Below are 686,457 nucleotides of genomic sequence, written 5' to 3'. Positions count from 1 at the left end.
TCAGCTGAGCTTGGCGACAGATGGATCTTTTGCGCGCAGGATCGCCATCAGCATCGGGCCTAGCGCAAACTCACCTCGCTCGGCGCGCCGCGTGAGATCCCGGAGATAGCCGCCGGGGGAATGGATGCATCCTCCCCTCTGCAGGATGCAGGCGATGACGGTGGCGGTGTTTTCCGGTCCCATCACCGAGCACGCCTGCTCATAGGCCGAGGGGCTGACGCCGAGCATCCGGTGCACGACCACCGCCGCCGTCATCAGGTCCCGCCTACTGCCGATCGCGCCGCCCGGACCATAATCGGAAATGTCGGGGCAGGCCTGGAGAACCATGGTGAGCGGGAAGGATTTCGGTTTTTCGGCCCTCGGTCGGCCGGCAAAGCGCGGTCCCTCCCCGCCATTCGCTTGCGCTTGTAGCCTCTTATCGTCCGGCGTCGTTTTCGATCGATGACTTCGGTCGGCCTGCATCTCCGGCCTCGCCCCCTGCCCGGTTTCCAGGCCCGGTTCAAATTCAGATATGGATTCAGGGTTCGAATTCTGTATGTGGCGCTCAATCTGGGATTCACTGGCGCTCGGCATCTGCATTTTCTCATGCATTTCCAAAAGGTTGACGATATTTTCACGTGTTGCCTCCAGTTCTTCGAGGATCGGCGCGAGGTTTTCGAGATTTGCAGCCTTCGGAATGCGCTGCAGGATCGCCTGGAACATCGATGACAAGCATGCCCAATCGCCTGGAACCGCTTCCTCGACGGCTGCCGAAATCAGCTTGGCGATGTCGCGCCGGCAGATCGTCAGTCGCTCCTTCAGACCGCGCAGCATCTGCCGGTCGGCGGCGATCCGCGCCGCCATCGTCTCGATTTCGCCGGCGCGGGCAAGAAGCGGTGCGAGGCTGAAGCCGTAGGCCTCGTCGATCCCGCCTTCCCTGCCGCGGCGTACATAACGCTTGCCGTTCGGGCTGTCCTTGCGGGCGATGAGGCCGGCTTCAACCAGCACGGCAAGATGCCGGCGCAAGGTCGCGGCGGCCATGCCGCGGGCTCTGAGCGAAAGCTGCGCGTTCGAGGGAAAGACTACCAGTCCTTTTTCGCTGGACAGTTCGTCCTCGGGATAAAATGTCAGCAGCGCATCGAGCACCGTCAGTGCCCGATCGGTCACGTCGAGCCCTGCCCGCGCCTCGCAGACCGATCGGAACAGTTTCCATTTGTTGCGCGTCGTTCCGGCCGCGATCGCCTCGCCTCGCCGCTGTTTCAGCAGCATGGCAAGCGTCATCGGCCGCCGCCCGAAGGGCGTCGTCACATAATCACTCTCCATTTCCTTCACCTCTCATCAGGCAAAAGAAATCCGCTCACCGAAACGATGCGAGGGTTGAGAGTGCTACAACGTCATTGTGCGTCTGAAAAAGACGCTGGACGCTCCAGGACTCTTGACTGGGATTCGTGAAAATGCGATTCTCTGTCTTGCTTAAGGATGTGAGAAGGGCTTCCACGACTCGTTCGTTTGGGGGCCTTTTTCTTCTGCGGTTTCAGTCTCCTTGTTTGCCCTCCTCGGCGAGGAATTGCTCATAGAGCGCATCCAGCCTGCCGGAGAGAAATTCTCCGAAGCGACCGGCATTTCTAGCCTTCATCGAGAGCGAGAACGCCTTGCCGTCATTCTTCATTTCAGCCTGCACCGCCTTATCAAGCGGCTGCCATGTCACCTTCCTCGCGGCGACGGTTTTCTTGACCGGCCGGGCGCTTTTGTTCAGCGCCGCATAGAGCGCCTCGAAACGTTTGTCGGAAGATATCTGATGAAAGTTGTCGTCTTGCAGGACCTTGGCGATACTTGCCGCATTCGCTGCCTTGCCGGCGAGCAGTGACAGCTCCACCCAGCGCTCGCGGCCGACGCCGGGCGCCGGCCCGATCGCCTGGACAAGCTCCGGCGAGATACGATTCATGACCGACAGCATCTTCGAGACTGAAGCCGCATTGGCGGCAAGTGCTGTCGAGACGACCTCCCTGTCGTAGCCGAGCTCTACGAGCCGCCTGGCGAACAGCGCCCGCTCGATGAAGGTGAGGTCGGCGCGCGCCGAATTCTCCTGGCCCTGGGCGATCACATGGGTCCGGTCGTCGATCGCCTTGACGACGGCGCGGACATTGCGGCCGAGCTCGCGGGCGGCGCGCAGCCGCCGGTGGCCGAAGACCACCTGATAACGTCCGTCGATCCTGGCGTGGGGACGCACCAGGATGGGCGTATCCTGTCCGCGCGCGCGGATCGCTTCGACGAGCGCTTGGAAGTCCTCGTCATCCTCGGACAGGCGGTCCTTGACGAAGGAGGCCTCGACGAGATCGGGGTCGAGATCGACCACCGCCTCGCCCTCCAGGAATTTTTCCGCCTGCTTGGCAAGCTCATCCAGCGAGCGGACGAGCGACCGGCCTGCCCCGCGCATCGGATAGTTCGGCGCGCCTGCGTTTTCATCAGGCATATCGGCCAGCCCTTCCAGCAGATTCTTTCGTGCCATCAGCTTCCTCCGATTGCGGTCATTGCATTGATTCAGTTCAACGAAACGGTGAATTTGTCAGCCGACAAATTTACCGCCCCCATGTCTGGTGAATGAGGCCGGCGATCTCCGTGTTGACGGCGTCCATCGCCTCCAGCGCGCGATCATAGGTTCCCCGGTTCATCGAGGCGCGTTCGACCTCGTAGAGCGTCTGTTTGGTGATGCCGGCGTCCGAGATCGCGGTGGATTTGACCATCTGGTTCTTCAGCATGAATTCGTGGAACATCGTCGACATGAAGCCGACCATCTGGGCCTGCGGCACATCGGTCGGCTCGTAGCGCGTGATGAGATAGCGATACCAGGAGAGGTTCACTTCGGCGCCGGCGGCGCGGATCGGCTTCAGGATACCGCCAAGCATCAGAAGGAACTGGCCCATCGACATGACGTCGAGCATTTGCGGATGGATGGTGATCAAAACGCTGGTCGCGGCTGTCAGCGCCGTCAGCGTAAGGTAGCCGAGCTGCGGCGGGCAATCGATGACGACGACGTCATAGCGGTCGTCGACTTCGGCGAGTGCGCGGGAGATGCGGGTAAAGAAGGTCTTGCCGTCATTGCTCGATTTGTCGGCCATTGCGAGCGGCGTATCGTACTCATATTCCTGCAGGTCGAGATTGGCCGGCACGATATCGAGGCCGGGAAAATTGGTCTTGTGGATGATCTCGGATAGTGGCTTCTTCTCGCCGTCATAGCGGATCGCTTCATAGAGCGAGGAGGCCTGGTCGAACTCCGGCTGGAAGCCGTGCAGGGAGGAGAGCGATGCCTGCGGATCGAGATCGATGGCAAGGACGCGATGGCCGGTCAGTGCCAGATGCTGGGCGAGATGGGCTGATGTCGTCGTCTTGCCCGAGCCGCCCTTGAAGTTGACGACGGCGATGACTTGCAACTTCTCATGGCCGCGGCGATGGGGCACATACATGCGGCTCTCGGAGCGGCCATGCGCATCGAGATAACGCCTCAGCTCCAGCATCTGCTCAGCGCTGTAGGAGCGCCGCCCGGAGGGCGAGGTCTGCGGGCAGGGGCCTTTGCCTTCCAGATGCAGCTTCTTCAGCGTGCTCTGCGAGGCTCCGACATAATTGGCGACCTCGGCGAGAGAGAAGCTGCGCAGCGTCTTCTTTGCGTTCGGCGGAAAGCGCTGCACGCTCAAGAGATGCAGCTTCTTCGAAATCACGTCGCCGTGCTCGAGAATCTGATCCTCGAAATACAACGGCGCGGCCTTCAAGGCATTCGAATTAGCGTTCATCGGCAGCAATCTCTTGGATAACGATTTTCGGGATCAAAAGCCCCTGTAACCGTTATTATCCGCGATTCTCCGATACCGGCCAAGAAATTTAAGGTTAACGCATATTAACCTTTTCGGTGCTCGTTCAAGCACTTGGTTGCCGGCGGGTTGATGCGTGGCCGGGCCGGAGATCCGGGCCGGGGGCGCGGCGAACGCGCCCCCGGCGGCACCCGGCCGAAGGGGAGGGGTCATTCGGCGGGCTTAACTCAGTGGCGCTTCGCCTGTCGTGATGCGCTGTTCGTCTTCGCCGAACAGGTGAACGGTGTCGTGACCAGGGGCGATCCTCAACACGTCGCCTGGGGCGGCCCTGATCCGCTCGCGGAAGACGCAGGTCAGCGTCTGCCCTCCGAGACGAACAAGGACGAGTGTTTCCGAGCCGGTCGGCTCGACGACGACAGTCGTCACTTCAATGCCGTTGGGGTCGAGCATGATATGTTCGGGGCGAATGCCGTAGGTCACCGCATCGCCCGGCCGGCGTTCGCTCGGCAGCAGCAGGCCGTCCACGGTCCTGAACCCGTCTTCGCTCATGCTGCCCTTGATGAAATTCATCGCCGGCGAGCCGATGAAGCCGGCGACGAACAGATTGTTTGGCCGGTCGTAAAGTTCGAGCGGCGAGCCGGACTGTTCGATCAGCCCGTCCTTCATGACGACGATCTTGTCGGCCATGGTCATGGCCTCGATCTGGTCGTGGGTAACGTAGATCGTCGTCGTCTGCAGCCGCTGGTGCAGTTCCTTGATCTCCGAGCGCATCTGCACCCGCAGCTTGGCGTCAAGGTTCGACAGGGGCTCGTCGAACAGGAAGACGGCCGGATCGCGCACGATCGCCCGGCCCATGGCGACGCGCTGCCGCTGGCCGCCGGAAAGCTGTTTCGGATAACGCTCCAGCAGGTTTTCCAGCCCGAGGATCTTCGCCGCATTGCCGACCCGCTTGTCGATCTCCGATCTTGGCATGCGCTTCATCCGCAGCGAGAATCCCATGTTCTTGGCCACGGTCATGTGCGGATAGAGCGCATAGTTCTGGAACACCATGGCGATGTCGCGGTCTTTGGGGGCGAGCTCGTTGACGATGTGTTTGCCGATCTGGATCTTGCCCGAGGTGATGCCCTCCAGGCCGGCGATCATTCTAAGCAGCGTCGATTTTCCGCAGCCGGAGGGGCCGACCAGGACGACGAATTCGCCGTCGCCGATATCGACCGACACGCCTTTGATGGCTTTGAACGCGCCGTAATCCTTGCGCGCATTGCTGACCGAAACATGGGCCATGAAACTCCTCCCGAATTCGCCGTCAAAGTCCGTTCAAGACACTTTTGAGATAATCGAGGCCGAGGCGCTCGCCTTGCCTGCGCGCAGAGAGGTCCTTGCCCGGCCAGCCATAGGCGGCGTCCTCGTGCTCGATCGACAGCGTGCCGGTAAAACCGTAGCCGCTGGCCTGGCGGAGGAAGCGCGGCCAATCGAGGAGCCCGAGCCCCGGCAGCTTGTATTGCCACCAGCGCTTGGCGTGATAGCCCATCGCCTGCAGGCCCTCGGCGTCGATCGCCGTATCCTTGGCGTGCAGGACGGCGATGCGATCCTTGACCGCTTCCAGCGCCCGATAGGGATCGATGCCGATGCGGATGAGGTGCGAGGGATCGAATTCGAGGCCGAAGCGGCGGTCCTTGATCCGGCGAAAAAGCTCCTGCCATCCCCTAGGCGTCGTCCCGATGAAATTGTCGTTCGGCCCCGGCCAGTTCTCGATGGCGAAGGTGAGGCCGCTGTCTCTCGTCTCTGCGATCAGCCCGTTCGCGAAGTCGGCAAAGTTGTCGTAGTTGCCTTCCTCGTTCGCCGTATCGTCGCGGCCGGGAAAGATCACGAAGATCGGAACGCCGGCGCCGCCGATCGCTTCGGCAAATTCTGAGGTCCTTGCCCGGAGCTCGCGGCGCTTGTCGCGACCGGCATCGAGCTGATTGCCAAAAAAAGTGATCGAGGAGACGAAAAGGCCGCGGCTTCTTGCCAACGAGACGGCGTCGGCCACCCGGTCGGGTGTCCTGATATGGCCGCCGACATCGATCTCAATCGCTTCGAACCCCGCCGATGCGGCGAAATCCACCACTTCCTCCAGCGGACGGTCATTGAAAGTCGAGGTATAGAAGCCGATCTTCACCATATCCTCCGATCTTCATCAATCCGGGGCCCTGCGGCCGTTTCAATTGTTCAGGCGATCCATGAATTTCAGCGGCGAGCGCGTGCGCTGCGCCACATCTGCCGATGCGAGCATGAGGGCTGCCGCCATCGGCATGGCCGCCGCACCCATGGCCGAGGCGTCCTCGCCGATCGAGGCGCGATGCAGCGAGGGCAGGTTCGTATCCTCGGGGTCGAGATGTTCGTGCACATAACGCAGCAGTTCATCGACGATGCGGATCGGCAGCCGGCCGCCGACGAGCACGGCGTCGGGATCGACGATCATGGCGATATGTTTGACGGCGACGGCGAGATGCGCGCTCATTTCCTTCAGCCACTGCGAAACGAGGCGCTTGCCGCGCGCATCGAGCATCAGCAAATCCTGGGGAACGCTCACCTTGATCCCGTGCCCGGTGAGGAAATCATAGAGGAAGAACAGCGAGAAGATCTCACCGAGAAGCTGAACCTTCTGCGCCTCGCCGTCGCTACCGTCGGCAATCGGAAGCCAGCCAATCTCGCCGCTGAGGCCCATGGCGCCGCGATGACCGTTACCATCGAGAACGAGGCCGCCGCCCGGGCAGGCATTGACGGCGATATAGAAGAAGCTGCTGCTTTCCGCGCCGAGGCCGTAGTTGAGCTCGGCAAGGGCGGCGGCATTGGCTTCGTTTTCGGTGAAGACGGGATGCGGCGTCAGGCTCTCCAGTGCTGTGCGCACGTCGAAATCAGTCCATTCCTGATAGGCGTCGGGCTTGCCGAGCAGCGAGATTTCGCCAAGCCAATCCGGCATGGCGAGCCCAATGCCGGCAAGGCGCGCATCGTCGATCAGCCGGCTGCGCTGGAAATGCGAGATCGCATCTGATGTCAGCTGCATGAATTCCGACGGCAAGATGAAACGCTTTTCGTGATGCACCCGGGCGCGCACATTGCCGACGGCGTCGACGGCCAGAATCGTTAGATGGTCGCGGTCGATATTGATGCCGATCGCGTAATAAGCATCCGGATTGATCTCGAGCTCGATCGCCGGCTGGCCCCGCAGCCCATGCCGACGGCGGGCTTCCATGATCAGGCCCTCGTCGAGCAGGCGGTCGACGATGCGGGCGATCGCCGGTTTGGTAAAGCCGGTCTGCCTGGCGATTTCGGCGCGCGAAATCGGCGCCTCGCGGTGGATGCAGCGCAGCACGACGGCCCTGTTGTGCGCCCCCGCATCTTCGACATTGGCGCCCGTCAGATCGGGGGAGTGTCTGGCACCGAGCGTCTGGTTCATGCGTTCAATCCTTCCTCGCGCGTGAAGTGTGAAGCAGATCTCTTCATCCCTTCACCGCGCCGCTGGTCATCGCACCGAGAATCAGCCGCTGGAGCGACAGGAAGGCCACGATCGCCGGAACGACCGCAATCAGGCAGGCGGCGGCAAGCAGCTGGATGGACGAGTCGGTCTGCATGCCCCGGAAGTTAAAGATTCCGACGCCGATCGGCATCAGGTCATTTTTGGTGAGCAGCAGGAAAGGCACCAGGAATTGCGACCAGCCGGCAATGACGGTGATGATGAAGACAGAGGCGATGCCCGGCGCCGACAGGGGCAGGATGATGCGCCAGAAGACCGAGAAGCGGTTGCAGCCGTCGATCATGGCGGCCTCGTCGAGGCTGCGCGGAATGCCGTCGACGGTGCTCTTCAACAGCCAGGTCGCCAAGGGAACGCCGAGCGCGATATAGACCATGACGACGGCGAAATGCGTATCCAGCAGTCCCAGGCGATTCATATAGCGATAGAGCGGCACCATGATGACGAGCGGCGAAATCATCTGGAAAAGCAGCAGCCCCATCATCGACAGGCCCTTGCCGCGAAACTGGAAGCGGGAGAACGCGTAAGCGGCGGGCAAGGCAACGATCAGCACGCCGAGCCCGCTCAGCGCCGCAAGCTTCAGGCCGTTCCAGAGATAGATCGGAAAATAGCTGTTGTTGAGAACGGTGATGAAATTCTGGATGGTGGGATTGTCGGGAATGTAGCGCGCCGCGCCGCGATAGACCTCGCGCTTGTCACGCAGCGCCATCGAAAGGAGATAGGTGAGGGGGCCGGCGAAGAAGACGAACATCACCAGCATGAAGAAATAGCTCATCGCGTCGCCGAGCCGGGTTCCGGTGCGTCCGCTCATTGCTCTTCCTCCTTCGGTAGGAACGAGGCGTAGACGAAGGCGAGGCCGAGGCTGATGATCAGCATCAGCACGGAGAGCACGCTGCCGCCGGAGAGATCGTAGTTTCGGAAGACGATATTGAAAACGTAGAGCGAGATCACCTCGGTCGCGCGCCCGGGTCCGCCGCCCGTCAGTGTGATGATCGCATCGAAGGTGTTGACCGTCTGGATGGTGATCAGGATCATGTTGACGAGGATGGCGGCGCGCAGCTGCGGCAACGTGACGAAGAAGAACTGCTGCGATGCGTTGGCGCCGTCGACCTCGGCTGCCTCGTAGAGCGAGGGATCAATCGATTTCAGCGCCGCATACATGACGACCATCGAAAAGGCGGTGCCGCGCCAGATGTTCGAGATCAGCGTCGACCACGGCGCCATCGCCGGGTCCGAGAGCCAGGCGACGGTCGGCATGTGCATCAGCCTGAGAATACTGTTCAGCGCGCCGTAAGGCGCTTCGGAAAACAGCATTTGCCAGATGATGCCGCCGGCAATGCCCGGCACGACCCAGGCGACCAGCGCCGTGGTCCTCAGGATCGTGGTGCCGAACAACCCGCGCTTTTCGCCGCGGATGACGGTGACCGCGACCGCAAGGCCCAGGATCTGCTGGCCGATGACGCTGCCGCCGACGAAGATCAGCGTCGCCCAGAGAATGTCGGGCAGCTGCGGCGAGCTCAGCGCATTGGCGATCGAGCCAAACGTATATTGCTGGTTTTCGCCGATCAGCGTCGCATTGGTGAAGGAAAGTCGAAAAACATCGATGACGGGATAAAGGTAGAATATGCCGATGACGATGATCACGGGCATGATCCAGGGCAGGGGCGCACCGGCGAACCGGCGCATGAACGTTCTGCTTTGAGGCGGGCTGTCAGCCTCCATGGCAATAGGGCTCATTGGCTTCTCTGTCCGGGTTTGGCACTGTCGACGGCGCCTGCTGACAGGCGCCGTCATGCTCAGATGCTGCCCCTCACCCTAACCCTCTCCCCGTAAAAACGGGGAGAGGGGACGTGCCCTGCGAGGCGCTGGTGAGGGACGGAGAGATCGCGGCCTGTCCCTTCGCCCCGCAAGCGGGAGTCCGAAGGACGGGTCGAGACGAGTGGCTCGACCCCGGCGGCAGCCAGGGGCAGGCCGCAATTCCTAACTCAGCCGTGGCATCACAGGCGCTTGTAAGCCTCCATCGCCGCGCTGTATGCGGCATCCAGGGCTTCTTCCGGTTTCTTCGTTCCCGAGAGCACGTCGCCCATCATGATCTGGATCTGGTTGGAGATCTCGGGATAGATCGGCACGCCAGGGCGCGCCTGGCCGTTGACGAGCGCATTGGCGAAGGTCTTGTTGGCTTCCGTCGAGAAGACCTCGTATTTGTCGAAGAGCGACTTGCGGGTCGGCAGCTGCTGCTGCAGCGCGTTTGCCGGGCCCATGTAGACCTCGCGCGCCAGATTGGCGCACATTTCGATCTTCTCCTTGTCCTTGCTGAAGGAAGCAATCGTCCAGCCGCCAGTGCCGGTCGAGCGTTCCTTGGCCGTGGGGCCAGGGATCGGCGAGAAGGTCCAGTTTTTGAAATCGTCCTCGTCGAGCGTCGACTTCAGCTGAGCATATTGCCAGTTGCCGCCAATGAAGAGCGCTGTCGTGCCCGCAGCGGCGGCCGCGTTCATATCGTCATAATTGGCGATGGTAGTGACGCGCTTGGGGGCCGCGCCGGAATCGACGAGATCCTTGAAGTAGTTCAGCGCCTTCAGGAATTTCTCCTTGTTCTCGCCTTCGCCGAAGATGGGTTTGCCAGAATCGTCGACGAGCTTGCCGCCGAGCGCCCAATAGTTGGCGAGCCAGTCGAAGGTCGTGCCTTCCCAGCGCCCGCCGTTGAAGAGCACGCCTTCCATGCCTTCCTTGGTGGAGGCCAGCGCCGCCTTCTTCAGGTCGTCCCAGGTCTCAGGCGCATCGGCAACAATCGACTTGTTGCGGTAGAGCACGCGAAGGTCCGTATCCCACCACCAGGCGCGCACCGTCTGGTCCTTGTCGGTGATGCCGGCGCGGATGAAGGGGAAAAGGTCGGCGACTTCTTCCTTGGAGAAGTAGGGCGTAAAATCCGCCAGCACGTGATTGACCATGAACTGTGACAGCACGAAGGAGTCGACGGCGGCGCAGTCCGGCGCATTGCCGGCCTTGGCCTGCTCCAGCATCTTGGCCTGCTCGGTGCCGATGTCGGAGGACATGAATTGCATCTGCAATTTCCAGTCCGGATGCTTCTTGATGAAATCGACGAACAGCTTCTGGTAGCCCTCGGCGATGGCGGGATCGGAGTTGTTCGGGCTGTCGTTCGTCAGGCGGACGACGAGGGTCTTCGGCGCATCGGCGGTGCCGATCCGGTCTTTGGTGGCAAGTTCCTGGGCAAAAATCGCGAATGCTGAAAATAAGACAGTGCTCAGCGCCAATGCGCTGACGGTTGCGCTCTTCATGATGGGTCTCCTCCCCATTTGAACGAATACAGCCTGGCGGTCGGTTGACCTCTCCTCATTTCCGTGCTGCATTAATTAGATTAAGTTACTTTGATTTGATGTCAAGCCAGAGCGTGGGAGGATGAAATGCTGGCGACATTCAACAGCAGCTAGCGCGCGCTCCGGTTTTCGGAAGGGATGTGCGCCAAATTAACTTCTCGAGCGCGCGTTACGGACGCGCGGCGCACCCAAACCGCAATTTCCCCAAATAAGAGCCTTGATCGATCGCGGACGGCCGCGATGATGTTGGTTTTTGCCCGGCCGCAGCGGCAGCCGGAAACCGAATTCATGGAGGAGAAGATGCGTTTACTTATTCTCGGCACCGGCGGCATGGCCAATCAGCACGCCGCACACTTCAAGGCGATCGAAGGCGTCAGCGTCGTCGGCGGCGTCGATGTCGTCCCGGAGCGGCTTGCGGCCTTCTGCACCGAACACGGGATAGCCAACCGTTTCACCACGCTCGAGGAGGCGCTCGCCTGGGGCGAATTTGATGCGGTGGCGAACGTTACCCCTGACCGGATCCACCACCCGACGACGCTCCAGGCGATCGCTGCCGGCAAACATGTCTTCTGCGAAAAGCCGCTCGCCACCGACGCCGTCAAGGCCATGGAAATGACCGAGGCGATCGAGCGGGCCGGCAAGGTCGGCATGGTCAATCTCACCTATCGCAATTCGCCGGCGCTGCAGAAGGGCCGGCAGATGGTGCTCGCCGGCGAGATCGGCGCGGTGCGCCATGTCGAGGCGTCGCATCTGCAAAGCTGGCTTGTCGGCCGCCACTGGGGCGATTGGAAGAGCGAAAGCAAATGGCTCTGGCGGCTGAGCAAAAAGCACGGCTCGAACGGCGCGCTCGGCGACATCGGCATCCACATCGTCGATTTCGCCTCTTATGGCTCCGGCCTCGACATTGCCCATGTCTTCGCGCGGCTGAAGACCTTCGACAAGGCGCCTGATCACCGGATCGGCGAATATGATCTCGACGCCAATGACAGCTTCACGATGAATGTCGATTTCACCAATGGCGCGATCGGCACGATTCAGGCGACGCGGACGGCCGCCGGCCAGATGGATCAGCTGCGCCTCAGGGTCTATGGCGAAACCGGCTCGCTCGAGATGATCTACGATACCGGCAAATCGAGCTTGCGCGCCTGCCTGGGCGAAGACGTGCACACGGCGACATGGCGTGAAGTGCCGTTCGATCCTGTGGAGACGAATTACCAGCGTTTCGTCCAGGCGGTGCGGGCGGGCAAGACGCAGGAACCCTCTTTCCGGCGCGCCGCCAACATCCAGAAGGTGCTCGATAAGGCGCTCGCCTCCGATCTCAGCCACGCAGACGAGGCGCTGACTTGACCCGGCCAAATCGCGCCGCGCCTTTGGCCTCAAGCTGAGGCCGGCGGCAGCAGCAGCGTGTTGAGGAAGGGCAGGAGGGCCGCACCCAGCGCCACGCCGCCGCCACTGAAGCTTGCCGGTCGCATCGGCGAAATCCAGGGCGTCAGCAGCGGCCTGGTCGAGGTGTCGCGCCGCTCGACGGAAAGCTGATGGATCAGCGCTTCGATCACGCCCTGCGGCAGGTCGCCGCCGATCATGACGATGCTCGGGGCGATGAAGCCGGCCATGGCGATGATCGGATCGAGCAGATGGCCGGCGGCCTCGCCTATCCACTGCGACAGCGACGGCGAGGAGAACTCCTCGCCCTTGAGCAGGCGCGCGAAGTCCTCGTCGCCGATGCGCGAGCGCAGGGAACCGAAACCGACAACCGTGTTGAGTTGGACATTGTCAGGCCCGGTCAGCATTTCGCCGATGCTGCCCGCCCGCCCGTGCACGCCGGAATAGGGTATGCCTCGGATGAGGAAACCCGCCTGAACGTCATCGTCGATGATGATCATCGCAAGCCCCCCTTCAGGCATGGCGCTGCCGATCGTGCGCTCGGCAAGCAGGCTCGCTGTGCATTCGTTTTCGACACAGGGCCGTGCGATCGTCGACATGGCGGAAAGCTGTTCGCTCCACGCGTCGCTCCAATCGTTGGCGGCGATCCCGAGCCCGACGATCGGCAATGTCGCATGCCGATCGACCATGTCCCTGACTGCCGCATGGACCGCGCCGAGCCCGTCTTCCGGCTCCACGTCGAAATAGACCCGGTCATGCACCTGGCCGCTGAGATCGATCAGCACGATCTCGCCGCGCGTCCGGCGAAGCTTGACGCCGATCGAAAACGCGCCCTCCGGCCGCAGCGCAAATTCCGTCGCCGTCGCCCCACCGCCGAGCCCGTTGCGACGGTTCGACGTCACGAGCTTCTCGTCGGCGAGCCGCCGCAAGATATTGGTGATGCCCGGCCCGGTTAGCCCGCTGTGGCGTCCAAGCTCGGTGCGCGTCAGCGGCCCGTGCCGGCGGATGGCTTCCAGGGTGACGCGGATATTCCGATCCGCAATTTCACCCGACCTCAGGCCCACCGTTTTGGCGCGCGCGGCGCCCATCTCCTGAGTGTGAAGCCGACGCGGCCCTGATCGAAGATACCGCATGACGGTCTTTCCTAGAGCAACATTTCGGCTGTGTAACACACGTTATCGGCGTTCGTAACGATTTTCCAATAGTCGTTGTAACGAAGAGCTCCGGCTTTCGAGAACCGCAACGGGGACGCCGATCATCCTCGCTGCGTCTTCTATCGCTAATAGCTGCAAGGACGATCGTTGCCGAATCCGTCGCGACAAGCCGGCCTGAGTGCGAAGTCAGCGCTGGAGTATCCAATCGAACCGGTCTGCGCCTGGTCGGTAGAGCTCGTCGTGCAGGACGACGCCGACGTGGCAATGGCGATGAGCATTGCCATCGCTGCGGGCAATTTCCGAATCCGGAGCATCTCTCACCCCCCCTTCACTCGCTTACAGCCAGCGCCTTCAGTGTGATTGCCAAGCACATAGGTCGATGCTGCGACGGGGAAACCGTCGCCTGCGATCAAGATCGCGTTATTCCTTGCGGCCGACGGTCGCCCACTTAGACGGGAGGGAAGGGAATTTTCCGACGAGCTCCGAGGTTGGAGAGAGCGCCGGCCGGCCCTCACGGAGAAACGACATGGCGCGGGCCGTTGAGAAAATCACGCTCAGTGTTGGAAGTGATATCGCTTTCGACAAACTTATCATGGACGATCCAAAATCTCTCGGAGGACATAGGTGCGCCGCTGATTGCTGACCAGCCTGAATGTTCGCCCGCAGATGCTTTTTCCATGCTATGATGGGCCTGCAAAGCTCAAGGTCGACGTCTGCAATATGCAGGGAGTTTGCGCCCAGCACGGGCTCGACCCCGAAGCGCTGGTGTGCTGCTTTTTGACTGATCGGGAGGAGGTTGTTCATGTCCACGAATAGTGTCGACCGCCCGCTGCAGCCGGGCGACCGTGCACCGAATGTTGTACTCGATGCGATCTCGCGCGAAGGCAAGATCGCGCTCGATGATTTTCGAGGCCGTAGCCCGTTACTGATCGGTTTATTTCGAGGCCTACACTGTCCGTTCTGCCGGCGTCATGTCTCGGCGATGGCGCAACTCAACCTTGCCCTGAAGGAGAAAGGCATCGAATGTCTCGCCGTCGTCAAGACGCCTGTCGAACGGGCGCGGCTCTACTTCCGTTACCATCCACTACCCAATCTGATTAGCGCATCCGACCCGGACGGGGCTTCGCATCGCGCCTTCGGTTTACCCATCATCGAGCTCACGGAGAATGAAACCGAATGGCCGAACAAGCTCGGAATGGACGCGGTCATGACAATGCGGATCGATTTGCCTGGGGAGTTGCCCGTGCCGATGAACCCGGCTGCGGCGGGCGACTTTCTTGAGAAAAAGGACCCGTATGAAATGACGGCGGCCGACCAGCAGATTATGATCGCCGGTCACATGCCGCTTATCGGCGAGTTCCTGCTGGATCGGGAAGGCACTGTGCGCTGGAGTTTCACAGAAGCCGAAGAGGGAGGCCAAAATCTATGCCGGGCGCCGAGTCCCGAAGAATTGATGTCAGCAGCTTCCCAAGTCGCACTTCAATAAGCTGCTGAAAAACTCGTTCGACGACCACCGTCCTTCGCTCGCTTAGGAAGCTCGCACAGAGGGAATTTTTCTATGACAGGCTCGTTGGCTCTGATCCTTTCAACTGCGCCGGTCGTCGAAATGAAGGGGCCCAAGTTCCCATCAAGGCGTGACAGTCACATTGCCAAAATTAAGATTTGGGGTCGAGTTCATCGTTCATTGGGTCGTGTCCCTACAGGTGGTGTAGCTCGGCGGTAGCGAAGCCGCTCGCGAGCGCGCCCTCCACAGCGCCGTAGAGAGCGGGCGGCGAAGCGGTGGTCATCGATGTTCTTCGGTAGGGTCGGGTTGCTGACACCAACCTGATTCGAAGGAACCACCGATGACCGACGACATGATGAACCTGCGTGCGCTCGTGGAGAAGTCCCCCGACGCCGATCTTTTGCGCGAGATGATCGGTTTTGCCACCGAGCGGCTGATGGAGCTGGAGGTGGGCGCCGCCACCGGTGCCGGCTATGGCGAGAAGAACCCGCTGCGGACGGTCCAGCGCAACGGCTACCGCGAGCGGGGTTGGGAGACGCGCGCCGGAACCGTCGAGCTGCGCATTCCGAAGCTCAGGAAAGGCTCTTACTTTCCGGGCTTCCTGGAGCCGCGGCGAATGGCCGAGAAGGCGCTGATGGCGGTCATCCAGGAAGCCTATGTGCAGGGAATCTCGACCCGCTCGGTCGACGATCTGGTCAAGGCGATGGGCATGAGCGGCATCTCCAAGAGCCAGGTGAGCCGCCTGTGCGAGGAGATCGACGGCAAGGTCAAGGCCTTCCTCGATCGGCCGATCGAGGGCGACTGGCCGTATCTGTGGATCGATGCCACTTACCTGAGGTCCGCCGCGGCGGCCGCATCGTCTCCGTCGCCGTCATCATCGCCGCCGGTGTCAACACCGACGGTCGCCGCGAGGTGCTGGGCATGGAGGTCGGCACCTCCGAGGCCGAGCCGGTCTGGACCGAGTTCCTACGCAAGCTAACTCGCCGTGGCCTCAGAGGCGTCAAGCTGGTCGTCTCCGACGCCCACGAAGGCCTGAAGGCCGCCGTCACCAAGGTGCTCAACGCAACCTGGCGGCGCTGCCGGGTCCACTTCATGCGCAACGTTCTCGCCCACGCCGGCAAGAGCGGTCGGCGTGTCGTCTCTGCCTTCATCGCCACCGCCTTCGCCCAGGAGACGCCGGAAGCCGCAAGCGCCCAATGGCGCGCCGTCGCCGACCAGATCCGGCCGAAGGTCCCCAAGCTCGCCGCCATTATGGATGATGCCGAAGAAGACGTTCTCGCCTACATGACCTTCCCGAAGGAGCACCGCGCCAAACTGCACGGCACCAATCCGATCGAGCGCCTCACCGGCGAAATCAAGCGCAGGACCGAGGTCGTCGGCATCTTCCCCAATGATGACGCCATCGTCCGCCTCGTCGGCGCGAACCTGCTCGAGCAGAACGACGAATGGGCTGTCCAACGCGCCCGATACATGACGCTGGAAACCATCAGCCAAATGAGCGATGATCCGCTCATCAGCCTGCCAGCCGTGGCGCGCTGATCATCCCGGCCCATGCCGGAGAACGCGGTGACACCTACACCACTCCCTGGGACATGATCTGGGGTGCTGACATCATTCCTTGAAACAGACCGTCGAATCGCCGTCTCGACCGATGACATCAGGTTATGCGGCACATTCCTTTCTTCGCGCTAGTTAAAAGAGAATTCGTGTGACGCGGAACGACCATCGGGCATTGTCGCCAGCGGCGGAGTTGCTGAGAGATTGGATGCGCGAAGTTGCTGCCGAAGAAAGCCTGGCCGGCTTGGCTGCCGGAATCGGCGTTCCGCGAAGGTGATTGCCAGGGTTTTGATCCCACGCCTTTTCCAGCTGTTTTAAAGATTCTGCCAACATGCTCCCGCACCTGATCAGTTGAGCTGATACGATTAAGTTCAAAAAAGTGAGTTGTGGACTTGAGGAGGCAATACGATCCAAGTCCGATTCAAGCCGCAGCAATTTGAACTGTTCGATAAAAGGCCCGGTTGCCTGCCGGACCGGCATTGTGATTGATGGCGGCCTGTTCAAAGGTTGAGCGAGGGGAAGAGGGAGAGGAGGGAAGGGGATTTTCCGACGGGCTTGGAGGCTGGAGAGAGCTCCGGCCGGTCCGTCACGGAGAAACGACATGGCACAGGCCATTGAGAAGATCACGCTCAGCGTTGGACGTGACATCCCTTTTAATAAACTCATCTTGAGCGAACAGAACGTGCGTCGAGTAAAGGCGGGCGTCTCGATCGAAGATCTCGCAGAGGACATAGCGCGCCGTGGATTGCTGACCAGCCTGAATGTTCGGCCTCAAGTCGATGATGGCGGCAACGAGACCGGCTTTTATCGTATCCCCGCTGGCGGCCGGCGTTACCGTGCGCTTGAACTGCTTGTCTCGCGCAAACGGCTCGCAAGGACCGTGGGCATTCCCTGCATCGTCAGCAGCGGCAAAACCCCGGAAGCTGAAGATTCTCTTGCCGAAAATGTCCAGCGCGTCGATCTTCATCCGCTCGACCAATACCGCGCATTCCAGGCCTTGCGCGAGCAGGGGATCGGCGAAGAGGAAATCGCCGCCCGTTTCTTTGTTTCGGCGGCGACCGTCCGTCAACGGCTGCGTTTGGCATCGGTCTCGCCGCGGCTGCTCGAGCTCTACGCCAATGAGGACATGAAACTCGAACAGATCATGGCCTTTTCCATCACCGACGACCATGTCCGGCAGGAGCAGGTCTGGGACGCGATCTCGCGCCAGCAGCTTCGCGAACCTTACTATATTCGCAGGCTTCTGACGGAAACGACGATCCGCGCGAGCGATCGCCGGTCCGTCTATGTCGGGATCGATGCCTATGAAGCCGCAGGCGGTGTCGTCATGCGCGACCTGTTCGAGCAGGACAACGGCGGATGGCTTCAGGATCCGGCCCTGCTCGAGCAAGTGGCGCTGGAGAAACTGACGGCAGACGCCGAGGCGCTCAAAGCTGCAGAAGGCTGGAAGTGGGTCGAAGCTGCCTTCGACTTTCCTTACGGTCATACGGCGGGGCTGCGTCGTTTCTATGGCCATCAGGTCGAAATGAGCGAGGAAGAGACTGCTCGGTACGGCGCGCTCAAGGCTGAATACGACGAGCTCGATGCAGCCTATGCCAGGGCCGAGGAGCCTTGCGACGAGACCGAACATCGGCTGGAGGAACTCGGGAGCGAACTCGATCGGTTCAACGATCGGCCACACATCTTCGATCCTCAGGACGTCGCTCGTGGCGGCGTGTTCGTCTCACTCGATGCCGGCGGCGAACTGAGGATCGAGCGCGGCTTTATCCGACCCGAGGACAAAGCGCCGCCGGAGACGGTGGAAGCCGAAGCGGTGATATCCAGGAGCGACGTCGCCCACGACATGACCGGATCATTGCCGACTGGCGGGGTAGCGATCGGCAGCCGGTATGTGAATGACCAGGCAGATGAGGAAGACGATGTGATTCGCCCCTTGTCCGACCGCTTGGTTGTCGATCTGACGGCGACCCGCTCGGTGGCGCTGCGCAATGCGCTCGCCAACAACCCTGCTGTGGCCTTCATTGCCGTGCTGCACGCGTTTGTCCTGAAAACCTTCTACCCATATAGCTCCGACACGTGCCTGGAACTGACGCTGCAAAGTGCGGGGTTCGGCCAAAGCGAAGGGTTGGCCGACACGGTCTGGGCCAAGGAGATCGATCAGCGGCAGGAGGCATGGGGTCAGGACCTTCCGAAGGCGCCCGACGAACTGTGGGACTTCCTAATCGTCCTCGATGAGGTCAGCCGGCTGTCATTGTTTGCTCACTGCGCATCTCTTTCGCTGAACGCCGTGGTCGAACCATGGAATAAGCGCACCCGGGCGGTCGCTCATGCCGATCAGATCGCTCGTTCGATCGGTTTCGACATGGTCGCCGCCGGTTGGGCGCCGACAGTCGACGCCTATCTTGGACGAGTTACCAAAGCGCATATCCTGCAGGCCGTGCGGGAGGCGAAGGGCGAGCAGTCGGCTCACCGGATCGAGCATCTGAAGAGGGCCGATATGGCACGTGAAGCCGAGCGCCTGCTCAAGGGCAGCGGCTGGCTTCCCGAGCCGCTTAGGATGGCGATTGGAGAGGCATCGGCTGATATGTCCGAAACAGCGGTCGGTAATGTCGCCGACAACACCTGCGATCTGGTCGAAGCTGAGGTTTCCGATCTTGCGGCTTTTCTCACTGACGAAGTGAACGTCGACGAAGCGACAGCGGAGCCGGACGACGCCGTTCAGGAGGAGCAGAAGCATCTCAATGCTGCCGAATAGGCTTTAACCCGACCAGTCAAGATCCGGCCGGTACACCGGGTCTTCAATACGATCCACTTGCGGTCCGGCTCCGACAGGAGGCCGGACCGCTTTCGTTCCAAGGAGCAAATGTCATGGAAACCATCACTTCTGCCTCGCAACCAGTGTCCTCCGGCTTCAAGGTCGACATCTCGCGCGGCGAGCGCAATGGCCGCGTCTCGTCCGAATGGTTCTCTCGACCTGATGATGAGCGCTATCTTTCCCTTGGTGAACTTTACGGTGCGGTCAGGTCCCGTGCTGAGCGCGCCCACGCCCGAACGGTGGAAAGTTCGTCGATCCGCCTCCAGGCCAGTCGCGACAACTCCGAGCGGCTCGAGCTGATTTTACCCGGCAACCGGCGGCCGGTTGCGCCGACGCATTGGAGCTATGGCCAGCTTTCCAGCCTGGTCGGCGCGCCCGCCACCTATATGCGCCAGCTTCCCGCGCCGCTTGCCGCCATCAATCTGCAGCATGGCCTGCTTAACAACCGCGCCGAGCTCGTCAAGACGCTTGAAATGGACGACGGCCGCGTCGAGCTGCGGGCGGTGACCGGCCCCGACTACGGCAGGATCTGGGACCACGAGCTCGTTTCCGCCGTGATGAAAATCGCGGGCAATGGAACCGGCGACACGATCTGGAAAGTGCCTGGGCTTCTCGACTGGGCAAGCATGACCCACAAACCGTTCGTCGACATCTCCAAGGATACGACCACGCTCTATGCCTCAGACCGCGACGTGTTCGTATTTCTCGTTGACGATACCCATCCGATCGAGGCCGGTCGACTTCCCAATGGGGAGCCTGATTTGTATTTCCGTGGCTTTTATGCCTGGAACAGCGAAGTTGGATCGAAGTCGCTTGGCATCGCTTCGTTCTACCTGCGTGCCGTGTGTGCCAATCGCAATATTTGGGGCAGCGAGAACTTCGAGGAGATCACGATCCGGCACTCGAAGTTCGCGGCCGGTCGCTTCGCCCACGAGGCAGCCCCGGCGCTGACGAGCTTCGCCAATTCCTCACCCGCAGCTTTCGTTGCCGGCATCAAGGCGGCCCGCGAACGCATTGTTGCGCGAGACGATGAGGATCGACAAACGTTCTTGCGGCGCCGCGGCTTCTCGAAATCGGAGACCGGTAAGATCATTGAGACGGTTCTCTCCGAAGAAGGACATCCACCGGAATCAATCTTCGACTTCGTCCAGGGGATCACCGGGGTGGCACGTGACAAGACCCATCAGGACGCCCGTCTCGAGCTGGAAGGTAAGGCCAGGAAGCTACTCGAAAGCGCGACTTGATCGCGCATGTCACCAAACGATGCCATCGATTGGTCTGAACCCGGTCGATGGCATTGTAATTTCCAAGAAGAGTCTCATCCTCGCCGCGTTCGGCGCGACGTTGAAGAGCGCATGCGAAAAGCATTTTAGGAGGATGGAACGCACGGGCGGGGGCAGTCGGTTCCGCCTCCCTGCCGGCCGCTTTGCTGAGGCTCCCGCGGCTGCCCTTGTTCCGCCCTTAGCGTGGCGAGAATTCCCGAAATCCCGCCGTCGGCGGCGCGATGCTGATTTCTCCGATACTCTTCATTGTCTCTTTGGAACCCGCCTATCCGGCGGGTTGCCCCACGGGCCCCTAATTCTTGACGGCAGCTCTACGATCAGACCGACACATGATTCGCCGTTCCACCTTATTAAAGTCGAAAACCAGTCAGTTTAATCCGCCATCCTGGCCGGCGCGGAACGAGCTCAGCTTGTTTAATAGAGCTCCCGAGATTTCGAATTGCCGTGCCGTTCCCCGCCCCATGGAGTTCTTCACCATCGTCTCCGTCAGCATTCCTCGCTTTACCAGAAGGTCGACAGTCTCCTTCACGCCAGTTCGCGTCAACTCGGTAATTTCGATGATGTTGGAAAGGGTTAGCTTCTGGTGAGCTTGGCTCATCGTGTAGAGGATCGTCATCATGCCGACCTGCTTCAGTCGCGCCTGCGGCGTCTCGTCCTCCAGCGGATGATCCAGGATCTCGTGGAGAATGAGTCCCGAGAAGGCAAGATTGTGCCACTGCTTTTTAAGTGCGCTTGTCATGTCATTTAACTGTGTTATATAAGACAGTATGAAGGTGGGCAGGCAGCTGTGCAAGCCTTCCCGAATGCGATGGAGCATCGTCGTTTTGAAGGGGCCTAATCATGAAAAGCCTTCTGTTGAATACATTGCTTGCGATCTGCTGCATGACCTCATCCTATCTTATTTCCGGCAGTAAAGCGCAAGCTGAAGATTGGGGATGCCTGGTTATCCTGTGTCTTTCAAATCCCGGCGGGCCCACCCAGTATGACGAATGCCGGCCGCCGATCCAGAAACTGTGGCGGGAGCTTGCCAGGGGGCATTCGTTTCCGACCTGCAGCGGCGTCGGTTTTCACAGCTCGCGGCCTGGTTATGAACCCTACTATTGTGATGCCGGATACAGGCTGAGGGGAGGAGACGGGTCGCGCGGGGGGCAAGTGATCTGCGCGCCGACATCGCCGCAGCCGGTGAGCAATGCCCTCTGCTCGAATGACGATGGCACCCATAATAATTCGGTGTTGTCGCCACGTTGGGAGCGTCAGGATGGGCGCCGTCAATGCGTAGGCTATCCGATCATGCGCCCGAATGTTCGATCGCAGCCTCACTATATTGATGTCACTATCGATGGCGCCGCCACGCAGCGGGTCTGGTACTGACCATGGCCGATGCGTTTGTCGATATCGCGCAAGCCTGCGCGCCGATGGTCAAGATCGAAACGCTGGCAGCCGTCGTCAGTCTTGAGAGTGGCTTTCAGCCTCTTGCCATTCGGGTCAACAGCGGTCCGCCACTTGCCGCCCAACCCCATTCGAAGGCCGAGGCGATCGAGGTGGCCACGTCTCTGATGGCTGATCGCAAGGATATTCAGATCGGCCTTGGTGGCCTCGGGATCGAGGCGCTTCAGAAACTCGATCTCTCCGTTGCCGATGCCTTCGATCCCTGCCTGAACCTCAAGGCCACAGCGACGCTTCTCGACGGATACTACCGAGTCGCTTTGCGCGCGGGGGACGATCCTGCTCTGGCTGTCAAGGTGATGCTTCAATCCTATTACGGGCGCGATGATCCATCCGTCGGCGCAATGGTCAAATATGACGAGCAGGTGCGCCAGGAAATAAAGCGGCTATCGCCAATGTCGCTCACTCTTGCGAAGCCCGGGGACCAGGTTGTGTCTGGGGAGCGCTCGCAAGATGAAGTGGGGCAAGCGCCTCCGGGACAATCCTTCAAAGCCTCCCAGACTGCTGGAACCGCATCCTGGGATGTTTTCAACTCCCGACGGCAATCCTCGGTTCTCGTTTTCCAAAAATGATCGATTGGAGCAAAGTGAATGATCTTCAAAGCCCGCGTTCGCCCCCTTGCCGCATCCACCCTCATGGCGACCATCCTCATCGCCTGCATGGTCGAGCCGGCCTTTGCCCAGGCCGCCGGTATCGAAACCGTTCTGCAGAACATCGTCGACATGCTGACCGGCAATATCGCCCGTCTCCTGGCGGTCATTGCCGTCATCATCATCTGCATCGCCTGGATGTTCGGCTATATGGATCTGCGCCGGGCCGGCTTCTGGATCATCGGTATCGGTGGAATTTTTGGCGCGACCGAACTGGTCAACACAATCGTCGGGAGCTGAGCGCGATGGCGAACCTTCCAAGCCTCGATGACGACACGCTGTTTCTCGCCTGCACCCGCCCGGCAATGATCGCCGGCGTGACCATGGAAGCAATGGGCGTCAACATCATGCTGACCACCATCCTCTATATCACCGCGGGATCGATCGCCTATGCGCTCACCGGCGTGGTGTTTCATTTCCTGTTTCGCGCCCTCGTCAAACACGACCATAACAAGTTTCGAATCCTCCTCGCATGGATTGAGACCCGTGGTCGCTCGCGCAATGCCGCCTACTGGGGCGGCGCCACGCTCTCGCCTTTGAAGCTCATCAGGCGCTACGATGAAAGGAATCTCAGCCTTGCCTAAAATCGCGACGCTCCGGTCCCGAGAACTCGGGCCGGAGACTTTCATCCCCTATGTCAGGCATGTCGACGAGACGACCATCGCGCTCGATTCCAGAGCGCTGATGGCCATGATCGCGCTCGAAGGTGTCTCCTTCGAGACCGCCGACGTGCGCGACCTCAACGGCCTACACCGCAACCTGAACACGCTCTATCGCAATATCGCCGACGAGCGGCTGGCGCTCTGGACGCACGTCGTTCGCCGCCGTGACAATGCCTATCCCGAGGGGTGGTTCGCCAACCCGTTCTCCGATGCCCTCAACGCGAGATATCGTGAGCGGATGGTGCGCGAAGACCTGTTTCGCAACGACCTCTACCTGGCCCTCGTCTGGCATCCGGGCCGGGCTCCCGCTGAAAAAGCGGTAAGCCTTCTCTCCCGGCTGCGCAAGGCGCGGCGGTCCGGTATCGAAGTCGAAGAGCAGGCCCTGAAGCATTTGCGCGATCGGGCCGCGGACGTCATCGCGGGCCTGCAGCGTTTCGGGCCGCGCCTGCTGACCCTTTACGAACAGGACGGCATATTGTTCTCGGCGCCGAGCGAAGTTCTTCACCAGATTATTGGTGCACGGCGAGAACCGGTTCCGCTGACGGAGGGAAGGATTTCCTCGGCGATCTACTCCGACCGGGTTATCTTCGGGCGCGAGACCGTCGAGATCCGCCACGAAGCTGAAAGCCGCTATGCCGGCATGTTCGGCTTCAAGGAATATCCGGCGACCACACGCAGCGGCATGCTCGATAGTATTCTGACGGCACCCTTCGAATTTATCCTGACCCAGTCTTTCGCTTTCGCCTCCAAAGCCGATGCCCGCGCGATCATGAGCCGCAAGCAGAACCAGATGGTGAGTGCCGGCGACAAGGCTGCATCGCAGATCGAAGAGCTCGATGAGGCGATGGACGCGCTGGAATCCAATCGTTTCGTTCTGGGAGAGCATCATCTTGCGTTGTCGGTCTTTGCCCCCTCGGTCAAGGAACTCACCGACCACATGGCGAAGGCGCGCGCCTATCTCACCAGTGGCGGTGCGGTCGTCGCCCGCGAGGACCTCGGACTCGAGGCTGCCTGGTGGGCACAATTGCCAGGTAATTTCCGCTTCCGGGCGCGCTCGGGGGCGATCACGTCGCGGAACTTTGCAGCATTTGCCCCTTATCATTCTTATCCGGTCGGCCAGAAAGACGGCAATGAATGGGGACCGGCGGTCGCCATGCTCAAGACCGCTTCGGGGTCACCCTTCTATTTCAATTTCCACCACAGCGACCTTGGCAACACCATCGTCTGCGGCCCGTCAGGTGCTGGCAAGACCGTACTGTTGAACTTCATGCTGTCCCAGCTCGAAAAGCATGATCCGCATATGGTCTTCTTCGACAAGGACCGCGGCGCCGATCTCTTCGTGCGGGCGGCCGGCGGCACCTATCTGCCGCTGAGGAACGGTGTCACCACCGGCTGCGCACCGCTGAAGGCGCGGGAGCTCACTCCAGAATACAAGCTATTCCTCACCGGCTGGATCGCCAAACTTGTCGGACCTGCATCCGGCGACCTATCGACCACCGAGTTGCGCGACATCGCTTCGGCGGTCGACGGGGTGGCGGACCTGCCGGTGGAGCGCCGCTCCATCGGCGCTCTGCGCACCTTTCTCAACAACACCGATCCCGAGGGCATCGCCTCGCGCCTGAGAAGATGGGAGAGGGGAGGGCCGCTCGGCTGGGTCTTCGACGGCGAGACCGACAACATCGGCATCGGCGCCAAGTTCATCGGATACGACATGACCGATTTCCTCGACAACGAGGAAATCCGCACTCCCTTGATGGCCTATCTGTTCTATCGCATCGAGCAGCTGATCGACGGGCGCCGCATCATCATCGTCATCGACGAATTCTGGAAGGCTCTGCAGGACGAAGGTTTTCGCGATCTCGCGCAAAACAAGCTCAAGACCATCCGCAAACAGAACGGTCTCATGCTGTTTGCGACCCAGAGCCCGCGCGACGCGATCGTGTCTCCGATTGCCCATACGATCATCGAACAATGCCCGACGCAGATCTTCTTGCCGAACCCGCGTGGCGACCGTGTCGACTACGTCGACGGTTTCAAACTGACGGAGCGCGAATTCGAGCTCGTCTCACGCGAGCTCTCCGTCGAAAGCCGGCGGTTCATCATCAAGCAAGGACACAACAGTGTCGTCGCCGAACTGAACCTCAATGGTTTCGACGATGAGCTCGCCATCCTCTCCGGCCGAACCGCCAACGTGGAACTCGCCGATGCGATCCGATCGAAGGTCGGGGACAAGTGGGAGGATTGGCTTTCCGTATTCCACGAACGAAGGAGGGCGGGCTGATGCGGGCGAATGGAATACGGGCAAGCCTTGCGCTTCTGCTGATACTTCACTCGGCGATGCTCGCAAAGGCCCAAGGTATCCCGGTGATCGATACGTCGGCGATCGCCAAGCAGATCGAGAGCATTGCCCAGCTGAAGTCGCAACTCGATACGCTCAATCAGCAGCTTCAGCAGGCCCAGCAGCTCTATCGGTCGCTTAACAAGGTCACCAATATGGCTGATGTCGCGAACCTGCTGAACGATCCTTCGATCCGCAAGGCACTGCCCCAGGATTTCAGCGCGATCGAGGGACTGTTCAAGGGTTCTGCGACCGGGGTTTTTGGCAGCACGGCATCAAAATTCCTTGAGGACAATTCCACCTATCGCACCGATGCCGAGGATTTTTATGCGCAGGAGTTGTCGCGCATCCAGAACCAGAATGCGGGGCAGATGAGCCTTGGACAGCAGATCTATGATACCGCCACCAAGCGTATCGATGGCATCGATCAGCTTCGTCAGCAGATTTCAAGTGCGGCCGACGCCAAGGATATCGCCGACCTGCAGGCTCGCCTCCAGGCCGAAACCGCTTTTCTGCAAACCGACGTTCTGCGCATGCAAGGTCTGCAGATGGTCCAGCAGGCCCAGGTTCAGATCGATGAACAGCGCAAAGCCGAAGACTGGCGCAAACGCATGGACACGATGGGAGCGGCACTCAAATGAAATGGTTTCTTCCTGTCGTCGCCATGCTTCTCCTGTCGGCCTGCTCCCTACAGGCGGACAAGATCTATACCGTTGATGAGTTCATGGCCGACGATGCGCTGCTCGTGAAAATTATCGGCGAATGCCGCAACAATCCCGGGGAACTCCGCGATACGCCCAACTGCCTCAACGCCGAGGCTGCGGACGGCAAGCTGCGGCTGGAGCGCATGGGCAAATCGTTGGGAGGCTGACGATGTATCAGGTGTTCAGCTTCGTCGACGGACAGTTCAAGACACCTCTGGAAAACTTCATTTCCTCGGGCACCTCGAATATCGCCAGTTGGGTCAGCGGCCCGCTGACGGCGGCACTCACGCTCTATGTCGTGCTCTACGGCTACCTGGTTCTGCGCGGATCCGTCCAGGAGCCGATCCTGGAATTCGCCTTCCGCGCGATGAAGCTTGCCATCATCGTCATGCTGGTGAGGAATGCCGGCGACTATCAGACTTACGTCACCAACATCTTCTTCGAAACACTGCCCCGGGAGATCTCGCAGGCGCTGAACTCGGGTACGGCGCCGAGCGCTTCGACTTTCGACGGCCTGCTCGATAAGGGTCAAAACTGCGCCTACGAGATATGGCGCCGGGCCTCCTGGCCGATCGATATCGTCACGGGGATCGGCGGCATGATGGTCATCGGCGCGAGCTTCGTCGTGGCGGCTATCGGGTACATCGTTTCGCTTTATGCCCGGCTGGCGCTCGCTATCGTACTGGCGATCGGCCCCATCTTCATCATGCTCGCTATGTTCCAGTCGACTCGCCGGTTTACCGAAGCATGGATCGGCCAGCTGGTAAACTTCGTCATCCTGCAAGTCTTGGTCGTCGCGATCGGCTCGCTGCTGATTACCTGCATCGACACGACGTTTACGGCGATCGAAAGCTATAGCGATGTCATGATGCGTCCGATTGCGCTCTGCGCCATCTGCCTTGCCGCTCTCTACGTTTTCTACCAGTTGCCGGGCATCGCTTCAGCACTTGCTGCCGGCGGCGCGTCGCTCACTTACGGCTATGGCGCGGCGCGCGATGCGCATGAGAGCACGCTCGCCTGGGCCGCTTCCCGTTCAGCCGCGACGGTCGGCCGCGGGGCGCGCTCGGTCGGTCGCCGCCTGGCGCCAGGCCGGATCGATTGAAGGCTTCACCATCAAGACAATTGGACAGGTTATTCCCATGATCCGTGTCGCTTTATTGCTTTTCCTGATTCCGAGCCTGGCGGCTTGCGGCTCGATGTCCCACCCTCTTCCACAATGTGATGGCTATTCCCGCCGGCCGATGAACCGTTCGATGTGGCAGTGGCAGGATAATCGAAGTGCAGAACAGCCGACGGCCGGGGCTGTTCCCGCACAGCCGGCGAGCCAGGCTGTCTCCTATGGGGAGGTTTCGCTGCCCTCAGCCGCACCGGCTGCCTTCGCGCTTTTCGATATTGAAGGTTCTTATCGTCCATGCGGGGCCACGATATGGTAACCACGGACAGTTTGAAGAGTTACTTCGAAAAGGCCCGACGCTTCGATCAGGACCGGATGATGCAGGTCGAGCGATCCGCGCGGATTGCGTGGTTCGTGGCAGTCTGCGCCGGCATCCTTGCAGGCCTCTCCATATTTGCCGTCGCTGCGCTTACGCCTTTGAAAACCGTCGAGCCTTTCGTGGTGCGGGTCGACAACTCGACGGGAATTGTCGACGTGGTGTCGGCATTGACGTCGACGGCCGGCACCTACGACGAAGCTGTTACCAAATACTTCGCGGCCAAGTATGTCCGTGCTCGAGAGGGGTATGTCTGGAGTGAAGCGGAGGAGAATTTTGGCACCGTCGCCTTGCTGTCGACGCAGCCGGAACAGACGCGATTTGCCGCTCTCTATCGCGGCAGCAATCCCCAATCCCCGCAGAACATCTATGGCCGCAGCGCCACCTCGCGGGTCAACATCGTTTCCATCTCGCTGATCAATGCCAATGTGGCATCAGTGCGTTACATGAGAACCGTTACTCGCGGGGAGGAGGTGGCCACCACGCACTGGGTCGCAACCCTCACCTTCTCCTATGCCAACGCTCCGATGACCTCAACCGATCGGCTGATCAATCCCCTCGGCTTCGTTGTCAGCGAATATCGCGCCGATCCGGAGGCGATCAATTGAGAGCCTATTTCCTGCTTCTGCTGATCCTGGCCGGCAGCCTTTCATCGGCAGCGGTTGCCCTCGAAACTCCACGTGGGGCGGCGCAGGACAGCCGTATCCGCTTCGTCGATTATCAACCCTATAACATCACCAAGGTTGTCGGAACGCTGCGGTCTTCGGTGCAGGTTGAGTTCGCAGCCGACGAGGAAGTCGCCCATGTGGCGCTTGGCAACAGTGTCGCCTGGGAGGTGGCGCCAGCAGGCAACATACTGTTCCTGAAACCCCGCGAAAGCCAGCCGGTGACAAATATCTCGGTCGTGACGACACGGCGGGACGGATCGACCCGCAGCTACCAAATGGAACTGACTGTCCGTGACGGCAGCGTCGAGGCCGGGCAGAACACCTATTTCTATCTGAAGTATCGCTATCCAGCCGATGAAGCGGAGCGGCGCCGACAGGAGGCGACCGCCCGCGCCCAGGCGGCACAGGCCGGTGAGGCCGATCACGTTCTTGCCCTTCACGAAGCCTATGGACCGCGCAATTGGCGCTATTCGGCGCAAGGGGCGCAAGCGCTCGAGCCGCAGGCGGTCTACGACAACGGCAAGGTCACCACCTTCGCCTTTGCCGGCAACCAGGAAATGCCGGCGATTTACATGGAAAATTCCGATGGCACCGAGAGCCTCGTCCCCAAGTCCGTCAACGGAAACCTTGTGCTCGTTCACGCGATCAGCCGCAAGTTCATCTTGCGCAGGGGCGCAGACGTCCTTTGCGTCTTCAACGAAGCCTACGATCGTGTCGGAATCAATCCCGAGACCAACACGACGTCACCGTCGGTCGAGCGCGTCGTCAAGGCGAAGCCCGACGAAGCGCAATAGGAGGTGTCATGGCCGCGGAAGAAATCACCCAGATCCCGGGCGAGCGCGCCGAGACGTCGGCTGCCCGTCGGCTCGACAACAATCCGATCCTCAAACGAGGCGCGGTCGCTCTGGCCATCGTCGTCTTCGTCACCTTCGCTCTCTGGTCGATGGGCGGACAGGACAAGCCGTCTGATGGCACGCAGCCCGAACGGGTCGTCATCCGTCAGACATCGGATTTCGAGCCGGCGAAGGAGCCCGTCCAACCGCTTGCGCCGCCGACAGAGGTCCTGCTCCCGACGCCCGGCGTGACCGAGCAGGCGCCGAGCGACGATGACAAGCTGCTCGATGCTGCGCGCCGTGCGCCGGTCATCGCCTATGGCGGTGAGAAATCGCCGCCAACGCGACAGCAGGAGAAGGACGAAAGATCCGATGAGAACTCAAACTACGTGCCACTCGGCAATAATCCGGTCGGTTTCGCTTCGGAAGGCGAAAACGAGGACCAGCGTTTCAACCGCCTGCTGTCGCCGACGCAATTGCAGGGATCGCGCGCCGGCACGCTCGGCAATCGAGACTTTGTCATCGCAATGGGCACGTCCATCCCCTGCGTTTTGGAAACAGCGCTCTCCTCCGACCAGCCAGGGTTTACGAGTTGCGTCATCAACCGAGATGTTCTGTCGGATAACGGCCGTGTCGTGCTGATTGAAAAGGGCACTCAGGTCGTCGGCGAATATCGTGGCGGTCTTCGTCGCGGACAAAAACGCCTCTTCGTCCTCTGGAACCGTGCCAAGACGCCGAAGGGCGTCATCATCGCTCTGGCGTCGCCGGCAACCGATGCCCTCGGGCGGGCCGGCGTCGACGGTTATGTCGACACTCACTGGTGGGAGCGTTTCGGCAGCGCCATCCTTCTCTCCATTGTCGGTGATGCGAGTTCTTACGCCAGCAGCCGGCTTCAAGACAGCGAGGTCGAGGCGCAAAACACCACCAGTGCCGGTCAGCAGGCCGCAGCGATTGCGGTCGAGCAATCGATCAACATTCCGCCGACCCTCATCAAACATCAGGGCGAACTGGTTTCGATCTTTGTCGCGCGTGATCTCGATTTTTCGAGCGTCTACCGGCTTCGCGTGACCGAACCTCGCAATCGCATCTACGACCGTGCCGTGCTTGGAGATTTCAAGCCCGACTCGAAGCTTGTTACGAAATAGGTTCGAGGATGACTGAAGCTGCTGATTCAGGCGTTGTCCGTGAATTGCTTTCGCCGTTTTCACCCTTCCTTCGCGATAAGACGCTTTATGAGGTCATCGTCAATCGGCCCGGCCAGGTTGTTACGGAGGGGAGGCAGGGATGGCAGACCTACGATATCGCCGAGCTGTCCTATGAAAGGCTCATTCGTCTCGCGCGGGCGGTCGCAAGTTTCTCCAATCAATCGATCGACGAGACACGCCCGATCCTGTCGGCGACCTTGCCAGATGACGAGCGGATTCAGATCGTGATCCCGCCAGCAACGATGAAGGGAACAGTGAGCATCACCATTCGCAAGCCATCGTCGGTGTCTTTAACCCTTGAAGATCTCGACCATGGGGGCCTCTTTGCCGATGTCGCGCCGGTCGAGGACAACGGAAAGCGATCAGATCAAAGGCTGCTGGAGTACTATCGGATCGGCGCCTACACGGCGTTTCTGCGCGAGGCAGTGTTCGCAAGAAAGAACATCATCATCTCCGGCGCGACGGGGTCGGGAAAGACGACCCTCTCAAAGGCATTGATCCGCCATATCCCGCAAGACGAGCGGATCATTTCCATCGAGGACACGCCGGAACTAGTGGTGCCGCAGCCCAACCACGTTCGGCTCTTCTACTCCAAGGGCGGCCAGGGGCTAGCCAAAGTCGGCGCAAAGGACCTGCTCGAATCCTGCCTGCGCATGCGGCCAGATCGCATCCTGCTGCAGGAACTGCGGGACGGCACAGCCTTCTATTACATTCGCAATGTCAACTCGGGACATCCTGGCTCGATCACCACGGTTCATGCCGATTCCGCCCGCCTCGCCTTCGAGCAACTGACATTGCTGGTCAAGGAGTCGGAGGGCGGCGGGGATCTCGAGCGGCACGACATCCGCGAGATGCTCACAGTCGCGATCGATATCATCGTCCAATGCAAGCGCATCGACGGACGGTTCCGAGTGAGCGAGGTCTATTATCGGGACGCAATTAAGGCGACTAACAATGGCCGCGGAAGCTGAAATTGCCGAGTGCTCGCGTTCCCCGTTTGAACCTTGAATGTAAGTGAAAAATCCATTACTTTCGCGGTGTCTGAAATAGGAGACTTCCCATGGCTTCCCTGGCGGTCACAATGAAGGGGCAAATTACGCTCAGACGGGATTTGCTGACACATCTTGGGGTCAAACCCGGGGAGCGGATCGAATTCGACAAGCTGCCTGGGGGTGAGTTGCGGGTGAAGGCGGCTCGTCCAACGGGGACGATCGACGATTTTATCGGTCGGCATGCTGGCAAAGCAAAAAGGCCGTTGACCATCGAAGAGATGAACGAAATCGCGGCCTCGGGCTGGGCCGGTGAGGAATGAAGATCTCAGTCGATACCAACATTCTCGCTCGGGCAGTCCTGCAAGACGATGCGAAGCAGGGGAGGGCGGCGGCAAAACTCCTTAAGGAAGCATCGCTGATCGCCGTTTCCCTGCCGAGCCTATGTGAGCTGGTCTGGATTCTGCGCCGAGGTGCCAAGCTGTCGAAGGACGATGTTTCACAGACCATCCGCGACCTGCTCAATGCTGGCAATGTGGCAATGAACCGTCCCGCAGTCGAAGCGGGACTGGCCGTCTTGGAGGCTGGTGGCGATTTTGCCGACGGTGTTATCGCCCACGAAGGAGCATGGCTCGGCGGCGAGAGCTTCGTTTCTTTCGACAAGCAGGCAGTTGAACTGGTGACCCGCCAAGGCCAGTCAGCGCGTCTTCTCGCCTGACGTTACGCACGCTCGAGAGCAGATAAAGGAAGGTCTCAATCACGGCAAGCGCGGCATTTCACCGTCGACCACACGCCAGATCCATGGCGCCATCTCTGGCCTGGCGGCAATCATCTCGCTCAGTGCAACCTCGTAGTCTTCGTCCGCATTCGTCGGAACGATGAACAGAGCCACGGGCGCCGGCCTTGCGTCAGGCAATGTCACGGAGGCAATCGGCTGACCACGTGGAAGATCGAAGCGCAATCCCTTTTTGCTTCTGCGCTTTAACCCGGAGAGCCGTTCGAGGAGCCGCTGTTCGTAGATGTTTTCGAACGGAATCCAGTTCTCGTTCACCACCATCATCGCCACTTCCTCCACGGATGCGACCCCAGCGCTCGAAATGCCGAAAGTGGCGATCACGATAAGATGGAACTCTTCGTTTGATCGCCACAGTTCCAGCTCGGTCTCATATCGCCCATTCAACCGCTTCCATGCTCCCTCATCGATCATGAGAGGAAAGGGGAGGTGGCGAACCAGGATTTTCTGACTGTTGCGGGCTGGCGAAAACTCCTTTACCTCCGCGATGATCAACATCAGTTTGCGCGGTCCCGGTCCATTTGCCTTGGCTCCGGCCAAAGTTGCAGCACGCCTGGCGGAAATTCCTTCCTTGTCCTCCTGCTGATACACTTCTGGGATAAACAGGATGTCGCTGAGCGGGGCGCCGCGGACGATCATCTGTCTTGCGGCATTCTGCAGGCTGCTGCGGACGCGGCCCCAGCCGCGCCTTCCAGCCCATAGCGACGTCCATTCCGTAAGCTCTCCCATATCCCAGAGATAATGGAGCATCGCCCTTAGCGAGAGTTTTTTGGCATCGCTTAGTACCCTTTCTGGTGGGTCTGAGGGCGCCGTCGACGTAGGTCGGTTCGCCCGTTTCGAGAGAGAGAAATCAAGTTTCAGCATCGTTGCACCGGTCGCCGCGTCGACCTGGATCGCATGGCCAATCAACGGACCGAGACCGGACAGTTCATAAGGCGGCTCGTATGATGGGCATCCGGGATCGTGCTGCCGGCCTGAGAGCGGCATGCGTTTGATCAGGAACTGGTCATCCATCCGCGCGATGTACATCGGCACCGGCGGCTCACGACACTGGCAAAGTGGCCTGAGCTTATGTTCATAAGCGCGTTCGAGCTGAGGCAGAAACTCCGGAGAACTGTCATCGAATGCCTGGTTGCCGATCAAAAACTGTCGCACGTCGTTGCTTCCTTTCCTGACCAAAGGCTGATCGAGCCGTAGCACGAGCTTCGTGGATTATACTATCGTGAAATAGTTAGTATAGGAATATCACAGTCGCTTGGGCCGATCTCATCGCCATAGGCAGGAAAGGGAAACTGCGGTGAGCCGATCGCTGAATGCGCGACATCGGCGCGGGTCGTAAAGAACGATGCCGAAGGCAAATTTCTGTTCACATGCGTCCGCAAGCATTTTCAGGCCTCCGAAATCGGTAGCCCTGACCGTGGCAATCGCTTTCATCTCGATCCCGACGACCATCACAATGTCACGCACGAGCACGACATCCAATTCATGCGTCTGCCGTTCCAACCTCTGCTGATTAGAAGTCAGCCCGTCGAAAAGTAGACGCTGCGCCAGCGTGAGGTGAGTTCTAGTCGCATGCTGCCCAGCCCTTCAAGCCGGCCTCAGCTGCCGGGCTGGTGAAAGAGGGAGAGGAGGGCAGGTAAGGGTTGGTTTGGCGGGTTGGAGAGCGCCGGCGCAGGCCGGGTCCTTCCTCGCTCTCGACAGGTTTTTCATGAACGTGATTTCTTCCAGGGCCGTGAGCACCGGCATGTCCTTTCATGGTTGCTTCGACCGGCCGCTCCGTGTGGGCCTGATTTTCGAAACCTGTAACATACCGCTGCCCGTTCTTAAGCAGCAGGACCGTTTGATCTTCCCTATCAACAGCCGCTCGTGACGGAGGAAGCCTTATGTCATCCGCCTGCGAACTGGCAGACCGTCTCGCGCGCGACGCCGAGGCGGTCTGCCGCCATTACCTCTCCGCCGGCCATCGCGCCGGCAACTACTGGATCGTCGGCGATACCGCCAATAGCAAGGGCAGGTCGCTTTATGTCCATCTCTCCGGTCCGCGGACCGGACGATGGACAGATGCCGCAACCTCTCAATACGGCGATCTGCTCGACCTCGTTCGGGAAACCTGCGGCCTGGTCGATTTCTGCGACGTCGCTGATGAGGCACGGCGTTTTTTGAACGAACACCAGCCCATCCCCGCGTCCTCTAGCAGGAGCGACGCCCTCACTCCGCCGATCGATAGACCGGCTGGCGAACGCGCAAGACGCCTGTTCCGGATGACAGAGCCGCTTGGCGGTTCACTGGCCGACAGCTATTTGCGTCAGCGGGGCATCCCTCAGGCAGCTCTGCACCCGGCGCTCCGCTTCCATCCCTCATGTTTCTACCGCGACCTTGTGACCGGCAGGACGAGAACCTTGCCGGCCCTGATCGCAGCTGTGACCGATCCCTCCGGCGAGATCACCGGCGTGCATCGCACATGGCTCGATCCTCAGGGCGAGGGAAAGGCGAAGGTTGATGATCCCCGCCGCGCGCTCGGCGGGCTGCTCGGTAACGCCGTGCGTTTCAGCTTTCCTTTCCGCGGCCAGGTGTCGGTCATGGCTGCAGGCGAAGGCCTCGAAAGCATCCTGTCGCTCGCACATGTGATGCCCGGTATGCCGATGGTCTCGGCGCTGACCGCCAATCATCTCGCCGCCTTCCGGCTGCCCGATAGCTGCCGGCGTCTCTACATCGCAGCTGACGCCGATGCGGCCGGCCGCCACGGTAACGATGGATTGAGCCGCCGCGCCCAGACGCTCGGGATCCTGCCGCTGGTGCTCGCCTCGGAGCTCGGCGATTTCAATGAGGACCTGCGCCGGCTCGGCCCGGAGCGGCTCATCGCCAATCTCAGGGCGCAACTCGCTCCGGAAGACGCTCCGGTCTTTCTGCTCGCATAATCGCACCGAAGGCGCAGGTGAGGGTGCAGACCGAAGCAGGATGGCCGGTTCTTGGCGGTCGCCGTTCGGGTGGACGCGCGCGCGGGCCTGCCCAAAGGCGACCCTTATCATGCGGCGAACGGGCCTTCAGCGTGTCAGTCAGGTTTCTTCCCTTGGCTGGGCCATGCGGCCCGCCATTCCTCGCGAGGCAAGAAACCTTCCTTCCGCCGCCCGGCGCTGCGCTGGGCCGCGGCGTTAAGCGCCGCGGTTCCGGCCCCTCTGCCGCACGGATCGGGATCGCCGTCAGGCCGCGAGAGGCGCGGCCCAGACCAACGGAGATCACCATGAACCCTGTCCTTCCCATCGATTACGCCTTCGAACCCCATCACGGTTCTTCCCCAGCGGACCGCTTCATCTACGAGATGCAGATCTATGGCCATCGCCCTTTTCAGGACGAACCGGACCCGCGCCCGCTGCCAGAGGAGCCGGTCGTCCAATCGGCGCTGACCGCCATGTTCGACGCCCTCTTCGAAATGCTCGGCGACACCCGTCTGGAGCCCGATCTCGAAGACCTCCTGTGGTCGACGGTCAATCTCTTCCACCGCGCCGGCGAACGAATCCAGCGTGAACTTCAGCGCAACGAGGATGGCCAGCGCAACGGCCAGCGCGAGCAGGACGGCTCGGAGGTAAAGAGCGTCGAGCTCGAACGCCTCGTTGCCGAAGGCATCACGCTGCTTGAACGCCGCAACGCTTTCGAATTCATGCGGGACTATGCGGCCGATCTTTTCGAGGCGCAGACCGGTTCGGCCTGGCGGCCGCGCACCGGCTCCAAGGTTAGCCATGCCAACATAACTGCGGCGATGATCGACTCCCGGGACTTCCTGTCCGCCCGTCGCCGTGCCGAGACCGAGGTGTTGATCCCGGCAGGCACCAAGATCGCCTTCGGCGGCGGTATCGACTACAATGATCACGAACGGATCTGGGCCAGGCTCGACCAGGTCCGCGCCAAACATCCCGACATGGTGCTGTTGCACGGCGGCTCGCCGAAGGGCGCCGAGCGCATCGCCGCCTGCTGGGCCGAGGCCCGCAAGGTTACGCAGATCTCCTTCAAGCCGAACTGGACGAAGTATGCCAAGGCTGCTCCCTTTCGCCGCAACGACGAACTGCTCTCCGTCATGCCGGCCGGCGTCATCATAGTCCCGGGTTCCGGAATCACCGGCAATCTCGCTGACAAGGCACGCCGTCTCGGCATTCCGGTCTGGGAGATAGCGGAGGATAAGGCGTGAGCGCCATCTCCTCCGGGGGCGGCCCCGATCGCAATTGAGATCGCGTTATAGATTGCACGGGTGCGACCATGGGCCAGTTCAGGTTGTTGGCGGGTGGAGCCGCGTATCGAGGCCAAAGGCCTCTTGAAACTTCAGCGTATAGGCGTCCGCCGCTTTATCGGCCAGAAAAATCAGGTTCCAGCTGTATGGAGAGACGGCGCTCGGGATCGCCACGAATCGGTGGCTTTGAAGCAGATCGTCGCCGAAGGCTTGCTGGCCGGCACCGGGAATACCAGGACGAAGCCAGTTGGGATTGGGTACGCTCGCCGGATCGACGACATGGACATCGCCAGCATCGGCAATGACGGCGGCTGTCATGATATGCGCCACGGTGTCGAGGGCCCGGAAACCCTTGTGGACAGCGACCTCGAGGATTGCTGTCGCGGGATCGAGTGAGCAGTAGACAGCGCGAACCCCCTTGCTGTTCCAGCGGCCGCCGACCCTGTAGGCGCCTTCCCCGCTATCCCACGTCGGCGCATGGACGGCCTGATCGAGCCGCCACGCGACCAGCTCGGTCCCGCCGAGCGCGACCGGCAAAAGGGTCATGCATAGACGCCATATTCGAGACGATCGAGATGGTCCTCGACAAGTTCGACGCCGGCAGGTGTCGCTAGAAGATCGATCGGCCGGCGCTGGTCAAGGCCGACCGCTGGACGTTCCAGCCATTGTTCGGCTTCTGCTTGGGATCCGAAGATATCCGTTGCTTTTGCCAGGATCTCGGCAAATTTCCATGTACGGCCACTCTGTTCCTGGCTGAGGGGTTTGGAAGGCGTGTCCTTCCGCCGCTGCCATGTGCGAAGGCTCATGCCCACCGCCTTTTCCAGGGACTCGTTCTTGCCAATGACAACGAGCGTGCCGACAAGATGATCGAGCGCTGATGCGGGCAGGCCATGCAGAAGTAGTTCATGAGCGTCGAGTGCGTTGGTCAGGCGACGCGACAGAATGCGCGAGCCGCCGAGCAAGGCTTCGATTTTTTGCAGTTCACCACCGACTGCTGCTGAAGAAGATGCTTTTGCTGCGACGGTCATGATCTTTCTCCTGCGTCACCTGTCGCGCACTATATGTCATGTGTCGCGGTCAATTTCAAGGTTTGAGGATGCCGCGAGCCCGCCGGACTGGACTTTGTTTCGCCGGCGAGCTGGCTCCACCAACCGCGCCGGAACGGGTGACGATCCCTGGCGCGACGATTGCCGCGGTCTTTTGAAGCCAGATCAGGTCATGACCGGCGCCGTCGCAGTCGGTATGTAGCCTTTGCGGTATTTCCGTCGTGCGAGGCCGAGAAAATGTGCCACGGCTTCCTGTTCGGTCGTGAACACGTCGGTCCTCTCGCTGCCACGCCTGTCGATCCGTCCCCAGCTTCGAACGACCGCAGTTTCGCCGAACAAGGTCGGTCGGATGGCGAGCACGTAATAGCGCGCCATGTTACGGCTGGCATCGATGCGGCGACAATGGAGGTGGAAAGATATCCGGCTCATGTCGAGAATCTTCCCCGCTGGGACCGGCCGCGTCCAACGAGAGTTTTGAATCCTTCCTAGTCGATCGATTCCAGTTTGTGATGTATTGACGCGTCAGGACCTGCAAGCAACATCGGCAAAGCCGGACCCGGGAGATTGGGCGGCTCCCGGGCGCGATGGTTTGGTGTTCGGCGGAGAACGTCGGATCCGCAGCCGGCACTGCTGGGGCGTGCCGGTCAAGATCCGGCATTCGGCCTCAGAGCGGCAGCTCCAAACAGCATTGCACATGGGCCGAGCGTCGATGCGATGGCTGCGTCGATTGCGTCCGGCCGATCGATTGATTGCGCAGCTGGCACGCGCTTCACGCCTTGTCGCGGCCAGGACCGGCGGGGACTCGAGTGGCGGTGGGGATTTCAACCCACTGGCTCTCTCGCAACGCGCGATAGGGGGCTGCCATGATGGTCTGTCCCGCCCTTCGGTCGCATCCGGGCCATTCCCGTTCTTTTCTGTCGCCTTTCTAAGGGACCGGCCGCCACCAGCGTCAACCCGCAAGGGGTTCCCCTGCGCTGGCGCTCCGGTGACGCCTGCGGCTCGGCCCCTTCTTCGGGCGCCATCGGGAATGGTCCCGAGCAACCGAAGGAGACATACAATGGCAACCACCATCGCAACCCTGACGCAGAAGACCGACGGAACCTTTGAAGGCATCTTTGCCACAATCCGTGTCAACGCCCCGATCGCCATCGTCCCCAACGCCGGCAAGGCAAGTGACGAAGCACCCGACTACCGCGTCATCCATCGCAAGACCGGCTTCGAGATCGGCGCCGCCTGGAACCGCATTGCCCGGCAGACCGGCGAGGAATACCTCTCCGTCAAGCTGGAGGCACCTGAGATCGGCGTGATCTTCGGCAACGTCGCCCAGGCTCCTGGCGGTGATCCCGGCAAGAAGGTTATCCTCTGGAACAGCCCGGCGTGAGCTGGGCGGCCGGCGCCGTCACCGGGGCTGGCCGCTCTTGCGCGCCAGAGATCAGATGCGGGCACCAAGCCCGCGTCTGATCAAAAAATCGTGCGCTACGGAGAGGAAAGGTCTTCTCAGTCGGTCCGAGGATGCCATGGCGGCATGAAGGCCTCAAGGACGAGCGGTGCCCCCAATTTTGTCTCCGCTCCGGTCCCCTGCGCTCCGAGAAAATCGGCACCCCCACTCGCCGGCTCCGCCGGTCGCGTTCCGCGATCCTTGACCCCTCCATCCCGCCATGACCGCGGCTGTCGTCTTTCACAAACGTCAAGGAGACGACAATGACCACTTGCATCGACGAAGTCATCGAGCTGCTGCGCGCCGAACTGCTAAACGCCGAACCGGCCGAGTATCGGCAGATCGAGAGCGAGCTGGAACTGGCGCTGGCCGAACGCGAGGTGATCTGGGCCGAGCAGGACGGCCGCATCAGCGCCGAGCCTCCGTTCTGACGGAGGCTTATCGCCATGTCCGCAAGCCCGCCAGCCGGATCGACCGGCTACCGGGCTTCAGGGACTTCATCCCTCGACACTCCCGCCGGCTCACGCCGGAAGTGGTCGCGTCCCCTTCGGGGCCGCGGATCTCTTCTTTCTCTGACGTCCTATTTTACTCCAGCAAATCCGGCGTCAAGGACGGCGCGGTCTCCCCCAATTTTTCCGCCGCTGCGTTCACTGCGCTCTGGAAAAATCGGTTCCCCCGCTTGCAAGCCGCGTTCCGCGGTCCTTGACCCCTCTTTGCAACAGAGGCGCCGATCTCCGTCATCAACGAAGGAGATCACATCATGACAACCGTTCAGAACCTGATGCTTTACACCAGGCTTGCCGGCTTCCGGCTCGTCGTCCTGGCAAACCGTCTCGGCTGCGACAGCGATTTCTCCCGAGAACTTCATGATCGGCTTATCGATGGTCTCGACGCGGCAATTGCCCGGGTCCAGGCCATTGCGGCATTGGAGCGCATGCTTCTTGCCGGGGACAATGAATTTGCCGCCTATCGGCTGGAGGGCGAGGTCGCGATGTTCGGACGCTTCACCATCAATCTGGTGGACGATCTCGAAATCGATCGCGACGCGCATGAATTCCGCGTCAACGGCGGCGACTGGACCAATGCCCTCGCTGCCGATGCCAGTGGCGTCGACGTCAATTATCCGGAGCTGATTGCGCTGACCGCGGACGAGCTTGGCTCGCTTGCGCCGATCATCGGGGACATCATGCGGGAAACCGGCATTTCCATAAATGCAGTGCGCGCCATGCAATGCGCCTCGTAGCACAAGATTGGGCTTGTCTCGAAGTGATTTGCCTAATTGCAGCAATGTTGCAAATGCTGTATATCACAGCAGTGCTGCAAGAAGGAAGCTCATATGGCCAAATCAAGCGGGTCCTATTCGACCAGCGATCTCTCGCGTAAGTCAGGTGACATCATCGCCGAGGCGCTACGTCATCCGGTGACCATCACCCAGCGGAATAAGCCGCGCCTCGTTCTCCTCAATATCGAAGATTATGAGCGGCTGATGAGGCAGTCGGACCAGCGCACTGTGGGCACCATTGAGACGATGTCCAATGAACTATTCGCCGAGTTCGAAAACGCCGTCCAGGCCTTTGCCGACGAAGACGAGGCAGGCCGTTCGTGAGCTACGAACTGATCCAGACCGCGAGCGTCATTCGCCATCCGTATCTATGGGCGCGAGAGGCTGGACGTGGAGAAACGGAAGGACGCAAGGAGCGGCCGGTCGCAGTCGGCGTGAGAATGCCGCGGCCGGACGGCGATCTGGTTCTCTTCTTTCCCATCACCACGAAGCAGCCGGAGGCATCGCGGTTCGCCGCGGAAGTGCCAGCGATCGAAAAGCGCCGTGCCGGCCTCGATGCCGACCGCAGGATTTGGATCATCTTTGATGAGTTCAATACCGACATCGTCGGGAATTCATTCTACCTTGAACCTGAGCCGCCAATCGGCCGCTTCAGCAAGGCCTTTTTCCTGCCGCTGCTGCGTGAATTCGTCAGTCGCCGCAAGTCTGCTAAGGAGGTCAGTCGATTTCGCTGACCTTCGCTGGCGATAGTCTTGTCCTCACTGCTCCGGTTTGACGAAACGGTTCGCCTTCGCCGCCCGATCCATCTCCTTGCGCCGGAAATAGATAGCCCGACCGCAGCGGATCGGATTGTGGCCCTGTACGATGATGATCTGTTCATCCTTGCGCATCGCCTGGGTGATCTCGTGGGGCAATATCAGCGGTCGGCGCTGAACATTGACGCTCTCGGATCTGCGCGTGCCGCCTTTTGCATCCCAGCCAATGTTGCGGGAGCGCCCCTGCACTTCGACGGTCACCTCGCCGCATTGGGCCGAGACATTGCGGGCGGTATCGAGTGCCTTGATTGCAGCATAGGAGGCGAAGGCGCAGCCGTCGATCCATGAGGTGGCGCCGTCCTTTCCGAAGTGCCGCTCCAATTGTCCGACTGACTGGTATAGCAACATCATGCTGATGCCGTATTTGCGACCGCGATCGCGGGCCTCTTCCAGCACCCTCATATAGCCGAGCAAGTCGACCTCATCGAGAATAAACAGCGCCCGGCGGCTGAAGTCGCCGTCGGCCTGGACCATGGCGTTGACCAGAGAGCCGATGATGACCCGCGCAATACCGGGATAAGAGCGCAGGATTGAAGCCGGTATATTGAGGAACACGTCTTTCCTACCAGCAACGATATCGCTCGGCCTAAAGGCATCGCCGCAGACGAGAGCGGCGTAACTGTCCAATGAGAGCCATTGCGTATCCTTCGAGGCCGTCGAATAGACACCGGAAAAGGTCTGTTCGGTCATGTTGGTGAAGACGCCGAGCGTTTCCCGGATAAAAGCAGATTTGGAATGTTCTTGAATGTCGCGCAGCATCGCAAGCACCGACGGCTCCGGCTCGGAAACGATCTGGCGGAGACTGCGCAAGTTTCGCCGGCCGGCATATTCCGGCGACAGCATGACATGGGCGAGCAGACCAGTCAGAAGGTTGTGCGCCTGGTTCTGAAAGTAGGAACCTGTCGAGGATTCGAAGCGCACGCTCTCGGAAAGAAGCATATGAGCAATGCCGACGATTTCCTCCTCTTTGCGCCGAGAGTGCTCAATTCCATCCAGGACATTGAACCCGTTGATCGGGTTGTTTGGGTCGAGCACCATTACCTCACGCCCAAGTACTTGCGTGCGGTGTTCGGTCACCATCGGCGCGACTTCGGTGGAGGGATCAAGACAGATGAGAGGACCTGTATACCGCAGCGCGGTCGGCAGGACATTGCTCGTCGTTTTGTAGCCTCCCGATCCTGCGAAAAACAGCATGTGGGTGGAATCGAAGTCCTGGCTGTAGGTGAGAAGCGGCGCCTTGCCGCCTTGTCCCCAGGTGCTGTGATCATTCGGGTCGAAAGGCAACTGATGGACGATCTCCTTGTCAACGCGGTAGCGCTCACCGACGACGATCTCGCCGTTCGGCGGGAAGAGCTTTGCAGCTGCCGACATCGAAAGCCAATCGGCATCGCCGAAGGCTCCGCCCTTCACTCTTTTGACGGCTTCGGGCACGACGACGGAGATCCGGGCGGCGACTGCCACCGCCATGAACCCCATGACCGCGCCGATGACAGCAACGAGATCGAGATACGAGAGAGCCCCATTCAATGAAACGGCTCCGGCCTGCACGAAGGGGGCCAGCCGGCTATATTCACGCAGCGCGTAACAGCCCGCCATGATCAGAAAGCAGGCAAGACTTGCCATTGCCACAGGCCTTCGCCGGTGCAAGGGCAACGCCCAAACGGTCAATAATCCAGCGAGCGGCCCGAACAAAAGGGCGGGCACAGGCGCTGCGCGCAGGAACCAGTATTCGGTCGTGCCAGTCAGACCATGCGCCAGGATCGGCCATCGCCAGTTGACGACGTAGGCACTGATCGCGGTGACGACCACCGGCACCAGGACGCAGAGCAGGCTTGGATGCAATCTTTTTTTGGACGTCATTCCAGTGGCTCCACAGTATGCGAATATGAGCTCTCGGACGACCGAGTCCTGAATGCCTCTTCGCCGATATCACGCAGCCGCCGATGCTCGGGTGAGCCCGGCATCACGCCTGCCAATTCGATCAGTCCACCAAGCAGGAACGCTCGATCGGTCCTGGTCAGGCCGGCTTTGAAGACCAGGCCTCCAAGAAGAAATTTCTCGCGGGCTTCCTTCTTACGGTCAGCCGTCATGTGGAACCTCCGCCTGCGCTCCAGCGCCACGATCTGACGGTCGATGCGTTTGAGGAGCCCGGATCGCACGTTCTTTAGTCTCACCTTTGCGAAATCGAGCGGCGATCTCTTCGAAGATCCGATCGATCTCCTCATCCGCGATATCCAGTTCCGCCAGCCCCGACTTCGTTGCCGCTCGGGCGAAGCGTTCGGCCGATCTGGCTATCAAAGTTCTTCTGCGCTCTCGTAGTTTTTCGATCTGGGCGTCGAGGTCCAATATCGATGGTCTGGTCGCCATGGGGTCCGTCCTTCCTGAAATCGTCGCGTCGGTTCGGTATTATACTAACTGGAATAAAACAGTTAAATAGTCTATTTTGCATCAACCCGAAATCGTCGCAGCCTGAGTTTCGGCCAGGCTCCGTGTTCCGGAAAAGCGGCATCGGGCCTGCGGCCCGATCGGTTTGAGGGCGCAATATACGTCGCTGCCGCGACGTGCTTGGAAGGTGCGGAGCCGCTTGTGGCAATCATGTTCGTCAGAGCGCAGGTGATCAGCAGGGGAGCGGGACGCAGCATCGTCTCGGCCGCCGCCTATCGTCATCGCGCCCGGATGATGGACGAACAGGCCGGCACGTCCTTCAGCTATCGTGGTGGGTCGCGTGAACTGGTGCACGAGGAGCTGGCACTGCCGGAGCAGGTCCCGGGCTGGCTGAGGGCGGCGATCGACGGCCAGTCCGTTGCCGGCGCCAGCGAGGCGCTTTGGAACGCCGTCGATGCTTTCGAGACCAGAGCCGATGGGCAGCTCGCCCGCGAGCTGATCATCGCACTGCCGGAGGAACTGACAAGGGCGGAGAACATCGCGCTTGTCCGGGAGTTCGTCCACGACAATCTCACCTCGAAGGGAATGGTGGCCGATTGGGTCTATCATGACAAGGACGGCAACCCGCACATCCATCTGATGACGACATTGCGTCCGCTGACGGAGGACGGCTTCGGCCCGAAGAAGGTGCCAGTGCTTGGCGAGGATGACAAGCCGCTGCGCGTCGTCACGCCGGACCGGCCGAACGGCAAGATCGTCTATAAGGTCTGGGCAGGCGACAAGGAAACGATGAAGGGATGGAAGATCGCCTGGGCCGAAACGGCCAATCGGCATCTGGCGCTCGCCGGTCATGAGATCCGCCTCGATGGCCGCTCCTATGCCGAACAGGGTCTCGACGGCATCGCGCAAAAACATCTCGGACCGGAGAAGGCGGCACTGGCGCGCAAGGGCAGGGAACTCTACTTCGCACCGGCCGATCTTGCCCGGCGCCACGAGATGGCCGACCGGCTGCTGGCCGAGCCGGAGCTTTTGCTGAAGCAGCTCGGCAATGAGCGCTCCACCTTCGACGAGAAGGATATCGCCAAGGCGTTGCATCGCTATGTCGATGATCCCTCCGACTTCGCCAATATCCGCGCCCGGCTGATGGCGTCGGATGAACTTGTGATGCTGAAGCCGCAGGAGTTCGACGGCGAAACGCGCGAGGTCGCAGCCCCGGCCGTGTTCACCACACGGGAGATGCTGCGCATCGAATACGACATGGCGCGTTCGGCGCGGGTTCTGTCGGAGCAAGCAGGCTTCGGCGTTTCGGCTCGGCAGGTCGATACAGCGATCGAGCGCGTCGAGACCGGCGATCCGGCAAAACCCTTCAAGCTTGATGCGGAGCAGGTGGATGCCATCCGCCATGTCACCGGCGACAGCGGTATTGCGGCCGTGGTCGGACTTGCCGGCGCCGGCAAGTCGACGCTGCTGGCGGCAGCCCGCCTTGCCTGGGAAAGCGAGGGGCGGCGGGTGATTGGTGCAGCACTTGCGGGCAAGGCGGCCGAAGGCCTGGAAGACAGTTCTGGCATCAAGTCACGCACACTCACCGCCTGGGAACTGGCCTGGGCCAATGGGCGCGATACGCTCCATCGCGGTGATGTGCTCGTCATCGATGAAGCCGGCATGGTGGCCTCGCAACAGATGGCCCGTGTGCTTGACATCGTCGAGGAGGCGAGCGCGAAAGTCGTTCTCGTCGGCGACGCCATGCAGCTCCAGCCGATCCAGGCGGGTGCTGCCTTTCGGGCGATCAGCGACCGCATCGGTTTTGCCGAGCTTGCCGGCGTGCGCCGCCAGCGTGAAGAATGGGCGCGTGAGGCCTCGCGGCTCTTTGCCCGCGGCGAGGTGGAGAAAGGTCTCGAGGCCTATGCCCAGCATGGTCACCTTGCCGAGGCGGGCACGCGCGCGGAAACGATCGACCGGATTGTTGGCGACTGGAGCGAGGCGCGCAGAGAGGCAATCGGTCGATCCGTTTCTGAGGGCAGGGATGGCAGGCTTCGCGGTGACGAACTGCTCGTGCTTGCCCACACCAATGACGATGTCCGCAAGCTGAACGAGGCGCTGCGTGCGGTGATGGCCGGCCAGCGTGCGCTTTCCGACAGCCGCACCTTCCAGACGGCACGCGGAGCGCGGGAGTTCGCCGTGGGCGACCGCATCATCTTCCTGGAGAACGCCCGCTTCCTCGAGCCGCGGGCCAGGAGTTATGGTCCGCAATACGTCAAGAACGGCATGCTCGGCACGGTCATCTCCACCGGTGACAAACGCGGCGAAGCTCTGATGTCGGTTCGTCTCGACAACGGCCATAAAGTCGTCTTCAGCGAAGACAGCTATCGCAATGTCGATCACGGCTATGCCGCAACGATCCACAAAGCCCAGGGCGCCACCGTCGAGCGCACCTTGGTGCTTGCCACCGGCATGATGGACCAACACCTGACCTATGTGGCGATGACGCGGCACCGCGATCGCGTCGATCTTTATGCGGCAAGCGAGGATTTTGAGCCAAGACCGGAATGGGGACGCAAGCCGCGTGTCGATCATGCCGCGGGTGTGACCGGCGAGCTTGTCGAAACCGGAGAGGCCAAGTTCCGGCCTGATGATGAGGATGCCGACGACAGCCCCTATGCCGATGTCAGGACGGACGACGGAACGGTCCATCGGCTGTGGGGCGTGAGCCTACCGAAGGCGCTTGAGGAGGGTGGCCTCTCAGAGGGCGACACCGTCACGCTGCGCAAGGATGGCGTCGAACGGGTCAAGGTCCAGATTGCGGTTATCGATGAAGAGACAGGTCAGAAGCGTTACGAGGAGCGGGAGGTCGACCGCAACGTCTGGACGGCCAGGCAGATCGAAACCGCCGAAGCGCGCCAGGACCGCATCGAGCGGGAAAGTCATCGGCCGGATCTCTTCAAGCCGCTCGTCGAGCGGCTGTCGCGCTCCGGCGCCAAGACGACGACGCTCGATTTTGAAAGCGAGGCCGGCTATCGGGCCTATGCAGAGGACTTTGCTCGCCGCCGCGGGTTTGAGTATCTCTCGCTGGCTGCCGCCGAGATCGAGGGGGACATCTCGCGGCGCTTTGCGTGGATTGCCGCAAAGCGTGAGCAGCAGGAAAAGCTCTGGGAGCGGGCAAGCATGGCGCTCGGCTTTGCGATCGAGCGGGAGCGGCGCGTCTCCTATAGCGAGGCTCGAACTGAAGCCCGCCCCGTCCCAAGCGCGAACGCCGGCAAAGCCCATTATCTGATCCTGCCGACCACCGAATTCGTCAGGAGCATTGATGAGGATGCGCGGCTGGCGCAACTGTCATCCCCAGTGTGGAAGGATCGGGAAACCCTCCTGCGACCGGTGCTGGAAAGGATCTATCGCGATCCGGATGGCGCACTTGTCGCCCTGAATGCGCTTGCTTCAGATGCCGGCACCGAACCCCGCAGGCTCGCTGACGATCTTGCCGTGAGCCCCGATCGGCTTGGCCGCCTGCGTGGCTCCGAACTGATCGTCGACGGACGCGCGGCGCGTGACGAGCGGAATGTCGCCCTGGCGGCTGTGACGGAATTGCTTCCCATGGCCCGCGCCCATGCGAGCGAGTTCCGCAGGAACGCCGAACGGTTCGAGCTCAATGAGCAGGCGCGCCGCGCGCATATGTCGTTGTCGATCCCGGCGCTCTCCGAAGGCGCGATGGCGCGTCTCATGGAGATCGAGGCGGTGCGCCACAGGGGCGGGGACGATGCTTATAAGACCGCCTTTGCGCTTGCCGCGAAGGACCGCACGGTCGTCCAAGAGATCAAGGCGGTCAGCGAAGCACTGTCTGCGCGCTTCGGCTGGAGCGCCTTCACCGCAAAGGCGGATGCAGTTGCCGAACGTAATATGGCCGAGCGCATGCCGGAAGCTCTGATGGCCGGCGAGCGCGAGAAGCTGGTCCACCTGTTTGAAGCCGTCAAACGTTTTGCCGAGGCGCAGCATCTGGCCGAACGGCATGACCGTTCGAAGATCGTTGCGGCGGCCAGTGCCGTTGCGGACCAAGAGCAAGGCATGCAGCCAGGCATGAAGTCAGGCAAGGAGAATGTGACCGTTCTGCCCATGCTTGCCGCTGTCACCGAGTTCAAGACAGCAGTCGACGACGAGGCGCGCTCGCGGGTTCTCTCCGCTCCTTTCTACCGTCAGCAGCGAGCGGCACTGGCGAACGCGGCAAGGACGATCTGGCGCGATCCGGCAGGCGCTGTCGGCAAGATCGAGGAACTGATTGTCAAAGGGTTCGCCGCCGAGCGGATTGCTGCTGCAGTGTCCAATGATCCGGCCGCTTATGGCGCCTTGCGCGGCTCTGGTCGTCTGATGGACAAGATGCTGGCTTCCGGCCGGGAGCGGAAGGAGGCGGTACAGGCCGTGCCCGAGGCAGCCGCGCGGCTGCGCTCTCTCGGGAGCGCCTATGCCAATATCTTCGATGCAGAACGACAGGCCATCAAGGCAGAGCGGGAGCGTATGGCGGTTGCTATTCCGGGCCTGTCGAAGGTGGCAGAAGAGGCACTCGTGCGTCTGACCGCCGAAGCGCGGAAGAACGATCGCAAACGGGGCATCGCGACTGCACCACTCGATGCGAACATCCGCCGGGAGTTCGATGAGATCAGCAAGGCGCTCGACCAGCGCTTCGGGCGCAATGCCATCATCCGCGGCGACAAGGATCTCATCAACCACGTGCCAGAGCCGCAGCGCCAGGCCTTCGTCGCGATGCAGGAGAAGCTGAAGATCCTGCAGCAGACGGTCCGCGCGGAAAGTAGTCAGCAGATCCTCTCGGAACGGCGTCAGCGAGGCTTCAACCGCGGACGGGGGATTGATATCTAAAACATACCCGCGAAGCGAAAGGGAGCCATGAACGCCAGCGCCTAGGACCCGATCTCGGCGGCGCGATGGCTCGCTCGCAGGATCGAAAGACATCTCGTCAAGTCTCGATGTTTTTTACAGACTGGATGCCGATCAATCTCGCAAACAGGACGGAATGCAAAGCGTGCAAGCTCAGCCAATCGCAACTTGAGCATATCGCCTCCATGATGATCCATGGTAGTCGTGGGAGCGCTCTTGCGTGGAACGATAGGCTTGGGCGCCACTTAAAGACTTGTCTCAAGGGGCGCTCGCAAGCGGTCAAAACAGGCGGCTTTGACGGGTGGTCCGCATCGGACGTGGCGCCGCCTGTAACCGCGAACCGCCAGCTACTGCCGTTCCATTGGCCCGACGATCAGCTCACGCGTATACTCGCCGGCGGTAGAAAGTCGCCGGCCAGACATGCGTTGCCGACCAAGAGTTTGAAGGTCGCGCAGCGCACGGCGGACTGGGCTGTCAAAAACCGGCATGGCAAGTCTCGCAAGCCGGGTACTCCAATGGAGCTCGAGCGAGCGAGACGGTCTCAGGGGCGATCAAGGTTTGCTTACGGTCGCCCCGTAGCTTTGGGCTGCCCAATCTTCTCGAGATCGAGACGCCGGAACACCCGCACCCAAAACATGAAATCACCTGCGCGCCCGTCGAAGCGCGCGCAAATTGCGCACCAGGCCGCAGCGGTTTTCGCGTGTCCTCCATATAATGAGCGGGCGGCACTGCTTGCATCCTCTACGTCGGTGTCACTCCAGAAGTCGGGTGCGGCTGCGATGCAGCCGGACGGATTCTCTTCGGAAAAGTCATACATGCGGAAAGCCCCGTTACCGTCCGGGAACAGGTCGCTAAAAATATGCCGGACGTTGATCCCATCGGATGGGCCACGATCACGTGCCGTCCCTGGCAAATAGACCCTTTGGCGTGAAACTCTCTGCGCATACTCAACATTATGTTGCAACAAAAGGAAAAGGCAAGCTATAAAAATACGCGTAAAACGGGCGCGTCCTGGCGATGAGGTGCCAGATGCAGGGCAATAGCGGGAGCGGCGAGGCTAGATATGGGGCATTGCAGGGGTGTGGGTGTTGTATCAAAAATATCGGGAAAAATGATATCCGCTGATGGGGGCAGCCAATGAGCGAGCGTTTGGTGATCGTATCCCAAGATGCCGACTACTATTTGATGCTCGCTTACATCTTGAAGGAAGCAGGGTATAGGCCAACACTCGTCGATATTCCGAGCGAAGCCGTGGCGATCGCCGAGGAAGGTGAGGCTGCAGCCATCATCGTCGACTGCCAGCCCGGTTCACAAAGTCTGGCTGATATCGCGACCGGCTTGAAGGAACGAGACCTTGCCAGCGGCGTCACACTCGTCGCGCTGGTTGCCGAAAAAGCTGCATACCTCGACATTTTGAAGGCAAATGTCGATGAGAGCTTTACACGGCCGATGCCGCCGGAGCGGCTGCTTTCATACCTTTACGGTGCGATTGGCAACCCCGGTGATAAAGCAACGAAACGCTTCGTGCCAATGTCTCACGAATTGGCGTTGGACGCGGGCGCCCGGCGTGTCCTCGTCCGGGGTGCGCCGGTCAGTCTCAGCCCGATCGAGTTCCGTTTGTTGAGCGCCCTTATGACTGATGCAGGACGGGTGTTCAGCCGCGCCGAACTGATCGGCATTGCCTGGCCGCAGCGAGCATTCGTTGAGCCACGAACTGTCGATGTTCATATCGGACGCCTGCGGCGGGCGTTGAAGCGTGTCCTTGGCCGAGATGTGATCCGCACGGTGCCAAAGGTGGGATATGCGATTGACATCCTCTGAAGCATCTGAATTCCGTCACCTTCACATCTTCACGGAAAATTCCCCAAAACTTGCCGCCTCTTTCGTTGTGTGAACAAGAGATTCGCGGTTAGCGTGTGGTGGTCCAAACTTGGGAGTGCACCATGCAAGAGGCCGTTTCCGGCGCCGGGTCGCCGACCTTATCCTATAGAAACACCGCCAGCCTGGTCCGGCATGCCGGTCCTCACTTTGCCGCAGCCCACCTCGACGGCTTGATGGCACTTTATGTCCAACCAATGGATGGCAGAACGGTAGCGCTGCCCCTATCGGAGGGACGATCGGAGCGCGTCGTCGACTTTGTTCGCTGCTCGTATCTCGGGCTGGACAATCACCCTTCCATCGTCGAGGGAGCATTCGAAACAGTTCGCCGTTACGGGACGCTACACTGGTCTTGCGCACGCACACGGCTCAACTTTGCTATTCTCGGAGACCTCGAGGACGCCCTCTCTGACCTGTTCGAGGCGAGGGTAATCACATACACAACGGTGCTCGCCGCCAATCTGAGCGCGCTTCCGCTGATTGCGTCCGGAGTTCTGACCGGCGGCAAAAAGCCGGTCATGGTCTTCGACCGCCTCGCCCATGCAACGCTCGCCTTCAACAAGCCAGTCGTCGCCGAAGAGTGCGAGGTCCGCACTATCGGTCATAATGATATTCAGGCGCTCGAAGACATTTGCCGTCAGAATGATACCGTCGCTTTCGTTTGTGACGGTGTCTATTCCATGGGCGGATGTGCGCCGATAACAGAATTGCGTGAGCTTCAGGAGCGATATGGGCTCTTCCTTTATATCGATGATGCTCACGGAATTTCGATCTTCGGAGAAAGAGGTGAAGGTTTTGCCCGATCGCAAATGCCCGAGGGCCTTGGCGAGCGCACGATAATTGCAGCGTCGCTCGGCAAGGGCTTCGGGGCTTCAGGCGGCATGCTCATGCTGGGAACGGCGTTCCAGGAAGAAATCTTTCGCCACTTCGCTTTGGCGCATGCCTTTTCCGCCTCGATCAATGTCGCAGCAATTGGTGCCGCCCTCGCTTCCCAGGCGATCCATCGCACACCGGAACTCGGTGTACGGCAACGGGCGCTCGCTGAATACATTTCCCTTTTTGACGAACTCGTGCCGACCGCACAGGCGGGGTCCCGACTGCCCATCCGGACGGTTACCGTCGGTGATGAGCTTGCGGCAATCGGTGCCGCGAGAGTGGTGTTGGACGCCGGTTACTATACATCGGCCATTTTCTTCCCGACTGTCGCCAAGGGAAGGGCAGGACTGCGGATATGCCCGACCGCCAGTCACACGGCAGCCGAAGTGCGCGGCGTCGCTGCAGCCATCAATCATGCCCTCAGGGCCTAAGGATTGGCATTTGTGCCCCCGGGCGCCTCTCGCCCGGGGCGCCTCGTTATCGAATCCAAGCGTTCCAACGCTCAAGCATCATCGCAGCATTTTCATTGATCCATCGAGCGTCCGGAATGACGATGTGATCCCGAATATCTTCATCGCTTGGAAGCGCCGCACGTGCGGCTGGCGACATCAATGAAATGGCCTTGCGACTGGGCGGGGTGCAGAGGAGTTCCTCGCAGACCCTTGCCTGCGTCGCCGGATGATCAAGCCAATATCCGACTAGCTTCTCCGCATTCGCCCGGTTCGGAGCGCCTTTGATGATGGTCAGACGATCACCGACGAGAAACGAAGCCCGCGTGGACCAGGCGATCGGGCGTCCCTCAGCCTTCAAGGTGTTTGCCCGCGTCAGCCAGATCTGCCCAATGCTGTAGTCGCCGTTGCGAAAGCCCTGAACGCTCTGATCACCAGTCTTCCACCACAGCGATATTGCAGGGCGGATCTCGTCGAGCTTCCTGAGGGCGCGGTCGATGTCGAGTGGGAAAAGTTTGTCGCGTGGAACACCATCGGCCAATAGCGCTGCAGCCATCACGCGCCACGGGTCATCGAAATTCGGAAACGCGCGGCCACCGGGAAATCTAGCCTGGTCCCACATGTCGGCCCAGCTTGATGGATTTCCCGCCTTGAAGCCTGTGGGGTCGTAGGCCATGAGCGTTGCGGTCGAAAAAAGCCTCGCTCCCGAACTGATGCAGGCATCCTCGACCAGATCTGGCCGGGCGCGAAAGGGCTCGCAGAAATTGCTCAGGTCTTCAGAAGTGAGCCGATGCGTTTCGGCACTCGCCTGGATCTCACCGTCAGGGTACAGGTCCCACGTCACATTGCCTGTCTTGACCATGGCAGCAGCTTTCGCCCGCATCTCCGCATTTGTCGCTGCGACAGAAACGACCTTGATGCCGGTCTCTCGCGTGAACGGTTCGAACCAGAATTTTCGGAGCGCTACATCGTAAGCCCCGCCTGTCGTCGCAATGACCACCTGCTCCTCCGCTTGCGCCACCCCCAAACTGCCAAGCATAAGGCAGGCGGCAAGCAGAAAAGGCTTCATCTCAGTTCTTTTTTTCATCGCGTGTTCCTCTGTCCGGATGAGATGGCCACGTTAGTCCTCCCCGCGGCCGACAAGGAGATGGATGGAGCCCATGAGGACGAGCGATGTCGCAACGAGCAGCGTCGAAACCGATGCGATGACCGGGGTAAGGTTGAAATCGATGTCCTCGAACATTTTGCGGCTGATTGTCTTGCCGCCGGTATCTGAAATGAAAAATGCGACCGTTGCCTCGTCGAAAGATGCCAGAAAAGCAAAGACAGCCGCCGCTGCAACCGATGGGGCGATGTTTGGTAGGACAACGTTGAAGAAGGCACGCGTCCGGTTTGCGCCGCAACTCAATGCGGCAAGTTCAAGTGACGGGTCGAAACGCTCAAGCGCCGCGGACACGGTGATGATGACGTAGGGTACTGAGAGCACAGTGTGCGCGACCAGGAATCCAACAAAATTGCCAGTCAGGCCGAGCGGCGAGAAAATCAGGTAAAGAGCAACGCCGAAGACCACATGGGGGACTATCATAGGGCCGAGTGACAGCGCCTGCAGAAGCGCCTTTCCTGGCAGATTGCCGCGAACGAGTCCTATAGCGGCCATTGTTCCGACTGCCGTCGAAGCGACCGTCGTCGACAACGCAATCTTGAGGCTGAAGATCGTTGCTGCTCGCCAGTCCGGATCGGAAAGAAATTCGCTATACCAGCGAAGCGTCAGGCCCTTCGGCGGGAGCTCGATATGGCTGCTATCATTCAGCGAAATCGGGATAACCAACAGCGTCGGCAGCACCAGGAAGAACAGGATTGCGCCGATGAGGAGACCGCCGAGAAGCTGCAAGACTGCCTTGCCATAAGGTCGATGGCTGCCTTTTACTCGAGAGGTGGTAGGCGATGTGGTGGCTGCGGGCTCAGTTGACACTGTTCATTCCTTTGCTGATGGAAAGGGCCTTGCGAAACGCAAGGACAAAGACGAGCGTCGTCGTAAGAAGGACCGTCGCGAGCGCTGCGGCGAATGGCCAGTCAAGCAGGACGATAGTTTGCTGGCCGATCAGCGTTGCCATCATCAACGCTCCCGGTCCGCCAACGAGTGCCGGCGTGATATAAAAACCGATCGCCAGAATGAAGCACATGACGCAGCCGGCAAAAATTCCCGGCAGGCTGAGCGGCAAGGTCACACGAATGAAGGCGCGCATGGGGCCCGCCCCCAGGTTCCGGGCGGCTTGGATATATTCGGCTGGAATAGTGCGAAGAGCATTGCAGATCGGCAGGATCATGAAGGGCATCAGCACATGTGTCATCGCGAGGATGACAGCGCCCTCGGTATAGAGAAGCTTCAAAGGGCTGGTGATGACGCCGGTTTCGATGAGCAAGCCATTGACGATACCGCTTCGCTGCAGCAGCACGATCCAGGCGTATGACCGCACCAGCACGGAGGTCCACAGTGGCACGAACACCGCCGCCGCCACAATCATTGCGGTCCTGCCCTTGGCGCGCGCCATGAGAAAGGCGACGGGATAGCCAAGCAGCAAGCTCGCAACAGTGACAATCGCGCCCATCTGCAGCGTGCGAAGCAGAACTTCGAGGTAGAGCGGCTCGCTTATTATTCGTTCGTAATATTCGAGCGTGAGTTCAGGCGCCATGAAGCTCAATGAGATCAATCGGCCGATCGGATAGACGAAGCCCGCGGCGAGCAGGAGGGTCAGCGGCGCAATGAGAACGAGCGTCAGCGCATGCGAATAGCGGCGGGCCGAGTGCGAGAATAGCCAGCTTGCTGGAGCGATTGGTGCAAGCGCCAGATTGTCGGCGGTCATGGTCATCTTACGCCTCCACATCGGAAAAGAGCCGCAGGCCATCCTGTTCGGCAATGACATCCACGGGCGTGCCCTTTACAAAGGGCACTTGCATTCCATCGGCAGGTATCTGCACCTGAATGATCTCCCGGTTTCCAAAGTCGGTGCGAACGAGATGAAGGTTGAAGGAGCCTGCAAAAACGGAGGCTTCGATCTGGCCGGGAAGGATGTTCGTTCCGCCCGCGCCACGCGCTGCAAGGCCCAGGCGCTCAGGCCGAAGCGCCAGGCGAACACGACTACCAATCCTTGCGGCACGGTCGTAACCGGACACAGCGCTCGGTGTATGAACGACCACGTCCTCGCCCAGCTTGATTGCCTGACTGCCGGCGGTCTCGCCCAGGAACTCTCCGGTGAGGAAGTTCATCTTGCCGATAAAATCCGCGACAAATGCCGTTTCCGGGTTTCGGTAAATGTCTGCCGGGGTTCCGAGTTGTGCGATTTGCCCCTTTGCCATAACCGCGATCCGGTCGGACATGGTCAACGCCTCCTCCTGATCATGAGTCACGTAGATGACAGTTGCCCCCAGGCGCTCCTGCAACTGCTTGATCTCGATCTGCATGGATTCGCGCAGCTTCTTGTCGAGAGCGCCGAGCGGCTCGTCCATCAGGAGAACTGGGGGCTCGAAAACAATTGCTCGCGCGACCGCCACTCTTTGTTGCTGCCCTCCGGACAATTCGTGCGGATAGCGTCTGGCGTAGTCGGGAAGCTGGACGAGGTCGAGCGCCCGGCTTACGCGTTCGGCTCGAAGATCCTTGCGAATGCCACGCATCTTCAGCGGAAATGCAATGTTTTCGGCGATGGTCAGATGCGGGAACAGGGCGTAGCGCTGAAAAACCATCCCGATGTTGCGGCGATCGGGCGACACGGCCGTCACATCGCGCCCGCCAATGATCAGGCGTCCGGCAGACGGACTCTCGAAACCGGCAATCATCGTCAGTAGCGTTGTCTTGCCCGATCCCGATGGTCCGAGAATCGACAGGAATTCGCCTGCCGGAATGTCCAAGGTGACGTCACGTACGGCAGTCTGGCGGCCGTAGGCTTTCCATATGCTATCGATGAAAACAGGCGCACCAATCAAAATGATGTCTCCTCCAGTTTGCGCGCCGGGATGCGCGTTGAAAACCTCCCGGCCCGTGCGTGGGACCGGTGCTGTGGGTGCTACGCCGAAAAGATCGGCGGCTTTTGCGGGTATGCGTTCCGCAGCCCTAACGTTGCGGATGTTCACGATACCGTTATGCTGTCACATTAGGTTGGCATTTCTTGAATATGATATTTTTGTTGCAACAAAATTGTGAAGATGTCAACGCGCATGGGGGTCGAAAATGAACAACAATGCAACCACAGGGGATTCTTCGGCCTCGGACGAGCAGTCCGGACGCCTGAGTGACTTCGCCTATTCAGCCATCAAGGAGCAGCTCACGCGCGGCGCGTATAAGCCTGGCCATAAGCTGCCGATCCGCTCAGTGGCCGAAATGCTGAACATTGGCTCAACGCCGGCGCGCGAGGCGCTCAACAGGCTGGTCTTCGAGGGCGCGCTCGTCATGGCGGGACCCAAGACGGTTATCGTGCCGCATCTCGATCTTGCCGCCCTCTACGAGGTTACGCAGATGCGGCTGGCGCTGGAAGGATTGGCAACAGAACAAGGCGCGCTCCGCGCGACTAAAGACGTGGTCGACAAGTTGTTGGCGCTGCAGGACAAAATAACATTGTCCCTGGAGGAAAGACGCTATTCCGATGCCCTGCACGACAACAAGGAATTCCACTTCACAATCTATCGTCTTTGCGAGATGCCGCACCTTCTTTCGACCATCGAGGCCCTGTGGTTAAGGGTGGGCGCCTCCTTCCACGACCTTTATCCCGAATTCGCGGAAGCAAAATACGGCGTGCGCAACCACATGGCTGCGATAGAGGGATTGGTGGACATGGATCCATCTGCAGTTCGTGCGGCGATGGAAAGCGACATCCGGGACGGCTACCGCCGCTTGAAGAAAGCGGCGCAGGAACGCCTGAAGCGGCAATAGCACTGGTCGCATCATTTTTTTGTTGCAACTTCTTCGGGTTCATGATTTTTGTTACAACAAAATTGTGAAGGGTCGTGCGGCGACCCGCGTTGACCGGAGAGGATCCCAATGTTTAATCCAGACTTATCGCGCAGCGGCCGGGTTTTCTCCCGGTCGCGGTCAGAACATTTCTTCAAAAGGGGGCGGCGCGTTTTTCCAACGGGAATAACGCGGGTGACGGTGGATCACGAGCCGAGCCCGCTTTACATCGCCCGCGGTGATGGAGCCTATCTCATCGATGTCGATGGCAACCGGCTCCTCGATCTCAATAATAATTTCACGACGCTGATCCACGGCCATGGGTTCCTTCCAGTTGCCGACGCGGTCGCGGATCTTCTTCATCGCGGAACCTGCTTCTCCAATCCAACCGAGCACGAGATCACCCTTGCCGAGCTGCTGATCGAGCGCATTCCTGCGGTCGAACATATTCGCTTCGTCAACAGCGGGACGGAGGCTGTGATGTTTGCGATCAAGGCGGCCCGCGCATTCACCTGCCGGCCAGGCGTCGCACGCATCGAAGGCGCCTATCACGGCGCTTATGATTGGGCCGAAACGGGGCAAGCTGTATCGCCGGCCATTTGGAACGACGCACAGCGGTCGCCAGCTGTACCCGCTTATCGTGGCATGCCGCCCGCGGTTGGCGAAGAGGTGACCGTCATCCGTTTCAACGACGTCGAAGACCTCGAGCGTCGCATTGCTTCGGCAGCGCCATCGCTTGCTTGTATCCTTATCGATCCGATGCCGAGCCGCGCCGGACTGATTGCACCTGAACCGATATTCCTCGCAGCCGTCGGTGCGATCGCCAGGCAGCATGGCATTCTTGTTGTTGCCGATGAAGTGCTCAATCTTCGACAGTCCTATAGGGGCGCTTCGGCCCGCTACGGTCTGCAGCCCGATCTGATCGCGGCAGGGAAGATCATCGGCGGAGGTTTTCCGATCGGTGCAATTGGTGGGCGCAAGGAGGTCATGCGGGTCTTTGCGAGTGACAGCGGCACGCCGCCGCTTCCGCAAGGCGGTACGTTCTCGGCAAATCCAGTATCGATGGTCGCGGGGCGGGTCGCTATGGAGGCAATGACCGAGGCGGCATTCGCCTCGCTCGAGAGCCTTGGTGACAGCATTCGCGCCGGTCTTCGCAGGGAGATCGCGCGTCGAGGCGCAGCCTTCAGCGTAACAGGGGCCGCATCATTGTTTCGCATTCATCCGAAACGAAAGGAGCCCACAGATTTCCGTGAAGCTTATCTGGAGCCCGCAGAGGCGGAATTGATGGCTCGGCTCTCGCGGCACTTTCTCCAGTGCGGCATCCTACTACCCAATGGAGCCGCAGCGTGTCTATCGACGGCAATGACCAGCGCTGATGGCGATGCGGTCGTCTCCGCCTTCGCAGATTTCCTTTCCGCACTTGATGCAAATCCAACCGAAGCAGGCATGTGATCATGGCCAATGATGTTTTCACCGCCGCCGAACGTATAGCGCATTCTCTCAAAAGACACGACGTCACCCATATCTTCGCTCAGAGCCTGCCTTCTGCGGTGATCCTCGCCGCCGAAGCAATTGGCATCCGTCAGGTCGCCTACCGTCAAGAAAACATGGGAGGGACCATGGCTGATGGCTATGCGCGCCTCTCCGGCAAGATCGGCGTCGTCGCTGCACAAAACGGACCCGCCGCAACGCTTCTCGTTCCCCCGCTGGCGGAGGCGCTCAAGGCTAGCGTACCGATTGTCGCCCTTGTGCAGGACGTCGAACGAGATCAGGCGGATCGCAATGCATTCCAAGAACTCGACCACCTCGCCTTGTTCCAATCCTGCACGAAATGGGTACGCAAGGTGATCGTGGCGGACCGTATCGACGACTACGTCGATGCTGCCTTCACGGCCGCCGCGTCGGGCCGACCAGGACCGGTCGCGTTATTGCTTCCCGCGGACCTGTTGCGGGAGCAAATTGCTCCGTCAGCATTTCGGCGCGAGGCTGCCTTAGGCCATTGGCCGCTTGATCGATTGCGTCCACGCGATAGTGACATCGAGCGCGCAGCGTCGATGATTGCGGAAGCTCACGCCCCGGTTATCATCGCCGGAGGCGGCGTTCATGCTAGCCGAGCCGCCGGCGAACTTTCGGCGCTACAGGACGAAGCCTCGCTTCCGGTCGTCACGACAAATATGGGCAAAGGTGCGGTCGACGAATTCCATCCCCTGTCGGCTGGGGTTCTTGGTGCACTCGTTGGACCGAAGTCGCTCGGACGACACACTGTTGCGCTGGTCGAAGAAGCAGATCTCGTCATCCTGGTCGGGACGCGAACCAACCAGAATGGTACGGACAGCTGGCGGCAAATTCCGCTGTCCGCCTCGGTCATCCACGTCGATGTCGATCCAGTCGAAATCGGCCGGACCTACGAGGCCGTCAGGTTGGCAGGCGATGCCGCAGAAATCATCGGCGCCCTCCGCAGGGCGCTTGCTGGGCGTGATCTTTCTTATCGCGCATCGAAGCGTAATGACGTGGCTTCTCGTATAGCGGGGTTCTGGCATGCGTTCGACATGGAACGACAGTCAGTCGCCCAATCGGACGCCAGTCCGATCCGACCTGAACGGATCATGTTTGAACTTCAGCGGATGTTGACGGCCGATACGACCATTGTCGCCGACGCCAGCTACTCCTCCATGTGGGTTGCCGGCCAGCTGCGAGCACTTTCGCCCGGCATGCGTTTCATCTCGCCGCGAGGCCTTGCTGGACTTGGTTGGGGCGTCCCACTTGCACTCGGCGCCAAAGCTGCAAGACCGGACAAGCCGGTCGTAGCCATCGTAGGGGATGGCGGCTTCGCGCATAGCTGGGCAGAACTTGAGACGATGGTGCGGAGCAAATTGCCCGTCCTCATCATCGTTTTGAACAATGGCGTTCTCGGTTTTCAGCGTGACGCGGAAACTGTCAAGTTCGGCAGCTTCACGACGGCCTGCAAGTTTGCAGATGTCGACCATCAGAAAATTGCCGAAGCCTGTGGCTGCCCGGCGGTTCGCATCTTCGATCCCGCTGATCTTCCTAGATACCTGGAGCGGGGTCTGGCTGGGCCGGGTCCGCTCCTGATCGAGGTGATGACCGAGCCTGGCGCTCATCCGCCTCTGTCGCTGTTTGCTGCGATGGATGAAGCTGCATGAGCGCCGCACAACGCGCACCTGTTGCGGTCATCAGCGGGGGCACAACGGGGATCGGTCTTGCCACCGCGTTTCGTCTGCTCAAGGCCGGTCATAGAGTGGCTGTCTTCAGTCATGGCGAGGCAAGCGTCGAGGCCGCCGGCGCAGCGCTTGCCGAAGCTTTCGGGTCGGGGCAGTCGCTCGCAAGACAGGTGGATCTCCGCGACCCGGCTGCCATCACGGATTTCTTCACCGAAGTCGCCCATGTCTTTGGGGCACCCGAAGTTCTCGTCTGCAACGCCGGGATTTCACCCAAAGGTCCCGACGGGCCTCCTGACGTCTCAGACCTTTCCGTTGAAGAGTGGAACCACGTGCTCGCTGTCAACCTGACGGGTGCGATGTTGTGCTGCCAGGCCGTTCTGCCTGCCATGAAGGAAAGTGGCTATGGCCGCATCATATTCGTGGGATCTCTCGCTGGCCGGACGAGACCGAGGATTGCCGGAGCGAGTTATGTCGCATCAAAGGCGGCACTTTCAGGGTTATCCCGCGTTCTCGTCTCTCAATACGCCCCCTATGGCATAACATCGAATGTCGTGGCGCCGGGTCGCATCCTGACGCCATTGACCGGATCCGCGGAAACAAAGACTAACATCGACGCCCTCACTCGCATTCCGACCGGCCGGCTTGGCGTTCCGGACGATGTTGCTGCCGTAATTGCGTTTCTTGCGTCAGAAGATGCCGGTTTCGTCAATGGAGCCATTATCGATGTGAACGGCGGCGAGTTCGCGCCGAGCTAAGGCCGGCCGCTTCTATAGGACGCAGAGGCGATCGATATGACTGCTGTCATTCTGGTTTGCTCGCAAGATGCCGAACTTTATCTGCTGCTTGCGGCATATTCTGCACGGCGAAGGTTTCGAGGCTCGGCTAGCAGCCACTGAAGACGATGCCGCGGAGGCCTGCACTTCGGCAGCAATTTCCGCAGTCCTCCTCGATTGTGCAGGCTGGCCCAGCGATATTGCGCCGGTATGTGCGCTGTCAAAGGAGGCCAGGCTTCCCGTCGGGGCTCTCGCCGGAGGAGAGCATGCACAACACCTTCAATTGATCAAGGCCGGCCTTGAAGACGTCATCGCGCGGCCTTTATCGCCAGCGAAGCTCATTGCCTTTTTGAATAGCGTAAGGCCGCGGCCGGAGCCCACGATATCTTCAAGTTTTGTCATTCCTGCCGATTTGGTCGTCCAAGATCACGCCGTCGTCGTCGCAGGTAAGAGAATTAACCTTGCGCCCATCGAGGCGCGCATCCTCGAGTTTCTGGTAGCAAGGCAAGGAGAGATCAGCACCCGGGAGCAACTCATCGAGGCCGTATGGCCTAACCCGCGTCTCCTGAGCCGTCGGACAGTCGACGTCCATGTCGGCCGGTTGCGAAGAGCGGTCGCGGAACTTCGGAATGTGCAGATCCGCACAGTTTACGGCGCAGGCTATGCTGTTGAGTTTCATGATGCTTGAGGGCTCATCTCGTGACCCCATGATGCGTTTGGAGAATAACGACGCGGTTGTCCTAGGAGGCGAGCTTTCGGAGGCTTTGCAGATGAACTGCCAAATGCAATAGCTTGGAAGCTGAGTGGGACTTAAGTGACTGCCAATCAGGCCACTCGGTTAGCCGCCGTTCCGCCTGAGCCTATCCAAATGCTCCAAGCAGACCGTCTTGACAAGCTCGAGCAATAAAGCGGTTTGTTGTGCCAGCCATCCGAGAGCCTCCTCGCTGATCTCGAAATGCTTCGAGTATCGCGCCTTCACATATGCCTCGTTCAGCGTATTGAACCAGGCACGCTCGCGATGCTGATCTCGAGGGAAGGCTTCGGCAAGGCGCCGGTCCTGTTCTTCGGCAAGCGATCGGAGGAATTTGATGTTGTGGGAAGGCGGGCCGTAATTGGTGAGGGTCAGCAGCACACAGGAGTAGGCCTGCTCGATTGATTGGTGCAGTTGAAAGGCAGCTTCCTTGCTACGTCCCCTGCTCAGTGCATACTGTGATGTATCAAGAAACCCATCCGCGGTTGGATAGCGCTCCTCGAAGTGCTCCCTCGCCACCCGCAGTCGATCCGCTGGTAAGAGTGGCTGTGGCTCAGCCAAGGGCTCGTCATCTAGCTCGTAGAGCACGACGCCTTCCCTCCGGATATCGGAGAAGAAGTACTGCCCTTCCTTGAGATAGTTGTTCACCTCGCGCCTGGAATGGACGATGAAGCTTACCGGCGTTTCGATCGACTTATCGTGGATCAGCCGGTCGGCAGCCTTGTACCAATATTCGGCGAACTCGCAGAGCTTGCGATTATTGACGATGATCAGCAGATCGAAGTCTGATCGATAACCCTTCATCGTGAAGGGCTCATCTACCCAGCCGCCTGTCGCATAGGAGCCGAAAAGAATGATCTTCAAGATGCGTCCACGCTTTTTGAATTCCGCCGTACCATCCTTTAGCGCGTCTTCGAATTCCTCGTGGAGGATTTCCAGCACGCGGCCAATCTCGCGTTGTTTACGAAGCGGAATATGATCGAGAGACGATTTCATGCACCATCGATAGGTGAAAGATCTCGCACCGTCCACCCGCAGTTTTAACGGTTGCGATAGCGTCGATGATAATCTTCGGTCACGATTACTTAGACGTCAACGCCAAGATAGACTGCTGGCGGTCAACCGCCCCAGTCGCCTTCTGTGTCAGCAGACGCCGGCGGCATTGTGAGCGCGCGATCGTGTCTCAGACCTCCTCCTGGTGATCGAGATTGCCGTCATCTGAACCAGGGTTCGTCATCTCGTTTTTGAGACAGCATCAGGTACCGCAACGCCACTTTCCACTATTTTGTACGGTTATCGCGGACAAAAATTGCTCACCGTAAAGCACAGGGCCGTCCCTGTCGGTTTTGCCGTTAGTTTTCTCGCGTCCGTTAGAAAGCTTTGTACAACTATGCCACGCGTCAGAAAACGGTCAGTTGCAAGCGTGTTTTAGGCTCTGAATAGCGGGCCGCCAGACTCAAATCGTCGCCCAAGACGAGCGACGGGCCGTCCACATAGGCAAACGCGTGCCAGCGCGCTTCTGTGGCGGAAATGCCGGAAAACCAATGGTTCCGAAGATAGTGGAACGACCATGACCTCGCTCATGGGGTATTGAAGTCTGTTTCGGTATCGGCGCCAGATCACTTGGCCCCGACGGCGCGGGTCGAATTCTGCTTGGGCGAGTCCGGTTAATCCGGCCGAAATCGCCCTAGAAGCCCGGAAAACCGGGTGTTTCCGGTCATCCAGGGCGACCGACATCGCTGATTTGCGGGCTTTAATCAATCACTTCCGATAAGCATTACTTATCGGAAGTGAGATGTCGTCTCGGCGACATCACGGTGTGACGGTAGCGAATATAGAGATAGGTTCCAGTTAACAAATCATTTACCACAAATACAATAAGTTAACGTTTTCCGACGTTCTGTCTCCAGACCCTACTGTGGCCGATCTCGGACACCGGGACTGCGCTGGCCCCTCGACGAGCGCATCGCCCGCTTGCCGGTCGGCGCCGGCTGGATCGAGCGCACGTACTTCGCCGATTCCTGCGCCTCGCTTGGATCGACGGCGAACTCGTCCACCTCGAGGACCTGGTGCTGCATGACGCCCTTCGCATCTCTCTCCGCACGAAGCTTCGACGATATTGGAGAAGAGGCTAGCATTATGGAACGGCTGGCCGGCCGGCGAGCGTCGTCAACGCTGCCGGCGCTCGTCGAAAAAGTCATACGCCGGCCGCTCGTGTCGGCTGGCGCGATCTCCGAAACCCTCGGCACGACGGCGCAGGCAGCGCTCCGGATTGTCGGCGAGCTTGGCCTCAGGGAGATGACGGGGAGGGGACGTTTCGGGCGTTGGGGGGTCTCGAAAGCCTTAATGTCTTCCCTGGAAACCCGCTTCTATCTTCTCTGTATGTCACCCGCGTTCGAAGGCGGATCTGTTTTAAACTATCGCACCAGCTCTCTGAAACTTTCAATGGGGATCCGAAACCGATGCCGAGTCTCCCACTCGTGTCGGATTAGGTCTGCGGAGGAGATGTCGAGAACACGGGAGTGTATTAGTTGAACGACCACATCAACGGTCTTAAGTATTCTCAGAGGACGGCCCGCCAGACCAGCTTCGCGAAGAGCGTGCTTTATTGCCCTTCCATCATCAATCGCCAGCGAGTGCCCCCGGCTCAACGCCACGGCGATCGCGGAACATTCGCCAACACCAAGCCTCGGTGTCTTAGAGAGCTGTGCGAACAATCTAAGTTCGCTAAGCGCTGTGACGGCTTCTTCGCGCAAATGGCCGGCGGCCACAGCGGCCATGTAGCGCTCAACCTGTGACGGATACTGATCCGTGACTTCATCGCGCACATGATCAGTCGCGACAAAGCCCCCGGGATAGCGTCCAATCAGGTCCATCCGATCAATCTTCAAGAAGTTGATCAGCACTGATGTGTCTGCAACGACAATGGTCATTCCGCTTTTCGCTATTCTCCGCGCGCCGACTCGGCAAAAACTAGGAGATTATCAGCTTGGATTTGGAGTTTTTGGCTTAGGTCTCGCAATCTGCCAGCGCTAATCTCGCCTCGTCGATATGCTTCAGTTGCCAAACGAGTAACTTGTGCACGAAGCTCGATTCCGCCGTCTTCGGTATAGTTGCTCCCTCGCCCATCGGAATCCCGGAGCAGGTGTAGGGCTTGGCCGTAATCCCGACCGACTCCCTTTTTCGAGATGAGGAAATCGGTTTCCGATGCGCTGATCTTTCCAATGCTTTTCAATCTCCAAACCATCGCTTCATAGCTCACGCCGAAGTGCTGTGCGAGCATAGTGACGTCTTGATAGGTAATTGCCTGCGATCCAGCCGGAGGACGAATCTCGGCTTCCTGCGGCAGGTTGCCGGCCACATCGAACAGAATTTGCGACTGCCGACTCGGATTACCTTTGTCCATCAATCGAAGCTGCTCAAGAATTCCATCCGTTGGCATTAGGAAGCTGGCAGCGAAGGAATTGGCCCTCTTTTCGACGAGGTCGGACGCGTTGGCACGCTCAGTTTTTCGAATCCCGTCGTCTCGATCAAACAGAGCATGTGCATATTCGTGGGCATAGGAGAATCGACGCCTTACCGCATGATGTGCGCTATTCACCACTACCGCAAAACCGATAGAAGTGTGGTTGATAAACAGACCCGACAGATCTTCAGGAAGTTCGGTTGCAGCCGTCCAGATACCTTGAGAGGCAATTAAGCCAGCGACATTCCCAATTGGCGCTACTCCAAGTCCAAGCCTCCGACGCTCCTCGTGAGCTACCAACTCCGCCTGCCTTAAAGACTCGCCGACGGTCGCTGCCCGCATCGCGTAGTTGGGAACCGCACTATCAATCGAATTACCAAGCAGTTCGCGAAGCTGGGCGCCTTCGGTATAGAGGTCGATTATTTTCTCAATCGCTCGCCGCATTTCATCGCTTGCCATAATGGCCGGTAACGCGCGAGGCAGGACAACAGCGGAAAGATCTTCCATGTTTGATTTTGGCTGACCAAAAAAATGCGCGATCGGCTGCCCGTACAGGGCGGCAAGTTTTGATAATTCTAGGGTTGAGACAGCGCGGTTTCCGGCTTCCAAGTTGGTTACTGCCGTTCTCGGTAGTGCCAACAGGTCCGCTACCTGCTGTTGGCTTTTGCCGCTTCGTTCGCGAGCTCGTTTGAGATTCTCACCAAGTTGGACTGCATCAAGCTCTCTTTCCTCCATGACGTACTCTTTCTCCGAATCAAAGGAGGCCGGAGTCCGACGGGCTCCAGCCTTTGGCATACTGACGGCTCGGACATTCTATGTCAAGAATTTCCTTGACTGTCCGATAATCAGACATAGTATGGAAAACAGAATCGCACTTGCGGTTCGATTTGGACATTGATGGAGACTCTAATGGAAGACTTGGACCACAAGCCGATTGAGAAGGCCGGCGCCGATGCTGGACACGAGCGCAAGGTGCGCGTCGAACTCGAGTTCGAGACCTCGCCCAACATTGAAACGCTCAAGATCGATAAAGACGACCTGGATGCTGTCCTCAAAGTCGCGCGAGGTGTCGCTGGCTTTGAGAGGGCGCACGTATTCGAAAGGGATAGCGATGAACTGCTGACCGGCATCGGGGACCGGCGGGCGATCACGCTTCTTGTTCACAGATGCCGTCATATCGCAGTGACGATTCGATACGGCGGCGAAACCCATGAACGTGAATTCTCACCTGCGGCAACCGTTCTTCGTATTCTTCATTGGGCTGTAGGAAAGCACGGTTTCAATCTTGATGACAACGCGGCGGCTAAAGCCAATCTCATCGTGCAAGGCAGCGATCAGCCTTTGCCGAAAGACGTTATGATCGGCCGCTTCGCCGCACACCCTGGGTGCGGGGTTGCGCTTGACCTCACTCTGAAGGACTTCACCAATGGTTGACGGTGAACTGACGTCAGCGGAGAGGACACTGCTTGCGCACTTGGACACGGTCCGCTTCCTCGCTGGCGTCGATGAAGGCAGATGGGACATCTTGGAGCTTAGGTGGCCATGTCTATATGTCCGCGTCCGAGTAATCGCCGGTCACAATGAAGTTTCCCTCTCCCAGGATTTCAGGCTCGAATGTTCGGGATATCCGGAGCCGGGACCTTACGTAGAGCGGTGGTCCTACGCCGGTACCGAAGAGCGCGGCGAGCGACCGCCGGCTCCAACCGATCCAGGAGCACCTGGCTATATAGATGCCCTGAAAGAATGGGGCAGCGGCGGTGGGGAGGGCGGGATCTACAGAGCTTGGAACCGAGGGGCCGCACGCCATAACGATTGGTCTCGCAAGCGACCCGATGAAGCTTGGCATCGAGGTCGACAGATTTCGTTTATCATGGAGCAGCTTTATGCATTGGTTTCTGAGCAGGCTCTTTGGCTGGCTGCTAGGGCGGCCTGAACCGCGCATCGTCTGTGAGAGCGCCATATGGGCTGCGGGCGTGCGTGAACTCGGCCGACGGACTTTAGGAAGACGTAGAGAGAGCGGCGCATTCTTGATCGGCGAGGCGCCGGATCGGGGGCCAAAAATCATCCGTGCATTCGTGTTCTACGACGACATCGATGAGCACGCCCTTGAAACTGGCATAGTCAGATTTAACGGCAATCACCTCCCGAAGCTTTGGGAACTTTGCAGTGAAAAAGGTCTACGCGTCGTCGCGGACATCCACGTGCATCCGGGCGGCTATGGCCAAAGTGCGTCGGACAGAGCTGACCCTGTCATGCCTCGCGCCGGGCATATCGCTTTCATTCTTCCGGACTTTGCTGCGGGTAAAGTCGATCCCGGTGGCATCGGTCAATATGAGTACCGAGGCAACGGAGCCTGGGTTGATCATTCACGGGCGAGTGCTCCGTTTCTCGAATTGAGGTAATTGTCATGACACAGATCGCCCATCTCGGACGCTCCCGCATAGCAAAGGTTCTGACCGACGATACTGCCAGCAACAAAAGCTTCGACGATGCTACCGCAACGCTTGATGCCGTTGGCTTGGTAATTGTCACGAGCGGTGAGGAGGCGGCTACCCACGCAGGTCAGGCGGCCATACTTACGATAGTCACCACCGGAGTGAAATGTTTTGGTAGAGCGGCGGTCGTGATTGATAATGACGTGCCCTTGAAACGCCGCCTGAGTTCGGGGGAAACGATTTTCGAAGCGGTTCGTGCGGCGGGAGCGGAGATCGTTCATTCAGTTCCAACGGATGCAACTCACATTGTGTCGATCGGAGAAATCCCTACCAAAGGCATATATGTTCGTTGTTGGTGGGGCGGCTGGAGCGCCGGAGTGTTGCCTCCTTGGGACGACGCGCCCTTAGGCGGATCTTCCAACCCGCTTGCTGGAATATTCGCGGGCGCACTTGCTGTTCGTGAAGTTTTCGCCAACTGCGTCGGACGTCGCAAGAATGTCCGACGAGCCTCAGTCATTTCTCTTTGGGCGCCGTCGCAGATGCAGAGCCAAGAGGATGTTCCGCCTTCCAGGCTTTCTCTGCCTAATAGACTTTGGCTCGTTGGATTGGGTCATGTCGGACAGGGATTCCTCTGGAGCCTTGCTCTTCTTCCCCTGGCCGGCGCGCACGCCGTACTGCAGGATGATCAGCTGGTGGGGGAGGAAAATGTTGCTACCGGCTTGATCACCTATCCTCACGATTTTGAAACTTCCAACCACAAGACTCGCGTTGCTATGCGCTGGCTCGAAGCGGCCGGTTGGACGACCTCGATAGTGGAGCGGCGCAATCATGGTGACTTCCGGCTCGACGTGGGGGATCCGCCAGTTATTTTAACGAGCATCGACGAGCCCATGGCACGTATCGAGATGGCCAACGCAGGCCATGAGTTTCTGATCGATGCTGGTGTTGGTCATGGTCCGACTGACTTCGAAATTGCTCAAGTTAGGGTAGTGCCCACAACCGTTGATGCGCGAACGCTTTGGACGGCAGGATCGAATAGAAAGGATATAGAGAGGACCTTACAACAGCACGCTTATCGTGAGCATGCGAAGTCGCATGGCAACTGCGGTACGTACAGCTTGGCGGAGGCAAGTGTGGCTGTGCCTTTCGTCGGAGCTGCGATAGGAGCGCTGACAATCTCTCAGCTTTTACGCCTTGCGGCACTTAGAACAACGAGCCAAGTTCTTCAAATTGAACTTGGCGCGCCAGAGGCTGCAAGTGTTGGAGTGCAGAATCCGGGCTCTGCGATTGGACTGGGAGGCGTTGAATTTTCGTTTTCGAAGTTTTGAGAATCAATGTCCACGGGCAGCGCCACGCATCGGTTGGCTAACCGTTCCGTAATGACGAGCAGACCTTCGTCCACCGTCAACGACGCTGGGGCCCGCGGCTGGCCAATTTTCAAGCCGTTGTCATTGATTCACGCACGGACCCCGCCGGTCGCCGGGCGGCTCCAGAACTTTCCGGGCGGCGTCAGCTATAACCGACCACAACTGATGCACACCACTTCGTCAAAAAATGCTTGAACTGGTCGATTTGGTCATCGCTCATATCGCCCTCAAAGGTGACGCCGCAGGCGGCAACTGTTTTCAAATGACCGTCTGAATGTAGTCCAGTTCATCTTTCACCGTTTTAAAGGCAGGATAGTCTTCAACCTTTTTAAACGAGCGTGAAATCATTGCACTAGACCTCGAGCACAAACCCTTAAAGCGTTTGGGAGCAGCTTCAACAGTCTTCGCCGGAATTTTTCGAAGGTTGCTCAGTAACAGCTGTGCGGCTTGATTGGTTAAATCATGCCTCCTTTGCGTTAACTCTTCGATCAAAAGAGGAATATGCTCGAGTTCATCTCCTATTAGGGTCACGAGGCGAAACAATGGTCTATCAGCCCACCGTGCAGTCTCGGTAGTATCAATACGTGCCGACGCAGCAACCCACAAAGCCTCGAAATAGCAGACGATTGAAGATCGTAGCGCCTGCAGTGCTTTGTCGCGGCTAACTGTAACAACGGAATTCGCTTTCTGAAACTCGCATGCGCCTTTCTTACTCCAGAATTCGCTCAATGCGCGAGGGTTGTCTGCCGATCGCTTTATCATCTCATCGCAGATCCGTTCGGCCTCCGGCTGGTTGTACTGCAACTCCATATTGAACCATCGACGCATCATAAAAACATCGGTATAGCCCAAACCCTCCGCCTGACGGAAACACACCCGCGCCTTCTCCTTATGATCAAACCCCATCTCAGCATACGCTTGGCCTAGAAGGGCTTGTACTCTCGGGTTGACCATCACCACATCGTTTGAGCGCCGCCCTTCGCATAGTTTTACCATGCCGTCAAAGTCGCCTCCCCTAATCATAAGTTGCAAACTTGTAATGACAGCGGACTCTTCAGCAGAATAGCGGTTTGCTTGGCCGTTATAATGTTTCACCCTAGCATCGAGGGCGTCGAAATGCGGCAACTGTTGGGAGGCGATCCTTACGAAAGGGACGCTCGGCGCCGCAAGTTGGTAGAGCGTTTCCCCGTTTTCGTCCTCGGAAGTAGAAAGAAACACGCTGGCACATTCGCTGATAGCATCCCGAATCTGTTCCGGCGTGAACTGAAATAGGCTGTTCAATGTTTTGAAACTAACCGGCTGTTCCGTAAGGCTCCGGTGAAGGCCGCAGGTCAGGCCGCTTGAGCGTTGACGGTCGGCGGCGTCCAATTCCACGGAAGCAACTGCTCCAGCCTGGTAATCGACGTATCAGCGATGCGGGCAAGAACGTCGGCCAGCCACACCTGCGGATCGATGTCGTTGAGTTTTGCCGTCATAATCAATGTGGCCATGAAGGCCGCACGATCTGCACCGCGGTCTGATCCGGCGAAGAGCCAGGATTTTCTGCCGAGCGCAAAGCCTCTGAGCGCTCGCTCTGCCGCATTATTCGTCAGGCAAATCCGGCCGTCCTGCAGAAATGATGTGAAGCCATCCCAGCGCTTGAGCATGTAGTCGATCGCCTCCGCCACCGGAGAACTGCGTGAGAGCTTTGCCCGCTCGGTTTGAAGCCAGACCTGCAGATCATCGACGAGTGGCAGACAGTCTCTCCGGCGACGCTCCAGGCGTTGATCGGCCGTAAGCCCGTTGATCTCGCGCTCAATATCGAACAGGCCGTCGATCCGTTTGACGGCTTCGAGCGCCATAGGCGAGATCGGCGCGGCGTTCTTTCCACGCTTGGCATTTGCGGCAATGTCGGCGAGCACGAAGAACTTACGCCGCGAGTGTGCCCAACAAAACGCCTGCCTTAGAGGATTTGGATCGCGATCAACCTTGAACAGCGGATTGTAGCCGCCATAGGCGTCCGCCTGCAGAATGCCGTTGAAGGTCTTCAGGTGGCGCTCCGGATGCTCCTGCCGTCGGTCCCGCGAGGCATAGTAAAGGGCCGCCGGCGGAGAGAGCCCTCCGAACGGCCGATCGTCCCGGACATAGGTCCAGATGCGGCCCGTATCGGTCTTTCCCTTGGCCAGGATCGGCACGGTCGTGTCGTCGCCGTGCAGACGTTCGGCAGCAAGGACATGCGCCTCGATCAGGGAGTGAATGGGCTTCAACGCCGCGGCACATGCTCCAACCTGATCGGCCAGCGTCGACAAGCTGAGGTCGACGCCCTCGCGGGCGTAGCGCTCGCTCTGGCGATTGAGCGGCTGGTGCTGGGCGAACTTCTCAAACAGGATCATCGCCAGCAGGTTCGGCCCGGCAAAACCGCGGGGTGTCACATGGAAGGGTGCGGGTGACTGCGTGATCTTCTCACACTCGCGGCAGGTGAACTTCTCCCGCACCGTCTGGATGACCTTCCACTGACGCGGGATGACTTCCAAGGTCTCGGTAATGTCTTCACCAAGCTTCGACAGTTTAACCGATCCACAACAGGCGCAATTCGTGGGAGCGGCGATTACGACGCGCTCACGCGGCAGGTGTTCGGGAAAGGGCTTGCGTGACGGACGCTTGCGCTCGAAGGCTTTGACGGCTGAAGCTTTGGCTGCGATCTCCGCCGCCAGTTCATCTTCACCGGCGTCCGCTTCCAACTCCTCGAGCTGCAGTTCCATCTGCTCCAGGAGCCGCGCCTTGCGCTCGGACCGGCTGCCGTAGAGTGCACGGCGAACCTTGTCGATCTCCAGCTTCAGCCGCGCGATCAGCGCCTCGGAATGCGATACGAGTGCCTTTGCGCTGGCGGCTTCTGCCTTGGCGGTCGCTGCTTCTGCTTCGGCTGCGACACGTCGAGCGCGTTCCTGGGCCAGCAGTGCAAGCGCACTGGCAAGGTCGTCCGGAAGCTCTTCGGTCGCATTGCTCATGACAGGATGGAATCATATTCGACCCTGTCATTCCAGTGTTTTTGCTTATCCGGCCGACGTCGGCCGCCAGGTCTTTTGCGGCATCCGCCAGTCGATACCTTCCAGCAGATAACCGAGCTGCGCAGGCGTGATCACCACCGTGCCATCGGCCGCTGATGGCCAGATGAAGCGGCCGCGCTCCAGCTTCTTCGTGAACAGGCAAGCGCCCTGGCCGTCATGCCAGATCACCTTGATCAGACCGCCACCGCGGCCGCGGAATACGAACAGGTGTCCACACATCGGGTCGCGCTTCAGCGCCTCCTGCACCATCAACGACAAACCGGGGAAGCCTTTTCGCATATCGGTGTGGCCTGTCGCCAGCCAGACCTTCACGCCACTCGGAACCGGAATCATCGCAGCCCCAGCACGCAATCGAGAATCCGGCCAAGGGCATCCGTATCGATGTCGCTATCCACGCGCACGCGCCGACCCCGTCCAAGCTCGATTGTCACATCGCTACGCTTCCGACGAGGGTGGGATGTGGTGGGCGATTCCGGTTGAACGGGAGAGACTGTCGAAGCGGCCTCGGATACGATCACCGGCACCAAAGTCGCCGTATCAGACCTTGGCTCGTCGATCCGGCAAAGCTCTTTGCGCCAACGGAACAACTGGCTGACATGGATGCCGGCCGCGCGGGCAATCTCGGAGATGACCGCGTCTGGCTCAAAGCACGCAGCGACAAGGCGCTCTTTATCTTCGCGTGACCAGCGCCGACGGCGCTCTACAGACGTGATCACCTCAATTGGATGCTTCGTCATATGACTACTCCTAGTGTTACCACTAGGACTGGCAGTCAGAAGCCCTCTATCGCAAGACGGCCTTCACCGTGGGCTTACGCTGTTCCAAAAGATATAGAGCACTCAAAATCGGTCTGGATTTCCCGTGCTTATCTAGCCGGTCGTATTCACGTTGATAGAGATATCGCCTCGCGTCATCGCCGCCCTTTTCGTCGAAAAGAGACAAAGCCTCATTGTAGTTGCTACAGAAGCGCCTGAGGCCCACTACTGTTTCGACCAAGAGCGGGAGTGAGTGTGTGCGATCCGCAATTTGATGAGAAACCTCTGCGGGCGGCGACGGAACGCCAAACTGTTTGCAACATGCGTCCACGAACTCATGGAACTCTGAGGCATAGTCCAGCCCAGGGACCTTAAGTGAGGATGTGAGTGCGTGCTGAGGCGGGTGGCGCAGCGTATACAGGATCCGCGTCCGCTGCTTCGCAAGAACCGCTTTCAAGAACAAAACTTCCTCGCCAGTTTCGAGGCCGCGCCGGCTTAAAGCGTCGATGTCATCGATGACGATAAGCCCGGAGAAGTGCGAAAAAAGTTCATCGAGTCCTACCTTCACGCGCTTCTCGTCGGCAGACGTTTGCTCATCCAACCCGAGCAGACCTGAGTGGTATATGATTTGAACGAACTGCTCATGTGCATTGGCGAATTGGCGCATAGCGAAGACCTGCTCTGTGCCGCTAAGTGGGTTTAGTTCCGTTTCCTTACCGGAAATGAAAATAACATAGTCAAGGCGTTCGCCCGTAGTTGCCCTGACCCCATGCCCATGTTCAGCGAGTAGTCTCGCAAACTCGAAGGCAAGCGTGCTTTTGCCTGAACCACCAGGACCATGGAGATAAAGTCGCGGGTTTTCGCCTGACACGAACCATCCCCACAGCGACGTAAGTAGGTCACCCCGGCTGATGAACTCCTTCAATGTGGCCGGTGAAGGAGGAAAAGAACGATGTACAGGAAATCTTGCTTCTTCTTCTCCATCTGATGGGAGGCTCATCCTTTGTGAGAAAAGCATAGGCAGATGCCGCGTTTCAGCAACTAGAACCTCATGCCTGTCTCGAACCCATAGCGTTCCCGCCTTATACTTCGCTAAATCCTTGCGAAGTTTCACTGGTGATGCGCTTTTCCGCCTCGGAACAAGGACTGCGGCAATCTGCTTCTCTACGGCGCCGATCGTAACTCGATAAGTTTTCGCAACGCATTCGATTGAAATTGCCGCGAAATCAGTGAGAACTCGGTTAAAGCTCTCAACATCGAAAGGCTGTTCGATCCCTGACACCGTCAAGATGCGGTCTTTTACCCCGACGATAATTAAACCGCCAAAACTGTTATGAAATCCGAGGGCCAGCCGAACGAAACCTGCGCCGTATCCTTCACTAAATCCTTCAGGGTTTGTCTCTTTGAAATCGAGGATATAGCTTTCTTGAACATGGAACCGTTCTTCAGACGCGTTCCAGATCCCGTTGAAAAGGTGATCAAAGCTCGGCGGCAGATCCCCCTTTTGGACTGCACCAAAAACGCCCTTCAATTCTTCCCGCATGTTGTCCCCCCAATTCGGAATAATTACTATCTGGCTCGGATTAAAACGCAACGGCGTGCCTCCGAAGTAAATAGCTATTCCGCTGTCGGAGCTTGTGTGTGACTTTTGACGCGTTTTCAATGCGATTGCTTTTGAAGCCTTAGCGGTCGCTGGTTCGAATCCACTCAAGGCGACCGTGTGGCACAGAGGTTCTGCCCCGGAATAACCGGAAGCGGTCCAAATTGCTCGGTCCGAGCAGGAGCATGTCAATGCGTGCTATGATTTCGGAGCTGTCACGTTGTCCGTGGCTTAACGGTTGACGGATAATCGGACGCCATGAGCGCGCCGACCATCAGCTACGAGAACCACCGTTTCCCACCGCAGGTCATCGCCCATGCGGTCTGGCTGTATTTCCGGTTTCCCTTAAGCTTGAGGCTTGTGGAAGAAATGCTGCTGGAGCGCGGCATTGTCGTGTCCTATGAAACGATCCGGCGCTGGGGCCGAAAATTCGGTGCGGCCTACGCAAAACAACTGCGCAGAAAGAGACCCTCGCGAGAGGATATCTGGCATCTGGACGAGGTGGTCGTCTCCATCGGCGGCAGAAACCACTGGCTTTGGCGAGCCGTCGACAAGGACGGAGATGTTCTCGACGAGATCGTGCAAGTCCGTCGCGACACCAAGGCTGCCAAGCGATTGTTGATCAGACTGCTGAAGAAGCAAGGCCTGGCGCCAAAGAGGATTGTCACCGATAAACTGCGCTCATACGGGGCGGCAAAGCGAGATGTGATGCCGGCTGTTGAACATAGATCACACAAGGGCCTCAACAACCGTGCGGAAAACTCCCTCTGCCGCTGCGAAAACGAGAACGAGTGATGCAAGGCTTCCGATCCGTCGGCGGCTTGCAACGATTTATATCGGTGTTTTCAGCAGTCAGAAATCATTTCGTCCCGTCGCACCAGAAGCACTCCGCCCTAGCCACCCACGTTCATCGGATCCGCGCTATGGCGCAATGGAAGGCCGTGACCGGCGCAACAGCCTGAGTTTAACTGAAAGCACCTCCTCCGGCCTCAGTGAAACAACGTGACAACGCCCATTGAAGGTTAGTGCCTGCCCTGCGCGACAAAGGCACGATATCGCTCGATGGCTTCCCGCGCTTCAATCAGCATTAGAAGTCGAAGCTCTCGAACCGCAGCCGGCCGGGGTCGATCTTGGGCTCAAGCCACGCGCGGACGTCCGCCATGAACCGATCGGGCCCGCAGACAAACACGATCGCGTGGTCGAGCGTGGGCAGATCGTCGAAGTCGGTGGCGCGGAGCCGGCGCGGATAGACACGACGCCCGTCCCCACTTGCACTCTGCGCCTTACCCGTCGAGTCGAACACGCCCACTTCGATGTCGGTCATCCCGTCGATTAGTGCGATTTCGTCGCCGCGGCACGAATAGAAGAGCGTGACCTCGGGCATCGGACGCCCGGAGTCGCGCAGCGCCCGGTGCATCGCGAGGAAGGGAGTGATCCCGACGCCGCCGGCCACCCAGAGCATGTGCGGAAGCACGCGACCTTCATCGAGGCACGTGAACGTTCCACCGAATCCCAGGAGATCGATCTCGATCGGTGGAACGCGATGATTCGCTAGCGAGTGCAAGTACGACGAGACGACTCCGGCCTTCTTGACCGTGATCGAGATCTGTCGGCGATCAGGCGATACCCTCGACACCGTGTACGTCCGCACGTAGTCATCGTTCAGCGACTGTGGGTCGAGGTTGTTCATGTGCTGGTACGAACGATCGAACCGGCTTCCGAAGTCGAAGATGGCGTGACCACCGGGGACGAGCTCGGCCTCCCGCGGGAGCGCGAACGTGAACGTCGAGACGAGCGTCGACTCTTCGATCACGTCGACGAGCGTGGCCTTCATGGCGAGCGGATGTCGGTCGCTCGGAGTCTCGCTCGCGAGGATCCTCGGTTTCGGGTTGTAGGGCGACAGCTGCTCGTCACCGGCGATCTCGAGGTCGAGCGCGCCCGTCGTGAGCAGCGCCTCGTCGATTGTGATCAGCGTGATCAGCGTCGCGCCCGGCATGATGCGCGATGCATCCTCATCGAAGAGATTGCGCGCACGCCCGGTCACTTGGAGCATCGCGCCAGTGGTGAAGTCGGGAATCGCGACGCCCATCACCGGATCGGTCTCGACGTTGCCGAGCGACTGATAAAAGCGATTGCCCGAGTAGTCGGGCAGAACGAGATGCGTCCCATGCTCGTCGTCGAAGGAGCGGAGGAACCCCTTCGGTCCGCCGCGATGGTTCAGCCCCATGTCGGATTCGGAGGGATCGCTGTCGGTATGTCGCGTGGCGATGAAGATGGTGCTCGCTCGCCGGAGAATGTCTCGCGCCGCGGACGAGAGCTCCGTGCCGAGCGGGGTGGTGCTTGGCGTCCGAACGTTCGGGCGAAGGTCCCTCACCGTGATGTACTTGGGGCAATTCCCCATGTGCTCGTTTGCGCGCAGCGCGAGGGTGAGGGAACGCCCATCGAACGTCGCCGCGTCCACCGAACCCGAGAGCTTAACGCGCGAGCGCGTCGTGAAATCGATCGCGACGCCCGCGAAGAGTCGCGCGCCGGGCATCGGCAAGCACACCGCGCGCACGAACGGATCGTCCGGGTTCACCCGGGCCCGCACGACCAGGAGCTCGGTCGAGGGCGCGGTCGTCTCGGGGTTGCAGAGAATGGTCACCCACGGCCGGCCGCTCTCGTCGAGCACGCCGAGCGGCAAGTATGGCAGGCGAGCGTAGTAGACGACGTGCTGGCGCGACATCTCATCGTGGATCACGCCGCGGATCGCCTCGGTCTGCTCCGGAGGCGTGTGCCGCCGGACCTGGATGCGGAGCTCTCCCTCGTGCTGGCGGTGCGATTTGCGGATGCTCCCCGTCATGACGCCACGGTCTCCTTATTGGCGAGCAGCGTCGCGCGTACGTCCTTGAGCGCCCGCGCGAACACTCTCTTGTTCCCCGTCCCTGCGACGACCACGAGTGCCCCCTCGATGCGCCCGAGCGCGTCCTCGGCGCGGGACCGCGCGACAGCGCGCGGAATTCCAGCGTCGACTCCAAGCGTCTCGAACGCAGTCAGCCAGAGGTCGAACGAGCGACGGAGTGGACCGCCGATGACGGGACGACCCGCGCTCGCGCAGAGCCGCTCGAGTAAACACGCCTTCGTCCCACCGTCGTAGACCTCATCCAACACGGCGAGCATCGCGTCGAGCTTCTTGTTCGGACTAGCCATCGTCTCAAGCGGCGCGTAGAGCGCCTGTTTGAGCAAGCCGTCGAGATAGGCGAGCACACTCGTCGCCATCTCTTCCTTTCCGCCGGGGAAGTGGTGGTAGAGGCTCGAACGACCGAGGCCCGTCGCTTCCGACAGGACCGCGAGGGACGCTCCCTCGTATCCGTGCTCGCGGAAGACCTCCAGGAGTCGCGCGAGCACTTCTTCTTTCGGGATGAGAGCAGCGGGCATGGTCGACGGGCCTCGGCGTGGGTTCGTGACCGCAGCACGCCGTGTACCAGGCGTGCTGCGATCTTCGGATGTATCAGAAGGTGCACACGGAATAGCCGCCCTTCGCATACGCCGCAAGGCTCGGCGGATCACGCCGAACGTTGTGTGGAACATTCGTGCTAAACCGCGACGGCATGCCTTCGTCAAGAGTGCGTAGTCTCAGTTCAGATAGTACCGAACGGGTTGTCGATCACGAAGCGCCAAACCCCATCCGCTTGCCGGCGAACGACATCGGAGGACGTTCCCGACAATTTCAAGGGCTTACCGTCAGGCCCGTTGCCTTCCATGACCCAGTCGGAGATAACGAGCGCGACATCTCCACTGACCAGGACCTGTTTGTCAGTCGCCTTGATAGGCAGCTTCAACTGCATGAATTCGGACAAGGACGCACGAATGGCCTCGTGGCCTCGCACAGTGGTGCCGGGCTTGGTCACGAAAACCGCGTCTGCAACGTAGACTTTCATGGCGGCGTCGAGGTCACCCGCGGTGATGGCGCTTGAAATGTACGGGGTCACGTCTTCCGGACGGCGGGGCAGAGGCATCTCGGTCGTGCCCTGTGCATGCACCTGTCCGAGGCCACCGATGCCGGTGGCGAACAACGCGGCGGAGGCCACCAGCATCTCACGACGCGAAGAAGTGAAAGGAACTGATCTGTTTGTCATGATTTTCTCCTAGAACAAAATAGGACGCAGCTGCTTGACCGGAGCACGCCGCGTACCAGGCGTGCTGCGATCCTCGGATGCATCAGAAGGTGAGCACGGAATAGCCGTCCTTCGCGTACGCCGCGAGGCTCGGAAGGCCGGACGTGCCAGGCACCTGGTTCGTGGTGATCAGGGAGAATCCGTTCTTCTCGGCGTCTGCACGCGCACCGAAGACGTCCGCGCAGCCAGACGAGACACCCACCACCTTATCCTGGATGGCCTTGTAGAGCGCGTGGGCCGGGTGATCCTTCTGGGTAAGTACACCCGCCCAGCGCGTGCCTGCTCCCTGGAACACGATCTCGACGTGCTCGTTCTTCTGTTTGAGGTCGTACGCCGCGGCCAGCGCGTTGAACAATCGCCCGACCGCTTCGTCGCTGCCGGACTTGGGATCGGAAAATACGACAATCGCAGTCTTCATGGAAACTCCTCTGTGACGTGAGGCTCGGCGGATCGCGTCGAGCTCTGTATGGAACGTTCGGTCCAATACGACGAAGGCGTGCCGTCGTCAAGAGTGCGCTCGGCTGCTGACTGAACGTCACCGAAAAAGACACTGGTATCTGGGCGAGCATGGAAGGGCTGAAACGGCGTTGTCACGTTGTTTCACTGAGGCCGGAGGAGGTGCTTTCAGTTAAACTCAGGCTGTTGCGCCGGTCACGGCCTTCCATTGCGCCATAGCGCGGATCCGATGAACGTGGGTGGCTAGGGCGGAGTGCTTCTGGTGCGACGGGACGAAATGATTTCTGACTGCTGAAAACACCGATATAAATCGTTGCAAGCCGCCGACGGATCGGAAGCCTTGCATCACTCGTTCTCGTTTTGTTTAGTCCCGGCATTTGCTGGAGCGGATCGAGGGTAGAGCGTTCGGGCTGTGAAGCCCATGCTTTGCAGATGAACTCGTAGGGTGTGAGGCCCTTGAGGGTCTTGAGCCTGCGGCCGAAATTGTAAGCGGCGACGAAGTCGGCAAGATGCTGGCGCAGTTGATCGTGACTTTCATAGTAGAAGCGTCTGACGGTGGCATCCTTGATGGTTCGGTTCATTCTCTCGACCTGACCGTTGGTCCATGGATGCTTCACCTTGGTGGTGCGGTGCTCGATATCATTGGTGGCGCAGGTGTATTCGAAGGCATGCGCCCAGAAACGCTCGCCATTGGCGATCGCCTCCTTGATCAGCGGTACAGCGGAGCCTCCAGCGCCGGGCGTGGTGAACTGGATCCCGTTGTCGGTGAGCACGGTGTGGATCTTGTAGGGGACGGCTGCAATCAAGCGCAGAGGAATTCACGCGAGACGGCGGTGGTGGCCTTCTCGTGCAGTTCGACGAAGGCAAACTTCGAGGTGCGATCGATGGCAACGAACATGTGTAACTTACCCTGTTCGGTGCGCACCTCGGCAATGTCGATGTGGAAGTAGCCGATCGGGTAGCTCTTGAACTTCTTCTTCGCCGGTCTGTCGCCCTCGACATCCGGCAGGCGGCCGATGCCGTGGCGCTGCAGGCAGCGGTGCAGCGACGACCGTGTCAGATGCGGGATTGTCGGCTGTAGTGCATAGAGGCAGTCATCGAGCGGCAGCAGCGTATACCGGCGAAAGGCAACGATAACAGCCTCCTCCTCGACGGAGAGCACCGTCGATCTAGGCTCTTTCGGGCCGGTCGGAAGGTCCGCAACAGAGGACCGCTTCCGCCACTTGGCGACGGTCTTCTGATTGATTCCGTAACGCTTCGAAAGCGTTCTCAGGCTCTCTTGACTATGTTGTATCGCTCGACGGACTGCCTCTGTCGTCGTGGCGCTCCCATGAAGAACCTGGCCCATAACGCATCCTTTGATTCGGAAGACAAGGATGCCCCATCAAAGCCTGGGATCAAACATCTAGGAGCTGCCATGGCTGGCACGCGGCAGCGCTTCGTCCAGCGGCACATAGCGGAAACGCCTGGAATGATCACGATCGCGCGGATCGGGGCGTGGGATCGCCGATATCAGCGCCTGGGTATAGGCGTGCTCGGGCGTATTGCAGACCTTCTCCGCATCGCCGATTTCGACGAGCTGGCCTTTGTACATGACGCCGACGCGGTCGCACATGTAGCGGATGACGCCGATGTCATGGCTGATGAAGATGTAGGCGAGCCCGAGCTGATCCTGCAGGCGCATCAAGAGGTCGAGCACCTGCGAGCGCACGGAGACGTCGAGCGCCGAGGTGGCCTCGTCGGCGACGATGACGCGCGGATCGAGCGTGATGGCGCGGGCGATGCCGATGCGCTGGCGCTGGCCGCCGGAGAAGGCATGCGGATAGCGCTCGCGCGCCCGCGGATCGAGACCGACCTGCTCCATGAGGTGGCAGACGCTCTCATCCAGCGCCCGTCCCCTGGCGATACCGTTGACCAGCAGCGGTTCGCCGATGATCTGCGAGACGGTCATGCGCGGATTGAGAGAGCCGAAAGGATCCTGGAACACCATGCGCAATTCGCGGCGTGCGGCGGCAAGCGTTGGCCCTTTCGCAGTCGCCAGATCGATGATGTCGCCGCCGGCGTTGCGATAGAGGATTTCGCCGGCGGAGGGATCGATCAGCCGCATGATCGAGCGGCCCATGGTCGTCTTGCCGGACCCGCTCTCGCCGACAATGCCGAGGGTTTCGCCCGGCAGCAGCGAGATGGAGACATCGTTCAGAGCCTTCACTTCGCCGAAATCCATCGACACGTTACGCAGCTCGAGGATCGGCGCCTTCGTCCTGTCGAGCGGCGGGCGCGCCAGGCGGATCTCGGCCTTTTGCTCCAGCTTCAGGACCGAGCCGATCAGCATGCGGGTATAGTCGTCCTGCGGCGCATGGAAAATCTGCTCGACCGGCCCGTATTCCTTCGCCACGCCATTGTGCATGACGAGCACGTCGTCGGCGATCTGCGCCACCACGCCCATATCATGGGTGATGAAGAGCACGGCCATGCCGTTGGCCTTCTGCAGCCGGGCGATCAGGTCGAGAATCTCGGCCTGCGTCGTGACGTCGAGGGCGGTGGTCGGTTCGTCGGCGATCAGGAGCTGCGGTTTGCAAGCGAGCGCCATGGCGATCATCGCGCGCTGGCGCATGCCGCCGGAATATTGGAAGGCATAACGATCCAGCGCCTTTTCCGGCGAGGGAATTTCCACCTGCTTCAGCAGCGATATGGCTTCCGCCCGCGCCTCCGCCTTGCTCATCCGGGTGTGAAGGCGAAGCGCCTCGACGATCTGGTTGCCGACCGTGTGGATCGGCGACAGCGACGACATCGGCTCCTGGAAGATCATCGCGATGTCGCGGCCGCGGATCGCGCGGATCTGGCGGCCGCGCGGATTGAGGCTGGTGAGATCGGTCGAGACGCCCTTCTGATCGTTCAGGACGATCGATCCGCCGGCAATGCGGCCGGGCGCATCGACGATCTGCAGGATCGAGCGCGCCGTCACCGACTTGCCGGAGCCGCTTTCACCGACGACGCAGAGCGTCTTGCCCGGTTCGATCGAGAAGGAGAGATCGCGGACGGCGCGGAAGACGCCGGTGCGCAGAGGGAATTCGACCGTGAGGTTCTTCACCTCGAGCAGCGGCCTGCCGGCAATGGGAATGATATCGGTCATGCCGGCCTCATTTGTTGTAGGGGTCGGCCGCATCGCGCAGGCCGTCGCCGAGAAGATTGAGCGCCATGACGGCGACCACGACGGCGCAGCCCGGCATGAAGAGCCAGGGTGCGGTGGCGATCGAGCGGATATTTTGGGCCTCGCGCAGCAGCACGCCCCAGGAGATCGTCGGCGGCTGCAGTCCGAGCCCCAGGAAAGAGAGCGAGGTTTCGGCAAGGATCATCGCCGGTACCGCGAGCGTGATCGAAGCGATGATGTGGCTCGCGAAACTCGGCAGCATATGGCGGAAGATGATGCGTCTTTCGCGGACACCGTCGAGCCTTGCGGCGGCGACGAACTCCTCGGTGCGCAGCGACAGGAAGCGGCCGCGCACGACGCGGGCGAGCTGCGCCCAGCCGGTCAGCGACAGGATGATGGTGATCATCATATATTGCAGCGTCGCCGGCCAGCCCTGCGGCAGCGCCGCGGCCATGGCCAGCCAGATCGGGATGGTCGGCAGCGCCAGGACGAAATCGATCAGCCGCTGCATGAAGAAATCGATGCGGCCGCCGTAGTATCCCGAGATGCCGCCGAGCACGATGCCGAGCATCAGTGAGAAGAAGACGCCGACAAGGCCGATCGACAGGGAGACTTGCGAACCCTGCACCGTCCGGCTGAAGACGTCGCGTCCAAGCCTGTCGGCTCCGAAAAGCAGCAGCGGCGTGGTCTTATCCGGCGAAGCGAGGAGATGGATGTTCGTGTTGAAGAGGCCGAACACGGAATATTCGTAGCCGCGGCCGAAAAACTGCACGTCGATCCGCTTCGTCGTATCTTCCTTGAAGATGGCGGCGAGCGTTTCCGGATCGCGGGTCAGCTTCATCGGGTAATAATGCAGGCCGAAGGAGAAGCCGTTCGTCGTATCGATCAGGTGCACTCTCTGCGGCGGATGGAACGTCGCCCGCGCATTCTGCAGGTTCGGATCGTTGATGGCGAAAAAGCCGGGAACCAGCGCGACGATATACATCATCACGGTGACGACGAGCGCCACCATGGCCAGCTTGTGCCGGCGGAAAGCCCACCAGATGAGCTGCCATTGCGACGCGACGGCGGCGCGGTCCGGCTGCAGGTTTGTAATGGTGATGTCGGCCACATCAGCCTCCTATTCCAAGCGGATGCGGGGATCGACCAGCGCCAGAAGAATGTCGCTGATCAGGGAGCCGATCAGCGTCAGCGCGCAGATCAGGAGCACGAAAGCGCCGGCGAGATACATGTCCTGTGCCATCAGCGCCTGCAGCAGCAGAGGTGCCGCCGTTGGCAGGTTGAGGACGATGGCGACGACGACCGAACCGGAAATCAGGTTGGGCAGCAGCCAGGCGATCGTCGAGATGAACGGGTTGAGCGCGATCATCAGAGGATATTTCATCAGCAGGCGGAATTCGGAGAGGCCCTTCGCCCGTGCCGTGACCACGTAGGGTTTCGGCAGTTCGTCGAGCATGTTGGCACGCATGACGCGGATGAGGCTTGCCGTCGAGGAGACGGCGAGAATGATGACGGGAAGCCAGAGATGGCTCAGCAGATCGAGCATCTTAGCGATGCTCCAGGAGGCGGTCTCATATTCCGGCGAGAAGAGCCCGCCGACATCCTGGCCGAACTCGACCGCAGCCACATACATCAGCACCAGCGCCAGCAGGAAAGACGGGATGGACAGGCCGAAGAAGGTGAAGGCAGTGAAGAAATAGTCGCCGATCGAATATTTCTTCACGGCGGAGAAGACGCCGATCGGCAGCGCGATCGCCCAGGTGGCGATCAATGTCGAGAGCGCCAGAACCAGCGTCAGCGCCATACGCTCCCAGATCAGATCCGAGACCGGCTGCTGCCATTCGAAGGAAATGCCGAAATCGCCGCGCGAGAGGATGCCCCATATCCATTTGAAATATTGGACGAGCATCGGATCATCGAGGCCGAAGCGCTCGCGCAGTTGCGCGGCCGTGTTCTGGTCGACGATCTCATTGGATGCCGCGAGCGTCGCGATATAGGTCGTGACATAATCGCCCGGCGGCAGCTGGATCAGCACGAAAGCCAGGAAGCTGACGGCGAAAAGCGATGGAATCATCCATAAGAAGCGTTTGGCGATGAATTTCAGCATGGAGAGCTCCGAGGTCGGATCGCAACATATGCAGACGCGAGGCCGATGGCCGTCGCTTCAGCATGTTATGCCATGTGATTGGAAGGTGCCGCCGTCGATACGACGGCGGCACCGGCAGGTCAGTCAGCTCGTAAACGTGAACTGCTGCGGCAGGGCAGGCCCCGGATTAGGCCAGGACCAGCTGTCCGGTTGCTTTTCCGGCACGTTGCGCAGGTTGTTGCGGATGATGCCGAAGCTTCCGACGGCAAGGCAAACTCCGATCGTCTCGAAACTATCGGCGCAAAGGTCAAAGATCTGCTTCATGATCGCACCGCGCTTGTCGAGGTCGGCCGTCGAACGTGCCTCGTCGAAGAGCTTCATCCGCTTCTTCTGGCTTTCCGGCGGTTCTTCGCCGCGTGCGCCATTGGAGGTGTACCAAAGTGTCCAGGGAATGGCGTAGCGCGAGCCTTGAGGATGGAAGGCGAAGTAATCACGCGGATCGAGCATTGGATCCAAGCCACCGGCTCCTGACCACAACTGCGCGTCGTGAGCGTTTTCATCGCCACGCGTGTAGTAAAGCGCCCTCTCCATCGTATTAATCTTCATGTCAATTCCGATTGCAGCCCAATGAGTTTTGATCAGTTCAAGTGCATCCACTTGATCAGGATTGAGCGTGGGAATCACGTCAACGGCAAAGAACACCGGTTGGCCATCAGGACGCAGACGGGTTCCGTTGCCGTTTTTCTTATCGAATCCGATTTGGTCGAGTAATAAATTAGCCTTCTCGGGCTCATATTCGGTGAACTGCCGCGAAAGTTTCTCGTAGTGCCAAGGGTGGCCAGGGCGCGGACCAGTTTGATAAGGTTGGCTTTGTCCGAAATAGACGATGTCAATGATTTCTTGGCGATTGATACCAATCGAGAGGGCTTGACGAAATGACTTGTCAGCGAACATCTTACGCATCGCCGGATCCTTGTGCGTCAAGTTCAAATAGATCTGGCACTGTTGGGCTGAAGAGGGCTCTAGCGTCATCAGACGATAATCACCTTTCTTCATGTTTTGCGACAGGGTAGGCTTGTTGGCCAGTATATTGATGTGTCGTTCTTGAATGTCGATTTTGCCTGAGATGACATTCAGCATCAGTGACTCGACGTCCTGCGATAGGCCGAAATTTAGTTCGTCGATATATGGCAATTGATTACCCTCGGTATCGATCTGCCAGAAGTAGGGATTGCGAACCATTAGTACGCGGGTCGCGCCGCCTGTATAGGGTTCTTTGATAATCCATGGATCTAAAGTCGGCCTTTCGGGATTCGCCCAACGGGAAGGGATTTCGATATCGCCGCACTTTGCGCGAAATAGATCTGTCCAGCTGTTGGCACCCGAGGCCTTCACGTCTGCGGTAAGATTCGCATTGTACTTGGGATGGAACTTACTGCAGTAGTGCTTGGCGAACAGCGTCGGATGTTGGCCGAGCGGCGTAGCGAGGTTTTCGAGATAAAGCGCGTTGGCTGCGGCAAAAGTAAATCTGACGGTGTAGTCATCGACTTTCTCTACGACAACCGGCGTGCCCGCCACTTGAATCTGAGCAGGCGCTGAGCTGTAGAGTTCTTTGTTTTTGACAACATCCTCGATCGCGAAGACGACGTCGTCCGCCGTGAAAGGATGCCCATCCGACCATTTTACGCCTCGGAGAAGATGGAAAGTAAACTGCGTGGCGTCTTCGCTAACCTCCCACTTCTCTGCTAGATTCGGTAGTACGGCGGTAAATTCCATGTTCCACCGAACCAAGCCCTGATTGCCCACCATACGCAGAATGCCGTTGTGGTCCGACGAACCGCGTAGGCCCCGTCGAAGGGTGCCTCCGTAAGTTCCAATTTTTTCCCACGGCGTCACTACCATGGGGTTCTGTGGGAGGCGATCGGCCAGCGCCGGAAGCTTGCCTTCTTTCACCAGCGCCGTGAGCTGCGGCGCCTCCTTAGTCTCGGCCGCCTCAGCCGTGCGCGCTGTTATGGATAAAGCGACAACTCCGCCTACTCCCGCTAGAAACTCACGGCGGCTCACCTTAATCTCAGAAGCATTGTCCATATTTTTGGTCTCCTCCAAACCATGCATTATCGCAGAACGCGCCTGAACCTCGTTTGCCGAGGGCTGGTCTTTCGCGTCTACACATTGATGCCAACGATACCGGGATTTCAATTTATTACAAGTAGGTACATCTTTATACATGTAGAAAGTCTTTTTGCTCCTGGAGCAGAGATTGGCCGGCTCACTTTTTTGAGGCACGCGGTCGTTGCCCGCACAGGCGTTGCCGATCGGAACGGCTCAACGGGATGTGACCGTTGCCGACAGGTGTGGCGACGTCTGCGGATGGATCATAGAAACCAATTCTTCCGCGAATTTTGTGGAGCGCAGCGATAGTTCCGTTGCGTGCTCTATTTCAAAGGGCGGCGATCCGAGACCTTACTCGTGACTCAAGCTGGGCCGGCCGCCGCCGCTCATTTGCGCCTTGAGCAGATGTCGCAGGCGCCGACCGGGCGGTCGGCGGCGGCAATCACATGCAGTTTTCTCGCCTCGTGAAGGTTCCTAGTCAAACTGCTCTCGCAGATGGATTCCCGTCACACATCTTGGAAATACTCATGTCCTGCTGGGAGACTGCGATCCTGCTAACGCCTTGAGGTTAGATACCTTCAAACATACGTTCGCGAGCGCTGACAATATGCCGCTCCATGGCTAGGCGCGCGCGCTCAGGATCCCGAGCCCGTATAGCTTCATAAATTTGATCATGCTCCGACTGAACCGCTCTTAGGCGGTCGGGTGCCCGCAAGAGACTGAGTTGGCGCGTAATGTTCATGCCTGTCGTGATGTGGGAAGCTAGCGAAGCCTGGATCGAAATATAGTAGGAATTTCTCGTGGCTTTGGCCACGGCCTCATGAAAAAGACGGTCCTCGTCAATTCCTAGCGTACCTGTTTTGACACATTGCTCCAGGGATGCCAGAGCTGCGGCGATGAGCGCCAGATCCTCATCCTGCCAGCGCTCCGCGGCAAGCGCTGCGGCTGCAGCCTCGTGTCCGGCGCGAAACTCGAAGCAGCGCTGAACATCGGCGAGAGAGCTCACTTGCGCAAAACGAAGCACGGCAACATCGGGCTTGCGGATGGCGTAGGAGCCGGAGCCCTGGCGCGAAACGATAACCGCGTCTTCTCTGAGACGCCCAAGCGCCTCTCTAACGACGGTTCGGGAAACCGCAAACCTAGCCGCCAGTTCCGACTCTGAGGGCAGTTTGCTATTCAACAAAAGATCGCCGCGGGCGATTAGCGTCACAATGCCATCGTACACCACGTCGCTGAGGCGTCCGGGTGTTCCGGATTCGGTCAGTTCAATATCGACACTCCTGCTATTGGCAATTTTTCCCGCCCCACTCTCAGAAAATATGGTTTCCTTCATGCACGTTTCATCCTTTTCCCAGCGTGCCACAGAACGATAGTTCCCTTATCGTAAGACACACCACCATTACCATTGATAGCCGGGCGTCTGGGACTCGACAATCCGACCCGTCATTGTACAGCGACTAACCCCTAGGACTGCCATCTTATCACAAACTAAATCACTCGTCTATTCCTGTTGACACTTGTCTTTAGCTGTCCTAACTATTACGGTTACGGGGAAGCAGAACAGTCTCACGAGCTTAGCCGAAGCTATGACCGTTGTGGGGGTCCGTCTTGGCGAACAAAAGAGCCGGCCAATTTAGTCGGGCAACAGCACCTAGGCTCCGCCGTATCCCTGAGTGGTTGGCCCCAGCGAAAGGCAAAATAGGGATGCCGAAGCTCGTACTTCGGGACCCTGATCCGTTGCGCATTATTTAGAAGGGCAGTCGCATGAAGATTACCGATATCAGAACCTACCTCATGCAAGTGGGTCCACGACCAGGCCTGCCAGGGCAGACCTCCGCCGGTGCCGCGGGCGAAGCAGATTTCCGCGGCTCGCGCAACTGGCTTTTTGTCAAGGTCGAGACAGACGAAGGTATTTACGGGATCGGGGAATGCTCTGGCTGGCCGAGGGTCGTCGAGGCTGCCGTGAAAGACTACCGTGCAATCCTCATCGGCGAGGATCCGCGAGATATCGACCGGATTTGGAGCCGGATGTTTGTCTCCTCCATGGGGCACGGTACCCTTGGGACGGTCGGAGGAGGAGCGTTGACCGGTATTGAGATGGCGTTGTGGGATATCAAAGGCAAGGCTCTTAATCAGCCGATCTGGAACCTGCTTGGCGGCCGTTTCAGGGATCGGATCAAGGTTTACGGACATGCCAAGACACCGGACCGGGCGCGCGAGCTATTAGAAAGAGGCTATCAAGGTGTCAAGGTCGGCTTCACCGGCGCAGTCGACCTCGACAAGGTCGCGAGCATCCGCGACACGATCGGCGCTGATGTCGACTTGATGGTGGACGCGCATGGCCCTTCGTGGATGACGACAAAGGACGCGATATTGGTCGGTCGAGCGCTTGAGCCGCTGGACCTCCTTTTCCTCGAAGATCCGGTTGCTCCGGAAAACCTTGATGCGCTTGAACGGATCCGCGATGCCATTGACGTTCCTCTGGCCGCAGGAGAGCGGGTGAGCAACATCTGGGGTATCCGGCAGTATATCGAGCGAGATCTCGTCGACGTGATCCAGCCCGACACCGGGCGCGCCGGGGGAATAACCCAGACGCGCAAAATGGCTGCGATGGCTGAAGCCCACTACATTACCGTTGCTCCCCACTCTGGCTCGCTTGGTCCCATCGCCGAATTCGCAGCACTTCATGTCATGGCGACAATTCCAAATGCGCTGATGCTCGAGCGCGTGGAATTTGACTGGTCGGGTCGGTATGAGGTGGTGACGCCGGTTCTGAAGGTTGAGGATGGTCATCTGCCGGTCCCCGACGCTCCAGGCCTTGGAGTTGAGCTGGTCGAGGAAGAAATCGAAAAATATCCCAGCAACCGCAATGTCGGTGACATGCCTGCCGATGATGGGCGGGCTTACGAGCCCGGCACGCTTACCGAATGCGTCTATTTCCAGACCCGACTGCGGCGGCGCGCGCGGCTTCGCTTGGCAAAAAGCTCGCAATAACCACCAAGCGGCACGGACGCTTCTGAAACAAAGATGGCGCTACGTGGTCGAACGTGGCGCCTCACACGGCGACGAAACTGCCGGCCGTCGCAAAACCGTGCTCAACGGACCGCAGACCCTGCCTTGGCCGTGGCTAGCCACCTTCTCGATTGAAGAGTGTCGTCAGTCGAGTGAGCGAGATCGCCTATCAGCGTTTTCGCTGCGCCGGCGGCTGCAGCACGACTTGATCTCCCGCGTCACTTCCTAGGCGGCCATGGTCGCACACATACCCTTACGCTGGGCCTTTGGCAGACAACTCGCGTACGAGATGTCGTTCAGTTTACAAATTGTCGTCACTGCAATGGAAGGGATGTCGGCAAACCAAGCGAGACGCAACGGCCATATCATTGTAAATTAACGAAAAAATCCAATGGCGCCGTTTTTCAATTCCGTACCAACTTGTAACTACTTGCATTTTTTTGTTTATTCGATACCTTCTGAGGAACATTTATGGCCCAGGTGACCTGCTGCACGTCGCGGTGCCCGGCTCAATTTTGGAGGAAACATGCCGCAATCCCCCGCATCCGCAACGCATAACGGTCAACCCGCTATCAATGCCGTTCTTGCGACAGTTCCCTATCAGCCTGATGAGCTCGCCCTGCTTCGGGCGCAGGTGGCGCCCGCGCAATTCATTCATTGCTCTTCAACGGACGAGAAGGGCATCGCAGACGCGCTGAAGTTTGTGGATGTAGCGATCATATCGGGAGACCTTGACGACCGATATCTTGAGGCGCCGGCCTTGAAGTGGGTGCATTGCGACCATTCCGGGTTGACGCGATCGGCTAGGCCGGAAGTGTTTCAGAAGGGATTGCTCGTGACCGGGTCTGCCGGGCGGTCGGCCGCGGCGCTGGCGCAGCACGCCTTTTATTTCGCATTGGCTTTGACCTATGACGCAAGACAGCTCATGGAGAAACAGGCGGCGCACGCTTGGCGCGGCATTCCGGGCTATGAGCAAAAGCTCGGCCTGGCCGGCAAGACACTCGGTATCATTGGTTATGGCCAGACGGGTGCCGAGATGGCCGCTCTCGGCAAAGCATTCCAGATGAGGGTCATCGCGCTCAACCGCAGTGCCATCGCTGCGCCAGTAAATGTCGACCTGATGCTGAGTTCGGAACGCGGCGATACCATCGACCCGCTGATCGAGCAGGCCGACGTCATCATGCTGGCGACGCAGCTTACCGATGTGACGTACCACATGTTCTCCGCGCCGCAGTTTGCTAGGATGAAGCCGTCGGCCTTCATTATCAATATGGCGCGCGGCCAGGTGATTGACGAACAGGCGCTGGTCCAGGCTCTTCGTTCCGGCGAGATCGCGGGCGCTGGACTGGACGTCTTCGCGAAGGAACCATTGCCCGCAGATTCTCCGCTCTGGGACCTATCGAATGTGCTGGTAACGCCTCACATGACGCCGGGTTTGCCAGACAAGCGGCAGCGGTCGATCCAGATGATTACCGAAAACATCGCTCGCTACCGCGAAGGCCGGCCCATGCTCAATGCGCTTTCCGAAAAGGATGTTTTCACACCGAAGTCCTGAGCTTCGCCCATGCGCAAGCCGCGGCAGTTTGAGTGCCGACGGTCGATTTGTCTTAAACAGGGAGGTTGAAAATGAAATTAGGAATTTTGTGGAGCGCAGTTGCGATCGCAGGCGCGGCGACCATGCTTAGCGGCACTCCGGCGCGAGCCGAGAAATCCGACAAGGGAATTACGGTCGTTCTGGCCGTCGAGCTGGACTCGCTCGATCCTTGCGACACGCAACCGGCGCAGAATGCAAACGTCGTGCGGGGCAACATATTCGAGTCGCTTACGCACGTCAGCCCGGTGAATGGCAAGGTAGAGCCACTTCTTGCTGACTCCTGGAAACAGACAAGCGACAAGACCTGGGAGTTCAAGCTCAAGAAAGGCGTGAAATTCCATGACGGAACCGACTTCAATGCGGCCGCCGCAGCTGCAAACATCATGCGCACCCAGGGCGGCTCCAACTTCCCCGGTCTCGCCTGCCTGAACAGCGGGCAGATTCCGACACCCGTCACTGCCGAGGCTGTTGACGATCTGACGCTCAAGGTGACAACCACCGTTGTCGATCCGATCCTTCCCCTGCGGCTTTCCTACGTTGATATCGGCGACCTTGTCAGCCAGACGAAGCCGGAGAAGGTTGTCAATCCCGTCGGCACCGGGCCGTACAAGTTCGTCAGCAGAAAACAGGGCGACGCGGTAAAACTGACGCGCTTTGACGGCTATTGGGGGACCGCACCGCAGATCAAAGACGTGACCTACATCGTCCGCAAGGAAGCCTCCGTCCGAGCAAGCATGGTCGAGACCGGAGAGGCCCAGATTGCGCTCAGCATCCAGGCTCAGGATGCGACGGACGATGATCGCACCGTCACTTTCAAGGACAACCGCATTTTCGTGATGCGTCCGATGACCTTCAAGGAGCCGTTCAAGGACCCACGGGTACGCCAGGCGCTTTCCTACGCCATCGACCGCGACACCATCGTGCCCGCGATCCTGGGCATCACCGGGGCTCCTTATTACCAGATGCTGGGTCCGCAGGTGAACGCCTACATTCCCGATTACGACGCCTCAGGCGCCATGAAATACGATCCGGCGAAAGCCAAGGAATTGATCGCTGCCGCCAAAGCCGATGGGCATGCCGTCGACACGCCCTTCGATATCGTCACGCGACCGGATATCCTGCCCGACGGCGGTGAACTCGTGCAGGCTATCGCGCAGAATCTTCGCGAAGTCGGCCTGCAGGCAAACATCAAAAGCATGGAAAACACCGCTTGGCGCGAGTTTCTTCGTCAACCCTTCCCACCGGAGCAGCCGCCGACATTGCAGATGATCTCGCATGACAATACGTCCGGCGATGCAAGCTTCAGCTTCCCGAAATACATCACCTGCAAGGGAATCAACTCTGCCATCTGCAATCCGGAGATCGACAAACTTGTCGCTGCCGCCGACGTCGCAGCCGGTGACGAGCGTGATCAACTTTACCGCAAAGCGGCCGAGATCCTCTACAAAGACGGCGGCTTCATCGGGATTGCCGAGCAAATCCGTCTGATCATGCTCGGCGAGGGTGTAAACTACAAAGCCAATCCGCTCTCGGGACTGGAGGTCCGGATTGCCGACGTCCAACTGAACTGAGAGATTTGCCAATCCGCGGGAGCCGCTCTGCGGCTCCCGCAGCGGAGGAATGTTTGACATGCTCACCTATCTTGGACGACGCCTGCTCTCGGGATTCATAACGCTCCTTGGCGTTATTATCGTCGTCTTCTTTCTGTCGCGTCTCACCGGATCGCCGATCGACCTGTTTTTTCCGGAGGGAGCCGAGCCTGCCCAGATCGAGGCTTTCAACCGGGCCTATGGCCTCGACAAGCCTTTGATCGAGCAATTTGGTATTTTCCTTGTCAACGTCGGCCAAGGGGATTTCGGCACGTCTATCTGGCAACAGCGGCCTGCAATGGAAGCTGCGCTGAGCGAGATGCCGATGACGCTGGTGCTGGCGTCGATCGCCATGTCGATCTCCATTCTCGTCGCCCTTGTTCTGGGCTCACTTGCGGCCGTCTATCGATTTCGGGCGATCGACCGCATTGTCACCATCCTTTCCCTGATGACGAGCAGCATGCCGCATTTCTGGTTCGCGCTCGTCGGCATCTTGATCTTCGCCGTGCAGTTACGGCTTCTTCCGACCTCAGGCAGCAATAGCTGGATGTCCTGGATTCTGCCGGTGGCGACGGTGAGCATTGGCCCCATCGGCGTTCTCACGCAGGTCGTCCGCGGCGCAATGATCGACGTGCTGTCGTCAGGATATATCCGCAATGCCCGGGCACGCGGCTTCAGCGGGCGCAGAATTGTCTACCGACATGCGCTTCGCAACGCCGCACTGCCAATCATTTCCGTTGCAGGAGACATTGCCGCCGGCATGGTCAATGGCGCGGTGATCGTCAGCGTTGTCTTCGCCTTTCCCGGCATCGGCCGACTTATCGTCGGCGCAATTCTCAATCGCGATTTCCCGGTGTTGCAGGCGTGCGTAGTCGTGGTCGGCATATCAATCATTCTCCTTAACCTGCTGATCGACCTGATCTGCACGGTGGTCGATCCGCGGATCAAACTCACATGATGGGAGTAACATCTTTGCTGTCCACTAATCCTTCTGCAGCTGGGACACGGCTCAGCCGGTGGCGATCCTCGCCCAGGTGGCAGATGTTTGTTTCGTCGCCGCTCGCCGCTGCCTCCGCGACATGGCTCTTGTTCGTTCTCGTCCTTGCCTTCGTCGTTGCGCCTCTTGTCGTCGACATTGCCAACCACCAGACGATCGGAATGCGGTTCTTCGCTCCGTTCAGGTTCGACAAGGGATTTGCATTCTTCCTGGGGGCCGATAGCCTCGGGCGCCCCATCATGCTCCAACTGATCGTCGGAGCGCGCACGTCCGTGCTCATAGCGATCTTTTCTGTCGGTATCTCCGCGACGATCGGCTACACGATCGGTCTGATATCCGGCTACTTCGGCGGCTGGGTGGACAATATCCTGCTGCGGATCGCCGACATCATTCATACGGTTCCGTCGCTGCTGATGGCGCTGGTGGTTCTGTTCGTGTTGCAGCCCAGCATCCTGAACCTGGTCATCGTCCTCGGCATCACCCGCATTCCGGTCTATCTCAGAACCAGCCGCACGCAAACCATGGAGGTTCGCGAGCGGATGTTCGTCGAGGTCGCCAAGGCGATAGGCGCATCCGACTGGCGCATCATCACGCGCGACATAGCGCCGCTCGTTTTTCCGACGATCAGGACGCTTGCCATGCTCGAGGTTGCGGCGGTCATTCTATCCGCGGCAAGCCTGACGTTCCTGGGGATCGGCTTGCAGCGGCCGGATGTCGATTGGGGCATGATGGTTTCGGACGGCAGGGCCTATCTGAAGAGCGCATGGTTTGTCGCCGTCTTCCCTGGCATCGTCATCGTGTTGACGGCCTTGTCGGCAAATATCCTGTCGAACTGGCTGCGCGCAGTCGAGGATCCTGCTCAAAGCACCCTCTTCTTCCGTGCCCGCAAGAAAAAGAGGAGCAGCAGCCAATGACCAGGCTTCTCGAAATTTCAGACCTCAGAATCTTCTTCGAGAGCGGTTTCGGAAAGGTTGACGCCGTTCGTGGTATATCGCTGTCGATGGACATGGGCGATGCGATTGCGGTCGTCGGCGCAAGCGGGTCCGGTAAAACCGTCCTCGGCCGATCGATGCTCGGCCTTGTCGACGCGCCGGGTGTCGTGCAAGGCAGCATCCGCTTTGACGGCACGGAGATCGTCGGAAGGTCCGAGAAGGACCTGCGCGGCATACGCGGCCTGGGAATCGGAATGGTGTTCCAGGATGCGCTCGACGGCCTGAACCCGGTCTACGCGATCGGTTCGCAGCTCAGCGAAATCTTCATGGTCAGGTTGGGCCTATCGCGTTTACAAGCAAAGTCGCAAGCCATCAGTCTGATGGAACAAGTTGGCATTCGCCGCGCAGATGAGCGTTACAACGATTATCCGCACCAGTTCTCCGGCGGCATGCGCCAGCGAATTTGTATTGCCATGGCGATCGGCCTGAAACCGAAAATCCTGATTGCCGACGAGCCGACCACCGCACTCGATGTCACAGTGCAGGCAGGGATCCTGCGGCTGATCAAGAGCCTCCAATCCGAAACAGGGATGGGCCTCATTTTCGTTACACATGATCTTGCGGTCGCTCGGATGATTTCGACGCGGATCGTGGTGATGTATGCGGGCCAGATCGTCGAACAAGGCTTGACCGAGGAGATCTTCTTGCGGCCGAAGCATCTTTACACCCAGGCTCTGCTTGCAGCTCACCCCGCACGTGCTCGTTCGTGGCGTGATCTGGAACCGATTCCGGATGCGTTCGTAACCGACTCGTCCTCGGGCGAGGGAACCAGCCATTCCAGCCCGCAGATGGTCGTGACCAGTTAGGAAGTATTGTGATGAATGATCACAAGGCCGAATTCAAATCTCCTTTGCTGGAGGTTCGGGATCTTCGCAAGACGTTTGGCGGCCGCGGCGGAAAGCCCGGCCCGATCGTCGCGGTCGACGATATCAGCTTCTCGCTCAATCCCGGGGAGTGCCTGGCGGTCGTCGGGGAATCCGGCTCGGGCAAATCGACACTTGCACGCACGCTACTCAGGCTTCTGGATGCCGACAGCGGCTCCGTCCTGTTTGAAGGGCGGGACCTGCTGACACTGCCGCGCGCCGAAATGCAGCGCCAACGCCGATACCTGCAAATGGTTTTCCAAGACCCCTATGCCTCGCTTCACCCGCGGCGAACCGTGGCGCAGCTGATCTCGGAACCCTGGGAGATCCATCCGGGTGTGGTGGAAAAATCCGGGCGGGCGGCGCGCATTGATGCACTCCTTGCGGAAGTCAATTTGCCCAAGCATTTCTCAAGCTACTATCCGAACCAGATGTCGGGCGGACAAAGGCAGCGGGTGGCGATCGCTCGGGCACTTGCCCTTGAACCCAAGATCCTGATCCTCGACGAGCCGGTGTCGGCGCTGGATGTTTCGGTTCAGGCACAAGTCATCAAAGTTCTAATGACGCTGCAGGAACGACGCGATCTCGCCTATATTTTCATTTCGCACGACCTGCCTTTGGTCCGGCTCGTCGCGCACAAGGTCGCCGTCATGAATCGCGGGCGATTTGTCGAAGCTGGACTCACCAATATGGTTTTCGACAATCCAATCGATGAATACACCCGCACCCTCCTTGCCTCCTCTCCCGCAGTCGTGGAACACGCTTGACTGATGTGGCCCGAAACGCGCTGCGGTTCCGGGCGACATGCATTAGCTAGACGTGTTGACATGCACACTTCGAACAGGTCGAGTGACGGCACCTCGATGATGAGTTGGGCTCCTTCGAGCCGCGTCGGCGGAGACATCCCGGAAACAAGCAAACGAGGCTCACCGGACGCTTACGATTGGAATATGCGGCCCGAATGATTCCCGCCTGGCTCCGGACTGATTGATAAGATGGATCAGCATCCTGTCCTCTACTCGTCCGTCAATCAGCTCCACCTGCTCCGGCAGAGAAGCGCTTAACGGTCCCCAAAAAGGGCGACCGATCGCTCTGATGAAATAGTCACGGACGGACGTCTGCCGAACTCATGATATGTGCGGCCAACCGACCGGGGGATCTGCAACACCGTGCCGCCGCCAGTCGCCGCCGAAGCTGGTATAGCTTCCGAACAGGGATGATATCGCAGGATGTTCAACAGCCCCAATTGATGATTATGGCGCGGCGGCAATGTCGTTTTGACAGGGCGTGGCTATCGTTAATTTTCGGCATCGGGCTGGCGGCAATCGGCAACATAGGTTGCCCAGAGATTCATGCCGGTCCTTTGCTCTGCGAATTCATCACCGATGGAGCGGTTGTCAGCTGACAGCAATGGACCAGCGGTCCAGGCCGGCGAACCACGGCAGCAAAGCCAACTAGGCGTCCAGCCCTTGGCGTCGCTCTACCTGGCTTTCACCGACTATGACACGCCGCGGATCTGATGGGAGTGTGGAGGTGCCACCGGCTGAAGAGCGTATCGCCGTTTCGGCGCTGATCGTATCGCTTCTTCCATCATCGTGCGCCCCGACCCTTTCAGCACAACGTCACAGATCTACGTGCGGATGAGATTTTGCCAGGCGACGTTCCGACAGGACGGCGCCCAACCATCAGGTGCTGCCTTGTGCGGCGTCCTGCGCGGATTTCGCCTCCAACGTCAGGAAGAGGGCCGAATGATCCCGGTCGCCATTTCCCTGCGCCACGGCATCGTCCATCATTTTTAACGTTGCAGTGGTATTGGGCAGGTCCAACTGAAGGGCGCGCGCAGCGTTGGCAGCGAGATTGAGGTCTTTGCGGTGAAGACGAATGGCGAAGCCGGGTGAAAAACTCTTGTCGATGATGCGCTGGCCGTGCACCTCGAGGATGCGCGACTGAGCAAAACCTCCGAGCAGCGCCTGACGGACTTTGTCCGGCGCCACTCCGGCACGCTGTGCCAACAGCAATGCCTCGCTGACGCCCTCGATGGTGAGAGCGACGATGATCTGGTTTGCGACCTTTGCAACTTGCCCCGCACCATTTTCGCCGATCAGGTTGATGTTCTTCCCAAGGATTTCGAACAGGGGCAGGGCGCGATTGAACTGCTCCGCCTCACCACCGACCATAATGGAAAGAGTGCCACCCTTCGCCCCGATCTCGCCTCCCGAGACGGGCGCGTCCAGATAATGCCCTCCTTGCTCTCGCACGCGCTTGGCAAACTCGCGCGTCGCGACCGGATCGATGGAGCTCATATCAATGACCAGAGCGCCAGGGGAAAGACTGGACGCGACACCACCAGAGCCAAACAAAACCTGCTCGACGTCAGGCGTATCCGGCAGCATGAGGATGATAACCTCGGCGCCCTCCGCAGCGAGCGCAGGCGAGGCTTCGGCGCGCCCGCCCAGCGCGATCAGATGCCGGGAAGCTTCCTTCACTCTATTCAGGCGAAGCGTGTGTCCCGCGCGAATAAGGCGTCCCGCCATGGGGCAGCCCATCGTTCCCAGGCCGATGAAGGCGATCTCTGTCATATCTCTGATCCTTTGCGAACAGCGTCGACCTACATGAACGACGCTCAAATTTGTACAAGTTGATCGCACAAATTACAAATTAATGTCAACTTAAATCACTCTCGGGGAGGTTTCTCCGCACAAAAGCCCTAAAAACAGTGGACGCGCGGCAAAAATTGCTGATAATCAGCCAATCAAATTCAGACGAGTTAGAGTTCTGTACGGTTTAGGCAAGGCTTCGAGCCGGCAGGCGAAGACAAATATTTGGAAGGTATGACAAGGTTGCCAGTGGATGAACGACCGCCTCTGGGACTCATCCGGAGCTCGAGCCTGACAGACACCGTTTACAAAGACATGCTGCGTCTCATACGGGACGGAAGCTGGCCGCCACGGATGCGGTTGCCGTCCGAAGTCGAGCTGGCCAAGCATTTTGGAATATCCCGGCCGGTCGTACGCCAAGCGCTCGCCAGGCTTCGCGAGGGCGGATTGATACAATCGCGGCAAGGCTCCGGGAGCTTCGTTTGCAACATCGAGCGCGAACCTCAAGTGCAGTTCCCGGCCATCGGCAGCATTGCCGATCTGAAGTCCTTTTTGAAATTCCGAGAAGGGGTTGAGGGGGAAGCTGCCGCCATGGCCGCTGCCGGATGCAGTGATGCATCGCTGGTCAAGATTTCGGCGGCTGCGATGCGGCTGGAAAAGACGGGCGAGCTCGAACTGCTTTCGGAGAACGATTTCGGCTTTCATCTCGCAATCGCCGAAAGCACCAACAATCCGTTCTACATCAACACTTTGAAGTCTCTGCGGGATAATATCCGGACGGGGATCGGTCTGGCTTGGAATTTTGCCGACCTACGAGGCGATTTTCTCAGTGGAATTCACGAACAGCACCACGCGGTCGTAACGGCCATCAAGGCGAGGGATCCTTCCAACGCCCGCGATGCAATGCGTGCGCATTTGAGCTGGGAGCGAGCAAGATTGATGGGCGAGGCAGGCGAATTTCTGACGCATGCTGGAACATCGCCATGACAGCGATTAAATGCGATTGTACTAATTCACGATGTGGAGGAGCATCATGGTCGCGCTTACCAAATCAAACGTAGCATCCCCGAAGAATTGCTTCGACTTCCGCGTTGGCCTGGAAGGCGAGGCGGCGGCGGCGGCGGCGCGAGTGAGAACCGCCGAGGATCTCGCCCTTCTTGCGCGGACCCTGGATGAGATGGAGGGCCTGCGCACGGGGGGCCAGTTGGGGCTCGATGAAGATTTCGCCTTCCACCTGCAGGTGGCCCGTGCCTCTCATAATGACTATTTTGTCAGCGCGTTGCAGTCACTCCGAGAAAGCATTTATGACGGAATGCTACTTGCACGCACGGCATCCTACGTGGTGCTTGAAGAGAAGATGGCGGCGATTAATACCCAACATCGGCTGGTGTATGAGGCAATTCGAGATCGGAACGCCGAAGCGGCCAGAACTGCGATGAGGCAACATCTGCTCCGCTGCAAGAAGTCGACAAGGCATTGGTACCCAACCGGCAATGATCTTGATCGTGACCTCTACGATCAAGCCCTGTAAGCCGACGACGGAAACCTGAAGCAATGGGCTTCTCGCTCAAATGAGGGCGCGGTCGCACGTGTTTGCTTTGACAGTTTTCCCAACCGCTCGCTGCGCCTCGCAGCGTCCGCCGCTCGGCTGTCTTCGCGCGTGCGGGCCCTTCTGAACGCGCCGCGTTCTGTCTAAAAACTGAATGTCACAATAGAACAACTATTGACGTATATCCATAATTTGTTATTTGTTGTTTGAGGCGCCTGTCCAACAGGAACTGTCATTGATCTGTGGCGAAACGGGCAAAACGATCGGCTTGAGGAATCTGTAAGCCGTCTCAACCAACGGACGATGCTTTGATCTCAATGTCGAGGAAGCTGAACGGCAGCACCTTGATGCATTTTTCTTCCATAAGCTTAGAACGTGGCGAAGCGGCCGCAAAATAACGGTTATTCCAGGAGCACCTATCTTGACCAATCTGAAACCGGAAACGCGCGAGAAACTCAAACTCGTTTCTACGCCAACGCTGATGACAGCTCTGTACAAACGCGGCCTCCGCAACCAGTGGGTGCAGGATGTTCATCGGATTAACCGGCAGTCCGGCACGATGGTCGGCGAAGCTTTCACACTGCGGTATATGCCGGCCAGGGAAGACCTCAATCAGTTGGAGGTGTTTCGCGATCCGGAACATCCACAGCGCAAATGTGTCGAGATTTGCCCGCCCGGAGCGGTACTGGTTATCGACAGCCGCAAGGATGCCCGCGCTGCATCGGCTGGTTCGATCCTGATTTCCCGGCTGATGGTCCGCGGTGTGGCGGGAATCGTGACCGATGGCGGATTCCGCGATACGCCGGATATCGAAAAGCTCGAAATCCCCGCCTACCACAATCGACCCGCCGCTCCCACGAACCTGACGCTCCACCAAGCCATCGACATCAACGTACCCATCGGCTGTGGCGATACGGCAGTATTTCCGGGAGACGTGATCGTAGGGGATGCCGAAGGTGTCGTCGTCATACCCGCGGCACTCGCAGACGAGATTGCCGATGAAGCGACCGAGATGACCGCCTACGAAGATTTCGTCACGGACGAGGTGCTCCGCGGCCGCTCGATCATCGGCCTTTACCCCGCGACTGCAGAGCAATCCCTCGCGGATTTCAAGCAATGGCGCGAACGGGTAGGGCGCTAAGACTATCAACTCGGCAGATATATCGCCGAAATCGGCAGTGGCGCTTTCGCGCGCTAGCAATATCCGGCGGACATTCGGCTGCATCTGAATTTCTCCAAACGGACGAGCCCACAATTGTCAATTTGGCGGCGGTCGGCGAGAGCCGCCGCCTCATGATGTGATGGCATGAGGCGCGCAAGACGCGCCTCACATCAGGGCAAAAAGCTCCGATTTCACTGTCAACCAGCGGCTTGGCTTGAGCCCCGTCAGAAGCCTGCGCTCATCCGCGCTGTCGCTGAACCAAGTCAGTCGCGGGCCTTCCATCCAAGCAACTTTAAACGCTTTTCGTCGAACACACCGACCTCCAATCCATCTGCCAGGCGGAGCCTTATGCTGCAAGATCGCGCCTATGTTGCGGCATTCGCCAACCCGTTCAATTCTCGCCTGCATGATCTCGATCTTGGGCGCTATTGCCTAGGCAGCGAGCAACTGGAAACGCCGAGCCTTATCGCGAAGAGCCGTTGAGTACCGCCCCATCCGTGAGCTAGACCCTGTCAGCAGCGGACCTTTGCAGACGACGACGTAACGATAAGCCATCACGTCGTCGTGCAGGGAATTTGCGAACCCCGTGAGCCGCTACCCTTTGGTGGCACCTGACGTCAATCCGCCCACAAAGAGCCGTTGGAAGGCGACGAACAACAGCGCCACGGGCAGTGTCATCACCATCGAGGCCGCCATGACGGCGCCCCAATCGGTCGTGAACTCCGTGGAGAACTCGACGAGCCCGATGGGAAGTGTCTTCACTGAGGAATCGGTCGCGAAGCAAAGTGCGAAGATGAATTCATTCCACGTCGTCACAAAGGCATAGACCAGCACAGCGACAATCCCAGGCAACGACAGAGGCAGGGTTATTCGAAACAGAACCCCGAGGCGGCTGGCTCCATCTATGACGGCGGCCTCTTCCAACTCCACGGGGATGGCCTGGAAATAACTGGTCAGCATATAGACGCTGAGCGGCAGCGTGATGATCGTGTAGACCAGAATCAGCCCCCAATATGTATTCATCAGGCCCAGCACGCGAAGTGTTATGAAAAGCGGGACGATAATTGCGGCGGTTGGAAGGAGCTGCCCGACCAACACAAAGGATTGGAAGAACTTCTTTCCGGTAAAGTTGAAGCGCGCAAAGCCGTACGATGCAAATATTGCGAGCATCAAGGCCAGGGCTGTTGACCCGACCGATATGACGACGCTGTTCAGAAAGTAGCGCGGGATATTCGACTCGGTGAACACCTTGACGAAATTTTGCATCGTCGGGTGATCGGGTATCCAGTGAGGCGGCACCGTGTAGAGTTCGCCAAGTTGCTTGACGGACGACAACGCCATCCAGACGAACGGGAACAAGGTAATGAAAATGATGATAGCCGAGGCGATCGCAACCACGAGGTAGAACGACTTGCTTTGTTTCATACCGGCCTGTGTGCTCATCTTGCCTCTCCCGTCTTCTGGATAACCCACATGTAGATTGCAACGACTACCGCCGCCACCCCGACAAAGAGCACAGAGAGAGCGGCCGCCGTGTTGAACTGGAAACTTTCAAACGCCAGCCTGAAGATCTGGATGGGAGTGATGAGCGTCCGGTTTGCCGGACCGCCGCCCGTAATCGAATAGATCAAAGTAATTGAATTCAGTCCCCAGATCACAAGCAGCAGGGTGACGGTGACAAGAACAGGACGAACCTGAGGCAGCGTGATGTGCAAAACCTCTTCCCAGAAATGGGCGCCGTCAATCTTCGCAGCTTCATAGAGTTCGGCTGGAATGGCCTGCAGACCGGCAAGCACCATGATTGCCACGAAGGGAAAGAGTTTCCAGACGTTGATCGCAATCAAAACCGGCATAACCGTGTCTTTATTTGTCAGCCAGCCAATCGGAGCCGAAATCACGCCGGAGTCGGTCAGCATATAGTTGATGATGCCAAATTCGGTATGGAACATCCAAGCCCAGGTCGTGGCAGCGACGATACCGGGAACCACCCACGGTATGAGGGTGACCGAACGGACGATCGTGCGCCCCGGGAAGTTCTGGTTGAGGAGAATCGCTGTCAGCGTGCCGAAAACAACCTGGAAGACGATCGACCCGCCGACAAAGACGACGAGGTTTATGAAAGCCCGCGCAGTAGCGGGAGGACGCAAGGCATTGACGAAGTTTTTGCTCGTCAGCACCCCGTTTGCATCAACTGCGCTCAGGTAAATCGTATAAACGATGGGAAAGGCGATAAGCATCGCCAGAACGGCCATCGCCGGCAGGATGAAGAGAAGACCTACATAGGTTCGATTCATGATGTGTATCCGTTACGACGCTTGCAAGATTGACCCATCAGCCTCAGCGCCGGTGACGCCGAAGAGGTAAGGAGCAGCAGCAGCGCATTCCTGCTGCCCCTTCACCGCCGCCCTGCTTCAGGATTCAAAGGCGGCGATGGTAAGCGGGGTGACCCCCGCTCCGTAGGCATGGGCCAACCGGCAAATCGGTTTAACTGTCCAACAATGCCTGGATTTCCGCATTTGCCTCATCCATGGCGGTCTGAGCGTCCTGCTCGCCACTGAGGATCCGCTGGATGCCATCAAACAAGGCCTGGGCGATTTGCACCCAATGCACATTGACGGGATAGGGCCGTCCGGTCTCGAGGAATGCGATAAACTGCTTCAGCTGCGGATCATCGTAGCGCGGCACCTTCAGAGACGAGAGCCTTGCCGGAAAGGTGTCGGTGAAGGACCCCTGCATCTCCGTCGTGTTCATGAACGCAAGGAATTTCTTGGCCTCTTCGGGATTCTTGGCGCCGGACGGCACAACGTAGCTCCAGCCGCCCAGAACACATGACGTCGACTTTCCTTCCGGATGCGGCGGGGGCATGATGCCAACTTTGATGGCCGGGTTGCCCTTGGAAATCGGAGCGAGGTCATATGAGCCCGATTGGAACATCGAGACCTTGCCGGCGATGAAAAGCTGCCTGTTGGCAGTGCCGTCGTTTTGCAGCGTCGAATCCGGCGAATAACCGTTCCGGTAGAAATCGGTGTAGAACTTTATGGCCTCAACGGCCGCCGGCGAATTGATGGTCGCCGTCTTGCCATCGTCGCTGATGATGTTGCCGCCGTTCATCCAAACCAGCGGCATCGAGCGCGTCACGGTATTCCCAACTTCGCCGCCGCCGGTAATGGCCATTCCGAACTTGCCGTCCTTCGTCAGCGCCTTCGCTGCCTTGACCCACTGATCCCAGGTTTCGGGCGGCTTGTTTGCGTCAAGGCCGGCGGCCGTGAAGTCGTCCATGTTGTAGAGGACGCCGGGGCACTCGATGCGATAGGGGATAGCCATGGCTTTCCCATCGAAGGTCACGAGATTGAGGACCGCTTGATTGAAGTCCGACTTCTCCGGGATGACGTCGTCTAGCGATGTCAGCAGTCCGGACTGATAGTAGCCATTCACCCAGCCATGCTGCACCTCTATGATATCGGGCGCGGATCCGGACTGCAGCGCGGTGGCCACGCGCTCGGGCAATCCCTTGGAGGTGGTTATCTCCAGCCTGATCTTGATACCGGGATTGGCGGCTTCAAAGTCCGCCGCCGCCTTTTCGGCCCGGGCCTGACCCCAGTTCGGAGTCCACCAGACGACCTCGCCGGCCGAAGCCACCGTTGCGGTCAATGCAAATGACGAAATTGCCGTAACTACCAATGCTCTTTTCATATTTCCGCTCCTCCCAAAACCGGCGACCAGAATGATCCACCCATCAAGCTTCCGCTCGACAACCAATATATACAGGTTCTTTTGAAATTACACAATGAGGAACGTACCTCTTTTCCCATCTGGGCTTTTGTCGTCGTGCACAGATATGCTTTTCAGCAAATCGCAGGATCGAAATACGACAGGACTAGCGCGGCATATGGGACAAAAGATGCTGTTATATTAGTACCTTACATCGAACTTAGCTGCGCAATGTTGCCTGTCGACACAGATCGTGAAGATTGCGTCAGATTGAAATCAAAAAATACATTTTTAGACAAACTTCGCTAACCGACATTGACGAAACGGGCCGGCTTTTCTATAAATCGATGAATTCAAACATTCGCCGGCATGATCACCGCTACGGCAAAGGGGAATCCGATGGCCTCACTCTCTATACAATCTGTCGTCAAGGCCTATGGCGCGGTCCAAGTGCTGCACGGTATCGATGCGGAGATAGAAGATGGGGAATTCGTCATTCTCGTTGGACCGTCCGGCTGCGGTAAATCCACGCTGCTGCGCATGATCGCAGGACTGGAGTCGATAAGCGGCGGAAACGTCGGCATCGGCGGTCGCGTGGTCAATCAATTGGCGCCAAAGGACCGTGACATCGCGATGGTGTTTCAGTCATACGCTCTCTATCCGCATATGACCGTTGCTCAGAACATGGGATTTTCGCTGAAGCTGGCGAGGCGACCGAAAGCGGAAATTGAGGAAGCCGTCACGCGGGCAGCCGAAATCCTTTCGCTGACGAACCTGCTCGACCGGAAGCCGAAGCAGCTCTCCGGCGGCCAACGCCAGCGCGTTGCGATGGGGCGGGCAATCGTTCGTAATCCGGCGGTATTCCTGTTCGATGAGCCGCTCAGCAATCTTGATGCGAAGTTGCGCGTTCAAATGCGTGCGGAGATCAAGGAACTGCACCAGCGCCTTGGGTCTACGATCGTCTACGTGACGCACGACCAGGTTGAGGCGATGACGATGGCCGATCGCATCGTCGTCATGCACGGCGGCGTTGTCGAGCAAATCGGACGGCCGCTCGATCTTTATGACAGACCGGCGAATATCTTTGTCGCCAGCTTCATCGGTTCACCGGCGATGAACCTGTTCGAAGGTGCCTTCGAGACCGATGGCACATTCCTTTGCAACACCGGCATGAAGATCGCAGTGCCCCATGCCGGCGGAGAGCCGGGCCGCAAGGTCGTCCTTGGCATACGGCCGGAACATGTCGAACTCGTGCGCGATGATGCGACGGGATGCATCAGCGGCCAGGTGATCGTCACGGAACCCACGGGATCAGAGACCCTTGTAACGATGCGGATCGGCGCAACGGAGTTACAGGCGCTGTTCCGCGATCGCCTTAATGCGACCGCAGGCGATACGCTGCATGTCAGGCTGGCGGAGGGCAAGGCCCACTTGTTCGACCAGGCCAGCGGCAAGCGAATTCACTAGGGCGCCTCAGCCGGCGGGACTGCCGGCCAGTGGACGGTGAGGCACCAGAAGGAAGTAGAGATGACGACGTTTTCCCCCGCAGCACAGGCTGTATTCGACAAGACCGGAATCCCGCCGATTGGGCTCGGCACCTCTGGCCGTGTCGGTGACGATGGCGCCGAGGCTGTACTTTCGGCTATCGAAGCAGGCTATCGCCATATCGACACGGCGCAGGCCTATGGAAGCGAAGCGCCGATAGGAATGGCGATCCAGCGCTCGGGTTTGCAGCGCGACGAATTTTTCCTCACCACAAAGGTCCGCGATACCCATTATCCCAGGCCCGAATTCCTTGCCAGCGTCGAGCGGAGCCTGGAGTTTCTTGGCGTGGAACAGGTCGATTTGCTGCTATTGCATTGGCCGCTGACAAGCGGCGCAGTGCCGTTTGAAAGTTATATGGAAGACCTTCAAGCAGTGAAGGACCGCGGCTGGAGCCGAATGATCGGTGTTTCCAATTTTTCCATAGACTACCTGAAACGGGCAGAAGAGTTCCTGGGAAAAGGCGCTCTCACAACCAACCAGATTGAAATTCACCCCTACCTGCAAAACCCCAAAATGACAGCCTATGCCAAGGCTGCCGACCTGACATTGACGGCATATCGGCCGCTTGCGGAAGGCAGGGTGTCGACCGATCCCGTGCTGCAGGACATCGCCAACCGCCATGGCACGTCGCCCGCGACGGTGGCGCTAGCATTTCTCATTGCCGAAGGCCGGATCGTTATTCCCGCCTCCACAAACCCGCAACGACTGCGGGACAATCTTGCGGCCCAAACACTTGAGCTTAGCGAGGAGGAAATACGTCGGATGCGCCGATTGGACCGAGGGGAACGCTTCATAAATCCCGCAAAAGCACCCACGTGGGACGATTGAGCGGCAAGGTCACACGCGCAGTTTTTCCGTCGAGTGATAAACAAGAATGCGAGGTTCAAGGATGGGTATGAAATTCGATGTGCTCCTGAGCGCGGCTTTAAAGGGCGAAAGTCCTGTCTGGGACGACCGGCGCAACTGCGTATTCTTTGTGGATATGGGTAAGCCTGCGGTCAACAGTGTTCGGCTTGACGGCTCTGAGTTTAGATCGTGGCCAGTGCCCGAACTCGCCGGCAGCATTGGCCTGGGCGAAAGCGGCAACCTTATTGTTTCTCAACCGAAGAGCCTGCTTGTCTTGAATCCGGAAACGGGACGGCTTCGGGAGTTGGTCCGAGTCGAGGGAGAGCCGCCTGAAAACCGGCTTAATGATGGGAAAACCGGGCCGGATGGAGCTTTTTGGGTCGGATCTATGGACACCAAGCGCGAGCGCCGCGAGTCGATTGGTTCCCTTTTCCGCGTAACCGGCGACGGCCGCATAACGCGTGTGATCGAGCGAGGAATGTTTGTCTCGAACGGCTTGGCCTGGTCGCCGGATCACCTGATCATGTACCATTCCGACTCCGCCGGCCCGTGGATCAACCGATACGACTTTTCGCCCGCGACGGGCGCTGTGACAAATCCCACGCGCTTTGCCGAACTCTCCGAGCAGGCCGGGCGACCCGATGGTGCCGCATGCGATATCGAGGGCCGCTATTGGAGTGCGGGCGTATCGGCAGGCGTTATCAACGTCTTTTCGCCGACAGGCGCCATCCTCAAAACCTATCCGACCGAAGTAACGGCCCCGACCATGCCTGCCTTCTGCGGCGAAAATCTGGACTACCTGGTCGTAACCTCGCTGCCTGACCGACCGAATGGACGCGACATCGATGGGTCGCTGATGATTGCGAAAACAGATACGAGGGGCGCCCCTGTGAGCAGGTGGAAAGACAGGTGATATGAATCGTCCGGTTGTCGAACGGTGCTGTGGAGAACCAAAGTTCCGCTGACGAACCGAGAAAAGATTGACCGGGCACGCCGCCACCAAAGGCCTGCGTCGACGCTGATGACAGTCAACATCGCGAAGATGAAACGGTTGAGTTCGGCCGTGCCGCTCTTGCTGATTACGGAGGCAATGATGAAGATAACCGAGATCAGAACCTATCTTATGCAAGCCGCCACCTCGGTGCCCCAACCGAAAGCCGGGCAGATAGGACATAAGGTTTGGGATCCGGGAACGTCCCGCAATTGGCTGTTCGTGAAGGTTCTGACCGACGAAGGCACCTATGGGGTGGGCGAATGCTCAGGCTGGCCGCGTGTCGTCGAGAGGGCGGTCAAGGATCTGGAAAATCTGCTGGTGGGGCAGGATCCCACGCATATCGACCTGCTCTGGAGCAAAATGCAAACGGCGATCATGGGCCATGGTGTCCTCGGTACGGTGGGCGGCGGCGCTCTTTCCGGCATCGAGATGGCACTGTGGGATATCAAGGGAAAAATCACGGGGCAGCCTGTGTGGAGCTTGCTGGGCGGGCGTTTTCGTGACTCCATTCCCCTATATACTCATGCCTCCACGACCGAACGCGCCGACGAACTCGTCGCTCTCGGATACAAGGGACTGAAAGTCGGCATATCCAAGGCTGGCGATGTCGAGACGGTGTATCGGATTCGCGAACATCTGGGCATGGACATCGACCTTATGGTGGATGCGCATGGACCGCCTTGGCTGACAGTTTCCGATGCGATCGCCATCGGAAGAGAACTCGAAGCATGCAATCTTCTGTTTTATGAAGATCCGGTCGCGCCGGACCGCATTGACGCCTTCCGGCAGGTTCGCGAAGCCACCACCACGCCGCTTGCCGCCGGTGAGAGGGTCAGCACCGTCTGGGGAATGCTGCCATATATCGAGGGAGACCTCGTCGATGTCATTCAGCCAGATACTGGTCGTGCCGGCGGCATAACCCAGATGAAAAAAATGGCGGCAATGGCCGAAGCCCACTACATCACCGTGGCACCCCATTCGGGCTCTCTCGGTCCCGTCGGAGAGTTCGCCGCGCTGCACGTCATGGCAACCATTCCCAATGCTCTGATGCTTGAGCGTGTCGAGCACGACTGGGAAGGTCGGCATCGTGTGATAACCGCATCTCCCGTTTTCCAGGATGGCCGGTTGCTTGTGCCGAATACGCCGGGATTGGGAGTTGATATCGTCGAGGACGAAATTGCAAAACATCCCAGCGTGCTCAATATCGTGATCCAGCCGACCGTCGAAAATTACGAACCCGGGACCGCTGGCGAAGCTCCCTATTTTCAACAGCGCCGTGGTCGCAACCGCGCATGGAACCGAACAGTTCGGTCTCCCTCCGACGATTCATAATTACCGGCGCCTGCACAGCAGAGAATAAAATGTGACGCGGCCGGCGGCGGCCGCCTCGACCTTTTCCACATCACACATTGGAGGCCATCATCGTGACGAAGAAAGTCCGTTGGGGTATTATGTCGACCGCTCAGATCGGCCGGACACAAGTGGTTCCAGCCATCCTTAAGAGCCCATTGTCAGAAGTCGTCGCGGTCGCGAGCCGTGATCGGGCCGCAGCCGAAAATTACATCGCCGAACTCGGCCTTACCAGCGCCTGCAGGGCGCACGGCAGCTATGATGCGCTGGTGGCCAATCCGGAGGTCGATGCGATCTACAATCCGCTTCCGAACCATTTGCACGTGCCCATGACACTGGCAGCGACCCATGCCGGCAAACATGTCCTCTGCGAAAAACCGATTGCTCTCACCGCCAAAGAGGCAGAGCAACTGCGACATATTCCGAAAGGCATAGTTTTCTACGAAGCCTTCATGGTCCGGTTCCATCCGCAATGGTTGCGGATGCGTGAGATCGTCCGATCCGGAGAGCTGGGTGAGATACGCGCGGTTCACGCGACCTTCAGCTACTTCAATGCAGATCCGGCAAATGTACGCAACAAGGCTGACATCGGCGGCGGCGGCGTCTACGATATCGGATGTTATGCCGTTACCGCTTCGCGCTTTCTGTTTGGCAGCGAGCCCAAACGGGTAGTCGCCCTGCTCGACAGGGATCCGGACTTTGGTACGGACCGCCTGGCGAGCGCGATCATCGACTTTGATCAAGGCAGGCAGATGAGCTTTATATGCTCGACGCAGGCCTCACCCCAGCAATCCATTCAGGTTTTGGGGACAAAGGCACGGGCCGAACTTGTTATTCCCTTCAATCCTCCGGCCGGCATGCCCACGGCACTTGTCGTAGACGGCGGTGCGACCTTGGATGGCAGTCTTGCGCGGCGAGAAATTCTGCCGGCGACCGATCATTATACGGAACAGGCGAATGCCTTTTGCCGCGCGGTGCTAGGGGAAGCGCCTTTGGAATGGGGCGTGGAAGATGCCATCCTGAACATGCGCGTGCTGGACGCCATCTTCGCCAGCGAGAAGACGCAAGCATGGGCCGAAATCTAGAGCCGTGACTTCCGGCGCGGCAAAGTCGCGCCCGATACGACACTCGACCAACAATCATCCCGCTCCAAAGCGCGTCGCAATCTTTTCAGATTTCGCTCCTCGCGCTTTAGGTCTATGTTTTTACGCATGTCGTTAGCGCAACCGCCGCACACTTTTGCGTGACATGCTCTAAAGCGTCGAAAGGACGTTCCGAAGCGCCTCGACCCCGAGGGCATGGTCGTCGAACTGTGTCAACCCACTCACCGTCACCGCGCCGAGGCATCCAGATCCCTTTACGACGATAGGGACCCCACCTCCACTTGCGCAGTAATCGCCCGGCGCAAGCGCATAGCGCTCCAGCAGTGGCCTTTCCTGTTTGTCTGCAAGCAACTTCATGAGCAGGGAACTCTTGTGAAAGCGCTCCACGACGTTGCGCTTTCTGCGTATCCACGCCTCGCTGTCGGGGGCAATTCCGGGCATCGCGAAGTAGAATAATTGCTGACCCGGTCTTGAAATCTCACAGGCGATCCGCTTGCCGGCAGTATCGGCCCGCTCGTGAATGAAAGCACCGATCCTCCAGGCAACGCCTGCATCGAAGTGCGGCAGCTGTATCTCGAGCAGCTCGGTCTCAAGAACTGCAATCTGCTCATCGATAGTCATGCCATCTCCTTCATCGCCCATCGGGAACATATCCGCTGCGCGGCAACAGTCAGTTCGGTCGTTGCAAATTCAGCCAGGACGCTGTTTTCACGCCAGAGCCGCCTTCATTGCCGGGCGGAAGTTATCGGACGCGGATGCGAGCGACTGATCGTCTTGCAAAACTTATAGCAGCTATTGACAAATTTATACAAGAGGAATTGTATGGGCATGCTGCGTTTACCTTGCGTACGCCCGCGGCTGAGCGGCTGTATCGCGCTCCGAATGACCAAGTGAGATCGGGATGTTTCCGTACCATGAAAGCCGACAAAGCCCTGCCGATCCGGACAGCATCGTCCAGTAACATTTGGACCGGGATTCGATTGCCGACGTGGCAGGTTGGCGTCCATCGCAGTCATTGCCATCGCACTGCCTTTTAGAACTCAGGATACGAATAATACGCATTATAGCGGCGGACAGCAGCGCTTGCACAGCGGTCGCGACCTGCACGGGCAGGCAGGACTTGGGCGCGATCTGCACATCAGATTTGATATCAGGGACTTGAAGGGTCTCAAGAAAGGGCAACGTATATGAAGACCATCGCACTGACCGGCGGATCCGGCAGCATCGGCAGCGCCGTACGAAAGTACATGACCAGCCAAGTTGGCGAACTCCGGATTGTCGACGTCGCCGACCCGGGCACGCTTGAGGAAAATGAGACGTGGCATGCAGCCGACATTACAGATGTCGACAGCATGACGAGTGCTTTCGCAGGCGTCGACGGCATCGTACACATGGCCGGCCTCCGTTCGGAGACGGACCTTGAGTCCATCGTGCGCGTCAACGTGATGGGGACTTACAACGTGTTCGAGGCTGCACGCCGGTCCGGCGTGAGCCGCGTCGTCTACGGCTCAAGCAATCACGTCGACGGCTTCTATCCAAGGACGACGCTGGTAGACCCCCAAATGCCGATGCGCCCCGATACCCGCTACGGGCTGAGCAAATGCTGGGGTGAGCTAACCGCTGGAATGTTCTATGACAAGCACGGCATCGAAACCCTGTCGATCCGGATCGGAAACGCCGCTCCAAGGCCGCGCGATCGAAGAGCGCTCTCAATGTGGGTGAGCCCCCGAGACTTGGCGGCGCTCATCCTGATCGGACTCAACCATCCGCAAATTCGGTGCAACGTCGTCTATGGAGTCTCGAAAACCGCCGAACCCTGGTGGGACAACTCCGCTGCGACCGCTCTAGGCTATACTCCACAGGATGAAATCGCCGCCTTCGCGGAACCGGGAGCATTCCATCCCGAGCCAGCCGATACTCCTGCAGTCGTAAAGTTTTTTCAAGGCGGAGGCTTCTGCATGCAAGAACATGACGGTGTGGTCCGGCTGCGGACAGACGATTGATTTCTGACGCGGATTGACCGGCAGCTCGCGCACCTTGGGGGGTGCGCGGCTCTGCGGGCAGGGGGACCCAAGCTCCGCACATCGGACAAGTGAAGGTGGTCTTCACCCCGCGCCAACGGCCTCGATAACGTCGTCCGCCGTCCTGTATTGATCGGATCAACAGGCGAGGCGTGCGCGAGGCGCATGGCCACGCCGATGTAACCGATAACGTCTCAAACGGCGCAAACCGGCGCGCAGTATATCAATGGATTATAGCATAGCGTCGGTGAAACGGCTCACACCATTCGGCATCGCGCTTTAGACTTCCTGCCAGGCGCCATTCCGCTCGCTTGCGAAAATCGCTTCCAGAACACGGGTGTTGGCGATGGCGTCGACCACACCCCATTCGAGCGTATCCATCCCCAAAACCGCTCTGCAGAACGCGTCTGCCTGTTCAGTATATTGGTCGGCGACCGGCATGATTTCGCGCCGTGTCAGCGTGCCGTCAAGTGAGGCGCCGTGATCCACGAGTAGCGCCGTATGGTCGTCCGTCGGAGCGTTGAACGGGATGACGATTTCGACACGCCCTCTTGTCCCGATGATTTCGACCGACTGATGCCGAACTGTTTGTGTGGAGCAGGTGAACGCCAACTGGCGTCCACTACCGAAATCCGCAAGCACGGAGATGAGGCGATCTGTTTTGAATCCAGGGTCTCGATCCACCAGCGAAACAACCCGCCTCGGTTCCGAGCCGAAGAGGTATCGGGCGGCTGCAACGGCATAGCAGCCCACATCGTAAACGGTGCCTCCACCGGCATCGACCCTGTTGCGCACATTGGCCGGGTCGTCATTGAAATAGCAGAAGGCAACGCGCACGGAGCGCATGTCTCCTAATTCACCTGACCGTACGATCGCGCGCGCCCGCTGCCACTGCGGATGGTAACGGAACATGAACGCTTCGGCGAAGACGATATTTTCGGGTATCTCCCGCAATTGCTCAGCCTCCTGCAAAGACAGTGCAACCGGCTTTTCGCAGAGAACATGCTTTCCCGCACGAGCCGCCTGCAGCGTCATCTGCACGTGCAAGTGGTTAGGCAGCGGATTATAGATGGCGTCGATATTGGGATCGGCGAGGAGTTCTTCATAGCTGCCATACGCCCTGGCCGTTCCGCCCAGGCCCAGCCGGGAGATGTAGCCGTCTGCTTTGGATATATCCCGCGACGCAACCGCAACAACTTGCGAAATCGTCGACTTCAGGATTGCGGGCACCACTTTCTTGGCGCCGATCCCAGCTGTCGACAGCACTCCCCACCTGACCCTTGATGACATTGACATCTCCTGAAGATTGGCCGGCTCGGTTTCCTGTCTTGGGAGGACCAGGGAAATTCCAGCCATTTACCCCTTTCATGATTTCCAAAAAAATACAAGAGTTGACAAAAATATACATATGTTTTTGATGGTCGCTACGGCGGCGGCTAGCACACGCTCCGCTGTTGAGCGCAGGGAACACGATGATAGAGCAAGTTTCAATTCAAAGCTCGGCGCTTCGAGCCGACATCGTCCCGTCCCGGGGCGCTGGTTTGGCTCGGTTTGCGTTTAATGGGCAGGACCTGTTTCAGCCCGTGCCTCGACCGGGCAGGGCCCCACCCGTTGATCTTTGCTCGATGGTGCTGGTCCCCTGGTCAAATCGCATTTCAGGCGGAGGGTTTACCTTTGACGGCGCGTTTTATCCGCTGTTCCCCAATCGACCTCCAGATCCGCTGCCGATTCACGGCAACGGTTTTCAAAGCGAATGGATCGTGAGCCGTGCCCAATCGGACTTGGTTGAGCTCAAACTTGCAAGCAGCGGTCCCGGCCCTTTTGCCTACGAAGCGACGATGACCTATGCGGTCTACGACTACGAACTTGTGATGGCTCTGAGCGTCATTAGCCGCAGCCAAATCCCCCTGCCGTATGGGTTGGGGTTTCACCCCTTCCTTCGGCGCACGGCGGAGATGCTCCTGACGGCACCCGCCAAAGGCGTTTGGCTACACAATGATTCCAACCTGCCGGAAAAGCTTTTGCCTCCGAACGAGGTTCCGGATTGGGACTTTTCGAGACAGCGCCAACTCCCGCACCGAAAAATCAATAACGGGTTTGTCGGCTGGAATGGCTGTGCCGACGTCGTCTGGCCCGAGTTCGGGCTTGGCCTTGCTATATCGGCTTCGCCCACGCTTTCAAACTATATCGCCTTCTCACCGTCGGCGGATGCTCCGTTCTTCTGCTTTGAGCCTGTCAGCCATGCAATTGATGCGCACAACCTTCCAGGTGGGGCAGACAGGCACGGGCTCATTAGGCTGGCGCCCGGCGAAAGCACGTCCATCTCCTGTCGATACCAGGTCCGACACCTGAGTCAGTAGATTTGGCTCGGCTTCGCTCATCCGATGATGCTGGCCTCACAGCCCCTCAAACATGCGTTGACGCGCATTGAGGATGTGGCGCTGCATGGCCAAGCGGGCAGCCTGTTGATCTCGCTGCCGGATAGCCTCGAAAATTGCATCATGTTCTGCTTGCACAGCACGCAGCCGTTCAGAGGTCCCCAGCAGACTAAGCTGACGGGTGATGTTTATTCCTGTCGCAATGTTCGCCGCAAGCGAAAGCTGGAGTGAAATATAATAGTGGTTTCTCGTGGCTCGAGCGACGGCCTCATGAAAATGCCGATCTTCCTCGATCCCGACTGCTCCAGTTCGGAGACATCGCTCGAGGAGGTCAAGAGTAACTCTCAAGCGCTCTAAATCTTCCTCTTGCCACTTCTCGGCAGCGAGTGCGGCGGCGGCGGCCTCGTGTCCTGCCCGAAATTCGAAACACCGCTGCACATCGGCGAGTGATCCAACTTGCGCGAATTGAAGGACCGCCATATCCGGTTGTCTTTTCACGTAAGAGCCGGACCCTTGCCGGGAGATGATGACACCATCCTCGCGAAGTCGCCCGAGCGCCTCTCGAACAACGGGGCGCGATACGACAAATCGTGTCGCCAGCTCCGTTTCCGTTGGAAGGCGGCTGTTTAAGATTAAATCTCCGCGCGCGATCAGCCCGACTATTCCGTCGTAAACCACGTCGCTCAGTTTTTCCGGAGGACTTTCTTCCCGAGACACGAGTACGAGCCCTCCATCGTTCACTCCCCTCTCAGTTCCATGGGCTTGATCCTCAACACGCGTCATCTCTCACCTGTTTGTACGCCACGGAAACATCGTCGGCTGCCTCGAACATAGGCTGCCCCGGTCCAACGGACAATAATCGGTTCCACTGATCTCTGTGTCCAAGCTTAATCGTTGTGAATCCGCCCGCCTTGCCGAATTGCGTTACCGGCTACCGCAAAAGACAACAGGGCTCGCATGTGGCTCTGCGAAACTTTTACACTGACTGGGCAACGGAACACGGTCGGCGCAGTTGTTCGACCAAGTCGTCGCAGGCCCTCACTTGTGACTTGCTGCCGCGGCAAATTTACCGGCCAACCTGAACCCCACTTCGAGAAAGCCAGCTTTTAACAAATTCATTGCAAAAGATACAAATCTATGCCAGTTGATCCGCGCGGCTCGCTCCGGATGACGTAAGGAGCTGATCAGAACAGTGAGCATTGATGATATGACCATTTATCAAAACCTGATCGCCGGCGAATGGGTCGGCACTAACGCGACGAAGAACATCAATCCGTCCGATACGAACGAAGTCGTCGGCCTCTATGCCGACGGCAGCGCCGAAGACACCAAAAACGCCATCGCCGCCGCCAAGGCTGCCTTCCCGGCCTGGTCGCGCTCGGGCATCTGGGAACGCCACGTCATCCTGAAGAAGACCGGCGACGAGATCATGGCGCGCAAGGACGAGCTCGGCGCGCTGCTCGCCCGGGAGGAGGGCAAGACCCTGCCGGAAGCGACCGGCGAAGTCATCCGCGCTTCGCAGATCTTCGAATTCTTCGCAGGCGAAGCCCTGCGGCTTGCCGGCGAGGTCATCCCGTCGGTTCGCCCGAACATCGGCGTCGAGATCACCCGCGAGGCGCTCGGCGTCATCGGCATCATCACGCCCTGGAATTTCCCGATCGCCATTCCGGCCTGGAAGATCGCGCCGGCGCTCTGCTACGGCAACACCATCGTCTTCAAGCCGGCCGAACTGGTGCCGGCCTGCTCCTGGGCGATCGTCGACATCCTCAACAGGGCAGGGCTGCCGAAGGGCGTTCTGAACCTCGTCATGGGCAAGGGCTCGGTCGTCGGCCAGGCGATGCTCGAAAGCCCCGATGTTGCCAGCATCACCTTCACCGGCTCCACCGGCACCGGCCGGCGTGTCGCCGCCGCCTCCATCGAGCATAACCGCAAGTTCCAGCTGGAGATGGGCGGCAAGAACCCGATGGTCGTGCTCGACGATGCCGATCTGTCGGTCGCCGTCGAAGCCGCCGCCAATTCCGGCTTCTTCTCCACCGGCCAGCGCTGCACGGCTTCGTCGCGGCTGATCGTCACCGAAGGCATTCACGACAAGTTCGTCGCCGCATTAACAGAGAAGCTGAAGACGCTGGTGGTCGATAACGCGCTGAAGGCCGGCACCCATATCGGCCCGGTCGTCGATGAGCGGCAGCTGAAGACCGATACCGACTATATCGCGATCGGCAAGTCGGAAGGCGCCAAGCTCGCCTTCGGCGGCGAGGTGATTTCCCGCGACACGCCCGGCTTCTACCTGCAGCCGACGCTGTTTACTGAAGCGACCAACCAGATGCGCATTTCGCGCGAAGAGATCTTCGGACCTGTGGTCTCGGTGATCCGGGCGAAGGATTATGACGAGGCGCTTGCTATCGCCAATGACACGCCGTTCGGGCTTTCGGCCGGTATCGCGACCACCAGCCTGAAACATGCGACGCACTTCAAGCGCAATTCGGAAGCCGGCATGGTCATGGTCAACCTGCCGACCGCCGGCGTCGATTTCCACGTCCCCTTCGGCGGCCGCAAGGGCTCGTCCTACGGCCCGCGCGAGCAGGGCAAGTACGCGAGCGAATTCTACACCACCGTCAAGGCGGCCTACACGCTGGGGTGACCGCGACAATGTTTCACAAGTACAACCACTAATATACGGCCACCGCCGCGTGCTGCTTGTTCCGTCGCCGTTTTATCGGTCTGCGGTAGGCCATCGCTGCGACTGGCGGCTCGGAGAATATCGGTAATGGCTATCAAGGTGGGCGCTCCAAGAGAGATTCACGAAGACGAGTCGAGAGTTGCGATGACCCCCGACAGTGTGGTCCATCTCAAAAATCTTGGCTATGAATGTTTGATCGAATCTGGAGCGGGCATTTCGGCAGGATTCTCGGACGAATCCTATCGCGCTGTGGGTGCAGACGTCATGCCATCCCAGGCCGCGCTTTGGACCTCGGCAGAGATCATTGTAAAAGTCCGTCCCCCTATCGAACTCGAGATTGGATATCTTACACCTGACAAGACATTGATCTCGTTCTTTTATCCTGTTCAGAACTACGACCTTCTGCACGGAATAGGCGGGAAGAGGGCCACGGTGATTGCCATGGACATGGTGCCGCGCATCTCGCGCGCCCAGAAGATGGATGCGCTGTCGTCGATGGCCAACATCGCCGGCTACCGGGCGGTGATCGAGGCCGGCAGCAATTTCGGGCGTTTCTTCACCGGCCAGGTGACGGCCGCCGGCAAGGTGCCGCCGGCCAAGGTCTTGGTGATCGGCGCCGGCGTCGCCGGTCTTGCGGCGATCGGTACGGCAACGTCGCTCGGCGCCGTCACATATGCTTTCGACGTACGCCCGGAAGTGGCCGAGCAGATCGAATCCATGGGGGCGGAATTCGTCTTCCTCGACTTCGGAGAAGAACAACAGGATGGCGCCGCGACCGGCGGCTATGCCACGCCGTCCTCGCCGGAGTTCCGTGAGAAGCAGCTTGCCAAGTTCCGCGAACTCGCGCCTCAGATCGACATCGTCATCACCACCGCCCTGATCCCCGGACGGGATGCGCCGAAGCTGTGGCTTGCCGACATGGTAGCGATGATGAAGCCGGGTTCGGTGATCATCGATCTGGCGGCCGAACGCGGCGGCAATTGCGACCTCACGGTTCCCGATAAGCGGATCGTCTCCGACAGCGGCGTGATCGTCATCGGCTATACCGATTTCCCGAGTCGCATGGCGGCGCAGGCCTCGACGCTTTATGCCACCAATATCCGCCACATGCTGACGGACCTGACGCCCGGGAAGGATGGGGTGATCGTCCACAACATGGAAGATGACGTCATCCGCGGTGCGACCGTCACCTATCAGGGCGAGATCACCTATCCGCCGCCACCGCCCAAGGTAAAGGCAATCGCCACCCAAAAGCCCATGGAAAAGGTGAAGGAGCCGACGCCGGAGGAAAAGCGGGCCCGGGAAATGGCCGCCTTCGAGACGCAGACCAAGAACCAGAGCATGCTGCTTGCAGGCGGCACGGCCCTGTTGCTTCTCGTAGGCGCCTTTGCGCCGGCAAGCTTCATGAGCCATTTCGTGGTGTTCATGCTCTCCTGCTTCGTCGGGTTCCAGGTGATCTGGAACGTGTCGCATTCGCTGCACACGCCGCTGATGGCAGTGACCAATGCCGTCTCCGGCATCGTCATTCTGGGCGCGCTCTTGCAGATCGGTTCGGGCAACTGGCTGGTGGTGACGCTCGCCGCGTTGTCTGTACTGATCGCCACCATCAATATCGTCGGCGGCTTCCTCGTCACGCGGCGCATGCTCGCCATGTTCCAGAAGTCCTGATCGGGAGGGGTTTGTCATGACGATCGGTATCGTTTCCGCCGCCTATATCGCGGCAGCAGTTCTATTCATCTTGTCGCTCGGCGGCCTCTCCGGCCAGGAGAGCGCCAAGCGCGCCGTCTTGTACGGTATATCGGGCATGGCCTTGGCCGTCGTCGCCACCGTGTTCGGCCCCGGCGTCGGCAACTGGTTCATCATCCTTCTGATGGTAGCCGGCGGCGCGGTCTTCGGCCATTATGTTGCAAGCCGCGTACAGATGACCGAGATGCCGCAGCTCGTCGCGGCACTGCATTCCTTCGTTGGGCTGGCCGCCGTCTTCATCGGCTTCAATGCCCATCTCGAGGCATGGCGGGTCGTTGCCATGGACGAGGCGGCGCGATCGACGCTTGATGGGTTCGCCGGCATTCTCGCCCACAAGACGCGGGTCGAACTCGTGATCATGAAGGTCGAGGTCTTCATCGGCGTCTTCATCGGCGCGGTGACATTCACCGGATCGGTCATTGCCTTCGGCAAGCTTGCCGGAAAGGTAGATGGCAAGGCGAAGAAGTTGCCAGGCGGACACCTTCTAAATACTGCCGCGGCGATCCTCTCGCTCTTCCTTCTCATGATATACGTCGACAAGGGAGGCATCTGGACACTGATCCTGATGACGGCGGTCGCGCTCTTCATCGGCTATCATCTGATCATGGGCATTGGCGGCGCCGACATGCCGGTGGTCGTGTCGATGCTGAACAGCTATTCCGGCTGGGCGGCGGCGGCCATCGGCTTCACGCTCGGCAATGATCTGCTGATCGTGGTCGGGGCGCTCGTCGGCTCTTCCGGCGCCATCCTCTCCTACATCATGTGCAAGGCGATGAACCGCTCTTTCGTCTCGGTCATCCTCGGCGGCTTCGGAACGGCTGGCGGGCTGCCAATGGAAATCGCGCTCTGCGCCTCTTGATCAACTCTCCCTTCAAAAGTCGAAACACCGCCGCGCGCCGCTCGGCGGGCAATTAAATGTATGCCGATGAAAGGGTTTATCATGACCACTGGCACAGTAAAATGGTTCAACGCCACCAAAGGCTTTGGCTTCATACAGCCTGACGACGGGAGTGCCGACGTCTTCGTTCACATCTCTGCCGTTGAACGCGCGGGAATGAGTTCAATCGTTGAAGGTCAGAAGCTCGGCTTTCAATTGGAGCATGACCGTAAGTCCGGCAAAATGTCTGCGGGGCAGCTCCAAGCGGCCTAAAAAGCTCCTATAGCCGCTGCGACCACGGACGTACTGGCGTGGCTGGCAAGGGCAGTTGAAGGCCAGGCAGATGTCTGGCCTTTTTCATTCAAGAAGACCGAACAGCGCCCGCCGCTCGTACCGAGACTTGAAGCGCAGCGGCATGCGCTATCCTGTTGGGCAAGGACACCGATTGAAACACCAAAGTGACAACAGCTTTTCAGAACGTCGTAAGTCCGCCGAAAGCGCCAGACGTCAGCTAATTGCAAAATTTGAGTCGGCTCCAAAGCCGACAGACCCTGTAATGCAAGAACGCTTGGCGGCGCGCGAAGCAGTTGCTTCGGCCAGGACCGCGCGTCGCGCCGAGCGCGATGCGATGAAGGCGGTGGAAAATGACCGCCTCCTTCGGGAAGCTGCCGCATTAGCCGAGGTTGCCGAGGCTCATCACAGAGCAGAGGCGGAGGCTCGCCAATTGGAAGCCAATAACCGAGTCACCGATGAAGCGGCACGCAAGGCCGAGCGCGACCGGCGCTATGCCGCACGTAAGGCTCGTCGCGCTTGAGGCCGGAACATCCGATCGTGGCTCCTGCAAATTTGCATCGTCGTCCAAAAGGAATCTGAAAACCTATGAGAAGCCAAGCCGGCCAGTTGCACGAGCCGTTTGAAGACTCCGCCGGTGCGTGGCTGAGGATCCTCGCGAAGTACCGGCAACCGCGCTTTTGGCGCAGCGCGTTCGAGTTGTCTGTGACAGCTGTCCCGTTCGCGCTGCTATGGGTCGGCGCGTATGCCTCTTTGCTGCAAGACTTTTGGCCCGGCTACATACTGATCCTGCCAGCCGCCGCCTTCCTGCTCCGGTTATTCATGATCCAGCACGATTGCGGGCACGGTTCATTCTTCGCCCGGCGAAAGCTGGATACGTGGACAGGAAGGGCACTCGGCGTTTTGACACTAACGCCTTACGATTATTGGCGGCAAACACATGCGGAACATCATGCATCTGCTGGCAATCTTGATAAACGTGGCATCGGCGACATCACGACCTTGACGCTCGAGGAATATCGCGCCCGTTCTCGAGTCGGGCGACTCGCCTACCGACTTTACAGGCATCCGATCGTCATGTTGGGCATTGGACCCGCCTGGCTCTTTATCTTCAAGCAACGCCTGCCGATCGGGATGATGCAGGCGGGAGCCCTGCCTTGGGTTTCCACGATGGCCACGAATGTAGCGATCGCGATCGTAGGCGGCCTTGTAGTATGGGCGATTGGACCTATCCCCTTCCTGCTGGTTCATCTGCCCGTCGTTCTGCTGGCAGGGGCAGCCGGCGTCTGGCTATTTTATGTCCAACATCAGTTCGAGGAAACGCACTGGTCGAAGACCGGAGAATGGAAATTTCCGCAGGCCGCTCTTCACGGCGCGTCACATTATGATCTTCCGCTCGTGCTTAGATGGCTGACCGCTAATATCGGCATCCACCATATCCACCATCTTTCAAGCCGCATTCCGTATTACCGGCTTCCGGAAGTTCTGCGCAAACACCCCGAGTTGGTGGCCATTGGCCGCATCACCCTTTGGCAAAGCCTTGAATGTGTCCGGCTTGCTTTGTGGGATGAACAGAGCGGCAGGCTCATCTCCTTCCCGGAGGCCGAGAACCTCGGCCTGTCGAAATCTGACCGCTTTATGCGGATCGTTTGAATAGCATGTTAGGATCCAAGTTGAGCACGACCGCCAGAACAAGTCCCAATACGGCCGCTTTGATGGTCGCTTTGACGCCTCCCCAGATCAGAGGCCTGAAACTTGCAAGGGATGGGGACCTGTACCTTCAGGAGAGCAAGAAGTGGACGCATCTCGATGCGACGATTACCTTCGCCAAGGGCGATCGCTTTCAGGAGCGGCCGATCAAAATCAAGTTCGTGACAACGGCGACAGTAGGCGAATTGAGAACCAGCGGTCTTCTCAAGACCCTCGATCCCGGCGCCGACCCAGACATCTCGCCGCACGGCATCACGATGGCCGGAAAGATGTGGCTGCTGAAGCATAAATAGACCCAATCAGTTGCAGCGCCGGCGACAGGAGAACCCGTCAGGACAATGCTGCTCCACCGGAGCGGTGTCCCAGTCGTCGTCCCTGATCGTCCCGGTATGCAGTCCACAAACTGGTAGTCGCCAGCCGCCGACACACTGACGGGCAGGGGCTGGCGGAGCGCGAGGGGAACGTACGTCAAGCTGCGCTGCTCTTTGAAGTCCTGCAGCAGACAAGGCGATCTGCCGACTTGGCGTTCGTCCACAATGAAGCATAGAAGCGCGGGCTTGCGTGACAAGAAAGTATTCGAACCCGGGTGGGAATGCTGGCGGCAAAAGATGCCGTGCGGTTCAGCACGTATCCTGATCGTGGGCAAAAAACCGATGGACTTCGGGAGCGACACGAACCATCATCTTCCCAGAAGAGGGGCGCTGAGGCTCTTTGCCGATTTTCCTGCAGGTCTTGAGGTAGTCATCGACTGCCTCATGGAAGGCTTTCTTGAGTTCAGCGACACTGTCACCGTGAAAGCCGATTACATCGGAGATACCTGCAATCTTGCCGAAAAACACATCGTCCTCAGCGTCGAATCCGATGCAAGCGTGAGACCCGTTGTAGGTCATGGTGTTCATGGCGTTATTCGAATCTGCATCAGGAACTCGCGAGCATCGCGCACCTGATAACTCTTTGCTTCCTTGTCCGGATGAGGTCGATGGAAGCTCGCAATGATCCCGTCTTTTTCAAACTTAATGCGGGAACCGTTCCTCTCAATGACGTCGGCTCCGGCCACAAGCAGATTCTCTATAGCGGCCCATCAACGGTTCCCGAGACCGGGTCCTTGAATACGCCGCAAGGGTCTTTCTCTGCTTGCTGTTAACGCTAGCAAATATAGAGACGCTTGCTGGTTATGCAGGCAAAAACTGAACAGCGTCTTGAATTCATCCCAAAGATCGAATGCGGGGCGCGGGCCGGGCAACAATAATCACGGGTAGGCTCGGTTCTCGTTGCCGACAATTAACGGGTCGCCGGCTCGAACAGGTTCAACTGCTCAGGCTTTGTCATTCCAGGCAAGCGCCGTTGTGAGACCGTCTTTCGTGCATCAGTCAAGCCGCCGGCATTGAGCAGACGCGATCTAGGAACTCAAGCACTCGGAATTGCTTGCTTGACGCATTTCAAATGTTATCCAGGCATTGGCACGAGGAAGGGCGCTGGAACGAAATCCTGCACGCACAGGTTCGGGGCTTCTGAGTGCGAAGGTCGTCCGTATGAAAATCCTTGTTACCGGCGCAACAGGACTTGTTGGCAGTGCCGTTTGCGCCCGGCTAGTGGCATGCGGACATGATATCATCTGTGTGGTGCGTCCTGGAAAACGGCCGGTTGAAGGCACCGGCAGTTGGGTCGAAGTCGATGTGGCCAAAGCAGTGGCGCCGTCTGCCTGGCTGCATCATCTCGAGGGAATGGACGCCGTCGTGAATTGCGCCGGGGCACTGCAGGACGGAGTGACCCACAACATGGCGGGCGTCCACGCGCAGGGACCGGGAGCGCTGTTTCGTGCATGCGAGCAATCCAGTGTACGTCGAGTCATCCATTTCTCGGCAATTGGAGTGAATCGGCAGCAGCCATCGACGTTCTCGCGCACGAAGCTTTCCGGCGAAATGGCCCTGATGAGGGACCTTTAGAGTGTCAGCGCCCTCTATCGTCCTCCCGTCACAGTCTATAGGACGAGGGGTCGGCTGGATGGCAATCGAACAGTTACTGTCGTCTTTGATCGTGGTGCTCCCTCTGGGCGGGCGCAAGGATAGCATGGGATTCTGCACGGTTCAGCGTGTTGACCAATTCTTCGGCCTCGTCGGCGGTAAGCATGTCCATAATGAAGCCATTGACGAGAGCCTTTCGGTCTGAAACCGTATCGATTACCGTCCAGTAGATGTTGAGGTTCTTCTGCAGGGCGTATCTCTGGTTTTGCATGAATGATACCTTTCCTTGGTCTTTCGGTTACTCGCGTTGCGTCAACATGATGAGCGTCCGTCCAATGGTAGGTACCCGCGGACCGGTGCAAATTCTTTGCACCTAGACCGATGACGTCCGTCCTGTCTCTGCAAGTTTTTCAGCTGGTAAGAGGATAAAGCCGGGGGCCTTCGGAGCGTATTGCCCAATTTGATAAGCGACTCGCCGAATTGGCGCCCCGACTATCCATCCATGGCGGACGCCCGATACTTTGGTCTAGATGCGTGAGCCTACCTGACCCACGACGGCTTCGTCGACAATCCGAGGCCGTCCGCCATCCGGACCAGGTCAACGAGAGATCTCGCCTGCATCTTCTGCATGACGTGGCCGCGATGAACCTTGACGGTCACCTCGCTCAGGCCCACTTGAGCAGCGATTTGCTTGTTGACGCTGCCCGCGACCACCAGGTTCATGATCTCGCGCTCGCGCGGCGTCAACGAATCATAGCGGGACCGAAGCTCGGCAATGAGCGCGACTTCCTGCCTGCGAGCGCAATCGCGCTCGATCCCGGCATAGGCGGCATCGAGCAATTCCTGCTCGCGCAGCGGCTTCGTCAGGAATTCGATAGCGCCGGCTTTCATCGCCCGCACAGAGATCGGAATGTCGCTGTGGGCACTGATGAAAATGACCGGAAGCTCAATTCCAAGGGAAGTGAGCATGCTCTGAAATTCCAGGCCGCTCCGCCCCGGCAGCCTTACATCGAGAATGATGCAGCCTGGAACGTCAGGTCGCTTGCTATCCAAAAACTCCTGGCTGGAAGCGAATGTCAGTACCTCAAGTCCAACCGAGCGCAGGAGATCGCCGAGGCCTTCGCGGACAGATGCGTCATCATCAATGATGTAGACAATCTCCTTCATCCATGTCCCCAAATTTGCGCCGGTCAGGCGGCGCCCCGGACATGGATCCATTATTTCTCCTCGGTTGGTAATGTAAACTGAAAAATGGCACCGTGGGGCGCGTTTGGCGTGGCCCAGAGTTGGCCCTTGTGAGCCTCTATGATCGAACGACTGATCGTCAGGCCCATGCCCATACCCTTGGGTTTGGTACTGTAGAACGCCTCGAATATATCGCCGATCTTCGCCAGGTCGAGAATAGGGCCGCTGTCGCGGACTGCCACTAAAACGGTATTGGGTGCTGCCTTTTCAGTGCTTACGACGAGTTCCCGCGCTCCTTTTGGCGTCGCCGCCATCGCGTCGTTGGCGTTCATGATAAGGTTCAGGATCACCTGCTGGATTTGCACTTGGTCCCCTACGATCGGGGGCAAGCCGTCGGAGAGGTTTGTACGAAGCGCCACCGCACTGCGTTCGAGGTCCGTGGACACCAGCGCAATCGTCTCGGACACGATATCGTTGATGTTCAGCCGGTCCCTGCGTTCGGGTGATTTCTTCGCCATTGCCCGAATCCGATCGATGACCTCGGATGCGCGAAAAGCGTCGCTGATCATGCGCTCGATGGCACGACGGGCGGAGACGATGTCACGGGGATCCGCGCCGAGATAACGAAGGCAGGCATTGCCGCTGCTGACCAGTCCGGTGAGCGGCTGTCTGACCTCGTGGGCGATGGAGGCTACAAGTTCTCCCATCGTGGTCAGCCTGCTTACATGAGCAAGTTCTGCTCGCGCAAGCTGAATAGCATCCTCGGCCTGCCTGCGGTCGGTGATGTCACGCGCCAGCGAAAGACGAAACCATTGCTCGTCCTGTCGGAATTTGCCGACCCGAACCTCGACCGGAAACGTTGTTCCGTCCTTACGCCGGTGGAGCGTTTCGAAAGTCATTGGCTGTCCTGCGTCGACGCGATCCACCAAGGTCGCAAGCGCCCTTTCGTCGATAGCTCCGTCAAAGTCGCGCGGGTGCATGCCAATCAATTCTTCGCGGCTGTAACCCAGGCTTTCACAGGCTTGGCGGTTGACGTCTATGACGGTTAGATCGTCGGTATGGAGGAAAAAGGCATCGGTGGCATGGTCGACGAAGGTCCGAAAATGAGTTTCGCTTACTCGCAGCCTCTCCTCTGCTTTTTTGCTCTCGGACAGGTCGAGCACGAATGCCACGGCCTCGCTGCCGGCCCCCTCGAAACTTGCCTCACCGATCATCACAGGTACGTGACCGCCGTCCTTTCGCTGGTACACCTTTTCAAACGGGCGGACGCTGCCGGTCACTCTCAACTCGGCTTCGGCTTCGGCGTCACGTTCGCGCCATTCCGGCGGTGTCAGCTCTTTATCGAGGAGCTGACCCGCCAAGAGTTCGTCACGGCGGTAGCCCAGCATTTGCAGGAACGCCTCGTTGGCTTCGATTATCCGGCCGCCGATATCTCGGATAAAAATTCCGATGATGTTCGCTTCGACAAGCCGGCCTATTCGCGCTTCACGTTCTGCCAGGTCGCGGTAAAGTCCGGTGATTTCGAGCGTGCTGGCGGCTTGCGAGGCGATCAGCTTCAACACCGGAATGCGCCCCGGCGCGAAGACATGGCCCGCCAGTGTGTTTTCCAGATACAGCGCACCGATCAGCTTCGCATGATTGATCAGCGGCAAACAGAGAATGGATCTGGCCGCGCGATGGCGGATATAGGGATCGGCCGCAAAGGCGTTTTCAGCCGACGCATCATCGAGGCTGACGATTTCCCGCATACGCAGGACGTAATTGAGAACTGCTTCCGGCATCACGCCGGTGATGGCCTCATTGCGCAGCTCTATGAGGACCGCTTCGCCGCGGATCGTTGCCTCAGCGGCAATCCGCGGTTCGCCGTCACGCGACAGTATCAGAAGGCCACGTTCGGCTCCCGCCTGCTCGACGGCCATCCGCAGCACCGTATCGATCAGCTTCTCGACGACGATTTCGCTGGAGACCGCTTGCGACACCTTGATGACGGTGGCGAGGTCGAGATGCTCGATCGGCGCTTCGATCGTGCTTGTTGCAGCCGGTGCCGATTGTCCATCCCGCAGTTGGGGATAGGTTTCCTCGAGCTGCCGCACCTTGCCGTCGGCTCCCCACCTGAGATAACAGCGACGGGCGTTTTGAAGATAGAGGCGAGCAATCTGATCAAAGCCGCGCGCCCGGTAAAAGGCGGAAGCGCGCTCATACGCGATCGCTTCATCGTGTGGGAGCGCGTGCGCATTCGCCAACTGGATCGCCTGTTCATAGAGGCGCTCGGCATGCAACTCACGGCTTCCCAAGCGGGCGATCTCTGCGCCAAGCAATGTTGCGCGGCTTGCGAAATTCTCCGGACAGTGCGCGGCCCAAGTGTCGAGCTGCCGGCGGTGAGCGCGTATGGCCCTGCGATAAAGAGCTGTTTCGGTAGTCGATCCTTCTAAAGCAGAGGCCAAAGAAAGGCCGGTGTAGAAGTGATATTCCGCCCGCTCGAAAATAGCGGGAGTCATCCAGAGGAGGCTTTCTGCTTTCGCCGCTGCAGAAAGTGCTGTGGAGGTATCCCCGGCAAATACACATGCCTGTAGTTTTCGGATCCAGTACAGGCAACTACCCGGCTTGCCGTCGGTCTTAAGTTCGAATTGCTGCTCGTCGAATCCTTCATCGTTGAAGCATCCGAAGATTGGCGTCAGCCCGCGAAGCGTTCGGATGAGTTGGAGCTGCCCGCTGATGAAACCGACGGCGACTCCGAAGCCGGCCTGACGCGCGAATTCCAGGCCGGCTTCCGCATCGCGCTGAACCTGCGAGAGGGGCTCGCCAGCTGCCAGAAGGTAAGTCACAAGGTTATTCCGGCTTAAGACGGCGTAGGTGAGGTCGCCGACCTGCTGTGCCGTTTCGAATACGCGCTGCGCAAGCGCACGGCCTGTGCGGACGTGACGCGACGATGATTTTGCAAGGTTGCCGAAGGCGAGGTAGACCCGTGCCTTCAGGCGTTCCATTCCAGGCTGTTCCGTCAGGTCCAGTCCGAGAAGGCCGAACCGAAAACCGGCTTCATAGTTGCCAAAATAGGGCCCGAGCACCGTGCCCACAGCAGTGAAGGCGTAAGGCGATGTGTCGCTGTTGCCGTGCTTGAGGCTGAGGTTGCCCATTCTCCCGATAACGAGGCAGCGCAGATTCTCGTTGGTAAACAGGGCCGGAGTAACAAGTGAAGTCAGAACGTCCATGGTCGCGAGCGCGACAGGGTCCGCCATTGGGGGCGAGTTAAGCAGCGCTTCGACGGGGCGGCCCCCGAGTTGTCGCCAAAGCCGCGCGTATTCCTGGCGCACCTGGCTTCTGGTCGGGTGCGACGACCACGAAATGCCGACCCGGTGCAGGTAGTCGAGGCCGAATATGATGGCTTGATCGCTTCGACCAAGGCTCATGAAAAGGTCGACGCGCAGGCGCGTGACGCGGGCCAGATCGGCGAGGCTGGTGGCTCGGCTTGCCAGTTCCGCGAGGCGGGCCTGCGCCTCCGCCGGTGAGCCGGTCAAGAATTCGCATTCAGCCCTGTGGAGTTCGAGGGTGAAAGCGAGTTCGTATCGGCGCTCCCAGGCATCGTCCGGCAGGTAAGCCGCACCCGTGCGGGCATAGGCAAGCGCCGATTCGTATGCAGCCGAAGCCTTGGCGCGGCGAGTGGCAAGCAGGTTCAAGTTCGCGAGACGCTCGCGCTCTTCACCGGGCGCAATGAGCGCGCCGCCGCAGTTGAGTTGGCCGACAATCTCGAAAATATTCTCCTCGAGTGCCTGCGGCGGTGTATGCATGAGCAGAAGGCGGCCAATGGAAAGATGCGATGCCGCCCGCTCATCTTCAGGGATCAGCCCATACGCGGCCTCCTGAACTCGATCGTGCAGGAAGCGGTATGATGACCCCTCTTCAAGCAGCACGAGTCCGGCCCGCGCCGCAGCCCAAAAGGCCGCATGAACCGCGTCGTGATTTTCGCTCCTGATCAGAGCCAGGGTGTCAACCGCCGCGTGATTGCCGAGACATGCTAGCGTGTTCAGGGCAGCCTGCGTGGTATCGGGCAGGCGCCGCAGCTTGCTTAGCATAAGATCCACGACGTTATCGGTATAGCCTTTGGCTCGTATGCGATCGAGATCCCAATCCCAGTGCGTCTGTTCGCGATTGAATTCGAGCAGGCCTTCGTCCGGCAGCGTGCTCAGGAACTGGAGCGCGAAGAAAGGATTGCCTCCGCTCTTCTTGTGCACTAGCCGTGCAAGCGGCTGGGCACGCTTGCTTCCGCAATGAAGAGCGTCGGCCACCATCCGGGTCAGATCTTCAAGCCTAAGCGGTGTCAGTACGATTTCATGCACTTGGCCACCGGCCTCCCGGATCGCTGTCAGCCGGCGGATCAGCGGATGGGTGGACGATACTTCGTTGTCGCGATAGGCGCCAATGAGCAGCAGGTGATGCATATCCTGCTGGGTGCACAAATCTTCAAGCAGATCGAGCGTTGCTGCGTCCAGCCATTGGAGATCGTCTAGAAACAGCGTGAGCGGATGTTCTGCTGTGGCAAACACTCGCAGTAGGCGCCTGATGTTCAAGTGGAAGCGGCGTTTGGCGTCCTGAGGCGGCAGATCCGCGACCGCTGGAAGTCGGCCGATGAGAGATTCAAGTTCCGGAATAAGCGTTACTATCAGCCGACCGCTCGCGCCCAGTTCCTCAGTTAAAGCAGCGCGCCAGGGCGCGAGTTCCGCTTCACTCTTGCCCAGCAGCACTCGGACGAGGCCTTGCAGGGCCTGCGCTACGCTCGCATAAGGAATGTGACGCTGGTTCTGGTCGAATTTGCCGGAGGCAAACAGCCCACGCGGCGGCACGAGCGCGCGGTGGAGCTCATTCACGACCATGGATTTGCCTACGCCGGCATGACCCGAAACCAGCACCAGCGTCGGCCCAGCACCCGCGACGACCCCGTCGAATGCGGAGGTTAGGGCGGCGATCTCGCGTTCGCGACCGTAAGGCCGCTCGGGAATCACCAGTCTGTCCGGCACATCGCGCGTGCCGAGCGGAAAATCTGCGATCCGCCCATACTTCTCGCTCTCGACGAGGGCACGTCGCAGATCCGCCTCTAGGCCGGCGGCCGTCTGGTAGCGTTCCTCTGCGTTCTTGGCGAGCAGCTTCATCACGATTGCCGAGATAACGCCTGGCAGCTCTCTTACACGCTCGGACGGCGGCACCGGTCGCCTGGCCACGTGGCAGTGCACCCATTCCATCGGCTCCGAAGCAGTGAACGGCAACTGGCCGGTGATCATTTCGTAGAGCGTGATGCCGATGGCGTAGAGGTCACTACGCGAGTCAACCGATCGGTTCATGCGCCCGGTCTGTTCGGGCGCCATATATGCGAGGCTGCCAGCAATGACCTCAGGGGGCTCGGCGGCCTGGCGCTCACGAGAAAGATGCGAGGCCACTCCGAAGCCCGTGAGACGGACTCGCCCTTCCGCCTCGTCCGCCAGTATATTCGCCGGCTTGATGTCCCTGTGAATGAGGCCGCATCCGTGAGCCTTGCCGACTGCCGCCGCAATGCCCTTGGCAAGATGCAAAAAGACAGTGAGTTCGCCGGCCATGCCACGGCTGTGCCGTCCCATCAACTGCGGAAGGGGCACGCCGCCGCAATCTTCGAGGACGAGCACGGTACGACCATTTTCGGTTTTGAAATCCAGCGGTTTGGCTGCCCACTCCCGGTCGAGTTCGTCTTTCAGGCGATATTCGTGGGCCAGTCTGTCGAGGCTGGTTCGACCGGGATGTTCGGCTGCGAGCTGCACCCTCAGAACGGCTTTTGATGCGCCGTTGTCGCTCCGGATCAGCTCTCGTGCAAAGATGCGATCGCCGTCACTCCAGGAGGATTGTGGATCGTGGTACCGAAGGTCAGTCGAAGTCTGCTGGCCGATGGAAGCGAGAGCGCGCTTCCGTCCGAACATCTTCCTGGTCTTCTGCGCATCTTTGACCGTGTCGTCCATGGCACACCGCTCGCTTCGATGCTGCCCGCAAACCATCTGAAGTGCAGGCATCGCAGATCCAATCAAGCTTCACCGACTTTCCTCTCATGTCAACGAGCCTATGCTTCGGATTATTGAGGCGGTCGCATCTCTGCGGATCTTCCTCCGACTGAGGTTCCAGTGCATGTTGTCAGGGCAGTTCCGCGAAGAGCAAAGCTCGGCAATGCGGTTTCATGCTTTAAGAGGCGCCGCGCCGGCAGGGGTGAAGGTCTTGCGGTCAAGCAAAACGCCGGCGCGGCAAGTCGGCCCGTGATGGGAGGGCGTTTCTTTTAGGGCCGTTGCGAGGTTAACTCTGCCTGGGGCACCCTCGCTATTATGCCGAAGTATATTTGCTTAGCCCTTTCGCCCGATTTCCTAAACCAGACCAATTATGCCGGAAGTATCAGATCGCCCCTGCCTTGAGAGCAGCACCGTCTCGATCCCGAGTTTTGACATCTTCTCCGGTCGCCGGCCCGACGCCGTGGAACCGGAGAGTGGCGGTGAGAAGGCGTTTGCCTGCCTACCGGCATGGAACCAAGAATACCGCCGTCGGCCGGCCGAACGGGAGCTCAACGCGCTTCAGATGGCGCGCATTATGCTCGAACGCGTCGGGGGAAGGCGCCGCAGCATCTTCCTGGTGCTAGCTCGATTTTTACCACTCGCGCCTCCGTCAATCTGCCGATCTGCGGGGCGCTCAAGGCTTCCTATACCGATGAACTCACGGCCATCATCAACGGTCGTCGCCGTGGGCGCGAAAACGCTTCACTCGGCTGTGTACCCCGCAACTTGCCTCCGAGCACCATCGCCGCCGACCACCCTTTGAGCGATCAACGAAGAGCCAACCGCAGTTATCGCCCTTGCACTCACGCACGCGACGGCGACCGCTCCGGTTGGTCAATAGATCAGTAGCAGCGATAGCGAATAGGTGAAAAATATCGGACGGATTGTCAAAGGGGAGTGCCCAGACGAAGTTCTGATTTGACTTTAGGAGGGTCTGTCTTGCGCGGCCTGCTCTCGCCATTTCTACCACTGTACTCAATGCTGGCTCGGGATAAGGAGCATCGGTATCCTCGGCAATGAACAGGGTGTAGATAGTTTCTCTAAGCCTTATCAAATTCGCCAGAGCGTCTTCTGCCTTGCCGGGATCGACCGCCGCGCGTTCCCTCAAACCTGCCAATCCCCTTGCATCGATGAGCTGAAGCCTTTCAACGAACGCCAGCACGTCATCGAACGACCGCAGGAAATCGGGCCCCCAACGGCCGCGGCGGCTGTCGACGGTATTTACCAGTTCAAGGGCAGGATGGCCGCCGCTCAGACGCATGTCGAATATTGATGAGGCCATGGTGCGGAACAAAAAGCAGGTCGCCAGATTGTAACGGTATAAATATTGTTTACTCGTTACAGAGCAAGGGCCCCTCTATGTCTCCTCGCAAGAACGTGATCAAGTTCCTCATTCTTTGCCTCGTCTGGGGTCTGACGTGGATCGCCGTCAAGACCGGTATCGAAACCGTGCCGCCGATGATGTTCGCGGCGACCAGGTTTCTTTGCGCCGGCCTTCTGCTCTCAGGCTGGTCGCTGCGGTCCTGTCGCATACCGTTTGCGGCCGGTGAAGATTTGGTCAGGCTTGTCATTGCAAGCCTGTTGATGATCACACTCTGCTACGGTCCGCTGGTTTGGGGTATGCAGTTCGTTGCATCCGGGACAGCCGCCGTGATCGAAATGTCACTGACGCCTCTGGCTCTTCTCGGGTTCGGAATATTGCTGGGCGAGGAACGCTGGAGTGGCGCCCGGGCCTTTGCGATGATCATCGGCATGATCGGCCTCTCATGCCTGTTTTCACCTACACTCGAATTTACCAGCCTTTCCGGCACCGCCGGCATTGTTGGACTTCTTGCGATCAGCTGGAGTGCAGTATCGTCGGCCTGGGGATCTGTCTTGGCCAGGCCGCTTATCACCCGTTACGGCAGCACCTTCGTATCCGGCTGCACGACACTCATCGGAGGTGGAGGTCTGTTTTTTAGTTCACTGGTCTTCGAGCCCGAAGCAACCGCAAGTCTGCAGGCACCGTGGAATTGGCAGGCAGTCGCGAGTTGGCTGTTCCTCGTCCTCTTCGGATCGCTGATCGGTTACAGCATCTATCTTCAGCTTATCCGTGACATCGGACCCGCCCGGGCGGGCAGCTTTGCGTTCGTCTCACCCATCGTTGCTGTCGCCGTCGGCGTTATGATCGCTGGCGAGGCTTTGTCTGCGGCGGGGATGTTCGGCATGATCCTGATGCTGCTGGCAGCGGCCATTTGTCTCTATGGCTACCAAGATTCGTCGAGAAGCAGCCGACACGATGATGCAGAGGCGGACGAGGGGTGCGCCTTAGAAGTCGCCGTCGAACTTCGATGCAATGGGCGGCAAGGAGAAGCAGCCCGCCGGATCCGCTGAGTGATCTGTCAGAATGAAACGCTGTGGCGGGGCCAAGGCGTTCCGGGGGCCGAGCTTGATTTCGACGATTCAATCCCCATGTTCAACTTATCATGAATATTGTCGTGACACGGCGAGAGCCCCAACGCCTCAAAGCAGGCCTCTGACCCGGACGCGAGCTCCACTGGCGCCGCGTCCGGGTAGCCAGTTTTCAATCAAAATGCGAGACCCGGATGCAGTGAATGCACTGCGATCGTGCTCGCATGCTCGGCTAAGAGGCGACGATGATGATGTTCGAAAACCTTCCGGCAGAAAATGTGAATCTTGACCTTGTGACCAAGGGCAAGCATTCCGCGCTCTCCAAGATCGCTGCAAAAATTGCGCGGCGAACCGCACTTGACCCGCGGATGGTTCTTCGCGCCATTTGGCTGCGAGAGAGGCTCGGCTCAACCGCGATTGGCCGCGGCATAGCTGTCCCACACGCGTTCGTGCAACCCATCTCGTCGCCTGTGACCTGGTTTACGCGATTGGCTCCTCCGATAAATTTCAAAAGTCCCGACCTCGACCCCGTCGATCTTGTCTTCACAATCCTTTGGCCGCGCTCGGAGGTCCACACGTTTCTGGCGGCGCTGTCCCAACTGTTTCGTCTCGTCCGGGTGCCTCTCTTCCGAGAGGAACTTCGGCTGGCGCGATCCCCCGACGAGGTGATTGCGATCCTGCAGGGCGAGGCGTGGGCAAACAACCAGATACCGCCGGCCGCCGCCGCTCCACGGGTCGCGGTAAACTGAATCAGGAGAAGCAAAGAATGAAAGCACAAAGCCGGACCCTACGAAAGCCTCCAATCGCAATTGGCGACACGGATTACCGGCGATTGAACAAACTTGCGCTCGCCGTGGCTGATCGCCTTCCCGAAATTTCAGATGGCCTTCTTCTTGAGCTCGAACGCGCACGCGTGGTTCCGGACGGCTCAATCCCTGAAAAGGTCGCCCGGATGGGCTCGACGATCGAATATGAAACCGATGCCGGGACTCAGCGCACAGTAACGCTTGTGTTTCCGGAAGATGCCGACATTTCCGAGGGAAAGATATCCGTACTGACGCCCATAGGCACTGCCCTTATCGGCTTATCCGAGGGCCAAAGAATGAGCTGGACCGCACGAGATGATAGTCAGCACACGCTAACGGTGTTGGCAATTTGCGGACATAGGGTGGGCGCTAAGGGGTGCCGGTTGCTCCGCAGCGTCAAAAGGTCTTGCGGGAAGCCATGATCATCGCTGACTTTTGAACCCGTTCTCGTCGGCTTAAGCGCGGTCGCCAAACCGTGCGAGAGCAGCGGCAGCAGAATTCCGGGCGATCTGCTGTTCGCGAGGAGGTAGGCATGCGGCAAGCGCCTGCCGCTGACGCATCGGCTCTTTACCGTCAGGCCGCCGCGTCCCAGATTCTAGGAGTGGAAAGATTTGAATCCTTCACCGATAGTACCGAGCTGGGACAACAGACTTCCGAGTCACATTTCAACCAATTCCACGGCTCGATGCGCTCCTGCGCGTGATCGCGCGGTGTATATTTCGCCTGCGCCAACTGATGGTGAGCATGTTTCCGCAGCTCTCTGACGTCGAGATTGAATATTGCTGGGGGGCCTCGTCGGGTGGACCAGCTCAGGCGGGAGACTCCCTCACCATGCCTGATCTGGCTTCGTCTGATCGGACGCGCAGACATCCCGGCTCCTGAACACCGCCCCAGCCAAAGAGTTTCGCTAGACTAGCAGATCGGCGATCTCGGACAGAAGATCTTTTGCGGCTTGACGCCAAATCAAAGTTACTTAATCTAAGTGTCGACAGGACCTGATGGGAGGAGGGCCTGCATTCGAGATCCTATCGCATCATCTTCATCTCCCAAAGCCATGATTTTCGATCGCGCGCCGCCGATTTTTGAACAGGATAAGCCATGCCGCTCACCATCGCCCAACGCCTCGACAGTCTGAAGGTCCGGATCGCCGAGCTCGCGCATTGGCGGGACCGGCATAGCAGCACGATCGATGGCTGGACCTTCGAGGGCGAGCCGATCGCCCATCACCAGCACTGGCCGCATCGTGACGGTGTCGTGAATTTTGCTGCGAGCGCCGAAGCGCCGGCGAACTGGCGGCTCGAAGATATTCGCCTGCAGCTCGATCTCGGTGGCGAGAGCCTGATCACACTCAGCTATCCCGATGGCCAGAGCGAAACATTCGGCCTCGATCCTTATCACCAGGAGTTCCCGGTGAAAGGTCGCCGCTTCTCGATTGCGACGGAAAGCGTCGCTCGCTTTCCCTTCGGCGAGCCCAACCGCGCTCCGAGGCTCAACAAAGCCCGGCTGATCTGGCTCGACGGTCCCGTTCACCGCCTGCATCTTCTCCTGAAGCAGATCGCCGAGGCGATTGGCGCGCTCGGCGAGCATGAGGTTGTGCCGCATCTGCTCGGCGCCGCGGAGCAGGCCTTGCGCAGCCTTGACTGGCCGTCGGATACGGCGGCCTACATCTCCCGCACGTCGGGCGCCGTCATGCAGCAGAAGATCTGGGAGCTGCCGGAGCTTGTATCCGATCCGGCTGGTCTCTCCGACGAGCAGAGCGCTTCGGCGGCTTCTGCCTTCGAGACCCTGACGGTGCGGTTGAAGGAGCTACAGAAGCGCTTCCCACCGAATGGCGAACTGGTGCTGACCGGCCATGCTCATATCGATCTCGCCTGGCTCTGGCCCTATCGCGAAACGCGGCGGAAGATGCGGCGCACCTTCAACACGGCGCTGTCGCTGATGGAGCGCTCCGAGGATTTCCGCTTCAATCAGTCGACCGCCCATTATTACGCGCAGATGGAGGAAGAAGATCCCGAGCTTCTCGAGCGTATCAAGAAGAAGGTCGCCGAGGGCAAGTGGGAAACCGTCGGCGGCATGTGGGTCGAGCCCGACACCAATATGCCGACCGGCGAAAGCCTCGCCCGCCAGGTGCTCTACGGCCAGCGTTATTTCGAAAAAACTTTCGGCGCGCGCCACACCGTCTGCTGGCTGCCGGATTGCTTCGGCTTCTCCGGCGCGCTGCCGCAGATCCTGAGACAGGGCGGCATCGACAGCTTCTTCACCATCAAGGTCAATTGGAGCGAGACCAACCATATCCCCTCCGATCTCTTCTGGTGGAAGGGCCTCGACGGCAGCCAGGTGCTGACCCACACCTTCGACAATCCGATGCAGGGCTATAACGGCTTCGTCCAGCCCGATTGCTACTTGCCGACCTGGAAGAATTTCCGCGGTAAGACGCAGCATCACGCTTCGCTTCTCGCCGTCGGATACGGCGACGGCGGCGGCGGCGTGACGCCCGAGATGGTGGAGCGCGAAGTGCAACTGCGCGATTTTCCCGCCATTCCGCAGGCCCGCTGGGGTACGGTCAAGGGCTTCTACGAGCAGGCCCATCGCAGCGCTTCAGAGAAGAAGCTTCCCGTCTGGGACGGCGAAATCTATCTCGAACTGCACCGCGCCACGCTGACGACGCAAAGCGGCGTCAAGCGCAAGCACCGCCAGGCCGAACGCGCGCTGATCACCGCCGAAACGCTCGCTTCGCTCGCCCATATGCTCGGCGCCGAAAAGCCGAAAAGCCTGGAGGCGGATTGGCGCGTAGTGCTGAAGAACGAGTTCCACGACATCCTGCCAGGGTCGAGCATCCGCGAAGTCTATCAGGATGCGGAGCAGGAACTCGGCGGCGTCATCGACCATGCCAAGGCCGAGCAGGCCAAGGCCTTGCAGGCGCTTTCGGCCAATCTGCCGAAAGGCGGGGTCACTGACGCGCTCATCGTCGTCAATCCCTCACTTGCGCCGCGGCCCGTGAGCGCGACACTTGCCGACGGCACGACGCTTTCGGCCGCCGAGATCGTCGCTCCCTTGTCGGTCGCCGTCTTCGACAGGCAGGCACTGACGCCGGCGGGTGGGCTGAAGGCCGGCACCGATCGCCTCGAGAACGATCATCTCTCGGTCGTCATCGGCAAGGACGGAGCCGTTGCCAGTCTCATCCACAAGGCGAGCGGCCGCGAAGCGGTCGATGGCTCCGCCAACCAGCTCTGGATCTATCCGGCCGATAAGCCGCGCAACTGGGATGCCTGGGATGTCGACGCCGATTATGCCGAAAAGGGCGTCCGGCTCGAGGCGCCCGAAAGCATCAGTCTCGTCGAAAGCGGCCCGCACCGCGCGGCAATCCGCGTCGTTCACCGCTACCGGCATTCGAGTGTCACGCAGACCTACGTCTTGACGGCCAATTCGAAGCGGCTCGACATCGAAACAACCATCGACTGGCACGACCGCCGCACCCTGCTGCGCACCCTGAACCCGGTCGACGTCAAGGCCCGCAAGGCGACCTTCGAATGCGCCTTCGGCGTGGTTGAGCGGGCGACGCATACGAATACCTCCTGGGAGCAGGCGATGTTCGAGGCCGCCGCCCATCGCTTCGTCGACCTCAGCGAGCCGGGCTTCGGCGTGGCGCTTCTCAACAATGCCAAATACGGCCACAGCGCCCGCGGCAATGTGATCGGCATGAGCCTGGTGCGCGGTCCGATCTATCCCGATCCGCTGGCCGATGAAGGCGAGCAGAGCTTCACCTATGCGCTGATGCCGCATGAGGGCGCCTGGCATGACGGCGGGGTGCTCGACGAGGCGCTCGACCTGAACCAGCCGCTTGTCACGGCGGAAGCCAGCGGCCTCTTGGCCGGCACCTTCGCCCCGCTCGCCGTTGACGGTATTCCCGTCGCCTTCTCAGGCCTGAAGCCGGCGGAAGAGGGCGAGGGCCTGATCCTGCGCCTCTACGAACCGGCGGGCCGCCGCGGCCGGCTTTCCATCGGCCTGCCTTCCGGATGGAGCGCATCGCAGCCGCTCAACATTCTAGAAGAGCCGATGGAGCGCAAGGGCCCCGCCGACATCATGCCCTTTGAGATCCGGACCTGGAGGCTGCACAGGGCCTGACTCTGATTTACGAGATGACGCACCGCCGCGCGATGCGGCGGGCGTTTGTCAGCGAGGTCCGATGACTCCGGATAACGGTCAGCAAGCGGAAAGACCTGATTCGATCCTTATCGTCTTATCCGCAGCATCTTAAGTAGACGGCAATCAGTTCGGCGATGTGAGCGGCAGCTTTCAACCCGCCCGGCTTGGCTCTCGTGAACGTGGCTATCACCGGCTCACGGCCTTTGAGCACCGCTCGTGGCAACATAGAGCGAATAAAGCGAGCGCGTTGCGGCTATGAACAGACGGTTGCGTCCGGGGCCGCCAAAGGTGAGATTGGCGACGGTCTGAGGGATGCGGATCTTGCCGATCAGTTTGCCTGCCGGATCGAAGCAGTGCACGCCGTCACCGGCGCTCGACCAGAGATTCCCATCGACGTCGGTCCGGATGCCGTCCGGAATGCCGTTGTCGATGTGGCAGAAGACGCGGCCGTTTTCGAGCCTGCTGCCATCGATCACGTCGAAGGCGCGGATGTGACGTGGCAGGCTTTCGTCGTGGCTTGCTGCCGAGTCCGCGATGTAGAGGATCATCTCGTCAGGCGAGAAAGCGAGACCGTTCGGCTGGATGAAATCCGTGACGACGGCCGCAAGTTTACCGGTCGCCGGATCGAGCCGATAGACGTTGCGCGTCGCCTGCTCGGGCTCGGCTTGATAGCCCTCATAATTCGACATGATGCCGTAGGTCGGATCGGTGAACCAGATCGTGCCGTCCGATTTCACCACCACGTCATTCGGCGAATTGAGCCGTGCGCCTTCGAAACGGTCGGCGAGCACGCTGATCGAGCCGTCGGTCTCGGTGCGCGTGACGCGGCGCCCGCCGTGTTCGCAGGAGACGAGCCGGCCCTGGCGGTCGCGCGTGTGGCCGTTGGTGAAGTTGGATGGCTGCCGGTAGAGGGAGACGCCGCCCTCGGGCGTCCATCGCAGTATGCGCTGGTTTGGAATGTCGCTCCACAGAAGCTGGTTGGCATCGTTGAACCAGACAGGACCCTCCGCCCAGCGGCAGCCCGAATAGAGTTCGTCGAGGCCGGCGCTGGTGACGATCAACTGCCGGAAGCGCGCGTCGTGGATTTCGTAGATGCTGGCCTCGGCCATGGCGGTCTTCCTAATTATCGCATGCCGGCCCGGCGACCGCCGGCGAACATGATCACGCTGATGATGATGAGGCCGGTCATGATGAGGCGGACGCCTGCGCCGAACCCATAGGTATTGAGCATGGAGACGACCAGAAACATGAAGAGCGACGCGCCCCAGATGCCCGGTACGTTGGAATCGCCGCCGGCCACCGCCGTGCCGCCGATCACGACGACGGCAATCGAGGTCAGCAGATATTCCGAGCCCATGTTGAGTGCTGCGCCGCCGGAGAAGCAAGCTAGCAGGTAGCCCGCGACGGATGCAAGCACGGCGCAGACGAGGTAGGTGACGAAGCGCGTGCCGTCGACCGGAATGCCGGCCATGCGTGAGGCGGGCATGCTCTGGCCGATCGCCGAGATCCATCGCCCGTAGATCGTCTTATGGAGCAGGAACCAGGCGAGAAGCGAGATGAGGAGCGCCACGATCGCCACGTTCGGCACGCCGAGCGTGTTCGAGGTGGTGAATTCCGCAAGCATGCTCGGCGGCTTGATGCGCAAGCCGCGGTTCGTCCAGATCGCCGCGGACTGCACGATGAAGCTCACGGAAAGCGTGGCGATGATCGGCGGAATGCGCAGCGCCTTGATCAGCGCATAGTTGCCGAGGCCGACGACGAGGCCGATGAGGATGGCGACAAGAAGACCGGGCAGGATCAAGCCGTTTTCGACATTCATCAGCTTCAGCGCCACCGTGCCGGCAAGTGTCATGGTGGCGGGAACCGACAGATCGATATTGCCGGGACCGAGCGTGATGACGAACATCTGGCCGATGCCGACGATCGCCGAGAAGGCGGCGAAGGTGAGTGCCGCCTGCGACAGGCCGAGCGTACTGGCGCCAAGCGTCACCATGATCGTCAGGAACCAGACGATGAAAGCGGCAAGCCATGACCAGATCCAGGGTTTGCCGAAAAGGCCGAGAAGGGGAGTCATCGGCGGCGTTTCTCCCGTTTCTCCAGGCGGTTCAGCATCAGGCGCAGCGCGAGCACGATGATCAGGATCGCGCCCTGGGCTCCGATCTGCCAATCCGGCGAGATGCGCAGGAAGGACAGGAATGAGCCGGCGAGCGTCAGCGTCAGCGCACCGATGACGGCGCCGACAGGGGAGACGCGGCCGCCGATGAACTCGCCGCCGCCGAGGATCACGCCGGCGATCGACAGCAGCGTATAACGCAGCGCGATATTGGCATCGGCCGAGGTGGTGAGGCCGACGAGAGCGATGCCGGCAAGCACCGCGAAGAAGCCGGCAAGCCCATAGGCGATGGCCCGTGCCCCGACAATCGACCAGCCGGCCCGCTCGACTGAGCGCTGGTTGCCGCCGATGCCGCGGATCAGCACGCCCAGGGAAGACCGCATGACGAGAAGATGGGCGACGGCGGCGATGATGATGCTGGCGACGATCGCCATCGGCGCCAGCGGCGGCTTGACGGTCATCAGAGAGCGCACCCAATCCGGCGCCTGCCCGCCCGGCGCCGGCAGCAATAGAACGGCAAGGCCACCCCAGACGAAGCTCATGCCGAGAGTGACGACGATGGACGGCAGGTCGCGCAGGTAGATGATGACGCCGAGGCCCGCATAGGCCGCGATCGCTCCCGCAAGGATCAGGATGCCGGTCGCCGGGTCATCGCGCAGAAAGGTAGCGCTCACACAGGCGACGAAGCTGACGAAGGTGCCCATCGACAGATCGAGATCGTTCACCGCCATGACAAGCATCTGCGCGATCGTCGCAAGTGCGATCGGCACGGCCAGATTGAACAGCAGGTTGAGCCCGACATAGCTCATGGCGCGCGGCTGCAGCCAGAAGACGGCGGCGAGCAGCAGGGTCAGCGACAAAGCGGGAATGGCAAGACGCATGGCGTCGGACGAGAGCCGGGCCGTCATGCGGCGACCCCTTCGAAGGAGGCGGCGATGATATTCGTCTCGTTGACGGCGTCGCCGGCGAGTTCGGCGGTGATGCGGCCTTCGCGGAAGACATAGACGCGGTCGCAGAGGCGCACCTCGTCCATTTCGGTCGAATACCAGATAAAGGTGCGGCCCTGCGAAGCCTCGTCGCGAATAATGGCGTAAACCTCCTGCTTGGTCCCGACGTCGACACCGCGCATCGGATCGTCCATCAGGACGATGGGCGCGCGTGTGGCAAGGGCGCGGGCGAAGAGCACCTTCTGCTGGTTGCCGCCGGAAAGCGACAGGATGCGGTTTTCCATATCGGGCGTGCGGATCTCGATCCGCCGCTTCCAGTCCGCACCCTTGGCCTCCTCTTCGTCCGCGAGAATGAGGCCGCGTCGCGACAGGTCACCGAGCGAGGCGACGGAGAAGTTGCGCAGAATACTCCACAGTTCGAAGACGCCGTTCAGGCGGCGGTCGCCGGCGACGAAGGTGACGAGCGGATCTCGCTCAGGCAGCCAATTTCCGGATTGGGCTGCATGCAGGGCAAGCAGGAGCTCAGTCTGCCCGTGGCCGGCGAGCCCCGCCAACCCAATGATCTCGCCCTTGCGGGCTGAAAAGGTGCGGCCCACCGTCTGATGGGACAGAATGAGCGGAGCGGTGGTTTGCTCGCGCACCGGGCGCTGGCCCATCTCCTCCTTCGCAACCGTGCCCATGGCCTCAACAAGGCCGTGATGGTCAAAACCGTAGGCGGGACGTTCGGCAACGACGCGGCCGTCCTTCATGACGACGATGCGGTCGGAGGTTTCCAGAATCTCGTGCAGGATATGCGAGATGAAGATGACGGAGCCGCCGGCTGCGACGAAGCGGCGGACATGGTCTAGCATCTGGCGGGCGAGGCTCGCATCGAGCGAGGAGGTCGGTTCGTCGAGAATCACCAGCCGCGGCGCAATGCCGGCGTCGGAAAAGGCCATCGCTATCTCGACCATCTGCCGCTCGGCGATCGAGAGATCACCGACGGCCCGGTCGCTGTCGATGCCGTGGCCAGGAAAGACCGCATCGAGGCTCTTCTCGATAATTCTTGCGGCGCGTCTGCGCCAGCCGAAGCCGCCGAGATCGCGATGCATGATGCGTGTATTCTCGACGATGGAGAGATTGGGGCAGAGCGACAGCTCCTGGAAGACGCAGCGCACGCCGCGGGCGCGCGCCGCATTAATGCCGTAACGCTCCAGCCGCTCGCCATCGCTCGCCACACTTCCTTCATGAGGCGTGAGGCCGCCGTTGATGACGCTGACGATGGTGGACTTGCCGGCTCCATTGTGCCCGACCAGCCCGACGCATTCGCCCGGCATGACGCGGAGCGTGACGCCGTCAAGCGCCCTGACCGCGCCGAAACTCACCTTGGCGCCATCGACGGCGATCACCGCCTTCATAACCTCATCCATGCTACCCGCCACATCTGCTCGGAAGGACTGCCGCGCGGCCGCTTTCGCCCACGGCAGTCGCCGGGAGAGTTATTTTGCCGACTCGATGACCTTGATCGCGTCTGCCTGCGTGTATTCCACATTAGCGACGCCGCCGGCCTGGGTGTTGGCGAGGTTTGTTTCCAGATTGTCCTGGTCGATGCGCAGGAAGGGCACGACGAGATCCTTCTTGACCTGCTTGCCGTCGAGGATCTGCTGGGCGACCCAGAAGGCGAGGGTGGAGACGCCAGGCGCGATGGACACCGACATCGTCTCGTAGCCCTTGGCGTCCTTCTGCTCCTTCCACCACTTCAGCTCGTCTTCGCGGTTGCCCATGATGATGGTCGGCATCTTCCGGTCGGTCGCGGCAATCGCCTGCGCGGCGCCATAACCGTCACCGCCCTGCGTCACCACGCCGACAATATCGGGTAGGCTCGGCAGGATACCGGCAACGGCCTTCTGCGCCACGTCCTGCGCCCAGTCTCCGTGCACGGAGCCGACGATCTTGAACTGCGGGAACTGCTTGACGCCGTCATGGATGCCGGCCGAGATCTCGTCGTCGACGAAGACGCCGGCAAGGCCGCGGATCTCGAGCAGGTTGCCGCCAGCGGGCAGCTTCTTCGACAAATACTCGACCTCGCTGCGGCCCATTTCCTTGAAATTGACGGCGATACGCCAGGCGCAGGGTTCGGTCACGATGCCGTCGAAGGAAACGACTGTAATGCCGGCGTCGCAGGCTTCCTTGACGGCGCCGTTCAGCGCCGTCGGCGAGGCGGCGTTCAGCACGATCGCGTCATAGCCCTGCAGGATCATGTTCTGGATCTGCGCCGCCTGTTCTGTCGCCTGGTTCTCGGCGGTGGTGAAAGGGTCGGCGGCGGCAACGACGCCAGCCTTTACGGCCTCGCTCGTCACCTTGCCCCAGCTCGTCAGCATGGCCTGACGCCAGGAGTTTCCGGCGTAGTTGTTGGAAAGGGCGATCTTCTTGGCCGACGTGTCGGCAAAGGCGGAAACGGGCATGGCGGCGCAAGCAATAGCGGCCGATGCCAGAAGCATCTTACGGATTGTCATCTCTTCCTCCCTCATGATCGCGCCGGTCGGCGGATCGCTTCACTCCTGCCGGCTCAAGCGGGCCTCGAGTGAAAATTGTTCTTGAACTGAGCTTCCTCCTCTCAGTAAGGGCAGGATGCGGGAGATCGGCCGACCTGTACAGGGGCAAGGCAGCAACTCGTTTGCGGGTTTTGCGCGACAAGCTGCGGGTTTACGCAAGACGGCGGCCCACTTGCGGGCGCTTACTGGGATATGATCTCGACAGGTTGAGGAGTCTGTCGTGACGGGAGGAACTGACAATGCTGCATCTTGCACCGGCAGCCCTGTTCGACCACTATCTCGGCATTTCGCGGCTGCTCGCGGGCCAGCTCGACTTCCGCTCGGCCATCCGTTCCGTCGCCGCCGAGGTCGCCCACATTATCCCGCACGACCATCTCGACGTCTGCGTGCTGCTCGAAGGCGGCAACTATCACACGGCCTATGAGACGGGCATCGAGACCGCCTGGGGCGAGATTGCCGGTGCGCCCGTTATCAACAGCCCCATCCGCTCGCTCCTGCGGGGTGAGGTCGACTTTCTGCTCTCGGACGACGCCATGAAAGATCCGCGCTTTCATTTCGAGGGCGCCTTCAAGCGGCCGATTGTCGAGCAATCGCTGAGGAGCCGGCTGCATGTTCCCATGAAGGTGCAGGGCACGATCATTGCAGCACTTTCCTGCTCTTCTCACAGAGCGGGCGTCTATACGATGGAAGATGTCGAGCGCGCCCGCATCATCGCCGATCTGCTGACGCCCTATTTCTTCGCGCTGCAGGCGGCCGAGCAAGCGCAGCGCTCGGCGATCGTGGAGGCCGAAGCCCGCGCCCGCGAAGAGGGGCTGCGTCAGGGCGCCCTGAAGCTGACCGAAGCCCTGGAGCAGGAACGCCAGCGGATCGGCATGGACCTTCACGACCAGACGCTTGCCGACCTGACGCGGCTCGCTCGGCGGATCGATCGGTTGTCGCGTAACGGCGAGGTGACGCCCGAGGCGCTCGAACCCGTTTCGCGGTCCCTGCAGCATTGCATGCAGGATCTGCGGCAGATCATCGAGCAGGCAAAACCCTCCGTGCTCCAGCTCTTCGGCCTCGCGCAGGCGATCGAGCATCATCTCGACCGATCGACCCGCGATACCGGATCGGGCATCGAATGGGGCCTTGTCGACGAGACGAACGGCGCGCTGGAAAGGCTGGAACCGACCGTCAGCGTCGCCTTGTTCCGCATTGCGCAGGAAGCGATCAACAATGCCGTGCGCCATGCCGCCCCGCTGGCGATCATGGTGCGGCTCGAAGCGGACGACGAACAGCTGTCGATCGAAATCTCCGACGATGGGGCTGGCCTTGCCAAGACGCGAGGACGGATCGGCGGCGGCATCGACAATATGAAGACCCGCGCGCGGCTTATCTCGGCGCGCTTCACGATCGGCCCCGGCCATAACAATCGCGGGACCGCGGTGCGCGTCGTGCTGCCGCTGGCGCCGAACGGCACGGCGCGCGAGCCAGACTGAGGAGAAAGACACGATGAAAGTTCTGATCGTCGAGGACGACCCGCTGCACCGGTCCTACCTGCACGAGGCTGTTAACGCCGCCCTGCCGGAATGCGACACGGTGATCGAGGCGGAGAACGGAACCGTCGGTGAGAAGCTCGCCCGCGACCACAAGTCTGCGCATATCGTCATGGATCTGCAGATGGCGAGCCGCAACGGCATCGAGGCGGCGCGCACGATCTGGAAGGAGCGGCCGGAGACCCGCATCCTGTTCTGGTCGAACTATTCGGATGAGGCTTATGTGCGCGGTGTCTCGCGCATCGTGCCGGATGGCGCCGCCTATGGCTATGTGCTGAAATCCGCCTCCGACGAGCGGTTGAAGCTTGCGCTGCGCTCGATCTTCATCGAGAGCCAGTGTGTCATCGACCGCGAGGTGCGTGGTCTGCAGCAGAAGAGCCTCGGTCAGACCAACGGCTTCACCGATTCCGAATACGAGATCCTCGTCGACATAGCCCTCGGTCTGACTGACCGGGCGATCGCCAAACGCCGGAGCCTGTCGCTGCGCAGCGTGCAGAACCGCCTGCAGCAGCTCTACGACAAGCTCGACGTCTATCAGACGGCTGGCGACGACCACGAGGACGGCCGCTTCAATCTCCGCGCCCGCGCTGTCACGATTGCTTTCTTGCGTAAACTTCTGAATTACAGCGCTCTAGAACGCGCTGAGGCGGAGCTGCAGGAATGGCTTGATGGAAAGTAATTTCCCGAAGAGATCGGCGACATAGGCGAGCTTTTCTTTTGGGGCGCAGCCGTTTCAGGGCTCCTGCTTGACGCTGGATACACTCCACATCAAAATCGCGGTTTCGAAGGTGAGCCGGCTGTAGCGCTTTCACATCGTTGCTCGCCTCAAAGGATTGGCCACGGGGATTGACCAGGCGCCGACCGACACCGCTGGTCGCAAGCTTGCGAGGCAACGCAGTGAATAAATTGCTCTCAGCCGGTTCTTCCAGCGACGGCCCATCCCCGCGCTGGAAGTTCCCGTTGCTGGGCAACCGGCGCTCGTTACGTCGGTCAGCGCTGTTGGTACTCGCCTTGGTTGTTGCAACCATCGCCGTTTCTTACATTGACATCCGCCGATCCGAAGCTCCGACCGAAGATTTTGAAAATCGAGCGCCCAACAAGGCTGCCCCTTCCGCACGCTTAGCCGTCCGCTCTGATCCGGCTGCTTCTTCTCCTCGTCCGACGATATCGATATCGCGGCATCTGATGGAGCTCCCAAAGCTCGACCTGGCAAGTCAGTTTCTGCGGATGTGGTTGGTCTCGGGCGCCAATATTTGCGGCGCTCTTCGAGAGGCGGGCATAGAGGTGAGCGAATGGAAAGCCGCATCGATGCGCAATCGCGATTATGAGTGTTATTTTCAGCGCATCTACGAACGGGACGAGGCGCGGCCGCTCAGCTCGACCTTCCTCAGGGTTCGTGGAGATGGGACGGGTAATATTGTTGAGATCCGCGCCAAGATCGTCGGACCAAAGATTGATGCTGAGGGACTTCTCGCCCCTGAAGTGCTGCGCATTTTCGAGATCATTGTGAAGCAGGCGTGCTGGCGAGATTTTGAAGATGCGCTTGCGTCGATCCAAAGCCTTCGCGATGTCGAAGCCGAACGATTCGGCTCTTATCTCAGCTTCACGCGCGAAGCCGGCAGCGAAAACAGATTTAGTTTTGCTCTAGGCCTCAAGGCAGCTCCAGGTTCGCAGGCAAGAACCAGGGCGTATTTTTCGGCAGACCGCTGGCTGGCCACGACGGATGCGCGCATCCCGCGGACATCATCCGCATCGATCGCAACGGCGCGTTCAGATCAGCCAATGGCACTCAATGGCGGAGCAAGTGCCGGCTCCGATCCAAAACCAAGCCGGAACTGCGGCTGAGCTTCAAAGCCCCCAGCCTTGTGAGTAGGGAAAGTGCACCCGCTTCGGATATGGCGCGCCAGCGGATCAGCGCGACAGGCTGGCTGCCGGTCGAAAAGCGTCGGCTCGGGCGGTACAGTTCTCGACGACGAAATCCACGAAAGCGCGGACTTTGGGCGAAAGCTGGCGATTGGACGGCCAGACGAGCGAGAGTGAACCGAAGGGCACCATGAAGGAGGTGAGGACGGGGATCAGCCTTCCCGCTCGCATGTGCGATGCCGCGACATAAACGGGCAGGTGGGCGAGGCCCAAACCATCCTGTGCTGCCCGCAGCCCTGCATCCGTGTTGTTGAATGTTAGGCTTTTCGGCAGAAGCAGTCGCTCGTACGGCGCGCTGAATGCCCAGGGCGCGACGCGGCCGCTGGATGGATATTTGAAGTGAATGCAGGCATGCCTGAAGAGATCGCCTGGCGTCTCAGGCCGTCCACGGCGCTCGAAATAATCGGGACTGCCGCACACGACGAAATGCTGATCGCCGAGATGGCGGGCGATCAGCCGCGCATCGGCAAGTTCGCCGCTGCGCACCACGACATCCAGACCTTCCGCAACCAGGTCTATGAGCCTATCTTCGAAATCCACATCCAGCTCGATCTCCGGGAAGCGCTCGGCAAAGGCCGGCAGCATCGGCATCAGCAGATGATGCCCGACGATATGTGGGACGCTGACGCGCAGGCGCCCCCTCGGGCTTTCCCGGCTTTTCGACAGGGTTGCCTCTACGTCCTGCATATCGTCGATGATGCGTTTGTAGCGCTCGTAGAGAACAGCCCCTTCCTCGGTCAGGCTGATGCTGCGGGTCGTTCGGTTGAAGAGCCGCACGCCGAGCCGGCTTTCCAGACGCGCCACCGCCTTTCCAATCGCAGACGGCGAGACGCCGGCAATGCGCGCGGCTGCGACATAACTCTGCTGTTCGGCCGCATGTACGAAGGCGAAGACGCTGGCGAGACTATCCATGGCAAAATCCGATTGGAGACATTTTGTCCTTTATGTAAGTCCACGCACCGGAATTGATCAACATTGCGTAACAAATATCCTTTGTCTCGAAAGCCGGAAGGATGGGCCTGCCGAGATCAAGGAGTGGATGGCATGCGGGACTACACGAAAGAATTACCGGAGCACAGGACAAGATACATTGGCGAGAACGACCTGTTCCTGGAAATCTTTCCTGGGAACAACCGCCTGGATGAGGCCGATCGACCGCCCCTGCTTTTCATTCATGGCGCCTTCACCGGCAGCTGGATGTGGAGCAAATATATTCCGCACTTCATGGCGGCGGGATGGGACTCCTACTGTATCAATCTGCGAGGTCATTACAAAAGCCGGTCGGTGGATTTCACGAAGGTCGAATTCGAGCACTATCTGGACGACATTCGTGAGGCGATTTCCGCAATCGCCGAGCAACGTGCCGCCGCTCCTGTTGTGATCGGTTTCAGCATGGGTGGACTCCTCAGTCAGAAACTGGCGGAAAGCGTTGGCATTGCCGGGCTGGTGCTGATCGATTCCAGCATCTCCAGGGAGGTGCATGACGAGGTGCCCTACCAGGATCTTGCGCCTGAGATACCTGGCGTCGTTATTCCCGCGCCGGTGCGTGACGAGCAATCCAGCCCCGACGAAACGCCCGACGATATCGCCTTCCAGCGGAAATACCTGTCCATGGAATCTGCCAGAGCTTTCCGTGCCTTTTCCTTCCATTTCGGAGCCGAGGGGATTTCCATCGACGGCGGCAAGATCACCTGCCCCAGCCTGGTCATCTCAGCTGTCAACGACGCCGCCGCCGACCAGCGAGGGCAGGCGATGGCACGGCACATCGGCGGTGAGTATCTTTGTCTCTGGGGCACGACGCATACAGGCTTGCTGGTCGGGCAAAGATACCACGAAGCCGTCAGCCGCATCATGATCTGGCTTGCGCGCTTCGATGAAGAGGGGGGTCAGCCCTCCAAGCCGAGGCTCGCCAGCAGGCGGCCGACATAGGCTTTCAGGCCGCCGATCATGTCGAAGCGATCGGGATCGCGCAGCCACAGCATCTGCAGGCCGTCCATCACCGCGATCAGTTCCGCGGCCATCGTTTTGCTGTCGATCCTCTTGTCGATCGAGCCATCGGCGATCGCCCGCTCGAAGGTCGCGGCGATATCGTTCTGCATCTCCGTGGTGCGAGCGAGAAACCACGCCTTGGCGGGGTGGTCCTTCATCAGGCTCTCGGCATTCAGAATGGCGAAGGCTCGGATGACCTCGATCATTCCGGCGTTGCGGCGGAAGATTTCGACCATGCCTTTCAGCAGGCCGCTGACATCGGAGCGATAGTGCCCGATAAAATCGGCGCTATCGACATCGCGCTTGGCGAGGATGGCGAGCAGCAGATCGACCTTTGTCGGGAAATGGTGCAGCAGGCCGGGCAGTGACAGGCCGACATCCCGGGCGATATCGCCGATCGCGGCATTCTGATAGCCGTCCTCGGCAAAGCGCCGCATCGCCGCCGCTAGGATTTCCGCGCGGCGCTCTTCTCCCTTGCGGGAACGGCGCCGTCGTTTCTCTTGCTGTTCCACCTTCTGTTCTGCCATCGTTTCTCCGGTCGGCTCTTTTAACGGCGATGCGCCGATCCGCAATGCTCTGGCCGATATCTCCTCTGCTTCTTTCTTACATCAGGTCCGTCAGCTTGACATCTTAAAAATACCGAGTAATCGGTAGGTTTAACAGGCGCGATGCTGGCAGTCTTTGAACGAACGGGAGGTTTGCATGATCGATTCCATTCTCGACAGGATGACGCTCGAAGAACAGGTCTCCTTGCTGTCAGGTGCCGATTTCTGGACGACTGTGCCTGTCGAGCGTCTCGGCGTGCCGAAGATCAAGGTGACGGACGGGCCGAACGGCGCCCGCGGCGCGGGCTCGCTGGTCGCCGGCGTCAAGGCGACCTGCTTTCCCGTGGCCATCGCGCTCGGCGCCAGCTGGAATCCGGATCTCGTCAGGCAGATGGGCGCTTCCCTTGCGCGCCAGGCCAAGAGCAAGGGAGCGGCCGTGCTGCTCGCGCCGACGGTGAATATCCACCGCTCCGGTCTCAACGGCCGTAATTTCGAATGTTATTCCGAAGATCCGATGCTGACATCAGAACTCGCCGTCGCTTATATCGAGGGCGTGCAGAGTGAGGGTGTTGCCGCAACGATCAAACACTTCGCCGGCAATGAATCCGAGATCGAGCGGCAGACCATATCGTCAGACATCGACGAGCGGACGCTGCGCGAAATCTACCTTGCGCCCTTCGAGCAGGCGGTGTGCCGCGCCGGCGTGATGGCCGTCATGTCCTCCTATAACCGCCTCAACGGCACCTATACGAGCGAGCATCACTGGCTGCTGACCAAGGTGCTGCGCGAGGAATGGGGCTTCGACGGCATCGTCATGTCCGATTGGTTCGGCTCGCATTCGACAGCCGAGACGATCAATGCCGGCCTCGATCTCGAAATGCCCGGCCCGGCGCGCGACCGCGGCGAGAAATTGGTTGCAGCCGTGCGCGAGGGCAAGGTGGAAGCAGCGACGGTGCGTGCGGCAGCACGGCGCATGTTGCTGCTGCTCGAGAGGGTCGGCGCATTTAAGAGCAAACCCGATCTTGCCGAGCGGGCGGTTGACTTGCCGGAAGATCGGGCGCTGATCCGGCGTCTCGGCGCCGAAGGCGCGGTGCTCCTCAAGAATGACGGCATGCTGCCGCTTGCCAAGACGTCGCTCGACCGGATCGCCGTCATCGGACCGAATGCGGCCACGGCCCGTGTCATGGGCGGCGGCAGCGCGCAGATCGCAGCGCATTACACGGTGAGCCCGCTCGAAGGCATTCGCGCCGCCCTTTCCAATGCCAACAGCATCAGCCACGCGGTCGGCTGCCGCCATAACCGGCTGATCGACGTGTTCAAGGGAAAGATCACCGTCGAATATTTCAAGGGGCGCGGCTGCAGCGGCGATCCGCTTCATGTCGAGACCGTCGACAAGGGCGAATTCTTCTGGTTCGAGCTGCCGTCGGAAGAACTCGACCCCGCCGATTTCTCCGCTCGGATGGTGATGCAGTATGCACCGGAGGAGAGTGGCGAACATGTCTTCGGCATGACCAATGCCGGGCTGGCGCGGCTCTTCGTCGATGGCAGGCTCATGGTCGACGGCCATGAGGGCTGGACGCGCGGCGAGAATTATTTCGGCACCGCCAATGATGAACAGCGCGGCGCGGCGACGCTCGAAGCGGGCCGTTCCTACGAAATCACCGTCGAATATGAACCGTCCATGGCGAGCGAGGAGGGGATCAACCTCATCGCCGTCCGTTTCGGTGTCGAAAAGCCGCTCGGCGACGCCGATATCGCGGCCGCCGTCGAAAGCGCCCGCAATGCCGATGTGGCACTGCTCTTCGTCGGCCGCGATGGCGAGTGGGACACGGAAGGGCTTGATCTGCCCGATATGCGGCTGCCGGGCCGGCAGGAAGAACTGATCGAGAAGGTCGCAGCCGCCAACGCCAACACCGTGATCGTGCTGCAGACCGGCGGCCCCATTGAGATGCCTTGGCTCGGCAAGGTCCGCGCCGTGCTGCAAATGTGGTATCCCGGCCAGGAACTCGGTAACGCCGTCGCCGATGTGTTGTTCGGCGACGCCGAGCCGGGCGGCCGCCTGCCGCAGACCTTCCCGAAGACCCTGACCGACAATTCCGCCATCACAGGCGATCCTGCCGTTTATCCCGGTAAGGACGGGCATGTGCATTATGCCGAAGGCGTCTTCGTCGGCTACCGCCATCACGATATCAGCGCCGTCGAGCCACTTTTCCCCTTCGGCTTCGGCCTCGGCTATACGAGTTTCCGCTGGGGCGAGCCGCGGATTTCGGTGCGTGAAATGGGACCGGACGGCATAACCGTCAGCCTCGAGGTGACCAATACAGGCGACCGCCCCGGCTCGGAGCTGGTTCAGCTTTATGTGCGCTCGCCGAAGGCGAAAGTGGAACGGCCGGACAAGGAACTGCGCGCCTTCGCAAAGCTGTCGCTGCAACCCGGCGAAACAGGCACGGCCGTCATGAAGGTTCTGCCGCGCGATCTGGCCTATTTCGATATCGAGGCCGGCGCCTTCCGGGCCGAACCGGGTGGTTATCAGCTGGTCCTGGCGGCGAATGCCGCCGACACAAGATCCGTGATCCACCTGCCGTCGCCAGCCGGCTACGTGCTGCCACCGTCGACCGCATGACTCATGTCGAGACGGTCACGCGCCATCGATTTAGGTGAATGAAAACAGTGATTAAGAGGCTTTCCGGCCTGCCGGATAAAGCAGGCTGAAAATTTTTAGATTCTCCTCTTGAATCGAAAATCGTGCGAAACCAGATCATTTTCGTCGGCAGCGCAAAAGCGGGCCGATGATCAGAGCGGAGGCGCAGGTTTCCGGGGCGTCTCCATCCCATGTTGCTTTACGGAGGATATGGCTATGAGAAACGAACTTGACTTCGCCCCCCTTTATCGGTCCAGCATCGGCTTCGACCGTGTCTTCAATCTCCTGAACAATGCGCAGCGCCTGCAGGCGATTGATGCCTGGCCGCCCTACGACATCGTCAAGACGGGCGAAGACGACTATCGCATTCAGATGGCAGTGGCCGGCTTCGCCGAAGGCGACCTCGACATCACCCAGGAGCGGAACGTCCTTCTGGTGAAGGGGCAAAAGGCGGCCGACGGAAAGGACGGCGAATATCTGCATCGCGGCATCGCCGGCCGCGCATTTGAACGGCGCTTCGAACTCGCCGATCACGTCAGGGTCGAGAATGCCTCGCTGAGACATGGTATTCTCTCGATTGCGCTGAAGCGTGAAGTGCCCGAAGCCATGAAGCCGCGCAAGATCGTTATCGGTGACGGCTCCTTTCAGCAGGCGCCTCTTCAGATCGAATCCGAGCGTCAGGTGGCTTAAGGAGAGCCTCTCCATGAAGTCCCGGATAAAGCCGTTCATCGTAGAGATCAGGAAACGTCGCGGAAGCAGCGCAAAAAACGCGGCAAAGTCTCTGTTTTCGAAATCGTTAGGCAAGCTCCGCAGCGCGGACGCGGTTTCTGAAGCGCGATCCTGAACAGGGCTTCCATGTCATTCGGGCCGGCGCCATGTGGCCGGCCCTTGTGCACGAACGAGGTGGACTGAGTTTGTTCTCCCCTCGTACTCTCTTGCCGCAAATCCCGGCCTAACAAGCTTGGCCCTCCGTTCGGCCCTCCTGCAGGTCCACCTGCAATCAGACTGCATCAGGCTGGGTGCGCAGATTGGTGACGACGCGCCGGTTCTGCACCTTGCAGGAGCGCTCTGTGCAGTCGCGGACTTCGCGGTCGTTGCCGTAGCCCTTGGCCCACATGCGCTTGGGGTCCACGCCCTTCGAGGTCAGATAGGCCATCGCCGCATCGGCACGTTTCTGCGAGAGCGTCTGCATCTGGGCGGCGGAGCCGGAATCGTCGGCAAATCCCTGAAGCTTGAGCAGCCAGGTCGGGTTCTTGTTGAGCCAGGCCGCCTGATTGTCCAGAGTGGCCATGGCGACGGAATCGAGCGCGGCGGAGTCCTGCTTGAAGTAGATCCGTCGGCCGACATTAAGAATGAAATCTTCCTCGCTGCCCAGCGCGACGTTCTCGAAACCGGGGGCGGGGTCGTTGGTCTGGCCGGTCATCGGCGCCGCCGCCGGTTCTTCCAGCGAGGCGACCTCGGTGGTGGAGCAGGCGGCGAGCGCCAAGAGCATGGCTGCGCCGGCGAGGCGCTTGGTGTATCCGATCATCGCAGACATAGGGGTGATATTCCTCATTCGACCGGAGTTGTTTCGCTAACCTGCGTGGCGCCCTCAGCCTGGTCGGCAATATGCGGCAGAACCTGTACAGCAGTGCCGATGGGGCAGCGCTGATAAAGATCGATGGCGTCTTCATTGAACATACGGATACAGCCGCTGGAGGCATCTTTGCCGATGCTCCATGGCTCCAGCGTGCCGTGGAACCGATAGCCGGTGTCGACGCCGTCGCGATGCAGATACATGGCGCGGGGGCCAAGCGGGTTCTTCGGTGAGCCACCCGCGACGAATTCCGGCAGTTCGGGATGGCGCTTGCGCATCTCCGGCGGCGGCGTCCAACGCGGCCAGAGTGATTTGGCGTCGATGGTGGCGCGGCCAAACCATTTGAAGCCTTCGCGGCCGACGCCGACGCCATAACGGATGGCGGTCTTGTTCTCCATGATCAGATAGAGAAAGTGGTGCCTTGTATCGACCACAACGGTGCCGATCGGCTCGCTGCTGAAATATTTGACGACCTGGCGATGCCAGCGCCTGTCGATTTTGGCGAAATCGGTGCTGCGAAACGTCACGCCGTTGTCGACCGCAGCGCCGTCGAAATAAGAAGCTGCCGCGGCGGCTGCCGGTTTGCTGACGGCGCCGGTCCCAAGCAACGCCAATCCACCGAGCATAATACTCCTGCGGGTCCACACCATCGGCTAAATCCCCCCTGAAAGCCAACAAGCGAAGTGCAGTAAACCAGATTTTTTATTTGCCTCAATAGAAAACTCCTCTCCCTACCAAGAACGATGGAGAATCTAGGGTCGCCTGATGCTGTATTGCTTCGGTCGTTACTCCGGGCGGGAGAATGTTATGCCGACTGCGTACGGATCCGGATATTGACAGGAGGCGCGGCCGGAGCGTGCATCGCAGGTGTCCCGTGCCGGCGTTCCAGTGTCGATGCTGGATGCAACCTGTTCGCGAACGGCCGTCACCGCCAGATCATCGAATAAAAGATGACAAAATTAATCACCTTATGTTGACAAGCTCTATTTCGCTCCATAGGTTCCGCCCGCATCGGTGACGTAGGGACCAAGCAATGGCGCATGTTTTTTTGAATGTTTCTAATAATGTATCGCGAATTTACAGAGATAGGCTTTTTGCGACGACCGCGATCGTCCTGATCGGCATTGCAGCATCGCCGGCCGCCGCCCAGAGTGCCTCGGCAGGTGACACCGCGACGACACTGGAGCCGATCGTCATTCAAGGTGCAGCCTCTGATAGCAAGACCGACCGGACATCGGTCACCGCCAAGAACAGCGCTGGCGCGACCAAGATCAGCACGCCGCTCGTCGAGACGTCGCGTTCGATTTCCGTCACCACCGAGAAGGAAATCGAGCAGCGCGGCGTGCAGTCGGTCATCGAGGCGGTGCGTTATACGGCCGGCGTGACGACCGGACCGAACGGCTTCGATCCGCGTTTCGACCAAATCTACATTCGCGGCTTCAACATCACGACAGTCGGAGACTTTCGTGACAGCCTGCGTCAGCCCTACATGAATTACGGCATGTTCCGCACCGATCCCTATCAGCTGCAGCGCGTCGAGGTGATCAAGGGGCCGGTTTCCGTTCTCTACGGCGCGGGATCGCCGGGCGGCCTCGTCAACAAGACCTCGAAGCTTCCGACCGACGAGCCGATCCGCGAAGTCGGCATCAGCTACGGCACCCAGGATCGGCTGCAGGGAATGTTCGATTTCGGCGGGCCGATCAGCGAAGACAACGACGATTTTCTCTATCGCATCGTCGGCCTTGCCCGCCGCGGCGACACCAATTTCGACATTGCCGACGACCGCTATTTTCTGGCGCCGTCCTTCACCTGGAAGCCTGACGAGGGCACGACATTCACGGTGTACGGTCTGGCGCAGTCGGACGAGACCGACTCCAACGTCGGCGCGATCACGACCTTGGACGGCAAGATCCACGAGCTCAGGGAGAGCGATCCCGACTACGACTACCAGAAGGTCAAGCAGCAGCAGGTCGGCTATCAGTTCGAGCATGAATTCGACAACGGCCTGACCTTCCGGCAGAACCTGCGCTATTCGCATCTCGATCTGGAGGCTCGCTATCTCGGCGTGACCAGCTGGACCGGAACTGTCGCGCATCGTGGCACAAATGCGATCCGCGACGAAATGAACGTTTTCCAGGCCGACAACCAGCTCGAAGCGAAGTTCGATACGGGCCCGTTGGCCCATACGATGCTGTTCGGGCTCGACTACACCAATCTCCAGTCGAGCTTTGGCTACGGCGCCGGCGCTGCCGATCCGGCGTTCGACTTCGATATCGCCAATCCGACCTATGGTGTCTCGGGCGCCACGCCGGACTACAGCATCCTGGATTCCGACGCCGACATGCGGCAGGTCGGCATTTATGCGCTGGACCAGATCGAGGTCGGAAATTGGCGGTTCAACCTCGGCGGCCGGCAGACCTGGGTGAACCAGACGCGCGATGCGACTTTGCCCGCGGTCAGCTCGGAGGAGGTCGATAAGAACGCCTTCTCCTGGCAAGCCGGTGCCCTCTACCTATTCGACAACGGCATTGCTCCCTTCGTCTCCTACGCCACCTCGTTCGATCCGGTGACCAACCGTTCGACCTCAGGCAAGATCCTGGCGCCGACAGAGGGTGAACAGTACGAGGTCGGTGTGAAATACCAGCCGCCGGGCTCCGACATCCTGCTGTCGGCCGTTGCCTATCACATCGTCGAAAAGAACAAGCCGGTGCTTGTCGACCCGCTGTTGTTTGCCTATGGATCGATCGGTGAGGTGACCGGAAAGGGTATCGAACTGGAAGCCCGCGCGGCGGTAGCCGATGGCTGGGATCTTATTGCGGCCTACACCTACAATCATTCAGAAGTGACGGGAGGCGGTGAAAATGCGGGCAATGCGCCGGCCTTGACACCCTCGCATGTCGCAAGCCTCTGGGCCAACTATACGTTCCAGGAAACCAATCCCTTCCATGGTCTGTCCGTCGGCGCGGGCGTCCGTTATGTCAGCGAGAACTGGACGGATACGGCGAATACGTCGAAGAACCCTTCGAGCTTCTATATCGACGCGTCCGCCGCTTATGATTTCGGCGCGGTCGACAAGAAATACGAAGGCCTGACTGCGGCCTTCAATATCCGCAACATCGCCGATGAGCGCGACACCGTGTGCAACGAGGGCTTCTGCTATCTCGGCCAGGGTCGCAACATGACCGGCACACTGAAGTATCGGTGGTAGCACCATGGCGGCAGAGATGAACGGGACGGTCTCACGCCCTTCGATCGCCGATCATCCTATCGCCTACCACGCCGTCGACCTCGACGGCCTGGTAGGCGATGGCCCGTTCGCCTATTGCCGCGGCAAGCTGCTTGCCTCTCCGCCGCCGGCCGGGATTGTCGTTCACTGCAGGGACCTTGGCGACCCGGACGTCTTTGACGGCATCATCGCCCGCTATTCCGAAAAGTTTCCGGGTAGCGACCGCCGTGCGATCGTCTCCATGTGGACGCTCTATTATTTCAGCGTGCTGACAATCGCGCCGAGCGTCCATATGTTCGTGAACCGCATTGCGCTGTCGCTGGAGATGGACCGGTTGTCACTGGTCTGCAATGGTGAGACAGGCGAGCCGGAAGCATTCGTGATGTCCGATCGGCCGGAGGCTGCGGCCGATCCGGCTGCCGAGCTTCATCGGCTGATGCTCGGCCATGCCGAACCGGTCATCGTGGCGATCGCGGCCAATGCCGGCGTGGCGCCGAAGCTTCTCTGGAACAATGCCGCGGCATATCTTTCCTGGATCCTGAAAGAGATCGCCCACCGGCACGCGCCCGCTCTCGTCGAAGGCGGTCTGGCGCTGCTTGACGAAGCCGCATGGCCATGCGGCAGGCGCAATCCGATGTTCGGCATGATCCGCATGGCGCGCCAGCAATGCGGCCTCGAATTTGCTCGCCGCAAAGTCTGCTGCCTGCGCTATAACCTGCCCGGCGTCGGCGGCTGCGGCGAAGCCTGCCCGCTGCCGGACGGGCGGCATTGACGCCGGTCGCAGTCAGCGGCGTTTGAAATGGTCTTTGCTTGCTCGGCATATCTTGAGGGAGGCAATCCGGCAAAGCGCGCAAATGCCGTGCTGAACGCACTTGCGGAGCCATAGCCGACGCGCTCGGCGATCTCCTGAATTCCGATATCCTCCTGCCTCAGCAGATTCCTGGCGAGCGCCATGCGCCACGATATCAGATATTCCATTGGCGCTAGGCCCACAGTGCGACGAAAGCGATTGAAAAACGCCGACCGCGACAGGGCAGCCTCGCCTGCAAGCTGCTGCACCGTCCATTCCTTGGAGGGATTTTCATGCAGCCGACGGATAGCCACAGCAAGGCGTGGATCGCCTAGGCCACGCAGAATTCCAAGCGGCGCCTTCTCCCCAGCATTCGAGCGCAGCGCCTCGACAAGCAATACTTCCAGCAGCCGAGCCAGGATCATGTTCTTTCCCGGCCGCTCGGCGCGGGCTTCGTCAGTGACGAGCTGAACGATCGCCGACAGTCTGCTGTCGCCGCGGATATGGATGATCCGCGGCAGCAGGGAAACCAGCAGGGCCGCATCAGGCGAGCCGAAAGCGAAGTGGCCGACCAGCAATCGTGCATTCGGAGCCCCTTCGGGATCGCCGTGACGCGTTTCTACAGGAAGCGTGGTGACGGTGAGGGGATCCATGCCGGGCGATAATCCGTCGTCGAGGCTCGACATCGTGAAGGCATGGGCCGCCGGGATCAGGATGAAGTCGCCTTCGCGTAGCGTGAGCTGCTCGTCCTCCGCGCTCAGCCGCGCAGAACCCTCCAGGGCGACGCAGTAGAAAGGCTGGCCCGTTTCCTGGCGCTCAACGCGCCACGTCCCTGCGCCGCTAACGAACTTCGAATAGCGCGCCGCCGGCTGCAGCAGCGTGACCATTTCAGCCAGAGGGTCGCTCATCGATACGCCTGATAATGAAACGTGGACGATGCATGATATTCAGTAGCGATATCGCCGTCTACATCTGTCGCTGTCAGCATGGATAGGAGACAGATATGAAGACGGTTCTTGTTACAGGATGCTCGTCGGGGTTCGGGCTGGAAATCGCCAGGTTCTTTCTCGCGCATGGCTGGAAGGTGATCGCCACCATGCGAACGCCGCGCCAAGACCTTCTGCCGATCTCGGACCATCTCAAGATCGTTGCGCTGGACGTCACGAGCCCTGAAAGCATCCGCGCTGCGGTTGAGACCGCTGGTCCTGTGGATGTGCTGGTCAACAACGCCGGCATCGGTTGGCTCAACGCCGTTGAGGGAACGCCAATGGAGATCGCTCGCGACGTTTTTGAGACGAACACTCTCGGAACGATCGCGATGACGCAAGCAGTTCTTCCGCAGATGCGGGAGCGGCAGGAGGGGGTCATCGTCAACGTCACGTCGAGCGTGACGCTCAAGCCGCTCCCACTCCTCGCGGTCTATACGGCCAGCAAAGCCGCGGTGAACGCCTTCACCGAGTCTGCCGCGCTCGAGCTCGAGCCCTTCAATGTACGCGTGAGGATCGTGCTGCCAGGGCGCGCGCCGGACACGCGGTTCGGCGATACGGCGCGCTCACGGATTCAACAACAGGGCGGCTTCCCGAAAGCTTATTCGTCGGTCGTCGCAGACGTATTCGCGTCGTGGGAGCAGCAGTCGGAGACCGCTCTGACACAGCCCGTCGACGTCGTCGAGGCAGTATGGCGCGCTGCGACCGATCCTTCCTCTCCGTTGCGCATCCCCGCAGGCGTCGACGCCGAAGCATTGGCGGTATGAAGGCGGCGGCCTCTTAAGGCCGCCGGCGCAGAACGAACAGCAGCATCGGCGCCCCAACCAGGGCCGAGATCAAACCCGCAGGGACCTGGTAGGGAAAGGCGATCGTGCGGCCGGCCCAGTCGGCGATGACGAGCAGGGTCGCGCCGATCAGCGCGGTGGCCAGGAGCTGGATGGAGGGACGGCGAAGTCCGAGGCCATGGGCGAGGTGGGGCGCCATCAGTCCGACGAAGCTCAAAGGGCCGACGACAAGCGTGGCGGCCGCCGTCATGATCGCGGAAAGCCCGAACAGGACGGCGCGTGCGGGAGCGATCCTGAGGCCGAGTTCGCTTGCGGTCTCTGAGCCGAGCTGCAGCAAGGTAAGCCAGCGGCTTGCCAGAAAGCCTGCGGCGAGGCAGGCGAGCGCGATCATGAGGGCACTGGCCGCGACGGTATTGTCGACGAAATAGGTCGAGCCCGCCATCCAGCGGATGAGCGCCAGGCCGCGCGGATCGCCGCTTGCTGCGAGAACGCCGATGCCTGCATCGAGGATCGAACCGAAAGCGATGCCGGCGAGCAGCACACGGTTCGGGCCGAAGCCCGAACGGGCGCTCAAGAGGAAGATCAACAGCAGTGCGGAGAGCGCTCCGCCGCCGGCAAAGGTGAGCTGGATCGTCAGCCCCGGCGCGGCGAAGGTGAACATGGCGGCTGCGACACCGAGCGCCGCCCCGGCCGATACGCCGAGCACTTCGGGGCTCGCCATCTCGTTTCCGGTCAGCCGCTGCAGGATCAGCCCGGTGACTCCGAGCACGGTTCCGGCGCCGAAAGCTGCGGCGACGCGTGGCAGTCGAAGGGGGAGGGTTTCGCCCCATGACGCGGCGGGCAGCCAGGCCCAGTTTCCGTCGGGTGCACGGCCAAAGAAGGTTGCGGCGATTGCTAGTACGATGACGAGGACGACCAGAAGCGCAAGCGATGTGGCTCTGCTGCCGATGACCTGCCGTGGCCAGGCTATGCCGGGCAGGACGCGCGAGGCGGTGGCAAGGCGTGGCAAAAGTGCAATCAGGATCGGTCCGCCGAGCAATGCGGTCACCGCCCCGGTCGGCACGAAATCACCGGGAGCAAGAAGCTTAGTAGTCTCGTCCGTCAGGAGGAGAAGGCCGGCGCCGGCGATGGGCGACCAGATCAATTGGCTGACGACGCGCCTTGCGCCGGCCAGCCGGACGATCTGCGGGGCGACCAGCCCGATGAAGCCGATGACGCCGACGGCGCTGGTGACGAGGGCGCTGAGCGCAATCGCGATGGCCAGAATGACGCCGCGCGACCATTTGATCGGCAGACCGAGGCTCGTCGCGCCGGCATCACCGAGCTGGCTCAGCGCCAACGGCCTCGCGGCGAGAAAGGCAAGACCGGCGAGCAGGGCGACTTTCGGCAGCAGCGAGATCGGGAGCGCCCAACTTTGCTGCGACAGCGATCCGGCGCCCCAGATGAAGATCCCGGAGAGATATTGATCGTTCATCAGGATGAGAATGGCCGCGGCCGCTCCGCACCAAAGGCCGATGATCATGCCCGCCAGGATGAGGGAAAAGGGCGAAAAACCGTGCCGGGCGCTGATCGAAAAGATCGCGAGGGCTGCAGCGGCGCTTCCGGCAAGCGCGACCGCGTCGCGGCTCCATCCCGTCAGCGACGGAAAGGCGAGCATGACGGAGACCAGCGCCAGATTGGCGCCGGCCGAAACGCCAAGCGTTGTCGGCGAAGCGAGCGGATTGCGCAGCACCTGCTGCAGGATCGTGCCCGATAGCGCGAGGGCGGCGCCGATGATCAGGGCTGTGGCCATGCGCGGAAGCGTCGAATAGAGAAGGAGAAGGTGCTGGGCGTCGTATCCGCCTGATGTCTCCAGATGCGGCAACGCCGGCAGCAGGTCGAGGAGAGCCAAGCCGAGGCCTGAAAACAGCAGCAGCGCCGCGAGCGTGGGCGCGCCAAAGCCGGAAGTTTGCGCTTTCATCAGGCGGCAGTCTCCAGAACATCGACCATCAAAGTCGAAAAGCGCAGCGCTTCCTGGACCATTCCAAACATCAGGACGCCTGGAACGACCGAGATCCGCTGCCGCCGGATGAAGGGCAGGCTAGTCCAGAGCGGGCTTTCGGAAAGCCGGGTCAGGACATCGGGCGGAAGCAGCGGCGACACGACGACGAGGTGGGCTTCTTCATCGAGTTCGGCGAGCTGCTCCAGGCCGATCGTCTGAAATCCCCAGTAGCTCGCCTCGCCCTTCCAGGCATTCTCCAGGCCGATGCGTCTCATGGCGCCGCCGTAAAGCCCGGGGCCGCTATAGATGCGCGCATGCCTTTGGTCGATGAAATTGATGACGGCGACAGGCGGTGCGGACAGGCTTTTCACCCGCTCGCGCAACCGCTCGAACGTGGCATCGGCATGGGAGAGAAACGCCTCCGCTTCCCGCTGTCGCCCGATCATATCGCCGAGACGCCGCGTTTCGGCGTAGGAGCGGTCGAGCGCATCGCCATTCTCGGCATAGACGGTGAAAGTCTCCACGGGCGCGATGCGGGAGAGCTTTTCATCCAGCGCCGCCAGGAAAGGCGTGCTGAGGATCAGCGATGGCCGGAGGCTGGTGAGGACTTCGAGATTGATCTCCGACGTGGTGCCGACATCGACGACGCCTGGCGGCATAGACGGCTCGACAACCCATTCCGACCAGTTCCTGAGCGAGGCGATCGCACGCGGCACGCTGCCGAGCGCCAGCATCGTCGATGCCAATCCGTAATCGAGCGAAACGACGCCGTCATCGCCGGCGTGCGCAATGACGGGCGCGCCCGCTATCGCCAGCGCGCCCAGAAGAAAATCCCGTCGTCTCAAAGCGCGGTCTCGCTCGGCTGATTTCCGGCGAGCGGCTTGACCATGAATAGGCACGGATGATCTTCATGCCAGAGCTTGGCAAACACCTCCGCTCTGACGAAGCCGGTCCGGTCATAGAAGCGCCGCGTCGCTTCGAATTGCGGCTCGTCGCGGCCGCGCGGCGCGAGCGTCTTGACCGTCAGCAGCCGGGCGCCCGATTCATGGGCAAAGCGTTCGGCCGCATCGACGAGATGGCGTCCGGCGCCGCGGCCGTGATATTCGGGCCGGGTCGCAAGAAGCGCGATCTCGACGGCATCAGGCAGGTGCGGTTTCAAGGCAATCAAGGCGGTGACGACATCCGCTTCGATATAGCCGAACACCGGCAGTTCCTCGACCGCCTCGGCGCTTGCCTCGATGACTTCGGGTTCCGAAAACCAGTCCGGTAAAGCCCCCATAATCGATCGGCAGAGCTCCGCCTTGCCGGTCAGAATCTCGACTGTTCGTCCCATTTTTTTCTCGCCTTCGTTCGGTTGATTTAAACTTGACTCCTGTTATCACCTTAAAATAGACACTGCAATCACATCGTGTAGCTTCCTGCGATAAAGGAATGCCAAGACCGCACCGACCAGCAACGACAGAGCCTGATTTTCCATTTGTAAAAAGGGTACAGGACAATGCGAGCATCGCATCGTGATGTGAACGGAAATGCCGTGGTCAACGCCATGATCGAAAACAAGGATAAGCTCCTCAAGACGATTGAAAGCGTTGTCAAATCAAGATCATATTCTGAGGATATATTTCAGGATGGAGTGATAAAAGCTTACGGGGTCAAAACCGACGACATCCGTTGCCCGATCGGTTACGCATTTCGGATGGTGTATAATCTCGCCCTCGACGAGAGCCGCCGACGACGCCAGCAGGTGAACAACTATAGGTCGATCGACCAGGTTCAAGAAATGACGGCGCCCATCCCCACCGTGCTCGATCAACTGGTCGCCGCAGAGACCCTACGAGATGTACTTGCCTCGCTAGAGGCGCTGCCGAAGCGCACCAACGACGCCTTCATCCGTCATCGCCTGAACGGCGTGCCGCAGAAAGATATCGCAGCCGAACTCGGCGTCTCCCGAACGCTCGTCAATTTCATGATCAAGGCGGCAGAGCAGCATTGCCATCTGGCAATCGCCGCGCCCGGCCGCCCCGATCACGAGCGGCCGCGGGATATTACCGCTTCGCGGCGTGCAGCGCCTGCTGCAAATCGATCCAAAGCAACTCCGGTTCTTCCAACCCAACAGCAAAACGGATCGTCTGCTCGCTCACGCCGAACCGGATAAAGGTGGTCATCCGGTCGGGAATCTGCAGCGCGACCTTGGCCGGAACGACCAGCGTTTCCGGCCCTCCCCAGCTGACCCCGAGGCGGATCTCGCGAAGCGCGTTGACGAAGCGCGCGACATCGATATCGGGCGTCAGGTCGAAGGCAAAGAGCCCGGCATAGCCTGAGAGTGTCGCCCGTCCGGGATGATCCTGAAAGGCCGGATGGCGAACGCGCGCGATGTCGGGATGCTGTTTCAACCGATCGGCAAGCAGAAGCCCACTGCGCTCATGTTCCTTGAGGCGCACACGCAGCGTACGCATGCCGCGCAGCAGCAGCCATGCCTCGAAGGGCGCAAGCTTGGCGCCGACATAGGGATAGGACGTCGAGTTGATCTTCGCGATCGCCTCCTTCGTGCCGACGACGACGCCGGCGACCGTATCGCTATGGCCGCCGAGATATTTCGAGGCGGCGTGGATGACGATATCGACACCATGCTGGATCGGTTTCTGGAAGAGCGGTGTCGCCCAGCTATTGTCGATGATGGTCGTGATGCCGGCCTCTTTCGCCATGGCCGACAGGGCCACGATGTCCTGTAGCTCGAAGATGAAGGACGACGGGTTTTCGAGATAGAGCAGCTTGGCGCCCGGCAGCGCCTTGCGCACCTCGTCATGATCGGAGGGATCGACGAAATCGACGGTGACGCCGAGCCTGCCGAGCAGCTTCACCAGAAGGCGGTAGACGTCATTATAGAGGTGGCGGACGGCAACGACCCGGTCGCCCGCTTCCACCAGACTGAGAATGGTTGCGGTGATGGCGGCTGTTCCGCTGGAGAAGGCGCGCCCGTCTTCGGCGCCTTCGAGGCGGGCGACCAGAAGCTCGAATTCGCGGACGGTCGGATTGTCGCCGCGCGAATAGATGAAGTTGCGCGCCCGGCCGGCGAAGACATCCTCCATTGCCTCGTAGCTGTCATAGGTGAAGAGCGACGTCTGGAAGATCGGCGGCGAGGCGGCGTTGAATGCCGCCGGATCGACGGGCCTGAAGAGGTCGTCGGCGGCCCCATGGGCGCCAAGGTCGCGGGGGCTGAACGACTGGTTCATGATAATCCTCTCATGGACAAAAGCTGGGATAGGGACGAAGAGCGGTCAGATCGTCGGCCGAGCGCTGCCGGAGTGCGCTGAGCGACCTTGCCAGGCAGACGCATGACAGCAGGCCGGTCAGCGCCGAGGCCAGGAACATGGCGGCGAGCAGGCCGGAAAAGCCGAAGAAGGGCGGCAGCAGCGCGAGCAGCGGGAAGAGAAGATAGCCGTTCTGCGCCAGGCCGACGGCAAGTGCGGCTTTCGGCCTGCCCTGAGTCTGGAAGAGGATCAGCACGGTTTGCCGCAGGCCGAACAGCAGGAAGGGAAGATGGGTTGCGACGATCGCCTGGCCGGCGATCGTAAGCACGGCGGCTTCGTCGGTGAAGAACGAGGCAAGGCGCTCGGAAAAGACGATCGCTGCCAGCCCGTAGACGCCGCCGACCGCGCTCGTGACCACGGAAAGCATGCGGGCTGCCGCCAGCACCCGCGATATATCCCCGCGGCCCCAGGCAAAGCTCAGGATGGATTGTGCGCCGAGCGAAATGCCGATGACCGGCAAAGCGCCGACCGCAAGCAGCCGCAAGGCGATGCCGACGCCGGCGATGCCGTCCTCACCGTGATAGGTGCCGGCGACCGACAGCATCGCGGCAACCGCGCCCGCCGTCGCAAGGCTCGTCAGCGTCGTCGGTGCGCCCACAGCAAGCACCGGCTTGAGATGCCTGATATCGGCGAATCGCCAGGAGAACGTCAGCCGGATCGTCCCGAGACGTCTCGCATGGTAGGCGCCGTAGATCGAGAGCGCCACGAGCTGGGAGAGGATGGTTGCCATCGCCACGCCCTGCAGACCGAGACCGAAGCCGAAGATCATGATTGGGTCGAGGATGATGTTCAGCGCGAAGCAGGCGACGAGCGTCCACATGCTGAAGCGGGCGTTGCCCTCGGCGATCGCCAGGAAATCGAGAATGATCTGCGCCATCGTCAGCGGTATCGAGACCGCGATGATGAGGAGATAATGCTGCGCCAGCGGCTCGATCGCTGATGTGGCGCCGAACAGCAGGGCAGAGGGAAAGGCGACGATCGCAACCGCGCTTGTCGCGCCGAAGACGATGCCGGCGGCGAGGCTGACCGAGGCAAGGGTGCTGGCTGTCGGCCGGTTGCCGGCGCCGAGCGCCCGGCCGACCTCGGTCGCCACGCCGACGCCGATGCCTTCGCCGAAGGCAGCGACCAGCATGAGGATCGGTAGCACGATCATGATCGCGGCGATCTGATCCTCGCCGATCATGCCGACGAAGATCATATTGATCGTGTGATGCGCGGCATTGATCGACAGGCCGAACATGGCGGGCAATCCGAGCCGCAGCAGCAGCCGGAAAAGCTGCGGGCTGGCAAGATCTTCCGGTGCAAGCCGCCGTTTCCGCAGGCTGCCGCTCATCTCGCTCATGTCGTTCATGATGCGGGAACCCAGAGATGATCGCCGAAGAAACGCTCGCGGCTCAGCATCACGAGAAGCGCCCGCTTGTGCGGAAAATCGAAATGCTTGACCTTGGCAAAGCCCGAGCGGTCGAGATTGCGGATCTGCTGCTCGTGGCTGGCGCGCGGCTCGCCGACGATGCGCCTGGTGCGGGGATCGTCCAGAAAGATGAAATGCATCAGCGAGGGGAGCCACGCGCTGATCCATTTCTTGCCGCGATAATCGGGCTCGCCGATCGCCACATGCCATCCGCGATCGTAATCGTCGGCATCGTAATAGGGACCGAGCCGGTTCTCCTTGGCCCAGTAGACTTCGAAATAACCGAAGGGAATGTCGGCGAAACTGCCGATCAGCGGCAGGACATGCGGATCGGCGATCCTCTCTTCCAGGATCTCCCGGTGTTTTTCGAGCGAGCCCGCATCCTCCCAGATCGTGTTGACCTGCTGGTCGTTCATCCAGCGGTGGAAGACGGCAAGATCGATCTCGGGATCGGCCACCCTGAAGCTGATATCCCGCTCCAGCCACGGGATGAAGCGCTGGTAGATCGTGCCCTTAGGCTTTGCCGGCCGGCGCGGATGGTAGCGGCCGGCGGTCATCTCCTGCACGGGCGGCAGCGGATAGGACATCTGCGGCAGCCATAGCGAGGGCCATTGCCAGAGGATGGCGGAGTCGAGCCTTCCATCGATCGCTGAAATGTGCCGGGGAAGGCTTGTCTGAGTCCCTTCGAAAGCGACCGATTTGATCGAGCGGTCTTGTGCCGTCACCGCTTCGGCGGCCGCCATGAGAAGCTCCGCCGATTGCACGGGATTTCCCTCGTAGAAGGTCAGCGAGGCGATGCCGGCTTCGACTTCGAGGGCGACTTCGTGATTCCCGTACACGGTGTTGAGATGGACGATATTGGGGGCAAGCCTGACATAGCTGCGCGCCTGCAGAGCCCGCCTTTGTTTGGCGGCGTCGAAATCCATGATGTTCTCCGTGATCGGCAGGGCTTTTGATGCTGCGAGCATGAAGCCCGCGCCTGCGCTGATTTGGTAGAATGACGATCCATCACTGGGCGGATTTAGGGGAAACGAAGAAAAAAATTCTCAGCAATTTTCTAAACTCTAGCAGGGGGGATCCGTCATTTGCGCATGACGTCAATCTCTGCAGGAGCTTCGAATGGACAATCTTGAGCCCCGCGACGATTTCTGGATCGTCGTCCACGACACCGAGCATCACTACTCGGTCTGGCCGCAGGACAAGCGGATTCCGGTGAGCTGGCAGGCGGCGGGTTTTGCCGGTTCGCGCCAGGAGTGCCTCGCCCATATCCGTGACGTCTGGCCCGACCCGCGCCCGCTCTCCCTGCGCTCGGCCATGGCAGCCGATGCACGTCTCTGAAAACGTCTGGATGGCAAGATGAACAAGCAGATTACCAATTTCGCCGATGCCCGCCCGACCGATGCTGTGGACACCGTCTTCGAGAGCTTTCCGCTGACGATCGCGCAGAAGCGCATCTGGTCGCTGGAGCAGATCGGCAACTACACGGTCTTTCCCGATCAGGTCATCGGGCTGCGATTGAGTGCCGCGATCGACATCGAGACGATTGCCGGAGCCTGCCGTGCGCTCGTGGCTGAGAATCCGTCGCTTGCTACCCGCTTCCGCCGGCTGGCGGGCGGCCGCATCGAGCAGTATCGCGGCGCATCGAACTCCGTGCCGATGGAAATCCTCGGCGAGGAAGGAGCTGCTCTTTCCGAGGCTGAAGCCCTGGCCGCGCGAAAAGCCTTCCGCGACAAGCGCTTCGATCTTCTGGAAGGACCGGGCGCGCGTATCCAGATCATTCGGCTTGCCGACGGGCAGTCGCTGCTGACGATCGTGTTGCATCCGATCATCTCAGACGACCACGAAAAATCCGTTCTTGCCGGCTCGCTGGCGCGCATTCTCGACGGCGCGCCGGCCGGCGACATGCGCTCGGCGGAAATCTCGGCCGGAACGCGGGAGGAAGAATGGCTGGAGACGGATGAAGCGCGCGAAGCGCTGGCCTATTGGCGCGACACGATCGGTCTCGACTATGCGGCCTCGACCTTTCCCACTCGCTTCAACAGCGGTGGGCTTGCCGGCGTGGCGCGCGCTGAGCATCGGTTTGCAATCGAGCCCGAGCTGTGGGGCAAGCTCGAACGGCATGCGCAGGGCAAAGGATTTCAGGTCGAGCGCGTGCTGCACGCCGCCTTCTGCGCGCTGCTGGCACGCTACAGCGGCAACTATGCTTTGCTGACCGGCCTGCTGGTCGCCCGGCCCCGCACGGAGCATTTCGCCAGCCGCGGCCGCGCCGAACAGGTGCTTCCCCTTGTCCTGCCGCTCGCTTCCCGACTATCCCTCGACGATGTCGTCGCGGCGATCTCCTCGGTGGCGGAGGGGGGGCTTGCCCGCCTCGTGCCGCTGGAGCGCATCACGCAGGAATTGGTGGTCGACGAAGCGGCCGCCCAGGAAGCCGTGGTCAAGGCGCTGTTCGAATTCCGCGAACCCTATCCGGTGCCGAGAGATGCGACGAACCTGGAACCATCAGGCGCGCGCGCCGACAGCGAGCTTTCTCTAGTCGTCGAGGCGCGTTCGGACGGCGGCGCATTCGGGCTGATCGATTACGCCCAAGATCTTTACGACGGCACGCTGATCGCCCGCGTCGCCAAGCATTTCCGCCTGGTGCTCGAACAGATCGTCGCGCAGCCAAATCTCCGGATCAAAGATATCGAACTCGTCGGCAGCGACGAGCTCGACTGGTTGTCGGCGCCTTATGAGGACGACGTCGTCAACGATGACCGGCCGGTCCACGAGCTGATATCGGCCCATTCGCGCCGGACGCCTGAGAAGACCGCGATCGTCTATGGCGACGAGGAGTGGAGCCATGGCTGGCTGGAGGCGAGCACCAACCGCCTCGGGCATCGGCTGCGGCAGCTCGGCGTTCGCGCCGAGGTGACGGTCGCGATCTTCATCAAGCGCTCGCCGGAGGCGATCGTCGGCATCCTCGCGACGTTGAAGGCTGGCGGCGCCTATATCCCCGTCGAGCCAGACCATCCGCCGGTGCGCAACCACCACATTCTGCGCGACGGCGGCGTCAAGATCGTTCTCACCCATAGCTGGCTGCGCCATCGGCTGCCGGACGAACTCGATGCCATTATCGTCGAACTCGACAAGCTCGATCTCGACGGCGAGCCGGATACGCCGCTCTATATTCCCACGCACAAGGATCAACTCGCCTATGTCATGTACACGTCGGGATCGACCGGATTGCCGAAGGGTGTCGCCGTCGAGCACGGGCCGCTGACCCACCATCTGCAGAATACCTCGCGCGTCTACGGCATGAGCTCGGAATCCCGCGAACTGCCCTTCCTGCCCTTCAGTTCGGATGGCGGCCATGAGCGGTGGATGAACCCGCTGATGGAAGGCGGCAGCATCATCCTTCCCGACCAGCCGCTGTGGACGCCGGAGGAGACGCTGACGGCGATGCGCAAGCACGGCGCCAACAATGCCAGCATTCCCACCACCTATCTGCAGCAACTGGCGGAATGGGCCGATATCACAGATGGCGCGCCGCCGATGCGGCTTTACTCCTTCGGCGGCGAGGGGCTGGCGCAATCGACCTTCGATCTTCTGTCGCGGGCGCTGAAATCGGAGTGGCTGATCAACGGCTATGGTCCCACGGAAACCATCATGACGCCGATGGTCTGGAAGGTGAGGGCCGGCACGAAATTCCAGGGCGTCTATGCGCCGCTCGGCCGCGCCGTCGGGCTACGGCGCGTCTATGTGCTCGATCCTGATCTCAACCCGTGCCCGATCGGCGTGACCGGCGAACTCTATATCGGCGGCGAGGGCATCGCCCGCGGCTATCTCGACAAGCCGGATACGACGGCGGACCGCTTCATCCCCGATCCATTCTCGAAAGAGGGTGGCCGGCTTTATCGCTCGGGCGACCTGACGCGCTGGCGCGAGGACGGAACCGTCGAATTCGTCGGTCGCGTTGATCATCAGGTGAAGCTGCGCGGCTACCGCATCGAGCTCGGCGAGATCGAAGCGGCGCTGCTGCAGCAGCCCGGCGTCGGCGAAGCCTTGGTCGTGCTGCGCGACGACGATGCCGGTGAAAAGGCGCTGGTCGCCTATGTCGTTCCGAAGAAAGACGAGAGGCTTGACGTCGAGACTGTTCGGTCCGGCCTCGAACGCAGCCTGCCGTCCTATATGGTGCCGGCGGCCGTGGTCGAACTCGAAAAGATGCCGACCAATCCGAACAGCAAGCTCGACCGCTTCGCGCTGCCCGCACCCCAGCCGGTCAAACGCGTCATCGTCGAGCCGGCGACCGCGCTGGAAGAGGAGATGCTGGATGTCTGGCGCCAGGTTCTCAAGCTGGAAGCGATCAGCGTTGAGGATAATTTCTTTGCCATCGGCGGCAATTCGCTGGGCGCGATCCGCTTCCTCACGCAGCTCAGGCAGCGCCGGCCGAAGATCCCGCTTACTGTCGCCGATATCTTCAACAACCCGACCATCCGCGCCTTTGCCGGTGTGATGGAGCAGGGGGAGGAGCGGGATCTCTCCGAGGTGATCGTGCTGCGGGCATCAGGCACTAAGCCGCGGCTCTATTGCTTCCCGGGGCTCCTCGTCAGCACCCGCGAATATGTGAAGCTCGTCGACTATCTCGGCGCCGATCAGCCGGCGACCGGCTTCATTTGCCACTCGCTGTCCGAGAAGAAGGAAGTCGGGGCGCCTGTTGAAGAGATCATCCAGAGCTATGTCGACTATATCAGGAAGCACGGCGGCGGCGCGCCCTGCACTTTCCTCGGCTGGTCCTGGGGCGGGCTCCTGGCTTACGAGGCCGCCCGCACACTTGCCAACGAGGTCGACATCAGGATGATGGCGATGGTCGATGTCTGCGACCTCGGATCGGAATTTGCCATCGGCGCCAAGCCGAGGTTCCGGCCCGGCGAACGCGACATGCTGCACCGGGACGTGCAGGCATGGCTGCAAAAGACGGCGATGCGGCCCGAATGGGACCGGCTGCTGTCGACGATGGACGCCGATACCTACGAGCAGTTCCTACGCTTCGTCGGCGACGAGAAGGACCCGCTTCCCACAGACGGGCCTGACATCAGCAGCCGCGAGCACACCTTCTGGGTGCTGATCGACAATGCTCTGATCTTCCGCAAGCATCGGCTCATTCCTCATGATGTGCCGATCTATCCCTGGGCGGCCGATGACAGCCTCAACCGCGGCCTCAACCTGATCGATTGGCGCCGCCTGTCGCCGCGCGCGCACCCGGCCGAGATCATCACCGGCACCAACCATCTGCACATGATCGGTTCTCCCGCCTTCCACTCAAGGCTTGCCCTGCGTCTCAAGGAAACAGAGAAGGATAACGCATGACCGTCGCTTTTACCCGCAGGGATGCCCTGAACGAGCCGCTCGATCTTGCCGGCATCGGCATCGGTCCCTCCAATCTGAGCCTTGCCTGCCTGCTGGAATCCGTGCCCGAGGTCCGCAGCCGCTTCTTCGAGCGGCGCGGCGCCTTCGACTGGCATCCCGGCATGATGATGCCCGGCGTCGAGCTGCAATCGTCCTTCCTGAAGGACCTCGTCACGCCGGTCCTGCCGACCAGCCGCTGGTCCTTCGTCTCCTATCTGGTGGCCCACAAGCGGCTTTACGCCTTCCTGAACGCCAACTACGAGGCCGTTCCCCGACAGGAATTCGCGCGTTACCTCGCCTGGGTCGCCAACGGCGTCGATGGCCTGCGATACGCAACTGACATCCGTGACGTCGAGCACCGCGACGACCGCTTCGTCCTGCGCTTCGACGACGGCCAGGAAGAAGCGAAGAACCTGGTGGTCGGCACGGGGGCTTCGCCCTTGGTGCCCGATTGGGCGAAACCCTTCCTCGGGCCCGATTGCTTCCACAACAGCGAGGCCAAATCGCGTCTCAAGGATCTTCGCGCCGCCCGCATCGTCGTGGTCGGCGGCGGCCAGAGCGGCGGCGAGGTTGTCGAGGCGCTGCTTGGCAATCCTGATGCGATGAAGGAGCTGACCTGGATCAGCCGGCGCCATAATTTCGAGCCGATCAACGACACGCCGTTTTCGAACCAGGTCTTCTCGCCAGAATATGTGCAGGCCTATCTGAAGCTCAGCGGCGAGCAGAAGCAGGCGGCGCTGAAGAACTCGATCCTGACCAGCGACGGCCTGTCGATTTCAACGATCCACTCGATCTACCGCCGCCTCTACGCGCTGCGCTACCTCGATCAGAGCACGTTGAACGCATCTCTGTCGCCGAACCGCGACGTGATCCAGATGGAGCGGAACGGCAATGCCTATCGGCTGATCGTCCGCAACCATTTCGATGGCGGGATCGAGGTGCTGCATGCCGATGCGGTGGTGCTGGCAACCGGCTACAGGTTCCGTTTGCCGGATGCGCTCGGTTCGCTCGGCGAAAGGATCAGCCTTGACAGAAATGGCTATCCCACCCTGAACGACGACTACACGATGCAGTGGACAGGCCCAAGGTCCAACCGGCTGTTTGCCCAGAATGCAGGCCGATACTCGCACGGCATCGCCGACTCGCAACTCAGTCTCATGGCCTGGCGCAGCGCCAAGATCGTCAACACGCTTCTCGGCCGGCAGCATTTCGATGCTGAGCCCGACAATGCGCAGCTGGTCTGGGCGACGGAGGCCGCTTCGACCACCCCGCACCAACTGCGCGCCGGCTATTCGGACGGCCTGCTCTCGTCCTGAAACGTCAGGACATGAATGCCGGCGGCGCCGAACGGTGAGCGGACGGCCAGTGCGATGAGGTGCTGGCTGTCGCTCTTGATCAAGCGGTGATGCCATTGCCGGTCCGGTTCGCCGCTCTGAACCATGACAGGGATGCCGTCCTGCCAGGAAAAGGCGACGCTGCGGGGATCTTCGCGCAGGCCCACGCCGAGCGCCTTGAGATGGCTCTCCTTGAGCGTCCAAAGTGCAATGGCCGCACGCGGCCCTTCACCCGCAGGCAATTGATCGAGCCAACGCCGTTCGTCCGGACTGCAATAGCTCTCCAACGCCGCCGCTTCGATTTCGGCATCAGCGCGTTCACAGTCGATCCCGACGCGCTCGCATTCCGAAGCGACGGCGACCGCCACCAGCCCGTCGGCATTGGAAAGGCTGAACTGCAGCGTGTCGCGGCCCTCGACCGTCAGCTTGCCGTGCGCATCCGCCAGCAACACGACCTTGTCAGGCCGCGTTTCGGTATGCGCGCTCAGCACTTGCCGCAGCAGATAGCGGCCGGCTATGAACGAGGTCCGGTCGCGTTCGAACCGATAGGTCGCGGCGCGCTCCCGCTCATTCGAGGACAGCGACACTATCCAGCGCTCCCCATCGCTTCCGTTCTGCGGATATTGCCAGAGCACGACATCGATGGCGGCCGGATTATCTGATTGCTGCATGGCGCCAGTATGCGTACCGCCGTCCGATTGGCAATCGGGCAGCGGGTTATGTCCGCAATCGCCGCGGGTCTATTCCGCGGCTTCGATGAAGCGGTGGCGTTCGTAGAGGAACTTCAGCACGGCTTCACGGCATTTGAGATATGTCCGGTCGGAGGCGAGTTCGACGCGGTTGCGGGGACGCGGCATGGTGACGTCGAGCACTTCGCCAATGCGGGCCGCCGGGCCGTTGGTCATCATCACGATGCGGTCGGAGAGCAGCACCGCTTCATCGACATCATGGGTGATCATCACCATCGTATTGCCTAGCCGGCTATGGATCTCCATCACCGCATCTTGAAGATGGGCGCGCGTCAAGGCGTCGAGCGCGCCGAAGGGCTCATCGAGCAGCAAGATCTTCGGCTCCATGGCAAGCGCGCGGGCAATGCCGACGCGCTGCTTCATGCCGCCGGAGATTTCCGCGGGCCGCTTGTCTCTCGCATGCGCCATCTGCACGAGGTCGAGATTGGCCATGACCCAGTCATGCCGCTCGGCCTTGGTCTTCGTTCGGCTGAAGACCTTGGAGACGGCGAGATTCACGTTCTCATAGACCGTCAGCCACGGCAGCAGCGAATGGTTCTGAAAGACGACGGCGCGTTCCGGACCCGGTTCGTTGACCTCGCGATTTTCCAGAAGCACGGCGCCTGAAGAAACCGGGGTCAGGCCGGCGATGAGATTGAGCAGGGTGGACTTGCCGCAACCGGAATGGCCGATGATCGAGACGAATTCGCCCTCCGATATCGTCAGGTTGATGTCCTTCAGGACTTCGGCGCGCACGCCGCCGCGATCGAAATGCTTGTCGATATGATCGAGCTTGAGATAGGCGTTCATCGTACGGTCCTCAGTTGGCCATGGCGCCGCGGGTGACGAGTTTGCCGAGCGCGGCCACCAGCTTGTCGAGGGCAAAACCGACGATGCCGATATAGGCGAGCGCGACGATGATGTCGGGAAGGCGCGAGGAGTTCCATGCGTCCCAGATGAAGAAGCCAATGCCGACGCCGCCGGTCAGCATTTCGGCCGCGACGATGGCGAGCCAGGAAAGCCCGACGCCGATCCTGAGGCCGGTGAAGATGTAAGGGGCTGCCGACGGCAGCATGATCTTCCAGAAGAATTCGAACTGGTTGAGCCGCAGCACCTCGGCAACGTTGCGATAATCCTGCGGAATATTGCGGACGCCGACGGCGGTGTTGATGATGACAGGCCAGATTGAGGTGATGAAGATGACGAAGATCGCCGAAGGGTTGGAATCCTGGAAAGCGGCGAGCGACAGCGGCAGCCAGGCGAGCGGCGGCACCGTGCGCAGCACCTGGAAGATCGGATCGAGGCCACGCATCGCCCACACCGATTGGCCGATGATCGCCCCGACGATGACGCCGGCCACCGCGGCGAGCCCAAAGCCATAGGCGACGCGCTGCAGCGAAACCAGCACGCGCCAGCCGAGCCCGATATCCTGGGAGCCGTAGTTGAAAAACGGGTAGGCGATGAGATCGTAGCTATTCTGCCAGACCTGATGCGGCGAAGGCAGAGAGGCGTCCGCCGATGAACAGAGCGCCTGCCAGAGGATGAGGACGAGTGTCAGCACGACGGCGGGCGGGACGATATTTTGAAGTGCGGCCAGCGCCGCACGGCGAAAATCGATCCGCGATCCTTGCTTGCCGGAGAATGACAGAACCTTCGCCGCCGGCTTGGCAGGGGCGGCTATCGAGGGAGTTTCTTTATTTGCCAGGGCGGACATCAGCGCGCTCCTCACGGGAATGGAAGGCCGGCGCGACGGGCGCGCCGGAGGCGGGATCAGGAAACGGCCTTGATCGACAGGCTGTCGAGATAGGCGGAGGGATTTTCAGGATCGAAGACCTTGCCGTCGAAGAAGGTCTCCTTGCCGCGCGACGAGGAGGCGGGAATGTCGGCCGCGGCGACGCCCAGATCCTTGGCGGCCTCGCGCCAGATGTCCTCGCGGTTCACCTGGTTGACCAGAGCCTTGATGTCGGTTGTACCGGGCAGATTTCCCCAGCGGACGTTTTCCGTCATGAACCAGGTGTCGTGGCTCTTGAACGGATAGGAGGCACCGTCCTTCCAGAACTTCATGTAGAGGTCGGTGGCCTTGGCCTCGCGGCCGTTGCCGTAGTTGATGTCGCCCTTCAGGCGGCCGAGCACGTCCTTGGTCGGAACGTTGAACCATTGGCGCTTGCCGAGGATCTCGGCCATCTCCGCCTTGTTGTCCATGCTTTCGCACCATTGCTGCGCCTCCATGACGGCCATCAGCAGGGCCTTGGCGGCATTCGGATTCTTCTCGATCCAGTCGGCGCGCAGGCCGAGCGCCTTTTCGGGATGCCCCTTCCAGAGCTCGCCGGTGGTCGCCGCGGTGAAGCCGATGCCCTGGTTGACGAGCTGCTCGTTCCACGGCTCGCCCACACAGAACACGTCCATATTGCCGACCTTCATGTTGGCGACCATCTGCGGCGGCGGCACGACGATTGTGGACACATCCTTGTTCGGATCGATACCGCCGGCGGCGAGCCAGTAGCGGACCCAGAGGTCGTGGGTGCCGCCCGGGAAGGTCATGGCGGCCTTGACCTCCTTGCCCTCCGCCTTCTTTTTCTCGAAGGCGGCTTTCAGTTTTGAAGCGTCGAGTTGCACGCCGGTTTCGGCATATTCCTTGGCGACCGAGATGCCCTGGCTGTCGAGATTGAGCCGGGCAAGGATCGCCATCGGCACCGGCTTGTTGTTCTGCGTCACCTTGCCTGTCTGCATGAGGTAGGGAAGCGGCGAGAGGATGTGGGCGCCATCGATGCCGTTGGCTGCGCCGCCGAGCACCAGATTGTCGCGCGTCGCGCCCCAGGAGGCCTGCTTGGCGACATCGGTTTCCGGCAGGCCGTGCTTGTCGAAAAGGCCTTTTTCCTTGGCGATGATCAACGGCGCGGAGTCTGTCAGGGCAATAAAGCCGAGCTTGACGCCCGTCACTTCAGGACCCGTCCCGGCTGCGAAGGCGCCGGAGGGAAAGGCAGTCTTGACGGCGCCGATCAGGGCGGCTGCCGCAGTCGTCTTGAGCATGCTGCGGCGGGTGATGCCGGTTGTCGAAATGCCAGTCGTCGAAATCTTTTTCATCTGCAGGTTCCCCTCTGCTTGCTGAGTTCGGACGCAAAAAAAACGCCGCCGGCATCTGCGTTCGGAATGGGAGATCCCGCACAGCAGAAACCTTGCGACGTCGGTGTCGAAGTCGGCGCCTATGCCGCGCCTCTCTGCTCAGTCGCCGTTGACTGGGCGTTTTGGGACTTGCAACCAGCGTGCCAATTCGCAGGAAGGCGAGTAACTGCCGGCAGCAAAACAGGAAAATCGGTAATTTGAGCAATGATTATTTATTGGGCAGTTGTAGAATATGATCATGATTTGTGCGAGTGCGAATGTGTAGCGCACGTGCGAAGCGCCATATTTGTGCAGTGCACATAACTTGGCCACACCTAATTAGGCGGCTCGACCCTATGAGAGGCTGCACGCTCACGTTCATCGGCCGAAGGCATCAAACGGAGCGGTTGCGTTCCAATGCTCTCAATCTGACGAATCGCGACGCAGTGGGAGCCTGAAGGCGTCCCATTGCGCTGATTTTCGCGCCCGGAAAAGTCGTAATTCTTGTTATTTTCCAGTAACTTTTAGTGGAGCTGGCTTGAGATTGAACGCGGAAGTAATTGCGGTGACCGGAGATTTCGAAACCGGAGCGAATGTCTTGGTTTAGTTAACACTAAATTGTCGAATCCGATGGGAGATTTTGCCTTAACCGGCAGCGACCGTCCCAAGAGGAGACCCGCATGAAACGCCCGAGCATCAAGCAAGCACTCATCCTAAAGCTATCCATCATCAGCATGTTCATACTTGGTCTGTCCTACGTCTCGCTGGACACCATTTCCTCGCTTCGCGCAAATGCTGAGCAGGTCGGTACCTTCTGGGTGCATCGGCTGGTGACAGCGCGTGAGATCAAAGCAAACTTTCTTGATCTGAAACTTGCCCACGCCCGGTACTTGCTCGAAGACACCGCGGAGAACGACAAAACCGAAAAGCAGGCGATCGCAGCTGCAGCCGCTGGGCTCGAGACGGTCGTCGGCGAATACGAGAAGGGCGTGCGCACGGAGCGCGGGCGCCAGTTGATCAATCAGATAAAGCCGGAAATCGACAAATATCGCGCGTTGGCGGAGCAAATGATTGCGCTCGAAGATAGCGGCAAGACAGCTGAGGCAGTCCGGCTGTTCAAGGAGAAGATGGAGCCGCAGGCCGAGTTGGTGAACAATGGGGTAGCGGATCTGGTGGCATTCATTCTCAGCCAGACCGAAGGCTTCGTGGCGGCAAGTGATGCTTCCGCGAAATCCGCTTTCATGCTGACTGCTGCGATCGCCTCGCTGGCCTTGCTCGTGGCTATCGCGGGTATCGTCTTTGCGATTTCCGGCATTGCCAATCCGATCCGCAATACGGCGTCCGCCATGAAACGGTTGTCGGCTGGAGATCTCGACAGCGATATTCCTTATGCCGGCCGTGCGGACGAAATCGGTGAAATGGCCGGCGCAGTTGAAGTGTTTCGCCAGAATGCTCTCAACGTTGTCAGGCTTGAGAAGGAGGCTGCCGAATCCCGCAGTGAGAGCGAGGCGGCGCGCGCCGCAGCCCAGCAGCGTGCCGAACGCGAAGCCGAGCAGCTGCGCTTTGCAACGACTACCTTGGGCGGAGGTCTCCGGCGCCTTGCCGCGGGCGACATATCCTTCCAGCTCTCGGAGCGATTTGCCGCTGAATACGAAGCATTGCGCGACGATTTCAATACTTCGCTCCGGCAATTGGGCGCGACGATCGGCGCCGTGCTTCAGACGGTGCACAGCATAGACAATGGCACCGGTGAAATAGCTTCCGGTGCCCAGGACCTATCGAAGCGCACGGAACAACAGGCCGCTTCCCTTGAGGAGACCGCCGCCGCGTTGGACGAGATTACCTCGAATGTCGCGATGGCGACGAAACGCACCGAGGAGGCGCGCAATATCTCTGTGGAAGCCAATGTCAGCGCCCAGCGCTCGGCCACCATCGTGTCGGAGGCGGAGCAGGCCATGCGACGCATCGAGGACAGTTCACAGCAGATTTCCAACATCATTGGCGTCATCGACGAAATTGCTTTCCAGACGAACCTTCTGGCGCTCAACGCCGGTGTCGAGGCAGCGCGCGCAGGTGAGGCAGGAAAGGGTTTTGCGGTGGTTGCACAAGAAGTCCGCGAACTCGCGCAACGAGCCGCGCAGGCGGCCAAGGAAATCAAAGGCCTCATTCAGAAGTCGTCAACCGAAGTCGAGCACGGGGTCAAACTTGTTCTCGAAACCGGGACGTCACTGAAATCGATCGGCGAACGCGTCGCCGAAATTAATCGAGCCATGGACGCGATCGCCACCTCGGCGCGCGAGCAGGCGACCGGGCTTTCCGAGATCAACACCGCCATCAATCACATGGATCAGGCAACCCAGCAGAATGCGGCGATGGTCGAGCAATCGACGGCCGCCGCCTCTTCACTAGCCTCAGAAGCAAGCCGCCTGCGCGAGCTCGTCAATCAGTTCCAATTGGATGGTGACAGAGGCCCAGTGAATGCCCAGTCCAATACGCAAAGCAGCATGCAGGTGGTCGCTCTGCGGCCCGCGATGCGAAGGTAAATTTGAGGCCGTGGTACGTCTCGTCAGTTTGAAGGGAAGACTCCCCTGATGAGAAGAATGGGCGCAGCTTCAGGCTGTGCTGCTGTGGACAAAGAGGTTCCGGAGGAAGCTCTTTGTTCACAGGCTGCCCTGGTCCGACGCCGGACATTGCTCGGCCTTCGGCGAATTTGGGATCTGCAGCGGTCGGATTGCCGCCGGCGGGTTACTCTCGATTAGCACTCTTTAAAATGTTCGATGCGACATTCGGGCGAACGAAACAGCGAGATCGCCTTGAGCAACAAACGATCCAGGACAAATGTCGAGCTTGAGAACCTGCTTCGCCAGCTTGGACTGGCCCTTGAAGCCTCCGGGATTGGGATTTGGCAGCACAACATCCCCAAAAACCAGACGCGATGGGATGAACAGCTCAAATTGATCTATGGCGTTCCGAAAGCGCCGCTCGATGTCATCTGGCTCGACAGTATCCACCCCGACGACCTGGTGCCGACAAACGAAATATTTCTGCGCGCGATCGAAACCAAATCGGATTATGCGTCCGAGTTTCGCATCATTCGGCCGGATGGAGCGACCCGCTATCTGCGTTCGCGTGCTCGTTATTTCGTCGATGCCGCCGGCGACCCATGCTTTGTGGGCGCCGAATGGGATGTGACGGACGACGTGCTTCTCAACAAGGAACTGGAGAGGAGCCGGGCGGAGGCGCGGTTCGCGGCCGACCACGATCACCTCACCGGTCTGTTGAACCGGCGCAGCTTCGATTTCGCCCTGTCCGAACTTGCCGGGCAGGAGAGCGTCAAGGTTGCGCTTCTTCATATCGACGTGGACCATTTCAAGGAGATCAACGACGGCTTCGGGCATGCGGTCGGCGACCTCGTTCTCTGTCATGTCGGTAAAATTCTGCTGGAGGCCATTTCAGCCGGTGACGTCGCGGCACGGCTCGGCGGCGACGAATTCGCTGTCGTCATCACCGAGGACGAGTGCGACAAGACGATAGCTGTGCTCGATCATATTCAGAGACGTCTGGAAAGCCCACTTCCTGTCGGCGATCAGACGCTCATCGTGCAGTGCTCGATTGGCGTTGCCAGCGCCATGAGCGCCGATTTCGCCAGACTGCTCTCCCAATCCGATCTGGCGCTGTACCATGCCAAACGCAACGGCCGGAATCGGGCCGAGATTTTTTCCGACGAAATGGCGTCGACGCTGGCGAACGAAAGGCAGCTGGCCCAGGATCTGCGGTCCGGGCTGGCGCTCGGCCAGATCCGCCCATTCTACCAGGTGCAGGTCGATGCCAAATCTTTCCGGGTGAACGGTGTCGAAGCTCTGGCGCGGTGGCATCATCCCACTCGAGGAATTCTCGCCCCGGCGCATTTCCTGTCCATCGCCTCGTCGAATGGACTGGTTGCAGAGCTTGACGACGTCGTTCTGAAGGCTGTCCTGTCGGACATGAAATCATCGGCGCTGCTCGAAGGCATCCGTGTGTCCGTCAATCTGTCCGCCGATCGTCTCGACGATCCCGAGCTGGCGGCGAAGCTCGACGGCTATGACATCCCGTCCGGTCGATTGAGCTCCGAGCTGATCGAGACGATATTCCTGGACAGCCTGAGTGATCAGGTGCGGCAGAACATCGAGGCGATCAAGTCTTTCGGTATCGACATCGAAATCGACGATCTCGGGTCCGGACACGCTTCCTTGCTGGGTTTGCTCGAGCTGCGGCCGGATCGGGTCAAGATCGATCGCCAGCTGGTGACGCCGATCCTGCAATCGGTGCCCAGCCGCCGGCTGGTCGGCTCATTGGTCGACATAGCGCGGGCGCTGGATATGGAGGTGATTGCCGAAGGCGTGGAAACGCTCGAGCATGCCAACGTGCTCGCCGCGCTCGGCGTCCACACCCTCCAGGGTTATGCGTTCGGACGACCGCAGTCGTTTGCCGAACTGTCGGCGCGTTTGGAGCAGGAGATATTCGATTGCGAGCGGGCCGACGTTGTTGGGGCCAGTCGATAACGAGTGGTTCTGCGCTTTGCTTAAAAGCGGAGCCGCTTTAGCTTGCTTTCCAGTTCGCATTATTGGGGATTGACCGCTGAGGCACGACGACCTGGATGATGGACGGAGTGTTCAGGTTTTCTTTTGCGGCGTTCATGGCGTCCTGCAGTTCGCCATAGGTGTCCACTTTCCAGCCCCGGCAGCCAAAGACCTCTGCCAACTTGCTGTAATTCCATCGGTGCAGGATGCAGGAATTGTAGAACGGCTTGTTACCATGGAAAACCGACGCATCGGCAAGCCATTGCTCCACGCCATAGACGCCGTTGTCCATCACGAAGATGATCGGGTTGAGATTGAAACGGGTTTGTGTCGAGAGGCATTGGGCGGTCATCTGAAACCCGCCATCTCCGGCAAAGACCAGCAGCCTCTGTTTAGCTTGCTTCGCCAGCGAAACCCCGGTCGCGGCCGGGCCGATATAACCGATCGCCGAATAGGATGATTGGACGATGAAACCGCGGCGAGCCCCCACTTCAAGAAGCAGGCTCCCGAAATAATTCAAACTGGCGTCGGCACCAACGATTGTATTTCCGTCGATCTGCTGCTGAATGAAATCGTAGAAGCCCTGATAGGTGATTTCGCCTGTCGGATTCACGATCGGCGCCTGTCGGGCCGTTTTCGCCGGTAGGCTTTGGGCTTTGCATGTCAGCCTTTTGTCGATCAAGCCGTTGACGAGATCCGCCAACGAAACCTGTGCGTTGAAGATCGTGCCATATTTCACGGTATCCCATGAGGCGAATGCGGTTTTGTTGAGATCGATAGGCCAGCCCAAATCGTTGATATCGGTCAACCAGACGCCCAGCGCCAATACGAAGTCGGAGTCTTTGACCATAGACTGGACATAGGGTGACGACGATTGGCCATCGAACACCCCGGCAAATTGGACATCGTCTTCCGACAGGATGGCCTTGCTCAGAAGCTCGGTCACGTAGGGAATTTTGAGGTCCCGGATAAGCCGCTCCGCCTGGTCGTGAAGGCCGAACCGGTCGATCTCGACACCGATCCAGATCAGCGGTTTGGTGGCATTCTGCAATCTTTCGCTGATTTGCGCGATCGACTGATTGAGACTGTCCTCGTCGGATATGTCAGGCGCCGCTTTCAATGCATTCGACGGACGCGTGCATTCCAGGTCGACCATATCCTCCAGCAACTCGATATAGACCGGACGTCTTTCCGTGATGCACTGTGTCAGCGCATAATCTATCAGCATTGGCGCAAGATGAGGGCTGTCTATGCGGACGGTAGCGGCGGTTATGTATTCGAACACCTGACGATCCGTTTCGCGCCCGCTGATGAAGTGGTGCGAACTATAGCCGGTTTGTTCGAATCTCAGCGTTTTCTGGATACTTGGCGCACCGTTGATCAGGACGACCGGCACTTTCTCGACGTAGGATCCGGCGATCGCATTTGTCGCACAAAGCGAGCCTGCGGAATAGGTGACGCACAGCGCGCCAATTCCTTTCAGTCTCGCATAGCCGTCGGCCGCATAACCGGCATTCAGTTCATTCACCTCTTCGATGACCTGAATATCGCTTTTCTCGACATAGCTGTTTACCCATTCGATCGAATAATCGCCCGCCACCGAAAACAAGTGTCCCAGGCCCAGTTCGCGAAGCCTGTCGACCAGATATTGTCCAACCGTGTATGTATCGCCCATGTTCCAGCGGCTCCCCTGTTGACGAGAATTGACGAATATTAGAACTCGCTCGCGTTATCGAATAAGCGCGGTATGTATATGTCGAATATTCCGGGGCATTTTCGTTCTGGAAATCTTTCCAGCAGGAAGCGCTTGAAAGCATCATTGGTGAGTCCGTTGCCGGCGGCCTCTATGGCGACGGACAAATACTCTATATTTTTGGCAACCTCGTTTTTGTCAGCCGGAAAGCCGTGACCGGGAAGGAACAGCTCATAGTCGGACAGCAGCATGCCCTGCAAAACCCCGATCCAATGTTCCATGTATTTCGTCAGATAAAGGTGCGTTCCGCTGTAGATCAGGTCTTGGGCAATAAAAACGCCGACATCAGGAAGACCTATGGTGAGGAGAAAATCGATCTCCGTATCAACGACTTCATCAAATACGTATTTGACTCCGTCGATGATCTCGTGGCCGGCGCGGACGGTTTTTTCGGGAATTACCAAGGTCTTCGGAGCGAGGTTGCCCAGTTTCCAATGGTCATTCAGGGAATCCTGGCCATGCTGCCTCAGGAACTCCTTCGTTTCCGACAGTGCATGAATCGGAATGTCGCTGAATGCGGCTCCCAGGCCGAACCAATGGTCCGGGTGCCTGTGCGATAGGTAAATCCGGTCGATCTCCTTGCCGAGACTGTCGGCATAGGCCCTGAATTGCAGCGCATAGGGGACGAGGAATTGCCCATCGACAAGAACAAGCTTGTTCCTGCTTTCGATGATGTGCGTCGCGTTGGCGATATTGTCATCCGTGAAAGCCGAAATGAACGTGTGAATACGGACATCGCCTGCTCGCCTGACGATTTTGATGGGATCCGGCAATTGCGCCACCATAGGTATCTCCCTGATTGAAAGGTCGTTTGCTGAGATTTGACGTTCACCCGGGCATGGCGGAGACTTGGTTCCCCAGCATTCGCGGGCTGTTTCCACCATTTACGCGCCGGAGCGCCATCACGAATGAGATCGACGGCCGTGGGACGCGATCTTTTCCTCCAATGTCCTCAGGGCGGCGCGCGCAACGTCGTAGGCGCTGTCGACATCAGCCTCCGGCGCGTCCTCGCCGGGCCGCCAGAAACGTCTGCGCGTCATTCGCATCGAGCTCTCGAAGGGGGGAATCGCGTTGAAGACTTCGACGAGATACGGGCCGGAATAGACCGGTTCGATTTCGTCCAGCATGATCTCCCAGGGAATCCAGCTATCTCTGACAGCGCCCCGGTCCGGCGCTGAGATATGAACGTAATTCAGCCGGCTCTGCTGTGCTGCCCGGGCGACGTTTTTCCTGAAGATTGCCGGCCCCTGGCTTTCCATCACGACCTGGGCTGTATCGATCGTGACGCCACCGACCGGAATGTCGGCGCTTTCGAGAAAATCCAGCGCTTCCGAGACCATTGTCGGCCCTGGCGTTTCCCAATTCTTGACGGGTTCGATGGCGAGCTTCACCCTCTTCTCGGCAGAATATTGCGCCAATTCCCGGAAGATGGAGGCCGCCGCCGCATATCGTGGCTTCATCCAATCCTGAAGCGCGTCGCTCCAGATCCCATCGCCGTCATCCGTCAGCGGAAAGACACCATAGGGGTACAGGAATGGCCCCGACATGATCGTATTCTCCCCGCCCAGCACCGAGGTGATGTCGACGCGGGATTTGAGATAGGACAAAGCCTGCTTGCGCTGTTCCTCGTAGGGCGAGGTCGGATCGAAGCTTCGCGTGGTCCCCACATTGGTGGTGAACCTCACATCCCGGAAGCCGGCCCGATCGAACGCTCGTCTGAGGCTGATATAGCTTTCGACCTCAGCGTGATGATCGGCATGAACCGGTCCCGGGGCGATATGCACATCGAAGCCGGTGTAGCCGATCTCGGTGAGAGCTTTCAGATGCCTGACGAGAACCTCGGTATAGCCCGCGTCATTGGGCTTCAAATCCGCTGTAAACATAAAGAAGCTGAAATATATATCTCGCCTGCGTGCCTCTTCCATCTTCATCGCTCCAGCTGTGGCTATCCAGTAATGCGTGGTTCAGGATGATGTCTCGCCCGGCATTGTGATGAGGCGAGATCCGTCCCCGCCTCCCTCACATTGCCATCGGGCTGAAACAAACGGCCGGCGCCGGGCTACCATCCAAGCAGCTTGCGCAGATATTCGCGGCCCATTTTCGCGTATTGCAGCGGATTGGCCTTGGCCGGGTCCTGCTCTGCCTCGATGCAGATCCACCCGGCGAAATCCGCCTCGGCCAACGCATCGAGGATTTCCGGAAAGGTCTCGATGGAGCCGTCGCCCGGAACGGTGAATATCCCCGCCTCGATCCCTTGCTGGAAGGACAATTCTCCCTTGTGAATGTTCGTGACCACCTCGCCGCGAATGTCTTTGAGGTGAACATGCTTGATGCGGTGGGCGTATTTTCTGGCCAGCGCCAGCGGATCAACGCCGGCAGCCGCCTGGTGCGCGGTATCGAGAAGCATGTTGACCAGGCGAGGATCGGTCTCGTCCATGAGCCGGTGGATCGCTTCCGTCTTCATCACCCCGGTTCCGAGATGCGGGTGATAGCAGAGCCGGCGGTTGCGGGCCCTGGCTTTCTCGCCGGCTGCATGCAGGCCTTCGATCAGCTGTTTCCACTGGTCCTCGGAGAATTCGGGGCAATTGGGAAACAGGGCGACCGGAAGCGGATTGACCGCTCCGCCAAACTCGGAGACGACGAGATCTGCCCTGCGCGGATCGTCGCTGCCGCCTTCCATGGCTTCGAGGAAGTCGAGCTGAGCATCGACGCTTTCAAGCGTGTGACGATTCATCGCCTTGATGGTGAAGTAAGTGCTCACCCAAGGCTCGGAAATCCGCAACCCCCTGAGTTCGAGGACGGGGCGCAAGATTTTCGGATCCGTCGGATATTTATGGCCAACGCCGCACCCGACATAGCCGGCGAGCGCCATTTCACTCAGAGCCTGCTCGTAGGGGATGCCGATGTCGATATTGATGAAATCGTCATTCCACCAGAGCGTGGGGATGACGCCGAGCCAGACCTTAGCGGGCGTCAGTCGATGCAGATAATTCGTCATGGCGTGGATCCAGTTCTTTGAGGACAAGCGGAATTGGCGTCAGGGCAGGTCTTGGAACGGGGGCGGGAGCCGGAATTTTCGGCGGAAAGGCCCAGGAGCCGAAACCCTGCCCCTTGGCGCCCGCAGGGTGGGCTCCGATCGCCTTCCAGAGCAGACCCTCGATGTAAGCATCGGGAGAAACGACGAAGGTGGTATTCGCAGGCCTGGGGCCAAAGCGCTCCGTCCAGGCGGTGGACAGCTCGAACCAGGTGCCGGAATACCAGAGCTTGATCAGCGCGCGGGCCACCTCTCCCAGCAATTCATTGCCGAGAATGGTCGTGCGCATGGCGCGGATACGGGCCTCGCTTTCCGGCGGTGGCAGGGCGGTGAAAGCGGCCAGCAGTGCGTCGGTGATCTCGCTGCCGACCACCGTGTCGAGCGTGGCGAGATAGCGTTCTGCCAGGCCGGTTCCCAGAAGATCGAAGTAGGAGAAGGCCGTCAATTCGACGGAAAGACCCAGAAATGGCTCGAAACGGCTGCTCATGCGGTCACCTCCGCCTGCCGGGTGACGACTGGCTGTTTGATACCGGGGATCTCATAGGTGGGGCTGCCATTCTTATTGGGATGCCCCGGCAGCGGATTGCGGATGAGTTCGAGGATCATGTTGCGGAATTCGAACATCATCGGAACGGCCTCCAGCAGCAGGTTTGGCTGGCCGTTATAGGCACGCGTCAAAAGCTGGAGAAATTCGCCATAGCGCGTGTTGAAGGCGATCGCCGCCTCACGCAGTTCCGAACCTTCGAGTATGTCCCCCACTTTCAGGTTCTCTTTTATGGGATAGGCGCCCTCCCAATCGACCTGCAGGTGCGGACCCGTGGGCTGGCCGGGCTGGTCGCCCTTCTGGTAGTAGCGGCCTTTGACCAGTTCCTCGAAACGATAGTAATGGGCCAGTTCGTGGTCGTCATCGTCGTAGATACCGCCGCCGTCGCCTTCGCCCTGTTCGATGATGAGCTCGAGCGCTTCCTGGGCACTTTTAAGATCGGTCACCGGAAACAGCTCGCCGCCGCCGGAGTAATAATATTCCGAGGTGATCTGGCGCGACCTGTCGCCGGTAAAGATGGTTGTGCCCGCCTCATTCGCTTCGGCTTCCAGGTATTTGATGCCTTCCGCGATGGCCGAGTAGAACTCGCCGATACTGTAGAAATGGAGGTCCTCATGTCTCGGATGGCTGGCGAGCGCGGTGATACCAGCGGGAGTTTTGCGGTGCATCAGGCCCTTGCCGACGAGATGTTCAGGACGCTGGGCCCGCCGCTCGATTTTCAGGAAAGTCGCCAGCGCCTCACGGCCGAATGCCTGGATGCTGACCTTGAAATCGGTCTCGCCGTCCGGCAGGGCGGCCGGATAGCTGGCTACGAAGTCCGGCCTGACAAGATCCGGCTTGCCGCCGATGGCATTGAGAATATTGGCCGCGATCGTCAGATGCAGCATTTCTTCCACGACGATTACGCGCAGAACCTGGGTTGCGTCCTGGTTGACGCCGGGCTTGATCGAGTAAAGCGCCGTCAGATACGGCGGAATCGTCGCATGTTCGAGCTGCATCGCCCGGTAGAGAAACTCTTTCAGCTCATCGAGCGTCTTGATACTATAGGAATCCATGCTCATGCTCCGTGAAAGATAAGTTGGGTGCACCGGCCTGCTTGCATCGAACCCATAGGTTCGTTCCGCGCCGGATACCGGTCTTCGTTCAATGCAGAGACGTCAGAATGTCGCGACCGCTTCGGAAGCACATGGCGGCCAGCGTCAAGGTGACATTGGCCGTGCCGATTGTCGGCATGCTGCCGCCGCCCACAAGATAGAGATTTTCGTGGTCCCAGCTGCGCTGGTTCTTGTCCACGACGGAATTGGTCTTCGTCGTTCCCATGATATGGGTGCCGGCCAGATGATTGCCGCCGCGGATCGCATAGCCATGTCCCTCATAGGCCACATAGCCGTAATCGCTGGGGTCGTAACGGGTATGGTCCTGCGCGCCGAGGCGAGTAAAGACAGTGCGCGCAAACTGGCGGCCATAGGCGGCACCCTTCATGGTATATTCCGGAACCGTGAAGGACAGGATGGGCCGCATGTTGCCCAGAGCATCGGTATATTGCGGATCCACCGTGATGCGGTTGCTTTCGACGGGCATGACCTCGATCATGAACGCCAGCAGCAACTGCCGCGAAACCTGGTCGACCATGCCGCGCCGAAGATCCGCGCCGTAGAGGTTGCGATCATCCACCAGTTCCAGAAGGTCGGAGGTCGGCGCACCCGTGGCCCAGCCCCAGCCGTCATTATGGATATCGATGGCGAAGGCGGCCTGCTTTTCCCGGAAATGGCCGTCCCGCAGGTCGACGATACCGCCCGTCGAACTGGTTCCCCGCATCGTGCCGCAGATCTCAGGCATCAGCGCCCAGTTCAGCAGGTAGGCGTGGTCCATCAGATTGCGTCCGACAAGACCGCTGGTGCTGCGCAGGCCGGAGGCCAGCATAAGACGCGCGGTTTCGATGGCGCCTGCCGCAAGCACGAAAACCTTGCCCTTGACGGTGATGGTCTCGTGAGCCGGTGAGGCCGGGTCCTTGTAAATCTTGACCTCGAGGGAGCGGACTTTCCCGCTATCCGGATCGATGTTGACCTTCGATGCGACCGCCTGCGGCAGCAGTTCGACAAGCCGCTCGCCGCCTTTCCCGTTTACCGCGAACGCCTTGGCAAGCGTTTTGCCGGAGTGGTAGCGCGCTTGCACGGGACAGAGCGGTACGCAGTTGGTGTTGCCCTGGCACCGGCCGCCCTCTTCGACCTGATGCGTATCAACGGCGCCGATTGGACGGTAGCCCTTCCCACCGTCATAGGCTGGGTTCGGTATGCCATTGCGCCCCTGCGGATAGGGCCTGACCTTCAGGGGATAGGTCTTGTCGTAAAGTTCGACACTGGTGCCTTCGATGCCCTTGTTGACCTGCTGATCCAGATAGGAAAGCGGCAGGCCGCGCATGGGAAAGACATAGTCGTCCGGGAAGGTCTGCCCGAGATATTGCTGATCTTCGACATTCGCCGATACGCCGATTTCCCGCTCGGCGAGGCGGTAATCCTCCTCGACTTCCTCAAAGCTCAGCGGCCAGTCCAGCCCGTGGCCGAAAAGCGTGCGCGTCTTGAAATCCGAGCGAAGCAGGCGGGGCGTTTTCGCCTCCCAGTGCATGGTCGTTCCGCCGAAAATACGGGTATATACCGTATCACTGACATAAGGGCCGGATTGAACGATGTAGTTCGAACTATCGGTTTCTCCCGCCTGCAGCTTGCGAAGCTGCGGGCTGCGGGGTATGGCCGCGTTCGCATTCAGCGGAAAGGGCGACTGGTTGTCCTTGGAGGCTGCCGAATAGAAAGTCGTCAGCAGATTGTCATAGCCTGCCAGAGTGACATTGGAACCCGTTCCGGCTTCAAGGATAAGGACACGTTTGCCCGCTTCCGCAGCCTGCTTGGCAATGATTGCTCCGGAAATGCCGCTGCCGACGATCACGATGTCGTAGTCGCCAGACTCTGCGACGGTCTTGGCGTCGGCTCTTATGGCCGATTCGAGGGGAAAAAGCACTTTGGTCCTCCATTAACCCCGGAAAGCCGATCAGGGCTTTGCGGATCATGCGTTCTGGACTCAATCGAGATCAGGCCCTACGGCCTTCAATCGTCATGATTTCGGGCCGCGAGAGTTTCGGGGCTTGGACTTGGCGGCCGGGGCGGCGGCGCGGGCTCTGACTGCCGAGAGGAAGGAGGCATAGCTCCAGGTCAGATTCCGGACGCTTTTCTCGTAGCCAACGGTTCCATCGAACTGTTCGCTCAGTTCATAGTGATCGCTGTGATAGACGATGGCGCGCAGCATGGCGTCAGAGGAAGCCCGCAAAGCAGCCGACGCGTCGGCAGCGCTGCTGGATGCGCCAAGTCCCAGTTCCGCGAAGAAGGGTTCGGAGAACTGATCGAGGGGGATGGCGCCGCTGGCATCGATGGCATTGGCAAGCCGATATTGAAACTCGGCGAAGTTGGCGGTGCACAGAGCCCAGGGATGCCCGCCGGCAACCGGAGCCGCCACATCGCCATCGTAATGGTCGCCTGGATAGCGCCCGAAGAGTGGTCCGAGCCCTTTGGCCGCGTCGGCGCCATTGACCGGGTAATAGTTCGAAGACGAAGGATCGGCCCACTGGCGCCGCAGGATGGCCGCCGTTGCCAGAAGCTTGGTATCGGTTGGCTCGATCCCGCCATAGCAGACCGAAGAGACGATATCGATGTTCGCGTCGTAACCGGCTTGCTCCTGGGCATCCAGAATGCTCACATAGAGCTGCCCGTTCCAGTGGGTTGCCAGCTGGCTTTCCAGCCAGGAGATGGCGTCGGCCACCCCGGCAGGCACCGTAATGCCGATCGTGTTTGTGGAAATTTCCCGGAAAAAGCGGAGCTGTACGGCTCTTGCGAAAAACGAATAGCCCTCATATTCCTCCCAGAGATTTGTGGTCTTGTTCTGGTAAACTTCGAGAAGATAAGCGAGGTTGGCCTGGACCAGTTGTTTGGCGATCGTCTGCGTGGCGCCATCCAGCTGATCGAACAGGGTCAGGATCGCAATCGACTGAATGGCCGGCCCGTCATTCTGCTCCGACCACGGACGAACCTCGCCGGTGATGGTGAAGCAGGCGTGGCCAAGTGTGACGGTGTCGGAATTCTTCGCATTCGCCTGGCAGAGCGCGGCGAAGTTCACGTAGTCGACCAGGCTCGGCAAAACTCCGCCCGGAATGGGTAACAAGCCGGCAAGCGCGATCTCGATGGCAGTAATGGCCCCGTCGCGGACCCAGTTGAAAACATAGTCCTGGTCGACACCCGGCGTGTTCGCTGGATAGGAGGGTGCGGCGATGACGCAGCCCGGGGCCGAAAAGACGCCGGGCGATGTGGGATCCTCGATGACATAGCCATCGCTGGTGATGTTGCGCATCATCAGAAGAGAAAAATAGCGCGACAATGCGACCAGATCCGTCTGCGCGAAGGCAGGCCTCGGTTTGACTGTAGGCGCATTGGCGCCGATATGGGCCGGGTTCGCACCCGTCATTGACTGACTCCAAAGCGCAACTGTCATTGACAGACTCCAAGATCGGTTGAGACTTGCCGGGACCAGATCGACAAAATATTCCGGACCGGATGAGCGAAATATTGCGGCCGAATGGGTGTCGAGAGTGAACACAAGGTCTCTGCGGAGGGCAGGGTGCTTGCCATCTGCCCTCGCTGCAATTGAACCTTTAACTAGAAAGATCGTCGATGATCCGCTGTTTATCAACCTGAAGATGTTGAGCTCAGGTCAAATAATCTTAGAGAATTGCGCCTGGCGTTACGGGTGCTCCGGCGGGATGGATTCAACCAGCCCGACGAGATTGGAGCGTGTTGCCGCAGACCGGTTGCGCAACGCCAGAACCATTTGCAATTCCGTGGCGGAGATCGCGCTGTTCCTATGCCAGTCCATCGTGCCGCGCCCGAGCAGCAGCCAATCGAGGGAGACATCCAGCAGATCGGCGAGCGCACAGGCGCTTTCCAGTGACGTATGTCCGCCATTCTGCCACCGTGAGACGGCGGCGACGGAGACGTCCAGTTCGGCCGCCAGGGCGTGAACTTTCCGGAACTTGCCCCGAGATATCGCCTCTCGAATACGTCTGCCGCGTGCCATGTCGTGGGTCATCAAGAATCCTCCCGTTGGTTGCATTAAAATTGGCAATGCCAAGAGCTTTCAATCGACGAACATCAGAAACTTCTTATGGAAGGGGAAGGCAAAGCCAAGCACCGGTCAACCTGGTGAAATATCCAGATTGCTCCGGCTCGGCTTCCTGTTGTGAAACGTCAGCACATCAGGAGGGACGGATATGTTGCGGATACTCACCAAAGACATGCTCGACACCGATCGACGTGCTTTCGATGAAATGTTTCGGGCTCGCGCCGCCGTTTTTCGCGATCGGCTGGGATGGCAGGTCGATGTCCGGGATCAATGGGAGAGGGACCGATACGACGAGGCCGAAGATCCCGTCTATCTCGTCACGCAACGGACTTCTGGCACGCTGACGGGTTCGCTGCGCCTACTGCCGACTACCGGAGCGACGATGCTCAAAAGCGAGTTCCGGCATTTCTTCGATCAGCCTATCGACGTCGATAGCCCGACGACCTGGGAATGTACCCGCTTTTGCCTTCATCCCCATGCCGGACCCATGGAGCAATCGCGCGCAGTCGCCACGGAGCTGCTCTCCGGGCTTTGCGATCTTGCCCTCGACACCGGTATCGAGAGCATTGTCGGCGTCTATGACGCCGCGATGGTTGCTGTGTACCGAAGGATCGGCTGGAGGCCGATGCCGCTTGCCCGATCCCGGCCCGAGATCGGCAAGCTGTATGTTGGCCTATGGGATGTGACGGCGGACAATTGTCGGACACTGCGGGCCAACCTGTACCGGCTTCTCGAGCAAGCCTCTCCCTATCCTGCCAGAGCCCCTGTCAATGGCGGCATGGGATAGGCTCAGCGCGGTCCCGCCGCCCAGCATAGGATGGATCTCGCGAGTTCTTTAACCTGTTCTTCATGTCGCGTCATGGTTGCTACAAAAAGCTGCTGTTCTCGGTAATCGGGAAATGTTACCGTCGCGAGCAGTTATGAAACCTCGCAACCACGAGTCCATCTCATGCTGAGCAGTTCTCGTTTTTTCTACTGTCTGGACCGGATCTCCGCGGCGCCGACATTGCAGGATCTGGAAACGACGCTGGACGAAGTCCGCCACATCTATGCGATATCGCATATGGTTCTGCATGTGACCCGCTACTCGGGGATGGCGGACAGCAATCCATTGCTGATGCTGACCTACCCGCCCGAGTGGGTGAAGCAATATCGTGACCGGGACTACTTCAGTATCGATCCCGTCGTGCGTCTCGGCCGGCGCGGCTTCCTGCCCGTGGAATGGTCCGCATCAAAATGGGATTCAGGCCGAGCCTATGGCTTCTTCAAGGAGGCGATGGCCTTCGGTGTCGGCCGGCAAGGCGTAACCCTGCCGGTGCGGGGACCTCAGGGGGAGCGATCGCTGTTTACCGTGACGTCCAATCACCCCGACGCCTATTGGCGGCAGTTCCGTATGGATTGCATGCGCGACCTCCAGTTTCTCGCCCATCATCTCCACGACAGGGCCATGGTGCTGGCGGGCATGAGGGAGATTGCGGATGTGCCGCATTTGTCGCGCCGCGAACTGCAATGTCTGGAGATGACGGCCAGCGGCTTTCTGGCAAAGCAGATTTCCGCCCGGTTGTGCATTTCGATCAGTGCGGTGCAGCTCTATCTCGCCTCGGCGCGCCGGAAGCTGACCGTTGCGACCACGAGCGAGGCGGTCGCCAAGGCAACGGCGCTGGAGTTGATCTAGGCTAGCGGATTGGCGGTTCAGCGCCTGCCCCGCGTGCGCGTCGCCAGAACATTGCGGATCGAGAAGCTGGAATGAATCCGGAGGACGCCGGGCAAGGTCGACAATATCTCCTTGTGAATCCGTTCGAACTCGCCCGCACTGGCAACCTCCACGCGCAGCAGGTAGTCAGATCCGCCCGTCATCAGAAAACATTCGCGGATTTCCGGATGCCGACGCACCGCCGCTTCGAAGCGATCGAGATGATCCTCCGTCTGCCGTTCGAGGGTGATGTTGATAATCACGGCGATCATTTCATCCGCATTGCCGGTATCCACCAGCGCCGTATAGCCGCGGATGATGCCTGATTTTTCCATGATCTTGATGCGCCTGAGGCAGGCCGACGCCGAAAGGCCGATCTCGGCGGCGAGTTTGGCGTTGCTCATACGCGCGTCAAGGCGCAACAGCCTGAGGATATTGCGGTCGACCGTGTCGAGGGCGGGCATGACGGTTTCCTTCAGATCTTGGCTGATTATGCGAATAATATGCAGTATGCGCAATAATAAGCGACAATATCATCGGCAATTTCGCTCATTATTTCATAAGCTCCTGATATCGAGATGGGGTGGACATGGATAGCGATATTTTGGTTTCCCGCAGACGCACCGCTACGATCACGCAGGGAGCCACGGGCTATCTGACGATCGATCTTGCCGCGCTCGGCCGCAATTATTCGAAGCTTGCATCGATGCTCGCGCCGGTCCGCGCGGGCGCCGTCGTCAAGGCAGACGCTTATGGTCTCGGCGCCGAGCGGGTCGCCCAAACGCTCTACGATCAGGGCTGCAGGCATTTCTTCGTCGCCCAGTTCGTCGAGGCCGTGAGGCTGCGGCCGGCTCTTGCTAAGGCTGCGCAGATATTCGTGCTGAACGGCTTGCAGCCCGGCAGCGAGCTCGCCTGCGCCGAAAGCGGCATCGTTCCGGTTCTCAATTCGCTCGCGCAGTGGCGGCAATGGTCGGCGACGGCGCGCCGGTTGAAGCGCAGCCTGCCGGCCGTTCTGCAGTTTGACACCGGCATGTCGCGGCTCGGTTTTCCCGAGGAAGAGAGAGCCGAATTGGCGGCAGCCATCCGCGACGGCGCCAATGTCGAAATCCTGTTCATCATGAGCCACCTGGCCTGCGCCGACGACCTGGAGAGCAGCCAGAACGGCGAACAGATTGCCGAGATGGCGCGCATTGCCGATGAATTTCCCGGTTTCGACATCTCCTTCGCCAATTCCGGCGGCGTCTTTCTCGGCGATGCCTATCATGGTGTGCTCGCCCGCCCGGGCATCGCCCTTTACGGCGGCGCACCGAATGCCGGCGGCAAGAGCCCGATGGAACCGGTCGTCAGGCTGGATGTCGCGGTCGTGCAGACGCGCACCGTACCTTCAGGCACCAAGATCGGCTATGGCGGCGCGTATGTGACGCGCAGCCAAACCCGCCTCGCCACCATTGCCGCCGGTTACGCCGACGGCCTGCCGCGCAGTCTCGGCGACCGCGGCGCCGTTTATCACAAGGGCATCCGTCTGCCGATCGTGGGGCGCGTGTCGATGGACAGCGCGACCGTCGACATCACTGCTTTGCCCGAAGGGGCGCTGAGCCTCGGGAGCCTCGTCGAAGTGCTTGGTCCCAACCAGACGCTCGAAGACGTGGCTGGCGATGCCGGAACGATATCTTACGAAATACTAACCGGTTTGGGCGATCGTTACGACAGGCACTATTGCTGAGAGCCCGCCGGCATTGTTCTTGAGGAAATCATGAAAGTCATTGTTCTGGGTGCCGGCATCGTCGGCGTCACATCCGCCTATCAGCTGGCCAAATCAGGTCATGAGGTCACCGTCGTCGACCGGCAATCGGGGCCGGCGCTGGAGACGAGCTTTGCCAATGCCGGCGAAGTCTCCTTCGGATATTGCTCGCCATGGGCGGCACCCGGCATTCCGATGAAGGCCATGAAATGGCTGTTCATGAAACATGCGCCGCTCATCCTGCGCCCGAAATTGGACATGGCCATGCTCTCCTGGATGGCGAGGATGCTGTCCAACTGCACCTCCGAGCGCTATGCAATCAACAAGAGCCGCATGCTGCGCCTTGCCGATTATAGCCGCATCGCGCTCGCCGAGCTTCGCGCCGAAACCGGCATCGCCTATGACGAACGCATGCTGGGAACCCTGCAGCTGTTCCGCACGCAGCAGCAGCTCGATGCCTCGGCGAAAGACGTCAAGGCGCTCGCCGCTGACGGCATTCCCTATGAGGTGCTGGACCGGGACGGCTGCATCCGGGTCGAACCGGCGCTGAAGCGCGTGCGCGACAAGATTGTCGGCGGCCTTCTGACGCCGAAAGACGAGACCGGTGACTGTTTCAAATTCACCAATGCGCTGGCCGTCAAAGCCGAAGCGCTCGGCGTCCGCTTCGCCTATGGGACGACGATCAAGGCGCTGGACGTCGAAGCAGGCCGCGTGCGCGGGGTCGTCACCGATCGCGATCTCGATCGCGAGCGCGAACGCATGGACGCGGATGCCGTGGTGGTTGCCCTCGGCAGCTATTCGCCGCTGCTGCTCAAGCCGTTCGGCATCGGCCTGCCGGTCTATCCGGTCAAGGGCTATTCGCTGACCATCCCGATCACCGATGCATCGCGTGCGCCGGAATCGACCGTCATGGACGAGACCTTCAAGATCGCCATCACTCGGCTCGGCGACCGCATCCGCGTCGGCGGCATGGCAGAGATATCAGGCTATACCAATGATCTCGGGCTCGCTCGCCGCAGCACGCTCGAACATTCCGTCACCGATCTCTTCCCCGGTGGCGATGTGTCCAAGGCCTCCTTCTGGTCCGGCCTGCGGCCGATGACACCGGATGGAACGCCGGTCATCGGCCCGACGAAGATCGGCGGCCTCTTCCTCAATACCGGTCACGGCACCCTTGGCTGGACCATGAGCACGGGGTCGGCAAGGCTCATCAGCGACCTCGTCAGCGCCCGTACCCCTGAGATCGATTCGCGGGATCTTGCGGTCAGCCGCTACGCGTGAAATCCCGGCGAAGTAGCGCAAAGAAAGAAGAGTATTATCCCAGAGAATAACTATACTCGTGGGAAATTATCGTGAGGTGGTGAATGTCCGTTGGTTCCGATGCGCCCCTCCCTTATCCGGCCGGGCAAAATTCGTCATTTTGGGAAACGGCATACAGCGGAACAGACCCGGATGCCCTCTCGGAGATATTGTCGACATCGGCCTCTCCGATCAAGGCTGCCGCGCAAGCCAATTCCTCCATCGCATATCGCTGCAATTTCGTCTCGGCGGGGGATCTGACCATAGCCGACTGCGCCTATGACGGCGCAATCTCGCTCAGGCGGGAGGCGCCGAGCAGCAAAGTAATCATATTCCTGCCGGTTGAGGGAAATGCAGTCTTCGATGCCGGACAGGAACCGATCCATTCCGTTCCGGGTCGCGGCGCCATCCTGGGAGCGGGTCGCGCCACCGGCGCCCGTCTGCTCGGCTCTCGCCGCCATCTCGGCTTATTCGTCGATCAGGCGAGGATCAACGGGCAACTCACGCATATGTTCGAGCGAACGATCACCGGTGATGCCGGTTTTCTTCCCCATTTCGACCTGACGGCTGGCCCGGGGCTGTTGTTGCGGCAACTCGTTGCGAACCTGTATCGTGGACTTGGCGGGGGCGGGCTGCTGCAGGAATCGCCGCTGGCCATCAGCGCGCTCTGCGACGCGGCGATCTTCCTGCTTCTCGAGACCTTTCCGCATCGCTATTCGAACGAGCTGGCGCTTCCTGCGCCTGCGCCGGCTCCGCGCCATGTGAAATGGGCCATCGATTTCATGCATGCGCACATCACGGAACCGATCTCGCTGAATGAGATCGCGATGGCAGCCAAGGTGAGCATTCGGACGTTGCAGCAGGGCTTCCGGCAGTTCAGGAACACCACTCCGATCGCCTATCTCCATGAAATCCGCATGGTCGCCGCCCGTCGAGACCTCGTCGAATCCGGTGCGAAACAGGCTGTCGCCGATGTCGCGCTCAGATGGGGATTTACCCATCTCGGGCGTTTTGCCGCCGAATACAAGAAGCGTTTCGGCGAGCTACCGTCGCAGACGCTGAAGCGCTGAACTCCGCCTCGGCGTCCAGACGGTTCCATCGGCGACGGACCGAGCGTCCGATCGCCGACGGCAAATGCTCTAGGCCGCGCGTTTCAGGGCCTCCCCAAGCGTCGAGACGAGCGTGTCGATCTGCTCCTTCTCGATGATCAGCGGTGGAGACAGAGCGATGATGTCGCCGGTCACGCGGATCAGCAGCCCCTTGTTGAAGCAGTCGACGAAGACGTCGTAGGCGCGCTTTCCGGCAGCACCGTCACGCGGCGCCAGTTCGATCGCGCCGACCAGGCCGAGATTGCGGATGTCAACGACGTGCGCGAGGCCCTTCAATGAGTGCAGGGCGTCCTGCCAATATTCGGCCAGGTCGGATGCACGCGTCAGCAGCCCTTCTTCCTCGTAGATTTCGAGGGTGGCGAGCCCTGCGGCGCAAGCGACCGGATGGCCGGAATAGGTGTAGCCGTGGAAGAGTTCGATCGCATTATCGGGTCCGACCATAAGTCCGTCATGGACCTTACGGCTGGCAAAGACGGCGCCCATGGGTACGGCGCCGTTGGTCAGGCCCTTCGCCGTGGTGACCAGATCGGGAACGACGCCGAAATAGTCGACCGCGAAAGGTGTGCCGAGACGACCGAAGCCGGTGATGACTTCGTCAAAAATCAGCAGGATGCCGTACTTGTCGGCGGTCGCGCGCAGCCTTTCCAGATATCCCTTCGGCGGCAGGACAACACCCGCCGATCCCGACATCGGCTCGACGATGACAGCGGCGATGGTTTCGGCGCCGTGCAGCTGCACCAGGCGTTCGAGATCGTCGGCCAGTTCGACGCCATGCGTGGGAAGCCCCTTTGAAAAGGCATTGCGCCCGATATCCAGCGTATGGCGCATGTGATCGGCCGGGATCTGCGGGAAGACCCGCCGATTGTTGACGAGGCCACCGACGGAAATGCCGCCGAAGCCGACGCCGTGATAGCCTTTTTCACGGCCGATGATCCGAGTGCGGGTGCCCTGGCCGATGGCGCGCTGGTAGGCGATGGCGATCTTCAGGGCCGTGTCGACCGATTCCGAGCCCGAGCCGGTGAAGAAGACCCTGTCGAGCTTGGCGTCAGCGCCGCCCGGTGCGTTCGCAGCGAGCTTGGCGGCGAAGTCGAAGGCGATCGGATGCCCCATCTGGAAGGTCGGCGCATAGTCGAGCGTGGCAAGCTGCCGCTCGACCGCCTGGGCGATCTTCCTGCGGCCGTGGCCGGCGTTGCAGCACCAGAGCCCGGCCGTGCCGTCCAGCACCCGGTTTCCATCGACGTCGGTGTAATACATCCCTTCGGCAGCGGCCAGCAGGCGCGGCGCGGCCTTGAATTGCCGGTTGGCGGTGAACGGCATCCAGAAATTTTCGAGTACGGGCGCATTCGTCTTGCTGATCTGGTCCATCCTGGCCTCCTTTGAAATCGCCTGGAGAATGGCAATTTCCATCTTTCAAACAAGTCCTTTTCTTTGGTGATGCAAGTTATTGAAATTGAACAATGAAGAAGATAGGTTTTGCGATATTCTGGACAAAGCAAACGGATCCATCATGTCAGTCGACATCGGCAGCCGCCTTCGCCACCTGCGCATCGCTCACAAGCTTTCCCAGCGTGAGCTCGCCAAACGCACCGGTGTACCGAACTCGACGATCTCACTGATCGAATCGAATGCCTCCAATCCTTCGGTCGGAGCTCTGAAGCGAATCCTCGATGGCATTCCGATCGGGCTGGCGGAATTCTTCGCCTTCGAACCGGAGCGTCCGAAAAAGGCCTTTTACGCCGCCGAAGAACTGGTGGAGATCGGCAAGGGTGCCATTTCCTACAAGCAAGTCGGCGAAACCCTGTTCGGGCGCAGCCTGCAGATGCTGAAGGAATGCTACCAGCCGGGTGCCGACACCGGAAAAATTCCCCTTGTTCACGAAGGGGAGGAGGGCGGAATCGTGCTCTCGGGAAGACTCGAGGTCACGGTCGACGACGAGCGGCGGATCCTTGGACCGGGAGACGCTTATTATTTCGAAAGCCGGCGCCCGCATCGGTTCCGCTGCGTCGGACCGGTGCCCTGCGACGTTATCAGCGCCTGCACGCCACCGACCTTTTAACGCAATTTCAGAATGCGTGCAGTGTTTTCGGAAGGATGATCCCGAAGGCGGATCGGTAAGGATCCGCCTTCGGCGGTTGATCTTGACTTAGTCGTTCGCCGATACCTTGACGCCGAGCACCGTAGGAATGGTGTTCGGCGCGCCCATGGCAGCACCGACAATCATCGGCACCGGAACCGGCTTTTCCGGGGCGGCGCTGATCGTCAGACTCTTCGGCCCGTCGAGATAGGTGTTGAGGGCCGCCGATATCTGGTTTTGCAGTTCCGGCATGTTGAGTTGCGCCATCATCATCGGAACCAGCGCCTTCAGCGATTGCGCCAGCTCGTCGCCCGTGACGCCCTGCTTCGCGCCGGCATAGTCGAGCGCTTTCTTGGTGATCGAGGCGTCGTCGAAGCGGATCGAGGCGCTGTTGAACGTCAGCTGCTGCATCAGCCCCATCATCGCAAGTCCGCCGGCTTGGTTGGCCTCTTCCTTGTTCGGATTGGCTTCGGCTGTCTTGACCGCCTCCTGCAGCGACTTGATGAAGCCGAGCGTATAACCGGAGAAGTCGACGGCGAAGTTCAGCCGGCCGACATTCTTGAAATCGAAAGCATATTCGTCGAGGACAACCTTGCCGCTTTCGACTTCCCAGCTTCCCTTCATCGTCATGGTGCCGTCGAGCGTCGTCAGTCCGAGCTTCTCGATGGCCTCCTTCGCAGCCGCGTCCTCGACCTGCGACAGGTCGGCCTTGAAGCCGGCGACGTTGGCGTCATAGGCAAAGCCGCCGTCCTGGCGCCCCATATTTGCCTCGACCCCTTCGATCGCAAGCACGTCCTTGCCCTTGATGTTGAGAGCGATCGGCCCGGTGCTGGCGGTTTCATAGAGGAGGATATCGTCCAGCGTCTCGCCGGTCGCATTGGCGGGAATCGTCAGGCCGGTGAACAGAATCTCCTTGGCGGAAAAGCGTCCTCCTTCCTGGCTGATATCAACATCCGGGAAGGAAAGGGTCTTGGCGTAATAGGCGCCGCCTTCTTTTTCCTCGACGCCCTCGAAGGTGAGGTCGCCGATCTTCAGCGTGTCGCCGGGCAGGTTCGCAAATCCCACCTGGACGCCTGTTGCCGTCACCGTGTCGCCGTCGACTTCGGCCTTCTCGAAGGTGATGACCGTGCCGCCGGCATTGGTCGCGGCGCTGAGCTTTTTCATCATATCGGCGCCGTCGAGGGCGAGCGCCGGGCCGGCCAGCGTCAGGAACGCGGTGCTTGCCATCATCAGGTGGAAATTGCGCATAGGCTTCATGGAGATGTCCTTGTGTGGAAAGTGGATGCGGGGAAATTCATGGAATATGCCCCGCCGCGCCTGCTCGCAGAGCGGCCGGGACGTCACGGTTCGTCAGATCAGCTAATTGGGGGTGATGCGATCGGGATCGGCCGGAACCGGCGGGCCGGAGAAATTCGGCCACCCCGCCGCCGGTGGGCGGGCGAGGAAATTTTCTCTAGCCAAAGTAGTCTTGTGACTCATGGGCAGAGCTAAATTGCATTTCCTGAAATTTTGCAACCGCGATTTTCGCCGGCCAAGCGGAATCCGTCACGCTTGCCGGCGATGCCGACGCATTCGAGGATCGTGGTGCGGCAAACACCCGCCTCCTCCTTGCAAAAATAGGTCCTGGCTTTTTGTTGCGAGCGGCTTCTGTTCAACGCATTGGCCGTGACCAAGACATGGGTGGCAAGCCGTTTGAATTGCCACGGCGGCGTACGTCGCTCCTTCTCGATCACCTCGACGTGGTAATAGGGATCGCCTTCCCTGGATCGGGAACCTTGTGGACGGTGGCCCAGCGGACGGTCCGCGGCGAGACGGAGAAAAAATGTCGGTTGGCCGCCCCACCGCTTCGTCGCGTGCCCAACTCGTCTGGCCCAAATTCGCGGCGACTGCTAAAACCACGGTCAGGGATTTTCGCTGGGGCGTATGCGCTTCAGCTGCTGCGCCCCTCGATGCGGGCAAGCACGCCGTCGAGCGCTGCGGTCAGCGCGGCAAGGCCGCCCTTCTTGTCAACGTGGGAGAGAACCTGCTCGTTCAATCCGCCCTTGGTGGCGAATTCGCGGCTTAGCGCGCTGAACGGCTCTGTGCCTGGGCTGTTGGCCTTCTGCGCCAGGCTTGCGAAAAGCGGCGCAATGTAGGCATTTGCTTTCGGCCTTTCGAGGCCGCTTTTTTCCAGCCAGACGGCTACGGTTTGCATGATGCCGAAATAGGTCGACATCACAGCGCTCGCCGCTGCGAGCAGATCGTATTCCTTTTTCGTCTGGCACTGGACGGCGGTTCCGAGCGTATCGAACAGCGCCGCGACGGCGGCATCCGGCGGGAGGATGGCGGTGACGCCTTGCCGCTGCGCGACGAAGGGCAGGGGGATGGCCTGGACGAGGTGCACGTCGGTGCCGATCCAATCGAGAAGCGCCTGGCGCTCGGTCGCGGCTACGAGGCTGACGACCACCTGGCCGGTTCTGAACGACAGCGCGCGCACGACCTCTTCGGCGATCTGCGGCCGGATCGCCAGGAAAACCATATCGCTGCGATCGACGACGCTTTGGTTATCCCCGGCAATCCTGACGGAGGCGAACTCCTCTGCCAAAGTCGCGGCAATGTGGGCGCTTCGTGGAGAAACGTGAACCTCGCTGGCATAGGCCGGTTCGGTCAGAAGTCCGCGCACCATCGCTTCGGTAATGGCGCCGGTGCCGACGAATCCAATGCTCTTGACGCTCATGTGATTACTCCGCTGCCCGCAACGGCCCCAGCGCGACATCCGTCGTGTAGTTCTCGCGCATGAAGTTGATGAAATTGTCCTGGAACTGGCGCGTATGGGCCTGAGCGAGTTCGTCGGCCCAGCTCGACATTCTCGTCCCTGATGGCGTCGAGCATCAGCGTGTGCTCGTCGGTCAGCAGATAGCCTTCGTGCGTCCGCTCCAGATATTCAAAATGCAGGTGCAGCATGCGCTGGCCCTGCGACAAAAGCTTCTCGTAGAATGAAGCCAGATACTGATTTTTTCCGGCATGGGCGATTGCCATGTGGAATTCCTTGTTGGCTTCCGACATGGCGAGATGATTGCCTGTCTTGACCGCAGCCTCAAACGACTTCAGCCGCTTGGCGATGATCTTCAGATCGGCTTCCGTCCTCAGTGCCGCGGCAAGCCGCGTATTCATCCGCTGCGCGATGTCGAGCGCCTCGACATATTTCGGAAAGGTTGCCACTTCGATCGGCGCGACGATCGTGCTGCGGTTGGAAAGCGTCACCACCAGCTCGTCGGCACCCAGTCGGATCAGCGCTTCGCGCACCGGCGAGCGCGACATGTCGAAACGTTCGGCCAGCGTCATCTCGTCGAGAAGCTGGCCGGGTGGCAGAGCGAGCGACAGAATCTCATTGCGCAGCGTTTCATAGACGCTTTTCCAGCCGGTCCCGCGGATGCGTTTCACTTCCGATTCTTCAGGCACCTAAGTACCTTTCTCCAGACGCCAGGCCCATTGGGCCAGAAAAACAGCGTGCCGGCAATGTAATTTTTGGGCTTGCCTTTGTCGACACGCTGTTGACACATCCTTTCCAGTCGACACGCAGCCGACAAGAAAACAACAGAAACGGCCAGAGCCGACGAGTGGAACCGCGCGCTTCGCACATTCCTCGTCAGCACGATCCGTTCGGTGAACGACCGGCTGGAACGATATATCCGGGTGCAATCGACCCTGTCGCACGGCAAGCAGACGGCGGACCGCGAACTTCGGCAAATCGTCGAAGCCTGCCTGGAGCGGGAGGAGGACAAGGCAGCAGAGCTGGTCTATGGTCACATCATGAGCGCGTGCCAATCGCTGCTCAAACATCTGCCCGGGAAGACGTCCGTTTAGCCGCCAGTCTCCGCAATCCTCGTGATGGCCTCAAGCACGGCGCGGGACATCTTCAGCCCTTCCGATGCAGGCCTCGGATATTCGATGCCGCTGACGCCGGGTACGAAGACGCCGTGGTCCTGCAGGCGGTCGGCCTGGCGGCGCGCGAGTTCGACAAGGCCGTCGCCGGCGCGTCCCGGCATCATCGCGACAATCGTCAGCCCGACAGCGGGGCTGGCGCTCCCCGATCTGAAAGACGGTGCATCCAATGACCAGGGGCCGCCGGATAGGCCGGCCGACAGCATTTCCACCATCAGCGCCACATTAGCGCCCTTGCGCCCGCCGAAGGGAAGGAGGGCTCCGCCGAGCGCCCTTGCGGCATCCAGAGTTTCCTGTCCCGCTTCATCGACAGCCCATCCCTCCGGGATGCTGCGTCCGTCCGCTGCGGCCGCGACGACGTTGACATAGGCGGTCGCGCTCGAAGCCTGGTCGATGAGGAGCGGGGGCGATCCGTCGCCAAGCGGAAAGCCGAAGGCCATCGGAATCGTACTGTAGACGGCGGGGCCGCCCGCTTTGGCGACCACCATGGCATTGGCGTTGGTTGCGGCGATGCCGACGATCCCTTCGCCCGCGAGACGGCGAACGTAATAGCCGAGTTCTCCTGTGGTATAGCTGTTCGTTTGCGTGAAGACCGCGACCCCGAGCGTACGCACCGCTTCGACCAGATCCTTGAAGGCAAGATCGAAACCGAGCTGCGCTATCCCCCGATCGGCGTCCGCGGCGAAGAAGGCGGGGTAAGGACGCTCACAGGTGGGAGCGGGGTCGCGATTGAGGCGGCCCTCGCGGAAGCTGTCGAGGTAATCGACGAAATGCGGAAACCCGACGGCCGGGGGTCCATAAAGCGCGGCGGACAAGGTGGCGTCCACGAGGGAACGGGCGGTGGCTTCGCTGGCGCCTGCCGCCCGGCAGGCGCGCATCATGTACAGACATGTCCATTTTCCTGCTGCTCAGTTGACAAGCCTATGTTTAAGGGGCGCGACGCATCGCCTTTGCGATGATCCCGCTTTCGTTTCGGATGTCATGCGTTTACAAGCGGAAGCTGTAAAGATTCGACCGAACGGAGGCATTGATCTTGCATATCGTGCGTCGCGCGCTGTTGGGGTCTCTATGGGCCCTGATCGGCTGGAAACCTTCTTTCGCTATCGACACCAGCCCAGAAACAATCACGCAGGAGGAGGCGTCGTCGGTGACACCCCGGCATGTCCTCTGTTTCCTCGGGCGGGATCGCGACCTCAGCCAATTGTCCGAAGCGGCGGCCAAAGCCATCCGTGATTTCGCCACCGGCTTCAGCGTCGATGAGGATTATTCGCAGACGGAGCCGGATGACCGCATGAATCGGTCATTCGATGTCTGCTGGGATCGGGTCGAACCCGATGCATGGAACGAGGCGGACGAGAAAGCCGTCGCCGATCATCAATCCGTCCTCTATGTCCTCGGGCCGAGCATGGCGCGAGCAGACACCGTCGAGGTGTCGATGACGGCCCTGCGCCTCGTCGAGCGGTTGATCGAGGCGGGAGCGGTTGCCGTCAAGGGCGAAAGCGCCGGTATCGCACATGGATTGGATCGATGGAGAAAGCTGGCCGGCCAAGGCGTCGAAGCGAAGAACGCCGGCGATCCGCTCGCCCAGCAGCGCGTGGGTCGTCTGGCCTTCGCAAAGCGGCCGCTCTCGGCGCGCGGTTATCTGGAAAGCGTCGGCTTCCATCTCGTGGGGCTGCCGGAGGTCTATGTTCCGGAGACGGCGGGCAGCCAAAGACAGGTCGTTGCCATCATCGATGCAGTTGCCGACGAGATCGGCAAGCAGGGTCTCGATCGGACGCTCAAGGCGCGGGGCGCAAGCCTCTCCTTCGATTCCGCCTATGACGTCGACGAGTTCAAGTTCAATCCCTACGGCATCGTCAAGGTCGCCGGGTGAGCCGGCTCGATCTTGGGGTAATTGGCCTGCGACAGGGCGAAGCGCTGGATCGACTCTGCAGCTACTCGCGCATACGCCTGTCATTCAATCGGTCTGCTGTTCCAACGTCTGGGCAAGCTCCTCATAGTGGCGCGCGGATCCCGCGTTCTTCTCGGCCGCATATTTGGCGCTGACGAGCCGCGCAGCCTTGGCCGCGATACGAAAGGCGTCTATCCTGTCCTGCGGATCGGGATCGGCTTGCCCGCCGATGTCGCCATCGCTGAAGCTGCCCGCCCTGTATCCATCGGCGAGATCGATGATCCCGATCTCGGGAATCCCGTCCTTCATCCTGCCGAAGAAGGCCGGTCCGGCCTTGTCGCCATCCCGGCGGCGCAGCATTCCTTCCCCCGACGCCTTGCCGTCGACGCAGGCGCCGATCCAGAAGGTTGGTCCGGCAGTCAGGGAAGCCGGCGCTACGAAGCTGCAATGGCTGCCCGGATCTTGCGACCATTCCCCGTCCTCGGGCGCCGCGCCGGCATGACGTGAATATAGAATGGTTGCGAGGACGAAGGGCGCAACAAGAGGCAAACGCCACACCCCGCTGAAAACTCTTCCTGCCGTCACTTTACGCCGCTCCCATTCACAATCATTCATTGCATTTGCCGTGAGAAGCCAATAGGCCAAGCCGGCGAGCAATGCATCATTGTCGACGGGACGGCAAGCGGTCGGGATCTCACAATCCGCCGGCCACGAACAAACAGTCTAGTTGTAACTGATCGTGTCGCTCACGCGCGGGCGAGTGAAGAAATGGTGGTCGAAGCTGTAGCCGTTCTGTCCGGTGAAGTTCGAGAAAAACGCCGACACCGGTGTCGTCAATGTGTATTGCACCCGCGTGAGCACCACCTGGACGCCGGTCTCCTGGATCTTCGCCGGTATGTCGATCGCGCTAGCCGTGCCGGAAGCAAGCGATGCGGTGTTGAACGCGGCGGACCAGTTGACGGTCGTCTTGCCGCTGTTGTCGACATCGTTGACCGTGACCGTGATTGTCAGCCCGGTGGTCTCATAGGGCTGCAGGATGAAGCTCGCGCCGGAAAGAAGCTTGGTGACGTCTGTCTTCGTCCAGGTGCTCTGCTGCGCGATCATGTCGCCTGTACTGGAAGCGATCTCGTCTATCTTGCGGCTGACGGTGAGGGCATGGCCGAGATCAACGGTGCCGAACAGCAGCATGACCAGGATCGGCAGCACCAGGGCGAATTCCACGCCGGAGGCGGCCGCGCGGTCGCGCCCAAATCGGCGGGCGGCGGATCGGGCGAGTCTCAGGAGGGCGAGGTTCCGTTTCATGATCATCTCAGAAGGGCTCATTGCGAAACAGAGCGGAGGACCCAAGGAGATAGCGGCCGTCCGAAAGCTTGGCGCTCGACAGGCTAAAGAAATTGACGGAGGCTGCCCACGGCAGAAACGCCTGCACCAGAATGTAATCGCTGCCCTTGCCGATATCATAAGTCTCGGTGACGGCGAGATTGCCGCTGTCGTCGATCGGATCGGCGCGAGTGGCGGACGACAGGTCGGAAAGCACGTTGACTTTGACGACGAGACCATTCGAGCAACTGAAGGACAGAAGCATGTCGTCGCAAATTTTGCTCTTGAAAGTGGCCAGTGTGATCTTCGATGACGCCACCTCGCCGGTACGGATCATCCGTGAGATTTTATGAACGGAAGCGTCCAGCGAGGAGTTGACGAAGAACATCAGCGACACTTCGATGACGCCGAAGATCATGATGAAGAGCGGCAGGGCCAGGATCGCAAATTCGATCGCAGCCACCCCCTTGCGATCGCCGAGCAGGCGGCGAAGCAGTGCAAAGCGGATTCTTGCGGTCATTGGGTCAGCCGGACGGAAGAGAGATATTGAGTGAAGAGCGCCGACAGGCCCGCTGTGATTTCCGTCGATGACGACGCCGATATGAACAGGCTCTTCGATGACGCACAGTCGCCAAGCGCGTAGGGGATATAATCGCGTCTCGTAATGCTGGTCGACACGCCACTGTCCATGGTGCCGCCCCAGGTGCTCGTCCAGTTGGCGCTTGCCATGGTCGAGCCGACGGTTGCATTGTAGCCCCAATCCGTCGTGATCGGCAGATATTCGGTGTAGAGCACGGCCATCGTGTTGGATTGATTTTTCAGATAGTCGCACCAAGCGGGGTTGAGCGGCGCTACCTTGTTCCAGTAGGCTCCATATTTCCTATCCTTCGTTACCTTGTCGGTCACCCATTCGCGTTGCGACTGGACACCGTCCGTCAATAGGAGAACCAGCTTGAGCGGCGAGCCCGAGGAGGTTCCGTCCCCTCCGGCGCCGACTTTCTGCTTGAGCGTCGCAAGTGAAACGTCGAAATAGGTGGCGGCCTTCGAGGTCGCGCTGGTGAGGCCGTAGCTGGCGTCGACGAGGCGGGTGCGCGCCGCATCCGTGCTCAGCGTCGGGGCGAGGACCTCCGAAAGCGTATCCCCCAGGCTGTATAGCCCGACCTTGATGCGTTCGTGATTCTCGTCGGATTCGTCGATCATGTCGAGCACTTCACGGACGGCGTCGCCGGCGACATCGGCGCGCAGCTTTATCTTCTTTTCCTTGCTGTAGTCATAATTGGTGGCGTATGTTTTCTTGCCGATGGTGTGTGAATCGCCTGTGTGGCAGGCGAACTGGCATTTGATGCCAGCATACATGGTCGACTGGCCGGACGTCGTTGCCGCCAGCAGCATCGACGGTGACGTGTCAATGACGATATAGACATTGAGATAGGACGTGGCTGGTCCCTTGACCGCGCTTGCCACGCTGACGGGAACGGTCTCGATGTTGGCGATCTTCATGAATGTCGTCGGAACAGTCCCGTTCGCCGTCGCCGTGATGTTGTGGTTCACGGTATCGATGTCGATATCGCCAAGCGTGTAGCTGTTGTCCACCTGCGCATGGAACCAGTCGGAGACCTTTTCCTTAAGAGCGTCGGTATCCTCGGTGTTGTTGATCTGCTTGACCGCGGCAATCAGGGCCGCGTCTAGATCGCTTTGCATCCTCTGCCGGACATTGTAGCTGCGGATATAGTCGAAGCTTGCGCCGACGGCGACGAGCATCGGCACGAGACTGAGGGCGACGACGATCGCGACGTTGCCGCCTCTGTCCCTTTCAAGACTACGGAGGGCGCCCGTAATTCGAGCAAGTGAGTATGAAAGAGCCGACTTCAAAAGACACCGTGACGCAAGACAAAAAATAGCAAAAGCAAGATGTATCTCGAAAACTTGAGGGTTTGTTAAATTCCCAATTTCCGGTAGAAGATGCACTGTCGGCACGCCGTTTGCTGCGCTTATTGGACATGGTTGCGAATTATGGATATTCGCTACGCTGTCGGCGCATGCGGAGGAGCCCCTCTCAGCGCTGCACCAGCAGGTCGTGCAGGCGTCTTTGAACCTCCTGCGAAGACATGTTCCTGTTATTGAAAAAGTCTCCCACCGCGGCAATCCCAGCCTTCCGACATCTGGGTCGGTACGGCCTGCGACTGGGCGCTGACTTCACCCTTCTTGGCCTTGATCATCTGCAATCCGAGCTTGCCGCAATGATCGAGCTCCGGACGAATCGACGTCGGTGCGGACCGGCGCCGCCCCGGTAGTTTTCGCGAGGCCGGCCGGCGCAGCAAGCATTCGGTTGCCGCAGAAGCCGGTTCCGGCTTGGCACAGAGATAACCTTGGGCGGTCTTGCATCCGGCGCTAAGCAGGAAAGCGCGCTGCACCTCGTCTTCAATGCCTTCGGCGACGCAGCGTTTGCCGAGTTGCGGGCGAGATCGATGACCGCCCTGATGATCTGCTCCGAGCGGACATCCTTGCCGATCTCGGCAACAAAGCTGCGGTCGATCTTGAGCTCGTCGAAAGGGAAATCGCGCAGATGCACGAGCGAGGGGAAGCCGCCGAAATCGTCGAGGGAGACCGAAACGCCATGCTCGCGGAACCGGGAGATGGTTTCGGCAATCTCGAGTCGCAGGCCGCAGGTGACCTGTCCGGCGCTGCAGACATTGATCAAATGCTTCAGGCACGCGCCCGAATTCGGAAGGTGTTGGATGAACTCGATAGATTGAACGGCGAGCTAAGCCATCTGATCATTGAAGGTTGATAGCGGGCGGCGGAATTCACCGGTCCCGCCGCTTGCCTCATGCACGGAAGAACCTCGCCGTCGGCGCGGGCAAGGTCGAGGCGATCAGCGCCGCCGTCTGGAATGCTTGATGATTTCGAGAAGGCATACGGCCTGCCTGCCTCGCGTTGCAGCGTCGAAGCAAGCGCGTGCTGATGCCGGATCTCACGATGTCTGGCGAAGGGCTGCGATGACGCGATCGCCCATGGAGGCGCAACGAGCGCCGTCGAAGGGAAACAGCGCAGAGAATGCGCCGGAGAGCTGTTTCTCGATCGACTGGCGCATCAGCTTGCGCGCCCGATGCAGCCGGGTCTTGGCGGTTTCAGGCTTGATGCCGAGATAGGATGCGGCCTCCTCGGTGCTCATGCCCTCGACCTCGCGCAGCACGAAGATGGCGCGAAATTCGTCCGGAAGGTCGTCGACGGCCTGTTCGAGAAGATGCCGCGCCTGGCTTCGCGACAGCTCGCTTTCCGGGTCGGTCGCGGAGAGCGAGGAGGGGAACTGGAGGACTTCGCCGCCCCGCGATGTCGTCTGCATGTCGATTTCCTCAAGCCCGGTGGTATTCTTTCGTGCGCGCACGCGGCCCAGCGCCTCGTTAAGCGTTATCCGGGTCAGCCATGTCGAAAGCTCGGCCTCGCCCCGGAATGTCGCCAGGTTGGTGAAGGCCTTGACATAGGCGGCTTGCACGACGTCTTCCGCTTCCCAATCGTTGCGGATGATGGCGCGCGCGGTGCGGAACAGGCGCTGATTGTGACGCTGGACAATGGCGCGGATGGCGGGCTCGTCACCCTGCTTTGCAAGGGACACGAGCTCGGCATCGGGGAGCGCTGATATATTCTGCCGGCGTTGCGCGACCGGAACCGCAATGGCTGTCATGCAAATCTCCGCATTGCTTTGGATCGGAGCCCGACCTTACGGCCGGACGTCCAGTTTGCCCGTCATGGCGGGATGAAAGCGGCAGTAGAAATCGACCGCTCCCGCCCGGCCGACCGTCATCCGCGCCTCCGATTTCGGCGGCAGATCGACATCGAAGCTCTTGTCGCGAGCCGTCGCCGTATGCCGGAATATATCATCGTTTCGCCAGACGATCACATCGCCGACATGCAGCTCGGCAGGCGGCGCACCGAATTTCATGCCTGCGATGGTGACCTGATATTCCGCCGCTGAGGCGACTCCGCTGCTTGTCCAGAGCAGCGCCAACAACAGCGGCGCCAATTTCATCAGCGATCCCATCGCGACCCTACTTGATCATCGAAGCGAGATGCTCGGCATGCGTCTGGTGTTGCTTGAACAGGGTTAGGCCCGTTTCCAGCAGCGATTTCAGTTCCTTGTTCTGAGCCGAAGGGATCAGCACCTTGGCAAGGGCATCGTTGACCGACTTGTGATAAGCGACTTCGTTTTCGACATAGGCCTTGTCGAAGGCTGCACCGTCGAGGGCGTCAAGCGTCTTCAGTTCCTTGCTCGCCTGGGTCGAGAGCGACTGGCTGATCTTGTTGTCCTCAGGCGTCACCTTCAGCTTCTTCACGAGGGCGAGCGCCTGGTCGTTGACGGCCTTGTGGTCGCGCTCCATGGTTTTGGCGAATTCGATGACCTCGGCATTTTTGCTCTTCTTCAACGCCTGCTCGGCGGCGGTGACATCGATCTGCCCCGCCGTATAGGCGATGTGGGCGATCTGAGGGTCGGTCGGCTTGGCGTCGGCGGCGATCGAGGCCGTGCCGAGCAATGCCGCGATGAAGGTTGCGCCGAGAATTCGCTTGAACATGATCTGTCTCCTATGTCGGATGAATGCGAGCATTGGATGCAGATCGATCGAAAAGGTTCCCGGATATTTTCGCAGAGGGAAATGGTTGCCTGTCGTGGGTTCAGTCTTCGCCGATGAAACGCTGAAGCACGATGGCATGATTGTGGGCCTGGTCTTTCGCCGCATAGAGAAGCGTGGCATCCGACTGCCCGATCCGGCGTTCGAGTTCCTCGACAACAGATGAATTCTCTTTGAGCTCGTCGCGGTAGCGGCGCTGGAACTCGCTCCATTTGGCGGGGTCGTGGCCGAACCATCGGCGCAGCGCCGGACTCGGCGCGATGTCCTTCAACCAGACATCGACGGCCGCCTCCTGCTTCTTCAAGCCGCGCGGCCACAGCCTGTCGACCAGAATACGCGTGCCGTCCTTGTCTTCTTTCGGCTCGTAGATTCGTTTGATGTGCAAGGCCATTTGCTCACCCGCTATGAAGGTAATTCAGAACGAATACGCCGATGCAGGATTTGGTTCCACTCACGGTTTATGGTTGCCACTTAGTCACACTGGACTGCCTCTGAGCTGTCATAATTGATTTTTCGCGTGCAACTGCGTCAACCGCTGCCGTTTCCAGATACGTTTAGGTCAGCGCCCCCTATGACTCACCGACAGGCGCATCACCTCGCATTAGGCCAAGCGATTTCAGGTCCTCCCACAGCTCGTGAGGGATATGTGTGTTCCGCCCGCGTTCGTTTGACGCCACTTGATCGATCGACTGGCCACCCGGGATGATAGAAACGACAGCCGGATGGAAGAGCGGAAAGTTGAGAGCCGCGTCTGAGAGGGCGACATTGTATTTCAGACAGACGTGCTCGATGCGCCCGACTTTATCGAGGATGTGTGACGGGGCGTCAGAGTAGTTATACTGCGCGCCAGCAACCGGGCCTGTCGCGAGTATGCCGGAATTATAGGGCCCGCCGAGCACGATGCCGATATTGCGGGCGACGCACAGGGGGAGAAAGGATTCCAACGCCTCCTGCTCGAGCAAAGTATATCGTCCAGCAAGAAGAAACAGATCGAAGTCGCCACGCTCGGCAAGCGTCTGGCACATCTCCCACTCGTTTATCCCGCCACCAATGGCTTTCACCACTCCCTGGTCGCGTAGTGAGGTCATCGCCTGATACCCACCGCTCATGAATTGCTCGACATAATGGTCACAGGCCGCCGGGGTGCCGTGATTGAAGACATCCAGATCGTGCACGAACAGGATATCGAAGCTGTCGAGCCCGGTGCGCTCGAAAGAGGCTTCGAAAGATCGCATGATGCCATCGTAGCTATAGTCAAAAACCTCTCGGCGATTGGGAGTATCGAAGAATTTGCCGATGCCGGTCCGCTGTTCGGGTCGGCAGACCTTGAGGAGCCGGCCGACTTTTGTCGACACGACGAAGTCTTTACGCTGTTTCGTTGCGAGGAAGCGGCCAACCCGCCTCTCTGCCAAGCCAAGTCCATAGAGCGGCGCGGTGTCGAAGTAGCGGATGCCGTATTGCCAGGCTGCATCCAATACCGCTGCCGCCTCCTCATCGGTTATCGCCTGATAAAGATTGCCGAGCGGCGCGGTGCCGAACCCCAATTCCGTAAAGGTAAGCCCGCCGTCTCCCCTGCGATCCCAATGTCGCGTCTTCATGTCAAGTACCCGCATCCCATTCGTTTACCGTTCGTGCCCGACACTGCATTCTAACCCATAACGCTTCTGGGTGGAATCGACGCTAAAATGACAAACCTTGGTCTGCGATGGCGTCTGCGATGGCCCGGGCAAGGGTGCCAACCCAGCGAGCATCCGTAGACGAGCGCGATATCCGGTGCATTAGCCGGTGAATGGCGCATCTAGCTGCCCGATTTAACGAAGCCCAAACCACTCTGTCGTATGACAGGGTTGTTACATGGTTTGGAAGGTGGATCCAACGCAGTGAATGGCATCTGGACGCAATTCGGCGGCAACCTTTCCTTCGTATCCCTGGCAATGTCGCTCTGGGCGCTCTTTTCGATTCAGTTTCAGCGCCGGTCCTTCATGCAGGAGAGGATCGCCTTCGGAATCATAGCCGGCGGCGCCTCCATCGGATCTATATTGCTGGCTGTTGAGTTTCATCCGGGCATCTATATCGATCTGCGATTTTCGCCGATTGCATTGGCCGGCATGTTCGGTGGGCCGATCGCTGCGGCTGTTGCGGCATCGCTGGCGATGGCCTTTCGCTTTGCCGTCGGCGGCACGGCGATGCTCGATGGGATCGTCACGATGGCTGCTGCCGCCGGCATCGGCGTGGCCGGTCATTTCTGGACCCGCAAGAGATCTCCGGTGCTCATGGACGTTGCGTTGCTGAGCCTCGCCCTTGGCGGCGCGCTGGTCGCATCGATGGCTCTGCTTCCCACTCTGGTGACGGCTCATGTGCTGGCCGGCGTCGGTTTTCCCCTGGCGGCTTTGAATTGTCTGGCGACCGTGCTGGGCGGCTTCGTGCTCTTGAAAACGCAGCAATGGGAGCTGGAACGCAGCATTTTGGTGACGGCATTTTCGCAGTCGCCCGACTATCTCTATGTGAAGGACCGAAACAGCCGGTTCATCACCGTCAATGAAAACATGACGCGCCTCTTCCGTTTCAGAACGACGGCGGAGATGACCGGATTGTCGGATTTCAATCTGATGTCGCAGCCGCTCGCTGAAGAATTGTATCATCTTGAGCAGCAGGTGATGGAGACAGGGACGCCGCTGATCGACTCCAACGAGCGGATCGAAGGCCGCTTCCTGCTCGCTTCCAAGGTGCCACTCAGGGACAAGCAGGGACGGATCATCGGTCTTGCGGGCGTGACGCGCGATGTGACCGAGCGCACAGCACTGGAGCGGGAGCTGCGCGAAAGCAAGAACCTGCTGTCGCATGCGATGGCGAACATGTCCGATGGCATCGCCATGTACAACAGCAAAGGCTTTCTTGTCTTTTGCAACGAACAGTACCGCAACGCCTTTCCGCTCTCCGGAGATGCCCGCGTTGTCGGCGCGCATATCAGCGACATCCTGCGCCGCGTCGTCGAAACCGGCGAGCGGCCTGCTATCGCAGAGGGTAATCTGGAAGAGTGGATCAAGACCGCCAGCGCGACCCTGCACAGCAATAAGGATGAGGAGATTCAGCTTCACAACGGTGATTGGCGCAGCATCCGCACACGGATTGCCGGAGACGGCACGGCGATGGCCGTCGTCTCGGACATCACAGCGACGAAACAGGCGGAAATCGCGCTCAGGCTGTCGGCGGAGCAATTGAAGAATCTTGCCGAGACCGACGGGCTCACCGGCATTGTCAATCGCCGCGCTTTCGACGAGGCCTTCGCACGTGAGACGGCGGGCAGCGCCAGGAAAAATACGCCTTTCAGCCTGCTGATGGTCGATATCGACCGCTTCAAAGCCTATAACGATACCTATGGCCATCCCGCCGGCGACCAATGCCTGCGCGTCGTCAGCAAGTGTCTGCGCCAGTCCGTCAGTCGGCCGGCAGACATCGTCGCGCGCTACGGCGGAGAGGAATTCGCCGTATTTCTTCCCGACACCAGCGCCAAGGGGGCGATGATTGTTGCCGAACAATTCGCGCGTCGCCTGGCCCAGGAGAATATCATTCATTCCGGCAGTGAGTTCGGCCGGGTCACCGCCAGCATCGGCATATCCTGCGCCACAGGCGCGACCCTGCGGACCAGCCCGAACCGGCTATTGGCAGAGGCCGACGCCGCGCTCTATGAGGCCAAGACGCAAGGTCGCAACCGTATTCTGGCGCATTCCCGCGAGAACGGGCATGCCCTGAAGGAAACCGGTTAGAAGCTACGCGCTTCAGCTCTCTCGATAGGTTTCTTCTATCGAGTCATCATTCGTACGCCCTTGATGTTTAGCGCCCTTCGTCAATACAGGGCGCATGGACACAAAATTCATTGGGAAGAAATCGGCGGCAGCCGGCGGCTGGGGCGCTCTGAAAAGCTGCGGCAAACAATTGCTGCAAAGCGGCATGCCGGTCTCGGGGGCGCGGACGATGCTGAAGGCGAACCAGCCGGACGGCTTCGATTGCCCGGGCTGCGCCTGGGGCGATCCGGAACACGGCTCGTCGTTCGAATTTTGTGAAAACGGCGTGAAGGCCGTCGCCTGGGAGGCGACGGAAAAGCGGGCGACCCCCGCCTTCTTCGCGGCGAATACGGTCTCTGAGCTTCGCCGGCTGTCGGATTACGAACTGGAACTCAACGGCCGCCTCACGCATCCGATGCGTTACGATGCTGCGAGCGACCGTTATCTGCCGGTGGCGTGGGAGGATGCTTTTGCCGAGATCGGCAGCATTCTGAAGGGCCTCGAGAATCCCAATCGGGCGGAGTTCTATACGTCCGGCCGCGCCAGTAACGAGGCTGCCTTCCTCTATCAGCTGTTCGTGCGCATCTTTGGCACCAACAATTTTCCCGATTGTTCCAACATGTGTCACGAGGCAAGTGGAATCGCGCTGAACCAGGCGATCGGCGTCGGCAAGGGCACCGTGCTTCTGGAGGACTTCGAGGAGGCCGATGCGATCTTTGTGATCGGCCAGAATCCCGGCACCAATCATCCCCGAATGCTCGGCGACCTGCGCCGGGCGGCGATGCGCGGCGCGCGGATCGTCGTTTTCAATCCGATCCGCGAGCGCGGGCTGGAGCGTTTCTCCGATCCGCAGGACAAGATCGAGATGCTGCGCGGCGGCGCGACCGATATCGCCGGCCTCTATCTGCAACCGCAGCTCGGCGGCGATATGGCCGCTGTGCGTGGAATGGCAAAAGCGGTGCTGGCCGCGGAAGCCGCTGCGGTTGCCGCCGGTCTGCCACCGGTTCTCGATCATGCATTCTTGGCCGAACATTGCGCCGGGTTTGCGCAATACCGGGCATTAGTCGAGGCGACGGCCTGGGCTGATATCGAAGACCAATCAGGACTGAGCCGACAGGAGGTCGAACAGGCGGCCGATGCCTATATCAGGGCCGAACGGGTCATCTGTACCTGGGCAATGGGAGTGACCCAGCACCTGCATTCGGTGGCGACGATCCGGGAGATCGCCAACTTCATGTTCCTGCGCGGCAATATTGGCAAGCCTGGCGCCGGTCTTTGCCCGGTTCGCGGCCATTCCAACGTCCAGGGTGACCGAACCGTCGGCATCAATGAAAGGCCTGCGGACGGTTTCCTCGATGCGCTGGAGAAGCATTTCGGCTTCTCCGTGCCTCGTGACCATGGCCACAATGTTCTTGCCGCGATCGGGGCGATGCTTGACGGCTCGGCCGAGGCCTTCATCGGGCTTGGCGGCAATTTTGCCCGTGCGACGCCCGACAGCGCACTGGTCGAAAAAGCGCTTCGCCAGCTGAAGCTGACGGTGCACATCGCCACCAAACCCAATCATTCACATCTGATGCCCGGCGAGGCGTCCTTCATTCTGCCCTGCCTCGGGCGTACCGAGATGGATCTGAACGCTGCCGGCAACTCTCAACTCGTCAGTGTCGAAGATTCGATGAGCATGGTGCATGGATCAGCCGGCATCAACCGTCCGGCCTCGCCGCATCTCCTCTCTGAGGTCGCCATCATTGCCGGCATTGCGCAGGCAACGGTCGGCTCCTCCGTGGCCGACTGGGCAGAACTGGCCGACGACTACGACCGCATCCGCGATCATATCGAGGCGACCATTCCCGGCTTTGAAAACTACAATGCCCGCCTGCGCAAGCCGCGCGGTTTCCATCTGCGCAACCCGGCCGCCCATCGGGAGTGGCAGACGCCGGCAGGCAGGGCATCATTCTCTTGCCAGCCGCTTCCTGCGGAGACCGTGCACCAGCGTACGCGAAGGGGCGAGGGGCGTTTCGCTCTGCAGACGTTCCGGTCGCATGACCAATACAATACGACGGTCTATGGTCTCGATGACCGATATCGCGGTGTCTACGGAGAGCGGCAGGTCATCTTCATTCATCCGGCGGATCTGAAGGCGATGAATGCCGAGGCCGGTGACCGTGTCGACGTGATCGGCGATCACGATGACGGCATCGAGCGTATCGCGCGGGATTTCCGCTTCGTGCCCTATGATATTCCGCAGGGCAGCATTGCTGGCTATTACCCGGAACTGAACGTGCTCGTGCCGCTTGGCAGCGCCGGCGAGGAAAGCGATACGCCGACCTCGAAATCGATCATGGTTTCGTTGCGCAAGCGAGACGCCGCGTGAGCAACGAGGCTATCGGCGCAGACCGGTTTCTTGCCCTTGTCGCTGCGGCGCAGGATAGGGGCATCGGATTGACCTCGATACAGGCTGGTCTGCTCGTCGCCGCCGAGCTCGGGATCGCGTCCGACAGCCGCTCCTTTGCGCGCATGCTGGGGATCGCGCATGCCCTTGTGTTGCGGGATCTCGGCGCGCTGGCGGAGCGTGGTGATATGCTTGAGATCGTCAAGCGGGATCCGAGGACGATGCGAGTGCACTACAGGTTGGCCGTGCCTTAAAAGACAGAGGGCGCAAAGAGCGAAGCTGAAAGATCGCGGTGCGCTTCAGATGCAAGTTACCGGCGGCCCATGCGCTTTCTCGTATCGGAGGGGTATTCGCCATATGTCGCCTTGTAGACCGCGGAAAAGCGGCCGAAATGAAAGAATCCCCATTTGAGACAGATGGCCTTCATCGTCTCCCTGCACTCGGGATCGAGCAGATCCCGGCGCGCTGCGCGCAGACGAAGCGTCAGCAGGTAAGCGGCGGGGGACGTTCCCTTGAATGCGCGGAAACCGGTTTCGAGCGCTCTGCTGGAGACGCCGGCCGCTTCCGCCACCTTCGGCATGGTGATCGGCTGATCGATATTGGCCTGCATGAACTCGATCGCCCTGCGTACATGCTTCGGAGCAATCAGAGCGGTTCCCTTTTCAAGGAAATGCGACAGGCGGTGCGGCACCATGCGCACGACGAGATCGGCGAGCGCCTGCGTCATGTGCGCCATGGCGATCGGCGACTGCAGCAGCGGGCCGTTGTCGCGCATCCCTGATATGATCGTTTCGGTAAGGTTGCCGATCGTCCGGCCGGCCGGCGTCGACAGATCCAGTTCGGGCAGAAGGTCGAGCGAGCCGCTGAACGGCATTTCGAACGTCTGGCCGATCGTCTGGAGGATGACGGGCCAGTTGATCAGCAACTCGTCGATGACATTGCCTTGCCCGTGCATGAGAACGCTGTCGGGTTCGAAATTATTGTAGAGAAGCAGTTTGCCTTGCCCGGCCTCGGCCTTGCGCGCCCCATAGGTAACTCCCATGCCGCCGCGGCGCGGCACCACGAGCGACAGATACTCTGCCGTGTTGACGGTCGGCTCGACGTTGAATTGGAACTCCGCCTCGTGATAGCCCGTCAGCAGAACGGCGGTCTCGGCCACCGAAAAATCCAATCCCCAGTGGAAGTCCTTGGCGCGGCCGACAGGCTCGGCATCAAACGCGCCGAAAGCGCCGCCGAGGGTTTCCACCATATTGTCGAAAGACGAACCGTGGAATCGGAAGGAGAATGGCTGAGCGCTGTTTTCCGTCATACTTTCCCCCTTTATTTGATCTGCCGCCGGACACGGCGGGATGCCTCGGCCGCATCGTCGGCGTGGGCGTCGCCGAGCTCATCTTTCTCCTCGCGCCTTTCAGGATCCGATGCAGGGCATCATGGACGAGGCGTGGCCGTATATTAGCGAATAAGAGGCGAAAGCGCAGTAAGGCGGCAGCGAAGCGGGCAGATTTCAAGGTGATGCGGGCGTCGGTACCGCTGGATAACGCAAGCCGGTGCGGGCCGAGCCTGAGCATGGCCGGCGTCCGAAATACAAACCTTTTAAATGCCTTATCTAAAAATCCCATCTGGCGGATCTTCCTAGCCGGTCGGCAGGAACTGACAGAAGCGGCAGCACTTGGCAAGGTCGCGGGGCTGCTGCTTTGATGGTAGTCCGGTGATGAAACGTTTAGCCATCCTGCGCAGATGGCGCGTTGGGGTGCGCCATCCGAAAGTCGCCTGCCGAAGGTTCTAAAGTGGACCGCTCGAGATAGCCTTCGGCAGGCTGACAGGCAGTTGGCATACGCACGGGATGGGGTGCGTATGGATGTAATCCCCTTCCACCATTTTGGGGGTGATCGATGGAGGGGAGCTTCCGGACCGTAAGCCATCATGGCTCCGGTCGGATCTACTTTAGTGTTCCGTAGCGATGGAGCAATTGTCGGGCACCGATATTGTCGGCCAATCGGCTTTTCGTGACGCAGTCTGGACTGGTCCTGCGCAAAACGTATAGGCTTGGCGCTGTCTGCCCCTTCTTTTCAAGGCACGGGATCAAAGCTTCAAATCCGACTCACCGGCCAGAAATGAGGGACCACGCTGCAGTCGCCGGGACGAAAATTCCGCGGGTCAGTATGGCGGGATGAACCTGCATCGGCTCAACCACGATCATCCCGGCGCCGTCGATGGCGCGCCGGCGTGACGTGCTGGTCACGCGGCACGCCGTTCTCGGCCGTGTTTGCGGGATGCGCGCCGAAGACGATCCTGTTGCCCAAGCTGCGCCCGCGCAAACTGACGGGCGAAAACAGACGCGGAAAAAGCTTCGACATGGTGGTCCCTCAGGCAGCCGGCTTGCCCGTTGCAGTGCGTGTGACGCGCCGAACGTCAATGTCGCCGGGCAACCGAGAGGCGTACCTGGAGCTTCAGAGCGCCACTGAAAGGGCACTGTCGCGCTGGGGAGCCACCTCCTGCGAATTCACCATTGCGCCTGCGAGCTGGCGGAAGGTGACGAGGCCCAAGGTTTCTCCCGACGGGGAAACCACCCTGGCATTGTCGTCCGGCGTCGAGGCCAGCATCCGGACGGCCTCTTCGACCGTCGTGCCGGCTGCGATCGTCGGCCCGTTTGCCGCCGCGGCGGAATGGAGCGGCGTCATGACGGCTTCGACATGGACGACCCGGCCGCGGTTGACCTCCTTGACGAAGTTGGCGATGTAGTCGTCCGCAGGGCGCAGCACGATATCTTGGCTGGTGCCCTGCTGGATGACCTCGCCGTCGCGCAGGATCGCGATCTGATCGCCCAGCCGCAAAGCCTCGTCGAGATCGTGGGTGATGAAGACGATGGTCTTCTTGATCTCCTTCTGAATGTCGAGAAGGACCGTCTGCATGTCGGTGCGGATCAAAGGGTCGAGGGCCGAATAGGCCTCGTCCATCAGAAGCACCGGTGCGTCGTTGGAGAGCGCCCGCGCCAGACCGACGCGCTGCTGCATGCCGCCGGAAAGCTGATTGGGGTATTTCTGCTCGAAGCCCTTCAGCCCGACGCGCTCGATCCAGCGCATAGCGACGTCGACGGCTTTTGCGCGCTCCATGCCCTGCACTTCGAGACCGAACATGGTGTTGTCGAGAACGTTGCGGTGCGGCAGAAGCGCGAACTTCTGGAAGACCATAGCCGTCTGCTGCCGGCGGAACGTCCGCAATTCTGTTTCGTTCATCTTAACGACATCGACGCCGTCGACGAGCACCTCGCCGGCAGTTGGGTCGATCAGCCGGTTGATATGGCGGATCAGCGTCGACTTGCCCGATCCCGAAAGGCCCATGACGACCTGGATGCAGCCGGAGGGCATCTCGAGATTGATATCCCGGAGGCCGAGCACGTGACCGTACTTCTGGTTGAGCTCGGTCTTCGTCAGACCCTTCTGAACCGCATTGACATGGGCGGCGGGGTTGGGCCCAAAGATCTTGTAGAGGTTGCGGATCTTGATACCGCCGAAATGATTCTCAGCCATGGACAGTCTCCCGATGCTTCTGGAGCCTTTTGCCATATGCCTGGCTGACCCGGTCGAAGATGATGGCGATGCCGACAATGGCAAGGCCGTTGAAAATGCCCAGCGTGAAGTACTGGTTGGCGATTGCCTTGAGTACCGGCTGGCCGAGGCCCTGGACGCCGATCATGGAAGCGATGACCACCATGGCGAGCGCCATCATGATCGTCTGGTTGATGCCGGCCATGATGGTGGGGAGCGCCAGTGGCAGCTGCACCTTGAAAAGCTTCTGCGCTCTGGAGGTGCCGAAGGCATCTGCGGCCTCGAGCACGTCCTTGTCGACGAGCCGGATGCCGAGATCGGTGAGCCGGATCATCGGCGGGATCGCGTAGATGACGACGGCGATCAGACCGGGCACCTTGCCGATGCCGAGCAGCATGACGACGGGGATGAGATAGACGAAGCTCGGCATCGTCTGCATCACGTCGAGGATCGGATTGACGATGCGCTGCAGCCGGTCGGAGCGCGCCATCAGGATCCCGATCGGAATGCCGATAGCGATGGAAAGCACCGTGCAGACGAAGATCATCGAGACCGTCCGCATCGTGTCGTCCCACATGTCGAAATAGCCGATCAGCATCAGGGTCACCAGACAGCCGGCAACGATCTTCAAGCTGCGGCTCGCAAACCAGGCAATGACCAGGATGATCAGGGTAATGATCGGCCACGGCGTTTGCGTCATGAATCGCTCGGCAGCGATGAGGAAGTGCTGCAGCGGGACGAAGAGGCTTTCGATGCCGTCGCCATAGCTGCGCGTAAATCCGCGAAAGCCGTCATCGATCGCTTTCTTCAGGTTGCGAAGCGCGTCGTCGTTCATGTGCGGGAATTTATAAAACCATTCCATCTCGGTTCCCCTTTCGTCAAACAGCCGTGGCAGTCTTTTGATTTTGTCGGCGCGTGAGAAGCGGTGCGCTTTTGGCGCACCGCAATTTTGGCTTAGAGAGCAGCTTCGATCTTCTTGGCTGCCTCAGGCGAGACCCACTTGGTCCAAATGTCCTTGTTTTCTTCCAGGAAGTGCTTGGCGCCGTCTTCGCCGGTCGCCTGATTGTCCGTCATCCAAGCCATCAGCTTGTTGACGGTGTCGTTGCTCCAGGAGCGCTTCTTCAGATAGTCCATGACCTCAGGCCCAACCTTTTCGGAGAAAGGCTTGGCAACGAGAGTCACGACGTGATCGACTGGCCATGCCGCCGGCTTCGGATCGGGGCAGTCGGCAACCGTGATGCAGCGCTTCCATTCGGCAGCATCTTCCGGCACGCCGGCTTCGAGCTTGACCATCTGATACTTGCCGAGCAGCGCGGTCGGAGCCCAGTAATAGCCGACCCAGCCTTCCTTGCGCTCGTAGGCCTTGGCGATCGAACCGTCGAGACCGGCGGCAGAGCCGGTGTCGACGAGGGTGAAGCCCGCCTTTTCGGCATCAAACGCCTTGTAGAGCTGCGAGGTGACGACCGTGCCGCCCCAGCCCTGCGGGCCGTTGACGATGGCGCCCTTCTTCGCGTCTTCCGGATCGGGGAAGAGTTCCGGATGCTTCAGCGCATCGCCGATGGTCTTGATGTCGGGATGGGCGTCGGCGAGATATTTCGGTATCCACCAGCCCTGTACGCCGCCATCCGGCAGCGGCGAGCCGACTTGCACGATGCGGCCTTCTTCCGTGCCTTTCTTGACGACATCCGGCAGCAGATCGATCCAGGCTTCCGGGGCGATATCAGGCTGACCCTTTTCGGCCATGGAGGTGATCGTCGGGACGGTGTCGCCGACGGTGATGTCGGCGCTGCAGCCATAACCTTCGTTCAGGATGAACTTGTCCAGGTTGGAGAGAACTTCGGCGCTCTGCCAGTTCATGCTGGCGATGGTGACGCTGCCACAATCGGCGGCGCTGGCGAAAGACGCGCCGCCGAGCAGGCCGAACGTCAAACATGTCGATGCGAGTAGTTTCTTCATTCTCGTTCCCTCTATTTAGCGGCTGATGTGGCTAGGCGGGGTGCCGCAGTACCCGCCCTCAACGGTCGTCAGGAAGCGTCTCCCATACTCACCGATTTCTTGAATGCTGCCGATAGTCCGTTTGCAACAGCAGCGTCGAACCCGGCGGCGCGCATACCTTCGATGGCTGCCGCGGTGGTGCCGCGATAGTCGAGAAAGGTTTGAACGACGTCGTCGGGACAGTCGTTGCGGCGCTCCAGTAGCCGGCCGGTGCCTGATATCACCGTATTGACGGCGCGGCGCGCAACATCGGCCGGCAGGCCGCGGGCGACCGCATCGCGCATCATGGCGGCGGCGAGCAGCGCCGGGAATGCCGGCCCGGAGCCGGAAAGGCCTGTGAGATAATCGATGTCGCTTTCGCTTGCGACCTCGTCCTCAGATCCGCAGGTTTCGAAGATCGCGCGGACGACGGCCCGATCGTCGCTAGTGATGTCGTTCGAACCGATCCAGGGGGTATAGGATTTCCCCACTTCGGCGGCGGCATTCGGCAGGGCGCGGACAACGCGGCCTGTCTTGTGGCGCTCCGAAAGGACGCCCAGGCGAATGCCGGCCATGACCGAAACCACGAGCTTGTCGGAAGCATCGAGCGCGAACGGATACCAGTCATCGGGGCGGATGGAGAGAAGGATCACATCGGAGCGGTCGGCAAGTTCCTGACTGTCGGTGGTCCAGAAGGAATCCGGGAAACGGTCGGACTGCCGGCTGCGATAGGAGAGGCAGAGATTTCGAGGGTCGACCAGGCCGGAATCGAGGATTGAGCCGGCAATGGCCCCACCGAGCCAGCCCCCACCACCAATAATACCAATCCTCAAGGAAACGCTCATCTCGGCTTCCTCAGCCGGGCCTATAGCTATGCCGCGCGAAGAAGCGATCGAGCTCCCTCTGCTGCGGCACTTCGCCCGTGTAGATCGCAATATATTCCGGAATCCGTTTCATGCGGATGGCGAGTTCCTCCTTCGACTGCATGGAGATATAGCCGATCTGAACGAGATAAGTTGTCCGCGCTCTGACATCTGATGTCGTTTCTGGTACCCCGAACCGCATAAACATTCGTTTAAGCGCCTCCAGCCGGATCTGATCGGCCTTGTGGACCTCGGCCAGAAGCTCGTCCGACTGCAGCGCCCAACTGCGCACGGCAAATTCGAACTTGGCGTCGAAGAGATCGGTGTTCAGCCAGCAATCGAAAACGTTGAGCATCGCTTCAGCCAGCGACTCCGCATAGGCTTCGGACTGCTTGACGATATTGCCGGTGTTTTTATCGCGCCAACGCGCCACCAGCGCGCTCAACAGTTCCTCCCGATCCTTGAAAAACCAGTAGAAGCTCGTTCGCGAGAGATTGAGCTTCTTTGCGAGCGGCAGAATTTTCACCGATTCCACGCCGGATTCCAGCAGTGACTGGTAGGCTGCTTCCAGCCAACCCTCCTGCGATCCGCGCCAGCCGGTGTCGTTCAAAGCCTGGTCCATGCATCATCTCCTATCAACTTCCGCGGCTTGGCACAAGAAAAATGTACATTAGTGTCGATAACAATGACCTTCATGTTTTCAATGTTGACACATATGTACATTGCCCTTAGCGTTTGCTTCGATGTTTTAATCCGGAACCATGGCCCATGTCGAACGATCCTCTTCTTCAGCCTTACCAGCTCAAGCATCTGACGCTGCGTAACCGTATCATCGTAACCTCGCACGAGCCGGCCTATCCCGAGGACGGCATGCCGAAGGAGAGGTATCGGGCCTATACGGTGGAGCGGGCAAAAGGCGGGGTGGCCTTGACGATGACGGCAGGCTCAGCCGCAGTTTCGAGGGATAGTCCGCCTGTTTTCAACAACCTTCTGGCCTATAAGGACGAGATCGTACCCTGGATCAGGGAAATGACCGACGCCGTCCACGAACAGGGTGCGGCGATCATGATCCAGCTCACCCATCTCGGCCGGCGCACGCGCTGGGACAAGGGTGACTGGCTGCCGGTCGTCGCCCCGTCGCATCATCGCGAGGCTTCGCATCGCGCCTTCCCGAAGAAGATGGAAGATTGGGACATCGAGCGCATCATCAAGGATTTCGCCGATGCGGCCGAACGGATGAAGGCGGGCGGTATGGATGGAATCGAGCTGGAGGCCTACGGCCACCTGATCGACCAGTTCGCATCTCCACTCACGAACGAACTCGGCGGCCCCTACGGGGGTGCGCTCGAGAACCGCATGCGCTTCTGTTTCGATGTGTTCAGGGCGATCCGCGAGAGGGTCGGGAACGAATTCATCCTCGGCGTGCGCTATACGGCGGACGAATGTCTGCCCGGCGGTAACGGACAGGCCGAAGGCATAGAGATTTCGAAGCGGCTGCGCGACAGCGGGCTTATCGATTATCTGAACGTCATTCGAGGCCACATCGACACTGACCCGGGTTTGACCGACGTCATCCCGATCCAGGGCATGGCGAACTCGCCGCATCTGGATTTTGCCGGTGAAATCCGCGCCGCGACCAACTTCCCGACCTTCCATGCGGCGAAGATTCCCGACGTCGCCACCGCGCGTCATGCGATCGCAGCCGGCAAGGTCGACATGGTCGGCATGACCCGCGCCCACATGACCGACCCGCACATCGTGCGCAAGATTATCGAGAAGCGGGAAGAGGATATCCGCCCCTGCGTCGGCGCCAACTACTGTCTCGACCGCATCTATCAGGGCGGGGCCGCCTACTGCATCCATAATGCCGCCACCGGCCGCGAACTGACGATGCCGCATATCGTGGCAAAGGCCGACGTCGAAAAGAAGGTCGTCATCGTCGGCGCCGGCCCGGCCGGTCTGGAAGCGGCGCGCGTCGCGGGAGAGCGTGGTCACGAAGTGGTCGTTTTCGAAGCTGCCAACAATTCAGGGGGGCAGATCCGTCTCACCGCCCAAAGTGAACGTCGTCGGGAAATGATCAGCATCATCGACTGGCGCATGAGGCAGTGTGAGAAATACGATGTCACCTTCCACTTCAACACCTGGGCGGAAGCCGATACGATCGAGGCCGAAAATCCTGACGTCGTCATCATCGCCACAGGCGGCTTGCCGCATACCGAGGTGCTCACCAACGGCAACGAGCTGGTGGTCTCCTCTTGGGACATCATCTCCGGCGATGTGAAGCCCGGAACCAATGTGCTCGTTTTCGACGATGCCGGCGACCATGCCGGTCTCCAGGCGGCGGAGTTCCTCGCCAAGGCAGGCGCCAAGGTCGAGATTATGACGCCGGACCGGTCCTTCGCGCCGGAGGTCATGGCCATGAACCTGGTGCCCTATATGCGTTCGCTCCAAAAGTACGACGTGACCTTCACCGTTACCTATCGGCTGGAAGCCGTCGAGAAGAGCGGTAACCAGCTCGTCGCCCTTATCGGCAGCGATTACGGCGGAATTGCCCGGCAGCACAGCTACGACCAGGTCGTCGTCAATCACGGGACCATCCCGCTCGACGACCTCTATTTCGAGCTGAAGCCCAAGTCGAAAAATCTCGGCGAGGTCTCGTACGACCAGCTTCTCCAGGGGCAACCGCAATCAGTCATCCACAATCCCGAGGGCAAGTTTCAGCTGTTCCGGATCGGTGACGCTGTCGCTGCCCGCAACACGCATGCCGCGGTCTATGACGGTCTGCGCATCGCAAAGGATATATGATCGCAAGAGAGGCCGCCTGTCGGCCGATGGGGAGGGAATGATATGAGTTTGCGCAACGGAAGCCTCCAGCATTTCCTGGAAGCCGCTTCGGTCGCTTTCGGCCAGTTCGCCAGGGCTCCGGAAGCCCGCCGCTCGATCGGGCAGTTCTTCGCGGCGCTGGAGCGTCCGGGGACTGCGCGCGCGGGAGAGGGAAGCCGACTACCGGTCTGCGCTCACCTCGATATGGTGCTCGCGGTCGATACGTCCTATGCTTCGCTGGCGCGATTGATCGAGGGGTTCAAAGGCATCGAGCCAATGCTTGAATGGCGTCGCCGCACAAAGTATGACCACACCACGGCCAGCGACAATTTCGTTGATGGGCATGCCAACGCCATGATCGTCGGGCCGGGTGGATTGGAGGAGCGAAGTGACCTGTGGTTCGGCGTGACTTTGATGGCGCCTCACGTGCGCTATCCCGATCACGACCATGCGCCGGAGGAAGTCTATCTCGTGCTGTCCAAGGGAGAGTTCCAGCAGGGGGAGGGGAACTGGTTTTCGCCCGGTATCGGCGGATCGTTCTATAATATTCCCGGGATCAAACATGCCATGAGGTCGGTGGAAACGCCGCTCTTCGCCTTCTGGGCGTTGCTTGCTGAGCGGTCGCATTGACGGCCGGCTGTCTAAAGCATGTCGCGCAAAGCTGGGCGGCGGTTGCGACAGCGGCTTACGAAAAAAACAGTTGAAGCGCGGACCAAGCGAATCTGAAAGATCGCGGCGCTTTGGATAAAGGGGTTTGCCATGAAGATTCTCGTGCCCGTCAAGCGGGTTGTCGATTACAACGTGAAGATCCGGGTTAAGCCGGATGGCACGGGCGTCGAGCTTTCGAACGTGAAGATGTCGATGAACCCGTTCGACGAGATCTCGGTGGAAGAGGCGCTGCGATTGAAGGAGGCCGGCAAGGCGGAGGAAGTGGTGGTGGTCTCGATCGGCCCTGCCAAGGCCGAGGAGACGCTGAGGACGGCGCTTGCCATGGGCGCCGACCGGGCGATCCTGGTCGAGACCGACGATCAAGTCGAGCCGCTCGCCGTCGCCAAGATCCTCAAAGGTGTCGCCGATGCCGAGCAGCCGGGGCTGATCATATCAGGCAAGCAGGCGATCGACGACGACAGCAATCAGACCGGCCAGATGCTGGCGGCGCTGCTGGGCTCGGCCCAGGCAACCTTCGCCTCGAAGATCGAGATCGGTGACGGCAAAGCTCAGGTCACCCGCGAGGTCGATGGCGGCCTGCAGACGATCGAGATCAAGCTGCCGGCGGTCATCACCACCGACCTGCGTCTGAACGAGCCGCGTTATGCTTCGCTGCCGAACATCATGAAGGCGAAGAAGAAGCCGCTCGACAAGAAGGCGCCTGCCGATTTCGGCGTCGACACGACGCCGCGGCTGAAGGTGCTGAAGACCGAGGAGCCGAGTGGCCGCAAGGCCGGCGTCAAGGTCAAGTCAGTCGCCGAACTGGTCGACAAGCTGAAGAACGAAGCCGGCGTGCTGTAATCGGGTTGGAACAGGAGCAACTATCATGACCATTCTTCTTCTGGCCGACCATGACGGCAATCATCTTTCTGACCAGACCGCCAAGGCGCTGACGGCAGCCTCGCAGATCGGCTCCGATGTGCATGTGCTGGTTGCCGGCAAGGGCGCCAGGGCTGCGGCCGATCAGGCGGCAAAACTCTCCGGCGTCTCCAAGGTGCTGCTGGCCGAAAGCGAGGCGCTTGCCAACAATCTGGCCGAGCCGCTGGCCGATCTGATCGTCTCGCTCGCCGGCTCCTACGACACGATCGTCTCGGCCGCCACCTCGGTCGGCAAGACGGTGCTGCCGCGCGTCGCCGCCCTGCTCGATGTCGCCCAGGTCTCGGAGATGATCGAAGTCGTCAGCCCCGATACCTTCAAGCGGCCGATCTATGCCGGCAACGCCATCCAGACGGTGCAGGCAAGCGACGCCAAGAAGGTCATCACCGTTCGCACCGCCTCTTTCGCCTCTGCGGCTGAAGGCGGCTCTGCCTCTGTCGAGGCGATCCCGGCCGTCTCCGATCCGGGTCTGTCGCGGTTCGTCTCCGATGCGCTGTCGGCGTCGGAACGTCCGGAACTGACCTCGGCCAAGGTCATCATCTCCGGCGGCCGGGCGCTCGGCTCGGCCGAGAAGTTCAGGGAAGTCATCCTGCCGGTTGCCGACAAGCTCGGTGCCGCCGTCGGCGCCAGCCGTGCCGCCGTCGATGCCGGTTATGCCCCGAACGACTGGCAGGTCGGCCAGACCGGCAAGGTGGTGGCGCCCGACCTCTATATCGCCTGCGGCATCTCCGGCGCCATCCAGCATCTGGCCGGCATGAAGGATTCGAAGGTGATCGTCGCCATCAACAAGGATGAGGAGGCGCCGATCTTCCAGGTCGCCGACTACGGCCTCGTCGCCGATCTCTTCGACGCCCTGCCGGAACTGCAAAAGGCGCTCTGAGCGAGGAGACCAAACGTGGCGCGTGGGGTGGGACGTCCAATCAGACCTGGTGCCGACCTTCTCCTGAACGATGAGGAAAAGCCGGCCTATATCAGGCTGCACGACATCGGACGGGAGAGGCGTCCTCAGCCGCTGCAGGAATTCCTCAACGATATCGGCGGGCTGATGCTGTCGGCCGAGGCTCCTGCCGTGGCCAGTTTCGTTGCCGGCAAGGTGCTGCAGAAGCTGCTCAAGACAGGCAAGGTGCGGCCGGAGGGCGGCCCTCTTCTCGGTGTGCCCGAGGGGCTGGATGGCGCCATCAGCCATCTGGCAAAATCCGGACGGAAGTTTGAGGCGATCGCCGGCCAGTTCAAGAGTCTCGCCGATAAGCTGCTTTGGAGACGTGGCCGAACCGGTCCCTTTGCAAGCCTGAACTTCGGCAACACGCACTCGCATGCGGTTCTGGTCGGTCCGGGCGGCCTGGAGGAGCGAGCCGATCTCCGGGTGGGCGTGATCTATATGGATCGCTACACCCGCTTTCCCGATCATGTGCAGACGCAGCCGCGCGCCTTCATTCTGCTTTCGCCGGGAGAAATCTGCCTTGGTGATTCCCAGTGGTTTTCTGCCGCGACCGGAACGGTCTTCGCCAATGATGCCGGGCAGTCTTTCGCGATAAGATGCACGGCGCAGCCGCTTCTCGCGGTGTGGTGTCAGGTCGAGCCGGGATGAACGAGATGAGGCCGAAGCAGATCGTTTCGATCTCGCGGTCGCATCCCGCATATTGAACAACCGTATTTGAATTAACAGGAGGGATTATCAAATGGACGTACGCGCCGCCGTGGCCACGCAGGCCGGAAAACCGCTCGAAGTGATGACCGTGCAGCTGGAAGGGCCGAAGGCCGGCGAAGTGCTGGTGGAGGTCAAGGCGACCGGCATCTGCCACACCGATGATTTCACCCTGTCGGGAGCAGATCCGGAAGGCCTGTTCCCCGCCATCCTCGGCCATGAGGGCGCCGGCATCGTCGTCGATGTCGGCCCGGGTGTGACCTCGGTAAAGAAGGGCGACCACGTCATTCCGCTTTATACGCCCGAATGCCGCGAGTGTTATTCCTGCCTGTCGCGCAAGACCAATCTCTGCACCGCCATCCGCGCCACCCAGGGTCAGGGTCTGATGCCGGACGGCACCTCGCGCTTCTCGATCGGCAAGGACAAGATCCATCACTATATGGGCTGCTCAACCTTTGCCAATTACACGGTGCTGCCGGAGATCGCGCTGGCCAAGATCAATCCCGACGCGCCCTTCGACAAGGTCTGCTACATCGGCTGCGGCGTCACCACAGGCATCGGCGCCGTCATCAACACCGCCAAGGTCGAGATCGGATCGACGGCGATCGTCTTCGGGCTCGGCGGCATCGGCCTGAACGTGCTGCAGGGCCTGCGGCTTGCCGGCGCCGACATGATCATCGGCGTCGATATCAACCCGGATCGCAAGGCCTGGGGCGAGAAGTTCGGCATGACGCATTTCGTCAATGCGAAGGAGGTCGGCGACGACATCGTGCCCTATCTGGTCAACATGACCAGGCGGGGCGGCGACCTGATCGGCGGCGCCGACTACACCTTCGACTGCACCGGCAACACCAAGGTGATGCGCCAGGCGCTGGAAGCATCCCATCGCGGCTGGGGCAAATCGGTCATCATCGGGGTTGCCGGCGCCGGCCAGGAAATCTCGACGCGGCCGTTCCAGCTGGTGACCGGCCGCAACTGGATGGGCACCGCCTTCGGCGGCGCGCGCGGCCGCACCGACGTGCCGAAGATTGTCGACTGGTACATGCAGGGCAAGATCCAGATCGATCCGATGATCACCCACACCATGCCGCTCGAAGACATCAATAAGGGCTTCGACCTGATGCACAAGGGTGAAAGCATCCGCGGCGTGGTCGTGTACTAAGCCATGAAAACGATCGCGACCGATAAGTCTTACGGCGGCACTCAGGGCGTCTACGTCGAACGCTCCGAGGCCTGCGACTGCGACATGACCTTCGCGGTATTCGTGCCGCCGCAGGCCGCCGCGGGCAAGCTGCCGGTTCTATGGTATCTGTCCGGCCTGACATGCACGCATGCTAACGTCATGGACAAGGGCGAGTATCGGCGGCTTGCCGCCGAACTCGGTCTCGTCATTGTCTGTCCGGATACCAGCCCCCGCGGTGACCACGTTCCCGATGAGGCCGACAACTGGCAATTCGGCAAGGGTGCGGGCTTTTACGTCGACGCCACGGAGCCGCCCTATTCGGCCAATTATCGCATGTACAGCTATATCGTCGACGAGCTGCCGCGGCTCCTTGCTGCGGAATTTCCGGTCGACATGGACCGTCAGGGGATCTTCGGTCACTCGATGGGCGGACACGGCGCGATCACGATCGCGCTCAAAAACCCGGACCGCTTCCGGAGCTGCTCGGCCTTCGCACCGATCAGCCATCCGTCGGTTTCCGGCTGGTCGAAGCCGGCATTCCGGAAATATCTCGGCGCCGACGAAAAGACTTGGCGGGCCTATGACGCCTGCTCGCTGATCGAGGAGGGACATCGGTTCCCCGAACTCTTCGTCGATCAGGGAACGGCGGACAGCTTCCTGGAGGATGGATTGCGCCCCGACGAGCTGAGACAAGCCTGCGAGGCGTCAGGCATCGGCCTCAAGCTTCGCATGCAGGAAGGCTACGGCCATTCCTACTTCTTCATTTCGACATTCATGGAAGACCATCTGCGCTGGCATGCGCAGAAGCTGACAAACTAGTTGCAGAGCTCGGCCGGGCATTTCGCAAACGGCCAGGGAGGGAAGGAGAGAAGCAATGAGCAGCATAGCCATTCATCCGGCAGTGGATTCAGGCTTTCGAGCGACGGACGCTGCTTTCACAGGCGGGACGCTCGTGTGCAAGTGCACGAGCAATCCGGTCAAGGTCAGGATCAAGAGTGATATCGCCCACAATCACGCCTGCGGCTGCACCAAGTGCTGGAAGCCCGAGGGTGCTGTCTTTTCGGTCGTGGCGGTCGCTCCGACCGAGAGCGTCGAAGTGCTCGGGAACGGCGACAAGCTCGCTGTCGTCGATCCCGCTGCTCTGATCCAACGGCACGCCTGCAAGGAATGCGGCGTGCATATGTATGGGCCGGTCGAGCGCGAACACCCCTTCCAGGGATTGTCGTTCGTCCATCCGGAGCGCTTCCAGGAAACCGGCTGGGCAAAGCCGACCTTTGCGGCCTTCGTGTCGTCAATCATCGAAAGCGGCTTCGATCCCGCCAAGATGGATGCGGTCCGGGCGCAGCTGAAGGCGTCGGGTCTGGAGCCCTATGATTGCCTGTCGCCCGGCCTGATGGATTATATCGCGACCTGGACTGCCAAGAAGAGCGGCGTGCTTGCCGCTTAAAGCTTCCCGGGGAGCGCCGACCCCGGCGCTCCCCGATCATTGGACGACCAATGCCCCATGACGGCCGCGCTCGGCCGCTTCCCACACATTGCTATCCACCATCAGCTTGACCGCGCCCTCATTGAGCGTCGCGCGCCCGGAATCCTCACGTTCACGGACGGCTTCGCGTTCGATCAAGGCAAACTTTCGTGGCGCCGAAAGAATTGTGTTTTGTTCGAATACGAATTGTGTACGCAGAGTATACAATTATTGACTCCTGCCGAAAGGCGTGTCATCTTCCCGGCAGTAGAGCAACGAATGGCCGGAGATCGACGATGGCGAAGACACCCAAGAGCAATCTCTACGAAGACCTGAAACGCCAGATTCTGACGATGGAGCTGGATCCGGACGCCGATCTGGATGAGGCGAGTCTGAGCGAGAAGTACGGGCTGTCGCGGACGCCGGTGCGGGACATATTCCGTCGCCTTGCCGGCGAGGGCTATATCGACATCCGCGAGAACAGGGGTGCGCGGGTCATCCCGATGAACCACTCCACGCTGCGCAATTTCTTCCTCGTCGCGCCGATGATTTATGCGGCGATCGGTCGTCTGGCCGTGCAGAACTTCAAGCCCGCGCAGCTGTCGGACCTGAAACAGACGCAGGAGCGGTTTCGCGCCGCCAGCGAGAACATGGACGCTCTGGCGATGGTGCTGGAGAACAACCGCTTTCACGAAATATTCGGTGAAATGTCGGGCAACGTCTACATGCAGCCGAGCCTCGGCCGGCTGCTCATCGACCATGCGCGCATCGGTCATACGTTCTTCCGGCCGAGAAACGAGGACATGCGGCGGCGGCTTCGATTGGCCGTCGAGCATCATGACGGCTTTATCGCAGCGCTCGGCGCTCACGATGAGGATGCCGTCGTCGACCTCGTTTTCGAACACTGGGAATTGTCCCGCGAGAACATGGAGATGTTCATCGCTCCGCAAGGCCTCAAGGCGGACGCCTTCGTGGGCGGTCCCGCCACGCAATTATTGGAGAAGTCATCGTGAAATTTGAGGGGATTTATACACCGGCGGTGACGCCGCTCGATCAAAATGGGCAGATCGACCGGCCGGCATTCGCTGCCGTGCTCGAGTCGCTGATCGAGGCGGGCGTGCATGGCATCATCGTCGGCGGCTCGACGGGCGAATATTACGCCCAGAGCAGCCATGAGCGTTTCGAACTCGCGGCCTATGCCAAAGAGGTCATCGGCACGCGGCTGCCGCTCATCATCGGCACCGGCGCCACGCGCACCGAGGATTCGGTCGAATATGCGAAGGCTGCAAAGGAAATCGGCGCGGATGCGATCCTGGTGTCGTCGCCGCCCTATGCGCTGCCGACCGAACGCGAGAATGCAGTCCATGCCCTGACTGTCGATCGCGCCGCCAACCTGCCGATCATGCTTTACAACTATCCGGCCCGCATGGGTGTGGTGATGGGCGAGGAGTATTTCTCCCGCGTCGGCAAGTCGAAGAACGTCGTCGCCATCAAGGAAAGCTCCGGCGACATGGGCAATCTGCACTTGCTTGCCCGGAAGTTCCCTCACATCTCGCTGTCCTGCGGCTGGGACGACCAGGCGCTCGAATTCTTCGCCTGGGGTGCGAAGAGCTGGGTCTGCGCCGGCTCCAACTTCCTGCCGCGCGAGCATGTTGCCCTCTATGAGGCCTGCGTCGTCGAGAAGAATTTCGACAAGGGTCGGGCGATCATGAGCGCCATGCTGCCGCTGATGGACTTCCTCGAATGCGGCAAATTCGTCCAGTCGATCAAGCACGGATGCGAGATCATCGGTCTCAAAACCGGCTCCGTGCGGGCGCCGCTGCGCGGACTGAACTCCGAAGAGAAAAGAACCCTTGAGACCGTCGTTTCCATGCTGAAGCGCACGGTCGGCCAGATCACGTCGGGAGCCAACCATGCATGAACCTTTGACCGCAGCCGAATACAAGGCGATTGCCGCCGGTCTTCAACTTCCGACGAATGCCTTCATCGATGGCGCATTCCGTCCGGCAAATTCCGGCAAGACGTTCACCTCGACCAATCCCGCCACCGGGGAAGTCCTGGCCGAAATCGCGGCCTGCGATTCCAGTGACGTCGATTTCGCCGTCGAGAAGGCGAGGCAGGCATTCGACGACGGGCGCTGGCGGCTCCGCTCGCCGGGCGAGCGCAAGGAAGTGCTGCTGAAGCTTGCCAAGCTCCTGGAGCGCAACCGGCATGAACTCGCCGTCATGGAGAGCCTCGACAGCGGCAAGCCGATCCGCGAATGCCACACCGTCGACGTTCCCGATACCATTCATACGCTGCGCTGGCATGCGGAGCTGATCGACAAGCTCTACGACAACACCGCGCCTGTCGGCGCCAACGCGCTGACGATGATCGTGCGTGAGCCAATCGGCGTCGTCGGCTGCGTGCTGCCGTGGAATTTCCCGCTGCTGATGCTGGCCTGGAAGATCGGCCCGGCGCTTGCCGCCGGCTGCTCGGTCATCGTCAAGCCGGCGCAGGAAACGACCTTCACCACGCTGCGCGTCGCCGAGCTCGCCCTTGAGGCAGGCATTCCGGCCGGCGTCTTCAACGTCGTCACCGGTTCCGGCCGCGAGGTCGGTGAGCCGATCGGCCTGCACATGGATGTCGACATGGTCGCCTTCACCGGCTCGACGCCGACCGGCCGCCGCTTCCTGCGTTATGCGGCCGACTCGAACCTGAAGAAGGTCGTGCTCGAATGCGGCGGCAAGAACCCCGCCGTCGTTCTCGACGATGCCGAGGACCTCGATCTCGTCGCCGAGCAGGTCGTCAACGGCGCCTTCTGGAACATGGGCGAGAACTGCTCGGCCACGTCGCGCCTCATCGTCCATGCCAAGGTCAAGGACGAGCTGATGAAGCGCATCGGCGCCTATATGCGCGAATGGAAGACGGGCGATCCGCTCGATCCGGAAAACCGCATCGGCGCGCTCGTCAGCAAGTCGCATTTCGAGAAGGTGAAATCCTTCCTCGACGATGCCAAGACGGAGAAGCTGTCCGTCACCCAGGGCGGCGAAACCTATAACGGCATCTTCATCGAGCCGACCCTGGTCGAGGGTGTGACGCCCGCGAGCCGCCTCTTCCAGGAAGAGATCTTCGGGCCGATCCTGTCGGTCACGACGTTCAACACCTTGGCCGAGGCGACCGCTCTGGCCAACGACACCAATTACGGCCTGACGGCATCCGTCTATACGGGCAGCCTGCGCAATGCGATCAGGCTGACCCGCGATATCCGGGCCGGCCTGATCACCGTCAACTGCTTTGGGGAAGGCGACGCCACCACGCCATTCGGCGGCTACAAGGAGTCCGGCTTCGGCGGCCGCGACAAGTCGGTCTTCGCTCACGACAACTATTGCGAACTCAAGACCATCTGGATCGACATATCCGAGCGGTCGGTCGACGAGACGATCCGATGAGTCGCCATGTGATCAAGCACCTGCCGACCGACACCGGCGTTTCGGGATGGGAGGCGACCAGCGAACGCACCTTTCCCGTATCGGCGCTTGAGCACGACACTACGGCCGACTGGCTGATCATCGGCGGCGGATTTGCCGGCCTGTCGGCAGCTCGCCGTCTCTCGCAATCGCGGCCTGAGGACAAGATCGTCGTCCTGGATGCGCGTGAACTTGCCAAGGGGCCGGCCGGGCGCAATTCCGGCTTCATGATCGACGTGCCGCACAACCTGTCTTCGGGCGAGTATTCCGTCGCCGACGAGGCGGCGACGAAGGACGAGATCCGCCAGAACCGTCTGGCGATCTCCTTTGCGGTCGATGCTGCAGCCGAATACGGGCTTTCGCGCGAGACCTTCGATCCGGCGGGCAAGGTGAATGCCGCGGCCTCCGAGCGGGGGATGGGGCTCAACGACAATTACAGGAAGTCGCTCGAAAAGATCGGCGAGGAACATCGAGTTCTCGATGCCGCTCAGATGCGGGAGATGACCGGCTCGCGTTACTATCTCGGCGGGCTTTATACGCCGGGTGCGGTGATGATCCAGCCGGCCGACTATATTCGCGGCCTAGCGCGCGGGATTTCCTCCAAGGTGATCATCCACGAGCACTCGCCGGTCCTGGAGCTTGCCCGTGAGGGCCGGACCTGGAAGGCAAAGACGGCTCGCGGTTCGGTTTCTGCGCCCAAGGTCATTCTGGGGGTAAACGGCCATATTCAGAGCTTCGGCCACTTCCGGGGCCGGCTGGTGCACATCTTCACCTATGCGTCGATGACGTCGGCCTTTTCGCAGAACGAATTCGCAGGCGACGTTACCGGCGTCGATCGCTGGGCGCTGCTGCCGGCCGACCCAATGGGCGCCACGGTGCGCAAGATCACCAAAGACGGGCGTTCGAGGATCGTCGTCCGGACGCGGTTCACCTACGACCCGAGCCTCAAAGTATCGGAGAAGCGGGTCGCCGGCGTCGCCGCCGAACAGCGTCGGTCGTTCGACGTCCGTTTCCCCGGGCTGGAGCGCCTTCCGATGGAATACAGCTGGGCGGGTGCGCTCTGCCTCAGCCGAAACCATGTGCCGGCGTTCGGCGAGATCGAGGAAGGACTTTTCTCCGCCTGCTGCGAAAACGGTCTCGGCACCGTCAAGAGCACCTTTGCCGGCATGATGGCCGCAGATCTTGCGACGGGAGCCGCAAGCCCCGAGCTCGACACATACAAGAACCAGCCGGAACCGACGAGATTGCCGCCCGAGCCCATCGCATGGCTCGGCATCAACTCGGTTATCCGCTTTCAGGAATTGCGAGCCGGCCGCGAGGGATGATCCCTCGGCCGGCGCAATATGAAGACTGCCGTTCGCAGGCTTCAATGAGAATGGGAACGAAAACCAGGAGTAACAACAGTGAAGACTTTGTGGAAGGCTTTCTGCGGGGCGGCAACGATGTTGTTCGACTTCCGTGCTCCTTTTGCGGTTCCGACCATCATGGCGGGGATCGACCTGAGCCTGATGACGGCGTTGGACTCGCCCGTCGCGGGCATTACTGGTTCACGCCGGCGACGAGAAATAATCTGCGGCGCGATCAGGACGGTCGATATCGCGACCTCCATCACTACAGCAATTACGGTCGTGGTATGATCATGGCGATTGACCGAACAAGGCAGAGCGCCGCTCACCGGTAAACTGGGAAGAAGTCATGAATAATTCGGACTCGCGGGCTTCGCCCGGCGCTTTCCTGGTTTCGGCCGCCGATTGGCTCGATGCCAACCTTCATCCGCTGTTCGCAGCACTTGCCTTAATGTTCGAAACGGCCCCGCCCGTCATCGAACATCGTACCTTATACCGACATTCGGAGTATCGGGGGCTGGCCGCGGGTGATCGGGAGCAATACTATTTTCGTCGACGCGCGATCCGCTGGCGAACGGTTTTCAGATTCGATGAGCGCGTTTGGAGGGCCAGGAGATGAACATGCGACCTGAACAGCATCGATTGGTAGACGATGGCACGAAGCAGGTGGCCCGGCTGAAGGTGGGCTTCGTTCTATCGCGGTCGTTCACGCTGTCCGCCTTTGCGCTGTTCGTGGATACGCTGCGGCTAGCCAGCGACGAGCAGGACCGGTCCGGACGGGTGCTTGCCGACTGGCAGGTGATCGGCAGCACGCGGCACCTGATCACTTCGAGCTGCGGTGTCCAGGTCGCTCCGACGTCGGACTTCGTCGATCCCGCGCGCTTCGATTATATCGCCGTCGTCGGCGGCCTTCTGAGCGTGGAGAACCCCGTCGACCAGCAGACCATCACCTTCCTCAAGCAGGCGGATGCCAAGAAGGTGCCGCTGATCGGCGTGTGCACCGGTACGTTCATCCTTGCCGCCGCGGGCCTGATGAAGCGGCATGAATCCTGCGTCAGCTGGCTGCATTACAAGGAGTTCCGCGAGCGCTTTCCGGAGCTTGCCGTCCGCTCCGATCGGCTCTTCAATCTCGATCGTCAGCGCGGATCCTGCGCGGGTGGCAGCAGCAGTGCCGATATGGCGGCACTGCTGGTGAGGAAGTACATCAGCCGCGACGCCGAACGAAACGCCCTCGAGGTGCTTCAGATCGAGAAGGCCCGAACGCCATCGGATATTCAGCCGAGGCGTCCGCTCTATGACGACTATGACGACGCTCGAGTCAAGGCGGCGATGATCACCATGGAGCAGTTCGTCGACGGCAGCATGCCGATCGAGAAGCTCGCCGCCATGGTCGGCCTCTCAAGGCGGCAACTGGAGCGGATCTTCATCGAAAAGACGGGAATGTCGCCTGCCAAGGCCTACAACCGCGTCCGCATGGAGCGGGCAAAATCGATCCTTGCCCAGTCAAAGGCGCCGCTCATCGAGATCGCATTGGACGTCGGGTTCGAAAACGCCTCGCAGTTCACGCGGACGTTCAAGCGCACATTCGGGCAGACGCCCTCGCAGCATCGCGCGGCGGCCTTGAGGGCGCACTGAAGCGATTTCGCGCCAACGCTCAGACCTCCCGGGGCTGGAAAGCTGTCTTCCTGCCTGGCTGGCATGATGTGACCAGTGCGAGTTCCAGTTTGATACTTTTGGACCTCGGCAATCAGCTTTCGGCGTTGAACACAATGCCTAGCGGCATAACCTACTATCGCTGCACGGCTGATCAGAGGCCGAGCCCCGGAGTTGACGTCCGGTGAACCCCCTTGGGGACAAAGGCGAACTGGTCCGCGAGGCCGAGGAAATCGGCCGCCAGGTGAATGACCGAAAGCCACATCTCAGTTCCCTGCAGGCTCGCTTCGCCGCCGTCGGCAAATGGAAAGCCTTCGCCATCCCGCCATCTGTCCAGCGCCCGCGAGATGAGGCTGCGGGCGACCGCCTCGCCATCGGCGCGGCGGTAATCGGTCTGCCGGGCAATCAGCGTGAGCGGATGGATCGTATCGAGCAGGTTGCAGGCATTGTATTTCTCGGCAACGAAGCCCTTGTGGTTGCGATAGTTGAGGTGAACCGTTTCGAGCGTGGCGTGCGGGTGCGGAAGCGGAATCCCGAACTGGGCGTATGTGCCGCGCGTCAGGCGATAAAAACCGTTCACCGGCTGGAGCCATCCCTCCAGTGCTGTCGGCTGTCCCCACAGGCCCGAGACGCTGTCGGCCTTGCGGTTCAGCCACTCGAACAGCGCCTGTCTTGGACCTCTGATGCCGAAAGACCTGCTATTGAAATAGAGGGCGGTTCCGATCGCATCGACCACGCTGCCGGCATGCCACGCCCTGCTCGGCCAGGGCAGGGCGTTCAGCCATTGCTCCAGCTCTTTGGCGTCGAGCTGCACCGCCTGGATCGGGTGCCGTGGCCCGGAACCAAGCAGTTCAAGCGCATAGCCGACCGAAAGCACGTTGTAGAGTGCCTTCGGATCCTCCCGCAACGCCCGGCCATGCCCGGGCGAATGTTCTTGCGGGAAAAGGCCGGTCTCCCGATCCTGCAGGCTCTGGAGACGCTCGACGGTCTGCGACAGATCGAATCCGGGCGGCAGATGCCCGAAGCCGGCCGCAATCTCGATGGCATCGCAGAGATGCCGGATCGCCGGGCGCCTGACGCCGTCCGCTTCCAGCGATTCATAGCCTTCGGGTGTTTTCCAACGGCCAAGAATATCGGGCCATTGCGCTTTCGCCTTCTGCCCGAGCCTGCCCAATTGATCTTCGATCTCTCCAGTGCCGGATTTCCTCGCAGATGCCCCCCGGCTCCGCAGCACTTTTGCCGGTACACCGCCGGCAATCGCTAGCGCAGGAATGTCTTGCGTGACCACCGCTCCGGCGGCGATCACGGCGCCGTTGCCGATCGTGACGCCATCGAGGATCACGCAATTGGCGCCGATCCAGACATCGTCGCCGATAATGATGCCGATGCTGACGACGCCCTGACGATGGATGGGTCGATCGGGATCGTCGAAGCCATGATTGAAGCCGACGATCGAGGCATGGGAGGCAATCCTGACCCCATTGCCGCAGGTCACCTTGCCGGAAACGCAGGCAAAAGGATTCACGCTGCAATCGTCGCCGAGGACCACGTCGCCCCGCACGAGCGCGTGCTCGGCAATACCGCTCGCCCATTGTCAGGCTTTCGGTGAAAACCGCCGCATGTTCGGCGATATAGGACGTCGCGGCCAATTCAGCGCCGCATGATCGCCGAAGCTCAGCCTTGCGGGCGAGATGGGCAGGATGATCTAGGTCCGACGCACTGCGTTCCCAGGGAAGATATTGCAGCCGGCGTGCTTCCCTCTGTTCGCTCGCCGAGCCCTGCGGACTATTGGCCTGATCCATTTTGACCCTCACCTGCGCTTCAGTGGCCGAATATTGGCTTGGCGTAACTGTCGGCAACCCCGCCGTTCACGAAAGGCTCGACCCGAACTTGTCCCAACCTTCCTTGATCGTCTCCATCGCCACATTCGTCGAGGTGTTGGCAACATGGGGCAGCGTCGAGATGCGCTCGCCGAGGACGCGGCGATAACGGCCGATGTCGCGGGTGCGGATCTTCAGGAGATAGTCGAACCGGCCGGCGATCATGTGGCACTCTTCGACTTCTCTGATCTTTTTGATGGCCTCGTTGAAGCTCCTCAGCGCATCCTCGCGGGTATCGGAGAGCTTCACCTCGACGAAGGCGATGTGGTCGAGCTGCATTTTCGACGGATTGAGGACGGCCTTGAAGCCTTCGATGTAGCCGTCGCTGATCAGTCGCTTGAAGCGAATCTGGCACGGCGTCTTCGAAAGCCCGACGCGCGCCGCGAGATCGGTGATCGACAGCCTGCCGTCCTCGGCGAGTGCCGCGAGGATCTTTCTGTCGAATTGGTCCAATTCACTAAAGACGTCGGTTTCTGTGGCCATTTGAACTCTCGGTGCTCGGTTTATAAGTTCATACAGCGTGGAAACGGCTGAAATCAAGTGAGATCGCGACTCGCGACTGTGGTAGATTATGCCTCGGGAATGGGAGGAAGGGCGCAGCCGCTCGGCGATTGCCGGAATCGGTATCTGCGACGCTTGAAAAGGGAGATCATGGATGCGTGAGGGAAAAGCGGATGGCGATCAAAAACCGGATCTGCTCGCTTACTACCGGCCGGTGGCGATAAGAGCGGTCGCAGCCGCATTCACCCTCAAGCGCGACAAGCCCAATGCGCGCCCGCTCCGCGAGACGGAATATTCCGGCCCGATTTTTACGGACGATGCCACCTGGGATGACGAGCCCGGTGTTCCATTTATCCGTTAGACGAAACATTCACTGATCAGGGACTCTCATGTTGAACGCAGCGATCGACCCCGCCTCCTCCAATGATCCCGCTGAGGGCGCGCCATTTGCCGCCTTCGCGCCGCCGATCCGGCCGCAGTCGGAACTTCGCCAGGCGATCACGGCGGCCTATCGCCGTCCGGAAACCGAATGCCTGCCGCCGCTTGTTGCTGCCGCGCGTGTTTCCGAGGCGAAGCGCTATGACATCCGCAGCACTGCCCGCACGCTGATCGAGGTGCTGCGCGCCAAGCACAAGGGCACTGGCGTCGAAGGACTGGTGCAGGAATATTCGCTTTCCAGCCAGGAAGGCGTCGCGCTGATGTGCCTTGCCGAGGCACTGCTGCGCATTCCCGATACGGATACCCGCGACGCGCTGATCCGCGACAAGATCGCCGAGGGTAACTGGACCTCGCATATCGGCGGCGGCAAATCGATGTTCGTCAACGCCGCTACCTGGGGTCTCGTCGTCACCGGCAAGCTCACCTCGACGGTCAACGACCGCAGCCTGTCGGCGGCGCTGACGCGGCTGATCGCGCGCGCCGGCGAGCCGGTGATCCGCCGCGGCGTCGATATGGCGATGCGCATGATGGGCGAGCAGTTCGTCACCGGCGAAACAATCGAGGAGGCGCTGAAGCGCGCTCGTCCGCTGGAGGCCAAGGGCTTTCGCTATTCCTACGACATGCTGGGCGAGGCGGCGACGACCGCAGCAGACGCCGAGCGCTATTTCAAGGATTACGAGAAGGCGATCCATGCCATCGGCAAGGCGGCGGCTGGGCGCGGCATCTACGACGGCCCGGGCATTTCGATCAAGCTTTCGGCTCTGCACCCGCGTTATGTGAGAGCGCAGGCCGACCGGGTGATGAGCGAGCTGCTGCCGAAGGTCAAGGCGCTCGCCGTTCTGGCCAAGAGCTATGATATCGGCCTCAATATCGATGCCGAGGAAGCCGACCGGCTGGAGCTGTCGCTCGATCTTCTCGAAGAACTCTGCTTTGCTCCGGAACTTTCCGGCTGGAACGGGCTCGGCTTCGTGGTGCAGGCCTATGGCAAGCGCTGCCCCTTCGTGCTCGACTATATCGTCGATCTGGCCCGCCGCTCCGGGCGCCGGATGATGGTGCGTCTCGTCAAGGGCGCCTATTGGGATGCGGAGATCAAGCGCGCCCAGCTGGATGGTCTCGACGACTATCCGGTCTATACCCGCAAGATCTATACGGACGTCGCCTACATCGCCTGCGCACGCAAGCTGCTTGCCGCCGCCGATGCCGTTTTCCCCCAGTTCGCCACCCACAATGCGCAGACGCTGGCCACGATCTATCATCTGGCGGGGCCTGATTTCGCGGTCGGCAAATACGAGTTCCAGTGCCTGCACGGCATGGGTGAACCGCTCTATGACGAGGTCGTCGGCAAGGAGAAGCTCGACCGGCCCTGCCGCATCTATGCCCCCGTTGGGACGCATGAGACGCTGCTTGCCTATCTCGTCCGCCGCCTGCTCGAAAACGGCGCCAACTCCTCCTTCGTGCATCGCATTTCCGATCAGAATGTTTCGGTCGAGTCACTGATCGCCGATCCGGCCGAGACCGTCGCGGCCATGCCCGTCGTCGGCGCCCCACATGTGCAGATCGCCGCGCCCAAGGCGCTTTACGGCAGCGCCCGCGCCAATTCGAGCGGGCTCGATCTCTCGAACGAGACCACGCTCACGGATCTGGCGCAGGCGCTCGCCTCCACCGCCGAGAGCCCCTGGCATGCGCTTCCGATCCTCGCTGACGGTTCTACCGACGGGGTGACGCGCGACGTCCTCAATCCCGCCGATCACCGCGACGTCGTCGGCACCGTCACCGAGCTGAAGGTCGAAGAGGCGGGTCGTGTCGTTGCGATGGCGGCCGCCTATGCGCCGCAATGGGCGGCTGTGCCGCCGGCAGAGCGCGCCGCATGTCTCGATCGGGCCGCCGACATCATGCAGGCCCGCATCAAGGTGCTGATGGGCATCATCATGCGTGAGGCCGGCAAATCCGCGGCCAACGCGGTCGGCGAAGTGCGCGAAGCGGTCGACTTCCTGCGCTATTACGCCGATCAGGCGCGCAAGACCCTCGGGCCGTCGCATCTGCCGCTCGGCCCGATCGTCTGCATCAGCCCGTGGAATTTCCCGCTGGCGATCTTCACCGGCCAAGTTGCAGCAGCACTCGTCGCCGGCAATCCCGTGCTGGCGAAGCCCGCCGGTGTCACGCCGATCATCGCCTCGGAGAGCGTCAAGATCCTCCACGAGGCCGGCGTGCCGGTTGGAGCCCTCCAATTCGTGCCCGGCAGCGGCCGCCTCGGCGCCGGCATGGTTGGGGCGCAACAAACGGCCGGCGTCATGTTTACCGGCTCGACCGAAGTTGCCCGCATGATCCAGGCGCAGCTCGCCGAGCGCCTGTCGGCAACCGGCAAGCCGATCCCGCTGATCGCCGAAACCGGCGGCCAGAACGGCATGATCGTCGACTCCTCGGCTTTGGCCGAACAGGTTGTGGCCGACGTCGTGACATCGGCTTTCGACAGCGCTGGCCAGCGCTGCTCGGCGCTGCGTGTTCTCTGCCTGCAGGACGACGTCGCCGACAGGACGCTCGCCATGCTGAAAGGCGCCTTCCGTGAGTTGACCATCGGCCGCACCGATCGGCTGAGCATCGATGTCGGGCCAGTCATCAACGACGGCGCCAAGGCGGAAATCGACCAGCATATCGAAGCGATGCGCGGGGCCGGGCGCAAGGTGGAGCAGCTGCCGCTGCCGCAAAGCGCTGCAAAAGGCACCTTCGTTCCGCCGACGATCATCGAGATCAAGTCGCTTTCGGACCTGACGAAGGAGGTCTTCGGTCCGGTCCTGCATGTCGTCCGCTTCAAGCGGAACGGCCTCGACCGGCTGATCGACGATATCAACGCCTCTGGCTACGGCCTCACATTCGGGCTTCACACCCGGCTCGACGAAACGATTGCCCATGTGACGAGCCGCATCAAGGCAGGCAATCTCTACGTCAACCGCAACATCATCGGCGCGATCGTCGGCGTGCAGCCTTTCGGCGGTCGCGGCCTGTCGGGAACCGGCCCGAAGGCCGGCGGTCCGCTCTATATCGGCCGGCTGGTGCAGCGCGCGCCAGTGCCGCCGCAGCAGGATTCCGTTCATACCGACCTCGCGCTTCGCGATTACATCGTCTGGCTCGATAAGAAAGGTCTGACGGCGGAAGGGGAGGTGGCGCGCGGCTATGCGAGCCGCTCGGCGCTCGGCCTCGAACGTGAGCTCACCGGCCCCGTCGGCGAACGCAATCTCTACGCGCTCCATCCTCGCGGCCGTATCCTGCTCGTGCCGCAGACGGAAAGCGGACTGCATCGCCAGATCGCCGCCGTCCTCTCCACAGGCAACCACGTCGTCGTCGACGCGGGCTCGATATCGAAGTCGGTTCTGGCGGATCTTCCGGCGGCTGTGGCCGGCCGCCTTTCCTGGACATCGGATTGGGAAAAGGACGGGCCGTTTTCCGGTGCGCTCGTCGAAGGAGATCGCGACAGAGTTCTTGCCGTCAACCGGAAGATCGCCGCGCTGCCCGGTCCGCTTCTCTTGGTTCAGGCCGCGACGAGCGAGGAACTGGCGAGCGACCCGGAAGCCTATTGCCTCAACTGGCTGCTGGAGGAAGTGTCGACCTCGATCAACACCGCCGCTGCCGGCGGCAATGCCAGCCTGATGGCGATCGGCTGAGTGGGCAGGGTGAGCGCGGAAATATGCGCTCTTCAAGCCTCCGGCCCAAGGCTACAACTCCTCTGTCGTCATGCTCTGGCTTGTGCCATGGCTGTCCGATTCGCGTTGCGATTGCCCCTCACCCTAACCTCTCCCCGTTCTGATGGGGAGAGGGGACGTGCACTACCAGACGCTGTGAGGGAACGGAGAGGCTGCGTCGATCTCCGGTGTCGGGATGTCGCCTGAGATTGAGCTCCTGCTCGTGTCTCAATTCGCAGGAAGCGTCTGCAGTGGCACAAGCCGAGGATAACGTCGAGTAAAGAGCGAGGTTTATCAGCGAACCTGAGGATGCGGAAAATGGAGCCTCGGTTACGCATTAAGCGACTCCGAACAAACTCGACACTATTGACCATTTTTTTAGCAGTTGCGGCTATCGTCGCGCCATCAGGCGTGACCATTCCTGGGGGCGGGGCTTTCTTATGGCATTGATTGATCGACTGTTGCAGCGCATGCGGATCGTCACGAAGGTTCTCTTCTTTGTGGTGCCTCTGATCGTCCTCATAGCGGGCATCGGGCTTTTCGGCTATTTCACCGCCGGCACGCTCAAGGGCCAGATGACTTTGACGCGGCAGACGATCGACACGCTTTCCAGTTTCCAGCAGCTCAGATCCTCGCTGACAGCCTTTACCGATCTTCCGACGGCGGCCACGCGCGATCGGCTGATCGCCAGCATCTCCGATCAGGAGAAGGGTGCGGCGACGCTCGATGCCATGTTGATCGATCCGTCCCAGAAGCAGCAGATCGCGGCGGTGCGCGACCTCGGAGGCAAGATGCAGGGTAGCGCCGACGCGCTTTGGGCCGTGGCTCAGGAGCGGGCGAGTAAAGAACAGGCGATCGACGCGGCGGTGGCGCAGCTTTTCAAGGAAAGCCAGACCGCCCGCAAGCAGCTCGACGTCCTTCAGGATCAGGCGAACGGAAAGGAAGCCTTCGTCCGGGCGCTTCTTCTCGATGCCTCCGCCTACAAGAACATCGCTCAGCGGATTGCGAAATTGCGCAAGGCGACGGCGCAGGCGACTGCACCCGCGGATATCGCCGGCGCTCTCGGCAGCCTCCTGCCGCCGCTGGTCAAGGAGGTTGGCGGCAGCGCCGCAGTCGCCTCCGACAAGGCCCAAAGCCAGATTGCCGCGCTGAAGCCGGTGCTGGACAAGCTCGCGGCGATGGCCAAGGACAGCGCCAACATTACGCTCGAGGGCTATGCTCCCGTCGACCAGGATCTGCAAGGCTTCGAGGAGAAGTTCGTCAAGCTCGCCTCAGGCAATGCGGATACCGCAATCGAGCGTTTTGTCGGCATGGATGCGAACATTGGCACGCTTCGCTCAATGGTGGCGATCGTCAGCACCGCTTTCAAATCGATCGACGATCTGCGCCTGCACCTGAGTGAACTGAACAGACGGGTCGATGCCGAAGCCCGGGACGCCGTTCTCGCCGATCTCAAGGCGCTGCGCGAAAACGCTGCACAGCTCGTACCCTTGAGCGGTAAAAACGCCGCCTTGCAGGACCTTGCGAAGAAGATCGAGCCATCCCTCGCCACGATCGAAAAGGACACGTCGCTGCTGATATCGGTCGCAGACCGGTGGCGGGCAGAGAGGGGGGCGGCAACCGAACTCGTGGCCGCTGCAAGCCATACTCTGGAGCAATTCGTCAGCACCGCGCAGGAGAGCGGCAAGGACATCAGCCAGCGTTCGGCCACGATGTCGCTCGCGGCGATGATTGTCGGCACCGTGCTGGCCATTATCGGCGGCCTCATGCTGATCGAAACGCTGCGCGGGCCGCTGAAGCGGATCACCCAGACGATGACCAGACTTGCCGCCGGCGATCTTAATGTTCCGATCGGCGATGGCAAGCGCGGCGATGAAATCGGCGATATGATCCGCTCCGTCACCGTCTTCCGCGACCAGGCGCTCGAAAAGACGCGGCTCGAAGAGGTCGCTGAAGCGAACAGGGCACGCGACGAAGAGGAACAGGCCCGCCGCGCAGCCGAGCAGGCACGCATCGAAGCCGAGCAGAGCGAGGCCCTGGACGCGCTGTCCGACATGCTCGGCAAACTCGCCGACGGCAACCTCGCCGCGGTGATGAGTGAGGAACTGGCCGCCGATTATGTCGCAATGGCCAAGACCTACAACCAGGCGATCGATGCGCTCCGCCGCACACTCGCCGAGGTCCGCAACACCACCTACGAAATCGCCGAGGGCAGCACCAATCTTTCCGGTGCGGCCGACGATCTGGCGCGGCGCACGGAACAGCAGGCGGCCGCCCTCGAAGACAGTTCACGCGTGCTCGGCGAACTGACTGCCAGCGTTCGTACGACCGCGGAAAACGCGCGCCAGACATCGATTTCCGTCGCCGAGGCGCATCGGCAGGCGGAGCATTCCGCGGCCGTCGTCGCCAAGGCCGTCGAGGCCATGGACGCCATCAACCGGTCGTCGGACAAGGTCACCAGCATTATCGGGGTCATCGACGAGATCGCCTTCCAGACCAATCTTCTCGCCCTCAATGCCGGGGTAGAGGCGGCGCGGGCAGGAGAGGCAGGCAGGGGCTTTGCCGTCGTCGCTCAGGAGGTGCGCGAGCTTGCGCAGCGTTGCGCCACCGCCGCCCGCGAGATCAAGGGTCTCATCTCCAACAGCGCATCGCAGGTCGGCACCGGCGTCAAGCTCGTCGAGGAGACCGGCCAGGCGCTATCGGCGATCATGGAACACTTCACCTCGATCAATGGGCTGGTGCAGGTCATCTCGACAGCGACCAGCACGCAGTACAAAGGCATCGACGAGGTCAATAACGCCGTTCGCGACATCGAGCATATCACCCAGCACAACGCCGCTATGGTCGAGGAAAACACCGCCGAGATTCACCGGCTGCGGCAGCAGGTGGAACTGCTGAACGAACGCATCTCCCGCTTTCAAACCGCCGACGGCCGCAGGGCTTCCTCTGCCGTGAGCCCGCGGATGGCCGTGGCCTCTTGAGTGGCCCGACCTTCGGATTTTTTTGCGCGGCACGCGGAGATCTAAAGAGTGAGAGGGTCCTTTGTGGGTCCGCACGGACGCACGGCGCTCTAGAAGTCGGCGACTTTGCCCCAGGCGGAGGCCGCGAAGCGGTTGGGATGATAGGGCCTGGGATCGACGATCGGCTCATCGCCGGTGACGATGTCGGCAATCAGACGACCGGCGCCGGGTCCGATGCCGAAGCCATGGCCGCTGAAGCCCGCAGCGAAGATGAAACCTGGAAGCGTGGCGATTTCGCCGATCGCCGGCACGCCGTCCGGCGTGCTGTCGATATAGCCTGCCCAGGCGGCGTTGATTTCGGTGTTCTTCAAGGCGGGCAGCAGCTTGAGCGCCCGTGAATGCGTCAGGGCAATGGTAGCCTGGTCGACCGCCGGGTCGAGGATGCGCATGCGCTCCATCGGCGTCGGCCTGTCGAGTCGCCAGCGTGCCAGAGATTCATGGCCCGAGCGATATCCCTCCAGTCCGCCGGGTGCCAGACTCCGCCAGCGGCGAGCGAACATCGGCAGGAACTGCGGCGCGAAACGAAACTGCTGCGCCGTGGGATCGACGCGGCCGCGGCCGCTGATCGCCAGCGTGTAACCGCCATCGCCGCGACGTGTCACCGATACCGCTGATGTATGCAGCGCATCCGGCAGGCCGGGTGCTCCCGGCGAAACTGACAGGATCGACGAGCGGATCGAGGCCTGCGGAAATCGAATGCCGAGCTGGCGGCAGAAGGACGAGGCCCAGGCGCCGCCGGCCAGGATCGCGATTTTTGTCCGGATGGTGCCATGCTCCGTGACGACGCCTGAAACTCTGCCGCCTTCAATCTCAAGGCCGCGGGCCGCACAGGATTGATGCACCGTGCCGCCGAGCTTCAGGATCGCACGCGCGACGGCAGGCGCGGCTCTTCCAGGATCGGCGGTGCCGTCGGTCGGCGAAAAGACCCCGCCTTTCCATGCGGTGCCGGTGGCCCGCCCGCGTTCGGTGGCTTCCGCGCCGCTTAGCATGTGCGTCGTGACGCCGACCGATCGGGCGAAATCGCGCCAGCGGGCCCAGCCGGAAAGTTCTTCCTCGCTATTGCTGAGATAGAGGAGGCCGCAACGGCGGAAGCCGGTGTCCTCGCCGGTTTCGGTGGCGAAGCGCTCCCACAGATCGAGGCTCTTCGTCGACATCGGTAATTCACGGGCATCGCGGTTCTGCTGCCGGCACCAGCCCCAGTTGCGGCTCGATTGTTCCGCCCCAACAAGGCCTTTCTCGACGAGGGCCACCTTCAATCCGCGCCTGGCCAGATAATAGGCCGCGAAAACGCCGACGATGCCGCCGCCGATCACGACCGCATCGGCGGCAGCGGGCAGCTTCGTTGTAGTTTCGACACGCGTGAGCGGTGCGGGCATGGCATGGTCTCCGTTTCAGACCAGTCTAGCGGATTCACCGCTGCGACTTTGCCGGAGATCATCAGGCGGCAGCAGAAGATTCCGTCTTGCGGGCCAGCCAGCAGCCATTTGTGCTTCGGCATGTCCTGCAATCCGGTCGACACCCCTTTGTGATGTGTTAAGCTCGACGCTCAAAAGGCTGCAGCATAATCTGCTGCGCCGTTGGCGATCTCGAGCAAGCGAAGGCGCGTGTGATGATGAAACTCGACCGGATCGACATAAAAATTCTCTACGAACTGCAGAAGAATGGCCGCGTCACCAATGTGGAGCTCGCCGAGCTGGTCAATCTGTCGCCGAGCCCCTGCCTGATGCGGGTGAAGAAGCTGCAGTCGGAAGGTTATATCGAAGGTTATTCGGCTCAGATCAACGTCAACAAACTCGGGCAGACGCTGACCGTGTTCACCGAGATTACCCTCAAAAACCATCGGCAGATCGACTTCGCCCGCTTCCTCGGGGCGATCGAGAAGGTCGACCAGGTGATCGAATGCCATCTGGTTTCGGGCGGCTATGATTATCTGCTGAAATTCGTCACCGCTGGAATAGACGAATACCAGACGATCATGGAACGGCTCACCGATATGGACGTCGGCATCGACAAATATTTCAGCTTCGTCGTGCTGAAATCTCCGATCATCAAAGCGCATATGCCGCTGACCACTTTATTTCCACATTAGAGAGCGCGGATCGCCCCGGCATGTATGATCCGCACTTGCCCTCCTCGGTGACAGCTGTCGCAACAGTCCGCAGGTGTGGCTGGGTCGTGGAGAGATTTCGAAATTTACGACTGAAACAAGGCCTTATTCGGTAACGCCGACTTCCGCATCGCCTTAATCTCGGATGACACCACGACCCATCCCAGAGGCAGGCCGGGACGGTCGAGGCCATTGGCAGCCCGTACTGCTCAGCTGTCGCGCTCGGAAACAGTCCAACCCTCGCCTCGTAGATCAGAACCGCCTCTCAAAGAAGGAAGATGACATGTCACTGTTGGTCACCATCGACACCAATCCGGATTTTGCGCTAAAGGACGCGGTCCTGGGCCGGAGCGTCTGATTTCGGGCAATCCCTTTTTCAAGACCTGGGCCCAGGATGCTTCAAAGGTGGAGAAGGTGTTAACCGGCGTCTGGGAAGCGACGCCTGGCGAGCATCATTCGATCAAAGGCACCACCTACGAATTCTGCCATATTATTTCGGGCCTCGTAGAAATCGAGGAGAAGGGCGGCGAGACGAAAACCTATCGGGGTGGTGACAGCTTCGTCATGAAGCCCGGGTTCGTTGGGGTTTGGCGTACTATTGAGACCGTACGCAAGATCTACGTTTGTGTTTACGAGTGACAGCAGATCTCAGGTGCGCCCACTAGAATAAAGGCGCACCTGAGAATTCCAGATGAGGCGACTTCAGAAACCTGAACCGACGTTACTACAGCGCCTCGCGTAAACATCCCCGAACGGACGTACCGAAGTTTGGACATTCACTCGTCCAAGAAGCCGACGATGCTCTTGGTTTCGCTAAACTCGTGCAGTCCGAACTTGCCGTACTCCCGACCGTTGCCTGATTGCTTGTAGCCGCCAAAAGGGGCGGCGCTGTCCCAGGCGCAGCTGTTGAGGCGAACAGTGCCGGCGCGCAGCCTGCCTGCGAGCGCCCGCGCTTCTTGCCGATCTCCCTGAATGTAGGCCGCCAGACCGTAGGGGCTGTCGTTGGCGATCGCGATCGCTTCCTCTTCGCTATCATAGCCGATGATCGATAGTACCGGGCCGAAGATCTCCTCCCGTGCGATCGTCATCTGATTGGTGACGCGGGCAAACACGGTCGGGCGCACGTAATAGCCGGAATTGAGATGCGAAGGGCGCCCAGGACCACCGGCGACGAGCTCCGCTCCTTCCGCGATGCCGCGTTCGATCAGCGTCTGGATCTTGTCGAACTGGGCGCCGCTCGCGACCGGTCCGAGGTCGGTGCGTGGATCCGAGGGCGGGCCGACGACGAGCGCAGCCGCTTCCCTCGCGGCGATCAAGCCTGCTTCCTCCATTCGCAACGCCGGCACCAGCATCCGCGTTGGCGCGGTGCAGGTCTGGCCGGAATTGCCGAAGCACCGGCGTACGCCAGCGCTGACCGCGGCGGCGAAATCGGCGCTGGGCAGGATGATGTTCGGCGACTTGCCGCCGAGTTCCTGATGCACTCGCTTGACGGTCGGTGCCGCCGCCTGTGCCACGGCAATGCCGGCCCGCGTCGAGCCGGTGAAGGACACCATATCCACATCCGGATGGCTGGCCAGTGCGGTTCCGACAGTAGGTCCGTCGCCTTGGACGAGGTTGAAGACGCCTTTCGGCACGCCGGCCTCATCCATGATCTCGGCGAAGATCACGGCACTGAACGGAGCGATCTCCGATGGCTTCAGGACCATAGTGCATCCCGTAGCGAGCGCTGGAGCGACCTTGCAGGCGATCTGATTGATCGGCCAGTTCCAGGGGCTGATCATCGCGACGACCCCGATAGGCTCGTGTACGATGCGGGTAGAGCCCTGCATGTAGTCGAAGGCAAAAGTCTCGATGGCCTTGATCGTCTGCTCGAAATGGGTAGCTCCGATACCGGCCTGCTCTGCCCGGGCCATGGCGAGGGGAGCGCCCATTTCCCGCGAGATGACATCGCCGAGCTCGTCATTGCGGCGCTTGAGGATATCCACTATGCGCTTCAGCAGGTCGATGCGCTCGGTCTTGGAGGTCTGAGAGAAGGAGGCGAACGCCCCCCGCGCTGCCGTGACCGCCCTCTGCACGTCGGCGGCGCTGCCGAGCGCAATCGTGCCCGCCGGCTGCTCCGTCGAGGGATCGATGACTTCGAGTGTTTTCGAGACGCAGGGTTCGACCCACTCACCGTCGATATAGAACCTGTGGGCATGCATCATTGATGGCTCCAATCTCTTGCTTGGTCTGCCGACGAACGCAGTCCGCGATACGCCGAACGGCGGACAGCTTGTATTTGCCAAAGGATGATCGCAGACCTTCAACGGCGACCGGGTGGTGCATTGACCGAAGTTGAATGGATCACAGCGCTAATTGTAGATCTCGGCCAGGTCGTGTAGATCCCAGTTCCCGCCGGACAGCACCGTACAGACTTTCTCTTCTGGCTTCACGTGTATGCTGCCTGCCAACAAGGCTCCGATTCCAATGGAGGCGGCCGGTTCAGCGATCAATTTTGCATCTTTGGCAAGGGCACGCATCCCGGCAATGATGTGTTCGTCGTCAACAAGAACAATCTCGTCCACATATCTTTCGATAATGGGATAGGGGTTTTGCCCCGGGACGCTTATCCTCAAGCCATCGGCAATGGTGTTCTTCAAGGGAAGCGTTGTCCGCTCGTTGTTGATCCGGCTATGGAAATACTTCGGTGTCAACGCAGGTTCCGCGCCTATGATCCGCACGGATGGCTTCGTTTCCTTAATGGCGGTCGCAATTCCCGAGATCAGCCCTCCGCCCCCTACGGGAACGATGACGGTATCCACATCCTCCAGATCCTGCAATATTTCACAACCGATCGTTCCCTGACCGGCCATTACTATGGGGTCCTCAAAAGCGTGAACAGCCGCGTATCTGTTTTCTTCGGCGATTTCATACACCCTTTTCCATCTGGCGGCGGTATCGCCGTCGAAAAGAATAACTTCCGCTCCGAGGGCCTTGGTGTTTTCGATTTTGATCTTGGGCGTGGTGACCGGAAGGACCAAAATCGCTTTCACACCCAGCATCCTGGCGGCATAAGCGAGCCCTTGGGCATGGTTGCCCGACGAGGTCGCGATGATCCCGTTGGCGATCTCTTCTCGGGAGAGCGAGAGAGCCTTGTTCAGAGCGCCGCGGATCTTGAACGCGCCAGTAATCTGCAGGGTTTCGGGCTTGAGATAGAGCTGACAACCAACCACTTTCTCAATCTTGTCCGCACGCAATAGGGGGGTATGTCTGACGTGCGGTTTCAGCCGCTCTTGAGCTTCACGGATGTCGTGAATGGTGGGGAAATTGCGCATGGTCATTGCTCGAAAAACTGAAAGAAGGTGCCGACGTTATTGGCTATGGCGTTATGATAAATTTTGCTGGCCGTCGTATTGTCCTGTATGGCCATGCCCGTGGAGTCGAAGATCGTGATTTCGTCATCACTTTCTCGTCCAGGTTTCCTTCCCAGCAATATCTCGCCGATTTCACCATGAATGTCGTCTTTGGTGATGATATTCTTGTTCAGGGGATGCCAGGTTTCGCCCTTCTCGGTGCACTGCGCCATCGAGTCGACGACTAGCTTTGCGTTCCTGAATATCTCTGGATCCAATTCCTGCTTGCCTTGTTGATCCGTGCCGATCGCAACAATGTGCGTGCCGGGCCTGACCCAATCCGATTCTACGAGCGAGCCTTTTCCGCGGGTCGTGGTAACAAGGATATCGGCCTGCTCGACGGCCTCCTTTTTTGAATTGGCCATCATGACAGGAATGCCAAGCTCGCTTTCAATATCCGTCTTGTATTTGAAGAGCGTGTCGGGGTTGCTGTCCCAGGCGTGGATCTCCTCGATCTTCATGATCTCGTTGATCGAACGGATTTGCATTCTCGCTTGATTGCCAGTGCCGATCGATGCGACCGTCGTGGCGTTCTTCCTCGCCAGCGCTTTGACGGAGACGGCTCCAGACGCTCCCGTTCTGAGACCAAGAATCAAACTTCCATCCATAACGCAAATCAACGCACCGCTCCTGGCGTCGAACAGGAAAATCGTCGCCATGCCATTGGGCACTCCGTGTGCAGTCGGGTTATCAATGAACCCGCCGGAAGAGGCTTTCATGGAGATTATTTCATTGGCTTTGTAGTAGCCAAGCTTAAAGTCGATTTCCCCCCGAGGCGACGGGAGATCTATCCCCATATAGTCAGGTTGTTCAACCTGATCACTGCTAAAGGCCTTGTACGCCTCTTCCACGGCAGCGATGACTTCCGTCACGCTGATCAGCCGACTGACCTCGTCCTTTTTAAGCAGCAGCGTTTTCATGCACCAGCTCTCTATTTCTTGATTCAACCACCGCTTCGACTATTCCGCCCAATTCCGCCATCATCATAATCGCCGAGTTTTGGCTTTATTAGCCATATGCGCGGAGCCCCAGGCAGATTATTTTATATTGCGCTCAGCTTTTGGCAGAGAGTGCGGCCCGCGCCTTGGTGGCGCCCATGGATTGTGTCCTGTGCGCCATCAGCGCCGCGTTTCTAAGAATCCGGCGACAGCGACGATGGCTGCATCCGTGTGCGGCCAAGCGGCTAGCTCGCCCAGCGTCACTGGTTTGATGGGCGGGCGCAGCCGATAGTAACCAGCCTCGCTGGGCGAGCCGCCACGGCATTTTGCCAGCAGTTCGACCGCAGTCAGGCCGCACAGCCGGCCTTGACATGGGCCCATTCCACATCGTGTGAACGCCTTCATCTGGTTCGGGCCAGGCACGCCGAGCGCTGCAACCTCGTGCAGCTTGCCAGCCGTAATTTCTTCGCAGCGGCAGACGATGGTGCTGTCGTGCTCTGGAATCCGGAATTTCTCGCCAGAACGAAAGCGACGCTCGATGAACGTCCTGCCTCTCATGGCACGAGCTAGCTCTCGAGTGAGCCGTGTCCGACGCTCTCCGTAGGCATTTCGGTCAATGAGGTTTAAGTCGAATGAGGCATTGAGGCCAGCCAACTGCCCTTGGAGTGCGGAGGCAACCGCGCCGACGATGCCGGCCCCATCGCCGGCGATCGAAACACCTGGAACGGAACTTGCGCCGCAGGCATCGACGCTCGGGCGGAAAACGGCCGAATGGTCGTCCCAGTAATAATCGCATCCCGCCGCCAGCGTGAGATTGAGGTTTGGCGCGAGTCCCTGGTGCAGGAGGAGAAGGTCGCCTTCAACTTCCAGGGAATTCTTGCCCCTGCTCGCTCGCAGAGCGCTGAATTTTTCCTGCCCGACGGCCTCGATTGCCGTCACCCCGCGAACGACTCGGGCCCTACGGCGAACATCGAAGAGAAATTTCAGGCCTTTAAGGGCATGGGGTGAGGTGACAAAGGCGGGCAGATGAACGAGAGCCGTACGCCAGTTCTCGCGTGGCGTGGCGTCGACAACTGCGATGACATCTACGCCTGCCTGGAGAAGCTGGCTTGCCACTAAGTACAGCAGCGGCCCGGTTCCGGCGAGGATGGTGCGCCCGGACGGCACGAGACCTGACGACTTCATCAAGATCTGCGCCGCTCCCGCCGTCATGACACCCGGCATGGTCCACCCTGGGAACGGGAACGGGCGTTCGAGCGCGCCTGTTGCGAGGATCACCCGATGGGCGGCGATCGATCGAGCAATCCCGCCGAGGGAAATCCCGACCTCGAGCGGATGCGCGCCGTCCAATTCTTCGTCAGCAGGCCCGACACTCCACACAGTCGCACGGGGGGCGTAGCTCAAATTTCCTTGCCGAAATCGCTCGATGAGCTTCCGCCCGGCAGCGTAGTCCGGCCCCATGCGGGCGAGGTCGGCATCTGATGCATGCTCGACCGACCGATAAATCTGCCCGCCAGGGGATTCATTTTCATCGGCGAGCAAAACCGCGAGACCGTGGATCGAGGCTTCGATGGCTGCCGAGAGGCCGGCAGGGCCCGCGCCAACGACGACGACGTCATAGGCAGGCGCGAGATCGGTGGCAGACTGAATGTTTCTAATCACCCTTCCTGCCTCGGCATGGCCGCGCCCTCCTGTGTTTCGATCCGCATCCCCTCCGCAACGTTGGTCATGCAACCCTGCTGGTTCGGCCGGCCATCGATTTTGACGAGGCACTCGAAGCAGACACCCATCATGCAGTAAGGACCACGGGCGGCGCCGGAGACCGGGCTGCGACGCGTGCTGCCATATCCCGCGGCCAACAGTGCGGCGGCAACGCTATCGCCTTGTCTGGCCATGGTCGGCATGCCGTTGAATGTGAATGAAATTGAACTCTCCTTTCGGTCAGGCAGCCGCCGGAACATGGAACCTCCGGGAATGAAATGCGGAAAGATCGTCAGAAAGCGCGCCGGCTGAAATCTGCCGCGACAGGACCAGCGCATGATTGGCCGCCAGAGTCACGCCGGAATGGCAGGCACATGCGAACGCACCAGGAAACCTCTCTGACTGCTCGTAAATGGGGTAGCCGTCCGGCGTCACCACTCGGAATGCGGCCCAGATCCGCACTGCACTGGCGTCCTTTAGAAGTGGGAATGTGCGCACGGCGCGCTCAGCCAGGACCGCAGTAATCGGCCCGCGCGGCCGCTGGTGATCGATTGTGGTTTCCTTGCTTTCGCCGATCAGCACAGATCCCTCGTCTGTCTGCCGCAGATGGCCGGTGGCATGGCTTAGGAAAGGCTTCAGCCGCTCGGTCACAATGATCTGGCCGCGGCTGGGCGAGAGCGGAACGTTCAGCCCGACCATCGGAGCGAGCGCGGTGTTGCCGATCCCTGCAGCAAGGACGATCTTGCCGGCACCGAGTCGCCACCCGTCTCCTGCCAATTCGAACATACCTGCGCGATGACTGATCGCAATCGTCTGCCGATGCGGCAGATAATGAACGCCACGCTGCTTAAGCGCCTTATGAAAGCCTGCGAACAGCCGCAGCGGATTAACGTGTCCATCGAGGGGGCTGAAAATCGTCCCTGCCACGGTCTCGCCGACCAGCGGCAAGCGGCGACGCGTCTCCGCCTGATCGAGTATCTCATATTCGAGCGGTGGGGTTCCTTCCGCCTCCATTCCGGGCTGGCCGGCCAGCTTCGCCATGGATGTGATCCCGCGTTCCAGCTCCGTAGACGTGAGCCGAATTGAGAAGCCGCCCGATTGGACGAATCCAGTGTCGACGCCGGTTTCGGCCTTGAGCTCGGCCGCCAACTGGTGCCAGTTTGCAGTCGAGATTCGCGACCACCGCGAATAGGCGGCGTTGCCGAGGCCCTTGCTTGAACTCCATACGAGACCGAAATTCGCCCGTGCCGCCCTGTTTGCCACATCGCCTTCATCGATGACGGCAATCCTTTGTCCGCACGTGGACAGACCCCAGGCAATCGATACGCCCACGAGGCCGCCGCCTATGATGATTACGTCGTAATCCATTTCGCTAGCTTCCTTCCATGCGTATATCAAAGGCCTCTTGCTGGCCGGCACTCACGTTCAGATGGCACCTACCTTAACTTTCGAACCGTCCACCAGGCGCGACAGGCGGAAGGGGGTGGGGTCGACACAGGGTGTATCGTTGGCAACGAGGTCGGCGGCCAGGCGGCCGATGCCCGGGCCGAGGCCGAAGCCGTGCCCGGAGCCGCCCGCGGCCAGGTAAAGGCCCTTCACACGATCGGCCGGCGAGATGACCGGCACCGCGTCCGGCGTGAAATCCACGTAGGCTCCCCAGCTGTCGGCGATTTCGACGCCCGCCAACGCAGGAAACTGCTCGATGACCCGTTTCAAAATGGCCGCGATCGTGCGGCGGCTCGGCGGCGGGTCGAGAACGCGCATCCGCTCGAAGGCCGACGGTTTACTCGTGTTCAAGCTTCCGAATGCCTCCGGACCCTGGAGGAAGGATTTGCCGATGCCGAACTGCACCGCTTTCAGACGCTTCATGAACATCGGCATGAACCAGCGGGCGTAGCGAATGCCTTGTGGAGTGATATCCAGCATTGCCCTGCCGCTGATCGCAAGCGTGTAACTGCCATCCAACCGGCGGGTCAGCGCGCAGTCCGGCGTATAGATAGCCTCACCCAGATCCTTCGTGGGCCGCGTACGAAGCGCTGTCTGGCGCACGCTCGCCTGTGGAAACACAACGCCGTGCTGGCGGCAAAACATCGACGTCCAGGCACCGCCAGCACAAAGGACGGCTTGTGTCCGGATGGTTCCCTTTTCGGTGATGACCCCCGCCACAGCTCCATTGACCAGATCGAGGCCTTGCGCAGCGCACTCCTGGTGGATCGTCGCGCCAAATTTGCGAGCGCCGTACGCGATCGTCGGCGCGGCGATGGCGGGCTCGCCCTTGCCATCATCGATCGAATGCACGCCGCCGACCCATCGGCGTCCATTTGCCGGGATCGTGGCAGCCGCTTCCTTTGCGCTGAGCACCTTCGTATTGACATTGAACTGCCGGGCGGTCTCACGCCATGCTTCCCATTCCGCCAGTTGCCGCGGATTATCCGTAGCGTAAAGCAGACCGCATCGGCGGAAGCCCACGTCCTCACCGATTTTAGCCGCAAACTCATCCCAAGCTTGCAAAGCGATGCCCGAGAGCGGTAACTCGCGTGCATCCCGGTTCTGCCGCCGGCACCAACCCCAGTTGCGGCTCGACTGCTCGCAGCCGACATAGCCCTTTTCGACCAGAGCTACGGACAGTCCCCGCTCCGCGAGAAAGAAAGCTGCCGTTGCACCAATAATGCCGCCGCCAATGACGACAACATCAGCCTTTGCGGGAAGCTCTTGATCGTTCGGTATGCGCTTGACAATTGGAGACATGGGGGCTGACCTGAACTGATTTTGGCGGCCGATCTATACGGCACTGTTTCCTGCTCCTCCGGCGGGAGCAATTGAGGCAATGACGGCTATCGCATCGACTTCGACGAGATAGCCCTAGTGAAGTTCCGGTACCGGAACGACGTGCGAGTCGGGCAGGAAGCGCCCAAGCCTAGCCGTTCGGACGGATGCATTTCGATGACGCCTTCTGCCGGACGCAGGAAACTCCCGACGGACAGGGCAGGTCATGTGAAGCTACCGAGCGGAGGCGAGCAGCATGTATCGAATGCAAATGCAGGGGCGGCAGGAAATTCCGTTTTCGGCGGCGCGACAGTCACAGCTAGGACGGTCGACCGGGTAAGCTACAGAGCATCGTCTGACGACAGCGGTTTTTGAATTGGTTTCCCGTCGAGCACGACAGATGCCCTGATCAGGTCCATGTCAACCCCGCTGCTACAGCCTCACGATAAAGAGCGTGCACAATAAAATACCGAGATATTACTATGACTACAGGCACTTATGAGTCCCCTGCGCTTGCCATGATCCACACGGTCCACGGGATCATCCCCGCGTTCAACGAACTCGTTGGCCGCCATCTGCCCGGTTGGCGCCTGTTCAATATGTTGGATGAGAGCTTGCTGGGGAACACGATCCGCGAAGGCGCGCTGTCACGTCAGACCATGCGGCGGATTGCGACTCACATTTGGTCGGCGGTGGATGCGGGGGCTTCCGCAGTCCTCGTCACTTGTTCGTCGCTCGGCCCTGCAGTGGATGCGGCAATGCCACTCTGCCCCGTACCTCTCTTCCGTATAGATGATGGGGTGGCAATTGAGGCCTTGCAATGCGGAGATCGAATTGGCGTCCTCGCAACGCTGTTTACAACATTGAGCCCGACGACCCATTTGATCGAACGCCATGCTCAGCGAATGGGTCGCGAAATTCTCCTTACAAGTCATCTCTGCGAAGGGGCGTTTGAGAAACTGCGGGACGGAGACAGAGCGGCGCATGATGCGCTGATACGTGAAGGCCTTGCTGCTCTGTTGGGCAACGTTGACGTGGTTGTTCTAGCTCAAGCATCGATGGCAAATGCGCTGAGCGAGATGAAAGGCACGCCGGTGCCAATACTAGCTAGTCCCGAACTTGGAGTGCTGCACATGTCCTCAGCGCTGAAGAGCGCGACGTCGGGGAAAGCCCTGAGAGGCTAGGTAACCCATCGATATTCCGGCAGCTCAACGGATGGTTGGACCGGGTTCGCCGTCGTTCAGGGGCGACGCGGCAGAAATGATAGGCGCACTGCTCATCCAAGGATCAACTGGCGGCCAGCAAAATCGGCGAACATCAGGAAATCGTGGAGCGACCTGATGAACAATGGATGTGGCATCGACAAATATTTGCGCCACGTGCGCTGAAACTCGCCGACCGTCAAGTCGCACCTGCCGCTGAGAGCCTCCTTCCCGCAATTATCCGCCTCCGACGGCGCGGATCAGCTTCGGATCCTGCTTGAGCCCGTCGAGCCAGGCCGGGTCGAGCTTCGGGACGGAGGAGAACAGTAGCTGTGAGTAGGGGTGGCTCGCGCTGCTGCTCATGGCCGAGGGAGGGAGCTGCTCGATCTTTTCGCCCGCATACATCACCGCGACTTCGTCGCAGATCGCCTCGACCACGGAGAGGTCGTGGCTGATAAAAATGTAGGAGAGAGAAAGCTCCCGCTGCAGCTCCTTGAGAAGGTCGATGACGGCTGCGGCAACTACGGTATCAAGTGCCGACGTAACCTCGTCACACAGGATCAGTTTTGGCTCGGCAGCGAGCGCGCGAGCGAAGTTGACGCGCTGCTTTTGACCCCCGGACAGTTCTGACGGGCGCCGGTGCTTCAAGGCCCGGGGCAGCCGAACCATATCCAGGAGTTCGTCGATCCGCTTCTCACGCTTCTCACCTGTCATGCCGTGATAAAAGGCCAACGGTCGCCCGAGAATATCGCTGATCGATTTGGCGGGATTGAGTGCGGTGTCGGCGTATTGGAAAACGATCTGCAGCTCTCGCAACTGTTCTCGCGTACGGGCGCCGGCGGCTGGCGCCAGCGTCTGTCCATTGAAGGTGATCTTGCCCGCGGTTGCGGGAATGATGCCGGCAATCGTTCGAGCCAGGGTGGATTTGCCGCAGCCGGACTCACCGATAATTCCCAGATTGCAACCGCTCTCAACCTCGACGCTGACGGATTTCAGGGCTTTGACGAGGGGTGTGCCATCGGCCTGGATGGGTCCATAGCCTGCGATAAGGTCTTGCACCTGAAGAATCGCTTTGCTCTGCTGCTTGTCAGGGGATTTGGCCCGCGCTTCCGGCTTGAAAGCGCCTAACAACTCCTTGGTATAAGGATGCTGCGGTCTGCTGAGGATTTGCTCGGTGCTTCCGATCTCCTGGACTTCGCCTCCTTTGAGGACAACGATGCGATCGGCAATTTGGGCCACTACGGCAAGATCGTGCGAGACGTACACGCCGCCGATGCGACCCTTGTGCATTACGGATTTAAAGGCGCGCAGCACTTCGATCTGTGTGGTCACATCAAGCGCCGTCGTGGGCTCGTCGAAGATGACAAGTTTTGGATCACCGATCAGGGCCATCGCGGCCGAGAGGCGCTGCAACTGACCGCCGGAAACCTGATGCGGATAACGGGAACCGATCGTTTCCGGATCGGGAAGCGAGAGCGCCTTGAATAGGCTTACCGCGCGGGTGCGGGCCTCTTCGGCGGGCATCAGGTCATGGATGCGAGCGATCTCGATGACCTGTTCCATGATCGTCTGTGACGGGTTGAAGGCCGCGGCGGCACTTTGTGGTACATATGAGACGACGGTTCCCCGGATCTTGGCCCGTTTTCGCTCCGGAAGGCTTGCCATGTCCTGACCGGCGAGCACGACGGAGCCGCCGCTGATCCGACAGCCGGCGCGGGCATGGCCCATCAGGGTTAGAGCGATGGTCGTCTTGCCTGACCCACTTTCACCGATCAGAGCGACGATCTCCCCTTCAGCGACTTCGAAACTGACGCCACGGATGATTTCGACGATGCGGCCGGAGTCGGTCTTGGCTTCGACCTTGAGGTCACGGATTTCGACGAGGTTGGCCATCATTCGCTCCGATCGCGTATTTTTTGAGGAAGGTTGTCGATCAGCAGATTGACGCTGATCGTCAGCGTGGCGATAGCGATCGAGGGGAAAATCACCGCGGGTGCGCCGAGCGGGAGGCCGCCGATATTCTCGCGCACCAGGGCTCCCCAATCCGCGTAGGGCGGCTGCACGCCAAGCCCGAGGAACGAAAGACCCGATAGGAGCAGCACGATGAAGACGAAGCGCAGGCCCAGGTCGGCAAGAACCGGCCCGACAATATTGGGCAGGATTTCGGACGCGACCAAGTAAGCTATACCTTCGCCGCGAGCGCGGGCCACGGTGATGAAGTCCATCGTATTGATGTTGACTGCGAGAGCCCGGGCGAAGCGATAGGAGCCGGGCGTGTAGATCACCGCAAGTGTCAGCACCAGAACGGGAATGGACGATCCGACCGCCGCCACGACCACGAGGCCGAAAAGTTTGCTCGGAATGGAATTCAGGGCATCGAGAAAGCGACTGAGAAAGGTGTCGACCCATCCCCCAGATACCGCCGCGATCATGCCGAGCACGACGCCCGAGAAGCAGGCGATGCTAACCGCGACTAACGAAATGCCGACCGTATAGCGTGCTCCCATCAGGATGCGCGAAAGCATGTCACGTCCCAGATAGTCTGAACCGAGCCAGAACTGCTGGCTCATGGGGCCGAAATAGTCAAAATCGAGTATCTCACCCACCGGATGGGGGATGATCCAGGGAGCAATGACGGCGATGATTGCCCAGAAAGCAATGACGGCGAAGCCGACCACACCGACCAGGTTGATGCGATAGGCGAATTTCCGACGCTTTAGCGCATGTGTTTCGATCGTGGTCATCATCGTAGCCTCGGGTTGGCAAGAATAGCGATGATATCGGCCGTCGTGATCAGGATCAGATAGCCGACGCAGAATATCATCGCGCAGGATTGGATGAGCGGGAGATCGCGGGTGGCGACGGCGTCGACCATCAGCTTGGCGATGCCGGGATAGTTGAAGATCGTCTCGACGATGATTACTCCGCCCAGAAGGTATGAAAGCGAGAGGGCAACTGCGTTGACGATCGGACCGAGGGCGTTTGGCAGCGCATGTTTCAACACGATGCGGCTTCGTGAGGCACCCTTCAATAGTGCCATTTCGGCATAGGGTGTATTCAGTGTTTCCACCACCGCAGCCCGCGTCATGCGGATCATCTGCGCGGACACCCCGAAGGTGAGGGTGATCACCGGCATCGCGTAGACGCGCACTATGTCGGTGATAGTGTGGACTTCGTTGGTGAGTGAAATCGCGGGCAGCCATTGCAAATAGACTGCAAAGAACATGACAGCCAACGTCGCTATCATGAATTCCGGTACCGATATGACGCCGATCGTAAATACGGTGACCGCTCGATCATAAAGCGAGCCCCTTACCATGGCGGCGGTGATGCCGAGCGTCAATGCAATCGGTACTGCGAACAAGGCCGTGACGCCCGCAAGCTTCATCGAGTTCGCGAACCGGCCGCCGATCAGGTCGGCGACCGGCATGTTGTTGGCGTAGGATGTGCCCAGGTCACCCGATAGCAGTCCGCCCATCCAATAGATAAAACGCAGAAACGCCGGGTCGTCGAGATGCATGGCCGTGCGCAATCCGGCGACGGCCTCCGGCGTTGCAGCCTGGCCGAGAAGGATCGAAGCAGTATCCCCCGGCAGGAGCGTCGTCGCTGTAAAGACCGCGAACGAGACGATGACCAAGGTGATCAGGGCGATGAGCAATCTGCTCAGCACCAGGGATAAGACCTCTTTGTTCACACTCGCTTCCTTCCAGTTATCGGAACCAAAGTGCAGAGGGGCCACAGCAACGTGGCGGCAGCCCCGAGACTACTTTGTCGATCACGATTCAAACCAAACATGCTCGGCCATGCGATAACCCATCATACCTCCGAGCGGGTTCGTTTCCATGCCCTTGAGCTTGTCCGTGATGGCGTCGATCCCGGTCAGGTAGGCCGGAATGATGGTGCCGGCCTCATCTGCAATCATCACCTGCATCTCATTGTAAATCGCTTTACGCTTCTCCTGATCGAGCGAGCCGCGCGCCTCGATCAGCATCTTGTCGAATTTATCCGATTTGTAATGGCTCTCATTCCAGGGTGCGCCGGACGCATATAGCAACGAGAACAGGATGTCGGGCGTCGGCCTATAATTGATATTGCCGAAATGGATCGGGGCCTTGAGCCAATACTTGTCCCAATAGCCGTCGGAGGGCACGCGCTGGACGTCGAGCTTCATGCCGATTTCGGCGCCGGCGGCCTGAATAATCATCGCCATGTCGATTGCGGAGTTCGCGGCCTCGGACGCGATCACCGGGATCGACTGACCGAGAACGCCCGCCTTATTGAAATAGAACTTTGCCTTTTCAGGGTCGTACGGCTTCGGCTGGAGATCGTCGTTGCGATAGGGGTTGCCCGGGAAAATCGGCTGGTCGTTGCCGATTTCACCGCGCCCGCGCAGGGCTGCCCTCAGGATCTGCTCACGATTAACCAGGTGCTTCATGCCCGCGACGAAATCGCTGTTTTGACCAGGGGTCGTATCGAGGCGCATGTTGAGGTTGGTGTAGCTGTTGGCGCTCGATTTCGACAGAACGAAGCCGGGCCTGCCTTCGACGAGCCGTTCCGAGCGGGGATTGATAGCGGCCGCGACATGGATGTCTCCCGACAGCAAGGCATTCACGCGCGAGCTGTCGTCGCTGATCGCGAAGAACTCAAAGGAGTCGACAAATGGTCCTTTCGACTTCCAGTAATGGTCGTTCCGCCGCATAAGCGAGCGCACACCGGGTTCGAAGTTTTCGAGAACGAAAGGCCCTGTGCCGTTCCCCTTCGAGAAGTCGGCGGTCCCTTCCGCGACGATCATGAAGTGCTGTAGCGCCAGGATGGTCGGCAGGTCGGCGTTGGCGTCTGCGAGTGTTATTTCGAGAGTGAGATCGTCGAGCGCCTTGAACCCCGTCATTTGCTTTGCGATGGCATTGACCTTCGAGCCGACGTTGGGATCCAGGTGGCGCTTGAGCGAGTAGATCACATCTGCGGACGTAAGTTGTTTCCCGTCGTGAAAGGTGACGCCCTTGCGCAGCTTCACGGTCCACACCTTGCCATCGGTGCTCTCGATGCTTTCCGCCAGCTCCATCTCGACCGCGCCGGACCTGTCGAGGTTGGAAAGGCGGCTATAGACCGCGGAACACCGTGAATAATCCGTTGAATTCGATGCTTTGGCCGGGTCGAGCGTGTCTGCGGTCGAAGACGTGAACCCTGCCGCCTTGAGATGTCCTCCGGTGATCGGAGACGCGGCGATCGCTTTAGTGGCGCGACCAACGATGACGCCGCCAGCAGACATGGCGACGCCGCCAGCGAGAAGCATCTGCAGCAGTTCACGGCGGGTGGCGCCGCGTCTGATGGCGCATTCGACCACTGCGTCGTCGGCGCGGGTCCAGTTCGTAGTCCTTAAGTCGGTCATGGCATTCCCCTTTTCTTTCTGTGACGGCCGCCTGCCGGCGAGCCGATCCGGTTTTAAAAGTCAGGCGCGCGAAGCGGCCACGGCCTCCGCGGGGCGGCCATCGACGTGAAATGATCGGGTGCGGTGAATTCCGCCGGCTCGATCGTGCCGTCGCAGCCCTTGTGGGCATGCCGCCGCTCCCGCAGCGGCCCGCCGGCGGGCAGGCCAAGCTCCGTCCCGCTCGCGAGATAGGCGCGCACGAGATCGTCGGGAAAGAGGTCAACATCGTCTGAATAGCGGTGGGCCTCGCGATAGAGGCTGAGCGTCGCCCGCTCGCTATTGATCTCGTGTCCCGTTTCGGCTGAATCGATGAGCAAGCCGACCTCGTCGAAGCCCATGTAGCTGATTTCCGGAAGACTTTTGCTCACGCGAATTCCCCAGTGTTCGGCTCCGATGGAGCGCGGCTTCTCAAAGAAGAATATTCCGTTCCCGGCAGGATCGTTGTCCCGCTCTTGTATGAAGGCCGGATTTGTTGTGATCCGTGCCTTTCGTCTGTTTCAGTTTGTCACTTGCGCTGCGCCGGATTCTCCGAAAAGGCGCCCTGGCGCGGCACAAAACACCGAATCTAACCGTTTCGCGCTATTCTCAGACCCGCAGCGCCCCGCGCACATCCGGGTCCTCAAGCGTCTGGTCCAGCGTGAGGCGCGTGCGCTCGACGATCGCATCGATTTCCGTTTCGGTGCAGCACAGCGGCGGCGCATAACCGAGCACGCCGTTGCCGAAGGCGCGGATGACGAGGCCGTTTTCCCAGGCGCGATCGAAGATCCGGCGGGCGGGTTCGGCGTATGCCGGCAGCGGCGTCTTGTTGATCTTGTCGACCACGAGCTCGACGGCGGCGAGCATTCCGCGGCCGCGGACATCACCCACGAGCGGGTGATCTCTCAGCGATTCCAACCCCTGCATCAGCCGCGTCCCGGCCTTGACGCCGTTGTCGAGCAGGCCGGTTTCGTAAAGCTTCAGGACTTCAAGGCCGACGGCGGCGCTGACGGGATGGGCCGAATAGGTGTAGCCGTGACCGATCGCGGCGGCACCGGCACCCTCGGCGATCGTTTCATAGACGTGGTGGGCCATGAAGACGGCGCCCATCGGGACGTAGCCGGAGGTGAGACCCTTGGCGGTGGTCATGAAATCCGGCACGATTCCCTCTTCGCTGCAGGCAAAAAGCGGCCCTGTGCGGCCAAAGCCGGTGATCACCTCATCGGCCACGAAGAGAATGTCGTGCTCGCGGCAAAATTCGCGCATCGCCTTCACCCAGCCTTTCGGCGGTACGAGCACGCCGCCCGAACCCTGGATCGGTTCGACGTAGAAGGCGGCGACGCGCTCCGGCCCGATCGCCTCTACCTTGGTTTTCAGCGCTGCCAGCGAGGCCTCGATAATCGCCTGCGGATCCTCGCCGACCGGGTTGCGGTAGGCGTAATGAGACGGAATTTTATGCTGCCAGTCGAACGGAAGGCCGAAGCCGGCATGGAATGCGGGCAAAGCGGTCAGGCCCGCACCCGCCGTCGAGGAGCCGTGATAGCCCTGTTCGACCGAAATGAACTGATCGCGCTCGGGCCGTCCCCGAGCATTCCAGTAGTAGCGGATGAACCGGATCGTGCTGTCCACCGCGTCGGAGCCGCCGAGCGTGAAATAGACATGGTTGAGATCACCAGGCGCCCTGTCGGCGAGTTCTGAGGCAAGCCGGATCGCCGGCTCGGAGCCGAGGCCGAAATAGGCCGTTGCATAGGGAAGCTCCCGCATCTGCCGGGCTGCTGCCTCGACGATGCTTTCGTGGCCATAACCGGCATTGACGCACCAGAGGCCGGCGAAGCCGTCGATCAGCTGTTTGCCGGAGGCGTCGGTGACCGTTGCGCCCTCGGCCGAGGCCAGCACGCGCACGCCGTGCTTCTCGTGACTGCGGTAGGAGGCCACAGGATGGATGAGATGGGCGCGGTCGAGTTCGATGAGCGAGTTGCTGTACATTGAGATCTCCGGATCAGCCGAGTGCCTGGCTGGCAAGGGCAAAGGTGGTGGCGGTCCGGGCGGCGACGTTGCCGGCCGATGGCTTTCTCATGGCGATGCCACCACCGACATGGGCGAGCCCCTGTGTGGCGAGCCATGGAGAGAGTCCGGCTTCGGCAGTCGTGTCCACCCTGAGGAACCTTCCTGGACGACCGGCGATGTGATGTTCGATGAGTTTCCTGGCGTCCTCGATATCCGCGGCGACCACGGGTCCGATCACCTCGCCGCGACCGAAGGGTCGCAGGCAGGCGAAGCCCGAAACGCTGCGGTCGCGGCGAATGACGGAGAATTCGCCCACCGTTGCGAGGTAGGAGAGCAGCCCTTCGCGGTCGGCGCCGAAGGCAAGGCGGTCGAGCGTCATGATGGCCGGGAGATCGCCGGCGGTGGCGGCGCTCGTGCCGGCCGGTGCGTCGATTTCTCCCGCGAGGCCTTGGTGCTGCAGCACGGTCCCGGTTTCATGAAAGCCGAGCCTCTGGTAGAGCGGCAGGCCCGCCGTTGTCGCGACCAGCCGCAGCGGCCGGTCGCCTGCGATCCGCAACGCGGCATCCATCAGCCGGCGGCCGAGGCCACGGCCGCGCATGGTTTCATCGACGATGACCATGTTGATGGTCGCACAATCTTGTTTGTAGGCTGTGACGAGGACCGTGCCGACGACCCTGTCGTCCTCGATTGCGACCATGCCTTCGCTCAACGCGAGGGCCATCTGCCAGTCCTCTGGCCGATGCGGCCAGCCAGCCTGTCTGGAGAGCGCAACGGCTGCTTCCAGATGGTCTGGGCCGAACGCGGTGATTTCGATCTGACGTGTTTGCATCGGGCCGTCCTACATATCGTGCCCGCAAGTCTGCCGGAGCCCCGGCGGGCAGATCGTCTGAAGGCCGCGGTTCAGGCAGTATCTTATAGCTTTACGCCGACGGGCCGCCGCATCTTATGCCGGAGCTATTTCATCGGGATGCTCTATGCCTGGCTAGGTCAGTGCATCATCGCCAGCGCTGCCGCAAAGAAGTCGTCGCCACCGAAGTTTCCTGATTTCAATGCCAGAAGCATGTCGCCTTGTGCATTGCCGACCGTGCGCAGCACCGGCACGCCGGGCGCAATCTCCGGGCCGATCAGAAACGCCGGGATGGCGAGCCTGTCGACGGCGGCCCCCGAGGTTTCACCGCCGGCGACCACCAGACGCCGCACGCCTCTTTCAACGAGTTCGGCTGCGATAATCGACGTTGCGGTCTCGATCGCGTGGCCCGAGGTCTCCCGCCCATATTGCGATTGCAGCCGGGATACGGTTTCCGGCGCCGCGCTCGCGGCGACCACGACCGGGCCGGCGGAGATGCGGTCTCCGGCCCAGGAAATCGCGGCGGCGATCTCATCCGGGCCTGATATCAGGCGCTCTGGATCAAGCCGCAGCACAGGCATCGACCGTTCGGCGACCTCGAGCTGGCGTAGCGTTGCTTTCGAACAGCTGCCGGCAATAATCGCCGAAAACCCGTCGACAGGGCGAATGATGTCTTCAGCTGTTGCGCTGCCGGATATGCGGCCGGAACGGACGAGCGCCCGGGCAAGGCCGAGGCCAAGGCCGGACGCACCGGTCGATATCGGCGTTTCGAGCGCGATCTCGCCGAGCGTTTCCAGATCCTTTTCGAAAATTGCGTCGGCAACAGCCATGGTCACGCCTGTCGTGCGCAACGCATCGAGCCTCGCCCTGGCGGCGGCAGGGCCGGCCGCGATGGCTGCCAGATCGATCAAGCCGACGGCGCCGCGCGTTTGCCGGGCGAGAACCCGCACGAGATTGGCGTCGTGCATCGGGTTGAGGGGGTGATCCTTGAGCGGGCTTTCGTTCAATGTTTGGCCGCCGACGAACAGATGGCCGAGGTAGACAGTCCGCCCTGTTTCTGGAAAGGCTGGTGTAACCAGCACGCTGCCGCCGCCCGCAGCATCGCGCAAGGCCTCGGTGACGGGGCCGATATTGCCGGCGTCGGTGGAATCGAACGTCGAGCAGATTTTGTAAAGCACGTGGCCCGCGCCCCGATGGCGCAGCCATCGCTCGGCTTCCGTGGCAGCCGTCACGGCCTCAGAGGCAGGGACCGAGCGGATTTTCAGGGAAACGACGACGGCATCCACGTCGGGCAGCGCGAGCGAGGGATCGGGGATGCCGACCGTCTGCACCGTGCGCAGGCCATTCTTTGTCAGCGTGTTGGCGAGATCCGACGCGCCCGTGTAGTCGTCAGCAATCGATCCGAGTGAAATGGCCATTATTTAGCTCCGTGCAAAAGGGGCGAACCAGCCTAGACCGTCCAGCGTGCGGCCCCGCGGAATGTATTCGCAGCCGATAAAACCGTCGTAACCCAGCCGGTCGATTTCGCTGAACAGATAGGGATAATTCAGCTCCTCCCCATCCGGCTCATTGCGGGACGGCACACTGGCGATCTGGATATGGCCGGTGACCGGCAGCAGGCGCCGCAATGCCATGGCGACATCGCCATGGATGATCTGACGGTGATAGATGTCGAATTGAAGCTTCACGTTCGGCAGGCCGCATTCGACGATCAAACGCTCGGCCATGGCGAAGTCGTTAAGGAAGTATCCCGGCATATTGCGCCCGTTGATCGGCTCAAGCAGAAGGTCTATGCCCTTTTCCCCGAGCCGGCCGGCGGTGTAGGCGACGGAGCGCCGGTAGGAGGCAGAGGCGTCTCGATCATGAGGATCGGCGATGCCTGCCATCAGGTGCAACCGTCTGACGCTGGTCGCCGCCGCATAATCCAAAGCCCGCTCGACACAAGTCTTCAGCTCATCGAACCGTCCGGGAAGGGCCGCGATGCCGCGTTCGCCGGCACCCCAGTCGCCTGGCGGCAGGTTGAACAAAGCCTGCTGCAGATTGTTGCGGGCGAGCCGTTCGGCGAGGGCCTCCGGCGCGGCTTCATAGGGAAAGAGATATTCGACGGCGGAAAACCCCGCATCGGCTGCAGCATCGAAGCGGTCGAGGAAGGCCCATTCGTTGAACATCATCGTCAGGTTGGCGGCGAACACAGGCATGTCGGCTTCCTTTACAGGCTCTGCGGCTCCTTGACGCGGCCGGGCAATTCTGCGCCGGAAAGCAGGGCATAGAGGCGTGCGAGTGAGGAATCGTCGTCACGGCCCATGCCGGCTCCGGCCGCCGCCAGGTACATTTGCAGGGCGGCTGCCGCGAGCGGCGCTGGATATCGTTCGGAGCGCGCCATATCCTGGACGATACCGAGGTCTTTGACGAAGATCTCGATGCTGCTGAGCGGCGTATAATCCCCGGCAAGTACATGCGGCACGCGGTTTTCGAACATCCAGGAATTGCCGGCCGAGGCGGTGATGACTTCATAAACCTTGTCGAGGTCGAGACCCTGCTTGGCCGCAAAGCTTATGGCCTCACATGCGGCTGCGATATGCACGCCGGCGAGAAGCTGGTTGATCATCTTGAAGGCGGCGCCGGTTCCGGCCGCGCCGCCGAGCTCGTAGACCTTGCCGGCCATTGCGTCGAGACCTGGGCGCGCCCTGTCGAAGGCTTGGCTGGAGCCGGATGCCATGATCGTCAGTTCGCCAAGCGCCGCCTTGGCTGCGCCGCCCGATATCGGCGCATCGAGATAGTGTAGACCGAGGGCCTCTACTCTTTGTGCGAGATTGCGTGCGACGGCGGGATCCATGGTTGCCGATGAGATGAACACGGCGCCTGCCTTCATCGTGCTTGCAACGCCTTCAGGGCCGAACAGCACGGCCTCGGTTTGCGCGCCGTTGACCACCACGCAGACAACAATGTCGGCCTCCCTGGCGGCGTCGGCAGGAGTCGCCGCTCCACGCCCGCCGTCGGCGACGAAGCGGTCCACTGCCGCCGGCGTTATGTCATATCCGATGACGTCAAGACCTGCGCGCTTCATCGACCGGGCCATTCCCAGTCCCATAGAGCCTAGACCGATGACGGCCGCAATGACGGTGGGGCGCGAGTTTTCGGCGAGCGGTGTCATGGGAGTTTCTCCAGTCTTGAAAGATCCATGCCCTGGGACCTGCAGCCAGCTGTTTTGGCAGCGCTGCCATTTTCCTACTCCGTTTTGGCAGCGCTGCCAACTGTCAATTGGCAGCGCTGCCAAAAAAATCTTGCTTCTGGCCGGAAGTGATGAAAAATGGATGTCGCACTGAGGCGCCCCAAGGATTGCTTCGCGCGTCCAAAGATTCCAGAGGCCGGGTTCGAAAGTGACCATGGAATTCAAACATCAGTCGACGGTGACCCTTGCAGAGGTCGCGCAAGCGGCCGGCGTCGGCGAGAGCACGGTGTCGCGCGTGCTGCGCAACCACGGTTCGTTTTCCGGCAGAACGCGGGAGCGGGTGATGGCTGCCGTCGAGCGGCTGGGATATGTCCCGAACCGGATCGCCGGAACGCTTGCCTCCACCGGTTCGCGTCTTGTCGCCTTCGTCATTCCCTCGCTGTCCAACATCGTATTTTCCGACGTGCTGCGTGGAGCGAGCGCCGTTCTGGAAGAAAACCGCTATCAGGCGGTGTTTTCGGTGACGGACTATGATCCGGGCAAGGAGGAGGCGCTCGCAACCGCAATGCTTGCCTGGCGGCCGGCGGCAGTGATGCTGGCGGGGTATGAGCACACCGACGGCACGATGAAGATGTTGCGCGCCAGCGGATGTCGTGTTGTGGAACTGCTCGATCTGGACGGCGATGCCCTTGATATCGCCGTCGGCTTCTCGAACCGCGCGGCCGGGCGGGAGAGCGCTGCCTTCCTGCTCAGGCGGGGCTATCGACGGATCGGCTATGTCGGTCACGACCTGGACCGCGACACCCGCGCCGGCAAGCGTTTTTCGAGTTTTTGTGACACTCTCGACGCCAACGGAACTCCGCTCATCGCTCGCGAAATTGTGGCGGGCGCTTCGTCGGTGGAAAACGGTAAGCAGGGGCTGGAGCGACTGCTGGCACGAGCAACCGACCTCGACGCGGTCTATTTTTCCAACGACGACATGGCGCTCGGCGGTTATTTTCACTGTCTCGCCCAAGGGATCGCCATCCCCTCGCAGCTCGCCATTTTCGGCTATAACGGCCTCGATATCGGCCGGGCAATACCGCAACCCTTATCGACCATCCGGACGCCGCGCGTGACGACGGGGCAGATCGCCGCTGAGCTGGTCATCGCCAACGCGCCGCCGCAGGCCATCGATCTCGGTTTTGAACTGATCGAAGGGGCAACTGCGTAATATTGGAGGAACCGCCATGTCCGATGCGCGCCTGCGTGAGGAAATCTGCCGATACGGTCGCTCGTTGTTCGAGCGCGGACTGACGCCCGGTTCGTCCGGCAATATATCGTTGCGGCTGGAGGACGGCGGCTGGCTGGTGACGCCGACCAACGCCTCGCTCGGTTTTCTCGACCCGGCCCGGATCTCGAGGCTCGACGCGGAAGGCCGGTTGCTGTCCGGCGACAAGCCGACCAAGGAAATCCCGCTTCACACCGCCCTCTACGATACACGCGGCAGCGCTCGCGCCATCGTTCATCTTCACTCCACCCATGCGGTGGCGCTGACCATGCTGCCGGAGATCGATCCGCGCGCGGCCCTGCCGCCGATGACACCATATTACCTCATGCGCGCCGGCGAGACCGCTTTGGTGCCGTATTATCGCCCCGGGGATCCCGCGGTGGCCGATGCAATCCGCGGGCTGGCCGGCAAATATTCATCGGTGCTTCTCGCCAATCACGGACCTGTTGTCGCCGGTGACAGCCTGGAGGCGGCGGTCTTCGCGACCGAGGAACTGGAGGAAACGGCGAAGCTCTATCTGCTGTTGCGCAACCTCAATCCCCGGTTCCTCAGCCCGGCTCAGGTGGCCGATCTCGTCAATACCTTCGGCCTCGATCTTCCGTCGCATCATGACCACGATCACGATTGAACCCGAGAGCACGCAACCTTCTGCCAAACGCCGCTTTCTATACGATAGATTCTGCTTCCGATGCCGCCCAATTCAGGTAAGCCGCGGATAAAGCGGTGCCTATGATTGTGAAACATCCCGGTTCCAATCATTCAAGGATAGGCAGATGACGACGTTCCGCCCGAAATACATCACCTTCGACTGCTACGGCACGCTCACCAACTTCCAGATGGCGGAAGCGGCACGCGATCTCTACGGCGACCAACTCGACGAACCGCGCATGGCGGAGTTCGTCAAGAATTTCGCCGCCTATCGTCTCGACGAGATCATGGGCGCCTGGAAGCCCTACGCGGAGGTGGTGCACAACTCGCTCGAGCGGACATGCAAGCACAACGGCGTGACGTTTCGCGATGAAGCCGCTCAGATGGTCTACGCACGTGTTCCGACGTGGGGGCCGCATCGCGACGTACCCGAGGGTCTTGCCAGGGTTGCCCAGGAAATTCCGCTGGTGATCCTGTCCAATGCCATGGACGCGCAGATCATGTCGAATGTCGAAAAGCTCGGCGCGCCCTTCCACGCGGTCTACACCGCGCAACAGGCAAATGCCTATAAGCCGCGTTTCCAGGCCTTCGAATATATGTTCGATATGCTCGGCTGCGGACCGCAGGACGTGCTGCATTGCTCGTCCTCCTTCCGCTACGATCTGATGTCGGCCCACGATCTCGGCATCAAGAACAAGGTCTGGGTCAATCGCGGTCACGAGCCGGCCAATCCCTATTACGGCTATGTCGAAATCCCCGATATATCGGGTTTGCCTGGCGTCGTTGGCCTCTGACGGAGACAAGCGGATGCGGTTCCAGTCCTACTGGCACGACACAGCGCGTGCTTTTGCCGATGCGGCTCAAGGTCCTGTCGAAGGACATTATGAGGTCGCCGTCATTGGCGCCGGTTTCACCGGGCTTGCGGCAGCGCGTCAGCTTGCGAAAGCCGGCGTCAAGGTCGTCGTGCTGGAGGCCGAACGCGTGGGCTGGGGGGCGTCGGGACGCAATGGTGGTCACCTCAACAACGGACTAGCCCACAGCTTCCTGTCCGCTAAGTCAGCGCTGGGCGCGGAGAGGGCTATCGCGCTTTACCGGGCATTCGATGAGTCCATCGACACGATCGAGGCAATCATTGCCGAGGAGGGGATCGACTGCAATTTCCGTCGTGCCGGAAAGCTGAAGCTTGCCTCCAAGCCGCAGCATTTCGATGCCATTGTCCGCAACTTCGAGGCTGTGCATAGGGAGGTCGATCCGGAGACGGCGCTTCTTTCGGCGGATGACTTGAAGAGTGAGGTCGGCTCGCCCTTCCATGGCGCCATGCTCTCGAAGAAGAGCGCGATGATGCATATGGGCCGCTATGTCGCCGGGCTCGCCGCCGCGGCCGTCCGCCACGGCGCCGTCATTTTCGAAAAGGCTGCCGTGACCGGCCACAGGCAAGGCAACGGCCGCCACAGCCTCGAGACCGGGCAGGGCACCGTCACCGCCGACCATGTGCTCGTCGCGACAGGCGCGTACACGCCGTCGCTCTTCGGCTATTTCCGCCGCCGGATCGTTTCCGTCGGCAGCTTTCTGCTCGCCACCCGACCGCTGAACGACGCCGAAATCGCAGCGACGATGCCGGGGAACCGGACCTGTGTCACCTCGCTGAACATCGGCAATTATTTCCGGCTATCGCCGGACAACCGGCTGATCTTCGGCGGCCGCGCACGCTTTTCCGCCACCTCGGATCAGCGATCGGATGCAAAGAGCGGCGATATTCTGCGCGCCGGTCTGGCTGAAATCTTCCCGCAACTTGCCGGCGTCGAGATCGACTACTGCTGGGGCGGGCTCGTCGATATGACGAAAGACCGCTATCCCCGCGCGGGGTATGTCGACGGCGTTTGGTACGCCATGGGCTATTCCGGCCACGGCGCCCAGCTCTCCACCCATCTCGGCATGATCATCGCCGATGCCATCATGGGCAAGGCGGATCGCAATCCGGTAAAAGGCCTCGAATGGCCCGCCATCCCCGGCCATTTCGGCAAGCCGTGGTTCCTGCCGGTCGTCGGGCTCTATTACAAGACACTCGATCGCTTCATGTAAGCCGCGGCGTGACGAGAGCGGTTCAGCCGTTCTCTGGCGTGTGTCGCAAAACATTGCAGCGGTGCGAGACAGGATCCGAAGCTTGCGATATTATTTAGGAAGGGCGCCGGAATGACTTTCCGGTGCCCTTTGTTTTCTTGTCGATCAGGAGAGCCCGCCGATGTGGAAGCTCTTCATTTCCAGATATTCCTCAATGCCGCATTGGGCGCCCTCACGCCCGAGGCCGGATTGCTTGACGCCGCCGAACGGAGCGACCTCGGTGGAAATGGCGCCGGTGTTCAGGCCGATCATGCCGAATTCGAGCGCCTCACCGACCCGCCAGGACCGCTTCAGGCTCTCGGTGTAGAAATAGGCCGCAAGGCCGAACGGGGTGGAATTTGCGATGCGGATCGCCTCCTCCTCGGTGTCGAACCGGAACAGCGGGGCAACAGGTCCGAATGTCTCTTCGCTGGCAAGCTGCATGTCGGTGGTCGCGCCGCCAAGCACCATCGGAGCGGCATATTGATCGCCTGCCGGCACGGAATCCGCAGTGGCGAGGATCTTTGCTCCCTTGTTTACCGCATCCTCCACGTGCCGGTTGATCTTCTCGATCGCAGCTTTGTTGATCATCGGTCCGATATCCGTGCCGGCCTCGGTGCCTGCCCCGACCTTCATGGCCGAGACCCGCGCGCCGAGTTTGGCGGCAAAGGCATCGTAGACGCCAGACTGGACGAGAAGACGGTTGGCGCAGACGCAGGTCTGTCCGCCGTTGCGGAATTTCGATGCGATGGCGCCTTCGACGGCAAGGTCGAGATCGGCATCGTCGAAAACGATGAAAGGCGCGTTGCCGCCGAGTTCGAGGCTGAGCCGCTTGACGCTGTCGGCGGCGCCACGCATCAACAGCGAACCGACGCGGGTCGAGCCGGTGAAAGAGATCTTGCGGACGGTCTGGTTCGCCATCAATTCGTCGCCGATTGCAGTCGGCATGCCGGTGACGATGTTGATCACGCCCTTGGGGATGCCGGCGCGTTCCGCCAGAACGGCGAGCGCCAGCGCCGAAAACGGGGTCAGGTCGGATGGCTTGATGACAACCGTGCAACCCGCCGCAAGCGCCGGCCCCACCTTGCGGGTGATCATCGCATTGGGAAAATTCCAGGGCGTGATGATCGCCGATACGCCGACGGGCTCCTTCAAAACGACGATTCGCCGATCCGCTGTCGGCGAGGGAATGGTCGTGCCGCCGATGCGGCGTGCTTCCTCGGAAAACCATTTGATGAATGAGGCGCCGTAGCGGATTTCGCCCCGGGCTTCCGTCAGCGGCTTGCCCTGTTCCGTGGTCAGGATCAGCGCCAGGTCCTCGATATTGTCGAGCATCAGATCGTGCCAGGCCTCGAGCAGGGCGGCGCGCTCGGCATGGGTCTTGGCCCGCCATGGACCAAGAGCTTTTTCTGCCGCCATGATCGCGACCCGCGTGTCGGCTCCGTCCATGTCGGGCACGCTGCCCAGCACGTGCTGCGTCGCCGGATCGATGACCTCGATCGTGCGCCCGGCTGCGCCCCCGCGCCATTCTCCGTCGATGAGCCCCTGCTGGCGCAGCAGGCTTCCATCCCTCAATCCGTTCATCTTGTCCTCTTTCATCAAAGCGTCCTCTCCACAATTCCGGGCGCAAAACCGCGGCGCAATTTTTGCGACGTGCTCTAGTCGAGTGCCGAAAGCACCGATGCCGTGATCGCCTCCGTCTTGTCCTTGCCGGGAGTGGCGCCGATGCCGCGCGCGGTCGTCGTCTCGATCGCGGCCATTATCCTTCCGGCGGCAGCCGCCTCTCCGAGATGCTCCAGCATCATTGCGCCCGACCAGATGGCGGCGATCGGATTGGCAATTCCCAGATGAGCGATATCGGGCGCGGAGCCGTGGACCGGTTCGAACATGGACGGCGCCGAGCGGTCAGGATTGATGTTGGCGGATGCCGCAAAGCCGAGCCCGCCCTGGATGGCGGCGCCAAGGTCGGTCAGGATGTCGCCGAACAGATTGGAGGCGACCACGACATCGAGGCTTTCGGGCGCCATCACCATGCGGGCGGCCATGGCGTCGATATGATAGCTGGTCACCTCGACATCGGGATATTCCGCCGAGAGCTTGCGGGTAATCTCGTCCCAGAAGACCATCGAATATTTCTGCGCGTTGGACTTCGTCACCGAGGCGAGTTTGCCGCGCCGCGCCCGTGCTTGCTCGAAGCCGAAACGCAGGATGCGTTCGACCCCCTTGCGGGTGAATATCGCGGTTTCGATCGCCACTTCGTTGTCCGTGCCCTGATGGACGCGGCCGCCGGCGCCGGAATATTCGCCCTCGGTGTTTTCACGAATGCAGAGAATGTCGAAACTGTCAGACCGCAGCGGTCCCTGCACGCCTGGGAGCAGACGGTGCGGGCGGATATTGGCATATTGCTCGAAGGCCTTGCGGATCGGCAGCAGGAGGCCGTGCAGCGATACGGAATCCGGCACTTTTCGGGGCCATCCGACGGCGCCGAGCAGGATGGCGTCGAAAGACTTCAGCGTTTCGATCCCGTCGGCAGGCATCATGCTGCCGTTTTCGAGATAGTAGTCGCAGGACCAGGTAAGGCGGGTTGCCTCAAGAGAAAGTCCGCCTGATCCGGCTGTTTTTTCGAGCACGGACCAGGCAGCGTCGGTCACGTCGCGGCCGATGCCGTCTCCTGGCAGAAGGGCAATCTTGTAGGTCTTCATCTGAGCTCCTTAAAGGCTGATGAGCACGCTCTTGCTCTTGCGGTTGGCGTGATAGGCCTCGCGGCCGAGATCCTTGCCGATGCCGGACTGCTTGTAGCCGCCGGTCGGCAGGATATGGTCGCGCGATCGGCCGTAACGGTTAACCCAGACGGTGCCGGCCTGCAGGCGACGGGTGAGGCGGATGGCGCGCGAGAGATCGCGGGTGAAGAGGCCCGCGGCCAGGCCATAGGATGGGTGGTCGGCGAGGCTTAGCGCCTCCTCCTCATCCTCGAAGGTCTGGATGGTCAGGACCGGTCCGAAGATTTCCTCGAGAACGGCGGGCGATGTTGCGGTCACGCCCGAAATCAGCGTCGGCGCGTAAAAATAGCCCTCACGATCGAGCCGGCCGCCACCCGCAAGACATTCGGCCCCGCCGTCGATGGCGGCGCGGATGATACCATCCATGCGGGCGATTTGGCGTTCGGAGATAACAGGCGAATAATCGGTCGTTTCCTCCCAGGTCGGCCCCGGTCGGACTGCCGCCAGTCTGGCGACGAGGGCCGCTACGAGCGCGTCCGCCACCTTCGCCTCGACGATGAGGCGGGATCCGCATATGCAGGCCTGGCCGGCGTTGGACAAAATGCTGGTGGCGATGGCGCCTGCCGCAAGGTCGAGATCGGCATCCGCGAAGACCAGCTGAGGGCTCTTGCCGCCGAGCTCCAACGTCATGGGCTTCACGCCGGTGCGGGCAATATTGGCCATGATGGCTGCACCGGCCGTGGTCGAGCCGGTGAAGCTCACTTTGGAAATCCCGGGATGCCCGGTGATGGCGGTTCCGGTGATCGGACCGTCGCCAAGGACGACATTGACGAGGCCGGCGGGCAGGCCGGCCCGCACCGAAAGCTCGGCGAGATAGAGTGTCGAGAACGGCGTCATCTCCGATGGCTTCAGCACCACGGCATTGCCCGCCGCCAGCGCCGGGGCAAGCTTCCAGCCTGCCATCGACAGGGGAAAATTCCAGGGCGTGATGGCGCCGACGACGCCATAGGGTTCCGTCACGATCATGCCGAAATTCGCGTCGTCGGTCGGGACGAGATCGCCGCCTTCCTTGTCGGCGAATTCGGCAAAGAAGCGAATCTGCTCGGCGGTGACGGCGATATCGCCGGCGACGAGATGGCCGACGGGGCGGGTCGAGGAAAGCGCTTCGAGCTTGGCGAGGGTCTCCGCCTCGGCTTCGATCAGGTCCGCCCAGCGCTGCAGCGCCTTGGTGCGATCGCGCGGCCGCACACCACCCCAATTGCTTCTATCCAACGCCCCCCTTGCCGTCTCCACGGCCTGATCGACAAGAGCTGCGTCGGCAAGCGGACAGCCGGCATAGGGCTTGCCGTCGGACGGCCGATGCATATCGATGACGGCTTCGGCCGGAACCAGCCGGCCGCCGATGAAATGTCCCATGGGCAGGGAAATCGAGTTTGGATCGAAGCTGAGTGTCATTGCGTGTCCTCGGCATGAGCTTGCTTAAGCCTAGCCTGGGAAACCGAGCAGCATGCATCGACCGGAATTGCTGCAGCGGATGAAAATTGCGTTTTCCGCGCCGCCGCCAGTCAAATCTACGGCCGGTGATCGCGCCGGGCCGCTCGCCGTCACGTCACGGTCACGTAGATCTTGCGAACCGTCTCGATCGTCTTCCAGACGCCGACGAAGCCGGGCTTCATGACGAAACTGTCGCCGGCCCCGTAGACCACCGGTTCTCCGCCGTCCGGTGTAAGTTCGACCAGCCCGGCAAGAATATGGCAGAACTCGAATGTCTCGCCCTTGATCGAACGCGTCTCACCCGGCGTTGCCTCCCATACGCCGGTATGGACCGTCTCTGCGCGAGCGACGTCCTGCGCCCAGGTCTTGAAGATGGGATTACCCGCGATCAGACGCTCGGGCAGGGGGCCGGACTCGCGCGGCGGATGGGATGGGTTGGTATCGATCGTCTTGAGCAGGGACATGGTTTTCCTTTCGAGGTGCAGATGGTGGGAGAGAGGATCAGTAGCCGCGTCTGCGATCGACCAGTCCGATCGGGTCGAGGCCCGCCCGGTGCCGTTTGATGTTGCCGATCACCACGGCCGCCGCGGTTTCGGCTTGGGTGACGCTGGCAATATGCGGCGTCAGCAGGATTTTCGGATGATTCCAGAAGGCGTGGCCCGATGGCAGCGGCTCGGGATCGGTGACATCGACGACAGCGCCGGAGAGATGGCCGGCGTCGAGCGCACCGACGAGCGCCTGATGATCGAGTTGAGCGCCGCGACCGACATGAACGAGTGCGGCCCCAGCGGGAAGCCTGGCAAAGAGCTCGGCATTCAGGAAGCCGCGTGTCTCCTCGGTCAGCGGCAGCATGCAGACGAGAATATCAGTGGTGGCAAGCAGGGTCTCGAGCCCCTCGCCGCCACTGAGGCATCGAACGCCGTCAATCGTGCGCGGAGTGCGGCTCCAGCCGGACAGCGGAAAACCGAAGGGGTGCAAACTCTCAAGCACCGCGCTTCCCAGCATGCCGAGCCCAAGCACGCCGACGCGGCGTTCCGCCGCCTGAACGGGTGCGAGCGGCTGCCAGATCCCGCGCCGCTGCTGGCCGAGATAGGCCGACAGATCGCGATGGAGAGCGAGCACGGCGAGCGTCACATATTCCTGCATCATTCTGACGATGCCGTCTTCGACCATGCGCACCACCTTGACCTGCGCAGGCACGGCATCGATGCGGAACTGATCGATGCCGGCGCCGATCGAAAACAGGATTTCAAGATTATTGTAACGGGCGAGATCATCCGGCACGGTCCAGGTGATGAGGTAGCGCACAGCCTCCGGTTCGACCGATGCCGGATCCATGGCGAAGGCTATGTCGGGCAGTTCGCGCGCGAAGGCCTCGGCGAATATGGCGCCGCGCTTCGCATCGGAATTGAAGAGAAAGGTCATGGCAACGCTCCTTGATCGTCAGGCGGTGCAACGTCGGGCGAGTGCCTCGATCATGCCCTGGCAGGCCAGGAGTTCGCTCGCGAGGATGAATTCGTCCGGTCGGTGAGCACGGGCGATATCGCCTGGGCCGCAGATGATCGCATCGATGCCGGCGCGCTGGAAAAGGCCGGCCTCGGTGCCGTAGCTGACGGCGGCGAGCGGCTCGATACCTGTGAGTTCTTCAAGCAAGTGCGCAAGTGGCGCATCGGCGGCAAGCGACAGCGCCGGATAGGCGCTAAGTTCGCGCCATTCCGACTGAAAGCCGCGTTGCGGCAGCGCTTCGGCCATCGTTCGCAGCGGCGCCAGCAGCTTGGCCGGGTCGATTCCGGAAATCGCCCTGGCCTCGAACTCGGCCTCGCAGCTCTCGGGAATGATGTTGACCGCCTGGCCGCCCTTTAGCGTGCCGACCTGGAGCGAGGAATAGGGCGGTTCGAACCCAGGATCGAACGGACCCTGCGTCAGCCGATCGGCTTCGGCGCTGGCGCGAGCCAAGACCTCGGTCATGGCATGGATTGCATTCAGCCCCTGGTCGGGGCGCGAGGAATGGCCGGATCGGCCTCTGACCGTCAGCCGGGCGGCCGCCTTGCCCTTGTGGGCGCGGATCGCCCGCATGCCGCTCGGCTCGCCGATAATCGCGCCGAGCGGAGGTGCACAGAGCTCAGGCAGGCGGGCGATCATGTGCGGGACCCCGCGGCAGCCTGCCTCCTCATCGTAGGAAAAAGCGAAGTGGAAGGGTCGGCGGAGTTGTGCCGCCGCGAGTGCCGGGACGGCGGCAAGCACGACGGCGAGAAAGCCCTTCATGTCGGTGGTTCCGCGACCGTAGAGGCGGTCCGTTTCGGCGCGGAGACGGAACGGATCGCTGCTCCACCCGCCTTCCGTGGCAGGAACGACGTCCATATGGCCGGAGAGGATGTAGCCCGGCGTCTCCCTTGGACCGATCGTTACGAAGAGGTTCGACCGGTCGCCCTCGGGGCCGGCAATCTCCGTGGCGACAATACCGTGCCTTTGCAGGTAATGCCTGATCCACCCAACGATCTCGCCGTTCGGCGTGCCGACGACAGAGGGAAAGCCGACCAGCCTTTCGAGGATTTCAATTGCCTGCATGAGCTTTCTCGCATCGCGGGATATAGAATTGCACCGGCCCACTCGCGGTCAACGGCACGGGCGGCGGTCGGGATCTGGTCAATGACTGTAGGGACCCGCCCAGGCTTTATTTGCCGAAACTGCATCGGATTTGGACGATTGTTGTGTTTGCACGGGCTTCGCCAGTGAATTGTATCGCGCGATCCATCCTAATCTCGACGAAGGAACTTCCGGGCGCAGCTTTCCCTACTGGGTGGCCGGACAACACCGCAGGAGGGCGGGAGTGAGTGCACTGACATCCGAATCCAGGTTGGTCGATAGTTTCGAGACGCGCATAACCGGGATCGACAGTGTCGACCTCGACAAACTGCATACGCTTTCGATGTCCGTCGCCTGGCCGCATCGCCGTGAAGACTGGCAATTCCTGCGCGAATTCGGCCAGGGCATTGCGGCCATCGATGAAATCGGGCGCATCCTCGGCTCCGCGATGTGGTTTCCCTATGATGACCGGTTCGCCACGATCGGTATGGTCATCACCTCGCCGCGCCTGCAGGCCAATGGCGCCGGGCAGTGGTTGATGGGCCACGCGCTCGACCAGGTCGCCGGACGAAATCTTGGGCTGAACGCGACGCGGGCGGCGCGACGCCTTTATCTGTCCTTGAATTTTGTTCGTGAGGCGCCTGTCTTTCAATGCCAGGGCGAAGCGATAGCGCCACCGGATGTGGAGTTGCCGGCCGGTGCCGCAATACGGCCCGTGGAAGCTGAAGATCTGGAGGCGATCGCGGAACTGGATCGCGTGGCCTTCGGCACGGACCGCACGCCACTTCTGGCTCGGCTCATGACAAATTCGAAGGGCGTCCTGCTGGTCCGCGGCGGCCGGATCGAGGCCTTCTCGCTTTGCCGAAGGTTCGGGCGCGGCCATGTCGTCGGCCCGGTGGTGGCGGTCAGTGACGCAGACGCAATTGCCGTCGTCCATCCGCATGCGCTCGAGCATGCGGGGTCATTCCTGCGCCTCGATACGCGCGAGAAAGTCGGGATATTTGCCGATTTTCTCTCCCGCTGTGGCCTTGCTGTCTTTGACTTCGTGACAACCATGTCGCTGGGCGACCCTTGGCTTCCAAGTCCGGGAGGTCAGGTGGGGCATCGGCCGAAAACCTATGCGCTCGTCAGCCAGGCGCTCGGCTGACGGGAATTAAGCGCCGGGATAAATGGGCATGGCGGCCGAAGCCTTGATACGTTCGGCTTCGGGTCGGAAGGAACGATATTGCCACAGGCCTTCCGCCGTTTCCCGCCGGTATACGGTCTCAAGCCAGAACACCGTGTCATCGATCGGCAGGACAGGATGCCAGGCATACCACTCCGACCAGATCCTCTCTCGCCGCTCGATATTCATCGCCCCTCTCCCCATTCTTGAAGCGATCCGCTTCGAAAAATATTCAGCAGGAGAGAATTATATTACGAAACTATTCTGTCACGAAGATCGTTTTTGGCGCCGCGCGAAGTTGCTCAGCCAATTATCTCACCGCCGCTTGCGCGGACAAGACGGCCGGATACTCAGCCAATCGATCGTAGCCCGAGATAGGCGGCCAGGCTGACGGCAGAAAGCGCGATGGTCAGCCTGGGTCGGGCGTCGTCGAACATTGCCGCCAGCATAAGGCAGAGCATCAGCACGACGGATTTGGCCCAGAGATTTTGGTCGGAAATGGTGAAGGCGACTGCCGCCAAAAAGACGGCGCTTGCGACGACTGTCACTGGAGCGGATTTCTCGGCGAGATCGCCGCCGGAAAAATACGGCAGAAGAAAACGCCGCATGCTGAGGCCTGAAGCGACGCTCAGAAGAAGGCAGGTCAAGACTAGGTGCAGCATATGGTCGGCGCCGGTCGTTCTACAGATCAGCATAGAGACGCAATCCCCATGCCAGCTGCAAAACGCCCGGTAGCCGGGACGATGCAGTGGTTTGCGTGGCTATTTCGGCGGCGTCTCGATCTTTTTTTCGGCAATCACTTGGCTGTCTGGCCTGCGGATGGCGCGGACATTTTTAATGAGAAGGTCGAGCCCGGGAGCCTTCACGCACGGCCCTGGTTCCGGTTTTTCGCCTATGTCTAAACCCGCTTGAGCTCGGGTGATGATTTTTATATAGAGAACAATGACTCGCTTTAATTCCGGAAAAGAGATTTTTCATTGGACCTTTCGTCGATCGAGATATTCCTCGCCGTTGCCAGCGATCGCAGCGTTACCAAGGCCGCAAAGGCAGTCGGGCGGGTGCCGTCGAACGTGACGACGCGCATCCAGCAACTGGAGGAGGACCTTGGCACTTACCTGTTCAGCCGTGACGGCAAGAAGATGACGCTGACACGGGAGGGCGAAACCTTTCTCGTCTATGCCAACCGACTTGTGGCGCTGGCGCTCGAAGCGCGTCAGGCCGTGCGGCCTCTCGCTCCATCGGGAACATTGCGGGTCGGCACGATGGAGAGCACGGCGGCAAGCCGGCTGCCGGCGGCGTTGACGCAATTCAACCAGATGTGGCCCGATGTGTCGCTGCATCTGACGATGGGCGCGTCTCGCGATCTCGCCCGCGACGTTCTGGCCGATGCGCTGGATTGCGCGCTGATTGCCCGCCCACCAAAGACGATGCGCGAGGAGGATCTGGATTTCGATGCCGAACTCAAGGCGCTGGAGATGGAGACGGTCTTCGTCGAAGAATTGTTGATCGTGCTGCCATCCGGCCATCCCGCCATCAAATCCGCGGCCGACCTGCGTGTCGGATCGCTGGCAGCTTTGGAACCTGGCTGCACTTATCGCCGGATTGCCGAAAACTGGGCGCGAAAATCGAGCGACCTGCCGACGAGCGAGCTCGGCTCCTACCATGCGATCCTGGCGAGCGTTGCGACCGGGAATACGGCGGGCGTGATGCCAAGGTCCGTTCTCGATCTCATGCACTGGCCGACTGCCGTTCAGACCCATCAGCTCGGGCCGGTCGAAACGCTGCTCGTTTACCGCAAGGACGATTGCCCCAGCGCCTTCAATGCCTTCCATGAGGTGCTTGGCGCAACCAAAGGCAGAGATGTCAGGCTGGTGGCGAACTAGCTCCTGCCTCTCCTCTTTCACCCCTCAGATTATCCTCATCATTGGTCTTCGCATGCAGTTTCCCGTTTCACCGAAAGTGGGGCCGAGCCGTATCGGCCGCTTTCGCCTGTTTTCGCCGATCCTGGCCGGCGCGACGTTAAGAGAACGATTGATCGCCTGTTTCGGCGCGTTGCTGGGCATCGGTCTCACCGGTTTCATCAGCGGCTATCTGTTCGGCCAGGGGCCGCATCTTCCGCTGATCGTCGCGCCGATGGGGGCATCGGCGGTGCTGCTTTTCGCGGTGCCGGCAAGTCCGCTGGCGCAGCCGTGGGCGATCATCGGCGGCAACACAATTTCCGCCCTGATGGGCATCATTGCCGCCTATTTCATTCGTGATCCGATCATCGCCACGGGCGTCGGCGTTTCGCTGGCCATCGGCGCAATGTCGTTCACGCGATGCCTTCACCCGCCGGGAGGGGCTGCGGCACTGACCGCGGTGCTCGGCGGTCCCGTCGTCGCCGGCTGGGGGTTCCTCTTTCCCTTCGTGCCGGTCGCTTTGAACTCCTGCGTTCTCGTCGGGCTCGGGCTGCTGTTCCACAAGCTTTCCAGACGGAACTATCCGCACGTCGTTCCGAAGCCGGCAGACAACACCCATCAGACGATCGATCCGCCATCCGCCGCGCGAGTGGGCTTTCGCGAGGAGGATGTCGATGCCGCCCTCGAGGCGCTCGACGAAACCTTCGATATCGATCGGGCAGACCTCGGAAGATTGCTGCAGCAGGTCGAACTGCAGGCGGCCATCCGATCAAACGACAAGATCAGCTGCGCCGATATCATGTCGCGTGACGTGATCGCCATCGGCGAGACGTCCGAGCCGGACGCCGCGCGACATCTTCTTTTGAAGCATAATATCCGCACCCTGCCGGTGAAGGATCCGGAAGGCCGTCTGATCGGCACTGTCGGCTTGCGTGAATTGTTTGCGGGCGGCGATACGATTGCCCACGCGATCTCCAAACCGGCGGTGGCAAGAGCTTCGGATGCTGCCCTGTCGCTGCTGCCCGTTCTGACGGACGGGCGCACCCATGCCGTCATCATTGTCGACGACGACCACCGGATCCTCGGCCTGATATCGCAGACCGACCTCTTGAGCGCCGTGGCGCGGCTGCTGCCGAACGACGGCGACACGATCGCGGCCGTGGCGTGAAACGTGCGGAGCGGCCCGGATTGCCGCCGGCCCGTCACGGCCGCCGAAGGCGACATGCCTTCGGCGTCAGCCCTTCCGATAGGATCTCGGCTATGACCTGAAATGGATGCGGGACGCGCTCGTCATCGATTTCGTGCCGGCGCCGTCACTGAGCAATCGGCGGGCCTCCGTCCATCTCAAAGAGGCCGCGGGCCGCCTGGACCATCGACTGCAAATGATTGGGATCGCGCACGCCCTGTCGGTAGAGCTCGATGATGATGCTCGCCATTCGTTCGGCTTCGTCGCTGTCTCTTGCCACTGCGTAATCGGCGCTGAGCTTGTCGAAGACGTGTTGGCAGGTTTCGAGATCGCGGGAGTCCAGCGGCACCTGCGATCGGCTTAGGATCGTTTGAACCATCTTCATTCCCTCGGAAAAGGCCCGCCCGGGATGTCCAGGCGAGCCTGCGACCCTGTCTTAAAAGTCCATACCGGCGCCGGCCGGCATGGCCGGAGGAGCATCCTTCTTCGGCTTCTCGGCGATCATCGCTTCCGTCGTCACTAGCAGACCGGCGATGGAGGATGCGTCCTGCAGCGCGGTGCGAACGACCTTGGCTGGATCGATGACGCCCTGCGCGTAGAGATCGCCATATTCGCCGGTCTGAGCGTTCCAGCCATAGGAGAAGTCGCTCTTCTCGCGCAGCTTGCCGACGACGACCGAGCCTTCGGCGCCGGCGTTTTCGGCGATCTGGCGAGCCGGGGCCTCGAGCGCACGGCGGACGATTTCGACGCCGACCCGCTGGTCGTCATTGGCGGTCTTGATATTGTCGAGCGCCTTGACCGCGCGCAGCAGCGCCACGCCGCCACCGGGCAGGATGCCTTCCTCGACCGCTGCCCTTGTTGCATGCAGCGCGTCGTCGACGCGATCTTTCTTTTCCTTCACCTCGACCTCTGTCGAGCCGCCGACGCGGATGACGGCTACACCGCCGGCGAGCTTGGCAAGACGTTCCTGCAGCTTCTCGCGATCGTAGTCGGAGGTGGTTTCTTCGATCTGGGCCTTGATCTGGGCGATGCGGCCCGAAATCTCCTCCTTCGAACCGACGCCGTCGATGATGGTGGTGTTTTCCTTCTCGACCGTGATCTTCTTTGCCCGGCCGAGCATATTGAGCGTCACATTCTCAAGCTTGATGCCGAGATCTTCGGAGATGACGGTGCCGGCGGTGAGGATCGCGATGTCTTCCAACATGGCCTTGCGGCGGTCGCCGAAGCCAGGCGCCTTGACGGCCGCGATCTTCAGGCCGCCGCGCAGCTTGTTGACGACGAGTGTTGCCAGCGCTTCGCCTTCGACGTCTTCAGCGATAATGAGGAGCGGCTTGCCGGACTGAACGACGGCTTCGAGGATCGGCAGCATCGACTGCAGGTTCGACAGCTTCTTCTCGTGAATGAGGATATAGGGATCCTCGAATTCGACCCGCATCTTGTCGGCATTGGTGACGAAATAGGGGCTCAAATAGCCGCGGTCGAACTGCATGCCTTCGACGACTTCGAGTTCGGTTTCGGCGGTCTTGGCTTCTTCAACGGTGATGACACCGTCATTGCCGACCTTTTGCACGGCCTCCGCCAGGAAGCGGCCGATTTCGGCATCGCCGTTGGCGGAGATCGTTCCGACTTGGGCAATTTCGGCATTATTGGATATCTTGCGGGCGTTGGCCTTCAGTTCTTCGACGATAGCGCTGACGGCGAGGTCGATGCCGCGCTTCAGGTCCATCGGGTTCATGCCTGACGTCACGGCCTTGGCGCCTTCCTTGACGATTGCCTGGGCAAGAACGGTGGCGGTCGTGGTGCCGTCGCCGGCGATGTCGCTGGTCTTCGAAGCGACTTCGCGGACCATCTGCGCGCCCATGTTCTCGAACTTGTCTTCGAGCTCGACTTCCTTGGCAACCGAGACGCCGTCCTTGGTGATGCGTGGCGCGCCGAACGACTTGTCGATGACGACGTTACGGCCTTTTGGTCCGAGGGTCACTTTCACGGCATTGGCCAGGATATCGACGCCACGCAGCATTTTTTCGCGGGCTTCGACGCTGAATTTGACTTCTTTAGCAGCCATGTCCTCACTCCTTCATCGGCAGCTAGCGCATGTCGCCAAGTGTACAGCGGTTTTGCGAGAACGACATGCGTTGAAATTAAGATCTGAAGCGCGAGAAGCGAATCTCAGAGATCGCAACGCGCTTTAGCGTTGACTTCCGACGTGATGGACTCAGGCGGCCTCTTTCCGCTCGCCCTGAGCTTCGATGATACCCATCACATCGCTTTCCTTCATGATCAGCAGGTCCTCGCCGCCGATCTTGATCTCCGTGCCGGACCACTTGCCGAACAGGATGCGATCGCCGACCTTGACGTCCAGCGCCTCGATCTGGCCGGCATCGTTGCGGGCGCCGGGACCGACGGCGATGACTTCGCCTTCCTGCGGCTTTTCCTTGGCGGTGTCGGGAATGATGATGCCGCCCTTGGTCTTTTCCTCGGAAGCGACGCGGCGGACGAGAATGCGGTCATGAAGCGGTCGGAACGACATGTCTTCCTCCATGGACAAACAATGACGACGGTGTTGGCGCTCGCCGGACCGGATTGACCAGGTCCGGACGAGCGCAAAGTCGCGTGCCTTGCGCGAATGATCTGGTTCGAGCGTTTTTCGATTTCAAGAGGAGCAGGAGAAAAATTAGCACTCTCTATCGACGACTGCTAATAGCTCTCCCGGGAACAGAAGGCCGGCTCCGGCGTTCGGCATAATGACGATGGTCGTTCCCTCGTCTCGAAGGCGAGTTCAAACTGCACATGGCTTGAATCCGGATGTCGGCGTTCCTAGCTCTCAGGCGATCGAGGCTCGATGAGCTCGATCACCGTCCCACGTCTTTAGGAGTGAGTGACATGGAAGAGAAGACCAATATAATCAAAGACCTCAGTATCGAGGAACGCGAGGAGATCTTCGTCGATATCGCTCGCACGCTCGAGGATACGGCGCGTGAGGCTCTTGTCGAAGGCAATACGCACTTCGCCGTGCTCTCCAACAACATGGCCGAAGCAATCCGCGTCAATGCCGACGAACTCGCCCGCGACGATCCCGAGAATGCCGAGCGCGTGTTGCTCCAGGCAACCGCGATGATCACGCAGTTCGAGGCCATGCACCCCTATCGCATGGTGAGCATGGCCGTTCACTGATTGCCGGCAGCACGGCCTGGCTCGACCGCCCGCTCGAATCAGTCGCCAGTATGCGGAACTCTCGCGGCCGGCGGAGGTTATTGGATCACAGCATCGAAAGGTGATCCATGACCACTTCCCCAACCAACATGTCACCCGAGAGCGGAACCGACGACGCGCGGTCCTTCGACACGCCGCAAGCCGAGGCCGATCGCCAGGCGGCATCGGAGGCCGCCCGGCGCAACGTCCGTTCGACGCTGGATCGCGGTGGGGGCAATGAGACCCCAAGCCTGAAACTGGCGAAGGAGTATCTGAGCCTGGGTGGGCGCCGCCGGTCCAAGATCGATGACAACATTACCAATGTTCGCCAATGGGATGAGGATCCCCCGGCGGCCGAACGCTTCTGGAAAGAGCGGGTGGAAACGCTTTCAAAGGATGAGCGCAAGCAGGTGGAGGATTTTCTTCCCACCATCAACACGCCTTGAAAGACAGCCGGCGGCTCGTTGTCGCACGATGTGTCCGAACGCTCCGAAGGAGGAGCATGCATGAGATCAATCCGGCAATGCAGGAATGCATCGAGAATTGCCTGCGCTGCTGCGGCGTTTGTCTTCGCACGGCCATGAACCACTGCCTCGAGGCAGGTGGAAAACATACGGAACCGCGCATCTCAGGTCGATGATAGCCTGGGTCGAAACTGGAGAAGATCATGGCCATAGACAAACACGAGCAGATACGGCGGCGCGCCTATGAAATCTGGGAAGCCGAAGGCCGCCCTGAAGGTGCGGACCTGCGCCATTGGATGCAAGCTTGCGACGAGCTGGCAGGCGAAGACGAGCACGAGACGCTGCAAGATCTTCTCGATCAAGACGACAGAGATGATGCGGCCTTGCTTCAAGGAGCCGGGGAAAGCGGTGATCTCGATCCGCCGCGCGCCGGCCTTGCTCAAGTTGCGGGCGCGACGACGCCCGATATCGAGATAACAACGGGAGAGAAGCCTTCCCGGCGAAAAATCAGAAGGACCGAAGGACCGTAACCGCCATGCAGCATCTCGACCATGCCATGCAAATCGCCTTAGAGGCGCATGAGGGGCAGGTGGACAAGACCGGTCGACCATTCTTCGAGCATTGCCAGCGGATCGCGCTTCTCGTGTCGGGCGACGATGCGCGAACGGTCGCCTATCTTCACGATGTCGCCGAAAAAGGCAGCGGCTGGACGCTCGACAGGTTAAGGGAGGAAGGCTTCCCGTCGGCGATCATCTCCGCGGTGGATGCCTTGACGCGGCGGCCCGAGGAGCCTGATGACGAATTCGTCAGACGCGCCGCATCGAATCCGCTGGCCCTGCCAGTCAAACAGGCCGACCTTGAAGACAATCTCCGACAGGCCGAACAAGCCGGCAAGAAAACCGAAAAATACCAGCGCGGTCTGGATCTCCTGCACGGCATCCGGAACGAACGCTAGGTCTGTTCGGGCGGCGCCGGCGAAATCTCGAAGAATGTCCTGCCGCGCGTCCTCATGCATCACCTGATATTTTTCCGCATCGCCTGCAACCATTCTTCAACCATAGAACGCGGAGCGCCCTGATGCCGACCTGAGGTGAGGGGCGTGTTAACCGGTACGACTTATAGTCGCGTCCATGTGGATGAAACGGGGGAACGGTCGTGTCCGGCGAACTGCACACAATCTTGGCAATGGATGGCACGTTGGCAGACCTGCATGGTGTCGGCGACGCCCTTGAGCGACATGGTATCGTGCTGCGCGTTCACCTCGACCGAGCTGCGTTTCACGATTGCGCCGCCAAACGACCGCTGCCGGCGCTCGTTCTGCTGGACGCCCTGTCGCCGGAGGGAGGTGGTCTCGAAGACTGCCGGCGTCTCAAGGCAAACCCGATAACGTGTGATATTCCAGTCATCATCGTGGCCTCGCCGCAGAACGAGGAGAGCCGGATCGGAGGGCTTGCCGCCGGTGCGGTCGATTGCGTTTCCAACCTTGTCTCCGCCGCGGAGCTCGTCGCCCGCATTAAGCGACATATAGAGCTCGGCGCAGTCCACGCGCGCCTGCAGCGGCGCAACGAGCAACTCGATACGGCGCTTGCCAGCATGGGACAAGGCGTCTGCCTGTTCGACGAGGCCGGCCGGCTGCTGCTGTCAAACAACCGTTATGCCGAAGTCTACGGACTTGATCCCTCCGTCATCCGTCCGGGACAGTCGCTCGAAGACATCCTCAACCTGAGACAGGGGGTCGGCGCCGTTCCCGCCACCTCGACCTCGGAATATCTTGCCTGGGCCGAAGCGACCAACAGGGGCGATACGCCCCGAGACTGGATCAAGGAACTCAAGTCGGGCCAGATCATCCGCGGCTATCATCAGCGCACGTCGGACGGCGGCTGGGTATCGACCCACGAGGACATCACGCAGGCCTGGCAGGCTGAAAAGGCCCTTGCGAAGGCGCATGTTCAGGCAGAACGCGCCGAGCAGGAGGCGCGGGCGGCGCATGCACGTCTTCTGGCGGCTTTCGAAGTCGTCCCGGAAGGTCTCGTCTTGTTCGACGAGGAAGACCGCTTCGTCCTGTGGAACCAGAGATATGAGCAGCTTTACGCCGAAAGCGGCGATATGCTCGTGAAAGGCATGCGCTTCGAAGACCGCCTGCGTGCAGGCCTCGAACGCGGCCAATATCCGGAAGCGGTCGGGCGCGAAGAGGAATGGCTGGCGGAAAGGCTGGCCCATCATGCAAAGCCCACCAGCAAACACGAGCAGCGCCTACCCGGAAATCGCTGGATTCGGATCGAAGAACGCCAGATCTCCGAAGGCGGTAGCGTCGGCATACGTGTCGACATCACCGACCTCAAGATGCAGGAGGCGTCGTTCAGGCTGCTGTTCGAAGGTAACCCGATGCCGATGTGGGTTTACGATCATGAAACGTTGAGATTTCTCCACGTAAACCAAGCCGCCATCGATCACTACGGTTATCGTCTGGAGCAATTCCTGACGATGCGACTATCCGACATCGAGGCGCAGGAACCCAACCCGCCGCAGGCCGTCGCTTTCGATGTCGAGGACCCTGCCTCGTCCCGCTTTTCCCGGCATTTCAAGGGAGATGGAACGGCCATCGAGGTCACCGTCTATTCCACCTGCTTGAACTACAAGAGCAAGGCGGCATCGCTGATGGCTGTCGTCGACGTCACCGAGGCCAACCGCGCCGAAAAGGCATTGCTGCAGCACCGTGACACGCTTGAAGAGATGGTGCGCTCCCGCACGGTCGAACTGGCGCGGCAGACAGAAGAGCTCGAACGAATGCTCGAACAGGAAAAGCAGATCAACGAGTTGCAGCGGCAGTTCGTCTCGATGGCATCGCATGAGTTCCGCACCCCGCTTGCGGTGATCGACGGCGCGGCGCAACGGCTCATTCGGCGCAAAGAAGCAGCGACGCCGGAGTTTCTTTGCGAAAAAGCCGATCAGATACGAAGTTCGGTTTCGCGCATGCTTGAACTGATGGAAAGCATTCTTGCCGCCGGGCGGCTGGATCATGGCCGGATCACCATCGTGCACAAGCCCTGCTCGATTGCCGAGATCATCGGAATCTGCATCGCTCGCCAGGAAAGCATCCGCCGGTCGCATCGCTTTTTACTCGACCTCGACCGGCTTCCCCCGACGATCTTCGGCGATCATCCTGCGCTCGACCAGGTCTTCAGCAATCTCTTCTCGAACGCCGTGAAATACGCGCCTGATGCCCCGAACGTCCACGTGACTGGATGGCAGGACGGGACAAGCGTCTGCATCACGGTGCGCGACGAGGGTATCGGCATTGACGCTGATGACCTCCCGAAGATGTTCCAGCGTTATTTCCGCGCCAGAAGTTCCACGGGCATTGCCGGCACCGGCATTGGCCTCAATCTCGTCAAGCAGATCATCGAACTTCACGGGGGATCGATAGAAGTGGCAAGCAGCCGCGGAAACGGCACGACGTTTACGCTGCGGATTCCGATCGGCGCGGAGCTGCCAGACCAGTTGCGTGTCGCTGCCGGATAGGCAGGCGGCATCTTCTCCGAGCGGCGGCTGCCTTCGCTGTTGGTCGCATTGTTGAGCGCGTTCGCCGCTGGGAGGTGGAGGTTCAAAATGATCGATCGCCAACCCTTCGATCTCAAGGCCTATGTGCGCGACACTGCGGCGAGGCCATGCTTTATCTGCGGCTTGATCGAGAATGATCCGGCTTGTTTTCATCATCGTATTTTCGAAGACGATGAGACGATTATCTTCCTGAGCAAATATCCGACACTGCCCGGTTATTGCCTTGTCTGCCCGAGGGAGCATCGGGAGGATTTGGCGCAAGACATGTCGACAGATGAGTATCTTCGACTGCAGGAGAAGGTGCACGTTTTGTCTCGGGCGCTGAAAAGCGTCTTCGACGCCGAACGAATTTACGTGCTTTCGCTCGGCAGCCAGCAGGCCAACAGCCACTTACATTTTCATGTCGTTCCTTTGCCTGGAGGCGTGCCTCTTGAGAAGCAGCAATACCACGCGTTGATGGCAGAGCATGGCGTTCTGCAGATACCGGACGATGAGATGGTAGAGATGGCCCGGCGGATCGCTGAAGCATATCACGCAGAGGGGACTGATCGTTATTAGACCTCACGGCGTCCGAGTGGCCCGAGGATGGTGATGCCTTCGTTGCGCGCCGCGTCCGCCATCTTTCGATCGGCTGTGGCCAGAGGCAGGCCATCCGCTTTCGCAAGGGCGACATAACTCGCGTCATATGCCGTGAGTGCATAGCGGTTTGCCAGATAAAGTATCATTCCATCTCCTCCTGATCCGGCGTCTTCCAAGGACAGGCCCCGCAATTGCGTCATCAGCAGCACCGCTTCGCCGGATCGCAGCCGTCCACGTCGCTCCGCCATCAGAAATAGATTACGGGTTTCGAACCAGAACAAGGTCGGTACTAATCCAACCATCGTGTTGAGATCGGACATAAGCCGGTCGGCCGCATCGTGCTGCTCATCAGGGAGAAACCACGCTGCGGCGATTGAGGCGTCAAGGACAAAGGTCATCAGTAACGTCGGCCTTCGTCACGCCACCCGCGGATTTCTTCCTGCGTCGTGAATTGACGGCTGGCACGTTGAGCTTTGATCTCGGCGATCAGTGCAGCGATATCGTTTTCGCGGCGAATGCGCGAAAGCCGAGCAATCGGCTTGTTGCCGCGGGAGATGATTACCTCTTCGCCGGCCTCGACCTTGGCGAGAAGCTCTGACAGATGGGTCTTTGCTTCAGCGACTTTGACTGTGACCGCCATGACGGCTTCCCCTGCTGTTGCGTTTATTATCGAGCTGGCGCCACAGCGGCCTGCCGATATCTTGAGCCATGATAGGCGTCGAATTGCAACTTGGTCAACCGCAAACCAACCTGGCGCGTGACAGCCTCAGACCCGGGGTGCGAGACGGCGGAGGTAGGCTTTGAAGCTACTGCTGCAGAGCGAATGCCGGCACCGGAACGCCCTTCTCGCGAAAGTATCGCTCCAACTCATCAAGATCCGGGCCGGCCGGCGGGTTCTCCAGCGCCTGTACCCAATTCTCCTGAACCGGCAGAGCCAGTACCGCGGTGACCAGCAGGGTGGTTCCCGGGCCGATTTCGCCGCGCAGTTGCGGCAGCAGGGTCTTGGCGTGAATGAGGTTGGTGTTCGGGATCGGGCTCATCGCATGGCCGGTTCTCGGATGAAGCGAGAGGTCGACAATGGCGCTGACGTCTGTCTGGCCGTACCAGACGGCGCGGCCTTCTGCCTGTTCGGATCGGTCGGCGTTGAAATCGGCGCGTTCGATCGCAAAGCCACCCTCGATGGTGCTGAGCGAACGCGGCGTGGCGATGCGGTGAATGCGGATATGCCAGGGATTGGCGGGAAGTAGCCAGGTTTCGATGTTGACGTCGTTCCAGGGACGCCAGCGCGAATAGAGCCGGTCGCCTGCGATCAGCGCCTCCTCCATAGTTTCGCGCATACGGAAATGGACGCCATCATCGGATAGGCCGAGCATGCCGTCGAAGCTCGCGGCCGAAAAATTCCGGTCGTCGGCTTCGATGTTGAAGGCGTAGCGGGTGGAATAGACGAATTTCGAATATTTCTCGTTTGCGCCGCGCATCTTGTCGTGCTGCTGGCCGGAAGAGAGCACGACCACATTTCCCGGCGTGTGCATGGCGACCATGCCGGCCGACTTCAACGCCACCGGCTTGGGGAAATCCGGCTGCTGCGCCTCTTCGGCGGTCCAGAACGGATGATCCTGGGGAAGGGCGAGCGGCAGGAAGAATTTCAGCGCCCAATAGGGCGAGCCAGGCGAATTGTAGCTCTCGCTCATCAGCAGGTTCGGATAGCCGTAGCCGATGGAGAGCACGCCGTCGCGATCGGCGATCGGCATCGCCGACCACCAGCGGATATGGCGCATATAATAGCCCTTGATCTCCGCCCAAGGCAGCGCTTCCACTCCGGCGAAGGCGAGCGCGCCCCAGAAGCCGCCGGCCGCGAAGCGGTAGGTCTGGCTGCGGCCGAAGGCGAGTGCTGCGCCATCAGGGCCGAACCAGTGGCGGATATCCCTGGCGAAGATCTCGGCGCGATTGCGGAACCGGTTCTTTCGCGCCTCGTCGCCGCGCGCCAGTAACGTGTAGATCAGGCCATAGAAATGCATGGCAAAGGGAATGTAATGGTCGACCCGCCGCACCGGGCCGTCGCGATACCAGCCTTCGCCGATGTCGAAAGCTTCCAGTTCATCGAGATAGGCGGCGGTTTTCGCCATGTCGAAAGCGACACCCACGCGCTGCAGCCCGAGGTCGATCAGGATGCGGAAGAATTTCCAGTTGTTGTCGATGAATTCCAGTTCGCGCGCGGCAAGAAGATAGGCGGCGACGGTTCTTTTCTCGCCATCGCTCAGCGGTTCCCAGATGTGTTCGGGCACCAGCGCCAGCGCAAAGCCGACGGCGGCGAGCTCGACCAGCCGCTGATTACGGTCGGCCAGATCGCCCCAATATTCGGGATGCGCAGGATTGGTCCCATTCGCCAGTCCGCGCCGATAGAGATTCCAATGCGGGAAGTGGCGGCCGCCTGCAGCGAGCGGAACGATGCCCCAGAGCGGGCGTGCAAATCCTTCGAGATCCGCTGCCGCCCGGTCGAAAATCGCGCCGGTAGCGCTAAGGCGCACACGGGCGCCGCCTTCGGAGAAATAGGGCAGCAGCGGTCTGAAGAGATCGATGACGGCCTTGGCCAGATCGTCGCGTGTCTTCAGCGGGTTGCCGGAAAGCGGATTGGCCTTGGTGGGATCGTAGATCATCGTCAGTCCGAATTTTTAGAACAGAACCGGCCGCAGGCGAAATGCTCACCCGCGGCCGCGATGTCGTATGGCGCTTACTTGATGGCCTTCACGCCTTCAGTCATTTCTTTCAAGCCGTCGTCGACGGAGGTGTTATCGGTCATGATCGCGTCATGGGCGCGGTTCAGGACGACCTCAATTTTAGCGGCGTTCGGATTGACCGCCATCTCCAGGTAGGTCTTCGACGGTATCAGCGCTTCCTTGCTGGCCGCGTCCTCAGGGAAACCAGGCGTCGCCGCGATCTTTGCACTGACGTCAGCGGTCTTGAGCGCCGGGAAGGTGCCTGTCGAGGCGATAACGGCCGCCCCTTCCGAGCCGGTGACGAACTTGATGAAGTCGAGCGCAGCTTCTTTGTGGGTGGAATTGGCGTTGACCGCCAGACCTGAGATCTGCGCAGCCGTCGTGCCGGCGGCCACGCCGTCCGGATGCGGGAACTTCACGATGCCCCAGTTCTTGCTCTTCGATTCACCGGATTTCACCTTGGTGATCTGGGTGCCGACGAACCAGGTTCCCATCGGCAGCATACCGATCGTGCCGTTGAAGAAGAGCGCCGAATAATGCGTGTTCGACATCTTCAGGAAGGCGTAGGAGGGAATGGCGCCGTCCTTTTGCAGGGTGAGCGCTCGCTCGTACCACGGCTTCAGGAAAGCGTAATCGCCATCGACGAGTGTGTGTTTTCCGTCGAGGATGCCGGGCAACTGGACGGTGGAGCGCCAGGTATGCAGCAGCGCGCCATATGTCTTGTTGGTGCCCATGCCGCCGGCAAGCTTCTCGGCCGTTGCATCGAACTGCGCCCAGGTCATGTCATTGGTGGGGTAGGGAACGCCGGCCTTATCGAAGATGTCCTTGTTGTAATAGACGATCCAGAAGTCCGATCGGAACGGAATGGAATAGATCTTGCCGTCTATCGTCAGTTCCTCGATCAGGCCGCCATAGGGCGCCGGATCGATCTTCCGATCCTTCATGAAGCCGCTGAGATCGGCGATGTTGCCGGCGCGCACCAGGTTGGTGTAGCCGGGCACGTCCTTGACGGTGACGATGTCGATGTCCTTCGAGCCGCCGGTCAACTGCGTCGAAATCATCTGCTGGTAGTCCTGCGAGCCGAGGTCCATCGGCTCGAACTTCACATTGGGGTGCTTGGCCTGATAGGCCTCGATCAGCGGCTTGTAATAGGCTGTCTTGTCCCAGTCCCACAAAGCCCATTTCAGCGTTACGGCGTCTTGTGCAAGTGCAGCGCCGGCCGTTGTTGCGGCCAAGGTGAAACCCGCTACGGCGAGTTTCACCGTCCTCCCGAATTTATCCAAATACATTTCTGTTCTCCTTCCCTGGATCGTCTCTGGATCGACTATTTTATGATGCGTTTGGTGCATGCGGTTTACGGTGCGGCCGCGGTGTCTCCGGCTGGTCCAGAACCATCACCGCCGCACGATGGACGCCGAATGCGACGGCGAACATTCCGAGTGAAAAATTGAAGATCGCCGGCATGAACACGGAAACCGGATAGAAGAGGATATGCGTCAGCCACAGGGCAGCGTTGAAGGCCAGTGCCACGATCGCCGGAAGCGGACGGACGACGGAAGCGAGCGCGGCGAGACGAAGGAGCCGCAGAGCCGGCAGGTCGCGCATCACCATCAGCACGATGAGATGGCAGGCAGTGACCGCAAGGAAGGCGGTGGCGACAAGTGTCACGGCGAGCGGGGCGGCAAGAATCAAGTTGTCCCGCGCTCCGACGCCATAGGTGAGGATCACATAGATGCAGATGGCAAAGGCCGCAGCCAGCGCCAGACCCCAGGCGGTGGCGCGCCAGAAATAATGCAGGAACGCTTCCGTGAAATCCCTGAGGAGATAGGTGTTGCGATCCTCCACCAAAGCCACCGAAACCCGCGCCATGGCGGCGAGTGCCGCCGGCAGCGTCGCGACGAGGAGCGAGGCCAGGAGGAACAGGATGTTGAGCTTGACCATCTCCCACCATTCGCGGACGAGGGTCTCGATGAACAGGGCAAGGCCGGTCTTCGCAGGCGCATCCTTCGGAATGCCCGGCCCCTCCTTCGTCCACATGTCCCGCAACCACTGCATCGCCGTCTCCCGCTGGCGCCTCAGTAAAGAATCGAGCGTTCGGTTTCCTTGTCGAACAGCTGGGCATTGCTCATATCCGCCACCAGCGTCGCCGCGTCGCCAATCGCAGGCCGGAAGCGCGGCGATACGCGAGCGATGAGATTGCGCCCGCCGGCGACCATGTTCAGATGCACTTCCGAGCCCATCGGTTCGGCCAATTCCACCACCGCCTTGAGCGGTGCCAGGTTCTCGGGCGGAATGTCGGCCGGCGGCAGTTCGTGGAAGTTCTCCGGACGGATACCGAGCACCAGCTCGCGGCCCTCGTAAGGGGCGATCCTGCCCTTGTCGAAATGATCGGGCAGCGGCAGTTCCCGTCCGTCGAAGACGGCGATGAAGCCGGCGCCCCGGCGCTGAATGGTCGAGGGCAGCATGTTCATCTGCGGCGCGCCGATGAAGCCGGCGACGAACATGTTGACGGGACGGTCGTAAAGGTTCTGCGGCGTATCGACCTGCTGGATGTGCCCGTCCTTCATGACGACGATCCGGTCCGCCATGGTCATGGCTTCCACCTGGTCGTGAGTGACATAGATGAAGGTGGCGTCGAGGCGCTTATGCAGCTTGGTGATTTCCGAGCGCATCGTCCCGCGCAGCTTGGCGTCGAGGTTGGAAAGCGGCTCGTCGAGCAGGAAAACGGCGGGATTGCGCACCATGGCGCGGCCGAGTGCGACGCGCTGGCGCTGCCCGCCTGAAAGCGCTTTCGGCTTGCGGTTCAGGAGATGGGTGATGTCGAGGATCTTGGCGGCGTCCTGCACCTGCTTGTCGATGAAATCGCGCGAAACCTTCCGCAGCTGCAGGCCGAAAGCCATGTTCTTGTAGACGGTCATATGCGGGTATAGCGCATAGTTCTGGAAGACCATGGCGATGTCGCGGTCTTTGGAAGGGACATCGTTCATGACGTCGCCGCCGATCCGGAGTTCGCCGCCGGAGATTTCCTCGAGGCCGGCGATCATTCTCAGCGTCGTCGATTTGCCGCAGCCGGAGGGGCCGACCAGGATGATGAATTCCTTATCGGCGATCTCAAGATCGATGTCATGGACGACGGTGAGCGCGCCGTAGGATTTGTTCAGCTCTTTAAGGGAAATGCTGGCCATCGGATTCTCCTCACCTCACCAATAGGAAGACCAGCGGCGCGACAGGCGCGTCAAAGCTTCCATGTAATAATAATCTCCCCAGGAGACGCATTCATCGACGCCCTCGCCGCGGCAGGTGTTGAAGGGCGATTTCTTCGAATAGGTGGCGTGCAGCACCAGGCCGTTTGAAACCGCGGGGTCCTTGACCGCATAGTGATCGGCAAGGCTCTTCATCATGCGCCGCGCCAGCGTGCGGTAGCGCTCGGCGGCTTCAGGTTCGACGAGCTCGGCCATTTCAAGCAGGCCACAGGCCGTGATCGAGGCTGATGAACTGTCGCGCGGCTCGCCATCGCCATCCGAAAAGACGAGATCCCAATAGGGCACCATGTCGGCCGGCAGCCGGTTGAGGTAGAAGGCGAGCAGCCGGTCGAAGGTCTGGCGATATTCCTCGATCCGCTCGTAGCGGTAGGAGACCGCCATGCCAGCGATGCCCCAGGTCTGCCCGCGCGCCCAGGCGCTGTCGTCCCGGTAGCCCTGCTTGGTGGCGCCGCGCACCGGCGCGCCGGTGACCGCGTCCATGTAGAAAGTGTGATAGGTGGAATCGTCGGGACGCACCGAGTTGGCGAGCGTGGTGCGAGCATGGGTGAGCGCGATCTCACGGTATTTCGGATCGCCCGTCTCGCTGCTGGCCCAGTAGAGAAGCGGCAGGTTCAACAGGCAATCGATGATGTAGCGGTATTCCTCCGGCCTGCCCTTGCGGCCCCAGGCCTGGATGAACTGGCCGATCGGCTGGAAGCGCTCGATCAGCTGGTCGGCGGCCAGGATCGCGGCCTTGCGGCCGTCCTCGTCCCCGACGAGCTTCCAGGCGGCGATGCAGGAGGGCGAATAGAGAAAGCCCATGTCGTGATGATCGGTCTCGATGCGGTTGACGATCCGATGCAGGAAGGACTGGACCTGGATCTGCGCGGCATGCCGGAACACAGGATCGCCGCTATGCTCGAAGGCGAGCCACAGCTCGCCCGGCCAGAAGCCGGCGGTCCATTGGTCGTTGGCGACGGCGGGATAGAAATTATTGACGCTCGAATGGTTCTGCGCGGCGTAGGTGAATGTGGGAAGATTGCGCCGGACCTGCTCGACGGCAAGATCGAGCGCGGCATTCACTTCCTTATCAGTGATCGGCTGCGGGGCGACTGTTGAAACGGCATTCATGGCTTTACCCCTTCAGTCCCGTCGAGGCGATGCCTTCGACAAAGAAGCGCTGCAGCGCGAGGAAGACGACGAGAACCGGGATGAGCGCGACGACGGAGGCCGCCATGATCAGCCCGTATTCGGCCGAATATTGCGAGATGAACATGCGCAGGCCGATCTGGACGGTCTTTAGCTCGGTCTTGGTGAGATAGATCATCGGCCCGAGGAAATCGTTCCAGGTGCTGACGAAGGTGAAGATCGTCAGCGTCGAGAGGGCGGGCTTCGACAGCGGCAGCATGATGCGCGCCCAGATCTGATATTCGTTCATGCCGTCGATGCGCGCCGCCTCGCAGAGTTCGGTCGGGATCGACATGTAGAATTGCCGCATCAGGAAGACGCCGAAGGCGGTGAAGGCCTGCAGGCAGATCAGCGCCAGATGCGTGTTGTTGAGGCCGAACTCGCGCATCAGCAGGAACTGCGGCACCATATAGACCTGCCAGGGCATGGCGATGGTGGCGATATAGCCGAGGAACAGCGTGTTCTTGTAGGGGAAGTTCAGCTTGGCGAAGGCGTAGGCCGCAAAGCTTGAAGTCAGAAGCTGCAGCAGCGTGACGATGATCGTCAGCTTCGAGGTGTTGTAGATGAAGAGCGCAAGCGGGATCTTCGTCCAGATATCCACGTAGTTCTGCCATTGCGGCTGTGACGGTATCCACTCGATCGGGAAGGCGAAGACGTCGCGGCTGAGCTTCAGGGATGCCGAGAGCATCCAGGCGAAGGGCATCAGCATGACAATCGTCACCGTGACAATGATGGCATAGAGCAAGCCCGTTTTGGCGGTCACCTTGCGTCCCGCGATCCTCATGCCTCGTCCTCCCGCTGACGGCGGAACTGGAAGACCGTGACGGCGAGCACGAGGAAGAACAGGACGAGCGCCACCATGCTGGAATAGCCGAGGTCCCAGGAAATGAAGGCCTCGTTATAGATGTGGTAGACGAGAACCAGCGTCGAGGTGCCGGGGCCGCCCTGGGTGATCATGTAGATCTGGTCGAACACCTTGAAGGACTGGATCGTCAGCATGACGGTGACGAAGAAGGTCGTCGGCCCGAGCTGCGGCACGGTGACATGGATGAACTTCTGCCAGGAATTGGCGCCGTCGAGATCGGCTGCCTCATAGAGTTCGGCATTGATCCCCTGCAGCCCGGCCAGATAGATGACCATGTAATAGCCCATGTTCTTCCAGATGCCGAAGAGGATCACAGTGACCATCGCCCAATGGCGGTCGGCCGCCCATCCCGGCATGTTTTTCGGATCGAGGCCGAGCGTATAGAGGATCATGTTCACCGGCCCCATCTCGGGGTTGAAGATCATGTTCCACACGACCGCGACGGCGACCAGCGAGGCGACGTAGGGAAAGAACATCGCGGTGCGGAAGAAATCGCGGCCTACGATCTTCTGGTTGAGGAGAACGGCGAGGCCGAGCGCGCAGAGCAATGTCGCCGGCACCGAGGCGACCGTGTAGATGATCGTATTCCAGAAGGCTGCGATGAAGGCCTTGTCCTCGAAGAGCCGCCAGAAATTGTCGAGCCCCGCGAAGGTGATCGCGTTCGAGCCGTCCCAATGCATGAAAGCAAGCGCGAAAGCGAAGAGGATCGGCCCGAGCGTGAAGACGGCGAAGCCGAGGAAATTCGGCGCTATGAAAGAGTAAGCGACGAGCGCGCTGCGGATCTTGCGCTGCCGCTTGGACAGGACCGCCACCTTCCGGTCAGAAGTTGCCGGGGCGCCATCCGTTGCGATGATCGAATTCGATATGGACACCGATGCTTTCCTCCTGGCGCGGATCTTCTGCGGCTGACGGCTTGTGGATTCCTCTGCCGGCCGCCGCCATTCTCCCCCCGAGCAACGGCATAACACATATCCGGCACTGGTCAAACAAGTTCTGAATAGATCATACAAATTTTATAGCGGACGCTGGAAACATATGATAAGTGAGCATGGAAGGCCACACGCTCGTGGCGGCATTTTCAGCGTAGTGAGGAACATGTTCAGCGAGATTTCAGGAGATCTGCCGGACAGCTTGGGCGACTTCACGCCCGGAGCGGTTTCTTCCGATCGCGAGAGATGGAGCGCGGTGCCGCAGGCGATGCGCGACGCGGTTATTCGCGATGCCGAAGCCACACTTGCGCGGGTCTGGCCTCTGATCACGGCTTCAGATTACCGCGAATACACGACGAGCGGCAATCGCTCGCGTTTTGAGGAGCTTTATTTCACCCGGCGGCGGATGCTCAATGATGTGGTGCTCGGCGAACTCGTCGAAGGCAATGGGCGGTTCCTGCCGAAGATCATTGACGGCATCTTCCTGATCGTGGAGGAGAGCGGCTGGCAGCTTCCGGCGCACAATGGCTATGAACGTGGTGGCCCGCGCCTGTCGCTTCCCGATAATTCGCAGCCCGTTGTCGACCTCTTCGCCGCCGAAACGGCAGCCCTGCTCGCAACGATCGTCGCCCTGCTGGGCAAGGCGCTCGACGGCGTCAGCCCTGAGATCACCGCACGGGTGGCGCGCGAGATCGAGGGCCGCATTCTCTTGCCCTATCTCGGGCGGCACTTTTGGTGGATGGGCCGTGGCAATGAGAGGATGAACAACTGGACAGCCTGGATTACCCAGAACGTCCTGCTGGCGACCTTCTCGCTGAACACTGATCAGGCGACGCGCCGGGCGGTTGTCGAGAAGGCGCTCGGTAGCCTCGACGCTTTCCTCAAGGACTATGCCGAGGATGGAGCCTGTGAGGAGGGCGTAGTCTACTATCGTCACGCCGCCCTCTGCCTTCATGGCGCCTTGACGGTTCTGGACGCCGCGGCGCCGGGCCTTTTTGCCGGGATCTGGCAGCAGCCGAAGATCCGCAATATGGCCGAATATATCGCCAACATGCATGTGGCCGGCCGCTACTATTTCAACTTCGCGGATTCCTCCGCCGTCGTCGAGCCCTGCAGCGCACGGGAATATTTGTTCGGCAAAACGGTTGGTTCGCAGATGCTGGCGGACTTCGCCGCAGCCGACAGGGCTGCCGTCGAACACCCGCATTTGCCCGAGGAATGGAACCTCTGGTATCGCGTGCAGGAACTGCTGGCCGGACCGCAGATCCCGATCATCGAGCCGCGTGCGCTGTCGCGCCGGGACATTTTTTATCCCGGCATCGGCCTGCTTGTCGCTCGCGACGATCGGTTCTCGCTTGCGGTCAAGGGCGGCAACAATGGCGAGGGCCATAATCACAACGACGTCGGCAGCGTGACCCTCTACAAGGACGGGCGCCCATTCCTGATCGATGTCGGCGTCGAGACCTACACGGCGAAGACCTTTTCGCCGCGGCGCTACGAGATCTGGACGATGCAGTCGGCCTATCACAACCTGCCGACATTCGACGGCATCATGCAGTCCGCCGGCGAAGCTTTCGGCGCGCAGGACCTCGAAACGGAATTCGGTGAGAACCTGGCGCGCATATCTCTCGATATCGCTGGCGCCTATCCGGTGGAAGCGCAACTGCGCAGCTATCGGCGTGCCGTCTCCTTGGTCCGCGGACGCCATGTCGAGATCGTCGATAGCTATGACGGCGACAAAGCGGCGGTTCTGTCGCTGATGATATGCCTGCCGCCGACGATCACCCGGGACAGGATCGATCTTGCCGATCTCGGCAGTATTTTCGTCGACGGCGCCGGGCCGATCGAAATCGACGAGATCGAGGTGAATGATCTCAGGCTGAGATCGGCCTGGCCGGAGAAGCTCTATCGCCTGCGCATTCCGCTTGCCAGGAAGCTCCTGAAATTACTGATAAATTAGATAGTTAGAGCCTGATCCGTCAGAAATCTTCAGGCTCTGAGGAGGACGAACATGGAATTGACGCTGAAGATCGTGGGTGCCGATGGGTCCGTATTGGCAAGCGCCACTGGGCAGGATGAGACGTTCCTGGTCTATCGTCAAAGCTATCGCGAGGGCGAGCAGGTGATTGTGGAAGTCTCCAGGCCCGGACATGTCTTTCTCGCGCTGGACAGTGCGATCCAGCCCAGCCTTGTCTATATGAAGCAATGTTCCTACGCGCTTGCGGTGCCTTTCGGCGACAAGCGCAAATCCTATTCCCCGAATGCGTTCAGCGGCGATATCCACCGGCTGTCCGTGCGCTGTGCGCGCCCCGAGGAGATCGCGCATCGGCGCAATCTTGCGCTCAACCCCTGGGACGATCACGCCAACCGGGCGCTATTTCCGCATGCGCGCGCCAATGTCGAAACCCGAGGCGAAGCGGTCTTTGCCGCCAGAAACGCCATCGACGGCGAAAAGGCCAATGACGATCATGGCTTCTGGCCCTATACGAGCTGGGGCATCAATCGCGATCCGCAAGCGGCGCTGACGGTGGAGTTCGGCAGGCCGGTCCGCGTCGACGAAATTGTCTTCTACCTTCGCGCGGACTTCCCGCATGATTCCTGGTGGGAAGAGGTGAGCGTCACCTTCTCGAGCGGCAAGACCTCTCGTTTCCCGCTGGTCAAATCCGGTGCCGCCCAGGGCTTTTCCATCGAGCCCTGCATCATCGAATGGATCGAGCTGCATGGCCTCATCAAGGCTGAGGACATCTCACCTTTTCCGGCGCTGACGCAGATCGAGATCTGGGGTACGGATGTAGCCGGCGCTGCAACCCCCGGCGTCGAAAATGAGGTCGGGCGCGCGCCCCTTCCTCTTGCTCTATGAGCCCACGGCCGGCTTCGTCCGGGCCGCGCTCGGCGGGCTGTCATGCAGGCGGTTCCAGGCGCGGCGCAGTTGCCGGGCCGAGCCGAAGCCGGTGCGCATTGCCACGGCCTCCATATCCAGCCTTGAGCCGGCGAGCATCTCGCGGGCGAGCGCCACGCGCATGCGGTTGACGAAATCCGTGACGCTCATGCCGGTGTGTTCGTTGAACAGCCGTGAGAGGTTTCGCGGGCTGGCGCCGCTGAGGCGCGCGAGCGAGGCGACCGACCAGTCGCGGGAAGGATCGGCGGCGACTGCATCCTGGGCGCGATGGATGGCCGGGTGGATATGGTTGCGGCCTTCGAGCCAGGGCGAAAGCTGCGGATCCGAGCCGCCGCGCCTGAGATAGACGACGAGATATCGTGCCACCGCAAGCGCGCAGGCATGTCCTGCCGCTTCGGCAACGATATGCAGCATGAGGTCGATGCCGGCGGTGATGCCGGCGCTCGTGAGGCGCTCCCCATCCTCGACATAGAGCCGATTGTCCCGGATGCGCGCGGTGGGCGCGAGCCTTGCCAGGTCCTCCATGCAGCCGTGATGGGTGGTGCATTCGCGGCCATCGAGCATTCCGGCCTCGGCCGCGAGCAAGGCGCCCGAGCAGATCGAGGCCAGCCGAACCCCCGGGCGAATGGCCCGCTTCAGCCAGGCGACGATCGCGGCCTGGGCGGCGCGCTCCTCTTCGTCCCACGGACGGTTGTTCTCCATCGGCGCGTCGGCGCTGCCGGCGATGACGACGAGCGCCTGATCGGGCAAGCGCTCCGGCAAGGCGGCGACACCCGTAACGGCAAGGCCGATCGAGCTGCCGACCGTTGCCGACGGGCCGATATAGGTGGCGCTGAAGCGCACCGTCTTCTGTTCGAGGTTCGCCTTGCGCAGCACTTCGATCGGGCCGGCGACATCGAGCAGCAGCACGCGCGGCGGCACGACGACGTAGACGGGGATATCGAAGGGCTGCGCTGTATCAGTCATGCCGCGAGTTGCTCTCCGCTTCCCGCCAGCGCCTGTTCGACGGTTGCGATCCGGGCGAAACGGCCCGACAAAACCAGTTCCGTGCGGCCGCGGATTTCTCCGGCGCTCCATGTGCGTCCCGATACGTCCGTCATCGGGAAGGTCAGGGTCGCTTCGCCGACATAGTCGACTTGATAGCCGAGATCGGAGGCGTGACGGGTCGTGGTCTCGCAGCACTGTTCGGTACGGATGCCGGAGACGATGATGCGGCGAACGCCATTCCTGGTCAGCCACACGTCGAGGCCCGAACCGACGAGTGCACTATGGCGGTTCTTCCTGAAGATCGCTTCGGGAGCGATCCTGAGAGGGGCGAGCGTTCTGACGAAGCCCGAGCTTTCCGAAAACGGCCCGTTTCCGTCAACATGAAAGATCTGGATGACGGGTATTCCGCGGGCTTCTGCGCCGTCGATAAGAGCCTGCTGGCGTTCGATATAGGCGGGTGCGAGGCCTTCATCCCAATAATCGCGCTGCCGGAAGGACTCCTGGGCGTCTATGACGAGAAGAATGGTTTCGTGGCCGGACATTTTCTGCTCCATGGTGGTTGATCATGAAGCCATATTCTGCCGCCTAACGCCAGAGGAAAATGCCCGCGCCGGACAAATAGCGGACAATTCGCGCCAATGATTGCCGAGGGCGGCGTCGCGCCGGGAGCGGCAGGCGAGATACAACGCCTTAGGCACGCTTCCGCCAGGCCCTCTGCCCGTGCTAAGGGGGACGGATGAGACTGCTTGTGGTGGAGGACAACAAGGATCTGGCGGCCTGGCTGGGCAAAGCCCTGCGGCAGGCGCAGTACACTATCGATATTGCCTATGATGGCGAGGACGCCGAGCATCTGCTCAAGGTGGCGGAATATTCGGCGATGATTCTCGACCTTTCCCTGCCCAAGCTTGACGGATTGACGCTTTTGAAGCGGCTGAGGCAGTCAGGAAACAAATTGCCGGTCATCATCCTGACCGCGAATGCAAGTCTGGACGGCCGCGTGGCCGGACTCGATAGCGGCGCCGACGACTATCTCGCCAAACCTTTCGAAATCGCCGAACTCGAGGCGAGAATCCGTGCCGTGGTGCGCCGCGGGCAGGACCGGGCATCCTCCGAGATCACCGTCGGAAACCTGCGTTTTTCCGGGGGCACGCGGCAATTTTTCGTGGCAGACGAACCACTGCAATTGACGCCGCGGGAATATGCCGTTCTCGAACAGCTCGTCATGAAGCTCGGCACCACTGTCTCGAAAGCCGCCCTGTCCGAAAGCGTCTTCGGTTTCGACGACGAGGCCGATCCGAGCGCCATCGAAATTTACGTCCACAGGCTCCGCAAGAAGCTCGAAAACAGTTCGGTTCAGATCGCGACGCTACGCGGGCTCGGCTATCTCCTCAGACATGTCCAATAGCGTCGTGACAAAGGCGGGCGGAACGATCACGCGGCTCAGCCAGAGCCTGAGGGTGCAACTGCTCTGCTGGGTGCTGCTGACGCTCTTCGGCGCCATCGCCTTCAATCTCTACGACAGCTTCTGGTCGGCCGACGCGACGGCAAAGCTGGTGACGGACCGAACGCTTCTCGCATCCGCCCGGGTCATCGCCGAGGCGGTGCGCGTCGATGAGGGCGGCAATGTTCAGGTGGACGTTCCGCCGGCCGCGCTCGAGATGTTCGATACGGGCTTTGGCGACCGTGTGTCCTACCAGGTCATCACCGCCTGGGGCAATCTGGTGAGCGGCTTTCCCGATCTGCCGCGGCCGACCGTCCAGCGCGTCGGCGAGGATCGCGCCTTCCATGGCGCCGACGTGCGCGTCTTGATGCTCGATCATCCGGTCGTCGGTCTTCCCAATGACGGCACGATCTCGGTGACCGTCGCCGTGACGCATAACAGCCAGTATGCGATGCGAAGGCAGTTGTGGCTTTCGGATTTTTCCAAGCAGTTCGTGCTCGTCTTTGTCGCAAGCCTGGTGACGATCCTTGGGCTTCAACGCGGCCTCGCGCCTGCTCTGAGGCTGCGGGACGCGGTGCGCCGGCGTGGGCGCAACCGTCTTGATCCGCTGTCACCCGAGATGGTGCAGAGCGAATTGCGTCCGCTCGTCCATGCGCTGAACGATTACATGGAGCGCGTCCAGAACCAGATGGCCGCACAGCGGCGGTTCGTATCGAACGCGGCGCATCAGTTGAGGACGCCGCTCGCGCTGATTTCGACGCAGGCGAGCGTGGCCTCCCGCGAAGACGATGCCGCCCGCCGCGACGAGGCGCTTGCTGCGCTGCGCACCAGCACCCGGCAGATTTCGCGTCTCGCCAGCCAGTTGCTGACCTTATCGCGGGCCGAGCCCGGCAGCCGCCGCCCGCGCAGCGACGCGACCGATCTTAGCAAGGCGGCCCGCGAGATCCTGGAGGCCTATGCCGAAGAGGCGCTCAAGCGCAACATCGACGTGGGCCTGGAGGCGGACCGGCCGGTTGTCGTCGAGGGCGACGGGACGATGCTGCGCGAGATGCTGGTCAACCTCATCGACAACGCGATCCGTTATAGCAAAGCCGATGGACGGGTGACGGTCGCCGTCGGGCAGGCGGACGGCCACGCCGTCGTCACCGTTGAGGATAACGGGCCGGGCATTCCCGAAGGGGAGCGCCAGCAGGTTTTTGAGCGGTTCTATCGGATCATGGGAACCGAAAGCGAAGGGAGCGGACTCGGGCTTGCGATTGTCCGCGAGGTCGTCGAAGGGGCTGGAGGTTCGGTTTCGCTCGGTGATGCTGAAGGCGGCGGTCTCGTCGTGATCGTTCGGCTTCCGCTTGCTTGAATGGTCATGCTTGGGAGGTTTGTCCATGCTGTGCGGTTCGCTGGGATAGCTTGCCCCTCACCCTAACCATATGCGCTTGATTTGACCGATATTTTGGCTCACTGGCCGAAGGTTGAAGCGGGGCTGCCGGTCGGCTTAGAGCTTTTCCGGGTTAGATTGAAGCATTCTGTTGGCTCAAACGGAGTCGGATGGTCGACCGGCCGGCGCGCGTCGTAGTCCAGTTCTAGGCCAAGCCGGCCGGTCGATCAGCCGGCCCGTTTCAGCCAACCCGAAGGGCCGGGCATCTTTCCGCCAGGATCAGAGGCGATCGGCTCGGACATACCTTGGGGTATGCCCGTCGCCAATCGCCTCTGCCCTGACGAAAACCTGCTCCGGCAGAATGCTTCAATCTAACCCGGAAAAGCTCTAGAGCCTAACCTAGCGCATATGACCCTAACCTTCTCCCCGCAAACGGGGCGAGGGAACGTGGCTTCCGCGACGTGAGAGGGGAACGGAGAGGCCGCGGTACATCCCCTTCTCCCCGCGCGCGGCGAGAAGGTGGCGGCAGCCGGGTGAGGGGCAAGCGCCGGACGACACGTCAATAAAATGAAGGCCGGGCGTTACGCCCGGCCTTCGCTTCGATCTGCCTTGGGAGGAGGCCGATTTATTACTGCGTATCGAGGTGCTGCTGCGGGCGCCATTTCGCCAGGCGGTTCTCGATCAGCGTCATGATGTATTCGGCAACAAGCGTGACGACCATGACGAGGAGGATGGCCGCGAACATGCCGGCCGCATCGAACGTGCCCTTCGCGATCGAGATCAGCTGGCCGATGCCGAAGCGGGCGCCGACGAATTCGCCGACGATCGCGCCGATGATAGCAAAGCCGAAGGAGACGTGAAGACTGGCGAAGATCCAGCTCATTGCCGAGGGAATGACCACCGTGCGCGTCACCTGCCAGTCGGAAGCGCCGAGAATGCGGGCATTGGCGATCATGTTGCGGTCGGCTTCGCGCACACCCTGGAAGGCGTTGGCGAAGACGACGAAGAACACCATGATGAAGGCGAGCGCCACCTTGGACGGCAGGCCGAGACCCATGATCATGATGAAGATCGGGGCTAAGACGACGCGCGGGATCGAGTTGATCGCCTTGATGTAGACGGAGAAAATGTCGGAGAGGAAGCGGTTGCGGCCAAGCCCGATGCCGACGAAGACGCCGGTGATCGAGCCCGCAAAGAAGCCGATCAGCGCCTCTTCCATCGTCACCCACAGATTATACCAGAGCGATCCTTCGGTGGTACCTTCGGTCGCCCATTCGTAAAGCCGCTCAAGCACGCCGCTCGGGCTAGAATAGAAGAACGGGTCGATCCAGTTCATGTTGGAGGAGAGCTCCCACATGCCGATCACGAAGACCAGGATGGCGATCTGCCAGAAGCGCACCAGCGTGTTGCGCCGGCGTATTGCCTTCAGCGCGGAGGCTTCGATCTCGGCATCTGATGTGCCCGGGCGAAACAGGGTGGCCGAGCCGGCCTCGAATGTGACGTGTGCCATGGTATCCTCCGTCAGGCCGCTTCGCTTGCGCGGCGGTAGCTGGTCTCGACCTCTTCGCGGAGGTCCTCCCAGATCGTCTTGCAGTAGTCGATGAAGCTCTGCTCGTAGCGGATCTCCGACACGACGCGGGGGCGGGGAAGGTCGATCGGATAGACCGATTTCACCGTGGCGGGGCCGGCGGTCAGAACATAGACCTTGTCGGCAAGCGCTACGGCCTCTTCGAGATCGTGGGTGACGAACACCACCGAGGCTTTGCGCTCGGCCCAGAGCTTCAGAAGTTCTTCGTGCATGACCGTGCGGGTCTGCACGTCGAGCGCCGAGAAGGGCTCGTCCATCAGCAGGATTTCAGGTTCGTTGATGAAGGTCTGCGCCAGCGAGACGCGCTTGCGCATGCCGCCGGAAAGCTGATGGGGATAATGGTGCAGAAATTTCGACAGGCCGACGCGCGCCAGCCAATCGCGGGCGCTCTGTTCCGCCTCGGCGCGGGACTTGCCGCGGAACAGCGGGCCGGCCATGACGTTTTCGATCACGTTTTTCCAGGGAAAGAGCGCGTCGGTCTGGAATGCAAAGCCGACACGCGGGTCGATGCCGGTGATCGGCCCGCCCATCAGGCGGACTTCGCCGGCGCTCGGGCGTGCGAGGCCCGTCACGAGATTGAGCGTCGTCGACTTGCCGCAGCCGGTCGGGCCGACGACGGCGACGAATTCGCCGCGGGCGACCGTCATGTTGAAATCGCGAAGCGCAGTCAGCGACTTTCCGGTCGGCGAGACGAAACGTCGGCTGACGTTGATCAGCTCGATCGCGGGGATCTGTTTGGTGTCCTGTTGCATGGTGATACCTGAAGGCGTGCTTAAGGGCGCGCACGCAATGCCCATGATCGAACGGACGCCGCTTCCGCTCAGGAGCTGGAAGCGGCGCGACGGCCTCACTTGACGTTCTTGACGAACTCGGTCGTGTAGGTCTTGGAAAGGTCGATCTGTTTGCCCTTGACGTTCTTGGAGAACTCCGAGAGCACGGCAAGCACGGTCTTCGGGCCGTCCTCCGGCATCACGCCATCGGGCGTGAACATGCCCTTGCCCTCGTCGAGAGCCTTGACGTAGCCATCCTTGTCGCCGACGTAGAAGTCCTTCGGCATCTTGTCCGCGATCTCGGCGGCGGAATGCGTATTGATGTATTTCAGCGTCTTGACGAAGGCATTGGCGAGCTTCTGTGCCTCGTCCTTATGTTCCTCGACCCAGGAAGTTTCCATGTAGAGCGAGGCGGCCGGATAGGTGCCGCCAAGCGCCTTTCGGGTCGCTTCGACCGTGCGCATGTCGACGAGAACGCTCGCTTCGCCCGTCTTGATCAGGCGCGAGATCGTCGGCTCCGTCGTCATGCCGGCCTGGATCTGATCCTGCTGCATCGCGGCGATGAACGTGCCGCCGGCGCCGACCGGAATGGTGACGACGTCGCCGGGCTTGAGGTCGGCCTTGGAGGCCATGAAGAGGGTGAGGAAGTTGGTGGAGGAGCCGAGACCGGTGACGCCGAGGTTCTTGCCCTTGAAATCGGCCGGCGACTTGATCTCGGGATGTTTGCTCGAAACCATCTCGACCTCGCCCGGCGCCTGGCTGAACTGGACGATGGATTCGACGAACTTGCCCTTGGCCTGCAGGTCCACACAGTGGTCATAGAAGCCGACGACGCCTTGGACGGCGCCTGCCAGCAGCTGGTTTTCGGCGTCGACGCCGGCAGCTTCATTCAGCAGTTCGACGTCGAGGCCTTCGTCTTTGAAGTAACCGAGGGATTCGGCGAGCTTGGCGGGCAGATAGATCTGCTTCTCATAGCCGCCGACCATGATGGTGATCTTGTCGGCCGCGTGGGCGGCGCCTGACGTGAATGTGGCTGCGGCGAGAAGCGCGGAAAAAGCGACGGTGTGAAAAAGGCTGCGTGAAGAACGCATGGAAATCTCCTCCTGATGGTTTGCCTGCATCGTCGTCTCGTCACCTTGACCGTGTCTCCTCCACGATGCAGCCTTTTCCTAAGACGTCGAAGCTTTCAACTAGCTTTCAGCCGCAAACGATCAACCTGTCGCGTGAACCGGCGGGGAAATGATGCGCCGACGCCCGAGCCTGGATAGCGGCAGCTTACAACGGGCAGAGCTATTTGCTGGCTTTGTCCCTTGCCAAGGCGTTCGGACGCTCGGGAGTGGATATCAGCTGGTAAAGCTTCGCAGATCCTTGAGCAGGTTGCGATATCTCGCCTGGCTGCCGACCAGATGCTCGCGCATGGCATTGCGGGCGGCCTGATCGTCCCGGTCGGAAATGGCGACGACGATCGCTTCATGTTCCCTGTGGATCAGCTTTCGGTAGGCGGTCTGCTCGGCCGTCCTGGTTTCCGGCACGAGCCTCGACTGCGGAATGATCGCCGCGCCCTGAGATTCCAGGAAGTGCTTGAACAGCGGATTGTTCGTCGCCTCGGCGATCGCGACATGGAGTTCGAGATCCGCCTCACGGATGGACCGATCGGTCTCGATGCATTGGAGAATTTTCCGGTGACATTCGAAGATCGCTTCCTCCTGCGCCGGTGACCGGCGGAGCGCGGCAAGTCCCGCCGCCTCGATTTCGACAGGGGTGCGGATTTCCAGCACTTCCAGATCGGAGGCGACGCGGGCCTTGTCGACTTTTCGCCCGGAGAGAGAGGGATCGGCGCCAAGCACGAAAATGCCCGCGCCCTGGCGCACCTCGACCAGCCCGTCGGAGCGAAGGGCAGCCACCGCCTCGCGCACCACGGTCCGGCTGACGCTGTGCGTTTCCGTCAGTTCGTGCTCGCTCGGAAGCTTATCGCCGGCGGCGTACTGGCCGCTGAGGATCGCCTGCCGGAGGCTTTCGCCGACCTGTGCGACCAGCGATCCCGAGCCCCTGCTGCGATCCTTCCCTTGCATAGCCACGCCTCGATCCCCGCATCGGCTTCGATCCGGACGCCGTTCGAACCAGCGGCACTCCGAAATTTATGATTCATCACACATGTATGACAAATCTCGCGGTCTTTCAATGGATGAAGGATCGACGCTTTTGCTTTGGCTGCTTCACCGGCCGATGAAAATCCAACATTATACCTCACAACTCTCGATGTTGCGTCACCTTTCTGGGAAGTCTGAGCCGGGCTTCATGACGTATAGGCGCTGGATATAATCAAGATTAATCGCTATGATTATGATTGATTGGCGTTGAGGAGTTTTTGATGGAGACCAAAGTTCTCACGGCTCATGTTCCATTGCCGCTTGCGCAGAAGGTCGATCAGCTTGCATCGCGCCTTGAGCGTTCGCGCGGCTGGATCGTCAAACAAGCCCTGACTGCATGGATCGACCAGGAAGAGGAGCGTCGGCGTTTGACGCTTGAGGCGTTAGCCGATGTGGATAGCGGCAATGTTGTCGATCACCAGTCTGTTCAAGCCTGGGCCGATAGTCTTGATGGTGACGAGCCGATTTCGTTGCCCCGGTGATGGAAATCAAGTGGACGAGCAAAGCTGTCTCCGACATCGCTCGCTTATACGACTTTCTCTCCCCGGTCGACCGGCGAGCTGCGGCCCGTACCGTGCAGGCGCTGGCGGCAGCCCCCGCTCGTCTAATTGAGCAGCCACGTCTCGGCGAGCGGCTCGAAGAGTTCGATCCTCAGGAGGTCCGCCGCATTCTCGTTGGCCGTTATGAGATGCGTTATGAAATCCAGCAGTCGACAATCTATGCATTGCGGCTTTGGCATACGCGCGAGGATCGGTCGTAATCCTTATAGCCGCCTTGTCGACTCTCCACGCACGAATCTCGGCGTCAGGATGAAATCCTGCGGCGGCTCGGCGGCGGCCTCGGGGCTTGCGATCCTGGCCAGCAGGCGCTGGGCGGCCAATTCGCCGAGCTTCTGCGCATCCTGCACGACCATGGTAATGCGAGGTGTGATGACGTTGCTCCAGGGCACGTCGTCGACCATTGCCAGCGACACGTCGTCGGGACAGCGGAAGCCCATTTCCTGCATCACCTGCAGGGTTGCCAACCCCATCATGTTGTTGGCGCCGATGATGGCGGTCGGGCGGTCGCGGCGGGTGAGCAGGCGCATCGCCTGTGTATGGCCGCCGCTCCTGGTATAGCCGCCTTCGACCACCAGTGACGGATCGACGTCGGCGCCGGCGCCTGCCATCGTGTCCATAAAACCTTTCAGGCGCTCGTCGGCGGTGTGCAGGCCGCTCGGGCCGGAGATGAAGGCGATGCGCCGATGGCCGAGTTGCAGCAGGTGCTCTGTCAGGATGGTCGTCGTCAGCGGATTGTCCGAGCCGACGAAATCGCGCGCGGCGCCATCCACCTTCTGGTCGAACATGACGATCGGCCTCTTGAAGTCGCGCAGGAAGGTTGCGTATTCCTCGCCGCGTCCGTTGGCCGCCAGAGCAATGCCTGCGATCTTTTGCGCCTGCAGCCGCTCCAGCAGCGCCCGTTCGAGATCGGCCCTGCCGGAGGAGTCGGCGATCAGCACGAAATAGCCGTGGTCGAGCGCCTGGTGCTCGATCTCGCGGCGGATGTCGCCGAAGAACATGTTGCCGAGATTGGCGGACACGAAACCGATCAGCGAGCTGCGCCCGCGCGCCAGCGTCTGGGCCACCGGATCGATGCGGTAGCCGGTCGATCGTATCGCCTGCTGAATGCGGTCGAGCGTCTCGGCGCCGACCCGTTTCGGGCTGTTGAGCGCGAGCGAGACGGTCGAGATCGAAACTCCCGCAAGGCGCGCGACATCGCGTATGGTGGTCATATCTGTCGAACCGGTTCTAAAGCTTTCTTCTGTCAGATTTTATTTGCTGTTGCAACATATCTGGCTTGATTGCTCAATTATGGTGCGTTTACCTCGCGGTTGTGCAATTCACGAATTTCGGCTTGACAGGTGCCGGGTCAAGGACGATGTTCAATCGCCGAACCGGTTCGACATGAAGTGGATCCGGAAAAACAGGGAGGAGAAACCTGTGACGAATTCGGAGCGCCAGTCGGAAAATTCGGTGCCGGAAGCGGGTAAGCACGCCTGGTTCAGCCATGATCGTCTTGGCATGTTCATCCATTGGGGCCTCTATGCGCTCGGAGCGCGGCATGAGTGGTTGAAGAACCGCGAAGAGCTGAGCGACGACCATTACCAGCGCTATTTCGACAATTTCGATCCCGATCTTTACGATCCGAAGGAGTGGGCGCGCCGAGCGCGTCTGGCCGGCATGAAATATGTCGTGGTGACAACCAAGCATCACGAAGGTTTCTGCCTCTGGGACAGCAAGGTGACCGACTATAAGGCGCCGAACACGCCCTGCGGCAGAGACCTGCTGACGCCGCTGGTCGAAGCCTTCCGTGCCGAGGGGCTGAAGATCGGCTTCTACTATTCGCTGCTCGACTGGCACCATCCCGATTTCCCGATCGACGTCCACCATCCCTTGCGCAATCACCCGCAAGCCGAGGCGCTGAACGCCGGCCGCAACATCGCTAACTATGCCGCCTATATGCGCGAACAGGTGCGCGAGCTTCTGACCGGCTTCGGCCGCATCGACATCATGTGGTTCGATTTCAGCTATCCCGGCCGCGAATATTGCGGCCTGCCCGGCAAGGGGCGCGCCGATTGGGAGAGCGAACGGCTGCTCGAGTTGGTGCGCGAGTTGCAGCCCGAAATCATCGTCAACAACCGCCTCGATCTGCCGCCGGGCAAGCTGCCGGATATCACGACGCCGGAGCAATATACGCCGCGCGTGGCGCCGGCTCTTGCGAGCCAGGGTGTGCTCTGGGAAGCCTGCCACACCTTCAGCGGCTCATGGGGCTACCACCGCGACGAGGATAGCTGGAAGAGCCCGGAGCAGATCATCCAGCTGCTGATCGATTCCGTTGCGCTCGGCGGCAACCTCCTGATGAATGTCGGCCCGACTGGCCGCGGCACCTTCGACGCCCGCGCCATCGCCGCGCTCGAGGTCTACCAGAACTGGATGGAGGTCAACGGGCGCTCGATCTATGGCGCCGCCCCCTCCAAATTTCCGGTGCCGGCCGGTTGCCGCTACACCCAGCGCGGCAACCGCCTCTACCTGCACGTCTACAACTGGCCCTACCGCCACATCCATATCGAAGGTCTCGCCGACAGGATCGCCTATGCGCAATTCCTGCACGACGCCAGCGAGGTGCGCTGGCTCAGCCACACCAGGGATGTGGATTCCAATATCGGCGTGATGGTGCCGGAAGGCATGATCACGCTCGAACTGCCGGTCCGGCGACCTGACGTTACCGTCCCGGTGATCGAGATCGTCCTGAAAGCGTGAACTCGGTCGCACTCGCGTGCTCATTGCGTCATGGAGGGAGGAGAAACCCATGAAGGTTCTGAAGAAAACGCTTTTGTTTGCTGCAATCGGCGGCAGCCTCTTTGCCACATCCGCCTCCGCCGAGCAGGTCAATCTGACCTGGCAGATGTGGACCGGATCCGACGCCGACACCAAAGGCTGGCAGCACCTGGCCGACATGGTGACCGCCAAATATCCCGATATCAAGGTGACGCTGACGACAACGGGCTGGGTCGACTACTGGACGCGGCTGCCGGTGCTGGCGGCGTCGGGCCAGCTCGCCGACATCGTTTCGATGCAGTCGCTGCGCATGCCGAATTTTTATTCGCTGCTCGAACCGCTGAACGACCGGATCGCGGCCGACAAGTTCGACGTTGGGGCCCTCACCCCCTCGATCATCGGCGGCATGTCCGTCGACAAGCAACTCTACGGCCTGCCCTATGACGTCGGTCCCTGGGTTATCTACTATAACCAGGACGCGCTTCAAGCCGCCGGGATTCCCTTACCGAAGCCGGGCTGGACGCTCGCCGAGTTTACCGAGGCCGCCAAGAAGCTGACGAAGGACGGAAAGTACGGCTTCGGCATCACCCCACAGAACTATTCGGTCCTGGCCTCGGCCTGGGGCGACAAATATGTCAACGATTCCGGCGATCTCGATCTTACCAATCCGAGCGCCATTGCCGCTGCCGAGAGGGTGATCGGCTTTGCCGCCAAGGACAAGGTCGCGCCGCTGGTGCCGTCGAGCGCAGATGCCGGCACGGTCATCCAGGGCCGCTTCTATTCAGGCAATGTCGCGATGTATGTCGACGGTCCATGGTCGATCATCGGCATGAAGGACAAGGTCAAGTTCAAAGTTGGTTCCACCACCCTGCCGCGCGCAGAGGGAGAGCTTACCGCCGTTACGGCGGGCTCCGGTTTCGGCATTGCCACGACGAGCAAGAACAAGGACGCGGCCTGGAAGGCGATCCAGGTGCTGACCAGCCCTGAGGCGCTGCAGTACCTCGCCGAACAGGGCCGTGCGCTGCCGGCGCGTACGGCCTCGCAATCCTCCTGGTACAAGGTGGCGGCCAAGGACATCACCAATGGCGGCGAGGCACTGGATTATTCGCTGGCGCATTCCGTGCCCTATGTCATCACCAACAACTGGGCGGCGGTGGAAAATCTCTTCAACCAGTATTTCCCGCCCGCCTTCGGCGGCAGCGCCGACGCCAAGCAGACGATGGAGTCCATCCAGAGCCTCGCGCAGCAATAGAGCGTGCCGTGCTAGAGCGCGGCGGCAGGAGTTGCCGCGCATGGAGGAAGAGATGTCGGAAAGCGCCGTTGCCGAAATTGCCCTGCAGCCCGGTCAGCCCAGGCGCTTCCTGAAGCCCGAGACGCAGACGGCCATGCTGTTCCTGCTGCCGAGTTTCCTCGGCTTCATGATCTTCATGGCCCTGCCGATCGTTGCGTCGCTGGCGCTCTCCTTCACCAACTGGCAGCTGATCTCGACGCCATCCTTCGTCGGCTTTCAGAATTACATCAAGCTCTTCACCGTCGATCCGGCCTTCTACACCATATTGCGCAATACGCTGTTCTTCGCCGTCGAGTATCTGGCCGTGAATATCATCGTTTCGCTGACGCTCGCGGTCTGGATATCGAGCCTCAAGCGCGGCAAGGCGATCTTTCGGGTGATCTTCTTCCTGCCGACCTTTACCCCGACGATCGCAGCCTCCGTGGTGTGGCTGCTGATCTTCACGCCGGACGGGCTCGCCGACAGCGTCATCCGCTCGCTCGGCCTCGGCCTGCCGAATTTCCTGCTGAGTTCGAGCTGGGCCATGCAGGCGGTCGTGCTCGTCACGCTTTGGGCCAATGTCGGCTACAACGTCGTGATGTTCAACGCCGCGCTCGACCTGGTGCCGAAGCACTATCTCGAAGCGGCGATGATCGACGGCGCCGGTCCCTGGCGGCGCTTCTGGCGCATCCGCCTGCCGCTCATCTCACCGACGATCTTCTTCGCCACCGTCATGACGGCCATTACCTCGCTGCAGGTCTTCGACGAGATCTTCGCCATGACGCGCGGCGGTCCCGGCTCGGCGACGGCGACCCTCGGCTTCGCCATCTATCAGAAGGGCTTCACCAATTTCCAGATGGGTTACGCGTCGGCGCTCGCCTGGGTGATGTTCGTCATGATCATGGCGCTCACCATCCTGCAGTTCCACATGCAGCGCAAATGGGTGCATTATGACGACTGACCCGGCCTCACGGCATCCGCATTCCCAGTCCCGGAACCGGCATCGCATCCTGCGGCGGATCGGCACCTTCGTCAGCTACGCCGGACTGTCGCTGATCGCGCTGCTCTTCCTCTTTCCCTTCTTCTGGATGGTGTCGAATGCGGTGCGCTCCAATACCGAAGTGCTGGCCGTGCCGGTCCGTATCCTGCCCGAGGAATATCAGTGGGGCAATTTCGTCGAGGCACTGGTGTCGCTGCCCTTCGGCACCTTCCTGCTGAACTCCTTCGTCGTCGCCTGCGGCGTGACCGCGATCGTCATCGTGGTCTCCTGCCTGTCGGCCTATACTTTCGCCCGTCTGAGGTTCCCCGGCCGTGAGGGGCTGCTGCTCACCTATCTCAGCACGCTGATGATCCCGCAGGTGATGCTGGTCATTCCGCTCTTCCTTCTGGTCAGCAAGCTCGGTTGGATCAACACCTATCACGGCATGATCCTGCCGGTCGCCTTCTCCTCCTTCGGCACCTTCCTGCTGCGGCAGTTCATCCTCGGCATTCCCAAGGACCTCGACGAGGCGGCGATGATGGATGGAGCCTCGCGCCTGCGCATCCTGGTCACCGTCATCGTGCCGCTCGCCATGCCGGCCATCGGCCTGCTGTCGCTGTTTACTTTCATCGCGCAGTGGAAAAGCTTCCTGTGGCCGCTGATCGCCACCAGCGGGCTCGAAAAGGCCACGCTGCCGCTCGGGCTCACCCTGTTTCAGACGCAGCAGGGCACCGCCTGGAACTACATCATGGCGGGCGCCACTATTTCCATGGTGCCGGGGGTCATCCTCGCCATCGTGCTGCAGAGGGTGATCTACAAAGGCATCAGCGTCGGCTCCGGCTTCGGCGGGCGGTAATAGTGAAAAGGATGATTTGATGCCTTTGCATCAAATCGACTTGATCCAATCCAAATCCAGCCGCTTGGCGGCCTCCCCGCGTTACTTCTCGCTTCCGGCGCGAAAAGTAAAATTTAACCAAAATTTGAAATAACGCGCTTCCATCCGAATTGCGCAGGGGAATTCATGAAAACGGCCACGCTTGCATCCATCGCCTTGGCGATGTCGGTCTCTGTCGCCAATGCTCAGACGATCGGCGTTTCGATGTCCGATCTCGACAAATTCAGGACGGCGCTTCTCAATGGCGTCGTCGCCCACGGGCAGACGGTCTCCGGCCTCAAGCTGGTTACCGAGAACGCCAAGGGCGACAACGAGCTTCAGAAGAAGCAGGTTCAGAAGCTTATCGCCGACAACGTCGACGCCATCATCCTGGCGGTCTCCGATGGCGATCTCGGGCCGCAGATGACCAAGATGGCGGCGGATGCCGGCATCCCGCTGGTTTACATCAACAACGTACCTTCCAACCTGCTTGATCTTCCCGAAAATCAGGTCGTGGTCGCCTCCAACGAAAAGGAATCCGGAACGCTGGAGACGAAGCAGGTTTGTGCGCTGCTCAAGGGCAAGGGCCGCGTCGTCGTGCTGATGGGCGAGCCTTTCCACGCCGCGGCTCGTGCCCGCACGCAGGATATCTCGGATGTCATCGCCACGCCCGACTGCAAGGGCCTGGAGATCGTCGAGCGGCAGGCCGCCTACTGGTCGCGCGATTATGCCGACCAGCAGATGCAGGAGTGGCTTGCGGCCGGCGTCAAGTTCGACGCCGTTATCGCCAACAATGACGAGATGGCGCTCGGCGCGATCCGCGCCATGAAGAAGGCCGGCATGCCGATGAAGGATGTCGTCGTCGCCGGCGTCGACGCGACCGACGATGCGCTAGCCGCGATGGTGGCCGGCGATCTCGACGTGACCATTCTCCAGAGCGCTGTCGGACAGGGTGCCGCGGCGGTCGACGCCGCTGTGAAGCTCGTCAACAAGGAGAAGGTGCCGCGCGAAAACAACGTTCCCTTCGAACTCGTCACGCCTGAGAACATCTCCAAATACCTGCCGAAGAGCCAGTGAGCATAAGAGGCCTATGATGTTGCATTTCTGGAATAAATTCGGCATTCGCGCGCAGATCACTTCCGGCTTCGTGCCGTTGATCTTGCTGATGAGCCTGCTGACCGTCAGCGCGATCTCGGGCATGAACGGGCTTTCTTCGATCTTCGCCTCCTATCGCGCCACGGCCGGCCAGAGCCTCGCCATCTCGGACTACAGTGACCAGCTGCACGAGATCCAGATGTCGGCCGAAGCCTTCCGCACCACGCCGACCCAGGCCGTGGTCGACAGCTTCCGCGCCGGCGTCAAAGCCTTCGAAGCGGACGATCCGCGCTTTGCCGACAACAAGGACCTGCAGTCTGGCCTGGCGACGATCCGCCAGGATATCGCCGCCTATGGCAAGGCTTTCGAGCAGATCGTCTCGCTCCAGGCCCGCCGCGACCTGCTGATCTCCAAGGTCACCGAATTCGGCCCCTGGACCAGCATCGCGCTCAACGACGTCATGCGCAGCGCCTGGCGCCAGAACGACGTCGCCCTTCTGCACATGACGGCCGAGACGCTGGAAGCCCTGAACCGCAGCCTCTATTTCTCCGAACGCTTCGTGCATTCCGACGATTTCGCCGCTTACGATACGGCGCAGACAGCACTTGCCGAAGCGGTGGCGCTCAATGATGCCGCCGCCAAGGCTGCCAAGAACGAGTTGCAGAAGAAGCGCCTGATGGGCGCCGGCCAGCTGATGCAGAACTACACTGCCCGCCTCGGCGACATGAAGGAGGTGCTGCAGGCCTCCGGCAATATCCGGCAGACCCAGCTTAATGTGCTCGCACCGAAGATCGCTGGGGAGTTCCGGGATCTGCAGGCGACGGTGACCGGCGCGCAGAAGACGCTCGACGGTTCGGTGGAAGCAACGGTTGCTTCTGCGACCAGCACGACCCTCGTCATCAGCGGTCTGCTGATCGTCATCGGCCTGGTGCTCTCCTATTTCGTCGGCCGGCTGATTTCCTCGGCTGTCCGGGGCATGGCGCAATCCATGGAACAGCTCGCTCGCGGCGACGACGCTATCGTCATCACCGGCGTCGAGCACCACCATGAATTGGGCGCCATGGCGCGTTCGCTGAAGGTGTTCCAGGAAACGGGGCGCGCCAAGCTGATCGCCGAGGCCAATGCCGAGCGCGCCCGCCTGGCCGCCGAAGAAGAGCGGCTGCGCCAGGAGGCCGAGCGGCTTTCCGACGCGCAGGTGATGGAACATGCCTTCCGACAGATTTCGCTCGGTCTCGATGCGCTCTCGAAGGGAGACCTCTCCGTGCGCGTCGGCGAAGTCGACCATCGCTATGTCAGGATCCGCGATCACTTCAACAGCTCGGTCGCAAGCCTCGAAGAAGCGATCGACTCCGTCATCCGCGCGGTCACGACGATCCGCTCCGGCCTTGCGGAAATCTCCACCGCTTCCAACGATCTCGCCCGCCGCACAGAGCAGCAGGCCGCTTCGCTTGAGGAAACCGTCGCAGCACTCGGTGACGTCACCCGCGGCGTCAACGGAACGGCGGAGGGCGCCAGCCGTGCCCAGGCCGTGGTGGCTACGGCCCGCACCAATGCGGAAAAGGGCGGCGAGATCGTCTCCCGCGCCATCGCCGCGATGACGGAGATCCAGAATTCCTCGTCGAAGATCGGCAACATCATCAGCGTCATTGACGAAATCGCCTTCCAGACCAACCTGCTGGCGCTGAACGCCGGCGTCGAGGCTGCGCGAGCCGGTGAAGCCGGCAAGGGCTTCGCCGTCGTCGCCCAGGAAGTGCGTGAGCTCGCCCAGCGGTCGGCCAATGCGGCAAGAGAGATCAAGGAGCTGATCTCCACCTCCTCGGCACAGGTCAAGACCGGCGTTGAGCTGGTGGGTGAATCCGGTCTCTCGCTCGAACAGATCGTCGAGCAGGTCACGGCGATGAATGCGACCGTCGCCGAGATCGCGGTCGCCGCCCGCGAACAGGCGACCAGCCTGCGCGAAGTCTCGGCCGCCGGCGACCAGATGGACAAGGTGACGCAGCAGAACGCGGCGATGGTCGAGGAAACCACGGCCGCGGCCCAGAGCCTAACGCAGGAAACCGAAAGCCTCGCCGAGCTGCTGCGGCGCTTCAAGACGGGCAACGGCCGGGCATCGGACCACCGCCACTACGCGATGGCGTCGTAACGTCCTGCTAACGCAGCCAAGAGAACGCCGCCGCCTTCAAAGGGCGGCGGTCGCGTCAATGGCCTCCGGCCGCCGGACTGTGCGGCGCGCCGGCGATGCTTCGGCGAACGTGGCGGACCGCCGTCCAGACGGCGAAGAGGACCAACGGGATGGCACCGAGAACGGCGAGCTTCGTCATATGCGGATCGACACCCAGTGCGGAGATGCTTTCGAGGCAGATCTTCGCCAGACCGATGGTGTAGTAAGTGATGGCGATGACGGAGAAGCCTTCGACCGCCTGCTGGATATGCACCTGGATGCGCGCCCGCTCTTCCATTGAGGTCAGCAGTGAGGCGTTCTGATCCTCAAGCTGAACCTGCACGGTGGTTCTGAGCAGGTCTCCGGCGAGGCTGACGCGTTCGGCCAATTCGTCAAGGCGCCGCTCTGCCGCGTAAACCGAGCGGACAGCCGGTTGGAAGCGGCGGTCGATGAAGGTGCCGAGCCTTTGTCTTTGCTCGACCCGCTCTTCTCGAAGCTCCGACAGCCTGCTCGCCACGATTTCGGCATAGGCTTTCGTCGCGCCGAAGCGGTGGCGGGCGAGTGCCGAGAAGTTGAGCACGTCGGAGGAGAGCCTCGTCACCTCGGACAGCAGCGCCTTGTCGACTTTGACGGCGCTCTGCATATGGACGATCAATAGATCGAGGCGCTGGTCAAAAGCGGAAAGCTTCGACACGGTCTCGCGCGCCATCGGCAACGCCAGCAGAGCCATCATCCGGTATGTCTCGATTTCCAGGAAACGCCGAACCATGCGGCCGGTGCGATAGGCGTTGAGGTTGCGGTTGAAGAACAGGAATTCGAGGAAGCCGCTATCGGTCAGTCGAAAGTTCGAATGCACCTCGGCGTCGCCGCCGCCGACCCGCGAAGCGACATAGTCGAGCTTGGGCTTTTCCAGGATGCGCCCGTCCTTTTCGTCACGGACCAGCACGCGCACGGCCGCGATGACCTTGCCGCCAATCTGGCTGCAGCAGGCTCGAAAGGCTTCCGGCGGTTTGCTGCCGGGTTCGGCCGATGCCGGCACGACGAAGGTGAGGGTGAGGAACTCGGTATGGGCTTCCCATTTCAGCCGGCCGTCGCCGACGCGGCCGATGCCGTGGTTGCCCTCGCCGGTCGTGGTGACATCTTCCAATCCCGGCAGGGAACCGGGCGGCGAAGGAGGGCCATTCTCGCCGACGATGGCGACATGCCAGACATCGGTGTCGCCATCGAAGTAGAGCGACGGGCGCGCATGGAGCTCGTTGTGAAGTTCCCTTCGCAGCGGATGCTCAGAGCCGAGTGGCATGGAAATGCACCTCAATGGGCTGGACTGCCGCCGGTTTGCCGGCTTCAGTAAGTTGAGCCTGACGCCGGCGCGCCGCGCAGGCCAACACGCCTATAGCCTCTCGCGAAGGCCGTGTCACGACGCCAAAGAACCATCCGTTCCATCCGCGCCGATCTGCCGCGGCGGCTAGCCGGATCATCCGAGCAAGCGCCAGGCGAGGAGGTTGCCGAGCAGTTGCACGATGCCGCCGGCCGACATTGCGACAAGAAGGGCTGTTTCGTCCTCGTCCAGGATTCCCCACTCCGGTCAAAAACAGTCCGATTTCTTCCGTCATGAAACCGTCGACGAGAACAAGCGGAAAAGGAAAGAGCGTGCCGTACATCCCAAATGGCGTGACGGCCGTTCCGACCATCGCACCGCGGAATACGACAGCGTAGGTGGGGGGCTAAAAAACGATCAGCCACGGCCTGTTCGAGGTCGTGGCTGATGCAGCGCGCAATCTGTGGGAGACAGGCGCGGCCGGTTACTTGTTGGCGGCGAGCGCCACGTTGACCTTGTCGACGTCGGCGCTCATCGCCTTGAAGGTGTCTTCGAGGGAAAGCTCGCCGACGATCAGCTGGCTCATCCGCTGGACAATGAGCTGATAGATGGCGGACGAGCCCTTGAGGCGTTCGAGGTCGCGGGCTGCCTTCGGCGCGCTGTTGCGGGCAGCGAGGAAGACGGCCATGGCGTCCTTGGCGTTCTGGCTCTCGAGCTTGTACTGCGGATCCTTGATGTCGGCGCCGGTCAGGATGACGTAGTTTTCGGCGATTTCACGCTGGACTTTTTCAGAGCCGAGGAACTCGATGAAGGAGGCCACCGCTTGCGGGTACTTGGTGCGCTTGAAGCCGACGATTGCGGTGCCGCCGGGCATCGCATAGCATCCCGCATCGCCGCACGGCGCACTGATCGCCGTCCAGTCGAAGGCGTCGCCGATCTTCTTCTGGAACGGATTGACCATCCAGTTGCCGGCGAGATAGGTCACGACATTGCCGTTGACGAACTCGTCACCCATGTTCTTGTACTGGGTTCCGCCGGCCGCACCCCACATTTCCTTCGGGAAAGAGCCGTCCTTCGTCCAGTTGTAGAGATCGGTGATGTAGTGCTTGGCGGCATCGTCGGGGAAGGAGAACTTGCCATCCTTGACGTAGTTGGAGCCGTAGGAGAAGGCCGCGCCGGAGAAGCGGTGGCCTGAGCGGTCCATCGTGAACGGGATCTGGGCGCCGGTCGCCTTGGCGACGCGCGCCGAGGCTTCGACGATGTCCTTCAGCGTGGCGGTCGGCTTCGGAAGCGGTTCCTTGGCCTGTTCGAACAGCGTCTTGTTGACGAAGGGCAGGTTGAAGGTCTGCGAGGCGACGTAGCCGTTGATCGAATTCGGATCGTTGACGCCGGGGAAACGAAGCGTGTTCAGGCTGTCGCCGTGCAGCTTGGCAAAACCGTCGGGATCCTTCATCAGCGGCCGCATGTCGAGATAGTAGGGCGCCAGCTGCCAGTCGGTGATCTTGGCGACGTCAGGACCTTCGCCAATGGCAAGCTGCACCGGCAGCTGCTTGGCAACGGCATCATAACCCGAGGAGACGAAGTTCACCTTGATGTCGGGATGCGCCGTCTCGAATTCCTTGCTCAGCGCTTCCATCCGCTCGACATAAGCCTGGTCGTCGTCGGTGAAGAGAAAGGTGATCGTCTGGGTTTCGGCCATGGCCACGCTGGACCAGGCGAAAGAAACGGTGGCCAGCGCCAGTGCGAAAGCCCCTGAGAGATAGGTTTTCATTTTCATCCTCCCATGAAAACATTTTCATAAATCGACGGCCTCAGCCATCGATAAGTGAATTTCATATACTTGACATTCATGCCGTCAAGCTATTTTCTAAGCGAATAGCGATGTTTCTGAGCAATTTTCAGAAATAACGCGCAAAAATCACGTAATGAAAATATTTTCATAAGATTGCGGAGGAGGCGATCTGTGGAAACGGAAAGCATCAAGCAGCCGGACAACATGGCGCCAGCCTACAGCGTGGCCGAGGGGCAGACGATCACGGCGTGGGCCGTTTCTGCCCTCATCGAGCGCTATTTTCCCGGCGAGCCGGCCCCGGCCGAAGATCGCGTGAACTATCGTTTCATCAACGGTTTCGTCGATGTCGGCGACCTGCCGTGCCGCAAGGCCTTCTGGTCGACAATGGTCGGGCGCGAGCTTGCTCCCGACACCTCATGGTCGACCGAAAGCCTCTATCTTCCCGGCTCGAACCGCCGTGTCGAATTCACCAGCTTCTGGCATGTGCCCACACATGTCAGGCGATGGCTGAAGGGCACGTTCAGGACGGAAGCGCCGCGCACGCTTAATCTCGCGCTCAAGACCTGCGGCGGTGTCCGCATCTGGGTCAACGGCCAGGAAGCGGTGCGCTTCGAACCCTTCAAGCGCAATAGCGAGAGCGCAACCGAGATAGCGCTGCGGCTGGACGCCGGTGACAACGAGATTCTCGTCCATACCGAAGATCTCGCCGAACGCGATACGACGTGGTTCTTCGAGCTCGAAATGCTGGACGAGGAGCCGCTCTGCGTGCTGCTGCCGGTATCGCTCGATCAGGATGAGGTGAGGGAGCTGGAGGCGCTTTCGCGAGGCGTGCGCCCGGCGCGGGACGTCTTCGTCAGAGAGCCGCTGGAGATCATCTTCGATACGGCGCCGGAGCGCGACCTGCCGGTGGAGCTCAAAGTGGTCGGCCATGGTCACGAACGACCGGTTCTTGCCCATGCGAAACTGACCCTGCACGCCGGTCAGAACCGGCTGACGGCAGACGATGTCTGCGCCATCGCGGACGGTTATCACGGCATCCACATGACGATCGGCTCCGGGCCGGGCTCGGTCACCCGCGTCATCGACGCCGCCTTCATGGGCAGCATTTCGCCATTGCCGGCAGAGGCATCGCTTTCCGCCCGCAAGCGGCAGGCGTTGGAATACAGCGCTCGCTTCGGCGCCAATCGCGCCGGCCGCCTGATTGCCATGATGGAAACCGGCTACGACGACCAGGAAAGCTTCGACCGCATCGTCGATGCGACGCTCGCCTCCATCGATCAGCGCGAGGATTGCTCCGATTTCATCATGGTGCCGCTCCTGTGGCTGCTCGGCGCCTATGGCGACCGCATGCCGAAGGCCACGGTCGAGCGCATCCGCCATTCCGTTCTCTCCTACCGATATTGGGTCGACGAGCCCGGCAATGACGCGATGTGGTTCTGGAGCGAGAACCATGTGCTTTGCTTCCATACCAGCCAGCTTTTGGCGGGACTTCTTTTGCCCGGCGAAGTGTTCTCAGCCTCGGGCCGCACAGGACGCCAGCAGGCGGAACTTGCCACCGAGCGCCTCGGGCGCTGGTTCGACAGCGTCGAAGCCCATGGTCTGGCGGAGTGGAACTCGGCCGCCTATTACCCGATCGATTTCATCGGCCTGCTGGCGCTGGAGCGCTGGGCGGACAGCGGGATGGCCGATCGTGCCCGGGGCCAGATCGATCTCATCTTCCGCATGATCGCCCTTCATACGCTTGCCGGCGTTCCGGTCGGATCGCAGGGGCGCGCCTACGACAAGGAACTGCGCGCCGGCCCGCTGACCGAACTTGCGCCCTTCGCCCAGGTCGCCTTTGGCACGGGCTGGCTCAACAATGGCGTGGCGGCGCTGACCATGTTCTGCGCCGGTGACTATGAGCCGCCGGCCGATCTCGCCGAGCTTACTTCGCTTTCGCGGGGGAGAAGCGTCGAGGCCCGCTACAGTCAAGGGCTGGAGAGCGGAAAGCTCGTGCTCTTCAAGAACGAGGCCGCGCAGCTTTCGACCGTGGTCGATCACAAGACCGGCCGGAAGGGGCATCAGCAGCACGTTCTCGATATCCGGCTCGCCGGCCATCCGATGGCGAGGCTCTGGGTCAACCATCCCGGCGAAGACGATCCGTGGGGCAATCAACGGCCGTCCTATTGGGCCGGCAACGGCATCCTGCCGCGTGTCGCCCAGCATCGCGACGTCGCCCTTTTGATCGAGGACACGGGCGATGCACGGCATGCCTGGACGCACGCCTATATCGGCCGAGACGGGCTCGACGATCTGATCGTCGAAGACAAATGGCTGATCGCCCGGTCGGGCAGGGGATTTGCCGCTCTCTGGGGCTCGAATGGCCTGGAGCTGATCACGGACGGCCCGACCGCCGGCCGCGAGGCGCGCTCGCATGGATCGCTCTGCGGTTGGGCGGCCATCGTAGCATCCGGCAATGACGATGCTTTCAAAGCCTTCATCGAGCGCCTGTGCCAGACGGCGGTGTCCTTCGATCCGACGCTTCGGCGCCTTTCCCTGACGCCGCCGGGCGCCCCGGCGATCGCTCTTTCCTATGCCGACGGTCTTTCGATCGCCGGCAATCCCCGGCCGTTCACGCATGAACAGCCGCATCCGATCCTCACCCACGACAGCGCCGCGTCCCAAGCCGGCACTGACGGGCCGTTCTACTGCTAAAACATAGGTCTCCAGCATGAACACAGCATCTGTCGACAACGCCGCCCTCCTGACGACGATCGATCGCGTGGCGACGGCTTTCAGCCGACTCAGGGGCATCAAGGAAGGTCTCGTGACGGACAATGCCGCCTCCGGCATCCAGTTCGACGAATGGGACTGGGAAGTCGGCGTCGGCCTTTATGGATTTCTGCGGCGCGCGATTTCCGCCAACGACCAGAAGGCGCTGCACGAGCTCGTCACCTGGTACAGCGCCCAGATCGAACGCGGTATTCCGCCGCGCCAGATCAACAGCACGGCGCCGATGCTGCCGCTCGCAATCCTCGTTCAGCATGTCGATCGCCCCGATTTTCGCGCCCTCGTCGAGGACTGGGCCGACTGGCTCATCAAGGAACTGCCGAAGACCGAGGACGGCGGCTTCCAGCACGTCTGCAAGGAGCGCGTCAACGACGGCGAATTGTGGGACGATACGCTGTTCATGGCCTGCCTCTTCCTTGCCCAGGCGGGCGTGCTCTGCGAGCGCAAAGACTGGATTGACGAAGCCGTCTATCAGTTCGTGCTCCACACCCGCTATCTCTCCGATCCGGTGAGCGGTCTCTGGTATCATGGCTGGACCTTCAACGGCCGGCACAATTTCGCCAATGCCTTCTGGGCGCGCGGCAATGCCTGGATCACGGTCGCTATCCCCGAACTCTTCGATCTCGTTCCGACGCTCGGCGAGAAGGACCGGCGTTTCCTGTCGAACGTCCTCGTCAGCCAGGTGCGCTCCCTGAAGGCATACCAGCGGCCGGACGGCATGTTCACGACGCTTCTGGACGATCCGTCCTCGCCGCTCGAAACCTCGGCAACGGCTGGCATTGCCTATGGCATGTTGCGCGCCATCGATGCCGGCATTCTCGACGAGAGCGACAGGGTCCATGCGGAGCGCGCGCTCAAGGCGGTGCTGGCGCAGATCGACGACGAAGGAGTCGTCCACGGCGTTTCCGACGGCACGCCGATGGGCCATGACCTCGATTTCTACCGGCGCATCCCGAACCTGCCGACGCCTTACGGCCAGGCGCTGACCATGCTGCTGCTGACCGAAGTTCTGATTGAGAACGGCCGCCGCCAATGAGCGCTCCCTCCCTTGTCGCGATTGAGGCGCTCGACAGCGACAATACCGACCGTCTGCAGGCGGCGATCGATGGCCTTTCTGCTTCCGGCGGCGGACGCCTGGAGCTCCTGGCGGGCATCCACATCTGCCGGGGCCTCCGGCTGCGCTCCGGCGTCGATCTGCACCTTGCCGCCGGCGCGGTGCTACGTCCCGTTCCAGATTATGCCGCTTACGCGGATACGACGGTTTCGGTGATCGCCGAGAAGTCGGATCGCGGCATGATCGTCGCGCGGGACGCGCGGCGCATCGGCCTGACGGGGGAAGGGCGCATTGAAGCCGGCTGCGAAAGCTTCATCACAGGCGATGACGAGACGATGGGAACTTTCATTCCGGCCGAATTCCGTCCCCGCGTCGTCGTCTTCGCAGGCTGCGACGAGGTCGAGATCAGTTGCGTCACCATCAGCCGCTCGCCGATGTGGACGCTGCATTTCGTCGACTGCACCGATCTCACGGTCCGCAATGTGACGATCGAAAACGACCGCCGCCTTCCCAATACGGACGGCATCGTGCTCGACGCCTGCCGCGGCGCCGTCATCGAGGATTGCGCGATATCGACGGCCGACGACGGCATATGCCTGAAGACGAGCATCGGTCCTCAGGGAGTCGCCATCGGCCGGTGCGAGAACATTCTCGTGCGCCGCTGTTTCGTTCAGAGCTTGAGCTGTGCGTTGAAGATCGGCACGGAAACGCATGGCGACGTTACCAATGTCCTGTTCGAGGATTGCACCGTCTCGTCTTCCAACCGGGCGCTCGGCATATTTTCCCGCGACGGCGGCCGGATCTCGAATGTGAGGTTTTCCAGAATTTCGGTAGAGTGCCGTGAAACGCCGGATGGTTTCTGGGGCTCGGGGGAGGCGCTGACCGTCAATGTCGTCGACCGTATCGCCCAACGCCCCGCAGGCGCCATCGAGAACCTGATCGTCGAGGATGTGACCGGCCGCATGGAAGGCGCGATCACCATCATCGCTGCGGCGCCGTCAGGCATCCGGAACGTGTCGCTGGCCCGTATCACCGTCGACCAGCAGCCCGGAGAACTCGGCACGGGGCGGGCCTACGATCTGCGCCCGACGAATGCCGACCTCGCGCCGAAGGCCGATGGCGGCGGGCGTGCCAATGCCTGGACCCGCGGTTCGGACGGGCGGGTGATCGGCCTGCAGGACTATCCCCGGGGGATGCCGGCCGTCTACGTGGCCGATGTCGCCGGGATATTGATGAAAGAGGTGCGGATCACGAGGCCGACACCATTGCCGCAAGGCTGGAACGAAAACGACGTCGTCTTCGAAACGGCGGCACCTGATGGGAGTGGGGCATGGCAGAACTGAAACTTTCCACCGTCAACAAGTCGTATGGCGCCGTCAAAATCCTGCATGACGTCGAACTCGACATCAAGGACGGCGAATTCGTCGTCTTCGTCGGTCCGTCGGGGTGCGGCAAGTCGACCCTTTTGCGCGTCATCGCTGGCCTGGAGGAGGTGACATCAGGCGCAATTGCGATCGGCGGACGCGACGTCAGCGCGCTGTCGCCGGCCGAGCGCAAAATCGCGATGGTCTTCCAGTCCTATGCGCTCTATCCGCATATGAGCGTACGCAAGAACCTCGCCTTCGGCCTGGAAAACCTGAAGTTCAAGCGCGCCGAAATCGAAGCGCGCATCGCCGAAGCCGCGAGGATGCTGGCGATCGAACCCTATCTCGACCGGCGTCCGAAGCAGCTTTCGGGCGGCCAGCGTCAGCGTGTGGCGATCGGCCGGGCGATCGTGCGCGAGCCCGACATCTTCCTCTTCGACGAGCCGCTGTCGAACCTCGACGCGGCGCTGCGCGTCCAGACCCGGGCCGAGATCACCAAGCTCCATCGAGACATCAAGACGACGATGATCTACGTCACCCACGACCAGGTCGAGGCCATGACCATGGCCGACAAGATCGTCGTTTTGCGCGCCGGTCGGGTCGAGCAGGTCGGCACACCGCTGGAGCTCTTCGATCATCCGCGCAATCTCTTCGTCGCCGGTTTCCTCGGCTCGCCGCGCATGAACATCATCAAGGGCAGGGTCTCGGGCGTCGGCGAAAACGGCGTCGTCATCGATGTCGGCAATGGCGGCACGATCGTCAGCAATGTCGATCCCGCCGGCATTGCGGTCGGTCAGGCGGTTGTGGCAGGTATCCGGCCCGCGCATTTCACCCGATCCGGCGAGCGGGGCCTGCCGTTCGTCGTGCAATATCACGAGGGGCTCGGGACCGAGACCTATGTCTACGGCAATCTAGCCGGGCAAGATGACCAGATCATCATCCATGAAGCCGGCCATTTCGCGCCGGTTTCGGGCGACCGTATCTTGATCGATGCCGATCCGGCCCGCGTTCATCTGTTCGATCCCGAAAGCGGCCTGGCCTTTGGCAGACGGTCCGGGCAGGGGAGGCGCTGACATGGCAGAGATCACGGCCGGTACATTGCTGTCTCAGACAGGCGAAACGGCGATGAGGGTGGTCGAGGCGCCCATGAATGCGATCGAGCGTCTGTTCGGCCGCAAGCGGATGCCATGGCTGTTCCTGGCGCCGAACCTCATCCTGTTTGGAATCTTCACGTTCCTTCCCATCGCGATCGCCGTCGGCTACGCCTTCACCGGCGGCACCAATCTCTTCGTCTCCGACCGGCCGTTCGTCGGTCTCGACAACTTCCGCACCCTGCTTTCCTGCGGCAATTACCTTCAGCCTGGAACCTGCCAGGAATCGCTGTTCTGGACTGCGGTGTGGAACACTCTTTGGTTCGTGGCCTTTAATGTCGTCGCTACATTGCTGGTGGCGCTGATCACGGCGTTGATCCTCAATCGGGCGATCTTCGCGCGTGGCTTCTTCCGGGCGATGTTCTTCTATCCCGTTCTGCTGTCGCCCGTCGTCATCGGCCTGATCTGGAAGTGGTTCCTCGATCGCAACGGCCTGCTGAACGCCTTCTTCCAGATGCTTGGCGTTCCCCCCGAGATCTTCCTGCTCGATGTTGGCTGGTCGCGCTTCTTCGTCGTCGTCGTGTCGGTCTGGTTCCATATGGGCTTTTACACGCTGATCCTGCTCGCCGGCCTCCAGGCGATCCCGAAAGATCTCTATGAGGCCGCGTCGATCGATGCCGCTTCACCGCGCCGCACGCTATTCAGGATCACGCTTCCGCTTCTTGCCCCGAACCTGCTTGTCGTGTTCATCCTTCTGATGATCAAGTCGGTGCAGATCTTTGACGAGGCCTGGGTTCTGACCAATGGCGGCGGCCCAGGCACGGCCAACAGCTTCATCGTTCAATATATCTATCAGATGGCCTTCGGCAGCGATCTGCGCCTCTTCGGCCTTGCGTCGGCCGCATCGGTTCTCATGGGTCTGGTGCTTCTGGTTCTCACCCTCATACAGCTGCGCCTCGGCAAGCGAATGGAGTCCTGAGATGAACAGCTCTATGAACCCAATCCACTTCATGACACGCACACGTCGGGCCGGACGCATCGATATCACCGATATTTTGTCATGGGTCTGGCTGATCGGCGGAACGTTCGCCGTGCTCACTCCCGTCGTCTGGGCAGGCCTCTCCTCGCTGAAGCCGGCGGCCGAGATCACCCGCTTTCCGCCGTCGCTGCTTCCCCGGGCCGCCGTGGAACAGACCGTGCCCGGATTCGACAAGCCGCTCAGCCTTTGGAACATCACGATTGACGGCCAACAGCGTGAAATGGCCATGATCAGGCGCATCGGTCTCAAGGCGCAAATGGTCGACCCCGCAAATCCGGGGCAACCGGTCGGTGTCGACGTGAAGGGGATCACGCCGGTGCAGCATCTGACCGTTGCCACCGAGAACTACACCGATCCGCTGACGCGCTTCAACTTCCTGACGTTCCTGAAGAACTCGGTCTTCGTCACCGTGGTTGCGACGCTGCTGACGCTTGTTGTCAACGCCATGGCTGCCTTTGCGTTGTCGAAATACAAATTTCGGGGCGACACGACTGTGTTCGTCATCATCATCTCGACCTTGATGATCCCGCTCGCCGTCGTCATGGTCCCGGCCTATCTCGTCATCGTCGGGGTCGGGCTCGCCGACAATCTCTGGGGTGTTATCCTGCCGACCGTCGCCTCGCCGACGGCCGTTTTCCTGCTGCGGCAATATATGCTGACCATACCGGACGAGCTGATCGAGGCGGCGCGCGTCGATGCGGCGAGCGAATTCTGCATCTTCTGGCGGATCATCCTGCCGCTGACGGCGCCGGCGCTTGCGGTGCTGGCGATCTTTTCCGTGCTCTGGCGCTGGAACGATTTCCTCTGGCCGCTCATCGTCCTCAACAGCCGCGAGAATTTCACCTTGCAGGTCGGCCTGAACGCCTTCCAGGGGGAGTTCTCGGTGCAGTGGCATTATATCCTGGCGATGACCTTCCTCAGCCTGCTGCCCGTCACGGTCGTCTTCCTGTTCCTGCAGAAATACATCACCACAGGCATTGCCGGTACGGGAATGAAGTGAACGAATCCTGGCGCGCAGCCCCGATTGGGGTCGAGATGAGGAAACCTCCCAAGCATTGAAGACTGCCTTCCCATCTCATCGCGCCGGCTGAAGCGCACCGCATCTGGTCCTGCGGTGCGCTTCAGTCCTTTCAGAGCAATTCCAGGAAATGTGTGAAGCGGTTTTCCGTCCGGAATTGCGTAAAAACAAAAACTTGGAACGGTTCAGCGCTTCCATGAAAAGCTGAGCCGCTCTATGGGGGAAGTCGCGCGGGGCTTGGCCGCCTGAGCCGTCATCACAAAACAGTTTCGAATAGCGGGATCAAGGCCGCGCCGATCGCGCCGGGGGCGTCGATGATCTTCGCCACGGCCAAGCCCGGAACGTCGCGCAATGCGCCATGCCGAGGCAGATTGTTGAATTCGGTGCGTTCGATCAGCATTCTCGCAAGTGAACGTGGAAGCTCGCCGCCAAGCACGATCAATGCCGGGTCGAAGATCGCGCAGATCGCATTGATGGCTCTGTTGTGGGCCGGAGTGACGCGGTCGATCCATTCCTCGACACCATCCCACTCCACCAGATTTTCGTTCTTCAGGTCCTTCAGCGTCAGCCCCACGCGCCCCTTGGCGCGAAGATGTTCGAGCAATTGGTTGAGTGCGGGACGATCGTCGTAATCCTGCCGTCCGAAGAGAACCGAGAATTCCCCGGCATTTCCGAAACTGCCGCGAAAGGGCATGCCTCCGGAAACCAGGCCGCCGCCATAACCATGAAGATGGGCGATATAGGCAAAATCGGCGACGTCACGGCCGACGCCGAAAATTGCTTCAGCCAAGGCGGCGGTCCTGGCGACGTTGTCAGCCCAGACCGGCAGGCCAAGTCGCTGTCCCAGCTCGGGCGCCAGGTCGATCAGCGACCAATGGGCCAGCGGCAAGGGGCAATTGAAAGCTGTCTCCAGCATCCGATGGCCGGCGACTGCCAGGCCGACGCCGAGGATATCGCTTCGCTTGGCTCCGCGGCGGGCGAGGATATCTTCGACCGCCGCTTCGATCCGGTCCATCTCCAGAGGCAAGGAAGCGCCGGCCTGGGGAATTTCCATATTGTCCAACGGTTCGCCGAAGCCCATGAGGCAAAGGCCGATAGAGCCGACATTGACGGAGATGCCGAGCGTCAGACACCACTCCTTCCGGAGTGTCAGCTCCGGGCTGGGCGGACCGGCCCGCCGGTTTTCCGACTGGGAAAAGGCGACCATCCCCCGATCGTGAAGCCGCCCGACGATCCTGTGCAGTGATTGCTGGGTGAGATCGAGCGGTTCCGTGAGATCGGATCGCTCGATGCCGGGCGACTTCCAGATCAATCGCAAGAGGTCGCGTTCGTTGCGAGAGGCCACTCTCGCGGGCTGCGTGTCTCGCAAAAAATGTGGGGCGACGTGGTCCAGCGGATCGTACTTCATTTTCCGAACATATTGATTTACACTGTAAGTGTGAAGCAGGTGGATGGGACGCTTTGCTTCTGCAGGGCAACGAAGTCATCCGTGGTTTTGCAGTCCTGCTTAACGCATCAAGATTGGCCAGGCCAGTTGCGATGACGTCTCAAGCGGCAGGGGAAAAGAAGCGAGCGGCATGGATTCACTAAGAGCGGAGAAATTGGCCTGCATTGCCGAGCATGAGGGCTACGGTTTTGAGCCCACGCATGAAGGCGCCAGCTTCGAATCAATGGTTCAGGCGTTTTCGGCCGGTTATGGGGCTTTCGCCGCACAGCCATTGAAGAATGGCCGAAAATTCGCCTGGGCCGCGGATTTGAGAAGGACCGAGGCGCTCACGGTGCTTCACTCCGTGTATCAGAGTTCCTGGACAATCCGGACGCTTGATGAGACTCCGCAGCATCTCGCATTTTTCATGCCGCACACCGGATCTTTTCGACTGTCGATAGGGAAGAGAACGGTCGAAAGCGGCGCCGGTCACCTGCTTATGGCCAACAACCACGAAGCCGGCGATCGTGTGGTCCAGGGGGGGCCGCATCGTTCGGACGTCCTCTTCCTGGACTGGAAGGTTGTGAAAAGGGTGCTCGCCTCGCTGGTGGAAAAGCCCCTCTCGGAGTCGTTCGACCTCGACCCCATCCTTGATCGAATGACGCAGTCAGGCCAGCTTATCGGCAATCTGCTTCAGACGATCGTGCAGGGCGTGCGCGGCGACGGTCCGCTGCTATCTTCGCCTCTTGCCGCAGCCGCGATCAGCGAAACCCTCGCTCACCTCGTGATCCGATTTGGCCGGCATCGTTTTTCCAATCATCTCGAAAAACAGAAAGTATCGCTGATTGCTCCCTGGCACGTCCGGCGGGCCATCGACTACATGCATGCCAATATCGCGGAACCTCTCACCATGACGATGGTGGCCGACGGTGTCGGCGTTTCCCTTCGTGCATTGCAAACGGGCTTCAAGGCCTTCAGGGGCACGTCGCCGGCAGGGTACCTCCGCACGATCCGGCTGCAGGCGGCCCGCGAGCAACTGCGGGATCCGACCAACCAGCAATCCGTCCGTGAAATCTGTGCGATATGGGGTTTTGCGCACGCGGGGAGGTTCTCCATCATCTACCGCAGCACCTTTGGAGAGAGCCCGCGCGATACGCGGCTGCGGGCCGAGCGCCTGCGCTGAAGTAAGCCTGGAGAAGCTGCTCTTTCGGCCGTTCAGCGCGGCGGCGCGATGCTGCCGCGCAGGACGAGATGACAGCCGAGTTCCAGGCGATGAGCCGGCCGCTGCGGATCATTGGCGATCAGCCGCTGTTCGATGAGCGCGAGCGCTGCCGCGCCGAGACGGTCGGTCGGCACGCTCACGGTGGACAGCGGCGGGCGGCTGAACTCGCCGGGAACGATGTCGTCGAAGCCGAGCACGGATATTGCGTCGGGAACGCGTATATCGCGATCGGCCAATGCCTTCAGGCAGCCGAGCGCCAGATTGTCGGCCGCGCAGAAGACGGCGGTGGCGCCTTTCAGCGTGGGGTCACGATGGAGCAGCGCGTTGATGGCCGCTTCGCCATGCCGAGGCTCATATCCCTCCGCCTCGATGATCATATCCTTCGGCACGGGAAGCTGTGCGGCGAAATAGGCATCGGAAAAACCGTCATACCGGCGCTGGATGGTCGTGCGGCCCTTCCACGTCAGATGCAGGATCCGGCGGTGGCCAAGCGCCAGGAGGTGCTCGATTCCGAGCCGTGCGCCGAAGCGGTTTTCAGGTGTCACCGTATCGACCAGCATGGCGGGATCCTCGCCGTTGACGATGACGACGGGCATATCCGCCGAGGCGAGGCTGCGGATGAGTTCGGGCTGATCGTCATTCAGCACCACGATGCCATCAGCGCGTTCTGATATCGCGATCTGCCTGACCTCGGCGCCGTCGATCCGCCGGCCGCTGCTGACGTAGGGCACGATGCGGATGCCGCGGCGCTCGCATTCCCTGCGAAGACCGTTGAGAATCGTCCAGCTCACCAGATTGAGATCGCTCTCCGGCGCGGCATCGTCAGGAATGGCGAGAAGTAGAACGTGCAAGGCGGCGATCGTCGCCTTCTTTCTCCGTCGGTCGAGATAACCGAGACGTTTTGCCGAATCCAGAACTCTTTCTCGCACCTCGATCGTCAGCGGCGCAGTTCCGTTCAGGGCGTGCGAGGCCGTGCTCAGCGACACTTCGGCATCGCGTGCGACATCCTTGAGATTGACTTTACGTTCCACTTTTTCCGCCAGGAATTCAGATCGTACCTTCGAAGCATAAGCTAACTCGATGTTTTCACATAAAGACTTTAGAAAAGCTATGTGCTTGCGTTGATATTTTCGTCATGCGCAATCAGCGATGTTCGGCAAGCAGCCCGTTGAACAGCAGGTCGAAATAGGCCCGCATGAAGGCGTCCTTGCTGGGCGTCGGCACGCGGCGATCGTCGAAGATCAGCCGCAGAACCGTCGTCGTCAGAATCGGCGCGACGACGAGGTCGGAGAATTCGACAGGAATTTTGCGAAATTCCCCTGACGCAACGCCTTCCTCGATGAGAGCGTCGATCCTGGCGATAATCGGCGCTATGAATTCATCGTGGTGGCGATCGATCAGGTCGGGGAAGCGCTGTCCTTCCGAAATGACCAGCCGCGTCAATTCGCGGGTTGTGCGATCCTCCGCGATTTGGTCGTAAAGTAGACCGAGAATGGACATCAGCCTGTCGGTGGCGCTGCCGCTGAGGCCAGCGGTGATTTCAAGCAGTTCCTGAAAGGGGACCGAGAAGTGACTGATCATGGCTTCGAAGAGCTTTTCCTTCGTCTCGAAGTAGACGTAGACCGTGCCCTTGGTGACGCCGACCCTGTCTGCGATGTCGTCGACTCGGGCGCCGGCGAATCCGTTTCTGACGAATTCCTCGAAGGCGGCATCCAGGATCTGGATGGGCCGCAACGCCTTCTGTTCCGCGCGTGTGAGTTTCTTCTGAGTTGCCATTCGTGTCTCGCCTCCCTTGTTTTGTACCGTCGCCCCTATGGCAAAAGTTTCATTGACTAATCCGTCAGTCAATTATATAGCAGCTGCCGTTGAGAGCAAGAGGTCAACTATGAGAACCATTCTGGTCGCCACAGCGATCGTATGCACGATCGGTCTCGTCTCCTGCAGCGAGCCGGGCGGGCCGAGCGAACCTGCGGCGCGGCAGGTCGGCGTCGTCGTCGCCAGGTCTGAGCCGCTGAGTGATGGCGGCGCGTTGACGGGAGAGGTCCGCGCCCGTGTTCAGACCGATCTGTCCTTCCGCGTCAGTGGTAAGATCGTCGAACGGCTGGTCGAGGTCGGGCAGTCGGTAAAGGCGGGGCAGCTGCTGGCGCGCATCGATCCGGAAGAGCAGAAGGCCGACCTGGATGTGGCCGCCGCCAATCTCCAGTCCGCCGAGGCGCAGCAGACCCAGGCGCAGCTTGCCTTCGACCGCCAGCAGGGCCTGTTTCGAACCCAGGTGACGACGCGCGCCGCGCTCGACCAGGCGCAGGAGGCGCTTCTGACGGCGCAGGCATCGACCAAGTCGGCGCAGGCGCTCTTCGAAACAGCGCAGGACACCCTCTCCTATACCCAGCTGAAGGCCGATGCCGATGGGGTGATCACCGCCCGCAATGCCGAGGTCGGGCAGGTGGCGCAGGCGGCTCAGGTCGTCTTCACCCTTGCCCATGATGGCGACCGGGATGCCGTCTTCGAAGTGGTCGAGAGCGCGTTCCTCCGCCCGATCGACGGCGACGGCACAGTGGCCCTTCTGTCGGACCCCTCGCAGAAGATCACGGCGAAGGTGCGCGAGATTTCGCCGACGATCGATTCTTCCACCGGCACCATCAGGGTCAAGGTTGCGTTGTCGAGCGATGCTCCCATTCCACTCGGCGCTCCCGTCGTCGGAAAGTTCAGCTACGTTCCGCAGGACGTCATCCAGCTGCCCTGGTCGGCAATGACCTCCAAGGGGGGTAAGCCGGCAGTCTGGATCGTCGATCCCGCATCCTCTGCGGTTTCGGTAAGGGCGATCGACGTCGCCGGCTACGAGACCGGCAGCTTCGTCGTCAAGTCGGGCGTGTCGGCAGGGGACGTCGTGGTGACCGACGGCACCAAATTCCTCCGGCCCGGCGAAATCGTGTCTTATGTCAAGGAAGCATCCAAGTGAGCATTCGTCCCAAGATAATCGCACTGATGATGGGTACGGCCCTGATCTCCTCCTGCACGAGGCAGGAGGAAAGCACTGGTGAAGCGCCCCGTCCCGTGCTGTCGATGACGGTCAAGCAGACGCCCGCGACCAGCCTCGGCCTGACCGGCACGATCGAGCCGACGATCGAGACCGAGCTCGGCTTCCGAATCCTCGGGCGGATGATTGCCCGCAACGTCAATGTCGGTGATGTCGTCAAGAAGGGTGATGTCGTTGCCGCCATCGATCCGCTGGCGCTGGAGCTTGCCGTGCGCAGCGCCCAGTCGGATGTCGAGAACAGCGACGCCCAGCTCCGAAACGCGGTGACGACGGAACAGCGCCAGCGCGCGCTGGTGGAATCGCGCTCCGGAACGGAAGCCTCGCTCGAAGAGGCCGAACAGGCGAGACGGACGGCCGCAGCCGCCGTCGCCAAAGCGCAGGCCAATCTCGACAAGGCCAGGGAGCAGCTCGGTTACGCGCAGCTTCAGGCGGAATTCGATGGCGTCGTGACGGCAACCTCGGCCGAGGTCGGCCAGGTCGTGTCGGCCGGCCAGACGGTCGTCACGATAGCCCGGCCGGACAAGCGTGACGCCGTTGTCGACGTGCCCCAGGCCGCGGCCCAGAAACTGAAGATCGGCGCGCCCTTCGAAGTGACGCTGCAGCTCGAGCCTTCGATCCGCACGACGGGCGTCGTGCGCGAGATCGCACCGGAGGCCGAGACCGCCACCCGCACGAGCAGGACCAAGATCGCGCTCGCCGATCCGCCTGAAGCCTTCAGGCTCGGCGCGGTCATCACAGCCTCCGCAACCATCGCTGCCGATCCCGAGATCGTGCTGCCTTCCTCGGCGATACTTGCCGGCACCGACGGCGCCAGCGTCTGGATCGTCGATGTAGCAGGCAAGAAGGTCTCGCGCCGCCATGTGAAGATCGACGGCGACGTCGTCGATGGCGGCACCGTCCGCGTCACCGATGGGCTCGCTCCCGGAGAGCGGGTGGTCGTGGCGGGCGTGCATAAACTTGAAGATGGCCAGGCCATCAGGATCGACCAGGAGGTCAGCCAGTGAAGTCCTTCAATCTTTCCGACTGGGCGCTCGAACACCGTTCGCTCGTCTGGTACTTCATGATCGTTTTCATTCTCGCCGGCGCCTTCTCCTATCTGAACCTCGGCCGCGAGGAAGATCCGAACTTCACCATCAAGACCATGGTGATCACCGCGCAATGGCCCGGCGCCTCCGCCGAGGAAGTGACGCGGCAGGTGACCGACAGGATCGAGAAGAAGCTCCAGGAACTTGAATCGCTCGATTATACCAAGAGCCAGACCGTCGCCGGCCAGACCACCGTCTTCGTCGAGCTGCTGCCGACGACCAAGGCTAGGGATGTCGCGCCGACCTGGCTGCGCATCCGCAACATGATCGCCGACATCAAGGGCGACTTCCCGAGCGGGGTCGTCGGTCCCTTCTTCAATGACCGCTTCGGCGACGTATTCGGCAACATCTACGCCTTCACCAGCGACGGGCTGACCCAGCGCCAGCTTCGCGATCTCGTTGAAAATGCCCGCTCCGAAGTTCTGACGGTGCCGAATGTCGGCAAGGTCGATGTGATCGGCGCCCAGGACGAGGCAATCTATCTCGAATTCTCCACGCGCCAGATCGCAGCGCTCGGCATCGACCAGCAGTCGGTCATCCAGACGCTGCAGGCCCAGAACGCCGTCACCCAGTCCGGCTTCGTCGATGCCGGTCCGGAGCGCATCGCCTTGCGGGTGAGCGGGCAGTTCACCTCCGAGGAAAGCCTGCGATCGATCAACCTTCGCATCAACGACCGCTTCTTCCCGTTGACCGATGTCGCCACGATTAAGCGCGGTTACGTCGATCCGCCCTCGGCGCTGTTCCGCTTCAACGGTGAGCCCGCGATCGGGCTTGCCATCGGCATGAAGCAGGGCGCCAACCTGCTCGAGTTCGGCGAGGCGCTCGACGCGCGGATGAAACAGGTCGTCGCCGATCTGCCGATCGGCGTGGATGTCCACCGCGTTTCCGATCAGCCGGCCGTCGTCGACGAAGCTGTTTCGGGCTTTACCCGCGCGCTCTTTGAAGCGATCGTCATCGTCCTGGTCATCAGCTTCATCAGCCTCGGTGCCCGCGCCGGCATGGTGGTGGCAATCTCCATTCCTCTCGTGCTCGCCATCACCTTCGTGGTGATGGAATATTCCGGCATTTCGCTTCAGCGTATCTCGCTCGGCGCGCTTATCATTGCGCTGGGCCTGCTCGTCGACGATGCCATGATCGCGGTCGAGATGATGGTCGCCCGTCTGGAGGCGGGCGACGATCTGAGAAAAGCCGCTACCCACGTCTATACATCGACGGCTTTCCCGATGTTGACCGGGACGCTCGTCACCGTCGCGGGCTTCATTCCGGTTGGCCTCAACAGCAGCGCCGCCGGCGAATTCACCTTTACGCTTTTTGTGGTCATCGCGGTTTCGCTGGTTGTTTCCTGGATCGTCGCCGTGTTGTTCACGCCGCTTCTCGGCGTCACCATCCTGCCGAAGACCATGAAGTCGCATCACGAGAAGAAGGGACGGTTCGCCTCCGTGTTCTCCTGGCTTTTGGGGCTGGCGATGCGCTGGCGTTGGGTCACCATCGTGCTGACGGTCGGCGTCTTCGCTCTTTCGGTCGGCGGCATGGGGCTGGTGCAGCAGCAGTTCTTTCCGAACTCGGACAGAACCGAGCTCGTGATCGACTGGAACCTGCCCCACAACAGCTCGATTGCCGAGACCAACAGGCAGATGGCCAAGTTCGAAAAGGAGATGCTGGCCGATAACAAGGATATCGATCACTGGACGACCTATGTCGGCCAGGGCGCGCCGCGCTTCATCCTGTCCTTCGATGTGCAGACGCCCGATGTCACCTTCGGACAGACCATCATCGTCACCAAAGGCCTCGACGTGCGCGACAAGGTGCGGGCGGAGCTGCAGGATTATCTGACGAAGACCTTCCCGGGCACCGACGCCTTCGTGAAGCTTCTCGATATCGGCCCGCCGGTGGGCAAACCGGTCCAGTACCGGATCAGCGGTCCGGATATTCAGAAGGTACGCGATATCTCCCAGCAATTTGCGGGCGTTGTCGGCACCCATCCGCTGTTGTCGAACATGGTCTTGGACTGGAACGAGCCCTCCCGCGTTGTGAAGGTCGACGTCCTGCAGGACAAGGCGCGCCAGCTCGGCGTTTCCTCCGAGGACATCGCAACCGCGCTCAATGGCATCGTCGAAGGTTCGACGGCAACGCAGATTCGCGATGATATCTACCTGGTCAACGTCGTCGGGCGAGCCAGGGCATCCGAGCGCGACTCCATCCAGACCCTTCAGAATCTGCAGCTCTCCACCTCCAACGGCAAAGTCGTGCCTTTGTCGGCCGTCGCGAATTTCCGTTACGAGCTCGAGCAGCCGACGATCTGGCGTCGCGACCGGCAGCCCACGATCACGCTCAAGGCAGCCGTCATCGGTTCGACACAGCCGGCCACGATCGTCGATCAGCTGAAGCCGAAGGTCGAGGAGTTTCAGAAGAACCTTCCCGTCGGATACAAGGTGGAAATCGGCGGCGCCGTCGAATCCAGCGCCGAGGCGCAGGGGCCGATCGCGGCCGTGGCTCCGCTGATGCTGTTTACGATGGCGACGATCCTGATGATCCAGTTGCAGAGCTTCAGCCGCCTGTTCCTGGTCTTTGCGGTGGCGCCGACGGCTCTGATCGGCGTGGTTACGGCGCTCTTGCTCAGCAATGCGCCCATGGGCTTCGTCGCCATCCTCGGCGTGCTGGCGCTGATCGGCATCCTGATCCGCAACTCGGTCATCCTGGTCGTGCAGATCGAGCATCTGCGCGCCGAAGGGGTCGCGCCATGGCAGGCGGTCATCGAGGCGACCGAACACCGCATGCGGCCGATCATGCTGACGGCGGCGGCGGCAACCCTCGCGCTGATCCCGATCTCGCGCGAGATCTTCTGGGGGCCGATGGCCTACGCCATGATGGGCGGCATCGTTATCGGAACCGCGCTCACCCTGCTGTTCCTGCCGGCGCTCTACGTCGCATGGTTCAGAATCCCGAGGGAGGAGGCTGTCCGGGCCGAAGCCACCGCGGAGGCATGAGGTGAGGCTTCGACGGCCATCGCCTACGCCCGCCGCGGCGGCGGCTGCAACACGGGCCGCGACGAAATGGGTGGGATGGCACGGGCGATGCCGTCCCACGCCGGGCGGGAACGGCATGGCGAATGATGACGTGGACAGAGCCACACGCCGGAGAGCGTCTGGCCTTGAGGGAAACGGATCGATAATGCAGCGACAATTCCGAGACCTGCCAAAGGCAATGCCGGCGATCATCGTCGCCATCGGCCTGGCGATGCTTGCGGGCTGTGCCACGCGGCCATCGCCTGAAGTTTTGACGCCTGTTCATCTCAGCGAGCCGCCCCGTTCGGAAACGGCTCCAGACAGGGTGAGGGTGCTCGTCGCGACCAACAGAACCCCCGATCGCGTGAGGGGCGGGTTCGACAGCACATGGGCCGAGAAGCTGACCTATGAACAATATGCGTTTTCGGTTCCTCCCGGCAGGAAGGATACCGCGATCACCTATCCCAAGGCAAAGCCGGATCCGGAGCGGCAATTTGCCGTCGTCGAGCGCAGGCAGCTGCCGAGGGATGCTTTCGTGCAGCAGGCGCTCGCCGCCGTGCAGCCCGACGGCACTGTCGGCATCTTCGTCCATGGCTACAACTACAGTTACCAGGAAGCGCTTTACCGCACCGCCCAGATCGCCGCCGATGCGAAGATCCCGGGCGCTCCGATCCTGTTTTCCTGGCCTTCGGCGGCATCCGTCGCCGGATATGTCGCCGATCGCGACGCTGCGCTTTCCTCGCGCAGCGAACTCGATTCCCTCGTCACATCGCTCTCGGCATCGGGCAAGGTGAAGCGCATCATCCTGTTCGGGCACAGCATGGGCGGGTTCCTGGTGATGGAAACGGTGCGAGAGCTCAAACTGCAGCATCGCGACGCCGTCATCGGCAAGCTGGCGGTGGTGCTCGCCGCTCCTGACATCGACGTCGATGTCTTCCGGTCGCAGCTGAAGGACATCGGTCCAATGCCGAATCCGATCTCTCTTCTGGTTTCCAAGGACGACCGGGCGCTTGTGGCCTCAAGCTTCATCGCCGGCGAACGGGCGCGCGTCGGCCGCCTCGATATCGACGATCCTGTCATCCAGGAGGCGGCCTTGCAGGCGAGGCTGCGGGTCATCGACATTACCTCGATCAAGACCTCCGATGGGTTGGGCCACGACCGCTATGCATCGCTCGCGAAGTTCGGCGCCCAGCTTGCTTCCTTCGAGAGCGGCGGCCGGTCGACCGCCGGCGACGTCGGCGCCTTCGTCTTCGATGCCGCAGGCGCTGCAGTCGCAAGCCCGTTTCGCCTGGCGGGATATGTCGTTCGCTCGCAATAGAGCGGTTTTGAATTTACGCAATTCCCGGCAAAAGCGCTTCGCGCTCTGCCTGGGAAAACCGCTCGCACTTTTTCTGGAATTGCTCCAGGTCGGGAGCCTGTCCATTCTGATCATCAGGATTGTGTACAATATGACTATTAAATTGTCAGATGCCTAAATGAAGCGCAAACTTCCATCGTGGCCGAGTCGGCCACTGGGGATATGGGAGGGCATTATGAGCATTCAAAATCCGTCTCCCTCGTTGTACAACGAGGATCTTGCGCCCGCGGAGGAGCGTAAGTGGGGTGCATTCAGCATCTTCAACGTCTGGACGTCGGACGTCCATAGTCTCTGGGGCTATTATCTGGCGGCAAGCCTGTTTCTGCTCTGCGGCAGCTTCGTGAACTTTGTCATCGCTATCGGCATCGGCTCTCTCGTCATCTTCTTCCTGATGAGCCTAGTCGGAAATGCCGGCGTGCGCACCGGTGTCCCCTTTCCGGTTCTGGCGCGCGCCTCCTTCGGCACCTTCGGCGCCAACGCTCCGGCGCTGGTCCGAGCGGTGGTCGCCTGCTTCTGGTACGGGGCGCAGACCGCCGCCGCATCCGGCGCGATCGTTGCCTTGTTGATCCGCAACGAGAGCCTGCTCGCCTTCCATCAGAACAGCCACATGCTCGGCCATTCGACCCTCGAGCTTATTTGCTACGTCATCGTCTGGGCGCTGCAGCTGCTGATCATTCAGCGCGGCATGGAAACGGTCCGCAAGTTCCAGGATTGGGCGGGTCCCGCCGTCTGGATCATGATGCTGATCCTCGCGGTCTATCTCGTCACCAAATCCGGCACCTTCTCATTCGGTTCCGAAATCCCGCGCGACGTGCTGATCGAAAGGACCAAGGATGCCGGCGTGCCGGGCGAGCCCGGCTCCATTGCCGCACTTGCCGCCGTGGCCGCCACCTGGATCACCTATTTCGCCGCGCTCTACCTGAACTTCTGCGATTTCTCGCGTTACGCAACGAGCGAAAAGGCGCTGCGGAAGGGCAATCTCTGGGGCTTGCCGATCAACCTCCTGGCATTCTGCCTCGTCGCCGGTGTCACGACCACGGCCGCCTTCACCGTATACGGCGAGGTCCTGCTGCATCCGGAAATGATCTCGGCGAAATTCGACAGCTGGTTCCTGGCGTTGCTGGCGGCGCTGACATTTGCGGTGGCAACGCTCGGCATCAACGTCGTGGCGAATTTCGTTTCGCCGGCCTTCGACTTTGCCAATGTCTTCCCGCGCCAGATCAACTTCAAGCGCGGCGGATATATCGCCGCCCTGATTGCCCTCGTGCTCTATCCGTTTGCTCCCTGGGAGACGGGTGCGGCGCACTTCGTCAACTTCATCGGTTCGACGATGGGGCCGATCTTCGGCATCATGATGGTCGACTATTATCTCATCCGGAAGAGCCAGCTGAACGTCGAGGCGCTCTACCAGGAGAATGGCGAGTTCCGGTTCCAGAACGGCTGGCACGGCAATGCCTTCATCGCCTTTGCGGTCGGTGCGCTGTTCTCCTCGATCCTGCCGACCTTCACCTCCATCCTGCCGGACTGGTGGGGCACCTATGGCTGGTTTTTCGGCGTCGCCATCGGCGGGGCGATCTATTTCGTGCTAAGAATGGGCGCGCGGCGCAATCCGGCCTTCGCCTCATGACGAAACAAAGGCGCCTGGCCATCGCCGGGCGCCTTCATGTTCCATTTTCATAAGCTGCCGCCCCGGGAGCGCGCGACTATACGCTCAACAGACTGACCGGCTACATCGATCAGGATTGGGACGATATCTCCACGGAAACGCGATGGGCGACGCAGAGGCTGTTTGGCATCGGCTCTTTTATGCTTGTGCCGAAGCGGATGCATGTTTTGCGAAATGGCATTATGATCGGCGCAACGCCTGACCGGCGTTGGTTGCGGATACGTGATCCGCGGGACGGGGAGGACGGCAGGATTTGGAACGGCTGAAGGATCTGGACAGTGTTTCCGCGCGGATCGGCAACGGGTCGGCGTCGCCTCCTTATGAGCGGCGCGGCGTCGTGGCCGCAGCCGTCTACGAGCATGGGCAGCGTATTCGCGACATCAAAATAGAGGAAGCCGGCGAGTGGCGAAACCGGGAGAATGCCATCGTCTGGATCGGCCTGCATGAGCCGGATGAAGTGCTGCTGCATCAGATCCAGGCCGAGTTCAATCTGCATCCGCTGGCGATCGAGGATGCGGCGCAGCCCCACCAGCGCCCGAAGCTGGAAATTTACGGGGAGGCGATGTTCATCGTCGCCCGCACCGCCCATATGAAGGACGGTGAAATCGTCTTCGGCGAAACGCATCTCTTTGTCGGCCGCGGTTACGTCGTCTCCGTTCGCCACGGCGAATCCTCCTCTTATCTCGCGGTCAGGCAGCGCTGCGAGGCGACGCCCGCCGCCCTTGCCCATGGCGAGAACTACATTCTCTATTCCATCCTCGATTTCATCGTCGACAACTACATGCCTGTCATCGAGGTGGTGCAGGAAGAGGTCGAGATGCTCGAGGATCTCGTGCTGCGCGAACAGCTGGGAAAATCCGACATCGAGCGGCTTTACATGCTGCGGCGCAAGCTTCTGCGGCTGCGCAACGCAGTGGTGCCGCTCGTCGACGTCTGCCGGCGATACGAGCATATCGATCTTCCCGGCATGGATCCGACGCTGCAATCGCTGTTTCGCGATGTGACCGATCACGTGCGCCGGGTTCAGGAGGATATCGATGCACTGCGCGAGGTACTCGCCTTCGCCTTCGAAGCCAGCGTGATGATCGGCCAGACGGAACAGACGGCAATCGCCCGCAAGCTCGCCGCCTGGGCGGCGATCCTGGCCGTTCCCACCGCGATCGCCGGCATCTACGGCATGAATTTCAGCGATATGCCGGAATTGAAATTTCAGTACGGCTATTTCGTCGTATTGGGCGTCATCGCCGTTCTCTGCCTCAGCCTTTTCGGCTTCTTCCGCCGGCGAAAATGGCTTTAGTCAGGATAGCGCTTTCAACAGCCGATTTCGATGTATACCGATGTAGCCGATGTCGTTCAGGTAGAGCCTGGCGTCTCCTGCGTCGACGTCTTCCGCGAAGGTCTCGTCGCCGGCCGCAGCCCTTGCCAACATGAAATCGGCAAGGGCTTGAAGCCGGCTGCAGATCATCTCGGGAAGCTGGCGCCGTTCTTCCATCGTCGCGCCATAGGCGTTGCAGAAGATTTTCGCCCGCCGCAGCTGGTCGTCCAGACCGAATGTCACAGAGGGATTGGCAGGATCGGAGAGAGGTGCCCAGCGATAGACCGCATAGGCGAGATCCCAGAGGCGCGGGGCGGGATGGGCAGTGTCGAAATCGATGATCCCGACAGCCTCCTGATCGACGGTGGCGACATTGTAGGGCGCAAAGTCTCCGTGACAGACGATCTCACGCGGCTCCCGCGCCGGCAGCATCCATATCTGAGCATCGTCATCCGATTCCAGAAAGCCCTGAGATGCTGTATGAAAATCGCGCAGAAGTCTCGCTGCGGAAATCAGCATGCGCTCTGATCCGACAAGGGGATCACGGAGGTCTTCGCAGACGCGCCCGGCGACGTAGCTGACGACCTCCTGATCGTCGCCGGTAATTTGAATGGGCTGCGGAGCCGCCGGGAAGCCATTGCTTCTGAGATGGCGCAAGAACCGGTGCGTGGTCGGTGTCCATGCGCCTGATGGTCTGATGACGGTATCGCCGTCGCGCCAGATCTGCCCGGTTCGCCCGCCCTCCAATAATTTCACGCATGGCCTCCTACGCAGATTTCAGTTTTTCGATGTGGGCCTGAACCGTAGCGGCAAGGTTCGTTTCATGGCAGTTCCGGTAGAACGCCGCCGTGTCCGAAGGCATCCCGTCGGGAATGGCGACGAAGTCTTCAAGCCGGAAACCACTTGTACTGCCGAGTTCAGGGTGGGCCAGTTGGCTTTCACTGAGGCCGCCGACGCGAACAGCTAGGGCTTCGAAATAAGCAAGATTCTCATCCACTGCCGAAGGCGAAGATGTTCTGCCGTGCGCGGGAATGACCAGTTTCGCATCAAGGTCACGGATCCGCCTGAGCGAGGAGCGGATCTGGCGAAGATCATCGGCACTCCTGCTCCAGACTTCGGGAATGGGATATTCCACCGCGTCGACGGCCAGGCAGATGCGGAGTTCCGGAATCCAGATGGCGATATGGTCAGGCGTGTGTCCCGGCGTATGAATGAGGTCCAGCGTCAGATCGCCGCCGTTCAGGACCATCGAGCCGGAGAAGGTGATATCGGGGCCGATGAGTTCGACGTCTGCAAACCGCGATGCCTGTCTCGCCTTGTCCTTCAGGACCTGCTGCGTGGAGGCATCACGCAGACGGTCGAGCGCTGCGGCATGCGCGATGATCGGAGCACGTCCTGAAACCGCAGAGTTTCCCCAGAAGTGATCCCAATCCATATGCGAATTGACGACGATCAGCGGGCAATCCTCGCCTCTGTCCCTAAGCAGATCCAGCGCCATCCGGCACAGTTCCGGCGTGCCGAGCGTATCGATCAGGACATTGAACCTCTCGGTCCGCACAAACACGGCATCGACCTCGTCTCCCGCCCGGAGGATAACGATGCGCTGGTCAAGTCCGGGATGGGAGCACAATTCTACCGCTGGGTTCACGTCTGCCCGCCTTCGTTGCAATCGCAGCAATATTATCTACTACATCAAATCTCGTCTGGATGCTCGCTCTCTAAGGGCTCCCCGATTTCCGCTCCACCGGCACTGGCACATCCCACCGTTCCATCACGACGTTCGGCACGGCGGTCGCGCAGATCACCATCACACTGGGCTTCGAGCGGCCGAGGCTCTTCGGCGTCCATTGCGCCTGGAGCGGGACGGCGCATCGGGGAACCAGCACCTTCGCGTTCGGTTCCAGCACGTCCCAGCGCTCGTGCCCCTTGGCGTTCTCCTGTGCGATGAAACGCCTGGCCTCCTCGCGGATTTCGAACAGGCCGTGCTTATCAGGTGTCGAGCGATCGGTCTCGATGCTCCAGGAGGCGAGGCAGGGTATGCAAGCCGTAAGTGCGGTGATGAAGACTATTGATCTAAGCATTGATGGGCTCAACCGCTCGTTCCGGATCGGAAACAGTCAGAGGATCTTTTAGCGCGTGGCGGCGATATCTCTACCGGCAAAGCGTGAGGACTTCCTTCTCTCGTTGCGCGAGATCGACCTGCCTGAAGATGTGATGTCGCATCTCGCCGCGCAGGCGCGTCCCGTCTTCCCATGTCCCATGCACCCGTGAATTGACGACTTGAGGGGAACAACCTCCGTCAAAAGAAGTTTGCCTGAAAAGCAACACGAGGCGGCGGCCGATGTTACTCTCTGCGAAGCAGGGTGCGCTCAGCACCCCACCCCGGATCTATTATGTCAACCCGCTACTTCTCCAAGGCATCGATGCATGGCGCGAGGTTTTCGGCCATGCGGCGGATACCGGCTTTGATTATGTTCTGACGGCGCCGCTCTTCGACCGAGGCGGGGACTGCAGCGTCTTTACCTCCCGGGATTTCGATCGACTCGATCCTGAACTGCAGCTCGGAAGCGCGGTCGATGATGGGATATCGCGCTTGGGGGAGGCTGCTGACAAGAGCGGCGTCGGCTTGATGATGGACCTGATGCTCGACGGGAAAGTCGGCGATGCGCAAGCGGGCTTTCGTCCGGTCGATCCTCGACGCTCGCCGCTCGATCCGGCGGAGCCGATGAATACGATCGGGTCCGAGCGGCAACTGCGTTTGTTGGGGGAGTGGACCGAACGGCTGCGGCGGCTGTCCGGGCTCGGCCTATCCGGCTACCGGGTGCTCGGGATCGACCGCGCCGCACCGGCGCTTTTCAAATCGCTGATCGCTTCGGTGCGCGAGAAGGCTGACGCGCAATTCCTCGCCTGGACGCCCGGCACCGATTTTGCGGTAAGAAGAGCTATCGCGGATGCGGGCTTTTCAGGATGTTTTTCATCGATGGCCTGGTGGGATCTCGACGAGAGATGGTTCGTCGAGGAGCATCGCGTCCAGGAGGCGCTCGGCTGGCAGGTCGCCTTTCCCGAGCCGCCATTTGCCAGACGGATTGCGCATGGGACCGAGAGCCGTGAAATCCTCGAGCGGCGTGCCGTCAGAGCGCTGCGGCTTGCCGCCTCGCTCGGCGGCGGCCTCATGGTTCCGATCGGTTTCGAATATGGTGCGGCGACGCCGCTCGATCCGACCCACGGCGATGGTTCGGGGCTGCGGAAGCTGCGCCATGATCTCGCCTTCGACATCTCCTCCGAGATACGCGTCGCCAATGCCGAGATCGGCAGGGCGGGCCAGGCGCGCGCTCCATCGCTTCGCCTGATCCGCAACGCCAACGGGCCGGTTTCGGCGCTTGTGCAATCCGAGGAGCAGGATCTTCGCAGCGCATCGAATGTACGGTTCGTCCTGATTAATCGGGACCTCCGGAGAAGCGCATCCGCGCCGATGACGGCGCTTCGCGAGGCGGCCTCCGGTTATCTTCCCGTCGCGGCCGATGGCGCGGTCCTGCGCCTTCGGGCAGGGGAGACCCGGATCATCGAAGCCAAAGCGCCGGAGCCGATCGCATCCAGGCCTGCCCTCGACGTCGAGCAGGCGATCGCTTCGCCGCGGCTTGCCATCGAAAACATCATGCCGCGGGTCGATGACGGACGCTTTCCTGTCAAGCGTGTGGTCGGCGAGACCGTCACCGTCGAGGCCGATATATTCGCCGACGGCCACGACCCGATCGCGGCCGTCCTGCTCTGGCGGCCGCAGGGCCCTATGGCGGAGTGGAAAGAGACCGAGATGCAGCTGGTCGAGAACGACCGCTGGCGCGCCGAATTCCTGCTGGAGCGCATCGGGCGCTACGAGTTCGCGGTCGAAGCGTGGAAGAACCCGTTCGCGATCTTCCGCTACGAACTGACCAAGAAGAACGATGCCAGGCTGGATCTGAAGCTGGAGCTTCAGGAGGGATTGAACCTCGTCCGGGCCGCGAAGGCCGAAGCGCCGCCGGCACTCGGCGCCGACTTGCAGGTGCTCATCGACAGTCTTGAAAACGCGTCGGATTCCGGGCGCACGGCAATCCTGCTCGACCCCGAGACCTCCGAGTTGATGAACAAGGCAGACAGGCGGCCTTTCCGTCTTCGCTCCACGACGAGCGCCGTCGATGCCGAACGCAAATCGGCAGCCTTTGCCAGCTGGTACCAGATTTTCCCGCGCTCCCAGAGCGGCGATCCGAACCGGCACGGCACCTTCGACGATGTCATCCCGAGGTTGGCGGATATCCGAGATATGGGCTTCGACGTGCTCTATTTCCCGCCCATCCATCCGATTGGAACGACCAACCGGAAGGGGCGCAACAACAGCCTGAAGGCAGCACCCGGCGATCCCGGAAGTCCCTATGCCATCGGCTCAGAGGAGGGCGGCCATGATGCCATTCATCCCGAGCTCGGCGATTTCGAGGATTTCGGCCGGCTGGTCGAGGAGGCGGGCCGGCATGGGCTGGAGATCGCGCTCGATCTTGCGATCCAGGCTTCGCCGGATCATCCCTGGCTGACGGAGCATCCTGGCTGGTTCGACTGGAGGCCCGACGGGACGATCAAATATGCCGAAAACCCGCCGAAAAAATACGAGGACATCGTCAATGTCGATTTCTATACGAAAGACGCGCTGCCCTCTCTGTGGGTGGAACTCCGGGACATCGTCCAGCTCTGGGTCGACCAGGGCGTCAAGCTGTTTCGGGTCGACAACCCGCACACCAAGCCCTTTCCGTTCTGGGAATGGCTGATCGGCGATATCAGGGCGCACCATCCCGAGGTCGTCTTCCTGTCGGAAGCCTTCACCAGACCGAAGGTCATGTACCGGTTGGCGAAGATCGGCTTCTCCCAGTCCTATACCTATTTCACCTGGCGCAATACCAAGTGGGAGCTCGAGCAATATATGCGCGAGCTGACCGAGACGGCGCCGAAGGAATTCTTCCGCCCGCATTTCTTCGTCAACACCCATGACATCAATCCCGATTTTCTCCAGAACGCGCCGCGTCCGGCCTTCCTGATCCGCGCGGCACTCGCCGCAACGCTTTCCGGACTGTGGGGCGTCTATAACGGCTTCGAACTTTGCGAGGGGCGTCCCGACGCCAAGCGCAAGGAATATGCCGATAGCGAAAAATACGAGATCCGCGCCTGGGATTACGACCGGCCAGGCAACATTATTGCCGAAATTCGGATGCTGAACCGCATCCGGAACGAAAACACCGCGCTGCATTCGCATCTCGGGCTGACGCTGCTGACCGCCTGGAACGACAACATCCTGTTCTTCGAGAAGGCGAGCCGCGCCCGCGACAATGTCTTGCTGATCGCGATCAGCCTTGACCCCCATAATTTTCAGGAAAGCGATGTCGAACTGCCGCTTTGGAAGTGGTCGTTGGATGATGGCGGCGCGCTCGACGCCGAGGATTTGGTCACGGGGCAACGGTTCAGGTGGAACGGCAAGCGGCAGAGAGTGGGTTTCAATCCTCAGATCCTGCCCTTTGCGATCTGGCGCGTTCGCGCAGCGGAGGCATGAATGGACACGATGAATCCCAGTAGCGTCGACCCGCTGCTCTGGTACAAGGATGCGATCATCTACCAGTTGCACATCAAGTCATTCTATGACGCCAATGGCGATGGCGTCGGCGATTTTGCCGGCCTGCACCAGAAGCTCGATCACGTCGCAGCACTCGGCGTCAACGCCATCTGGCTTTTGCCTTTCTTTCCCTCACCGCGTCGTGACGACGGTTACGACATTGCCGACTACGGCAATGTCAGCCCGGATTACGGGACCGTGGAGGATTTCCGGGCTTTCGTCGACGCCGCCCATCAGCGCAACATCCGCGTCATCATCGAGCTCGTCATCAACCACACTTCCGACCAGCATCCCTGGTTCCAACGCGCACGCCAGGCGCCGGCGGGATCGCCGGAACGGGATTTCTATGTCTGGTCGGACAGCGATCAGAAATTCCCGGAAACGCGCATCATCTTCCTCGACACGGAGAAATCCAACTGGACATGGGATGCGGTCGCCGGCGCTTACTACTGGCACCGCTTCTATTCCCACCAGCCGGACCTCAACTTCGATAGCCCGCTTGTGATGGAGGAGCTGCTGAAGGTGATGCGCTTCTGGCTGGAAACCGGCATCGATGGTTTCCGCCTCGACGCGATCCCGTACCTCGTCGAGCGCGAGGGGACGATCAACGAAAACCTTCCCGAGACCCATGCGATCCTCAAGCGCATCCGTGCCGCTCTCGACGCTACTCATCCCGGCGTGATGTTGCTTGCCGAGGCCAATCAATGGCCCGAGGACACGCGCGAATATTTTGGCGAAGGCGACGAATGCCACATGGCTTTCCACTTCCCGCTGATGCCGCGCATGTATATGGCGATCGCCAAGGAAGACCGCTTCCCGATCACCGACATCCTGCGTCAGACGCCTGAAATCCCGGAGAATTGCCAATGGGCGATCTTTCTGCGCAATCATGACGAATTGACGCTCGAGATGGTCACCGACGCCGAGCGGGACTATCTCTGGGAGACCTATGCTTCCGACAAGCGCGCCCGCATCAATCTCGGCATCAGGCGACGCCTGGCGCCGCTGATGGAGCGCGACCGCCGGCGCATCGAGCTGATGAACGCGCTTCTTCTGTCGATGCCGGGAACGCCCGTGATCTATTACGGCGATGAGATCGGCATGGGCGACAACATCTATCTCGGCGACCGCGACGGGGTGCGGACGCCAATGCAATGGTCTCCCGACCGCAACGGCGGCTTTTCCCGGACGGACCCGGCGCGCCTCGTCCTGCCGCTGATCGCCGATCCGCTCTACGGTTTCGAAGCGGTCAATGTCGAGGCCCAGAGCACCGATGCGCATTCGCTGCTCAATTGGACGCGCAAGATGCTGGCGCTGCGTGGCAGGCATCCGGCCTTCGGACGCGGTTCGCTGCGTTTCCTTTCGCCTGAGAACCGCAAGATCCTGGCCTATCTCAGGGAATATGAGGGCGAGACGCTGATGTGCGTCGCAAACCTCTCGCGACTGCCCCAGGCGGTCGAGCTCGACCTCTCGGCCTTCGAGGGCCGCGTGCCGATCGAACTGACGGGCATGTCGCCTTTTCCGCCGATCGGGCAACTGACCTATCTCCTGACGCTGCCGCCCTATGGCTTCTTCTGGTTTCAGCTGGAAGCGGATGCCGATCCGCCGGCATGGCGCACCGCGCCGCCGGAACAGCTTCCCGACCTCGTTACGATGGTGATCCGCCGCGGTCTGCTCGATCTCGTCGATGAGCCGCGGTTGGGACGCGTCCTTAGCAATGAAATTCTGCCCGCTTATCTCGCCAAGCGGCGCTGGTTCGGGGCGAAGGACCAGCCGCTTCAGGCGGCTCGGCTGATCTCGGCAACGCCAATCCCCTATGCCGACGGGATCGTTCTCGGCGAGTTGGAGGTGGAGCTGCCGGATCACAGCGAATCCTATCAGTTGCCGCTGGCTGTCGCCTGGGATGATGCGCAACCCTCCGCTCTGACGCAGCAGCTCGCGCTCGGGCGGGTTCGTCAGGGCAGGCGGGTCGGCTTCCTGACGGATGGGTTCGCGATCGAGCCGATGGCGCGCGGCATTCTGCGCGGGCTTGCCGACCGCTCGCGCATTACCGGACGTACCGGCACCCTCGAATTTCTCGGCACCGAACGGCTCGATCGCCTGCAGGTTACCGACGACATGCCGGTTCATTGGCTCTCGGCCGAGCAATCGAACAGTTCGCTGATCGTCGGCGACGTCGCCATGATCAAGCTGATCCGGCACATTTTTCCGGGCGTCCATCCGGAGGTGGAGATGACGCGGTTTCTGACCTGCGCGGGTTACGATCACACCGCGCCGTTGCTCGGCGAGATCGCGCACACCGATTCCTGCGGCCGCCGCTCGACCTTGATCATCGTCCAGGGTGCGATCCGTAACCAGGGCGACGCCTGGAACTGGATGCTGAACAATTTGCGCCGTGCTGCCGACGAGCTCGTGCTGAACGATCCGGCAGTCGAGCCTGGCGACGACGTCTTCCGGCCGCTGATCAGCTTCGTTGCCATGGTCGGCACGAGGCTCGGCGAATTGCATGTCGTCCTCTCCGGAGAAAACGCCGACGAGGCTTTCAGTCCCGTCGTCGCCGGTAACGATGAGGTCGAGGCAATCAAGAAGGCGGTGGCGGGCGAGGTCGCCTATGCCATGTCGAAACTGGCAGAACGCGACGAGAATGCCGATCCCGCGATCGATCTGCTCGCCCGCCCTCTTCTGGAACGCCGCTCCGAACTCGTCGAACTTGGCGCGCGCCTGGCGGAGAGTGCTCGGGGCACACTGATGACGCGCACGCATGGCGACTTCCATCTCGGCCAGATCCTGGTCAGCGAGGGCGATGCCGTAATCATCGATTTCGAGGGCGAACCCGCGAAGAACCTCGCCGAACGCCGCGCCAAGACCGTTCCGCTCCGCGACGTCGCCGGACTTTTGAGATCGCTGAGCTATCTCGTCGCCACCGCGCAGCTCGACAATGACGCGGTCACCGAACATGAAAACGAGGTGCGCCGTAACGCCATCGCCCGCTTCGGGCGCAATGCCGAACAGGCTTTTCTCGATGCCTATTGGCAAGCGGTCTCCGCATCGAAGGCGCTCGCCATGCCGACCGAACAACGACGGAGGGTTCTCGATGCCTTTCTTCTCGAAAAGGCCGCTTATGAAATCGCCTATGAGGCCCGCATCAGGCCGAAATGGCTGCCGATCCCGCTCGCCGGCCTTACCGAAATCGTATCGCGCTTAGTGGGGGTCAGGGCATGAATGTTGAACGCTCGGAACTTCTCGCCGGCATCGGACATGATGCCCTCTGGGCCCTGATCGAGGGACGCCACGGCGATCCGTTCTCGATCCTTGGTCCGCATGAAAGCGGCGGCATGACGATCGTGCGCGTCTATCTGCCGGGTGCCGAAGGCGTCGATCTCATCGAAGCGGCGAGCGGCAGGGTGGTGACACCCTTCAGCATCGCTCACCCCTCAGGCCTGTTTGCGGCGGCGATGGGTTCGAGGATGCCTTACCAGTTGCGGATCACATGGCCGGATGGCGAGCAGATCACCGAGGATCCCTACAGCTTCGGGCTTCTGCTGGGGGAGCTCGATCTCCACCTGATCTCCGAGGGCACCCATTACAGCCTGAGCCGGACGCTTGGCGCCGTTGAAATGTCGGTCGACGACGTCGCGGGCGTCCGCTTCGCCGTCTGGGCTCCGAATGCCCGCCGCGTTTCGGTTGTCGGCGATTTCAACGCCTGGGACGGGCGGCGAAACCCGATGCGGCTGCGGCAGTCCGCCGGCGTCTGGGAGCTCTTCATGCCCCGGCTGGTGCCCGGCGAAAGATACAAGTTCGAGATCATCGATCCGCATGGAAATTGCTTGCCGCAGAAGGCCGATCCGGTGGCGAGAGCCAGCGAAGCCGCCCCGTCCACCGCTTCGATCGTCGCATCCTCGACACGGTTTCGATGGACGGATGACAATTGGATGAAGGGCCGGTCGCGAGAGCAAAGACTGGAAGGGCCGATCTCCGTCTATGAGGTGCATGCCGGTTCCTGGCTGCGGGAGAATGGCGGGCGGTCGCTCGACTGGGCCGAACTCAGCCAGCGGCTCGTTCCCTATGTTCGCGAGATGGGATTCACCCATATAGAGCTGCTGCCGATCATGGAGCACCCCTTCGGCGGCTCCTGGGGTTATCAGCCGCTCGGCCTCTTCGCCCCGACCGGCCGTTATGGCACGCCTGAGGATCTCGCCTATTTCATCGACCGCTGCCATGGCGCCGGGATCGGCGTCATCCTCGATTGGGTGCCGGCCCATTTTCCCACCGACGTCTGGGGGCTCGCCCGCTTCGACGGCACCGCGCTCTACGAACACGAGGACCCGCGTGAAGGCTTTCATCGTGACTGGAATACGCTGATCTACAATCTCGGCCGCAACGAGGTAAAAGGCTTCCTGATCGCCAGCGCGCTCGAATGGCTCGAACGCTACCATATCGATGGGTTACGCGTCGATGCCGTCGCCTCGATGCTCTACCGCGACTACAGCCGCAACGAGGGGGAATGGATTCCCAATCAATATGGCGGCCGTGAGAACTTGGAAGCGGTGGAATTCTTCAAGCATCTGAACAGTATCGTTCACGAGCGCTGCCCGCATGCCATGACGATCGCAGAGGAATCGACGGCTTGGCCAGGTGTCACCAAGCCGCCGGAAGAGGGCGGGCTTGGCTTCGACATCAAGTGGAACATGGGCTGGATGCACGACAGCCTGAGCTACATCGAGAAAGATCCCGTCTACCGGAGCTACCACCACGGCACGATGACCTTTGGCATGATCTATGCCTATTCCGAGCGCTTCATCCTGCCGATTTCGCACGACGAGGTCGTTTATGGAAAAGGATCGCTGCTCGGCAAGATGCCGGGCGACGAGTGGCAGAAATTCGCCAATCTGCGCAGTTACCTCGCCTTCATGTGGGGCCACCCCGGAAAGAAGCTGATGTTCATGGGAGGCGAGATCGCCCAGCCGGGCGAGTGGAACCATGACGCGTCAATCGCCTGGGACGTGCTGGACCGGCCGGCCCATGCCGGGATTCAGCGGCTGGTCAAGGATTTGAACGGCTTTTACGCCGAAGAGCCGGCCCTGCAGTTCGGCGATTTCCATCCCGATGGCTTCGAATGGGCGGCGGCAGACGATGCCGTCAATTCCGTCCTCGGCATGCTGCGTTACGCGGAGAATCGTGCCTCGTCGGTTCTCGTCGTCTCGAATTTCACGCCGGTGCCCCGTTACGGCTACCGGATCGGCGTGCCGCAGGACGGCGTGTGGATCGAGCGGATGACGACGGATGCGCGCGAATATGGCGGCTCCGGCCTCGTCAATGGCGCAGTGTCGAGCGAACCCGTACCCGCGCACGGCAGGCCGCATTCGCTCTCGCTGACGCTGCCGCCGCTGGCAACGGTTTTTCTCAAGTCACCTTGATAGGGCTTCAGTGGTTCCGGTCATTCGTGCGGAGCCGGATGGATGAAAGGCCAGGGGCTTGCCTCCGATCCCTTTTCGACCGGAACTTCGATCAGAATGGGCTCATCGAGTGAGAGCGCTTTCTCCAGTATGTCTTTCAACTCCCCGGGGCTCGTCGCCTTGAAAGATCGGATGCCGAAGCTCTCGCCGAGGGCGACGAAATCGGGATTGGTCAGATCCGAACCGAGCGTGCGGCCCTTGTAGGTCTGCTTCTGGTCGCGCAGCACATTGCCGTAGGCGGAATTGTTGAAGACGATGGCGACGACGGCGATCTTGTGCTGGACGGCAGTGGCAAGTTCCTGGACGCCGAACATGAAGCCGCCATCGCCCGAAACGGAGACCACAGCTTTATCGGGATGGGCGACTTTCACGCCCAGGGCCGTATTGAAGCCGAAACCGAGATTGTCCTGGTAGCCGCATGTCACGTATTGGCGAGGGCCATAGGTCGGGAAGGCAAAGCGGGCGGTAAAGCCCATCTGACTGATTTCCTCGACGAAGAAGCCGTCTCTCGGCAGGGCTTCGCGAATGGCTTCGAGATAGCCAAGCTGTGGCTGCACCGCCGAAAAACGAGACCTTGCCTCTGCATTGAGTTCGGCAAATTCACGCGCGCGATCCTCACGGCTGGAACCGCCCAGCGCATCGATCAGCGCCTGCGTTCCATCCCTTGCGTCCGAGACGATGCCGACATCAGGCTTGAGCCGGACCATTTCGGTTGGATCGATATCGATGCGAATGATCTTGAGCCCCTCGGGCAGCCACTTCCAGCGCATGAACTGCAATTCGAGCCGGCTGCCGATCCCGATCAGCACGTCGACCTTCTTCCAATATTCATAGGCGGCTACGAAATTCAAATAGTTCGGATGGTCGTCGGGCACGATGCCCTTGCCTGAGCGATGCGATGTCACCGGCGCCTGCAGCAGTTCCGCAAGCGCGGCGATCTCCGCTCCGGCATCCGCCGCGCCGCCGCCGACCATGATCATCGGATTGCTGGCGCCTGATATCAGCGCCGCCGCAGCAGCGATCTGATCGGGATTGACTGCCGGATGAGGCGCTCTCGCGCCAACGGGAACGTCGATTTCAGGGGCGGACTGTCCGAACACGTCCCAAGGGGCTTCGACCGCTCCCGGCCCCTGACGGCCGGAGAGCATCTTGGCGACGACCCCGGCCATAACGGAAGCGGCCTCGGACTGGTGGTTAATGCGCTCGGCCGTCTTGGTAATCCCGCGCATTGTCGCGAGTTGATCCGGCAGTTCGTGCAGCTGTCCTCTGCCTCGGCCGATCAGATGCGACATGATGTTGCCGGTGATGCAGAGCACTGGCGCGTTGGCGCCGTAAGCGGTGCAGAGGGCCGCGCCCGAATTGAGGACGCCCGGGCCGGGGACGACGGTATAGGCGCCGATCCGGCCGGTGGACTTGGCATAGCCGTAAGCCATGTAGGCCGCGCCCTGTTCATGCCGGGTGTGAATGAACCGGATCTTATCGCCGGCGTCATAAAGCGCGTCGTTGAAATCATACATATGGGCGCCGGGGATGCCGAAGATCGTGTCGATCCCATGGGCGACAAGCGAACGGGTGATCGCCTGTCCGGTCGTTTCTTTCCTGCTCATTCGGAGGCTCCAACGATGTGTTCGGTTATGATTTCAGACAGCCTTCGGCCCGGAGCGCGGCGACGATGACACCGGCATCGGCGGGCTGCATGCCGGCGAGATTCATGCGCCCGGAATCCGCCATGTAGATGCCATGGTTTGCCCTAAGCGCGACCGCCGTTTCCTTGCGCATGGAGAGATTGGAGAACAGGCCACGTTGCCGGCTGATGAAGGAAAGGTCGGGCGAGGCAGCGGCCAGCGCCGCGCGATTGCCGTTGACGCGCTCGCACATCTCTTCGAGTTCAACGCGCCACATCGCCGTCAATTCCGGGCTTTCGAGAATGGTTCTGACAACGGCGGCGCCATGATCCGGCGGCATGGACCAGTTGACGCGGGCAAGCGCCGCCATGTTGCTTTCCGCCATTCTGACGTCATCGGCATTGCGGGCCACGACATAGAGCGCGCCGACGCGTTCGCGATAGAGGCCGAAGTTCTTGTCGCAGGAATAGGCGATCAGCGCTTCCTCGACCGCGTCGAGGATCATGCGCGTCGGCGCGGCATCCTGTTCGAGACCGTCGCCCAGCCCCTGATAGGCAAGATCGATGAAGGGCACGAGCCTGTTCGCAACGAGGAGATCGGCAATCTCTCGCCACTGCTCCATGGTGAAATCGATGCCGGTCGGATTATGGCAGCAACCATGAAGCAGGACGACGTCGCCTTCCCCAGCGGAAGACAAGGCGTCGACGACGCTGTCGAATGTCACCTGCTGTGACGTCAGGTCGATGAAGGCGTATTCCTTCACGTCCAAGCGTGCCGAAGCGAAAATCGGTGCATGATTGGGCCAGCTCGGCGTTCCCAAGAGAACCTTCGCCGATGGGTTTACCGTTTGGATGAGCTCCGCGCCGAGACGGAGCGCGCCGCTGCCGCCGGGCGTTTGAATGCCGGCAAGCCGTTGGGCGAATGTCGGCGAGTTGCCGAAGATGATCGGCCTAAGCAGGCGCACGAATTGCAGATCGCCTTCGGGGCCGAGATATTTCTTGCTATCCTGGGTCTCCAGCAGAAACTGCTCTGCCGCCTTGACGGCCCGCATGACGGGCGTGCGTCCCATGGCATCGCGATAGACGCCGACGCCCAGGTCGATCTTTTCGGGACGATCGTCGGCCTGGAAGGCCTTGATGAGTGCGAGCAGGCTATCGGCCGGCCGGTTCTTCAGTTCCTCAAACACAGGTCCACCTCCGTTTTTGATATCATGGCTGGAGATTAACGGAACTTTCGCGACGAATTTCTGCGATTATCTCCTTTCGCCGGCATATCGATGCAGACAATCGGCGAGGAGCGGCTATATTGCGCAGAAATTCCCCTTATATGAGAGGCGGGCCATGCTCGACCAGTTCGATGTCAAATTGCTTGCCGCTCTGCAGCAGAACAGCGAGCTGACGCAGAGCGAACTGTCTCAGAAGGTCAATCTCTCCGCGACCCAATGCGCCCGCCGTTTGGAAAGACTGCGCAAAGAGCAATATATCCAGAACGTCGTCGCCATCCTCAATCCGGTAAAACTGGGTTTCACCGTCGTCGCGCATACGCTTGTCAGCCTCCGAGCCCATACCGAAGGCGGAAACGAGCGGCTCCATCGTTTCATCGAGACCGCCCCGGAGATCCTGGAATGTTATTCGCAGACCGGTGACGCCGATTTTCTGATGAAGGTCATGACGCGCGACCTCGACCATCTCAGCCAGTTTCTCGAAAGAATGATCCGGGTCACCGATAATCTGGCCTCGGTCAAATCGAGCATCGTCCTCAAGACGATCAAAAAGACGACCGCTTTGCCGCTACAGATCGTGACGTGAGAGCGGCCGTTCTCACCTGAGATAGTGGATATGCGGGCGCGAATGATGGGGGGAGGCTTCGATGCGGGCCTCGACCGAAAAGACCTCGCGCAGCAACGTCTCGCTCAGCACGTCCTCAGGTGCGCCTGACGCGACGATCCTGCCTTGCTGCATGATAATAAGCTCATCGCAGAACATGGCGGCATGGTTGAGATCGTGCAGGGCGACGATGCTGGTGATCGGCAGGCCGGAGACGAGCCGCATCAGACCGATCTGATGCTGGATGTCGAGATGATTTGTCGGTTCGTCGAGGATCAATTCCTGCGGCGACTGAGCAAGCGCCCTGGCGATGTGGGTGCGCTGTTTTTCGCCGCCCGACAGACTCTGCCAGCGCTCGGCGCGCTTTTCCGCCATGCCGGTGCGCGCGAGCGCGGCCTCGACAGCCTCTTCGTCGGCTCTCGTCCAGCCCGAAAACATCGACCGGTGCGGGAATCTCCCGAGCTTGACGACGTCGACGACCTTGAGATTGGCGTTCGTCGTCGCGTGCTGCTCGACGAAGGCGATGCGCCGGGCGATCGAGCGGCGGCTGATCGTGCCGATATCGCTCCGGTCGAGCGTGACGCGGCCGGAATGCGGCCGCTTCAGGCCGGCGAGAAGCCGCAGCAGCGAGGTCTTGCCGGAGCCGTTCGGCCCAAGCAGACCGAGCATCCGGCCGGGCTGCGCCTCCATGGAAACGCCGTCGAGAATGGTCTTCCTGCCAATTTTCCAGGTGAGGTTGTCGGCCTTGATGCTCATGACGCGCGCTGGAACCGGTAGAGAATGATCGAGAAGAAGGGCACGCCCACCAGCGCCGTGACGACGCCGATCGGCAGGATCTGGTTGGGAATGAGGGCGCGCGCGGCGATATCGGCGAGCACCATGAAGATCGCTCCTGATATGGCGCAGGCCGGCAGCAGGCGGATATGAAGCGGCCCGACGACGAAACGGGCGACATGCGGCACGACCAGGCCGACGAAGCCGATCGAGCCGACCATGCTGACGATCGTCGCCGTCATCATCGCGGTCAGCGCAAAGAGCGCCATTCTGGCGCGGCCGACATTGACGCCGAGCGAGGATGCCGCCTCATCGCCGAAAGCGAAGGCATCGAGCACGCGGGCGTAAAGCAGACAGGCGGCGAGGCCGAAGCCGACGACGATCGAGACCAGCGCGAATTCCGGCCAGCGCACGCCGCTGAAGCTGCCGAGCAGCCAGAACATGACATCGCGGGCCTGCTGCGCATTGGCCGAGGTGGTGACGATATAGGAGGTCGAGGCGTTGAAGAGCTGCGATGCGGCGACACCGGCAAGGATGGTGCGGTCCGCGCCGCCGCGGGTGCCATTCGACAGCAGCGCCACGAAGAAGAAGGCCGCAAAGGCGCCGGCAAAGGCCCCTGCGGAAAGCGATACAGCGCCGGCACCGGCGCCCAAGATGACGATCGTGACGGCACCGGTGGAGGCGCCGGCCGAGATGCCGAGCACATAGGGTTCGGCGAGCGGATTGCGCAGCAGCGACTGCATGATGGCGCCTGATAGCGCTAGTCCCGCGCCGCAGAAGGCGGCGACGAGCGCGCGGCTGAGCCGATAATCCCAGATGACGGTCTCATGGATGCGGTTCAGCTCGACCGCAGTCCAGCCGAGCCGGTTGGTGACGGCCGAGAAGGTGGTCGCAAGCGGGATCGGCAGGTCGCCGATCCCGACGCTGACGCCGATGGCGACAGCGATGAGGCAGAGGGAAACCAGGAGCAGTACGGTGACCGCTCCCAGCTGTCGGAAGAGACGGCCTGCGTCGGTCACTTCAGGAGACCGAGGGCCTTCAGCTGCTCGGCAACCTGCTCGGCGCCGTAGATCGTGCGGATGGTCGGGTTCATCGCCTGGCCGTCCATTACCACGAGCGCCTTGTTCTTGACGGCCGGGATCTGGCTGACGGCCGGATCGGTGTTCAGGAAGTTGATCTTGGCCTCGGGCTTGTCGAGCTCCCAGCGGTTGCGGTCGAGGCTGGCGACGACGATGACGTCGGGATTGGCGGCGATGATGCCTTCCCAGCCCACGGTCGGCCATTCCGCATCCGCGGTGATCGCATTATGGCCGCCGAGCAGATCGGCGATGAAGCCGGAGGCGCTGTTCTTGCCGCCGACATAGGCATCGGCCGACGGGCTGGGGCTGGAGAACCAGAAGACGTAGGACAGGTTCTGGCCGTCCTTGGCAACGCTGCCGCGCAGCTTGGCTTCACGCGCCTTCAAATCGGCAATCAGCGCCTGGCCGCGATCGACGACATCGAAAATCTGAGATAGTTCGTCGATCTCCTTGTAGAGGAGATCCATGTTCCACAGCTCGCCGCGGCTGCCATACTGATCCTTGACGTCCTTGGTGCTGAGGCAGGTGCTCGGCGAGAGATAAGTTGAAACGCCAACCTTGTCGAAATCTTCGCGCTTGGCGATCTTGCTGTTCGGGCCGACGAGGCTCGGCAGAGCCACCGCCACGAAATCGGGATTTTCGGCGAGCATGGATTCAAAGGTCGGCATCTCCACAGTAAGGAGCTTGACCTTGGCATTGGCTTCGGCAAGCTGCGGCAGGACCTTGCTCGGCCAGAAGGCCGTGCCGACCATCTTGTCCTGAAGGCCGAGCAGCAGCAGGATCTCCGCGCTGTTCTGGCCAAGGCCGATCGCCCGCTCGGGCGCCTTCTTGAAGGTCACTTCGGCGCCGCAATTTTCGAGCGTCAGCGGGTAGGTCGTCGAACCGGCGAATGACGGGGCTGCGGCAAGGCCGATCAGGGCTGAGAGGCCGCAGGCGGCCAGAAGTGATTTGAGGCTGGTCACGATGAAAATCCCGGTGCGTGAATATATGCGGCCGGGGTATAGCCACAGGAACGACCAGAAAACAATACCAAAAGGATCAACTTATTGCAAAAATCGACGGCACTGAACACTGCCGCCGGAACAGTGTTCGCCAGCGTCGAGCAAAAAGCCTTGGAGCACGGTCAGCTAAGCTTGCCGACAAGCTTGGCATAGTCCGAAAACGTCGCCCCTTCGCCCTTGCTGCCGGCTTCGCCGGCAAGCTGCAGCACGCGGATCGGAAACAGGATCGCCGCGAGGTTGGCGCCCGACAGCTCGTGATCGTCATCCTGCTCGATCGCCCTTTTAGCCTTCGAAAGCGCGGTGTCGAGTTCCCCGCGTGTGAGCAATTCCTTTTCGACGATCGCGTCGCATATCGAGGCCATCGCCATGATCAGGCCTTTAAGCTGCAGATTGGCGGTATTCATGACAACTCCCAGGTGAAGAAAGGATTTCTAGTCCTGTTCGACCGGCCGGATGGTATCGACCGAGACCGTGCCGTCGAGGATACCCCGCTTTATATCACGTCTGTCCCGATCGATCTCGATCACGGTGTAGAGTTTGTCGTCACGAAAGGCGCTGGCATTGGCCGTGGTGACATCTTCGGCGGGCGCCGCATCGACTTCCATGAAATCGAGCTCGCGCGCCGCGGCAACGATCCTGGCATCGCCGGGCGTTCGGGCGGCGACGACGACGGCGCCGTGGTTGGGGGCATTGCCCCATCTGGGATCGTCTGGCCTGGCGATCGGTTCCAGCCGGTAGATGTTCAGCACCTCTCCGCCGGTTTCGGACGATGCCCCCGCCGCGGCACCCTGCATCTGCGCCTGGCTCTCGACCGACTTTCCGAAGGTCGTCGGGCTGGTCGCATTATTGATCTCTTCCTTGCCTGTCCTTGAGACGTTCGACATGTCGCTCTCCTTGTCAGGACGGAAACGACGGCCGGCGGGAAACTGTTCCACGCAGGCAAAGTTTGGCCAGTGACATTGGGTTAGGCCTATCTCTGCAACCCTGCGGCACACCCATACACTTTTTCCAGTCGAGCACTAATTACCCTTTTTCGAACAGGGGGGATTTCGTGAGCACGCAAACCGGTGAATTTTCGCGCGACGACGCTGCGGCCGAGAGCCTCAACGGGCACGACCACAAAAGCATGGGGTTCGACGATGCCAGCGCCCTTTTAGAGGTGCTGGTTGCGGTCAGACGCGGCGACTTTTCCGTGCGCATGCGCTCGGACCTGACCGGGGTTACCGGCAAGGTCGCCGATGCGCTGAACGACATCATCGCCGCCAATCAACGTATGTCCCAGCAACTCGAACATGTCGGCCAGGTCGTCGGCCGGGACGGGCGGACGAGCACGCGCGTGCGCTTCGGCCTGTCGAATGGTTCATGGTCGGAAATGGAAGGCTCGATCAACGGCCTGATCGACGACCTCCTCTGGCCGACGACGGCGGTGACGCGCACGATCACCGCGGTCGCCAAGGGTGATCTGCTGCAGACCGTGCCGCTCGATGTCGACGGGCGGGCGCTCAAAGGCGAATTCCTGCGCTCGGCCGACATCGTCAACACGATGATCAAGCAGCTCAGTGTCTTCACTTCCGAGGTGACGCGCGTCGCTCGCGAAGTCGGGACCGACGGAAAGCTCGGCGGACAGGCGCAGGTGCCCGAGGTGACGGGCGTCTGGAAGGACCTGACCGAAAGCGTCAACTCAATGGCGTCGAACCTGACGGCGCAGGTGCGCAATATCGCGGAAGTGACGATCGCGGTTGCGAACGGCGACCTTTCCAAGAAGATCACCGTCGACGTGCGCGGCGAAATCCTGCAGCTGAAGGAGGCGATCAATACCATGGTCGACCAGTTGCGCTCCTTCGCCTCCGAAGTGACGCGCGTCGCCCGCGAAGTCGGCACCGAAGGCAAGCTCGGCGGGCAGGCATTGGTGCCAGGCGTCGCCGGCACCTGGAAAGACCTGACCGATAGCGTCAACGCCATGTGCGGCAATCTGACGGCGCAGGTGCGCAACATCGCCCAGGTGACGACGGCGGTGGCGCGCGGCGACCTCTCGCGCAAGATCACTGTCGACGTCTCGGGCGAAATCCTCGAACTCAAGGAAACCATCAATACGATGGTTGATCAGTTGAACGGCTTTGCCGGCGAAGTCACGCGCGTGGCGCGCGAAGTCGGCACCGAGGGCCGGCTCGGCGGCCAGGCTCAGGTGCCAGGTGTTGCGGGCACCTGGAAGGATCTGACCGACAACGTCAATTCGATGGCGTCGAACCTGACGGCACAGGTACGCAACATCGCCGAAGTCTCCACGGCCATCGCCAATGGCGACCTGTCGAAGAAGATCACGGTGACGGTCTCGGGCGAAATCCTCGAGCTGAAGGAGACCATCAACACGATGGTCGACCAGCTGAACGCCTTCGCCTCGGAAGTAACGCGTGTGGCCCGCGAAGTCGGCACGGAAGGCCGGCTCGGCGGTCAGGCGAACGTACGTGGCGTCGCCGGCACCTGGAAGGATCTGACCGAAAACGTCAACTCGATGGGCGGCAACCTGACGGCGCAGGTGCGGAACATCGCGGAAGTCTCCACAGCCATCGCCAATGGCGACCTGTCGAAGAAGATCACCGTCGACGTGAAGGGGGAAATTCTCGAACTAAAGGAAACCATCAATACGATGGTCGACCAGTTGAACGCCTTCGCTTCGGAAGTGACGCGTGTGGCGCGTGAGGTCGGCACGGAAGGCCGGCTCGGCGGTCAGGCCAACGTGCGCGGCGTCGCCGGCACCTGGAAGGATTTGACCGACAGCGTCAATTCCATGGCGTCCAACCTGACCGGCCAGGTGCGCAACATCGCCGAAGTCGCGACTGCCGTCGCCCAGGGCGACCTTTCCAAGAAGATCACCGTGCCGGTGTCGGGCGAAATCCTCGAACTCAAAGAAACCATCAATACGATGGTCGACCAATTGAACGGCTTCGCCGGCGAAGTGACGCGCGTGGCGCGCGAGGTCGGCACGGAAGGCCGGCTCGGCGGCCAGGCCAACGTGCTCGGTGTGGCCGGCACCTGGAAGGACCTGACCGACAGCGTCAATTCCATGGCCGGCAACCTGACGGCGCAGGTGCGCAACATCGCCGAAGTCTCGACCGCGATCGCCAATGGCGACCTGTCGAAGAAGATCACGGTATCGGTTTCGGGCGAAATCCTCGAGCTCAAGGAAACGCTGAACACCATGGTGGATCAGCTGAACCGCTTCGCATCGGAAGTCACCCGTGTTGCCCGCGAAGTCGGCACCGAGGGCAAGCTCGGTGGTCAGGCGCAGGTGCCGGGCGTCGCCGGCACCTGGAAGGACCTCACCGAAAACGTCAACTCGATGGCCTCGAACCTGACAGGCCAGGTGCGCAACATCGCCGAAGTCACCACCGCGGTGGCGCGCGGTGACCTCTCGCGCAAGATCACCGTCGACGTGAAGGGCGAAATCCTCGAACTGAAGAACACCATCAACACGATGGTGGACCAGCTCAACGCCTTCGCCGGCGAAGTGACGCGCGTTGCCCGCGAGGTCGGCACCGAAGGCAAGCTCGGCGGCCAGGCCCAGGTTTCCGGTGTCGCCGGCACCTGGAAGGACCTGACCGACAGTGTCAACTCCATGGCCGGCAATCTGACGGCGCAGGTGCGCAACATCGCCGAGGTGGCGACCGCGATCGCCAATGGCGACCTGTCGCGCAAAATCACCGTCGATGTGCGCGGCGAAATCCTGCTGCTCAAAGATACCTTGAATACCATGGTTGACCAGCTTCGCTCCTTCGCCGGCGAAGTGACCCGTGTGGCGCGCGAAGTCGGCACTGACGGCCGGCTCGGCGGCCAGGCCGTCGTTCCCGGTGTCGCCGGCACGTGGAAGGACCTGACCGACAACGTCAACCTGCTCGCCGCCAACCTCACGACCCAGGTTCGCAATATCGCCGAAGTGACGACGGCGGTGGCGCGTGGCGACCTCTCGCGCAAGATCACCGTCGACGTGAAGGGCGAAATCCTTGAACTGAAGAACACCATCAACACCATGGTCGATCAGCTCAACGCGTTTGCCGGCGAGGTGACGCGTGTGGCTCGCGAAGTCGGCACCGAAGGCAAGCTGGGCGGCCAGGCGCAGGTGCCCGGTGTCGCCGGCACCTGGAAGGATCTGACTGACACCGTCAACGTCATGGCCGCCAACTTGACCGAACAGGTGCGCGGTATCGTCAAGGTGGTGACGGCGGTGGCGAACGGCGACCTCAAGCAGAACCTCACCGTCGCCTCCAAGGGCGAGGTGGCGGCCCTTGCCGAAACCATCAACAACATGACCAATACGCTCGCGACCTTCGCCGACCAGGTGACCACAGTGGCGCGCGAGGTCGGCGTCGAGGGCCGCCTCGGCGGCCAGGCGAATGTGCCCGGTACCGCGGGAACGTGGAAGGACCTGACCGGCAACGTCAACCTGCTTGCCGCCAACCTGACGACCCAGGTGCGCGCCATCGCCGAGGTCGCCACCGCCGTCACCAAGGGCGACCTGACGCGCTCGATCAAGGTCGATGCGCGCGGCGAAGTGGCCGAGCTCAAGGACAACATCAACACGATGATCGACAACCTGCGCCTGACGACGGAGCGCAACACCGAGCAGGATTGGCTGAAGACCAATCTGGCGCGCTTTACCAACATGCTGCAGGGCCAACGCGATCTGACGCTGGTCGGCAAGATGCTGCTGTCGGAGCTGGCGCCGCTGGTCGGCGCACATCAGGGCGTGATCTACCAGGTCGATGCCGACGAGAGCCAGCCATTCCTGTCGCTGCTCTCCGTCTATGCGCAAGGGGTCGAGGCGGCGCATCCGCCGCGGCTCGACTTCGGCCAGGGCCTCGTCGGCCAGTGCGCGAGCGATGCCCGCCGCATCCTGGTCACCGATCTGCCCGAGAACGTCGTCCCGATCAGCTCCGGCGTGTTCACCACGCTGCCCAGAAGTGCCATCGTGCTGCCGGTGCATTTCGAGGGCCAGGTGAAGGCGGTGATCGAGCTTGCCTCTGCCGGCGAATTCACCGAGTTGCAGCTCTCCTTCCTCGACCAGCTGACCACGTCGATCGGTATCGTGCTCAACTCGATCGAAGCGACGATGCAGACCGAAGGCCTTCTCAAGCAATCGCAGCAGCTCGCCGCCGAACTGCAGACACAGCAGCGCGAGCTGCAGCAGACCAACGAGCAGCTCGGCCAGAAGGCGCAGCAGCTCGAGGAACGCAACGTCGAAGTCGAGGCGAAGAACCAGGAAATCGAGCAGGCGCGGCGCGCGCTCGAGGAAAAGGCCACCGAGCTTGCGCTGACCTCGAAATACAAATCCGAGTTCCTCGCCAACATGTCGCACGAGCTGCGCACGCCTTTGAACTCGATCCTCATCCTCGGCCAGCAGCTCGGGGAAAACCCGGACGGCAACCTGTCGGCCAAACAGGTCGAGTTCGCAAAGACGATCCACGGCGCCGGCACTGATCTGCTCAATCTCATCAGCGACATTCTCGATCTGTCGAAGATCGAGTCCGGCACGGTCTCGGTCGATGCCGAGGAGATCTTCGTCAGCAACCTGCTTGAAGTGATGGCGCGGCCGTTCCGGCACGAGGCTGAAAACCGCAACCTCTCCTTCGCAGTCGAAGTCGGCGCCGACGTCACGAAGAGTATCATCACGGACTCGAAGCGGCTGCAGCAGATCCTCAAGAACCTGCTCTCGAACGCTTTCAAGTTCACCGCGCAGGGCGGCGTCACGCTTCGCGTTGCATCGGTGACAAGCGGCTGGTCGCCGGAGCATCCTTCGCTGCGGCACGCGCCCTCCGTCATCGCCTTCGAAGTGGTCGATACTGGCATCGGCATACCGCCCGAAAAGCAGCGCATCATCTTCGAGGCGTTCCAGCAGGCCGATGCCTCGACCAGCCGCAAGTATGGCGGCACCGGCCTGGGGCTGGCGATCAGCCGCGAACTGGCAAACCTGCTCGGCGGCGAGATCCAGCTGCGCAGCGCGCCGGGTGTCGGCAGCACCTTCGTGCTTTACCTGCCGCTCACCTATGTCGGCGCCGGCGCGGTGGCGCCGAAGTCCACTCCGGCAGCGGCGAACGTCGTCGAGTTCGCCGAGGCGGCTGCCCGTCGGGCTGAGAAACCGGTCGAACATGTCGCGGACGACCGTCACCGGATCGAGCCCGGCGACTCCGTGCTGCTCGTCGTCGAAGACGATGCGCATTATGCCCGCGTCCTCGTCGATCTCGCCCGCGACAACGGTTTCAAGGTACTGGTGGCGATGCGCGGCAGCGATGCCCTGACGCTGGCGCAGGAATACAAGCCGTCGGCGATTTCGCTCGATATTTTCCTGCCGGACATGCTCGGCTGGACGGTGCTGAGCCAGCTCAAGCAGAACCCGCAGACGCGGCACATTCCGGTGCAGATCATCAGCCTCGACGAGGACCGCCAGCATGGGCTGACCCGCGGCGCCTTTGCCTTCATGAGCAAGCCGACGACGCCGGAAGGACTCGGCAGGGCGCTGTCGCGGCTGAAGGCCTATGCCGAGCCGCGCCGCAAGCAGCTGCTGCTGGTGGAAGACAACGAAGCCGAGCGCATGAGCGTCACCGCTCTTCTTGGGCACGACGACATCGACATAACCAGCGTCGGCTCCGGATCGGAGGCGCTCGCCGTTCTCCGGCAAGGCTCTGCCGATTGTGTCGTGCTCGACCTCACGCTCCCTGACATGTCGGGCTTCGAAGTGCTGGAGCAGATCCGCGATGACGCCGAGATCGCCGAAGTGCCGGTGGTCGTCTTCACCGGCCGGGAGCTTTCGCCTGAGGAAGATGCGACACTGCACAGCATGGCTCGCAGCGTCGTGGTGAAGGGCGTGGAGTCGCCCGAACGCCTGCTCGACGAGACGGCGCTTTTCCTGCATCGGGTGGTTGCCGACCTGCCGGCCGCAAAGCAAGCGACGCTGCAGGAATTGCACAGCTCGGACGAGGATCTTGTCGGCGAGACCGTGCTGCTCGTCGACGATGATGCCCGCAACATCTTTGCGCTGAGCAGCGTTCTCGAACGCCGGGGGATGAGGGTGCTGACCGCGACGACGGGCAGCGAGGCGATCGACGTCATCAACACAGAGCCCTCGGTGGCGATCGTGCTGATGGACATCATGATGCCCGGGATGGACGGCTACGAGACGATGCAGGTCATCCGTTCTGAGCCCCGCTTCCGGCGGCTGCCGATCCTGGCATTGACGGCCAAGGCGATGAAGGGTGACAGGGAGAAATGCCTGGAGGCGGGTGCGTCGGATTACCTGGCGAAGCCCGTCAACACCGAACAGCTCCTGTCGGCTCTGCGCATGTGGTTGCACCGCTGAGGATCCGGCCATGAACCCCGTCAACATCCTCCTCGTAGACGACCAGCCCGCGAAGCTCCTGAGCTACGAAGTCATTCTCGAAGAGCTCGAGGAAAACCTCATCAAGGCTCAATCCGCCCGCGAAGCCTTCGAGCACCTGCTGCGCAGCGAGATCGCCGTGATCCTCGTCGACGTCTGCATGCCGGAACAGGACGGATTTGAGCTCGTCGGCATGATCCGGCAGCACCCGCGCTATCAGAATACGCCGATCATCTTCGTCTCCGCCGTTATGCTGGCCGAGCCTGACCGGCTGCGCGGCTATGCGGTCGGCGCCGTCGACTACGTCTCCGTCCCGATAGTGCCCGAAGTGCTGAGGGCCAAGGTCAGGGTCTTTGCCGATCTCTACCGGAAGACGCGGGAACTCGAACGTCTAAATGCCGAACTGGAGGCGAGGGTGCACCAGCGCACCGCCGAGCTCGAAGCGTCGGCGGCGCAGTTGCGCCAGCTGAACGAGGAGCTCGAGCACCGCATCGACCAAAGGACGCGCGAGCGTGAGGAGGCGCTGGCGCAGCTCTTCGAGGCGCAGAAGCTCGATACGATCGGCCACCTGACAGGCGGCGTGGCGCACGATTTCAACAATCTTCTCATGGCGGTGCTCGGCAGCCTCAGTCTGCTGAAGAAGCGGCTTCCGGCGGATGAGCGAAGCGAACGCCTGGTGACGAACGCCATCCAGGCGGCCGAACGCGGGACGGCGCTCACCCAGCGCCTCCTTGCCTTCGCGCGCCGACAGGAGCTGAAGCCGCAGGCGGTCGACTTTCTCCGGCTGTTCGAAAACGTCGAGGATCTGCTCGCCAAGGCGGTCGGACCGCGGGTCGAGATCCGCAAGCGCATCCCAGCGGATCTGGAGCCACTGCTGGTGGACAGCAATCAGCTGGAACTGGCGCTCCTCAATCTCTTCGTCAATGCGCGGGATGCGCTCGAAAGCGGCGGTGCAGTGACCGTCGCGGCTGCGGCGGAGGAGGTCCGGCCGGCTGGTCTTGCAGGCGGGAATTACATCAAGATATCGGTCTCGGATGACGGCGAAGGGATGGACGAAGCGACGGTTCTGCGCGCCGCCGAGCCATTCTTCACCACGAAGGGGATCGGCAAGGGCACCGGGCTCGGCCTGTCGATGGTGCACGGCCTGGCAGCGCAATCGGGCGGTTCGATCCAGATTTCGAGCACGAGAGGTAAGGGCACGACCGTCTCGCTCTGGCTGCCGGTCGCGCAGAGCATTGCCAAGGCGCAGCCGGCGGTCGTGCCTGCGGCCGTGGAACCCCTGAAATCGGTCTCGCGATCGCTTGCCATCCTCGTCGTCGACGACGATGCGCTCGTCAGGACTGGGACCGTGGCAATGCTGGAGGATCTCGGACACCTGCCGCGGGAGGCGGCTTCCGCTACCCAGGCCCTGGAATTCCTCGCCGGCGGACAGAAGTGTGATCTCGTCATCACCGATCATGCCATGCCGGGCATGACCGGCGCCGAGCTCGCGCGCCACCTTCGTTCAGCCTTCCCCAACCTGCCCGTGATCCTCGCCTCAGGCTATGTCGAGCTTGCCGAGGATCAGGGGCTCGGGCGGATGCTGAGGATGGCGAAGCCGTTCACGCAAGAGCAGCTGCAAGCGGCCATGGACGAGGCGCTGAGGAACAAGGTCGCGGCAGCGTGATGGGGCTTAACTCCCTGAAATAATTGAGCATGCCGGCCGTCGCGTGGCGGATTGGCACAATTGCGGATTGTATCTGTGCGCCTGCCGCATCCTGGGGGCACCGGATTGCGACACGGAGCATGAGCGGATCCGCCTGAAACTTTCACGATCAACGAAACCACGCTGCGGCTAATCCGGATTTGGGCCGCCTGCTGACCACGTCCCGCTCGCTTGGCGCACCCCAGGCGAAACTTTTTGCTCCGACAAAAGTTACTTAAATTCCGTCCTAACGTCGCCGAAGGCTTCCCTTGACCAAAATGATATTCGGCCCCGCATTCACCGAAGATGGCGTTCTGTTTCGCCTTTGGGCTCCTCTGCATGAAAGCGTTTCATTGAAGATCGAAGGCACTGATCCGCGCCCGATGCAAGCGGCTGAAGACGGCTGGCATCAATGCACGGTTGCGGACGCCGGTCCCGGTACCCAGTATCGCTTCATCCTGCCGAACGGGCTTCAAATTCCCGATCCTGCCTCGCGCTTCCAGCCGCAGGATGTACATGGTGCGAGTGAAGTGGTCGACCTTGCTGCCTATCGCTGGGACACGCGCGAATGGACCGGCCGGCCCTGGGAGGAGATGGTCATCTACGAACTGCATATCGGCTGCTTCACACCGCAAGGGACTTTCAAGGCCGTGATCGAGCGTCTCGACCATCTGCGGGAACTGGGCGTGACGGCGCTGCAGATCATGCCGGTCGCTGAATTCCCGGGCCGCTATAGCTGGGGCTATGACGGCGTGCTTCCCTATGCACCCGACAGCAGCTACGGCCGGCCGGAAGATTTGATGGAGCTGGTAGATGGGGCGCATGAGCGCGGCATCTCGGTCTTCCTCGACGCGGTCTACAATCACTTCGGACCGGAGGGAAATTATATCCCGTCCTACGCGCCGCTCTTTACCGATCATCACAAGACGCCCTGGGGCCGCGGCGTCAATTATGACGGCGACGGCTCCGAGATGATCCGCGAATTCATCATCGAGAACGCCATCTATTGGATCACCGAGTTCCGCCTCGATGGTTTTCGCTTCGATGCCGTCCATGCGATCAAGGACGACAGCAGGGAGCATCTTCTGCATGCGCTCGCCCGTCGTGTCAGGGCAGCGGCCGGCGACCGGCAGGTTCACCTGATCGTTGAGAACGAGGAGAACGACAGCGACCTGCTGCAGCGCGATGAGAGCGGCGCGGCGCGGCTGTTCACCGCCCAGTGGAACGACGACCTGCACCATGTGCTGCATATCGCTGCGACCGGAGAGACCTTCGGCTATTATGCCGACTACGCCGGTGATGCCGATAAGCTCGGCCGTGCGCTGGCGGAAGGTTTCGTGTTTCAGGGCGAGCATATGCCCTACCGCGGTGGGAGCCGAGGCAGGCCGAGCGGCCACCTGCCGCCGACCGCCTTCGTGTCCTTCATCCAGAACCATGACCAGATCGGCAACCGGGCGCTGGGGGACCGGATCATGGCTTCGAGCCGGACGGATGCCGTCAAGGCTGTCACATCGATCTACCTGCTGGCACCTGAGATACCGATGCTGTTCATGGGTGAGGAATGGGGTGCGCGAGAGCCTTTTCCGTTTTTCTGCGATTTCGACGAGGGCCTGAACGAGAAGGTCAGGAAGGGCAGGCGCGAGGAGCTTTCGCGCCTGCCGGGTTTCGACTCTGACGAGCTTCTGGATCCGACGGCGCCGTCGACCTTTGCGGCCGCCAAGCTCGACTGGTCGACACGTACCTCATCGGAAATGCTTGAATTCTACAGGGTGCTTCTCGACCTCCGGCATCGACGGATCGTACCCCTGCTGAAAGGCGCCGGCGGCGGAAATGGGATCTATCGCTCGGCAGGGGCAACGCTCGCGGTGGATTGGGCCCTGGCCGGCGACCGGCGCCTTCATCTGCATGCCAATCTCGGCGGCGAGGCGGCGCCGCCTCTCTCGCGGCATGACGAAGGCGAAACGATCTTCCGCCTGGGTGGCAGCGACGGAGGCCGACTGGCGCCCTGGACGGTGATCTGGAGCATCTCGAAAGGTGAGGGCCTGACATGAAGGCGATCGGACGATGAAATCCGCCGAACTCGACAGGCTCGCCCGGCAATACGGGATCAGCCCGACCAGGCCCAGTCCCGACGATCGCGAGGTGGCGATTTCCGCCGACACCAAACGCAAGATACTCTCGGCATTGGAAGTTGAACTGTCGGCACCCACCGATCGCGAGACGAAGGGACCGCGACGGGAGCAGCAGCCGGAGCGGGCGGATAAAACGATCCCTAAGTCGTTTCTGCCGGACTTCCTCTTCAAGACACGCATCTGGGGGATTAGCCTGCAGCTTTACGAACTGCGTTCGGCACGAAACTGGGGCATCGGAGATTTCGAGGATCTGTCCGATGTGGCCGACCTGGCGGGGAAGCTTGGCGCTGATTTCATCGGCCTCAATCCGCTTCACGCACCATTTCTTGCCGATCCCGATCGCTGCAGCCCCTATGAACCTTCAAGCCGTCAGCATCTCAACCCGCTCTATATCGCGGTCGATCGATTGCCAGGTTTTGTCAGTAGTGTCGAACTCGAACGGCAATTAGAGGAACTTCGCCGAAGCGACCTCGTCGATTATGCCGGAGTTGCGAGGGCCAAGCTTGGAACTCTGCGGGACCTCTGGCGCGCCTGGCCGCAGGCAGGTGCAACCGATGAAACCTACGATCCGGTTGATTTCGATGCCTTCGTCACGCGAGGCGGTAACAGCTTGCGGCGCCATGCGCTCTTTGAATGTCTTTCGCTTTCTATAGCGGAACGCGGGGCAGGCGCCGGTTGGCAGGCATGGCCCGCAGATTTCCGGCGCTCTGACAGCGCCGCCGTCGCTGAATTCGAGCGTGGGCATGCGGACGAGGTCTGCTTCCATATGTGGCTGCAGTGGCTCGCCCACCGGCAGTTGCTGCAGGTAGCGGACCGAGCGCGCGAAGCCGGCCTGCGGATCGGGCTTTATCTCGATCTCGCCGTGGGTGAGGCGGTCGAAGGATCGGCGACATGGAGCGAGCCGGATGTCTATATTTCGAAAGCGACCATCGGCAGCCCTCCCGATCCGTTCGCCATAGAGGGGCAGGACTGGCATCTTGCCGGATATTTGCCTTCCGCGATCGCTGCGGGAGACGGCTCGCCTTACCGGCGCATGGTAAGCGCCGCCATGCGCTATGCCGGGGCGATCCGTATCGATCACGCCCCGGCGCTCCGGCGCCTCTTTCTGGTGCCGCTCGGCAGCAGGCCGGATGGCGGCGCCTATGTCCGCTATCCCCAGCATCGGCTTCTGCAGATCCTGGCCGAGACGTCCACCGAGCATCGATGCCTCGTTATCGGTGAAGCGTTGGGAATGATCCCGCCGGATTTACCTGACGAGCTCGCGGCGGCGCAGATCCTTTCGTATCGCATTCTCTCCTATGAACAGGACGAGAAAGGCTTCAAGCCGCCGGATGCCTATCCCGTTTTCGGCCTGACCTGCATTTCGACGCACGACCATCAGACGCTTGCCGGCTGGTGGCGTGGCGCCGACATCCAGGATCGCCGCGACCACGGCATCGTGCCGCCCGATCTCACGGCAAAACATCTCCAGCACCGCCGGCGCGAGCGACGAAATCTGAAGGCGGCGCTCCGCGCTGCCGGCATCGACGTGCCGGCTCGTCTCAGTGCAAGGGCAAGCCGGGAGACCTTGAGAGAATTGACCGTCAGCGCCTACCGCTTCATCGCCCGTACTCCGTCGCTTCTCGTCGCGGTTCGGCTTGCCGACCTGACCGACGAGAAAAGGCCCACCAATATCCCTGGCACGAGCGACAGCTACCCCAATTGGAGGCCGAAGTTGTCGCTGTCGTTGGAGGAGCTGGCGTCGATCCCTCTGCTGCATTGCATTACGGCGGCGATGCGGGAAGAAAGGCCACGGATTCGCGCGGCAAGGGAACGATCGGCGAGCAGGCGGATTTCGAATAGAGGACCGCCGAGATGAAAGCCAGAAGACCGCTTGTCGAAGTTGCCGCAGAAACCGAGGAAGGACGGGTGCCGCTGGGCATCATGAAACGCCAAGCAGGCATTGTCGCTTCCTGACGATCTCGACGTGAAGGTATCGCATCCCGATCATGAGCCGGGCAGCACCGACAATTTCATTCCCAAGGACGAACTGCAGCGGCACCTGGACAAGCCTTAGGATGGCTCGGCTTGTCCGCTCGAGCGTCAGGCGATTTGAGTTTCGCATCCCGGAACCTCCATGGGCCTGGCGTGTTTGAATCCATAAATGGAAGGAGAAAACCATGGCACATGCCGACCGGAAGCACATTGGCGCGGGCGCGAAGGGGAAGGGCCACGGAAGCGGCGCGATGACCACTCTCGACGAGGAAAAACTTCCCGAGAACACGGTTCTTTCGAACCGTGACAAGACCCGGCATACTAAAGAGCGCGGCCTCGACGGCAAGACTGTTCAGACCGAGCAATACTCGGATCACAGCTCCAATCGGAATCCTAAATGAGGACAAGGTTATGAGCAGCAGATTACCCCCCATTCCCGCCGACAACGTCAGCAACAAGGGAGCCGGCAAGCCGGCGCGGACCGAGCCAGAGGATCCTGCGATGGCAGGCGGCAGCGAAAACCCTGAAAAGAAAGGTCAACAAGGAAATACCAAAGTCAACACAACCCATCAGGGTTACCAGCAGGACAGGTAGGAGGCATCGATGTCTACCTCGAAGAAGAGCCCATCGACTATCCGCCAGGGCGGCCCAGGCGCATCCCACGAAAACGCCAAGGCGCCGCTTGAGATACCGAAGCCGGCAGCCGAGCCGGACAGACGTACGCGAAGCAAGGTTTCCGGCGGCGGCGGCGAGCATGATCGCCACCACACCCACGATGCAAGAGAGAAGTGAGGGACAGACCTGGCGGTGGAACCTGATGAGCCCAAGGCACGAGGTCCACCGCTTCACATGATCAACATGACGGAAAACAGACCATGACGACCGCATTCATCCTTGTTGCACTGGCTCTCATCGTCATCTACGCCGGCCCGACATTGCTTTACATCTGCGTCGGTTATGCTGACTACGTTATCGAACGTCGGCGACATTTGCTGGCTGTAAAACACGCGGTAAAGCGTCGCAGCGACGAGCTTTAGCTGTCCGGTTGACGGCGGGCCAGGATATCATTCACGCTCGGATGCCGATATCTTCGGCCGCTGCAGTGTCACTCAATTTCGTCGGCGCGTTTGCGCAACCGAGATTTCCAGCTTTCGAAAAGACGTTAGTGGATCGACTGTGAGGCCGGAGCGTTGATCTTGAGCAGATCCGGGGCGGGAAACATCTCAATCAATCCTGCGGCGAGGTCGTCGACATCGGTCTTGCCGTCATTGAAGAGCTGGATGGCGGCGCTGCACAGGATCTGGCTGTCGTGTTCGCTCACCGAGACGCCGAATGGCGATACCAGCTCATGACAGCCTTCGACAGGCATCCGAAATCCTGCGGTAGTATCGGTCTGTAGAAAATCGCCATGAACGCCCACCACGATTGCCGCTTAATGTCGTCGCCCTTCATTTGATGAAGATAATGCCCGCGCTATGTGTGACCAAGCGGCACTTGGTGCGTTAGCGCACGGACCAGCTGTTTCGAGCGGCGTGCCGAGCTTCCCTTGCTTCAGGCAAGGACACTGGCAGCAATGGATGGTTCAGCACGTCGAGTGCCGCGTCCGGACCTTCTATGCGTTTCTCCTCGCGCTCTGCGGTGCGGATGAAAACAGGATATTGCCAAACCAGGTGGAAATCGAGCTCGATGACGTCAGCCATGATATGATCCAGAATGGTCTTTCGGGCGGCGGCCCTGCCTCGGTCTCGGAACGTCCGGCGCCGGCCCGGGTGACCAAGCGCATGGCGGGTCCCCGCGGGGAGCCTTGGTCGGATCGGTGCTTCGTCGTTTATGTGGCATCTCCTTTGCCGGTCGAACGACGCCATGGCACGGTAGTTCCTGTTCGAAGAGGAACTCCCGCCTATTGCCACCGGCTTCTGGAACAATGTCCGCCGCGCCTTGTTATTTGTGCGACAGGCGAATGCCGAAGCAGCCGGAGGATTCGATGAGGCCAAGCATGCGGCTTGGGCTGGTTCTGGCCATCGCGCTGACGGGTTGCACGACCAGCGCAAGCAGCTACTCGTCGGCGGGGCTGGCCCCAATTCCAGGCAGCATTACCTATCATGGGCAGCCGCGCACAAAGTTGACGAGATCGCCGATCGGTTCATCCTTCCCGCACACCTTTACGGATCAATGGGGGCGGCAAGTCGAGGAGATCTACATCATCCGGCCCGACCGGAGCTTGCTGATCGCCGAGCGCTACTACCGACCGGTTTTTTCGTTCGATGACGACTAGAGAGGAAACCTGATCATGCCGCGCCGCAAGAACACTGTGGGGACGACGCTCGACACCGAGGGAGCCAAGATCGGCGAGCCTGTTCCGAAAGCGATCATCGATATCAACACCGCCTCTGTCGGGGTCCCCCGCCAGGCCGAGGGCGATTTGCACACAGAATTGAGCGCTCTGAGGCAACAGGTTGATAGGCTGCAGCAACAGGTCATCAGTGCCGGGCGTTCAGCGAAGAGCGGCGCGGGAAAAGCGGTCCGCGAGACCGAGGCTCTGGTGAAGCATTATCCGCTCTCGACGGTTGCCCTCATGGCTGCTGTCGCGGGTTTGTTGGTGTTTGCCTCACGTCAGCTCTCCTCACCGCGCCACCGTGAGCCGTCGGCCTTACGAGATCTCAGGGATTTCTACGACAGGATGCGCGGGCGGATCTGATAAGATTTTAGGATTGCCAGCATCCCGATTCTGCCCGACTCTCTGTCAGGCAAGGAGGGAAAATGCATGCTCGACGTCCTTATACGAAGCGCTCTCGATATTGTCCGGCGCGCGGAGCGCTTGATCGAAGCGGCGAGAGGGCTGCTTGACAGGCATGATCTCGGTGAGGGCGAGAGATATGAACTCCATTATGAGATCGAGCGGCTGAGGGACGCGGTTCTTGCGGTCGAGGAGGCCGTCCGGTCGCTCGCGCGCAGGAGCGAACGCTGGCCGCAGGCTGCTCGTGTCCATGCGTTACAGACGACATTGCACTAAATGCGTGGCTTTCGCAGACGCTCGTCTCCTCAATAAGTAGCTGTTTTGTCACTGCTTTTTTGGCGCGCAATTGTCACGCGACCATGGAAGCAATAGATGCTTGATTGGGCCGCTTAGCGCTTGTGATTTCCGGCCGGGTGCATGGAACGGGGGACGAGGAACAGGGGCGCTGTTATCGTTGGGGCATCGCGATGACTTTGGAAACATCCGGGCAAATATCTGAGCCCGACGAATTCGTATTTCCGGTTCACACCCGGACGATCGCTGAGATACGCTATGATATTCGCAATCATGTTATGACGGTCGTTTATCACGACGGCCGCTCGCGCACGACAACCGGCATACAAGGTCCGGCGATGTTGAGAATCCTTGCTCAGCGCCCGCTGGAGCGTTCCCCGTTTCTGTTGCAGACGGTGATCTGATCGAGAAAGCCGGCACATCCGCCGCTAAATCGTCTTCGCCGTGCATCCATTTCGGAAGAGCTGCGTTCATCCTGATAGCCAGATCATGGAGGGAACGCCGATGACCTTTCCACCGCCAAAAGCCGAGGCTCCCGCTCAGCGCTTCGAAGAAGCGAGCGTTGCTGCGCGCGACGCTTTGGAGCGGCTGATTGCAGCCGCCAATGAAGCCGGTTGGGGAACCGAGGAAATCTCGGTTGCATTCCTTGAGGCGGCGCGGTTTTTGACCGAAGCCAATAAAAAGGATCCCGATCCTGCCGACGACCCTGCGATTAGCGATGTGCCAGGCAAGCGGGAGCAGATTGGCCACGGTGAGCTTTTCGATTAGACGTCAATTCACATCCCGCTTAGGGCCAAGTCCACCAATCCTTGCGACCGAACTGCGTATCACGAGGCTTGTGCTGACCCGCAGCCGCTCGACGGCAAGGGGGATCTGTTCGATGCGGGCGACGAGCCGCTCGCCGGCGAGCTTGCCCATCTCGTAAACGCGCTGGTCGACGACGGTGATCGGCGGAACGGTGACGCTTGTCCAATCGGCATCCAGGAAGGAAATCATCGAGATATCGTCGGGAATTGAGAGGCCGAGTGATTGCAGCGACTTGAAGACGCGCAGCCCCACCAAGCTATCTGATGCGAGGATCGCCGTCGGCGGCGATGAATCCGAGAGCAGGCGTTTGATCACGGCGTCCGTCTGCGGTTGGTCCGTCGCGCCGAGCCGCACATAGTGAAGGGGGTTGGGCAAGCCTGCCTCCGTCAGGACGCTCACGAAGCCCTCCACGCGTTCACGCACGGCGGAATTCGATATTCGGGCGACATCGGTGAGTCCGCCGTCCTCGGCGTCCATGGCCGAAACATAAGCGAGATGTCGATGTCCTGCCTCGACCATAAACCGGGCGGCGGCGATGGCGGCCTCACGGTCATCGCCGGTCACGGCGTCGACAGCGAGCTCCGGGATGCTTCTGTCGAAGAGGACCAGCGGCATGCCGGCGCGGCCGACGTGCCGGAGATGGTCGATGCTGTCGCAGCGGGCGGGCGTCACGATCAAGCCATCGACACGCTTGCCGATCAGGAGGTCGACGGCGGATTTTTCCGCGTCGAGCTTCTCGCCCGAATTGGAAATGATCACGTTGAAGCCGGCAAGCCGAGCCGCATCGCTGATGCCACGCACCGCCAGACTGAAGAATGCGTTTTCGATATCGCCGACGACGATCCCGATGATGCCGGACCGGCCGGTGCTCATGCTGCGCGCAAGTTCGTTCGGCCGGTATTCGAGTGCGGCCGCCGCCGCCATGACCTGATCCTTGATTTTGGCGCTGACGACGCCGTAGCCGCCGAGCACGCGGGCGGCCGTCGCTTTCGACACTCGTGCCGCCTTCGCGACGTCGGCGACCGTGACTGAACGTTTGGGAGCAGCGGAATCTTCCATGCCGCAGCACTACAAGAGTTGTTGACGCCCGGTCAATTGACAGTTATCAAATATGTATGGAGACCGGTCTCTTTTTATTAGAGACCGGTATCTTTGCAGATTGCGATGTCGCGGAAGGCGGCAAGGCGGGTAAACAGATAATGCCGACAAGAGCATCCCTTTCAGAGCGGAGAACGAACATGAAGCTTTTTGAGTTACATCCGGCAGTCATTGCGCCTTTGCAAGCCGCCCTAGCGGCTTGCTTTCTGGCGATGGGAATCGGGTCGGCGACGGCGGCCGACAATCCCTACAATCTGATCGAGCCCGGCGTCATCAGCGTCGGCACGATGGGCGATGCCAAGCCCTATACATTTGCGACCGCGGATGGCCAGTTCACCGGTTTCGACATCGAACTATTTCTCAACGTCGTGTCCCGGCTCGGCTTTGCGAAAGACAAGGTGACGTTCACCGGCCAGGAATTTTCCGCCCTCCTGCCATCGGTGGCAAACGAGCGGTTCGACGTTGCCGTCGCCGCGATCGGAACCACCGAAGCCCGCAAGAAGACCGTCGACTTCTCCGACGGCTATCTCGCTGGTTATCTCTCCGTGCTGACGCCCGACGCGGCCATCAAGGACGCGGCCGGGCTGAAGGGCAAGCGGCTCGGCGTCGTGCAGGGAACCTTGCAGGAAGTCTACGCCGCCAAGAATTTTGGCGAGACCGATCTCGTGAAATTTCCCGACAACAATTCCGCCGTCGCCGCACTCAACAACGGCACGATCGATGCGCATTTCCTCGACTACGAGGCGGCCAAGCAATATGGCGAGCGCTATCCCGGGCTGAAGGTCGCCGTCAACATTCCGTCCTTCGATGCGCCGGCGGGTTTCGTGATCAGGCAGGGAAACGATGCCTTCCGCACGGCGCTGAACGGCGCCCTTCATGACGCGATGCAGGACGGCACCTGGAAGACGCTCTATGAGAAGTGGTTCCCCGGCTCACCGATGCCGGATCAATATCTCCCCAGGAAATGAGGCCAGGCCGTCCGCCCGACGGCGGACGGCCGAGTCTCGGCGGTTGGCGTACCCGGCAAGGGTTTCATGGGGATCCCGATGAACTGGATAGACAATCTGCGCCGCAGCTTCTTCGACTGGAGCGCGATGGCGGACGTGCTGCCGAGCATGATCAGCATCGGCCTGAAAAATACATTGATCCTGGCCGCGGCCTCGACCGTGCTCGGCGTCATCATCGGCATGGTTCTTGCCGTGATGGGCATCTCCCAGTCTCGCTGGCTGCGGCTGCCGGCGCGCATCTATACCGATATCTTTCGCGGGCTGCCGGCGATCGTCACGATCCTGATCATCGGCCAGGGCTTTGCCCGGATCGGACGGGATATTTTCGGCCCGTCGCCATTCCCACTCGGGATATTGGCGCTCAGCCTGATCGCCGGCGCCTATATCGGCGAAATCTTTCGCTCGGGCATCCAAAGCGTCGAGCGTGGCCAGATGGAGGCCTGCCGGGCGCTCAGCATGAGCTACGGGCAAGGCATGCGCCTGATCGTCATTCCGCAGGGAGTGCGGCGCGTGCTGCCGGCGCTGGTCAACCAGTTCATCGGCAACGTCAAGGATTCGAGCCTTGTTTATTTCCTCGGATTGCTCGCCTCCGAGCGGGAGATTTTCCGCGTCGGGCAAGACCAAGCGGTCGTGACCGGCAATTTGTCGCCGCTGCTTCTGGCAGGTGTTTTCTACCTCGTGATCACCGTGCCGCTGACCCACTTCGTCAATCATATCGACGCGAGGCTGCGATTGGGAAAGCAGGGGCGCGGACCCGGTCCGGCGAGCGGATTGGTCGAGGTGAGCGAGCTTGCGGCGGCGCCATCAGGCCCCCACTCCATCACCGGCGTCGCGAACTGCGATAACCGGCATTTCAGGGGCGGAACCCTGCAAATCCGGGACTTGAGCATGGCCTACGGCGAGCTCGAGGTGCTCAAGGGTGTCGATCTCGATATCCCCGCCGGAACCGTCACTTGCATCATCGGCCCTTCCGGTTCGGGAAAATCGACGCTGCTGCGTTGCATGAACAGGCTCGTCGAGCCGAAGGGCGGCGACATACGGCTCGACGGCGAGACCATTTTGGCGATGAGGCCGGAAAAGCTCCGCCGCCGGGTCGGCATGGTATTCCAGCACTTCAACTTGTTTCCCGACCACACCGCTCTCGAAAACGTCATGCTTGCGCTGACGAAGATCAAAAAGATGCCGAGGCAGGAGGCGCGGCGCGTCGCCGAGGCCCGCCTGGCAGATGTCGGTCTGGCCGCACGCCGGGATCACCGGCCGGCAGGCCTCTCCGGTGGGCAGCAGCAGCGCGTCGCGATCGCGCGGGCATTGGCCATGGATCCGGAGATCATTCTGTTCGACGAAGTGACGAGCGCTCTTGACCCCGAACTGGTGAAGGGCGTGCTCGACCTAATGGCGACGCTCGGCCGCCAAGGCATGACAATGGCCGTCGTGACGCATGAGATGGGATTTGCCCGCCGCGTGGCCGACCAGGTGGTCTTCATGGATGAGGGCCATATCGTCGAAGCCGGCTCGCCGCGGCAGATTTTCGACGATCCGCAAAGCGTGCGGCTGAAGCGCTTCCTTGCAGAAGTTCTCTGAGGCGCCAGCCCGTAACGCGTGTAATTCGGTTCGATCAAGCAAGAGCAGAAACAGGGTACCCGATTATGAATGCTTCCAGCAAATCTTCGAAGGTCGTTGTCATCGGCGGCGGGATTTTCGGCGTCTCGACCGCGCTCCATTTGGCTCGGCTCGGGGTTGATACGCTGCTTGTCAATGACGGTCCGCTTGCCAACGGTGCCTCCGGCCGATCGCTCGCCTGGCTGAACTCGGCGCGAAAACGCTCCGATGCCTATCACCGGCTGCGTCTGGCGGGCATTGACCGCTATCGCACGCTCGCTACCCGATACCCCGATGCGTCATGGTTGCGCTTCGACGGCGGCCTGACCTGGGACGCGGACGACGCGAGCAACGAGATCGCCGAAGTCTTCGAATATGAACGTGGCCTCGGCTATCACGCACAATGGCTCACCTCGGAGAAGATCGCTGCGGTGACGCCCGGCGTCGACCCAAACGCCGTGACGCCGCAAGGCGCAATCTTCAATCCCGGGGAGGGGTGGGTCGATCTTCCATCTCTCATTGGCAGGCTTGCGGAGGAATTCCAAGCGCTGGGCGGCGAGATCAGCACGGATGCCGGACGCGCGGCGGTCGATGTCAGCAACGGGCGTGCCCGCGGCGTAGTCACGGCGGACGGCACGCACCACGACGCCGACGCCGTGCTGCTTGCTGCGGGCAGCAAGGTTCCCGCAATCATTGCGGAGGCCGGCCAAAAGATCGAGGATGCAACGCCCGTCGCCCTTCTCGTCAGGACAAAGCCGATCCGCCATCCGCTGAAGGCCGTGCTCAACACGCCGCGCGTCGCCATCCGACCGATGCCCAATGGCGGCTTCGCACTCGATTCCGCCTGGTCGGAGGAAGAGGTGAGTGCCAACCCCGATGGCAGCTACAATGTCAGGCAATCGACGCTGCAGGGGCTCCTGCGAGAGGCATCGAGAGTCCTCGAAGGCAATCCGGTGCTTGAAATCGAAGATTATGGGGTCGGCCCGAAACCGATTCCGGCTGATGGCGAGCCGGTTTTCGGCGAGCTGTCCTCGATCCCGGGTTATTTCGTCGCCTTCAGCCATAGCGGCGCCACCCTTGGGCTGATTGCCGGCGAGCTGTTGGCGGACGAGATCGCTACGGGCCGCCGCCACCCGCTGCTTGCGGACTTCCGCCCTGAGCGCTTCAGCGCATCGTTCCGGTGACATCTGCGATGTGGGTGGCTGCCAGCCTGATCGGCGCACGGATCATTTAGAGCTATCGTGCGTTCTGCCGCAAGGAACCAACGGGAGACGCATCATGATCAAGGATCAGGCCGCCGCCTTCGGCGCCGAAAATAACCGCGGCGAGGCCGCCGCTTCAGTGCCGAACGGAGAAGAGCCGACCATCAATCCAGACCTCATTCGCCGTGAGGGCTTCGCGAACGAGTCAGAATACCGAGCCTACTTTGCCACATTGGCCAGAGATGTGTCCGCCTCGACCGAGGATCACGTCGGCGAACCGGTGCGGATCTCCGGGCAGCGCATCCTGGAAAGCCGGCTACAGGAATTGAGGTGGGAGCTCGAAATCCTTCGGGCTCGCCTTCATGGGATCAGACGCCAGGCCGCGACCGTTGTAACCGAAAACGTCCGGTGGGCTGATTCCAGCGCCCATGCCCAGCTCGGCGATCAACCGTGGCTGAAGCTCGCCGGCGCGATGGCGGGTGCCTTCGTCGTCACAAGGGGGCTGAGACGGTTGCCTTGGGGAACCGTGGTGACAACGGCATTGCCTTTGGCTGTCGCTGCGATGAATCGAAAGCGACGGTGATGGCAGCGGGCACGGGTGGGGTCTGGGGGAGATCGCGTGTCGGTTTCTTCCCCATGGAAGCGACGCCATCATCTCGCCGAAGTGTTCGTGACATCCTAGCGCTTTAACGGAGGCGAACATGGCTGGACATGACGCTCGCTACGTCGAGATTACGACGCGTCTTCGCTCGGTACGGTCGTTCTGTGAATTCCTCTCGCAGGGCGGAACTGTCACCGTCGCCGTATCGGAGGGCGAACCGTACAAGGATGTTACTGCCGCGCTGTTGGAGCGGAACCGCCGGGAGGCGGAAGCACTCGCCCGCACGCGCAGACATCTTTACCCGGAGCTCGCCGACGAAGAAGTAGCGCCGCCGCTCTATAGCCGTCACTGACGCACCCGCATACGTTTGAGCATCGCTCTAAGCAGCGGCAACCCGGCGTGCGTGCGTTTCATCCAGCTGGAACTGGTCGATCAGCTGCAGGAGCGTTCTGGTCTCATCGGCAAGTTCCTTCGTCGCTGCGCTGGTTTCCTCGACCATGGCGGCATTCTGCTGTGTCATCTGATCCATCCTGTTGACGGAAGAATTGACCTCGTGCAGCGCGTTGTACTGCTCCCGGCTCGAACGGGCGATGACATCCATCTTCTCGGATGCGGTGACCACTTTTGCGGAAATGCTTTCGAGGACTTCACTCGTTTCGCGAACAACCCGCGCCCCGTTGGTAATCTCCGCTCGCGAGCGTCCGATGAGTTGCTTGATCCTTTGGCCGGCCTCTGCGGAGCGCTGCGCGAGATCGCGGACTTCCTGGGCCACGACCGCAAAACCTTTGCCGGCCTCGCCGGCGCGGGCCGCTTCGATGCCGGCATTGAGCGCGAGCAGGTTCGTCTGGAAGGCGATGTCATCGATAACGCCGATGATCTGCACGATCTCGTCGGAAGCCGCTTCGATCTTGCTCATCGCATCGATGGCGCTGGCCACCACCTCGGATGAAGAATCGGCCGTCTTCTTGGTATCGGTGATGATCTCACGGGCATCGTCGGCGCAGGCCGCCGACGAACGAACCGTGGTGGTGATCTCCTCAATGGCGGCGGCGATCTCTTCGAGCGCGACGGCCTGCTGTTCCGTGCGCTTCGCGAAGTTGCCGGCGGACAGATCCATCTGACCGGCATTGCCCTCGATCATCCGCGTGTTGGTGCGAATCTGGTCGATCGTTTCCTGCAGACGAAGCAGCGACGAATTGAAATCGTTGCGAAGCTGCTCCAACCGACCGAAGAAAGGCGTTGCGATCGTCTGGGAGATGTCGCCACGCGCCAGGCGCCCGAGCCCCTCGGCCAGTGCCGTCACCGCAAAATCGATCTGCTGCTCGACCGCGCGTTTCTCCTGGTCATTGCGGTGCCTTTCTTCCTCGGCCCGCGTCCGTTCGATCGCGCTGCGCTCCTCGATCTCGACTTTGGCGATCGCATTGTTCTTGAAGACACCAAGCGCACGGGCCATGTCGCCGATTTCATCGGCGCGGCTTTCGCCGACGATCGACGTTTCCAGCCTGCCGTCCGCCAACCGCCGCATTGCCGAGGTGATCTGATTAATCGGCCCTTTCAGCGCCATAGTCAGGCCGATGCCGGCGAGAATCGCGATCACCACGCCGAGGAGCGTTGTTGCGAGCGACATGGAGTTGGCGTCGTCGCGTTCGTCGGCCGCGTTCCGCCGCTGCATTTCGGCGAAAGCCGTCAGCTGGGACCACATCCGATCCACGTCGGCGGCGGCGGCACGGAATTCGTCCTGGCGCTGCGCGCTGATGCGGACGAGGTCGGCAGCGGATTTCTGCATCTTGTCCAGCGCCGGCAGAAGCTTCGGTTTGAGATTGTCGAATTGTGCAACACCGCCGGCATTGGAAATCAGCATGTCCAGACCTTTTCTGACGGCGGTGATCTCCTACGAAAGCCGCTGGAGATTGGCGTCCGTCGGGGCCAGAGTCAGCTTTGCCAGGACGATCTGGATCACGTAAGCCGAGGTCGTCAGCTTCTGACCGTCTCTCTGACTGGTCTTGGCGCGCTCGACCGTTTTGGCTGTCTCGACCGCCTTGTCGGTCACGGCCTTGATCCGCCGCGTGGCGACCACCTGCAATTCGGGCAGCCTGGCGACGATCTGACTGGTGTTATCCCTGAGACCGGCTGCACGTTCCTCGGTCTGGCCGGAGGTTTCGACGAGCGGCTTCAGGGAAGCGACGGCGTCGTCGATCGCCTTTTTGGAATCCCGCGCTTCGCCGCCAAGGGCCATCCCCACGATGCGCTGCTGCCGGGCGAGCTCCTCCATATCCGGGCCGGCAATCGTGCCTGCGGCCTGGGTCTTGTCATGCAGCGATTGGGCGAAGGACGCGAAGTCCGAAATGCGCTGCGCATCGGCGAGGATGTTGCGGGATTCATCTTCCTGCAGGTCGGCGGCACGTTGGAGAGCCTTGGTCCCTTCGACAATATCTGTCTGAGACGATATGACGACGCTCTGGGCTTTCTGGAGATCGGTGAGCAGCGCTGCCCTGCTCTCCTGAAGCTGCCACAGCAAATCCATGCGGGCTGCAATTCCGTCAATGGAAGAGAGCACCTGCTCCAGTTCCTGCTGGCCACTGCGATCTGCGCTGAGCCGCTCGATGCCGGATTTCAGAAGGCTGCGCTGGTCGGCAAGTCTGGCGTTGACGGTCTCCCGGTTTTCCTGCGTGGCATTGGCGAGGAACTCGGCCATTGCCGCCGACAGATTGCGAAAGCCGCTCAAGGACTGCAGGACGGAGTTGGAAATATCCATCCGCCCCTGAAGCAGACTCGATGCATAAAAACCCGTCGCGCCCACGGCCATGATGCTCAAGACGAACGGAATGATGAACAGCATCACCTGCGTTTGGATGCGAACCCGCGATAACAGCCTTCCCAACATCAAACCCCTCCACTCCCTGCAGGAGAACAGCCGATCTCGAGTGAAGGTCCCGATCCGCTCGAATCGACTCTATCCGCCTCCGTCCGACCCCTATGGTATCGCGGAATGAATATTTCATAGGGCATAATTCGTGAAATATTCGTTTCAATGTCGCTAAAGGCGACGTTTGAATGTCGTTTTCTGCGTGAGACTCCGTGCCGCTCGGCGCTGGCGAGTGATCATGCGAAACTGATTTCCGCAAGGAGAGGGAGGTGGTCGGAGGCGACCCTCGTCAGTCGGGTTTGAAGCACTGTCGCCCGTTGAACGACAAGGTCTTCGGTGACGAAGATGTGGTCGAGGCGCATCAGCGGATAGCGGGAGGGGAAGGTCGCTCTCGGCGTTGCGCTGCCTGCGAGCTGGGCGTCGGCCAATGAACGCGCGGCAAGCCGGTAGGTCGCCGATGACGGAATGGCATTGAAATCGCCGCAGAGGATGCTCGGGACAGGTTCGTCCGACGGGCCGCGCAGCCAGCCGGAATTCAAGAGCGTCGTCATCTGCTGAATGCGCTCGCGCCCTCGAAGGCCGAGATGAGTATTGACCACGAGCAACTTCCTGTCGCCGACCAATATTTCGACTGATAACGCGCCCCTTGCTTCGCCGATGGACGGCAGCGGACCGGCCTTGATCGCGCCGGTTGGCAACGCGGTGATGATCGCATCGCCATATTGCTCCTCGGCAATCGACAGCGCTGGGTGAAAATGAGCCTGCATCTTTAGAAGGGAGGCGATTGCGTGGGCCTGGTCGACGCCGGCGGTCCTGCGCCGGAGGACGTCGACCTCCTGCAGAGCAACAATATCGGCTTCAGCCTCGGCGATGACCGAAGCGATCCGCCCGGGGTCGAGCTTCCGGTCGTTGCCGATGCAGCTGTGAACGTTATAGGTCAGGAGTTTGATCGATTTATTCGGCATAGGTCCGCTGAAGCTGATCTCCACTCGAGAGACGGGACTCGTTTTCCCCGAGGGGAACACAGAACTCTTTCGATCGTTCCAGATGATCGAGCCGTGGGGGCTCGCACTTCGGAAACGGACAATCGATGAATCTGAAACGCATAATCTGGAATGGATTTCTCGTTGCCGCCCTTTGCGTCGCGGGCCTTCTTCTCTACCGGATATTCCGCCAGTACAGCCTGGAGCAGATCGTCCAATCGGTCCGCAGCATACCCTTTGCAACCTTCTGCACCGCACTTCTCTTCGCGATGTCATCGTATCTATGCCTGAGCTGTTTCGACTTGCTGGCGATCCGTTCGCTCGGCAAATCCTTGCCCTACCGGAATATCCTGCTCGCCTCCTTCATCAGCCTTTCGCTCGGCCACAATATCGGATTTGCGGGATTGAGCAGTGGCGCCTTCCGCTATCGTTACTATTCCCGTTGGGGGCTGACGATCGAGGACGTGGCGAAGATCATCCTGTTCTGCGGTGTCACAGTCGGGCTCGGCCTCACGACACTCGCCGGCCTCGCCTTGCTCGTCAATCCGGATGATCCCGCCCGTCTGCTACGCCTCGATAGGGCGGGCGCCCGCCTCTTCGGATTGTCGGCACTGATCGTGCCGGTCATCTATGCGAGCCTGGCGTTTTTCGTTCGCCGCAAGCTGCGGCTGTGGCGCTGGTCGTTGCAGCTGCCGCGCTTTCCGATCGCGGTTGCCCAGATCGGGGTCGGGACGATCAATTTCATGCTGGTGTCCGCCTGCCTGCACCAGATGCTCGCGGTCTTCGGCGATGTTACCTTCTTTCGCTCCGTGACGGCTTACGTGCTCGCCAATTCGGCAATCCTCGCGACCCATGTTCCGGGTGGGCTCGGCGTGCTGGAGGCAACCGTTTCCTATGCCGTGCCGCAGGAAGCATCGATCGGCGCGCTGATCGCCTTCCGCTGCGCTTATTTCTTTATTCCGCTGGCACTTGGCACGGTGCTTCTGCTCATCAGCGAAGTTGTCTTCCGGCGGTCACGCCGGGCGGACGAAGAGGCGGATGAGCGCGCCGAGGCCCAGTCGGTGTAAGGGCAGGAAAGGCCGGCTGGGGTCGACGATCGCCGTACCTGTGATCGGCGAGACTTTGCCTGACAGTTCGACGGCAAATTCCCTAAGGCCGCGATCCCCCTGGTTCAGCGCGTCGATCGCCTCGATCATCGAACCGCGTTGCGCATAGGCAGCCGCGAAAGCCTCGGGAGCCGCTCCGAGATACTCCGCAAGAAGCCGACTGTACAACTCCCCGATCGCGCGGCGATGCTCGACGGTTTCAGCTTCGAACAGCAGATCGCATTCTGAATCAAGCCCTTCGGAGCGATTGTTGAGATTGGAAGAGCCGATGCGCACCAGCTCGTGGTCGGCGATCATCAGTTTCGAATGGATGAGCACCTCGACCTCGTTGTGCGGCCCAGGTTCTTTTGGTCCTGGCACGACGGGATAGTAGACGCGCAAGCGGTTGGCGCGATCGGCGCGTTTGAGGCGGCGGATGACACGGTCGCGATTGCTGCCCATGACGAGCTTTTCGATCAGCCCGTGAGAGCTGCGCGTGCAGATTACGACCACCTCGGGCCCGTCCTCCTCCTGCAATCGTTCGGCAATGGCGTCGGCCACCCGGAAGGAGGCGAAATATTGCGCCTCGATATAGAGCTGGCGCCGGGCTTGGGCGATGATCTCCAAGGTCGAGGCGATGCCGTCGCTGATGCCGGTGCGCCAGGTGGTTGCCGGCTCCGTGAGGGCGAAAGCGACGGGGATGTCTTGCAGCGAAATCGAGAGGTCGTCCGGCCAGGCGAAGGGCATGCTGCGGGCAAGCGGCAGATGTTTTTCGCCGGTGGCGTTTTCCCAGCGCCGCCTGGCGATATTGCCAATCAGTCGGGCGGCATCGCCCGTAACCATCGCCTGCACGTCGTGCAGCGGATCGTAGGGGGCACCGTCAGGGTCGCGCCTCAGCCTGTCCTTGGCGTGATGGCGCCTGGTATCCCATCGCCGCGACGTCATGTCTATGCCGCCGATGAAGGCAACCGCGTCATCGATGCAGACAAGTTTTTGATGATGACAGCCGCGCAATGCGCCCTGAAGATCGAAACGCAGATCGATCCTGGCATTCCTGGGGAAATTCTTCTTCCGAAGCAGATCTATCGATTTGTCCGAATAGATCGGCCCGAGCGCCCAAATAAGAATGCGTATTTCGAGTTCGGGATTTTTCGCCGCCAGCGCATGCAGCAGGTCCGCCAAGGTTTCGTCCGATTTCTCGGGCTCCAATCGAATATTAGGATGGAAGTCCCATCCGATGATCCACACATTGCGGCGGGCCTGCCGCAACGCCCTTGAGACTTCGGCAAAATATTTGTTGCCGTTGATCAGAAAGGCGGCTTTTTCCGCGCGTCCCTGGAGCCGCAATGCCGCACTCCCCTCTTTTTCGCCTCCCCGATGTTGCGCTTTTGTTCGGGTCAGGTAGGGTTGATTGGACATGGTTTCCAATGCGGTCATGTTTGCCTCGGCCGTTTTGACTGAAAGCAAACGCCTGGAAATTCACCGGGTTCCCGATCCCGGCCGTTGCCGCATAGCGGGTCGAACAGAGAGGATATAGGAAACGAGATGTCACGACGAGCAGGCAGTGCCGACCTTCCCCTTCACGGGGGACGCGTGCCGCATTGGCTCGGCGACCGGATGACGCGGCTGGGAACGCTGATCACAGAAGCGATCGTTCATCATTACGGCCGCGATGAATTTCTGCGCAGGCTCGCCCACCCTTTCTGGTTCCAGTCCTTCGGCGCGGTCATGGGCATGGATTGGCATTCCTCCGGCATTACAACAAGCGTTCTTGGTGCGTTGAAACGCGGGCTGAAGCCGCGCGCCGGCGAGCTCGGCCTGCATGTCTGCGGCGGCCGAGGCACGCATTCGCGCAAGACACCCCAGGAGCTCGTCTCGATCGGCGAGCGCGTCGGTCTCGATGGGCATGGGCTGGCGACGACGAGCCGGCTCATCGCCAAGGTCGACAGCGCCGCGCTGCAGGACGGCTTTGATCTATATTTGCACGGCTTCGTCGTCGCCGATGACGGACACTGGGTAGTGGTCCAGCAAGGTATGAATGGCGACCGACGGCAGGCCCGGCGTTATCACTGGCTCTCCGAAGGGCTCGAAAGTTTCGTCGACTCGCCGCATGCGGCAATTGAAGGCAGAAGTCAGGGCGAAATCGTCAATCTCGCCGATAAACGCGCCGAGCGCTCACGGCGTGGTCAGCTCGACCTCTTGGCAACGCTCGGCCCAGACAGGATCGTGCGTGAGGCCGCCGCACTGCTGCGCACCGAAGAACCTGCGCCCGAACCCGCCGCACAGCCGATGCTGCCGCATCTCATCATGCCCGCCCATCACGAGGTGCGCGAGAGTGACGTCAACATGCGGCGCCTGCACGGAAATCTGGCTGCCGCGGCCGATCGTGGACCGGCCGATTTCCAGGAGCTGCTGCTCGTCCCCGGCGTCGGCGCCCGCACGGTGAAGGCGCTGGCGATGGTGGCGGAAGTGGTACACGGCGCGCCCTGCCGTTTTTCCGACCCGGCGCGCTTCTCCATCGCCCACGGCGGCAAGGACCGCCATCCCTTCCCGGTGCCGCTGAAGGTCTATGACGAAACGATCGGCGTGATGAAATCGGCGGTGCTGAAGGGCAGGCTCGGGCGCGAGGAGGAACTGCAGGCGCTGAAGCGCCTGGACGATCAGTCCCGGCAGATGGAACGCTATGTCACGGGTCCCGATCTCAAGGAGATTATCGCCGGCGAATTCCGCCAATCCGCCGATTTCGGCGGCCGCAGCGTCTTCGGCTGGGAGTCGCCGCCGGCGGAGGACTGAACCTCAATGGCCGTCAGGCGGCACGGCTTCGGCCGGAACCGTCTCTTTCAGGTTCTTCCGGTGGAAGATGAAGAGCCCGGCAAAGACGATGATCGCTGCGCCGACGATGATCTGCGTGTCGGGAATATCGTTAAAGAAGATATAGCCCAGCACGATCGCCCAGAGCAGCAGCGTATATTGCAGCGGCGCAAGCAGCGATGCCGGTGCGAGCTTCAGCGAGCGCGTAATCAGCAGATGTGCGCACGTGGCGACGATCCCGAGCAGCAGCATGCCTGACCAGTCGATGGGTGTTGCCGGCTGCCAGTGGCCGATGCTGAGGACGATGCCGGTGGCAAGCGCCGCAACCGTCTGCCATGTCACGAGCGTGGTGTCGCTGGTCGAGCGGAGATAGCGGCTCATCACCAACGATAGGGCAAAGGAAAGGCTGCCTGCAAGGCCGAATAGCGAGGGAAGCGACAGCATTGCCGTCGACGGACGCAGCGCGATGACGACGCCGGCGAAGCCGACCAGAACGGCGAGCCAACGACGCCAGCCGATCTTTTCCCCGAGAAAGAAATGCGAGAGCGCGGCTATGTAGATCGGCCCGGCCATGTAGAAGGTCATGACGTCGGCGAGCGGCAGATAGGCGACGGCCGCGTAGAACAGGGCGACATCGCCAGTCGCCATGACGACCCGCATGAATTGCAAGCCCTTCTGCTCGACGCGGAAGAGCGCCAGCGGTCCCTGCCGCAGGATCATCGGCCCGAGCAGGATGAAAGCGCCGACCGAACGGATCACCAATACCTGGCCGACCGCAAAGCTCGTCACCAGCCACTTGCCCATCGCATCGTTCAACGCAAACAGCAGATCGCCGAGCAGCATCAGCACGACGCCCGTCATGATCAGGTTTCCGGCATTGGCGACGGCCGCCTTCGTCTTCATTCCTCGAATCCTCGCAAAAACGGCCGCGCATGCGCGGCCGAGTGCGGCTTCGGCTTTAACGCGGCCGATGTCAAGTGTTCACTTGTGTACAGACGGGCGAGAGCGTCCGGCTCCCCATTATCGAGGAGTTGGAAACCAACGAGGCGGAGGAATGCATCCCCGCTCCGAAGCAGAATTTGAGAAATCCACCTCATCGCAAGGTGAAGCGCAAGATTTGATGGCCTGTTCCTTCCGGCATCCGGCTGATTTTTGAACCGATGCGGAGGCTCGGAGAAGGGCCTTCAGTATTTCCAGCTTGTATAGTCGTCAGCAACGCATCCGAAAGGAGCGCGATCCTGGCCGAACCGCTTCCGCAATTGAATGCATCCCCATTTGTTCAATGGCGTCGGCATGAGATTGTTGATGTCCATCCCCGGCGACTGAAACGGTGTGCTGGCACTGGTCACATACCACAGCCAGAAACCAACCAAACCGCCCAGGATCAAGAGCATGGTGCCAAAAAACAGCCGGAGCCGCCCTCCGATCGACATCGTTTTCTTGGGTTGCTCACTCAAGACAGGCACGGCCTGGTCGGCGTCGGATCGCGCGAACGGGGAAAGGGCAAGGTTTCGCTCGGTCTCCGTCAGCTCGACACGCTGCAGCCGATTATCCAGAAGCACCGGCAGGGCTGTCTTGCCATGCCGGACGGCCAGCCCAACGGCTTTGCCATTTGCTTCACCCACGATCAAAGGCTCCTCGCCCTTTTTCATGCGCGTGTAAACCGATCGGTCGGTCTTATCACTGGCGATTTTGTCGTTATAGGTAACAGATAGGATATTGCGCTTGCGATCGAAGGCTGTGATTTCGACCGGTATGGCGTTCAACAAGGCTGGCTGGCGCAGATGCCGTTTGACACGCCATATCCGCACAACCTGGAACAATGTCCCAAGGCTCATGCCGCCGAGCAACAGGGCAAATGTGCTGAGGGTGATGATCCGGTTCCAGAGCTTGTCCAGACCGAGGCTGATCGTTGCCAATTCCGGATGGTCGGCCGAAATCACGACACCGGTTTCATAATCGCCGGTATGAAAATCGACAAACATCACGTCGGCTTCCGTGTCGTAGTTCCGCCCGTCGTAACTGTAGACGAGGCGCACGCTGCAGTCGGTAAAGAAGAGCTTGCGTGTCGTGCATCGCCCATTTTGGACATCACCGTCCTCAAGAGCCAGAGGATTTTGGCTGATCTGAAAATCCCTGATGACGCCGGGTCCTTCCCAGATGAGCATCAACACCGTCAGGGCCAGCATGAACGGGGCGGCCCAAAAATAAGCTCGCGGTGTAGAGATCACATCGGGTGCAAGCGATAACGGGCGGCTGGGAAGAACCAGAGTGGGCACGAGGATGACGCCTTTCGAATATACGGGCGGACAATGGCCGGGTAGGATTTTGATCGAATCGGGATAACGGCTTCAAGGCAATGATCGTATTGATACATTGTCCGCCAGCCAAATGTCACTCTGGTTGTGTCGCGAGGTTGGCGTGCTCACAGGAAAGAGCGCACCAAGGCTGAACCGCCGGCGGTCATCATCGAAGCGGTCGTTGCCGGGACTGCCGGCAGTGTTTGACAGAAGGGGCTAACCCCTGCCGTACATCCTGCTCGCCCGCAGCAGGCGCTGCGAATAGGGATGTTCGACCGCGCCTCTTCGCAAGGCCTCGATATCGACCTGTTCGACGATCTCACCCGCTTCCATGATGGCGACCCGGCTGCACATGTGGGAGACGACGGCGAGGTCGTGGCTGACGAGGAGATAGGTGAGGCCGCGCTCCTTGCGCAGGTCCTGCAGCAGATTGAGGATTTCGGCCTGGACCGAGACGTCGAGCGCCGACGTCGGTTCATCGAGAAGCAGGACGTCGGGGTTCAGCATCAGGGCGCGGGCGATCGCCACGCGCTGGCGCTGCCCGCCGGAGAGTTGATGCGGAAACCGGTAGCTTAGCGCCGGGTCGAGGCCGACGGATCTGAGCACGGCGTTCACATCGACGGAATTCCTGTCCAGACCCTGGTTGCGCAAGGGCTCCTGCAGCTGCGACCGGATGGTCTTGCGCGGATGGAGCGATCCGTATGGATCCTGGAACACCATCTGCACCCGGCGGAAGAACGGCCGGCTGCGCTGCCGGTCGAGCGTTTCGCCATTGAGCGCGATCTGCCCGTCATAATCGGCGTTGAGGCCGGAAAGCGCCCGCAGAACCGTGGATTTGCCGCAGCCGGATTCGCCGACGAGACCGAAGGCCGTGCCGCTCTCGACGGCGAGATTGGCGTCTCTGACGACAGGCCTTTGCCCCTGCCCGAAGCGGATGGTGAGATTGTCGATCCGGATCATCGCGGCGGCTCCACTGCAAAATCGTCAAGCCAGGCGGGATCACGCTTCAGGATCGGCAGCCGCGCCGGTGGATCCTCGATCTTCGGCAGCGATGCCAGCAGCCCTTGCGTATAAGGATGCTTCGCCTTGTCGAGATCACGCGCCTCGAGCACTTCCACGACGCGGCCGGCATACATGATGAGGACGCGGTCACAGAAATTGCGGATGAGATTGAGGTCGTGGCTGATGAAGATCAGGCCGAGATTGCGGCGCAAGACGAGCTCGTCGAGCAGGGCCAGGATCTCGAGCCGCACCGTCACGTCGAGCGCCGACGTCGGCTCGTCGGCGATCAGCACTTCTGGTTCCGCGATCAGCATCATGGCGATCATCACGCGCTGGCCCATCCCGCCCGAAATTTCGTGCGGATAGAGACGGGCGACGCGCTCGGGATCGCGGATCTGGACGGCTTCGAGCATTTCGAGCGCCTGGCCGTAAGCCTTCCTAGCACTCTCCTTGGGATGGTGGAGGCTGTAGGTCTCGGCGATCTGTTCGCCGACCCGCATGACCGGATTGAGCGAATATTTCGGATCCTGTAGGATGAGCCCGATGCGCCGTCCCCGGATCGTCATCATCGTTTTCTCGTCCGCCTTCAGCAGATCCAGTTCACCAAAGCGCATCCGCTCGGCGCTGACCTCAGCCGTCGGCGGCAGGAGTTTCATGATGGCGCGGCCGACGGTGGACTTGCCCGATCCGGATTCGCCGACGATGCCGAGTTTTTCCTGTCCGAGCGTAAAACTCACGCCGCGCACGGCGCGCATATGGCCGCCGGTATAGGCGATTTCGAGGTTGCGGATATCGATCAGCTCGGTCATTCCGCCCCCCTCGGATCGAGGACGTCGCGAAGCGCATCGCCGACGAGGTTGAAAGCGAGGCTGACGAGCGCAATGGCGATGCCGGGCGCAGCGATCACCCACGGGCTGTCGAGCATGAATTCGCGCCCGCTTGCGGCCATCGAGCCCCATTCCGGCCATGGCGGCTGTGCGCCGAGGCCGAGAAAGCCGAGGCCGGCGGCGGTGATGATGATGCCGGCCATGTTGAGCGTGACGCGGACGATCACCGAGGGAATGCACATCGGCAGGATGTGGCGGGTGATGATTGCGAGCGAGGTCGCGCCCTGCAAGCGTACGGCGGCGATATAATCCGCCTTGCGCAGGCTGAGCGTCTCGGCGCGCGCCAGCCGCGCGATCGGCGGCCAGGCGGTCAGCGAAATGGCGATGATTGCGTTGGTAATGCCCGGACCGAGCGCTGCGGCAAAACCGAGCGCCAGCACGAGGCCTGGGAATGAGAGGAAGATATCGGTGATGCGCATCAGGATTTCATCAACGATTCCGCCGAAATAGCCCGAGAATGTGCCGATCAGCAGGCCGAGGGGGGCGACGATGATCGTGACGAGCATGATGATGTAGAGCGTCGTGCGCGCGCCGTAGATCACCCGAGAAAAGACGTCGCGGCCGAAATTATCGGTGCCGAGCCAGTGCTCGGCCGACGGCGGCGCAAGCCGACCGGCCATATCCTGGATGATCGGATCGTAGCCCGTCAGCAGGGGGGCTGAGGTCGCCACCACGATCAGGAGCACGATGACAATGAGGCCCGCCAGTCCCAGCGGATGCAGGCTGAACTTCTGCCAGCCCTGATGGAGCTGCTGCGCCGACGAGTGGAACCAGCCCTGTGGCTCCGGCGCCAGCAGCCATCCGCGAAAGCCGCCGGCGTTGCTGCTGTCTGCGTCTTCGGTGGAGATCGTCATTGCGTCACCGTGTTCTCGGATCAAGGATGCGATAGAGCACGTCGGACAGGATGTTGATCGTCAGGAACACGGCGCCGATCGTCAGCACCGAGCCCATCACGACGTTCATGTCGTTCATCTGCAGTCCGCGGGTGAGGTATTGGCCAAGCCCCGGCCAGCCGAAAACCGTCTCGATCAGCACCGCGCCTTCGAGCAGGCCGCCGAAGGTCAGCGCCAGGATCGTCAGGAGCTGCACGCGGATATTCCGAAAAGCATGGCGCCAGACTACCTTGCGGGTGCCGAGTCCCTTCGCCCGCGCAGTGATGATGTATTCCTGGCTCAGCTGTTCCAGCATGAAGCTTCGCGACATGCGGCTGATATAGGCGACGGAGTAATAGCCGAGGATCGCCGCCGGCAGGATGATGTGGCCGAGCGCGTTGTAAAATACGTCCCATTGGCCCTGTGTCGCAGCATCGATCAGCAGGAAGCCGGTCATCGGTGTGACGAGGCCTTCGTAGAAGACGTCGACCCGGCCCGATGCGCCGACCAGCTTCAGCTTCGCATAGAAGACGAAGAGCGCCATCAGACCGGTCCAGAAGATCGGAATGGAATGGCCGGCAAGGGCAACGATGCGGGCGATGTGGTCGATCACGGTCCCCCGCCTAACGGCGGCGGTGATGCCGAGCGGGATGCCGATAATTGCGCCGATGATCATGGCGATGATGGCAAGCTCGATGGTCGCGGGAAAGATCGCCATTAGATCGGTCAGGATCGGCTGTCCCGTCGTCGCCGACATGCCGAGGTCACCTGTGGCGATCTTGCCGACATAGGAGAGAAACTGCATCCATATCGGCTGGCCGAGCCCCAGCTCGTTATAGACCCGATCGTAAACCTCCTTGCTGACCTCCGCCCCGGTGATTGATAGCACCGGGTCGGCGGGCAGCAGGCGGCCCATCGAGAAGGTGAGGAAGAGCAGGCCGAGCAGCGTCGTGACGACAGCCACCACCCGCCCCGCCAGACGCCGTAGCAGGCTGATCAGAGGGTGCGGGGCCGCATCGGCGAACCCGCCCTCCGCCGAGCGGCGGCTCGCCTCCCGCTTCGATGTCAGATCGGCGCTCGCCACGCGCTCTACTCCTTGGTCACATCATGCCAGCGCGTCGACCAGGTCGTGTGCCCGTGATAGCCCTTCACGTTGGCGCGCATGACATAGGGGTCGGTTCGCTGGAAGAAGATGACGAGCGGGGAAGCCATGCCGGCATAGATGCCGTCCATCTTCTTGAAGATATCGGTGCGTTTGCCCGTGTCGCGCTCCTTCATCGATTGATCGATGAGCGTGTTGAGCTCGTCCACTTTCATGCCGGTACGCCAGAGATAATAGCTGCCCAGGCGTGCCTCGTCGCTATTGTCGGGATTGAAGGCGTATTGCGTGGCGACGGCGAAGGGATCGGGCAGGCGGGCGCCGGAATTGCCGAGCAGCACTTCGAATTTGCGCTCGCGGAAGGCGGGCGTGAATTCGCCGGGTACGAGATCGAGATCGAAGCCGGCGGCTCGTGCGCTCGCCTGCAGCGCTTCCGCGAAGGGTAAGGTTGGTGCCCCCGACGGATTGAGCACTTTCTTCAGGCCATTGGGATATCCGGCCTCCGCCAGCAGCTGCTTGGCCTTGGCGGGATCGTAGTCATAGCGGACCGCAGCCTCTTCGGGAGCGCCGATCATCCCGCGCGGGATCATCGACTGCCAGGGAAAGCCGGTGTAGCGCATGATGTTGCCGGAGATCGCCTTCCAGTCGAAGGCGTGCTGGAAGGCCTCGCGAACCTTCGGCTTCTGCAGGTCAGGGTCTTTCTGGTTCAGGGCTATGTAATAGAAGCCGAGACCCGGAACGTTGTCGATGACCATATCCTTGTTGCTGGAGAGTGCATCGAGATCGCCGCTCGCCACATACTGGCCGACATCGACGTCGCCGGCCTCCAGCTGAAGCCTGAGATTGCCGGATTCCGGAATGTGGCGCGCGACGACGCGGGCCATGGCGGGCTTGCCGCCCCAGTATTTCGGCTGCGCATTGAAGATCGCCACGTCGTTCGGCCGCCATTGCGCCAGAGTGAACGGGCCGCTGCCGGCGGAATTGGCCGAGAGCCAGGCGCCGCCGAAATCGCCGTTCGCCTCATGCGACAGCACCGTCTTTTTGTCGACGATGCCGATCGAGGAGCCTGCCAGCGAATAGAGCACCAGGTCGGTATTGACCGCCTGCGGCAGCTCGATCTCCAGCGTGTGTTCGTCCTTGGCGCGGACGAGCTTTTCGACGTTATCGGCCGTGAAGCCCCAGAGCGCGACGTCGGTGGAGCCGACCTGGCCCATCTTGATGACACGCTGGATCGACCAGGCCGCGTCCTCGGCGGTCACCTTGTTGCCGCTCTGGAAGACCGCGTCGTCGCGCAGGGTCAGCGTGATGATCTTGCCATCGGGCGATACGCTCCATTGCGTCGCCAGCATCGGCTTCAGCGTCTTCAAATCGTCCGGCGACAGTTGCACGAGGTTATCGTAGAGGTTCGAGATCAGCTCGGAGACCGTGCGGGCATTGTTCTGGGCCGGATCGAGCGTGCGGATGCCGGTCAGATTCGTGCCTATGACGAGCATATTGGGCGGCGATGCCGCCAAGCTCGGCTGCACCGCCATCAGGGCGCCTGTCATAGCGATCGTCGTCAGTAGCTGTTTCAGCATCTCAAGACCTCCCAATCCTGTTGCTTGCGGGAATGATGTTCGAACTTAGCCGGCTGCCTTCACGTCCTGCCGGTCCGTTTGGATATCGCCCTCGGCCTCCCAGCCTCGAAGCAGCCGATGTAGCTCGTCGCGATCCTGCGCGTCGAGCCGCGGCAATCCCGGCACGCGCACCGGGCCGACATCGAGGCCGGAATAGGTGACGGCCTCTTTCACGACGGTGACGTTCGCGCCGTTGCGGAACTTGGTGCGCATCCGCTCGAAGGGTTCGAGCTTGTTGACGATCGATCTCGCCGCGGCGAAATCGCCTTTTTCAAGCGCTTCGTGCACGGCAAGCGAAAGTTTCGGTGCGACGTTGACGAGGCCCGAGGTGAAGCCGCGCGCGCCGGCTGCGGTGAATGTCGGCGCCCAGCTCTCCGCCAGGCCGCACACAAACAGCGCGCCATTCGGATCGGCCGCGGGGATCGCCCGCGACAGCAGCATCAGATCAGTCGTGGCGAACTTGATGCCGGCAATATTGCCGTGGTTGGCGAGGCGGACGATCTCGGCGACGCTGAAGCCTTCCGCCCTGACATAGGCGACGAGCGGCAGGGGGGAAGCATCGGCGAGATTGCAGAAATAATCGATCTGGGCCGATGGTGCCGCGAAAGGATCGACGGGCTGATGCGACATGACCGCCGATGCGCCGATCGCGGACGCATCCCTGGCCATGCCGATCGCTTCGCGCAGCGACCGACCGATCGCCGCCGTCACCGGCGCCCGGCCGTCGACTCCCGATACCGCCGCCTCGTGGACGATCCGGATCTCCTGCGGCGTCAGAGCATAGAATTCTCCGGTATTGCCGGCCGCGACGATGTTGTGAATGCCGGCCACGGCCACCCGCTCATAGACCTTCGCGGTAATCCGGGGCTCGACTTCACCCCCGGCGTCATAAGCCGTGACGGGAACGCCCGACACGCCCCTAAGCGCCTTGCGCATGATCGCGATGCTCATTTTTCTCCCCCGTTCGCTTTTCTTCCAGTTGATCGTCAGCCGAAACGGAAGGGCGGCAGCCCCTCCGCATCGACATCGAAGGCGATGACCGTGCCAGCCTCGAAACGTCCGGTGCGGTCGCTCGACAGGCTCGTGACGTAGAGGGTGGTGAAATCCGGCCCTCCGAAACACGGCATTGTCGGTGCTGCGACCGGCAGAATGTAGATTTCGACGATTTCGCCGTCGGCCGATATTCTGTTCAGGCGGCCGGCGGAAACGCCGGCGCTCCAGTAGAATTCATCGCGATCGGTCGTCGCCCCGTCCGGCCGCCCTTGTTCCTCCGTGAAACTGAGAAGGCGGCGTCCTTCGCCGAGCTCACCCGTTGCGGGATCGAAATCGAAGGCTTGCAGAAAACACTGTCGGCTGTCGGAGTGATACATCCGCCGGCCGTCCGGCGACCAGGCAAGGCCGTTGGAGCTCGTCAGTCCCGTTGCCACCGTCCTCGTGCTGCCATCGGCGCCGACACGGAAGAGCGCCGCGTCATTCATCTGCGGCTTGGCCTCGCTGATCGAGCCGACCCAGAAATGCGCATCCGGGCCGACCTTGCCGTCGTTGAGGCGGCCATTGATGTCGCGCCCGACCGGATCGCAGAGAAATTCGATATCGCCTGAGACGGGATCAAAGAGATGGACGCCCGTCTGCAGACCAACGATGATCCTGTTGTCGCGGCAGAGCCCGAGGCTGCCGACTGCAGCCGGCATGTCGAAACGATCGACCTTGCCTTGCGGGGAAAGTCGCAGGATTGCCGGCGCCAGGATGTCGACAAGCCAGAGGGCGCCGGTTTCCTCGTCCCATACGGGCGATTCACCGACCGTCAGCGGTTGCTGCAGCACGGAACGGATCTTCGGTTCAATGATGCGCGGCGCCGTCACGAGACCGTCTCCAGATCTTTGACGAGGCCCTCGGCATCGCGCATGCGGATGTTGCCGTCGTGATTGAATTCGCAGAAACCGCCGCCCTGGAACGAGCGGGCGACCCGCCCCTCCGCTCCGTCCTCGATACGGGCGTGATCACGCGGCCGATCCTGCGGCTGGTAGCCAAGCCGCGTCGCCAGATCGTTGTCCCACCATTTCGTGTCGGTGTCGGAAACACCGTAAACAACCGTTGCGGCGATCTGCGGATGGGTGAGGCCGATCCGCACCAGTTGCGCCAGATCCCGGGCGCTGATCCAGATCGCGATCGTGCGCTCGCTGTTGGGGTAGGTGCCGGCATTGCCGATGCGGATGGAAAGGGAGCGGATGCCCGATGTGTCGTAATAAAGCCCCGCCACCAGCTCGCCCCAGCATTTGGAAAGTCCGTAGGGACTGTCCGGGCGCATGGGATCGAGCGGCGAAATGACCTCGCCGCGGGGATAAAAGCCGGTCGCATGGTTGCTTGAGGCGTAGACGACGCGCTCGACCTTGTTGATCCGGGCGGCCTCGTAGAGATTGTAAGTGCCGAGCACGTTCGCCTGCAATATCGCGTTGATATCAACGCCGCCCGCAAGACCGGCGAGATGAACGACACAGTCAATGCCGCCCAAAGCGGCCGTTGCCTCTTCGAGGTTTGACAGATCGGCGCCAACGAAGCCTTCATTCTCGGCCAGATCCGCAGGCTCATGAATATCGATCAGGCGGAGATGCTCAACATGCTGCCGGAGAAACGGGCGCAGCAGCGTCCCAACACGTCCGGCGGCACCCGTCATGGCAATCCGTCTCATCGTCCTTCCTCCCATTGTCGCTCAAACCCCTTGAAACATGCGGGCGCGCGCATTCAGTATGTGTGTCTTCATCGCATCATGCGCTTCGGCTTCCCGCCGCGCGAAGATCGCCTCCACGATGACCGCATGCTCGTCCTGAACGCTGCGGATCTGCTCCGGAGTCCGTTTCAAGCTCAGGCTTCGCGTTACGGAATGGCCGATGGCGAAATGCGGCTTGAACCATTCGCGCACGGTGATGTGAAACTGGTTGCCTGTCGCCGCCGCAATTGCGTCGTGAAGGGCCTGATCCTCCTCGGCGCCAAGCTCGCCGTTGCGCAGACATTGCTCAAGCGAGAGAAGTGCGGCCGTTATCCGCTCCTTGTCGGCCGGCTGCCAGTTTCGCGCGGCAAGCTCCGCAGCTTCGGCCTCAAGACCGGCGCGGAATTCGAAGAACCGCTGGACATCGGCAAGCGAGCCGACCGGGACCATTTTCAGCATCGACGAATCCGGCCGCTGGCGGACATAGGAACCAGAGCCCTTGCGGGAAACGACGAGGCCGTCGGCCCTCAGACGTTCGAGCGCTTCGCGCACAACGGGTCGCGATGCGCCGAAATCGGCGGCGAGCCTGGTTTCCGACGGCAGCCGTTCATTCACGGGAAAGTTGCCGTCCGCGATCATCCCTACGATCTTCTCGTAGATGATGTCGCTGAAGCGCGTTGCGCCCCGGTTTGAAACGGCATCGACTGCAAACGTCATTATCGCTCTTTTCTCCCCCGCCAAGTGGCGAATTCGCCCCGTCGGCTCTTCGTCCGGCGAGCAGAAGCCGGATATGCCTTCTCGACCATGCGCCGGGATGGCGCCGCGCCGTCACCGGCCGCGATGCGGCCTGTATACAGCTTCTGACAGGTCTGTCTTCTTTCCCTATCCAAGGCAGGATTGCCAATGGCTTGGCGTTGTGTCTGATACGACATGGCTATCGAATCTGTAATTATCTGTCAACTCTTGTAATCATTTGAGAACGTGTCTATGGTTTCGTTCCAGCGCCGAGGAGGGCGCAAAACGGCAGGTCGGGAGCCCGCCTGTGCCGGCATAAAAGGGGAGGAATCGATGCCCAATGAAATTCTGTCTCGCGGTGTCACCCGCCGCGCCGTTCTCGGCGGCATGGCTGGTGCTGCAGCACTGTCCATCGCCGGTCGTGCCTTCGCCGCCGGCGGGGAAGCGCCTGCGCTGGCGCAACTGGTCAAAGACGGCAAACTGCCGCCGCTGGCCGAGCGCCTGCCGAAGAAGCCGATGGTGGTAACGCCGTTCGAGAAGGTCGGCACCTATGGCGGCACGTTGCGCCGCGGCCTGCGCGGTTCATCTGACCATAACGGCATTCTGCGCATGGTTGGCAACCAGAGCCTCGTGCGCTGGAATCTGGAATTCACCGCCGTGCAGCCGAACCTCGCCGAACGCTGGGAAGTCAGCGACGACGCGACTCAATTCACCTTCCATCTGATCGAAGGCGTGCGCTGGTCAGACGGCCACCCGTTCACGGCCGACGACGTTGTTTTCGCGATCGAAGACTGCGTGAAGAACACCGAGCTTTACAGCGCGACGCCGGCGCAGCTAGCCGTTGCCGGCAAGCCGGTCACCGTCGAGAAGATCGACGATTATACGGTGAAATTCACCTTCGCGGCGGCCAACGCGCTTTATCTCGAGAACCTTGCCACGCCGCTCGGTCAGCATCCGACGCTCTTCCCGAAGCATTACTGCAGCCAGTTCCTGCCGAAGTACAATCCCAACATCGAGGCCGATGCCAAGAAGGCAGGCGTCACCAGCTGGACGGAGCTCTTCCGCAACCGCTGCGGCGACATCGAAATTCCGACGCGCTGGGGCAATGTCGACAAGCCGACACTCGATCCCTGGGTGGTCAAGGAGCCTTATGTCGGCGGCGCCACGCGCGTCGTCATGACCCGGAACCCCTATTTCTGGCAAGTCGATACGGCAGGCAACCAGCTTCCCTACATCGATGAGATCAATTTCGGCATTTCGCAGGACGTCGAATCGCTGATGCTGAACGTCATCTCCGGAAAGATCGACATTCAGGAACGTCACATCAGCGTGCTGGCCAACAAGCCGACGCTCTCCCAGAACATGCAGAAGGGCGATTATCGTCTGCTGACGCTCGTGCCTTCGGCCTCGCAGCAGTGCCAGATCTACTTCAACATCACCCACAAAGATCCTGCCATGCGCAAGATGTTTGCGGACAAGGCGTTCCGGCAGGCGCTCTCGATCGGCATCAATCGCCCGGAACTTATCGATATCGTCTATTTCGGGCAGAGCGAGCCATACCAGGCCGGGCCGCGCCCGACCCATCCCTGGTACCACGAGAAATATGCGCGTCAATTCACCGAATATGACGCCGATAAGGCAGGCGCGATGCTTGATCAGGCCGGTTATAAGAAGGGGCCCGACGGCTTTCGCGTTCGGCCCGACGGTCAGAAGGTGTTCTTCTCGGTCGACGTCATTCCGACGCTTTATCCCGATCTCGTCGATGCCCTGGAGCTGGTCAAGTCGCATTGGTCGCAGATCGGTATCGACATGAAGGTCAATACGATCGAGCGGGCGCTCTATTATACCCGCGGCGACGACAATGCCCATGATGCGCAGGTGTGGCCAGGGCCGGGTGGTCTCGATCCAATGCTCGACCCTCGCGATTTCTTCGCCTTCCATCCGCAGGGGTCGCGTTACGCCATTCCGTGGACGCTCTGGTATACGTCCAACGGCGCGCGCGGCGAAGAGCCACCGGAAAGCCAAAAGAAGCGCATGAAACTGTTCGACGAAGCGCGTTCGACGGCCGATCTCGACAAACGCGGCGCGATCATGAAGCAGATCTTCGACATCGCGGCGGAGGAATTCGAGACCGTCGGACTTTGCCTTGCGGTCGGCGGCTTCGGCATCATCCGCAATAATCTGCGCAATGTTCCCGAGAAGCAGCCGGATAGCTGGTCCTGGCCCAATCCGGGACCTGCGATGCCGCAGCAGTTCACCTTCACGAGCTGATTTTGATCGAGCGCCGTACCGACGGTACGGCGCTTTCTCCGGTTCGCCTTCCGATGCCCTGCCGGCGATGAGAGCCGGTTAGGCCCTGAGGGCGGTACTCAATGCAAGAGGCGCCCATGCTGGTCTTTATCGCCAAACGCTTGCTATGGATGATTCCATCGCTCTTTGCCGTCAGCTTCCTCGCTTTCGTGCTGATCCAGCTGCCGCCGGGCGACTATGTCACGACCTATATTGCGACGCTGGCGGCCTCCAATGAAATCGTCGATCAGAACACCGCGGCACAATTGCGCGAACGCTTCGGACTCGATGACCCCATGCTCATCCAATATTTCAAATGGATCTGGGGCATCCTCTCGCGCGGCGATTTCGGCATTTCCTTCGAATGGCAGCAGCCGGTGTCGGATCTGATCTGGGAGCGCATGGCGCTGACCCTCGTCCTGGCTCTCTCGACATTGATCGCCACCTGGGCAATCGCCCTGCCGATCGGTGTCTTTTCCGCCGTCCGCAAATACTCGATCGGCGACTATTTCTTCACCGCCTTCACCTTTTTCGGTCTGGCCGTTCCGTCCTTCCTGCTGGCGCTGGTGCTGATGTATATCGCGGCGGTCGAATTCGGCCAGGACGTCGGGGGATTGTTTTCGCCGCAATATGAGAATGCACCCTGGAGCTTTGCCAAGATGGGCGATCTCTTCTCGCATCTCTGGCTTCCCGTCATCATCCTTGCCGTCTCCTCGACGGCGAGCCTCATCCGCGTCATGCGCGCAAACATGCTCGACGAGCTGCCGAAGCCTTACGTGACGACGGCCCGGGCAAAGGGGCTCTCGGAATTCCGCCTGCTGATGAAATATCCGATGATGATCGCGCTCAATCCGTTCATCTCGACGATTGCCTGGCTGCTGCCCAATCTCATCTCCGGCTCGGTCGTCGTCGCCATCGTCCTCAACCTGCCGACGGCCGCACCCTTGCTGCTGCAGGCGCTGATGGCCCAGGACATGTATCTGGCCGGCGCCTTCGTTCTGCTGATCTGCGCGCTGACGCTGATAGGCTCTCTGATCAGCGACATCCTGCTTGCGCTGGTCGATCCCCGCATCCGGTTGGAATAGGAGCCTGATATGGCCGACATCGCCGTTACAAACATTCAGCCGGATCGGGCCGCCGTCGCATCGCAGTGGCAGCTGATCTGGTGGGCTTTTCGCCGCCACAAACTGGCCATGGTGGCGCTCGTCGTCACCGTGATGATGTACCTCGTTGCCCTGGTTCCTGGCTTCTTCGCCATCAACGATCCGAACCTGCAAAATGCGCGGGCGACCTTCCACCCGCCGCAGAAAGTGCATCTGATCGATACCGAGAACGGGTTTTCCTTCGGCCTGCATTATTATCCGATGAAGCTGACTCGCGATCCGGAAACGCTCGCCGCCATCTTCAAGGAAGACACGACGAAGCGCCTCGACGTCCAGCTCTTCGGGCGCGGCTATGAATATTCCGTGTTCGGCCTGTTCAACACCAACATCCATCTGATCGCCTCGCCCGACAAGACGACGCCGCTGCTTCTCTTCGGAGCCGACCGGCTTGGGCGCGATGTCTTCAGTCGGACGGTTCAGGGTTCGCAGGTCTCGCTGTCGATCGGCCTCGTCGGCGTCTTCCTGTCGTTGATGCTCGGCATCGTGATCGGCGGCATCTCCGGATATTACGGTGGCCGCATCGATTTCTTCATGCAGCGTGTAATCGACTTCGTGCTGTCGCTGCCGACGATCCCGATCTGGCTCGCCATGGCTGCGGCCCTGCCGCAGGATTGGCCGGCGACGCTGCAATATATGATGATCACGATCATCCTGTCGCTGACCGGCTGGGCTCAGCTCGCCCGCGTCGTTCGCGGCCGCTTCCTATCCCTGCGCACCGAGGAATTCGTCGCTGCAGCCAGGCTGGATGGCGTTCGTGAAGGCCGCATCATCTTTCGCCACATGCTGCCGAGCTTTGCCAGCCACATCATCGCGTCGATCACGCTCGCGGTGCCGGCGATGATTCTGGCCGAAACCTCTCTCTCCTTCCTGGGGCTCGGGCTGCAGCCGCCGACCATTTCCTGGGGCGTGCTTTTGCGCGAAGCCCAGAATATTCGCTCGATCGCTACGGCGCCTTGGCTCTTCCTGCCAGGCTGCGCTGTCGTGGTCGCCGTCATGGCGCTCAATCTCCTCGGCGACGGTCTGCGCGACGCGGCCGATCCCTACAACAAATGAGGCCGGCATGACCGACATCGTTCCCATTGCCGGCAGGCCGCTGCTCGAGGTGAAGAACCTCACCGTCGAATTCCCGCTGCGCACCGGCGTCTTTCGCGCCGTCAGCGACCTGTCCTTTACAATTGAGCCGGGCAAGACGCTCTGCGTGGTGGGTGAAAGCGGATCCGGGAAGTCGGTGACGGCGCGCTCGATCCTGCAGATTGTCGACGCGCCCGGCCGCATTGCCGGCGGTTCGATCACATTGAACCACCCGAAGGGCGGCTCCATCGATCTGACCAGCCTCAATCCGCGCGGGCGCCAGATCCGGGCGATCCGCGGCCGCGATATCGCGATGATTTTCCAGGAGCCGATGTCGTCGCTGTCGCCCATCCACACCGTCGGCAACCAGATTATCGAGGCGCTTCGCCTTCACACGAGAATGAGCAAGGCGGAAGCGCGTGCCGAAGCTATATCGCTGCTCAAACAGGTGGAAATTCCCGCGCCTGAAAAAGCGCTGGATCGATATGCATTCCAATATTCCGGCGGCATGCGCCAGCGCGCGATGATCGCCATGGCGCTCGCCTGCAAGCCGCAACTGCTGATCGCCGACGAGCCGACCACGGCCCTCGACGTGACGACGCAGGCCGAAATTCTCGACCTGATCGCCCGGCTGCAGAAGGCCAACGGCATGGCCGTTCTCTTCATCACGCATGATATGGGCGTCGTGGCTCAGATCGCCGACGATGTGCTGGTGATGCACAATGGCGTCGCCAAGGAATATGCGCCGGTCGAGCAGATCTTTCACGCTCCGAAAGACGACTATACCCGCATGTTGATTGGTTCGGTGCTGAAGTTGGAGCAGAAGGCCGAGATTCGCCTGGCGCGGGCGCCGCTCGATCGGACGGCGGCGCCAATCCTGGAATTGCGTAATCTTTCGATGGATTTCGGCGAGGTCAAAGCACTCGACGACGTCTCGATTTCGCTTTTGCCGGGCGAAACGCTCGGCATCGTCGGCGAAAGCGGATCCGGCAAGACGACGATGGGCCGCTCGATCATGCGGCTGCTCGATCCAACCGCCGGCGAAATCCTCTATCGCCGCGCCGATGGCGGCATCATCGATCTGGCAACGGCAAAAGGCCAGACGCTTGCCGCCGCGCGCCGCGAATTGCGCATGGTGTTCCAGGATCCCTTCGGCTCCCTCAATCCACGCATGACCGTCTCCCAGATCATCGGTGAACCCTTGCTCGTCAACGGCATCGCAAAGGGACGGGCGCTGGACGAGCGCGTCTGCCACCTGATGGAGCAGGTCGGCCTTGATCCCAGGGCCCGCGAACGCTATCCGCATGCCTTCTCCGGCGGCCAGCGCCAGCGCATCGGCATTGCCCGCGCCATCACCCTCAATCCGCGCGTCATCGTCGCCGATGAGGCGACCTCGGCGCTCGACGTCTCCGTGCGCTCGCAGGTGCTCGATCTCCTAATGCGCCTACAGGACGAACTCGGGCTCGCCTATATCTTCATCAGCCATGACATCGGCGTCATCCGCTACATGTGCGACCGCGTCGGCGTCATGTATAAGGGCCAGCTCGTCGAAATCGGCGAGGCGGAGAAGGTCTGCCGCACGCCCGAGCATGCTTACACGCAAGCGCTGATATCGGCCATTCCGCGGCCGGATCCACGCGACCGCGACCGTTCGCGGCGCTTCCGTTATGTCGCTCCCGACACTCTGAAGAACGGGAGCGCTCAGCGATGAAGATCACCGGCATCAGAACGTTTCTCATGCATGCAGGTCAGCCCGATCCGTCGAAATGGGCTTCGGATGAGCGTTCGGGAGAGGGGGCGTCAACGCAGCTGCGGGGCACGAGGAACTGGCTGTTTTTGAAGATCGACACCGACGAGGGCATCACCGGCATCGGCGAATGCTCCGGCTGGCCGCGCGTTATCGAGACGGCGATCCATGATTTGGCGCCGCTCCTGATCGGCGAAGATCCGGCCCATATCGAGCGCCTGTGGCAGAAGTTGCATATTGCGATGATGGGTCACGGCATGCTCGGTACGGTCGGAGGCGGCGCGATGACTGGCATCGACATGGCGCTCTGGGACATCAAGGGCAAGGCGCTCGGCGTGCCGGTCTGGATGTTGCTCGGCGGCAAGGTGCGCGACAGGATCCCGATCTATTCGCATGCCAACACGCCCGAACGTGCGCTTGCGATCAAGCAGCGTGGCATAAAGGCGATCAAGTGCGGTGGCGTGGCCGATCCTGTTCGCAAGGTCGCAGCACTGCGCGAGGCGGTCGGCGACGATATGGACATCGCCATCTACCTGCACGGTCCGCCATGGCTGACCCCTGCGGACGCCTGCCGCCTGGTGCGGGCGCTCGAACCCTATGAACTGATGTGGGTGGAAGATCCGATCGCGCCCGACAATCTCGAAGGCTACAAGCGCATTCGCGACGCCGCTCATGTGCCGCTTGCCGCCGGCGAACGCTCGGCAACCATCTTTGGCGAGCGCGAGCTCATCGAACGAGAGCTGGTCGATGTCATTCAGCCCGATACCGGCCGGGCCGGCGGCATCACTCAGATGAAGAAGATCGCGGCCATGGCCGAAGCCCATCACATCCAGATGGCACCGCATTCTGGCTCGCTCGGACCAGTGGCGGAATATGCAGCCCTGCATCTGTTGGCCGCCATTCCGAACGCGCTCATCCTCGAGCGGCTGGACGACGACTGGGACGGCCGCCGCCGGACGATTGTGCCGCATCCCGAGCAGGTCGATGGGCTGATCGCCGTTCCCGATGCCCCCGGGCTCGGCTGTGATATCGACGAGGAATTCGTCGCCCGCTTTCCGAGCGGCGGCAACGTCTCCGTTCCCGTGCCGGAGGCCGCCGGATCCTACAATCCCGGAACCTACAACGAGCATCTCTACGTGCAGACGCGCGTGGCGCGCCGCAGTTATTTCAATCGCTAGAAGGACAGAATGATGAAGATCGACCGCATGCGGGTGTTCATGACCCGTGACAAGGACCGACCCCGCGTGATCGTCGCACTGGACACCGATGACGGGCTGACGGGCTGGGGCGAATGCTACAATCACGGCCCCGACAAGGCGCTGCCGCCGCTGCTCGATTATCTCTACGGCTTTCTCTCCGGCCAGGACCCGACACGCGTCGATTATCTCGTCAACCTGCTGATCCAGCAAAGCCGCTTCCCGCCGGGCGCACTCGGCCTTGCTGCGATTTCCGCGCTCGACCATTGCCTGTGGGATTTGGCGGCCAAAGCCGCGAATGTCCCGGTCTACAAGCTGCTGGGTGGCGAGGTGCGCGACCGCATCAAGGTCTATGCCGGGGTCTACACCGCCCCCGACGCGCCGGCCGCCCGGGACGAGTTCGATCGCCTGAAGGAGGAATGGGGATTCACTGCCTTCAAGCTCAGCCCCTGGCGTATCGACATGCATGCTCATCGCTGGGGCAATGTCGTAAAAGCCTCGGCCGACTATTTCCGCTCGCTTCGCGAGACGGTGAATGACGAATACGAGATTGCCTTCGATGCTCATGCCAAGATTTTCGAACCGATCGCCGCAAGGCAACTCGGCAATGCGCTGGCGCCCTATGATCCGCTGTTCTACGAAGAGCCGCTGCGTCCCGAGAACATCGAGGCCTGGGGCGACCTGAAGCAGGGGCTCAATTGCGTGCTCGCAACCGGCGAGTCGCTCTATAACAGGAACGAATTTCTGCGGCTGCTACAGGTCAAGGGCGCCGACCTGATCCAGCCCGATATCTGCGTCGTCGGCGGCATCAGCGAAATGCGCCGCATCGCCACGCTGGCCGAAGCCTATTTCGTCGGCGTCGCTCCGCACAACCCGATGGGGCCGCTGGCGACGGCGGTCAATGTGCATTTTTCGGCCGCGGCCCAGAATTTCCGCATCCTCGAATACCGGCTGCCAAAGGGCCAGGCCTATGTCTACGGCGGCCTCGACATCGAGAAGCGGCAGGGGGAAACACGCTATGTCGTGGACCCCTATCTGCCGAAGGATGGCTATCTCGAACTGCGCCCCGACCGGCCCGGCTGGGGCGTCGAGATGGATGAAAAGGCGATGGAGGAGGAAGGCTATATCCATTGGCAGCGGCGCGTGCCGAAGCGGCCGGACGGCTCTTATGCCTTCGCCTGAGGGTGTTACATGCTAAACCAGAGTTGGCCGCCGGAATGAGGCAGCCAGCTCCCTGGGCGACGTTTGCAGGCATTGTAGGAACATTGCGATCCCATTCCATGCGCCCTTAGGCATCTTTCGGCAACACTGAGCGAACCCTCGCGATGAAGAGATGGAAGTCCTGCATGAACTTGCGGAGGAATTCCGCCGTGGCCTCGTTCGTGACCTCGCCGTCATCGGTGATCAGCCCCGGAGTGAACTGGATGTAGGCTTCCGGAGCATTCATTTGCGGAGAGTTGCAGAAACTGAGCACGCTGCGCAAATTCTGCTGGGCGACGGCTGTGCCGATGGCGCCCGGCGACGTGCCGATCACCGCCGACGGCTTGCGTGTGAACGAGTTGGTGCCGTAGGGGCGGCTCGCCCAGTCGATTGCGTTTTTCAGCCCGCCGGGAATGGATCGATTGTATTCGGGCGTCACGAACAGCACGGCGTCGACGGCCGCGATTGCCGCCTTGAATGCCCTGCCGGCCGGAGGGTAGTCGGCGTCGTAATCGTAACTGTAGAGCGGCAGGTCCTTGAAGGATATCTCCGACATTTCAAGTTCCGGTGGGGCGACGCGCACCAGCGCCTTGGCGAGCTTGCGGTTGATCGAGCCCTTGGCGAGGCTGCCGACAAGATAGCCTACTTTATGCGTGGTCATGGTGTTCTCCAGTATCCCGCATGATAGAAGACCTATCATACGCGGAATTCTCGACGGGGTCTCTGTTCTTTGGGCACAAGCAACTATTCGCCGATAAACGTGACCGTCTCGGCCAGTGGCGCGCGGCCCGTACGGGCGTAACTTACGGCAGGGTCTTCGTAGCCGATCGACATGCCGCAGAAGAGGATCAGTCCGTCCGGGGGTGACAGGACCTCCGCGACCGTCTCGCGAACCTGCGACCACGCCATCTGCGGGCAACTGTGCAGTCCTTCGGCGCGGAGCAGCAACATGACGGTCTGCAGATACATGCCGACGTCGGCCCATTGGGGCAGGCCCAGGTCGCGGTCGATGTAGCAGAACAGGGCGGCGGGCGCGCCGAAGCAGTTCCAGTTGGCGATTGCTGCCCGTTGGCGCGCCTCCCAGTCCTCACGCGCAATGCCGAGCGCGCTGTAGCGCTCCTTGCCGAAGGCGGAGCGGCGCTCGCCGTAGGGGGGCTTCAGCACGGAGGGGTACATCTCGTACTGCCGCTTGTCCCAGGCGTCGCCATGCGCCACGCGCTCGACAGCTGATGTCTTGAGTTCGGTCAGGGGCACACCGGTGATCACGTAGGTATTCCACGGCTGGATGTTCGATCCCGACGGCGACCAAGCCGCAGCGGCCAGCACGCGCTCGAGTATCTCCATCGCCACAGGCTGGTCTTTAAATCGGCGCACCGACCGTCGGCTTGTGACTGCCTCATATACGTCCATGATCGCCTCCATGCGCCGGGCCGTTCCTGATGCGATTGATTATCTCCATTTGCAATGAAGGCGTAATCACACTGTCGTCTAGGAGGCATATATCAAACGTACATCAGCGATCGATGCCGAGGCATGTCAGCAGATTGGGAGACCAATCATGAGCGGCAAGATCAGCGTTCCGCCAATGGCGTTAGGTGCCCACGGCTCGGGCACGTTCTGCCGCCGTACGACGATGCGATCCGAAGATGTCAGCGAGCGTATCGAGCATTGCCCTGACCCCGTCAGATTGAAGTGAATAGTAGATCGTCTGCGCAGCCCTTCGTGTTTGCACGAGTTCCTGGTCTCGAAGAATTGCCAGATGCTGAGACGTCGAAGATTGGCTCAACCCCACTTCGTCAGCCAGGACGGTTACGGACATTTCTCCTTCGGTCAACAGATGCAGAATGTGAAGCCGTTTGGCATTCCCCATGGCCGACAGGAAGTTTGCTTCGTTGTCGAAGGCATTGGTTTTAGGGGAAGGCGCGACTGACGATTGATTGTTCAAGGCGAGATCTCCTTTGGGGAACCAAAGCCGGGTACGATGTCATATCCCCGAACTTTAATTTAGAGATAACGCAAGCGTGCGGGGCCGAAACCCATTACCGGCGCCGCATCCTCTTTTTTGGCGTGAATCGGATACGGCGTGCATCAAATGGACAGCCGGCGTTCCTGGCTCCTTGATTAAAAGCTAACGCGCCCCAACCTGACGCATCTGTGCCGGCAATGTTTCCCAGGCCCGGATCAGTTCGCCGATCGAGGCGGCCTCCATCTTGTGCATGACATTGCTGCGATGCAGCTTGACCGTCACCTCGCTGATGCCAAGGTCGAAGGCGATCTGCTTGTTGAGGCGCCCGCGTGCCACTTCGTGCAGAACCTCGCGCTCGCGCTGCGTCAGCGTCTCCAGCCGTTCGATATTGCGATTGGCGATCGCCGCTTCCGCTCGTCGTTCGCCGTCCATGACGATGGCTGCTGTCACGGCATCGAGCAGCGTCTGGTCCCGCGCCGGCTTGGTGAGGAAGTCCACGGCGCCGGCTTTCATCGCCTGGACGGTCATCGGGATATCGCCATGGCCGGTCAGGAAGATGATCGGCTTGGCAATGCCGTTCTCGGCCAGATGGCTCTGCAGGTGGAGACCGCTTGCCCCCGGCATGCGCACATCGAGGATCAGGCAGCCGGGTCTGTCCAATATATCCGCGTCGAGCAGGTCGCGGGTCGAAGCAAAGCTGACCGGCTGAAAACCAGCCGACAGGATCAGCTCCGACAGCGCCTCGCGAATGGAGGCGTCGTCGTCCACGATCATGACGAGCGGCTGATCCTCTTCACGTTCACGCTGCGCTGACAAAGGCGCCGATCTACGAACGAACGGCTGGTCAACCCTCATGTCACCCTCCATCTCTCGATTTGTGCAAGGCATTGGCGATGGCCGCGATCAGGGCCTGGGCATCGAATGGCTTGCGGAAGAATCCGCCGGCGCCTTGAGCGCGGCCCTGATCCGCGATCTCGTGACGGCCCGTGATCAGGAAAACCGGCAGCTCCGGACGGGATTTCCTGACGAGATCACGAAGTTCGAAGCCGTCTATGCCGGGCATTCCGATGTCGGTGATGAGCAGATCCAGGTCCGACAGCCCGTTGACGAGCAGCGAGCCTGCCGACGAGAAGCCGCGGGCGACATAGCCCGCCGATTCCAGAAGGTCGCTCATCGATTCAAGGAGTCTTGGATCGTCATCGACAATCGCCACGACATGTCTTGTCTTGTTCATGTTCAATTCCCTCCCACGCGGCGCGAGTGGGTTATCGGTATTTCCAGTTTCTCCGCGATGCGCACGAGGTCGGCGAGCGATGCCGCCGCCATCTTCTGCATCACGTTTCTTCTGTGGATCTGCAGCGTGACTTCGCTGATCCCCAGTTCCGCCGCCGCCTGCTTGTTGAGGAGGCCGCTGACGACGAGCGGCAACACCTCACGTTCGCGCGGTGTCAGGTCGAGATAGTGTTGTCTCAGCATGCCGAGTTCGGCGCGCTCGGCCCTCTTTTCCCGATCCTGGGCGATCGCCGCCTGGATTGCCGCCATAAGGTGCTCATCGCTGAACGGCTTGGTGAGAAAATCCACCGCGCCGCGCTTGATGGCGCGCACGGAGGAGGGGATGTCCCCATGTCCGGTGATGAAGACGATCGGCGGATGATCGCCGTCGGCGATCTGCCTCTGCAGGTCGAGGCCGTTGATATCGGGCAGTTCGATATCGAGGATAAGGCAGGCGGGAACATCCGGCTTGTCCGCTTGCACATAGTCGCGGGCCGACTCGAAGGCGATGGCGCGTATGCCATGCGAGTCCAGCAGCTCGCCGAGCGCTTCCCGGATACGTTCATCGTCATCGACGATGAAGACAATATGATCGTCCGCCGTCATGACGCCGCCTTTGTTTCAATGGGCAATGTGAAGATCAACGTCGCTCCGTGCGGATTGTTCTTCTCTGCCCACAATCGTCCGCCATGCAGCTCGACGATCGAGCGGCAGATCGCCAGCCCCATGCCCATGCCGTTTTCCTTGGTCGTGAAGAAAGGCTCGAACATCTTCTCGGGGAATTCGATTCCCTCGCCGCGGTCGCTGATTTCGGTCGGGATGGCATTTCCCACATGACGCACACGCATCTCGATCACCCTGTCGCCGGCAATGGCGTCCATCGCCTCGATGCCGTTGCGGATGAGATTGATCAGAACTTGCTGGATTTGGACGCGATCGATGGCGATGAGCGGAAGGTTGCCATCGACCTCCACCTCCATGCGGGCGCGACGGCGCGCCATCTCGTCGGCCATGAGGTTACGCGCTTCGTTGACGATGCCCGAAAGCGCCGTTTGTACCCTCCTGTCTGCGGATTGTTTGAACAGGGCGCGGATGCGGCTGACGACATCCGCGGCCGAATTGGCGTCGCGGATAATGCGCTCGACCGTCCGCTGCGCTCGCTCAAGATTCGGCGGTTCGGCCATCAGCCAGCGCTGGCAGGCATGCGAGTTGGCGACGACGGCTGCGAGCGGCTGGTTCACCTCATGGGCGATGGAGGCCGAGAGTTCGGCAAGGCTTGCCACCTGACTCGACCTTGCAAGGCCCTCTCGCGCCTGACGGAGATCTTCCTCTGCCCGAACTTCGGCGTCGATATCGAGGCAGATGACATTCCACTGGACGATCACGCCTTCGGCATTGCGCATCGGCGCAGCCCGCGTCTCGACCCAGCGATATTCGCCATCGAACCGCCGCAGACGATGCCGGCGCGCATAGGGCTCGCCGGTGCGCAATGAATGGGCATAGTTCTCTTTGACACTCGCCAAGTCGTCGGGATGAACGCCGGCATCGAGTGTGCCGTCCAGCCGGGTTTTTCCCGTTCCATCAAGCTCTTCGAGCTTATATCCGAGGAAGTCGCGCAGTTGAGGGTTGCGGTATACCGGTTCTCCATCCGGAGCCGCACAATCGATCATCGCAGGCAGTGTTTCGACGATCTGCCAGAGCGACCGTTCCCTCTCGCGCAACTCCTCCTCGATGCGCAGTTGATCGTCTATGTCATGCGTCAGGCCGTACCATTGAATGATCCGCCCGCTTTCGTCCCTCAGCGGCTCCGCGCTGCCTCTGACCCAGCGGTAGATGCCATCGGCGCGCCGCAGGCGATACTGTTTGGAGAAGCGCTCGCCGGTGGCGAAGGAATGCCTCAGCGCCTCGCCAAGGCTTTCCGCATCGTCGGGATGGATGGCGGCTTTAATGATGGCGGACAATCGGTTCGTGCCCGGTTTGCCTGTGTCTGCAATATCGGGACCGAGAAAATTGATCAGCCGCTTATTAAAGAAGGTCGGCTCCCCCTCCGCATTCAGGCGCCAGAGAAGGCTCGGCACGATATCGACGAGCTGCGATAACTCCCGTTCCCGCTCACGCAGAGCCTGTTGCGCGCGCACCTCGTCATCGATGTCGATCGCAGCCGCGTACCATTGCACGATCGCTCCATTCTGATCCCGCAACGGCTCGGCTCGGCCTTCCATCCAGCGATATTCGCCGTCCGCCCGACGCCGGCGATATCGTATTGTATAGGGCTCCCCGGTCGCAAGCGCGCGCGCGAGCACCTCTCTCATGCGGGGTCCATCCTCGGGATGCACGGTCGCCCCGATGATGGCCGCCGAGCGGCTGATATCAGGCTTGTCCCAGGCTGCGACATCATCCACCCCGATGGATTGCAGTGTACGCCTGCTGAAGAACGTCGGTTCGCCGTTGGGCGCCATGCGGGCAATGTGAACCGGGACCATGTCCACGAGCTGCGAGAGCTCGCGCTCGCGGTCACGCAAGGCCTCCAGCGCACGCACCTCTTCGTCGACGTCGAGAGAAACCCCGTACCACTGCACGACGTTTCCATCATCATCGCGCCGCGGTTCCACTCTGCATTCGGCCCAGCGGTAGACGCCGTCCTGTTCGAGCCAGCGAAACCGCATCACCGTACCGCCGCCGGTTTCGAAGCAGTTCCGCAGCGTATGCTGAACCTCGGGGGCATCCTCGGGATGGATCAGCTGCTGCAGCAGATCTTCGATGCTGGGCTCGCCGATCGCTTCGAATTCGGCAATGACGGCGCGGAAGTGATCCTGGTAGCGTTTGTTGAAGTAGATCGACCTGCCCGCCGGCTCCACGCTCCACACGCGGACCGGAACGGCGTCGATCATCTGCTGAAGCTGCCGTTCGCTTTGTCTGACCGCCTCTTCGGCATGGACCTGATCGTCAATGTCATGGCAAAGCCCGTACCATTGGAGGATGTTGCCGGCCTGATCCCTCAGCGGCTCGGCGCGGCTCGACATCCATCGATAAACACCGTCAGCACGGCGCAGCCGGTAGCGCATGGCGAAGGTCTCGCCGGTGACGAGGCAATGGCTGAGCGCCGTGCTGAATTCGGCCGCATCATCGGGGTGAACGATGGCCTGAAAAAGCGCTTCCAGCCGGCTCATATCCGGCTTGTCGGAGTCCCCTACGTCAAGGCCGAGGAAATCGACCATACGCTTGTTGAAGAAGGTCGGTTCGCCCTCGCGCGTCAGCCGCCAGACATGGCTCGGCACCATGTCCACGAGCTGCGACAGTTCCCGTTCCCTTTCGCTGAGCGCTTCCACGCTCTGACGCAACGAAAGCACCGCCAGCTGATGCTGACGCGATATGGCGGCGACGATCAGCGCTGAGAATGCCGAGATCGCCAGAAAAAGCTGCAGCATGACCTGATTGTGTCTTTGGGACTCCGGATCGCCGGCAAACTGGCTGGCTCCGGTTATCGTGAAGACGGCGGTGATCAGGGCGAGGAGGGCGAGCGACACCGCCGCTCCCTTGAATTCGAAGCGGACCGCGGCCCAGAGAAGAGGCGGCATGATGATATAGGCGAAGGGGAGATAGCCACTCAGCGAAAGCGTGGCGACGCCGAGAAAGATCAGCGCCAGGACGGCTGCTTCCACCCATTGCCCGATAGAAAGCTGGGTCTTGCCGCGCCAGCTGTGGAACAGAACCAGCGCCAGCGGCGCCACGATCAGGACACCGGTCGCGTCTCCGATCCACCATAAGGGCCAAGCCGTCAGGAAGGATTGCGACTGGATGCTGAACCAGGCAAGCGTGGCGCTTCCGATGGTCGCGCTGACGGTTGGCGCAATTCCGGCGCTGATGACGACGAATGCGGTCACTTCCTGCAGAGTTTCGAGCCGAACAGGGAACTTTAAAGTCCGGTTGACGAGCCATGCCGCGACCATCGCTTCGAGAGCGTTGCCGACATAGATCAGGAAGGCCGCAGCTTGCGGACTATGGAACCACAGTACATTGCTGAACATCTCCGCCAGGCAGCCCGCCAGTATCCACCATGGCCAGCTGGGTCGGGAGGCGAGGATGAGGGTCGCGATGAACAGCCCGGCCGGAGGCCAGATGGAAATACCGGTTCCCGGCACCACCGCGAGCGACTGGGCGAAGCCGCAGGCGAGCACATAGGCGAGGAAGAAAAGCGCCAGACGCAGGAATGGGGGGCGGTGAGACCAGGCGCTTTCCATCCCTCGCTCGGGCCGGACAGGCAAAGTCGGGGAATCGTCAGCATGTCCTGCAGCAGTTGTTTTCCATTTCGGGGCCGGCGCGCTCATATTGGAACCGTAATCTTGCCGCACCACAACCGCAACTCATGGAAACCCATGCATTGCGCGGGAATGGAGCCGATTTTTCGGCCCCTGGCGTAGCCTTCTGTGTTTCCGATGAGGCATCCTAAACTTTGGGCTGGCTTCGCTATGCCCTGCGTCTCGGACGTTCGACCTCAGGCATGATGGAAGGCGCTCGGCGTTTTGGTCATTCTCCGTCCGCGCAAGCACGAGGACGATGCAACAGAGGAGGCCGAGATGAAAATCGTGGTAGCGGGAGCAAGCGGCCTTATCGGAACGCAACTGGCGGCGGATCTGCGGCGCTCGGGCCACGACGTCGCGGCCGCATCGCTGTCGCTCGGCATCGATACGGTGACCGGCAAGGGCCTGGAAGCGGCAATGACAGGTGCCGAAGTCGTTGTCGATGTGACCAATGCCGCCTCCTTCGGCGATAATTCGGCGTTCGATTTCTTCAAGGCATCGACGAAGAACCTGCTCGCAGCCGCGGCGGAAGCCCGCGTCCGGCATTATCTCGCGCTTTCCGTCGTTGGCACGCCGCGCCTGGTCGAAAGCGATTATTTCCGCGCGAAAGCGGTGCAGGAAAATCTCATTCGGGCCTCGGCCCGTCCCTACACGATTCTCCGCTCGACGCAGTTCTACGAATTCATCAACGGCGTGATCGACATCGGCGCCGAGGGCAACGTCGTTCGTTTGCCTCCGGCCTCCGCGAGGCCGGTCGCGGCTCATGAAGTCGCGGCACTCCTGGCGGAACTGGCGACAGGAGATCCCTTGGGCAACATCATCGAGATCGGCGGCCCCGAACAGTTCGGCATCGATGAAATCGCCCGGATCTATCTCGCCGCGAACGAAGACCAGCGACAGGTGATCGCCGATCCTTCCACCTCGTATTTCGGCGTCGAACTCACCGGTGACGTGTTGCTGCCTCATGTCGGCGCGCGCGTGGCGACCCAGAAGCTCTCCGAATGGCTCTACCGGTCGATGGCGGCTTAGCGGCCATCTTGAATTTTGCCGAATGAATGAAGTAATACCTTCTTCTTGGAGAGTATTACACAGAAGGCGTTCGCTATGGCCGCGACCATTGCTGCGAAAGGGCAGGTGACCATTCCGAAGCCTGTACGGGACATGCTTGCTTGGCATCGTTCCTGGCAGCCAGGTCGATTTTCATCGTGCTGCCGACGGCAGTGTGGTTCTGACGCGCGCCGACAAGAAACGGCCGGCGAGCCGCTTCGAGAAGCTGCGCGGCCAGCCGGCAAGGGCCTCGATACCGATGCTATCATGGCTTTGACGCGCGGGAAAACGTGACCTTCGTTGATACCAATGTGCTCCTGGACCTCGTAACTGACCATCCGGAATGGGCGGACTGGTCTATTGCCCAGCTCGAAGCCGCGAGTATCGAGGCCCTGGAGGCCTTTGTGGAACAGGCTGCCCTCGAGATGGTGCCGATGCCGAACCCCGCCTTGTTTCTTGCGGCAAGGTTTTCACGCAATATCGCAAAGCAGGCGGGACGCGCACCGGCGTATTTCCCGATTTCTTTATCGGCGCTCATGCCGCCGTGCAGCAGCTGCCGCTCCTGACGCGAGATGTCGGCCGCTATAGCAGCTATTTCCCCTCGCTGCAATTGATAGCGCCCGGTTTGTGAGGGTTCGGCGAATGGCGGGGTCACACCAAACGTTGATCCTGTTCTAATGATAGTTAGAGCATGATGCGTCCGAGACAGGCACCATGCTTCAGCCCGTGTCACGCCCGCCGGGCTTTTCTCGTGCCTATCTCGGCGCTTGCGCGCCATCGAAGATATGCCGCGCCTTGGCCCTTGGCGCAGCGACGGAATGACGATTGACCAGCGAACATTCGAGCTTCGTAATTGGATAGCGCTTGCCGGGCATGGTCTGCTGGTTGAGATGTTCAATCGCCCACTGACCCATGGCGAGGTGCGGAAGGACCGAAGTGGTCAGTGCCGGTACCAGATGTCTCGAAATTTCTTCGTCGTCGTAACCGACCACCGACATGTCCTGGGGAATGCGAAGGCCAGCATCTTTGAGCGCTTCGTAGCATCCCACGGCAGTGCGATCGTTCTGGCAGAAAATCGCGGTCGGGGGTTCCTGCAAGGCAAGCAATTGCATCGTAGCGGCGTAGCCGGCACCGGCCGACCAGTCGCCTTCAACGACTAATTCCGGATCGAAGGGTATATCGGCGGTCGCCAGTGCACGGCGGTATCCCGTCAGCCGGTCTTGTGCAGCCTGCATCCAGATTTCACCAGTTATCGTCCCTATGCGATGGTGGCCGTGCGCGATCAGATGCCGGGTGGAGCTCTGGCCTCCGGCGATTTCGCTTGGCACCACGGCTGGAAAGGCATGATCCGCCGTGTAGCAGTTCAACAATACCGTCGGGATGTTGAGTTCACAGACATAAGAAGGGAGTTGGACCTCTCTGGTATAGATTGTCATGTATATGAGTGCGGATATGCCCCCGTTCGTCAGGGCCCTGATTGCTTTTGGCTCCATGACGGGATCACCGAGCGTTTGGGTAACCAACAGCACGTTGCCCGTATTCCACGACGCTTGGCGGGCGCCCTCGATCGCGACGATCGCTTCCGGGCTGGTAGCGAGCTGATCCACGGCGAAACCAATCACGTTGTCCAGGCCCGAATAAGAGGCCTTCATGGTATAGCTTGTTCCCATGTAGCCGAGGGCGCGCGCCGCCTCCAATACGCGGTCGCGGGTCTGCTGTGAGATGCGGGTGCCGGGCGTGTCGTTGAGCACGAAGGAAACAGCAGCCTGTGAGCAGCCGGCCGCTGCGGCAATGTCCATCATGGTCACGCGGGCGGGCTTATCCATTTCAGGATTCTTTCGGGTCTTAGGCTTTCGCATTCGGGGGAATGATCTCCGGATCTTGGAAGAAGTTGCAATTTAGGTAATTAATATTAGCATTTATCCGGAAGTGCTGGCAATTGCGCGAGCGCCTGCAATGCTTGCCAATCCTCGCCGAAAAACTTCATTCTCACTGTTCCGCGATGAATTGTTTTGATGCGCATTGATAATACTATTTACTAAATAAGATTCTTGTATACCGTCAGGGGGCGATCGGAACCTATGCCACTCGTCGCTTTTTGCGGCGGCCCTGGGAGGGGGCGCGCATTCGGCCGGCCGTAATTCGCAAACGGGCCCATGCGACTGCGGCCCCTCGGGAGGTATATTATGAAACAGCTGAAACGGAATGCAGCCTTGTTCCTTGCCGGGCTGATACTGAGCGCGGCGCCGATTGCAGTATCCGATGCCGCCGACAAACCGACTCTTGCTTTCGTCGTCAACGGAGCGTCCGACTTCTGGAAAGCTGCGGAAGCGGGCGTGAAGAAGGCCCAGGCCGAATTGCCAGATTACCAACTGGAGCTGAAGTACCCTGAGCAGGCATCGGTAGCCATCCAGCAGCGCCTGATGGAAGACCTGGTCAGTGCTGGGGTCAAGGGGATCATGGTTTCCGCAGTCGATCCCAAGACTCAGACCGAGGGCTTGAACAAGATCGGCTCACAAACAGCTCTCTTCACGACCGACAGCGACGCGCCGCAGACCAACCGCGTCGCTTATATCGGCTCATCCAATATCGACGCCGGTCTGCAGGCGGCCGAAATCGCGAAGAAGGCAATGCCGGATGGCGGCAAGTGCATCGGTTTTGTCGGGCTCCTCGGAGCCGATAATGCCAAGGAACGCATTCAGGGCATGAAGGATGGGCTTAAGGGCACGAAGATCGAGCTGACAGATGTGCGCGGCGACGATATCGACCAGACACGCGCAAAAAAGAATGTCGAGGATGCGCTGGTGGCCAGCCCGGACGTGACCTGCATGGTCGGCTTCTACTCCTATAACACGCCACGCATCTATGAGGCGCTACGCGACGCCGGAAAACTTGGTCAGATCACTGTCGTCGGCTTTGACGACGATCCGATCACGCTCGGCGGCGTCAAGGAAGGCACGGTCGCGGCAACCGTCGTGCAGCAGCCGTTCGAATGGGCTTATCAGGGGATGAAGCTGATGGCCGCCTACCTCAAAGGCGACAAATCAGGTGTTCCCAGCAACGGCTTGATCATCATTCCGACGGTGATCATCGGCAAGGATGACGTCGACAAATATGCCGCTAACCTGAAGGCCATGGCTGGAAAGTAATTCTCTTTCGCGGCGGGGGTACTCCCCGCCGCGAAGGACGTTTCATGCCGCAGCACCCGCAGTCATGGACAGGCAATGAATCATAGCTCAGACATCCCGCCACCGGACGCGCCTGCAACGCCGTTCCTTTCGCTTTCCGGCGTTGGTAAGACTTTTCCAGGCGTCGTAGCGCTTGAGGGGTTGTCGCTCGACATCGTGCCGGGAGAGGTCATCGGCTTGGTTGGCGAGAACGGGGCCGGGAAATCGACGCTGATGAATATTCTTGGCGGTGTGATCGCGCCGGACCGGGGGGCGATCCTGCTCGACGGCGTAGAACTTCGCCACCTCACTGTGGAGTCGAGCATCGCCTCCGGCATCGCTTTCGTGCATCAAGAACTCAACCTCTTTGACAATCTCGACGTCGCCGCCAATATCTTCCTGGGCCGTGAACCGTTGAAAGCGGGACCTTTCAAGTTTGTCGATCGCGCTCGGCTTCGAGAGATGGTGACCCCGCTCTTGAAGCGCGTAGGAGCACATTTTTCCGCCGACACACCCGTTGCGTTGCTTTCCCTTGCCGAGCAACAGATGGTGGAAATCGCCAAGGCGCTGTCCATCAAGGCTCGGCTTGTCATCTTCGACGAACCCACGTCCAGCCTGCCGCTTGCCGAAACCGAGCGGCTGCTGAACATCATCAAATCGCTTAAAGCGGATGGTATCAGTGTGATCTTCATCTCGCACCGTCTCCACGAGGTTGAGCGCGTAGCCGACCGGGTGGTCGTCTTGCGCGATGGCGCGCTCGTGGGTACGCTCGCAAAGAAGGACATTGGCCATGATCAGATGGTCAAGCTGATGATCGGCCGGTTGCTCGCGGCCCGGACGGCAAAACCGCAGCGTTCGCCAGGCCCGGTCGCATTGAAGGTAAGCGGCGTGCGCACCGAGGCCTATCCCAGCCGCCCCGTTGACCTGGAAATCAGGTACGGAGAAATCCTAGGGCTTGCAGGCCTCGTCGGGTCTGGCCGCACCGAGCTTGCAAGGGTACTCTTCGGCATCGACCGGAGTTACGGCGGAGCCATTCTGCAGGACGGACGCCAAATTGCGATCGGTTCTGCCCGAGACGCTGTCGCCCGCGGCATCTTTCTGGTGCCGGAGGATCGCAAGCGCAATGGCATTCTTCTAGATCTTCCGATCGCCCAGAACATCACGCTTGCCGATCTTCCCAGGATTTCCAGCCGCTTCATGGTCTCCGCTGAACGGGAGATCGAGGCCGCTGAAAAGCAGCGTGTTCGTCTGGGGATCAAGGCGCCCTCCGTTTCGACGCGAACCGGCACTCTGTCCGGCGGCAACCAGCAGAAGGTGGTTCTGGCCAAATGGTTGTCGATGAGCCCGAGGGTAATGATCTTCGATGAGCCGACACGCGGCATCGATATCGGCGCGAAGAACGAAATCTATGGCCTGATGCGAGCGCTTGCCGATGCCGGTGTCGCGATCCTGATGATCTCCAGCGACATGGAAGAGGTGATTGGCGTTTCTGACCGCATCGCCGTCATGCACGAGGGTCAGATTGCCGGCATTCTCGAAGAGGACGAATTCAGCCAGGAAAACGTCCTTTTGCTTGCCGTCGGCAAAAGCGTAAAATAGCGGCTGCGGCCATTATGAATTGGTATCGGGGGATGGGTCTCGAATGATCAAGAAAGATCTTGGACTGCTGCTTTTGATCGTCGTTGTCGGCGTCGTCGTCGCCATCATCAACCCGCGCTTCCTGCTGCCGATCAACCTTGCGAACACCGCCAATCTGATCGGTCTGTTCGGCATCCTGTCGATGGGCCAGGCCTTTGTCATCATTACGGGCGGTATCGAGCTTTCGGTGGGCTCGCTCGTAGCGCTTCTTGGCGTACTGTTCGTCGATTTCATTGCGGTACAATATATGCCCTGGACGTTGGCACTGCCGCTCGTTCTCCTGCTCGGCGCAGTCATAGGGGCCGTCCACGGTTGGCTCATCACCCGGCTCAACTTGCAGCCATTCGTCGTCACCCTCTGCGGCCTCCTGATCTATCGCGGGGCTGCGCGCTTCTATACGGCCGACGGAACGGCGGGATTTGCTTTCGGCCAGAATTTTCCGGAGCTTGAGTTTCTGACCGCGGGGCGGCTCTATGGCATTCCGAGCACCTTCATTGCTATGGTCGTCATTGCCGTGGCCATGTGGCTGGTGCTTCATCGCTCTGTGTTCGGCCGTTATCTTTACGCGATTGGAAAGAACGAAGAGGCTGCTCGCTATTCAGGTATCCGGACCGACCGTTTGGTTATGACGGCCTATGTCATCTGCGGACTGCTTACGGCGCTTTCGGCGATCTATTTCGCCATGTACACGCGGTCGATCTCGCCGGCGAGCCATGGCCAGTTCTACGAGCTCTACGCGATCGCCGCCGCCGTGCTCGGCGGCTTTTCACTCCGCGGCGGTGAGGGATCGATCGTCGGGGTCGTGCTGGGTACGGTCCTGCTGCAAGAGCTGCAAAACCTTGTGAACCTGCTCGGCATTCCCTCGTCGCTGAACTTCGCCGTCATGGGTGGCGTGATTCTCATCGGCGTCCTGATCGACCAACAATGGCATTCGATCCGCGCAAGGCGACGTCTCGTCTCCGCCGCACGACAGGCTGAATCCCGCCATCCGAATGACGGGACCTTGCCACTCGTTGCGAACAGGGATTAGGCAGGCTAGTCGAGTTTTTACTGCTGCTCGTCGAGGTGAGCGTGACCGAAATTAGAGGACATTGTCGCGCCTTCCAGATCGATGATCGCCTGCCAATTTTCCTCAAGAAATCCGCTCGTCCCTCCGCGAGCGACAACGTTCGTGAAACGACCTTGACCGCAAACACAGACCCGAAACACACATAAAAGGCGGGTCAGATCTCGTTGGAAATACTGGTCAGTTCTCAGTGGAAACCAACGGACCCTCCTTTATCCCTACTCCTTTTGAATTATCGAAAGCGTCGGGCCGCGCGGAGCGTGGCTTTGGGAGCAGACCGGGAAACTTACCTCCGCACGACCCAACTCTGGGATGGGGTGGATCGCTAAGAGAAAGGGCATTGTGCGATCTGAACGTTACTTGCTTTCTCTCGCGATCCGGTGAGTTAACTTTATTGTACCAACGCGGTTCCGATACAATGCCAAAAAAAGCCCCGCCGAAGCGGGGCGAGTCTTGACAACGGATCGCACAGGAGGAACACCCGTGCTTCCTGTTACTTCAACGAAAGAGGGACTGACTAGGTTCCACTGCGGTGGTGAACATAGTTTAACTCATCTTGGCAAGTGTTATTTGCTTCGCCAGGGAGGTTCTGACTGGATACGCAGCAACATTGCTAAAACCTCCCTGGCGTCCTCTCGACAAGGATGAAGAAAATCTATCTTGAATCTTAGCCATAGAAAGACGGACTAAAGTCGCACTATGGGGCGCCGTGATTTGTAGTGCGGTTCCAGTAGATGCCAAACAAAAAAGCCCCGCATTCTCGCGGGGGTGAACACCATGGGGTTATTTTACGGCATTATGGAGCAAGTGCCACAAAGCATCGACGTGTTCCTTGAAATTGTCACGGCGACAACAAGCGAATTGACTGCTGGTCAATCAGCGGCTGTCTGGGAGCAAATGAACGGAGACCTTAATGTTGGTACAGATTTTCCAGGTAGACGCCTTTACGCGGCGGCGCTTTGGCGGCAATCCGGCTGCCGTGATGATCCTCGAAAGCTTCCTCGATGATGCGTGTCTGCAGGACATCGCCGCCGAGAATAATCTCGCAGAGACCGCATTCCTGGTTCGTGACGGCGCCGACTATCGTTTGCGTTGGTTCACGCCGACCGTTGAGGTGCCTCTATGCGGCCATGCCACGCTCGCAAGCGCTGCTGTGGTTCTTGAGCGGCTTGAGCCGCGTCGGGAGGTCGTAACCTTTCATTCCGCGAGCGGCCCGCTCGTCGTTTCCCGTTCGGGGGACAGCTACGTCATGGACTTTCCGGCTCGGCCCATGCTTGCCACTTCCACGCCCGAGGCGCTGACCGCGGCGATCGGGCAGAACCCGACCGAGACTTTGGTGGATCAGCATAACTATCTCGCGGTCCTGGAAACTGCCGAACAGGTTCGGAAACTGGCCCCGGATCTCGGGGTAGTCACCCTTCTTGGTCGGGCTGGTCTGATTGTCACCGCACCGGGCGACGATGGTTATGACTGCGTCAGCCGCTATTTCGCCCCCGCCAAAGGCATTCCTGAAGATCCGGTCACGGGCGGAGCGCATTGTGCGCTCACGCCCTATTGGGCAAACCGGCTCGGCAAAACCAGCCTACGCGCATTCCAGGCCTCCGCGCGTGGTGGTGAGCTACGTTGCCGTACTCTAGGCGAGCGCGTCGAGCTTGAGGGTTCTTGCGTCTTCTACCTCGAAGGCCAGGCAGAAATTTGATGCTGCCATTCGAACCGCTAGTGTTTTCAGCAGCGCCGACATAGTTGCGGCATTATGTAGCAAGTGCCACGGTAGCATCAGCCCTTCGCTTGGATATTGTGGCAGCTGCTCCATAATGTCGCTATTTGCTAGCAGCTTTGGGCGACTTAGGTGCCTTCGAGCCCGCTCGAGGCAGGGCATCGGACAATTTCGTTGCTGCGACAAGCTCCAGTGCCACGGCATCGTGTGAAGTCAATTCGCGGCGGCAAAAGAGCAGCTTCAGGACAGGCCCCAGCGACCCTATCTGCTCCGGTTGAGCCTGAGAATCCGCGTTAATCAGGTCATTGCGTGCTTCTTTACAATCATGATTGGCAGCGCTACCATCGGCTGCGTGACGCCCTCGGGAGGAGCCCATCCGGCGTCATTTGGATAGCGTGTCGACATGCATTGCCGGACCGGCAACCGACTGCAGAACAAACTGCAGCGGACAGTCGATGATTCCGACACCCATTCGATGCCGATCCGAACATGGCAACAAATGGGAGGATTCGATGTACAAGACATTGGTCGGCGGCCTTCTCGCCGCGGCTGTATTTACGCTTTCCCACTCCACGGCTCTTGCCCTACCGGAAATTGTCAGCGGGCCTGCGGCCGACCCTGACTGCTTCGTGCCGTGGACGGCGGATACCAAGTTCTTCAAATTTCCCAAGAAAGACGGACCGTATCGCATCGCGCTCGCCAATGGGTATATCGCCAACACCTGGCGCATTCAGATGATCCAGACGGCGAAAGCCTATGCCGCTCAGCCGGATGTCGCCGCCAAACTTAAGGAGTTCAAGGTCGTTTCCACCGGTGAAGACGTGCCGGCGCAGATTTCGGCGATCAACAACTTCATCGATTCCGGTTACGACGCCATCGTCGTCAATGCCCAGAATCCGACGGCATTCGGACCCGTCATCAAGCGCGCCAAGCAGGCCGGCGTTGTCCTGGTCGCCTTCGACAATATTCTGGATACGCAAGACGCAATCAACGTCAACGTCGATCAGAAGGGCCTCGGCGTGTTGTGGGCGAACTGGCTAGCAAAGCACCTGCCTGACGGCGGCAAAGTTCTCGAGGTGCGCGGGGTTGCCGGAACGTCAGTCGATACCGACCGCCACAACGGCATACACGAAACCCTGGATGCCACGGGCAAGAAGTGGGATGTGGTCGAAGTACTAGGCAAGTGGGACGACCCAACGGCACAGAAGGCCACCGCCGACGCGATAGCCGTGCACAAGAAGTTCGATGGCATCACCGCGCAAGGCGGCGATACCGGCGTCGTGCAGGCAATGATCGATGCCAAACATCCATTCGTGCCGTTCGGTGGCGAAACCGAGAACGGCTTCCGTAAGTTCTGCGCCAAATATGCTGGCGAGGGCCTGAAATGCTCCTCGGCCGGCACCGGGCCTGCCCAGGTGGCAGTTGCAATCAAGACGGCGATCGCAGCACTTGAAGGGCAGGTCGTGCCGCAGTCCATCAAGCTGCCGCTGGCAATCGTCGAAGACCCGAACTTCAAGGAGGGCCAGGACTACTATCCGGATCAGTCGGACAATTTCTTCGTCGGCAACGCTTTTCCGACCTGCGGCATCAATTTCACCGCACAGGAGATCATGGGGCAGTCGAAGGAAAACCAATAGGCCGGGGTCCAACCGGATCGCTTGAGCGGCGTGCCGCGGCTCTGCCCGCGGCGCGCGAGAAACACCTGCCCCGAGGACATTCATGACGGTAACAGAAAAAACGGCGGCAACCCCGCTCTTTGAGATGAGCGGTGTATCGAAGCGTTACGGCGGCGTGCATGCGTTGGAAAACGCCAAACTCGCCGTGGAAGCCGGGAAAATCCACGCCATTCTCGGCGAGAACGGGGCGGGCAAATCCACGCTGATCAAGATCATGGCCGGCGTCGTCGCGCCGGATGAAGGCCGCATGCTGCTCAACGGACATCCGGTGACCTTCCGCTCTCCGGCCGAGGCTTCCGCCGCCGGCGTCACCTGCGTATTTCAGGAACTCTCGCTGATCCCGGACCTCAGCGTTGCTGACAACATCTCTATCGCCGCTCCGCCGCGCCGTTTCGGCCTGATTGACCGGAAGGCGCAACGCGTCATCGCCGAGGAGATGCTCGCGCGGGCAGGCGCCAGCGACATTCATCCGCGCGAGCTGGTCAAGGACCTGCCGCTCTCGCGCCGACAACTGGTGGAGATCGCCAAGGCGCTTGCCTGGAAACCGCGCATTCTCATTCTTGACGAAGGAACGTCGGCACTGACGGCAGCCGATGTCGCCGAGGTCTTCTCCGTTTTGCGGCGGCTGAGGTCCGAAGGGCTGGCACTCCTTTACATTTCTCATCGCATGCAGGAGATCGCCGAATTGGCGGATCAATGCACGGTCTTGCGCAACGGCCGCAATGTGGCGAGTTTCCCGGCAGCCACGCGCAGCGATGGCGAGATCGTCGAAATGATGATCGGACGGGAATACAGCCGCGCTTTTCCGCCGAAACCGGAACGGGTTGCGAAGGATGAAGTTCGTCCGGTCCTGGAATGCCGCAAGCTCGGCTGGGCGGATACGCTGCACGACATTTCACTCACTGTCGGTCGTGGTGAAGTCGTCGGCCTTGGAGGCCTGGATGGACAAGGGCAGCGCGAGCTGCTGCTTGCGCTCTTTGGCGTCCTGCGCGGGACCACAGGTTCCGTCCTTGTCGACGGCAAGGCGGTTACGCTCACAAGCCCGGCAGCGGCAAAATCCGGACAGATCGGCATGGCGCTCATCCCCGAGGACCGCAAGACGGAAGGCTTGATGCTGCCGATGACGGTCCGGGAAAATCTATCCTTTGCGGTACTGGACCGGGTGTCCAGAGCGTGGGTGATAGATCAGGAAAAGGAAGAACGGCTGATCGAGGAGATGGTACAGCTACTGGCGATCAAGACGGCAGGTCTCGACATTCCGGTAGGAGCGCTCTCCGGCGGCAACCAACAGAAGGTCGTCATCGCCAAGTGGCTGATGCGCAAGCCGCGGATCATTCTGCTCAACGATCCGACACGCGGCATCGATGTCGGCACCAAGCAGGAGATCTATCAGTTGCTGCGACGCTTGGCCGAAGCGGGAGCAGCCATTCTCTTTTATTCGACGGATTACGGCGAGTTGATCGGCTGCTGCGATCGCGTTCTCGTCTTCTACAACGGCAGCATCAGACGCGAATTGAAGGGCGACGGCATCACCGAGCATGCGCTGGTGGCGAGCGCACTGAATGTCGGCAGCGAGAATGTGGGGAGCGCGGCATGACGGAGTGGCGTTACCGGTTGGGCGAACGGCGCGGCACGCTGATGGCAGCCGGCATATTCCTCGTCATGTTTGCAATCTACGTCTCCAATCATCCCGCCGGACTGACGGCCAACGTCGTCCAGACCGCGGCGAACAAGGGCGTGCTGCTTGCCTTCGTCGCGATGGCTCAGACGTTGGTGGTGATCACCGCCGGCATCGACCTCTCGGTCGGCATGATCTTCATCCTGACCAATGCGCTGGCCTCCTGGCTCGTGCTCGGCTCGCCGCTTGAAACTGCTCTTGGGGTGATGGCCGTCCTGGCAACCGGTCTTGCCTGCGGCGCGCTCAACGGCCTGATCGTCATCTATGGACGGTTGCAGCCGATCGTTGCCACGATCGCCACCGGCGCTGTGTTCTTCGGCATTGCCCTCCTGCTGCGACCCTTTCCCGGCGGATCGGTCAACGAGGAACTGGCCGACGTCATGACCGGCAAGGTCTTCGACCTCTTGCCGGCCAGCCTTGTCGCTCTCATCGCCGTCGTTCTCGTCATATGGGTACCGTTCAGCCGCTCCCTGATCGGGCGGGCAGCCTATGCCTCCGGTTCATCGGAGATCGCGGCTTATATGTCCGGCCTGCCCATCCGCCGCGCGAAATTTACCGCCTATGCGCTCGCCGGTCTTCTTGCGTCGATTGGCGGGCTTTTCCTCACCTTCTTCACCTTCACCGGCGAGGCAGCCTTTGCGAGCGGCAATGCCTATACGCTGTTCTCAATCGCTTCGGTGGTCCTCGGCGGCGTATCCCTGTTCGGCGGCAAAGGCAGCGCGATCGGCGCAATCTTCGGAGCCCTCGCCTTCCGAACCATCGGCGACCTGCTCTTCGTCTTCGATTTCGATCCGCTGTGGCAGCCGCTGTTCCAGGGTGTGGTGCTGCTCGTCGCGGTGAGCCTTGGCGCGTTCGCATTGTTCCGTGTGCGCAATCGCCTGGAATGGTTCGGATGAACAACCTAATGCGAGAACACTCAGTGACCCGGCTTTCCAAGTTCATGCATCGGCTGGACCCGGCCATCGCCACCGCCTTCGCCTGCATTTTCCTGCTGCTCATCATCGGCAGTTTCTATTCGGCGAGTTTCCTGTCGCCAGAATATCTCCTGCAGCAGTTGAAGGTCGCATCCTTTCTTGGCGTGATCGCCACAGGCATGATGATCGTCGTGCTGCTCGGCCAGATCGATCTTTCCGTACCGTGGTCTGTCGCCGTCGGCGGAATGATGGCGTGCGCGGCTGCCGCTTACGGGCCACTCGGCGAGGCTCTGGCCATTCCCTTCGGCATTGCCTGCGGCATGGCGATCGGGCTCTCCAACGGGATCGGCGTCGCCTATTTGCGCATCCCCTCGATGATCATCACGCTGGCGACCAACGCCGTCGCGCAAGGACTGATGGTCGTCTATACTGGCGGCTTCTCACCACAGGATTCGGCAACATTTGCGATGCGCTATCTGGCAACCGGCTTCCTTCTGCCCGGGCTACCCAATGCCGTTCTCATCTGGGCGGTCGTCGGCGCTGCAACGGTCTTCGTCCTTAACCGCACGACATTCGGCCGGTCCGTCTATGGTATCGGCAATCGGGAGAGTGCCGCCTATCTTTCCGGTATCAATACCCGCCGGATCGTCATGATCGCCTTCATTGCCTCAGGGGCGCTGAGCGCCTTCGGCGGTGCGCTGCTTGCTGGCTATGCCTCGAAAGCGGCGCAATCCATGGGCGATGCTTATCTTCTGCCCTCGATCGCCGCCGTCGTCCTCGGCGGAACCTCCATTCTCGGGGGCAAGGGCTCCTATCTCGGCACCGTCGCCGGCGTGATCCTGATTACGCTGCTGCAATCGATCCTCTCCGTCATGCAGATGCCGGAGGCAGGGCGGCAGATCATCTACGGCATCGTCATCATCGCCATGCTTTTGCTTTACGGCCGCAGCCCAGCCAACCGGCAGTAGCGCGCCTGCGTTACTGCAACGCCGGATCAAAATCGCAGGACCACCGCCGCCCCGTCAGTCCGGCACCCGCCGAGCCAGAAGGAGCGTCTCTCCTGGAACAAACCGGCGCTCCTCATTGGCAATCGACAGCGACAGCGGAATGGTCGTGGCGGACGATTGCCGTAATCGCCGATCGTGTTCACCGTGTTCGCAGTCGGGATACCCAGCTTCTCGCACACAGCGCTGAAGATTCTAGTATTGGCCTGATGCGGGGCAAAGCGGCTGATAACCTCTACCGCAATTCGTGACTGGTCGAGTGCCCGCTTCGAGGTGACTGTCATCATTTCAACGGCCCGACTACTTCGTTCGGCAAGGCGGGCAATTCGGACCCAGCCCACACGAGACCCCGCTGTCGGAGAAGAAGTATTGTCCTTCTTTGAGGTAAGTATACACGCCTCGAGCCTGGAGTGGACAATGAAGCTTACCGGCGTCTCGATCGCGGTTTCGTGGATCAGGCGGTCGGCCGCCTTGGACCAGTATTCGGCGAATTCGCAGAGCTTGCCGTTGTTGCCGATTATCGGGAGATCGAACTCGTTGAAATCGTCTTCCAAAAGGAGAGTAGAGACACGATCGGGATATCCGGGCCACAGTGATCGGGGGAATGCTATTCTGAAGCTTCACGGGCTTTCAGCCCTACTTGAAATCCGACCGGCCTGCCAGTCGAATGTCGCCGTCGAGATGGCTGGCAAAGCCATGAAATCTATCTCGCTCCGTTCACCGTCTGGGATCTGAACAGTGCTGTTTAGTTAAGCGTTTGTAAAGTGCCAACGAATCGGGGCATATAGCAACTGCGCAACTGAAGCGCTTTCGTTAAAAATTGCGCAGTTACGTGGGAAAACCAATATGCAGCCGAGTCTTGCTCTCCAAGACGATCAAGAGCATCTCCCGTCGCTTCTGGCAACAGATGCGCAGGAGTTATCCTATCAACTTCAGCAGCATCAGGCCAAAATCTTTCCCCCGTTGTCGCAAAAGACGATCAGGACATTTTCGCCGGCGGAAGCCGCTGCCTTCATCGGCATCGGCGAAGGTTATCTCCGGCAGGTGGCGGCCGACGGCCATGGTCCGGATCCGCTGGCAAACGGACGACGGCTCTATAGCGCAACCGACATGGACCGGATCCGCCGCGTCCTCGACGAGCGGAACGGAACGCCGAAATATGTGCCGGCCCGCAGGCCGGGCGAAAAGCTCCAGATCGTCTCGGTGATGAATTTCAAGGGTGGCTCGGGCAAGACCACGACCGCGGCTCACTTCGCGCAATTCATGGCGCTCCGGGGCTACCGCGTACTCGCCGTCGATCTCGACCCGCAGGCTTCCTTGTCCGCGCTGTTCGGCCATCAGCCGGAGTTCGACGTCGGCGAGGGCGAAACGATCTACGGCGCGATCCGCTATGACGATCCGCGCCCGATTGCCGACATCGTGCGCGCCACCTATACGCCGAACCTGCATCTCATTCCCGGCAATCTAGAATTGATGGAATTCGAGCACGAGACGCCGAAGGCCATGGCATCGGGCACGGCGGAGACGATGTTCTTCGCCCGCATCGGCGAGGCGCTGACCGATATCGAAAGCTTCTATGACATCGTCGTTGTCGACTGCCCGCCGCAACTCGGCTTCCTGACGATGTCGGCGCTCTGCGCCGCGACCTCGGTGCTGATCACGGTTCACCCGCAGATGCTCGACGTCATGTCGATGTCGCAGTTCCTGACGATGACGAGCGAATTGATGTCTGTCGTCGAGAAGGCCGGCGGGCGCACCAGCTACGACTGGATGCGCTATCTGGTGACGCGGTTCGAGCCGAATGACGGGCCGCAGAGCCAGATGACCGGCTTCATGCGGGCGATCTTCGGCAATCGCATGCTCCACAATCCCATGGTGAAGTCGACGGCCGTTTCCGATGCCGGCGTTACCAAGCAGACCCTCTACGAAGTCGAGCGGTCGCAGTTCACACGCGGAACCTATGATCGGGCGCTGGAGTCGCTGAACCTCGTGAATGGTGAGATCGAAGCGCATATTCGCTCCACCTGGGGAAGGAGATAGGATGGCGCGCAAGAACCTCATCGAATTTTCCGCACCGAGCTCGGCAAGGGCGGAAGCGGTCGCGCCACGTGATAATCGCCCGATTGCCGGCTTCGTACCGCAGGAGCGCAGTGGCGGGCCGGTCGGCGGCATTACCAAGACGCTCGGCAACATCACCGAGAAGATGGAGCGTGCCAGCGAGCTGGAGCGGCAGCTTGCTGCTGGCCAGATGATTGTCGAGCTCGACCCCGGACTGATCGACGGGTCTTTCGTCAGCGACCGCCTAGCGATCGACGCGGCTGAACTCGCCGAGCTGGTGGAGCAGATCCGCGAGCATGGGCAGCAGGTCCCGATCCTCGTGCGTCCGCATCCGGAGGCCAAAGGCCGCTATCAGGTTGCCTATGGCCATCGGCGCCTCACGGCCGCGAGAGAGATCGGCATCAGGGTGCGCGCCGTCGTCCGCGATCTGACCGACGGCCAGCTGGTCGTCAGCCAGGGCCAGGAAAACAGCGCCCGCACCAATCTCTCCTATATCGAGCGCGCGCTCTTCGCGTCGCGGCTCGAGGAACGCGGCTTTGCCCGCGACGTCATCATGGCGGCGCTGAGCGTCGACAAGGCGGCGCTGTCGAGAATGCTGATCGTGATACGGCAGGTGCCCTTGGCGCTCATCAACGCCATAGGTGCTGCGCCTGATATCGGACGGCGGCGATGGTTGGAACTGGGCGAGCGGCTGGAAAACGCCGATGTCGACAAGATCATCGCGGAGTTGTCCGCGGACGACGCGCGCAGGATGTCGAGCGACGAACGATTTCACCGGGCATTCGTTTTGTCAACGAAGAGGGTCGCGGCGCCTAAGCCGGCAGTCGTCAAATCCGAGGTCAGCGGCGTGCCGGTGACCGTTAAGAAAACAGCGTCCGGCGCCACCTTTATCTTCGACGGCAAGAGCGCGCCCGGTTTCGATCAATTCGTCCAGGAACGGCTGCAGGGCCTGTTCCAGGAATTCAAAAAGCACAGAGGAGCGTAACGCGCAAAAGAAAAAGGCCCCCAACGACGACGCCGTCGTGGAAGCCCTTCTCAGATCTTAAGCACATCGAGAATCGCATTTCCACGAATCACAGTCAAGCGTCTTAGGCACCAAATTGGTGGACTGTTTTCTTTTGCCTGAACGAAGGTGAAGGCGAATGGAGAGTGGATATGTGACGACGCCCTTTGGTCGGCGGCCGATGTCGCTCGGCATGCTGGCAAGCCAGCAACTGGCCGAGACGATCGAGCCTGGAATGAGACGCAGCAAGTGGAAATTGTTCAGGGCGATCTGCGAAGCGCGGCCGGCGCTTGGCGTGACCGACCGGGCGTTGACGGTGCTCGATGCGCTGTTGACCTTCTATCCCCACGACGAAATTTCCGAGGAAAACGGCCTGATCGTCTTTCCCTCGAACGCGCAGCTTTCGCTTCGCGCCCGCGGAATGACGCCGGCAACGCTGCGGCGGCATCTTGCCGTGCTGGTTGAGGCCGGCCTGATCCTGCGCAAGGACAGCCCGAACGGAAAGCGTTATGCGCGCCGCGACAGGGAAGGGGAGATCGATGAGGCTTTCGGCTTCAGCGTCGCGCCACTGCTGGCGCGCGCGGTCGAAATCGAAAACCTGGCCGCCGAGGTGGTTGCCGACCGAGAGCTCATCCGGGCGACCAGGGAGCGCCTCACCGTGTGCCGGCGGGATATCTCGAAGCTGATCGCAGCAGCGATCGAGGAAGCTGTGCCTGGCGACTGGGAGCAGATGTCGCTGATGTTTCGCGATCTTGTTCGCAGGATTCCGCGTATCGCAGGGACCGAGGAATTGGCATCACTGCTCGACGAGATGGGGCTGCTGCGCGAAGAAGCCATCAACCTGCTGGAAAGACATATAAAATTACAAAAATTAGACGCCAATGAGTCTCAAACTGAGCGCCACAAACAGAATTCAAACCCCAACTCCATATCTGAACTTGAACCAGCCTTCGAAACGAAGCAGGGCGCGAAGCCGGTGGCCGACAACAGACCTGTCGCCGGGCCGCAAGACGAGCAAGGGCTGAAACATTCGGCATCTGCCGACGCAATGAGCGGCAGGAAATCCGGCGCGGCTGAACCGGCGGCGGGACATACGCTGAAATCCTTCCCGCTTGGTCTGGTTCTTCAGGCCTGCCCGCAAATTCTCGATTATGGGCCAGGCGGAACGATCGGCAACTGGCGCGACCTGATGTCGGCTGCGGTCGTTGTCCGCTCGATGCTCGGCGTCAGCCCCTCGGCCTATGAGGAAGCCTGCGCCGGCATGGGGCCGGAAAACGCCGCGACGGTGATCGCCTGCATTCTGGAAAGGGGCGGGCATATCAATTCGCCCGGCGGTTATCTCCGCGATCTCACCCGGAGGACCGAGAGAGGTGAATTTGCGATCGGCCCGATGCTGATGGCGCTGGTGCGCGCGAATGGTGGAGTGCGGCGCGACGCCGGCTGATGGACTTCGACTGGAGCGCAATCGTGCATCGAGTGGTTGCTCAAGTCAGCGCGGCGGCGCGGTACTTTCCCGCAGGATCAGCTCGACAGGCCACAGTTCGTGGATCTCTTCTGCGGGGCGACCGGCGATAAGCTGTAGTGTCAGCTCGGCGCAGCGTGTGCCCGCAGCGCGCATGGAGGACCGTGTGGTCGAGAGCGACGGCACCATATTTTCGGCCGTCAGATAGGGGAACACGTCGTCATGGGCGATGACGGAAACATCCTGTCCCACCGTCATCCCGAGCGAACGGACGGCACGGTAGACACCAAGCGCTGTCATCGTGGAACCGGCAATGATGGCGGTCGGGGCATTGGCGCTCTCCAGAAAAGAGCGGGCATGGCGAAAGCCGCTCTCGTCGGAGAATTTATCGCAGACCATCAGGCTGGGATCTGCGGTGACCCCACGCTCCTGATGGGCGATCCGAAAACCCTGCTCTCGATGGATCGAATAGGTCTTGCCCCGCAGCCCATTGATCATCGCAATGCGGCGGTGTCCGAGATCAAGCAGGTGTTCGGTCACTCTGCGCACGGCATTTTCATTGTCGATATCGAGCCAGGCATGAACGTGCTCGGTCTCCGAGCGGCCGTGGACCAGAAAGGGCACGCCGAGGCTGTTCAGCATTTCGATCCGCGGGTCCCTGGGGCGTGGCGAATGAATGATCACGGCGTCTACCCGCCGGCTTTCGACCAGGCGCCGGTAGGCCTGTATCTCGTCGTCATCATTATGCGCGGTAATAGGTGTGATGAGAATATCCGTATCGGTCGTTTCCAGGCGCTGCGCCATCCCCGACACGAACTCAGCAAAATGAATTTCTCCTGAACGCCCCATCATGACGCCGATCGCTCCGGCTCTTCCGGTCTTCAGGCGCACGGCATTGATATCGGGGCGATAGCCAAGCCGCATTGCTTCGCTCGCAACCCGGGCGCGCGTGGTTTCGCTCACCTCCGGATAGCCGCTAAGTGCGCGGCTGACCGTTGTCGGAGAAAGCCCAAGCTGCTTTGCAAATTCACGAAGTTTCATCGATGTCTTCTTTGTCCGGGAAATCAATGGACGATGCGTTGATGATGCGCAACGGGCAAGTGCTGATTCAGTTCAAATTGAAAACGGTTTCAATTATGTGACGTTGAAATGTCGGCTGCGGATGCCGAATGTACGCCCTTATCCGGGCAGCATGGTTATTATTATCATACAAATGCAACCTTCAGAAGCTGGTTTTGATGTCTTGACGTCATCAATGCCTTCTGCAATGTTCCGTTTGCCAAATCGATTTCAATTTCTGGGAGGAGATTATGAAAAAGTTTGCTCTGGCCTTGTCCGCGATTGAACTTGCTCTCGCGGCCGGCCCCATTCACGCCGCAGAAATTTCGTTTGCCGCGAACACCACCGGGAAAAACGTCGAATTCCTGAACAAGCAGCTCGCAATTTTCGAAAAGGAAACCGGCAATCAGGTGAAACTCGTCACCATGCCGTCATCGAGTAGTGAGCAGTTTTCGCAATATCGCTTGTGGCTTGCCGCCGGAAACAAGGACATCGACGTCTATCAGACCGATGTCATCTGGGCGCCGCAGCTTGCAGACCAGTTCATCGATCTGAAGGAAGCTACCAAGGATGTAGCAGGCCAGTTCTTCCCATCGATCATTGCCTCGCAGACGGTCAACGGCCGACTGGTGGCACTGCCGCTGTTTACCGATGCTCCGGCGTTGTTTTACCGGAAGGACCTGCTTGAAAAATACGGCAAGCTGCCGCCAAAGACCTGGGACGAGATGGCCGCGACCGCCAAGGAAGTTCAGGATAAGGAACGCCAAGCCGGACAGAAGGACCTTTGGGGCTACGTCTTCCAGGGCAACTCCTATGAAGGGCTGACCTGCAACGCGCTGGAATGGGTGAAGTCGTCGGGCGGCGGCCAGATTGTCGAGCCAGACGGGACAATTTCGATCAACAATGAAAAGGCGGCGGCTGCGCTTGATCGCGCCAGGGGCTGGATCGGCACGATCTCACCTCCCGGCGTGCTCGCATATCAGGAAGAAGAATCGCGCGGTGTTTGGCAGACAGGCAACGCCGTCTTTATGCGTAACTGGCCCTATGCCTATGCCCTCGGCAATGGTGCCGACAGTGCCGTGAAAGGCAAGTTCGACGTCATGACGCTGCCGGTTGCGGCGGCCGGCGACAAGCCATCCTCGACGCTTGGCGGCTGGAACCTGGCGGTTTCGAAATATTCCGAGAAACAGGAAGCAGCCATCGCACTGGTAAAATTCCTGGCGTCGGAGGACGTTCAGAAGGCTCGCGCCATCGAGCTATCCAATCTGCCGACGCTGACCGATCTTTATGACGACAAGGATGTTGCCGCAGCACAGCCCTTCATGCCGAACTGGAAACCGATTTTCCAGAACGCGGTGCCGCGTCCTTCGGCGACCGCCAAGGTCAAGTACAACGAAGTGTCCTCGAAGTTCTGGACGGCCGTGCACAACACGCTGTCCGGCAGCGGCTCGGCCGCCGAGAACCTCGAGCTTCTCGAAGCCGACCTGACGACCCTCAAGGGCGACGCCTGGTAAGAACCCGGCCGGCGGCTGTGAAGCCGCCGGCCCGGTTTCGGACGATCAACCGGGGAGGCGTTTCATGACTGAAATCGTAGTTTCGCAAGCAGTTGAACCAAGGATTTCCAAGCTCAGAGCTTCTACGGAGCTGCGATCCGAGCGTATTCGATCGGCCTGGGTGTTTCTGGCGCCGACGCTGTTGAGCCTGGCAATCGTCGCTGGCTGGCCGCTCTTCAGAACGATCTATTTCAGCTTTACGAATGCGTCACTCAACGACCTTGGCAATGCGCAATTCGTCGGCTTTGCCAATTATCTGTCGTGGGTGACGCTGAAGAGCGGGAAGACCGTCTATCGGGGTCTGCTTGCCGATCCGGTCTGGTGGAATGCCGTCTGGAACACGGCCAAATTCACCGTCCTTTCCGTCGCGATTGAGACGATGCTCGGCTTGATCGTCGCGCTGGTGCTGAACGCTCAGTTCGTCGGACGTGGAATCGTTCGGGCTGCAATCCTCATTCCCTGGGCGATACCGACCATCGTTTCGGCCAAGATGTGGGCCTGGATGCTCAACGACCAGTTCGGCATTCTCAATGATATTCTGCTCGGCTTCGGCCTGATCACCGAGAAGATCGCCTGGACCGCCAATCCGGAAACGGCGATGGTCGCCGTGTTGATCGTCGACGTCTGGAAGACGACGCCCTTTATGGCGCTTCTGATCCTTGCCGGGCTGCAGATGGTGCCGGGGGATATCTATGAAGCGGCCAAGATCGATGGCGTCAATCCGATCAAGGTTTTCTGGCGTCTGACGCTGCCGCTGATCCGGCCTGCCATCATGGTTGCCGTGATTTTCCGGATGCTGGATGCGATGCGCATCTTCGATCTGATCTATGTTCTGACGCCCAACAATGCGCAGACGAAGACCATGTCGGTCATGGCGCGCGAGAACCTGTTCGACTTCGATAAGTTCGCCTATGGCGCCACCGCGTCTACGGTGCTTTTCCTCATCATCGCCTCCGTCACCGTCTTCTATATCTGGCTCGGCCGCGTCAAGCTCGGCGGGCAGGAACGCTGATGCTGCTTTCGATCACCAAGAACACGCTCTTCTACCTGCTCGTTACGATCATCGTCATCATTGCGGTTTTCCCATTCTACTATGCGATCCTCACCAGCCTGAAGACCGGTACTGCGCTTTTCGAAGTTGATTACTGGCCGACCTCGATCTCCTTCGGCAACTATGCTTCCGTGATGGGCCAAGGCAGCTTCGTCCGCAGTCTTGCAAATTCCGCGATGATCGCATGCATCGTGGTTTCAGCATCGCTGTTACTTTCGATCACCGCTTCGTTCGCTCTCGCGCGGGTGAATTTCCGCGGACGGGCACTGTTGATGCTGACCATCCTTTCGGTGTCGATGTTTCCGCAGATTGCTGTTCTTGCGGGCCTCTTCGAACTCATCCGTTGGATCGGCATCTTCAACACGCCCTTCGCGCTGATCTTTTCCTACGTAATCTTCACGCTACCCTTCACGGTCTGGGTGCTGACGACCTTCATGCGGGAATTGCCGATCGAGATCGAGGAGGCGGCGATCGTCGACGGCGCTTCACCATGGGTCATCGTCACACAGGTGTTCATGCCGCTGATGTGGCCGGCGCTGGTGACGACCGGGCTGCTCGCCTTCATCGCCGCCTGGAACGAATTTCTTTTCGCGCTTACGTTCACATCGTCCGATACACAGCGGACCGTGCCGGTCGCCATCGCCCTGCTTTCGGGCAACAGCGAGTTCGAAATTCCCTGGGGCAACATCATGGCGGCTTCGGTGATCGTCACTGTCCCGGTTGTCGTGCTTGTTTTGATATTCCAGCGCCGGATCATTTCGGGGCTGACCGCCGGCGGCGTTAAGGGTTGAGGGAGTAGGACATGGCCGAGATACGACTGGAGAACATCCGCAAGAGCTTCGGCGCTTTCGAGGTGATCAAGGGCGTGACGATGGAGATCCGCCGAGGCGAATTCATGGTGTTCGTCGGGCCTTCGGGATGCGGCAAGTCCACGCTGCTGCGGCTTATCTCCGGGCTCGAAGACATCACCTCGGGAAACCTCGCTTTCGACAATGAGACGGTAAACCGGCACGCGCCATCGAAGAGAGGGATCGCCATGGTGTTCCAGTCCTACGCGCTCTACCCGCATATGACGGTCTTCGACAACATGGCTTTCGGCATGAAGCTTTCCGGGAGCAACAGAGACGAATGCCGCCAGCGCGTCGAGCAGGCGGCCGGTATGCTGCAGCTCTCATCCTACCTGGACCGCTTGCCGCGACAGCTTTCCGGCGGACAGCGTCAGCGCGTCGCAATCGGCCGGGCGATCGTGCGCGATCCCAAGGTCTTTCTCTTCGACGAGCCGCTGTCCAACCTCGATGCGGCGCTTCGGGTCGCGACGAGGCTCGAGATCGCCAAGCTTCATCGCAGCATGCACGGCACGACGATGATCTATGTGACGCATGATCAGGTCGAGGCCATGACGCTGGCCGACCGGATCTGCGTGTTGAGGGACGGCGTCGTCGAGCAGATCGGCACGCCGCTGGAACTTTACGAGAGCCCGAATTCGGTCTTTGTCGCCGGCTTCATCGGTTCGCCGAAAATGAATTTCCTGTCGGGCGGGCTGGCGCAGCCCTATGACAGCCATACGATCGGTGTACGTGCGGAGCATGTGCGAATCACGGCCGAGTCGCCGGTTTGGCGTGGCACGGTCATCCATTCGGAAATCCTCGGTTCCGATAGTTTCGTCTATCTGGACATCGGGGCGGATGAGCCGCTTGTCGTGCGGGAGGCCGGCGTCTCTCGTCATGAGCCGGGCCAGACGCTTGGACTCGCGCCACTTGCCGGTCACATCCACCGTTTCGACCGGTCGGGCCGGGCGCTCGAACGTGAATCCATGCGGGCAGCCTGATCTTCCAGGCATCGATGTCCTTCCCAGACTCGATCCGCTTCAACTACAAGGAGAAAACGACGTGACCATACGCACCGTTGTGTGGGGTGAAAACATCCACGAGAATACCAATGCGATCGTCCGGGGCATCTACCCCGAAGGCATGCATACGACGATCGCCAATGCGCTGAATACCGACCCCGGCATTTCCGCCACCACGGCGACGCTGCAGGAGCCGGAACATGGGCTGAGCGAGGCCCGGCTTGCCGAAACCGATGTGCTGACCTGGTGGGGCCACAAGGATCACGGCGCGGTCTCCGATGTCGTCGTCGAGCGCGTCGCCAAGCGCGTCTGGGAAGGCATGGGCCTTCTCGTCTTACATTCCGGCCATTTCTCGAAAATCTTCAAGCGGCTGATGGGCACGCCCTGCGCGCTGAAATGGCGCGAGGCGGGCGAGCGCGAGCGGCTGTGGACGATCAACCCGCGCCATCCGATCGCCGCCGGCATCGGCGAGCATTTCGAGCTTGAGAACGAGGAAATGTATGGCGAGCAGTTCTCGGTGCCGGAGCCGCTGGAAACGGTGTTCATCTCCTGGTTCCAGGGCGGGGAAGTGTTCCGCTCGGGCCTGACCTGGCGCCGCGGCGCCGGCAACATCTTCTATTTCCGCCCGGGCCATGAGACCTATCCGACCTATCACGACGCCACCATCCAGAAGGTGCTGATCAACGGCGTCAAGTGGGCCTACAACCCAGAAGGCGCGTTGACTGCCATTACCGACGCTCCAAATGTGCCGGTAGAGAAGGCGCTGGAGCCGATCGTCGAGCGCGGCCCGAAACTGCACCAAGCCGGCGAAGCCGGTTACCGCTGAATTCGATAAACGACCATGAGGACAAAAATGCGCTTGATCATTCTCGGAACTGGAGGATGGGCAAATACCCATGCCATGAATTTCTCGGAAATCACCGGCGTCAAGATTGTTGCTGCCGTCGATACGGACGAGGTCCGGCTGCGGGCCTTCGCGCTCAGGCATGGAATCCCGCTTACTTTCACATCACTCGATGACGCCCTTGCGTGGGGGGAGTTTGACGCCGTGACCAATGTCACGCCGGATCGAGCGCATTATTCCACGACAATGAAGATACTCGGCGCCGGCAAGCATGTGCTCTGCGAGAAGCCGCTTGCGGTCAACTACCGCGAGGCCAAGGAGATGGCCGACGCCGCGGCGGCGTCCGGCAAGGTCACGATGGTAAACCTTACCTATCGTAACGTGGCACCGCTGCAGGCGGCGCGAAAGATGGTGCTGGATGGCCGTCTCGGCGCGATCCGCCACTTCGAAGCCTCCTATCTCCAAAGTTGGTTGGTCTCCAAGGCTTGGGGCGACTGGACCAAAGAGTCGCAATGGCTTTGGCGGCTGTCGACAAAGCATGGCTCCAACGGCGTGCTGGGCGATGTCGGTATTCACATTCTCGACTTCGCGGTCTTTGCCGCCGGCAGCGACGTCAAGGCGGCGGCATCGCATCTCAAGGTTTTCGACAAGAGCCCCGGGAACCGGATCGGGGAATACGAGCTCGATGCAAACGACAGCTTCCTGATGATGGCCGAGCTCGAAAACGGCGCGGCCGGCGTCATCCATGCGACGCGCTGGGCAACCGGCCATCTGAACGAATTGCGCCTGCGCCTGCATGGAGACAAGGGGGCGCTGGAGGTGGTGCATACGCCTGAAGGTTCGACCCTCAGGGCCTGCGAAGGCGCCGATGCCGACAAGGCGATCTGGCGCAAGATCGAGGTCGAACCGGTGATCACCAATTTCCAGCGATTTGCAAACGCCGTGCAAAAGGGCGAGCCGGAGGAGCCGGGTTTCGGCCATGCCGCCAAGCTGCAATTTGTTCTTGATCACGCAGTCAAGACGGCCGGCGCCCTGACGGAGCTGTAGACAGGTTCTTCGGAGGGCGGTCGAGCATCGTCAGATGCGCTGGTTCAGCTCGTCTTCGCTGATGCCGAAATGCTCGAGGATGATGCCGACATTCCGGCGGTGAGACTTGAAATAGACGTCGAAGAGATCGCCGATCAGCGGAACCGTGCCGCAGGCGGCGTCGACGCCGAGATTGACCGCCATGCGGGCGAGTTTGTGGGCGGGAAGGCCGAGCCGCCTTGCCTCGTCGATGATGAAAAGACCGATCAGGGATCCGACAATGTCGCCGACAGCGGGGATAAGGCCGAGGACCGAGTCCGCGCCGATCCGCACGCCGACGACCGGCAATCGGACGGCGGTATCCATCAGACGGGCTATGCTAGCAGCGCGGCGAATTCGCGCGAGTTCGGCAGGGGTGAGATATGTCGTTTTGCCACTGTCCATGGCCGTGAAACGCCGCTAAACCGATAAGGTTCGCCGGCGGTGTGATCGGGGAAGCGCACTATCTCTGGTCGGGAACCACGACCAATTTGCCGACGAAGTTCTTCGCCATGAAATCGGTTTGGGCGCGATGAAATTCCGACAGCGGATAAACACCGCCGACGAGAGGCCGGATCTTGCGGCTTTCGATATAGCCGACCAGCCGGCGGAAGTCGGCGCGGCTTCCCTGGCTCGATCCATGTAGTTCCAGCTGCTTCAGATACATGGTCCTCAGGTCGAGCTGGACGACGGGCCCGGCGATCGCGCCGGCCGTCGTGTAACGGCCTTCGGGACGCAGGATCTTCAGGAGATCGTTGAACAGCGGTCCGCCGACCAGATCGGCGACGACGTCGATCGGCTGGCCACCGCTTGCGGAATGGACGGCTTCGACAAGATCGCCCTTGCCGCGGGTCACGACCGCTTCGGCGCCGATATCGATCATCGCCGCCTCCTTGCCGGAGCCTGCAACCGCGATCGGGATGGCGCCGCGGGCGCGCGCAAGCTGGATGATTGCCGAGCCGACGCCGCCGGAGGCGCCGGTGACGAGGACGCGTTCGCCGGCGGCAAGCCTTGCCCGTTCCAGCATTCGTTCGCCTGTGAGATAGGCACAGCAGAAGGTGGCGAGCTCGACATCGGTCAGATCGGTCGCGACGACATGGGCGTTCTCGGCAGGCAGCACCATATATTCGGCGTAGCCGCCATCCCGTCCGTGGCCCATGTAATCGATGTCGGCAAGACTGTCGTCGTCGCGATTATAGATCGAGAAGTCGACCATCACGCGTTCGCCGATGCGTCTCGGATCAACGCCCGGGCGGACGCCGACGATATGACCGACGGTATCGGTGCCCTGGATGCGCGGGAATGTCAGCGTGTTGCCCTGCCTGCGCCAGGTGGAGACGGCGGAGGGATCATCCTCTGTACCGTAGGCGCCTTGGCGCACCCAGACGTCGGTATTGTTCATGCCGCAGGCGGTAACACGGATCAGCACCTCGCCTTCAGTCGGCGTCGGGACAGGCACATCCGTGGCATAGATGAGCTTTTCCAAGCCGCCATGGCCGGTGAGCAACACCGCCGCCATCTTTTCCGGGATCGTCATGCGGCTCTTCTCCTCAGATGGTTTTGAAAACACTTTCGATCGCGTCCGCAGCCGCCTTGACGACGACGTCTGCTTCTGCGCGGGTGAGGCAGAGTGGTGGAGCGAAGCCGAGAATATCGCCCTGCGGCATGGCGCGGCCGATGACGCCACGTTCGAGAAGGGCGGATGCGACCTGCGGACCGATCTTGCGGCCGGGATCGAAGAACCGGCGGTCGTCCCGGTCCTCGACGAATTCGACAGCGGCCATCAGACCGTCGCCGCGGACTTCACCGACATTCCGATGGCCGCCAACCGCCTCTTGCAACTGCGACCGGAAATAGCTGCCGGTCGTGCCGGCATTGTCGACGATGCCGAGTTCGTCGATCAACTCCAGATTGGCGATACCTGCGGCAGCACAAATCGGGTGGGCGGAATAGGTCCAGCCGTGGCCGATCGCTCCCAATTCATCGGAACCCTGCACCAGCACCTGCCACATCTTCTCCGAAACGATCGAGCCGGAAAGCGGAGCATAGGCCGAGGTCAGGCCTTTGGCGATGGTGATCAGGTCCGGCTTCATGCCGTAGTGATCCGAGCCGAACATCGTGCCGAGACGGCCGAAGCCGGTGACGACCTCGTCGGCGACCAGCAGGATATCGTATCTGTCGAGCACCGCCTGGATCTTCTGCCAATAGCCCTGGGGCGGCGGGACGATCCCCCCGGTGCCGAGGATTGGTTCGCCGATGAAGGCGGCGATGGTGTCGGGCCCCTCGGCGACAATCATCTCCTCCAGTCTGTCGGCGCAATGTTGCGAGAATTGCTCCTCGCTCATCGACCGGTCGGGCCGGCGGAAATAATAGGGCGCTTCGGTGTGGAGGATCGGCGCGCGCGGCAGATCGAAAGCATTATGAAAAAGCGCAAGACCGGTGAGGCTGCCTGTCATGACGCCGGAGCCGTGATAGCCACGCCAGCGTGAGATGATCTTCTTCTTTTCCGGCCGGCCGAGAATGTTGTTGTAATACCAGATCAGCTTGATGTTGGTCTCGTTGGCATCCGAGCCGGAAAGGCCGAAATAGACGCGGCTCATGCCCGCTGGTGCGCGGTCGATAATCATTTTCGCAAGCGTAATCGACGCTTCCGTGCCGTGGCCGACATAGGCGTGGTAGTAGGCGAGGTTCTTCGCCTGTTCGGCGATGGCGTCGGCGATCTCCTGGCGACCGTAGCCGACATTGACGCAATAAAGCCCGGCAAAGGCATCGAGGCTTTTGCGGCCGCTGGTGTCGGTGATGTAGACACCTTCGCCCCCGGCGACGACGCGCGTCGGCGTCTCGCCGCGCGCATGCATGCCCATATGGGTGGAGGGATGAAAGAAGTGGTCGCGGTCCCAGGCGGTGAGTTCGTTGCTTTTGTCGAGCATGTCCTATCCTCTCTTGAAATGGGCGCTCAGGCGGCCGTGTCGATGCAGAGATATTTGAGCTCGGTGAAAGCTTCGAGCCCGTGGCGGGAGCCTTCCCGGCCGAGGCCGGACTGTTTCCAGCCGCCGAAGGGGATGGGGCCGCCGGTGATCTTCACGCGATTGATCGCCACCATGCCGTATTCCAGCGCGCGGCCGAGGCGCATCTGGCGGGCGCCATTCTCGGTGACGACATATGCAACCAGGCCATATTCGGTATCGTTGGCACGGGCGACGACCTCTTCCTCCGTATCGAAAGTGGCAAGTGCGGCCACAGGCCCGAAAGTCTCCTCCCGCATGATCAGCGCATCCGCCGGAACATCCGTCAAAAGCGTCGGCTTATAGAAGAGCGGGCCGGCCCTATGGCGGCTGCCGCCGGCAACGAGCCGGGCGCCACGCGCCAACGCGTCAGCCACTTGGTCCTCGATCTTGACGACGGCGCGTTCATGCATCAGTGGCCCGATTTCGCTGTCAGCCTCGATGCCTGCGCCGACCTTCAGCGCGCCGATGCGCGCGGCAAAAGCCGTGGCGAAGGCATCGGCAATGCGCCGCTGGACGAAAATGCGGTTGGCGGCAAGGCAATCCTGGCCCGATGTCGCAAACTTGGCGCCGACGGCGATCTCGACGGCTTTCGCGACATCGGCATCGTCGAAGACAATCAGCGGCGCGTGCCCGCCGAGTTCCATTACCAGCCGCTTCATGGTCGGCGCGCACTGGGCGGCGATCAGGCGGCCAACCTCGGTCGAACCGGTGAAGCTCATGGCGCGCAGGCGGTTATCGCTGCACATCCGTCCGACGATCGTTGCGGCATGGCCGGTGACCACGTTGAAGACGCCGGCGGGAATGCCGGCCCGTTCGCCGAGTTCGGCAAGCGCGAGGGCCGAAAGTGGCGTCTCCGAAGAAGGGTGGGCAACGACCGTGCAGCCTGCGGCAAGTGCTGCGCCCGCCTTGCGGGTGAGCATGGCGGAAGGGAAATTCCAGGGGGTGACGACGCCGACGACCCCAAGCGCCTCGCGCCGCACGATCATTTCCGCTCCGGCCAGATGGCTGGTGACACTTTCGGCGTTCAGCCGCTTGCCTTCTTCGGCATACCACTCGATGAAGGAGGCGGCGTAGTCGATCTCACCACGCGCTTCGGCAAGCGGCTTGCCCTGTTCGAGCGTCATGATCAGCGCCAGGTCTTCCCTGGCGGCGAGCATCAACCCGTGCCATTTCCGCAGGATCGCCGCGCGGTGCTGCGGCAGCATCGCGCGCCAAGCGGCAAAGGCCTGCGACGCCGCATCGATCGCCATCGCCGTCTCCTCCGCATCGAGGCTCGCAACCCAGGCCAGCGTTGCCGAAGAGGCCGGATCGGCAACAGCGAAGCTTTTGCCTGTCGCCCCCGCGATCCACCTGCCGCCGACATAGGCGAGATCGCGCAGGAGATGACGGTCGGCAAGCCGTGACAGCGCATCATGATAGTCGGGGCGGGCAAAAACGGCGGTCATGTCCATCTCCTCGTTTGCGGTTGACGCAAGTCTTCCACAACAGCCGACGAGAGATTGTCCTTTACCGAAGGCGGAAAGAGACAGACGGTCTAAAGGACGGCCGTCTGCTAGACAGATTGTCTAGGAGACGTTGTGTTCTTCCTCCCCGGAGGCGGAGAAGGAAGAGACCGGAAGGACTGTGTCCTCCTTCACCGTCTTGGTGACGATGTAGGTGAAGTAGCGGTCGATGCCGAGTTCGCGGTCGAGAAGCCCGTCGACCAGCCGCTGATAGGCGTCGATATCGGCTGTCATGATCTTCAGGATATAATCGACACCGCCGCCGACCGACCAACAGGCAACGATCTCTGGGATTGCGGCGACGGCGCGCTCGAAGCGTTCGAAATCCGCCTGGCGATGATTGGCGAGCGTCACCTCCATCAAGACGCTGGCGACCGGCGCTATGCGCCGCGGCGCGATGCGGGCGTGGTAGCCGGTAATGATCCCCGCCTTTTCGAGCTTGCGCAGCCGCATCCAGCACGGCGTAGGCGACAGCCCTGCCTTTTCGGCCAGCGCCAGCTTGGTAATGCGTCCGTCGTGCTGGACGGCGTCGAGGATACGCAAATCGATGGCGTCGAGTTTCATGGCGCTTTCTTTAGAAAAAAACATTTCAAACGCGGTGAAAAGACAATGGAAGCGCATTTTGGCATTGTCAATTGAACTGATTTTCAGCAGTGTTGAAATCATGACAAATTGGCGCCCCGATCCCTCGCAACTCCGCCGGCCTGCCTATCTCTCGCTCGCCGAGCAGATCGCCAATGCGATCACCGACGGCAAGCTCTCCGACGGCATGCAATTGCCGCCGCATCGCAAGCTGGCGGATGATCTGCATCTTTCCGTGCAGACGGTGAGCCGAGCCTATGACGAACTGAGCCGCCGGGGGCTGATATCAGGCGAGATCGGACGCGGCAGCTTCGTGCAGACGCGGCCGCGCGAGCCGGAACCACCTTATCTGCCGGAACGGCTGGGCGAGGTGATCGATCTCTCTATCCTGAAGCCGGTCTGCGAGCAGATTCATCTGGAAAGGCTGCGCCAGGCCTTTGGCTGGCTCTCCGAAAATCTGCCGTCGAGCTCGGCCCTGTCGTTCCGGCCGAACATGGTCTTTCCCCGCCATCGCGTCGTTGCCACGGAATGGCTGGCGCGCTGCGGCCTCGACGTATCGCCGCTGAACATCAGTCTGACGAATGGCGCGACATCGGGCATGACCGTGGCGCTGATGAGCGTCGCCCCGCCCGGTTCGACCATTGCGACCGAGGCGATCAGCCATCATACGCTGGTGCCGCTCTCCACCTATCTCGGCCTGCATCTCGAGGGGCTGGCGATCGACGAGGAGGGCATGATTCCCGAAGCGCTGGACGAGGCCTGCCGGACGGGGCCGATCCGGGCGATCTTCCTGCAGCCGTCGGTGATCAATCCGATGGCGGCGCTGATGAGCGCAGAGCGCCGGCAGGCGCTCGCTGCCGTTGCCGCCAAGCATGACATAGCGATCATCGAAAACGACATTCTGGGGCCGATGGTCGAGGACCGCGCGCCGCCGATGGCCGCCTTCGCGCCGGAGCGGACGCTTTACGTCACGAGCTTCACGAAGATCACCGTTCCGGGCCTCAGGATCGGTTATCTCGCAGCGCCGGACCGCTATGTCGCCGCCGTTGCCAACCGGCATCTGGTCTCCAGTTGGATGGCGACGCCGGCGATTGCCGAAATCGCCACCCGCTGGGTCAGCGACGGCACGGCGATGGAGCTCGTCAACTGGCAGCGCCGCGCCCTTGTCGGGCGCCATGCAATCGCGGCGGAGATGCTGGCCGGCCTGTCCTATCGAACGCATCCGCAAAGCCTGCATGTCTGGCTGCCGCTTTTCGGCAGCCATACGGAGGATGGTTTCGTGTCGCAGGCAAGGCTGCGCGGCGTGGCGATCGCGCCGGGCAAATCCTTCCGCACCGCCGATCACGGCTGGACGCCGGCGGTACGCATCTCGCTCGGCTCGACGACGGAAGGCGAGCTGCGGACGGGACTGGGGATCGTTGCCTCACTGGCACAGGGAAATCCCGAAGAGCTGCTGCTCGCGATTTGAGGCGGGCGCCTCATTTGCCGGCAGCCGCAGAATAATTGTCATGATATTATTTTACGAATTGACATGATTTTCGAGCGCCGTCATCGTTAGGTCATTGCTTGTCTCAACAAGGAGAGACATGAATGCCTGCGCCGCCCATCATCCGCATCGACAACATCGTCAAGAGATACGGCCCGCTGACCGTGCTCGACGGCCTGTCGATGAATGTCATGCCGGGCGAGAAGCTGGCGCTGATCGGGCCGTCCGGCTCCGGCAAGACGACGATCCTGCGCATTCTGATGACGCTGGAGACGATCAGCGGCGGTCATATCGAGGTCGATGGCGAACAGCTCTATCATATGCCGAACGGTGGCGGACTTGTGCCGGCCGATGAGCGGCATCTGCATCGCATGCGCGAGAAGATCGGCATGGTTTTCCAGCACTTCAATCTGTTTCCGCACAAATGCGTCCTCGACAACGTGACGCTGGCACCCATGTTGACCAAGGGTATCAAGCGGCCGCAAGCCGAGAAGCGGGCGATGGAGCTTCTCGAGATGGTCGGCCTTGCCGACAAGGCCAGAAGCGTCCCGGCGCAGCTTTCCGGCGGGCAGAAGCAGCGTGTCGCCATCGCCCGGGCGCTGGCCCTGTCGCCGAAGATCATGCTGTTCGACGAGGTGACCTCGGCACTCGACCCGGAACTCGTCGAGGAGGTGCTGAACGTCATGCGGAAGCTCGCCTCCGAGACCGATATGACGATGCTTCTCGTCACCCACGAAATGGGTTTCGCCCACGACTTTGCCGACCGCGTGCTGTTTTTCGATCGCGGCAGGATCGTCGAGGAAGGCAAGCCCGGCGACATCTTCCGCAATCCGACACAGGAACGGACGCAGACCTTCCTGCGCAAGATCATCGCGGCAGGGCACCGCGTCTGACCTCAGACATTGCCCGCGAACAACAAAACTCAAAGAGAAAGCCAGAGGAGTTGGGAACGATGAAAGCAGGATATGTTTTGAGCGCCGTCAGCCTGTCGGTGCTTCTGGTTACGGCGGCCGCCCCGGCATCCGCCGCCGATGACAAGCTCGAACAGCTGAAGGAGCAGGGTTTCGCCCGCATCGCCATCGCCAACGAGCCGCCATTCACCGCCGTCGGCGCCGACGGCAAGGTGTCGGGCGCCGCCCCCGATGTGGCGCGTGTGATCTTCGAAAAACTCGGCGTCAAGGAAGTGGTCGCCTCGATCTCGGAATACGGCGCGATGATCCCCGGCCTGCAGGCCGGCCGACACGACGCAATTACGGCGGGCCTTTTCATGAAACCCGAACGCTGCAACGCCGTTGCCTATTCCGAACCGATCCTGTGCGATGCCGAAGCCTTTGCTCTCAAGAAGGGCAACCCGCTGAAGCTGACGAGCTACAAGGATATCGCCGACAATCCGAACGCCAAGATCGGTGCGCCGGGCGGCGGCACTGAGGAAAAGCTGGCGCTGGAAGCCGGCGTGCCGCGTGACCGCGTCATCGTCGTTCCGGATGGGCAAAGCGGTATCAAGATGCTGCAGGACGGCCGCATCGACGTCTATTCGCTGCCGGTCCTGTCGATCCACGATCTGATGGACAAGGCGAAGGATCCGAACCTCGAAACCGTCGCCCCCGTCGTCAACGCGCCGGTCTATTGCGACGGCGCCGCCTTCCGCAAGCAGGACGTCGCGCTGCGCGATGCCTTCGACGTCGAGCTGAAGAAGCTGAAGGAATCCGGTGAATTCGCCAAGATCATCGAACCCTACGGCTTCTCGGCCAAGGCGGCGATGTCGACGAGCCGCGAAAAGCTCTGCGCCGCCGCCAAGTAACCTGATGTAAGCAGCCGGCCATGCTCCTGATGGCCGGTTGCCCTTCACACCATCTCCAGAGAAATGAGCTGCCGATGTCGGTCTGGTCCGGCTATCTGACACTGATCCTTCAAGGCGCCCTGGTGACGCTCGAGCTGACGATCATGGGCTCGGCGCTGGCGCTCGTCATGGCCTTCCTGGCCGGCCTCGGCCGCCTGTCGCGCTTTTTTGCCGTCCGGGCTCTGGCGACCGCCTATATCGAATTCTTTCGCGGCACCTCGATCTTCGTCCAGCTCTTCTGGGTCTATTTCGTCCTGCCCTTCGCGGGATTGACGCTGACGCCGCTGCAGGCGGGCGTGCTGGCGCTCGGTCTGAATGTCGGCGCCTATGGGGCGGAGGTGGTGCGTGGCGCCGTCAAGGCCGTCGGGCGCGAACAATCGGAAGCCTGTATCGCGCTCAATCTGTCGCGATACCAGCGCATGCGCCACGTCATACTGCCGCAGGCGTTGCCGCTAATGCTGCCGACCTTCTGCAACAATGCGATCGAGCTTTTGAAGGGCACGGCCGTCGTGTCGCTGATCTCGCTGACCGACATGACCTTTCAGGCGCAAGTGGTGCGGGCGCAGACCGGCAATACGCTGGTGCCCTTCGCAACGATCCTCATCCTCTATTTCCTCATGGCCGCCGCCATCTCGGCGGCGATGCGCCTCTTGGAGCGACGGATGACACGCGGCCTCGACGGTATGAGGACTTGATCAAATGGAATGGGATTGGGATTTCGTCTGGCAGATCATGCCGACCCTTCTCGAAGGGTTCAAGATCACCATTCTCGCGACCATCCTCGGCGCTGCTGTCGCCATGGTCGCAGGCCTCGCGCTTGCCATCGCGCGGCGGTCACCGGTCGCCGCCATTTCCGGAACGGTCGGCTTCGTCTCGGAATTCATCCGCGGTACGCCGCTGCTGGTGCAGCTCTACTTCATCTTCTACGTCCTGCCGGATATCGGCATCCGGCTGTCGCCGCTCACCGCCGGCGTCATCGGCATGGGCATTCATTATGCGACCTATACGGCCGAGGTCTATCGCGCCGGCATCGAGAACGTTTCGCGCGGACAATGGGAAGCGGCCAGGGCCACCAATCTGACCACGCGCCAGGCCTGGATCCACGTGATCTTGCCGCAGGCGATCCCGCCAATGATCCCGGCGCTCGCCAATTATTTCATCGCCATGTTCAAGGAAACGCCACTGCTATCGGCGATCACCGTGCTGGAACTGATGAACCAGGCCAAAAGCATCGCCAATAGCAACTATCGCTATATTGAACCCATGACGCTCGTCGGCGTCTTCTTCCTCGTCATCAGCCTGGTCTCGGTCATGGGCTTGCGCTGGCTTGAGGAGCGCTATGCCAGGATGGATGACTGACATGACGAAATCGATCGAGATCATTCCCGCCGGCCGACTGCCACGGCTGGACGACCGGCCGCTGGAAAAACGCATCGGCCTCGTCATTCTGGCGACCGACCACACGACGGAAGCCGACTTCCGACGTATGGTCGCCAGCGACCGTATCGGCGTCTATGTCAGCCGCATTCACTACGCCAATCCCGTGACGGCGGAAAATCTCCTGAAGATGCAGCCGTCGCTGACCCAAGGCGCAGGGCTCATTCTGCCGGGTGAGACGCTGGATGCCGTCATGTATTCCTGCACCGCCGCCTCGGTCGTGATCGGCGACCGCAAGATCGAGGAAGCGATCCATGCGGCCAAGCCGGGCGTTTCAGTGGTGACGCCAACGGCGGCTGCTGTAGAAGCCCTGAAGGCGCTAGGCGCTAGGCGGATTTCCGTGCTGACACCCTATACGATCGAAACCAGCCGGCCGATGGCGGATTATTTCACCCGTCTTGGTTTTGCGATCGACCGCTTTACCTGCCTCGGTCTGAGCGACGACCGCGAGATGGCACGGATTACGCCGGATGAAATAGCCGCCTTTGCCCGCCAGGCGCTGGCGCCGCAATCCGATGCACTGTTCATTTCCTGCACCGCCGTGCGCGCCGCACAGGTCGCCCCCCGCATCGAAGCCGAGACGGGCAAGCCGGTGGTGACCAGCAATCTCGCCACCGCCTGGGCCTGCCTGCGGCTTTGCGGCGACGATCAGCCGCGGCCCGAGCTCGGTCAACTGATGACCAGGCCCTATGGGGAAGGCTGAGCGCATGAGGGGCCCCTTGCCAGTTTCCTTGGAGGATATCCGTGCGGCGGCGCACCGGATCGCCGGCCGTGTTGTGGAAACGCCGATCGTTTCGTCGGCATCGCTCGGCGAGATCGCGGGCGTTCCGGTCTGGCTGAAGCTCGAACATCGTCAGACGACGGGCAGCTTCAAACTTCGCGGGGCGACCAATGCAGCAGCGTCGTTGTCGCCGGCGGAACGCGTGCGCGGCGTCGTCGCCGCCTCGACGGGAAATCACGGCCGGGCGCTTGCCCATGCGGCGAAGGCACAAGGCATGGCCGCGACGATCTGCATGTCGCGGCTGGTGCCGGCGAACAAGGTTTCAGAAATCCGCCGTCTCGGCGCCGATGTGCGCATCGTCGGTCGATCACAGGACGAGGCGCAGGAGGAGGTGGACCGGCTGGTGCGAGAGCAAGGGTTGGTGATGGTCCCGCCTTTTGACCATCCGGCTGTCGTGGCCGGGCAGGGGACGCTGGGGCTCGAGATCGTCGATGCATTGCCGGAGACAGCGACGGTTCTGGTGCCGCTCTCGGGTGGCGGCCTTGCTGCGGGCGTTGCCGCTGCGATCAAGGGCGTCAATCCGAAAACGAGAGTGATCGGCCTGACGATGGAACGCGGCGCCGCGATGAAAGCGAGCCTCGATGCCGGACGGCCGGTGCAGGTCGAGGAAGTGAGAAGCCTTGCGGATTCGCTCGGCGGTGGCATCGGCCTCGACAATCGCGTGACTTTCACCATGTGCCAGGCGCTTCTCGACGAGGTCGTCCTGCTGACGGAGGCGGAGATCGCCGCAGGCATGCGTCATGCCTATGCCTGTGAGCGTGAGATCGTCGAGGGCGCGGGAGCGGTCGGAATAGCAGCGCTGCTGGCGGGCAAGATCAGCTCCGGCGGCCCGGTCGTTGCGATCCTTTCGGGGCGGAATGTCGACATGGAACAGCACCGCCGGGTGATCAACGGAGAGGGTACGGCATTCACGGAGGATGGCCCATGAACCGCATGATCATTTTGACGGAAGCGGAATTGCGCAAGATCGTGGTGCTCGATCGCGATGCGGTCGCCTGCATCGAGCAGGCTTTCGCGGCGCTTGCAACGAAGGCGGTCGCCATGCCGCCGATTCTGCGGCTCGACATTCCGGAATATCGGGGTGAGGTCGATGTGAAGACCGCCTACGTTCCGGGCATTGAAGGTTTCGCCATCAAGATCAGCCCCGGTTTCTTCGACAATCCAAAGATCGGCCTGCCGAGCACCAATGGCATGATGGTGCTGCTGTCCAGCCGGACAGGTCTGGTACAGGCGCTGCTTCTGGACAATGGCTATCTCACGGATGTGCGCACCGCGGCAGCCGGCGCCGTCGCTGCGAAATACCTGTCACGGCAAGACTCCAGCGTGGCCGCAATTTTCGGCGCCGGAATGCAGGCTCGGCTGCAGCTCGAAGCACTGACGCTGGTGCGACCTATCGCCGAGGCCAGGATCTGGGCCCGTGATGCCGCCAAGGCGCAGAAGGCAGCGGCCGAATTGCGCGGAGAACTCGGATTTCCCGTCATCGCTGCGTCGGATCCGAGAGAGGCAATCTCCGGTGCCGACATTATCGTGACCACCACGCCTGCGGAAAAACCGATCGTCGAAGCCGGGTGGCTCGAACCCGGGCAGCATGTGACAGCCATGGGATCGGATGCGGAGCACAAGAACGAAATCGATCCCGTGGCCATCGCTCGGGGCGGCCTTTATGTCGCCGACAGTCTGAAACAGACGCGCCGCCTCGGCGAGCTGCATCACGCAATCGAAGCCGGTCTGGTCGCGGCCGATGCCGATTTCGCCGAGCTCGGCCGGATCGTTTCCGGCCGGATGCCGGGCAGAACGAGCAGCGAGCAGATCACCATTGCCGACCTCACCGGCACCGGCATCCAGGACACCGCTATCGCCACTCTCGCCTTCGCCCGCGCCGGCGCGATGAAGGCAGGAACCACGTTCGAAAGCTGACCGGCGCGGCGCCGGAAAAGAAGGGAAGAAACATGACCCAGCCCAATCTGAAGTTTTCGCTCGGCGAATATGCCGCGCGGCTGGAAAAAACACGACGTGCCATGGAAGCGAAGGGTGTGGACCTGCTTATTGTCAGCGATCCCTCGAACATGGCCTGGCTGACCGGCTATGACGGTTGGTCCTTCTACGTGCATCAGGCGGTGATCGTGCCGCCGCAGGGCGAGCCGATCTGGTTCGGCCGCGGCCAGGACGCCAATGGCGCCAAGCTCACCGCCTACGTCAAGCACGACAATATCGTCGGCTATCCCGATCACTACGTGCAGTCCACCGAGCGTCATCCAATGGATTACCTCTCCGGCATCCTGACGGAGCGCGGCTTCGCCAAGCTGACGATCGGCGTCGAGATGGACAATTACTGGTTTTCCGCCGCCGCCTTCGCTGCGCTGCAGAGGCATCTGCCGAATGCGCGCTTCGTCGACGCGACCGCGCTGGTCAACTGGCAGCGCGCGGTCAAGAGCGAGACCGAAATCAAGTACATGCGCAATGCCGCCCGGATTGTGGAAGCCATGCACGCCCGCATCTTCGACAAGATCGAGGTCGGCATGCGCAAGTGCGATCTGGTAGCGGAAATCTATGACGCCGGCACCCGCGGCGTCGACGGCATCGGCGGCGACTATCCGGCCATCGTGCCGCTGCTGCCGTCCGGCGTCGAAGCATCCGCACCGCATCTGACCTGGGACGACCGGCCGTTGAGGAAGGGGGAGGGCACCTTCTTTGAGATCGCCGGCTGCTACAACCGCTATCATCTGCCGCTGTCGCGCACCGTCTTCCTCGGCAAGCCGACGCAGGCCTTTCTCGACGCCGAAAAGGCGACGTTGGAAGGCATGGAAGCCGGTCTTGCGGTCGCCAGACCCGGCAATAGCTGCGAGGATATCGCCAATGCCTTCTTCGCGGTGCTGAAGAAATACGGGATCGTCAAGGACAACCGCACGGGTTATCCGATCGGGCTTTCCTATCCGCCGGACTGGGGCGAGCGCACCATGAGCCTGCGGCCCGGCGACCGGACGGAGCTGAAGCCCGGCATGACCTTCCATTTCATGACTGGCCTCTGGCTTGACGATATGGGGTTCGAGACGACGGAGAGCATTCTCATCACCGAAAGCGGTGTCGAGTGCCTCGCCAACGTGCCGCGCAAGCTGATGGTCAAGGATTGAGGCTGTCATGACAGAGACACGCTTGCGGCCGTCGCCGATCAGCGAGACGGTGGATTTCGCCGCCGAGGGCGTCCAGCACGGGTTCCTCAGGCTGCCCCACAGCCGCGACGATTCCGCTTGGGGCTCGGTGATGGTTCCCATAACGGTCGTCAGGAACGGCAAGGGACCGACGGCGCTCCTGACCGGCGGCAATCATGGCGACGAGTACGAGGGACCGATTGCGCTGTTTGATCTCGCCCGCTCGCTGCAGGCAGAGGAGGTGAGCGGCGCTGTCATCATCGTGCCGGCAATGAATTACCCGGCATTCCTTGCAGGAACCCGGACATCGCCGATCGACAGAGGCAACATGAACCGCAGCTTCCCGGGTCGTCCGGACGGCACGGTGACCGAAAGGATCGCCGATTATTTCCAGCGTGTGCTTCTGCCGATGGCGGATCTCGTGCTCGACTTCCACTCCGGCGGCAAGACGCTCGATTTTCTGCCGTTCTGCGCAGCGCACATCCTGCCGAACAAACAACAGGAGGCGCAGGCGTTCGATTTCGTGACAGCCTTTGCCGCACCCTATTCGATGAAGATGCTGGAGATCGATGCGGTCGGCATGTACGACACGGCGGCCGAAGACATGGGCAAGATCTTCATCACCACCGAGCTCGGCGGTGGAGGTACCTCCACGGCCAGAACAGCGGCGATCGCCAAACGCGGTACCATGAACGTGCTGCGACATGCCGGTATCGTCTCGGGCTCCGTGCATACGGGCCCGACAACGTGGCTGGATATGCCGGATGGCCGCTGCTTCTCCTTCGCAGAAGAAGGCGGATTGATCGAACCCGCGGTCGACCTCGGTGAAGCGGTCGCCAAGGATGCCGTCATCGCTCGCATCTACCCGACGGGCAGGACGGGTGAGGCGCCGCGCGAGATCCGTGCCGCCATGGACGGTATTCTCTGCGCGCGGCATTTCCCGGGGCTGGTCAAATCAGGCGATTGCGTTGGGGTCGTGGCGATCGTGACGAACTGACGACGACTGGCGCGTGATGAACGTCACCGTCCAATCAACATCAAGCTGCCTTCCGCGCTCTTGACCCGGCAGCTGCCGCATCGGTCTGGAAGCGACCGACAATCCCTTCCAGCGTCTGCGTCTGGCCGCCGAGCGCACGGCAGGCTGAGACCGTTTCCGCGGCCATGGCGGCGTTGCGCTGCGTGACCTCATCGAGCGCGTTGACGGAAGCATTGATTTGCCCGATCGCCACCGCCTGCTCGGAGGAAACCGAAACGATGCGGGCGATCAGGCCGGCGACCTGCTCGACCTGGCCTTCGATTTCCATAAGCGCCTTGCCGGTGCGGTTGACGAGCTCCACGCCGGTGGAAACCTGAGACGATGACGTGGAAATCAGAGATCTGATCTCCTTGGCGGCATTGGCCGAACGGAGGGCGAGCTCACGCACTTCCTGCGCTACAACGGCGAAGCCTTTGCCCGCTTCGCCGGCGCGGGCGGCTTCCACACCGGCGTTGAGCGCCAGAAGGTTGGTCTGGAAGGCGATCTCGTCGATGACGTTGACGATCTCGCCGATCTGGGCGGATGAACCTTCGATCCGTTCCATGGCGGCAATCGCATCGCGAACGATGGCCGCCGAATGTTCGGCGCTGTTGCGCGTCTCGGCCATCATGCCGGTCGCCTTGCCGGCATGGTTCGAAGCATCCTTGGCCTTGGCGTTCATTTCGCCGAGCGCGCTCGTAGCCTCTTCGAGCATCGCTGCCTGCTGTTCGGTACGCAATGCGAGGCTGTCGGCGGCATTTGTGATGCCGGCGGAAGAGCTGCCGACCTGCCTGGAGGTCTGGGCGACCTCCGCCATCGAAACGCAAAGCGCATCCAGGCTGTCGTTGAACTTGGCACGCAACGTTTCGTAGGCCGGTGCGAAGGCTGCGGTGATGCGGCAATCGAGATTGCCGAGCGAGAGCTGGTCCAGGCCGTAGGTCAGTTCCTCGATCACCGTTTCGCGTCGTTGGTCCTCGGCGGCCTTTTCAGCCATCTGGCTGCGTTCCCGCTGGAATTCCTGATCGCGAAGCGCCGTCTCGCACTTCTGGGCATCTTGTCGTTCCAGCGCATTGCGGCGGAACACCGCCACAGCCTTGGACATGGCGCCGATCTCGTCGGAGCGGTCGGAATAGGGAACCTCGGTCGAAAAATCGCCTTCGGCGAGGCTGCCCATATAGGCCTTCATGCCATCCAGTGGCACAATGGCTCGACGGCGCAGAAAATAGAGCCCGACCAGCAACAGGGCGAAGGAGCCGAAGCCCGCGGCGCCCGCATAGATTGTCCAGGTTACGATTTCCGAAGCGGCATTGCTCTCTTCGTCTTTCAGGAAAGCGTCGGAATTGGCGACGAGCTTCTCTACAGCATCCTGATGCGCATGGAAGGCGACGCGCAACTGCTCGATCGCGCCATGTGCTTTACTTTCGTCCTTGGCGTTCAAGGCGGGGATGATTTCGCGGTTCATCACCTGCCAGAATACATCGCCCTTGGCGAGCACATCGCTTTCGAGCTCATCCTTCAAAGACTGCGGCAACCGGGTGGTTTTCCAATAGGCGCGACGGTCGTCGTAAGCGGCTTTCAGATTGGCGATCTTCCCCAGATTGGTTTCGGTGAGTTCGGGGAATTTGCTCGCCTCGAAGGACAGCATGTAGGATTCGACCACAAAGAGAGGCGGCGGCAATATATCGGCGATGAGATCCTTGCCATAGACCACCTGCTCGTAAACCGGGCCATTGACTTTCAGCCTTTCAAGCGCCGATTGCTGCAATCCAATCGACATGAAAAGACCGGCTGAAACGGCGATGCCAAACGCCACCAGGCTGCGCGCAATGGTAAATGCCAAGACTCTCTCCAAATAACTTTGGGCTTCTCTTCTTCGAGATGCCTGATCTACGTATGCCATTATTTCTCAAGAACGCTGAAATATGGTTAACTTCTTACCCGAATGCGAAGTCGACTAACTGTCCGGAGTCGAGTAACCGTCCAAAATTGGGGTGATCGTCATATAGCCGTTTAGTCAGCCATCATCTGCTATTTACATTTAATGGCTGTGGCGGAAAAGCAGCTGCTGGCGAAGCCCCACTGGCCGAAACGGTCCCGCGCCAGCGGACGTGTCTCGGTCGAGCCGGCCGGTCGCAGTTGATTTTTTTTTAAATCAGACTACAGGAGAGGATGTTCTGGGATGCGGATGTCGGGCTCTTGCTTTAGGTAGGAAGAGACTGACGCGGCGGCAGAAGGGTCGACAAAAGCGCTATATCGCTAGAGGGTGGGGGCGCATCGCATTGCAGAATTATTTAGTTCTCTGAATCGAATTGCTGATGCCGCAACCGGAAAAATCATCCCTCAGATATAGCAGGCTGCTTTTCAGGATCGGTGGCATGCGCTTCGGCAAAGCGGTGTGATCGTCATGGATATTGCCGACGAGCGCGTAGATGAGCCGCGAAAGCGGGGGCGGCCGAAAGTCTCCAGCGACGAAGACAAGCGGACGCATATCGTTGAAGTCGCCCGCCGCGTTTTCGTAAAATATGGCTATGCCGGAAGCACGACCGCGGTCGTCGCCTCGGAGGCGGGTGTTTCCAAGCAGACGCTCTACAAGCTGTTTCAGAGCAAGGAAGAGCTGTTTGCCGCCGTGGTCGGCGCACACCGGCGCCTGATGCTCGACCTGCCGAGATCCGCTGAAGATATCCCGATCGCCGAGAGCCTCGAACGTATATTCATGATCGACATGGACGAGGAACTGGATGCGGAACGCGCCGGTTTCCTGCAGCTCGTCTTTCGGGAAGCGGCGCAATTTCCCGAGCTCATCGACATTCTCCAGCGCGAAGGCATACTCGCCAGCCGGCAGCATCTCGCTGACTGGCTCACCGATCGCCGGGCGGAGGGCAGGCTGTCGCTGGATGATCCGGAGAGCGGCGCCCGCATGCTGATGGATATGATCTTTGGCGGCATGGGCCCACCGGAAGGCCGCGTGCTGGCTTGGCCCGACCGGAGCCTGATGCTTGCCCATCTTCACCGCTGCATCGCGATCTTCGCCGCGGGCATCGGGGCCGCTTAGAGTGGAAGAGCGGCGCAGCAACTCTCGCTCTTTACACCGCCAATCTCTCGATTAAGTGCCTGCCGCTTGCCCCTCGACTGCCGTCACCGGCCGATTTCGACTTCCAATTCCTGATTGTATTATTGATAGAGCCATATGGTTCCATTAATTCGATTTCGCCATATTCACCTGGCCCCGCCTCTTTTCACCAAAGAACAGAAGCTTCAACCGCCGCTGACGATAGGCTTTCGCGCTACGTTGCCGTGTTGGAGCAATTTCAGCAAAAGTGCGTCGCGGTTGCGCGTCCGGAATTGCGGCTTCTCCGCCGATACGCTGCTCGCCGTGGCAACTAAAAAGCAGCGAAATGCGCCGACTGCATTTGTGGCGGGCTGAAGAAGACTCACCAGCCTCCGCTTTCGCTGAACTCGGAGTGCAGGGTCGTTCAGAGATATTTTGAGCACCCGAAAGTCGGCGAGAGGTTGTCCTGCTTCGCCGTCTGCGATGATGGGTTGCAATCTCTGCGGACTTGAAAGCCACCTGCCGGCCCAGAGCGTGCAGGTCGAATATTCACTTCAGCAGCCCTGATCTCGCTTCGATGTCTGCCGAGTAGCGCGCAGTGCGGCGACTTCATACTGCGCGTTTTTCGTCACAGCCCATTGACAATTCATCCGCAATGGCACTTGATACATCATTCCAGTAAAACAGACATGCGTCCATTATATTGGAATAATAGGAACTAATCACAAGGGGAACGCCATGACCATTTCCTTTCGCACCTGCGCGATGTCGCTGGCCGCCGCCGCGCTCATTTCCACGCCTGCACTGGCTGACGGCAGCAAGCTCGACGAAGTGCTGGCCCGCGGCCATCTTGTGCTCGGCACGGGCAGCACCAATGCGCCCTGGCATTTCAAGAGCGCGGACGACAAGCTTCAGGGCTTCGATGTCGACATGGGCCATATCGTCGCCAAGGCTCTGTTCGGCGATCCGGACAAGATCGAATTTGTCAACCAGTCGTCGGACGCCCGCATTCCGAACATCACCACCGATAAGGTCGATATCACCTGCCAGTTCATGACCGTTACGGGCGAACGCGCCCAGCAGGTCGCTTTCACCATTCCCTATTATCGTGAGGGCGTCGGCCTGATGCTCAAAGCGGATGGAAAATATGCCGATTATGCCGCGCTGAAGGCTGCCGGCTCCTCGGTCACCATATCGGTTCTCCAGAACGTCTATGCCGAAGCTATGGTGCACGCCGCATTGCCGGAGGCGACCGTCGACCAATACGAATCCGTCGACCTGATCTATCAGGCGCTGGAGTCGGGGCGCGCCGATGCCGCCGCCACGGACCAGTCGTCGCTCGCCTGGTACATGACGCAGAACCCGGGCCGCTACAAGGACGCCGGGTACGGCTGGAACCCACAGACCTATGCCTGCGCCGTCAAGCGAGGTGATCAGGACTGGCTGAACTTCGTCAACACCGCTCTTCACGAAGCGATGACCGGTGTCGAGTTCGATTTCTATGCCAAATCCTTCAAGACCTGGTTCGGCAAGGATCTGGCGCCGCCGCAGATCGGCTTCCCCGTCGAATTCAAGTAACCGCGATGCGGGGCGCGGGAGCGAGCTCCCGCTCCGCTGGAACAGGATCATCTTGGGTCCAGGTCGGGCTGAGATCCGAATCCGCTTCTGAATCGAATGGTTGGAGCATGACGTCGTCCGGGTCGCTCGTACATTCGGCGGCATGCTCCGGTCTGAAAGGACCCGTATGGGTTACACACTGAATTTCGCTGCCGTCTGGCGCAATTTCGACTTTCTTTTAAGCGGACTTGCCCTCAGCCTTGGCCTTGCCGTGATCTCGATCCTGATCGGGGCCGCAATCGGTCTTGTCGTGGCCTTTGCGCTGACGTCGAGGAGCCGCTTCGCGCTCGTGCCGGCGCGGGTCTATGTCACGGTCATTCGCAACCTGCCGATTCTCGTCCTCGTACTTTTCGCTTTCTTCGCACTGCCGCAGATGGGCTTGCGCCTCGACAAGATGAAAAGCTTCGTGCTGGTTCTTTCCCTCTATTCCGGCGCCTATCTGGCCGAGGTGTTCCGCGCCGGACTGCTGTCGATCCCGAGAGGATTGACGGAAGCCGGCCTCGCCATTGGCCTGACGGCAATACAGATCCGCAGCTCGATCATCGCTCCGTTGATGCTGCGCAACGTGCTGCCATCGCTCTCCTCGACGATCATCTCGCTCTTCAAGGACACCTCGCTCGCCGCCGCCATCGCCGTGCCCGAGCTGACCTTTGCCGCACGCAAGATCAATGTCGAGAGCTTCCGCGTCATCGAAACATGGATGGTTACATCAGCCCTTTATGTTGCGACCTGTTTCCTCATCGCTGCCTTGATGCGCCTCGTCGAGCGCCGTCTGGCCCTGCCGAGGTAATCCGATGTCTCACACCTTTCTCGAACAACTCTGGATCGCCCGCTATGTCATCGTGAACGGCATGGCCATGACCGTGTCGATCTCGCTGCTGGCCATTCTCGCCGGCTCCGTTCTCGGCGTATTTGTCGGCCTGGCGCTGGTTTACGGCGGCATCGTCTTACGTCTCCTCGTGCGTGCCTATACGGATATCATCCGCGGCACGCCGGTGCTCGTGCTCGTGCTGGCAAGCTATTACGTCTCGGCCGCGGTCGGTCTTGATCTGGGACCGTTCTCCGCCGGCGTCCTCGCCCTTGCCGTCTTCTGCTCTTCACATGTCGGCGAAATCGTGCGTGGAGCGCTTCAGGCGATCCCGAAAGGTCAGACCGAAGCCGCCAAGGCGATCGGCCTGACCTTTACCCAGACTTTCACTTCGGTACTGTGGCCGCAGGCCATGCGCCAATGCCTGCCGGCCTGGGTGAATACGGCGGCCGAGATGGTGAAGGCCTCGACGCTGCTCTCCGTCATCGGCGTCGCGGAGCTTCTCCTGCGCACGCAGGAGATCATTTCCCGCAATTTCATGAGCCTCCAGTTCTATTTTCTGGCCGGCGGTCTCTATTTCATCGTCAACTACGGCATCGAGCACTTCGGCAAATATGTCGAGCGCAAGACCGCCCTGCCGTCCTGAGGAGCCTATCGATGGCCAAGACCATTCTCGACATCAAGGGTCTGCGCAAGACTTACGGCATCCACGAAGTTCTCAAGGGCGTCGATTGCGCCGTGCAGGAGGGCGAGGTCATCTCCATCATCGGCTCCTCCGGCTCGGGCAAGACCACCTTGCTGCGCTGCGTCAACATGCTCGAGGAATTCCAGGGCGGCACGATCAGACTCGACGGCGAGGAGATCGGCTATCACGTCGACGGCGCGACCCGGCGGCGCAAGAGCGAGAAGGAGATCGCGCGCCAGCGCGCCCTGACCGGCATGGCTTTTCAGCAGTTCAATCTCTTTCCGCATATGAGTGCGGCCGAAAACGTCATGCTCGGCCTCGTCAAGGTGAAGAAGATGACGAAGCCCGACGCCCGCATCATTGCTGAAAAATGGCTCGACCGGGTCGGCCTCGCCGCCCGTGCCAACCATTATCCCGGTCAGCTCTCCGGCGGCCAGCAACAGCGCGTCGCAATTGCCCGCGCGATCGCCATGTCGCCGCGGTTGATGCTGTTCGACGAGGTGACCTCCGCGCTCGACCCGGAACTGGTGGGCGAAGTGCTGCAGGTCATCAAGGGGCTTGCTGCCGACGGCATGACCATGCTGCTCGTCACTCATGAGATGCGTTTCGCCTACGAGGTTTCGTCCCGCGTGATCTTCATGAACCAGGGGGTCATCTGCGAGGAGGGCGATCCGAAGGAAATGTTCGTGCGTCCGAAGACCGAACGGTTGGCGGAATTTCTCAAGACCTCGAGCTTCAACTAAAAAGGGGATGGCCGGCTCGCCCCGTCAGATCGCCGGCGTCGCCTCAAGTCGGGCGGGGTCTTGAGCGGCGGCATCGGCCACGGGGCCAATGTCGGGGGAGGGGGACCGCCTGCACAATTTACATTCAGTCTGCATTCCCGGCAGGCAAATTTTCCACCAAAAATCCGGGACGGTTTGAAAAGTCTGAGCGCAAGGTTTTTGGCACGGGCTTTGCTTCCTGTCTTGTATGCAAGAGAGCCAGACATCCGAGACCACGCAGAAATCCATTGAAGCAACGATCGTCTCCGGGATCCTTTCTGCCAAGATTCGGCCGGGCACGCGTCTTGGCGAAAATCAGCTGGCGGCGCTCTTCGGTGTGTCCCGAACCCGCGTCCGTGAAGCGATGATGCGTCTGGAGACACGCGGCATCGTGCATGTCAGCCCCCGGCGCGGCTGGTTCGTCGTCGAGCCCTCCGCTGAGGATGCGATCGCCGTCTATAAGGCAAGGCGTGTCGTCGAGGCCGGATTGCTGCGCAGCATGGCCTTGCTGACAGAGGAGGGACGCAAGGCTCTCGACGCCCATCTGAATGAGGAGAGGAATGCCATGGCGGCGGGCGACCGCCAGCGGCTGACTTATTTGATGGGCGATTTCCATATCCGCATCGCGGAATTGAGCGGGAACACGATCATCGTCGACATCCTGCGCGACCTGACCGCGAGGACGATCCTCATTTCGATGCTCTATCAATCCGAATTTCATGCGGCCCAGTCCCATGAGGGGCACTGCCGTATTTTCGAGGCGATGCAGACAGGTGATTTCGTCAGAGCTGCAGAGCTCTCCGTCGAACATCTTGACGAAGTGGAAATGGGCCTCGACCTGACGGCGCGGCCGGATCCGCTTTCGGATCTGCGCAATTCCTTGTCGCTTCCGCAAAGGACCGCGTCCTCCACCTTCCAGCCGTCAGATCCAAAAATCACAACATCAAAGGAGCAATGAACATATGCTGACAAGACGGATCTTCTTCGCAATCGCGGCTCTGGCGGCGACCTTCAGCTTCAACTCGCCGTCTCAGGCCGATGCTCTCGCCGATATTACGGCGCGCGGCACGCTGCGTGTCGCAGTCCCGCAGGATTTCCCGCCTTTCGGCAGCGTCGGCACCGATATGGCGCCGATCGGCTACGATATCGACATGGCCAATCTCATTGCTGAAAAGCTGGGCGTCAAAGCCGAACTCGTGCCGGTCACGAGCGCCAACCGCGTCCCCTATCTGCAGACGAATAAGGTCGATCTCGTGATATCGAGCCTCGGCAAGAATCCGGAGCGCGAAAAGGTGATCGATTTCTCGGTCGCCTACGCGCCCTTCTTCAACGGCGTGTTCGGGCCGGCCGATCTTTCGGTCGCCAAGGCGGAAGATCTCGCGGGCAAGAGCATCGGCGTCACGCGCGGCGCCGTGGAGGATCTCGAGCTGACGAAGATCGCGCCGGCCGATACGACGATCAAGCGTTACGAGGACAATAATGGCACCATCTCGGCGTTCCTGTCCGGCCAGGTCGACATCATTGCCACCGGCAACGTCGTGGCGGCCGCGATCCTCGCCAAAAATCCTCCCAAGCGCCCTGAGCTGAAGTTCCTCATCAAGAACTCGCCCTGCTATATCGGCCTCAACAAGGAACAGTCAGCGCTTCTGGAGAAGGTGAACGGCATTGTCACTGCTGCCAAAGCCGATGGCAGCTTGAACGCCATATCGCAGAAGTGGCTCGGCGCCAATCTGCCGTCCGATCTCTAAGGAAACCCGGTCTCGCGCATGTCTTCTGCTGCCGCGGGATGACATGCGCTCCGTCACCGCAAGAGGGGACATTCCTTGAGCTACCATTTCGAATTCGGCTGGCTGCTTGAATATTATCCCGAAATCATCAAGGGCGTGCTGATCACCCTGGAGCTTATCGCGATCGGCGGTGTGCTCGGTATTTCGCTCGGCATCGTCTGCGCCTGGGTGCGGGCGCTCGGCCCGGTCTGGCTGAAGCCGATCGTTGCGGCCTATGTGGAACTGATCCGCAACACCCCGTTCCTGATCCAGCTTTTCTTCATCTTTTTCGGTCTGCCGTCGCTCGGCCTCCACCTTTCCGAATTGACAGCCGCCAACCTTGCGATGGTCGTCAACCTCGGCGCCTATAGCTGCGAGATCATTCGTGCGGGCATTCAAGCAACGCCGAAAGGCCAGTTCGAGGCGGGCGAGAGCCTCGCCATGACGCGCTTCGAGACTTTCCGCCACGTCGTGCTCGTGCCTTCGCTGCAGCGCATCTGGCCGGCGCTGTCGTCGCAAGTGGTCATCGTCATGCTCGGCTCGGCGGTCGTATCGCAGATCGCGGCCGAGGATCTGACCTTCGCCGCGAATTTCATCCAATCGCGAACCTTCCGAGCCTTCGAGGCCTACATCGTCTCGACATCAATCTATCTCGCGCTGGCGATCCTGCTCCGGCAGGTGCTGGGCCTGATCGGCTGGTTCATCTTCCCGAGGAGAGCAGCACGATGATCACGTTCACGCTTTGGGACATCCTGCGCAACCTGCTGCTCGCCACCCGCTGGACGATCCTTCTTTCGCTCGTCTCGTTCGTCGGCGGCAGTCTGGTCGGCCTCGGCCTGCTGTTCCTGCGCATCAGCAGGCGCAAGGCCGGCCGGGCATTTGCGAAATATTACATCGAGCTCTTCCAGGGCACGCCGCTGCTGATGCAGCTCTTCATCGCCTTTTTCGGTCTTGGCCTCTTCGGAATAGACGTGCCGGCCTGGCTTGCTGCGGGATTGGCGCTGATCCTGTGGAGCGCCGCCTTTCTCACCGAGATCTGGCGAGGCTCCGTCGAAGCGGTTGCGAATGGGCAATGGGAAGCTTCCGCCAGTCTCGGCATGGGGCGTCTGCAGCAGATGCGTTACGTCATCCTTCCGCAGGCGCTGAGGATCGCCATACCGCCGACCGTCGGTTTCTCCGTTCAGATCATCAAGGGCACGGCGCTGACCTCGATCATCGGCTTTGTCGAATTGTCGAAGGCCGGCACCGTGGTCACCAACGCCACCTTCCAGCCTTTCGCCGTCTATGGGCTCGTGGCGCTCATCTATTTCGCCCTTTGCTGGCCCTTGTCGAAAAGCAGCCAGATCCTGGAGAGAAAACTCAATGTCGCTGATCGAAATCACTGACGTCCGCAAGAGCTACGGATCCAACGAAGTACTGAAAGGCATCAACCTGAATGTCGAGCCTGGCGAGGTCATTGCCATTATCGGCAAGAGCGGTTCGGGCAAATCGACCCTGCTTCGCTGCATCAATGGTCTTGAGACCATCACCAGCGGTTCCATCTCCGTGGCGGGGGCGCAACTCATCGATGACGAAGTCCATCTGAAGGCGCTGCGCCTCAAGGTCGGCATGATCTTTCAGCAATTCAATCTCTTCCCGCATCTGACTGCCGGCGGCAATGTCATGCTGTCGCAGACGGTGGTCAAAAAGACACCCAAGGCCGAAGCCGAGGCCACCGCCCGCAGGATGCTGGAACGTGTGGGGCTGGGTCACCGGTTCGACGCCTATCCGGACGAGCTCTCGGGCGGACAACAGCAGCGCGTCGCCATCGCCCGCGCGCTCGCCATGCAGCCGACCGCCCTTCTTTGCGATGAGATCACCTCGGCGCTCGATCCGGAACTGGTCGCCGAAGTTCTGGCCGTCGTGCGCGAACTTGCCGCCGAGGGCATGACGCTGCTGATGGTCACGCACGAGATGCGGTTTGCCCGCGACGTCTGCAGCCGCGTCGTCTTCATGCATCAGGGCCGTGTCCATGAAGCAGGCCGGCCAGAGGATGTCTTCGCCAATCCGCAGACTGCCGAGCTCAGGCAGTTTCTCGGTGTCGACGCAGATTTGCCCGGCAAATCTGCAAGACTTTAGAATCCCGCTCGCCCTTATCGCTCGCCACGGCGAAGCGGTGCGGCCTCTTAGGCTAGAGCTTTTCCGGGTTAGATTGAAGCATTCTGTTGGCTCAAACGGAGTCGGATGGTCGACCGGCCGGCGCGCGTCGTAGCCCAGCTCTACGGCCAAGCCGGCCGGTCGATCAGCCGGCCCGTTTCAGCCAACCCTCCCGCAGATTTGCCTGGCAAATCTGCAAGACTTGGAAATCGCCGGACGCACTTGTCGCTTCGCCGTGGCGAAGCGGTGCTGCCGGTTACACTTCCGCTTTCCATTTTCTTCGCCTTCTTCAAGGCAAAAGATCACGGCTCACCAAATTCGGTGCCAGAGACTCTTGACTATGATTCGCGGAAATGTGATTCTCTGGGTGTCTAGATCAGAGAGGGCTTCCGCGACGGCAACGTTCGGGGGCCTTTTCTTTTGCTTATTGATCTCCGTTCTTCGTCAAATCCTGTGTCTTCTCGAACGCCTCGTAGAGACGATCCAGATTGCTGGCGATGTAGGCGCCAAAGGCAGATGCCTTCTCCGCCTTCAGCGCGATGAATGCTTGCGCAGGCCGCGCGTGTCGCCGGCCGTCCGGCAATCGCACATTCACAGGCCGAATCGGACGAGACCGGCTGGAAACAATTGCAGTATAATCCGAATCGTAGTGTCGGGCGTGCATTGAGCGCGGCGCGGCGGCAAGCCCCGGGTCTGGTCGATCAGCCGTAACTTGCCAGATCATTCGAGCCTGAGCTCCAGGAGAATTGCCCGCCTGGCCAGCTACTCCAGGGGCGGACGGGTGATATTCGCTATCGAAGACAAATCCGGACCGCTTTCCGCCTGCGCCATCGCTTTCACCAATGCGATGATCGTTTCACGAATATCGGGATCGGCAATCTTCAGAAAGGCGCGGTTAAGCACCAATCCCTCCTTCGTCCGCAGGAATTCAGCGACGGGGTCGGCATTGTCCGGCAGAGCCAATCCTTGCAGGCTCAATGGCTGGGATTCGTTCTGCTCGAAGAAGAAGCTCGGTGATGTGTGAAGCACTTCGGCGATGCGCTGCAAACGGCTCGCACCAATGCGGTTGATGCCTTTCTCGTATTTCTGAACCTGCTGAAAAGTCACGCCGATCTGCTCGGCAAGCCGCTCCTGGCTCATTCCAAGCAGCTGCCGGCGTGTTCTGATGCGCGCTCCGACATAGCTGTCTATGGCATTCGGTGTCTTGACATTCATCGCGTGTTTTCAGCCTCGATCGGATTTCAATCGGCGCAGCTGTAGTACCCCCGTAAGCAGTTTTCCACGGTTGTTTTCATATAGTATAGCATACATGCGGTGATCGCGGCTGACTGTGATATGAAAACCCCCATCCACACACGGCCAGCGACGCAAGAGCCGGTCGGGGATGGGCAAATCAAACAAAAGTCGTACCGATCCAGGCCAAACCGGGCTGGTGATAATTGCCCGGCCTGCGGTAAATATCTTTCAGCGACCGTCGCTCGATAGTCTCGCCGGCCCCGATCGCCCAAAATCCATCGAAAACGCCGCGGCACTGATCGTGCCTGTTCAGGAGGGATATTGATGGCAACCGTTGTCGAGCGCGCGCCCCGTTTCGAGAAGACAACGATGTCCATTCTGATGGCTGTCAGCTTCTGCCATATGCTGAACGACATCATGCAGTCGCTGCTCGCCTCTCTCTATCCACTGTTCAAGACAATCTACGATCTCGATTTTGTCCAGATCGGCCTGCTGACCATGACGTTCCAGGTCACGGCGTCTCTGCTGCAGCCGGCCGTCGGCATCGTCACCGATCGCTGGCCGATGCCCTATTCGCTGCCGGTCGGCATGGCGAGTACCTTTTGCGGTCTCATTCTGCTCGGCAATGCCGGCAGTTTCGCGCTGCTGCTGGTCGCGGCAAGCCTGATCGGCTTTGGCTCGGCGGTCTTCCATCCGGAATCCTCGCGTGTTGCCCGTCTTGCTTCCGGCGGCCGTCACGGTTTCGCGCAGTCCTTTTTTCAGGTCGGCGGCAATGCCGGCCAGGCGATCGGTCCGCTGCTCGCTGCCTTCATCGTACTGCCGCTCGGGCAACACAGCGTCTCCTGGTTTGCCGCCATCGCCATGATCGGCATGGTCGTGCTGAGCTGGGTGGGCAGCTGGTATATGAGCCACAGGCGTCAAAACGCCAGCAAACCGGCCGTCAGCCGAACTCTGCCGCTGCCGCAGAACCGGGTCATCTGGGTGCTGCTGATCCTGGTGCTGCTGACGGCGACGAAGAATGTCTACATGGCGAGCGTGTCGAGCTACTTCACCTTCTATGTCATCGACAGGTTCGAACTCAGCGTGCAGCAGGCGCAATTGATGCTGTTTCTGTTCCTCGGCTCGGTCGCCGTCGGCACTTTCCTCGGCGGACCGATCGGCGATCGTTTCGGTGCCCGTTTCGTCATCTGGTTTTCGGTTCTCGGCGTCATCCCCTTCGCGTTGCTGCTGCCCTATGCCGATCTTTTCTGGACATGCGTGCTCAGCATCGTCATCGGCCTGGTCTTCGCGTCGGCCTTTTCCGCGATCGTCGTCTTCGCGCAGGAACTGGTGCCCGGTCGCGTCGGGCTGATTGCCGGTGTCTTTTTCGGCTTCGCATTCGGGGCAGGGGGGCTAGGGGCTGCGCTGCTCGGCGATTTCGCCGACACTCACGGCATCGCCTTCGTCTACCGCATTTGCTCCTACCTGCCGCTGCTCGGCCTGCTGACGATCTTGCTGCCCCGTATTCCGAAGCACAAACCGGCCTGAGACCATCCGTCACGAGTGCGGTGTCTCGTCCGGTCGGAGAATTTCCGTCGGCCTTAGGCCGCCGTCATAGGAAACGGCGGCCTAAGGCGACGGTTTCCTTTTTTAGAACATGCTCAAAAGCCGCAATTAATCCATAAATTTGATGGAAATTTATCCTGCCGGCATTGATGGCGGGGCAAGAGTTTTTCCGGCCTTTCCCCTACATCAGACATTCTTGCTTCGCTCGTGATCCAGCCATTTGCCATGATTGGCCTGCTCGAGGCGTTCGGCCTCATCCAGTCAGACGGGACATAAAATGACCAAGAACAAAAATCTTCACCGCTTCCACCTTTCGCGCCGCGCGGCTCTTGCGGCCGTCGCTGTTTCCGCGGCAGCGCTTTTTGCCTTCGCAGCACCGGCACCTTCCTTTGCGGAGGACAAGTCGATCAAGGTCGGCATCATGGCCGGCGAGGATGAGGATGTATGGAGGGTGGTGACCAGCGAGGCGGCCAAGAACGGCCTGACGATCGAAACCGTCATCTTCAACGATTACACGCAGCCGAACGAAGCGCTGGAGCGCGGCGAAATCGACGCGAATGCCTTCCAGCACCAGCCCTATCTCGACAATCAGATCCAGCAGCACGGCTATCACATCGTCCCCGTCGGCTACACCGGCGTCTGGCCGATCGGCCTCTATAGCAAGAAGCACAAGGCCGTCGCCGAGATTCCCGAAGGCGCCGTCATCGGCGTACCGAACGACCCCTCGAACGAAGGTCGGGCACTGCGGGTTCTCCAGAATGAAGGCCTGATCAAGCTGAAGGATGGCACCGGCATTCTTGCGACCGTTGCCGACGTCAGCGACAATCCGAAGAAGATCGAGATCAAGGAGCTCGATGCCGGCATCGTCGGCCGTTCGATCGACGATCTGGATGCCGGCGTCGTCAACACCGACTGGGCGCTGAAGAGCGGACTTTCTCCGGCCGAGCGCATTGCGCAGGAGCCGATCGCCGACAACCCGTACCGCAACTTCATCGCCGTCAAGGAAGAGAACAAGGATGCGGACTGGGTCAAGACGCTGGTATCTTCCTACCAGAACGACACCGTCAAGGCCGAGTTCGACAAGGTATACAAGGGGACGGGTCTCAGCGCCTATTGATCCGAAACTGGGCCGCAGTTAAGGCCTGCCGAAAGGCGGCCCGGGCGTTCCTGCCGGGGCCGCCTTCGGTATTTGCAGGGAAAAGTACATGAACTCCGTTGTTTCAAAGGCGGCGATCGAGCCGCGGCCGCAGGCGGCGGCCGAAGAGGTGGTGAGGCTTATCGACGTGAAGCGTCGGTTCGGGGCCACGCCGGCACTTGACGGTATTTCGCTGAGCGTGAATAGGGGCGAGATCCTTGGCATCATCGGCCGCAGCGGCGCCGGCAAGTCGACGCTGATCCGCTGCCTGAACGGGCTGGAGCGCGCCGACAGCGGCGAGATCCGCATAGAGGGCCGCGATATTACCGGGCTAGAAGAGCAGGAACTGCAGCCGCTGCGTCGCCGCATCGGCATGATCTTTCAGCACTTCAATCTGCTTTCCGCCAAGACGGTCGAGGACAATGTTGCGCTGCCGCTGAAGATCGAGGGTATTGCCAGGGCCGAGCGCCTGAGGCGGGCGCAGGAATTGCTCGAGCTCGTCGGTCTCGCCGACAAGGCGCAGGCCTATCCCTCATCGCTCTCCGGCGGCCAGAAACAACGCGTCGGCATCGCCCGGGCGCTGGCGGCGCGCCCGGCACTACTGCTGTCAGACGAGGCGACATCGGCCCTCGACCCCGAGACAACACGATCGATCCTGGCGCTGCTCAGGGATATCAACCGTAAGCTCGGACTGACCATTCTGCTGATCACGCATGAGATGGAAGTGGTGCGCGGCATTGCCGATCGCGTCGCGGTCATCGATGCCGGACGGATCGTCGAGGAGGGCCAGGTCTGGTCGGTCTTCGCCAATCCGCAGACTGACATCACCAGGAGCTTGCTTGGCGGCATCCGCCCGCAACTTCCCGATCATATTCTCGGCCGGCTGTCGGCGACGGCGGGCAGCGAAGTGATCCTCAGTGTCGATCTTGCCGGGCCGCAAGCGCAGGGCGCGCTGTTTGCAGAACTCTCGGCGACGCTGCCGCATTCCTTCCGCCTTGTCCATGGCGGCATCGACCATATCCAGAACCAGCCGGTGGCGCGGTTCTTCATCGCCGTTCCCGCGCGCGACCCCGCGCTCGCCGGAAAGGTCGAACAATTCCTGACGGCCCGGTCCGCCCGGGTGGAGGTGCTTGGTTATGACACCGATCATGCTTGAACTGCTTCTTCGCTCGCTTTGGGAAACGGTCCTGATGACCGTCGCCTCGGGAGTGATTTCGCTCGTCGCCGGCCTGCCGCTCGGCCTTGCCCTCGTCGTCACGGCGCGCGGCGGCATCGCCGAAAATCTCTGGATCAACCGCATGCTCGGCGCCGTCGTCAACGGCTTCCGCTCGGTGCCATTCATCATCCTGCTGGTGGCGCTGATCCCGCTGACGCGGCTGATCGTCGGCACCGCGCTCGGCACCGGGGCCGCCATCGTGCCGCTCGCCATCGCCGCAACACCTTATTATGCGCGCATCGCCGAGGTGTCCTTGCGCGAGGTCGACCGCGGCCTGATCGATGCCGTGCGCGCCATGGGCGGCAATCGCCGGACCATCATCCGCGAGGTGCTGGTGCCTGAAGCGCTGCCGGGCATCGTCGCCGGCTTCACCGTCACGCTGGTGACGCTGATCGGCGCCTCGGCCATGGCGGGCGCGATCGGCGCCGGCGGCCTCGGCGACCTTGCCATTCGCTATGGCTATCAGCGCTTCGAAACCAATGTCATGATCGCAGTGGTCGCCGTCCTCGTCATCCTCGTCTGCGGCATCCAGTGGCTCGGCGACCGGCTGGTCACCAAGCTCGACCACAGATAGGTCAAAGTCGGAGGCTTGCGGCGGGCGAATGCCTTGCTGTGTTAATTGTCCTAAGGCTGTATCGCATCATCCACCTGTGAAGTGATAAGGTGGCGATGAAGCAGCCGGAGGAACGCATGACGAAGAAGACGCTGTCGGATTGGGCGGAGCTTGCGCAGAAGGAACTGCGCGCCTCACCCGAGACACTGACCTGGCACACGCCGGAAGGCATCGCTGTCAAGCCGCTTTATACCGCTGAGGACCTCGAAGGCGCCGCGCATCTCGGCTCGCTGCCCGGTTTTGCACCCTTTACCCGCGGACCGCGCGCGACGATGTATGCCGGCCGTCCCTGGACGATCCGCCAGTATGCCGGCTTCTCCACGGCAGAGGAATCGAACGCCTTTTATCGCCGCAATCTCGCTGCCGGCCAGAAGGGCCTGTCGGTCGCCTTCGATCTTGCCACCCATCGCGGTTATGACAGCGACCACCCTCGCGTCGAGGGCGATGTCGGCAAGGCAGGCGTCGCGATCGACAGCGTCGAGGACATGAAAATCCTGTTCGACGGCATTCCGCTTGGGGATATGTCGGTTTCAATGACCATGAACGGCGCCGTCATTCCGATCCTCGCTTCCTTCATTGTCGCCGGCGAAGAGCAGGGCGTGCCGAGGGCCGAGCTATCAGGAACCATCCAGAACGACATCCTTAAGGAGTTCATGGTCCGCAACACCTATATCTATCCGCCAGAACCTTCGATGCGAATCGTTGCCGACATCATCGACTATACGGCAAGGGAGATGCCGAAATTCAACTCGATCTCGATCTCCGGCTATCACATGCAGGAGGCCGGCGCGACGCTCACGCAGGAGCTTGCCTTCACGCTGGCCGACGGTCGCGAATATGTCAGGGCGGCGATCGCCAAGGGTCTCAACGTCGATGATTTCGCGGGAAGGCTCTCCTTCTTCTTTGCGATCGGCATGAATTTTTTCATGGAGGCAGCAAAGCTGCGCGCCGCCCGGCTGCTCTGGACCCGCATCATGGAGGAGTTCCAGCCGAAGAAGGCATCCTCGCTGATGCTGCGCACCCATTGCCAGACATCCGGCGTCTCTCTGCAGGAGCAGGATCCCTACAACAACATCATCCGCACCGCTTTCGAGGCGATGTCGGCCGTGCTCGGCGGCACGCAGTCGCTGCACACCAATTCCTTCGACGAGGCGATCGCGCTGCCGACGGAGTTCTCCGCCCGCATCGCCCGCAATACCCAGCTGATCCTTCAGCATGAAACCGGCGTCACCAAAGTGGTCGATCCGCTGGCCGGCTCCTATTATGTCGAGAGCCTGACGAAGGAACTTGCCGACAACGCCTGGGCGCTGATCGAGGAGGTGGAAGCGCTCGGCGGTATGACGAAGGCTGTCAACGACGGTTTGCCGAAGCGGCTGATCGAAGAAGCGGCGGCGCGCCGCCAGGCCGCCGTCGACAAGGGCGACGAGGTCATCGTCGGGGTCAATCGCTACAGGCTCGACAACGAACAGCCGATCGACATTTTGGAGATCGACAACAGCGCGGTGCGCACCGCGCAGATCCGCCGCATCGAGGAGACGAAGCGGCGGCGCGACAGCGGCGCCGTGCGCGAAACACTGGCCGCCCTGGCGGAAACCGCACGCAGCGGCAAAGGCAATCTGCTGGCCGCCGCCATCGAGGCGGCGCGGGCCCGTGCCACAGTCGGCGAGATATCGGATGCAATGCGCGCTGCCTTTGGTGATCATGCCGCGATACCTGATGTCATCAAAGGCGTCTATGGCGAAGCCTATGACAACGAGCCGGAACTTGCCGTCCTGAGGGAGCGTATGGCCGGGGTGACGGAAGCGATGGGATACCGGCCGAAAATCATGGTCGCCAAGCTCGGTCAGGACGGGCACGACCGGGGCGCCAAGGTGATCGCCTCGGCTTTCGGCGATATCGGCTTCGACGTGCTCGCCGGTCCGCTGTTTCAGACGCCTGACGAGGCTGTCGAGTTGGCGCTTGATCGAAAGGTCAATGTCGTCGGCGTCTCGTCCCTCGCCGCAGGCCACAGGACGCTGCTGCCGCAATTGGTCGAGAGGCTCAGGGAAAAGGGCGGTGACGATATCATCGTCGTCTGCGGCGGCGTCATTCCACGGCAGGACTATGAATTCCTCCATGAACACGGCGTTGCGGCCGTGTTCGGCCCGGGCACGAACGTTCTGGAAGCGGCAAACTCCGTTCTCGACCTGCTAGAGGGCAAACGGCGAAACCAATAGGTCATAAAATCTGCGCAATGCCGGACACAAATCCGCTGCGCACTTTTGCTGCTTAGAGTAACCCACGCGTCGCAAGGTTGCGCATCAGCGCCGATATGCCGAACGTCCAGGGCGGGCATTCGGTGGAGAGGCGCACGGTATTGACGAGCGTGCCGAGCCCGGCCGAGGAAATCTCGACGACATCGCCGATCTTGTGCGTGAAGCCTTGCTTTGGCGCGTCGCGATCCTGCGTCGGCGCAAACAGCGTGCCGAGAAAGAGCATGAAACCATCGGGGTATTGATGGTGGGGGCCAAGCGTCTGTTTGACGAGATCGGTCGGGTCGCGGCTGATCTGCGACATCGAGCTCTTGCCATGCAGCACGAAGCCGTCCTGCCCGGTTACCTTTAGGTCGAGTTCGGCCCTGCGCACCTCGTCCAGCCCATAACCGGCATCGAACAGCCGGACGAACGGACCGATCGAGCAGGAGGCATTGTTGTCCTTGGCCTTGCCGAGCAAGAGTGCCGAGCGGCCTTCGACATCGCGAAGGTTGACGTCATTGCCGAGCGTCGCACCCTTGATCTCGCCGCGGCTGTTGACCGCGAGCACGATTTCCGGCTCCGGATTGTTCCAGGTCGAGATCGGATGCAGGCCGACATCGGCACCCCAGCCGACGGAAGAGAGCACCGGCGCCTTGGTGAAGACCTCGGCATCGGGGCCGATGCCGACCTCAAGATACTGCGACCACATGCCCTCGTCGATCAGCGCCTGCTTGACCTTGGCGGCCTCCGGCGAACCGGCCTTGAGATTGGTGAGACTGCCGCCGATCAGCGCGCTGACGCGCTCGCGGATCGAAGCGGCGCGATCGGGATTGCCTGCCGCCTTCTCCTCGATGACGCGTTCGATCATCGACTGGGCAAAGGTGACGCCGCAGGCCTTGACCGCCTGTAGGTCGGCGGGCGCAAGGAGGTAGGGCCGTCCGGCATCCGAGGTTCCGGCGCTGTTGGCAGCGATCTCGTCAAGCGAGCCGATCCCCTTGCCGGTTGCGGCACGGACGAAGCCGGCCGCATCCTCCTTTTCGAGCAAGGCGCTCAGCGTCGGCGCCTCGCGCGAGGTAATGTCGATCAGCATTCCCTCGCGAAGCGTCACGATGCTTGGGCCGGCGGCCTCATGGTTCCAGACGCGGCCGACAAAAAGACCACCCGAAGCGGCGGCATCGAGAAGGGGATGAGACATGGTGATCCTCCGTCACAGGCAAGCGGCGAGCGCTCTTTGAAATTTTTCGAAGTCGTTGCCGCCCTCCAGCCCGGCGGCCGCCGAAATCGATCACATTCAGGGAGACGGGGCAAGATATGCGTGGGAAAAAGACTTTCGCCCGATTGGATCGAAAGGCGGATCTCCAACCCTAAACATGCGGCAAAATAACTATTTAGATACAAAATAATCATTATTTTTCATGCATTTAATCTGGAGCCAGGGCGATTTCACCGCTCTTCTCGCCTTGACAGGAGTGAGCTTTCGTTATCTGTTTTGGCCGACATGGAGGATGCCGGCTCGGCCGGTGCCAGGAAAATCCCGGGAGGATATTGCAGCGATGTTGAGATTTGCCGTCGTCGGAATCGACCATGGGCATACGTTCGATCACGTGAAGGGACTGCTCGCCGCAGGCGGCGAGTTCGTCGGCTATTGCCCGCAGACCTCCGTGCCGGCGTTGCGGGAAGCCTTTGAGAAGACCTATCCCGATGCACCGCAGATCGACCGGGAGAAACTGTTCGACGATCCCTCGATCGACGTCATCTGCATTTCCGCCATTCCGCGCGACCGCGCCGGGCTTGCCATCCGCGCGATGAAAGCGGGCAAGGACGTGATGACCGACAAGCCTGGCGTGACGACCTTTGCCCAGCTCGGAGAGGTCAAGCGCACCGTTGCCGAAACCGGCAAGATCTTCTCCATCTGCTTTTCCGAGCGCCACTGCGTGCGCTCCGCCGTCAAGGCCGGCAAGCTGGTAAAGGAAGGCGCGATCGGCAAGATCATTCAGACGCTCGGCGTCGGTCCGCACCGGCTGCAGCTGCCGACGCGGCCCGATTGGTTCTTCGATCCGGAATATTTCGGCGGCATCATCGTCGACATCGCCTCGCACCAGGTCGATCAGTTCCTGTTCTATACCGGCTCGACCTCAGGCGAAGTCATCGCCAGCTCGATCGGTAATTTCGGAATGCCCGATAAACCCGCCTTCCAGGATTTCGGCGAGGTGCTGCTGCGCTCCGACAAGGCGGCGGGTTATGTCCGTGTCGACTGGTTCACGCCGGAGGCGCTGCCCACCTGGGGCGACGGCCGCCTCACCATCCTCGGCACCGAAGGTTATATCGAGCTGCGCAAATATATCGATATCGCCGGCCGGCCGGGCAAGGATCACCTCTTCCTCGTCAACGGCAAGGAGATGACCCATATCGATTGCAGCGGCGAGACACTCGATTATTTCGACGCGTTCACCGCCGATGTCGCAAACCGTACGCAAACGGCGATGACGCAGGATCACGTTTTCGAAGTCTGCCGCCTTTCGCTCGAAGCCCAGACGAAAGCCGCGCGCATCGGCGCTCGCTGAGGAGGATATCATGGCCAGAAAATTACGCGTCGGCGTTATCGGCGCTGGTATCGCCGCGCGGCACCTGACCGGCTTCGGCTGGAACAAGGAACTCTTCGAGGTTCCCGTACTTTGCTCGCTCGATGAGGATCGCGGCCGGGCGCTGTGCGATGAATTCGGCATAGCGGAATATACGCAGGATGCGGATTCGCTGTTTGCCCGGGACGATCTCGACATCATCGACATTTCGACGCCGCCGAGCTCGCATTTCGAGCTCTGCGGCAAAGGCATCGAATCCGGCAAGCACGTGATTTGTGAAAAGCCTCTGTTTGGCTCGATTGCCGAAGTCGACGAGATGGGCCGCATCCTCGCCCGCTTCCCCGGCAGGAAGCTGATGCCGATCTTTCAGTATCGCTACGGCTCCGGCCTGCAGAAGCTGAAACTGCTGATCGAGCAGGGCCTCGCCGGCAAGCCCTTCCTGACGACGATCGAAACCCATTGGTGGCGCGGCCCGGATTATTACGCCGTGCCGTGGCGCGGCAAATGGGCGAGCGAACTCGGCGGCGGCCTTCTCGGCCACGCGATCCATGCCCATGATATGCTGAACTATGTGCACGGCCCTTGCGCCGAAGTGTTTTCCTATGGTGCGACGCTGGTCAATCCGATCGAGGTCGAGGATACGGCCGCCCTCTCGGTGAGAATGCAGAATGGTTCGCTGGCGACGCTGTCGATGACGCTCGGCTCGCGCAAAGAAATCTCGCGGCTACGCTTCTGCTTCAGCGATCTCGTCGCCGAAAGCATCCTCGAACCCTATACGATGGGCCGCGATCCCTGGGTCTTTACCGCCGGAACCGAAGAGCACCAAGCGCGGATCGATGCGGCGCTCGCCGCCTATGTGCCGGGCGAGGATGGTTATACCCGCCAGTTCGAGCTGTTCCATCGGGCGATCGTCGAAGACACGGATCCGCCGGTGACATTGCAGGACGCCCGCAATTCGCTGGAGTTGGTGACGGCCGCCTATTTCTCTCAGCGCACCGGCCAGCCGACGCCGATGCCGATTGCCGCCGATCATCCGCTCTATCGCTCATGGCTTCCGGAAGAACAGCGCAGGGCTGACGGCCTCTGAACGATTCCGACCCCGAACGGTCAAACGGAGGATGCCGGGCGGCGCTCGGCATCTACTCTGAAACGCTTCTTGATCCGATCGACGGGCGTTCCGTCCAGAAGCGGAACCTGAATAAGCCGGTCATAGGGCTCGAAGCCGATCTTTGTGTAATAGGCAAGACCGTCGACATTATCGGCCCGAATGGTCGCATTGATGAATTCAAGCCCGAGTTCCTCGGCTGCTGCCAGCGTCGCCGGAAAAAGGGCGCGGCCCACGCCTGGTATCTTCGGGTTTACGCGGGCAAATGTTGCGATATCGGCATGACCTTTCGGCGGATCGCCATAGAGGCTCAATGACTGGAAGCCGGCAAGCGACCGATCATGCACCGCAACATGACAGATAAGGGGGAACTCGCCGTCGATGAACCAATCCGCGAATTCCGCGGCCGTCAACGGCGTCTCGAGCGCGGTTGTCCCCCCGGCCAGAATGATTTCGTTCAGGAGACTGCACAGCTCCTCCGCATCGGCGGATACTGCCTTTCGAATGTGCATATGGTTCTGACCCCGTTTTGACCCTCACGGTAGCGGCGACGCCCACAGAGCACAAGCGGCCGCCACGTCTGCTGCCGTCAACGCTGAAAGACTTCTATGAAATCCTTTTGCAATCCGAACTGAGAAAAGCACCCATGCTGAAATCCTTCGAACATGTCGGCATGACGGTCAGTGACATGGACCGGTCCGTCGATTTCTACTGCGGTCTGGTCGGCCTGCGCCTGCATCTGCGCAAGAGGATGGCCGATGGTGCCGAGATCGCTTTTCTCGACGCCGGCGGCGGTATGCTGGAAATTTTCGCACCGGCGGGAGGCGCGGCAAGGGCGGTCGATGTGCCCGAGGGCACGGCCGGTCTGCGCCACCTGACCTTCCTGTTCGAAGATGTCGAGGAGACCTTCACCCGTCTGCAAAAGGCCGGCGTCGAGGTCAAGGAACGGCCGCGCCTGGCAATCAACGCCGAGGTCCTGCACAAGTTCCAGATTGAGCTCGCTGAAAAAAGATGAGTCCTCAGCCGCGTATGGCGGGCGATGAGGCGGAACATGCGTTAATTGCGGAAGGCGCCGGCGGGCATCGTCGTCACCAGCCGGATGTCGCGGCGGAAATCGGACGGCGACATCCCGGCGATGTGGCGGAAGGATTTGTTGAAGGCGCTGATCGAGCCGAAGCCGCTGTCCATTGCCACCTGCAGAACGTTGGCGCCTTCGCTCATCAGCATCGCCTGGGCGCGAGACAGCCTAAGCAGCGTCACATATTTGCTGAGCGTCATGCCGGTCGATCGCTTGAAAAGATTCATGGCATATTTCGGATGCAGATCGGCGGCGCGGGCGATATCGACCGAATCGATGTCCTGCAGGAAATTGGCGGCGATGAAATCGCAAATGCGCGCGACGCTGCGCGAGGAGTTGGGATGCAGCTGATCGCCTTCCAGGCTGGCGGTCGTCTTCGATGTCGTCATCGAATAGGGTTCGAATGCGATACGCTCGATGCGCAGCAGCAGCTCGTCGACGGCGTGCTGAGCCTTGGCGGCGTCGCCTGAGTTGGCATAGCGGAACCAACGGGCGAAGTTGTCGATGTCGGCCGCATCCGTTGCCGAGGTCAGCAGCGTCTCGCCCTTCATCAGCCGGCTTGAAATGCTGATGGGCAGGCGCAGCCGAAAGAAATAGACGAGCGGCAGATGAGCGCCAGCATAGAGCGAATCATCCGAGGATTCGTCCATCTGATGCGGCTGCCCGCCCCAGAACAGGCACATTTCCCCAGCGTTCAGCCGGAATTCGTGGTCGCTCATGCGGTAATGCACGCTGCCGCGCATCACATAATTGACTTCGACCTGCGCATGCCAGTGCGGCATGACCATGACAGGCGGATGGGCGTGGAACATCTGCAGCGCCGTCGGCGAACCCTCAATGCTGCTTGCGCCGGGCTGATAGATTGCGCGCGTGCCGACCTTACTTTCCGCCAAATCCATATTCCCTTTTTAGGAGACAGCCGCTCCCTTGCGGATAGTCTAACCGCGTTCGTGAAAGATCGGCAATTGAAAAGGGAGGATTTTCAATGCGCTTCAAACTTCTCGCTGCGACCGCAGCTCTTGCACTGCTTGCTTCCGGCTCCGCCTCCGCTGAGTCGGCCAATCTCACCATCTGGAGCTGGAATGTCGCCGCATCGGCGTTGAAATCCACGCTTCCCGGCTTCAACAAACAGTTCCCCGATATCAAGGTCACCGTCGAAGACCTTGGCAACAGCCAGGTCTTCGACAAGACGCTCGCGGCCTGCGCTGCCGGCGGCGACGGCGTGCCCGACATTGTCAGCATCGAGAATTTCGAGGCTGAAATCTTCTGGAGCCGTTTCCCGGACTGCTTCGCCAATCTGAAGGAGCTCGGCTACACGGCCGATATCCAGGCGAAGTTCCCCGACTTCAAGCGCACCGAACTTGAGGTCGGCGATGTCGCCTATGCCATGCCGTGGGATTCCGGTCCCGTCGCCGTCTTCTACCGCCGCGACATGTACGAAAAGGCCGGCGTCGATCCGAGCACGATCAGCACCTGGGACGATTTCATCGCCGCCGGCAAGAAGATTTCTGCCGCCAATCCCGGCGTCGTCATGGCGCAGGCGGATTTCAACGGCGACAGCGAATGGTTCCGCATGATCGCCAACGAGCAGGGCTGCGGCTATTTCTCGACCGACGGCCAGAACATCACCATCAATCAGCCAGCCTGCGTCGCCGCGCTGCAAAAGGTGAAGGAGATGAAGGATGCCGGCACGCTGACGGCGGCCAACTGGGACGAGAAGATCCAGGCCAATACCGCCGGCAAGGCCGCAAGCCAGCTCTATGGCGGCTGGTATGAAGGCACCGTGCGCTCGACATCGCCTGACCTCAAGGGCAAGTGGGGCGTTTACAGAATGCCGAGCCTGACAGCCGATGGTCCCCATGCCGCCAACCTCGGCGGTTCCTCGCTCGCCATTTCGGCAACTTCCGCAAACAAGGAAGCCGCCTGGAAATTCGTCAATTACGCCCTCGGTACGAATGAAGGGCAGGTCACCATGCTGAAGGAATTCGGTCTGGTGCCGTCGCTGCTTTCTGCCGAAAAGGATCCTTTCGTCAACGAGGCGCAGCCCTATTGGGGCGGCCAGAAAGTCTGGGCCGACATCCTCGCGACACTGCCGAAGATCGTGCCGAGCCGCGGCACCGCCTTCCAGAGTGATGCCGAAGGAATCTTCAAGGCAACGCAGGCGAAATTCTTCGCCGGCGGCTACCCCGACGCGAAAGCGGCTCTCGACGATGCCGCCAAACAGATCGCTTCCGCAACCGGACTTCCGATCGCGCAATGAATGACGATGCCGGGCGCTTCTCGCGCCCGGCATTTCACCCGCCTGCAGCGCGGTCCGTCATTCGTTCATGAGGAGGAGGCTCGATGCCGTTCAGAACCCGGAGCGCCTATGCGTTCCTCGCCCCCTATCTGCTTGTTTTCGCCACCTTCTGGGTCTGGCCGATCATCGACTCGTTCCTGATTTCCTTTCAGAACACGCGCATCAATCCGTGGAAATACAGTTTCCAGGCCAACTGGGGCCGGCTCTTCTACGACCCCGCCTTTTATAACGCTCTGTACAACACGCTGATCATCCTGGTGATCCAGGTGCCAGTGATGATCGCGCTCGCCACCGTCATGGCCGTGCTGCTCAATTCGCCGCTCCTGAAAGCGCGCCCGCTTTTCCGTTTCGCCTTCTTTGCCCCCGTCGTCGTCGGCGAGGTCGCTTATGCGGCCGTGTTCCGGCTGATGTTCAGCCTCGATTTCGGCATCATCAACAAGATGATTTCAGCGGTCGGCTTCAGTCCGATCTCCTGGTTCGACAACGCCAATGCTGCGATGGGCGTGATCATCCTCGCCGTCACATGGCGCTGGGCCGGCTATAACGCCATCATCATCCTGGCCGGCCTGCAGGCCATCCCCGACGATGTCTACGAGGCCGCGACGCTCGACCGGGTGAACAAGACACAACAATTCTTCCACATCACCCTGCCGCTCTTGAAACCGATCATCCTCTTCTGTGTGGTGCTCTCGGTGATCGGCACCATGCAGCTCTTTACCGAGCCCTTCCTCATCACCAATCGCGGTGGTCCGGGCGGCGGCACGGAGACACTCGGCCTCTTCCTCTACCGCCAAGGTTTCACCTCGCTGAACTTCGGCTATGCCTCGGCGATCGCCTATACGATGGCCGCTCTGGCCGTGGTGATCTCCCTTTTCAATCTCTGGATCGGGAGGGACCCGAAATGAGATCCAAGTCGCAATCCCTTCTCATCCGTCAGATCGCGCTGCACGCTGCGCTGGCGCCGCTGGCGCTGATCTGGCTGTTTCCGCTGTGGATGATGTTCGTCTTCTCGACAATGCCCGACAACGGCATCTTCAATCCCGAGATCGTGCTGTGGCCATCGACCAACTTCGTCGAGAATTTCAAAAATCTGCAGGCCGATACCGATTTCGTCGGCGCAATGGTGATCTCCATCGGCGTGGCGCTTATCTATACCGTGCTCTCGGTGATGCTGACGTCAATGGCCGGCTGGGCGCTGGCACGTTACCGTTTCGTCGGCCGCTCCGTCGTCATCGCCATCATTCTCGGCACGATCACGCTGCCGTTCTCCGTGGTGGTCATCCCGCAATTCATCATGGTGGCGCGCGAGTTCAAGCTGGCAAATACCTGGGTGGCACTGATCGTGCCGCCGCTCTTCAATTCCCTCGGCGTCTTATTCATGCGCCAGTCCTTCTCGATGATGCCGGGCGAGCTCTTCGATGCGGCCCGCGTTGAAGGCGTCAAGGAATGGCAGATCTTCCTGCGCATCGCCCTGCCGCTGGCGCGCCCGACCATGGCGGCATTGGCGATCATTCTCTTCCTGCATTCGTGGAACAATTACCTCTGGCCGCTGCTCATCAATTCCAGACCGGGGATGATGACGGCGCCGGTGGCCCTGGGAACGCTGATCGGCCTCACCAAGGTGTCCTGGGGCGGCATCATGGCCGGCGCGGTGCTGCTGACGGCGCCGATTCTCGTCGTCTTCGTGGCGCTCCAGCGCCATTTCATCGCCGGCATCGCGGCCGGCGCAATCAAGTAATCGGGGAAGCCGAATGGCAGAGCTTTCATTGACCAACATCGTCAAACGCTTCGGCGGCTTTGAGATCATCCATGGCGCCAATCTGGAGGTGAAGGACGGCGAATTCGTCGTCTTCGTCGGCCCTTCCGGCTGTGGCAAGTCCACGCTGCTGAGGATGATCGCCGGCTTGGAGGATATTACATCGGGCGAGCTTCGGATCGGAGGCAAGGTCGTCAACGACGTCGAGCCGGCCGATCGCGGCATCGCCATGGTCTTCCAGTCCTATGCGCTCTATCCGCACCTGACGGTCGAGGAAAACTTGAGCTTCGGCTTGCGCATGAACGGCAACCCGAAGGCCGATACCGAGCGGCGCGTGAGCCATGTCGCCGATATCCTGCAGATCACCGAACTGATGAAGCGGCGGCCGAAGCAGCTTTCCGGCGGCCAGCGCCAGCGCGTCGCGATCGGCCGTGCCATCGTGCGCGAGCCCGAGGTCTTCCTGTTCGACGAGCCTTTGTCGAACCTCGACGCGGAACTGCGCGTGCAGATGCGTGTCGAGATCTCGAGGCTGCACAAGCAGCTCGGCACGACGATGATCTACGTCACTCACGACCAGACGGAAGCGATGACGCTGGCCGATAGGATCGTTGTGCTGCGCGCCGGCAATATCGAACAGATCGGCGCGCCGCTCGATCTCTACGACGATCCCGCCAACCAGTTCGTCGCCGGCTTCGTCGGCTCGCCGAAGATGAATTTCCTGACGGCCGTGGTGGTCGAAGCGCAGCCGGGCAGGGCGGTGATCGCGCTGGAAAGCAACCCGGAGACGCGCCTGCCGGTGCCCATCGCCGAACCGGTCGAAGCCGGCACCAAGGTGACGCTCGGCATCCGTCCCGAACATTTCGCCGATGCAGGGGCGGGCGATGCCGATCTCACAGTCGCCATCGACGTCGCCGAGCATCTCGGCAATACCAGCTACATCTATGCCGCCATCGGCAGCGAGCAGCTGATCATCGAGCGGCCGGAATCGCGCACCGCGGGCAATCGCGAGACGCTGACCGTCGGCCTTCCCGCACGCCACACATTCCTTTTCGACGGCGCCGGTAAACGGCTTCGCTAAACCCCTCCCAAGGCAGAAAGACGAAAGAGGTTTCCATGACTTCCGATCAACCGATCCGCTGGGGCATCATCGGCCCCGGCACCATCGCCCGCACCTTTGCCGACGGCGTCGCCCATTCGCGCACCGGCAAGCTGGTGTCAATCGCCACCCGCAATCCTTCCAAGCCGGGACTTGCCGAAAACTTCCCCGGCGCCCGCATCGTCAACGGCTATGAGGCGCTGCTTTCCGACCCTGAGGTTGATGCGGTCTATATTTCTGTTCCCCATACCGGCCATGCCGAATGGGCGATCAAGGCCGCCCGCGCCGGCAAGCATATCCTGGTGGAAAAGCCGATCGCGCTTTCGGCCTATGATGCTGAAGCCGTTTACTACGAAGCCAAGAAGGCCGGCGTCTTTGCCGGCGAAGCCTTCATGTACCGCGTGCATCCGCAGACGGAGAAGCTGGTCGACCTCATCAAGAGCGGCGTCATCGGTACCCTGCGTATCATTCGCTCCAGCTTCGGCTTCAATATGGGCAGCTACCGGCCGGAGCACCGGCTATTCGCCAACGATACCGCCGGCGGCGGCATCCTCGATGTCGGCGGTTACCCGGTTTCGATGGCGCGGCTGATCGCCGGTGCTGAGGAAGGCAAGGCCTTCCTCGAACCGGAAAAGGTTTCGGGCGTCGCCCATCTCGGAGAGAGCGGCGTCGACGAATGGGCTTCCGCGGTGCTGAAGTTCCCCAACGAGATCATCGCCGAAGTCTCCTGCTCGATCATGGCACAGCAGGACAACGTGCTTCGCATCATCGGCTCCGAGGGCCGGATCGAAGTCGCCGACTTCTGGTTCGCCTCCGGTCACAAGGGCGGCGTCGGCAAGATCGAGATCTTCAAGGGCGGCAAACAGGAAACGGTCGAGGTCAAGGAAGATCGCTGGCTCTATTCCTTCGAAGCCGATGCGGCGGGCGATGCCATCCGCGCCGGCAGAACCGAATTCAGCGCCCCTGGCATGAGCTGGGCGGATTCGATCGGAAACCTGCGCGTGCTCGACCAATGGCGCGCCTCGGTCGGCCTCGAATACGGCGTAGAGAAAGCCGCAAAGCGCACGGCCAATATATCAGGCGGCGCGGTCACGCGTGGCAGCAGCATCCCGCGCCGTGAGATACCCGGTATCTCCAAGCCGGCCTCGGTCGTCACGCTCGGCTTCGAATTCTTCCCGAATTTCGCCGCCGCCTCGCTGACGCTCGATGCCTTCTACGAGGCCGGCGGCAATGTCTTCGATACGGCCTTTGTCTATGGCGCCGGAAAGACGGAGGCGATTTTCGGCGACTGGCACACCAGCCGCAAGGTTCCGCTTGAGGAGATCGTGCTGATTGGCAAGGGCGCGCATTCGCCGCTCTGCTATCCCGATATGATCGCCAAGCAGCTCGACCAGTCGCTCGCCCGGCTGAAGACAGACTATGTCGATGTCTATTTCATGCATCGCGACAATACCGACGTTCCAGTCGGCGAGTTCGTCGATGCGATGGATGCCGAAGTCAAGCGCGGCCGCATCCGCGGCATTTTCGGCGGGTCGAACTGGACACGCGCTCGTTTCGACGAGGCGATCGCCTATGCCGAAAAGACTGGCAAGGCGGCACCGGCGGCACTCTCCAACAACTTTTCGCTTGCCGAGATGCTCGACCCGATCTGGGCCGGCTGCGTCGCGGCATCCGATGATGACTGGAAGAAATGGCTGAACGAGAAGCAGATCCCGAACTTCGCATGGTCGAGCCAGGGCCGCGGCTTCTTCACCGACCGTGCCGGCCGCGACAAGCGCGATGACGAGGAGATCGTGCGCGTCTGGTATTCCGAGCGGAATTTCGGGCGCCGCGACCGCGCCATCGAACTCGCCAACAAGCTCGGCCGCAATCCGATCCACATCGCGCTCGCCTACGTGATCGCCCAGCCTTTCCCGGTCATTCCATTGATCGGGCCGCGCACCATCGCCGAATTGGAGGACAGCCTCTCGGCCCTCGATATCAAGCTGACACCCGATCAGGTGAAGTGGCTGGAAGGCTGATGAACGAGGGAAAGGGCGCGGCTTCGCACCGCGCCCTTTCCATATCTACTTGCGCGTCTGCGACGCCTTCTTTCCGGCTGCGTCGTCCATGAGCTCGTACCACATGGCGTTGAGGACGGCGAAGGCGGCTGCCAGCGGCAGGCCCAGGATCCATGCGAAATACCACATCTTTTCGTTTCCCTCAGTAAGCGTGGCTGTTTTTGTCGGTGACGGATTTCTCATCGACCTTGCCCCACAAAACCTTGTAGACCCAGGCCGTGTAGGCAAAGATGATCGGCAGGAAGATCGCCGACACCACCAGCATGATGAACAGCGTCATATGGCTGGAGGACGCATCCCAGACCGTCAGGCTCGATCGCGGATCGAGTGAGGAGGGCAGGATGAACGGGAACATCGACAGGCCGACCGTCGAGATGATGCCCAGGATCGCGAGTTTGCTGAAGAGCAGCGTCATCACCTCGCGTCTCGCCCGCATGGCGACGAAAGCCAATGCCGCGCCGACGAAGCCGAGAACGGGCGCGACGATCATCCAGGAATGGGCGGTGTAATTGGCAAGCCATGCGCCATGCTCGAGCACCACCGTCTTCAGCAGTGGATTGGAAGGGCCGATCGGGCTGATATCGCTGGTAATGCGATAGCCGCCAACGCCGGTCCACAGGAAGAGGCCGCCAAGGGCAAAGAGCACGATGGCGGCAAGGGCGGCGATGCTGCCATACCTTCTGGCGCGCTCCGCAACCGGGCCGCTCGCCTTCAGCACCAGCCAGGCCGCGCCGTGCATCGTCAGCATGGCGACGGAGAGCAAGCCGCAGAGCAAAGCATAGGGGTTGAGCAGGGCAAAGAACGAGCCTTCGTAGAAGATCCGCATGTCGTCGGCAAAGCGGAAGGGCACGCCCAGCAGCACGTTGCCGACGGCAACGCCGAAGATCAGCGCCGGCACGAAGCCGCCGACGAAGAGCGCCCAGTCCCAGCCGTTGCGCCAGGCGGCGCTTTCCCGTTTCGACCGGTATTTGAAACCGACCGGGCGCAGGATAAGCGCGAAGAGGATCGCAAACATCGCGAGATAGAAGCCCGAGAAGGAGACCGCATAGAGCGGTGGCCAGGCGGCGAAGATGGCGCCGCCGCCGAGGATCAGCCAGACCTGGTTGCCTTCCCAGGTGGCGCCGATGGTGTTGATCGCGACGAGCCGTTCCGTATCGGTCCTGGCGACGAAGGGCAACAGCGTGCCGACGCCGAGGTCGAATCCGCCGGTTGTCGCAAAGGCGATCAGCAAGACGCCGAGCAGCAGCCACCAGATGATGCGCAGGGTTTCATAATCGAGGAGTTCATGGAGAATCATGGCAGGTCACTCCGCGGCCGGGACGAGGGTTTCGGAAATCAGGACGGCTTCCGGCTCGTCGTCCGGTTCCGGTCCCTGGCGGATCGCCTTGATCATCAGGCTCATCTCGATGACGATCAGCACCGTGTAGAGCGCGGCAAAACCGATGATCGTCAGAAGCACGGTGCCGGCGCCGAGGCTGGAGACGGCTGCCGCCGTCGGCAGCACGCCTTCGATCACCCAGGGCTGGCGGCCGAATTCGGCGACGACCCAGCCGAGCTCGATGGCGACCCAGGGAAGCGGGATCGCCAGCACGGCAATCCGCAGCAGCAGCGGATATTTGTCGAGATGGCGCCGCGCCGACAGCCAGAAGAAGGTTGATGTCAGCAGGATGAAGAAGACGCCGAGCCCAACCATGATGCGGAAGGACCAGAAGAGCGTCGGCACATGCGGGATCGTATCACGCGCCGCCTGAACGATCTGAGCGTCGGTCGCCTGGCGGGGATCGTCGACATAACGCTTCAGCAGAAGCGCGTAGCCGAGATCATGGCCGAGATCCTCGAAGGAAGTGCGCACTTCCTGCGCAACCTGATCCTGCGTCGGCGCTGCGCGGATCTGCATCAGAGCGTCGTAAGCTCTGATGCCGCCGCGGATGCGGGCTTCGGCTTGCTGTTCGAGCTTGTCGATGCCGGGGATTTCCGTCGTCAACGATCGTGTGCCGATCAAACCCATGACCCACGGGATATGCACGGCGAAATGTGTTTCGCGCGCTTCCTGATCCGGAAAGCCGAACGCGGTGAAGGCTGCCGGAGCCGGCTCCGTCTTCCACATGCCTTCGATCGCGGCGAGCTTCATCTTCTGATTTTCGGTTGCGAGATAACCGCTCTCGTCACCGAGCACGACGACGGACAGCGCCGAGGCAAGGCCGAAGGAGGCGGCGACCGTCATCGAACGCTTGGCCAGTTCGATATGCCGACCCTTGAGGACATACCAGGCCGAGACGCCGAGCACGAAGATCGAAGCACAGACATAACCCGCCGAGACCGTGTGGACGAATTTTGCCTGGGCGACCGGGTTGAAGACGACGTCGAAGAAGCTTGTGATCTCCATGCGCATCGTCTGCGGATTGAGCGCCGATCCCACCGGGTTCTGCATCCAGCCATTGGCGATGAGAATCCAGAGGGCGGAAAAATTCGAGCCGAGCGCCACAGCCCAGGTGGCGACGAGATGGCCGACCTTCGACAGCTTGTCCCAGCCGAAGAAGAACAGCCCGACGAAGGTCGCCTCGAGGAAGAAGGCCATCAGCCCCTCGATCGCCAGCGGCGCGCCGAAGATGTCGCCGACATAATAGCTGTAATAGCTCCAGTTCATGCCGAACTGGAATTCCATGACGATGCCGGTGGCCACGCCGAGCACGAAATTGATGCCGAACAGCGTGCCCCAGAATTTTGTCATCTGCCGCCAGATCTGACGACCGGTCATGACATAGACGGTTTCCATGATCGCGAGCAGCACGGATAGGCCAAGCGTCAGCGGCACGAACAGGAAGTGGTAAAGCGCCGTCAGCGCAAATTGGAAGCGCGAAAGTGCTACGATATCTAGTTCCATTGTCTTTCTCCCACGGTCCCACGGGGTACGGAGCGTTCCTCAGCGCCGGCCGGCGCGTGAGGGCATGCGGGTCTTGCTCAGTCCGACCGAAGCCGGTCGAGCGCCTTTTCGAACGCCGCCTCCCCACGGCGCGAAATTTCCGAAATACGGCCGCCTTCAATGACGGCGACGCGGTCGGCAACCGCAGCCTCGCGGCGGATATGCGTTGCGATCACCAGCGAGCGGCCTGCCGCCATTAACGACAGCCGTGAGAGCACATCGCGGGCGGTGGCGCCATCGAGGCCTTCGGTCGGCTCGTCGAGCAGCCAGAGCGGCGTGTCGCGCAGGAAGAGCCGGGCAAGCGCCAGCCGGCGCGACTGGCCGCCCGAAAGTCCAAGCCCACCCTCGCCGAGCCTTGTGTCGACCCCCTGTGGCATAGCCTCGATTGCGGCAAGCAGGCCGGCGGCGGCGAGCGCTTCGCGAAGGCGGGCCTCGCTCGCATCCGGGTTCGCAAGAAGAAGATTGCCGCGCAGGCTATCCTCGAAGAGTTCAGTCCGTTGCGTCAGCAGGGTCGCCCTCATCGCGGCGACGCATCCTTTGCTTGCCGGCAACTCGCGGGAAAGCAGAGCGAGCAGGCTCGACTTGCCGGCGCCGCTGCTGCCGATGACGGCAAGGCGTTCGCCCTGCTTGAGCACCAGGTCGATGTCCTCCAGCGCCGGCACGGCGGAATTCTCATGGAAGGCGGACACGCCGGCCAGGCAAAAGGCGTGTCCCGGCAGCGGCGTCGCTGGCGGTTGGGTCTCATCAGCGACGGCAAGCCGCGGTGCGATGCGTCTTGCGGCCAGCAGCGTCCGCCCGAGTTCCAAAGCGCCGCGGCGGAGCGCCGCGAAGGGTTCGACCGCCGCAAAGGCGACGAGCAGGCCAAGGGCTGCGACAGGCGCGCTAATCGCCTTCGTTTCCGCAAGGGCTGCGACGGCAAGCAGCGATGCCGTCAGCAGCAGGGTGGAGACGATGCCGAAGCCGAATGTCAGACCGGTTTCGACGCGGTTCAGCCGATCATCGGCACGAGCGGCATAGCTGTCGGCGGCAGCGATCGCGCTCGTCTGCGCCTCAAGCCGGCCGGCCATCAGCAGGTCGGTCTGGCCGGCGACGAGATCGATCGTCCGCGACCGCAGCGCCTCGATGCCATGGGCGCGCCTGCGGGCGGGTTTGCGCGCAACACGGCCCGCGATCAATGGCAGGCCAAGGCCGGCGGCGGCGAGAAAGAGGCCGAAACACAGGCCGAACAGGGCATGCATCAGGCCCAGCACCACGCTCGCAGCCAGTGTTGCGCCGATCGCGACAGCAGCCGGCACGAGAATGCGCAGATAGAGGGAATCGAGCGCATCGATATCGGCCGTCAGCCGGAACAGCAACCGCGCGGGGCGGTGCAAGAGAGCGCGGGCAGCACCCGGTTCGGCAAAGCCGCGAAACAGCCGCTCGCGCAGCGCGGCAAGCACGCCGAGTGTTGCATCATGGGTCGCAAGCCTCTCACCGTAGCGTGCCGCGGTCCTGACGACGGCGAGCAGGCGGATGCCGGCGGCCGGCGCAAAAACGTCGAAGGTCATGGCCGCCGCGGCCGATAGCCCGGCAAGGGCGGTGGCGGTGACGAACCAGCCGGAGAGTCCGAGCAGCGCGATCCCTGCCGTCACCGTTGCCGCCGAAAGCACGGCGCCGACGAACAGCGCGCGCCGGCGTTCGGCGAAAAACAGACGAAGGATCGGCTTGATGTCTGCAACAAAGAAGCTCATTCGGCCGCCTCCCTCATGGCGAAATCGGCATCGATGCGGATGGCGCGATGCATGCGGGCGGAGAGCAGCGGATCATGCGTCGCGACGATGAGGGTACGACCCCGCGCTAGCGCGAGCAGGCTCTCGGTCACATCAGCCGCCGTGTCGGCGTCGAGATGGGCGGTCGGCTCGTCGGCCAGGATGATCTTCAGATCCGGATTGCAGGCAGCACGCGCGATCGCAAGCCGCAGCGCCTCGCCGCCGGAAAGCCCGATGCCGCCTTCGCCGAGCGGCCGGCTGCCATAGGCGTCTGCAACCTTTCCGAGCTTGGCGGCGGCAAGCGCGTCCGCCACGTCACCAGGTGAGATACCGGGCCTGCCGAGTGCGATATTGCCTGCGATGGTACCGGCAAAGATATGCGGCTTTTGGCCGATCCAAGCCATCGCGCCCCGCAGCGTGGCGGCGGTGTCATCTCCGAGTTCGACGCCGCCGATGACGATGCGACCGCCGACGCAGGGCGCCAGTCCCGATATCAGCGAAAGAAGCGTTGACTTGCCGGAGCCGCTGACACCAAGCAGCGCCAGATGTTCGCCGGCGGCGATATCGAGATTGAACCCGTCGAGAACAAGCGGCCCGTCGGCGCCATAACCAAAGGCGAGATTCTCAAGTCGGATGGCGGGCGCCTCGGTGCTGGCGAGAGCCGCCGGTTCGGCTGACCCCCGAATGGACAGACCTTCGGCTGCAAGCGCGTCCAGGGCTTTCAGCGCCGCTTCGCCGGCCGCCCGGTCGTGCCAGACGGCCGAGAGTTCGCGCAGCGGCTCGAAGAAGGCCGGCGCCAGCAGCAGCACGAACAGTCCCTCTGTCAGGTCGAGCCGTCCTGTCCAAGTGCCGAAACGGATTTCGCCGAGCAGGCTGAAGCCGACATAGACGGCAACCATAGCCACGCCGAGCGCTGCGAAAAGCTCGAGCACGGCGGAGGACAGAAAGGCGATCTTCAGCACGGACATGGTGCGCGCGCGCAGCGATTTCGCCTCGCGACGCAGCCGCAGGGCCGTTGTATCGACCGCGTCCAGCGCACGGATCGTCGTCAGTCCGCGCAGGCGGTCGAGCAGGAAGCCGTTGAGACCGCCGGTCGCGACGAGCTGTTTTGCGCTGGCCGCCTGGGCACGCCAACCGATCAGCGCCATGAAGATCGGAATCAGCGGCGCCGCAAACAGCAGGACCAGCGCGGCGATCCAGGAGACGGGGAGGATAAAGACAAGAATGACGAGCGGCACAAGGCTCGCTTTCACGCGCGCCGGCTGGAAGCGGGCGAGATAGGGCACGATGAGTTCGGCCTGTTCGCCGATGACGCTCGCGGCCTTGCCGGATGCCGGACGGCGGCGGTCGACCGGCGACGACAGAGAGAGGGAAGCGGCTGCGGCCTGCCGCTTCCGGCTGAGGTCGCTCCGCGCGGCGCAAAAGGCCAGGCGACCGCCAGCCGCGTCAAGACCGCTTCTTACCAATCCGAGAACGAGGATGCCGAAGGCCGGCCAGAGAACGTCATGCAGCCCGCCGTCATCGGCGATCCAGCCGACGGAGACGGCCAGCAGCGCAGCCTGTGGGATCCAGATGGCGGCGGCCAGCGCCTGCAGCATCGCCGCATTGCGCAGCCGGCCTTTGCCCGCATCGGCGTGTGGCGGCGCGACCTCTCCAGCCCTCGGCCGTCCATCTGCTTCGTTTGTCGCGTCGAAGAAAGCAGTGCCCATGCCGCTAACTCTTGTTCGCAGGATTCGGCCGACGGCTGCGCCCGAGCGAGATGACCCGGTCCTTGGCCTCCAGAAGCTTCGTCACTTTCGCGCCCAGCGAGAGTAGCGTTGCGAGCCTTTCTGTTTCAAGTTGTTTTACGTCTTCATACCAATGCGTCAGCTGTTCGATCAGCGTATGCATCTCGCCCATGCGCTCCTGCGCATAGCGCTCGGTTTCGCTTGCCGGGCGCTGCATCAGGATTTCGCGCAGAACCGACAGCGTCGGGTCGACCTCCCGCTTCTTCCGCTCCTCGGCGAGCGTCCTCAATATCTGCCAGACATCATCGGGTGTGGTGAAGAAATCGCGGCGATCGTCCGGCTTGTGTTTGAGAAGGACGAGGTTCCAGGCCTGCAGCTCGCGCAGGCTCATCGACACATTGGAGCGCGAGATGCTGAGGGAATCGGCGATCTCCTCGGCGCAGAGCGGCGCGGGGGAGACGAATAGCAGGGCATAGATCTGGCCCACCGTACGATTGATCCCCCAGCGCGATCCCATTTCGCCGAAATGGAGAACAAAGGACTGAACGAGAGGCGGAAGGTTCATGACAATTTCCGTTGCGTCTGTGATTTCAGAAATTTCTGAAATCACTATACAGAGTTTTACCTCCCGGCGACAATCAGCAAGAGGCGCCCTGCGTCAATTTGGATATTGTCAACGCGTCGGATTGACCGTAGCGGATTACGCGGCGCAAGCCTGCGGTTCGTCATCGCAATAATGCAAAACTATGCCCGGCATTGCGTCGCGCATGCCGAGCGTAATTGTCTGAGCGAGGTGCGTCAGCTGCGTATCGGCTTCTTGCCGAGATGCGGACAGATCAGATCAGACCGGCCAGGATGCCCAGTCCCGAGATAGCGGCAAGGCCGCCGGCCGCCCGCGTGACGAAAACGCCTTGGCGCTCGCCGGCGTGGCCGATCACGTAGCCAAGCGCGAGGCCGGCGCCATGCAGCAGTCCGGTTGCCATCATGAAGCCGGCGGCATAGGCGGCGCCGGCAGCATCCTCCGGCATTTCGGCGCCGTGCGCATGGCCATGAAAGATGGCGAAGAGGCCTGCCATGCCGAACGCCGCGGCGAGCGGCGCCCTGACATTGATTGCAATCATGCCCCCCAGAACGACGACGGAAAGCGCAATGCCTGTCTCAACGAAGGGAAGATCAACGCCGGCAACGCCGAGAGCACCGCCAAACGCCATCATCGAGACGAAGGTCAGCGGCAAGAGCCAGATGGCGCGGCCGCCGAGCTGGAAAGCAACCACACCGACCATCACCATGGCAAGGACATGATCGAGGCCGGAAATCGGATGAGCAAAGCCATGACCGAAGCCGGCAGCGTCACCGACGGCAGGATGGGCGGAAGCGACAGCCGGTAGCGCTGCGGCAGCCAAGGCAAGCAGGCCCCTTTTAAGTATTGACTTCATGGTTCGTTTCCTTTGCTTCGACTTCCTGCCGCGGCGAGGCGCCCAAATTGGATGCCTCAAGCTAATTCAGGCAGTTCGAACCGTCAACAGAGAAACCATGAATAGCGTGAGAATTCAATTGCTTATCTGATAGGCAAATGCCGCTTTCAATTGCGTCGGCCACTCATGATCAGCGACGATCAGAGGTTTGCTCTCCAATTTCTCCTCCGCCAACTGGAAACGGCCGCGGCCGGAGGTTATCAATTCTCCAGCCGAGGCAACACAAGCCGCCTGCGACGGAGGAGATGCCGATGACAAATACCGAACGGCCGCTGGCGATCAGCGCGCCCGAGCCGCGCACGCTCGATCTGCTCTTCAGCGATAAGGCACGCGTCGAACTGCATGCGAAATACGAGGTTGTCGAAGCCGATCCGGAGAACATCGCCGGGCTTGGCGACGGGATCCTCGGCAGAGCGCGCTATGTGATCGGTCAGCCGCCGCTCTCTGCGGAAACGCTCGCCAGAATGCCGGCTCTACGCTCGATCCTCAACGTCGAGAGCAACCTTCTCAACAACATGCCCTATGACGTGCTCTTCCAGCGCGGCATTCATGTCGTGACGACGGGCCAGGTTTTCGCCGAGCCGGTGGCCGAAATCGGTCTCGGCTTTGCGCTGGCCCTGGCGCGCGGCATCGTCGATGCGGATGTTGCCTTCCGCGAAGGCAGCGAACTCTGGGGCGGGGAGGGCAATGCGAGCGCGCGGCTGATCGCCGGCTCCGAGATCGGCATCGTCGGCTTCGGTGATCTCGGCAAGGCGCTGCGCCGCGTGCTTTCCGGTTTCAGGGCGCGCATCCGGGTCTTCGATCCCTGGCTGCCGCACTCGATCCTCGAAGAAAGCGGCGTCGAGCCCGCGAGCCTGGAAGATGTGCTGACGAAGAGCGATTTCGTCTTTGTCGTCGCAGCCGTCACCAGTGAAAACAGGGGATTTCTCGGCGCCGAGGCCTTTTCCAGCATGCGCAGGGGAGCGGCCTTCATCCTGCTCAGCCGCGCCGACGTCGTCGATTTCGACGCATTGATGGCGGCTGTTTCGTCAGGCCATATCGTCGCGGCAAGCGACGTCTACCCTGAGGAGCCGCTGCCGCCTGATCATCCAGTACGCAGCCTGAAGGGCTTCGTCCGCTCGGCGCACCGGGCCGGAGCGCTCGACAGCGCCTTCAAGAAGATGGGCGACATGGTGCTCGAGGACATGGACCTGATGGATCGCGGCCTGCCGCCGATGCGCTGCAAACGCGCCGAACGCGAGACGGTCTCTCGCATGCGTTCAAAACCGGTCGCGGTCAACTAAAATGCCGCCCAAGCTGGCCGGTAGCTTGGGGGGCACAAACAGAGGCGTTGTTTTAAGCGGCGCGCTGGCCGGCGCCCTGGATCGCAGCGAGCTTCCAGTCCGCGCCGGACTTGCGCACGAAGGTCCAGATCTCGGTGCTTTCGCTCGGACGGCGGTCGTCGCCGGAAACGACGCGACCGCTATCGCGTTCGACCATCGCATCGATCGAGGAATAGCGCATGGCGAGCGTCGCATAGTCCTGCCCGTTCTCGCGCCAGGCTTCGGCAATATCGCCCTGCAGCAGCTTGACGTCGGAGACACGGTTGCGCACGCCGTTGGTGGCGTTTTCTCCCAGTTCCTCGGCAAGGTAGGACATTGCCTCGGGCGTCGTCAGCCGGCGCAATGCGCCGTAATCTTCGGCGCCGTAAGCGGTCTGCACGCTCGTCAGCAACTCCTCGAACTGGTCGAGATCAGCCTGAGCCAGCCCGATCTCGTCGCTCGGGCGATTGCCGCGCGACGGTTCGCCGTAACCGGCGCCCGAGCCGATCGCCGGGATCTGGAACGACGAATTGTTGGTGGGCGACATGTTGAAGGACTGGCCGTAAGACCGGTTCTGACCGCCGACGCCGTAAGAAGGCTGGCGGCGGTTGGCGAAATAACGCATGGCGAGCATGATGGCGCCGCCGATCAGAGCGATCTGCAGCAGCATGCCGAGGAAGCCGAAGCCGCCGCCGAAACCGTGGCCAAGCAGCATGCCGAGGAGACCGCCGGCGATCAGACCGCCGATCATCGAACGGCCGAAGCCGTTGAAGAAACCCGGGCGCTGCTGGGCGTAGCCGGGCTGCTGCGTGCCATAAGGTGCGGTCGTTTGCGGGCGCGGCGTCATCGAGCGTTCAATGGGGGCAGCCGGGGCAGGCGCCGTGCGGGTAATCGGAGGCGCGCTGAAAGTACGGGTCCCACGGCTTCCGAACCCGCCGAAGCCGCCGGCGCGGCGCGCATCGGCATCGCTGATCGTGGCAAAAACGGTAGCGCTCGTCAGTACGGCAATGGCCGCCATCTTTGCAAAACGCGAAACGGCACTCGGCATTTCTGGTCTCCTGTCATGCACAATCACGGCATGTCGGGATAGAATATAGGTCGTCTTTCCTCTGTTTGAAGTTTTTCGACCGTTTTACTGACAAACATCGACCCAGCTGGCGCCGGTCAGCTCGGCAAGCCGTCCTGTGGCGATGCGCACGGCCGAATTGGTCGAGCCGGCCGCCGGCACCACTTCGTCGAAGCGTTTCAGCGAAATATCGCAATAGATCGGCAGCGGCGAGGGCAGGCCGAACGGGCAGACACCGCCGACAGGATGGCTGGTGACCGCCACGACCTCTTCGGCATCGAGCATGCGCCCCTTAGCCCCGAAAGTATCCTTGAATTTGCGATTGTCGAGCCGCGCCGTACCGCCGGCAACAACCAGCATCATCTGATCGCCGACGCGCAGGCAGATCGTCTTGGCGATCTGGGCGGGCTCGACGCCATGGGCTTCGGCGGCAAGCGCCACCGTCGAGGAGCTCTCGGCGGTTTCGATGATTTCGATGTCGGGTGCGTGGGTGCCGAGGAAGGCGCGGACGGATTCAAGGCTCATAGGTGCGATGCTAGACCAGGAAACGCGCAATTTGAAGCGTAAAAGATGCCCGCCGAACACCGCCGCTTGCAAGTGCCGTGGACATCGTCATAATAATTTTGCACACGTGCTCAATTTTGTCATTCGGCCGTTACGTTCAGCCCATAGAGCGGGACTTGTCACGTTTTCGCGGGCTCTCGAAGCGGTCGTCAACACCAGTGATGACCCGTCAAAGAGGCCTCACACTGCTCTTCTGGGGAGATGAAGAAGATGACCATTTTGCCGACATTGAAATCCCTTACGATCGCGGCTGCCATCCTGGCCTCGACCTCCGTATTCGCACTCGCCAAGGACGTTACAATCAGCGTCTGGGCCGGCGGCACCGGCCCGAACGACGTCTATCGTCTCGATGCCATCGAGATCGCGGCCCAGCAGCTGCAGCGCGAAGCCGCGCTCAAGGGCGAAGATCTGAAAATCACCGTCGAAAAGAAGCCGTATAGCGCTTGGGAAGACTTCAAACAGGCGCTGACCCTTGCCGCAGAAGCCAAGACCGCTCCGAACATCGTCGTCAGCGGCCACGAGGACATCGCACCCTGGTCGCAATCCGGCCTGATCGTTCCGATCGAAGATTATGTCGACCTCGATTCCTGGCCGCTCAACGGCATCTATGAAAATCTTCTGAAGATCGCCTCCTACAACGGCACCGTCTACGGCATCCCGCAGGATGCCGAATCCCGGCCGATGTTCTTCTGGAAGCCGTATATGAAGGCGATCGGCTACAGCGACGCCGATCTCGACGCCCTGCCGCAGAACGTGCAGGACGGCAAGTATACGATGAAGAACCTCCTCGAAGACGCCAAGAAGATGCAGGACAAGGGCCTCGTCCAGCCCGGCTACGGCTTTTATCCGCGCACCAGCAACGGCCCGGATTACTGGCAGTTCTACACCAGCTTCGGCGGCACGATGGAAGAAGGCGGCAAGCTTGTCTTCGACAAGGCGGCGATGGCCCGCACCTACCAGTTCTTCGCCGATGCCGTTAAATCAGGCGTCACCAAGAAGAACCACATCGGAATGCCGGGCGACCAGTGGTGGAAGGAAGTCGCCACTGGCAAGGCCGGCATCTGGGACGGCGGCACCTGGCACTATGCCCGCCTCGTCAACCAGGAAGGCCTCAAGGATTTCTTCGGCAACGTGATCTTCACGCTGATCCCGGCCGGCGAAGGCGGCAAGGCCAACACGCTGACGCATCCGCTCGTCTACCTCCTGACCGCAGGTCACGACAAGGAGGACACCGATATCGCCGCCAAGCTGATCACGATCGCCTCGGAGCCGCGCATCAACGCGTTGCATGCGGTCAAGTCAGCCCATCTCGGCATCTCGGAGGCGGAGTCGGAAGTGGATTTTTACTCGGCTGACCGGTGGACCCGCGAAGCCACCGAACGCCTGCTGCCGCATGCCAATGCCATGCCGAACAATTCCGATTTCGGCACCTATTGGAACATCATGTGGAAGAACCTCGAAGCTTCCTGGACCGGCGCCAAGACCGTCGAGGCCGCCATCGGCGATGCCGAAAGCGAGCTGAAAAGCACGCTCGGCGACAAGATCGTCATCCGCTAAGGTCGAAGCATCCCTCCGGGCGGCGGCGATCCCGCCGCCCGATCGATCCCTTCGAGGAGGCTTCCATGAAATCGTCCAGAACGCTCGGACTGGTGATGATCGCGCCTGCGGCGGTCATGATCTTGCTCTTTTTCCTGATGCCGGTCGTTCTGACAGCGGTCTTCTCCATGACCAACATGACCACGGCGACCGGCATTTCAGGGGGCGTCTATCAGATCGCACCCAATTCGCTGATCACGCTGAAATCGGCGATGCCGGAGATCGCCGCCGAGATGGCCGAGCCGCGCTACACGATCGACGAAGCCGGCCTCAAGGCGGTGGAGGGCCTCGGCCTTGCGCCTGCGATCGCGGCGGAGTTGCGTGCCAAACACGCCGGCGAGGTCTTTGCGACGCGGCGCGACGTCGAACGCATGATCAAGGATCTTACCGAACGGCCTTCGACGCGCGAGGTCAAGCAGATCTCCGAACAGTTCAACCGCTCCGTCCTCAACACGCGCTTCGACAGCAAGGAACAGCTGTTTTCGTCGCTGGACGGTCTGGGTTTCAAGCTGACGCCGGAGCAAAAGGAAACCGTCGCCAAGACCACCTATACCGGCTGGACCTGGACGACCGACAATTTCTCTCGCATGGCCAGCTCGCCCGACATGGCGCGTGTGCTTTTCAATACCGTGCTCTATGTCGCGCTGGTATTGATGCTCTTCAACGTCGGTTATGCGCTGCTGCTTGCCATCTGGACGCATTACATGCCTCCGACGCGGGCCTCGATCTTTCGCGGCATCTGGCTCCTGCCGCGCATCACGCCCGTCGTCATCTACGTCATGCTGTGGAAGTGGCTCGCCTGGGACAGCGGCTTCATTTCGATCCTGATGGGCAAGTTCGACTACCCCCCGAAGAACTACCTGCTCGATACCGCCTATAATGCCTGGTTCTTCGTCGTGCTGATCAACGGCTTCATCGGCGCCTCCATGGGCATGCTGGTGTTCTCGTCGGCGATGAAGGCCATCCCGAAGAGCCAGTTCTATGCGAGCGAGGTCGACGGCGCCTCACGCTGGCAGCAGATCCGCTACATCATCCTGCCCCAGATGCGCTGGCCGATCCTCTTCGTCACCTGCTATCAGACGCTGTCGCTGCTCGCCTCCTTCAATGAAATCCTGCTCGCCACCAATGGCGGGCCGGGCAATGCGACCGAGGTCTGGGCGCTCTCCGCCTATCACACCGCACTCAGAAACTATGCCGGCAATCTCGAATACGGGCTGGGTGCCGCCATGGCGCTGGTGCTCGTCGTCATCGGCGTGGTGCTGTCGCTGCTTTATCTGCGCGTCTTCAACTATGGCACGCTTGTCGCCAAGCCCTTGATCGAGGATTGACCATGGTCGAACGCGCGCAGCCCTCGGCAAATTATCGCAGCTGGCCTGTCCTGACGGCGCTGACCATCGTCAGCCTGCCGCTGCTCTTGATGTATGTCTATCTCTTCCTCGACACCGTCACGGTGAAGCCGCCGGACGCCTTGCTGCCCTCCGGCTTGACGCTCCACCATTGGCGTTTCCTGTGGCAGACAACGGCGGGCAAGGCGAACATCTGGCACGTGACCCTGAATACGCTGCTGTTTTCGGCCTGCACCACCAGTCTGGTGCTGATCGTCTCCTCAATGGCCGGTTATGTGCTGTCTCGGCTGAACGTGCCGGCACGCGGCTTCTTCCTTGCCGGCGTCATGGTGCTGCACGCCTTCCCGTCGGTAACGCTGATCATCGCCATCTTCATCGTGCTGCAGATGATCGGCCTCTATAATTCGCTGATCGGCGTCATCCTGGTGAAGGCGGCAATCGACCTGCCGCTCGGCATCTGGCTGATGAAGGGCTTCTACGATACCGTGCCCTGGGAAATCGAAATGGCCGGCGTCGTTGATGGCGCGTCGCGTTTCAGGGTCTGGCGCAGCCTGGTGCTGCCGCAGGTCAAGCCCGGCATCATGGCCCTCGGCTTGTTCTCCTTCCTGTCCGGCTGGGGCGAGTTCATCCTGCCGCAGGTGCTGGCGCCGGGCAATCAGGTGCAGGTGCTGTCGGTCTATCTCGCCGGCTTCCTTGCCGACGACAACAATTACGATTTCAACATGTTCAAGGCGGTCGGCCTCTTCTACCTCATTCCGGTGCTGATCGCTTACGCGCTCTTCAACAAATACCTCATGAACATCTACGGCGGCGGGAGCAAAGGCTGATGCGCATCCTCCTCGACAATTTCTCGAAGAGCTTCGGCTCCACCAAGGTCATCGAGAACATGCGGCTCGAGGTCGTCGGCGGCGAGATGCTGGCGCTCCTTGGCCCGTCCGGCTGCGGCAAGTCGACGACGCTTTTTGCAGTGTGCGGCATTCACAGGCCGACCGGCGGGCGCATCCTCTTCGGCGATCGGGACGTCACGGATCTCCCGAGCCAGGCCCGCAATGTCGGTGTCGTCTTCCAGTCCTATGCGCTCTACCCGCACATGACGGTTGCCGAGAACATTGGATTTCCTCTGAAGGTCAAGCGCGCGCCTGCCGCCGAGATCCGCAAAGAGGTCGATCGCATCGCAGGCCTGGTCCACATCGGCAATCTGATGGGCCGCCGGCCGGCCGAGCTTTCCGGCGGCCAGCAGCAGCGCGTGGCGTTAGCGCGAGCGCTGATCCGCAAGCCGGACGTGCTGCTGCTCGACGAACCGCTCGCCAATCTCGACGCCAAGCTGCGCCTCGAAATGCGCTCGGAAATCCGCCGCCTGCAGCGCGAGACCGGCATCACCGCCATCCTCGTTACCCATGACCAGGTGGAGGCAATGAGCATGTGCGACCGCATCGCTATCATGAAGGAAGGCGAGATCGTCCAGATCGCCACGCCGGCCGAGATGTACAACGATCCAAAGACCGCTTTCGTCGCCGGCTTCCTCGGCAATCCGCCGATCACCTTCCTGCGCGGCGTCATGAACGAGGGCGCCTTCGCAATCCCGGAAAGTGAGATCCGGGTCCCGTTGCCGAACGCCATCGGCGCCGCCGAGGGCACCAAGCTGATGCTCGGCGTGCGGCCGGAGCATTTCACCCCGGCGGGCGACGTCACCGTCTCCGGCAAGATCACCTTCGCCGAAACGCAGGGGCGAGAAAACCTTTACGACGTGCGGATTGCCGGCGGGCCGCTGTTGCGCTCGATCCAGCCGGCGCGCAACGATATTCACGTCGGCGACGATGTCGCCTGGGGGATCGACAGCCGCGGCGTGTTCGTCTTCGACGAGAACGGAACGAGGCTCTGATGACCCGCGATTTTTCAGCCTTCTTCGAACGTTATGGCGGGCCGACGGCCAAGGGCCGGCTTCCCTTCTGCATCGGCCATCGCGGCGCCAGCGGCCACGAACGCGAAAACACCCTCGCCGCTTTCCGCCGCGCGGCCGAACTTGGCGCGGAGATGTGGGAGCTCGACACGCAGTTGACCGGTGACGGCGTGGTGGTCGTCTCCCATGACGACCATCTGGAGCGGGTCTACGGCATCGACCGGCGCATCTCGGAAATGACGGCGGCTGAGCTTGCCGACCTTGACGGCGTCGACGTGCCGAGCTTTTCGCAGGTCGCCGCTCTCGCCCGAGAGACCGGAACCGGTCTCTATGTCGAACTCAAGGCGCCGGGAACCGGCATCCGCTGCTGGCGGCACCTTGTCGAAATGAACCAGCGCTTTGCCTGCCTTGGCTCCTTCGATACCGCGCAGGTGCGCGAACTCAGGGACGCGGCCTGCGATTTTCCGCTCTCGGTGCTGATCCGCGTCGGCGACGAACCGCATGCGCTCGGTGATGAGGCCGGCGCCGATATTCTCCATCTCTGCTGGGAGAGGGCAGGGGAGCGCCCGCAGGATCTGGTGACCGAGGCGCTGATGGCTCGCGCCTTCGAGGCCGGCCGCGAGATCGTGCTCTGGCACGAGGAGCGGCGGACCATTCTCGATGACCTGATGACACTCCCGGTTCTCGGCATCTGCACCGATTTGCCCGATCTGATGCGGCCGCCTCCGATCAAGGAGAAAGCACTTGGCTGACAAGGACAAGGGGCCGCGCAAGGCAACCTCCTTCGACGTGGCGCGGGTGGCAGGCGTCTCGCGCGCTGCTGTGTCGCGCGCCTTCACCCCGGATGCCAGCGTCTCACCGAAAACGCGCGAGAAGGTCTATCAGGCGGCCAAGGAACTCGGCTATCGGGTGAACTATCTTGCCCGAAGCCTCACCAACAAACGCTCCGATCTCGTCGGTCTCGTCGCCGCCGGTTTCGACAACCCGTTCCGCACGCTGCAGATCGAGCATCTCTCTCGGGCGCTGCTCGCCCGTAACTTCCGCCCGATCCTGTTGCCGACCTCGCAGGAGGCGGATACCTCGACAGTCATCGGCCAATTGCTGCATTACGCCGTGTCCGGCGTCATCGTCACATCGGACGCGCCGCCGACCGAAATCTGCGAACAATGCGCAGCCGAAGGCGTACCGATCGTACTGATCAACAAGGGCAACGACATTCCCTTGGTCGACCGTATCATCTCCGACGACCGCATGGCCGGGCATCTGGCAGCCATCCGCCTGATCGACAGCGGCGTGCGAAAGCCCGCCGTGATGGCTGCCCCGGCCAGATCTTATACCGCGCGCCGTCGCAGCGAGGCCTTCATCGCCCACTGCAAGCAGCTTGGCATCGAGGCGCAGTTCCTGCAGGTCAGAATCAACGACTACCGGAGCGGCTATGACGCGGCGACCGACCTGGCCGCATCCGGCATCGACGGGCTGTTCTGCGCTAATGACTACATGGCCTGCGGCGTCATCGACCGCATCATGCAGGGCAGGGGCCGCGATGAGGCGCCGCCGCTCCCTATTATCGGCCATGACGACATTCCCCAGGCCGCTTGGACCGCCTACGACCTGACGACCATCCGCCAACCCTGCGACCTCCAGGCAGAACAGACCGTCGACCTGTTGATCAGCCGGATGGCCGAACCGGAGCTGACGGCGCGTGTCGAGTTCACACCGGTGACATTGATAAAAAGAAGGACTGCCTGATGAATGCCGCATTCGACCCCGCTGCCGTCCGCGCACGGGCGGAGGCCGCGATTACCGTTGCGCTCGAGGTCGGACGGGAGACGGCCAGGTTTCGGCGCGAGTCGGATCCCGGCACTCTTGCCGTTCAAAACAAAGGATTGCAGGACTTCGTCACCATCGCCGACAGGAGGGCCGAGCAGGCGATCCGCCACGGGCTCATCTCGCGCTTTCCGGACGATACCTTCATGGGCGAGGAGAGCGGCGGGCAATCGGAAGGGGCCGGCACCTGGGTCGTCGATCCGATCGACGGCACGACCAACTACATCAGGGGCTTCCGCCACTGGGGCGTTTCGATCGCCTTTGTCGTCGGCGACAAGGTCGAGATCGGAGTCGTCTACGACGCTGCCGAGGACAAAGTCTTTCACGCGGTGCGCGGCGGCGGCGCCTTCAAGGATGGACTGCCGATCCATGCGGCGACGACTGTCGATCCGGCCAATGCGCTCATCATTCTCGGCCATTCGCGCAAAACGAGCTTCGATGAGTATCTCGCGCTGTCCAAGCGACTCCATGAGCGCGGCATGGATTATCGGCGCTTGGGCGCAGCCGCCATCGACCTTGTCCGCGTTGCCGAGGGTGCTGCTGATCTCTGTTACGAACGCCACCTCAATGCCTGGGATATGCTCGCCGGTGCGCTGATCGCCGAAGAGGCCGGCGCGATGGTCGCGATGCCGCCGGTCGGCAGGCTGCTTGCGCAAGGCGGGCCCGTCATCGCCTACGCGTCGGGGCTTGCCGGCGAATTTGCCTTCATCCTCGATATCGAGGGACTTTAGAGCGCCGTGCGTCCTTTCGCCGATCAAGCCGCTACGCGGCGCGCCCAGGCGCGTTCGGTCGCCGGTGCCTCGTCCGTGGTGATCTGATCCGGTTTCAGCGCCATCAATGTCGAGAAGCTCCGCCATTCCGCATCGTTGAAACCGGCCACCGGGTCCTTCAGCGTGAAGGTCCACGCGTCGACGCGTTTGCCTTCGTCCCGGCAAAGCCCGATGAGGTCGAGGCCATCCTTGGCGGCATCAAGGATCAGGTGCCAGTGGAGATAGATCGTGTCGGGTTCGGTCGGACCGCGCAGGTCGGCGCGCAGTTCCATTTCCGCCGCGCTCCAGCCGCTGGACTCCCGGATATCGTAAAGTTTCTCGGTCGGATCGATGCCGCGCAGCAGATGCGGAAGCTTTTCCTTGACTGCCACGATGAGGTCGAGACTGCCGCCGCTGATGATCACCGAGGCGGCGATATCGCGGAAATGCCGGGCAAGATGCTCGATGCCGCGGGCGCCGACAGCGTCGTAATCGTCCTTCATGTCGAATTGCAACAATGCGGCCGGATGCGTTGCCTGCATCATATCGGCGAGATCCTCGCTGAGGATCAGCGGCCGGGCGCCGTCCTTCATCCTGACATCGCGGAGGTCGGCAACGTTCTTCGCAGCGATTGGTCCACGGCCCGTCGTTTCACCTTCGAGCTCGCTGTCGTGCAGCACGACGAAGCCGCCGTCGGCGCGCACGCGCAGATCGAGTTCCATCGAGGCGCCTGCTGCAAAACCCTCCGCCATCACCTCGGCGGAAAACAGGGGATCGGCGAACCGCTTGCGCAGCCGGTGCCATTTCAGACGGGTGCGATGCCCCTCATGCGAAATCTCCAGGCCCTGCGAATCCGCCAATCTCGTCATCTGCATCTACCTCCGCGATGTCACTCTCCTGCCTTGCCAGGCAGCGATTATCAAGGGCCGAATATGACCTTACGACGAGATGCCGGCCTCCCCCTTTACTACCGTTCGATCAACGAGAGGGGAACGGCTGCCGCGAGCGCGGCGGCGGCCGATCGTGGCGCTCGGCGACCGTCGCCGCCGCAGCGCTCAGGCCTGGGCCTCGACCTCAAAGGCATCGCTTTGCCCCGGTGCCAGTTCTAGCGGCCAGACGATGTTGCGGCCGCCGTCCGGATAGAACGCGCGATAGGCCGGCATGTTGGCGAGAAGCGTCTGACCGAGGGCAATGCCGAGATCGTAGAGCGACATGCGGAAGCAGCTGAGCGAGGGCTGCAGGAAGCGTGCGCGCGGGGCATCGCGGAAGCCGATGACTGCAAGGTCGCGGCCAATCCGGATGCCCGCTTCCATCAGCCGGCGGTAAAGGCCGATCGCCATCAGCTCGTAGATCAGGATGACCGCGGTCGGCCGATGTCCAAGCTGCAGCAATTCATGTGCTGCCTGATAGCCGCCCTGTTCGCTCGACTTGACACGGATGACGAGCGACGGGTCGAAGGGAATGCCGTGCCGTTCGAGCGTGCGGCGATAGCTCTCGACAAAGACGTAACCGAGGTTGACTTCGCTCGAAGGCGCGGTGATCGCGATCCGGCGATGGCCGCGCGCGACCAGCCGTTCGACAGCGCGTTCGGCGACGCCTTCGAAATCGAGATCGACCCAGGGGAAATTGCCTGCCGAAAGGCTGCGGCCGACGGCGGCGAAGGGGATCTTTGCGCGCGAGAGAAGATCGACGCGCCGGTCCACGCGCTGCGTATTGGAGATGATCATCGCATCGACGACACGCCGCGCCACCATGCGCTTCAGATATTCGCACGGGTCTTCGTCGACCGGGCAGGGAAGCATCAAGAGGTCGAGCTTGTGGCGGGCAAAGACATGCTGAAGGCCGCTGGTGACGCCGAGGAAAAAGTTGTCGGCATTTTCGACCGCTTCCTGGCTCGATTCGATCATCAGGCCGATGACCTTCGTCTCACCTTGCCGAAGACTTCGACCCGATTGATTGGCGACATAGCCGAACTCCTCGGCAGCCGCCAGCACGCGTCGGCGGGTTTCCTCGTTCACATCGGGCTTGCCGTTCAGCGCACGGGAGACCGTGCCGATCGAGATATCCAGATGCTCGGCAAGCTGGCGAATCCCTTTCATGGCTGGCGATTTTCCTTCGGTTCGCACTTTCGTATTTCGCCTCTATTGACATCCCAAAACGTTTCCGCCTACATTCGTAAACGTTTACGGGATGCGTGTCACGAGGAGAGTTGGCGCCATCCCCCGGAGGAAATCGTGAAATTCAGTGCCATTCTGTGCGGGTGCGGAGCTATGTCCAAAGGTTGGTTGCGCGCCATCGCGTCCAACCCCGATCTCGCCGAGTCTATCGCCATCGTCGGCCTCGTCGATCTGAACCGGGAGACGGCCGAAAAGCTCGCCGCCGAGTTCGGTCTGGAAGGCGCCGTCATCGGCTCTGCCCTGTCCGAAGTCATCGATGCCACGAAGGCCGATCTCGTTTTCGACATCGTCATTCCAGCTGCCCGATACGATGTCGTTTCGACCGCGCTCAAGGCCGGATGCCACGTGCTCAGCGAAAAGCCGATGGCGGCCTCGCTGGCCGAAGGCGCTGCGCTGATCGACCTTGCCGCAGAGACCGGCCGCATCCATGCCGTCATCCAGAACCGTCGCTTCATATCGGGGGTCAGGCGCCTGCGCCGTTTCGTCGACAGCGGTGCGATCGGCGAGCTCACCGGCATTCACTGCGACTTCTTCCTCGCCCCGCATTTCGGCGGCTTCCGCGAAGAGATGGACAATGTCCTGCTTCTCGACATGGCGATCCATACCTTCGATGCCGCCCGCTACGTTGCGGATAAAAAGCCGGTCGCCGTCTATTGCGTCGAGCGCAACCCGAAGGGGTCCTGGTACCGGCACGGCGCCTCGGCCAATGCCATTTTCGAATTTTCCGACGATATCGTCTTCACCTATCGCGGCTCCTGGTGCGCCGAAGGCGAGCGCACCAGCTGGGAAAGCCAGTGGCGTCTCGTCGGCTCGAAGGGAATGCTGACCTGGGATGGTGAGGAGAGCTTCAAGGCCGCCGTCGCCGGACAAGAGCCAGGCCTTCTGCGCGGCTTTGCTTCCGTAAACGTTCTCGGTCCAGAGCATGACGCGGAAACCCACGGCCATGCCAGCGTCATCGCCGATTTCATCGCGGCGATCCGCACCGGCAAACAGCCCGAAACTGTCAATTCGGATAATATCAGAAGCCTCGCCATGGTCTTCGGCGCGATCGAAAGCGCCAAGACCGGCCGTCGCATCGAAATTTCAGCATAGGATGACGTGACGTGAGCAACCCTGCAAAATCCATTCGCATCGGCACCATGGTCAGCGGCAACAAGGGCGATGCCGCCGCGCGTATCGGTCAGATCGCCGACCTCGGCTTCGAAAGCTTCGAACCTTTCTTCTGGCAAACGACCAAGGGGCAGAACCTCGCCGAGCTCGGCAAGCGCTGCCTCGACGCGATCGGCGACCGCGATATCACCATTTCGACGCTCGGCATGTTCGGCAACCCGCTCGAAGAGACTGACATCGATCTCGAAACGCTGCAGGGCTGGAAGGATTGCATCGACAATGCGCATCATTTCGGCGCCACCTGCGTTGCCGGCTTCACCGGCCGCGTCCGCGGCAAGCCGCTGACCGACAGCCTGCCGCGCTATAAGCAGATCTGGAGCGAGCTGGCCAGGCGCGCTGCCGACAAGGGCATCAAGATTGCCTTCGAGAATTGCGCCATGGATGGCAACTGGGCGAGCGGCGACTGGAACATCGCTCACAATCCCGACGCCTGGGAACTGATCTTCAACGAGACGCCAGACGATCATATCGGGCTCGAATGGGAACCCTGCCATCAGATGGTCTATCTGATCGATCCCATGCCGCAGATCCGCAAATGGGCACATAAGTTCTTCCACGTCCACGGCAAGGACGCGACGATCCGCTGGGAGGTCATCAAGGAACACGGCATCTTCGGCAAGGAGAAGTTCGTCTTCATGCGCACGCCGGGTTTCGGCGACAGCAGCTGGACCGACATCATTTCCGAGCTGCGCCTTGCCGGCTGGTCGGGCTCGATCGACATCGAAGGCTGGCACGACCCGGTCTATCGCGACGAACTTGAGATGACTGGCCAGGTTCACGGGCTCAACTATCTAAAGAAATGCCGGGGCGGAGATTTCATTGTTGATCCCTGATCAACCGCCTAAGTGGCGCGCCGTTGGGCTGGGAGGCCGGGGCGGGACGCCATGACTGACTAACTGGTCTTTTCGCGGCGCAGCCGCTTTTTTGGGAGGAAAGCATGAAAAGGATTGCAACACTTGCGCTAGCACTCGGCACGGCGATGCTGATGACATCGATCGGCCATGCCGAGCAGAAGACCTTCAAGATATGGTGGTTCGAGGAGCCGACCACGGCTCAGGGCATTGTCTGGAAGAAGGCGCTCGAGGAGTTCAAGGCGAAACATCCGGACATCGACGTCAGCTTTGAGCAGAAGACCTTTCAGCAGTTGCAGGCCTCAGGCGGCATGATCCTCAATTCCGATCAGGCCCCCGACGTGCTCGAGTACAATAAGGGCAATGCGACCGCTGGCTTGGTTGCAAGCCAGGGATTGCTGACCAATCTGGATGCCTATGTGAAGAAGGAAGGCTGGGACAAGATCCTTAACGAAGGCGATTTTGTCCTAAGCCGTTATGACGAAAAGGGCATCTATGGCTCCGGCCCTGTTTGGGGCGTCTCGGTCTTCGGCGAATATGTTTCGTGCTTCTACAATATCGACATGTTCGAAAAGGCAGGCCTCAAGCCGCCGACGACGCTCGAAGAGTGGGTGTCTGACATGGAAGCTTTCAAGCAGAAGGGTCTCACACCTCTCGCGCTCGGCGCCATCGACACCAGTGGCCAGCACTTGCTTGCCTCTCTCGCCTACACCAAGGCCGATGACGCCTGGATCCAGAATTATCAAGGTTTGAAGGCGCCTCTCGACGGAGCGCCCTACCGTTATGCGGCGCAGACCTTGGTCGACTGGGTCAGCAAGGGCTACATCAGCAAGGACTCCACGGGCATGAAGGACCCGGATGCAGCTCTGCTCTTTACCTCCGGCAAGGCACCGATGTACGTCTCGGGCACGTGGAATCTCGGCACCTTTGCCTCGACCATCAAGGACTTCAAGTGGGGTCAGTTCGTAATACCGACCCCGAAATATTCGGTCGGCTCGACAGGCAATCTCTGGGTGGTTCCCAAGGGCAGCAAGAATCCCGATCTCGCCGCCGAGTGGATCAGCTTGACCTTGTCGCCGAAGTACCAAGCCGAACTCGGCAATGCGGGCGGCGTGCCGATCGCCGCTGACCTTTCCGCCATCACCAACCCCATCGGCAAGAACGCCGCAGCAGTTTTCCAGCAGATCTCTGACAAAAGCGGTCTCGGTTTCTACCCTGACTGGCCGGTCCCCGGCTACTACGACGTGCTTAATCAGAAAGACACCGGTCTCTTCCAGGGCAGTCTGACTGCTGAACAGTTCGTCGAAGAGATCAAGCAGGTTTACGACGACGCGCAGGAAAATCAGTAGCGCGACTTTGAACGCTGGGTTGCGCCTCTGGCGCAGCCCATTTTGGGAGCCGGAAGGAAGAATGATATGGCCATATCCAGCCAGCGATCGAGCGACGGTTCACGAAGCTATAGCCTCTACCTCATCCCGGGAACGATCGGCTTCATTCTCATCGTGCTCATACCGCAGCTTGCTAATCTCGCGCTGAGCTTCACGGCATGGAAAGGCGTTGGCACGCCGCGACCGGTGGGCCTGCAGAACTATCATCGCCTGCTTACGGACGATCAATTCTGGGGATCGATGTATCACACGCTGCTGTTCATCGTCTCGATGACCGTGATACCGGTGTGCATCGGCCTGGTGCTGGCCGCTCTGCTGTTCGACTACGTCAGGGACCAATTCGGGGAATGGGTCTCGAGCTTCTTCAGGGCCGGTTTTTACTTACCGCAGATTCTGCCCGTAACGGTCGCGGGCGTGCTCTGGGGTTGGATTCTCAATCCCGTCGGCGTCATCAACATCACGCTAAAGTCCATCGGCCTTGATAATCTCGCCCAGAACTGGATCGGCGATGCGACATACGCGCTTGCTGCCGTCTCGCTCGTCATTGTCTGGATACAGGTCGGCTATTGTCTGGTGGTTTTCATGGCCGGTCTTTCGCGCATCGACCCTTCTCTCTACGAGGCTGCCGAGCTTGATGGGGCAAACTGGTGGAGCCGGCTGGTGACGATCACCATTCCGCTTCTGGCGCCGGAGATTTTCGTCGTCGTGCTGACCACGCTGATCGCAGCGCTTAAGGTCTTTGCGCCAATCTTTGTCATCACCGCCGGCGGCCCCGACAATTCCACTCTCGTGCCATCCTATCTGACTTACTACCACTTCTTCACAACACAACGCGTCGGCTATGCAGCAGCCATCGCGGTCGTTCAAACCACTCTGACGATCGCTTTGGCCGTGATTTTTCTACGCTTTCAGAGCCAGCAGGAATCGAAGGAGTAGATCATGGCTTACTCAGCTCTCAGCGATGACACGACCAAGGCAAAGACGACGGCGGCAACCGATCGCGCGCGACGCGATTCCATGCGGTGGGTGGTGCTGGCCATCCTTATTCTACTCCTCGCCCTTACGCTCTTTCCCTTTTTCCTTGCTCTGCTCAACGCCGTCAAGGCGAGCGCCGAATATGCAGTCGGCGGACCGCTTTCGATTCCTCGGTCGATCGATCTCACGGCGATCGAGAAATTCTGGATGGTGTCTGATTTCAGCCGGAAGCTGCTCAACAGCGTGGTGATCAGTCTCGCTGTGTCGGTGCTGGGGGTACTGATAAGCCTGTTCAACGCCTATGCGATTGGGGTCGGCAAGGTGCCGGGTTCGCGCGTGATTTTGGTGGTCTTTCTTCTCGGCATTATGGTTCCGCAGGAGTCCATCATTTACCCGCTTTACTACATGGCGAAAGCGAGCGGCCTCTACGATACGCAGCTTTCCGTGATCATCATTTTCGCGGTCCTGCAAAGTGCTTTCGGGACTTACCTGCTCTCGACCGTGCTGAGTACCTTTCCCAAGGAAATCCTCGAAGCGGCGGAGATGGATGGCTCGACCCACTGGAAAACGCTGTGGTTCGTAGTCGTCCCGATGCTGAGGCCGACGCTCATGGTCCTGGGAACCTTCTTTTTCATCTGGACTTGGAACGAATTCCTGATCCCGCTCGTCATGCTGGTGTCCAACAACAACCAGACGGTCTCGGTCGCCATGGGCCTCACCCGCGGTCAGAACATGTCGGACCCGGTGCTGCAGGCCTCGGCGGCTTTCCTGGGTATAATACCGACCGTAATCTTCTTCTTGATCTTCCAGCGCACGCTAACGCGCGGCATTGCCGCTGGAGCAGTCAAATGACGACGTTTTTCACCCTTGACCATCCCATCGGTCCCGGTTGGGGACCAGCAAGGTTTTCAGTATGAGCCAGGACATCCAAATCGAGCTCTTGGGCGTCGAGAAGCACTACGGCGCCTTTCACGCGCTTAAGAACGTCAACCTTTCAATTCCCAAGGGCACGTTCGTGGCGCTGGTCGGTCCGTCGGGATGTGGCAAGTCCACGTTGCTCCGTTCGCTTGCCGGGCTGGAAAAAATTACCGGCGGCACGCTGAAGATTGCCGGCGAGGTGATGAACGACGTGCCGCCGCGGGCACGCGATATCGCCATGGTTTTTCAGAGTTACGCCCTCTATCCACATATGACGGTGGAACAGAACCTGACCTATTCACTGAAAATGCACGGCGTCCCCAAGGCCGAAGCAAAAAAGAAAGCCGAGGAAGTCGCTGTTATCACCGGCCTTTCCCGCCTGCTCGACCGTTATCCGCGCCAGCTTTCCGGGGGCCAACGGCAGCGAGTCGCCATGGGCCGCGCCATTATCCGCAACCCCCAGGCCTTCCTGTTCGACGAGCCGCTTTCCAACCTTGACGCCGCGTTGCGTGTCTCGATGCGCAAGGAAATCCGCGCCCTGCATGACCGGCTGAACGCCACCTTCGTCTATGTCACGCATGACCAGGTCGAAGCGATGACCATGGCCGACCATGTGGTTGTCATGCGCGACGGCATCATCGAACAGCAGGGCGCGCCGCTTGATCTCTACGACCGGCCGGCGAACCGGTTCGTCGCCGGCTTCATCGGCTCGCCGGCAATGAACTTCATTCCCGCCATCGCCGCGGAGGACGGAAAAAGCCTGATCCTGGATTTTGGCGCGGTGAAGCAGAAGCTTGCGCTGGCACGCGCCGTCGAACCGGGGCGCCAAATCGTCGCCGGCATCCGGCCGGAGCATATCGAGGTCGTCGCGCCCGGGCAGGGCAGCTTCGACGTGCCGATCGCCTTCGTCGAATCGACGGGCTCCTCGACCTTCATCGTCGCGGCGACGCAGCCGGAACTGACGATCGTCGAAACGCGGCGCGACAAAGTCAGACCAGGAGAGATGATCGGACTTTCGGTCGACCCGGCCCAGGTCCATCTCTTTGACGCATCGACCGAGCGCCTGTTATAAGCCGCGTCAGGCGCGGGCAGCTTCATAAAACCATTATCGGTCTCTGCGAAGCGAGTGGCTCCGCACGATTCACTTCGTTCATATCTGCAGCATCCGGATTTTCTTCATGGCATCCTCCCCGATATCAGCGCGTCTTTCCCCGAACGCGTCGCCCCGCCTGGTCATTCTTGCCGAAACGGTGCTGAAGGCGGGCGAGACGGCCCGGGCTTCCCTGCGGCGGCGGACATCTGGGGAAATGATTGCCAAGGCGCCACGTGACTACCAGACGGAGATCGACGTCGCCGTCGAGCGCATCATCGTGGAGGAGCTGACGAAGGCCTTTCCCGATTATGCCATCCAGGGCGAGGAGGCTGTCGGCAACCGCACTGCCGGGCCGGAGACACCAATCATCTACATCGACCCGATCGACGGCACGACCAATTACGCCTGGGGCCTCCCGCATTTCGGCATGACGATCTCGATCGCCGAAGGCGGCAGGCAGGCGGCCGGCGTCGTCTATGACGCCATGCAGGACGAGCTCTTCAGCGCCGAGATCGGCGGTGGCGCTTATCTCAACGGCGAGCGCATCCGCTGCGCCGCTGTCGCCGACATCGAAAACGTGCTGATCGGTGCCGGGCTGCCCATTCCAGGCCAGGTGAAGGCGGTTGCGGAAGAGACCTATTTCGATGCCATCAAACGCCTGATGGCCAACACGGCGGGCGTGCGCCGCATGGGCTCGGCGGCGCTGTCGATCGCCTATGTCGCCTGCGGCCGGCTGGACGGCTTCTTCGAGGACGGGCTGTCGATCCATGATTTCGGCGCTTCGGCGCTGATGGTCGAAGAGGCCGGCGGCATCGTCACGCGTTTTTCCGGCGCTGAAGTCGACGGGCGCGGCGATATCCTCGCGGCCAGCAAGGCGCTGCATCCCTGGCTCAAGGAAGGCTTCTCAGATCAAGTGTGACGGCGTCAGACCGACAGCAGTCGATCGGCCTCCACATCGCTCTTAGACGGCATCGACTGATGCACGAGGGCATTGTCGCGGAAGGCGAAGAAGCTCACGAAGCTGGGCTCGACCTTCATTCCGGCCTGGAACCGGTCGTCCGGCGCCACCATCGCTTTCAGGCGGGTGCCATCGGCGAGATCGACATCGACCATCTTGTGGGTGCCGAAGTCGACGGCGCGGTGGACAGTCGCCGCATTCGCCCGATCGGAGGGATGGATCGCCAGTGCTTCCGGGCGGCTGGCAAGCGTCACCGGCCCGTCCTCGACGGCAACGGCAAGCGGGAAGAGCGGATGCTCGCAGACGCCGTTTCTGATGCGGCTCTCGACGAAATTCATCGAGCCGATGAAGCCGGCGACGAAGGCTGTCTGCGGCTGCCGATAGATGGTGCTCGGCGGCGCGATCTGTTCGGTTCGTCCGTCACGCATGACGACGATGCGATCGGCAAGCGCCAAGGCCTCGTCCTGGCCGTGAGTGACGAAGAGCGTTGTGATGCCGAGGCGCTGCTGAATATCGCGTACTTCTTCCCGCAATCTTTCGCGCAGGTGCTGGTCGAGACTGGCAAAGGGCTCGTCGAGCAACAGGATCTTCGGTTCGAGCACCAGCGAACGGGCGAGCGCGACGCGCTGCTGCTGTCCGCCCGATAGCTGCGTCGTCATCCGCCGTCCATAATCGGCAAGCCCGACCAGCGCCAAAGCGTTTTCGACCCGCTCACGGATTTCCGCTTTCGGCAGGCGGCGCAGCTTCAGGCTGAAGGCGATGTTGTTGAAGACATCCATATGCGTCCAGAGCGCATGGCTCTGGAACACCATGCCGGTCGGACGCCGCTCGGGCGGCAAGTTCGTCACATCCTTGGCATCGATGCGGATCGTTCCGCCGCTCGGTCGCTCGAAGCCGCCGATCATCCGCAACAGAGTCGATTTGCCGGAACCCGACGGGCCGAGCAGGCAGACGAGCTCGCCGTCGCCGACTTCGAGCGAAAAGTCACGCACGGCAAAGGTGGTTCCGAACAGCTTCGAAACACCCTCGATTGCCAGATGTGCCATTCTCAAGTCCTTCCCTGAATTGGTGCGTGACGCTTCACGCGCCAAAACCTCTCGCAAAGGCACCGGTGCCGACGACGCGCCGCGCAAACATCAGCGCGATGAAGGACGGCACCCACAGCATGACGGAGAGCACGGCGCCGTATTGCACGACGATCTGATTGTTGATGAAGCTGATCATCAACACCGGCATGGTGCGGATTTCAGGCGCGCCGATCAGCCAGGCGCCTTCGGTTTCGTAAAAGGTGCCGACGAAGGTCAGAAGCAGCGCGGCGGATATGGTCGGCGCGGCCTGCGGCAGGGTGATCGACCAGAAGACGCGCAGCGGCGCAGCACCGGCATCGCGCGCCGCCTCTTCCATGCGTCGGTCGACATTCTGAAAGGCCGCGACCGGAATCCAAATCATCAACATCAGCGTGCCGACCAGCTGGATCAGCACGACGCCCCAGAAGGTGCTGATCAGGCCGAGCTGCAGGAAGATGCCGGCAATGGCGACGAGCAGGCCGAATTTGGGAAAGGCATGTGACGCCAGGAACGAGAGGAACAGGATGTTCCTGCCGGGAAAGCGCATGCGCGCAAAGGCATAAGCCGCGGGAAGGCAGATGACAGCAGACAGAAAGGTGACCGTCGCCGTCAGCCGCAGGCTGAGGAGGAGAGCCTCCCAGACATCGGAACGCGCCAGCGTCTGGCCCCAAAAGCGCAGGCCGAATTGTTGCGGGATCACCGAGGGATAGCGCCACACTTCGGTGAAGGCCCATGTTCCCACGACGAGAAGCGGCAGCGCGATGAACAGCGTTAGCAGGCTTGCGAAGAGCATGCCGATCCAGTCGAAGCGGAGGCTGAAGCCCGCTCTGCCCGCGCTCATGGCTTGGCCTCGCGGTTGCGAGCGATCGATCTGATATAAAAGATGCCGAAGACCAGGCAAAAACCGAAGGTGATGACGGCTTGGGTCATGGCATCAAGCGGATCGTTCATATCGGCGAAGGTGCGCTGCATGAACGGCCCCATCATTTCAGGCGATGCAGGGCCGAGCACGTAGGGAAGGGTGAAGGCGGAGAAGATGCCGAGCACGGCGAAGGAGGCGGTCACCAGCAACGAATTGCCCATGCGCGGCAGGATGATCGAGATGAAGACCCGCAGCGGCCTTGCGCCGACATCGCGGGCAGCCTCGATGGCGCTGTTCGAAACGGAGGAGAGCCCGGCCTTCAGCATCAGCACCGTCAGCGGAAGATTGTCCCAGACCAGACCGATGACCGGTCCCCATGGCGTCAGATAGGGCGTGCGCAGTTTTGGTAGGCCGACGGAATTCAGCAGCAGGTCGACGGTGCCGTTCGGCCCGATGGTCCTGATCAGCGCATAGGCGAGGATGATCGACGGCACGAACATCGGGAAGATCGCCAGGCCCTGCACGTAAGCCGCAAGGCGTCCCTGCGAGAAGCGGAGGTAAAGTGCGATCGGAAGCCCGATCGCCAGAAGCAGGACGCCGCAGACGGCGGTGGTCCAGAGCGTCACCCCGAGATTGGCGAGGCTGTAGCCATCGGTGAAGAAGAAGCGGTAGGAGGCGAACGAAAAGCCCGTCGCCCCGTCAGGCCCTCGGACGAAGATCGTGCCGACGACCGCCGAAAGAATAGGAAAGATGATCAACCATGCAAGCAGGAACACCGGCAGGGCGACGAGGAGGAGCCCGATTGCGCTCCCCCTGTTGATGGAACTGTGACGACGCCAAGCCGCCGGGGCAGTATCGGCGAACATCAGGTGCGGCTGATGTTGGGGGCGACGTTGCGATACCAGCCGTCATTGATCGCCTTTTCCCAATCGCCGCCTGGGAAGGTCGGGATCGTCGAGGGGATGACGTCGGCATATTTCTTGCGCAGATCATCGGAAATGTGGTCCCAGGAAACGGCCGGGAAGCCGCCGATCTGAGTGATGATCGCTTCCTGCATTTCCTTGGTGAGCATGAAGGCGGCAAGCTTCAGGGCCGCATCCTTGTTGGCGCCGTTCGAGAACACGGTGATGCTGGAGAAGCCGCCGCAAAGAGCGAGATCGCCGAGCTGCACGAGACCGGTCGTATCCGGCAGCACGCCCTGCGCGATCGCCTGCAGCACCTGGTCCGACCAGACCGGCACCATGGTGACGACGCCTTGGGCGAGCAGTTGAATCGACTGCGTATTGCCGGCGGTGTAGGCGCCCTTGTCGTAGAGCGAGGGAGCGAGGTCGTTGAGGATCTTCCAGGCCGGCGTCAGGGCCTCACCGGCAAAATCGGCGGTGAAATTGTCGATCTTGAATTTCTTAGGATCGCGGCCGTTGACCTCATGGATGGCCCGGCGGACGAAGTTGCCGCCCGAACCACCCTTGTCGGGACGGTTGTAGATGAACTGGCCCGGATTGGCCTTAATCCATGTGGTGAGCTGCTCCCAGCTCTTCGGCGCATTCTTCGGATCGAGCTTGGTGGTGTCATAGGCGAGTAGGACCTGCGAGCCGCGATAGGGAAGGGAATAGGGAGTGTCGAGGGCGAGCGGGTTGAGGCGGCCGTAGCCTTCGATGTTCTCGGCTGAGAATTTGACCCAGAGGCCGGCGTCGATACCGCCGGACGGCAGACGCGGATCGAACTGTTCGAACAGGTCCGCCTGCGGATCGGTCTTCGTCTTCAGCGCTGCAAGCGCACGGTCGGCGATGGCGCGCAGGCCGTTATTGTCGCCGGCATCGGTCACCTTCAGGACGACGCCGGGATGGGCCTTTTCGAAGGCCGGACGGATGATGTTGTTCCAGAGGTCGACGATATTGGCATCCGAACCGCTGTAGAGGTCGATCGTGCCGGCCGCGGCCGCTGCGAAACGCGGAAGAGCCAGAAGACCGGCCGCGGCCGACGATGCGATCAGAAATTCACGCCTGTTCATAACCCGTCTCCATCAGTGTCGAGGCTCAGCCTCCGCAGGATTGTCCACGACTTTGCTAGCGCCGGCGCGTAACATCGGCATGACAGGGCGGCCCTGTTCGAAGGGAAATTGCACAGCTGTGCTGATTTCCGCCGTATGGAAATCGGCGGTGGGAGACACTATCTCTCGTGAAAACAAGGAGACATCCAATGACCGAAGAACGTGCAGTGCTCGCCGGCGGCTGCTTCTGGGGCATGCAGGACCTCATCCGCCGCTATAAGGGCGTGATTTCGACCCGCGTCGGCTATACCGGCGGCGATGTGCCGAATGCCACTTACCGCAACCACGGGACCCATGCCGAGGCGATCGAGATCGTCTTCGACCCCGCACGGATCAGCTACCGCGAAATCCTCGAATTCTTCTTCCAGATCCACGATCCGACCACGCGCAACCGCCAGGGCAACGACGTCGGAACGAGCTATCGCTCGGCGATCTTCTACGCCAGCCCGGAGCAGGAGCGCGTCGCCAGGGATACGATCGCCGATGTCGACGCATCCGGCCTGTGGCCCGGCAAGGTCGTCACCGAAGTCGTGCCGGCCAGCGATTTCTGGGAGGCCGAACCCGAACACCAGGATTATCTGGAACGCGTCCCGAATGGCTATACCTGCCACTTCGTCCGGCCCGGCTGGAAGCTGCCGGCTCGCCAGAAGATCGCCTGATACCGCTCATGGATGCCGGAAGCGACTCCGGCATTCTCACCGATGAGGGACGCCATCGGGCGAAGCGGAGTCAGTGTCATGGCGTGGGATCGTGCCGACTTTTACGACGCAGAATTGGCGCGGCATAATCGGCACCTTCGGGACGCTGCCGATGTCGGTGTGGCTGACCGAGTGCTCGATATCGGCTGCGGCGCGGGGCAGACGACGCGCGAGGCCGCCCGCGCCGCACTGCAAGGAGAAGTGGTCGGGGTGGATACTTCCGCAGAAATGCTGGAAGTCGCAAGGCGACGGAGCGCTGCGGAGGGTTTGCGAAATGTGGTGTTCGAGCAGGCAGACGCGCAATTCCACGCCTTTCCGGCTGCCAGTTTCGACCTCTGCATCAGCCGGTTTGGCGTAATGTTTTTTGCCGATTCGGCCGCAGCCTTTGCCAATATCAGTCGGGCGATGCGCCCGGCGGCGCGCCTTGTGTGGATGGTGTGGCAGAGCCGGGAGCGTAACGAGTGGTCTGGCGCGATCCGGCAAGCTCTGGCGCCGGGAACTGCGGTTTCGGCAGGTGGTCCCAATCCGTTTTCGCTTGGCGCTCCTCCGATTGCGAAGGACCTTTTGAGCGCCGCAGGTTTTAATTCCATCGACTTCGCCGACGTGCGAGAGCCGGTCTTCTATGGACCAGACGTCGATGCGGCGTCTGACGCGCTCGCCGGTCTTTATCTCGTGAAGAACGCACTCGCACATACCGATGAACCGCCCGGCAAACCGCTGCAGCGTCTGCGCGATTTGCTCGAGGCGCATATGACGCCGGAGGGCGTGTTTTTCGACTCCCGCGCTTGGATCATCACAGCTCGCCGCGCGGCGGGATAGTACGCAGGCGTCGGCGCGTCTCAATAGCGTGGTGAGTAATCGAGGCCGCCGTCGATCCGGGCCGGGCGCCCATCCAGGAAAAGCTCGCCGATGCGCGGCGCCGAGCGGGCGACGACCTTGCCGCGGCGGATCACCGCCAGCCGGTTCGGCTTCAGCCTCAGCGCTTCCAGCGTATCTCTCGCCTGAAGGATGACGAGGTCGGCGTTGCATCCCTTCTCCAGGCCGTAACCTGAAAGGCCCATCGTCTTCGCCGAATTGACGGTCAATGCGTCGAAGATTTTCTTCTTGTCGTCGATGCCGGCCATCTGCGCGACATGGATCGCCATGTGGCCAACCTCCAGCATGTCGCCGGATCCCATCGAATACCACGGGTCCATGACGCAATCGTGCCCGAAGGAGACGTTGAGCCCGGCATCCATCAGCTCACGCACGCGGGTCATGCCGCGGCGTTTCGGATAGGTATCGTGCCGGCCCTGCAGCATGATGTTGATCAGCGGATTGGGGATGACGTTGATCTCGGCTTCCGCCATTAGCGGAATGAGCTTCGAGATATAATAATTGTCCATCGAATGCATCGAGGTCAGATGCGAGCCTGCGACACGTCCCTGCAGGCCGAAGCGGATGGTTTCGGCTGCCAGCGTTTCGATATGGCGCGACAGCGGATCGTCGGTCTCGTCGCAGTGCATGTCGACCGGCAGACCGCGATCGGCGGCGATGCGGCAGAGCGCCTCGACCGAGGCTGTCCCTTCGCCCATCGTCCGTTCGAAGTGCGGAATGCCGCCGACGATGTCGACTCCCATGTCGAGAGCCCGGTTGAGCGCATCGATCGCGCCCGGGGAACGGTAATAACCGTCCTGCGGGAAGGCGACCAGTTGCAGATCGATATAGGGCGCCACCCTTTCGCGGACCTCGATCATCGCCTCGACCGCCACCAGCCTGGGATCGCTGGTATCGACATGGCTGCGGATGAAGAGCAGGCCTTGCGTCACCGCCAGATCGCAATAGCGCAGCGCACGGTCCACCAGCTCTTCCCTCGTCACGATCGGGCGCAGCTCGCCCCACAGCGCGATGCCTTCGAGCAGGGTGCCGGAGACGTTCATGCGCGGCAGGCCGAGCGACAGGGTGGCGTCCATATGAAAATGCGGATCGACGAAAGGCGGGCTGACCAGCCTGCCGGTAGCATCGATTTCTTCGCCCGCCTGCGCCTGGAGATTGCGCTCGACGGCGATGATCCTGCCGCCTCCGATGCCGATGTCGATGCTGGTGTGGCCATCGGGGAGATTTGCGTTTCTGACGATCAGATCGAACATCGGAGCCTCGTTGGATGTGGACGGTCTCAGCGCTCGCCACGGCGATAGGGCTGCATCAGCGCCTGCGGAACGCGGGTGCGGCGGGCCAAAGAATATAGGGCGTCATCAGGAAGAGCCGATTGGGCACGAGCCCGCTCAGCACGGTTTGCAGCCGAAGCGTGAATAAGGCACGCCTTCGGAGAAGACATATTCGATGACGCCGTCCTTGGCGGTGTCCTGGAGGGCTTTGTGCAGACAGGAGTTCCAGGACGCATGGAGGCCGGCAACTTTCAGGGGCGCAGCCGCCCTTGCGAGCGGGACGAGCCGCTGACGCCAAGCGCAATGCCCGACACGACCACTACCCAGCGTGAAATCAGCATGTCTTTGATCATTGATTGCTCCCCTTTTTTACCATCTGGTTTAAAAATCATAGTAGCGCCCAAAAAGGTGTCAAGCATCGAACCAGCTTAAAAATCAGGCTGATGGCCGCCGCGATTGGTCTGACGGAACGAGGGCTTGGCGCGACGAGATTGGCAGGATATGCATTGGAGCATTGGGTCGGGGAAATGAAAATGGGTGAAGAAGAGGACGCCTCGCGGCGACCGATCGCGAGCCGGTCGTCGTCTTGGGCGATCGGCTTGAGCGCATGGCTGGCGCGCAGCGGTGTGACGCCGAACAGCATTTCGTCACCTGCATTACACGCATGACGAGACTTGCCCGCTCACTGGAGAGACTATGATCGCGCTCATCCGTCGTCTTCTCGTGCTGTTCGTCCGTATCATGGTCGGCGCCCGAAGCGAATGGCGGGGCTGCACCCCCGATCCGACCCGCCGCATTTATTTCGCCAATCACAACAGCCATGTCGATACCGTCGCCGTCATGGCCGCCCTGCCGTATCAGGTGCGCCGGCTAACCCATCCGGTCGCGGCGCGCGATTATTGGGGAACCAACGCCTTTCTCCGTTTCATCGCGGAAAAAGGCCTGCGTGCTGTCCTGATAGACCGAAAGCCTCTGCCCGACAGCAACCCGCTGGCTCCGGTCGAGCGCCTGCTCGAGGAGGGGCGCTCGGTCCTGATCTTTCCGGAAGGAACGAGAAGCTCCAACGACGAGATCGCCCCGTTCCGCAGCGGCATCTATCGCCTTGCTTGCCGTTTCCCTGATGTCGACCTCGTGCCGATTCATCTCGACAACCTTCAGCGCATCCTGCCGAAAGGAAGCATACTGATCGTCCCGATCACCTGCACGGCGCGGTTCGGCAAGCCGCTGCGCGTCGAACCGGGCGAGGAAAAGGGTGCGTTCCTGGCCCGCGCCCGCGCCGCGGTCATCGAGCTCGCCGACGGAGGCCCCGCCGCATGACCAGCTTTTTCTCCATCGTGCTGGCCGCGATCCTCGGCCTGCTCGCCGTCGCGTCGGCCATCGGCTTCATCCTTCAACGGCGCGCAACCGAGCCCGGCTCCGTCGCCACCGTCCACAACCTCAATGCCCGTATCCGCTCCTGGTGGATCATGGTCGGGGTCTTCGGCGGCGCGATCCTGCTCGGCGATACGGCGACGATCATTCTGTTCGCATTTCTATCCTTCATGGCGCTTCGCGAGTTCTGGACACTGACACCCTCACGGCGCGGCGATCACCAGGCGCTCTTCCTGTCCTTCTTCGTGGTCCTGCCGCTTCACTACGTGTTACTCGGAACGGCGTGGTATGGGCTCTTTTCGATCTTCATCCCCGTCTATGCCTTCCTGATCCTGCCGGCGGTGGCCACCCTGACGGGAGACGTCAACGAATTTCTGGCGCGCAGCGCCAGAGTGCAATGGGGCCTGATGCTGACGGTCTATTCGATCAGCCATGCCCCCGCGCTCCTCATGCTGCAGACCGGCACGCCCTCCGCGCTTCTTCTCGTCTATCTGGTTATCGTCGTGCAGCTCAGTGACGTCTTCCAATATGTCTGGGGCAAGCTCCTGGGAAAGCACCGCTTCTCGCCGAACATCAGCCCCTCGAAGACGCTGGAAGGCCTCTTTGGCGGCGGCGCATCGGCTATCCTTCTGGGAACGCTGCTCTATCGCCTGACGCCGTTCTCGCCGCTGCAGGCGGCGGCCGTGAGCACGGTCATCGTCGTCGCGGGCTTCTTCGGCGGTTTCGTGCTCTCCGCGATCAAACGCGACCTCAACGCCAAGGATTGGGGATATGTGATCGAGGGTCATGGCGGCGTGCTCGACCGCCTGGATTCCATCACATTCTCAGCGCCGCTGTTCTTCCACATTGTGCGCTATTGGTTCACGACATAGGCGCGACGCGCAGTCGTGTTAAGACCGATCGAGATCCTCCAGGCTCTCGAACAGCCGGCGCTGAACATCGCGCTCCTGCCTGCCGATGGCGGTCATCAACTTATCCATCGTTCCGCGCAGGCCGTGCACCTCGTCCACCAGTTCCATGACGATATCGACGCCGGCTTCATTGACGCCCATACTACCCATCAGGTCCAGAATGAGCCTCGCGCGGGCGACGTCGGCGTCACGAAACTGTCGCTGGCCGCTCGACGTCTCCGGGATCAGCCAGCCCTGTTCGATCCAGAAATCGAGCTGGACGACATCGATTTTCAAGTAAAGACGGAATTCGAGATCATTCATGATCAGGCCTCCATGTTCTTTCTCGGATCGTATGGATGTGCGGCCGCCCATTCCTCCACCAGAGACGTCAGCCGCTCGTCGGGGCGATCGGGCAATACGATCTTCAGCGAGACGTAGACGTCACCGTGTCCACCGCCGCGTTTCGGAGCACCCTTGCCTTTGAGACGCAGCACTTTGCCGGTGTTGGAATGCGGCGGCAGCGTCAGACTGACCGGTCCGGACGGCGTCGGTGCACGAACCTTGCCGCCGAGCACGGCTTCGCTGAGCGAAATCGGCAGCTCCAGGCGGATGTCGTCGCCGTCGCGCGTGAAGAAGCGATGCGGCCGCACGCGGATTTCGATCAGCGCATCGCCCGCTGGCCCGCCCCCGATGCCCGGCTCACCCTTGCCGCGCAGCCGCAAGGTCTGGCCGTCGCGGGTTCCCGGCGGGATCTGCACCTCGAGCGCGGGGCCATTGGGAAACTTGACCTCGGTTTTGGCGCCGTTGACGGCCTCGAGGAAATCGACCTCCATGGAGAACCGCCGATCCTGACCCTGGCTGCGCGACCGGCCACCGCCGGTGCGGCGTGAAAAGAAGCTCGCAAAGATGTCATCGGCATCGCCGAAATCGGCGAAGCCGGCGCTGTTGTGATAGGGATCGTTGGGACCGCTTGCCGAGGCATAATCGCGATAATAGTTGCGCTGGGCCCGCTCGGTGCCCGACATATCGATCTCGCCGCGGTCGAAGCGGCCGCGCTTTTCCTCATCGCTCAAAATCTCGTAGGCTGTCGAAATTTCCTTGAACCTTTCCTCGGCGTGTTTGTCGCCGGGGTTGAGGTCGGGGTGAAGTTTCTTGGCGAGCTTGCGGAAGGCGCTCTGAATATCCTTCTGCGTCGCATCCCGCTTCACGCCCAGAAGCTCATAGGGATCCTGGCTCATGCATATCTCCGGTCGGGCAGTGAATACTGCTGGTTGGGTTGGGATTGATATAGGTTGCCGGGCCGCCGCAGGGGAGGGGTGGTCAAACCTCAAGAAACCAGTCGTGCATGATCAGCGGAACTCGCAGGATCAGAGCGAAGCGACGTCTTCTGTTTGAGCCGCAGAGTCTTCACCGGCATGGTCGCGGCGCCGGTCGATGAGAACCGAGCACTCTGCATGGCGCACGACCTTCTCGACGATCGAGGAGAAGACATAGTCGGTGATATCGGGCACGTGGGATGACAGCAGGATAAGATCGGCCGCTCTCTCCCTGGCGGTCGACACCAGCAGCGAGGCGGCAACGCCGATGCGAACCTCGATCATCGCCCGGATGTCCAGCTCCTTGCACAGCGACGCAAGTTTGCGTTCGGCGTCGATAATGGCAGCCGTCTCGAATTCCTCGGGGATCTCGGTCAGGTGGTGGCGCGGGATATTTTCGAGGACGTGCATGACGACGATCGTTCCGCCTTCGTCCACGAGCGCCGCAGCCCGGTGCAGCAGACGCTTGGCCGTCTGTCTCGAGCCCATGCCGATGCAGCAGATGATCGTGCGATACATTGAAATCAATATCCTCGAATGCGAGTCATTTCCCTGATCATAGCGATATCGACAGCGCCTGCGTTGACTAAAGTCAAGCCGGACTGCCGCCGGCATACAGCAACCACCGCCCGCCTCAAGACGAGAATTCAGCCGCATTGTCGCAGTTGACGACCGTCCCATCGGCGGTAGCTCTCATGCGGTGCCGTCACAACATCGAGGTTTCAGATGCCGAACTTTGCTATTATCGGAGCGGGCGCAATGGGAAGCGCGGTCGCCAAACGGCTGATCGAGCATGGCGCTACGGTGCTGACTTGCCTCGAGGGCCGAAGCGAGCAGACGATCGTGCGAGCCAAGACAGCCGGCATGGTGCCGGTCGGCCGCCAGGAGCTGACCGAGGCCGAGCTGATCCTGTCGATCGTTCCGCCGGCTGAGGCAATGAAGGTCGCCGAACTGGTTGCGGACATATCGGCTAAGACGCCGGCGCCACCCTTCATCGACCTCAATGCGATTGCACCCAAGACGATGCAGGCGCTTGCGGCCCAATTCGACGGCAGCGGGACGACGGTGCTGGACGGCGCCATCATCGGCGGACCTCCGGTTGCCGGCAAATCAGGGCCGACCATCTATATCAGTGGCGATGCAGCCGAGCGAAGCAGACTGCTCGAAGATTGCGGCTTGCAGGTCCGCAGGCTCGATGGATCGCTCGGCGCCGCTTCAGCGCTGAAGATGTGTTATGCCGGCATCAACAAGGGTTTTATCGGTCTCGGCGCTGCGATGCTGCTTGCCGCTTCCCGCTCGGGCGCGGCCGAAAGCCTGAAGGCCGAACTCGCCGAAAGCCTCCCCGACGTCGACAGGAAGCTGTCGAAATCCATTCCCGACATGTATCCGAAGGCCTATCGATGGGTTGCCGAAATGCAGGAGATCGCCGATTTCCTCGGAGAGGACGATCCGGCGGCAACTATTTTTCAGGGCATGGCTGATCTTTTCTCCAGGCTGGCAGCGGACGTGGAAGGCAGCCGCACACTCGTCAGGCAGTTGGACGAGATCCAAACACCCTCGGAAACCGGCGCGATGGTCATGCCATAGTTCCCCCTCTTCGCCGGTGCCCTACCAGAGGCGCCGGCAGCTGGCGTGCGGCCCTTCCGAGCGGTGCTTATATTTTCGCGAAGTCCTCGACCTGCGCCCGGATCGCGACTTCGGTCGGCAGACGTTCCATCGAACTGGCGCTATAAAAGCTGTTGCAATCCTTGCAGCGGGCAAGCACATAGGCCGCATCCGCAGGCATGGCGATCGGGCCGCCATGGCAGAGCACGATAATGTCGTCGCGCACGGACCTCGCGCCCTTTGTCGGCTCGAAGCTGGCGATGCTATCCGCATTCCCCGCAATATCCGTCACTGGGCGCGCGCTCGGCACCGAACCGCTCTTCGCCCTGATCATGTTCTCCTCCGGCACGCGGACGGCGGTCAATGATGAAGGCGAGGGCGCAGCCTGAACCGGCCGTTTTGCTCGACTTTGCCAAGGCTCTGACGATTGCGTGAAGCCGCCCCGATAGCTGTGACAAAACCTCACCGCCTCTGCTATGTCAGGAAAAATGCGGCGACCCAACCGGCGTCGCGCTCTGTCTGATCGATGCCAGGAGTTTGAAAGATGAGCGGTACCTCCGACTATATCCCCCCGAAGGTCTGGACCTGGAACAAGGCGAATGGCGGCCAATTCGCCAACATCAACCGGCCGATAGCAGGACCGACACATGAGAAGGAGCTTCCGATCGGCCGCCATCCGCTGCAGCTTTATTCGCTCGGAACGCCAAACGGCCAGAAGGTCACGATCATGCTCGAGGAACTGCTGGCCCTTGGCCATAGCGGCGCGGAGTACGACGCCTGGCTGATCAGGATCGGCGAGGGCGACCAGTTCGGCAGCGGCTTTGTCGCCGTCAATCCCAATTCCAAGATCCCGGCGCTGATGGACCGCAGCGGCCCGAAGCCGATCCGCGTCTTCGAGTCCGGCGCCATTCTCACCTATCTCGCCGAAAAATTCGGCGCCTTCCTGCCGACCGAGCCGGCCGAACGCGCCGAATGCCTGTCCTGGCTGTTCTGGCAGATGGGAAGTGCACCCTATCTCGGCGGCGGCTTCGGCCATTTCTACGCCTATGCGCCTGTCAAAATCGAATATGCGATCGATCGCTTCGCCATGGAAGTGAAGCGTCAGCTCGACGTGCTCGATCGCCGTCTTGCTGAAAGCGAATATCTGGCAGGCAGCCAATACACGATCGCCGATATTGCCGTCTGGCCCTGGTATGGCGGCCTGGTGAAGGGCTGGACCTACGGAGCGGCCGAGTTCCTGCAGGTCGAGGACTATAAGAACGTGCTGCGCTGGGCCGACGCTATCCACAGCCGGCCGGCGGTTCAACGCGGCCGGATGGTCAACCGTCTCTCCGGCGAACCCTCGACGCAATTGCACGAGCGCCACGACGCCAGCGACTTCGAGACCAGGACGCAGGACAAGCTGGCGGCTGCCGCCGAATAAACAAGCCTGACATCAGGCGGTCAGATCAACGGCCGGTGATCGGCCTTCGATCTAAAGCGCGTCGCGTTAAACTTGATTCATGCGACGCGCTTAGCTCTTTGCTTCCATGCATGTCGTTACCCCGGAACCGCTGAACACTTCCGGGCGATATGCAGCGGCCTATCGGCGGACCAGCCATTTCTTGGCGACCCGGCAAGCCATTGTATAGGCTGGGTCAAAGACGTTGCCGACATCGTAACGCACCACCTGACCCAGCAGATGGCTTGCCGCTGTCCTGTCGAGCCCGTAATCCGAGGCCAGCCAGTTCAACATTTCGCTCGTCGCATGCTGAAGCGCTTGATCGAGGGGCCGGGCATTGCCGATAGTGAAAATGTCTTCAGTAGTTTCTCCGCGTGGCCAGACCAGCCCGGCTTTCTTTTCCACCGTCAGCCGCACCGTGACTTCGAAAGTGGTCTCGACGCCGGTGCCGACGATCTCGCCATCTCCTTGCACGGCATGGCAGTCGCCCAAAAAGAAAAGGGCGCCCGGCGCCGATACGGGCAATCGTACGGCCGTGCCCGGACCAAACAGGCGATAATCCATGTTGCCGCCATATTCGCCGCTGGTCGCCGTCGAGATTGCCTGGCCAAGGCTGGGCGCAACGCCGAAACAGCCGATCATCGGCGCAAGAGGCAGAACGAAATTATCGAGTCCGGAAACCGGCTCGGATAATCGGACCGTCAATGCTTCGCGGTCGATCGCCCAGATCGCCATATCGCGCGGCGGCAGGTCGCGAACCGTTTCAGGATCGATGACATTGGCCGCGACGATGCTGCGCGTAAATCCAGTGTCCCTCGTCGGAATCATGCTGATGATCTCGACCTTCAGCGCATCTCCGGGCTCCGCGCCCTCTACGAAGATCGGGCCGTTCATCGGGTTGGGACCGGATGTCCGCCGGATGCCGTCCTTGTCATAGCCAATGGCGTCGAGCGTCTCCGTGACGACAGTATCGCCGTCAGCGATATGCAAGGCGGGCGGAAGAGAGCCGATGACATTGTGAAAGGTCGTCGGAATGAAGCGGTGAGTGGTCATGAGAATACGGCTCTCGCTTTTTTCAGATACCATCAGGCCACGGCTGGGCTGCCAGGCTGAGAGTCGAGACTAGATCAGAGATGATCTGGGAAGCCAATATCCCTGCATCGCTCGTGTAGCCCTGCGTCGATTTCGCGATCGTGCCCCGACGTCTCCTGCCGCGAGACGGTCGGCCGATCCGCTCAGGAGCGTTATGGCCGATCTTGCCTTTCATTCTCCGGATGCTATATGTAGGTAAGTACCTACGTCGGAGGTGGATTATGAGCGTGACACATCTTTCCAGCCGCGAACTCAATCACGACGTGAGCAGGGCAAAGAAGGCGGCGCAACATGGTCCGGTCATCATCACGGATCGTGGGAAGCCATCCCACGTGTTGATGACCTATGACGAATTCGAGCGGCTAACCGGCAAGCCCCGCAGTCTCGTCGATGCTCTCTCAATGCCTGGCCTTTCGGATATCGACTTCGACCCGTCTCGTGTTGAGATCGCCCCCCGAGGAGTCGATCTATCTTGAAATATCTGCTGGATACCAATGTTGTTTCCGAGCTGCGCAAGGTCGGAGACGGCAAGGCCGACGCCAATGTGGTCGCATGGGCTGGAGCGCAAGATGCAACAGGCCTATGTATCTCCGCCATGACGATCCTGGAATTGGAACGTGGAATACTCGGCGTGCAGCGCCGCGATGCAGCGCAGGGCGCTCGTCTGCGTGCGTGGCTGGAAAATCAGGTTCGACCGGCATTCGCCGACCGTATCCTGCCGATCGACGATGCGGTCGCGACGCGCTGCGCGCATCTACATGTTCCAGACCGGCGCAATGAAGCCGATGCCTTGATTACCGCGACTGCCCTGATTCACGGCCTGACCGTCGTTACCCGCAATGTCCGGGATTTCGAAGGCGCAGGCGTTATCGTGCTGGATCCGTGGCAAAATTGATCTCTCTGCCGAAACGCAGAGACAATGCTACGGCCAGGGCTGCTCCTTATTGGGGACGCCGCCAGTTTGCCCTCACCAGGAGCGTCGCGTCATGGTGGCGCGGCGTTTCTCTGCGACCTGTCACGGCAGTTGATGTATGGTCACGTTCGGAACAACGTCTCGCGCGATCTCGCAGAGATGCCAATGGTGGGTCAGGTAGATAACCTGTCCGACCTTTGCCATTTCGCCGAGCAGGCGGAAAACCTCTTCGGAGCGGGGATTGTCGAAGCTCTCCATGATGTCGTCGGCGACGAAGGGTACGGGCCGGCGAAACGCTGCGAATTCCTCGTAGCCCGCCAGCCGAAGCGCGAGGTAGAGCTGGAACTGAGTGCCGGTCGACATCGCATCCGCAAGCTTCGAACCACCGTCGCGCGACACGCCGATCAATATCTCCTTGTCCCGGTCGGGCTGGGTCGTCAGGCCGGAATAATTGCCGCCGGTGATCAGGCGAAAGGCCTCCGATGCGCGGTTCATCATCGAACTGCGATGTTTTTCCCGATAGATATGCAGCGCCTGTTCGGCCGCGAGCGTGCCGGCGCGCAGCGTCAGGTGCCGCACGGCCAGTTCCTCGATTTCAAGGAAAATGGTTCGGCGCTTGGCCTCGATCCGGGCCACGGCGTCGTCTCCGCCGACGGCCTCGAGCTTCTGCCGCGCCAGCGACACGTCGGAATAGAGAAGCTTCGCACGCTCGGTAAGATCCTCGATCCGGGCGCCAAGCTCCATGGCGTCGCGCTCGACCGCAGCGGCGTCGACACCGTCGAGGCGCTGTTCCGCCTCGGAAAAACTCGCAGCACGCAATGCCTCGGTGATCTGGTGGCGTAAGGTGGCCGCCCGCTCTTCCAGCCGGTCCCGCTCTCGGGACTGGTTCAGGAATGTTTCGACCGAAGCAAGCGAGTCTGCGGCGAAATAGCCGGTCAATTCGTCCTTGCGGGCATTGTGAACGGCCAGTTCCTCCTCCAGCGCACGCCGTTTTTCCAATTGTTTGTCGAGATCTGCCTGCCGGTCTGCCCGAAGCTGCGCCGCATGCCGCGCCGCCTCATGACGTTCCACGAGCGCGTTTGCGGAGGCGAGCGTATCCACCGCCGGCTGGCTAAGGCCGCAGTCTATGAGAAGACCGGCGATATGCTCGCGGAATTGCTGCTGGTCGCGCTCCATCGCGGCAACACGACTTGCGAGGTCATCCCTCTCCTTCAGGATGGAGGGCAGTGTAGCGAGCGCATTCAGCATTGCGCGGACGGCGGCCATCGAACCGGCCTTGTCGGCAAACCAAGTTCGCGACAGCGCCTCCGCCCATTCCCGCTCCCAGGCCGCCATGGCGGCATCCGCCTCCTGCCGGTCGCGCTCGCGTTCCCTGAAATCGCGATTGAGATCGTCGAGCGCCTTCTCATGCGCCTGCCGCGCCGCTTGTTCCGCTTTGCCGGTGGCAAGCATATTGTTCGCAGTCTGCATCAGCTCGGCGACCGATAATTGGTCGACGTCATCATGACCGGCATCCGCAAGGCTCGCCGCAAGCGTCGCGACGTGCCCGTCCAGTTCGAGGCGAAGCGCGTCCACCGCGTCTTCGGCCTGTTGCAGATCGTCCCAGGCGGAAAGCGCCGCGGCTCGCTTGGCGCTCCATGCCTCGAGTGCGGCAATGCGCGCCGCGGCTTCGGCACCATATTCGATTGCACCCGGCAGCAGACCGCCGAGGCGCTCGCAGAGCGCCTCATGTTCGGCGCGCGCTTCGGCAAGCAGTTCCCTTTGCCGTTCGATCGCCGCTATCGTTGCCGCTTCCGTCTGGCGGAGTTGGCGCAGTTCGGCCAGTTCCTGAGCGCGGGACAGCCGGCCGGCGGACAACATGTCGTCTTGTCGCATCCGCTCCTCGAATGTCTGAGCTGTGGCGGCATTCAGATTGGCGAGATGCACCTCCCAGGCGGCATCGCGTTCATCGCGTAACCGCGCGGCTTGGCCATCGTCTATCGAACCGTCAGTGGCGATCGCCACGATCCGGGCTTTGGTCAGCGCCTGTTCCGTACCGAGATCCCGCAGCCGTGCCTGATGATCCTCGATCCGCTTGTCGATAGAGGTCGCCTGGCCGCGCCAAACCTCGATCTGCCGTGGCTCCGCCGCAGCCGTGCGTTCTAGGGCGACGGCATCACCGGTCCAAGGTGCAAGCTGTGCGAATTGCTTCTCCTGTATTCGCTTCGCCTGGACAAGTGTGCGTTCCTCCATGGTCAGCCGCATCGAGAGATCAGACCCCGTCAGCCGGTTCAGGGCGATCTCGATGCGGCCGAGACGCGTGGGATCGAGGTGGCCGGCCGCATCTTGCGAGCCGCCTTCCTTGTTCAGCCTTTCGAGATTCTCTTGTGCTCGCACCAGTTCGCGGCCCGCCGCGGCCAGTTTGGCCTCGACGCCGGAGCGCCGTTCGATGAGATCGCGGACGACGCCGATCAGCGAAGCGGGCAGCAGCAGTGCCTCGGGCGCCGTGTGGCCGGGCTGTTCGAGATCGGCCAACAGCCGAACCAACATGCCTTCCTGTTCGGCGAGCGCTAACCGGCGTTTCGGCAGATCGCTCTCCGCCGCGAGACAGCGCGCCCGCCCCTGATCCAGCAGGTCCATATGCGCAGCGACTGCCAGCCCCTTTTCGTCGATGGTGATCGCCTCGATCTGATCGGCAAGCTGGCGGAGCGTGCGGTCGGCGGCCTCGACAAGCGCCTGCAGCCGCGTCTCGTCGCGGGAAAGCTGCGGCAGGAGCGCATACCATTCGGAGGGCGGCCGCGGCAGATCGGCCATGCCGGCTGTATCTGCGATCAGCCGCCGGAGCTCCAGCGCCGCAGGCAAGGCGCCGAGAAGGCGCGTCAGCTCCTGATGCCGCGACTTGGTCTCGGCCAGTTCCCGTGTGGTCGTGCTATAGGCGCGCTCGGCCTGCTCATGGGTCGATTTCAGGCCCGCATAGGCCGAGGCCAGCGTGTCGATGGCATTGCGCTCGGCCTTGAGCGCTTCGAGCGAGCGCTTGAGTTCCGCCAGCCTGGTGCTCGACGACCGCTTCTTATAGATCGCGTTGGCTTCGTCGGCCGCGGTCACCAGCGAACGGCTGAGCCCTGCCAGACCCGAGCTGGCCGAGAACAGCAATTCGCCGAGTTCGCCCTTGCTTTGTATGATGGCGTTGCCGCCTTCCTTGAGCGACTGATCATCGAGCGAGAACATGGTGCGATAGGCCTCGCGACCGACGCCGCCAAGCGCGCCGGCCAGGAGCGCCTCGTTCACAGCTTGTCCCCGATCGTCGACAAGGCTGCCGGTCCGCAGCTTGAGCCGCGCCAGCTCGTATTCCGAGCCACCAAATTCCAGCCGCGCACCGACCTTCATCGTATTGTAGGGATGCAGGAAATTATAGGTGCTGCGCTCACCAATGCCGTAGAGCAGATCAAGATAGGCGGCGAAGGTGGTCGATTTGCCCGCTTCGTTCAGGCCATAAACGATGTGCAAGTCCGGCGAACCTTGACGGGCCGTGCCGAAATCGATGGAGTGATCAGTGAACTTGCCATAACGGGTGAGGTCGAGGCGGCGCAGGCGCATCAGCTGTCTCCCCGATCCACCGCCTTCATTCGGGCAGCGATGTCCTCGGCGCCATCGGCGAGAAGGCTGTTGATGAAGCGTTCAAAACCCTCCTCGTTCTGGCCGGCAAATGCCCGGCTCTCGGGCGGCAGGTCGGCGAGCAGGTCCCGGACCATCTCCCTGACATCGTCGCGAAACCCGCTGCGGGCGATGACCTCGTCCCGCATCAGCGCGCCGAGTTCGACGACGGGATCGGCGGCGGGCGCGTCTGCGGGGATCGAGGGCGCTTCGAAGGCGAGTTCCAGCTTCTCGATCCAGGTGCGGCCGATCACGTCGCTGCGCCGCTCGGCTTCCGCCTGCATGAGGTCAACATCGCGCCGCAGCTGCCAGGAGAGCGGCGTGCGGCCGGAAAGCCTGAGGCGTGCGACAAGATGCGGCGAAGCCGTGCGGTCGCGCTGCGCCATCAGCGCCGTCTCGACCACTGTGGCCGCCTCACGCCAATCATCGACATCCGTGAGGTCGACATTGACGCGCTCGAACTGCGCGATGCTGGTGCGCCGCTCCTCGACCGTCACGGTCCGGTTGTCCGCCACGGTCACCAGCGACACGGTCTTGACCCCCGCTTCATTGATGTCGCGGCCCTGCGGCATGCCGGGCATGATGACCGTCGCCGCGCCGGGATAATGGCTGCGCTGGTGGAGATGCCCGAGCGCCCAGTAATCGAAACCCGAGGCATGCAGGTCGAGCACGCTGCAGGGCGCATAGACATCATGTCCGGCCGATCCGGCCAGGCTCGTATGCATGATGCCGATGTTGACGGCATCCGCGACCGGCGGCTTGAATTTCGGCAGCAACGGGTCCGGGGCCTGCGGTTTCGCAAAGCTCAGGCCGTGGATCGCGACCGACAAGCTGCCCTTCGTGGCCTCCACGATCTCGGCATGGCCGCCGAAGATCTTCACCGTATCGGGCATCACCAGTTCCTTGGCGATCTTCGACATCGCATCATGATTGCCCCGGATCTTGAAGACTGAGATGCCCGCTCGGTGCAGGCGTTCGAGCTCGCCTGCCAGGAAGCGCGCGGTCTTCATCGACGTCTGCTCGCCGTCGTAGAGATCGCCGGCGATGACAAGCGCGTCGACCTGTTCCTCAAGGCAAAGATCGACGATCGCGACCAGCGCCTGCCGGCTGGCGTCGCTCACGAGGTCGGCCAGCTCTGCGTTGCGAAGCGCGAGAGAGCGCAGGGGAGAGTCGAGATGGAGATCGGCGGTGTGGACGAAACGATAGGCCATGAATGCAAGAATGGTGTTGCGATAGAGTGATCCAACCAGGCGCCGGAGATAAGCGTACGATCGTTATCGCCCGGCAGCAAAACATCGGAATATGCCACGAACATTCAGAGCATGGCGGCGGCGTCCTGGCGAGTAAAATGGGTCGGCGAAACCGGCCCATCCACAGTCAATGCTGCTCGATCGGGGCAGGCACGGCAGCAATCGCAGCATGAGGTATTTCGAATGCAAGCTCATGATTGCTGCTTTCGGTATCGCGGCGGCAAATTTCCTGTCGATAAAACTTTAGGTTCCGCTGTGGCAATATTTTCAACCCGAATGTCTATCCTCGCAACTTACGGAAGAAAATGAGCCGGACGATCTTCGCGGAATGTGCAGCGGTTTTTGACTCCCGGCAGGAAAATGCACGCAAACATGAGGGGAGTGAAAGCCCTTGGCTGTCACAGACGAGTTAACCCGATCAGAATTCTGTGGCACCGCGGATCTCGATACCAATGACGCCTTGCGCCCGGCCAGTTGGGAAAACGAGGTAAAGAACCATTTTGTCTTCCTCGACGAGCTTCGGGGGATAGCGGCGCTGTCAGTGGTTCTCCTACATGCTAACCAGGCTTTTGCCTTCGGCCTTCATTTTCACGCCTATCTGGCGGTGGATTTCTTCTTTTGTCTCAGTGGCTTCGTTCTCGCACACGGATATGACGCAAAGCTGAAGTCGGGCATGTTGCGAAACAGGACATTCCTCCTCAAACGCACAATACGACTTTATCCCATGATCGCGGTCGGTGTCGCTTTAGGCGTTCTCGCGGCGCAATTTACCTACGCCTCGATTCTTTCCGGTCTTGACGTCTCGATTCTTGCACTCGGCGCATTGCTTCTTTTGCCGCTCGGACTTTTGGTGGGACAAGAGGCGTTCGCGATCAACAACCCCCTCTGGTCTATTTGTTTTGAAATAGTCGCAGGCGTGGCCTACGGCTCAGTCGCCCGACGGAGAATTCGTCTTTGGCATGAGATAGCGGCTCTCGCCCTATTGGCCGCAGCGCTTTTCGCCGTCGTCTCGATCGAGGGTACCGTCGGACCAGTCGGATTTGGCAGCTGGCGAACGTTCTTCGAGGGATTGGTCAGGGTCGGCTTTTCGTTCCTTGCCGGTGTGCTGATCTTCCGCTGGGATATAAGCAACCGTATCAGGGCGGTACCGCCTCAGGTCCCGCTTTTCCTCCTGATCGCGGTTCTGTTTTGCCCCTTTGCCGTCGCCAGAGACATCTTCGACTTCGTCTGCATCGCTATCATATTTCCGATCGTGCTCGTGCTGGCCGTAGCGGTTTCCTCCCATGAGAAACGGCCATTCGCCGCATATCTTGGCCAGATATCTTATCCTCTCTACATCGTCCATCAGCCAATAATGCAACTCGGCGCTCAGCTCCAAATCTCCACCGGCGAGGTGATCCCACGGCCGATCACCGCCGGCCTCGCACTCCTGACTGCCATAGCTGTTGCGCATCTCTTGTACACTCGCTTCGATACACCCGTGCGCGTCTATTTAGGCCGCAAGCTGCTCAGACCAGCTTGACGGCGTCGTTTTTTGCGACGACGGCAACCCCCGTGCTAGGGGATTGGACGATGGAAACGCATCGGGTCGTGGCTTGACACGAACGCCGCTCCGGTCTTTGATGCCGAACATTCACCAGGGGTGTCCCGGCAAGGGGCTGAGATTCTGCTAGACGATACGGCTTTGCCGGTTGTGGCGCAGTGACCCGTTGAACCTGATCCAGTTCATACTGGCGTAGGGACGGTGCGGACGCTGCGGCTGTTGGGCGAATCTCGCTTTGTCGCGCAAGGCGTCTTTCCATCATTCCAACACTGGAACTGGGTCTCCAAACGTCAAACCTTGGAGCCTCATCCATGAATATAGTTGCACCCCAGCTTACCCCCGTCGTCACCACCGGCCCGCTTCCGGCCTCGACCAAGATCGTCAAACCCGGAGCGCTCTATCCGGATCTGCGCGTGCCGATGCGCGAAATCAGCCTTCACCCGACCTCCGGCGAGCCGCCGGTCACGGTCTATGATTCCTCCGGCCCCTATACCGATCCGGCCCATGTGGTTTCCATCGACACCGGGCTGCCGCGTTTGCGCGAGGCCTGGGTCAGGGCGCGTGGCGACGTCGAAGCCTATGAAGGCCGGGTGGTGAAGCCTGAAGACAATGGTTTTGCCACGGGCGAACGGCTGACGCCGGAATTTCCCATTCGCAACACGCCGCTAAAGGCAAAGGCCGGCCGCGCCGTCACCCAGCTCGCCTATGCGCGTGCCGGCGTTATCACCCCGGAAATGGAGTTTATCGCGATCCGCGAAAACCTCGGCCGGCAGGCCGCGAAGGAGGCGCTCGCCCGCGACGGCGAGAGCTTCGGCGCCCATGTTCCGGATTTCGTGACGCCCGAATTCGTGCGCCGGGAAGTCGCCGAGGGCAGGGCGATCATCCCCGCCAATATCAACCACCCCGAAACCGAACCGATGATCATCGGCCGGAACTTCCTCGTGAAGATCAACGCCAATATCGGCAATTCGGCCGTTACCTCGTCGATGGCGGAGGAGGTGGAGAAGATGGTCTGGGCGATCCGCTGGGGCGCCGACACGGTCATGGACCTTTCCACCGGTCGCAACATTCACAACATCCGCGAATGGATTATACGCAATTCGCCGGTTCCGATCGGAACGGTGCCGCTTTACCAGGCGCTCGAGAAGGTCAACGGCATTGCCGAGGATCTGACCTGGGAAGTCTATCGGGATACGCTGATCGAACAGGCCGAGCAGGGCGTCGACTATTTCACCATCCATGCCGGCGTACGGCTTGCCTATATCCCGCTCACCGTCAATCGCGTCACCGGCATCGTCTCACGCGGCGGCTCGATCATGGCCAAGTGGTGTCTGCATCACCACAAGGAGAGTTTCCTCTACGAGCATTTCGAGGAAATCTGCGATATCTGCCGCGCCTATGACGTCTCCTTCTCGCTCGGCGACGGTTTGCGTCCGGGGTCGATCGCGGACGCCAATGACGCAGCGCAATTTGCCGAACTCGAAACCCTCGGCGAATTGACCAAGATTGCCTGGGCCAGGGATTGCCAGGTGATGATCGAAGGCCCCGGCCATGTGCCGATGCACAAGATCAAAGAGAATATGGACAAGCAGCTCAAGGTCTGCGGCGAAGCCCCCTTCTATACGCTCGGACCGCTGACGACCGACATCGCGCCGGGCTATGATCACATCACCTCCGGTATCGGCGCCGCCATGATCGGTTGGTTCGGCACGGCCATGCTCTGCTACGTCACGCCGAAGGAGCATCTGGGGCTGCCCGACCGCAGCGACGTCAAGACCGGCGTCATCACCTACAAGATCGCAGCGCATGCTGCCGATCTTGCCAAGGGACATCCGGCCGCCCGCATCCGCGACGACGCGCTATCGCGCGCGCGCTTCGAATTCCGCTGGGAGGATCAGTTCAACCTCTCCCTCGACCCGGATACGGCCCGTTCCTTCCACGACGAGACCCTGCCGAAGGAGGCGCACAAGGTGGCGCATTTCTGTTCGATGTGCGGCCCGAAATTCTGCTCCATGAGAATTTCCCACGACATTCGCGCCGAAGCTCAGAAAGAGGGATTGGAAGCCATGGCGGCCAAGTACCGCGATGGCGGCGATCTCTACATGCCGGTCGCAGAGGTCGCGAAAACGCCCGTCGGAGAATGACCATGCGCGTTCTCGTCAAGGGGGCCGGCGTTGCCGGCCTCACCGTGGCCTGGCAGCTCTATCGCCACAGCTTCCGCGTCACCCTTGCGGAGCTGGCCGACAAGGTCGGCGCTGGTGCCTCCGGCTTTGCCGGCGGCATGCTGGCGCCGTGGTGCGAGCGGGAAAGCGCAGAAGAGCCGGTGCTGACGCTCGGTCGCCTTGCCGCGGACTGGTGGGAGGCGGCACTGCCCGGCCATGTCAATCGCCGGGGAACACTTGTCGTGGCGGGCGGCCGCGATGCCGGCGAACTCGACCGCTTTTCCCGTCGGACAAGCGGGTGGGAATGGCTGGACGAGCAGGCGATCGCGGCGCTGGAGCCTGACCTTGCCGGCCGCTTTCGCAAGGCGCTGTTCTTCCGGCAGGAAGCGCATCTCGATCCGCGGCAGGCGCTCTCGGGGTTGGCCGCCGGACTCGAAGAAGCCCGCGTGCGTCTCACATTCGGCGTCACGGGCGATGCTGACCTTGCCCCTTACGATCGCGTGATCGACTGCACCGGGGCCGCCCAGATCGGCCGCCTGCCCGGATTGCGCGGTGTTCGCGGAGAGATGCTCTGCGTCGAAACGAACGAGATCACTCTCTCTCGCCCCGTTCGCCTGCTGCATCCGCGCCACCCGATCTATATCGTGCCGCGCGAAGGAAATCGCTTCATGATCGGGGCGACGATGATCGAAAGTGACGATGTCGGCCCGATTACCGCGCGTTCGCTGATGGAGTTGCTGAATGCCGCCTATACCCTCAATCCTGCCTTCGGCGAGGCACGGGTTACGGAAACCGGCGCAGGCGTGCGGCCGGCTTATCCCGACAATCTGCCGCGGGTAACGCAGGAGGGGCGGACGGTCCATGTCAATGGCCTCTACCGCCACGGTTTTCTGCTGGCGCCGGCCATGGCAGGCGAGGTGGCGCGGCTTCTTCTTGGAAAAGGCAAGCACTCGGAAAGGAGGGCATCATGACCTTCATCATCAATGGTGAGGAGCAGGAGGTCGCGGCCGCGACGCTCGCGGATCTTCTTCTCGCTCTCGACTACGAAGGCGAATGGCTGGCAACCGCTGTCAACGGCGAGTTGGTGCACCGCGAGGACCGCGACGATTTCAGGCTCGGCGAACGCGACCGCATCGAAATTCTCTCACCCATGCAAGGAGGCTGAGATGCTGAAACTTTATGATGTTGAAGTCCGCTCCCGCCTGCTGCTCGGCACTGCCCGCTATCCGTCTCCAGCTGTCCTTGCACAGGCGGTCAAGCGCTCGAAGACCGAGATCGTCACCGTTTCGCTTCGCCGCGAAGCCGTCGGCGGAAAAGCGGGCGGCGCCTTCTTCGACCTGATCGGCGAGCTTGGCGTGCGCGTGCTGCCGAATACGGCCGGATGTCACAGCGTGCAGGAGGCCGTGCTGACGGCGAAGATGGCGCGCGACGTCTTCCGCACCGATTGGATCAAGCTCGAAGTGATCGGTCATCACGATACGCTGCAGCCCGATGTCTTCGGCCTTGTCGAAGCGGCCCGCATCCTCACCGGCGAGGGCTTTCAGGTCTTCCCCTATACGACCGACGATCTTGTCGTCGCCGAAAAACTGCTGGATGCCGGCTGCCGCGTTCTGATGCCCTGGTGCGCGCCGATCGGCTCCGCCATGGGACCGGTGAACCCGATGGCGCTGCGGGCATTCCGAGCACATTTTCCGGATGTGCCGCTCATCGTCGATGCCGGCATCGGCCGCCCGTCTCACGCCGCCGCTGTCATGGAATACGGCTATGATGCCGTTCTTCTCAACACCGCCGTTGCCGGCGCTGGTGATCCCGCCGCCATGGCCGAGGCCTTCGCGCTTGCCATCGATGCCGGCCGCATTGCGCATGGCGCCGTGCCGTTGGAGCCGCGCGACATGGCCGTCCCATCCACTCCCGTCATCGGCAAGGCAGTCTTCTGATGAGGCTAGACCCCTTCTATCTCATCATCGACAGCGCCGAATGGGTCGAGCGTCTCGTGCCACTCGGCGTCAAACTCGTCCAGCTGCGCATCAAGGATTGCCCGGACTCCGTGCTTCGCGAGGAGATCCGGCGTTCGAAGGCTGCCTGCGCGGCAGCAGGTTGCCAATTGGTCGTCAACGACTACTGGAAACTGGCGATCGATGAAGGATGCGATTTCATTCATCTCGGGCAGGAAGACCTGATGGCCGCCGACAGGAATGCCATTCGTCGCGCCGGCCTGAAGCTCGGCCTTTCGACGCACGACATATCGGAGCTGGAGACGGCGCTGGCGGCCGAGCCGGATTACGTTGCACTCGGACCGGTCTGGCCGACGATTCTCAAACAGATGAAATGGGCGCCGCAAGGCATTGAACGTCTTTCGGACTGGCGGCGGCGCGTCGGCGCGATACCGCTCGTCGCCATTGGCGGGATCACCGCCGAACGCGCGCAGCTGGTGCTGGAAAAAGGCGCCGATAGTGCTGCCGTGGTCACCGATATCACCCGCAACGCGGATCCCGAGGCCCGCACGCGACAGTGGCTTGCCGCGACCGCGCCGTGGCGGCCCGCGAATGAGGTATGAAGGGTTGATCTTGCCGACAGCGCGCAAATCTTTGATGCTGCCGGGCAGGGTATTGTTACATGCTCAACTACACCGGAAATTCGACTTTTCGATTGCGTAGTTCACTTGTGAGGGGGAACGCCGGTTCGGATCTGTTCAACAGCCAGACGTCAAATGGCGAGTCTCAGGTTCTACTCCCTCCAAGAGAAGAGCAATTTTCAATCTTGCCAGCCTGTCGGTTCAGCATTCAGCCATGGCGAAAATGGCTGCGGTACCTGCGCACCTCTATTTCAGTTGCTTCAAAAGTTTTATAAGCTCGGGCGTTTTCGGCAGCGATAAAATGATCCCCCGTATCAAGACCAGAGAATCTTCACTTCTTCCCGGAGCTGGCTTCTTCGAGCGACTGCTCGAGGCAGGCTTTGCCGGCGACATCGAGACCAGCGCCGCCTCGCGCACCGTGCTTTCGACGGACAACTCGATCTATCAGGTCGAGCCGGCGGGGATCCTCTTTCCCCAGGATATCGCGGACATGAAGGCCCTGATGCGGGTCCTCTCCGAAGACCCGTTCCGCGGCCTGCGCGTCGTCGCGCGCGGCGGCGGCACCGGCACCAATGGCCAGTCGCTGACGGACGGCCTCGTCGTCGACTGCTCACGGCATATGAACCGGATTCTGGAGATCGATCCGGTGCGGCGGGTCGCCCGCGTCGAAGCCGGCGTCGTCAAGGACCAGCTCAACCGCGCCCTTGAGGATCATGGCCTGTTCTTCGCTCCGGAACTTTCGACCTCCAATCGGGCGACGATCGGCGGCATGGTCTCGACCGATGCCTGCGGCCAGGGCTCCTGCCTCTACGGCAAGACGAGCAACCATGTGCTCGGCCTCAGGATGGTCCTGACCGATACGACGGACTGGTGGTCGCGTCCCCTCGACGACGTGTCTCTCGCCGAGATCAAGTCACGCGGCGACCGCGTCGGCGAAATCCACCGGACGGTCGACAGGATCGCGCGCGACGAGCGCGCGCGCATCGAGGAAATCTTTCCGCGCCTCAACCGCTACATGACGGGCTACGACCTTGCGCATATCCGTCGCGACGACGGACGCTTCGATCTCAATGCGATCATCTGCGGCTCGGAAGGCACGCTGGCGATGATCGCCGAGATCGAGCTCAACCTTCTGCCGATCCCCAAATATGCGGCGCTGGTCAATATCCGCTACGACGACTTCAACACCGCTCTCGAAGACGCAAGGTCGCTGACCGCGCTGAACGTCGCCTCGGTGGAAACGATCGACGAGAAGGTGCTTGGCCTTGCCAAGGGTGACATCGTGTGGAGCGGCATCGCGCGGTTTTTCCCGGATGACCAGCGCGGTGCGGCCAACGGCATCAATATCGCCGAGGTGTTGGCCGACGACCCGGTCGAGTTGGAACAGAAGCTCATGGCGGTGACGTCGGCGCTGGCCCGCGCCGATGTCGTCCGCAATATCGGCCTTACGATCGCCCGGGAGAAAGCGGACGTCGAGGCGATATGGGCGATGCGCAAGCGCGCCGTCGGGCTTCTCGGCAATGTCGAAGGCCCGGTGCGCCCGGTGGCTTTCGTCGAGGATACCGCCGTCCCTCCTGACAATCTCGCCGCCTATATCCGAGAATTCCGCGCTCTCCTCGATGCGGCCGGCGTCTCCTACGGCATGTTCGGGCATGTGGATGCGGGCGTGCTTCATGTGCGGCCGGCCCTCGACCTGACGCGGGACGACCATGTGCCGCTCATCCGGGAAATCACCGACGCGGTGGTGGCGCTCACCCGCAAGCATGGCGGCGTTCTCTGGGGCGAGCACGGCAAGGGTGTGCGGTCGGAATATGTGCCGGAATTCTTCGGCGATCTCTATCCGAGCCTCCAGCAGATCAAGAAGACGTTCGATCCGGAGAACCGCCTCAATCCGGGCAAGATCGCCACGCCCGACGATGGCGCGCTGATGAAGATCGACGAGGTTCCCTTGCGGGGAAGCGTCGACCGCATCATCGGCAACGAGATCCGCGCGGTCTTCGACAATGCGGCCTATTGCAACGGCAACGGCGCCTGTTTCGATTTCGACGAGACCAGCCCGATGTGCCCGTCCTACAAGGCAACCCGCAACCGGGTGTACTCGCCGAAGGGGCGCGCCGCCCTGATGCGGGAATGGCTGCGGCTCCTCGTCGAGCAGGGTGTCGATCCCCGTGAGGAAGCGGTTCGGCTCCGCAATTCGAACAAGGTAATCGGGCTTGTCAGGCGGGCGTTCAACTCGCTGAACCCGGCCAATCGGACCGATTTTTCGCACGAAGTGCGGGCAGCTATGGATACGTGCCTCGCCTGCAAGGCCTGCGCCGGTCAATGTCCTGTCAAGATCAGCGTCCCCGCGTTCCGCTCGAAGTTCCTGAACCTCTATTACGGCCGCTACCTCAGGCCGCTGAAGGATCCGCTGGTGGCCGGCATTGAGGCCACTCTGCCGCTGATGGCGCGGATCCGTCCTCTCTACAATCTCCTTGCCGGAACGGCTGCCGGCCGCGCGGCGATGAAGCTCGTCGGCTTGACCGCGCTGCCGAAGATGCCGCCGGCGTCACCGCTGGCCGGCCTCGGGGTTCCGACCGCCGACGCGGAGCAGATCATGAAGATGTCTCCCGAGGCGCGCGGCCGCACCGTCGTCTTCATTCCCGACGCCTTCACTGCGCATTTCGATCCCAAAGTGGTCGTCGCCGCCGTCGAGGTCGCCCGCAAGCTCGGGCTGTCGCCGTTCATCGCGCCGCCGCTCACCAACGGAAAAGCGCTGCATGTCCACGGCTACCTCGACCGTTTCGAAAAGGCGGCCGTCGCGACCTTGCGCTCCCTGAATCGTTTGGCGACAATCGGCGTGCCGCTTGTCGGGCTGGACCCATCCATGACCCTCGCCTATCGCAGCGAGTACATGACCTTGCCGAAAGGACTATCCCACGCAACCGTGCTGCTGCCGCAGGAATGGCTGGCCGCAAACGGCAAGGACCTGGCGGAGGCGGTCAGGCGGCAGGCCGTGGCGACGGTCCGGCTTCTGCCGCACTGTACCGAACGCACCAATATTCCCTCGGCGGTTGCGCAGTGGAAAGCGGTCTTCGGCACCCTCGGCATCGACCTGCAGGTGGCCGATGCGGGTTGCTGCGGCATGGCGGGAACGTTTGGCCACGAAGCCCGCAACAGAGAGATTTCCGAAACGCTCTATGCGATGAGCTGGGCAGAACAGATCGCCGCCGGCGAGGACGGGACCGTCGTCATGGCGACCGGCTATTCCTGCCGGTCGCAGGTCAAGGAAATAGACCGCAGGACGATCCCCCATCCTCTGGAAGTCATCCGGGATCTGTTAAGCTGAAAAGCCGGGCGCAAGGCAGGTGGCGAGACGCTGACGTCGCTGAAGGGTCGGCGGCAGGGTGACCGCCCGCCAGGGGCCGGCGTTTTCGTCAGCGAAAAGGATGCCAGGACCCTGAATTTCGAGATCAGCCCGGTCGAAGACATCCGTTCCGCCATGCAGATCCTCGAACTGCGCCTGGGTGTCGAAATTCAGGCCGCAGCGCTCGCCGCAACCCGGCGCACGCCCGAGGCGCAACCCCGGATCAACAAGGAGCATGCGGCGATGGTTCCTTTCGCGCGCGGCCACAGCGGCTATTGCGAATAGCCCACCACGGAAGCAAGTTCCATAATTCCGCTTACGCCAGATTCGCCTGTAGGCGGGGGTACATTCTATTTCCAACTGCGACGCGCCGGGCCGCCCTTTGGCGCTCACGCGAGCAGCCAGTTTTCGGCACGCAAGCCCTCGCAACTGAAAAAGTCCCACACATTATTCGTCGCTCAGAGCTCAGGGAACGAAATCCGGACGATCAGGTTAGTCCAAAGGAAAAGCGGGCTTTCGAGCCCTGGCGATGAGGTAAACCCGAGGAGCAGGTTGTGAACGTTGTAAGTTTTCCGCGCCAGCGCCACGATGATCCAGATCGCGCTTTCGTCAGCACCGATGCAGATGAGCGACGGCTCTATAGATTTGCCCTGCAGTACGAGATGGATGGCAAGAGCTGGGCGACCGACATCTGGGCCTATTCATCCAAAGACGCCGAAGATCGCGTCGCTGCGATGCGGCGATCGCTGACGATGTGCGGTCAGCTCTATGCCGAGGTGGCGGCCGACGCTCCGACGCCGCTCTGAGCATATCCGACGCGGCTGAGAAGCTCAGTTTATTGCCAATCGTCTCCCGTCACCGGCTGTCGACAGCCCCGCTCGTCACTTTGCCGACTCGCCTGGAACAGTTTGTTTCTCGAAGAGTTCGGATCGCAAAATATCTGCCGGGGATCCCCCGACGACAATATCGGGAGGCAAAAATGTCAGCGCGATCGAAACATCCGAGCACGCCTGCGGCTGGCGGCTGGGCGGCGGCGAGATCTCTTGGAGAAATTCTTCTCCGCGAACACGTCCCCCGATCGGGGCCGTCGCTGCTTTCCCATCACAACAAACCAGACGGTTACATGTGCGTCAGTTGTGCCTGGGCCAAGCCTGCAAAACCGCATGCGATGGAATTTTGCGAAAGCGGCGCAAAGGCGACCGCCTGGGAGGTCACTTCCCGCCGCGCCGACCGCGCCTTCTTCGCCGCCCATACATTGCATGAGCTGGAGCAGTGGAGCGATCACGATCTCGAAGAACAAGGTCGCCTGACCCACCCGATGCGGTGGAACCGCTCGACCGACAAATACGAGCCGGTAGACTGGAACAATGCATTCGCAGAAATCGGCGAGGCGCTGCGGTCAATTCCTCCGCGTGAGGTCGATTTCTACACCTCCGGGCGCGCCTCCCTCGAGACCTCCTACATGTATCAGCTTTTTGCCCGCATCTTCGGCAGCAACAACTTGCCCGATTCTTCCAACATGTGTCACGAAAGCTCCTCGGTCGGTCTGCCGGAAAGCATCGGAGCCTCCGTCGGCACGGCAATCCTGTCCGATTTCCAGAACTGCGATTGCATTTTCTATATGGCGCAGAACGTCGCCACCTCCTCCCCGCGAATGCTGCATGACCTTCAGGACGCCGTCGACCGTGGCGTGAAAATCGTCACCTTCAACTTGTTGCGCGAACCGGGCCTTGAACGTTTCATCAACCCGCAAATGCCGAGCCAGATGCTGACCGGTCGGTCGACGCCGATTTCGTCGGAATATTACCAGGTGAAGAACGGAGGCGACATCGCGGCCCTCTTCGGGGTCTGCAAAGCCTTGATCGAAGCCGACGATGCCATGAAGGCAATGGGCATGAGCAAGGTTTCAGGCTCCGATGCCGTGCCCCATAAACCGGATAATGCCGCGGCGGTGGCGTTCGCCGCTTCCATTGCCGCCGCCGACAAAAAGCATGTTCTCGACCACGATTTCATCAACACGCATACGTCGGGTTTCGAGGAATTCGCCGAAGCCGCCCGCCGATATGACTGGGCCGAGCTGGAACGTGTTTCCGGCTTGACCCGCGAACAGATGATTCAGGCAGCCCGCACCTACGCCCATTCGGAGGCGGTGCTGATGATCTACGGCATGGGTCTCACCCAGCATGTGATGGGTGTCCAGAACGTTCATATGGTCGCCAACCTCGCGCTGTTGCGCGGCAATATCGGCAAGCCCGGCGCCAATATCTGCGCCGTGCGTGGCCACTCGAACGTGCAGGGCCAGCGCACGGTCGGGATAACGGAAAAGCCGGACCTCGTGCCGCTCGATAAGCTGAAGGAACTCTACCGGTTCGAACCGCCACAATGGGAAGGACGCTCGACCGTCGACACCTGCAAGGCGATCATGGAGGGCGAAGCCAAGGCCTTCGTCAGCCTCGGTGGCAATTTCTTGCGCGCCGTCCCGGAAACGGAAGCGATGGAGGAGGCCTGGCGCAAACTCCGCCTGACCGTACAGATCGCGACGAAGCTCAATCGCAGCCACGTTATCCATGGCGAAATCGCCTATCTCCTTCCCTGTCTCGGCCGTATCGAGATCGATGAACAGGCAAGCGGTCCGCAAGCCGTTTCCATCGAAAGTTCTGTGGCTCATTTCCATGGCTCGCGTGGGAAGGCGAAGCCCGCGAGCGAGGAGCTTCTGTCGGAGCCCGCCATCATCGCCGGCATCGCCAAGGCGACGCTGGCAAATGGCCGAGTCCCCTGGGACGAATGGGTCGGCGATTATTCGAAGATCCGCGATGCGATCGAAGCGACCTATCCCGAGACATTCAGGGATTTCAACAAACGCATGTTTCAGCCGGGCGGCATTCCGAGACCGGTGCCGGCCAGGGAACGCAAATGGACGACGCCCAACCAGAAAGCCAATTTCATCACGCCGCCGCGGCTCTTCCCCGAACTCGACATCGGTCCGGGCGCCACTGAGGTTCTCAACCTCGCCACGCTACGCTCCAACGACCAGTTCAACACGACCATCTACGGTTACGGCGATCGCTATCGCGGCGTGAAGGGAACGCGAAAGGTGGTCTTCATGAACGAAGAGGATATTGGCAGACTGGGCTTCAAAGAAGGCGATTTCGTCGATCTGACGACCGCCATCGACATCGCCACAACGCGCCGCGTCACCGGCTTCAAGATTGCTCGGCACCCAATTCCGGCCGGGTGCTGTGCGGCCTATTACCCTGAGGCGAACCCGCTCTTTCCGCTGTCGCATCACGACGCCAAGGCCAAGACCCCCTCTTACAAGATGTTGCCGGTGCGGCTCAGTCTCTCGGCCCTGTCGTCGCGGTCCTGATCTAGGTCCCGGCAATGCGCGAAAGCAAGCACGTCCCCTGGTCGGCGGCAGTATCGCTTCTCACGATGGCAGCCGTCTGGGCCGCCATCGCCTGGGCAAGCCGTCTACGCTTGCGTCGCGCCCATCCCGCCGTCGCGTCCGGTCCCGATCGGTTCCCTTTGCTTGCCGATAGCGCCGTCAAGAAGGACGGCATGTGGTTGGTCTCGATAGTGCTGCTCGGTATGTTGATGATCGGAGCCGCGATCGGCTGGGCAAGACATCCAAGGCAGTATCGCGCCGATCCGCCGCTCACATCATCTCTCGATCAGTTCCGGCTGATGCCGGACAGGATCGGCGGCACACCACCCGACGTCTATTTCGCGCTTGGCAAGCCCTATGAGACGACCGCTTATGATCTGAGCCAGGGCAAGCGCCTTTATTCCTCGTTCGGCTGCCCTACTTGCCATGGAGACGGACGAGGCGGGACCGGCCCTTCGTTTCTTGACGGCTGGTGGTTTTATGGCTCGGAAATGGTATCGGTCGTGGCATCCATACGCGACGGACGGCCTCACGGCATGCCTGCCTTCGCGAACAGAATGACGAGCGACCAGATCTGGCAGCTCGCCGGTTATGTCAGGACGATCGGCGCCTATTCCGCCCCCTATACCGCGCCGAGCCGCAACGACGACAAGCATACGAGACCGGCCGAGAACCGCGCGCCGGCCGCAACTCTTTTCGAGGAAGGGCCGGTGGGCGTCCGCTCCGATCGAGGTGTCCGGCCTTGAAGATCGCCGCGGCATGCACCCTGTTTTTGTCAGGCTGCGCTGGGACGCAATCGGCGCTGAATGCGGACGGACCTGCCGCTTCGGAACTCAAGAGCCTGATATTCCTGTTCGTCGCCGTCTGCGGCGTCGTCTTCGTGCTTGTCATGAGCGTCATGGCATGGGCGCTGGTTGGCAGGAAAAACCAGGCCCCCGGCGAACCACAGACTGAGCGTTCCATGGGCAGGGTCGTTAGCGGCGCGATCGTTATGACTTTCCTGGTCGTAAGCTTCCTGACCATCACCAGCTTTTACGCAACCAATGGCGTCGACCGCGGCCGGGACAATCCGCCGACCATCGCCGTTCGCGGGCAGCAGTGGTGGTGGCAGTTTACCTATCTCGATGCGGATCCCGCCAGGACATTCCAGACCGCCAACGAGCTGCATATCCCGGTGGGAACCGATGTCCGGCTGCGTCTGGAAGCGACTGATGTCATTCATTCCTTCTGGGTGCCCAACCTGACGGGAAAGCAGGATCTGGTCCCCGGCCGCGACAACCGGCTGACGCTGCATGCCAGCAAAGCCGGCATCTATCGTGGCCAATGCGCCGAATTCTGCGGCCTGCAGCACAGCCACATGGCGCTGTTGGTGATCGCCGAGGAGCCGGAGGACTATGCCAGATGGCTGGAGTCGCAGAGAAAGACGGCAGCCGCGCCGGCCGATGGTGATGCCGCGTCGGGAAGGCTGGTCTTCATGAGCAAGCCTTGCGCCGCCTGTCACGCCATCCGCGGCACCGAGGCATCGGGCACCTCCGGACCTGACCTCACCCATGTCGGCAGCCGCAGCATGATTGCCGCGGGGCGGCTGGAGAATACGCGGGGATCGGTTGCGGCATGGATTGCCGACCCGCAAACGCTGAAGCCCGGCAACAACATGCCGTTGGTCCCCCTCACCGGCGAAGAGCTGCGGCAAGTGAGCGCCTACATGAGTGGTCTGCGATGACCGGCGGCGGCAGAACCCCTTCCCCCGCCGATCTGGCTGCCGGCAGTGAAGAAGCGGAAGCCTTCCTCAGGCGCACATGGTCGACGCCTTCCGGATTGCTGGCAGCGCTCTCCACGGTCGATCACAAGATCATCGGTCGGCGCTATATCGCGACAGCCTTTGTCTTTCTCATCCTCGGCGGCGTGCTGGCGCTGGTGATGCGCATCCAGCTCGCCTTCCCCGAGGCCCGCTTCATCAGCGCCGACCGGTACAATCAGATCTTCACCGTGCACGGCAGCAACATGATGTTCCTGTTTGCGGTGCCGGTCATGGAGGCGATGGCGGTCTATCTGGTTCCTCTGATGGTCGGAACCCGCAACATCGCCTTTCCCAGGCTGAATGCCTTCTCCTACTGGATCTACCTCGCGGGCGGGCTGCTGCTCTGGATCTCTCTCGCCCTCGATACCGCCCCCGATGTCGGCTGGTTTTCCTACGTGCCTCTGGCCGGCCCGCAATATGGCGCGGGGAAACGGGCAGACCTCTGGGCGCAGATGATCACCTTCACCGAGGTCTCCGCCCTCGCCGTTGCCGTCGAAATCGTCGTGACGGTCTTCAAACTGCGGGCGCCCGGCATGTCGCTCGACCGGATCCCCGTCTTCGTCTGGTCGATGCTAGTCACCGCCTTTCTCGTCATCCTGGCCATGCCGGCGATCATGTTCGCCAGCTCGTCGCTCATTCTCGACCGGCTGGTCGGCACCCAGTTCTATAATCCGGCAGAAGGGGGCGATGTCCTTCTCTGGCAGCACCTGTTCTGGTTCTTCGGTCATCCCGAGGTCTACATCATCTTCCTGCCGGCGGTCGGCATCGTCTCCGCCATGATCTCCACCTTCACGCGGCGTCCTGTCTTCGGCTATATGCCGCTGGTGCTGGCGATGATCGCCACCGGAATTCTCTCCTTCGGCCTGTGGGTGCACCACATGTTCGTGGCCGGCCTGCCGCGGCTGGGGAGCAGCTTTTTCACCGCCTCGAGCATGGCAATCGCCATTCCCGCCGGAACCCAGATCTTTTGCTGGCTGGCAACGCTGTGGGATGGCCGTCCGGTCTTCAAGACACCGCTGCTTTTCGTCATCGGCTTTCTCATCACCTTCGTCATCGGCGGCCTGACCGGCGTCATGGTGGCGTCGGTGCCGCTCGATACCCAGGTCCACGACACCTATTTCGTCGTCGCCCATTTCCACTATGTGCTGATCGGCGGCTCCGTCTTCCCGCTGATCGGCGCGATCTATTACTGGTTCCCAAAGATGACCGGCCGGATGATGAGCGAAAGGCTCGGCCGGTGGGCCTTCGGCCTGATCTTCACCGGCTTCCACCTGACTTTCTTCCCGATGCACATCCTGGGCCTTCAGGGCATGCCGCGGCGCGTCTACACCTATCCGCCCGAGCTGCCCTGGGCCGGCTTGAACCTGTTCGTCAGCCTTAGCGCCTTTATCCTGGCCGCCGGCTTCCTCGTCTTCTTCATCGATGCCCTGCGCAGCTTCCGCCATGGCCCACCGGCCGGCCCCAATCCCTGGAATGCGTCAACACTGGAGTGGGCCATACCCTCGCCCCCTCCCCCTTATAATTTTCGGCATATTCCCGTGGTCGAAACGCGCGAACCGCTCTGGATGTCGGGCGAGACGTTGCCGGTGGCGACGGGACTTCGGCTCGATCGGCGGGAACTGATCGTCAGCAGCGTCACATCAGGCGAGCCGGAGGCGCGGGAGGCCTCGCCAGCCGATTCCATCTGGCCATTTCTGGCGGCCATTGCCACCAGCATCATGCTGATCGGCTCGATCTTCAGCCCGTGGGCGGTCGTCTGGGGAGCCGTTCCGGTGGCGATCACCCTGACAGGATGGTTCTGGCCGAAGCAAACGCCGGAGGACGAGTCATGAAGGAGCGCGTGGTCACCGATCTGTCGAAGCTTCCCCTGCACGGCTTGGGCAGCGCGAGCCTGACGTTCTGGGGAACCAGCGCCTTCATGCTGATTGAAGGCATGGGATTCGCTTTGGCGATCGTCGTTTACTTCTATCTCATGAGCCTGGCGCCGCATTGGCCGATCGGAGCCCCTGCCCCGGATCTCCTTCCCGGCACGATCCTGACCCTGCTGCTTCTCGTCAGCATCGTGCCGAATATGCTCGTCGCGCGGTGGGCGAAGCAGAGGGATCTCCGCAAGGTGCGCGCGGGACTGATCATCATGGCGCTTCTCGGAGCGGCGCCCCTCATACCTCGCGCCTACGAATTTCCTGCTCTTCACATAGGCTGGGACGACGACGCCTACGGATCGATCGTCTGGACGATGCTCGGCCTGCACGCGACCCACATCATCACCGATCTCGTCGATACCGTCGTTCTCGCCTGCCTGATGTTTTCGAAGCATGGCGACAATGCGCGGCGCTACGGCGATGTTGAAGACAACGCGATCTACTGGAACTTTGTCGTCCTCGCCTGGCTTCCACTCTACGGATGCATCTATTGGGTGCCGCGGCTATGAGAACAGCAACGACAATCGCATTTCTTCTTATGGCGACACCGGGATTGGCACATGAAGCCCATGCCCATTCGAGTTCCTTTCCATGGACGGCCGATGCCTGGATAATCGCGCCGCTCGCAGTCTGCGCAGCCCTCTATGCAAGCGGAAGCCTTCGCTTCATGTCGCGATCATCCGCAGGCCGGCGCGTCTTCGCGCACCGGCTTTTGGCCTATTGGGCCGGCTGGCTGGTGCTTGCCGGCGCACTGATCTCTCCCCTGCATTGGCTGGGAGAGCAGCTTTTCACCGTCCATATGATCGAACATGAACTGGTCATGGCAATCGCCGCGCCGCTCATCGTATTGGCACGCCCATCGGCGGTGCTGCTCTGGGGCCTGCCAAGGATCGTCAGGCGCCGGGCGGGACAGGTGCTTGCCTCGAGCATGGTCCGCAGGACCTGGACGTTGCTGAGCAACGGCACTGTCGCGACGCTGCTGCACGGGGCGGCAATCTGGGCATGGCATACGCCCGTCCTGTTCGACGCCGCGATCGAAAGCACGCCGCTCCACCGTCTGCAGCATCTTTCCTTTTTCCTGAGTGCCATCCTGTTCTGGTGGTCCGTCATCTGGAAGACGAACAGGGGGCTGGCGGCCTGGCATCTTTTCCTGACGATGCTCCATATGAGCATTCTCGGGGCCCTCATCGCCCTGTCACCGAACGTGCTCTACGCCGTGCAGACCCGATCGTCCGGGGCTTGGGGGCTGTCGCCGCTCGAAGACCAGCAGATGGCAGGCCTGGTAATGTGGGTTCCTGCCGGCCTCGTCTACGCCACTGTTGCGCTGGCGCTGACGGCTCTGTGGATCAGGGATTCCGGAAAAGGAGGCGCAGATGGAACACGTATCGTCGCCCTATAATTCCCTTCGCTCCGCCTTTGTGATCGCCGCCTGCCTGGTGAGCCTGACGGCGGCATTGACTTTGACCGACGTCTACCGGCAGCGCTCCGAAAGGCAAGCTGTTGCCGTCGCCATGACGAAAGGCGATCCGGCGCGGGCGCCGGCGATTTTTCGCCGATATGGCTGCGCCGGATGTCACACCATTCCCGGCATCGAGGGCGCCGACGGCAAGGTCGGGGGCGATCTTTCCGATCTGCGCGAGCGGGTCTACATTGCCGGCGTGCTCAATAATTCCGCCGACAACCTCATCGGGTGGATTGTCGCGCCGCAGGGCCATTCGCCAAGAACGGCGATGCCGGCCACCGGAATTTCCGAACAGGAAGCCCGCGATCTCGCAGCCTATCTCTATGCTCGCTAAGAAATGGGTGTTTCCGATCACCCGCCTTCAACAGTTACTCGGACCATCACGGCGCCGTATCCAAACGATGATAATAAGCGCATGATCGCCTTTAGGTGCATGCCGTCCGGAAGTCTGAAGTTCCAAGATCGTGACATGCATCAAAACAAAAAACTAAAGCGCGTGGCAGGAATGAATTGCTCGAAGCGCTTTAGAAGGAGATCCCGCATGGATCGCGCAATTGTGAAGAAGCATTTAGAGCAGGCGCGGGAACATGTCGCCATGGGAGGACAGCACGTCGCTCGCCAGCGCGAGATCGTCGCTGAACTGACCAACCGCGGCGCCGACGTGACGGAAGCGATACGGCTTTTGACCAATTTCGAGGAGTCGCAGGACATGCATGTGGCGCACCTTGAGAGGCTTAAGGCAGAGCTGCTAGAATGTGACGAGAAGCAACAGGCCGGCGGATCCGAAGATAGTTCGGCCCCGTGACGGGCGAGAGTTTCACGCCCTCTTTCAGCAACAGCGCCCACTGACGTCGAAAACAGCTGCGGCAGGGTCGTCAGCCTGTAGGCTTGAATGGTTCAAGGGCTTTGTCTCAGCCGTCCCCGGAAAGAACTCCTCCGTCAGCCACAACCTGTCCTCTGTCGCCACGACCAAGCATCGACCTCTTACTTTCAGCCGCTCGCGTCATCCTCGAGCAGATTGCTGATGGAAATGGGAATTGCGATCGAGCAACTGATTCCGTCCTCTCCAAGTGTGTAGGTGGTCTTGGCATCCAGCTGATAGGGCAACGCGCGCTCGATCAATTCCCGGCCCTGGCCGCCCCCTTGCGGTCCGGAATCTTCGGGTGGCATCTTCACCCCGCTCTCCCGCCAATCGACATGCAGCCATGGCTTGCCGCCTTCGCCGGATTGCTCGACATTCCAATTGATGGTCAGACGTGCCCGAGGTTGGCTGAGCGCTCCGTATTTGGCGGCATTGGTGGCCAACTCATGCATTGCCAATGCCATTGTCTGCACGCTGGTCGAGCGAAGCCTGACGCCTTCCGCGCCGTCCAGGGTAATCCGGTCCATCTGGCCGTCCGGTACGCCGTGGGCCGCCAGTTCGGAGCGGATAAGCTGATCGAACGTGATGCGCTCACCTTCCTGCAGTCGGGAGAGGAGGCTCTGCACACGCGCCAGGACATCCAGACGGTTGCAAAATCTTTCATAGAAATCGGCCAGATCAACACTGGTTCGCATGGTCTTATCAGCCATCGAGCGGACAACGGCCATGAGGTTGCGCGTGCGGTGCTGAAGCTCTGCAACGAGTACCTTCATGCGGTCGGCGGAAGTCTTTTCATCGGTGATGTCGCGGCCGATACCGCCGATCTGCTTGACATTTCCGTCTTCTCCGAAGAGCGGAAAGTCGGCGTTGCGCAACCAGCGGATTTCGTGGTCCGAGGCCCGCCTGATACGGTATTCGAATTCTACCCGTTCACCGTTTCGCACGCGCCGAATCTCGGAAAGCGCCTGTTCCCGATCCTCAGGAATGATCAGTTCGGCCCAGCTGCGGAAATTATTGCCGGTCATCGCCTGCTCCCGATCGACACCGTAGATGGTCTCGAAAGCCGGCGTCAGATAGACCCATTGCAGCGTCTCCGCGTCTCGGATCCACAAAACGTCGGAAGAGGCTTCGCCGAACAGGCGGAACTGCTCTTCGCCCTGCCGCAAAGCTGCTTGCGCCTGTTTTCTCGCCGAGATGTCGATGCAGAATTCGGCGATCGTACCATCCCCAAGATCACGACCGGCAAACAACATCCAGCGGCGCGTGCCGTCGGCGAGGAAAAACTCTTTCTCATATGGCCCGATCTTGCCGGTCTCCTTCAGAGCCTCCATCTGGGCGTGGGTCTCGGCAAGATGCTCCTCCGGCGTCAGGCGACGCCAGTGCAGCTCGCCGCGTTCCATCTGCGAGCGGCTGTAGCCGGACATCTTCAGGAAAACCTCGTTGGCGTCGAATATGACGCCGTCCCGATGAAGAAAAATCACGCCGACCGCGTCCGTCTCCAAGACGCGCTGCAGGCGCTCCTCGCTCCGTCGAAGCGCCACCTCCGCCTCGTAAGTGGCGGTCAGATCGGTGAAGGTGACGACAGCACCGCTGATATAGTTGTCGACACTGCGGTAAGGCAGGGCGCGTGCAGCATAATGGCGGTTATTAACGGGATCGCTGACTTTCCGATCAACAGGCACCAACGTTCTGAGGACAAGGCGAACATCGTCCAGCAGCTCCGGATACGCGACGCGGGAGACGACGTGGTCCAGCGGCCGCCCGACGTCGGTTTCGAGCAGATGGAATATTTCCGTCGCCGCCGGCGTGAAGCTCCTGACGCGCAGATCGTTGTCGAGGAACACAGTGGCGATCTGCGTCGCTTCGAGAAGGTTCTTCAAGTCGGAATTCGTACGATCGAGTTCGGTAACGCGATGGGCAAGCTCGCCGTTGACGGTCTGCAGCTCCTCGTTCACCGACTGCAATTCTTCCTTCGAGGTTTCCATCTCCTCGTTGGCCGACTGCAGCTCTTCATTGATCGACTGATATTCCTCGTTCGAAGATTTGAGCTCCTCATTTGTCGATTCGAGCTCCTCGATCGTTGCCTGAAGACGGTCACGGGTGACGCGCAGATCGGCCTCCAGACGCTGGACATGCTCTTCACTCGTCAGCCTCCCTCCGTCAGGAGCCGCCCCTTCGGCCACTTGCCCGGCATCCTGAAAAAGCACGATCAGCGAAGTAACATCGCCGCTTCCGAGGGGTTCGACAATGATGTTGACGGCGTAGGTGCGATCGTCCTGGCGCAGCAGCACCCTTGGAACTTCGACCTTGACCGCCTCCGTCGTGGCACGCTGCAAGGCGGATCGCATGTCGAGACGCAGATCTCGATGGGCAAGGCTGAGGAGATTGAGCGTCGCGGTCCCCGAAGCCGGTTCGAGGTACCGGCCCGTGCGTCCTGAAAAGTGCAGCACGTCATAGTGTGAATCGACGACGACATAGGCCGGCGCGAATCGCTCTGCGACGACCTCTGCCTGCCGGCCGATCGTGGCCGACAGCCGGCCGGTCTGCAGCATCGGCGCCGGCGCCGAAAGCGCATGGTCGGGGCTGCTGGGACGTGGACTGAGCGGGAAGTCCGGAATAATGCGGGTCGCCGTCTCCAACCTTCGAAACAGCCGGTTCTTTCGGTCGACAGGCGCGAAAAGCTTGGCGTGGCGGGTGACGTTTTCCGATGAACCCAGAAACAGGATACCACTCGGCCTGAGGGCGAAGTGAAAGATCGGGATAACCCGGTTCTGCAGCTCGCTGTCGAGATAGATCAGCAGGTTCCTGCAGGAGAGGATGTCGATGCGAGAGAATGGCGCATCCTTGACGATGTTGTGCGGCGAGAAGATGCACATTTCCCGCAACTCCTTGACGACGCAATAAGTGTCGCCCTCACGCACGAACCATCGGGCAAGCCGGTCCGGCTGGAGCTGGGAGGTTATCGCTGCGGAATACCGCCCGGCACGCGCAATCCCCAGCGCGCGGGCATCGAGATCTGTCGCGAATATCTGCACGTCCGGAGGATAATCCATGGTCGCCATATGCTCGCGCAGCAGCATCGCGATCGAATACGCTTCTTCCCCCGTGGCGCAGCCCAGCACCCAGACGCGCAGCTGGTCACCCGGTTCCTTGCCCTCGAACAGCCTCGGAATTTCGCGCTCCAGCGCTCCGAATTCGGCGGGATCTCTGAAAAACTGGGTAACGCCGATCAGTAGGTCCTGAAAGAGGTTTTGAACTTCGTCGCGGCTGGCGCGCAGCCGCTCGATATAAGCATCGATATTGCTGATTTGCAGCACCTGCATACGCCGCTGAACGCGCCGCGTGAAGGTGCCGCGCTTGTATCCGTGGAAGTCATGGCTGGTGACATTACGAAGAACCGTGGCAATCTGCGTGATCTGCGCCTCGATGGCGCTCGATGGCTCCTCATCCAGGCCCGCGTCTTCCTCCTCGACGACATTGCCGGCATAGAGCGCAATGTGGGCTGCGATACCCTTCGCCGGCAGTCGCAAGTCAGCGATTGCCAACACTCCTCCTTCCTCAGCAGATTGATCGTCGCCGTCGTCTATCTCCGTGATCGACAGACCGCCAAATTTCTTGGTTGCCGCCACCCCGGCGATGCCATCATTGTCGAGACCCGCCAGGACCACAGCGATCGCGCGCTCATGGGCATGTTCTGCCAGCGAGATCAACATCGTGTCGACCGTTCCACGATGGCCGACGGGTTCCGAGGCTGGCCGAATGCGGATATGACCATCCTCGACTGTCATCATATCGTCAGAGCCGCCGACGTAGATATGATTCAGAAGGATGCGCTCTCCATCCACCGCGACCGTCACCGTCAGTCGTTGCTGCTGTGCCAGCATTTCCAGGACGGCAGCTGCAGTGAGCCCCTCCTGCTGGCGCACCGCCACGAGATAGGATGCACCGAGGTCGGCGCCGATGTCGGAGAATACCTGCACGAGCGAACGGAGCGAGCGAGCGCATACCGCTATGCCGACGATCACGATAGGCTGTTCATGCTGATCCAGCTCAGCCGTGCCTGCCTGTTGCTCCATGTCTTCCCGTTCGTCGTACGCCATCGTCGATCCATGTCTCCGCCGCGGCGATTTTAAACCGTCCGCACGGTAGAAAGATACAACTTTATCAGATGTCCTGGAGCGGCGACGCGCGACCGTGGCGCAGCGAGCTTAGAGCGGCGTTACGCAGGGTCGCGGAATATTGCCGATACTCCGCTGCCCTTGCCTCGTAGAGTTCGGCGACGGCGTTGCGGCCGGTGGCGCGAGCGTCCCGCGCCATCCGTTCCACAAGCGTCAGCCGCTCCTCCATGATGCGCATGGCGATCCTGATCGCCTCATCAAGCTCATCAGTGTGCCCGGCAAGGACGTCGGCGGTGTAGGCGTGGCCGATCTGGCACCGAAATCGCAACGGCCGCGAACCTCGAACCTCGGAAAGCACGCCATGGCAATCGGGGCAGGTCAGGGCGCTTGGAGACGCGATCTTGCGAAGTGCCGCACTGCCAAGCCGGTCGCCAGCGGCAATTTCGACCTCCAGCCGCAGATCGTCGGATGGCACATCAGGAACCGGCCCGGCCTCGCTTCCGGCGATTTTGGCAAGAAGCCCGCCGAGCTCGGCTGCCGAGGCCACGTGATCGACTTCCACTTCTTCCAGCGCCGCTAAGGGCATTTGATCCGCCTCCGCATCAAGCGGGTGTTGCACAACCGTCGTCCCGCCATGGGACTTGATCGCATGCAGCCCCGCTGCTCCGTCGTTGAGCATCCCCGTCAGGACGAGCCCCACTGCCCGTGGACCGAACGACAGGGCCGCAGATCGAAACATCGGGTCAATCGACGGACGGACCATGTTCTCGCGCGGACCCGCTCCGAACTTGATCGTTTCACCCATGAGGAGAAGGTGGCGGTCGGGTGCAGCGACGTAGATGTGGCCTCGCTCGATCGGCTGCCCGTCGACCGCCTGCCTCACGGGCAGGTTGGAACTATCGGCAAGAATCTCAGGCAGCAGGCTGGGAGAGTTTGCAGGAATATGGGTGCTGACGAAAATGCTTGCCGGAAGGTCGGAGGGCAAATCGGCAAAGAGGGTCTTGAGGACAGCTCTGCTCCCCGCCGACCCGCCGATCGCAATAATATCCTTGGTAACGCTGGAAGACATGGTCTTGCCCTTTCATGTCACCCCAACAGTCGGTGCCCCATATGGTTCCCTTGCGCGTGAGTGCAAACGGAATCAGTCCGCCGGGTACCGGCTCGAGGCGGCGGAGCTGCGGCTGGCGGCCAGGAGATGCCGGCGAGCCAAGTGCACGTCAGCACCTGCAAGACGGCTCCACCGCCAGGCGATCAATCAAGCCGTTTCAAACCATCGGTCGCACCAAAGAGCGCAACGGCGATCTTTTCGAGTTCGGTCGGTTTTTCGCACAAGGCAAAACCATTATACTTTGTCGGAACGAAGGATGGGTCGTAGCCGGTGGCAAAGACGAAGTTGATTTGTCGCGCCTCCAGTTCATCGGCCACAGCAAACACCAACTCGTCACCGAGGTGAACGTCAAGGATCGCCGCGTCGACGTCTTCCCCGGCGATCAGGTCGAGCGCGCGGCGAATATTTGCGGTGGGGCCTACGACGATTGCCCCGAGATTTTCCAATTTCCGACGCGTCTCGTCGGCAACAAAATACTCGTCTTCGACAACCAGAATACGCTTTCCCGAGAAAAGTCTGGCTTGATTGATTTTTTCCACCGGGCGCCTTTCCAACAAGCACGATGCGTCGATTCAAACTGTTACAAAGTCCGAACGATTGCGGACGACTAAAGTTGCGCTCTTTTTCGACGGGATCCCGTTCGTGACGAAGTTCAGCAATTTTCGTCATAGCGATTTATGCGCGACTACCTCTCCCCGGAATTTTGGGGGCTGTAAAAGTGAGGCCGTAATTGGTTATGCGCTCTTCTAACATTCTCGGTGCCCCTCAATGAAAATCCCATCAACCGCTCGTATTCCGCCTCCGGAATGCCGTAGGAGCCATTGGCCTTGAGAATGAGGCCCTCGCGATCGACGACGATCACCTTGCCTCGTACCGACCTGATGAGCTTTTCACCCTCCAGGATGGGAAGCGCGCCAGTAACTCCGGAACGCCGGACGCCGAGCATGGAAGACATGTGCTCGTGGGTGAGAAGCAGCACCTGGCTTTCCGATCGATCATCAAGCATGAGCAGCAAACGGGCCAGTCTCTGTTCGATGGAATATCGGCTGTTGGCCAGGGCCGTATAACCCATCTGAATTGCGAGCGTCCTTGAAAACGCCGATGAAAGCGAGCGCAGTTGCGGTGCCCTCTGCGTCAGACGAAGGAAGCTGTCGATGTCGATGCGCTGCGCGGTTCCTTCGGTCTGCACCACCAGATTGTAGGGAGTGCGCCAATCGCCCTCCAACAGCCCGGTGCCCGTTACGCCTTCACGCCCGATAAGGCCCACCTCTACCTGTGAGCGATCCAGAGACGAGGCGATCAGCGAGACCGTCCCGCTTTCAATGAAAGAAACTGTCGTGATCTCTCCAAACTGCTGCTCAAGAATCTCTCCTTGAATCAACCGAAGCGGCTTGAGAAGCGGCCGGATAAGATCATTTTCACGCTGGGAAAGAGCGGAAAGAACGAGATTCTTCTGGCCGCCTGGTGCTTTCGCCGTCGAAGTTCGGCAATCGGAAAGGGCAGCGTAAATCGCGCTCGTGTCCAGCGGCTTTTCCACGAAAATCCGATCCGCAAAGCGGGGAGGCACAACGTCGCGGCTGTAGCCGGTTGCGAAGAAGAAGGGGATATTGCGCTTCGCCAGCGCATCGGCGACAGGGAACACCATCGTGCCACCGAGATTGATATCCAGAATGGCAGCTTCAACTTGGGAATCTTCAATATATTGCAACGCTCGTTCGACGCTCGGTGCGGGCCCGACAATCTTGATTCCGGTTGCTGTCAGCTTCGATGCGAGTTCGCTGGCGAGAGCGTAATCGTCCTCGACGACCAAGACAGCTTTTTGCGCGAGTTCGTCAAAAGCCGTATTCATGACGATCTGCCTCCGACATTATATCTGTTCAGCTGGAAACGTTCCCGCCATTGCCCTGTTCCGCCGGTGTCCAATCGGATGGCGTTGCATCATCGATAGCTTCGAGCGCCGCGTCCTCGCCTTCTTCAAGATCTGCTGCCGGATAATTCCGGTTTCTGGCGGAGTCTGCAACCCGTCGCGCGCTTATGGACGATACCTATCAAGGATGCGGCGTCGGTCGCGGCGGCAGCGACTTCAGATATCGGGCGATGGCCAGCCGGTCGGCCTCCGGGAGTTCCGCCGTATTCTCGACCACATCCACCATGGACCAGCCGACATAGCCGTGATCGGGCGTCCTGCCGCTGTAAAGCATTTCGACGACATCCTGCTGCGACCACGAGCCGATGCCTGTCGGCGTGATGTTAGGGCTGAAGCCGACACCTTCCGAACTCACTCCGCCGGCGAACCGCGTTTTCGGCTTTACCGCGCCGAAGATGTTGCGGGATGAGTGGCACTCGGCGCAATGGCCGAGTGTCTCCACGAGATAGGCGCCGCGATCATGTACCGGATCGCCGTTCCGCGCTCCTTCCGATCTGCCTTCGTGGAAGAACAGGAGCTTCCAGAAACCGACGAACCGGCGGATGCGAAACAGCAGAGAAATCTCATGCGGTTGCGGGCGCTCCGGCACCGGCGAAAGCGTATGCAGAAAGGCGTAGAGATCTCTGATATCGTCGAGCATCATGCCGGTGTAGCTGGCATAGGGGAATGCGGGATAGTAATGTTGACCTGACGGAGAAACGCCTGAGATCAGGGCATTGGCGAGATCGGCGACCGACCACGATCCGATACCGGCCTCCGGGTCGGGCGAGATATTGGGAACTCTGAAGGTTCCGTAGTGTGAGGCCAGCGCAAGGTCGCCTCCCAGCCTGAGGCGGTCCGGCTGACCAGGGGAAGCATGGCAGGAGGCACATCCGCCTGCGGCAAAGACCAGTCTGCCGCGCCCGGCATCTCCCGGCGTCAGCGTCGGATCGCCGGCCGCAAAACGTGGATGCGGTCTCGTCAGCAGCCAGGTCGAGAGTAAGACAAGGAGGACCGCAGCGACAGCGGTCGAAAACAATCGGGCACCTCTAAGCATTCTGAACCCGCTAGAGCAATTCCAGAAAAAGTGTGAAACGGTTTTCCCAGGCAAAGCGCGAAGCGCTATAAAAGCCGGCATTGCAGCTGATATCGAGAACGCTGCGTCCTTGCAGATCCTTCGGCACGACATGCTTGAAGCCTTCCCATTTGAACGCCGGATAGTCGCCGAGAAAATGATCCGGCGCGGTTTCGATCTCTCCGAACCGCATATTCTGAAACCAGGGGGCTTAATTCGTTGATACGCTGTTGCAAAGCCAGGTTCATCATCGCGTGCATCCGCTTCTCGGTCAGTTGTCCAAGGGGGCAGCCTGCGAGGCAGCCGCGGCGCGATGACGGCGAGGCGCAGCGACGCGTTTGCGGGGACGATCATCCAAATTGGCGGCAAACCAGTCGATCGTATATCTGAGCCCCTCGGTAAGGGGCACTGTCGGCTGCCAATCGAGAAGTTCTGTCGCGCGAGAAATATCGGGCCGGCGGCGTTGAGGATCATCCTTCGGCAAAGGTCGGTAGGCAACAGCCGTTCGCACCGGCACCATCGAACGGATCATCTGCGCGAGCTCGTTGATGGTGAACTCCCCGGGATTGCCGAGGTTGACGGGAACACCAGGGTTCGGCCGCACATCCATCAGCGCCATAAGGCCGCCGACAAGATCGCTGACGTAGCAGAAGGACCGGGTCTGCATGCCGCTTCCGTAGATGGTGAGCGGATTCCCCGAGAGTGCCTGCACGATCAGGTTGGAGACGATTCGGCCGTCATTGGCCTGCATTCGCGGCCCATAGGTGTTGAAGATGCGGGCGACCCGCACGTCGACGCGGCCGGCACGCAGCATATCGAAGCAAAGAGCTTCGGCGGCGCGCTTACCCTCGTCATAGCAGGCGCGCGGCCCGGTGCAGCTGACGTTGCCGCGATAGTCTTCCTTTTGCGGATGCTCGGCGGGATCGCCATAGACCTCGCTCGTCGAGGCCTGGAGAAAGGCGGCCCGGTGCCGCTCGGCAAGCGCCAGCAGATTGCCCGTACCGGCGACGCACGTCATCATCGTGTGAACGGGATCCGCCTGGTATTGCGGCGGGGACGCGGCGCAGGCGAGATTGTAGATCTGGTCGAGCGGTTCGCCGATTTCAATGAATTTGCAGATATCCTGTTCGATGAGCCGGAAGTCCGGATAGTTCATCAACGGCCTGACGTTGTCCGGCGAGCCGGTAATATAGCTGTCGACGCAAATGACGGTGTCGCCACGGCCGAGCAGAGCATCGCAGAGATGCGAGCCGACAAAGCCGGCGCCTCCTGCCACCAGAATAGTCTTGCCTTTTCCGCGACGATTGACTTGAAGCATCGATACTCTCCTTCACGCTGAGATACGGTCGAAAGCTGGCTTGGCGGGCAGGTCGGAAAGAGCCCTGACGAGCTCACCGGCACGTGCGGCACCGGTATGACTGCTCATCACCAGCTTTCTCGCTGCGGCGGCGACCGCCAGACGGTCGCTGTCGGGAACCTCCGTCAGCAGCGCCACGACATCCTCCGGCGCGCGCGCAATGAACAAAGCCTTGCCGTCCGGCAGCAGCTCATCGAGGCCCTGCCAGAAGTCGCTGACAATGGGCGCCCCACAGGCAGCAGCCTCGAACAGCCGCACGCTGGGAGACCAGCCGGCGGCGATCATATCGCCGCGGGTCACGTTCAGCGTGAACCGCTGCCGACTGTAAAAGCTTGCGTGATCGGCAGGCGGCAGATGCTCGATGCGCTCGACATTGGCCGGCCATTCGATCTCGGCTGGATATTGCGGCCCGGCGACCACGAAGCGCATCGACGGCAGGCGGCGCGCCGGCTCCAGCAGAAGGCGCTCCAGTGTCGGCTGCCGGTCAGGGCTGTAGGTTCCGAGATAGCCGAAATCCCAGCGATGGGACTCGCCTGTCCGGACATACCGGCTCTCGTCCACCGAGCAGTAGAGCGCGATGGCTCTGCGGGCACCGTATCTCTGTTCCAGCCGGGTCAACACCTCGCCTCCGGAGAAGGAAAAATAAGCGTCGAACAAAGGAATCTGCCTTAGCGCCAGATATTCCTGATCGGCCCGATCGAGCTTCGCCAGCGTGACTGGCGTATCGATGTCATAGAAGCACAGGCGTTTCGGCTCCAGCGCCTCGAGCCTGTCGATGAGCTGCACACCGTGGGGAACGTAGGATCCGACGATGACGGCATCGGCTCTGCGGAGCCTTTCGCCGTGACGCTCGATCATCGTGCCGATATCGGAATAATAGGCGAGTTCGCAGAAGTCAGGCGAAGGGAGATCCCGGTGGCTGGCATACCACGGCACGTCCCGCTCCAGGAACAGCACCTTATGGCCGGCCCGCCGAAGGCCTTTGATCAGGGCGCGGTAGGTCGTGGCGTGACCGTTCCCCCAGGAAGAGGAAAGGGAAAGCCCGAGGAGGACGATGTCGAGCGATCTCGTCATTCGGCCGCCTCCCGTCCGCCTAGCTGTGCGCGAAAAATCTCGTCTACCGCTTCGGCGCGATTGCTATAGGTGTGTTCGGCCAGGACGCGCCGGCGCGCCCTTTCTCCAATTTCCCGTGCGGATTGGTGGGACAGGCCGCTGAGCAAGGCAGCCACGTCCTGTCCGTCGCGCGCGACCAGGACCTCCTCGCCGGACTTCAGAAAGACATCGATGCCTTCCCAGTAATCGGTGATAAGGCAAGCCCCGGCACCGGCCGCCTCGAAGACCCGTGTCGCGGGGGAAAAGCCATTCTCCGCCATACTGGCGCGCGATATGTTGAGGACCGCCATCGGCGTCACGTTGAAGGCGTTGTGATCGCGTGTCGGGACATGGCCGATATAACGGACATTTGACGAGATCGGCTTGTCCTGCCAGCCGGATCCGCCAAGCAGGAACGTCCGGTTCGGCAGACGCGACGCCGGTTCGAGGAAGAAATGCTCGACCCTCGCCTCGCGATCCGGCAGGCGATTGCCAAGGAACCCGAGGTCGGCGGCGAAGCGGTAGTCCTGCGGCACCGGATGATGCGTTTGCGGGTCCAGCGCATTGTAGATCGGCACACATTCGGCCGCTCCGACGGAACGGTATGCGTTCACGACGGGGTCGCCGCCGCCATAGGTCAGCACGAGATCAAGCCGGGCGAGTGCATGGCGCAATGGGTGATCGGGGTTGGCCTTGAGTTCGGTGAGCGTCGCCGGCGCATCGACGTCCCAGAAGATCTTCAGCGCGTGCGGGCGTGCGTGACGCAGCACCTCTTCCAGCAATCGATCGTCCTCGAAACCGACGCCGCTTGCCTTGACGACAATATCGGCCGCGGCCGCCTCGCTTGTGACGGTCTTGAGGGCATCGATCGTCCCTTCATAGACAACGACTCTGCACCAGTCCGGCGGATCCATGTCGCGGTTCTTCTGCCGATCATAGACATCGGGTTCGTAGAAGGTGATGTCGTAACCTTTCTCCGCCAGAGCGCGCAGCAAGCCGCGATAATAGGTGGCGGCGCCGTTCCAATAGGCGGAGACGAGACTCGATCCGTAAAAGGCGATCTTCATTCGGCAGCCTCCCTGGATTGCAGGTTTGCGGTGACCCTATGCGTGCCGCAGCGCGCCAGGACGGCGAAAAGCTCGTCGACGCGGTGGCGGCAGGTGTGACGGCCCTTAATCGTTTCAAGCCCGGCGGCGGCAAGGCTCGCCGCCAGATCGGCATCGGAGAGGACATCGCGCAGGCTTTTCTTCATCCCCTCGCCGTCACCGACGAGCAAATAGTCGCGGCCGGTCTCGAAGAGATGTTCGACATCGTTCCACGGCGCCGAGATCAACGGTATTCCGCAGGCGAGCGCCTCGAAGACACGGATGGTCGGAATACCCGGCAGATGTTCGACATAGGGTCGGCGCGGAATGTGGACGGTGACCCTGTGGCGGGCGAAGGCCGCAGGAACGTCGGCATTGGCGATCCAGCCGCCATAGGCGATGCCGACTTTTCGAAGTTCGTCCAGTGCATGAGCGGGATAGCGAACGCCGCGGACGACCGTGTTCAAGGCGAGATCTGTCGCGGGACGGATCAGGAATTCGCCGATTTCGGCCGACCGTTCATCGTCGCCCCAGTTGCCGATCCAGATGAGGTCTCCAGTTTTCTCGATGTCCGGCAGCGGCCGAAACAGGGCGTCGTCAGCCGCCTCGTGCCAGGTAAAGACCGACTTTCCCCAGCCGGCTCGGAGATAGCGTTCACGCAAGGTCTGCCCGAAGGCCAGCACACCATCATAATCGTCAAGCGCCAGCCCCGCGATATCGCCTTCGGCGGAGACGGCGCGATGATGCGTATCGTGGAAAAGCAGGGTGAAGGTCGCGCCATCGCGCCGGATGCGGCCGAGCCTCTCGACCAATTGCGGCTCCGTCCACTCGTGGACGATGACGACGTCGGCATCGGCAAGCGCTGCTTCGTGGTCGAACTCGACACCATAGGTCCGCGAACGGTGCTGCGGAAATGCCTGGTGAAATGCCTCGACTGCGGCCGGCCCCTGGCCCCTCAGCAGATTGGCCCGGCTCCAGGCATCGTGCGGCTCCAGCGCCAGCGTCTCATGACCGCGCCGCTGGAGATCGCGCATGACGCCGCGAAGAAAATGAGCATTGCCGTGATTCCAGTCGGAGACCAGTGAATGGGTGTAGAAAACGAACTTCATGATTACTCCGCTGCTGTTGAAAAATCGCGGGCGCACATGCCGGAATAGATCGAGCACATCGCCTCCGCCTGAGCCTCGACGCTGAAGGCGGCGGACCTGGCACGCGCTTTTCGTCCGAACGCTGACCGCAGCTGCGGATCGTCGGCCAGCGTATTGAAAGCATCGGCGAAGGCATCGGGGCGATGTGGATCGGCAAAAAGAGCAGCCCCGTCCCATATCTCGCGATAGGTCGGGATATCAGAAAGCACCAAGGCCGCGCCCGACCGCGCCGCCTCGAGAGCGGCAAGACCGAACGGCTCGTAGAGCGACGGCGAGGCCACGACGGCCGCCCGCCGCGTCAAGGCGCTCATCCGCTCATGCGAAAGCTCGCCTCGGCAATCGGCATGGCGAAATCGCATGGTCTGGCCGTTGGGACCGGTGGTCGCGCCGGCCGCCGCCACCGTCCAGCGCGTCATAGCTGCAGCCTTATCCAGCACCGCGCCGTTCTTGCCCTCGTCCCACCAGCGCCCCGCTGCAAGAACAAACCCCTGCTTGGGTTCGTCGGAAGCCTCAAGGGCGCTGGCGTTGTGAACGACCTGGAGATTTCCGATTGCTCCATAGGCCGCTTCCATCGCTCTCGCATGGCTGCGGCTTGGCGCGATCACCGCGTCCGCACATGCAAAGCCCTCCTGGTTCAGGCGGTACTGCCATTGCCAATCCGGCGGCACTTCACGTCCGCGAACGGCGGCAAACCATGTGACGACACAGGAATGGCAAACCACCGCAATCGGCAGGTTTGTTTCCATGCCCGCCGCCTGCGACGGCAGATTGAGATGCAGTAGATCGGCCTGTTCCCGGCGCGCGAGAGCGGCGATCAGCCCCGGAACTTCGGCAACTGCCTCTTCATTCTCGACCGTCCAGTCGAGCGGCGCATCCAGCCAGACGAGCTTGCCGACCCGGCCGGCCTCGGCGATCTTGTCGTCTGCCGGGAAAGGCCCCAGTCCGGCAAAGACAACCTCGATGTCGTTCGATTTCAGGGCTGCGCCCAAGTCCATAGCGTAGCGCCAGACGCCGCCGATAGCGTCAACCGTCATCAGCACGCGGCGGTGCCCCTTGCTTCGTTCATGTTCGCTCATGCCGATGCCTTCCGCTTTTCTCTGCGGAGCTGCCGGCCGCCGAAACGATGGGCGATCAGCCATTCGGCGAGGTGCCGCAAACCATGACGCCATCCGATTCCGGCCTGCCAGCCGGTTTCCTGTTCAAGTCTCGTCGTGTCGGCCACGAAATAGAGCTGATCGCCGGCGCGCCATGGGCCAAAGCTGGTTTCGACAGGCCGGCCCGCAAGCACTTCGATCTCGCGCAGCACCGTGAGCACGCTGACGGCGTTGCGCGGCCCGCCGCCGAGGTTGAATGCTTTGCCGCTGACCCGCTCGATATTGGAAAGCAGCAGCCGATAGGCAGCAACGGCATCATCGACATGCAGAATATCGCGCACCTGCTTGCCGTCGCCGTAGATGGAAATGGGTTCGCCGCCGAGCGCACGGATCAGGAAATGCGCCACCCAGCCCTGGTCCTCGGTGCCGAACTGGCGCGGTCCATAAATGCAGCTCATCCGCAGGACGGCGGCAGGGATGCCGTAGGATTTCGCGTAGTCGAGAATATACTGATCGGCGACACCCTTCGAACATCCATATGGCGTACAGAAATCGAGCGGCCGATCCTCGCCGATCCCTTGCCTCCTGATGGTCTCGTCTTCGGGAAGATAACGATCATCGAGTTCGATCATGCCGAGATCGCCGAGAGCACCATAAACCTTGTTGGTGCTGGCGAAGATGACCGGAGCCCGTTTGCCTGCTCTGCGCACCGATTCCAGCACATTGAGCGTTCCGCGCGCGTTCGTTTCGAAATCTTCCAGCGGGTCGACGAGGCTGGTGGTCACCGCCGTCTGCGCAGCATAATGGAAGACGGCCTTGGCATCCCTGAAGGCTGCTTCGATGCCCAGCAGATCGCGAACGTCGGCGAGGACCGGATGCACCCGCCCGCCATGCCGCTCCTTCAGCCAGGAGAGATTCTGATCGACTCCCGATCGTGCGAGATTGTCGAGAATGACGACGTCCTCGCCGTCGCTGAGCAGGCGGTCGGCGAGATTGCAGCCGACAAACCCGCTGCCGCCGGTGACGATGATCGGCGCGGCGCCGGAGGTGATATTGGGAGCGGCAAGGGCCGCGACCTCCTCCAGCCTCTCGACGCCTCCTTCCGTGAGAAGGCGGGCAAGAAGCTTCGGTTTATTGTCGTGGTTGACAGCGCCAAGATGATAATGCCTGGGATCGAACCACAGGCCTTCCTGAACCGGAACATCCGGCGGCACGTCGCGCCATGAATACCAGTACATGCGATCGGCCGGCACGTTCAGCGCTCTGATGAAGCGCCGCGCCTGTTCGATCTCGTCATTGCGCCAGGTGGAGTAGCCGGTTTCGGTGATCCATATTTCTGCATCGGCATTATAACGATCGATAATCCCACGCATCTCTCCGAGATGCATGTCCCAGCCGCCCCAGCTTGCCTCCTCGCTGTCCCAGGTTCCAGGGAAACCGTGGAAGCCGACGGCGTCGACGACGCCGAGCACGCCGCGCGTGCCCATCAGATTGAGCCAATAGGGATCGAAGGGGCACGGACCGCCCAGCACCGGTTTGTAGCCCCTCTGCTTCGCCCAGTAGGCGGCGCCCCCGACCATTTCGCAGAAAAGCAGAAAGTCGCCGTCGTGGCGCCAATCCCAGTCAAGCAGGTTGTTCGGCTCGTTCCAGAGTTCGATATGACTGATATAACGACCATATCGCGTCAGGATATGATCGACGAAGTCGGCATAGGATTTGAGATTGACCGGCGCGCCAGAAGACCTGCCCGTCCGGGAGAGGGAAGGCGGCGCGTAGTGTATACAGGGTAGAAGATCGATTTCACTGCCGACACGCGGGATCAGCCAATCGAACCATTGCTGGCCGCCGGGGGCCAAATATTCGGCCCAGGAAAGATGCGTACGCAGATAACTGGCGCCGCTCTCCAGGATGTCCGGCAAGGCGACCTCAGCCCGCTCATATTCTCCGGGCCGGAACCACTCGACGAAACCGAACCGCCTCGTCTCCTGGTGATCGGATGCTCGAGCGCCGGCCTTGTTCATGAAACCAGCCCCCGCTCTTCCAGTTGCCGCTTCATTTCGGCGGCACGGTCGACCGCCCCGGTCTGCCGCACCCATTCGGCGAAGGGAGCGAGCGCGTTTTCGAGACGATATTTCGGTTCGAAGCCGAGCAGTTCGCGCGCCTTGGAAATGTCGGCGAAGCAATTGCGGATGTCCCCCGAACGCGCCTTGTTCATAATGTCGGGGCCGATCTCGGGCACGCCCATGGCATCGGCGAGAAGCATCGCGACATCGGCGATCGAATAGGCCTGGCCGCTGCCGATATTGATCACGTGACCGGCTGCCGCGGATTTTTCCAGGGCCAGGCGGAAAGCTGTCGCTACATCGCGGACATGGACGAAATCGCGCCGCTGCCTGCCATCCTCGAAGATCATCGGCGGCTGGCCGTTGGCAAGACGCGAACCGAAATTGGCGAGCACGCCGGTATAGGGATTGGAAAGCGCCTGGCCCGCGCCGAAAACGTTGAAGAGGCGCAGCGCGACGGCATCCAGCCCGTAGGCTTCGCCGAAAATCAGAACCTGCCTCTCCTGCGCGTATTTCGTCAAAGCGTAGATGGACGCAAGATCGACCGGTTTCTCCTCATCGGTGGCGACCGGTGTCAGGGGCTGGTTATCCTGATCAAGCGGATCCCACCGGCCCTGCTTGACATGCTGCATGCGCCGCCTGACATAGCCGAGCCGCTTTCCATCAGCCGTCCGATAGAGCCCTTCTCCATAGACACTCATCGATGAGGCGACGACGATCGTCTTGACGGGAAGTCCGATCATGGCTTCTAGGAGGACCGCGGTGCCGAGGTCGTTGCAGCCGACATAGCGGGCAATTTCATACATCGACTGTCCGACGCCGACTTCGGCGGCGAGATGAATGACGCCGTTCACACCGGCAAGAGCCGCACGCACAGCGTCCTTGTCTCTGACATCGCCTTGGATGATCTCGGCTCCATGAGGCACGCTGACTTCGGCATCACCATGCACCTGATCGATCAGCGCATCGAGAATGCGCACGTCATAGCCATTGTTCAGAAGTTCTTCAGCAACGTGGCGGCCAATGAAGCCGCATCCTCCAGTTATCAAAATCGTCATTATGAGATCCGTCCGGTTGAATAATTTGCTTCGGAGATAGGCGCCGAACCGAACGCGGATGGAAAAGTTCCTTCTTCAATGACATCTTTATTGACTTCATCATCTATGACTTCTTTGACCTCTACTGGAACTCTTCGGGAGGCCTGTTGTTCTAGGGGTGCCACATTGGAGGACATCTCATGGACATTGCGGCGAGACAGAGGGCCGGGCTCATGCGGGCTGCGATCGTCACCGGCCCCGGACATATTTCGGTGGAGACCCGCCCCTTGCCGGAACCCGGTCCGGGCCAGGTCAGGGTGAAACTGGAAGGATGCGGCGTCTGCGCCTCGAACCTCACGCCCTGGGCCGGACCGGACTGGATGACGTTCCCCACTGAGGCAGGTGGGTTAGGCCATGAGGGCTGGGGTATTGTCGACGCCATGGGTCCCGATGTCACGGGGATTCGGATGGGAGAGCGGGTTGCCGCTCTTTCCTACCATGCCTACGCCACGCACGACATTGCCGATGCCGCGATGGTCGCATCACTGCCGAAGGAGTTGGATGGCAAGCCCTTTCCGGGCGAACCGCTCGGCTGCGCCATGAACATCTTCGGCCGCAGCAACATCGAGCGCGGCCAGACCGTCGCCATCATCGGCATCGGATTCTTGGGCTCTCTCCTCACCCGGCTTGCCGCGGCAGCCGGCGTAAGGGTGATCGCCATCTCGCGCCGGTCCTATTCGCTCGAGGTGGCGAGAGAGATGGGAGCGGCCGAGACCATTCCGATGGACGATCATTGGCGCATCATCGAGCGCGTCAAAACACTCACGGACGGAAAATTCTGCGACCGCGTCATCGAAGCCGTCGGCAAACAATGGCCGCTCGACCTAGCGGGCGAGCTTACGAAGGAACGAGGGCGACTGGTCATCGCCGGTTATCACCAGGATGGACCCCGCCAGATCAACATGCAGCTTTGGAACTGGCGCGGGCTTGACGTCATCAACGCTCATGAGCGGGAGCCGGCCGTCTATATCAAAGGCATTCGCGACGCCATAGAAGCCGTGCGCCAAGGCCGGATCGATCCGCAGCCGCTCTACACGCATGTCTTTCCGCTGGAGAGGCTGGACGACGCCCTCAACACGACGCGCGACCGGCCGGACGGTTTTCTCAAGGCTCTGGTGCAATATTCATGAAGGCGTGGATCTCCGGAGAACATGCGGCGACCGTCAAACGGCCGAAGCTCGGCTTTCTCGGCGTCGGATGGATCGGCCGGCATAGGATGAAAGCGATCCTCGACAGCGGCGCGGCCGAGGCGGCCGCTATCGCCGATTCTTCCGCGGACATGGCGCGGGAGGCCGCGGCACTCGCCCCCGATGCCGGGATCGTTTCCGATCTCGACGCGTTGCTTGACCTGGAGCTCGACGGAATCGTCATCGCAACGCCGAGCGCCGCACATGCAGAACAGTCCATCCGCGCCCTCGGGGCGGGCTTTGCCGTCTTCTGCCAGAAGCCGCTTGGCCGAACCGCGTCCGAGGTCAGGGCCGTTGTCGATGCTTCCAGAACCGCCGACAGGCTGCTTGGCGTCGACCTTTCCTATCGACACACGCAAGGCATGCAGCAGATCCGGCAGCTCATTCGCTCGAACGCTCTTGGAACAATCTTTGCGGCCGATCTGACCTTTCATAATGCTTATGGCCCCGACAAGCCCTGGTTCTACGACAAGAACCAGTCCGGCGGCGGCTGCGTCATCGATCTCGGGGTCCACCTCGTCGACCTCGCCTTATGGTGCCTCGATTTTCCTTCCGTCACCAACGTCACGAGCGCCTTGAGAGCGGGCGGGAAACGGCTTGAAAACAAAGGTCAGGTCGAGGATTTTGCGGCCGCAACGCTGACGCTTGCCGGCGGCGAAATCATCCGACTGACATGCTCCTGGCGCCTCAACGCCGGCTGTGACGCCGAGATCGGCGCCGATTTCTTCGGAACCGAGGGAGGCGCATCCTTCAGGAATGTCGATGGTTCGTTCTACGATTTTACCGCCGTCAGGATGTCCGGCACTTCGAGCGAAACTCTCGCCCTCCCCCCCGACGACTGGGGCGGACGGGCTGCCGTGGATTGGGCACGAAAGCTCGCCGGAGGCCAGCGCTACGATCCCGCGTGCGAGAATTTCATTGCGGTCGCGGAGGCGATCGACGGCATCTATGGCGCCGGCATATGATTGATCAGGAGCCCTTGATGAGCCCGTAGAGAACAATTGTCGCATAAAGGGTGAATGCGACAACGGCGACCGTGCCGACCAGGATCAGGGCTATTCTGCCGGCATTGAGCCTGGTGCGCTTGCCTACGGAAGAGGACGATGGCCGCTGAACAGGATCTCTATCCCCCTCGCTCATCGTGTCTGCTCCGTCGTCGCCGCAGGTGATTTCTCGTCCGGTTCGCCGGGATGTCTCATCCATGTGAATGCGAGTGCGACAAGGCAGGCGATCAGGAAGATGGTAACGACGAATATCATCATACGCCGCGGCGGTTCGGAGTTATCGTGGCTCATTCCTGAAGGGTTGGGGCCGCCTTTCCTCACCTCGCTCATGGAGAACCCCTTTGCGGAAGCTCGGTCTCTTCATCGAGCTTCTCCTTGAGTTCGTCGAGCCGATCGCGCAGCAGCGATGCTTTCATACGCCTTGCTTCCGCATCCGGCACCTCAACCATCCGGCCGCTATCATCGGGAATGCCGGGGCCGCTTTCAGCAATGGTCTCGTTTCTGGGCCTGTCGTTGGTGCCGGTCGATATTTTCGCTCGCTTGTCCATGACATCCTCCGTTCAGATCTCGGGAAAGTTTCTGCGATGCTTGTTATGGTCCAAACGACGCGCCGGTAGCGAAGTTCCGAATGATTCGAGAGCTTTCGTCGGCCCCTGCCATTATCGCAGCTTCATCGCCCGGACAGGCGCGGCGGAACATAGAAGCCATCCAAGTGTTGCTTTTCCTATCAATGCTGGGATCGACGATGACCGCTCGAAGTGCCGAAAGAGGCAAAAACAACAATACGCTCATGAAAGTGAAGGCGGTTCCGGAACTCATCGATCCAGACGCCGAACCGTTCGTGACCCAGGCAGTCCGAGAACTCGTCGGATCGCAGATCCCGTTTCTGGTCGCCGGCACCTATGCTGTCTGCGCCTATACGGGTATTTCACGCCAGACGAAGGATTTCGACATATTTTGCAAAGCGGGCGACTACGCGCGCATTCTCGGCCACTTCAAGGCAAAGGGTTACACAGTCGAAGTCGAAGACGAGCGCTGGCTCGGAAAGGTCTTCAAGGGCAACCATTTCTTCGACGTCATCTTTGCCTCCTCCAACGGAACGATGCCGGTCGGCGACGACTGGTTCGAGGATGCGCGCAGGGTCAAGATGTGCGGCCACACGGTCAGGATTGTCAGCCCGACCGAACTGATCTGGTCGAAATGCTTCGTCCAGCTGCGCCACCGCTATGATGGTGCCGATATCGCGCACGTCATCTTGAAATCACATGACTCCATCGATTGGCGCAAGCTGCTGGCTTATCTGGAAGTCCACTGGGAAGTCCTCCTCATCCATCTCCTCAATTTCAGGTGGATCTACCCGACCGAGCGAGACAAGATTCCGCAATGGCTGCTGGAGGAGCTGCTGGACCGGCTCAAGGCGCAGCAGGACCTGCCGCTGCCGCAAATGAAAATATGCCGCGGCCGGATGTATTCCCGCGTGGATTTCGAAATCGACGTGAGGGAGTGGGGTTTTGCCGATGTCGGCGGCGAAGGTGAATTGCGAGGAGATTAGGAGAACCCCAATGGATGATCAGCGAAAGAGCGTGAGAATTGCGGCGGTGGCCGATCTTCATGTGACGGAAGACGGCGCCAAGTCCTACAAGGATCTGTTCGCGGAGATTTCCTCAGTGGCCGACGTTCTCGTCATCGCCGGCGACCTGACCGATCTCGGCAAGCCGAGGGAAGCCGAACTGCTTGCGAGCGATCTGCGCCATTGCACGGTGCCGACCGTCGCTGTCCTCGGCAACCATGATCACGAGAGCGGCCAGGTCGATGACGTCTGCCGGGTCCTGACCGATGCCGGCGTGAAACTGCTCAACGGCCAGGCGGCCGAAGTCGCCGGAGTCGGTTTCGTCGGCGTCAAGGGCTTTGCCGGCGGCTTCGGGCGACACATGCTCGGCTCGTTCGGCGAGGCGGCGATTAAGGCAATGGTCGCCGAAAGCGTCGAGGAGTCGATGCGCCTGGAAAACGCGATGCGCCAGGTCCGCTCTGATCGTTCCCTCGTCGTGCTGCACTACGCGCCGATTGCCGAAACAGTGGTGGGCGAACCCCTGGAAATCTACCCGTTTCTCGGCTCTTCACGGCTGGCCGAAACGATCGACCGATTCCGCGTCAATGCGGTCGTACACGGTCATGCCCACCGCGGATCCTATGAGGGCCGCACGCCGGGCGGCGCCCCCGTCTACAATGTCGCGGCCCATATCGAGAAACCCACCGGCAAGACTTACGCGTTGCTTGATCTCTGACCGGGCCGAGCGTCACGACTATTTGTTGGTGCGTCCACGATGGCGTGGATCTACACCGCCCTGCGGCGTCGTATCGTTGGCTGTATCGCCTTCGACTGTGTTTTCGGCCTGCATCACTTCGTCGTCCGGCGGCGAGACGATGCCACGCGAACGGCTTATGCCCGGGTCGTTCGAAAGGTCGATATCGCTAGGCTTGGTGGTCTTGGCATGTTTGGGGGAGGTCATGATTTTCTCCTTGAAACGCTGCAACCCTTCCGGAGTGAACTCACTGCATAGCCCCTGGTTCCCCTGAAGCGGCCGATGAATCCGTGACCATGAAAGCCCTGCACGCCGGGAACATTTGTCCGAAGCTGAGGTTGAAGCGCCATTAGAGCGCCACGCATCCTTTCGGACACTCAAAGGCGCTACCTTGAATCTGCGCATCGGGCTTCCCGAAAATCGATTCCGATTTTCGGGCCGATGCGCTGGCGACCAGAGAGGAGGAACCACCGTGAGAGCTCTGACGTGGCACGGCAAGCATGACATCCGCTGCGACAGTGTCCCCGATCCTCAGATCCAGGATGGGCGCGATGCCATCATCAAGGTCACGGCCTGCGCGATCTGCGGATCGGATCTGCATCTCTACGACGGCGTCATGCCGGAGATGCACAGCGGCGACGTCATGGGTCATGAGACGATGGGCGAAGTGGTGGAAGTCGGAAAGGACAATACCAAGCTCAAGGTCGGCGACCGCGTCGTCGTGCCCTTTACCATTGCCTGCGGCGAATGCTTCTTCTGCAAGCGTGGCTTCTATTCCGGGTGCGAGCGCTCCAATCCCGATCGAGCCAAGGTCACGAAACTCTGGGGCAATTCGCCGGCGGGTCTGTTCGGCTACTCGCATCTGCTCGGCGGCTATGCCGGCGGACAGGCGGAATATCTGCGCGTCCCCTATGCCGATGTCGGGCCGATCAAGGTGCCGGCGGGGCTTTCCGACGAGCAGGTGCTCTTCCTTTCCGATATTTTCCCGACCGGTTATATGGCAGCCGATTTCTGCAACATCCAGACCGGCGATACGATCGCGATCTGGGGCTGCGGCCCGGTCGGTCAGATGGCAATACGCTCGGCCTTCCTGCTCGGTGCCGAACGGGTGATCGCCATCGATGCAGTGCCCGAGCGGATGGCGCTTGCTGAAGCGGCCGGCGCCGTCATCCTCGATTTCATGGACAAGGACGTCTACGACCAGATCATGCAATTGACCGACGGTCGCGGTGCGGATGCCTGCATAGACGCGGTGGGAACCGAAGCCGAGGCAGCTGCTAGCTGGGATTCACGCCTCGATCGCATCAAGGTCGCCATGTTCATGGGAACGGACCGCCCGCATGTGCTGCGTCAGGCCATCCAATGCTGCCGCAACTTCGGCACGGTCTCGATCGTCGGCGTCTATGGCGGTTTTCTCGACAAGATCCCGATGGGTTCGGCAATCAATCGGGGCCTGACCTTCAAGATGGCGCAGACGCCGGTCCAGCATTATCTGCCGATCTTGATGGAGCGTATTGAAAACGGCGACATCGACCCGTCCTTCGTCATCACCCATCGCGGCACGCTGGAAGACGGTCCGGCCCTCTACAAGACGTTCCGCGACAAGCAGGACGGATGCATCAAGGTCGTTCTCAAACCCTGAACTTCATGCGCTTCCTTCGAACGGAAGGCTCTAAAGGAGAAGCATCATGGCTGATAAGGAAGCAGGCAAGGGCGTCGCCGTTGTCACCGGCGCCTCCACGGGCATCGGCTACGAACTGGCGAAATGCGCAGCCCGCGATGGATATGATCTCATCATTGCCGCCGATGAGGACCGCATCAACCAGGCGGCGGCCCGACTGAAGGAATTCGGCACCGCAGTGGACGCCGTTCAAGCCGACCTTTCAACGCCGGAGGGCGTGGACCGGCTTGTGGAGCGGATCACGGCCAGCGGCCGGTCGGTGGACCTGCTGATGGCCAACGCGGGATGCGGCCTCGGCAAGGCTTTCCTCGACCAGGACTTCACCGAGGCGCGTAGGGTTGTCGATACCAACGTCACCGGAACGATCCACCTGATTCATGCAATCGGCAATCAGATGCGCAGCCGCGGCCAGGGGCGCATCCTGCTGACAGGCTCGATCGCAGGCTTCATGCCGGGATCATACCAGGCCGTCTATAACGCCACCAAAGCCTTCATCAACAGCTTCTCTTTTGCGCTGCGCGAGGAGTTGAAGGATTCCGGCGTCACCGTCAGTTGCCTTATGCCCGGGGCGACGGAAACTGAATTCTTCAAGCGAGCCGGTCTTACGGATACGGCGATCGGACAAGCGAAAAAGGACGATGCGGGCGAAGTCGCGCGCATTGGCTATGACGCGATGATGGATGGTGAAGGCGATGTCGTAAGCGGCTGGAAGAACAAGCTTCAAGCGGCGGTCGCCAATGTCACGCCGGCAAGCGTGCTCGCCCATCATCATTCGAAAATGGCAGAACCGGGTTCCGGCCGCAAATAACGGCGGCTCGGCCAGCAGCGACGCGGCGGTCCGATCGCCGCGTCATGAGCGCTCAGTCGCGCTCGACGAATTTGTTGAAGCGGCTCGTCTTTCCGTCCTTGGTCTTGTTCTGGTAGAGAAAGGCGAGCTTGTTTTCGTCGAAGATCTTGAAGAATTCGTCCCAGTCGATCTCGTCGAATTCCTCTTCCTTTTCGCCGAAATCGATCCGGAGAACGCCGCCCTTGCCGCGGGTCCGGATAGCCGCCGGCCTGCCGTCCCTTTCCTCCGCCCATTTGCGGATTTTCTTGTGATCCGTCGTTGTCTCAGAACTGCTCATTGAAGCTTCCTTTCACATGATATCGCAAACGCTTACAGGAGCGGTTGTCGTTGCTTCCAGTCGCGATACGGGGCGAGCAACCGGCCGGGATAACGCCGTTCGATCTCGCTTTCGGCCAAAGCGATCCGGGCAAGAACCTCCTCTGCTGCGCCGCCCTTGGCGGTCTCGCTCGCTTTTTCCAGATCATTCATGATCACGAACAATTCGTCGTCCGTCATCACCTCAAGACGAGAGACGAAATCTTCGACCGGTTCGCTGGTAAGTGGATTGGTGGACATTGGCGCCTCTTTGCTGATGCCTGTCCAACTTCGCTTCTTATACTAAGTTCCACCGACAGGCCGGGCAAAAGAGCGATTACCCCGCCTCCTGCTCTTCCCGATATAATCGCCAGGGAACCGTTGCTACCGTCAGACGAGGCCCGCCGAGCTTGATCAGTTTTGCCCTGAGCCGTCCTGCCCTGTTCATATGCAGCAGCTTCTGCCACCACTTGTCTTTAACCGTTTCGGGGATGAGAACCGCCACCCGCCGTTCCGGACTATCGGCATCGAGCTTTTCGATCAGTCGCAGGAGCGGTTCATGCAGTTGCCGATAAGGCGCGGGGATGAACATGAGTCTGGGCGGCTTCAGTCCGTGCGCAGCGATCGGTTCTTCCACCTCGGCACGCCATTCCTCGCGAAGCGCGTTTTCACGTTCATCCCGCTCCGGTCCGCCGAGACGGATCAAATGGACCGCGACCACATCAGGCGAAATCGTCAAGGCAAACTTGATGGCGCGTTCGCTCAATCTGTTCCACGTTTCGGTGACCACGATGACGGTCGGCGGCTCGACGTCTTCGACGGTGATCGGACCGGGCTTGCGCAATTCGCGCTGAAGCGATCGGTAGTAGTTTTTGATCGACTTCAGAATGGCGATCGTCAGCGGCACGGTAATCAATGTGATCCACGCGCCTTCGGCAAATTTTGCGGTCAGGATGATGACGAGCGCAACGCCGGTCGCTGCCGCACCGACGGCGTTCATCGTCAGTTTTGCCGCGTATCCTCTGGATTGGCGGCGCCAGTGCACGGTCATGCCTGCCTGAGAAATCGTGAACGTCGAGAATGCGCCGATTGCAAAGAGCGGGATCAGATGGTCGGTGATCCCTCCGAAGGCGATCAGAAGCAGTGCGGCGAAGCCGGAAAGGAAGAGGATGCCGGCGGTAAACACCAGCCGGCGCCCCGGCTGAGCGAAGGCCTTAGGGAGGTAGCCGTCGGCAGCGACCATCTGGCAGAGACGCGGAAAACCGACAAAGCTGGTATTGGCCGAGAGGCAAAGGACGCTGAGAAGGCTTGCCATCGCGATATAGTAGAAGGCGCTATGGCCGGCAACGGCGGCAATCAACTGCGACAGCACGCTCTGGTATCCTTCCTTCGTCTGATCCATTGCGCCGATCTCGAAGACGGTGGCGATGGTTGCGATGCCGCCGAGCAACAAAGTGAGAATGACGACGATAATCGTGAGGGTGATGTAGGCGTTGCGCATGACCGGTTGCCGAAACGAACCCATTCCGTTGGAAACCGCTTCAACCCCGGTCATCGCGGTGCAACCGCTGGCAAATGCATGCATGAGAATCCATATCGTCGCGCCTTGTGCTGCCAGACCGAGCGGAGGCGGCAGGACGACGGGTGCAGGTTTCTCCGCCAGAACGATCCCGGCTAGCCCATAGCCGATGGCGCCCAGGAAGCAGATGATGAAGAGGTAGGTCGGCAATGCGAATAGCCAGCCGGCCTCTCCCGTTCCTCGTAAATTGGCCAGCATAACGAGGAGGACGATGCCAAGGCAGAGGGGCAGAATGTAGGGGTGAAGGCTCGGTACCGCCGAGACGAGTGCCCCAACCCCTGCCGAAACGCCGACCGCGACATTCAGGACGTAATCGATCATCAACGCCGCGGCGGCAAGCAGGCTCGGATATTCTCCGAGATTCTCCTTCGCCACCACATAGGCGCCGCCATTCGTCGGGTAAGCGGCGAGCGTCTGCCGGTAGGAGAAATAGAGGATCCCCAGCAGAGCGACGATACAGAAGATCACCGGGCCGATATAGACAACGCCGAGCGCGCCGAGTGGAATGAGGATGGTGAGCGCTGCCTCCGGCCCGTAGGATGATGAGCCGAGGCCATCCAGCCCCATGGCGGGCACGGCTTCTATCCAACCGATCTTCTTGTCTTCGTGCTCTCGATTGGCGAGACGCCGACCGAACAGGAGGGTGCTGAGGTTCAAGTTCTATTCCTTATCCGGGGGCTGGGGCGATAACCAACAACCAACGGCCGCTCGGGTTCCCGGAGCCAAGGGCATAAGAAAGACCCAGGCAGCTGGCCCGTACCCCTGCCGCCGATCGCATCCGCTCAGAAATTGCAAAACTCACGAATTGTGCGGAACAATCGGCCTTGCGTGCAGTATTGTGCTCGACCATCTACGACGCGCGCCTGATATCAGCCGTGCTGACGGGCGCTGCGATCCGGTTGAACCCGCAAGCCATGGCCGCAAACGAGTGTAAGCCCTACCAAGGCCATGGCCGCATTGACGGGGAACAACCACCTGCTTTCAGCTGTTCTCCCCGAGAACGGAGGTGACCCATGGATATGACCCGCAGCCGAGACCACATGGTGGAACATCATGTCATGCGTCGCGGCATTCGCGATCGAGGCGTCACCAGGGCGATGCGGATGGTGCCGCGCGAAAAATTCGTCGATCCTGGCTTCGAGGAATTCGCCTATGAGGATGCGCCGTTATCGATCGGCGAGGGGCAGACAATTTCGCAGCCGTACATCGTCGCACTGATGATCGAAAAAGCCGATCTGGACGCTGGCGACAAGGTTCTGGAGGTCGGAACCGGTTCCGGCTACGCCTCGGCCCTCATCAGCCGGATCGCAAGACACGTCTATTCCATTGAACGGCATGAAAGGCTGGCGGTTCAGGCTCGGGAGCGATTCGAGAAGCTCGGATACCGCAACATCGACGTCCGAGTGGGCGACGGCAGCAAGGGCTGGGCCAAAGCCGCTCCCTTCGATGCCATTATCGTTTCGGCGGGCGCACCCGAAGTGCCGGCCGCCTTGAAGGAGCAGCTGGATCTCGGTGGGCGGCTCGTTATCCCGGTCGGCCGAGGTGACGAGCAGCGCTTGAAACGCATCACGCGCACCGGTGCAACCACCTTCGAGGAGGAGGATCTCGGCGGCGTCTTCTTCGTGCCCCTGATCGGTGAGGATGCCTGGACTGCCGCACATCCGATGTACACGGCGGCAGCCTCGTCATCGCGCATGGAGGAAACGCCTTACGAACTCATCGCCGCCGTGGCGGAAGAATTTCCCTCGGTCGACGACCGGAGCTTTGCCGCCCTTTTCGATCGATTTGGCGAAAGCCGCATCGTTCTGCTTGGTGAATCCACCCATGGCACGGCCGAGTTCTACGAGGCGCGCGCTGCCATCAGCCGTCACCTGATCGAACATCACGGATTTAATATGGTGGCGGTCGAGGCGGATTGGCCGGACGCCGCGGCGATCGACCGCTGGATAAACGGCCAGCCGTCGAAAGGCGATCAGCCGTTCAGCCGTTTTCCCAAGTGGATGTGGCGGAACCTGGAATTTTCGCGATTCCTCGGCTGGCTGAAGGGGGATAACGAGCGTCGCAAGGCTTTACACGCCGATCCGGTCCGGTTCTACGGTCTAGATCTCTACAACATGTCGGGATCGATCCGCTCCGTCCTCGACTATCTCGAAAATGTCAGCCCGGAAACCGCCGAGATTGCCAGGGAACGCTACGGCTGCCTCAGTCCTTGGCAGAGCGATCCGGCGACTTATGGCCGGGCCGTACTTACCGATGCCTATAGGTCATGCGAGGAGGCGGTGCTGAAGCAATGCACGGAGCTGCTGGCGCGATCCCTGGATGATGCCGCCTCAGACGATCATGACTTTCTGAACGCCGCCCAGTCGGCGCGGTTGCTTGCCGCAGCCGAGCGGTATTACCGGATTATGTATTACGGCGGTTCTCAAGCCTGGAATCTCCGCGACACCTACATGGCTGATACCGTCGAGCACCTCCTCGATTTCCACGGTCCGACGGCAAAGATCATCATATGGGCGCACAACTCGCATATCGGCGATGCCCGCTATACCGATATGGCAGCCGCCCGCGACGAACTGAACCTTGGCCAGCTGTGCCGGCAGCGTTTCGATGGAATGACCAGCCTCATTGGACTGGGAACGCATTCCGGCGAGGTGATTGCGGCAAACGACTGGGATGGACAGGCCGAGAAGAAGAGAGTCAATCCGTCCCTGCCGCAAAGCTATGAGCGTCTCTGTCACGATTCCGGAAAGCCGCGATTTCTCCTCGACCTCGCGGCCGATGAGGAATTGCATGCAAGCCTCGTCGACCAGCGGCTTCAGCGCTTCATCGGCATCATCTACCGGCCGGAAACGGAACGGCTGAGCCATTACATGTCGACATCGCTGTCGCGGCAATATGATGCATTTCTCTGGTTCGATGAAACCCGGGCGCTTTCACCGCTCATGGCACCGGAGTCCGGTACATCGGATCCAGAAACTTTTCCCTTTGGGCTCTAAAGCCCCGGCCTCTGTCGAACGAACAGCCATCATCAGCAACGCGATAAGACGGGAACTCTGCGCCTGTCCGCAAGTTTGGCGATCACCAACCCAGGAGATCCTTATGAAACGCTTTGTTATCGCTTCGCTCGCCCTCTCGCTTGCTGTCCCGGCCTTCGCGCAATCGGCTGCCGAAAAAAGCGGGGTTAATTCCCTGATCGGTGTGCCGCCGAAAACGGAAGATTTCGTCAAGGAAGCAGCCGCAAGCGACATGTTCGAAATCGCCTCCAGCAAGCTTGCGGCCGAGCGTGGCGACGATGCGACGAAGGCCTTCGCGCAGCAGATGCTCACCGACCACCAGAAGACCAGCGAGGAACTCAAGGCGCTGGTTTCCGGCGGCAAGGTCAAGGCGACGCTTCCGCGCGCCATGACGTCGGATCAGCAAAGCATGCTCGACAAGCTGAACGGCCTGCAAGGAGCCGATTTCAACAAGCAATATCACTCCGACCAGGAATCTGCGCATGAGGACGCGGTCGATCTCTTCAAGCGCTATGGCGACGAAGGGGACAATCCCGAACTGAAGGCATGGGCGGCAAACACGCGCCCCGCTCTGGAACATCATCTGCAGATGGCCAAAGAGCTCAACAAGTAAGCGGCAAGACCGCATGGTCAAGGTGATCATGAGGCCCGCCGGGAGGCAAGAATGATCGATGAGGAGACAAGAAGAACCCGCGCCTACCGGATTTGGGAGAGCGAGGGACGCCCGGAAGGTCAGGACCTCGAACATTGGTATCGAGCGGGTGACGATACGGTCGAGCCGGCGGAGGATGGTCGGGAATATATGCGATATTCCCGTGGCGCGGCGCCGGCAGGGTCGCTGATCATTAAACTTTATCGATCGGGTGACCAGATCCGGGGATATGTCCGCAAGGTCGCGGAGACCGACCTGGATGACACGGTCTATCCCGGCGAGGAAATGGAGCCCGAGGCGGCATTCAAACTGGCGGAGTCCCATAGAGGCAATAGCGGCCAGCCCGTCTTCGTCGAACTTGTCGAGGACGTCGAATGGGATCCGTCGTGGGGCCGCCTCCGGTGTCAAACCCACGGCTGAAGCAGACCGGGCCGCACCGGTTGGCCCGGCACTGAAACTGCTGGCTGACCGGAGTAGATCCGCTTCCCGCACATCCACACGATCCCGGGAGAACAGCATCCATGGCGAAAACTGTCGGCGATTTCCTTGTGGCACGGCTTGGCGAATGGGGCGTGCGGCGTCTGTTCGGCTATCCCGGCGACGGCATCAACGGCGTCTTCGGGGCGCTCCATCGCGCATCCGACAAGATGGAGTTCGTCCAGGCGCGACACGAGGAAATGGCGGCTTTCATGGCAGCCGCCTATGCGAAATTCTCAGGCGAACTCGGTGTCTGCATCGCAACCTCGGGACCTGGTGCCACCCATCTGATCACCGGTCTTTACGACGCTCGCATGGACCACCAGCCGGTTCTCGCCATCGTCGGCCAACAGGCGCGCCGTGCCCTCGGCGGACATTACCAGCAGGAGCTCGACCTTGCCGCCCTCTTCAAGGACGTCGCGAGCGATTTCGTGCAGCAGGCTTCCGCTCCAGCGCAGGTGCGGCATCTGATCGACCGCGCGGTTCGCATCGCGGTCGCAAACCGGACGGTGACAGCAATCATTCTGCCAAACGATCTGCAGGAAATGCCCTATGAGGAGCCAGCCCGAAAGCATGGAACCGTGCATTCGGGACCGGGTTACCACCCGCCGCGGGTCTTTCCGCATGGAGACGATCTTCAGGCTGCGGCCGATATTCTGAACGCGGGAAAGAAAGTGGCGATCCTCGTCGGCGCCGGCGCGCTCAACGCCACGGACGAGGTCATTGCCGTTGCGGACCGCCTGCAGGCGGGCGCTGCCAAAGCCCTGCTCGGCAAGGCCGCGCTGCCGGATGACCTGCCATGGGTGACAGGTTCGATCGGCCTGCTCGGGACAGAGCCCTCATGGAACCTCATGCGCGACTGCGACACCCTGTTGATGATTGGTTCCGATTTTCCCTACTCCGAATTCCTGCCGGAAGAAGGCCGGGCGCGCGGCGTGCAGATCGACATCAATCCCGACATGCTGTCGCTGCGCTATCCGATGGAGCTCAACTTGACCGGTGATGCGGCCGAAACGCTCAGCGCGCTGCTGCCTCTCTTGTGGGAAAATCCTGATACCAGCTGGCGGCAAACGATCGAGAAAGACGTCGCCTCCTGGTGGAAGACCCTGGACGAGCGCGCCCATGTCAACGCCAATCCAGTCAATCCGCAGCGCGTCGTCACCGAACTTTCGCCGCGGCTGCCGGCAAACGCCGTCGTCACTAGCGATTCCGGCTCCTGCGCAAACTGGTATGCCCGGGACCTGAAGATGCGCCGCGGCATGAAGGCATCGCTTTCCGGTGGCCTGGCATCGATGGGAGCTGCCGTCCCTTACGCGATCGCCGCCAAATTCGCTCATTCCGATCGCCCCGTCGTCGGCCTGGTCGGCGACGGCGCCATGCAGATGAATAATCTCGCCGAGATGATCACCGTTGCCAAATACTGGAAGAGCTGGGCCGATCCGACTTTCGTCATCTGCGTCTTCAACAACCAGGATCTGAACCAGGTGACGTGGGAGCAGCGAGTGATGGAGGGCGATCCGAAATTCGACGCGTCGCAGTCCATTCCTGACATAGCCTATCACAAGTTCGCCGATCTCATCGGAATGCGCGGCATTTTCGTCGACCAGCCGGATAGGCTCGGCGCCGCATGGGAAGCAGCCCTGACCGCCGGTTGCCCCGTCATCCTCGAGGTGAAGACCGACCCGGAAGTGCCGCCGCTGCCGCCGCACATCACCTTCGAGCAGATGCGAAATCTCACCTCGGCCTTAATGACGGGGGATCCGCATCAGGAGGGTGTCATTGCCGGTACTTTCCGCCAGCTCTTTGCCGGCATTCTTTTGCGGCGATAACCTCATTACCGCTTCAAAATATCACTTAAAGCGGCTCGGACTGGGAATGACATCTGATGCCCGTATGAGGCTCGGCGACAAGGTTCAAAAGGACAGGTCGAGCACCCTGCCTTCGAACAGCCGGTCCCGGGAGCCTTCGAGATGTGCCTTCATCAGCCGTTGCGCATCATCAGCCCGGCCATCGGCGATCGCCTTGTAGATGGCGTTGTGCTCCTCATAGACCTGTTCCAGCCCCTGGCGGGGACCGAGCAAGGAAAGACCATGAAGGTGCATGCCGACGGCGATATGCGCTTTCAGCGCATCGATCGAGGCCGTGTAATAGTGATTGTTGGCTGCCTCCGTCACCGCGCGATGGAAGATGAAATCGGCGTCGGTGCGGTGCAGCTGATGGCTGGTCGCTTCGCGCAGATCGGCAAGGGCGCTGGCGATCTTCTGGATCGCCTGCTCATTGCGGCGTTTGGCGGCGAAATAGGCCGCGGCTGGCTCGATGGTCAGACGAAACTCGTAGCAGCGCTGAATATCGGCAATCGTCTTGACCGGCGAATAGGCAAGCTGCGTTGTCGGCGATCCATGCGCACTGACGAAGGTGCCGGCCCCCTGTCGGGCATAGACCATGCCCTGATCACGCAGGCGCGCCAGCGCATCGCGGACGATCGGCCGGGAAACACCCAGCATCGAGGCAAGTTCATGTTCGCCGGGAAGGCGTGAATCCGGCGGATAATTTCCGCCACGAATCCGCTCGAGCAACTGGTCGAAGACACGATCCACCAGCTTGACGGCCTTGCCGCGTTCGGGCTTGCCCGGCGGGCCGGTTTCCGCGTTCAAAGATTCGCCATTCGCTTCAACCACGTCATTCTCCCCGACGGTATCTTACTAGAGCATGATGCCGAAAAGTGTGAGCGGTTTTCGGACGACATCATGCTCTCACTCCAGAATTTAGAACAGAACGATTTAGGCTGGTTCGCCTAAATCGTTCTGTTCTATGCCGCCTGATTCCGAAGAACCAGCTTTAGCAGACTATCGGGCTTGCCGAAGCCCCCCGACTTGACGGCGCACCGAAAACGCCGGCCATCGGCGGCCGTGACATCGAACCAGGGAATGCCAGCCTCGATCTCGCCCTTGGGCGCCAAAACCCTCACGCCTAATGTGCGGAAAACGGCAAGAGCCGTATCGCCACCGCCGACCATCAGCATATCAGGCCTCGTGTCGTCGATGACGGCCTTGACGCCTGCCGCAAAGTTGCGGGCGACGAGCCCCGCATCGGCTGCCATATCGCCTGTGCAACGCAACAGCACCGGCAGCGCCAGGCCCTCTCCACATTCGATCTCGCCCATCGGCGCGTCCACCACCATGCGCAAGGCGCCCGTGCCTTCAAGTCGGTTCATCTGAGCGGCAGTGATCGGATCGCGCGAGCCGAAGGCAAACAGGGTCCGCGGGCTTGCTGCAAATTCCCTCCCGATCGATTGACCTGCCTCGCCGAGGTGGCGCGCAAGGGCGGCGCCGAGACCCCGGGCGCCGACCGCAAGGGTCGTCTGCCAGTCATGCCCTTCGGCGATCTGGTCAAGATCGGCATCGTCCTCGGTATCGGCAACGATAACGCGGTCCGCGCCGGTTTTGAACAGCTCAGCGATCGGCAGCGGCCGGTTGACGCCGCGGCCGACGACACAGCCCCGGTAGGTCAACCGCTCCTGATCGGGAATGGCGGGCGCGACGAGGATGGTCTTGAGGTCGAATGCCTTCGCCAGCGCCATGCTTTCCGCCGCGACATTGCCTTTCAGCCGGGAATCGATCTTCTTCATGACGACCTCAGGCTTCTCGCCACGAAAGACCGCCGCCGCCGAGTGTACTCTTTCGGCGGCTTCGCGCTCGTCCAGTGCGCGGGAGGCGGTGTTGATGACGACGACATCGCAGCCGGTGGCGACCGCCTCCTGCGCCGCCTCTATATCGACGGCGACGGCCACCGAAAGGCCGGCTTCGATGAAGGGTGTGCCGGTATCGAGCGCACCGGTCAGATCGTCGGCAATGATCGCAGCCTTCAGGATCATGCGATTTGCTCCGTATTGACGGCGTGGCACGCAACGAGATGACCGGGCCTGGCTTCCTTCCAGGCGGGGATGACCTTGCTGCAGACATCCAGGGCGATCGGGCAGCGCGTGTGGAAACGGCAGCCGGACGGCGGGTTCAGCGGGCTCGGCACGTCGCCCTGCAGGATCTGGCGCTGGCGGGTGCGCTCCAGTTCCGGATCGGTCTCCGGAACTGCCGACAGCAGCGCCTTTGTATAGGGATGCAGCGGATTGTCGAAGAGCTCCTCGCGGGTGGCGAGTTCGGCCAGCCGCCCGAGATACATGACGCCGACGCGGGTGCTGATGTGGCGCACGACGGCAAGATCATGGGCGATGAAGAGGTATGTCAGCCCGTATTTTTCCTGCAGATCGAGCAGCAGGTTGATGATCTGCGCCTGGATCGATACGTCGAGTGCCGAGATCGCCTCGTCGCAGACGATGAATTTCGGCTGGCAGGCAAGCGCGCGGGCAATGACGACGCGCTGGCGCTGGCCGCCGGAAAGTTCGTGCGGATAGCGCTGGGCAAAGCGTGTGGGCAAGCCGACATCGGTGAGCAGCGTCGCTACCCTCTCCTTCAGCTCAGCCTTGGTGCAGAGCTTATGAAAGAGCATCGGCTCGCCGATCGCTTCGCCCACGGTCATGCGCGGGTTGAGCGTCGAATAGGGATCCTGGAAGACGATCTGCAGATCGCGGCGGAAAGGCCGCATCTGCTTCTCATCGAGCGTGGCGAGGTCCTGGCCCTTGTAGACCACGCTGCCGCTGGTCGCCTTATAGAGGTTGAGGATGGTGAAGCCGGTCGTCGATTTGCCGCAGCCGGATTCGCCGACGAGGCTGAGCGTCTCGCCTTCCATGATGTCGAGATCGACATTATCGAGCGCATAGACGGTTGCCGAGCGTTCGCCGAAAGCGCCGAGCTTGACGTGGAAATGCTTGACCAGGTTTTCGACCTTGAGCAGCGGTTGAGCAGCCATCACGCGGCCTCCTGCATTCTCTGCACGACGAAACAGGCGGCGCGATGGTTGCTGCTGCCGCTCAAGGGTTCGAGCCGCGGCACCTGCTCGTGACAGATCGCCTCGACGAGCGGGCAGCGCGGCGCAAAGGGGCAGCCCTTCGGCCGGCGGCCGGGCTCCGGCGGCGTGCCGCCGATCGAGGAGAGCCGGCTTGCCGGCGGATCGGACAGTTTCGGGATCGAGGAGAGCAGGCCGCGCGTATAAGGATGGCTCGGGCGAGCATAGAGATCGTCAACCGGCGCATCCTCGACGACCGTGCCGGCATAAAGCACGGCGACGCGATCGACGAGGCCGGCAATCAGCGCCAGATCATGGGTGATCCAGACGACGGACATGCCGAGCTTGGCGCGCAGATCCTTCACCAGATCGACGATTTGGGCCTGGATGGTGACGTCGAGCGCCGTCGTGGGCTCGTCGGCGATCAGGAGCTTCGGATTGCAGGCAAGGCCGATCGCGATCATCACGCGCTGGCGCATGCCGCCTGATAGTTCGTGCGGAAAGGCCTGCAGGCGCTCTTCGGGACCAGGAATACCGACCAGACGTAGAAGCTCGACAGCGCGGGCGCGGGCTTCCGCCTTCTTCATCTTGCGATGATAGATCAGCGGCTCGCAGATCTGGTCGCCGACGCGCATGACGGGATTGAGCGAGGTCATCGGGTCCTGGAAGACGAAGCCGATATCGCCGCCGCGCACCTTGCGCAGCTCGCTGTTCGACATCGTCTGCAGGTCGCGGCCGTCGAAGGTGGCCGTTCCCTTGGCGACCTTGATCTTGTTCGGCAGGAGCCGCATCAGGCTCAGCATGGTGAGGCTCTTGCCGCAGCCGGATTCGCCGACGACGCCAAGGGTCTCGCCCTTGTCGACATGGAGATCGATGCCGTCGACGACGACGGCCGGCCCATTGCGGCCGTCGATCTCGACGGTGAGGCCCCTGACATCGAGCAGGCGTTCTCTGTTTTGCGTGTCCATCATTTGCTGCCCCGCGGATTGAGCGCGTCGTTGAGGCCGTCGCCGAGGAAGCTGAAGGCAACCGAGGCAAGGCCGAGCACGGCCGCCGGAGCGGCGAGAAGATGCGGATAATGCTGCCAGACGCGAAGACCGTCCGAGATCATGTTGCCCCAGCTCGGCGTCGGCGGATTGACCCCGACACCCAAGAAGCTGAAGGCGCTTTCCAGCACCATCGCTGTGCCGAGACCGGCGCTGACCGAGACGATCAGCGGGCCAAGCGCGTTTGGCACGACATAACGCTTGATGATGACCCAGTTCGACAGGCCGAGCGCCTGGGCCGCAGTGATATAGGGCCGGCTGCGGATCGACAACACCTGGGCGCGCACCAGACGGGCGTAGGGCGGCCAGGAGATCAGTGCCATTGACCCGAAGACGAGGATAAAATCCACCCAGATGGTCTGGCGGTAGAAGGGATTGAGGGTCTCGAGGTAGCGCGCCTCCATCCACCGGGTGATCGGCGATTTCAGCGACGCGTTGATGACGACGACGAGCAGCAGGTTGGGAACCGACATCGTCACATCGGTCAGCCACATGATGGCGCGGTCGAAGGGATTGCCGAAGAAGCCGGCGACCGCGCCGAGCGTCAGGCCGATCAGCACCGCGAAGAAGGTGACGATGACGGCGACGAGGAACGCGGTCCGCGTGCCGAAGACGACGCGGCTGAAGACATCGCGGCCGAGGTCGTCGGTTCCGAAGAAGTGGCTCATCGACGGCAGCGCATTGCGGGCGTTGAGGTCCTGGCTGAGATAATCATAGGGCGTGAGATACGGCCCGAAGATCGCTGTGAAGGCGAGGATCAGGACGACAATGAGGCCGAAGACGGCAAGCTTGTTGCGCCGCAGCCGATGCCAGGCGTCGCGCCACAGGCTGACCGGCGGCTCTTCGACGGTTTCGGTGGTGGAAAGAGGGATGGCGGACATGGTCAGCGGCTCCTTCTTGAATCATTGGCGCGCGGGTCGAGCAGCGGATAGAGCACGTCCACCAGCAGGTTCGACACCATCACCAGGAACGATCCGATCAGCGTGATCGCCAGGATGACGGGATAATCGGAATTGATCAGCGCCTGCACCGTCAGCCGGCCGAGGCCCGGCAGGCCGAACACCAGCTCGACGAAGATCGCGCCGTTGACGATGGTGATCATGATCAGGCCGAGCTGGGTCACGACAGGCGTCAGCACCGGCCGCAGAATATGGCGCAGCGCCACGATGATCTCCGGCACACCCTTGGCGCGCGCCGTGCGGACGAAATCCTCCGACAGCACCTCGATGACGGCGGCGCGCGTCTGGCGCACGATCAGCGCGATCGGCTGGAAGGAAAGCACGAGCAGCGGCAGCAGGATGCGGACATCGAAGACGCCACCCCAGCCATAAGGCACGCTCGTGCCCGGCAAAAGCACGATAAGGCCGACCATCAGCAGCGGACCGGCGACATAGGCCGGGATCGCCCAGAGAAAGAGCGCCGAGCCCAGAATGGCGTAGTCCAAGCGCGAATTCTGGTTCAGCGCGGCGATCATGCCGAGGGGAATGGCGACGACGGCCGTCAGAATGATGGCACAGAGGGCAAGCTGGAAGGAGACCGGGGCGGCAGCCGAGACCATCGCCCAGACGGCGCGGCCCGAGGTCAGCGAATTGCCGAACTGGCCGTGCAGCAGGTTCCAGATGTAAAGGCCGAACTGTTCGATGAAGGGCCTGTTGAGCCCCGCACTTTCGCGGATGGCCTCGATGCGCTGCGGATTATAGGCGACGTCGCCCGGCGCGCGCAGGAAGATCAGCTTGATCGGATCGCCGGCGCCGTAGAAAGCCAGCGCGTAGACGGCCAGCATCACCACGAGAACGGACGGAATCCAGATGGCGAACCGGGTTAGCACGTAGCGCAGCAAGGCCACCTCCCACCTGTTGTCGATGCGGTCCACCCCTGAAGCCAGATCGCATCTCTTCGTCTTGAAACTTGCGCGAAGGCCTTGCAGCCTTCGCGCGCTTATTGCCAGGAACGATAATTCCCAATCAGCCGATGGAGATGTTCCAGGGTTCGGCGATCTGCCAGTCGAGGTTCTTCTCCATGCCCTTGACCTCCTTGGTGGCCCAGCGCGACATCGCCTGAGAATACCATGGAATGAAGGCCCAATCGTCGCGGAACGCCTTCTGCGCTTGCTGGGCGAGAGCAACGCGCTGCGGATCGTCCGCAGCCTTGGTCGTCGCTTCGGCAAGGGCGCTGTCGACCTTGTCGTTCTTGTATCCGCCGAGCTTGTTCTGCGCGTTCGACGAGGTCGAGGCGATGCTGCCCGCCAGATAGGAAACGGCGTCTGGAACACGGGTGCCGACGTCGTCGCGGAAGATCTGGACCGAATTCTGATCCGGACCGGCATAGGCGTCCTGCTGCGGCTTCATGTCGACGGCCGTGATACCGAGGTTCTGGCGCCACTGCTCGGCGATGAACTGGGCGGCCGCCTGAATGGCCGGCGCCGAGATGCCGACGAAGAGGAGCTTCGGCAGGCGCTCGGGCCCGCCATAGCTCGATTCGGCAAGCAGCTTCTTGGCGGCTGCCGGATCATAGGGAAAAGGCTCGAAGCCGGAATTGTCGGCGCCGGGCACCGAGTTGAGGATCTGGTCGGCCTTCTTGTGGGGGCCATCCGGATAGGACGCCTTGAACAGGCCGTCGCGATCGACCGCCATGATCAGCGCCTGGCGGACCTTCGGATCGTCCATCGGCGCGCGGGAAGTGTTGAACCAGAAGTGCTGGCTGGTCGGGATCAGCGGGCCGGCCGAGAATTCCGGGCCGAGATCCTGAATGATCGTCGAGGTGACGAGCTCGGTATGGGCGTTGAACTCGCCCGACTTGATCAGCGACGTCGCAGTGACATTGTCCTCGATCGAGGTGATGTCGATGCGGGCAAGCTTGGGCTTCGGCCCGAAGAATTTCTCATTCGGCTCGAAGGTGATCTTGCCGGCATCGATATCGATGCTCGTCAGCTTGAACGGGCCGGAGAAAACCGGCTTGTTCTCCGGCTTGTACCAGTCGATGATTTCCTCGCCGTCGCTGCCGCGCGACTGCGACGCCTTGGTGATCGGTGCGATGTGATTTGCGAGACGCATGAAGAAGATCGGATCGGCGGCGGCGAGCGTCACGACGACCGTCCCCTCGTCGGGCGTCGCGACACCGGTCAGCTCATTGCCCGAGCCGGCGGCGATTTCGGCGTAACCCTTGACCTTGCTCAGCACCTGGTCGGCGCGCTGGCTCTTGGTGTTCGGCATCGAGGCGACTTCCCACGATCCCTTGACGTCGGCCGAGGTGATCTTGCTGCCGTCGGAGAAGACGGCCTTCGGGTCGATCTTGAAGGTCCAGACGGTGTTGTCGGCCGATTCCCAGCTGGTGAAGACGTAGGGCTTGATATTGCCCTGACTGTCGAAATACATCGGAGAGGCCCACCAGATCGAGTTCCAGCGGAAGGTCCTGCCGCCACCGCGCAGCGGCGACCAGTCCTGGTCGAAAGCCGGATGCGCGACTTTCAGGACTTGGCCTTCGTCCGCCAGCACGATGCGGGCATTCATCCCGAAGACGGTAAGGCCGACGCCGGCGGCGAGGCCGAGTTTCAACGCATTGCGACGTGATAGATTGGTTTTGTCAGATTGATCAAAAGACATGCATTCCTCCCACGATTAATTCGGCAACACTCTCCCTGCACCCTCCCAGGCGCAGCATAATCCCTGTCATATCGTTCCCTCGTTATTGTAAATATGTCAACAAAAAAACGCGATTTTAATCCGTCGAAAATTATACGTTAAAAATAACGCTGTAATTACAGATAGATAACATTCAGCCTCCGGAGTCACTCATTTTGTCTTCTTGACAAAAGCACCGCGATGGAAAAGTTCTTTGCATTCCATCGCCACAGACAAATGACAATCGCATGTGCTGTCGGACGGTTCGACGGATCGGCAAGACAAGGCGCGCCGAAGGGAGAGCGGAATGAGCCATCACAGGATTACAGGCGTTTTCAGCGCGGCCGCAACGCCGCTGACCGCAGACAATACGCCGGATCTCGGCCTTTTCACCGATCATTGCCGACGGCTGCTGGCCGAGGGATGTCATGGCGTGGCCCTGCTCGGCACGACGGGTGAGGCCAATTCCTTTTCCGGAGGCGAGCGGCGCGCCATTCTGGAAGCGGCGCTGGAGGCCGGCGTTCCTGCCGACAAGCTGCTGCCGGGAACGGGCGTCGTCGCCATTCCGGAGACCGTCGAACTGACCCGGCACGCCCTGTCGCTCGGCGTCACCAAGGTGGTGATGCTGCCGCCCTTCTACTACAAGGGCGTCTCAGACGACGGCCTCTTTGCCGCCTATTCGCAGGTGCTGGAGAAAGTCGCCGACACGCGGCTACAGGTCATCCTCTATCATATTCCGCAGGTCTCGGGTGTGCCGCTCTCCATTCCGCTGATCGGCCGGCTGATTGCCGCCTTCCCGGAAACCGTCGTCGGCATCAAGGAATCTGCGGGCGATTTCAATAACATGCAGGCCATTATCGCTGCCTATCCCGGCTTTTCCGTCCTGGCGGGCGCCGATCCCCTGCTGCTGCCGCTCTTGAAGGCCGGCGGCGCGGGCTGCATCACGGCCACCTCCAATCTCGTGGCCAGTTCGCTGCGCACGGTCTACGACCATGTCCATGACGAGAGGCGCACCGGCGAAATCGAGGCGGCGCAGGTGCGCATCAACGCCTACCGCACACTATCCAACTCCTACGTCCAGATCCCGACCATCAAGGCGATGGTCGGACTGAAGACAGGCAATCCCGCCTGGAAGCGCACCCGCGCACCGTTGATGCCGCTCGGCGAAGCTGATTATGCCGCACTCGCCGAGAGCTACGCCAAGCTGCCCTGAGGAGACCCCCGCCATGCGCTCTACCGGCCTGCCCCCCGAAGCCGTTCCAGCCCTGATGACCGGGGCCATCACCCCTCACCCCGCTGTCGAGGGTCGCGCGGACGCCTATCTGCCCTCGCCGTGCATCCAGAACCATGCAGCCAATCTCGCCTTCCTACCCGACGGCACGCTGAGCTGCGTCTGGTTCGGCGGCACGATGGAGGGCATGGGCGACATTTCGATTTACATGTCGCGGCTGGCGCCGGGCGCCGAGCGCTGGTCGGAACCGGAAAAGATGAGCGACGATCCGGAAAAATCCGAGCAGAACCCTTTGATTTTCAATGCGCCTGACCGAAAGACATGGCTGCTTTTTACCTCGCAGACCTCGGGCAATCAGGATGGTTCCGTTGTCAAATGCCGGATCTCCGATGACGGTGGCCGGACGTTCGGCACGGTCCGTATCCTCTGCGACAGCCCCGGCACCTTCGTTCGCCAGCCGATCGTCGTGAACGACAGAGGCGAATGGCTGCTGCCGATCTTCCGCTGTGTCGGCCTCGACGGTCGGCGCTGGAGCGGCGACGCCGATACGGCAGCGGTACTGATCTCGCGCGATGGCGGCGCGAGCTGGCAGATGAACGACGTTCCCGATAGCATCGGCGCCGTGCACATGAACATCCTCCCGCTCGGCGACGAGATGATCGCCTTCTACCGCAACCGTTTCGCCGAGACCGTTCTTTCCAGCCGGTCGAACGACGGCGGCAGGACGTGGAGCGCTCCCGAGCCCACGGACCTGCCGAACAACAATTCCTCGATCCAGGCCACGGTCCTGGATGATGGAGCGATTGCAATGGTTTACAATCATTCGAATGCAGCCATGTCGGATGCGCGGCGCCAGTCTCTCTATGACGAAATCGAAGGCGACGGGGCTGGAGAAACGGCCGCCGTCGTTGCCGTTATCGGCCGCAAGGCGGTCTGGGGTGTGCCGCGTGCGCCACTGAGCCTTGCGATATCGCGGGATGGCGGCGAGAGCTTTCCGCATCGCATGGATCTCGATACCGGCGACGGCTTCTGCCTTAGTAACAATTCCAAGGATTCGCTGAACCGCGAATTCTCCTATCCGTCGATCGTCCAAGGCGGCGACGGTACACTCCATATCGCCTACACATACTATCGGCGGGCCATCAAATATGTGCGCCTCGCCCCGCAATCCTTGCCGTAAGCGAAGCGGCGACCGAGCAATTGTAAATCTGCGTCCGAAGAAGGAGAAGGACGCGGGTTTCAATGGCTTCGGCCGGCCGAACGTCTTGAGCTTGATAACAAGTTCGGCTGGCTCCTCGAACATACGACAGGCAGGTTCGGCCTGCGTGGGCTATTGGAGTTCAGCGAGGGAGATCCGATAACTCCCAGATTTGTCTAATGTTTATATGTATTCTCTCCGCGTGAGAGCTTCAACCTTCCGATATCAGGCGACAAAATTTTCAGCTCTCGGGAATGCCGACTTGACATTGACATTACAACTTTACATTAAAGAAGACGACACTGTTGCCGCAAGATCCGCAGGGAGGACTGGTTCATGGCCAGCTTGGGTTCGCCAATCACGATAGTTCGGCCGCATTTGATCGAGTTCGGCATCGGCACAGCGGGAAAGCTCGGCAGATGGGCTGCCGAAAAAAGCTACAGGCGCACGCTTGTGATCTCGGATGCGTTCAACGCTTCGCGCATCGATGTGCTGGAACTGAAGGGCGAGGTCACGGTGTTTTCCGAGGTGACACCTGAGCCGGATACGGCCAATCTCGACAACGTATTGGCAGTGGCCAACGCGGCCGATGCCGAGTTGATCGTCGGCTTCGGCGGCGGCAGCGCCATGGATCTGGCAAAGCTCGCCGCCGTTCTTGCCGGCTCGACGCAGACGCTGCACGAGGTCGTCGGTCCGAACAAGGTCAACGGCCCGCGCAAAGTCGGGCTCGCCCAGGTGCCGACGACTTCCGGCACCGGCAGCGAGGCCGGCATCCGCGCGCTCGTCACCGATCCCAAGACGATGGCGAAGCTCGCCGTTGAAAGCTTGCATATGCTGGCCGACATCGCCGTCGTCGATCCGGCGCTGACCTTCAGCGTGCCGGCGCGCACCACCGCCGCAACCGGCGTCGACGCCATGGCCCATTGTGTCGAGGCCTTCACAAACCGCAAAGCCCATCCGATGGTCGACATCTATGCGATCGAGGGAACGCGGCTCGTCGGCAGGTATCTTGCCCGTGCCGTCAAGGACGGCAACGACGCGGAGGCGCGCGCCGGTCTCGCGCTCGCCTCGCTTTACGGCGGCTTCTGTCTCGGCCCGGTCAATACCGCCGGCGGCCATGCTCTCGCCTACCCCCTCGGCACGCGCTGGCACGTGGCGCATGGTGCCGCGAATGCTCTGATCTTCCCGCATGTTCTCGCCTTCAACACGCCGGCAGCCGCGGAGAAGACGAAAGCGGTGATGGCGGCGCTCGGCTACGAAACGGCGGAAAATATCGCCTCCGTCTTCGATGCGGCTTATGCTTTCTGCGCCGAACTCGGCATCGAAATGAAGCTCTCCGGTCTGGGCGTGCCGGAAAGCGATCTTGACGCGATGGCCGACGACGCCTTTGCCATTCGCCGACTGCTCGACAACAATCCGCGCGATCTCACCCGCGCCGACATTCGCTCAATTTACGCGGCCGCCTTTTAAAGCATATGCCGAAAAGTGTGGGCAGTTTTCGGACGACATCATGCTTCGGACCTAAGCAACGGTTTCAGAAGGAACTCGATTGATGGACAGGAATGCGAAAGTCGCCGTGACACTCGGTGATCCCGCCGGCGTCGGCCCCGAAGTGATCGTCAAGGCCTTGGCGGCGCTTCCAAGCGAAGAGCGTCGCGATTTCGTCATCGTCGGCAATGTGGAAGCGCTAGAGCGGGCCGATCGCGTTACCGGCTCGGGCCTGAAATTCGGACCCGCCGAGGTCGCCGGCGGCGACAGGATCGCGGTAGACGAGGTCTCGCTCGGCGCCGCCCTGCCCGAAATCGGCAAGATCAGCCCGGTCGCCGGCGATGCATCGGTGCGCTACATCACCCGCGCCGTCGATCTCGCCATGTCCGGACAAGCCGATGTCATCGTCACCGCCCCGATCAACAAGGAAGCGATGAACCTTGCCGGCCATCACCATGACGGCCATACCGGGCTTCTCGCACACCTCACAGGCTCGAAGAGCTCCTTCATGCTGCTTGCTTCCGAGCGGCTGAACACCATCCATGTCTCGACCCATATCTCGCTGAAGGGCGCGATCGAACGCGCCAAGACCGAGCGGGTGCTCGCCACCATCGAAGCCGGCCACAGGCATTTCCTGCGCCTCGGCAAGAAGGCGCGCATTGCGGTCGCCGGCCTCAATCCGCATTGCGGCGAAAATGGCCTGTTCGGCACCGAGGACATGGAATTCCTGGTGCCGGCCGTCGAGCAGGCGCAGGCCAGGGGTATAGACGTTGTTGGCCCGATCTCCGCCGATACGGTCTTCGCCCGGGCCTATAACGGCGCCTTTGATCTGGTCATTGCCCAGTATCACGATCAGGGCCATATCCCGATCAAGCTCGTCGCCTTCGAGACGGCCGTCAACGTCTCGCTCGGCCTGCCGATCGACCGCGTCTCGGTCGATCACGGCACCGCCTTCGACATCGCCGGCACCGGCAAGGCCAATCACGTCAATATGCTCTCGGCGATCGCCTATGCGCGGCTGATGGCCCGCTCGCCGCGGCAGAGGACGTAATTACAAGATCCTGAGCTGCGCAGATGCAGGACAGCGTCGTCATGCTCTGCCTTTGGTGCCAGCGGATTGCCGCAGACGCGCGATATCGCTATCTTGCAGAAAGGCACGAACAGCAAAGGAGGTTGCCTATGTCATCGCGGGACGCCTAATCCAGCACTATCAAGACTTCTGCCTTTCCAAAGGCATCGATTTCACACGCATTGAATCCGTACGGCCGCACGACGATACAACGCTCTTCTGCAGCGCTGGAATGCAGCAGTACAAATCTCTCTTCTCCGATCCTTCCTATCGTGGAACCGTCGCAAACAGCCAGGCTTGCCTGCGCATGGGCGACCTCGATGAGATCGGCGACGGGACTCATCTTCTCCACTTCACCATGCTCGGCCTTTTCTCCTTCAGAGAAATGACAGTCGGCGATGCCATCGACTTCTGGCTTGCGTTTCTGGGAACGCTGGGCTTCACGCCGGATCACGTAACGATCCATCCGGACTGCCTTCTCGAATGGACGCCGCTCTATGGCGGGCGCGTGCCCGTCGTTCCAGATCGGGAATGCATTTGGAGCGATGGCAGCATCACCGGATACTGCACCGAGTTCTACAAGGATGGCGTCGAGATTGGAAACATCGTCAATCCGCTCGGAAGCTGCATAGACGTCGGCTTCGGCGCGGAGCGTCTCGACATGATCGTCAACGGCACGCCGCAAAGCGATGCGCTTGAGACATTGCGCGAGACGGTCATGACGATCGTGGAGAGCGGTTATCGGCCGGGCAACAAGGAGCAGGGATATGTTCTGCGCAAATTGCTCCGCCGCATCCATAAAATGGGCGGCGCGCTCGACCATCCCTTTTTCAAGGACGAGGTCGAACGCCAGACGCGGCTCCGCGCTAAATATCTGCGCCTGCGTGACCGCTATTCCGCCATGAGTGCGGATTGGTGGTTTGACACCCATGGCATTGATCTCGCCGACGTTCAGGAGACCATGGGCGAATAACAAGGATAGGGCCGCCTGACAGGCGATGACAGGCGGCCTTGCCATACGCCGAACGCCCTCTGGGCACATGCCTGCGTCAGACAGTCCAAACCCGATCCGGCGCTATCCCGCCGCTGTGTCCGAAATCATGCGCGACACGGCGTTCTTCCAACCGATGATCTTGGCCTGCCGCTCGCCCTCCTCCATCGAGGGATTGAAGCGGCGGTCGCAGGCCCAGGCCCGCGCGAACTCCCGCCTGCCCGGCCAGATACCGGCTTTCGAGCCGGCGAGCCAGGCGGCGCCCAGCGCCGTCGTCTCGCGGATCGCCGAGCGGTCGACGGGATTTCCCGCGATGTCGGCCAGGCACTGCATCGTCCAATCCGAAGCCGCCATGCCGCCATCGACGCGCAATACCGTTTCCAACTGGTTAGCGCCCCAGTCCTTCTTCATCGCCACCAGCAGGTCGAGCGTCTGATAGGCGACGGACTCGAGCACGGCGCGGGCAAATTCCGCCGGGCCGCTGTTGCGCGTCAGCCCGAAGATCGCGCCGCGCGCGCCCGGATCCCAATAGGGCGCGCCGAGGCCGGTGAAGGCCGGAACGATATAGACCTGCTGGCCGGGGTCGGCCTTGGTCGCAAGAACCCCCGCCTCGGAAGCCTGGCTGATGATGCCGAGGCCGTCGCGCAGCCATTGTACGGCGGCACCCGCAATGAAGATGGAGCCTTCCAACGCATAGGTCGTCTCGCCGTCGAGCCGGCAGGCAATGGTCGTCAGCATGCGGTTGGAGGAGGAAACACGGTCCAAGCCGGTGTTCAGCAGAGCGAAGCAGCCGGTGCCATAGGTGGATTTCATCATGCCGGGGTCAAAGCAGGCATTGCCTACGGCCGCCGCCTGCTGGTCGCCGGCGACACCGAGGATCGGAAGCGCGGCCCCGAACAGAGCCTCGTCGACTAGGCCGAAATCATCGGCGCATTCCCTGACTTCGGGCAGCATGGCTGAGGGAATGCCGAGAATGCCGAGAAGCTCCTCGTCCCATGCGCCGTCATCGATATTGTAGAGCAGCGTTCGCGACGCGTTGGTCGCATCGGTGGCGTGCACGCGACCATCAGTAAGCTTGTAGATCAGCCAGCTGTCGATCGTGCCGAAGCAGACCTCGCCCGCCTCGGCCTTCTCGCGCAGGCCATCGACATTGTCGAGCAGCCAGCGCAGCTTCGTTCCCGAGAAATAGGGGTCGAGCAGCAGGCCGGTCTTGGCGCTGAACAGCTTCTCATATCCGTCGGCCTTCAGGCTCTCGCACATTTCGGCGGTGCGCCTGTCCTGCCAGACGATCGCGCGGTGAAGCGGCGTGCCGGATTTGCGATCCCAGACGACCGCCGTCTCACGTTGATTGGTGATGCCGATCGCCGCGATCACGGCGGCGTCGATGCCGGCATCGGCGATCGCCTTGCGCACTGTATTAAGGACGGACTGCCAGATTTCGGCGGCGTCATGCTCCACCCATCCGGGCTGCGGATAATGTTGGGTGATCTCCGCCTGCGCCGAGCCGGCCATTTTCATGTCGCCATCGAAGATGATGGCGCGTGAAGACGTCGTGCCCTGGTCGATCGAAAGAATATAGCCGCTCATATCCGTCTCCGGCTCGCACGAAACCGCTCCGCCCAGGGGGCGGATGCGGGGATTTCATGAGAGAAAGATTGTGGGTGCCACCGGCCTGCTGCCGGTGGCGGGAAGTGAATGGCCGGAAGCCTCGTCGCCTCCGGCCGAGGTCCGCCTTACTTCGACTGCCAGCTCTTGACGAGTTCGTCGTAGTTGACGGTGACCGGCTTTTCCTTCTCGTTCTCGATCTTCAGCTGCGGCGCAAGGTTGCCCTTCTTCACCGCATCCGCGTTCCAATAAGCGAGATCATGCTCTTCGGCCAGCTTCGGGCCGATATCGCCCTGGACGCCCGATTTCTCGATACGACCCATGACCTTCTCCTGCTCGCCGCAGAGAGAATCCATGGCTTCCTGCGGTGTCTTCGCACCGGAGGACGCATCGCCGATTGCCTGCCACCAAAGCTGAGCCAGCTTCGGATAGTCCGGAACGTTGGTACCGGTTGGCGACCACTGAACACGCGCAGGCGAACGATAGAACTCGATCAGACCGCCGAGCTTCGGAGCACGTTCCGTGAAGCTCTTGTCGCGAATGGTGGATTCGCGGATGAAGGTGAGACCGAGCTGGCTCTTCTTCACGTCAACGGTCTTGGAGGTCACGAACTGCGCATAGAGCCAGGCCGCTTTCGCACGGTCCGTCGGGGTCGACTTCATCAGAGTCCAGGAACCGACGTCCTGATAACCAAGCTTCATGCCGTCTTTCCAGTAGACGCCATGTGGGCTCGGCGCCATGCGCCATTTCGGCGTACCGTCCTCGTTCATGACAGGCAGGCCAGGCTTGACCATGTCTGCTGTAAACGCCGTGTACCAGAAGATCTGCTGCGCGACGTTACCCTGTGCCGGAACCGGACCGGATTCCGAGAAGGTCATGCCCTGAGCTTCCGGCGGTGCGTAGGCCTTCAACCAATCGAGATATTTCTGGATCGAGTAGACGGACGCCGGGCCGTTGGTATCACCGCCGCGCGCGACGCATGAGCCGACGGGACGCGACTTTTCGTCGACCTTGATACCCCATTCGTCGACCGGAAGACCGTTCGGCAGGCCCTTGTCGCCGTTGCCGGCCATGGAAAGCCAGGCGTCGGTGAAGCGCCAGCCGAGCGACGGGTCCTTCTTGCCGTAGTCCATGTGGCCGAAGACCTTTTTGCCGTTCTCGTCACGGCCGGTAAAGAATTCAGCAATGTCCTCGTAGGCCGACCAGTTGACCGGAACGCCGAGGTCGTAGCCGTATTTAGCCTTGAAATCGGCCTTGTTCTTCTCGTCGTTGAACCAGTCGTAGCGGAACCAGTAGAGGTTGGCGAACTGCTGGTCAGGAAGCTGGTAGAGCTTTTTATCCGGCGCCGTCGTGAACTTGGTGCCGATGAAGTCGTCGATATCGAGGCCGGGGTTGGTAACGTCCTTGCCTTCGCCGGCCATCCAGTCAGTCAGGTTGCGCACCTGCTGATAGCGCCAGTGGGTCCCGATCAGGTCGGAGTCGTTGACCCAGCCGTCATAAAGGTTCTGACCGGTCTGCATCTGTGTCTGGATCTTCTCGACAACGTCGCCCTCTTGAATGACGTCGTGCGTGACCTTGATGCCGGTGATCGCAGTAAAGGCCGGAGCCAGAACCTCGGACTCATACTTGTGGGTGGTCAAGGTTTCCGAAACGACCTTGATCTCCATGCCGGCGAAGGGCTTCGCAGCATCGACGAACCACTGCATTTCCTTTTCCTGGTCGGCGCGAGAGAGCGTCGACATGTCGCCGATCTCTTTATCCAGGAAAGTCTTTGCCTCGTCCATGCCGGCATAGGCCGACCCGGTCATGGCCAGCAGTACCGCTGCTGTCGTCGTCAATAAATGCCTTCGCATAATGTCCTCCCAGGGTTTGCGATTGCAGTCTTCACGTCTCAGGTGGCCAGAAATACCCCGGCCATCTGCATCAGCTTGCCTCACACGTAACGGAATACGCCGACGGCGTAGACGACGGAGAGGGCGAGAGCCCACCAGAGGCTTGATCCCGCGAGACCAAGCCAGGCAAGATGGATAAAGGCGCTGCCGAGCAGCGAAAGGAAAAGCCGGTCACCGCGCGTCGTCTCGAAGCGCAGGATTCCGATCCGCGGGTTGCCGCCCGGCACGGCATACTCCCAGACCCCCATGCCGATCAGCAGCAATACGATGACGATGAAGAAAGCGGCCGTCGGCCAGGTCCATGCCATCCATGAAAAATCGGGAAGCGAAAAGCTCATCAAACCCTCCCCAGGGCGAAGCCCTTGGCGATGTAATTGCGCACGAACCAGATCACCAGCGCCCCTGGGATCAAGGTCACAACACCCGCAGCGGCGAGCAGACCCCAATCCATGCCGGATGCCGAGACGGTACGGGTCATGGTGGCAGCGATCGGCTTCGCGTCGGTCGTCGTCAACGTCCTTGCGATCAGCAACTCGACCCAGGAGAACATGAAGCAGAAGAAGCAGGCGACACCGATGCCGCTCGCGATCAGCGGCGTGAAGATCTTCAGGAAGAATCGTGGGAACGAGTAGCCGTCGATATAAGCCGTTTCGTCGATTTCCTTCGGCACGCCCGACATGAAGCCTTCAAGAATCCAGACCGCCAGCGGCACGTTGAAGAGGCAATGGGCCAATGCCACGGCGATGTGCGTATCGATCAGTCCAAACGCCGAATAGAGCTGGAAGAACGGCAGGGCAAAGACGGCCGGCGGCGCCATCCGGTTCGTCAGCAGCCAGAAGAAGAGATGCTTGTCGCCGAGGAACCGATAACGGGAGAAGGCATAGGCCGCCGGCAACGCGACCGCGACCGAGATCACCATGTTCATGACGACATAAGTGATCGAATTGAGATAGCCGGAATACCACGCTTTCTCCGTAAAGATCGTCACGTAATTGGCGATCGTCGGGTTATGCGGATAAAGCGTCAGAGAATTGACGATTTCCGCATTGGTCTTGAAGCTCATGTTGACGAGCCAGTAGATCGGCAGCAGCAGCACGATGATATAGATCGTCGGAACCAGCCACCACCAGCGCGATTCCTCGCCGCGCCGGCGCATCAGACGGCTGACCTCATCGGAGGAGAGACCGCTTGCGACATTGGTAACGCCCGAGACTTTTCGGCTCGCTGTCGTTTCGTTGGAGGCGCTCATTTCAATTCTCCGCGTCGTGGCTTGTCATGACGGTGTAGAACACCCACGAAAGCAGCAGGATGATGAGGAAATAGATCAGCGACATGGCAGCGGCCGGACCGAGGTCAAACTGTCCGAGCGCGGTTTTGACCAGATCGATCGACAGGAAAGTGGTCGAGTTGCCCGGACCGCCGCCCGTAACGACAAACGGCTCGGTATAGATCATGAAACTATCCATGAAACGCAGCAGCACGGCGATCAGAAGAACGCGCTTCATCTTTGGCAGTTGGATATAGCGGAATACGGCCCAACGAGACGCACCGTCGATCTTGGCTGCCTGATAGAAGGCATCTGGAATGGAAACGAGGCCGGCATAGCAGAGCAAGACGACCAAGCTCGTCCAATGCCAGACATCCATGATGATGATCGTCACCCAGGCATCGAGCGGATCCTGCACATAGTTGTAATCGATGCCGATGGCATTGATGTAATAGCCGAACAAACCAATGTCGTTGCGGCCGAACACCTGCCAGATCGTGCCGACAACGTTCCACGGGATCAGCAGTGGCAGTGCCATCAGAACCAGGCACACGGGCACGCCAATGCCCGATTTTGGCATGTTGAGCGCAATGAAGATACCGAGCGGGATCTCGAGAGCGAGAATGATCAGCGAAAAAATCAGGTTTCGCTGCAGGGCGGCCCAGAAACGGTCGGAATGCAGGACTTGGGTAAACCAGTCCGTTCCGTTCCAGAAGAACTGGTTGTTTCCGAAAGTGTCCTGAACGGAATAGTTCACAACCGTCATCAAGGGGATGACGGCCGAGAACGCCACTAGCACGAGGACCGGCAGGACCAGAAACCACGCTTTGTTGTTCCAGGTTTTTTCCATGATCAAGCCTCCGGTCCAGCGCGCCAAGAGTCGGCATAGATACTGATACCCGACGGCTCGAAGGTCACCCGGGGATCAGCCGGAATTTCCTCGTCCTCAGGAACGACGATCGCGATTGGCTGGCCGGCAAACTGCGCGCGGACGATCTTCTGCCGGCCGATGTCTTCCACCTTGCTGACGGTCACCGGCATGCCTTCGCGGCCGACCCGAACAAACTCGGGCCGGATTCCAAGCTCTACCTTGGCGGCTGCCGCCGTTTTCGGCGCATAGTCGAGCGTCAGCGCATGCTCGCCGACCCGAACCGTGCGGCCTTCCACCTTGGCCGGCATGAAGTTCATACCCGGAGAACCGATGAAGTAGCCGACGAAGGTGTGGCTCGGACGTTCGAAGAGTTCGGCCGGCGTGCCGATCTGCACAATCTGGCCATCGTACATCACCACGACCTTGTCGGCGAAGGTCAGCGCCTCCGTCTGGTCATGCGTGACATAGACCATGGTAAAACCGAACTGCTTATGCAGCCGCTTCAGCTGCGATCGCAGCACCCATTTCATATGCGGATCGATAACAGTGAGCGGCTCGTCGAAGAGAATCGCGTTCACATCCGAGCGCACGAGGCCGCGGCCGAGCGAAATCTTCTGCTTTTGGTCCGCCGTCAAACCGCGGGCACGTCGCTTGGCCCAGCCTCCAAGATCGATCATCTCCAATATTTCGCGGACACGACGATCAACATCCGGCTCCGCCACTCCGCGGTTGCGCAAGGGGAAAGCCAGATTGTCATAGACGGTCATCGTGTCGTAGATGACCGGAAACTGGAATACCTGCGCAATATTTCGCTGTTGCGTCGGCAGGTCCGTAACATCGTGTCCATCGAAGAGAATTCGCCCTTCGGACGGCTGGATAAGGCCGGAAATGATATTGAGCAGCGAGGTCTTTCCGCAGCCTGAAGGTCCGAGCAGCGCATAGGCGCCGCCATCGTTCCACTCGTGATGCACTTCCTTGAGAGCGTAGTCCTTCTCGCTCTTCGGGTTCGGCCCATAGGCGTGTCGAATATGATCGAGGGTGATACGTGCCATGATCTTCTCCTAGCCCCTCTGCCCTACGGTAGTGATCGCCCGGCCGTCCGCTCCGAACGCCATCAGGTGGCGCGTGTCGATGAAAACGGAGAGGTCCGCGTCCGGGTCGATGTTGTGGATGCCGTGCGCGAGCATCACCCAGCGGGTATCGGCAAATTGCAGATGCACGAAACTTTCCGACCCCGTGATCTCCGAAATTTGTGTCCGTGCCGTCAGCCGCGCCGAATTGGCCGTCTGGGCGGTTGGAGCAAGATGATGCGGGTGAAACGCGATCGTTGCCGGCCCGTCCGGCACGTTCTGAAGATGCGCCGGCACGGCAAAAATCACATCGCCATCGCGCAGGAAATTGCCGTCCGATTTGACCAGATCAATAAAATTCAGCGGCGGATCGGCGAAAGTTTTCGCCGTCGTCAGATCGAGCGGATTGCGGTAGACCTCGATCGTCGGCCCGAACTGTGTGATCCGGCCCTCGTTGAGCGTTGCCGTATTGCCACCAAGCAACAAGGCTTCCGAGGGTTCCGTCGTGGCGTAGACGAAGATCGCGCCGGACTGGGCGAAGATCTTCGGCAATTCCTGCCGCAGTTCTTCGCGCAATTTGTAATCGAGATTGGCAAGCGGCTCGTCCATCAGCACGAGGCTGGCATTCTTGACGAGCGCGCGGGCAAGCGCGGTACGCTGCTGCTGCCCGCCGGACAGGTTCAGCGGTGTGCGGTCGAGATAGGGCGTGAGCTTCAGAAGCTCGGCGGCCTTGCGCACGTCGCGGTCGATCGTGGCGGCGTCCTTGCCCGAGATGCGCATCGGCGAGGCGATGTTTTCATAAACGGTCAATGCCGGATAGTTGATGAACTGCTGGTAGACCATGGCGACATTGCGCTTCTGCACCGGCATGCCGGTGACATCGGCGCCGTCGAAATGCACGGAGCCGGCGGTCGGACGGTCGAGCCCGGCCATCAGCCGCATCAGCGACGTCTTGCCCGACAGCGTCGGCCCGAGCAGGACATTCAGCGTGCCCCGCTCAAGGACCAGATCGGTCGGATAGATGTGATAGTCCGCGCCTACCATCTTGGCGGCGTTTCGCAGTTCCAGCATTCCGATTCCCGTGCCTCCACGCAGCGGGGACCACACGCCGCCTTATCCGGCCATCGCCGGTATGGCAGCCATGTACTCCTCCAGTGACTGAGCCTGCTCCTTCGAAAGGCGCAGACCATCCTTTGTTCTCCTCCACAGCACGTCATCGGCGTGCCGGGCCCATTCATGTTCGACGAGATATCTGACTTCGGCTTCGTAAAGATCGCCGCCGAACAGCCGCCCGAGATCCTCGATGCCACGGGCATCGCCGAGCAGCGTCTCGGCCCTGGTGCCGTAGCGGCGCACCAGCCGGCGCGCATGCGGATCGGCAAGGAAGGGATAACGGCTTTTCAGCTTGGCGACTTCGGCCTCATAACCCTTGACGGCGAAATTGCCGCCCGGCAGATGGCTCTTTGCCGTCCAGGGAGCGCCCTTGATGCCGATCGCCGCACCGATCTTTTCCAGCGCATGTTCGGAAAGCCGGCGATAGGTGGTGAGCTTGCCGCCGAAGACGTTGAGCAGCGGCGCGGCGCCTTCGCCCTCGAGCTTCAGCACATAGTCGCGCGTCGCCTCCTGCGCCTTTGAAGCGCCGTCGTCATAAAGCGGCCGCACCGCCGAATAGGTCCAGACGATATCTTCCGGCTTAACCGGTTCCTTGAAATATTCCGACGCCGCATTGCAGAGGTAGACCGTCTCCTCCTCGGAGATCCGGACGTCCTTGGGATCGGCGGTGTAATCGCGGTCGGTCGTTCCGATCAGGGTGAACTCGCCCTCATAGGGAATGGCGAAAATGATGCGGTTGTCGGGATTCTGGAAGAAATAGGCGCGCGGATCGTCGAACTTCTTCTTGACGACGATATGGCTGCCCTGGACGAGGCGGACATTGTGGGCCTCGTTCTCGCCGAAGGCGGAACGAATGACGTGATCGACCCAGGGGCCGGCGGCATTGACCAGCATGCGGGCCTGGTGGCTGTCATTGTGGCCGGTTACGGTATCGGTCGTCTCGATATGCCACAGCCCGTTCTCGCGCCTTGCCGACACCACTTTGGTACGCGGCAGGATGGTCGCACCCTTTTCGGCGGCGTCGCGGGCGTTCAGCACCACCATGCGGGCATCGTCGACCCAGCCGTCGGAATATTCGAACGCTCTCGTAAACAGCGCCTTCAGCGGCTTGCCGGCCGGATCCTTGCGCATGTCGAGCACCGACGTCGCCGGCAGCAGCTTGCGGCCGCCGAGATGGTCGTAGAGGAAAAGGCCAAGCCGGATCAGCCAGGCGGGACGGATACCGCCCTTATGATACGGCAATACGAAGCGCAGCGGCCAGATGATATGCGGCGCCATCGCCCAGAGGATCTCGCGCTCCATCAACGATTCACGCACCAGGCGGAATTCGTAATGCTCGAGATAACGCAGGCCGCCATGGATCAGCTTGGTGGCGCCGGATGAGGTGCCGGAGGCGAAATCGTTCATCTCCGCCAGCGCCACGGAATAGCCGCGCCCGACGGCATCGCGCGCGATGCCGCAGCCGTTGATGCCGCCGCCAATGACGAAAATGTCGTATATCTCCCGGCCCAATTGCCCCTCCGAGCCTGCTGCTGATTTCGCATTGCACAAAACTTGCGCGATTCCGAAAGTGGCATCAGTTAAAACGAAAGAAATACGAATGTCAAACGAATGTTTACATCGGCCGGTCGACCTAACGTGATCTGCTGCTCGTTTCGATCAGCTTCACATTATTTTCCAGGCAGAGATTTCGGATCGACGGCACCGGACAGTGGTCGGTGATGAAGGTATGAACCTGGGTCAACTGGCCGATTCGAACCGGCGCAGTACGTTCGAACTTTGTCGAATCGGCAACGAGAATGACGTGGCGGGCATTGGCGATGATCGCCTGGGCGACTTTCACCTCGCGAAAGTCATAGTCGAGAAGCGCGCCGTCGACATCGATCGCCGAAGCGCCGATGACGGCATAATCGACCTTGAACTGGCGGATGAAATCGACCGCCGCTTCGCCGACGATGCCGCCGTCCGAACCGCGCACCACCCCGCCGGCGATCACCACCTCGATTGCCGGGAAGAGGCGCAACCTGTTGGCGACGTTGATATTATTGGTGATCACCATCAATTCGTGATGATTGGCGAGCGCCTCGCCCACCGCCTCGGTCGTCGTGCCGATATTGATGAACAGCGAGGCTCCGCTCGGGATTAGTTCGACGGCCGCAATGCCGATCGCCTGTTTCTCCGAAGCGGCGATCTGGCGGCGCGCCTCGTATTTGACGTTTTCCGTGCCGCTCGGAAATGTGGCGCCGCCATGAATGCGGGTCAGCACCTGGGCATCACAGAGATCGTTCAGGTCCTTGCGGATCGTTTGCGGCGTCACCGAAAAGCGCGAGGCGAGCTCCTCGACCAGAACCCTGCCGCTCGATTTCGCAATCGCCACGATTTCAGTTTGTCGGTCGGTCAAGAACATCGGCGCCCCTTTCGCTCTGCTTTCGTTTTTAAAGAAAGCGAACGGCGGCGCAATGCCTATTTGTCAGTCGCCCGGCTTCCACACTCCGAACGTGGCGGCAGCGCGATGCAGTTATCGCTTCCGCATGACGTTGACCACGAGCACGCCAAGGATCGCCATGACGCCGCCGGCAGCACCCAATGCCGTCGGCGTCTCGCCCAGCCAGACGAACCCGATCAGCGTTGCGACCGGCGGGACGCCGTAGAGAAAATTCGAGGCGCGCGCGGCCGTCAGCCGCTTCAAGGCGATGGCCCAAGTGAGATAGCCGATCGCAGTCGGGAAAATGACGAGATAGGCAACGCCCCAATTGACCTCTGCCGGCGCCTCCGCCAGCGCGCGGATCGTCGATGGGACGGCCGGAAACAGCGGCACGGAGCCGATCAGCAGGATCCAGGCGGTGACGGCAAGCGCCGGCAGGCGAGCGAGCAGCGGCTTCTGCAGCACGCTTGATATCGCCGAGCAGAGCGCTGCGCCGAGGATCAACACAGCGTTCGGATCGAGCTTAAAGCCGCCATCGGAGGCGACGGCGATCAGCGCCACGCCGCCGAAGGAAACTGCAGTACCCGCCCAGCCCCAGCGTCCGAAGCGCTCGCCGAGCGCGAATGTGGCAATCAGGGCGGTGAAGACGGGCATGGTATTGATGATGAAGCTCGCCGGCCCCGCCGCCACCGTCTGCTCGCCGGTGTTCAGGAGTACCGCATAGGCGGCGATGAAGAGGACGGCAGCGACCGAGAGGCGGACGAAATCACGCTTTTCCGGCATCGGCCGGTAGATGGCGAGGTAGACAAGGGCGAGAACACCGGCCGCCACATAACGCGCCGTTGCCAGTTCGATCGGCGTCAGCGGACCGAGACAGATGCGAATGACCACGAAGGAAGAGGCCCAGAAGAGAATGGTGACGACAATCGCGGCAAAGGCGATCAGATCGAAGCCGCCTTGCTCTCTTGCCGAAACCGGTGCGCTTGCCGCCATGCTCATTTTCGCCTCCATCTGTGCGTGCGACAATGGATTAGGCCTTGGACGCATGCTTGAAAAGCACCGCAATCGATGATCAAGTGTGCGCATGGTTCACAGCTCGCCAGTGCTCCCACCGCTCGATACGCTCGAGACCTTTGCCCGCGCCGCCCGACTCGGATCGTTTTCGGCCGCGGCCGAGGAAAGCGGAATCACCCATGGCGCCGTATCGCGGCAGGTCTCACGGCTCGAGCGCTGGATGGGTGTGCGGCTCTTCGCGCGTGAAGCTCGCGGTGTGCGCCTCACCCCGGAGGGCATGCGCTTCTTCGCCCGTGCCGAAGAAGCCCTTTCCCTGCTCGGCAACACCGGCGAGCGCTGGCTGCCACGGCCGAACAAAGCGATGGTGCGCCTTTCCGTTACCCCGTCCGTCGCCTCTCTATGGTTGTTTCCGCGCCTGGCGAAGCTCGAAGGAAATGAGCTGCATGTCGAATTGACGCTCGAGCATCGCCTGGCGGACTTTGGCGAAGGCACGGACCTTGCCATCCGCTGCGGCAAGGGACCATGGGCCGGCGTGCGCGCCCTGCCGCTCTGGCAGGAGAAATCTTTTCCGATCGCCTCACCGGCGATGGCAGCGCGACTCGGGCAGCGCTCGGATGCGCTTTCGCTGCTCGATCTGCCGATCCTTCACGACTCCAATATCGAGGGCTGGCGTCGCTGGCTAGCGCGTGAGGGCGTCGACTATACGCCGCGTGGTCAGGACCGACGCTTCGAGGATTACAATCTGGTGGTCGATGCCTGCGCGCAAGGGCTCGGCATTGCGCTTGCGCGGCCGCCGCTGTCGGATGCCGCGCTTGCCGCCGGGCGCGTTGTCGCAGTGTCACAGCGTACCCTCGATTCCCATGTCGCTTTTCACCTGATCCGGCCGGACGATGCATTGAGAAGCTCTGCCATCGAATTCGCCAGCCGCTTCCTGCGCGAAGCCGGGCATGACGAGACGTCGATCAACGCCTTTATCGCACCTGGCAAGCCGAAAACATAAACAGAAAACGCGCCGCGCACATTCCTCAGCCGTCTGTAGGCGCTTCGGCTACGCGGCTCACTCCACAGGAAACTTCAGGCGCATTTCCTTCGCCAGCTCGAAGCCAGCGCTGCGATAGACTGGTTCCCCCACATCCGAGGCATGGATGACGGCAGTCGTGCAGCCGATGGATTTCAGATAATCAAGGGCCCTGTTCGTCAGCGCCAAAGCAATGCCGCGCCGGCGGAAGGCCTCGGCGACATAGACGGACCAGATGTAACCGTGCAACCGCTGCTCCGGCCGAATGACTTCCGGAAACGGCGATTGGTGCAGCTGGCAAGATACGGAACCGGCGATTTCATCGTCCACAACGGCCAGGAACGAGGCGAGGCGTCGCTCCTCGCGACCACTTCTCAAAAACGACGATATCCGCGCCGCCGCGTCCGGCCTGTAATGTTCGGGCGGCGTGCCATAGCTGTCCCAGATTCTCAGGTTGTGGCCGACCAGGATCTCATCCTCGTCGGGCGTTGCAATTCGGATATCCATCGTTTCGTCGCCAGCAAGCCAACCGAATAATCTCGTGACGCCCCCGCCGCGTCGCAGCGAGGGCGACAAACCCGTCAATCCGCCGGGGTCAAGGTCATCGATGCGCTGCCGGCCGCAACGTTCAGGCCGAGCTGGCCGGTCAGGCTAACCGTCTGCAAATGGATTGAACCGGAGGTGCCACCGACCAGGAGGTTGGCGCCGACGCCAGCACCGACCGTCGCCTCTGCGCTGGCGCCGACATAAAGTCCGGCGAGCGACCCGCGATGATAACCAGCCGTCGGTGCAAACACCGCCCAGATCAGGCGACTGCGCGTGGTGAAGCCGAGATCGATGCCAAGCTTTCGAATTTCGCCGGTGTAATGATCGAAAAGCTCATTGCCGACAATGGACTGAAAGACGCAATCGGCTTCCTTGGACGAACCGAGCACATAACCCGTGCCGCCGCCGATATCGCAAGTGAGATAACCGATCTTCACGCCGTTGCGCAGGTCCGGCTCTTCATAGGTTCTGGTGACGGGGTCGGCGGCATTGGCCGCCCCCGCGCCGACAAACGTCAACGATACCGCGGCAAACGCCGTCGCAAGAGTTTTTTTCATAAGTCTCTCCTTCTCAAATCGTGACGGGAACACCCGGCTGGCGGCACCGGATATCGGAGGGGACGGCAAAGCAATCCCGGACGGCGCCGTTTTCGCGTCGCGTCTCAAAGCGCGTGGGAATGCGCAAGCGACAGCTCCACGGTTCAGCCCCATTGGGACATTTCGAAGGCATATGCGACCAGCATGCGGTCTTTCACGATCTTGTTAGGAATGGTTGCACGAAAACCACATTCGCTCGAAGCGAGTCTCCACCGGCCGGCGAGGCCCGTCAAGAAAAACAAAACCCGGTGATAATTATCACCGGGCTTTATACTTGACCCATCTTCACTATACTCTGCGCATGAAGCGCATGACAAGCGAGACGACGAACAACACCAGGAAAATGAAGAACAGAACCTGGGCAATGGAAGCTGAAGCCCCTGCGATGCCGCCAAATCCGAGGACACCGGCAATCAAGGCCACAACGAGAAACACCAGAGCGTAGTAAAGCATCGCAATCTCCTTTTACGTTGCTGCGGAGATAACGGCGACCGCCCGGTTTGGTTCCCTCACTCTCACGGCCTGCGGATGGACCGTGGCATTGGCTTTGTTCAACCGAAATGAAAGACGCCGCTGTACATCCGGTCGCCTTCGGTCGGTTCGGGAGGTTCGGCGGCATCGAGATAGGTCTTGAGCGGCCCGGTCAGCACGAACCAGACACTTGCCCCCAGCATGAAACAGGCGCCCACCGGATCGTCGATGCGGGCGATGAATGGAAGGCAGGCGGATGAAAACAGCACGATAATCCGCACCGACCATTCCGCCTCCCGTTTGGCGACGGCGCGCGCCCTCGACGACTTGTACTCCCGGGCGCCATAGGCGCTTCCCCCTGCCTTGACCGCCGAAAGCAATTTTTTGGCTGAAGGCAGGGCCAGCATGATCAGCGCGGCGATGCTGAGCGCGAAAGGTTTGCCCGCCATAACCTCTCCGCTCGCGATAAGGAGAAAGGACAGTACGACGAGATTCCATGTCGGCTCCAGCAGCTCCGGCGACTGCCGCGTACGAATGTGCCACTGCCGCAGCAAGCCTGCCGCGCCGTTCAATAACGGCTGATCGATGTGACGATTGATCCAGTCCATGCTGATGTGCCCGCCCCGATTGTTTGAAGAAGGCCCGAACACCACGGAAATGGGTCATCATCGTGGCAGAGCGCCGGCAATGTCGGCTGGCGCTCTTCTTCGCTCACATAAAACCGCCGATAAAGCTCGGGCCATCCAACACTATTTCGGACGGCGCTCTGCTGGTCGTTTCGATTTCGATGGTTTCGACCTGTCGACGAAAAAGTAGCCGTCAGCTGCGCAGGCCAGGCGCCTCATGGCCCGTGCGCGCCACATACTCCGTGTAACCGCCGCCATATTGATGGACGCCCTCCGGCGTCAGCTCCAGCACGCGGTTGGAAAGGGCAGCCAGGAAATGCCGGTCGTGGGATACAAAGAGCATGGTGCCCTCATATTGCGAGAGCGCCTTGATCAGCATTTCCTTCGTGTCGAGGTCGAGATGGTTGGTCGGTTCGTCGAGCACGAGCAGGTTCGGCGGGTCGAACAGCATCATCGCCATGACCAATCGGGCCTTCTCGCCACCTGACAGCATCCGGCACCTTTTCTCGACATCATCGCCGGAAAAACCGAAACATCCGGCGAGAGCCCGCAAAGGCCCCTGCCCTGCCTGGGGAAACCGATCTTCCAGCGATTGGAAGATCGTGCGCTCGCCATCGAGAATATCCATGGCGTGCTGGGCGAAATAACCCATCTTGACGCTCGCCCCGAGAGCGACACTGCCTTCGTCGGGCGTCGTGGTGCCCGTCACCAGCTTCAGTAATGTCGATTTGCCGGCGCCGTTGATGCCCATGATGCACCAGCGTTCCCGCCGCCGCACCATGAAGTCCAGCCCCTCATAGATGCTTCGGCTGCCATATTTCTTATGGACGTTCTTCAAGCTGATCACATCCTCGCCCGAGCGCGGGGCTGGCTGGAATTCGAACGCGACCGACTGGCGGCGCTTGGGCGGCTCCACCCGGTCGATCTTCTCCAGCTTCTTCACGCGGCTCTGCACCTGCGAAGCATGCGACGCGCGCGCCTTGAACCGCTCGATGAACTTGATTTCCTTGGCGAGCATCGCCTGCTGGCGCTCGAACTGGGCCTGCTGCTGCTTTTCATTCTGCGCCCGCTGCTGCTCGTAAAATTCATAGTCGCCGGAATAGGAGGTCAGCGAGCCGGCATCGATCTCGAGGATCTTGTTGACGATGCGGTTCATGAACTCGCGGTCATGCGAGGTCATCAGCAGGGCACCCTCATAGCCCTTCAGGAACTCTTCGAGCCATATCAGGCTTTCGAGATCGAGATGGTTGCTCGGTTCGTCGAGCAGCATGACATCGGGGCGCATCAGCAGGATGCGGGCAAGCGCCACACGCATCTTCCAGCCGCCCGACAGCGCGCCGACGTCGCCGTCCATCATCTCCTGGCTGAAGCTCAGGCCCGCAAGCACTTCGCGGGCGCGGCCGTCGAGCGCATAACCGTCCAGCTCCTCGTAACGCGCCTGCACCTCGCCGTAGCGCTCGATGATCTCCTCCATGTCGCCGGCCCTTTCGGGGTCGACCATGGCAGCCTCCAACTCCCGCAGCTCGGCGGCAACGACGCTGACCGGCCCGGCGCCGTTCATCACCTCGGCGACGGCGCTGTGGCCTGACATTTCGCCGACGTCCTGGTTGAAGTAGCCGATGGTGACGCCCTTCTCGCAGGAGACCTGTCCCTCGTCGGGCTGCTCCTCACCGTTGATCATCCGGAAGATCGTCGTCTTGCCGGCGCCGTTCGGGCCGACGAGGCCGATCTTCTCGCCTTTGTTGAGGGCTGCCGAAGCCTCGATAAAGAGGATGCGGTGGCTGAGCTGCTTGCTGATATTTTCGATACGAATCATGATGTGTGCGGGGCCCGAAAAAAGTTACGGCGCCCTTACCACGCAGGGAAACGGCGGGATAGGTCCGTTCCCCTAGCCTCTCGATCTCGAAGGCCGCATTGGATAATGTTGTTGGCCTACGCCGATCAAGGAATCCGCACCCATGAGCGTTCGTCCGCCGCAATCCTTCAGACAATCCCAGCAGGATAGAAACGGCTTCAACGTCCTCGAATATGAGTTGATGTCGGAACGCGCCGATGCGCTCGGGCGTCACGGGCTGAAGGTGGAGGCGGCACTCACCGCGCTGAAAGCCTGGACCGGCGAGCATCAAAGCGCAGAGGAACGCGAGAGGCTTGTCAATGACGCCTCCGACGCCGTCTGGGCATTCTTCATTCAGCGGGAGATTTGCGGCTTGCGCAACAACCGCGACGCCATCCAGCGCTACGGCATCCCGAACGAAGTGATCGCGAGACTGGGCGCAATACGGAAATAACGGCTGACGTGCGTCTTCCACCTACAGATAGAAACCGCGGTGCAGGCAGCTATGCTTGTACCGAACCAGCGTGAAAGGAATTGCCATGTCAAGCACAATTCGGATCGGCAATCGGGATATCACCGTCGACATCTCTTCCCTCGGCGCAGAAATGCAGGCGCTGACCACCAATGACGGGCGCTCTTGGTTGTGGACGGGCGACGCGACCTTCTGGACAGGGCGCTCGCCGATCCTGTTTCCGATCGTCGGCAAGGCTCCGGACGACAAAATCGCGATCGACGGCATGGTCTATCCGTTGGCGCAGCACGGTTTTGCCCGGCGCAGCGAATTTGCCCTCGCAGCCTCTACGGCAACAGCCTGCCGGTACGAGCTTGCCGCCTCTGCGGCTACACAGGGGATCTATCCTTTCGACTTTCTGCTGGCCGTGGAACACGCGGTCGAGGGCCGCGCTTTGACCGTCACCGCCAAAGTCAGCAACCGCGACCAGAAGGCGATACCGTTCGGATTCGGCTTCCATCCGGCCTTTGCCTGGCCGCTGCCGGGTGCCTCCGGGCGCGCCCACACCGTCGCGCTCGACAATGAGGGTGAGCCGGAGCTTGTGCGGCTGGAGGGCGGCCTCATCAATCCAGCGCCGTTGCCCTCGCCCTTCGATAAAGGCCGGGTGGTGCTGGATTATGCCCTGTTCGACCAGGATGCGATGATCTTCCCCAAAGGCGCAGGCGAAGGGCTGCGCTACGGCGCCGAGGGCGGGCCGACTTTGCGGTTCCATTTCGAAAACCTGCCGAATCTTGCCCTGTGGACGAAGCCGGGGGCGCCCTTCATCTGCGTCGAACCATGGCATGGAACCGCTGCGGAAGCGGGAGGCTCGAGCGAACTGTCGCAGCGGCCGTACACGAACATATTAGCGCCCGGCGCGAGCACGCGCTTCGCCTTTACGGTCGAGATTTCATGACAGCCCGCGCCCTCAATTCGGCGGAGCGCCTAGCGCATGCAGGATGCCGCGCAGTTCAGCAAGGCCGCGCATGCGGCCGATGGCCGGGTAGCCGGGCGTGACTGTTTTGTCGAGATCGTCGAGCATGCGGTGGCCATGGTCCGAGCGGAAGACGATGGTATCCTGAGCACCGCGACGACGGTCTTCGGCGACCAGTTCCCGGAGAACCGCGACCATGTTGACGTCGCCTTCCAGATGCGCGCTTTCATGGAACGTTCGGCCATCGCCCTCTCGCGTCGTTGCGCGCAGATGGGCGAAATAGATCCGTGAGGCGAAACGGCGGGCGATCGCCGGCAAATCGTTATCGGCGCGCACGCCAAGGCTGCCGGTGCAATAGCACATCCCGTTCGCCTTCGATGGCACCGCATCGAAGAGAGCAGCATAATCATCGGCCGTCGAGGCGATGCGCGGCAGGCCGAACAGCGACCGCGGCGGATCGTCGGGATGCAGCGTCAGCTTGACGCCGCGTGCTTCGGCCGCCGGCGTCACCGCCTCTAGGAATTCGATCAGGTGCCGGCGCAGCTTTGCGGCATCGATGCCGCTATAGGCGACAAGCTTTTCCCGGAAGGCCGGAATCGTCAGAGGTTCAGTGGTCGAACCCGGCAGAGCCGATGTGATGATGCGGGTGATTTCGGCGATCTCATCCTCCGACATCGCCTCGAAGACGATGCGCGCCCGTTCGCGATCCGCATCGGAATAGTCTCGTGCCGCATCCGGCCGTTCCAAAATGAAAAGATCGAAGGCCGCGAAACGCTCATGATCAAAGCGCATGGCGGTGGCCCCGGTCGGCGTCACGAAATCGAGTTCGGTGCGGGTCCAGTCCACGACGGGCATAAAATTATAGCAGACGATCGGAATGCCGCAGGCGGCGACCGCTTCGAGGCTGGCGATCCACGCCTCGATTTCGGCCTTCGCCTCCCCGCCCCTGCGCTTGACGGCATCCGGGATCGGAATGCTTTCGACGACCGACCAGACGAGCGACGAGCGATCGGCCGGCGTCGTCTCGATCAGCGATTGGCGTTCGCGCACTTCCTTCTCCGTCCAAGCCCGGCCGATCGGCACCTGATGCAGCGACGAGACGATGTTGGTCGCCCCGGTCTGACGGACATCATCCAGCGTCACCGGCGCTTCCGGCCCGAACCATCTCCAACCCTGCCGCATCCTTGTTCCTTTCCTCGCCTTTTCGTTTCGTAGTGATCCTGCCCTCAGCAGAAATAATCGGGGTAACGCGAGCGCAATTCGTCGACGTCGGGAATGACGGCGCTCAAGTGATGGATCATCGCGCCGCGCGCAGCCGCAGCATCATGGGCGGCGAGCGCGTTGCGAATGACGATGTGTTCGCGGACAACGTTGTCCATGCGCCCAAGCGCCGGCAGCGCCAGCCGCCGCGCCCGGTCGATCTGCACCTTGACCGTCTTCAGAAGCGCCCAGATGCCGGGATAACCTGCTATCTCAGCGATCGCCTCATGGAAGGCCTCGTCCTCTTCATGAAAGTTCGAGGCGTTGCCGAGCGCAGCAAGCGAGCGCTGCCGGGAGATGATCGCATCCAGATGGGCAATATCGGCAGCGCTGGCGGTTTCGGCGGCAGCCTCGACGGTCGTACCTTCGAGCGCTTTGCGCACGACCACCGCCTCCGGGATCGACGCGACAGGCACACGCGATACGACCGTGCCCGACTGCGGATAGATGTCGACCAGCCCGCCTTCAGAGAGCCTGAGCAGTGCCTCGCGCACCGGCGTGCGGCTCACCCCGAAATCCTCGGCGATCCGCTTTTCCTGCAGCAACAGGCCAGGCGGCATTCTGAGCGAGACGATGTCGGCATAGAGACGTTCATAGATGGCACCGGCCGTGGTGACGCGTCGCAACCTCGGACCGACTTCCTGAAAAATCGAAACCGCAGGCGCTTGGGCTTCTGAGGACTGCCGCATAATCAAAACCAGCGATCGTGTTTCTGGCATATTAGTATATCAGTCGCAATACCCTGCCAAGACCTACGGAGGAATTTGGATCACATTTGGAGGTTCGCGGTCGTTTCACCGCGGGTTTCGATGCTGTCGAGACTGTTGGTTGGAACTTAGATCAGCCGAATTGGTTGAGATCCAATCAAGGAGGCGCCGATGAAGAACCCGGTACGACGCACAAAAAATGAAAACACGACCGATGACACACGGCTGAAGGAACTCTCCCTCACCGGCGCGCGGAAAGGGAAGATGGCGCGGCAAGCCACACACGAAACCGGCCCGGCGGTGCTCCGTGAGGAGGAGATCCGGAAAAGAGCACATGCGCTGTGGGAGAAGGAAGGCAGGCCGGAGGGCAGGCATCGGGATCACTGGATTCGCGCCGAGCATGAGCTCGATGCGCAATATGGCGAGGCCGACAATCCTCCCAAGCTGGAAGCGCTGCGTGAGGCCTCGCGCCAACATAGCGATGCCTTCCTGGTCAAGACGGATATCGAAGACGCGGACCAACGCGAAGCCTCACCCGGCACACGCGAGCAGAATTAAATTGCGGTCTTGAGCCAATGCAGGAAAGGTCTCCCGACATGGTCGATAAAAAAGACTTGGACGCCGGATTTACCGGTACCCCCGTCGAGCCGCCGGAAGGACTGGCCAAGGTTGTCCAATCGGCGGCCAGCGGGGTGAAACGTGAGGTCCATGCAGTCACGGCCGGGGCTAGAAACCACCCGCACACCGCCAGCGCATTGTTGCTCAGTATTGGTATTCTCGCATTCGGGTTCGGCTATCTCCTCGGCCGGTCATCGGTGGAAAGCGCGCCGCGCCCATATTGGCGATAGCTGCAGGCCCCAAAAGTGGCGGCGCGCTGGCGCGTCGCTTTCCTACAACGGCCGGCCACTTTGGTTGGAATGGCGAGAGATTCAGATCCTGTGCCTGCAGGCGTTCCCTGATAGCGGGAATGCGCCGCCAGATGACAAAGCTTCTCAATAGGTTCGCACCTCAAACGTGTTTTCTGTTCGGAACAGCTTTGCTGTTGCAGCCTGTTGCGACCGTCATCGAGCAGGAGCAATGAGCATCCGAATCTGCTGTTGCCGGAATACGACAGTGAAAAAAGCGCAGGTTCCTCCTGCCTTCACGGCTTGACAGCGGTGACAACGGTCCTTAGCGAGGCTGGAAAGCGACACGTCAGGGCTACCAAAGTGAATTATTTCAGGCAACTCGTGATTGCGGTGCTTCACCCCGGGAACGGGTCAGGAAGCGCGCTTGATCGAACCAATGGCATTGCGGTCTTTCTCTTTGCAATCCTGCCCGGACTTTCGCCTAACTTCAACTCCTTCATCCTCCTCGGGTCGATGGTCTCGGGCCTCTATTGTTTGGCAAGAGCCCGCTTTCCTCTGAACCTGTCGAAGTCCGACCGAGTGGTTGCCATTTGCATGACGATTTACCCGGTGGTGATGATCGTCAGCATATTCGTCAATCCGCCTTTCTCGGAAGAACTGGATTGGATTTTCCGGCTCCTGCCGTTCTTTTCGATCTGGCTAATTTTGCCGCGTATGCGTCAATCTCCCGATGGCCGCCTTATGCCGCTCTTTATCCTCGGCGCGGGTCTCGGCATGATCGTTACCTTTCTTTTCAGCCTGCTTCAGGTCTTGTTCCTGATGCCGAGGGCGGAGGCGGGAACCTCGAACGCGGCGCTGCTGGGCGTTATCGGCGTGCTTTTCGGCGGCGTCGCGCTACTCAATATTCAATCTCCCAAAAGCATGGAGCAAAAGATCGCGATATTGGGATATGCCGCGGGCCTCGGCTGCGCGCTGCTTTCCGGAACACGCTCGGCCTGGCTTGTCATCCCCGTTCAGCTCGTCATCTTTCTCTGGTATTTTCCCAAAAACCGATTTCATGTCAGTCTGCGCAGCCTCGCCATCACCGGATCGGTACTGTTGCTGGCACTTCTCGCCTTGGGCAGCGACCAGGTTGTCTATCGCGTCCGTGAGCTCCAGGACAATCTGTCATCGCTCGAAAGCACCAATGGCGATATCACATCGCTGAGCGCGCGGGTTGCTCTTTACAAGGGCGCCCTATCGGCAATCACCAAGGATCCGTTGACCGGCTATGGCCCGCAAAACCGGATGGCTGCTGTCTTGGCAGAAGTCCCGGAGAGCCTAAGGCAGCAACTGCCCTATTCGCATGTCCATAATGGCTTTCTGACCGCGGGAATTGACGCCGGCCTTTTCGGCATCGCAGCGCTTTCGCTGCTGCTCCTGACGCCCGTGATCGGTGCTTGGAAAAAGGAACCTGGCCCTGGCCGCGATTTAGCCATAGCGCTCGCTCTCTTGCTGACCAGCAGCTACATTATAACCGGCAGCTTCGGTATCATGTTCAACCAAAAAGCTCTGGATCCGATCTTCGCCTATATGGTCGCTCTTATTTGCGCGGACCGGGGCAGCACGCGTTATGCACCTGTCGTTCGAAGCTGATTTCCTGCGGCTGAGGCTAGCGCGTTGACATCTTCATGCGCCGGATTGGTTTCGGCGCCGGTAAATGCAAGATCGGAAACCTCGCCCGTCGAGGAATAGCCGGAAACGAGTTCTGCCAAAGTCGCACGTGCCGCGACCATGTCGTTTCGGTCCAATGACGCATTGAGCGAATTGAGCTTCTTTGAAAGTTCCGCCCAGGACAGGAAATCCTCGCGCGCCTTCATAATCCGCGGATGTTCAGTTGTCTCGGGGTTATCCCCGATCAACAGTTCTTCATAAAGCTTCTCACCGGGCCTCAGGCCGGTAACGGCAAGCTCGATGTCCCCTTCTGGATTATCAATGTCCCGGACGGTCAATCCGGACAGTTCGACCATCTTGCGGGCGAGATCGGCAATGCGGACGGGCTCGCCCATATCGAGCAGGAAAACATCGCCGCCGTCGGCCATGGCGCCCGCTTGAATGACAAGTTGCGAGGCTTCCGAAATAGTCATGAAGTAGCGGGTTATTTTCGGATGCGTCAGGGTAACCGGGCCGCCGTCCTTGATCTGCTGCCGGAACAGCGGCACGACGGATCCGGAGGAACCGAGGACATTTCCGAAGCGGACCATCGAGAAGTTCGTCCGCAATCTGTCAGCGGTCAGCTCTGCCGCAAGCGCCTGCAGCACCATCTCGGCCAGCCTCTTGCTGGCGCCCATCACATTCGTCGGGCGCACGGCTTTGTCCGTGCTGATCAGCACGAAATTCGAGACGCCGCATTTATTTGCCGCACGTGCGGTGATCAATGTCCCCATGACATTGTTCTTGATGCCTTCCACGGCGTTGTGTTCGACGAGAGGCACATGCTTGTAAGCAGCAGCGTGATAAAGCGTCTGAGGCCGCCAGCTTTGCATGATATGTTCCATGCGATCCTGGTCGCGGACGGAACAAAGGATCGGCACGATCTGCAGGCTCTCATGCTTGTAAACTTCGGCCAGCTTCAGCAATTCGGCATGAATATTATAAAGCGCAAACTCGTTCTGATCTATGAGGATGAGGCTCGAAGGCGCGTTGCGCAGAATCTGGCGACATAACTCGCCGCCGATAGAGCCGCCGGCGCCCGTGACCATCACCACCTTGTTGCGCATCGCCTTGTCGAGCAGCTCTTGCCGTGGCGCAACCGCTTCCCTACCCAGCAGGTCTTCGATCTCCAGCTCACGAATATCGGAGACCGCGACTCGTCCCTGAGCCAGCGCCGTGAGATCCGGCAATGTCCGGACGTTCACCCTGGCTTTGCGGATATGCTCGAGAATTTCATTGCGACGCTGTCGCGATGCGGATGGAAGAGCAAGAAGCACGTTGTGCACGCCAAGTGCTTCGGCGAGCACCGGAAGATCCGACGGGTCATAGATCGGCAAACCACCCATGATGCCGCCCTTAAGGCGCGGATCATCATCGAGGTAGCCGACGACATTGAGTTCGGCGCTGTTCGTCAGAGCGCCGGCGAGTTGCCGTCCGGCATTTCCCGCCCCATAGATCAACACCTTGGCGAGCGTATTCTGGTGAAGAATACGCTGATAGGTATCCCCGAGCCAATAACGGATGCCCAACCGTGACAGGCCGATCGCAATCAGCAGCAGGAAGGGCTGGAGAATGCCGACGGTTCTCGGAACGCCCGGGACGCTCAGCGCCGTAAATATCGTCATGAAGGCGACGCCGTAGATCGCAATTGCTTTTAGAACGGCAATGAAAGCGGCCATGTTGGCATAACGGAAGATCGCCCGATACATGCCCATGACGATGAAGATGGGAAGCGCCATGCACAAGGAGACGAAGACCGGCAACCACTGCACGCCGGTTAGCACCGTCCATTCGTTTAGACGGAAGCAATAAGCCAGCCAGATCGTCAGGACGCAAAGACCGGAATCCACCAGCAAGGCGAGCGCGCGTTTGGCAGCACGCGGCATGGCCAGCAGAGGGGCGACGAGCGCCTGCATCGGCACCAAGAACCATCTCGAGCGTGGCGTCTCAGTGGGGGTATTTTCAGGCATTGCTTCCCAGCGTCTCGCGGATCAATCAGACAACCACCTTCTTGTCATTTTCTACAACGAGCGCAACTGAAATAATCGGAAATCAAAGTCTTCCGCACCGCCCATCTATCAGAAGTAGGTAACTTTAGTGCCTTATTCCCTTACGGCGGACTACCTTGTCGGCCGTCAGAAAGAGGATGCGCATGTCGAAACCGAGGGAGCGCCGCTCAAGATATTCGACATCGAATTTCACCTTCTCCGGAATTGGCAATTCATCACGCCCGTTGATCTGCGCCCATCCGGTCAATCCGGGCAGGAGCTTGTCGACGCCGTGGGCCCTCCGCAATTCGATCAAATCATACTGATTGTAGAGCGCCGGGCGCGGCCCGACGAAACTCATCTTGCCCGCCAAAATGCACCAGAGCTGGGGCAGTTCGTCGAGGCTGGATTTGCGCAGAAACGAGCCGATGGGCGTCAGGAACCGCTCGGGGTTTTCGAGCAGATGTGTGGCGACTGTAGGCGTGTCGACGCGCATGCTGCGGAATTTCGGCATCAGGAAGAGCTGGTTGAACCGCCCGATACGTTTTGACCAGTAGAGGATCGGTCCTGGCGACGTTAGCCGGACACTAAGAGCGACGACAAGGATCGGAACGAACAGGATGACCGAAGCCACCAAAGCCAGGAAAAAATCCACCGCCCGTTTCAAGCCCATGCCCCGCACTTCTTCCGTTGCCTCTTCAGCGGATTTCCGCCATACGCCACCGCGCCGTATCGTCAAAAAGGCGTTTCACGTCAACTCCAACCGCACCGTTTCTCCAGAAAACGCCGTCCGATCGTCGATCATATCCTTCCCCTCGCCTTGCCGATCAAAAATCTTGTAACCTCATGATCTCAAAGGCAGAAGATCTTAACGAGAAGTTATTTCTCTGTTTATTTCCGTCACCTTTCGTTAACCATAGGTTGGCGCGGACAAATGACACGACATTTTTCATCCGGTCTTGCCCCTGATTGGCGAATTGGTGCGGACAAGCGCCATCAGCATCGGTCCGATGGCAAATTCGCCTCTCTCGGCGCGGCGGGTCAGGTCACGGAGGTAACCACCGGCGGAATTGATGTGCCCCGCCCTTTCAAGGACGCACGCTATGACGGTAGCCGCATTTTCATGCCCCATGACCTCGCAGGCCTGCTCATAGGCCGAGGGGCTCACTCCGAGCATCGAACGCACGACGACAGCCGCCGCCATCAGATCGCGCCATGTGCCCACCGATCCCTGCGGCCCATAGGCGGTGATCTCTGGGCAGGCCTGCAGCACTAGGCCCAGCGGGAAGGATCTGAGCCCGCCGGCGGCAACCGAGGTTGAGTTTGCCGCCGGCACGGGCCTGCCCTTCCCTTCATGTGTCGCTATTCTGGCCATCGGCTCGGCCCGACCTTCCGATCGGTCGTCTGCCGTTGCGCCCTGCTTCGTTTCGAAGCCTGGTTCAAGTTCAGTGATGAGATATGGATTTGAATTCTGTATGTGCCGCTCAGAATGTTGGGCATTGCCGCTTTGATTGGGGGCTTTAACCTGTATTTCCAACCGATTGGTGATTTCTTCACGCAACAGTTCCAGTTCGTCGAGTGCGGCGGCGATCTTCTCGGAGGATGGCGATCGCGGCAGCCGTTCGACGATGCCTCGAAAATGCAGGTGAACCCCGCTCCAATCACCAGAGGCCCCCTCTTCCATGGCCATCTCGATGAGCTTGGCGATGTCGCGCCGGCAAATCGTCAGGCGTTCTTTGAGCCGCTGCAACTGCAATCGCTCGGCTGCCACCTCCGCCGCCAGCCGCTCGATCTCGTCCGCGCGCGCAAGCAGCGGCGCCAGCGAGAAGCCGAATGCCTCACGAATATCCCCGCCCTGCTCCTTGCGGGCGTAACGTTTGCCGTTCGGGCTGTCCTTGCGGATCAGCAATCCGGCCTCGATCAGCGCCGCCAGATGGCGACGGATCGTCTGCTCCGCCATTCCATGCGCGCGCAGAGAGAGCTGCGTGTTCGAAGGAAAAACAACCAACCTGCTGTCCTCGGAGAGCTCTCCCTTAGGATAAAAGCTCAGCAAGGCGTTCATGATGGAAAGCGCCCGGTCGGTAATGCCGAGCAGCGGCCTGGCCTCGCACAGAGCGCGATAGAGTTTCCATTTATCAATCGATCGGCCCGGCTCGATTTTTCGAGCAGCGGCCTGACTTGCCAACATGCCAAACGTCATCGGCCGCCGCCCGAAGGGCGTCGGGCCGGGCATGTTTCCGCCAGGATCAGAGGCGATCGGCTCGGACGTACCTGGAGGTATGCCCATCGCCAATCGCCTCTGCCCTTTACGAAACCCTGCTCCGGCAGAATGCTTCAAGCTAACCCGGAAAAGCTCTAGCCGGGCATCCCTGGCCAGGATCAAAGGCGATCGGCTCGGACGTACCAATGGATATGCCTTCGCCAATCGCCTTTGCCCTGACGAAAACCTGCTCCGGCAGGGTGCTTCAAGCTAGCCCGAAAAGCTCAACTCAGTGGCTCAGCATTTCCTCGGCGATCTGCTTCCCACTCAGGCTTGAGGGGTAGTAGGTCGGCCAGTTGCTGACCTCATTCAGTAGCGCGGCGCGGTCATTGCCCCAATAGAGATGGTAGTGGTCGGCCTTCTCGGGGGCGACGATGTGGTCGCTGAACTGGATGAACTGAGGTGCCGCGTCATCACCGGCGCTTTTTCTGAAGATGAACCGAACCCCTCGATTACCTTTCTTGTAGGTGAGGATTTCGTGCCCGTCCGTCTCGTAGTCTCCGATCACGGAGTCCTTGCCGCGGAAAAAGGTGACCTTCGTTCCGTTGATAACGATCCGGTCGACGTCGGTCTTGTATCCCGTCTCGTAGTAGGCCCGATATTCCCCGGCGTTCTTGTCGCCATGTTTCGCCTTGTCAGCCATCACCGGATCCAAGGTTCCGTCGAAAAGATAGGGGTAGACCGACTGCCAATCGCCTTCCCAGTCCGATAGTTCACGCGCCTTTACCTGGTCGTCATCGAAATACCCATCATACACCGACCTCTTTTCATCGTGGGTATGGCTGTGGTTGTGATTGTTTCCGGAGGATGTCTCAGCGCCTGCCATTCCTGCAAAAGTCAATGTTGCGGATACAGCCAGTGCGTAGCTGAGTGTTGTTGTCGCCTTGTTCATTCACTGAAACCCTTTAGATTTGCCAGCACGGTTTGTGCCTGGGCGTGATGTAATAACATTACAAACGCGAATTAGCGCCATTTGACGGCAAGCGCAAGGCGGAAACCGGTGAGACGCGTCGCTTGGGTGACCAGGCACGACACCAGTCAATTCAGGAGGTGCCCGTCGCTAGGCGCGGTCGGCGAGCACGTGTTTGGACGGTCCAGTGACGGGATCACAGGCAGGAGCCGTCTTTTCCTCGTCGATCCGCTGCAGATCGCGCTCGCTCATCGCAATCAATCCCATCCGCTTGTCTCCCACGTCAGCAAATGCGGGGAGTGTGACATTCCAACTTTGCGGAAACAGGACACTTTAACTTTGCGGCTACAGGCGAATCTGGCGTAAGATAGCTTATGGAACTCTCAGAAGAGGCCTATCAAAAATACGCCGAGCTAATCCGATGCTTCTAAATCCTGTAACCACGCCGGAATATCCTGCTTGGCGTGCAGAACCCGCCACACGTCGACCTGGTCGGCTCGTTCAAGATAGAAGATCACATAAGGAAAACCCTTCAGCGTCGCACAGCGCAGATCGGGCAGACCGAGTTCATATGAGTAGCGCAGTGAGCCCGATGCAGGATGCTCTGCGATCAAAGTATAGGTTGATTGCAGCGCATCGATGAAGCCTACCGCTATCTGCGCTCCCGCCATGCGCGCGTAATAATCCACGGCATTCTCGACATCCCCGCGAGCCGACTGGCGGGGAACGATAGGTTTTGCGATCACTTGGAGCTTTGTTTCGTTGCGCGCTCGCGCAAGCTATCGAAATAGCTGGTGTCAATGGGTTCGGTCGTGTCGGATGACGCGCCCTCAAGCAGAAGATTGCGCAACTGCTGCCGATCCTTGTCGCGACGGATGAGTTCGCGCACGTACTCGCTGCTCGTGCCATATCCTCGACCGGCGACCTGCTGGTCGACGAAGTGCTTCAAATTGTCCGGTAGCGAGATATTCATAGTGCCCATAAGACCAAGATAGCCAGCATGGCAAAATTTGGCAAGGTCTGGCCTTCGTATAGTGGAAGCGCATCTCGCGGTCGGCGACACGACGTCCGGCCTCATCTATTGAACTCGCTCACCTTCTGGAAAACGCGTTCCAATCCCGCAGGGCATCGCAGACTTGGGCTCTGGTGGGTGCGCCGATGCGTCCGCCGAACACCTGGCATTTGAGAGCCGCCGCCATGGATGACAGTCGCATCGTCTCTGCGATCGGCATGCCTTCCGCGATTGCCAGCGCGAAGGCGCCGTGGAAGATGTCGCCGGCTGCAAGTGTGTCGATCGCTCTCACCTTCGGCGCGGCAAGGTGACGGATGTCGCCGCTTGGATCATCGAACCACAGGGAGCCATGTTCGCCAGCCGTGACGCTGATGAAGGCATGTTCGAATTTCCGTTTCAGCAGGCCGACGGTCTCGACGAGATCCGCCGTCCCGGCAAGCCGCTCGGCCGCGGGCTGCGAAAACACGATGTGGCTGGCGGCCGGCGCCAGCATCTCGATGACCCCCTCGCCGGCAACGTCGCCGTCGAGTATGGCCGGTTTGCCGGCCTTGCCAGCTGCGATCAACACCCGCAGTGCAAGCTTCGGCCATCGGACATCGACAAGCACCGCATCGAAAGCAGACATCTCCTGCTCGGTGACCAACCTGACCGTATCGTGGAGCCTCTCATCGTAGAAAGGCACAATCAGGCGTTCGCCCTCATCATCGATGAGGATCGTCGAGACGGCCGAGCGGGCGCCCTGCACAACCGTCATGCCGCTCGTGTCTATGCCGCTGTCGCCGAGGTCGGAAATGATCCGTTCGCCGGTGGCGTCGTCGCCGACCGCGCCCCAGAGGCTGGCATGGCCGCCAAGCCGGGCGACGGCGAATGCCGCGCTTGACGCCATGCCTTCGGCGACCTGCAGCATCTCATAGGGCAAGATCTTGCCCTGGCCCGATGGCAATGAGCGCACCCGGAACAGGGTGTCGAGCACCGCCGCGCCGATGCAAAGCACGCGGCGTGGCGGACCCGGCGGCGGGCCGAAGGCAGAGGAACTCATTAGCGGTCGCCTCACCTGCTCACTTGACGGCCCCGGCCGTCAGCCCGGCGACGATCTGTCGTTGCGCAAAGACGGTCAAGATCAGCACCGGCAAGGTGACGATCAGCGCGGCTGCCGCGAGCGGCCCCCAACTCACCTGTTCGAAGGACAGCATATTGTAGACGGCGACCGGCAGCGTGCGCGTCTCGCGGCTGGCGAGCACGATGCCGAAGACGAAGTTGTTCCAGGAGAAGATCACCGACAGGATGAAGGCGACGACGATGCCGGGCCTCGCGATCGGCAAGGCGACCAGGCGGAAAACCTGCCAGGGCGTGGCGCCGTCGATGCTCGCAGCCTCTTCCAGTTCCATCGGCGTCGTCTCGAAATAGCCGATCATGATCCACACGACGATCGGCACGGTGACGACGAGATGGATGATGATCTGCGGCATGAGCGTGCCGAGCAGGTTCAGCCACTGGAACAACAGGAAGAGCGGGATCAGGAACGACAGGCCGGGCGTCATGCGCGCGATCATGATGACCATCGCGGATTTCTCCGCCTTCAGACGCGCGATTCCGTATCCGGCCGGCACGCCGATCAAAAGCGCCAGAATCGTGGCGCTGCCGGTCACCAGCAGCGAATTCCAGAGATAAAGGAAGAAATTGTTCTCCTCGAAAACCTTCACATAGTTTGACCAAGCGAAACGCTCCGGGATGAAGATCGGCGGATAGGCGCCGTTGTCGATTTCATATTTCAGCGACAGCGAGATCATCCAGAGGAAAAACAGCACGACCGGCGAGATCATCACCAGCGCGACGAACAGCAGTCCGATGCGATCGAGCGTCTTGCGCTTCATCAGCGTGCCTCCCCGTCGGACCAGTTGACGCGCTGCCGGATCATCATCAGGACGAAGGAGAGCAGCACGATGAGGATGAAGAAGACGACCGCCATGGCTGAGCCATAGCCGATATCGTAATAGGCGAAGGCGGTGTTGTAGAGATAGATGTTGATCGTTTCCGATGCCGTGCCGGGGCCGCCCTGGGTCATGGCATAGATGATGTCGAAGCTCTTCACCGCATCGATGCTGCGGATGATCACGGCGATCATCAGGAAGGGCGCGATCATCGGCAGCGTCAGATAGCGGAATTTCTGCCAGACATTGGCGCCGTCGATCTCAGCGCTTTCATAAGGTTCGCGCGGAACCGCCGCCAGGCCGCCGAGCACGATCAGCATGACGAGCGGCGTCCACTGCCAGCTTTCGACCAGCACCAGCGAGGGAATGACGCTGCGCTGATTGTAGATCCACTCCTGCGGGCCGATGCCGACGAAGGAGAGGAGATAGTTGAGCACGCCGAGCTGCGGATGGTACATCATGGTCCAGACGAGCGCGATGGCGACGGGGGTCGCCATCATCGGCATCACGAATATGCCTCGTATGAGGCCGCGCAGCGGGAATCGGGCATCGAAGATCAGCGCGGCGAGCGTCCCCAGAAAAAGGGGAACCAGCACGGAGAGCGCCGTATAGAGCACCGTATGCCACAGCGACTCCCAGAAGCGCATGTCGGTGGCGAGTCTGATATAATTGTCGAGCCCGGCAAAGACCTGCGACTGGCCGAGCGTCCAGCTGTTGACGCTCATCCACACCGTAAACACCCATGGAAAGACGATGACGGCTGAGATGACAATGAGCGCCGGGATGACGAAGGGCCAGTAGTTGGGAGCAAACCGATCCGGTTTGCTCCTTCCTTTCGACGCCTTGGCCATGGCGGCCGTTTCGATGCCTGCCGAAGCCATTATCCCTCGCTTTTCGCCAGGACGGGTTCGAACTGCGCCGTTGCCGCCTTCAGTTCGGTTTCAGGATCGGCGCCGCCGATCATGTTGGTGAGGCCGACGCCATAGATGTCGCGGAACTCGGTAACCGGAATTATGACCGGCAGGGCGAGCTGCGAAATCTTGCCGGAGCCGGCAACGGCATCCAGCCATGTGCCGGGCATCTTTACGCCTTCGCGGACCTTCGCATCCTCGAGCACGGACTGGCGGAACGGAACGCCGGCGCCGGCTTGCAGCAGGCGCGCGCCCATGTCGTGCGAAATCGCCCATTGGCAAAACAGGTAGGCGGCTTCCTTCTTCTGGCTTGCCGCGACGACACCAAGGCCGTCGCCGAAGGTGCCGGCGGCCTGCGCCTTCGGTCCTTTCGGCATGACGCCGTAACCGACCTGGCCGACGACGCGCGACTTTTCCGGATTTTCGATCGGCGGGGCGAAACCGACGCCATCCAGCCACATGCCGATCTTGCCTTGCAGGAAGGCCGACTGCGCCTCGGCCCAGTTGAAGCCGGAAACGCCGGGAGGAGCGGTCTTGGTCATTAGCCTCTGATAAAGTTTGGCCGCGTCGATCGCTTCCTGCGATGTCGTGCGCAGCTTGCCGTCCGGGCCGAGCGGGCTCGAGCCGTAGCCAAGCAGCAACGTCGTCCAGACCGGCGTGTTGGCGTTCTTCAGGCCGCGGGCGACGAAGCCATAGGTGTTGGTCGAGGCATCGGTCAGCGCTTCTGCGGCGCTTGCCAGTTCTTCGAAGCTGGTGGGGTAGGCAAGCCCCTTCTTCTCGAACAACGCCTTGTTCCAGTAGATGATCCAGTAATCGACCGAGAAAGGCAGCGAACGCAGAACGCCGTCGGCATCCTTGGCGAAGGCGAGACCTGCTTCGGCGAAATCGCTTTCCACCAAGGAGGGGTCAGTCAGCGAGGCGTCCTTGAGAAAGCCGCTGATATCGGCAAGCCAGCCGCCTTTCTCGAACTGCCGCTTCTGGACGTGGTAGCTGAGGTGCACAACGTCGAAGCTCGGTTTTCCGGAGCTCAGCTCGATGGTTGTCTTCTGGCGCTGCTGCTGTTCAGGCGTTGCTTCGGCATTGACCTTGATGCCGGTGAGCTCCTCGAACTCCGACAGATACTTGGTCAGGATTTCGCTGCGCGGGCTCTTGACCAGATTGACTTCGAGCGTGGCGCCGGCGAAGCGCTTCCAGTCGACCGCAGCCGCTGCCGGCCGCATGCCGAGCACGCTGCTGGCCCCAAGGGCGGCCGTGCCGGCCAGAAAGCCGCGCCGCGTCGGGTTGAAGAATGATGGCATGTAATCCTCCTCCTTTTGCCGGCGATCTCCTCATCTCCGGCTGTTCATTCTCGATTATATCCCGAGCGCACGATCCCTTGCATGATTGATGTGTGCGACAAGGCTGTTGACGGCGTCCTCCGCCGAACGTCGTTCGATCGCCTCGAGCACCTTCAGATGCTCGCCCATGACGGGTCCGACGTGACCGTCGATGCGAAAGCGGTCCTGGCTGATCAGGCGCATCTTGATCGAGTTCACGCGGTAGGCATTCGAAATGATAGTATTGCCAAGGGCGTCGATAAAGGCATCATGCATGCCCCAGTCGACAGCCTGCGCGCGCAGCTCCAATTCGTGCGATCCGCCGCCGCTGCGGATGGCGTCGGCGATATCCCGATGCTGTTTCACGAGCTTTGCGATCGTCTCGTCCGACGCGGACCGGGTGAAGAGGGCCACGGCTTCCTTCTCCAGGAACACGCGCAGCTGGAAGGCCTCACGGATGAGATTGAGATCGATGTGAGCGATCTGCAAACCCCGCTGCGGCACGGTCTTGATCAGCCCTTCGGCTTCAAGCCTGGGGATGAGCTCCCGGATGGCACCGAGCGGCAGTCCCGTCAGTTCCACGAGGCGGCGCTGGGAAACGAACTGGCCAGGGCGCACGTCACGTGCAAGAAGGTGACGCGTAAAGCTCGCATACGCCTTTTCCCGCAGTGTCGGCTGCTCCTCCGTTCCGTCCATCGCCTTCTCCAGAAACATGCCCGACCTATGCGGCTTTCGAGCGGAAAAGATTATCGAATGCCAGAGCGAGTTGCGCCCGCGCTTCACCGGATATCGAAGTAAGCGGCGGACGGACCGCGATCCATGTCTCCTCCGACGTCGTGCGCGCGACCATCGCCTTCACGGCCGGAACGACAGGATGTTTCAGCAATTCGAGAACGAAATCGGCGACGCGGCTATCGTCCTTACCCTCTTCGGCCATCGGCTTGAGTTCGTGGGGCACGAAATTCGCCATGCCCGATATAGCACCCTGGCCGCCGAGCCGCACGGCCCTTGCGAGGTGCCGCTCGTCGCCGACCAGGATGATGAGATCACTATGGGCTTGCAAAAGCGCTTCCGTGTACGGCCAGTCGCCGGAGGAATCCTTGACGCCCGTGACGATATGGGGAAAGGCGGTCCGCAGCCGGCCGATCAGCGACACGCTCAGCGGCACCATGGTGAGCGAGGGAAGATTGTAGACGATGATATCCCGCGCCGTGTCGCCCAGAAGAGCGAACACGTTGGAAAACCATTGAAAGACGCCGTCGTCACTGACGTTCTTGAAATAGGACGGCGGGGCAAGAAGGATGTTGCGGGCGCCCCTGGACAGAGCCTGACCGGCCTGCATCGCCGCATCCTCTGCGGCATCGACCAGCACGCCGACGATAATGTTGCCAGGCGCAATACCGGCATCGAGAAAGGCGGCCAGCACGCGTTCCCGTTCGCCGTTCCCGACGGAGGAGCCCTCGCCCGTCGTCCCGAACAGCGTCACGCTGGAGCATCCGGCCGCAAGGCTGCGTCGCGCCTGCGCGATCATCGCCTCGATCGCAATATTGCCATCGCTGTCGAACGGCGTGGCGAGAGCGACGGAAAGCCCGAATCTTGATGTCAACTTCATTCCTCCCAGCTAATGGGTCAGGTGTAGCAGGCTGACATGTTAGTTGTAAAGGGGTGATTGTTCGGTCGCGCCTTTCAGCAGATTCTCGACGACCGGGGTTTCCAAACGTTCCGCGCCCGGGCCGATTTACGAGACTACTCCTTTACCGCGCCCGTCATCGAGGACACGTAATAATCGACGAAGAAAGAATACAGGATCACGACAGGCAGCGAGCCGAACAGCGCACCCGCCATCAGCGATCCCCATTCGAAGACGTCGCCGCGGACCAGTTCGGTCAGGACGCCGACCGGAATAGTCTTGTTTTCCGAGGACTGGATGAATGTCAGCGCGTAGATGAATTCGTTCCAGGACAGCGTGAAGGCGAAAATGCCGGCCGAGATCAGGCCGGGGACGGCGAGCGGCAGGATGATCTTGACAAGGATCTGCCAGCGGTTGGCGCCGTCCACCAGCGCGCTTTCCTCGAGCTCGAACGGGATCGAGCGGAAATAGCCCATCAGCAGCCAGGTGCAAAACGGGATGAGGAACGTGGGATAGGTGAAGATCAGCGCCAGGCGCGAGTCGTAGATCCCGAGCTTGAAGACGATGAAGGCGAGCGGGATGAAGAGGATCGACGGCGGAATGAGATAGGCGAGGAAGATGACGAGGCCGATCTGCCGCGAGCCGGTGAAGCGGATGCGCTCGATCGCATAAGCGCCGAACACCGAGGCCACCAGCGATAGCGCCGTCGACCCAACGGCCACCAGCATCGTGTTCCACAGCCAGCCGGGATAGGACGTCTCGAGGAACAGGTATTTGATGTGGTCGAGCGTCGGCCCGACCACCCAGAAGGGGCTGTAATTGTTGTAGTCGGTCAACTGTTCGTTCGGCTTCACGGCGGTGATCGCCATCCAGTAAAAGGGAAAAAGCAGAACGAAGACGAAGACCGCCATCGGCAGGTAGAGCATCACTACGCGCCGCGGCAGGCGGTTCAGATAGCTCATGCCCTCGGCATTGTCGGTCAGGACCTCATCGGCCGTTTTGAGATTGGTCGACATTTTTTCCCCCTTAGAGCAATTCCAGCAAAAGTGCGTAGCGGTTTTGCGTCCGGAATGCGTAAAAACAAAGAGATAGAGTATTTCCGTGGAAATACACTAGTCCTGGCCGCCCTGCTGCCATTTGCGGCGTTGCAGGCCGAAGAAGCTGAACATGATGGCACCGAGCAGGAAGGGTATCATGGCGACCGCGATGGCCGCCCCCTCACCGAGCTGGCCGCCCGGAATGCCGCGCTGGAAGGAGAGTGTGGCCATCAGATGCGTGGCGTTGACCGGTCCGCCCTTGGTCAGCACGTAGATCAGCTGGAAATCCGTGAAGGTGAAGAGCACCGAGAAGGTCATGACGACCGCGATGATCGGCGTCAGCATCGGCAGCGTCACATAGCGGAAGCGCTGCCAGCTCGTCGCGCCGTCGAGCGAGGCCGCCTCCTGCAGCGAAGCCGGAATGGTCTGCAGGCCGGCAAGCAGCGAGATCGCCACGAAGGGGATGCCGCGCCAGACATTGGCGACGATGACCGATATCCGCGCATTTGTGGGATCACCGAGGAAGTTGATTGGCGCGCTGATCAGCCCGAGCTTCATCAGCGACCAGGAGATGATCGAGAACTGGGAATCGTAAATCCACCAGAAGGCCAGCGCCGAAAGCACCGTCGGCACCACCCAGGGCAACAGCACGATCGCCCGAAAGAAGGATTTGAATGGAAGGTGCTGGTTCAGGAGCAGTGCCAGCCAGAGGCCGAGCGCGAATTTCAGAGCCGAGGCGATGACCGTGTAAAGGATGGTGTTGAAGACCGACAGCCAGAAAACGGCGTCATCGGCCAGGAATTCATAGTTCTCCAGGCCGATGAAGATGCCATCCCGGCCGATCCGCGTGTCGGTAAAGCCAAGCCAGACGCCGAGCCCCAGGGGATAGGTGAGGAAGCAGACAAGGAACACGGCGGCCGGCAGCATGAACAGGAAGCCGAGCACATTGTTGTTCTGCATCAGCGAGGGGCCGCGCGTATCCCCGGATTTCAAGGTCGACATTGCTTGTCTCCAGATTGAATTCAGTCCTGACGCATGTCGCCCGGAAGTGTGCAGCGGTTCCGGGACTACGACATGCATAAAAACAAGGAACTAAAGCGCGGCGCATGGATCAAATCTGATGTGACGCGCTTTAGAGGCCTGCGGCATGCCGGATATCGGGCATGCTGCACGTCCCGGCTCCGGATCAGACGCGGTAGTAGCGGTTTGCCCGGCGTTCGGCTTCCTTCATCGCGTCCTCGGGCGACTTCTGGCCGGTGACGGCGGCGGCATACATGTCGACCAGCACGTAGTCGGCCATGGTTGCCGCCGAGGCGTAGCCGAGCGGACCGGCATAGCCGTTCGGGCGCAGCTTTTCCGAGGCGCGCGCATAGGGCGCGTGAACCGGATCGGCGGTCCAGACCGGGTTCTTGGCGAAGGCCTTGAGTGGCTGGCAGCAATAGGCGCTGGAGCCCTGGATCCAGGCATTCATCTGATCAGCTTCCATCATGAACTTGATGTAGGCCTTGGCCGCTTCCGGATATTTGCTGTGCTTGAAGAGCAGCAGAGAGCTCGTCTGGAAAAGCTCGACGCTCTTGCCGACCGGTCCGATCGGGAAGTTCGTCGTCCGAATGTCCTTTGCGATCTCGGCGAGCTTCGGATCGTTCTTGGCCGTGTAATAGACCGAGACGCCGTTGGCGATCAGCGATACCTGGCCGGCGAGGAAGGCGCGGTTGTTGTTGACATCCAGCCAGCTTTCCGTGCCCGGAATGAAGGTCGCGTAGAGTTCCTTGGCATAGTTGATCGAGGCGAGCGTTTCCGGGCTGTTGATCGTCACCGTGCCGCTTTCGTCGACCATTTTGCCGCCATGGCTCCAGAGCAGCCAATGGGCGTAGTTGTTACCGTCGCCGACCGCCTTGCCGTGCGGGAAGCCGGCGGGCGTGCCCTTTGCCTTCATCGCCTTGCAAAGCTCGAGGAAGCCTGCGGTATCGTTCGGGAATTCGTTGAAGCCGGCAGCCTTCACATGGCTGTCGCGATAGACCACGGCATTGCCGATCGTCGTCAGCGGCATGGCGATGAACTTGTCGTCACGGGTGGCATAACCCTTCAGGCCGTCGTACCAGCCCTCGTACTTGTTGCCGAGATAGTTGCCGAGTTCCGTGAGATCGACCAGCTTGTCGGGATATTGGTGCGCGTCGTCGAACCAGCACATGATGAGATCCGGACCGGAGCCGACATTGGCCGCAACGGCGGCTTTCGGACGGATGTCCTCCCAGCTCTCCTTGTCGATGCGCACTTCCACGCCGGTGGCTTCAGTGAACTTCTTGGTATTGGCAAGCCAGGCCTCCTCATCACCCTTCACGAAAGGCGTCCAGCGCAACAGACGCAGGCTCGCGCCGCTTTCCGGCGTGTAGGTCGGTTCGGCCTGCGCAAAGGACGGCTTGATGCCGAGGCCGGCGACACCGGCAACGGCTGCCGATGCAGCAAGAAATTCACGTCTCTTGATCGTCATGAGATTCCTCCTCATTGAAACAGCGGGAGCAATTCTCCGGCATTCACCTCCCGCTTGGTGAACGGCGGCCTGGCATCCCGGGGGCACAAGCTCCCCAGGGAGGTTTGCGCTCCCGTGGGGCTCACCCCTCGAATGCTTGCGCTCCGGCGGAACGGGAGACTCCTCCTCTCCCCTTATCCCGCCGGATGGCGTCAGTCGGTCAATCGCATGCCGCCTTCGGCGTCGAAGAGATGGACATGCTTGGCATCGATCGCCACCCGGATGGCTTCGCCCGGGCGGGCATCGACACGCTCGCGGAAGACGCAGCTGACATCGCTGCCGCCGAGGCGGACGGTCAGATGCGTCTCATAGCCGGTCGGTTCGATCACCACGATCTCGGCCGGCACGCCGTTCGGATCGAGCGAGATATATTCGGGGCGCAGCCCGTAGACGAGATCGCGGCCGACAGCGCTCGTCGGCGCATTGGCGACGGGCAGCCGCGTACCGTTGGCGGCGACGAACTGGCTGGGATTCTCAGGATCGAGCCTGCCGTGGATCATGTTCATCGCCGGCGAACCGATGAAACCGCCGACGAAGAGATTGGCGGGGCGGTCGTAAAGCTCGAGCGGCGTGCCGATCTGCTCGACGATGCCGTCATGCATGACGACGATCTTGTCGGCCATCGTCATCGCCTCGATCTGGTCATGGGTGACGTAGACGGTCGTCGTCTTCAGGCGCTGGTGCAGTTCCTTGATCTCGGCGCGCATGGCGACGCGCAGTTTCGCATCAAGGTTGGACAGCGGCTCGTCGAACAGGAAGACCTCCGGATTGCGTACGATGGCCCGGCCCATGGCGACGCGCTGGCGCTGACCGCCGGAAAGCTGGCGCGGATAACGGTCGAGCAGCTTGTCGAGACCGAGGATGCCGGCGGCATATTTTACTCGCTTTTCGGCTTCTGCCTTCGGCGATTTGTTGAGCATGAGCGAGAAGCCCATGTTCTGCTCCACCGTCATATGCGGATAAAGCGCATAATTCTGGAACACCATGGCAATGTCGCGGTCCTTCGGCGGCAGCGTGTTGACGACGCGCCCGCCGATCTTGATCTCGCCACCGGAAATATTCTCGAGCCCCGCCAGCATCCGGAGAAGTGTGGACTTGCCGCAGCCCGAGGGCCCGACGAGGATGACGAATTCGCCGTCGGCGATATCGATGTCCACCCCTTTGATGACGGGATGCGCGCCGAACGATTTCCGGACATCCGCGAACTGAACGTTTGCCATACTCCCTCCTCCCAGATCATGAGCACTGCATAACTGCATATTATGTCGCTTCGGCCGCGACAGCAGGCCTTACCCCCGCCCGACAAAGGGCATTTTCGTCGCCATCACGGTCATGGTCAGCACATTGGCGCTGAGCGGCAGGCCGGCCATGTAGACGACGGCGTCGGCAATATGGGCCGGGTCGATCGTCGCCTCCGCGGCAATGCTGCCGTTGGCCTGCAGCACACCGGCCGCGATCCTCGTCGTCATGTCGCTGGCGGCGTTGCCGATATCGATCTGGCCGCAGGCGATGTCGAATTCGCGCCCGTCGAGCGCGGTGGATTTGGTCAGGCCCGTAATGGCATGCTTCGTCGCGGTGTAAGGCGCCGAATTCGGGCGCGGCGTCGTGGCCGAGACGGAGCCGTTGTTGATGATGCGGCCGCCGTGCGGGCTCTGGCTCTTCATCAGCCGGAAGGCCTGCTGCGTGCAGAGAAAGGCGCCGGTGAGATTGGCGGCGACGATGGCGTTCCATTGCTCGAAGGAAACCTCCTCGAGCGGTACGCCCGGTACGGTGACGCCGGCATTGTTGACCAGGAGGTCGAGCCGTCCGTATCTCTCCGCGATCGCATCGAAGAGAGCCCGCACCGAAGCGGGATCGCCGACATCGGCGGGAACCGCGAAAAACTCGGCCCCCGTTTCGCTGCCAAGCTCGCTCGCCGCCTTTTCAAGCACATCGGCCCGTCGTCCTGAAATCACCACTCTGTAGCCGGCCGCGCCGAGTCCCCTCGATATGGCACGCCCGACGCCGGTGCCACCGCCGGTGACAAGCGCGATCCTTGCTTCTCCGCTCGCCGATACGCTCACGCAATCCTCCCGCCGAGTTCATCCTCGATATGCACTTGCAGAATTTCGTCGAAGCTCGTTTCCGCCTTGAAACCGAGCGAAGAGGCTCTCGTCGCATCGAACTGGGTCGGCCAGCCGGCGACGATGCGTTCGATCACAGGATCGGGCACGCGTTTGATGAGGGCGACCGCCTTGTCGCCGGCCACCCGGCGCAGAGCGTCGATCTCTTCGGAGACCAGCGCGGAAAGGCCCGGCATGGTCAGGTTGCGCCGCGCGCCGATCCTCGCCGTATCGATCGTCGCGGCATGGACGAAGAAGCCGACGGCCGCGCGCGGACTGGCAAACCAGTGCCGGACGCTGTCGCTGACCGGCAATATGGCTTCCTTACCGACCAGCGGCTCGCGCAGGATATTGGAGAAGAAACCGGAGGCCGCCTTGTTGGGCGCACCGGGGCGCACGCAGATGGTCGGCAACCGGATGCCGATGCCATCGAAGATGCCGCGGCGGGAATAATCGGCAAGCAGCAGTTCGGCAATTGCCTTCTGGGTGCCGTAACTCGTCAGCGGCGTGGCAAAGAATTCATCCGGAATGACCTCCGGGAACGGCGTGCCGAAGACGGCGATCGAGGATGCAAAGACGACGCGCGGCACATAGGCGCTCTTGAGGCTGAGCTGGCGGATCGCATCGAAGAGAGCGCGCGTGCCATCGAGGTTGACGGCGTAACCCTTGTCGAAATCTGCCTCGGCCTCACCCGACACGATGGCGGCCAGGTGAAAGATCAGATCCGGCCGGCTTTCGATCAGCCTGTCAGCTACGCCGGCGGCGGCAAGGTCGACTATCTGCGTCGTGGAGACGGACTGGAGCGTCTCCGGCACCGGCGGCTGAAAAGCATCTGCCAGCGTCAGACGGGTGATGGATCGGCCGAAAGCGAGCGGCTCGCGCGCAATCTTCTCGACCAGCTTGCGGCCGACCATGCCGGCTGCTCCCAAGATCATCACATGCATATCGGCTCTTCCTCCCGTCGGCCGGTCTCTTCGGTCAAGATCGCGCTACTCGTCTTATTGTCCTTGTGGTCACTCCCGGGCCGGCTCGCGACGCGATCTGGAACCAGCCCGATCGGCATATGCCCGATCGAATTCAGATAGGTTTGCAACCTGCGGGTCAAGTCACCTTTCCTGATCCGCAGATCATCGCTATCGAACGTTAATCAGATGTCGGATCCTCCGAAGCGCTGCCTGTGCGCCCATCGACTCCGATTCTATGACCATGGCTTTACCTGTCTCCCGCCCGGCTTCTCTCCCGTTTCCCATGGCTGGTATCGATACCGGTATCGGTAACAACGCCTATTTTTACCGTGCATGTCAAGTAGCGAGTGTTTTCCTTTTTTGGAAAAGAGCCTATGAGTCTGACGTTGCCCGCTGGCGAGGCAGTTCGACGATGGGGTCGGTGCGATGCGTAAATCCACACTGGAAGAGGTTGCCGCTGCGGCAGGCGTCAGCAAGATGACGGCATCGCGCGCCCTTCGCGGCGCCGCCGACGTTTCCAAGGAGACTCGCGAAAAAGTGCTTCAGCAGGCCGAGCGGCTAAACTACGTCGGTAACCGGCTGGCGCTCTCACTGTCGTCGCAGCGCACCAACCTCGTCGCCGTCGTCGTTCCCAGCATGTCCAACATCGTCTTTCCCGAGATGCTAGCGGGCATTTCCGCCGGGCTGCGGGGATCAGGCATGCAGGCGGTGTTCGGCATCTCTGATTACGATATGGCGAAGGAACGCGAGATCATCCGCGACATGCTCTCCTGGCGCCCTGCCGCCATCATTGTGACGGGTCTCGATCAGCCGGCAGAAACGGTGAGAATGTTGCAGAATGCCGCGATCCCCGTCATTCAGCTGATGGATCTCGACGGCACGCCCATCGATTTCAACGTCGGTCTTTCGCATGGCAAGGCCGGGGAAGAGATGGCAAAAGCGCTGTTGGCCGCCGGTCGGCGGCGATTCGGCTATATCGGCAGCGCGATCGACAGAGATCTGCGCGCCGGCAAGCGGAAGGCCGGCTTCGAGAAAGTGCTGCGTGAGAGCGGCCTTGCTTTCGTGGACGAGCGGTTCAACGCCGCCTATTCCTCGGTGGCGCACGGCAAGCGGCTGTCCATGTCGATGCTCGCGGCGACCAGGGATCTCGACTGCATCTATTATTCCAACGACGACATGGCGACGGGCGGCGCCTTTGCCTGCCTGGAACTCGGCATTTCCAGCCCTGCGGAAATCCTGATCGCCGGATTCAACGGGTTGGATGTCGCCAGCGCCCTCCCGGTCAGGATCGCAACCTCGATTTCGCCACGGCGTCAGATGGGCGAAGTCGCCGCCGCGCTTCTGCTCGCTGCGAGCAGCGGAGACGGCAGCCAGATATCCGAAAAAATCATTGCCTTCACTCCGGAGATCACCGGCGTGGATTGAAATCTGAATGCCTCGTGCTCGCCTCCAGAAGAGTTGGCTCGATGCGTCGGTTTGCAGAATTGCAGCCGCCGTTGCGCGCATGCAAAGACCCGTGGCCCTGCCAGTCCTCGGAACGTTGTTCGGTGTCGAACATTGAAATGATGCCACGCTCGAATATGTCGCTTCGAGGCTGACGGTGATCGGAGTTCCAGGGAGTCGGTGCAGATGAGCCTGAAAGGCGCCTGGCATTGGCAAGTTGCACTGGCAATCCTGCTTCTCCTCGTTGCAGCCTCGGCCTCGGCAGCAGGCGTCGCCGATCGGGACGCGCCATCGGAAACGCTGTTTCTCGTCCAGATCATCGTGCTCGTCGCCATCGGGCGATTGCTCGGCGAGTTCATGGTGCGCATCGGCCAGCCCTCCATCATGGGTCAGATCATCGGCGGTGTCCTCCTCGGGCCATCTGTATTCGGGTCTCTATGGCCTGACCTTCAGCATCAGCTATTCCCGGCGGGCGAAGCACAAAAAAGCATGACCGACGCCATTGCCCAGCTCGGCATCCTGTTCCTCTTGCTTCTCGCCGGTATGGAAACGGATCTCGGCCTGGCGGTCCGGCTGCGCCGCGCCGCCTTCGGCGTTTCGTTAAGCGGTATTCTCATCCCCTTCGCCGCGGGTTTTACTCTGGGAGAGCTCCTCCCTGCCTCGCTGTTGCCGAATCCGCAGGCGCGGCTGGTGACGGCGCTCTTTCTTGGAACGGCTCTCTCCATCTCCTCCGTCAAGATCGTGGCATCCGTCGTCCGGGAAATGGATTTCATGCGACGCAATATCGGCCAATTGATCGTCGCGTCGGCAATCATCGACGATACTGTCGGCTGGGTGATCATCGCCGTGACTTTCAGCCTTGCCGAACATGGCGCCGTCGATCTGTGGATATTGGTGAGGAGCGTAGCCGGCACGCTTGCTTTCATGGCGTTCAGCTTCACGATCGGGCGCCGCATCGTCTTCGAAATCATCCGACTGACGAACGATAAGTTCAAAAGCGATCTGCCGGTCCTTAGCGCCATCATCGCCATCATGGGCGCCATGGCGATCATCACTGATCTGATCGGTGTGCACACGGTTCTCGGCGCGTTCGTCGCCGGCATTCTGGTCGGTCAATCGCCGATTTTGACCCGCCAGATCGACAGCCAGCTTCGGGCGCTGACAACGGCGCTGTTCATGCCGGTCTTTTTCGGCCTGACCGGCTTGGAGACGGATCTCGGCGTTCTCAGCGATCCCGCCATTCTGCTCCTGGCGCTCGGCCTTATCCTGATTGCGAGCTTGGGAAAGTTCGGAGGCGCCTTTGCCGGTGCCAAATTCAGCGGCTTTACCAATCCGGAAGCCGTCGCGCTTGGCTGCGGAATGAACGCCCGCGGCTCCACCGAGGTCATCGTCGCATCGATCGGTCTTTCCATCGGGGTTCTCGATCAGCGGCTGTTTTCCGTCATTGTGGCGATGGCGGTGGTCACGACCATGGCCATGCCGCCATCGCTGCGTTGGGCGCTTGCAAGGCTGCCGATGCGGGAGGACGAGCGTGATCGTTTGGCCCGTCAAGGATTCGAAGAGCAAAGCTTCCTTTCGAAATTTGAACGCATCCTTCTTGCCGTCGACAATTCCGCCAGCAGCGGCCTTGCGACCCGCATTGCCGCCCATTTTACTGCCTTGCGAAAGATGCCGATCACCGTGTTGAACATCGATGGAAAACCCCAAGGCCCAGAAGCCCAATCCGGCGGCAACAAGGACGAAGCGGGACGGACAATCGATAACACCGCCATGGCGATTGCCGAACAAGTGAGGGAGAGCGCGCAGCGAACCGTCGGCCGCGTCGGCAGTCAGGAGGCCGCCATCGATGGCGACCTTCACGTTACAACGAGTGGGACGAGCGGGGACCTCGAAGCACTGCTGGCCGAGAGTGCCGAAAAGGGTCATGACATGCTCTTTGTCGGGGTCGAACCCACCGCAGCGCCCGAGGGAGGTCTTGACCAGAAAATTTCGAGGATGAGCAAGTCGTTCAAAGGAACGACTGCCATCTGTTCGCAACGTGGCGCCTTGCCCGACGATGACGGAAGGCTGCGCATCTTGGTGCCGATCAGCGGGACAGAACGGTCCATGCGGGCGGCGGAATTCGCGTTGGTCGTGGCCAAGGCCAGCAGCGCGCACGTAGCTGCGATTTACATCCGTGAGCCGCAACAGGCGTCATTGGCGCCGCGTGTGAGCGATATCGCCAACGCGCATCTGGCCGCATTCAGGAAGATTGACGAAATCGCGAGCTACAACGACATTTCGGTCGAAAAGATCACCCAGTCGGGCGGCGCACCCGATCTGTCGATCCTGCGTCAGGCGCGCCGAGGCAGGTTCAATCTGATCGTGCTCGGCGTCAGCCGACGGGCCGGCGAGATGCTGTCATATGGACCGATCGCTGATACTTTGCTCGAGGCCGCCGACCGCTCCTTCATTCTTGTCGAAACAGAATGATGAGCGTTTACTGGTCCTGGCCGAGCTGTTTTGCGAGATCGGCAAGCATGGCAACCTGGCCTTTGAGAATCTTGATTTCAGCTTCTGCGATGGGAAACCACCCGGCGCGGTCGACCTCGGGGAAATTCTGGATGCGGCCCGATCGCGGTGGCCATTCGATCTGAAACTCCGAACTCCGCACTGTCTCGACGTCAAGCGCGGCGTCCGCCTCCACCGACCAGACGACCACCACTTTTCCGCCGCGCTGGCGATATTCTCCGAGCCGGGCGAAGCTTCCTTGAATTTCGACGCCGAGCTCCTCCTGCGCCTCCCGGATCGCTGCCGACAATTCGTCTTCGCCGGCTTCGATCAATCCTTTCGGGATCGACCAAGCGCCCTCGTCCTTCTTCGCCCAGAAGGGACCGCCGGGATGGACGAGCAGGACCTCCGGCCTCGTCTCGCAAAGGCGGTAGATGAGAAGCCCGGCGCTACGGACCGGCATCGGCAACGCCCTCAATGCTCATGGTCTTTCCTCGATGACAACTTTCCGCGCGGTAGCGCGTTAGAGCTAACAGCCACACGGACGCGCGGAGAATATCATGCCCAAAGGATTTCGTTTCGACCTGCTTGCCAAGAGCGGCTATGTGGCCCGCGGTATCGTGTTCCTCCTCGTGGCGGGGCTGGCCCTCTTCTCCGGCGTCGCCGGCGGAAAGTCGGAAACGAAATCGGCACTTTCGACGCTTCTCGGACAGCCCTTCGGCCGCGTCTGGGTTGGTCTCATCGGCATCGGACTTCTGGGTTTCGTCGCCTGGCGGCTAGCGCAGTCGCTCGCCGACAGCGACGGCCACGGCCGCGACGCCAAGGCCATCGCCATCCGCACGGTTTTCTTCGGCAGCGCCGTCGTCTATCTCGGGCTTGCCGGATACGCGCTGGGGCACGCACTCTTCAGCGGCGGCGGAAGTCAGGGATCGGGTGAGAAGGGATTGGCAGAATGGATCATGTCGCAGCCGTTCGGCGCCTATCTGGCCATGGCCGTCGGTCTCGGCTTCATCATCGGCGGGGCCGTGACGGCAGCCAAGGGCATTACCAGGAAATTCGAACGCTATCTCAGGCTCGCCGACACAAGCGGCGTGGTGACCTCGGTCTGCGTCTACGGCCTCGTCGCCCGCGGCGTCGTCTTTGTGATCACCGGAATATTCTTCGTCTATGCAGGTTTTCGTGTTGACCCTGAGCAGGCAGGCAGCATGGCGGACGCGCTCGAATGGGTGAGACGGCTTCCTTTCGGCGCGATCCTCTACATCGCCATCGCGATCGGCCTGGCGGCCTTCGGGATCTATAACCTCGTCGAAGCGCGTTATCGCGTCGTGCACAGCCCGTCCCTTGACGACGTGAAACATTCGATTCCTACACCTGGCCATTAGCAAACACGTCGGCTTCCCAAGCGGGCGGACTGCGCCATCTCTGTCAGATGATTTACTTTATCGGCGATACCCACTTTGCAGATCCCCGCGTCCTTCGCATCGACCGACGCCCCTTTCCCGACATGGCGTCCCACGACGTAACGCTGATCCGCAACTGGAACGAGATCGTTGATGCGCAGGACGATATCTGGCATCTCGGCGACTTCATGTCCTTCCGCGGCGGCGATTGCGACCAGCTCCTTTCGATGCTGAACGGGCGGAAGCACCTCATCATCGGGAATAATGATCCCCCGACGACGACCGAGGCGACGGGATGGGCAAGCGTTCAGCACTACAGCGAAATGACGCTGGACGATCATCTGCTGATCCTGTGCCATTACCCGTTCCGCACCTGGAACAAGATGGGCAAGAAGTCGATCAATCTGCACGGACATTCCCACGGCCGCCTCAAGCCCCTGCCCCGCCAGTACGATGTCGGCGTCGATGCGCAGGGCCTCAGGCCGGTGTCGCTGCAAGCCCTATTGTCGACGAAGCCGGGGTCATGATGCCGCTGAAAAGTGCTAAGCGACAGAACGAAATGACCGCCTGGTTCTCTTCGCTGGCGCCGGTCCGGCCGGCCGAGATGCTCGGCCTGTGGCGAGGTGCGGGCATCCCATCGGGCCACCCGCTCGACGGCGTTCTCGAGAACCTGGGCTGGTTCGGCAAGCGGTTTCACGCCGACATGCGCGCCGACGCCCTCCTCTTTCAGTGGCGGTGGGATCGGCTGGTGGCGATCGACCCCGGCATTTTTCCGATCCGCCTGGCCATCAAGGCGGCGCCGTTCGGCCGCACTCGGATCGCCCGGAGCTGCTTCTCCTACCTGCAGAAGGCGCTGCGGGCGCGGGGTACGACCGCGTCGCTGAGGCTTCAGACCTTCGATAACTTCACCACAGCTGCTATGGTCTACGACAGGCAGCCGCTCGCCGACTATTTCCGCAGGACGGGAGACGACCAGGTCGCTGGTATGATGTGCGTCGACGGCGATGCCTGTCGTTATTTCTTCGAGCTCCGCAGGATCGACGCCGCATCGCAGCGACGGAGTGGATGAGGCGAGGGCAATGGTTGCACGAGTGCCGCGACGGGGAACAATCTGCTCCTCTCGTGAGTTAGGCCATGCAACCCTGGGGGATTTCATGCGTGCTGCTCTGATCGCGACTTTGCTTTCGCTCTCCTGCTTGCCGGCCGAGGCAACGGCGTCGGAGGCAGGATTTCTCCAGTCTTTGGACGGTGACTGGAGCGGAACCGGGATGGTCCTCACCAAGATAGGCGGCGCGAATCTGAAGGTCTCCTGCACCCTGCGATCTGATGCGGGTGCATCTGCCGTCTCGATGAATGGGACGTGTCGCGGCCTTGCCGTTTTCACCAGGAGCTTCTCGGCGACCGTAAATGCCGCCGGAGAGCGTTATACCGGCAAGTACGTGGGACCATCGGGGCTGCCGTCGAAGCTTGCCGGGAGCAGGAAAGGCACCGCCCTCAACCTGCGTGTGACGTGGGCGCGGCTGGTCAACGGCGACCGAGATGCAATTTTAACGATTGAGAAGGTCGGGCAGAACAGGCTTCGACTGCAGACCGTCGACAAAGACCCCGCTTCCGGCCAGCCGGTCGTAACCAGCCGCATCGATTTGCAGCGGCCTTCCATGGCAGAAAGATAGCCGCTCGAGCAGCCGCGCTCACAGGAGCGACGACTCGATTTCAGTGCCTTTTGGCGTGACGGTCGCCGCGATCGCCTTCTCCGGGCTTTGCATCATTTTTTGCCCGGCGCCGCTTGTCTGCCGAGAGCGAGCGGCTGACGTCCGCTGACTCGGTGAAACGACCCTGGTCGTCGCGGCGGACGTAGCGCTTGTCAGTGCCTGTATCGATGAGTTCGCGTTTGGACATGGTGGTCTCCTGCTGTTGAAGCAGGGAAAACGCACGAGATTCCAAAAGGATGCATCATCCCGCGTCATTTCCCGTGGCGCAGCCCGTGCCGCGGCCGAAGCCCTACGCGGCCATGCTGACGAGCGCATTGGTAAGCTGCCGGATATCGTAGGGCTTGGAGAAGAAGACGCCGCGCTCGGGCAAGGCGCCCGCGTCCGGCTGCTTCATGCCGGAGACGATGATGATTTCCACGGGCGGCCAGCGGTCGCGGACGGCCCTTGCGAGCATCAAGCCATCCATGCTGCCCGGCATGTCGATATCGGTAAACAGGATCCGGATGCCGGGCACTCTTTCGAAGAGCATGAGCGCCTCGTCGGCATTGCGTGCCTCGAGCGCTTCAAAGCCTGCCTCCTCGACGATGGCGACCGCCATCATCAGCAGCAGAGCCTCGTCCTCGACCACGACCACCTTGGTTTTCATCTCTAGCTCGTATGCTTTACGTCCCGGCTCAGAGGGTCAACTTCGCCTCTGGCAACCGGTTCCCCAATCGAAAATATTACTTCGAAGATGAGGCCTTCGGCCTGATAGTCCACGCGGGATCGCGCCTGCGCCTTCGACGGGAAGGCACGTTCAATGAGCACCGAGCCGAAGCCCTTTTTCGTCGGCGTCGAGACCGGCGGCCCGCCGGCTTCCGTCCACAGAAGGAGGACACGTCCATCCTCGTGCTTCCATTCGATGGCGACTGTTCCATTTTCGCTGCCGAGGCTTCCATACTTGGTTGCGTTGGTCGCCAGCTCATGAATCACCAGCGAGAGCGGCAGGGCGGTGTCCGCCGGAAGAACCACGTCCGGTCCGTCGAGACGAATGCGCTCGGCTTGCGAGGCGACATGCGCCCGCAGGGCTGCGGACAGGATATCCCGAATGGGCGAAGCCGACCCCTCCCGCGACAGGATGAGGTCATAGGTACCGGCGAGGGCTGCGAGCCTCTCGGCGAAGGAATTGTATCTCTCCGGATCGGACCGCGAGAAGGTTTGTCTGGCAATCGCCTGCACGAGCGTGAAGCCATTCTTGACGCGATGCGCAAGCTCGCGGACGAGCAGGCTCCGTTCCTCCTCCGCCTGCTGATTTTGGCGCCTGCGGTCTTCGAGTTCGTCGAGCAGCCGATCGAAGGTTGCGCCGACGAGCCCCAGCTCGCCCGGTCCCTTCATGCCGGTCCGCGCCGTCGTCTGACCGCTGCGCCAACTTTCCATCACATCCGCGATCCTGGAGATCGGTATCAGGATGAAGCGGTTACCGATAAAGATCGCGGCGACGAAGGCGAAAAGCGCACCGCCGATGATGGCGAGCGTATTCATCAGCGTCGCCCGTTCGATCGGCGCGAAGACCTCCGTTTTCGAGAAGCCGGCGCTGACATAGAGGGGGTTGGAAGGCAAGGCTATCGGGCGATAACCGAGGATGCGCGCTGTTCCGTCCTGACTGGTGGTCTCAATGACATCAGGCTGTTCGGCGTGGATCAGCTGCTGGTATTCCTCGGGCAAGATCGTACCGACGAACTGATCGGGAGAGGGAACGTGCGCGACAATGGTTCCCTTGCCGTCGGCGATGGTCACCGCATTGCCGGGAGCAACGCCGCGCTCGGTGATGCGGTTCTGCAGCCAGTCCAGCCGGATCCCGCTGACGATGATGGCCTTGATGATATCGCCTTCCATCAGGGGGATCGCGAGCGGCAGCACCGGGCGGTCGGAAAGGCGACTCTGCGTATAGGTGCCGACGGAAAAGTCCTTGGTCTCCAAAGTCTGCTGGAAATAATCGCGGTCGGAAAAGACCACGCCTTTCGGGAAAGCCATGCTTCCGCAGATCGGCCGCCCATCGAGCCCGGCGACGAAGATGGTGCGGATGTTGGGAATGTTTTCGGCAACCGATTTCAGGGCGTCGTTGCAAGCCGGGACGTCGAGGTGTCGGACGGAAGGCATTGATGACACGGAGACGAGAAGGGCGTGCAGGCCCTCAATAATCCGTTCGACTTCCGACGAGGCTTGCCTCGCCGCCTGCGCAGCGGAGGTGCGCACTTCCTCGTTGCGCTGATGGCGGAGCGCGATCTCGTTGTAGAAGAGCATCGCAACCACCGGCGCCAGCGCCGCGACCGCAACTGCAACCAGTTTGAGTCTCATACTGTCCCCTCTCGGAAAAGGGTTGGTAGCATGATCGAGACGATCCGGCCCAGACCGCGCGCGCAATCTTGTTTACAAAATATCAACATACGGATCCCGATGCGGGTGGGTAAGCCTTGCCGAGTTTTGCATCGCGGCTAGTTAAATCAAAGATGAGTGATGCCAAAAGCACTTCCTCTGAAACCTCTCCAGCCGGGTCTGTGCCGCCACGGCCGTTGACTGGCGCAATGGCGGATGAGGTCGAACGTCTTTTATCGGGCCGAACCCGCGATATCCGCCTGACGGGCGAGCTGCGCCGTCGTTTTGATGAAAGGTTGTGGCGGCAGACGGCGAAGGTCATCCGCTCCTGGATGATTTGGGTCGCGTTTGTCGATGTTCTGACGCTGGCGCTGAACGCCGTCCTGCTTCCCCGGCAGATCGTTCTGTCGATGATTGCTCCCGCCTGCCTTTTGCCGCCGGCGGCAATTTTGACCGCGGTGGTTTGGAACAAGCCGCGCCCGGCGGCCGTTCAGCGGGCGTCGCTGCTTGTGGGAATGTTCCTTATTCTCCTCTCGGTCGGGCTGGTGGGCGTGTTTGCCGGCGGCGAATTTTACGAGCGGCATCTAAGCATCATGTTGTTCGTCGCGACGAGCGCAATCACGATCTTCAGCGTGCCGCTGGCCTGGACGACCGCAATCGCCTGTTATGCCCTATGTCTCTACTTCATCCTTCAATGGCACAATCCGCTTTTGGAAGCGGGCAGTGTCGTCGCCGCGACCCTGTTCTTTTCCTGTGGGATCATCGCGACGGTGGTCGCCAGGCGAACGATGAACATCCTGGCGCAGAAGACATTTCTCCTGGACTGCAGGGATCAGCGCCGCGTCGCGGAGCTTGCCGACGCGAACGCCCGATTGGAGCGGCTGGCCAGAACCGACCCGCTGACCGGGATCGCCAACCGCCGTTGGATGATGGAAACGCTCGAGAGCCTCTGGCGCCACGGCCGTGAGACCGGCATCGTCGCCATGCTGATGTGCGACATTGACCACTTCAAAGGGCTAAACGACAAGCTCGGACATAGCGAAGGCGATCGCTGCCTCGTCAAGGTTGCCGGCATCATCCAGAGCTGCGTGCGCGCCGATCGCGATCTCGTCTCGCGCCATGGCGGCGAGGAGTTTCTCATCGTGCTTCCGGATGTCGATGAAGAAGAGGCCGTCGCAGTCGCCAGGCGAATACGCGAGAGCGTGGAAGCGGCCGCCCTGCCGAACCCGGCCTCCAGCGTCGGGCCCTCGGTGACGCTGAGCGTCGGCGTGGCGTTCAAGTCGGCTGTCGACACGGATGTTTCGTTAGCCAATCTCCAGCACGAAGCCGACATGGCGCTTTATCGCGCCAAGGAAGCCGGACGCAACCAGGTCTCGATCTTTCGTCGTCCGCCTGCTGCCGCCGGGCAGACCGCCGCGCGACGCCAGGGGTAGCGGATAGGCAGATCGATCAGAGTTCCTTCTCTCGAACGATCATCCAGCTCCACCCAACATAATCGACGATCGCGGGAAGGTCGGGTCTATGGCCACTCGGGTGATCGAGGTCATCGGATCACCAGGATTAATACCATCGCGACGGCGGAGATGAAGCCGGTGACGCTCAGACCGAATGTCAGATATTCGGCTGCCTTTTGCCCGTGATGGCCAAGCTCCACGTTTCCAAGCACCGCCGCGAAGCCCCCGGCTAACCAGCTCGCCAAGGTCAATATGCCGAGCAGAAGCGCCCAATGTGTTGCTGTGTCCATCATCCTGCTCCGGGTTACGGCTACTTTCCTCGCAAGGGAAACGCTCCTGCGTGTGTCTATCAGTAACAACACAGCCGCCGTTTTGTTTCCGCGCGGCATCGCGCTTTCACTTTGCGAACCTCATCGCGCAGCTTCAGGACATCCCTTCCAATCGCCGTCCCTTGACGAGTCGCATCAGCTCGCGCACCGGCGGGCGGGAAAGCCCGAACTCTTCGCTCACAGCTACTTCATCAAGCACGGCTCCCGGAGGCAGCTCCATCGTCAGAATGCGTCTGCGCAAAGCGAGCTCAAGGCTAGCCCTTGCGATTCGGACCAGCTCACCGGAGGCCTCGGCATCGCGCCGCTCGATCGCCTCGATCATCTGGTCATGCTACAGCGGCGGCGATCTCAGCAAGCAGGCGGCGCTCATTCGCACCGGCCGCTTCGTGATGAACGGCGCTGACCCGCTCGTTCCCTACGCGCTTTATGCAGGATGCGACGGTCTGATCTGGGGCGGCGCGATTTTCGCTCCGAAAACCTGCGTCGCCCTCGTCGAGGCGGCGGCCGAAGGCAAATGGGATGAGGTGCGTGCGCTCTGGAAGATCTTGGAGCCGGCAATGGGGCTGATCTGGGAAACGCGATTACGTGCAGTCCGTCTACGCCGCCGCCAATCTCACCGGTTACGGTGCCGGCACGCCGCGCAAGCCGTTGCGCGCGCTGGCTCCCGAGAAGCTCGAAACGCTCATGGAGCGGGAAGCGTAACCGTGAGCGGGACCGCCAAGAATGTCTTCGTCGCGTCCAGGCTTCCCAAACGTGCGGGCGTATCGGGATGGGTCGCCATACTTCAGCCGCGCACACCGCGGCCGGTCTTGAGCGAAGCGATCAGCGTCGATGTCGCCATCATCGGCGGCGGTTTTGCCGGTCTTTCCGCAGGCCACCGCCTCTCGCGGCTCGATCCGACAGTCCGGGTCGCCATTCTCGAAGCGGGTATTGTCGGCGAAGGTCCGGCCGGCGCCAATTCCGGCTTCATCATCGACCTGCCGCACGAAGTCTCCTCGAACGATTTCAGCGGCGAGTCGGAAGGCAGGTTCCGCGATTCCGTGCTCCTGCAGCGTTCGGCGATTGCTCTTGCCACCGAACTGGCTGCCGAAAACGGCTGGGGAAAGGATCTGTTCGATCCATGCGGCCGCTCCAGTAATGCGATGAGCGCGAAAGGCGACAAACATCTGGACGCTTACTCGCGGCAGCTTTCGAAGATGGGCGAAGCGCATCGACTGCTCAAACGCGAAGAAATCGAGGCTGTGACCGGATCGAAAGCCTTTACCTCCGCCCTATTCTCGCCGGGGACGGTCGTCATCCAGCCAGCCGCCTATATAAGCGGCGTGGCGGACTGTCTGAAGGAGCCGGTGCGGCTCTTCGAGCAGACGCCTGCTCTCTCCTTCGAGCGCTCCGGCGACGGCTGGCCGGTGAAGACGCCGAAGGGATTGGTGCGGACGGCGAAGATCATCCTGGCCAATAACGGCCACGCCGAAAGCTTCGGCTTCTTCCGCAGACGCCTCCTCCATGTCTTCACCTACGCGTCCATGGCGCGGGCGGAATGAGTGGCGCTTAGTCACTCGATGGCGCCGCGGGTCCATGACTGGTCCCCCAATAAAGGCAGTGATCGTCTCAAAACTATGCCCGTTGATCGCCACCCGGTGTTGCAATATTCCTCTCGAATGAATTGCAAATCCTGAAACAATGACATGAACGATTACAAGGCCCTCAGAACCTTTCTGCTCGCAGCCGAGAAGCGAAATTTCGCGCAGGTCGCCCGCGAGTTGGACATGACGCCGGCGGCCGTTACACGCGCGATCGCAGCACTCGAGGCGGAACTCGGCGTGCAGCTTTTCGTGCGCACGACAAGACAGGTCTCGCTGACGACAGACGGCGCGATCTTCGCCGCGCAGATCCAGCCAGCGGTGAAGACGCTGGAAGAAGCGCGACGGGATGTGATGAATGCACACAAGGCGGACGAAGGGCGCCTCCGGATCAGCGCGCCCACGTGGTTCGGCAAGACGGTGCTGCCGCCGATCCTGTCAGGTTTCAAGGAACGTTATCCGAAGATGAGCTTCGAGGTCTCCTTGTCCGACGGTTTGGTGAATATCGTCGATGACGACTACGATCTGGCGATCCGCATCTCATCACAGCCTTCAGACAAGTACACGATCTGGAGAAAAATCCGGGTGGTGCCACGCATCCTGGTCGCGGCCCCAGGGAGCCGTTTCGCCGATATGCAACACCCCAACGAGCTAAAGCCAGACGACTGCCTCGCCTATAGCGGCGAGAGCCGGCGCGAGAACTGGGTTTTGTCCGACGGCGGCTCAAGCATCACGATCTCGGCAGGTCGAGCCTTCAGCGCCAACAGTGGCGAGGTACTGGCGGACATGGCCGCCGACGGTGCAGGTGTCGCACTGCTCCCAGGATTCAACATCGCCGATCACATCAGGAGCGGTCGTCTCGTCCACGTCTTCAAGGGATGGGCACCGCCTGACCTGTGGCTGACGCTGTTCTATCCGCCGTACCAAGCGCTTCCACCACGCATCGCCTCATTCTCGAAATTCTTCGAAGAGCAAGTCGCGGCGCAGATGGTCATGCTGGATTGACATACGCCGCGCACATCATCACTGATCTTTAGGAGACGTGCACCTTCTCTCACATCAAACCGTCCTGTGAGAGTGCCCGTAGTCTTGCGGCGACCATTTGCTGCAGCTGCCACAGGTTTCGATCGAAGATATTTCGCTCCGCCAGATCCAAGACCGTCCGATGCAGGTATTCCGCGCAGGATCCCGCCGGTCCGCATGCCTGAGCGATCAACACTGCGGCTTCATCGAGCGGTATCTTCTCCGTGAGCCCTGATCGCTTCGCACTCGCCCAGAATGTGAGCGCGCGGCGTGTACCCGTCGGTGTCTTGACCGAAACCCATCGCACCATGTCGCACACCTCGGCATATCGGATTTCGCGCGCCAGAAGCGTACTCAGATCCTGCCTTTTCGTCACGCAGGGGAGCTTCAGGACGAGGCCAGAGCAACTTCCTCCCGGCCGAAGCGCCAGCATCAGACCTGGCGCATCGGAGGTGGCCCTCAGCCGTTCTATCCTCAACGAGAACGCACGATGCCACCCGTACGCAACGGCCTCTTCACTTGCTGCCGCTTCAAAGCCCGGGTTCCACATCAAGGATCCATAAGCGAACACCCATATCTGCTCGTCGCCAGCCTCCTGCTCGACTCTGCTGACGAGTTGATCGAGTTGCTGACCCGAGATCGGCGTCCAGTTAGGCTCTGGGCCCTCGTCCTCGACTAGCTTGAAGGTTTTGGCTACGAGGTCGGGGGTCAGGTGCATGGCAATCGGTACCCGTGTCTTGGCGATGGGTGTTTTTCGCATGTGGGAAACCGTTTCAACGAGATAGCAGCCGGGAGACCACCGCGCCGAGCGCTTGTGAATTCTGGTGCTTCGTGAGGCGACGGGTGCGTGGGAGGCCGCACTCGTCGCCAGGACCGCTCAAGCCTTCACGAAGGCGAGAAGGTCGGCGTTCAGCACATCGGCATTGACGGTCAGCATGCCATGCGAGAAGCCGGGGTAGGTCTTGAGCGAACCGTTCTTCAGAAGCTTCACCGACTTCAGCGCAGAGTCCGCAATCGGAACGATCTGGTCGTCTTCACCATGCAAGACGAGAGTGGGAACGCTGATCGCCTTCAGGTCCTCCGTCTGGTCGGTTTCGGAGAAGGCCTTGATACCGTCGTAATGGGCCTTGGCGCCGCCCATCATGCCCTGACGCCACCAGTTCTGGATCACGCCTTCCTGAACCTTGGCGCCATCTCGATTGAAACCGTAGAACGGACCGGCCGGAACGTCGCGGAAGAACTGCGCGCGGTTGGCGGCAAGTGCGGAACGGAAACCGTCGAACACTTCCATCGGCAGGCCTTCGGGATTGGCCTCGGTCTTGAGCATCAGCGGCGGCACGGCCGAAACGAGGACGGCCTTGGCGACGCGGCCGGCAGGCTCGCCATGCTTGGCCACATAACGGGCGACCTCACCGCCACCGGTGGAATGGCCGACATGCACGACATTCTTCAGGCCGAGCGCCTCGACGACGGCAAAGGCGTCGGCTGCGTAATGGTCCATATCGTGACCGTCGGCCACCTGGGCGGATCGGCCATGGCCGCGGCGGTCATGGGCGACGACGCGAAAACCTTTCGACAGGAAAAACAGCATCTGCGCGTCCCAGTCGTCGGACGACAGCGGCCATCCGTGGTGGAACATGATCGGCTGGGCATCCTTAGGGCCCCAGTCCTTGTAGAAGATTTCAACGCCGTCTTCGGTGCTTACATAGGCCATCGTCTTGGTTCCTTCGATTGGTTTAATGGTGGGAGCAGCATTGGCTGCGAAGCTGAGAGGGCGAAATGGCCATGGCCGCTGCTGCGGCGCCTATGGACAACAGCGCGTCTCGGCGCGTTATGGAATAGCGAGGCTGGGTCATCTCCGTCCTGCGATTTCGTTATTGAAAAGTTCAGGCGACACAGTGTTCGTCTGACAAGGGTGATATTGCCGTCGGACCCTCACATCCACAATTGCGAGAATAATTTCGAATTTATTGCCTCCCATGAAATAATGGGGCCTTGGCCCGGGCCTGATGTGCTCCAGTCAAGTTAGGCTATCTGGAACTGGAATTTCCCACTTATGACCCTGTGGGGACGAGGAGGAGAACTCCGTGAGAGCATCGAAGTTTTTCTGAAGCGCAGATTGCGTTTGTGCTCAAGCAGGCGACGGACGGCATTCGAGATGAGCCCGGTGCCAAAAGCGTCGCCGTGGCTGATTAGCGAGAACGTGAAGACGCTCGCCGCCGACGGCGACGTGCAGCATGCAGGAACCAGTGATCTGGAGATGGTCAATTCTGTCGACGCCGTTGCATTAACCTATCTTCTCCCGCCGCGTCGGACCGATCGGCGCCTACTTCGATGAGCTCCACAAGGTTCGAAAAAGCACAGAGATGCCAAGCTTGGCGAGGAAAATCACCGCCAAAGGCATCGTCTCACCAACCGGGCTTATCGATATGAACAAACTGCGCGCACATCCGATCGAACGGATCGCAAGCCTGCCGGCAGGCACGAACGCGTTCATCCATCCTGCCGATCGGATTTCTGAACGGGCCTCAGAGCATTCTAGGAGATCTCCGCTCTCGCGGAGCCGATGTGACGGCGATCGGCTGAATCCAAGACCTCGCACCTTGTCACGATCCGTATTGGCCGCCCGAAAACTCCTCGTCATTCTCAGTGCAAAAGCACGAGATGCACGAAGAGAATTCGAACATGCAACTTGATAACCAGATAGTCGCTCTTTCCCGATTGGATCAGCGCGCCCGGGAGACGCCGGCCGGACTCGAAGCTTCGCTGCCCGAGAAGATGATGACGGCGAACATCAGCACGCCGGCGAAGGCGATGAGCGAGGAAATGGCGACAATCGGTTCCATCGCCGTGTTTCCGGAAAGCAGCAGATAAAGGGACGGGATCAGCACCGCGACACCGAAGGTGTAGACGACGTACTGGATCATCGCCAGGCGCTTCTCGGCCTTGTGTGGATTGAGCGCGTGGTAAACGCCGAAGAGCGCCATGGTGACCCAACCGAGCAGGTTGGCGTGGGCATGGGCCCCGGTCGGTGCGTGATTACCCGAGATCGACATGTGAAGGCCGACCGAGATGCCGGCGATCAGAAAAATGATGGCGGTCTTGAAGTAAAGATTTGCGATGCGTGGCATTGGTTTTCCCCCTCTGTTGCCGACGAAACTTAGCATGTTTTCAAGCTTCTGAGAACGAGCACATCAGAGGATCTTTGTAACACCAGCCCTGTTATCAATATTAGAATAGAAATATTGCCGGGCAGCGAGACGACACTAGAACAACATTGCCGACCGGCGAAGCAGGTTAGTCCGGATGGCACGTCAGTGGAACTTGTTACGGCGGCTTGCCGCAGGCACGCTCCGGGTAGAACAGGTTGGTTGAACTAAGCCAAAAGCGTCACGGAACCGAGAACCAACTGCGGGCGTTTGTTGGATCATGTTGAAGCAGCAGGCATTTTGCCCCCGGATCGGCACGGTTTACCAGATCGACAAGCACCAGGTGCATGTTCTGGAGAGCGGCGACTTGAACGCAAGACCGGTCCTTGTCCTCCATGGCTGTGGGAGCCTGGCTGAAGAGGTTCTGCTTCCGTTTGCTCAGAGGACGTTCCGCATGGTGGCTCCCGATCGCCCGGGCTACGGTTTCAGCAGCCCTCTTCCTCTCGCTGAACGAGGACCGATAGGCCAATCCTTTTGGCTCGAGCGCCTAATCGATGCAATGGACCTGCATTGCGTCTCGATCGTAGCCCACTCCATCGGCAGCGCACCGGCACTTCATCTGGCAGCGCGCCGGCCGGAGCTGGTGAACGGATTGCTTCTGATTTCGCCGTGCTGCAGGCCCGTCCCACCGAAACCGCTGCCCATCCTCCGGGCGTCCGTTGCCCCGGTGGTGGGATCCTTTATCCGCCAGCATGTAATCAGCCGATGGGCAGCGTTTTTTCTCGACCGTGGTCTGCGGTCGTCATCCTTTCCAAACACGTTGCCTCCCCAGCTGTCGGTGTTGCCGGCCGCTCATATGGTCAATCCGGGCGCAATTGAAACAATGGCTAACGAGCTGCGGGCCTTCAACAAAGACATGGAACTGCTGCCGAAGCTGCCCGGCAATCTGCCACTGCACGTCCTGTTCGGTTCGGAGGATCGCATAGTTCAGCCGGCCTGGCATATCGATGGCCTTCGGCAGAAACATCCGAGGCCGATGATCAGGGTGATCGAGGGCGTCGGCCACCTTCCACATCATGTTGTGCCAGCCGTAGCCCGACAGATGCTGAGCGACCTTGTGAGGGAGCGAGTACAGCAATCTTCCAAGCGGCAGCATTTGGCTGGTGTCGCGTGAGTGGGCGCTGCTATCCCTCGCCTCAACTCTCGAGCGGGATGCGGCGCACAATCTCTCTGAAAGACGCCGCGGCCGTTCATCACCCATGGCGGACACCGCGCCGATCTCCGCGAATGAACCCCGACTGAATGATGCCTTCAGCTTCCGTTCCGAAGGGAGCGTCTAGAAGAAAGACGTTCAACCGCGGTCTTTTCCGCCTGAGGAGACATATTCATGATCCGCACGTCTGTCATTGCAACCGCATTCGTCGCTCTCGTCGGCATTACCGCCGCAGCCCCCGCCATGGCCAATGATGTTCGTATCGAACAATATGGCTGGTCGAACTCTGCCGGTGGGGCACAGGAAGGATACGGAAACCGGATCAGAACCTACCAGAACGGCGGCTACAACCGAATTCTCGGCCGTCAATATGGTCATCATAATCTTTCAGCTGTCGGTCAGGAAGGCAACGACAACTATGGCGCCACCTATCAGCGGGGCAACCGCAACGTAGCGGGCATTGGCCAATTCGGCTCCAGCCATACGACCATCCTTACCCAGGATGGTAATGGCAACATCGCGGCCGGCGTCCAGGTCGGCCACGGCTGCAGCGCCAATGTCAGCCAGGGCGGCAACGGCAATGTCGCCGCTTTCGTCCAAGCCTGCCCGTAAGCGGCTGCAGGATGCCGCGAAACAGGTCAGGATCGCAACAGCAGACCACCAGGGGAATCGACCATGCCAGATAGCATCAAACATCCGCGCCGCGCGATGACGATTCTCGCGCTGGTCCTGCTTCCCGTCGGCGCGGTTTCCGCCATGACGACAGCCAACCAATCTGACCGGGTGCAGCTTTGCGAAATCAAAGCAACCCCTGGGGTAGGTATGGTGAGACTGGACGCGCTCGTCCACGCCGACAAGCATGTCGGCGGGACTTACACCTTCCATGTCGAAAAGGTGGGAAACGGCGGAAGCTCCACGATCAACCAGAGTGGCGATTTTGATGCCATCGAGGGACATGCGGCAATGCTTGGTTCGGTCTCGCTCGACTCGAAAGGAGCCAAATACAATGCCACCCTGGACGTCATCGTAGGGGATGAGAGTTTCAGCTGCGTGAAGCAGATCGGCGGCAACTGATCGGCCTCCACATTCTACAGTTTTCCAAAAGGGCGCCGTTTCCGGCGTCCTTTTGCATTCAATCAGGCCGAAACGATTGAACGACAACTGAACGGGCAATTCCGACTGGGTTCAGCTGCAAGATGCGAAAGCTGATCATCGGCTGAGGCAGCCGGAAATGGAGATCAGAATGACCCGCAACGTGTTTAAGATCCTTGCCGTCACCCTTCTTGCCGGGAGCCTGGGCCAAGTAGCCTTGTCTGCGCCAGCCTATGCCGGCGGCCGGATCTCGTTCAACCTCGCACCGGACAATGCCCAGGATGCCGGACTTTTTTCAACCGGGCTGCGCGTCTATTCCCTCTACCGCGGTCTGAAAGATGCTGACATCCGGCAGCTGGGTCGGGGTAACGCGGCTGGTATCGCTCAGGCCGGCCGCGGCAATCTCGGCTTCGTCAGGCAACGGGGCAATGGTCATTCCGCAACCTTGCGGCAGAACGGCAACAACAATGCCTATGGCATTTTCCAGTATGGGCGAAATACTGAAACGGACGTCGTGCAGGATGGGGATAACGGCAGTGGTGCTACCTTCAGCTATGGCTGGTAAGGCAGTTCACACGCCGGGCGCGACCAGTCAGCGCCCATCCGGAATCTCTGCGGCGAGTAAGCCGCTAAAATGTAAGCTGTACCTTACAGGCGGCCGTACGATCGCCGGCAAGGGTGAAGGCGGCGGCGGCTTCTTCCAAGGGTAAGCTGTGGCTGATGATCGGGCGCACATCGATCTTGCGGCTTGCAATCAGCTTGGCGGCAGTGGCGAATTCCTCGTGGAACCGCTGCGTTCCGTGGATATGCAGCTCCTTGCCGACGATGGCGTTGAGCGGGACCGGGATCTCGCCCGTGACGCCGACCTGCACAATCGTGCCGCGCGGCCGGACGGCGGCGATTGCGCTGCGGATCGCGGGTGCGGCGGCCGAGCATTCGAAGACAAGATCGAAATAGCCCTTTCCCGCCTCGAATTCGGCAAGTGCCGCAGCCCCTTCGGAAACATTGATCGCGCGGCTGGCGCCGATCGCTTTGGCCCTTGCGAGCGCCGCATCGGCAAGATCGGTCACCACGATCTCGGCCGCGCCGTGATGGCGGGCGGCGGCAACCATCAGGCAGCCGATCGGGCCGGCGCCGGTGACGAGGACGCGTTTGCCCGATATCTCGCCGGCGCGCGATGCGGCATGCAGGCAGACGGCGAGCGGCTCGCTGCAGGCCGCTTCCGCGGCGGTCGTCTCGGCTCCCATTTCGAAGCATTGCCCGGCCGGTACTACCAGCCACTCCCGGAACATGCCCTGCTCGTGCGGCAGGCGCATCGCGCTGCCCATGAAGCGCATATCGAGGCAATGGATCGGCAGTCCCTTCACGCAATATTCGCAATGGCCGCAGGGCTGACTTGGATTGACTGCGACCAGCGTGCCGGCTTTGAGCTCGACCCCCTCGCCCGCTTGACTCACCCTCCCCGAGGCCTCGTGGCCGGGGATGATCGGCTCGCGCACCCTGACAGGCCCGAAGCCGCCGTCCTGATAATAATGCAGGTCGGAGCCGCAGATGCCGGCGGCCGCCATCTTGAGAAGCACCTCGCCTGGACCGGGAGCCGGGACTGTGTCCATTTCGACCCTGAGATCGCCTTTTTGGTAAAGCCGCGCCAGACGCGTCTGCATCCTACCCTCCTATCTCAACAGTCCGAGCTGCTGCGGCAGCCAGAGCGATACGGCGGGAATGAAGGTGATCAGGATCAGCGCCAGGAACAGCGGCACCAGCCACGGTACGATCGCCATTGTCGTGCGTTCGACCGAAAGCTTCGCCACCCGTGAGAGCACGAACAACACCATGCCGAGCGGCGGGTGAAGCAAGCCGATCATCAGGTTCAAGGTCATGATCAGGCCGAACTGAACGGGATCGATGCCGAACTTGGCGACAATCGGCAGAAGGATCGGCACGAGGATGGTGATCGCGGCGATCGTATCCAGGAAGCAGCCGACGAAGAGCATCAGCAGGTTCACCAGGATCAGGAACACCCATTTATTGTCGGTGATCGACAGGATCGCATCCGAGAGTAGCTGCGCGGCCTGGCTGACCGTCAAGAGCCACGCGAAGACCGATGCGGCGGTGACGATGAAGAGCACCGACGCCGTCGTTTCGATCGTATCGAAGCTCGCCTTGGCGAGCGTCGAGAGCGTCATCGTGCGGTAGCGCACGAGGCCGAGGAAGAGCGACCAGAGCACAGCCGCGACCGCTGCCTCCGTCGGCGTGAACCAGCCCATCGTCATGCCGCCGATCAGGATGACGGGAGTCATCAGGGCCATGACGGCGGAGAAGCCGAAATACCAGTCGAGCGCCAGGAGCACGAGGAGGGCAATACCCGCCGCGGCGTTCATCGAGAGGCCGGCGCGCATCATCAGATAGATCGCCACAGGCACCATCAGGACGACGAGGATTTCCATGCCGGCCGACAGGAGCTCGCGCACATTGAACGGCGCGTCGGAACCCCAGCGTTTGCGATAGGCGAAGGCGGCGACGGTGATCATCATCAGCAGCGTCATGACGACGCCGGGCAGGATGCCGGCCATGAAGAGAGCGCCGATCGAGACGTTCGCCATCATGCCGTAGATGACGAAGGGCAGCGACGGCGGGAAGATCGGCCCGAGCGTGGCGGAGGCGGCCGTCACACCGACCGCCGCTTCGACCGGATAGCCATGGTCCTTCATCGCCTTGATTTCGATCGTGCCGATGCCGGCCGCATCGGCGAGCGCGGTGCCCGACATGCCCGAGAAAATGACGGAGCCGATGATGTTGACCTGCGCCAGCCCGCCCTTCATCCAGCCGACCAGCGCGACGGCGAAGGAATAGATACGGCCGGTGACGCCGGCGGAATTCATCAGATTGCCGGCCAGGATGAAGAAGGGCACGGCGAGCAGCGGAAAACTCTCGACGCCGGCGATCATGCGCTGGGCGACGATGATGTCGGGCGCCACGCCGTAAAGAACGATGTAAAGCACGGAGGCGACGGCCATCGAGATGGCAACCGGCACGCCGACCAGCATCAGTAGCAGAAACGAGCCAAGAAGCAGCAGCATCGGGTTATCCTTCGACGGATTGGAATTCTTCCGGGCGCTCCAGGACGGAGTAGCCGCGGCGCATATTGGCGATGAAGACGATGACCGCGCGGATCAGCATCAGCACGAAGGCGACAAGCACCGAGTAAAAGACGATGTTGCGCGGCAGGTCGATGGTGACCATCTGCTCGTCGGCGACGATGTCGACGTAACGCCACATCAGAGTGCAGCCATAGGCGAAGAAGCCAATGCGGACGATATCGACGAAGGTCGCAAGCACGCGCGCCAGGCCCGCCGGCATATGATGATAGAACACGTCCACCTGGATATGCCGCGAGGTGCGTACGCACATGACGGCGCCGAGAAAGACGACGCCGATCAGGCAGTTGATGGCGATCTCCTCGGTCCAGGCATAGCTGTCGTTCAGCACATACCGCGTGAAGAACTGCAGGAAGACGCAGCCGGCCATCAGCCAGAAAACGATCAACGTGATCCAGTCTTCGATGGCGTAGTCCGAGACGTTCGCGGTCGGCGCATGGCCTTCGAATTCGTGGCCGATTTCCTCGGCCGTGATTGGCGTGTGAATTTCTTTCGACATGATCGGCCTTGTTTCGGTTGGAGAAGGAGAGCGCACGATGCAGATGGCACCCGGCCTGAGGCTGCTGGGCTCGTTCCTCGCTCGACGTCATCCTCGGCCTTGTGCCGAGGATCTGCTGCCCCATCGATCTGAGGCAGATGCTCGGGACAAGGCCGAGGATGACGAAGGAAGAGTTGGCGGACGTCGCGCCAAGGCGCTTACTGGATCGCCCGGATCGCTTCCCAATCGGCCTTCTCGTAGCCGAAGTCCTCAAACTTCACTTGTTCCATCACATTCTTCTCGAAATCGCTCTTGTCGACCTCGGTGACGTTGAGGCCCTTTTCCTTGAAGGTCGCAACCAGGCTGTTCTCCTTGCCGGCGATCGTCTTGGTGGTGCGCTCGGCGGCCTGCTGCATCACTTCGCCGAAGATCTTCTTGTCCTCGTCGGAGAGCTTCGCCCACAGCTGCTTCGAGATCACGGTGTTCAGGTGATCGACGATGTGGCCGGTGAGGATGATGTTCTTCTGGACCTCGTAGAACTTCTTCGCCTCGATCGTCGTCAGCGGGTTTTCCTGCGCCTCGACCGTGCCGTTCTGCAGAGCGAGATAGACTTCGGCGAAGGCGATCGGCGTCGTGTTGGCGCCGCAGGCGCGCGGCATCGCCAGATAGGCCGGAACGTCGGGCACGCGGATCTTCAGGCCCTGCATGTCGGCGCATTTGGCGATCGGCTTGTTCGAGGTCGTATGGCGCGTGCCGTAATAGCTGACGGCGGCGATGTGGTTGCCGGTCTTGTCCTCGTAACCTTTGGCGAGACGCTTGAAGACATCGCTCTTAGTATAGGCGATCAGATGGTCGGGATTGCGGAAGATATAGGGGAAGTAGGTGACGCCGATCGGCTTGTAGTCGCGTGCGGCAAAACTCGATCCTGAGATGATGATATCGACCGTGCCGAGCTTGAGGCCCTGGTTGATATCGGCTTCCTTGCCGAGCTGCGAGGCCGGATAGACCTCGATCTTGTAGCGTCCGTCGGTGCGTTTGGCGATCTCTTCCGCGGCCCAGACGGAATCCGTGTGGAAGGGCTCGGAGGTTTCATAGACATGCGCCCATTTCAATACCGTCTCGGCCTGCGCGACCGCCGTCGTCGCCATGATCGCGGCTACGGTGCACAGTATCGTTGCCAGTCTCATTTTCATTGCTCTCTCCTCCCGAGCTCGGGTTTAAGTCTTGGTGGTTCCTTTCGCGCGCGCCTTGTTGCGGCCGCGCTCCTCTTCTCCCGAGAACTCCTCCCCGAAGCTCTCGGAAAATCTCTTCTGCGATAGGGTGAGATGGCTGCGCATTGCAGCCTTTGCGCCTGCGGCATCGCCGGCGGCGATTGCATCGCGGACGGCCCGGTGCTCGTCGACGGCGCTTCGCCATGTCGTTGGCCCCTCGAAATGGCTGGCAAGCTTGGCGAAATAGGGGGTCATGCGCATGTCGAACATCTCGCCCGTCACACGGATCAGGGTGGCATTGCCGATAATGGCGGCAATGCCAGTATGGAAGGCGCGGTCGGCGGCGAGCACCGTCGCCGCATCGTTGAGGCCGCCGCTCATGCGCATCAGCGCCTCGTCGAGCACGGCGATATCTTCCGGCTTCGCGCGGGTTGCCGCTTCCTCGGCGATGGCGCATTCGATGATGGCGCGCGCCTGCAGCAATTCGAAAGGTCCCTCCACCGGCTCGCTTTCGCTTGTCGCCATGCTGATGCCCTGCCGACGCACCACATAGATACCGGAGCCCATGCGGATGTTGACGAGACCTTCTACCTCGAGAACGATCAGCGCCTCGCGCACGGTCGGGCGTGAGACCGACAGTTGCTCCGCCAGATCGCGCTCGGCCGGCAGCTTCTGGCCGACGACAAGCTCGCCGCCGGCAATCATCGAACGAATCTGATCCGCGACCTGCCTGTAGAGGCGGCGCGATTCAACGGGCGAAAACATTCTGGCCTCCCCGGCGGCTTCTCCTCAAACACGCAGCTGGTCAACTGGCCTGACCAATTTTGTGCATACCACTGCGTCGGTTGTGCGTCAATGCGTCGCATGAAATTCAAGCCGGCATCGTTCCCGGCTGCAACGACCGAAAAGGATCTGCCGGGAAAGTGACGCTTGAGAGATCGTCGATCCCAGTGCGTGCTTAGCGGCTCAGCGCCAGAGACGGGCGGTCGATCACCGGCCAGCCGCGTCCTGTGATGCCAGGGAGGTCGTAAGCGTCTGCTGCGAAGGCTTCGAGGGATGCGCGGTTGCGGATGATTACCAGGCCGCGGGTGGAATAAATGAGATGCTCGCCCTCAAGGATGTGTAAGGCATCAGTGACGCTGGAGCGGCGGACTCCCAGCATCGTGGCCATATATTCATGCGTGATTTCAATTCCTTCGCTATCGAGGCGGTCATGGCACATCAGAAGCCATTTCGCCAGCCGAACGTCGATCTTGTGAACGGCGTTGGACAGCGCGGTGTTGGCGACCTGCGCGAAAAAGCTATGGAGAAAACGTGAGAGCAGCCGGCGGACGGCGGGCCGGTCGGCGAGGAAGCATGCCAGAGCGCTGGCTTCCACACGGCGCCCATGACCGCCAACCTGCATCATGACGTCGAATGAAAACCGCTCCGCGTCCGCCGTCAGAGCCGGCGGCGACATCCCGTCCCTACCGAGCACGCCGATCTCGGCTTTCCTGCCCTCGGGACTCGTCGCCACCATGGAAGCAATGCCGGTTTCCAGGAAATAATAATGGCTGACCGGCATGCCCAAATGGACAAGCTCGAAGCCGCGTGGAAGAACAAGCGGTTCCAATATGCGCTCCAGAGCCACAAGCTCCGGATCCGCCAACTGCGACAGAATGAGATTTTCGCTTTCGAATACTCGCATCACTCTGCCCTTTGTTTGGCAAGAGGACACCGTCTCCCGGCCGTCAGCACTACAAGATCAGCTCAGCCGCACTTAAAATTATGAACTCCGGAATGGCCGATTGCAAGGCGCTGAGCCTTAACTCGCATGATCGGCAGAAGGTTCCTTGGTGGAGTTTTGTACGCAAACGCACGCGGCGAGAAATTGCTGTAGCAAGTGCTAATGTAGTGGGCGGGCAATTGCGGGGCACGCTGGCATGGATCAATATCCCCTCCCGAGTGACGAGACCGAAATTTATCGGCACATCGTCGAGAGCGCCCGGGATTATGCAATTTTTGCGATGAATCGCGATGGCACCGTCGTGACGTGGAGCGCCGGTGCGGAAAATCTCTTCGGCTATTCGCCGCCTGAAATCATCGGACAGAGCGGTGCCGCCATCTTTACGTTCGAGGATCAGCTTGCAGGGGCAATGCTCAAGGAGATCAGGCTGGCGTTGACCACCGGACGCGCGGACGACAATCGCTGGCATGTGAGAAAGGACGGCAGTTCGTTCTGGGCTTCGGGACTGGTGATGCCGCTTCGCAACGATGCCGGCGAGACCTACGGCCTTCTGAAAATCGTCCGCGACCGGACGCAGATGCTTCATGAGGACGAAACTCGGCGCGCCAGCGAAGAGCGTCTCCAGCTTATTCTCAAAAGCGCGATCGACTATGCAATCTTCGCTTTTGACCGGGCTGGGCGGATCATCAGTTGGAACACCGGCGCCTGCCGTATCTTCGGTTATGAGGAAGACGAGATCCTCGGTCGCGACGCCCGCATTCTCTTCGTTCCCGAGGACCGCAACGACGGCGCCCTGGAACGCGAGATGAAGGCGGCCGCCGAGCGCGGCCGCGCCGAGAACGAGCGGTTTCACTTACGCAAGGATGGCTCGACATTCTGGGGCAGCGGCTTGACCATGCCGCTTCGTGCCCAGCGTGCCGGCTACCTCAAGGTGCTCCGGGACGATACGGAGCGTCATTTTGCCGAAGAACACCAGCAGATCATGCTGCGGGAGATGAGCCATCGCGTCAAGAACAGCCTGGCCCTCGTCGCGGCCATGCTTGCCATGCAGGCCCGTTCGACCAAACAGGAGGAAGTCGGACAGGCGCTTCGCGATGCGGAAGCGCGTGTCGGAACCATCGCCCAGGTGCACGATCAATTATGGCGTCAACCGGATATCGAAACGGTAGATCTGGCGGATTTCCTGTCGAGCCTCTGCCAGCGCCTGCAGCAATCGGCCTCCCGCCACGCGGTATCCGTCAATGCTGATCCGTGCATGGTCGATGCCGACCGGGCGATCCAGATCGCCCTCCTCGTCAACGAGCTAGTGACCAATGCCTTCAAACACGCCTATCCCGATGTCTCCGGCGCTGTCACGGTCAGCGCCCGCAGCATTGCCGATGAGATCTGCCTCGAGATCGCCGACGACGGACGAGGTCTGCCCCCGGAAGTGCTGTCCTTCGAGAACGATGGGAAAAGCCTGGGAATGAAGATCGTGCGCGCACTCGTGCAGCAGCTGAAGGCGGAGATGCATATCGAGGACCGGGCGCCGGGTACGGGGTTCGTGATCCGCTTGCCGAGGGAAGGGTGAAAGGCTTCTGTCCTTGAAGAATGTGCCGTGCGCCGCTCGGGAGTGACGAATGAGCTGCATGTCATCGAAGGGCTGCGGGTCATCAAATCGACCCGCGCAAATGTCAGGATCCTCGACAGGGAGCGGCTGGAAGAGATCGCGGCCGGTAGCTACGGCGTTCCGGAACGGGAATATGAACGTTTGACCGGCTTGCCGATCCGGCGCCCCGCTAATCGGCAGTCCTGATCGTATCGGCGAAACGCACGATCAGAAGCAGGGTCCCTTGTTCGTCGCAGATGTAGATCTTTCTCGCTGAGATGTCTTTCCCCGAAAGAACCGCTTGGCTCATCAGGGCTCTCGCATCCTGAACGGCTTCGCGCCTGGCGTCTTCGACGGTCGCCAGTTCCGAACCTTCGGGATCGACGATCATGCCGGTGTCTGAAACGACGTTAAAATAAAATCTTGGCATCGGCCGCCCCATCGTTGCAGAATCAATGCCAGAACGTGGGGTAAGGTTCCGCGGAAAAGAACCGGGCTGTCATTCAAAACAGCAACATTATCCTTGTCTTAAATCGGGCTATCGAAATCAATGGGAGGTTTCGGCGACGCCGGTAGCAAGACGCGTCATCGTCGCGCGAAGATCGAGGAGCTCCATTAGAATAATTTCCCAATCCACGTCATCCGCTTTGGCAATCGGTATGACCGAAGCGCTGATCACGCAAAGCAGGCGATCGAGAGCCGGAGATCGACCGAAGTCGTCCGGCGCGCCGCCGCGCAGCTTTCGGAGATCGTCGACGATTTGTCGCAAGGCGATCTGCCGGTCGACAAAACCGAGATCAGAGGGATCCGCCGTGATAGGAGCGCTTTGCCGGCTTCTATTCATGGTGACATTCCGCCTGTCCGGCGTCCTCATATGCCGTTGCGCCGAGCGGCGCATCCGGTGTGATCAGCAGGTCCTCCGGATCCAGATGCACATGCCGCATTAGGCCGGCGAGCTTGTGCTTGTCCCGGATGCCGCATTCGAACCAGGATACGAGTTCCCTGGCAATATGTTCGGCGGCCGGGCTGGCGATCACGCATGATTTCTCCTGACACCATCCCTCAAGGACCGTGGTCAGCATTGCCACGTCATCAGGCTGTAGCGCCGGCTTCGTGATTCCCGAGTGCTGGATCATCGGCTTCCTCCCCATTATATGCGACGATCCTAAACTTCGGATCTTCAATTTCAACCGCCGGTGCGGAAGCGTACGGACAGGACGATCGGGGCTTGATCCGGTCCGCCAGGGGGAACAAGGCGACCCGGCCGCGGTTCGGCGATCACGACGAATGAACGTCGCCTGATAGGCTCGAATCTGGTAGGCACGGTGCAGGCGCGGACCGCCTGATGCTTCGAACCGCTGTTGAACAGCATGATCACCCTAAAGCCAGGATTACATTAGGCAGTTCGCCATGAAATCGCTCAGCCCGATTGCCGGCAAGACGATCCTTATCATCGGTGAGGCCGGCTTCCTTTCGGACGATGCGCGAAAGGCATTTGTCGCGCTAAAGGCGGTGCTTGCCGGTCCTGTCGTCATTTCCAGCGCGATGGAGTGTTTGAGCGAGGGCCTCGTGTTCGATGCCGTGATCATCGACGTGACGATTTCCGACGAAGCCATGCTGTGGGTGAACGAATGGCTGGAGACGCGCCGAATTCCTTTCATCTTTGCCCATGACGAGCGGTCCGAAACTCCGCCCGGTGGCTTTGTCGTCAGCGGGCGTCCTTCCGATATCGACGCGATGATCGCCGCTCTGTTCGGGGGAGACCCGTCTTATTATCACTAGAGCGCCGTGCGTCCGTTCGGATGCACAAAGGACGCTCTCACTCTTTAAATCTACGCATCGGACTTGCCGAAAATCGATTTCGATTTTTCGGGCCGATGTAACGCGATACGGCGAATTGTTCAGTTCCGTACAATTGGGGACGAAGAGTTGTTTTGGCCCCGATTGAGTCCCATTATTTCAAAACGCACGGTGAAAAGCTTCGGGACCAGGGTCATGCTCGATTCTCAGTCCATCCATCTGAAAGCGCTCGATTCAGCCGATCTCCAGCGTCTGCAAACCGTATTGAATGAGATCTGCCGCGAGGTCGATAAACCCATGCGCTCACCTGACATGCAGGAAGTTGCGGCGTTGCTCATCCGCCTTTATCGGCACGGTTTGACTGACGAGGACAAGCTGTTGTCGGTCGGCCGCCTGGCCTCGGCGAAAAAGGCGCTCTCGCCAACTGCTGCGGTCACGGCCGGGCCGAGGTCGAAAAGGCCGGTCGGCCACCTCAACCTGACGAGGACCAGCTCATGAATGACGGTGAAAAAGCGCGAGCCGACGTCGAAGGAACCGAAAAGGAAACCGCCGATGCGAGGAAAAACCCGCCCGCCGGTCCTCACGCCAAGGATCATCTCATCGACGAAAGCAAAACGCCCGGCGCCGGCTCGCTGTCCGAGAAGGACGAGCAGAGCATCACGCCAGGACCAGGCTGATCCACCGCCGACTTGGCTGGAAAACACTCTGGGCTTAGAATCTGATCCACGATGGGTAGATTCAGAGTGTCAGAGCGTCCTTTGTGCATCCGAAAGGACGCACGGCGATCTCGTCAGCGTGCGAGTTCCTTGCCGATCAGCCGCCGATATTCCTCCTCGGCAGCGCCGTAGGATCTATGCGCCTCTTCGATCAATCCCCGCCGGTTGAGGATGACGATCTGGCGCCGCGTGGACCGGATCAGCCCTAAGCCCTGCGAGGCCTCTCTCGCTCGCTCGAGGGAACCGCGACGAAGCATTCCAGTTAGGCTTTGTGTAAATAAGGAGGCAAGCGCGGTCTGATACGCGGGGCTTGGCCCCGCGCATGCGGGAGAGCGACAATTGGCAGAAACGCACATGCGACCCAAGGAGAATCGTCTGCTCGCGCTCCTGCCGGAGAACGAGTATTCGGCCGTTGTCGCACATCTCGAGCCCTGCGACACCCCTCGCGGTTTCATCATCGTCGAGGCCGGTGCGACGATCGAGCATGCCTATTTTCCCTGTTCGGGGATAGGCTCGGTGATCAATATCTCCCCGGAAGGCAATCGGGTCGAAGCAGGTTTGTTCGGTCGGGATGGATTTGCACCAACGGCGGCGGCGATAGAAGCGCCTGTCAGTATCCTGGAAGTCGCAGTCCAGGTGCCGGGCTCTGCCTACCGCCTGCCACAAAGCAGGCTGCTCGATCTGATGCAGACGCAGCCGATGTTTGCCAACCTGCTCCACAAAAGTCTGCATGTTCTCGCGATCCAGGCCGGGTTCACCGCACTCTCCAACGCCGTTCATGCGATCGATGAACGGCTGGCACGCTGGATTTTGATGTGCCACGACAGGATCGACGGAAATGAGCTCGCCCTGACGCATGATTTCATCGCCTTGATGCTGGCGGTGCGGCGGCCGAGCGTCACCACGGCGCTGCATGTCCTTGAAGGAAACCGGTTCATCCGCTCTGTCCGCGGCCTGGTGATCGTCAGGGATCGCGCCGGCCTGGAGGATTTCGCCTCCGATGCCTACGGCAAGGCGGAGGAGGAATATGAGCGGCTGATCGGACCTCTCAGAAAATCCACGCGTTAAAATCACCATCGCAGCCCGTCCACTTGCCGGTGGCACTCCAGCCTTGGACGCAAGCGTGTCGGGTGATCTGCGTGCTCGACTGCCTCGCTTTCAGCGGCACGTCGCAATGCGTTACAGTTTCACGTGCATGTGATAGAGCTGTCGTGCAAAAATCTTTGGTTTTCGCTGTAACCGATTGGCTGCTTTTGCGAATGAGCTCTTTGACAGCATGACCACCGCCCATTCGGAAGAAGCCCTGAAAGCATTGATGCTTCTGTCCCTTGACGGGGACGAGGCTGCCTATCGGCGTTTGCTGACGGCTTTGCGCGTGCTGCTTGTCGGCTATTACAGCCGCAGGATGGCTGCGGCGACGAGAGCGGACATGGAAGATCTGGTCCAGGAGACGTTGCTGGCACTGCATTCCCGGCGATCCACCTACGACCGGAACAGACCTTTTACCGCCTGGTTTTTCTCGATCGCCCGCTACAAGCTGATAGACCATCACCGCGGCCGTGGCGGACGCAGGCTGGCTGAGACCGAGCTTGATGACGAGATCGAAAGCGACTTCAGCGAGGATAGGCTGACTGCCCGCATGGATGTCGAGCGGTTGCTCGACGGCTTGCCGCCGAGACAGCAGGAACTGATCCGGCAGGTGAAGCTCGAGGGCAGCTCGGTCGCCGACACCGCAACCCGCACCGGCCAGTCCGAATCGGCAGTGAAAGTCAGCATCCATCGGGCGCTCAAGGCGCTCGGAGAGAGATTGCGAGGCACATCGTGACAAAGACGGACGATATCATCGAACGATTGGCAAGCGACCTGAAACCGGTGCCGCGCAACGCGCTATGGCGCCGCTTTGCGCTCGGCATACTGCCGGCTCTCGGACTCTCTCTGCTGCTGATGCTGATCATTCTTGGTCCCCGGGTCGATATCTCAGACGTGCTGACGCTGCCGGTCTTCTGGATCAAATCGGCCTATAACGCCCTGATTGCGGCGGCCGCCTTTGCCACGGTTTTTCGGCTTTCCCGACCCGACGGGTCCGAGGGACGCTTTTTCGGTTTGCTTGCCTTGATCTTCGCCGCCATGGCGGCCGTCGCGGCCATCCAACTCCTGACGGCGCCGAGCGAGAGCTATCGATTGCTGATCCTCGGCTCCTCGGCGCTGCATTGCCCGCCGCTCATCGCAGGCTTTGCGATCCCGGTCTATGCCGGCACGGTCTGGGCACTGCGCCGCGCGGCGCCGGTGGATCTGCGGCTGACCGGCTTCGTCGCCGGCATTGCCGCGGGAGGAGCCGGCGCCTGGGTTTATTCCTGGTTCTGCACCGAAAACGGCATGCCTTTCGTGTTGATCTGGTATACGCTCGGCATCCTGCTCATCGGTGCTGTCGGCGCCGTGACCGGACCTCGCCTGCTGCGCTGGTAGCCCCCTCTCGATTCGTTGATCCGGAACATTCCGGCTTTCGCCTGGTTCGAGGGTCGAAGGAGAGGAAGATGAACCACGAATCGGATCGTCGCGCTTTTATGATCTATTTAGGAGCCATCCTGCTGGTCGGGCTCGTGATCGTATTCGGCGCTACGCTCTCATGGAACTCGACCAGCAGAAGCGATCAGTCCACCCAATTTTCAAGGGAAGCCAATCCTTCATGAAATGGCCGAAAGTCGACCCGATCCGGTTGCACCGGCGGAGCGCCGAACGGCAGCCGAAGGGCCTGAAAACTCTGTGGCTGGTCATTGCCGTGATCGCGACGACGGTCGCTGTCGCCTTTCTGCTTTACGTCTCGATCCTCGTCTACGGCGTGATGCAAAGGCTGTGAGCCGACGCGAACTGGGCGTTCTGCCCCTGTGGCCACCGTTGTGGCATCAGCTATTTCTCCCTGCGCCGCGCCGTCAGTTTTAGCCGAATGTCGAAGTGATTGAGGGTGCCAGGCAGGTTGGCGACGGTTAAAGACGGGTGCAGCAGCACAATATCGGCGGTCGACAAGAACGTGCCCACGGCAAGGCTTGCAATCGCCGGCACGAGATTATGTGCCGGGCAAATGACGGGACCGGCGCTGAAGGGCACGAGCCCGGCGGCCGGCAACGCGTCGTTCTGTCCCCAGATGCTCGGTTCCATCCGATTGGCATAGAGGAGCGCAGGGTCTCGATGGAAGAAGGGGACGAAGATGATGACGCCTGTGCCGCGGGCGATGACCCTGTCGCCTGACTGGATATCCTTGGTCAGCTGCCTGAGGATGGCGGGCGTCGTCGGCCAGAGACGCAAGACCTCCAGCAGACAACTGCGTGTGAAGGGCCGATCGAGATTCCCGCCCATGGCCTCTTCCACGGCTTTGCCCCAGTAGCTCACATGGCAGGCCAGCAAGGCGAGCGTCCTCATAACGGCAATTCCGGCTGCATCGAAGGCGAACAGCCACTGGGCCACCTGGTTTTCCGGAGCAAGCTCATCGCCGCTCGGAAACCGGTTGACAAGACTGTGCTTTTCCGGGTCCCTCAGATAGCGGCCGACCTGCTCATGAAACTGGGCAAGCTTGTGCTGATCGACCGGGGCGGCAAATGCCCAGTTGGCCCTCCCTCGAAGTTCGTTCAAGGTCTCGGTCAATGTGACGTCGTTGCGCGCTCGTTCGCCGAGGACGACTCGCCGGACGATCCGGAACCAGGCCTGCGAAAAGGCCGGCCAATCGAGCTCACGGGGTAGGTTCAGGAGATGCAGTAATTCGGCGTCGACGATATTCTTGAAATGCACCGTAAATGGATGCAGCCGGTCTGCGGTTGCCAAGGCGTGCTCATGGGCCGGCCGAAGCTCGGCCCGCCGAGAGCCCGATGAGATAAGCACGTTCTCCGGCTCGAAGTGAACAAGGGCCGCATGCTTTTCCGCCGTCGCCGCGGCAAACGGTTCGGGCGAAGATTGAAGCACCGTGGCGACATCGGCCGGATCGAGGATCAGCAGCTGTGGTCGCAATGGGATCGGCAGCAGAAGAGGCGCCGGCCCGTACTTGTGTTTCAGCCGCTGCATCTGTTTCACGGCGTTTGTGTCGAAGCGCTGCCGCTCCGCCAGACGCTCCATTGTCGGGCGGCGAATGATGATGCCCTTGGCAACCGTCGGGGCCACGACCGCCGTCAACACGCGAAGCGTATCGAACCATCCGGCGCGGTTAACTCTGGGAAAGATGGCGTGGCTTCGCGCGTTCATGACTCTTCAGCCTGGCCCGGCGGTTGGCCCATATCGGTTCGATCGGCCGATCCTATCGATATGGGTTTGGAACCAGGACCACGACCGTTTGTTCCGCTCGAGGCGAAGCGGACGGCGCAGGGCGCTCAATCGACGAGATGGTTTCCGAGCATCGCAATCAGGCACTCGCGGGCGCGGCTCACACGGCTTTTCAAGGTGCCGATCCGGCACCCGCACATTTTGGCGGCGTCCTCATAGCTCGTTCCGGCAGCCACCAATGTCAGAGCCCGGCGCCTGTCGTCGGAAAGACGCGTCAATGCCCGCTGCAATTCGTGCTCGCGCAGCACCCATTCCTGGGTCGGGGCGATCGCCACCTGTTCCATCGCCGCGTCCATTCCAGCCGGCTCGCGTTTCTGCCGGCGGTAATTGGTGCAAAACGTATTTCGCAGGATGGTGAAAAGCCAGGATTTGAGCGAGGTGCCGGGTTGGTAGAGATGAAGCGAATTCAGCGCCTTCAGCAAGGTTTCCTGAACGAGGTCATCGATGTCATCATCGCTGCGCAGGAACCTTCGGGCAAAGGCGCGCAATGCCGGCGTCAGTTCGACGATCTCGCGCTCGAGTGCGGACTTTTCTTTACAATGCGACGCGGGACGTACTGAAGACGGGGAAGCCATTTTTCTCTCCTGGGATGAGAAGGAAAGTCGCTGGCTCCCTATTCGTTGCCGTACGATACCGGACAAAAGTCTCAGCTTAGATGGCAGTTGCTCGTCGGCTGGAGAGTGGGAACAACGGCGTCTCGCAATCGTTCGGTGATCGCCGTCTCGATGCTGTCGAGCGGCCTCTTCCTTGGCTGGATAGAGGTGGCGCCGCCGGCCGAGGGGGCGTCATATTTCCGATCGGAACATCCGACCGATGCGAGAGTTGATTGTCGTCACGACACGCCATAGGAGGACTAAATGGCAACCGAGAAGACTCTGAACGACCTGTTTCTCGATACTCTCAAGGACATCTATTACGCCGAAAAGCAGATCCTGAAGGCTCTGCCGAAGATGGCCCGCGCCGCGCAATCGGAAGAGGGCAAGGCCGGTTTTCTGCAGCATCGCGACGAGACCCAGGCGCAGGTCGAACGCCTCGAACAGGTTTTCGAAATGATTGGCAAACCCGCACGCGGCAAGACCTGCGAGGCCATCCAGGGCATTATCGCCGAAGCCGAGGAGATCATGGACGAATTCAAGGGCACCGTTGCCCTGGATGCCGGCCTGATTTCGTCCGCCCAATCCGTCGAGCATTATGAGATCGCCCGCTACGGCACGTTGATCGCATGGGCAAAACAGCTCGGCCTCAAGGATGCCGTGCCGCTGCTGCAGGCTACACTGGCCGAAGAAGAGGCAACCGACAAGAAGCTCACGCGGCTCGCGGAGTCTTCAGCCAACATCAAGGGCAAGGGTAAGGCGGCCTAAGCCGCTCTGTGCGCTATGCTCCTTCGTAACGGCCGCCGCCTCGGCGGCCGTGCTTTTGCCCGGGCTCCCTGTGATCAGAGACCAAGCTGCCAGATTTCGGCGGTGAGCACATGTCCCTCCGGCGCGGCGAGACGCATGGCGTTTATCCCCTTGAACCCCGGCAGCCGCTTGGTTCCCGTCCAGCGGCCGTCATCACCGAAGACCTCGATGGAACCTGCGTCGA

Annotated in this window: 621 protein-coding genes, 31 pseudogenes and 1 riboswitch (1 of these 653 cut by a window edge); of the genes and pseudogenes, 328 read left to right on the top strand and 324 right to left on the bottom strand. The window is 60.9% G+C overall.

The genetic code is table 11. The annotated features are described in order from the left end of the window. From repC (AMK00_RS30445) to AMK00_RS30405, 9 genes are all read right to left on the bottom strand, one after another. Positions 1 to 1,302, bottom strand: coding sequence for a plasmid replication protein RepC (gene repC / locus AMK00_RS30445; RefSeq protein WP_064813149.1), 1,302 nt, complete (start codon positions 1,300 to 1,302; stop codon positions 1 to 3). Positions 1,303 to 1,513: 211 nt separating this feature from the next. Next, a complete protein-coding gene (repB, locus tag AMK00_RS30440; RefSeq protein WP_064813147.1) occupies positions 1,514 to 2,488 on the bottom strand; it encodes a plasmid partitioning protein RepB in 975 nt (324 codons plus the stop codon). A gap of 70 nt (positions 2,489 to 2,558) precedes the next feature. Then, a complete protein-coding gene (gene repA, locus AMK00_RS30435) occupies positions 2,559 to 3,767 on the bottom strand; it encodes a plasmid partitioning protein RepA (protein ID WP_064813145.1) in 1,209 nt (402 codons plus the stop codon). A 240-nt stretch (positions 3,768 to 4,007) separates the two neighbouring features. Next, the gene (locus AMK00_RS30430; RefSeq protein WP_064813143.1) at positions 4,008 to 5,069 is read right to left on the bottom strand and encodes an ABC transporter ATP-binding protein; all 1,062 of its coding nucleotides are present in this window, start codon (positions 5,067 to 5,069) and stop codon (positions 4,008 to 4,010) included. 22 nt (positions 5,070 to 5,091) lie between these two features. Next, on the bottom strand, positions 5,092 to 5,946 hold the full coding sequence (locus AMK00_RS30425; RefSeq protein WP_064813257.1) for a sugar phosphate isomerase/epimerase family protein: 855 nt from the start codon (positions 5,944 to 5,946) through the stop codon (positions 5,092 to 5,094). Positions 5,947 to 5,988: 42 nt separating this feature from the next. After that, a complete protein-coding gene (locus AMK00_RS30420; RefSeq protein ID WP_064813141.1) occupies positions 5,989 to 7,227 on the bottom strand; it encodes an ROK family transcriptional regulator in 1,239 nt (412 codons plus the stop codon). Positions 7,228 to 7,270: 43 nt separating this feature from the next. Further along, a complete protein-coding gene (locus AMK00_RS30415) occupies positions 7,271 to 8,113 on the bottom strand; it encodes a carbohydrate ABC transporter permease (RefSeq protein WP_064807917.1) in 843 nt (280 codons plus the stop codon). Then, positions 8,110 to 9,039 carry a carbohydrate ABC transporter permease gene (locus AMK00_RS30410; RefSeq protein WP_064813139.1) on the bottom strand — a complete coding sequence of 310 codons (930 nt, stop codon included), beginning with the start codon at positions 9,037 to 9,039 and terminating at the stop codon, positions 8,110 to 8,112. Before AMK00_RS30410 ends, AMK00_RS30415 begins: the two co-directional genes overlap by 4 nt. Positions 9,040 to 9,299: 260 nt before the next feature. Further along, complete coding sequence (locus tag AMK00_RS30405) at positions 9,300 to 10,598, bottom strand: extracellular solute-binding protein (protein WP_064813137.1); 1,299 nt, start codon at positions 10,596 to 10,598, stop codon at positions 9,300 to 9,302. Between the two features lie 339 nt (positions 10,599 to 10,937). On the opposite strand from AMK00_RS30405, the gene AMK00_RS30400 reads away from it, so the two are divergent. Beyond that, positions 10,938 to 11,984 (top strand): Gfo/Idh/MocA family protein, encoded by a 1,047-nt coding sequence (locus AMK00_RS30400; RefSeq protein ID WP_064813255.1) that lies wholly within the window; start codon positions 10,938 to 10,940, stop codon positions 11,982 to 11,984. Positions 11,985 to 12,013: 29 nt separating this feature from the next. Here AMK00_RS30400 and AMK00_RS30395 read toward each other — a convergent pair whose 3' ends face one another. Then, positions 12,014 to 13,153: an ROK family transcriptional regulator gene (locus AMK00_RS30395; RefSeq protein ID WP_064813135.1), complete on the bottom strand. Its 1,140-nt coding sequence runs from the start codon at positions 13,151 to 13,153 to the stop codon at positions 12,014 to 12,016. A gap of 146 nt (positions 13,154 to 13,299) precedes the next feature. Further along, positions 13,300 to 13,488: a hypothetical protein gene (locus AMK00_RS33405; protein ID WP_082240411.1), complete on the bottom strand. Its 189-nt coding sequence runs from the start codon at positions 13,486 to 13,488 to the stop codon at positions 13,300 to 13,302. A gap of 488 nt (positions 13,489 to 13,976) precedes the next feature. Here AMK00_RS33405 and AMK00_RS30385 point away from each other — a divergent pair, with 488 nt between their 5' ends. Further along, on the top strand, positions 13,977 to 14,660 hold the full coding sequence (locus AMK00_RS30385) for a peroxiredoxin-like family protein (protein ID WP_064813131.1): 684 nt from the start codon (positions 13,977 to 13,979) through the stop codon (positions 14,658 to 14,660). Between the two features lie 358 nt (positions 14,661 to 15,018). Beyond that, positions 15,019 to 16,217 (top strand): annotated as a pseudogene (locus AMK00_RS30380) (IS256 family transposase). Between the two features lie 153 nt (positions 16,218 to 16,370). Here AMK00_RS30380 and AMK00_RS32360 read toward each other — a convergent pair. After that, entirely contained in the window at positions 16,371 to 16,568 is a 198-nt protein-coding gene (locus AMK00_RS32360) for a hypothetical protein (protein WP_123876270.1), read from the bottom strand. A gap of 268 nt (positions 16,569 to 16,836) precedes the next feature. On the opposite strand from AMK00_RS32360, the gene AMK00_RS30375 reads away from it, so the two are divergent. Both AMK00_RS30375 and AMK00_RS30370 read left to right on the top strand, forming a co-directional pair. Beyond that, positions 16,837 to 18,990: a ParB/RepB/Spo0J family partition protein gene (locus AMK00_RS30375; protein WP_064813129.1), complete on the top strand. Its 2,154-nt coding sequence runs from the start codon at positions 16,837 to 16,839 to the stop codon at positions 18,988 to 18,990. Between the two features lie 113 nt (positions 18,991 to 19,103). Further along, positions 19,104 to 20,294 (top strand): hypothetical protein, encoded by a 1,191-nt coding sequence (locus tag AMK00_RS30370; RefSeq protein ID WP_064813127.1) that lies wholly within the window; start codon positions 19,104 to 19,106, stop codon positions 20,292 to 20,294. Between the two features lie 406 nt (positions 20,295 to 20,700). On the opposite strand, the gene AMK00_RS30365 is transcribed toward AMK00_RS30370, so the two are convergent. After that, a complete protein-coding gene (locus AMK00_RS30365; RefSeq protein WP_064813253.1) occupies positions 20,701 to 21,072 on the bottom strand; it encodes a hypothetical protein in 372 nt (123 codons plus the stop codon). 101 nt (positions 21,073 to 21,173) lie between these two features. Between AMK00_RS30365 and AMK00_RS31765 the strand changes: the two genes are divergently transcribed. From AMK00_RS31765 to AMK00_RS30300, 15 genes and pseudogenes are all read left to right on the top strand, one after another. Continuing rightward, complete coding sequence (locus tag AMK00_RS31765) at positions 21,174 to 21,704, top strand: hypothetical protein (protein ID WP_082240410.1); 531 nt, start codon at positions 21,174 to 21,176, stop codon at positions 21,702 to 21,704. A 2-nt stretch (positions 21,705 to 21,706) separates the two neighbouring features. Then, a pseudogene (locus tag AMK00_RS30360) lies at positions 21,707 to 22,373 on the top strand (lytic transglycosylase domain-containing protein). Continuing rightward, complete coding sequence (locus AMK00_RS30355; RefSeq protein WP_064813123.1) at positions 22,370 to 22,669, top strand: TrbC/VirB2 family protein; 300 nt, start codon at positions 22,370 to 22,372, stop codon at positions 22,667 to 22,669. The pseudogene AMK00_RS30360 and the gene AMK00_RS30355 overlap by 4 nt, the downstream one beginning before the upstream one ends. A gap of 5 nt (positions 22,670 to 22,674) precedes the next feature. Further along, on the top strand, positions 22,675 to 23,013 hold the full coding sequence (locus AMK00_RS30350; protein WP_064813121.1) for a type IV secretion system protein VirB3: 339 nt from the start codon (positions 22,675 to 22,677) through the stop codon (positions 23,011 to 23,013). Beyond that, positions 23,006 to 25,372 carry a VirB4 family type IV secretion/conjugal transfer ATPase gene (locus AMK00_RS30345; RefSeq protein WP_097585286.1) on the top strand — a complete coding sequence of 789 codons (2,367 nt, stop codon included), beginning with the start codon at positions 23,006 to 23,008 and terminating at the stop codon, positions 25,370 to 25,372. The genes AMK00_RS30350 and AMK00_RS30345 overlap by 8 nt, the downstream gene beginning before the upstream one ends. Continuing rightward, on the top strand, positions 25,372 to 26,070 hold the full coding sequence (gene virB5 / locus AMK00_RS30340; protein ID WP_064813117.1) for a P-type DNA transfer protein VirB5: 699 nt from the start codon (positions 25,372 to 25,374) through the stop codon (positions 26,068 to 26,070). Before AMK00_RS30345 ends, virB5 begins: the two co-directional genes overlap by 1 nt. Then, on the top strand, positions 26,067 to 26,300 hold the full coding sequence (locus AMK00_RS30335; RefSeq protein ID WP_064813115.1) for an EexN family lipoprotein: 234 nt from the start codon (positions 26,067 to 26,069) through the stop codon (positions 26,298 to 26,300). The genes virB5 and AMK00_RS30335 overlap by 4 nt, the downstream gene beginning before the upstream one ends. Before the next feature lie 2 nt (positions 26,301 to 26,302). After that, positions 26,303 to 27,235 carry a type IV secretion system protein gene (locus tag AMK00_RS30330; RefSeq protein ID WP_064813113.1) on the top strand — a complete coding sequence of 311 codons (933 nt, stop codon included), beginning with the start codon at positions 26,303 to 26,305 and terminating at the stop codon, positions 27,233 to 27,235. 37 nt (positions 27,236 to 27,272) lie between these two features. Continuing rightward, complete coding sequence (locus AMK00_RS33400; protein WP_082240409.1) at positions 27,273 to 27,566, top strand: hypothetical protein; 294 nt, start codon at positions 27,273 to 27,275, stop codon at positions 27,564 to 27,566. Beyond that, positions 27,560 to 28,231, top strand: a complete 672-nt coding sequence (locus AMK00_RS30325) for a virB8 family protein (protein ID WP_064813251.1) — start codon at positions 27,560 to 27,562, stop codon at positions 28,229 to 28,231. Before AMK00_RS33400 ends, AMK00_RS30325 begins: the two co-directional genes overlap by 7 nt. Further along, entirely contained in the window at positions 28,228 to 29,085 is an 858-nt protein-coding gene (gene virB9 / locus AMK00_RS30320) for a P-type conjugative transfer protein VirB9 (protein ID WP_064813111.1), read from the top strand. Before AMK00_RS30325 ends, virB9 begins: the two co-directional genes overlap by 4 nt. Before the next feature lie 8 nt (positions 29,086 to 29,093). Then, entirely contained in the window at positions 29,094 to 30,269 is a 1,176-nt protein-coding gene (virB10, locus tag AMK00_RS30315; RefSeq protein ID WP_064813109.1) for a type IV secretion system protein VirB10, read from the top strand. 8 nt (positions 30,270 to 30,277) lie between these two features. Next, complete coding sequence (virB11, locus tag AMK00_RS30310) at positions 30,278 to 31,300, top strand: P-type DNA transfer ATPase VirB11 (RefSeq protein WP_064813107.1); 1,023 nt, start codon at positions 30,278 to 30,280, stop codon at positions 31,298 to 31,300. Positions 31,301 to 31,389: 89 nt separating this feature from the next. Next, complete coding sequence (locus AMK00_RS30305; RefSeq protein ID WP_064813105.1) at positions 31,390 to 31,641, top strand: AbrB/MazE/SpoVT family DNA-binding domain-containing protein; 252 nt, start codon at positions 31,390 to 31,392, stop codon at positions 31,639 to 31,641. Continuing rightward, positions 31,638 to 32,036 (top strand): type II toxin-antitoxin system VapC family toxin, encoded by a 399-nt coding sequence (locus AMK00_RS30300; RefSeq protein ID WP_064813104.1) that lies wholly within the window; start codon positions 31,638 to 31,640, stop codon positions 32,034 to 32,036. The genes AMK00_RS30305 and AMK00_RS30300 overlap by 4 nt, the downstream gene beginning before the upstream one ends. 39 nt (positions 32,037 to 32,075) lie before the next feature. Here AMK00_RS30300 and AMK00_RS30295 read toward each other — a convergent pair whose 3' ends face one another. Beyond that, positions 32,076 to 33,266 (bottom strand): DUF1173 domain-containing protein, encoded by a 1,191-nt coding sequence (locus AMK00_RS30295; protein ID WP_064813102.1) that lies wholly within the window; start codon positions 33,264 to 33,266, stop codon positions 32,076 to 32,078. 111 nt (positions 33,267 to 33,377) lie between these two features. After that, entirely contained in the window at positions 33,378 to 33,614 is a 237-nt protein-coding gene (locus AMK00_RS30290) for a hypothetical protein (protein WP_064813962.1), read from the bottom strand. A gap of 380 nt (positions 33,615 to 33,994) precedes the next feature. On the opposite strand from AMK00_RS30290, the gene AMK00_RS30280 reads away from it, so the two are divergent. Next, complete coding sequence (locus AMK00_RS30280) at positions 33,995 to 35,029, top strand: DUF7146 domain-containing protein (RefSeq protein WP_064813096.1); 1,035 nt, start codon at positions 33,995 to 33,997, stop codon at positions 35,027 to 35,029. A gap of 323 nt (positions 35,030 to 35,352) precedes the next feature. Then, entirely contained in the window at positions 35,353 to 36,294 is a 942-nt protein-coding gene (locus tag AMK00_RS30275; protein WP_064813094.1) for a DUF2493 domain-containing protein, read from the top strand. 78 nt (positions 36,295 to 36,372) lie between these two features. Here AMK00_RS30275 and AMK00_RS30270 read toward each other — a convergent pair whose 3' ends face one another. The 3 genes from AMK00_RS30270 to AMK00_RS30260 form a co-directional block, all read right to left on the bottom strand. After that, positions 36,373 to 36,879, bottom strand: coding sequence for an RES family NAD+ phosphorylase (locus tag AMK00_RS30270; protein ID WP_064813092.1), 507 nt, complete (start codon positions 36,877 to 36,879; stop codon positions 36,373 to 36,375). Then, a complete protein-coding gene (gene parS, locus AMK00_RS30265; protein ID WP_064813090.1) occupies positions 36,876 to 37,361 on the bottom strand; it encodes a type II RES/Xre toxin-antitoxin system antitoxin in 486 nt (161 codons plus the stop codon). The genes AMK00_RS30270 and parS overlap by 4 nt, the downstream gene beginning before the upstream one ends. 183 nt (positions 37,362 to 37,544) lie before the next feature. Further along, positions 37,545 to 37,808: a WGR domain-containing protein gene (locus AMK00_RS30260; RefSeq protein WP_064813088.1), complete on the bottom strand. Its 264-nt coding sequence runs from the start codon at positions 37,806 to 37,808 to the stop codon at positions 37,545 to 37,547. A 628-nt stretch (positions 37,809 to 38,436) separates the two neighbouring features. Here AMK00_RS30260 and AMK00_RS30255 point away from each other — a divergent pair. From AMK00_RS30255 to AMK00_RS30240, 5 genes are all read left to right on the top strand, one after another. Then, positions 38,437 to 38,760, top strand: coding sequence for a DUF736 domain-containing protein (locus AMK00_RS30255; protein ID WP_064813086.1), 324 nt, complete (start codon positions 38,437 to 38,439; stop codon positions 38,758 to 38,760). 320 nt (positions 38,761 to 39,080) lie between these two features. Then, on the top strand, positions 39,081 to 39,248 hold the full coding sequence (locus AMK00_RS32810; RefSeq protein WP_167377226.1) for a hypothetical protein: 168 nt from the start codon (positions 39,081 to 39,083) through the stop codon (positions 39,246 to 39,248). Between the two features lie 329 nt (positions 39,249 to 39,577). Then, a complete protein-coding gene (locus tag AMK00_RS30250) occupies positions 39,578 to 40,060 on the top strand; it encodes a hypothetical protein (protein WP_064813084.1) in 483 nt (160 codons plus the stop codon). A gap of 93 nt (positions 40,061 to 40,153) precedes the next feature. Continuing rightward, positions 40,154 to 40,423, top strand: a complete 270-nt coding sequence (locus AMK00_RS30245) for a type II toxin-antitoxin system prevent-host-death family antitoxin (RefSeq protein WP_064813082.1) — start codon at positions 40,154 to 40,156, stop codon at positions 40,421 to 40,423. Beyond that, positions 40,420 to 40,833, top strand: a complete 414-nt coding sequence (locus AMK00_RS30240) for a hypothetical protein (protein ID WP_064813080.1) — start codon at positions 40,420 to 40,422, stop codon at positions 40,831 to 40,833. Before AMK00_RS30245 ends, AMK00_RS30240 begins: the two co-directional genes overlap by 4 nt. Before the next feature lie 24 nt (positions 40,834 to 40,857). On the opposite strand, the gene traG is transcribed toward AMK00_RS30240, so the two are convergent. Genes traG through AMK00_RS30225 form a run of 3 tightly spaced genes read right to left on the bottom strand, consistent with a single transcriptional unit; the run spans position 40,858 to position 43,281 of the window. Next, positions 40,858 to 42,774 carry a Ti-type conjugative transfer system protein TraG gene (gene traG, locus AMK00_RS30235; RefSeq protein ID WP_064813078.1) on the bottom strand — a complete coding sequence of 639 codons (1,917 nt, stop codon included), beginning with the start codon at positions 42,772 to 42,774 and terminating at the stop codon, positions 40,858 to 40,860. Beyond that, positions 42,771 to 43,004 carry a conjugal transfer protein TraD gene (locus tag AMK00_RS30230; RefSeq protein WP_064813076.1) on the bottom strand — a complete coding sequence of 78 codons (234 nt, stop codon included), beginning with the start codon at positions 43,002 to 43,004 and terminating at the stop codon, positions 42,771 to 42,773. The genes traG and AMK00_RS30230 overlap by 4 nt, the downstream gene beginning before the upstream one ends. After that, a complete protein-coding gene (locus AMK00_RS30225; RefSeq protein WP_064813074.1) occupies positions 42,994 to 43,281 on the bottom strand; it encodes a TraC family protein in 288 nt (95 codons plus the stop codon). The genes AMK00_RS30230 and AMK00_RS30225 overlap by 11 nt, the downstream gene beginning before the upstream one ends. 219 nt (positions 43,282 to 43,500) lie before the next feature. On the opposite strand from AMK00_RS30225, the gene traA reads away from it, so the two are divergent. Beyond that, positions 43,501 to 48,162, top strand: coding sequence for a Ti-type conjugative transfer relaxase TraA (gene traA / locus AMK00_RS30220; protein WP_064813248.1), 4,662 nt, complete (start codon positions 43,501 to 43,503; stop codon positions 48,160 to 48,162). 580 nt (positions 48,163 to 48,742) lie between these two features. Here the strand turns inward: traA and AMK00_RS31750 are convergent. Continuing rightward, on the bottom strand, positions 48,743 to 48,997 hold the full coding sequence (locus AMK00_RS31750; RefSeq protein ID WP_082240420.1) for a hypothetical protein: 255 nt from the start codon (positions 48,995 to 48,997) through the stop codon (positions 48,743 to 48,745). A 320-nt stretch (positions 48,998 to 49,317) separates the two neighbouring features. Between AMK00_RS31750 and AMK00_RS30215 the strand changes: the two genes are divergently transcribed. Beyond that, positions 49,318 to 50,001 carry a winged helix-turn-helix transcriptional regulator gene (locus AMK00_RS30215; RefSeq protein WP_064813072.1) on the top strand — a complete coding sequence of 228 codons (684 nt, stop codon included), beginning with the start codon at positions 49,318 to 49,320 and terminating at the stop codon, positions 49,999 to 50,001. Between the two features lie 122 nt (positions 50,002 to 50,123). Continuing rightward, entirely contained in the window at positions 50,124 to 51,365 is a 1,242-nt protein-coding gene (locus AMK00_RS30210; RefSeq protein WP_064813070.1) for an 8-amino-7-oxononanoate synthase family protein, read from the top strand. Between the two features lie 46 nt (positions 51,366 to 51,411). Here the strand turns inward: AMK00_RS30210 and AMK00_RS30205 are convergent, their stop codons facing one another. The 4 genes from AMK00_RS30205 to AMK00_RS30190 all read right to left on the bottom strand — a co-directional run bounded on the left by AMK00_RS30205 (position 51,412) and on the right by AMK00_RS30190 (position 55,364). Beyond that, complete coding sequence (locus AMK00_RS30205) at positions 51,412 to 52,470, bottom strand: extracellular solute-binding protein (protein WP_064813068.1); 1,059 nt, start codon at positions 52,468 to 52,470, stop codon at positions 51,412 to 51,414. Between the two features lie 33 nt (positions 52,471 to 52,503). Beyond that, positions 52,504 to 53,274: an ABC transporter permease gene (locus AMK00_RS30200; protein WP_064813066.1), complete on the bottom strand. Its 771-nt coding sequence runs from the start codon at positions 53,272 to 53,274 to the stop codon at positions 52,504 to 52,506. A gap of 70 nt (positions 53,275 to 53,344) precedes the next feature. Continuing rightward, positions 53,345 to 54,253, bottom strand: a complete 909-nt coding sequence (locus tag AMK00_RS30195) for an ABC transporter permease (RefSeq protein ID WP_064813064.1) — start codon at positions 54,251 to 54,253, stop codon at positions 53,345 to 53,347. A 1-nt stretch (position 54,254) separates the two neighbouring features. Further along, positions 54,255 to 55,364, bottom strand: a complete 1,110-nt coding sequence (locus AMK00_RS30190; protein WP_064813062.1) for an ABC transporter ATP-binding protein — start codon at positions 55,362 to 55,364, stop codon at positions 54,255 to 54,257. A gap of 244 nt (positions 55,365 to 55,608) precedes the next feature. Here AMK00_RS30190 and AMK00_RS30185 point away from each other — a divergent pair, with 244 nt between their 5' ends. From AMK00_RS30185 to AMK00_RS31745, 5 genes are all read left to right on the top strand, one after another. Then, the gene (locus AMK00_RS30185) at positions 55,609 to 56,307 is read left to right on the top strand and encodes a GntR family transcriptional regulator (RefSeq protein ID WP_064813060.1); all 699 of its coding nucleotides are present in this window, start codon (positions 55,609 to 55,611) and stop codon (positions 56,305 to 56,307) included. 108 nt (positions 56,308 to 56,415) lie between these two features. Further along, a complete protein-coding gene (locus AMK00_RS30180) occupies positions 56,416 to 57,777 on the top strand; it encodes an aspartate aminotransferase family protein (RefSeq protein ID WP_064813058.1) in 1,362 nt (453 codons plus the stop codon). A 2-nt stretch (positions 57,778 to 57,779) separates the two neighbouring features. After that, positions 57,780 to 59,489, top strand: a complete 1,710-nt coding sequence (locus tag AMK00_RS30175) for an acetolactate synthase catalytic subunit (protein WP_064813056.1) — start codon at positions 57,780 to 57,782, stop codon at positions 59,487 to 59,489. Further along, a complete protein-coding gene (fabG, locus tag AMK00_RS30170) occupies positions 59,486 to 60,262 on the top strand; it encodes a 3-oxoacyl-ACP reductase FabG (protein WP_064813054.1) in 777 nt (258 codons plus the stop codon). The genes AMK00_RS30175 and fabG overlap by 4 nt, the downstream gene beginning before the upstream one ends. Before the next feature lie 67 nt (positions 60,263 to 60,329). After that, entirely contained in the window at positions 60,330 to 60,968 is a 639-nt protein-coding gene (locus AMK00_RS31745) for a winged helix-turn-helix transcriptional regulator (protein ID WP_237350532.1), read from the top strand. A 150-nt stretch (positions 60,969 to 61,118) separates the two neighbouring features. On the opposite strand, the gene AMK00_RS30160 is transcribed toward AMK00_RS31745, so the two are convergent. Together AMK00_RS30160 and AMK00_RS32805 are read right to left on the bottom strand one after the other, a co-directional pair. Further along, complete coding sequence (locus tag AMK00_RS30160; RefSeq protein ID WP_064813051.1) at positions 61,119 to 62,027, bottom strand: nucleotidyltransferase and HEPN domain-containing protein; 909 nt, start codon at positions 62,025 to 62,027, stop codon at positions 61,119 to 61,121. A 917-nt stretch (positions 62,028 to 62,944) separates the two neighbouring features. Next, positions 62,945 to 63,109: a hypothetical protein gene (locus tag AMK00_RS32805; protein WP_167377225.1), complete on the bottom strand. Its 165-nt coding sequence runs from the start codon at positions 63,107 to 63,109 to the stop codon at positions 62,945 to 62,947. Between AMK00_RS32805 and AMK00_RS33790 the strand changes: the two genes are divergently transcribed. Beyond that, positions 63,108 to 63,566 (top strand): helix-turn-helix domain-containing protein, encoded by a 459-nt coding sequence (locus AMK00_RS33790; protein ID WP_082240408.1) that lies wholly within the window; start codon positions 63,108 to 63,110, stop codon positions 63,564 to 63,566. The genes AMK00_RS32805 and AMK00_RS33790 overlap by 2 nt on opposite strands. On the opposite strand, the gene AMK00_RS30150 is transcribed toward AMK00_RS33790, so the two are convergent. Both AMK00_RS30150 and AMK00_RS30145 read right to left on the bottom strand, forming a co-directional pair. Next, positions 63,449 to 63,964, bottom strand: coding sequence for a hypothetical protein (locus AMK00_RS30150; RefSeq protein ID WP_064813047.1), 516 nt, complete (start codon positions 63,962 to 63,964; stop codon positions 63,449 to 63,451). The two genes, AMK00_RS33790 and AMK00_RS30150, sit on opposite strands and share 118 nt — an antisense overlap. 11 nt (positions 63,965 to 63,975) lie before the next feature. Further along, positions 63,976 to 65,232, bottom strand: a complete 1,257-nt coding sequence (locus AMK00_RS30145; protein ID WP_064813045.1) for a helix-turn-helix domain-containing protein — start codon at positions 65,230 to 65,232, stop codon at positions 63,976 to 63,978. Positions 65,233 to 65,406: 174 nt separating this feature from the next. On the opposite strand from AMK00_RS30145, the gene AMK00_RS30140 reads away from it, so the two are divergent. From AMK00_RS30140 to AMK00_RS30130, 4 genes are read left to right on the top strand one after another with little or no spacing between them, the layout of a single operon-like run. Continuing rightward, entirely contained in the window at positions 65,407 to 65,931 is a 525-nt protein-coding gene (locus AMK00_RS30140; protein ID WP_064813043.1) for a hypothetical protein, read from the top strand. Continuing rightward, positions 65,924 to 66,430, top strand: a complete 507-nt coding sequence (locus AMK00_RS33785; RefSeq protein ID WP_442966211.1) for a DUF7665 family protein — start codon at positions 65,924 to 65,926, stop codon at positions 66,428 to 66,430. Before AMK00_RS30140 ends, AMK00_RS33785 begins: the two co-directional genes overlap by 8 nt. Further along, positions 66,330 to 66,899 carry a hypothetical protein gene (locus AMK00_RS30135; protein ID WP_064813040.1) on the top strand — a complete coding sequence of 190 codons (570 nt, stop codon included), beginning with the start codon at positions 66,330 to 66,332 and terminating at the stop codon, positions 66,897 to 66,899. The genes AMK00_RS33785 and AMK00_RS30135 overlap by 101 nt, the downstream gene beginning before the upstream one ends. Positions 66,900 to 66,904: 5 nt before the next feature. Next, positions 66,905 to 68,260 carry a hypothetical protein gene (locus AMK00_RS30130; protein ID WP_064813038.1) on the top strand — a complete coding sequence of 452 codons (1,356 nt, stop codon included), beginning with the start codon at positions 66,905 to 66,907 and terminating at the stop codon, positions 68,258 to 68,260. Between the two features lie 297 nt (positions 68,261 to 68,557). On the opposite strand, the gene AMK00_RS30125 is transcribed toward AMK00_RS30130, so the two are convergent. From AMK00_RS30125 to AMK00_RS32800, 5 genes are read right to left on the bottom strand one after another with little or no spacing between them, the layout of a single operon-like run. Next, positions 68,558 to 69,673 (bottom strand): hypothetical protein, encoded by a 1,116-nt coding sequence (locus AMK00_RS30125; RefSeq protein WP_064813036.1) that lies wholly within the window; start codon positions 69,671 to 69,673, stop codon positions 68,558 to 68,560. Continuing rightward, the gene (gene tnpC, locus AMK00_RS30120; RefSeq protein WP_004675068.1) at positions 69,631 to 71,286 is read right to left on the bottom strand and encodes an IS66 family transposase; all 1,656 of its coding nucleotides are present in this window, start codon (positions 71,284 to 71,286) and stop codon (positions 69,631 to 69,633) included. Before tnpC ends, AMK00_RS30125 begins: the two co-directional genes overlap by 43 nt. Positions 71,287 to 71,331: 45 nt before the next feature. Next, a complete protein-coding gene (gene tnpB, locus AMK00_RS30115) occupies positions 71,332 to 71,679 on the bottom strand; it encodes an IS66 family insertion sequence element accessory protein TnpB (RefSeq protein WP_008536653.1) in 348 nt (115 codons plus the stop codon). Further along, the gene (tnpA, locus tag AMK00_RS31730; protein ID WP_080956205.1) at positions 71,676 to 72,083 is read right to left on the bottom strand and encodes an IS66-like element accessory protein TnpA; all 408 of its coding nucleotides are present in this window, start codon (positions 72,081 to 72,083) and stop codon (positions 71,676 to 71,678) included. The genes tnpB and tnpA overlap by 4 nt, the downstream gene beginning before the upstream one ends. A gap of 46 nt (positions 72,084 to 72,129) precedes the next feature. Continuing rightward, entirely contained in the window at positions 72,130 to 73,812 is a 1,683-nt protein-coding gene (locus AMK00_RS32800) for a hypothetical protein (protein WP_167377224.1), read from the bottom strand. A gap of 134 nt (positions 73,813 to 73,946) precedes the next feature. Here AMK00_RS32800 and AMK00_RS30105 point away from each other — a divergent pair. Continuing rightward, positions 73,947 to 74,663 (top strand): annotated as a pseudogene (locus tag AMK00_RS30105) (IS6 family transposase). Positions 74,664 to 74,788: 125 nt separating this feature from the next. On the opposite strand, the gene AMK00_RS30100 reads toward AMK00_RS30105, so the two are convergent. From AMK00_RS30100 to AMK00_RS30055, 11 genes and pseudogenes are all read right to left on the bottom strand, one after another. Next, positions 74,789 to 76,543 carry a pyridoxamine 5'-phosphate oxidase family protein gene (locus tag AMK00_RS30100; protein ID WP_064813032.1) on the bottom strand — a complete coding sequence of 585 codons (1,755 nt, stop codon included), beginning with the start codon at positions 76,541 to 76,543 and terminating at the stop codon, positions 74,789 to 74,791. After that, the gene (locus AMK00_RS30095) at positions 76,540 to 77,118 is read right to left on the bottom strand and encodes a TetR/AcrR family transcriptional regulator (RefSeq protein WP_064813030.1); all 579 of its coding nucleotides are present in this window, start codon (positions 77,116 to 77,118) and stop codon (positions 76,540 to 76,542) included. Before AMK00_RS30095 ends, AMK00_RS30100 begins: the two co-directional genes overlap by 4 nt. 203 nt (positions 77,119 to 77,321) lie before the next feature. Next, positions 77,322 to 77,819: a YybH family protein gene (locus AMK00_RS30090; RefSeq protein WP_054186356.1), complete on the bottom strand. Its 498-nt coding sequence runs from the start codon at positions 77,817 to 77,819 to the stop codon at positions 77,322 to 77,324. A gap of 82 nt (positions 77,820 to 77,901) precedes the next feature. Beyond that, on the bottom strand, positions 77,902 to 78,276 hold the full coding sequence (locus AMK00_RS30085; protein WP_054186357.1) for a DsrE family protein: 375 nt from the start codon (positions 78,274 to 78,276) through the stop codon (positions 77,902 to 77,904). 216 nt (positions 78,277 to 78,492) lie between these two features. Continuing rightward, positions 78,493 to 78,675, bottom strand: a pseudogene (locus tag AMK00_RS31725) (IS6 family transposase); the annotation flags it as partial. A 1-nt stretch (position 78,676) separates the two neighbouring features. Continuing rightward, positions 78,677 to 79,662, bottom strand: a pseudogene (locus AMK00_RS30080) (IS481 family transposase); the annotation flags it as partial. A gap of 57 nt (positions 79,663 to 79,719) precedes the next feature. Then, the gene (locus tag AMK00_RS30075; protein WP_064813028.1) at positions 79,720 to 81,447 is read right to left on the bottom strand and encodes an ABC transporter ATP-binding protein; all 1,728 of its coding nucleotides are present in this window, start codon (positions 81,445 to 81,447) and stop codon (positions 79,720 to 79,722) included. A gap of 7 nt (positions 81,448 to 81,454) precedes the next feature. Next, positions 81,455 to 82,576, bottom strand: coding sequence for an ABC transporter permease (locus AMK00_RS30070; RefSeq protein ID WP_064813026.1), 1,122 nt, complete (start codon positions 82,574 to 82,576; stop codon positions 81,455 to 81,457). Positions 82,577 to 82,585: 9 nt separating this feature from the next. After that, positions 82,586 to 83,572: an ABC transporter permease gene (locus tag AMK00_RS30065; protein ID WP_064813024.1), complete on the bottom strand. Its 987-nt coding sequence runs from the start codon at positions 83,570 to 83,572 to the stop codon at positions 82,586 to 82,588. Positions 83,573 to 83,695: 123 nt separating this feature from the next. After that, positions 83,696 to 85,639 carry an ABC transporter substrate-binding protein gene (locus AMK00_RS30060; RefSeq protein WP_064813246.1) on the bottom strand — a complete coding sequence of 648 codons (1,944 nt, stop codon included), beginning with the start codon at positions 85,637 to 85,639 and terminating at the stop codon, positions 83,696 to 83,698. Positions 85,640 to 86,231: 592 nt separating this feature from the next. Then, a complete protein-coding gene (locus AMK00_RS30055; protein WP_082240406.1) occupies positions 86,232 to 86,996 on the bottom strand; it encodes a FadR/GntR family transcriptional regulator in 765 nt (254 codons plus the stop codon). Positions 86,997 to 87,427: 431 nt separating this feature from the next. Here AMK00_RS30055 and AMK00_RS30050 point away from each other — a divergent pair, with 431 nt between their 5' ends. The 7 genes from AMK00_RS30050 to AMK00_RS30020 all read left to right on the top strand — a co-directional run bounded on the left by AMK00_RS30050 (position 87,428) and on the right by AMK00_RS30020 (position 95,477). Next, positions 87,428 to 88,657 carry a mandelate racemase/muconate lactonizing enzyme family protein gene (locus AMK00_RS30050; protein ID WP_064813022.1) on the top strand — a complete coding sequence of 410 codons (1,230 nt, stop codon included), beginning with the start codon at positions 87,428 to 87,430 and terminating at the stop codon, positions 88,655 to 88,657. A gap of 544 nt (positions 88,658 to 89,201) precedes the next feature. After that, positions 89,202 to 90,230 (top strand): D-2-hydroxyacid dehydrogenase, encoded by a 1,029-nt coding sequence (locus tag AMK00_RS30045; RefSeq protein ID WP_064813020.1) that lies wholly within the window; start codon positions 89,202 to 89,204, stop codon positions 90,228 to 90,230. 71 nt (positions 90,231 to 90,301) lie between these two features. Beyond that, on the top strand, positions 90,302 to 91,840 hold the full coding sequence (locus tag AMK00_RS30040) for an ABC transporter substrate-binding protein (protein ID WP_082240405.1): 1,539 nt from the start codon (positions 90,302 to 90,304) through the stop codon (positions 91,838 to 91,840). A gap of 58 nt (positions 91,841 to 91,898) precedes the next feature. Further along, positions 91,899 to 92,816 (top strand): ABC transporter permease, encoded by a 918-nt coding sequence (locus tag AMK00_RS30035; protein WP_064813242.1) that lies wholly within the window; start codon positions 91,899 to 91,901, stop codon positions 92,814 to 92,816. Positions 92,817 to 92,899: 83 nt separating this feature from the next. Continuing rightward, positions 92,900 to 93,769 carry an ABC transporter permease gene (locus AMK00_RS30030; RefSeq protein ID WP_064813016.1) on the top strand — a complete coding sequence of 290 codons (870 nt, stop codon included), beginning with the start codon at positions 92,900 to 92,902 and terminating at the stop codon, positions 93,767 to 93,769. Then, the gene (locus tag AMK00_RS30025) at positions 93,766 to 94,653 is read left to right on the top strand and encodes an ABC transporter ATP-binding protein (protein ID WP_064813014.1); all 888 of its coding nucleotides are present in this window, start codon (positions 93,766 to 93,768) and stop codon (positions 94,651 to 94,653) included. Before AMK00_RS30030 ends, AMK00_RS30025 begins: the two co-directional genes overlap by 4 nt. A gap of 11 nt (positions 94,654 to 94,664) precedes the next feature. Beyond that, entirely contained in the window at positions 94,665 to 95,477 is an 813-nt protein-coding gene (locus tag AMK00_RS30020; RefSeq protein ID WP_064813012.1) for an ATP-binding cassette domain-containing protein, read from the top strand. 918 nt (positions 95,478 to 96,395) lie between these two features. On the opposite strand, the gene AMK00_RS30010 is transcribed toward AMK00_RS30020, so the two are convergent. After that, positions 96,396 to 97,289 (bottom strand): 2-hydroxy-3-oxopropionate reductase, encoded by an 894-nt coding sequence (locus AMK00_RS30010; RefSeq protein WP_064813008.1) that lies wholly within the window; start codon positions 97,287 to 97,289, stop codon positions 96,396 to 96,398. Positions 97,290 to 97,556: 267 nt separating this feature from the next. Here AMK00_RS30010 and AMK00_RS30005 point away from each other — a divergent pair, with 267 nt between their 5' ends. The 4 genes from AMK00_RS30005 to AMK00_RS33485 all read left to right on the top strand — a co-directional run bounded on the left by AMK00_RS30005 (position 97,557) and on the right by AMK00_RS33485 (position 100,501). Next, positions 97,557 to 98,294: a FadR/GntR family transcriptional regulator gene (locus tag AMK00_RS30005; protein WP_190241290.1), complete on the top strand. Its 738-nt coding sequence runs from the start codon at positions 97,557 to 97,559 to the stop codon at positions 98,292 to 98,294. A gap of 46 nt (positions 98,295 to 98,340) precedes the next feature. After that, positions 98,341 to 98,838, top strand: coding sequence for a FadR/GntR family transcriptional regulator (locus AMK00_RS30000; RefSeq protein ID WP_064813004.1), 498 nt, complete (start codon positions 98,341 to 98,343; stop codon positions 98,836 to 98,838). 439 nt (positions 98,839 to 99,277) lie between these two features. Beyond that, a complete protein-coding gene (locus AMK00_RS29995; RefSeq protein ID WP_064813002.1) occupies positions 99,278 to 99,997 on the top strand; it encodes a ribonuclease activity regulator RraA in 720 nt (239 codons plus the stop codon). 369 nt (positions 99,998 to 100,366) lie between these two features. After that, positions 100,367 to 100,501 (top strand): hypothetical protein, encoded by a 135-nt coding sequence (locus AMK00_RS33485; RefSeq protein ID WP_257784637.1) that lies wholly within the window; start codon positions 100,367 to 100,369, stop codon positions 100,499 to 100,501. 111 nt (positions 100,502 to 100,612) lie between these two features. Here AMK00_RS33485 and AMK00_RS29990 read toward each other — a convergent pair whose 3' ends face one another. The 3 genes from AMK00_RS29990 to AMK00_RS29980 form a co-directional block, all read right to left on the bottom strand. Then, positions 100,613 to 101,461, bottom strand: a complete 849-nt coding sequence (locus tag AMK00_RS29990; protein WP_082240402.1) for a carbohydrate ABC transporter permease — start codon at positions 101,459 to 101,461, stop codon at positions 100,613 to 100,615. Beyond that, complete coding sequence (locus AMK00_RS29985; protein ID WP_064813000.1) at positions 101,458 to 102,312, bottom strand: carbohydrate ABC transporter permease; 855 nt, start codon at positions 102,310 to 102,312, stop codon at positions 101,458 to 101,460. Before AMK00_RS29985 ends, AMK00_RS29990 begins: the two co-directional genes overlap by 4 nt. A gap of 190 nt (positions 102,313 to 102,502) precedes the next feature. Beyond that, positions 102,503 to 103,711 (bottom strand): ABC transporter substrate-binding protein, encoded by a 1,209-nt coding sequence (locus AMK00_RS29980; RefSeq protein WP_064812998.1) that lies wholly within the window; start codon positions 103,709 to 103,711, stop codon positions 102,503 to 102,505. A gap of 417 nt (positions 103,712 to 104,128) precedes the next feature. Here AMK00_RS29980 and AMK00_RS29975 point away from each other — a divergent pair, with 417 nt between their 5' ends. From AMK00_RS29975 to AMK00_RS29955, 5 genes are all read left to right on the top strand, one after another. Then, positions 104,129 to 105,196 carry an ABC transporter ATP-binding protein gene (locus tag AMK00_RS29975; RefSeq protein ID WP_064812996.1) on the top strand — a complete coding sequence of 356 codons (1,068 nt, stop codon included), beginning with the start codon at positions 104,129 to 104,131 and terminating at the stop codon, positions 105,194 to 105,196. Between the two features lie 60 nt (positions 105,197 to 105,256). Beyond that, a complete protein-coding gene (locus AMK00_RS29970) occupies positions 105,257 to 106,102 on the top strand; it encodes an aldo/keto reductase (protein WP_064812994.1) in 846 nt (281 codons plus the stop codon). Between the two features lie 61 nt (positions 106,103 to 106,163). Next, a complete protein-coding gene (locus AMK00_RS29965; protein WP_064812992.1) occupies positions 106,164 to 107,033 on the top strand; it encodes an SMP-30/gluconolactonase/LRE family protein in 870 nt (289 codons plus the stop codon). 180 nt (positions 107,034 to 107,213) lie between these two features. Continuing rightward, positions 107,214 to 108,446 carry a mandelate racemase/muconate lactonizing enzyme family protein gene (locus AMK00_RS29960; protein ID WP_064813239.1) on the top strand — a complete coding sequence of 411 codons (1,233 nt, stop codon included), beginning with the start codon at positions 107,214 to 107,216 and terminating at the stop codon, positions 108,444 to 108,446. Between the two features lie 92 nt (positions 108,447 to 108,538). Next, entirely contained in the window at positions 108,539 to 109,549 is a 1,011-nt protein-coding gene (locus AMK00_RS29955) for a Gfo/Idh/MocA family protein (RefSeq protein WP_237350530.1), read from the top strand. Between the two features lie 168 nt (positions 109,550 to 109,717). Here the strand turns inward: AMK00_RS29955 and AMK00_RS29950 are convergent, their stop codons facing one another. Continuing rightward, the gene (locus AMK00_RS29950; RefSeq protein ID WP_054185881.1) at positions 109,718 to 110,188 is read right to left on the bottom strand and encodes a heme-degrading domain-containing protein; all 471 of its coding nucleotides are present in this window, start codon (positions 110,186 to 110,188) and stop codon (positions 109,718 to 109,720) included. 566 nt (positions 110,189 to 110,754) lie between these two features. Here AMK00_RS29950 and AMK00_RS29945 point away from each other — a divergent pair. Then, positions 110,755 to 111,570: an NAD-dependent epimerase/dehydratase family protein gene (locus AMK00_RS29945; RefSeq protein WP_054185871.1), complete on the top strand. Its 816-nt coding sequence runs from the start codon at positions 110,755 to 110,757 to the stop codon at positions 111,568 to 111,570. Between the two features lie 297 nt (positions 111,571 to 111,867). Here AMK00_RS29945 and AMK00_RS29940 read toward each other — a convergent pair whose 3' ends face one another. Further along, a complete protein-coding gene (locus AMK00_RS29940; RefSeq protein WP_064813237.1) occupies positions 111,868 to 112,878 on the bottom strand; it encodes a Gfo/Idh/MocA family protein in 1,011 nt (336 codons plus the stop codon). Between the two features lie 182 nt (positions 112,879 to 113,060). On the opposite strand from AMK00_RS29940, the gene AMK00_RS29935 reads away from it, so the two are divergent. Next, complete coding sequence (locus AMK00_RS29935) at positions 113,061 to 113,948, top strand: aldose 1-epimerase (RefSeq protein ID WP_064812988.1); 888 nt, start codon at positions 113,061 to 113,063, stop codon at positions 113,946 to 113,948. Positions 113,949 to 113,984: 36 nt separating this feature from the next. Here the strand turns inward: AMK00_RS29935 and AMK00_RS29930 are convergent, their stop codons facing one another. Further along, entirely contained in the window at positions 113,985 to 114,683 is a 699-nt protein-coding gene (locus tag AMK00_RS29930; RefSeq protein WP_064813236.1) for a FadR/GntR family transcriptional regulator, read from the bottom strand. A gap of 490 nt (positions 114,684 to 115,173) precedes the next feature. On the opposite strand from AMK00_RS29930, the gene AMK00_RS29925 reads away from it, so the two are divergent. The 8 genes and pseudogenes from AMK00_RS29925 to AMK00_RS33390 form a co-directional block, all read left to right on the top strand. After that, positions 115,174 to 116,607 carry an aldehyde dehydrogenase family protein gene (locus tag AMK00_RS29925; RefSeq protein ID WP_064812986.1) on the top strand — a complete coding sequence of 478 codons (1,434 nt, stop codon included), beginning with the start codon at positions 115,174 to 115,176 and terminating at the stop codon, positions 116,605 to 116,607. Positions 116,608 to 116,739: 132 nt separating this feature from the next. Then, on the top strand, positions 116,740 to 118,314 hold the full coding sequence (locus AMK00_RS29920) for a Re/Si-specific NAD(P)(+) transhydrogenase subunit alpha (RefSeq protein ID WP_064813234.1): 1,575 nt from the start codon (positions 116,740 to 116,742) through the stop codon (positions 118,312 to 118,314). 16 nt (positions 118,315 to 118,330) lie between these two features. Continuing rightward, positions 118,331 to 119,233 (top strand): annotated as a pseudogene (locus AMK00_RS29915) (NAD(P)(+) transhydrogenase (Re/Si-specific) subunit beta); the annotation flags it as partial. A gap of 99 nt (positions 119,234 to 119,332) precedes the next feature. Continuing rightward, entirely contained in the window at positions 119,333 to 119,542 is a 210-nt protein-coding gene (locus AMK00_RS29910) for a cold-shock protein (protein WP_064813232.1), read from the top strand. A gap of 172 nt (positions 119,543 to 119,714) precedes the next feature. After that, positions 119,715 to 120,083, top strand: coding sequence for a DUF6481 family protein (locus AMK00_RS29905; protein ID WP_064813229.1), 369 nt, complete (start codon positions 119,715 to 119,717; stop codon positions 120,081 to 120,083). Positions 120,084 to 120,148: 65 nt separating this feature from the next. After that, positions 120,149 to 121,213, top strand: coding sequence for a fatty acid desaturase (locus tag AMK00_RS29900; protein ID WP_064812984.1), 1,065 nt, complete (start codon positions 120,149 to 120,151; stop codon positions 121,211 to 121,213). 62 nt (positions 121,214 to 121,275) lie between these two features. Then, on the top strand, positions 121,276 to 121,563 hold the full coding sequence (locus AMK00_RS29895) for a hypothetical protein (protein ID WP_064812982.1): 288 nt from the start codon (positions 121,276 to 121,278) through the stop codon (positions 121,561 to 121,563). Between the two features lie 30 nt (positions 121,564 to 121,593). Continuing rightward, positions 121,594 to 122,006: pseudogene (locus AMK00_RS33390) on the top strand (GSU2403 family nucleotidyltransferase fold protein); the annotation flags it as partial. On the opposite strand, the pseudogene AMK00_RS29890 reads toward AMK00_RS33390, so the two are convergent. Both AMK00_RS29890 and AMK00_RS31715 read right to left on the bottom strand, forming a co-directional pair. Beyond that, positions 121,921 to 122,169, bottom strand: a pseudogene (locus AMK00_RS29890) (type II toxin-antitoxin system HicB family antitoxin); the annotation flags it as partial. The pseudogenes AMK00_RS33390 and AMK00_RS29890 sit on opposite strands and share 86 nt — an antisense overlap. Next, a pseudogene (locus AMK00_RS31715) lies at positions 122,166 to 122,427 on the bottom strand (type II toxin-antitoxin system HicA family toxin). The pseudogenes AMK00_RS31715 and AMK00_RS29890, both read right to left, overlap by 4 nt. A 375-nt stretch (positions 122,428 to 122,802) precedes the next feature. Between AMK00_RS31715 and AMK00_RS29885 the strand changes: the two are divergent. Then, complete coding sequence (locus AMK00_RS29885) at positions 122,803 to 123,216, top strand: NAD-dependent epimerase/dehydratase family protein (protein WP_064812980.1); 414 nt, start codon at positions 122,803 to 122,805, stop codon at positions 123,214 to 123,216. A gap of 73 nt (positions 123,217 to 123,289) precedes the next feature. Here the strand turns inward: AMK00_RS29885 and AMK00_RS29880 are convergent, their stop codons facing one another. The 4 genes from AMK00_RS29880 to AMK00_RS29865 form a co-directional block, all read right to left on the bottom strand. Then, positions 123,290 to 123,505: a hypothetical protein gene (locus tag AMK00_RS29880; RefSeq protein ID WP_064812978.1), complete on the bottom strand. Its 216-nt coding sequence runs from the start codon at positions 123,503 to 123,505 to the stop codon at positions 123,290 to 123,292. A gap of 269 nt (positions 123,506 to 123,774) precedes the next feature. Next, positions 123,775 to 124,401, bottom strand: coding sequence for a response regulator transcription factor (locus tag AMK00_RS29875; protein ID WP_010004392.1), 627 nt, complete (start codon positions 124,399 to 124,401; stop codon positions 123,775 to 123,777). 50 nt (positions 124,402 to 124,451) lie between these two features. Further along, positions 124,452 to 130,397, bottom strand: a complete 5,946-nt coding sequence (locus AMK00_RS29870) for an AAA family ATPase (protein WP_064812976.1) — start codon at positions 130,395 to 130,397, stop codon at positions 124,452 to 124,454. A 748-nt stretch (positions 130,398 to 131,145) separates the two neighbouring features. Continuing rightward, on the bottom strand, positions 131,146 to 131,769 hold the full coding sequence (locus AMK00_RS29865) for a CGNR zinc finger domain-containing protein (RefSeq protein ID WP_237350528.1): 624 nt from the start codon (positions 131,767 to 131,769) through the stop codon (positions 131,146 to 131,148). A gap of 65 nt (positions 131,770 to 131,834) precedes the next feature. Between AMK00_RS29865 and AMK00_RS29860 the strand changes: the two genes are divergently transcribed. From AMK00_RS29860 to AMK00_RS29845, 4 genes are all read left to right on the top strand, one after another. Further along, positions 131,835 to 132,848, top strand: a complete 1,014-nt coding sequence (locus AMK00_RS29860) for a DMT family transporter (RefSeq protein ID WP_064812973.1) — start codon at positions 131,835 to 131,837, stop codon at positions 132,846 to 132,848. Between the two features lie 263 nt (positions 132,849 to 133,111). Next, positions 133,112 to 133,615: a PTS sugar transporter subunit IIA gene (locus tag AMK00_RS29855; protein ID WP_064812971.1), complete on the top strand. Its 504-nt coding sequence runs from the start codon at positions 133,112 to 133,114 to the stop codon at positions 133,613 to 133,615. 17 nt (positions 133,616 to 133,632) lie between these two features. Then, entirely contained in the window at positions 133,633 to 134,094 is a 462-nt protein-coding gene (gene rnk / locus AMK00_RS29850) for a nucleoside diphosphate kinase regulator (protein WP_082240399.1), read from the top strand. A 676-nt stretch (positions 134,095 to 134,770) separates the two neighbouring features. Continuing rightward, on the top strand, positions 134,771 to 137,797 hold the full coding sequence (locus tag AMK00_RS29845; protein ID WP_064812969.1) for an alpha-mannosidase: 3,027 nt from the start codon (positions 134,771 to 134,773) through the stop codon (positions 137,795 to 137,797). A gap of 215 nt (positions 137,798 to 138,012) precedes the next feature. On the opposite strand, the gene AMK00_RS29840 is transcribed toward AMK00_RS29845, so the two are convergent. From AMK00_RS29840 to AMK00_RS29820, 5 genes are all read right to left on the bottom strand, one after another. Next, positions 138,013 to 138,927, bottom strand: a complete 915-nt coding sequence (locus AMK00_RS29840; RefSeq protein ID WP_064812967.1) for an SMP-30/gluconolactonase/LRE family protein — start codon at positions 138,925 to 138,927, stop codon at positions 138,013 to 138,015. A gap of 14 nt (positions 138,928 to 138,941) precedes the next feature. Beyond that, positions 138,942 to 139,892, bottom strand: a complete 951-nt coding sequence (locus AMK00_RS29835) for an ABC transporter permease (RefSeq protein WP_064812965.1) — start codon at positions 139,890 to 139,892, stop codon at positions 138,942 to 138,944. Continuing rightward, positions 139,889 to 140,839 (bottom strand): ABC transporter permease, encoded by a 951-nt coding sequence (locus tag AMK00_RS29830; RefSeq protein WP_064812963.1) that lies wholly within the window; start codon positions 140,837 to 140,839, stop codon positions 139,889 to 139,891. Before AMK00_RS29830 ends, AMK00_RS29835 begins: the two co-directional genes overlap by 4 nt. Further along, the gene (locus AMK00_RS29825) at positions 140,836 to 142,287 is read right to left on the bottom strand and encodes a sugar ABC transporter ATP-binding protein (RefSeq protein WP_064812961.1); all 1,452 of its coding nucleotides are present in this window, start codon (positions 142,285 to 142,287) and stop codon (positions 140,836 to 140,838) included. The genes AMK00_RS29830 and AMK00_RS29825 overlap by 4 nt, the downstream gene beginning before the upstream one ends. 69 nt (positions 142,288 to 142,356) lie before the next feature. Continuing rightward, entirely contained in the window at positions 142,357 to 143,373 is a 1,017-nt protein-coding gene (locus AMK00_RS29820) for an ABC transporter substrate-binding protein (RefSeq protein WP_064812959.1), read from the bottom strand. A gap of 278 nt (positions 143,374 to 143,651) precedes the next feature. On the opposite strand from AMK00_RS29820, the gene AMK00_RS29815 reads away from it, so the two are divergent. The 3 genes from AMK00_RS29815 to AMK00_RS29805 all read left to right on the top strand — a co-directional run bounded on the left by AMK00_RS29815 (position 143,652) and on the right by AMK00_RS29805 (position 146,792). Further along, positions 143,652 to 144,890, top strand: coding sequence for a GAF domain-containing sensor histidine kinase (locus AMK00_RS29815; protein ID WP_064812957.1), 1,239 nt, complete (start codon positions 143,652 to 143,654; stop codon positions 144,888 to 144,890). A gap of 13 nt (positions 144,891 to 144,903) precedes the next feature. Beyond that, complete coding sequence (locus AMK00_RS29810) at positions 144,904 to 145,626, top strand: response regulator transcription factor (protein ID WP_064807889.1); 723 nt, start codon at positions 144,904 to 144,906, stop codon at positions 145,624 to 145,626. Between the two features lie 281 nt (positions 145,627 to 145,907). Next, positions 145,908 to 146,792: a DUF6030 family protein gene (locus AMK00_RS29805; protein ID WP_064812955.1), complete on the top strand. Its 885-nt coding sequence runs from the start codon at positions 145,908 to 145,910 to the stop codon at positions 146,790 to 146,792. A 66-nt stretch (positions 146,793 to 146,858) separates the two neighbouring features. Here the strand turns inward: AMK00_RS29805 and AMK00_RS29800 are convergent, their stop codons facing one another. Further along, positions 146,859 to 147,782 carry a LysR family transcriptional regulator gene (locus AMK00_RS29800; protein ID WP_064812953.1) on the bottom strand — a complete coding sequence of 308 codons (924 nt, stop codon included), beginning with the start codon at positions 147,780 to 147,782 and terminating at the stop codon, positions 146,859 to 146,861. A 132-nt stretch (positions 147,783 to 147,914) separates the two neighbouring features. On the opposite strand from AMK00_RS29800, the gene AMK00_RS29795 reads away from it, so the two are divergent. After that, positions 147,915 to 148,799 (top strand): alpha/beta hydrolase, encoded by an 885-nt coding sequence (locus AMK00_RS29795; protein ID WP_064812951.1) that lies wholly within the window; start codon positions 147,915 to 147,917, stop codon positions 148,797 to 148,799. Here the strand turns inward: AMK00_RS29795 and AMK00_RS29790 are convergent. Then, positions 148,757 to 149,386, bottom strand: coding sequence for a TetR/AcrR family transcriptional regulator (locus tag AMK00_RS29790; RefSeq protein WP_064812949.1), 630 nt, complete (start codon positions 149,384 to 149,386; stop codon positions 148,757 to 148,759). The genes AMK00_RS29795 and AMK00_RS29790 overlap by 43 nt on opposite strands. A gap of 175 nt (positions 149,387 to 149,561) precedes the next feature. Between AMK00_RS29790 and AMK00_RS29785 the strand changes: the two genes are divergently transcribed. Together AMK00_RS29785 and AMK00_RS29780 are read left to right on the top strand one after the other, a co-directional pair. Then, a complete protein-coding gene (locus tag AMK00_RS29785; RefSeq protein WP_064812947.1) occupies positions 149,562 to 152,027 on the top strand; it encodes a glycoside hydrolase family 3 C-terminal domain-containing protein in 2,466 nt (821 codons plus the stop codon). A gap of 234 nt (positions 152,028 to 152,261) precedes the next feature. Next, positions 152,262 to 152,735: an Hsp20 family protein gene (locus AMK00_RS29780; protein WP_064807878.1), complete on the top strand. Its 474-nt coding sequence runs from the start codon at positions 152,262 to 152,264 to the stop codon at positions 152,733 to 152,735. Between the two features lie 310 nt (positions 152,736 to 153,045). On the opposite strand, the gene AMK00_RS29775 is transcribed toward AMK00_RS29780, so the two are convergent. Together AMK00_RS29775 and AMK00_RS29770 are read right to left on the bottom strand one after the other, a co-directional pair. Beyond that, on the bottom strand, positions 153,046 to 153,582 hold the full coding sequence (locus AMK00_RS29775; RefSeq protein WP_064812945.1) for an OmpA family protein: 537 nt from the start codon (positions 153,580 to 153,582) through the stop codon (positions 153,046 to 153,048). 14 nt (positions 153,583 to 153,596) lie between these two features. Then, a complete protein-coding gene (locus AMK00_RS29770; RefSeq protein ID WP_064812943.1) occupies positions 153,597 to 154,271 on the bottom strand; it encodes a L,D-transpeptidase in 675 nt (224 codons plus the stop codon). A 383-nt stretch (positions 154,272 to 154,654) separates the two neighbouring features. Here AMK00_RS29770 and AMK00_RS29765 point away from each other — a divergent pair, with 383 nt between their 5' ends. Next, entirely contained in the window at positions 154,655 to 156,829 is a 2,175-nt protein-coding gene (locus tag AMK00_RS29765) for a TonB-dependent siderophore receptor (RefSeq protein WP_064812941.1), read from the top strand. Positions 156,830 to 156,833: 4 nt separating this feature from the next. Beyond that, the gene (gene fhuF / locus AMK00_RS29760; RefSeq protein WP_064812939.1) at positions 156,834 to 157,619 is read left to right on the top strand and encodes a siderophore-iron reductase FhuF; all 786 of its coding nucleotides are present in this window, start codon (positions 156,834 to 156,836) and stop codon (positions 157,617 to 157,619) included. Here the strand turns inward: fhuF and AMK00_RS29755 are convergent. Next, positions 157,556 to 158,545, bottom strand: a complete 990-nt coding sequence (locus AMK00_RS29755) for an AraC family transcriptional regulator (RefSeq protein ID WP_237350527.1) — start codon at positions 158,543 to 158,545, stop codon at positions 157,556 to 157,558. The two genes, fhuF and AMK00_RS29755, sit on opposite strands and share 64 nt — an antisense overlap. Before the next feature lie 95 nt (positions 158,546 to 158,640). On the opposite strand from AMK00_RS29755, the gene AMK00_RS29750 reads away from it, so the two are divergent. After that, positions 158,641 to 159,390 carry an SDR family oxidoreductase gene (locus AMK00_RS29750; RefSeq protein WP_064812937.1) on the top strand — a complete coding sequence of 250 codons (750 nt, stop codon included), beginning with the start codon at positions 158,641 to 158,643 and terminating at the stop codon, positions 159,388 to 159,390. A 13-nt stretch (positions 159,391 to 159,403) separates the two neighbouring features. Here AMK00_RS29750 and fhuB read toward each other — a convergent pair whose 3' ends face one another. The 3 genes from fhuB to AMK00_RS29735 are packed head-to-tail and all read right to left on the bottom strand — an operon-like array spanning position 159,404 to position 162,722. Beyond that, complete coding sequence (gene fhuB / locus AMK00_RS29745) at positions 159,404 to 161,368, bottom strand: Fe(3+)-hydroxamate ABC transporter permease FhuB (RefSeq protein WP_064812935.1); 1,965 nt, start codon at positions 161,366 to 161,368, stop codon at positions 159,404 to 159,406. Continuing rightward, on the bottom strand, positions 161,368 to 162,198 hold the full coding sequence (locus tag AMK00_RS29740) for an iron-siderophore ABC transporter substrate-binding protein (protein ID WP_064813228.1): 831 nt from the start codon (positions 162,196 to 162,198) through the stop codon (positions 161,368 to 161,370). The genes fhuB and AMK00_RS29740 overlap by 1 nt, the downstream gene beginning before the upstream one ends. Positions 162,199 to 162,230: 32 nt before the next feature. Then, positions 162,231 to 162,722: a GNAT family N-acetyltransferase gene (locus tag AMK00_RS29735; RefSeq protein ID WP_064812933.1), complete on the bottom strand. Its 492-nt coding sequence runs from the start codon at positions 162,720 to 162,722 to the stop codon at positions 162,231 to 162,233. A 165-nt stretch (positions 162,723 to 162,887) separates the two neighbouring features. On the opposite strand from AMK00_RS29735, the gene AMK00_RS31700 reads away from it, so the two are divergent. Further along, positions 162,888 to 163,544, top strand: a complete 657-nt coding sequence (locus AMK00_RS31700) for a sigma-70 family RNA polymerase sigma factor (RefSeq protein WP_082240397.1) — start codon at positions 162,888 to 162,890, stop codon at positions 163,542 to 163,544. Here AMK00_RS31700 and AMK00_RS29730 read toward each other — a convergent pair. The 3 genes from AMK00_RS29730 to AMK00_RS29720 are packed head-to-tail and all read right to left on the bottom strand — an operon-like array spanning position 163,435 to position 167,037. Then, positions 163,435 to 164,622, bottom strand: a complete 1,188-nt coding sequence (locus tag AMK00_RS29730) for a PLP-dependent transferase (protein ID WP_064812931.1) — start codon at positions 164,620 to 164,622, stop codon at positions 163,435 to 163,437. The genes AMK00_RS31700 and AMK00_RS29730 overlap by 110 nt on opposite strands. Before the next feature lie 10 nt (positions 164,623 to 164,632). Further along, positions 164,633 to 166,051, bottom strand: a complete 1,419-nt coding sequence (locus AMK00_RS29725) for an MATE family efflux transporter (RefSeq protein WP_064812930.1) — start codon at positions 166,049 to 166,051, stop codon at positions 164,633 to 164,635. Next, positions 166,048 to 167,037, bottom strand: a complete 990-nt coding sequence (locus tag AMK00_RS29720; protein ID WP_170965826.1) for a GNAT family N-acetyltransferase — start codon at positions 167,035 to 167,037, stop codon at positions 166,048 to 166,050. Before AMK00_RS29720 ends, AMK00_RS29725 begins: the two co-directional genes overlap by 4 nt. 193 nt (positions 167,038 to 167,230) lie before the next feature. Here AMK00_RS29720 and AMK00_RS29715 point away from each other — a divergent pair, with 193 nt between their 5' ends. Genes AMK00_RS29715 through AMK00_RS29705 form a run of 3 tightly spaced genes read left to right on the top strand, consistent with a single transcriptional unit; the run spans position 167,231 to position 172,812 of the window. Further along, a complete protein-coding gene (locus tag AMK00_RS29715; protein WP_064807863.1) occupies positions 167,231 to 167,449 on the top strand; it encodes an MbtH family protein in 219 nt (72 codons plus the stop codon). 18 nt (positions 167,450 to 167,467) lie between these two features. Then, complete coding sequence (locus tag AMK00_RS29710; RefSeq protein WP_064812926.1) at positions 167,468 to 171,457, top strand: non-ribosomal peptide synthetase; 3,990 nt, start codon at positions 167,468 to 167,470, stop codon at positions 171,455 to 171,457. After that, positions 171,454 to 172,812, top strand: coding sequence for a lysine N(6)-hydroxylase/L-ornithine N(5)-oxygenase family protein (locus tag AMK00_RS29705; protein WP_064812924.1), 1,359 nt, complete (start codon positions 171,454 to 171,456; stop codon positions 172,810 to 172,812). Before AMK00_RS29710 ends, AMK00_RS29705 begins: the two co-directional genes overlap by 4 nt. Here AMK00_RS29705 and AMK00_RS29700 read toward each other — a convergent pair. From AMK00_RS29700 to AMK00_RS29685, 4 genes are all read right to left on the bottom strand, one after another. Beyond that, complete coding sequence (locus tag AMK00_RS29700; protein WP_064812922.1) at positions 172,785 to 173,501, bottom strand: 4'-phosphopantetheinyl transferase family protein; 717 nt, start codon at positions 173,499 to 173,501, stop codon at positions 172,785 to 172,787. The two genes, AMK00_RS29705 and AMK00_RS29700, sit on opposite strands and share 28 nt — an antisense overlap. Positions 173,502 to 173,570: 69 nt before the next feature. Beyond that, a complete protein-coding gene (locus AMK00_RS29695) occupies positions 173,571 to 174,368 on the bottom strand; it encodes an ABC transporter ATP-binding protein (protein WP_064812920.1) in 798 nt (265 codons plus the stop codon). A 10-nt stretch (positions 174,369 to 174,378) separates the two neighbouring features. Continuing rightward, positions 174,379 to 175,272 carry a nitrate ABC transporter permease gene (gene ntrB, locus AMK00_RS29690; protein ID WP_064812918.1) on the bottom strand — a complete coding sequence of 298 codons (894 nt, stop codon included), beginning with the start codon at positions 175,270 to 175,272 and terminating at the stop codon, positions 174,379 to 174,381. 56 nt (positions 175,273 to 175,328) lie between these two features. Next, entirely contained in the window at positions 175,329 to 176,642 is a 1,314-nt protein-coding gene (locus tag AMK00_RS29685) for a CmpA/NrtA family ABC transporter substrate-binding protein (protein WP_064812916.1), read from the bottom strand. Between the two features lie 698 nt (positions 176,643 to 177,340). On the opposite strand from AMK00_RS29685, the gene AMK00_RS29680 reads away from it, so the two are divergent. Both AMK00_RS29680 and AMK00_RS29675 read left to right on the top strand, forming a co-directional pair. Next, a complete protein-coding gene (locus AMK00_RS29680) occupies positions 177,341 to 179,203 on the top strand; it encodes a HAMP domain-containing methyl-accepting chemotaxis protein (protein ID WP_064812914.1) in 1,863 nt (620 codons plus the stop codon). Positions 179,204 to 179,437: 234 nt separating this feature from the next. Then, the gene (locus AMK00_RS29675; RefSeq protein ID WP_064812913.1) at positions 179,438 to 181,201 is read left to right on the top strand and encodes a putative bifunctional diguanylate cyclase/phosphodiesterase; all 1,764 of its coding nucleotides are present in this window, start codon (positions 179,438 to 179,440) and stop codon (positions 181,199 to 181,201) included. Positions 181,202 to 181,238: 37 nt separating this feature from the next. Here AMK00_RS29675 and AMK00_RS29670 read toward each other — a convergent pair whose 3' ends face one another. The 9 genes from AMK00_RS29670 to AMK00_RS29630 all read right to left on the bottom strand — a co-directional run bounded on the left by AMK00_RS29670 (position 181,239) and on the right by AMK00_RS29630 (position 191,680). Further along, positions 181,239 to 182,894 (bottom strand): alpha-keto acid decarboxylase family protein, encoded by a 1,656-nt coding sequence (locus AMK00_RS29670; protein WP_064812911.1) that lies wholly within the window; start codon positions 182,892 to 182,894, stop codon positions 181,239 to 181,241. 38 nt (positions 182,895 to 182,932) lie between these two features. After that, positions 182,933 to 183,757 (bottom strand): MBL fold metallo-hydrolase, encoded by an 825-nt coding sequence (locus AMK00_RS29665; RefSeq protein WP_064812909.1) that lies wholly within the window; start codon positions 183,755 to 183,757, stop codon positions 182,933 to 182,935. Positions 183,758 to 183,874: 117 nt separating this feature from the next. After that, positions 183,875 to 184,903 (bottom strand): sugar phosphate isomerase/epimerase family protein, encoded by a 1,029-nt coding sequence (locus AMK00_RS29660; protein ID WP_170965818.1) that lies wholly within the window; start codon positions 184,901 to 184,903, stop codon positions 183,875 to 183,877. Between the two features lie 128 nt (positions 184,904 to 185,031). Continuing rightward, a complete protein-coding gene (iolE, locus tag AMK00_RS29655) occupies positions 185,032 to 185,970 on the bottom strand; it encodes a myo-inosose-2 dehydratase (RefSeq protein WP_064812908.1) in 939 nt (312 codons plus the stop codon). After that, positions 185,936 to 186,493 (bottom strand): hypothetical protein, encoded by a 558-nt coding sequence (locus AMK00_RS29650; RefSeq protein ID WP_064812905.1) that lies wholly within the window; start codon positions 186,491 to 186,493, stop codon positions 185,936 to 185,938. Before AMK00_RS29650 ends, iolE begins: the two co-directional genes overlap by 35 nt. Continuing rightward, positions 186,490 to 187,605, bottom strand: a complete 1,116-nt coding sequence (locus AMK00_RS29645; protein ID WP_064812903.1) for a ferritin-like domain-containing protein — start codon at positions 187,603 to 187,605, stop codon at positions 186,490 to 186,492. The genes AMK00_RS29650 and AMK00_RS29645 overlap by 4 nt, the downstream gene beginning before the upstream one ends. Positions 187,606 to 187,693: 88 nt before the next feature. Beyond that, entirely contained in the window at positions 187,694 to 189,565 is a 1,872-nt protein-coding gene (locus AMK00_RS29640; protein WP_064812901.1) for a GMC oxidoreductase, read from the bottom strand. A 93-nt stretch (positions 189,566 to 189,658) separates the two neighbouring features. After that, positions 189,659 to 191,086 carry a glycoside hydrolase family 15 protein gene (locus tag AMK00_RS29635; protein WP_064812899.1) on the bottom strand — a complete coding sequence of 476 codons (1,428 nt, stop codon included), beginning with the start codon at positions 191,084 to 191,086 and terminating at the stop codon, positions 189,659 to 189,661. Between the two features lie 249 nt (positions 191,087 to 191,335). Beyond that, the gene (locus AMK00_RS29630; RefSeq protein WP_020919472.1) at positions 191,336 to 191,680 is read right to left on the bottom strand and encodes a helix-turn-helix domain-containing protein; all 345 of its coding nucleotides are present in this window, start codon (positions 191,678 to 191,680) and stop codon (positions 191,336 to 191,338) included. Between the two features lie 181 nt (positions 191,681 to 191,861). Between AMK00_RS29630 and AMK00_RS29625 the strand changes: the two genes are divergently transcribed. Together AMK00_RS29625 and AMK00_RS29620 are read left to right on the top strand one after the other, a co-directional pair. Continuing rightward, positions 191,862 to 192,500 (top strand): acyl-homoserine-lactone synthase, encoded by a 639-nt coding sequence (locus AMK00_RS29625; RefSeq protein WP_064812897.1) that lies wholly within the window; start codon positions 191,862 to 191,864, stop codon positions 192,498 to 192,500. Between the two features lie 162 nt (positions 192,501 to 192,662). After that, positions 192,663 to 193,388, top strand: a complete 726-nt coding sequence (locus AMK00_RS29620) for a helix-turn-helix transcriptional regulator (RefSeq protein WP_064812895.1) — start codon at positions 192,663 to 192,665, stop codon at positions 193,386 to 193,388. Positions 193,389 to 193,405: 17 nt separating this feature from the next. On the opposite strand, the gene AMK00_RS29615 is transcribed toward AMK00_RS29620, so the two are convergent. Beyond that, positions 193,406 to 193,870 (bottom strand): Lrp/AsnC family transcriptional regulator, encoded by a 465-nt coding sequence (locus AMK00_RS29615; RefSeq protein WP_064812893.1) that lies wholly within the window; start codon positions 193,868 to 193,870, stop codon positions 193,406 to 193,408. 125 nt (positions 193,871 to 193,995) lie between these two features. On the opposite strand from AMK00_RS29615, the gene alr reads away from it, so the two are divergent. The 3 genes from alr to AMK00_RS29600 all read left to right on the top strand — a co-directional run bounded on the left by alr (position 193,996) and on the right by AMK00_RS29600 (position 197,516). After that, entirely contained in the window at positions 193,996 to 195,129 is a 1,134-nt protein-coding gene (gene alr, locus AMK00_RS29610) for an alanine racemase (RefSeq protein WP_064812891.1), read from the top strand. A 30-nt stretch (positions 195,130 to 195,159) separates the two neighbouring features. Continuing rightward, entirely contained in the window at positions 195,160 to 196,428 is a 1,269-nt protein-coding gene (locus AMK00_RS29605; RefSeq protein ID WP_064812889.1) for a D-amino acid dehydrogenase, read from the top strand. 83 nt (positions 196,429 to 196,511) lie between these two features. Continuing rightward, on the top strand, positions 196,512 to 197,516 hold the full coding sequence (locus AMK00_RS29600; protein WP_064812887.1) for an AraC family transcriptional regulator: 1,005 nt from the start codon (positions 196,512 to 196,514) through the stop codon (positions 197,514 to 197,516). Positions 197,517 to 197,585: 69 nt separating this feature from the next. Here AMK00_RS29600 and AMK00_RS29595 read toward each other — a convergent pair whose 3' ends face one another. After that, positions 197,586 to 198,920 carry an aspartate aminotransferase family protein gene (locus tag AMK00_RS29595; RefSeq protein ID WP_064813223.1) on the bottom strand — a complete coding sequence of 445 codons (1,335 nt, stop codon included), beginning with the start codon at positions 198,918 to 198,920 and terminating at the stop codon, positions 197,586 to 197,588. Positions 198,921 to 199,062: 142 nt separating this feature from the next. Between AMK00_RS29595 and AMK00_RS29590 the strand changes: the two genes are divergently transcribed. Further along, positions 199,063 to 199,611, top strand: coding sequence for a cupin domain-containing protein (locus AMK00_RS29590; protein WP_064813221.1), 549 nt, complete (start codon positions 199,063 to 199,065; stop codon positions 199,609 to 199,611). Between the two features lie 87 nt (positions 199,612 to 199,698). Here AMK00_RS29590 and AMK00_RS29585 read toward each other — a convergent pair whose 3' ends face one another. The 4 genes and pseudogenes from AMK00_RS29585 to AMK00_RS29570 all read right to left on the bottom strand — a co-directional run bounded on the left by AMK00_RS29585 (position 199,699) and on the right by AMK00_RS29570 (position 203,070). After that, a complete protein-coding gene (locus AMK00_RS29585; RefSeq protein WP_064812885.1) occupies positions 199,699 to 200,886 on the bottom strand; it encodes a hypothetical protein in 1,188 nt (395 codons plus the stop codon). 230 nt (positions 200,887 to 201,116) lie between these two features. Next, positions 201,117 to 201,362 carry a DUF5086 family protein gene (locus AMK00_RS33385; RefSeq protein ID WP_237350526.1) on the bottom strand — a complete coding sequence of 82 codons (246 nt, stop codon included), beginning with the start codon at positions 201,360 to 201,362 and terminating at the stop codon, positions 201,117 to 201,119. 197 nt (positions 201,363 to 201,559) lie between these two features. Then, entirely contained in the window at positions 201,560 to 202,345 is a 786-nt protein-coding gene (locus tag AMK00_RS29575; protein WP_064812883.1) for a pyrroline-5-carboxylate reductase, read from the bottom strand. Positions 202,346 to 202,349: 4 nt separating this feature from the next. Then, positions 202,350 to 203,070 (bottom strand): annotated as a pseudogene (locus tag AMK00_RS29570) (GntR family transcriptional regulator). Positions 203,071 to 203,169: 99 nt separating this feature from the next. On the opposite strand from AMK00_RS29570, the gene AMK00_RS29565 reads away from it, so the two are divergent. Next, positions 203,170 to 203,475, top strand: a complete 306-nt coding sequence (locus AMK00_RS29565; protein WP_257784638.1) for an FCD domain-containing protein — start codon at positions 203,170 to 203,172, stop codon at positions 203,473 to 203,475. On the opposite strand, the gene AMK00_RS29560 is transcribed toward AMK00_RS29565, so the two are convergent. Then, positions 203,472 to 204,434 (bottom strand): Ldh family oxidoreductase, encoded by a 963-nt coding sequence (locus AMK00_RS29560; protein WP_064812879.1) that lies wholly within the window; start codon positions 204,432 to 204,434, stop codon positions 203,472 to 203,474. The genes AMK00_RS29565 and AMK00_RS29560 overlap by 4 nt on opposite strands. Positions 204,435 to 204,586: 152 nt before the next feature. Between AMK00_RS29560 and AMK00_RS29555 the strand changes: the two genes are divergently transcribed. Next, complete coding sequence (locus tag AMK00_RS29555) at positions 204,587 to 205,426, top strand: hypothetical protein (RefSeq protein WP_064813219.1); 840 nt, start codon at positions 204,587 to 204,589, stop codon at positions 205,424 to 205,426. A gap of 84 nt (positions 205,427 to 205,510) precedes the next feature. On the opposite strand, the gene AMK00_RS29550 is transcribed toward AMK00_RS29555, so the two are convergent. The 5 genes and pseudogenes from AMK00_RS29550 to AMK00_RS32340 all read right to left on the bottom strand — a co-directional run. Further along, positions 205,511 to 206,059 carry a hypothetical protein gene (locus AMK00_RS29550; RefSeq protein WP_170965817.1) on the bottom strand — a complete coding sequence of 183 codons (549 nt, stop codon included), beginning with the start codon at positions 206,057 to 206,059 and terminating at the stop codon, positions 205,511 to 205,513. 108 nt (positions 206,060 to 206,167) lie between these two features. Next, positions 206,168 to 206,752 carry a TadE/TadG family type IV pilus assembly protein gene (locus tag AMK00_RS29545; RefSeq protein ID WP_064812877.1) on the bottom strand — a complete coding sequence of 195 codons (585 nt, stop codon included), beginning with the start codon at positions 206,750 to 206,752 and terminating at the stop codon, positions 206,168 to 206,170. Position 206,753: 1 nt separating this feature from the next. Next, positions 206,754 to 207,284: a TadE/TadG family type IV pilus assembly protein gene (locus AMK00_RS29540; protein WP_064812874.1), complete on the bottom strand. Its 531-nt coding sequence runs from the start codon at positions 207,282 to 207,284 to the stop codon at positions 206,754 to 206,756. Beyond that, positions 207,281 to 208,636 (bottom strand): TadE/TadG family type IV pilus assembly protein, encoded by a 1,356-nt coding sequence (locus AMK00_RS29535; RefSeq protein WP_064812872.1) that lies wholly within the window; start codon positions 208,634 to 208,636, stop codon positions 207,281 to 207,283. Before AMK00_RS29535 ends, AMK00_RS29540 begins: the two co-directional genes overlap by 4 nt. A 428-nt stretch (positions 208,637 to 209,064) precedes the next feature. Beyond that, positions 209,065 to 209,417, bottom strand: a pseudogene (locus AMK00_RS32340) (EAL domain-containing protein); the annotation flags it as partial. Between AMK00_RS32340 and AMK00_RS32790 the strand changes: the two are divergent. Continuing rightward, positions 209,331 to 209,555: a hypothetical protein gene (locus AMK00_RS32790; RefSeq protein ID WP_167377219.1), complete on the top strand. Its 225-nt coding sequence runs from the start codon at positions 209,331 to 209,333 to the stop codon at positions 209,553 to 209,555. The pseudogene AMK00_RS32340 and the gene AMK00_RS32790 overlap by 87 nt on opposite strands. 183 nt (positions 209,556 to 209,738) lie before the next feature. Here AMK00_RS32790 and AMK00_RS29525 read toward each other — a convergent pair whose 3' ends face one another. The 5 genes from AMK00_RS29525 to AMK00_RS29505 form a co-directional block, all read right to left on the bottom strand. Beyond that, the gene (locus AMK00_RS29525) at positions 209,739 to 210,449 is read right to left on the bottom strand and encodes an RNA polymerase sigma factor (protein ID WP_064812868.1); all 711 of its coding nucleotides are present in this window, start codon (positions 210,447 to 210,449) and stop codon (positions 209,739 to 209,741) included. Positions 210,450 to 210,485: 36 nt separating this feature from the next. Further along, positions 210,486 to 210,806, bottom strand: a complete 321-nt coding sequence (locus AMK00_RS29520) for a cupredoxin domain-containing protein (protein ID WP_064812866.1) — start codon at positions 210,804 to 210,806, stop codon at positions 210,486 to 210,488. A gap of 7 nt (positions 210,807 to 210,813) precedes the next feature. Beyond that, complete coding sequence (locus tag AMK00_RS29515) at positions 210,814 to 211,335, bottom strand: DUF4142 domain-containing protein (RefSeq protein WP_064807790.1); 522 nt, start codon at positions 211,333 to 211,335, stop codon at positions 210,814 to 210,816. 100 nt (positions 211,336 to 211,435) lie between these two features. Continuing rightward, positions 211,436 to 211,783: a DUF488 domain-containing protein gene (locus AMK00_RS29510; protein WP_064812864.1), complete on the bottom strand. Its 348-nt coding sequence runs from the start codon at positions 211,781 to 211,783 to the stop codon at positions 211,436 to 211,438. Between the two features lie 178 nt (positions 211,784 to 211,961). Further along, positions 211,962 to 212,990: an aldo/keto reductase gene (locus AMK00_RS29505; RefSeq protein WP_064813215.1), complete on the bottom strand. Its 1,029-nt coding sequence runs from the start codon at positions 212,988 to 212,990 to the stop codon at positions 211,962 to 211,964. A 240-nt stretch (positions 212,991 to 213,230) separates the two neighbouring features. Between AMK00_RS29505 and AMK00_RS29500 the strand changes: the two genes are divergently transcribed. The 3 genes from AMK00_RS29500 (at position 213,231) to AMK00_RS29490 (ending at position 217,820) form a co-directional block, all read left to right on the top strand. Further along, positions 213,231 to 215,159 (top strand): diguanylate cyclase, encoded by a 1,929-nt coding sequence (locus AMK00_RS29500; RefSeq protein WP_064812862.1) that lies wholly within the window; start codon positions 213,231 to 213,233, stop codon positions 215,157 to 215,159. Positions 215,160 to 215,253: 94 nt separating this feature from the next. Further along, positions 215,254 to 217,548 carry an FdhF/YdeP family oxidoreductase gene (locus tag AMK00_RS29495; RefSeq protein ID WP_064812860.1) on the top strand — a complete coding sequence of 765 codons (2,295 nt, stop codon included), beginning with the start codon at positions 215,254 to 215,256 and terminating at the stop codon, positions 217,546 to 217,548. Beyond that, on the top strand, positions 217,545 to 217,820 hold the full coding sequence (locus AMK00_RS29490; RefSeq protein ID WP_064812858.1) for a hypothetical protein: 276 nt from the start codon (positions 217,545 to 217,547) through the stop codon (positions 217,818 to 217,820). The genes AMK00_RS29495 and AMK00_RS29490 overlap by 4 nt, the downstream gene beginning before the upstream one ends. 56 nt (positions 217,821 to 217,876) lie before the next feature. Here AMK00_RS29490 and AMK00_RS29485 read toward each other — a convergent pair whose 3' ends face one another. The 7 genes and pseudogenes from AMK00_RS29485 to AMK00_RS29460 all read right to left on the bottom strand — a co-directional run bounded on the left by AMK00_RS29485 (position 217,877) and on the right by AMK00_RS29460 (position 224,573). Continuing rightward, positions 217,877 to 218,875 (bottom strand): AraC family transcriptional regulator, encoded by a 999-nt coding sequence (locus tag AMK00_RS29485; protein WP_011428719.1) that lies wholly within the window; start codon positions 218,873 to 218,875, stop codon positions 217,877 to 217,879. A 790-nt stretch (positions 218,876 to 219,665) separates the two neighbouring features. After that, positions 219,666 to 219,923: pseudogene (locus AMK00_RS31685) on the bottom strand (FAD-dependent oxidoreductase); the annotation flags it as partial. A gap of 93 nt (positions 219,924 to 220,016) precedes the next feature. Next, positions 220,017 to 221,096, bottom strand: coding sequence for a quaternary amine ABC transporter ATP-binding protein (locus AMK00_RS29480; protein WP_064812856.1), 1,080 nt, complete (start codon positions 221,094 to 221,096; stop codon positions 220,017 to 220,019). Beyond that, on the bottom strand, positions 221,089 to 221,976 hold the full coding sequence (locus tag AMK00_RS29475) for an ABC transporter permease (RefSeq protein ID WP_064812854.1): 888 nt from the start codon (positions 221,974 to 221,976) through the stop codon (positions 221,089 to 221,091). Before AMK00_RS29475 ends, AMK00_RS29480 begins: the two co-directional genes overlap by 8 nt. Positions 221,977 to 222,068: 92 nt before the next feature. Then, the gene (locus AMK00_RS29470) at positions 222,069 to 223,070 is read right to left on the bottom strand and encodes an ABC transporter substrate-binding protein (RefSeq protein ID WP_064812852.1); all 1,002 of its coding nucleotides are present in this window, start codon (positions 223,068 to 223,070) and stop codon (positions 222,069 to 222,071) included. A gap of 68 nt (positions 223,071 to 223,138) precedes the next feature. Then, positions 223,139 to 223,933, bottom strand: coding sequence for a pyrroline-5-carboxylate reductase family protein (locus AMK00_RS29465; RefSeq protein ID WP_064812850.1), 795 nt, complete (start codon positions 223,931 to 223,933; stop codon positions 223,139 to 223,141). A 10-nt stretch (positions 223,934 to 223,943) separates the two neighbouring features. Further along, positions 223,944 to 224,573, bottom strand: coding sequence for a TetR/AcrR family transcriptional regulator (locus AMK00_RS29460; RefSeq protein WP_064812848.1), 630 nt, complete (start codon positions 224,571 to 224,573; stop codon positions 223,944 to 223,946). 146 nt (positions 224,574 to 224,719) lie between these two features. On the opposite strand from AMK00_RS29460, the gene AMK00_RS29455 reads away from it, so the two are divergent. The 8 genes from AMK00_RS29455 to gfa all read left to right on the top strand — a co-directional run bounded on the left by AMK00_RS29455 (position 224,720) and on the right by gfa (position 232,633). Further along, the gene (locus tag AMK00_RS29455; RefSeq protein WP_064812846.1) at positions 224,720 to 226,756 is read left to right on the top strand and encodes an NADH:flavin oxidoreductase; all 2,037 of its coding nucleotides are present in this window, start codon (positions 224,720 to 224,722) and stop codon (positions 226,754 to 226,756) included. 42 nt (positions 226,757 to 226,798) lie between these two features. Beyond that, entirely contained in the window at positions 226,799 to 227,404 is a 606-nt protein-coding gene (locus tag AMK00_RS29450) for a dimethylsulfoniopropionate lyase (protein WP_064812844.1), read from the top strand. A 129-nt stretch (positions 227,405 to 227,533) separates the two neighbouring features. Further along, entirely contained in the window at positions 227,534 to 228,283 is a 750-nt protein-coding gene (locus AMK00_RS29445; protein WP_064812842.1) for an electron transfer flavoprotein subunit beta/FixA family protein, read from the top strand. Between the two features lie 25 nt (positions 228,284 to 228,308). Then, positions 228,309 to 229,238: an electron transfer flavoprotein subunit alpha/FixB family protein gene (locus tag AMK00_RS29440; RefSeq protein WP_064812840.1), complete on the top strand. Its 930-nt coding sequence runs from the start codon at positions 228,309 to 228,311 to the stop codon at positions 229,236 to 229,238. 15 nt (positions 229,239 to 229,253) lie between these two features. Then, positions 229,254 to 229,946: a dimethylsulfonioproprionate lyase family protein gene (locus AMK00_RS29435; protein ID WP_064812838.1), complete on the top strand. Its 693-nt coding sequence runs from the start codon at positions 229,254 to 229,256 to the stop codon at positions 229,944 to 229,946. Positions 229,947 to 230,037: 91 nt separating this feature from the next. Next, positions 230,038 to 231,165, top strand: a complete 1,128-nt coding sequence (locus AMK00_RS29430; protein ID WP_064812836.1) for an S-(hydroxymethyl)glutathione dehydrogenase/class III alcohol dehydrogenase — start codon at positions 230,038 to 230,040, stop codon at positions 231,163 to 231,165. A gap of 3 nt (positions 231,166 to 231,168) precedes the next feature. Then, a complete protein-coding gene (gene fghA, locus AMK00_RS29425) occupies positions 231,169 to 232,005 on the top strand; it encodes an S-formylglutathione hydrolase (protein ID WP_064812834.1) in 837 nt (278 codons plus the stop codon). 55 nt (positions 232,006 to 232,060) lie between these two features. Continuing rightward, on the top strand, positions 232,061 to 232,633 hold the full coding sequence (gene gfa, locus AMK00_RS29420; RefSeq protein WP_064812832.1) for an S-(hydroxymethyl)glutathione synthase: 573 nt from the start codon (positions 232,061 to 232,063) through the stop codon (positions 232,631 to 232,633). Between the two features lie 36 nt (positions 232,634 to 232,669). On the opposite strand, the gene AMK00_RS32785 is transcribed toward gfa, so the two are convergent. Continuing rightward, complete coding sequence (locus AMK00_RS32785; protein WP_064812830.1) at positions 232,670 to 232,879, bottom strand: hypothetical protein; 210 nt, start codon at positions 232,877 to 232,879, stop codon at positions 232,670 to 232,672. A 68-nt stretch (positions 232,880 to 232,947) separates the two neighbouring features. On the opposite strand from AMK00_RS32785, the gene AMK00_RS29410 reads away from it, so the two are divergent. From AMK00_RS29410 to AMK00_RS29380, 7 genes and pseudogenes are all read left to right on the top strand, one after another. Further along, complete coding sequence (locus AMK00_RS29410; RefSeq protein WP_064812828.1) at positions 232,948 to 233,664, top strand: GntR family transcriptional regulator; 717 nt, start codon at positions 232,948 to 232,950, stop codon at positions 233,662 to 233,664. Continuing rightward, positions 233,661 to 234,572 (top strand): dihydrodipicolinate synthase family protein, encoded by a 912-nt coding sequence (locus AMK00_RS29405; protein ID WP_064812826.1) that lies wholly within the window; start codon positions 233,661 to 233,663, stop codon positions 234,570 to 234,572. Before AMK00_RS29410 ends, AMK00_RS29405 begins: the two co-directional genes overlap by 4 nt. After that, positions 234,565 to 236,082, top strand: coding sequence for an aldehyde dehydrogenase (locus AMK00_RS29400; protein ID WP_064812824.1), 1,518 nt, complete (start codon positions 234,565 to 234,567; stop codon positions 236,080 to 236,082). Before AMK00_RS29405 ends, AMK00_RS29400 begins: the two co-directional genes overlap by 8 nt. Further along, positions 236,079 to 237,425 (top strand): NAD(P)/FAD-dependent oxidoreductase, encoded by a 1,347-nt coding sequence (locus AMK00_RS29395; RefSeq protein ID WP_064812822.1) that lies wholly within the window; start codon positions 236,079 to 236,081, stop codon positions 237,423 to 237,425. The genes AMK00_RS29400 and AMK00_RS29395 overlap by 4 nt, the downstream gene beginning before the upstream one ends. 78 nt (positions 237,426 to 237,503) lie before the next feature. Further along, entirely contained in the window at positions 237,504 to 237,737 is a 234-nt protein-coding gene (locus AMK00_RS29390; protein ID WP_064812820.1) for a hypothetical protein, read from the top strand. A gap of 191 nt (positions 237,738 to 237,928) precedes the next feature. Continuing rightward, positions 237,929 to 238,040: pseudogene (locus AMK00_RS33780) on the top strand (4-hydroxyproline epimerase); the annotation flags it as partial. 27 nt (positions 238,041 to 238,067) lie between these two features. Continuing rightward, positions 238,068 to 239,081, top strand: a complete 1,014-nt coding sequence (locus AMK00_RS29380; protein ID WP_064812816.1) for a GlxA family transcriptional regulator — start codon at positions 238,068 to 238,070, stop codon at positions 239,079 to 239,081. 172 nt (positions 239,082 to 239,253) lie between these two features. On the opposite strand, the pseudogene AMK00_RS29375 reads toward AMK00_RS29380, so the two are convergent. Further along, a pseudogene (locus AMK00_RS29375) lies at positions 239,254 to 240,901 on the bottom strand (acyltransferase). 66 nt (positions 240,902 to 240,967) lie between these two features. Next, positions 240,968 to 241,462, bottom strand: a complete 495-nt coding sequence (locus AMK00_RS29370) for an Lrp/AsnC family transcriptional regulator (RefSeq protein ID WP_064812815.1) — start codon at positions 241,460 to 241,462, stop codon at positions 240,968 to 240,970. 172 nt (positions 241,463 to 241,634) lie between these two features. Between AMK00_RS29370 and AMK00_RS29365 the strand changes: the two genes are divergently transcribed. From AMK00_RS29365 to AMK00_RS29355, 3 genes are all read left to right on the top strand, one after another. Next, a complete protein-coding gene (locus tag AMK00_RS29365; protein ID WP_064812813.1) occupies positions 241,635 to 241,841 on the top strand; it encodes a hypothetical protein in 207 nt (68 codons plus the stop codon). Positions 241,842 to 241,869: 28 nt separating this feature from the next. After that, positions 241,870 to 245,577, top strand: coding sequence for a trifunctional transcriptional regulator/proline dehydrogenase/L-glutamate gamma-semialdehyde dehydrogenase (gene putA, locus AMK00_RS29360; protein WP_064812812.1), 3,708 nt, complete (start codon positions 241,870 to 241,872; stop codon positions 245,575 to 245,577). A gap of 458 nt (positions 245,578 to 246,035) precedes the next feature. Further along, positions 246,036 to 248,576, top strand: a complete 2,541-nt coding sequence (locus AMK00_RS29355; RefSeq protein WP_064812810.1) for a methyl-accepting chemotaxis protein — start codon at positions 246,036 to 246,038, stop codon at positions 248,574 to 248,576. An 89-nt stretch (positions 248,577 to 248,665) separates the two neighbouring features. Here the strand turns inward: AMK00_RS29355 and AMK00_RS29350 are convergent, their stop codons facing one another. Next, positions 248,666 to 249,991, bottom strand: coding sequence for an NAD(P)/FAD-dependent oxidoreductase (locus AMK00_RS29350; RefSeq protein WP_064812809.1), 1,326 nt, complete (start codon positions 249,989 to 249,991; stop codon positions 248,666 to 248,668). Positions 249,992 to 250,227: 236 nt separating this feature from the next. Here AMK00_RS29350 and AMK00_RS29345 point away from each other — a divergent pair, with 236 nt between their 5' ends. Then, a complete protein-coding gene (locus AMK00_RS29345; protein ID WP_064813213.1) occupies positions 250,228 to 250,704 on the top strand; it encodes an Lrp/AsnC family transcriptional regulator in 477 nt (158 codons plus the stop codon). Between the two features lie 301 nt (positions 250,705 to 251,005). Further along, positions 251,006 to 251,361 (top strand): annotated as a pseudogene (locus tag AMK00_RS29340) (cupin domain-containing protein). A 137-nt stretch (positions 251,362 to 251,498) separates the two neighbouring features. On the opposite strand, the gene AMK00_RS29335 reads toward AMK00_RS29340, so the two are convergent. The 7 genes from AMK00_RS29335 to AMK00_RS29305 form a co-directional block, all read right to left on the bottom strand. Continuing rightward, on the bottom strand, positions 251,499 to 252,926 hold the full coding sequence (locus AMK00_RS29335; protein ID WP_064812807.1) for an aldehyde dehydrogenase family protein: 1,428 nt from the start codon (positions 252,924 to 252,926) through the stop codon (positions 251,499 to 251,501). Positions 252,927 to 253,073: 147 nt separating this feature from the next. Continuing rightward, positions 253,074 to 254,042 (bottom strand): threonine/serine dehydratase, encoded by a 969-nt coding sequence (locus tag AMK00_RS29330; RefSeq protein WP_189637652.1) that lies wholly within the window; start codon positions 254,040 to 254,042, stop codon positions 253,074 to 253,076. Beyond that, the gene (locus tag AMK00_RS29325; protein WP_064812803.1) at positions 254,039 to 255,034 is read right to left on the bottom strand and encodes an ornithine cyclodeaminase family protein; all 996 of its coding nucleotides are present in this window, start codon (positions 255,032 to 255,034) and stop codon (positions 254,039 to 254,041) included. The genes AMK00_RS29330 and AMK00_RS29325 overlap by 4 nt, the downstream gene beginning before the upstream one ends. Positions 255,035 to 255,232: 198 nt before the next feature. Then, the gene (locus AMK00_RS29320; protein ID WP_064812801.1) at positions 255,233 to 256,714 is read right to left on the bottom strand and encodes an FAD-dependent oxidoreductase; all 1,482 of its coding nucleotides are present in this window, start codon (positions 256,712 to 256,714) and stop codon (positions 255,233 to 255,235) included. Then, the gene (locus tag AMK00_RS29315) at positions 256,711 to 257,013 is read right to left on the bottom strand and encodes a (2Fe-2S)-binding protein (protein WP_064812800.1); all 303 of its coding nucleotides are present in this window, start codon (positions 257,011 to 257,013) and stop codon (positions 256,711 to 256,713) included. Before AMK00_RS29315 ends, AMK00_RS29320 begins: the two co-directional genes overlap by 4 nt. After that, a complete protein-coding gene (locus AMK00_RS29310; RefSeq protein ID WP_064812799.1) occupies positions 256,994 to 258,121 on the bottom strand; it encodes an NAD(P)/FAD-dependent oxidoreductase in 1,128 nt (375 codons plus the stop codon). Before AMK00_RS29310 ends, AMK00_RS29315 begins: the two co-directional genes overlap by 20 nt. Positions 258,122 to 258,178: 57 nt before the next feature. After that, the gene (locus AMK00_RS29305; protein ID WP_064812797.1) at positions 258,179 to 259,501 is read right to left on the bottom strand and encodes an NAD(P)/FAD-dependent oxidoreductase; all 1,323 of its coding nucleotides are present in this window, start codon (positions 259,499 to 259,501) and stop codon (positions 258,179 to 258,181) included. Between the two features lie 500 nt (positions 259,502 to 260,001). Between AMK00_RS29305 and AMK00_RS29300 the strand changes: the two genes are divergently transcribed. Further along, positions 260,002 to 260,703: an aspartate/glutamate racemase family protein gene (locus tag AMK00_RS29300; protein ID WP_064812795.1), complete on the top strand. Its 702-nt coding sequence runs from the start codon at positions 260,002 to 260,004 to the stop codon at positions 260,701 to 260,703. Between the two features lie 255 nt (positions 260,704 to 260,958). Here the strand turns inward: AMK00_RS29300 and AMK00_RS29295 are convergent, their stop codons facing one another. The 10 genes from AMK00_RS29295 to ltnD form a co-directional block, all read right to left on the bottom strand. After that, the gene (locus AMK00_RS29295) at positions 260,959 to 262,614 is read right to left on the bottom strand and encodes an ABC transporter ATP-binding protein (RefSeq protein ID WP_064807703.1); all 1,656 of its coding nucleotides are present in this window, start codon (positions 262,612 to 262,614) and stop codon (positions 260,959 to 260,961) included. Next, positions 262,614 to 263,468 (bottom strand): ABC transporter permease, encoded by an 855-nt coding sequence (locus AMK00_RS29290; protein WP_064812793.1) that lies wholly within the window; start codon positions 263,466 to 263,468, stop codon positions 262,614 to 262,616. The genes AMK00_RS29295 and AMK00_RS29290 overlap by 1 nt, the downstream gene beginning before the upstream one ends. After that, the gene (locus AMK00_RS29285; RefSeq protein WP_064812791.1) at positions 263,465 to 264,415 is read right to left on the bottom strand and encodes an ABC transporter permease; all 951 of its coding nucleotides are present in this window, start codon (positions 264,413 to 264,415) and stop codon (positions 263,465 to 263,467) included. Before AMK00_RS29285 ends, AMK00_RS29290 begins: the two co-directional genes overlap by 4 nt. Before the next feature lie 81 nt (positions 264,416 to 264,496). Further along, positions 264,497 to 266,110: an ABC transporter substrate-binding protein gene (locus tag AMK00_RS29280; RefSeq protein ID WP_064812789.1), complete on the bottom strand. Its 1,614-nt coding sequence runs from the start codon at positions 266,108 to 266,110 to the stop codon at positions 264,497 to 264,499. Between the two features lie 53 nt (positions 266,111 to 266,163). Then, positions 266,164 to 266,517 carry a hypothetical protein gene (locus tag AMK00_RS29275; protein ID WP_237350524.1) on the bottom strand — a complete coding sequence of 118 codons (354 nt, stop codon included), beginning with the start codon at positions 266,515 to 266,517 and terminating at the stop codon, positions 266,164 to 266,166. Between the two features lie 217 nt (positions 266,518 to 266,734). Further along, positions 266,735 to 268,111: an aspartate aminotransferase family protein gene (locus AMK00_RS29270; RefSeq protein ID WP_064812785.1), complete on the bottom strand. Its 1,377-nt coding sequence runs from the start codon at positions 268,109 to 268,111 to the stop codon at positions 266,735 to 266,737. 13 nt (positions 268,112 to 268,124) lie between these two features. After that, positions 268,125 to 268,961 (bottom strand): GNAT family N-acetyltransferase, encoded by an 837-nt coding sequence (locus tag AMK00_RS29265; protein WP_064812783.1) that lies wholly within the window; start codon positions 268,959 to 268,961, stop codon positions 268,125 to 268,127. A gap of 158 nt (positions 268,962 to 269,119) precedes the next feature. Further along, positions 269,120 to 270,397, bottom strand: a complete 1,278-nt coding sequence (gene otnK, locus AMK00_RS29260; RefSeq protein WP_064812781.1) for a 3-oxo-tetronate kinase — start codon at positions 270,395 to 270,397, stop codon at positions 269,120 to 269,122. 3 nt (positions 270,398 to 270,400) lie between these two features. Further along, a complete protein-coding gene (otnI, locus tag AMK00_RS29255) occupies positions 270,401 to 271,177 on the bottom strand; it encodes a 2-oxo-tetronate isomerase (protein WP_064812779.1) in 777 nt (258 codons plus the stop codon). Between the two features lie 11 nt (positions 271,178 to 271,188). Beyond that, a complete protein-coding gene (gene ltnD, locus AMK00_RS29250; RefSeq protein ID WP_064812777.1) occupies positions 271,189 to 272,133 on the bottom strand; it encodes an L-threonate dehydrogenase in 945 nt (314 codons plus the stop codon). A 232-nt stretch (positions 272,134 to 272,365) separates the two neighbouring features. Here ltnD and AMK00_RS29245 point away from each other — a divergent pair, with 232 nt between their 5' ends. From AMK00_RS29245 to AMK00_RS29230, 4 genes are all read left to right on the top strand, one after another. After that, positions 272,366 to 273,364: a LacI family DNA-binding transcriptional regulator gene (locus AMK00_RS29245; protein ID WP_064812775.1), complete on the top strand. Its 999-nt coding sequence runs from the start codon at positions 272,366 to 272,368 to the stop codon at positions 273,362 to 273,364. Positions 273,365 to 273,380: 16 nt separating this feature from the next. After that, positions 273,381 to 274,049, top strand: coding sequence for a 3-oxo-tetronate 4-phosphate decarboxylase (gene otnC / locus AMK00_RS29240; protein ID WP_064812773.1), 669 nt, complete (start codon positions 273,381 to 273,383; stop codon positions 274,047 to 274,049). A gap of 145 nt (positions 274,050 to 274,194) precedes the next feature. Next, complete coding sequence (locus AMK00_RS29235) at positions 274,195 to 274,863, top strand: haloacid dehalogenase type II (protein WP_064812771.1); 669 nt, start codon at positions 274,195 to 274,197, stop codon at positions 274,861 to 274,863. Positions 274,864 to 274,876: 13 nt separating this feature from the next. Next, positions 274,877 to 276,151: an NAD(P)/FAD-dependent oxidoreductase gene (locus tag AMK00_RS29230; protein ID WP_064812769.1), complete on the top strand. Its 1,275-nt coding sequence runs from the start codon at positions 274,877 to 274,879 to the stop codon at positions 276,149 to 276,151. Positions 276,152 to 276,295: 144 nt separating this feature from the next. Here the strand turns inward: AMK00_RS29230 and AMK00_RS29225 are convergent, their stop codons facing one another. From AMK00_RS29225 to argE, 6 genes are all read right to left on the bottom strand, one after another. Then, positions 276,296 to 277,753, bottom strand: a complete 1,458-nt coding sequence (locus AMK00_RS29225) for an NAD-dependent succinate-semialdehyde dehydrogenase (protein ID WP_064813211.1) — start codon at positions 277,751 to 277,753, stop codon at positions 276,296 to 276,298. Between the two features lie 74 nt (positions 277,754 to 277,827). Beyond that, positions 277,828 to 278,871: a tartrate dehydrogenase gene (locus tag AMK00_RS29220; RefSeq protein WP_064812767.1), complete on the bottom strand. Its 1,044-nt coding sequence runs from the start codon at positions 278,869 to 278,871 to the stop codon at positions 277,828 to 277,830. A 9-nt stretch (positions 278,872 to 278,880) separates the two neighbouring features. Beyond that, positions 278,881 to 280,344 (bottom strand): aldehyde dehydrogenase family protein, encoded by a 1,464-nt coding sequence (locus AMK00_RS29215; protein ID WP_064812765.1) that lies wholly within the window; start codon positions 280,342 to 280,344, stop codon positions 278,881 to 278,883. A 149-nt stretch (positions 280,345 to 280,493) separates the two neighbouring features. Beyond that, positions 280,494 to 280,847: a cupin domain-containing protein gene (locus AMK00_RS29210; protein ID WP_064807684.1), complete on the bottom strand. Its 354-nt coding sequence runs from the start codon at positions 280,845 to 280,847 to the stop codon at positions 280,494 to 280,496. Positions 280,848 to 280,884: 37 nt separating this feature from the next. Then, positions 280,885 to 281,808 (bottom strand): 2-hydroxyacid dehydrogenase, encoded by a 924-nt coding sequence (locus AMK00_RS29205; RefSeq protein WP_064812763.1) that lies wholly within the window; start codon positions 281,806 to 281,808, stop codon positions 280,885 to 280,887. Positions 281,809 to 281,826: 18 nt separating this feature from the next. Further along, on the bottom strand, positions 281,827 to 282,951 hold the full coding sequence (gene argE, locus AMK00_RS29200) for an acetylornithine deacetylase (protein WP_064812761.1): 1,125 nt from the start codon (positions 282,949 to 282,951) through the stop codon (positions 281,827 to 281,829). Between the two features lie 262 nt (positions 282,952 to 283,213). On the opposite strand from argE, the gene AMK00_RS29195 reads away from it, so the two are divergent. Further along, complete coding sequence (locus AMK00_RS29195) at positions 283,214 to 284,116, top strand: GNAT family N-acetyltransferase (protein WP_064812759.1); 903 nt, start codon at positions 283,214 to 283,216, stop codon at positions 284,114 to 284,116. Positions 284,117 to 284,122: 6 nt separating this feature from the next. Here AMK00_RS29195 and AMK00_RS29190 read toward each other — a convergent pair whose 3' ends face one another. Further along, positions 284,123 to 284,323, bottom strand: a complete 201-nt coding sequence (locus AMK00_RS29190; RefSeq protein WP_082240395.1) for a hypothetical protein — start codon at positions 284,321 to 284,323, stop codon at positions 284,123 to 284,125. 161 nt (positions 284,324 to 284,484) lie between these two features. Then, positions 284,485 to 284,796 (bottom strand): hypothetical protein, encoded by a 312-nt coding sequence (locus AMK00_RS29185; RefSeq protein ID WP_064813209.1) that lies wholly within the window; start codon positions 284,794 to 284,796, stop codon positions 284,485 to 284,487. Between the two features lie 315 nt (positions 284,797 to 285,111). On the opposite strand from AMK00_RS29185, the gene AMK00_RS29180 reads away from it, so the two are divergent. After that, a complete protein-coding gene (locus tag AMK00_RS29180) occupies positions 285,112 to 286,017 on the top strand; it encodes a LysR substrate-binding domain-containing protein (protein WP_064812757.1) in 906 nt (301 codons plus the stop codon). A 52-nt stretch (positions 286,018 to 286,069) separates the two neighbouring features. After that, positions 286,070 to 287,200 carry an HPP family protein gene (locus AMK00_RS29175; RefSeq protein WP_064812755.1) on the top strand — a complete coding sequence of 377 codons (1,131 nt, stop codon included), beginning with the start codon at positions 286,070 to 286,072 and terminating at the stop codon, positions 287,198 to 287,200. 145 nt (positions 287,201 to 287,345) lie between these two features. Here AMK00_RS29175 and AMK00_RS29170 read toward each other — a convergent pair whose 3' ends face one another. The 3 genes from AMK00_RS29170 to AMK00_RS29160 form a co-directional block, all read right to left on the bottom strand. Next, positions 287,346 to 287,597 carry a hypothetical protein gene (locus AMK00_RS29170; protein ID WP_064813207.1) on the bottom strand — a complete coding sequence of 84 codons (252 nt, stop codon included), beginning with the start codon at positions 287,595 to 287,597 and terminating at the stop codon, positions 287,346 to 287,348. A gap of 57 nt (positions 287,598 to 287,654) precedes the next feature. Next, positions 287,655 to 289,283: a chaperonin GroEL gene (gene groL / locus AMK00_RS29165; protein WP_064812753.1), complete on the bottom strand. Its 1,629-nt coding sequence runs from the start codon at positions 289,281 to 289,283 to the stop codon at positions 287,655 to 287,657. Positions 289,284 to 289,433: 150 nt separating this feature from the next. Continuing rightward, the gene (locus AMK00_RS29160; RefSeq protein ID WP_064812751.1) at positions 289,434 to 289,748 is read right to left on the bottom strand and encodes a co-chaperone GroES; all 315 of its coding nucleotides are present in this window, start codon (positions 289,746 to 289,748) and stop codon (positions 289,434 to 289,436) included. Between the two features lie 353 nt (positions 289,749 to 290,101). Between AMK00_RS29160 and AMK00_RS29155 the strand changes: the two genes are divergently transcribed. The 6 genes from AMK00_RS29155 (at position 290,102) to AMK00_RS29130 (ending at position 294,993) form a co-directional block, all read left to right on the top strand. Further along, positions 290,102 to 290,392 (top strand): hypothetical protein, encoded by a 291-nt coding sequence (locus AMK00_RS29155; RefSeq protein ID WP_064812749.1) that lies wholly within the window; start codon positions 290,102 to 290,104, stop codon positions 290,390 to 290,392. 107 nt (positions 290,393 to 290,499) lie between these two features. Continuing rightward, positions 290,500 to 290,856 (top strand): hypothetical protein, encoded by a 357-nt coding sequence (locus AMK00_RS29150; protein ID WP_064812747.1) that lies wholly within the window; start codon positions 290,500 to 290,502, stop codon positions 290,854 to 290,856. 221 nt (positions 290,857 to 291,077) lie between these two features. Beyond that, the gene (locus AMK00_RS29145) at positions 291,078 to 291,404 is read left to right on the top strand and encodes a DUF2934 domain-containing protein (protein ID WP_064812745.1); all 327 of its coding nucleotides are present in this window, start codon (positions 291,078 to 291,080) and stop codon (positions 291,402 to 291,404) included. A 5-nt stretch (positions 291,405 to 291,409) separates the two neighbouring features. Next, a complete protein-coding gene (locus AMK00_RS29140) occupies positions 291,410 to 291,829 on the top strand; it encodes an HD domain-containing protein (protein ID WP_064812743.1) in 420 nt (139 codons plus the stop codon). A 242-nt stretch (positions 291,830 to 292,071) separates the two neighbouring features. Then, on the top strand, positions 292,072 to 294,396 hold the full coding sequence (locus AMK00_RS29135; RefSeq protein WP_406869910.1) for a PAS-domain containing protein: 2,325 nt from the start codon (positions 292,072 to 292,074) through the stop codon (positions 294,394 to 294,396). Between the two features lie 87 nt (positions 294,397 to 294,483). Further along, positions 294,484 to 294,993, top strand: a complete 510-nt coding sequence (locus AMK00_RS29130) for an HIT family protein (protein ID WP_064812739.1) — start codon at positions 294,484 to 294,486, stop codon at positions 294,991 to 294,993. On the opposite strand, the gene AMK00_RS29125 is transcribed toward AMK00_RS29130, so the two are convergent. The 9 genes from AMK00_RS29125 to AMK00_RS29085 form a co-directional block, all read right to left on the bottom strand. Further along, entirely contained in the window at positions 294,990 to 295,412 is a 423-nt protein-coding gene (locus AMK00_RS29125; protein WP_064812737.1) for a type II toxin-antitoxin system VapC family toxin, read from the bottom strand. The genes AMK00_RS29130 and AMK00_RS29125 overlap by 4 nt on opposite strands. Then, positions 295,412 to 295,654 carry a type II toxin-antitoxin system Phd/YefM family antitoxin gene (locus AMK00_RS29120; protein ID WP_064812735.1) on the bottom strand — a complete coding sequence of 81 codons (243 nt, stop codon included), beginning with the start codon at positions 295,652 to 295,654 and terminating at the stop codon, positions 295,412 to 295,414. Before AMK00_RS29120 ends, AMK00_RS29125 begins: the two co-directional genes overlap by 1 nt. 166 nt (positions 295,655 to 295,820) lie before the next feature. After that, positions 295,821 to 297,671 carry a DUF2264 domain-containing protein gene (locus AMK00_RS29115; protein WP_064812733.1) on the bottom strand — a complete coding sequence of 617 codons (1,851 nt, stop codon included), beginning with the start codon at positions 297,669 to 297,671 and terminating at the stop codon, positions 295,821 to 295,823. Between the two features lie 74 nt (positions 297,672 to 297,745). Further along, positions 297,746 to 299,020, bottom strand: a complete 1,275-nt coding sequence (locus tag AMK00_RS29110; protein WP_064812731.1) for an ABC transporter substrate-binding protein — start codon at positions 299,018 to 299,020, stop codon at positions 297,746 to 297,748. A 40-nt stretch (positions 299,021 to 299,060) separates the two neighbouring features. Then, positions 299,061 to 299,786: a YesL family protein gene (locus AMK00_RS29105; protein WP_064812729.1), complete on the bottom strand. Its 726-nt coding sequence runs from the start codon at positions 299,784 to 299,786 to the stop codon at positions 299,061 to 299,063. A gap of 20 nt (positions 299,787 to 299,806) precedes the next feature. Beyond that, positions 299,807 to 300,916 (bottom strand): ABC transporter ATP-binding protein, encoded by a 1,110-nt coding sequence (locus tag AMK00_RS29100; RefSeq protein WP_064812727.1) that lies wholly within the window; start codon positions 300,914 to 300,916, stop codon positions 299,807 to 299,809. Positions 300,917 to 300,931: 15 nt separating this feature from the next. Further along, a complete protein-coding gene (locus tag AMK00_RS29095; RefSeq protein ID WP_064812725.1) occupies positions 300,932 to 302,104 on the bottom strand; it encodes a glycoside hydrolase family 88 protein in 1,173 nt (390 codons plus the stop codon). 4 nt (positions 302,105 to 302,108) lie between these two features. Then, positions 302,109 to 302,945 (bottom strand): carbohydrate ABC transporter permease, encoded by an 837-nt coding sequence (locus AMK00_RS29090; RefSeq protein WP_064812723.1) that lies wholly within the window; start codon positions 302,943 to 302,945, stop codon positions 302,109 to 302,111. Next, positions 302,942 to 303,898, bottom strand: a complete 957-nt coding sequence (locus AMK00_RS29085) for a carbohydrate ABC transporter permease (RefSeq protein ID WP_064812721.1) — start codon at positions 303,896 to 303,898, stop codon at positions 302,942 to 302,944. Before AMK00_RS29085 ends, AMK00_RS29090 begins: the two co-directional genes overlap by 4 nt. A 223-nt stretch (positions 303,899 to 304,121) precedes the next feature. Between AMK00_RS29085 and AMK00_RS29080 the strand changes: the two genes are divergently transcribed. Further along, a complete protein-coding gene (locus AMK00_RS29080) occupies positions 304,122 to 305,915 on the top strand; it encodes a heparinase II/III domain-containing protein (protein WP_064812719.1) in 1,794 nt (597 codons plus the stop codon). Between the two features lie 51 nt (positions 305,916 to 305,966). Then, entirely contained in the window at positions 305,967 to 306,815 is an 849-nt protein-coding gene (locus AMK00_RS29075) for a hypothetical protein (RefSeq protein WP_064812716.1), read from the top strand. Here the strand turns inward: AMK00_RS29075 and AMK00_RS29070 are convergent. Both AMK00_RS29070 and AMK00_RS29065 read right to left on the bottom strand, forming a co-directional pair. Continuing rightward, on the bottom strand, positions 306,810 to 307,820 hold the full coding sequence (locus AMK00_RS29070) for a GlxA family transcriptional regulator (RefSeq protein WP_064812714.1): 1,011 nt from the start codon (positions 307,818 to 307,820) through the stop codon (positions 306,810 to 306,812). The genes AMK00_RS29075 and AMK00_RS29070 overlap by 6 nt on opposite strands. Then, positions 307,817 to 308,395 (bottom strand): isochorismatase family protein, encoded by a 579-nt coding sequence (locus AMK00_RS29065; RefSeq protein WP_189637651.1) that lies wholly within the window; start codon positions 308,393 to 308,395, stop codon positions 307,817 to 307,819. The genes AMK00_RS29070 and AMK00_RS29065 overlap by 4 nt, the downstream gene beginning before the upstream one ends. A 182-nt stretch (positions 308,396 to 308,577) precedes the next feature. Between AMK00_RS29065 and AMK00_RS29060 the strand changes: the two genes are divergently transcribed. Both AMK00_RS29060 and AMK00_RS29055 read left to right on the top strand, forming a co-directional pair. After that, positions 308,578 to 309,246, top strand: a complete 669-nt coding sequence (locus AMK00_RS29060) for a response regulator (protein WP_064807633.1) — start codon at positions 308,578 to 308,580, stop codon at positions 309,244 to 309,246. After that, positions 309,236 to 310,636, top strand: coding sequence for a sensor histidine kinase (locus tag AMK00_RS29055; protein ID WP_064812712.1), 1,401 nt, complete (start codon positions 309,236 to 309,238; stop codon positions 310,634 to 310,636). Before AMK00_RS29060 ends, AMK00_RS29055 begins: the two co-directional genes overlap by 11 nt. A 646-nt stretch (positions 310,637 to 311,282) precedes the next feature. Here AMK00_RS29055 and AMK00_RS29050 read toward each other — a convergent pair. The 4 genes from AMK00_RS29050 to AMK00_RS29035 all read right to left on the bottom strand — a co-directional run bounded on the left by AMK00_RS29050 (position 311,283) and on the right by AMK00_RS29035 (position 315,084). Continuing rightward, on the bottom strand, positions 311,283 to 312,164 hold the full coding sequence (locus AMK00_RS29050; RefSeq protein WP_064812710.1) for an ABC transporter permease: 882 nt from the start codon (positions 312,162 to 312,164) through the stop codon (positions 311,283 to 311,285). Between the two features lie 11 nt (positions 312,165 to 312,175). Next, positions 312,176 to 313,039 (bottom strand): ABC transporter ATP-binding protein, encoded by an 864-nt coding sequence (locus AMK00_RS29045; protein WP_012490007.1) that lies wholly within the window; start codon positions 313,037 to 313,039, stop codon positions 312,176 to 312,178. A 50-nt stretch (positions 313,040 to 313,089) separates the two neighbouring features. After that, positions 313,090 to 314,103, bottom strand: a complete 1,014-nt coding sequence (locus tag AMK00_RS29040) for an ABC transporter substrate-binding protein (RefSeq protein WP_064813203.1) — start codon at positions 314,101 to 314,103, stop codon at positions 313,090 to 313,092. Positions 314,104 to 314,355: 252 nt separating this feature from the next. Further along, a complete protein-coding gene (locus tag AMK00_RS29035) occupies positions 314,356 to 315,084 on the bottom strand; it encodes a FadR/GntR family transcriptional regulator (RefSeq protein WP_064807627.1) in 729 nt (242 codons plus the stop codon). 299 nt (positions 315,085 to 315,383) lie between these two features. On the opposite strand from AMK00_RS29035, the gene AMK00_RS29030 reads away from it, so the two are divergent. Further along, entirely contained in the window at positions 315,384 to 315,644 is a 261-nt protein-coding gene (locus AMK00_RS29030; protein WP_064807625.1) for a CopG family ribbon-helix-helix protein, read from the top strand. Then, positions 315,644 to 315,922: a type II toxin-antitoxin system RelE/ParE family toxin gene (locus AMK00_RS29025; RefSeq protein WP_064812708.1), complete on the top strand. Its 279-nt coding sequence runs from the start codon at positions 315,644 to 315,646 to the stop codon at positions 315,920 to 315,922. Before AMK00_RS29030 ends, AMK00_RS29025 begins: the two co-directional genes overlap by 1 nt. Positions 315,923 to 315,925: 3 nt before the next feature. Here the strand turns inward: AMK00_RS29025 and AMK00_RS29020 are convergent, their stop codons facing one another. Further along, positions 315,926 to 316,933 carry a LacI family DNA-binding transcriptional regulator gene (locus tag AMK00_RS29020; protein WP_064812706.1) on the bottom strand — a complete coding sequence of 336 codons (1,008 nt, stop codon included), beginning with the start codon at positions 316,931 to 316,933 and terminating at the stop codon, positions 315,926 to 315,928. Positions 316,934 to 317,141: 208 nt separating this feature from the next. On the opposite strand from AMK00_RS29020, the gene AMK00_RS29015 reads away from it, so the two are divergent. The 6 genes from AMK00_RS29015 (at position 317,142) to AMK00_RS28990 (ending at position 324,840) form a co-directional block, all read left to right on the top strand. Beyond that, on the top strand, positions 317,142 to 318,461 hold the full coding sequence (locus AMK00_RS29015) for an alpha-L-fucosidase (protein ID WP_064812704.1): 1,320 nt from the start codon (positions 317,142 to 317,144) through the stop codon (positions 318,459 to 318,461). Between the two features lie 49 nt (positions 318,462 to 318,510). Beyond that, positions 318,511 to 319,731, top strand: coding sequence for an ABC transporter substrate-binding protein (locus AMK00_RS29010; RefSeq protein WP_064812702.1), 1,221 nt, complete (start codon positions 318,511 to 318,513; stop codon positions 319,729 to 319,731). A gap of 52 nt (positions 319,732 to 319,783) precedes the next feature. Beyond that, complete coding sequence (locus tag AMK00_RS29005) at positions 319,784 to 320,710, top strand: carbohydrate ABC transporter permease (RefSeq protein WP_064812700.1); 927 nt, start codon at positions 319,784 to 319,786, stop codon at positions 320,708 to 320,710. Next, positions 320,700 to 321,584, top strand: a complete 885-nt coding sequence (locus tag AMK00_RS29000; protein WP_064812698.1) for a carbohydrate ABC transporter permease — start codon at positions 320,700 to 320,702, stop codon at positions 321,582 to 321,584. The genes AMK00_RS29005 and AMK00_RS29000 overlap by 11 nt, the downstream gene beginning before the upstream one ends. 165 nt (positions 321,585 to 321,749) lie before the next feature. Further along, positions 321,750 to 322,679 carry a substrate-binding domain-containing protein gene (locus tag AMK00_RS28995; RefSeq protein ID WP_064812696.1) on the top strand — a complete coding sequence of 310 codons (930 nt, stop codon included), beginning with the start codon at positions 321,750 to 321,752 and terminating at the stop codon, positions 322,677 to 322,679. A 16-nt stretch (positions 322,680 to 322,695) separates the two neighbouring features. Next, the gene (locus tag AMK00_RS28990) at positions 322,696 to 324,840 is read left to right on the top strand and encodes a methyl-accepting chemotaxis protein (protein WP_064813201.1); all 2,145 of its coding nucleotides are present in this window, start codon (positions 322,696 to 322,698) and stop codon (positions 324,838 to 324,840) included. Between the two features lie 55 nt (positions 324,841 to 324,895). Here the strand turns inward: AMK00_RS28990 and AMK00_RS28985 are convergent, their stop codons facing one another. Further along, entirely contained in the window at positions 324,896 to 326,158 is a 1,263-nt protein-coding gene (locus AMK00_RS28985; protein WP_064812694.1) for a DUF3422 domain-containing protein, read from the bottom strand. A 502-nt stretch (positions 326,159 to 326,660) separates the two neighbouring features. Further along, positions 326,661 to 327,947, bottom strand: a complete 1,287-nt coding sequence (locus AMK00_RS28980; protein ID WP_064812692.1) for an ABC transporter substrate-binding protein — start codon at positions 327,945 to 327,947, stop codon at positions 326,661 to 326,663. A gap of 192 nt (positions 327,948 to 328,139) precedes the next feature. Here AMK00_RS28980 and AMK00_RS28975 point away from each other — a divergent pair, with 192 nt between their 5' ends. The 6 genes from AMK00_RS28975 to AMK00_RS28950 are packed head-to-tail and all read left to right on the top strand — an operon-like array spanning position 328,140 to position 336,285. Then, a complete protein-coding gene (locus AMK00_RS28975; RefSeq protein WP_064812690.1) occupies positions 328,140 to 330,662 on the top strand; it encodes a hypothetical protein in 2,523 nt (840 codons plus the stop codon). Between the two features lie 16 nt (positions 330,663 to 330,678). Further along, a complete protein-coding gene (bglB, locus tag AMK00_RS28970) occupies positions 330,679 to 331,773 on the top strand; it encodes a beta-galactosidase BglB (protein WP_064807604.1) in 1,095 nt (364 codons plus the stop codon). After that, complete coding sequence (gene pglB, locus AMK00_RS28965) at positions 331,770 to 333,134, top strand: polygalacturonase PglB (protein WP_064812688.1); 1,365 nt, start codon at positions 331,770 to 331,772, stop codon at positions 333,132 to 333,134. Before bglB ends, pglB begins: the two co-directional genes overlap by 4 nt. Then, entirely contained in the window at positions 333,122 to 334,228 is a 1,107-nt protein-coding gene (locus AMK00_RS28960; RefSeq protein WP_064812686.1) for an ABC transporter ATP-binding protein, read from the top strand. Before pglB ends, AMK00_RS28960 begins: the two co-directional genes overlap by 13 nt. Position 334,229: 1 nt before the next feature. Next, positions 334,230 to 335,225, top strand: coding sequence for a carbohydrate ABC transporter permease (locus tag AMK00_RS28955; protein ID WP_011428599.1), 996 nt, complete (start codon positions 334,230 to 334,232; stop codon positions 335,223 to 335,225). Positions 335,226 to 335,238: 13 nt separating this feature from the next. Beyond that, positions 335,239 to 336,285, top strand: a complete 1,047-nt coding sequence (locus AMK00_RS28950; RefSeq protein ID WP_189637657.1) for a carbohydrate ABC transporter permease — start codon at positions 335,239 to 335,241, stop codon at positions 336,283 to 336,285. Positions 336,286 to 336,559: 274 nt separating this feature from the next. Here AMK00_RS28950 and AMK00_RS28945 read toward each other — a convergent pair whose 3' ends face one another. Next, positions 336,560 to 337,711, bottom strand: a complete 1,152-nt coding sequence (locus AMK00_RS28945) for an ROK family transcriptional regulator (RefSeq protein WP_064812682.1) — start codon at positions 337,709 to 337,711, stop codon at positions 336,560 to 336,562. A gap of 169 nt (positions 337,712 to 337,880) precedes the next feature. Between AMK00_RS28945 and AMK00_RS28940 the strand changes: the two genes are divergently transcribed. Continuing rightward, positions 337,881 to 338,912, top strand: coding sequence for a helix-turn-helix transcriptional regulator (locus AMK00_RS28940; protein ID WP_064812680.1), 1,032 nt, complete (start codon positions 337,881 to 337,883; stop codon positions 338,910 to 338,912). Between the two features lie 32 nt (positions 338,913 to 338,944). Here AMK00_RS28940 and AMK00_RS28935 read toward each other — a convergent pair whose 3' ends face one another. Together AMK00_RS28935 and AMK00_RS28930 are read right to left on the bottom strand one after the other, a co-directional pair. Continuing rightward, positions 338,945 to 339,982 carry a LacI family DNA-binding transcriptional regulator gene (locus AMK00_RS28935; protein WP_064812678.1) on the bottom strand — a complete coding sequence of 346 codons (1,038 nt, stop codon included), beginning with the start codon at positions 339,980 to 339,982 and terminating at the stop codon, positions 338,945 to 338,947. A 112-nt stretch (positions 339,983 to 340,094) separates the two neighbouring features. Then, on the bottom strand, positions 340,095 to 340,727 hold the full coding sequence (locus tag AMK00_RS28930) for a TetR/AcrR family transcriptional regulator (RefSeq protein WP_064812676.1): 633 nt from the start codon (positions 340,725 to 340,727) through the stop codon (positions 340,095 to 340,097). 109 nt (positions 340,728 to 340,836) lie between these two features. Here AMK00_RS28930 and AMK00_RS28925 point away from each other — a divergent pair, with 109 nt between their 5' ends. From AMK00_RS28925 to AMK00_RS28900, 6 genes are all read left to right on the top strand, one after another. After that, a complete protein-coding gene (locus tag AMK00_RS28925; RefSeq protein WP_064812674.1) occupies positions 340,837 to 341,910 on the top strand; it encodes an efflux RND transporter periplasmic adaptor subunit in 1,074 nt (357 codons plus the stop codon). Further along, the gene (locus AMK00_RS28920; protein WP_064812672.1) at positions 341,907 to 342,992 is read left to right on the top strand and encodes an efflux RND transporter periplasmic adaptor subunit; all 1,086 of its coding nucleotides are present in this window, start codon (positions 341,907 to 341,909) and stop codon (positions 342,990 to 342,992) included. Before AMK00_RS28925 ends, AMK00_RS28920 begins: the two co-directional genes overlap by 4 nt. After that, entirely contained in the window at positions 342,989 to 346,060 is a 3,072-nt protein-coding gene (locus tag AMK00_RS28915; RefSeq protein ID WP_064812670.1) for an efflux RND transporter permease subunit, read from the top strand. The genes AMK00_RS28920 and AMK00_RS28915 overlap by 4 nt, the downstream gene beginning before the upstream one ends. A gap of 184 nt (positions 346,061 to 346,244) precedes the next feature. Beyond that, a complete protein-coding gene (locus tag AMK00_RS28910) occupies positions 346,245 to 347,396 on the top strand; it encodes an alpha/beta hydrolase (RefSeq protein WP_189637650.1) in 1,152 nt (383 codons plus the stop codon). Between the two features lie 214 nt (positions 347,397 to 347,610). Continuing rightward, the gene (locus AMK00_RS28905) at positions 347,611 to 349,062 is read left to right on the top strand and encodes an NCS1 family nucleobase:cation symporter-1 (RefSeq protein ID WP_064812668.1); all 1,452 of its coding nucleotides are present in this window, start codon (positions 347,611 to 347,613) and stop codon (positions 349,060 to 349,062) included. A 292-nt stretch (positions 349,063 to 349,354) separates the two neighbouring features. Further along, positions 349,355 to 350,398 carry a magnesium and cobalt transport protein CorA gene (locus AMK00_RS28900; protein WP_064812666.1) on the top strand — a complete coding sequence of 348 codons (1,044 nt, stop codon included), beginning with the start codon at positions 349,355 to 349,357 and terminating at the stop codon, positions 350,396 to 350,398. Here the strand turns inward: AMK00_RS28900 and AMK00_RS28895 are convergent, their stop codons facing one another. The 3 genes from AMK00_RS28895 to AMK00_RS28885 form a co-directional block, all read right to left on the bottom strand. Further along, positions 350,399 to 351,172 carry a phosphotransferase gene (locus tag AMK00_RS28895; RefSeq protein ID WP_064812664.1) on the bottom strand — a complete coding sequence of 258 codons (774 nt, stop codon included), beginning with the start codon at positions 351,170 to 351,172 and terminating at the stop codon, positions 350,399 to 350,401. Positions 351,173 to 351,182: 10 nt separating this feature from the next. Further along, on the bottom strand, positions 351,183 to 352,064 hold the full coding sequence (locus AMK00_RS28890) for an MBL fold metallo-hydrolase (protein WP_064812662.1): 882 nt from the start codon (positions 352,062 to 352,064) through the stop codon (positions 351,183 to 351,185). Positions 352,065 to 352,134: 70 nt separating this feature from the next. Next, on the bottom strand, positions 352,135 to 352,497 hold the full coding sequence (locus AMK00_RS28885; RefSeq protein WP_064812660.1) for a hypothetical protein: 363 nt from the start codon (positions 352,495 to 352,497) through the stop codon (positions 352,135 to 352,137). Positions 352,498 to 352,757: 260 nt separating this feature from the next. Here AMK00_RS28885 and AMK00_RS28880 point away from each other — a divergent pair, with 260 nt between their 5' ends. Genes AMK00_RS28880 through glgB form a run of 3 tightly spaced genes read left to right on the top strand, consistent with a single transcriptional unit; the run spans position 352,758 to position 361,462 of the window. Beyond that, a complete protein-coding gene (locus AMK00_RS28880; RefSeq protein WP_064812658.1) occupies positions 352,758 to 355,985 on the top strand; it encodes an alpha-1,4-glucan--maltose-1-phosphate maltosyltransferase in 3,228 nt (1,075 codons plus the stop codon). Then, positions 355,986 to 359,267, top strand: a complete 3,282-nt coding sequence (gene treS, locus AMK00_RS28875) for a maltose alpha-D-glucosyltransferase (protein ID WP_064812657.1) — start codon at positions 355,986 to 355,988, stop codon at positions 359,265 to 359,267. It abuts the gene before it with no gap. Next, a complete protein-coding gene (gene glgB / locus AMK00_RS28870) occupies positions 359,264 to 361,462 on the top strand; it encodes a 1,4-alpha-glucan branching protein GlgB (RefSeq protein WP_064812656.1) in 2,199 nt (732 codons plus the stop codon). Before treS ends, glgB begins: the two co-directional genes overlap by 4 nt. Before the next feature lie 20 nt (positions 361,463 to 361,482). Here glgB and AMK00_RS28865 read toward each other — a convergent pair whose 3' ends face one another. Continuing rightward, positions 361,483 to 363,108, bottom strand: coding sequence for a thiamine pyrophosphate-dependent enzyme (locus tag AMK00_RS28865; RefSeq protein ID WP_064812654.1), 1,626 nt, complete (start codon positions 363,106 to 363,108; stop codon positions 361,483 to 361,485). Positions 363,109 to 363,133: 25 nt separating this feature from the next. Further along, the gene (locus AMK00_RS28860) at positions 363,134 to 364,312 is read right to left on the bottom strand and encodes an amino acid aminotransferase (protein ID WP_064812652.1); all 1,179 of its coding nucleotides are present in this window, start codon (positions 364,310 to 364,312) and stop codon (positions 363,134 to 363,136) included. 154 nt (positions 364,313 to 364,466) lie between these two features. Between AMK00_RS28860 and AMK00_RS28855 the strand changes: the two genes are divergently transcribed. Next, complete coding sequence (locus tag AMK00_RS28855; RefSeq protein WP_064812650.1) at positions 364,467 to 364,934, top strand: Lrp/AsnC family transcriptional regulator; 468 nt, start codon at positions 364,467 to 364,469, stop codon at positions 364,932 to 364,934. A gap of 12 nt (positions 364,935 to 364,946) precedes the next feature. On the opposite strand, the gene AMK00_RS28850 is transcribed toward AMK00_RS28855, so the two are convergent. The 5 genes from AMK00_RS28850 to AMK00_RS28830 all read right to left on the bottom strand — a co-directional run bounded on the left by AMK00_RS28850 (position 364,947) and on the right by AMK00_RS28830 (position 368,690). Continuing rightward, on the bottom strand, positions 364,947 to 365,708 hold the full coding sequence (locus AMK00_RS28850) for an ABC transporter ATP-binding protein (RefSeq protein ID WP_064812648.1): 762 nt from the start codon (positions 365,706 to 365,708) through the stop codon (positions 364,947 to 364,949). Beyond that, positions 365,705 to 366,745, bottom strand: coding sequence for a FecCD family ABC transporter permease (locus AMK00_RS28845; RefSeq protein WP_064812646.1), 1,041 nt, complete (start codon positions 366,743 to 366,745; stop codon positions 365,705 to 365,707). The genes AMK00_RS28850 and AMK00_RS28845 overlap by 4 nt, the downstream gene beginning before the upstream one ends. Continuing rightward, positions 366,742 to 367,767, bottom strand: coding sequence for an ABC transporter substrate-binding protein (locus tag AMK00_RS28840; protein WP_064812644.1), 1,026 nt, complete (start codon positions 367,765 to 367,767; stop codon positions 366,742 to 366,744). Before AMK00_RS28840 ends, AMK00_RS28845 begins: the two co-directional genes overlap by 4 nt. 161 nt (positions 367,768 to 367,928) lie before the next feature. After that, positions 367,929 to 368,210 carry a hypothetical protein gene (locus AMK00_RS28835; protein WP_064807554.1) on the bottom strand — a complete coding sequence of 94 codons (282 nt, stop codon included), beginning with the start codon at positions 368,208 to 368,210 and terminating at the stop codon, positions 367,929 to 367,931. A 27-nt stretch (positions 368,211 to 368,237) separates the two neighbouring features. Continuing rightward, positions 368,238 to 368,690, bottom strand: coding sequence for a hypothetical protein (locus AMK00_RS28830; RefSeq protein ID WP_064812642.1), 453 nt, complete (start codon positions 368,688 to 368,690; stop codon positions 368,238 to 368,240). A 167-nt stretch (positions 368,691 to 368,857) separates the two neighbouring features. Here AMK00_RS28830 and AMK00_RS28825 point away from each other — a divergent pair, with 167 nt between their 5' ends. The 8 genes from AMK00_RS28825 (at position 368,858) to AMK00_RS32780 (ending at position 382,002) form a co-directional block, all read left to right on the top strand. Continuing rightward, entirely contained in the window at positions 368,858 to 375,157 is a 6,300-nt protein-coding gene (locus AMK00_RS28825) for a HAMP domain-containing protein (RefSeq protein WP_064812640.1), read from the top strand. Positions 375,158 to 375,167: 10 nt separating this feature from the next. Beyond that, the gene (locus AMK00_RS28820; protein WP_064812638.1) at positions 375,168 to 376,841 is read left to right on the top strand and encodes a response regulator; all 1,674 of its coding nucleotides are present in this window, start codon (positions 375,168 to 375,170) and stop codon (positions 376,839 to 376,841) included. A 287-nt stretch (positions 376,842 to 377,128) separates the two neighbouring features. Continuing rightward, positions 377,129 to 378,910, top strand: coding sequence for a malto-oligosyltrehalose trehalohydrolase (gene treZ, locus AMK00_RS28815; protein ID WP_064812636.1), 1,782 nt, complete (start codon positions 377,129 to 377,131; stop codon positions 378,908 to 378,910). A 13-nt stretch (positions 378,911 to 378,923) separates the two neighbouring features. Continuing rightward, complete coding sequence (gene malQ / locus AMK00_RS28810; protein ID WP_064812634.1) at positions 378,924 to 380,849, top strand: 4-alpha-glucanotransferase; 1,926 nt, start codon at positions 378,924 to 378,926, stop codon at positions 380,847 to 380,849. A gap of 301 nt (positions 380,850 to 381,150) precedes the next feature. Further along, complete coding sequence (locus AMK00_RS28800; RefSeq protein ID WP_064812632.1) at positions 381,151 to 381,366, top strand: hypothetical protein; 216 nt, start codon at positions 381,151 to 381,153, stop codon at positions 381,364 to 381,366. A gap of 10 nt (positions 381,367 to 381,376) precedes the next feature. Beyond that, positions 381,377 to 381,559 carry a hypothetical protein gene (locus AMK00_RS28795; protein WP_064812630.1) on the top strand — a complete coding sequence of 61 codons (183 nt, stop codon included), beginning with the start codon at positions 381,377 to 381,379 and terminating at the stop codon, positions 381,557 to 381,559. 9 nt (positions 381,560 to 381,568) lie between these two features. Then, on the top strand, positions 381,569 to 381,757 hold the full coding sequence (locus tag AMK00_RS28790; protein ID WP_064812628.1) for a hypothetical protein: 189 nt from the start codon (positions 381,569 to 381,571) through the stop codon (positions 381,755 to 381,757). 83 nt (positions 381,758 to 381,840) lie between these two features. Further along, positions 381,841 to 382,002: a hypothetical protein gene (locus AMK00_RS32780; RefSeq protein WP_167377222.1), complete on the top strand. Its 162-nt coding sequence runs from the start codon at positions 381,841 to 381,843 to the stop codon at positions 382,000 to 382,002. A gap of 125 nt (positions 382,003 to 382,127) precedes the next feature. Here AMK00_RS32780 and AMK00_RS28785 read toward each other — a convergent pair whose 3' ends face one another. Then, positions 382,128 to 382,334, bottom strand: coding sequence for a hypothetical protein (locus AMK00_RS28785; protein WP_082240394.1), 207 nt, complete (start codon positions 382,332 to 382,334; stop codon positions 382,128 to 382,130). A 133-nt stretch (positions 382,335 to 382,467) separates the two neighbouring features. Beyond that, entirely contained in the window at positions 382,468 to 382,665 is a 198-nt protein-coding gene (locus tag AMK00_RS32325; RefSeq protein WP_123876267.1) for a hypothetical protein, read from the bottom strand. 284 nt (positions 382,666 to 382,949) lie between these two features. Between AMK00_RS32325 and AMK00_RS28775 the strand changes: the two genes are divergently transcribed. From AMK00_RS28775 to AMK00_RS28755, 5 genes are all read left to right on the top strand, one after another. Then, a complete protein-coding gene (locus tag AMK00_RS28775) occupies positions 382,950 to 383,240 on the top strand; it encodes a hypothetical protein (protein WP_064813198.1) in 291 nt (96 codons plus the stop codon). Between the two features lie 15 nt (positions 383,241 to 383,255). Beyond that, entirely contained in the window at positions 383,256 to 383,663 is a 408-nt protein-coding gene (locus AMK00_RS28770; protein ID WP_064812624.1) for a hypothetical protein, read from the top strand. A 66-nt stretch (positions 383,664 to 383,729) separates the two neighbouring features. Continuing rightward, entirely contained in the window at positions 383,730 to 383,978 is a 249-nt protein-coding gene (locus AMK00_RS28765; RefSeq protein ID WP_064812622.1) for a hypothetical protein, read from the top strand. 191 nt (positions 383,979 to 384,169) lie between these two features. Next, positions 384,170 to 384,400: a hypothetical protein gene (locus AMK00_RS28760; protein ID WP_064812620.1), complete on the top strand. Its 231-nt coding sequence runs from the start codon at positions 384,170 to 384,172 to the stop codon at positions 384,398 to 384,400. 100 nt (positions 384,401 to 384,500) lie between these two features. Beyond that, complete coding sequence (locus AMK00_RS28755; RefSeq protein ID WP_064813197.1) at positions 384,501 to 384,764, top strand: hypothetical protein; 264 nt, start codon at positions 384,501 to 384,503, stop codon at positions 384,762 to 384,764. Positions 384,765 to 384,767: 3 nt separating this feature from the next. Here the strand turns inward: AMK00_RS28755 and AMK00_RS28750 are convergent, their stop codons facing one another. Next, on the bottom strand, positions 384,768 to 385,862 hold the full coding sequence (locus tag AMK00_RS28750; RefSeq protein WP_064812618.1) for a LacI family DNA-binding transcriptional regulator: 1,095 nt from the start codon (positions 385,860 to 385,862) through the stop codon (positions 384,768 to 384,770). A 179-nt stretch (positions 385,863 to 386,041) separates the two neighbouring features. On the opposite strand from AMK00_RS28750, the gene AMK00_RS28745 reads away from it, so the two are divergent. From AMK00_RS28745 to AMK00_RS28725, 5 genes are all read left to right on the top strand, one after another. Next, the gene (locus tag AMK00_RS28745; protein WP_064812616.1) at positions 386,042 to 386,869 is read left to right on the top strand and encodes an ABC transporter substrate-binding protein; all 828 of its coding nucleotides are present in this window, start codon (positions 386,042 to 386,044) and stop codon (positions 386,867 to 386,869) included. Between the two features lie 78 nt (positions 386,870 to 386,947). Further along, positions 386,948 to 388,489, top strand: coding sequence for an amino acid ABC transporter permease/ATP-binding protein (locus AMK00_RS33545; protein WP_064813195.1), 1,542 nt, complete (start codon positions 386,948 to 386,950; stop codon positions 388,487 to 388,489). Between the two features lie 65 nt (positions 388,490 to 388,554). Beyond that, positions 388,555 to 389,691: an NAD(P)/FAD-dependent oxidoreductase gene (locus AMK00_RS28735; protein WP_064812614.1), complete on the top strand. Its 1,137-nt coding sequence runs from the start codon at positions 388,555 to 388,557 to the stop codon at positions 389,689 to 389,691. A gap of 94 nt (positions 389,692 to 389,785) precedes the next feature. Next, complete coding sequence (locus AMK00_RS28730) at positions 389,786 to 390,292, top strand: hypothetical protein (RefSeq protein WP_064812612.1); 507 nt, start codon at positions 389,786 to 389,788, stop codon at positions 390,290 to 390,292. Between the two features lie 118 nt (positions 390,293 to 390,410). After that, complete coding sequence (locus AMK00_RS28725) at positions 390,411 to 390,662, top strand: hypothetical protein (protein ID WP_064812610.1); 252 nt, start codon at positions 390,411 to 390,413, stop codon at positions 390,660 to 390,662. A 27-nt stretch (positions 390,663 to 390,689) separates the two neighbouring features. Here AMK00_RS28725 and AMK00_RS33775 read toward each other — a convergent pair. Together AMK00_RS33775 and AMK00_RS28715 are read right to left on the bottom strand one after the other, a co-directional pair. After that, positions 390,690 to 393,194, bottom strand: a pseudogene (locus tag AMK00_RS33775) (methyl-accepting chemotaxis protein). Between the two features lie 218 nt (positions 393,195 to 393,412). Then, positions 393,413 to 394,141, bottom strand: a complete 729-nt coding sequence (locus tag AMK00_RS28715) for an endonuclease/exonuclease/phosphatase family protein (protein ID WP_064812608.1) — start codon at positions 394,139 to 394,141, stop codon at positions 393,413 to 393,415. Between the two features lie 125 nt (positions 394,142 to 394,266). Here AMK00_RS28715 and AMK00_RS28710 point away from each other — a divergent pair, with 125 nt between their 5' ends. Beyond that, positions 394,267 to 395,226 carry a lysylphosphatidylglycerol synthase domain-containing protein gene (locus tag AMK00_RS28710; RefSeq protein ID WP_064812606.1) on the top strand — a complete coding sequence of 320 codons (960 nt, stop codon included), beginning with the start codon at positions 394,267 to 394,269 and terminating at the stop codon, positions 395,224 to 395,226. Here AMK00_RS28710 and AMK00_RS28705 read toward each other — a convergent pair. Further along, positions 395,173 to 396,681, bottom strand: a complete 1,509-nt coding sequence (locus AMK00_RS28705; RefSeq protein WP_064813193.1) for a phospholipase D-like domain-containing protein — start codon at positions 396,679 to 396,681, stop codon at positions 395,173 to 395,175. The two genes, AMK00_RS28710 and AMK00_RS28705, sit on opposite strands and share 54 nt — an antisense overlap. 108 nt (positions 396,682 to 396,789) lie before the next feature. Here AMK00_RS28705 and AMK00_RS28700 point away from each other — a divergent pair, with 108 nt between their 5' ends. Then, complete coding sequence (locus tag AMK00_RS28700) at positions 396,790 to 398,037, top strand: DUF763 domain-containing protein (protein WP_064812604.1); 1,248 nt, start codon at positions 396,790 to 396,792, stop codon at positions 398,035 to 398,037. A 3-nt stretch (positions 398,038 to 398,040) separates the two neighbouring features. On the opposite strand, the gene AMK00_RS28695 is transcribed toward AMK00_RS28700, so the two are convergent. The 11 genes from AMK00_RS28695 to AMK00_RS28640 all read right to left on the bottom strand — a co-directional run bounded on the left by AMK00_RS28695 (position 398,041) and on the right by AMK00_RS28640 (position 409,255). Further along, positions 398,041 to 398,958, bottom strand: coding sequence for a DMT family transporter (locus AMK00_RS28695; RefSeq protein WP_064812602.1), 918 nt, complete (start codon positions 398,956 to 398,958; stop codon positions 398,041 to 398,043). Between the two features lie 281 nt (positions 398,959 to 399,239). Next, complete coding sequence (locus tag AMK00_RS28685) at positions 399,240 to 400,334, bottom strand: hypothetical protein (protein WP_064812598.1); 1,095 nt, start codon at positions 400,332 to 400,334, stop codon at positions 399,240 to 399,242. 237 nt (positions 400,335 to 400,571) lie between these two features. After that, a complete protein-coding gene (locus AMK00_RS28680; RefSeq protein ID WP_064812596.1) occupies positions 400,572 to 401,315 on the bottom strand; it encodes an ABC transporter ATP-binding protein in 744 nt (247 codons plus the stop codon). After that, on the bottom strand, positions 401,312 to 402,166 hold the full coding sequence (locus AMK00_RS28675) for an ABC transporter ATP-binding protein (RefSeq protein WP_064812593.1): 855 nt from the start codon (positions 402,164 to 402,166) through the stop codon (positions 401,312 to 401,314). The genes AMK00_RS28680 and AMK00_RS28675 overlap by 4 nt, the downstream gene beginning before the upstream one ends. Then, positions 402,163 to 403,098, bottom strand: coding sequence for an ABC transporter permease (locus AMK00_RS28670; protein WP_064812591.1), 936 nt, complete (start codon positions 403,096 to 403,098; stop codon positions 402,163 to 402,165). Before AMK00_RS28670 ends, AMK00_RS28675 begins: the two co-directional genes overlap by 4 nt. Positions 403,099 to 403,102: 4 nt before the next feature. Further along, entirely contained in the window at positions 403,103 to 404,200 is a 1,098-nt protein-coding gene (locus tag AMK00_RS28665) for an ABC transporter permease (protein WP_064812589.1), read from the bottom strand. A 5-nt stretch (positions 404,201 to 404,205) separates the two neighbouring features. Next, a complete protein-coding gene (locus AMK00_RS28660) occupies positions 404,206 to 405,792 on the bottom strand; it encodes an ABC transporter substrate-binding protein (RefSeq protein ID WP_064812587.1) in 1,587 nt (528 codons plus the stop codon). Positions 405,793 to 405,837: 45 nt separating this feature from the next. Continuing rightward, a complete protein-coding gene (locus AMK00_RS28655) occupies positions 405,838 to 406,782 on the bottom strand; it encodes a dihydrodipicolinate synthase family protein (protein WP_064812586.1) in 945 nt (314 codons plus the stop codon). Between the two features lie 35 nt (positions 406,783 to 406,817). Continuing rightward, positions 406,818 to 407,693, bottom strand: coding sequence for an SMP-30/gluconolactonase/LRE family protein (locus AMK00_RS28650; RefSeq protein WP_064812585.1), 876 nt, complete (start codon positions 407,691 to 407,693; stop codon positions 406,818 to 406,820). Further along, positions 407,690 to 408,520: an NAD-dependent epimerase/dehydratase family protein gene (locus tag AMK00_RS28645; RefSeq protein ID WP_064812584.1), complete on the bottom strand. Its 831-nt coding sequence runs from the start codon at positions 408,518 to 408,520 to the stop codon at positions 407,690 to 407,692. Before AMK00_RS28645 ends, AMK00_RS28650 begins: the two co-directional genes overlap by 4 nt. Positions 408,521 to 408,541: 21 nt before the next feature. Then, positions 408,542 to 409,255: a FadR/GntR family transcriptional regulator gene (locus tag AMK00_RS28640; RefSeq protein ID WP_064812583.1), complete on the bottom strand. Its 714-nt coding sequence runs from the start codon at positions 409,253 to 409,255 to the stop codon at positions 408,542 to 408,544. A gap of 351 nt (positions 409,256 to 409,606) precedes the next feature. Here AMK00_RS28640 and AMK00_RS28635 point away from each other — a divergent pair, with 351 nt between their 5' ends. From AMK00_RS28635 to AMK00_RS28610, 6 genes are all read left to right on the top strand, one after another. Then, on the top strand, positions 409,607 to 411,544 hold the full coding sequence (locus tag AMK00_RS28635) for an ABC transporter substrate-binding protein (protein WP_064812582.1): 1,938 nt from the start codon (positions 409,607 to 409,609) through the stop codon (positions 411,542 to 411,544). Between the two features lie 116 nt (positions 411,545 to 411,660). After that, positions 411,661 to 412,647, top strand: coding sequence for an ABC transporter permease (locus AMK00_RS28630; protein WP_064807967.1), 987 nt, complete (start codon positions 411,661 to 411,663; stop codon positions 412,645 to 412,647). Between the two features lie 9 nt (positions 412,648 to 412,656). Beyond that, positions 412,657 to 413,778: an ABC transporter permease gene (locus AMK00_RS28625; RefSeq protein ID WP_064812580.1), complete on the top strand. Its 1,122-nt coding sequence runs from the start codon at positions 412,657 to 412,659 to the stop codon at positions 413,776 to 413,778. 7 nt (positions 413,779 to 413,785) lie between these two features. After that, the gene (locus AMK00_RS28620) at positions 413,786 to 415,507 is read left to right on the top strand and encodes an ABC transporter ATP-binding protein (RefSeq protein WP_064812578.1); all 1,722 of its coding nucleotides are present in this window, start codon (positions 413,786 to 413,788) and stop codon (positions 415,505 to 415,507) included. Then, positions 415,504 to 416,721 (top strand): mandelate racemase/muconate lactonizing enzyme family protein, encoded by a 1,218-nt coding sequence (locus tag AMK00_RS28615; RefSeq protein ID WP_064812576.1) that lies wholly within the window; start codon positions 415,504 to 415,506, stop codon positions 416,719 to 416,721. Before AMK00_RS28620 ends, AMK00_RS28615 begins: the two co-directional genes overlap by 4 nt. A 12-nt stretch (positions 416,722 to 416,733) precedes the next feature. Beyond that, on the top strand, positions 416,734 to 417,921 hold the full coding sequence (locus AMK00_RS28610) for a galactarate dehydratase (protein ID WP_064813191.1): 1,188 nt from the start codon (positions 416,734 to 416,736) through the stop codon (positions 417,919 to 417,921). Between the two features lie 106 nt (positions 417,922 to 418,027). Here the strand turns inward: AMK00_RS28610 and AMK00_RS28605 are convergent, their stop codons facing one another. From AMK00_RS28605 to AMK00_RS28575, 7 genes are all read right to left on the bottom strand, one after another. Continuing rightward, positions 418,028 to 418,600 carry an NADPH-dependent FMN reductase gene (locus AMK00_RS28605; RefSeq protein ID WP_064812574.1) on the bottom strand — a complete coding sequence of 191 codons (573 nt, stop codon included), beginning with the start codon at positions 418,598 to 418,600 and terminating at the stop codon, positions 418,028 to 418,030. An 83-nt stretch (positions 418,601 to 418,683) separates the two neighbouring features. After that, complete coding sequence (locus tag AMK00_RS28600) at positions 418,684 to 419,349, bottom strand: nitroreductase (protein WP_064813189.1); 666 nt, start codon at positions 419,347 to 419,349, stop codon at positions 418,684 to 418,686. 181 nt (positions 419,350 to 419,530) lie between these two features. Further along, positions 419,531 to 419,884, bottom strand: a complete 354-nt coding sequence (locus tag AMK00_RS28595) for an ArsR/SmtB family transcription factor (protein WP_064807491.1) — start codon at positions 419,882 to 419,884, stop codon at positions 419,531 to 419,533. Positions 419,885 to 420,067: 183 nt separating this feature from the next. Further along, a complete protein-coding gene (locus AMK00_RS28590; protein ID WP_064812572.1) occupies positions 420,068 to 420,760 on the bottom strand; it encodes a response regulator transcription factor in 693 nt (230 codons plus the stop codon). A 1-nt stretch (position 420,761) separates the two neighbouring features. Then, positions 420,762 to 421,139 carry a response regulator gene (locus AMK00_RS28585; protein ID WP_064812570.1) on the bottom strand — a complete coding sequence of 126 codons (378 nt, stop codon included), beginning with the start codon at positions 421,137 to 421,139 and terminating at the stop codon, positions 420,762 to 420,764. Positions 421,140 to 421,141: 2 nt separating this feature from the next. Beyond that, positions 421,142 to 421,783: a response regulator transcription factor gene (locus AMK00_RS28580; protein WP_064812568.1), complete on the bottom strand. Its 642-nt coding sequence runs from the start codon at positions 421,781 to 421,783 to the stop codon at positions 421,142 to 421,144. Further along, complete coding sequence (locus AMK00_RS28575) at positions 421,780 to 425,418, bottom strand: PAS domain-containing protein (RefSeq protein WP_064812566.1); 3,639 nt, start codon at positions 425,416 to 425,418, stop codon at positions 421,780 to 421,782. The genes AMK00_RS28580 and AMK00_RS28575 overlap by 4 nt, the downstream gene beginning before the upstream one ends. 336 nt (positions 425,419 to 425,754) lie before the next feature. Here AMK00_RS28575 and AMK00_RS28570 point away from each other — a divergent pair, with 336 nt between their 5' ends. From AMK00_RS28570 to AMK00_RS28560, 3 genes and pseudogenes are all read left to right on the top strand, one after another. Beyond that, positions 425,755 to 426,507, top strand: a complete 753-nt coding sequence (locus tag AMK00_RS28570) for an SDR family oxidoreductase (protein WP_064813187.1) — start codon at positions 425,755 to 425,757, stop codon at positions 426,505 to 426,507. A 75-nt stretch (positions 426,508 to 426,582) separates the two neighbouring features. Continuing rightward, positions 426,583 to 426,819: pseudogene (locus tag AMK00_RS28565) on the top strand (AbrB/MazE/SpoVT family DNA-binding domain-containing protein). Continuing rightward, positions 426,816 to 427,156 (top strand): annotated as a pseudogene (locus AMK00_RS28560) (type II toxin-antitoxin system VapC family toxin). The pseudogenes AMK00_RS28565 and AMK00_RS28560 overlap by 4 nt, the downstream one beginning before the upstream one ends. 124 nt (positions 427,157 to 427,280) lie before the next feature. On the opposite strand, the gene AMK00_RS28555 reads toward AMK00_RS28560, so the two are convergent. After that, a complete protein-coding gene (locus AMK00_RS28555) occupies positions 427,281 to 428,384 on the bottom strand; it encodes a LacI family DNA-binding transcriptional regulator (RefSeq protein ID WP_064812564.1) in 1,104 nt (367 codons plus the stop codon). A 327-nt stretch (positions 428,385 to 428,711) separates the two neighbouring features. Between AMK00_RS28555 and AMK00_RS28550 the strand changes: the two genes are divergently transcribed. The 8 genes from AMK00_RS28550 to AMK00_RS28515 all read left to right on the top strand — a co-directional run bounded on the left by AMK00_RS28550 (position 428,712) and on the right by AMK00_RS28515 (position 439,349). After that, positions 428,712 to 429,674 carry a sugar-binding protein gene (locus tag AMK00_RS28550; RefSeq protein ID WP_011428525.1) on the top strand — a complete coding sequence of 321 codons (963 nt, stop codon included), beginning with the start codon at positions 428,712 to 428,714 and terminating at the stop codon, positions 429,672 to 429,674. A 75-nt stretch (positions 429,675 to 429,749) separates the two neighbouring features. After that, the gene (locus AMK00_RS28545) at positions 429,750 to 431,291 is read left to right on the top strand and encodes a sugar ABC transporter ATP-binding protein (protein WP_064812562.1); all 1,542 of its coding nucleotides are present in this window, start codon (positions 429,750 to 429,752) and stop codon (positions 431,289 to 431,291) included. A gap of 43 nt (positions 431,292 to 431,334) precedes the next feature. Then, on the top strand, positions 431,335 to 432,360 hold the full coding sequence (locus tag AMK00_RS28540; protein ID WP_064812560.1) for an ABC transporter permease: 1,026 nt from the start codon (positions 431,335 to 431,337) through the stop codon (positions 432,358 to 432,360). Between the two features lie 949 nt (positions 432,361 to 433,309). Continuing rightward, positions 433,310 to 434,095, top strand: coding sequence for a PhzF family phenazine biosynthesis protein (locus tag AMK00_RS28535; RefSeq protein ID WP_064812558.1), 786 nt, complete (start codon positions 433,310 to 433,312; stop codon positions 434,093 to 434,095). Between the two features lie 530 nt (positions 434,096 to 434,625). Next, complete coding sequence (locus AMK00_RS28530) at positions 434,626 to 435,750, top strand: sugar ABC transporter substrate-binding protein (RefSeq protein ID WP_064812556.1); 1,125 nt, start codon at positions 434,626 to 434,628, stop codon at positions 435,748 to 435,750. 82 nt (positions 435,751 to 435,832) lie between these two features. Further along, positions 435,833 to 437,386 (top strand): sugar ABC transporter ATP-binding protein, encoded by a 1,554-nt coding sequence (locus AMK00_RS28525; RefSeq protein WP_064812555.1) that lies wholly within the window; start codon positions 435,833 to 435,835, stop codon positions 437,384 to 437,386. Continuing rightward, positions 437,383 to 438,363: an ABC transporter permease gene (locus tag AMK00_RS28520; protein WP_064812554.1), complete on the top strand. Its 981-nt coding sequence runs from the start codon at positions 437,383 to 437,385 to the stop codon at positions 438,361 to 438,363. Before AMK00_RS28525 ends, AMK00_RS28520 begins: the two co-directional genes overlap by 4 nt. After that, a complete protein-coding gene (locus AMK00_RS28515; RefSeq protein WP_123876266.1) occupies positions 438,360 to 439,349 on the top strand; it encodes an ABC transporter permease in 990 nt (329 codons plus the stop codon). Before AMK00_RS28520 ends, AMK00_RS28515 begins: the two co-directional genes overlap by 4 nt. Positions 439,350 to 439,375: 26 nt before the next feature. On the opposite strand, the gene AMK00_RS31660 is transcribed toward AMK00_RS28515, so the two are convergent. Both AMK00_RS31660 and AMK00_RS33355 read right to left on the bottom strand, forming a co-directional pair. After that, complete coding sequence (locus AMK00_RS31660; RefSeq protein WP_237350542.1) at positions 439,376 to 439,669, bottom strand: 3-oxoacyl-[acyl-carrier-protein] synthase III C-terminal domain-containing protein; 294 nt, start codon at positions 439,667 to 439,669, stop codon at positions 439,376 to 439,378. Positions 439,670 to 439,739: 70 nt separating this feature from the next. After that, a pseudogene (locus tag AMK00_RS33355) lies at positions 439,740 to 439,924 on the bottom strand (nucleotidyltransferase); the annotation flags it as partial. A 307-nt stretch (positions 439,925 to 440,231) separates the two neighbouring features. Here AMK00_RS33355 and repA (AMK00_RS28505) point away from each other — a divergent pair. From repA (AMK00_RS28505) to repC (AMK00_RS28495), 3 genes are all read left to right on the top strand, one after another. Then, positions 440,232 to 441,425: a plasmid partitioning protein RepA gene (repA, locus tag AMK00_RS28505; RefSeq protein ID WP_064812551.1), complete on the top strand. Its 1,194-nt coding sequence runs from the start codon at positions 440,232 to 440,234 to the stop codon at positions 441,423 to 441,425. Position 441,426: 1 nt separating this feature from the next. After that, a complete protein-coding gene (gene repB, locus AMK00_RS28500) occupies positions 441,427 to 442,428 on the top strand; it encodes a plasmid partitioning protein RepB (RefSeq protein WP_064812550.1) in 1,002 nt (333 codons plus the stop codon). Positions 442,429 to 442,585: 157 nt separating this feature from the next. Continuing rightward, positions 442,586 to 443,890 carry a plasmid replication protein RepC gene (repC, locus tag AMK00_RS28495; RefSeq protein WP_064812549.1) on the top strand — a complete coding sequence of 435 codons (1,305 nt, stop codon included), beginning with the start codon at positions 442,586 to 442,588 and terminating at the stop codon, positions 443,888 to 443,890. A gap of 45 nt (positions 443,891 to 443,935) precedes the next feature. Here repC (AMK00_RS28495) and AMK00_RS28490 read toward each other — a convergent pair whose 3' ends face one another. Beyond that, entirely contained in the window at positions 443,936 to 444,949 is a 1,014-nt protein-coding gene (locus AMK00_RS28490; RefSeq protein WP_064812548.1) for a substrate-binding domain-containing protein, read from the bottom strand. 269 nt (positions 444,950 to 445,218) lie between these two features. Here AMK00_RS28490 and AMK00_RS28485 point away from each other — a divergent pair, with 269 nt between their 5' ends. The 6 genes from AMK00_RS28485 to AMK00_RS28460 all read left to right on the top strand — a co-directional run bounded on the left by AMK00_RS28485 (position 445,219) and on the right by AMK00_RS28460 (position 451,311). Next, positions 445,219 to 446,481, top strand: a complete 1,263-nt coding sequence (locus AMK00_RS28485) for an ABC transporter substrate-binding protein (protein ID WP_064812547.1) — start codon at positions 445,219 to 445,221, stop codon at positions 446,479 to 446,481. A gap of 64 nt (positions 446,482 to 446,545) precedes the next feature. Beyond that, positions 446,546 to 447,532, top strand: coding sequence for a carbohydrate ABC transporter permease (locus AMK00_RS28480; protein WP_064812546.1), 987 nt, complete (start codon positions 446,546 to 446,548; stop codon positions 447,530 to 447,532). Next, positions 447,532 to 448,362: a carbohydrate ABC transporter permease gene (locus tag AMK00_RS28475; protein ID WP_064812545.1), complete on the top strand. Its 831-nt coding sequence runs from the start codon at positions 447,532 to 447,534 to the stop codon at positions 448,360 to 448,362. Before AMK00_RS28480 ends, AMK00_RS28475 begins: the two co-directional genes overlap by 1 nt. An 11-nt stretch (positions 448,363 to 448,373) precedes the next feature. After that, positions 448,374 to 449,399, top strand: a complete 1,026-nt coding sequence (locus AMK00_RS28470) for an ABC transporter ATP-binding protein (protein WP_064812544.1) — start codon at positions 448,374 to 448,376, stop codon at positions 449,397 to 449,399. Between the two features lie 61 nt (positions 449,400 to 449,460). Continuing rightward, entirely contained in the window at positions 449,461 to 450,246 is a 786-nt protein-coding gene (locus AMK00_RS28465; RefSeq protein ID WP_064812543.1) for a ThuA domain-containing protein, read from the top strand. Between the two features lie 27 nt (positions 450,247 to 450,273). Next, on the top strand, positions 450,274 to 451,311 hold the full coding sequence (locus tag AMK00_RS28460) for a Gfo/Idh/MocA family protein (RefSeq protein ID WP_064812542.1): 1,038 nt from the start codon (positions 450,274 to 450,276) through the stop codon (positions 451,309 to 451,311). Positions 451,312 to 451,341: 30 nt separating this feature from the next. Here the strand turns inward: AMK00_RS28460 and AMK00_RS28455 are convergent, their stop codons facing one another. The 5 genes from AMK00_RS28455 to AMK00_RS28435 all read right to left on the bottom strand — a co-directional run bounded on the left by AMK00_RS28455 (position 451,342) and on the right by AMK00_RS28435 (position 456,403). Further along, the gene (locus AMK00_RS28455; protein ID WP_064812541.1) at positions 451,342 to 451,734 is read right to left on the bottom strand and encodes a DUF4112 domain-containing protein; all 393 of its coding nucleotides are present in this window, start codon (positions 451,732 to 451,734) and stop codon (positions 451,342 to 451,344) included. Between the two features lie 58 nt (positions 451,735 to 451,792). Continuing rightward, on the bottom strand, positions 451,793 to 452,866 hold the full coding sequence (locus AMK00_RS28450) for an alcohol dehydrogenase family protein (protein WP_064812540.1): 1,074 nt from the start codon (positions 452,864 to 452,866) through the stop codon (positions 451,793 to 451,795). A gap of 13 nt (positions 452,867 to 452,879) precedes the next feature. After that, positions 452,880 to 454,259, bottom strand: coding sequence for an aspartate aminotransferase family protein (locus tag AMK00_RS28445; protein WP_064812539.1), 1,380 nt, complete (start codon positions 454,257 to 454,259; stop codon positions 452,880 to 452,882). A gap of 26 nt (positions 454,260 to 454,285) precedes the next feature. Then, entirely contained in the window at positions 454,286 to 455,782 is a 1,497-nt protein-coding gene (locus tag AMK00_RS28440) for an NAD-dependent succinate-semialdehyde dehydrogenase (RefSeq protein ID WP_064813185.1), read from the bottom strand. A gap of 120 nt (positions 455,783 to 455,902) precedes the next feature. Beyond that, positions 455,903 to 456,403, bottom strand: a complete 501-nt coding sequence (locus AMK00_RS28435) for an Lrp/AsnC family transcriptional regulator (RefSeq protein ID WP_064813183.1) — start codon at positions 456,401 to 456,403, stop codon at positions 455,903 to 455,905. A gap of 100 nt (positions 456,404 to 456,503) precedes the next feature. On the opposite strand from AMK00_RS28435, the gene ehuR reads away from it, so the two are divergent. From ehuR to doeB, 10 genes are all read left to right on the top strand, one after another. Then, positions 456,504 to 457,889 (top strand): MocR-like ectoine utilization transcription factor EhuR, encoded by a 1,386-nt coding sequence (gene ehuR / locus AMK00_RS28430; RefSeq protein WP_064812538.1) that lies wholly within the window; start codon positions 456,504 to 456,506, stop codon positions 457,887 to 457,889. 122 nt (positions 457,890 to 458,011) lie between these two features. Next, positions 458,012 to 458,800 carry an ectoine/hydroxyectoine ABC transporter ATP-binding protein EhuA gene (ehuA, locus tag AMK00_RS28425; protein WP_064812537.1) on the top strand — a complete coding sequence of 263 codons (789 nt, stop codon included), beginning with the start codon at positions 458,012 to 458,014 and terminating at the stop codon, positions 458,798 to 458,800. Positions 458,801 to 458,859: 59 nt separating this feature from the next. Next, entirely contained in the window at positions 458,860 to 459,708 is an 849-nt protein-coding gene (ehuB, locus tag AMK00_RS28420) for an ectoine/hydroxyectoine ABC transporter substrate-binding protein EhuB (protein ID WP_016735739.1), read from the top strand. A gap of 74 nt (positions 459,709 to 459,782) precedes the next feature. After that, positions 459,783 to 460,442, top strand: coding sequence for an ectoine/hydroxyectoine ABC transporter permease subunit EhuC (gene ehuC / locus AMK00_RS28415; protein WP_064812536.1), 660 nt, complete (start codon positions 459,783 to 459,785; stop codon positions 460,440 to 460,442). Positions 460,443 to 460,446: 4 nt separating this feature from the next. After that, positions 460,447 to 461,106 (top strand): ectoine/hydroxyectoine ABC transporter permease subunit EhuD, encoded by a 660-nt coding sequence (ehuD, locus tag AMK00_RS28410; protein WP_064812535.1) that lies wholly within the window; start codon positions 460,447 to 460,449, stop codon positions 461,104 to 461,106. Position 461,107: 1 nt separating this feature from the next. After that, positions 461,108 to 461,887: an ectoine utilization protein EutA gene (eutA, locus tag AMK00_RS28405; RefSeq protein WP_064812534.1), complete on the top strand. Its 780-nt coding sequence runs from the start codon at positions 461,108 to 461,110 to the stop codon at positions 461,885 to 461,887. Between the two features lie 4 nt (positions 461,888 to 461,891). Beyond that, positions 461,892 to 462,893 (top strand): hydroxyectoine utilization dehydratase EutB, encoded by a 1,002-nt coding sequence (gene eutB / locus AMK00_RS28400; RefSeq protein WP_064812533.1) that lies wholly within the window; start codon positions 461,892 to 461,894, stop codon positions 462,891 to 462,893. Next, positions 462,890 to 463,882 carry an ectoine utilization protein EutC gene (gene eutC / locus AMK00_RS28395; RefSeq protein WP_064812532.1) on the top strand — a complete coding sequence of 331 codons (993 nt, stop codon included), beginning with the start codon at positions 462,890 to 462,892 and terminating at the stop codon, positions 463,880 to 463,882. The genes eutB and eutC overlap by 4 nt, the downstream gene beginning before the upstream one ends. A 32-nt stretch (positions 463,883 to 463,914) precedes the next feature. Beyond that, the gene (gene doeA / locus AMK00_RS28390; protein WP_064812531.1) at positions 463,915 to 465,096 is read left to right on the top strand and encodes an ectoine hydrolase DoeA; all 1,182 of its coding nucleotides are present in this window, start codon (positions 463,915 to 463,917) and stop codon (positions 465,094 to 465,096) included. A gap of 7 nt (positions 465,097 to 465,103) precedes the next feature. Then, positions 465,104 to 466,111 (top strand): N(2)-acetyl-L-2,4-diaminobutanoate deacetylase DoeB, encoded by a 1,008-nt coding sequence (gene doeB, locus AMK00_RS28385; protein ID WP_064812530.1) that lies wholly within the window; start codon positions 465,104 to 465,106, stop codon positions 466,109 to 466,111. A 40-nt stretch (positions 466,112 to 466,151) separates the two neighbouring features. Here doeB and AMK00_RS28380 read toward each other — a convergent pair whose 3' ends face one another. Further along, complete coding sequence (locus AMK00_RS28380; protein WP_064812529.1) at positions 466,152 to 467,969, bottom strand: methyl-accepting chemotaxis protein; 1,818 nt, start codon at positions 467,967 to 467,969, stop codon at positions 466,152 to 466,154. Between the two features lie 564 nt (positions 467,970 to 468,533). Between AMK00_RS28380 and AMK00_RS28375 the strand changes: the two genes are divergently transcribed. From AMK00_RS28375 to AMK00_RS28330, 10 genes are all read left to right on the top strand, one after another. Then, complete coding sequence (locus AMK00_RS28375) at positions 468,534 to 469,181, top strand: TetR/AcrR family transcriptional regulator (RefSeq protein ID WP_064813181.1); 648 nt, start codon at positions 468,534 to 468,536, stop codon at positions 469,179 to 469,181. A 735-nt stretch (positions 469,182 to 469,916) separates the two neighbouring features. Continuing rightward, positions 469,917 to 470,756 carry a transporter substrate-binding domain-containing protein gene (locus tag AMK00_RS28370; RefSeq protein WP_064812528.1) on the top strand — a complete coding sequence of 280 codons (840 nt, stop codon included), beginning with the start codon at positions 469,917 to 469,919 and terminating at the stop codon, positions 470,754 to 470,756. A gap of 166 nt (positions 470,757 to 470,922) precedes the next feature. Continuing rightward, a complete protein-coding gene (locus tag AMK00_RS28365) occupies positions 470,923 to 471,585 on the top strand; it encodes an amino acid ABC transporter permease (RefSeq protein ID WP_064812527.1) in 663 nt (220 codons plus the stop codon). Between the two features lie 4 nt (positions 471,586 to 471,589). Further along, complete coding sequence (locus AMK00_RS28360) at positions 471,590 to 472,249, top strand: amino acid ABC transporter permease (RefSeq protein ID WP_064812526.1); 660 nt, start codon at positions 471,590 to 471,592, stop codon at positions 472,247 to 472,249. Positions 472,250 to 472,260: 11 nt separating this feature from the next. Beyond that, a complete protein-coding gene (locus AMK00_RS28355; protein WP_064812525.1) occupies positions 472,261 to 473,031 on the top strand; it encodes an amino acid ABC transporter ATP-binding protein in 771 nt (256 codons plus the stop codon). 226 nt (positions 473,032 to 473,257) lie between these two features. Further along, positions 473,258 to 474,007: a GntR family transcriptional regulator gene (locus AMK00_RS28350; RefSeq protein WP_064812524.1), complete on the top strand. Its 750-nt coding sequence runs from the start codon at positions 473,258 to 473,260 to the stop codon at positions 474,005 to 474,007. 4 nt (positions 474,008 to 474,011) lie between these two features. Then, a complete protein-coding gene (locus AMK00_RS28345; protein ID WP_064812523.1) occupies positions 474,012 to 474,797 on the top strand; it encodes a transporter substrate-binding domain-containing protein in 786 nt (261 codons plus the stop codon). A 75-nt stretch (positions 474,798 to 474,872) separates the two neighbouring features. Next, on the top strand, positions 474,873 to 475,544 hold the full coding sequence (locus AMK00_RS28340; protein WP_064812522.1) for an amino acid ABC transporter permease: 672 nt from the start codon (positions 474,873 to 474,875) through the stop codon (positions 475,542 to 475,544). After that, on the top strand, positions 475,541 to 476,200 hold the full coding sequence (locus AMK00_RS28335) for an amino acid ABC transporter permease (protein WP_064812521.1): 660 nt from the start codon (positions 475,541 to 475,543) through the stop codon (positions 476,198 to 476,200). Before AMK00_RS28340 ends, AMK00_RS28335 begins: the two co-directional genes overlap by 4 nt. Beyond that, positions 476,178 to 476,933: an amino acid ABC transporter ATP-binding protein gene (locus tag AMK00_RS28330; RefSeq protein WP_064812520.1), complete on the top strand. Its 756-nt coding sequence runs from the start codon at positions 476,178 to 476,180 to the stop codon at positions 476,931 to 476,933. The genes AMK00_RS28335 and AMK00_RS28330 overlap by 23 nt, the downstream gene beginning before the upstream one ends. Before the next feature lie 442 nt (positions 476,934 to 477,375). On the opposite strand, the pseudogene AMK00_RS33655 reads toward AMK00_RS28330, so the two are convergent. Beyond that, positions 477,376 to 477,501, bottom strand: a pseudogene (locus AMK00_RS33655) (plasmid partitioning protein RepB); the annotation flags it as partial. Positions 477,502 to 477,713: 212 nt separating this feature from the next. Further along, positions 477,714 to 478,166 (bottom strand): helix-turn-helix domain-containing protein, encoded by a 453-nt coding sequence (locus tag AMK00_RS28325; protein ID WP_064812519.1) that lies wholly within the window; start codon positions 478,164 to 478,166, stop codon positions 477,714 to 477,716. Positions 478,167 to 478,511: 345 nt separating this feature from the next. On the opposite strand from AMK00_RS28325, the gene AMK00_RS28320 reads away from it, so the two are divergent. The 5 genes from AMK00_RS28320 to scpA all read left to right on the top strand — a co-directional run bounded on the left by AMK00_RS28320 (position 478,512) and on the right by scpA (position 484,912). Further along, positions 478,512 to 479,714, top strand: coding sequence for an MFS transporter (locus tag AMK00_RS28320; RefSeq protein ID WP_064812518.1), 1,203 nt, complete (start codon positions 478,512 to 478,514; stop codon positions 479,712 to 479,714). Positions 479,715 to 480,009: 295 nt separating this feature from the next. After that, a complete protein-coding gene (locus AMK00_RS28315) occupies positions 480,010 to 480,849 on the top strand; it encodes a MetQ/NlpA family lipoprotein (RefSeq protein WP_064812517.1) in 840 nt (279 codons plus the stop codon). Between the two features lie 88 nt (positions 480,850 to 480,937). Further along, positions 480,938 to 482,023, top strand: coding sequence for a methionine ABC transporter ATP-binding protein (locus AMK00_RS28310; protein WP_064812516.1), 1,086 nt, complete (start codon positions 480,938 to 480,940; stop codon positions 482,021 to 482,023). Beyond that, positions 482,004 to 482,657: a methionine ABC transporter permease gene (locus AMK00_RS28305; protein WP_064812515.1), complete on the top strand. Its 654-nt coding sequence runs from the start codon at positions 482,004 to 482,006 to the stop codon at positions 482,655 to 482,657. The genes AMK00_RS28310 and AMK00_RS28305 overlap by 20 nt, the downstream gene beginning before the upstream one ends. A 116-nt stretch (positions 482,658 to 482,773) precedes the next feature. Further along, on the top strand, positions 482,774 to 484,912 hold the full coding sequence (gene scpA, locus AMK00_RS28300) for a methylmalonyl-CoA mutase (RefSeq protein ID WP_064806667.1): 2,139 nt from the start codon (positions 482,774 to 482,776) through the stop codon (positions 484,910 to 484,912). A gap of 52 nt (positions 484,913 to 484,964) precedes the next feature. Here scpA and AMK00_RS28295 read toward each other — a convergent pair whose 3' ends face one another. Continuing rightward, positions 484,965 to 486,125, bottom strand: a complete 1,161-nt coding sequence (locus tag AMK00_RS28295) for a fumarylacetoacetate hydrolase family protein (protein WP_064812514.1) — start codon at positions 486,123 to 486,125, stop codon at positions 484,965 to 484,967. A gap of 358 nt (positions 486,126 to 486,483) precedes the next feature. Here AMK00_RS28295 and AMK00_RS28290 point away from each other — a divergent pair, with 358 nt between their 5' ends. Further along, positions 486,484 to 487,494 (top strand): Gfo/Idh/MocA family protein, encoded by a 1,011-nt coding sequence (locus tag AMK00_RS28290; protein WP_064812513.1) that lies wholly within the window; start codon positions 486,484 to 486,486, stop codon positions 487,492 to 487,494. A gap of 10 nt (positions 487,495 to 487,504) precedes the next feature. Beyond that, entirely contained in the window at positions 487,505 to 488,599 is a 1,095-nt protein-coding gene (locus tag AMK00_RS28285; protein WP_064812512.1) for a Gfo/Idh/MocA family protein, read from the top strand. A 20-nt stretch (positions 488,600 to 488,619) separates the two neighbouring features. On the opposite strand, the gene AMK00_RS28280 is transcribed toward AMK00_RS28285, so the two are convergent. Then, a complete protein-coding gene (locus tag AMK00_RS28280; protein ID WP_064812511.1) occupies positions 488,620 to 489,129 on the bottom strand; it encodes a GNAT family N-acetyltransferase in 510 nt (169 codons plus the stop codon). Positions 489,130 to 489,263: 134 nt separating this feature from the next. Between AMK00_RS28280 and AMK00_RS28275 the strand changes: the two genes are divergently transcribed. Then, the gene (locus AMK00_RS28275) at positions 489,264 to 489,632 is read left to right on the top strand and encodes a VOC family protein (RefSeq protein WP_064812510.1); all 369 of its coding nucleotides are present in this window, start codon (positions 489,264 to 489,266) and stop codon (positions 489,630 to 489,632) included. 41 nt (positions 489,633 to 489,673) lie between these two features. On the opposite strand, the gene AMK00_RS28270 is transcribed toward AMK00_RS28275, so the two are convergent. Then, a complete protein-coding gene (locus AMK00_RS28270; protein WP_064812509.1) occupies positions 489,674 to 490,594 on the bottom strand; it encodes a helix-turn-helix domain-containing protein in 921 nt (306 codons plus the stop codon). An 86-nt stretch (positions 490,595 to 490,680) separates the two neighbouring features. On the opposite strand from AMK00_RS28270, the gene AMK00_RS28265 reads away from it, so the two are divergent. From AMK00_RS28265 to AMK00_RS28245, 5 genes are all read left to right on the top strand, one after another. Further along, positions 490,681 to 491,955, top strand: coding sequence for an extracellular solute-binding protein (locus AMK00_RS28265; RefSeq protein ID WP_064812508.1), 1,275 nt, complete (start codon positions 490,681 to 490,683; stop codon positions 491,953 to 491,955). Between the two features lie 83 nt (positions 491,956 to 492,038). Next, complete coding sequence (locus tag AMK00_RS28260; protein WP_064806620.1) at positions 492,039 to 492,899, top strand: carbohydrate ABC transporter permease; 861 nt, start codon at positions 492,039 to 492,041, stop codon at positions 492,897 to 492,899. Next, entirely contained in the window at positions 492,896 to 493,732 is an 837-nt protein-coding gene (locus AMK00_RS28255; protein WP_064806618.1) for a carbohydrate ABC transporter permease, read from the top strand. The genes AMK00_RS28260 and AMK00_RS28255 overlap by 4 nt, the downstream gene beginning before the upstream one ends. Before the next feature lie 13 nt (positions 493,733 to 493,745). Next, the gene (locus AMK00_RS28250) at positions 493,746 to 494,828 is read left to right on the top strand and encodes an ABC transporter ATP-binding protein (protein WP_064812507.1); all 1,083 of its coding nucleotides are present in this window, start codon (positions 493,746 to 493,748) and stop codon (positions 494,826 to 494,828) included. A 35-nt stretch (positions 494,829 to 494,863) separates the two neighbouring features. Then, positions 494,864 to 496,867 carry an aldo/keto reductase gene (locus AMK00_RS28245; protein ID WP_064812506.1) on the top strand — a complete coding sequence of 668 codons (2,004 nt, stop codon included), beginning with the start codon at positions 494,864 to 494,866 and terminating at the stop codon, positions 496,865 to 496,867. 45 nt (positions 496,868 to 496,912) lie between these two features. On the opposite strand, the gene cydX is transcribed toward AMK00_RS28245, so the two are convergent. The 7 genes from cydX to AMK00_RS28210 form a co-directional block, all read right to left on the bottom strand. Then, the gene (gene cydX, locus AMK00_RS28240) at positions 496,913 to 497,035 is read right to left on the bottom strand and encodes a cytochrome bd-I oxidase subunit CydX (RefSeq protein WP_064806613.1); all 123 of its coding nucleotides are present in this window, start codon (positions 497,033 to 497,035) and stop codon (positions 496,913 to 496,915) included. 13 nt (positions 497,036 to 497,048) lie between these two features. Then, positions 497,049 to 498,203 carry a cytochrome d ubiquinol oxidase subunit II gene (gene cydB, locus AMK00_RS28235; RefSeq protein WP_064812505.1) on the bottom strand — a complete coding sequence of 385 codons (1,155 nt, stop codon included), beginning with the start codon at positions 498,201 to 498,203 and terminating at the stop codon, positions 497,049 to 497,051. Positions 498,204 to 498,209: 6 nt separating this feature from the next. Then, the gene (locus AMK00_RS28230; protein ID WP_064812504.1) at positions 498,210 to 499,790 is read right to left on the bottom strand and encodes a cytochrome ubiquinol oxidase subunit I; all 1,581 of its coding nucleotides are present in this window, start codon (positions 499,788 to 499,790) and stop codon (positions 498,210 to 498,212) included. 77 nt (positions 499,791 to 499,867) lie between these two features. Next, the gene (locus AMK00_RS28225; protein ID WP_064812503.1) at positions 499,868 to 501,559 is read right to left on the bottom strand and encodes an amino acid ABC transporter ATP-binding/permease protein; all 1,692 of its coding nucleotides are present in this window, start codon (positions 501,557 to 501,559) and stop codon (positions 499,868 to 499,870) included. Next, a complete protein-coding gene (gene cydD, locus AMK00_RS28220; protein ID WP_064812502.1) occupies positions 501,556 to 503,286 on the bottom strand; it encodes a thiol reductant ABC exporter subunit CydD in 1,731 nt (576 codons plus the stop codon). Before cydD ends, AMK00_RS28225 begins: the two co-directional genes overlap by 4 nt. Before the next feature lie 4 nt (positions 503,287 to 503,290). Then, positions 503,291 to 503,869 (bottom strand): GbsR/MarR family transcriptional regulator, encoded by a 579-nt coding sequence (locus AMK00_RS28215; protein WP_064806603.1) that lies wholly within the window; start codon positions 503,867 to 503,869, stop codon positions 503,291 to 503,293. A gap of 271 nt (positions 503,870 to 504,140) precedes the next feature. Further along, positions 504,141 to 504,740, bottom strand: coding sequence for a HupE/UreJ family protein (locus tag AMK00_RS28210; protein ID WP_064812501.1), 600 nt, complete (start codon positions 504,738 to 504,740; stop codon positions 504,141 to 504,143). A 290-nt stretch (positions 504,741 to 505,030) separates the two neighbouring features. Between AMK00_RS28210 and AMK00_RS28205 the strand changes: the two genes are divergently transcribed. After that, the gene (locus AMK00_RS28205) at positions 505,031 to 506,062 is read left to right on the top strand and encodes a hydroxyacid dehydrogenase (protein WP_064813179.1); all 1,032 of its coding nucleotides are present in this window, start codon (positions 505,031 to 505,033) and stop codon (positions 506,060 to 506,062) included. Between the two features lie 52 nt (positions 506,063 to 506,114). Here the strand turns inward: AMK00_RS28205 and AMK00_RS28200 are convergent, their stop codons facing one another. Next, positions 506,115 to 507,128 carry a Tim44 domain-containing protein gene (locus AMK00_RS28200; protein WP_064812500.1) on the bottom strand — a complete coding sequence of 338 codons (1,014 nt, stop codon included), beginning with the start codon at positions 507,126 to 507,128 and terminating at the stop codon, positions 506,115 to 506,117. Positions 507,129 to 507,212: 84 nt separating this feature from the next. Then, positions 507,213 to 507,671 carry a YbaK/EbsC family protein gene (locus tag AMK00_RS28195; protein WP_064812499.1) on the bottom strand — a complete coding sequence of 153 codons (459 nt, stop codon included), beginning with the start codon at positions 507,669 to 507,671 and terminating at the stop codon, positions 507,213 to 507,215. A gap of 249 nt (positions 507,672 to 507,920) precedes the next feature. Between AMK00_RS28195 and AMK00_RS28190 the strand changes: the two genes are divergently transcribed. The 7 genes from AMK00_RS28190 (at position 507,921) to AMK00_RS28160 (ending at position 515,110) form a co-directional block, all read left to right on the top strand. Next, entirely contained in the window at positions 507,921 to 509,267 is a 1,347-nt protein-coding gene (locus tag AMK00_RS28190; RefSeq protein ID WP_064812498.1) for an extracellular solute-binding protein, read from the top strand. A 65-nt stretch (positions 509,268 to 509,332) separates the two neighbouring features. Next, positions 509,333 to 510,634, top strand: coding sequence for a carbohydrate ABC transporter permease (locus tag AMK00_RS28185; RefSeq protein ID WP_064812497.1), 1,302 nt, complete (start codon positions 509,333 to 509,335; stop codon positions 510,632 to 510,634). Between the two features lie 2 nt (positions 510,635 to 510,636). Further along, the gene (locus AMK00_RS28180) at positions 510,637 to 511,479 is read left to right on the top strand and encodes a carbohydrate ABC transporter permease (protein ID WP_064806591.1); all 843 of its coding nucleotides are present in this window, start codon (positions 510,637 to 510,639) and stop codon (positions 511,477 to 511,479) included. Further along, a complete protein-coding gene (locus AMK00_RS28175) occupies positions 511,479 to 512,534 on the top strand; it encodes an ABC transporter ATP-binding protein (protein ID WP_064812496.1) in 1,056 nt (351 codons plus the stop codon). Before AMK00_RS28180 ends, AMK00_RS28175 begins: the two co-directional genes overlap by 1 nt. Then, a complete protein-coding gene (locus tag AMK00_RS28170; RefSeq protein WP_064812495.1) occupies positions 512,534 to 513,304 on the top strand; it encodes a glycerophosphodiester phosphodiesterase in 771 nt (256 codons plus the stop codon). Before AMK00_RS28175 ends, AMK00_RS28170 begins: the two co-directional genes overlap by 1 nt. Further along, positions 513,297 to 514,301 (top strand): LacI family DNA-binding transcriptional regulator, encoded by a 1,005-nt coding sequence (locus AMK00_RS28165; RefSeq protein WP_064812494.1) that lies wholly within the window; start codon positions 513,297 to 513,299, stop codon positions 514,299 to 514,301. Before AMK00_RS28170 ends, AMK00_RS28165 begins: the two co-directional genes overlap by 8 nt. Further along, positions 514,301 to 515,110, top strand: coding sequence for an inositol monophosphatase family protein (locus AMK00_RS28160; protein ID WP_064812493.1), 810 nt, complete (start codon positions 514,301 to 514,303; stop codon positions 515,108 to 515,110). Before AMK00_RS28165 ends, AMK00_RS28160 begins: the two co-directional genes overlap by 1 nt. A 23-nt stretch (positions 515,111 to 515,133) precedes the next feature. On the opposite strand, the gene AMK00_RS28155 is transcribed toward AMK00_RS28160, so the two are convergent. Next, complete coding sequence (locus AMK00_RS28155; protein WP_064812492.1) at positions 515,134 to 516,003, bottom strand: glycerophosphodiester phosphodiesterase; 870 nt, start codon at positions 516,001 to 516,003, stop codon at positions 515,134 to 515,136. A 180-nt stretch (positions 516,004 to 516,183) separates the two neighbouring features. Beyond that, complete coding sequence (locus AMK00_RS28150; RefSeq protein WP_064812491.1) at positions 516,184 to 517,227, bottom strand: substrate-binding domain-containing protein; 1,044 nt, start codon at positions 517,225 to 517,227, stop codon at positions 516,184 to 516,186. A gap of 135 nt (positions 517,228 to 517,362) precedes the next feature. On the opposite strand from AMK00_RS28150, the gene AMK00_RS28145 reads away from it, so the two are divergent. From AMK00_RS28145 to AMK00_RS28115, 7 genes are all read left to right on the top strand, one after another. Continuing rightward, on the top strand, positions 517,363 to 518,397 hold the full coding sequence (locus AMK00_RS28145; RefSeq protein WP_064812490.1) for a Gfo/Idh/MocA family protein: 1,035 nt from the start codon (positions 517,363 to 517,365) through the stop codon (positions 518,395 to 518,397). 11 nt (positions 518,398 to 518,408) lie between these two features. Beyond that, positions 518,409 to 519,308, top strand: coding sequence for a sugar phosphate isomerase/epimerase family protein (locus tag AMK00_RS28140; RefSeq protein ID WP_064812489.1), 900 nt, complete (start codon positions 518,409 to 518,411; stop codon positions 519,306 to 519,308). Positions 519,309 to 519,412: 104 nt separating this feature from the next. Further along, positions 519,413 to 520,675 carry an ABC transporter substrate-binding protein gene (locus tag AMK00_RS28135; RefSeq protein ID WP_064812488.1) on the top strand — a complete coding sequence of 421 codons (1,263 nt, stop codon included), beginning with the start codon at positions 519,413 to 519,415 and terminating at the stop codon, positions 520,673 to 520,675. 66 nt (positions 520,676 to 520,741) lie between these two features. After that, the gene (locus tag AMK00_RS28130; RefSeq protein ID WP_064812487.1) at positions 520,742 to 521,650 is read left to right on the top strand and encodes a carbohydrate ABC transporter permease; all 909 of its coding nucleotides are present in this window, start codon (positions 520,742 to 520,744) and stop codon (positions 521,648 to 521,650) included. 3 nt (positions 521,651 to 521,653) lie between these two features. Continuing rightward, positions 521,654 to 522,541: a carbohydrate ABC transporter permease gene (locus AMK00_RS28125; protein ID WP_064812486.1), complete on the top strand. Its 888-nt coding sequence runs from the start codon at positions 521,654 to 521,656 to the stop codon at positions 522,539 to 522,541. A 61-nt stretch (positions 522,542 to 522,602) separates the two neighbouring features. After that, positions 522,603 to 523,679, top strand: coding sequence for an ABC transporter ATP-binding protein (locus AMK00_RS28120; RefSeq protein WP_064806566.1), 1,077 nt, complete (start codon positions 522,603 to 522,605; stop codon positions 523,677 to 523,679). 106 nt (positions 523,680 to 523,785) lie between these two features. Next, the gene (locus AMK00_RS28115) at positions 523,786 to 524,619 is read left to right on the top strand and encodes an inositol monophosphatase family protein (protein ID WP_064812485.1); all 834 of its coding nucleotides are present in this window, start codon (positions 523,786 to 523,788) and stop codon (positions 524,617 to 524,619) included. Between the two features lie 5 nt (positions 524,620 to 524,624). Here the strand turns inward: AMK00_RS28115 and AMK00_RS28110 are convergent, their stop codons facing one another. From AMK00_RS28110 to AMK00_RS28095, 4 genes are read right to left on the bottom strand one after another with little or no spacing between them, the layout of a single operon-like run. Further along, entirely contained in the window at positions 524,625 to 525,704 is a 1,080-nt protein-coding gene (locus tag AMK00_RS28110) for an ABC transporter ATP-binding protein (RefSeq protein WP_064812484.1), read from the bottom strand. A 34-nt stretch (positions 525,705 to 525,738) separates the two neighbouring features. Continuing rightward, positions 525,739 to 526,566, bottom strand: coding sequence for an ABC transporter permease (locus AMK00_RS28105; protein ID WP_064812483.1), 828 nt, complete (start codon positions 526,564 to 526,566; stop codon positions 525,739 to 525,741). Further along, positions 526,563 to 527,453 (bottom strand): ABC transporter permease, encoded by an 891-nt coding sequence (locus AMK00_RS28100; RefSeq protein WP_064812482.1) that lies wholly within the window; start codon positions 527,451 to 527,453, stop codon positions 526,563 to 526,565. Before AMK00_RS28100 ends, AMK00_RS28105 begins: the two co-directional genes overlap by 4 nt. Beyond that, complete coding sequence (locus AMK00_RS28095; protein ID WP_064812481.1) at positions 527,453 to 528,598, bottom strand: extracellular solute-binding protein; 1,146 nt, start codon at positions 528,596 to 528,598, stop codon at positions 527,453 to 527,455. Before AMK00_RS28095 ends, AMK00_RS28100 begins: the two co-directional genes overlap by 1 nt. A gap of 188 nt (positions 528,599 to 528,786) precedes the next feature. Here AMK00_RS28095 and msrA point away from each other — a divergent pair, with 188 nt between their 5' ends. Then, entirely contained in the window at positions 528,787 to 529,296 is a 510-nt protein-coding gene (gene msrA / locus AMK00_RS28090; protein ID WP_064812480.1) for a peptide-methionine (S)-S-oxide reductase MsrA, read from the top strand. A 78-nt stretch (positions 529,297 to 529,374) separates the two neighbouring features. Next, positions 529,375 to 530,154: a class I SAM-dependent methyltransferase gene (locus tag AMK00_RS28085; protein ID WP_064812479.1), complete on the top strand. Its 780-nt coding sequence runs from the start codon at positions 529,375 to 529,377 to the stop codon at positions 530,152 to 530,154. 20 nt (positions 530,155 to 530,174) lie between these two features. Here AMK00_RS28085 and AMK00_RS28080 read toward each other — a convergent pair whose 3' ends face one another. The 3 genes and pseudogenes from AMK00_RS28080 to AMK00_RS31640 all read right to left on the bottom strand — a co-directional run. Further along, the gene (locus AMK00_RS28080; RefSeq protein WP_064812478.1) at positions 530,175 to 531,464 is read right to left on the bottom strand and encodes an amidohydrolase family protein; all 1,290 of its coding nucleotides are present in this window, start codon (positions 531,462 to 531,464) and stop codon (positions 530,175 to 530,177) included. Positions 531,465 to 531,490: 26 nt separating this feature from the next. Then, positions 531,491 to 531,627, bottom strand: a pseudogene (locus AMK00_RS32315) (ABC transporter permease); the annotation flags it as partial. A 5-nt stretch (positions 531,628 to 531,632) separates the two neighbouring features. Then, positions 531,633 to 531,835: pseudogene (locus AMK00_RS31640) on the bottom strand (BMP family ABC transporter substrate-binding protein); the annotation flags it as partial. Between the two features lie 180 nt (positions 531,836 to 532,015). On the opposite strand from AMK00_RS31640, the pseudogene AMK00_RS33770 reads away from it, so the two are divergent. The 3 genes and pseudogenes from AMK00_RS33770 to AMK00_RS28065 form a co-directional block, all read left to right on the top strand. After that, positions 532,016 to 532,129 (top strand): annotated as a pseudogene (locus tag AMK00_RS33770) (CDP-alcohol phosphatidyltransferase family protein); the annotation flags it as partial. A gap of 49 nt (positions 532,130 to 532,178) precedes the next feature. Next, entirely contained in the window at positions 532,179 to 532,799 is a 621-nt protein-coding gene (locus AMK00_RS28070; protein WP_064812476.1) for a lysophospholipid acyltransferase family protein, read from the top strand. Further along, positions 532,796 to 533,725: a phosphatidate cytidylyltransferase gene (locus AMK00_RS28065; protein ID WP_064812475.1), complete on the top strand. Its 930-nt coding sequence runs from the start codon at positions 532,796 to 532,798 to the stop codon at positions 533,723 to 533,725. Before AMK00_RS28070 ends, AMK00_RS28065 begins: the two co-directional genes overlap by 4 nt. Before the next feature lie 18 nt (positions 533,726 to 533,743). Here the strand turns inward: AMK00_RS28065 and AMK00_RS28060 are convergent, their stop codons facing one another. The 3 genes from AMK00_RS28060 to AMK00_RS28050 form a co-directional block, all read right to left on the bottom strand. Beyond that, the gene (locus tag AMK00_RS28060) at positions 533,744 to 534,067 is read right to left on the bottom strand and encodes a chaperone modulator CbpM (protein ID WP_064806553.1); all 324 of its coding nucleotides are present in this window, start codon (positions 534,065 to 534,067) and stop codon (positions 533,744 to 533,746) included. A gap of 2 nt (positions 534,068 to 534,069) precedes the next feature. Next, the gene (locus AMK00_RS28055) at positions 534,070 to 534,984 is read right to left on the bottom strand and encodes a DnaJ C-terminal domain-containing protein (RefSeq protein ID WP_064812474.1); all 915 of its coding nucleotides are present in this window, start codon (positions 534,982 to 534,984) and stop codon (positions 534,070 to 534,072) included. A gap of 129 nt (positions 534,985 to 535,113) precedes the next feature. After that, the gene (locus AMK00_RS28050; protein ID WP_064812473.1) at positions 535,114 to 535,581 is read right to left on the bottom strand and encodes a universal stress protein; all 468 of its coding nucleotides are present in this window, start codon (positions 535,579 to 535,581) and stop codon (positions 535,114 to 535,116) included. 207 nt (positions 535,582 to 535,788) lie between these two features. On the opposite strand from AMK00_RS28050, the gene AMK00_RS28045 reads away from it, so the two are divergent. Beyond that, positions 535,789 to 536,649 (top strand): NAD(P)-dependent oxidoreductase, encoded by an 861-nt coding sequence (locus AMK00_RS28045; protein ID WP_064812472.1) that lies wholly within the window; start codon positions 535,789 to 535,791, stop codon positions 536,647 to 536,649. A 67-nt stretch (positions 536,650 to 536,716) separates the two neighbouring features. Here the strand turns inward: AMK00_RS28045 and AMK00_RS31630 are convergent. Then, positions 536,717 to 536,911: pseudogene (locus tag AMK00_RS31630) on the bottom strand (phosphoenolpyruvate hydrolase family protein); the annotation flags it as partial. Here AMK00_RS31630 and AMK00_RS28040 point away from each other — a divergent pair. Then, the gene (locus tag AMK00_RS28040) at positions 536,880 to 537,056 is read left to right on the top strand and encodes a hypothetical protein (protein WP_237350544.1); all 177 of its coding nucleotides are present in this window, start codon (positions 536,880 to 536,882) and stop codon (positions 537,054 to 537,056) included. The pseudogene AMK00_RS31630 and the gene AMK00_RS28040 sit on opposite strands and share 32 nt — an antisense overlap. A gap of 155 nt (positions 537,057 to 537,211) precedes the next feature. Then, a complete protein-coding gene (yghU, locus tag AMK00_RS28035; protein ID WP_064806548.1) occupies positions 537,212 to 538,090 on the top strand; it encodes a glutathione-dependent disulfide-bond oxidoreductase in 879 nt (292 codons plus the stop codon). Positions 538,091 to 538,249: 159 nt separating this feature from the next. Here yghU and AMK00_RS28030 read toward each other — a convergent pair whose 3' ends face one another. Further along, positions 538,250 to 539,161: an acetamidase/formamidase family protein gene (locus tag AMK00_RS28030; protein ID WP_064812471.1), complete on the bottom strand. Its 912-nt coding sequence runs from the start codon at positions 539,159 to 539,161 to the stop codon at positions 538,250 to 538,252. Between the two features lie 260 nt (positions 539,162 to 539,421). Here AMK00_RS28030 and AMK00_RS28025 point away from each other — a divergent pair, with 260 nt between their 5' ends. Both AMK00_RS28025 and AMK00_RS28020 read left to right on the top strand, forming a co-directional pair. Next, positions 539,422 to 539,676, top strand: coding sequence for a type II toxin-antitoxin system Phd/YefM family antitoxin (locus tag AMK00_RS28025; protein WP_064806546.1), 255 nt, complete (start codon positions 539,422 to 539,424; stop codon positions 539,674 to 539,676). Next, on the top strand, positions 539,673 to 540,095 hold the full coding sequence (locus AMK00_RS28020; RefSeq protein ID WP_064812470.1) for a type II toxin-antitoxin system VapC family toxin: 423 nt from the start codon (positions 539,673 to 539,675) through the stop codon (positions 540,093 to 540,095). Before AMK00_RS28025 ends, AMK00_RS28020 begins: the two co-directional genes overlap by 4 nt. A gap of 120 nt (positions 540,096 to 540,215) precedes the next feature. Here the strand turns inward: AMK00_RS28020 and AMK00_RS28015 are convergent, their stop codons facing one another. Together AMK00_RS28015 and AMK00_RS28010 are read right to left on the bottom strand one after the other, a co-directional pair. Next, positions 540,216 to 543,689: an ATP-binding protein gene (locus AMK00_RS28015; RefSeq protein WP_064812469.1), complete on the bottom strand. Its 3,474-nt coding sequence runs from the start codon at positions 543,687 to 543,689 to the stop codon at positions 540,216 to 540,218. Then, the gene (locus AMK00_RS28010) at positions 543,689 to 544,957 is read right to left on the bottom strand and encodes a metallophosphoesterase family protein (RefSeq protein WP_064812468.1); all 1,269 of its coding nucleotides are present in this window, start codon (positions 544,955 to 544,957) and stop codon (positions 543,689 to 543,691) included. The genes AMK00_RS28015 and AMK00_RS28010 overlap by 1 nt, the downstream gene beginning before the upstream one ends. A 430-nt stretch (positions 544,958 to 545,387) precedes the next feature. Here AMK00_RS28010 and AMK00_RS28005 point away from each other — a divergent pair, with 430 nt between their 5' ends. The 7 genes from AMK00_RS28005 to ydiJ all read left to right on the top strand — a co-directional run bounded on the left by AMK00_RS28005 (position 545,388) and on the right by ydiJ (position 554,604). Next, positions 545,388 to 546,518 (top strand): acyltransferase family protein, encoded by a 1,131-nt coding sequence (locus tag AMK00_RS28005; protein WP_064812467.1) that lies wholly within the window; start codon positions 545,388 to 545,390, stop codon positions 546,516 to 546,518. Between the two features lie 106 nt (positions 546,519 to 546,624). Beyond that, positions 546,625 to 546,756, top strand: a riboswitch (TPP riboswitch). A 94-nt stretch (positions 546,757 to 546,850) separates the two neighbouring features. Continuing rightward, positions 546,851 to 548,683, top strand: coding sequence for a phosphomethylpyrimidine synthase ThiC (thiC, locus tag AMK00_RS28000; protein WP_064812466.1), 1,833 nt, complete (start codon positions 546,851 to 546,853; stop codon positions 548,681 to 548,683). Further along, positions 548,680 to 549,672 carry a glycine oxidase ThiO gene (gene thiO / locus AMK00_RS27995; protein WP_064812465.1) on the top strand — a complete coding sequence of 331 codons (993 nt, stop codon included), beginning with the start codon at positions 548,680 to 548,682 and terminating at the stop codon, positions 549,670 to 549,672. Before thiC ends, thiO begins: the two co-directional genes overlap by 4 nt. Further along, on the top strand, positions 549,669 to 549,866 hold the full coding sequence (gene thiS, locus AMK00_RS27990; RefSeq protein WP_064812464.1) for a sulfur carrier protein ThiS: 198 nt from the start codon (positions 549,669 to 549,671) through the stop codon (positions 549,864 to 549,866). Before thiO ends, thiS begins: the two co-directional genes overlap by 4 nt. Before the next feature lies 1 nt (position 549,867). Next, positions 549,868 to 550,638, top strand: coding sequence for a thiazole synthase (locus tag AMK00_RS27985; protein WP_064812463.1), 771 nt, complete (start codon positions 549,868 to 549,870; stop codon positions 550,636 to 550,638). After that, the gene (locus AMK00_RS27980) at positions 550,638 to 551,258 is read left to right on the top strand and encodes a thiamine phosphate synthase (RefSeq protein ID WP_064812462.1); all 621 of its coding nucleotides are present in this window, start codon (positions 550,638 to 550,640) and stop codon (positions 551,256 to 551,258) included. The genes AMK00_RS27985 and AMK00_RS27980 overlap by 1 nt, the downstream gene beginning before the upstream one ends. Positions 551,259 to 551,577: 319 nt before the next feature. Continuing rightward, entirely contained in the window at positions 551,578 to 554,604 is a 3,027-nt protein-coding gene (gene ydiJ / locus AMK00_RS27975) for a D-2-hydroxyglutarate dehydrogenase YdiJ (RefSeq protein WP_064813177.1), read from the top strand. Here ydiJ and AMK00_RS33765 read toward each other — a convergent pair. After that, positions 554,596 to 554,859, bottom strand: coding sequence for a hypothetical protein (locus tag AMK00_RS33765; protein ID WP_189637655.1), 264 nt, complete (start codon positions 554,857 to 554,859; stop codon positions 554,596 to 554,598). The two genes, ydiJ and AMK00_RS33765, sit on opposite strands and share 9 nt — an antisense overlap. Before the next feature lie 317 nt (positions 554,860 to 555,176). On the opposite strand from AMK00_RS33765, the gene AMK00_RS27965 reads away from it, so the two are divergent. The 9 genes from AMK00_RS27965 to AMK00_RS27925 all read left to right on the top strand — a co-directional run bounded on the left by AMK00_RS27965 (position 555,177) and on the right by AMK00_RS27925 (position 563,997). Then, positions 555,177 to 555,428: a hypothetical protein gene (locus AMK00_RS27965; RefSeq protein ID WP_064812460.1), complete on the top strand. Its 252-nt coding sequence runs from the start codon at positions 555,177 to 555,179 to the stop codon at positions 555,426 to 555,428. Between the two features lie 173 nt (positions 555,429 to 555,601). Then, complete coding sequence (locus AMK00_RS27960) at positions 555,602 to 557,989, top strand: FdhF/YdeP family oxidoreductase (RefSeq protein ID WP_064812459.1); 2,388 nt, start codon at positions 555,602 to 555,604, stop codon at positions 557,987 to 557,989. Positions 557,990 to 558,180: 191 nt separating this feature from the next. Next, complete coding sequence (locus AMK00_RS27955) at positions 558,181 to 558,753, top strand: c-type cytochrome (RefSeq protein ID WP_064813175.1); 573 nt, start codon at positions 558,181 to 558,183, stop codon at positions 558,751 to 558,753. Continuing rightward, positions 558,750 to 559,730 (top strand): cytochrome c oxidase subunit II, encoded by a 981-nt coding sequence (coxB, locus tag AMK00_RS27950; RefSeq protein WP_064812458.1) that lies wholly within the window; start codon positions 558,750 to 558,752, stop codon positions 559,728 to 559,730. The genes AMK00_RS27955 and coxB overlap by 4 nt, the downstream gene beginning before the upstream one ends. Then, positions 559,727 to 561,640, top strand: coding sequence for a cytochrome c oxidase subunit I (gene ctaD / locus AMK00_RS27945; RefSeq protein WP_064806534.1), 1,914 nt, complete (start codon positions 559,727 to 559,729; stop codon positions 561,638 to 561,640). Before coxB ends, ctaD begins: the two co-directional genes overlap by 4 nt. Further along, entirely contained in the window at positions 561,637 to 562,239 is a 603-nt protein-coding gene (locus tag AMK00_RS27940) for a cytochrome c oxidase subunit 3 (RefSeq protein WP_064812457.1), read from the top strand. Before ctaD ends, AMK00_RS27940 begins: the two co-directional genes overlap by 4 nt. Beyond that, positions 562,236 to 563,129, top strand: coding sequence for a cytochrome c oxidase assembly protein (locus AMK00_RS27935; protein ID WP_064812456.1), 894 nt, complete (start codon positions 562,236 to 562,238; stop codon positions 563,127 to 563,129). The genes AMK00_RS27940 and AMK00_RS27935 overlap by 4 nt, the downstream gene beginning before the upstream one ends. Continuing rightward, complete coding sequence (locus AMK00_RS27930; RefSeq protein ID WP_064812455.1) at positions 563,104 to 563,526, top strand: c-type cytochrome; 423 nt, start codon at positions 563,104 to 563,106, stop codon at positions 563,524 to 563,526. Before AMK00_RS27935 ends, AMK00_RS27930 begins: the two co-directional genes overlap by 26 nt. Before the next feature lie 207 nt (positions 563,527 to 563,733). Beyond that, entirely contained in the window at positions 563,734 to 563,997 is a 264-nt protein-coding gene (locus AMK00_RS27925; protein WP_064812454.1) for a hypothetical protein, read from the top strand. 185 nt (positions 563,998 to 564,182) lie between these two features. Here the strand turns inward: AMK00_RS27925 and AMK00_RS27920 are convergent, their stop codons facing one another. The 13 genes and pseudogenes from AMK00_RS27920 to AMK00_RS27860 form a co-directional block, all read right to left on the bottom strand. Continuing rightward, on the bottom strand, positions 564,183 to 568,154 hold the full coding sequence (locus AMK00_RS27920; RefSeq protein WP_064812453.1) for a CheR family methyltransferase: 3,972 nt from the start codon (positions 568,152 to 568,154) through the stop codon (positions 564,183 to 564,185). Positions 568,155 to 568,218: 64 nt separating this feature from the next. Then, on the bottom strand, positions 568,219 to 569,241 hold the full coding sequence (locus AMK00_RS27915; protein ID WP_064812452.1) for a chemotaxis protein CheB: 1,023 nt from the start codon (positions 569,239 to 569,241) through the stop codon (positions 568,219 to 568,221). A gap of 182 nt (positions 569,242 to 569,423) precedes the next feature. Next, on the bottom strand, positions 569,424 to 569,819 hold the full coding sequence (locus tag AMK00_RS27910; protein WP_064812451.1) for a response regulator: 396 nt from the start codon (positions 569,817 to 569,819) through the stop codon (positions 569,424 to 569,426). Between the two features lie 146 nt (positions 569,820 to 569,965). Then, positions 569,966 to 571,129 (bottom strand): helix-turn-helix domain-containing protein, encoded by a 1,164-nt coding sequence (locus tag AMK00_RS27905; protein ID WP_064812450.1) that lies wholly within the window; start codon positions 571,127 to 571,129, stop codon positions 569,966 to 569,968. Between the two features lie 199 nt (positions 571,130 to 571,328). Further along, positions 571,329 to 572,243, bottom strand: a complete 915-nt coding sequence (locus AMK00_RS27900; RefSeq protein WP_064812449.1) for a cytochrome c — start codon at positions 572,241 to 572,243, stop codon at positions 571,329 to 571,331. Between the two features lie 64 nt (positions 572,244 to 572,307). Further along, positions 572,308 to 572,512 (bottom strand): annotated as a pseudogene (locus tag AMK00_RS27895) (TIGR04290 family methyltransferase); the annotation flags it as partial. A 20-nt stretch (positions 572,513 to 572,532) separates the two neighbouring features. Next, complete coding sequence (locus tag AMK00_RS27890; protein ID WP_064812448.1) at positions 572,533 to 573,579, bottom strand: UDP-glucuronic acid decarboxylase family protein; 1,047 nt, start codon at positions 573,577 to 573,579, stop codon at positions 572,533 to 572,535. A 12-nt stretch (positions 573,580 to 573,591) separates the two neighbouring features. Then, positions 573,592 to 574,692 (bottom strand): CgeB family protein, encoded by a 1,101-nt coding sequence (locus AMK00_RS27885; RefSeq protein ID WP_064812447.1) that lies wholly within the window; start codon positions 574,690 to 574,692, stop codon positions 573,592 to 573,594. Further along, complete coding sequence (locus AMK00_RS27880) at positions 574,689 to 575,777, bottom strand: CgeB family protein (protein ID WP_064812446.1); 1,089 nt, start codon at positions 575,775 to 575,777, stop codon at positions 574,689 to 574,691. Before AMK00_RS27880 ends, AMK00_RS27885 begins: the two co-directional genes overlap by 4 nt. Beyond that, positions 575,774 to 576,904, bottom strand: coding sequence for a CgeB family protein (locus AMK00_RS27875; RefSeq protein ID WP_064812445.1), 1,131 nt, complete (start codon positions 576,902 to 576,904; stop codon positions 575,774 to 575,776). The genes AMK00_RS27880 and AMK00_RS27875 overlap by 4 nt, the downstream gene beginning before the upstream one ends. A 2-nt stretch (positions 576,905 to 576,906) precedes the next feature. Next, a complete protein-coding gene (locus AMK00_RS27870; protein ID WP_064812444.1) occupies positions 576,907 to 578,019 on the bottom strand; it encodes a glycosyltransferase family 4 protein in 1,113 nt (370 codons plus the stop codon). Beyond that, the gene (locus AMK00_RS27865; RefSeq protein ID WP_064812443.1) at positions 578,016 to 580,058 is read right to left on the bottom strand and encodes an NAD-dependent epimerase/dehydratase family protein; all 2,043 of its coding nucleotides are present in this window, start codon (positions 580,056 to 580,058) and stop codon (positions 578,016 to 578,018) included. Before AMK00_RS27865 ends, AMK00_RS27870 begins: the two co-directional genes overlap by 4 nt. Continuing rightward, positions 580,055 to 581,158, bottom strand: a complete 1,104-nt coding sequence (locus tag AMK00_RS27860) for an NAD-dependent epimerase/dehydratase family protein (RefSeq protein WP_064812442.1) — start codon at positions 581,156 to 581,158, stop codon at positions 580,055 to 580,057. The genes AMK00_RS27865 and AMK00_RS27860 overlap by 4 nt, the downstream gene beginning before the upstream one ends. Positions 581,159 to 581,337: 179 nt before the next feature. On the opposite strand from AMK00_RS27860, the gene AMK00_RS27855 reads away from it, so the two are divergent. Together AMK00_RS27855 and AMK00_RS27850 are read left to right on the top strand one after the other, a co-directional pair. Further along, positions 581,338 to 582,327: an MDR/zinc-dependent alcohol dehydrogenase-like family protein gene (locus AMK00_RS27855; protein ID WP_064812441.1), complete on the top strand. Its 990-nt coding sequence runs from the start codon at positions 581,338 to 581,340 to the stop codon at positions 582,325 to 582,327. After that, entirely contained in the window at positions 582,324 to 583,349 is a 1,026-nt protein-coding gene (locus tag AMK00_RS27850) for a Gfo/Idh/MocA family protein (RefSeq protein WP_064812440.1), read from the top strand. The genes AMK00_RS27855 and AMK00_RS27850 overlap by 4 nt, the downstream gene beginning before the upstream one ends. A gap of 4 nt (positions 583,350 to 583,353) precedes the next feature. Here the strand turns inward: AMK00_RS27850 and AMK00_RS32760 are convergent, their stop codons facing one another. Next, positions 583,354 to 583,524 (bottom strand): hypothetical protein, encoded by a 171-nt coding sequence (locus AMK00_RS32760; protein ID WP_166486940.1) that lies wholly within the window; start codon positions 583,522 to 583,524, stop codon positions 583,354 to 583,356. 190 nt (positions 583,525 to 583,714) lie between these two features. Further along, a complete protein-coding gene (locus AMK00_RS27845; RefSeq protein ID WP_064812439.1) occupies positions 583,715 to 583,936 on the bottom strand; it encodes a hypothetical protein in 222 nt (73 codons plus the stop codon). Between the two features lie 197 nt (positions 583,937 to 584,133). Here AMK00_RS27845 and AMK00_RS27840 point away from each other — a divergent pair, with 197 nt between their 5' ends. Together AMK00_RS27840 and AMK00_RS27835 are read left to right on the top strand one after the other, a co-directional pair. Further along, positions 584,134 to 584,940 carry a nucleotidyltransferase family protein gene (locus AMK00_RS27840; protein WP_064813173.1) on the top strand — a complete coding sequence of 269 codons (807 nt, stop codon included), beginning with the start codon at positions 584,134 to 584,136 and terminating at the stop codon, positions 584,938 to 584,940. A gap of 10 nt (positions 584,941 to 584,950) precedes the next feature. Further along, the gene (locus tag AMK00_RS27835) at positions 584,951 to 585,673 is read left to right on the top strand and encodes a metallophosphoesterase family protein (protein ID WP_020922670.1); all 723 of its coding nucleotides are present in this window, start codon (positions 584,951 to 584,953) and stop codon (positions 585,671 to 585,673) included. 18 nt (positions 585,674 to 585,691) lie between these two features. Here the strand turns inward: AMK00_RS27835 and AMK00_RS27830 are convergent, their stop codons facing one another. After that, positions 585,692 to 585,898 (bottom strand): hypothetical protein, encoded by a 207-nt coding sequence (locus AMK00_RS27830; protein ID WP_064813171.1) that lies wholly within the window; start codon positions 585,896 to 585,898, stop codon positions 585,692 to 585,694. A 265-nt stretch (positions 585,899 to 586,163) separates the two neighbouring features. Here AMK00_RS27830 and AMK00_RS27825 point away from each other — a divergent pair, with 265 nt between their 5' ends. Continuing rightward, on the top strand, positions 586,164 to 587,333 hold the full coding sequence (locus AMK00_RS27825) for a zinc-dependent alcohol dehydrogenase (RefSeq protein ID WP_064812438.1): 1,170 nt from the start codon (positions 586,164 to 586,166) through the stop codon (positions 587,331 to 587,333). Between the two features lie 46 nt (positions 587,334 to 587,379). Further along, on the top strand, positions 587,380 to 588,180 hold the full coding sequence (locus AMK00_RS27820; protein ID WP_064812437.1) for an SDR family NAD(P)-dependent oxidoreductase: 801 nt from the start codon (positions 587,380 to 587,382) through the stop codon (positions 588,178 to 588,180). A 52-nt stretch (positions 588,181 to 588,232) separates the two neighbouring features. Here the strand turns inward: AMK00_RS27820 and AMK00_RS27815 are convergent, their stop codons facing one another. The 3 genes from AMK00_RS27815 to AMK00_RS27805 all read right to left on the bottom strand — a co-directional run bounded on the left by AMK00_RS27815 (position 588,233) and on the right by AMK00_RS27805 (position 590,749). Continuing rightward, positions 588,233 to 588,496, bottom strand: a complete 264-nt coding sequence (locus AMK00_RS27815) for a hypothetical protein (RefSeq protein ID WP_064806504.1) — start codon at positions 588,494 to 588,496, stop codon at positions 588,233 to 588,235. Positions 588,497 to 588,528: 32 nt separating this feature from the next. Beyond that, on the bottom strand, positions 588,529 to 588,774 hold the full coding sequence (locus tag AMK00_RS27810; RefSeq protein ID WP_064806502.1) for a hypothetical protein: 246 nt from the start codon (positions 588,772 to 588,774) through the stop codon (positions 588,529 to 588,531). A 76-nt stretch (positions 588,775 to 588,850) separates the two neighbouring features. Continuing rightward, the gene (locus AMK00_RS27805) at positions 588,851 to 590,749 is read right to left on the bottom strand and encodes an APC family permease (RefSeq protein WP_064812436.1); all 1,899 of its coding nucleotides are present in this window, start codon (positions 590,747 to 590,749) and stop codon (positions 588,851 to 588,853) included. A 356-nt stretch (positions 590,750 to 591,105) separates the two neighbouring features. Between AMK00_RS27805 and AMK00_RS27800 the strand changes: the two genes are divergently transcribed. The 4 genes from AMK00_RS27800 to AMK00_RS27785 all read left to right on the top strand — a co-directional run bounded on the left by AMK00_RS27800 (position 591,106) and on the right by AMK00_RS27785 (position 596,064). Beyond that, the gene (locus AMK00_RS27800) at positions 591,106 to 593,088 is read left to right on the top strand and encodes a protein-L-isoaspartate(D-aspartate) O-methyltransferase (protein WP_064812435.1); all 1,983 of its coding nucleotides are present in this window, start codon (positions 591,106 to 591,108) and stop codon (positions 593,086 to 593,088) included. 103 nt (positions 593,089 to 593,191) lie between these two features. Beyond that, positions 593,192 to 593,719 (top strand): DUF4142 domain-containing protein, encoded by a 528-nt coding sequence (locus AMK00_RS27795; protein ID WP_064812434.1) that lies wholly within the window; start codon positions 593,192 to 593,194, stop codon positions 593,717 to 593,719. A 51-nt stretch (positions 593,720 to 593,770) separates the two neighbouring features. Beyond that, entirely contained in the window at positions 593,771 to 594,178 is a 408-nt protein-coding gene (locus AMK00_RS27790) for a DUF2934 domain-containing protein (protein ID WP_082240392.1), read from the top strand. 101 nt (positions 594,179 to 594,279) lie between these two features. Next, the gene (locus AMK00_RS27785; RefSeq protein ID WP_064812433.1) at positions 594,280 to 596,064 is read left to right on the top strand and encodes a thiamine pyrophosphate-requiring protein; all 1,785 of its coding nucleotides are present in this window, start codon (positions 594,280 to 594,282) and stop codon (positions 596,062 to 596,064) included. Positions 596,065 to 596,148: 84 nt separating this feature from the next. Here the strand turns inward: AMK00_RS27785 and AMK00_RS27780 are convergent, their stop codons facing one another. The 7 genes from AMK00_RS27780 to AMK00_RS27750 all read right to left on the bottom strand — a co-directional run bounded on the left by AMK00_RS27780 (position 596,149) and on the right by AMK00_RS27750 (position 603,782). Next, positions 596,149 to 596,913: a FadR/GntR family transcriptional regulator gene (locus tag AMK00_RS27780; protein ID WP_064806492.1), complete on the bottom strand. Its 765-nt coding sequence runs from the start codon at positions 596,911 to 596,913 to the stop codon at positions 596,149 to 596,151. Positions 596,914 to 597,044: 131 nt separating this feature from the next. Next, positions 597,045 to 598,109: a four-carbon acid sugar kinase family protein gene (locus tag AMK00_RS27775; RefSeq protein WP_064812432.1), complete on the bottom strand. Its 1,065-nt coding sequence runs from the start codon at positions 598,107 to 598,109 to the stop codon at positions 597,045 to 597,047. Further along, complete coding sequence (locus AMK00_RS27770; RefSeq protein ID WP_064812431.1) at positions 598,106 to 599,098, bottom strand: ABC transporter ATP-binding protein; 993 nt, start codon at positions 599,096 to 599,098, stop codon at positions 598,106 to 598,108. The genes AMK00_RS27775 and AMK00_RS27770 overlap by 4 nt, the downstream gene beginning before the upstream one ends. Next, positions 599,098 to 600,105, bottom strand: coding sequence for an ABC transporter ATP-binding protein (locus AMK00_RS27765; protein WP_064812430.1), 1,008 nt, complete (start codon positions 600,103 to 600,105; stop codon positions 599,098 to 599,100). The genes AMK00_RS27770 and AMK00_RS27765 overlap by 1 nt, the downstream gene beginning before the upstream one ends. After that, the gene (locus AMK00_RS27760) at positions 600,102 to 601,061 is read right to left on the bottom strand and encodes an ABC transporter permease (RefSeq protein ID WP_064812429.1); all 960 of its coding nucleotides are present in this window, start codon (positions 601,059 to 601,061) and stop codon (positions 600,102 to 600,104) included. Before AMK00_RS27760 ends, AMK00_RS27765 begins: the two co-directional genes overlap by 4 nt. Positions 601,062 to 601,063: 2 nt before the next feature. Further along, complete coding sequence (locus AMK00_RS27755) at positions 601,064 to 602,020, bottom strand: ABC transporter permease (RefSeq protein ID WP_029531769.1); 957 nt, start codon at positions 602,018 to 602,020, stop codon at positions 601,064 to 601,066. A 124-nt stretch (positions 602,021 to 602,144) separates the two neighbouring features. Then, positions 602,145 to 603,782 (bottom strand): ABC transporter substrate-binding protein, encoded by a 1,638-nt coding sequence (locus AMK00_RS27750; protein WP_064812428.1) that lies wholly within the window; start codon positions 603,780 to 603,782, stop codon positions 602,145 to 602,147. A 325-nt stretch (positions 603,783 to 604,107) separates the two neighbouring features. Between AMK00_RS27750 and AMK00_RS27745 the strand changes: the two genes are divergently transcribed. The 5 genes from AMK00_RS27745 to AMK00_RS27725 all read left to right on the top strand — a co-directional run bounded on the left by AMK00_RS27745 (position 604,108) and on the right by AMK00_RS27725 (position 609,759). Then, complete coding sequence (locus AMK00_RS27745; protein WP_064812427.1) at positions 604,108 to 605,013, top strand: dihydrodipicolinate synthase family protein; 906 nt, start codon at positions 604,108 to 604,110, stop codon at positions 605,011 to 605,013. Positions 605,014 to 605,026: 13 nt separating this feature from the next. Beyond that, complete coding sequence (locus tag AMK00_RS27740) at positions 605,027 to 606,211, top strand: sialidase family protein (RefSeq protein ID WP_064812426.1); 1,185 nt, start codon at positions 605,027 to 605,029, stop codon at positions 606,209 to 606,211. Positions 606,212 to 606,565: 354 nt separating this feature from the next. Beyond that, complete coding sequence (locus AMK00_RS27735; protein ID WP_064812425.1) at positions 606,566 to 607,699, top strand: iron-containing alcohol dehydrogenase; 1,134 nt, start codon at positions 606,566 to 606,568, stop codon at positions 607,697 to 607,699. A gap of 82 nt (positions 607,700 to 607,781) precedes the next feature. Next, positions 607,782 to 608,768 carry a 4-hydroxythreonine-4-phosphate dehydrogenase PdxA gene (gene pdxA / locus AMK00_RS27730; RefSeq protein WP_064806474.1) on the top strand — a complete coding sequence of 329 codons (987 nt, stop codon included), beginning with the start codon at positions 607,782 to 607,784 and terminating at the stop codon, positions 608,766 to 608,768. Between the two features lie 133 nt (positions 608,769 to 608,901). Continuing rightward, positions 608,902 to 609,759 (top strand): alanine--tRNA ligase-related protein, encoded by an 858-nt coding sequence (locus AMK00_RS27725; RefSeq protein WP_406869913.1) that lies wholly within the window; start codon positions 608,902 to 608,904, stop codon positions 609,757 to 609,759. A 102-nt stretch (positions 609,760 to 609,861) separates the two neighbouring features. Here the strand turns inward: AMK00_RS27725 and glpK are convergent, their stop codons facing one another. The 10 genes from glpK to AMK00_RS27675 form a co-directional block, all read right to left on the bottom strand. Further along, positions 609,862 to 611,364: a glycerol kinase GlpK gene (glpK, locus tag AMK00_RS27720; RefSeq protein ID WP_064812423.1), complete on the bottom strand. Its 1,503-nt coding sequence runs from the start codon at positions 611,362 to 611,364 to the stop codon at positions 609,862 to 609,864. A 146-nt stretch (positions 611,365 to 611,510) separates the two neighbouring features. After that, positions 611,511 to 613,235, bottom strand: coding sequence for an ABC transporter substrate-binding protein (locus tag AMK00_RS27715; protein WP_037145939.1), 1,725 nt, complete (start codon positions 613,233 to 613,235; stop codon positions 611,511 to 611,513). Positions 613,236 to 613,315: 80 nt separating this feature from the next. Continuing rightward, positions 613,316 to 613,612: a DUF2160 domain-containing protein gene (locus tag AMK00_RS27710; RefSeq protein WP_003595821.1), complete on the bottom strand. Its 297-nt coding sequence runs from the start codon at positions 613,610 to 613,612 to the stop codon at positions 613,316 to 613,318. Then, entirely contained in the window at positions 613,612 to 614,523 is a 912-nt protein-coding gene (locus AMK00_RS27705; RefSeq protein ID WP_064812422.1) for a carbohydrate ABC transporter permease, read from the bottom strand. The genes AMK00_RS27710 and AMK00_RS27705 overlap by 1 nt, the downstream gene beginning before the upstream one ends. Position 614,524: 1 nt before the next feature. After that, the gene (locus tag AMK00_RS27700) at positions 614,525 to 615,391 is read right to left on the bottom strand and encodes a carbohydrate ABC transporter permease (RefSeq protein WP_012489874.1); all 867 of its coding nucleotides are present in this window, start codon (positions 615,389 to 615,391) and stop codon (positions 614,525 to 614,527) included. A 2-nt stretch (positions 615,392 to 615,393) separates the two neighbouring features. Next, positions 615,394 to 616,464: an ABC transporter ATP-binding protein gene (locus tag AMK00_RS27695; RefSeq protein ID WP_064812421.1), complete on the bottom strand. Its 1,071-nt coding sequence runs from the start codon at positions 616,462 to 616,464 to the stop codon at positions 615,394 to 615,396. Positions 616,465 to 616,473: 9 nt separating this feature from the next. Beyond that, positions 616,474 to 617,553 carry an ABC transporter ATP-binding protein gene (locus AMK00_RS27690; protein ID WP_064812420.1) on the bottom strand — a complete coding sequence of 360 codons (1,080 nt, stop codon included), beginning with the start codon at positions 617,551 to 617,553 and terminating at the stop codon, positions 616,474 to 616,476. Between the two features lie 42 nt (positions 617,554 to 617,595). Next, complete coding sequence (gene glpD / locus AMK00_RS27685) at positions 617,596 to 619,107, bottom strand: glycerol-3-phosphate dehydrogenase (RefSeq protein ID WP_064812419.1); 1,512 nt, start codon at positions 619,105 to 619,107, stop codon at positions 617,596 to 617,598. Between the two features lie 121 nt (positions 619,108 to 619,228). Then, the gene (locus AMK00_RS27680; RefSeq protein ID WP_064812418.1) at positions 619,229 to 620,002 is read right to left on the bottom strand and encodes a DeoR/GlpR family DNA-binding transcription regulator; all 774 of its coding nucleotides are present in this window, start codon (positions 620,000 to 620,002) and stop codon (positions 619,229 to 619,231) included. A 111-nt stretch (positions 620,003 to 620,113) separates the two neighbouring features. Then, positions 620,114 to 621,031 carry a DMT family transporter gene (locus tag AMK00_RS27675; protein WP_082240391.1) on the bottom strand — a complete coding sequence of 306 codons (918 nt, stop codon included), beginning with the start codon at positions 621,029 to 621,031 and terminating at the stop codon, positions 620,114 to 620,116. A gap of 73 nt (positions 621,032 to 621,104) precedes the next feature. Between AMK00_RS27675 and AMK00_RS27670 the strand changes: the two genes are divergently transcribed. Then, positions 621,105 to 622,034, top strand: a complete 930-nt coding sequence (locus AMK00_RS27670; RefSeq protein WP_064812417.1) for a LysR substrate-binding domain-containing protein — start codon at positions 621,105 to 621,107, stop codon at positions 622,032 to 622,034. Between the two features lie 57 nt (positions 622,035 to 622,091). On the opposite strand, the gene AMK00_RS27665 is transcribed toward AMK00_RS27670, so the two are convergent. The 5 genes from AMK00_RS27665 to AMK00_RS27645 form a co-directional block, all read right to left on the bottom strand. Further along, entirely contained in the window at positions 622,092 to 622,559 is a 468-nt protein-coding gene (locus AMK00_RS27665) for a GNAT family N-acetyltransferase (RefSeq protein ID WP_064812416.1), read from the bottom strand. Between the two features lie 74 nt (positions 622,560 to 622,633). Continuing rightward, positions 622,634 to 623,155: a DUF992 domain-containing protein gene (locus AMK00_RS27660; RefSeq protein WP_011427480.1), complete on the bottom strand. Its 522-nt coding sequence runs from the start codon at positions 623,153 to 623,155 to the stop codon at positions 622,634 to 622,636. A 327-nt stretch (positions 623,156 to 623,482) separates the two neighbouring features. Then, positions 623,483 to 623,647 (bottom strand): DUF1328 domain-containing protein, encoded by a 165-nt coding sequence (locus tag AMK00_RS27655; protein ID WP_003571841.1) that lies wholly within the window; start codon positions 623,645 to 623,647, stop codon positions 623,483 to 623,485. 98 nt (positions 623,648 to 623,745) lie between these two features. Next, positions 623,746 to 624,318, bottom strand: a complete 573-nt coding sequence (locus AMK00_RS27650; protein WP_237350538.1) for a hypothetical protein — start codon at positions 624,316 to 624,318, stop codon at positions 623,746 to 623,748. A gap of 166 nt (positions 624,319 to 624,484) precedes the next feature. After that, entirely contained in the window at positions 624,485 to 626,107 is a 1,623-nt protein-coding gene (locus AMK00_RS27645; protein WP_064812414.1) for an ABC-F family ATP-binding cassette domain-containing protein, read from the bottom strand. A gap of 142 nt (positions 626,108 to 626,249) precedes the next feature. Between AMK00_RS27645 and AMK00_RS27640 the strand changes: the two genes are divergently transcribed. Next, the gene (locus AMK00_RS27640; protein WP_064806443.1) at positions 626,250 to 626,579 is read left to right on the top strand and encodes a DUF6665 family protein; all 330 of its coding nucleotides are present in this window, start codon (positions 626,250 to 626,252) and stop codon (positions 626,577 to 626,579) included. An 85-nt stretch (positions 626,580 to 626,664) separates the two neighbouring features. After that, on the top strand, positions 626,665 to 627,531 hold the full coding sequence (locus AMK00_RS27635) for an aldose 1-epimerase family protein (RefSeq protein WP_064812413.1): 867 nt from the start codon (positions 626,665 to 626,667) through the stop codon (positions 627,529 to 627,531). Between the two features lie 12 nt (positions 627,532 to 627,543). Here the strand turns inward: AMK00_RS27635 and uxuA are convergent, their stop codons facing one another. Both uxuA and AMK00_RS27625 read right to left on the bottom strand, forming a co-directional pair. Continuing rightward, positions 627,544 to 628,731, bottom strand: coding sequence for a mannonate dehydratase (gene uxuA / locus AMK00_RS27630; RefSeq protein ID WP_064812412.1), 1,188 nt, complete (start codon positions 628,729 to 628,731; stop codon positions 627,544 to 627,546). A gap of 44 nt (positions 628,732 to 628,775) precedes the next feature. Further along, the gene (locus tag AMK00_RS27625) at positions 628,776 to 629,498 is read right to left on the bottom strand and encodes a GntR family transcriptional regulator (RefSeq protein WP_064812411.1); all 723 of its coding nucleotides are present in this window, start codon (positions 629,496 to 629,498) and stop codon (positions 628,776 to 628,778) included. A gap of 189 nt (positions 629,499 to 629,687) precedes the next feature. Between AMK00_RS27625 and AMK00_RS27620 the strand changes: the two genes are divergently transcribed. From AMK00_RS27620 to AMK00_RS27610, 3 genes are all read left to right on the top strand, one after another. Continuing rightward, positions 629,688 to 630,074 (top strand): DUF2934 domain-containing protein, encoded by a 387-nt coding sequence (locus AMK00_RS27620; RefSeq protein ID WP_064812410.1) that lies wholly within the window; start codon positions 629,688 to 629,690, stop codon positions 630,072 to 630,074. A gap of 38 nt (positions 630,075 to 630,112) precedes the next feature. After that, positions 630,113 to 630,364: a hypothetical protein gene (locus AMK00_RS27615; protein WP_064806653.1), complete on the top strand. Its 252-nt coding sequence runs from the start codon at positions 630,113 to 630,115 to the stop codon at positions 630,362 to 630,364. A 360-nt stretch (positions 630,365 to 630,724) separates the two neighbouring features. Beyond that, the gene (locus AMK00_RS27610; RefSeq protein WP_064812409.1) at positions 630,725 to 631,999 is read left to right on the top strand and encodes an O-antigen ligase family protein; all 1,275 of its coding nucleotides are present in this window, start codon (positions 630,725 to 630,727) and stop codon (positions 631,997 to 631,999) included. Here AMK00_RS27610 and AMK00_RS27605 read toward each other — a convergent pair. The 18 genes from AMK00_RS27605 to denD all read right to left on the bottom strand — a co-directional run bounded on the left by AMK00_RS27605 (position 631,975) and on the right by denD (position 650,627). Continuing rightward, positions 631,975 to 634,026 carry a polysaccharide biosynthesis protein gene (locus AMK00_RS27605; protein WP_082240390.1) on the bottom strand — a complete coding sequence of 684 codons (2,052 nt, stop codon included), beginning with the start codon at positions 634,024 to 634,026 and terminating at the stop codon, positions 631,975 to 631,977. The two genes, AMK00_RS27610 and AMK00_RS27605, sit on opposite strands and share 25 nt — an antisense overlap. Positions 634,027 to 634,150: 124 nt before the next feature. Continuing rightward, positions 634,151 to 634,717: a sugar transferase gene (locus AMK00_RS27600; protein WP_064812408.1), complete on the bottom strand. Its 567-nt coding sequence runs from the start codon at positions 634,715 to 634,717 to the stop codon at positions 634,151 to 634,153. A 276-nt stretch (positions 634,718 to 634,993) separates the two neighbouring features. After that, positions 634,994 to 636,277 (bottom strand): plasmid replication protein RepC, encoded by a 1,284-nt coding sequence (gene repC, locus AMK00_RS27595; RefSeq protein WP_064812407.1) that lies wholly within the window; start codon positions 636,275 to 636,277, stop codon positions 634,994 to 634,996. 256 nt (positions 636,278 to 636,533) lie between these two features. Next, entirely contained in the window at positions 636,534 to 637,196 is a 663-nt protein-coding gene (locus AMK00_RS27590) for a ZinT family metal-binding protein (protein WP_064812406.1), read from the bottom strand. 431 nt (positions 637,197 to 637,627) lie between these two features. After that, complete coding sequence (locus tag AMK00_RS27585; RefSeq protein WP_406869912.1) at positions 637,628 to 637,903, bottom strand: type II toxin-antitoxin system RelE/ParE family toxin; 276 nt, start codon at positions 637,901 to 637,903, stop codon at positions 637,628 to 637,630. Positions 637,904 to 637,956: 53 nt separating this feature from the next. Next, positions 637,957 to 638,196: a type II toxin-antitoxin system ParD family antitoxin gene (locus tag AMK00_RS27580; RefSeq protein WP_064812405.1), complete on the bottom strand. Its 240-nt coding sequence runs from the start codon at positions 638,194 to 638,196 to the stop codon at positions 637,957 to 637,959. Between the two features lie 109 nt (positions 638,197 to 638,305). After that, on the bottom strand, positions 638,306 to 639,265 hold the full coding sequence (locus AMK00_RS27575) for a sugar kinase (protein ID WP_064812404.1): 960 nt from the start codon (positions 639,263 to 639,265) through the stop codon (positions 638,306 to 638,308). 19 nt (positions 639,266 to 639,284) lie between these two features. Further along, positions 639,285 to 640,100: a carbohydrate ABC transporter permease gene (locus tag AMK00_RS27570; RefSeq protein WP_064807400.1), complete on the bottom strand. Its 816-nt coding sequence runs from the start codon at positions 640,098 to 640,100 to the stop codon at positions 639,285 to 639,287. Next, the gene (locus tag AMK00_RS27565) at positions 640,100 to 641,038 is read right to left on the bottom strand and encodes a carbohydrate ABC transporter permease (protein ID WP_064807399.1); all 939 of its coding nucleotides are present in this window, start codon (positions 641,036 to 641,038) and stop codon (positions 640,100 to 640,102) included. The genes AMK00_RS27570 and AMK00_RS27565 overlap by 1 nt, the downstream gene beginning before the upstream one ends. Then, a complete protein-coding gene (locus tag AMK00_RS27560) occupies positions 641,038 to 642,366 on the bottom strand; it encodes an ABC transporter substrate-binding protein (protein WP_064812403.1) in 1,329 nt (442 codons plus the stop codon). The genes AMK00_RS27565 and AMK00_RS27560 overlap by 1 nt, the downstream gene beginning before the upstream one ends. Positions 642,367 to 642,420: 54 nt before the next feature. Next, entirely contained in the window at positions 642,421 to 643,098 is a 678-nt protein-coding gene (locus AMK00_RS27555; protein WP_189637654.1) for a GntR family transcriptional regulator, read from the bottom strand. 7 nt (positions 643,099 to 643,105) lie between these two features. Further along, positions 643,106 to 643,990 (bottom strand): dihydrodipicolinate synthase family protein, encoded by an 885-nt coding sequence (locus AMK00_RS27550; protein ID WP_064813164.1) that lies wholly within the window; start codon positions 643,988 to 643,990, stop codon positions 643,106 to 643,108. A 140-nt stretch (positions 643,991 to 644,130) separates the two neighbouring features. Then, complete coding sequence (locus AMK00_RS27545; protein WP_064812401.1) at positions 644,131 to 645,030, bottom strand: carbohydrate ABC transporter permease; 900 nt, start codon at positions 645,028 to 645,030, stop codon at positions 644,131 to 644,133. Positions 645,031 to 645,126: 96 nt separating this feature from the next. After that, positions 645,127 to 646,053: a carbohydrate ABC transporter permease gene (locus AMK00_RS27540; RefSeq protein ID WP_064807391.1), complete on the bottom strand. Its 927-nt coding sequence runs from the start codon at positions 646,051 to 646,053 to the stop codon at positions 645,127 to 645,129. Positions 646,054 to 646,237: 184 nt separating this feature from the next. Continuing rightward, positions 646,238 to 647,542, bottom strand: a complete 1,305-nt coding sequence (locus AMK00_RS27535; RefSeq protein WP_064807389.1) for an ABC transporter substrate-binding protein — start codon at positions 647,540 to 647,542, stop codon at positions 646,238 to 646,240. A gap of 191 nt (positions 647,543 to 647,733) precedes the next feature. After that, positions 647,734 to 648,801, bottom strand: coding sequence for an ABC transporter ATP-binding protein (locus tag AMK00_RS27530; protein ID WP_064807387.1), 1,068 nt, complete (start codon positions 648,799 to 648,801; stop codon positions 647,734 to 647,736). 69 nt (positions 648,802 to 648,870) lie between these two features. Then, positions 648,871 to 649,644, bottom strand: coding sequence for an SDR family oxidoreductase (locus tag AMK00_RS27525; protein ID WP_064807385.1), 774 nt, complete (start codon positions 649,642 to 649,644; stop codon positions 648,871 to 648,873). Continuing rightward, positions 649,641 to 650,627, bottom strand: coding sequence for a D-erythronate dehydrogenase (gene denD, locus AMK00_RS27520; protein WP_064807383.1), 987 nt, complete (start codon positions 650,625 to 650,627; stop codon positions 649,641 to 649,643). The genes AMK00_RS27525 and denD overlap by 4 nt, the downstream gene beginning before the upstream one ends. 447 nt (positions 650,628 to 651,074) lie before the next feature. Here denD and AMK00_RS27510 point away from each other — a divergent pair, with 447 nt between their 5' ends. After that, positions 651,075 to 652,073, top strand: a complete 999-nt coding sequence (locus AMK00_RS27510; RefSeq protein WP_082240389.1) for a LacI family DNA-binding transcriptional regulator — start codon at positions 651,075 to 651,077, stop codon at positions 652,071 to 652,073. Between the two features lie 204 nt (positions 652,074 to 652,277). Beyond that, positions 652,278 to 654,563, top strand: a complete 2,286-nt coding sequence (locus AMK00_RS27505) for a cation:proton antiporter domain-containing protein (protein ID WP_064807379.1) — start codon at positions 652,278 to 652,280, stop codon at positions 654,561 to 654,563. A 7-nt stretch (positions 654,564 to 654,570) separates the two neighbouring features. Here the strand turns inward: AMK00_RS27505 and AMK00_RS27500 are convergent, their stop codons facing one another. After that, positions 654,571 to 655,044 (bottom strand): NUDIX domain-containing protein, encoded by a 474-nt coding sequence (locus AMK00_RS27500; RefSeq protein ID WP_064807377.1) that lies wholly within the window; start codon positions 655,042 to 655,044, stop codon positions 654,571 to 654,573. A gap of 97 nt (positions 655,045 to 655,141) precedes the next feature. Between AMK00_RS27500 and AMK00_RS27495 the strand changes: the two genes are divergently transcribed. The 4 genes from AMK00_RS27495 (at position 655,142) to AMK00_RS27480 (ending at position 657,654) form a co-directional block, all read left to right on the top strand. Then, positions 655,142 to 655,963, top strand: coding sequence for a DUF1206 domain-containing protein (locus AMK00_RS27495; RefSeq protein ID WP_064807376.1), 822 nt, complete (start codon positions 655,142 to 655,144; stop codon positions 655,961 to 655,963). A 47-nt stretch (positions 655,964 to 656,010) separates the two neighbouring features. Beyond that, positions 656,011 to 656,508 carry a metallophosphoesterase family protein gene (locus AMK00_RS27490; protein ID WP_064807374.1) on the top strand — a complete coding sequence of 166 codons (498 nt, stop codon included), beginning with the start codon at positions 656,011 to 656,013 and terminating at the stop codon, positions 656,506 to 656,508. Further along, on the top strand, positions 656,508 to 657,050 hold the full coding sequence (locus AMK00_RS27485) for a GXWXG domain-containing protein (RefSeq protein ID WP_064813162.1): 543 nt from the start codon (positions 656,508 to 656,510) through the stop codon (positions 657,048 to 657,050). The genes AMK00_RS27490 and AMK00_RS27485 overlap by 1 nt, the downstream gene beginning before the upstream one ends. 85 nt (positions 657,051 to 657,135) lie before the next feature. Then, complete coding sequence (locus AMK00_RS27480) at positions 657,136 to 657,654, top strand: hypothetical protein (protein WP_064812400.1); 519 nt, start codon at positions 657,136 to 657,138, stop codon at positions 657,652 to 657,654. 40 nt (positions 657,655 to 657,694) lie between these two features. On the opposite strand, the gene AMK00_RS27475 is transcribed toward AMK00_RS27480, so the two are convergent. The 3 genes from AMK00_RS27475 to AMK00_RS27465 all read right to left on the bottom strand — a co-directional run bounded on the left by AMK00_RS27475 (position 657,695) and on the right by AMK00_RS27465 (position 660,030). Next, entirely contained in the window at positions 657,695 to 657,880 is a 186-nt protein-coding gene (locus AMK00_RS27475; RefSeq protein WP_020919137.1) for a hypothetical protein, read from the bottom strand. A 102-nt stretch (positions 657,881 to 657,982) separates the two neighbouring features. Further along, positions 657,983 to 658,339, bottom strand: coding sequence for a response regulator (locus tag AMK00_RS27470; RefSeq protein ID WP_064807371.1), 357 nt, complete (start codon positions 658,337 to 658,339; stop codon positions 657,983 to 657,985). 2 nt (positions 658,340 to 658,341) lie between these two features. Beyond that, positions 658,342 to 660,030 (bottom strand): sensor histidine kinase, encoded by a 1,689-nt coding sequence (locus AMK00_RS27465; protein ID WP_064807369.1) that lies wholly within the window; start codon positions 660,028 to 660,030, stop codon positions 658,342 to 658,344. Positions 660,031 to 660,182: 152 nt separating this feature from the next. On the opposite strand from AMK00_RS27465, the gene AMK00_RS27460 reads away from it, so the two are divergent. Continuing rightward, complete coding sequence (locus tag AMK00_RS27460; RefSeq protein WP_064812399.1) at positions 660,183 to 661,481, top strand: GGDEF domain-containing protein; 1,299 nt, start codon at positions 660,183 to 660,185, stop codon at positions 661,479 to 661,481. 110 nt (positions 661,482 to 661,591) lie between these two features. Here AMK00_RS27460 and AMK00_RS27455 read toward each other — a convergent pair whose 3' ends face one another. Further along, positions 661,592 to 661,795, bottom strand: coding sequence for a hypothetical protein (locus tag AMK00_RS27455; protein ID WP_335720580.1), 204 nt, complete (start codon positions 661,793 to 661,795; stop codon positions 661,592 to 661,594). A gap of 154 nt (positions 661,796 to 661,949) precedes the next feature. After that, positions 661,950 to 662,153, bottom strand: a pseudogene (locus AMK00_RS31620) (GntR family transcriptional regulator); the annotation flags it as partial. A 13-nt stretch (positions 662,154 to 662,166) separates the two neighbouring features. Between AMK00_RS31620 and AMK00_RS27450 the strand changes: the two are divergent. The 3 genes and pseudogenes from AMK00_RS27450 to AMK00_RS27440 all read left to right on the top strand — a co-directional run. Then, a pseudogene (locus AMK00_RS27450) lies at positions 662,167 to 662,533 on the top strand (dihydrodipicolinate synthase family protein); the annotation flags it as partial. A 2-nt stretch (positions 662,534 to 662,535) separates the two neighbouring features. Next, positions 662,536 to 663,357, top strand: a pseudogene (locus tag AMK00_RS27445) (NAD(P)/FAD-dependent oxidoreductase); the annotation flags it as partial. 159 nt (positions 663,358 to 663,516) lie between these two features. Next, positions 663,517 to 664,416, top strand: coding sequence for a LysR family transcriptional regulator (locus tag AMK00_RS27440; protein WP_064812398.1), 900 nt, complete (start codon positions 663,517 to 663,519; stop codon positions 664,414 to 664,416). 49 nt (positions 664,417 to 664,465) lie between these two features. Here AMK00_RS27440 and AMK00_RS27435 read toward each other — a convergent pair whose 3' ends face one another. From AMK00_RS27435 to AMK00_RS27425, 3 genes are all read right to left on the bottom strand, one after another. Continuing rightward, positions 664,466 to 665,194 carry a gamma-glutamylcyclotransferase gene (locus AMK00_RS27435; RefSeq protein WP_064812397.1) on the bottom strand — a complete coding sequence of 243 codons (729 nt, stop codon included), beginning with the start codon at positions 665,192 to 665,194 and terminating at the stop codon, positions 664,466 to 664,468. Between the two features lie 117 nt (positions 665,195 to 665,311). Beyond that, on the bottom strand, positions 665,312 to 666,148 hold the full coding sequence (locus AMK00_RS27430; protein WP_064812396.1) for an alpha/beta fold hydrolase: 837 nt from the start codon (positions 666,146 to 666,148) through the stop codon (positions 665,312 to 665,314). A 1,012-nt stretch (positions 666,149 to 667,160) separates the two neighbouring features. Further along, a complete protein-coding gene (locus tag AMK00_RS27425; RefSeq protein ID WP_064807357.1) occupies positions 667,161 to 667,565 on the bottom strand; it encodes a hypothetical protein in 405 nt (134 codons plus the stop codon). A 298-nt stretch (positions 667,566 to 667,863) separates the two neighbouring features. On the opposite strand from AMK00_RS27425, the gene AMK00_RS27420 reads away from it, so the two are divergent. The 4 genes from AMK00_RS27420 to AMK00_RS27405 all read left to right on the top strand — a co-directional run bounded on the left by AMK00_RS27420 (position 667,864) and on the right by AMK00_RS27405 (position 670,453). Continuing rightward, entirely contained in the window at positions 667,864 to 668,757 is an 894-nt protein-coding gene (locus AMK00_RS27420) for an alpha/beta fold hydrolase (RefSeq protein ID WP_064812395.1), read from the top strand. Between the two features lie 213 nt (positions 668,758 to 668,970). Then, positions 668,971 to 669,408, top strand: coding sequence for a curlin (locus tag AMK00_RS27415; protein ID WP_064812394.1), 438 nt, complete (start codon positions 668,971 to 668,973; stop codon positions 669,406 to 669,408). Between the two features lie 63 nt (positions 669,409 to 669,471). Continuing rightward, entirely contained in the window at positions 669,472 to 669,870 is a 399-nt protein-coding gene (gene csgH, locus AMK00_RS27410; RefSeq protein ID WP_064812393.1) for a curli-like amyloid fiber formation chaperone CsgH, read from the top strand. Between the two features lie 169 nt (positions 669,871 to 670,039). Further along, positions 670,040 to 670,453 (top strand): curlin, encoded by a 414-nt coding sequence (locus tag AMK00_RS27405; RefSeq protein WP_064807349.1) that lies wholly within the window; start codon positions 670,040 to 670,042, stop codon positions 670,451 to 670,453. Positions 670,454 to 670,517: 64 nt separating this feature from the next. On the opposite strand, the gene AMK00_RS27400 is transcribed toward AMK00_RS27405, so the two are convergent. The 6 genes from AMK00_RS27400 to AMK00_RS27375 all read right to left on the bottom strand — a co-directional run bounded on the left by AMK00_RS27400 (position 670,518) and on the right by AMK00_RS27375 (position 676,422). Beyond that, positions 670,518 to 671,552 carry an L-idonate 5-dehydrogenase gene (locus AMK00_RS27400; protein WP_064807347.1) on the bottom strand — a complete coding sequence of 345 codons (1,035 nt, stop codon included), beginning with the start codon at positions 671,550 to 671,552 and terminating at the stop codon, positions 670,518 to 670,520. 9 nt (positions 671,553 to 671,561) lie between these two features. After that, positions 671,562 to 672,968, bottom strand: a complete 1,407-nt coding sequence (locus AMK00_RS27395) for a TRAP transporter large permease (RefSeq protein ID WP_064807345.1) — start codon at positions 672,966 to 672,968, stop codon at positions 671,562 to 671,564. Between the two features lie 4 nt (positions 672,969 to 672,972). Then, positions 672,973 to 673,545 carry a TRAP transporter small permease gene (locus AMK00_RS27390; protein ID WP_064812392.1) on the bottom strand — a complete coding sequence of 191 codons (573 nt, stop codon included), beginning with the start codon at positions 673,543 to 673,545 and terminating at the stop codon, positions 672,973 to 672,975. 197 nt (positions 673,546 to 673,742) lie between these two features. Then, the gene (locus AMK00_RS27385) at positions 673,743 to 674,717 is read right to left on the bottom strand and encodes a sialic acid TRAP transporter substrate-binding protein SiaP (protein WP_064812391.1); all 975 of its coding nucleotides are present in this window, start codon (positions 674,715 to 674,717) and stop codon (positions 673,743 to 673,745) included. A gap of 24 nt (positions 674,718 to 674,741) precedes the next feature. Next, the gene (locus tag AMK00_RS27380; protein ID WP_064812390.1) at positions 674,742 to 675,500 is read right to left on the bottom strand and encodes a FadR/GntR family transcriptional regulator; all 759 of its coding nucleotides are present in this window, start codon (positions 675,498 to 675,500) and stop codon (positions 674,742 to 674,744) included. Positions 675,501 to 675,693: 193 nt separating this feature from the next. Then, positions 675,694 to 676,422: a Crp/Fnr family transcriptional regulator gene (locus AMK00_RS27375; RefSeq protein ID WP_064812389.1), complete on the bottom strand. Its 729-nt coding sequence runs from the start codon at positions 676,420 to 676,422 to the stop codon at positions 675,694 to 675,696. Between the two features lie 235 nt (positions 676,423 to 676,657). On the opposite strand from AMK00_RS27375, the gene AMK00_RS27370 reads away from it, so the two are divergent. Together AMK00_RS27370 and AMK00_RS27365 are read left to right on the top strand one after the other, a co-directional pair. Beyond that, positions 676,658 to 678,031, top strand: a complete 1,374-nt coding sequence (locus AMK00_RS27370) for a sensor histidine kinase (RefSeq protein WP_064812388.1) — start codon at positions 676,658 to 676,660, stop codon at positions 678,029 to 678,031. Between the two features lie 27 nt (positions 678,032 to 678,058). Then, positions 678,059 to 678,256: pseudogene (locus AMK00_RS27365) on the top strand (Crp/Fnr family transcriptional regulator); the annotation flags it as partial. On the opposite strand, the gene AMK00_RS27360 reads toward AMK00_RS27365, so the two are convergent. From AMK00_RS27360 to AMK00_RS27350, 3 genes are all read right to left on the bottom strand, one after another. Beyond that, positions 678,240 to 678,479, bottom strand: a complete 240-nt coding sequence (locus tag AMK00_RS27360; protein ID WP_064807944.1) for a DUF6894 family protein — start codon at positions 678,477 to 678,479, stop codon at positions 678,240 to 678,242. The pseudogene AMK00_RS27365 and the gene AMK00_RS27360 overlap by 17 nt on opposite strands. 117 nt (positions 678,480 to 678,596) lie before the next feature. Beyond that, positions 678,597 to 678,893, bottom strand: coding sequence for a hypothetical protein (locus AMK00_RS27355; protein WP_064812386.1), 297 nt, complete (start codon positions 678,891 to 678,893; stop codon positions 678,597 to 678,599). After that, the gene (locus AMK00_RS27350) at positions 678,886 to 679,185 is read right to left on the bottom strand and encodes a hypothetical protein (RefSeq protein WP_064812385.1); all 300 of its coding nucleotides are present in this window, start codon (positions 679,183 to 679,185) and stop codon (positions 678,886 to 678,888) included. The genes AMK00_RS27355 and AMK00_RS27350 overlap by 8 nt, the downstream gene beginning before the upstream one ends. Positions 679,186 to 679,459: 274 nt before the next feature. On the opposite strand from AMK00_RS27350, the gene AMK00_RS27340 reads away from it, so the two are divergent. The 3 genes from AMK00_RS27340 (at position 679,460) to AMK00_RS27330 (ending at position 680,526) form a co-directional block, all read left to right on the top strand. Further along, positions 679,460 to 679,831: a hypothetical protein gene (locus AMK00_RS27340; RefSeq protein WP_064812384.1), complete on the top strand. Its 372-nt coding sequence runs from the start codon at positions 679,460 to 679,462 to the stop codon at positions 679,829 to 679,831. A 213-nt stretch (positions 679,832 to 680,044) separates the two neighbouring features. Beyond that, positions 680,045 to 680,347: a hypothetical protein gene (locus tag AMK00_RS27335; RefSeq protein WP_064812383.1), complete on the top strand. Its 303-nt coding sequence runs from the start codon at positions 680,045 to 680,047 to the stop codon at positions 680,345 to 680,347. Next, entirely contained in the window at positions 680,344 to 680,526 is a 183-nt protein-coding gene (locus tag AMK00_RS27330; RefSeq protein WP_064812382.1) for a hypothetical protein, read from the top strand. Before AMK00_RS27335 ends, AMK00_RS27330 begins: the two co-directional genes overlap by 4 nt. Positions 680,527 to 680,639: 113 nt before the next feature. On the opposite strand, the pseudogene AMK00_RS27325 reads toward AMK00_RS27330, so the two are convergent. Continuing rightward, positions 680,640 to 680,777, bottom strand: a pseudogene (locus AMK00_RS27325) (Crp/Fnr family transcriptional regulator); the annotation flags it as partial. Between the two features lie 142 nt (positions 680,778 to 680,919). Between AMK00_RS27325 and AMK00_RS27320 the strand changes: the two are divergent. Beyond that, positions 680,920 to 681,633, top strand: coding sequence for a Crp/Fnr family transcriptional regulator (locus AMK00_RS27320; protein WP_064812380.1), 714 nt, complete (start codon positions 680,920 to 680,922; stop codon positions 681,631 to 681,633). 13 nt (positions 681,634 to 681,646) lie between these two features. On the opposite strand, the pseudogene AMK00_RS32285 reads toward AMK00_RS27320, so the two are convergent. Then, positions 681,647 to 681,727 (bottom strand): annotated as a pseudogene (locus AMK00_RS32285) (molybdopterin-binding protein); the annotation flags it as partial. A gap of 114 nt (positions 681,728 to 681,841) precedes the next feature. Here AMK00_RS32285 and AMK00_RS27315 point away from each other — a divergent pair. The 4 genes from AMK00_RS27315 to AMK00_RS32750 all read left to right on the top strand — a co-directional run bounded on the left by AMK00_RS27315 (position 681,842) and on the right by AMK00_RS32750 (position 683,422). Next, positions 681,842 to 682,390, top strand: a complete 549-nt coding sequence (locus AMK00_RS27315; protein ID WP_064807942.1) for a sigma-70 family RNA polymerase sigma factor — start codon at positions 681,842 to 681,844, stop codon at positions 682,388 to 682,390. Next, complete coding sequence (locus AMK00_RS27310) at positions 682,387 to 683,031, top strand: NrsF family protein (RefSeq protein WP_064807315.1); 645 nt, start codon at positions 682,387 to 682,389, stop codon at positions 683,029 to 683,031. The genes AMK00_RS27315 and AMK00_RS27310 overlap by 4 nt, the downstream gene beginning before the upstream one ends. 68 nt (positions 683,032 to 683,099) lie before the next feature. After that, positions 683,100 to 683,255, top strand: coding sequence for a hypothetical protein (locus AMK00_RS32755; RefSeq protein ID WP_167377221.1), 156 nt, complete (start codon positions 683,100 to 683,102; stop codon positions 683,253 to 683,255). Continuing rightward, on the top strand, positions 683,252 to 683,422 hold the full coding sequence (locus AMK00_RS32750; protein WP_167377220.1) for a hypothetical protein: 171 nt from the start codon (positions 683,252 to 683,254) through the stop codon (positions 683,420 to 683,422). Before AMK00_RS32755 ends, AMK00_RS32750 begins: the two co-directional genes overlap by 4 nt. A gap of 50 nt (positions 683,423 to 683,472) precedes the next feature. Here the strand turns inward: AMK00_RS32750 and AMK00_RS27305 are convergent, their stop codons facing one another. Continuing rightward, on the bottom strand, positions 683,473 to 684,795 hold the full coding sequence (locus AMK00_RS27305; protein WP_064812379.1) for a cytochrome P450: 1,323 nt from the start codon (positions 684,793 to 684,795) through the stop codon (positions 683,473 to 683,475). A 125-nt stretch (positions 684,796 to 684,920) separates the two neighbouring features. Beyond that, positions 684,921 to 685,448 (bottom strand): sigma-70 family RNA polymerase sigma factor, encoded by a 528-nt coding sequence (locus tag AMK00_RS27300; protein ID WP_064807311.1) that lies wholly within the window; start codon positions 685,446 to 685,448, stop codon positions 684,921 to 684,923. A 282-nt stretch (positions 685,449 to 685,730) separates the two neighbouring features. Between AMK00_RS27300 and AMK00_RS27295 the strand changes: the two genes are divergently transcribed. Next, positions 685,731 to 686,234, top strand: a complete 504-nt coding sequence (locus tag AMK00_RS27295) for a YciE/YciF ferroxidase family protein (RefSeq protein ID WP_064807309.1) — start codon at positions 685,731 to 685,733, stop codon at positions 686,232 to 686,234. A 74-nt stretch (positions 686,235 to 686,308) separates the two neighbouring features. Here the strand turns inward: AMK00_RS27295 and AMK00_RS27290 are convergent, their stop codons facing one another. Then, positions 686,309 to 686,457: the 3' portion of a GH32 C-terminal domain-containing protein gene (locus AMK00_RS27290; RefSeq protein WP_064813160.1), read on the bottom strand. It continues 1,567 nt past the right edge of the window; only the last 149 of its 1,716 coding nucleotides appear in the window; its start codon lies off the right edge, out of view; its stop codon occupies positions 686,309 to 686,311.

It is taken from the genome of Rhizobium sp. N621 (assembly GCF_001664325.1).
Classification (GTDB): Bacteria; Pseudomonadota; Alphaproteobacteria; order Rhizobiales; family Rhizobiaceae; genus Rhizobium; species Rhizobium esperanzae.
Note: the sequence above shows the minus strand (reverse complement) of the source record. Positions and strands in the feature narration are given on the sequence as shown.

Excerpts from the sequence above, each read along its gene's own strand:
- AMK00_RS28365 (WP_064812527.1), top strand. The coding sequence starts at position 470,923 with ATGGGTTACACACTGAATTTCGCTGCCGTCTGGCGCAATTTCGACTTT.
- AMK00_RS29325 (WP_064812803.1), bottom strand. The coding sequence starts at position 255,034 with ATGAAAACGCTGCTGCTTAAAAAGGACGAGGTCAGTCGGCTGATCAGC.
- AMK00_RS30000 (WP_064813004.1), top strand. The coding sequence starts at position 98,341 with ATGGTCGCGCTTACCAAATCAAACGTAGCATCCCCGAAGAATTGCTTC.
- AMK00_RS28010 (WP_064812468.1), bottom strand. The coding sequence starts at position 544,957 with ATGGCCTATCGTTTCGTCCACACCGCCGATCTCCATCTCGACTCTCCC.
- AMK00_RS29120 (WP_064812735.1), bottom strand. The coding sequence starts at position 295,654 with ATGGCGGTCACAGTCAAAGTCGCTGAAGCAAAGACCCATCTGTCAGAG.
- AMK00_RS32790 (WP_167377219.1), top strand. The coding sequence starts at position 209,331 with ATGCACGAGCGAGGGGAAGCCGCCGAAATCGTCGAGGGAGACCGAAAC.
- tnpC (WP_004675068.1), bottom strand. The coding sequence starts at position 71,286 with ATGAGCAATGCGACCGAAGAGCTTCCGGACGACCTTGCCAGTGCGCTT.
- AMK00_RS29020 (WP_064812706.1), bottom strand. The coding sequence starts at position 316,933 with ATGACCACCATACGCGATGTCGCGCGCCTTGCGGGAGTTTCGATCTCG.
- AMK00_RS28030 (WP_064812471.1), bottom strand. The coding sequence starts at position 539,161 with ATGACCACTCACCGCTTCATTCCGACGACCTTTCACAATGTCATCGGC.
- AMK00_RS27745 (WP_064812427.1), top strand. The coding sequence starts at position 604,108 with ATGAGCCATCACAGGATTACAGGCGTTTTCAGCGCGGCCGCAACGCCG.
- AMK00_RS30140 (WP_064813043.1), top strand. The coding sequence starts at position 65,407 with ATGGAAGACTTGGACCACAAGCCGATTGAGAAGGCCGGCGCCGATGCT.
- otnI (WP_064812779.1), bottom strand. The coding sequence starts at position 271,177 with ATGCCTGTGTTCGCCGCCAACCTGACGATGATGTTCAACGAATGGGCC.
- AMK00_RS27635 (WP_064812413.1), top strand. The coding sequence starts at position 626,665 with ATGTCAAGCACAATTCGGATCGGCAATCGGGATATCACCGTCGACATC.
- AMK00_RS29010 (WP_064812702.1), top strand. The coding sequence starts at position 318,511 with ATGAAGGTTCTGAAGAAAACGCTTTTGTTTGCTGCAATCGGCGGCAGC.
- AMK00_RS27765 (WP_064812430.1), bottom strand. The coding sequence starts at position 600,105 with ATGATGGACACGCAAAACAGAGAACGCCTGCTCGATGTCAGGGGCCTC.
- AMK00_RS29410 (WP_064812828.1), top strand. The coding sequence starts at position 232,948 with ATGGCGAAGACACCCAAGAGCAATCTCTACGAAGACCTGAAACGCCAG.
- AMK00_RS29710 (WP_064812926.1), top strand. The coding sequence starts at position 167,468 with ATGAACAAGCAGATTACCAATTTCGCCGATGCCCGCCCGACCGATGCT.
- ehuB (WP_016735739.1), top strand. The coding sequence starts at position 458,860 with ATGAAAGCAGGATATGTTTTGAGCGCCGTCAGCCTGTCGGTGCTTCTG.
- AMK00_RS28200 (WP_064812500.1), bottom strand. The coding sequence starts at position 507,128 with ATGCCGAGTGCCGTTTCGCGTTTTGCAAAGATGGCGGCCATTGCCGTA.
- AMK00_RS28730 (WP_064812612.1), top strand. The coding sequence starts at position 389,786 with ATGATCAAGGATCAGGCCGCCGCCTTCGGCGCCGAAAATAACCGCGGC.
- AMK00_RS29215 (WP_064812765.1), bottom strand. The coding sequence starts at position 280,344 with ATGACACTCAGCTTCGATCCAAACTCGATTTCCCTGCCCATGGGACAT.
- AMK00_RS29520 (WP_064812866.1), bottom strand. The coding sequence starts at position 210,806 with ATGGGATCGCTGATGAAATTGGCGCCGCTGTTGTTGGCGCTGCTCTGG.
- AMK00_RS30300 (WP_064813104.1), top strand. The coding sequence starts at position 31,638 with ATGAAGATCTCAGTCGATACCAACATTCTCGCTCGGGCAGTCCTGCAA.
- AMK00_RS29155 (WP_064812749.1), top strand. The coding sequence starts at position 290,102 with ATGGAAGAGAAGACCAATATAATCAAAGACCTCAGTATCGAGGAACGC.
- AMK00_RS29060 (WP_064807633.1), top strand. The coding sequence starts at position 308,578 with ATGAGACTGCTTGTGGTGGAGGACAACAAGGATCTGGCGGCCTGGCTG.
- AMK00_RS30335 (WP_064813115.1), top strand. The coding sequence starts at position 26,067 with ATGAAATGGTTTCTTCCTGTCGTCGCCATGCTTCTCCTGTCGGCCTGC.
- AMK00_RS28270 (WP_064812509.1), bottom strand. The coding sequence starts at position 490,594 with ATGGATTTGGCGGAAAGTAAGGTCGGCACGCGCGCAATCTATCAGCCC.
- AMK00_RS29030 (WP_064807625.1), top strand. The coding sequence starts at position 315,384 with ATGGAGACCAAAGTTCTCACGGCTCATGTTCCATTGCCGCTTGCGCAG.
- AMK00_RS28530 (WP_064812556.1), top strand. The coding sequence starts at position 434,626 with ATGTACAAGACATTGGTCGGCGGCCTTCTCGCCGCGGCTGTATTTACG.
- AMK00_RS28765 (WP_064812622.1), top strand. The coding sequence starts at position 383,730 with ATGCTCGACGTCCTTATACGAAGCGCTCTCGATATTGTCCGGCGCGCG.
- AMK00_RS29470 (WP_064812852.1), bottom strand. The coding sequence starts at position 223,070 with ATGAAGAAACTACTCGCATCGACATGTTTGACGTTCGGCCTGCTCGGC.
- AMK00_RS29870 (WP_064812976.1), bottom strand. The coding sequence starts at position 130,397 with ATGGACGACACGGTCAAAGATGCGCAGAAGACCAGGAAGATGTTCGGA.
- AMK00_RS28610 (WP_064813191.1), top strand. The coding sequence starts at position 416,734 with ATGAAGATCGACCGCATGCGGGTGTTCATGACCCGTGACAAGGACCGA.
- AMK00_RS30100 (WP_064813032.1), bottom strand. The coding sequence starts at position 76,543 with ATGACGGGGAGCATCCGCAAATCGCACCGCCAGCACGAGGGAGAGCTC.
- AMK00_RS28925 (WP_064812674.1), top strand. The coding sequence starts at position 340,837 with ATGAGAACCATTCTGGTCGCCACAGCGATCGTATGCACGATCGGTCTC.
- AMK00_RS28880 (WP_064812658.1), top strand. The coding sequence starts at position 352,758 with ATGTTACTCTCTGCGAAGCAGGGTGCGCTCAGCACCCCACCCCGGATC.
- AMK00_RS28535 (WP_064812558.1), top strand. The coding sequence starts at position 433,310 with ATGTTGGTACAGATTTTCCAGGTAGACGCCTTTACGCGGCGGCGCTTT.
- AMK00_RS28305 (WP_064812515.1), top strand. The coding sequence starts at position 482,004 with ATGACACCGATCATGCTTGAACTGCTTCTTCGCTCGCTTTGGGAAACG.
- AMK00_RS29650 (WP_064812905.1), bottom strand. The coding sequence starts at position 186,493 with ATGAGCAGCCGTTTCGAGCCATTTCTGGGTCTTTCCGTCGAATTGACG.
- AMK00_RS30050 (WP_064813022.1), top strand. The coding sequence starts at position 87,428 with ATGAAGATTACCGATATCAGAACCTACCTCATGCAAGTGGGTCCACGA.
- AMK00_RS27390 (WP_064812392.1), bottom strand. The coding sequence starts at position 673,545 with ATGTCGAAAGAAATTCACACGCCAATCACGGCCGAGGAAATCGGCCAC.
- AMK00_RS28550 (WP_011428525.1), top strand. The coding sequence starts at position 428,712 with ATGAAACAGCTGAAACGGAATGCAGCCTTGTTCCTTGCCGGGCTGATA.
- AMK00_RS29350 (WP_064812809.1), bottom strand. The coding sequence starts at position 249,991 with ATGCCCGCACCGCTCACGCGTGTCGAAACTACAACGAAGCTGCCCGCT.
- AMK00_RS28460 (WP_064812542.1), top strand. The coding sequence starts at position 450,274 with ATGCGCTTGATCATTCTCGGAACTGGAGGATGGGCAAATACCCATGCC.
- AMK00_RS27340 (WP_064812384.1), top strand. The coding sequence starts at position 679,460 with ATGAAATCGCTCAGCCCGATTGCCGGCAAGACGATCCTTATCATCGGT.
- AMK00_RS30095 (WP_064813030.1), bottom strand. The coding sequence starts at position 77,118 with ATGCCCGCTGCTCTCATCCCGAAAGAAGAAGTGCTCGCGCGACTCCTG.
- AMK00_RS27670 (WP_064812417.1), top strand. The coding sequence starts at position 621,105 with ATGGTTCACAGCTCGCCAGTGCTCCCACCGCTCGATACGCTCGAGACC.
- AMK00_RS30365 (WP_064813253.1), bottom strand. The coding sequence starts at position 21,072 with ATGACAAGCGCACTTAAAAAGCAGTGGCACAATCTTGCCTTCTCGGGA.
- AMK00_RS27660 (WP_011427480.1), bottom strand. The coding sequence starts at position 623,155 with ATGAAAAAAACTCTTGCGACGGCGTTTGCCGCGGTATCGTTGACGTTT.
- AMK00_RS28680 (WP_064812596.1), bottom strand. The coding sequence starts at position 401,315 with ATGATCCGGATCGACAATCTCACCATCCGCTTCGGGCAGGGGCAAAGG.
- AMK00_RS29910 (WP_064813232.1), top strand. The coding sequence starts at position 119,333 with ATGACCACTGGCACAGTAAAATGGTTCAACGCCACCAAAGGCTTTGGC.
- AMK00_RS28250 (WP_064812507.1), top strand. The coding sequence starts at position 493,746 with ATGGCAGAGCTTTCATTGACCAACATCGTCAAACGCTTCGGCGGCTTT.
- AMK00_RS29975 (WP_064812996.1), top strand. The coding sequence starts at position 104,129 with ATGGCCTCACTCTCTATACAATCTGTCGTCAAGGCCTATGGCGCGGTC.
- fhuF (WP_064812939.1), top strand. The coding sequence starts at position 156,834 with ATGGCGGCAGAGATGAACGGGACGGTCTCACGCCCTTCGATCGCCGAT.
- AMK00_RS27885 (WP_064812447.1), bottom strand. The coding sequence starts at position 574,692 with ATGACGAGATCGCTCGACATCGTCCTCCTCGGGCTTTCCCTTTCCTCT.
- AMK00_RS28635 (WP_064812582.1), top strand. The coding sequence starts at position 409,607 with ATGCCCAATGAAATTCTGTCTCGCGGTGTCACCCGCCGCGCCGTTCTC.
- AMK00_RS30075 (WP_064813028.1), bottom strand. The coding sequence starts at position 81,447 with ATGACCGATATCATTCCCATTGCCGGCAGGCCGCTGCTCGAGGTGAAG.
- AMK00_RS30145 (WP_064813045.1), bottom strand. The coding sequence starts at position 65,232 with ATGGAGGAAAGAGAGCTTGATGCAGTCCAACTTGGTGAGAATCTCAAA.
- repC (WP_064813149.1), bottom strand. The coding sequence starts at position 1,302 with ATGGAGAGTGATTATGTGACGACGCCCTTCGGGCGGCGGCCGATGACG.
- AMK00_RS28855 (WP_064812650.1), top strand. The coding sequence starts at position 364,467 with ATGCTCGACCAGTTCGATGTCAAATTGCTTGCCGCTCTGCAGCAGAAC.
- AMK00_RS28040 (WP_237350544.1), top strand. The coding sequence starts at position 536,880 with ATGTCGTCGCGCACGGACCTCGCGCCCTTTGTCGGCTCGAAGCTGGCG.
- AMK00_RS30020 (WP_064813012.1), top strand. The coding sequence starts at position 94,665 with ATGAATGATCACAAGGCCGAATTCAAATCTCCTTTGCTGGAGGTTCGG.
- treS (WP_064812657.1), top strand. The coding sequence starts at position 355,986 with ATGGACACGATGAATCCCAGTAGCGTCGACCCGCTGCTCTGGTACAAG.
- AMK00_RS29935 (WP_064812988.1), top strand. The coding sequence starts at position 113,061 with ATGATAGAGCAAGTTTCAATTCAAAGCTCGGCGCTTCGAGCCGACATC.
- iolE (WP_064812908.1), bottom strand. The coding sequence starts at position 185,970 with ATGACGAATTATCTGCATCGACTGACGCCCGCTAAGGTCTGGCTCGGC.
- AMK00_RS28225 (WP_064812503.1), bottom strand. The coding sequence starts at position 501,559 with ATGAGCTTCTTTGTTGCAGACATCAAGCCGATCCTTCGTCTGTTTTTC.
- AMK00_RS29800 (WP_064812953.1), bottom strand. The coding sequence starts at position 147,782 with ATGGATAGTCTCGCCAGCGTCTTCGCCTTCGTACATGCGGCCGAACAG.
- AMK00_RS29235 (WP_064812771.1), top strand. The coding sequence starts at position 274,195 with ATGACGACGTTCCGCCCGAAATACATCACCTTCGACTGCTACGGCACG.
- AMK00_RS29115 (WP_064812733.1), bottom strand. The coding sequence starts at position 297,671 with ATGATCTACGATCCCACCAAGGCCAATCCGCTTTCCGGCAACCCGCTG.
- AMK00_RS28320 (WP_064812518.1), top strand. The coding sequence starts at position 478,512 with ATGGCAACCGTTGTCGAGCGCGCGCCCCGTTTCGAGAAGACAACGATG.
- AMK00_RS27615 (WP_064806653.1), top strand. The coding sequence starts at position 630,113 with ATGGTCGATAAAAAAGACTTGGACGCCGGATTTACCGGTACCCCCGTC.
- AMK00_RS28050 (WP_064812473.1), bottom strand. The coding sequence starts at position 535,581 with ATGTATCGCACGATCATCTGCTGCATCGGCATGGGCTCGAGACAGACG.
- AMK00_RS29825 (WP_064812961.1), bottom strand. The coding sequence starts at position 142,287 with ATGGATGAGGTTATGAAGGCGGTGATCGCCGTCGATGGCGCCAAGGTG.
- AMK00_RS27980 (WP_064812462.1), top strand. The coding sequence starts at position 550,638 with ATGAGGCTAGACCCCTTCTATCTCATCATCGACAGCGCCGAATGGGTC.
- AMK00_RS28280 (WP_064812511.1), bottom strand. The coding sequence starts at position 489,129 with ATGCACATTCGAAAGGCAGTATCCGCCGATGCGGAGGAGCTGTGCAGT.
- AMK00_RS27300 (WP_064807311.1), bottom strand. The coding sequence starts at position 685,448 with ATGGCTTCCCCGTCTTCAGTACGTCCCGCGTCGCATTGTAAAGAAAAG.
- AMK00_RS27880 (WP_064812446.1), bottom strand. The coding sequence starts at position 575,777 with ATGAAGATCGCCTTTTACGGATCGAGTCTCGTCTCCGCCTATTGGAAC.
- AMK00_RS28660 (WP_064812587.1), bottom strand. The coding sequence starts at position 405,792 with ATGCTGAAACAGCTACTGACGACGATCGCTATGACAGGCGCCCTGATG.
- AMK00_RS27500 (WP_064807377.1), bottom strand. The coding sequence starts at position 655,044 with ATGCCGGTCCGTAGCGCCGGGCTTCTCATCTACCGCCTTTGCGAGACG.
- AMK00_RS28190 (WP_064812498.1), top strand. The coding sequence starts at position 507,921 with ATGACCATTTTGCCGACATTGAAATCCCTTACGATCGCGGCTGCCATC.
- AMK00_RS27375 (WP_064812389.1), bottom strand. The coding sequence starts at position 676,422 with ATGCGAGTATTCGAAAGCGAAAATCTCATTCTGTCGCAGTTGGCGGAT.
- AMK00_RS31750 (WP_082240420.1), bottom strand. The coding sequence starts at position 48,997 with ATGTATGACTTTTCCGAAGAGAATCCGTCCGGCTGCATCGCAGCCGCA.
- AMK00_RS28760 (WP_064812620.1), top strand. The coding sequence starts at position 384,170 with ATGACTTTGGAAACATCCGGGCAAATATCTGAGCCCGACGAATTCGTA.
- repC (WP_064812407.1), bottom strand. The coding sequence starts at position 636,277 with ATGCCCGGCCCGACGCCCTTCGGGCGGCGGCCGATGACGTTTGGCATG.
- AMK00_RS30085 (WP_054186357.1), bottom strand. The coding sequence starts at position 78,276 with ATGAAGACTGCGATTGTCGTATTTTCCGATCCCAAGTCCGGCAGCGAC.
- repB (WP_064813147.1), bottom strand. The coding sequence starts at position 2,488 with ATGGCACGAAAGAATCTGCTGGAAGGGCTGGCCGATATGCCTGATGAA.
- AMK00_RS29025 (WP_064812708.1), top strand. The coding sequence starts at position 315,644 with ATGGAAATCAAGTGGACGAGCAAAGCTGTCTCCGACATCGCTCGCTTA.
- AMK00_RS28210 (WP_064812501.1), bottom strand. The coding sequence starts at position 504,740 with ATGAAGTCAATACTTAAAAGGGGCCTGCTTGCCTTGGCTGCCGCAGCG.
- AMK00_RS28480 (WP_064812546.1), top strand. The coding sequence starts at position 446,546 with ATGACTGAAATCGTAGTTTCGCAAGCAGTTGAACCAAGGATTTCCAAG.
- AMK00_RS28545 (WP_064812562.1), top strand. The coding sequence starts at position 429,750 with ATGAATCATAGCTCAGACATCCCGCCACCGGACGCGCCTGCAACGCCG.
- AMK00_RS29665 (WP_064812909.1), bottom strand. The coding sequence starts at position 183,757 with ATGGTGGCGCAATTGCCGGATCCCATCAAAATCGTCAGGCGAGCAGGC.
- AMK00_RS29645 (WP_064812903.1), bottom strand. The coding sequence starts at position 187,605 with ATGGATTCCTATAGTATCAAGACGCTCGATGAGCTGAAAGAGTTTCTC.
- AMK00_RS27665 (WP_064812416.1), bottom strand. The coding sequence starts at position 622,559 with ATGGATATCCGAATTGCAACGCCCGACGAGGATGAGATCCTGGTCGGC.
- AMK00_RS30410 (WP_064813139.1), bottom strand. The coding sequence starts at position 9,039 with ATGAGCCCTATTGCCATGGAGGCTGACAGCCCGCCTCAAAGCAGAACG.
- AMK00_RS29810 (WP_064807889.1), top strand. The coding sequence starts at position 144,904 with ATGAAAGTTCTGATCGTCGAGGACGACCCGCTGCACCGGTCCTACCTG.
- AMK00_RS29790 (WP_064812949.1), bottom strand. The coding sequence starts at position 149,386 with ATGGCAGAACAGAAGGTGGAACAGCAAGAGAAACGACGGCGCCGTTCC.
- AMK00_RS27330 (WP_064812382.1), top strand. The coding sequence starts at position 680,344 with ATGAATGACGGTGAAAAAGCGCGAGCCGACGTCGAAGGAACCGAAAAG.
- AMK00_RS27430 (WP_064812396.1), bottom strand. The coding sequence starts at position 666,148 with ATGGCCTATGTAAGCACCGAAGACGGCGTTGAAATCTTCTACAAGGAC.
- ydiJ (WP_064813177.1), top strand. The coding sequence starts at position 551,578 with ATGATCCCCCGTATCAAGACCAGAGAATCTTCACTTCTTCCCGGAGCT.
- AMK00_RS28945 (WP_064812682.1), bottom strand. The coding sequence starts at position 337,711 with ATGAAGTACGATCCGCTGGACCACGTCGCCCCACATTTTTTGCGAGAC.
- AMK00_RS27905 (WP_064812450.1), bottom strand. The coding sequence starts at position 571,129 with ATGAATACGGCTTTTGACGAACTCGCGCAAAAAGCTGTCTTGGTCGTC.
- putA (WP_064812812.1), top strand. The coding sequence starts at position 241,870 with ATGTTGAACGCAGCGATCGACCCCGCCTCCTCCAATGATCCCGCTGAG.
- AMK00_RS28045 (WP_064812472.1), top strand. The coding sequence starts at position 535,789 with ATGCCGAACTTTGCTATTATCGGAGCGGGCGCAATGGGAAGCGCGGTC.
- cydB (WP_064812505.1), bottom strand. The coding sequence starts at position 498,203 with ATGATTCTCCATGAACTCCTCGATTATGAAACCCTGCGCATCATCTGG.
- AMK00_RS28120 (WP_064806566.1), top strand. The coding sequence starts at position 522,603 with ATGAGCCAGGACATCCAAATCGAGCTCTTGGGCGTCGAGAAGCACTAC.
- AMK00_RS29540 (WP_064812874.1), bottom strand. The coding sequence starts at position 207,284 with ATGACCGCAAGAATCCGCTTTGCACTGCTTCGCCGCCTGCTCGGCGAT.
- AMK00_RS29820 (WP_064812959.1), bottom strand. The coding sequence starts at position 143,373 with ATGACAATCCGTAAGATGCTTCTGGCATCGGCCGCTATTGCTTGCGCC.
- thiC (WP_064812466.1), top strand. The coding sequence starts at position 546,851 with ATGAATATAGTTGCACCCCAGCTTACCCCCGTCGTCACCACCGGCCCG.
- AMK00_RS28800 (WP_064812632.1), top strand. The coding sequence starts at position 381,151 with ATGGCACATGCCGACCGGAAGCACATTGGCGCGGGCGCGAAGGGGAAG.
- AMK00_RS29990 (WP_082240402.1), bottom strand. The coding sequence starts at position 101,461 with ATGAGCACACAGGCCGGTATGAAACAAAGCAAGTCGTTCTACCTCGTG.
- AMK00_RS28080 (WP_064812478.1), bottom strand. The coding sequence starts at position 531,464 with ATGTTCGATCTGATCGTCAGAAACGCAAATCTCCCCGATGGCCACACC.
- AMK00_RS30420 (WP_064813141.1), bottom strand. The coding sequence starts at position 7,227 with ATGAACCAGACGCTCGGTGCCAGACACTCCCCCGATCTGACGGGCGCC.
- AMK00_RS29345 (WP_064813213.1), top strand. The coding sequence starts at position 250,228 with ATGAAACTCGACCGGATCGACATAAAAATTCTCTACGAACTGCAGAAG.
- AMK00_RS30330 (WP_064813113.1), top strand. The coding sequence starts at position 26,303 with ATGTATCAGGTGTTCAGCTTCGTCGACGGACAGTTCAAGACACCTCTG.
- AMK00_RS29315 (WP_064812800.1), bottom strand. The coding sequence starts at position 257,013 with ATGTTCCGGCGGCTGCCTGACCGAAAGGAGAGTTCAATTTCATTCACA.
- AMK00_RS28290 (WP_064812513.1), top strand. The coding sequence starts at position 486,484 with ATGTTGAGATTTGCCGTCGTCGGAATCGACCATGGGCATACGTTCGAT.
- AMK00_RS30090 (WP_054186356.1), bottom strand. The coding sequence starts at position 77,819 with ATGACAAACAGATCAGTTCCTTTCACTTCTTCGCGTCGTGAGATGCTG.
- AMK00_RS29525 (WP_064812868.1), bottom strand. The coding sequence starts at position 210,449 with ATGACAGCCATTGCGGTTCCGGTCGCGCAACGCCGGCAGAATATATCA.
- AMK00_RS29795 (WP_064812951.1), top strand. The coding sequence starts at position 147,915 with ATGCGGGACTACACGAAAGAATTACCGGAGCACAGGACAAGATACATT.
- AMK00_RS29465 (WP_064812850.1), bottom strand. The coding sequence starts at position 223,933 with ATGAGCGTTTCCTTGAGGATTGGTATTATTGGTGGTGGGGGCTGGCTC.
- AMK00_RS29630 (WP_020919472.1), bottom strand. The coding sequence starts at position 191,680 with ATGACCCACGACATGGCACGCGGCAGACGTATTCGAGAGGCGATATCT.
- AMK00_RS28910 (WP_189637650.1), top strand. The coding sequence starts at position 346,245 with ATGCAGCGACAATTCCGAGACCTGCCAAAGGCAATGCCGGCGATCATC.
- AMK00_RS30135 (WP_064813040.1), top strand. The coding sequence starts at position 66,330 with ATGAAGCTTGGCATCGAGGTCGACAGATTTCGTTTATCATGGAGCAGC.
- AMK00_RS29625 (WP_064812897.1), top strand. The coding sequence starts at position 191,862 with ATGTTGCGGATACTCACCAAAGACATGCTCGACACCGATCGACGTGCT.
- AMK00_RS27740 (WP_064812426.1), top strand. The coding sequence starts at position 605,027 with ATGCGCTCTACCGGCCTGCCCCCCGAAGCCGTTCCAGCCCTGATGACC.
- AMK00_RS29840 (WP_064812967.1), bottom strand. The coding sequence starts at position 138,927 with ATGGCCGAGGCCAGCATCTACGAAATCCACGACGCGCGCTTCCGGCAG.
- AMK00_RS28525 (WP_064812555.1), top strand. The coding sequence starts at position 435,833 with ATGACGGTAACAGAAAAAACGGCGGCAACCCCGCTCTTTGAGATGAGC.
- AMK00_RS27580 (WP_064812405.1), bottom strand. The coding sequence starts at position 638,196 with ATGGGCACTATGAATATCTCGCTACCGGACAATTTGAAGCACTTCGTC.
- AMK00_RS29460 (WP_064812848.1), bottom strand. The coding sequence starts at position 224,573 with ATGGACCAGGCTTTGAACGACACCGGCTGGCGCGGATCGCAGGAGGGT.
- AMK00_RS27915 (WP_064812452.1), bottom strand. The coding sequence starts at position 569,241 with ATGTCTTCCAGCGTTACCAAGGATATTATTGCGATCGGCGGGTCGGCG.
- AMK00_RS30035 (WP_064813242.1), top strand. The coding sequence starts at position 91,899 with ATGCTCACCTATCTTGGACGACGCCTGCTCTCGGGATTCATAACGCTC.
- AMK00_RS29055 (WP_064812712.1), top strand. The coding sequence starts at position 309,236 with ATGTCCAATAGCGTCGTGACAAAGGCGGGCGGAACGATCACGCGGCTC.
- AMK00_RS30130 (WP_064813038.1), top strand. The coding sequence starts at position 66,905 with ATGACACAGATCGCCCATCTCGGACGCTCCCGCATAGCAAAGGTTCTG.
- AMK00_RS27875 (WP_064812445.1), bottom strand. The coding sequence starts at position 576,904 with ATGAAGTTCGTTTTCTACACCCATTCACTGGTCTCCGACTGGAATCAC.
- AMK00_RS30045 (WP_064813020.1), top strand. The coding sequence starts at position 89,202 with ATGCCGCAATCCCCCGCATCCGCAACGCATAACGGTCAACCCGCTATC.
- AMK00_RS29225 (WP_064813211.1), bottom strand. The coding sequence starts at position 277,753 with ATGAACGGATTGAGGGATGGAAGCCTGCTGCGCCAGCAGGGGCTCATC.
- AMK00_RS32810 (WP_167377226.1), top strand. The coding sequence starts at position 39,081 with ATGACCACTTGCATCGACGAAGTCATCGAGCTGCTGCGCGCCGAACTG.
- AMK00_RS29450 (WP_064812844.1), top strand. The coding sequence starts at position 226,799 with ATGAGTTTGCGCAACGGAAGCCTCCAGCATTTCCTGGAAGCCGCTTCG.
- AMK00_RS29765 (WP_064812941.1), top strand. The coding sequence starts at position 154,655 with ATGGCGCATGTTTTTTTGAATGTTTCTAATAATGTATCGCGAATTTAC.
- AMK00_RS28980 (WP_064812692.1), bottom strand. The coding sequence starts at position 327,947 with ATGAAAACCTATCTCTCAGGGGCTTTCGCACTGGCGCTGGCCACCGTT.
- AMK00_RS33485 (WP_257784637.1), top strand. The coding sequence starts at position 100,367 with ATGCTGCAAGATCGCGCCTATGTTGCGGCATTCGCCAACCCGTTCAAT.
- AMK00_RS28070 (WP_064812476.1), top strand. The coding sequence starts at position 532,179 with ATGATCGCGCTCATCCGTCGTCTTCTCGTGCTGTTCGTCCGTATCATG.
- AMK00_RS29695 (WP_064812920.1), bottom strand. The coding sequence starts at position 174,368 with ATGAACGCCTATCTCAAGCTCGATCATATCGACAAGCATTTCGATCGC.
- AMK00_RS29070 (WP_064812714.1), bottom strand. The coding sequence starts at position 307,820 with ATGACTGATACAGCGCAGCCCTTCGATATCCCCGTCTACGTCGTCGTG.
- AMK00_RS28600 (WP_064813189.1), bottom strand. The coding sequence starts at position 419,349 with ATGGACGTATATGAGGCAGTCACAAGCCGACGGTCGGTGCGCCGATTT.
- AMK00_RS28175 (WP_064812496.1), top strand. The coding sequence starts at position 511,479 with ATGCGCATCCTCCTCGACAATTTCTCGAAGAGCTTCGGCTCCACCAAG.
- AMK00_RS30025 (WP_064813014.1), top strand. The coding sequence starts at position 93,766 with ATGACCAGGCTTCTCGAAATTTCAGACCTCAGAATCTTCTTCGAGAGC.
- AMK00_RS28315 (WP_064812517.1), top strand. The coding sequence starts at position 480,010 with ATGACCAAGAACAAAAATCTTCACCGCTTCCACCTTTCGCGCCGCGCG.
- tnpB (WP_008536653.1), bottom strand. The coding sequence starts at position 71,679 with ATGATTCCGGTTCCGAGTGGCGTGAAGGTCTGGCTGGCGACAGGCCAC.
- gfa (WP_064812832.1), top strand. The coding sequence starts at position 232,061 with ATGAGCAGCATAGCCATTCATCCGGCAGTGGATTCAGGCTTTCGAGCG.
- AMK00_RS28345 (WP_064812523.1), top strand. The coding sequence starts at position 474,012 with ATGCTGACAAGACGGATCTTCTTCGCAATCGCGGCTCTGGCGGCGACC.
- AMK00_RS27360 (WP_064807944.1), bottom strand. The coding sequence starts at position 678,479 with ATGCCAAGATTTTATTTTAACGTCGTTTCAGACACCGGCATGATCGTC.
- AMK00_RS29945 (WP_054185871.1), top strand. The coding sequence starts at position 110,755 with ATGAAGACCATCGCACTGACCGGCGGATCCGGCAGCATCGGCAGCGCC.
- AMK00_RS27655 (WP_003571841.1), bottom strand. The coding sequence starts at position 623,647 with ATGCTTTACTACGCTCTGGTGTTTCTCGTTGTGGCCTTGATTGCCGGT.
- pdxA (WP_064806474.1), top strand. The coding sequence starts at position 607,782 with ATGGACAGGAATGCGAAAGTCGCCGTGACACTCGGTGATCCCGCCGGC.
- AMK00_RS29560 (WP_064812879.1), bottom strand. The coding sequence starts at position 204,434 with ATGATGCGCGCCTGCCGGGCGGCAGGCGCCAGCGAAGCCACCGCCCGT.
- AMK00_RS28955 (WP_011428599.1), top strand. The coding sequence starts at position 334,230 with ATGGCAGAGATCACGGCCGGTACATTGCTGTCTCAGACAGGCGAAACG.
- AMK00_RS28065 (WP_064812475.1), top strand. The coding sequence starts at position 532,796 with ATGACCAGCTTTTTCTCCATCGTGCTGGCCGCGATCCTCGGCCTGCTC.
- AMK00_RS29940 (WP_064813237.1), bottom strand. The coding sequence starts at position 112,878 with ATGTCATCAAGGGTCAGGTGGGGAGTGCTGTCGACAGCTGGGATCGGC.
- AMK00_RS27535 (WP_064807389.1), bottom strand. The coding sequence starts at position 647,542 with ATGACGATCAAGAGACGTGAATTTCTTGCTGCATCGGCAGCCGTTGCC.
- AMK00_RS29620 (WP_064812895.1), top strand. The coding sequence starts at position 192,663 with ATGCTGAGCAGTTCTCGTTTTTTCTACTGTCTGGACCGGATCTCCGCG.
- AMK00_RS28295 (WP_064812514.1), bottom strand. The coding sequence starts at position 486,125 with ATGTCTCATCCCCTTCTCGATGCCGCCGCTTCGGGTGGTCTTTTTGTC.
- eutB (WP_064812533.1), top strand. The coding sequence starts at position 461,892 with ATGAGGGGCCCCTTGCCAGTTTCCTTGGAGGATATCCGTGCGGCGGCG.
- AMK00_RS28325 (WP_064812519.1), bottom strand. The coding sequence starts at position 478,166 with ATGAATGTCAAGACACCGAATGCCATAGACAGCTATGTCGGAGCGCGC.
- AMK00_RS28830 (WP_064812642.1), bottom strand. The coding sequence starts at position 368,690 with ATGTCGAACGTCTCAAGGACAGGCAAGGAAGAGATCAATAATGCGACC.
- AMK00_RS27795 (WP_064812434.1), top strand. The coding sequence starts at position 593,192 with ATGAAACGCTTTGTTATCGCTTCGCTCGCCCTCTCGCTTGCTGTCCCG.
- AMK00_RS29735 (WP_064812933.1), bottom strand. The coding sequence starts at position 162,722 with ATGGGACGAACAGTCGAGATTCTGACCGGCAAGGCGGAGCTCTGCCGA.
- AMK00_RS27295 (WP_064807309.1), top strand. The coding sequence starts at position 685,731 with ATGGCAACCGAGAAGACTCTGAACGACCTGTTTCTCGATACTCTCAAG.
- msrA (WP_064812480.1), top strand. The coding sequence starts at position 528,787 with ATGACCGAAGAACGTGCAGTGCTCGCCGGCGGCTGCTTCTGGGGCATG.
- AMK00_RS28745 (WP_064812616.1), top strand. The coding sequence starts at position 386,042 with ATGAAGCTTTTTGAGTTACATCCGGCAGTCATTGCGCCTTTGCAAGCC.
- AMK00_RS28125 (WP_064812486.1), top strand. The coding sequence starts at position 521,654 with ATGGCTTACTCAGCTCTCAGCGATGACACGACCAAGGCAAAGACGACG.
- traG (WP_064813078.1), bottom strand. The coding sequence starts at position 42,774 with ATGACGTCCAAAAAAAGATTGCATCCAAGCCTGCTCTGCGTCCTGGTG.
- AMK00_RS27985 (WP_064812463.1), top strand. The coding sequence starts at position 549,868 with ATGCTGAAACTTTATGATGTTGAAGTCCGCTCCCGCCTGCTGCTCGGC.
- AMK00_RS29730 (WP_064812931.1), bottom strand. The coding sequence starts at position 164,622 with ATGAACCAGTCGTTCAGCCCCCGCGACCTTGGCGCCCATGGGGCCGCC.
- AMK00_RS27750 (WP_064812428.1), bottom strand. The coding sequence starts at position 603,782 with ATGTCTTTTGATCAATCTGACAAAACCAATCTATCACGTCGCAATGCG.
- virB5 (WP_064813117.1), top strand. The coding sequence starts at position 25,372 with ATGCGGGCGAATGGAATACGGGCAAGCCTTGCGCTTCTGCTGATACTT.
- parS (WP_064813090.1), bottom strand. The coding sequence starts at position 37,361 with ATGACCGTCGCAGCAAAAGCATCTTCTTCAGCAGCAGTCGGTGGTGAA.
- AMK00_RS29815 (WP_064812957.1), top strand. The coding sequence starts at position 143,652 with ATGCTGCATCTTGCACCGGCAGCCCTGTTCGACCACTATCTCGGCATT.
- AMK00_RS29000 (WP_064812698.1), top strand. The coding sequence starts at position 320,700 with ATGACGACTGACCCGGCCTCACGGCATCCGCATTCCCAGTCCCGGAAC.
- groL (WP_064812753.1), bottom strand. The coding sequence starts at position 289,283 with ATGGCTGCTAAAGAAGTCAAATTCAGCGTCGAAGCCCGCGAAAAAATG.
- AMK00_RS28095 (WP_064812481.1), bottom strand. The coding sequence starts at position 528,598 with ATGAACAGGCGTGAATTTCTGATCGCATCGTCGGCCGCGGCCGGTCTT.
- AMK00_RS28700 (WP_064812604.1), top strand. The coding sequence starts at position 396,790 with ATGTCACGACGAGCAGGCAGTGCCGACCTTCCCCTTCACGGGGGACGC.
- AMK00_RS28640 (WP_064812583.1), bottom strand. The coding sequence starts at position 409,255 with ATGACGTTTGCAGTCGATGCCGTTTCAAACCGGGGCGCAACGCGCTTC.
- AMK00_RS29510 (WP_064812864.1), bottom strand. The coding sequence starts at position 211,783 with ATGGCCTTGCACATCAAACGAATCTACGAGCCGAAAGAAGACAAGGAC.
- AMK00_RS28990 (WP_064813201.1), top strand. The coding sequence starts at position 322,696 with ATGTTGCATTTCTGGAATAAATTCGGCATTCGCGCGCAGATCACTTCC.
- AMK00_RS29585 (WP_064812885.1), bottom strand. The coding sequence starts at position 200,886 with ATGAAGCCTATGCGCAATTTCCACCTGATGATGGCAAGCACCGCGTTC.
- AMK00_RS28335 (WP_064812521.1), top strand. The coding sequence starts at position 475,541 with ATGATCACGTTCACGCTTTGGGACATCCTGCGCAACCTGCTGCTCGCC.
- AMK00_RS28555 (WP_064812564.1), bottom strand. The coding sequence starts at position 428,384 with ATGCGAAAGCCTAAGACCCGAAAGAATCCTGAAATGGATAAGCCCGCC.
- AMK00_RS28185 (WP_064812497.1), top strand. The coding sequence starts at position 509,333 with ATGAAATCGTCCAGAACGCTCGGACTGGTGATGATCGCGCCTGCGGCG.
- bglB (WP_064807604.1), top strand. The coding sequence starts at position 330,679 with ATGAACACAGCATCTGTCGACAACGCCGCCCTCCTGACGACGATCGAT.
- csgH (WP_064812393.1), top strand. The coding sequence starts at position 669,472 with ATGCCAGATAGCATCAAACATCCGCGCCGCGCGATGACGATTCTCGCG.
- AMK00_RS30375 (WP_064813129.1), top strand. The coding sequence starts at position 16,837 with ATGGCACAGGCCATTGAGAAGATCACGCTCAGCGTTGGACGTGACATC.
- AMK00_RS33785 (WP_442966211.1), top strand. The coding sequence starts at position 65,924 with ATGGTTGACGGTGAACTGACGTCAGCGGAGAGGACACTGCTTGCGCAC.
- AMK00_RS28695 (WP_064812602.1), bottom strand. The coding sequence starts at position 398,958 with ATGAAGACGAAGGCGGCCGTCGCCAATGCCGGAAACCTGATCATGACG.
- AMK00_RS29960 (WP_064813239.1), top strand. The coding sequence starts at position 107,214 with ATGAAGATAACCGAGATCAGAACCTATCTTATGCAAGCCGCCACCTCG.
- AMK00_RS27645 (WP_064812414.1), bottom strand. The coding sequence starts at position 626,107 with ATGATTCGTATCGAAAATATCAGCAAGCAGCTCAGCCACCGCATCCTC.
- fghA (WP_064812834.1), top strand. The coding sequence starts at position 231,169 with ATGAAAACGATCGCGACCGATAAGTCTTACGGCGGCACTCAGGGCGTC.
- denD (WP_064807383.1), bottom strand. The coding sequence starts at position 650,627 with ATGCATGTGATGATCTTGGGAGCAGCCGGCATGGTCGGCCGCAAGCTG.
- AMK00_RS27810 (WP_064806502.1), bottom strand. The coding sequence starts at position 588,774 with ATGTCCACCAATCCACTTACCAGCGAACCGGTCGAAGATTTCGTCTCT.
- AMK00_RS28645 (WP_064812584.1), bottom strand. The coding sequence starts at position 408,520 with ATGAGACGGATTGCCATGACGGGTGCCGCCGGACGTGTTGGGACGCTG.
- AMK00_RS32325 (WP_123876267.1), bottom strand. The coding sequence starts at position 382,665 with ATGGCTGACGTCATCGAGCTCGATTTCCACCTGGTTTGGCAATATCCT.
- AMK00_RS29660 (WP_170965818.1), bottom strand. The coding sequence starts at position 184,903 with ATGAAGATGGAAGAGGCACGCAGGCGAGATATATATTTCAGCTTCTTT.
- AMK00_RS27640 (WP_064806443.1), top strand. The coding sequence starts at position 626,250 with ATGAGCGTTCGTCCGCCGCAATCCTTCAGACAATCCCAGCAGGATAGA.
- AMK00_RS28375 (WP_064813181.1), top strand. The coding sequence starts at position 468,534 with ATGGATATTGCCGACGAGCGCGTAGATGAGCCGCGAAAGCGGGGGCGG.
- AMK00_RS28585 (WP_064812570.1), bottom strand. The coding sequence starts at position 421,139 with ATGAACAAGACAAGACATGTCGTGGCGATTGTCGATGACGATCCAAGA.
- AMK00_RS29220 (WP_064812767.1), bottom strand. The coding sequence starts at position 278,871 with ATGAAGACCTACAAGATTGCCCTTCTGCCAGGAGACGGCATCGGCCGC.
- AMK00_RS28215 (WP_064806603.1), bottom strand. The coding sequence starts at position 503,869 with ATGAACCTTCCGCCTCTCGTTCAGTCCTTTGTTCTCCATTTCGGCGAA.
- AMK00_RS28710 (WP_064812606.1), top strand. The coding sequence starts at position 394,267 with ATGAATCTGAAACGCATAATCTGGAATGGATTTCTCGTTGCCGCCCTT.
- AMK00_RS29065 (WP_189637651.1), bottom strand. The coding sequence starts at position 308,395 with ATGGAGCAGAAAATGTCCGGCCACGAAACCATTCTTCTCGTCATAGAC.
- AMK00_RS29770 (WP_064812943.1), bottom strand. The coding sequence starts at position 154,271 with ATGGTGTGGACCCGCAGGAGTATTATGCTCGGTGGATTGGCGTTGCTT.
- AMK00_RS30350 (WP_064813121.1), top strand. The coding sequence starts at position 22,675 with ATGGCGAACCTTCCAAGCCTCGATGACGACACGCTGTTTCTCGCCTGC.
- AMK00_RS28670 (WP_064812591.1), bottom strand. The coding sequence starts at position 403,098 with ATGACGATCTCCACCGAAGACGCAGACAGCAGCAACGCCGGCGGCTTT.
- repC (WP_064812549.1), top strand. The coding sequence starts at position 442,586 with ATGGAGAGTGGATATGTGACGACGCCCTTTGGTCGGCGGCCGATGTCG.
- AMK00_RS32760 (WP_166486940.1), bottom strand. The coding sequence starts at position 583,524 with ATGAGCGAGGGGGATAGAGATCCTGTTCAGCGGCCATCGTCCTCTTCC.
- thiS (WP_064812464.1), top strand. The coding sequence starts at position 549,669 with ATGACCTTCATCATCAATGGTGAGGAGCAGGAGGTCGCGGCCGCGACG.
- AMK00_RS28490 (WP_064812548.1), bottom strand. The coding sequence starts at position 444,949 with ATGAAACTTCGTGAATTTGCAAAGCAGCTTGGGCTTTCTCCGACAACG.
- AMK00_RS28350 (WP_064812524.1), top strand. The coding sequence starts at position 473,258 with ATGCAAGAGAGCCAGACATCCGAGACCACGCAGAAATCCATTGAAGCA.
- eutC (WP_064812532.1), top strand. The coding sequence starts at position 462,890 with ATGAACCGCATGATCATTTTGACGGAAGCGGAATTGCGCAAGATCGTG.
- AMK00_RS29845 (WP_064812969.1), top strand. The coding sequence starts at position 134,771 with ATGCCGCTCACCATCGCCCAACGCCTCGACAGTCTGAAGGTCCGGATC.
- AMK00_RS28930 (WP_064812676.1), bottom strand. The coding sequence starts at position 340,727 with ATGGCAACTCAGAAGAAACTCACACGCGCGGAACAGAAGGCGTTGCGG.
- AMK00_RS30260 (WP_064813088.1), bottom strand. The coding sequence starts at position 37,808 with ATGAGCCGGATATCTTTCCACCTCCATTGTCGCCGCATCGATGCCAGC.
- AMK00_RS27385 (WP_064812391.1), bottom strand. The coding sequence starts at position 674,717 with ATGAAAATGAGACTGGCAACGATACTGTGCACCGTAGCCGCGATCATG.
- AMK00_RS30210 (WP_064813070.1), top strand. The coding sequence starts at position 50,124 with ATGCAAGAGGCCGTTTCCGGCGCCGGGTCGCCGACCTTATCCTATAGA.
- AMK00_RS28230 (WP_064812504.1), bottom strand. The coding sequence starts at position 499,790 with ATGGAACTAGATATCGTAGCACTTTCGCGCTTCCAATTTGCGCTGACG.
- AMK00_RS28275 (WP_064812510.1), top strand. The coding sequence starts at position 489,264 with ATGCTGAAATCCTTCGAACATGTCGGCATGACGGTCAGTGACATGGAC.
- AMK00_RS29485 (WP_011428719.1), bottom strand. The coding sequence starts at position 218,875 with ATGACGGAAAACAGCGCTCAGCCATTCTCCTTCCGATTCCACGGTTCG.
- AMK00_RS29150 (WP_064812747.1), top strand. The coding sequence starts at position 290,500 with ATGACCACTTCCCCAACCAACATGTCACCCGAGAGCGGAACCGACGAC.
- AMK00_RS29860 (WP_064812973.1), top strand. The coding sequence starts at position 131,835 with ATGTCTCCTCGCAAGAACGTGATCAAGTTCCTCATTCTTTGCCTCGTC.
- AMK00_RS29970 (WP_064812994.1), top strand. The coding sequence starts at position 105,257 with ATGACGACGTTTTCCCCCGCAGCACAGGCTGTATTCGACAAGACCGGA.
- AMK00_RS29500 (WP_064812862.1), top strand. The coding sequence starts at position 213,231 with ATGACAGGGTTGTTACATGGTTTGGAAGGTGGATCCAACGCAGTGAAT.
- fabG (WP_064813054.1), top strand. The coding sequence starts at position 59,486 with ATGAGCGCCGCACAACGCGCACCTGTTGCGGTCATCAGCGGGGGCACA.
- otnK (WP_064812781.1), bottom strand. The coding sequence starts at position 270,397 with ATGGCCATTTCACTCGGATCGATTGCTGACGACTACACGGGCGCGTCG.
- AMK00_RS28795 (WP_064812630.1), top strand. The coding sequence starts at position 381,377 with ATGAGCAGCAGATTACCCCCCATTCCCGCCGACAACGTCAGCAACAAG.
- AMK00_RS28630 (WP_064807967.1), top strand. The coding sequence starts at position 411,661 with ATGCTGGTCTTTATCGCCAAACGCTTGCTATGGATGATTCCATCGCTC.
- AMK00_RS27530 (WP_064807387.1), bottom strand. The coding sequence starts at position 648,801 with ATGGCAAACGTTCAGTTCGCGGATGTCCGGAAATCGTTCGGCGCGCAT.
- AMK00_RS33545 (WP_064813195.1), top strand. The coding sequence starts at position 386,948 with ATGAACTGGATAGACAATCTGCGCCGCAGCTTCTTCGACTGGAGCGCG.
- AMK00_RS32755 (WP_167377221.1), top strand. The coding sequence starts at position 683,100 with ATGAACCACGAATCGGATCGTCGCGCTTTTATGATCTATTTAGGAGCC.
- AMK00_RS27350 (WP_064812385.1), bottom strand. The coding sequence starts at position 679,185 with ATGATCCAGCACTCGGGAATCACGAAGCCGGCGCTACAGCCTGATGAC.
- AMK00_RS29125 (WP_064812737.1), bottom strand. The coding sequence starts at position 295,412 with ATGACCTTTGTCCTTGACGCCTCAATCGCCGCAGCGTGGTTTCTCCCT.
- glgB (WP_064812656.1), top strand. The coding sequence starts at position 359,264 with ATGAATGTTGAACGCTCGGAACTTCTCGCCGGCATCGGACATGATGCC.
- AMK00_RS27620 (WP_064812410.1), top strand. The coding sequence starts at position 629,688 with ATGAAGAACCCGGTACGACGCACAAAAAATGAAAACACGACCGATGAC.
- AMK00_RS30215 (WP_064813072.1), top strand. The coding sequence starts at position 49,318 with ATGAGCGAGCGTTTGGTGATCGTATCCCAAGATGCCGACTACTATTTG.
- AMK00_RS29355 (WP_064812810.1), top strand. The coding sequence starts at position 246,036 with ATGGCATTGATTGATCGACTGTTGCAGCGCATGCGGATCGTCACGAAG.
- AMK00_RS29140 (WP_064812743.1), top strand. The coding sequence starts at position 291,410 with ATGCAGCATCTCGACCATGCCATGCAAATCGCCTTAGAGGCGCATGAG.
- AMK00_RS29685 (WP_064812916.1), bottom strand. The coding sequence starts at position 176,642 with ATGAAAAAGATTTCGACGACTGGCATTTCGACAACCGGCATCACCCGC.
- AMK00_RS27355 (WP_064812386.1), bottom strand. The coding sequence starts at position 678,893 with ATGAATAGAAGCCGGCAAAGCGCTCCTATCACGGCGGATCCCTCTGAT.
- AMK00_RS29335 (WP_064812807.1), bottom strand. The coding sequence starts at position 252,926 with ATGATGCATGCCCACAGGTTCTATATCGACGGTGAGTGGGTCGAACCC.
- AMK00_RS27940 (WP_064812457.1), top strand. The coding sequence starts at position 561,637 with ATGAAGGAGCGCGTGGTCACCGATCTGTCGAAGCTTCCCCTGCACGGC.
- AMK00_RS27405 (WP_064807349.1), top strand. The coding sequence starts at position 670,040 with ATGACCCGCAACGTGTTTAAGATCCTTGCCGTCACCCTTCTTGCCGGG.
- AMK00_RS27850 (WP_064812440.1), top strand. The coding sequence starts at position 582,324 with ATGAAGGCGTGGATCTCCGGAGAACATGCGGCGACCGTCAAACGGCCG.
- AMK00_RS31660 (WP_237350542.1), bottom strand. The coding sequence starts at position 439,669 with ATGACAGTCACCTCGAAGCGGGCACTCGACCAGTCACGAATTGCGGTA.
- AMK00_RS29035 (WP_064807627.1), bottom strand. The coding sequence starts at position 315,084 with ATGCAAGGGAAGGATCGCAGCAGGGGCTCGGGATCGCTGGTCGCACAG.
- AMK00_RS27625 (WP_064812411.1), bottom strand. The coding sequence starts at position 629,498 with ATGCGGCAGTCCTCAGAAGCCCAAGCGCCTGCGGTTTCGATTTTTCAG.
- AMK00_RS27480 (WP_064812400.1), top strand. The coding sequence starts at position 657,136 with ATGCGTGCTGCTCTGATCGCGACTTTGCTTTCGCTCTCCTGCTTGCCG.
- AMK00_RS27675 (WP_082240391.1), bottom strand. The coding sequence starts at position 621,031 with ATGGAGGCGAAAATGAGCATGGCGGCAAGCGCACCGGTTTCGGCAAGA.
- AMK00_RS28675 (WP_064812593.1), bottom strand. The coding sequence starts at position 402,166 with ATGACCGAGCTGATCGATATCCGCAACCTCGAAATCGCCTATACCGGC.
- virB11 (WP_064813107.1), top strand. The coding sequence starts at position 30,278 with ATGACTGAAGCTGCTGATTCAGGCGTTGTCCGTGAATTGCTTTCGCCG.
- AMK00_RS29160 (WP_064812751.1), bottom strand. The coding sequence starts at position 289,748 with ATGTCGTTCCGACCGCTTCATGACCGCATTCTCGTCCGCCGCGTCGCT.
- AMK00_RS27845 (WP_064812439.1), bottom strand. The coding sequence starts at position 583,936 with ATGGACAAGCGAGCGAAAATATCGACCGGCACCAACGACAGGCCCAGA.
- malQ (WP_064812634.1), top strand. The coding sequence starts at position 378,924 with ATGAAATCCGCCGAACTCGACAGGCTCGCCCGGCAATACGGGATCAGC.
- AMK00_RS29090 (WP_064812723.1), bottom strand. The coding sequence starts at position 302,945 with ATGAGGATCGCGGGACGCAAGGTGACCGCCAAAACGGGCTTGCTCTAT.
- AMK00_RS28755 (WP_064813197.1), top strand. The coding sequence starts at position 384,501 with ATGACCTTTCCACCGCCAAAAGCCGAGGCTCCCGCTCAGCGCTTCGAA.
- AMK00_RS28285 (WP_064812512.1), top strand. The coding sequence starts at position 487,505 with ATGGCCAGAAAATTACGCGTCGGCGTTATCGGCGCTGGTATCGCCGCG.
- AMK00_RS28820 (WP_064812638.1), top strand. The coding sequence starts at position 375,168 with ATGAACCCCGTCAACATCCTCCTCGTAGACGACCAGCCCGCGAAGCTC.
- AMK00_RS30280 (WP_064813096.1), top strand. The coding sequence starts at position 33,995 with ATGTCATCCGCCTGCGAACTGGCAGACCGTCTCGCGCGCGACGCCGAG.
- AMK00_RS29185 (WP_064813209.1), bottom strand. The coding sequence starts at position 284,796 with ATGCTGCACCTAGTCTTGACCTGCCTTCTTCTGAGCGTCGCTTCAGGC.
- AMK00_RS30430 (WP_064813143.1), bottom strand. The coding sequence starts at position 5,069 with ATGGCCCATGTTTCGGTCAGCAATGCGCGCAAGGATTACGGCGCGTTC.
- AMK00_RS29725 (WP_064812930.1), bottom strand. The coding sequence starts at position 166,051 with ATGAACGACATGAGCGAGATGAGCGGCAGCCTGCGGAAACGGCGGCTT.
- AMK00_RS29400 (WP_064812824.1), top strand. The coding sequence starts at position 234,565 with ATGCATGAACCTTTGACCGCAGCCGAATACAAGGCGATTGCCGCCGGT.
- AMK00_RS29775 (WP_064812945.1), bottom strand. The coding sequence starts at position 153,582 with ATGTCTGCGATGATCGGATACACCAAGCGCCTCGCCGGCGCAGCCATG.
- AMK00_RS28150 (WP_064812491.1), bottom strand. The coding sequence starts at position 517,227 with ATGAAAGGGATTCGCCAGCTTGCCGAGCATCTGGATATCTCGATCGGC.
- tnpA (WP_080956205.1), bottom strand. The coding sequence starts at position 72,083 with ATGACGAAGCATCCAATTGAGGTGATCACGTCTGTAGAGCGCCGTCGG.
- AMK00_RS30395 (WP_064813135.1), bottom strand. The coding sequence starts at position 13,153 with ATGCGGTATCTTCGATCAGGGCCGCGTCGGCTTCACACTCAGGAGATG.
- AMK00_RS33405 (WP_082240411.1), bottom strand. The coding sequence starts at position 13,488 with ATGCTCCGGATTCGGAAATTGCCCGCAGCGATGGCAATGCTCATCGCC.
- AMK00_RS28790 (WP_064812628.1), top strand. The coding sequence starts at position 381,569 with ATGTCTACCTCGAAGAAGAGCCCATCGACTATCCGCCAGGGCGGCCCA.
- AMK00_RS29785 (WP_064812947.1), top strand. The coding sequence starts at position 149,562 with ATGATCGATTCCATTCTCGACAGGATGACGCTCGAAGAACAGGTCTCC.
- AMK00_RS27710 (WP_003595821.1), bottom strand. The coding sequence starts at position 613,612 with ATGAGCTTTTCGCTTCCCGATTTTTCATGGATGGCATGGACCTGGCCG.
- AMK00_RS27860 (WP_064812442.1), bottom strand. The coding sequence starts at position 581,158 with ATGACGATTTTGATAACTGGAGGATGCGGCTTCATTGGCCGCCACGTT.
- AMK00_RS29495 (WP_064812860.1), top strand. The coding sequence starts at position 215,254 with ATGGACACAAAATTCATTGGGAAGAAATCGGCGGCAGCCGGCGGCTGG.
- AMK00_RS28135 (WP_064812488.1), top strand. The coding sequence starts at position 519,413 with ATGAAAAGGATTGCAACACTTGCGCTAGCACTCGGCACGGCGATGCTG.
- AMK00_RS27320 (WP_064812380.1), top strand. The coding sequence starts at position 680,920 with ATGCGACCCAAGGAGAATCGTCTGCTCGCGCTCCTGCCGGAGAACGAG.
- AMK00_RS28950 (WP_189637657.1), top strand. The coding sequence starts at position 335,239 with ATGAACCCAATCCACTTCATGACACGCACACGTCGGGCCGGACGCATC.
- AMK00_RS28905 (WP_064812668.1), top strand. The coding sequence starts at position 347,611 with ATGAGCATTCAAAATCCGTCTCCCTCGTTGTACAACGAGGATCTTGCG.
- AMK00_RS29590 (WP_064813221.1), top strand. The coding sequence starts at position 199,063 with ATGTCAGTCGACATCGGCAGCCGCCTTCGCCACCTGCGCATCGCTCAC.
- AMK00_RS28310 (WP_064812516.1), top strand. The coding sequence starts at position 480,938 with ATGAACTCCGTTGTTTCAAAGGCGGCGATCGAGCCGCGGCCGCAGGCG.
- AMK00_RS27815 (WP_064806504.1), bottom strand. The coding sequence starts at position 588,496 with ATGAGCAGTTCTGAGACAACGACGGATCACAAGAAAATCCGCAAATGG.
- AMK00_RS29455 (WP_064812846.1), top strand. The coding sequence starts at position 224,720 with ATGTCGAACGATCCTCTTCTTCAGCCTTACCAGCTCAAGCATCTGACG.
- AMK00_RS29985 (WP_064813000.1), bottom strand. The coding sequence starts at position 102,312 with ATGAATCGAACCTATGTAGGTCTTCTCTTCATCCTGCCGGCGATGGCC.
- AMK00_RS29900 (WP_064812984.1), top strand. The coding sequence starts at position 120,149 with ATGAGAAGCCAAGCCGGCCAGTTGCACGAGCCGTTTGAAGACTCCGCC.
- AMK00_RS29680 (WP_064812914.1), top strand. The coding sequence starts at position 177,341 with ATGAAACGCCCGAGCATCAAGCAAGCACTCATCCTAAAGCTATCCATC.
- AMK00_RS27760 (WP_064812429.1), bottom strand. The coding sequence starts at position 601,061 with ATGTCCGCCATCCCTCTTTCCACCACCGAAACCGTCGAAGAGCCGCCG.
- AMK00_RS29370 (WP_064812815.1), bottom strand. The coding sequence starts at position 241,462 with ATGGCCACAGAAACCGACGTCTTTAGTGAATTGGACCAATTCGACAGA.
- AMK00_RS28655 (WP_064812586.1), bottom strand. The coding sequence starts at position 406,782 with ATGAGCATCGCGATCATGCGCAAGGCGCTTAGGGGCGTGTCGGGCGTT.
- AMK00_RS28245 (WP_064812506.1), top strand. The coding sequence starts at position 494,864 with ATGACTTCCGATCAACCGATCCGCTGGGGCATCATCGGCCCCGGCACC.
- AMK00_RS27705 (WP_064812422.1), bottom strand. The coding sequence starts at position 614,523 with ATGAGCGCCTCCAACGAAACGACAGCGAGCCGAAAAGTCTCGGGCGTT.
- AMK00_RS28255 (WP_064806618.1), top strand. The coding sequence starts at position 492,896 with ATGAGATCCAAGTCGCAATCCCTTCTCATCCGTCAGATCGCGCTGCAC.
- AMK00_RS29750 (WP_064812937.1), top strand. The coding sequence starts at position 158,641 with ATGAAGACGGTTCTTGTTACAGGATGCTCGTCGGGGTTCGGGCTGGAA.
- AMK00_RS29080 (WP_064812719.1), top strand. The coding sequence starts at position 304,122 with ATGTTCAGCGAGATTTCAGGAGATCTGCCGGACAGCTTGGGCGACTTC.
- AMK00_RS27920 (WP_064812453.1), bottom strand. The coding sequence starts at position 568,154 with ATGGCGTACGACGAACGGGAAGACATGGAGCAACAGGCAGGCACGGCT.
- AMK00_RS29550 (WP_170965817.1), bottom strand. The coding sequence starts at position 206,059 with ATGAATGATTGTGAATGGGAGCGGCGTAAAGTGACGGCAGGAAGAGTT.
- AMK00_RS29830 (WP_064812963.1), bottom strand. The coding sequence starts at position 140,839 with ATGACGGCCCGGCTCTCGTCCGACGCCATGCGTCTTGCCATTCCCGCT.
- AMK00_RS29280 (WP_064812789.1), bottom strand. The coding sequence starts at position 266,110 with ATGACCGACTTAAGGACTACGAACTGGACCCGCGCCGACGACGCAGTG.
- AMK00_RS27395 (WP_064807345.1), bottom strand. The coding sequence starts at position 672,968 with ATGCTGCTGCTTCTTGGCTCGTTTCTGCTACTGATGCTGGTCGGCGTG.
- fhuB (WP_064812935.1), bottom strand. The coding sequence starts at position 161,368 with ATGAAAGCGCAAACTTCCGGCTTTGGCGCGCCCACGCTCGCGGCGCTG.
- AMK00_RS30255 (WP_064813086.1), top strand. The coding sequence starts at position 38,437 with ATGGCAACCACCATCGCAACCCTGACGCAGAAGACCGACGGAACCTTT.
- AMK00_RS28520 (WP_064812554.1), top strand. The coding sequence starts at position 437,383 with ATGACGGAGTGGCGTTACCGGTTGGGCGAACGGCGCGGCACGCTGATG.
- AMK00_RS29880 (WP_064812978.1), bottom strand. The coding sequence starts at position 123,505 with ATGCAAAACCAGAGATACGCCCTGCAGAAGAACCTCAACATCTACTGG.
- AMK00_RS32805 (WP_167377225.1), bottom strand. The coding sequence starts at position 63,109 with ATGCAGCACCAGGTCCTCGAGGTGGACGAGTTCGCCGTCGATCCAAGC.
- AMK00_RS30195 (WP_064813064.1), bottom strand. The coding sequence starts at position 54,253 with ATGACCATGACCGCCGACAATCTGGCGCTTGCACCAATCGCTCCAGCA.
- AMK00_RS29130 (WP_064812739.1), top strand. The coding sequence starts at position 294,484 with ATGATCGATCGCCAACCCTTCGATCTCAAGGCCTATGTGCGCGACACT.
- AMK00_RS28515 (WP_123876266.1), top strand. The coding sequence starts at position 438,360 with ATGAACAACCTAATGCGAGAACACTCAGTGACCCGGCTTTCCAAGTTC.
- AMK00_RS30270 (WP_064813092.1), bottom strand. The coding sequence starts at position 36,879 with ATGACCCTTTTGCCGGTCGCGCTCGGCGGGACCGAGCTGGTCGCGTGG.
- AMK00_RS27545 (WP_064812401.1), bottom strand. The coding sequence starts at position 645,030 with ATGTCGACCAATCTCAAAACGGCCGATGAGGTCCTGACCGACAATGCC.
- AMK00_RS28455 (WP_064812541.1), bottom strand. The coding sequence starts at position 451,734 with ATGGACAGTGGCAAAACGACATATCTCACCCCTGCCGAACTCGCGCGA.
- AMK00_RS30040 (WP_082240405.1), top strand. The coding sequence starts at position 90,302 with ATGAAATTAGGAATTTTGTGGAGCGCAGTTGCGATCGCAGGCGCGGCG.
- AMK00_RS27695 (WP_064812421.1), bottom strand. The coding sequence starts at position 616,464 with ATGGCACGTATCACCCTCGATCATATTCGACACGCCTATGGGCCGAAC.
- AMK00_RS30180 (WP_064813058.1), top strand. The coding sequence starts at position 56,416 with ATGTTTAATCCAGACTTATCGCGCAGCGGCCGGGTTTTCTCCCGGTCG.
- doeB (WP_064812530.1), top strand. The coding sequence starts at position 465,104 with ATGACAGAGACACGCTTGCGGCCGTCGCCGATCAGCGAGACGGTGGAT.
- AMK00_RS29575 (WP_064812883.1), bottom strand. The coding sequence starts at position 202,345 with ATGAGCGTCAAGAGCATTGGATTCGTCGGCACCGGCGCCATTACCGAA.
- AMK00_RS28360 (WP_064812526.1), top strand. The coding sequence starts at position 471,590 with ATGTCTCACACCTTTCTCGAACAACTCTGGATCGCCCGCTATGTCATC.
- AMK00_RS30415 (WP_064807917.1), bottom strand. The coding sequence starts at position 8,113 with ATGAGCGGACGCACCGGAACCCGGCTCGGCGACGCGATGAGCTATTTC.
- AMK00_RS28370 (WP_064812528.1), top strand. The coding sequence starts at position 469,917 with ATGACCATTTCCTTTCGCACCTGCGCGATGTCGCTGGCCGCCGCCGCG.
- AMK00_RS29715 (WP_064807863.1), top strand. The coding sequence starts at position 167,231 with ATGGACAATCTTGAGCCCCGCGACGATTTCTGGATCGTCGTCCACGAC.
- AMK00_RS29300 (WP_064812795.1), top strand. The coding sequence starts at position 260,002 with ATGACTACAGGCACTTATGAGTCCCCTGCGCTTGCCATGATCCACACG.
- AMK00_RS30275 (WP_064813094.1), top strand. The coding sequence starts at position 35,353 with ATGAACCCTGTCCTTCCCATCGATTACGCCTTCGAACCCCATCACGGT.
- AMK00_RS27830 (WP_064813171.1), bottom strand. The coding sequence starts at position 585,898 with ATGACCTCCCCCAAACATGCCAAGACCACCAAGCCTAGCGATATCGAC.
- AMK00_RS30225 (WP_064813074.1), bottom strand. The coding sequence starts at position 43,281 with ATGGCGACCAGACCATCGATATTGGACCTCGACGCCCAGATCGAAAAA.
- AMK00_RS27565 (WP_064807399.1), bottom strand. The coding sequence starts at position 641,038 with ATGGCTTCGGCAGGCATCGAAACGGCCGCCATGGCCAAGGCGTCGAAA.
- AMK00_RS30055 (WP_082240406.1), bottom strand. The coding sequence starts at position 86,996 with ATGAAGGAAACCATATTTTCTGAGAGTGGGGCGGGAAAAATTGCCAAT.
- AMK00_RS29515 (WP_064807790.1), bottom strand. The coding sequence starts at position 211,335 with ATGTTCAAGCGAATTCTCGGCGCAACCTTCATCGCGGCATTGCTCGGC.
- AMK00_RS29095 (WP_064812725.1), bottom strand. The coding sequence starts at position 302,104 with ATGAATGCCGTTTCAACAGTCGCCCCGCAGCCGATCACTGATAAGGAA.
- AMK00_RS28715 (WP_064812608.1), bottom strand. The coding sequence starts at position 394,141 with ATGCCGAATAAATCGATCAAACTCCTGACCTATAACGTTCACAGCTGC.
- ehuR (WP_064812538.1), top strand. The coding sequence starts at position 456,504 with ATGACAAATTGGCGCCCCGATCCCTCGCAACTCCGCCGGCCTGCCTAT.
- AMK00_RS27960 (WP_064812459.1), top strand. The coding sequence starts at position 555,602 with ATGTCAGCGCGATCGAAACATCCGAGCACGCCTGCGGCTGGCGGCTGG.
- repA (WP_064812551.1), top strand. The coding sequence starts at position 440,232 with ATGCAGCCGAGTCTTGCTCTCCAAGACGATCAAGAGCATCTCCCGTCG.
- AMK00_RS33790 (WP_082240408.1), top strand. The coding sequence starts at position 63,108 with ATGACGCCCTTCGCATCTCTCTCCGCACGAAGCTTCGACGATATTGGA.
- AMK00_RS29205 (WP_064812763.1), bottom strand. The coding sequence starts at position 281,808 with ATGACCTTTCTCTTCAATTCCGATGCGAAGCGCGGCGCCATATTCGCC.
- AMK00_RS30010 (WP_064813008.1), bottom strand. The coding sequence starts at position 97,289 with ATGACAGAGATCGCCTTCATCGGCCTGGGAACGATGGGCTGCCCCATG.
- repA (WP_064813145.1), bottom strand. The coding sequence starts at position 3,767 with ATGAACGCTAATTCGAATGCCTTGAAGGCCGCGCCGTTGTATTTCGAG.
- AMK00_RS28115 (WP_064812485.1), top strand. The coding sequence starts at position 523,786 with ATGGCATCCTCCCCGATATCAGCGCGTCTTTCCCCGAACGCGTCGCCC.
- AMK00_RS28470 (WP_064812544.1), top strand. The coding sequence starts at position 448,374 with ATGGCCGAGATACGACTGGAGAACATCCGCAAGAGCTTCGGCGCTTTC.
- AMK00_RS29365 (WP_064812813.1), top strand. The coding sequence starts at position 241,635 with ATGCGTGAGGGAAAAGCGGATGGCGATCAAAAACCGGATCTGCTCGCT.
- AMK00_RS29175 (WP_064812755.1), top strand. The coding sequence starts at position 286,070 with ATGCAGTTTCCCGTTTCACCGAAAGTGGGGCCGAGCCGTATCGGCCGC.
- AMK00_RS28195 (WP_064812499.1), bottom strand. The coding sequence starts at position 507,671 with ATGAGCCTTGAATCCGTCCGCGCCTTCCTCGGCACCCACGCACCCGAC.
- AMK00_RS29475 (WP_064812854.1), bottom strand. The coding sequence starts at position 221,976 with ATGGAATGGTTTTATAAATTCCCGCACATGAACGACGACGCGCTTCGC.
- AMK00_RS30245 (WP_064813082.1), top strand. The coding sequence starts at position 40,154 with ATGGCCAAATCAAGCGGGTCCTATTCGACCAGCGATCTCTCGCGTAAG.
- AMK00_RS27835 (WP_020922670.1), top strand. The coding sequence starts at position 584,951 with ATGGATGATCAGCGAAAGAGCGTGAGAATTGCGGCGGTGGCCGATCTT.
- AMK00_RS27680 (WP_064812418.1), bottom strand. The coding sequence starts at position 620,002 with ATGTTCTTGACCGACCGACAAACTGAAATCGTGGCGATTGCGAAATCG.
- AMK00_RS27465 (WP_064807369.1), bottom strand. The coding sequence starts at position 660,030 with ATGAGACTCAAACTGGTTGCAGTTGCGGTCGCGGCGCTGGCGCCGGTG.
- AMK00_RS27800 (WP_064812435.1), top strand. The coding sequence starts at position 591,106 with ATGGATATGACCCGCAGCCGAGACCACATGGTGGAACATCATGTCATG.
- AMK00_RS27555 (WP_189637654.1), bottom strand. The coding sequence starts at position 643,098 with ATGTTTCTGGAGAAGGCGATGGACGGAACGGAGGAGCAGCCGACACTG.
- AMK00_RS28575 (WP_064812566.1), bottom strand. The coding sequence starts at position 425,418 with ATGGAAAGCGCCTGGTCTCACCGCCCCCCATTCCTGCGTCTGGCGCTT.
- AMK00_RS27460 (WP_064812399.1), top strand. The coding sequence starts at position 660,183 with ATGAGTGATGCCAAAAGCACTTCCTCTGAAACCTCTCCAGCCGGGTCT.
- AMK00_RS28770 (WP_064812624.1), top strand. The coding sequence starts at position 383,256 with ATGCCGCGCCGCAAGAACACTGTGGGGACGACGCTCGACACCGAGGGA.
- AMK00_RS28615 (WP_064812576.1), top strand. The coding sequence starts at position 415,504 with ATGAAGATCACCGGCATCAGAACGTTTCTCATGCATGCAGGTCAGCCC.
- alr (WP_064812891.1), top strand. The coding sequence starts at position 193,996 with ATGGATAGCGATATTTTGGTTTCCCGCAGACGCACCGCTACGATCACG.
- AMK00_RS27790 (WP_082240392.1), top strand. The coding sequence starts at position 593,771 with ATGATCGATGAGGAGACAAGAAGAACCCGCGCCTACCGGATTTGGGAG.
- AMK00_RS29480 (WP_064812856.1), bottom strand. The coding sequence starts at position 221,096 with ATGGCTGAGAATCATTTCGGCGGTATCAAGATCCGCAACCTCTACAAG.
- AMK00_RS31700 (WP_082240397.1), top strand. The coding sequence starts at position 162,888 with ATGCGAGCATCGCATCGTGATGTGAACGGAAATGCCGTGGTCAACGCC.
- AMK00_RS30150 (WP_064813047.1), bottom strand. The coding sequence starts at position 63,964 with ATGACCATTGTCGTTGCAGACACATCAGTGCTGATCAACTTCTTGAAG.
- AMK00_RS27770 (WP_064812431.1), bottom strand. The coding sequence starts at position 599,098 with ATGGCTGCTCAACCGCTGCTCAAGGTCGAAAACCTGGTCAAGCATTTC.
- AMK00_RS28580 (WP_064812568.1), bottom strand. The coding sequence starts at position 421,783 with ATGACGGCGGACGATCATATTGTCTTCATCGTCGATGACGATGAACGT.
- rnk (WP_082240399.1), top strand. The coding sequence starts at position 133,633 with ATGAAAGCACAAAGCCGGACCCTACGAAAGCCTCCAATCGCAATTGGC.
- AMK00_RS29005 (WP_064812700.1), top strand. The coding sequence starts at position 319,784 with ATGTCGGAAAGCGCCGTTGCCGAAATTGCCCTGCAGCCCGGTCAGCCC.
- AMK00_RS30400 (WP_064813255.1), top strand. The coding sequence starts at position 10,938 with ATGCGTTTACTTATTCTCGGCACCGGCGGCATGGCCAATCAGCACGCC.
- AMK00_RS28330 (WP_064812520.1), top strand. The coding sequence starts at position 476,178 with ATGTCGCTGATCGAAATCACTGACGTCCGCAAGAGCTACGGATCCAAC.
- AMK00_RS29720 (WP_170965826.1), bottom strand. The coding sequence starts at position 167,037 with ATGGATTTCGACGCCGCCAAACAAAGGCGGGCTCTGCAGGCGCGCAGC.
- ctaD (WP_064806534.1), top strand. The coding sequence starts at position 559,727 with ATGACCGGCGGCGGCAGAACCCCTTCCCCCGCCGATCTGGCTGCCGGC.
- AMK00_RS29075 (WP_064812716.1), top strand. The coding sequence starts at position 305,967 with ATGGAATTGACGCTGAAGATCGTGGGTGCCGATGGGTCCGTATTGGCA.
- AMK00_RS30250 (WP_064813084.1), top strand. The coding sequence starts at position 39,578 with ATGACAACCGTTCAGAACCTGATGCTTTACACCAGGCTTGCCGGCTTC.
- AMK00_RS28085 (WP_064812479.1), top strand. The coding sequence starts at position 529,375 with ATGGCGTGGGATCGTGCCGACTTTTACGACGCAGAATTGGCGCGGCAT.
- AMK00_RS29310 (WP_064812799.1), bottom strand. The coding sequence starts at position 258,121 with ATGGATTACGACGTAATCATCATAGGCGGCGGCCTCGTGGGCGTATCG.
- AMK00_RS27490 (WP_064807374.1), top strand. The coding sequence starts at position 656,011 with ATGATTTACTTTATCGGCGATACCCACTTTGCAGATCCCCGCGTCCTT.
- AMK00_RS27560 (WP_064812403.1), bottom strand. The coding sequence starts at position 642,366 with ATGCCATCATTCTTCAACCCGACGCGGCGCGGCTTTCTGGCCGGCACG.
- AMK00_RS29210 (WP_064807684.1), bottom strand. The coding sequence starts at position 280,847 with ATGTCCCTGCTCAAGACGATCGATACCAACCCATCCCATCCGCCGCGC.
- AMK00_RS29675 (WP_064812913.1), top strand. The coding sequence starts at position 179,438 with ATGCGACATTCGGGCGAACGAAACAGCGAGATCGCCTTGAGCAACAAA.
- AMK00_RS27575 (WP_064812404.1), bottom strand. The coding sequence starts at position 639,265 with ATGAGTTCCTCTGCCTTCGGCCCGCCGCCGGGTCCGCCACGCCGCGTG.
- AMK00_RS29110 (WP_064812731.1), bottom strand. The coding sequence starts at position 299,020 with ATGTATTTGGATAAATTCGGGAGGACGGTGAAACTCGCCGTAGCGGGT.
- AMK00_RS27935 (WP_064812456.1), top strand. The coding sequence starts at position 562,236 with ATGAGAACAGCAACGACAATCGCATTTCTTCTTATGGCGACACCGGGA.
- AMK00_RS29505 (WP_064813215.1), bottom strand. The coding sequence starts at position 212,990 with ATGAAGACGCGACATTGGGATCGCAGGGGAGACGGCGGGCTTACCTTT.
- AMK00_RS30355 (WP_064813123.1), top strand. The coding sequence starts at position 22,370 with ATGATCTTCAAAGCCCGCGTTCGCCCCCTTGCCGCATCCACCCTCATG.
- AMK00_RS30205 (WP_064813068.1), bottom strand. The coding sequence starts at position 52,470 with ATGAAAAAAAGAACTGAGATGAAGCCTTTTCTGCTTGCCGCCTGCCTT.
- AMK00_RS27425 (WP_064807357.1), bottom strand. The coding sequence starts at position 667,565 with ATGCCACGCATCGCAAATCTTTACTTCAAGACCGCCATCATTTTTCTG.
- AMK00_RS27470 (WP_064807371.1), bottom strand. The coding sequence starts at position 658,339 with ATGAAAACCAAGGTGGTCGTGGTCGAGGACGAGGCTCTGCTGCTGATG.
- AMK00_RS27870 (WP_064812444.1), bottom strand. The coding sequence starts at position 578,019 with ATGAGCGAACATGAACGAAGCAAGGGGCACCGCCGCGTGCTGATGACG.
- AMK00_RS27775 (WP_064812432.1), bottom strand. The coding sequence starts at position 598,109 with ATGATCCTGAAGGCTGCGATCATTGCCGACGATCTGACCGGTGCGCTC.
- uxuA (WP_064812412.1), bottom strand. The coding sequence starts at position 628,731 with ATGCGGCAGGGTTGGAGATGGTTCGGGCCGGAAGCGCCGGTGACGCTG.
- AMK00_RS27495 (WP_064807376.1), top strand. The coding sequence starts at position 655,142 with ATGCCCAAAGGATTTCGTTTCGACCTGCTTGCCAAGAGCGGCTATGTG.
- AMK00_RS27455 (WP_335720580.1), bottom strand. The coding sequence starts at position 661,795 with ATGATGGACACAGCAACACATTGGGCGCTTCTGCTCGGCATATTGACC.
- AMK00_RS29380 (WP_064812816.1), top strand. The coding sequence starts at position 238,068 with ATGCGACCTGAACAGCATCGATTGGTAGACGATGGCACGAAGCAGGTG.
- AMK00_RS27735 (WP_064812425.1), top strand. The coding sequence starts at position 606,566 with ATGGCCAGCTTGGGTTCGCCAATCACGATAGTTCGGCCGCATTTGATC.
- AMK00_RS27475 (WP_020919137.1), bottom strand. The coding sequence starts at position 657,880 with ATGTCCAAACGCGAACTCATCGATACAGGCACTGACAAGCGCTACGTC.
- AMK00_RS29605 (WP_064812889.1), top strand. The coding sequence starts at position 195,160 with ATGAAAGTCATTGTTCTGGGTGCCGGCATCGTCGGCGTCACATCCGCC.
- AMK00_RS28785 (WP_082240394.1), bottom strand. The coding sequence starts at position 382,334 with ATGCCTGTCGAAGGCTGTCATGAGCTGGTATCGCCATTCGGCGTCTCG.
- AMK00_RS29305 (WP_064812797.1), bottom strand. The coding sequence starts at position 259,501 with ATGTCTCCAATTGTCAAGCGCATACCGAACGATCAAGAGCTTCCCGCA.
- AMK00_RS28055 (WP_064812474.1), bottom strand. The coding sequence starts at position 534,984 with ATGAGCCAGGATCCCTATGAGCTTCTGGGCGTGAAGCGGGATGCGACG.
- AMK00_RS27900 (WP_064812449.1), bottom strand. The coding sequence starts at position 572,243 with ATGCTTAGAGGTGCCCGATTGTTTTCGACCGCTGTCGCTGCGGTCCTC.
- AMK00_RS30030 (WP_064813016.1), top strand. The coding sequence starts at position 92,900 with ATGTTTGTTTCGTCGCCGCTCGCCGCTGCCTCCGCGACATGGCTCTTG.
- AMK00_RS30185 (WP_064813060.1), top strand. The coding sequence starts at position 55,609 with ATGAACAACAATGCAACCACAGGGGATTCTTCGGCCTCGGACGAGCAG.
- AMK00_RS27540 (WP_064807391.1), bottom strand. The coding sequence starts at position 646,053 with ATGTCGACCTTGAAATCCGGGGATACGCGCGGCCCCTCGCTGATGCAG.
- AMK00_RS28130 (WP_064812487.1), top strand. The coding sequence starts at position 520,742 with ATGGCCATATCCAGCCAGCGATCGAGCGACGGTTCACGAAGCTATAGC.
- AMK00_RS28355 (WP_064812525.1), top strand. The coding sequence starts at position 472,261 with ATGGCCAAGACCATTCTCGACATCAAGGGTCTGCGCAAGACTTACGGC.
- AMK00_RS31745 (WP_237350532.1), top strand. The coding sequence starts at position 60,330 with ATGCCGAACTTTATCTGCTGCTTGCGGCATATTCTGCACGGCGAAGGT.
- AMK00_RS29100 (WP_064812727.1), bottom strand. The coding sequence starts at position 300,916 with ATGGCCAGCATTTCCCTTAAAGAGCTGAACAAATCCTACGGCGCGCTC.
- AMK00_RS29600 (WP_064812887.1), top strand. The coding sequence starts at position 196,512 with ATGTCCGTTGGTTCCGATGCGCCCCTCCCTTATCCGGCCGGGCAAAAT.
- AMK00_RS29040 (WP_064813203.1), bottom strand. The coding sequence starts at position 314,103 with ATGCGTTCTTCACGCAGCCTTTTTCACACCGTCGCTTTTTCCGCGCTT.
- AMK00_RS28835 (WP_064807554.1), bottom strand. The coding sequence starts at position 368,210 with ATGAATACCGCCAATCTGCAGCTTAAAGGCCTGATCATGGCGATGGCC.
- AMK00_RS27420 (WP_064812395.1), top strand. The coding sequence starts at position 667,864 with ATGTTGAAGCAGCAGGCATTTTGCCCCCGGATCGGCACGGTTTACCAG.
- AMK00_RS29855 (WP_064812971.1), top strand. The coding sequence starts at position 133,112 with ATGATGATGTTCGAAAACCTTCCGGCAGAAAATGTGAATCTTGACCTT.
- AMK00_RS30305 (WP_064813105.1), top strand. The coding sequence starts at position 31,390 with ATGGCTTCCCTGGCGGTCACAATGAAGGGGCAAATTACGCTCAGACGG.
- AMK00_RS32780 (WP_167377222.1), top strand. The coding sequence starts at position 381,841 with ATGACGACCGCATTCATCCTTGTTGCACTGGCTCTCATCGTCATCTAC.
- AMK00_RS27855 (WP_064812441.1), top strand. The coding sequence starts at position 581,338 with ATGGACATTGCGGCGAGACAGAGGGCCGGGCTCATGCGGGCTGCGATC.
- AMK00_RS28865 (WP_064812654.1), bottom strand. The coding sequence starts at position 363,108 with ATGAGCAGGAAAGAAACGACCGGACAGGCGATCACCCGTTCGCTTGTC.
- AMK00_RS29145 (WP_064812745.1), top strand. The coding sequence starts at position 291,078 with ATGGCCATAGACAAACACGAGCAGATACGGCGGCGCGCCTATGAAATC.
- AMK00_RS30065 (WP_064813024.1), bottom strand. The coding sequence starts at position 83,572 with ATGCTGAAATTCATCGCCAAACGCTTCTTATGGATGATTCCATCGCTT.
- argE (WP_064812761.1), bottom strand. The coding sequence starts at position 282,951 with ATGCAGGCAATTGAAATCCTCGAAAGGCTGGTCGGCTTTCCCTCTGTC.
- AMK00_RS28735 (WP_064812614.1), top strand. The coding sequence starts at position 388,555 with ATGAATGCTTCCAGCAAATCTTCGAAGGTCGTTGTCATCGGCGGCGGG.
- cydX (WP_064806613.1), bottom strand. The coding sequence starts at position 497,035 with ATGTGGTATTTCGCATGGATCCTGGGCCTGCCGCTGGCAGCCGCCTTC.
- AMK00_RS28590 (WP_064812572.1), bottom strand. The coding sequence starts at position 420,760 with ATGAGGGTTGACCAGCCGTTCGTTCGTAGATCGGCGCCTTTGTCAGCG.
- AMK00_RS29050 (WP_064812710.1), bottom strand. The coding sequence starts at position 312,164 with ATGGCACACGTCACATTCGAGGCCGGCTCGGCCACCCTGTTTCGCCCG.
- AMK00_RS32360 (WP_123876270.1), bottom strand. The coding sequence starts at position 16,568 with ATGTTGGCAGAATCTTTAAAACAGCTGGAAAAGGCGTGGGATCAAAAC.
- AMK00_RS28620 (WP_064812578.1), top strand. The coding sequence starts at position 413,786 with ATGACCGACATCGTTCCCATTGCCGGCAGGCCGCTGCTCGAGGTGAAG.
- AMK00_RS27510 (WP_082240389.1), top strand. The coding sequence starts at position 651,075 with ATGCGTAAATCCACACTGGAAGAGGTTGCCGCTGCGGCAGGCGTCAGC.
- AMK00_RS29755 (WP_237350527.1), bottom strand. The coding sequence starts at position 158,545 with ATGAGCGACCCTCTGGCTGAAATGGTCACGCTGCTGCAGCCGGCGGCG.
- yghU (WP_064806548.1), top strand. The coding sequence starts at position 537,212 with ATGAGCGGTACCTCCGACTATATCCCCCCGAAGGTCTGGACCTGGAAC.
- AMK00_RS27715 (WP_037145939.1), bottom strand. The coding sequence starts at position 613,235 with ATGCGAAGGCATTTATTGACGACGACAGCAGCGGTACTGCTGGCCATG.
- AMK00_RS27485 (WP_064813162.1), top strand. The coding sequence starts at position 656,508 with ATGCCGCTGAAAAGTGCTAAGCGACAGAACGAAATGACCGCCTGGTTC.
- AMK00_RS29780 (WP_064807878.1), top strand. The coding sequence starts at position 152,262 with ATGAGAAACGAACTTGACTTCGCCCCCCTTTATCGGTCCAGCATCGGC.
- AMK00_RS27820 (WP_064812437.1), top strand. The coding sequence starts at position 587,380 with ATGGCTGATAAGGAAGCAGGCAAGGGCGTCGCCGTTGTCACCGGCGCC.
- AMK00_RS30160 (WP_064813051.1), bottom strand. The coding sequence starts at position 62,027 with ATGAAATCGTCTCTCGATCATATTCCGCTTCGTAAACAACGCGAGATT.
- AMK00_RS28605 (WP_064812574.1), bottom strand. The coding sequence starts at position 418,600 with ATGACCACGCATAAAGTAGGCTATCTTGTCGGCAGCCTCGCCAAGGGC.
- AMK00_RS28850 (WP_064812648.1), bottom strand. The coding sequence starts at position 365,708 with ATGAGCATCAAGGCCGACAACCTCACCTGGAAAATTGGCAGGAAGACC.
- AMK00_RS27590 (WP_064812406.1), bottom strand. The coding sequence starts at position 637,196 with ATGAACAAGGCGACAACAACACTCAGCTACGCACTGGCTGTATCCGCA.
- AMK00_RS28540 (WP_064812560.1), top strand. The coding sequence starts at position 431,335 with ATGATCAAGAAAGATCTTGGACTGCTGCTTTTGATCGTCGTTGTCGGC.
- AMK00_RS28705 (WP_064813193.1), bottom strand. The coding sequence starts at position 396,681 with ATGACCGCATTGGAAACCATGTCCAATCAACCCTACCTGACCCGAACA.
- AMK00_RS28435 (WP_064813183.1), bottom strand. The coding sequence starts at position 456,403 with ATGAAACTCGACGCCATCGATTTGCGTATCCTCGACGCCGTCCAGCAC.
- AMK00_RS27415 (WP_064812394.1), top strand. The coding sequence starts at position 668,971 with ATGATCCGCACGTCTGTCATTGCAACCGCATTCGTCGCTCTCGTCGGC.
- ntrB (WP_064812918.1), bottom strand. The coding sequence starts at position 175,272 with ATGTCCGCCCTGGCAAATAAAGAAACTCCCTCGATAGCCGCCCCTGCC.
- AMK00_RS27690 (WP_064812420.1), bottom strand. The coding sequence starts at position 617,553 with ATGCTGGAACTGCGAAACGCCGCCAAGATGGTAGGCGCGGACTATCAC.
- AMK00_RS28100 (WP_064812482.1), bottom strand. The coding sequence starts at position 527,453 with ATGTTCGCCGATACTGCCCCGGCGGCTTGGCGTCGTCACAGTTCCATC.
- AMK00_RS28750 (WP_064812618.1), bottom strand. The coding sequence starts at position 385,862 with ATGGAAGATTCCGCTGCTCCCAAACGTTCAGTCACGGTCGCCGACGTC.
- AMK00_RS29290 (WP_064812793.1), bottom strand. The coding sequence starts at position 263,468 with ATGATGACCACGATCGAAACACATGCGCTAAAGCGTCGGAAATTCGCC.
- AMK00_RS27440 (WP_064812398.1), top strand. The coding sequence starts at position 663,517 with ATGAACGATTACAAGGCCCTCAGAACCTTTCTGCTCGCAGCCGAGAAG.
- AMK00_RS28440 (WP_064813185.1), bottom strand. The coding sequence starts at position 455,782 with ATGACCGCCGTTTTTGCCCGCCCCGACTATCATGATGCGCTGTCACGG.
- AMK00_RS27840 (WP_064813173.1), top strand. The coding sequence starts at position 584,134 with ATGACCGCTCGAAGTGCCGAAAGAGGCAAAAACAACAATACGCTCATG.
- AMK00_RS27435 (WP_064812397.1), bottom strand. The coding sequence starts at position 665,194 with ATGCGAAAAACACCCATCGCCAAGACACGGGTACCGATTGCCATGCAC.
- AMK00_RS27700 (WP_012489874.1), bottom strand. The coding sequence starts at position 615,391 with ATGGAAAAAACCTGGAACAACAAAGCGTGGTTTCTGGTCCTGCCGGTC.
- AMK00_RS31765 (WP_082240410.1), top strand. The coding sequence starts at position 21,174 with ATGAAAAGCCTTCTGTTGAATACATTGCTTGCGATCTGCTGCATGACC.
- AMK00_RS28485 (WP_064812547.1), top strand. The coding sequence starts at position 445,219 with ATGAAAAAGTTTGCTCTGGCCTTGTCCGCGATTGAACTTGCTCTCGCG.
- AMK00_RS29190 (WP_082240395.1), bottom strand. The coding sequence starts at position 284,323 with ATGAATATCGAGCGGCGAGAGAGGATCTGGTCGGAGTGGTATGCCTGG.
- AMK00_RS29445 (WP_064812842.1), top strand. The coding sequence starts at position 227,534 with ATGAAGATTCTCGTGCCCGTCAAGCGGGTTGTCGATTACAACGTGAAG.
- AMK00_RS29635 (WP_064812899.1), bottom strand. The coding sequence starts at position 191,086 with ATGACAGTTGCGCTTTGGAGTCAGTCAATGACGGGTGCGAACCCGGCC.
- AMK00_RS29330 (WP_189637652.1), bottom strand. The coding sequence starts at position 254,042 with ATGACCATGCGCAATTTCCCCACCATTCACGACATCCGTGAAGCTCAA.
- AMK00_RS28475 (WP_064812545.1), top strand. The coding sequence starts at position 447,532 with ATGCTGCTTTCGATCACCAAGAACACGCTCTTCTACCTGCTCGTTACG.
- AMK00_RS29295 (WP_064807703.1), bottom strand. The coding sequence starts at position 262,614 with ATGGCCAACCTCGTCGAAATCCGTGACCTCAAGGTCGAAGCCAAGACC.
- AMK00_RS27370 (WP_064812388.1), top strand. The coding sequence starts at position 676,658 with ATGGATCAATATCCCCTCCCGAGTGACGAGACCGAAATTTATCGGCAC.
- AMK00_RS28170 (WP_064812495.1), top strand. The coding sequence starts at position 512,534 with ATGACCCGCGATTTTTCAGCCTTCTTCGAACGTTATGGCGGGCCGACG.
- AMK00_RS29595 (WP_064813223.1), bottom strand. The coding sequence starts at position 198,920 with ATGGACCAGATCAGCAAGACGAATGCGCCCGTACTCGAAAATTTCTGG.
- AMK00_RS28110 (WP_064812484.1), bottom strand. The coding sequence starts at position 525,704 with ATGGCACATCTGGCAATCGAGGGTGTTTCGAAGCTGTTCGGAACCACC.
- AMK00_RS29230 (WP_064812769.1), top strand. The coding sequence starts at position 274,877 with ATGCGGTTCCAGTCCTACTGGCACGACACAGCGCGTGCTTTTGCCGAT.
- AMK00_RS27400 (WP_064807347.1), bottom strand. The coding sequence starts at position 671,552 with ATGCAGACGCGTCTGGCGCGGCTTTACCAAAAAGGCGATCTCAGGGTC.
- virB10 (WP_064813109.1), top strand. The coding sequence starts at position 29,094 with ATGGCCGCGGAAGAAATCACCCAGATCCCGGGCGAGCGCGCCGAGACG.
- AMK00_RS29950 (WP_054185881.1), bottom strand. The coding sequence starts at position 110,188 with ATGACTATCGATGAGCAGATTGCAGTTCTTGAGACCGAGCTGCTCGAG.
- doeA (WP_064812531.1), top strand. The coding sequence starts at position 463,915 with ATGACCCAGCCCAATCTGAAGTTTTCGCTCGGCGAATATGCCGCGCGG.
- AMK00_RS30325 (WP_064813251.1), top strand. The coding sequence starts at position 27,560 with ATGGTAACCACGGACAGTTTGAAGAGTTACTTCGAAAAGGCCCGACGC.
- AMK00_RS27785 (WP_064812433.1), top strand. The coding sequence starts at position 594,280 with ATGGCGAAAACTGTCGGCGATTTCCTTGTGGCACGGCTTGGCGAATGG.
- AMK00_RS30230 (WP_064813076.1), bottom strand. The coding sequence starts at position 43,004 with ATGACGGCTGACCGTAAGAAGGAAGCCCGCGAGAAATTTCTTCTTGGA.
- AMK00_RS28985 (WP_064812694.1), bottom strand. The coding sequence starts at position 326,158 with ATGCCACTCGGCTCTGAGCATCCGCTGCGAAGGGAACTTCACAACGAG.
- AMK00_RS27570 (WP_064807400.1), bottom strand. The coding sequence starts at position 640,100 with ATGAAGCGCAAGACGCTCGATCGCATCGGACTGCTGTTCGTCGCGCTG.
- AMK00_RS29885 (WP_064812980.1), top strand. The coding sequence starts at position 122,803 with ATGAAAATCCTTGTTACCGGCGCAACAGGACTTGTTGGCAGTGCCGTT.
- AMK00_RS32750 (WP_167377220.1), top strand. The coding sequence starts at position 683,252 with ATGAAATGGCCGAAAGTCGACCCGATCCGGTTGCACCGGCGGAGCGCC.
- AMK00_RS33400 (WP_082240409.1), top strand. The coding sequence starts at position 27,273 with ATGATCCGTGTCGCTTTATTGCTTTTCCTGATTCCGAGCCTGGCGGCT.
- AMK00_RS28450 (WP_064812540.1), bottom strand. The coding sequence starts at position 452,866 with ATGACGATCCCGGAAAAGATGGCGGCGGTGTTGCTCACCGGCCATGGC.
- AMK00_RS29670 (WP_064812911.1), bottom strand. The coding sequence starts at position 182,894 with ATGGGCGATACATACACGGTTGGACAATATCTGGTCGACAGGCTTCGC.
- glpK (WP_064812423.1), bottom strand. The coding sequence starts at position 611,364 with ATGAGCGGCTATATTCTTTCGATCGACCAGGGCACGACGTCTTCACGC.
- AMK00_RS29045 (WP_012490007.1), bottom strand. The coding sequence starts at position 313,039 with ATGGGCATTGCGTGCGCGCCCTTAAGCACGCCTTCAGGTATCACCATG.
- AMK00_RS29440 (WP_064812840.1), top strand. The coding sequence starts at position 228,309 with ATGACCATTCTTCTTCTGGCCGACCATGACGGCAATCATCTTTCTGAC.
- AMK00_RS27505 (WP_064807379.1), top strand. The coding sequence starts at position 652,278 with ATGAGCCTGAAAGGCGCCTGGCATTGGCAAGTTGCACTGGCAATCCTG.
- AMK00_RS29105 (WP_064812729.1), bottom strand. The coding sequence starts at position 299,786 with ATGCAGTGGTTGCGGGACATGTGGACGAAGGAGGGGCCGGGCATTCCG.
- AMK00_RS29875 (WP_010004392.1), bottom strand. The coding sequence starts at position 124,401 with ATGAAGGAGATTGTCTACATCATTGATGATGACGCATCTGTCCGCGAA.
- thiO (WP_064812465.1), top strand. The coding sequence starts at position 548,680 with ATGACCATGCGCGTTCTCGTCAAGGGGGCCGGCGTTGCCGGCCTCACC.
- AMK00_RS27865 (WP_064812443.1), bottom strand. The coding sequence starts at position 580,058 with ATGAACAAGGCCGGCGCTCGAGCATCCGATCACCAGGAGACGAGGCGG.
- AMK00_RS29700 (WP_064812922.1), bottom strand. The coding sequence starts at position 173,501 with ATGCAGCAATCAGATAATCCGGCCGCCATCGATGTCGTGCTCTGGCAA.
- AMK00_RS29615 (WP_064812893.1), bottom strand. The coding sequence starts at position 193,870 with ATGCCCGCCCTCGACACGGTCGACCGCAATATCCTCAGGCTGTTGCGC.
- AMK00_RS27380 (WP_064812390.1), bottom strand. The coding sequence starts at position 675,500 with ATGTTTTCGCCCGTTGAATCGCGCCGCCTCTACAGGCAGGTCGCGGAT.
- AMK00_RS28160 (WP_064812493.1), top strand. The coding sequence starts at position 514,301 with ATGAATGCCGCATTCGACCCCGCTGCCGTCCGCGCACGGGCGGAGGCC.
- AMK00_RS27890 (WP_064812448.1), bottom strand. The coding sequence starts at position 573,579 with ATGCTTCAAGTCAATCGTCGCGGAAAAGGCAAGACTATTCTGGTGGCA.
- AMK00_RS29965 (WP_064812992.1), top strand. The coding sequence starts at position 106,164 with ATGGGTATGAAATTCGATGTGCTCCTGAGCGCGGCTTTAAAGGGCGAA.
- AMK00_RS28105 (WP_064812483.1), bottom strand. The coding sequence starts at position 526,566 with ATGAGCGCGGGCAGAGCGGGCTTCAGCCTCCGCTTCGACTGGATCGGC.
- ltnD (WP_064812777.1), bottom strand. The coding sequence starts at position 272,133 with ATGACACCGCTCGCCGAAAACTCGCGCCCCACCGTCATTGCGGCCGTC.
- AMK00_RS28205 (WP_064813179.1), top strand. The coding sequence starts at position 505,031 with ATGACAAATACCGAACGGCCGCTGGCGATCAGCGCGCCCGAGCCGCGC.
- otnC (WP_064812773.1), top strand. The coding sequence starts at position 273,381 with ATGTCCGATGCGCGCCTGCGTGAGGAAATCTGCCGATACGGTCGCTCG.
- AMK00_RS28725 (WP_064812610.1), top strand. The coding sequence starts at position 390,411 with ATGGCTGGACATGACGCTCGCTACGTCGAGATTACGACGCGTCTTCGC.
- AMK00_RS29270 (WP_064812785.1), bottom strand. The coding sequence starts at position 268,111 with ATGTACAGCAACTCGCTCATCGAACTCGACCGCGCCCATCTCATCCAT.
- AMK00_RS28015 (WP_064812469.1), bottom strand. The coding sequence starts at position 543,689 with ATGCGCCTGCGCCGCCTCGACCTCACCCGTTATGGCAAGTTCACTGAT.
- ehuD (WP_064812535.1), top strand. The coding sequence starts at position 460,447 with ATGGAATGGGATTGGGATTTCGTCTGGCAGATCATGCCGACCCTTCTC.
- scpA (WP_064806667.1), top strand. The coding sequence starts at position 482,774 with ATGACGAAGAAGACGCTGTCGGATTGGGCGGAGCTTGCGCAGAAGGAA.
- AMK00_RS29925 (WP_064812986.1), top strand. The coding sequence starts at position 115,174 with ATGACCATTTATCAAAACCTGATCGCCGGCGAATGGGTCGGCACTAAC.
- AMK00_RS29705 (WP_064812924.1), top strand. The coding sequence starts at position 171,454 with ATGACCGTCGCTTTTACCCGCAGGGATGCCCTGAACGAGCCGCTCGAT.
- ehuC (WP_064812536.1), top strand. The coding sequence starts at position 459,783 with ATGTCGGTCTGGTCCGGCTATCTGACACTGATCCTTCAAGGCGCCCTG.
- ehuA (WP_064812537.1), top strand. The coding sequence starts at position 458,012 with ATGCCTGCGCCGCCCATCATCCGCATCGACAACATCGTCAAGAGATAC.
- AMK00_RS30405 (WP_064813137.1), bottom strand. The coding sequence starts at position 10,598 with ATGAAGAGCGCAACCGTCAGCGCATTGGCGCTGAGCACTGTCTTATTT.
- AMK00_RS29245 (WP_064812775.1), top strand. The coding sequence starts at position 272,366 with ATGGAATTCAAACATCAGTCGACGGTGACCCTTGCAGAGGTCGCGCAA.
- eutA (WP_064812534.1), top strand. The coding sequence starts at position 461,108 with ATGACGAAATCGATCGAGATCATTCCCGCCGGCCGACTGCCACGGCTG.
- AMK00_RS27335 (WP_064812383.1), top strand. The coding sequence starts at position 680,045 with ATGCTCGATTCTCAGTCCATCCATCTGAAAGCGCTCGATTCAGCCGAT.
- AMK00_RS29430 (WP_064812836.1), top strand. The coding sequence starts at position 230,038 with ATGGACGTACGCGCCGCCGTGGCCACGCAGGCCGGAAAACCGCTCGAA.
- AMK00_RS29980 (WP_064812998.1), bottom strand. The coding sequence starts at position 103,711 with ATGAAAAGAGCATTGGTAGTTACGGCAATTTCGTCATTTGCATTGACC.
- AMK00_RS28265 (WP_064812508.1), top strand. The coding sequence starts at position 490,681 with ATGCGCTTCAAACTTCTCGCTGCGACCGCAGCTCTTGCACTGCTTGCT.
- AMK00_RS27605 (WP_082240390.1), bottom strand. The coding sequence starts at position 634,026 with ATGCCTGAAAATACCCCCACTGAGACGCCACGCTCGAGATGGTTCTTG.
- AMK00_RS29265 (WP_064812783.1), bottom strand. The coding sequence starts at position 268,961 with ATGCAAACACGTCAGATCGAAATCACCGCGTTCGGCCCAGACCATCTG.
- AMK00_RS28025 (WP_064806546.1), top strand. The coding sequence starts at position 539,422 with ATGAGCGTGACACATCTTTCCAGCCGCGAACTCAATCACGACGTGAGC.
- AMK00_RS27315 (WP_064807942.1), top strand. The coding sequence starts at position 681,842 with ATGACCACCGCCCATTCGGAAGAAGCCCTGAAAGCATTGATGCTTCTG.
- AMK00_RS28885 (WP_064812660.1), bottom strand. The coding sequence starts at position 352,497 with ATGCTTAGATCAATAGTCTTCATCACCGCACTTACGGCTTGCATACCC.
- AMK00_RS30060 (WP_064813246.1), bottom strand. The coding sequence starts at position 85,639 with ATGGACAATGCTTCTGAGATTAAGGTGAGCCGCCGTGAGTTTCTAGCG.
- AMK00_RS28060 (WP_064806553.1), bottom strand. The coding sequence starts at position 534,067 with ATGAATGATCTCGAATTCCGTCTTTACTTGAAAATCGATGTCGTCCAG.
- AMK00_RS33765 (WP_189637655.1), bottom strand. The coding sequence starts at position 554,859 with ATGCTCCTTGTTGATCCGGGGTTGCGCCTCGGGCGTGCGCCGGGTTGC.
- AMK00_RS27305 (WP_064812379.1), bottom strand. The coding sequence starts at position 684,795 with ATGAACGCGCGAAGCCACGCCATCTTTCCCAGAGTTAACCGCGCCGGA.
- AMK00_RS29835 (WP_064812965.1), bottom strand. The coding sequence starts at position 139,892 with ATGACTCCCCTTCTCGGCCTTTTCGGCAAACCCTGGATCTGGTCATGG.
- AMK00_RS27930 (WP_064812455.1), top strand. The coding sequence starts at position 563,104 with ATGGAACACGTATCGTCGCCCTATAATTCCCTTCGCTCCGCCTTTGTG.
- AMK00_RS28995 (WP_064812696.1), top strand. The coding sequence starts at position 321,750 with ATGAAAACGGCCACGCTTGCATCCATCGCCTTGGCGATGTCGGTCTCT.
- AMK00_RS28260 (WP_064806620.1), top strand. The coding sequence starts at position 492,039 with ATGCCGTTCAGAACCCGGAGCGCCTATGCGTTCCTCGCCCCCTATCTG.
- AMK00_RS29170 (WP_064813207.1), bottom strand. The coding sequence starts at position 287,597 with ATGGTTCAAACGATCCTAAGCCGATCGCAGGTGCCGCTGGACTCCCGC.
- cydD (WP_064812502.1), bottom strand. The coding sequence starts at position 503,286 with ATGGGCACTGCTTTCTTCGACGCGACAAACGAAGCAGATGGACGGCCG.
- AMK00_RS29895 (WP_064812982.1), top strand. The coding sequence starts at position 121,276 with ATGGTCGCTTTGACGCCTCCCCAGATCAGAGGCCTGAAACTTGCAAGG.
- AMK00_RS28570 (WP_064813187.1), top strand. The coding sequence starts at position 425,755 with ATGAAAATCGTGGTAGCGGGAGCAAGCGGCCTTATCGGAACGCAACTG.
- AMK00_RS28180 (WP_064806591.1), top strand. The coding sequence starts at position 510,637 with ATGGTCGAACGCGCGCAGCCCTCGGCAAATTATCGCAGCTGGCCTGTC.
- AMK00_RS28445 (WP_064812539.1), bottom strand. The coding sequence starts at position 454,259 with ATGCTCGACAAAAGCAACGAACTCACCGCCTGGGACCGCGACCACTTC.
- AMK00_RS29395 (WP_064812822.1), top strand. The coding sequence starts at position 236,079 with ATGAGTCGCCATGTGATCAAGCACCTGCCGACCGACACCGGCGTTTCG.
- AMK00_RS28960 (WP_064812686.1), top strand. The coding sequence starts at position 333,122 with ATGGCAGAACTGAAACTTTCCACCGTCAACAAGTCGTATGGCGCCGTC.
- AMK00_RS28940 (WP_064812680.1), top strand. The coding sequence starts at position 337,881 with ATGGATTCACTAAGAGCGGAGAAATTGGCCTGCATTGCCGAGCATGAG.
- AMK00_RS27955 (WP_064813175.1), top strand. The coding sequence starts at position 558,181 with ATGTGGTTGGTCTCGATAGTGCTGCTCGGTATGTTGATGATCGGAGCC.
- AMK00_RS30175 (WP_064813056.1), top strand. The coding sequence starts at position 57,780 with ATGGCCAATGATGTTTTCACCGCCGCCGAACGTATAGCGCATTCTCTC.
- pglB (WP_064812688.1), top strand. The coding sequence starts at position 331,770 with ATGAGCGCTCCCTCCCTTGTCGCGATTGAGGCGCTCGACAGCGACAAT.
- AMK00_RS27600 (WP_064812408.1), bottom strand. The coding sequence starts at position 634,717 with ATGGGCTTGAAACGGGCGGTGGATTTTTTCCTGGCTTTGGTGGCTTCG.
- AMK00_RS29545 (WP_064812877.1), bottom strand. The coding sequence starts at position 206,752 with ATGATCATGAAACGGAACCTCGCCCTCCTGAGACTCGCCCGATCCGCC.
- AMK00_RS30385 (WP_064813131.1), top strand. The coding sequence starts at position 13,977 with ATGTCCACGAATAGTGTCGACCGCCCGCTGCAGCCGGGCGACCGTGCA.
- AMK00_RS28625 (WP_064812580.1), top strand. The coding sequence starts at position 412,657 with ATGGCCGACATCGCCGTTACAAACATTCAGCCGGATCGGGCCGCCGTC.
- AMK00_RS28155 (WP_064812492.1), bottom strand. The coding sequence starts at position 516,003 with ATGCAGATGACGAGATTGGCGGATTCGCAGGGCCTGGAGATTTCGCAT.
- AMK00_RS27925 (WP_064812454.1), top strand. The coding sequence starts at position 563,734 with ATGGATCGCGCAATTGTGAAGAAGCATTTAGAGCAGGCGCGGGAACAT.
- AMK00_RS30370 (WP_064813127.1), top strand. The coding sequence starts at position 19,104 with ATGGAAACCATCACTTCTGCCTCGCAACCAGTGTCCTCCGGCTTCAAG.
- repB (WP_064812550.1), top strand. The coding sequence starts at position 441,427 with ATGGCGCGCAAGAACCTCATCGAATTTTCCGCACCGAGCTCGGCAAGG.
- AMK00_RS28775 (WP_064813198.1), top strand. The coding sequence starts at position 382,950 with ATGAGGCCAAGCATGCGGCTTGGGCTGGTTCTGGCCATCGCGCTGACG.